Consider the following 922746-nt stretch of genomic DNA (forward strand, 5'->3'; position numbering starts at 1 on the left):
AAGTTGACCGGTTCCTCCATTCTGTATCAACAGTATATGCCAGGGACACTCTTTCAGGGTCCTGTGAATTCCAGGCATCTTCAGCAAGTTGTACTTTCTCCTTTGCCGTTTCCAGTGTGAACGGCGGTAGTGGATATCTCTTTTCCATGATATATTATTTTAACTGATTAATGAATTGGCTATTTTCTTTGCGCGGTTTACAGGCCATTGATCTCTGTACAGCTGACTCTCTACGAAAGCACCTTCATACAATAAATAGATATGATCTGCCAGCTCCGCATGCTGCAACAGGTCTTTGAAATGCTGCCTGATGTTACTCTTATGTGCATAGATCACCTCTCTTACCTTGGTATTATCTGCCGGAATTTCCGACAGTATATTCAGGAACGCACATCCCCGGAAATCTTCCTGCTCATTCAGCAATGAAATCAGGTCGAAAGATGCAAGCACTTTCATTTTAGGTGTCCGCTTCTGTGCACTCAGGGCCTGCGATTGTTCCTCGATATACTGATGCCTTTTCTCCAGCACTCCCACACACAGATCCTCCTTTGACTTGAAGTGCTGATAAAAGCTGGCTTTCGCCACTTCCGCCTCTTCTATGATCTGATTAATGCCGGTAGAATTGTATCCCTGCCCCAGGAATAACCGGTAGGCTGTATCCAGTATCCGTACTCTTGGTTGTTGTGATTCGTTGCTCATGACTCAAAGGTAAATACTTTTCCAATACAAACAGACAAGTCTGTCTATTTTATTTTTTTATGCTTTTTGAGAAGAAAAAGAGCGATTATAGCAAACCAGGAAAGAATACCACATTTATGATAACCGGAGACGGCTTATTGAGGAAGGACAGGTGACCAGCCACCAGGACACCACACACCTGTCAAAATAAACAGGTCTGGGAACTTGATAGCATAGGACACAGGATCAGTGAAACGATCTATGATGAGAAAGGAAATATGATGAGTTTAGAAAAAAGACTATTTAATCATAAGCACGATTTAACAATGCTGGCAGTAAAAGACAATAAAAAGCCGGAAACAATAAAACAAATGGAATACGACCCTTATGGCAACGTGACTAAACAAGCATGTATAGACCCTTCAAATGGCCAGACAACTGAAATAACACTGTTCGACTATCAATATGATACTACAGGTAACTGGATAAAGAGGAGTCTCAGAAAAGAAGGTCAGGCGATCACCGGCACAAAAATAAGGATCATTAATTACTATTAATAAAAACCGGCGCAGCTGCTATCCGCAACCGCGCCGGTTCCTTCTTACACATCTCTTAAGCTACGGGCTCCACAACCTGGGCCTCCGGCGCATTTTTCTTCACCGACTCGATGCCATTGTCTCTGCCAGCTTCACTGCTGTACATCTGACTGGTACCGATCACCTGCCCGTTACCTGCTTTAAGATTGAAATACGCTCTGCCATCCTTTGCGGTCAGTCGTTCATAACGCGCATCGTTTGGTGCATTCTTCTTTACGGATTCTATCCCGTTGTCACATGCAGCTTTGGTGGTATAGCCTTCGCTGGTCAGAATAGTTTCGCCATTACCGGCATTTAACTTAAAACGGTACTCTCCGTTTGCACTTTGTGTGATGAGAAATTTACTCATGGGGTGGTGTATTTTAGTATGCCCAAATTAATCATTTCCACCTAAACTACCGATTACCTTCAACGGGGATTTTTCCCCTTTCGGCTATTTATTTTCCTCATACAACAAATTAACTGCCTCGTTGGTCTTATTACTGACATCTTTGCTTTTCCAATAAAAGAACAGTATATGCGCAGATCTAAAAAGAAACTGTTGATCATCGGCCTGTTTATTGCCGTGTTAATAGCCATTCAGTTTGTCAGACCGGATATTTCTCATCCGCCCGTTACCGGAGAGATCAAAGCTCCGGCCGAAGTAACAAAGATACTGCAGCGGTCCTGTTATGACTGTCACTCCAATCAGACCCAGCTCAGATGGTTTGACCAGATAGCACCAGCCTCCTGGCTGATAGCACAGCACATCCGGGAAGCCCGTGAGACGCTTAACTTTTCTAACTGGGATAGCCTTTCCACCGGCGATCAGAAAGCGAATCTCTTCCTCTCTGTCAATCAGATCATGTTTAAAGAAATGCCCCTCGGCTCATATACGACCTTTCACCCGGATGCCAGCGTTTCTGACAAGGACCTGCTGACACTGAAAACGTATGTCAACAGCCTGGCCCCGGTAAAGATCTCAGACACCGCCCGTGTGACCGTAGCCAATAAACAGTTCAGTCAATGGACGGCAGGTATACTGCCCTCTACCCGGCAGGTACAACCCGTGCTGAATGGCATCACTTATATTAACGGCTACCGCAACTGGCAGATCGTAAGCATATCTGACCGCTATGATAATGGTACCATGCGGGTGATCCTGGGGAATGATATTGCCATGAAAGCCATCCATGAGCATACCACCAATCCATGGCCTAACGGCACCACCTTTGCCAAGGTAGCCTGGGAACAACTGGTTGATAGTAACAAAATAGCCGGCAGCGGCGAGCTGAAACAGGTCGAATTCATGATCAAGGATGATCAGAAATTTGCTTCCTCAGCTGGCTGGGGCTGGGCCAGATGGAAAGGCAATGACCTGAAACCATATGGTAAAACCCTCACCTTCTCGCAGGAATGTGTGAACTGTCACCACCCGGTAAAACAGGAGGACTATGTATTTACACAACCGCTGACAGATAATGAACGACCGGAAAAGATCACCGGATTACCAAAGCAACAGCTGATCACCACACTCATTGACAAGAACAAACATCAACATAGTGTGTTATATGGCAATGAGATAGCCGTGCAACATGCCAGAAGCGGCGCAGCAGGACCGTATCCCGCAGGCGCTGTACTGACCCTGGCCACCTGGTCACAACAGGATGATGCCCGCTGGTTTGGTGCACTTGTGCCCGGTCATCTGCAATCGGTAGAGGTGGTGAAAGCAGGCCCGGCTATCAGCTATGAAAGTTATCAGGGAGCAGACTGGAAAAAGGTAAGTACAGCAGCGCCGGACAGGGTCAGCTATATTACGCAACTGAAGGCTGCCGTGATTTTTAATTAATGAGACTGCCCCCGGTGGGTGCAATCATCAGGATGAACAGGCTGGTGTCAGTTGCGTACGAGCACCTTTAGCATGATTTTTTCCTAGCTTTATACGGACCATTAAACATCGCCTTATGAATCAATTGAAAATAGGTTGGGCTGGTTTGGGCCATATGGGTATTCCCATGGTAACAAACCTCGTAAAAGCAGGCTTTGACGTCAAAGTGTATAACAGAACGACTTCCAAAGCCATTGAACTAAAGGAAAAACTGGGCGTGAAAGTGGCGCAGTGTCCAAAGCAGCTGACAGAAGATACAGATGTCATCATTACCATGGTGACCGACGATGCTGCTTTGAAGGAGATCTATGAAGGCACAGACGGCATCCTGTCTGTCACCCTGAAGCCGGACATGCTGGCCATAGATATGAGCACTGTCTCTCCGGACACCAGTAAACAGCTGGCGGCATTGTGTGAAGCGGAGGGCATCTGGTACATGGACGCACCGGTATCCGGCAGTGTTAAGCCAGCACAGGACGGACAGCTGATCTTCATGGCCGGTGGACGCGAGGAAGACTTTAACCGCGCTAAGCCCATCTTTGATGTACTGGGGAAGGCTGCACATCTGTTAGGCGAGAATGGCGCAGGAAACTACGCAAAACTGGCCATTAACACCTATCTGGGCATTACCCTCCAGGGATTGTCGGAAGCGGTCCTGTTTGCCCGTAATAATGGTATTACACCAGATCAGTTCCTGCCATTGATCAGTAATGGGCCGATAGCCAGCACTATCTCAACCATGAAATCACAGAACATCATCAACCGCGATTTCACGCCCGCGTTCCAGTTAAGTCTTCTGGCTAAAGATATCAGACTGGCCAAAGGACAGGGCATGGAAACACCCATCGGGAGCGCGCTGCATGATAGTCTGCAGGAGGCGGTCGCCGCAGGATTAGGCACCTCGGACATCATAGCGATCTATCAATATCTTGAAAGTAAATACGCTGAATAAACAGAAAGGCCGGTTCTCACAACCGGCTTTTTTATCCTCCCCACTCGCCATAACACTGTTCCTGGCTTTCAATTTTTCCGCCAACTTTTAAAATGATATTAAAATGTAATATCATTGTACTGTATTACCCAATACAACCATATTCTGAATGCCCAACTTTAAACATCCTGGAATGACCAAACTGACACTCGCACTCTTAATGAGTGCCTCCCTGTTCCTTGCCTCCTGCAGCAAAGACAAAGACACACCAACCGGCGGAAACGGCAATGGCAACGGCAACGAAGGTACGTACCAGAAACCTGCCAATAAAAAAGGCGCAGACTTCAGCACCAACGTAGACTTCGGCACCTGGTACAGTAACGTAGTGAACCTGAAAAGCCACTGGTTCTATACCTGGGGAACAGAAATGCCCGGCAAAACAGTTCCACAGAACTGCGAGTTCGTACCTATGTTCTGGGGCAAAGGCAATGTTACCAAAGAACTGATCGATTCTGTTAAAAAGATGAAAGCAGCCGGTACGGCCAAATATGTATTAGGTTTCAACGAGCCTGACCTGGGAGACCAGTCCAACATGACCGTACAGGAAGCGCTGGACCTCTGGCCACAGCTGGAAAGCATTGGCTTACCACTGGGTAGCCCTGCTGCTGCATGGCCTGAACAGGCATGGATCTATGAGTTCCTCGACAAAGCGATTCAGCAAAAACGCCGCGTGGATTTCATCTGTGTACACATGTACGTGGGAACGGATGATGTACACTTCGTGAATACCTTACAGAAGCTGTATGATAAATACCACCTGCCGATCTGGATCACTGAGTTTGCGACTGCAGACCACAATGCAACTACCATCGACGGTAATATGTACAGACCGGAACAGGTACTTGCCTTCATGCAACGCCTGTTACCTAAACTGGAGGAACTGCCATACGTACATCGTTATTCCTGGTTCTCCAGCTCCGTGACCAGTACCCGGTTATGGCCATCCTCACTGATAGCTGCTGATGGTAAGCTCACGACGTTAGGTCAGTGGTACGCCAACTACAAGCCTAATCTGCAGGTAAAATAACTGACATACTAAACAAAAAGAGCCGGATAACCGGCTCTTTTTGTTTATCAGACATTGTCTTCGTACTGAGATCAAGTGCAGGGTATAGTGTCAAACACTTTACTCCCTCTGCCCTCCTGACATTTCCAGCATTCCTGTATACCAGTCACCTGCCACATACCGTCCTTCTGCTGTAAAGTAAGGATGAACATCTCTCCTTCTACTGCATCATCCGGCAACCCTTCATTCCTCAAATACACGGTCGCCTCATGTATGGCTGGCCCCACATTCTTCGTTTTCACCTGAACGGTACGGCTCCTGGCCCCGGATACCGGTTGAAAATACCGCTCAGCGATCTTACCGGGTTCGTTTACCCAGGCTTCCTGCTTCGCAGCGCCTTCAGCTATCAAGGCATTCAGCTTATCAACGCTGAGCTGTTTGCTATGCCTGAAAGCAGGCGTCTCACAGGCATATAACAAAGTCAGTATAGCGGCAAATACCAGGAGTTGTTTCATAGCGCAATTTGTTTCTCTAATATTGCTCTTTTTCCGCTAACTTCTAATAAAACTTTGGCAGCGGGTTCAATGTAAGGTTACCACGTTAACAACTATTCTAATAAGGCACAAATAATGACTTGCTGGAAAATATCTATCAAATCATTTATTTTAACATATCTCGTCCTATATTGCTCAACGGTTTGAACAATATACATCGAAATAATTACACGCAAGCAGCACCCTATACTATATTATTATATATAATCAAAAATGAAAAGTTTAAGTTTTTTACTGGTCGGCATTAGCCTTTGTTTTACTTGTTTTGCTCAGACGCCAACTATTAAATGGGGAGAAGAATTTAAGTTACATAAAGGGAGTGGTAACCCAGAAATAATATCTGTCGACAAATCTGGCGCCTATCTACAGGAAAGACATCAAGCGATAGTTAGATATTGTTTATTAATTACGACTGCCCGCGAATGCGCTGGTCTTATAAAAATGGACAAGAATTTAAAAGAGGTATACCGGAAAGATTTCTATAAAGAGTTGAAAGGAAAGCAATTCAGACAGTTCTTCACATTGCAAGATAAAATGTTTCTTATCTCATCTGCCTACAACCGTCCTAACAAGACAGATATCATTTATGCCGCTGCAATCAACAAAAGCACCGGAGAACTAACAGAAGAACTGAAAGAAGTAGCCAGCTTACAAAAAGACCAAAAGAGTGATATCATCGATTTCAAAATCACCTACAATGCAGATAGCACCAACATTGTAATGGTGAGTACCATAAGAGGAAAAGAAAGAAACGAATACAAAGTGCAGAAATTTGACAAAAACTTTAAACCAAGCGGCAACCCTGTAGTGCTGACAAATGAGTTTGAAGCTAAAAAATACCAGCTTCAGGATTTACTATACCTAAGCAATAATAAAATCCTACTCGTAGGACGGGTGTATGAATATGCACAAGATAAAAATCAGAAATCGAAGTCCCTTCATTTCATCAATTATAATATACGCTTGTATAATGACAAAGGAGAGCAACAGTCGGAGATTAATACCACTTTCAACGGAAAATGGCTCAACAGCACCAAACTGGTGCATGAAAAGAATAAAGATCTTGTGCTGGCTGCATTCTACAGCAATAGTGAGAAAAGTGGAACGATCAATGGTATGCTGGTACAACGGATCAATATAAATGATGGATCGGTCATCTCCACCAGTAATAAAGAAATCAATAACTCCCTTATAACTGCAAACAATGATGATGATAAAGATGGTGATGACGACAAAGACAATAAAAGAAAAGAAAGAGAGAACCGGAACAAACCGAAAAACGAATCAGCGTTATTCTCAAAATATATGCAGTTCAGGAATATTTTTTATACCGCTGACAATGGATTGGTTATTCTTGCCGAACCATACCATCATTATGTAACATCTATATATATTCCAGGTGCGCCTAGTGTTGTCGGTGGCGGTACATCAGGCACCTTCACTTCGACCTACCATTACCTTTCCGGTGATCTGATGATGTGTAAAATCAATGATAATGGTAATATCGCCTGGATGGAGATTGTGCCGAAAGACCAACGGGAAACAACGTCTACACCGAGTACTATTAATTCCGGTTCTGAATATAACTATTCCGGATATTTCGAGTCAGAAGACAGACCTTGTTATTCCGGGTTTGGCGCGATGCAAATAAACGGTAATATTAAGGTCATATTTAATGATAGCCCTCAAAACATCAACGTCACACACGCAGGTCTGAAAACAAAAAAAGTCATTACCTACGATGATTCCGACTGCTATTTACTCAGTATCGATGCAATCTCCGGTAAAGTTGAAAGAAAAAAATTCTTCTCCAATAACAATACGCCTATCGTGATGCCTCATTTAGCGTCTATCATCAACAATGAAATGTATGTCGTAGGCAAAACCAACTTTATATGGAGCAAAAGTAAACTTGCGGTAGCGAAGATTACTGTGAGGTAATATTTGCGCTCACGAATTACAAAGAGGTCGTATCCAAAATAATTTGACCGATTTGAGAACTCCTTCATAAAGTTTCTCTTATTACGTATTCGAATAAACAGGACAATATTATTTTTGATACAACCTCTTTTAGCACATCTGCTAATAAAACTTTGGCAGCGGGTTCAATGTCAGGTTACCACGCTGATGCCAGTACGGATAGATGGTCGGCGCATCGCTGGCAGCGTCCAGCCTTTTCACCTGTTCTACCGTAAGGTTCCAGCCTACAGCTGCCAGGTTCTGTTTCAGCTGCTCTTCATTCCTTGCGCCGATGATCACACTGGAGACCGTCGGTCTTTGCAGCAGCCAGTTAAGTGCTATTTGGGCTACACGCTTGCCTGTTTCTGCAGCTATTTCATCCAGCACATCTACTACTTTATACAATAATTCGTCAGGTACTGCGAATGATGGTACAGGACTACCTCCCTGGGCTACACGGCTATCGGCAGGGAAAGGCTGATCACGGCGGTATTTACCACCCAGCATACCCGATGCCAGCGGGCTCCATACCAGTGCCCCTACTTTCTGGTCAATGCCCAGTGGCATGAGTTCCCACTCATACTCTCTGTTCACCAGGGAATAATACACCTGATGAGCTACATACCTGTTCCATCCATATCTCTCTGACACTGACAGCGACTTCATCAAATGCCAGCCGGAGAAGTTAGAGGCGGCGATATAACGGATCTTGCCGCTCTGTACCAGGTCATCCAGTCCGCGTAATACCTCCTCCACAGGCGTATTACCATCAAAGCCATGCATATGATAAATGTCTATGTAATCAGTATTCAGCCTTCTGAGACTTGCTTCGACATTTTTGATCAGCTGAGAACGCCCCGACCCCTGGTAATTGGCGCCGGATGCATTACTCATGGGAAAAGTAGACTTAGTGGAGATTAACACCTTATCACGCTGGCCGGCGATGGCCTTTCCCAGGATCTCTTCAGAGAGACCATCGGAATATATATCTGCTGTATCAAATAAATTAACGCCGGCATCGAGGCACAGATTGATCATACGTGTCGCCTCTTCTACCTGTGTACTGCCCCATGCTTTAAAAAACTCGCCACTTCCTCCAAAGGTCGCCGTTCCAAAGGTTAATACCGGCACCTGCAATCCTGATCCTCCTAAAAATCTGTATTCCATTGTTTTCACGTTAAATATTAAAGAATTAGATAGCCAGGCAAAGATCGGGAATTGCACATTCCGATTACCTGTACTTTTTACATATATATCTGTAGATATTAAGGAAACCAGTCACATAAGACCCTCCTTCAGTATACCATCGTTTATTTTTTGTTCAGGTAGGCTTTCTCTTACGTTTCTCCTACGTTTTAAAACGTAAGAGAAACGTAAGAGAAAGCCTACTTAAACGAAGCTTGTCTTAATACAGAAAAACTTTACAGTTCTACTGTGGAAGATCAGGATTGACTTTACAACTATTGCTAATTCCAGTTTAGACTTACACGCCGAGACTGCCACAACTACAGTTCCCGGCACTTTTGCATATTATTTGTGATGTAACTGGTATACCAACAGTTATAAATCATGGCAACATTTTCAGAGATCATAAATAGTGACAAACCGGTATTAGTGGATTTCTTTGCTACCTGGTGCGGACCCTGTAAAATGCAGGCGCCTATACTGGATCAGCTGAAACAGAAAGTAGGCGATACGGCCACTATCCTGAAGATAGATGTGGATAAAAATCCCGCTGCGGCGAATGCATATAATGTACAGGGTGTACCTACGCTCATCCTTTTCAAACAGGGTAAGATCGTATGGCGCCAATCTGGCGTGGTACCAGTGAACAACCTGGAACAGATTGTCAGGCAGAACGCCTGAGCCGTCGAGTAACAAAGAATGCTGCAATATGAAGTATAACATATATTTTTATATATCTTAGTGCTTCACATTGTAGCATTTCAATGAAAGAAATTTACGCAACCCTAAGCCAGATCGGTCAGTATACCAACCCCTTCGCTATTATTTCCGGTGCTGTTCTCTATGGTATAACAGCTTTAATACTGACAATCATTGTCTTGATCATTTTCCGGAAAAAAATACGGGTGCCCCGCAGGCACAAAGCCCTGAAAGTACTCGCATACAGCTATTTTATCCTACTACCGTTACTGTCAGGTTTCCTCTGGGCCAAATGGGGCTTCTTCAAAAGCCTTCGAAAAGACATCAAGGCGCATACGGAAGTGTATATCAAACAGATACCTCCCTCATTCGACACAAGTATCTCCGGGGCAGTACACACCTATATGCAGGATAACAAGGCAACGCTGTCCACCATGTCCACCGACCAGCTGATAGATGTACTGGCGGACGTGATCTATACACAGTACTACAGCACCCTTTCCAGTCAGGAGACTGCCAAACAGGTGAGTAACACCTTCTTTTCCTGGGTATTGAAACTGACCAAGGGAAAAGGTATGGCACAGCTGATCAAACACAACATTCACAAGATCCTGAAAGAGAAACTGGGATTAGATGAGGAAGTCAGCAAAGAACTGATGGCCTCCCGCATTGAAGAAGTAGTAAGAATGGGACTATTTGCGAAAATAGCCCTCATTCAGGCCGACCATTTCCTGAAAGGCATACAGAAAGGCGTACTGATCCTCTTCTGTATTTTAATGGCCGTTCCCCTGGCAGAGGTCCTGATCGCTCATTACCTGCTAAAAAAGAAACCACCTGTGCCCCAGGCTAAACCTGTTATGACCCAGGTTTAACCACTTATGACCCTAAAAGCGTGTTTCATGCCATTTCCCAGCTGCTGACATGGATATGCCGGTACCTTTGCTGCATATTCACTGATTAACAGAACGGGTTATGGTAAAGTCCACACAGACCATTGCACTGAAATATGCTCATTTTATAGATGCCGCCTACCAGGTGACGGAACAGAGTCCGCTACAGGAGGAATATCCATATTTTCCGTTAGGTTATTCACTTGTCTATAACATTCACAGAAAGGAAAGTAAAAAGGGGAAAACGTCGCTGATATACAGTGGTTTTCTGGCTAAAAGTATCTTTTCACCGGATGCACCTACTACTTATGTGCTGGCATTGCGCGGTTCCGATGATTTTCTGAGCTGGGCAGAGACGCTGGACACCCTGCCAGCCCCTGGGCCATTCGGGAATAACAGTGGCAATGTTGTATCCGGATTCCTGGATATGTTTAACAGTATGACTTTCTCAGAGCCCGGACAGGTAAAGCCGAAAGGGTTATTGAAATATATCAGATATAGTATCAACTACACCGACATGCAGTCGGAAGATGATACACAGCCTATGGTTTGTGCCGGGCATAGTCTGGGCGCTGCAATGGCAACCTTATTCGCCGCGGGAGACGCCTACACGCTGCATCCATGCCGCTTGTATACCTTCGGTTCCCCCTGCGTGGGCGACGCGGCCTTTGTTTCGTTTCACAATTCGCTGATCACGACCAGCGAGCGCTATTACAATCTGCCCGATCTTATCCCTACACTGTTAGATGCATTTGGTTATGACCACGTGCACACAGGAATACCCCTTGATTCTCTGGGGTATCCCTCCCTCAGCTGGTTGCCGGATTGTACACATTCCCTCAGAACATACATGTACCTGCTCGGTGCCGATACCTCGGTACTGGGCGCGAATTGCCTTATCTCCGATATAGACGATGACGTCATGATTAAGAAATTAAGCTTCAGAAGAAGATATTAGTTCACTATGGTTATGTTAATCAGGAAGTAAAGCCGCTTCGTTTATACGAGGGGGCCTTTTTCTTTTAATGGAATTGTACGGAAACGGAAAAACCGCACCTCCTCATTGTCCCGGTAAAGTCCCAGCTTCTATGTAGTTTGGCCGTCGCTAGTTCGTCGCTTGTTCGTCGCTTGTTATACCCGTCCAGGCCCGGAGACTTTTACCCAAAAAAGGAGATGCGGTTGTCTGATATCTATGATTAAGGCAAGTTACTTATGACAATGCAGGTGCTGGAGGGAAATCAACAGGCACATTTGTAATACCGTGCAGATAGTTAGTGATCATCTTATCACCGATCAGCACTACGATATCTACCAGATTTTCGGTTGTATAACCGGCATCAAAGAACTGATCTACCAATGCGGCTTCAGGCTTACCGTTATTTTCTACTGCACTCTTCACCAATGTAGCAATAGCATTCAGTTTAGGATCGAAAGAAGCGCCGCCCTTGCGGATCTCAATGATCTGCTCATCAGAGAATCCGTTCAGTTTACCAATATAAGTATGTGCCGCCAGACAGTATTCACACTCATTCACCTGGCTAACTACCAGATTCACTACTTCTTTCTCTTTTGGTTTCAGAGAAGTTTTTGCACCCTGTAATGCAAGGTATGTACCCAGTGCATTTTCAGAATGTGCCATCGTAGCGTACAGGTTAGGCACTTTGCCGATACCTTTTTTCAGATTGTCAAACAGTACCTGGTTGTTAGCACTTACTTCTTCTCTGGTAGGAACATTGAACGTTTTCATTTTTTTATGATTTGATATGTGTGTGTTCGTCGTTATTGACAATGTAAAATTGCATCAAAAGCAGACCGTAAAAAATGGATAGTATTCTCCATGTCTTGTACATTTTTCCCCTACCGGATCATGGCTGGGATATAACTATCCCTTCAGTAACGGATAAATGAAGTTATTATAAGAGGATTATAATGGAATAAGGGATCGTTCATGCACCTACCTATACATATATATAGGAAGAATAGTACACTAAACAGATGATAATCAACTCAATGAAAAAATACGCTGTATTGTAACCCTGCCCGGCGCCGGTTTTTTTTCATAAAAACGGAAAATAATTTTGTCCTGCGCAAAAAAAGTGCGCACATGGCTTTCAACTTTGTATCATCAAACAAAAACAAACGGTCATGAGATTCAACATCCTTAAAAAAGCAGCACAGGTAACCAATCACGGTGGCGCAAAAGCATACGCGCTGACACCGGAACTGGAGCTGTACAGCACTGTGGTGACAGCTTCTCTTAACGACCAGTTTTATGAAAAGGCCGACACAAAGCTGGAACGTATCAGAGAGCTGATTGCTAAAAACGATCCTCAATTCGTCGCAAAGCTTGCCGTATACACGCGTGAAAAGATGTACATGCGTACAGTGCCGCTGGTATTGACAGTAGAACTTGCGAAACTGCATCAAGGCGACGACCTGGTAGGAAAGCTGACAGGTCGTGTGATACAGCGTGCAGATGAAATCACTGAGTTACTGGCATACTACACCCTGGCAAATGACAGAGGTGAAACAGTGAAGAAGCTTAATCGCCTGAGTAAGCAAATACAAAAGGGACTGGTCACTGCGTTCAACAAATTTGACGAATATCAGTTTGCAAAATACAACCGTAAAACCGCTATCACCCTGAAAGATGCGCTGTTCATTGTGCATCCGAAAGCAAAGGATGAGACACAGCAGGCATTATTCAACAAGATAGTGAACAACGAGTTATCAACACCTTACACATGGGAAACTGAGTTGTCAGCGGCCGGACAATACACATACAAGGATGAACTGCAAAAGGCAGAAGCATTCAAAGCGGTGTGGACACAACTGATAGAAAGCGGAAAACTGGGTTACATGGCAGCATTACGTAACCTGCGCAATATGCTGCAATATGGTGTAACAGCTGCGTATATGCTAAAGGTGGCGCGTATGCTGTCAGACAGAGAAGCGATCATGAAGGCGAAGCAATTTCCTTTCCGTTATCTGGCTGCATACAGAGAGATAAAAGATTTAAAGCACAGCTGTTTGCCTGATATCAGAAATGCCATTGAGGCAGCCCTGCAAACCAGTGTTTCCACCCTGAAAGGATTTGATAGTGACACCCGTGTGGTGATCGCATGTGACGTATCAGGTTCCATGCAACAACCGATCTCTCCAAAGAGCAAAGTGTTGCTGTATGATATCGGTCTGCTATTGGGTATGCTGTTAAAGCACAGATGTAAAAACGTAGTCTCCGGTATGTTTGGTGACACCTGGAAAATAGTTGATATGTCTTCGGATAAGATCTTAAGTAACGTAGACGAATTCTACCGCAGGGAAGGGGAAGTGGGTTACGCCACCAACGGATTCCTGGTACTGGAAGATCTGATCAAAAGAAAACAGGTTGCTGATAAGATCATGCTGTTCACTGACGGGCAGTTGTGGGATAGTACGACCAACAACAATGCCGCAGCGAACGCTATATCAGCAAAATGGACATGGTATAAGCAGCATGTAGCGCCTGATGCGAAGCTGTATCTGTTCAATCTGGCGGGTTACAATACGGTACCGCTGGACGTACGTCAGGACGATGTTTACCTCATTGCGGGATGGAGTGATAAGATCTTCGGAATACTGGATGCGATTGAAAGAGGAAGCGACGCCGTTACTGAGATAGCCGGCCTTTCTTTCTAAGGATTCATTTTTTGTTCACCTCATTTTTACATCCCTCCAAAAGGGAGGGATGTTTTTAAAATATTGCAGGACCAAGGTGTCGTTGATAAGTCTTACTTCGTAGGGAATACGAGTGTGCGGGTGCAATTCCCGCTCCGCTGCCGGCGGATGGCGTAATCAGTAGCGCGCGTATATAGAAAGGGCTTATTATTTATTACCCGGCAACGGTCCTGTATGCATAACAGCTACAAGTGTCGTAGAAAGGTGTTACTTCTCTGTCAGGAAAACAAGCACACACTTTTCGCTTATTACCTAAGGGCTGATTATGTCTGTACTTTTATAAAAAACGAGTGTCGTAGGGAAGTAATACTTCGACTCCAAATCGACAAATAATCTGCTACGGGGGTTCGAGTCCCTCTCCGCTGAAAGGCGGATGGTCGAGGTGGTTAGGCGCAGATGGAAAACAACATTATTTTCCGCCTGTTACCTCGTTTTTTTATTTTCTTAAGGCAGGTGTCGTAGGAAAGCGTTACTTCGCAGGATCTGAAGGCTAGGGGTTCGAATCCTCTCCTGTTTCAACCATGTTGGACAGGTAGCTCAACCTGGATAGAGCATCAGGCAAAACAGTCGCTTCCGTATTGTTACCCTGCCTGCATTTTTTTATGTGTTTATTGGACTTAAACTTGTTTTCATTCTATGATGACAGCGGGAGAAATATTTATTTCTTCCGCTTTTTTTTCATTTATGTTATCCACATTTTTCACTACGCACGATGAATGCGTAATGCTCCTGTATCTTTGTTATGTAAACAAGACGGTCAAACACACGAAACACCTGTCCTATTGAATATAAACCCGCCGGGAAGGAGATGAACCCCTCTTTCAGGCAATTAAAAATCAATCTTGTAATGCATAAAACTTTGGTTATGTAAGTACTGTTTTTCTCAAAGAACCATGATACCATCTTATTTAGCAATACGCTTTTGACTATGTAATACGAATCCCATGGCGCCTGCAGCTGGCATACGCAGACAGGCGCCAACTTTCAAACGTTTTTATCCGGATACTGCGTAAGACGCAGCATTCATATCACTTACGAAAAGCGATCGTCGTAACACGGGCTTTTGTGTGCATAGGTGAGACGACAACTATGCAAATAATATAGCCACATCTTTTAACTTTTTTAATACACTATGCTGAAATCAAGAATCAATCAATTTGTTGCAACCTATTTTAACAATGGTAATCCCGGTTATTTATCGAGGCCCGGTCAACTGGCATCCGGTGGTTCTATTACAACCGTTGCGACAATTGATAACAGAGAGCTGAAAAACACAGATGGTTTATTGGAATTGTCCGGTTTTGGTTCTGTGGATAATATCGATCCATTATCCACGTCAGCTGATGACCTGGTAATGATTTTCGGAGATGAAAAAGATCAGCATCAGGAGCTGGTGCTGTTTGACCAGGCGTTCAACAGCAGCAATGTAACATTCAGAATAGACATGCAGCTGCATTATGCTGTTATTTCATACGAAGGCATCTGTACTATCAGCTTTTCAACAGGTGAAGTGAAGACTTTCTATGTGTATATACCCGATGTTGGAGAGAATAATTTCACTGCTATCCGCTTTAAGAATACAAAGCGTTCAAATAGCGATGTACAAACAATTATCAGGGCATTCAATGTAGTGCTCGTGCGTTAACTCATCCATCATTTCGTTAGGAGCCGCGGTCTCCGTCAGTGCATAGTGGCAAGGCGCCTGCTGCTTGCACTGATCTTACCCCAAACCCCTGCTATGGCCTTTTACATAACCTATGCCGGCCTTGCTTCCATTATTGTTTTCCCTATATAGTGTTTCAGTCTGGTCTTTGCGGCGCCAGGCTGAACACGTTTTTATACCCCTGCCTAACGCAGATACCGCAATCTGATCACATGTAACACCCGCAGCCAGTGATTAATCCCTCTCTGATGCAGCATAAATGCCAGCACGATCAGGATACCCATAATGCCTTCAGCAAATACCACTACCCCAACGCCGAAATAGTGTGCCAGATACCCTATCACCAGGCTACCGATCGGCAGCATCCCCTGGTAAGACATGATATAATAACTCAGTGTTCTGGCCCTCATTTCTGAAGAAGCATGCGTTTGCAGATAAGTATTGATCGCGGAGTTCTGGATCATTAATCCACCACCAGTAGCAGCCGTTGCCAGTAACGCAAATACGATAGAAGAAGACACCGCTAAACCGAGGAGGGCTACAGCGAAAACAGTACTCGATACTATCGTCAGCCGCATCAGATCGTGCCCTGGTTTTAATGTCGCCATAAACACCGCACCAAACAACGCACCTAAACCCGCAGCACTTTCAAACCAGCTGAATGTGGTCGCATCACCATGAAAAACATCTTTTGCAAATACGGGCAACAGGGTGGTATATGGAATGACCAGCAGACTGGAAGCTGCCAGCAGTAGTATCAGCGAAGAGAGATCGGGAGAATCTTTCAGGTATTCATATCCTTTACGCAGGTCGGCCCATATATTCACCTCTGAACGGGATGCGGGGATCAGCGTCAGCTTCATCATCAGCAAACAACAGATCACTGCTATAAAGCTTAGGAAGTTGATCAGGAAACACACATCTTCACCGAATGAGCTCAGTATAATACCTGCCAGTGCCGGCCCTACTAACCGGGCAGCGTTAAAGGCGGAGGAGTTCAGCGCGATCGCATTGGGGAGATCTTCTTTATTATCCACCAGGTCGACCATCAGGGCCTGCCGGGCAGTTGTATCAAATGCATTAATTAAACCCTGTAGGAGACTTAATGCGGCAATCCAGACCATATTATAGTAGTTCAGCCAGATCATGGCAGCCAGCACCCCCGCCTGGACCATGAGGCCTACCTGGGTGACCATCACCACCCTGAACTTATTATGTCGGTCTATAAAGCTACCGGCAAAGGGAGCCAGTACCAGGGAAGGTATCAGACTGAGGAAAGTCACCAGTCCAAGCAGGAAGGCCGAGCCTGTGATGCGGTATACCAGCCAGCTGATAGCGACCCGCTGCATCCATGTGCCTATGAGAGAAATGGCTTGTCCAATAAAGTGAAGTCTGAAGTTATGGTGTTTTAATGAACGAAATATTGACATATTTAATAAAGAAAATTAATAAAGTTACTTTACAAAAGTACGAATTAATTAGGAATTAGGAACTGGCAATCGGGAAATTAATGCCTAAAGAGCCTGCCATTAATATACTCAACAGATACAAAAGGTCATCCGGTGGCTCAAGCACATCGATATGCTATTTTATTTCCCTTCATTACAGCCCATTCCTAATTCTTAATTTCTAATTCCTAATTAATAAAGTAACTTTGCCATTTGATTCTGTATTATGTCCGCAAACACTTCGCACACTTATGAAGTAGCCGCTTCCCTACGCAGTACGGTCACCCGCCTGGTAAGGCAGCTACGCAAACAAAATATCAGCTCCGATTTCTCTAACGCAGAGTTGCTGACAATGGGCCTGTTAGACCAGCATGGCAAATTGCTTCCTTCTGCCCTGGCGGAAATGGAGCGCATCTCGGCACAGGCCATTTCCCAGATACTCAACCGGCTGGAAGAGGTCGGGTGTGTAAACCGGGTCATGGATGAGACAGATAAGCGGAAATCGGTGGTTTCACTAACGGAGAAAGGCACACAACACCTGATTGAAAACAGGAGAATTAAGGAAGAATGGCTGGTGAAGGCGATGGACAAGCTGTTTTCCGCCGAGGAACTGGCACTGATAGAAGCATTCCTGCCCCTCCTGCAGCGACTTGCCGAATACAATGGTTAAAACGATACTACATATGAAAGGCACCCACCACTATGCGATGACCACCCGCTGGACTGGCAATACTGGCTCCGGAACTACTGGTTATCAGTCTTATGAACGCAGTCACGTATTACAGGTATCCGGCAAACCAGACATTCCCGGCTCCTCCGATCCTGCCTTCCGCGGCGACAAGACCCGTTACAATCCGGAAGAAATGCTCGTAGGTTCACTCTCCTCCTGTCATATGCTGTGGTACCTGCATCTTTGCTCGGTCGCGGGGATTGTGGTAACAGATTATATTGACCATGCTACAGGTACAATGGTAGAAACAGCTGATGGCGGAGGATACTTTTCAGAAGTGACCCTCCACCCGGAGGTCACTATTACCGATCCCGCCATGATTGACCAGGCCAATGCGCTGCATGGAAAAGCCAACGAGTTATGCTTCATTGCGAACTCCGTAAAGTTCCCGGTACATCACCAGGCGACCTGCAAAGCATAACTCCCGGAGTACTGTGAGAACTACTGAAAACAGTAAGTAGTGGCACTCAGCGTTATACTACCGCCTATCAATTTTATGCCCCAAAAGTGTGAAAAAAGCATAAAAACGAGTTAAAATACAACAGAAACCCTACCGATCTCATGATTTTAACATTTGGGTAGCGATAAATTTCTCTAAATTTATATGTGTATAACGTATGCGCTTATATCCAGTTTAACTTGAAAGTATGAGAAAAATATTGGCAACAGGATTGGTTATTACCTCGTTAGGTCTGCTTACTTATGTGTATGCCTTTAAAAAAGAGGAAGCGCCATTGCGTTCAGGGGACGTTATCTTTCAGACATCTATGTCACCACAGTGCCAGGCCGTCAGGCTGGCTACACACTCCAGGTTCAGTCATTGTGGTATGATCTGGAAAATAGATAATAAAGACTATGTACTTGAAGCGGTCCAACCAGTTAAAATAACGCCACTGGATGAATGGATCTCGCATGGAGATGGGAAGAAGTATGTGGTACGCCGTCTTAAGAATGCAGATAAAGTATTAACAGACAAGGTACTCAGCGAAATGGAAGCGGAAGGGAAAAAGATGATCGGCAAACCTTATGATGGATATTTTGAATGGTCAGATGATAGAATATATTGTTCAGAGCTGATATGGAAGATTTATAAGAGAGCTGCTGGTGTAGCCGTAGGCAGGCTGCAAAAGATAAAAGATTTTGATTTGAGCAGCGGCCCGGTAAAAGAGATTATCCGCGAACGTTATGGTGATAATCTCCCTATTAATGAAACAGTTATCTCACCGCAAAGCATCTATGAATCTAGTTTATTTGTGACCGTAAGGTCAAAATATGGCGAAAAATAGTATTATCTCAGTAACTTTGTACTCCAAGGTCTGGTGTAACCAGTAAGAACAAGGTGCGATTTTTTATATCAACGGCGTAGTACCGTTATTCCAATCCTATGAATATGAAAAGATTTTCTACATTCTTCTTGCTGTCCGCAGCATTTTCAATCCCTACTATTGCCCAAAACTACAAGCAGGACTTCGAGAAATTAAGCAACAGTGGCGACACAACCAAACAGCGCATCCTCCTGGCTAAATGGGAGAAAGCTAAACCCAATGACGCTGAACTTTACATTGCTTACTTCAATTATTACGTCTCCAAAAGTAAAACTGAAGTAGTGACCATTAACCACACTGCTAATGGTTCTAACTCCCTGAAAGCCGGAAAAAATGGTGATCCTGCTGGTTATACCAGTGAAGTCGGTTACAAAAAAGAACCGCTCAACAAAGGATTCAAATACATCAATTCCGGTATTGCCAAATTCCCGAACAGACTGGATATGCGCTTCGGCAAGATATACATGCTGGGTGAGAATTACAACTATACTTATCTGACAAAAGAACTCGTATCGGCTATCAATTACGGCCATACGATCGACAATAAATGGAAATGGGCAGACAATAAACCACTGGAAAAGCCGGAGCAGTTCATGCTGAACGCTGTACAGGAGTATGTGGCCCAGATCTATAACGTAGGTAAGAGCCAGGCGGATAATATCCAGCTGATCTCTGAAACGGTATTGAAATATTATCCTAAGCACGTAGAAAGCCTGTCAGACCTCGGACTCGCCTATACGCTGAAAGAAGATAATGAAAATGCGCTCAAGACCTTCCTGAAGGCCAATGCAATAGCACCGAAAGACTATATTGTTCTGAACAATATCGCAAACCTTTACTCCAAGAAAGGCGATGACGCTACCGCAGTTAAATATTACGAACAGACTTTAAAAGTAGGTGACCAGGAAGCAAAAGACCTGGCCAGCGCTGAAATAAAACGGATCAATGCAAAGAAGCCGGTTCCAAAGGCTACAATGCCTAAACCTGCCACTGCTACCGCTAAAACTTCTGCTGAAAAAACAACGAACAGCAAACCCACTACTGCGAAGACAGTATCCAAAACCAAAACGGCCGCTGACAAATCAAGCTCTTCTAAATCAACTGCTGCGAAAGAGGCTAAAAAGCCTACAAGCAAGACGCCTTCTAAGCACTAGCTTAGAAGGCGCCCGCCGGCAAAGCAGATTGCACATTATTTGATCGACTGCAGCAAACTACAGAACTCCAGCTTCTCATCTGAAGTCAAAAATGAATTGGCAATTGTTTCGCTAATTAAGTCGCTCGTCAGGGAAAATTCATCGTAAAGGTCATTTTGTTCCACTCCGTACTTCTTCGCCGTTGAAAAACGAACTGCTCCCAGGATCTCTTTAGAAGGTACCTTTTTTTCTACCAGCAAAGGCCGGATAGAATACAGCATTTCGTTGTTCGCTATTTCTATCTTCTTCTGATATTCGGTCTTCCCGTGCCTTGAGAAATATTGCCTGGTCAGTAAATAAACTATAAAACCAAGCATAGTTGCAACAGTTGCAGTAAAAACAATGTTTTCAGATAAGTTCACCATAGATAATTAGGAAGGCTAAAGCGTGTATTAATATATTATAAACATACGCAATGTATGGTAGTACAGTTTCAATTGTACAACTGTTAATTGCATGTTTGAACAGCCTTCTTTTTCGCTTTTGTTACAACTAACTGCTAATCAATACTACCCAAAAAATGTACTCATGGAAACACAAGTGAGTACTACTACCTGCTATTAAATAAACAGAAATACCTCCTCATATTATTGATCTCAATCCCCGTAAGGTCCCACCATTACTGGTATCACAGGCAGTCCTAACCAAATATCCCGGAAAAAATATTTTTCAGAAAAAATTCAAAAAGCTCCTGCCGGACCACACCAGCAGGAGCTTTTTATATGATAATTCAAATGTGCTATTTCCAGGAAACAACTACCATCACCGGAAAGTGATCTGACGGCTCACGTGCCACATATTTATTCAGTGACACTTCTTTTGGAAAGTCGGCTGAAGCCACCTTTTCATCTCCTTCGTTTTCCTTTACCACCGGACCACGGTAAGTATCAGTCAGGATACCGTATTTTTCCACACGGAATTGTTTGGTCAGGAAAATGTGGTCAATGCGGCTGTCTGTCTTACTGTTTGTATTGAACGCATTGAAAGTGCCATTCTCTGCATAGCGGATAGCGGTCGTCTCATATGCATCTTTCAGCAAGCCGGAAGTATTGATCAGTGTGTAAGATTCACTGCGCTGATCTACGTTGAAATCGCCGGTCAGGATAGTCGGTATATTGCCGGCCATCTTTCTTACTTTGTCCATCACCAGTTTGGCACTCTCCGCTCTTGCTTTCACACCAATATGGTCCATGTGCAGATTGAAGAAATAGAAAGTGAATCCGGTTTTGGTCTCTTTGAATTTACCCCATGAACAAAGTCTTGGCAATACAGCATCCCATCCTTTATTCGGCCTGTCAGTCACCTCTGACATCCAGAAATCACCATGTTCCAGCAATTTAAATTTTCTGGTATTATAAAAGATAGCAGAATACTCACCTGCCTCTTTCCCATCATCACGGCCCACCCCGATATACGCATAACCAGGCAGCGTATCTTTCAGGTTCTCCAGCTGGTGATGCATACATTCCTGCGTACCGAAAATATCAAATCCATGAAAACGGATCATAGCAGCGATCACCGGATAACGCTGTTTCCAGCCGTTGCCATGAGCGGCATCTTCGGTGTTATTGTCGTTACGCATGTTGTAAGAGGCCACCGTTATTCTCTGCGCCATCACAGCACAGCTCAATACGGTCAAAACAGCCACCAGGAACATCTTTCTTTTCATCTGCATCTCTAATTTATAATGATCATTTAATTACCTGATTACAGCTCCCATCCCGGGTTCTGGCCCAGTTTAGGATTCAGCTGCAGGTCAGTATAAGGTACCGGATAAAGGTACTTATAATCTGCCCATTCACGGGAAACGTTGTCCAGCCAGTGTATTTCACCATGTGTATCCTGTGATAACACCTGCGGATTCACTGTACCATTCAGTGTCTGATTCACATTGATATAAGTCACACCACTGATCTGCTGTGCCGGTGCTGTTTTATAAAAACACACATCCATCTTACCATCTGCATTCAGGTCCATTGGTACATCCAGTGCCGGTACATACATACCCGTCCATGATCTGGTCAGCAGGTCGCCCTGTTTCCATCTCACCAGGTCATAAAAACGGAAGCCTTCCAGCACCAGTTCTATTCCACGCTCCCTGCGTATCTCCAGCAAGGCTGCATCCGAAATACCCGGGAAATAGTTTGTCTTCAGATAGTTATCAGCCACTGTTGGTTTTGCGGAGACACCTCCGGTAATACCGGCACGTGTACGTAATGCACCTACTGTTTTCGCCCAGTCATTATCAGACAGCTTACCCAGTTCTGCTGTTGCCTCTGCATAGTTCAGCAGGATCTCTGCGTAACGCATCAGACAAATGGCGTTCGTTCCGGTTGTACCCGCATCATAGTAGGTATCGTCCAGTGAAAACTTAATTGGCATATACCCGGTGTAAGTATAAGAAAATACCGGAGGAGCTGCAACCGTTTTTCCATTATCGGTACGGGTGTAAGCTCCCATACGGATAGTTTGCTGCAGGCGCTTATCGCGTCCCTGTGTTTCTTTTATGAACGGCAGGGTATCATATCCTGCTTTACTGGTGAAAGGCGTACCATCTATATTCAGATAGGTATTGATGAAGTTCCTGGTAAAGCTCAGGCGGTTACCATACGTGGCAGATGTGAAGTACCAGTTGGCATCATTGTACACAGCCAAAGTACTGCTGGTAACGTTGGACAGCATGACTTCCGTTGCTACCGGTGCTGTACTGATGAACAGCTGACGGTATGCCAGTGCGGTACCGCCTGTCTGATTGAGGGTGTAACCGCCTTCGTCCATTACTTTCTTAGCTGCATCAGCCGCCTTTTGTAATAATGCAGGAGCGGTTTCAGCCAGGTTGTAGGATGTCTGGTATTTGCGGAAAGTCCCTTCAAATAAACATACTCTCGACTTCAGACCATACACCACATATTTAGTGATCTGACTGGCCGTTGCATCACTTTTCAGCGTGATATGCTCAGCCGCGAAGTCCAGGTCAGCAATAACAGAATCCATCACCAGCGTACGGTTATCTCTGCCTGCATACAGTCCTTCCTGGTCATCAATGCTCAGCGGCTTATTGATCCAGGGTACATTACCGAAGCGTTTTACTTTTTCGAAGTAAAAGTATGCACGGAAGAAACGTGCCAGGCCAATGTAGTTATTACGGACAGTCGAGTCTATCGCGGGATTATTACAGTTGACGATGAAATAGTTGATATTACGCAGTTGCTTCCAGTCCCATCCATCTGCCACACGTGCGTTGTAGGCGCCTGTTCTCAGAAAGTCAGGCACACCACTTACGGCGCTGTAATCGGCCATGGCATCTTTCCGGAACACATCACCCATGCCTGGCAGTACATCATAAAAAGAGTTGGTATATAACTTCATACCTGCTTCGCTGCCGAAGATGGCATCTCTGTCGGCAGTAGCTACAGGCGTCTGGTCCAGGTTCTTGGAACAGCTGCTCAGCAACGCAGCCATACCTGCGATCATCAGCACACGCTGCAGCCGGGAAATATATTGTTGTATCATTACTGTCGTTTGATTGTATTATTATCAGAATGTAACACTCAGACCAAGGGTCATGCTCTTCAGAATAGGATAGTTGTTACCATTACCAGAGTTGCCGGTATCGGTCACCGTGTCGGACCTGCCAATACTTTCCGGATCGAGGTCTTTTGTTACCTTGAACATAGGAGAATGCGCCCACAGGTTTTCGCCGGAGAGGTATACGCGTGCAGCAGATAACTTCGCATGGCTGATAAATGTCTTCGGCAGGTTATAACCTATCTGCACATTTTTCAGTCGGAGGTACGCAGCGTTCTGCAGGTATTTAGACTGTTTGGCATTCAATACACCAGAACCATTCTGCGCAGTATAACCACGATAACGTGGGAAATATGCATCTGGGTTCTCTTCAGACCAGATCTTTCCTACCTGTGATTTAGGCATGAAGTTGTAAGGTCTGTTATACTGCCCCCAGAATACATCTGACTCAGCGCCAGGCCACCAGTCCTGTTTACCTACGCCCTGGAAGAAAGTGCTGAAAAAGAAGTTATTCCAGCCTGCATCCAGTGTCAAACCATAGCTGTAACGCGGTGTACTGTTACCGATGATGCTCAGATCGCCATGGTCAGTCAGTGTATTAGCACCGTTGTTGATCACACCATCGTTGTTCAGGTCTTTGAATTTCACATCACCTGGCAGCCACTGGCCGCTGTTGGATGCTTTGAACAACGCCTGTGCAGCTTTTGCCTGACCTACGTTCTGTGCTGTCCAGTAACCATCATTGGTATACCCCCAGATCTCACCATATTTCTGACCAGCATAGTAGTCCGTCAGCTTGTTATTCGTATTATTATACCTGGTGATAGTGGATGTGTAGTCAGAGATCACAGCAGTGATGCCATAGTTAAATGGTTTATCAGCCAGTTTAAACTGATCTCTCCAGGTCACTGTTGCTTCCCATCCTACTGTTTTCAAATCAGCATAGTTACCTTTTGGTACGTCGTTGCCAAATACGGCTGGCAATGTCTGCCCTACGGTAAACATGTCAGTTGTTCTGCGTACATACGCATCTCCACTTACGGTCAAACGACTATTCAGGAATGCCATGTCAATACCACCATTGGTCGTCGTAGCTGTTTCCCAGGTCAGGCCATTCGGCAGTACACCCGGCTGGTTAGTCATCTGTGGTCTGATGCCATTGATCACACGGCCAGACTGTGCAATGAGGAACTGTTCCTGGAATGCGTAAGAAGCAATATTACCGTTACCCAGGGAGCCATAGGAACCACGGATCTTCAGGTCAGACATGATCCTCGCAGGCACTTTCCAGAACTTCTCCTGAGATACTCTCCAACCTGCGGATACAGACGGGAAGAACGCGTAGCGCTGGTTGGAAGGGAATTTGGAAGAACCATCATAACGGCCGTTCACTTCCAGTAAGTAGCGATCTCTAAATGCATAGTTCATACGGAAGAACTCACCCTGGATAGCCCATTTCTCATAACCACCGGCAGTCGTAACATTACTGCCCAATGCCAGGTTCAGGTCTTTCGCATCACTGTAGATCAGACCATTTCTTGTAACCTGCATACCATTGAAGGTGGTCTGCTCATAGTTGAAACCACCTAACAATTTCAGGTAGTGACCACCGGCGAAAGTGTTCTCATATTCACCATACAGGTTAGATGCAAAATATCTGCTCACAGAATCTCTCATCATCAGGTCATTATAACCCGTACCCACGTATGCCACTACGCCAGGTGCAGCGCTGTAAGGCACCTGTACACGCAGACGTTTCTGTTTTTCGGTGATGCTCTGATAGGTAAAGTCGCCCCGCAGTCTCAGTTTGTTCTTAGCTACGTTAGCAATGAATCCTGCTGTATTACGGAAGAGTGCGCGGTTGAAATCAACACCGTTCTTACCATATACAAAATCACCTACGGTGTAAGCGGCGGTATAGGTCAGCGAGCCATCCGGGTTGTACAGCATAGAGGAAGGATGTGCCTCATCTGCCATGTTCCTCCAGATACCACCACCTTCACCAACGTTCAGCGGATTATGATATTCCCTGCTGGAATACTCGGTATTATTATATACCTGCAACCAGTCAGTCAGCTGAATATTACCTTTCGCACGTACGTTATACATTTTGTAGTCATCAGAGTTGAAGCGGAAAAGCCCTTCCTGTCCGTAGTAACGTCCGGATACAGCGTAACTCGCCTTCCCACTGCTTCCTGACACAGAGAGGTTCTGATCGATGGAAGAAGTACGGTTCTTATACAATAGTCCGTACCAGTCTGTGTTACCATAATACACATAGTTACCGTTAGCATCCAGCTCTGTCTTTGGCAGAGAAGGATTATCGTTGTGTGCCTTCAGTGCTTCCAGGTAAGCAAGGGAGAACTTCTGCGTTTTGTTGATGTTCTGCGGTGACTGTGAGTAGTCGTTCCAGGCAGACCATGCTTCATTGAAGTTCTTCGCATACTCGTAACCATTGGTCACCATATCAGGAACAGTGGTCGGCTTTTTCACAGAATAGTTAGATGAATAGGTAACGCTCAGTTTATCTTTAGTGGGCGTTTTGGTAGTGATCAGTACCACACCAAAAGCAGCCCTCGCTCCATAGATAGCAGCGGAAGAGGCGTCTTTCAGTACAGAAATGCTGGCTACATCAGCAGGGTTCAGCATACTGGGGTCGCCTTCCACACCATCGATCAGTACCAGCGCATTACCACCCTGACCTATAGAGGTTGTACCACGGATGTTAAATGCCGGTGACTGAATAGGCTTACCATCCCCCATTACCAGGTTCAGGTTAGGAATAACACCCTGCAGGCCCTGACTCAGGTTAGGTATAGGCCGGTTTTCCAGGACCTTTCCTGACACCTGGGATACGGCGCCGGTCAGGTTTACTTTTTTCTGGGTACCATAACCTACCACCACCACGTCGTTCAGTGCCGATACATTGCTACGCAGCACCAGATGAATATCTGACTGGGTAGTTACCTTAAAAGTGTCTGTTTTGTACCCAATGGAACTGAAGATCAGTACCGGGTTGTCAGTTGCGTTCAGCGTGAAAAGCCCTTTTTCATCTGTCCCCGTCCCATTAACGGTCCCCATTACTTTAACTGTTGCCCCGATCACCGGTTGCCCTGTCTCGTCAGTGACCCGGCCTTTAACAATACGCGACTGTGCGTAGGTGTTAAAAACACAACATGTCAGCAAAAGGACGCATAACCATCTTTTCATGATGTTTCTGGTTGTGATTTTTGTAATAATTGGAAATAGAGTTATTGGGCACAAAGGAAGGTTTGGGGTATGAACAGGGGGATTAATAAGCGGTTAACGTGGTTTACTAAGATGATTAACCCAGGTATGTTAACAGATTAATCTACTAAATAACAATCGTTTACGCTTGCACGAAATACCTGCTGTTAAAGAAAAGTTAACACACCGTTGATAATAAAGGATATAACTTGCCGGCTCAAAACAGTGACATAATGAGGGTTGTTCGTGAATGTACTCTGTTGAAAAGCTGCCTCCATATATACATTTTACCGGTATTATTCATGCTAATACCCAGGCATCTTTTTGCCCAGGAAGAATATGGTCTTCAGTTTGCCAGCAAAGGCATGGACCCCGACGCCAGGACCGGCATGAATGTATTTCCGGATCAGCCATTTAAAGCCGGTAACCAGTTCTCACTCGCTTTTGATATTTCATTTATACCTAATAGTGGTTCTTACTTCGGATACATCTTCCGGCTCACCGACGAAAAAGACCAGCACATAGACCTTGTCTACAACGTCCGTACGGCCGCTCTGGAAATCATCGCCGGCGATGATTACACGGGCATCTCGATCAAAACACCACCTGATACTTTCATCAGTCAATGGCAACACCTCCGGTTACGGGTAGATAAAGTGCCCTCCGCACTGACTTTCGAAATGAACGGTCGGGTGGTGGGTAAAGCTCCCCTCCGGTCTGCTGTAGGAGGAAAATGGCGATTATCATTCGGCGCTAACCGCTATGGCAGGGATAAGACCTTTGACCTGGCACCCATGCGGCTGAGAGATCTTAAAATATTCAAAGAAAACGAACTCACCTATCACTGGCCCTTACGCCAGTCTACAGGCCATACAGCTACCGACGTCCGCCAACACCAGGTCGCAGTCATTGATCACCCTATATGGTTAGCATATGTCTACCGCAACTGGGAACAAACCGGTGCGTTTACCACTATGGGGAATGCCAGTGTCGCTTTCGACAAGGAAAAAGGCACTGTGTATATCTGTGCACGTGATAGTCTGTTCAGATATGACGTCAATAAAGATATCCTGTATGTGGATAGTCTGTCAAAGACACAGGGACTTCCGGCCGGCAATCAATCCGTCTATGGCCGTAATGCCCTCTACAACTTCCTGCCGGACCTGAAAACGGTCACTACCTACGATGAAACAAAACATGCCTGGGATATGCAGGTGGATAATGACAGCGTCACTAAATACTGGCATGCCAACAGGTTCTATGCTCCTTTCGACAGCGCTATCTATGTTATAGGTGGATATGGTAACTACCGTTACACAAATGAGGTACAACGCTATCGTGTCAGTACACATAAATGGGAGGATGTGCAGACTTCCGGCGATACCTACACGCCCCGTTATCAGGCGGCCCTGGGTACAACTGAGAACGGCGACTCTGCCTATATTATAGGTGGATACGGCAGTATAAATGGCGACCAGCTACTGAACCCACACCATCTCTATGATCTTCATCTCTTTGATGCCCGCACCGGGGCATTCAGGAAGATATATGAGTTACCTGTTCCTGAACATCCTTTTGCTTTCGGGAACACCATGGTCATTGACACGAAGGAAAAAAGTTTCTATGCACTGACCTTCGACAATGACAAAATGGAGTCTTCCCTTCAGCTGATCCGGGGATCGCTGACAAGGCCGGTATATACCCGGCTGGCAACACCTATTCCCTTCCGGTATTTCGACATCAGGGCCAGGGCTGAGCTATTTTATTATGAGAAGGCACAGCGACTGGTGGTGGTTACACTGTTCACTCCGCAGAACCATGTGACGCAGGTGCGCCTATACACAATACTCTTCCCTCCTGCCCTGCTGGCATCACCTGATACACCTGGCCCCCGAAGCCACTGGCTACTCTGGGGAGCAATAAGCGCCAGCGTGCTGGTGACGATCGGCTGGCTGTTCCGCCGTAAACGGACCGTCGCTTCCCCGCTGGCCGTACCAGTTATCCACACCAATGCATTGCCTTCTTCAGGCCCGGCTATCCCTGTCAACATAACACCTGAACCAGCAGCAATGCCAATGGCCAGTCCTGCGCCTGGCGCAACGATCTTCCTGTTTGGACACTTCACTGTACTGGACAAAGATGGTAATAACATCACCCGGCTATTCAGTCCACTTGTGAAGGAATTGTTCCTGCTGTTACTATTACATTCCATCCCCGACAGGAAAGGCATTACGTCTGACAAGATAAATGAAACCCTGTGGCCGGGCAGGTCAGGCAAAGACGCCAGGAACAACCGCTCTGTCAATATCGTTAAACTTAAAAACGTACTGGACAAACTGGGGCACTACACCCTGGAAAAAGATGGTGACAAATGGCTGCTGAATTTTGACCCCGGGCAGGTAAAGATCGACCTGCTGCAATATTTCGCGTCTGCCGGCCAGATCGCTGATCAGCTGGTCTTCACTGCCAGGGGAGGTCTGCTCACGGAGACAGAATACAGCTGGCTGGACAAGTTTAAATCGGAATTCTCTACCAGCATTACTACCCACTTCCTGCAGCATCTTCAGGAAAACACAGATAAATACCCCCCGGAACTGGCCATCGCCATTGCCAACAGCATACTCAACTTTGACGCACTCAGTGAAGAAGCGGTTATGTTCAAATGCAGAGCACTGGTTGTTCTGAAGCAACATGCCTCAGCCAGAGCGATTTACAACAGTTTTAAGAAGGAATATGAGAACATCTACGGGGAAACATTCGAAAAGGAATACCAGGCATTATTAGTGGATTAGAAATAAAGTTTGGGGGCGACACTTTCCTACTGACATAGGGTTGTCACAAGGTGGCTGTTACTTTGTTTCAGCATCAAAAAAACACACAATAATGGAAATCATTCAATCTCTACTCAAAGAAATGGAACAGGAAGCACAAACCACCCGCAAAATGCTTTCTATCATTCCTGAAGACAAGTTCAACTGGCAGCCGCACCCTAAAAGCATGTCAGTGATCAGGCTCGCTACCCACATAGGAGAATTACCATCCTGGGTAGGCATGGTCCTTAATACCAAAGAACTGGATTTCGCCACTGCCCCATATGACCCTAAAGTGATCAATAGTGTCAGCGAACTACTGGCTTATTTCGAAGAAAACCTGGCCCAGGCAAAAGCAGAGCTGGAAAAAGCGAAACTGTCCCAGCTGGATGAGCAGTGGGTACTGAGAAACGGAGAAGACATCTACAGTTCTTCTACAAAAGCTGAGTTCATCCGTGTTTCCTACTCACAGATCGTACACCACAGGGCGCAGTTGGGAGTATTCCTCCGCCTGCTGGACATACCGATCCCGGGTAGCTACGGACCAAGTGCTGATGAGCAGTTTGAAGTACTGGAAAAAGCGTAAACCGTGTTTATAAAGTCTGTATGGTGTAATGCTCGTTATGGTGACAGCAACGCACTACAGTAAATAAGACAGGAAAGCCTGATCAAGGATGATCAGGCTTTCCCCATATTGCTGGTGACCGTTATTTTTTGACATCTACCGCTCTCCCCTTTTTCATATTATAGTTCATGGACTTGTTCATCTTCTGATACATATTTTTCTCAGATGCCCGCATCACTTTCACAGCATCCATCTGCTGTACATACGAGGACATTTTCTGTACCTGGGCTGCCAGTTTAGGCGAATTATAAACAGCCTGTTTTTCTTTCAGTGCCTGTATAGCAGCGGCGCCTTTCTTACGTGCACTTTCATACTGTCCTTTATCCACATCTGCCATGATATCGTCAAAGTGTTCCGTTGATTCAAACAGGGCCAGCATTTCCTGTACATCCTTTTCCTCGCCGGTCTTTATCAACTCCTTATCCGATGTCATCTTAACCACTACAGGTTTTCCTTCTTTCACCTGTTCAAAGGAGGCCGCATCCGTATATCCCACCGAGCAGTCAAACCGCAGATCGCCGGTATAGGACCCTTTACTTGTCAGTTTAATCAGGATCGCTTTCTCATCATTAGCGTACAGGTCATTAAACCGGATCAGCACTTTACCATTTTTTACCTCATAAGGATACCCGTATACATGCACACATTCCATATTCTGTGGAATAGTGACTTCCGCCCACGCATGCTGTGCCACAACACTCAGTAAGCCTTTCAGTTCACTGGCGAATATCTGCGGGATCTTATCCGGACTGTCAATAAAATAATAATTAGCACGGCCGGTTTCTGCCAGCATGGTCAGCAGGTCTTCGTTATAATCGGCCCCCAGACCAAATGTGGATAACGCCACCCCCTCTTCCTTGTACTTATTCTCCGCCAGCTTTTTCAGCGCCTGGGGATCAGTAATACCCTGATTTGCCAAACCATCCGTTAGCAATAATACCCTGTTCACATAGCCTTCCTTACGGGTGGCTTTCGCCTGACTATACCCCTCCAGCATACCGCCACTAAGGTTAGTCGCGCCACGGTCACTGATCTTATCTATCACGCTCTTTAATGCCTCCTTATTTTTCACCAGCTGCGAAGCACTGCTTACCTCTACCTGGTCATCATAGTTCACGATTGACAGGTAGTCTGTACTGTTCAGCTGATCTATCAGGAACTTGGCCGCCTGTCTGGCATACCGGATCTTATCGCCTTCCATCGAGCCGCTCCTGTCCAGAACCAGCGATATATTCAGCGGCACCCTCGGTTTAGTCGTCGGTCCTTCTCCACTTTTGATATTCACATACAGGTAACTGTCGCCACTACTGTTCTGGTATACCCAGCTGTTACCCGGTTTAACATACCATTCAACTACTTTTTTATCATCTGATAAGACAGCTGTCATTTCTTCTTCCCGGCGGGCAGATGTGCCTCCGGCAGATGTCAGCCATACTGGTATTGATAAACTTGCAAGGAAAAGCAGGGCATAGTGCATAAGGCAATAGATTTTAGGGTGAATGAATGTTTCCCCTAGGATGCAGCAACGAGCAACATTCCATAAAACAAAACACCACTTTAACATTTCTTTGGCGGTGACGTTTCCGGGGGAAAGGGTATGTTCTTTGCTGCTTATCTTTCAAACAGTTACATATGGCACAGCCGGCAGTCACCGTCATTTTTCCCCACCAGTTATATAAGCAGCATCCGGCACTGGATAAACAACGTGCGGTATATCTTGTAGAAGAACAGCTTTATTTCCGGCAATATGCCTTCCATCAGCACAAGCTGACATTACACCGTGCCAGTATGAAATACTACCAGCACTACCTTGAACAGAAAGGATATCACGTCACGTATATTGACAGTCTACACTCACATGCGGCTATCGGAGACTGCATCAAATGGTTCCACAGCCGGCAGGTACAAGAACTGCATTATGCGGATACTGACGATTATCTGCTCGAACGACGTATCAACCGGTACTGCCGTCAGTATGAGATCACTACGCAGTCCTACGCCAATCCGGGATTTATCAACACGCCTGATGACGTAGCTGACTTCTTCGATAACCGGAAGCGCTATTTCATGCAGGACTTCTACATCTACCAGCGGAAGACACGCCAGATCCTCATTGAGCAAAATGGCCCTGCAGGCGGGCACTGGAGCTACGACCAGGACAACCGTAAAAAGATCCCCAAAGGAGAACGCATTCCTGACATCCGGTATCCACGCGCCAATGCCTGGCTGAAAGAAGCCATTGACCATGTGCAGCAGCATTATCCGGACAACCCGGGCGACGCGGCACATTTTCGCTACCCGGTCACGCATCAGCAGGCAGAACACTGGCTGGAACAGTTCCTGGAAGAACGCTTTCAGCAATTTGGCGTCTATGAAGATGCTATTGTGCAGACAGAAAGCATCCTGTACCATAGTATGCTCACCCCTGCACTGAACATAGGGTTGTTACTACCCATGCAGATATTGAATAAAGCGCTGGACATGGCGCCTGCATATAAAGTGCCCATTAACTCACTGGAAGGCTTTGTAAGGCAGATACTGGGATGGCGGGAGTTTATGCGTATACTTTACAGGAGGGAAGGTAATAAGCAACGCACCACGAACTTCTGGGACCATGAACGGCCGCTCCCTGCGGGTTTTTATTCGGGTACTACCGGCATTCCTCCTATTGATCAAACTATTCATAAACTGCTCAAATATGGGTATACTCATCATATAGAACGGCTAATGCTACTCGGCAATTTTATGCTATTGTGTGAACTGCATCCTGATAGTGTATATCAGTGGTTCATGGAATTATACATTGATGCCTATGACTGGGTAATGGTGCCAAATGTATATGGCATGAGTCAGTTTGCTGACGGGGGACTGATGAGCACCAAACCCTATATCAGCAGCAGTAATTATGTACTGAAAATGAGTAATTATCCAAAAGGCGAATGGTGCACTGTATGGGACGGCCTGTTCTGGCGTTTCCTGCATAAACACCGGGAATTTCTGGGAGAAAATCAAAGACTGGGAATGCTGGTCGCCATGCTGGATAAAATCGAGAAAAACGTCTTAAAAGCACACCTGCATCATGCAGAACAATTCCTCGGCAAACTAATGTAGCTTTGTACGACTGCGGCTACCATGGAAAGTGAAACTAACAGGAAACAACGGAAGATCATCCATATTGATATGGATGCATTTTATGCATCTGTAGAGCAGCGCGATCACCCGGAATATCGCGGAAAAGCCATTGCAGTAGGCGGCTCTCCCGAAGGAAGAGGAGGTGTGGTCGCTACCGCCAGCTATGAGGCGCGGAAGTTCGGTGTACGCTCCGCCATGCCCTCTAAAAGAGCATTACAGCTTTGTCCGGAGATCATTTTCGTCAGACCCAGGTTTGATGTGTACAAAGAGGCTTCCCGTAAAATACGGGAGATCTTTGCCCGCCATACGGATATGATTGAACCACTCTCACTTGACGAAGCTTTTCTCGACGTTACGGAAGACAAACAACAGATCGGCTCCGCCATTGAGATTGCCAAACTGATCAAACAGGCGATCAGGGACGAATTGCAGCTCACTGCATCAGCAGGTGTATCTGTCAATAAATTCGTAGCAAAAATAGCCTCAGACCTCAATAAACCTGATGGCCTTACGTTCATCGGGCCCTCTTCCATAGAGGCCTTTATGGAGAAACTGCCGGTAGAAAAATTCTTCGGTGTCGGTAAAGTGACGGCAGATAAGATGAAAAGAATGGGCCTGCATACCGGCGCTGACCTGAAAAGACTGTCAGAGCATGATCTTAAACAGCACTTTGGTAAACCCGGTGCGTTTTACTACAAAATAGTCAGAGGGATCGACGACCGCGAAGTACAACCACACCGTGAAACAAAATCCATGGGTGCGGAAGACACGTTCCCCTTCGATCTTACCAAAGCGGAAGAAATGTTTGCCGAGCTGGAAAAGATCACGCACACTGTCGTTGAAAGACTCAAGCGGTATGGTCTCAAAGGAAGGACCATTACCCTGAAGATCAAGTACAGCGATTTCAGACAGATCACCCGGAACCAATCCTACCCTTTCCCTGTCGGCGATTTTGAAAAGATACTGGACACAGCAAAACAGCTCCTGCTGGCCACAGAACCTGAAGATAAGCCTGTCAGGTTATTAGGCATCTCACTCTCTAACTTTGGAGATCTTATTCCGGTCACCGGCAAAACAGGGAATCCTGCCCAGCTATCCCTGTTCGATTTCAACGAATAGCTTTTACAATTAAAAATGCCGCCCCACCCCTGCGGATGAGACGGCATTCTCTAACACTTAATATGCCATATTGGCATGGTCATTTTTATAGTGTTTCCATAGCGCTTGTTCGTCGCTAGTTCGTCGCTAGTAGCTCGCTTGTAGCTCCAGCTTTCTCACAGCCCCCGAAACAACACTAACAAAATGATTTATAATTCATTATAAGTGATAACCCGGATTCTGTTTCAGATTCGGGTTAATGTTACGCTGCCTTTGTGGCACTGCGAACAACTCCTGGTTTTTACTATTTGTAGGCTTATGGTCCCACCAGGATGCAGTTGTAAACTTATCCCAGCGTATCAGCTCCTGACGGCGATATCCTTCAAATATGAACTCACGTCCCAGTTCTGCCAGCAGCTCATCCATTGTGAGCGTAGCAATAGTATACTTATGCTGCTCCCATACTGCCGGATCGAATGCACGTATCCTGCAGGCATTCACCAGGTCTACGGCTTCCTGTACAGGTGCCTTACCATTCTTACGCATCAGGGCTTCTGCTTTCGCAAAATAGACCCATGATAAACGGTAAACCGCCCAGTCAGTGCTGTTGTAACCATCACTGTTGATAGGGCCGAGTTTATACTTATTGAAACGTACACCGCTGTTCTCTTCGCCCTGGGTCATATCAGACTGGGTACTGTTCTGTTTATTCTTACGGATGTTATCCACAAAAACGAGCGGTTTGCCATCGTATTCATTACCACCGTCTGCAATAACCGTATCCTGTGTGCCATACATATATTGCACACCTTCCAGTATCCATTCCTTCTTGCGTTTATCTGCATCGTCGAAGGTTGTATATACACCCGGAATAACCACTACTCCATCATTACCCGTAATAGGATTACCGTTGATCTTGTTCTGGTTGAAGTGGTAGAAATCACCAGGCCACTGTGGCGCAAAATCAGACTGGGTATACTCATATGCAATGGAGAAGATGATCTCTCTGGAAAGGTCATTTCTTGGCTTATACGTATCCGTGATATTCGGATCAAGCGCCAATGCACCATTCATACCGCCCGCTTCATTGTTGATCAGCTTATTTGCAGCAGCGATACAATCATCCCAGCGTGGTGTACCTACCCATTTCTCTGCGTTCAGGTATAACTCTACCAGCATTGCATAGCCACCTGCTTTTGACATACGTCCCAGCAATGATCTGGATAATAGCGGTGCCTTTTCGATATTGTCTTTGATCTCTTTCTCTACGAATTCAAATACTTCCTGTCTGGTCTTTGTTTCCGGACTGGTAGGTGTACCTATCTGTGTCACGATCGGCACATTCCCCCACAGGTCCAGCGCCCTCAGATAATGGAATGCACGCAGCATGCGTAATTCGGAAGTATAGGCATCTTTCTCTTCCTGCGTCAGCCCCATCGCACCCGCGTCTCGTTTCTCAATATTCTCGATCGCATCCGTACAGAAGCCGAGCCCTGTCCATATCAGGTTCCAGCAGTCATACATCGGTCCGTCGTCAGGTGTCCAGGTATGATAATGCAGTCGGATCCAGTTTCCGTCATCATAACCGTGACGACCTTTTACCGGCCATGCCAGCTGATCGGCCGACAATTCACTCAAACGCCACCAGCCGCTTTGTCCCGGCGTGGTCCATGCATTCGCATGTGTATATGGTCTTAATACGGCGGATATTACTTCGTTCTTGTTGTTATAAAAGTCATCTGTGATGATCTCATCATACACATTTTCTGAAAGGTCTGTACAGCTATCTGCAAATAATGGCAGAAAGGACAGTAAAGTATATGCGGCTATTTTTTTAAATCGTTTCATCGCTGATAATTTCGTTTTAGGATCTGATTAGAAACTTACACTCAAACCGGCCAGGAAGCCTCTGGTGCTCAGATAAGGGGTACGCTCATCGCTGGTATTGATCGCATCGATACCTGGATTCAGCCCAGTGTCTTTAATAAAGTCAGGATCATTACCTGTATATTTGGTGATGGTCGCCAGGTTAGAACCAGTCAGATAGAAACGCACGTTTTTCACCCATTTATTTCCATGCAGTGGTACGGTATAACCAATGGTCACTTCATCCAGTTTCATGTAACCACCTTTCTCCAGGTAGTAGTCAGAATACTGATAGCTATCCTTCAGCTGTGCATGTTTTGTGAAAGCAGTTTCCAGTACATTATTAGGCAATGACTGCTTTGTACCGTAGAACATTTCCATGGTGTTCAGCACATCATATCCGAACTTACCGCGCATGAATACCCGCAGGTCAAATCCTTTGTAGCGGAAGGTGTTGGTCAGTGACAGATAATATTTAGGTATTGCGTTACCGATCACTGCATAGTCCTCTTCCCTGTTGATATCTTCCGGACGTGCAGTGGTACCGTCTTTCTTGTAAAACAGCCATTTACCATCTTCTGTAAATCCGGCGAAACGTTTACCGTAGAAGTTGCCGAGGCGGTCGTGTTCATAGGTTCTGATGGCGTAACCCAATGCACCATAGCCACCTATTTCCCCATACTCTTTACGGGCAATTTTATAGATGTCATTGGAGAATTTATCCAGTGTAGTACGTGCTGTACTGAATGCGAGATCCGCATTCCAGGAGAAGTGTTTGTTTTTAACGGGTGCACCGCTGACAGTGATCTCCAGACCACGACCGGAGATAGTACCGACATTCGCATAGATCTTGTCTGTTACAAATGGAGGAAGTTGTGAGTCGAAGGTTTCGAGTACGTCGGTTGTCACCCTTCTGTATACGTCAATGGAACCTGATAAGCGGCCTTTGAACATGCTGTAGTCCACACCGATGTTATACTCCGCTTTCTTTTCCCATTTCAGGTTCGGATTAGGGTTCTTGTTGGGACCATATGTCTGGCGCCAGATACCATCGGGATTGATGTAGGTACCGCCTTTTCCCATGGTAACCAGTGAGCTGTAGTTATCAATACCTGAGTTACCAGTGACACCATAACCTGCTCTCAGTTTCAGGTCATCGATAAAGGTCACTTCACTCATGAAGTCTTCCTTGCTCAGGTTCCATCCGATGGAAGCAGCAGGGAAGTTTCCCCATTTGTTGTTCACACCAAAGCGGGAAGAACCTTCACGGCGCAATATTAAACTTGCGAGGTATTTATCTTTATAGGAGTAGTTCACCCTGCCGAAGAATGCGATCAGTGTGTTATCATTTTTATAGCTTTCCATCTTGGCTTTACCTAATCCAAGCTGAATACCATCTTCCAGGTTATTTTCTTCCAGCAGGTCATTTACAAAGCCATAGTTACTGGCATTAAAGCCCTGGTTCACTTCATAACGGTAGCTGTAACCGGCGATCGCGGTGATGTTATGATCGTCGTGCACGCGGATATTATATTCGAGTGTAGGCTCTACTGCGTATTTAATTTTCAGCTCACTGTTCTGAGAAGCAAAACCGGAAGACTGATAATCTTCTACCGATGATTCAGATGCTAATTGTCTGTAGGCACCATCGATATAACTATCACGTTGTACAGAACCAAACAGGGATGCTCTGAGGCCTTTCACCATGTCCAGCGATACCTTTGCATCACCGGAAGTTGTTTGCTGCTGGCGCCTGTTAGTTTCCTGGTGTAAACGGGCCAGTTCGTTGGTACTGGTGCGTTCAAAGTACCAGGTACCATCGTCATTCCATGGAGAGTAGGTGGGGTTGAATGTATAATATCCCTGCAGGGCGCCACCGCCACCCAGGAGGTCTGCTTTATTGAAGTTGCTGGCCAGGTTGAACTGCGCACTCAGTTTGTCGTTCAGACCTCTGGTATTGAGACTCAGACGGCCGCCATACTGCTGACGCGTATTGGCTTTCATAATACCCTGCAGGTCCTGGTAGTAAACACTGGCACGATACGTTGTACTTTCATTACCACCGGAGAATGACAGGTTATGATTCTGTGTAAGATTGCCATGATCTACAAGCAGGTCTACAAAATCAGTACGATGGCCTTTATCGGTAGCGATGATCTCGCCACTGGCCAGCTTCGCCGCGTATTGATCGGGCGTCAGAAATTTCGGACGACGCTGTACAAACTCCTTACGTACATAACTGTTGTAATCTACACGGGTAGGGCCAGATTTACCACGTTTGGTGGTAATTAATATTACACCACCGTTGGCCTGTGTACCGTAAATAGCTGCAGCAGAACCATCTTTCAGTACAGAGATGGAAGCAATATCATCCTGTTGTAACAGATCCAGGTTACCACCCGGAATACCATCGATGACAACCAGAGGAGAAGAACTACCAGTCAGGGATGTTACACCGCGCAACTGCAGGGTGACACCTGAATTCGGGTTTGTTCCCCCCTGGCGGGTGATCTGTAAACCGGCTACTTTACCCTGTACAAGGTCCATAGCATTACGCGCACCACTCTGACGGAATTCTTCAGCATTGATGGAGGTCACTGCGGAAGTCACTTCAGATTTCTTTTGTGTACCGTAACCTACAACGACAACATCTTTCAATGCTGTCACATCGGGCGGCAAACTCACATTCGTTGCACCCGCAGTACTGATCTGCTGTTCTGTTCTTTTATATCCGACGAAAGTAAAAATCAATGTAGTGGCACTATCTGGTGCTTCCAGTTTATAGGTACCATCAGGACCGGTCTGTGTCCCTTTGCTGGTACCTTTGACCTGAACGGTGACGCCCGGCAATGGTGTGTTTCCCTGCGCATCAGTAACTTTACCGGTGATGGTCCGGTTTTGGGCAACGGCCATCAGCGACAGGAATAACATCCCTAAGCTGTACAGGCCCACCCGGGTAACAAATGACAACCCTCTCTTCATATATTTCATTTTTGATAATAAAGCAGCGTATCTGGCAATACGGGCCCATTACCCCGCCACACATGACACGGCGGAGTTTGAAACATGCGTTTCCCTATCTCATTACTGATATGTAATGAAAAATTGAGTTAATACAATCCCCTTACACTGCCTGTCGGCAGTTGTACGGGATCAAACATTTCCTTAAGCTAAAGCAGGAAATAAGTTCGCTTAGTTTTTCGCAATGATCCTGGTTCCGTTCAACAGTTTTTTAACAAGTGAAACTATTTTGTTCAATAACGTATTTATATTCTTAGACTAACACTCACTGGTTCATTCAATAAAGCGCTGGTCCGCTGATTTTACATGACAATTATATAGTTTTCCAGACAGCCTTCTCTTCAATAAAATTGGCACAGCTATCAATGGTAAAAATATAGACTTTTTCAACAAACCAAAATATTAACAGGTGCTTTTAATTTACGTTAACAATATTAAAAATCCATTAACAGTTAACAAGTTATCAAAACTACCTGTATAAGTATCTACATATTTGTCAACAGTGTTAACCTGGCCATATCCACTACTTTTTCAAGTACAGCACAGTAAATTACCGCGATCAATCTTTCTGTATATTTTAACAGAATAATGCCTTATGCCTGTAAGATCTTAACAGTAACGAGCAACTGGCCGGTATGTCTCATGGTATGTTCCGCAGCATGAAATAATAAACCGATCACAGTAGAAGGCAACTGTTTTCTTCCTACACCACGAAATGCGGTCAGTGTACTTTCATCTGTTGTTTTTAGTTTACTGATCGCCTTACTGATCTGTTCATCCAAAGCAGATAGAAGTGTGTCTACTGTCACATCACGAGGTGTTTTTTCTCCAGCCAGATAGTCAAGTTGTACTGATGACAGTGATTGCTGGTCTGCATAGGTGAACAATCTGTCGAGCACTCCTGTGATATGCCGCAGGTGAAATCCAACAGATGCCACACCCACGGGTTGCTCCCACAACAGTGCATCCGGAAATCCACTCAGCATGGTATGTATTTCTTCCTGTGCCTGTAACAGCGCATGTGCTACAGGCTGCAACAACGCAGGGACTTCAGGAACAGGGCCCCGCATCCAGAATTCTGGTAGAGACATCTCCAACGGTTTTATGATGACGATCGGTAAAAGACAACTGAAGGTACAATACAAAACATTGTCTACAGTATGCCTACTATCTATACGCATCGCTTCTATTAACAAAAACGAGGCCATCCGTATGTGACAGGTGGCCTCGTGCTGTTTATTCGCTGAATCTGAGTTATTATTTTAATTTCAGTACGACATGCCTGATATTTTTTCTGTCGTAGGTGTATGTGATGTGCAACAGACCGTCCTTTGTTTGTATGACTGCCGGATAACTAAATTCTCCTTTAGGTGCTTTTACCAGTTCATATACATCTTTCCAGTGTTCTCCGTCTTTTGAGATAGCGGCCCTCAGTTCATTCCTTCCGTTCCACCAGTCTTTGCCCGATACGGCGGGATTGTAGATCAGCACCTGCAGACCTTTACTGGTCGTCACTGCATCGATACCCGAATTAGGATTTAACATGGCCTGTCGGGTCAGTGGAGACCAGGTAAGGCCATTATCGGCTGACCAGGTTTGCACGATCACATTTTGTCTGCTGCGGCAAAGCATCTGAATACGTTTACCGGAATGAAACAGTGCAGCAGGCTGTATTACGCCAAACGTATCACAATCTATTGCTACACGCTTCCAGTGATGCCCGGTGCTATCAGACAATTCCACATGGATATGCCATTCCTTCTCATCCAGGCTCTCGGTGCTGGAAGGATGTAAGAGAGTGCCGTCGGCCAGTTGCACCGGCTTATTCTTGATCGGACCGAGTATATTATCGGGCAGCCGTTCCGGCGCAGACCATGTATAGCCGTTGTCCGTACTGGAGATCATCATGCCCCACCATTCTCTTGGATTAGGACCTACTTTGTAAAACAGTAATATTCTTCCTTCTGCTGTTGTGAACAATACAGGATTCCAGGCTGCAAAGCGGGCGGTATCGTTGATGACGCCACTGGCTACCTGCACAGGGGCGGCCCATTTGCCCGCATGAAAACGGGCGGTGTAGATGCAGACGTCAGGAGCACTTTCCCGGCTGCCGCCAAACCAGGAGGCCAGCAGATCGCCGTCTGGCAATTCAGTAATGGTAGAAGCATGCGCCGCGGGTACCGGCGGATTGTTCATAATAAACTGTTCACTGACAAGGGTTGCTTTACGCTGTGCGTTTACGGCCAGTAGTGTGGTCACTACCAGCATTGCCGTAAGTATGTACTTTTTCATCATATGAGACCTGTATAAATTGGCAAGGCCACAAAGATAACAATGAATGCCATTGTTAGCTTTGTGGCCTTGCCCCCCATCTAAATTATAATTCTTAAATCCTGTCTGTTATTCTCCCATCCAGAAAATTTTTGTGTCCCGATGATCTTTGTCTCTAACATCTTTGTAGCTGGAGTTATAAGCCACCTCACTCGCAGGATACATAAACCTGGTTGGAGGCAGTTCGTAACCCGGACGTGTAGATGGAATCACCGTAATACGCGGATAACCGGTACGACGGTATTCAGCCCATGCCTGACGACCCTGCAATACGTTGAAGTGGAGCCACTTCTGCGTGTATATCTTCTCCAGTCTGGCCTCGGAATTGCCGGTGTAGGCAATACTTGGCTGTAAGAGGAAGGTAGAAACCGTTGCAGTAGAAGGCTGTGTCAGCGGCTCGATCTGGTTATTATTAATATTGTGCAGGAAGTTCATGAAAGCAATTGCCTGACGAATAGCCAGTTCATAACTATTCTGTGCAGTTCCTCCTGTTAAGCCCCAGCGTTCAAATGCTTCCGCTTTCAGGAAGTTTACTTCAGGCGCTGACATATAGATACCTGGGAGTTTTGCGTTGGTCAGGTAAGTAGTAGAATCCCAGATGGCATAGTTGTTAACACTATCTGCCTGGTTTACTTCTGTCTGGCTCATCGCGCGGTACCATCTGTTTGGCGTACCATCGTTACGGGTATTCTTATCAAACATGAAAGGAATACGCGGATCGTTTGCAGGTATCATCACATTATTCAGCATATACTCAGGCGCCATTTGTGCCCTGATCTGTCTGAACGCATCGGATGGCTGGTTGTTGTAGTTTGTCAGCTGATACAACAGGATATCCGTGTTAGCAGGATTATAGTTATCACCAACACCGTCACCATCTACCAGTGGATACAGGATCGGATTGCTCAGGATCTCCTGTATTTCAGTTTTTGCTCTTGCCTCATCTACATCAACTCTGGAGACACGCATCAGATAACGTAAACGGATAGAGTTTACGTAACGGCGCCATTTATCGATACTACCTTTCATCAGATAGTCCTGTGCGCTGAAAGAAGCAGCAGCAACAGCATTTGGTGTAGTAGCGGTAAACCAGTCAGCGATATCTTTCAGGCCGATCAGCACACTATCATATAGCTGTTTCTGATTCTGGAAAGCAGCGTTGGAGATGGTGTTGCTCATATCGAGTGAACCTGCCTGTGTGTAAGGGATGTCACCGAACAGATCGATCATCTGTGCAGTCTGGTCCAGTAACAGCGCCTTACCCGCCATCATGAAGATGGTGAAGTTTGGACGCTCATCGAGTGGCAGATTGCTATACAGGCGCTGCATAGTACGATACTGTGCCATCACCCCGTTACCAGTGTTATAGTTGATATCGGTACTCTGGTTGCTTGGCGTGTAGTAGTCGTTCCACAGTGCTTCCACCGGGTTTACCGTCTGGATCCAGCGCTCTTCCTTGTTATCGCAGGCAGCGGTCTGGCAGTAGGCAGCACACATAGGGAGGACGATCTCGCGCATTTCCGTATAGTTCGGCCTTGCACGGTTATTGTCCAGTATAGAGGAAAAAAGTTTTTCGATGGTAGGGTTTGTGGTCTTATCAGGATCCACATAGTAATCATCAAGCTGACTGTTACATCCCGCAACACCGATGGTCAGCGCGATAAAACAACCTATTTTAATTAATGTTTTTTTCATAATCATAACTGTTATAACAAGTCACATTTATTAATTAGAAGCTGGCGTTAAGACTGAATCCATAGCTACGGGTTGCACCGGAAGAACCTTCATCAATACCCTGTTTCAACCAGCTGCTACCCATTGGTGCTTCCGGATCCAGGTTCTTCATGGTTCTGTATATATACAGGAGGTTTCTTCCGATCAGGGACAGACGCAGGCTCTGCAGGTGTAATTTAGAGGCTGTTGTTTTTGGTATGCTATAGCTCAATACTACCTCACGCAGTTTCGCGTAGTCATTCTTTGAGATCGCTGGCTCGTTCCATGCGTTCACCGCATCGCCGAACATGTTAATATAATAGTAACCTGCCTGGATCATCTTTGTATTCTTTTCGCCATTGGCAGTCACACCGTCGAGGATCATACCATCATGATACAGCGGGCCGTTGGGAGGAATAGAGCTGTGGCTTGGTAACTGTACCATCTGGTTCGCTGCATTCACATAGTATGGCAAACCACCGTTTTCTTCGTCACGACCTTTCAGCGTGCTCTTATACATACCAGCGTTCGTCATGTACTTCATTGGCGTAGATACGATCTTACCACCGAAACGGTAGTCGATCATAAAGTCCAGTGTCAGGTTATGATAGCTGATAGTGTTGGCAAAACCACCCACGATCTTAGGTAACAGGTTACCCATTTTCTCGTATTTGGTGATGTCAATTTCATACAGTCCCTGTGCGTTGATAATAAAGTTTCCTTTATCATCTGTTTTACGTGGGAACATGTAGATATTACCGATAGGTTGTCCTTTCTCTGCTACTACCTTCAGACCGTTTCTTGCAGCGTACAACATGACGATCTGCTCGATACCTTCTGTCAGCTGATTTACTTTGGATACGCTGTGTGCGAAGTTCAGACGGGTGTTCCACACCAGCTTATTCTTCACCGGAGTAGCTGTTAATGCTACCTCGAGACCCGTACTCTGTAATTCACCAACGTTAGTGATCCTGGTTTTAGCACCGTTACTTACCGCAACGTTCAGACGCATTAACAGGTCTGTTACTTTACTGCTGTAGTAAGAGATGTCGAAACCGATACGGCTATCCAGCATTTTTACTTCGGTACCAAACTCCATTTCTGTCTTCTTCTCTGACTTCAGTCCTTCGTTACCGTAGTCGCTCTGCGCAACCAGCAGTGGAACAGATCCGGTTGTCGTAGAAATTGGCTTCTGGGTATAAGTAACGTTAGACTCGAATGGAGGAGGTGCGTTACCTACGAGACCATAAGAAGCACGAACCTTACCATAATTGAAGATCGTTGGCAGGCGGAATGCTTCGGTAAATACAAAGCTGGAGTTTACTGACGGATAGAAGTAGCTGTTATTACCGTGAGGGAGTGTAGATGAATACTCCTGACGAGCAGTACCTTCCAGGAACAGGTAGTTGTTATAGCTCAGGTTCATGATACCCAGGTAAGCATATTTAAATGCACCGCTACGACGTTCTGATGTATTCTGGATATTATAAGAGTTATTGATACTGAACCAGTTTGCAGTTACGAGACCACCATTGGTCGCAGAAACCTGATCTGTATAGGTTTCTTTACGCGTCTGCATACCGGCACTCACGGAGTAACCAAAGGTTCTTGATTCCTCATCTCTTGCGAAGGTCAGTAACTGGTCGGTATATACAGTGCTGTACCTGCCTTTAGATACGGTATAACCACCGGTACTTCCACCTGTGTTGAAGGCGATCGGTTTTGTGTTATACTGTTTATTCTCAGTGTTCACACTGGTGAAGTCATTACCGAGACGTGTACGGAACCGCAGACCTTTCGCTAAATCGACGTTCAGGGTTACGCTTGACAGCAAACGGTCCTGTTTTTCAACCTCCTGGTTACGCAACTGCTGCCAGAGGAAGTCCAGCAGGTCGGTAGCACGGATATTGTATTTCAGCGCTTCATCAGGGTTCAGCTGTGGCTGATCCCATGGAACGAACTGGTAGCCTTTGGTTGTTTTGTATTTGTCAAACACCACGGCCATATCTTCCGCACGGGAGAAGAATCCACCATAGTTATTGAATATACGTCCCATCTGCATTGGCCTGTTGGTAACTTTCGTGTTTACATAACCACCCACAACATCCAGGCTGATCTTGTTATGTAATTTGATAGTACTGTTCAGGTTGAAAGTATTACGCTGCTGATCACCACCGATCTGTACACCTTTGTAATCGCTACGGGTGTAAGAGAAGCGGTAATTTGCTTTTTCTGTCATATTCGAAAGGGATACATTCAAATTTGAATTGTATCCCTTCTGAAAGAGTTGATTATAGTTGTCGGGCTGGGGTGAATAAGCATGCATACTACCATCCCACCAGGGCACCAGCTGACCTTCCATTTTTGGCCCAAACTGACCATAGGCCCTAAAATAAGGCCTTACTGTTCCGTCGGTTCCGATGGGGACCCAACCTGCTGCGTTAGTATTTGCACCTGCAGATGTTCTGTCATAACCTGGTCCGTATACGTTTTGATATTCCGGAGCGAAAGCGACTCTTTCAGCAGTATGAGAGTAGTTCAGGTCTACACCCAGACCTCTTCCTTTCATACCTTTTTTGGTAGTGATTACCACCACACCACTCGCTGCATCAGAACCATACAGCGCAGTTGCACTCGCACCTTTCAGTACAGTCAGACTTTCGATGTCCACAGGGTTGATATCGAGGATACCGTTACCACGGATACGGGTATCAGCCCAGTAGCCTTCGTTGTTAGTACCGGTAGCACCTTTTTCGTTATTGTTCCTGATCTGCACACCATCTACTACATACAGCGGCTGTGTATTATAGTTCAGGGAGTTCACACCACGGATCTGTACGTTCACCGCGCTGGTTGCACCACCCGGAGCGGTAGTGATTTTCACACCGGCAGCTTTACCATACAATGCAGAAGCAAAGTTGGTCGCACCAGCAGCGTTGATCTGTTCGGAAGTGATAGTACTTACTGCGTATCCGAGAGCTTTTTGCTCTCTTTTGATACCCAGTGCAGTTACCACCACTTCATTCATCATTTTATCGTTTGGCTGAAGTGTAATAGTAATAGCGGTTTTACCATTTACAGGGATCTCCTGTGTTTTAAAACCTACATAAGACACTAACAGTACTGCATCATCCGGAACACTAATGGTGAATGCACCATTTTCATCCGTTGCTACCCCGTCGGAAGTCCCTTTGATCTTAACAGATGCACCGATCAGCGCTTCACCTGTCTGGTCCAATACTTTACCAGTTACTTTGATCGCCTTCAGCATAGCGCCTTTAGGCATGATCACGATCAGGTTGTTAGACAGTTCCTGATAGGTGAAACCGGAATTATTCAGGATCAGATCCATTACAGTAGTGATCTGAGCATCTTTCACGTTAATATCTACTTTGCTATCGCTGGGAATGTTCCTGTTACTGAACATGAAGCGATAATCGCTCTGGCTCTCGATTACAGTCAGCACTTTCTTAAATTCCACATCGCGGAGATTCAGTGTGATCTTCGTTGAGACAGTAGCATTTGCCAGTACAGTCAGACTAGTAGCAAGTACCAGCCCCAGCACCAGGTTCATAAGTAGCATTGGCTTTAAAAGCCCGTAAGGGATCTTTACGCCTCGGGGGCGTAGGATAGAAGTCATAACTTAGATGTTAAGGGTGATTAAAGTCTTTCAAATTTCAGGATTGTTCGAAACCTTGATTAAGGATATTAGTTTTTCTACATCACGCGGGTACCGCTTAAAAACAGTGCCCGCAATATTTAGTAATCGATCTCTTTTCCCATAGACAAAATTTTAGGCGTTAATACTTTGTTTCTGGTGAAATGAACGAGCGAATACATAGGCATAGTCATAGTGTTAAACATAGGTATCGGCTGCATAGGGTTCTCATCTCACCTTTCAATGTTTGAAAGGAATAATTTTAATCGTTTGAAATCTTAGACCAGTCTTTCTGCATTAATATATTACGATCGTCGAATCTTCTATTCTATAGCTGAAATCAGGTTCAGTCAGACTAAGTGCATGTAATGCTTCTGCTACAGTCTCTCCTTCCAGAATACCTGTGAATTTCAGTTGTTTTCTGCTGGCGGCGTTAAAGCGGATACTCACATTATACCAGCGTTCCATTCTCTTTGCCAGTGTCACAAAATCCTCATCCTTGAACGTCAGTTTATTCTGTAACCAGGATGTTTCCATGATCATGGTATCTTTCTGCTGGAAGTAGGTCATCGTTGTAAGGGATGGTACTACATCTTTCAGGGATACCGATTTCTTTCTGGTTGAATCATAATCGCTTACCACTACTTTCTGAGATGGTTTCAGTATGATCTTCTCATCCGGATTATCAGCAACTGTCACCTCGATGGCACCTTTTAACAGGGTCGCCTCGGTAGCCGCGTCGTTAGGATAGGATTTCACGTTGAAAGCTGTTCCCAGTACCTTAATATCCATTTTGTTAGTATGAATAATAAAAGGCTTCTGTGCATCTCCGTGTACATCAAAGAAAGCTTCCCCTGTCAGGTATACTTCCCTGCTTTTCTCCGGAAAGTTAGCTGCATATTCCAGCTTACTGTCCGCATTCAGTGTTACCCTGGTACCATCTTCCAGCATAAATGTGGATTTTTCACCTTTAGAGGTGAATTTGGCAACCAGAGTCTCATGTTGTGAGTGGTAATAATATACGCCGGCACTGATCAGGAGCGCTACAGCAGCAGCTACTCCAGACATCCATACCAGGCGGCCCTTTCCGCGTACAGGCGTCATCAGTGGCTCTATATCGTGAACGGCCGGAGTACCTGTTTCTTTCTCTAACTCACTTATACGCATCTGCACATTAGAAAACAGCTTCCTGTTATCGATATGATCATGATGATTCTGGGCCCAGTACATGCGGAACAGTTCATACTGTCGTTGTGCGACAGCATCCTCACTCATGATATGTTTCAGTTCCTGGCCTTCTTCAGGTGTTGAATCACCAGCCAGGTCCTTTATAACAATTTCAAAAAAACGTTCACTCATTGTCCGTTGGAATAACCCTTTGCATATAAGACAACATTTAATACCTGTTATGCGTACAAGGTTTAAAATTTTTTTTAACATATAATTTAAGGGTTAATTACCCATAAATATCCATATCAGCAGTAAAGCCGTCACAATACCATCAGTGATACTGTTCGGCTCTCCTTTATTTGCCTTTTTCAGGTAAGGCTCCATGGCCACGGTCATCTTCTTCATAGCACGTAACATCTGCGTATGTACTGTGCGGGGAGATATATTCAGGATTTCGGCCACTTCCTTGTACTTCATGCCATTTTCCTTGATGAGCCGGAATATGATGCTACACTGGCGGGGTAGCGAAGAAATAGCCTGGTCCATTTTAAAGATCAGCTCTTTCTTTTCCAGTTCAGTCTCCGGTGACGCGCTGTTTACCATCTGCGTACCTCCTTCATGATCATCCAGATTCACCAGTTGAATACTGGAGAATCGCTTATTATAATTTAAAGCGTGGTTCTTTACGGCGATAAAAAGATAAGTTTCAGGCTTCAGAACATCCTGCATTTTAGCCCTGTCCATCCAGCATTTCACAAAAACATCGGATACAATCTCCTCTGCAACCTGCTGATAATGAACATACATAGTGCAAAACTTCACGAGCCTGGGGTTTAGTTCATGGAAAAAAACCTCAAATGATTTAGAGTCGCTATCACGTGTGATGCGCTCCCATAGATCATTTATATTAACCTCCTTTTGCATTCTAACTTTTCCTTATATTTCAGACGGCAATGTAGTAAAAGTATATGGCAAATAAAAATAATAAAACTTTCTGAATTAATTATTTATAATATATATTAACTGCCATACATTAGGAAAATGCGTGGTAAACGGGGCATAAAAAAACCCGTCCGGCCAAAAGCAGAACGGGCTCTTAATAAGTTGATTATCAAACTATTCCTGATCCATAAACATAATATCGCGGTCAAACAGGTACAAACCGCTCTTGTCGTCACCGATCAGCTCCAGCTTATCATTACACTCCCTGGCCAGGCGTTCTTCCTCAATCTGCTCATTTACATACCATTGCAGAAAATTATGGGTCGCGTAGTCTTTCTCCTGCAGGGCTATATCAACCAGCTCGTTGATCCCCTCACTAACCTTTACCTCGTGGGCAAATAGCTCTTCAAAGGCTTTTTTCAGTGATACAAATGTGAGCACCGGCTGAGCAAGTGCAGGTACAATTGCAAATCCGCCTCTCTCATTGATATAATGGATCAGCTTCAGCATGTGCATACGCTCTTCATCACTATGCTTGAAAAAAAATTTAGTAACACCTTTCAGCCCGGGCTGGATATCTGCCCAACTGCCCATTGCCAGGTACGCCTGTGAAGACTGTGCCTCCATTAGTACCTGACGGTTCAGGGCTTCCTGCATTCTTTGTGACAACATATAGTTCGCTTTTAATGTGGAGAAAATGAACAGATTAAAAATACTGAATTTCTCCTGTACACATCACGCTGCTGCAAATTTACCGGCCCATAATAAACAGTATGCTGTTTTAAGAGCCAGTATCCTACTGCTACCGGCAAACACTACCTTCCCGCCATACTATTTTATAAAATCCTCTCTATGTGGATTGAATACATCTATCAAAACGCCTGCTTCCAGGCACAATACACCATGTACCACGTGCGGCGGTGCGTAAAATGCATCTCCTGCTTTTAACACCTTCTTTTCCCCATCTATGGTCACTTCAAACACACCACTTTCCACATGAGAGATCTGTGAATGATAATGCTCGTGTAACGTACCTATCGCTCCCTGTTGAAACGCCACTTTTACCAGCATCAGTTGCTCATTGTATACCATTACTTTCCTGCGTATACCCGGATCAGGGTTTTCCCATGCAATATCCCTGTCTTCAATAAAAACGTTCATATGTGACTTTTTTCAGGTTATTTATACAGGCAGAGACGCCTTAAAACAAGTAGTCCATAGCGGCCGGTCGGTCTGCTATGGACTACTATTATCGTACCCGTAGTAATGATGCCATCATCCTACTACAGACTGGCTATTTTAATAATTCATCCAGACGTTTGTCCAGTTCTTCTCCTCTCAGGTTCTTCGCTACGATCTTACCCTGAGGATCCAGCAGGAAGTTCTGCGGAACAGACTTCACGCCATACAGTTTCGCTACATCGTTATCCCAGAATTTCAGGTCAGATACATGCGTCCAGGTCAGGCCATCCTTGTGAATAGCATTGATCCATGCATCGTGACCAGTAGGCTGATCAAGCGATACGCTGAGGATAGTGAAAGCTTTGTCTTTGTGTTTATTAAAGGCTGCTACCACATATGGGTTCTCCATACGGCATGGACGACACCAGGAAGCCCAGAAATCCACCAGTACATATTTACCACGGAAGTCTTTCAGGTTCACTGGTTTACCCAGGGTATCGTTCTGTGTGAACAGCGGCGCCTCCGCACCTACAGCAGTAGCTTTCCAGCTGCTGATCAGTCCTGCCAGGTCCTGTGCGCTTTTGGTTTTCTTCAGAGAAGCGTCCAGGCTGTTGAACATTGAGTCCAGCAGACCGATTTTATCAGATGCCTCATAAGCGTATTGCTGGATCACATCCAGGCTTACCACAGACTTTGGATGCTTGGCAATAAAGGCTTTGTAGATATCACCCTGCTGACCACGGATCAGCGCCAGTTTACCATCAAGGTATTGCTGAAACTCAGCACTGTTACGTTTTGCTTCGTCAGCTGCCATGTATTCGGCATTCAGGTCCTGGTAACTGGAAGTCACAGCTTTCAGTGCATCCTGCAGCTGCTGATTGTCTGTATTTAAAGCAGAACCGCTGAAAGTTGCCTTTTTCAGGGAATCAGGGCTATTCAGCGTAATAGTGCCTTTTTCCACATAGAAGATCACCATATCTCTCATGCGGGGATCAGCCGGAGGATTCGGATGTTTTAATAGCAGCATCGCCTGACCTGGTTCTTCAATAGCACCTTTTAGTTCAAATGCGCCATTGGTCAGAACGGCAGAGTCTCTTTTTTCTCCTTCGCTGGTACGGTATACGAGATGCACTTTTGCAGGAGCATTCAGGTTACCGATTTTGCCTTTCAATGTGAAATCCCCTTTCTGAGCTAACAAAACACCAGGGGAAAGCAGTAAGGCTGCTAATAATTGCTTCATGCGTAATTTTTTGGTTTGATTTTGATTTTCACTAAAATTAGGAAATTCCATTGAAGTCGGGCTGCTCTTATCCGTATTTGGGATGACCGGTCAATAGTTCATATGAACTATATCCTGGGAATTATCCACAAAATAGTCCGGCGATGCAGTCGACTTATGCCTGATATCTCAGCTGCGTGCAAAATAAATTCTCATAATCTATTCGATACCAAGCTCTTTCTGAATTTCCTCTAAAGACCGTCCTTTGGTCTCCGGCATCATTTTCCACACAAACAACAGGTGCAGTAACATCATAACGCTATAGAACACAAAGGAATAGAAACCGCCCATCTTACTGCCCGATACAATGATCGGGAAGGTCCAGGAAATAATAGCAGCCATGATCCAGTGGGTAAAACTACCTAATGCGCCGCCCTGTGATCTTACTGAGTTCGGGAAGATCTCGGAAATAAACACCCAGATCACCGCTCCCTGAGAAAAAGCGAAAAATGCGATATACCCGATCAGATAGATCAGTACGTTACCACCCAGCGATTCCGGATCACGGAAGGCATAGGCTGTGAGGGCCAGGAATACGATCATCCCCACTGACCCAATGATTAACAACCGCTTACGACCGAACTTATCTATCACCGTCATGGCCAGCAGGGTGAATAACAGGTTGGCCGCCCCGATATACACAGGCTGCAGGTATGCCTGGGCTTTATCAAACCCCGCCAGTTCGAAAATGCGGGGCGCATAATAGAGAATGGCATTGATACCTGACAGCTGATTGAACATCGCCAGCAATACCGCATAAATGATCGGCTTCGCATACCGCTTCTGAAACAGGTTCTCCTGGTGGGTTTTTACTGACTCTTTAATTGACTGGATAGCACCAGTGACGTTCTTCTCCTGCAGGCGATGCAGGATGGGAATGGCTTCTTCCTCCCGGTTGTTAAGGATCAGCCAGCGTGGGCTCTCCGGGATCGTCCGCAACAGGATCCCAAACAAAGCCGCCGGGATCACCATAATACCCAGCATCCAGCGCCAGGCATCATCCCCCATATCGACAAACAGGAAGTTGGTCAGATAAGCAATGAAAATACCACCCACAATATTCAGCTGGAAAGACCCTGCTAAACGTCCACGCAGATGCGCCGGCGAGATCTCGGAAATGTACATAGGCCCGACTACCGAAGATGCCCCTACGGCTACACCTGCCGAGAAACGGAACAATACAAATAGCAGCCATGCCGAAATAGATGCACAGCCAATAGCAGAAACGATGTACAAAGCTGCAATGACCAAAAGGACCTTCTTACGCCCATGAATACGGGCAGGAACACCTACAATAAGAGAACCTAATACAGTACCAATCAGACTGGAAGCCACTGTAAAGCCTAACCAGAAAGGGCTGAGCGACCATAATTCCATGATCGTCTTTTCAGCACCGGATATCACTGCGGTCTCAAAACCGAACAGGAATCCGCCAAGGGCAGCGATTAACGCTATTCTAACAGGATAAGATAACATGCGTTTTTATTGAGTTTATTAGTGGAGCCGTGGATTGATTCATAACGTTTTTCTAAACAGGGAAAAAAAGTACTCATAAAAAATGGGAAAAACAATAATCTCCCTACATTTGGCACAAATCAACCGATTCATGAAGAAAAAGTTCGACGCGCTGTAGCACTAATCGTGTTACAAAATGAACAAGGAAGAAAGAAGCTGGAAACACATCCTGAAAACAACCACCCATCGCGGCACTTACAATCGTGCTAACATTAATCTGTATGCGCAATGCAATTGGTGTGGATGGCATGGCAACTTCTGGTCAAACTGTCCTGAACAGGGCGCTAAACGGATGTACTATTTCGGTTCCATGGAAGAAACACCCGACAGATCAAAATTCAGGAATATCTATAACTGGAAACTGGTGTCCAAGAACAAAAAACAGTGGATGAAAAAGAAACTGTTAAAGAGATATCGTTTCAACAGCGACGTTGTTGTTTTCGGTTTCTAAAGAACTCAAGTGAGGGGACTCCCTCACTTTTTTATTGTCCCGACATTTGATATTCATATACCCCAAGTTTGATATTGCTATAAATATTCCGCATCTCCTGCTGCAACTTTGTGCCACAAAAACAACACGCATAATGAGCACAACTACACCAAAAGTGAAAAATATTATACTTGTACACGGCGCATTTGCAGATGGTTCCGGCTGGGAAGGCGTTTATAAAATACTCGCACCAAAAGGTTATAACATTACGGTACTACAATACCCGATGACCTCCCTCGAAGCAGACGTAGAAGCGCTCAACCGTGCTATCGATAAACAGGACGGTCCGACTGTGCTGGTTGGCCACTCCTATGGTGGTATGATCGTTACGGAAGCAGGTGTATCGGCAAAAGTATCCAGCATCGTATATGTAGCAGCCTTCGAACCAGATGTCAATGAAACATTACTGCAACTGGTACAGAGTGAAGAGATCGCTCCTGAAAACGGTATCATGGCACCAGATGAAAAAGGATATATCTACTATGAGAAAGATAAATTCCATGCAGGCTTCTGCGCTGATGTACCAAAAGACAAAGCAGATTTCATGTACGCTTCTCACGGTGCTATTTCCGTATCCTGCTTTACAACACCAGTTAAAAATGTGGCATGGAAGACAAAACCTTCCTATGCCGTCATCAGCACGGAAGATAAAGGGATCGTTCCAGCACTGCAGTACAAAATGGCTAAACGTTCCGGGGCAAAAGTAACAGAAGTGAAAGCCAGTCACGTTGTATTCATTTCACATCCGGAAGAAGTAGCGGAAGTGATTGACACAGCAGCCCGCAACTAATCGCTATTGCTTCATTTGCTATATATAGATTAAAGCTGTCCACCCACAGGTGTACAGCTTTTTTTATTGATTTAAGTAAGCAGATATTTGATATTCATATACGTCTGATTTGATATTGCTATAAACTTCTCCGGTTGATGACGGCATCTTTGCACTATCCAATAACACTCATCAACAACAACTATTATGAAACAATTCAACATCAGACCGGGCAAATGGATCAAATCATTGTTATTCTCGGCATCCATCCTCGTTGCTCCTCTTGCCATGCAGGCACAAAAAGCACCAAAAGTTAAAAATATCATCCTCGTACACGGTGCTTTTGCAGATGCTTCCGGATGGGAAGGTGTATACAAAATACTGGCTGCAAAAGGTTATAATGTAACTGCTTTACAGTACCCGATGACATCGCTGGAAGATGATGTAACTGCACTGAACCGTGCTATAGACAAACAGGATGGCCCGACTATACTGGTAGGTCACTCTTACGGCGGTACCATCATCACTGAAGCTGGCGCATCTCCGAAAGTTGTCAGCCTGGTATATGTGGCCGCATTTGAACCCGATTCCCTGGAATCAACCTATCAGCTGGTACAGCAGGCACCAATATTACCTGAAAATGGTATCATGAATCCGGATGATAAAAATTTCATTTACTACGATAAAGCTAAATTCCATCCAGGCTTCTGCGCTGACCTGCCAAAAGAAAAAGCTGACTTCATGTACGCTTCTCACGGCGCTATCGCGCTGTCCTGCTTTACTACTCCGGTAAAACATGCTGCCTGGAGATACAAACCGTCTTATGCAATACTCACCACTGCTGACAAAAGCATCAATCCTGTACTGCAACAGAGCATGGTAAAACGTTCCGGCGCACAGGTAACTGAAATCAAATCAAGCCATGTGGTGTTTATTTCTCACCCGAAAGAAGTAGCGACGGTGATTGAAACAGCGGCGAATAAATAAACTATTCAGGAATTGGGAATACGAATTAAGATTAAAAATGCAGCGAAGATCTGTGAGAATGGTAGGGTAAAACGGATGCATATGTAGTATTAATTTATAATCTGATAGCGTATTGTCTCCAAAAGTAAAGGGCGTTCATTTAATGATACGCCCTTTACTTTTATAGGTGAGATGACCGTGTTACAACTACACAATTACATCTGATACCTAATTGCTAATTCCTAATTCTTAATTGCTTTCTGTACGCTGCCGGCGTCACGCCTGCATTCTTTTTAAAGAACAAACTAAAATTTGGCTGCTCCGCAAAACCAATACAGTATCCAATGTCCTGCAATGTCCAGTCTGTCCGCAACAAGAGGTTCTTTGCTTGCTCCAGTAGGCGGGTACGTATATGTGTACTCACATTTTGTCCTGTGTGTTTTTTGAGCAGCGTATTCAGATAGTTGGGATGTACCTGCAGATTGGCTGCAAACTCCTTTGCAGTTTTCATAGAAACAGGATTCGTATAATTCACGTTCGTAATTTCTCTTTCCAGCAAACCGAAAAACTCCTGTACATGCTTATGTTCTTCAGATACCTGTCCGGATGCCTTGAAATCAGTGATACGTGCACATTGTATCAGCAAAAGCTGCAGATAGGTCTGGATCGCATCGTCATTCAACCGGTTACCCGATAACTGCTCCTGCTGCATACTGGCGAAAATACCGCCCAGCACGGGTACATCGGCAGGTTTCATCCGGATGATGTTCTTATTACGGCTATCAAACAGGTGATATTTATCTATGATCGTTTTCAGCAGGGGACGCTCATCCAGTAAACGCCGGTTGAAAAAGCAGGCATAACCTTCCTGTGCAACGGACAGTTCCTTCCAGGATATCACTTCCGAGGGATGCACAAATATGATCATAGGTTCATCAATATAGTAACTGCGGGTGCCAGTTGTCAGTCTACCCTGACCTTTGGTTACCAGCAGAATAGTATAATAGTCTGCACGATGTGCGGAAAGATGGTCTTTACAATTGTTGTCTGTGCGGCTGTACACCCCGATGGGTAACGGATTAACATATTCCCTCCTACCGGGAATGGCGGACGGGCTATCATATATTGGGCTAATCATTTTGTATGCGCGTGTCTTCATCATACATCATCTGAATTTACACATACAAATATGTCTGAGATCGGGGGATTTACGGTTGTCCTTATTCTCGGGATTGAAGTACTTTTCCTTTCTTTTTACAAATACCCGCGAAGAATCAGTAATTGGGAACCAGGAATTGGTTAGCGTGAAGTTGGTCCAGCCATCAATACGGTTGACAAACATTTATACTCCAGCCTCGCGCGCTGCACTTAGCAGTTATGATTGCAGCAGAACGCATAAACAGCAATAATTCCTGATTCCCAATACTAATTATTTAGACAGCTGGTCGAACTCCTCCTCTGTCAATTCTATCTTTCCGGCCGCCAGGTTCTCTTCCAGATGCTGTACCGATTTGGTACCAGGTATCAGCAGGATATTATCAGCACGTTTCAGCAACCACGCCAGTGCGATCTGAGCAGTGGTGGCATTGTATTTTTCTGCGATCTTGCTGATCTTCTCCGCCAGTGTATCCGGACCGGAAGCCAGCGGGAACCAGGGGATAAAGGCGAGACCCTTTTCGGTGGTATAGTCCAGTACTGACTCCCACTGACGGTTACCGAGGTTATACAGGTTCTGTACAGATACGATAGGCAGTACCTTCTGTGCCTGCTCAATCTGCCCTATATTTACTTCTGACAGTCCTACATACCTGATCTTACCGGCTTGCACTGCTTCCGCTACCGGAGCCAGCGTTTCTTCTACCGGTATTTTGGGGTCGAAGCGGTGCAGCTGCCAGAGGTCGATCGTGTCTACTTTCAGTCGTTCGAGACTGCCTTCGATGTTTTCACGGATGAAGGCAGGATCTCCATTGGGAACCCATTGATTAGGACCAGGACGTTGAAAACCTCCTTTGGTAGCAATGACCAGGTCTTCCCTGTAAGGATGCAGTGCGTCTGCGATCAGTGATTCATTTAACTTAGGCCCATACGCTTCCGCGGTATCAATGAAGTTCACACCAGCGGCAACTGCCGCCTGGAGGACTTTCTTTGCATTCTCACGGTCTGCTACTTCTCCGAATACGCCTGTTCCTGTCAATTGCATTGCACCGTAACCAAGACGGTTGATCTCCAGCTGACCACCTAAGCGGAAGGTCAGATTCTTTGTGCTTGTTGCCATGTTCTTTTGTTTTTAAATCGATCTGAAAATGTGCGTTAATAGTGTTGGATTGTTTTTTGCAAACTTCACTTTATGCATCAAGAAGTATACCCGGGACAGGCCCTTGTCATGATCTGTTTATGCAGCGTGGTGTACATATTATGCTGCCATGTTACCGGAGAGCCACAGAACGGGCTGTTTTATGCCATAAAAAGCACAAAGGGCGTCTCGCCGAGGCGGACACCCTTCGTATATAAGGATCGAAACATTTACATGGCAGAAAAACGATAGGTCTTCCCTTTTTCGGTCGGCACATCGTATGTCTCGGGGGCGACCCTTTTCTGTGGAGATAACGCCTTGTTGTGGATGATCGGTGCTGCTATTGGCGCCACCTGGTAAAAAGGATTGCTGTTCACACCGGTGGCCTTTGCCCGCGGCGTAGCTCCCTTTAAGGGTACACTGCTACGAATGCGGCAGTTGCCACCCAGGGTAGACCGGATCACCAGTGTTGTGATGCTGCCATCCTGCCAGGTCAGTTCCTCTATCACGAAACCACCCCTTGCCCTCAGTCCTTTTATACTACCTGTTTTCCATTGTGGTGGTAATGCCGGCAGTACATAGATCACGCCATCGTGACTTTGCATCAGCATTTCCGTTATACCGGAAGTACATCCGAAGTTACCATCAATCTGGAAAGGGGCATGCGCGTCAAACAGATTGGTATAGGTACCACCGCCATGTTGACCTACAGGACTTAACTGATTCGTGATCAGTTTCAGGGCATGTGCGCCATCCTGGAGTCTGGCCCACCAGTTCACCTTCCAGCCCATGCTCCATCCGGTAGAGACGTCCCCGCGCTGCTCCAGTGTTGTGTTGGCTGCTTTAGCCAGTTCGGGGGTACGGTCGGGGGAGATCTGTGCGGAAGGGTACAAACCATAGAGATGTGAAATATGCCGGTGATTATCTTTCGGGTTATCCAGGTCATCGATCCATTCCTGCAGCTGACCATATTGCCCTACCTGCATTGGTGGCAGACGGTCGCGGGTGGCTTTGAATGTATCAACCAGTGCCGCATCCTTACCTAAGATCTCCGCAGCACTGATCGCCGCACTTAACGCGTCAAACACGATCTGGTTATCCATGGTACATCCGGCATCAAAAGAGACACCCGGACGGGTGGAAGGTGCATTCTCAGGAGAAGTGCCCGGATTGATCACTAAATACTTACGCTTCGGATCTTCCACAAGGTCATCAACAAAGAACAATGCTGCGCCCCTGATAGCAGGGTATACATCTGCCAGATAGCGCCTATCGCCGTTATAAAGATAGCGATCCCAGAGATGCTGGGCCAGCCAGGCGCCACCCATACTCCAGATACCATAAAAGATCCGGTCTACGGGACCAGTAATACGCCACAGGTCTGTATTGTGATGCGCCACCCATCCCCTGGCGCCGTAGAGGGTACGGGCAGTGCCCTGTCCTGTTACAGACAGCTCTTTTACCATCTGTACCAGCGGTTCATGCATTTCCGGCAAATTATCCTTTTCCGCCGGCCAGTAGTTCATTTCAGTATTAATATTGATGGTATACTTGCTATCCCATGGCGGGCTCATTTCCCCGTTCCACAATCCCTGTAACGTAGCAGGCTGTCCGCCGGGCTGGGAACAGGAGATCAGCAGATAACGGCCGAACTGAAAGTAAAGAGATACAAACTGTGGATCGTATGCTTTGGAGAAATTGAGCAGTCTGACATCTGTAGGTTCTTTCGCAGCATCGGATGTACCCAGGTCGATTTTAACCCGGTTAAAATAACGCTGATAGGAAGTAATGTGTGCTTTCAGTAGTGCATCGTAAGGTTGTTTCACCGCGGCATTCAGGTAGGTAGCCGTCCGTCTTGCTGCATCCGCACTCAGGTCCTGGTAACTGACATAGTTCGTTGCCATAGAAATGAATACCAGCGCACTGTTCGCATGTTGTACTGTCACCGCTGTATCGGAAGTCAGCACTTTACCACCTGTTGCGATCACCCTGGCCACACCGTTAAACTTTACTTTTCCTTCGACACCTTCATGACTGCCAGTGATGCCATTCACAATAAGGTCTTTCCCGGTAGCTTTAACAGTTGCATTTTTCTGCGGAGTCGTCAGGTAAGCAGCAAAGTCAAGGGCGCCCGGTTTACTGGCGGTAAGTCGTACGATGATCGTCTGAGCAGGCACAGACGCAAATACTTCTCTTGTATATTTCACACCATTCACTGAATAGCTGGTGGTAGCCACTGCTTTTTCAATATCCAGTTCACGGTAATAATTATCATGTTTATCATGTCCGGCGAATGCCAGATGTAATGTCCCCACCGGCTGATACATTTGTCCGTTGGAGGTTTTTGTCTGTATCTTCTGTGCCGCCAGTTCCTGCGCTTCCTTCTGTTTACCTTCGAATATCAGCTGACGGATCTGTGGCAGGGCGGCCAGCCCTTCCGGGTTTTCATTACGGTTGGGACCACCAGTCCATACCGTACTTTCATTCAATTGCAGCAGTTCTTCTTCCGGGTTACCAAATACCATTGCGGCAATCCGTCCGTTACCTACAGGAAGTGCGGCCGTCCAGATATTACCTGCAGGTTGTTTATACCACAGTTTTAATGCTTGCTGGGCATGGGTAAATAATGGAAATATGCTGCATAACAGCAAAGGAAGTTTTTTCATGACGAGGACGAGGGTTGAGTTGATTATAATTGTCTAAAATACAATAATAATCAGGAATTGGAAATTAGGAATTAAGAATTGATTAACCTGCATATAAATTCAGCTATTACATGTAGGATACGGCTGTATGTTATGCAGATCGATACATCAGGTATTTTCAGAAAAGAGATTACAAGACATCACATGAATATATCAATTCCTGATACCAGATCCCCAATTCCTGATTGCATTAATGTGTTTCATCAATCAGCATCACATCCCATGGCTGCAGTACTTTTCCAATGAGTAACACCCCTGCGCTACTCGACAATACCTGTTCTTCTCTAACAGCCATTCCCATTTGCTGTAACAGTTTAACCTGCTCGGCATTCAATGTTTCAGGCTCACCCGCCTGTTTCATAGCATGCAGCGCATTTCCGTTCTCACGGTCAAGGATCTCCACATTGAAGCGGGCGTCCTTATTAATATTGATCAGCTTAAAATTGAAGTCGCGCGGTTCTCCCAGTTTAAGTGCGTCTTCTACGACAGTCATTGTACCAAAAGGAGGGACTGTTTTCAATGCCGCCGGATAGTTATACACAAGGGCGGTGATTTTCTGTGTGGCTTTGTGTCGTGTAACGATGATCCCGTCCTTGTTATACAACAGTTCATCGCCCAGTGCGTTCAGCATACGATAAGCATGGAAGGAGGGTTTGGGAATACCCTGATAATTCAGCAGTCCACAGCCACCGGAGAATTGCTGTCCGCCGGTGCCTTCTTCTCCACAGTCACTGAAAGCCCCGTAAGACAGGCCATCTGCGAGTCCGATACTATCTACATTTGCTTTAACAATATAAGCAGCGGCTGGTAACGCGTCATGCATGGCATCTCTGCCACAGGAACTGGTACCCCATTCTGTCAGATGTATTTCTGCTTTCGGATATGCACTTTTATCCACAACAGCCCGTAACCACTGCAGGTCTTTCTGTGTTGCATCTATACCACGTACCGTACCTTTTCCATTGTTGAAAGGCAGGTCAGTCGGGTAGGGATGGGTGGATACAAAATCGACAGGCAGTTGTTCTTTTTTACAATATTCCAGGAAGTCTGTGATCCATACACCTTTCCATTGCTGCGCATCCGGATCAACGGGAGATATAGAGATCCTGGATCTATCTTCCAATTCCCCGTCAAAGCGTCCATCTCCCACGAAGTTGCCTGTTGCCGGGCCACCTACACGTAACTGTGATGATACACCTTTTATGGCCTGCGCAGTCGCCTTATACATGGCAAAATACTGGCTTTTTCTACCTGCCCAGGTAGCCGAGACATTGGGTTCATTCCATACTTCAAAGTACCAGGTGCTGACTTCACTGATACCGTACTTCTCTACGCAGTGTTTAGCGAAGTTAGTGACCAGCTGAGCCCATTTTGAGAAGTCTGCAGGGGGCGATACATTTGCTTTCCACCAATAGGCGGTGGCGCTGCCGCCAGCCATTTCCTTCGGGAAAAAGCTCAGCTCCACAAATGGTTTTACACCTGCTTTCAGCATCCTGCTGATCACATCGTCTACGCGGAGCCAGTTATACACCCCCCCCTGATAAACGGACATATCATCGTGAAAGATTCCATGGAGACGGCAATATTCAAATCCACAGTGCTTTTTAGCAAACTGTAATTGCTCCAGCCAGGGGGAACCGGTACGCAGGACTTCACCTGCGCGGCCTGCGCCGACACACTTACTCCAGAAATGTGAGAACGTACGTCCCTGGATCTTGGTGTCAATCAGCAATGGCGGTTGTTCTTCCCATAGTGAGCGGCCTGTTACTATACCGGGTATTAATGCACTACCTACGGCTGAAACAAAAGCCTGTTTCAAAAAATAACGTCTTTCCATGAGGTAAGGGTTAGATAGTTATACGGCTGTTCCCCTGAACATAGCCAGCGTTGTTTTTCATATCGCGATATAGCTCACTTACACAGATTCGGGGGATACAAGCTCTCTTTGATTGATAAAAATTCTACTATAAAATCATAACAAGTACTGAATACAATGTACGGCATTTTATGAAATACGCAAACGTTTGCATAACCCATTGACTACAATACACATATATACAAAATACTGCATATTTTTGACAAATGCAAGAGAAATTAGCAGGAGGAATCGGGAACCGGGGGAGCCAGAAAGCATGAAGGTAGCTTTCAACGAGGTCAGGCGGGCAGATAAGATAGCATTTCCAGGGTGGGTTACAGAGTGAATGTTGATATTCAACATATGTAACACCACTGTATGTGAATTTAATAAAACGGAAAGGTGTTCACCAACAGGGGTACTGCCGGTAAACACCTATGCATAAGCATCATCCGTGACAAGCAAAAAAAGTGGCGAAAGGAAGTTATTATAAAAAAACCAATACACCAAAACCCTTATTAGGAGGAGTATCAGAACATGCTTGTTCGTCGCTAGTTCGTCGCCTGTTCGTCGCTTGTGGCCCCGTTGTTCGTCCGACGCTCTTTTTCCCGGTTGAAAAAAGCCGCCCTCAGGGTATAAAAAATACGCTTCTTCTGGCAGTGACAGGGTCAAACAGCCTCCCTTATTTCAGTAAGCAGTGGTATTGCCTGTAGTACCTCTGCAATGCCCGCACGGACGGCAGGGTCGTGCTCCAGGATGTTACATAGTTCTACGTCAGATTGTACAAAGAGGGACACAAATAACCCCGCTTCATGTACCTGCAAACCCGTACGCATCACCTTTCCTTCCCGTTGCAACTGTGCGTAATATTGCTGCTGAGCCGCCAGGCAGGCGCTATCATCCTGCCGCGGTTTTTTGCCCTTTCCAAAGAAAAGCAAGACTTCGTGTGGCTGCCTGTAGTCCATATACTTTATTTTTGTACAAAGTTCCGTCAGAAAGCCATCGCTGTGTTAACGCAAACGGAACTTTTTTTGCCGCAATTCGGTTTAATCGCTATCATTTATGCAGTCATTGCCATCTTTGCCATTTCCTGAGTTTACCTACCAGCTGGAAGAAGTCACACGCATCTTTAGCCGGGAGGAGACGTCCGGCCCCGAGATCAGGTATGACGAACTGAAAATAGGCCATGCGCGTATGCTCTGGTATAAATACACCGCCGACCGCGAATATCATATTCCCATGCGACTAGGACAGGAAAGGGTGGAAATGCACTTCAAGCTGCAGGGACGTTCAGGCGTGAGCTATGAAGACCAGCATCTTATCATGACAGCCAATCAGCAGAGCATTTTCTATCAACGGGAACTGGAAGGTGAATACATCCTCTTCCCCGGTGAAGAAAGTGCCTTTTTTGAAATAGAGATACCCCGGCCGGTATTTGATTCGCTGATCATGGAGGATAGCCTTTTCCTGCGTGACTTCTCGCGGCAACTGCAAACACCCCGGCACCATCTCTGGCCGGGCTATTCTATGCATATTACCCCACAGATGCATTTCATCATTGCACAGATGCGAGACACTACCTACACGGGGCAGATGAAAAAGTTGTTCCTGGAAGCCAAGATGATAGAATTATTCCTGCTTCAGGTAAATGGATACGACCAGGAGTTGCAGCATAAGGTATCCCTTCGAAAGCAGGAGACTGACGCTTTATATGCCGCCAAAGCATACATAGAGCAACACTTTGCGGAAGACTGTTCCATTCTCTTCCTGGCGATGCAGGTAGGTATCAATCAGAAAAAGCTGAAAGAAGGTTTCAGGGTATTATTCGGACACACCATTTTCGGGTATGTCAGCCATGTCAGAATGGAAAAAGCGAAACAACTGCTGCTAGACGAACATAAGACAGTCGGAGAAGTAGCAGATATAGTGGGCTATCGACATCAGCAGCACTTTACCACTGCTTTCCGGAAAAAATATGGCATCCTTCCCCGCACACTGAAACAGTAAAACTGCCGGCCGGCGTAAGGTCCGCACTGGCTTCGCCCTACAACCGGCCCCGGACAGTTAACAAATCAGGGATGAACAGGAGGACAGAACCCTATCAGGATGGGCGGTCTTTGGTACTACGTATCAGACCTATACCCGCAAAGAAAAAAACTGCACCCAGTATCGAGTAAATAATAACTCCCTTAATGCTCCTTGTACCTCCACTACTGTTCATGAAATTGACGGCTCCCAGTATCAGACCCGCAATCCCAAGAAAGGTCAGGAGCATCCCGATAACCCGTTTTTCCATAACTTTTTATTCGCTGTAATGCAAAATGCATGCCCCTGCTGCTGGCCGGCACATGTCCCCAAATGTATAAACGTCACCTATCTACCTGTAAATGAAACATCTAACCCAAAAACAAGGACAAACTGTCACTTTTACTGCATGGTGCAATTTTTGCCCACCTCCCGGCATGAAGATCTTCTGGAATTATATGCGCCCCCATCGCTGGATGATCGGTTTATCCCTCCTGCTGGCTGGTCTTGGCCAGCTGGCTACCATGGTTGACCCGCTCATCTTTGGGAAGATCATAGACGATTACGCCCTGCATCCCGGTAACAGACCGCAACATGAACTCGTCCGGGGAGTGCTCTTCTGGCTGGCCATAGCCATAGGCGTAGCCATGCTGGCAAGGCTCTTCCGATCGCTCCAGGACTTCGTCATGCGCATCATCGTACAGCGGTTCGGTATGCAGGTATTCAACGATGGACTCAAACAGACCCTCCGCCTTTCCTACCAGGAATTTGAAGAACAACGGAGTGGTGAGACCGTCGCCCTGCTACAAAAAGTACGCAACGACACCGAACGGTTCTTCAACTCCTTTATCAATATCCTGTTCTCCTCCCTCGTTGGCGTTGGCTTCCTGATATGGTACGCCATCAATAAACACTGGCTGCTCGTTCCAGTATTCTTTATTGGTGTGCTGGTACTGGGTTCACTCGCCGGTTTATTAAGCCGCAGAATGAAACAGGTACAACGGAGCATCAATAAGGAAACATTGAAACTATCCGGTACGATCACCGAGTCACTCCGCAATATCGAACTCGTAAAAAGCCTGGGACTCACCTTTCCGGAGATACGCCGGCTCCGCACCTTCACCAGGAACATCTACGACCTGGAAATAAAGAAAGTAAAGCAGGTACGTACGCTGTCATTCGTACAGGGCACGACCCTGAACCTGCTTCGTCAGTCCATCCTTTTTATATTACTCTGGCTGATCTTCCGCAAGGTGCTCAGCACCGGCGAACTGATTGCCATGCAATTTATATCGGCAACGATCTTCACACCACTGCAGGAACTGGGTAACATCATCGTTCTCTACAGGGAAGCACAAAGCTCGCTGCTGCTGTTCGATCAGCTGATGCACAAACCGGTAGAACAGCGACCTGCCAGTCCGGTAGAACTGGGCACACTGGAAAGTATCCGCTTCACAGATATCGTGTTCAAACACCAGACAGCCACCCACCATGCACTGGATGGCATCAGTTTCAGCGCTTCCATGGGCGATACGATCGCTTTTGTCGGCCCTTCCGGTTCCGGTAAATCCACGCTGGTAAAATTGCTGTTAGGGCTGTACCAACCGATATCCGGAGAGATCTACTTCAACGATATTCCATCAGGTGAGATCCGGTTCAACCAGATGCGCCGTCAGATCGGTTTTGTTTCCCAGGATACACAGTTGTTTGCCGGTACGATCAAAGACAACCTGCTGTTCGTGAAACCTGATGCGACCGGGGAAGAGATGCTGGAAGCACTTCATAAAGCTTCCTGCGACCAGTTACTGGCACGTTCTCCACAAGGTTTGAACACTATACTCGGCGAAGGCGGGTTGAAACTCTCAGGCGGCGAAAAACAGCGTATTTCTATCGCCCGGGCCCTGATCCGCCATCCACGCCTGCTGATATTCGATGAGGCCACCTCCGCCCTCGACTCTCTCACGGAAGAAGCCATTACCGATACCGTCCGGCATATCTCTGCCCTCAGAGAACAGCTGAACATCCTCATCGCTCACCGGTTGTCTACCATCATGCATGCGGATACTATCTATGTGCTTGAAAAAGGAAAGATCGTGGAAACGGGCACACATCAGGCCCTGCTCGAACAAAAGGGACTTTATTATGCCATGTGGCGCCAGCAGATAGGCGAACGCCGCAGTATCGTACAGTAAGAGCGGTATTTCCGGGGGCATGGTTTTTGGGCCGCACAGGCTATACAAAACCATTGCTTTATGGAACAGATGAGGCAGATCACCCTGAATATTCCGCCCACTACCAAGCCCAGGGTAGTCATTGTAGGCGCCGGATTCGGCGGACTGAACACCGCACAGCACCTTCCGGACGACAAGTTCCAGATCGTACTGTTCGACAAGCATAACTACCATACATTTCAGCCACTGTTATACCAGGTCGCCTCTGCTGCCTTACAGGCCGACTCTATTGCCGGACCACTCCGGAATCTGTTCCATGGTACGAGAGACTTTCACTTCAGAATGCTGCGTGTACTATCCGTAGATACACTGACGAATACCATTAATACTTCCGCAGGATCTTTGCACTATGACTATCTCGTGATATCCACCGGCGCAAAGACCAATTACTTCGGCAACGAGAACATGCAACGTTATGCGTTACCGTTGAAAACCATACCCGATGCGTTGAACATGCGCAGCCAGCTGATGCAGCTCTTCGAGTGGGCCAGTATGAATGCCAACCCGGACATCGCTGATCATATGCTGAACGTTGTGCTCGTAGGTGCTGGTCCGACAGGTGTTGAAATGGCCGGCGCTTTATCAGAGCTGCGAAAGAATGTATTACCCAAAGACTATCCCGCACTCGACTTCAGTAAAATGAGGATCTTCCTGCTGGATGGTCTCGACAGGGTACTACCGCCCATGCATCCCAAATCAAGCGCCCGTGCACAACGATACCTCGAGAAGATGGGCGTGATCATCAAACTGGGCGTGATCGTACAGGACTATGACGGAGAAACGATCACGCTGAAGACAGGAGAACAGATCAAATCATATCTCGTAGTGTGGAGCGCCGGTGTAACAGGAGAAGTACTGGCAGGCATACCGAAAGAGTGGACGGAACGCGGTAAGTTGCTCACCGATCCACATTGCAGGGTAATAGGCAGCAACAATGTCTTTGCTATTGGTGATATCGCGCTGATGAAACTGGAAGACTATCCTAAAGGGCATCCGGGCGTAGCACAACCAGCCATACAGATGGGGAAATATATTGGTAAACATTTATACAAGCTACATACAAATGAGCCTGTCAAACCATTCAAATACTTTGATAAAGGTTCACTTGCCACGGTAGGCAGAGGTAAAGCAGTAGCGGATCTGCCAAAGAACATTCATCTTGGCGGACGACTGGCCTGGTGGATATGGTTATTTGTACACGTCAATTTCCTTGTCAGTTTCCGTAACAAATTACTGGTGCTGGCTAACTGGATATGGAACCTTTTCACATTCGATAAAGGCAACAGACTGATCATCCGTCCATACATCCGGAAAGGAGATGAACGTGCGAAAGCTGTATTCACTGAAAACGAGGTGGGCAGTTAGTTTCAAAAGAAATGTTAATGTTCCGCTGGTTAACTTCCCGTTAACCTTTTTGGTGGCCTGAAGTGCTAATATTGTTATCACATAAGGTAGCGTGAACTACTTTTATTTTGTTTTCATAACGTGGAATTAGACAACGGCTGCCTTTTCAGGCGGCCTTTTTTAGTACCTTCGTGTCTGCTTTGGAAACTAGAAACTACATAACGTTATCACAACTGGCAGCCGGCATTCAGGGTACAATCAAGAACGCTTTTTCAGGACAGAGTTACTGGGTCGTGGCCGATATTACCAGCCACTCCTTTTATCCTGCCAAAGGGTACCACTATTTTGATCTTGTTGAGAAGGATGCCGGTAGTCACCAGCTCACCGCAAAACTCTCCGCTACCGCCTGGGGCAATGGTGGTAACCGCATCAAGGAATTTGAGCATGTTACCGGACAGCGTTTCTCTAATGATATGCAGGTGCTCGTGCGCGTAGCGGTGGAATACCATCCTGTATACGGACTGAAACTGTCGCTGCTGGATATTGATCCCAGCTTCACCATCGGGCAGCTCGAAAAGCAGAAACAGGCGACTTTACAGCGACTGATAACGGATTGTGCCGACATCATCCGCAAAACACCGGAAGGCTTCATGACGCGCAACAAAGCGTTACGTCTTAATCCTGTGATACAACGTATTGCAGTAGTATCTTCTGCTTCTTCTGCCGGTTATCAGGACTTCATGCATACCCTCCAGGCCAATGCCTACCGGTACACCTTCTTTACGGACAACTACTTCACAGCGGTACAGGGTGAGGCCAATGCGACACAGGTATGTGCACAACTGGAAGCAATCATTGCCTCCGGTAAAAAATACGATACGGTCGTGATCATCCGGGGTGGCGGTGCACAAACTGACCTGCTGTTGTTCGATCAGTATGCATTGGGTAAATCGGTTGCCGGCTTTCCCATACCTGTGATCACTGGTATTGGTCACCATAAGAACGAGACCATCACCGACATGCTGGCACATACGGCTACCAAAACGCCTACCAAGGTCGCGGAACTGATCATTGCACATAACCGCGCTTTTGAAGAATCGCTGCTCACACAACAAAGTCAGATCATTATCCGCATGCAACAGATGATGGCCAGCCGGCAGCAGCAATTATCCTCATTACATGCGCATATCATGAACCGGTCACGCGACATCCTCACTACCCATAAAGAAGGACTGGGACGCGCGCAACAGGTGATACCGCAAAGAGCAAAACATATGCTGCTGAGACAGCGCAATGCCATTACACAACTATCCGGGCAGTTACTTGTTAAACCAGGACAGGTAACGGCCAGCCGTCAGCAGGAACTACTGCATATCCGGAAGGACATACAGGTATATGCACGCAAACTGTTACAGCAACAGCAGCAAAAACTCGTACACCACGAAACCGTCGTCAGGATCATGAGTCCGACATCTCTTTTACAGAAAGGATTTGCGATGGTACAGCATAAAGGAAAGATCATTACCAGCGCCGCCCAGTTATCTCCCGGAGACGAGATCACCGTACAAATGGCAGATGCAGGTGTACGCGCTACTATCACTTCAAAAACAACAACCGATGGATACGAATCTGACATATGAAGCAGCTTATAAGGAACTGCAGCAGATAGCCAGGGAGATCGAAACGGAATCCGTTTCCGTAGATGTGCTGGCAGCAAGAGTGAAACGTGCTTCAGAACTGATCACCTTTTGTCAGACCCGCCTGCGGGCTACCGAAGCGGAAGTAGAGAACATCATTCAGCAGATGGAAGAGAAACCGCTTTAAGCTTTTTAAGCTGCGGCGTCATATCAACCCTGTATGACGCCGCCCCCAACCCCTTATTCATACCCTATTCCAGTCCTCCGAGCCCCGATTTCCCCCACCTTAAAGGTTTTAATATTTTAATTAAAAGCCGGTTAAAATCAATCACAGCGCATTTCCAGCCCAATCCGGTTACTGACATTTGTAGAGAATTAACTAACAGCGGCCAAACATCATCTCATGAAACGAGCGATCGCACTGGCTGTAGCAACACTGGCACTATCCTGCATCGGGATTGTTGCTACCGCCCAAACCAGCTATTCTTTATCAGCGGCACTAGATACAGCCCGCACCAGCAGCCCCGTACTTAAAGCACGGTACATGAACATCGACGCAGCACAGGCTGATGTGATCACTGCAAAGTTGCGCCCCAATCCGACACTGAATAATCAGACTATGCAACTAGTCAGTTCCGATCATTTTGCCGCAGGCACCAGATGGTCTTCCAATCAGAACAGGCAGGTATGGTACCAGGTGACCAAACCGATACAGTGGCCTAATCAGCGTAAGTACAAAATAGAAACGGCCGATAAAGACGTAAAGGTGGCCAGCAACTCCTTCCAGGAAGATCTCCGCAACCTCTCACTGAATGTAGGCTCCAGCTGGATCAATTGCTGGGTACTAAAGAAAAGACTTGCCCTGCTCAATGACAGCCGCACCAACCTGGATACACTGGTAAAGATCAACGAACTGCGTTATAAAGACCAGGTCATCTCACAAACAGATCTGACACGTACAAAGGTATTGCTGGAACAATATGACCTGCAACTGAGTGTATTCACGCAGGATTACCAGAATGAACTACACACCCTGCAGCTATTAACCGGCAACACCACTCCGATGGATATTGATACGACCAGCGAGTTGCCCATGCAGGTACCGGCGGTAACACTGGACAGTCTTATTGCACAGACTTTACAAAACCGCGCCGACGTTGTACTCGCTAAAAGCACGATCGATGAACGAACCAGTAATGCAAGGTATCAACAGGCATTAGCCGTACCACAACCGGAACTCGGCGTGATCTACAATCCGCAGAACTCCGTACCATACATCGGTTTCTATGGCACTATTGACCTGCCTTTCTTCAACAGGAACCAGGGAGAGATCAAAAAGGCACATATCCAGCAGCAACAGGCGCAGCAGGAATTATCCGCCACACAGCGACAGGCACAGACGGAAGTAGTGACGGCCTATAACACCTGGCAACTACAGAAAAAGAACATGGAGAAATACACAGGTATACTTCGTCAGTCGCAGCAGATCCTCAACAATGTGAAATATGCGTATCTGCGGGGTGGCACCAGCATCATCGACTTCCTGGATGCACAGCGCAACTGGTATGACACCAACCTGCTGTACTATGACTCTCTTCAGGCATACTATCAGAGCTACATACAACTATTATTTGCTACAGGCCTAATAAACCAATTATAATATGCAACGCATCACTTACTACTTCTTCGCAGTTGCACTCCTGCTGGCAGGATGTAAACATACAACCACACCAACGGTGACTGTTACAGAAGACCCTTCTCCCGTAGTCACCAATAACGGAGAACAGATCACCTTTCCGGATACCGCAGCTTCAAATTTCTTCGCTGTCGAAGCAGTCGGCGACTCAGCACTCAACGGTACGTTACATGCACCGGGCAAGGTAGCTGCGACCGTCGTACGTGCTGATGAAGGCGGACAAAACATTGTACTGTTTGATGATGCTGGTCTGAACAGTGACTATTCACAACTGATCCAGCATAAGATCAATATCAATCATATACAACAGATCAATATCAATCAGCGTAAAATAGAACTTGACCGTACGCAGGACCTGTATGATCATGGCGCTGCCAGCGGAAGAGACATCCTGGAAGCAAAGTCTAACCTCTCCATGGAGCAGACCAACCTGGCCAATGAGAAGACACAGCTGATAGAACATGAATCAGGATTAAAAGCAGCCGGCTTTGATCCGGAAGCATTACGCAGCGCCAGTCAGGGATCCGTATATATCATCTGTGATATTCCAGAGAATCAGCTGAACAATGTGAAGAAAGGTGCTCCCTGTTCCATCGTACTGTCATCATTCCCCGATAATACTTACAATGGTAAAGTAGAAGACATCGCTGATGTAATAGACGATGCGACCCGCATGATCAAACTGCGTATCAAACTGACGATCCCCGATACGCAGATCCGCGCCGGCATGTTTGCTACTGTGACGTTTCAGGTACATAGCGACAATCAGGGCATCAATATCAGCCGGGATGCGCTGGTCACTTCCGAAGGACAGAACTATGTATTTGTGCGTACAGCACCCAATACCTTTACCAGAAGAGAGATACGTACCGGTCAGCAGATAGGCGACCGTATAGCAGTTTACAGCGGATTAAAGAACGGCGAAAGTGTAGTGATCAAAGGTGTCATGCAACTGAAAGGTCTGAGCTTCGGTTACTAATCACCCTCCTTCCATATAACATTCATATTAACACCAGCACCCCATGCTACAGGCACAGATATTCATAGACAAAGACGAAGTACACGGCACACAGCCCCTGTATGAATTTATCATACAGTTCCTCCTCAAACAGAACGTGGCAGGAGCAACCGCCTTCCGTGGCGTGATCGGATTCGGAGAACACCATCAGCTAAAAAGACCGGACAGCCTGTTCAGCTTTGATGAACCACCGATGCTTATCACTTTCATTGACGAAAACGAAAAAGTACTGAATGCACTCACCGCCCTGCGCACGCAGGTGAGCAGCGGCTTTATCGTGATCAGTAAAGTAGCGCGTTTTCAAATATAATGACCGACTGAAACAGACATCCCATGATTCGCAATCTTTTAATATTCTCGCTCAAAAACAGATGGGTGGTCATCCTGATGGGACTAGGCCTGATGGGCATCGGCTACTGGTGCTTTACCCAACTGAAAATAGAAGCCTACCCGGACATTGCTGACACAAATGTCATCATCGTAGCACAATACCCCGGCAGGGCAGCCGAAGAAGTAGAGCAACAGGTAACCATCCCTATAGAAAGAGCTTTACAGAATACCCCCAATGTACTCGACCGCAGGAGCCGTACTATCTTTGGCCTCAGCGTTGTACAGCTGACATTTACTGACGGTACGGACGACTACTTCGCCCGCCAGCAGGTCAATGAAAGGCTGGCCACCGCTGAACTGCCGGACGGTGTTGCGCCCGAACTGGCACCGCTCACTACTGCCGTAGGAGAGATACTCCGGTATGTGGTCGAGGCACCACCACAATTTACACCTACAGATATACGGGACCTGCAGGACTGGGTCATTAAACCGGCCCTGCTACAGGTCCCCGGCATCGCAGACATTACGACATTTGGAGGTCCACTGAAACAGTTTCATATACTCACTGCACCCGATAAACTACGCAAGTTTGACCTGACTATGCAGGACGTCATTAATGCCGTGCAGCAAAACAATCAGAACACCGGTGGTAATATCATCAACCGCGGTGAACAGGGCTTCGCTGTACGTGGACTAGGGGCGGTTAAAACAGAGCAGGATATCCAGAATATTGTACTGAAAGCGGTGAATGGTATGCCCGTATACCTGCGGGATGTGGCGACCGTAGAAGTAGCCCCACCTCCACCCAGTGGTGTGATGGGATATACTATCAATGCGACGAAGACCAATGTCAGCAATGGTGTGGAAGGGATCATCCTGCTTCGCAGATATGAGAACCCAAGCGAAGTATTAAAAGCGCTGAAAGCAAAGATGCAGGACCTGGAACAGAATGATCTGCCTAAAGGCGTACACCTGCGCACATTATACGATCGTAGTTTCCTGATAGACCACTCACTCGAAACAGTTGGTCACACCTTACTGGAAGGCGTGTCTATCGTGGTCATCATCCTGATCTTCTTCCTGGGTAGTTTGCGAAGTGCATTGGTAGTGGCGCTGACCATTCCATTCTCACTGTTATTCGCTTTCATACTGATGCGTATCACCGGTATACCAGCTAACCTGCTGTCACTGGGTGCCATTGACTTTGGGATCATAGTAGACGGAGCCTGTGTCATGGCGGAACACCTGATACGAACCTATCGCACCGCATCACCGGAAGAGAAAAAGAAAGGCATTATTGCCCTGACTTTACGTTCTTCACAGGAAGTCGGCAGAGAGATCTTCTTCTCCGTCACCATCATCATTCTGGCGTATATGCCTATTCTGCTGATGACCCGTGTGGAAGGTAAACTGTTCTCACCGATGGCGCTGACACTGGCATTCGCCGTGGTCGGTTCCATGCTGGCGGCGCTGACGCTCATCCCCGTACTGATCTCCTTTGCCTTTAAAAAAGCATTTAACAATACAGACAAACCGATGAAAGCACACCGGAATGTGGTGCTGGACTTTCTGTCCAACCAGTATTCCCGTGTACTGGCCGGGGTGATGAAATGGCCGAAGGTAACCGTGCTGGGGGGCTTTTCCATCGTGATACTACTGGTATTGCTGGGAGGTAGTCTGGGGTCAGAATTCCTGCCGGAACTGGACGAAGGTTCAATCTTCCTCCGTGGCAATTTCCCGGCAGGTATTACCATACAGGAAAATGCGAAATACGCTCCGAAGATCAGGGAGGTGATCGCTAAATATCCACAGATCTCTTTTGTGATCACACAGGCAGGCCGTAATGATGACGGTACCGATCCATTTCCTTCCAACAGGAATGAGATACTGGTGGGACTAAAGGATTACAGTCTGTGGAGTGATACGATCTCCAAAAAGACACTGGTGACCAACATCCGCCATGACCTGGAAAAAGCGATGCCTTCCGTGCAGTTCTCTTCCGGTCAGCCGATCATCGACCAGGTGATGGAGATCGTAACAGGTAGCGCGGCCGATCTGGCGATCTCGATCGTAGGAGACGACCTGACCATGATGCGGGCCAAAGCCGACACGATCGCTAACCTGGTGAAACATATGAAAGGTGCGGAATCGGTGAACATAGAACAGGAAGGTCCTTCGGAGCAGATCGCGATCAACATCAACCGGGAGAATGCTGCCCGCTTTGGTATCAATGTAGCCGATATCCAGGGTATGATAGAGGCAGCAATAGGCGGTAAAGCGATTTCTACGTTGTATGACGGCACTAAACGTTACGATGTGGTCATCCGTTACCTGCCGGGAGAACGTAACACTATTGAGTCTGTAAAGAACCTTCAGGTGCCTTCCGCTACCGGTGCACTGATCCCGATGAACCAGCTGGCGGATATTTCCTATGTACAGGGACAGACCAATATCTACCGGTATAACAACAAGCGCATGGTGACCGTACGTACGAATATCCGGGGTCGCGATCAGGGTGGATTTGTGAAAGAGATCGGCGATAAGATCAATCAGCAGCTTTATCTGCCCAAAGGATATTCCATTGTCTATGGCGGACAATATGAGAACCTGGAACGGGCGGGCAAGCAGTTATCTCTCACCATCCCGATGACGATCATCATGGTATTCCTGGTACTGTTCATTCTGTTCAGGAACATGCCGCAGACGTTCGTTACCGTGAGCTGTATATTGTTTGCACTGGCGGGGGGTATAGTCGCACTGTTCATCCGGGGCTATCATTTCAATGTCTCTGCAGGAGTGGGATTCGTGAGCATCTTTGGTATTTCCGTGATGTCAGGAGTATTGCTGGTATCAGCGATCAACCGGCTTCGGCTTAAACCGGACCAGACCTTACAACAAAGCGTACTCCTGGGGTCAAAGGAACAGCTGAGCGCATTATTATCCATCCTGATCGTGGCCATTGCGGGTCTTATACCAGCAGCGACATCTTCAGGCATCGGATCTGATGTACAGCGTCCACTGGCCACAGTGATCATAGGCGGGCTGACAAGCACCCTGCTGTTCGCCCCATTACTGATACCTCCCCTGTATTGGTGGGTAGAGCGGAACCGGGCAGTTAAGAAGGCAGTAAAGACAGACTTATCGGAATAGCAAACTATGACAGGCAGGCAAAAAAAAAGGGCTGCAGGATCGATTGATCTGCAGCCCTTTGTATTTTTAAGCGGGATATACTATTCAGTAATGATCTCGCATTTGATCTTTGCATTGGCTTCTACTTTCTTGGCAATAGCAGCACCCCCTTCTTTTACCAGGCATACAGAGAAGTTTTCATCTTCTACTTTTGCGACAGCGATCTTACCAAGGGTTCTTTTTCTGTGCATTTTCTTACCGTCTACAGTCAGATCGGTGATCTCATACACGCGGAACTCATCATGTTCTTTCAGACCAGCGAGGCTACCTGCTACGATCAGTACGCGGATGGCTTCACCAGCAGCGTTCTTTTCTTCTACCTGTGCGATAGAAACAGGATTCTTCAGGTTTTCACGAATGAACTTGTCGATACCAGGTGTAAGTTCTTTCATTGCGTCATCAAAAGCATGTTTACCTTTTCCGGCAGCATTGAAGCGGGTGGTGGCCACTTCTTCACCTGAACTGACATCTACAATAGCGATGTCAAATAATAATTCCGCGGTTGTTGTATTGGTGATTCCCAGTGGGAGGTCGGATGGCTTTGTTTCTACATTGGCTTTCAACACATTACCAGTTACAATATACTGGGCGCCCAGTGATTGTGCCTGTGCCAGGGCACTGGCGTCCTGTCCTTCCTGTCCTACTCCTGCCCTTACCTGGTTCAGTTTATCTTTTTCTAATAGGGAAAAACCTCTCACTTTCAGGGTAGCATCGTATACAACATCCTGTATAGCCGTTACGTATTCAGTTCTACCACTACTTTTGAAAGACGCAACACCGATGAGGTTTTTGGTTTGAGCGAAAGCAGATGAGAAAGCAACAATGCCGCATAAAACGGATAATACTCTTTTTGTCATGGCTAGGTATTAGTTTGAAATAGCGTCCAAAAATAACGACTATTCCTTTTACATATATTTTTTTATGATAAAATGAACCTAACCGGCACGTTGATCTTGTTTCACAGGCAGGATAATTTTAAACGTAGCGCCTTCTTTTTCACGGCTTTGTGCAGTGATCAGGCCATTGTGCTTATCGATGATCTTCCTGGTGACTGCCAGTCCGATACCGGTCCCTTCATATTTATCTTTCGTATGCAAACGCTGAAAGAGGATAAATATTTTGTCCAGGTATTTTTCATCGAAGCCGATCCCGTTATCTGAGATGGAAATGGTGACATAAGGCCCCTGCGGGTCTTCCACACTGTCAAACCGTTTTTCCCTGATACGGGTACCGGCTATATTAATCACCGGTTGTACGTCTTTGCGGGAGAATTTAAATGCATTACTTAACAGGTTCTGGAATACCTGACGGAGTTGTCCTGGTACCGCCTCTATGACTGGTAAATTGGTCAGTGTTACCCTGGCGTGTTTTTCCTGTATCATTATTTCAAGATCGGAAAGTATCTCGTTGATGATCACCTTCAGGTCTACCTGCTCGAAGAAGCTGGCCTGCGACAAACGGGAGAAACGCAGCAGGTCATCTATCAGGTTGGCCATACGGGAAGAGGAACTGATGATGCGGGTCAGGTAGTCTTTTGCCTTATCCTCCATAGTGGCCTGATACCTGTCTTTCAACATGTTACCAAACATATGGATCTTACGTAGTGGTTCCTTCAGGTCATGAGATGCGACAAACGCATATTGCTGTAACTCGGCATTGCTGGCCTCGAGGTCTTCATTGGCACGTTTCAGTTCCAGGGTGCGCTCTTCGATACGCTGCTCCATGATCTCTGCAGCCAGCTTCTGCTCATGAATATCCGTACTGGTACCTACCAGTACACTGGACCTGCCCTCCATGTCCTTCTGCACCCTTGTACGGTGCAGGAACCAGTGATAAACGCCGTTGCTATCCCGGATACGCATTTCAATGGAGAAGTCCTGCTTGCTTTTCACCGCATGATCCCACCGCGTTTGCCAGTTGGCAATATCATCGGGGTGGATAATGCTTTCCCACAGTTCTTCCTGTAATACGGCCAGTGTTTTACCGGTATATATGATAAACTGTTCGTTAACAAAATTGATCTGACCATCAGCCTCTGAGGTCCAGAGGATCAATGGCATAGCCTCTGCCAGGAAGCGCTTTTCTTCCTTATTGGCAATGACCTGTTCTTCTGCCTGACGGAGGTTGGTCACATCCATCATAGAGCCCAGCATACGGTAAGGCGTATTATATTCATCCAGCAGGAGGTAGCCACGGTCTAATACGTGTGCATAACTACCGTCGGAACGTCTTAACCGGTAGCCTTCTGTCCATTGGTTCTGTTTGGCATTAATAGCGCGGGAAATACTGCCTTTTACCCGGTCACGGTCATCCGGATGGATATTCTCCTGCCAGAAGGTGCGGCTGTTGGAGCCTTCTTTCTGATAGCCATATACCGTATAAAAGTTATCGCTCCACCATACGTTGTTATTGGTGAGGCTCCAGTCCCAGATCGTATCATTGGTGGCTTTGGATACCAGGCGGAAACGCTCTTCACTCATCGTCAGTTCGCGCGTCCTTTCCAGTACTTTATATTCCAGTTCACTGTTCAGGTTACGGAGGCTTTCCCTCGCCTGTACCAGCTCATTATAGTTACGTCTCAGCCGGTCTTCTGCGTCCTTCTTTTCGGTCACGTCGGAGCAGGTGATCACGATATTACCTTCCTGTGTTTTTACACTGGACAGCTCATACCATGCGTCCTGCTCTCCGCGCTCCAGGTGAAACTCCGTGCGGAGTACAGTGCCTAGTTCCACCACCTGCACATACTTTTCAAACAATCCGTGATCTACCATCTCTGGCATGGATTGTTTCATCGATGGATATTTCTGTGAAGTCACTTCTTTTCCGAGGAATCGCAGGCCTTCGTTGTTTGCAGCCAGCAAACGGAAATCTGTCACTATCCCCGCATCATTTCTCACGGCTTTAAATGCCATGATCGCATTGGTACTGGCATTAAACACCCCTTTCAGGAGCATATCCAGCTCCTTGATCGCTGTGATGTCCACAAAAGTGATCACGACCCCATCGGTATGTTTATCCTGACGGATATAGGGCAGGATCTTCATCAGATGCATATTGCCATTGCTCAGCATCATTTCCTTCTCCACGGTACGTTTCGTCCTGATCACTGTCTGGATATCGTCCATCATACTATCCTGCTGGATATTGGTAGAGATATGATTGATCGGGCGACCAATATCAGAAGGAATGAGGTTGATCATTTTCACCGCTGCCTGATTAAACTTACGGATACGCATATGCCCATCAACAAACACCTGTCCGATGTCCGTACTCCGGAAATAGTTATCCATGTCATCATTCAGCTCTATCAGCTCCTTGATCTTTAGCTGATGTTCTGTATTCAGGGTATGCAGCTCTTCGTTGAGTGATTGCAGTTCCTCGTTACTGGACTGCAGTTCCTCATTCGCAGAAAGTAATTCTTCATTGCTGGACTGTAGCTCCTCATTGGACGTTTCCAGTCCTTCGATGGCCATCTGGAGGTTGGTACGGGTTTCTCCCAGTTCCGCTTCCAGCGACAGGATATGTTCCTTTACATCTGCCGGCTGGGCATGTGTATCCGGCGCATCGTTATGTACACCCACTTTTTCATGATCCTCCTGGAAGACGATCATCATGTGCTGGTTATTACCCATACCTGGTTTAATCAGTAGATTGACCACTCTTAAACCTTCCGGCGTGCTTATTTTCACCCCTTTGATCTGTGATTTTTTCCCGGTTGTCCAGGCTTGTCTCAGGGCGATGTTAAGTGCCATAGACAGATCGGCCGGGACCATTTTCAGCAGGTTCAGATGCAGCTTTTTCTCCGGCAGGGAAAGGTATTTTTTGTAATTGCCCAGGGCCTCGATGATCTCGTAAGATTTATCGACATAGACAGCGGCGAAGCCAAAGTCCTCTGCGATCACCTCACGGAATTCTTCCTGCAGGGTGCTGGTTTGCTTTTCTGTCATGGTGATGCGTCCGTTGTTACCACCACGGATGTCACGGGTCTGACGGATATATTCCAGCGGACTATAAAGATTATCTGGCAGGGAAGCACGGGAGTTATCCGTTTTCCGGTACAACTTCCATTTCTGGTTCACTTCTTCCAGTCCCCCCCGGATGAGGGACGCTGATTCACTAGGCCCGAGGAAGAGGTAACCTCCTGTGTTCAGGGCAAAATGAAGCGAGGACAATACCTGCCGTTGCAACACGTTTTCCATGTATATCAACATGTTGCGACAGGTCACGAGGTCGTTTTTAATGAAGGGAGGGTCCTTCAGTATATTATGACGCGCAAAGACGATCTGCTTGCGCAGTCGTGGCACGATCTGATATTGTTTTTCTTCCCTGATGAAATACTTTTTCAGGAAAGAAGGGTCTATTTCTTTCAGGACAGCTGCCGGATATGTTCCTCTGGCAGCAAATTCCACCGCATTACTGTCTATATCAGTAGCGAATATTTTTACGTCCAGCCATTTGTTCTTTTCCTGCAGGCATTGATCCAGGAGCATGGCCAGTGAATAGGCCTCCTCTCCTGTACTACAGGCAGTGACCCATATCTTGAGAATAGCGCCTTCTTCTTTCTCATCTATCAACCGGTTAAGTACCTGCTCTTTTAAAATATCGAAGGCATGCTTATCTCTGAAGAAGCGGGTAACGCCTATCAGGAAGTCCTTGGCGAGTGCTTTACTTTCATCTTCACTTGTCCGCAATATCTGCAGGTATTCCTCCAGACTTTTCACATTAAACTGCGCCATTCGCTTAGCGATACGGCGGGTAATGGTAGGCGGTTTATAATGATTAAAATCCTGTCCGCTATGCTCACGTACCAGCTGGAAGACTTCTGACAGCATCTCCTCATCTATCGTACCATTAAAGACCTGCACCGGCATATCCTGGATGTAATTATAGATCTCCCCAGGCATAAATTCAGGAGCCAGGACATAATCCATATTTTCAGAGCTGATCACGCTGCGGGGCATGCCATCAAACTTGGCGGTCTCGGGGTCCTGGACCATGACCATACCACCTGCCTTTTTAATAGCAGCAGCACCTTTGGTACCATCAGTACCTGTACCGGAAAGGATGATACAGATGGCATTTCTGCCTTTATCTTTCGCAAGTGAAAAAAGGAAGGTATCAATAGCTGTATTGGGGGCTTTCTCAACAGGTTTCTGTACCAGTCTGAGACGTCCCTGCTCTACAATGATCTCTTTATTATTAGGAATAACGTATACACAGTCATTCTCTATAGCCATGTCCTCTTCGACCTCCCTCACCTGCATATTCGTATGCTTGGACACCAGTTCCACCAGCAGACTTTTATAATCCGGAGACAGGTGCTGAATGATGACAAATGAGAGGTTGCCGTATTCCGGCATATTATCAAAGAATTCATGGATGGCTTCAAGACCACCAGCAGAGGCTCCTATTGCTACTATGTAGTTCGCTTTCTTCATTCAATTATTTAATCCATAACTATTTTCATACCAAGAATCCAGACGTCACTCAATCCAGTCCCCTGATGATGAACTCCAGAACGAAATTACGGAGTAACCCTGCCATCTGGATTTCTGTTTGTTTCCACGGTAAAGCGGTGTTACGAACGGTTTGCTGCCAGAGGCTAAATGAGTTACGGGGATGGTATTGTATATTATCCTTCTCAAACCGCAGCGCTTCATTGGGATTACCTCCCCAGTTCACTTCCTGGATCACTTCCGGGCGGAATACCACGAGGTACTCTCCTTTATTCGGTTGTACCGGGATGACCAGTATACCGCTGGCGATATCTGCAAAGTGAATGGCTGGTTCATAGATGGCTGACAAATTCAGTTCCTGGAATATCTGACCGGCATTCCTGCTTTGCAGCCAGAGGAACAGGTCTTTCAACTCATTTTTATCTGGCGTCTTACCCACCGTCTCCAGGCGGCGGTTGTACATAACAGCAGCACCGGACGCATTCAGTAACTGTAAAATGCTGGTCTCCCGACCCAGTAAACCATTGAACAGGTCTCCGGTGGTGAATACCTGTTCTACCAGCCTGGTATGAATGTCATGCAATTTCGTGTATTCATCTCCCTGTTCTTTATAGTACAGGGCCTGGATACGCGCTGCGATAATATCGGATAACAATTCAAACTGTGCCCTTCCTTCATATGGCAAACGGTAGGCCGTACGATGGTGACAGGAGAAGAGTCCCCATAGCTGACCGTCTTTCAGGATACGGCAGGACATGGAAGTCATGATCTCCATGTTCTTCATATACTCGAGGTGTACGGCAGGCACACTACGCAGGTTACAACCCGAAAGGTCGGTAAAGGCGTTAGTGAGTGGGTTGATAACGGGATAGAGGCTTACGGGCACATATTCCCTGTTGGGGATCATGCGGTAAGGGTTATCCAGGTACATGGCCCTGGCCTGACGCGGAATATCGGACGCGGGAAAGGTGAGTCCGAGGTAAGATTCCATTCCGGGTTCCAGTTCTTCGGCAATCACGGTACCATTCCAGTCTTTGTCGAACTGGTAGACCATCACTTTATCATAACCGGACAATGCTTTCAGCTGGCGGGCAGCCGTTTCACAGGCTACTTTAATACTTGGCGCGGCATTGATGGCCGCCATAGCGTATTTCAGCTGCTGATAAATATCTATAAAGGAATGCTCCTCCCCCTGCTCATCAAGGCCTTCTATTTCCAGCAGCAACGCTTCTCCGGAGAGGTGAGCAACGGCCAGATAATCTTTAGCACCGCCTGTACCGTTAAAAGTAAGTGTGAAAGGCAATTTATTCACCAGTCCTTCCGCCAGTTTCACCTGCAGGTCTTCCATCTGGTGGGGAAGGATATAATCAGACAACCATGTATCTACTACTGCTGCCGGAGGTAAACCAACAGCGCCGGTAATATTTTCACTTACCTGTACAATTTTATAATCCGCGAGCTGTATTACCAGCAACATACCGTAAGGCTGTATCAGATTGATCTGATGAAGCGGAACACTACCACAAAAGGTAGCGTCAAAGTTCCTTTTTTCCATATTAACAGTGGTAAATGGGTTAGTAAAATACCGTTACAGTGAAGCATTCTGCTGACTGACAGCCCACGATCTGAAGTGCTCAAATGTAGCAGCAGCAGCATCTAACAGTCTCTGACGCTGTGTATCATCGCCATTATAACCCTGGAGGTAGTGTACAAATGTATCCCAGTAAGACTGGGTATCGGCACCATAACCATTGAAGAAAGAAAGTGCTTTTGGCAAATCGGGAGATGACAGGTTGCGGGAGAGGATCTGGCAGATAACCTGTCCGCCAAGCGTAGAGCCTTCCAGCACATACATCGCACCCAAGGCCTGGGCATTATCTGCAATTTCCGGAATATCATTACAGCAAATGGGCTGAATAGCAGGGGCATTGGTAATGGCTGCTATATCATCCAGTAAAAGTGCCGCTTTCCTGCGTCTTTCGAAACCACCTGGAAAAGTTATATCCATATGTGCAGCGATATGCTGCTCCAACGGATAGTAATAGCCGTAAAAAAGTTGTAACAGGCTGGTATACGCTTCGGGCGTATTGGCAGCTTTAATCCTGGGGATCAGTACACGCTCAAGATCCTGATGTTGCTTACCCGTACGTTCCCTTAACAGTTCGATCATTTAGACTTTATTAATTGTTGTCAAGAGTAGTTAAAAGTACGGTGAATAAATGTCAGACGCGTGTGGAAAGATTTCTACGGTAACTGTACAACTGTAAACCAATAGGTATGCAGCATGCGGGTAAAAGCCACCAGATCTGAAAAGTTAGCTGGCTTGATAGTATAGCTATTGACACCCAGCTCATAACATTTAGAAATATCCTTCGCCTCTGTGGAGGTAGTGAGGATAATAATGGGCAGCCATTTCAGGTTAACGTGTTCTTTTATTTCACGCAGGGCTTCACGACCATCCTTGCGGGGCATATTCAGGTCAAGAAGGATAATACTGGGAAAAGGATACTTGTCCTCATCCGCATATTTTCCATGCCTGTTCAGATAAAACATAAGTTCTTCCCCATTCTCGACAAAACGTAATTCCACTTCCGCACCACTCTCTTCAAAAGCCACTTTGATTAATTCCCTGTCGTCTGCGTCATCGTCTGCCACCAGTATACATTTCCTGCTACGTAGCACCTTTTTGATCATCCGGTATTCTGTTTAAACGGCTAAAATTACTTAAATAAAGTTGCAAAATAATAAGTGAGCACGGGAATTGTGCCTTGGGTCTCGTCTCCGTTGACTGGAGACGAGACCATTAAGGACTTATTAATTTTAAAGAAACTTATGTTTTGCTTAAGTAGTCTGCATTTGGGGTGAACAAACTGCACTTTTAATTAGGAAGCTGACACGAAGGTAGGGTCAGTGCATCTAATTCATTGATCGAATCGGGAAAAAACATTACGACATAAGGAAATCTCAATGCAGTTTTAACCTGGTTTCGATCATACCATTAAAGGAAGCCGGCCCCATGTGTACCACCTGTCTCATCGCTCCGATACGGCCGGCAGGATGCCCCTCTATATAATTAAGTGCGGACATGACACACATCTCCCCGGGATCACCGAAGTCATGTGTTACATCATCGAATGAAGGAATATCTACTTCCAGGCCGTGGAAATAGTCACCGAAGCCTGCTGAGTTCTTCATATAAAAGTTAGACATGTATACAGTGTATTTGTCGATACGTAAACCAAAGAAACCTACCGGTTTTCCATAAGTAATAGACCCCACCAGTTTCACCGGCATATAGGGTTTCAGGCTGTTGATCACCAGTTCGCTGGCAGAAGCGGTACTGCCACTTACGATAAATACGACCTGTTTTACAGTATTCAGTGTACCTACGTCCTCAAACTTAAAGGTATTACCGGCCACGGTATAATCCAGGTCTGCATAGGTAGCCAGATGTCCGTTCCACATCACCGTTTCACCGGCACTGTTACGATATAACTGTTGTTTTAAAATGGGCGCTTTTCCGGTTTGTAACAGGGTATTAAAGTACTCTGTATACATTACTTTTCCATTCAGCGAGGATGGTGCAATGTGATTGACCATATATTCAGCCGTCTGTGTATAACCACCGCCGTTATAGCGGAGATCTACTATCAATGCCGTAACACCGGCAGCGGTGAACTGACTGAAGGCCTGGTCTATAGCGGCCTTGGTAACACTATAATTAGAGAACCTGCTGTAAGCGATGTACCCTACTTTCTGCGTACCGGCATCCAGAATAGCCGTTTTCAGTACCGCTGTAGTTGAATAATTTTTGCGGGTGATGGTCACTGTACTGGTTGTGCCATTTTCCCTTTGTATGGTGAGCGTGGCGGAGTTTTGTGCCAGGGCGGACTCTATAAATGAGCCTGAATTTACATTAACAGAAGTACCGTTAATTGCGGTTACTTTCATTCCGCGGGTCAAACCGGCAGCAGCAGCCGGAGAAGAAGGATGTACGATACGTACACGCACATCGATATTCCCGTTGGCAGATAGACCGATTCCCAGATCATCCCCTTTATCGTTCAGGTCAACTGTACCCTGCCGGCCACCATCCAGGCTTTCTTCGGTGATAAAAGAATATTTGGAATGGCTGGGTGTACCTGAATATTCATAGGCCTCTCCCGTCACATCATTGATCTTGAACTGTGTCATTGCATAAAGCTCCCGCTGATAGTTAGACAGCAGATTACCACCGGTGGCATACTGACGCGGATTGAACACGTCATAGGCAGGAAGGGCATCATACCAGAGGTATACCTGTTGCGCGTAGAGGTAGATGGAGTCCAGGGTTAGCTGTTCGCGGGTTCCTTCAGCAGGAGGTGCAGGTGGCGGGTCGGACTTGTGATCCTTTCGGCACGCCATCCAAAACATGGACAAAAACAATAGCTGGATAAGGGAGTTGCTTTTTTTCACCTAAGTGGTTTTAAGTTGACCATTTATAGAATAGTACAGTCTGATGAAATTACGAAAAAAATACAGAGGTGCAATAATCCAGTTTAAAAGATATTATATAAAAAACTATATAAGATAATATTACACAACATATCCAATTTTTAACCAAATTTGCAGAAAATTACCTGCATCTAACAGCAGGTAGGTAAAAATCAAAGCCTTAAAAGGGTCAAAACAGCATTAAAAACTTCCTTTGCATCGGGAGATCAACTACATCATAAAAGGAAGATTTAGGGAGATTTACGACACCACAATGCCAAACTGATCGCTGAAGGAAGCTCACAAATAATTAAATATCAACAAGTCCATGGTAAAATTAGAGTACATCTGGCTCGATGGTTATCAACCAACTCAAAGCCTGAGAAGTAAAACCAAAATCGAAAAAGAATTCAACGGCACACTGGAAGAACTTTCAATGTGGAGCTTTGACGGTTCATCTACAAGGCAGGCTCCAGGTGGCTCTTCTGATTGTTTGCTGAAGCCGGTTTTCTTTGTGAAAGATCCACAGAGAAAGAATGCGTACCTGGTGATGTGTGAAGTACTGAACGCTGATGGTACTCCACATCCATCCAATGGCCGTGCTACCATTGAGGACGATGATAATGATTTCTGGTTTGGCTTTGAGCAGGAGTATTTCCTGTGGAACCCAAACAACAATAAGCCTTTAGGTTTCCCTGATGGCGGATATCCAAACCCACAGGGTCAGTACTACTGCTCTGTAGGTGCTAACAATGCATTCGGTCGTGACATCGTGGAAGAACACCTGGACGTTTGTATCGAAGCTGGTCTGAACGTAGAAGGTATCAACGCGGAAGTAGCTGCTGGTCAGTGGGAATTCCAGATTTTCTCCAAAGGTGCTAAAGCTGCCGGTGACCAGATCTGGATCGCCCGTTACCTCCTGGAAAGGATCGGTGAGAAATACGGTGTATCTATCAACTGGCACTGTAAACCATTAGGTACCCTGGACTGGAATGGTTCCGGTATGCATGCTAACTTCTCTAACAACCTGCTGAGAACTGCTGGTAACAAAGCTGTATATGATAAAGTATGTGAAGCTTTCCGCCCGGTGGTGAAAGAGCACATCGATGTATATGGTGCCGATAACCACTTACGTCTGACGGGTCTGCACGAAACCGCATCTATCCACGACTTCAGCTACGGTGTATCTGACCGTGGTGCTTCCATCCGTATCCCTATTGCCACTGTAGACAGAGGCTGGAATGGTTACCTGGAAGACAGACGTCCAAATTCCGCAGCAGATCCATACAAAGTAGCTGCGAGAATCATTAAAACTGTAAAATCAGTAGCGCTCTAAGCGTAGTACACATCATAAAGAAAAAAGCCGTCGGCCATAGTGGTTGGCGGCTTTTTTCTTTTTACCGTAGAGATAAGCCATCAAAGAAAAAGCACCCGCCATTGGCGATGTACGCTCTCATGATTTCATCCATCTGGGCTAACTGTAACAATGGGAAGGACCCCAACACTAGTTTGCTGACTTTACCAGCTTGTATTCGATCACCGGATAGCCTCTTGTACCACCATCATTAAGCCCCATGCTGACAAATTTCAGTTTATAGTAGTTACCTGCTGCATCTTTCACAACATAGTAGAAATTCTTGTAGATGCCATTACCAGTAGTTGCTCTCCAGCTGCTACCGATCGCATCACGTTTGTTACTGAAAGTCTGCGCAGCAATGTTTGCTGCTGTAAAGCTGTTATAACCTATCACAGTGCTATCCACTTTAGCTGCAGAAACGCCTGCATACTGGTTGATCACAACAAAGTCAGAGAAGAAGTATGGAATAGTAGCAGTGAAGTAAGCGGCATAAGACCAGGCAATATCCCAGGTTGCCTTTTTAGGTTCTACATTCACTGTATTAGCACCTTCCAGGGAAAAGAAGGTAAAGTTGAAGCTATCATCTTTAGTGATCGTAGCAGTTTTGATAGTAGTTTCTTTCAGCTTCGCGTACTGTAAGGTGTAACCGTTACTGGTACGTGTAACACGGATCTTAAACCAGGTAGCAGGATCAGTAGCTGAAGAAGTTTCAGGTTTTACCAGGTATACCTTGTTATTGGCATCAGTAGCAGATACTTCAGCGATAGCCGTTTTAGTCAGATCACCGTATACATCGTCGATCATACTGAGTGTACCAGCACCCTGTCCGATAGCCATTTTCACACCAGCAGTATCTTCTATGTTCACAGTGTTGATATCTGTTTTATTTAAAGCAACGGCGCTGGCGGAGGTAAAGCCATTCAGAATGACACGGTATTCAGCCCCACCATAAAAACCGAGTACCCAGCTGGTACGTGCGCGTGTAGCGGTTGAGTCTGAGCTGAAGTCTACATATACAGTATTAGGGGAGCCTGTACCACCACCGCCATTCAGGGTAAGCTGAGAACCATCAGAAGGTGGTATCACAACGGTGGGTTCCTCATCTTTACTACATGCACTGAATAATCCGGTTCCAACAGCAAGTACGAGGAAAAGTCTGCTTAATTTCATAGCCATTTGTGTTTAATTGTATTTATTTTGTTCAATAATTATTATTACGGTTCCAGTTGAAACTTAATCCCAGGAAGTAGGAGCGGCCGTACCACATCGGCAATACGCCTCCGGTAGTATGTGCCTGTCCGCTGGTCAGCGTTGAATTGCTGATATTCGTATTGTTAAACAGGTTTCTGACGCCAGCATTCACAGTTATATATTTTGTGATATTCTTAATAGCAGTAACATCTGCCTGATGGAACGCCTCAGTCCTGATCTCATGGATAAAAGCAGGAGCAGAAGTAGTGGTCACTTCTTCATATGCAGGACGTTCGCCATTGAACTTGTATGATAGGTTCAGGGCAGCCCCCAGCTTACTGAACCGGTAAGTAACGTTCGCATTCACCTCGGGCGACCATACAAATTCAGGTGATGGATATTCCTTATTGTATTGCTCATCATCAGCAAACTGATTATACCTGGCGATGTAGGAGAACCCCGCATTCAACTGTAGTTCCTTCCAGTTGAGCACCGCACTCAGTGTAGCACCGGTAGTTTTAAACTTACTGACATTCACATAGGTGGAAGTGTCAGAACCGTTGATGGCAGCAAGGTCTATCCTGTTGTTAAAATGATTATAGAATCCGGTCGCAGTCACACCCAGACGCATAGGAGCATCCTGAATAGCCTGCCAGCTCAGAGAGCCGGTATAACTGTTAGAATATTCTGCTTTCAGGTCGCTATTGCCCCTGATGGAATGACTGGCATCAAAGAAGTAGAAGTATAGTTCCCTGAGCGCCGGTGCACGGAATCCACGGGCATAGGAAAGACGCAGATCAAGATTATCCCGTAATGCAAATTTGGTATTGATAGACGGGATCACCGGTGGTGCATCGTATACAGCGTTTTCACTGAGTCTGACACCAGGACGTATGTTCAGCCATTGTGCAGGTGCTATCTCTGCCGACAGGAATAAAGCGTAGTCACTGATGTGCGGCATACCCGTTATACGCTGACCGGACGATCCATCACGACGATATTCAATGCCCGGCTGGAACGACCACACCGTAGATAATGTATACTGTGCCGTACCTCTGAAGAAAATAGTATTGAACTTAGATACATCCTGCGCGCCGGCATCTGTGGCCAGTACTTCGGAGTTATTCGTAAAGTCTTTGATCGTAGTGCGTGTGATACGCTTATAATCCTGATAGGAGCCGCTTGCATTCACACTCAGGTCCTTGTTCACCTGCCAGATGGCTTGTGCCTGATGTGTATAACGGTCTGTCAGATAATGCTGATCGGTGGCCTTTCCATTATCATAATTGATATCACCGTTGCTGACAATATCTTCATGCAGATAATCAAGCCGGTACCATACTTTCAGTACTTTATTACTATATCCCAAAGAAGCATTAGCGATCAGCTGATCTTTAGGCTTCCAGGCTTTCTTACGACCGGTGAGTGAATCACTCCATCCACCGAAATCATTCCTGGTAATACCAGCACCCGCGAAAAAGCCTTTATGTCCCCACTGTATACCGATGTTCTCATTATGCAGGCCTTTACCTTTAAAAGCAGCATACTCCTTTCCCACTGTTTCTTCCTGTACACGTGCAGTCACTGACAATTGTTCCTGGTTATGATATTTCCTCGTGATAATATTAATAACTCCAGCCAGTGCATCTGTACCATAGACCACCGACATAGGGCCTTCAACAATCTCTATACGTTCAATAGTATTGATATCTATCTGAGAAAGGCTCTGGCGGGTGCTACCTCTGTCTGCCAGTGGTACACCATCAAGTAATATCTTGACATTAGTACCAGACATACCCATTACTTCCACATCTGTTTCACCTAGCGTAGCATCATTATTAAAACGCACACCCAGCTGATTATCGAGCACGCCAAGTACATTGGTCGCACCACGCAATTGTATATACTCACTGGAAATGGTCCTCACCTGATACACTGACTGCTTCAGGGACTGCGGCGCATACTGACCAGTTACCACCACATCACGCAGCCGTATTGAATCAGCAATAGTATTTGACGGCGCTGTTCTCTTAACAGACTGCGCCGAGACGCTATTGCATAGGGCAATAGACAGACCTAACACAATAAATTGTGATCTCATAAAGTATAGTAGCATTAAACCCTGAAAAAAACCTTTGAACAATAAAATCCCTACGTCGTACACGAACAGTACAACGACGCAAACGGGTACATACCAGTTGAACGAAATAATGCTATTGTATTACACAAACTGCGGGCGGAGAATGCAGCTGACGTATAATACCGGAATTCTTGGCGGAGTAAAGAATACATGCAAAATAAGCATGCGGCCATTAAAGACGTTTATCTATTCAGGAAAAAGACTTACGCGAAAGGGAAAAACACTAACGGATAAGGTCATACACCTGTTGCAGCAGGATAGCTTGATTCATCGCTTCTTTCATATCCATCCATTCGGGCTGGGTAAAAGTGAAGCTGATATCTCTGCAGGGTGAATGTACGATGATCCTTTCTTCTCCATCAGGAAACATCATGCTACAATCATAAAATTCCTGTTGCTGCATTGTCTCATGAAATAACTGAAAGTCATGTGGAGAAAAGTTCAGGAGCAGGTTGTTGTGCCATATATATACAGTCTGGCAATTTGCACAGTGACTGATCTGAGCACTATTCTTATTACACAATTGTCTTATTGAGCACATATATTGCTTTTTAAAGGATTAGCGTGTCAGATCTGTATGGCCAGGTAGCGTGCACACTACCGGCAATTACAGACTTGCATCACTGCTAAAGGGTTTCGAGGATAGTAGCAATTCAATTCAAAAGTACTGCGTTGAGGGAAGGATGGTGGCTCGAAAAAGGAAAACGATTTTTCAAATAGGGAAAAAGGTACAACCATAAAAAAAGGTGCCCCATCAGGAAGCACCTCTTAAGTGTAGGAATCAATCTATATTCGGCAACTTCTTACAATTCGGCGGCCAGTGCCCTCCAGTCCTGCAGTTCCGGGTTACCTGGTTTACGTTTCCCGAAGAACTGTGCGATCATTTCACCGGCAGCATCAAATACTTCCAGAGAAGTAACGATACCATCTGCAGATGGTTTTTGCACTACCCAGCTTTGTGCGATCGCATTTGTCTTCAGGTGCAGGTTGAAGTCTTCATCCATTACGTTGATCCAGTCAGGAATTTCGAGGATCTTCTGTACCGGACCAGTGTGAATTTCGATATTGCCGGGGTTACCCACGAATACCATTATTTCAAGACCGGTAGCAGCAGCTTTGTTCAGTAATGTTTTCACACATTCCTGGTTCACACGACGGGAAAATTTACCTTCTGCCATTTCCAGTGCACCTGTTCTGGATACTTTATGTTTCATCAGCAGCGGGAAGAAATCGTGCGTATCCTGCAATGCAGCCCAATCTTCCAGGAAGGCCGCCTTGTCTACTTCTTTATCATTGTTTGCAGCAACTGCGGGAGCAGGCGCAACAGCGATTGTTACAGGTTGTTCGGTAGCAGTGAATTCAGCAACTACCTTCTCCCATGCAGCGGAATCAGTTTGTTCTACCGCATATATTTTCACAACAGCGTTACCTTGTGCGTCAAAGATCTGGATTGATCTTTTAAACCCGATGGTGTCGTCTGTATCTACTGCGAACCCGGATTTCCAGCGGGAGAAGAACATACGCAGGTCAATATCTTTACCTAATACGGTACCTACGTGTTTGTTTTCAGTATTGATGATTTCAAAAACACCCTTACGTTCTATTACACAATGTTCATTGCGGGTCAGGACCATTACTTTTCCCAATGCGGGCATTGCCTGCATCAGCGCCGGAAATTCGTTCTTCAGATGTTTAACGGTCTGCCCGGTGCATGCGGCGACCAGCTCGCCCTCGCTCACGTGCAGCTGTCCGGCTGCATCACGTATTCTCGTCTTTGGATTTTGTTGACGGAAGTTCAGCCATAATTCTCTTAATGTGGGAGTCGCAGTTGCATTCATTGTTTTACAATACATTTATTGCCTTTTCGGCACGTGATTTAAATAGGCCGTCGGCAGCGGCGGTTACCACCAGCGGATAGTGACAGTGCGGATGTTCCAGTACGGCTACGTCCACACCAAAACATTGTTTGATGTGAGTGGCTGTCAGTATTTCACTAACAGTGCCCTGTGCGTAAATGCCTCCGTCTTTCAACAATACCACCCTGTTTGCATAAGCGGCTGCGAGTTGAAAATCGTGCAATACAGCTACTACCAGCACGCCACTGGTGGCAAGCGTAGTAGCCAGTTGAAGGGATAACTGCTGATGCAGGATGTCCATTCCGGTAACCGGTTCGTCCAGCAAAAGCATCTTCTTTCCTGTATGATCAGTTGCCTGCAGATCGGGGGCTTCGAGTAACTGCGCGAGCACTCTCGCCATCTGTACACGTTGTTTCTGTCCTCCAGATAATGTCGGATAGGTCCTTTCACGCAAACCATACACCTGCATCGTCTTCAGCGCATAGGCGACAATCTCTTTGTCGGCCGTAGTGAGATGCGTGTTATATACATAACGCCCCATACTCACCACTTCGGCTACTGTGAATGGCTGAGACAGCGAAAGCTGCTGAGACAGCACGGCACGTGTTCTGGCCTGTACAGCCACAGGTAAAGACCTGAGTTCGTTATCTGCCAGGCGTATACTTCCCTGGTAGTGATGATATTCTCCTGCGATCGCTTTCAGCAGGGTGGATTTTCCTGCACCATTGGCACCCATGATCACACACAGTTCCCCTGCACCTGCATCCAGGCTTACATTACGCAGGATCTGCGTTTTTCCGAGAGAGAGTGATATATCTTTTACCTGCAGCATCATGCCAGTATGGTCCTTTTTTCTTTAATGATCAGCCACAGGAAAAACGGAGCTCCTATGATGGCTGTAATGATCCCAACAGGTAGTTCTGCGGGTGCTACAATTGTACGAGACAAAAGGTCTGCCACAGTGAGCAGCACAGCGCCTGACAAGGCAGCACCGGGAATCAGCGATCTATAATCCGGTCCGGTGAACTGCCGCACCATATGAGGTACGATCAGTCCGATAAAACCAATGATACCGGCTACCGCTACGCCTGCTGCCACGGCCATTGTGGCCAATACTACCAGTAAGGCTTTTAATCTCGGTATCCGTACGCCGCTATGCATTGCTTCCCGTTCCCCCAGGGCCATCAGGTTTAACGCCGGGGCCAGGCGGGGCAGCATGATCAGTGGAATCAGGATGAAGGGGGCAACACCACCGACAGTTTGCCAACTGGCGCCTCCGAGGCTACCTAATGACCAGAATGAAATACTACGTAGCTGTTCATTATTTGCCAGGTAGGTCATTAGTCCCACCACTGATTCACATAAAGCCCTGACCGCAATTCCGGCCAGCAGCAGCGTAGATATGACGGCTTGTCCGCCGGTACGTGCCACATGGAAAATGACCAATGTGGTAATAACAGCACCGGCAAAAGCGGCCATATTCAGTGCATAGTAATTCAATATAGGCGCATGCTGGAATACGGGTAATGCATTTTGTACAATGATCATTACCACTGCCGCCATTGATGCACCGGAACTAACTCCTATCAGTCCCGGATCGGCCAGTGGATTACGGAACAGTCCCTGCAGAGATGCGCCCGCCAGGCCTAGTCCAGCACCTATCAGTACACTCAGCACGACCCTGGGTAAACGGATCATCCAGAGCACACCCGGCATATTCTCTTCATATGCTACGGGTAGGTGTATACCCGTTTTACCGAGCAATATGGCCAGGACCTGCATGGGAGACATATGCATGGCACCTGTACCGGTAGCCACCAGTATCACGATAATAAGCAGCATGCTGAGTAGCGTGATACTGCTGACGCGTTTTAAGTTGGCTATATTCATTTCCGTTAGTTCAGCTTCACTGACAACTCCTGTACGGCCTGAATCACACGTGGTCCGAAACCGGTCAGCAGCTGACCATCCATAGTAATGACTTTTTTCTGTTTACCAGCGTTAGTTTGAGCTACACCCTGCACTTTCAGCAGGCCATCCACACCGCCCATACTTTTCAGGCCATCCTCAAACATGAGGATCACATCAGGATTGGCGGTTACAAGCGCTTCAGGAGTCAGCGGTTTAAAGTCATTGAAACCATTGGCAGCATTCTGTGCACCCGCCAGGCTGATGATCTTGTCCAATGGTGTTTCTTTACCAGCCACCATCATGGTCCCTGCGCCACGGGCGTAGATAAACAACACCTTTTTAGGCTGTGCTTTGACGTGTAAAGTTTTTTGTTCCTTATCCAGCTGTCTGATCAGGGCTGCACCTTTTTCGGGTACGTTCAATGCAGCAGCTACGTCGGTGATCAGCTTTTTCGTACCAGCTACAGAGAACTCCTGTTTCATCTGTACGGTTTTCACGCCTACCGCTTTAAACTGATCGATCACAGAAGCCTGAATAAAATTATCTGTAGCCAGGATCAGGTCAGGCTGTAAAGCCAGTACTGGTTCGGCGGAAATATTACGGTTATGTCCTACTTTGGTCACTTCCTTCATAGCGGCAGGATAAGTACTGGTGACATCCACGCCCACGAGTGATCTCTCAAATCCTAATGCACATACAATCTCAGTTACAGCGCCATTCAGCGACACAATACGTTGTTGAGCACTAACATTCAGCACTACCAGGAGGCAGGCAGCAAAGGATACGATCATTACACGTATCCGCATATGATTGGTCATAAGTTTGAATAAATAAGAATGATAAAATCTCTGGAAAGGAAAATCAATGGTTGACCCTACCCGGGGTTTGGGCCAACCATCGCTTACCGCAAGCATTTTTACTCCGCCATGCTCCGGCAAGATCTTAGAATAAGCTATCGGGATACCGGGTACCCGGGAAGTACGGTAGAGGCATAGTAATGCCCATTACGGAACTTCGCAGTCTTCCGGTATAGTTTTACCAGTATTGAAAAATTATGAATTACTGACAGCCAAGAAATGATATATGGATATATCAGAAATGAACTGACAGGTGCGGCGGAGTAATTGAGTATTGCAAATCTATGTCATAGAAATGTAACAGACTGCTCGAATCGGGAAAAATTTATGACAATCTTTACGCAAAGAGGAAATATTCACAAAATTCAATATTTCGGCAGGAAGTTCCTGCAGGGGTTAAACTAAATACTTTCCGGTGTTGTTGTTTATATATTACCTATCACCGGACAAAAACTAATACCCATGGATTGGGATGAAATACTAAATCCATTATCGCCATACTATCAGAGTGCGATGCAGGAGCAACAGCAACTTGTAAATCTCCAGGACGGTCTGATATCTGCTGCGAAAGAGCTGATGTCATCCGTATACCCTCAGATTTATCACCTGGAATCAGCAGGCTACACTGAACTTGACAACACTATTATTTCTGAATGCGTAAAACTTTCGTGTAAACTGAACGATATTATTCTCAAATACCAGATAGAGAAATAGTACCGTTGTTTCGTTACTCAACTGCAAAAGAAAGCCTTCCCGCGTTCACCCCTGCAATGATGCCGTATCCATTCTCCACATTGGAATAGATATACACCGGGTCCAGCGAAAAATCAAGTTTATCTTCCAGTCGCTGTGAATAAGTGTCATCCAGGTATAGAAATGCGCCCATGGTCAGGTTACTGACTTCCACGATCACGTAGGAAGCCGTTATCTGTTTGCTTGTCTGCAGTACGAACTGCACTTCTTTACCGTTAATACGTTCATCTTTCAGCAGCACCTCACCATAATAGGTGTTACCAATGATGTCGGTAAAGTTGTTATTGTAGGAAGGGTCCAGGCGGAACTTGATCGAATCTCTCTTCAATGGTGTGATGACGCCATTGACAGTATCGGCATTATACACGCGTATTCTGTAATAATTCTTCTGTGCAGGATCATCTTTCAGGGTAAACCGTACCCTGTTGGCTGTTTTTTGTGCAGAACCATCTCTGATATCCGGTGCTACCGGTGTACTATCTGCTGCTGCCACACTGGTCAGTCCGCTGTAACTTACAGCGACAGTATAATGCTTGCCTGCTTTTGCTGGCGAAGCTGACACATAGTAGCCTTTGCCATTGATCACTTTCCACTCCGGTGCTGGCAATGGCTTCCCGTCTTCCCGCATGACAATAGTAGCATTCTTTATCTCCGGGAACTGAAGGTTCTGATATTCTTTCACCGGTTTGCTTCTTGTAATGCGGATATACACCAGACTATCAGGTTGTATCAGACTATTCAGCACAATCTTATCGCCATCATATGGAATACTGATACGGGATTCCTTCTGACAGGCGGTCAGCACGAGGAACAGTAATATGGTAATGATCAAAGGGCGCATACGTTTCTCAAAATTTAATAGCATATGTCACGCTGGGTAAAATAGGCAGGATACTGACCTCGGCCAGATAACGTTCCTGTTTTTCCCTGTCTGTGACGATGGTGTAAAAGAATGGATTAGGCTGATTATAGGCGTTGTACAGACTGAAGGTCCAGCTCTTTGTCCATAGTTTTTTCTTCTTTGTATAAGTAGCACTTACATCCAGCCGGTGCATAGGTGTGGTACGATAAGTATTCCTGTCTCCCATATGATCAATGATTGGATCGTTCTGTGGCGGATCGTAAGGTGACGGATCTCCTATTCCTTCATAACTGGCGGTTGGGAGCGACAACGGCGTACCGGAAGCATATTCCCAGTTGGCGGATAACTCCCAGTGTTTACCTAACCGCTGCGTGACAACCACTTCCAGGTCATGACGGCGATCGTATTTGTAAGGAAAGGTTTTACCATTATTCACACTTGGGAAGGTTCTATCTGACCAGGCGAGTGTATAACCGATCCAGCCACGGGTGGTCCCTCTTTTTTTCTCGAGGAGCAGCTCTCCTCCGTAACTGCGTCCCCTGCCTACATCCACCACATCATCCCAGTCCCTGCCAGCGCCATTAAAAGGAGAGGCGGTGCCTTTGTATTCTATCACGTGGTCCATCGTTTTGTAGTATGTTTCTACCGACATAGCATACATACCTCTTCTGCTTGTCTTTGAGATACCGAAAGAAGCCTGCCGCGAGAACATGGGCCTGACATCACCGGAAGAGGGCACCCACAGATCTGTAGGGAGGTTCGCTCCGTTATTACTCAGCAGATGCAGGTATTGTGTCATGTGGGTATAAGATCCGTTCAATATCCATCTGCGGGGCAGTTTATACTTAGCACCTAACCGGGGTTGTACAGAATGATAAAAGCGGCCATCTACCAGGAATCCGGATGCATGTACGCCTATATTCAGCCAAAGATTATGTAACGCACGCCATTCGTCTTCGCCGTAGAGGAACAGTTCCTGCCCAACAGAAGTGATATCACCGTAGGTAGTGTCTACAGCGGGTTGTCCGTTAGCATTATCCTCGAAAACAGAAACGCCTGGTGCGAATATGTGGGTAACAGCGCCCATCCCAAACTTGATGGTATGTCTGGGCTGAGGCCTGTATTCAAAATCTATTTTACCAACTGCATTCTGGATACGGGAATAGTATTTACCGGATAACACACCCGTATCCAGCGTGTTCACTGGCTTATAGTTGTATTTGTAGTCAGTAGAGAAATAGTACTGTGAATAATTCGCTGTTGCATTGGCAAACATCTTCGGACCAAACACATGGTTCCAACGCAGTGTGCTGGTGTAATTCCCCCACAGGAAATTGGAACGGCTGTCGCCGAAATAGGCCGCAGAGGCACCGTCTGTAGCGCCCTCCAGCCATCTTACACTCAGTTTGTCCTGTCCCACATATGCACTGAAATAGATGCGGTCTTTTGGAGAGAAAATATGATTGACTTTCACATTTGCATCATAGAAATACACATACGCTTTACTACCAGGACCACCCGCTGCATTATTCACAAACAGGTCATTCATCATCATATCGGTATGCGACCGGCGGCCAGACACCAGGAAGGAAGTCTTTCCCTTTTTTAATGGCCCTTCCACCATGGCCTTTGCAGCGATCAGTCCGATAGCTGCTTCTCCATGATATTGCTGCATATCTCCATCTTTCAGCGAGATATCCACAATAGAGGATAAACGGCCGCCATAACGGGCAGGGAAAGCGCCTTTATAGAAATCAGCGTTTTTAACGATATCAGGGTTAAACACGGAGAAGATACCAAACAAATGAGAGGTATTAAAAATAGGCGTTCCATCCAGCAGCACCAGGTTCTGATCGGGGCTTCCCCCTCTTACACTGAGTGAACCACCTCCGTCAAGTCCGCCGGAAACACCTGGCAGTGACATCATTGCCCGCATTACATCTGCTTCGCCCAGGAGCCGGGGCATTGATTTCATATCGGCCGGAGATAAATTCAGTCTGTTCACGGCTGACTGTTCCATTTGCTGACGGATCGTATCTACCACCACGATTTCTGGTAAAAAGTTCCTCGGCTGTAACAATACGATCACTGGCCCGCGTTCAGCCTTCTTTACGGACAGTCTTCCGGATTCATAGCCAATATAAGATACAAACAGGCCGCTGGTATCCCGGGGTAAGGTGATACTGAAAAAGCCGAACTGGTTCGTCGTCGTTCCTACATGTTGTATGGGAGAATATACGGTAGCGCCGATCAGTTTTTCACCGGAACGGAAATCCTGTACATAGCCGCTGATGGTATAGGTAGGATGGTTCCTTACGGTAAGCACGATCTGCTCACCGATACGGGTAAAACTAATATTGAAGGGATTGAATATTTCCTCGAGGGCTTTCTTCAGGGGCTTGTTCTGTATATTGACGGTTACCCGCGGAGAGAGATCAACAATATTGCGGCTATAAGAAAAATGAATACCATATTGTTCTTCAAGTATCGTACATACTGTTTCCAGCGGCTGGTCCTTTACAGCCACGCTGATCTTCATCCGCCAATCCCACTCTGATGCCCGCACAGAAATGCTGATCAGTAGCATTCCCAGCAGGAACCTACCAAACAGTGATTTCATTCGTTTTCAGGTTGTAAAAATTATTCATCATGCTTCTTTAATATCATACCGGCGGCTCCTTTCTCCACTGTGGCATTGGTCATGAATGCCAGCGATGCAAGTACATCATCCGCTGTCTCACCGGTAAAAGTGGCTGTCACCGGCAATTGCAGCAATGCGCTATCTGCCGTGACATGTATGTTATATATCAGTGTGATGGTCTTCAACACTTCAGAGAGCGGTACATCTGTGAACTCCAGCTGCTTAGCTGCAGCATTCGTCACATGCGATGCCACTTTGAAAGGTACTTTCTCCTGTGGCTGTTCCAGTACCATGCCTGCCGACAGTACGATACTATCCCTGCTACCACTATCCGTTACCATCACCTCCCCTGTATCCACATGTACCCGTAATGCGCCTGCCCTACCCGCGGCGTCCACACTGAAACGGGTACCAAGCACTTTAATTGTTCTTTCACCGAGTCTTACTATAAACGGTTGAGCAGCATCCGGCGTTACAGTAAACAGCGCTTTTCCTTCCAGGGTCACTTCCCGTTGTCTTTTACCGAATCCGGGTAACACAAAAAGGCGGGCCTTATCTTCCAGTTGCACGGTAGAGCCATCTTTCAGGTGAGCCACTACCGGCCCGGTATAACGCTGCATCCTGTTGCTGCGGAAAGTCAGCCACCACAAACCAGTCCCTGCGGCGATCAGTAGTACGGCGGCCGCCATCCACCACTGCCGGCGTTTATGAGTCACTGTCATTCCTACCATACTGGCGCTGAGCGCCTGCCAGGCACGTTCCGTATCAGCGAGGGAGACCTGTATAGCAGGCTTCTCCGTCAGCAACTTTTCCAGTGACGCCAGCAGGGCAGGATGTTCCGGACCACTTTTCAGCCATTCGTCCACCCATTGACGCTCAGCTGCATCCGCCTCACCGAGTACGTATTTACATAGCAGGGCATATAATGCCTCATCAGCATACAGTTTAGTCATTGAACAGTTTGTAGTGTTTTAAACAGACGGAAAGCGGTATCAATCTGCCTGATCGCTTTCTTCGGTAACAGGACGCGGGTTGCCCTATGTTTCCCCTATGGAGAGGTGCAAATATTTTACTGTCCCGGCCCGATGCTGGCGGAAAAGGACCGCTACAACAACAATAATAGCAGATGCAGATAGTCCCTGAGTTCTTTATGCATGATCTTCAATGCCTTACCCATCTGATTCTCTACAGTTTTCACTGAGATATTCATCACTTCCGCAATTTCATGATATTTCAGTTGCTGCTGCCGGCTGAGTACAAACACTTCACGGCAACGGTCAGGAAGTAGTTCCAGCGCCTGCTGATACCGTTTTTCCAGTTCCCACACCGGTGATTGTACCGGCATATCGGCAGCCTGCATATGACCAGCGGCCTGCTCTTTTTCCTGTCTGACCGTCTCTTTCCTCCAGTTGCTGATAGCTGTATTCCGGATCGCAGCCAGCAGGTATGACCGGGTAGCACCTGTGATATCTATGAAGGCCCGTTTCTCCCACAGCCGAAGAAATACCTGTTGCACTACCTCTTCCGCCTCATGCACATTCCCAGTGTAGTGCACGGCAAAAGCGAGACAAGCGGCGTGATGTTCTCTAAAGATATCTTCAAATGTTTGGCGGTCCAGCATTGGTCAAAAACAGGGTAAAGATATAATATATACCTGGCTTTGCTGCGTTACCAACTGACAATCACGAGTTACGCACAGTCAATTTCACTCCCGTAAGTCGCTCACAGCAGGCTACCGGTTATTGCCTAACTTATTTATCTTTGTGCCCGCATGTACAATCTTATTAAGAAAATACTTTTCCGCTTTCCGCCGGAAAGCATTCATTACCAGGTAATGAACGGGCTGCAGGTCCTGCATCGCCTTCCCCTGGGAAAAAATATTCTCCACTCCTTCTGTCAGCCGAAAAGCCAGGGACTGGAAAGACAATTATGGGGTCTGACCTTTAAAAATCCGGTAGGTCTTGCCGCCGGTTTTGACAAGGATGCCCGCTTTACCGACGAACTGGCCAGCCTTGGATTCGGCTTTGTGGAAATCGGTACCGTAACACCTGTCTCTCAACCAGGAAATGACCAGCCCCGCCTGTTTCGTCTTCCTGCTGACCAGGCCCTGATCAACCGTATGGGCTTTAACAATGGCGGCGCCATTGCTGCTGCCAAACGCCTTCAGAAAAGGAAGTCCAATATTATAATTGGTGGTAATATCGGTAAGAATAAGGTGACGCCCAACGAAGAAGCGATCAGTGATTATGAGAAATGTTTTCATGCCCTGTTTGATGTTGTGGATTACTTCGTGGTGAATGTAAGCTCTCCGAATACGCCTAATCTGCGTGCCCTACAGGAAAAAGAACCTTTAAAACAACTGCTGCATCACCTGCAGACCATCAATAGCCAGAAGAGCAAACCTAAACCGATCCTGCTTAAAATAGCGCCGGACCTGACCACCAGTCAGCTTGACGATATTATAGAGATCGTACAGGAGACTAAGCTGGCAGGTATCGTTGCAACGAATACCACGATAGATCGTTCTAACTTACAAACGCCTGCGGCTGAAGTAGAAGCGATCGGTGCAGGCGGATTAAGTGGATTGCCGGTAAAAGACAAGGCGACAGCAGTGATCCGGTATATTCATAAGCATACCGATGGTACAGTGCCGATCATTGCGGTCGGAGGTATCTTTACCGCTGCCGATGCACAGGAGAAGCTGGATGCGGGCGCGTCACTGGTACAGGTGTATACAGGCTTTATTTATGAGGGGCCGACGATTGTGAAGAAGATCTGTGATGGGCTTAAACGTAATTAACACAAAGCTGTACTATAAACAGGCAAGGGGCACTTCAGTTGTTGAAGTGCCCCTTGCCTATTTATAAGCATTCCTATTTTGCCAGTAGATCCACATCCACCACTTTCTCCGGGAACCAGACATTCATCTCTCCTTCCCCCCTATTGGCCCAGGCATAATAAGGTATCAATGTAATACGTCCGGCAGCGGTACTGACCTCTTGTTGTTGCGCGTCTACATTAATACGCTTGCCCTCACCAGTCAATACCACTACGCCATTGAGCAGGTCCTTTCTCACCTCTGGCTGAAAATGACCGGGGATGATCAGATTACTTGTACGACCGTCATTATCCTTCCATTCCGCACAATAGATCAATGGACCGCGCTGAATAGCCACTTTCCCTATATCCTCCTTAATCTGATTATCTGCTACTACTTCGTGAGTATTCATTGGTAACTGCATCTCCACGACATCTTTCTTCCCCCATTTTCTTTTGATCACCGCATATCCCTGTTCCAGTTGAAAGTCCACTGGCTGGCCATTGACTTTAATCACAACTTTATGCGTGTCTTTATCTCTGAACTGATAGAGTCCGCCTGGAATGGCTTCCTGCCGGGCCCATCCCGGCACACGCAGTTTTAAAGTGAACGCTGTGGCTGTCGCCGGTTCAATATTAAAACGCAGATCACCCTCCCAGGGATAATTATTCGATTGCGTGATCTTCACCTTCTTCTTCTCCACCTGTATATTGGTTGTACTGCTGATGAACAGGTTCACATACACATCACCTGCTTTTTGTGCATAAATATAACCAGGCAGAGACGGCAGAAAGCGGGCCATATTGGTCGGACAGCAGGAACATTCAAACCAGCCGGAACGGGCTGGCTCCTGGCTGTGATGATGTACGCCCTTCCTGATCTGCATCGCATTGGTATAAAAGAAAGACTTACCATCCAGTCCGACACCAGAGATCAATCCATTGTACAATACTTTCTCTAGCAGGTCGATATACTTACCATCACCGTGCAACTGGAACATGCGTATATTCCAGTATGCATTACCAATAGCTGCACAAGTTTCGTTATAGGCAGTCGCATTTGGCAACTCATAATTCTCGCCGAAACGCTCTCCGTCAGGGATGGCCCCTATTCCTCCCTGGACATACATCTTCTTTGTGACCATGTTATCCCATATCCTGTCAATCGCATGCAGATAGGCGGTATCTCCTTCCAATGCGGCGACGTCTGCCATGCCCGCATAGAGATACATCGCACGCACCGCATGTCCAACGGCTTCTGACTGTTGCACAACAGGCGCCTGGTCCTGCCAGTATTGACCATTCTCCCACTTATTTTTACTCTTTTGATTATACTGCCGCTTTCCTCTTTCATCAATAAAGAACCTGGCCAGTTGCAGGTAATCCTTTTTTCCGGTGATACGGTACAAACGTACCAGGCCCATTTCTACGATCTCATGTCCTGGTGCTACCCCCAGTTTACCCGGCCCGAATGTCAGTACCAGCAGGTCTGCGTTTTTCAGGGCAATGTCCAGGAAGTTGCGCTTACCAGTAGCCAGATAGTGCGCACTTGCTGCTTCAAACATATGTCCCGAGTTGTACAATTCATGACTGAGCTCGTGTTCCCTTACCCAACGTTCCGGACCTGACCAGGCATGCGGATGTGCAGGATCGATGGTACGGGCAGTATACAGATAGCCATCAGGTTCCTGCGCCTTTGCTACAACGGCGATCAGGGAATCTACATATGCATCCATCTTCTTATCAGGAGTTACTGCCATAGAATAGGAAGCTCCTTCAATTGTCTTGTAGATATCCGTATCGTCAAACGGAAACGTCGTGCAGAACTTGCCCTGTTTAGCTGCTGCCATTTCAAAATTCTTCACACGTCCTGTACTTTCGCATCTTGCGAAAGAAGCGGGGATAGTCACCGTATGATTAGTACGTATACGTGGTAACCAGAAGCTGTCCGTGAGTTTCACCGCAGTAAAATCAACCGCCCTTACAGGATAGTCTGCCTGCTGTGCACATAAAGGCAGCGTATACAGCAGTGCCAATGTCAACAATTGTTTCTTCATAACCTATAAAATTAATAACCGGTATTCTGTTTCAGATTGCCATTCTTGTTTATTTCAATACGAGGTATAGGGAACAGGGTACGGTAATCACCATTTGGCGTGTGTGAGAACCATGATTTCTTCGTGAATACTTTAAAGCGGATCTGGTCTTGTCTGCGGCGCGCTTCCTGGTTAAACTCCCATCCCAGTTCATCCAGAAACCGACCAAACTCCACACTTTCGCCACCTTCCTTTGTTTCTGCCAGGTGATTACGTAAACCATAATCATAGACACTTCCTTTGACCAGGTCAGCCGCGGTGACGATTGCCTTCTGCGGGTGCTCTGTAAAGTTACGCTGTCTTACTTCCGTCACCAGTGCAGCAGCTGTAGCGGCATCTCCTTTTCTTAGCAGGCACTCTGCTTTCATCAGCAGTACATCCGCATATCTGAACAATGGCCAGTCATTGCTGAGCTGTACATTCGCTTTCTGTTTGATCTCAAATTTACCTAAACGGAAGCCATGTATTTCTTCTGACAGATCGATACCCGGCACCTCATTGATAAATGCCAGTGGCTTGCCGGTATAGGCGCCCATGGTACAATTCAGCGCTTCACCCGCTGCACTGTATTGTTGTCCCTTGATCCAGTTATCACGATACCTGGCATCCTCAGGATCGAAAGTATTGATAAACTGAGGGATCGCGCAAATGCCTCCCCATGGCGTTGATTTCAGGTTGTAGGTAGCCTGGTTCGCAGGTTGTAATGTTTGCATGTGGACATCAAATGCATTCCAGTCGGTTACATAGGTCTCATCAAAAGGTAATGCAAAGATGATCTCTTTTGAGTTTTCATTATCCGTTACAAACACACTGCGCTGCACGGGGTCCAGGGCAAAACCTTTCCCGGAATTAATGATCGCATTACAGGCAGCTATACATTCATCCCAGGCGGGCGTGCCGGTGTAGACCTCTGCATTGAGGTACATCTTGGCGAGTAGTGTATATGCAGCCCACTGATTGAATTTACCATAGGTGGTCCTGTCATTCTTATCGCTCAGCAAAGCGATGTTATCCTTTATTTCCTTTACAATAAAATCATACACCTGCTTACGCGTGCTTTGTTCCGGCAGAAAACCATCCGGCACATTGAACGTTGTAACAATAGGCACATTACCATATACGTCACATAAGACATAGTAGTAAGATGCACGCAACACCTTCAGTTCTGCCAACGTCTCTTCCTTTCCACTGGTAACAGGAATACTACCTGATTCCAGCTGATAGATCACCCTGTTGCAATTGGTAATACCGGCATAGGTGCGGCTCCATGTATTGATGGTCACATCATCATCTGACGTCCATTTATGTTCATGTAACCGGCGATAGATACCCCCATCTACCCAGCCATTAGGTCTTGCTGGTACAACCGCCTCATCGGAAGTCGCTTCCTGTATGCGGGAATAGCCATTCCAGGCATTGAGGACCACACGCCAGTTCACATAAGCCGCCCCTACCAGTGAAGCAAGGTCCTGTGCAGTAGGATCAAATTGACCAGCGATGATCTGGTTATAACTTTCATCTTTCAGTTTGGTACAGCTACACAGGATAATAAGCGTAGCCAGTAATATCTTTTTTGCAGTTTGTTTCATAACAGTAACATTAACAGGATCAGAAACTCATGTTTACACCTACAGTAAATGTTCTCACAGACGGATATTTATCACGCTCATCATTACCAGGCGCCAGTCCCAGTCTGTTCACTTCCGGGTCTATTCCTTTATAGCCTGTGATGACAAAAGTGTTCAGTGTTGATACGTACACTCTCGCAGCATGCAGGTATTTTGATTTCAGATGGCGGATGTTATAGCCCAACGTGATATTATCTACCTTCCAGAAATCACCGTTTTCCACATACTGGCTATTAAATTCAAGTGGCATATCCTTACTTAATACGGCTTTGCCATAGATCTTATCATAAGCTGATTTCAGGCGGTTATACTGTTGCAGACCGGTATTCTCGTAATACATGCGTTGGTAGTTCAGGATCTGATAATCGAATGCACCGCGCATGGTAATGTTCAGATCAAACTGTTTATAACGGAAGCTGTTGTTCCATCCACCATAATATTTCGGCAAGCCATTGCCCAATACACGCTTGTCTTCGAAAGCATGCTGAAAATCATCATAGTTGACCGGCTTACCATCACGTCCTTCATAGATCCATTTACCATCATCAGAGATATCCACTACCTTAAATCCGTAGAGGTCACCAATATTGTCTCCGATATTCACAATGTGTGTGAACGTCTGTATAGGTTCTCCGGTGCCACCAGTGGTAAAATAGTTGTTCGTAGCTTTATACAGGTTGTTGGAAAGGCTGACCAGTTTGTTTGTGTTTGTAGAGAAGTTCAGACTGCTGCTCCATTCAAAGTCTTTCGTTCTGACAGGAATAAAGTTGACCAGTACTTCCAGACCTTTATTTTCCATTTTACCAACATTTGCGCGGGTAGAAGGGTAGAGGTTCGGCGGACTGGGTACCTGATAGTCGTACAACAGGCCATTGATACGGCGGATATAATAATCCACACTACCATTTATTCTCCCTTTGAACATGGAAAAATCAATACCGGCATTGGTTTCATGTTTCTCTTCCCAGCGCAGGTCGGCATTCGGGTTTTGTGAAGGGCCGAGTGTCTGTATCCATACACCGTTAGAATATACATAGCCACCATAGTTCAGGATAGCCACACCCAGGAAGAGATTAGTAGGCTGAGTACCTGTAACGCCGTAACCAGCACGCAGTTTCAGGTCATCAAACAGTCCCTGTCCTTTCATGAATGATTCATTGCTGATACGCCATCCTGCGGATACGGCAGGGAATGTACCCCATGGCTTCCGTGTACCGTACAACTGGCTGGCAGCTTCATGTCTGAGGCTGGCGAGTAACAGATAACGATCATCGTAGCTATAGGTTGCTCTTCCAAAGAAGCCTATCAGGTTTGTTTCTCTCTTTTCACTATACTGCGGAGCCAGTCCTTCTTTTAATGCCTGTCCGATACCAATGTTGTTATAGGTAAAACGGTCAGTTGGGAAGTCCCAGTTCTGCATCCAGTTGGTGTTGTATTCATTCTCCTGGTAGCTGTAGCCGCCAAGTAAGGTAAATTTGTGTCTGTTGATATCTGCATTATACTGAGCAGTCAGTTCCATCAGGCGGTCAATAGATTGTGTACTACCTACAGATGCGTAGCCATTACGGCCATCTCTGAGCGTGGAAATGTGACGCTTGGTCTCAGCATATCCCCTGTCTTCATTATAACGCGTGTATGAGAACAATGCAGACAGCTTCAGTCCCTCGACAGGCAAGAGCGTCAGTGAGCCATTTAAACGGGAATTTTGAGACGTATTACGGCCATCACTCTCATATAACCTGGAAACAGGGTTCTCATAGTTGAAAAGGCCGGTCTGCTCATACCAGTTACCTGCAGCATCTTTCAGCGGGGAAGTAGGGTTACGGATGATCGCCTGTCTGTAAGTATATCCGTTAAAGCTGAAACCATCGCCGGTGGTAGTGTATTTGTTACTGGCGTTCAGCATACCGAGGTTGATACGCAATTTATCATCCAGCATACTGTGATTAATATCTATACGGCCGGTGAATGTCCGGTTATCTGACTTCTTCATAATACCTTCCAGTGAACGATAGTTCACATTCGCCAGGTAGTTTGTCTTGCTGTTGCCACCTCTGAATGTCAGGTTATGCACATGCGTCAGCGGCGTCTGTGATATTTCCTTTAACCAGTCGGTGTTAGCACCCTGATCCCAGGAAGCGTCTCTCACGCCATCAGCGATCTGCTGACGGTAATCAGCTGCAGTCAGCATTTCAGGTGCACGGGCGATGGTTTGTGTACTTACATATCCACTGTAATCGACCGAGTTACTGAACGTGCCACTGGCCCTGCGGGTAGTAATGATGATCACACCATTTGTACCACGGGTACCGTAAATCGCGGCAGCAGAACCATCTTTCAGTACATCTACAGATTCGATATCCTCAGGAGCAACTGTTTTAAGATCGCCGGGGATACCATCTATCAGTACCAGCGGATTGGCATTCGCACCAAGCAGTGTTGTATTACCACGTAACAGGATCTGTGAACCGCTGGTAGGATCGCCACTGGGTGTACCGATTGAAAGACCGGCTACTTTACCCTGTAACAGCTGACCAGCATCCAGTACATTTCCTTTTACAAAGCTTTCTGATTTTACAGTCGCAACAGCGCTGGTAAGGTCTCCTTTTCGCAGACTGCCATACCCGATCACTACTACATCAGCCAGGGAGTTCTCACTGAGTACGAGTTGTACATTCAGCTGGCTGCGCCCTTTCACAGCTACCTCCTGTGTACGGTAGCCAATATAGCTGATAAGGAGCGTATCAGACTCACTCCTGGCATCCAGTGAAAAGATCCCTTTCTCATTGGTCATTGTGCCGGCGCGCGATGATTTTACAACAATACTTACGCCAGGCAGCGGTTCTCCTTTTTCATCAGTTACAACACCTGTAATGATCTTGGCCATTCCGGCAGGAGTGGGCAAGCCGGCAACAGCGGCCTGCATAGCAGGGGAAACCGGTTTTTTCCTGATAATAATATAGTTACCATCCTGTACATATACGAGGTCATTGGGCAGCAGTAGCGCATCCAGTACTTCTTTCAGAGAACGTTTTTTACCTTCCAGCGCAGGCGCGGGAAGGCTGCTGGCCAGCGCGCCATCGACAATAAAAAAGAAAGGAGCCTGCGTTTCAATACGCTTCAGGACTTTGTCAAGCTTACTTTCCTTGGTGGTCAGCTGCAACATGACATTATTGAGGTCCTGCCCTTTAGTCGGACGGGCCATCAACAATAATGTTGTAGTACATAGCACCATCATTATCATAATCACGGTACGCATCAGCTTAAATAAGAGATCAGGTAAATAATTTATTGGCTGGGAAATGCACACAGGCATCCCTGACAAAATACCGGAGTATTTCATATCTTTAAATGCATTTTGTATGATGTAATAGAATACAAAGCCGTAGCGCGTGTTTGCATGTATGGTTTGCAGACTTCTATGCAGACAGCGCTATGTTATCCTTTCCTTTCTGGAAGGGATTTTTTATGTGGTGTTACCTGGAAAGATGTTTGTTTGTTTCATAACGGGATTACTTATTATTCGTGAAATTATTGACTGCACCCTTGTCCGCTGATATATATATCCTGCTGATCTTCGCTGATACGGAACGTGGAATTGTTGATCTTACTTAATAGTCCCAGTATTCTTTCTAAATTGGCATGTTCATCAAAACTGGCTATGAAAGTACATTTGCGCAGGTCTTCATTTTCAAAATGAAATGTGACGCCATATTTTCTGCTTAATGTATTGGCGACTGTTTCAAATGTTTCATTGTCTATTTCAAATCTGCCATGTACCCATGCCTGGGAAACCGTTGCGTCCACTGTTCGTTCTATGGTTGTTTTGTCCAGTGTGATCTGTTTATTGGCAGTCAGTACTGTAATATGTTGCTGTTCATCCTGTACCTGCACTTTTCCGGATGCCACAGTAATCGCTACTGCTTCATGTTGATACGCTCTTATGTTAAAAGACGTGCCAAGTACAGTCGTAACACTGTTGCCTGCCTTTACCACAAAAGGTTTGGTATTCTTCTGCACATCAAAGAAACCCTCTCCGGCAAGTATCACTTCTCTGACCAGGGTGTCTTCCCGGTATTGCAACTTACTGTCTGCATTCAGCCATACAACAGAGCTATCCGGCAGTAGTACTTTATGCTGTTGCTCTCTTGGTACGTAGATAGCCATCTTTCGTGCATCCGGAGTTTTCATGAGCCACCAGACACCGGCTATCAATAACAGAGAAGCGGCAATGCCTATCCACCAGACGGGTATGCGGCTGCGTGTTTCTTCCTGACCGTACCATTGCATCAGGGTTGCTGTCTCTTCTTCAGTTGCCGTACCGTCAAGCCACTTGCGGGCCAGGGAACGGATGTAATCGTCAGGCATCGGCATTCAGTGTTGTATATTATTATAGAGTGTGTAATTGACAATTTACCCTTGGCAGGAAGGAAGTTTTTTTAGAAAAAGTTTTTCTGTGGTCTTCCGACATGCTTATTGCATTATAATTCATAATTATATGCAGCCATGACTATGTTTCTAAGGAATTTATGGTTGTTCACAAAATCCAGCCAAACGTATAATCAGATTAAAATCAATCAATTGACCAACAAAAGCATCATTGGAAGTAAATGAGAGAAGGAATGCCTGATCGTGTATTACAAGAGGACAGGAATAGACAGTAGTTTTTAAATTAGCGTATGCTAATTTAAAAATGGGTATTCCCCGGAAAATAAGAACATCCCGGAGGACTCACATCAACATACTATACAACGTACTCAGTTTCATCCGCAGCGTTTTTAACGCTTTTGTCAGATGTCCTTCTGCTGTCTTCGGTGAGATATCAAACGCCTGTGCCGCCTGAAGAATGGAATAGTCGAGCAACTTATTATACTTAAAGACCTGCCGGCTTTTCTCCGGCAGCTCATTGGAAACAGCTGCTATTAACTGCAACAGTAACCTGTCATTTACCAGACTTTCAATATCTGCTCCTGCATGATCTCCTGATAATTGTGGCGTGAGTGTCAGGGCCTTCATCCTTGAAGCAATTGTCTGTTGCCGGCCCAGATAATGAAAGACGGCATACCGCGTAATCGCAAACAGGTAATGTTTAAGTGTTGTGATGTCTATCTGGTGCCTTTTTTCCCACAGGATAATGAAAGTATCCTGCACGATCTCCTCTGCTACTTCCTTTACTGACAATCTTTTCAGGGTCACCTGGTACAGGATATCCCAATAGCGGTTGTACACTTCGTTAAAAGCGTCTACGGAGTCAGCCCTGATCATATTCCACAGGTATTCGTCCGTGTAAGTGGAATCCGGATGGAAGTGCGTGTTTTTCACCGTGAAAAAGTATAAAGACGTTACATTGTTCTACATACCCTTATAATTGTGTAATCTACAATTATTCTACAAAATAACCAATAAGGAAGGGAGGTTATTAAAAATTAGACAACAGAAATCAGGATCGGGTAACAACCCATCCGGGAAGCCTGTTACTACGCAGGGCGTCTATTAAAATAATTGAAATGTGTGTTAATCTGACGCCCCGCTCACAAGAAGTGTAGTGACTATGCTTTATAAATCCAGTATTACCTGCCAGGGATTGTCTGCCGGATATTCCAACGGATACTCCTCGCCTTTCTTCACCACTTTCCCCCTGGGCAGTGGTAGTTTGCTATGTCGGATCTCACCATCCACTTCATAGGAAAAAGAAACGATGCCATCAGTCACCATTTCTATTGTAGCGATTGTTCTTATGATATCGGCCTCGTTGTTAACCGGCCTGGTGAAATCGATCCAGCTATCTTGCGGATGTTTACTATCATAAAGGATTTCGTATGCTGGCGCGTCATTGATGCTAAATTCAGTGGACGCCTGCTGACGTTTTACATACTTCACATTATCCACATAGTATTCTGCCAAAACCTGTCTGCCTTTGGAAGACGTTTGCAGACTTATTAAATAGGCGACAGTCCTGGTATTACTGGCGACAATCCTATCCATTTTCTTTTGCTCCAGCCATTTGGCGAATCTGAATGCACTGATGAAGGTGAGTGGTACCAGTACGATCACGCACACCATATAGAAAATATTCCTGTTGAAAGAGAGAGACATAGGTAGCTAAAATTAATTTACAGGTCTGTTGATATCCATCCAGCTATCAGAGGGATCAGAAGGGTCATAATATACCTCATACGCCTTTGAAAGATGATCTTCGTCTCCATTGAGATAAGGTATTTCAAGTTGTCCGATATGCCTGACGCCATCTATCTGGTACTCGTAGTCCAAATGCAATGTTGTGGAGTTATGAATGTACCAAAACCGGATATTCGCTTTTACCGTTTTATTGGCAGCCTTCAAAGTTTCGATCCTCTGCTTCTCATACCATTTAAAGATGGCGGGTACAACGACACATATCAATGCAATGAATAAAACGGGGACAAGGAAATAACGCTTAAATTTCTCACTACTGGTATAGGTACTCATACTGGGTTTGATGTTGGGATAAAGCGATATAAAGGTATTATATCTTCAACCGCGAAGATAAATTCATTCAGGACAAATAGTTCAGTTAATTGCCGGCAGCGGTCACATTTACCGCATTCATCATCGTACATCCCACGACACCGGCAGTTTCAGTACGCAGTCTGTTATCTCCCAGTGACACCGGCTGAAAGCCTTTTGCCAATGCCAGCGAGATCTCTTCCGGTGTAAAATCGCCCTCAGGACCAATCAGCAGCAAACTATCCTTACCCGGCTGCATACCCTGCCAGAGATGCCTTTTCTGCTCAGGTAAACAGTGTGCAATAAACAATTGTTGTGAAGGCGGTTGCTGTACCAGGGATTCAAAACTGGCGGGGGCTGTCAGTTCCGGCAAATAATATTGCTGGGATTGCAGCATGGCCGATACGAGGATACTCTCGAAACGATCGGCACGGAACTTCTCCTTTTCTGTACGCTGGCTGATCAATGGAATGATCATCTGCATACCAATTTCCGTTGCCTTCTCCAGGAACCATTCTATACGGGAGGTGTTCTTTGTAAACGAGATGGCAATGCGGACAGGGGCTTTCACAGGGGGCATCAGTTCATATTGCTTTACCTGTACGATGCATTTCTTCCGGTTATCGTCGGTGATGGTGGTAGTGTATCTGCCTCCACGCCCATCCGTCATCAGCACCTCGTCCCCCAGTTCATGCCTGAGTACCTGAATACAGTATTTGGAGGTAGGTTCATCCATTGTATAAGAGCCAGCTGCCGGAGTAAGGTCTTTCGCGTAAAACATGATTGCCAGTTTAATTTTTGCAAATATCGGGTACAGATACAATTTTCAGCTATCAGCCTGACCTATTTCCTTTTGTCTGGCGGAAATAATGCAAAAAGCCTCCACGCGTTGTGGAGGCTTTGCAATTTATGGGGGAGAAACATTCCGTGTCAAGAGGGTTATGCTATTTAACAAAACAGTAGTTACAGCATCAGGCGCATTCCCCGAAACCAGGTGTATTAAAACGCACCCAGTTTACTACCTTCTCAAGCTCAGATGCAGTGGCCAATGAACGCGAGTCTATTTGTACTAACTGAGCATTCTCCTTGTTAAACCGCTCATTCACTATCACACTGAAGGCCAACAAATTAGACTCAACACCATCCATTTTTCTCTCTATCCTGCCCATCCGACACTCTAAGCTATTCATTTTCGTCTCCATCGTATCCATTCTCAACTCAAGCATCTGCATTCTCGCGTCCAGTTTATCCATTCTCGACTCCAATTTATCCATTCTGGCCTCCAATTTACCCATCCTCAACTCGAATTTATTCATTCTGGACTCCAGTCTATCGATTCGTACTTCAAGTTTATCAAAGCGATCATTAACCTTATCGAAGCGCACATCGACTTTGTCGAAACGTTCATTGACTTCTGTCTTAAAAGATTGGAACCCGGTCGTCAGCGAGCCGACGGCCTCCATTAACATTGTGAATTGTTCGTTACCCATAATAAAAATTATTTTTATTAAAGTTACGCGTCAAACGAACCCAAAACAAAATTCATCAATGTAAATCAACAACTTATATCATTATGATTATACTCATATCACTTCAACACAGCACGCTGCAAAACGGCTTTCGTCCTATGTTGAAATCTGAAAAACAACAGGATCGAGGCGGTGAGTAATCCTATTAACAGCCCCCACCAGATACCCTGTACACCAAAATCAAGTAATATCCCCAATACATAACCAACAGGCAGGCCCAGTCCCCAGTAAGCCAGCAAGGTGATCACCGTAGGCACCCGCACATCACCCAGACCACGCAATATACCCAGGCCTACCACCTGTGTACCATCAAACAACTGGAAGAACGCTGCAATGATGAGCAGGTGTGCTGCAATAGCTATTACCTCAATATCGTTCGTATACATTAAAGGCAGCAACTGGCAACCCACCATAAAGAGCAGCGCGGTTATTCCCATCATCACGAGCACCATATGATAACTGGCAATCGCAGAAGCACGCAATTCCCGCCATTGCTGCGCACCGAAGTGATTACCACTTTTGATACCGGCGGCGGCAGAGATCCCGCTTGCCATCATGTAAGTGATTGACGCCAGGTTGATCGCTATCTGGTGTGCCGCCTGTTCACGCGCACCGATCCATCCTGCCATAACGATCGCACCACTAAAAGCACTTACTTCAAAGATATACTGTAGGGCAACGGGTGTACCGATACCCAGCAATTGTCTGATTGCAGCTGCGGACAAATATCTTTGCCTGAACTCAGCCAGATACCCCTTAAAGCGGGGAGAACTCAGCACGTACCAGGCCATTGCTACCGCCATCAGCACACGATCGGTCAGTGTGGCAATACCCACCCCCACTACACCCAGTTTAGGTGCTCCGAACAACCCATATACCAGTGTGATACCAATGAGGATATTCACCACATTTCCGATGATACTGATATTCATCGCCTGACGCGTGAATCCTAATCCCTCAGCAAACTGTTTAAAAGTCAGGAAGATCATCAACGGAAAAAATGAAAAGCCCAGTAACTGCAAAAACGGCTTTGCCAATGTACGCACGTCTTCCTCCTGCCCCAGTAAGTCAAGATGATTGCTACCGGCAATGATAGCAGTGGATAACAGGATACCCAGCACAATATTGATCAGCAGACTATGACGCAACAGAAAACCACAGCGCGCCAGGTTCTGCCGGCCGTTTTCCTGTGCTATGAGAGGCGTCAGTCCGTATGACATTCCGATGCCCATGACCATAAAAATAGAAAACAGGCTGCTGCCTAATGCAACAGCAGCGAGCGGCACTTTACCGGTATGACCGATAATGACTGTATCAGAAAAAGCGACCATGGTATGTCCCAGCTGGGAGATCACTACAGGATATGCCAGATTAAAGTTGTCTTTATAGTACTGGCGATATTTCATCCATAACATATCAATAGGGGGTATTAAAAAAGGCGCTCCGTGCAGAAGGAGCGCCTTTTCAGTATTATTACTAACCTGCCTGGTTAAAAAGGAGCATCTTCAAATCCTTCATCAAAGTTCATATCGTTCATGCGGGAACCCTTCTGGATATACAGCTTTGCTTCATCGTTTCCACCGCCACCCATGTCGTGGTTGCGCATACCGGCAAATGCATTGCTGCTGCCACCACCCGGATTCTCCAGACTACCATCATCTTCGAAACGCTGGAACTCCAGTACCGCACGTAATTTGATAGTATCGAGCTGACCGTTACGGTGTTTCGCAATACGTACGTGGGTTTCACCTTTGTTGGACTCACCCATTTCGTTTGTATTGATCTCATAATATTCAGGACGGTACAGGAACATTACCATGTCGGCATCCTGCTCGATCGCACCAGATTCACGGAGGTCACTCAGCTGCGGCATCTTATTACCGTCCTTACGCTTTTCCACATCACGGCTCAGCTGAGACAGGGCGAGGATCGGCACGTGCAGCTCTTTCGCCAGACCTTTCAGGTCACGGGAGATCTTACTGATCTCCTGCTCACGGTTCGTACCCTTACCATCTGCGCTACCACTCATCAGCTGAAGGTAGTCGATGATGATAACGCCTACGCCATGGTTATGTACCAGTCTTCTCGCCTTTGCACGCAGCTCGAAGATGTTAAGGGCCGGGGTATCGTCGATGAAGATCGGTGCTTTCGCCAGGCGTTCGATACCGTGGGTCATCAGCTTCTTCATCTCATACTCTTCCAGTTTACCCCTGGTGATCTTTTCGAGTTTTATTTCTGACTCCGCCGACAGGATACGCTGCACGATCTGACCGGAGGACATCTCAAGGGAGAACACCGCAGCACCCTTCGGAAACCGGGGGTGAAGTGCTGCATTTCTGGCCAGGTTCAGTGCGAAGGCGGTCTTACCTACAGCGGGACGTGCCGCGATGATGATAAGGTCGGTCGACTGCCAGCCATAGGTTACTTTGTCGAGAGACGGAAATCCGGAAGGCACCCCTGTAATATCATCGCCCCGGTTACGAAGGTCTTCGATGCGTTTCATGGTGTTCACCAGGACACGGTCTATACTATCGTAGTTCTTACGGAGGTGATTATTGGTAACTTCAAACAATTTACTTTCTGCCGAGTCCAGGAGATCAAACACGTCGGCCGTATCCTCGTAAGATTCACTCAGGATCTCACCGGAGATACGGATCAGTTCACGCTGGATGAACTTCTGCAGAATGATACGGGCATGCGCCTCGATATTGGCGGACGAAACCACCATGTTAGTCAACCGGGTAATATAATATGGGCCACCCACTATTTCCAGTTCGCCCATGGAACGTAGTTCCTCCACTACGGTGAGGATATCGACCGGCATAGATTTTCCTGCCAGGCGGGTCATCGCCGTAAATATTTTCTGATGTGCTTCTACATAAAAACATTCACCTTTCAATATCTCTACTACCGTGTCAAAAGCGCCTTTTTCTAACATAATGGCTCCCAATACAGCTTCCTCCATCTCCTTTGCCTGGGGAGGAATTTTGCCGTACATCATGGTAGATACGTCAACGGACGACTTGCGACGCACGTTGCGGTCCTTCTTAAGATTGAGATCCATTTATATATTTTGTGATTAGTCTGTTAATCAAAAAGTTATATGTCGTGGCTTCCTTAGTTATTGTTACAATTCTATTGTACCAGCTGAGCTATTCAGATTTTATGAAATTGTAAACTTTTTTGGGCCGTAAAAACTAAGGTAACCGCATTTTTTCATTTTCTAAAGTTTGGCCCGGGATATAGTTTATAAGGTGACATGCACATGTTATACACCCGCAAAATGGCAGTTATGCACTGACTAAACCGATGTTATCCACATATAAACATACAATCCCCATACAAAGATGGGGATATTAACAATACATGTTGAAAAAAGTTTCCCACTATCCATTTGCTGATCTGCGTAATTCTCCCGTCAGCCCGCCAGGGACGTACTCCTCAGATCGCTGCAGCATTTGGTCAGCATATGGCGTAAATGACCCCTTTGTGTTACTTCCGGCCATGGATTTTAACATTAGCAGAAGGCAGTGCACCAGCTTCTTTACGTACCGCTTGTTCGTCGCTTGGCCGTCGCTTGTTCGTCGCTTGTTATACCCTTCCGGCCCCGGCGTCATTTTGCCAGTATAACGTACTGCTGTTAGTGGCCGGAGGATAGATTCCGGTGTATCTATTATAAATATCCTGCCCAAGGCAGTACACCGGTGCCTGATAATTGCAGGAACCGTATATGCTGCGGTCTGTCAAAAAACATTCTCACCAGGCCCGGTAGTATTCCGTTTACCACCTATGGACTATCCATGAATTACACTAACTTTACGCACTTATATAATTTTACAAATGACTATTTCGTACAATTGGCTGTGTGACTATTTGCCGGTAAAACCTACGCCGGAGGAACTATCTGTTATTTTGACGCGTATTGGTCTTGAGGTGGAAAGCCTGGAGCAGTTCGAGTCCATAAAAGGCAGCCTCGAAGGACTGGTGATCGGAGAAGTACTGACCGTAGCTCCGCATCCCAATGCCGATAAGCTCAGACTGACAACTGTAAGTATCGGTCAGGGTGAACCGCTGAATATTGTATGTGGTGCCCCCAACGTTGCTGCCGGACAAAAAGTAGTGATCGCTCCGACAGGTGCGACTATTTATCCGGCCAGTGGTGAACCAATGACGATGAAGAAAGCCAAGATCCGTGGGGAAGAAAGTCATGGTATGATCTGCGCAGAAGATGAAATCGGACTGGGCAGCAGTCACGCTGGTATTATGGTACTGGATGCATCCCTGCAACCCGGCACGCCTGCCCGTGATGTATTCAAGCCTGTACAGGACTGGGTATATGAGATCGGTCTGACCCCTAACAGGATGGACGCTATGAGTCACCTGGGTGTGGCGAAAGATGTCTGCGCTTACCTGAACAATGCTGAGAATACATTGAAATACAAGGCATTAGCGCCTGAGCTGACGGCTTTGCCCAAAGCAGCCACCGCTTATCCTATCAGTGTAACGGTTGAGAACCTGGACGCCTGTCCTCGTTACAGTGGCATTTCCATCACTGGCGTAAAGATCGCCTCTTCACCTGACTGGCTGAAAAACAAACTGTTAGCTATTGGTGTAAGACCTATCAACAATATCGTCGATATCACCAACTTCATCCTGCATGAAACCGGTCAGCCGCTGCATGCTTTTGATGCGGATGCTATCACCGGTCAGAAGGTGATCGTTAAGAATCTGCCACAGGATACACTTTTCGTGACCCTGGATGAAAAAGAGCGTAAACTGGATGCTGCAGATCTGATGATCTGCAACGGCAACAGTGAGCCGATGTGTATTGCCGGTGTTTTCGGTGGTTTACATTCCGGCGTAACCGAAACAACACAGCACATATTCCTGGAAAGTGCCTGGTTCAGTCCGGCCAGTATCCGCCCTACCTCCTTCCGTCACGGTCTCCGCACTGACGCTGCTGCCCGTTTCGAAAAAGGTGTGGATATCTCCGGTACCGTATATGTATTACAGCGTGCAGCTGCACTGATCTGCGAACTGGCAGGTGGTCAGGTAGCATCTGAAGTAATTGATGTATATCCTACTCCAAAACAGCAGACGGAGGTGACCAGCACCTGGTCTTATATCCGTAAACTAAGTGGAAAGGCCTATCCGGATGAAAAGATCGTAACGATCCTCACCAGCCTGGGGTTTGGTTTGCTGGAACGCGATGCGGATAAATTCCGGGTAAGCGTACCTTTCAGCAAACCGGATATCAGCATTCCGGCTGACCTGGTAGAGGAAGTAATGCGTATTGACGGACTGGACAACATTGAAATACCATCCCAGGTATTGATCACACCAGCAGCTAATCCTAAACCGGACCGGGAGAAAGTACGTGAGAAAGCAGCTAACTATCTGGCAGCCAACGGATTCAACGAGATCTTCACCAACTCCATCACGAACGGTAAATATTTCACACCGGAAGTACTGGAACGTACAGTGAGGATGATCAACAGCCTGAGCGCTGACCTGGATGTGATGCGTCCGTCCATGTTAGAGACCGGTCTTGAAAGTGTGGCCCATAATTTGAATCGTCGTAACGACAATCTGCTGTTCTTCGAATTTGGTAATACATATGCCGTTCAGGAACAGGGGAAATACGAAGAAACAGCGCACCTGAGCCTTTATCTGACAGGTCAGAAAAGGACGGAGAACTGGATGCAGAAGGCAGAACCGGTAGATTTTTACTTCCTGAAAGGATATGTACAGAACCTGTTCCGTCAACTGGGCATCAGTGGCCTTACATGGGCAGAAGCTGAGATCGACGGAATACAACAGGGATGGCAGATCAGCGTTAAAAATAAGCCAGTAGTGAATCTGGGCGCGGTAAGTGCACAGAAGCTGAAACAGTTTGATATCAAGCAGCAGGTATGGTTTGCGGATATTAACTGGAAGATTGTATTGGGATTACTGCAAAAAAGCGATAACTTTTACAAGGAAATACCGAAGTTCCCTGCAGTTCGCCGTGACCTGGCATTAGTACTGGACAAACAGGTGAAATTTGCGGCAGTAGAAGCTGCTGCGAAAACAGTGAAGTCATCACTGTTGCAGGAACTGAACCTGTTTGATGTATTCGAAAGTGAAAAACTGGGTGCGAATAAGAAATCTTACGCCGTTAGTTTCACCTTCCAGGATGCCCAGAAGACCCTTACTGATAAAGAAATTGACGCAGTGATGGATAAACTGGTGAAAGCATTCGAAGGACAGCTGCAGGCTGAGATCAGAAAATAGTCGCCCGGGTTGCGAATGACGAATTACGAATGAAGGTCTTCATTCGTAATTCGCCACCCGTTTCTAAACAAAAAGCTGTTTCATTCGTAATTTGTAATTCGTAATCAGTAATTCGCAACAGACTTGGCTTTAGAGCAATACATACAAAGGATCGACGAAAAACTCCACCTGTTGTTAAAAAAGCTCCAACAGGTGCAGGCTGAAAATGTATTGCTGAAAGAGCAGCTGCTGGAGCAGGAGTCCACACTGTCAATACAGCAGGAAATGATTGCTTCGCTGGAAAACAAACTCCACCTGGCTAAAATGGCCGGGGCGCAGGGTTCGCCAGCCGGCAGAGAGGATGATGAAGAATTCAGAAAAGAAATGCGCAACAAGATCAATGACTATATTAAAGAGATTGATCGTTGTATCGCACTGTTAAACAGCTAGTTAAAAACAAGCCCCATGGAGCCGCTGATTCCCATTAATATTGTGGTAGCCGACAGGTCATACCGTATTAAGATAAAACCTGAAGAGGAAGAGGAAGTACGACGCACCATGAAGGAGGTGAACGAAAAGATCATTGAATTTAAAACGGCGTATGCGGGTAAAGACCTTCAGGATTATATCGCGATGGTCCTTATTATGTACGCTACCCACCCGGTAACGAGTGGAGGGAAAGTCCAGTTGGGCCTTGCGCCTTTCCTGGAAGAGAAATTACAGCATCTGGAAGAATTGCTGGACGGCTCACTGTGATAATTAAACGGAATGAAGCACGAAGAATTAGGAATTGATACAACTGTTTAGACCTGAATCTGAAAGATAATTCGAACTAACCCGGATCTGTGTTGCACGAAAATATTTTGAAAAAGTAGATTAGCAGATAGTAACGTATTAAAATAAACCGACAACATACTACTAACATAATCAATGCTTTATCCACTTATCAATTACAGGAATCTTCTGTAAGTGCCCACACATCTGCATATCAGCTTATCATCCCGTCGTTTCGCACATTCTTTTTTGTATTTTCGCAAATCAAGTTCTCAACCCTCTACCTTTCCACGGAATGGGATACGGCCAGGAATGCAACATAAATCAAGTATTAAAAATTTTGTATGGAAGTTACTTTAATATCGACAATAGCCGCAGTAGTGGCATTGATCATAGGTATTTTATTAGGTAAGGTGATATTTGCCAAAAACACACAACATAAAATACAGGAAGCGGAACTGCAGGCACAGAAAATTGTAGCCGAAGGACAACTGACCGCTGAGAATCTGAAGAAAGACAGACTGCTGGAAGCAAAGGAAAAATTCCTGCAACTGAAAAGTGAACACGAGAAAGAAGTATTACAACGTAACCAGAAAATAGCTGACTCAGAAAATCGTATCAAACAGAAGGAACAGTCAGTAACGCAAAAAGCAGAAAATCTGCAGAAACAAATGCAGGAAAATGAAGCCATCAAGGAAAATCTGAACCGTCAGATGGAACTGGTAGCTGTTAAACGCACCGAACTGGAAAAACATCAGGAAGAGCATATCCGCCGCCTGGAAAAAGTAGCGGCCCTGACTGCTGAAGAAGCCCGCCACCAGCTGATCGAAAGCCTGAAAGAAGAAGCACGTTCCCAGGCCCTGTCACACATCCAGGAGATCATCGAAGATGCTAAACTGAAAGCGAACAAGGAAGCCAAGAAAATCATCATACAGTCTATCCAGCGTACTGCTGCTGAACAGACGATCGAAAACGCCATCACTGTATTCAACCTGGAAAGTGATGAGATCAAAGGACAGATCATCGGTCGTGAAGGACGTAACATCCGCGCTATCGAAGCTGCTACTGGTGTTGACCTGATCGTAGACGATACCCCTGAAGCTATCGTACTGTCTTCCTTCGACCCATTACGTCGTGAGATAGCCCGTCTGTCCCTGCAACGTCTGGTACAGGACGGCCGTATCCACCCTGCACGTATCGAAGAAGTAGTAGAAAAAACCAAGAAACAACTGGAAGAACAGGTAATGGATATCGGTGAAAGAACCGTTATCGAACTGGGGATCCATGGTCTGCATAAAGAACTGATCCGCCTGGTAGGTAAAATGCGTTTCCGCTCTTCCTACGGTCAGAACCTCCTGATGCACTCCAAAGAAACAGCTAACCTGTGTGCGGTAATGGCTGCAGAACTGGGTCTGAACCCTAAACTGGCAAAACGTGCTGGTCTGCTGCATGACATTGGTAAGGTACCTGATGAAGAAACTGAACTGAGCCACGCATTACTCGGTGCGAAACTGGCTGAGAAATATGGCGAGCACGCTGCTGTAGTAAATGCTATCGGCGCTCACCACGATGAAATGGAAATGCAATATGTGATCTCTCCGATCGTACAGGCCTGTGACGCCATCAGTGGTGCACGCCCAGGTGCCCGTCGTGAGATCATGCAGAGCTACCTGCAGCGTATCAAAGATCTGGAAAACCTGGCCCTCGCTCATGATGGTGTGGAAAAAGCATATGCTATCCAGGCCGGTCGTGAACTGCGCGTGATCGTTGAAAGTGATAAAGTAACTGATAACGATGCGGACCGTCTGTCTTTCGAGATCGCCAACAAGATCCAGACAGAAATGCAGTATCCAGGTCAGATCAAGGTAACTGTGATCCGTGAAAAGCGTGCTGTAAACGTAGCCCGCTAAACCGGCAACTGTAATAAACCTATTCTGAAAAGGCGTTCACTGTTGTGAGCGCCTTTTCACTTTTTATACCACTCCCCCTTTCTTCACTGGCATAAACGACATTCATTTCTTACATTTAAGGTAACACGTCACCTGGCTACTCCCGTAGCCACTAAAAACCGTTCTGAAAAAATGAAAAGACTCCTTTTGGCAGCTGCCCTTCTCATTGGCAGCCATTTCACGTTTGCACAGAAACAACAACTCTTTAATGGTCAAAATCTCGATGGCTGGAAAGTCTACGGTACAGAGAAATGGTATGTCGATAAGGGAACGCTGGTATGCGAAAGCGGTCCTGATAAAGAATACGGCTACCTCGCCACAGAACAGTCGTTTAAGAACTTCGAACTTACTGTCGAATTTAAACAGGAAGCTGACGGTAACAGTGGCGTATTTTTCCACTCTTCCATAGAGGGTACCAAGATCACCGGCTGGCAGGCAGAGGTAGCGCCGGCAGGTAGCCATACCGGTGGTATCTATGAATCTTACGGCAGGGGATGGCTGATACAGCCTGCTGCTGACAAAGAAAAATACCTGAAACAGGGGGAATGGAATACGATGAAGGTGATTGTCAAAGATAACCAGGTAACGACCATCCTCAATGGCCATGAAATGATCCGGCTGACTGATGAAAAGATTGGCGCTGCCGATGGGCAGATTGCCCTGCAGATCCATTCAGGTGGTGGCATTAAAGTGAGGTGGAAGAATATTTCCATTGTCACACTATAACACTGCAGGAATTAAGAATTACGAATTAGGAATTACCTTCGCGGCATCCAATTCGTAATTCTTAATTATTTATATGTTGTTAGAACAGATAAAAGAGGCCGTTTCTTTTCTGAAAGATCTTCAGCCGGCACGTGTAGGCATTGTACTAGGTACAGGCCTTGGCCAACTGGTTAGCCATATCAGGATTCAGAAAACTATCCCCTACCATGAAATACCTCACTTCCCTGAGTCTACTGTAGAATCACATAAAGGTCAGCTGATCTACGGACATATCGGTGATACGCCGGTGATCGCTATGCAGGGACGCTTTCATTATTACGAAGGCTATTCCATGCAGCAGATCACTTTTCCTATCCGTGTGATGAAAGCGCTGGGCATTCAGTACCTGTTACTGAGTAACGCTGCCGGAGGTATTAATAAAGCGTATACAAAGGGCGATATCGTGCTGCTGGATGATCATATCAATCTGCAGACGGATAATCCGCTACGCGGTCTTAATTCGCCTGATTTTGGCGCACGTTTTCCGGATATGAGTCGTCCGTACGATCCTGCGCTGGGGGAGATATTGCTGCAAGCAGCGGCCGCGTTAGGTCATAAAATGCATACGAACGGGGTGTATGCGGCGGTGACGGGTCCAAACCTAGAGACGCGTGCGGAGTATCGTTATCTGCGGACGATCGGAGCGGATATCGTGGGAATGAGTACTGTGCCGGAAGTGATCGTAGCGAATCAGTTGCAGTTGCCTTGTGCGGCGGTATCTGTGATTACAGATGAATGTGATCCGGATAACCTGCACCCGGTGTCGATAGAGGAGATCATTGCGGTGGCTGGAACTGCGGATAAGAAGCTGAGTGAGGTGTTTGCGGCAGTGGTGAGTAAGTTGTAAGTCTTAATGAGGTGAGGCTTTCTACGGCAAATGCAACTGGGTTTCAGTGGTACGATTAAGGGAAGTGCCATTTCCTGGATAAAGACCAACTAAAAAGCAGGATAATGAGTGTAATATCATCATCCTGCTTTTTAGTGTATACCTAGTGTTTATTTTTTGTTGTCCTCGTCGTCTTCTTCGTCCTCATCGTCCAGGTCATCCTCATCATCGAAGTCTTCATCTTCGTCAAAGTCTTCTTCTATATCGTCGTCGCTGGGACCTTCCTCATCTTCTTTGTTCCCATCTGTATCATCATTGTCATCGTCATCATCATCTTCTTCATCTTCCTCTTCATCATCTTCGTCATCCCAGTCCTCATCATCTTCTTCTTCATCTTCTTCTTCATCTTCTTCTTCATCATCCTCCTCTTCGTCATCTTCTTCATCGTCTCCTTTGGGACCCAGGTCAGCTGCTGATTCCATAAAGGCGGCCAGTTCTTCGTCAGTTGCGTATGCAACCTCTTCTTCCGGCTCTTCGGCAGCTGCCGGTACGCCGTCTTCCGGCTCTTCTTCCCCGGCGAGTGCTTCGTCTATTGACGGAATACCGGTAGCGGCAATGACGCTGTTATTTTTATCGTCGTCGTTATCGTCTTCTTCCGTATGGATGGTATCGTCTGTAATTGTAGCAGTATTGTCTTCTGATCCAGTAGTGGTGGTTTCCGTTTCCTCATCATTTGTTACAGGGATCACTTCATCATCAAATGGCAGGAAGAGTTTCGCCTGATGTACGGATGGTTTTTCGGTTTCTTCCGCGTCAGCTACCGGAATATCGGGTTCGTTTGAAGGAGCGGTATGACCATTCAGACCTGACTGAGGGCCTTCGCCATCGGGGTTCTCCTGTTCCACCAGCTCACCAGTTTCGGAAACGACCATATTGCGGCCATCTTCTTCATCGGTACTGTTTTCCAGTCCGATGAGCGTTGGCTGAATACTTTCGTCATCAAATACCTCTTTCAGTTTAGGCAGATCTTTGGGCGAGTTAAGTCCAAAGTAGTCCATGAAAGCTTTGGAGGTAGCATATAATAATGGTTTACCAGGCAGGGTTTCGCTGCGGCCGGTAATCACAATCAGTTCTTTTTCAAGTAGTTTCTGAATGGAGTAGTCAGTACTTACACCACGGATATGCTCTATTTCACCTTTAGAGATGGGTTGTTTGTAGGCAACGATCGCCAATGTCTCCAGGGCGGCAGTAGAGAGGCGTTTCAGGAATTTGTCACCGTTCAGCTGTGCGACGGTCTGATAGTATTCTTTTTTTGTCAGGAACTGATAACCGCCACCGCTTTCTTTTACCTCAAAGGCATAGAATTCGGTGCTATATTTTTCCTTGATAGCTTCCAGGGCGGCCTCCACCTGTTCGAGGGTGGCCCGGTCTTCCAGGAACGCGAGGGCATTATTCAGCAGGTCAAGTATTTCCAGCAGTGGCAAAGGTTTGTCTGCGGCAAATATCAGCGATTCAATATGCGGTATGATCTGTGAAATTTCCATGGTGCGGTTTTCAGTGTCCGGTATCCGGTGCAGAAAAGGGCAAACCCTTTACCACGCCTGCAAAACAAAAAAGTCAAAGGCCGAAAATACAGCCTTTGACCCTTATGAAGAAATCAAAATCTTTCGATGTTAATTCGGTGTGTATAAGTTATCTGGATCAACCTTCCAGCGCAGCTGCACCACTCACGATCTCAGTCAGTTCGGTTGTAATTGCCGCCTGACGTGCACGGTTGTAAGATATCTTATAACTACGTAACAGTTCGTTTGCGTTTTCAGTTGCTTTATCCATCGCAGTCATACGCGCGCCGTGCTCAGAAGCGTTAGCATCCAGCATCGCTTTGTACAGCTGTGTATTGAGGATCTTAGGCATCAGTTCAGCGATCAGGGCTTTCTTCTCTGGTTCGAAGATGAAGTCTGCACGACCTTCGCTGGCATTTGCATTTGCGTTTTCCACACGTGCTACCGGCAGGAACTGTTCAGCTACAAAACGCTGAGTAGCAGCGTTTTTAAACTCACTGTAGATGATCTCAACAGCGTCGTAGTCGCCGTTGGTGAAACCTTCCATTGCAAATGCAGCGGCCTGTTTTACGTGATCGAAGTCCAGGTGAGCGAACAGCTGCCAGAACTTATCGTTCAGTTTATAACCATTCTTTGCAAAATGCTCATACCCTTTTTTACCGATAGGCAGTATTTCAACATGGCCTTTTTCAAACTGCTCCTCGTATTTCTCGCGGATCACCTGTTTAGCCGTTTTGATCAGGTTGGAATTGTAAGCGCCACATAATCCTCTGTCAGATGTAATCACTATCAGCAGTACCTTTTCTACAGGACGCTGAGCAGCCAGAGCCAGATCGATGCTTCCTTCGCTGTTGGAAACGATGTTCTGCAACATTTCCTGCAGTTTCAGGGCATAAGGACGCATCAGCAAGATAGCATCCTGTGCACGACGCAGCTTGGCAGCACTCACCATTTTCATGGCTTTTGTGATCTGCAGGTTAGACTGTGTAGATTTTATACGGTTGCGAACTTCTTTAAGCTGACCGGACATAATGTTTTATGTATTACTTTATTTTGAATGTAAATTAGACCCGTTGGGGTTTTCGAATTTGGCTGCAAAGGTAATAAAAAACATGTCTAATACCGCACGATGATATGAGAGTTTGTAATTTTTTGGGGGAGTAGTGGTGGTGGGGGCCAGGGCAATTAGTATAGCCAGCCCTCACAGAGGAACCATATCCCCTGCTACAAGCATCCCCTAAAAAAAAAGCACCGGAGAAACCCCCGGTGCCCTAAAAAAATCTTCCCTTATCTATGCGCTTCGGGCAACGCCGGCGCCATTTCAGGCCACGTCTCATTCCCCTCCTTATCTACATATCCAACCCTGCCGTTCAATCTGATCATTCCCTTCCCCTTTGTATACGTATACGCCTTATCGTACTTCTGCGGTATCACCATCTGATTCTGCTTATTGATGAACCCATATTTTTTTTCCGTCGCCACAGCCACCATACCTTCATTAAAATTCCCTACCCAGTCATAAGACAGCGGTATCACCAGCTCCCCATCCATATTAATAAAGCCAAACTTCTTATTTTGTCTTACCCAGGCCATTCCATCCCGGAATGGTCCTACTTTCTCATACGGCGTCATCACCACCTTCCCCTTCACCAGGTCGGCCCGGCCACACTGCCCATTGATATACACCAGCATCGTACCGTTGGAAACAAATCCAAGACGCTCATACTCAGGCTTCAGCACCATTTTACCCTGCGGATTTATAAGGCCATACTTCCCGTTCAGCAATACAGACACATAGCCATCCCTGGCATTATTCACATCGTCATACTTCGGCGCCACCAGCTCTTTACCTTTATTATCAAGCATGCCCGTTTTGCCATTGGCCTTCACCATATGGAAACGGCCTTCTTTTACCCAGGCAGAGTCATATTTTAATGAGGAGGTCTTACCATTAGGTAACAGATATCCCGTCTTTTTGCCTTTTCTGACGATTGCCAGTCCTGCCTTAAAAGGACCAATAGCATCATATACAGGCGCAACGATCACTTTACCAGCGGTATCAGCAAAACCGTATTTACCGGCTTTTTCAATCTTTACAAGAGAAAGGGTGTCGTCCCCGGCTTTGGGGGCAGACGGCGCCTGAGCATAGCCCATGATGGCAGAAAATAGCAGACTCACAAGGATAGGACACTTTTTCATAGGTAGCAGGTTATACTACCCAAAAATAAAAAAAATGAGGCATTTTAATATAATAAATATGTAAACACCTCATTGGCATGTATCAGGCAGGTATGATAATCAGATCATTGGAAGGAAATAAAGTCTCTACAGCATTATTTTGGTACCTAATACCTTCAGAAAGGCGGCGATCCATTGCGGATGGGCCGGCCAGGCAGGCGCCGTTACCAGGTTACCATCTGTGACTGCTTCGTCGATGTTGACAGCTGCATAAGTACCTCCCGCCATTGTCACCTCCGGGGCCACTGCCGGATAGGCGGTCAGGTTCTTACCGCGCACCACATCCGCAGCTGTAAGGATCTGTATACCATGACAAACAGCCGCAATCGGCTTATCGGCTGCGGCAAACTGTCTTACGATGTCAAGGACCTTCGCATTTAGCCGCAGATACTCCGGCGCACGGCCTCCGGCAATCATCAGCGCATCATAAGAAGAAACCTGTACGTCTGAAAAAGAAGCATTCAGCACAAAATGATGCCCACGTTTTTCACTGTAGGTCTGATCACCCTCAAAATCATGTATCGCCGTAATGATCTTGTCGCCGGCAGCTTTATCCGGACAAACCGCATGAACAATATGTCCTACCATCTGCAGCATCTGAAATGGCACCATTGTTTCATAATCTTCTGCATAATCTCCCGTGAGAAAGAGGATCTTTTTTTGTGACATCTGTGTGGATTTTTGGGTAATGTGTGATGATATTCGTTGTCTTCCTGTGAAGTCTCTAAAGTTAATAAAAAAAAGACTCCGGTAGTATGATGTCTATACTACCGGAGCCATGATTATTGATGAGGGATCGTTGCGTCTTTGTCAGTTAACCTGATCGTTGCCATCAGGCAATACGAAAACAATGCAAAAGAAAGAGCCGGTGATGCGCAGCATCAATAACCCGGATTCTGCGGAAACTCGTTGCTCGTTCTGTCTATCTGGTCCTGTGGAATCGGACGTAGCTTGTGCTTATCCTCTATGTTCGGACCACCCTGCGGATTATGTAAACGTACACGCTCCAGCAGTTTGTTCGTACGCTTCAGGTCAAACCATTGCTGTTGCTCTCCTACCAGCTCACGACCACGTTCGTCCAGGATAAAATCCAGTGTCAGCTGCGCTGCTGAAATTTTCATCGCTTCTCTATGGGCATGTGTTTCTTCTGCCGTAGCGCCTATACGCGCTGACCGCATACGCAGGGTATTGATATAGTCAACCGCCTGTGCTGTAGCTCCTTTGTACATCAGTGCTTCTGCAGCGATAAGATAATCTTCTGCCAGCCGGAATGCAATGAATGGACGCACGCCGGAAGCCTGGTTGTCCGGACGTAGCGCGTCGGCAAATTTATTCAGCGATGGATATAAACGTTCGGTATAATTACGTGGGGGTACCAGCTGATAATTCTTACTGGCGATGAGTGCATCCGGCACATCATATCCCGGCATGAACACAGAAGTATCCCCTATTTTCAACTTCGCACTGCCTGCATTGGCGAACCATACTGATGTGAAGAATTTCTCGTAACGCGTATCATTCACACGGTCGGCATACAATGTATCCAGCAGGAACTTTGTAGGGCGGAAACGCTTCCATGGTGTACCATTCGCCAGATCACGTTTCATACCACCGAGTACATCATACTGCATCAGAAAGAAACGACAGGCGTTGTTGTCACCGGAATTATACAAGGCATCATTGGTAAATTGTACGGCCCAGATAGTCTCTGCGTTGTTCTCCTTTCCCTGTGCCCATACCTGTCCTACGTCAGGTAACAATGACATGCCATAGTTTGTGATCACCTTTGTGGCATATGCTGCTGCACTATCATAATCATTTGCGCCTTTTGCTTCTGATGTGGCACGCGTAAGATATACTCTTGCCAGCAGATGCTCTGCCGCAGGCTTGGTAGCACGTCCCCATTCTGTCTGAGTATTAGGTAATGTCTGTGCTGCGTAGTTCAGATCTGCAATGATCGCATCATAAATAGCAGGAATAGGATCACGGTGTGCCTCTGTAACAATCTCCGTATTTTCTGTCAGTCGTAAAGGTACGGCTCCGAATAACTGTAACAGTACAAAGTAATAATTCGCGCGGCAGAAACGGGCTTGTGCTACACCCAGACGCTTTGCCACGCTATCCAGATCGGGTACATTATCAGCCCTGCCTACCACCGCATTGGAAGTATTGATAGACTGATAAAAAGCATTCCATATTTCTCTGAGATGTGCGTAACGACCATCCAGTTGTGAAGTGTATTGATTGGCAAATTTGAAATCACCATCAGAGCCATTGGTATAGGTATCCGTACCAAACACAGTCACTGTCATACCACGTTCCGTACTATAGAAACTACGCAAACCTGCATAACTACCATTAACAGCTGTAGCAAATCCTGAAGGCGTATTATAGAAACCATCTGTCACCGAAGAAACCACTTCTTCATCCAGCATCTTATTGCATCCTGTAGCAATGCCTACACATAAGAGCAGGTACAAGCATATATTTTTCATAACCGATTTTTTATTGCATTAAAAAGTAGCATTGACACCAAACTGTAACATCCAGGTAGCCGGCGCATCTACACCGATCACGTTCACATCTTCCGGATCTATACCTTTATATTTCTGTCTGTAAGGTGCAAGTATCAATGGTTGTTTTACATCTACAGAGAAGCGCAATGCTTCCATCTGCCAGCGTTTCATGATACTCTTGGGCATAGAATAACCCAGTGTGATATTGCGGATCTTAAAGAATGAGCCGTCGAAATAACTCAGGGTATTGTAGTTATTAGGACGCTCCTGATTGGCGTTCGGACGAGGGAAAGCGTTCGTAGGATTTGTAGGTGTCCAGTAATCTACATCCAGGTTATTATAACGGCCGAAGAGGGTATTAAAAGTGGAATAAAAATCACTCTTTACGGCACTTCCCATACGAGCAAAAGCAACTACAGAGAGATCAAGCCCCTTGTACGAAAAACGTTGCGTCATACCGCCTGACCATTTAGGCTGAGGTGCGCCCAGGATGGTACGGTCTTTATCGTCCAGCTTCTTGTCATTATTGAGGTCCGCCAGCTGAATTTCACCCTGGTGTTGCTTATATACCTGCGCAGCTGCTTCGTCCTGCCAGATGCCTACTTTTTTATAGTCGTAGTATACATAGGTCGGACTTCCTACAAACCAGCCGTTACCAACGTCCTGTGTCTTTCCTTCTCCCAGCGCCAGGATCTTCTCACGGTTCATATAGAAGTTGACATCCATTGTCCAGGAGAAGCCGCTTTTAGTTTCGACGTTAACAGTAGATAAGCCGATCTCAATACCCTGGTTCTGCGTTACGCCGGTGTTTTCCAGTACATAGTCAACCCCATTGCTGAATGGCAGGAAACGCTGGAGTAACAGGTCGGTGGTCTTCTGTTTGTATACATCGATGCTACCACTTACGCGGCCTTTGATGACACTGAAGTCCAGACCGATGTTGGTAGAAGCAGTGGTTTCCCATGTCAGATTAGGGTTGCGCAGCAGGATAGGAGAAAAGCCGGTGGCGCCTTTGTTACCAAATGAGTAGGGCGTACGACCAAGTAGTCCCTGCGTGGCATATGGCGGGATGCCGGTATTACCGATGCGGCCATAGCTACCGCGTAGTTTAAGGTTATCAACCCACGATACACCTTTCATAAACTCTTCACTGGTGATATTCCAGCCCAGCGCTACAGAGGGGAAATAACCCCATTTATGGCCGGGTGCGAAACGGGAGGAACCATCTGCACGTAAGGTCAGTGTCACCAGGTAACGATCATCAAAACCATAGTTCACACGTCCCATGTAGGAAAGGATGGTCCATGTTCCCAGCTGACTGCCGATGCCGGTTACATTGGCTGCCTGTCCGAGGTTGTAATACTCCTGCCACTCTACGGGAATACCTCTTACAGAAGCGGTAGACGTATCCTCCCGCTGACGTTGTACACTATAAAGTCCTGTAACGTTCAGTGCGTGTTTACCGAAAGTCTTGTTATAGGTCAGCAGGTTTTCAACCGTATAGGCCCATACGAACTGTCCCTGTTTACTCGCAGTAGCATCACCGCCACCGATGAGCAGATCAGTATTCTTTTTTCCCTGGAATAAACCATAGTTGTTCTGCATCACATCAGTGCCGACGTTCAACCGGTATTTAAGTCCGTCGAACAGTGACACTTCTCCATACAGACTATTAAAGAACCGGATGTGACTCAGTCTTTCTACACGATTTCCCTTTTCATAATCCAGCAGTGCGTTGGGTTGCTGGTTATCGGCTGTAGGGTAGGTGATCAGCTTACCGGAGGCATCAAACGGATCAGCAATGGGCAGCATCTTAAGTGATGCGCTCATACCATTGTACGTACCGCCTTTACGCATACTATATGTAGCGAGAGAGGAGGCGCCGATCTGGATGCGTTTACCGATCATCTGGTCAACAGCAATATGTAAGTTGTAACGCTCATAACTTTGTAATTCCAGTACGCCCTGGTCTTTGAAATAACCACCGGTCACAGCATACTTTGTTGTTTCCGTACCACCACTTACGCCCAGTGCATGGCGGGTTTGCCAGCCCTGGCTCAGCATGAGCGACTGCCAGTCGGTGTTCACCCCTTTTTTGATATTGGCGATCTCTGTAGCGGTGAATATTTTAGCGTCAGATGCGTCAGGATTGTTATCGTCGTACAGACCAGCAGCGCGGTTAGCTTCTCTTTTCATGGCGAGGTACTGCTGACTATCCATCATATCCGTTTTACCCAATGTATTTATAATGCCGTACATACCACTGTAGGTCACCTGAGGAGCAGCGATCCTTCCTTTACGGGTGCTGACCAGTACGACACCGTTTGCACCGCGGGAACCGTAAATAGCTGTGGCGGAGGCGTCTTTTAAGACATCCATGGAGGCGATATCTGATGGATTGATATCATTAAGGTTACCTGCGAAAGGGATACCGTCTACTACATAAAGCGGGTCATTACCGGCGGACAAAGATCGTGTTCCCCTGACCCTTACCCGGGGCTCATCTCCCGGTTTGTTACTGTTGTTCAACACATCGATACCGGGTGTTCTTCCCTGCAATGCCTGCTGGGCATTGGTAACAGGTACTTCCATAATGGCTTTACTGTTAATGGAGGAAATGGATCCGGTGATATCCTTTTTCTTTTGCTGACCATACCCGACTACAACAACTTCATCGAGTTTCTTTTGATCTTCTTCAAGTTTTACGTTGACTTCCCCCCTGTTATTCACAGGTACTTCCTGCTGGAGGTAGCCGATAAAAGAGATAACTAATGTAGCGGTGCCCGGTGCCTGTAATTTGTAGGCGCCCATCACATCGGTGACGGTACCGGACTTTTGTCCTTTGATAGCGACTGATGCCCCGATGACCGGGTTTCCATCAGGTCCGGTAACTTTACCGCGGATAGGAACTGACTGGGCACGGATAAATGTGCCCCAAAGCAGCAGGCATAGCAGGATGGCGCCCACTTTCGATAACGTGTTCTTCATACGTAGAATTTTAATTTTGTAACAGAATACACCTCCCTGAAAAGCAATCACTTATGTTTTTCATCAGGTTTTTCTAACGTGAATTTCAGGGCATGGGGTCATACAAGTTAAGCAGATTAGTTATAAATTGCAAACGATTGCATTAAATCAACATCAAATAATGCCGCTTATCATAAAAATGATGCAATCGGTTGAATAAATAATTATCATTAACTACTTTTAAGAGTACTTTAGGTCTATGGTTATGAAAAACACGTTATTAGTATGCAGTGCCATGCTCATAAGCAGCTTCACTATGGCTCAGAAGAAGGCGGAATGGCATAATTTGTTTAATGGAAAGAATCTGGATGGCTGGAAGGAAGTGAATGGTACTGCAATCTATGATGCAAAGAACGGGATGATTACAGGTACATCAGTCTCCGGAAGCCCAAACTCCTTTCTTGCTACTGAAAAAGACTACGGCGATTTTATCCTCGAACTGGAATTGAAACTGGATGCAGCGATGAACTACGGTATACAGTTCCGTAGTGAAAGCAAGCCCGATTACAATAATGGCCGTGTACACGGTTATCAGATGGAGGTAGATCCGAGCGACCGCGCATGGAGTGGTGGCATATATGACGAAGCCCGTCGTGGCTGGCTATACCCACTGGAGCTCAATCCGGCTGCAAAACCGGCCTTTAAGAAAGATGGCTGGAACAAATACCGTATCGAGTGCCGTGGCGCTGAGATCCGTACCTGGGTCAATGGCGTACCTTGTGCCCATGTGATCGATGATATGACACTAAAAGGTTTCATCGCATTACAGGTGCATCAGATCTATAAAGAAGACGATAAAGGCAAACAGATCCACTGGCGCAATATTCGCATCATGGAAAATCCGGCGCCTTCTCAATACTCTCCCTACGACAAGATCTTCGTTGTTAATAACCTGCCAAACAACATATCTGCCCAGGAAAAGAAGAATGGCTTTACCCTGTTATGGGATGGCAAAACTTCCGAAGGCTGGCGCAGGGTGAACCAGGATAAGTTCCCTGCTACTGGCTGGGGCATCGAAAACGGTGAGCTCACTATCCATCAGTCTAATGGCGATGAAATGGGTTCAGGTGGCGATATTATTACCACAAAAGAATTTGGTGCTTTTGAACTGGAATTCGATTTTAAACTGACTGAAGGGGCGAACAGTGGTGTGAAATACTTTGTAAAAGAAGACTACGACACCAAAGGTAAATCAGCCATCGGACTTGAATATCAGGTACTTGATGATGAACGTCATCCGGATGCCAAGCTGGGGCGTGATGGTAACAGAACGTTATCTTCTTTGTACGACCTCATCACAAGGAAAAATACCGACCTGAATAAAGCTGCTATAAAGAAGATTGGAGAATGGAATAAAGGACGTATAATTGTATTTCCCAACAATCATGTGGAACATTGGTTGAATGGCTTCAAAATGCTTGAGTACGAAAGAGGGTCCAAGGAATTTAAAGAACTGGTAGCAATTAGTAAGTATAAAAACTGGAATAACTTCGGACTCTGGCCAGAAGGACACATATTATTGCAGGACCACGGCAACACAGTGTCATTTCGTAGTATAAAAATCAAAAATTTAAGATAGATTAACAATTTGTAGTTGTTAATTAAACTAATTTTGCATTCGTTTGCTGGCTTGTCCATGCAGACGGGTTGATAGAAGTAACCTCCGTATACAGGCTTTGTGCGACAGATATCACACGGAATCAATTACTTGCTAATATAGTAAGGTCTCCTTACAGCGATATCAACCGATTAAAGAGTTTTCATTGTTCACTGTTCTATATAAAACATTCCGATTCTTCGGAGTGTTTTTTTTATGTTTATTCCGTCCTGCGGACAATCATTTGAGCTGACTGGCACCGTGCGTAAGGCTATCATCCACGGAATTCCGATATAAGCCAATGCTTTTATAAGCTAAGCCGGAAGCTGCATCTGCCATATTCATGATGCTTAAGCGCACCTGACATACGAACACTTACATTATATCAACATCATCTAATCGCTCAACATGCTAAAGAAAAACTACGCCCTGTTGCTGGCCATCACCGTGTTCTCAGCCGCCTGTTCCGGTCCGGACAAACACACTGCCGGCTCCTCCGGTACAACGGATTCACTCCATCAGCTTGTCCAGCATTACTATGACGAAAAAATGGAACTATTCCCCATGGAAGCTACCATGAATGGCGAACACCAGTTTGACGGTCTGCTACAGATCGACATCAGCGAAAGTTTCCGTTCCAGACTAGACAGCTTCTATACACGTTATCAGGCTGCCCTCCAGGGCCTTGATACTGCTGCTCTTAATGAAAATGATCTGATCAGTTACGCAATGCTGCAAAGAGAGGTGACGACCGGCAGGGAAGGTCTCCGGTTTCCAGACAACCTGATGCCTATCCAACAGTTCTGGGGACTGACACTCACACTGCCGCAATTCGGTTCTGGTACAAGCGCACAGCCGTTTAAGAACAAAGCAGATTATGAAAAGTTCATTCAACGTATGAAAAGCTTTGCAGCCTGGAGTGATACTGCTATTGCAAACATGCGTCGCGGTATGTCTCTTGGATATGTATTACCTAAAGCACTAGCTGTAAAAGTAGTACCACAACTGGCCGACCTGTCAAAGAAAGATACCAGCAACGTATTCTATACACCACTACGTATGCTTCCTGCCGATCTGGACACAGCTGCACAACGCTCACTTCGTACTGCCTACACTGCCGCGATAGAAGAATATGTGCTGCCCGCATATGCAAAACTGCATACATTCTTTGTAAAGGAATATATTCCCAGGGCACGTACCTCCAGCGGGATCGATGCACTTCCCAATGGAAAGGAAATGTATCAGTATCTCATCCGGTACTGGACAACTACCGACCTGGCGCCCGACGAGATATTTGCTACTGGTGAAAGCGAGGTGGCCCGTATCCGGAGAGAAATGGACTCCGTGAAGAACAGTACCGGTTTTACGGGTGATCTGCCTGCTTTCTTCAACTTCATCCGGACTGATAAACAATTTAAAATATTCACGATGCCTTCGCAGGTACTGGACTCATTCAGGAGCATCGAACAGAAGATCATGCCAGGTGTAAGACAACTCTATGGACATCTGCCAAAAACCAAATTTGAGATCCGTCAGACGGAAGCATTCCGTGCGGCTTCTGCCAGTGCGGAATATATGCCCGGAGCAGCAGATGGTAGTCGTCCTGGCGTGTTCTATGTACCTATACTCGACGCCAAGGCGTTCAATTACACCGGTATGGAATGCCTTTTCCTGCATGAAGCCATTCCCGGACACCATTTCCAGACGTCCATCCAGCAGGAAAATGACTCCCTGCCGAAATTCCGCCGCTTTACCTGGATCGGTTCCTATGGAGAAGGGTATGCGCTCTATTGCGAAGGACTGGGTCGGGAACTGGGACTTTATACGAATCCCTACAGCTACTTCGGTCACCTGTCCGACGAGATACACCGCGCTATCCGCCTTGTAGTGGATGTAGGCTTACACGCAAAAGGCTGGACACGTGAGCAGGCTATCAAATACATGATGGACAATGAGCCTTTAAGCGAGCAGGAGGCCGTAGCGGAAATAGAACGCTATATGGCCATACCGGGCCAGGCATTGTCCTACAAGATCGGCGAACTGAAGATCAGGGAACTGAGGGGGAAATACAGCCAAACTACTGGTTTCAGTATTAAAGATTTCCATGATGAATTGTTAAAAGATGGCTGCGTACCGCTGAGTGTACTGGCAGAAAAAATGGCCAGAAGGTTCAAATAACAGCGTAGTCTATATAGCATAGTCGATAGGGAATAGCCACTAACTCATTGCATTTTTTTAAACTATGAGTATTTTGGTATTTATTGCCTGTGGACTATTCATTTATATACTTGTCTGAATCAGTTGTTAATGAAAAATATACATCCCGCTTTGGGAAAAGATACTTAAATTTATAGTGGGAATACTTTGTTTGAATCAGGGAAACCTTAAAGGGGTTAAGTTGGTTACTAACTAGCTATATACTACTAACACAACATATCCGGAACAGACCTGCATGTCTGGCAAAAGCTGGAGTAAGAAGACAACTCAACAAACCTTTTACCATTAATTGTTGTTTCTTTTTTTCGATTGAGCTTTTATATTTTCCACTCAACGATTTTTTAAACTTTTAAGCTGCCAGTATTATGTTTGACATGACCCTTAATTACTGTCTCGCATTTCCTGCTGTAACACAGGAAGAGAAATGGGACGAAGACCTGCGGTTCTCTGTGGGAGAAAAGCTCTTTTGCATGATCAGCAAATCAGCACCGCACCAGGTTTCCTTAAAATGCCGGCTGGAGGACTTTCATCGCCTTATTTCACAGCCCGATATCGTGCCTGCTCCTTACCTGGCGCGTTATCACTGGGTACAGATCAAGTCACTTGATACACTTCCAGTGCCGGTTTTACAATCATTATTACAAAATGCGTATGACCTGGTAGTAAGTACATTACCACCTGAAGAACGAACGCAAATACTCAAAGAAAGAGTATAAGACATCAGAAGATGTATCGGTGCTGTTAACAGACATGACGTTTTACATAAAGCGCCTGGCAGCGCCTAAGAATCCATATAACACAAAAGAGGCTACAGTTATGCTGTGGCCTCTTTTGCGTTTATATGTAAAGAAATATGGTGGTATTCATTAACTGCGTTTCGGTCATTACGTACAATCAGGTGAACAACGTTCTTCACAGCTGTTCATCGTTGCGCAACCATCCATGCTGTTAGAGGAGATAGTCATGTATACATTAAAAGCGGTCGCCCTGAAACAATTTCAGGGCGATCGCTTTTTCACATGACAATCTTTTCAACCAGATTATAAGTATGTTCTACTTCATCAACGTATAGATAATATCATATACACCGAACAGGATCAACGTGCAGGCAAACAGTTTCTCCAGCAAAGGTGATTTCATCTTTACGGCTGTTTTTGCCCCCAGGTAAGAAGATGGGATCGCGGTCAGTGATAATAATAATGCAATGTTCCAGTCAATATGTCCCAGCCACCAGTGTGCAATGGCACCTGGTAATGCCAACAGGGCTGACAGTAAAATAGAACAGGCCAGTGCCTGCTTAATAGGCATGTGCAGTCGCTTGATAAAAAAAGAACTGAACAATACACCACCCGCATTCGCCAGTAAACCAGCTAACAGACCGATACCCATTGATGCGAATACGATCATCTTATAATGACTCGCCGTGATCTCTTCTGTCGCAGGCGTTTCATCGACAGTTTTCTTTCTTAGAAAAGAGATCAGCAAAGAGCTCCCGATAGATACGATAAATACGGCGGTCATGATCATCAGTGTTTTACCCGGCAGGAACTTACTTAGCCATGCACCCACCAGTGTCGCAGGAATACCGAATAAAGCACCCAGGATAATCACCTTACGATTGAATAACTTCTGACGGCTATACACCGTCGTGGCAGAAATAGTACTGGTAATAGCTGCAGGCAATGGCGATGCCAGCGCATAAAACGGATTGACGCCCGCAAATATCTGCAGCGCAGGTGTACTGACTGCGCTACCTCCTTTGCCCAGTAAACCGGACAGGTAGCCCACGATAAGGCCAATGATTAAAACGACCATGTAATCGGTCTGTTGTAATAATGTGAACATAGACTTCCTTCAGCAAACAGGCCTGGTGTTAAGGCTAAGCCGGCTTAAATAAAATGATGGTTGGTATATAGTGAATTACAGGTATCCTTGTCTTTGTTACATCGATGCTAATAGAAGGACACCCCAAAAGTACAGTGCTGTAGCGGGTCTAACAAAATTAGGACCCCCATGGGGTCATTACTAAAAGTTATTGGGGATAACTATAGGTAATAATTTTGACAGTAGCGGCTTAGACCTGCCTATAACCTATAAAGCCTACTAAATCTATGATTTGAATAAAATCACTATAAATAGCCAAAACAGCGCTTTTTACCACTGATAGACCATTCCGGCACCTCCCGGAGCCACGGTTAGCTGAAGCTGCTCAAAGCGGCTAAACAACCCTTTGCCCTGGTGATGATGGAGTGTGAAGTTAATTCCGTCAAATAACAGCAGAAATGCCCCCTGCATGATCAGGGAATTACCATACCCTTTCCAGCGGTCATGCCCTGTTCCCATCAATTTCGTTTTACCATGTTCGCGCATGAATAATCCACCTGCCATATACGCCAGGTCGAGCGCACCATTTACCAGGAAGATCTTCTCGATCTTATGCTGCTCATTCACACTACCCTGCCAGTTATATTTTCCCGGGTCCAGCCGCCGGTTGCCCAAATAGCTGGCGGCCGCAATTCCCATGTTCACTACGCCCCACACTGCATTCATCCGATGAAAGTACTTTGCTTCGCCACCTGCAGTACTGTTGCCGATCAGTCCCGTAGCCAGATTGGCCACACCCCAGCCGCCCAGTACCAGCATCGCCGTTTTAGTGCTGTTGATACGCTTTTGATTATACGAATACAGGTAAGTCGTATCCTGCGCACTGGCCGTAACGGTCAGCAACAGTAATATCATCACCAGCAGATGCCTTACAGCACAGGCACCCAATAAACGTGAATCCTGACTAACGGCTTTAAGCATAGCGGCTTTCCGGAAGATTGTAATCATACTAACCATCATGGTGATTATCGTTTTTACTGTTAAAAAATAAGTCTGCATTTTATCATGCACTCCAGGTAAACAAGTAAGTCCCCTTCACGGTTCGAAGGCAGTCACAGGATATTCACCTTACTGACACAATGTTAGCAAGTTTATCACAGTTATTTTAAACGAAGTATACAGCCACAAACGTAAGTATACCTAAACGCAGACATACAGTGACCAGGTGGAGGGAAACAGGCCAGGCGCCGCCTGATATTGACCGGATACAGATAACAAAAAAAGGCACCCGCTATCTGCGAATGCCTTTTGTCAATATGATTAACCTTCTTACGCTACTTCCCATTCAACGCATTCCAGATCACCCCATAAACGTCCGTTGCAGCCAGTTCCTGCCCCGCAGGTACCGTATTGGATATCAGAACAGGGTGGAAGGATTTATCTTCGGAAATACGCCCGTGAGAGCCTTTTATGAGGGTAGCATCCAGCGGGATCACATTCATAAGGTAACGGAAGCCCAGTTTTTTCTTTAACAACTTAAAACCGGCTTTCAGTTTGATCAGCGGATCTGCCGGATTCATAAACATCTCTACCGGGTCATACCCCGGCTTACGGTGAATGTCTACCAGCCTTGCAAAGTCAGGTGCTCTTGCGTCATCCTGCCAGTAGTAATAGGTGAACCAGCTGTTGGCATCTGCTACCAGTATCAGCTCGCCGCTACGGCTATGGTGCATGTTATGTTTACGCTTACCTTCCCTGTCCAGCACCAGCTCGACACCCGGAGTGTTCTCCACAATGCTGCGCACTTTCTTGTACACTGACGGATCATTCACGTACACATGCGCTATCTGGTGATCGGCTACTACAAATGCTTTGGAAGCGGCTGCATCCAGCAGTTCCGTTCCTCTTTCCACTCTCACTGCTATCAACCCTTCTTCACGGAAGCGGCGGTTCAGGTGAATGGGGTTATTCACATTTGTGATCCCATATTCGGATAAGATGATCACCTCGGTGTGCTTCTTCTCATAAAACTCCACCAGTTGTCTACACACGGCATCGATCTCACCCAATTCCTTGCTGATGCGGGAGAAGTCCTGTCCGAACTTCTGCAGGCAATAATCCAGGTGTGGCAGGTAGATCAGTGTCAGCGTTGGATCATACTTGTTATCCGTCCAGATGGATGCATCAGCGATCCACTGGGTAGAACGGATGTTGGCGCCCGGTCCCCAGAACTGGAACAATGGGAATGTACCCAGTTCGGCCTGCAGCTCATCACGCAGGGATGCAGGATGTGCATAGCAGTCCGGCGCCTTACGGCCATCGGATAAATACTGTGGGCGTGGCGTTACAGAATAATCGGCGGTGGAGTACATGTTATACCACCAGAACATTTTCGAGCAGGTAAAGGATGGGTCAAGGCGTTTGGCCTTATCCCAGATCTTAGGAGCTTCTACGAGTTTATTGGACTGCTTCCAGAATTTGATCTCACTATCCTGCCGGTCATACCATCCATTGCCCACAATGCCATGCTCCGCAGGCCATTGGCCGGTTACATAGGTGCTCTGCACTGCTGTAGTCACAGCAGGCACCATCGGTTTTATGGTGGATAAATGCTTTCGCCTGATATACTCCTGCAGGAAAGGTGTATGTACACCTATCAGGGAGGAAGAGAGACCTACTACATCAATAACAACTGTTTTTTTCATGATTGTGGCGCCATTAGGATATGGGTTCAAAACTATATTACATGACAGGCAATTCCAACTGTTGTAATACCCAGCGCAGTTCTCTTGATACCGACTTATCCATCGGTACTTTCAGTTCCGCAGGCAATACATCCCAGGTATATGTTTCCACTTCCAGGTGCTGGGTAAATGGTTGTTTCCGTTGCAATTGCAATACTTTCTCTATATCTGAACGTGTAGAGGACAATACGCCGTAACTATCAATAAACACTGGTACATGGAAATGTGAACGCCACTCTTCTACTGCGGGATTCGCTGCATCTTCCAATGCCTGCGGCAGATCGGGATAATGCAGGTAACCATCTGCCTTGCGGGCAATGACCTGGTGCAGATAGGTTGGTTCGTTGAATTCCCTGAATACGTTCACTACTGCTTCACGCGCTTTCACATCTGCCGGCATTAACGCCTTCAGTGCGGCACTGATCTGCAGTTTACCTACCTTCAGTCCATGCTGCTGTAACTGTTGAAGTATATTCTCTGCGGATTCATATACCAGTGCGAAGTGACACACATCATAACACAATTGCACATGATTCCTTATAGCTGTCGCTGCTGCTGCTGCGGTCATGCCAAATTTATCCTCCAGGAACGGAATACCCAGTGGCAGTAAGTAATGCAGATACCAGTCCAGGAACTCCTGTGTATTCTCCATCATGCCATCCGGCTCCGGCTCAATATCCAGGTGCATGGACGGGCCACCGCTCCGGTGAATGCGTACCAGCTGTTCCACTACCTGCAGTATATGCAGTGTAGTTGTTTCCATGATCGCTGCCTTTTCTGTTTCACAACGTACATGCCATAGCTTATAGGAAAGTGGCGCTGTTGAAATGCCTCCTTCCATACCTTCCGGCAGTAACGACGCCAGCAAACGGAATAAACGGATCGTATAGAATACACGGTCTGACGTAGTCCAGTCAGGCGTGTGCACATGATCTTTTACTACAGTATGATGGAAGCCTCCGTAAGGGAAGCCATTCATGGTAAACACATAACAATCCTGTGCTTTCAGCCAGGATTTGAACTCGTCCAGTGCCCCTTCCTTACTCAGCTCCAGACTGGCTGTATTAGACAACCGTAAGCCAATTCCGAAAGGTTTATCAGGAGACACTTCCTGCTTTACGGCAGGCACATACTGTTGCAGCTGTGCGAAATGTGCACTCCAGTTCTCACCCGGATGGATGTTCGTACAATAGGTTATATGAGAATGATCAGATAGTTGCATAATTCGCTTTTATATGCTGTACAGCTTCGTTCAGTAACATTTCGTCTATCACGTGTACTTCTGCACCTACACCGATCGCTTTCAGGAGACAGATAGTCAGGCGGCCTCCCAGGTGCTCACGGAACTCCTGTAGGCCTTTAATAACTGGTGATGGTGTACCCTCTTTCATTTCCAGCAACTCGTGATATACGGGCAACTGCAACTTCACCAGCAGGTCAACGATCCTTTGCGCAGCGGCAGTATCGATCCATCCTAACAGGGAGGAGTATACGCTATCTACGGCAATACCTATTGACACCGCTTCACCATGACGTAATGCAAAGTCGGTCAGTTGTTCGAGTTTATGGGCACTCCAGTGACCGAAATCAAGCGGACGTGAAGAACCGCTTTCAAACGGATCGCCGCTACTACCGATATGCGCCATATGCAGTGCCGCACACCTGTATACCAGTTCCTCCATTACGGCCAGGTCGTTACCAACCAGTGCTGCTGCATTTGCCTCCAGCCATTCGAAGAAAGAAGCATCTTTTATCAACGCTACTTTCACTGCTTCTGATATACCGGAGCGCCAGTCTTTTGCAGGCAGGGTCGTCAGGAACTGTGCATCATTAAACACAGCTGCGGGCGGCGCAAAGGTGCCAAGGAAGTTCTTCTTTCCTCTGTAATTGATACCATTCTTCACGCCTACTCCTGAATCATTCTGTGATAATACAGTGGTTGGTATACGGATATGACGTACCCCTCTGTGAGACACGGCTGCCACCATTCCTACCAGGTCCAGCACGGCACCACCGCCGATCGCTACAATAAAGGAATGACGGTCTATGCCCTGACTGTCTACCAGATCTATCAAACGATAAAAAAGGTCCTGGTCATTTTTGCAGGCCTCACCACCCGGCACAAGCACCACCTCACCTGCGAGTTTGAATCCTTCTATCTGCTGTAAGTATGTTGAAATTTCTGTTGCCAGCGCCGGATGCGCTTTCGCTACGCCGTCATCTACTATAAAGAGTAACTTCTTGGTAAGTCCGGACGTGATCTGAGAAGTCAGGTAGTTTTTGAACTCCGTGTTGGTTGGATTAAAAAGGTAACGGGTAAAAAAAACCTTAAAAGAATAATCTACACTAAAAGTCTGTTGAATACAATCCATGGATAATCGCTCTGGTGTTTCGTTTAATGAATCGTCTAAGCGGCCGTTAAAGTACAAATTTAATTGCTATTGACGAATTGCGAGTGACGAGCGGGAAGAAGGATCAGGTCACTGCAAATGCCTTTGCCATCAATATGGACAATGGCAGCAGGATCAATACCAGTAAAGCGTGCGGAAAAGTGGAGAAAGCGGCTACCCAGGCGGCGTTCATGGCGACCAGCGCAATGATGCCCCCTTTAACTGCTTTCCCTATATTAGGACCTGTAGGGTCTTTGATCGCATTGAATAATGGCAGATTGATCATAATGGCGAACAGCACGATAAATGGTATGGCAGCCACGATATGACCATTCAGTGCGGCCAGTGCCAGTATAGTACCATAGACCAGCGCATAACAGATAGCTGTCATACGCAGTGTGCGTGTATTGCCCCCGTGTACTTCTCCCCGGCTGATAGCAGTCACTGCTGCAATATATAATACCGGGATAAGTCCTATCCACCAGTACTTATGTAAGGCAGGCACGACCATGCTGATCCCCATGAGGAGGTTTAGTCCCCGGCACAGCCCCATATTGACTGGTCCCCAGGGCAGATGTTTTCCCCATTTGTCATATACCAGTGCACTGATAGCAATGCCCAGTGCCAGGTATCCTGTGACACGGCCTACTGTAAAGGCGGCCAGTATCCCTACCAGTAACAGGTAACTACCCAGTACAATGGCCTGGGTTTTAGAAATGACACCACTGGGTATAGGACGTTCAGGACGTTCTACTTTATCAAGTTCCGCATCCATCACATCATTGAACACCACGCCACCACCATATAGACCGATCGTTGCGAGACACATACATACAACAGGCAATAAGTGGTCAAGATAATTGGCCACTTCAGAACCCAGGAAACCGGAAATAGCGATCCCAGCCAATATATCAGCCACAGCTGTGACTATGTTGGCGGGGCGCATTAAACGTAAATATCCTATTAACTTGCTTACTATATAATTCACCGGGCTCGGGTTTTCTTCAAGCAGGCAATACCATACACGGGCCGTGTAGGGCTGCAGCCATGTTCTGCAGTCATACATCGGACGAGCATAAATATTACCGGCTTGTAACTGTTTATCTGATAATATTAGACTGTTTATCTATTCTTGGCTGCTGACCACCTCGCAGCACTGTACTACCGTTGAATTTCAGACTTTGATCAATATCTTTAACCGTATCAAAATCAGCTTCATCTATTTGTCCGCTTTGAGCGAAAGCAGCTATAGCGTTGCGGAAAGTTACCAAATGAATATCATTCAAGTCAATACCACTTTCGTGCATGAGGGCCGCGGTTTTAGGTACAGCCAGCGGGTCACTGATGCCCCAGTCAGCGGCAGAATTGACCATTATGCGTTCACTACCATACTGTTTTACAATTTCTACCATGCGTTCATTACCCATTTTAGTAAATGGATAAATAGTGAATGCAGCCCAGAAACCGCGATCAAGTACTTCCTTAACGGTCTCCTCATTGTTGTGATCAACGATGATCATACGTGGGTCCAGCCCATGTTCCAGCGCGATATCCATGCTGCGCTGTGTCCCTTTTTTCTTGTCCCTGTGCGGGGTATGTATCTGTACAGGTAGCCCTGCTTCCTTGGCCAGTTCCAGCTGTGCGCGATAGTATTTTTCCTCTGCCGGCGTCTGATCGTCAAAGCCGATCTCGCCAACGCCCACTACGCCCTCTTTATAAAGGAAAGAAGGCAGGATCTCCATGACAGCTTCTGCCAGTCGTTCGTTATTCGCTTCTTTCGAATTGAGTCCTATCGTGCAGTAATGTTTAATACCAAATTGAGAGGAACGGAAACGCTCCCATCCGATCAGGCTATTGAAATAATCCCTGAAGGTATCCACACCGGTACGTGGCTGTCCCAGCCAGAAGGCCGGTTCGATAATAGCCACGACACCTGCATCCGCGAGCGCCTGATAATCATCAGTGGTGCGGGATGTCATATGTATGTGCGGATCAAAAAAACGCATTCCTTTAATGCGTTCCATATACGAGGAAGGTGTGGTGATAGGTTGAAATTCTTTACCTGTTAGCTCATGACTACAACACATGTCGATTACTATTTATTTGAGACCTGTAAAAATGTACAACCTGCTACTGCGGGCTGAGGTTTCCGTTTCGCAAGTTAAGATTATATACACTGAAGGTGTGATACACGTTTATGCTATTCGTGCAGCAACGGTTTCCCATGTCAGCCGATGGCTGGCTACTTCCGCTTCTAAAGTGGCAGATTGCGCCAGTAATGCCTGTGCCGGCCCATATGTACTTGAAGCACAAGCCAAAGCAGCTGCGTCTCTTTCTACATTCACCTCTGAATGCCATACGCGCTGGATGTCGGCAAAGTTATCTTCCGTAATAAACGGACCTACCAGGCGCCATAACAAAGGATGTACTTTCCTTCCGGCTGCCCAGCGCTCGTGTGCATAGTCTGTTAATATGGCTGCCAGCTGACGGTTGGCTCTTTCGTCAAGCCCGGCTATAAGATGGATAGGTTTGTCAGTAAAAAACGCTTTCATTACCAGCTGATTCCACGCTGGCTCTTCCAGATGACGGGAAGGATATACATTGTGTAACATGACCGCTTCCTGTACCGGACCAATATTGGAACGGACGCCTTCAGTCGTGCGGAATACCCATGCATCCGGCCATGCCAGCAGGGGTAATGCACTGTAAAGTGCTGCCTGTTCATTCATATCGGCGGCATCGAATAAGCCTTCTATCACTTTCACATACAGTTCCCTGTCGGCAGCCGGCAATTGCAGCAGCCACCATACCCGCACCAGCTTATCTAACGTATAACCCTGTATGAAGAACGGCATATCCGGCGCCACTTCGATGAACGGAGTGTCCGTGCTGATCACCTGTCTGCCCGTAAACCGTGGAATGGCCGTAAATGTAAGATTGAACCGCTGTACGCTTACCGGCTCTCCGAGTTTCTCCTGTTGTTGTGCTATCCAGGTGAGTGCCTGCTCCGTACTATGCTGTCTGATAATGTCAAATAATAACGCTTCTGTGTTATTCCTGTCGTGGTAATATGCTTGTTCCATCACCCGGGCTAATTTATCTAGTGCCTAAAGTTAGCAGATTAAGTATTAAAAAAAGTGAAAAACTGTGATGGATGGTGTAGTAAATAAAAGAGAGGCACCTTGTGCCTCTCCTTCCGCCATTCTAAAACCTGATCAGTTCAATCAGGAGTATCTTTAACAACAATAATGCAGCGGCGATTATTGTCGGATATGTTTTCATTATTGATTACAGGGAAAAAGCCATACTATACGTGGGCTAAACTATAGTTTCAGCAGCATAGATTTAGATTTTTACCTGACGTTGTATATGCAATATAATAAATTATTTGTTACAACTGCAATCGAATGATCAAAAATCTGTTCTACTCTATACTATTTTTAAACTGAGAAAGCATAACATATTCATTTCAAGTTATTTCGAAGCAATACCAGGGGGATGTTAACATTCGAACCGGGCTTTATATCACCCTGGATCATAAAGCCTTTGGAATAGTTCCCAAGGACGATATCCAGGTCACCGTCATGGTCATAGTCAGCGGCATCCATACAGATCCAGCGACCGGCTGCCTTCAATGCCGGCATCGTATGCGGCGTGAATGCCAGCGGTCCTTCCTGCCGGAAAAGAATGAATGACTCTTCAGGCCGGTTCTTCAGATCTGCAAAAAAGGCAATGCTGGCAATATCCAGGTCACCGTCTCCATCAAAGTCGGCGGCAATGGCTTTTGTACAGCCATTGACCGGGTAAGACCAGGCTTTCTCAAAACGGAAGTCCCCTTTGTTCAGATAGAGATACACGCCGTGAAAGGGCTTCAGCTCCATGGAGTAGTCCCCGTTGTCACCGGAGGTATAAAGTATATCAGGCAGGCCGTCGTTGTTCATATCCACTACCTGGAAGCTGGTCGAGCCATTTACCGGCGGGAAGCGCAGCAGGGATTGCTGCTTAAATCCGCCATGCTGATCGTTCAGGAACAACCAGAGCCCTTCATCGCCATAGGCGAACAGTGTCATGATATCCGGCCAGCCGTCTTTATTAAAGTCATCTACAACGGAATGAATGGCCCCTGGCACCTCCCATATTGCTTTACGCTGGTAGTCCTGCTCTGCGGTTTGCTGCAGGATGTATAGTCCGCCATAGTCATGTCCGAACCCATTCACCAGGTAGTCCAACCGGCCGTCCTTATTGAAGTCTGCTCCGATACTCTGCACAGGACGGGGTAATCCCATGCCGATCGTTTTCACCTGTGTTGCCTCCGGTTGCGCAGGATGCACCTCCCACAGCATGCCCTGTGCAATATCTACAGCACGGATACTACCAATGCAGGTCAGCAGGGCGGTATCTGCCGCCCGCCAGTTCATAGCTACAGCAGTGGATTGCAGTTTTATAGCCGGACGACCATTCAGTGTGCTATCCCATTGATAGAGGGTGGCCCCGTTTTCAGACGAGGAATAGAGAGCGCCTGTGAATGGATTGATGGAAACCATGGTTGTAGTAGCGGTCACTGGTGTCTCATTTGTCTTCACCACTGGTTGCACGAGATCGAACAGCTGCAGGTCGGCTTTCAATGGTTGAGGTAGTACGGCGGCCGGCAGCTGCTGGGGAGCCAGGGTTTTATAATAGTCTACAATAGCGTTCCATTCTTCTATTGTAAGATTAGTGCCTTTACCAGGTTTGACATAGTAACTGCTTTCCTGCCATACGCCAATGCCCAGTTTAGGGGCCATAGCGGGCAGTACATGCTGTGTCCAGGTATTCTGGTCCAGCATGGCCGGAGCGACCGGTAAATGGCAGCTACCGCAGTATTTTTCGGAAAGGAGTTTGCCTTTTTCCTGCTGGGAGAGGGTGCAGGAGGTGAGCACAAGGAGAAAAGGTAGTAATTTTTTCAAGTGGAATGCGGGATAGGTAAATGAATGATATACTAAATATCGTTTTTAATAGTCACTTTTCAGACAAAAAAGAAAGGCCCTGTTGCCAGGGCCTTCTTTCCTCTTCTAAAAAATAACAACTTTATTAATAACCTGTATTCTGTTCCAGTGTTTTCACACCGCCTTTCAGACTCAGGTCGATCTGACGCTGAGGAATAGGATAGTATTCGTTACGAGGCGTAACAAATTTAGCACCACCCAGGTCACTTGTGATCTTAGATTCGTATGCATAGAACTTGGTCAGTTCCGCGTTAGCAGTACCCCAGCGAACGATATCGAAATAACGCTGACCTTCCATCGCCAGTTCCAGCTTACGTTCGAAACGAATCGCTTTCAATGCATAGTCTTTACCCTGAGCTGCAAATCTGCCAGCAGGATAATTCGCTACCACATAGTTAGCAGCTGGCGTAGTAGAGAAGCCGCCCATTGGCGCTGCATCATTGAGGTATTTGTAAACGGCTGTCTTCGGATTAGCCGCTCTTGTGCGCACGTCGTTTACATAGCCCTGTGCAGCATCCAGGTTACCCAGTTCTGCTTCTGTTTCAGCAGCGAGCAGGAGAACATCTGAATAACGGATCAACACCAGGTTGATCGCTGAACCAGGCGCCCAGGAGTTAGGATCTTTGTATTTATCCTGATTGTACTGCCAGTATACGTTCTTTTTAGGCGCATATGGACCTGCATAATCCTGATCGCGTACCCAGCTACGGCCAGGGTGGTTACCCCAATCCAGGAATGGAATACCGCGACGACCAACTGTCCAGTCCAGGCGTGGGTCCAGGTTACCAGCATCCGGTGTGAACGGAGCGGTAGACAGGATCTTCATATCGCTCTTTACAGCCTGTGTATTATAATCATCCAGGTAAGGTAAACCATTCGCGTCAGTACGATAAGAGTTTACCAGGTCCTGTGTAGGCTGATAGAATCCGCAACAACCGAATGGGCTGTTGTAAGGGAAGTTCAGCATCTCACCCTGGTTACCGTTGGCGATCAGACCAGAACCGTTATTGGCTGACATCTGAATAGCAAAGACAGACTCAGTATTATTCTTTGTTGCAGCATCGAAGTTATCTTCAAATCTGTCGGTCAGTTTATATCGCTCACCTTTGGATGTTACACCTTGTGCAATGATGGTAGTAAACAAAGGTTTCGCATCTGTCCATTTCTTCTCATATACATAGGTCTTCGCCAGATAAGCTGCTGCTGCCCATTTGTTGGCACGGCCAATCTGTGACTGCGTATTAGGCAGATTATCATATGCATATTTGAAGTCTTCTTCAATCTTAGGCCAGATATCTACGTTATTCGGCTGTTTGTAGTCATCAAGATGCGTTTCGTCTACCCATGGCACTTTATTGAACATTTTCTTCAGCTCAAAGTAATAGTGACCACGCAGGAAACGACCTTCTGCCTGTACCTGTGTCTTTTCAGCATCTGTCATATCCTTCACATCAGGCAGTAATGACAGGATCACATTCACACGTACCACACCATCAAATAACACTTTCCACTTTGTGTTGAAAAATCCGTTACTGGCGTCAAACTGGCCCGTTGCTATCAGACTGATAGGTGGCTGGTCAGTCGCATCACTACCTTTATGGGCATCACCTGCGGCAACGCTACCATAGATCCAGTTGCTTGGTGCAGCCTCCCATGGGCCACCACCGCCGATAGCTGCCTGAGCCTCCTGCTGACCATCCAGTGCCGCATAAGCACCGATCAGTAATTCACCGATACCTGCTTTTGTAGATACGGAAGCGGGAGTAAGAGAACCCTGTGGCTCACGTTCCAGAAAACTTTTACTACAGGCGTGGAAGAACAGCCCTCCAGCCACTACAGCTGCCGCAAGTATATATTTTGATTGAAAGAATTGTCTTTTCATTTTGTATGATTTAATATCCTCAATATTTTAACCTTTCACATTAACAATGGTCGATATTAAAAGCCAACGTTAACACCCACCAGGAACTGACGCTGGTTTGGATAAGCTCCCTCATCCAGACCGAAAGCCTGTGTAGAACCGGTGATCTCAGGATCGATACCAGAGTACTTCGTGATGGTGAAGAGGTTAGCAGCCTGTACGTAGATACGGAACTTCTCGATACCTACACGGTTTAACACTGATCTTGGCAGTGTATAACCTAACATCATATTCTTAGCACGCAGATAAGAACCATTTTCTACGAGGAAAGAGTTAGGAACAGTGTTGGTACTGAAAGAACCTTCGTTCTCCTGAATAGGCGCTTTTGCGTTCATGTTATCAGGTCTCCAGGAATCATACAGGGCAGTTTTGCTCTTTGCACCTGCGAAAGATGGATAGAAGTCTGTCCACCAGCGTACCTGGTTCCAGATATTGTTACCCTGTACACCATAGAAGAAAGCAGTAAAATCAAAGCCTTTGTATTTCAGCTCGATGTTCAGACCATAGCTGAAATCAGGGCTTGGGTTCCCCAGGAAGGTGCGGTCAGCTTCAGTGATGATACCATCACCGTTTGTATCCTGGTAACGGAAACGTCCCAGTCCGATACCTGTCTGATAAACGGAGTTAACATTACCGGTAACCTTCTGTGCCTGTTCATTTGCAGCAGTAATTTCCTGTGCAGTATTCCAGAAACCAACGGTTTTGTAACCATAGAAGCTGGAGATCGGATGATCCACCGCGTTACGGATGATAAAGTTACCATTGAAACGACGTGCTTCCAGGTCGAAGTATGGCGCATCACCAGAGATATTCACGATCTTGTTGGAATAGCTGGTGAAGGTAGCTCCTACTGTTAATGACAGGTCTTTTGTCAGATTGAGGTTCACCACGTTGATACCGAGATCAATACCATGGTTCTTCATTTCTGCAATATTCACATCCGGAGGTGTAGGACGTCCCGCAGTTCCTGACAATTCAGGCTTGAACAACAGGTCTTTTACACGTTTCTGATAGTAGTCAGCCGTGATTTCCAGTTTGCCTTTGAAGAGGGTCGCATCGATACCAACGTTCATATTGATATTGCTTTCCCATTTCGCATTTGGGTTACCGATATATGTACGGAAGAAACCAGAGTTAATAGTATTGCTGGTACCACCGATATCATAGAAAGAAGAGCCCTTGCTCAGACCGAACTGTGTAAACGCATTAGATGCATTTACGTTCAGCTGGTTACCCATGATACCGTAACCTCCCCTGATCTTCAGGTCAGAGATCCAGGTCACCTGTTTGAGGAATGCTTCCTGGGAAACACGCCAACCTGCGCTCACAGCGGGGAATGTACCGTAACGGTTGTTAGCACCAAAGCGGCTTGAACCATCCCGACGTACTACCAGACCTAACAGGTATTTATCCATCAGGCTATAATCCAGTCTTCCGAATAAGGAGAAGAGACCATCTGTCAGCACGTTGCTCGAATGGTTCATTGTTCCTGTACCGCTACCCAGGTTGGTGAAGTCAGGATCGAAGCTGAAATAGTTCTGTGTGGTGGCTGTTGAATAACGTTCGTTGTTATCAAAAGCTTCTGTACCCACCACCACTTTAATATTGTGCACCTTACCGATAGTCTGGGCATATGTCAAAGCGTTGGTCCATGTCCAGTTACGGATGTTACCATTTGTTTCTGTGTAGGAATTCACCTTATCATTTTCAGCGTTCTCATATTCAGGGTAGGTGAACTCATGTGTATAACCTGAATAGATTTCTCCACCGAAAGTAGTGCGGAAGGTAAAGTGATCCAGGAAGTCTACTTCACCATACACACTACCGAGTAAACGGTTGATCAGCCCTTTGTTACTTCTGGTACGGTCCTGTATAGCTACCGGGTTACGGGCGTTACCTAACTGTGCACCATTTGTGCTGAAGGAACCTGCAAAGTTGCCATTAATATCATGTACCGGAATGATCGGCTGTTCACGGAACGCCATACCAATACCGCTACCTTCTGTTAATGCATCGATACGTGGGTTGTCCATTACTGAGAAAGCTAAGTTCTCACCAATGCGTACATGCTTACTCACATTGAAGTGGCTGTTAGAACGGATGGAGTAACGTTTCAGGTAGGTATTGAGTAATGTACCTTTCTGATCGAAATAGTTGAAGGACAGGAAATAAGAACCCTGTTCTCCGCCACCACCAACAGATACGTTATGGCTGGTGATATATGCAGGTTTAAATATTTCGTGGAACCAGTCTGTACCTGTTTTATTCGCGCGGGTAATGCGATAGAATTTATCCAGGTCAGAAGGTGTTTTGTAGTTAGGATCAACAAAATATTTTGATGGATCCACTCCCGGATCGCCTTCCATCAGACCGCCTGGTGCAATATAGTCCGGCAGTCTTGGTGTAGCACCTGCACCATACAGCCCGTCATTATATACAACATTCGGATTCGTATTTTTAAGCGCCATCCATTTCAGGTCGGCCATTTCCTGAGAGCTCAGGATGTCCCATACGTTGCCACCTTTAGGACGTTGCGTACCATAATAACCATCATAGGTTACACGCACTTTGCCATCAGTTTTACCACGTTTGGTGGTAACGATCACAACACCGTTTGCTGCTCTTGCACCGTAGATAGATGCAGAACCAGCATCTTTCAGTACCTGCATAGAGGCAACGTCATTAGGATTGAGGTCAGCGATGTTCTGGGTAGGAACTCCATCAATAACGTACAGCGGCGTGTTGTTACCGAAAGTGTTCACACCACGGATACGTACCTGCGGCTCCTGGCCCGGCTGACCGGAACCAATTACGGTGATACCGGATACCTGACCCTGTAACTGGTTACTTACCTGAGCTGTTGGCTGACGGCTGATCTGATCAACGTTTACAACAGATACGGCACCTGTCAGGTCTTTCTTTTTCTGTGTGGCGTAACCTGTTACAACTACTTCATCAAGGGAACCTACCTTTTCGGTAAGGGCTATCGTAACACTTGTTGCTTCTCCAAGCGTAAACTCCTGTTGCGTATAACCTACAAATGAGAATACCAGCGTTTCACCTTTCTTAGCGGTGATGCTGAAGTTACCCGCAGGGTCAGTGGCAGTACCCCTGGCGGAACCTTTAACAGCGACTGTAACCCCGGGCAATGGGTTACCGGAAGCCTGATCGGTGACTTTTCCGATAAATTTAGTCTGAGCGAATGCGGCACTGGCAAATAACAACAACAGCCAGCAACACGCAAATGTGCGGTAGACATGTCTCTTCATAACGTGAAACGTTTTTTTGGTTAATAAAAAGCCTGTTCGGGCCCACACTCCGCTTTCGTTGGCAGGTACAGGCACGAAAAATGACCGGGTAAATCAATATCCTGGTCTGAAAGGGACAATATATAACTCCTTACTTCAGGTCAAAACCATACTATGCTGAGTACTGCAGTGCAGCTCAGCGTCAATATATCCGTGCAAATTGTTTTCTTGGGAAATAGCGTACACACCTTTTTGTTAAAGACTACAGTTTAGTTTTCTCATACACGTGTTAACATTAAAATTTGCTAAACATGGAATTAGATCTTGGTTACATTAAACACACACTAAAATTTCAATTGTTAACTGCATGACAAGGTAACACATTCGATTAATTTAAGCAAGCTAGTTTGTAAATTTTTAATCAGGTTTTAATAAAATACCACCATTATCTAATTAGGAATTAGGAATTTGGCGCCGGTTGTTGCACGGCTTTAGCGTAATACTCAAAAGCGTACAATGTACATTTATTTCCTGCACTATCTACCTATTATAATACCCCCTGGTGTTGTATACTCACACACTTCATACAGCTCAATTCCTAATTCCCAATTAGAACGCGGGAAAGCAGTTAGGGTAATTACAGCGGAGCTGTAATTACCCTAACTGCTTTCCCACGTTCCAGCTCATTATGCTCCTGCCACTGGTCCTGCTGTTTTGCTACCAGCTGCTCCATCTGCCAGGACATAAACTTCGCCTCCAGCCGCTCCAGACAAAGCTGCTTATTCTGCAACTGTGACCGGCTGTCCATCGCCAGCACCTGTATGCCTGATGGCAGATGCGTGCCTCTTACTGCTGTCTCTACTTTATTGACATGCTGACCTCCCGGTCCGGAAGCACGACAGGTTTCCAGTTTAACATCCTTAATATCCCATTTCAACTGCTTATACACATCGAAGACGGATACACCGGCAAACCAGTTCTTACGCTTGTGGAACTTCCGGTAGGGACTCTGGGCGATCCACTGAACTGTACCGCTCCAGCCGCCGAGAAATGCATCCAGCGTTTTACTGTCGGCCGTACCTGTGTTAAGAAGTAATACGGCCGACAACAACGTGCCCTTCAGATCGCCCTTTTTACTTTCGAGCAGTGTTATTTCCAGCCCCTGCTGACGGGCCTCCTTCATCATGATCTCCACGATCTTAGCCACCACTCTTGTGCATTCCGCCGGTCCTCTGCCGGACGTCACCTGTATAATTGACTTGCTCATCTTTTATTCTTTGTACATTCTTACAATACGTGGCAGGAACCTTCCTTCTATGGCCACTAATTCATCCTGTGCTGCGATCACAGTTTCAATATCCTTATAGGCCAGCGGATTCTCTTCCACACTGCCACCTATCAGGGTTACATTCGCAGCTGCCAGCATCTTCTTTAATCCTGATACGGTCATACTCTCTTTGGCCCGCTTCCGGCTCATTGCTCTGCCCGCACCATGGGAAGCAGAGTGTAATGCCTGTTCTTCGCCCTTACCGGACACGATATAGGCTGCCGTGGTCATACTGCCGGGAATGATGCCCATCTCACCTTTGTGGGCTGGCGTAGCGCCTTTCCGATGTACTATCACCTTTCTGCCATCTGCCAGCGTATCCTGCCAGGCGAAATTGTGATGGTTTTCAATGATCGCCAGCGGCTGTATACCCAGTGCTTTAGCCAGGTTAGCGTGTATCCTGTCATGGCAGGCCTTCGCATAATCTCCTGCCAGCTGCATGCTGAGCCAGTACTCCTGTCCTGCTTCACTGTTCATATCCAGCCAGGCAAGTTGCTGCGCCTCTCTTGGCAGCTTACAGGTATCCATGGCGATCCTGGTATAATGCATCGCCACATTGGCGCCCAGTCCGCGGCTACCGGAATGCGACAACAACGCCACATATTCCTTTGCCGGCAATCCCAGGGTATTATCCTCCGCTAACGTCACCAGTCCAAACTCAACAAAGTGATTCCCGCTGCCTGAACTGCCCAGCTGACGTGCCGCTTTCTGCTGTAGCTTCCGTAACATGTCGGTCAACTGAAACGCAGGGTCATCCAGTACGGCATGTTCCTGCATAACTTCCAGTCCGCCTTCCATCCCGAAGTGCGTCCATTCCTTCAATGCCACCTTCATCTGATACGCATATCTTTTAATGAAACTCTCACCTTCATCAAATATCGATAACGCCATGCGGCAACCAATATCCACGCCCACCGCATAAGGGATCACTGCATTCTCCGTAGCAAGCACACCACCGATCGGCAAACCATAACCGTGATGCGCATCCGGCATCAGTGCTCCCTGTACGGTTACCGGCAGCGACATAGCGACCTCCATCTGTTTCTTCGCGCCATGCTCGATCTCCTTACCACCGTATATTTTCAGCCTGCCGGTTTCTTCCAGCAAACTAAACTCCTGGTGATGGCACTCTTCTACGTCGTCTATAAATGTCGCAGCGATCTTTCCCAGTATCTCATCCCGGAGATACTGCGCAGGTGTCTCTTTCACAGCTGTCAGTAGTGTGATCAGCTGCTCCCTGGTATGATGCTTAAAATGTTTTGAAATTGTATTAATGACCAGACTTCTTGCACGGTCATTCGTATAACCGATCTTACTCAGTTCTTTTGTGCGTAAATTGCCCATATGGGTATGCAAATGATTTGTATAATATTCTCCGTTCTGCAGATGATGAACGGCGTTCTTGTGCAATAACAAACCCTTTCCGCAGATGCAGATCATTGGTGTCCCAACAGGTGCACTGATATACCCTGCCAGCGAATGGCAACAGGCTTCGGTCTCACAACATGGCAGGTGTAACAGGGCATAAATATCCTGTCAGACAACTACCGTTGCGGGCGACCAGCTATACATACAGGCATGAGAAATACTGTCGATGAAGGATCATCTCGGTACACTCGCTTCCAGTAAACTAAAAGGAATAATTGCCTGATTTAGGCAGCGGGCGAAAAGGGTGATATGTGAATACGTTCTGTCATGATTCCTTGTATTTTTAGAAGTGATTAAATAAGGAATACGGTTGCAAAGGTATATAATTTCTATATTATATCAACTATCTTCGTCTCATCGCTGATAATTTTTTTCTTATGAAGATATTCAACATCATCTGGTGCATTCTGTTCATCGTTTTCGCCGGACTACAATACAACGATCCTGACCCTTATGTATGGGTACCCATTTACCTGTTTGGCGCAGGCTGTTGTTTCTTCGCTGCAAGAGGACGCTTTTATAAAAAAGCATACGTATCCGGTATTGTGATCTATCTTATCTATGCAGCATACCTGTTCTTTGATAAGAACGGTGTGATAGACTGGGCCACTGAACATCATGGGGAAAACATCGCAGAGACCATGAAAGCTACCAAGCCATGGATAGAAGAAACAAGGGAGTTCTTCGGACTGGCACTCCTCATCATTGTACTGCTGGTGAATCATTTTTACGCTGGCAAAAAGAAAGCATAACAGCACTAACAGATAGGTGTAAACGTAAACAGGCTGTCCGCATCTGCGAACAGCCTGTTTCGTTTATCTGAATAATACTTTTACTTACTCAGCAGCTGGAAAGTAGTAATACCCAGATTACCCTTCTCAGCCGGATCAGCGGATTTGATACGCACATATAATGTGTGTTTCTTACCATCTGTCACTGGTGCAAAAGAGACATTCGCCGTATTCGGTGCCTTTGCTTTCGCGCCTACACCAATTGTCGATTCTCCCAGTTTCACCCCGTCTGCCTTATCCAGGAACAGCTCAACCACATAACCATATTTCAATGGTTCCTGCGTAAAGTAAATAATGTTGATGCCTGATACTGCTGTGAAGTCAATACCGTTATACGCAGCCCATCCACTCGCTGTCGGGATCAGCAGTTTCTTACCATCAAACTCAAAAGAAGATACCGCATCTGATTTGTCGTAGGAAGCGGCTGCTATCTTCGGACTTTTCAGTACGATCGCATCTGTACCGGTGATCGGCTTAATACCAGGACCGCCCTTATCTGTATAGGTGGCGATCAGGTACAGCACACCATTATCCTTTTCCGGTTTACCAGTGGTAGGATCGATGGTACCTGTTACTGGTAATGATGGCGCCTGTTTGTTATTACCGCCCACTGACATGATATACTCTACCAGCTGATGTGCTTCTGACTGTGACAGGGTAGGATGTGCGGACATCGCTGTTTCACCCCATACACCGCCGCCGCCATTGATGATCTTGTTCGCCAGGTAATCAGGCGCATTCGCATCATCTTTGTATTTCGCCGCTACATCTTTAAAGCTTGGTCCGATCGATTTCTCATCTGTCTTATGACAGGTTTTACAATCGCTTGCTTCCATAATATTCTTACCGGCAATTGCACCTGTAACGATCTGATGGCCCTGTTGGGGAACAGCTGCTTTATCGTTGCCTTCCATGTATTCAGCTCTTACATAAAGATTTGCTGCATCGATCTTACCATCCGCTGTAGAACCATCTTCCTTATCTTTTACGTCCACACTATATGCCACTGGATGACCAGAGAAATAGAACATGGTATTACCGGTCACATTCACTTTCACCTGCGGTGTTTCATTTCCTGCATACAGCTCTATCCCTTTACTACGGGTGCTGGAGCCTTTGCTATCCTTTACTTCTACTGATACAGCATACTCACCTGCGGTCGTATACGTTACTTCTGTTTCTGGTTCCTTCGTTTCTTTCTTGCCACCATTGCCCAGGTACCAGATGTAAGTCAGCTGGTCTCCGTCCGGATCGGAAGAGCCTTTTGCACTCAGTTTCGCCTTGAATGGCAAACCACCTGACAGCTTATCCACATGGATCTCTGCCACAGGCGCACGGTTACCACCATTATAGTCAATACGTGCCAGACCAGCATCCTTATTCTTACTGAACCAGCCATTACCATACTCCAGTACATAGATGCGGCCATCCGGTCCCATCTCCATATCAATGATCGCATTGAACTTCGTACCCGGCATAAAGTCTTCTGTTTTTGACAGGTTGTAATCCTTATCAAAAGTCACTGCTTTGATCCAGCCGCGTACCCAGTCATAGATGAACAGTTTGTTGTTATAATAATCAGGGAAACGGGTTTCCTTTGGATAGAACTCATTGTAATATACCGGCCCCGCCATCGCATTACGGCCACCGCTACCCATGGATGGAAAGTCAGGAGACTTCGCATACGGATACCAGATAAACGCTGGCTGTGCAGGGGGAAGGTCTTTGATACCTGTATTGTTGCGTGAGTTATTCACCGGTTTTGCAGGATCGAAAGCGGCACCACTTTTACCGGTTTCATAATCATACAAATGATAAGGATAGTTATTACCTACGAACATCGGATAACCAAAGTTGCCCGGTTTCTTTGCCTGGTTAATCTCATCATATCCACGCGGACCACGCTCCGGATTATCATCGTTCGCATCGGGTCCTACTTCACCCCAGTAGAGGTAACCATTCTTATGGTCCACAGAGATGCGGTAAGGGTTACGTGTACCCATGGCGTAGATCTCCGGACGGGTATTAGCGGTACCCTGTTTGAACAGGTTACCTTCAGGAATGCTGTAAGAACCGTCTTCATTGATCTTCAGACGGAGGATCTTACCACGCAGGTCATTGGTGTTGGCAGATGTACGGCGACCATCATACTGCAGATGTCCCGGACGATCATCCAGCGGAGAATAACCGTTGTTGACATATTTCTGTCCGGGTTCATCAAATGGCGTACTGTTATCGCCGGTAGAGAGGTATAATAAACCGCCAGGACCGAAGGTGATAGAACCACCGGTATGACAGCAGATATTACGTTGTGAATATAACTGGAGAATGATCTTTTCTGATGCAGTGTCCAGTACATTATTCTCGAACTTAAAGCGGGACAGTCTGTTCACTGAAGTATCCGCAGGAGAATAATAAATGTATACATAATGATTCTTCACAAACTCAGGATCAGCGGCCAGCCCCAGTACACCTTCTTCTGCGTTCACATTTGGCACTTCTGTTTTATAGTACACACGCAGGGCGCCTGCCTGTGTCAGTTTGTGGGCAGACTGGTCAAAGTACATGATCTCTCCTCTGCGCTGTGCAACGAGGATGTTGAGATCAGGAAGGATGGTCATCTCAGTTGGTTCAAAGAACTCACCGGATATCAGGACATTTTTAGTGAACCTGTTCTCTTCAGGTACACGTAATGTTCTTGCCTGTGCATAATCCAAAATATTGTTCTTACCGATAGCATATTTAATACCACCGAGAATATGCGCCAGGAACTCTTTTTCTGTATAGGATTCGTTGGTATGTCCCAGCTCTGTATAGAAAGCACGGCCACCATCGAAGTCGTGGTACCAGCTGATCGGATGTTCAGGTCCGTTGGTGCCACCTTCATAAGTTTTCTCATCAACCGTGATCAGCTTATGCGTGTTCTTGTTGATCTTTTTGAAGTTGTACCACTCATCGGTATGTTCCCATGAATCAGGCGACGTAGCGGTAGCCAGGAAGGATTTATCCTTTACGGTCAGTTTAGCTTTGTGTGTGCCGGCAGGGTGATTATCAAAATAAGCCCCTACCAGTTCTCCATACCATCCCCATTCATATTCGGTGTCGGTAGCAGCGTGGATACCGACGAACCCGCCGCCTGACTGGATATATCTTTCAAAATCGGCTTCCTGATAGTTGTCCAGCACATCGCCGGTCGTATTCAGGAATATAACTGCAGCATATTTCTGCAGCGAGTCTTCTGTGAAGTTAGCGGCATTCTCCGTAGTATCTACGTCAAAACCGTTTTCCTGTCCCAGTTTCTGAATGGCCTGTATGCCGGCAGGGATAGCTGCATGGCGGAATCCTGCTGTCTTGGTAAACACCAGTACTCTCGGATTGCCTGGCCGGGTTTTCTTCTGGCAACCGGTCATTACTGTGCCCAGTAAGACCAGCATCATCATTACGTACCTGATTTGCATGATAGTTTTTATATTGTTTATACTGTATGCAGGCGGCGTTTACTTTCTTCACGTACGCCCCGCATTAGGGATTACTTTTTAGCCTTTATATTCATCGCATAGCGTAGTCCACCCAATACATGCTGCAGGTATGCCTGATCTGCATACGATTCCTTCGTGTGGCCCAACTCCGTGTAGAAGGAACGACCACCTTCAAAATCATGATACCAGGCCATAGGATGGTTGTCACCATTCTTTCCACCTTCATAAGAGCTTTCATCGATCTTAATCAGTACGTGTACATCCGGATTGAGGTCTTTGAAGTTATACCATTCATCCCAGCGTTGCCATTTTTCCTGCAGATGGCTGGTGGAGGGATTGTTACGGTCTACTACGATGAGGGTGGCATCCTGCTGTTTCGGGTGACTGGTAAACCAGGCGCCTGCCAGTTTATTGTACCATGGCCAGCCATATTCCGTATCGGTTGCTGCATGGATGCCCATATAGCCACCGCCATTGTGAATATAGTTTTGCATAGCGGTCTGCTGTTCATCATTCAGCACATCTCCTGTTGTATTCAGGAACAGGACAGCTGCATAACGTTTCAGATTCCTGGTACTAAACGCAGCAGCATCTTCCGTAGTATCTACCGCAAAGCCGTTCTCCTGACCCAGTTTGATCATGGCCAGTTTAGCCACCGGGATACAGTCATGCCGGAAACCGGCTGTTTTAGAGAATACGAGTAAACGGGGAAGGCGTTTTTTAGCAGACACGGACTGACTGGTAAAGGCGAGACATACAGTCAGCAGTAAGGATGTCGCTATAAAAGAAACATTACGGACGCCGAATGAATGACCATTCGTCATCTGTAATGTTTCGTTATTTGTTTTTCTCACGTGGATATTCTTCATATTAAAGTGGTATTACAGCTGGCGGATTTTAACACTACGGTACCATACGCCATCGCCGTGATCCTGCAGGGCGATGTGTCCTTTTGGATATTTACCGAAAGCTTTCCAGGTTTTGAACTTGCTGTTAGCCATCAGGGTGTTCCACTCTTCGCTACCCATGGTAGTTTCGATGGTTTGTACCCCATTCAGCCAGAAGGTCAGTTTACCATCTTTCTTACGGATCTTCGCTACGTTCCACTCACCTACAGGTTTAGCAGCATACTTGGTGGATTTTTTCAGATCGTAGAGATCACCGGAATTGTGTTTCTCATATTTACCATCCGGATGTTTTGCATCATCCAGTACCTGCATTTCAGGGCCGGACAGGTAAGTTGCCTGCAGTTGCGGATCTTCGTGTACACCGAAGATGATACCACTGTTACCACCTTCAGAGATCTTCCACTCGATAGATAATTCATAATTCTCGTACTCGTCGTTGGTCACCAGGTCACCACCGGGTGCACCATTCTTTTTAGCTTCCTGGTCGAGTGCCAGTGCACCATCCTGTACTTTCCAGGCCGGGCTTGCAGTGGTCTGCAGGTAAGTATGCCAGCCATTGGTAGATGTACCATCGAACAATAATTTCCATCCCGCTTTCTTTTCTTTACGGGTGAGGGTGTTCGGTGTTTGTGCGGATGTGGAAAGAGTTAGCAGACTGAGTGCCAGAACGGGAATAAATTGCTTCATTACAAATTGAGTTTTTTATAGCCGATAGTTGCAGTGCTGTACATACGGGATATACAGTAGACAACAACTACCGGCTATATATGATAGTTAATTATAGAAAGCTGAGAGACCAAATATGAATAAACTGCTAGCTCACTATTTCAGGGAGAGGATGTATTTTACCATCTCTTTCGCATCATCTTTAGCGAGGTCAGCGTGCGGCGTCATAGCTACTTCGCCCCAGTTACCGCTACCACCAGCGATGATCTTATCAGCCAGTTTATCAATGTTTGCGTCAGTAGCTTCATATTTCTGCGCTACTTCTTTATAACCAGGACCGATCAGTTTCGTATCTGGTTTATGACAGGTTTTACAATCTTTCTGCTCGATCAGGGCAGCACCTTTAGAAGCGGCAGCTTCAGCAGCACCTGGCGTTACCATGGAATTGTCTACCGGTGTTTCGCTGGTAGCAGCAGATTCTTCTTTCTTTTCGGTTTTGTTTTCGCTACCACCACCGCAGGAGGCCAGCAGAACAACGCTCATTACAACGGGCGCCAGAAAACGCATTCTCATTTTGTCGATTTTTAAATTATCAGATTTGATATTGAATCAGGAATCAGGAATTAGTGAGCCATACCATTTTACATCTCATCCTTTCACATTCCAGCCATCGGGATGCCACGAGACTACGAGGTAATATGTATGGTCATTATCAATGCTAATCTTTCATTCCAAATCCCATTCCTAAATATTTTCCAATATACTTATGGTATAATAAGGATTCAAGTAATAATTGATGAACGCAGGAAATCAGGGCCTATCATACAACGCTGATACTTTTCATTCGATCTTCGCTGCATGTCAATTCCTGATTACCAATTTATTAACTCCCAATTATTACCTCCCTTACAGTCCCAGCACTCTTTTGTTCAGATGCTCATCCGCACCGCCACCGGCAAAGTCGTCAAACGCCTTTTCGGTTACACGGATAATATGATCCTTGATGAATGGCGCGCCTTCTCGTGCACCGTCTTCCGGATGCTTGATACAGCATTCCCATTCCATCACCGCCCAGCCGCTGTAGTCATATTGTGTCAGCTTGCTGAATACGCTTTTGAAATCAACCTGACCATCACCGAGGGAACGGAATCTACCCGGACGGTCGATCCATCCCTGGTAACCGCCGTATACGCCGGAACGGCCGGTAGGATTAAATTCCGCGTCTTTCACGTGGAATGCCTTAATTTTCTCGTGGTAGATATCAATGTATTGCAGATAATCCAGGCATTGCAGCACGAAATGGCTTGGATCGTACAGCAGGCAGGCGCGGTTATGATTGCCGGTAGCTTCCAGGAAACGCTCGTAGGAAGCGCCATCATGGAGGTCTTCACCCGGGTGGATCTCATAACACAGGTCTACACCGTTGGCATCAAATTCATTCAGGATTGGCAACCAGCGGTTGGCCAGTTCCTTAAAGCCTGCTTCAACCAGTCCGGCAGGACGTTGTGGCCAGGGGTATACGGTGTGCCACATCAATGCACCACTGAAGGTAGCGTGGGCATTCAGTCCCAGGTTGCGGCTGGCTTTGGCAGCATATTTCAGCTGATTCACCGCCCATTCTGTACGCGCAGGCGTGTTGCCTCTTTTGTCAGCAGGAGCGAAGCCGTCGAACAGTTCATTATACGCAGGATGAGTAGCCACCAGCTGTCCCTGCAGGTGCGTAGACAGTTCGGTGATCTCCAGTCCGGCAGCATTCACGATACCTTTGATCTCATCCGCATATGTCTTGCTTTCAGCAGCTTTCTGCAGGTCGATCATGCGTGGGTCCCAGGTAGGGATCTGCACACCTTTGAAGCCTAATCCGGCTGCCCATTTACAAATACTCTCCAGGCTATTGAAAGGCGCCGTATCACCGAGGAACTGCGCGAGGAATATACCAGGACCTTTAATGGTCTTCATATTATCAGAGGTTTAAACATTAAAAATTGAGCGTCAGGAATGAGCAATCAGGAATTGGTTAGCCCTGCATAAATACGTGACACCAGTCAGGAGTAAGCCAGTCCAGCATTATAAACTGTAAGGAATACTATATTCAGGCACTTGCTGCTCAATTCCCAATTCCTAATTAAATTTCGAACGTCGTCCATTTCTCGCTGCTCTGGCTGGATTTCACGACATTGTCGATGAACGCCATACCACGGATACCTTCATCTACGCCTGGGAAATCCAGTGCTTCAGGAGCAGGCGTAGTGCCGTCTATCTTAGCCTGCAGGGTGAGGGCAAAGTTGCGGTACAGGTTACCGAATGCTTCCAGGTATCCTTCCGGATGACCGCCTGGTGTACGGGTGTTATGCACCATATAGCTGCTCTGGTAACCACCGTAACCATTACCGGCGCGGTAAATTTCCGTTGGCTTATCCAGCCATTTAACGAGCAGGGTATTAGGTTCATGCTGTGCCCATTCCAGACCACCATTTTCACCATATACTCTGATCTTCAGTGCATTTTCTTCACCAGCGGCTACCTGAGAGGCCATCAGGACACCCGCAGCGCCATTGTCAAAACGGAGCAGCACCGCACCGTCGTCATCCAGTGCGCGGCCAGGAACGAAGATGTTCAGGTCAGCACACAGTTTTTCTATTTTCAGACCACTGATATATTCAGCCAGGTTAGCAGCATGGGTACCGATATCACCGAAGCAGCCGCTTTTACCGGAACGCTTAGGGTCAGTTCTCCAGGCAGCACCTGCGCTATCTTTTTCAGTAGCACGGCTCAGCCAGCCCTGCGGATATTCCACCCAAACCTTACGGATCTTGCCTAATACGCCATCAGCCACCATACGACGGGCCTGTTTTACTAACGGATAACCTGTGTAGGTATGCGTTAACAAGAGGGTACGACCAGTTTCTTCTACTTTGGCTTTCAGCTGTTTAGCTTCATCGAGGGTAAAAGTGATCGGCTTTTCGATCACCACGTTAAAACCTTTGTCCAGTGCCATCATCGCAGGATCGAAGTGTGCGAAGTTTGGCGTAACGATCGTTACAAAGTCCAGTCTTTCACTCTCAGGCAGTGCTGCTTCCGTTTCCAGCATGGTCTTATAATCTGTGTAGGTGCGTGCCGGGTCGAGGAACAGTATTTTTCCTGACTCCAGGGCTACTTCAGGATTTACACTCAGTGCACCTGCTTTCAGTTCGATCAGGCCGTCCATATTGGCAGCAATACGGTGAATAGCACCGATGAAGGCATCCTTACCGCCTCCGATCATTCCCATTCTTAACTTACGGTTCATTGGCAAAACGTTTTATTCTTTATAGGTTTTGAGTTGTCTTACAGACCAGATAACGTGGAATAAGCAGGGAGGTTTGCTAGTTTTTCACACCGTCTTATTCACTCCACGTTGGCTTTTTCCGGAGTCTAATATATAAAAAAGTACAGGCAACCATGAATATTCGCAGCAAAATGACCACTTCAGGGAGAGATGGCCCCCTATAATCTGACTATTTAGCGCGACCTGTACGCTTTTCTACCGGACTATTCCGCAAAACTTTAAAAGTAGAAAACTCCTGCCACATTTTTGTGTGATATTTTGATGAATGGATTAGGTAGGAACACTTACAAAGCGTGCAACAATTGTCCTACTAAAGTGTTACAATTAGCCTTTTTCTATACAAACGGGACGATAAGAACAGGAGAAAAGGAGGTGAAAGAAGACATGGCACAAGTACCTCTTTTATAGACTTTTATAAAAAGAAAAAGAGCCAAATAAGACTATCCGGCTCTTGTTTTACTATCCTATGAAAACCCTAATACTGTAAAGGTAAAGTGTTGTAACAAACGATAGTGTTAAATGGTCGTTAATAAATTTATTTTTTTTCCAAGCAACGGATCCGACTAATATTTTTTTTCTACATACTTTTTTTGCTTCTTTGCACCACTTTACGGCGATATAGCCGCAGAGAATGAAAAATGTCAATATGTCACAGTACCTGCTTTCCGTGATCATCCCGGCGTACAACGAAGAAAGATACATCTATGATATCCTGGAAAGGGTCCAGGCTGTATCGCTGGCCGGCGATGTACAGAAAGAGCTGGTGGTTGTGGATGATTTCTCCAAAGACAATACCGGCGGAGAAGTAGCCCGTTTCCGCGCCGCATATCCTGAAGCAAAACTCCAGTATGTTCGTCACGAAAAGAACAAAGGAAAAGGAGCGGCCCTACGTACGGGTATCCAGCATGCCAGCGGCGACTTTACCATTATCCAGGACGCTGACCTGGAGTATAACCCAATGGAATTTAATCGTTTGCTGAAACCTATGCTGGAAGGCGTAGCGGATGTGGTATATGGTTCCCGGTTCATGGGTGACGGCCCTCACCGCATCCTGTTCTTCTGGCATACGATCGGTAACAAGTTCCTGACCTTCCTTTCCAACGCGCTGACCAACCTGAACCTGACCGACATGGAGACCTGCTATAAGCTGTTCCGCAGTAATATCATCAAGCAGATCGACCTGAAGGAAAACCGCTTCGGATTTGAGCCGGAAGTGACTGCCAAGATCAGTCGCGTACCAGGCATCCGCATATATGAGGTAGGCATCGCTTACTATGGCCGTACTTACGCGGAGGGTAAAAAGATCAATTACAAGGACGGTTTCCGTGCGATCTACTGCATCCTGAAATATAACATCTTCTGCAGACAGAAAAAGACTGTCGACATCAATAAATAAACCATTATGTTATTCCTGTTCGTTAAGTTCCTGTATATCGTTATACTGTCATTCCTGTATGGATATACGTTGCAGCGGTTTATGCAGCATAAGGTCCTTAACAACAGTACCGCAGAGCCGGACTTTTCGCTGGTCACACTAACGGGATGTCTGGCTATGACCGTTCCTGCCGCCTGCCTGACGCTGTTCATACCTTTGGCGGGACTGGCGCATGGTATTATACTTGCGGGTGCCGCCGGGTGTTATCTTTTCCAGCGGACAGCCATTCATGCGCAGGTAGCGGCCTATCTTACACAGGCCAGAGCGGCAGGGAGAGGGAGACAATTGTTTATGGGGATTGCGTGCCTGTACGTACTGTATCTCTCTTCACAGCAGTCGTTGTCTTATGACGAGGGATTGTACTACGCACCCTTTATCAAGTGGATGCAGCATTACAAAATTGTACCGGGACTGGCCAATCTGCACGAACGTTTCGGATTCAACTCACACTGGCATGTACTGGCTGCCATTTTCAATTTTTCCTGGCTCACAGGCGTATCGGACAATCATATCAACGGGGTGTTGTACCTCCTGACAGCCCTGTATTTCCTGCCGCGTGCAAACGATCCGAAGTTATTAACATTACTGAAAGCGGGCATGCTGGTGATGATCAGTATGCCACAGTTCTGCGTCTATAATACCACTTCGCCTGCGGCGGATATGGTGATCTACTATATCAGTTGCCTGCTGATCGTTGTCTGGTTTGAACACAGTATCCACCATCAATCACAGTTATCCGCAGATAACAGTGTATTTCTACTGCTTGCACCTGTGTTCCTTATCACGATAAAAGTCTCCTGTATACCGGTATTGCTCCTGACGGCCGTATTATACTGGCAGGTGTTACAACGTAGGCAGTATACGCAGCTGGCGGCACTTTTTGGGGTGGCAGCTGTCATCGCATTACCCTGGGTCATCCGGAACGTCATCCTGACGGGCTACCTGCTGTTCCCTGTTGGTTTACCGGATATGTTCCACAAAGACTGGGCAGTGCCTATGTCCGTCATCCGTTCTACCACCAAGGATATCCACATCTTTGCCTTCTATAGAGTGGTGGATGAATCCAGGTTTGTATCAGAGAGTTTTGTACAACATTATATCAGCTGGTTTAAAGAAAGTGTACGCATCTATGATAAACTGTTAATACTGGCAGCCTTCGTGGCAGTACCGCTGGTGTTCTTCCGGAGGAAACAATTGCCGGCAGGGACATTACCGCTATTTGTATTCCTGTTAACAGGGCTGGCGTACTGGATCTTCCAGGCACCCGATCCACGGTTCGGTTACAGTTACCTCGTGCCCATGGTGATCATTGCGATCGCACTTTATTTCCCTGCATGGTCCTTCCGGATGATCTATCTGTCAGCCATCGCTGTTACCCTGTTATTCCAGGTGGGTACGATCGGGTTAGGCAAACACTTAACAAAGGCTTTTGTCAATGACAAACTGGTCGAAAAAGTACAGCATCCGAACTGGTTACTGACACCGGCCCCTTATACACCGACGACGATTGTCAGGTCTCCAGGCGCCATTGCAGTCATGACAACCAGCAATTTATGCTGGGATACGGAACTTCCCTGCGTATCTGTCATGCCCAAAGATGTCGTACAGCGAGGCACTACCTACCAGGAAGGCTTCAAAGTGATTAAGTGAAAATAATATCACTTTGAGCCTATTGGATGACGTTATTATCATGTCGCCTGGCCGTCGCTAGTTCGTCGCTAGTTCTACCCTTGTTCGTCGGACACGCCAAATCTATAAAAATCAGGTTAAAAACCGGGACGGTTTAATGGCTCAAATCTCCTGTCATCACTGCTTCCGGACATAACAGGGTAGTGATGCTTCCTGTTAGACACGCCAACATTGACCGTGATTAACAATACAATATTAACAATGGCTCCAACGCTGCTGAACAAAGTACACGACGGGGCGATTTTGCGTCACGAAGAGTCGGTGTTGTGTCATAAGCTGTGTTGATCTATGCAAGTCGTTGCGTAGATGCTGAGAAACTGATATGCTTTCATTGGGTTTACCTTTTACCTGGTATTCATCAGGTAAGCTTTCACCTCCGTTTCTCCTCCGTTTTAAAACGGAGGAGAAACGGAGGTGAAAGCTTACCTGATGAATACTACACCGATAATAAGACTAATGGATTGTAATTAATTAGCACTGCTGCATTCCTGTGATGCCTGGCTGATTATCACCGGCTCGGTTCCCATCATCCCATCTTGCTCACCCTCATATGTATACGAAGGAAGTAGTAATTATTCTACACTGATTTCACAACGCAAACATTTTGTACTTTTATTTAATATTTCCGTATACCTATGAGTAGAATCCTATTATCCTTATCGCTCGCAAGTGTGATCTATGGCTGTAATGCAGCAGGCAAAGAGAAATATCCTTTACTGGAGGCGGACTATGCACTGGCTGACACGATGCACTATGATCATGCGATCATTGATGCGTTAAGAGCAACCGTATCGGGCAAGATCGACAGACTAAAACAAACATTACCTGAGGGGTATAACACAAGAAAGCTGGAAGATGCGTTACAGTTCAACTATGAAGTGACGGCGGACAATGGCAATGACTATGAAACTTTAAGGACTATACTAAAGGAACATGGATATCTCTTATTTAAGTCGGAAGAGAGTTTTGGTAGCGGGTCTGACAAATATGCAGTGCTCAAAACCAGCGACCAGTTCGACATTGTGCAATTCAGGGCTACGAACGGTCAGAATTATGATATCAGTAATGACAGCGTATTAAAGAAGCTCCATACGTGGTACAAACAACAGCCATTCGAGATCACCGGCGCAGGTCCGGACTGGCTGGAGATACGTCTGGACAAACTGAACACCACATCTGCACTGGCATTTGCGAAGGAAGTACATGATTTTTGTCCGGACCCGGCCGAAGAAGGAACGGAGACAGTGGAAAATCTGGCAGCCGAGATGCTGGAGACAAAAAGGCTGTTACTCTGGTGGGATTAATAACACTATTTTAACATTTGAAGCCGTCTCATTCCTGATGGGGCGGCTTTTTCGCAATTATTTCCTACTTTTCACCTGCCTGAAGCCCTTTCCCAGGCTAGATTCCCGTTAAAAATGCGTTCCAGCTGCCACAATACCGCATTTAGCCTTCACTATGTGCAAATAATTCCTAATTTTACAGGCCTTGCCAATACCGGGGGAGTCTGACAGCTTGTCACGGCATATTGTGTAAGCACAATATTTGGGTAAGGTAGTCATCACGATAGGACCTATCGTCTTTGACTGTACAACTGTTTTAACAATCATTCGTAATAAACTCAACATGTTAGGTTTTTTAACTAAACTTTTTGGCGGTAACAAGTCGGAGAGAGATATCAAAGCTATAGAGCCTGTAGTGAAGCAGATCAACGAGGCGTATGAAAAACTGCAATCCCTTCCTATAGATCAGCTGCGTAACAAAACGCAGGAATTCCGTTTGCGTATCAGCAATCACCTCTCAAAGATTGATGGCACCATTGCCGACAAGAAAGCAGAGGCTGAAAATGCGCATGACGTAGCTCAAAAGGATGTTATTTATCAGGAAATAGACAAACTGAAAAAAGAGCGTGATTCACAGCTCGAAGGTGTACTCAGCGAGATTCTCCCTGAGGCTTTCGCCGTTGTAAAGGAAACTGCACGCCGCCTTTCTCAGTCGCCTGTCATTACTGCTACTGCTACTCCGCTTGACAGACAACTGGCCGTTAGAAAAGATTACCTGACCATTGATAATGATACTGTCACCTGGAAAAACAGCTGGACCGCTGCTGGTAGCACCGTAACCTGGAACATGGTACATTACGATGTGCAGCTGATCGGTGGTATTGCCCTGCATCAGGGTAAGATCTCTGAAATGGCGACAGGTGAAGGTAAAACCCTCGTGTCTACCCTCCCTGCCTATCTGAATGCATTGGCCGGCGAAGGTGTACACATTGTAACCGTGAACGACTACCTGGCCCGTCGTGACTCCGAGTGGAACGGACCGCTGTTCGAATTCCTCGGTATCACTGTTGACTGTATTGATAAACACCAGCCTAATACTCCTGAGCGTAGAAATGCCTACCTCGCGGATATAACCTATGGTACAAATAACGAGTTCGGCTTTGACTACCTGCGCGATAACATGGTGCATAGTCCGGACGAAATGGTACAACGTAAACATCACTTCGCGATGGTCGATGAGGTGGACAGCGTATTGATCGATGATGCGCGTACGCCACTCATTATTTCCGGTCCGATCCCCCGTGGTGACGAACAGGAGTTCCATGCACTGAAACCGCGTATCCAGACCCTCGTGGAAGAGCAGCGTAAAGCCACCAACCAGTTCCTGCTGGAAGCTAAGAAACTGATCGCCGAAGGGAAAGATGATGCGAAAACAGGTGGGCTGGCCCTGATGCGTGCATGGCGTGGTTTACCAAAGAACAGCGCCCTGATCAAGTATCTGAGCGAACCGGGTATCAAGGTATTGCTGCAGAAAGCAGAGAACTACTACCTGGCAGATCAGCAGCGTGAAATGCCGAAAGTGGATCAGGAACTGTACTTCACGATCGACGAAAAGAATAACAGCGTTGACCTGACAGAAAAAGGTATTGCACTCATCACCCGCACCGGAGAAGATCCTCATTTCTTCGTATTACCGGATGTAGGTTCTGAAATAGCAGAACTGGAAAAGAGCCCACTCTCTGCCGATGAAAAACTGCATCAGAAAGAGATCCTGCTCCAGGACTTTGCACAGAAATCTGAACGTATCCACTCCATTCAGCAGCTGCTGAAAGCATATACGCTCTTCGATAAAGATGTGGAGTATGTGGTAATGGATGGTAAAGTAAAGATCGTAGACGAACAGACAGGTCGTATCCTGGATGGCCGTCGTTACTCAGATGGCCTGCACCAGGCAATAGAAGCGAAGGAAAATGTGAAAGTAGAAGCTGCGACACAGACATTCGCTACTGTTACCTTGCAGAACTACTTCCGTATGTATCACAAACTGGCTGGTATGACCGGTACAGCGACTACTGAAGCGGGTGAGTTCTGGGAGATCTACAAACTGGACGTGGTAACCATCCCGACCAACCTGCCGATCACCCGTAAAGATGCGGAAGACCTCGTATACAAAACCAAACGTGATAAATACAGAGCGGTAATAGAAGAAGTAAAGCAACTGCAGGCTGCCGGTCGTCCGGTACTGGTAGGTACTACTTCCGTAGAAGTATCTGAACTGCTGGGTAAGATGCTGACCTTCGAAAAGATCCCTCACAATGTGTTGAACGCAAAACAACACGCCCGTGAAGCACAGATCGTAGCGGAAGCTGGTTTGCCGGGTGCGGTGACCATCGCTACCAACATGGCGGGTCGTGGTACGGATATCAAGCTCGGACCTGGCGTGAAAGAAGCGGGTGGTCTGGCGATCATCGGTACTGAACGTCACGAAAGCCGTCGTGTTGACCGTCAGCTGCGTGGTCGTGCTGGTCGTCAGGGAGATCCGGGTACTTCCCAGTTCTTCGTATCTCTGGAAGATGACCTGATGCGTATGTTCGGTTCTGACCGTATTGCCGGTCTGATGGACCGCATGGGTTATAAAGAAGGTGAAGTGATCCAGCACAGCATGATCACCAAATCTATCGAAAGAGCACAGCGTAAAGTAGAAGAGAATAACTTCGGTATCCGTAAGCGTCTCCTCGAATACGATGACGTGATGAACAAACAGCGTACGGTTATTTACGCGAAACGTAATCACGCATTGTTCGGTGAGCGTTTGTCTATTGACATCGACAACTCCTTCTACGATGTAGCTGAAAACCTCGTTACTACGCATAAAGCAAGTGGTGACTTTGAAGCTTTCAAACTGGATACGCTGCTGAACTTCGGCGTTGAAACTGATATCACACAGGAAGAACTGAACCGTACTGATGCTACGTCTCTCGCAACCCGTCTTTACCAACAGGCAAAAGACAACTACGAGCGTAAAACAGCAGAACTGGCACAACAGACACTGCCTGTGATCGAGCAGATCCACCGCGAACAGGGTCATCATATCGAGAATATCTCTATCCCATTCACTGATGGTAAAAAAGGTATGAACGTACTGGCGAACCTGCAGAAAGTTGTCGATACCAAAGGTTTCGAAACGATCAACGCACTGGAACGCAGTATCACGCTGTCACTCATCGATGATGCATGGAAGGAACATCTCCGTGCAATGGATGACCTGAAACAGTCTGTGCAGAACGCAGTATTCGAACAGAAAGACCCACTGCTGATCTATAAATTCGAGGCATTCAACCTGTTCAAGGATCTGAATGCAGAGACCAGCCGTGAGATCGTATCGTTCCTCTGCCGTGCAGGTATTCCTGTACAGGAAGAGAGCCGTCCGCCACAGCAGCAGATGCCACAGCAGGTGTCACATCCACGTGCGCCACTGGCGCCACAGCAGATCCGTGAAGCACATGAAGAGAAGACTGATATGAGCCGTATGAAGGCGACACATCAGGAATTTGATGGTGGTGACGCGGCTGTAGCGGAAGATTATGGTCATACTGATGACAAGCAGGAACCTGTGAAAGCAGGTCCGAAAGTAGGAAGGAATGACCCTTGCCCTTGCGGAAGTGGTAAGAAGTATAAGCAATGTCACGGGAAGGATTTTTAATCTGGTACTGTTGAGATATCATTACGGAAGGGGCGCTGAAAAGCGTCCCTTTTTTGTGGGATATGGGTGATTTCAGGTGAGAGGTGTTATGTCGGGACATGTTCCTGCGGGAGGCAGATGGGGTCCAGTGGCTGTGTTCTCTGAAGTTAATGAGGATGGGGCGGCGGTGGATGGTGTAGCGATATGAGGAAAGGGGTTGAAGATGAAAAGTGGCAGGCTTGTCATTATAATAAAATACATATCAATTAGTTATAACGCTTCAACAGGCACTTAAATTTGTTCAAAAATTCGTAGATTTGCTTATGACAACTTCTTCTTACAATAGAATTAGGGCTTTATTAATTGAGCAAAAGCGCCAAGTAACAGATTCATCAGAGGCTGCAGCCAAGTTGATAACGGACTTGGGTATAAGAGACATATTAGTTAATGCTTCGACTAAAAAGGCTGCTCCCCAAAAAGCTGCTCCTAAAAAAACTGTTGCTGTAAAGTAATATCGTAGTATACCAAAACAGTTCCCAAAACCTTCTAGTTCCGCAATTTACCAACCATTTATGGCGTCCCAATATATCTATTCATCCGATCCAGGATTAATAATTGGTTTTCATGGCTGTGACCAACACGTCAGAGACAGCATTGTATCCGGCCAATCCACTCTCAAATCAAGTAAGAATAAGTGGGATTGGTTGGGAGAAGGCATGTATTTCTGGCAAAATAATTATGAAAGGGCCTTGCATTATGCACAAAACCCTCCTGCGAAATCTTCGATAAAAATACCTGCTGTACTTGGGGCAATTTTTAATCTTGGTCATTGCCTGGACCTTACTGATAAAGAGGGAATTGACCTCGTAAGGCGTTCTCACGAAATTTTAAGTAAATCTGCGGAACAAGAACAAAAAGAATTACCACGTAATGTCAATCCTAACGGGAGTAAAGATGCAAAGGATAAAATCATTAGAAAGCTTGATTGTGCAGTAATAAACAATATTCATTCGTTGATGGAAAGAGCGAATGAAGCTCCATTTGAATCTGTTCGAGCGGTATTCTTTGAAGGCGCTGAGCTTTATAAAGATGCGGGCTTTTTGGATAAAACTCATGTTCAGATTTGCATAAGAAACCCTAATTTGATTAAGGCTTTCTTTGTTCCCCGTAAAACTGTTAAGTGGCCTTCCTAAGTTTAATCATAAGGCGTCTACCGGATTTGCATTGAAGAATGCTCTTATCATACCGGCGTATTCAGTTTCATCAAGCAACCCCTCCTGGTAATACTTGCTAACACAAGACTTTGCCCGTTCCTTTAATGAAGCAGATGTCTCGGGGATGTCCCGGGCAATATCATATAAGTCTTTGATCATCGCGATTGTCTTTCGTCGCTGATCATTTAATTTTTCTCTGTTTAATCCTAATTTATTAATTGTTATTACACCTCTATCATTATTATCAATAGCTACAGGCACTTCATCATAGAATGTAATATATTCCTTGGGATCATCAACTGCTGGATTAATAAATAAAGGCTCTTCTATGCTTATGTCACGTGCAGGAGGCGTTGCTCTATTTGCAGCAATTCTTAATGGAAAATAGTTTTTCTTATGCCGTTGGTTGCAAATCTGACAACATAGTAAAAGATTATTCCAATCATATGATAACCAATAATACCCAGGTTTAGTCATGGCTTCATTGTCCTGAACCCAACCAGCCTTGGGCCTGTAATGTTCTACATCGCCATAGCTTATATGACCGATCTTCGATTCACAGAAGCAGCACTTATCATGCTGCGCATCCCGAAGAGCTATTTTCACTTCTTCATGTCCGTAGATCTTACTGTCAAAATCATCAGATGAGAATTGATCATCCCCATTATCATAACGTGCAATTAACGCTGTGGTAGCAGCGGTTCCTCTGTTTTGGAGTACAAAGGGAACAGGTAAAGTCGCCTTTCTAGCGATATGTATCATTGTTTCTAATTACTTATAAAATGTTTCTTCGCTTTATGTGTTGGTTTCTTTCTCTTTAAGATATGCAGCAGCCTGCCTGATAATTTCCATTGCCTCAATATCAGCAGGTGTGTCAGCAGTAGGTAGAGAATCTGCGAGCGCATTTAACTCCTTGAGTCTTTCTTTTTCTTCAGGAGATAATTCACTCTTGCTGATTAAAGTGGTACGCTCTTCCATTTGTTTTGTTATCTCAGGATTTCTGGCGCTATCCAGCCCAAAGAGATCACTGGTAAGTATCTGGTCTATTCGCCATTTCCTTACATTGTCCAATTCCTGATCTATTACAACTGTGTTTCCTTCTTTTCGCAATACAACGAGATTTGCATCCTCTGGAGCAGCTTGTACTATTAATGGGCTATGAGCAGTTACCACGAATTGCGTCGCTGCAAATCTATCAGAAAGATATTTAAAAATATTACGTTGCCATTTAGGATGAAGGTGCGAGTCTATTTCATCTACCAATACTATCGCTGGCTCCGACAAAGGATTTTCACTGTCAGGATAAAAGGCAAACATTCTTGCGGCAAGGTCGACTACCCATGTAATCATTGACCGATATCCGAAACTAAGTTCATGAATATTAAACCATCCGAAGTCAGTATGAAACAATACACTTGGCCTAAACGAATCTTTAGTAGGTTCTAATATTTTTATTCCATCAATATCAGGCAATAATTCAATAAGAGTGTTTTTGACGAGCTCCAATCTTCTTATAACTTGTTCTTTGATCTCAGAATCCTTACTCGCTGCATAGTCCAACTGAAGTAACCATTCCTCTGCGTTAATTAACACTTCATCATCATTAAATAAAGTGAGAGAACTTCGAGAATTAAGATCATTAGTTAAAGAAGCCCCTCCCATTCTACGATTTGCACCATAAGAAAATATAAAGACTTGATCAGTTGAAGAAACTCCCGACTCCTCCATTTCTATATTAATCTCCTTATATTTCAATGGGCTTTCATGGTCATCTCTTGCATTATAACTCACATAAAGATTACGTGTATTTGGGGATTTAATGTGCCTAAATTTTTCATTAAAAGTATTGGCAGAAATTATTCCACTTCTTTTTCTTGTATTAACATCATAATTAATCATACCTATTCCTAGGTTAGAACCCATTCTTAGCCTTTTGCTACCATCCTCTAACATCTCAAAATGGACATCCAACACAGCTAATGCCTGCAACAATGTCGTTTTTCCTACACCATTATCCCCAAGGATAACCGTCCACCTTTTCCAGTCACTTCCATCCTTATTTAGGAAGTTTAAAGTCACGGGGTCCTTAAAACACTTAACGTTTTCCAGTTTTAACTCTGAAAAATAAACGCCTTTCCTTGTTTCGTTTACAGTCATAAAACAAAAATAATCCTTTGGAATCTCTCCACAACTTACCTCATCCTCTATAAGTGATAATTTACCCCAATTTCTTTATACTCCCTCCCCCAAACCTCCAATTTTCCCTTCCCTCTCCCCCAATCCGAGATTTCCCTTACTTTCGTGGGCGAAACCAGTGAAACCAGTCTCAATGAAACTCAACAGATACATCGACCATACCGTACTCAGGCCAACTACTACTCTTGAAGATATCAAGCACTTATGCATGGAAGCCGTAGAATACGATTTTGCGGCCGTATGTGTACCTCCACCCTTTGTCAAGCTGTCCAATACCTTTGTGGGCAATACAACCACGAAGGTGGCTACGGTTACCGGCTTTCCTTTCGGTTATTCAGCTATTGAAGCGAAAGTGGCAGAGACCGTACTGGCGATCGTGGATGGAGCCGATGAAATTGATATGGTCGCCAATATCCTGGCCGTGAAAAATAAGGACTGGGCATATGTGGAAAAAGAGATTGCGACCATTATGCCGATCATCCGTAATCATGGCAAGGTCATAAAGGTGATCATTGAAAGTGGCATATTATTGGAAGAAGAGATCGTACAATGCTGCGAACTGTACGCGAAATACCAGGTAGATTTTGTAAAGACCTCTACCGGGTATGCTGAAAAAGGAGCGACCGTGGCAGCAGTCGCACTCATGAGGGCAAACCTTCCGGCAAATATCCAGATAAAAGCATCGGGCGGTATTCGTACCTTTGACTTTGCAAAGGAGTTGATCGACGCAGGTGCCACCAGGATTGGAACAAGCAATGTTGTGGCCCTCATGAAGGGATAAAAGTATGAATATGAAACACTTAATATTATTATTCTCCGGATTGCTCATCGGAGGCCTGGCTATGGCCCAGGATGCAACATTGGCCAGCAATGGTGGCGTTAAAGTCGTAAAAGACAGTCGCCTCGACCTGCTGATCAAAAAACAGATCTACATCAATACCCTGGCTATCCGTAACCAACCGGGCTTTAGGGTGCAGGTTATTTCCACGAATAAAAGGAATGAAGCCAATGATGTAAAGGCAAGGGCCATGCAGTTATTCCCTGATTACCGCACTTATATGGACTACCAGGCGCCTTATTTCAAGGTGCGCATAGGTGACTTTAAAACACGCGAAGAGGCAACGGAACTGCGGGAAAAAATGAGTTCCAGTTTCCAGGGTGGCATCTTTGTCGTCCCTGCTATTATTAATCTGTCACCTGAGAAAGAAGCTGGTAATGAAGAATCGTATTAAAGAACTGGCGCAGCAGTATGCGCCGGAGTTCATTGCTATCCGCCGCCACATCCACTCTCATCCTGAACTATCCTTCCAGGAATATGAAACGTCTAAGTTCATACAGCAGAAACTGGATGAATTTGGCGTATCCTATAAAGCTGGTATTGCCGGCACCGGCATCATCGCTACGATAGAAGGGAAAAATCCTGCTTCCAAGACGATCGCGCTGAGAGCCGATATTGATGCCCTGCCCATCACGGAAGCCAACGATGTACCTTATAAATCGCTCAATAACGGCGTCATGCATGCCTGCGGACACGATGTACACACTACCTGTGTGCTCGGTGCTACCCGCATCCTGCAGGAGCTCAAAGGTGAATTTGAAGGGACTATCAAAGTGCTGTTCCAGCCGGGAGAGGAAAAACACCCTGGCGGCGCCAGTCTGATGATCCAGGAAGGAGCGCTGGAAAATCCCCGCCCCGACGCGATCCTGGGTATGCACGTGCAACCCACCATGGAAGCTGGTAAACTGGGCTTCCGCGCCGGACAGTATATGGCCAGCGCCGACGAGATCTATATCACTATCAAGGGAAAAGGGGGCCACGCCGCCCTGCCTCATCTGACTGTGGACACAATTCTGGTGGCCTCACACCTGGTAGTCAGCCTCCAGCAGGTGATCAGCCGTAACAATAATCCTTTCTCTCCTTCCGTATTGAGCATCTGTGCTTTCAACGGAGGATATACCACTAACGTCATCCCCAGCGAAGTAAAGCTGATGGGCACCTTTCGTGCGATGGATGAAACCTGGCGCTTCAAAGCCCACGATATCATCAGGAAACAGGCTACCGAACTGGCACACGCCATGGGCGCCGGGATAGATATCGAAATACTCGTAGGTTACCCCTGCCTGTATAACAATGAAGCCGTAACCGGTAAAGCACGCTCCCTGGCAGAAGACTACCTCGGACTGCCTAATGTAGAAGATACAGAAGTGCGCATGGGCGCAGAAGACTTTGCCTTCTATTCCCAGATCGTACCAGCCTGCTTCTTCCGCCTTGGGACTGGTAATGTATCCAGAGGCATCACCTCCGGGGTACATACCCCTACCTTCGACGTAGACGAAAACGCGATTGAAGTAGGGATCGGTACTATGGCGTGGCTCGCTACACAGTTCTGATCATACTCACCTTACTATATGTAAAAGCCGGGCACTATCGTCCCGGCTTTTCTATTTAAACTAAACTAACCAAAAAAGAGGCCCGCTGGAAAGCAGACCTCTGTCAACATAGCCTTTTGTCTTATCGTTATAAAAAAAGTTTATCTGATCTGTTTTAACGCATTCAATGATGCACCGGTCAAGTTCAGCTGTGACAGGTTGCTGACATCCATCATGACATGCCCGTACGGCACATCATGAGAGTTCACCACACTACCCCGGCCCAACGTCACCTGCAGGGTATCAATCCTGCTGGATCCACCTTCTACCGACAGGTTGATCGATTCCCCGCCCTGTATACTTAACCTGTCTGTTTGTATATTGAACAGACTGATATCACAGCCTTTTGCGGCTGTCACCTCAAATGCCGGCGCCTGGAAATCCTGGATCAATGCACTTCCCTCTTCCACCACAACACCAGTCAACTGATTACACTCAAGTATGGTTACATGATTGTCTTTCAAATTGAGGATCATCGTATCATTTTGAATGGTATACAGAAACGCATCTTTATGATGTTCTGTGAAAAGGATCCTGTTATTAGCCGTTTTTATCACCGGGAAACCGTGGCCCGGAATACCCTGCAACTTCAATACTTTAAAGGGAGGGAGATCTTCAAACTTTGAAGGCGTATTTTCTTTTACCGTGATGGATTCCTTACCGGTATATCCTCTTTTGTAATTCGCCCATATCACTGTATTTGCAATCAACAGCAGCAGTGAAAGAAAGCCCGCAAAAGCGATTAATAATTTATAACTGGTCTTCATAAAAACCTATTTAATGAATTACTTGAAATTGGATTTTTTAAATTTCTCATAGTGCGTTTTCAGCTCATCCAGCTCGAGGTCCAGCAGATAGATATTGCGGAAGAACTGTGGCAACTCATTCGCCATAAACCGCTCCTTCTTCATTTGCTTGATCTTCTTTAACGCACCGGCAGCCACAAAATATCCGATCCCTCTTTTGTTGTAAATGATCTCATACTGCTGCAGATATTCATAAGTGCGCATTACGGTGTTAGGATTCACTTCCAGTTGTACGGCCAGGTCTCTCACAGAGGGAATCCTGTCCTCCTGTTTCCACTTCTCCAGCAATACCTGCTCGCACATGTAATCTGCTATCTGCAGATATATCGCCTGCGTTTCATTGAATTCCATAAATGACTTTTTAAGCTGTACTACCTGATTATATTTCCTTGTCTCTCAACCGCGCGTAGGCAAGCGTCCAGAGCATTGGTGGCAGAATATATTTCACAAGGAACAGAAAGGTATGCTGTAGTGGTTCCGGAATGATCAGCATGGTGTTACCAGATGCTACCGGCGTGCCACCATTCGTTATATTCACACCAATAAACGGCACATGTTCATACCATTCCCGCATTTTCCCTCCAAAAAAGAGGAACACAAAAACGGTATTCACCAGGTACAATGCACCGAGGAAGAGCGTCAGCAGGAAAAGCGTTTTGATGAAGCTGTACTTCTGAAAATAAACAGCTCCCAGCAGCATGAATCCCTGTGCGCCAAACCAGGCGTAATACCAATAATATGCAGGAGTATCCTGTAAATAATTTCTGAGGTCATTGACAATATGTACATCCCTTTTCGCAAATACGATCATGTCCATGACCTGATAGGCGATATAAAAGGCCAGGTGATAAACAAGCAGAAATCCTACGGTGGTAACCAGTAATGTACTGAGGAATTTCTCCAGCTGCGATGCAGGGAACAACAGGTAGTCGATGCCCTGTGGTTTATTCCCCAACTCCCCAAAACTCAGACTGGTAAATATCAGCCCAGTGATGAAAAGCATGATGAAGAAAATAGGGACCAGTCCACTGGCTGTAATGGAAAAGTTATCCGTGGATGATACCAATAGCAGTATTAACGACAGTACTGCCAATACAATCACAGACATCGCATAAAGACGGTAGTTGTCCAGCAGATGCTTTCTCATATATAATCCGAAACGTGCCGGACTAAAAACGTTATTCGTTTGCATAAGTTTCTTACAGGGTTAGTTGAAGATTTCGGTGATACGCTCAGGCTTATCCAGCACGGCGTTGAACAACAGTTCCATGTCTATGCGACTGTGTTGCGCGCCTTCATTCTGTGTGATAACGGCATGTCCGCGGATAGAACTATCTGAGAACAATACATTGCCGGCATCTGCGATATTGGATACATTTCTGAATAACAGTCTGTCTGTAACAGTCTCCACATCCTGCCGGAAGATGATCTTGTGATTGTCGATGATGACGATACTGTCGATCAGGTTATCCAGGTCGCGGACCTGGTGAGTAGATATGACGATACATTTCTCGTCACTCACCGCTGCGGCTATCACCTTGCGGAACTGGCTCTTGGAAGGGATGTCCAGACCATTGGTGGGTTCATCCAGTATCAATGCCTTTGTGTTGGTCGCCAACGCAAAACTGATCAGCACTTTCTTTTTCTGCCCATAGGACATTTCAGTCAGGCGCTGGTCCATAGGTATCTGGAACTCTTCGAGGTAGTTGTAAAACGCTTTGCTGTCGAACAACGGATAGAAAGGCGCGTACGTCTTCAGATACGTTTTGATGCTTACAGGAGGGAGATAGAACTCTTCTGGCACCATGAACAGATTTTGCAGAAAAGCGGGCTGACGATAACGCGCTTCAAAGTCAAATACTTTACAATGGCCGGCGTTAGGGAATAATAACCCTGCAATATGTTTCAGCAGACTGGACTTCCCTGCACCATTCTTTCCCAGCAAACCGTAGATGTGACCAGCCTCCAGCTGCAGATTCAGATTCTCGAACAGGGGCTTGTTCTTCCTATAACTGAATGATAGATTCTGGATGGATATCATAGATTAGTGATTTAGTGTACTACATAACTAGTACACTGCAAATGTAGAAAGGATTCTGAATTAGCCAAAAGTTTTTTTGAGGAAATGGCTACTTTCTGGACCAAAACACTAATAATCAATACATTTATTTTTTTCCTGGAACGGCGCTGCTGGCCAATTGACGTATTAGTACTCATTTAAGCAGCTGTACATGCTGCGTTTTTTCTGATCGAATCTTGCCTTTGTCGGCCGAATTCTACACATTAAGACTTTTTAATAAGCTATATTTGCTTTAGTGGTTTACATTTAAATCTATCCCCTATGAAAGGCCCTATAGCCGCCGTGCTTTGTTTAAGCCTTTTATTTTCAGCGATTACGGCATCTGCACAGTTCGTGAAATCGAAAGATGTGGAAAAGATGAAAAAACGAACTAGAATCATTGTGGTGAAAGAAAAACCTGATAAGAAGATCCTAAAGCAACTCGCCCGTACGTCCCCTGAAATGGCAAACGCTTATAAGCAGGCTATTAAACAGTTAAATCAGGACTTCCCTGAGTCAGTCAGACAGTTCTGGACAGTGAACAGCAATGCGACAATTGAAGTAAGAACGGAAAAAGAGATTGAGAAGATCCGTAAGAAGGGTGACAGGACCAGCATCGTCATGGACTGTCAGTCACTGCATGTCAAACCAGGGGCGAAAAGCCGTTATTCCAAGCGGACACGCACCTATACAGCTCCTTTGTCCTGGCAGAAAGACCCTAAAGACCTCAGTATCCCCGTCATTAATATGACCTTTATTGAGAATGATCCGCAGAATCCTTTCTATATCCAGAACATGTCGGATAACTTTCCGGACTACATCGACTTTGCGGTAGGACTGCGACTGGCGACATTTGTATTTAACGAGCCGGAAGAACACAAATCATCTGCTGCACTACAGCGCGATATCAAACATAATGCGGTACTGCTGAAAGGCAAAACCCTGGTACTTTGTAAGGAATGGCTGGATGAGACTTTTCAGGCCAGTGTAGCAAAGGGTGATTATCCATACCCTATCAGATATGTCACACTCGAAGAACTGGAACAGCTCATACGGAAAGACATTTATGATAGTACCGTGGTAGCATATGTACCTGCCGGCGTGTTCTCTACATTCGATAAAAACGCACCCAGCATGGAAGTGCATGTTCCGGTGGTATTTGATCCAGTAAACGGGATGCCCCTCTGCCACTCAGATATCAGTGACGAAATGTTCCAGGCATGGGGCTTTTCACTGATACCGAAGATGGGGAAAACGGTGGTTGGATTTAAGAAGATCAGGAATGAAGATATCAGGAACTTTGCGAAGTCTATTACAGAGGGAGAAGAGCAGGAAATGAGCAGAATGGGAGGAGATTAAAAATCAGGCATTGGGAATGCGAATCAGGCATTGTTGCCAAATGCCTTTCAAAAAGGATATGTCCGGAATATATAAATGGCAATGGCGCTTCTGTTAAGGAAGCGCCATTGTTATTAATTTACAGTTCAGGATACAGCACGAACTGCTTCATGAAGTCATTCACCGCGCCGCGAACGCTGGTGATGCGTGCTTCGTTATCAGCATCCATCAGCAGTTCATCGATCCAGGATACTACCTGTCCCATGTGCTCTTCTTTCATACCACGGGAAGTGATAGCAGGAACACCCACACGGATACCAGAAGTAACGAAAGCAGATTTATCGTCAAAAGGCACCATGTTCTTGTTAACAGTGATGTCAGCTTTCACCAGTACCTGCTCTGCTTTTTTACCGGAGATATTCTTATTACGCAGATCGATGAGCATCAGGTGGTTGTCAGTACCGCCGGAAACGATCTGGTAACCTTTCTCAACAAATGCTTTAGACATTGCCTGCGCATTTTTGATGATCTGTTGTGCATATGCACCGTATTCGTCAGTCAGGATCTCGAAGAAGGAAACTGCTTTTGCAGCAATTACGTGCTCCAGCGGACCACCCTGGATACCTGGGAATACAGCAGTATCGATCAGAGAGCTCATCATACGGATCTCTCCTTTTGGCGTTTTCAGACCGAATGGATTTTCAAAGTCTTTACCCAGCATGATCATACCACCACGGGGACCACGCAGTGTTTTATGCGTAGTAGTCGTTACAAAATGGCAATGCTCGAACGGAGAGTTCAGCAGTCCTTTTGCGATCAGACCTGCCGGATGTGCGATATCTGCCAGTACGAAAGCACCTACCTGATCAGCGATCTGGCGGATACGTTTATAATCCCAGTCACGGCTGTAAGCAGAAGCACCACAAATGATCACCTGTGGTTTCTCTTTCAGCGCGATCTCTTCCATTTTATCATACTCCACCAGACCGGTTTCCTTGTTCACACCATAAGAGAATGGCTGATATAATTTACCGGAGAAGTTCACCGGAGAACCGTGTGTCAGGTGACCACCCATGCTCAGGTCCAGACCCAGGATCTTATCGCCTGGTTTCAGGATAGCCAGCAATACAGCGGCATTTGCCTGTGCACCGGAGTGAGGTTGTACGTTTGCATACTCAATATTAAAGATCTGTTTAGCCCTGTCGATCGCCAGTTGTTCACTCTGGTCAACGATCTCACAGCCGCCATAATATCTACGTCCAGGATAACCTTCCGCATATTTATTGGTCAGAACTGTGCCCATTGCCTGCATTACCTGCAGACTGGTAAAGTTCTCCGAAGCAATCAATTCGATACCATGACGCTGACGTTCCAGCTCCTGGCTGATGATATTAAATATTTGCAGATCTCTTTGCATTGTGTATTACTTTGAAAATTTGGTGCAAAGTTAATCGAATTTGTGAATAGTGCATAGTCAATGTAGGATGATAAATAGTTTTTTTTGCTGCGAAACCAAGATTCACCAGTCATAAATACTAGAAAACCACATCAGTCATAGACAATAATTATTATATCAGCGGACAATCTAATGAAATGCACAGGTATTTCCAACCTAACCGCCTGGTCGTCAGCCCTATGGACTATTATCTTTTTTTGTTCTACCTTCACGCCCTCGGTACGAGAACGAGATTATTAAACCTAACCTGCGTACATGAAGGCCATAATACCTGTAGCTGGTGCCGGCACTAAGCTACGACCTCACACATATACACAACCTAAAGCATTAATTCCCCTTGCGGGCAGAACGATATTAAGCATTATCATTGATCAGCTGGTGGAAGCCGGCATTAACGAATTTGTATTTGTTATTGGTTACCTGGGCGATAAGATCCAGCACTACGTGCAACAGAAGTATCCTCACCTGACCTGTCACTTTGTACAGCAAAACAGCCGGGAAGGTACAGGACACGCCATCCTGCTCACCCGTCAGGTCGTACAGGATGACGAGATCCTGATCGTACTGGGCGATACTATCTGTGAAGGAAATTTCCAGGAACTCATCTCCTCCCCGGTATCCATGCTGGGACTGAAGAAAGTGGACGATCCCCGCAATTTTGGTGTGGCCGAACTCAACGAAGAGCATCATATTATCCGGGTGGTGGAAAAACCGCAGATCCCGAAGTCCAATCTGGCACTCGTAGGCGTTTACAAGATCAAGGAAACACCGCAGTTATACGAATGTCTGGAACAGAACATCCTGCATCAGAAAAGATCACATGACGAGTTTCAGCTGACGGATGCCCTGCAATGTATGATCGAACACGGTGTCACCTTTAAGACCTTCAAAGTCACCAACTGGTTTGATTGCGGTCGTAAAGATACCCTGCTGGAAACAAATGCGATCCTGCTCAGCAAATACAAAATGGATAACAATCCAACCCTGGCTTATGAGAACACTATTATCATCCCGCCGGTAAGTATCGCAGAAGGCTGCAGCATTAAAAACGCTATCATCGGCCCGAATGTGGCCATCGGCGATAATACAGTGATCAATTACTCCATCGTAAAAGACTCTATCATCGGCTCTTTCAGTAACCTCTATGAAGTCGTGCTGAAATCTTCCCTGATCGGTAGTGACGCCAATATCCGCGGATTAAGCCAGAGTCTGAACATCGGCGACAATACAGAGATCGATCTGGGATGATCCTGACCGCTGCACGACATCGCCCGTTCCAATAATATATCTATCCTTCCACATATGCTTTACCAGGCAAATAGCTGATACCTGTCAGCTGTTTGCCTGGTATTTTGCCTTATTTTCATTCCATGAACCGTATCTCCCAATTATTCCACATCCAATATCCCATTATCCAGGCCGGCATGATCTGGGCCAGTGGCTGGCGACTGGCCAGTGCGGTCAGCAATGCCGGCGGACTCGGGCTGCTTGGCGCCGGTAGTATGTACCCCGACGTACTCAGAGAGCATATCCGGCAATGCAGACAGACCACGAACAAACCATTTGGTGTGAATATCCCCCTGTTATACCCGGATATCCAGCAGCTGATCGACATTGTCATTGCCGAAAAGGTGCCTATCGTATTCACCTCCGCAGGAAATCCCAGGACGTGGACGCCTGTGTTGAAAGCGGCAGGTATTACTGTTGTACATGTCGTATCCAGTGCATTCTTCGCCGCTAAAAGTGAAGCAGCGGGTGTAGATGCTGTGGTGGCGGAAGGATTTGAAGCCGGTGGCCATAACGGACGGGAAGAAACCACCACCATGGTGCTGATCCCTGCTGTATGTGAACAGGTGAAAATACCTGTCATCGCCGCAGGTGGTATCGCATCCGGCAAAGCCATGACAGCCGCATTTGCCCTCGGCGCCGAAGGCGTGCAGGTGGGTAGCCGCTTTGTCGCCACACCGGAAGCCTCTTCTCATCCTCATTTCAAGCAAGCTATCATTGATGCCAGAGAAGGTGATACCATGCTGGCCATGAAGAAGCTCACACCCGTCAGATTACTGAAGAACGCATTTTTTCAACGTATAAAGGAAGCGGAAGACAATGGCGCTGATCCGGAAGCATTGAAAGTATTACTGGGGCGTGCACGGGCGAAAGCGGGCATGTTCGAAGGGAATCTCGAAGAAGGAGAACTTGAAATCGGGCAGGTGAGTGCACTGATACATACACTAACACCTGCCGGAGATATTGTCAGAGAAATATGGGAAGAGTTTAATGAGACCATTCGTCGGCTGCATCAGTAGATAAGCGGCGATCGTTCCCTACGACTTTCTGCTTACCCATTTCAAAGCTTCTTTCCAGGTGATCTTCTTACCATACATCAGAATACCGGTACGATAGATCTTACCAGCAATCCAGGTAGTGAAAAGAAAACCGAGGATCAGCAATGTTATTGACAGTCCCAGCTGCCAGTAAGGGACCGTGCCCGGCACCCCGTAAGGAATACGGGCCATCATCACCATTGGTGAGGTAAACGGAATGATACTGCCCCAGAAAGCCACGTTACCCGACGGATTCTGTACAGATGACACCATAACCATAATACCAATAATGATCGGCAGGGTGATCGGGAATGTCAGTGACTGTGCATCAGTAGGATCTTCATTTACCAGACTACCCACTGCTGCAAACAGGGATGAATAAAAAAGGTATCCGCCGAGGAAGTAGAAAACAAAACAGCTGATCACTGTTCCCCAGCTGATACTACCCATTACAAACTGGAACTTTTCTATCATTTCGATCATAGCGGCATTATTACTGTTCTGCATCATCGTGCCCCCCTCATTAGCAGCGCTGAGCAACTCTGCCGGGATGAACAGGTGCAACGCCAGATTAGCGGCAACAATGATCACCACCCATATCAGGAACTGTAGCAGGCCAACTGCCGCGATACCTACAATCTTGCCCATCATCAGCTGAAAAGGCTTTACACTGGATATCATTACCTCCGCAATACGGCTTACCTTCTCTTCCATGACGCCACGCATCACCGCCATACCAAAAAACATCAGGATAATATAGATAATAAACCCGCTGGCATAACCTACGATGTACGCTACTGTCGCACTACCTTTGCGGCCTTCATTACCCGTTTTGAAGTCTATACTGATGTCAGACTTAGCCGCTTTCAGTTGTTCTGCATCAATGTTCGCCTTTTTCAGCCGTTCTTCTTCTATCAGGTCATTCACGCGGCGGGTTAGTTTACCTTCTACTGAAATGCCCGGTTGTGCATCACTGTAATAGGTAATACCTGCCGGACGATTGAGATCCAGCTCCGGAATGTACAACAGGCCGGAATAGCCATACTCAGCATATTTATGCTGGAAGGAATCCACACTGATATTCGTCAGGTATTTATAATACACCCCTTTATCATCAGGGAAACGATTCATGAACAGATGGCTGTCATCGATAACAGCTATACGTTTTTCTTCTTTTGAATTAATAGCTAATAATGTAGGTACAATGATCATTGCTGCGAAGAACAATGGCACCAGTAATGTCACGATCAGGAAAGAACGCTTCCTTACACGCGTGATAAATTCTCTTCTAATGATTAACCAGATTTTATTCATACCCGGAGGAAATTAGGAATTGGGAATTAGGAATTAGTGTAACTTATGCTATCCTTAAAGCGAACTAGCAGCGGGTGTTTCATTTAACACGGCGGTTGCTTCAGGCGCCTTGCCCGTCATAGAAGTGACCTGCTGGATAAACACCTCATTGATAGAAGGCAGGATCTCATGGAAGGAGGTGATCGGAATCCTGTGATTGATGAAATGTGCGAGGATATCATTCGTCGTACTGCCTTCACTAAGTTTCACCGTATAGGCTAATGGCTCTGTTTTAACGATAGAAAAATGATAGGTGGCCACCTGTGCGAAATTAGGCATTACGCCAAATCCGACACGGAACAGGTGCTGCTTGAAATCCTGCTTGATCTGACTCACCTCACCATCCAGCAACTTCTTCCCTTCATTCACCAGTACAATACGGTCACAGATCTCTTCCACCTGCTCCATCCTGTGTGTAGAAAAGATAATGGTCGTACCACTTTTACTAAGATCGAAGATCTCCTGTTTGATCAGGTTAGCATTGATCGGGTCCAAGCCGGAAAAGGGCTCATCCAGGATCAGTAACTGCGGGTTATGAATAATAGTGGCGATAAACTGTACCTTCTGCTGCATACCTTTACTCAGCTCTTCCACCTTCTTGTTCTGCCAGCTGTTGATCTCGAATTTATTGAACCAATAGCTGATCCTGTCTTTCGCCTCTCTTTCCGACATACCTTTCAGACGGGCGAGGTATAATACCTGCTCACCGACCTTCATTTTCTTATACAGCCCTTTTTCTTCCGGCATGTACCCAATGGCATGCACATCAGTCTCCGGATTGAATGCGCGGCCATTGAACAGGATCTCGCCGCTGTCAGGATAAAATATGCCGGTGATCATCCGTAGCAGGGTAGTTTTACCTGCTCCGTTAGGGCCCAGCAATCCGAATATGCTGCCCTTGGGAATAACAAAGCTGATATCATCAACAGCTTTATGTGTGGCATAGTGTTTATGCAGGTGGTTTATTTCTATGAGGTTCATGTATTAAATGTAAAAAAATTATATGAGAGCAAAGAAATTTGGAAGGAGGAATGAGGGATCAGGAACTTCCGGCCGGAATAGCTCTTTAGCCAGGTGCAATGGGTACTATTATAAATGAGAGGGCGCTCCGTTTTAATGAAGCGCCCTCTCATTTATAATCAGCTATTTACTAGCCGCTCTCCGCAACGATCTCCGCAGCATTCAATTCCTAATTCACAATTCCCAACTGCCTCACCGCCTGTGCATACGCCGCCCCTACATTCACCGCCACATTCCCTATATACAAACAGCTTCTGTCACTCTTGTCTATCTTGTTATTCGCAACAATAAAAGACCGGTGTACCCGTGTAAAACGGTCGGGAGGTAATAATGCCAGTGCCTCCTGCATGGAAAGCCTTGACAGTATCCGTTTATCTTTCAGTACAAAACTGATATAGTTGCCCGCGCTTTCGAGATAAAGGATGTCCTCCAGTAATACTTTGTGTTGCTCATATCCACTTTTAACAATGACATGGGCAGACACATCTGATCGCTGCCGTTGCAGTATCAGCTCCTGTAATGCTTTGGCTTTGTTGCAGGCTTTGATAAAGCGTTCCACCGAAAAAGGTTTCAACAGGTAGTCCAATGCATCCAGTTCAAAGCTTTGAACCGCGTGTTCAGAGTAGGCGGTAGTAAAGATGACCATGGGTCCGCCTGGTAAAGTTGTCATGAGTTCCAATCCTGATATATCAGGCATACGGATATCGAGGAAGATCAGGTCAACCGTTTCCTGTTGCAGAAACTCCAGCGCCTTAAAAGGATCAGTAAAATATTCTTTGATATCGAGGAACGGTACCTGTGTCGCATGAGTACGTATCACTGATAATGCGACGTGTTCGTCATCTATTGCGATAGCGGTGAGTGTCATACAGCTTTACTGACTTCAATGGTAAGGTGAACAAAATATTCTGTTGCCGTCTCGCGGATATTCAGGTCATGTTTGCGTGGATACAATAATGCCAAACGCTGCCGTACATTCTGTAGACCAATACCCATACTGTCGTTCTCTACCTCACTGGCCCTGTTTGCATGTACGGTATTATACACATCAAAATAGATCTTCTCAGGCGTACAGGACAAGGACATGGTGATACGAGACCTGTTACGTGAGCTGATACCATGTTTAAACGCATTTTCTACAAAGGGGATCAGTAGCATCGGTGCAATTTCATGCTCACAATGCGTATCATCTATGTTCACTTCTATCACTACATCGGAAGAGCCTTGCGTACGTAAACGCTGTAACGCGATGTAGTTCTGCAGGTAGGCGATTTCTTTTGAGAGGGAGATATGTTCCTGCAAATTATCATGCAGCATAAAGCGCATCATATCGCCGAGTTTCTGTATGCCTTCACTGGTGGCCGGCGCTTTTTCTTCCAGTGCAGTGCCGTATAAGGTATTCAGTGCATTAAAGAGAAAGTGCGGATTGATCTGCCAGCGGAGGAAGTCTAATCCTGTTTCAGACTGATCCAGTGCTTTGCGTAGTCCTGATATAGTATCACTGTTAGACTGACGTAAACGGAATATCCAGTATGATAACGGGAGAATTACAACCAGTGCACCGCCATACATAAACAGGCATATCAAAATGATAATCTCCGGATGATGTGGCCTAATGACACCAAATAGTAAAGGTAACAATGCGAATACGATCAGATAGAAGAAGGCCGCATCTGTTACTAACTTTGTTTTCTTTTGATGAATACGGAATCGTGGCAGAATATAGTATTGCGCGAGAAAGTAGGCGGCGCCATAGTACACACCGAATATAAAAGCCATACCAAACTTAGCTATACCCCCACCAGGTGTTCCCAGTGTACCTACCAGGAGTATCACGAGTATAACGATCAGTTCTGACAGGACCTGCTGAAACCAGGGTTTACCAACGAACCTGGGATGTAGTTGCTGAAAATACAGCTGTTTTACACCGTAGTATAATGCGTAGAGCGTTGCATAGAATATTGTAATGATAAAAGCTGACTTTGCAAAGTGTATATGTGCACCACGTACAGTATGATATACGCCGAGCAGATAACCATCATACCAGGAAGTAGCGATCATTATTGTGAGAAATGTGATAGCACAGATCGTAAACAGTAACAAAGTACCTGTTTCCCAGCGTTCCCGTTCGAGGAAGCGTGGAATGATCCAGTTGTTGACACTCACAAAAGCGAGATACACAATTGTAAACTGCGCTAACGTTGGTAACAGGTAATGCTTATAGTAGTCAAATACCTGGTGGTATCTGGCGAACTTATAACCATATTCATGTTGCAGGTCAAAAACATTATTCGTCACACTATTGAAGAGCAATGCGAATACGAGCAACAGGAATATCCCTGTAGCAATACCAAGTTCTGTTTTTCTGAGCTGGTTCATAAGGATAAAATCTTTCAGCAATGATAATTATCCCTCCGGCACTTTTTTAAAAAGTGTGATAAAACGGACACTACCTGTGATAGAAAGCGATAATACGCTCTGCCACACGTTCTCCGTCCATCGCTGCGGATACAATACCACCGGCATAGCCAGCACCTTCCCCACAGGGATAGAGTCCGCTGATCTGGGGATGCATCAGATGATCATCTTCACGTGGGATACGTACCGGAGAGGATGTACGGGATTCTGTTGCGACCAGTATCGCATCAGCGGTGTAGTAACCTTTCATTTTACGACCGAAGGCTTTAAAAGCTTCTGCCAGCCGGTGATGCACACTAACAGGCAGCACATCGCGCAGATTAACGCTGTTTACACCAGGCAGATAAGAGCAGGAAGGTAGCGTTGTGGATACCTTACTGTGGACAAAATCCGTCATACGTTGAGCGGGCGCTACAAATTGTCCACCACCAGCAGTGAAGGCTGTACGTTCTACCATTTGCTGATAGTACATAGCAGAGAGCGGACCTTTATCAGCAAAGGGCTGGAAATCAGTTTCATCTACAGTAACGACCATTCCTGAATTGGCGTAGGGGTTATCCCGTCGTGAGGGAGACCACCCATTTACTACAAGTTCTCCGGGATCAGTTGCAGCAGGAGCAATAATACCACCAGGGCACATACAAAAAGAGAATACCCCGCGGCCTTCTACCTGTTCTACCAGGCTATAGCTGGCAGGTGGCAGGTATTCATTTCTTGTAGGGCAATGATACTGAGCACTGTCTATTAATGACTGGGGATGTTCTATGCGTACACCGAGTGCGAAGGGCTTTGCACTGATGAGTATATTCTTCTGGTGCAGCAAACGGAAGATATCACGCGCAGAGTGGCCGGTAGCAAGAACGACCTGAGATGCTTCGAATGTTTGTTCGGTGGCAGTCTTTACACCTTTCACCTGATCATTCACCGTTAAAATGTCAGTGACCTTTTGTTCAAACAACACGATGCCACCACTGTTAATGATCTGTTCGCGCATGGCCACGATGATATGTGGCAATTTATTGGTACCTATATGAGGGTGTGCTTCATACATGATCTTCTCGGTAGCACCGAAGTGTACGAAGATGCTGAGGATGCGGTTGATGTCGCCACGCTTGTTGGAGCGTGTATAGAGTTTACCGTCAGAGTAGGTACCGGCGCCACCTTCACCGAAGCAGTAGTTGGAGTCAGGATTAACAACACCTGTCTTGTTCAGTGCAGCAAGATCCCGTCTTCTTGCCCGTACATCTTTCCCCCGCTCAAGGACGATGGGTCTGATACCTGCTTCTACCAGGCGCAGCGCAGCGAACAGTCCGGCAGGGCCGGCGCCTACAACGATGGCGGATGGTGCATTTGCGGGCAATGTATCATATATCGGTATGATACGTTCTCTTTCCTGGAAGGGTTCATTTACAAACACCTTGATGGTGAGCATAAAGTAAGCCTGGCGGGAACGTGCGTCGATAGAGCGTTTGAGCAGATGGAAGCCGGTGATCTCCGCAGGTTTTACACCGATAGCGGCCGCTGCTTCCGCGATAATGCTGGTATCAGCAGCTGCCTGGGAAGGCAGCAATTTGAGCGAGAGTTGTTGTATCATAAAAAAGGACGGTTAGGTAGTTATCCCAACAATTGAAAACGGATACCCGTATTTCAGGTATCCGTTTTCAGTTATTTTGTTAATGAGTTGTTATTCTCAGATCAATTAGAATGGTAAATCATCTGCCTGAGCACCGGAGGACATTTCCTGGGAAGTGTTGTAGTTTGGCATTGGATCACCTGTAGGTGCGCCTGCAACAACAGACTCCATGCGCCATGCGTCCAGATTGGTGATGTAGTTCACCCTGCCGTCTTTTTCCCAACGTGTACCTTTGATATTGAAGTAAACTTTCACGGTCTCACCTTCGTTGAAGCGATCTACGATAGCAGTTCTGTCCTGTACCGCCTGGAACTTGATGTAGTTGTTGATAACGCGGCCATTGATATCATCAGATTTTTCGATAACGAACTCCCTGGTTTTAAAGGTTTCGCTACGCTGCATCGTATTATACTTCACGATCAGTTTTCCGGTTATTTCAAAACTCATATAAAAATTTTTAGCTGTTCAGAGGGCCAAAGATAGGTTTTTTAGCAGCAATCCGATACAATAAAATTTAGAAACAGAGAGTTATAAACAGGGGTACGCTAACCCACGGGCGCGTATATAACAATTTTGCATGGAATTTGCTAACCTAAAGGACATTTTTTTAAATGCAATTACTAACATAGTTTTGCACCCCCGCGATGAAATTATCAACATTCCGGAAGATCAGAAAATGATCACAAAAGGTGATCATGTTTGGGCTTGTATTTGCATACAATAGTATTTTATCAGTAAGTACACTTATCTATGACAAACAAGTTAATGTCAACAAGAAAAGCCTGTCTATCAAAGCAGTGCAGTACTGGCTTTCATCATATTATAATGACACAGGAACAAGCGCTTAAAAGAGAGTAAAAACAGCAAAAAAAACAGAGGCGACAAACTGTTATCAGTGAAATATAAACAAGGGGAGATAAATTTTTTTTTTCAACATTTTCTACTGATATTCGTCGTCCTGTCTGAAAATCTAGCAACCCCCCACGTTGGTTAGATTTACATTTCGAGAACAATCCTTAATTTAAGAACAACATTAATTTACATTAGCTCAATGAATAAAACTTGCGAACAAGTTTGGGAAAGGTGTCTTAATATAATTAGGGATATTGTGGAATGGCAACCATTCAAAACCTGGTTCGAGCCGATTAAACCCATCCAACTTGAAAACAATGTTTTAACCATTCAGGTGCCAAGCCAATTCTTTTATGAATACCTTGAAGAACATTATGTGGGACTACTGGGTAAGACGATCAAACGCGAACTGGGAAAAGATGCAAGGCTTGAGTATCGGATAGTAGTTGAAAACGGCACACCTCATCAGCATCCAAAAACTGTAAACATGCCAGGGCAGTTTACTAAAAGTAAAAAGGACAGCGAAGTAGATTTTCCATTAACTATACAGAATCCTGTAAAGAATCCATTTGTTATACCAGGCATCAAGCGTGTACAAATCGATTCTCAGCTGAATCCTCATTACACATTTGAATCTTACATAGAAGGTGATTGTAACCGTGTAGCACGCAGGGCAGGTAAAACTGTATCTGAAAAGCCCGGCGGCACTTCCTTTAACCCATTAGTAATATATGGCTCTGTAGGTCTCGGTAAAACACACCTGGCGCAGGCGATCGGCAACGAGGTTAAACGTATACATCCTAACAAGGCAGTACTGTATGTAAGTGCTGAAAAGTTCATCAATCAGTTCATCGATCACTCGAAGAACAGTATCATCAATGACTTTATTCACTTCTATCAGTTAATTGATGTATTGATTGTAGATGATATACAATTTTTCGCGCGTGCAGAAAAAACACAGGATGCATTCTTTGCCATCTTTAACCACCTGCATCAATCGGGTAAACAACTGATCTTAACTTCAGATAAATCGCCTAAAGACCTCGATGGTTTGCAGGAAAGATTGTTAAGCCGTTTCCGCTGGGGACTCAGTGCGGACATGCAGATGCCCGACTTCGAAACACGTATGGAGATCCTTGAGATGAAAATGCGTAACGATGGTCTGGAAATGCCAAAAGAAGTGGTGAAATATGTTGCCTACAATATCCAGAGCAATGTACGTGAACTGGAAGGCGCACTCATCTCTCTGCTTGCACAATCTTCTCTTAACAGAAAAGAAATTGATCTTGAACTGGCAAAGCGCGTACTGAAGTCTTTTGTAAAAACTTCCTCTAAGGAAATCACGATCGAAAGCATCCAGAAAATGGTATGTGAGTTCTTCGATGTCCCTTATGATAAACTCTTACAGAAAACACGTAAACGTGAAATAGTACAGGCAAGACAAATTACCATGTTCCTGGCGAAGTCATTTACGAAGAATTCGCTCAAGACGATCGGTGAACATTTTGGCGGACGTGACCACACTACCGTGATCCACTCCTGTCAGACAGTAAAAGACCTGATGGATACCGATGGCGCATTCCGTGACAATGTCATCGAACTGCAACAGAAAGTGCAACTGGCTGCCATGTAATATCCCCTATACAATAAGTTATTCGTCCCGGGTAAACCGCCCGGGACTTTTTATTGCCTGCTGTTTAACAATTTCATAATTCACGGCAGATACAGCAGTTCATAACAACTAATAACTTTGTGTTACTGTACATTATGTCAAACGTAGGTCAACACACTTTATGGAGTTCTATCCGGAATGGTAATGAAAACGCCTTCCGACAGCTTTTTGAAGAATGCTGGGAACCACTTTTCTCCTATGCCTGCCGCATCACCAGAGACCATTCACTGGCACAGGACAGTGTACAAAGCCTCTTTATTCACCTCTGGGAAAAACGTGAAACCCTCCCCGATGTCGCCGCTATCGGCCCGTATCTCCGCAGCGCACTGAAAAACAGACTTTTGAATGCCCTGCGGGATGAACACGTCTATCAGAAACATGTTGACATCTTCATACAGGTATGCGATACCAATGCTCCTTCTTCCGCCGAACATCTGCACGTCAAAGAAACTGAACAACAAATACTGCAATCGATCAACAGACTGCCAGAAAAAATGAAAGATGTATTCTACCTGCATCGCATAGAGGACCTGTCAGTTGCCGAGATCGCCTGTAAACTGGGCACCTCTCCACAAACTATCAGAAACCAGATCAATACGGCTATGCAGCGATTGAAAATGCTGGTAAGCTGAATAATCCTGATCCGCCCCTATGTTACCAAATTGTTAAGCCACTCAGTACCAATAGTTAACTAACACGCTGCCCGTGTCTTACTATCAAACGACAGGACAGTTTGGACAAAGGGACATTATTATTATTACTGGAAAAATTCCGGCAGGGCACCTGCTCACCAGAAGAAGAAGCACTGCTATATCAATGGCTGGATGCGCTGGATGCAGATGACTCCTTACCGGCATTACCTGCTGTTGAAATGCAACAGTTCAAAAAGAACATGCAGCAACAGATATGGCCTGCCATCAGTCGTACACGCCGTATCGGCCGGCGTATCGCCACTATAGCCGCGGTAGTAGTCCCCCTTGTTATAGCAGGCTACTTTGCACAACACCATTTTAATCGCAGCCAACGTCTGCCATTCGCCTCATTGTCCTGGCGCACAATAAAAAATACCAGCGGACAATTACAAAAAGTAACTTTGCCGGATCAATCAACGGCCGTGGTGGGTCCTTTTAGCACGATCCAGTACCCGGTTCATTTTCCTGATCACGCCAGACCAGTGAAAATATCAGAAGGAAAAGCTTTCTTTGATGTTGTAAAAGATGATCATCGTCCGTTCAGCGTAGAAGACCATAACGGTATCCGTACTGTTGTACTGGGAACGTCCTTTACTGTGGAAGCCAGCAGCAGTATGCACCTGTTAAGGGTGGCAGTTGCCAGTGGGAAAGTGCAGGTGGAGCAAAAAGGCGTCACCGCCGCTGTACTCGGACCATCACAAAGACTAACATTCAGTGAACAATCTATTAAAAAAGACAGCATTGCCGCCGCTGATCTCCTGGCATGGACCAATGGAAAGATCATTTTGCGCAATGCCAATTTACAGGAGCTATTGCTTACTATTAAATACCAATACGGCATCACCGCCACAACAACGCTGGACATAAGCCAGGGCAATTACAATTTGCAGATACCTGCTACAATGACTTTGCAGGAAGTCCTGGACATTATTGAAAAAATCAGTTTCAGACCAAAAATTCATTTTACAATGAAAGAGCAAAAACTCTTTGTTAATTAGGCATTAATAATTAGAAATTTGTATGCTCAACTGCATTTAATAAGATAACGCGATGCTACATTTTCTACCTGGGACAAACAAGAAAACTATAAAATCGTCAGGCTAACAATTCCTAGTTACCAATTCCTAATCCTTTCATCCGGCCCTCTCAACAGTGTCCGGATTTCTATTGCCTTTACCTTAATACAGACATATATGCAAAAAGACAAAGTACATTTCTCTTCACGGCTTCGCTCAGTGCTCCTCACGGGTCTGTCGATGCTCGTGCTGGCGTCAACTGCCTTTGCACTGCCATCCGGCGCTCAGGCACTACAAAAAGTATTACAACGTTTCCAGGTACAGCAGGGCAGCCTTTCTGCCGCACTGAAACAACTGGAAGCAAAGGCACAGATCAGCCTTGCTTATGATGAAGCCGCCCTGCGTAAAATACAGGTGCATGCAGAAACTTATCAGAAGAAATCTGTAGTGGCTATCCTCCAGGACCTGTTAGGTCAATCCTCTCTGAAATTCGAAGAAAGATATAATACCGTATTGATCTATGACAGCGCTGCTGCTCCGGCGACACCAGCTGGCAACATCGCAGCCGCTGGTCAGCAGGCACAGGAAAAGATCACCCTGACTGGTGCCGTTTCCGATAAGAACGGTCCGCTCATCGGTGCGACAGTCATGATCAAAGGTACTTCCAATGGTACTGGTACTGATGGTACCGGCCAGTTCAAACTGTCTGTTCCTGCTCCGGCAAACAGCCTGGTGCTCGTAGTAAGCATGATCGGTTTCAAAACACAGGAAATCGTTATCGGCACACAACGCAGCTTCCAGGTTACCATGGTGGAAAACAGCATGAACCTGAACCAGCTGGTAGTAGTTGGTTATGGTACACAGCGTAAAGCGACCGTATCAGGCGCTGTGGCTGACGTACAACTGGACAAGCTGAGCTCCCGTTCCCTGAACGATGCGAATGAAGCACTCCAGGGTAAAGCACCTGGTGTGATCGTACAGAACAATGGTGGTGACCCGACCTCTTCTCCTAAAGTTTATGTGCGTGGTCTGGGCGGTATCAACGGTGAATCTGCGCTGACGATCGTAGATGGTTCCATCTATACCGGCGGTCCTATCAACCCGAACGATATCGAATCTATCAACGTACTGAAAGATGCAGCTGCAGCTATCTATGGTGCAAGAGCATCTGGTGGGGTGATCCTCATCACCACTAAAAAAGGTAAGGAAGGCGCTGCTACCGTTAACTTCGATGCGAAGATCGGCTGGCAGTATGCAGCTAAAAAACTGGACGTGCTGACGGCTAAACAGTTTGCTGATGTAGAGAACATCGCTTACGGTGCTGCTGGTAAACCACTAGCGGATGCATTCAATGCGACCAAATATCCTGATGGTCAGATCACCCGTACTGACTGGCAGGACGAGATCTTCCGCACCGGCAAGATCAATGATTACAACGTCAGCGCTAAAGGTGGTACTGACAAAAGCAGATATTACATGGGCTTCGGCTACCGTCGTAACGAAGGTATCCTGCTGAATACACAGTCTGAACGTTATACCTTCCGTCTGAACTCTGATGCAATGGTAAAACCATGGCTGAAAGTAGGCGAGAACCTGTCCTTCACCTATAGCAATGGTAATGGTGCAAACACCACCAGCCCTTATACAGGTGCGATCTTTACGGCGTTAGGCTACCCTCGTCAGGTGACGCCTCGTACCCCTACTGGTGCATTCAGCGGTATGCCGGCTGACTACGCAGGTTCTTATGGTGATATCGCCAACCCTGTTGCTACCCTGGAGAGAATGGATAACAGAACACCTGTTACCGCTATGAACATCAACCCTTATGCAGAAGTACATCTGACTAAAGACCTGACGTTCCGTTCTAACTTCTCTTTCACCAAGACCTTCCGTGATAACAAGAACTTCACTACGCGTGTACTGGAAATAGGTAAGATCAACACCAGCAACAGCCTCGTTGAAAGTATCAACAATGAAACGAACCTGCTGGCTGAACAGACCCTGACCTATAACAAACAGTTCAATGGTGTACATAACCTGAGCGCTGTGGCTGGTTATACTTATCAGCATGATGAATATACTTCGCTGACTGTTTCTGCGAGCAACTTTGGTGATGAAAGAGATGTGTACCGATATTTTGATAATGCCGGTGCATGGTTACAACCGAAGAGCGGCAAAAGCGAAAGAGCACTGGAAGGTTTCCTGGGTCGTGTGAACTATGACTACAAAGGTAAATACCTGTTCACCGCTTTAGGTCGTCGTGATGGTAGCTCCCTGGTAGGTCCTGCGAACCGCTATCAGAATTATTACTCTGTTTCCGGTGGATGGGTATTCACTGAAGAAGAATTTATCCCTAAACAGTCTGTCCTGAGCTTCGGTAAACTGCGCGCCAGCTATGGCCTGTTAGGTAACCTGGCCAGCTTGCCAAACAACGCGATCGATATCAACCTAACCCCTGTGATGGTTTATATGGGCGCCAATGGTACGCAGCTGACCGGTCTGGCAGAAACTGCACTGTCTAATAAAAACCTGACCTGGGCGAACTCCCGCCAGGTGAACTTCGGTGCGGATCTCGCTTTCTTCCACAACAGTCTTTCTTTTACTGCTGACTACTTCATCAAAACCACTGGTAACATGATCCTGCTGGTTGATCCTCCAGGTACTTCCGGTGTTTCTGTGGGTGCATATGACAACGTAGGTAAAGCACGTGACAGAGGTATTGAACTGGGTATCAACTACAATGGTCGTCTGGGTAAAGACTTCACCTATGGTGCAGGTGCAACCCTCACGAAAGTGGACAACAAACTGCTGGAACTGACTGGCAACATGCCTGAAATATTGGCTACCACCGGTATCAACGTGCGTAGCACACTGAACCCGATCGTTACCCGCGTAGGCCACCAGATCTATGCATACAACGTGATCAAAACAGACGGTATCTTCCAGACACAGGCAGAGATCGACAACTACAAAAACAAAGATGGAAAAGTAATACAGCCGAACGCTAAACCTGGTGACCGTAAATTCGTTGACGCGAATGGTGATGGTAGCATCAACAACAATGACAGACAGGTCGTTGGTAGTCCTTTCCCATCCTTCTCTTATGGTTTCAGTCTGAATGCCGCTTACAAAGGATTTGACATCAACGTGTTCGCTCAGGGCGTACAGGGTAATAAACTGTTCAACGCACTGAAATATACCAACATGAACCCAAGCATCGGTACCAACTATAACATGCTGACCGGTATCCTGAATGCATGGACGCCAACTAACACTAACACGGACGTTACCCGTATCATCTCTACAGACGAAAACGGTAACTACGGTAACACTTCTGACTGGTATATCGAAAACGGTTCCTACCTGCGTATCAAGAATATCTCCCTGGGATATACTATACCAGCTGTACTGACCAATCGTGCAAAAATCGGCGCTGTAAGAGTATATGTAACAGCTAACAACCTGTTTACCATTACCAAATACAAAGGATACGATCCTGAAGTAGGTATGGACGAATTAGGTGTGGATAAAGGCCGTTACCCACAGGCGAAGAGCGTACTGGTAGGTCTGAACGTTAATTTCTAATCAATACAAACGACGATCATAATGAAACAACTCATAAAAAATATAACCCTTTCCCTGGCCGGTATCTCCCTGCTGGCGGCATGTAATAAAAAGCTGGACATCGTTCCGGAAGGTGCGCCTACCACCGGTAACTTCTGGCAAACACAAACTGACGCTGTTGCCGGCGCCAACGCCATGTACAGCATGTTTGACGATGAAAACTTCTATGGCCGTGGCTACTGGTGGTTTATCAACGCCAGCGATGATATGGTCACTGGTCGTGTAAAAGCAGAAGGTGATAACATCAAGAACTTCAACAGCAGCTTTATCGGCGGTTCCTATACCGAAGGACAATGGAAACAACGTTACATCGTGATCAAACGTGCGAACGATGTGATCCTGAACGTACCGGCTATCCAGATGGACGAGAAACTGAAGAACCGCATCCTGGGTGAAGCGTACTTCCTCAGTGGCCTGATGTACTTTGAGCTCGCATATACTTACGGTGATGCCCGTGCCGGCGTACCTATCGTAAAGCGCGACAGCCTGACCGGTGCCAAGCCTATACCACGTACTGCCAATGTTAACATGGTATATGATTATGTAGAGCAGGAACTGAAAAAAGCGGCGTCTTTACTGCCTTATTTCAATGAATATGGTTCAGATGATTATGGTCGCCCGCATAAAACAGCTGCATTCGCCTTCTTAAGCAAAATGTTCCTGTACAAGAAGGATTATGCGAATGCTGAAAGATATGCTGACTCTGTGATCCTGAGCGGCAAACATAAACTGCTGGACAAGTTTGAAGATGTATTTACCATCTCCAACAACTGGACAAGCGAGTATATCTGGTCTGTTTATTCTAATTCCAAAGGCCCAGGTGGCTGGGGAAGCATCCTGCCAGGTGTAATGCTGGAAAACAAAGGATGGGGTAAATACAATGGCTGGGGATATTATATGCCTACCAAAGAGTTGTATGACTCCTATGAAGCAGGTGACCTGAGAAGAGAGGCTACTATCCTGAAACCAGGCGATCATTTTACTTTCTATGGTGAAGATCGTACCTATGCGTCTACCAACAGTTTATCAGGCTATCAGTTCCGTAAATACATGGAACCATTCTCTTATCCTAACGGTCAGCACCTGAGCCCTAACGGCGACCATCCTACGACCGACCTGAACCTGCCACTGCTGCGTTACGCAGAAGTACTGCTGATCAAAGCAGAAGCAGAACTGCAACAGGGTAAGAATGCTGATAAGGAGATTAACCTGATCAGACACCGTGCTGGCTTGAAAGATGTCACCAATGCAGATATGACCGAACTGAAAAAACAACGTCGCTCCGAGCTGGCCGGCGAATGGGCTAACCGCCACTTCGACATGGTACGCTGGGGTGATGCACAGGCTGCTTATGCTAAACCACTGCACGGCTTTGACGGCTCCGTAGTATGGCCTGCACGTAGCTTCGATCCTGCCAAACACAATGTATGGCCGGTACCAAGAAGTGAAGTGATCAGCAGCGGCGGCGTGGTTAAACAGAACGGCGGCTGGGAATAAGTGATTAATAGGAATTAGGAATTAAGAATTAGGAATTATCTTGCCTGACTATATGTAGGTTTTCAGGCAAGATAATCTCCGGGTCTGTTATAAGTTGTCATTATGATCAGACAGGTTCTTATTGCTAGTTCCTATTTTTTTTTGTCTCATTCCTAATTCCTAATTTCTAATTACTAATTTAATAATGGTCAGATCTAGCTTACTTTCTCTCTTCCTGTTCGCTGCCATGACAGCCGGCGCACAAACAAATAACTATAAAGCCATCAATGCCCACTCCCATAATGACTATGAACAGCCGATACCATTCCTGACGGCATATGTACGTCACTACGGTTCTATAGAAGCAGATGTATTTGAACGTAACGGGCAGCTATTCGCTGCGCATAAAGAAGAAGCCATTCTCGCGGACCGTACACTGGAAAAACTCTATCTGCAGCCATTACAGGAGCAGATAAAAAAGAACGGGGGGACTGCCTATAAGAACAGTACGGATACCTTGCAGCTGATGATCGACTTCAAGACCACCGGCATTCCTACAATGAAGGCACTGGTAAAAATACTGGACCGTTACCCGACCATCTCTAAGAACCCGACCGTTGTGATCACCATCAGTGGCGATCAACCAGCACCTGCGCTGTGGTCACAATATCCTGCGTACATTCATTTCGATGGAAAACGCGGCGCCACCTATACGGCAGCACAGGAAAAACGTATCCCGATGTACAGCGTGGATATCAAACAATTTACCAACTGGAATGGTAAAGGAATTATCGTAAAAGCAGAGAGAGAGCAGATGCAGCACTGGATCGATAGCGTACACCAGGCTGGCAAAAAAGTGCGTTTCTGGGGCGTAGCAGACAATGTGAACGCCTGGAAGACCCAGATGAACATGGGCGCAGACTATATCGGTACCGACCTGGTAGAAGATATGGCCAAATTCCTGTCCAACAGGCAAAACATTGAATACAACGGCACTGCCGCTACACATACTTTATACAAAGCCCGCTATGTGAACAACGACAGCATGGGCAAAGTGAACAACGTGATCCTGCTGATCGGCGATGGTATGGGCCTGACGCAGGTATACGCTGGTTTTACCGGTAACCACGGTCAGCTGAACGTATTGCAGATGAAGAATATCGGCTTTTCAAAAACGTATTCAGCAGACAGCTACATCACGGATTCTGCCGCAGGTGGTACGGCCATGGCCTCCGGCAAGAAGACCAATAACCGCTATGTGGGTGTAGATGCTACCGGCGTTCGTATACCGGCGATTCCGGATGTCATTGCCCCTAAGGGCTACAACAGTGCGGTGATCAGCGCCGGCGATATTACCGATGCGACACCAGCCGCCTTCTTCGGACATGTACCTGACAGAAGTATGGAAGACTCAATTGCTGCCGGCTTCCTGAACACGCCTGTCAGTATCCTGATCGGTGGTGGTCCTCAGCATTTCGTGCAGCGCAAAGATGGCCGCGATCTGTCTAAAATACTGCAGCAAAAAGGCTATACCTTCAGCACCAACCTGGATGAACTGAATAATATGCAGTCAGATAAATTCATCATACTGGATCCGCGTGCGGAACGCTCCATGCTGAAAGGCAGAGGCGAGTTCCTGACACAATCGCTGGAAAAGTCCATCGCCTCGCTGCGTAGACAACAGAAAGGATTCTTTATCATGGCGGAAGGTGCGCAGATCGATTATGGCGGTCACGCAAACGTAGTACCTTATGTCGCAACCGAGATGATGGATTTTGACAAGGCGATCGGAGCGGCTATGAAATTTGCAGATGAAGATGGTCATACATTAGTGATCGTTACGGCCGACCATGAAACCGGTGGTTTATCCCTGCTGGATGGTAATTTTTCCAAAGGATATGTAGAAGGACATTTCAGTACGAATGACCATACGTCAGTAATGGTGCCGGTATTTGCCTACGGTCCGCATTCGCTGGATTTCAGAGGTGTATATGAGAATACCGAGATCTTCGCGAAGATCATCGCCCTGCTGCAATAGACAATTACAGCACTATCATGATAAAAAGAAAGCGGTTCAAGATGAACCGCTTTCTTTTTATCTCAGCAAATGATATTAATCTTCTTTCCTTTTGAACTTGTCGTATACCCGCTTTCTGTCTCCTTTGTTACTTTCCAGGTGCTTCAACACCATCTTTTTCACATACTTACGCACGTCTCTTTTCAGTCCCGGCATATCCAGCTTGTTCTTACCTACACCACCATACGTCAGCGGCTCTCCCTTTACTGCCGCAAACAATACCAGCTGTTTACCAATGCGTTTTTTCGTCACCTTCAGGTCCCACTCTTCTTTTTCGCCTACTGCTGTAAACGCATCTTCCAGGCCCTTTATCACACCCTCCACGAGTGAGCCATGTTCCTTGGTATTTTCATTATCTGCATAGGAACGGATATAGGGATCCGGATGTGTGGTGTAGATATGATGATATTTGAGAATGATATGAATGATATATCCGTTGATAGCGGTCTTCAGTTCCAGGGGTAACCAGCTGTTCACATGGCCATAATAATGTTTGTCCAGCAGGTCATGAAACAACTCACTGATGCCATTCTTAAAATGAAATACATTACGCTGAAACTCTTCCCCATTATCCGTACTAACGATCTTCAGACCTGGATTGAGGTAAGCCATCTGCTGTAACATAGTATTTGTAGGAATATAGGCCGGCTGATTATCCTTAAACAGGTCGCCATCGAGCCAGCAGTCGACCCGGATACTACCCGGCTCTTCCGCCGCTGGCTTCGTCAGTATTTCATAACTCCCCTTTGAACTGATCAGGGAAACTTCCACATCCGTTGTGATACGTATCAGTGTGGTAGCACCATATCCCACCAGCAGGGCTGTCTTGAAGTTCTTACCGGATCCGGTCTCTTCCAGGAAAGCGATCTCGTGTTGCAGTTCATCTATAGACGCGCCGGTGATCAACATGCTGATGTGATTATCAGCACTGAACGTAATTTCGATACCTGTTATGCCTGTTACATCTTCGAGATAATCAGTGATGACCAGTTTGATCAGTCGTCTGATACCGTAGCTATTCATCGATCCCAGGTACATGACCGGTCGCCTGCGTATAGATTCGATGATACTGTGAGAAGGCCGTCCATTCATAGTTTTCTGCTTTACAGCCTGCAATGTAAAGCAATCATTGCAGAAGAATACACTGTCGGCCATAAGATAATATACCCAGGCAGCCGACGTACTGACTGCCGGAATAAGCGCCTACTTACAACCAATTATTCTTTAATACATAACACATTACAATATGTCAATTAAACTTGTTCACATCCGGCAGGTAGCGTAATTTTATGCATAGATACAACACCACAGCAACGAGATACAAAGACGGATTTTTTTCAATAGCATACTTTTACATACACCCCAAACAGCAACACATGTATCATACCATTATGCAGACCGTACCGGCATTCCTCCCGGAGGCTGCGTACATTATTATTCAACAGAAAAATCAGTAGCCCCATGACTCCGCAAACTGTAATATCCGAAACACCCCTTCCCCCGGCTACGGCCCTTTGTGAAGAAGTTGTCAATGAAAATCTGTTAAAAGGTTTACCTGTTAACGAAGAAGATTATGCCATCATTGTAGGCGTCAGCCATTATATGAGTCTTGCCCCGTTGAACGGGCCTATCACAGATGCCTGCCGGTTAAAGAACTGGCTCATCAAAGCCGATGGCGGCAATATTCATCCACAGCATGTATTCTTTATTCCATCCGCTCCGGGTAGTCAGACGCCCGATCAGATGTCTATTGACAAAGCGCTGTCCGACATCCTGCAGATGGCAGCAGCCAAACCTGCCCGCCGGCTCTACTTTTATTTCTCGGGCCATGGTTTTGGCTCCAACTGGGAAGTGAATGGGATGTGCCTGCCTATCTGGTCGCCCAGTTTTTACAATGCCGCACTTTCATCTAAGGCCTACCTGGATCTACTGGTGGAAAAAGACCTGTTCCAGGAGGTCTATTTCTTCCTGGACTGCTGCCGTGACAAAAAGATCAACACCAAGCCCCTGCACTCTATGCTGGGCGGCGCCCGTCCTGGCGGTGCGAATACGATGGCGGTACTGCTCTATGCATCCGAATATGAAAATGCGGCCTGGGAAGGCATGATGAATACTGATGGAAGTCTGCAGGTACATGGCTATTTCTCCAGAGCATTGATGGAAGCATTGAATGGTGGCGCTGTTAATAACAACGGCGACATTACCATCACCAGTTTCATAGACTACATCCGGGAAAAAACAGAGTCTTACGCACAGGAACGTAATCAGACACAGACGGTCCGCTCTGACATCAGAAATAACAAATACGGCATGAACTACGTGATACACCGCACCGGCAGGATTCCCGGCACCGTATTAACCATTACTTTCAAAACAGCCGGAGAGATCAGTCTGGACGGACCGGACCTGCATAACATCAAATCCGGTCCGGTACAGGCAGGCGAATCCTGGCTGGTACCACTGGGCAAAGGGTATCACCAGCTCACGAATAAAACGACCAAAACTTCCGCATTTATCACCATTGATGGTACACTTAAAACCATGCAATATGACTTCTGACCTGCCTACCTATACACTCACTGTTTCTGCCGTAGGTGTGATGGCTGATTTCGCCCATCTCACAGTTTACAATGGCTTCCTGGAAGATATTGCCAGGGGATATGAACAGCTTGAACTGACCCTTAAACCAGGATTGTATAGCATCACCCTTAAACTGGATGGTAATATTATCCGGGAACATGTACGCCTCTCGGAGAATATGCATGTGCAGATCCCTACTCCACCGGTATATGCTTCGCTGGTGGCAGATAAATTTGAATCCTCTCACGAATATTATACACTGAATGCACATCAGTACAGTCTTGAAACAACGGTCAAAAAAGGACACAAAAAAGGCGGCGCTATCTTCCTTTTCTTCCGGTATACAGATGTGCATAAACGACGTGAACTGAACAATGACCAGACATCTCTCGGAGAAGGCTTCTCTCTCCTGGATGCCCGGCGTCAGGTGCTGTACAAATTGCAGGGGCCTGATATCAGAGAAGATACAGATGCAGGCTGGCTGGCCTTTCATGCAATATTACCGGAAGGGATCTATTACCTGCATTACAGCGGGCATACCGCAAAAACAGGCCTGCCATCCGACAACGATCTACCTGCCCGGGAAATCCCCCTGCAGGTATTCCGGAGCAGCGGGGAATCGCAGGGCGCCGCAGGTCAGTACTGGCAAACGCAGGTTTTCCTGACCTTTGGCTATGGTCCTATCTTTCCTTCCATGAGCATCTTCATAGCACCCCGTCAACAGGGATTTGTAAATGATGATGAAGGCAATTACCGCATCGACGGACTCCGCCACAAATTCCACAACGGTGTCTATATCCTGCCAAAGAAAGTGCTGCAGGAATTTGAACAGGGACAGTTCACTTCTCCGATGAAAGGGTTGCTGGCTGCCTACGTATATTTCAGTAGTCCGGAAAATGACAGGGAACTGCTTTTCAGGAATGTCACCGAACACCTGCCTGCCTTACTCGGGCATGATACGCCTGATGTAAAAGCATTGCAGATCATGGCAGCACAATACTACAAAGACCCCATTCCGGAGATATTCCTGAGCGAGCCCTGCATGTTCATGGCAGGCATCCGGGCGATCATCCGTGCGTCTATCAGACATCCTGACGTGATCGTGGATGATAGTTTGCTGGAGTATATTACTGACAAGCTATACAACGATATGGTCTGGACCTCCTATCAGCCCGCCCCGTTGCCCGTACCTAAGACAAAGACAGCCCCGCTGGCGCGCAATTCCATGACCTCGAGCATTGTGAGTGTGGTGGAAAAGATCATTGGTGACGAGACCTCGCCGGAGGAGATTGGTAAGCGCCTGCTGCAATCACAAACTGTCAGCACGTTGCTCTATTATATTGAGAAATTGGATCACGAGCTGGATGTGAATGACCTGGCTAACAGACTGCAGATCCCGCCTAATGTGGTGCGGAAGACGGTGCAGCATATTCTTACATTCTCGGAAAGCATCCGTGATGCGGAAAGGACACCGGAGCAGTTTAGTGTAAGGAATATTAACAAATTAAAAAACATACATTGAATGCAATATCTTAATCACACCACATGACACAAGGCTATGCACTGCATATCGGACTGAATGCCGTCGATCCCAGTAAGTACGCCGGTTGGCACGGACAACTCTTCGCCTGTGAAAATGACGTGGCGGTGTATAAAAGTCTGGCGGAAAAAGCAGGTTTCCAGGAGATCCATATGTTATTAACATCCGACGCCACTACGGACAATGTATTACAGCACCTCCGTGATGCAGCTGCGCAACTGGTATCGGGTGATATGCTCCTGTTGACGTACTCCGGGCATGGTGGCGCACTGATTGACAGTAATCATGATGAGACTGATAATTTTGGAGAGATGAGCGGATTTGATGAGACATGGTGTTTGTATGACCGGCAACTGATAGATGATGAGCTGTGTGACTGCTTCGGTCAGTTCAGTGAAGGCGTCCGTATACTGGTCTTTTCAGATAGTTGTCACTCGGGATCTGTGGCAAAGCTTGCAGCTCCTGTCGATATGCATACAACTTCAGATCCTGTGACTATCCCACGTGCGAGATTCGCACCACTGGATGTGCTGATGCGTACCTATAATACGCATAAAGCCACCTATGACACCATACAGGCACCGCTTAAGACCCGGCAGGATGATATCCGGGCCTACGTTATTCAATTCGGCGCCTGTCAGGATGATGAACTGGCCATGGAAGTATCCGGTAACGGGTTATTCACTGCGCAGTTACAGCAAGCCATGCAGGAACCGGTCATTAATTACACAGCACTTTTCAGCGTGATAGAGCGTGGTTTTAACGGCAGGCAGCATCCTAACCTGTTTCATTATGGCAATAAGGCGTATGATTTTATGGGTCAGGCGCCTTTCAGTATACAGTCAGCGCCTGTGAATGTGCAGCGATAAAGTGATTACGTTTGATGGAAGGTTAACCGGATGGTGAGTCCCTTGTTACTTTCAATATCCAGCTGCCCGTCCAGTTGCGCGGCAAAGGTTTGTATGAGTTTTATACCCAGGGATTTCCCTTCGGAGAAGTTTACATCAGACGGCAGCCCCTTTCCATTATCGGCAATGATCAGCAGTAATTTATCATCACTGATATAGTCCAGAGAGATAGAAATACTACCCGGTTGCTGGGGAGGGAATGCATATTTGATCGCATTGGTGACCGCCTCACTCAGGATCAGCCCCATGGGCACGGCCTGCGAGACATCCATTTCTATCGGGGCGATGTGCAGGTCAAAGTAAATGCGGCGCATGCCCCGGTAGCTATCTTCCAGGTAGTGCACCAGTTCATGGATATATGAAGGCATGCTGACCAGACTGAGATATTCTGACTGATACAGTTTCTGATGGATCAGCGAAATAGACTGCATACGATGGGCACTATCCCTGATAGCGGCTAGTGCGGCCTCACTTTCGAGGAAATTTGATTGTGTATTGAGGAGACTCATCACAATCTGCAGATTATTCTTTACCCTGTGATGGACTTCTTTGATCAGCCATTCCTTTTCTTCTACCAGTCGTTGTAAAGACTGGTTCTTACTGGTGATCTCCTTCTGCTTGATGTCGAGCGCCCGGATACTACGTTGTTTCAGGCGGTACCGGTTTACGCTCAGTAGTAATAGCAATACTAACAGGATGCTGCTGCCGAAAGTGACCCGTTTCAGCAGATTGGACTGTCTGATCTGCTGTTGCTGCAGCAGACTTTGTTTACGCAGTGCGTTAATATCTTTTTCCTTCTGCCGTGTTTCATATTTTACCTGAAGTTCTTCCAGTTCCCTCATACGCGTAGCATTATACACAGAGTCGGTTAATAGCTGGTATGCGCGCAGGTGATGGATGGCCTCCGTACTTTTGTTCAACACAGAATCTGTCTGAAACAGCATGAGGTGAATATCTTTCAGCATAGCGACCGGCATGCGGCCAGTGGTGATAGCGAGTCCGGTATCCAGGTAAGCGGCAGCGCGGGTATATTGTTTGCGTCCAAGGTAAAACTGTCCGACACCATGATAGGTAATAGCTGATATCTCGTTACCCAACCGGGTACGACTTTCCCAGTACAACATATCCTGGTAGTACTTTTCCGCCCTGCGGTATTGCCCCAGTTGTGTATAGCAGGCGGCAAATGCACCGGCCACCAGCTGTTTATTCAACGGATGTTCAGGTGGGCAGGTCTTCATCATACGATTTAATATGGCTACCGCCTCGTTAGTCCTGCCGAGCTTGATCATCTCTTTTGTCAGGTAGTAATTAACGCGGGACACCGGACCTTTATCAAAATTACGTTCATATACCGTCTGCGCTTTTTTATACCATTCAATACTGCGGGGCGCATCATTGAGCTGACTGTACACAGCGCCCAGTTTTTCATAGGTGGCCGGGGCAGCGGCGCTGTCGCCCGTCTCGTCAATTGCCTGTACACAGGCGATGCCATAGCTTAATGCGTTGTTGAGATATCCGCGGAACATGCTGATATCCATCAGGCGCGTGTAGGTATTCTGCACGTATTTATCGCCCTGCGCCTGCTGCATCTCCAGCACTTTCAGCAAGCCTCTTTCCGCCTGTTCGAGTTTTCCCTGCCGGCGGTAGACTTCCGCCCTGGCGCCCCACACCCATATCTGCCGAGGGATGTCTCCCAGGCGTACGTAGATCTGCAAGGCGTTTGACATATAATTGGCCTTTTCCGTGAAGGTGCTGTCGTGATCGGGGATACGGTAACCGAGATCCACCCACCAGTCAGCTTCCTCCTGGAAATCACGTTCTGCATGTAATTCATTGATCATATACAGGTATGCCTGTTTACCTGAACGGATATCCTGCGACTCAAAATAATACCGGCCTATCATACGGGTACTCTCTCTTTGTCCTCTGAGGTATCTGATCTTCTGGCTTTGCTGGGATGCCCGGCGGAACCATACAAAGGCCGTATCCAGGTCCTTTTTATTGCCGAGAGGGCGCTCCAGGTATTCGGTACCGAGCAGTAGTTGTGCGTGGATGGCAAATATTTCGTCAGGCGATGTGCTGATCATATCCGTGACGCGGGAGAACTGACGGCCGGCAATGAGTGCTTTTACGGCCAGTAAACGGGCTTCCAGATAGCCGTTACGGTAATTGATCCGCCGGGCAAGGTCTTTTGCCCGCCCGGATAATAACAACGCGGTATCGAGGTCTATGGTGCGCTTTTCAGGCATCCAGACATAGTGTTGCCCCTGCTCGATCATCAGATCGACCAAATTACTGTCCTGTGCAGCTGTATTGATCAACGCCCAGCGTTCCTGGATGGTCATTTCCTTTTTTAGCCGGGGTTGTGCGCTGACAATCAGGCAAAACAGCAGGAGGATGTATAGGCAAAAGGCGGTCCTGAATACACTCATTTTGGCTGAATAGGCTACAAAGATGGCTAAGATTCTTTGATCTACCTAACGGAGGGGGAAAAGGATTGACTGCGGGATGGGAGCGGTTGGAGGAGGTTGGCTGGATAGCGCTTGGCCGTCGCTAGTTCGTCGCTTGTTGCTTTGAGGAGGAAAGGGGGATAAGGGGGCAAAATAAAGTGGAAATGGCGAATGATTTGCCCTGATGCGAAGCCAATAAGAACTTCTGTATATCAAAAAATACAATTATTTCGGTGTATTTTTGAAATGACTTATCCTAATCACGGGTAGTTAATCCACTATTGATTTCGTTTTGACATAAAGTTTGACAGGATAAATTAGGGAAGTATACATATGCGTATAGATCATCTGGAATTAGAAAACTTCAAAAACTATGAGCACCTGGAATTGGATTTCGTTCCGGGCATTAACCTATTTGTCGGAAGCAATGGAAGTGGTAAAACATCCATTCTTGAAGCCGTAAATATTGCGGTTGCGGGTTTCTTTGGTTCCAGAGAATCAAAGATGCAAAGAGTCATAGCATTCGATGAAATAAGAATAGCCGGAGGACAAAAGGTTTCAAGTGCAACTGTTAGAGCTTATTCAGAAATAGTGAATGGAGAATGGTCCAGAACTATCAGGCGTGACACAAGGGCCAATGATGTCAAACATCTGCGTGCTGTCATCGAATATGGCAAACATATATTTGAATGTTTTGAAACAGATGATAATAAGACTATTGCTCCGTTGATTGTATATTATTCTACGCAACGGCTATTTAAGGATGCCAAGATAACTGAGAAACAAAAATATGATGCAGAAGCGGGGCGCCGTAACGGCTATTTGCAATGCTTAAAGGAAGATGCTATAAAAGGTGTGTTAAATGACTGGCTGGGCAAAGCTGTAATCAGGAGAGCAACAAAGCATATCAAAGAAATAAAAAGCACTGATAAGGTATTGGAAAATGTGGAACAGGCAATCAGACAGTGCCTGATTCATTTTCTCGATTTGCCGCATGATTTCTCATTAAAAATCTATCAGGAACCAGATTTCGACAATGAGCTTTTTATCAACTATGACGATGAGCATAATTTACCGTTATCCAATTATTCTGATGGCTTCCGCAATATCATTTACCTGATCATTGACATGGTATGGCGGGCATCTCAACTAAATCCATGGCTTAATTTAACTGATTTATCCGCACAAATCAATGGAGTGGTAACAATAGATGAAGTCGACTTGCACCTGCACCCCAAATGGCAGGCGAAGGTTATTTCATTCTTACAACAATTACTGCCGAACGTCCAATTTTTCATCACAACACACAGTCCCACCATCGTTGCAAACTTTCATGAAAGACAGGACAGTGAAGAAGAAAAAATCGATACTTTGTATATGTTAGCCGACAATTCCGTCAGGAGGATATCCAGCTCCTTTTATGGACAGGACATCAATTCAATTTTGGACAATCCAATGGATGCTGCTCCCAGGGCGAAAAAAGTACTTGATTTACTAAAAGAATTTGATGCAATTGCGGGAAATCCGGATTCACAGGATGCCGACTATGAAAGGTTACTTCAAATAGCAGCTGAGTTAAATGACATCCTACCAGGAACTGACGAAGCCATCATCAAAGTCAATGAAATAGCAGAAAGAGTTAGAAATTCTCAATAGAACATGAGATTCATCCATAAGTCAAAAACAGCTCCGACAAAATTTACACAAGCTGTTAATAACGCCAATCATTACGATCATCTCCACGGTCATCAAAGAAAAGCCATTCTGGAGGTGCTTATTGCCGAACAAAATGGCCTCTGCGTGTATTGTTTACAAAAGATTACACCCAATGATGCAACCATTGAACACCTGATATGCCAGTCTCACAATCAAGCGCTTGACCTGGAATATCTGAATTTATTCGCTGTTTGCAAAGGCAATGAAGGTAAAGATGAGACCAGTCATTGTGACAAATACAGGGCCAATGGCGCTGACAATAACTACTTTTTTCCAGTCATGCTGTTTGAAAGATGTAAGACGACCAGTATAAATGATATCAATCCATTTTTTGATGTAGAATATAATTCCCGCACACAGTTTATTTCAGGAAGAATACTGGGTAGTCCACAAAACATAAAAGGATTCCCGAATATTAAGAGAAATATAGAAGAGACTATCAGCATATTAAATTTAAACTGCGATAAACTTGTCAATGCAAGGAGATTCAAGTGGGATCAGGTAAAGAAAACAAAAGCTGAAAACAACTACACCTGGCAACAACTATTCGACTATTATCTTACCCAGCCTAAAACAGACTTTCAGGAGTTTGTATTAATGGCCATACATAAGCAAATCTCAAATACTACTAAGGCTGCCATGACCCAAAAAAGTGTTGGCTCTGGCCTACCCTAAAGCCAACACCTTTTTTCTAATACGTCCACCTTATCTCCTCGCCTTAAACTCCGAACCATCCTTCCACTGCGGGAACTTATCCTCGTTCGCGAGCGTCAGCCCCACATCAAACAAAAACCTGGTATCTTCTACCATCCCTGCAATCTCCCAACTGGGGTCCAGCTGATCAAACGGAGAATGGTAATGATCACGGCCATACATCGTCGCATGATCGGGCGCCCAGGCCGAATCATGGCCAAGAGAAATATTTCCGCTACCAGGATATAACGCGGGAATACCCACCTTTGCGAAATTAAAGTGGTCAGAACGGAAGAACCATCCGCCAGAGGGGTTCGCCTCCGGTATCAGGAAACGGCCCTGTTTTTCGGCCGCTTTTGCGGCATATTCATCCAGCTCGGACTGTCCCTTACCGATGATCGTGATATCTTTTGTACGGCCGAAGAAGTTCATCACGTCCATATTGATATCTGCGACCGTTGATTTTACCGGGTATATCGGATGGGTAGCATAATATTCAGAGCCTAACAATCCCTGTTCTTCGCCCGTCACTGCCAGGAAAAGGACAGAGCGTTTAGGCGGATGAGGCAGTTTGGTGAAAGCGGTTGCCAGTTGCAGCAATGCGGATACACCGGAAGCGTTATCCAGGGCACCGTTGTAGATAGTATCCCCTTTTACGGCTTCCCCAACGCCGAGATGGTCCCAGTGGGCAGAGTAGATAATGATCTCATCCTTACGATCGGTACCAGGCAGCAGGGCTGCTACGTTATGAGAAACGGACTTCCGGGTTTTGCTGTTCAGTGTTAATGAAGCGGTTACGTTCAGCGGTATTGGCTTGAAACCCCGTCTTTTCGCCTGATTGAACACACTGTCGGACACACCGGCCAGGGCGAACAGCTTTTGCGCGGATTCGAGGGTCAGCCAGCCTTCAATGGCCGCACGGCCCATGTTATTGTCTGCCGTCTGCAGGTCCAGTTTAGGCTTCGACCAGCCACTGCGTACCACCGTCCAGCCATAGGATGCGGGTAGTATATCATGGACGATGAGGACACCTGCCGCACCCTGGCGGGCGGCTTCTTCAAACTTATAGGTCCAGCGGCCATAGTAGGTCATGGTATGGGTATTCCCCTTGAACAGCGTGCTGTCATAGAAGCCAGGATCATTCACCATCACGACCACAGTTTTCCCTTTCACGTCCAGTCCTGCATAGTCATTCCAGTTATATTCCGGGGCGACGATACCAAAACCGGCGAACACCATTTCGGAGTTATTGATCGCGACCTGATCCTGCACCCGTTTGGTGCCGGCTACGTACTGGTCGAGGTAGGTCAGTTCCAGCGAACCGTTTTTCCCCTTGAAGCGCAGATTCCCTGCCGGCTTCGACTGGATCTCTACCATGGGTACTTCCTGCAGATAGCTGTTACCGTTACCTGGCTTCAGACCGATCTCCCTAAACCGCTTTTCCAGGTAGGCCAGTGTTTTCTCTTCCCCTATCGTAAAGGGTTTACGGCCCATAAACTCGTCGGACGCCAGTACGTTTATATCCCGTACCAGACCGGCAGAGTCGATCGCTTTAATGGCTGTGGAGTCATCTGCGGAGCCGGCGGACGGATTGCCCGTATTACAGGCAGCAGCCAGCGAGGCAAGCAGTAATAAATAGCGCAGGTCTTTCATGAGTCAGTGTATTTGCTTTAAAGATATTAAATATCAGGTGCGATCTGCTCCCTGCTATTCTTTGTTTCAACAAATAATTATAAGTTTGTCAACTACCCCCCTTCCAAAATCTAAACTGTATGCAACATTTCGGAGAACGATTAAAAGCCGCACGCAAAATCAAAGGCTGGTCCCTGCAGGACCTTGCCAATCAGACTGCCAATTCCATTACCAAACAGGCTTTGAGTAAATATGAAGCCGACTTAATGTATCCCTCCCGTAAGATATTGCTGCTACTATCAGCTGCATTGGGCGTAAAACCAGGTTACTTTGAAGGACAACCGGCTTTTAAATTACCGGCATTTGAATTTCCACGTAAAGGACACGTACCATCAAAACAGATCGACAGTATCAAGGAGAAAGTTAAAAGTGTACTGGAACGCTATCTGCAAACAGAATCACTGCTCAACATGACCGTTCGGTTCAGTAACCCGCTGAAGCCGTTTCCGGTCAATAGTGAAGCCGGTGCCGCACAAGTAGCCGTTAAACTGCTGGACAAATGGGATCTTGGCAGAGGGCCTATACACAACATTGCCGGCATGCTGGAAGAAAAAGGCGTGCGCATGATCGAAGTAGACGCGCCCGTTACCTTCGATGCGCTGAGTGCCTGGATAGACAGGGTACCGCTGATCGTACTTCACCAGGATCGTCCGGCAGATATCAAGCGTTATCATGCTTTGTACGAACTCGGACAGCTATTACTGACTATCCCGGATGACGCAGACAGAGACCGGATCTGTCAGACATTTGCCGCCTCAATGCTTTTACCGGGTGATACACTGGAATCCCTGTTGGGCAATAAGCGAACCACCATTGCCCCCGGAGAACTGATGGGTATTAAAGAGCAATATGGGCTCCCCATGCAGGTGATCCTTAAACATGCCATCTTTAAAGAGATCATTGACAAAAAAGAAACGGGGGCTTTCTTCAGAATGCTGGCGGATAATAAAGACGAAGCCGGTCTGGGACAATATACCGGTCAGGAGCGGCCTGGTAGGCTGGACAGGATGATCCGCAGGTTAATGGCGGAAGAAGTGATCCCTGTGGGGAAAGCAGAAGCAATAACGGGCATTCCGGAAGCGGCGCTGAAGCGGCAGCTGGAAGTATTTTAATGCAGTTGGGAATTAGGCATTTTTCCGTACTGAACTTATTATAAGCTACAAGGGCGCTTCATCATTGAAGACGCCCTTGTAAATGATTATATGAGTATATTTCTTTGGAAAGGCAACAGATCCTTAATTCCCAACGGCTTCGTGCTGATGCACTCTCCTATGATGCTGCTTGCTGGTCTTCTTCTCTTTTTTCCCCTTGTTCCACCATACCAGAAAACCAGTTACCGGCAGACTCGCACAGATCAGACTGGCAAAAAAGGCAAGGATCTTACCTGGCAGTCCGGCAATAGCGCCCACATGGATATCGTAGTTCATGCCGATCAGCTTTTCTCCTGCATTGCGGTCTTTGCTGGTCTCATGGAGTAGCAACTTACCGGAGTGCTTATCAAACTGCAGATCATCACGATCATAGAAGGTTTCTTTTCCCCAGTATACGGACAGGCGCAGCGTAGCGGTATTCTCCGGTCCGGAGCCCCATATGCCGATGCGTTTGGCAGTAGGGAACTGTTTCACAGCAGCCGTATACGCCACATCAACGGGGTGTATGTCTGCCAGCGGGAGTGCGAGGGTATCTGAAGTGACCTGTTTATGCTGCGGAGGTGTAACGCTACGGGACGCCACTACATAGACAGTTGTCTGAAACCATTTGAAGGCCCATACCATCCCCGTGAGGGCAATCACCAGTGCTACAGTCATCGCATAAAATCCTAATACATTGTGGAGGTCGTAGTTAATGCGTTTAAACTTGCCTGACCATTTGATCTTAAAGCTTTGTTCCCTGGATTTCTTATTCCATTTCTTTGGCCACCAGAGGATCAACCCGGTGATGAGGAGGATGACAAAGATAAAAGTGGACCAACCAACGATCGGCTGACCGACCTTATCATTCAGCAGGAGGCTCCAGTGCATGTATTTCACGATCACGAAGAAATCCTTCTTCATATCGCGTACGGTGGTAACGGCACCGGTATATGGATTGACGTAAGCGATCTTATAATAGGCCGTTGTCCCGAAAATAGTCCAGGCATGTTCATCGCCTTGTGCATAAGTCATAAATTCCCAGGCACGATCACGATCCTGGTAGGCGTAGGTACCTTTTATGGGAAATTCCTTTCCAAGGGCGGTCTGGGCTTTTTCCTGCAATACACTTACAGGCAGGGTGGCCTGCGGGAGGGGCGTGACAAACATGGTATCATGGTGTACCCATTCGCTGATCTCCTTCTGAAATACGAAAAGGCAACCCGTCACGCTGACAATCAGCACGATAATACCGGATGCCAGTCCCAGCCAGAGGTGTAACCAGGCATTCAGCTTTTTTCTCCAGGAAGGTCCTTTTTTCCTGCTGGCAGGCAGCGTGTTGTTCCTCATGTATCAGATGAAATATTAAAGATTGCGTGTATACTCTGCGACAAGACCACTGAATTGTTCCGTTCGCCCAGGGCTCCTTACCGCTTTGAGCGGTAAAAGTCGGTCAGCTATAATGGAAAAAAGTGTCAAAAGCGGAATTTAACTTACGCAAAACGGAAAAATAAAAATCGGGGAATGGTAATCAGGCTGCAGTGCTGTGATATAATTTGGTAGTACGATGACCCTACCATTGTCCATTTCAACCCAGATAGGGCAACCGATATTGTTTACCCCCGGTCTGCCCGAGGCCTATTCCAGCTATGCGCTGCAGGGCACGAAACCGTTTTATGCGGTGAGTGACAGCTTCGGCTGCATCCTGTTCCAGCAGGTGGGGAATAATAGTTATAATGCGTGGGTAAGCCATTATATCATTAACAAACCAACAGCATTCAAAGTAAAAGGAAATGTGGACGACCTGCTCCTCCACCATACATTGAAGGGGAATATGTTTTACGAGCTGAATGGTCATGAAAGCGAGACCTTTCAGCACCAGATGAACATTGTTGTAACACCGCGCCTCCGTCACCTGATCAGGTTTAAATCGCCCGGGTTGTACGTTGCGCTGGAAATACAGATACCAGTTGACGAACTAAAAAGCTATCACGAAAGTTTCCCCGTTGTACAAGAGTTACTCGATAAATTATCTAATGAAAATACCATTACTCTCCTGGATCAGAATATGATAGCCCACGAGCGGCTTCGCAACATTATACAGGACATTACAGAACGCCAGTTACCTAAGGCTGCCAGCGAAAAGTACAGAGAACAGAAAACAGGAGAACTCATCATTGAATCACTTGATATGCTTTCACGTTACCTAACAGATGCCAATGGCCTGAGTGCGGCCGACCATGAAAGAGGCCAACGTACGGAGGTCCATCTGCTGAAACATCTGCAGCAACCATCACCTCCAACCCTCAAACAACTTGCGAGATTTGCCGGTACTAATGAAAAGAAACTGGAAGAGATTTTCCGGAGCCGACATGGCATTACCGTATACGATTTCTTCCAGAATGCGCGAATGCGGATCATTTACCGGAAACTCACGGAGACGACTATCCCGTTACAGGATCTCGCGGAAGAATTTGGGTATACGGACTATTCCAGTTTCTCTTATGCGGTCAAAAAACGATTTTCGTTAAGCCCAAGGGAACTGCGGAAGAACAGTAGTATCAGTAGTTAGAAGCAGAAGTTAAGAATTAGAAATTAAGAATCAGGAACTGGTTAACCCCTGTGATATCAATAGCGAGCCATTCTTTTGCACATCATCAATATGTTTACAATATTTCGTTTACAGTGCTGTTAGCGGCATGAATTCCTAATTCCTGATTTCTAATTCAAAACGATTCCCGGTTTCCTAAATCCATCATCTTTCTCCTAACATCAACAGCTATATTATGACCTAACTTTAATACAGCAAGAACAAGCTTATTCGTTTTCGTTGCCATAACGACCTATTATAAAAACGACAAGAACATTTAATGGTATATTGAGGAAAACAACGTCCTGGCTTTCTAGCCGGGACCTTTTTTCTTGCAATGTTACCATGCTCATCGGAGTGCAACATATACCAGTTGTAAGATGCCAATTGTTCGAAGGACACTGTTTCTCCCCTAACATATTTAACCCAGGTACATGAAACCGTTTAAAAGCACGCTTTTGTTCGTTACCCTATGTTTCCCCTGTTTGCAGATCGCCCTTGCCTTTGGTAGGGGCGATTCATTTTCCGGCCGCTGGGGAATGCAGCCAGTTCCCATACAAACCCGCTGGGCAAAGGATGTCTCCCCCGGCAATGTCCTGCCGGCATATCCCCGTCCGCAGATGGCCCGTTCCCAATGGGAGAACCTGAACGGGCTATGGCAATATGCAATTACAAAATGGGACCAGGGCATGCCCGACAAATTTGATGGGGAGATCCTGGTGCCGTTTGCCATTGAATCAGCCCTTTCCGGAGTACAGAAAGCCCTGTTACCAACGCAGCGGCTCTGGTATAAGCGGCAGATCCGGAAGCCTGATCTGTCAGGCGGGAAAAGGGTGTTACTGCATTTTGGGGCGGTCGACTGGCGGGCGGCGGTCTTCCTCAATGGCAAACTACTGGGCCGGCATATGGGTGGTTATCAGCATTTCTCTTTCGATATCACAGCGTCCCTGCAATCCGGAGAGAATGAGTTGGTCGTAACCGTGCTCGACCCGACTAATCTTGGACCCAACCCGAGCGGGAAACAATCACTCCGTCCCAGGAAGATCTTATATACTGCCGTCAGCGGTATCTGGCAGACGGTCTGGCTGGAGACCGTACCGCCGACTTACATCACTGATCTCTATTCCACTCCTGATATTGATGCCCAATGTCTTAATCTGCGGGTAAATGCATCGGATACCACCGGTGTAACAGTAGACGTTACAGCCTATGCAGGAAATGTCATGGCGGGTCATACCTATGGCCGTGCCGGCCGGATGCTGGACTTAGGCGTACCGTTTTCCCGCCTGTGGAGTCCTGCAGATCCTTTTCTGTATCATATGACGGTTCGCCTCTTACGGCACGGGAAAGTGATTGATTCTGTGACCAGCTATTTCGGAATGCGGAAAATAGCTGTGCAGAAAGATAGTACCGGCCTGCCCAGATTATTTCTCAACAACAAATATACCTTCCACCTGGGCGTATTAGACCAGGGATACTGGCCGGAAGGGTTATATACTGCCCCTACCGATGAAGCGCTGTTATTTGACATTAAAACCATTAAAGAAATGGGATTTAATACCATCAGAAAGCATGTGAAACTGGAGCCGGACAGGTGGTATTACTATGCGGACAGCCTGGGGATGCTCGTCTGGCAGGATATGGTTCCCTGTGCAGATGAAGACTATTATTCCACTTCTCAGTTCGAGCAGGAGAACGCCGAAAATCTGCGGCAACTACATCACTTCCCGTCTATTGTCATGTGGATCCTGTTCAATGAGGGCTGGGGGAAATACAATCAGCAGGCCCTTACCGAGTGGATGAAACAAAGTGATCCCTCACGCATTATCAATGGACATTCCGGTGAGAACCTCGATCAGTATAGTACGACACCGGTCAGTGACCGCTGGATCAGCAGTGATGTAGCGGATGTGCATTATTATCCGGGTCCTGCTATTGCGCCAGCTATTAATGGGAAAGCGAGGGTATTGGGTGAATGGGGTGGTGTACGTGTACCCACGCCCGGACATCAGTGGGCGCCGGCGACCAGCTGGGGATATGTACAGGTGACGGCAGAAAGATTTGCACAACGGTATATGAGTATGATGGAGCGGCTGAAGCGGTATGAGCAGCAGGGATTGTCGGGAGCGATCTATACACAACCGTATGACGTGGAGTCGGAGGAGAATGGGCTCATGACCTATGACAGGAAAGTGATGAAGATGAAAGTGGAAGAAATGAGGAAGGTGAATAGTTTGCTTACCAGATAATTGAAAACAGCCGGATGATGTCACCCGGCTGTTGTTGTTAAAATGCCGTCGTCACATATGTCGAGATCACCACACATGGCTGATCAGGAATAGTGATCGCGCCACCACCAGGAGATGTCAGCGTGATAACACCTGTAGGGGCACCTGTACTGTAATAGGTCGTCGTCCACAGCGTGCCACCATTGGAAATGTAATACGCACCGTCAGCAAGCGACGTACAGAAAAAGCGGGTCGAGTAATACGGCAGGTTATTAGCACTTCTCATCATTGTGGTATACTTCCAGGCTGGAATACTGGTAAACCGGTAAGCTTTAAAAGAGAGTACAGCGCCGGTAATAGCAATCGCAACAAGCACGAGTAACAATAGTCTTGCTTTTTTCATGATGTAAGATTTGAATTTGTGAATAAACCTGTGTACGTGTGAAAAGTGGAATACACGTATAAGTTAAGCGTAACGAAGGGAAGCTGCTTTGGAGATAGGGATTTCAATAAAAAAACCGGTGGGGACTTCCCTGGCTAATCCGGACCAGGGAAAGTCCGCCGGATCGTTCTTCTATATTGCTCTGGTAAGGTAGATCAATTTACACAATAAACTATCCACTGTCAAAGTTCTGCATTTCCACAACAGGAATACTTAGTACCGAGGTACAATAATTGCTATGGATATTCCCGATCTACTAAGTATTATACACACCCCATCCGCTACTTTAAAGTGACTCCGGAAATTATGAGATACATTGTCATCCTGCTGCTCTTTTGTCAACTTCTTGTTGTTAATGCCCAGAAGCCGCCTGTTACCAATATGACTTACAAAGGCTGGGAGATGGTATTAAACTATCATATCTCTGATGATGGCAGATATGTATGGTACACCTATGGATCGGAGTTGACGGGTACCACACTGGTGGTGAGAGCGGTCAGGGGTAGCTACAGCAGGTTGTTTACGGGCGTACTGGAGGCTGCATTCACGGCGGACAATCAACATATAGTGTTTGTGTCTCCGAAAGGACTGGCTGTCCTGCAACCCGGTACAGCTGATATTACTTATGATAAGCGAGTAAATAACTACACATTGCCCGAAAAGGGTGATGGCCGGTGGCTGACGGCAAAGATGTCAGACACGCTGGTATTAAAAGACCTGCACCATGATTCCACCTACTATCTTGCGGGGGTAGCTGCTTCGCTGTTTAATAAATCCGGGCGTATGCTGCTGCTTAAATACAAGGACAGCCTGATCTATTTGAACCTGCAGACCATGCAGCGACACAAAATTGCCTCACAATATAAATCCGATCATCTCATTTTTGACCATTCGGACACGGCGGTTGCCTTTACGAGCGGGCAACAACCCGATGTACAGCTGCATTACTTCAAGCCCGGTATGGATAGCGCAGGATACATCACCACAGCCCGGCATCCATCATTGGCTAATATGCCCTTACAGTTTAGCCCTGATGATAAAAGTCTGTTCGTTAAACTCATACCCGAACGAAGTAAAACGCCCGATCTATCCTATAGTAAAGTAGTGGTCTGGGATTATCGCGATGCCCGGTTGCCCTCACAGCTACCCCCCGATCCTTATGGGCCATTTACCGGTGTGGTGGCTGTAGGTGGTGGTCAGATAAGGCAGTTGGATAACATTGACACATCGTTGGTAGCCCTACCGGGCAATAAGTATGCATTGGTAGCGAATGTCGTTAATGAAGAAGATAGCTACTGGAATGATACGCAAGTGCGCAGCTATGATCTCCTCTTACTAGCCAACGGGTATAGAAAGCGTATTATACCTTCACCCAGGCGTGTAACGGATATTGGTATATCTCCAGGGGAGCGTTTTGTGGTATGGTTTGATAATACTACGCATCATTACATGAGTTACGAAACCAGTACTGGTATTACGCGAAACATCAGCACTGCTGTTCCGGGCTGTTTGATCCATGACCGGATCAGCAGACTTGAAACGATTCCGTATGGCGTTGCCGGCTGGCTGGCGGACGATGAGCGGGTATTCATCTATGATGCGTTTGACATCTGGCAGGTAGATCCTGCTGGTCAGCAGCCTCCTGTGAATATTACGGCTCACTATGGCATCAAACACCAGACCATCCTACGGATCGTGTATCCACAGTTATTATCCACATTGCATTTGAATGACCCATTGTTAATCACCTGCCTGGATAGCGATAAGCGCAATGGATTTATGGAAGTCCGCCTGGGGACGAATGTATCTCCGGCGCCCATCAGCATGTCTCCTGTCGTCTATCACTTCCCGGCATTAGTGGCGCTCGAGCCACCTGCACCGATGAAAGCGCGTAAGGCGGGTGTGTACCTGTTACTGCAGCAAAGTGCCACACAGGCGCCTAATCTCGTAGTGACGACTGATTTTAAATCGTTCCACCCTGTTTCAGATCTACAACCTCAGCGTGCCTTCAACTGGCTGACTGCGGAGCTGGTCCGGTGGCCGATGCCCGGTGAGCGTGCTGGTACAGGAATTCTATACAAACCCGAGAACTTCGATAGTACTAAACAGTATCCTGTCATCTTTACCTATTACGAAGAACGCAGCAACGAACTGCATATCTTCCCGCATGTCCGGTTGAGTACAGGTACGCTGACCATCGCCTGGTATGTAAGCAACGGCTACCTGGTCTTTGTGCCGGATATATATCGCCCTACCGGGCAAAATGGTCCGGCGATACTAAATACCGTTGAATCTGCGGCCAGGTATTTATGTCACCGGTCCTATGTAAATGCCGCTAAACTCGGATTACAGGGGCATAGCTTCGGTGGATACGAGACGAATTATATCATCGCACATTCTGATTTATTTGCCGCGGCACAGTCGTCAGCTGCGCCATCGGAATTGATAGGGTTACATGGTGGACTGGGCTTCAGTGGCCGTAGCTATCATTATATATCGGAGGTAGGTCAGATGAACCAGGGGGTGAGTCCGTGGGAAGACCCGGCGTTGTATATGCAGGGATCACCGGTGCTGGATGCGGGTAAGATCAACACCCCACTATTAATGATGCATAATAAGGAAGATGGCGCCGTGCCGTTTTTACAGTCGGTGGCGTTGTTCACAGCGTTGCGGCGGTTGGGGAAGCCAGTGTGGTTGCTGGAGTATAAAGGGGAAGGGCATGTGTTGTATGACTGGGAGTGTCAGGCGGATTTTACGCGGAGGCAGGAGGCGTTCTTCGGGAAGTATCTGAAGGGGGAGGTATCTACATTTCATGAAGGGAGTGTGAGTAATGAGATCACGCTTTTTAAGTAAATAAAATTGCAGGCTTGCACTATTAGTGAGTGGAAGCCTGCAACGATCTACGATTTAGATTATTTATGATCTAAGCACTTTCTTCAAAGAATCTACGCCCACCGACCCTACAATAATCTCTCTGAACTCCTTTTTCTTATCATATACTGCCATATAGGGATAACCAGGTGCTTTGTAATAAGTAAAAAAGAAAGCATTCATATCTTTTCCAATGGTGACGTTCTTATACTTGTCCAGTTTAAACAACGTATCATACATGTGAATTTCCTTAAAATCGGCTACGCTCACCAAATAAAAACGCACGTCTTTTAGTTCATTCATACGTGTAACGATCTCTTTCGTGAAGGCCTGGCAGTAGGGACAGTCAGGTCCGAAAAAGAACAGCACCACCGGTTTCCCTTTCGGAATATCGGCCGTATTGAACTTCACCGTAGTATCCATCATCTGGATCTTAAAGGCAGGTAGTTCCCTGGCAATTCCCTTTGGTAACGTACGTGGGGGCTTTTCCTTACAGCTGATCATACCAATGATTAGCAGGGCTAAAAACAATACTCTCATCTTTTATGCTATTTTATTGTTGGCTGCTTTCCAGATATAATCTATCAGTAGCAACCCGAAAGAGAAAAATATTAATATCGGCAACATCTGGAACCGCAAGGCAATCTGGGATGCGAACACACTGAATCCGAAATTGATAACCCAAAGACCGAATGCTAACAACAAGCCGATGGATAATGCCTTATTGTGCCGGAATCCTTTCAACATCACGAATCCAAACAGACTGAAGATAAACACGACATTCATCATACCTACCAGGATAGGATAGAAGCTAAGAATAGTTACTTTCAGGTCTTTGAAATGCGTTTTTAACTTCCGGGACTCGTAGCCGAACCACATCTGGCCGATAGGCGCAATACTGTCCTTCCCCATATTGTAAGTATCCAGGAATTCCACCGGTGGAGCGTAGTACTTTAATGTGTTCGGCAACAGATAGTATTGCGTAAAAGTAACCGGATACTGTTTGATCAGGTAGGCACCGTACTCCGAGTACAACGGTCCGACTGACGCCCACTTTCTTAATATATGCGAGGTAGAGTCTTTCTGGAACTTCCGGAACATATACTGTTGCAGAGGCGACTTGGGATCCCACATGTACCAGGTATTGGCAATCATCATTTCCTGCGGATGCATAAAGATATTCCTGGTGGTATCGAAATAGGTCCTAACCATTTTATCCAGCTGTTTGAACTTGGCCGGCATTTTAGGCGGCGGCTCGTCCTGCACAAACCGGTATGCATACAGCGCATTATTAGCCATCTGCCAGCCACTGAATGGCGAGAATTGCCTGATGCCGGTTAACCGGTCATACTGATTGCTGGTATGGTAGACAAACCCTGCGATCAGTATCAGACTGGATAAAATACCGACCACCTTCTGCCGCCATGGCTGACGACTAATGATAAATGCCAGTGCAGCCACTATCGGATAAAACAACGCATTATACCTTACAGTGAATGCCAACAGGATGACAACGGCATGCAGGATGATCAACGTCTTATCAGGCTTATGCAATATCCACAGTAACAAGGTAAACCATACCAGGCTCAGACTCAGGAACAGTGCATCGCTGGATACATAATTAGCGATGTACAGGAATACCGGGTTAAACAGCATGCCTGCGAAGAGTATACCAAAGATCACTTTGCCTGGCCGGTAGAAATACCCCAATGTAAATACCAGCGCCAATGCACCTGATTGTAATAACAGGTATTGCAATGCTACCAGCGCGGTATCAGACTTGGTGAACGTACTAAACAACCGTAAGAACTTGGAATAGCCTATCGGGTAGGTGTTAATATTGAAATTGCCGTAGGCAGATTCCAGGTATACATAAGAGTCTCCGTCGATAAAACCCGCTGATGGATAGAAGTATTTAAATATCAGAAACTGAGCGATTATTCCCAGGCCTGCAAAAAAGATTAACAACTTATTCCATGGCATGTCCCATAGGTATTCTTTGAAGGATAATGCAGGCTTTGGAATAACAGCCGCAGGAGGGGCGTCGGCTTTATCTTTTTCCTCATGGTATTCCTGTTCGGTGTTAATCGCCCAGATATTATCTTTTGACGTAATGCCATCGATGATGTTATCCACAGCCACCATAGCGGTCAACATGGAGTGGTCAGCATTGTTGTATTTATGCATGCCATTGCGCCCTACCAGGAAAAGATTCTCCAGCGTATCAGTATATGCTCTCACCTTATCGAAATGCGCATATGCGCCGAAGTAAGCCGGGTAGGTCTTTTCTACCCTCAGCACAGTACTGTCCAATACATTATCGATAGATGCCAGTCCGATCTTCTGCAGCTCGCTGATAGCGATAGCAGCTATCTCACTGTCAGGTAATTTCCAGAAGTCATCTGTCTCATTACAGAAGAATTCCATCCCCACCCAGGCGGTGTCAGGATCGTTCACCATGTATGGGCTCCAGTTATTGAACAACTGCAGGCGGCCCACTTTCACATCCTTCTCCTGAATGTAGATCCAGGTATCTTCCAGTTTTAACGGCTTCCACTCGCCGGTGTGTTTGTCCAGGAAGGATAATTTCCTTAGCAAGATACCCACGGTGATAAAATCACGGTATTGCAATTTAGAAGCAATATCGCTTACATTGGCGGGCACATTGCCAACAATGCCTCCGATCAGTTCTTTCACCGGCATGGTGCTGAAGAAGTAATCGCCGGTGAGTCTGAGCTCTTCACCGGTTTTATTATTGACAGCGGTAACAGCTGTTACTGTATTATCTTCTGTATAGATGTTCTTCACATCGCAGTGCATGTGGATAATACCGCCCATTTCCTGGACTTGTCTGGCGACTTCTTCCCATAACTGTCCGGGGCCTAACTTCGGATAGAAGAACTTTTCAATCAGACTCGTTTCCGTCCCTTTCTGGGCAATTCCGCCTTCATCTTTTTTCTTCTTTTTGGATAATTCCTGTATCGCGTGCTCTATTGCCTTGCTGATGCTCACGCCTTTGATACGCTGCGCTCCCCATTCTGCCGGGATCTCATCGCAGGGCACTCCCCATACCTTCTCCGTATAATCTTTAAAAAAGAGGTGATATAAGGTCTTACCGAACCGGTTGATCATAAAGTCGGCCAGGCTTTTTTCCGGCTTTTTAGGAAACACCTGCGCCCAGAGATAGGACACCAGGATCGCAATCGTCCTGGCGACGCCTAACTTTTTCAACGTCTCCACCGATAAGGTGATCGGATAAGTGAAAAACTTCCGGAGGAAGTAGATCCTGGATAAGCGGTTTCGCACCAGCATGACTTTATCAGGATCATCACTCTTAATACCAGGAAAGTCCTTCCTGTTGATTTCCCTGGTCTTATTCTGATAGGTGATCTGGTGGCTGTCATTGCCTTCTTCTAATGGCAGGATATTCAGCCACCAATGCATCACCCTGTCCGACTTAGAGAAGAACCGGTGGCCGCCAATGTCCATGCGGTTCCCTTTATAGTTGATCGTCTTCGAGATACCACCTATATCTCCGCTTTTCTCCAATATGACAGGGATAATATCTGTGCGTTGTAGCATCTCATAGGCAGCAGTCAATCCGGCAGGACCTGCTCCTATGATAATGGCTTTTCTTTTAGCATCCATAATGTGGTATTGATAAATGTGAAACAGGGCGCCTCCAATGGGTCATGGTTAACTGTTCTAAAGTACCACAGTATTCATTGTAATTTGTTAGGAGAAAGCGGATAATTATACCGCCGGGTCAGGGAGCGGATCATCTTCTTTCACTGCAGCAGGTTTGGACTCCATGCTTTCCTGGATGACAAAGCCGAGTAGTAAGACAGCAAACGCCAGGGTGAAGATGAACGGGAATGCCTGGTATCTTAGGACGATAGGCGATGCCAGTACGCTAAAGGCCAGGTTGCCCAGCCAGATAGTCAGCATCAGCCAGAGGACTTTTTTATAGTAAGGCGTCACTTTAGAAAAACCTCCCAGTATGACAAAGCCGATAAAGCCAAAGAAAAAGACAACGTTAATCATTGCTAACAGCAATGGAAATACATTCGTAAGCCAGATCGTGTTATCCTTTGAGAAATGGTGGACTTTATTGGACTTATACCCAAACCAGGATACTGCACCGGGATCTACTTCATTTTTTCCCATGTTAAACCATCCCAGGAACTCTGTGGGTGGGGAGTAGTAGTTGATGAAATTCGGCCAGATGTAGTAGCGGAGAAATGCTCCGGGGTGTTGTTTGATCAACCACGTTCCGTATTGCCCATAAAGAGGGGATACCGCCGCCCAACGTTGAAGATAAGGCGTCGTGCTGTCTCTTTTGTATTTCTCAAATAGGTACTGTTTGAGTGGGGCTTTGTCATCCCAGAGATAGTAGATACCTAATTCGGCATCTGGACGGGGGACTTGCCTGAGGCGGTTCAGCGAGTCCATGTGTTTGATGGTGATATTATGGAGGGTCACAAACTGCTTGGGGATATTTGACCTTTGTGGTGGAACATGCGCATACATGAACAGCGCATTACTCCCCATCTGCCAACCTCCAAAAGGGGAGAAGGTCGCGACACCGAGTCTTTCTTTAAAGGTCAATGTGGTATATAGCACAAACCATCCTACAGGGAGGATTACAATAGCTATTTTCAACAATTTCTCTTTGAATGAGTCCCGGGTGGTAAGAAAGACCAGGATGCTGATAAATGGGTAATATAAGGCGTTATAGCGTACGGAAAAGACAAAACCGAGTATGAGGGCATGGGCGATTAGCATCTTGGCATTTGGGGCGTATAAGAGCCAAAAAAGGCTGGTGAGCCAGAGAAGGCTGAGGGTAGCGAACAGGGCATCGCTGGAGACGAAGTTAGCGATGTATAGCCAGAGTGGGTTTAAGACTAGTAATGCGAAGATAATTCGCATGAGCCATTTACCGGGTTGTAGTAAATAGTTGATGGAAAACAGGAAGAATAGTATGGAGAATTGTAATAGGGTGTATTGGATGAGGACTAAGGCGGTGTCGGATCTATTAAATACGCTAACAAAGCGGAGGAACTTTGAGTATCCTACCGGCCACATGTTAATGTTGACGTTATTGAATGCAGCGTCTATGTAGGAGTAGGAATCAGGGAGAAAATTCGGAAATGGATATAATTTGAGAATAATCGTTATGCAAATAGCTGATAATAGCATTGATAGGAGTAATAACCACCTGTGTTCACGGCTGTACCAGATGCTCTGGATAAATTCCTTTGGAAGTAATGGGGTTGAAAACGTCATATGGATGAATGTTAATGTTCCGGTTGGAGAGGAAGTTACATAGGGAGGAGGGAATATTAGTTATTAGATAGGGAATTGTTTGGTGTAATTAGACATAATAGTTCCCATCTATAATTTCTTGAAACCACGTAAGATAATAACAATGCAGGATACAGAAAATCCTGTCATTCTAGTAAAAAAAAGCTTTCTACTAAAACAAAAAAAAAACAACGCTCTAACTTCGTAACATGAAATCGCTTATTAAATTTTCAATACTATAATTAGAATATTTTATTCGTGAGCAGGACTATAAAAGTGTCCAGGTGTTACGTTCACAGCGAGTTATTGTAATAAATCAATTTTCATATTTCATAAAGCTCAATCAGACAGTGGTACTTAACAACTATTTAAGCATTTAGAATTAATCCAAGCTCTGACGAAAAGACTAAATTATAATGGCACCTCAGTAACAGTATACTTTACAATTCTATACTAGCAAGAAATAATGTGCGCTAAATAATATAATTTCTTAAATACTAAAACATACAATATGAAAAAAGCCAAAATAATTCTCGTATTAGTTTCGTTATTAGCTGCAGCCGGAGGTGTATTCTCATATAACACAATCAAGGCCATGCGTAACATGAGGCCTGCATATACTTATACTGGCGGAATTACCTGGACCAGTACCACCATAGGCATAAAAATATATAGTACAACAATTCCTGTGTGCGTAACTCTTTCAATTCTTGGCAAAACTGCATATGTGACTAATGTAGGCATACCTGCCGCCGACGTATATACCACTGCCAATGCGAATACTATATTTACTACAACAACTGCCGTAGGAGGTCCAACCGTGAGTACAACTCTACCGATAACTATTTGCAACACCCATGCCCCATTGACCAACACGCTAGCCACGACTCTCCAGTAACGACAAAATAAAATCTCTGAATATTCTACAGAATGCCTATAACGTGACCATGATTTTACTGGTAAGCAAACTGCACGGGCTGGCTACAAAATTGTTATTATATATAATCTATTATCTATCCGTTGAAGTAACTAGAAAAGTTGTAAATAAGCAACTCCTTACAAAATCACCTAATTACAAACAAAGTTCCATGAAAAAAGCAAAAATAGCACTTATTGGGATCATTTTCTTAACAGTAGGTGGAGGCGCACTTGCATTCAAAGTTGTTCGTGGCTTGAATCCGGCCTACACCTACTTAGGTAGCACTACATGGATTAGCACAGTAGTAGGAACTTTGGTTTACAGCACTACTGCTCCTGTATGCGTACGCCTTTCTATCGGCCCATCAATCGCATTTATCTCTAACGTTGGAATTCCGGCCCAAGATGTTTACAGAACGACTTTAACTAACACAGTATTTACAACAACCACATCTTTCGGCGGACCAACAGTAAGTACAACCCGACCAACTACTATTTGTCATATTTGTTGTCCATTGGCTCAAACGTTTATAAGTACGATTCAATAAAGCTCAGAGGTGAGTGTTTAAACTAAAGAGGAGTATTCAAAGCTGAGATACTCCTCTTAAATATACCAAGTCTATATTGTTGACTTTATTTTATCTACGCTTGGTAAACCTTGTCATTAGCATATTGGAAGCCAGTAATTAAATTACACCATGATCATTTACGATAGTTTGTATTTGCCTTTCAAACAAACAACATCAGCGTCACACATTTAAAAAAATATCAGTATCAGTATCTTGTGATATTTCAAGTAGGCCGATTTCATGTTATACCATAAATAACTCTCGCTGATATGAGAATATGCAGACCAGTATGAATATTCAAAATGAAGCCATTAAAACTATAATTATACTTATAAAATTGTATATAGTTTACCGGTCTTTCGATACAATTTTTCCGTATTATGCACCGAAATAGGATTAGCTGTCATATAAACTACTAAAGAGCTTAAATACCATATTGACCAATAATACTGCTAGGAAATAATGATAACTATTCCGAGCATGCCACATCAATTCAACAGATTTCCACCCTTAATGCGAATAATAACAGCATAAATAAAAAGCTATGAGAGAGAACACACTTATCAAAAAACAAATCGTTCAACATCCATTTTCTATTTCGTTTCATTACCAAGCGGATTACGCCTAAAGTTAGAAATTCCAGGCTGTTTCATCCATTGTGGAAATAAATTATTCTTTAAATAATATGAAAAAAACTGTTGTTGCCTCAAAGCAAAGTCCAATATATTATCGGGGTTATCTAATGTATGCCCTTCTCCCTCATATTGCAATAACCAGACAGGTTTCTTTTGTCTCCTTAAAGCGACATACATCTCCAAAGCTTGAGCAAAATCTACAGCACCATCATCCTTATTATGCATTATCAACAATGGTGTTTTAACATTAGCTACTTTAAAAATAGGACTGTTTTCAATATACAAGTCCGGACTTTCCCACGGAGTTGTTCTCATATTATTCTGCCCCACCTCATATAAATGAGCAAAATTACCACCTAATGAACTATATCCGCTAATAAAGTCAGAAACCCCAGCAGATGCCTGCGCAGCAGCAAAATGATTTGTATTTGTCATCAACACATAGGTTTCGTATCCCCCGAAACTATGTCCCTCCAATCCCATTCTATTAGTATCAATCCATTGAAATTCCTTAAGTTTTTTGATAGATGACGTTACAGATTCTACGATTCCTTTTGCAGGTCTACCAGGTGGTATATAGACATCAGGTAAGAAGACCAAATAACCGTTACTTACATACCATGCTATATTTAAGGCTCCGGGACTAGGCTCCGGTGTTCTAAATAAATTCAACTGATAACTAAGCTTTTCATAATAGTGAAAAATTATAGGATATTTCTTTGTAGAATCGAAGTCCTCAGGCTTATACAAAATACCATGCAATTCTCTTCCATTATTCAAGTTCCATTTAACGAGTTTAGCAGTCATCCAGTTATAATTTCCCTGAGGCCGAATGTTTGACAGTATTTTAAACTTTTTAAAATCTCTTGTCACGCATATGTTAGGGGCAAAAGAAGTACTCATGTATTGCAATATATAAGTATTACCATACTTGGCCCTAATTGGCTCTTTAGGAGTTCTCTCAACGAATAACCAAGGGAAATAATATATTCCATCACTCATATGAGTGATGTCAGGTTTATTCTCTTTACCTACCATGACCCTACATAGACCATTTCTCTTTGTTTCAGTATCAAAAGTTGCTAGGAGAAGGGTATCGCCGATCTTGGGTGATGGATATGCATATTCATTTGCAGCTAATCTAAATATAATTTTATTCTTTTGCCCGATACCTCCAGTAATATTTATTGGACTCTTCAGCCCATATGGATCAACCTGCCAAATATCGTATTGATCATAGACTAACAATCCTCTATCATCCGCAAGCCAAAAATATCCATAAGTAGATCCAGCCAAATCCGCATATGTCTCATCAATACCAGCACCTAATTGAGATGGTATATCCGATGTTATACATCTAATTTTTCCATTAGCTATCTCATACGTAAAATAATTTCCAACGTGATAGTCATACCATGAAACAAACGCCTCTTTTGAAGAAAGCTTAGGAGGCATTGTATACACTGGACCATCACTTATTATTTCCTTACTTTCACCAGTCATTACGGAAATGAGTTCGTATTTCTTTTTATAGCTGTTCCAATTCTGTTCTCCGGAATTACCGATAGTATTTGTTATTACAAACTCATTACCGATTCCATTTCCACCTATGACTGATGTGGAATCCGGCTTTTCAAGTATAATTACATTTTTGCTTTCAACTCCCACAGCTGCAAATACTTCAACCGATCTATTTTGAGCCATTCCAGATAGGGTTGACTGCATAAAGTCATCCTTATAATGCCATAATTTAAGCGTTGGCTTTAGAAAAAAATTCCTATCCCAATCATCTCGAACATGGCTATTCATCTGCATAATCAAGCCAAAAAATATTTTCTTTGAATCTTTTGAAAAATATGGTGCTCTAAAAGATAGTTCTCGTCCATCTTTTAAATACTTTTCTCCTCCAATTAGTTCAACCGGCTTCCAAAAATCACTTTTGTAATAAAACAGACTCTTTACACCATTAATTATCGGGCAGAATACAATTCCTGTCCCATTTTTATCGAAAACGGGGTTACCTGATATTTTTCCATGTATTATTCTACTCACTTTTAAAGTGGATAGATCCACCCAATCTAAGGATGAATCTCCTACTATAAGCATCACTGTGCCCTGCGAATTAAACAAAGAAACTTTTCCTTCATTAAAATCAAAGGTTCGCCCTCTAGCCAAATCATGTAAGTATATCCTACCATCGGAACGATAACTTAAAAATTGAGGTCCTCCTTCCGTAGTTACCGAAAAAGAAGAGACTTTGATTATTTTCCTCCGGTTAAAATTACTGAGCTTAAGAACATTTAATGTATCAGCAGTAAGAAATATTGCATACTTGCTATCAGCTGTAAACTTAGGATCTCCAATTATAAAAGGATAGGTCACTGAAAAAGAATCAACTACAGACTTTACTACAACACTTATTCCTTCTGACAATGAACCATGATTATACCATACAAATTTACCATCATTACTGATATCATAATTTACTAACGCGTCCCAATTTTCGTACGATTGATTATTAAGTGGAGTTTTCTGGGCTAAAGATGAGATTGAAAAAAAACTAAAACAGGCAGTAACTATTTTTCTTAGACCTATTCTCCGCAGCAGTAAGCAGATCTTCATATAATGATATGTTTTTAATATTTCTAAATCAAAGTAATGTAACAAACAATCATAGTTAGATGACATTAAATGTATCCCTTAATGTAATACACTTCTTGGCCGTTATTCAGTATAAACATGAATCTTATCTTCAGATCAATAGAGGTTCGGAATGTCTTCTAGATTAAATATAATAATACTACATGACAATATCGAATAAACCAAAATCACATAAACTATCTCTCTATCTGCAAACTAGAATGCTTATCTCCTAAATGACAATTACTATATAAAAACTAATTTTGAAGGAGATTAAGAGCTGAACACAGAGTAAATATAAAACTTTAATATATCGTTGCGCAACAATGGGGATACCGAAAACCATTAGAAAAGAGTAGGTAATTTAAACAACCCTTGTCTACATTCGTAGACAAAAAATTTCTCTCATATGAAAAAGGCAAGAATAATTCTTACGTGTGTAGCTTTTATGGCTGTAGTTGGAGGCGCATTTGCTTTTAGCGTTCTACGTAACACTCGTCCAGCTTACAGTTTCGCTGGTGGAACTACTTGGACCAGCACATTAGTTGGCACGAAAGTGTATAGCACTACTGTTCCTTTATGTCTACCAAGGTCAATCGTTGCGTCTAGAGCATACGTAAGCAATGTTGGTATACCAGCTACCGACGTATATACAACCACATTGGCTAATACAATATTTACTACCACAACTACGACCACGCCAGGTGCACCAACTGTTAGCACAACGTTACCTGCTACTTTTTGTAATACACTGGCTCCATTAGCCAACACTCTTATCACTACTATTCAATAATTGATAAACAATAAGGATAACAGTTGGGCGACAACTAACTGCTATCCTTATTTTAATACCCTTGATTCTGCTTCAAACTAGGATTAAGTCTTAAATCCCTCTCTGGTATAGGAAACAATGCCCTATAAGAGCTCCATTCACTGCCTTTTTTAGGCGAAACCTTCATCATTACACCATCAACAAGTTTATTCCTTTTCAAATCCATCCATCGATGGCCCCATTCTGCGAATAATTCCACTTGACGTTCATGTAATATTCTATCTAATATTAGATCTGCGTTATTGACTAAAATTGGTTGCAAACCAGCTCTTCGCCGGATTATATTAAGATCACTTTTAGCATCTTCAAGAAGACCAAGTACAGCCTTTGCCTCGCTTCTTATAAGATATAATTCTGAAAGACGTATGACACTCAAATATTCGCTCTTATCACCTTCTAACTTATTCTGCCTGTATTTAAATGGATAGTTATAAACCTGCGTTGCTGATGAATATCTCCTTACCCAAGTATTGAGTCTATTATCGCCAGACTCAAATGCATTAATTAAAAAATCACTGATCCAAGCAGGGTTTTCACGTTCATTGGGATCTCTTTCTAGCACAAACACCCGCGCATCGAAAGTACCATAATATGTCGCATCCGGATTATTGTACATAGGCTGTAGTTGCCAAATACTTTCTTTACTATTCTTTAAAAAAACATCACTGAGAGGCACTGTATCATATAGCTCCTTATTATTTATCACATCATTCGATTCATTTATAGCATTTTCCCAATCGCCAATATATAAATAGACTCTTGCGAGTAATGCAGCGGCGGCCCATTTGTTAGGCCTCAGACGTTCGTAAGTTGTCGAAATAACATTGGCATCAAGATATTCCTCACTTAGTAATAACTTCGCTTCATTTAAATCACTTAATATTTGTTTATAAACCTGAGCTACTGATACTCTTGGCGAAGATTGATTCTCACGATAGTCAGCAGTGATTAACAAGGGAACATCTCCGTACAGATTAACAAGATAAAAATAGCAAAAAGCTCTTACAAATTTAGCTTCTCCTAGTAGATGTCGCTTAACATTATCGGATAAAGTAGTACTTCTCGTTACACCATCTATTATCGCATTAACTTTATATATAAATTTATATAGAGATGCCCAAAATCCGCCACCGCTGCCAATATCAATATAGTTCGTGTAAAAATTCATTAATCCGCTAGTAGGATAAACTGTCAATTCATCGGCTGCGGCGCCGCAGCTAATTGATACACCAGATACTCCCTGTGAAAAACTTGTTTTCTGAACCAAGTCATAATACACACCTGTCATTGCTGCAGCAGCCGAAGTATTGGAACGATATACATATCTTGCAACAATTTTATCTTGGGGATCTCCGACATCAAGAAATTTATCGCAAGAAATATTAAAAAACATTAAAAATATCGCAATCACATATTTATACATCTTCATTTCCTATTTTTTCTAGTTGATGGAAAGTTGAATACCCGCAGTAACTACTCTTAACGGGGGCAACGAATAAACGGATTGAGTTTCCGGATCCCAACCGGGATAGTTACTAATTGTAAATAAATTTTGGCATTGGATATAGAGTCGACCCTTATTTACCCCTATCTTTCTCCTCACAATTTCAGGAATCTGCCACGATATGGCCAAATTCTTACATCGCAAGAAAGATGCGTCAATATATGCCATGTCACTCGTTGTAACAACTCGCTGATATGGATCTGTAATAAATCCGTTTTGACTGAACCGCTGTCTCTCTGAAACATCTCCAATATTCTTCCATCTTTTGAGTGCGTCTAAAGGTTGATTTCTAATTGTTCCAGGAGTCCACATTACATTATATAAACTATTTAAGCCATTTTGCTTAACATATTGAAATAAAAAATCAATATTAAAGTTTCCTATCCTAACAGTATTCTGAATTCCTCCGAAGAAATTTGGTGCGATATCAATCTTATTATTAGGCACAGCTTGGCTAAACTCTACTGCTTTTCCGTCAATTCCTTTAAAAAGATAGTCTCCGGTTGCTGGATTCACACCCATTACATTAAATACTAGCACCTCAGATAACGATCCGCCTTCAAGCGCAAATAATCCACCGTTTCCCTCATATGAGACTAGCTTATTGCGTGATCTAGAGAAGTTGAAAGCTGTAGACCATTCAAAATTTTCATTTCTAATATTCTTAGTAACAAAACTAGCTTCAACACCTTTATTCTCCAAAACAGCTGGCAGATTACCTGTAATAAAATCAACACCCACCATACTTGGTTGTGGATAACCAATTAATTGATCGGTTGATCGATTGCGATAATAACTAATGGATAAGGAAACCCTGTCTTTCAAAAAACTTGTTTCTATTCCTAATTCGGCCTTACGCGTCAACTCCCATTTGTAATCAGGATTAAACATTCCAATTACTCGTAATCCTTTCATACCTTGATAAGACTGTTGAACGTACTCATATCTGTCTAGATACTCGTAGTCTCCAATTTGATCATTACCAGTGGTCCCGTAGCTAGCTCTTAACTTACCATAACTTAAAAATGACAATTTTTCTTTGAAAAAGCTCTCTTCTGAAAAAATCCAGCCAGCCCCAATAGCATAAAATGTATTATAACGCTCCCTTGGACCAAAACGACTGCTACCATCTCTTCTAGTTGTAAGGTTTAGCAGATATTTGCTAAACAACTCATATCCAATCCTACCAAATACTGATAGATATTTATACTTGCTTCCTGTACCATAGGAATAGAAGAAGTTTGCTGAGGCGGGATTTCGGATTAATGCATCGTCTGTAATATCAGAAGCATCGGTACGTAAAGAAGATAGATTATCGCCCAATAATGTCCCACCGATTAGCCCGTTTAATTGACCTGGGCCTAATTTCTCAGAAATTGATACTTGCGGCTCTAATATCCATGATGATTTTTTAGTATTTGCATAAGTTGCGCTAGCCCTTGCCCAGCTTTGATTCGCCGGATCATATCCTGCAATTGGCCGTCCTTCAAATGTATTTATATTTATATCGTTATATCCAACACTTACCTTCAATGATATACTCCTCCATACTCTATAATTCATATCCAACCTACTTACTAAATTCTTGGTATTAGTTTCAGTGATTCCACTTACTAATATCTCAGCTAGCGGATTAGACCAGGTTGAATTTTCCCAATTTAAATTACCATTTGAATCGTACAAGGTAGGTGCATTGGGTGGCAAATCTAAAAAAGAACCGTAGTTAGCAGTAGGTAGATTATTTTTCCTTGCAGAATAGCTTCCAGTTAGCCCAACGCTAAACTTTTGATTCGGAGATCTCCCTGTAATACTAAAATGGGATCCGCCATTAGTTGCAGAAAAATCGCCTGGAAAAACTGTTGTTTCCCGATGATAATTGCCACCTACGAGATATTGAATTATATCATTTCCTCCCGTTACCGACATTTGAGCGTCAGTATAATTGGCACTACCGCCAATGAACATTTTCTGCCAATCTGTATACCTGGTTGTATCCCATATCAATAGGTCGGGAGCATTTTGAATATTGGGACTCTCTTTATCATTCATAAATGCTTCGTGCCTCATTTGCAAATATTGTTTGGTATCCATTAACTCGCGCATTTTTGATACTCGTGAAATACCATGGGAGACATTTATATCTAACTTCGCAGATCCAGACTTGCCTTTTTTCGTTGTAATTAAAACGACTCCATTTGCTCCTCTCGATCCATAAATAGCAGTCGCATCTGCGTCTTTTAGTACATCAATACTTTCAACATCGGCAGGATTTATGAAATTCAAGGCAGATATTTCTCCTCCCATGGATCCAAAACTTGATAGACCGGATATATTTCCCGGATAAGGAATACCGTCAACTATAATTAAAGGCTGAGTACCTTTGGCTATACTATTTTGACCACGTATTTGTATTCTTACTGGTCCTCCCTGCACTCCTGTGGTTTGCGTTATTGTCATCCCTGGAACCCTTCCCTGCAATGCCAATAGTGGGTCCGTGATAGGCTGCTTGGCTATATCTTCAGCTTTAACAGATGTAACATTGCCCGTATAAAAACGTCGACTAGTAATCTGATAACCAACAATTACCGGCCCATTCAACTCATCAATCTTCTCATCCATACTCACATTAACAACTCGAGAATTAGCAAGTGCTTCCTTCTTTCCAAATCTAACATGAGAAATTACAAGAATCGCATTTGCTTCAACACCTGACAACGTAAACCTCCCTTCGCCATTCGTCATTGTCCCATGCTTAGTCCCCTTAACTATAACTGTCGCTCCAGGTATCGGCGTACCATCCACATCCAATACCTTCCCCGAAATAGTTAACAACTCCACATCCGCATTCCCAACACTCTCCCTCCTCTTCAACGTCACCATCTCATCCCTATACACCCACTCCACCCCCTTCTTCCCCACCAACTCCTCCAACACCTCATCCAGCGCTACCTTTTCAAACTCCACACTCACCTTCTCATTCACATCTATGATCTCATTCGCATACATAAACCTCAAACCCGTCTGTTTCTCTATCTGTTTAAACACCTTTCCCAGCGCCAGGTCTTTTGCAACCACCGTCACTTTTTGCTTTCCGGTCTGGTCAGTGCCAGTCGCGGCGTTCGCAGCAAACGAAAAAAACAACATAAACACAGACAAGCACCTGAGGATCAGGTTGCTCCGAGGCGTAGAGATGAGCATAAGAGTTAATTGAGTTGGTTTTTGTAATAACGCATAGTATTAAACGCCGTAGCTAAACGACATGACAATTCCACTATTTTCAACGGATAATAAACAGATAAATAATAAACGATTAGCTAGTTAGACTTTGATTGTCTGATTGGTTCAAAACTTCCAATGATTAGTTTCCAACGATATGTTCGTGATAAAAAATTCTGAGTCGGTTCCACTGATAAAGGGTAGTCGCTTTCAAAAATAAAAAGTACTCTCAAGATTTAACAGAAATTTAAAACCTTAACAAACGATGGAAAATCTGCATCTGTTAACACCGCATTAACTACTCGCAATTTGAGATTCAGTAGCTTAGCAAGTGTACAAAATACGTTCATTGTCTGTGCTCCCCAACCATTTATTATCCCTTGAATGCCATATACAGCTTATTGTATAACTACTTATTCTGTTCCTAGTATGCAAGCACTTGACGGTTACAACGATGAACATCTCTTCAGCCTCTTACAGGAAGGCAGCGAAGCCGCTTTCAACACGATATTCGCCCGCTACAGCCGGCGCTTATATCTGGAAGCGTACAACCGTTTACAAGACGAGGATGAAGGCAACGACATTGTGCAGGAAGTCTTCTGTTGGCTATGGGATAAGCGCAAAAGCCTGGACACACCGCAATGCCTGAAGGCTTATCTTGTACAGGTGGTTCGGTATAAGTGTATCGACCTGATCCGTAAGAAGACCAGTACAAGAGGCAAGAAACAGCAATACACCTGGCTGGCAGATACCTACACCACCACCACTCCTATAGAAACGAAGGAACTGGGCCGCCAGTTAGCCCTGGCGATCGATAGTATTACCCCTGCCAGCAGACTTGCCTTCGAACAATTATACATCCATAAAAAAAGCCTCAAAGAAATTGCAGACCAGATGGAGATCAACGTCCAGTCTGTAAAGAACCACATTCACCGCGCACTGAAAGTGCTGCGCGAGAACCTGAAACACAGTTTATCATAAGTACTTTTTGCGTCTTCTTCCGACTCTTTAAGTACCATGATTGATGAAAGCCACATTGAACAGCTGGTGCTGGACGAATTAGGCGGTATCATTACACCCGAAGACAGCGCCACCCTCAAAAAACTGCTCGAAGACGAACCGGAAGCCCGTATTATCCGAAACGCTATCTACGAACAGTTCTCAGGTCCTGAAGAACAGGCCTTCCTGGCCCTGTTGCCGGAGCATTTGCCCATAGAAAAAGTATGGGCGAAGATCCAGCGAAGGAAATGGATCCGCGTCACCGTACGCACGACACTGACTATCGTGCTCCTGGCACTCGCTGCCCCGAGCCTGTATATATTATTTTTCAAGCCGACAAAGCCGGAAGAGCCTAAGGCAAGCGTCCATGGATTGTCCCTCCAAACTGTTGCACTGCAGCTGCCCGATGGCGAAATCGTCAATCTGGGCAGCGCGCAGCAGCAAGTACAGGTAGGTGATGTTACCCTCAGCGCGCAGCAGAAAGAACTCTCTATAAAAGGAAATACATCCGGAACAGGTATTGCCACCATCACCGTTCCTCCCGGAAAAGACTATAAAATAAAACTGGCCGACGGCTCCGAAGTACAACTCAATTCCGCGTCAAAAATGAATTTCCCGGTAGCCTTTAACGGTACTACCCGAGAGATCACCATCACAGGCGAAGCCTATCTATCCATTTCCAAAGATGCCAAAAGACCCTTCATTGTCCATCTCCCGAATTCCACCATCCATGTACTGGGTACCGAATTTAACGTCAACACCTACGATAATACTTACGAACAGATCTCGCTCGTCACCGGCGCTATCACACTGAAAGCTGACACTTCCACGATCATATTGAAACCAGGATTCTCAGCCCGATACCAGAAAGGTCAAAGCGCGCAGGTCTCCCGTTTCGATGCAGAAGAAATATTGGCGTGGAGAGTGGGTACTTATGTGTTCCGCGCAACGACTATAGGCGATTTGTGTAAGGTAATGCAAAGATGGTACGGAATAAATGTCGTATACGACAATCCCAATACCGGCCAACGCCGCTTCACAGGGTATATCGATAAATCCAGGCCCATCCGCCATTTCCTGGATGACTTAGCATACACTGGACACTTCAATTATTACTTTGATAATGACAGTGTCTTACACATCAGATAGGTTACAGGATCTTTATTTTTTCTTATGCAGTTTTGAATCTAAAATGATGTTATTTCACGAGGAAAAGCTATTATTGTCAGTGAAAAACGGGGATGCAAATGCTTTTGCTTCTCTCTATGAAACGTATCGTCCGCAACTGCTAACGGAAGCATACCACAAAGTACGCAACCAACACGAAGCGGAAGATATGGTACAGGAGATCTTTACATCTTTATGGCAACGGCGCGGGCAACTGTCGATCACCATCTCTCTGAAACATTACCTGTTCAGGGCCGTGCATCTGCAATACGCCTATAAGTGCCGCCGCAATGAGGTCGCCCGTAGATTTGTGTCACACACTTACTACACCTCCACAGATAGTGCCGTTCCGCAGAACCTGGAAAACAAAGAACTGGGACAGCAGATCCGCAAAGCAGCGACCTACGTATCCGCACCGGCATGCAGAAAAGTATTTGAGTTATTATACCTGCAGGACTGGAGCCATAAAGAAATTGCACAGGATATGAACATTCAGCCACAGGTTGTAAAAAACCAGGTCAGCCGTGCACTCAAAGTGATTCGTACCCGACTGAGAGAAGTTGTATAAGTAGTTAGTCCCATCTATTTAAAGAAACTAAATAACCATATATGGGTACTTCACTATCTGGCAATAATAAAATACTGTCATTTGACCGGCCTAATCCCTCCTACATTTCACCAGCCAATATCCCGGAGGAATATGAATCACTCCTCATTCCTGCCGCAGGCGCCTACTTCCGCGAAGACGAAGAAATAGCTGTCCTGACACAAAACATCGACTTTGGCCCATTCTCTCTCTGGATACACGATATCTGGGCAAAAAAGGACGTAGTAGTATGTCCCTACATCCCCAAACATATCTGGTCCCTGCACGGCCTGTATGAAGATAGCCTGCACCTGGAAAGTCCGGACCTGCCCAGCTATCTGCTGGAAGAAAAAGAATTTAATTTCTTTAACCTCCCCGCTGGCATGCATCGCATTCCCATGGCGGCCGGAAAGAAAACGCTGTCTATACACATCAATATAGAAAAGGAAACATTACAGTCCATGTTGGAAGAATTTCCGGGACTGGAACCCCTGACAAAATTAGACAGAAAAGATGCGGGCACTCTCAACGCCTATCCCTACAACAGTAATCCCATCTGCGATTTCCTGATGGAGAAACTACTCTCCTGCAAATACCCGGCAAAGCGGGCACACCCTTACATGTTCCGCATCTGCATTGATCTGCTGAGGAATGTCGCTACGCAGGAAGCAGCTTTACATGAACCACTAATGATCGACAGTCTGCTCAACACCGACAACATCCTTCATCTATTCGCCTACATCAAAGAACATCCGTTCAGGAAACATACTGTCTCACAACTAGGCTATATGTTCCATATCGATGGGAAAAAAGTAGGTTTCGAGTTTAAACAGCATTTCGCCGTATCTATACACGACTTCATGCATACTGCCAGAATGATGCTCATCTATGAGATCATGCAAAGTCAGACATCTCCGATCGAAGAGATTGCGAAGCTGACTGAATTCCCCAACGTCATGAACATGATGATGCAGGTAGCCGACTATTACGCCTGTAACAGAAGCGCTACTTATCAATGATCGCACGGATCGTATCCAGCGGCATCGCTCCTAAATTCGCACGTTTGATCTGCCTGTCTTTATCATAGAACACCAGCAAAGGATAGGCCTGTCCGCCGTAATACCGGAAGAATGTATTATTATAATCCAACCCCAGTTTCACGTTCGGGAATTGCTCCACATTGTATTTGTCCTGGTATACTTTTACATCATGAAACGAACCGGCACTGAGGAATAACAGATTCACATCCTTCAACGTATCTATCGATGCAAGCATCTTCTGCGTCAGTGTATCACATGGCAAACATCCCGGTCCATAGTAGTACAACAAAGTAGGACGCCCCTTCGCCAGACTGTCCGTGCTGTATTTGGTCACGGTATCTCCCTTTAATAATATGATCGATGGCAATGCTTTGGGATCTTTCGGTAAATCGTCGGCATCGGGAACAGTGGTACAGCTGGCGAATCCCAGGGTCAATAAAAGGAGTAGCTGTTTCATATAGCTTATGATGGTTAACAACGGGTAATATAACTTCATTCACCGGGATGATACTTAGGAGATAGCGATTATCAGAAATTGTCCTTATCTCCTAACTATTCCTCCCGGTGTACCACCTACCTTTAAAAGACCCGTTAACCACAATCAAACTCCCCATGAGTAACCCGAGCCTCAGAGATTATATCTTTAAAGATCCCAGTAACCGCCCTTACGTATGGACTGCCGTTATCGGTATCATCGTGCAGTTATTATTCTTCAAATACCTGTATCCTTTTGCCAGCTATATCAACGGCGACTCATACGCCTACATGCAAACAGCCCACGAGAATCTCTCGATTAATACCTACCCCGTAGGTTACTCCATGTTCATCCGGCTGTTCAGCGTCTTCACCCACTCGGATACTGCACTGGTAGTGTTCCAATACCTGATGCTGCAGGCAAGTATCCTCTCGCTGGTATTCACTTTATTCTATTTCTATCATCCACACCGGTACACCCGTATCGGCCTGTTCGGATTTATGTTATTTAACCCGGTCTTCCTGTACCTGGCCAACTATGTATCCAGCGATACCTTATTCCTGTCTCTCAGCCTGACCTGGATCACCCTCCTGCTGTGGATCATCTATCGCCCATCCCGGAAACTCATGATCTACCATGCGCTGGTACTGTTCCTCGCCTTCACTGTACGATATAACGCACTCTATTATCCACTCATTGCCGGCATTGCCTTCCTGCTGTCCAGACAAAGCTTCCTTCAGAAAGTGGTCGGACTGGCAGTATGCGTAATACTCATTGGGAGCTTCATACAGTACAATAAGTACAAGTACTATGAAATAAGTAAGAAAAGCATTTTCACGCCCTTTACGGGCTGGCAAATGGCCAATAACGCGATGTATGCCTATAAGTTCGTACCTAAAGCCGAACGTAAACCAGTGCCTAAAAAGTACCAGGTGCTTGACAGCATGATCCGGGAGTATTTCGACAGCACAGTTGGTAATCCGCGGCACCCGGAAGAAAACCTGGTGGCCAGCACGGTATATATGTGGACACCAGGCGCTCCTCTACGGACCTATATGCAGAACCAGTTTAAAAAAGACTCCACTGCTCCCGAACTGAAACGCTGGGCCACAGTAGCACCGCTGTTTGAAGAATACGGCAAATACATCATCAAACAATACCCTGCTACCTTTGCCCGGTTCTACCTCCTCCCCAACGCCCTGAAATATTACGCACCGCCGGTAGAGTTCCTGGAATTCTATAGCACGGGGGTCGACAGTGTCCATCCCATCGCCCAGATCTGGTTCGAATATAAGAGCAACAAGATCGACACGAAGTTCAAAGACTTTAAAGTCGACATCCTGAACTATTACCCCATCCTGGTCGGGACCATGAACGTGATCTTCTTCCTCGGGATGATCGGCTTCCTGGTGTTACAGGGGTATAAACAACAGCCGCTCATGGGTAAAGGTCTGTTACTGGTGGTCTGTCTCTGGCTGACCAACTTCGGATTCAGTGTCTTCGCATCCCCCATTGCCCTCCGGTTCCAGATGTTCCCCATCCTGGTGATGACGGCCTTCGCCTTCCTCTTCATGGAATTTGTGATCAAAGAGGCGACAAAGAAAGAATGATCCGAACCATTCCCGGCTGTTCTCTGTTATATTGCAAATCCCGTTAAGATGTGGGCATTTTCACCAGGAGATGCGAGATTAATCCCGCTGGAGGGGAAACGTATCGGGACTACCAATACCGCCCGGATACCCGAAGAATATCTGCAGTTATTACTGCCTTATGCCAGGGTACATTGCTGGCAGCAGGGACAGGTATACGTACTCTCCCAGCATATGACCCTGGGCCCTTATTCCCTTTGGATCCACGACGTAGTGACCTATGGCGAGCAGGACATTTTGCCTTATGTACCGCACCCGTTATACACATTGCACTATATGTTTGAAAGCGGACTGAATGTCCGGCTGCCCCATTCGGATCCGTTCCGGCTGGAAGAGGACACCTGTAACCTGTTCTACCTGGAACCGGGTGTCAGTCAGCTGCCGCTGGAGGAAGATGCCAAAGCCCTGTCCGTCAACATCAACATCCTCCCGGAACATATCACCGCACTTACACAGGACTTCCCCGATCTGACCAGACGACTCAAACAGATCCGTTCCGGCAACCAGGTCATTAACAAACAGCCTTTTACGGTGAATGCGGTCAACCGTTTACTTATCAGTAAGATCCTCACCTGCCGGTATCTCCGTAACGACGCTGCCGTATTCCTGAAAAGATGTTGCACCGATCTCTTTAAGATCTTCTGCCAGGAATACACTGAAACAATGGTGGTGCCTCCGGCTGATAATGAAGGCTATAATAAGGTCTTCGATTACATGCGGGCGTATCCACACACATCCGTTGAGCTGCGCCATTATTCCCGCTTATTCCGCATCGCAGAACATGAAATTGAAGCCGGTTTCCTGGATTATTTCTCCATCAGTATCCGGGAATGCCATTATATGCTGCAAATGATGACCGCTTTTGACCTCATTGTACAACAGCGGCTCTCGCTGCGGGAGATTGCTATGAGAGTCGGAATGGACACAGAAACGATGATTACGCGGATCGAGGCGTATTACAATTATAAAATAGCGGCCCAGCGAAATTAAAGAGCCCCCGCAAATGCGGAGGCCCGTTCACTAACCCATCAAAATCACACTTGCAGTGCTACACTTCAACCTCTCTGGGCATCTGATTACCAGGAGTGTCTGTTGCGATCGCAGTGATCACACTTCCCGGTGCAGCCGCATTATCCACAGTGGCAGTGTATGTCCAATCCAGTCCGTTATCCTGCAAGATGGCATCACCTGCTTCGATGACAGCACCTGCGGCAGTGCGGATTGACACCTTTACCGACACCAGTTTAAAGTCATCGTATGCACGCACCGTGATCACATCACCAATGCCACCCAGATACTTCGTTGTATCAATGCTTTCAACTACCGGCAACTTAAATGCGTCTCTCATTGCCATGTTGTATGCACTCTGATCAGGACCGGCCGCTTTTTCATACATTGCCTTCTTCACCGGATCACGCAATACAGCCTTTGCGTATAAAATAGATTTCTTGAAACGTTGCTGTACTTCTATCTGTGCATCTGTGGGAGGAATATTGCTCCTGCGTCTTTTCTTCCCCAGGATGATATTACCAGAACGTCTTTTTGTTAATGTCAGCATGTCGGCGATTGTACCGGATGCTCCCTTTAATAAGATATTGTCTGTTGATTTAGCCATGATAAAAAATTAAATACGTTTAAACCCATACTGGCAGGGACTTTGAAGCATGCTTGTTCGTCGCTTGTTCGTCGCTTCGCCGTCGCTTGTTCGTCCAAACCAGCTTTTTACTCACTGAAAACAGGCGATGTTCGAGTGAAGTAAAAGGCACCTCTCTTTTACTTCCGGTGCAGCCTCTGTATCGCCGGTTGACAATGCAATGTTACGGTGGAATGGGAGTACAATTTCTGAAAAATGGATGCTACTGCGTCAGGTTTGCGACGTCGACGCAGTGAGTGTGCGATGAAAGAAAAATCATCTTCTTTTTTTAAGAAAAATATGATCACAATGATCGTCGTACGTAATTTTTATTTTAACTTAGTAGTAACTAAAACAGTTACCCGACGCTTATTCGCACTATTTAAAAATTTATGTTTGATAGCTCAGTTCAAAATAATCATTGACAAACCAAAGAAGAAGTATCCATCCAATTGCAAAACCCAAATAGTCGAATCAAGACGTCAATAAAAATCACACAAATGAAATACACAAACACCTTGCGCTTGCGCAACACACATTCCAGCCGCGTATTACGCGATCTCGCAGACCGACTGCAACCGCAGTCAAACAACATTCCCCTCTCCATCATCGCTTGCTCTTCCTACGTTCTACTACTATATTCCCTAGTCCTACGACTACTACCTTCCCTACTACTACTATCCCTTTAATCTTCAGGCGCAACGCCTACACGCAATGTCCTTCCTCAGGACGACAAAAGGGTGCTATTTCCAATTTTACTAACAATATTTAATTACTGCTCCGTGCTTCCGGATGCAGCTAATTAAGGCTATGCTATGGCCTGATTGACTGTTCCCGGATGAACGGCTCAATGAGCATATCATGAACTATATCATCCATTTAAATGCCTTTTTTACAAAGGCAGAAGGAGACCGTTGGCTTACACCATACCATCAGAGCCTGTATCTCACATTATTCAGATTGTGGAATAAAAGCAGGTTCAAACATGCCATCACCATCTACAGAGACATCACTATGGCAAAATCAAAAATTGGTTCGAAGGGCACTTATTACAGGTGTTTAAAAGATCTGGCCAATGCAGGTTATATCCATTATTACCCGTCGGGCGTAAGATTCGAAGCTGCAACAGTGACGATCGTACCGTTTCTCGACGTGGAGCAGAGTAATACAGGCGCACGAGACATGGACTTAATAAAGTCCACATCCGATACCGCACCGGTACCACATATGGACCCAATAGGTACCAGATCTGATACCGGATCGGTACCGGATGTGGTACACTTTCCTAAACAGGAAGAAAAAAGATATATAAACAATCATACAAACGGCATACACGCAATCAATAATAAAAATGACAGTTATCACAACGCAACGGAGGATGACTATCAGCAGCCATTTTGACTATAAAGAAGTCTTACGCAGACTGCAACAGAAAGGCCAGGAATCTTTCGGGCGTCATTTCCGTTTATTGAAAGAAGACCTGCCGGTCATTATACCGATCGTCGCCTGGATGTTACGTGACGAAGAAGTAGCCGGGCAATGTAAGATCGATCTCAATAAAGGCATCTATCTCGCTGGGCCCGTCGGAACAGGAAAAACTCAACTCATGCATCTGATGCGTTGTCTCACCGACAGGCATTACGATTATGAGGTATATAGTTGCCCAAAAATTGCGATAGACTTTGCCTATAGCGGTATTTCCGCCATTCTGCCATACACATACAGCAATATGGATGTCAAACGAAGCGTTGCTGCGATCTGTTGTTTTGACGATCTGGGTAAAGAAATCGTAAGTATCCGGTAGACAGCACCTATGTAATGATTTTGGAGAGCGTTACTTTTGCTTCGTGATCCAGATATGAGGTAGGAGCTCTTTGATTCTGTTGATGGGATGGTCGTTAATGACCATTAAAACGTCCTTTAGCCAAAGGCTGGGATTAATGTTATGTAGTTTACAGGTTCCGATCAGGCTGTAGAGCATTGCAATTCGCTTTGCTGATTCATGGCTCCCGGCAAAGAGGTAATTCTTTCGGCCTATAACAGTCGCTCTTATAGATCTCTCAGCCGCGTTATTATCTGGATGTAGCTTTCCATCATACACGAAGGCACAGAGTTTATCCCAGCGTTTTATACTATAGGCAAGGGCTTTTCCTATCGGGCTTTGTGGAAGTACCTGCTTGTATTGGTCTTCCATCCAGCTTCCTAATTTCTTCAGTATAGGTAAGGAGTGCTTCTGTCTTGAAGCTGCTCGTTTTTCATTGTCGTGATTTAACGCCCTGCTATCGCGTTCAATCTGATAGACGAGCTGTAACTGTTCCAATACATATTCTGCTCTTTCTCGGTCGCTGTAAATAGCGTCAGAGAAGTACCTTCTTGCATGAGCAAGACAGTGGATCAATGTTATATTATTGGTGTCAACGATGCTATTATATGCAGAGTAAGCGTCTGTTTGCAGCGTACCATAAAAATCTTTCAGCATTTCTGCGGGTCCTTCTCGGCCACGCCCGGGTTGATAATCAAAGACAAGCAGCTTGTTAATACTATCCTGATAGAGCCAGTAATACCCCCGATGAGTGCTCCCTTTCTTATCCTTGTCGAGCACTGGTACCGAGTCGAGTAGGCAAGGGCATTTCAGCCCAAGCCTCTCACAGCACCGTGCGTGATAGTCTCCCATCACACGGCGCTTCCAGATTAGCAATACAATTAATATGGGCGAATAAATGACCAGTGTTCAAATAATCGGGGATTGGTTTCGTAGACTCTTACAAGCCATATATGCGCCCGTCCCTTTCCAAGTTTTCTATTTTCCATTATCCATCTTACCAATTTTAGATTTAGCCAGTACCACAATCCATGTGTTGTCCACTTTGAGTATACACAATAATACTGATACCATCCCCTGATTTTAGGGTTTAGTATCCTTGCGATGTTCAAAATCGTGCCTTGGAAACGTCTTCTTACTACCTCTCTCACTTTTTGCCTAACTGCTTTTTTAGACGAGTCACTCATACACGGAAAATACATAAGTTTCCAGCCGTTCTTAGTTGGTCTGCCTAATGGTCGAAAAGTATAACCCAGAAAGTCAAAGCTTACACTTCGATGTGCTTCAGTATGTATATGATTTTTGCAATAAACTATACGCGTCTTTTCCTCATTCAGCATCAACTGACAATCTATCATCCTCCTGGTAATTGCACCTTTGATGAAATTTGCCTGTTTTTCTGTCGTACAGTGTATAATTGCATCGTCACAATACCGTTCAAAAGGCATGTTTGAGTGATTCTTTTCCATCCATTTATCAAATACAAAGTGAAGGAAGATGTTAGCTAGTAGCGGGCTTATTACTCCTCCCTGAGGAGTGCCCTTTTCCCCACGTCTAACTTCTCCGTTACACATAATTCCAGCCTTAAGCCATCGCTTAATATACATTAGAATCCATTTCTCTTTTGTATACCACTCGATTGCCTTCAACAACAGTTCGTGATCTATACTATCAAAAAACGCTCGAATATCAATATCAACCACCCAACTATAATAACCACACCGTGCAGTGGCTTTCTCCAAGGCCTGATGTGCATTCTTACCGGGACGATATCCATAACTATCCTCATGGAAGCTGCCTTCCACGATAGGTTCAAGATAATTTTTCACAACCTGTTGAGCTATGCGATCTGATATTGTAGGTATGCCAAGAATACGCACACCGCCAGATTTCTTTGGAATTTCAACGCTTTTCACAACTGGCGGGTAATAACATCCAGATGTCATTCTGTTCCAAATCCGATATAGATTCTTTGACGCATCAATCGAAAAATCTTCTATACTTTCTCCGTCGATTCCACCACTTGCATTATTTTCCTTTACTTTCTTGTAAGCATCCAGTACCATTTTCTTGGTCACCGGATGTTGCTTTGTTTCATAATAATCAATCATCCATTTTACTGTTGTTGGTTTTATAAAACTAATCTGGCTAAGCCCTTCCCTCCACAGCCATTACAGCAGCTTCAATAGTACTACGACTTAGTCCGCCTCTGTACAGGATATTGGTATTTAACCTTGCGGTGTCTCCGCTTGAATTGTTCCCTTTGCACTCCTGTACAAATTCCCTTGTTCCATTAAATCGCCTGATTTAGTGTCCTGCTACCTATGTACCGCCTGTCATCTAGCCAACACCAGGTTACTGTCGCTAAACTTAATTTGTAGGTAAGAAACTGTTACCTGCTTTCGACAGAATAAGTGCGATATCGATACTTTACTATGGCAGTTCACTTTCGTTCAGCTCACTAAATCTTACCTGACAGATTAATTCTGCCTTTTCCCCTATCGCTCAACACCTTTTCCTTTCGTCCAAAGCATCATAGGGTGGTTTGTAAGGTATGCCTGTCATCCCTTACGGTGGGCCTGCCACCATCAATCTAACAGCATGTAACTTTTCATGTTACTTCAAGGCACACTGTCTCATCAGCCTGCAAATAGTCAGCGTTGAGTACTTCTGTTACCAGCGCTCTGTATATAGGAGTAATTAACGCAGCTGTCTTAGCAAAACCATCACTCAGCGTTGAGTATGGTAGCTTTATGCCATCTCTTTCCAGACGTTGTTGCTGGCGATGCACGGGGAGATGATCGCAGATCTTCTCAACAACCAGTTGAGCCAGTAAGCCTGGCCCCATCATCGATTTTGCAACTGGTAATGTTGGCAAAGGTCCAACAATAATTTTTGACGACGTCTCATCCGCAGATGGGAGAAGGTACTTGTTACGGATGTAACGGACTACATAAATTTCAGCGGGTTTGTATTCCAGCACTTCAGTTTCAGTGGTGCCAATATGTTTACTACCAGCTGGTATATGGTCTGGATCTATAATTACATCTTCTCTTCGTAAGTGAGATGGTATGGTATGACGGCTATCTCTGGCTTGAGTCGCATCTTGTTTTACAACTTTCACATAAGTCACCTTCTTTGCATCTAACACGTTGCAAACAGCAGCAGATTGTTCTGTTGGAATATCGAGTGCCAGTTGATTCTTATCTGCGGGAATAAATCGCTCCTGACGAACTCCGAAAATCATCTTCTTGAGCTGATTCAATTCATGCTGCAGCTGCTCAACCTTGTTGATGGCAGACTCATAGAGCTGTTTGTAATCATTATCTTCTGCTGACGTACTCATTGCAATTGCAATGTTATCACATGTAAATCAATTATTTGTTAGCGCGATGTTAATGATCGGCAGATTGTCGAAAATACCGCCTGCGGTACTGGACTTTATCCATCTGAATGCCTTGCAGAATAAGCATCAATTGTGTAGAAGTAAGCGAAGACTGTACCCCACCTGGTTTGGGAATCTCAAATGTTCCCTTCTCAAGCCGCTTGTAATAAATCGCAAATCCATCTTGCTGCCATTGAAGTAGCTTGATATGTGTAGCTCTGCGGTTAAAGAAAATATAGACATCCCCGGTTAAAGGATCCAAATGCATCTGTTGATTGACAATAGCCGCCAGTTTGTAAAAGCTACTACTTATCATGATTGGCTGAGTATACAGAAAATACCTGCATGAGGACGAGAGTGCCAGCATTTATTTACTGTTTAGTAGCTCTTTTAGCATGTCTGTATTGACCGCCGAATGAAAAATTATCCTGTTACCTGATAAAGATATCACCTCCGCGAATGGAAGTGCAATATCTGGTATACTCGCCTTAGAAGGTGTGAGCTGAATGAAATGTTTTCGTCTGGGAACTTTTGCAGGAGTGGCAAACTGCTTCCTCCAGTTCTTGAGCATGGAGACCGTGATTCCATGATTATCACAAAACACTTGCATCTTTACGTTTGACTGGCTCCATTGCATCGCGATATTCTTCTTCTCCGATATTGTAAATGAACGTATCGTGGAATTATTGGATGATTGCATACAGGGCATATTTAAACAACGCAAACATAAACCCTCAGACTTACATGCCGAAGATGCTGTCTACCGGAACCTTACAAGAAATCGACACACAGCATTATGGCAATAAGTGCAAGGTAATGGAACAGATCATGCTGGCGAGATATGAACTATTCATACAAAAAGGCATTATCACACACGCTACATCCAGTATGAATACGCTGGCACTGGAAGAACGCTATGGAGCAGGAATGAGGAGCAGGTTCCGGGAAATGTTTAACAAAATAGGCTTTCCGAAGACTACTCCGGACAAACGAAAAAACCATTTACAATAAAAGAACACGCATGACAAAACAAACAACAAACAGACATATACTTAAAAAGATCCGCAGTCATTCGAAAGAAAAACTGCATAATGACCCTGCATTTAAAAAGCTGCGGGAAAACTGGAATGATTTCACGACCGCTGCAAAAGCAGCAAAACTGATGCGCACAGTGATGGAAAGCATACAGATCCCTGTGCATGACAGAAAAAGACATACTACACTGACCAAGATCTTCAAAGCGCTACTGCATACGGATAAGGAGTCCGCGCCGGGACAAAAACGCATGGCAAAGACTGACTTATCCAAGCTCGGGCATGTGGAACTGAATACCGGCATCTGCTTTGACGAGCTGTTTTCATTCGTCCTGGGATCCATTAGAACTGACCGGGATACGGGTGAAGTAGACATCAATGTATTGTATGATAATACCGATAAAAAAAAGCCTCCTGTGGAAGACGCCACACACTTTGAATTATGTATTGGATTAGCAGAAATAGACTTTGAAAAAGGAACACATCATCTTTCAACGTCGACGTCAGGAATTAAGCTTATCACAAACAAAAGAAAGCTGGACCTGCATTTTGACTTGGAGAAGCCAAAGGAAAGCGATAATAAGTGGTGGTGTTTCTTCGCCGTTAATTTTTATAATAAAAGACAACGGCTAAAAGACTGTGCTATTATACTGTTTGGGGTTCTTGATGCACAGATGAAATTCGCTTTGATTGTCGCACCTGCGCCCACAGCATCACCCCAAACACAGCAGCTAACAGAAAGCTAAATGGGCGTAAAGCTACCAAAATGAATATTATCCTGGACCTGTACAATGACCATACTGTATCACGGTTGTCATTATATGGGCCCAGGTTCTCCGCTGGTAGTTCGGTGCCACTCCTGACCACTTACGCTAAGCTATACTCTAACCTGTCCTTCCATTTTTCCCAATCAGGCATCATTTTGTTTTGAAGATTCTGAAATGCCCTTGTATGATTATGGTGCACCAGATGACAGAGCTCGTGAATAATGACGTATTCTATACTTCCTTTGGGAGCCTTAATAAGCTCGGTATTCAAAATGATTTTCCCTTTAGGCGTGCAGCTGCCCCAGCGCTTTGACATAAAACGCATTGTCAATATTGGCATTGCTATCCTGTATTGCTTAAATTTTGGCAATGATTCTTGCAATAATTCATTGAAGACTTCCTTAGCTCTTTCTTTATACCATTTGTTCAACTGCTCCTTCAATGCTGCTGGTTGATTGTTTACGGTATACATCCATAGTTGTCCACGATACGCCTTTACTATATTCTTTTCATCCGGCACAATTTTTAATCTGTATTGGCGCCCCAGATAAAGGTGTGTTTCCCCATTAATGAATCTCCTGGGAGGTGTAGTAGGCTTATAGGAATTGAAATAATCGATTTGCTTTAATATCCAGGGAGCTTTCTGCCTAACCTTTTTTATTAGATCTACCTCTCTGGCGGCTATGGGCGCTAAAACTTCTACAGTTCCTTCAGGATTCACTATTATGCGTAATGACTTCCGTTCCTGATAGTGAAGCGTAAAATCAATAAGTCTGCTACCAAACATCAATTGATATTCCATTAGCTCTTATATTTTATTTCCGCCACTTTGATGCATGCTTCTATTAGTTGATCAATATGATCGAAGCTAATATCCAAATCGTACTTTGCTTTAATTTCATACAACATATCATCTATCTCGATTCGCATTTTACCTTTGATATCGTCGTTCTTCTGCCAATCAACTACAGCAGATCCATTATCAAATATATTTGCTTTAATTATTTCTTCAATAGCTACTGCAATTTCAGCAGCTATGTCAAGCTTGTTCGATTTCTGTGCTAAGTCATCTTTCAATTCTTCAACTACCAGGTTGTAAAAAGCAATAGCGATGGGGTTATCTTTTATGGCTATAGGAACATTTTCCCGTTTATCATTAAAGAAGCTATTTTCAAATTCAGTAGTTCTAGCCAGATATTCAGCTTCATTAATCCGTTGCTGGTGATAATCTTCAATAGTTCTTTTAATCAACTCAGATAACTTCTTATAATAAACCGGATCTTCATCCATTCGGATGTTGATCGCTTTTATAGTGCGGCTGGCAATATGATCTGCTTTTGCAGCTTTACCAGTAATCTTTTCCAAAACCGCCTGCCTTTCCTCTTTATTGAAGATATTTACTAACTCTGTAATCTTAAGTACATCACCTTCAGAAGTGATATGCTTGTCAATTAACTTTTGTACCTGTGACTCATATTCTTTATAGTTCAATTCATCTGAGTAACGCCGTTTTACAGATACTCTTAAGGCCAGAAAGAATGCAGCATCTTTTTTGTATTTTTCAATCTGCTTTTCCGGTGTAATACTACTAAACTCAACATTAGAAAGAGCTAATCTTAAAAATCTTGCGTATAAAGAGAGTTTGTCGTAGAAGCTATGCCGTTTTGCTTCATCCGCAAGTAGTTCTTCATAAGCGGGTTCATCGTATTTATTCTTTATTTCCTTGAAAATGTCCCAGAGTTCTGAATGAACTTGAGGGAGCTTTTCTACTTCATTAATAATCTTGATAAGAGAGCCTGCCAGTTCTTCCTGATCGTACTCCTCCAGGCCTGCATATGTATGTAATGCATCGTCCAGATTCTCCAGGTTGCCGTAATAATCAATGATATACCCGTAATCCTTGCCTGGATACAACCGGTTCACCCTTGCTATTGCCTGCAGTAAAGTATGTTCCTTAAGGTTTCTTGTAAGATATAACACCTGGTTACGTGGTGCGTCAAAACCTGTCAACAACTTGTCTACTACAATAATAATTTCAGGTTCTTCCTGCTTTTTAAAACTGTTTATGATAGCCTTTTCATACTTCTCCGCATTCCCATATTTATCCATCATTGATTTGTAGAAGGATTTCACTTTATCATCGCTTTCTTCAAAAGCATCCTCTTCCCCTTCCCTGTCATCTGGTGGAGATATCAGTAACTCAACAGACACTTTTAGTTGTCGGTTTATTTTTCCTATTTCAATGAGTTTTTCCCTGTACCTAAGGGCAGAAAGCTTATTAGGTGCTACTAACTGAGCCTTAAATGGTGTCTCTTGTATATTGTCTGTAAAATGCTTTGTTATGTCCCATGCTGTATTCTCAATAAATGCAAGCGACTGCACAAGTTTGTTCCTGGCAGAAAATTTTCTTTTCAATGTTACCTTCCCATACTCTGTCAATGGTTCAGAAACTCTGTCAAAAAAAGTGTCTAAAGGCTTTTCGTTCACATGCATAATATTATGTCTTCCCTCGTAGAGCAGTGGTACGACGGCTTTATCAGCAACCGCATCAGCTATTGTGTAGATTGTTCCCGGTACAATACCACCAAATTTATCAGCAGTACTTTTTTCCCTTTTCATTAGCGGAGTACCAGTAAAGGCAATAAAGCAAGCATTGGGGAAAACCTTTCTAACTTTAACACCCATAGGCCCATAATGACTGCGATGTCCTTCGTCCACTAATACAAATATCTCGGAGGAATCAAAACTTGCCACGGCTTTATTGACCAGAGATTCAAACTTATTTACTATTGTGGTGATAATAGCATCATCAGACTGTAACAAATAGCCTAATAAGCTGGAGTCCTTTTTAAACTCCTCAAGTTCTTTTTCGGTCAGCTCTTCACCATTAAATTTCTTAACAGCTTCCTTTGAGGCTCCTTTGGTTGCCTGTCGTACCAGTTTATGGCATTTCTTAAAAGTGTCAGTTATCTGGTCGTCGAGATCTACCCGATCGGTTACTAAAACGATTCGCGGATTTTTAATATCCGGATGCATGGCGATAAGCTGCGCCAGCATTACCATAGTTAATGATTTACCACTTCCTTGTGTGTGCCAGATAACTCCACCCTGTCTTTTCCCATCAGATGGCACTTTACTTATACGATCCAGCGTTCGTTTCACTGCGAAGTATTGTTGGTAACGGGTCACTTTTTTAGTGCCATCATCGAACAGGATGAAGTTATACATCAAATCCAGCAGTCGGTCTTTACGACAAAGGTTATATAATAGCCTATCCTGTTCTGTAACAGTAAGCTGTTCCTGTTCCAGCTGATTGAAGTATTGCAACACGTAACGAAAACGTTCTTTGAAGAGTACTGTTTTGTCGTTATCTGGTAATGATGAATTTTTAAGCTGCTGTAAGGTTTGTGTATAACGCTGCTCGTCCTGTAGGCTCAGGAACTGCTCTCTCCATAGACTCCAGAATTCTTTTGATGTTGCGGTGGTTCCATACACAGCTTCGTTTACCGCTAACCCAATTACCATATTGGAGTAATGGTATAGTGAACGGATACCATCCTCCTTTTGATTGCGCAAGTGTTGCTCAATGCTCTGGTTAATGGGGTCTTTGATCTTCGGGCTTTTACATTCAATCACCACCATGGGAATACCATTGATAAACAGTATTATATCAGGACGATATGTATCCGTTCTACCGGAACGAAGTACCGGAAATTCCTCTGTAATATGGAATACATTATTCTCTGGGTGTTCCCAATCTATGTATTTGAAGGAAAAACTTTTCTTATCTCCCAGCACTGATTGTTCAAAGCTTTTCCCCAGTGTAATTAGCTCATGAAATGTTTTGTTGGCAGCAATAAATCCATCCTGCAGCGGCAAATCTCTTAAAGCCAGGATAGCGTTGTTAATGTTAGCTTCGCTGAATGCGAATTCTTTTCCTCTGTATTCGATCTTATTGATCTCTTCGAGTTGCTTCTTTAAAACTGTGTCCAGCAGTACGTTGGAGCTGCGGTTACCACGGGCTTCCAAGGCTTCTTGTGGGGTAAGATAGCGATAGCCCAATTTCATCAGTAGTTGCAGGGCTGGAATCTGGGAGATGTGATCTTCTATGAATGATGGGAGTTGCATGATTGTTGGTAGATCTTATTTGACTGTTTTGATCCTGCTCAAACATTAGCAGAACCTGTATCATGGAATGTCATTCTTAAGCTGTCTTCATATTAGTTCAGTTTAACCCGTACTTCACCTGTAAATAATTTCTGCATTAGACCTTTCTTCTGCCGTTGTAAGGTAGCAAGCTTTTGTTCGTAAAGACTTAATTCCGACTTAGCTACAGACAGGATATTGAATATTCTTAGTTGCTCATTATAATTCGGCACACAAACGTTTAGGCTAAAAAAGTCCTTAGGAGTCACATTGAGTAAGCCATGTGCTCTCCCTCCTTCATGAGCAATTTTTGATAATCCACGATCAAGTAAACAAGCATCGAAGAAAAACTCAAAAAAGTCACCTGAATGCACGTTCTCATTTTTTATCCGGAAGCAGATGTAAAGTGTTGTAACAACAGCTTCATCGAAATTATTCAAGCGCTTTATTGCTCCCCAATCATAGCCATTGGAATAGCTTTTATTATAGCTGAATTCACCTTTGTGTATGAGAAAGTAATTATCTAAAATGTCGCTCGCAACTATTTTTTTGAAGAAATCATTTTGTTTCACGAAGCCCCTTCGAGCAGAAATGGTAACCACATTATTGTTTGCTACGGTGTTTCTTCTTATAACTCTTTCAAATATTTCGGATAGCTTTTTCTCTTTCCAGCCAGTTTTCGGTCTTAGCAAAGCTTGTAACAAACCCTTGTTTCTTTGTTGTAGCTGGGTAATTAACTGTTGGGTTTTGGAGATTGCTTCATCCCAAGTGGAGAGAATGGCAGCGATTTGTCTTTGTTCTAATGATGTAGGAAGCTTAATATTAATAGATTTAATTAATTCTCCATTCAGATTTTCTTGACTTCCAGTATTACTTAGTTTTCTGATGTTGTTGTAGTTATGTAAAAAATTTTGGAACAGGAAATCAACATTGACTGTTTTGTCAACAATTAGTGCGGCGCAAGCCTGATTAGTACTGGCACGTATTCCAAGTTTTGCAACTTTTCCCCTAGTTTTGCCTTGACCATACATTGCCATTAAAATTGTCCCTGGCTCAAACATTTTGGCTGATGAAGCCTTCAAACCTGCTTCTGTAATAAACTGGTCAGCTTTAGTGATTGTATTGAAATCAATTAATGAAGTTGAAATCCAAGGAATTGAGCCATTCCAATAGCCGGTATTTTTCCTGTCAGGCGTCCCTCCTGAAGAAATTTTTGCTATTTCTCCAACTTCCTTCACTTCCCACTCCTCCGGTATCCATCCCAATGGCGTATGTTTGTAACCTGGTTTATGTGCATTTTGGTTGCTCATTGATCTTTCCTTTTGTTTTTTGACGTCTGACATTTTTTTTGAGAAAGCCAGAAAGTTTCTGCTTCAAAGAAAACTTCAATTGTAGCTCTCCCTTCTGGAACACTATATAGCAAAATTTCAAACTTTTCCATATTTATTCCGTTTTAAAATCCCAATTCTTTGAGATACTCCTCCATCTTCTTTTCTATGGATGCCATTTCTTCCTTTATCCGTTTGATTTCAGACTGGGTAGCAGGAATATCTATGGGTGCTTCTTCTTCGAAGGTATCCACATAACGAGGGATGTTGAGGTTGTAATCATTTTCTTCAACTTCATTCAGCGTTGCACGGTAAGCATATTTGTCTTCCAATACGGCGCCTTCTTTGGTTGCCAGCGGTGCAGCAGCTTTGAAGATCTTGTATGTCTTTACAATATGCTGTATATCTTCCTGTCTTAAACGGTTCTGATTTTTATCTTCCTGATACTCGCGACTGGCGTCTATGAACAAGACATCTTTATTTTCACCCTTTCCTTTATTGAATAGCAGTATAGCTGCGGGTATGCCGGTGCCAAAAAACAGATTGGCAGGCAGCCCAATTACGGCTTCCAGTAGATTTTCCTTTATTAATTGTTCCCTGATTTTCCCTTCGCCGCTACCCCGAAACAGCACCCCGTGTGGTACAATGACTCCTACCTTCCCTACGTCCTCATAAGCAGTTTCAATCATGTGAGTGATAAATGCGTAGTCGCCTTTGCTCTTGGGTGGGACCCCCCGGTAAAAACGGTTATACTGATCCGCCAGTGCATTTTCAGCACCCCACTTATCCAGTGAAAATGGTGGATTAGCCACTACAATGTGGAATTTCATTAATTGATCTCCCTCCAGTAAGCGGGGATTATTAAGTGTGTCGCCCCATTCTATGTCAGCATTATCCATTTCATGAAGGAACATATTCATCCGGGCCAGTGCCCATGTACTTCCATTGTTTTCCTGTCCATATAATGAAAAGTTGTTATTCCCGACTTCGCGGCCCACTTTAATCAACAGGGACCCGGAACCGCAGGCAGGATCAGCGATACGATTACCAGGCTGAGGATCTACCAGCTTTGCCAACAAGGTTGACACTTCCGCGGGCGTATAAAATTCACCGGCTTTTTTTCCCGCATCGCTTGCGAACTTCGCAATGAGATATTCATATGCATCGCCAATTACATCGTTCCCCTCCAGATGTGTTGGCTGAAGATCCAATGCAGAAAAATCAACCAGCAAGTTTTTCAAGCGACGGTTACGGTCTTTGGTTTGCCCAAGGTTTGGTTCACTATTGAAGTCAATATTTCTGAATACCCTTTCCAGTTTGCTGCGGTTGGCGTCTTCCAATTTCTCCAACGCAATGTTAATCAGCTCACCCAAATTATTTTCATTGCGTTGCTCAAACAGGTGATCGAAGGTACATTCGTTGGGTACCTGGAAGCGTTCGTTCCTTAATGCCCTTTCGACACGTACATCGTCTCCTTTATATTTTTCAACATATGTGGCTTTTTTGTCCTTCCAAACGTCAGTGACATATTTAAGGAACAACATCGTTAATATATAGTCCTTATATTGGGTTGCATCTATAGTTCCACGGAAAGTATCGCAGGCCTTCCATAAAATATTATTAATCTCCTTTTGCGTAAGTTTCTGCATAATAGTTATTTCGTCAATTTAGAAATGATTGCCGTGTATATTTTTCTCTTTTGAATGATAAGTTGCTCCGTTAATTCGATTTCTTGCTGATATAACTGTGTTAAAGCAGCTATACTTTTTTGTTGCTTCATTGATGGCACGGGAACTTCGAACGCACCAAGCTCTGATTTTCGAATGGACAATATATTCGTACCACCGCCAATTTGACTGAACGCAGCCTTGCTTAATGGTGTGTTAAGAATGGCTGCAAGATATTGAGGATAAATGATGTGCGTATGTGGCCGAAGAACAAAAAATATCGAAGATGCGACAGCCGGTTGGCCTTCGTATTTATAACACCATGCAAACAATCTATTGCCCTTTCCAACAAACAAAACATCGTCATCTTTTAATATATGTGCTGCCACCTTCTCATCGAGCTGTATATATTCATCTGGAGCGGCGATTTGCCTACCGTCATCATTGAATTGACGTGCTTGCAGATAGGCAACAGTACCTGCAGTGTCTGGCTGGCTATAAAAACCAAACCGTATATCGCAAAGCTCAGATATTTGTATCCTTTTTTTCAATGTAGAACGTTTCAATTAAAACAAAGATAAGGATAATATCAATTTAATAATAAAAAAACATTGTAGACTCATTCAAAAATAATATTTAATGGATTTATTGTGGTTGAGGTAGGTATTTTATAACGAAGACCAGGCCGGGTACTACATATTTTAATCCTATTCAAGATGGGCGGTATAGTACTTTAAAATTAGTAATTGCCAACAATAGCTTATGAGACTGATGACACTATCATAATAGCTGGTATTATAACACCAAAGACTGATGCCGTTTCCCTTCCCTGCATACCTCCCACAGCATCACCCCAAACACAGCCCCCAACACCATATTCAGCAACTGATACCGCAGCACCACCGGCGATGCTAACACACTAAACCCATAATGCACGATCCAGTAGAATGTGCCAATCCTTAACGCGCTTCTGAATTTTATATCTGCGAATGAAGGGCCACCGACCCTGTAATAGGCGATCCATCCTGCAATAAAAAACAGGATGACTACCAGCATCAATGCCGGATACAATTCAAATAATTGCAGCTCACGGAGATCAGACCGGGTGTACACTTTATTGGAAGGATAGTTGAACCAGGCCTGTGCAATGGGCCATACCGTATCGCGGTTGTCATTGTACACGGCCAGGTTCTCAGCCGGCGGATAGGCATACTGGAAAAAGTTGGGCAGGAGATAATACCGGAAGTATGCTACCGGATACTGACTGATCAGGTACTTTCCATAGTCGTTGTACAAAGGAGCAACAGCCGCCATCTCGCGTAGGCAGGCGCTATTATCAGCAATATTAACAGCACCTGGTACAGGCTGCAACGGAGACCAGGCATCCCATAGATAAAACGCCATAATGGGCTTGCCATCCGGACGTTGCGACGCTGGCACCTGCTGCAAAGAATCAAGGTAATGCGTCACGCGGGCATGAACGCCGGTAAACTGTTCCGGCACATCCAACACGGGCCGCCTGGGCATGTGCGCATATGCGTAGACTGCATTACTGGCCATCTGCCAGCCGCTGAAAGCAGAGAACTGCCTGGTACCGGTTACCCGCTGATTTGCGGCGGTTGTATATAACATAAAACTACCGATCATGCTCACCATCAGCAGGCCACTCGCTATTTTGAGCCGGACAGAGAACGCACAGAATACGATCACGGTCATACTGACTATCGGATAGATCAACGCATGATACCGCACAGTATATGCCAGTAGTAATACGAACAGATGTGCCGCTAACAGCCACCTGGAAGGTTGATATACCAGTCTGAATAACTGTGCCATCCATACGAGGCTGATACCAATAAAATACACATCACTGGTAATGTAGTTACTGAGATATAAGATCGCAGGATTAAGAAATAACAGGGCAAAGATGATCCTCCGCGTCCAGCGACGGACGATAGTCAGCTCTAATACAGTAAAGAAGAAATAGAGTGCACAGATATGATATAGGCAATATTGCACAAACACCAGCACCGTATCAGCATGTGTGAACACTCCCACAAACAGGATCAGTTTCGCATATCCTACCGGCCACATGTTCGCATCTACCTGCTCCGCCGCACTGCGAAGGTAATTGTAGGAATCCTGCATGAAATTCGGAAACGGATAAAAATATTTAAACACGATAAACTGCACCAGCATAGTGCACACGGCGAGGTATACATATCTCATCAATTGCATTCTCATAATACGGAGGAATTTAAATTACCCGGTGCATCCAAAAGTTTGGAGATAGAGAATATTTTTTATCCGTTCTACAATTAACTGTTAAATATTACCTTATACACAAATTACAAAAACCCTTTCGTTGTTAACCTTTTTCAGAATACTACTGCTACTTTGTTGCTGTCAGTTAACTGCCTGGTCACAAAAAAAGAGAATTGATAATGACTCCTGGCGCACCTGGACATCCCTGTCTCCGCATTATGGCATCCGGGATGACGGACAATACTGCTGGTTTCAGTACGGTGCACCGGCAACAGGCGACACGCTAATATACAGCGGCATCAGGAATAATATACATTATGCATTTCCACGCGGCTTTAACGCTAATTTTTCTGATAAATATTTCAGTTGTCAGTTACCGGGCGATAGCCTGGTGCTTGTCATCAACGATAGTATCCACTACCTGACCGGTGTACAATACTACCAACTCAACAACCATCAGCTCATTACACAATATACTGACTCGCTGATCTGGCAGGACCTTAACAATTATCAGACAAAAAACATCTGGAAAGGGCCTGTGCAACAAGTAGTTTTCGATGGAAAACAACTCGCGTTCACAGCAAATAATCATCTCCGACATTACACATCCGGTATAGATAGCACGCAATTACTATCTACCAACTGCGCCGGTGGACTACAATTCTCCCGGGACGGCAACTATTTACTCTATAAGGAACCAGTGCCTCATACAACCGCTTCTCCTAAACTACGCATCTGGCACTACAGCGACTACTATCTGCAAAAGCCGCCACATATGCCAGTCACACAGGCGCTCCGTCTGGCAACAAAGCAGGCTTTCCCCGTCAACACACCCAACACGCAGATCGTATGGTGGGATGGCGGCCGGTATCTCATCACACAAAACACCCTGAACCACCCCGAATATTATTGGAACAAAAAAATCCTTTCCACCCTTTACCTGGTAGATACTCACAGCGGGGACATAAAAATGATCGCTGCGAATAAAGACAAACTATTATTACAACCTGCCGTATCTCCAACCGGGCGTTTTATGACATGGTACGACCCATCAACAGGCCGCATCTGCTGTTATGAGCTGGCCACCAGACACACCCGCGCGCTCATACAAGGCATCGGGGTAGCACAATGGGCTACCGGCGATAGCGCTGTATTTATTCATACTAACAACGACATCTGGAAGGTTGACCCCAGAAACATAGCCCCCCCTGTCAATCTTACCCATGGGCGTAAACAGCATCTCGTCTTTCGTCTGCTTTTTCCGGGCATCGCTACCGCATTCAACACAAAAACGAAAAGAAATGGTTACTGGAAATGGGACCAGGGACGATTCACACCCGCAACAATGAATGATGCGCTCTTCTACTTCCCGCGCTACCCACTGGATAAATATCCACCAGTGAAAGCAAGAGATACCAGCATCTATCTCGTTACCGCTATGCAGGCCGGGTACTCACCTAATGTATCCTTCACGGCGGATTTCAATACATTCACTCCGTTGACGGCTATCCATCCGGAAGATGGATACAACTGGATGCACGTGACACTGACGAAACACGGATTGCTCTACAAACCGGCAGACTTCGATCCGCAGAAAAAATATCCTGTTATCTTCCATTATTACGAAGAAAGTAAAGACTACCTGCACCGGTATTTAACACCTGCATTAAGTGAGGGCGCTTTAAATATTCCCTGGTACGTCAGCAATGGCTATATCGTGTTCGTACCACACATACAAACAAAGAAAAGGCATCCTGGCAGCAGTGCAGCAAAAGCCGTCATCCGCGCAGCAAGATACCTGTCAGCATTCTCCTGGGTAGATACAAAGAAAATAGGATTACAGGGGCATAGTTTCGGGGGATATGTCACCAATTATCTCGTGACACATTCCACCTTATTCGCAGCAGCACAGGCATCTGCCGGTCCGGTGGATTTCCTGAGCGGATATGGTGCTGTGCGGAAGATCACAGGAGCGGCAATGCAACCTTTATACGAACAGGGACAGAACAAAATGGGAACAACACCATGGGACCATCCACGGTTATATCTTAACAATTCTCCGATCATCCAGGCAGACAAAATACATACGCCGCTACTACTAATGCACAACGACAATGACAATGCCGTGCCATTTGCCCAGAGCATAGAACTGTTCACGGCTTTAAGACGGCTGCAAAAGCGAGTATGGTTACTCCAATATACCGGTGAAGGCCATCAGCTATTCAAAGACGAGGATCGATCAGATTTCACCCGCCGGCAACAGCAGTTCTTTGATCACTATCTCAAAGACCAACCGATGCCGGACTGGATGAAAGATCACTGACCTGCATCATCATAGATACCTGCCAGTGTGGGCCATATAGGCCCGGTTACCACGGTGATGAAATAAAAAGCCCCCCCGATAGTAGTCCAGGTTTGTGTTGTACCCGTGTATAGCGGACGGGTTACATTGACTGGCAGCTCATAGATGTCTGTGCGGAACGTCCGGTAAGGTGCCAGGTACGCATAGGTAAGATTACGGGATGCACCATTAGAGGTGAAATCTCCTGTAGTTGGATAAAAGAGGTTACTTTGCTGCCGGCGCTTGGCTGCTTTGAAAGACATCACCGTTCCCAACACGGTGATGAGTACGATGAGAGTGAGAATAACCCTGGCCTTTTGCATAACAAAAAAGTGTTTATGCTAAAGGTAGTATTACTAAAATGGAAAAGTATTAGGATGGTAATGCATGACTTTGGAGATATGGGTCATTCCGGATACCCCTCATTTTGAGACAAATGGCCATTCAGCAACATCTCACTATGCGGAACAGGATACAGGCCTTTATAGCTTTGCCAGCTGCCTCCTTTAGCCATGGCAGCGGCGGGCATGATCTCATCGGTGGCATGCCAGCGTTTCAGATCCATCCAGCGATGCCCCCATTCAGCGAATAATTCGACACGGCGTTCCTGTTGCACAGCCTTCATCAGTACATGGGCGCTTCCGGCATGAACGGCTGACAACCCCGCCCGCATGCGTATCACAGTCAGGTCGTCCTTTGCACCATCAATATCGCCGGTTTGCAGACGCGCTTCGGCCCTGATAAGATATTGCTCTGCCAGCCGGAGCACGACCAGGTATTCGCTGGCCGGCCCGGTCTCACTGGTATACTGGTACTTACCCGGTACGGCGAGACTAGCGCTATACAGCCAGTACCGCCTCCGCAGATCATCCTGTTCAAAGGCCTGTATCAACGTTTTGCTGAGCTGCACCGGCCGCTGCTGGAGGAATAATATGGCGTCATCCGTGAACACTTTATCCACAGGATGCAATTGCCAGATCGCTTCTTTACTATTCTTCAAAAAGACCTGTTGCAAAGGAACAGTATCATACACCGCCCTGTTGTCTATTACAGTAGTGGCGGCAGCTATAGCCGCGGGCCAGTTCTCCAGATACAAATATACCCTGGCCAGCAAAGCGGTGGCAGCGGTCCTGTTAGGCCTCACCCGTTCTGTGGTGACAGACACAATATCTGGCAACAGGTATTCTTCCCGCAATAATTGCTGCGCATCCTGCAGATCATACACGATCTGGCTATATACCTGATGCACAGGCGTGCGGTACATAGCAGCACTCACTTTATAATCCGTTGATGTCACCAGTGGTACTTCTCCGAAGAGATTCACCAGGTAGAAGTAACAGAACGCCCTGATAAACTTTGCTTCCCCCAGTAACTGTTGTCTGATAGCTGGTGTCAAACGGGTAGAAGCGGTTAATCCTTCTATGGCGCCATTCGCCCGGTAGATATACTGGTACATGACCCGCCAGAAAGGGACATTGGTTGTGAGCACCTCATTACGATACATGGATAAGGGCAGTTCATCTTCCTGTTGGAGTATAAATTCATCTGCGGAGAGTGCGCAGAGGTAGGAGATGCCATGATCGCCCATAAAGGTACCACCGGCACTCATTTCATAGTACAGTCCTGTTAATACACCTGCCGCGCTGACATTTGAAGCAAAGGCGGAAGTATTGGTCACCCGGTCTCCGGGCGCATCCAGATCCAGTAGTTTACGACAGCTGGCAGGTAGCAGGCATACGATCAGCAGTAATAGTCTCCAATGCATACCAGGTTATTTTTAGAGTGCTATTTTTAATCCGCATGTAAACACCCGTAAGGGCGGTAACGTCCCCCGTAGTTGCGTTTCCGGGTCCAGTCCTTTGTAACGTGTGATGGTGAACAGATTTTGCCCCTGTATATACAGCTTCCCTTCCTGTAAATGCAGACGGCGTAAGGTAGTTTTGGGAAATGACCAGTTGACCTCCACATGCCGGACGCGGAGGAAGGAAGCATCCTCATATCCCAGGTCGCTTTTCATAGCTTTTCTATAGCCGCTCCATAGTGTACCATTCTGGGTGTACCGTTGCCGGTCAGTGATATCACCGGGCTGTTGCCATCTGGACTGTACCACAGCATATTGATTTCGCTGATAACCGGGCATATAGTCAGGATCGAATGTGGTATTCACCCCTTTCTGCCGCACGAAGTGTAACAAGATCTCCATACTGAACGGGCCAAGGTCCAGGTTATTCACCCAGCCACCATACCAGAAGGGCGCTACATCCATGGCCTTGTTCTCTACAGCTTTGGCGGCGGGTACAGGATGGTTCTCCGCATCTGCGAACTGATATGTGCCTGTTTGCGGATCGACGCCCATTGCAGTAGCGACATATTGCTGCGACAACGCCTGTCCTTCTACAAATGGGTTCACCGCCTCTACAGGAATAGTAGGATCAGGGTAACTAATGAGTTTATTGTGTCCGAAGGAGATATTAAAGCTGGAACGCCAGATCAGCTTGTTGTGCTGGATACGTTCGACGCTCAGGGACAATTCCAACCCGTTATTCCGGATCACAGCCGGGAGGTTACCGATAATGCTGCCTGCGCCGGTAATATCCGGCAGTGGGTAGGAGATCAGCTGATTAGAGGAACGGTGGAGGTAATAGCTGGCCGACAACAGGAGTCTGTCGTGCAGGAAACCCAGGTCGAGGGCTACCTCAGACTTACGGGTCAGTTCCCAGGCAAAATCGGCATTGAACAACCGGACAGGCTTAAGACCTGTTACCCCCTGGTAGGCGCCATCTGCTTTATTATATTCACCCAGGTATTGATAATCGCCTATCTGATCATTACCGGTAGTGCCGTAGCTGGCCCGTATTTTACCGAAACTGATGACCTTTTTTAATGGCGTCATGAAGGGCTCTTCAGAGAAGATCCAGGCCGTTCCTATCGCACCGAAGCTGGCGAACTGCTTCCTGGGACCGAAGCGGCTACTGCCGTCACGGCGGATGCTGAGGTTCATCAGATAGCGATTCTGATAATTCAGTCCGAAACGGCCGAACAAAGCGACATACCGGTAGGCGCCACTTTCCAGCTTACCGTATACAGAATCGGCATAGTAGATATTGCGTAGCAGGGCATCATCTTCGAAGCCATCCGCATTCAGGCTCTCACGCATCTCCTGATACCCCTGTATTGTGCCTCCTAAGAGGCCGTGAAGCTGCCAGCTACCTTTGGTGAGCCTGTATGTCGCCTGCGGCTCGATAATGCGGGAAATCGCCTCATAACGATAATGCTGGGAAGAACCACTACGGCCATTCCGGAGAAGCGGAGGAATGATAGCCAGCGGCGAGAGCACGGCAGAGCGACCGGTCAGCCAGTTATAGCCCATGGTGGTTTTGAGTATCAGGCCGGGGAGGATACGATATTGTAGTCCGACGTTGGCCAGTACGTTCTTTACGGCACCTTCAAATGAAGGACCAATAAGACCGATATATGGATTTAGCCAGGAATAATTCAGACTGCCATCGTCGAGGTAGGCGGGAGGTGCATTAGGCGGCAGCATGATCATGCTGGTGAAATCCGACCCGGGCAGATCGCTGTTATCGGCCAGGAAGCTGCCGGAGAAATTGGCTTCAAAGCGCTGATCAGTTGATTTACCGCTCATGCTGATGTGCAGACCACCACGCGTGCTACCGAAAGAACCGGGAAATACCAGGTGTTCTTTTCTATAGTGCCCACTGAGGCGGTAGAGATAATTATCATTGCCACCGGAAACAGAAAGTTGCGTGCTGGTAATATGGCCGGTACCACCGATCAGTTCGTGCTGCCAGTCTGTGTATCGTTGCGGATCCCATAACAGCAGGTCGGGCGCATTTCTTTGATTAGGAGAGACCCCGTCATGCTTGAAAGCTTCGCGACGCATGTCCAGGTATTGGGAAGTATTTAATAGTTTGACTTTACGGGCAGTGTGTGACAGGCTGGTAGACACGACGGCCCTGATGACGGCTTTACCGGCCTTTCCCTTACTGGTAGTAATGAGGATAACGCCATTAGCCCCCCTGGAACCATAAATAGCGGTGGCATCAGCATCTTTCATGACGTCAATACTTTCCACATCATCCGGATTGATAAAGTTAAAGGCGGAGGCTTTATCGCCCCAGATGAAAGAGCCCAGTCCACCAGTGATGACAGGATTATAGGGGATACCATCTATGACATAGAGGGGTTGCGTACCATTGACAAGACTGTTTCGTCCGCGCAGCTGGACCTTAACAGCCGAACCGCCTATGCCGCCGGATTGTGTAACCAGCAGTCCGGGCACACGCCCCTGGAGGGTCAGCAGCGGATTGGTGGTGACCTGTCTGGCGATAGTGGGTACTTTGACCGGCCAGCTGCAAATGGCTGTAGTGACCCGCTGGGTGGTGGTACCATAGGCGATGATAACCGTTTCGTCCAGTGTGCGTCCCATAACAAGTGCAGGCGTATCGTTAAAAGGAGGGTAACGTTTAACAGTGGCGGGGCCGGGTAATGCTTTTTTCAGGTTGATGGAATGCCCGTCTAATTCCCAGGCATAACGGGGTAGCAGAACGGTATTCAATACAATGGTCAACGATTCATTGTTGAAGTGAACGTCCATCAATTGGGCGACGTCGATATCTGCATTATAGCTGAAGTAGTACCCGGTTTGCTCCTGGATCTTTGAGAAGATGGACTGCAGGGATAACTGCCGTCCGGTGATCGAGATCCGGTTGCCTGCCTGCCGGGCATTGACCTGTAAGCAGCAACAGGTATATAGCAGGATAAAGAGCGTACAGCGTCTGGCTGATTTGGGCATCCCCATAGAGAAGGTTGTGGCTATTGGTAGATAAGTAGGAAAAAAACGCAAAAAGTACTCATCCGTAGAATCTTTTTCCCTTAACAACGAGTTAACTGTTCGGCAGGGTGGATTGAGTAAATTTACTCACAAAGAAAATAGAGTCTTTGCCATGAAGCTATTGAATCACAACCATTCAGAAGACGAACTATTTTTACTGATCAGGGAAGGCAATGAGGCAGCATTTGATGTCTTCTATCACCGTCATGCAGGTTTGTTATACACACAGGCATATGTCATCCTGCAGGATAAAGCGGCCGCTCAGGACGCGGTGCAGGAGGTGCTGATCTATTTATGGAATCACCGGACGACTGTCAAAGTCAATACGACACTCCCTATCTACCTGTGCGGTGCTATCAGGCAACATTGTGCAACGGTATTGAGGAAAGAAGTAGGCATCCGCAACCGCCATCAGATCTATACGGACCTGCATACATCTGTTACCCATAACGCTGAACTGGAAAGAAAGGAGCTGAATAAGCGGATACGGTCAGCGATGTCAATGATCACTCCCAGCTGCAGAAAGGCATTTGAAATGTCTTATATCGAGAAAAAGACCCTGAAAGAGATCGCCTTCATTATGAACATTAAAGTACAGACGGCCAAGAACCATGTCCAGGAGGCCCTGAAAGTGCTACGCAGGAATCTGAAAAAAAGTTGAATTTCTCCCAGTACTTTTTTTATACCGGCGACTACTATAAGTGTGTTTGTCACTTTATAGGTTCATCATGCCGGTAGATCCCCAATACATTGAACAGCTGATACTGCAGGAGATACTGGGCAACATATCACCTGAAGATAGTATCACCCTCAAAAAGATCCTGATCAGCGATCCTCATGCACAAGCCATGTGGCAGACGATACATGAGCGTCTGGCGGGTATCGATATACCATCCTTACAGGAAGATCTTCCGAATACACTCCCGGCGGCACAGATCATTGCTGTGGCGAGGAGACGTAAGCGGCGGAAAATAATGATGACTACAACTACAAGCGTGGCGGTGATACTGCTACTGATAACGGTTGTCTATAAAATACTGCTTCCGGCGTTCCAGCCAGTTTCGCCGGCGCATATCCCATTGTATGCCCTCAAAACTGTGGTACTGCAGCTGCCCGATGGCGAAATCGTTCATCTGGGCAGCGGTCAGCAACAGCTAAAGGCAGGTGGGAGAACTTTCCGGGAAGTAGACGGAAAGCTGTCCTGGTCCGGTGGAGGTACCGAATCCCAGCTCGCTACCATAATTATTCCACCGGGCAAGGACTACATTGTGCAGCTTTCAGATGGTACAGCCGTCACTTTAAACGCCGCCACCCGAATGGAGTTTCCGCTAACATTTAACGGCAACAGAGCCATCCGGATCAATGGAGAGGCGTACCTGCAGGTCGCCAGGCAGGATGGTATTCCTTTCAGTGTGCAACTACCCAACAGTACTGTACAGGTCTTAGGGACCTCTTTTAATGTGAATACCTATGATCATACCCGTGAACAGGTATTACTGGAATCGGGCGCTGTAAAGGTGGTTACCAGAGACGGCACGTTGCAGCTCACTCCGGGCGAGGCAGCCGAGTATCAGCCTGGTACCCGTCCGCTTGCGATGGCAATAGACACGGCTGCGGCATTATCATGGAAACATGGGTATTATTCGTTCACAGCCACTCCGGTGAAGACCGTGAGTAAGACCATAGAAAGAAACTACAGGATAAGGGTGATCCTGGACTCTGATATCACAGCCAACAGGACATTGACTACAAGACTGGAAAAAGCCGAACCGCTGCCCGAGTTACTCAGGCGTCTAAGAAAGATTGACAACATTCATTACCAGTTTGAAAACGGCGACAGCGTTTTGCATTTGTTATACCGCCCGTAAACATTGACACCATGCGTTCTATTTTATTTAAAGCGAACAAATTACTGCTGATTGAAAAGAACAGACAGTCTTATATACCTGCCAGCAGCCTGCCTGTAGAGTACCATAAACTGATCATCCCTTACGCGGGGCTTTATTTCCGCGAAGACGGGGAATGTGAGATCCTTTCCCAGCATATTAATGTGGGACCGTTTTCCCTTTGGCTGCATGACATCTTTTCAAAAGAAAGGATCGTACTGTTGCCGTATACGCCTTACCACCTGTGGACACTTCATTTTATGTATGAAGACACGCTGGAGGTAGAAAATCCCGGCAGGGCGTCCTTTAGATTAGAAGAGCGGGAGTGTAATCTCTTTAATTTATATCCGGGGCTGCATCGTATTCCGATGGAAGATAATACCAAGGTGCTATCTGTTCACTTCAACATACGTCCTGAGTTCCTGCCTAAACTGGCGGAGAAGTATCCGCAACTCAGGGACTTATTAACCCGCCCGATGCCAGCACAGACAGGTCCGCTGAATGCGCGTCCGCATAATATTAATCCGGTGTGCGACTTTATCATTCAGAAGATACTGACCTGTCAGTATACGGGCAGACAGGCGCATACATTTCTCTACAGCGCCTGCCTTGAGCTTCTGCTAAACTTCGCCCATCAGGAAAAGCATGCGGACGAGCCCTTCCTGTTCAGCAGTCTGGCATATCAGGACGAATACCAGCAGCTGTTCCGGTACATGGTGGAACATCCACATAGACCATGCTCGATAGCGGAGCTGTCATTATTGTTCAACATCCCTATGGCAGAGCTGGAAAAAGGCTTCCTGCAGCACTTTTCGATGACCATACAGGATTGTAGCCACATGTTGCGCATGATAGTGGCCTATAATGCCCTGTACACAAACAACTGGTCACTGGAAATGATAGCTGAGACGGTAGGGTTCTCAAATACGCATTTGCTTGTGGAAGCGATGGAGGCGTATTTTGAGTGCAAAGTTAACTTTGAATAGTAAAAGTTTACATATAGGCCCCTCGCATGTTACAGGTGGGTTTTATGTGCAACATAACAACTTGCACCCACATCTTCATTGCCTTACCAACAGTTATGTAGATGTGCAAAAACCTCAATTAACATGAAGAGAATGCATATTGCAGTGGCCACCATTGCATTGTCCTGTGTATTGTTCAATAGCAGCTACGCGCAGACGTCCCAAAATTCTACCTGGCAGATGAAGCCAGTCAGCATCCAGACCCGCTGGGCGAAGGATGTAAATCCGCAAAACGTATTACCTGAATACCCTCGTCCACAGATGGTGAGGAACGAATGGCAGAACCTGAACGGTTTGTGGGAATATGCTATTACGGCAAAAGATGCCGCCAAACCGGCGTCGTTTGACGGTCAGATACTGGTACCATTCCCGATAGAATCGGCACTATCCGGTGTACAGAAAGCATTGTTACCTACGCAGCGCCTGTGGTACAAACGTACTATCACTAAACCAGATGTGGCCGGCGGCAAGCGGGTGTTACTGCATTTTGGTGCTGTAGACTGGGAGTCCAGCGTGTATGTAAATGGCAAAGAGATCGGCGGACATGCCGGTGGTTACCAGCACTTCTCCTTTGATATTACTGATGCACTGAAAGATGGTGTAAATGAACTGGAGGTAGCTGTATTTGACCCAACTGATAAAGGGATTAACCCTTATGGCAAGCAGGTATTAAATCCTGGCAATATCATGTACACTGCCAGCAGTGGCATCTGGCAAACTGTGTGGATGGAAACGGTTCCTGCCGCCTATATTAAAAACATTCGCATTACCCCTGACATAGATAAAGGTAACCTGAAACTGGAAGTATTGTCTGCTGGTGCATCCGGGGATTACACAGTGGAGGCGATTGCATCTAACGGTAAAAAAGTGAAAGGCAAACCAGGCACGCAGTTGTTGTTACCTGTTCCGAACGCAAAACTGTGGAGTCCGGATCAGCCTTATCTGTATAACCTGAATGTGAAACTGCTATACAAAGGCAAAGTGGTAGATACGATCGGCAGCTATTTTGGCATGCGTAAGATAGAAGTAAAAAAAGACGAGAAAGGCATCGAACGACTGTTCCTCAACAATAAGTATACTTATCACTTAGGGGTCCTGGACCAGGGTTTCTGGCCGGAAGGGCTGCACACAGCACCTACAGATGCCGCCCTCGCATTTGATGTGATGGCTATCAAAAACATGGGATATAACACCATCCGTAAGCACATCAAGATCGAACCGGCGCGCTGGTACTACCATGCGGATAAAGCAGGTATGCTGGTGTGGCAGGACATGGTGACCTGTGCAGGGGATAAGCCGGAAGCAAAAGCGCAGTTCGAAAAAGAGAATAAAGAGAATATCGCACAGTTGTATAACGTACCAAGCATTGTGCTGTGGGTACTGTTCAACGAAGGCTGGTCACGCTATGATCAGCAACGCCTGACGGAGTGGATGAAAAAAGAAGATCCTTCCCGTATCGTCAATGGCCATTCTGGTGAAAACTATGATAAAGGTTCTCCGGCTGAAGTAGCAAAGAAATGGGCCAGCAGCGACCTGACTGATATTCACGATTACCCCGGCCCTGGCATTCCTGATGCATTACCTGGTAAGGCGAGAGTATTAGGAGAGTGGGGCGGTGTAAGAGTGCCTACCTGGAAACACCAGTGGAATGACCTGGAAGGATGGGGATATATACAGGTGCCCGCATCTGCCTTCAAACTGAAGTATGACTCCATGGTGAAAAAGCTGAAAACGCTGGAAGAGCAGGGTTTATCCGGCTCTATCTACACCGAACCGTTTGACGTGGAGACAGAAGAGAATGGCATGATGACTTATGACAGGGAAGTGATTAAGATCTCACCTGAAGAGTTAAGACAGATACATAGTCAGATGCTACCACAGGCAGAAAGCTACGCAGCAGCTCCGGGTGTATTCAAAGCGACATTGGCAGATACGACGAACAGAGATTTGCAGTATGCATCACTGTTGGAGCAGTTCAGAAATGGAAAAAGAGAGCCTGATTTCCTGAGAGAGCTGGCGATCATGGCTAATCGTCTGAAGGATGAAAAGGCTGCGTCCGAAGTGAGTGCTGCTTACATCAACACAATGTCGGACCCGCTCACATTAGGGAATCTGAAATTTATCGATCGATTCACCAAAACAAGTAAAGATCCAGGTTTTAAGATTCTACTTGACAATTTGAAGAAAGCTGACATTGTATTGGATAGAAAAAGAGCTACAGGTAAGTTGAAAGGCATCATCTACGACGAATATATTAAACCATATGACCGTCTTCCAAAGGATTCCATTAACTGGAGTAGAATTGGATACGCCATTATGTCTAAATATCCGGTACCTGGAGAAGAAATCTTGCTAATTGCCAAAACGGTCTATTATGTCAACAATAAAGACGTAGATAGCCTAGCAAAAGCCACTACTGAACTTATGGCAAAATATGAGGCTGATGAGCATGATGAGCTTCTAAATACGGTAGCATGGACTATGTTTGAAAGTGTATCAGATACAAACTTGCTAAAGCGCGCCCTTAGCTGGAGCAAACGAAGCCTGCAAGGTAAACAAAAACCACACATGGCAGATACGTACGCTAATCTGCTCCATAAGTTAGGTAGACAGGAAGAAGCCATCGAATGGGAGCAAAAAGCTATTGAATTAGATCCAAGCGACAAAGGTTTTGTATACACCCTCGAAAAAATGAAAAAAGGCGAAAAAACCTGGCCATAAACCGACCTCCCGTTTAACACCTAAATACCCCACAGCGGCTCATCTCATGATGAGCCGCTTCACATTAACCTCATATTAACTTCTTTTTATTTTTCATTGATTAGCTTAGCTCTACACCAACTAACCATTCCTGTCTTATGCTACATCACTATACCGACTTGATCAGAAAATTCGACGCCGTACCTATCGAAAAGATCGCCAGCTTCTTCCATGACAATGCAGACCAGATAGACACTTTAATCCAGCTGTATCAGGCTTATAACAAACACATCCTACATGCGCAAAGCAACCGCATACAGGAGCTGAAACAGGCCATTATAAGCATCACAGCCGACGATGCATGGTCGGACATGGAAGGACTGGAACTGGTCTACGAAGATTTTAGTCCGGCGATGATGATCACCGGCGGGTTTGCATCAGGGGCAGGAGAAGCGCTGCACACCTTCAACCTCTTCCTGACAGCACCCGATCAGCTCTCCTGGAGCCATTATGAAGATCAGATAATCAGCCGATATACGAAACACGAGCCTGTCATCCAGGGGCGCAGGACTATCCTGCCTATCGGCACAATTCCTGGTCACGACACGAGCGCCATCCTGCACGCACTGGAAGACGCTTATACCCTCTTATCCGAATTAACTGTCAGTAATTTTTTGCCCACGTTAACATCTCATTAACTTAGTTGCTTTTTCAATTCGTTAGCTTAGCTTCTATAAAATCTAGCGATTGTTGTGCGACAACTACTTCCTTGGAATGCATCAACGTAGCCGGCAACAATTTAGCATTGTTCATCTGGCCAGCGCTGGCTGGCATATTGTAATCAGTTCATGTGTAGAAATCAAAACCAAAGCGACACCGTTAAAATAATGTTATGTACCCTACGTTATACGAGGAAAATAAACTGTTGTTGATAGACCGCCTGGAGCAGTCTTATCTACCCGCGACATATATACCCACAGAGTATCTTCACCTTATCATACCTTATGCTGGCTTGTACTATGAGCAGGACAACGACTATAGCATGCTTACCCAGCATGTGCCGTTAGGTCACTTCTCATTGTGGCTGCATGATGTCTTTGCCCGCAAAGACATTGTGCTGTGCCCATATGCGCCCTTCCATCTATGGGCGCTCCATTTTATGTATGAAGATACCCTCAGGGCGGTAACGTTTAAAACGAATGGCTTTACACTCGAAGAGAAAGAGTGTAACCTGTTTAACCTCTATGCAGACATGCACCGCGTTCCCATGTTTGCCGGTCAGAAAATATTATCCTTCCACATCAACATAGTCCCTTCTGCCTTTATGCAGTTGGTACAGAGTTTTCCCGGGCTGCTCCCGTTATCCAATAAAAGACTACTTAAACATTCCAGCACCATTAACGAGAAACCGTACCGTATCAACGCAGTTTGTAATATGCTGATCAAAAGCATCCTGACGTGCCGGTATGTCGAGACACAGGCCAGAAATTACCTGGAACGCTGCTGCCTTGACCTGTTCCTTAATTTCGCACAGCAGGATGCAATGGCCGACGATATCTGGGTGCCCAGTGAAGCGCACACGGCGCTCTACAACCAGATCTACCAGTATATCTCGGACCATCCGCATACCACGCAATCTGCCGAGCAGATCGCCAAAATGTTTAACATCTCCGGTGCCAGACTGGCGCAGGCATTCCGCCAGCAGTTCAGCATCGGTATTACGGCCTTCATCCACATGCAGAAAATGATGCTGGCATTTAATTGCCTCATGCAACAGTCAGTATCCCTGCGGGACGTAACCCAGTTAACCGGCTTCAGAACGATCGAAGACATGACCCGCGAGGTCGAAAAGTATTATAACTGCAATCTTGCTGCGCTGCGCAGAAGCATGTAATATTCATTTTGTATTGTTTATCAGAAAGCTCCATCCGGAGCTTTCTGCATTTAGCCCCCCTTTCCCCTCCCTCCAAAGTTTTTCTCCTCATCTCCTAAGTTCTCTTCTGGGTGCCTCCGCTACCTTTATAAGGTACAAAAACAGCGTTACTACCATTTTAGAGTCTCTCCAAAAGTTAGCCCATGGATCAGCCTATTTTAATACCACAAACGAATACCGAAGCTCCCGTTAAAAGAAAAGCCATTATTATCGGAGCCGGTCCTGCCGGATTAACGGCCGCATATGAATTACTGAAAAGAACAGACATCATTCCGGTCATCCTGGAAAAGTCCGGCGATATTGGTGGTATCTCAAAGACCATTAATTATAAAGGCAACCGCATGGACATCGGCGGTCACCGCTTCTTTTCCAAGTCAGACCGTGTTATGAACTGGTGGCTGAACATACTGCCAGCACAGGACACCGGCAGTGAACAGTTCACCATCAGCTATCAGAATAAGTCAAGACAGGTCGCTCCCGGAGAAAGTGTGACTCCTGGCGACAGCGATAAGGTAATGCTGGTGAGAGAACGGCTCTCCCGTATCTACTTCCTCCGTAAGTTCTTTACGTATCCAATACAGCTGTCTATCGATACACTCAGGAAACTGGGCGTTGGTACGACCATCTCCATCCTGGTTTCCTATCTGCAGGCGCAGGCTTCCCCACGCAAGCCGGAAAACAGCCTGGAAGACTTCATGATCAACCGCTTTGGTAAAACCCTGTATAACCTCTTCTTTAAAGACTATACAGAAAAAGTATGGGGTGTACCCTGCCATGAGATCCCTGCTGAATGGGGCGCTCAGCGTATCAAAGGCGTAAGCATCCGCAAAGCCATCCAGCACGCGATCCAGTCGGCAGTCAAAAAGAAAAAGAAACAGTCAAGCGATATCTCACAGAAAGATACCGAAACCAGCCTGATCGAACAGTTCCTTTATCCCAAGCTCGGCCCCGGCCAGTTATGGGAAGAAGTAGCCCGCCAGGTACAGGAAATGGGGGGTACCATTCTGATGCACCACGACGTTATTACCGTGAATGCACCCGAAGGCAAGGTGGTCTCTATCGAGGCCTTTAATAAAACCGACCTCCAGACCATAGAACTACAGGGTGATTATTTCTTCAGCACCATGCCGGTGAAAGAGCTCATCGCCAGCCTGGAAGCAGATGTACCCGACAATGTAAAAGAAGTCGCCGCAGGCCTCCAGTACCGTGACTTCATCACAGTCGGTATCCTGCTCAGGAACCTGTCTGAACAGGATAAACGCTCCGGCAAATGGAAACCACTCCAACTGAAAGATACCTGGATCTATATACAGGAAAAAGATGTGAAAGTGGGCCGTCTGCAACTATTTAACAACTGGAGCCCCTACCTCGTAAAGGATCCCAATACCGCCTGGGTAGGCATGGAATTCTTCTGTAACGAAACTGATGACTTCTGGAAACTACCTGACGAAAAGATCGCCGCACTGGCTATCCGCGAACTGCAGAAGATCGGACTGGCCAACGCCAGCGACGTATTAGATTCCACCGTCCTACGTGTAGAGAAAACATATCCTGCCTATTTCGGTGCCTATGAAAGATTTGATGAAGTAAAGCAATATATCAGCGCCTTCCCCAACCTGTTCCTGGTAGGCAGAAATGGTATGCACAAATACAATAACGCAGACCACTCTATGCTTACTGCGATGGTCGCAGTCGATAATATCATTGCCGGGGAAACAAGGAAAGATAATCTCTGGGCCATCAACACGGAACAGGAATATCATGAAGAGAAAACTGAGAAAACGGGACAACACGCCTGATCGACGATATGTACTACATGAATTAGCCGGACAGGAGTGCCCGGCTACATGTATACAGACTAAAAAATTCAATCAGGATGCAATGATAACTCTTTCACCAACTAATTAAGTTAATGTGAGGTTAACAGAAATAAATTCCCCTTCTTAACCACTAAAAGTTTTAACCGGCGCTTCATACCACTTGTTTCCCTCAGCGTCGCGGTTACGCTGATCGTTTGACCCGGCTGCAGGACAATTGGCCTGGTCCCACATACCCGGGCCACTTTTCCTGCACAGAAAGAGATTAGGAATAAAGAATCAGGAATTAGGCATTGCAATAGCGTACTTATCTTCTTCCCGTATTACATACACGTTGTTGACAATACCTAAACCCGTAAACGTAATTCTTGCTCCTAATTGCCAATTCCTAATTCCTAATTCCTCATTGTATATGCGAACGCCATTGTTACCGCTGCAACAGCTGCTGGACAGTCTGCAGCACCCACCCCACCCGGAAGACCCGGCCGCCTATGAAACGGCCAGCTTTATGCACAGAAGATCCCTTGCCGCTATAGAAGATATTACCATGGCATTTGACGACTGTCTCGCCATGGGCATCAGTGAATCCACCATTAGAAGATATGTCAGCATCTGCCAGGAAAAGATCACTACGCTCTGCAATGACGTACCTTTTAGCTGGCTGGAAGTGGAGACCGCCGCTCCCGTTGAATACGACGAATGGCGCTACCTCTGCAATGACATCTGTCACCAGCTGGAAAACCTCATTTTCTACCTCATGGTAACCTATGCCAAGTACTACAATAAAATGGCTATCACTCCAAACGTGTACCGGGAACTGATGCGGCAACGCATCGCTCCCGGTCTTTCTGTGATCCGTAACTGGTTCCGGGAAACCGACGACGGCAGCCGGGAACTGCAACAAATGATACTGGAACTCTACGACGCTTTCGACCCGCAGCTGACCAACCGGATGAACTATTACCAGCTCGACTTCCTCCGTGAACTGCAACAGGCGCTGCTCAAACACTGGTCTATGGAAGACAACACCCTTGACCACGGTACCCTGCAACAGTTACTTTTCACGCTCAACTTTAACAGCACCGACTATTATCACTACTGTACGTCCTATATCAGTCAGCAACTGATGGAACTGCCGGATATTCATACCCAGCTGGACCTGCTGTCGTTTATCAATAAAACATTGTCCCAGCTGCCGGTAAGACCCGGACTGGCATACAGTTATGACGCACCTTCCATTATTTCATTACTGAAGGAATGGCTACTCGTAGAAGCCAAACACCTGCAGACTAAACGCAAGCAGAAAGGTGCCGGCCATGCCAGCAAATTGAAAACCTTACCTGAAAACTTTAAACTACATACCTCACTGACACTGCCGGAGCTGGCAGCATTCTTCAGGGTATTAAAAGAAGCGGGAGTGGTGGAGAACAGGAACATGCAGGATGTGTTCCGGTTGATCTCCCTCTGCTTTTCTATTGATAAGAAAGAAGCATTTGAAGGAAACCTGTTTCAGTCGTATTACTATCATGTCGCTCCTGAAACATATAAAAAAATGGAAGATCTCGCGCACAATATGGTGAGAAAGACCTTCCAGCTTAGAAAAGAGGAGTAAACCGCGATAGACGGTTTACCTTTTCTTCTTCTTTTTCTTTTTCAGCTGCTCCTGCTGTTTGTTGTGCTCATCGAGCAGCAGCTGCCAGTTGTCATTCGGAATATCTTCAGAGAAACTGATCGTTTCACGATAATCGTTCTTGTCGATCTTCATCACGGTAATATCTTTACCCAGGTACTTCTGGATCTGTTCCAGTACCGGCTTTTCCTCCTCGCTGCAGAAAGATACCGCCTGTCCCTTCTGCACACCACGTCCTGTACGTCCCACACGGTGTACATAGTTCTCCGGTACATCCGGCAGGTCATAGTTCACGACATAATCCACATTCGGGATATCGATACCACGGGCATTCACATCGGTCGTGATCAACAGTTTGACATCCCCCTTCTTAAACTCCTCCATAACCTGTAAACGATTATCCTGTTCCTTCCCGCCGTGCATGGTCAGTGACTTGATACCCACACGCTCCATGGCGGCAAATACCCTTTCCGCACGCACTTTGGTTCTCACGAACACCAGGATCTTGCTCTCCGGAAACTCTTTTACCAGCCTTTCCAGGAAGAAACGCTTATCGTCCATACCGACATACGCCACTGCATGCTGCACGTTCTTAGACACGGGGTCTTCCGGCGATATCTGTATCCTGATCGGATTGTACACCACAGAATAGGCCAGGTCCTTGATGTCAGTATCGATGGTTGCAGAGAAGAACAGCGTCTGGTGTTTCCTCGGCAGGTGCTTGAGTACATCCCGGATGTCCCTGATAAAGCCGAGGTCCAGCATATGATCCGCCTCGTCCAGGATCAGGATCTCCGTCTGGCCAAGGTCAATAAAGCCCTGACTATGCAGGTCAAACATACGTCCCGGCGTGGCGATCATCACGTCTACCCCCTGCGCCAGCTTCTTCAGCTGCGGCGCCTGGTCTACGCCACCATGGAGTCCTAATATATTGAGTTTGGTATATTTACCGATGGTTTCGAATACTTCGGAGATCTGAACAGCTAATTCACGGGTAGGTACCATTACCAGACAGCGCACTTCTCCTTTACTCTTCCTGGGATGGTATCGTTGCAGCATATGCAGTACCGGGATGGCAAAAGCAGCTGTTTTACCCGTACCTGTCTGCGCTATTGCCAATACGTCATTCCCTTTCAGGATAGAGGGAATCGCCTTAAATTGAATATCCGTAGGACGTTTAAAGCCTAATTCTGCTAAACTTCTTTTAATTTCCTCGGAAATATGGTACTGCTCAAACTTCATTCCGCAAAGATAAGGCTAGTCCCTGACAAAGCTACCGGGTACTGGCGCACTAATTGTTAATAACCTACCTTTAAAGACAATTCCGCCCTTCATGAGCAAAAACCTCTTCCTGAAACTTCATCCGGTACACCGGGTACTGATCAGTGCCGGCGCTGCCGGAGCCGCCTTTTTTCTGACAACAGCTGCCGGGCTGACACCCCTTATCCGCGTCATGTTAATATGGGACATTTTCGCGCTGGTGTATAATATCACTTGCTGGTCCGTACTTTTCAACCGTACGGTAGAGGAGATCCGGAAGTATGCCCGGAAGGAGGATGGTAGCCGCATCTTCGTGTTCATTGTTGTACTATTGGCCTGCTTTGCCAGTATGCTCATGGTATTATTGCTGATGATATCAGATGAAGCGAAGGAAGCAGATAAACTGCTCTATATACCGGTGGCAGTCACCGGCATCCTGTTATCATGGACAATGGTGCATACGATGTTCACCTTTCACTATGCACACATTTACTACGATGATGATGAGAACAATGCAAAACAACATGCCGGCGGACTGGAATTCACCAACGAAACGCGTCCTGATTACCTGGATTTCGCCTATTTCTCTTTCGTAATAGGAATGACGTTCCAGGTATCAGACGTGGAGATCAGCGCCCGTAAATTGCGCCGTATAGGGTTATTACATGGGGTGATCTCCTTTTTACTGAATACCTTTATAGTGGCACTCACCATCAACCTGATAGCCGGCCTGAAAAACTGATCATCCCACCGGACCAGCTAGCACTCAAACTCATGAGAGAACGCCAGCGTTGCCAGCTGGCCGGCACGCTGCAATTTCCTTCTTTCCCGCAACGGATGTATCAGTGAATAATATACCTGTTTCAGATAAGGCCATCCGAAGGCCGCCGTATTAAAGATGATCATGATAGCGGCAAACAGCTGCAGTCCCATAAAGAACGCGATACTTGCATGCAACAGTACGACTGCTACATATCCATAAGGGCGGGAACGACGCCACCAGATATAGAAAGGATAACCGATCTCCAGTAATAAAGTGCTCCATCCTATCAGTTTTGCCAACAGCGGATAACCCGCCATCCACTGCATATCAAAACGGGCAAACTGGCCCTGCATCAGTGTCTGCCAGATCGCTTCCCCGTTCCACCATTGTGCTCCCATTGCCTTTTCCACACCGGAAGCCACATATACAAGACAAAGGTGTATCTGCAATACCCTGATGGATAAGGTATTCCATTCACTTTCTACTGGCTTCGTCTCCAGGGATAACTTATCCCACGAGAACATTTCCCCCACCGGCATCACTATACAATAGAATAACGCAATGTGCATAAACGTTTCTACACCATAGGCGCCCATAAAGCCCGTATTGATAAAAGTAAACTGGATGGCCCAGGCAATGAAGGCGGCATATCTTGTAAACTTACCGATCAGCAATGCGCCCAGGCTACACAGATAAATACCCATCAGGGCATAGACCAGGTTCACCGCACCGATACCGGTAGCAGTAGCCAAGGGCTTTAACCAGGATAACTGCGGCATAAAGGGGTCAACAATGCCACTACTGACAGACCAGGGGATCAATCCATCAGGACCGTACAACAACGAAATGCTCCCTATCAGCCAGCCACCCTGCACCAGTCCCAGCAGCGCGATCGCTATTCTGAAAAAAGCCAGCGGCTCACCAGTAGACGGAGCCAGGAAGAAACGTTTGATCATAACTACATATTTTATCGGGTTACGCGGAAGTCTTTGACGAGGAATGGCGTCCATTTCGGTTGACTACCTGCACGGAAAGCCGCCATTTCAGGTACTTTTTTATCGATGACAGTTACACGCACTATATTACTCGACGGATATTGCCGTAACATATATGCGGCACAGCTCTTTGCCAGTAAAGGCTGTGCTTCTTCTATACTAAAGAAATTATAAATGGTCTGTATCCGGCGGTTACACTCTGTATTGGCACCTTCCAACCTCGTCACTTCCTGGTGGCGACCATCTCCCAGTGTGTACACCACAGCGATCTCATTCCCAATGTTCGGTGCAAAAAAGCTGAAGATATTCCCACTACCAGTAAAGTCACCGTAAGTGGTCAGTTGCCGCAGCAGCCAGGGCTTCCGATCAGTCCATTCCTCCAGATGGGCAGCATGTAAAGCGGCGATCGTGAGGTGAAAACCTGCGAGGAGAAGCCAGGAAAGTTGTTTTGTGGTCAGCATAAAAATGAATTAGGAATTGGGAATCAGGAATTAAGAATCGGTTATGCTGTGAGATGCGAATGCCGGATTACTGTAAACATGAAACGCCCGGCGGACAATTACACAGTATTCAGTTCACGCATCTCAATTCCTGATTCTTAATTCCTGATTCCTAATTAATTTAGAATCCAATCACCGCGCCACCTGCGACTTCTTCAATAGCCAGTTTCTCAAAACGGGCATCCAGGCGGGCAAATCTGCTACGGATATCTCTCAGTATCTGCGGATCAAAACAACCGATCAGATTAGGAAAGCGCTTCCGGAGGATATCTTCCCATTTCAGGCCAGTGTATAAGGTAACACGGGCGCCTGCGGGAAACTGGGTGATATCTGCTGTGCCGTAGAAACCGCGGGTGAAATAAGGGTAAGCACCAGCAGGAACGGATAAACGGAATTTCGCCAGCGAAGAAGCGCCAATCACTTTCTGGTCTACAACATCTGCCGGCAAACGGGCGCCGGCAGCCAGGAACGTTTTGGTGGCCAGCAGTTGCTGTCCCCTGCCTACTTCGTAAACACCAAGATCAAAGAGCTGTTTGGGATCTACTTTGACGGCCAGTTCACCGACACGTTTAGCGATATCCAGATATGGGATCATCGTTGGGCATGTCTTGATCCATATTTTCCTGAACGGAATTTTTTCATAACCGATCTTCGCCAGTTCAGGGAATGGTGGACGGCCGCCCGGACCAAAATACTGGGTCTCGTCAGATAAACTGCCGTAAGTTGCTTTGGTGATGTAATTGTTAGCGGGTAAGCCTTCCCAGGTTAACAGGTAGGTGTCCGGAGACAGATCTTTCAGGATAGCATCCAGTTCATCAGTACCAGCAGTTCTGCCGCCGGCTGTAGTCGTGGAATTGATTGATGACAGTGGAGCTGACTGTTGTTCCTTTTTGCAGGAAAAGAGAGACAGGGCGGCCATGGCGGTCACGCCTGCCAACAATAGATGTTTGCGCATTTTTCTGGGGTTTGTGGTTAATAATGAAACTGATGACACAAAATTCCATCAATTAACTTTTCCCATCAAGTGCAAAAACACCTGTTTTGATACGTAGAAATACGCAAAGAACAGAAAATCAACAGATGAGCCGTTTGCACAGCTCATCTGTTAACTCCGGTTTACTTTTCCCGTTGCCGGGAAATGATTTTGGCAGATGAACGAAGTCGAATAAGTAACGGGAAAATATCTTGTTATCTCAGGAAAGAGATCTTACCGTATTTACTTCTTTTGTAAGTACCGGTGGCACTGTCGAATACATACGTGCAGGCTTCATACTGCGCCCACTGACATACATAGTCATATCCTTCCACACCTGCAACGGCATAACCGGTGCCCGTCCAGTAATATTGGGTTTCTGCCCGGTCATTACTTGTTTTTACAGTGGTAGCCAGCGCGGAACCAGCGCCAAGAATTACAGCCAATGCTAATAATGAAAATCTGATGTTTTTCTGTTTCATGGGTTTACATTTTGTGGGTGATGGGGTTAACAAGACAAAATAGGGTACCGAAATTTTCATGGATGATAAAAGGCCGTCTTTCCTTCATTGTTGCCACGAAGATATAATAACCTGCTGCACCGGCACAGCAGTTGTGAAATTGATATTATAATATTCCCTATCTTTGCGTCAGATTAACACAAAGTTGAGAAATGAAACCCTTTCATAGTTATCAGAACCCCTCCCTCGCTGTGGATCTGGTTGTATTTGGTTATAGCCATGAGCAACTTTCTGTCCTGCTCCTTAACAGGAAAGAAGCGCCATTTCAGGATCAGTGGGTACTACCCGGGGCGTTCCTGCAAATGGAGGAGCGTTTCCGCGATACATGCTCCAGGGTATTGAAAACCAAACTGGGCATGGACGATGTGTATATGGAGCAGTTGTACTCGTTCGATGATCCCGGACGAGATCCCCGTGGACGTGCCATTGCCGTGGCCTACTATGCATTGGTGAACCCCGCCCGCGTAGCCGTATCTGCCGGTAGCATGGCTAATGACGTCGCCTGGTTCAATGTCAGGGAGTTACCTGGTTTGGGGTTTGATCATAAAGAGATCTTTGACCTTGCGCTGCAAAGACTTCGTTCCAAGATCACTTACTTCCCCGTCGGCTTTGAGTTGCTCGACGAACTGTTCACCATGCCCGAGCTACATGAACTATACGAGTGTATTCTCGACACAAGTATTGACCGGAGAAACTTCCGGAGGAAGATCATAGATTCCGACTACATTATCAACACCGGCAAAAAAAGAGAAGGTGCCCAGAACCGACACCCCGATCTATACAAATTCAACAAGAAGCTTAAAAAGAATGGCTTCCAGATAAACGTTTAAAGATGACATACAGTAACGATTGGTTAATCCGCAAATTCAAGGCTAAAGAAAACATCCACTTCACTTTTTTCTGGGGACATAAAGGCGAACCCGGAAATGTCACCAAAAGCTGCTTTAGTCAATGGTGGCCAGCTACTTTCACAGAAGGACCACACACTTATGCCACAGCTGAACACTGGATGATGGCGGGAAAAGCACGCCTGTTCAATGACGCCACTGCCGAAAAAGAGATCCTGGAAGCCGGCTCACCAATGATCGCAAAACAATTAGGCAGAAAAGTAAAAAATTTTGACGCCGCTGCATGGGACAAAGAAAAATTCAATCTTGTCGTAAAAGGCAACCTGCTGAAATTTTCTCAACACCCTAAGCTGGGAGCATTCCTGATCGGCACAGGCGATACAGTGATCGTCGAAGCCAGTCCGCTGGACAGAATATGGGGTATCGGCATGGGCGCCAGCCATGAACACGCTACCAACCCTTTACTATGGAAAGGTCAGAACCTCCTGGGTTACGCCCTTATGGAGGTCAGAGACCAGTTAACGCAACAATAAAATGAAAGAACAACAAACGAAAAACATCAGCAAATTTCTCAGCCTTGTGCTGCGACATCAGCCGGAAACGATCGGAATTACCCTTGACCCCAATGGATGGACGGATGTACAGGAACTCTTAGCTAAAATGAATACCCGTCATTACCGTATCACCCGGGAACAGCTTCAGGAAGTGGTTGACACCAATGATAAGAAACGATTTGCCTTCAATGATGATGGCACACAGATCCGCGCCAGCCAGGGACATTCCGTGGAAGTTTCCCTGGGCCTGCCGCCCGCTACACCACCGGAATATCTCTACCATGGTACAGTTGCCAAATTCCTGCTGAGCATCCGGAAGGACGGTTTGCAGAAAATGAGCCGGCAACACCTGCACCTCAGCCGTGACAGGGAAACTGCTGTAAATGTAGGCAGCCGGAGAGGAGCGCCGGTGATCCTGACTATCCATACCGGACAAATGCACCGGGACGGCTTCGTATTTTATCTGTCAGACAATGGTGTATGGCTGACTGACAGCGTACCGGCTTCCTACATCCAGTTTTAATACCCCATGAGTTACAATCAATATATCAAAGATGCCCTGCTTGGAGTCGCTGTCGGTGACGCCTTAGGCGTACCGGTGGAATTCAGCTCCCGCAGTTTATTAACGGAAACACCAGTGACGGGTATGAGGGGCTATGGCACACACGGGCAACCTGCAGGTACCTGGTCAGACGACAGTTCACTCACTTTCTGCCTCGCCGACATGCTATGTGGAGAATATAACCTGCAGCACCTGGCAACGCGCTTTATCTCCTGGAGATATGGCGCCTACTGGACCCCGCATGGCACCGTATTCGACATCGGTAATGCCACGCATGAAGCTATCTCCCGTCTGCGACGGGGTACCTCGCCTGCACTCGCTGGTGGCGTGGATGAACACAGTAATGGTAACGGATCACTGATGCGGATCCTTCCCCTGCTTTTTCATATCAAGGACATGCCCATCGCTGACCGTTACAGGCATACAGCGGAAGTCTCCTCCCTGACACACCGGCACCAGCGTTCGATCAATGGCTGCTTCATTTACCTGGAAATGGCACGGGCCATCTTACAGGGACAAACACCTGAGCAGGCCTACCAGACGATCTGCCAAACCGTACCTGCATTCCTCCAAAATGACGAGATGTCTCATTATGAGCGTGTCCTGTCAGGCCAGCTATGGAAACTGACGGAAGCGGAGATCAATGGCGGCGGATATGTGGTGCATTCACTGGAAGCTTCCATCTGGTGCCTATTGCACACCAGCACCTATGCCGATGCCGTGTTAAAGGCGGTCAACCTGGGCGGTGATACAGACACAACAGGTGCGATCACCGGCGGACTGGCAGGACTGGTCTATGGATGGGCGACAATTCCGGCAGACTGGATAAATGTTTTAGCAAAAAGGGATGCAATTGACGTACTGATTGCTAACTTGCAGGCCAAAATTTACAGCTAAATGGCCCGGACGTTTGTAATTGGAGATATTCATGGCGCACTGAAAGCATTGGAACAGGTGATCAGTATGATCAAACCGAAAGCGGCTGATACACTTATTTTTCTGGGCGACTATGTAGATGGCTGGTCACAATCTGCGCAGGTGATCGACTACCTCATGCAACTCGACAAACAATATAAATGCATTTTCATAAAAGGAAACCATGACGCCTGGTGTGAATCCTGGCTCATGGGCTCCTTACCCGATCCTACATGGATCTTCAATGGTGGCGAAGCGACAGTCAATAGTTATGCCGGCTTCTCCGAAACAGAAAAAGCGGTACATATCAGTTTCTACAACCGCATGAAAGATTACATGATCGACGATGAGAACCGCCTGTTCATTCATGCAGGATTCACCTCGATGCATGGTCCGGCCATGGAAAGATATGAAGCCAGTACCCGCTGGGACCGTACCCTCTGGGAAATGGCAGTGGTCATGGACAAGCGTATTAAAAAAGACTCCAAACTTTTCCCTAAGCGTTTGTTGCTGTATCATGAGATCTTCATCGGGCATACACCTACACTGAACTATGACGTGGATGTACCGATGCAGGGATGTAATGTCTGGAATGTAGATACCGGTGCGGCTTTCTATGGTAAGGTGACAGCGATGGACATCGAAACAAAAAAGTTCTGGCAGAGTGATCCTGTACGACAGTTATATCCGGATGAGAAAGGCCGGAACCGCTAATATCTCATTAAACGTAATTCTTTTTTTACAAGCGGGAAGTTGCCATCATTCACATCTGTTTCATAAAAATAAAGCATATCATCTTCGAGGACGATCCGCTTTTGCAGTTCCTCATCGCTGATGTATTCACACGCAGTAGGAATAGACCAATAGTCCGTAATGCGTGTCCAGCGGCCGCCTGTATATGACCAGGTACTGACGGTATACGAACAGGCTTTCATCGATTGTTCAAAAACTGAGATCTCATCTTTGCCATCTCCATTCAGATCTCCTTCATTTACTAAACGGATATGCCTTGCAGTTATCACCGGCATGGGGGCAATACTGCCACCTGCGAAACGTACGATGTACTGATATACCATATCTGAAGATATACTGCCTTCCGAAAAGCCATCCTGCCCCGTTTTATTATAAAGCACACCGTATCCCTTATCCAATGTCGTATCACCATCAAAATAGCCACTAATGCACACGGAATCGGGTATCTCCTGGAGATATTCCGGAGGACTGTCCATCGTCATGATGCCTGTATCAACAGGTGCACTAACCGTACTACTGACCATCGCTGCACCAGTATTTTCGTTGAGGGGCTCTACAGTGGAATGGCATGCCGATAAAAAAATGAGACCTAAGGCATAAAGCGATCTTTGCATCTCTCACAAATTACACGCCTAATGTATCACTTTATTTTTAAGAAAAAGGGCTTTATACTCAGGCTGTCTTCCGCAGGAATAGTCATTTTGTCCAATTTAGAGTGGGAACGTTTGCGTAAATAATTACCCAAACTTCTGAGCGCTCAGTAGTCAAATCCTGTAATTTCAGGATGAAATAAAACCCACGTCCCGTTATGAGAACACAACTACTACTGGCACTCGCATGCCTTCTCGGGGAAGGTATGTCCTATGCACAAACCACGTTGTATGTAGCCCCCACCGGATCAGCGGCTAACCCCGGCACCAGTATGAATGCTCCCACCACACTGGCGAATGCACTAGCCACTATCCAGCCTGGCGGCACCATCTATCTGAGAGGCGGCACTTATCCACTCGCCGCTTCTGTTATTATCCCCGCAACAAACAATGGTACAGCATCCGCCAACAAAAATGTGGTTGCGTACAACAGTGAAGTACCGGTACTGGATTTCTCCGCGCAGGCGGTTGCCGACGCGAACCGGGGTCTGGTACTGGACGGTGATTACTGGCATTTCACCGGCATCACCATCAGCGGTGCGGGTGATAATGGAATGTTACTCGCCGGTAACAACAACACGATTGAGAAATGTATTTTCAGTAAAAACCATGACAGCGGCTTACAACTCAGTCGCTACGTAACATCCAACACTACGATTGGCTCATGGCCTTCCAACAACCTCATTTTAAACTGTGAGGCGTTCGACAATCAGGATCCTGACAATGAAGATGCAGACGGATTCGCCGCTAAACTGACCTGTGGCACGGGTAATGTGTTCCGGGGCTGCATCTCCCATCACAACATCGATGATGGCTGGGACCTTTACGCAAAGGATGATACCGGCCCAATTGGCCCAGTCACCATTGAGAACTGCGTAGCTTACAACAATGGTGCGCTCAGCAATGGCAGCACATCCGGTAACGGTGACAAGAACGGATTTAAACTGGGCGGTTCAGGCATTGCTGTAAACCATATCGTCCGCCGTAGTATCGCTTTTAACAACGGGCACCATGGATTTACGGACAATAACAACCCTGGTAACATGGAGATAAGCAACAACACCAGCTACAATAATGCGGAGTCAAACTTCAACTTCAGAGAAGGTAGTACGGCTACTTTCCGCAACAACCTTTCTTTCAATGCAGGCGCCAGTGATAAGAGCAATGGTACGGATGCCGGCAATAGTAATGTGTGGTGGAAGAACAATGTGAGCACGAATGGCGGCGGACTGGTTGTAAGCAATGCGGATTTTATCTCGACTTCTCCATCTGTTGGTAAAAATGCAGATGGCAGTCCTGATCTGGGCAACTTCCTCGCACTGGCATCAGGCAGTGATCTGATCAATGCGGGCGTTACAGCAAGCGGTATTACCTATACCGGTTCCGCACCAGACATTGGCGCGCGTGAATCGGGCAGCACAACGAACCCAGGTACCTATTCACTCCGTGTAACAGCATCACCGGCTGCTGGCGGTAGTGTAACGGTAAGTCCGAATGCATCTTCATATACAGCAGGTACTGTCGTAACACTAACGGCCGTCGCGGCGGGCGGCTATACCTTCTCCGGCTGGAGCGGTGGTGCAAGTGGAACAGGTACTACAACCACTATCACAATGAACGCCAATCAGGCTGTTACTGCTTCTTTTACCGCGAATAATGGCGGCGGTGGCAACACGTTACGCATAGATGATGCAGCAACCACGACAAGCGGTTATTGCGGTGCAGATGGTAGTCGTCAGAACAGCTACACCGGCGCCGATGGTGGTTACTATATCAATCTATCCAATTCAGCGTCCAAAGGCGTCAATTACCGCGTTACGGTACCCTCGGCTGGTACTTACTCATTTGTATGGAGATATGCCAATGGCGGGGCTAATGTGTCCACTACAGCCAGGTTACTGGTGAATGGCAGCACCGTCGTATCCAGTGTGTCGTTCCCGAAAACAACTGCCTGGACATCCTGGACAACGACGGCAGCGGTGACCGCCACACTGGCAGCAGGTACAAATACGGTGCGTATTGAAACAACATCTGCTACTGAATTCGCGGTCATCGACTGGATGGAGGTAACAGGCAATAGCCCATCAGCAGGTGCCTGTGGCAGCTCCCTGGTAAATGACTTGTCTTATAAACAAGCTATCCCGGAAACAGGCAATACCAACCTGGCCGCCCGCATTTATCCCAATCCTGTCGCCGGTAATGCGACCATCAGCTTCTATAACCAGCAGGAAACGAGAGTGGCGGTACAGATATTCGATGCGAATGGGGCACTTATCAACAATGTAGCAAACAAGATCTATCCGGCAGGCCATCACCAGGTCCATGTCGACGTTAGCAGACTGGTACAGGCGGTGTACTTTATCAGGATAGAAAGAGAAGGTAAAAATGAAACGTTAAGAATAGTGAAACAATAAACAGCTTACCGGATAAAGATCGGTAGTTCCCTAGCTGAAAAGCCTGATCTATGTAGATCAGGCTTTCCTATGATATGCCAGCTGAGCGGATCATTGACAAAAGTCAATAAAATTTCAAAGCATAGATCAATGGAACGGGGACCTGTTTCGATGCAACTTTGTGTTATCAAAAACAAATCATCAATCACACAAAATATTGCAATCATGAAAAAGATCATATTCATCACAGGTACCAGCACCGGCTTTGGCAAATTAATGACCCTCACACTGGCAAAAGCGGGACATACTGTCATTGCGGCCATGCGTGGGATCGATAACAGGAATGCGGCGGCTGCAAAAGAACTTGGTGCGGTAGAAAATGTAGATGTAGTAGAACTGGACGTTACCAATGACCAGTCTGTCAACAATGCCTTCAAAACAGTACTGGATAAATACGGTAAGATAGATGTGCTGGTGAACAATGCTGCAGTCTCAGGTTTCGGTTTGCTGGAATCCTGGTCTATCGATCAGATCAAACAAATGGAAGAAGTGAATGTATATGGTGTGATCCGTACCTATCAGGCAGTGCTGCCTGCGATGCGTAAAGCAAAGAGTGGTCTGATCATCAACCTGACTTCAGGTGCAAGTGGCTTTACCCTCCCTTTCATGGTACCTTACCTGATGTCAAAATTTGCGGTAGAAACTATTACCGAAGGTGCGCAACATGAACTGAAACAGTATGGTATCGAAAACGTATCTATCCAGCCGGGTGTTTATCCTACAGAAATGAACAATGGTTCAAAAGCGGGTGTCCATGCAGATAAAGCAAATATCACGGCTGAATACGGAGAAGCCGGACAGGAGCTGTTCAACTCCATCGGGCAGGCACTGTTTGGTAAGATGGCGGAATTTAACATGGACCCACAGGTAATTGCGGATGGCATCCTTACACTGGTAAATATGGAGAAAGGTACCCGGCCGCTGCGTTATCCGCTGGATGCGATCGCACAGGGTACAGACAAGGAATTCATTGCTGCCAGAGCCGCCATTAAAGATAAATGGGTAGCCAGTTACGGTCTTTCCCTGTAAGCAGCAGCATGGCTTTTATCAATCGTATATCAATCAATCGCTTAGCAGGGAAGTTAAGCAAGTGCTAACACGACACGCTACATGACTTGATCTTTATATTGAAAATGTTCGTACATTTGTGCACGATTTATAAAAGCAATTAATCACAATGACAAACATTCTTACATATCAATCAGCGTTCAACGCAAGTGCTGCTATCAGAGCAGTAATTGCCAGCACCTGTATTGTCTTAATTAAGAACGGGGAGGCAGATCCTTACCCGGATGTAAGAAGTTAATTATTGTGTCTGGATATTCTTCAGAGGCCTCTTCATCCCGAAGAGGCCTTTTTATTTTGTCTCCCCGTACTTCCTCACTACATATCATTTAATTAATAACATCATTTATCATTAGCAATATGAAAGCTATTATCAAAACATTGACCATTTTATTTACACCGCTAACCCGGTAACGTCAGTGCTTTGCATATTGCGAGAAGCCTTCCGTTACCAGAACGGAAGGCTTTTTTTATGGCTTTAAAATCAACAACAATGAAACGATTGGATCACTTCAGAAATATAGGCATCATGGCGCATGTGGACGCAGGTAAAACAACGGTTACTGAACGCATGCTTTATTATACAGGACTAACACACAAGCTGGGCAGCGTAGATCAGGGGAATACCGTGATGGACAGTGATCCGCAGGAAGAAAAACGGGGCATCACGATCTCGTCTGCAGCCATCACAACTTACTGGCAACTGGACGCCAGTAAATACCAGGTAAATATTATTGATACACCGGGGCACGTCGACTTCACTGCCGAAGTAGAACGTTCGCTGCGTGTGCTGGATGGTGCAGTCGCCGTGTTCTGCGCCAGATCAGGTGTACAGCCACAGTCGGAAACTGTCTGGCAACAGGCCAACAGGTACAACGTACCCCGTATTATTATGATCAATAAAATGGATAGGCAAGGTGCTGACTTCCGTCGCGTGGTGAATGAGATCCGTGAGGTGCTACACGCAAATGCAGTACCAGTTCAGATCCCTGTTGGTGCAGAAGATGACTTCGCCGGCGTGATCGATCTGGTCACGATGAAGGCATATATCTGGAGTGGCGATGATGGTAAATCATATAATGTGACAGACATACCTGCATACCTGCTGGCAGAAGCAACACAGGCACGTACCAACCTGCTGGAAGAGCTATCACTGTGTAATGAATCGATATTCGACAATTATACCAATGCCCCGGAAAGTGTGTCTGCTGAAGCGATATATACCGCATTACGTACGGCTACACTTCAAATGCAGGTCATCCCGGTACTTGCCGGCGCTGCTTATCGCAACAGAGGCGTGCAACCGTTACTGGATGCGGTTGTCCGCTATCTGCCTGCGCCGGTTGACATGCCACAGATCCAGGCCGTTGATCCGGAAACGGAAGAACAGGTATCGCTGAAAGTATCAGAAGAAAGCACTTTTGCAGCGCTGGCATTCAAGATCCTCTCCGATGATTACGCAGGAAAACTAACACTGGTAAGAGTATACTCAGGTACATTGCGTGCTGGTGACACTGTATGGAATAGTCGTACCAGCAAACATGTCCGGATCAGTCGGCTGATGCGTATCATGTCGGATAAATATGAAACGGTAGATGCTATCAGTGCTGGTGACATTGGTGCCGTAGTCGGACTGAAAGATGTGCGCACAGGCGACACTTTATCCGATCCTGCTCAACCGGTCCTGTTAGAAAAGATCCGCTTCCCGGAACCGATGATCGGTTATGCCATTGAAGCGAAAGTGGCTAAGGACGTCACAAAACTCAGCGAAGCATTATCTAAACTTGTGGAAGAAGATCCTACGCTGAGCGTCTCCGTAGATGAGGCTTCCGGGCAAACCATCCTGAAGGGTATGGGCGAGCTGCACCTGGAAGTAGTGCTGGAAAAACTGGCGATGAATTACCATGTGGACATTACCAAAGGTCAGCCGCAGATCGCATACAAAGAGGTATTCACCAAAGCGATCCAACACAAGGAAGTGTACAGCAAACAAAACGGTGGTGCTGGTCATTATGCAGCAATTGTGTTTGAATTGTCTCCACGTGAAGATGGTCTGCCGGGGCTTGAATTTGTGAATGAGATCACGGGCGGTGCGATCCCCCGTGAGTTCATACCATCTGTAAAGAAAGGATTTGAGGAAGCAATGAAGACGGGCGCATTAGCAGGCTATCCTGTACAATCTATGCGCGTACGGTTACTGGATGGTAACATACACATGACTGACTCACATGCACTGGACTTTGAGCACGCAGCGATCATGGGCTTCCGTCAGGCGGCTTCAAAAGCGGCACCTCGCTTACTGGAACCTGTTATGAGTGTAGAGGTGACATTACCGGAAGAACATACCGGGGCGATTACGGGAGATCTGAACAGACGCCGTGGTCTGATCAAAGGAATGGAGATGAAGGCCAATGCCCAGTACATTAAGGCAGAAGCCCCATTATCCGGTCTCTTTGGATATATTAACACCCTGCGTACGTTATCATCAGGAAGGGCCGCAGCCTCTGTGACTTTCCAGGATTATCAGCTGGTACCGGTCAATATGACAAGTAAAGTGCTGGCCGGATAAGAAGTAGGAGTTAAGCCGTACTAATGAAAAGGATGTCTTTAATAGACATCCTTTTCTACTGTCGTATTACCTGATTTGCCACCCGCACCTGAGCTTCGCTGCATTCAATTCCCAATTCGTGATTATTTCTGCAATACCATGATATTGTTCATCATGAACGCATCTCCGCCCTCTGCTACAATATTATACACAGGCTGCTTACCTCCGGCCGCCTCTGTTTTATTGACCACTGTATACGTGACAAGTGTGTTGGTATGCTCATCCAAACATAGCAGCTGGTCGCCATTCACCACAGTACCCATTTGCTTTTTGCCAGCTTTGGTTAATACAGGGTGATTAGGAGTCGCCTGCAAGACTTTACCTGATAATGTTACCTGGTGTACACCAGCGACCTGCTGTTCAGCAACGTGCATCACTAACAGACTGGTAATGGCATAATTTTCTGCGTGATGTTGCACCAGTTCTTTTACACGGATGATATTTGTCTGGTGCGTAGCAGCATCCGGACTAATGATCTCATCTCCCGGACGGATATCACGCAGCGCTTTCTGTGTACCATTGGCGAGGTTTACCAGCTGATCACCCGGAAAACAGATGTCAGTACCATAGGTACCTGCCTCTTCTTTCACATCTTTACCGGCATTCATTGATTTATATAACTGGTAACTGAACTCTTTGGATAATACATAAGAGAGCTTGAGTACATAGTTCTTTTCCACTTTGTCTATCGCGTGGATATCTTCAAAGTACTGGTTCCAGATGTCGCTGTTACTATTAAATAAAGGCATCACCGCAGTGTATAACTTACCTGCCTCATTGGTATAAAAGATGACAGTAGCGATATCCAGCATGCTGTCTTTGGCAACCAGGCGGTAGAGGTCTATTCGTTTTTTCTGCCCGTCGTCGCCGGTGATGACGTAGGGTTTCCGCATTTCATAGCGATCCAGTATGTAGGTATTATTGAATTTAACGTATGTGTCATTGTCAAGATCCTTAACGGTAAATGTCTTTGCTTTCGCATATTCCGCCATTGTCATCGGACGGGACTGCGCCAGCAATTGTATAGCTACAATCGAACAGAGTAATGTCAGCAGATATTTTTTCATACCATGATTTGATTAAGATAATTCTTTGAAGGCAGCGGCAAATGCCTGCATTTCATCCATACGGCCGATACTGATGCGACACCAGTGACTATTGTTCATCTTCCAGTTACGTAGTCCGACACTCCGTTTCATCATTTCTTCCTGGAAGCGTTCTCCATCCATCTTCAGTGGGAACATCACAAAGTTCGTGAATGACGGGATATAGGAGTATCCTTCTGCTTTCAGTGTTTGATACAGGAACTGTTTGCTCTCGTTTGTCTTCTTCACTGTTTCTTCCATATAGGCTTTATCCTGGTAACTGGCCAGTGCACCACTAATGGCAGGAGCGGAAAGAGCGGCCCAGCTACAGGAGGTATTGGGCTGCAGTTTACTGATGATGGCTGGTGGCGCGATGATATAACCAATACGTAATCCGGCGAGCCCATATACTTTGGAGAAGGTACGTGCGACAATGATGTTCTGTCCTTTTTTGACACCACTGATCATGGTTGTTTCTGCTGCATCAGGCAGATAATCGATGTACGCTTCATCTACAAATACCGTCACCTTTTGTGACACCCGTTCACAGAAAGCTTTCAGTTTATCTTTATCGACGATAGTGCCGGTCGGATTGTTTGGATTGCAGATGTACACCAGCCTGATTTCCGGCGTGATCGCTTTTTCCATGGCATCCAGGTCATGTGTAAAATCTTTGGTGAGTGGTACTTTGATCCATTTGGCGTTCACCTTTTCACAGCGGGTAGGGAGATCATCATAGGTAGGATCGGCAGTAATGATATTACCACCGCCGGCTAACAAACTAACAGCGGTACCGAGCAACAGTGGGGAAGACCCGGAACTGATCATCAGCATCTCGGGCGTAATACCTTCGTATGCGCAGATCTTTGCTTCCAGTTCAGGTATCAGTCTGATGGGATACTGATAGCTGGTCATGACAGCGTCCATAATCGCCTTTTTGGCAGCCGCAGAAGGCCCGAAAGGATTTTCGTTGGCAAATAGCCTGGCTTTCAGGTTCACCGGCAATTTAGGGGAGATAGAGAAGTCGGTGGCATAAGCGGTTGAGCTGCTGGTAACAGGAGCGGCCTGCAAACGACTGATCGCGGGCGGAAGCAGTGTCAGTCCTCCGGTAAACAACGCCGTTGTTTTTAGCCAGTCACGCCTGTTCATGGAGTTGGTGGTACTCATAGCAATTCGTTTTGGTTGTAAAGAATATCTATACGTCAGCTGCCATTGGCAGTGGGATAGGAAACACGTTGGTTGGTCATGCGGGCATGTACGTCAGCTACCGTTCTTCTGGCCGATTCAAATGCGCCCGCCATCCAGGCATTCAGGTAAGTTGTATGCTCTCCGGCAAAGTATACCTGTTTATCTGGTTGCAATAAGCTTTTGTATAAAGTCTGTCTGTTAATCCCTGTATATATCGCCCATCCGCCCATGCTATACGGTGTTTTGTGCCAGCTGACGGAAAAGGACGTTTCAAATTCCTTTGGATACTGCGGATGGATGAGGCTTCCTTTTTCCAATGCCAGCTTTTCCCGTTCTGCATGGGAGAGATTGCCGACACGTTTGGCTTTGTCGTGGAAGTTGTAATACCCCAGCAGGATACCTTTTTTACTTAAATAGTCGTACGAAGGATAAAAGATCTGCGTGAGTTCGTTGTTTGTGTGTGTGATACCGCCGAAGATCTGCTCATCTTCTTCCCAGAATCTTCTTTTGAACTGCATGCCGATCTTACCGGTGACCATGTAGGGAACGTAGTCAATAGCGCGGCTTACATCAGAAGAGAAGTTATGCCGGATATTACTCAGAACGGGCAATGGCAGGGTGCAGATGCAAAGGTCCGCCTGTAGTTCACCAGGACCTTTTTTATCCTTGTACAGGATCTTTACACCTTCCGGGAGATTCAGAATATCAGTCACCTCACAATTATAACGCACCATTTTCCCGACCCGTTGTTCGAAGGCTTTGGCGATGGTATCCATACCACCTATCGCCTGGAACATGGTCATCTGCAGCTCATACGTGTATTCTGCTACGTTATAAAAATCGGGGTCGGCCAGTCCGGAGGAGATGATATCCGCCAGTTTATGCGGATCTCCGATCTTACCAGCTTTATTCCCGGCGCCGGGTTGTTCGATAAAGCCTCTTCTGTCGGACGCTTTATATAACTTATCCAGGTCGAGGCCACCTTCTGCCCGCAGGTATTCCAGTATTTTCTGCGAGTCTTCCTTACTCAGTCCGGTGTCTATCTGGTGTTGGTCAATCGCTTTGGCCAGGAGTTCCATTGTATATCCACGCAGGTCATTACGGATCTCTCTGGACCGTATCTTCCTATTGGACAACGGGCCATTTTTCCCTTCGCTGAAGAAATAAGTGGCTTCATTGACGTTGTTATATACCTGTATAGGCACCTGCAGTTCCCGGCAGTAGTGCATAGTAAGTTCGTGGTGATGTGGAATACGGGAAGGGCCGGCATTGAAATACATGCCATCATCGAAGGAGGCCGTTTGCGGGGCAATATCTGTTTCGTGATGAACGGCGCCTCTGCGAATGCTCCAGCATCTGCCACCGGCACGATTCCTGGCTTCCAGCAGGGTACACTGATAACCTAGTTTGGTCAGTTCGTAAGCAGCAGTCAGTCCGGCCAGTCCGGCGCCAAGGATAACGATCCTTTTGCCGTTACCGTTACCTGGCAGGTCGAAGGCGTGAGCGGGGGCGGGTTGCAGCATTCCCAAAGCCAGCATAGCCGGATAGGCGGCCGCAACTTTCCCTGTTTGGGATAAGAAGGCTCTTCTTGAAATTGACATTCTGGTTGATATATAAAAATATGCAATACTTGGCTACTACTGTAAATTATAACTATTTACTGACTGAACCTTATTATTTATTCAAATGAGATAATAAATAATATATTTTTAATTTATATATCTTGTGGAAGAATAAAGTAACAACACAGTTATACGGATATGGGCTTTTTCGCGAATTTATTTGGCCTTAGAGACAGCAAAAAAAAGCGGGAAAGACCTGCTTCAGCATTAACAGACGTAGACATTTTTGACAAAGAATTCCTGGCCGCCGCTTCCCGCTATACCAGCCGGCCGAAAGAGGAGATGAGCATGCGGGTACGCTCCGAAGAAACGAACGAAGTGATTCCCTTCGCCATTGCATTTCCGGAGGCATTTGAAGAATGGAAACAGGTAAAATCAATTTGGGACAAAAGGGGGATCATTTACAAGGTATTAGACAACTCTATCAGGGAGTCGATGAAACTCTGGCAGGTAATTGAGCGTTACAACATCGATCGTTATCCTGAACACGCATTGAAGATCGCAGCCGAATATGCTACCGGTCCGGATCTGACTGACGCTAACTTTCACATGGCAGTAGCGCGGTCCTACTTTATCCTGACCCGGTACAAGGAGGCGGAAGAGCGGGCAGAAAAGGCACTTAGCCTGGCGCCGAACCATATGAAAGCGAAAATATTGCTGGGAGACATCTGGTATTATACCCATCAACAGGAACGTGCACACGATCTATATAATGAAGTATTAAACATCAAACTGGCAAATGACTCCAGATCTTCATTAACCATTCAGCAACTGGTGGGCTTTGACAATGACCTGTTGCATTCTCCTGTATATGCGATCACCATGTTAAGATCTGATACGGCGATCACCGAAACCAGCTGGGATCATATCGCCGGTGAGTTCTATCATTATCCGCATTTCCGCTCGGCCCATGCGGCATTCCTGGTACAACAGGAGCAATATATGAAAGCGTTTGTGAAGTTCATGACGCTTAGCCGGGATATGCCATGGTTTAAAGAAGGCGTGATCAATAGTTACAGTTTAATGCTGCAACTGGGATTAGAACCACAAATGGGAGAGGATAAAGCGAGATTAGAGGAGATCATCAGGAAGGAGCATTGGACGGTGTGAAACATTCGCGAACATTTTCACCTGCCACACTAAAACGGGGTATTGCATCCTGCAATACCCCGTTTAGTGTGCATTAACAGAGTAATTTTATACACTACGGCCTGATAGTTACGAAGGCTACAACCATATTAACGGATGCCTTATGGGCAGGTTCCTCACCACTTCCGCATGCCCAGGCTGATGTTCCAGTCGCTTCCAGGCATTGAACCAATCCATCTCCTTCCAGGTATTCGCGCCAAAGATCAGGAAGGGATGTGCCACCGGCCATTCATCCCAATACATTACGTCCCTTTTATATGGCCATTGGCTCTTATTTGCCACATAAGGATAGAGGAACTTAATGCCTTTGCGGATAGTCCTGCCATCCTGCAATTCATATGTCCAGAGGTTATGCTCATCATCAGACAGTATCTGGCAGATTGTCGCCATCGCGTCCAGGTTAAAGAGAGAATAGCCATAAGGTTTCGTCCGGGCCAGCTCGAGCGGAAAACTCCCGTCAGCAGCCATTTGTCCCGGCAACAGCACCTCTTTATACCTATTTCTACAGAATGTCAGTAACGTCGTATCTCTGGTGAAGCGGGCAAAAGCAGCCACCTGCATCACCCAGCAGGTGCCATGATTGTTTTTGGCGTTCATTTCATCTTTGCCGTATGGATGTGTAGTGAGCCATTGCAGATAATCGCGGAACCACTTTCTGACGCCTTCCAGCAGTGTACGATCGAAGACCGCCGCCTCCTGCATCACCAGTACACCCTGCGCCACTTCCATCAAATGGATAGTATCAATGATACCGATACCCCGGCCTGTAAATCGCCCCTTGATAGCTTGTGCATATTGCAGATCAGGATGCATCAGGGTGGCTGTATCTGTAAACCAGGCGCTGAGATGCCGCTGAGCAGCCACCACATATTGCGGATCACCGGTAATACGATAGGCAGACGCCAATGCGCCTATAATACGGCTGAAACGGATCATGGCCAGGCGGTGGGCTACAAAATTATCCGGGTTCGTTATGCCATCTCTTTGCACATAGGGACTATCCGGATGCCCGGGTACGGGCCACCAGTAGTCACCCTCCGAGTAGAAGTCATGCTTGCCACCAGCACTACGGCTACAGCCCTGCGCAGTAACCGTCACCGGAGCCTGTTTCAAGGCCCAGCCGGCCTCCGACAATACCTGCCTGCGCAATACGTCAACAATAGGCTTATCGGGTGTAAAAGCGCCTGAAAATACAAGTATCAGTATTACTATAACGTGTTTCATGGGTTATGCGTGGGTCTTAACACATAATACAAAACTCCTGCGATATTTTCCTAACTTGCCCGAATGATCAAACGATTGCCTGTTATCCTGCTGATAGTTTCTGCCGCTTCCTGTGCCCGACCTGCCCTCCAGCCATTAAAGGTGGCGAAGAAGATCTTCAGTCCGCAGGCAGACACACTATTCATCAGCCGTCATAGCACTGGTGATTATAGCGGTCATCCCAATGGAGAGGACCTACCTGCCGGGGTTAAGCCGTCCTTCAGGCTATTACAGCAGACCGCAGTTAAAAGTGTCATTGCGATGAATGTCAGCAATGTCGGACCGCATGCGGATAAATATCTGTTCTTTACCAAAGAAAGTAACTATTGGAAGCTGTATGCGATAGCGGCTCCCACGCTTGCAAGGCTACATGACAGCAGAAGAAGGGAAATGGAAGCGCTGACACCAGCACAGATCGACTCTATTTTACTGGAGGCCAGCGCATATGACGATCCGGCGTATAAAACCAGGGAAGATTTTGATTTTGTACTGAACAGTTTGCGCTTAAAGTTAGCACCAGATGATACATTGGTTGAGCATTTCAGGAAGTATCAGGCATCGTTCGATAGTTTGTGCGAAGCAGCACGTACACAGGATATCAGCAGCCGTATAAAGTTCGAAGCCATCCCGACTACACCGTACACGATTGTACGATCGCCCGGAGATACAGCCACAGTACCACGCTTTACGTATAAACCTTATTTAAATCCGGAATATCCAATAGCTGCTGCGGGTAGCGAACAACCACTGGAATTTGACAGCCGCCATTCCAAATTCAGCAGGTTATTAATCAGTAATGTTACTTCCGGCGGCTTTCTACCCAAAGAATGTCTTAGCTTCCATATCCTGTATGATCAGGTCGGATACCTGTATGTAGCGGACGAAAAGAATCTGCCTGAACTAAATCCTGATAAGGTGATGATGTTAAGGAAACTGGCTGACCACTGGTACCTCTATAAAGTGGCGATCTATTTGTAACCTATATTAACCGCACAGAAAGACTGCCGCCTTAGTATTATGTAAGGCAAACCACTCAGCCAGCTACAAAAATGCTGTCGGCACCCCGCCATATAAAAATGACATTTAATTAATATTCCGGTAACACGCGCTCGCCTGTCCTTTTATATTTTTGCTTCCGTCCATGATCAACGGCACCGCCTATGTAAAACTGACAAGCGCAAAAAATAATCACGCGCCCCTTAAGCATTTACACAGCAAAAGAAATGCGGAGAAAATAAGTATCCTTGACCCGGTATTGCAGCAGAACGAAGTTATTTAAGTCCACGTCTCTCTTAAAACCTATCATAAATGAGAAAAACAACCCTCTTACTGTTAAGCTGCTGTAGCTTACTCCTCTTAACACAATGTCAGAAAGCTGACCAGGAAGTAACACCTAAAATGCAGAGCGAATCTGAAATAGCTGCAACAGCAGCTGCTGCTCCGTGCTCCTGCTCAGAAAGTTCCACGAAGGTAAGCGGCGCGTCGGCTCAGGCATGGGCAACTCAATTTGCGCCATTGATCAAATTTGACCGTGCGTCACCAGACTATCCGACCACTGTAGAAAACATTTTCGCCAGCTCTGATCCGGCTACTATCGTATGTGGCGGTAAACTGGCGCTGATCGAAAGAACGGTACCAAGGTCTAAAGATTTCCCGACCTATTTCGATGTACAGGTACATCCGAGTGATGCCGACAGGATCTTCATTGACTACTGGTGGGCGTACAAACGTCAGGAGAACTGCTTCTCTAATCTGGGTGGGCACGACTACGATCTGGAACATGTTGTGATCCAGTTCAGACAGTCCACACAACGTATTATCTCTGTCACCTACTTCCAGCATGGCGGTTACTATACCAAAGACTGGAGAAGTAAGGCGGCTGGGACAAGAGTACAGGCCTGGGTAGGTAAATTTGCGCATGGTATGTATCACTTCGGCAGCTCTGTCACCTTACCAGGTTATGAGTGTGCATACTGGGGTGATTACAGAAATCCTAATGGTACCCAGGATGAGGTACTGACGGGCAACAGACTGGTTCAGATGAGCTGTGGTGCTACTGAATTCAATTTCAGTGGTAACTGGGGCGATCCCGGTAAAGGACCACTGTTCCGTGACCGCGCTTACTGGAACTTCCCTGCCTGCTATGGCTCTGATGGCCCCTTCGGTCAGGACGGCTGCAGCGCATGTGATTTTGGTAATACAAAGCTGATCGGTACGATCTAAGTCATTTAAACTAGAACGGCTGTCAATTTGTACAATGGAAATGAAAGATGGGCGGAGTGTACGCCTGGAAAGCACTAAAATATAACTTATTGCCAGCTTATTATAGTGGCTGATGTCAATGGACAGGTTCCGTATGCCCATAAAAAAAGCCCGTAGCATTATTGCCACGGGCCTCCTGTATAATACAGTAAGTAAACTATTCAACGGTAACAGTCACTTCATTTACTTTGCTCAGGCCGCTGGTAAAATCGCCCTGATACACTACTTTATAAGTGCCGGGAGCAGTGATCTTGTAACCTGTGGTCAGGTCAACTTCGCCAGATACTTCACCTTTTGCAGGCACTGAGATGTACGCATCAGCAGGAGGTGGCGTTACTCTTTTCGCCATGATACCTTTGTACTGGATAGCCTCACCTTTACTGTCGGTTACTTCAAAGAAAGAGTTCATAAACTTCCCCTCCATTGGTGTATGCCATTTGAGGAAACTAACCGCGGTATCTGCGTGGTTAGTAACGGTAAATTTCACCATAATAGGTGCGCCTGCTTTTACTTTCTCAGGAGCAGACATTACGGTTGTCAGTACAGCAGTATCTTTTGCTACTGGTGTTTCAGCTACAGCAGGAACGGTATCCTGTGCAGTGTGTGTTGAGTCATTCGCGCTCTGCGCGTTTTGGGACTGCTGACAAGCAGTGAAGGAGAACATGGACAGACATGCTGCCATTGTGACAAGCTGGTTTCGCATTTAATGAAAATTATGGGCGAAAATTAAATGAAATATTTCATATATTCTTATCATGATGACAGCTTTATTGTTAACGGATCTTAAATATCGGAAGATAGCTGCATCACCAGGGGAACAGCAGTATTGTCAGATGCCACTAATGCAATGGCGGTGCATATTGCCGCCTTTTGCATCACCAGCTATAACGGGCGGCCGGATCAGTTCAAGGGGGTTTATCCTATCAGAACCAGCAGGATTAGTACTAATACTATCATGAAGAAAGCGTCCACCATCGGCGGACGCTTTCTTTTCACATGAACAACATTATTCTAATTAAGCAGCGTCAATTGCCTCACGCAGTGCTTTTGCAGCAGCAGCAGGATCCTGTGCTGCATAGATAGCTGCTCCGGCTACTGCTACCTGTGCACCGGCTTTGACCACAGCCTGTACGTTCTGCAGATTCACACCACCAGCAATAGATACAGGCGTGTTAGCAGTTGCAGCTTCGTCGATCAGTACCTGGATAGAATATCCAGGTGTCCACTGTTCGTCCAGACCAGCGTGCAGTTCTACGAACTGTGCGCCCAGAGCGGTAGCTTCTCTTGCCCTGCTTACACGATCAGGTGCACCGATCGTATCTACCACTACACCTTTACCATGTGCTTTTGCTGCTTTCACGGCACCTGCTATCGTTGCATTACCTGCAACACCTAATACCGTTACCAGGTCAGCACCGGCCTTGAATGCGATATCCGCTTCCAGTTCACCGGCATCCGCTGTTTTCAGATCTGCAAATACGATTTTATCAGGATGTGCTTTTTTCATTGCGGTGATAACACCCACACCCATATTCTTGATCAGTGGTGTACCCAGTTCTATGATATCTACATAAGGTGCTACTTTTTCCGCCAGCGCCAATGCTTCGTCTGTAGTTAGCAAGTCGATTGCCACTTGTAATTTTGCCATATATTTTCTTGTTATTTTTCCAGTTTATTCCATGTTAGCATGACGTTTCCATACTTCCTCAGCCGGAGCGTCTGTTAGTTTCCACATTGCCTGAAACAAGGCATCTGTGATGATCAATACACTTTGTTCAAACAGGCTACCTGCATATTGACGGGAAATAGCTCCCTGAAAGTCCTGTTTCTGCGCAGCCGGTATTAATAACACGAGTCGCGAGACGGCAGCCAGTGGAGAGGATGCCGTTGTAGACAGTGATGCCACAACAGCACCTGCAGCATGTGCCTTCTCAGCTGCTTTTACAATTGTGCTGGTAGTACCCGAACCCGATGCTGCCAGTAAAACATCTCCCTTCAGTATGGCGGGTGTGGTGGTTTCACCGACTACATGTACTGTCAGTCCCAGGTGCATCAGGCGCATAGCGGCGGCTTTCATCATGAGCCCTGTTCTGCCGGCGCCTATCACGAAAATCCGGTTGGCATCCTGTAATAACAACGCCAGTGCAGCGATATCGCTAACAACTACCTGTTTCGCCAATTGTGCATTCTCTTCCAATATCATCGGCAGATCAGCGGTCAAACTCTTTTCCAATGCGTCTTTCTCAAATGCAAACATCTCTTTCTGTTTTCGGATACAAAGTTACCTGCCAGCGGACTGTTCGCTTTACACTATCCGCTCAATCAATGGGACAATCAGGAAATCCAAAGCCACGACCAGCCTGATTGTCCCATGTAATGGGCAAATTATCCAATGCAGACGTCGTACCTTTACATACTGTTAATTGAAAAGCGTGTTGGTTATGTTGGAACAAGAGAACAGGTCACAATTAGATCAGACTTTATTATATATCAGAAATCTCGATAGCTGTCCTCCCAGCTATTTGTATGATGCGGCCAGAAAAGACTTCTTTGAAGTGTTATGGCTACAGGATGAATATCCCTTACATCAGGTGGCACCTGAACTGGCTACCGTCAAAGGGCACTGGGTATACCTGATGCCTCCTTACCGGGTGCACCAGTTGAACAAGGCGGGGAAGAAGGGGATCTTATTCTCCTTTAAACGGGAATTGCTGGAAGAAGAGGATAAAGAATTTGCACTTGACGTATTCAGGGTGTTCAATGTCAGCGGGGAATTTACCACCATGCGGCTTACGCCCAATATGGTAGAACGGCTGGAGAAAGTATACGAGCTGCTGGATGCGGAATACCGGGACAATTCCGGTAACCTGGCAATGATCAAATCGCTGTTAAAAGTCTTTCTGCTTCATCTGATCAAAATGAAGAAAGAAGAATTTACAACACTGGACATCAACCAGAAACGCGCCTATGAGTTTTTGCTATTGCTGGAAGATCATTATATCGACGAAAGGAATATGCAGTTTTATGCAGATAAGTTAGGTATCAGCGCCAAACGTCTTAACCAGGTACTAAAAGAAGTGCTCAACCAGACCGGCGTTCAGTTACTGCATGACCGGCTGATATTAGAGGCTAAGCGCCAGATCATACACAGTGAAAACAGCATTAAGGAGGTGGCGTGGTTATTAGGATTTAAAGATCGTCCCTATTTCAGCCGCTTTTTTAAAGTACATACGGGACAAACACCCGAGGCTTTCCAGAAACAGGTGAAGCATCATATAGATACGTTGTTGAATACGCTGGTCGGCTGACACGCGGTAATGCTATCTATTCTCCGAACCTCCCCGGGGGAACAGGTGATCATCAGCCTAAATGGGAACGATCGTTAATAAGCATAGAACAGGCGTTCAAGATGATCACATTAGCCCTTTTCAGGCTGATAACGGGCAAAAAGAAACCGAAGAGGAATGATCCCCTTCGGTAGTGCAAAGGCGCTTGCCAGCCTTATATTTTATGCTTTACTTCTCCGCATGCGCCTTCAGCCATTGCAGTCTGCGCTGATCAGGAAGATGTTTTACTGTAAAGCTTTCAAATTTGGCCTCAAACCCTTGTCCGTCGGGAGAAGCAGCCATTAAACCGACCATCACCGGATGGTTGTCAGCCAGTGGGGCATTACGTGTAAGGATATAGTTCACATCATCAAGGGAATAATAGAACTCAATAGCATCCAGTCTTCTCACTGCCTTTATCCAGATGAACGGCGGTACCTTTTCCAGCTGGTTAACGCTCCAGTCGCTGGACGTGTGGGTCACTACAGTACTTACGTTCAGTTTACCATCCACGAATTCCACACCGCTTTTGATATAGTTCTGGTGATCGGTACGGATCATCAGTCCCATTTGGTCGAATCTGGCCTTGTAATCGCCCGTCAGTTTTACTTTCACCTCAAATTCACCACCGTACGTCGTGTAATAGAACGGGGCATCATCGACCGTGAATCCGTAATGAGATATACGCCAGTAGTCCGTCTGCGGCGTAACGAACATGGTCAGCGTCTTATTATTGATCTTCCAGCTGGCCGGTTCATTATACCATTGCATTTTCTCCAGCGTTTGTGCTGATACGGCCTGAGTGCCTGCCAGCATCAGCAGACCTAAAATTATCCTCTTCATGTACATAGTAATTTTAAATATAAATAACCATGCCGGTTACCTACCTTTACAAAGGTAAACAGCTGCCTACTAAGGCACAATGGTTAAAAATAACCATATAACAAAGATGAATGTATTTGAGACGCTCAATGCCAACTTACTGACACAGCCATTCGCTGGTCAGGACACAGCCGCTATACTCAATCAATGCCAGTGGATCTCCGCCATGTACGCCAAAGTGGAAAATGCCATCAGTGTACTCAGTGATCTGAAAAATAACAAAAGCTATATCTACAGTGGTCATATTGCCACCGCGCTGGGACTGACCTATAGTCAGGATATGCGGGAGATCAATTCCATCTGGGAAGATGAGATCTTCAACAGGATACACCCCGACCACCTGGTAGGGAAGCACCTTATGGAACTGAAATTCTTTCATCTGCTAAAAGGACTTCCCCTGTCCGAAAGATGCGACTACCAGGTAAATAGCTATCTGCAGATGCGGAATCAATACGAGGAATATATGTCAGTTCAACACCGTATGTTCTATCTGCATAGCAGTAACGACGGGAGTGTTAATCTGGCACTATGCCTGTATAATTTCGGAATATCACCACTGCCGGTGGATAAATACCAGGGGGCCATTGTAAATATGCGGTCAGGTAAAGTGATGGTATCCGACAATCAGCAGTTCAGCGATATCCTTTCCTTCAGGGAAAAGGAGTTACTACAACTGGTGAAAAACGGGAAGAGTAGTAAGGAGATCGCCACGATATTGTCCATCAGCATTAATACGGTGAACAGGCACCGCCAGAACATACTGGAGAAACTCCATGTGAAGAATTCCTTTGAGGCGTGCAAGATAGCGGAGGCGATCGAGCTGTTGTGAGCGGGGCTAACGTTATTTCATGCTCATTGAGCTAACCTCCTACCTAATTTATATTATTTAATATAAAATCTACTCTTTTTTAGTAGTTTAGCTCCTTAATTCATCAACCCGTCCCTTACCATGAAGCTCCAGAAGCGCATCTGTTCTCATACCAGACTATTTCTCCGTCTGAGTATATTGTTATTCCTATGCTATCCTCGTTCTGTACATGCCCAGAAAAACGATGATAATATAGAACTCGCCAACGTAGATGAAACCTACGAATTCCAGTACGATACCCGCCAGAAGCAGGTAACGGTGAAACAAAACCTTTACAAAGATTTTATCTGTAACGGCTTCCGCTCCGCCATTCCTTTCTCCGAAAGCTATAACGGCCAGGAAGAAATTAAAAATGTGGCGATCACTGTAGACGGGAAAAAAGCAAAAATGATCACACCTTCCTATGATTATCTCAACATAGACGAATACTTCTATTCAGATATCAGGGTCTGTCATTTCATGCTGCCATTCACCCGCCAGAACTCCCACAGTGAAGTAACGATAGAAAAAGAGATCAAAGATCCGCGTTATCTCACGACAGTCTACCTGAACGAAGGTTACGCAGTACAACAAAAGAAGGTCACCGTTATAGTTCCCCGCTGGATGGATGTTGAAATTCATACTTTCCATTTTGAGGGACAAGACATTACCACCGAAAAAAATTACGACAAGGCTAAAGACGCTGACGTTTATATTTACACTGCTAAAGTGCTTCCCGCCAGGAAATCAGCATCCATGAGTCCCGGGCCATCCTGGATATACCCACATATCCTCGTGCGTAGCAGATCCGCCAGTTATAAGGACGAAAAATTCAGCTACTTCAATACAACGAAGGACCTTTACCAGTGGTGCCATAACCTGACCACACAGTTACACCCGGATACGGCAGCACTGGGAGCTAAAGCCCGTGAGATCACGGCTGGTATCACAGATCCATTTGCCCAGATGAAAGCCATCTTTTACTGGGTAGAAGAGAACATCCGCTATATTGCCTTTGAAGACGGTATCGCTGGCTTTAAACCTGATGAATCACATGAGGTAATGAGAAAAAAATATGGCGACTGCAAAGGCATGGCCAATCTCACTAAAGAACTATTGATACGCTGTGGCCTCGATGCCCGTCTATGCTGGATAGGCACCAATCACATTATGTACGATCACAGCATCCCCTCACTCAGTGCTGACAACCATATGATCTGTGCTGTAAAGTATAACAACAAATGGTGGTACCTCGACGCTACAGAAAAGTACATGCAACCCGGCATCTACGCAGAACGTATAGCAGGCCGCCAGGTGATGATTGAAGACGGAGATAATTGTCTGCTGGAAAATATCCCTGTGGTTACTCCGGAACAGAATATCCGTCTCTTCAAAGAAACGCTGACTATTACCGGGAACAATGTAAGCGGCAGGATCAAATATCAGTACAACGGCGAAAGCAAATCGGATCTGCTCTACAACGTCAATCTCACTAAGAAAGACAGGGTACAGACGGCGCTTGAGAAGTACATTACTAATAGCGACAACCACTACAAAATATCCAATGTAACTACCTCTGCACTGGATCAGCGGGATGGCAACCTGGAAGTGAACTTTGATCTCGTATATGAGGATGCGGTGTCAGCGTTCGGAAAAGAGATGTACATTGACATTGACTTTAACAAGGAATATAACAACGCAGCGATCGATACGGTGAAGCGTACTACAGATTACCGCTTTAGCACGAAAGCTAATTTTATTACTGAAACAGAACTCATCATTCCGGCCAGTTATAAAACCGTTACATTACCTGAAGATCTGCACATCACCACTCCGAATTTCAGCTTCGATATCACCTATAAAACTACTGGTAATAAGATCAGTTACCGGAAACAAATAAAGATCAACAATACCTATCTGGCAAAAGCCAGCTTTACTGAATGGAACAAGGCCGTTGCTGCACTATCAAAGAAATACCTGGAGCAGATCACCCTTTCCCAACAATAAATCCTCTAACCTATGTATAGCTACAAAATTGTATTACTTTCTACTCTTCTGCTGAGTACCGCCTATCAGGCTGGCGCTCAGTCCAAACAGGAAAAAAAGTACCAGGAAGATGCCACCCTGGTAAAACAGGAAATATGGGATGCTAAAGACCCCGCCTTCGCCAGAACAGACATTCCCGAAAAATACAGCAATGAATCGGCTGTCATCATTGCCATGAACTTCACATTAGGTGCAGATCATAGCCGCCGTCAGGACAATATCGCCGTTACCATGCATGAGCGCATCAAGATACAGGATAAAGCGGCATTGGAAGACTACTCCGAGTTCAGTCTGCAGAAACTGAAAAGCGGTGGATGGGCAAATGGTGTCAGGCTCACCTCTTTCATGGGCATACGCGTCATTAAACCCAATGGACAACAACGGGATATTGACATGAACGACGCCGTGAACGTAAAAGATGAACAGAACGACAAAAAACAAAAGATCGCCATCTCGGATCTGCAGGTAGGAGATATTATCGACTTCTACGTAAAAATGAATAAAGAAGCGAGCAGCTTTTACGCATCTCCCGATCCACTGGATTATTCAATCGGTGAGAAGTATCCCATGCTGGACTTTTCACTGAACGTGCGTGTCGACAAGAGAATGGGCGTATCCTGGCGTTATCTGAATGATGAACAGTCCGCACTTAAACGCAGTCAGGACGGAGATGAATATACATTCTCTATTCACAAGACAGACGTTCCCAAGGTAACAGACGAGCGTTGGTTATATGAGCAAAGATCATTACCGACGTTACGCCTGGCCTACAATGGACTCAAAAGCAGGGAATTCACGAACGGTATGGATGAAGAACGCATCCGTCGTTTCCTGACATACGAGATCATCAGTGTAGGTGCGTCCTATCCTACACTTGGCAGCATCATAAAAGGCTTTCCTGATGTGCTGGATTACTTTGCAACAAAAGCAGGTGTAAAGCAAAGAGATATGGATAAACGGACCATCGCAGAACTGGCTTACTATTACATCAGGTACGCATCTCTTTACAAAGAGACTTCAATAAGCCCCTCTATAGAAGTAGGACAGGCAAGAAAGACCTATTCTCCCCGTGAGCATTATACCGCCAACGTATTCAGGCAACTGCTGAACCGCTATGACATTCCAACTGAACTGGCGGCTACGGTACCACGCAGCGTAGGAACCCTGCAGGATGTAGTCTCCCTGGACGATCTGAGCTACTTCATCATCGCCTATCCCGGAGATAAACCGATGTATTGCTCCATGGGCAGCATGCTCAGTTACCCCGATGAATTGTCTCCGCAAGTGGAGGGACAGCAGGCCTATACGGTAAGCGTAACAGGTAGTTCCAAACAAAAAGACGCCTCATTTAAAAAGATCGCCCTGCCGGTGAGCAGCGCGGAGCAGAATGCGGATAAAGAAAAGATCAATGTGACCTTTGCAGCCGATAATTTGCAACAGCTGAACATTGACCGCGTTATCCGTGTGACAGGACACTATCGCTATAGCTATATGGACATGTTACTGTATGAAGATATGCTGCATGAAGAACGCAAAAATCTACATGTCTCTTCATCAATGGACGACGACCTGCTGGCGTACGGCCCATACAAAAAAAGAAGCTATGAATATGATGTTGCCTTCAAGAAAGCCCGTAAAGACATGGACGAAACAGTACAGGACAACATATCCAGTGAGTATGGCACTAAACCCACCGCTGTCACTCATTTTGAGACTCCTGAACTGGGCCTTGAAAAACAGAACAAGCCTTTAACTATCCAGGAATCATTTACCATGGATGGTTTTGTTAAGAAAGCAGGGAATAACTATATGCTGGATATAGGTAGACTGCTCACCGAACAGATCGCACTGTCACCGGAAGAGCGTAAACGTACCTATGATATCAACATGTCTTTCGCCCGTACTGTGTCATACGACATACTCGTTAATATCCCCCAGGGATATCAGGTGGAAGGTGCGGAAAACCTGAACAAATCTGTTAACAACGATGCCGGTTCATTTGAAACCAGCGCCAAAACAGAAGATGGAAAGCTTATACTGACTGTTAAAAAAGTATACAAGCATGCTTATGAACCATCTGCTAACTGGGAGCAAATGATGTCATTTATGGATGCTGCATCCGATTTTAACAAACAAAAGGTACTGCTGAAGAAGATGTAATGCCGGTATCAAAGTAGTTATCACATCCCATGGTTATTCATGTAGCCATGGGATGTTGTTTCTTAGAAGTAGTCTATATAAATATGTATTTTCAGTCTTTTGTTTATTTTTAACGCATGCGATATAAGATGCTGGCATCCCTGCCTGTCTATGGCGCCCTGCCTGTTGCAATTCCTGACACGTTCTATTCCGTAGGCTTCCCGGTACAGTTTTTTATAGCTGATGGAACTGACTGGGTAGGTAACTTCGCGCCAGGTGACACGAACTTTGATGGTGTATATTCATTTCGCCAGTCGGAAAACATTTTAGTCATAGCGGGAGGAAGCGGGTATGTGATACATCCGGATAGCAAAACCGCTGTTGCATCATGCGGGTCAGACATTGAGAATCTGTTTGTACTGGAAGATGGGAGAATGGTGTTGCATCAACGCATGTCATTGATGGTATTCGAAACGGATGGGACATGCTGGAAAACGGCGCGTATTTCCTGGAATGGGTTAAAAGATGTGCATGTTAAGGGGAATGTGGTGTCAGGATTGGCGATGGCGTATGGTAGTAACTATGATAAGCAGTGGGTTGAATTCAGGTATGACATTGATAGCAGGATATTAACTGGTGGGGGATATCATTGAAAATAAATGTGATTTTATAGAAGTTTTATTACCTTACCAAAAGAAAATTCTTAAAGAAGATTGGAAACAATCTCGCCTGGTTTATTTAATAATAAACTAGTGTTTAAATACCGTATTAAATGCCTGCTAAATGCAGGCATTTTTGTTTAATATCTATTATAAATTAGATGGATACTCATAATGAATATCAAATAAAACCTATTAAAACTTATGTTTTATTGCTGAAAAAGGCTTAGAGATATACCGCAACAAAAAAGGAGATCAATTACTTGATCTCCTTTTTCCTATCGGGTCGGGGCGGCAGGATTCGAACCTGCGACCTCCTGCTCCCAAAGCAGGCGCGATACCGGGCTACGCTACGCCCCGAAAATGTTTCCCAGATGACATCTGGCCTACTCACAAAAAACACACCGTCCTCTATTAAAAATAAGAAAGGATAACATTACTGCTATCCTTCCTTCCAGTCGGGGCGGCAGGATTCGAACCTGCGACCTCCTGCTCCCAAAGCAGGCGCGATACCGGGCTACGCTACGCCCCGAGACCCGACTTAACATCTTTGCTTTGTTGCCATCGCTTTCGATGTTTGGGATTGCAAAGGTAGAGAGTTTTTTCATTTAACCAAAAAACTTTCAGGAAAATCTTAAAAAAAATTAAAATAACTTTCCGGTGCTGTTTGTAAAAAACAGATGAAACACCCGAGGGCAAAGAAAAGGACGAAACTCATGAGTCTGAGAAAAATTTTAATATCAGCCTGCCTGCTGCTGTCTGTTGCATCCTATGGTCAGACGAAAAAACTGCGGCTGCTGAGAGATCAGCTGCTGGACGACTACTGGCAATTCACGAAAGATAGTCTGCCGGGAGCAGAAAAAGCAGACTTCCCCGATAACAACTGGCGGACCGTCCACCTCCCGCATGACTGGGCCATAGAAGACCTGCCTGGTCAAAACGACAGCACTATCATCGGGCCTTTCTATAAATACAGCCCCGCCCGGGAGCATGGCGCCTACGTGGTAGGAGGCACTGCCTGGTACAGAAAATCCTTCATCCTGCCTCCGCTTGCCGGACAAACCGTCGCTATCCATTTTGAAGGCGTCTACAGGCATGCTGACGTCTGGATTAACGGTCACCCGCTCGGCAATCACCCATATGGGTACACGCCTTTCACCTACGACCTGACACCTTACCTGGCTCCCGCAGGCCAAAAGAACGTCGTAGCCGTCAGGGTCCGCAATGAAGGACTGAATGCCCGCTGGTATACTGGTGCTGGTATCTACAGGCACGTGCATCTTCAGGTACTGCCTGCCGCCCACCTCATAAAAGACAGCACGTTCATCTCCTTCCCGGAAGCAGGTAAACAACAGGCTATTGTGCAGGTAACGACAGCCATCAGGGGAAATAATAACGACCACAAGATCATAGAGATCAGTCTGAAAGACAGTACTGGACAGGTCATCGCCACTGCGGCACAGCCAGTACAGCTCAATGGCACAACACCTGTAACTGTCATGAAACAGCTGACTGTCACCAACCCTTGTCTATGGTCACCGGCACGACCTTACCTGTATACCACCGCCATCCGGCTAATCGACACACTACAAACCCAAAAACCTGCCTATCCCGATGAACTGATCTATCAGACAGGCATACGGCGCATCAGTATCAGTGCGGGCAAGGGCTTCCTGCTGAATGGAACGCGCCTCCTGCTGAAAGGAGGTTGTCTGCATCACGATAACGGACTCTTAGGCGCCGCGGCTTTCGACCGGGCAGAAGAAAGAAAAGTGGAACTGATGAAGGCGAATGGATTCAATGCCATCCGGACAAGTCATAATCCGCCGTCAGAGAAATTCCTGGAAGCCTGCGACCGTCTCGGCATGCTGGTGATAGACGAAATGTTTGACGTATGGACAGAACAGAAACTTCCGCAGGACTATCACGTATCCTTCCCTGAATGGTGGGAGCGGGACCTCCGCAGCATTGTACTGCGTGACAGAAATCATCCTGCTGTCGTTATGTGGAGCATCGGCAACGAGATCCCTGAAAGGGCAGATCCGGACGGACTGGCCATCGCCAGAGATATGATACAGGCCATCCACCGGTATGATACTACACATGCCATCACCGCCGGGGTACCTGAGTTCTGGGACCGCCCTTACAAATGGACGGCTGCCGATCCTGTATTTGCCATGCTGGATGTAGCCGGCTATAACTACCAGTGGCAGAATTATGCCCTGGATGCCCGCCGCGTACCAGGACGTATCATAATGGGCACAGAAACATTCCCCTCCCAGTTGTATGACGCCTGGAACCAGGTGCAGGGATTGCCATATGTGATTGGTGATTTCGTATGGACAGCCATGGACTATCTCGGAGAAGCGGGTATCGGTCATCAGACCTACAATGGCGCTGGCGCTGGCCGGCGCACCTTCCCCTGGATCAATGCGAACTGCGGTGATATCGACCTCATTGGCAATAAAAAACCCCAGTCCTTCTACCGCGATGTCGTATGGCGGAATAGCCCGGTAGAAATGCTCGTTCATGCGCCCGTCGCAAAGGGCAAACAGGAAAAGGTCAGCCGCTGGGGATGGCCAGACGAATCAGCGTCCTGGAACTGGTCGGGCATGAACGATACCGTTATGCAGGTTCGCGTATTCGCACGGGCTAAAAAGATCGACCTTATCCTGAATGATTTCCGGATAGCCATGAAAGAGATCGCCGATGATACCCCCCTAACCGTCACCTTCGACGTTCCCTATAAACCGGGGGTATTAACAGCATTTGCCTATGACGCCAAAGGCAATGAAACCGGCTTTAAAACGCTCGCTACCACTAATCCGCCCGTCGCTATCCGCCTGAAGGCGGACCATACCCAGATCCCTGCCGGCAATGGGTCACTGGCATATGTGCAGGTGGAGATCGTGGATGACCTGGGCAGAGTGGTACCTACCGCTAATTTACCATTAGAACTGACCATAAATGGTGCAGGGAGTCTGGCAGGAGCAGGGAATGCCTGTCCGGATTGTCCGGCCAGCTTCCAACAACTCCGCATAAAAACGTATCAGGGACGCGCATTAGTCATTTTAAGGGCCAGTGAACGGCCAGGCGAGATAAGTCTCCAGGCAAAAAACAATGGTCTAAAAAAGGCTAAAATCAGCATTACAACGCAGCGGATAAAGTTTGGCCGTCGCTTGTTCGTCGCTAGTTCGTCGCTAGTTCGTCGCTTGTATATCCTGCGTATATCCGACCTACCAGCTGAATGTATGCAGTCAGCTGGTAGTATTTTACCGTTTTTTATTTAAAACTTTCCAACATCTGGTGCACCATTACCGGATAAATATCCTACAAGACGATCGTGATCAGCACTACCGGTATTACGAAGAATGTAGCCATTCCGATCACCTTGAACATATACCACCCGGTATCCCGCTGAAGATGAAAAACCCCGGTACTGGCAGGCATATATAGATCTTCTCTTTCAGTAACTGTGTCCGACATATCCTGCCCGGTGATCTTGCCGGCCAGTGTCGCTACATGTCCTGTGATATTGGATACAAAAGAAAGAAATGCCATTATTTTTCCTGTATCTTTATTTTACGGATTAGCCAATCCACGTTCCTGATACTATGAGCAGTACCGATAATGAGCAAATAATACCTGACAACCGTCATGAGATAAACCGATGCGTGGGACAAGTAAACCGGCTGGAAGCATTGTTAGCGTATCAGACCAGCATTATGGAAATGCTGTTGGAACATGTACCTGCTGAACAGATCCTCCCACAGATCACTTCCTGGATAAACAGTCTGGAGAAAGATCTTACTGCCACGATCACACCCATCGAAACTCCCGTTGCTGCCCCTGCTAACAGTTCTCACACGGTTCCGTTAACAGGAAAACAAGGAAAGTGCCACGGAAGTTTGGTGCTCAGTTACAGATCAGGTAAGCAACCTGCTACAACAGACCATCATTTCTGGAAACTTGTGGCCCGTACCATCGTCATGGTCATTGAACATGGCACAACCAGCGGGACAAATCATATTTCTCAAACAGATGATTGGACGGAGGCACAACTTATCAATAAAGAGCGTGAAAATTTCTATCAATTACTGATGGATGCGCCGGCCGTCATTGCGGTATTGAGCGGTCCCGAACATGTATATCTGCTTGCGAATAAAATGTACATGCAAACTATAGGAGCTGAAAGAGAGATCGTAGGTAAACCAATCCGGGAGGCACTACCTGAACTGGCAGATCAGGGTATCTATGAATTACTCGACGATGTGTACCGCACCAGTCAGCCGTTTATAGGACATGAAATAGAAATAGGCCTGGACAAATATGGCACTGGTATACGTGAAAATGTATTCTTCAACTTTATCTATCAACCTATCAAAGATGCTACCGGCAAGGTATTTCAGATACTTGTGCATGCCATTGATGTCACTCAGTCCGTCATGCAGCGCAGAAGGGCCGAGCAAAGTGAAGAAAGATTTAAAAGTTTTGTCGCACAGTCGCCTACGCCGATTGGTATTTATGTCGGTAAAGAACTACGGATCCATACTATTAACGACGCCATACTGGAAGCGTGGGAGAAAGACCGTTCTGTCATCGGGAAAACCTTCCGCGAGGCGCTACCAGAGCTGGAAGGACAGCCCTTCTTTGAACTGCTGGACAACGTATACGAAACAGGGATCACTCATCACGCAGTAGAAGAAAAAGTACTGCTGATGAGAAATGGCGTTCTCACACCTACCTACTATAACTTTACCTATACAGCATTGCGGAATGAACATGGCGAGATCTATGGCGTCATGAATACTGCAATGGAAGTCACTGAGCAGGTGAAAGCGAAGCAACAGCTGGCAGAGGCAGAAGAGAATTTGCGTACAGCTATTGAAGTTGCCAAACTGGGAGACTGGAAAATCAACCTGCAAACGGGGGAAATCACACTCGCTGAACGCAAACAGGCATGGTTTGGTGCGCTCCCGGGAGAGCCTATTACTGCAGAGGAAGCAACTGCCTGTATGACCGATCCCTCTATTATGCAGCAGGCTATTGAGAATGCATTACAGCCCGGGTCGGATCGAATCATCAACATTGAATATGAGATCACTAATTTCAGGACCGGCGAAAAACGCATGATCCAGACTTCCGGTAAAGTGTTACTGGATGATGCAGCCCAACCCTATATCATTGTGGGTATATCACAGGATATTACCGAGGAAAGACAGCGGCAACAGGAACTGGAAAGACTTGTCAATGAACGAACACGGGCACTGAGCCTCGCCAATGAGGAACTACAGGAAGTGAACAAATCACTCGAAAAGGTCAATAACAACCTGGAACAATACGCTTATGTCACGAGTCATGATCTGCAGGAGCCCCTCCGGAAAATTAAAATATTCTCTGATATCCTGCTCAACAGATCAGCAGACACAACGGACACTTTCACCCGTAAATATCTCAGCAAAATAGATATTTCAGTCAATCGTATGACAGCACTGATCAGTGATCTGCTCAATTTCTCCCGCCTGAACAGGTCAGAGAACACCTTCGTCCCTACCGATATCAATCTCATCATCGAAGAAGTAAAAGAAGATTTCGAACTTGCCATCAGAGAAAAAAATGTAACTTTGAATGTCTCACCCCTGCAGCAGATAGCAGCCGTTCCTCTGCAAATACGGCAACTCTTTTTCAACCTCATCGGTAATGCTATCAAATTCTCCAGGCAGGACATGACTCCCCAAATAAATATCAGCGGGCATCTACTCTCCGCCGCAGAAATTTCCACGCATCCACAATTAAACCCATCATGGAGCTGGTATGAAATCATCGTCAGCGATAATGGCATTGGTTTCGAACAACGTCACGCAGAAAAGATCTTTACCTTATTTCAACGCCTCCATACAAGAGACGTCTACTCCGGTACTGGCATCGGTCTCGCCTTATGCGAAAAGGTGGTGAGCAATCACCACGGGATCATTTATGCCAGGGGGGTCGTTAATGAAGGCGCCAGCTTCCACATCCTTATTCCTATCAAGCAATAAGCATATTGGAACTTTCCGATATGATTGTATAGTTTTACACTCTCAAATACTGATTGAATGGAAGCACAGATGCCGACCCGGCAATACTGGTCCCTGATACTCATACTGGGTACCATGACTGCCTTAGGGCCATTTTCAATAGACATGTATCTCTCCGGCTATCAGGCGATAGCGGACGATCTGCATACAACAATAGAAAGGATTGGTCTTTCCCTGTCGAGCTATTTTATCGGTATTTCCGCCGGGCAGCTCATCTATGGACCATTACTGGACAGATTCGGCAGGAAAAAACCGCTATACATCGGACTGATCGTCTACATCCTTGCCTCCGCAGGATGCATTGCGGCAAGATCGCTCGACTCATTCGTCGTACTGCGCTTTATACAGGCCATTGGTAGCTGCGCCGCTACGGTGGCTTCTGTTGCCATGGTGCGTGATCTCTTTCCTATTAAGGATAGCGCGAAAGTATTTGCCCTGCTGATGTTAGTAGTAGGCGCCTCTCCGATGCTTGCACCTACTGTCGGCGGATATATTACTACTGCCTGGAGCTGGCAGGCTATCTTCATCGTGCTTGGTGGAATGGGTATACTGTTAATGGCCGCCTGCTTTTTCTTTCTACCGGAGAGCCATCAGCCGGACACTTCCATGTCGCTGGCACCCAGGCATATCATCAATGGCTTCTGGTCAGTGATGCGTGAACCGCAGTTTTATACCTATGCCTTAACAGGTGCATTCGCGTTCTCCGGATTATTTGTATACGTCGCCTCGTCACCGGTCGTATTCATGAAAATATTACACGTTTCCAAACAACATTTCGGATGGATCTTCGCGGGATTGTCAGTAGGCTTCATTGGCTCCAGCCAGCTGAATAGTCTGACATTACGTTACTTCCGCAGTGAACAGATCGTCCGTGTTGCACTTGTAGGACAAGCGTTCTTTGGCATCGTATTTTTCGTAGGTACTTACCTGGGCTGGTTTGGACTGGCATCTACAATTACCCTGCTGTTCCTTTTCCTGAGCTGCCTCGGGTTTGTCAATCCGAATGCATCTGCATTGAGCATTGCGCCTTTTAAAAAGAATGCGGGTACCGCAGCAGCGTTGATGGGCGCTTTGCAAATGGGCATCGGCGGACTTGCATCTGCTGCTGTGAGCTCATTTGAGTCGGCAACTGCCGTCCCGATGACGATGCTCATGGCGGTAACAGCGATTATAGCAGTCACCGTACTATTTATCGGCGCAATGCGCATCACCAATCCGGTATTCCTGCATGACAGCAGTGACGCGGTTGTCCTCCACTAATTATCCACACATACAATATTTTCACACACGAACGGCCATGATCATATGGCCGTTCTTTTTTATCTTAGCCCCCAGCCATATATTCTATGAAAAATTATTGCTTACTTCTGCTCGCCCTCATCAGCATACATTGTAACCGGCACTCGGCCAATAAGAACTTTGATCTGAAGATCAATGCTGATATCGGGCATTACAAATACACGGCTCATCCGGTAACGGAAGAAGAATTCCACATCCTGCAACAAAATATGGCGAAGTCCTGGACACAGGAAATAGTCAGCAACACACATAGCTCTTCAGTAACCGGACAGGAAACAGCGACTTTACCCGTGACCCGTTATAGCCTGCAGGACTATATCCGTATCGTCAATGAAATGGAAACGTTCAGTACAGCACTGCAATCGCCGGGTGACTACCTGCAAAAGACAGCCCCTTCCCTGGAAGTGGCAGCACTGGAACATAACAAAGTGTTCGCGCCACTGTCTAACGAATGTGTAGGCGAACCCGTTAACTATACAGACCTGATCATGACTGCTATGCGGAACATCCTGGCAGATAATCATATTAAACTGGAAATCTGCTATGGATTCAAACAGCTATCGGCCCTGGAGATCAAATATACGATCTACGCAAAGCTGGATGAGACACTGCACAGCATCACCTTTTCCAACACGAATGGCTGCACACCCGACAATCACGCCATTTATCTGCTACTAAATAAAGTACTGATTGGCACCGAAAGAAAGGAAAGACTTGTCAAATACAGCGATCATACCAGTCTTGTATTCGTACAGCCGGCCCGATATGAACGATTAGAAAGAAGACTCAATCAACCCTGATCACAGTGGCCGTCACTGCTGTCAGGTGATTGTATTTTTCTTTACATTCACGTTTTAAACAGTAGACCATGTCAGTAACCGGTACCCCCGTCGCACTGCTTTATCAGGCGCAACAACCACCAGCGAGAAACGGCATCCTCAAGCCCATGAAACCCGGAGGCTATTCAGACAGCGGAGCGGATATCGCCTATGCTCTACGCGAGAAACAAATACCGGTTAGTACCCCTGTGATCCACCCTCAGCTCGCCATAGACCTTGACTGGGTGTTTCCGGATACTGAAGCGGGTATACGTCATGCTCTCGCCAAGGGCGCACAGGTGTTATGGCTGAATACCATCCTGTATAACGGCCATCCTGTAGAGCCCTTTTTGAAAAAAGGCATCGCTGCTGTAGGACAATTGCCGCGGAATACCGACCTCTATGATGATAAATGGACGACCAACAAACTGCTTCAGCGAAACAACCTTCCCATTCCGCCTGCAATCCTGATCAATAAGGATAACCTGCACGATTACCAGTTGAATTTCTCCTTCCCTGTGGTGGTAAAACCCATTAGGGGCAGAGGAAGCGAAGGCGTTCATGTAATACATACCGCCGCCGCATTAGATGAAATGCTGGATATTATGTTCAGAGAAGACAAATACGGAAGTGCCGTGTATGTGGAAAAGTATCTTACCGGAAAGGAACTGACCATTACAGTCATGCCACCGGGTAAGTATAAGATCAATGACATCTGCCAGGAGAAGATCAATTACTGGAGCCTCCCCCCCGTAGAGCGGTTCAATCACCATGATGGTGTAGCTCCCTACAATGGTACCATAGCAGTGGTGAATAACAGCAGGGTACTGGACGATGCATCATTGCAATCATCCGCCATTATCACTTTATGTAAACAATGTGAATCTGCTGCGGCTTTAGTCGGCGCAAGAGCACCTGTAAGAATTGACTGCCGCCAGGATGAACAGGGGAAATATTTCCTGTTTGACCTGAATATGAAACCCAATATGACTGGTGCATCCCGTCCACACAGAATGGATCAGGACAGCCTGTCAGCGCTGGCTGCACGTAAGATAGGCTGGACATTCCCTGACCTGCTTGAAAACATGCTGCGCCAACAATGGCGGTTTATAAAAGTATAACTATCTGACTGCACTTAACAATGGTTGCTCCTGTATCATGTTGACCACATTAGAGGGGCGCAGGTTCCTGTATAAAGACGCAAGGTCCTGTACCGCCAGTTCCCTGATATTAGAAAAGACTTCCCGATGGGCTTCCCGCGTCGTCTCCAGCAAGTGGTAGTAATGTCGCACGTTGCGGAATGCCAGCAACAAAAGCTTCGAGGTCATCACATGTTTCTCGTCCCGCTGGTTAGCCAGATGCCGGGAAGTCAACAGCGTACCGGCATTCATTAATGCCATCCTCAGTTCAAACAGGCTTGACTGGTCCTTGTATTCCAGCGCCTCCAGCTGTGATCTTATCTGTAATAATTCGCGCATATATATAGAATAATATTTTAATTTCAAATACTACACCAATCCACATATGTATATTATTCTACCAGATAAAATGCACAACTAACTATATTAAGGTAAAAATAGCATCGGAATATACCTACTCAGCAGTGAAACACCTGTCTACAAATGACCACGTACCGGGGAACGTTATCTTATTTTCAGTTTTTCCAGCATTTCCTCACTAACTACATCGGCGGAAGGACCATAAGCAGTTACCAGTACACCCCTGATACCACTTACTGATTCGATGGCATATACGGCCGCTTCATCTGATGGATCACTCTCACCTTCATACCGGTACACTTCAACGATCCTGAAGCCATCCAGTCCGATCTTATTACCTGGACAAATGAGATAATTGCCTTCCAGGTTAAAGTCAACGGTAAAGCCCTGCTGTCTCAATTGATTGATAGCATTGGCAACCGTATCATAATGATGTTCCATAGTAATTTATTTAGAGTGATTAAAGCTAAACGATCTTTCCGTGGCCACGTTTCCAGTCGCGGCGTATTCTCATGATCCTGACTACGTATCCGATCAGCAATACGAGTTCCAGCCGGTAGGGAACGAAAGGTACATGTGGGCTGAAGTAACTGTATACAATTACAAAAATACAGATGCCAATACCGGCAAATCCGTCTATTAATGCGATATCTGCGGCCCAGTCTTTTTCCCATAGTAATCCGAATGCCGCACATCCTTTCAGTATAAACAGCACAACGATGCCCAGCATCAGCAAAGAATAGCGATCGCTGCTCTCCAGTCCATACACTGAAAATGTATAGTTCTGTCCCAGCAGGAACATCAGTGGGTACAGGAAGATAACGAGTGCACCCAGCAGCAGGAAAATGTAACTGAAAAACTTTATCCACCAGGAGATCAGTTCCTTTCTTCGCGGCATCATCATCTCTTCCAGATCATTCAGTTGGTCGGCTATGATTGATTTATCGTCCATAGAAGGATATTGTGGGTTCTAGTAACAAATATACGAAGTGACTACGGACCCTTTTTACGAAAAAAAGGACCGTTCCTGGAGAGAAACGGCCATTAACAATCAAGCTCCACTGTATGAATAAAAGGAAGGATATACTTCTTTAGTTTCAGATCCATGCATCAGGAGAGGAAGCAGTCCATAGTCGATAAACTATAGTTCACAGCAAAACACGGTATGTTGTATTTCCTGTCTTTAACTATGTCCGATTAAGCTTTCGTGTCGTTCTATGTGCGCTGTGCCATATGAACTATTGCCTATCGTCTACAGACTGCAGCTATCCCTTATAAGCTACTAATTGCCGATAACCTTTACACATTTCCCAGCTACTTTTTCAACGGCTCTTCTGCTCAATAATTCCTGTCTTTAACTTCTTATTTATTCGCTTGCTGAATCTGTAACAAAACTACTTACACAGCGCCTGAAAGTCAATTGCCTAATCAACTCTTCTGTTGTACTTTTTATGGAGAACTTTATAACGTATGTCTTTTTACAATACCTAGTTTTTTCATCTTCGATGCGAGTGTCGATGGCGGTAGGTTCAGTAACTCCGCAGCGCCGCCAGGTCCGGAGATCTTATGATTACACTTTTTCAGAACAGTAAGTATGTGTTCTCTTTCTAATTCCACAATAGTTTTAATATCAGTATCACCGTTTGGTGTAGTGACTTCTTTCTTTGTGCCTATCGGCAATACGACTTCCCTGATAGTTGTTTCTCTCGCCAGCAACACACTTCTCTCTATGAGATTCTGCAGTTCGCGCACATTACCCGGCCAGCTATACTCCATCAGCTGTTTCATTGCTGCCGGTGCAATATCACGCACCTGCTTGCCTGTGGCTGCCGAATACAAACGCATAAAATGACACACCAGCAGCGGGATATCATCTTTGCGTTCACGTAGTGAAGACAGTAGTATCGGAAATACATGCAACCTGTAATACAGGTCCAGCCGGAAACGGCCTTCTGCAATCTCTTTTTCCAGGTTACGGTTGGTAGCCGCAATGATGCGCACGTTCACCTTGATAGGCCCATTTCCACCAATGCGCTCAATTTCCTTCTCCTGTAATACACGCAGTAGTTTCACCTGCAAATCGGCAGGCATATCTCCAATTTCATCCAGGAAGATCGTACCTCCATCTGCACGCTCAAACTTACCAATGCGCTTTTCCAGTGCACCCGTAAAAGCGCCTTTCTCATGTCCGAACAGTTCTGATTCTATCAGGTGCGTCGGCAATGCCGCGCAGTTAACTTTCACGAATGGTTTAGCTTTACGCTGTGACAGGTTATGCACACAATTGGCCACGCCCTCTTTACCTGTACCTGTTTCTCCCAGTATCAATACCGACGTGTCCAGCGGAGCTACCTGCCGCATCAGCTCAAATACACGAAGCATAGCAGCACTGTTACCAATAATCCCTTCAAAATTAGGCAGTGGTGGCAATTCGCTGACCGGCTCTTCTATCACACCCTGCACAGGCAATGCCGGCAAACGCATATCATTTGACGAAGTCGATACACCTGGCTTCACTTTCAGTACCCGGTGGTGTTCATAGCGGTAACGTGCAATATCCAGCGTTACCAGCAGGTCCTTTTCCCTGAATGGCTTTACAATAAAGCCATAGGGCTGGGTAACCTTTGCTGCCTCCAGCACCTGACGGTTGCAGTTGGCAGACAGATATACAAAAGGAATATTTGATTTATTCAGTTCAACCGCCAGGTCAATGCCTGTCTGGTCTCCTTTAAGATAGATGTCCAGTAATACCAGGTCAGGCCTGTCTGCGTCAATTAACTCCAAAGCCCTGTGCACAGAACGTGCTACGCCGGAAACCTTGTAACCTGCCCTCTCCAGTGTCAGTCTTATATCGCCAGCGACAATCAGCTCGTCCTCTACGATCATTATTTTTTCTTCCATACTAAGCAGTTTTGTTTACTAATGTTAGTAAGCTGGGAACTGTTTCCCATATAGTGTTGTAGTGTTATATGATGATGGTTATGTCGTTCGTTGTTGCTCACTGATAGGTACGAAGCCTGCTTATCTTGTCAGCATATGCTCCCCCATGGCACAAAGTTATGCTTTGCGACGCAAATGTCTGATGCAAACAGATGCAAACAGTATATAGTAAGAACGTCAGCCTCCTGACGATTACACTGGCATTGGTGCGCTCTATGGATCTCAGGCATAATCCGGTACCCCCTCCCGCTGCGTTACTGGTCCTGTAACAGGTTGTTTTTCCTGGTATATAAAGTTGACTGTAATAATTACACCGTTCCTGCTCTCTATGTTCAATGTACCGCCTAATTGTTCGCATAATGTCTGCATCAGTGTCATCCCCATAGACCTTTTTCCCGCAGGCAGCGGTGCTTCCGGCAGTCCTTTTCCATTATCTGCCACTACAAGGGTCATCTTATCTTTGCCCGTCTGCTGGAGGGAAACAGTAATTGTTCCACTACTGGAGAACGCGAACTTCATGGCATTATTGATCGCTTCATTCAGTATCAGTCCTACTGGTACTGCCAGGGAGACATCCATTTTCACCGGAGCGATACGCAGATCAAAGCTTATACGGGCCATACCGGAAAAACCATCTTTCAGATAAACCGTCAGATCGTGAATGTAGGTACGCATATCGATCAGGGCCATATCGTCTGACTGATACAGCTTCTGGTGGATCAGGGAAATGGTCTGCATACGGGAACGGCTTTCCCTGATGGCATTCAGGGCATCTTTATCGTCTAATAACGCAGCCTGGGTATTAAGCAGGCTCATGACGATCTGCAGGTTGTTCTTCACCCGGTGATGGATCTCTTTCAGTAACCATTCCTTTTCTTCGATCAGCTTATGTTGCGACTGGATGAGGTGCTGCAGCACAACGTTCTGCTCATTGATCTCCTGCTGTTGTGCTTTCATCTGCTGATTACTACGCTGCTTCAGCTGGTAACGGTTATATCCTAGTAGTAACAGCATGACCAGCATACCGGCGCCTATGATGATCACATTCCTGGTCACCCGCGCTTTTTGTAGTTCCGCTTTCTGCAGCATGCCCTCCCTGGTCAGCAGTTCAATATTCTGCTGTTTCAGCTGGATGGCCTGGTCTTTCTGTTCTGCGTCAAACTGCAATTGCAACTGGCTGATCTGCCTACTCTTAGTTATGTTAAATAAAGAATCATTGTACTTTTTATATAGCTGATAATGCCTGATCGCATCTGCGTATAACCCGAGAGCTGAATCGGCTTTGAACCAGCCATTATAGCTGCTGGCCAGTACACTCAGATGCCCCTGTTTCAATGCCATATCCGCCATGGCGGCCGCATAGGTACGGGCCTTCGCATATTGCCTGATACCCAGGTAGTATTTGATGAGCGGCCCATGGATATGTTCCAGTTTCGGATCGGCCTTCTCTACTCCTTTTCCTAATACCTCCAGGTGCTGCGCATAGGGTCGCCCCTGCTCATATCGTCCTGATTTCACATAACAGCCCAGTATAGCGGAGTTGAGCCATATATCCGTATCCATACGCTTAGGCGGATAACGGCGTTCTACCTCTTTCAGCAGCCCTAATCCCTCGGATATGGTGCCCAGCCTGATGGAGGAGTGTGCAAAATTGCAGGCCAGTATCTGGATAGACACGGTGTCTTTCAGTCTGACTGCTACCTCCCAGGCTTTACGGTAATACGTCATCGACTCCTTTGCACTCCCCATATCATAATAGATCATGCCCAGCCGGTTGTAGGTAGCACATAACTGCCCGGTACTGTCTTTCATCGCTTCTGCTGTCCGCACTGACAGCAGCGCATATTTCAGGGCATTATTATGGTCGCCCAACTGATTGTAGGCTACTCCCAGCAGGTCATAGACACCCTGTAATGAGGTGAACCCAGTCTCTTTATATAAGGCCAGGGCCTGTAACAGCACGTCTCTGGCCGCTTTCTGATCAGGAACAAGGGTGTAGTAATCGCCCAGTGTATGCAGCGTCTGCGCCTGCTTTCTTTTCATTCCGGCCGCGGCGTATAAGTCCGCTGCCAGTTGATGATACCTGATCTTTTCGCGCAACTCACTGTTCTCATCGGCGGAGTAATAATTAGACAGTTCCACGTAGCTGTCCGCCAACCCCGCCTTCTCATGCAGGCGGTTAAAAATGGCAATAGCCTGCCGTATATATCCTTTTCCCCGTTTCGTATCACCAGGTTCCCGGTAGATGGCAGACAACAAAAGGTGCCCCCTGGCTTCCCAGGAGGGTTCTTTTCCAGCAATACCTGCTTTCAGCACTTTCTCAGCGAAAAGTGCAGCACTATCCATATCACTACGCAAACAACCTGGCCGCAGCAGATAGGTTTCCCCTGCCGCTAACAGGGCCGTAATATCTGCGGTATCCGGTGTCGCTTTCAGAAGTAACTGCTGCAATATATTACGTGACGGCAATCCCCGTTCCTGTGCCATACATGTGAACAGGCAGCCGACTATACAATAGGAAAGTATCAGTAGCCTATTCATAATGCAATAATTTTCAATATAGGTCCTTCAAATCCCTGAGGTTCCACTTTTGACGTTGTTCTATTTAGCTAGGTACGGCTGGTTAGCATAGTTATCTTCAAAGAAAATGTTTCTATTAGATGAAGGAAAAATGAAAATACGACATTTTTTTAGTTCTTTTCTTTGCGCCACAAACATGACTACAATTGTCAATATGACAAATTATTATTGTCATCCATTAAGCGCGGTGTTCCCCGTATTGAAAGCTCAGCGATATTGTAACGCCCTTATCATGCTGAATAGCGAGTTCCCCTTCCAATTGCTCGCTTAGCACATTCATCAGCATCAGGCCAATAGACTGCCTGCCATTGTCAGGCTTGACTGCCGGAAACCCTTTGCCGTTATCTGCGATGGTCAACGTCAGTTGCTGGCGGCCTGTTTCTTTCAGCGATACAGCAATGGTCCCGGTATCTGTGAAGGCATACTTAATGGCATTAGTAACCGCCTCATTCAGCGTCAGACCGATTGGCACCGTGTAGGCGACATCCAGTGCCACAGGTGCGACATCCAGCTGGAAGTCAATCTGGTGATCGGGCAGGATGCCCTGTTTGAGGTAATCGATCAGTTCACTGATATAGGACTTCATATTCACCAGTGAATGGCTATCCTGCTGATATAATTTCTGGTGGATCAGGTAGATCGCCTGCATACGTGAGCGGCTTTCACTGATCGCTTTCAGCGCTGCTTCATCACGGAGAAAGCCGGATTGCGTTTTCAGCAGGCTCATGACGATTTCCAGGTTATCTTTCACCCGGTGGTGGATCTCCTGTACCAGGTACTCTTTCTCCTGCAATAGCTTTTTCTGTTTTTCAAGTAGCAGTTGTAGTGAAGTATGCTGCTCACGCACCTCCTGCTGTTTCACTTTCAGCTGATGGTTACTACGCAGTTTCAGCTGATAGCGGTTGTATCCCAGGAATAAACAAACGGCCAGCATCAATACACCTCCGATGATCACGTTCCTGGTGAGCTGTGTTTTCTGTAGCGCAGTTGTTTGTAACTGCGCTTCCCTGGTCAGTAAGGCGATGTCCTGCTCTTTCAGCTGCAGGTCGTGTTCTTTTCGATCGGCGTCCATTTTTACCTGCAACTGGCTCACCTGTCCTGCTTTGGCAAGACTGAACATGGAATCGCTGTAGTACTTGTATTGCTGATAGTGTTTGATGGCATCATTGTAATTACCCAACGCAGAATCGGCCTTATACCACTGATTATACAAGCGGACCATCTGTGGCAACAACCGGTACTTCCGCAGGAGCACTTCTGCCGCTGTGCCGTATTGTATCGCTTCTGTATACCTTTTTACTGCCAGGCTATATGTCAGCAGGGACATCAGGATCAATGGCCGTTCCGCATCCTGCTGATCCAGCGAGGGTAATAGTTGCTTCAGTTCTTCTGCGTAGGGCCTTGCCCGGTCTGCCCTATGCTGTAAAATATAGGCGTATAGGAATGCGGATACCATCTGTATACGCGCATTTGTAGTAACCGGTGGATAATGCGTCTTTTCATGCGTCAGATATTTCAGCGCAGTTGCAGGGTCCTGTAAGGCAATATAGGCGCCGGCCAGCTGCCCTGTCAGGAATTGCATCACAGCGGTATCTCTCTCCGTGATCGCCAGGCTCAAGGCCTTATGGTAATAATCGGCTGCTGCTTCCGGCATTCCCAGATCAATATAGATGAGCCCTGAATCTCTTTCCTCTGCCTTCTGCTTGCTGAGTAATGTCTGTACAGTCGTTTTGGGAGGTAGTGGGTTCCTTTCCCGGGCGAGACATTGCAGCAAGCAAATTGTCGCCAGAAAGGTCAGCAACAATAGCCTGGTCATGTTATGTGTGTTAAACGTTGGTGATATTTAAAATATGGTTTTCCGGATAATGCCCGCTTGCCCGGGCCTCAAAAATATAGTTTCCCTGGGATTTTATACCTCATCCAGTCGTTCTTCTTCTCTAAAAGCCGGTTGTTCCGTGTAGGTGAAAGTAACGCTGACCGTTACACCGTTGTTACTCCTGATATTCAGCTGGCCTTCCAGTTGTTCACTCAATGCATGGATCAGGGTCATCCCCATTGACTTTTTGCTGGCGGGCATATCACCAGTGGCGAAGCCTTTGCCGTTATCAGCAATGATCAGTGTCAGCTGATCCTCCGCTGTCTTTTGCAGGGATACAGTAATTGTACCGGCCGCAAAGAACGCATATTTTATGGCATTTGTAATGGCTTCATTTAAAATTAATCCGACGGGCACGGCGTGGGATACATCCAGTTTCACCGGCATAATCTGCAGGTCAAATTTTATTTGCTGCCTGTTGGCGAATCCATCTTTCAGATATAACACCAGTTCATGAATATAGTTGTGCATATCGATCAATGCCATATTCTCTGACTGATACAATTTATGATGGATCAGGGATATGGCCTGCATACGGAAGCGGCTTTCCCTGATCGCATTCAGCGCATCTTCATCATTCAGGAAGGCCGCCTGTGTATTCAGGAGGCTCATCACGATCTGCAGGTTATTCTTTACCCGGTGATGGATCTCTTTCACCAGCCATTCCTTTTCTTCCAGCAATTTATGCTGCGTGCCGATCAGTTCCTGCAGGGATTGGTTCTGCCGGTTGATCTCCTGTTGCTGTTGCTGCAGTTGCTGATTACTCCGCAGCTTCAGCTGGTAGCGGTTATACCCTAATATGAGTAGCAGCGCCATCATACCGGCACCGGTAATGATCATGTTCCGGGTAAAACGGGCACGCTGCAATTCTGATTTCTGCAATTGTCCTTCTCTGGTAAGCAGTTCAATATTCTGCTGCTTCAGCTGTAATGCCTGGTCTTTCTGTTCCGTCTCGTATTTCACCTGCAGCTGATTGATCTGCTGTGCCTTTGCGATACTAAACAGCGAGTCGTTATAATACTTATACAGCTGATAATGCCTGATGGCTGACTTATAATCTCCCAGCGAGGAGTCAGCCTTGAACCAGAGATTATAGTTCTTCACGATATGCGGCAGCACACTATGTTTAGAAAGCACGGCATTCAGTTCTGCGCAATAATTACGGGCTTTTTCGTATTGTCCGGCGGCGAGGGTATACCGGATGATGGGCGTCAGAATATAAACCTGTTCTGCTTCATCTTTTTCAAGTGTCGCCCGGATGTCCACCAGTTTATCAATATATGAACGGGCGCTGTCCAGTTGTTTCAGCAATATATAGGCATTCGAAAATCCACTGATCATAGAGATGTTCGTTCCTCTTTCTGTCGGCGGATAGTGGGCAGCTTCCTGCTTCAGCATACGCAGTCCTTCAGCAGGCTTATTGAGCCGGAAACAGCTGTTGGCAATATTACCGGTGAGATATTGCATGGAAGGCGTGTCCCTTCTCATGCTGGCCAGCGTCAGCGCCTTCTCATAATACACTATTGATTTACTGAAATCTTCCAGCTCATAATAGAGCATGCCTAAGCGGTTATAGGCGGTGGATAATGTTTGTGAGGAGTCTTTTCGTTCTTCCGCATCCTTTACCGACAGTAACGCATAAGACAACGCCTTACTGAGGTCACCGGACTCATTGTAAGCCATTGCCAGTACATCGTAACAGGCGCCCAGCGCGGTCCATCCTATTTCGTTGCAAAGGGCGATGGCCTGATTGGCATACTGGATAGAGCGGGCGGGTTCTGACTTTAACAGCAGAAAATCTGCGAGATGATACAGGGCATTGGATTGCTTTAACTTATTACCTGATTTTTCATACAGCTTTGCGGCTGTGTCGTAGTACTGTATAATTTCCTGTAGTTCTTTCTGATCAGTGGACTGCTTATATTTAGCCATTTCAGCGTAGACATCACCGGTACCTTCGTCGTGCTGCTGTTGCTCAAAGATCTTTTTTGCTTTGAGAATATAGTCAGTACCCCTTTTTTTATCATTAGTCTCACGAAATATCTTAGAATAGATCACACATGCCTGTCCCTGCCATACCGGGTGCTGTTGCCGCGTACCGGCATTTAAGATCTTATTGGCACACAGGATAGCACTGTCCATATCGGGCTTTGTTTCGCCGGGACGGTTCACATATTCTTCTCCCCACCATATCAGGGCTTTGATATCCTGTGCATCAGGAGTGGCTTTATTCAGCAGACTACGCAGGCCATCCTGTGGAAATATTCGTTTTACCTGCGCGGTAGCCGGCAGGCAGGTAAGCAATAGGCAACAAATAAACGGCAGTAGCCTGTTCATAATTAATTTTTAGACAAGCAGGATCAGGAATAGACCGTATACTCGCCGGAGGTTTCAGTTTCATCTGCATCATTGGTTTGATGATAACTAAATTCGACGGTGATACTGACGCCATTGTCACTGCGGATATCCAGGGTGCCATCCAGTTGTTCACTTAACGTATGCATGAGCGTCAGGCCCATCGATTGAGGGGTACCTTTGCCGGCATCTCTTACAAATCCATTCCCATTATCCGCAATAGCTAGTGTGAGCTTTCCATCTCCTGTAGGGTGCAAAGAAATGAATATTGTGCCAGTATCTGAAAAAGCATATTTGATCGCATTGGTAATCGCCTCGTTCAGAATCAGACCGACAGGTACTGACTGGGAGACATCCAGTTTAACCCGGGCTATCTGCAGGTCAAACCTGATCCGGGCAGCCCGTGCGAATCCATCCTGCAGGTTACTCACAAGGTCATGGATGTATACGTGCATATCGATCAGTGCCATATTCTCGGACTGGTATAACTTCTGATGGATCAGGGAGATGGCCTGCATCCGGAAGCGGCTTTCCCGGATAGCGTTCAGTGCATCTTTATCATCCAGGAAGGCCGCCTGCGTATTTAGGAGGCTCATCACGATCTGAAGATTGTTCTTCACCCGGTGATGGATCTCTTTTACCAGCCATTCCTTTTCCTGCAAGAGTTTATCCTGCGAGCCGATCAGCGCCTGGAGTGACAGGTTCTGTTCATTGATCTCATCCTGTTGCAGTTTCAGTTGCTGGTTACGGCGTAACCCCGTTTTATACCGGTTGTACCCCAGCACTAACAATACTACCAGCAGGGAGGCGCCGGCGATAATAAAGTTCCGGGTTGTCCTCGCTCTTTTTAATTCGGCCTTTTGCAGCAGGGCGTCTCTGGTCAGCAATTCGATACTCTGCTGTTTTAATTTTAAGTTGTGGTCTTTTTGCTCCGTATCAAATTTTATCTGCAGATTATTGATCTGGCTGGCTTTTTTGCTACTAAATAGGGAGTCACTGGTAGATTTGAACTGGTTGAAATGTTTGAGCGCATCCACGTAATTGCCCATAGCGGAGTCTACGCGGTACCACATCCTGTAGTTCCTGGAGCTCTCCGCCAGCAATCCATATTTGTTAGTAATGACTTCGATATTCTCACAAGCTTTTATAGCTCTTTCATATTGCTGCGTCTTGAAGTAATAGGTAGCTACAGGTGTCAGTAAAAAAAACCTGCTCACATCTTCATATCCGGTTTTTTTCACCTTCTCCTCGAGGCGTTGGACATAAGGACGTGCACCCGCCATGTTATCTACTGCCAGGTAAGCATGTACCATTGCGGCGTACATCGTACGCTCAGTCTGTGGCTGCGTCGGTGGAAATCTGGATTCCATATTCTTCAGCACCCTCAGTGCCTCTTTACCATTCTTCATCCGGATGTAGGTGGTGGCCAGATTGCTGGTCAGGTACTGCAGCGAGACCGTATCTTTCAGCTTTGTGGCAATGACGAACGCTTTCTCATAAGCTGCTACTGATTTACGAAATTCTTCCATCTCGTAATATAACATACCGAGGCTGTTGTAACAGGTAGACATCGTCTGGGAACTGTCTTTATCTGCTTCCATTACTTTAACAGCGAGTAACTGATATTCCAGTGCCTTACTCTGCTCACCGATCTCTTTATAGGTAAATCCCAGGAGGTCATATGTCCTGCCAAGTTTTTTATATCCAATGGATTTATAGATAGCTTCTGCCTGGTGTAATAATTCAATGGCTTTATAGTTATCCGGAACGCTGATGACGTAGTCGGCCAGCAGATTTAGTGTCTCTGCCTGTTTCCAGTAGCTATGTGACCGTCCGTACAGTCGCACAGCATTTTCCTGATAGCGGATAGCTTCATGGATATATTCTGCATCCTCGTAAGAGATATATCTTGATAATTCTACATAGGCATCCGCCTGGCTTTCGTACAGGTTCGTCTTACCAAATGCAGCAACCGCTTTCTCGGCATATTCCCGGCCCAGCGTCTTCTCATCCTTTTCCCTGAAAACCTGTGAGTATATGAGATAGGCATTACCGCGCCAACGTTCGTTCTGTTGTGCATCGCCGGCTGTAAGTATTTTCTTCGCGCAAAGGAGAGCGCTGTCAATATCTGTTTGTAGTACTCCCGGTCTGTTGATAAAGTATTGTCCCCAGTCAGATAATATTTTTACATCCTCCTCCTGTGGTTTTTCCTTCTTCATCGAAACATGCAGGACTGCATATGCTGTTGGCAGTTTATCCTGTGCGACACATTGTAGCATGCATGATACGAATACGCAGACCAGCAACAATAACCTGTTCATAGCTCTTCTTTTATGATCTCTCATTCATCGTGCAGATTTGCTCTATCCGCATGACATGTTATGGCGTCTCTATTCATAGGAGTTTTAATGTTGTAGGCCGACAGGAGTTATCTCTATCATCCGGCATAGTGGTTGAGAGCCGCGTGAAAGTACACTTTTTTTTGAGATATGTCAATGTGTGATGGGGGTATCAGCTCATTTGCTGTTTAAAAGACACTTGCACAGATACACCTTGTGACGCCTCTATCACCAGCGTACCCTCCAGTTGTTCCGTTAATGTCTCAATCAGGCGCATCCCCATGGTGCCGTGCGTTTTTATATCGAAACCGTGCGGGAAGCCTTCACCATTATCGTGAACGTGCAATGTCAGCATGCCGTCACCGGCGCATTTGAAAGAGACCTGGATAATGCCTGCTTCCTGCTTACTGAAGGCATATTTGATGGCGTTGGTCAATGCTTCATTCAGGATCAGGGAGGCTGGTACGGCCTGAGAGACGTCCAGTCTGATGGCTGCTATATCAAGATCAAAGTATATATGTTGTAATCCGCCGAAGTCGGACCGTAGATAAGATGTCAGTTCGCGGATATAATTCTGCATATCTATCAGCGCCATATTTCCCGACAGGTATAGCTTTTGGTGGATCAGGGAGATGGCCTGCATGCGGTAGCGGCTTTCACTGATCGCTTCGAGCGCATTGGAATCATGGAGATAGGCCGCCTGGGTATTCAGGAGGCTCATGACTATCTGGAGGTTATTCCTGACGCGGTGATGGATTTCCTTGACCAGCCATTCCTTTTCTTCCAGCAGTTTATCCTGTGTGTCGATCAGCTGCTGCAGGGACAGGTTTTTCTTGGAGATCTCTTCCTGGCTAAGCTGCAGGCGTTTATTACTTTCCTGTTTCAGCTGATAGCGGTTATAGCTCAGGATAAGCAGCAGCAACAGCATCACAGCACCGGTGATGATAATATTGCGGGTGAGCTGTGCTTCCTTGAGTGCAGCACGTTGCAGGAGCCCCTGCCGCGTGAGTAATTCTATATTCTGCTGTTTCAGGGTAATGTCCTTATTTTTCTGATCAAAATCATACTGTACCTGCAAACGGGCGATCTCGCCCGCTTTAGATATTTTGAAGAGCGAATCATTCACCACTTTATATTCCTTGTAGTGCTGTATGGCGGAGGAGAGGTTACCTAATGCGGAATCGGCCCGGAACCAGTACAGGTAACTCAGTGATAACGCATTGATATGCCCGATGCGCTTACAGGCGTCGGCCTCCAGCATACAGTAGTATGTCACTTTATCAAACTGACGGATGGTGTAATAATACTTCACCAACGTAGCGTAGATCAGCGTCTGATAATAGTTATACCTGGTCATCTGGGAAGACAGTGTCAACAGGCCGGGAATGTAGCTGGCAGCTTTATCGAGTTGCCTCAGTTCAACATAGCACTTCACCATGTTGGTGTAGATCCATACCTGATCTTTATCCAGCGGCTGCTTATACATTTCCACCATCTGGGTCATCAGGTCCAGCGCTTTTTGCGGATCGTTATTTTTCTGGTAGATGGGTACCAAATTGGTAGTGACAACGATCATGGACATGGTGTCCTGGTACTGTTTGGCGATCCTCAGTGACTTTTCAGCAAGTTCCTGTGCCTTCTTATAATCGCCCAGCTCAAAAAGGGTGATGCTAAGCCTGTTACAGATGGTACACAATTGCAATGAAGTATCTTTCTGCGCTTCTGCCGTTTTGAGTGCCTGCAGTCCGTAGGTAAGTCCCAGGCTATAGTCACCTTTGCCAGTGGCGATAGTACCCAGCAGATCATACAATCCCTGCAGGTCCTTACGGCCCATTTTCTTATATAATACGAGCGTCTGATTGAGGCGCAGTAATGCTTCGTCGTATTTTCCCCAGCAGTGATAGCAATCGCCCAGCATTTTAAGGGCATAGGCTTCGTCGGGCATATTGCCAGCTTTATGATATTGGGTAACGGCCTTTTCATACAGGGAGATCTTCTCCTGCAGCTGGTTTTCTTTATCAATACTATAATAATTCGCGGCTTCCATGAGCGCATCTGCCAGGTCTTCCGGATAGTTGAGCACTTCCAGTCTGGGCAATGCTTTTAAGATTGCATCTCTGCCCTCTTTAGCCCAGCCTTTTTCACGGTATGCTTTAGAGCGGATGAAGTCAGCGCGGGCTTCCCAGCGGGCATCTTTAGCGCGGATATTAAAAGAGGCGGCATGCTGGAGATACATCATTGTGCTGTCATAATCCGTATCAGTCATACCAGGCCGGATCACATAAGCTTCTGCGAGTTCCAGGGATACTCTTACCCTGCCTGTATCAGTTGTGCATTCAGCCAGCATACGTTGTAAGACAGGTACGGCTACCCTATAGTTCTGACGGGCCATACAGGGAAGTATGCCCAGCAGTATGTAAAGGAGGACCAATAAAAGCCTGTTCATAAATCAACGTTTAAATATCTCTGCAGTCGAAGGCGAAGTACAATGATCCGACATTGTTTTTAATAATTTTTCCGACACGATAATATATACAAGAAAATCGATAAAGATGCAATTGATGTATTTCGGACTGGCAGTTATGTAACAGGGGCTTTCACGGGATGGGTCGGGCAGCCGGAGGTGTATGCAGGATCGTTATTTATGAGCAATAACGAGTTATACTACATGGCCGGATATGCACATGTAAAACGTCAATAGCAGCACAGGGATATCAACACGAAAAATGTGCATAACTATTGAGAAAATAGCTGGCAGTAACAGCGACAAGATCAATAAGTGTGGTATTCCCGCAGGAATTTTTCCAGTTCCCGGGGTTTTAGCAGGCCGGTGTAAGCACCTTTTATTTGCCAGGAAGTATCCAGTAAGATCCATGTAGGATAAGCCCGGGGCTGATGCATCAGCTTTGCTGCCAGGGCATGTATACCCCGGTCGCCATTGGGCATGAACGGGTAGATGGTATCGTTAAAAATAATGGGCTGTCTTGCTTCTGCATTGAGCGTGACGAAATAGTATTGTTCTGATAGCAGCTGTTGTACAGCAGGCGCACGTTTGATCTGCCTGTTCTGCATACTGCAATAGCTGCACCAGTCTGTATAGATCTCTATTACCACGGGGCGGGGATGCAGCCGCATACTGTCCTGCAACTGAGCAAAGGTTACCGGCCCGTGCTGAGCACGGGCCGGCAGGAACAACAGCGTACTGCCCAGCAGCCAGATAATGGATAATAGCTTTTTGTTCATCGGTAAAGATTATATCTCATCCCTATAAATCCTCTTGCACCCTGTAATGGCGCGTAGTTATACTCTGTGTCAAAGGTGTATCCGTTCGGATTATTCACCGGATCATCCACATGTTTATCAAACGGATCGAATGGGCGCATCAGGGCATATTTGGGTATGTAATTAAGGATGTTCTTTACACCACCATAGGCCTCCCATCTTTTTGCAAATTTCTTCGTGATCTGCACATTGGCGAGCAGGAACCAGGGTGAGTATTCCGGACGAAAGTCGTTATGCTGCACAGGTAGGCGCATCGGGCCGTTCCAGTTGCCGGTAAGGTCTATGCCGAAGCTATGCGGGAAGGAGTAACCGATAGTGAACGTGCCTGACCACTCAGGTGCATATACCTGCCTGCTTTTTTGCGGGATGCCAGTATCGTCTTCATCGATCTGGTACACGTCCATGTAGGTCAGTCCGGCGAGGATCTTCAGCGGAAATGCAAAGACCGCATCCACATTCAGCGAAATACCCTGAGAAACGGCATGGCCACGCAGGTTATCGTAGATGATCTTATTAGGATCTGTGTCAAAGTCGCCCGTTATTTTATTGGTAAAATATGAGTAGAAACCAGTTGCATCGAGGTTGATGAAAGCATTGTTCAATGGGATCTTTTTCACGTAATTCAGGTTGGCATTATAGGACTTCTCCGGTTTCAGCGCCTCGGCGATCACTACCTGGCGGGAACCGGTCAATGCAGCATGATCTTCTGTAAATAAGTTGACTACACGGAAGCCTGTTCCGAAGCTTGTACGCAGGGTATTGTCTGTGTTAGGTGCCCATTTATAGGCGATCCTGGGAGAGTGTATGCTACCATGTATTTTGTCATGATCATAGCGGTACCCCAGCAGGAATTTATGTTTAGGGGCGAATGACCATTCATCCTGCACAAAGATACCGGGCAACGGCGTTTTCGCGGGCGTGTTGATCTTTCCATCTTCGGATAAGGTGCCAGGCGTATTATCGTCATACCAGGTATAACGGTAAGAGGCGCCAGTCAGGAGATCATGTTTCTCGCCCAGTTTTTTATCCCAGTATAGCTGGGCGAAACCGACGTGTTGCTCAGCCAGGTATGGATTATTACCGTAGAAAGAGTTTTGTTCATGGCGGTTGTAGGACACCTGCAGCAGGATCTTTTCCTTTACGGGCAGCTGGTACATACCGATCACTTCTATCCGTTTAGTGTAGATACTTTCTCCATAAATACTATCACTGCCCCTCCATGATTTATTCCAGCGCATATCTCCTCCCCAGCGGTTTTCGTACACATACCTGGCGGCCACGCTGGCCTGGCGGTCTTCCTTGCGGCGAAAGCTCCATTTATTGAACAGGGAGATGCGGTTCTGCAGGGTGAGGTCGGTGAATCCGTCTTTATTGTTGTCTTTGGGATGCTGATAGTTGAAATAGCTGATACCGGCCAGTCCCTGGGCGTTACCAGCTTTAATTCTGAAAGCAGCATCTACATTATATTCTCCCCAGGAAGTACCGTAGACGTCGGCACTCACGAGCGGTGCGTTCAGGGGATTTTTGGTGATAACGTTCACCAGGCCGCCCATAGCTTCGGAGCCATATAAGGAAGAGCCGGGGCCTTTTACCACTTCAATACGTTCGACCATGCTCATTGGAATACCACTGAGACCGTAGACGGTGGAAAGCGCACTGACGATAGGCATTCCGTCAATCAGGATCATGGTATAGGGGCCTTCCATACCATTGATGTGGATATCGCCGGTATTGCACACATTACAGTTCAGTTGTGGTCTTACACCATTGACCATACCGATGGACTCGAAGAGAGATGGGGAAGGATTTTTCTGGAAGTATTTGGTGGTATATACTTCAACGGGCACGGGACTTTCCGCACGGCTAACTGCTTTGAGGGTACCAGTCACTACAACATCATTGAGTTTGGTGACGTCCTGCTGGAGTTTAATCTGTAGGGGAACATGGCCACCTGCAGTGACGGTCACCTTACGGGTGAAGAGGGAGTAGCCAGTTGCAGACGCTTTCAGGGTGTAGACGCCGGGTTTAACATTACTGATGGAGAAACGGCCGGTGGTATCAGAGGATGCGCCGGCTTTACTCTCCACCAGGATGATGTTGGCGAGGATTACGGGCTGTCCGTCTGACAGTACTGTTCCACTGATCTTACCAGTGGGTGACTGTGCGTGGCTCTCCGAGGGAAAAGCCAGCAATATTAATATAGATATTTTTAAATAAGCTAAAGTACAAATACGAGTCATCTCATCTTATTATTTAGTCTTGTCTAAATTATTGTTTTAGACAAATCTAATTAATATTTTAAAATCTTTCATCCCTTAAACAAATAATTACCTGGTTTCCTGCTGGCAGGGGTGTGGGAAGGTGGGATACGGGAACAGCTATTGATACTTACAGGGTATTATATTATCACTAGAAGGTCACCAAAAGGGCACTTCAATATCCCAGGGATATTGAAGTGCCCTTTTGGTGACCTTCTAGTGATAGTATATTAAGCTTATCAGACCGGGATCAGGGCATAAAAAAGCAGCGGTTGTATCACAAGTATTGTTGATACAACCGCTGTTTATATGTTTAGTGCAGGTCAATTGCCTGCAACCGGCATTATTTGGCCTTTCGGGTCATCAGCTCTTCCACGACTGGCAGGTAAGCGCTTTTGGGGAAATTGAACCTGAAATAATCGAACAGTGCCGGCTGACTACCTTTCTGTACGGGACGGGTGGTCAGATAGGCCACAAATTCATTTCCAGCGTTCATTTCCAACAGAGAAGAGGGTGCGTAGGCATACAGGCGGGAAGACTCATCAAAGTGCAGCCAGAAATCGGTCATAGGGGCCGGGCTGCGCAGATAGCCTTTCCTGAGCAGGTAGCATTTCGTTGTTACCAGGTCATTAGCGGCAGGGCTGCTGGTATATTTCAGATCAAACGGATCAAAGAGGTCGACAGCATCCTGCAGGAGCTGTTTCATTTCTTTTTCTGTCAATGCCTTATTCTTTCTGGTGTCTGGTTTATCCAGGCGGTTACCGACGGCGGTCAGGAAGTGGAATAACAGGCGACCTTCCAGTGTTGTGACCATATTCTCGTAGAACCCTACAGAGATCTCTCCTTTTCTCAGGTACACCAGCAGGGGACCTTTTAACTCAGAGAGTGTATTACGCATACCCCATAAAGCGCCATTGACGGTTTTGGCCGTATCCAGGACATGCTCCATGGTTGTGGTAATGTTATTTTCAGCGAGCGGGGTTTCGTTGTTGAACAATTCATGTCCCGCAGCATTGTTCCCTTTGTACAATTTCCTGCCCTGGCTACCATCACGGCTGATACCGATATCTACATAATCGCCCGGTTCTACAAAGAGTACCGACCGGACGTATTTATTTTCGACGGTAATAAAACCCGGCGTGGTCATTGGCACTACTAACTTAAAATGATGTTCGGAGACCTTCGCGAGCGACTGTTTATATTGAGCGTTGAAGTAAGTTCCTATTGGTTTATAGACGAATACATCTACACTGTCCGGGCTGTCCGGTAATTGTCCTGTAATCACAACCTGTTGCGCAAATGCGGTAAAAGGAATCAGTAGGATAAATAGTATTTTTCTCATATCGTTTTCTAACTTATCAAGTCGGACCCTCTTGAGCTGTGGGTAACACTTCCAGTTGGCCCCATTAATTTACACAAAAAAAAGAAATCCCCGGGATGAATATGCCCGGGGAGCCTGCTTTTTTTGTTAATCGACCACATTTTTTGTCACTGGAACTACTGAAAGGTCTTTCACAGTAGCAGGAGTGTATAGGGCATAGGATAGGTATATAATTAGTTGACGCCGTCAGTTCTGAGAAAACTCAGTGCTTTTTCAGTATAGGCCTCCCCTCTTTTGAAGTGGCCAAAGTAGCTGTAAGCAATGCTGCCGGTCAGATCAATCAGGTATGTTTCCCGTTGATCATGAAAAAAATTCCCTTTCTGTCCGAACAGTCTCAGTGCATCATTCTCCGGATCACTCAGTAGCACATACGGCAACTGATGCTGTTCGTGTAATACTTTATGGCTTTCGACGCTACCACTGCCAATGCCGATGATCATTGCATTTGCAGCTTTAAAGTCTTTGTAGCTGTCGCGAAAGGCACATACTTCTTTTACTGCCACGTCACTTTCATCCTTGTGATAAAAGAAAATGATCAGTTTGTGTTTTCCTACATATTCACTGATCACAAAGTCTTTCCCTTCCTGATCTTTCAAAACAAACAATGGTACCTTATCTCCCGTTTTCAGGGAGGACTGTGCATAAATTACATTGGCGGCAAACAATAGAGCGAGGGCAAATAGGAATGTTACCTGTTTCATGTTCGTGGGTTGAATGTGAATTAATGATGATGCAAAACTATATGCCAGGGGCTGCCAGAACGATGACTGACATCAGGGGACATGCTGACAATGGTCTGGTAATTGTGTGGTTAATTGACTTATGCAATAAGTGATTCGTTTACAATATACTAGAAGGACATATCATCTGACAAGAAGACTATATGAAAAAGACTTACAGAAAAAAAGACCTGCCGGTAGCTGACATCAGGCGGTATCTGGAACCAGGACCAACAGTGCTGGTCAGTTCCCGGTGGAAGGATACGGTCAACATCATGACAATGGGCTGGCATACAGTGATGGAATTTTCTCCGTCTATGATCGGTTGTATGATCACGGCAGCTAATTACAGTTTTGAGCTGATCAGGAAAAGCGGGGAGTGCGTGATCAATATTCCGACGTACGATATGATCGACACTGTAATTGGCATCGGGAATTGCACAGGAGCAGAGACAGATAAGTTCAGTGCATTCGGATTAACGGCCGTAGCGGCAGAAAAGGTAAAAGCACCCCTTATAAAGGAATGCTACGCCAATTTTGAATGTAAGGTGATTGACAAACACCTGTTACCTAAATATAATTTCTTCGTACTGGAAGTCGTGAAAGCGCATGTGGCCACATCGCCTAAATATCCAACTACGGTGCATTACCGGGGAGATGCGACTTTTATGATCTCCGGAAAGAATATTGCCTATCCCGGCAAGTTTAAGCGGCAGAACCTGTGAGGTCAATAGTTGACCTGTCCGATATCCAGTCGCGTGATCTTGTCTTCACTATTGATCTGGAACTTAAAATAGGTTTTAAAGTCACCCCATTTGTCACTATGAAAGCGGCCGTAGACATCCAGTCCGTCATTTTCCACTTTATCGATGCTGGTAAAGCGTTCATGACCGAGTGCGTTTTCAAAGAATTCACGAAATTCCACTTTTTTACCATCATCATAGAGCACTGCATCTTCGGAGAAGAGTGCGAACCAGTCTTCGCTATCTGCATCCTGCAGCGCGGTAATGGCAGCTCTGACAATAGTATTGGTCAGCTTGTCCATATTGGGTAAGGTAGATTTTATTTGTCCGAAGGAAAGGACAGTACTCAGCAGTAATATTGTTGTGCAAAAGAATGTCTTCATGTTAACTGAATTTGGCGAATGGGTACTACTGAAAAACAGCGATGAGGTTCATCAGCAGGAAGGGCAGTCCGATGTTAGTTGGTAGCACCACCATTGACCAGCAGGTGCTGACCGGAAACAAAGGAAGACAGGTCGCTTGCGAAAAACTCAGCAATATTGGCTACGTCTTCTACTTCTGCGAGCCGGCCCATCGGACAGCTATCCAGCAGTTGTTTCCTGAGATCGGGATAAGCGGCGGGGTCAGCGAATATACCTGAATGATCAACAGCAAAAGGGATAATAGAGTTCACTGTCACCCCTCTGTGACCAATTTCTTTTGACAGGATGTCCACCAGGTAACGCGGAGTGGTCTTGCTACCGCCGTATACCGCCATACCAGGCACGGGGAATGACGTTGTACTGGAAGCGATATAGATAATGCGGCCGTTGTCAGCGACAGTCCTTGCCGCCTGCTGCATGGTGAAGTAGGAGCCTTTGGTATTGATGGAGAACACCCTGTCAAACTGTTCTTCAGTGAAATCCACCACCGGGGTTTCTACCAGTTCGATGCCAGCATTCGCCACTACAATATCAATCTTGCCGAAGGCTTCTCTTGCTGCTGCAAACAGGCGTTCTATATCTGCGACCTTACTGACGTCAGCTTGTATAGCGATCACCCGGCCCCCCATGGCTTTGATATTACTGACCACTTCATCAGCAGCAGCTTTGTCGCGGGAATAGTTGATGACGATATCCGCACCAAGCGCAGCGTAACGTTCTGCTATTGCTTTACCTAATCCTCTTGCAGATCCTGTAATTAAGGCTACTTTGTTCTTTAAACTGTTCACGATTGACATTTGATTTAACTATTATAAAATTGACTGATCGGTATTAATTAAGCCATACCACCATTTACGCCGATGTTCTGTGCGGAGATCCATTTAGCAGCATCGCTGGCCAGGAATGCGACCACTTCAGCGATATCAGCAGGTTCACCGATACGATTGAACGCAGACAGGGATGCGAGTCTGCTGATGACTTCTTCAGATTTTCCGTTGGTGAATAATTCTGTGTTAGTCGGGCCGGGAGAGACGGAGTTCACATTAATACCCCTGGCACCAACTTCTTTTGCGAATACGCGGGTCAGTTGTTCTACAGCAGATTTAGTCGCTACATACGTTGCATATGTAGGCAACATGATACGGTTCACGGAGGTGGAGAAGTTGATGATACTTCCTTTGTCGGCCAGTTTGGTAGCGGCCTCACGCAGTGTATTGAAGGTACCTTTTACATTGATATCGAAGATGCGGTTGAAATCTTCATCGGTAGTATCTTTCACCAGTTTATTGATCATAATACCAGCATTGTTCACGAGTACATCAATTCTTCCATAGTGAGCAATGGCGGTATCGAAAAGATGGGCGACGTCACTGCTTTTACTAACATCCGCCTGTACAGCGATGGCCTCACCACCGTTTTGTGTGATCTCATTTACTACCTGGTCTGCGGCGTCTTTTCCACCGGCATAGTTAACAATTACCTTTGCACCCTCGGTGGCTAATTTACGTGCGATAGTTGCGCCAATACCTCTGGAGGCGCCAGTTACCAGGATTACTTTTTCTTTCAGCGTGTTCATATTTTCCGTTTTTGCTTGTCGTTATTGACATAACAAAGGTGAAACATAAACGAGCCAAAAAATTGCAAGATTTACACTATTACTTGCAAAAAACTAATTAACGGTATTTCCCAGCTGTTTTCGGTATAATACCGGAGTTGAATCGGTGTATTTCTTAAAATAGTTGCTGAAATGGGATGACTCGGCAAAACCCAGCTGATCTGCGATCTGTTTGATGGGAATACCTGAGTTTTGGAGCAGTGATTTAGCTTCTGTAATGGTTTTATCAATGATCCAGGTAGTAACGGACTTGCCGGTCTTTGTTTTAATGACGTTATTCAGGTAACTGGGGTGGAGGTTTTGCGCAGCGGCATAGTCCTGCGGCCGGAACACCTTTGTAGCTTTCCCGGTGCTGAGTTCACGGTAATGGCGCTCGAGGGTACGTTTAAAGGTCTTTACGATCTGGGAGCTTCTGTTGCCTTCGTATATAGGGTTGTAGTCTTTCCAGAAGTATTCTTTTATCTTCAGCAGGATGACAACGAACAGGTTGCCCATTATCTTATTCTTATAGGGAGAGTGAGAGAAATATTCTTTGTAGATCTGCAGATAGAGCGGTTCAAATTCGGCGTATTCTTCTGGCCTGAGGACACGGGGAGGCACTGTTTCGGCGAGCAGGAAGGGGAACTCCTCAAAGATATTCGCGTGGACGTTTTCTTTAAGGAAGGACTCACTCATAGTGACAAGGAAGACTTCCTGCAGATTCCTCCATTCAAATGACTTATAGTGTCCAGGGTTCGTAAAATAGATCGTTCCCGGCTCAGTACAAAACTCCAGTTCATCGGTCGTGTATTTCCCATGACCGTTTTTAACGAACAGGAAAGAGTAGAAATTCGCCCGGTAAACCGGAGACTTGTACGGTAGCTCGTGATGGATGTCGTTCAGTTTATGAATGGTAAAATCGTTATTGGGATCTATCAGTTCGACTGGCAGTCCGAGGTGCTCATAATTCTCTACCAGGTTGTTAAAAACCGGTGGTGTGTCTATATGCTGTTTCTGCTTACTCATCAGCCATCATGGATTTAGGACCTTGCTAATTTACAAAACCTTCCAGTCGGCACAACACATTAAAAAATATCAGCAGTTGACCCTTCCAGATTGAGTACTTCCAGGTGATGGGCACCTGTTAGTCCGCTGGCATCCCGGGCGGCCTGGAACGCTTTAAACGAAGGAACAGCCAGTATGGCAGCCTGGATATCGGCGTTTTTAAAGTGGGAGAGGTGCGTGAAAGTACCGCCCTGTGAATAGACGGTATATCTGAAATCCCTGCCCAGCTCCCGGAAGTCCTGCAGGAAAGTGCGGATATGCTGCTTATTCTGTTCAATAAAGCTGTTCTTCACTGTGTATGTCACTTTTACTACTATCATGGTAATTTTATTTTGTTAATAGTTAGACAAGTGAGCTATCTAAAACGTGACAGGGTTGGTGGAGAAAATGTAATATTATACTTTAGTGTTCTATGAATCCATCGAACACACCTGAAACGCCAGCCGTTATATCTAATGAGCCTGCTATGCTGGGCTGCCGCCTGTTGTTTAAACAGGCCCCTGTTATTGACTACGACAGCATCCTGGAAGAGCTGAAAAAGCTGTATCCTGCCGTGGTAAATGTGGGAAACATGTTATTTACCTTTCCGGATCTACCCCTGGAGTCCTCAGAGCAGACCATACACGTCCAGTGTGCGGTGATGCCTGTAACGCCTATCCGCCAGCTACCGGAGACCGTCCTCCAGCAGAACTGGCACTGGCCGGCAGCTGCCCAGGAAGCCGCCACCTGCACCCACGAACTGCTGATCAACGACCTTATGACTGCCCGTTTATCTTATAAAAGCCGTCATAAGCTGTTTATCGACTTCCTCCAGGCCGTAGTAAAAGTCGCCCAACCAGACGTCGTGTATTCCCTGCCTGCAGAAAAACTGCTCAGTCCTACGCAGATCACCGATCAGTTAGACACCCTGATCAATGTCCGCCTCTTCAATATCTCCGACGCTGCCAGTCCGGAGATGTTTATGGATACCATCGGCATGCATACTTTCGGTCTGCCAGACTGCCAGGTACGTTTTTCCAACGCTGACCCCAATGCGATGGCGACCCTGCTGCGGAACTTCGCCTACTACATATTTGAAAAAGGAGATGTGATCGAGGATGGTAATACCATCCAGGGTCCGACTCCCGGTTCCACACTGGTGTGTCAATATGCGCCCTCTCTGGTAGCCCCGGCAAGAGAGGCGATCAGCCTGACCTAGGGACATTGCAGGTATGCTGCAGCCAATATTCATCTTATTTTTCGCCCCACAGGCTTTGACGGTAGTTATTACTGTCAAAGCCTTTTTTTAATGGCATCTTTTATTCACCATCTCCAAAGTTTGTGTCGCTAATTCCTAAGTAAAAGCGGGAGGGATGATGGTATCTTTGATATAGAGACGAGCAATAAAGTCTCTCACCATTAACAATTGCTAACGCTACCGTTAAAGAAGCTAAATGATAAATATGAATTGTAACCCGTAAACGAGTATCCGTGTAATTTAATCCGGCGTGCCGCTTGGTACGTCAATTTGAGAAACCTGTAATCCGGTATCTTCTTCTATATAAATTATTGTCCTGATCAGGCATATGACCTCCTTGTGGGGTTAATTAATGGGGTAGCCGAAAACCATTAGAAAAGAGTAGGCGTTAATCCAAATGACTTAAGTTTAGCCTTTTGATTTATAAAGGCGAGAAAGTTATGAAGAAAGCAAAAATCGTTCTTTCTGCAGTTGCATTGTTCGCAGTAGTTGGTGGTGCGTTCGCGTTTAAAGCAAATAGATACCAGCCAGCTAATGTTTACAGAACGTATTCTTTGACTACAATCAATAACGTTCCTACTGCTTACTGTACTCTGACAGACCTAAGAACTACAGCTACTGGTATAGCATTTACAACTGTTTATACATCGGCTGCTGCTAGCAATAAACTGTGTGGCCCTACTGTTCAGACATATACCACTCTAGCAGACTAATCACAAACAGGTTTCTTTTGAGTATTTGAGTAAAATATATCTAAAGAAAATGACCAAAGAGCGTGCTGATTTATATCCAGCACGCTCTTTAATTTTCGAAGTTATGGTATCGGGTTTATTGAGTCGTATTCTAAACCCGAATCTTTTCCCTTTAGATACGCAGGAATACCTTGAGTCATCCATCTCGGTGTTGACTTACCCTTGAGATAATAGTCAAAAAACTGCTGCATTCGTATAGTAAAGTCAAGTTTATTGTTTTCCCTCGTTATACTATGTCCTTCCCCATCATATTCAAGTAACCAGACTTTCTTATTCATTCTTCGCATACCAAGATATAACTCAATGGCTTGTGAAAATAACACTGCTCCATCTTTTCTATTATGTACAATAAGAAGTGGAGTAGTAATATTGTTAATATGAAACACGGGAGAGTTTTCGATAAATACTTCAGGATGATCCCACGGGAAAACTCCTAAATTTCTTTGATCAAGATCAGGACCTATTTGATTGTTCACACCTCCCGGGCGAATACTACCATATTCACTCACCACATTGGAATATCCTGCCATCTCACACGCTGCAGCAAAAAAATTGGTCTTGGTTATTATTACATTCGTTTCATAACCCCCATGACTTTGTCCCTGCAATCCCATACGTTTCTCATTCACATATGGTATACGCCGCAACTGAGAAATCGCTGCATTTATCGTTTCAATAATACTTTGAGCAGTTTTACCCCTCTTATAATAGAAATCAGGCTCAAAAACCAAATATCCTCTACTAACATACCATGGAATATTTATATTGTGGCCAGAAAGTTCCGGTATCCTAAATACATTTAAACATTCACTACGACGCTCATAATAATTAAATATTATCGGGTATTGCTTATTTGAGTCTAAATTTTCAGGAAGATGTAAAATACCTTCCGCCTGGTCTCCATTTGGCAATACCCAATCTATTCGTTTGGTGGTTAGCCATTCATAATCATTCTGAGGAGATAGCTCAGTGATTGAGGAAAAACTTTTGAAATCGCTTGTAAGAAATAAATTCGCCGCTTCTTCTGCATTCATTCGTCTAACAACAAACACATCTGCATTTCTGGCTTTAATCGGCTTAAACCTAGTTGGATCCTCAGCAGTATTTACAGAATTGATTGGTGCCCTTGGCTCAAAATAATATGCGTAATTATCCATTGTTAACTTCGTTGGATCTGATCCAGACAAATTTTTTGCAAGCCAAAAACCATTTTGTTTTGTTTTGTTATCAAACGCCCAGAGCAATAGTTGATCAGACTTATGACCAACCTTCTCAATAGAAGTCAAAATTCTAAATCTAACGTCATGTCTTTGACCATAACCTCCTGTAACATTCACAGGCAGTTTTCTTCCATTTAGATCTAATTGCCAAATGTCATTATTTCCATACACTAATATAGACTCAGCTTTATACACCCTCTGAATACCGCCAAAGGAGTATTCTTTATTGATCATCTTTGCTGCCTCTCCCCGCTGATTTTTAACAGATAAGGATTCGCCAACAAATCTGGAAATATTCTTCAAACTATCACTCTGAAGATTGTAACTATAATAATGCATTTCAGCACCATTAAACCATATAACAAATTTTTGATCCTTTGAAAAAAAGACTGAAGAAAAACCTGGGTATTTAGAACGAAAAAGCAGTTTTTTTTTGCCATCAGTAAGAGACACAAGATAAAGAGAACGATATTCCTTGTTCCAATAAAATTCATTATCATCCATTCTTGTGCTAAGAATAGCAAACAGTGTTCTTTCCGAACCAGCCTCTAATTGTAAGGAATCCGATTCTAGTTGTGCTATCCTATTAGTAAACAGTGTAACAACAAATGTGTACTTTCGGGAGTCAATATCACTAATTTCATTTAACTGTCTTTCTTGTAAAATTTTATCTTTGTAGCTCCATACATTAACATCACTTGTAATCGGCTTTATGTTGCCAGTACCCAACCAAAATTTCTGCTTTTTCTCTACTTTAAAAAAAATCCTTTTACCATCATCACTAAACTTCAAACCGGCATTTGATAGAATAAATTCGTTTTTGATTCCAAGACTGTTATTATCTAAAACGACTATACTTTTGTTCAACATCAAATCATGTAAAATCAGTCTATTATTTAAACCGGCGTCAATATATGCTATCCCATTGCATCTTTTGTTATAAATGAAATTTGATGCGTTCTCTGAATTTGGAACTACTTGAATATATCTTTTCCTATACTGATAACATATTATTCCGGAATTTGATTTCAAAATCAGGAAATGACATGACGGTTCAAAATTAAATTCATGAACATGTGAAAATCTGTGAACATATTGATGCCCTGCATCTATCAATATTACAGTTTCAGAAGTATCATTTAGCTTGTAAGCTATATACGAACTATTACTAACATCTGAATATGTATAAGATTGAACAGAGCTCAAATATTCAGTATTCATTGTTTTCAAATCAACAATAACTAGCGTATCGCCCGGTATTTGAACAAGAAAATGTCTGTCTCCCAGTATGACTGGGTTATAACCATTTGTAAATCGAAGGAATTTTTGAGTGGGGAGGTTCTTGAGAAAAATATCAGATCCTTTATTTCCATTATTGATGTGATACGCAACGAAATTTCCATTATTACTGATTAAGCAAGCCTGGCCAGCAACCTCCTCTATAGATTGCCATTTGTCGCAAGCCTCCTTATCAATTTCTTTCTTTTGACTAAAGGATTGAAAACTTAAAAAAGGAACAAAAAAAAACAAAACACATACAAATAATGCTTTCATACTAAGTGCAAGTGGCATATTAGAAATGTTTAGTAAAACTGAACCTTTACCAATATATGTTTTTGGCAATGAAATACTATCTCAGTTTAATATGAAATTAATTCCAAGTTGCCTTTCCATTCTTCATTTTATTCAATATCTCAATATATATAGCTTCGTCATCAGCTCCTTTCTTACTCTCAACGGCCTTTTCCTCCCACATTATAGCATCCTTGATTCTACCTAACTTATAAAGAATATTAGCATATGTATCAATCCTTAAAGCGGGTTGATCTATTTGTAGTGTTTTTTTACTCATTTTCAAAGCAGTTTCCAGTACATCTCTGTCTAAAGAGTGCTCAAAGGCCGACCAGGCTATATTGTTAAGCAAATCATTACCAACCCAGAATCTATTACTTCCATATTCATCAAACCAACGTGGAGCGCAAGTTTTAAATAGATTCCAATCCTTATGATCAACTGCATATAAAACCTGTGCCTGTAAAACTGTCTCTTCACCAAGCTTGCCATATTTTCTTTTTACCGTTTGTAATATATCATCCCATTTTGGGACATTATTGTTTGAAACAAACGGAGTAACATGACGATTTTCTATAATACCAGTTAATATAGCCTCGGCTTGATCTTTACCCAATACATGATTAACCGAGAGCATATTATTATATAATATCCAAAACCCAATATCATCAGTACTCTTAGTAAATTTAATAATGAATTTTAGGTTACTCTGGTCCAAAGGATTTTTCACAAGCCGCAAATATTCATCGCTTAGTTCTTTAGCATCGATTTTATTGCCGTTCAGTTGAGCTAAAATTGATAGACTACGTAGAAAAAAGGAATCTCTCCGACCTTTTTTATATTCTGTTAGCAACTCCTCATAAGATCTTTCATCCTCTCGAGCAGTCGTGAGCGATAATTTGACTTTTCCAATCCAATTATTATTGTCTTGTATAACTAGTCGTTTGTTTATAGCTTGAATAGTATCAAAAGGAATTTTAACAATCTTTCTGTCATAGGTGATAAGTCCGTTCTGCTCCGATTCAACATCAAATGGTTGAGTATAAATTGATGCGCTTAATCCTTCTTTCTTCAATACTACAAGTGAATCAACCATTGCAGAATATTTATTTCTCAACGATTTTAAGTTATTTATACTATCATATCCCCATCCTTTTGCCAAATCATCCCATAAATGCCCCTGGACAGCGGCACCAGCACCTCCATATTCTCCCAAGACCCTTACCTTGCCAGTAAGGTAAGGTGGCATTCGTGGATACAAATAGGAATGTACATCTGTCATATCAGATCCTTCATAGGCATTAGGAGAAGGACTTCTAAGTTTGTCATTTACATATAGAAGCTCCCCTGAATGTCCATTTACCAAACGCGAAAAGTCATATTTTTTCACCCATTCGGTTATGCGCTTTTGATCATACTGACCCCATTTTTCGTTAAATACTACCCAAGTGGTTATACATGGATAATTATATAGCTGATCAATTGTCTCTTTAACTTGTTTTTCAAACTCATTTCGACTACCATCAGGCAGGCCTTGATTAGGATTTACAAAATCCTGCCATACCAGAATTCCAATTTTATCAGCGTGGAAATACCATCTTGCTGGCTCTACCTTTATATGTTTTCTAATCGTATTAAAGCCCATAGCTTTTATCAAAGCAATATCAAACGCGAGTGCCTTGTCTGTAGGAGCCGTGTATAATCCTTCAGGCCAAAAACCTTGATCAAGGGCACCCAGATTATAATAAGGTTTATTATTTAGGAAGATACGTTCGAATCCATCTACGTCCTTTTGAATAGTTACATTTCTCATTCCAAAATAACTCTCAATGTTGTCAACTATACTATCCCTCTTTTTTAGCTTTACTTCGAGATCATATAAAAACGGGGTTTCTGGACTCCATAATTTGACATTCCTAATTGGAAGTACAATATTCTGATTTACCTTTCCCTCAACATTTGCAACCACCTTTTTACCCTGTTTAGCTGTAACTTCCACGAGACAATCTACCGAGCTACCTAACACTACGACATTTACAGCACTGTTATTAATATCCGGATTTATCCTCAAAGATTTTATATGATTAATACCTACTTTTTCAATCCATACTGTTTGCCAGATACCAGAACTTGCAGTGTAATAAATATTGGTAGGATTTAATGCTTGTTTTCCGTGAGGTCCAATACCTTGATCAGTTGGATCAAAAACCTTTACAATTAGTTCATTAGAGTCTTTCTCTAAAGCTTCCGTTATATCACACGAAAATGCAGTATATCCTCCAGTATGACTTCCTACGTCCTTCCCATTAACAAACACACTTGCCTGCCAGTCTACAGCCCCAAAATGCAATATTACTCTCTGGTTATAGTCATTGGATATGAAAAATCTACGCTTATACCATAATACCTGAGTCGGTAGCAGTTGCCTCTTTACTCCTGACAGAGCAGATTCAATTGGATATGGGACTAATATTTCCCCCTTGAAATGAGATGGCATGTTTGAATTTCTGTCAGTAATCGCATAATTCCAGATTCCATTAAGATTTTGCCATTTCTCACGCCTCATTTGAGGTCTGGGATATTCGTCAATTGAAGAATTCTGGCGAACATCATCAGCCCACTTTGTCCTCAAAGAGGGCTGATGAATTTTCCAGCCAGGCTTATTCTGACCAATACATTTAGTCAACAACAACAATGATAAAATAAAGAAGCCAAGAAAAAAACAACAAAAATATCTAACCATCTCAACTCGTATTTTTAGTATAATTTAAAAGTACTTTACAAATAAAACCGCTATTGTTCAGGATAACCTGGATTTTGATGTCCATGTAAACTTGGATTGCGCTGGATTTCCTGAACAGGAATTGGATAAATTGCTTTAAAAGAAGCCCAACTCCCTCCTTTCTGGGGTGCAACAATGTTCATAATATTATCTATTCTGTCTGTGCGCTTCAGATCAAACCACCTATGTCCCCATTCTGTGAACAACTCAAATTTTCTCTCTTTATAAATAAGCGATAACATTTTCTCTTTATCGAATGCTCCAAGACTCTTCAAACCGGCTCTTGTTCTTATCACATTCAAATCATCCTCTGCAGAGTTGCTACCATATACTCTTCCCATTTGAGCTCTAGCTTCACCACGAATCAAATATTGTTCCGCCAACCTAAAAACCATAAGATATTCAGTTCTAGCCTGACCATATAACCATTCTTTATATTTAAATGCATAAGGATATGTAGCGCCACTTACATTCACAGAATCGGTCCATGCATTTCTTCTATCATCATCTGTCTCAAATTCATCAAAAATGCTTGCACTCAAATAAACCGGGCGATCATACTGTTGCCCATTAGGCCCAGGAGCAGGTGTTCCATTCGGTCCTGCAGCTAAAACAAATGTAATAGCATCAAAAGTGTTTAATTGAGGTATAACTGGTTGAAGCTGCCATATTGCTTCTTTACTACTCAACTTAAAAACATTATCTAAGCGCTCTAATTCATACAATGTTTTTTCGTTAATAATTTTAGACGCCTCCTGCTCTGCTAAATCCCATTTTTTTGTATACAAATACACTCTGGATAACAAAGCCGTAATGCACATCTTATTAGGTCGAGTCCTTTCAGTCGTTGGACTAATAACATCTCCAGACACATACTGGTCAGAAATAGTATTTTGTGCATCCTTCAAATCAGTTATAATCTGCTCATATACCAGACTATTTGCCATTCTTGGTGGTGCACTATTTAACTTTACGTCTGTAGTTGTTAATAAGGGAACATCTCCGTACAAGTTCACGAGATAGAAATACATAAATGCCCTGACGAATTTTGCTTCAGCAATTAACTGCTGTTTTACTTTAGCCGATATAGCAGATGATGAAGATATCCCTTCAATGGCTGAATTAGCTCTATAAATGTAAGCATACAAATCCGCCCAAAAAATGAGCTCGCCTCCATTGTTGGTAAGATTATTTGTATATACGATATTTAGTATATTAAAAGATTCTGTAGTCGAAATCAACTCGTCACTTGACAGGCCAGTTACTAGAGATATAGAACGACTGCCAGTAAAAATGCCATCATTAGACATATCAACGTAAATTCCTGTCAAAACAGAAGCTGCATTAGCATTGGAGCTATACATTTCACCGCCAATTATTTGGTTGATAGGCGGGTTTACCTCAATCAGTTTTTTACAGCTAGAAAAAAATATCATTATCACAGCAGCTTGTAAAGCATATTTGTGCACATTGCATTTTGTCTTATAAAATATCATTTTCTTAATTTTAGAAGAGTGGACTAAAACGCAGCTTGGATGCCTACTGTCAATACTTTAAGAGGAGGAAGCGAAGTGAGACTTTGTGACTCTGGATCAAGTCCTTTATATTTTGTTATAGTTATAAGATTCTGCCCCTGAACGTAGACCTTAAGATTTGCAATATTTAATCTCTGTTTCAGTACATCTGGAATTGAATAAGAAAGAGAAAAGTTTTTTAGCCTAATAAAAGATGCATCCGTATATACAAAACTACTACCCAAAACATTATCTCCTGAGACAATAAAATCTGACGGCGCATTGGAAAAATAATCTGAAAACACTTTCTGAATATTAGTAACGTCACCTTCTCTTTTCCATCTATTGAGGTATTCTACCGGCAAATTACTATTATAAACGCCTGCTAATTTTACATACCCTGACAATGGATCTATGCCTCTCTGCTTTACATATTGGACAAAGAAATCTAAACTAAACTTTTTGTATGTAACTGTATGTGATATTCCACCATAAAATTTCGGATCAGTCATTATCCTAAGATACTTTCCAGCATCTAGTCTATCCGAATTTTGTGGATCAAAAGTATTTTTACCATCAATATCCGTAAATTGATATCTACCCGTCTGTGGATCTACACCATTAAAATTATAGGATCTCACAACTCCACTAAATGGCTGTCCGATTTCAAGGTCCCTGTAATATGAAGAATTTTCAAGATCTGGATAGGAGATAAGTTTATTTCTATTTCTTGTAAAATTAAATGAGGTAGACCATGTAAAGTTTCTCAATTTAACATTTTCAGTATTCACTGTTACCTCAAGACCTGAATTCTGGATAAGTGCAGGTAGATTGTAAGGCGAAGATCCCGGTCCAACAGTGGCAGGGAATGCGTTCCCTAATAATTGATTATTTGAGCGATTTCTGAAATAACTTATTGTAAATAATATCCTGTCCTTTAATGCGCCAGCTTCAAGACCAAACTCCATTTTCTTTGTTACTTCCCACGCATAATAAGCATTAAAAAAACCTAATGTTCTATAACCTCTAACTCCTTGATATAGTTCTAAATTAGTGATTGGCTGGTAGCGTTCCAAATAACCATAATCTCCGATTCCATCATTACCAGCAGAACCATAGCTAAATCTTAGCTTACCAAAGCTGATAAATGGCAGACTTCGCTTAAAAAAATCTTCATGCGACAAAATCCATGCGGCGCCTATCGACCCAAAGTTTCCAAACTGACTGGCTGGCCCAAAACGGCTACTGCCATCACGTCTTGCATTAAGGCTAATCAAATATTTACCATCCCATGTGTATTTAACTCTTCCAAATATTGCATTATATTTATATTGAGACGATGCATTAGTAGCGAACAAATCTGCTGCAGCACTAAGACTACGTAAAAGTGCATCACTAGTAAATCCGAAGGCTACTATATTTTGATTTTCAGTACTTGTCATTTGCCAAGACCCTCCTACCAATACTTCCATCACGCCCTTTCCGAAGTTCTTATCAAAAATTATCTGAGGCTCAACATTTATATTCTTTACTCCTGTGGTATTAAAAACAGATGACGCTGGATCATTCATGGCATCCGGGCTCCTATCCTTAAAAGGATTGGAACTTGAAAATGACTTTCCTCTTAGTTCATTATACCCAAGTGTTGTTCTTAATGTTAAAAAGGAAAATAACTTATAGCTAATATCTGTGCTCGCAGTTAAATTATTCACTCTTGCATCATAAATCTTATTTAGTTCATACATCGGATTATCCCAGCTTTTAGCTCCAGAAGGCATTAACTCCCAATTCAAGCTACCATCATCTTTATAAAGAGTAGGAGAATTAGGCGCTATTTTGATAGCCATATCAGTAAAATCAACTCCTGGCAAAGTATTTTTATCAGCTAAATAACTGGCATTTATAGTTGCTTTAAATCTTTGATTGGGGGAGTATCCAGTTAAGCTAATATATGCACTGCCCTTTTTATCTGCATTATCTCCGGGGAACACAGTTGTTTCCTTATGGTAGTTACCACCCAAAATATACTGCACAGTGGAGGTGCCACCAGAAATGGACCCTTGAAAATCGTCATATCTGCTGATTCCCCCAATTAACTCATTCTGCCAATCAGTATATCTATTCTGGTCCCACAACTTTACATCCGTATACCTTAGTCTAAGGGCTACCGCATTCAAATCAATTCCGCTATTTGCAATTGCCTCCTTTCTAATTTCCAGATATTGCTGCGTATTGAGTACATCAACTTTTTTTTCAACGGATCCCCAGCCTGTTTGAGCATTGATATTAATCTTTACCTCACCCTCTTTACCTTTTTTAGTAGTTATAAGAATAACTCCATTTGCGCCTCTACTTCCATAAATTGATGTTGCATCCGCGTCTTTCAGTATTTCGATAGACTCGATATCATTTGGATTAATGAAGCTTAACGCTGACATTTGATTTCCTGAAAAATTGGTAAATCCGGTATGTCCCAGACCTGATATATTATTAAGTACTGGAAGACCATTAACAACAATTAACGGATTTGATTGTTGTCCAAGAGAATTTCGCCCTCTCACACTTACATTGACCGCTCCTCCTGAAAGCCCAGTAGTAGGAGTGACTTGTAAACCAGCTGCTCTACCCTGCAAAGCATATAATGGATTGTTTACAGGTTGCTTCTCTATATCCTCCGCCTTTATACTAACAACATTACCAACGTTAAGACGTCTGGTTGTAGTACCATACGGGATCACCACAATCTCATCCAACTCTCCCACCTTTCCTTTTAGCTGTATCTGACCAACTGCTCTCCTACCTCTCACAGGCACTTCGATAGTTAAAAAAGATATATTTGAAACAATAATTGATGCATTCGCTCTGATATCACTAAGTACAAAATCTCCGTTAGGATTAGTTGTTGTTCCTATCTTACTCCCCTTCACCATCACCGTCGCACCAATCACCGGCTCCCCCTTCTCATCCACCACCTTACCCGTTACCGTTATCGTCGTCACTGTATCCACCTCCACCTTCCGCTCATCTGTTTCGGGCTTTTTTTTAACAGCAATCGTATTCTCACTCACCTCTACCCAGGCCAACCCTCTTTCATCCAACAAATCATGCAAAACACTCTCCACCGGCTTATTCTTCACATCCAGCGACACATTCCTATGCCCGGCCAGATCCGCATCCTGAAAGTATATATACAACCCGCTCTTTTTTGACACCTGGCGTAAGACATCCGCCAGTGATGAATTTTTAATCGTAATGCTTACAGGCTTACCCTGAGTCGGAGCGGCATATCCCTCATAGCGCAGGCAGAATAGAACAACCATACAGCAGTATAGGAATGCGCGGTTGAGTTTGACAATCTTTTGCATAAATTGTACAGCATTTTGGTTAGTAAAATGGTTGGTCATTAAACCCAATAGGCCCCCTCGCAATGTATACTTACACTACGTATAAAATGGCATAAAACACCCTGTACACAATGAGCGCCATCCAGATAAATCTGGCATATTGCCTTGTCTTACTTGTGAACAGATGAGGGTGTCTGGTTACTGGGAAATCGTTGTCGATAAAAGCAAAAAATGCACTTTAATATTTAGCTCACTTCATGGTATATTGTTATATTGAATCGAACATTCCTTTCAGATATTGTTCCCTGTGTATATACTGGAAAGTAAGAATTAACAGTAAGGTAACCTTCATAAGCAAACTTTTTTTTGAGAAACTTAGCTGTTTATTTATCTCCTCCCTAATGTTCGTGCCGGAGATAGCCCTTCAATGTAGTAAGCCTGTAACATTAAATGTTCATGGCCTGTATTAGCATGTGTCATATCCTATTTATTTCATTTATTAAGACACAATATTATTTTCGGACCGGGTAAAAATATTGCCTCTCCACATTTAAAATGTATCACCTTTTCCCTACCTTCAGCCTAAACTACGCGGTCGGGAATTATAAAGGAACCACCAGTGGTCGGTAGTCACCTTCTTCTTTTTCCACAAAAGCCATTATAACAAGATATAACCAGGTTTGTTGTCCTCCATCGATAACTTGCCTGGTAAACTATTTGTTATACATACCTAAATCAAAGAGGAACAACTGCCACTATACTGTAGAGACGGATCTATGAAAGAAGAGAAGCTACATAATGAAGCCGAAATCTTACAACGTCTACGCAAAGGAGAGGAATCTGCTTTACGGGAACTCGTAGACATGTACCGGCCACAAATGCTCATGGAAGCCTATTATCTGCTCAGAGATATGGCTGAGGCCGAAGATATCGTACAGGAAATATTTATCCGTTTCTGGAATCTTAAGGAGAAAGTAGAACTTAAACCATCCCTGCAGGCTTACCTTATACGTGCTACCCGCAACGAAAGTATTATCAAGATCAAAAAAGATAAAACACGGGATAAAAAACAACACGGCTATAGCTACTTCGTAGAATCCAGTACGCACATGAAACCCTTCGAAAGTGCCGAACTGGCCAAAGAACTACAAAACGCCATCGACCACATTCCCCCGGCTGCACGAAAGTCTTTTATCAAACTATACCTGGAAGATAAAAGCCAGAAAACAATTGCGGCCGAACAAAACATTAGCCTGCAGGTAGTAAAGAATAATATCAGTAAAGCGCTGAAAATCCTGCGCGAAAAACTACACGCGGCAAAATAATTGAAAAGGGCAGGTTACCTATTACTTAAATATTACTTTATATAGTACAGATGAATACGAATCTCGAAGATATCAGATTATTAGTGTTGGACGAAATATCCGGAACCCTCTCAGCGACCGGAAGGGAGACGTTATTCAACGAAATAGCTGTTAATGAAGATGCAAGGGAAATGCGTGATGACCTGTTAAAGGTCCTTACTCCTGAAATCGTTGCTCAAATCAAAAACCAACCTTTTCTTAACCCTGCCGATACTATCATCGGTCGAATACACCATCAACGTCGCAGAAAGGTGATTACTATCACGACCCTCGCAGCCACAGCAGCCGCTGCTATTATTGCATTCCTGGCTATTCCTGCTCTTTACAAACCGGAACAACCCAGCACGTCAGGAATACCAATCACCAGCACTGCACTGCCCAATAACAAAAATATACAGTTGCAGCTCTCCGGCGGCCAGGTCATCGACCTCAATGCCGATACCAGTCAGGTGGTAGGCAATGTGTCTATGCGGTCCAGCAAAAAGACGCTGACTTACTCAGCCAACCCATCTGCCGGCGCTGCCGAGTATGCGATACTCACAGTGCCTGCCGGTAAAGATTATACCATCCGGCTATCCGACGGATCGTCCATACAACTAAATGCCGCCACCTCTATACGCTTCCCACTGGCCTTTAAAGGCAACTACAGGGAAGTGTATATTAATGGCGAAGCTTACCTGACAGTAGCGCAACAGGCCGGCCATCCATTTATTGTCCACCTCCCCAATACCACTGTTAAAGTACTAGGCACTGAATTTAACGTCAATACATATGACAGTGGAACTGCGAAAATAGCCCTGGTACAGGGCGCTGTAAAAGTAGTAGGCGCCAAAGACAGCCTGCAGCTCTCCCCCGGACAGGAAGCGGTCTATACGCCCGACCAACTCAGCGCAGCACCGTTTGATGAAACAGATGTCCTCAGCTGGAGAATTGGCAAATTCATATTCAGTAACGCCAAACTCGAAGAAGTATGCCGCGTTATTCCCCGTCTCTATGGCATCTCCCTGGAAATAGATAATAAAGACGCTGGTGACAAACGCTTCTCCGGAGTAATAGACAGACATCAGCCAGTGGAAAATCTGCTGAAAGCATTGAAAGCCACCAATGGCATAGATTATTATACCGATAAAAATGGCACATTCCACATCAAATAGCAAGTCATTATTCATCGCCATGTCTACATATTCATCCTGCAATGACCCATCAAAAAAACGTCCTTGTACGTTCCCCAAAAATAAACCCCAATTTCATCCATTGTATGCCCACCTCTCTTCCCTTTAATACATTATTTCCTCCCCCATATCACATCTGCATCAAGTCCACCACACCAACATATCCTGTTCATAACCAACTAAATATAAACACACAACAGACTTCATGTGCTCCGGGCAAACAACCTTTGAACCATTTCCCATCCTTCTGCGCACCACTAAATCTCCTCCCACTCAAATGACAGATTAATTGTAATTTCGCCCCCATGTTACAAGTCAGTGAATTATACATCTACCCGGTAAAATCTCTCGGAGGCATCGCTCTCGATAAAGCTGAAATTACCGACCGCGGCTTCAAATACGATCGCCGCTGGATGCTCATTGATGACAATAACAGGTTCCTTACCCAACGGGAACATTATAATATGGCGCTCTTTAAATTACAACTCACCGCCGAAGGCATCGTTGTGCGCTTTGAAGAAGACGCGTTCACTATTCCTTTCCAGCCGCAAACAACCATCACCGAACAGGTGACCATCTGGGAGGATACCTGCGCTGCCACCATCGTTAGTGATAACGCCAATACCTGGTTCTCAGAGAAAATGCAAATCCCCTGCCGGCTGGTTTATATGCCGGAGAATAGCCTGAGAAAAGTAGACACAGCTTATGCTAAACAGGAAGAGATCGTGTCATTTGCTGATGGATATCCTTTTCTGTTGATAGGACAGGCATCTCTCGATGAACTGAACGGCAGACTCCCTTCCGCAGTACCCATGAACCGTTTCCGGCCCAATATTGTATTTACCGGTGGCACTCCCTTCCAGGAAGATGAGATGCAACAATTCCGGATCGGAGATATCAACTTTTTTGGCGTTAAGCCCTGCGGCCGCTGTGTGATGACTACTGTCGATCAACAGACCGCTGTTAAAGGGAAGGAACCATTGAAAACACTCGCCAGCTATCGTACCAGCAATAAAAAAGTGCTGTTTGGACAAAATCTACTGCACAAAGGAATAGGGGTTATCCACAAACACGATCAGCTGCACCTGCTATAATAATTATCCCTACCTATCCCGAATATTATATTATATAATAATATAATTACTATATTACCCCTGAATATTGAATACCTCCCATATCATGGGATTAAATTTTGCATTGTACACTATTAACGTTCGGGAAGAAATCACCTATCTATGAAAAAACTGTATGCCATGATGCTGGCTTCACTAACGCTGTATTCCTGTAGTTCAACAAATCTTGTCTACATCAGCGTCCAGCAACCAGCGCCTGTCACCATCTCTCCCAATATTAAAAACATTGGGATCATTAACAGAAGCGCTGTCACCGACAAAAACAAAGCGCTGGATATTGTCGACAAGGTATTGACCATCGAAGGTGATAGTCTCGATATCCTGGCCTCCCGTGCCAGCGTCAACGGATTGGCGGATGAACTGATCAAAAACACCAGATTTACAACGGTCACTGCATTCAATAGCATAGAACTGCGATCGAATGTTCCGGGTCAATTTCAGGCACCGCTTTCCTGGGACGTCGTCGAGAAAATCTGCCGGGATAAAAAGATAGATGCCCTCTTCTCACTCGAACTCTTTGACACTGATTCCAAAGTAAGCTACGCAGCCATCCCTGTTGCCATGAAAACACCTTTAGGCAATATTCCCGGCATTGAACACCAGGCAAATATGCTTACCACCATCAAAACAGGATGGCGTATATATGATCCCGCTGAAAAACTTGTGCTGGATGAATATCCCATCACCAAAGATCTTCAGCTATCCGGAAAAGGTATCAATCCGGTAGCAGCTGCAGGTGCCATTATTAATAGAAAAGACGCAGTAAAAGACATCAGCAGAAAAGCAGGGCAGGAATATGCACTCAGGATCATCCCTTACTGGATCCGGGTCAACAGGGACTATTATGTAAAAGGCACGGATAATTTCAGTATCGCTAAACGTAAAGCCCAAACCGGCAACTGGGACGGTGCTGCCGAACTATGGAAAAAAGAGACCACATCCACCAGCAGCAAGATCGCCGGCAGGGCATGTTATAACATGGCCATTATCTGTGAGATCAACGGACAACTGGACCTTGCTATCGAATGGGCACAGAAAGCATATGAAAACTACAATAACAAACTGGCCCTTCGCTATGTGAACATTCTCAAAAACAGAAAAGAAAGGAATAATCTGCTGCAATATCAGCAGCAGGGATAACTACAACAGATCTATGGCGGTCATTTAAACCGCCATAGATCTTATAAAGACTCCCCATTAATATCAGTAGTCAGCACCTCACTCATGTAGTCTAAAAATGGCCGCATTTGCTTGTATGCCTGATTCATCTCTTTCACCAGATGGCCACTCAGTACTACTTCATCGGAAAAATCCTTTTTCAGTATAAACTGTTTGTAACGCAACAGATCTATTGCCTCATGCCCGGGATCGAATCCCTTAGGTGCTGTTTTTAACTGCTCGCCCTGCAATGCGCCAAAAGCAGCGACAAATGACTTTGCATGCAGGATCTTACGCAATGGCGCGGGATCAAATGCGATCTCTTCCCTGATACGCTTAAGGTCTTCTGTATTTGGTCCCCAGAAACCTCCCGCTACAAAGCTATTCCCCGGTTCCAGGTGAAAATAGTAGCCACCCCTCCGATACTTTGTAGCTCGCTTAAAACTACCCGCCCAATGCTGCTTATAAGGTGTTTTATCATTTGAGAAACGGGTATCCCTGTAAATCCTGTACAAACTATCTTTACCAGAAAGTGTCTCTATTTCATCATGCGATTTAAGTTCCTGTAATAACCCTTCTGCAAACGTCTCCATGACCAACAACTGCTCCAGGTAAGTCTCCTTATGCGCATTAAACCACTCCCTGTTATTGTTCTTTTTTAATTTATTCAGAAAATCAAATACCGATGTACTAATAACTGCCTTTTTCGCCATAAACCCATTTTTAATATAACCGCATAAAGGTACAATATCCGGCGCACGTAAAAATGTATCAGTAAATCCGACATTTACGTCATTCCCTTGATAGCCGCGGATGTAGCTTTGTCCTACCAATTTAAAAATAATACAATGGCAAAGATCATATTTATAACCGGCGCCTCCAGAGGATTCGGTAAAGCATGGGCAGAAGCGCTGCTGAAACGTGGCGATAAAGTAGCTGCCACAGCAAGAGACACATCATCATTAAATGACCTTAAAGAAAAATATGGTAACGCTGTTCTCCCTCTGCAGCTGGATGTACACGACAGAACTGCCGCTTTCTCAGCTATACAACAAGCCTATAAACATTTCGGCCGTATTGACGTCGTTATCAATAATGCAGGATATGGCTTACAGGGGGCAATAGAGGAGACTACGGAAGAACAGGCACGTAAACAAATGGAGACTAACTTCTTTGGATTATTATGGGTCACTCAGGCGGCGTTACCTGTCATGCGTGAACAAAAAAACGGACATATCATCCAGGTATCCAGCTTCCTCGGACATGCCACTTTACCCACACTGGGACTGTACAACGCGTCGAAATTTGCTGTTGAAGGTCTTAGTGAAACACTTGCTGCAGAAGTAAAGCCATTTGGTATTAAAATATCGCTGGTAGAACCTAATGGCTACGCTACCGAATTCTGGGGTGGCAGTTCCTACGCACAAACTGAACACACCCCTTTATATGACCCGCTTCGTGAAGCCATTCAAAACACTGTTAAGCCAGAACACTTCGGCAAGATGGAAGCCACCAATGTAGCACTACTTAAACTGATAGACAGCCCAAATCCACCTTTACGCCTCTTTATGGGTAAAATAGCTTACCCTGTGGTAAAACAGGTGTATGAGCAACGTCTCGCCGAATGGGAGGCATGGAATGATGTGGCAATAGCTGCGCATGGATGATATACACAACAGCATCTGTATGAAATGACTTGCGCCATACAGATGCTGCTTTAAGATGCTGATAATGAAACCATCATCCTATAACCCAATCGCTTACACGCATGCACCCGGCATAATTTTTTGAAAATCAGAAAACAAGCAATAGCTTTGTAACTCCTTATATATTCTTCTCTAAACCGAGACCTTCATCCAGGTAGAATCGTATTCTATTATTTTATTACATTGTATATGACACAATCATTATCCTGGAAACAAAGGACCAGTAGCCGCATTACATTTCTATTGAAACTTTTCCTAATGCTGATCATTTTGCTCATTGTCTACGGCATCAGCATTGCTTTCACAAACGGAGCCTGTCAGGGGAAACTCGCAGCTGGCATTACCATTGTCATCGTCGCGGCAACAGGATGGCTATTCAAAAAACTGAATTGGTTATCCTCATTGACACGGTTATGCACGTGTTTACTTTTGCTGGTACTTTTCACCGCATTTGTTATCTATACTATTATTCCCGTCGCATCCGGCCTTCCGGTAAAAACACCGGCCGATCTACCAGGTATTACGACCAGGTACTGGCAACTAAAAACCGGTAGCAGAATAGCTTACTATAAATTTGATGCATCACCAGGTGTCAATAAGAAAACAACGCCTATTATTTTCATACACGGGGGGCCAGGAGCGTATATCCGGCAACTGGAAACAAACTTCTTTTCTTCTTTCACCGCGGATGGATATGATGTATACCTCTATGACCAGGCGGGCTCCGGCAGAAGTGGATTACTGCCTAAATCAGATTATTCACATCAGAGGAATATACAGGACTTTGAAGCCATACTCAACACGATCAATGCCAGGCAGTATATTATTATCGGTCAATCGTATGGTGGCGCTATGCTCGCTGATATCACGGCAGATAGTACTATCGCCGCACGTATTGCCAGGGCTATCCTTGTAGAACCGGGAGTAACCGTAAAAGAAACTGACCACCCTGTATTCGCTAAATCTCCTAACGCGTTACAGGAAAATGTAGATATTCCTTTCAGGATCTTTTTCGGTTTCTTCATCAATCCAACAGGAGAATTCACCTCTCAGAATGAAGTGATCAATTATTTCGGCGCACACCCTGCACTCACCCAAAAACTATTCAGACAGTCATTCCCGGCCAAAGACAGTAACCGTGTACCTGCTGTTGACATAAGTGTCATCAATTTCTCCATAGTGGGCATTGTCCCGCAACAGATCACCATCTATAACCGGCAACTTGCAGCAGACTACCAAAAGGTACATGTTCCCACCATGCTGATGCTGGGAGAGAGTTCCTATATAGAAAGGAATGCTCCGATGGACCTGCTGGACATTAATCCAAATATTACACGCGTACAATACTTCAAAAACACCGGGCATATTCTCTGGAATGGATTGGATAGTAACAACCAGCTAGTCAGACAGTCGATACTCGAATTTCTGAATGACGAGCCACCTACTATTCCTGATTATCCCAAGCGCGCGGACATTAAACAGTTCCTGAGAGAAAGATTATAAATATCAAGGCTGTTACAAACGATTTGTAACAGCCTTGGTATTTTAAGGTTATTCATCTTTGCAAGTATGCACATTACAGGTGCCCAGCAATGAGATCCGTTTTGTTTCAATTACTGACAGGCCGCTATCCGCGGATTCTCTGTGGCATTACAGGAAAATAAGTACTTGCTCTGCAGAAACGAAGGAACAGGATTATCAGTTACCGTCAACGGTGTAAGTGCCTGTCCTTTATAAGAAGGTAATGTAACCTGCTCTGCTGAACCATTCCCTAAAGCAACATTCTTCGCACCACTATTCCCATTAAAACTATAATCAATCATCGCATCCAATAACCTGTAAATGACATAATAATCATATGCATCATAGGCAGAACGGGTATTGGGCAAATCATGTTCCGCGGTATAGGTATATGTCGGTAAAACACTCTTTTTTACCAGGATGAAATCCTTCTCTGACGCCGGGATATTAACGTGTTTAAAAACATCTATGGCCATCCGGTGATCATTTGTAACATCATCATTATAGACCTGTGTGATCAATTTCGTATTTGCCGGGAATCGCTGTAGTTGTGAATCGGGCAACTGATAGGAATACCATTGCGCCATAGCGAAAATAAACCGCCCACTCTCGCCCCAGTGCTCTGTGGTAAAAGCCTTATAGGCCAATGCGAAAGAGGCTCCTCCACCAAAAGAATGCCCCATAAAACCGACTTTCTTCGTATCAATAATGCCGGGGTAATCTGTCACAGCTTTCTTAAAACTCTGCCAGAGCGTATTATACCGATCATCAACAGTGACGCCGGTAGTAGGATAGGGGGCAAATACCACGGCATAACCCTTCTTTGCTATAAACTCATACAACCCGATATTGTAGGCACTCTCCTCTCCCCCAAAAGGATGTGAGTAAAAGATCACCGGACGGGCCGTTGTCAATTCTTTAGGATAAAAGATCTCTACCTGTTTGCCAGCATATGCCGGACTGGCAAAACTGACCTTCGCTACGGTATAACTGCCGTCCTTACCATAACCGCTTGCCGGTCGGGATATAGGTCCGTCAAGATCATCATCGATGTCCGTAACAGTGGTATCCGAAGATGGTGGGGTATTATCACCCCGGCTACCCTTTGAGCAGGAAGCCAGCAGGAACAATGCAAATAATAAAAGAGGTCTCATGGTATAGTGCTGTTTAAAATGTCCTCGGATAATAAAGAAAGTAAATTTTCAGTCCCCGACCGAAACAATCAGGCTCAGATAGCCGTTTCTTTAAACAATAAATATATTCCAAATCAGCAACAATTTTTCATTCCCGGGCATAACTACCAGACAAGCCTGAAATATACCTAAGATTCCACGAAAGGTACAGGACTCCATCTACTGATTTGTCAGATTTTTGCTCCATCAGGAGCCATCGGTTCCGCTCAACACTGTCATCTAAATAAGATCACAATGGAAAATACATTAGCTATCAGTGCTATTAGCACCCCAACACAATTCATCGAAACCAGCACCGGAAAGATCGCCTACAGAACGCTAGGCAGCGGCCAGCCCATTGTACTGTTCAACCGCTTTCGGGGAATATTAGATAGCTGGGATCCAGCATTCCTTGATGGGCTGGCAGGATATTACACTGTAGTGACCTTTGACTATCCCGGTATTGGCCGCTCAGAAGGCTCATTACCTACCGATGCACGCTCACTTGTCACGGCAGTCAAGTCATTCACGGATGCCCTGGGATTGCAACAGTTTATACTGGGGGGATGGTCTTATGGCGGTATCATGGCACAGACATTCGCCGCGAACTATCCGGAACAGGTGTCCAGCCTGATCGTTATAGGTAGTAATCCGTTGGGATCAAATGCGGTTCCACCCGAACAGATCTTTTTTGATACTGCATTAAAGCCTGTCAATGATTTTGAAGATGAGCTAATACTGTTCTTTGAACCAGCATCCGATGTAAGCAAAGCTGCAGCTAAAGCATCGCATGACCGCATCGCAGCAAGAAAGGAAGATGTAGATATACCGGTGACACCGGAGGTATTCCCCTTATATTTTAAAGGAGGAGCAGATGCGAGAGCAGACAATGATAAAAATCGGGAGAAGTTATTCACTACGAACATTCCAATCTTATCACTTAATGGCGATCATGACACCAGCTTCCCTGTTGAAAACTGGTTTCCATTAGTAAGGCAAAGTAAAACCATGCAGCTCATCATACTGCCGCAAACGGGCCATGCACCACAACACCAGTATCCGGAGTTATGTGTAGATTATATCAGGGCATTCATAGAACGGAGAGAATCCTACCAGAATTGTTAGGATGATGTGCGGGCATTTCTACCACTCAACAGATAGATTCCCAGACCAACAACACCTGCAGTGAGCAATCCGATACGCAGTATCCTTTTGGTATGGGGAGTCAGCCGCGGACGCGAATTACCGTTTGTACTCATGGAGAAATCAACTGACCTGAAAAGATTACCATCTGTCTTTTCCGCCGGCCCTGCTATTCTGAAATAACCTTTCATAAGCAGGCCGGTGATCTTTGTCATCCATTCAGGCGCCAGCGAATGCCCGATCTTAAACAACAAAGATGCTCCTCCCGGGTATCTTGTAGATGCTGGACGTAAAATAGCATCTCTTACACTATGCGCCACAATCTTTGGATCGTAGACAGGTGGGGACGGCTTTAATACCTTGCCCGTATAATTGCCGGCATGCTGAATACCCGGCGTATCCAGAAAAGCAGGAAATAAGTCCACAACATGAATATCGGGCCAATCAGTCAATTCTCCTTTCAGTGATTCAAAAAAACCCCTCAGTGCAAATTTACTGGCAGTATAAGCACCCCCAAAAGGCACTGCCACATAACCGCCGATAGAAATGTTATTGATAAGCGTGCCGGCCCCCTGACGCTTGAAATAAGGCAATACAGCATAGGCTCCGCTCATATATCCCAGCAGATTCGTATTAATCACCTTCTGATGAGCCTCCCAGGGCATTTCTTCAAAAGTTCCTGCAGCAAGTACACCGGCATTATTCACCCATACATCGATCCGCCCTTTCCATTCAAATGCACGTTCAGCCAATCGACGCATCGCACTATGATCAGTCACATCCGTCTGTACAACCAGTACCTCACTACCTATTTCACGGCATTCGGCCGCCAATTCCTGTAACACGGCCTCATTCCTGGATGCAAGTACAAGTGCTGCTCCATGCGCTGCCAGCTCAAAGGTGGTGGCACGTCCGGCGCCACTGGACGCGCCTGTAATAACTACTACTTTATGCATGATTTGATCTCCCATGGTTATCAGCGTTCAAAAGCTGCGCCAATATCGGGCATACTGATCATTTCAGGAGACACTTAGCAGCAACTAATTCTTCTTAAAAGAAACACTTCTATCTGTCTAAACCTTCTCAGGCGCCTGCTTTTAGTAGTGCCGCGACATGCTCCCATTCCAGCTGTTGGGCAAAATCAAGCGCTGTTTTACCACTCGACGTCTTACGGGAAGTATCTGCACCCTGTTGCAGCAGCAGCGCAACAGAAGTCTTATTCCCAGCAATCGCTTCCCGATGTAATAACGTATAGCCCTGCTCATCTGCGTTGGTCATTTCCTGCGGATATTCCTGTAGAAATTTCACAAAACTTTCTCCCATGTTTATACTCATCGGATGCTCTTCCAAATTCTCAGGACGTGTATATTGATCACGCACAACCTCAATTTTATCATAATCCCCGAACTCGAGTCCCCAGGCATCATCATGCTCTGCCCTTTCTTCAGGCGACATTCCTGAACGCATCTGATGAATGGTAAATCCGCCATACGTTTTACCCCCACTTGCGAACAACCAGTCGCTGATCTGTGCAAGCGGAACAGTAACCGCATCACCATTCTGCACGTTCGTTAATGTATCTGGATCGTTCACCAGTGTCCCACTAATATTATCACCATCGAAATACACATCGTTTATCCACATGTGCTCTATGGTAGGTTCTTTTTCTTCCGGGAACTGTTGCATGAAAGCTACTTTTACACATGCCAGGTCGAGACCTGGTATAATACGTCTCGCTTCCCAGCTGAGTTCACGCCAGAAATATTTAAATGTCTTTCTTGCATTTTCAAATGCCTGCATCATTTCAGGAGAGTCGCCTTTGGCGTAATAAACAGGAGTATCTTCCATAAGATTGGTATAACCGGATCAAAAATAAAAGGGTAATTGTAACAAACAATCTGCCAATTATCAAAGAAAAATTGATACCAATCGCCTGGAAAGCTTTTCACCAGCTGTTCTTTGTAATTACGCTCGCAGGTATCAGTCGCTGATAGCACCTCATCGGCTTCACCATCCTGATATGTGGCACGACAAGGGAAGGACCTGTTAAATACCACCATAAAGCGTTATACGATTGGCGCTTACCGGGCAAGTGTGGATGCGCATACTAAACCGGTATCACGGGTAGTGAAATTAACTTTTACCCGGCATTTCGGCAACCAGCAGGTGAAGGGAGCCGCAGGAAGAAGAACAGATATTGAGGATGCGAAAAGGAGGCGGAAGTAGGATTCAATGCATTTAACACATGGCTGAACGATGCAGCCTAAAACAAAAAAGCCTCCAGGTCTTTCGACTTGAAGGCTTAAAGCTTGCGGTGAGAGAGGGATTCGAACCCTCGGTACAGTGTAACCCGTACGACGGTTTAGCAAACCGTTCCTTTCGGCCACTCAGGCATCTCACCGAATCATTTTGTCCCGTTAGGGGTTGCAAAAATAGGAATTGTTTTAAATTATCCAAAAACTTTTTCTAATAAGTTTTATCCGATTTATTCGTTTACCTTACATATGACCACTGTGAACATATCTGCTCCAAACCTAAACAACTGTTAATGAAATCGTTCAACAATGTTATCACCGACCCGGTTTATGTTAAACCCACGGGACCAGAAACTTTTTTTCAACGGATTTTCAAGTCAATGATCAGGGATGAGCGGGATCTTCCTTTTGTTTACCTCACCCTGGAACTAACCCTCATATTATTGCCCCTGGCCGTTATTTTGTATCTACCATTGCCTGCCTGGGCCTGGTGGACAGCCGCGATTGCCTATCAGTTCCTGAATAATTTCCGGTATAAGGGGCCTTTCGGGCTAATGTTACATTGCACCAGCCACCGGGTCTTCTTCAATAAAAAATATGGATTTCTGAACCATTACCTTCCCTGGGTGATCGGTCCATTGTTCGGGCAGACACCAGAAACCTATTACAGTCATCACATCGGGATGCACCATCCGGAGAATAATATGCCAGATGATGACAGCTGTACCATGCCATTCCAGCGGGACTCCCTCCGGGGATTCGGAAGATATCTCTCCAGCTTCTTTTTTGCTGGTGTCATTAACCTGTGCAGATACTTTATAAAGCGGAACCGTAAAAAACTAATGATGCGGGCTTCCAGGGGGGAATTGCTATTTTTTGCCGCCTGTGTTGGACTTTCATTCCTCAACTTCCCTGCAACTTTTGTCGTATTCATCCTACCTTTCCTGATTTCCAGGGTGATCATGATGGTGGGTAACTGGGCGCAGCATGCTTTTATTGATAGTACGGCCCCGGACAATTCCTACAGGAACAGCATCACCTGTATCAATACGAAGTACAATCATAAATGCTGGAATGACGGATACCATATCAGCCATCATGTAAAACCATCCATGCACTGGACAGAGCATCCACATTATTTCCGGCAGACACTGAACGAATACATTGAAAATGAGTCGATTGTATTTGACGGCATCCATTTTCTGCATGTCTGGCTTTGGTTAATGACCAAACGCTATGACCTCCTGGCAAAGAATTTTGTTAACATTGGCAACAGATACAGTTCTGATGAGGAAATTATACTCTTCCTAAGGCAGCGCACCAAAAAAATAGACTTAACCACAGTGCCTGCAAGCACGGCTATAGCATAAAATAGTCCTCCTTTTTACTTATATGACACATAAATCTTATGAATATGCGTAATCATAAGAATAAGTGACTAAATTTGCGCTCTAACTTTCGATTTTAAAGTCAAAGCATTATGCGCACTGTTACGTTAAAAAGGGTTGTGGTTACCGGGCTGGGGGCCTTAACGCCTATCGGAAACGATGTAAACACATTCTGGAATAGTCTGAAATCTGGTACCGGTGGTGCTGGTCCTATTACCCGTTTTGATACTACGGAGTTTAAAACTAAGTTCGCTTGCGAACTGAAAGGTTTTGATATAGAAAAGTTCATGGAGAAGAAAGAAGCTCGCAAAATGGACATGTTTACTCAGTATGCTATGGTAGCTGCTCAGGAAGCTGTTGAACATGCAGGCCTTCACCTGGACGGTGTGGATAAGACCCAAATTGGTGTAATCTGGGCTTCTGGTAACGGCGGTATGCAGACCTTCGAAGACCAGATCGTAGAATTTACCCAGGGTAATTTCGTTCCTAAATTCAATCCTTTCTTTATTCCGAAACTGATCTCCGATATCGCGGCTGGTCAGATTTCCATGAAATACGGATTCATGGGCGTGAACTATTGCACTGTATCTGCCTGCGCTTCTTCCAGCAGCGCCCTGGTAGATGCATTCAACTATATCCGTCTTGGTAAAGCAAACGCCATTGTGGCCGGTGGTTCTGAAGCGCCTGTAACACGCGCGGGTATCGCAGGTTTCAATGCCCTCAAAGCCCTTTCTACCCGAAATGACGATCACGCGACTGCTTCCCGTCCTTTCGACGCTGACCGTGATGGTTTCGTAATGGGCGAAGGTGCTGGTGCGATCATCCTCGAAGAATACGAACATGCAGTAAAGAGAGGTGCTACCATTTACGCTGAAATGGTAGGTGGTGCTATGACCGCAGATGCTTATCACCTGACTGCAACCCATCCTGAAGGTCTGGGTGCACGCCTTGGTATGCAAAGAGCACTGGAAGATGCTGATCTGAAACCTGAAGATGTTGATTATATCAACGCACACGCTACTTCCACACCACTGGGCGATGTGAGCGAGCTGAAAGGTATCACCGGCGTGTTCGGCGATCATATTACCAAAGTAAATATCTCTGCTACAAAATCTATGACCGGACACCTGTTGGGTGCTGCTGGCGCTATTGAAGCGATCGCTTGTATCAAAGCGACTCAGTTCGATATCGTTCCGCCGACCATTAACACTACCACCCTTGGTGAAGGCATCCCAACCAACCTGAACCTGACTATCGGTAAGGCACAGGAACGTACCGTAAATGTTGCAATGAGCAATACTTTCGGTTTCGGAGGTCACAACGCGATCGTGGTATTTAAGAAATACAAAGGTTAATCTACCTTACATTTTATAAAAAAGGCGAATTACACTGCTCCGGCTGTCGTAGTTCGCTTTTTTATTGCTCATACGTTAGCGTATATCGTTAAAGTGGGCTTATCACAAGCTTACTACATTGGTATTGAATGAAGCATCTCCTTGCCCACTGTCATACAGATAAACATGCAAATCACCATAATTTAAGAAAACAAATATCCGGTGGCGTAAGACGAACGCCTCACTTAATCCCCTAACTTCGAGCACGAAAGAATAACCTCAGACATTAGACGAACCTCGTTATCCCAAATTCCCGGTTAAACATCAAAAAAACAAAACTATCATGCTAGCTTTATTCACCCCATTACGTACATTGTACGTACTCACTGCATTGTGCATCTTACTGGCTGCCTGTAAAAAAGACGATCACCCGTGGCCCGGTCCCGGCAGCCCTTCCTGCCAATGCGACGCCCAAAGTCTTGAAGGCTGGTACCTGGACACTACCAATTATTATCCGTCTCCCTTCATCCGGCCTTACAAGTTCACTAAGACGTATGACTGGCAAGGCAGGCTACAAACGCTCTACGTGAACATAGACAACCCTAACCCGGTATTCCAGTCTGTGTCTACATTCAGTAAACAGGGCAACAAAGCCTTCCTACTGGATTCAGCTACCCTGGACACCGTGCTGATCGTGGATCTGAACAGCAGGGGGCTGCCTGTAAAAACAGCATTGAAACGACTACTCAATGGTCCTTCCAACTACGTGCAGTATTACCATTACAACCACAAAGATCAGCTGGTGGCCTATGAAGACTCCGTCCGCGGACAGTTCTATGACCTCATCTATGATCATCATGGTAACCTGCTCCGGTACATTTATAGAAAAACCGGCGAAACGATGGTTGAATTTACGTACGATTACAGCACTCCTATAAAAGGGGCAGCGTATATGATCGATGGCTGGATCGGCATCTTCACCGAACTCGAGTACCTGCATTATATGGGCTATCTCGATCTCACCCCTCATCATAAACTAGTAAGGGCCGTTAACAACTTCCGGTATCCGAACTATGACCGGCAGTTTATAAACCAGGTCATTAATGCGGATGGCTATGTAACCAGTTATGTCTTTACACTGTATGATTCAGACCAATTGATCCAGACCCGTACCGTCTGGCATTGCCCCGGTGATAATCAGCATATTACTCAAAAGTCACACTAAATTTTTTAGTAAACTCGTAATTATGCCGTAGTTTAGTAGTCTAAAATAGACCGTGGTACATTCCCGTGTACCACGGCTTTTTAAACTGATATGGCAAAGAAGAAAGAGAATGTAATTACGCCTGATCCGGTGCAGATCATGGCAGATGACCATATAGCAGTGTTTGGGGCCCGGGCGCATAACCTGAAAAATCTGGACCTGCAATTACCCAAGAATAAACTGGTAGTCATAACAGGCATTAGCGGAAGCGGAAAATCATCCCTTGCGTTTGATACCATCTATGCCGAAGGTCAACGGAGATATATGGAAAGCTTCTCCGCATATGCCCGCCAGTTTATTGGTGACATGGAAAGACCCGATGTGGATAAGATCACTGGTCTATCTCCGGTTATTTCCATCGAACAGAAAACTACCAATAAGAATCCCCGTTCCACTGTAGGAACGATCACGGAAATATATGACTTCCTCCGCCTTCTCTACGCGCGTGTCGGTCTTGCCTATTCCTATAATACAGGCAAACGTATGACCCGTTTCTCAGAGGAGGAGATCCTGGAGCATATGTTCAAAAATTATCCGAAAAAGAAACTGGTTGTACTTGCTCCGCTCATCCGCGGACGTAAAGGTCATTACCGGGAATTGTTCGAACAGCTGCGTAAACAGGGCTATCTCAAAGTGCGTGTCAATGGTGAGATCCTTGACCTTAAAGAGCGCATGCAGGTAGACCGTTACAAAATACACGATATTGAACTCGTTGTGGACCGCGTACAGGTACTTGATGATGCCCGTACCCGTATCAGCCAGAGCGTACAAAAAGCGCTGCAGATGGGTAAAGGCCTGCTGTTCATTATGGATAATGATAGCGGAAAGATCAGTCAGTACAGTAAACAACTCATGTGCGAGGATACCGGCCTTTCCTACGAAGAGCCATCTCCCAACACCTTCTCCTTTAACTCTCCCTACGGTGCCTGTCCGCGATGTAAAGGTCTCGGCACCATCTACCAGATAGACATGGAGGCGGTCATCCCCGACTACTCCATCTCCCTGAACGATGGCGGCTTAGCGCCACTGGGCGAGGCGCGTGACACCTTTACCTTCAAACAGGTACAGTCACTCGCCAGGAAACATAAGTTCTCTCTGACGGCACCAATATCCGACCTGCCACAAAAAGCACTGAACCTCCTCCTTTTCGGGGACGAGAACGGCAAACTGGAAATGGACATGGAATTTGGAGACGGTACAGAGACTGCTTACGCCACCGAGTTTGAAGGGGTGATCAATACCGTACGCCGCTATTTTAACGATACATCTTCCGATGCCGTACGCAACTGGGCAGAAAGCTTCATGAAACTGCATACCTGTCCTGAGTGTAATGGCACCCGCCTGAAAAAAGAAAGCCTCTTTTTCAAAGTGGATGAAAAGAACATTGCAGAACTGGGTAGCATGGACCTGGACAAATTACAGGACTGGTTCAAAGATGTGGAAAAGCGGCTGGATAAAAAGCAAAACGTCATCGCCAAAGACATCCTCAAGGAAATTCGCGAACGACTTGGCTTCCTGCTTAACGTAGGCCTGAATTATCTCACACTGTACCGTTCCACACGTACGCTGAGTGGAGGAGAAAGCCAGCGTATCCGCCTGGCTACACAGATCGGCTCCCAGTTAATGGGTATCACCTATATTCTGGATGAACCGAGTATTGGTCTGCATCAGCGTGATAACATGCAGCTGATCGACGCCCTCCGTAACCTGCGGGAAATGGGCAATACGGTGATCGTCGTAGAACACGATAAAGATATCATGCTCCATGCCGACTACCTGGTAGATATAGGCCCTGGTGCTGGTATACACGGTGGCCAGATCATTGCTCAAGGCACGCCCAAACAGATCCTTAAACTGGATACGCCTACAGCCGGTTACCTGAATGGCAAACGCGTAGTACCTGTTCCTGCTGAGCGCCGGAAAGGCAATGGCAAGACCCTGGAACTAAAAGGCGCTACCGGCAATAATCTGAAGAATGTCAGCGTGAAGTTTCCTTTAGGCGTATTCATCTGCGTTACCGGCGTTTCCGGCAGCGGAAAATCTACCCTGATCAATGAAACACTCTATCCGATCCTTAGCAAACATGCCTACGACTCCAAACTGGAGCCAATGCCCTACAAAAGCATCAAAGGCCTGGAGAATATCGATAAAGTAATCGAAATAGACCAGTCACCGATCGGCCGTACGCCGAGGAGTAACCCTGCCACCTACTGTGGATTCTTTACAGATATCCGTCAGCTGTTCTCGCAGGTACCAGAGGCCAAGATCAGGGGATATAATGCGGGACGCTTCTCTTTCAACGTAAAAAGCGGCCGCTGTGAAGTATGTGAAGGTGGTGGTATGCGTGTCATAGAGATGAATTTTCTGCCGGACGTATACGTACACTGTGAAAAATGTAACGGACGCCGCTATAACCGGGAAACCCTGGAAATCCGCTATAAAGGTAAATCCATCTCAGATGTACTCGATATGACGGTGGACGAGGCTGTTGAATTCTTCCAGCCAGTCAGCTACATTTACCGTAAGATCAAAACGTTACAGGATGTTGGGCTAGGGTATATCACGCTGGGGCAATCGGCCGTGACACTCTCCGGTGGTGAAGCACAACGTGTAAAACTCGCTACTGAACTATCCAAGAAAGATACCGGTAAAACCATCTATATCCTGGATGAACCGACCACTGGTCTACACTTCCAGGATATCCAGCTGCTCCTGAACGTACTGAATAAACTGGTAGACCGTGGCAATACAGTCCTGGTAATTGAACATAACCTTGACGTCATCAAAATGGCCGACCACATCGTGGACCTTGGTCCGGAAGGGGGTGCCGGCGGCGGTACGATCCTTTGTAGTGGTACACCAGAACAGGTGGCTGACTGTAAAGGAAGTCATACAGCCCGCTTTCTGAAAATGGAGCTGAATAATTAATTACATACATATCTCTTAATATACGTCCGCTTTCCGCAGGTGATTAATTTCACCGGCAGAAAGCGGAACTTATAATCAGGAACTCGTAATTTGCGGACATGAAATATATTTCTGGGATTATTGCAATACTGTTCCTCTCAGTATTTGCTGCCTGCGAAGATGAAACGAAGACCTGCGACCAGACACTCATCAGTGACCTGGGCATGAACTTTAAGAAAGATACACTGAACGGATACCTGGTCAAAGACACTACCTGGCCTAAAGTGACCTTCTACGCCATCGGCAATGACTCTGTTCTTGTCAAACGTCAGCCAAGAAACAGTATATTCACGGCACTTGACCCGGCAAACGATACCTGCAGATTTTACCTGCAGCTGGATTCGATCGCTACACCTGATACGCTGACCTTCAGATACAAGCGAAAACCCAGCTTCGTTTCAGCCGGATGTGGATTCGCCACCTTCTTCACACTTGACACGGTGATCACAACACATAATACCATTGATTCTCTACACATTAACAATAAGGAAGTAAACAGTACGAATGATACGCACATTTCTTTGTTCTTTATCTATTAGTCTCGCCGGCCTGTTCTCACAAGCCGTACAGGCACAGGTAAAACCCGCGCCAGCGGTACGAGATACCAGTATCAAACCGATACTTACAGATACTTCCGCGCTCCGTAAGGACGGAAAGCAGACGACACCTGCATTGACCCCGCCACAGAAAGACTCCATCTATGTGACTGGCGGCGGTCTGCGCCTGGGTGTGGATATCAGCAGGTTTATCATTCACTTTTTCCAGCCATACAGAACGGATATTGCCATTCAGGGGGATATACGCCTTACCAGAAAGCTGTACGCAGCAGCAGAAGTGGGCTATAACCGCACTTCTCACAGCGATACCAGTTACACGTACAAAGGAAATGGACAATACGCGATCATTGGTATTGACTACGACTTCCTGAAAAAGAAAGATCCCAACGAAAAGAATATGGTATACGGGGGTCTTCGCTACGGATTTGCCCGTAATACCTACGAAGTACCTGCCTATAACATCCGTAACGGCTATTGGGATACAGAACAACCGGGGTCTGTGCCTAAAACCAATATGACCGCACACTGGATCGAATTAACCTTCGGTATGCGTGTGGAAGCATTACCAAACTTCTTCCTGGGATGGGCAGTACGTGAGAAGATCCTGCTTAGCAAAAATTCTCCGGATGGATTAAGTCCAATCGTTATACCCGGATTTGGTAGCGGTTCTAAAAACTCCCAGTTTGACATGACTTATACCTTGTCTTACTATCTTCCGCTGTATAAGCTGCGGATCAATGAGACAAAAAGAATGGAAAAACAGAAGAGAAAAGAAGAGAAAAAGAATCGCTGACCTTCCTGAAAATATATATGCCCGTATTTACAGTCACCTGACAGGTAAATACGGGCTTTTTAATGTTGTATGATGATGCTTATGCCTGCACTTCGCGGATCATTTCAATGTGCGGAATATCGTCCTCCAGGTACATCTCACTACTCTGCTCAAATCCAAGCGAACGGTAAAATTGCTCCAGGTATTGTTGCGCCCCGATCTTGATCGGCACGTTTCCAAAGCGTTGTTCAACTGTTGCTATAGAATATTCCATCAGTTTCCTGCCGCTACCGTTCCCTCTTGCACGGGAAGAAGTCACTACCCGTCCAATGGAACACATATCAAATTTAATACCCGGACCAAAAATCCGCGTATAGGCTACCAGTTCATTATCCAGTGAATCGTCATACCCCATAATATGCACTGCCAGCTGGTCAGCATTATCCATATCCTGAAACACACATTGCTGCTCTACGACAAATACCTCACTACGCAGGCGCAGCAAGGCATACAGTTCCTGCGTTGTCAACTCTTCAAATGTCTTTGTAATCCACGTTATCATAAGAAGATGATTTTATTAGTTCTCATATGCAAGATAATCAATTACTAACGCCTCCGGAAACCAGCCTTATCCATCGTAATTACTCATAAAACAATCTCCCCGATTCCCACAATAAATGATAAATTAGCACGAATTAACGAGAAACAGCATAGCATTATGAGTACCCATGCCACACCATTTCTTTCATTGGAGCATATCACTGTTCGTTACCTGGACAAAACCCTCTTTACCGGTCTGGACTGGCACATTAATAAAGGAGAAAACTGGGCGATCACCGGCCCCAGTGGCGCTGGTAAGTCAGCTCTGCTGAGTACCATTGCAGGCAAGTTCAATGTCATCAATGGCGCCATCCGTCATCACTTCAGCGATGAATACCGCCAGGCAAATACTATCACAGATCCATATTTCACTTACCGTGACCTTCTCGCACTGGTAGGCCATCATCATACATTTAGAAACCGTTCCAATACGACGACCGACTTCTACTATCAGCAGCGGTTTAACAGTATGGATTCCTCGGATGCCCCGACTGTACGGGAATACCTGTACGGAGAATCAGGAGGGGCCCCGGAACAGACACCTATCCTTGAGCCCCTTAAAATTCCCGGGCTGATGGACAAGGAGCTGATCAAACTTTCCAACGGAGAGACTCGTCGTGTCATGATAGCGAAATCCCTGCTGAAACAACCGTTGCTGCTCATGCTGGATAATCCTTTCAGCGGACTGGACATCCAGACCCGCAGGCATTTTACAGAGATGGTCAATAAAATTATTGACAATGGCACCACAGTTATCCTTGTCACGTCAGCAACTGAAGTACCGGAGCACATCACGCATGTAATGACACTCGATGAAGGTCGTGTAACCGGAAAGTATACACGGGAGGAATATCTGCAAATACCTCAACCAGTGACCGCACAAAGCTGGCAAGTAGACGAGGAGAAGATCAGGGCGATCGTCAAGAATACACCGTCTCCTTATACCACTATTATCAGCATGGAGCATATAAAAGTGCAGTACGGCGAACATTTAATCCTGGACGATGTTAACTGGTTAGTGAAGCCCAATGAAAAATGGGCCCTGCTCGGCCACAATGGCGCAGGCAAATCGACCCTGCTCAGCCTGATCAATGGCGATAATCCACAGGCTTACGCACAGCAGCTTTACCTGTTCGACCGTAAACGAGGCAGTGGAGAAAGCATCTGGGATATTAAGAAAAAGATCGGATTCGTATCACCGGAACTACACCAATACTTCCAGGCAGGTAGTAACTGTCTGCAGGTAGTGGTCTCTGGCTTTTTCGATATCATAGGCAGTACCCGTCAGGGCACTCCCGAGCAACAGGCACATGCCGCTGCATGGATGGATATACTGGACATTGGCACATACGCCGGACAACCCTTCAAAGGTGTCCCTGAGAGTGTACAGCGACTGACCCTGCTGGCCCGCGCACTGGTAAAAGAGCCCCCGCTGCTTATTTTTGATGAACCCTGCCAGGGACTGGATCAGCAACAAAAAGAACATTTTAAACACGTAATAGATACCCTATCTAACGTAATGGACCTGACCATGATCTTCGTTACACACTACCAGGAAGAGATCCCATCGGCCGTTACCAAGGTGTTAAAACTAGAAAAGGGAAGAGTAATATTAACTTAATAATACATTTGTTTACCTTTATATCTTAAACAGCATTTAAGCCTCATGGGTCCCAAAAAACGTCTGGCGGTCGTCACCGCCTTCGCTGTATGCCTATCAATCTTGTGCATCACAGCCTGTAGAAACACAAAAAAAGTCATGAACCCTGCCCTGGCAAAATACATCGAAGCCTATACTGCCGGTGTTATTTCAAGACAGAGCACTATCCGGGTGCAATTAGCCAGTAATGTGAATGTTACCCATACACAGAACGAACCTGTTGAAGAAGAGATATTCGATTTCAGCCCCAGCATCAAAGGGAAAGCCTATTGGGTGAATGCGACAACTGTCGAGTTCAGACCAGACGCTAACCTCCAGCCGGGCAAAACCTACACGGCGACCTTTAAACTGGGTAAAGTCATGAAGGTGGAAAAAGAAGTGAAGGAATTTGACTTTGAATTTAAAGTCATCAAACCTTCCTACGCCATTGAGGAATATGGCCTCAAAGCGACCAACAGCAGCACCCTGAATAAAATGACATTCTCAGGCGCGATCGCTACCGCCGACACAGAAGATCCCCAACAGATAGAAAAAGTAGTTACCGCTATCTATCAGGGTAAAAAAGTGCCTGTCACCTGGCAACATAACGCTGCCGATAAAATATCTACTTTTACGATCGATAACCTTGCACGTGCCGAAAAAGGGCAGGGCGCGCGTAACCTGGAGATCTCCTGGGACGGCAAGCCCCTGAATGTGGACAATGTATCAGGTAAAAAGACCTTAGAAGTACCTGCGATCTCTGACTTTAAAGTCCTGGACGTACGCGCAGTGGCAGATGAAGAACAATACGTGCTTGTACAGTTCTCCGATCCCATAAGTGTCGCACAATCTCTTGATGGTCTGATCGGCATAAGTGGCATCAGTGATCTCCGCTTCTCCATTGAAGGCAGTGAGGTAAAGGTATTTGGCCCTGCCAGACTGGAAGGCAACTATGCCGTAGTGGTCAATGAAGGAATTCTGAGCGTAGCAGATGCTAAACTTGAGCAGAGCTTTTCTGCGAATGTAGTATTCGAAAATACCCTGCCATCTGTTTCCATTCCCGGGAAAGGCGTCATACTACCACAAAGTAACAAACTGGTAATGCCGTTTGAAGCTGTGAACCTAAGTGCTGTTGACGTTACCATTATTAAGATCTACGAAAACAATATCCCGCAGTATCTCCAGCAGAATGGCATGGATGGTAGCCAGGATCTGCGCCGTGTAGGTCGGCCGGTAGTTGAAAAAACCATCCGCCTGGATAATGATAAATCGCTGAACCTGCACAAACGCAACCGCTTCTTCCTGGACATGGAAAAACTGCTGCGTACAGAGCCGGGTGCTATTTACCGCGTGACCATCGGTTTCCGTAAGTCCTACTCCCTGCTGGGTTGTTCAACTATCACAGCCTCCACCACCGGAGAGACAACCAGCGACGAAAGCGACGAAGAATATTACGGCGGATATTATAGCAACGAAAGTATCGACGAAGATGATGATTTCTGGCGTCGTTATGACAGCTATTATCCTTATGGCTACTCCTGGGAACAAAGGGACAATCCATGTGCGAACTCTTACTACAATAAAGACAAATGGGCATCCCGCAACATATTCTCCTCTAATATTGGCCTGACCGCTAAAAGAGGGAATGACAACAGCATGCTCATCGCTGTCACCGATATCCGTGACACCAAACCAATGGTTGGTGTAGAACTGGAACTGCTTGACTATCAGAACCAGGTGATCTTCAAAACCAAAAGTGATGGAGATGGTCTGGCTACTTTCGATCTGAAACGTAAACCTTACCTGCTCATCGCTAAAAAAGATGACGAAAGAGGCTATCTGAAACTCGATGATGGCAACTCCCTTCCATTGGGTCGTTTTGATGTGAAAGGTGAAGAAGTACAAAGTGGTATCAAAGGATTCCTGTATGGTGAACGTGGCGTATGGCGTCCGGGAGATACCCTCTTCCTGTCTTTCATCCTGGAAGATAAACAACAGAAACTACCACCCAATCACCCGGTAACGCTGGAACTCTACAATCCGAAAGGTCAACTATACAGACAACTCAACGCCTTACAGTCTGTTAATGGTTTCTATAGTTTCACCACTGCGACCAATCCGGATGATCCTACCGGTAGCTGGGTCGCTAAAGTAAAAGTAGGTGGTGCCGTATTTACGAAGAACCTGCGTATCGAGACTGTTAAACCGAACAGGTTAAAAATAGACCTGAACTTCGGTAAAAACACTACTTTATCCAAGGCTGATGCGACAGAAGGAACACTTAATGCCCGTTGGATGTTTGGTGCCACTGCACAAAACCTGAAAGCCAAAGTAGATGTATCACTCAGTCAGCAGACAACGGCTTTCAAGAACTTCCAGCACTACCGCTTTGATGATCCGATCACACATTTTGAAGCGGAAAGTAAAACCATCTTCGAAAGTAGTCTGAATGAGAATGGTACCGCGCCGGTAAAAGTGAATCTTCCACTGGGTAAACTGGCGCCAGGTCAGCTGAAAGCCAGCTTTGAGATCAAAGTTTTTGAACCAGGCGGTGACTTCAGTATCGATCATTTCTCCATGCCTTACAATCCGTTTGCTTCTTATGCGGGCATCAGGGTACCGGAAGGCGACCGCATGACAGGCATGCTGCTTATCGATAAACCACATGCTATCAGCATTGTCAATGTAGACGAAAGAGGTAATCTGCTTAGCGGCAACCAGGAAGTGCAGGTGGAACTCTACAAGGTACGCTGGCGCTGGTGGTGGGATGAGAATGGTGAAGACGAGTTCAGCAACTTTACGCAGGATAGCTATAATCAGCTACTGAAAAAAGAAACAATGACCCTGCATGGTGGTAAAGGTACCTGGGACCTTCAGATCAACTATCCTGACTGGGGACGTTATCTCGTGCGTGTAAAAGACCTGCAAAGCGGACATACCACAGGGCAAACTGTTTATATAGACTGGCCGGGATGGGCAGAAAGGGTACAGAAAGAAAATCCTTCTGAAGCATCTATGCTGGTATTTACATCTGATAAACCTCAGTATAATGTAGGTGACGATATCACCCTGACCATGCCAAGCAGCGAAGGAGGCCGCGGGCTGGTAAGCATTGAGAGCGGTAGTAAGGTGCTGAAAACTTTCTGGATCAATACCGAGAAAGGACAGACTGTCTACAAGTTCAAGGCTGAAAAGGAAATGTCTCCTAACATCTATGTGAATGTAAGCTTGCTGCAGAAACATGCACAGACCGCAAACGACCTCCCGATCCGTATGTACGGTGTGATCCCGATCACTATCAACGACGCCAATACCGTCCTGAAACCAGTGATCTCCATGCCTGACAAACTGGAACCTGAGCAAAATGCCAGCATCACTGTATCAGAAGCAAACGGCAAACCAATGACCTACACCATCGCATTGGTGGACGAAGGGCTGCTGGACCTGACCCGCTTTAAAACACCTGATCCGCACAGCGCATTCTATGCACGTGAAGCACTTGGCGTGAAGACCTGGGACCTCTACGACTTTGTGATCGGTGCATGGGGTGGCGATATGGAGCGCATCCTGAGCATTGGTGGTGACGAGGGACTGAATAAAAACGCTGGTACAGCCAAAGCGAACCGTTTCAAACCGGTTGTGATATTCATGGGACCATTCACATCCAAGGGTGGTAAACAAACCCATAATTTCAAACTACCTCCTTACGTAGGTTCAGTGAAAGCGATGGTAGTTGCAGGACAGGACGGTGCTTATGGCTCCGCCGAAAAAGCAGTCGCTGTTAAAAAGCCGCTGATGCTGCTCACCACGTTACCACGTGTATTAGGCCCATCAGAAACCATACAGCTGCCAGTAACTGTATTCGGCATGGAAAACAATATCCGTAACACTAAAGTTACATTGGCTACCAGCCCGCTGCTGGAAGTGGTGGGTGAACGCACTAAAACAGTCACCTTCGCACAGCCTGGTGAACAGATCGTATACTTCGATGTACGTGTAAGACCGCAGGTAGGTATAGCTAAAGTAAAAGTGACCGCTACCAGCGGTGCTGCTAAAGCAGAAGAGGAAACTGAACTCGAAGTACGCAATCCGAATCCGGTGATCACCACTGTTCAGGAAGCTACCCTTCAGGCAGGTCAAAGCTGGAGCACCGCCTACAGACCTGCTGGTATGGCGGGCACTAATACGGGTGTCCTGGAAGTTTCCACTATTCCGTCTCTGAACCTGGCAAAACGCCTGGGCTACCTGATCCAGTATCCGCATGGATGTGTGGAACAGACCACCTCCAGCGTATTCCCGCAACTGGCACTGAACCAGCTGATGGACCTGAAGCCGGCAGAACTGGCAAATATTGAGAAAAATATCAAAGCCGGTATCGCACGACTGAAAGGCTTCCAGACTTCCGACGGAGGATTGAGCTACTGGCCGGGCGCCGCACAGGCGGACGAATGGGGAACTAACTATGCGGGTCATTTCCTATTGGAAGCACAGGCAAAAGGCTATGAATTGCCGGCAAGTATGCTTGACCAATGGAAGAAATACCAGCGTAACAAGGCAGGCTCCTGGGCACCATCTACCACCAACTTCTATGGTGGCGATCTTACACAGGCATATCGCCTCTACCTGCTGGCCCTGGCGAAAGTGCCAGAACTGGGTGCCATGAACCGTCTGAAAGAATTTAAATACCTGTCTAACGAAGCGAAGTGGAGACTGGCGGCGGCCTACAAACTGGCCGGTCAGCCAGAACTGGCTAACAGCCTGGTAAAACCACTGTCTACAGATGTGAAACCGTACAATCAGCTGGGTGGCACATTTGGTTCAGACCTGCGTGACAAAGCAATGATCCTGGAGACACTGACCATCCTCGGCCAGCGTAACCGTGCAAATGACCTGTTACAAACGATCGCAGCTAACCTGTCTCAGGAGAGCTGGTACAGCACACAGACCACTGCCTATGCACTGATCGCAGTAGCTAAGTATTGTGGTGTAAACACCAGTGGTAACAAGATCTCGTTCAGTTACAATATGAACGGCAGCAGCAATACTGTGAATGCCAGCTCTTATGTAACGCAGGTACCTGTGAATGTAACCGGTGCAGAAGGCAATATCAGCATTCAGAACAGGGGACAAAATGTACTGTATACCCGCCTGATCCTGCAGGGCCGTCCGGATGCCGGTCAGGAACCAAACATTCCTAACAATCCTGATGTACTGGATATCCAGGTGAAATACAGTACCCGTGATGGTAAGGTGCTCGATCCTGCTTCCCTCCGTCAGGGTGCAGACTTCATGGCAACTGTGACTATCCGCAACCCGGGTAAACGCGGCTACTATGAACAGATGGCACTGACTGAAATATTCCCGAGCGGCTGGGAGATCATCAACACCCGCCTGATGGAAAATGACAGTACCTTCCGTTCTTCACCATTTACTTACAAAGACATTCGTGATGACAGGGTGTACACTTACTTCAATATCGAAGAGAACAAGACTTACACTTACAATGTCCTGCTGAACGCGGCTTACCTCGGTAGATATTATCTGCCGGCAGTATCCTGTGAAGCGATGTATGATAATACGATCCATGCATTCCAGCCTGGTAAATGGGTGGAAGTAGTGAAGTGATGAGTAATAATCATTAGCAGAAAAAAAGGCGTTCACTGTCAGTGGACGCCTTCTTTATTCAGATCACCTCATTACTAATTACTAATTATTAATTTCGCCTCATGCGTTCCTGGTTCCGAAAACGAAAATGGTGGCTCATCGCTTTAACCATCCTCCTGATACTCTATATATGCTGCATCCCCTCCCGTCTGTTCACCACTCCGACCTCGTTTGTCATCGAAGACAGTAATGGGGAACTGCTGAGTGCGACGATCGCCACGGATGGACAATGGCGTTTTCCGGCAGACAAACAGGTCCCTGAAAAATTCGCTGCCTGTATCGTCGCATATGAGGACAAACGCTTTTATCACCATTGGGGAGTGGATGTACTGGCACTGGGACGTGCCATCAAACAGAACCTAAGTAGTAAAAGAGTAGTAAGCGGCGGCAGTACACTGACGATGCAGGTAATGCGCCTGTCACGTAACAGAGACCGGAACATCCTCCAGAAACTGATAGAAGCAGTTATGGCTACCAGACTGGAATTTTCCTATTCGAAGAAAAGTATTCTTTCTCTATATGCAGGCAATGCGCCTTTCGGTGGGAATGTAGTGGGGCTGGAAGCTGCCGCATGGCGATATTATGGTCGTAGTGCGGCACAATTATCCTGGGGAGAAACGGCGGCACTGGCCGTATTACCTAATAGCCCCGCGTTAGTACACCCGGGTCGTAACCGGCAAACCTTACTCCGTAAAAGAAATCAGCTGCTGGAAAGACTGTGGCACAATGAAACGATAGATAGTGTGACCTGCCAGCTGGCTAAACTGGAACCATTACCCGATCAGCCGAAGGCCTTACCACAGGATGCACCACACTTACTCGATCGCTTTCGCAGAGATTATCCAGCTCAGAAAGCAAAAGACCATAAAGCGGTCACACGTATCAGAACTACGCTTGACGCAGGGTTGCAAAGAAACGTAGGTGGCATCATTGAGCGTTACCATAGTATTTATAAAGCCAATGGCATCAACAACGCGGCAGCGGTTGTACTGGATGTGGAAACCGGCGATGCACTGGCTTATGTGGGAAATGTCTATCATCCGGAAGATCCTGAAACAGAAAGCCATGTTGATATCATACAGGCACCCCGTAGTCCGGGCAGTACATTGAAACCTATTCTCTACGCAGCAATGCTGACTGACGGTATGATCCTGCCACATTCGCTGGTAGCAGATATTCCCACACAGATAGCAGGGTACACGCCTCAGAACTTCGACCTGGGTTATGACGGGGCGGTACCAGCCAGTAAGGCACTGGCGCGCTCGCTGAATATACCTGCCGTGAGAATGTTACAGCAATACCGTTATGAAAGATTGCATACACTGTTGAAGAAGCTGGGCATGACGACATTAACACAGCCCGCCGATCACTACGGATTATCACTGATCCTGGGTGGGGGAGAGTCTACGTTATGGGAACTGACTGGTATGTACGCCAGCATGGCCCGCACATTATTACATCAGGAGCAATACAACGGCAAGTATGATGCTGACGATATACATGCTCCTAATTACCGGCAGGGTACGAAACGCGTCTCCCAATCAGCACCCTCCGGGACAGGCATACTAGACGCTGGCGCTATCTGGTATACTTTTCAGGCGATGGAAGAAGTGATGCGACCGGGGGAGGAACTATTATGGCAGCAATTCTCCTCTTCGCAGCGGGTAGCCTGGAAAACCGGTACCAGCTTTGGGTTCAGAGATGGCTGGGCGATAGGTGTAACACCACAATTCGTAGTGGGCGTGTGGATAGGCAATGCAGATGGAGAAGGAAGACCGGGCTTGCTGGGTGTGTCGACCGCAGCGCCCGTGATGTTTGACATATTCCGGTTACTACATACCGGCAGTTGGTTCACCCCACCGTACGACAAATTACAGCGGATAGAAGTGTGCCGGCAAAGCGGCTACCGGGCAAGCGATCTTTGTCCGGAGAAAGATTCTATTGCTGTACCAGTCGCCGGGCTCCGCTCAGGACTCTGCCCTTATCACCAGCTGGTACACCTGGATCATACAGGTCTATGGAGGGTTACGGCTGACTGTGAATCACCTTCTCAGATGCAGCACGTACCGTGGTTCATCTTACCACCAGCAATGGAATTTTACTATCGCACAAAACATAACTATTTACCGTTACCACCGTATAAACAGGAATGCCTGGCAACCCTGCAACAGGATAAAGCTCCGATGGAAGTGATCTATCCAAGGCCGAATGCCCGTATTTATGTACCCATAGAGATAGATGGTAAACCAGGAGAGGCGGTATTCACGGCTACGCACCGTAATACAGCAGAAAAGATCTACTGGCATATGGATGACAACTACCTGGGAGAAACGCAGGAGTTTCATCAGATGGCCTTACATCCTGCAGCAGGTAAGCATATGCTTACATTGGTAGACGAGCAGGGGGTACAGGTACGCGTACCGTTTGAGATACTGGCAAAAAAAGGAGACGACTAAGCGAACTTAATACCCGTATTTCTCTTTCCAGAGGCTACGCAGGTGCTTACGCATCTCTTCTTCTCTTGGGTTCTTACCCGGATCATATAGTTTCATACCCTTGATACGGTCAGGCAGATACTCCTGCGGAGAGAAACTGTTCTCGTAGTCATGGGAATATTCGTATCCCTTATGATATCCCATATCTTTCATCATCTTCGTTGGCGCATTGCGTATATGCATAGGTATGGGCAGATCGCCTGTTTGCGACACGACAGACAATGCATTGCCAATAGCCATATAAGCTGCGTTACTCTTAGCAGAGGAGGCGAGATAGGTAGTACACTGTGACAGAATGATACGTGCTTCCGGGTATCCGATCATGGTCACGGCCTGGAAGCAACTGGTAGCCAGTAAAAGGGCATTAGGATTGGCATTACCAATATCTTCGGACGCAGATATTAACAGGCGACGGGCGATAAATTTCACATCTTCTCCACCTTCAATCATACGTGCCAGATAATATACAGCCGCGTTGGGGTCGCTACCGCGGATAGATTTTATGAAAGCAGAAATGATATCATAGTGCTGTTCACCGGTCTTATCGTAAATGGCCACACGTTGTTGCGCTATATCCATCACTTTCTTATCAGTGATCACGATAGGATGCTCGTTTTGCAGGGTATTCACCACTAACTCAAAAAGATTAAGCAGTTTCCTGGCATCACCACCGGAAATCCCGAATAATGCGGATGTTTCCTTCAGCTCTATTTGTTTACTGCCCAGCCATTCATCCTGTTGCATCGCTTGTTGGATGAGCTGCAATAGTTGTGGTTCACTGAGGGGCTTCAGCACATATACCTGGCTACGCGACAGTAAGGCCGAGTTCACTTCAAAGGAAGGATTCTCTGTAGTGGCACCGATCAGTGTGATGATACCTTTCTCCACAGCGCCCAGCAGGGCATCCTGCTGAGACTTGTTAAAGCGGTGGATCTCATCAATAAATAATACGGCATAGCCCTGTTTACGAGCTATTTCGATCACTTCACGTACTTCTTTTACACCTGCCGAGATAGCAGATAAGGTGTAGAAAGGTACGTCCAGTGTATGCGCTATGATATTTGCAATTGTTGTTTTTCCTACACCGGGAGGTCCCCACAGGATCATCGAGGGAATACGGCCTTGCTGTAAGGCTGTACGTAAGATGCTATCCTTGCCGGTCAGGTGTTCCTGTCCCACCAGCTCATCCAGGGTCTCCGGTCTTATGCGCTCGGCTAATGGTTCCATATTTACAATTATATATTAAGGGTTAGGATGAACGTTATCAGAAGTCAAGATCCTCAGGATTTTTACTTTCATCCTTCTCTTGCTGATCATCTTTCCATTGTTTCAGATATATCAATGATGATACCGCATTTCCGAGGAGCAGTCCGCCATATGCTGATGAAATTATCTGTAAATACAGGAGGGAACGGGCCACTTCACTTACAGACATTTTCCCGTTATTCATTTCATCAAACATATCCATCATTGCGTCCATGGATGCGGCATCTTTCATCGCGAAAGAGGATGATATCACCATCAAGCCTAACATAATAGGAAAAAAGGCCAGTGACTGTACCTGTTGAGGGGTATTTGCTTTCAATGGTATCGCTGGATTCCCCAGATGACGCATGAGAGCGTTGGTTTTAAGCGCCTGAAAAAAAACACCTGCCAGAAGAAATGTCATCATCAGCATTTCAAGGGCACCGGCTGCCACTGTAAAGAAAAATGCATAAAGAATCAAAATGCCAGTTACGAACATTCCCAGACCATTCAGTACTCTGAATAATTTACCGCCAAAATCCATGTATCCAGTTTTAATAAGACCACAAACCTACTAAACAGTCCGCAAACCACCCACAATCATCCCTATGAACCGACCATTTGTAAAAAAGCGGTGCGCTCGCTTGGGATGTTTTATTTATATTTAAACACTAAACCTGTTTTTTTTATGAAGAGCACTTACGCTTTACAACTTCCATTACTGGCAGCCGTATCCCTTATGGCCGCATGTAACGGAGGCAACACCACCAAACAGACGCAGGATTCCGCTGCTGTAGCATCAGCAGACACTACCAAAGTCCCCGCTTTTGAACTCAGTTCTATTGACTCCAGCGCAAAACCATGCGATGATTTTGACCAGTATGTAAATGGCAACTGGAAAAAAAACAACCCCATTCCTTCTACAGAAAGCCGTTGGGGGGCATTCAACGTACTTGATAAACAAAATAAAGAAGTACGTCTGAAAGGCATTATTTTGTCACTCGCTGAACAAAAAGACCTTAAAAAAGGTACTGAAGAGCAGCAGATCTCTGATTTCTACCGCTCTTTCCTGGACACAGCGACCATCGAACAGCTGGGTGTTACACCCTTAAAACCTTATCTCGACAAGATTAACACGATCCAGGACCTGGCTGGCTTTGCCAAAGTATCCGGGGAGCTGGAAGCGATCGGCATATCTGGTCTGGTGAATTTCGGTGTTGAAGCGGATGCCCGCAACAGTAAGATGAATGCGCTTTATGCAGGACAGGACGGTCTGAGCCTCGGCGAAAAAAGCTATTACGAAAGACCAGACGCCAGCACGAAGGAAGTGCGTGATGAGTTTGTAAAACACATTGACAAGCAATTTGCCACAGCTGGATTCACTGATGCCAATCCGGGTAAGACCATCCTGGAATTTGAAACCAAAGTTGCCAAACTGCAACTCTCAAATGTAGAACTGCGCGATCCGGTAGCGACATACAACAAAGCACATTACAGCGAATTGAAGAAACTGGCCCCTGAGTATGACTGGGATGTTTTCACAAGTGCACAGGGCATCAAAGCAGATACCCTGATCCTGCAGAACAAACCATACATCACCAAGGTTACCGCCCTGTTGAAAAGCACCTCTCCTGAGACCCTGAAAACATGGTTACGCTGGCAGACATTATCCCATTTCGCAGGTTTCCTGAACAAGTCCCTGGATAATGAGAACTTCCACTTCTTTGCAACCGTGATGCGTGGCGCCAAACAGCAACGTCCACGTCTGGAGCGCGCTATCCGTGCAACAGATGCAACAATGGGTATGCCGCTGGGTAAATTATTCGCAAAGAAATACTTCCCGGAAAGCTCCAAACAGAAAGTATCAGAAATGATTGAGAATGTACGTGCTGTATATGGCGAACGTATCGACAGTCTGACATGGATGAGCGCTGCTACCAAGGAAATGGCGCACAAGAAACTGGCGTCCTTTACCTATAAGATCGGTTATCCCGACAAATGGAAAGATTATTCCAGCATAGATATTAAACCCGGTACCCTGGTGGAAAACATTGTTGCTGCGGCTAATTATGAGCACAAAGAAGCACTGAACAAGATCGGTAAGGAAGTAGATAAGAGTGAATGGGGCATGACACCGCAAACGGTGAATGCTTATTACAATCCACTGAACAACGAAGTAGTATTCCCTGCGGGTATCCTCCAGCCTCCATTCTTCAATGCAAATGCGGATGATGCAATCAACTATGGAGGTATCATTGCTGTAATCGGCCATGAGTTCACCCATGGGTTCGACGACCAGGGCTCTCAGTTCGACGCAGATGGCAACCTGAAAAACTGGTGGACAGATGCTGACCGTAAGAACTTCATGCAACAAGCTAAACGTTATATCGATTACTTCAGTGGTATTGAAGTACAAAAAGGCTTCTTCATCAATGGCGCACTGACCATTGGCGAGAACATCGCTGACCTGGGTGGTTTGACCCTGGCCTATAGTGCTTTGGAGAAATCCCTGAAAGGCAAACCTGAGCCAGCACCAATTGATGGCTTTACCTGGAAACAGCGTTTCTTCCTGGGCTGGGCACAGGTATGGCACATGAATACGACTGATGCTGCCCTGCGTAACCAGGTACAGACCGATCCTCACTCTCCGGCAAGAGACCGTATCAATGGTCCGCTGCCTCACCTGAAGGCATTCGCAGAGGCCTGGGGTTGTACACCGGACAGCAAAATGGTACTGCCTGACAACAAACGAGTGGTTATCTGGTAATTATAACTTGCTATAAAATAAAAAAGGGGCCGGCTGAGTAGCCGGTCCTTTTTATTTTGGGTAAGAGGCCAGACACCTGGCTGATCTCCATAAACCGGTCATCATTCTCCGGGATTTGTACAATGCTTTGTATTGATTATGCCTTAATTTTGTAGCATTATTCACAGGAATTAAATTGGATTCACATGACCGGCATGTTTAGACAATATCGCACTGAAATCCGTAACATATTGATTATCGCTATATTGGCGATGGCTTTCCCTTATTTACCTAAACTGGCAGGTTTCCTGCTGACAACGACCAATGGGTCTGTTATCACATTAAGCCTGATAGGTGCTACGGTACTGGCCTTTACAATTAAGATATACTTCCGCATATTAGTGATGCGTATTAATAAAGACAATGAGGCAGTAGCCTGATTATTCTCAAACGTCAATTATCAACCATTCACCATTATGATGAAGTCCATACTCTACGTTTCCTATACATTGTTGGTTGCTGCGCTCCTGACAGCTTGTGGCAATGCTGGCACCAAAGAGGCAGCCAGCCATGATTCCGTAAGCACCCAACCAGCGGAACATGCACCTGCTGAAAATGCGGTTGTTGCCGGTAAGCTGCCAGACCCTGTGTGTGGCATGCCTTATGATACTATGTATAAGGAATGGAGCGTTTATAAAACTGATACCGTTCATTTCTGTTCCCCTACCTGTAAGCGAGTGTTTGACAAGAATCCGGAGAAATACGCAGGCAAACTGGGGCTATAATCGACCATCAGCCTTTTTTTATCTCTTACCCCATGTAACTAAGTAGAATATTTTGCGTTCTAATTACAAACTCCTATGCATGAGATCACTATTAACCAGCTTGCTGCTACTCATGTTACTCTGCAGCTGCGAGAAAAATGATATTGAGGCAACCCCCTCAATAGATGTAACGGGTTCCTGGCAGTTATCCCAGCAGTATTCCCTGCCGGATACATCCTGGCAGGGAATCAGTCCTAAAGACTCTGCGTTGTATGTATTTGGCCGGAACGGACAATTCGTCTTTGATGCCAAAACTTACCACCTCACCGGAACTTATAAAGTTGTCCCTGCCGGTCATAAGGTCAACCTGATCATTACCGGGCAGGATTCTGTAGCCCAATATCTGCAGGTAGAAAGGCTGACGGATACCAGCATCCGTATTAATGACTGGCTGATCGGTGTCAATAAAGAACAGGTAAGCCGTAAGTTCATCCTGATCAACAGGTAAATTGCGCTTAAGCATTCATGATATAAAAAAGTCCCGGGATAAGTCCCGGGACGTTCGATTAAAACAGCTTATGAAAATCTACGCTTACGTTCAAATTATGATGTAAAGCTACCCCTCGTGTATTACTGCACTGTTACCCCTACATTATCTGCGTATTAACAAATTCTATCAGGAAGAGGAAACCCCAGACAGGAACTGAACTATCAGGCTCATTCCAGGGAGAATCGTGTACCTGTTTTCGAAGACATTTACAGGCTGACGCAGCGCTATTCACTGCTGCGCAATTATCGGCGGAGACCTATTGAATATTTTCAATCGGATCGCTAATTATATTAAACATCATCTAACATGAACGCCAAAACAAAAGATATAAATTCAGTAAATTAACTGTATAACAATATAATTGTAAATGGCAAAGCAAAATTCCTTAATAACATTCACAGGGAAACTCGGCAATATCATCGGCTACTGCCGGGATGGACAATACTATCTGCGTAGTATGCCGGAAAAGGTCAGACAGACAAACGCGACCCGTCAGGCAGCTAAACGATTCGGTATCGCCAGCAAACAAGCGGCACTTATCCGCCGGGCGGTAGGTCCTGATCTGGATATCCCCTGTGATGGCAATCATGTAAACCGGCTGAATAGGGCTTTTCTTCTGGCGGGTATTGGTAACACGAAGGGTATAACAGGCTTTCGTTTCAATCAGCATACCGGAATAGAACAGTTCCTGCCGGTAGCGCCCCGGTTTACCAGGGACGGCGTGTTACATATACCAGCACAGACAATGCCTCAATACAGGCAGTTTACTGCATTAGAAGTAAAGGTCATTGCCACGCGTGTTGATTTCGCCTCCAGAAGGATAATAGGGGTGGATGCAGCTATGACGGTCATTCCTGCCATGGGGGTATTTACCGGTACCACGCTTTCAGTAGAGGTGCCTGGCAATGGGATGCTGGTCGTTATTGTGCAAATACGGGCGCTTAATGGGGATGTTCCAACGAATAACCGGCATTACCAGGCTGCAGATATTATTGCTGTTCTCGAACCACAGACAAAGCAGGTGTATCATTCACAGAAACATTCAGCATATTTGACATCAGCACCAGCCATATATGACGTAGTGGCTTCCACATACCCACATTCCCCCGATTCATATATCCAAAGGGAGTGATCATCGTTAAACAGAGATCAATGCGCCAACCATATACTTGAATAAAGAAACCGTTCTGTTGATCTCTCCCTCTTTGTCATCCTATACCTGGTTAAAATACGCTTATTAACATCGGTTATGTTCAAAATCTTGCTCAGCAGGTCTGGCTGCTGACATTTTCTTATTGCCTAAACTCAGCGTATTGTTCATCTCTCGGGTATTGTCTGACAAAACCACGTGTGTATAATACTTACGGATCAAGTCCACCTTTACTTCTGGGCTAATATTGCCTATTACCTTCTTTATGGGCGGTCTCTTATCATTAGTAATCAGATTATAAACAAACCAACATACGGCAGTGTCTGTCCGCCAATCAGGTCAAAATGATACGTGCCCTCTAAAACAGCTTTAGGTATCATAATTGCGATTATATTGTTAATGGGCAATAAAGACAGTTAAATTTTAGGTATTTCAATTAACTTTATTAATATAAAGTAATGATTAAGCTTAGACCAAACAGCATTTAATTGAACATATGTCAATAAATGATGCTATTTCTTAACTATTCCTAGTAATTAACAAATAGAATACCATGGTACCAAGCTCAAATAGATTTTTTAAGAAGTGTCAGCTGAAAGCAGAAAACAAAATGATGAAAGCAGATGAAAAAAATAATGCAGTAATTACCAAAAGAAATACGGATTTACTAAAGCAGATGGAGGCAATGGAGAACCAAAATGCCTACATGTATGTAAATCAAAATTATCCGTTCAATGTCCCTGTGCCAACCAACGAGGAAAAGGAACTAAAAAGTAAAAGATTATTCTTGTGGGCTGAGATAACTCTATTAACCCAGATCAAAAACAACGGCCCATTTACAGGAGACGATAATGCTATTCAATCATTAAGCGAAGCGCAAAAAGCTGCTTTAAATTTCGCTGAGCATGTAAAAAATGACCCACGTCAAATTGAAGATCAAATTAAGACCTTAGAAAAGCAATTGTATTCGCTTATTTAAAAACTCTAACAGGTGTTTTACATTCTTGAGTTCATTTTCAGTTAGCTGGTTAACCTCGTTATTATGAGCTTGCAAGATGAGATTTAATTTTGCTTGTTTATATAAAATGTAATCCTTGTAACGTTGCATACAGTCATCATTCGGCGTTAAATCAAAGTACGCCTCTATACTTTCTCCATATATCAGCCATATATCTCTCCCGGTCATAGTCAACTCCTGATTTTCTAACTCTGATGTAAAGGTTATAAGTTCTTCGCATCTAATTAAATCATTTGGAGTTGGAAATTTTTCATGATCTATTCCAAATCTGGATAATACATTTTTGTATACTTTTTCACCATCTGGGAGTGGCTTCCAACCGTAAGAAGGCCAGACGAAGTAGCCGCTAAATATTTTTCTTATTCCATATGTACCCGCTGCCTTACATTCCATTCGTTCAACGCCTGCTATCATCAGGTAATCTAATTGACTGCTGAACGCGATTAACCCCATCCCTGTTTCTTTATCAATACTCAGTGTAAATAATTCATTTCTTACTATCTGGTTGTCGAAGTCAAATCTTCTTTCAAGTTCTACTGCGTCGGTAACGATATTTACCTGAAGTAAATCCGTTAGCACGAAAATCACATGGAGACGAGGATTATCCCGCAGTTCTGTAAAACTATAAAAAGGATAAACACCAGTGCAGCCTAATACTAATTTTAACGGCAACGAACATCCCGTAAGCGTAAAAAAATTCTCTTCATTTAGCTCAATTTTGAGCATATTAGGTTTTTGAAAAAATAAGGACATTATCTCAAAAGTTTTGGTGCGTTATCTTACAGTAAAAAATGGCCGGCGACATTTGGGGATTGAGGTAACAAACGCCGTAAGCGCGGCGCAAATCTACTGGTTTTCATTGAGTAAAAGCACAACGATCCCTATCCTATAAAAAAAGCCGGACTGTGTCACCACAGTCCGGCTTTTCCTATCAAACCTCACGTATTAGAATGAATATCTTAATCCTAACTGCATCTGGTGCCTGCTACCAAAGAAGTCTCTTGAGTATGGAGTGCCAGGGTTAGACCAGGTATATACCGGGTAAGCGGTAGGCGTACCTGCAGTTTTGGTGCTCAGACCAACGCTCGCTGTTGAGTTGAAAGTGTTTGGAGAGAAGTATTGAATACCCCAGTCTTTGTTCAACAGGTTGGTCAGGTTGATGATATCGTAAGTCAGTGTAAGCGTATGCGTTGTTTTACCTGCTTTGAAGTTGAAATCCTGTGAGAAACGGAAGTCAGCCTGTGTATTCCATGGCGTACGGCCACCATTACGTTCCGTGAACTGGCCTTTGCGGCTGCTCAGGTATTTATCACCTTCTACGTAAGAAAAGAATGCATCAGCCATTGCCTGGTTTTCAGCAGAGAAGAACTTACGTGCTTCAGCCTGATCTTTCGGAATGTATGCTAAGCTAACCTGCTGTGGTGTACCCTGTACAGTAGCGTTTACGAAACCGTAAGAGAATGGCGTACCAGAAGCTGTATTGAAGAACAGGGCAAAGTTAGAAATGAAACGTCCATCACGTGTCCAGTCTTTTTTGTAGCTGGCAGTAGCCACGATACGGTGACGGATGTCAAAGTTAGAATAAGCCAGATGTGGATCATTCGGATTCAGTGCCTGGTTCAGCTGCCAGTTAGACTCCATTGAGTTACGGATACCGTTGGTGATGTCTTTAGACTGACCGTAAGTGTAGGCTACGTTGAAATTCAAACCGAAGTCCAATGCTTTACTCACCTGGCCGGTCACTGCATAACGGTAACCTTTGTTAGTGTTAGACAGCAGGTATGCGTTTGTGAATTTAGAGTTGATCTTAGAACCGCTATAGATAGGCTGCTGCTTATCTGTATCGTATACCATATAAGTAGGATTATCTACCAGGTTTACCTGCTGGAATTTCAGATCATAGATGGTTTTAGTGTAGATCGCTTCAAAGGTGAATTTCCATCTGTTCTGTGTAGAGTAGTCTAATGCTACGCTGCTTCTCCACATCTGTGGCATTTTGAAATTATTGTCGATCAGGTCAACCTGTGTTGCACCTGTAGCGTCATTCACATTAACACCCTGTGCAGTCACAAACTGTGCAGCACCCTGGTCAGATACTTTCACCGGATTGCTACCAGCTGCCGGAGGTGCTGCTGCTGTAAAACGTTTGTCGTAAGCACCGTAAGAAGTACCATTGTTATAGTAGGCATAGCCTAACCATGCGAATGGAATACGACCGGTAAACAGACCTGTTCCACCACGCAGTACAAGGCTCTGATCGCCTTTGATATCGTAGTTAAAGCCCAGACGAGGGGAGATCTGAATATTGTTCAGGTATTTATTATTGATATCTTTCGGCTGTGTATAACTGTAAGTTGTACCGAAGTTAGGATCAACCGGAGAACCAGTGGTCTTATCACTCAGGCGCTGTCTGTTAGGCAGGCTGGTATAGTCGAAACGGAGACCTGGAGTCAGTTTGAAACGGTCAGTCAGCTGGATCTCATCCTGTGCATACAGGCTGTACATACCGATCTTGAACTGAGCCGGCGGATTCGCCATGATATAATCACGGGAGTTGTTAGTATAGTTAAAGTTAGCACGTACACGGCTAGGCGCATCATTCAGGAAAGCACCAATGCTATCGTAGTCAACACGACCATTCCATGAGTTTACAAAACCATAAGTGATGTTGTATAACTCATTGTGCGTACCAATGGTGATATTGTGTTTACCCTTGAAGATATTCACGTTATCTGTGAACTCAAAAGTCTTCTGCTTCATGTCAAAGATAGACGCTTCACGGTCAGTACCCAGGAAGATGGTACCACCTCTCGATTTGATCTGGATCTGTGCCAGGGAAGGATCAGAAGATGGCTCACGATAATCGTGAACAGTAGAGTAACCAATGATCAAACTGTTAGAAACTGTATTATTGAAACGACTTTTCAGTTCAGCTACAGTGGAGCTCTGATTGTTCACCTGTTTGAAGTCGATACCACCGAAACGGAAGTTCTGTTGGTCACGTTCCAGGTTAGTTGCTTCCGAAGTGATAGTGTTATTACGTAATGACAACTGATGTTTGTCGTTGATATTCCAGTCTACACGGTTGAAGAACTTGTTGGAATTAGCGTAGATAGAAGTGTTGCTATAAGTTCCCGGATCGTATTTACCACTCTTGGTAACATCCAGGTTCAGCATGTGCTGACGGATCTTTTCAGCTTCTTCTACAGTGATCAGCGGCATGTCCGCGGAACCTGCACCCAGGATCACCGGATCACGACGACGGGCGATCTCTTCGTTGGTGAAGAAGAATAATTTATCCTTGATGATAGGGAAACCCAATCTGATACCAGTCTGGTAATCATGAAAATCGGAAGGCAGTTTTGAACCGTCACCTGCATTGTTCCTACCGATCATGCCTGCGTTACGGCCGAAACCATATACAGAACCATGAAATTCGTTGGTACCGCTACGGGTTACCGCATTGATACTACCCCCCAGGAAGTTACCAATTTTCACGTCGTAAGGAGCCAGGTACACCTGGATATCCTGGATCGCATCCAGTGATACCGGGTTAGAACGGGTACTGCTACCAGGCTGTCCGGAGCTGTTGCTCTGACCACCCATGGAAGGACTGAACCCGATCGCATCATTGTTGATAGCACCATCCAGTGTGACGTTATTATAACGGTAGTTGGTACCCAGGAAAGAGTTGTTGTTACTCTGTGGAGTAGCACGGGTAAAATCCTGGAAGCTACGGTTAATGGAAGGCAGTGTTTTTAATGCGTTCTGACCGATCTTAAAGGAGGCACTACCTTTCTGGGTGCTGTTACCTTTTACGACTACCTCGCTCAGTGCAGTAGAAGCGTCTGTCAGCTGAAAGTTGAAAGTAGAGCTACCCAGGGAAAGATTGATCCCAGGCGCTTCTTCAGTCTTAAAACCAATATAGGAAACGGTGATGGTGTAAGGACCACCCGGATTGATGTTGTTGATAAGGTAACGACCATCGGCTTGTGTCTGTGCGCCGTAACGGGTACCGGTGGAAGTGTTTACTGCCAGTACTGTAACCCCTGGCAGGGCCTCGCCTTTCGTGCTCACTATTTTCCCACTGATCTGGGAGGTAGTGATCTGCGCCTTCAGGTTGGCTACAGACAGCACCAGGATACTCACAAATAACAATAATGAATAGAATTGCTTATTCACGTCTTTTCAATTTTGACGCAAACGTATCCCTGCTACATTACGCATATGTTAACACAATATTAAGTTAATGTTAACACCTGGTCGCACGTATCAATCTCAACAACTTACAAATTAAGCTATCGAGTTATGTGATCAATATTTCTGTTAGGCTTGTCAATTTCTTACTCATTCCCGGGCATAGATATAGGATGCATGACAGGAGAAGTAACTGAAATTTTATTCATACAAGCTTGGTTCGCATTAACAAAAAGGGTTTCGATATTAATAGGTTTCCTTATTTGTTCGCATATTTTCAAAAATAACCTGCGTGTGTTAAGAGAAGGTTACCCCAATATTAAGTTTGATAATTTTGTATGTTAAGTTTTTACAGCATGTAACATCTGAGGTAGCAGGATCGCTTTAATCTAAAATCCCCCGTATATGAAACCAATCTCCAAAGCCTTATTACTGTGCTGTGTCATTGCTGCCTCCCTTGCGCTGGGAGCCTGCTCCGAAAAGGACAAAATAAACCCTGTTGTATGCTGGGAACCTGGCGACAAAGCTGACGTTGTCGGTAAATGGGAGCTAAACGGATATCTCCCATTCTCAGATACAATGCAATGGAATGCAGTTGTTCCAAATGAGGACAAGATCTTCTTTACATTCCGTAGGGATGGCTCTTACTCGATGGACAGACCCGGACTTAACATACATTTCAGCGGCACCTACAAAGCCGGATATGTTTATTCCGATAGTATCCATCAGTCAGTCATAAAGCTTGACCTCACCGAAAACGGTGTATTGACTGAGTACAGATTACAGTGGATCGATGGTACTGAGACCTTCCGCCTTGACTGGTGGTGGCTGTGGTGCGCGACTGGATACAGCAGTATGCGTTATAAGAGAATCACAGACAGCTCCGCGAACTGATAACATTATTCTTCACGTTTACCATGCTTTGATGTTTTGATTAGCTGCCCTGTTGTCAAAGACAGGGCAGTTTCATGTTTAGGCGCTGCGATGACAAATAAACTATTGATCCTGCTGACAGCATCCAGCCGTGACAGTTTATTGGAGATAAACAACTCGTATTCCTCCAGATCAGCTACCATCACCTTCAACAGATAATCATAAGGTCCATTGATCTTATAGCACTCCATCACCTCCGGAAAGCTATTGACCTTTGACTCAAATAGTATGAAAACATCATGCCCATGTTCCTTTAGTGTGATATTGGCAAATGCGGTCACCTGTTTACCCATTCTCTTCTTATCCAATATTGCCACATACCCTTTTATATAGCCCTCGGTTTCCAGCCTTTTTACCCGTTCAAATATAGAAGTCACGGATTTACCCAGTCTGGCAGCAATCTCCTTATTAGTAAGACGGGCGTCTTCCTGTAGCAGGTCCAGTATGTGCAGGTCGGTTTCATCTAACGTGAAATGCATTGGGGAATATTTTACTAAAATTACGCAGAATAAAGGTCTAAGCCTGAAAAATATTCATGATTAACAACTCATTATAGATTTGTTTTCGCCTTCCGGTTCCAACTGTCTTTCGGTTTACAATAATCCAGACCTTTACCCCAGACGCCAACTTTCAATCATACACCAAAACAATTCTCTTTAATGGAAACACGCATTGTAATCCCTCTCCAGGAGTTATGCCTGGAGGATATACCTATCGTAGGTGGCAAGTGTGCCTCACTTGGAGAAATGATCGCTAACCTGTCCAAAGCAGGTATTAATATTCCCGCCGGCTTTGCTATCACCACAACTGCCTACTATCAGTTCCTTCGTGAAAGCGGACTGGAAGAGTATATTCGCGAGCAGATCGCAGGTATCGACTTCACTTCGCTTGTTACGCTCAGGCGCGCAGGACAACGTATCAGACAAGCGATCAGTAATACGAAATTCCCATACAATCTGAGTATGGAAATTATCACTGCGTATATGGAGCTCTCCCGGGAATACGGACAGGACGTTACGGATGTTGCCGTGCGCTCTTCCGCCACTGCAGAAGATCTGCCGGATGCTTCATTTGCGGGCCAGCAGGAAACCTATCTCAACGTAAGAGGCCCGGCCGCATTGATAGATGCTGTAAGGAACTGCTTTGCATCCCTGTTTACTGACAGAGCCATCAGCTACCGGCAAAACTTCGGATACGATCATTTCAGTATAGGCCTATCCGTATGTATTCAGAAAATGGTCCGTTCTGATCTTGGTGCTTCAGGTGTTGCATTCTCTCTTGATACAGAATCCGGGTTCAGAGATGTCGTTGTTATCAACGGCTCATTCGGTCTTGGGGAAATGGTCGTTCAGGGTGCCGTCTCGCCTGATGAATTTATTGTATTTAAACCGGCTCTCAATGGCAGATATGCACCTATCATTGAAAAGAGACTGGGTGTAAAAGATAAGATGATGGTCTATGGTGAAAGTAATGATCAGCGTACGAAGATCATCCCCATTGAGAGATCCAACCAGCAAAGATTTTGTCTGCGGGACAGACAGATACTGCAACTCTCCGAATGGGTATGCAGGATTGAAGCATACTATACGCAGTTAAAAGGTAAATGGTGTCCAATGGACATAGAATGGGCCGTAGATGGACTTAGTAACGAATTATTCATTGTACAGGCACGCCCCGAAACCATTCATTCGCAGAAGGAACATCATACCATCACCTCCTATAGTATGACACAACAGGCTACGCCACTTTTAAAGGGCATTGCTGTGGGAGATAAGATCGCTGCTGGCAAAGTAAATATTCTCTTCTCTCTGGATAAACGTGTGACGGAAGGCGCTGAATTCAAACCCGGAGACGTGCTTGTTACAGATATGACAGATCCGGACTGGGAGCCGATCATGAAGATGGCCGCAGCCATCGTCACCAACAAAGGCGGACGTACCTGTCACGCGGCGATTGTCGCCAGAGAAATGGGCATACCGGCAATCGTAGGCTGTGGTAATGCGACTGAGCTGTTATCTAGAGGACAGGTCATTACGGTCAGCTGTGCAGAAGGCAATGAAGGCATGATCTATGAAGGACATATTCCTTTCACAGAAACGTCACTCGATCTACGGGAACTGCCCGACATTCACACAGATCTGATGTTAAATGTAGCATCGCCTTCAATGGCCTTTCAATACGCACATCTGCCCAATAAAGGCGTCGGACTGGCCAGAGAGGAATTTATCATCAATAACTATATCAAAATACATCCACTGGCATTGCTGCATCACAAAGAACTGAATGATGCTGCCCTCACAGCAGAGATCACCCGGATGATCAAAGGATACGACAGTGAAGAGGCTTATTTTGTAGAAAAGCTGGCGTATGGTATCGCGAAGATCGCTGCCGCTTTCCATCCAGGAAAAGTAATTGTGCGCTTCTCTGACTTCAAAAGCAATGAGTATTACAATCTGCTGGGCGGGAAATACTTTGAGCCGGAAGAAGAGAATCCGATGATCGGCTGGAGAGGCGCTTCCAGGTATTACTCCGATAAATACAGTGCCGCTTTTGCACTAGAATGCAAGGCTATTAAAAAGGTAAGAGAAGAAATGGGATTAAAGAATGTAGTGGTGATGATCCCCTTCTGCCGCACGGTGGAAGAACTTCTCAAAGTATTGGACACCATGAAACAATACGGTATAGAGAGAGGGAAGAACGGACTGGAAGTTTTTCTGATGGCAGAGATTCCTTCAAATATCATCCTGGCAGAGGAATTTGCTGCGCATATTGACGGTTTCTCCATAGGCTCTAATGATCTCACACAGCTCACACTCGGACTTGACCGTGACTCCGCCCTCATCGCTCCCCTGTACAATGAACGTAATCCTGCTGTGTTAAGGATGATCAGTATGCTGATCGCTACCGCGAAGAAGCAACAGGTCAAAGTAGGCATTTGCGGACAGGGGCCTTCTGATTTTCCGGACTTCACTAAATTCCTGGTAGAACAGGGAATAGATAGCATCTCCGTTACACCGGATGCACTGATGAAAACAGTGCGGGCTATTTATGAAGCAGAAGAAACGCTGAAAGAGAAAGAACATGTTCCTTATCTATAGCTGTAAAAATAAACAGCGGGTCACTTCAGGGGCCCGCTGTCGTCAATCATGTTAATATCTGATAGTCTGTTAATATAGATGAAGAGGTCATATCACCAGGATCATTGATATTGCGAGGTAATGTGATCCTGATCTGTTTAAAATAACGAAGGCGCCTCATTGATGAGACGCCCCGTTATTTTAAACAGTTATTTATGGCAACTACTAGTATTCAGTAGATTCAGCAGCCCAGTTGGTCCAGCCTTTAGTCCAGTCAGTAGTAGCATCGAATGCACCACGGTACTCAGCTTTAACAAAGCCCAGTGTAGTTACATCCATACCGCCGGTTACTGCAGGAGATTCAGCTTTCAGCAGGAAGTTAGGAGTACCAGTGGTAGCACCTACAGCAGGAGAGAATACGTTTGGTGTAGTCATCAGTGCTTCCTCAGCTTTAGCTAATACAGTTGTATTTGTAGCAGCCCACCATGCAGCCCATGCAACCGGGTCCTGAGTAGACCACTCGCTCTTAGTGATAGTAGATGGGTTAGCACCTGCAATGATGTTGTTTTTGAACATCAGAGAACCTTCAGCAGCGTTCTGAGAAGTCTTGTGGCTAGCGACTTTGCTATCATCAATGTACAGACCGATAGGGAAACCAACGATGAGGGAGTTCACCAGGCTCATAGAAGAGTTACGACGGATCTGTGCACCGTGCTGGAAGTTAGCGTTAATACCGGAGTTAGAATTACCAGCTACGATCGGTCCAACGATAGTCATATTAGAGAAGATAGCTTTGGTCTGCGGAGCGTTAACGGAACCGTTAGCATCGTTATCAGATTCGAAACCATTAGAACCAGATACGTCAGCGATCGCTTTGTAACGGTGAGCAACACCAAACTGTACTTTACCAGAGAAACCGTTATCAGTATCGAAATCGTCATCCCAGGTATAAGTAGCAACCAGGTGATCACAGTTTACAGAACCACCAAACCATTCGAATGCGTCGTCACCGGAACGGTAAACCTGTACATAAGAGATCTTGGTACCGTTACCAACACCGCCCATAGTCAGACCGTTGATTTCGTTATCAGGAGAGTAAGCGATACCAGCGAACTCGATACGTACATATTCCAGGGTACCAGAGTTGTCAGTATCGTTAGTACCACCGTACCAGATATATTCTTTTTCAGCACCACCTGCAGTTGGAACCAGACCACCTTCGATCTTAGCTTCACCATCAGTAGCATTTGTTTTAGCTTTACCCAGGATGATCACACCACCCCAGTCACCCTGAGAACGGGCGCCTTTAGGCTGAGAGGAAGTGAACACAATTGGTTTTGCAGCTGTACCTTTCGCTTCGATCTTAGCACCACGGGTGATGATCAGCGTACCTTTATCAGCTTTGTCACCCATGATCACTGTACCTGGCTCGATAGTCAGGGTAGCACCACTTTTAACATATACGAAACCGTCCAGTAAATATTTTTTGTCTGCAGTCAGCGTCTTGTTAGCAGTGATATCACCTTTCAGAACAACTACATCATCACCGGTAGTAGGGGGAGTCACATTGTTATCTTTATCATCGCTGCAGGAAGAAAGCACGCCAATAGACAATGCGGTCGCAAATAATAAGAAATACCTTTTCATGGAATGTTTCAATTGTTTAGACTTCAAAATTATATCCGCACTATGATGCCTGTGTTACGGAAATGTTACGGTTATATTAAGACTTTACGTTTATGCTTACTTATTATTTACTAAGATGAAAGCTATAGGTCAATGTGAATGTTGTACCCGGGCGATACTGCTGCAGGATATAGTCTTCACCTGAATTAATAGCACCTCTTTTGTAAACAGGATTATCGAATTTGTTGTTACCGTTCTGGTCATAATAGAAGCGGTATTGTGCGTTCAGTATATCCTTTACATTCAGCCGCAGGTTACTGCGTTTGCTGAGGTTCATGTTAGCCTGGAAGTCGAGCAGGTTACGCGGACTTTCATAAATGTTACCCAGTCTGCCGGAACCGTCAGCACCACCTCCTTCACCTACCAGGAACAGACGCTGACCGATCCTGTTATACAGTACATTGAAGCTCACTTTATCGTTTGGCAGTGTATAGGAAAGGCTGGTATTGATCACGTAGTTAGACTGACCAGACAGCGGTCTGCTCTTGGCACTTGCAGTAGTATTATCATCTACTACGGATTTGATGTAAGCAACGTTTGCATAAAAGGTAGTATTCTTCAGCACAGCGCTTTCACCAAGGAAGCTCAGTTTCTTACGCAGTTCAATTTCAGCACCAACGTTATATGCACTTGGATAGTTATAAGGAGTGATATCATACTGGCTCAGACCAGAAGAAGTTACCCTGCTTTCAATCGGGTTCTTAAAGTGTTTGTAGAATACAGATCCGGAGAAAACTTCACCTGCGTTCGGGAAGAGCTCATAACGGATATCCGCATTGTTGATCTGGCTGCGTAACAGACGTACATTACCATTGATCAGGGAAGACATTTCGTAGTCATAATAAGACAGTGGAGCCAGCTCACGTAATTCCGGTCTTGCGACTGTTTTGTAATAAGAACCACGCAGATTGGACTTTTCACTCAGAGAGTAAGTCAGGTTAGCGGAAGGTAATACATCGATCCAGTTATGATCAACATTCACAGTCGGGTTATTGATCGGCGCTTTCATTTTCAAACCGAAAGACTCTACTCTTACACCCCATACCAGGCGGAATTTGTCAGACAGTCTGTTATCTAACTGTGCATAACCGGCACCCGTAGTAGTAGTTGCTCTGTATTCATCCACAGAAGAAGTGATATCGTCCAGTGTGTAGAAACCATTATCGACTGCATCATTACCAAACAGCGTAGAGATAGGGCGCTGAGCGATCTCCATGTTACCATCTTTCAACGGATCCAGTTTGAGCCCAAGGTAACGGGCATAGAAATCTCTGCTACGGTACTGGAACAGGCCACCTACTTTCAGAGAACTTTTGTTATTCAGGAAACGGAACGGATGTGAATAATTTGCGCTGGCGATGTAGATGTTCTCATTCAGATCGGAGAACAGGCGGTTGTTCGCTTTACCTACTGTACCGACATCCGCAGTCATGATCGCCGCTTCATCACCTAATGTTTTACCGTAGGAAACTTTACGCTGATCAGGCTGATTGTTGGTCACTTTATTGTAAGACAGCAACCAGTTTATTTTACTCTGGCCCTGACCTACCTGGTGTTCACCTTCCAATGCTGTCTTGAACAGGGATTTCTGCACCAGGTCAAATGCATAGTAGTTAATGAACTTGTTGTTGCTCAGGTTATCACCTTCGCGGAAGAGGAAGTTATCATCAAAGATCCTGTTGTACAGGTTTTTCCATACAAACTTGCTTTTACCTGCAGCGTAACCGAAGTTCAGCACGCCACCCAGGTTAGAAGAATATTTGTATACATTATCAATGTAATCAAAGTTGTCGTAGCGGCGTTTTACATCACGTTGTACAGTTTCCTGGTGTGTATAGGTCATTGCAGCTATCATACCCAGGCTACCATCTTTTTTAGTATTCCAGTGGTCACCGTAAGAAGCCTGTAAGTTCATGGCAGGCAGGCCATTTTTCTCTTTAATGCTGAAATCGTTGTTCAGTGACTTGATGGCAGTTTGTTGCTGCGTCATGGTCAGCTGATTATTCACGATCGCACCAGTGGTCGGGAAAGAAGAAGGCAGTTGGCGACCACCGTCGAATCCGAGGAAGTCGGTACTGCTCTTGTAGCCAGATTTGAATGATTTGAAAGTAGAAGCAGTGTTATAACCAGTACCTACAGATATGTCGAAGAATTTCTGATCAGGGATTTCCTTTGTCTGTACATTGATCACACCACCGGCGAAGTCACCAGGCAGTTCAGGCGTGGCAGATTTAGTAATAACGATATTATCGATCATGTTAGATGGGATAATATCGAAGGAGAACGCTTTACGGTTAGGCTCTGTGCTAGGAAGAACGGCATTGTCAACCAGTGCAGTATTGTAACGATCGCTCAGGCCACGTACAATAACGAATTTATTATCCTGGATCGTGGTGCCGCTCACACGTTTCAGGACTTCACCGGTGCTGCGGTCAGGAGATTTCCGGATCACATCGCCAGAGATACCATCGGATACGGAGGCATTGTTTTTCTGGGCGGTATATAATGCGTTGATCGTTTCCTGTTTGTAGGAACCTCTGATAACAACTTCCTGCAGGTCTTTGGACTTAGGTTCGTCCATGATCACCGGGAGCTGCGTGGGGGCACCTGCTTTTACGACAACGTCGCTGACAGCTTTTGTTTGGTAGCCCATATATTTAAACTCCAGGGTGTAAGTACCGGGAGCAACATTAATAGTATAACGACCTTCGACGTCAGTAACGGCGCCATTGGATGTACCCTGTACAATAACGGTAACGCCTATGAGGGCCTCACCGGTTTTCTGGTCAGTGACCTTACCGGTTACTTTACCATTCTCGATGGCAAAAGCAGACAAAAAGGTACTCAAAAGAAGGCAAACACATAACAGTGCAGACGCAAGAGAATGTTTCACGATATAAGCTGATTCAGTTACTTGATTGAATTACTGACGCAAAACTATCTCCGGCGTGTTACCGCAGTGTTACAGCAAGGTTACCAGAATGTTAATTGTTAAGGAATGATTAAAAAATAGTTAACACGGCATCGGAGTGCAGGTTTCATCGGATAGATAGTAATACAATAAGGTATAAAGGATATGGATATACGGTCATGTCAACGCAGATCAGCAGGCAATTTGCTGGGAACCCGGAAAGTTATTGTTCAGCAATCTGTCTATTGTAATATCCAGCTGCGCATTGTATTCAGCATTGAGCTTCATCCCGTCAGACAGGGCCGCGATCAGCTGAAAGAGGTGCATACTTTTATTTGTGAAGGGTTTATTGTCCTTATTACAAAGTTCCAGGGTAAAGTTGAATTTGTCTTCCAGTTCTTCTTCGAACTCACGGAGGCTCAATGTTTCATCAATAGGGAACTCGATCAGTATCTGTTCCAGGAACCCCGCTTCCTGCAGGGTGTCAAATGCATTGGCAGGGGAGTTACGCATATAAACAGCGATATTACAGGAGAGCAGTCGCTGGAACTGCATCTGTAACAGGGACACCGTCATTTGAGGATGTAACTTCAATACTTTCATCTTACTTATATGTTAGCATTACCCGTCTAACCCAGGAATATTTGTACGTTGATAATTGTATATAACACTGCAAACTTAATAGGTCTGTATTAAGTGAATATTAAGCAGTTGTTATTATATCATAAATTAATGTTAAATAACAACAACTTATATATGTGTTATTGTTGTGGAAAGCTGATCACCTTGGAGATGTCTTCCCATGGCATAACGGAGGGATCTTCTTCCTCTTCTGGTAATGTAACGCGGGTTTTAGATACCGGATACTGATAAAGGCTCCATTGGCCATTGGTATATTCAAGAGAGGTAAGGCTTTCAACCCAGTCACCGGAGTTCAGATAGGTCACGGACTTACCATTATGTTCCATTTCCTTGATGATAGGCTGGTGGATATGTCCACAGCATACGACATCAAATTCTTTGTCAATGGCGATCTCGGCAACCACCTGTTCAAAGTCTGAGATGAACTTAACTGCCTGTTTCACACCATGTTTCACCTTTTTTGAAAAGCTCATCTTTTCCTTACCAAATCTTTCCAACAGGTTATTAACCAGTCTGTTAATAATAATTAGCAGGTCATACCCCTTTCCACCCAGTTTGGCCAGCCACTTAGAATTTTTCATAGTCACGTCATATACGTCTCCGTGGAAGAACCAGTGTCTTTTACCGTCGACCTCGAGGATCAGTTTATTATCTATGGTTAGGTTACCCAGTCCGAAACCTGCAAATTTGCGAAGCGCTTCATCATGATTACCAGTCAGATAATATACTTCAGTGCCCTTTCCGGTCATTTTCAGTATCCTGCGGATCACTTTGGTATGTGCTTTAGGGAAGTAACGTTTGCTGAATTGCCAGATATCTATGATATCACCATTCAGTACCAATATCTTAGGATCGATACTATCCAGATATTGGACCAATTCCCTGGCATGACAGCCATAGATTCCGAGGTGGACGTCAGATATAACGACGATATCGAGAGGGCGCTTTTCAGACATTTTTTAGCGTATTGAACCGGAGGAGCCGGACAGTTGTTAGGTTTGTGATAAATAGTTTCGTGCACCAAAATACGGCTCCAATACAAGCCCAGCTTGCCTTCGGAGAGTATTTTTTCACAATACAAAGAAAAAATTGCTATATTACTTTTATATTAATCCAGTGTTAAGGAATCATTAAGGATAATTTTTTCTTGGCGGTATTGCCCGCGGAAAGCTATTTTTGCGCCAAATTTTCAAACAAAGAGTATGGGAGGCTTCAATTCCTTTGTAAAGTTATTTATTCCGAAAGACAGGGTATTTTATTCACTGTTCGAAGACGTGGCTGCCAATCTGGTAGAAATGGGTAAAACGCTCGTAGAGCTGGTATCCAGTTCCGATATGGCTGTACGTAAAGATAAAACCCATCTGATTGAGCGACTGGAGCACAAAAACGACGATTTCACACATCGCATTTTTGTCGAGCTGGGACAGAACTTCATTACTCCTTTTGATCGTGAAGATATTCACCACCTGGCCGCTACCCTGGACGACGTGGCTGACTATATCCATGGTTCTGCGAAAAGGCTGGACTTGTATAAAGTACATGAGATCAATGACAGTGTGCGTAAATTGGCTGACCTGATCTATCAGGGTACCCTGGAACTGCATAAAGCAATCCCTGAACTGCGTTCTATGTCTAATATGCGTAATATCACAGATGCCTGTGTAAGGATCAACAGTCTGGAGAACCACGCAGATGACATTTATGACATGGCTATTGCGGACCTTTTTGAAAAAGAGTCTAATAATGCAGGTGAATTGCTGAAAATGCGTGAATTGTACCAGGCATTGGAAATTGCAACTGACAAATGTGAAGATTGCGCCAATGTGATAGAATCAATTATCATAAAATATGCATAATCAAGAGATTATGCATTAGGCCAGCCTCTTTAATACAAATTTCTTTCTAATGATCTTACTTGTCACGATCATCATTCTGGCGTTTATATTTGATTATATCAACGGCTTTCATGATGCGGCTAACTCTATAGCGACTATAGTATCAACAAAAGTACTTACGCCCTTTCAGGCTGTACTGTGGGCAGCAGTATTTAACTTCGCTGCCTTCTTTATCTCGAAATATGTGTATGGTGAGTTCAAGGTAGGTAACACTATCGCGAAATCAGTATTTGAGCAGTTTATCACCCTGAAAGTGATCCTTTGCGGGCTGATTGCTGCGATCACCTGGAACCTGCTCACCTGGTGGTATGGTATTCCTTCGAGCTCTTCGCATACCCTGATCGGGGGATTTATCGGAGCAGCTGTGGCAGCCGCTCATGGTTCTTTCGCAGTGATCAACTATGCGAAGGTGATGCCGATCATCTACTTCATTGCACTGGCGCCATTCATTGGTATGGCCGTCGCCTTTATCATCACTATCATTATTATGAACGTTTGCCGCAGGGCAAATCCGTACCGGGCGGAAAACTGGTTCAAACGCCTGCAGCTGGTATCATCCGGCGCGCTGAGCCTTGCACACGGTGGTAACGATGCCCAGAAGGTAATGGGTATCATTGCGGCAGCCCTGGTAGCGCATGGAACAATTGACAACATTGCTGAAGTACCGAACTGGGTTCCTCTTTCCTGTTTTATCGCAATTGGTCTGGGTACCATGAGCGGTGGCTGGAAAATCGTTAAAACAATGGGTTCCCGTATCACCAAGGTAACACCACTCGAAGGTGTGGCTGCAGAAACTGCCGGTGCGGTAACGCTTTATCTTACTGAGTCACTGGGTATTCCGGTGAGTACCACACACACTATTACCGGTTCAATTATCGGGGTAGGGGCTACCAAACGTCTCTCCGCCGTACGCTGGGGGGTTACCGTAAGCCTGCTGTGGGCGTGGATACTCACGATTCCGATCAGTGCATTACTTGCTGCTGTAGTCTATTTCATAGCAGACCTGTTCTTCTGATCAGCACATTACTGACAATATTATACGCCCTCCGGTATCCTCATCCTTTGATGAAACGACCGGAGGGCTTTCTCTTTACAATACTTCCGTTTTTTAGTTTTTCCTTTTTTATATCCCGGAGCCCCCTATTTTTGTAAGGCTTTTTGAAAGACCCGATCTATTATTCATTATTATAATAAATGCTATGAAAGGTATTATACTGGCCGGAGGTTCCGGAACACGTCTGCACCCCATTACCTATGCCATTAGTAAGCAAATCATGCCGGTATATGATAAACCAATGATTTATTACCCCCTTTCAACGCTTATGCTGGCAGGCATCAGGGAGATCCTGATCATTTCCACGCCTCACGATCTGCCCGCTTTCCAACGCTTATTCGGAGATGGCTCACAACTGGGACTTCAACTGGAATATGCGGAACAGCCACAACCTAATGGCCTGGCACAGGCATTTGTGATCGGCAGGGAATTTATTGGGAATGACAGTGTTGCACTGGTATTGGGTGATAATATCTTTTACGGATCAGGTCTGGGTACACAACTGGCTAACAATGCACATCCTGACGGAGGCATCGTATACGCCTATCAGGTATCCGATCCGGAACGTTACGGCGTAGTTGAATTTGATGATAAAATGCAGGCAGTATCAATAGAAGAGAAGCCGGCTAAGCCCAAAAGCAGCTATGCAGTACCGGGACTTTATTTTTATGACAATGATGTAATCAATATAGCCGCGGATCTTCAGCCAAGTCCACGTGGTGAATATGAGATCACGGACGTTAACAGGGAATACCTGAAACGTGGTAAACTGAAGGTTTCTATCCTGCCAAGAGGTACAGCCTGGCTGGATACTGGTACCTTTGACTCTCTGATGCAGGCTTCCCAGTTTGTACAGGTAATTGAGCAACGTCAGGGCATCAAGATTGCGTGTATCGAGGAAATTGCCTACAGACAGGGATTTATCTCCCGCGAGCAGTTACAGGTACTGGCCAGGCCGTTGCTGAAAAGCGGCTACGGACAATACCTGGAAAAAATTATTGAACATAAACGCTGACAATTGCCGGCAGGCACTACGAATTACGGATTTGGAACCGTACATTCGTAACGCCGCATGCTGCAACATGTACGAGCATATATACTATATCGCTAACATCTGATTGTACTTAATCCTAAAAGAAAATTTAAAAAATAAAGACATATGAAGGTTCTAGTTACCGGTGGTTGTGGATATATAGGTTCTCACACTATCGTAGATCTGATTAACAATGGCTTTGATGTAGTTTCGGTAGACAGTAATATACGCAGCAGTACTCAGCTGCTGGAAGGCGTAGAAAAGATCACCGGCAGAAAGATCCGTAATTATAAGGTAGATCTTTGCAACCTGGAAGATACCCACGCCGTGTTCCACGAAAACAGGGATATCGTAGGCGTTATCCACTTCGCAGCACTTAAAACAGTGCCTGAATCAGTAGCTGATCCGTTATTTTATTTCCACAATAACATCGAATCACTCGTAAACATCCTGAAATGTGTAAAAGAGTTTAATATCCCTAACCTGGTATTCTCCTCTTCCTGCTCCGTATATGGTAATGCCACGGAATTACCCGTAGTAGAATCCACCCCACTGCTGGAAGCCCAGTCTCCATACGCCCGTACCAAACAAATGGGCGAACAGATCATCCGGGATTACAGCAGGGTAAATAGCACACAATCCATACTCCTTCGCTATTTCAATCCGGTAGGAGCCCATTCATCTGCCCTGATCGGAGAATTACCGCTTGGCCGTCCTGATAACCTGGTTCCGTTTATTACGCAGACCGCTATCGGGAAACTACCTAAGCTGACAGTATTCGGTCATGACTATGACACACGTGATGGTTCCTGCATCCGTGACTACATCCACGTAATGGATATCGCCAATGCCCATACAAAGGCCCTGCAGTACCTGCTGGACAAGAAAAACAAGGAAAACTGCGAAGTTTTCAACCTGGGTACCGGTAACGGTGTTACAGTGCTGGAAGCTATCAAGGCCTTTGAAAAAATATCAGGTGTAAAACTGAACTACGAACTGGGCCCCCGCCGTCCAGGTGACGTTATAGCCATCTATGCCAATAATACCAAAGCAAAAGAGCTTTTAGGCTGGGAAGCCAACACCGGCATAGAGGATATGATGCGCACCGCATGGCAATGGGAAGTTGCCTTAAGGGACCGGGTGCTTAGCAATTAAAAAGTTTATTTCTTACATTTATGACTCAATTCTTAATAAAAGGCTATGGTAAAAGATATTAAACCGTTAAATGAGAAAGAGACACGCGCAGGCTTTGGAGAAGGTATATTGGAAGCTGGGCGTAAAAATCCTAATGTAGTAGCACTGACCGCCGACCTCCTGGGTTCGATGAAACTGAATGCCTTTATTAAGGAGTTTCCAGACCGCTTTGTACAGGTAGGAATCGCAGAAGCTAATATGATAGGTATTGCTGCCGGTATGACTATCGGTGGTAAAATCCCATATACAACTACATTCGCAAACTTTTCTACCGGCCGTGTATACGACCAGATCCGTCAGTCGGTTGCCTATTCCGGCAAAAACGTTAAGATCTGTGCTTCACATGCCGGTCTGACCCTCGGTGAAGATGGTGCCACCCACCAGATCCTCGAAGATATCGGTATGATGAAAATGCTGCCAGGTATGACGGTGATCGTTCCATGCGATTTCAACCAGACCAAAGCTGCTACTATCGCTATTGCTGACTATGAAGGTCCGGTATATCTCCGCTTCGGTCGTCCAAAATGGCCAAACTTCACACCGGAAGACCAGGCATTCGAAGTAGGTAAGGCACAGGTCCTGCACGAAGGAACTGACATCACCCTGTTCGCCTGCGGCCATATGGTATGGTTATCTGTTGAAGCAGGTAAGATACTGGAAGAGAAAGGCTACAGCGTAGAGATCATCAACATACATACTATCAAGCCACTGGATGAAGAAGCAGTACTGCGTTCTATCCAGAAAACAGGTTGTGCTGTAACATCTGAAGAACACAACGTTCTGGGCGGTCTGGGTGACAGCATCGCGCAGGTAGCTGCACGCCAGCATCCAATTCCTATTGAATATGTAGGTACTAATGACACATTCGGTGAAAGTGGTAAACCACTGGACCTGTTAAAGAAATACGGTCTGGACGCGGAACATATCGTTGCTGCTGCTGAAAGAGCAATTGCAAGAAAGAAGAAATAATCTGCTTCAGATTAAACTTTATGTAAAAAAAGCCATCTTAAAAGGTGGTTTTTTTTATTTAAACCATTTAACCTAAGAATGAGCATACATCAGGATGATAAGACATTATTGGCTATATACCGGGACCCTGCCACAAGGGAAAAGGGCTTTACATATATCATCCAGAAATACCAGGAACGCCTGTATTGGCACATCAGGAGACTGGTATTAGATCATGATGACGCCAATGATGTACTGCAAAACGTATTTGTAAAAGTCTGGAAAAATCTGGAAGGATTCAGGGAAGACGCGCAACTCTACACGTGGCTGTACAAAATAGCTACCAATGAGTGCCTCACCTTCCTCGAAAAGCAGAAGAAAAACCATTCTGTGTCCCTGTCAGACGTAGAAACGGGACTCAGTAACACTTTAAAAGCTGATGCCCAGTTCGACCCCAATAAACTGGAATGGAAATTACAGAAGGCTATCCTCGGATTACCAGAAAAACAAAGGATCGTATTCAATCTGAGATATTATGATGAAATGCCCTACGAAGAAATGAGCCGTGTGCTTGACACCTCAGAAGGCGCCCTGAAAGCATCCTACCATCACGCCGTAAAAAAGATAGAAGAGTTCATAAGAAATAGCTGAAAATGCGACATCTTCGTACTTTTAAGAGGTGAATCATAATTTTTTAGAGACGAAAACACAACTTTTTTAAACTATTACTATCTTCTGCTGTCTAAAAGCTGTATGATATCCAGAGACAACGATATTGCGAACGAACTGCGGGAAATCATCCCAGCTGCTGAATGGACCGGACTCCAACCCTCCCCGGGAGAGGTGCCCACCGGTTACTTTGACCAGCTGCCGGAACTGATCCTGCAGAAAGTACGTGCTGCCGAAGTAAAAGAGGAGCTCGAAATGCTCTCTCCACTACTCGCAGGCACGCCAAAGTCCGTTCCATTATCCGTTCCGTCCGGCTATTTCAACCAACTGTCACAAAACGTATTGCAGCATATTTCGGTCGCTGAACTGCAGCAGGATAGGCTTACGGAGGAACTGCCTTCCATATTGGCAGATTTGCCAAAAGCATTTCCCATGAGCGCACCGGCTGGCTACTTTGATCAACTGCCTGCACAGCTCCTGCAAAAAATACAGGCAGCTGAAGCCGCGGAAGAGCTGTCCACACTATCTCCGCTACTGGCGGAAATACCTAAAACTGTTCCATTATCAGTACCTGCCGGCTATTTTGACGGATTGAGTGATGATATAATGACTGCTATTGCAGCGTCAGCTATTGATAAACCTGCAACTGTTACATCTGACCAACCCTTCATGCCGGTAGCACCGGTAATCCGGAAGATGCATACCCGTCGTTATATCAAATGGGCAGTCGCAGCTAGTTTGATAGCCCTGGCGAGTATCAGCACACTCTTTTTTGTACGGGAAAATAACTACTCAACCAATACAGTAGAAAATACCCTGGCCAATGTCAGTGACCAGGAAATAATGGAATACCTGCAATCCCACACAGACGCTTTTGATAAAGAAGAAATGACCTCCTACACATCCATGGCAGAAGAAAGTAACGGGATCCCGGAAGTAGAGGAATTACCTGCAGAAGCCATTCAACACTATTTAGATAACACCGGTTTGTTACAATAAAGCCTAACAGACAACTGAAATGAAACATTTTTACACACTGTTTATATTTATTGTCCTCACATTGTTTTGCCACCCGTTCGCAGGCCATGCGCAACAGGGCGGTAGTGACGATCAGGTGAAGGACAAGATCCGCGCGGCAGAAATTGCTTACCTGTCGCAGAAACTGGATCTTACCCCGGAGGAAGCACAGAAGTTCTGGCCACTTTATAATAAATACACAAAGGAAGTTGAAACGCTGATCGCTGAACGACACCAGCGTACGCCACCGGGTCCTAAACCATCTGAACAGCCGGCTGCTGATCAGAAAGAACTCAAATACGACCGCCGTCTGCTGGATATTAAAACACATTACAATCAGGAATTCCAGAAAGTACTGCCAGCTGCCAAAGCCGGTAACGTATTTAGTGCTGAAAGGGACTTCCGGAGATTACTGATACAGCATATGAAGGAGCGGCAATTACGGAACATCAATGGTCCGGGAGCCAGGAGAGGCAGAAATTGATTACGACTGCTCCTGATACTTAAACAATAAGATCCTCCCGAAAATACAAATAACAAGGGCGCTTCAACTACTGAAGCGCCCTTGTTATTGAAAGAAAGTGTATTAACTATTGTGTCAGTTTACCAAAAGGCACTTTTGTGTCATGATAATACAGGAATGTCCATCCATCTCTGATCCCCCGCTCTTTAAACTGCTCTCTTAATTCCATTCCACGCTTGCCGTCATAGTCATACTTGGCAGCAAAACGGCGCTTCATATAAGAGATCTGCGGGGCTTCATCTCCACCGAAGAAAATCTTGTCATCTCCAGTATCAATCAGGAATGTCTGATGATAAGGACAGTGCCCACCTGTTACCTCATAAGTGATATATCCATCAATGGAACCATCTCCCTCAGTAAAAACCACATTATCACGTTCACGGAGTATACGGATATCATCTGCATGATAAGACTTGCCATCATTATCGAACGCATATTGCATCTCCTGGGCATTCACATAGTAAGTAGCCTGTGGAAAACTCAGGTTACGCTGTCCGGTAACAGGATCTGCTGTAGAAATACCTCCGCTGTGATCTTTATGAAGATGACTCATCAGTACTTTGGTGATGTCCATCGGGTTTACGCCGTGGTTGATCAGGTGCTGATGGATCTGCAATACGCCATCCGGATTACGGTAGCCCAATCCGGAATCAAGCAGGATATAATCCTGATCAGTGATCACCAGGAAAGGCTGGATCTCTACCAGCAATGATCCGCCGGACCGTTGCTGCATAGTATCCTTTTCAGGATTGTACGGTATAAACTTCTTCGTCGCGTCTACTGTAAAAGCTCCTTCTGATAGTGGTATGATACGTGCCATTCGTCAAAGATAGGTAACTATCGCAAAACCATCTGCCTGTCTGCATCCAAACGAAGCATAATGAAGATCAGCATTGTAAACGTCATCAGGGAAGATCCCCCATAACTTACCAATGGCAACGGAATACCAATAACTGGTGCCAGACCAATGGTCATAGAGATATTAATGGCCATATGGAAGAATATTATACTCGCAACCCCGTATGCATATACACGGCTGAATGTCGATCGTTGTCGTTCTGCGACAAATATGATCCGTAAGAGGAGGGCGACATATAGCCCTATAAATATCAGCGACCCTATAAAGCCGAAATCCTCGCCTATGGTACAGAAGATGAAGTCGGTACTCTGCTCAGGTACGAAATCGTAACGTGTCTGCGTGCCTTTCAGATAGCCTTTTCCTATCAGACCGCCGGAACCGATCGCAATCATACTCTGACGTGTATTGTACGTCGCCTTCGGATCATTCTCTTTACCCAGCATCACCTCAATACGACGCACCTGATAGTCCTTCAATACCTTGGTGAAAGCAAAAGGCACGATAAACATTACGAACACGGAACAGAACGCCCATATCGCGAGTATAAGCGCCAGTCTGGAACGGTTACGTTTAATCTCCCGCCGGCTGAAATAGACAACCAGCGCCGTGATGACCGAGAATATGATAAAGAGGATATTTTTATCTACGAGTAAGGCTGACAAGACCAGCACAATCGCCGAAAATGCGATCACCAGTAATACACCAGGTAATCCTTCCCTGTACATGACGAGGAAGAAAGAGAAGTATACCAGTGCCAGACCGGTTTCCGACTGCAATATGATAATCGCGCAGGGGATGAGCGCCAGTGAAACGGCGATGAGCCTCGAACGGAGTTTTGTAAAGTCAGTCTCAATAGAAGACAGGTACTTGGCGATAGCCAGGTTCGTACAGAGCTTTGTCAGCTCTGCCGGCTGGAACTGGAAACCGCCGATCACCAGCCAGGAATGTGATCCCTTTACATCTTTACCAATCCCGAGTACCAGTAATAACAACAGGATACCACCTGCATAAAGCAGGTTAGCTGTAGCAGTAAAGAATTTACTGTCAGTCAGCCAGATAATGGTGGCCAGTACTGCTGACACCCCCAGCCACATCAGCTGACGTGAGTAGTTTTTATTCAGATGAATGATGTCGTTCCAGATGTTATCTCCTTCCCTGTACTCAGCTGCGAAGATCGATAACAGTCCCACGATTACGATACCGAGGTAAAGACCCATAGTAGGCCAGTCAATACCTTCTGTCAATTTTATTTGCTGCCGACGGTTCATAACTGATTAATCCCGGAAATAAAGTTTAAGTATCTGATCAGATGTCATTTTTGCACTGGCGCCATTCAATGAGTCCAGTTTTGATTTTTCTCTCACCACAGGATCGAGTGTGTTATACTCGAGCAATGTCTTCATCTGTGGTTTACGCTTTACAGAGATGGTGTCATGCAGGTATTTCTCCATGATCAGGCTCGCGATTGGAGCGGCGTAGGTACTACCGAAACCGGCGTTTTCCACAATCACCGCAACAGCGATCTTCGGATTATCTCTCGGAGCGAAAGCAACGAATACAGAGTGGTTTTTCAGTTTGGTAAGCTTTCCATTTACAATGGCGTTATTCTCTGCCGTACCTGTTTTACCACACACGATCTCGCCTTCTATCTTTGCAATTTGACCAGTACCTCTTTCTACCACATCCTGCATACCGTAAATTACCGGCATATAAGAAGAGTCAGAAATTTTCGCTACTGTATGTCTCTCTTTGAATTTCTTCAGCAGATCGCTATCATCATTGTCAATATTATCCACGAAATGCGGCAGATAATAATATCCTTTATTAGCAATGATACACATCGCGTTCGCCATTTGTAAAGGCGTGGCAACAACCTGTCCCTGGCCCATCCCTACGTACAGTTCTGAGCATGAGTTCCACTGACCATGATATAATCTGTTCATACCGGCAGTATCAATAGCCTTACCACCAGATTCACCCGGAATATCTATCCCGAGTTTGTGTCCGAGACCGAAAGAAGAGATGTAATCATGCCAGTGCTGGTGTCCTTTTTTCACCCCGCCCCATTTCGCGGCGTCCACTTCCATACGGTAAAGGTGCACAAAATAGGCGTTACAGGAGTTGGCAATTGCCAAACGCAGGTTGGCTGCGTGTCCTGCATTGTGGTGCGTACAGGCGATAGGACGGCCACAATAAGTATAAGCGCCACCACATGGGAAGCCAAAGCTTGGTGTGATCACACCCTCATCCAGCGCGATGAGCGCCGTCAGTGGTTTCATGGACGATCCTGGTGGATAACCAGCCTGGATGGCACGGTTAAACAGCGGTTTTGTCGTATCGGTAAACAAGCGGCTGAAGTTGCGGGTACGGTAGGAACCTGTCAGCAGGTTTGGATCAAAAGTAGGCGCACTGACCATGGTAAGGATACCACCCGTCTTCGGATCGATGGCAACGATACTACCGATCTTATTACGCATCAGGTGTTCACCTAATACCTGCAGGTCTACATCCAATGCGAGGCGCAGGTTTTTACCTGCGATAGCGGCCGTATCAAATTCACCCTTCTCATATGGCCCCTGCGGACGGTTGAGGTTATCTTTTACGAGATACTGTATACCACGCTGTCCCATCAGCACACTTTCATATGTTCTTTCCAGACCGGTCATACCCAGGTAGTCCCCCTGATTATAGGCGGAATAAGCGGGCTTCTGTAACATCTGTGGAGATACCTCACCGATATAACCAAGGATATTGGCCGCAGCATTGAAAGGGTAGGAGCGGATCTGACGTTGCACGAGCTCAAACCCTGGCTGGAACATATACATACTTTCCTGCAAACGGCCGAACATATCCGGCGCCAGCAGGGGATAGAATATAGATACACGGCGGCTGCCGTTTTTAATAATAGCGGTAGTGATACGTTTTCTGAACTCTTCCTTGTCAATGCGAAGGATCTCACACATGTAGGCAGTGTCAATATTTTTCACACTGATGGGTGTAACGACGAGGTCGTACATAGCATCGTTGCTGAGAATACTTCTGCCTTTGCGGTCATATATAATACCGCGGCTTGGGTAAACCACCTTACGGAGTACCGCATTGGCATCCGCCAGCTTGGAGTATTTCTTCTCAACAATCTGCAAAAAGAACAGCCTTGTAATGATCAGAAGGACCATTCCAAGGATAATAAACTGAATGACTCTTTTCCTGGGCTGATTATAGACAGACATTTACGCTGAATAATGTGGCCACTTCACGGCCTCCCCTACCGTCTGGCAGAAAGATGAAGCAAGCGACCTGTTGCTTTATAATAAACTTTCAATTCCTAAAGATAGATATTACGTTCTGTGGTATCTGTTATCGTGCTTCTAATTAACAAAACATAATCTCTCAAAAAATATGGTCTTTATACTGGTTCCCGGCCTACTACTTCCTGGAAAAGAACAATAATTCATACAGCACTATCAGCAGGATACTGGCGGCTGTCGATAAGAGGATCTTCAAAAGCAGGTAGAAAAAGCTCGCAAAGCTGAACACTTCCAGTGGGAAATACACCAGGTTGTGCAAAAATACCAGGATTGCGATATAGGTCAGGAATTGGGACACTCCCATGCTGGTCATGGATGGTGTTTTCTGAGTGGTCTCAAAACCACCCTGTGGCGATAATACGTTGATGATAAACGGACGGAGATAAGCGATGAAGACACAGGCAGCTGCGTGCATCCCCATGGTGTTCATAAACATGTCCATACCGAGCCCCATGAGCAATGCCAGCAGCATTAATGCCGGGCGGGGCAGGTTGAATGGCAGTAACAGGACGAACAACATGTACAGGTTAAGCCCTACCAGCTGGTGCAGCAGGATATTATTCAGTACAAATACCTGCAACAGCAGTAAAAGCACAAAGCGGATAATATTTCTTAACAGTATACTCATTTAATCAGCCTGTAGGTTGAATCTTCTAAAGATTGTTGTTCTTCCTTCAGCAGGTTGTCAATGACATATACGTACTGAAGATTGTAAAAGTTAGTAGCCAGTTTAATCCTGATGGTATAGGCGGTACTGGATTTATCAGCGAGCGTATAGGATTCTACGTAACCGATAGGGATATTTTCAGGAAACAGGGCAGAGTAACCACTGGTCACTACGGTATCTCCTTTAATGAGTTTCACACTTTTCGGTACATCTTCCATCACGGCATAGCCGGCTTCTCCACCGTACCAGCGTACGGTACCCATTTCCTTGCTATAGCTCAGACGGGCACTGAAGCCGAAGCTTTTTCCTTTGGAAAGGAGGGAAAGCACAACGGCATAGTCTTTATTCACGCTACGTACCACACCCACAACGCCACTTGGACCTACGACACCCATGTTTGGTCTGATACCATTATCGCTACCGCGTCTGATGGTAATATAGTTAATAGGATTATTAACGCTGTTATTCACCACTTTCGCTTCCTTGTAGAAGTAACGGCGTACTTCAGTACCGATCACCTTACGGGTGGTGTCAGTGCTGTAGTGACGGATGGTATCCGTTTTTACGATATTTTGAAGGGTAACGCTGTCGAAGCTGGTGCGCAGCATGTTATGGAGGCGGGCATTTTCTTTCACCAGGCTATCATTGGTAGCTTTCAGGTGGAAGTAATACTCCACATTGTTGTAACGCTCGTATAACCTGGCGCTGAGACTATTGGCAGAGTTGAGGTAGGCTGATTTCTGAAGATCGTTGTTCCGGAATACCAGCACAATACAAATCACTTCCAGCAGCAGAAACAGAAAAAAATTAAAATAGCGCCTAAAGAAAATGATGAGATTACGCACAGGATGTATTTTCTTGGTAGAAGATGTACAGGGCAGCTGTTACTGCCCCGTACATTTCCTGATATTATTGCATAAGGAACGGATACTTACCTACGTGTTTCAGTGCGATTCCGGTACCTCTTACTACCGCACGTAACGGATCGTCCGCTACGTGAACAGGTAATTTAATCTTCTGAGTGAGACGTTTGTCCAGTCCGCGGAGCAATGCACCACCACCAGTCAGGTAAAGACCCCTGCGGTAGATATCTGCAGCCAGCTCCGGAGGAGTGGTTTCGAGTGCTTTCAGGATAGCTTCTTCGATCTTGAAGATAGATTTATCAAGCGCTTCGGCTACTTCCTGGTAAGACACCATGATTTGTTTAGGAATACCGGTTACCAGGTCACGACCGTTTACAGCCACGTCATCTGGTGGGTTATCCAGTTCTTTCAGGGCGGAACCGATCTGGATCTTGATCTGTTCAGCGGTCCTTTCGCCGATCAACAGGCTATGATAACGACGCAGGGCTTCCATGATATCAGCGGTAAATTCATCACCGGCGATACGGATACTCTGGTCACAAACGATACCTGCGAGGGCTATTACGGAGATACCGGTGGTACCACCTCCGATATCAATGATCATGTTACCAACGGGTTCTTCCACGTCTATGCCGATACCTAATGCAGCGGCCATTGGTTCATGTATGAGGAACACTTCCTTCGCGCCTGCCTGTTCAGCAGAGTCGCGTACGGCGCGTTTTTCTACTTCTGTAATGCTGGAGGGTATGCAGATAACCATACGCCAGCTTGGGGAGAATAAGGGCTTTTTGGGATACACCAGTTTGATCATCTCACGCAACATACCTTCTGCCGCGTTAAAGTCGGCTATCACACCATCTTTCAACGGACGGATCGTACGCAGGTACTCGTGTGTCTTCTCGTGCATCATCATGGCCTTCTTTCCTACCGCCACGATTTTACCGCTTGCGCGCTCTATAGCAACAATGGAAGGTTCATCCACCACCACCTGGTCATTGTGAATGATCAGCGTGTTAGCTGTACCTAAGTCAATCGCTATTTCCTGTGTTAAAAAATTAAAGAACCCCATTGCTTAATATGGTCAAAATATTATTGTGTGCAAAAATGAATAATTCCAACGAATATACAATCTTAAAATTGTTTGTTTTCTCAATAATACAACTATAATATTAAAAAATGTTATTTATTGTATCTGATGAGCCGGTTAATAAGTTGCAACAGTTATTGACAAGGTAACGGCCGGCATAGTAATGACTCTCGAAAACGCTTAAACGAAAATGGTTTGTGTTATTTCTGTACTCTGTATGAATGAGTTATGCTCTCCCAGACCCTCCCTTTGGCCTCTTCCGGCACACACCGGAACCCTCGATCAGACTACACTTTTCGCGCCGTATGGGCGCGAAAGGCGCAAATGAACATCTTGCTACACGAACTCGTAACCAATATCCCTCCTGTAATATTTGCCTTCAAAGTCAATAATTTCAGCAGTCTGCCGGCTGTGCGTCAACGCAATGCCCAGATCAGTTGCAAGGGAAGTTACAGTCAGTACACGACCACCATTCGTAAGGATTTCCCCTCCCGCGGCTTTTGTTCCTGCCTGAAATACCAACTGGTCCTGCGTAGGTGCCGGTATATTGCTGATCACCTTTCCTTTTTCGTATGCCTCCGGATAGCCTTTTGCTACCAGCATAACGGTGGTTGCCACACGGGCATCCTCGTAGATCGTTTGTGATGAAAGCTGCCCTTCCTGTACTGCTTTGAACAGTTCCAGCAGATCGTTCTGCAAACGTGGTATCACCACCTCTGTTTCCGGATCGCCCATACGGCAGTTGTATTCAATCACGAACGGTTCTCCATTCACATTAATCAAGCCAAAAAAGATGAACCCGTTATAAACGATGTTCTCTTTTTCCAGTCCGGACACTGTCGGACGGATAACGCGGTCTTCCACCAATGCCATGAATGCCTGGTCAGCAAACGGCACAGGGGAAACGGCACCCATACCACCGGTGTTCAGACCAGTGTCTCCTTCTCCGATCCGTTTATAGTCTTTTGCTGTAGGCAGGATCTTGTAGGAATGACCATCTGTCAGTACAAATACCGACAGCTCAATTCCTGTCAGGAACTGCTCTACAACTACTGTCTTACTAGCATCACCAAACTTCGCATCTTTTATCATCTGTGAGAACTCCACCACAGCTTCTTCCCGATCATTCAGGATCACAACCCCTTTACCTGCTGCCAGTCCATCGGCCTTCAGTACGATCGGCAGGGTATGACTACGCAGATATGCCACGCCTTCTTCATAATTTTCCTCACTGAACTCGCGATAAGCGGCAGTAGGAATATTATGACGCTGCATAAACTGCTTGGCAAACGCTTTACTGCCCTCCAGCTGTGCTCCCAGGGCAGATGGGCCCATTACCGGAATATGCTGTAAAGCGGCATCCTGCTGAAAGTAATCGTAAATTCCTTTTACCAGCGGTTCTTCAGAACCCGGCACTACCAGAGAGATCGCATTCTCTACACAGAAACTCTTTATTTTCTCAAAATCAGAAACAGCGATATCAAGGTTCTGTCCGTATTGGGCAGTACCCGCATTCCCAGGAGCAATAAACAACTGTTCACAATAAGTGCTCTGTGCCATTTTCCATGCGAGGGCGTGCTCACGACCGCCGCTTCCTAATAGTAATATCTTCATATGAAAAAATAAAAAATTCGCTTGCGCGCTTTAAATACATTCACCTGGTCAATCGGCCCCGTTCTTCTAAATTTTTTGCAAAGAAAGGCCAAAATTTAACCAAAAACACCATTTTACCCGATAAAAAGCTGAATTTATTTAACTTGCCGGATTCGGACGACTGACTAACACCATAAACAACAAAAACTAAACGTACCTATTATGACTCAATCTGCTGTTGAGCAGCCTGTAATCTCGCCCTCTTCTAAAGGAAAAGGGCACCACAAAGGATTATATGTACTCTTTTTTACAGAAATGTGGGAACGCTTCGGTTATTACCTGATGATCGGTATCTTCTTTCTTTACCTCGTAGACCCTGCGACTAATGGTGGTAAAGGACTAGACACGACCAAAGCGGCTGACCTCGTTGGCTCCTACATCGCATTAGTTTACCTTTCTCCATTCCTTGGCGGCCTTATGGCTGACAGGTATCTTGGCTACCGCCGCGCCGTTATACTCGGTGGTGTGCTGCTGGCGGCTGGTTATTTCAGTCTGGCCGTTCCCGGCGACATGGCCATGTATGTCGGCCTGGGCCTGATCATTATTGGTAACGGTTTTTTCAAACCGAATATCGGTACGATCCTCGGAAACATCTACAACAGGGAAGACCTACGCGCCAAAAAAGATGTTGCATATAACATTTTTTACATGGGTGTAAATATCGGCGCCTTCATCTGCAACTTCGTAGCCGCTTATCTTCGTAACCATTATGGATGGGGACACGCATTTGCTGCTGCCGGTGTAGGTATGCTGATCGGTCTGATCATCTTCGCGACCAACCAGAAAGTGATTGCTTCAGGCGATGTAAGAAAAGAGCCTTCTCCGGACGACATGCCAATGGCTAAGATTGTATCCCTGGTATTCCTGCCTGCCATCATCGCTGCTACGCTCGGCTATTTTATGAACGATATCCTGGGACATACCCTGTTCCACACCCGTTCAAATGACGCCTTCATGTTTGCCTGCGTACCGATCATTATCTTCTATATCCGCTTATATACTACCTCTCAGAAACGTGAAGACAAACGCGGACTGGGTGCCCTGCTGGCATTCTTCGCCGTGGCGATCGTATTCTGGGTGATCTACAACCAGAACAGTACAGGTCTGACCATCTGGGCTGACCAGTATACCGACCGCTCTATGTCCGCTGGTGTCGAAGAAGCTGCCAAACCACTGGGTATGCTGCAGACGGTGACTACCGATCCTCACGCTGTGACACAGGTTGACGAACACTTCCGTGCTGTAACAGATGCTTCCGGTAAGGTAGTTGAAACACAGGGCCCGGACCTGTATTTCCAGAACGTTCCCAAAGATCAGTGGCCTAAAGACGGTAAAATGAGACTGATCTCCACCGAGATCTTCCAGTCTATCAATCCGTTCTTCATTGTGGCATTCAGTCTCATGGTTGTTGGTTTATTCGGATGGCTGGCTAAACGAGGCAAGGAACCAACCACGCCTGTGAAAGTGGCCATGGGTATATTCCTGGCGGGTGCATCTTCGCTGCTGATGGTGGTAGCTGCGTCCATGACCAACGTTTATCTTGACAAAACCTCTATGGGATGGCTCTTCGGAACCTATGCCGTGTTTACGGTAGGTGAGATCCTGGTAAGTCCTATCGGTCTGTCCATGGTATCTAAGCTCTCTCCGCCACGTGTAACAGCGCTTATGATGGGTGGCTGGTACCTGGTAAATGCGATCGCAGGTAAAGTAGCCGGTCTGATGGCCACCTTCTGGGATGAGTTCATCGACAAGAAACTGTACTTCCTGATCCTCGTGGTATCCGCTGCTGTTGCTGGCGTCGTGATGCTGATGATCAGTAAATGGATCGCCTCCGTAGTGAAAGAGAAAACCGGATCCTACTAATATCACTGATTATCATATCATTAAGAAAGGCGTGGTTCCCTCCGCGCCTTTCTTAATTTGTAGCCGGTAAGATCGGCGCCAGCATTGACCGGTTATCCGAAAACCAGCCACAAAAAAGGATTTTTCGCTTATATTGCCGTTTAATCAACAAAAATCTACACTATCAAACCTACTTATGGCAGATAAATTCAAGCCTTTCGTATCGCCGGAAGTGCATATGAAAGAGTTTACGCTCAAGTCCATTATACTGGGCTGTATTTTTGGGATCATCTTCGGAGCCGCAACTGTATACCTCGCATTAAAAGCAGGTTTGACTGTTTCTGCCTCTATTCCTATCGCCGTGATCGCTATCACCCTGGGTCGTAAGTTCTTCAAAACGACCATTCTTGAAAACAACATTATCCAGACCACGGGTTCTGCAGGTGAGTCTATTGCTGCTGGTGTAGTATTTACCCTGCCAGGTTTCCTGTTCCTGACAGATGGTGGTGGTGAGGAGTTCTTTAATTACATGACGATCCTGATCCTCGCCATCTTTGGTGGTATCCTGGGTACGCTTATGATGATCCCACTGCGCAAGTCATTGATCGTAAAAGAGCATGAAACACTACCTTATCCGGAAGGTACTGCCTGTGGTGAGGTACTGATCGCTGGCGAGAAAGGCGGTGATTTTGCTAAGACGGCCTTTCTGGGTCTGGGATTTGCTGCGGTTTATGCTGTCTTTCAGAAGATATTTCATGTGGTGGCTGAAGCGCCTTATTTCGTCACTCAACAAGTCAATAAATACTTCCCTTCTGCACGTGTAGGTGGTGAAATTACACCGGAATACATGGGTGTCGGCTATATTATCGGCCCACGCATCGCTGGTGTACTGGTAGCTGGCGGCGTGCTATCCTGGCTGGTACTAATCCCTTTACTGGCTTCTCTGCTACCGGCTGATATGATTGCTACCCAACTTGTTAAACTAGGCTATCTCGCGAATCTTCAAACTGAAGGTGGTGGTGCGGGATGGGATCCGGCTTTACATACCTTCAAAGATTATCCAAAGGCCGTTTATCTGGCATATGTACGTCAAATCGGTGCTGGCGCGGTAGCGGCGGGTGGTTTTATTACGCTGATTAAAACAATCCCTACCATCATTTCCTCTTTCAAAGGCAGCATCGGCTCCCTGAAAAAAGATGAACAGGATACGACCAGCGGAAAAGGAGCTGTGCCACGTACTGAAAGAGACCTGAACATAAAGATCGTATTATTCGGTAGCATCGCCCTGATCCTATTGATGGCATTTCTGCCTCAGTTACCTGGCGACTCTATCGTAAATAAATTGTTGGTAGGTGTTCTGGTAGTTATATTCGGCGCCTTCTTCGTAACTGTATCCAGCCGGATCGTTGGTCTGATCGGTTCTTCAAATAACCCTATCTCTGGAATGACAATCGCTACTTTGATGGGTACCTGCCTCGTATTCATTTCTGTTGGATGGAGTGGGAAAGCATATGAGCCTATGGCGCTGGTAGTAGGTGGTATGATCTGTATTGCTGCTGCGAATGCTGGTGGTACCTCACAAGACCTGAAATCTGGTTATATAGTGGGTGCAACACCTATGTATCAGCAGATATCCCTGTTCATAGGTGCGATCGTTTCCTCTATCGTGATCGGGCTGACCGTGAAATTCCTGGATAAACCAACTGCTGCAATGATTGCAAAAGGTGTAACTAAACATGCCATTGGTAGTGAATTCTATCCGGCTCCGCAGGGTACACTGATGGCAACCCTCGATAAAGGTATTCTGTCTTACAACCTGGATTGGCAGTTCGTACTGGTAGGGGTGTTTCTGGCTATCACCATGGAACTCTGCGGTATCAAAGCCCTCTCCTTCGCTGTAGGAGCCTATCTGCCACTGTCTACCACCCTCCCGATCTTCATTGGTGGTGCCATTCGTGGTATAGTTGATAGAAAACGTAAAAAGGATAATGCACAATTATCCGCAGAGGAAGAAGAGCTTGGTAAAGGTAATTTGTTTGCCACTGGACTTGTAGCCGGTGGAGCAGTTTCCGGAGTTATTATAGCCATACTTGCGGGATTTGACGGTTCCGCCAAAGCATTGGAAGCTATCAATATGGAAGGTACTTTAACCAATGTACTGGGCCATGGCGGATACTTCCTTTTAGGTACGCTGGCGTTTGCGGGTATGGGTACTTACCTGTACCGTATCGCGATCAAAAAATAAGAACACCTTACAGATCCGGCGTGCCGGATGCAAACATATTCTTCTCAAAAGAAAAATCCTGATCTGGTACAGATCAGGATTTTTACTTTAGGCAGCCGCTATTTACAATTAACTGCTTATTATTGCGTTATAAACAAAATACCCCCTTTATGCGCCTTATCCTAACCATTCTTTGTGCCTGTCTGTTGTTATCCGCCTGCGAACAGGAACATCAGGAAGAATTACGCAAATTTGTTGCTTTCGAACTCGACAACATGATATTTGAAGGCGAAAATCCCAATGCCGTCCTTACAATGGCCAATCTTACCGATACTGATCCCAATAATGATATTGACCAACTGGTCATCACAGCAAATGGCTATACAGCAGATGAAGTAACGATCACACTCTTAGGCACCGGCGACGGGCTCAGAAAAGGCATCTTTCATTCAAGTGATGGGAATAGTCTTACACTATTTTCCAGCATTCCCAACACCCATCAGATCGCAAATCAACAGCTCGGTACTTTCACATTTGAAATCACCACGGTACAAGACAGCCTTATCGAAGGTAAATTCTATGGCACACTGGTAGATAGTTCAGGCGCCATCTCTCCCAAAGAAGCAAAATATGGTTTCATCCGCACCATCGTCAAAGCTGCCCGTTAAACAAACGACAGGTGAGGATATTGCTGCTTCAGAATGGCCGCATCATCTGCCGCAAGCCATTTCTTCAGCAAGGTCGCATATACACTTTTGAAATCGACGGTATACTGCAGGTCTCCATCTTTCAGATTGGCCAGATCAGGTCCTTCATTAAGCAGGCCCCGTTGCTTAAGACCTCCACCAATGATGAACATGTTATTGGCGGTGCCATGGTCGGTGCCACCGCCGGCATTTTGCTCCACACGACGACCAAATTCAGAAAAGGTTACAATCACCACATCCTGAAAACGGTGATTATTCTTCAGTTCCTTTGTCAATGCCGTAATTGCCTCATCCAGTCGTTTCAACTGCGTTTGCTGTGAAGCCAGCTGATTCACATGGGTATCAAATGCACCGTGAGAGACGTAGTATACTTTGGTACTGATATCTGACATGATCAGGCGTGCAATCGTCTGCATATTTTTACCCAGTTCCGTAGCAGGGAAGAGCTCTTTCGTTTTATATGCCCTGAACTGACCTTTAATATATTCAGCAGAAGACATTGTCGCGCCCATCGTCTTATACAGATAATCCACTGGTTGATGATCATCTGTTACTGTATGTCCACCCGAGTGCTTATTCAACAGCTCTCTGAACATACGATCATTGGCCGCAGCCTGCAGTTTATCAGGATCCTTAAAGGCCAGTCCTTTCTGCACATCACCCTTCATCGCCAGACTTAACGTATCGTCTATTTCCAGTGCCTGTACCGGCTTATCACATCCTTTACACTGTGCATCAAGAAAACGACCGATCCAGCCATCTGTCCAGTTCTCCGCAGATGAACTTGCGGACTGCCAGATATCCATTGACCGGAAATGTGAGCGATCAGGATTAGGATATCCTACATTGTTCAGCAATGCCAGCGATCCTTCGTCATACAATGCCTTCATACCCTGTAACGCAGGATGTAAGCCTGTTTCATCTGTGAGTGATAAGGCCTGCTCCCGGGAAATACCCAGCGTAGGACGTAGTTTGTAGTAAATATCATTCCGGTAAGGAATGACCGTATTCAATCCATCATTGCCGCCCGACAATTGTACCACTACCAGTACCTTGTTTCCTGGAGGCACCATATTATCTCTTTCCAATGCCTTGAGGAACCTGGGCATCATCAGGGAAGCAGAGGCCAATGATCCTACCTGTAAAAAACGTCTTCTGTTTAAGATCTCCATGAGTTAATTTTTTTAAGTGGATACATTAGCACAACTGGTATTCCGGTGTGCTCATGACTGCAATCGCAATGGTTTTAATATAATTTTCACGGGAGGAGGCATCAGCATAGTTCTCCAGTAATTGTCTGCTGACATGCTTATTTGTTTGCAGTAAAGATCCTGCAATCGCATCTGCCAGTTTCTCACGTGGTACCTTCTCATAATCTTTCAGCAACGCATCCCAGTTAATAACCCCTTTGATCTTTTTTGCATATTGTTTCCGGACAGATTCATTCAGCTGCATCGTCACTTTATAACTACCCATGCCCATTTCAGGCGTGATCTCTTTGGGCGTGATGTTAAACTCTTCTTCATAAAAGATCATCTTAGGCAGTTGCATACGATACATCAGACTGGAGCTGTCTATCCAGTTGCGTCCACCTGGCCATCCGGCTACATTGGGCGGATAAAACAACACTTGCCCCAGTACCTGTTGAAAAGATAATAGCACCTCTTCTTTTTCAAACGCTACCGGTACTGTCTTGCGTAAACCTACAAGTAGTTCCACCGGTGATTTTATCCGTGTGCCAATAAGGCGCTCATCATAAAACCAGTCTGCATTGAAGAGGTGTTGCATTAATGCATCAATATCATATCCGGAGGTATAGAACTTATCTGCCAGTGCATTTATTCTTGCTTCATCAGGATTTTCATCGACAAAGTACCGGTATATTTTCCCGGTGATATATCTGGCTGTTTCTTTTCTTTCAAGTAATATCTTCAATACATCATCGCCTGTAAAGTTGCCTGTCTTCCCTAACACAGTCTTATCGCTATTGTCATGTCGTTTGGGCCTGAATACAAAACTGCCATCACCTTCATATCCCCAGCCGGTAAAGGCACGGGCAGCTTCTTTAATATCCATTTCCGTATAATGTCCTCTACCCATCGTGAACAGTTCCATTACTTCGCGGGCAAAGTTCTCATTGGGATGCGCTTTGTAGTTCTGCTGATTGTTCAGGAACTGTAACATAGCTGGAGACTTGGATACAGCCGTCAGTAATTCGGCGAAATTGCCCAATGCATTCTCTCTTATAACCTGCAACAGCTGCTGATTGAACAGCACATTTTGCGTACGGCACGCAAAGTGGCCATGCCAGAAAAGCGCCATCTTCTCCCGGAGAGGATGTTCGCTTTGCACCATTTCGTTTAACCATTGCAGATTAAGTTCCCTGATGCCCTGGCGGTTCATCCTGTTCACTTCCCGCTTCTCTTCCGGTGACATTGATTTGTTGCGATCAGGGAGATCCGAGACGTCCCTTACCTTCAGTGGTGTCTGCGCATCTTTCTCAGGCCCGGTCAATATTCTGCTGATGACCTTACTACGTTTTTTATGGGTCCAGTCTTCTATGATGGAGGGGGAAGCACCAAAACCGGCTCTCCATGCCAGGTGTTGCATTTGCAGTTTTTCAGGAATAGCGGCCATACAGGAAATAGATTTGGGATTTGACAACTGGCGATCGTAAAGGTTTAACAGCGGGCACAGGATTTAACATGATGAAATTGTTAACAGTGCACATGCAGCTATTACAAAATAAAAATAGCCCGTTTCACTGTTAACAAATATCATTACGGCAGTTGTGAATCATGTAATTACTGACGGAATCGCCATACCGGATAACTGCTCCCCTTTGCAAATACCCTCTGCTCTGGGGGTAATTCCAGGAATCCATCCGCCTGCAGCAATGCAGCCAGATCACCGGAACCATGATAGGGTGGGGGAAGGGCTACTAACTGTCCACCCGCCACAGGGTGCAGGCGTACCGGCATAAAATAGGTCAGCGGAGAGGCGAAGTTCACATCGGCACCTAATACCGCATGTGGTACAGGCGGTGCGTCATACTGCATACAGGCACGTAACCATGGCAACACGTACCGGTAGCAGCACATAAAACCCGACACAGGATTACCCGGCAACGCAAATACTACCGGCCCTTCTTCAAACTTTCCGAACAGAAAAGGTTTGCCCGGACGTTGCTGTACTTTATGAAATACCTGCTGCATACCCATCTGTTCCAGTACATGTGGCAGATAATCGTATTTTCCAGCGGATACAGCTCCTGTACATATCCAGGCATCCATTGTCTTTAAGGAAGTAAATAACGCCTGTATAGCAGCCTCGTTATCTTCCACGTGATAACAGGTAGCCTCTATACCCAGTTCTTTCAGGGCAGCGGCCAGGCTATAGGAGTTGGAGATCCTTACCTGATGGATATCCGGGGTATCACCTACAGGTACCAGTTCATCACCAGTAGCAATCACTGCCACTTTGGGCAACCTGCTCACATTAACCATCGTCTTACCAACCGATGCAAGCACACCAATCTCCGCCGCTGTCAGCCAGGTACCTGCAGGAATAACCAGCTGACCTGCAGCCGCATCGGTACCCTGCCGGTGAATATGCTGCCCTTTTGCTACTGCGGCATTAATGGTAAAGCGCCTGAACCCTTCATGCTCTGAGACTGTCAGATGCTCATACTGTATCACCGTATCGGTCATTTCCGGCATGATCGCTCCGGTCATCACTTCCATACAATTCGCAGTATTTCCCAGTTGTTTACGGGGCATACCGGCTGCCTGCATATCTTCCACACCAAAGACAGTCTGACCTTTGGCATAAGTTTCATAGTCTATGGCTATTCCATCCATCATGGCCCTGTCATAGGGAGGAAAGTCTCTGTCAGATAATACCGGTTCCCGCAGGATACGTCCGGTGGCAGCAGTAAATGGCAATTGTTCCATTCCGAAATCACGAACGGTACTCATTACCGCAGCATATGCGGCTGTTACGTCTATCAGCATTGTTTTGGAGGTTTGATTGCTTTAGTTGTAAATTTATTCCATTATGAGCAATGATTCAAGTCAACAGGAATTTTCGCATCTCAACGCAGCAGATCAACCAACCATGGTAGATGTGAGCGGGAAGTCAGCAACCGTGCGTGTGGCAGTAGCGGAAAGCAGGGTATTTCTACCGGAAATCGTCAGGCAGCAGTTCAGCGGAACGGATATTCAGACAAAGAAAGGGGCCGTATTCCAGACCGCTATACTAGCGGGCATCATGGGTGCAAAAAGAACACCGGAGCTGATCCCGCTATGTCATACATTGCTGCTGGACGGTTGTCAGGTGGATATTACGCTTGAAAATGAGGAAGCCGTGATACGCTGTACTGTGAAGACCACCGGAAAGACAGGCGTGGAAATGGAAGCGCTGACAGGTGCCAGTGTAGCAGCATTAACCATTTATGATATGTGTAAAGCATTCACACATGAGATGGTGATACAGGGAACACGACTGATCAGTAAAACAGGCGGCAAACGCGATTTTTAAAAACAGTGACATGGCAGCACCATTAAAAGGACTCATTCTCTGCGGAGGCCGGAGTACGCGTATGCAACAGGATAAAAGTCAAATTGCATATCATGGCAAACCGCAATGGCAATATCTATACGAACTCGTACAATCTGTTATTCCAGATGTGTATGTTTCGTGCCGGGAAGAACAAAAAGCGACACTACATACAGGCATTCCTGTGATAATGGACAATGTGGAAGGAGCAGGACCTTCTGTAGGACTGCTGAGCGCAAGTGCTGCCTATCCCGAAACCGCGTGGCTGGTACTGGCAGTAGACCTTCCACTGATCAGTGAACAGACCATCAACTATCTGCTTGCAGAAAGAAAGCCGGACAAAGACGCAACCTCACTTATCAGCCCCTTTAATCAGCTACCGGAACCATTGATTGCGATATGGGAGCCGTCGGGGTTGAAAAAGCTACAGGAGAACTTTGCTGCCGGCAGGAACTGTCCGCGTAAAACATTGCTGAATGCTGATATTTTCCAGATAGAGAATCCTTTTTCGGCAGAGCAATACAATGCTAATACGCCTGAAGAAATGAGAGAAGCTGGCAGGCAGCTGGGATTATGATGCATGGCCCTTGTCGTATTCATCTTTCAGCTAATATATGTTGCTAAAAAATAGTAAATCGTCCGCTAATGGCGGACTTTTTCATACCTCCCTGTCATAAACGTCCCCGGTAAATCTCCGGTCGACCCACACTGCCTTTTCTGACCCAGTATTTATTTCGTGCAGCCCAATAAGTAAGTTTTTCTTCAAAACTATTTGCAACAAAGATGCAAACTGTATATATTTGCTGCGTGATAAGATCAATTCTATACAGAGCCGTAGCATATCTCCTGCTCATAGCATTCAGCTATGTACAGGCAGTACAGGTTCTGCATGATTATCGCCATCATCACTACTCATCCGGAAAAAGTCTGCATTTTGGCAAAGACCCTGCCTGTAAGATATGCGAACATCTGCTGGTGAAAAAGCACCAGTCACTAACGGGTGAGATCTATTCACTACTTGACGTTAACACAACATTTGAAATAATCAGGGAGGTACCATGCAATACACCTCCCGCGATTGCCTTACCCAGCAGTCTGAATAAAGGTCCTCCATCTATAGCATAACTATTGTTCTGCCATCAACAGTTTTGAGTCTCTTCAAAACACTTTAAACTATACATACATGTCGATTTCAAAACAGCTGCCGCTGTTTTGCCTGTTGTCTTTTGCCATACCCTTAGTGGCACAGGATAAGAGAGGCGATACTATTCGCCTGCGCGACATCGAAGTGAAAGGTAAATCGCCTGTAAAAACAGGTACTGCCACTGCCATGTCGTTACGCAATGAACAGTTAGAACAAACACGCGGTAAAAGCCTTGCCGGCGCGTTATCCAGCCTTCCGGGTGTAAGCATCCTTAAAACAGGTCATTCCATCGAGAAGCCTGTCATCAACGGGATGCACAGTAACAGGGTACTGATACTGAACAATGGCGTACGGCAGGAAGGACAGCAATGGGGTACTGAGCATGCGCCCGAAGTAGATGCCTACATCGCTAAAGAACTGACCGTTATTAAAGGCGCGGAAGGCGTACGCTATGGCGCGGATGCACTAGGCGGAGTGATACTGGTGAAACCAGCCCCTTTACCGGATACAGGCATAGTAAAAGGAGAAGTGCATCTGAATGCTGCCAGCAATGGACGCTCCGGCAATATCGCCGGTGTCCTGAATGGCAACATACACGGACTGGGCTGGCGGGTACAGGGCTCCTTCAAAAAAGCAGGAAATATAAAAACAGCCGGCTATTACCTGGGCAATACCGGTATGAATGAAAGTAACTTTTCAGGTGCCCTCAAATACAGATCACTGGATGCCTACTTTAGCCATTTCAGCACACAGATCGGTATTCTGCACAGTGCGCATATTGGTACTATAGAAGATATCGAAGCACGTATCGCACACGGCAGGCCATTTGAACAATATAATTTCACTTACGACATCAATGCGCCACGTCAGCAGGTAACGCACGATCTCGGCAAACTTACCTGGCATCATAAAGACCTGGAGATACAGTACGCCATACAGCGCAATCGCCGGCAGGAATTTGATGTCCGAAGAGGCGCCGGCAATGACGTCAAACCGATGATGGATCTTGTACTCACTACCCAGACACTGGACGCAGCCTATACACGCCGGCATAAGAGTGGACTGAAAAGCACGTGGGGAATGAATGGCATGATGCAGGTTAATAACAATACACCTGGTACCGGCACGACACCACTGATACCGAATTATGATAGTTATTCATTCGGTACCTATGCTGTAGCACGACTGGTAAAAGAGCAGTACGAGCTGGAAGCAGGCATCAGATATGATGTTAAATATTTTGACGCAGCCGGCTACCGGTATGACTATTCCCATTTCAATGACAATGGCGGTTTTGACCTCAATCTCTTTACTGCTAACAGAACATTTCATAATGTCTCCGGCGCATTAGGTGGCGTATTACATATCGACGACTACTTTGAATTACGCACCAATATAGGACTGGCATGGAGAGCACCAACTGCCAATGAATTGTATAGCGACGGATTACATCATGGTGCCGCTATCTATGAGATCGGCAATCCGGATATGAAAAGTGAACAGGGATATAAATGGGTCAACTCTTTATCATACACCAGTAAACAAATACAGTTACACCTGGATGTATATGGTCACTACATCAGGAATTACATCTATGCACAACCTAATCCGGACACGGTCAGGAGAACGGTGCGCGGTACATTCCCGATCTTCATGTACGAGCAGACCGATGCGGCTTTTGCTGGCTTTGACTTCGGAGGAAGCTATCACTTTCTGCCACCCCTTACATATACAGCGAATGTATCTCTCATCAGAAGCAGGGAATACCTTCCCTACATACCAGCTGACCGTATAGATCATGGTCTGCAATGGGATTATAAACACGCTTACTTAAAAATGGAGCACCGGTATGTTGCCCGGCAGCGACGTTACAGGGTGCATAGTGATTATGCGCCACCACCACCTGCGTATCACCTGCTTTCCGCGACAGCAGCCATGAAGTTTACATCACTATCAGTAAGCCTTACGGTAGAAAACATCACCAATAATCTTTATAAAGATTACATGGACCGGTTCAGGTATTACGCACATGAAATGGGTAGAAACTTTACACTCAGGATTCATTATACATTCTAAACAATATACAACTATGAACAAGTTACACAGCTATCTCCTCCTAGGGATAATCAGCTTCGGTATTATGACATTTTCATCGTGTTCCAAAGAAGATCCGGTACCGGAAAAAGACCAGGAAGAGGTAGGTAAAACATCACTGCTGCTACAGGAAGTTGAATGGGATGGTGATTTTAGCACAGGACATGCACATGCTATTGATGGTGCTGCCATTGATACTATACAGTTTGATGAGCAGGGTAATGCGCCTGCCGGATTTCACCTCCACCTGCATACCGGCAGATCTTACAAAATGACACTTATTGCACGCGACTATGCGGGCCGTGAAATACAACAAACCTTCCTGGACAGGGCAGATATACACCAGGCGGTCATACTCGGTGCACCGGATGGTGTAATGGATTATACATATGGAGATGATCAGGTAGGTGTCACCGGTTACCTGCACATTGTTAAAAGTGCATCCACTTTTACATTACAATATCTCATGAGGCATCTTAATCCAGGTGTAAAGGCACAGGTAACACCTGATGACTGGAACAACGCCAACTACCAGACGAAGCTTGCAGGAGCGACTGATCTCGACTTAAAATTTGAATTACACCCTGTTGAATAAAAACCAATAAACATACGAACATGAAAAAGTATTGTTATGCATTTGCCGCCGCTGCTATATTCTTAACAGCATGTAGTAAAGATGATGAAAAAATTACACCAGAAAATCCAGCTATTGTTGCCTCTTCACGCCTTGATTTCATTGAGGTAAATGGTAGTGCACATGGCGATCATTTTCATGATCTGGCTGAGAAGACCGGAGAGAAAGACAGCATAGCTGTGTTATTTAATGACAAAGGAGAAGCACAGAACGGACACGTGCATCTCGATCCGCATAAAATATACCGGATGCAGTTCCGCCTGTTTAACAGCGCAGGAAAAGAGTTACAGCAAAGCTTCCTCACCAGCAAAGCAGTGGCAGATTCATTTAAAGTATTCCTTAGTGGTGGCAATTTCATCCTGAATCCAACTACAGGCGATGCAGAAAACGGCGCCATATTCCAGCCGCGAGAGCAGGCATATGGTGATGGTAGCGCGGTGAACGGAAAGTATGAAACAACGGGTATCCTTGCTTATTTCACATTGGGGGAAGCGAACAGTGGCGCTGAAGCAGACATCTCTTATGTGCTGCGGAAATTCAATGATGCGACGACAAAAGGAAAGATTGAACGTACTGACTGGAACCATACGGATTATGCCAGTAAATATGCAGGAACGGATGTCGTAAAACTCACATTCGAAGTACATGCAGAAGAGCATGAATAACTAGTGATGAAGCATAAAACAAAAGGGTATCCGGCGTTTTGCTGAGGTACCCTTTTTATATTTTATTACTACGGGTGTGCAGCCACCCATATCTCCCCATCTTCAAAGTATTCTTTTTTCCAGATGGGGACCGTTTCTTTCAGTATATCAATCGCATATTCACAGGCATCAAATGCAGCCGCGCGATGTGGAGCCGCTACTGCGATTACAACCACTACCTCGCCTGGTAATTTTTCACCCACGATGTGCAACATCGCTATTCTTCTGACACCAAAATGTTCAATGGTATAATCTGCAATCTTCTCCATTTCTGATAACGCCATCGGCTCATAACATTCAAAGAAAAGTTTGTTCACTTTTTTTCCTTTTGTGTTATCGCGTACATTGCCGGAGAAGACTACAACGCCTCCGCAGTCGGGCGTTTCAACGAAGTCTAATGCCTGTTGCACGGTCACATTGCTATCTATTTTTATTAACTTGTTCATCTGATTTTTGCTCAGCGAATTTGAGTATTTTGAGAAGAAATATTTTTTACAGCAAAATGAAAATGCTCTAATATTGGCCCCTTAAAACATTGTTTGTTATAAGAATACATCCAATTGTAGAGGCAATCATCTGGATCGTCTTTATCGCGAGCTTTATTCCTCCGATTATCTCAATGGTAAAGTATACTATGTCACCCACCACTTACCGGAGGAATCACTGCAATTTCATCACTATCCTGCAAGACATCTCCGTCATTTGCATATACCTTGTTCACCGCAATCATTAAGGAACGTAACTGTTCCAGGGAAGGGTATTTTGTGTACAACCAGGCTCTCAGTGCCGCTACTGTGGTGATCCCTTCCGCCGTAATAACAGGCGCACCTGCTATATCTTTCGCTATGCCAAATAATAAAATGCGCATATCCCTCTTATGAAATTTAGATAAAGCTACGATATTGTAGTAATTTAACAGGTGATATATCAAATAACAATCAAATGAAAATAAGAATCAGAGGCAATAGCATTCGTTATCGTCTGGACAAAAAAGACGTAGACATTCTCAAGAATGATGGAAAAGTAGAAGAAGCAACTATCATCGGAGCAGGTACCCTGCATTTTTGTATTAAGGCAAAGCAAGGCGCTAATGCCCCCTTCATCAAACTGGAAGGATCTGCTATACATCTATCTTTCCCAAAAGAACAGATCACCGAATGGGCGGACACCGACCAGGTAGGCTTTTCAGCAGAGATTCCCAATGCAGATGGATCGTCCCTTCACATACTGGTGGAAAAAGATTTCAAATGCCTCACAGAACGTAGCGAAGATGACAGCAATGCATTTGATAATCCATTACAAAGCTGCTAATCAATTATTTATATAGAGATCAGCGGCTCAGCACATGCCATCTTGCCCGTATCAGACAAGCACACCAGTCAGCAGATGTACGTGCCGACTACTTACATCAGGAATAACTTGTCCTACAAAATATGACATCTTTCTGACAGGGAAACACCTGTGCACCGGATTTTTCCGCTTTAGATAAATAATTTTCCCGTTTCGATTAGTCATCCGGTTCGGACTGATCGTTCTTTGTGGAAAAGTCGTCTGGTCAATGTTTAGTATTCACCTAAACATTCCGGGAAGCACCAGAAAACTGACAGGCGACAATTTCTTATACATTTCTAAGCATGAAAAAAATATTTGGCTGGTTACATCTCTGGCTCGGCATCATTTCCGGCATAGTGGTCCTGATCGTAGCAGGGACGGGCAGCCTGCTTGTATTTGAAGAGGAACTGGAACATACCTTCCGGTCTTCTTTTTTCTATGTAGAAATACCCGCTAACACACCCCGGCAGCCGCTGGATAATCTCACGGATTATGTACAAAGGGAAAATCCGAAGTACAAAATCTTTCAGATTGTCGTGGAGCCGGAAGCCAATCGCAGCATCGTATACCTCTTAAGGAAGGGAAAAGTAAAGGAGATCAAGAACCAGCTGTATGTAGCGGTAGACCCTTACACCGGCAGGATCATTTCCTCATTGCCGGGCAATAAGCGATTCTTCTCTGTCGTATTACAGTTACACCGCTATCTCTGTATGGGAGAAACCGGCAAGGTCATTACAGGCGTTTCCTGTTCTATTTTTACCATCCTGATCCTCACCGGACTAATACTCTGGTGGCCGAAGCGAAACAACAGGAAACAGCGTTTCCGTGTGAAATGGAATGCCTCTTTCAAACGTCTCAACTGGGACCTTCATGCAGTTTTCGGATTTTATGTCCATATCGTATTGTTCTTTATTGCAGTAACAGGGTTAGTATGGAGCTATAAATGGGTGAATAACCTGCTTTACCTGGCGTTTGATGGTAGTACCAAACAGCAAAAGATCGTAGCTCCTACCAGCCTGGCGGTAGAAAACACCGGTATCGCTTACCTGGAAAAGATCCTGGCTAAAACCAATGAAAGATTGCCTTATGAAGGTAAGATCACTATCCGTTTTGCAGAAACAGACAGTCTGGCTATTTCTGCTGCCAAGGAAAACAGGACCAGACATGACAATGTCGCTGACTTCCTCTATTTTCAGGCAGGCACTGCTGAACTGGTGAAAGAAAGATTGTACGATAATGAGAGTAGAGGCACTATTGCCAGGAGATGGATCTACCCGATACATACAGGAAGTTTCTATGGCGTTCCCACCAAAATAATCGCACTGATCGCATCGCTGGTGGCCTTCACACTCCCCATATCCGGATTCATGATCTGGATGGGCAGAAAGAAAAAGAAGCCGGCCGTAATGGTGAAGAAAAAACTACCGGTTAATAGAACAGCTGAACCCAGGCCTGCAATACAATAAATAATACAGTACCAGGCAGGCTACAACTCATAATAACGGGGGGCAAAATGATGATCATTTTGTCCCCCGCTTATTTATGCTGACAATGGTATTTATGCCACTGTGCTATTAGTACATATTCATTTCCGCATCTATCTCAGCCGCCCAGGCATGAATGCCGCCTTCAATGTTATATACAGCAGGGAATCCAGCAGCATCCAGTTGCTGCGCGATCATCAGACTGCGCATACCATGATGGCACAACAGGGCTACGGGCACCTCTTTATTCAGCTGAGACATGACGCCACCTACCATACGCATAGGTATATGCATCGCCTGCGGAATACTGCATATCTCCCATTCATCCGGTTCTCTCACGTCGATCAGCTGTACCGGCTTACCGGTTTCTAACCATTGTTGCAGCTGATGTACGGATAAACTTCTGACACCGCCGGTATCACATGGCTGATCATATGTTTCCTGTAAGGCCGTAATATGATGATTACCTGGCACTGGCTTGATCTGAAAGGTATGGTGAACGTTGTAAAGTGTGTCAATTGTCAGCAGCTGATTGCTTAATGGCGCTCCTATACCAGTAATAATTTTCACTGTTTCATTGGCCTGATAGGAGCCAATAATCCCGGGAAGAATCCCCAGCACCCCAATATCGCTGCAATTAAGCATTGTACCTGGTTCCGGTTGCTCCGGGAATAAACAACGGTAAGTGGCACTCCCATTATAATTAAATACACTGACCTGTCCTTCATACTTATGAATAGCGCCATACACAAATGGTTTATTCAGGATAACACAGGCATCATTGACCAGGTAGCGGGTACCAAAATTATCAGTACAATCAACCACTACATCATAGGGCGCAATAATATCCAGGGCATTATCAGGCATGATCCATGTGTCATGCATGGAAAAATTCACCTCGGGGTTCAGTTGCGCTAAACGCTGTACGGCCGTGCGCAGCTTCGGTTGTCCGACTTCATTGGTATGATAAAGTACCTGTCTTTGCAGATTGGTCAGGGAGATATCGTCATGTTCTACGATCCCTATCCGGCCTACGCCCATTGCGGTAAGATATTGTAGTACCGGTACGCCTAATCCGCCGGCGCCGATAATCAGTACGGCGGCATTATTCAGCAGTTGCTGTTTAGCTGGTCCAAAGCCCTCTAGTTTCAGGTGTCTGTCATATCGTTGCATCATCCGTTCTTTATCCTTTTAGACATAAATATTGAATCGCCATATGTGCCGTCTGACTGTTTAAAAGCAGCCTGCAAACGGCCATATTCCATAAAACCAAAGTTACGATACAACTGAATAGCTCTTTCATTGTTTGCAAACACGTTGAAGTGTATGATTTCCAAATCTTCATGTTGTTCTGCCCACCGGAGCGCGGCTGTCATGAGCCGGCGCCCAATCCCCATATTCCAGTATTCGTGCAGAACAGCTATGCCCAGTTGCCCGAGATGTCTTTCTTTTCTAAAACCGGACTGTTTGATAGATACACTACCCGCGAAGCGGTTATCAATCACGGCTATCAGCATCAGGTGCTGGGGATGATGGCAGAAGGTATGCAAAAAAGCTTCTTCATCTGCAACGGTCAATGCCGCAGCTTCCTGCTTTGTCATGAGCAGAAAACCGGTTTCGGAAGTCAGCTGCTGATACAAAGCCAGCAGGGCAGGAGCGTCTTCGAGGGTGGCAGGGCGTAACAACAATACTTGCCCATTTGGGAGAAAGTGCTGCATATTACAAATGTAAGCACAAAAAAAGCGTTGCATGAATGCAACGCCTTTATATTATTTAAATATTACGCTATTAGAGTGTGATCTTATCTGCACCGAAATATGGCTGCAATACCTTCGGAATATTGATAGCGTCCGGCGTCTGATTGTTCTCCAGGATACACGCCAGGATACGCGGCAATGCCAGGGAGCTGCCATTCAGCGTATGCACCAGCTGTGGTTTACCACCACCGTCCTTGAAACGGATCTTCGCACGATTTGCCTGGAAAGATTCGAAGTTAGATACAGAGCTCACTTCCAGCCATTTCTGCTGAGCAGTGCTATATACTTCGAAGTCGTATGTTAATGCGGACGCAAAGCCCATATCGCCACCACAAAGGCGGAGGATACGGTATGGCAGTTCCAGTGATTTCACCAGTTCTTCCACATGCGCTACCATCTCATCCAGTATTTCGTAAGATTTTTCCGGATGTACAACCTGTACTATTTCAACTTTGTCAAACTGGTGCAGCCGGTTCAGACCCCGTACGTCTTTACCATAAGAGCCAGCCTCACGGCGGAAACAAGGTGTATAACCCGTCAGTCTAACCGGCAGTTCGGTATCCTTCAGGATCTCATCTCTGAAAATGTTGGTCAGCGGTACTTCGGCAGTTGGGATGAGGTATAACTCATCTTCTCCTACAAAGTACATCTGTCCTTCTTTGTCAGGTAGCTGTCCTGTACCGTAACCGGAATCACTGTTCACCAGGTGAGGCACCTGAAATTCAGTATAACCGTGCTGGGTATTATAGTTAAGGAAATACTGGATCATAGCGCGCTGTAAACGTGCGCCACGGTTCTTGTACACCGGGAAACCGGCGCCAGTGATCTTATTTCCCAGTTCGAAATCGATCAGGTCATATTTCTTTGCCAGGTCCCAGTGAGGAACAGCCCCTTCAAATAGTGTAGGGATGTCGCCACCGGTACGGACTTCCACATTCTCTTCCGGCGTTTTACCCGGAGGTACTAACGGAGACGGAAGGTTAGGCAGTTTTACCAAAGTATCGTGCAGAAGCTTTTCTGTAGCTGCCAGCTCCTCGTTAATAGGATGCAGCTTTTCTTTCAGTGATGCTACTTCTGCTTTACGTGATTCCGCTTCATCTTTCTGGCCCTGTGACATCAGCTTACCGATCTCTTTTGAAGTCGAGTTTACTTTTGCCTGTGTCTCATCATACTCAAGGGTTAATTTCTTGCGCTTGTCGTCCAGCTCAAGTACCTGATCTACCAGAGTCAGCTCCCTGAAGTTCTTCAGCGTAAGCCTTTCCAGCACCTCGGCCTTGTTTTGACGAATGAACGGAACTTGTAACATTTTACGATTTATTAAATTTCAGCAAATATAACAGTGAATTAGGAATTAAGAATTAGGAATTACGAATTGTGACCCAAGGGATTGCCTATGGGTGAACATTTTCCACTAAAGCAGTATGTATCGTGCTTAAATAACGCGTCACAACCGGTTTACCAGGAACATCCTATAGTTAGTTCAGCGGATGATCCCGGCCTTGCCCGCCTAATGCCGCATGATGCAGTTCAGGACTGTTAAGTACTCAGACTTCCTGATTCCCAATTCCCAATTAAGAAAGATATTTCCCTACGATCGGTACTCTTCTGCCCACACCGAATGCCTTTGACGATACACGGATGATAGGGCAGAACTGGTTCCGTTTATACTCATTTGTATTAACAAGTTTGAGTGTACGGGTGACCAGCGCCGCATCAAAGCCCTGGGCAATAATCTCCTTAGGTCCCTGACGACGCTCTATGTACTGATAGAGGATACTGTCGAGCACTGCATAATCCGGCAGACTGTCGCTATCCTTCTGATTCGGACGCAACTCTGCGGAAGGCGCCTTATCAATGATATTGTGCGGAATGATCTCCTTATCACGGTTAATATACCTTGCCAACGCATAGACCTGCATTTTATACACATCACCGAGTACGGCCAGTCCGCCGGCCATATCTCCGTAAAGCGTACCATAACCGGTAGACAACTCGCTCTTATTAGACGTATTCAGGAGGATATACCCGAACTTATTGGATAGCCCCATCAGCAGGTTACCCCGGATACGTGACTGCGTGTTTTCTTCCGCTACATTGAACGGCCGGCCTTCAAAATGCGGTTGCAGCGTCTGCAGGAAAGTCTCATAGATATCATTAATCCGAATGATATCGTATGGATTGTCCAGATTTTTAGACAAGGCAACGGCATCGTCTACAGAATGTTCAGTAGAATAGGGAGAAGGCATCAGTATTGCTCTCACATTCTCCTTACCGAGCGCTTCTACTGCCAATGCCAGGGTAACTGCGCTGTCTATTCCTCCGGAAGAACCGAGGATGGCTTTGGTGAAGCCCATCTTCTGAAAATAATCCTTAATACCGATGATGATAGCCTGGTAAATGCGGTCAATGTTGTAGTCCGGCTTCAGCTCATCTACGGGAATATAATCAACTGGCGGGGCCGGCTGATCAGACTGTAATAAGGTTTCCAGATCATATCCGCCGATCGCTTCCTCGAAATAAGGCAGCTCTTTTATGATATTACCGTGCGCGTCAAAGATGACTGATCCTCCGTCAAAAACGATCTCGGTCTGGGAACCGACTGCATTACAGTAATACATCGGGATGCCGTACTTACGTACGTTCTCCCGGATGATCTTTTTACGGTCCTGCGCATGGTTATAGTCAAACGGAGAAGCTGACAGGTTGATCATTACGTCCGGTTGCTGTTCCATTAGCTGGTCCATCGGGCAGATCCTGTACAGGGGATTATCTCCCAGGTTCCAGATATCTTCACAAATGGTCACTGCCAGTTTCTTTCCTTTGAACGGCACTACGTTCCAGGCATAGCCAGGTTCGAAATAACGATATTCATCGAATACGTCGTACGTCGGTAGCAGGGTCTTGTGAATGACCTGCTTTACCTCACCCTCATGCAGGAACCAGGCAGCATTGAACAGATCTTTACCTTCCGGTTGCGGGTTGCGGGCAGGAGCGCCTACCAGTACCGCTATATTGGCGGTATGTGCTTTTATCTTGTCGATAGCAGCATAGGACTGTTGGATGAAATCATCAAACTCCAGAAAATCCCTGGGCGGGTAGCCACACACGCATAACTCAGTAAATACAACCAGATCAGCACCCTGCGCTTCTGCAGCTTTGATGCCTTCCAGTATTTTCTGTGTATTCAGTTCAAAATTCCCGATGTGATAGTTCTGTTGAGCAAGTATAATTTTCATCTACAAACGTCTTTTTAAAAGAATAATCCCAGGTTTAAGGCAAAGCTATTCATATTTACTTTACCGTCATCCCATTTTCCATTGCGGGTAGCATCGATGAACCCGTTACGGTAGGTCAGGCCAACCAGACCAGTAAGTTTATCACCTAAAGGATACTCAACTCCCGCGCCAACCTGTAAACCAATATTAACTGGCATAATATTACGCAATACGTTCACTTTATCTTCGTTCACATTCAGACCTACTACATTTGCGCGGCTACGTACAGGCACACCCAGGTAAGTACCGAACTGGCCCCAGAAGGCAGCAACGTTTTCCACATCAGTTTTCAGTTTCAGGGCGAAAGGCACCTCTACATAGGTAGTTTTCAGCTTGTATTCTGTTGGCGCCTGTTTATATGCGTCCAGCCCTTTACCAGCCTCATACTTCAGGGTACTCCCTGCAGTAGAGATCTGTAAACCGGAAGCAATGGCATAACGGCCGTCTTCATCCAGGAGGAAGTCTGTCATCAGACCGAAGCTGACACCAAAACGGGATGAATTACGTTCTACGCCAGATTCCTGGGGTTGTAACCAGAAAATGGTAGGATCCAGTTTAAAGCCCAGACGAACCTTCTTTCCGTCCTGTGCGTTCGCTACCAATGCTGATCCAAACAAAAATGCCGTTAAAATAACCTTCCTCATATAATTTTATCTTTTTTTTAATACAGGCTATATAATATTTTTACCTGTCTGTAAGTTAGATAGTATAGTATGCAAAAATACAGTAATAAATTATTCAGTAGCACTCAGTGGATATTATTCGTGCTCATCCTTACCTCCGGTCTTTCCGCCTGCAAGCACAAAAACGTGCCGGACGTCAGTCATATTGCCATGAATGTAAAGATTGAGCGGTTTGACCAGGCACTTTTCCAGCTGGATACCAATAATATACAGCCAGCATTACAGCAACTGGATAAGGCTTATCCCATGTTCCTACCTGCCTATATGGAGCATGTGATGAACTTCGGTCCCTATTCTGACAGTAGTCGTATGATCCAGCTGCAGACAAGGATGCTGGTCAGCAACCCTGATTTCCGCATGTTGCAGGACTCCATCAATGCCCACTTCCCGAAGGTTGATGCACTTGAAAAGGAGCTGGCCCAAAGCTTCCGCTATATCAAACATTACATCCCTTCCTTCAGCATCCCGGGAAAAGTCGTTGCTTTCAGCTCTGTTATCAGTAATTATGGGGCTGTAACGGTCGACTCCGTATTAGGCATAGGCCTGGATATGTACCTGGGAAAAGATTTCCCGATATATGGTATCCTGCCTGACTATCCGGTTTACATGATCCGCAAGTTTGCGCCCGAATATATTGTTACCAACGCTATTCAGGCACTGGCCCAACAGGCCTATCCGGGCGCAGAAGCGAGTGATCAGCTGGTGATACAGCTTGTAAAAGCCGGCAGACAGCAATATTTCCTGGAGCAGGTACTGCCTGAAACACCAGATAGCATCCGCTTTGGTTACACCAAAGCCCAGATGGAATGGTGCGCGGATAATGAAGTACTGATCTGGCAATATTTTGTACAACAGAACCTCTTGTATAAAACCGACTGGCAGGGTAATATGCGCTTCATGAATGATGGCCCGTCCACACAGGGAATGCCTGAAAACGCTCCTGGTAGAATCGGCCCGTTTGTAGGATGGAGAATTGTAAAAGAATACATGGAACACCATCCGGAGGTTACCCTTCAAAACCTGATGGAAGAAAAAGATGCGATGAAGATATTCTCACAGTCGAAATACAGACCGAAATAAACGCCGCAAACTATCTGAAAAGGTGTTACTCTTTCCGGGGGAACACCTTTTTTATTTTCCTTCTATCTGCTACTGCACTGGTTTAAGGATTCGATCCCTAATGAACAGTTTTGGAGACTATCATCTTACCATTAGATGAAACCAGTATACACGCTAATGTACTAACGTAAATAATTAAACGAAAAAAGCACTGATTTAAGGATTCGAACCTTAATGAACAGTTTTGGAGACTGTCATCTTACCATTAGATGAAACCAGTATACAAAATAATACGCTAACGTGTACAAGTACACGAAATAATAGCACTGACTCAAGGATTCGAACCTCAATGAACAATTTGGAAACTGTCATCTTACCATTAGATGAAGCCAGTGAAGTAAAAATCCGCCACACGTACCAACACGCTAAAACCCGCACTGGTCTAAGGATTCGAACCTTAATGAACGGGGTTGGAAGCCGCCATCTTACCGTTAGATGAAACCAGCAGAAAATAAAAAAGCCCGATTGGTATACCAATCGGGCTTACATGTCTTTATATAGACATCACACAGCAATCCGACTGGCATCTTTAGGACACCATGACCACGAATTACTATATGACTTGTTTGTTTTCATGCAAACAAAGATAGAGTGATTTTCCTGAATAAAAATCATTTAGGTAAAAAATTATTTCTGGCCATTTACACTTTCTCCGCCCAATACATCCACGACCGTTTCCCCTGGCAATATGCTGTACACCGGTATATTCAGCGCATACCGTTCGCACAATTGACTGATAGCGGCATCAATCTGTTCTGCATTGTACCTCGAAGAGAAGTGTCCTAATATGAGCTTCTCGATATTACTTCCACTCACCATTTCAATTACTTCATCAAGGCGACTATGTTTGTTCTTGTGTGCGTGCACTTTGATCTCTTCTTCTCTCTCCAGGAATGTTGCTTCGTGAATAAGAATTTTCGTATCCTCCCATCTATGCAGATCATCAACAGGAGTGTCTCCGGAGTAAGAGAGAATATTAGTTCTCACTTCCATCGTAGTAGCTTCTTTTCCTTTCTCCATCCCTATTTTACGGATCTCTTCACCTGAAAGATGCGCCAGCTCAGGACGTAATTTTCTCTTTGTCTGATACACCTTGAAACTCAGACTCCGCATCACCTCCGGCGGTGCAGGTACATGGCCGTTCCGCACGGGCACTACCACTATATCATCCTTCACACGAAGCTCGTCACCTGCTGTCACCGGCCTCCATTGAGTACCGACAGCATAGGGATCGAAGCGGGAAAAGAATTCCTGCATATAAGGAAATGAGCGGCAATCCTTCGGATAATGTATCACCGGATATCCTTCTCTTGCATTGAGCTGATTAAACTGTAACAGGCCCGTCAGATGATCTCTGTCAGCATGAGAAATAAAAACATGATTGATCTTTCTGCTTTTCTGCAACAGCGCTGACATGAGACCATCGCCTGCATCGAGGAGCAGTCCCAGCTCCTCTACAAAATACCACGTAGAAAACAAGGCAGTAGAGTAGCCTGTAATTGTTAATTCCATTAGACTTTCTTCAAAATAATAGTGAGTATCCTGGGGATACTGTTCCTGTCGTTATCGTCAAAATATTCATTGATATCTTCTACCACCAGACCATACTTCTTTGCAGGCCGGATAAAGTCAGAGATATGATGATTAAAACACTCGAGTACTTCCGTGCCAGCTTCCGTATCAAACCGGGCTTTCGTACCTGCATATTGCTTGAAAGGGTGTAATTCACCAATGTATACACGGCCTCCCGGATGCAGTGATTTAGCTACTTCCCGGAAAATATGGTCCAGGTCATCAATGTGTTCCAGCACAAGACTAAAACTGACCAGGTCATATAAACCGTCCTGAAACTGCCATTCTTTGGTGATATCAGCCTGCTTGAACAATACCCTGCCGGAAGAGATCTTTTCCTTTGCCTTAGCCATCATTCCCTCTGACTGGTCGATAGCCGTAATGTAATCAGCTCTTTCCTGGAACCACAAAGTATTCTTACCAGTACCACAACCTATTTCAAGGCAGGTTTTAAAGGTGATATCTGCCAAGGCAAGACGGAGTGCATGGGCTTCCAGGTCACGCGTTTTATTGTCATTAGTGTCATATTGTGAGGCCCAGAGGTTATAGGCTTGTTTGGTGTCCATCGTTTATTTTTTTGGTGTTGAATAATCAGCCGGTCCGTACCGGATTAACAAATAAATTCGACTATTGTCAACTGCCGGCAGGCATAACAAGAGGCATCCTCTCCCGCTATGGGCCCATCTTTGGCTAATATTGACTATACAATATTAGCAAGGATTTTAATGCGGTTTAAAACAAAGTAGACGAGCTGTCGGTTTGGCGTCACGAATGGGCGACTTGGCGTCATAAGCCGTTTTTATCATGTATACGCCGGATATAGGCGGTTCAACTTAGGAACTGGGGCTATACTTGAGGATGTTTGAGAAAACTACCTCAAACATAGGTGAATGCAAATGTCTTACTACTATCTCAATACAGGAGGACTTCGCCGTTTTACATCCGGGTTCAGGATTCAATTTACCTGTGAAAGCTAATCATATACCTGATAACTCAATGGTGGGCAATAAAAACCGATCTCGGCCCAATCCTGTGGGATCACGCCTTTGTTCCTGCCACCAGAACGGCTATCCAACCTAAGACAGGTTGAGGTATAGTAACCGTATATACCCACTACAGGGGGATAAATCATGTAGGAAACATACCGGTAAACGTAAATCAATTTAGCTTAAAGGGAACAACCATCTGAAATTCAGGAATTTTGACCTCAAACTGTTTCTTATTCAGCTGATTTTCCATCTGGTAGGAGCCGTACATTTTGCCGATCTCGGTACGCAGATTAGAACCTGAAACATATTGGTAGCTTTCAGATGGAGCCAGTAGTGGCTGTACGCCTACTACTCCCTCTCCTTCTACTTCGCGGTGGGTACCGTTGGAATCAATGATATACCAATGGCGGCGAAGCAATTTTATGGGGAAAGTATTATTATTCTCAATGGTGATCCGGTAGGCGAACATAAATTCACTACCAATCGGATTAGAATAATCCGGTTGATAAAATGTCTCTACACTGATGGTAATGCCGTCTGTTACTTTCTTTACCATATTACACCTCCGTTTCGTTTAACGTAAAAATAAGCAAAATAAATCCAGTAGTACTAAAAATTATATATCAGTAAAGACTTTAACTTTTCCTTTAGAAGTAGCACCTGTCGGTGCCTGGATTAAAAATCCCATTGACAATTAACAGGTTATACTATAACAACTCCGTCCATAATTGCAGCGTCCCGTTCTGCTGCCCTGGCCTCTACTTCAAACCGGTTTGCATGGTAGCCCACCCTGGCACATTCCCAAAGATACTTCCACAGGAAAGGCACCAACCCTAATTCTCTGTATTGCATTACATGGCATATTTCATGCCTGACCCACCATTTATGCCGTAGGAAATCCTCGCGACTGGTCCCATGCAGGTGAATTGTCTTTCCTATTACCATAGCGATCTGACTGCCACCCATGTAACGGGCGGCCAGGCGGGCCAGTAATGATCGCTCTTTTATGTAACAGGTCACGGGTTTCATTACTTAAAAATACAAATTCAGGATGACGAATTGTGCAGCACCACCATTCATTTTGTTCATACACAATTCGCCATCCTGTTGTTATAATGAGAATCTACGGGAGATATTGAAACCCCAACGGAACTGGCCCTGCAGCCAGGAAGATCTCGTTTCCGGAATAAACTGGTTTTCCAGAATAGCGGTGGAGTTACCAAAGGTGATATGGAACACGTGACCGCCAGTCTCCAGCTCCAGACCTACTGCCAGCGGATTATACAGCTCACGTCCCTGGGCTTTGAAGTAGTCCTTGCTTTCCTGGCTACGGAATGGGTAGTAGTACTCTACCAGTAATCCCAGCCGCTTGGTAAATTTCAGTCTCCCACCAGCACCCAGTGCAAAGATGTCATTCTGATCCATATAGCCAACCCTGTTCCTGTGTACCAATGTAGGGAGTAATGTCAGGGACAGACTACGACTAAATTTACGGGCAATGATCACCTGCCCTGTATAGGACATGCGGTCTGAAAATCTGCCAAAATAGCTGGCATCAGATTCGGTTTCACTAGACGTCATACCACTCACTACGGCATTACCAAACAGTGACACGGTCAAAGGTATGTGGTCATCGGTGGTTTGCTGCAACAGCCTGTATTTTGCCAGCCCTTCATACAGCTGGGTGAGATTACCGGAACCTTTTGTACGACCGATACCGACCATCAGACGATCGGTAATACCGTACTCAAAAGCGATACGGATATCGGCAGAATTGTCCATTCCGAAGAAGGTTTTCGGGCCACCGAACTCACCGCCCAGATCGCCAAAGTGATGGGCTACTCTAAAATCCAGCTCACGCTTCTTCAGTGTCTCCGGTGAATGCCCCTGTATGATACGGGTTGATTTGTAGGTAGCGATCACAGGTTCATGTGTTTTCACTTCCTCTTTCTCCATAAGTGCCTCCAGGCTTTCCTGGGCAAAAGTGTTTAATACCAGGCAGCAGCCGAGCAATAGCAGATAAATATGCTTCATAGGTTCCGACAGATGATTAATGTTTTATCAGGACGCAGCAGTATAGGTCGCTTTTACAGTTACTTCTACTACTTCTGCGATGTTTTTGATAACCAGGGTAGGTATCTTGATATGATGATCAGCCAGTTTCACATTGAATTTGGCATTGGCAGTGGGTTTCCCATCCTTTACCGTGATCGTAGCTTTTTCGCGGTAGTTCTTATCCACGCCATGCATGGACAATACGCCATCTACAGCTACCTCGTAGGTTCCATCCTTGTGAAGGTCAGGAGGTGATACCAGTTTGCCTTTAAATACAGCATAGGGGTATTTATCACTCTCGAGATAGTTTTCATTAAAATGCTCTTCCATGAGCTGTTTCTTGAATTTAAAGGTATTAACTGCCACTTTGAAATAGAGTTCTCCTGTCTTCAGGTTAATAGCGGATGTTCCTTTATCAGAAGTAGCATCTATATCCTCTACAGGTGTGGCCGAAAAGAAGGATAGTCCGGTGTTGCGGCACATAAATACGTCCTGTGCGAATCCGGCATGTGCAAGCAATAGTCCTGCAAGCAAAACAATCATTTGTTTCATTGTAAACTGTTTTTTTAAGAATGGGTTATCATTCTGGCATTCCATGGTTAAGCCAGCAGTCAATAGAATCGCGGGTACCCTGACTGAGTGCACCCCGGGGAGGCATGTCTGCGTTAGCGCTGGTAACGCGTTCCCTGAACAGTGCTTCATTCGCGTTGAGGTAGGTCTTCAGCTTTTCCAATGTCGAAAAATCTGATACTACAAAGTTGCCGGTTCCTTTATGACATGCGCCATTCGTACATCTGGTCGAAATAGTGGTCATAATGTAGGCGGATGTAATTACAGCGGTATCGCAGGCAGTTGGTGGAATACCTGGTTCCGGTGCGGGCGCCTGTTCGGCCGTACAACTGTACACGAAAAGCATAAGCAGCATGGGAAGCAGCGCGGTTCTCATAGGTTTTTTCATTTCACTTTCGATTTAAGGGCGGACTTATCCGGCCGGGTCTTTGAATGGTTATTTGTTTTAACGCGTAAAACAAAAATATATTTTATAATTGAGAGTCCATAGTACTGTTCATTTAAGTAATCAAAGGAGTAAGGCTACTGACGCACTATCTGATGAATTTTAATATTTTTGTTATTATGAACATTGATCAGCTTTACGACATATACCGGCAGTACCCTTCTGTCCAGACAGATACCAGGCAACTCAAAGCAGGCGATATATTCTTCGCACTGAAAGGCCCTAATTTCAACGGGAACACCTATGCAGCAGCCGCACTTGAAAAGGGAGCAGCTTTTGCAGTTGTGGATGAAGCCGCCTATTATACGCAACCGGATAAAATGATGCTGACAGAAGATGTGCTACAAACATTGCAGCAGCTGGCACTTCATCACAGGAAACAGCTGAATATTCCCTTCCTGGGCATTACCGGTTCTAACGGTAAAACAACTACGAAAGAACTTATCAGTACGGTGCTTGCCACCACATTCAAAACTACTGCCACTATTGGTAACCTGAACAATCATATAGGCGTTCCGCTGACGATATTACGCATACCTGCTGATGCTGAGATCGCGGTCATTGAAATGGGGGCTAATCACCAGCATGAAATTGAAGCATATTGTAAGGTGGCCCTACCTACACATGGCATCATCACTAACATCGGAAAGGCACACCTGGAAGGCTTCGGCGGTCCGGAAGGTGTACGCCGGGCTAAGGGAGAGCTGTACGATTTTCTGCGCAATAATAACGGGACAGTATTTTTATGCAATGAGTACCCATACTTAACGGAGATGAGTAAAGGTATTCCGACTGTGATCACTTACGGTTCATCTGCGGCAGACTATATTGGCCAGCCACTGGCAGACAGTGCCCTGCTCAGCGTCAAAGTAACCAGCAATGAGGCGATCGGACAGATCGATAGTCAGCTGGTAGGCGCTTACAATTTCCCTAATGTGATGGCGGCTGTCGCCGTTGGACTGCACTTCGGTGTACCTGCTGAGAAAATAAAGAATGCCATTGCATCCTATACACCATCAAATAACCGTTCACAGGTCATCAAACAGGGCAGTAACACCATCATTATGGATGCGTACAATGCGAACCCTTCCAGTATGAAGGCCGCGATTGAAAATTTCGCAGGTATTGTTGCCGAGAAAAAAGTACTGTTATTGGGTGGCATGATGGAACTGGGCACTGACAGTGTAAAGGAACATCAGGCACTGGTAGATCAGCTGCAACGTACACACTGGCATGCTGTAGTACTGGTAGGAGGGGACTTTATCAAAACAACGCACCCTTATATCTATCTTGAAAATGCTGCGGCTGCGACCACCTGGTTACAGCAACAGGGATTCACCAATACATATTTGCTGATCAAAGGATCGAGAAGTATAGGTATGGAGAAGGTGATCTCATAATACTGTAAAGAAATAGCTACTGGCATAAATGACAAGAGGCGCCTCAAGGCGCCTCTTGTCATTTATATTTTAATGCATCAGATAAATATAAATAATTGTAGAATAAAAAAACATGTAAATACGGTAGGTATGAACTATTCAATACAGGCACACGGTATAAGTACAATCAACCATGAAACATAGTCTGACAGGAGATTGTAGGCTAATATCACTATTCTTTTTACAGGTAGGAAAAGGTAGCAGCGATCTGCTTAGATGTTAGTATAAAATAAAATTCAAGCAGCCATATACTATGCCGGAAAATATCACGTTCTAAAGATTACCTTCTCAATAACCTTAGTCAACTTTATATATAAAAAAAGAGACCTGCAAGCTGGAAAGCCCGCAGGTGTTCATAACCTATGCCAACTTTAGAGTATCTTATAAAGAAGTTTTATCAGTTACGTCTTTTGTGATTATATGTATATGTGTAATGATAATAATAGTGATGAATTAGTTTTTACAAGGCATATGAGAACATTGGCGTTAATTCTTTCCAACAAGGCATAATCTAACGGAGTTACGGGCAATTGTTCAGGGTAAAGCTTGAGTTAATAAGATAATATAAGGTATATCATATTGCTGCTAATACACTTGAGATCACTTCCGCGCTCTTAACATCAACAACTCGTGCATCTTTTTGTTTAAAACCTTTAGTTATTCTGATTTAGTTTTTCCTCCTAACGTGTCTGACTACCTGTGTCTGAAATATATGTACGAACACTTTAATCTTCCGGATTTCATTATTTGAAAAAAAATCAGATTTCCTGGCAAAGCTCCACCAGTAAGCCATTCGTGCCCTTCGGGTGCAGAAAACAAACCAGTTTATTATCTGCTCCTCGTTTTGGTTCAGTTTGCAATAAAACAAATCCCTCGTCAGTGAGTCTTTTCATTTCCGCATATATATCAGCAACTTCGAATGCGATATGATGCATGCCCTCACCCTTTTTGTCCACAAATTTGGCAATAGTACTGTCGGGACTGGTTGCTTCCAGCAACTCAATTTTAGTTTCTCCCTGCCGGAAAAAAGCGGTTTGTACGGACTCACTTTCAACGTGTTCTTTTTTATAGCAATCACTGTTCAGAAGCCTCCTGAATAAGGGAATGGAGGTGTCCAGGGATTTAACGGCTATTCCGATATGTTCAACTTTCAGCATACAGCAATTTAATATTTTATGGTAGAAATAATTGTTCTCTATGGAGTTATCATTTCTTACAATGATCGTGGTAGGGAACCAAAGCAATTAAGCATTAAATTTGTATTAAAGGAATCGACACGTATAATTAAAGACCGACAGATATGCTAAAGTTGCCTGTTTACCTGGACTATAATGCCACTACCCCCTGTGACCAGCGCGTAGTAGAAGCCATGCTTCCCTATTTTTCGGAAGCATTTGGTAACGCCTCCAGCCGTAACCACTCATTCGGGTGGGCAGCAGAAGCAGCCGTCGATCTCGCCCGGGAACAGGTCGCAGCACTGATAGGTGCTGATCCTAAAGAGATCATCTTTACTTCCGGGGCCACAGAAGCCGATAACCTTGCCATGAAGGGCGTATTTGAGATGTATGCTGACAAGGGGAACCATATCATTACGACTGAAATTGAGCATAAAGCAGTACTCGACACCTGCAAACACCTGGAAAAACTGGGAGCGGAGATCACTTATCTCAAGGTGAACAGTGATGGCTTTCCTGATCTTAAAGAACTGGAAGCGGCCATCACATCAAAAACCATCCTGGTGTCCATTATGTACGCCAACAATGAAATCGGTGTCATTAATCCAATAAAAGAGATCAGCGCCGTTGCTAAAAAGCATGGTGTACTGATGATGAGCGATATTTCCCAGGCTGCCGGTAAGGTACCGGTGGATGTCAACCGCGATGGTATTGACCTTGCGGCTTTCAGTGCTCATAAGCTTTACGGACCGAAAGGAGTGGGCGCACTTTATGTACGCCGCAAATCCCCCAGGGTGAAAATCACTGCCCAGATGGACGGTGGCGGACACGAAAGAGGGATGCGCTCCGGTACGCTCAATGTACCCGGTATCGTAGCTTTCGGTAAGGCCTGTGAAATATGCCAACAGGAAATGGAAGCAGAAGGACAAAGACTGTCAGTACTGCGTGATAAACTTGAAAACGCATTACTTCAGCTGGAAGAAACCGTTGTCAACGGATCAAAAACCAACCGTTTACCGCATGCCACCAACATTTCCTTCCGTTATGTGGAAGGAGAGGCCCTTATGATGGGTTTCAATAAGCATCTTGCGCTGTCATCCGGTTCTGCCTGTACCTCCGCCTCTCCGGAACCCAGTTACGTGTTGAAAGGCCTTGGTCTTACTGACGATATGGCCCATTCATCCATCCGTTTTGCACTGGGACGCTTCACCACCGAAGAAGAGATTGATTATGCCATTCAAACCGTTACAGAAACGGTGAATAAACTTAGGGAAATAAGTCCGCTGTGGGAAATGTTTAAAGAAGGCGCGGACATGAGCTCAATAGAGTGGTCCCGTCTTTGATACAGTGAACATATCGGGGACAATTAGTGAAATCTTTTATACTTATGCTTATGGCTTACGCTGAAAGAGTTCTGGATTATTACAATAACCCCAGAAATGCAGGAACACTGGATAAGTCCAGTCCGCAGGTAGGAACAGGGTTCATACATGTGCCGGAGTACATAGAGGTAGTAAGGATACAGATTGAAGTGAGTCCGAAAAGGCATGTTATTATGGATGCGCGCTTTAAGACATTTGGATGCGGCGCAGCCATCGCAGCCACCTCTATCACTACAGAATGGTTGAAAGGGAAAACAATCGAGGAAGCGGCGAAACTCGATCACATGAACATCGTAGAGGCCCTCAGTCTCCCGCCAGCCAAGATTCACTGTACCATTCTCATTGAAGATGCTGTTAAAGCCGCTATCAATGATTACAGAGAAAAGAATGGTATGGGACCGCTGAGTGAGGAAGAAGAACTGGAAGAGCTGGAAGAAGAAGAGTATTAAGCGGTATACCTGGAAAAGATGTCATCACTCCCCGGATGGGGTGCCAGGTTGAATGATGACCTGAATGCAAACAGAAGTGCTGGGAAAGCACCTCACTGGGATATTGCGCATCACTGCGCAGGGAAAGTCTGATTCTCCGGAATCAGACTTTCTTTTTTTAACAACTTCCATTGTGTATTACTAATTATTAATTACTAATTTCCAATTCTCTAATTGATCATTTTTAATTATATATATTTGTGCTTTCAGTCTCACTATGCTAGCAATCTTTAAAAAGGAAATACATCAGTTTTTCAGCAGCATAACCGGATATGTCGCCATCATCCTATTTCTGCTCGCCAATGGCCTGCTGCTATTCGTTTTTCCCGATACCAGCCTGCTTGATTACGGATATGCCAACCTCGATCCTCTTTTCGAGCTGGCTCCCATGATCTATCTGCTCCTCATTCCGGCTATTACCATGCGCAGTTTTGCGGAAGAGTTTAAAACCGGCACCATGGAGCTGTTAAGTACCAAACCATTGAGCTGGGGACAGATCGTAACAGGTAAATTCGCCGCAGGTCTACTGGTCGTGCTGATCTCATTGATCCCCACAGTCGTTTATTATATTGCAGTCAGACAACTGAGTGCCGACCCTGCCCATCTGGATAATGGTGGCATGGCCGGTTCTTATATAGGTCTCTTCCTGCTGGGAGCTGTATTTACTGCTATCGGTGTATGGTCTTCCTCTCTGACCACCAACGCAGTAGTGGCTTTTCTCATTGCAATTTTTACCTGCTACATATTCTATAATGGCTTTGATGCGTTAAGCAAACTGCCGGCATTTAGTGGCAGCGCCGACTATTATCTGCGCATGGCTGGTATCAAGTTTCACTATACCTCCATTAGCCGTGGCGTGGTCGATAGCAGGGATGTGATCTACTTCCTGAGTGTTATTGGTCTGATGCTTTATCTGACAAGATTATCACTGCAACGCAGAATATGGGACTAACCAATTAGGAATTAGCAATCAGGAATCAGGAATTGCCTTAAAAGCCGGCTTCCCTTATTCCTCATTCCTAATTCTTAATTCCTTATTTACTTAAATACTCTTTTGTGGCTATAAATAGAAGGAAACAATACTTACAACGGGCTATTCTTGTAGTGGGCGTTCTGGTGGGGATCAATATACTGGCTGCTTATTTTCATACCCGCTGGGATCTGACAGCGGAAAAGAGATATACACTTACTCCTGCGACCAAAAACCTGCTTCGCGGGTTGGACAGCACGGTTACTATAGAAGTTTTCCTGAAAGGCGATTATCCCGCCAGCTTCCGTCAGCTGGCACAGTCCAGTCAGGAATTACTGGAAGAATTCAGAGAATATGGCGGCAACCGCATCCAGTTCTCTTTCCAGAACCCTGGTCAGGGGCTGCCGGACTCTTCCCGCATGGCCTTCCAGCAATCCCTCGTAGAAAAAGGTATCATGCCTTTCAATATGCAGGTACAGGAAGATGCTAACCAGGGCTATTCTGAAAAACTGATCTTCCCGGGCGCACTGGTACATTACGGTTCAAAAACTGTAGGGGTCAACCTGCTGAAAAACCAGGGCGGACTGAATCCTGAGGCGGCCATGAACAGTTCAGAGTCGCTGCTGGAATACCAGTTTGCCAACGCTATCTACCAGTTGCAGCAAAAAGAACCACCCCTATTAGGTTACATGCTCGGTAACGGTGAGTTACTGGGTGCAGAGGTCTATGACCTGCTAACCTCGATGCAGAGCAGCTATCTACTGGATACGCTCACCCTGCAATACATCTCTTACATACCGAAAGAATTTGATGCGATCGTATTTGCCAAACCAGCTTCCCGGTTCAGTGATGAGGACAAGCTGAAAATTGACCAGTATGTGATGAATGGGGGGAAAGTGCTCTGGTTTATTGATGAACTGAACGCGTCTATTGACAGTCTTGCCCACCAGGAGAGCTTTGTTGCCTTTGATAAAGACCTCAACCTCGAGGATATCCTGTTCAGATACGGCGTGCGTATCAACCAGGATCTCGTGCAGGATATGCAGTCGGACTTCGTTCCACAAGTCGTGGACCGTACAGGCCAGATGCAGCCACTGGCATTCCCTTACTTCCCATTGCTGACACCTACTGGTGCGCATCCTATTGTGAAGAACCTGGATCTTGTACTGAGTCATTTCGCCAGCTCTATCGATACTGTAAAAGGAGGGAATATCAAAAAAACTGTCCTGCTGACCACTTCCAGCAACAGCCGGAGTGTAAGCTCGCCCACAGAAGTGACCTGGAACAGTCTGCGCGTAAAGCCTAACCGACGCGATTTCAATAAGAAATTCCTGCCGGTAGCGGTATTACTGGAAGGAGAATTTACCTCTCTGTTCCGCAACCGTCTGGATGAAAATACACAGATGGCCATTCAGAAGGCATCGGGCCGGCCATTTAAAAATAACAGCGACTCGATCAACAAAATGATCGTCGTAAGTGATGCTGATGTAGTGACCAATGCTTTTTCCCAGAAAAGTGGCCCCCTGCAAATGGGTGTTAACCTCTACGACCAGTCTATGGTATATGCCAACCGTGAATTCCTGTTGAATTCCCTGGCATTCCTGACCAACAATGCAGGTATCATGGATGCACGTAATAAAGAGTTAACTATGCGTTTGCTGAATCCGGAAAAAGTGAAACAGGAGAAAAGCAAATGGCAGGTTATTTGTTTCGTTGTTCCCATCGGATTGATCTTATTGTTCGCATCCATCTTCCTGTTTATCAGGAAGAGAAAGTACGAAGTATAACCATTCTCCGTTACCAGCCTGGTTTTTATCAGATGAGTCATGACAGCGCTTCGCTATTTGTCTTAAATAATTGATTTATAGACAATAGACCTCCATTCCCCGGCGTTGGAAGAACATGACAAACAGGGATAACAATCACAGCTGTAGGCTATCCACAATGGCCGGCAGATATTCTTTAACCGGGCAGAACTATGGACGGAAGTCTATTGACTATGGACTATTCCACATATCTTTGCCCAACGATACATTTAAAAGCGGCTACTTGAACCCCTGAAATAGAAGAGCCAACTTTTAAATAAGAGATTAATACCGGTATACCCGGAATCATTAAGAGAAGCAGTGAAATGCAAACACGCTTTTCACATCAAAATTTAACCACACGTGTACAACGCAGAAAGTATCAGCAAGGTGCTGAAAGGTGAACTATTGCAGCAGACGGGTCATCCGGAGATCGAACACATTTTGCTGGACAGCAGGAAACTCAGTTTTCCTGAAACATCTGTTTTCATACCGCTGGTAAGCAGCCGGCGTAACGCCCACCAATACATACCTGAGCTGTATGAAAAGGGTGTTTCCAATTTTATTGTGAGTGAACCTATCCCACAGGAAAAGTATCCAAAGGCTAACATTATACAGGTAAAGGACACCATGCAGGCCCTGCATGCACTCGTCGCCTACCACCGCCAACAGTTTCATATTCCCGTGATCGGCATTACGGGCAGTAACGGTAAGACAATCGTAAAGGAATGGCTGTACCAGTTACTGGAAAAAGATTATAACATTATTCGTAGCCCTAAAAGCTACAATTCACAGATAGGTGTTCCCCTGTCGGTTTGGCCCCTGAAAGCAGAGCATCAGCTGGCCATTTTTGAAGCTGGTATCTCCCAGCCCGGAGAAATGGAACATCTTGAAAAGATCATTCGTCCTACTATTGGCATCTTTACCAACATTGGTGAGGCACACAATGAGGGATTTCTTAATATCCGGCAGAAGATCAACGAAAAGCTGGTATTATTTTCCAAAAGCGAACTGCTGATCTACTGTAAAGATTATCTCACACTTAACGAATGTGTACTTAACTTCCACAACCTGGTAGGTAAGAAAGACGGCCACGATACCGGCTTACAGCTGTTTTCATGGTCCCGTAAAACAGAGGCCGACCTCCGCGTTATCAGTGTGGATAAACACGAGCACCATTCCCGCATAGACGCGTTGTATCAAACCATTCCCATACATATCACTATCCCATTTGTGGACGAAGGCTCTGTAGAGAATGCCATCCACTGCTGGGCACTTATGATACACCTGGGTATGGAGCAGTCCGTCATTCAACAGCGGATGGACCAGCTGGGCAATATTGCCATGCGCCTGGAATTAAAACAGGGCATCAATAACTGCTCCGTGATCAATGACAGCTACAACTCCGACCTCGGCTCACTGACCATTGCCCTGGAATTCCTGCAGCAGCAACAACAGCATCCAACACGTACTGTCATTCTCAGTGATATATTGCAAAGCGGCAAAAGCGACGCCTCTCTTTATGAGGAAGTAGCCAGCCTTCTGCAGCAGAAGGGTATCAATAAGGTGATCGGTATCGGGAAAAATATCTCCAGGGAAAAGAAATGCTTTCAGCAGGTGCCTGGCCTGAAGAGCAGCTTTTTCCTGACCACAGAAGAGTTTATCCAGCAGTTTAACCAGCAGGACTTCCAGCATGAGACCATTCTCCTGAAAGGCGCCCGTATATTCGAATTTGAGCGGATCGGGAAGCTGTTGGAACAGAAGGTACACCAGACCATTATGGAGATCAACCTGACGGCAGTTACCCATAATGTCAAACATTATCAGTCGCTGCTGAAACCCGGTACGAAACTGATGGCAATGGTCAAAGCTTTCTCTTATGGCAGCGGAAGTTTTGAGATTGCAAATCTATTGCAGTTCCATGGTGTAGATTACTTAGCCGTTGCTTATGCGGATGAAGGAGTCGAGCTGAGAAGAGCCGGTATTACGATGCCTATCATGGTTATGAATCCGGAACCCAGCTCTTTTGATGCCATCCTGCAATGGAACCTGGAACCCGAAATATATTCCCTCTATCTGTTAAAGCAGTTTGAAGAAGAAGTACAGCTGGCTGGTAAAACGGCCTTCCCTGTACATATTAAACTGGATACAGGTATGCACAGGCTCGGCTTTGAGAAAAAAGATATTCCTGAACTGGCCAGATCACTGAGCGATAATATTTACCTGAAGGTAAATTCTGTGTTCAGCCATCTGGCAGCCAGTGAAGATCCTGAGATGGATGCCTTTACCCGGCAGCAGGGTCAATCATTCTTCGAAATGAGCCATGAACTGCAGAAAGCCCTTGGATATGCGGTGATAAGACACATTGCCAACAGTGCAGCTATCGAACGTCATCCTGATCTTCAACTGGATATGGTAAGACTGGGTATTGGCATGTATGGTATAGACAGCGCCGAGAAGATGCAGGAGCAGCTCCGGCCGGCCAGTTCCCTGAAAACAACCGTGGCACAGGTAAAACACCTGAATACCGGTGATACGGTAGGTTATGGTGCTAAATGGGTAGCCAAAGGCCCGTCCGTAACGGCGACAGTTCGCATCGGGTATGCGGACGGATATCCACGGAGCCTGAGTAATGGAAAAGGAAAGATGCTGGTACGCGGACAACTGGCCCCGGTGGCAGGTGTTGTGGCGATGGACATGCTGATGCTGGACGTAACCCATATTCCTGATGTAACAGAAGGAGATGAGGTAATTGTTTTTGGTAATGAGTTATCTGTACAACAGGTGGCCGCATGGGCAGATACCATTCCTTATGAAATATTAACAGGAATTTCGCAACGGGTAAAACGCGTATATTTCGAGGAATGACCGGAATTACCGATTTTGCACATTATTATTATTTTTGATAAAATTTTAAACCTTTGAAATATCGTCACGTAATCTGGATTGTTGCATTGGTACTCGTGCTTGACCAGGCACTGAAATTCTGGATAAAAACCCACATGAACTTTAGCCAGGAATTTATCATATTTCCTAACTGGTTCCGCATTCACTTCACTGAGAATCCCGGCATGGCCTATGGTCTTGAACTGGGAGGAGAGTGGGGTAAAGTAATACTGACGCTCTTCCGTCTCGCAGCTGTAGTAATAGGTTTCAAGTACATGAAGACACTGGTGAAACAGCAGCACCACACCGGTTTGCTGATCTGTGGCGCCCTGATACTGGCTGGAGCAGCCGGTAACCTGATCGACAGTATGTTCTATGGACTGATATTCTCAGAGACCAACTTCTATGATGTGGCGACCTTCCTGCCTAAAAACGGCGGTTATGCCTCTTTCCTTCATGGAAAAGTAGTTGATATGCTCTATTTCCCTGTTTACCGCGGATACCTGCCATCCTGGGTACCGTTCAAAGGCGGGGAGTATTTTGTATTCTTCAACCCGATATTTAATATCGCAGATGCAGCTATCTCTGTAGGTGTGATCACGATCCTGTTATTCCAGAAACGGTTTTTCCATAAACACATTGCGAAAGAAGCCACTGAAAAAGAAGCAGTTGCAGCTACCAAATAAACTGTAAATATATTTGTAGAAGCGGTCCGTCTCAGGCGGACCGCTTTTTTTTTGCCTGTTCCTTTGAAAAATTGAATTGCCGTATTACATTTGTCTACAATTTCGATAGACTAATAGTAATAAAGAACACCAGCGTAGTATTTACCATCAATAAATTACACAATGATCATTTTTATACGATGTTGTTGAGCATCCTGCATTCTTCCCCAGACCAATATCTAACGGGCACTGTTCCGTCATTCATCTTATAAGACCAATTCACATACAATAAAATATAGTTATGTCCGCAACAAGACGCACTATTCGTATTACATACCTATGGCTGCTGGTGCTGTTACTGCCTGTCCTGGCCCAGGCACAGCTGAACGGTTCCTATATCATCGGAGGAAAGATCACCGGAGATAAGGGAGAAGCCCTTCCCGGCGCATCTGTTCATATTAAAGGCACCTCTTTCGGCGCCATCACTGACAGTACCGGACGGTTTGATATCACTGCCAATACCAAATTCCCCTTCAAACTTGAAGTGCGCCTGCTGGGATACCAGCCACAGGAATTTGAAGTTAGAAACAGCAACAGCCGCTTGCAGTTCCAGCTGATCACACAGTCACTGCTGGTTAACGAAGTAGTCGTTTCAGCTTCCCGTCAGCAGGAAAAACTACTCAAATCTCCTGTTGCCATTGAGAAACTGGATGTGAAGGCGTTAAAGGAAACGCCTGCCGCCTCTTTCTATGATGCCATCGGTAACCTGAAAGGTGTACAGATGACGACCGCTGGTCTGACGTTCAAGGTGTTCAATACCCGTGGATTCAACGTACCAAACAACTTCCGCTTCATGCAGCTGATAGATGGTGTGGATAACCAGGCTGCTACACTGGGTGTACCGCTGGGTAATGCCATCGGCCCGACCGAACTGGATATTCTCAGCATTGAAGTAACACCTGGCGCTTCATCCGCCCTGTATGGTATGAACGCCCTGAATGGTATGTCAAATCTCATTACTAAGAACCCATTCCAATACCAGGGGCTTAGCGTATACCAGAAAGTAGCCCTCAACCACTTTGATGGTGGCAGCAGCTCTCCGAAACCGATCACTGAAAGTTCTTTCCGGTATGCACTGGCGCTTAACAGCAAGTTCGCATTTAAGCTGAACTTCTCTTATATGGAAGGTACCGACTGGTATGCAGACAGTCACAATGACTTCAATCCCGGTACCAAAGCCAATCCGGACTTCCCGCAACTGGTAGGTGCTGACAATACCGCGAATGATGCATGGAACAAATATGCTGACCAGAGCACCTTCCCCATCACCGACAAAAACGGGAAATCATACAACGTATCCCGTACCGGTTACTGGGAGAAAGACCTGGTGGGTGACTATAAAGTAAAGAACATCAAGTTTGATGGTGCGCTCCATTATAAGATTACCCCGAAGATCGAAGCGTCCTACACCTACCGTGTTGGTAAAATGGACGGTTTCTTTCAGCGCGGTAACCGTATTGGTCTGAAAAACGTCGTAGTGCAAAACCATAAAATAGAGGTAGTAGGAGAGGACTTCACCCTGCGATCCTATATGTCACTGGAAAATACCGGCGACTCGTACAATATGAACCCACTGGCCGATAACCTGGAAAAGTCATTCAAAACAGATAAGCAATGGCAGGCTGACTATAAGGCAGCCCTGGACAATGCGCTGGATGCCACCGGCAGTAATGTAGCCGAAGCCCACAGGGCTGCACGCGCTGCAGCCGACAAAGGCCGCTGGACGCCTGGTACAGCAGCTTTTGATGCCCAGCTGGCTAAGATAAAAGGTATCAATGACTGGGACATCTACCCTGTATCTAAAGACAGCACTAACAAGAGTGGTGGCGCTGCCTTACTGCAGATGAGTCATTTCTATCATACAGAAGGTACGTGGAACCTGCGTAAATATATTCACTTCCTGGATGTACTGGTAGGTGCGGATTACCGTACTTACGAGATCATTCCCGATGGTAACAACTTTGTTGATCTGACGAAGCCATTAGACAAGCGTAATACACCCGGAGGTAAGAACATCTGGTATGGTAAAGCGGGAGGTTTCGTGCAGGGTAGCAAGTTATTTCTGCACGATCAGTTGAAAGTTACCGCCTCTGTGCGTTTCGACAAGGCAGCGTACTTCGCCGGCAAATTCAATCCCCGCGTAGCGGCCGTATATACTACACCTAATCAGCGTCACAACATCCGTGCGTCCTGGCAAAACGGATTCCGCTTCCCTTCACTGTTTGAAGCCTATTCATTCGTAAATAACGGTGGTGTAAGACGGGTAGGTGGGCTGGCATTCATTGAAGAAGGACTGGGATACTTCAGGAACTCCTACCTGACCTCCAGTGCTACCGCTTTTACAACAGCAGTCAATAAAGCGACTAACGCAGATCCCACCCTGAGCCGTGCAGAAGCAGAGGTAAGGAATGCCAGCGTGCTGAAAGTAGCTAACCTGGAGGCGATCAGACCAGAACAGATCCAGTCTATCGAAGTAGGTTATAAGAGCGTACTGTTTGACAATAAGGTCTTCATTGACATAGATGGTTATTACAATACTTACAAACACTTCATTGGTCAGGTAGAAGTAGCGGTACCAAAAACGGGTGATGTGAATAATCCTACACAGGAAGTGCTGAACCAGATGTATGATAAACAGTTCCAGAACCGCTACAGAGTATGGACCAACAGTAAATCCACGGTGCAGAACTACGGATTTGCAGTCGGTGTAACTTACAACTTCCTGAAAAGCTTCACCATCAGTGGTAACGCCAACTATAATACCCTGGCACAGGACAAGACCAAAGATGATGCACTCATCCCTGGTTTCAATACACCTAAATGGTTTACCAATGTAAGTTTTGGTAACAGGCAGGTATTACCTCACCTGGGTTTCAACGTGGTATGGCACTGGCAGGAGAAATTCTACTGGCAGAACCTGTTTGGTAACGGAGACGTACCAGCGTACAGCACAGTAGATGCGCAGGTGACGTACGGATTACCTAAGATCCATACTTCTATTAAACTGGGCGGCTCCAATATTTTTAATACGGCATACTTCCAGTATGTTGGCGGACCGACGATCAAAGGCTTGTATTATATCGCGTTCACATACGACCTGCCTTTCAAGAAAAAGTAATTATTACAGATAGTAAATGCGACCCGCCGGCACCAATGATTGTCCGGCGGGTCTCTTTTTTGCCCCAACAGCACATTTTATAGCCCGTTTCTGCCCGCATCCTGGTATTTTTTCATCACTTTTTAATCTGGTTCATTTGGATATCCGATGATTTACACCTACCTTAGTCTATCATATATATAGACTAATCTAACTGGAGTAATACATGTCGCACAACGAGGAGATCGACCAACTTGAAAAAAAGTACGCTACGGTGGAACGTCAGGAATTACTTATTGACCTTGTCAACGAGGAAAACCGTCACAAGCCATTTTTATGGCTGCTGATAGCACTTATCAGCGTTGCAGTACTAGCTGGAATAGGTGTTCTGACCTATTATGGTACCTCGTCTGCTACTCATACCAGGGTATATGAATTCACACAATCGCTGTTCACCAGGGAGTTGCTGTTTTATGTATTGGTAGGACTAGCTGCGCAAACAGTAGATGGGGCGTTGGGCATGGCATATGGTGCGACTTCTTCCTCCCTGCTGCTTGGCCTGGGTGTACCGCCTTCTGTTGCCAGTGCAAGTGTACACGTAGCAGAGGTATTTACTACAGGCGCTTCAGGTATTTCACATTTTCGTTTTGGGAACGTCAATAAGAAACTCTTTCTCTATCTGCTGGTGCCGGGTATCATAGGGTCCATTGCAGGCTCATTCCTGATATCGAAGATGAATGCGATCTCTGAAGCGATACCCTTTCTTTCCTATTTCACAGAAGAAAATGTGAAGCCGTTCATCAGCGCCTATCTGCTGGTGCTGGGCGTTATTGTATTACGTAAAGCCTTTCTGCCTAAGAAGGCAAAAAGCAAAACCAAACGGCTCGGATCACTGGCTTTCTTCGGGGGATTTATGGATTCGTTTGGTGGCGGAGGCTGGGGCCCGATTGTCACTTCGACGCTGCTTAGCAAGGGGCGTTCTGCTCACTATACGATTGGTTCAGTAAATGCTGCCGAGTTTTTTATCTCGCTCTCCAGTGCGGGTACATTCCTCATCTTCGGGGCAATTGCAGGTTGGCCGGTTATCATCGGACTGATCATTGGAGGGGTCATTGCTTCTCCGTTTGCAGCGTTGCTGGTGCGGAAGTTCAAACGCAAGCCGCTGATGATCATGGTAGGGTCACTCATCATCCTGTTAAGTCTCCGCACGATCATTATTACACTCTTGCACTAACATATACATACCGGTTAGCCGGTTAAAGCAAAGGGGTATCTATTTTCATAGATACCCCTTTAATTTTTATAGTGTCTTTATGCGATCTTATTTGATCTCACCCACCATGTCGATTGGGTTTACCCAGGCATCAAATTCTTCTGGTTTTACATAGCCCAGTTTCACTGCCATTTCTTTCAGGGTAGTACCTTCTTTGTGAGCAGTCTGTGCGATCTCTGCTGCTTTGTAGTAACCGATCTTGGTATTCAGCGCAGTTACCAGCATGAGTGAGTTGTCTACGTGTTTCTTGATATTTGCTTCGATCGGCTCGAGACCTGTCGCACATTTATCATTGAAGCTTACGCAACCATCACCGATCAGGCGGGCAGAATGCAGGAAGTTATAGATCATTACCGGCTTGAATACGTTCAATTCAAAGTGACCGGTAGCCCCACCGATGTTGATAGCCACATCATTACCCAGTACCTGTGCCGCGATCATTGTCAGGGCTTCGCACTGTGTTGGGTTTACTTTACCTGGCATGATGGAAGAACCTGGCTCATTGTCAGGGATGTGCAGTTCGCCGATACCTGAACGCGGGCCGGAGCTGAGCATACGGATATCGTTAGCAATCTTCATCAGGCTTACCGCTACTGTTTTCAGTGCACCGTGTGCTTCTACGATCGCATCGTGAGCGGCCAGTGCTTCAAACTTGTTCTCTGCTGTGATGAAAGGCAGGCCAGTCAGGTTAGCGATGTGTTTTGCTACGTTTTCAGCGTAACCTTTAGGCGTGTTGATACCAGTACCTACGGCTGTACCACCCAGGGCCAGTTCGCTCAGGTGCTCCAGTGTATTTTTGATAGCTTTCAGACCGTGGTTCAGCTGGGAAACATATCCGCTGATTTCCTGTCCGAGTGTGAGCGGCGTTGCATCCATGAAGTGGGTACGGCCGATCTTCACAATATTTTTGAATGCCTCTGCTTTTGCAGCCAGGGTATCCCTTAGTTTCTCGATACCGGGAATAGTGGTTTCGATCAGCATTTTGTATGCAGCGATGTGCATAGCAGTAGGGAAGGTATCATTAGATGACTGTGATTTGTTCACATCATCATTAGGGTGTATCACTTTGTCTTTGTCAGTCAGTTTACCACCGCTGATCACGTGTGCGCGGTAAGCAACCACCTCATTCACGTTCATATTGGACTGGGTACCGGAACCAGTCTGCCATACTACCAGTGGGAACTGATCATCCAGTTTACCGGCCAGTATTTCCTCACAAGCCTGTGCTATTAAATTTGCTTTCTCCTGAGACAGGACACCCGCATCCAGGTTGGTCAGGGCCGCCGCTTTTTTCAGGTAAGCGAATGCCTGGATAATTTCCTTCGGCATTTTATTGATATCCTGAGCAATCCTGAAATTGTCGATAGAACGTTGAGTTTGAGCACCATAGTAAGCATCTACAGGTACTTTCACTTCGCCCATCGTGTCTTTCTCTATTCTATATTCCATATGCTTGATTTTTTGCTTCACAAACGTAGAGAATAATTGGGAATTAGGAATTACGAATTGGGAATTATTCGCCAATAAACTTTGCCGGTCTTTTCTGTATGAATGCCTGGGCTCCTTCCTGCAGGTCTTTCGTTGCAAAGCAGGCGGCGAACTCATTCAGTTCCAATTCAAAACCATCCATATTATGATCAAGGGCAGCATTAGCGCATTTGATGACACGTGCAATAGCCAGGGGGGCTTTCGTATGTATCTTCTTCAATAATTCAGTTGCTTTGGGCAGCAATTCTCCCGGGGCTACCACATAATTGACCAGTCCCCACTGCAGGGCGTCATCAGCACTGATCATATCACCAGTCATCATCAGTTCCATCGCCTTTCCTTTACCGATCAGGGTGGTCAGGCGTTGGGTACCGCCATAACCGGGAATAAGGCCGAGGTTCACTTCCGGCTGACCAAACTTCGCATTGGTAGCCGCTATCCTGAAATGGCAGGCCATTGCCAGTTCACATCCACCTCCCAGTGCAAAGCCGTTCACTGCCGCGATAACAGGCTTGGGACAGTCTTCAATATGCTTAAACACTACATGTCCTTTCTTGGCCAGGTCGGCGCCCTGTTCTGCAGATAATGTGAGGAATTCAGAGATGTCAGCACCTGCTACAAAAGCCTTTTCTCCTGTACCAGTGATCACTGCGCTCCTGATCTGCGGATTGGAATATACTTCATCTATAGCCAGGGCCAGTTCAGCCATCACTTCCTGGTTAAGGGCATTCAGTTTATCGGGGCGATTAATGTAGATAAAGAAAATGTTGTCCGTTAGTTCCGTTTTGATGGTATGATACATGAGATCCGGGTTTTGTTGGATGGCTAATTTAAGGTTTTAAATAGTGCGGCGGTGCATTGAATATCAATACACGTGATCAGCAGAGATAGGCATTTTCCAGGGAATACTTATGATAGTATTTTAGCAAGTTGGGGACTAGAGAAAATACTGGACATCAATAGCCAGATCTACCCCTTCAGGTAGCTATTTAAGTCACTTTTATAGTCTTGGAAAGAGGTTTTAGCAGAATTATCTGTATAGTGCTTGTTCGTAGCTTGTTCGTAGCTAGTTCGTCGCTTGTTCTACCACTGTATACCGGGGCACTTTGAAAGAGAAAAAGGATTATTACGGGATGTTAAAATAATACAGTAGCACAGCATTACAATAAAAAAGGAATGACGGATCATTGACCACACATCCGGTGTCATCCGTCATTCCTGATTTACGCTTTCACAGATAGAAAATAAATAATATAATGACACAACTTATCGTGTGTAATTAATCATTTATAAGCTGACATCTGACTTATCAGAAGTTCTTTTGATAGCGGATGGTTTTCTTTTTGATCTTCTCGTGGTGATAACGTCCGCGTATTTCGCAGTGAAGACTTACGAAGATCAGCTGGGCGTCCAGTTGCTGGTAAGGGTAGGCGGCACCGCCACTGTTACCGGTTTCCTTGTATTCCTTGTTGAAGAAATTGTTTGGATAGTACTGTACTTTCACGCCAAAGCCCGGCGCCATGTTCAGTCCGGCAAACAGGGAAGGCATCAGTAAAGGAGTGCGGTCGCTGAACCACTCATTGAATTTCTCCTTTTTGTCGCCATTGATAAACTTTTTTTCCTTGTAATTGAAGGCCAGATCATAAGATCCACCGGCAAAGAAGTATACTCCTCTTCTCAGGTCACCGATCTTGAATCCGAGCGGAACTCCCAGCGTATACACCCGACGTTTAAGTTTTACAGAATCAATATCGTCCTTAGTGATCAACCCGATATTTTTCAGGTTGATACCACTGAAGAAGCCAAAGTTTCTGTTAAAGTCATAGTTATAGTTGGTACCAATGTTGAAGAAGAGCGTAAACCTGGGTATGCTGGGCACGTGTTTGCCGGCATCCCTGATATCGCGTCCAAAGGACAAAAGTGCACCTTCACCGCCAAATGTGGTATAGCTACGCCGGTGCGAGGTATACGTTTTGGTAATGGTCATGGTGACTTCTCTGGTGGTATCTGTTTTTTGCTCCTGGGAAAATACGGGCAACTGCAACAAACAAAGCAGCGAAGGGATCAGGTAGAACTTATGTTTCATAAACTTCGGTCTGTTTAAATCGGGTTGTTGATATAAGAAAGACGACCGGTCACAGAGAATGTTTCAAAAAAAATCATCTTTTTTTAAAAATTTCTGTGGGCTGCTACCCAACCGGTTATGTAGGCCGCAATATCTTCCGTACGGGTGCCGGGCGGAAAGAGCCGTCCGACCCCGAGGTCATTGAGCTGTGACATATCCGTTTCCGGTATAATACCGCCACCGGTGAGTAATACATCATTCATCCCTTTTTCTTTCATAAGGGTCATAATACGTGGAAAAACTGTCATGTGGGCGCCGGAGAGGATACTTACGCCAATAGCGTCTACATCTTCCTGAAGGGCTGCGTTAACGACCATTTCGGGGGTCTGACGCAGGCCGGTATAGATCACTTCCATACCAGCGTCTCTCAGGGCTGCCGCGATCACTTTCGCTCCGCGGTCATGTCCGTCAAGACCTACCTTGGCCACCAGCACTCGCACAGGACGTTGCAGGGGGTTGACCATATTTCAAAATTGTTAGGTTGTAAATATAGGTTTTTTGGGCTGTCCGCCGCCGCCTCATTGCAGACCTGAGTACCTGTAGTGGGCTGTGGACTTTTTTGCTACCTTTGGCATCCGAAATATTAAACCTTATGAGTGAAGAAAGGACCCTCAATTTTCTGGAACAGATTATCGAAGAGGACATTGCCAATGGCGTAAATGACGGCAGGGTGCTTACACGCTTCCCTCCTGAACCGAATGGCTACCTGCATATCGGACACGCTAAATCTATCTGTCTGAACTTCAGTATTGCCCAGAAGTACAATGGTAAGACCAACCTCCGCTTTGACGACACCAATCCCGTTACGGAGGATACAGAATATGTAAATTCCATAAAAGCCGACATACAATGGCTGGGCTTCCAATGGGCGCAGGAACTCTATACTTCAGATTATTTCGAACAGATATACAACTTCGCAGTAAAACTGATCAATAAAGGACTGGCTTACGTAGATGATTCTACCGCCGAGGAAATCGCGGTATCTAAAGGTACGCCTACCGAACCGGGTAAAGGCACGCCTTACCGTAACCGGAGTGTGGAAGAAAACCTTGACCTCTTTGCCCGTATGCGTGCAGGAGAATTTAAGGACGGAGAAAAGGTATTGCGCGCAAAGGGCGACCTGGCTTCTCCTAACATGCACATGCGCGATCCGATCATCTATCGTATCAAGCATGCACATCACCACCGTACCGGTGACCAGTGGTGTATTTACCCGATGTATGACTTTGCCCACGGACAGAGCGACAGCATCGAGCAGATCACCCATTCCATCTGTACCCTGGAGTTCATTCCGCACCGTCCGCTGTACAACTGGTTTATCGAGCAGCTGGAAATATTCCCGTCCCGTCAGTATGAGTTCTCACGCCTGGCTCTTACCTACACAGTAATGAGCAAACGTAAGCTGCTGCAACTGGTGAACGAGAAACACGTTACCGGCTGGGATGACCCGCGTATGCCGACTATCAGTGGTCTGCGCCGTCGTGGTTATACTGCGGCAAGTATCCGCGCATTCTGTGAGCGTATCGGCATCCAGAAGCGTGACAACATTATCGATGTGAGCCTGCTGGAGTTCTGTATCCGTGAGGAACTGAATAAAACAGCTAACCGTGTCATGGCAGTACTCGACCCTGTTAAACTGGTGATCACCAACTATCCTGCTGACCAGGTAGAAGAAATGACCGCTGAGAATAACCCGGAAGATCCGAATGCCGGTACTCGTACCCTGCCTTTCAGCAATACGCTATATATAGAAAGGGAAGACTTCATGGAAGAGCCTCCGAAGAAATTCTTCCGTCTGGGCCCTGGTCTCGTAGTAAGGTTAAAAAACGCTTACATCATCAAAGGCGAAAGCTTTGAGAAAGATGCGGATGGCAATATCACGACCATCTATGCTACCTACTACCCGGAAAGCAAGAGTGGTGGCGATACCACCGGCCTTAACGTAAAAGGTACCATTCACTGGGTGAGCGCAGCACATGCGGCTACTGCTGAGATCAGACTATATGACCGTCTGTTTAAGGTAGAAGATCCGGGTAATGAAGAAGGTGATTTCAAATCGTATATCAACCCGGATTCATTACAGGTTATCAGGAATGCATATATTGAGCCTAGTCTGCTGACAGCTAAACCAGGCGACCGTTTCCAGTTCCTGCGCAAAGGCTATTATGCCGTGGATACTGACAGTACTGCTGATAAGCTGGTGTTCAACCGCACAGTGACGCTGAAAGATACGTGGGCGAAAGAAGCGAAGAAAGGATAATCGAATTATCAGTATAAACAAAAAGGAGAAGGTGATAGCCTTCTCCTTTTTGTTTATACTGATATCTATTGATCATTGCGTGTTACGCTGCGTCAATCGCATCCAGCCCTCTCATGATCCTTGCGATAGTTTCGTGTTTACCCAGTGTCTCTGCGATATTGAATACCGGCGGACCGAACTTACCACCACACAGCATGATACGGAAAGGCAGCTGCAATTCACCTGGTTTAATGCTCATAGAGCCAGCCAGTGTTTTGAAGGTTTCTTCCAGTGATATAGCGGAGAAATCAGATAGTCCTTCTACAATAGAAGCCCAGTCACGGAAGAATTGGGTCTTATCTGCGTTCCATTTAGGCTTTACGGCAGCGACGTCAAACGTTTCAGGCGCCTGAAAGAAGAAAAATGCATGATCCCATATATCATTGACGAAATCGCAACGATCCTTTACCAGACCAGCAATGATCGCCACGTATTCTACGGAAGCATTGATATTCTTTTCTTTCAGTACTGGCATGAATAATTCCGCCACGCGGGTATTATCGGCCTGCAGGAGGTATTGGTGATTGAACCATTTCGCTTTGTCGAAGTCGAATTTAGCGCCGCCTTTATGTACCCTGTCGATAGAGAAACGTTCGATCAGTTCTGCCATAGAAAAGATCTCCTGACCGGAACCGTCATTCCATCCCAGCATGGCCAGCATATTTACAAATGCTTCCGGCAGGAATCCTCTTTCGCGGAAGCCGGTGGTCATTTCACCAGACTTAGGATCAGTCCAGTTCATGGCATACACGGGGAACCCGAGGCGGTCGCCGTCACGTTTGCTCAGTTTACCATTACCATCAGGTTTGAGGATCAGTGGAAGGTGTGCCCACTTTGGCATCTCAGCTTCCCAGCCCAGGTACTTCCATAACAGCAGGTGTACTGGTGCAGAAGGCAGCCACTCCTCACCACGGAAGGCGTGTGTGATCTTCATCTGATAATCGTCTACAACCACAGCGAGGTGGTATGTAGGCATACCATCAGCCTTGAGCAACACCTTATCATCAACAGTGCTGGTATTAAACTGTACATGTCCACGGATCATGTCGGTGAAACCGACTTCCTGGTCCTGTGGCATTTTGATACGGATCACATGCGGCGTACCTTTCCCGAGCAGGGCAGCTGTTTCTTCAGCTGACAGGCTGATAGAGTTACGCATCTGCAGGCGGGCAGCTGCATTATACTGAGGATTAGGATTTTGTTCCGTTTTCAGTTTTGCACGCATTTCCTCCAGTTCTTCCGGGGTATCGAAAGCATAGTACGCATAGCCATCTTTTACCAGTTGTTCAGCAAACTGACGGTATTGCGGTTTTCTCTCGCTCTGGCGGTAGGGGGCATAGGGGCCACCCACATGTGGACCTTCATCCGCATTGAGCCCGCACCAGCGCAGACACTCTATGATATATTCTTCGGCGCCCGGCACATAGCGGGTCTGGTCTGTATCTTCTATTCTGAGCACAAATTCACCATTGTGCTGCTTTGCAAATAAATAATTGAATAAAACCGTGCGTACACCTCCGAGGTGCAAGCCACCTGTTGGACTGGGCGCAAAGCGTACCCTTACTTTCTGTTGTTGCATGTCGCAAAGGTAAAGAAAGATTTAGCTACCTTTATTTTTCAATCGCATCATCCAATGTTTTATCTTACGAAAACACCCGGGCTACTGAAAGCACTGTATAAAAACTGTACCTGGAACTTTTCCCCGGCCAGGCCATCCGTATACCTCACTTTCGATGATGGTCCCCATCCGGTGGCCACCCCTTATGTGCTGGAACAACTCCGTAAGTATGAAGCCAAAGCTACTTTCTTCTGTATAGGGAAGAACGTTATAGCGCACCCGGAGATCTATCAGCGGATACTGGAAGAAGGGCATCATATTGGTAATCATACCCATAACCACCTGAACGGCTGGAAGACGGGTACGGACAAATATATTGAGAACATCCTTGAAGCACGTAAATATATCAGCTCACCGCTGTTTCGTCCACCTTATGGCCGGATCACCCCTTTTCAGGTAAAACATCTGAAGAAGGTGGTTCCAAATGCGCAGGTGATCATGTGGGATGTTTTAAGCGCTGATTTTGATACAGAAAGGAGTGGAGAGGAGTGTGTGCAGAATGTAGTATTTAAGGCAAAGGCGGGCTCTATTATTGTGTTTCATGACAGTACGAAGGCCTGGGACCGGCTGGAATATGCCTTACCGAGGGTGCTTGAGTATTTTCACAAGCAAAAGCTGGCAATGGAAGCCATCCCTTATTAAAATATAAAAGCCCGGGTCTATCGCCCGGGCTTTCTTTTATAGGTTGTTATGCTCTTTATTTAGGCAGTACAATGCTCTTTACTTTGTCGCCCAGGTCGATGGTAGCAGAATCATCGCATACACCATTGCCATAGTTCACATTTGCAGTGATCGCACCTACAGTTACCAGCGCTTTACCTTTGCTGAACCATGGGCAGTTGATCTTTCTTTCCAGTGCATCACCTTCAGCAACGGAGATACCTGCAACAAGGCCATTAGGATAGTACAGGGAATCAGTACCGTAGATGCTGAACACGTCATCGGTCACATCATTCAGGGTGGCTAAACCATCTGTCTGGGTGATGGTTCTGTTACTGGTGAAGCTAAGCGTTACGGTATCCAGTTTCAGGGACGCGTCTGTGAGTACTGCGTTGTATTTATAGATACTGTTGGTACTCAGGTTGGTGATCACTTCAGTACCTGTTACAGCGATACCGTTCACAGTATAGCTCAAAGGTTTGATAGTGATAACTGCATTAGGATAATAGAAGTAGTTGGAATAAGTCACCTGTATATTACCAGCACGCACACGACCAGTTTCATCTGCACATTGGCTACCAAATTTTATCAGCATTACCTTCGGCCACTGACCAGCGCTTACGTCGTCTACTTCAGGAAGCGCACAGGTACCGAGTTTACCAGCAGTGACTGGCGCCCTGCGGCCTGCCTGGTTCATACCTGCTTTAGCACCTACTTCCAGCGCAATGCCGAAGAGGTCATCATATATTCCGCTAACGATCGCCTGATCGGCAGCTGCATTGATAGCATGATTATCAGCCTGATTTGCGTTCGGGCTGGCTGTTTCTGTTTTCTTTGAACACGCAAAAAAGAAGGTTACCATCAAGAGCAGGGCTATCACTCCTGCGAGGATACGGTTAAAGCAAAAATAGCTTTTCATAGAAATAGTATAGTTTTAAATGAGGTCTTTCGCTGTACTTTTGCACAGCACTTGCTGAAATATAAATATTATACAAATGTAATATTTTTACTAATTGAATAAAAACTTTTAATATATTATAGATGAACTGGATAGACACACACGCCCATTTATATGGGGAGGAATTTGCGGAAGACAGGACGGCAGTAGTAGAACGGGCGTTGGCTGCGGGCGTGTCCAAATTATATCTGCCAAACATTGACAGCAGTTCCATAGACGGGATGCTGGCATTAGAGACACAGTTTCCGGGGCAATGTTTCGCGATGATGGGCGTACATCCCTGTTATGTGAATGAGAATGTGGACCAGGAGCTGGCGGTTGTAACTGACTGGTTAGCAAAACGTGCCTTTAATGCTATCGGAGAGATCGGGCTGGACTTTTACTGGGACAAGACACATGTTGAGCAGCAATACAAAGCTTTCCGCAGGCAGCTGGAGCTGGCGCGGGACTACAGTATACCAGTAGCGATTCACAGCCGGGAAAGTACCCGGGAATGTATTGATGAGGTACGCGCATTACAGGATGGCCGTTTATCAGGCGTTTTTCACTGTTTTTCCGGCACGCTGGAAGAAGCCAGAGAGATCATTGACCTGGGCTTCTACCTTGGGATCGGTGGTGTGGTGACTTTCAAGAAGTCAGGACTCGATAAACTACTGGAAGAGATCGACATGGAAAACATCGTCCTTGAAACGGATGCGCCCTACCTGGCACCGGTACCATACCGGGGAAAAAGGAATGAAAGTGCATACATTCCGCTGATCGGTGAAAAGATCGCAGATGTAAAAAATCTAAAAATAGCGGATGTAGCTGCAATTACGACAAACAACGCGCTGAAATTATTCAAAACCCTTTAACCTTTTAGGCGGTACATTTGCAGGCAATTTGGAACAGCAGCATCAATGAGTAAAATCCTGATAATTTATACAGGGGGCACCGTTGGGATGATCTACGACGAGAAAACCAAAGCCTTGCGTCCTATCGGTTTTAATGAAATACGTAACAATCTTCCGGAACTATACCGTATGGGGATTGACTTTTACGTATATGCTTTTAATCCGCCAATCGATTCGTCAGACATGCAGCCCGAGATATGGGTGGAACTGGCGTCTATTATAGAAGACCGTTACGACCGGTATGACGGATTTGTCATTCTTCATGGTTCTGATACCATGTCCTTTACCGCTTCAGCATTGAGTTTTATGCTGGAAAATCTCTCCAAGCCTGTAATCCTGACCGGTTCACAGCTACCGATCGGCAAGATCCGTACAGATGCAAAGGAGAACATCATCACCGCTATGGAAATAGCGTCCACCCGTCATAACGGGCAGGTGGTCGTGCCTGAAGTCTGCATTTATTTTGACTTCGCGCTTTTCCGTGGTAACCGTTCCAAGAAGTATAATGCCGAGAAATTCGAGGCGTTCTATTCCATGAACTACCCACCCCTGGCAGAAGCAGGCATTGACATCAAATACAAAACACAGTTTGTATTACCTTGCCCTGACAAGCCACTAAAAGTACATAAACACCTGGATGATAACGTCACCGTACTGAAGATGTTCCCGGGCATCACCCGCAAAGTTGTAGAAGCAATTTTAGGCGTAAACGGGCTTCGTGGGGTGATCATGGAGACTTTCGGCAGTGGTAATACCAATACACAGCCCTGGTTCATAGAATGCCTGAAAAAGGCGATTGACAGGGGTGTGGTCATCGTGGATATCACGCAGTGTGATGGTGGTTCCGTAGAGCTGGGTAAATATGAAACCAGTTCGCTGTTACAGCAGATCGGAGTGATCAGTGGTCATGACATGACTTTCGAAGCAGCTATCACCAAGCTGATGTTCGTACTGGGGCAGAACCTGGATGCAGCATCGACGAAAGCGATGATCGAGACATCACTGAGAGGGGAACTGACTGCGAATACGAACGACTGGGAGGCCATTTAAAAATTATTTTGGCAATGTGAGGGAAAAGCCTACCTTTGCCATCCTGAAATAAAAATTCAACCTAACCGGAGAAGTGCAGGAGTGGTTGAACTGGCACGCCTGGAAAGTGTGTAAACTCGAAAGGGTTTCAAGGGTTCGAATCCCTTCTTCTCCGCTAAGAGGGACAAATCATCAGATGTATGGTTTGTCCCTTTTTCGTTTTCGGGTGGATTGCCCGATAGATGGGCAATCCGGGAAAAAATTGTATTGACTCTCGGGGTTCGAAATGACTCATTTTTGCGATCATACACGATTCCATCAGGGAATATGAGTTTTTGAAGTCTCTCTTTCACGCCAGTATCGCTGGAACTCCATACTATAGGGAGTTTACATGATAGCAGTAAGGCTTGTTCAATAGCTTCTTCCGGGTTCGAAATACTTTTTGTGCATTGGGCCAATTGCTTCACTATATTTTCTTGCTCCTTTCTATACCGGGGATAAAATTTATCAAATGTCTCCTGACTTATTTCTTTTAGCACATATCGGCTTTCCTCTAAATTGTCAATTTTGGTATTTATCTCCTTCAGCTGATTGTTGAGGATAACCTGTTGTTCCACCCCCTCCTTATTCATTTCGTTGTATTCGGCAAGCAAAGCTGATTTTAATACCCCAATTAAGGCACTATCCACACAATACTGGTGTAATAACAACCCAAACAGTTCGTGTATCCGTTTAGCACTTTTATTACATTTACAGCCTTCTGTACGGCATTTATAGTACCAAAGCCCCTTAGCCTTGACCACATAGCCTGTAAATGGTTGGCTGCAGGTGTCACATTTAATAAATATCTTCAATGGAATTTCGTCTTGCTCCTTTTTATGCGGAACTCCGTATCCTCCCGAGCTTTGATGTATGTCATTTACTTTGAGGAAGATTTCTTTGCTTATCAGCTTTTCATGATTCCCCTCAACAATTTTTCCTTCCAGTAATCCGTGATTAATTACTCCGCAATAAAAGGGTCGTTTGAATATCTTGGTCAATTGCTGTTTATACATCTTTACCCCCATAGCACGAAGCCGGGAAATAATCTCTTCATTCTTTACCCCTTCCGCTTTCCAGATAAAAGCCTTCCTTAACTTCTTACCTACCTCATTTACAACTATCTTCCGTTGCCCGTTAGTCCAAACTATATCATACCCCTGTGGCGGCTTGGTAACCCAAATTCCTTTATCAAACTTTTCCTTCATACCAGCCATCGCTCGCTGCTTACGAAGCTGATTATCGTATTGGCTGAAAATGAAATGAATACTTTGTTGGAGAACACCGCTTGGATTAGAGGTATCTGCCGGTTGAGTCACCGCATAGACGGTTACACCGTACTTTTCCCTTAACTCCTCTGCTAATTTGATAGCCGCACCTCCTGTTCGCGAAAACCGATCCAGAGTATATACCAAAACATGGCTTACTTTTCCTTTATGCTTTTTAATGAACTCAAGCATCCTGGTAAACTCCTTGCGTCCATCCGTCTTGGCACTCTCATATGTACCCCCGAAATATCCGATAATATTCAGATCACTTCGTTGGGCAAAATCTTCAATGGCTTTACGCTGGACATCCAAACTTAAATTATGGTCTGCTTGCTCTTTACTGGAAACGCGAGTATAAACAATGGCAGCTTGGTGTGATATTTTCGGGACTTTTGTTTTTGAATAATTACCAAATTGGGAAAAAGCATTTAGGCTACTCATGCGGCTTTATTTTTAAGTGGTAAGGAAAGATTTACGACTTTAATTCTGCTCGTTTCAGACATCTGAGCAGATAATAATATTCTCGCAAGGATTTGAATTGACTCCCGGATTTGGGCGTTTTCTATATCAGGAGCTTCATATGATATCTGATCATTCAATTCCTCAGTAATAATATAAGCTGGCATTACCTTTGGTTCATTTCTGTTATCCATAACATCAGGCTTGTAATATTGGTAATCTATGTTTATAATAGCATCGGGAGTATAGCAACCAGTCGCTATACTCCCGATAAGAAACTTCAACCAAACTACTCTTCTTCATCGCCATCATCTTCATCCTCATGCAACCTCCCATTATCAGTGATCAAATCTTCGATTTCATGGATGATCGCGCGATCCTTCTTTGAGTAATGAATTTCCAGCGTGATGATTTCATCTTCTTCATCAACATCAACAATTTCATTGGTTAACTGATGTTCGCAGACTATGCTACCAACTTCTAACATAATTTCGTTCGGAACCTTAATGGCCCTTTTCATGATTGTCACCATGTGTATGTTTTTTGAGAGTTAATTTATAGTCACGTGCCTCAGATATCTTACAACCTAAAACACTGTAACATCTCACAAACCTACATCAGCATAAAAGGTCACTTTCGCGGTTTTGTTCGAATTGTTATAAAAAGGCAGAAAATAGTTGATTTATGTACAGTTTTTCTATTAAAAGAGATCCAATAAGGAATACAAAATGCTGTCACTAAACCTATTCAGAACTAGTTGCCAGAAAGTCGACATCCATTAAAAAATAGTTAAAGAATAATTAAGGATTATCAACCTCCATTTAACTGCGCTTAAAAACGCGTCAAAATAATATCATTCCTTATTTGGAGACATTCTAATTAGCATGGAAACTCCTTCGGATTGCATTATACGACTACATTAAGAGCGCTTACTGGTAGCTGGATAGCCAAATCCGATCTAAGACTAAGCAATCTTTCCTGATATAATTGTTGTGCGATGGATAAAAGAGCTTTTACTCTGCCAATTAATAACTGGGCCTTCTCAGCTGTCACCTGATAGTTCTCATTGTAACGCGCATCGGAATACGCCTTATTAAGAATATTGTAAATACCTATCTCTTCCTTTGTTGTACAAGGAAAAACACCGCTTGGTGCAGGTGAGAAGTTTTTAATCAAGGATAAAAGACGGGATAAATTATGTGTATTGGAACGATAACCAGAATACATCCTCAGCATACACATACAAGCGTGTTGTACCGCTTGATGCAGATCAAATGTAGTCTGCTCATACCATGTGTTCTCATAACAATAAATTGCCTTTTTAAAAAAGCATTGGGCCAACTCGTAGCCCTTTTTCCAATCATTGGTAATGGTATCAATTACTGCTTCTATCGTAGGTTCGTCCGGTGGCACGGATAATGGCACTTTATCCAAATCATACAACAGTATTCCTTTACGATATACTGTAGAAATGAAACGATTACCATTTTCCAATGCTCTGTTCGACTGACCTAAGGACTGCACAAGGGTTGTCACATCACAGCCAACTTTTGTGGCTTGTATTTCCGCACACTCAATAATCTCATGATCTAGTTGTTTCTCATCATTATTGATTATGATTAACAGGTCATAAGCAGGTCTTTCTTCAGTTATGCATTTGTTGTCATTCATGAAACTATTCCACTGTGAAGTAGTGTTCATACGTGCTCCATAACAAATCATCTTGTTAGGATGAACAACTTTTACTATCTTCTGGATAAGCTCGACTAATTGAGCTACTTGTGGTTTTGATAGATGCTTGAATTCTGTTAGCATATCAGGGGAATTGATGTTTTAAAATGGGGATATCCTTTTTTTATTTATTGGATTGATTAACTATTCGCAGAAAAAATGAGGAGCCATTGTTATCGCTACTTGCAAGCGTAAGATCACCACCCAGTGCTTGGGCATATAATTTACTTATGTACAATCCGAGCCCTGTACCTGTAAATCCGCCATTAAAAGACCGAAATGGTTCAAACAACAGGTGAATTTTATCAGAAGATATGCCTTTGCCTTGATCTGTAACCATGAAAAACATACTGGATTCCCCGACACAACCTACAAACACAGATATTATGCCGCCCACCGGAGAATATTGAAAAGCGTTGTCTAAAAGGTTTTTCAATATTTGCGCAAGTTTTATAGGGTCTGTAATTAGATACTCAGGAATCTTACGATTGAAAGTTAGTTTAATGCTTATTAGCTTAGACTTGAAAAGTCTATTATGTTGATCAATGTAAGACTTGAGCCATTTTTTTATATGGATAGGCGAAATAATCGGCATAATCTCCAACTTTCCCGCGTTGACCATCGAAGACGACATCATGTTATTTAAAATGTGCAATACATCAAGGCTCATCGCATTAATACTGGACAAGTAAAACTTTTTGTCCCGGGCTCCTAATTTGTCTTGCAAAAGCATATTGGTAGCCATACAGATACCAGAGATTGAAGTTTTCATTTCATGAGCAAGCATTCCCATGAATGTGTGCATCGTATTTTGAGCTACTTGATGCGAGAGTAGATTTGAACTATCGGATATTAACATACAAGGTTATTTAAACAATGTAAAAAGGCGACTGTAATCAGTAACTTAAAGTATTGGGGCATCGTTGATATTAACGCCGTTCTTCTGAATAGATGTACTTTCAGTTCGGACATCACATTCGTAAAGACAGTTTTCCGGAACACAAAATTGGGAATAGAAGCTATGTCCTAAACCTTGTATCTTGATTAAGTCTGTGTTTTCAATAAATGAAACAACGACTGAACCTAATTCAACACATGCCGATTCGATAAATATCTTCCACTTATCATAGAACATCTTATCTGATGCCAAAACAACTAGATAGCTACGGACTACGCGAAGGTCTTCAGGATCGTTCGTGTGACCATCTACTTGGTAAATTCTTTCTGGTCTGACTATCATTATTATCAGATCAATGATCTTCTCATTTACCGATTTGACAGGATTAGTCAAAATACTTTGTAAATCATGGTGTCCTAACCAAAATCGCCTAAGGATTTTATATTGTTCGTTAATAATATGAGTGGCTTCCACTAGTTTTCCAATCATCTCATGATAAAATACAAGCATACTTCGTTCCCGCCTCGTAAGTTCTTGTAAGGTTCCGGTAGACAGCATCTTCGGCATGTAAGTCTGAGGGTTTATGTTTGCGTTGTTTAAATATGCCCTGTATGCAATCATCCAATAATTCCACGATACGTTCATTTACAATATCGGAGAAGAAGAATATCGCGATGCAATGGAGCCAGTCAAACGTAAAGATGCAAGTGTTTTGTGATAATCATGGAATCACGGTCTCCATGCTCAAGAACTGGAGGAAGCAGTTTGCCACTCCTGCAAAAGTTCCCAGACGAAAACATTTCATTCAGCTGACACCTTCTAAGGCGAGTATACCAGATATTGCACTTCCATTCGCGGAGGTGATATCTTTATCAGGTAACAGGATAATTTTTCATTCGGCGGTCAATACAGACATGCTAAAAGAGCTACTAAACAGTAAATAAATGCTGGCACTCTCGTCCTCATGCAGGTATTTTCTGTATACTCAGCCAATCATGATAAGTAGTAGCTTTTACAAACTGGCGGCTATTGTCAATCAACAGATGCATTTGGATCCTTTAACCGGGGATGTCTATATTTTCTTTAACCGCAGAGCTACACATATCAAGCTACTTCAATGGCAGCAAGATGGATTTGCGATTTATTACAAGCGGCTTGAGAAGGGAACATTTGAGATTCCCAAACCAGGTGGGGTACAGTCTTCGCTTACTTCTACACAATTGATGCTTATTCTGCAAGGCATTCAGATGGATAAAGTCCAGTACCGCAGGCGGTATTTTCGACAATCTGCCGATCATTAACATCGCGCTAACAAATAATTGATTTACATGTGATAACATTGCAATTGCAATGAGTACGTCAGCAGAAGATAATGATTACAAACAGCTCTATGAGTCTGCCATCAACAAGGTTGAGCAGCTGCAGCATGAATTGAATCAGCTCAAGAAGATGATTTTCGGAGTTCGTCAGGAGCGATTTATTCCCGCAGATAAGAATCAACTGGCACTCGATATTCCAACAGAACAATCTGCTGCTGTTTGCAACGTGTTAGATGCAAAGAAGGTGACTTATGTGAAAGTTGTAAAACAAGATGCGACTCAAGCCAGAGATAGCCGTCATACCATACCATCTCACTTACGAAGAGAAGATGTAATTATAGATCCAGACCATATACCAGCTGGTAGTAAACATATTGGCACCACTGAAACTGAAGTGCTGGAATACAAACCCGCTGAAATTTATGTAGTCCGTTACATCCGTAACAAGTACCTTCTCCCATCTGCGGATGAGACGTCGTCAAAAATTATTGTTGGACCTTTGCCAACATTACCAGTTGCAAAATCGATGATGGGGCCAGGCTTACTGGCTCAACTGGTTGTTGAGAAGATCTGCGATCATCTCCCCGTGCATCGCCAGCAACAACGTCTGGAAAGAGATGGCATAAAGCTACCATACTCAACGCTGAGTGATGGTTTTGCTAAGACAGCTGCGTTAATTACTCCTATATACAGAGCGCTGGTAACAGAAGTACTCAACGCTGACTATTTGCAGGCTGATGAGACATCGGTACCAGTGCTCGACAAGGATAAGAAAGGGAGCACTCATCGGGGGTATTACTGGCTCTATCAGGATAGTATTAACAAGCTGCTTGTCTTTGATTATCAACCCGGGCGTGGCCGAGAAGGACCCGCAGAAATGCTGAAAGATTTTTATGGTACGCTGCAAACAGACGCTTACTCTGCATATAATAGCATCGTTGACACCAATAATATAACATTGATCCACTGTCTTGCTCATGCAAGAAGGTACTTCTCTGACGCTATTTACAGCGACCGAGAAAGAGCAGAATATGTATTGGAACAGTTACAGCTCGTCTATCAGATTGAACGCGATAGCAGGGCGTTAAATCACGACAATGAAAAACGAGCAGCTTCAAGACAGAAGCACTCCTTACCTATACTGAAGAAATTAGGAAGCTGGATGGAAGACCAATACAAGCAGGTACTTCCACAAAGCCCGATAGGAAAAGCCCTTGCCTATAGTATAAAACGCTGGGATAAACTCTGTGCCTTCGTGTATGATGGAAAGCTACATCCAGATAATAACGCGGCTGAGAGATCTATAAGAGCGACTGTTATAGGCCGAAAGAATTACCTCTTTGCCGGGAGCCATGAATCAGCAAAGCGAATTGCAATGCTCTACAGCCTGATCGGAACCTGTAAACTACATAACATTAATCCCAGCCTTTGGCTAAAGGACGTTTTAATGGTAATTAACGACCATCCCATCAACAGAATCAAAGAGCTCCTACCTCATATCTGGATCACGAAGCAAAAGTAACGCTCTCCAAAATCATTACATAGGTGCTGTCTACCGGATACTTACAAGTTCTTTATTGAAACTACCTGTTACAGTTGATTTTAAATATTCCCAGTGATATTCACGAATACGTGATAGGTCAGCGAAATCAAATAACTGATAAATCACAGAATAAGGATCGGTATTCTCCAATACATTGAGATTTTGAGTTGAAAACGCTGTGTTTGAGAAAGCAACGTGATTCATTTGTTGGTGATTTATATAAGAGGTGATTGAAAGACGATAATGAATCATACTGACATACGACTTAGGCCATCATGACTGATGGAGTATCAATGTTGTAATATCAATGATGTTCATGTTCTATGGCGAGATGCCCTGACAGCTCTCGTTAAGTAGACTTATGATATGGGAGGTTCTTAGGGTAACCGATTCTGTTAGTTTCAACTTGGTAACAATATCAAATGCATATAGATAGAGCATCTGCATTAAGTACGAGGCGATTCTCGTCAGTGAGAGGAAGAATTTGTCTTCTGATATAGAAATGAACTGGTTACTCTCGTATTTCATAGCAGTAAGTAAATAGTGGAAAAATAAAAGGCCTGCTTTGAGGACTAACCAGGAAAATAAAAAGACGTGGGTTAGTCCTTATCGTTCCTGAAGGGCTACGACACCCCGATGGCGAATAAGGACGCCCACGTCTTGACCTTAAATATAATAAGGAAAACGTGAGCGATCTACCTTATTTCTCGCCATCTCCAAAGGTCGTAGTTTTCAGGAGCGAGATAAAGCAAATACGCTTTAAAAATTGATACTTATTAGCAGCTTTATGACGTATTTATAAGGCTCATTTAAATCATTTATATATCGTACAAGTTAAATAAAATAACTTAAAATCACTAAATAAACTTTAAGTTATCGCCATAATATTGAATGTAAATACTTTACACCTTTTTTCGTTAGTTGCAGAATGACCGATTCCAGAAGAAGATATAATAGAATCAAGATTGTATTATTGGAGAAAGAGAAAACTAATATATGGTTAGCCGAACAGTTGGGCGTAAGTTCAACCGCTGTGTCTAAATGGTGTACGAATCGGAATCAACCTACTGTAGAAACATTATTTAAAATTGCGGAAATATTAAACGTAGGAGTTTGTGAATTGCTTGTAAACAAATAATTGAAATTCACACATGGAAAATCCAGAGTATTGATGGTGCTACTACTTGTAGTTATCCAAGCTAAATGCGCCTTTCTTAACTATTTACTTGTGATGCATTTAACGCAACTTCTTACTATCAAATGAAAAATCGAAATCCGTATAAGTTGCTTCACATTATTCGATGTAGTTGGTTTACTCTTTTATGTTTTTAGATTTATTGGACCAAGACTATATAATCATATATTCCTGTATCCAATCATACTCGGCCTTTGCAAGCTGAATAACACAGCGTTTTGCGCCTGCAAATGGAGCATCATCTGCTATCTTACTTTTTATCTGAGTAAGAGCATTATCAAATAAATTTCTTTCATAATTATCCAATTTCCCTCCACTCAATTGCCAAATTTGAAATATAGCATCAGCATTTTTTAAAGCTGTCCTAACATCCTCCATAGCATTGGCCCTTCTTACTGCAATTTCATGTTTATCAAGATGAAATAACCAAATGGTAACTCTCATTCTCCGTTCCTCGTCCAATGTTGGTACCCTACGCCAATTTCGAAATCCAGGTTTGCCATCAGGCTCAAACCACATAAGAGAAACATCAGTCGGCGAACATGGATCAAGGGGTAATACGTTTTCTTTAAGCATTGATACATTTGTGCCTTCCTGTGCTCGGCTGCCAAGAACGGGGAAAAAATCCCATTTTCCGCCTTGAGTTGTTTCATCAACACGTCTTTGATTTGAGTGCATACTAGATAAACGGAAATTCTCCTTATCAAATGCGAGCCACCAATATCCTACAGCTATTGCTCCTGTTTTTGTTAAACTATCCGGATCTATTTCCGAAACGGCTCCTTTAGGTCGAAAATGATCTATATTAGGATCTGCGCCCGTCAGATCAACTTCAGAATACCAACATTTATTACCGATAACCTTTCTTAAAGCCTTCAAAATTTCAGGATGTCCCCATGTCTCATTTCTTTTTGAATTTATAAAGTCTATTCTCTCATCTGGCTTTTTTAAGAGTAGTTCGGCTTTTAGTTCCTTCACTTTTTCCTCCCATTCAGCGGGAACATTAATTCTCGTTGGGTTGATATAAATCATTTGTTACAAATTTTGGGATTCTTTATACAGTAGAGCGGATAACCTTTCAATGGCTTTCATTTTCAAATCCGCAGTCCCCTCGGACTTTACTACAAGGTCGATAGCCTCCCGATATGCCAATTTTGCAATATTTCTATAGGGGTCGGGAGATGTATCAGTAGCAGCCAGACCTGGTACTATCTTCCGTAATCTTTGAAGATGTTTTGCTCTTTGTGGATAGTCCTCTAATAGGGAAATTTCATATATTCTCTTAAGGACTTTTAAACTAAAAGAATCTAACTGACTTTCCAATCCATACAATTCGCTGGTTAATACTCCGGCCACTCCAGTACCTCTTGGACTTTCTTCAGGCTCCATAGCCCTAATTATTCCAACATCAGAACGTGTTAAAACCTTTATTTCTTCTTTAACTAATCCGGCAACAAGTAATGGGTCATGTGTTGCTAAAATAGTGTGACTATTTTTGTTTATTCCCCCAATCGTACGCAACTTCTCCAAATAGTCTAATCCCCAAGCAGGATTTAAATGGGTATCAGGCTCATCGAGTATGTACAAGGAGCCAGAATCTTGAGTAAAACGCATCAAACCTAGCACGGTCAGCAATTGTTGTTCTCCTTCACTTAACTGTCGAGTATGTATTGAATTATTAGCACCTTTAACATTCACTCTCACTCGAAAATCAGCAATCAATTCACTCAGCCTCATAGTGTCTAAGGCTTGAAAAAAAGACTTCGGATCTTTTCCGTATTCAGCCGCAAGCTCCTGTAAAGAACGTAGATCTGGCAAATGTAAATATGTAACTTCGGTCTTCTCTTTATGCCTAAAATCTTTTGAAAGAACAATCGTGTGGCTAAAAGGAGCCAAACTATGTTTTTTAATATTGTTCAGTAAGTCGCCAACGGGACCTTTGGCTCCCCAAAAGTTATCTGGATTACTCTGTTTCTTTGCCCAGCTTGGCTTATTTAAAACCAAAGTCGCTGAAGCAAAAGACTCAATTCTTGGATGCGATTTCAAAAATTCATCAATGTCCTTATCCTCTGAGAGATAGAAAGATAATAATGCAAAAAGACCATGCTCAGGTCTAGCATAGATAAATTTTCTTAAATTTAGTTTTTCGCCGGGCCGTATAGCGTGCAGTGTACTTTTTAATGCAGCTCGATCATGTTCTTGAAATAACTCTTGAAACCTATCACTTGCTCCCGAATAATAACCAACAACAAATCTCGGAACCCATTTTTCCCGCAGCTTTATTAACGTTATAGATTCTCCATCTATAGTCGCTTTAGGATATTTTTCCAATTCAGCCTCGATATTTATTGCTTTTCCATCTATATAATACTCCAAAAAATAGGAAAATGGCGAGGGATCATGAAGATCAATATCTCTAAATATCTTTATCAAAGATTCTAAAAGATTACTTTTTGCCGACCCATTTTTTCCCAATAAAACAACAATATCTTTTTCTGTGTTAAAACTCACGGAGAATCCGTTTAAATTCTTCCATGGACTCTTAATTGCTAACCTACTTATTTTCATTGTTTGCAATTTTGATTAATCCATGTCTACCAATAGGCACATCAAGAATATTCTTATCTTTCGCTTGCTTTAAATAATAAAAAAATGAATCAACATCATTCTCTAACTTAGTTGCTGCTAGCAAATCTGCAGGATAGGCAGATCCTCCCAAGGCCATAAGTCTGTCTATTAATTCCTCATACTTTCTTACAGATTTGACCTCTTTTTTTGAAACGACTTTTTTTGTTGTATGCTTGCTGGAATTCATGGACATTTCGTTTATGAAGTTCGCTTTTACAGTCGCTATTGTTTCCAATGTCATCTTATTTTCGGTACTTGTATAGTCAATTAATTTTCCGCTAAAAGCTTGCTCTAATATAAACGGTTCGACACTTTCTATCGTCCTCTTAGAGTTATTTATCTTACTCTGAATCGTATCTGCCGAATAAAATAAACTTTTTATCTTATTTACTAATTTCTGTTGGATAGACTTTGGAGGAACAGGAAATACAAATTTTCTACATTGCGTTAAAGAAATATTTATTTGTCCTGCTGATCCACTAGTATCATTAATAACTGATTCAACGTGCTTTCCAGAACACAATACATAGTAAATCCACTCAGACATTATTTTCGAATTACCTCTAAATAATACTAATGCTTGGTTAATATTCCAAACTGGAAAAGTGTTAGGAATTATAGCAACTTTACCAAGTGGAGGGCCAACTATATTCATTAGAACGTCATTTGGAAAAGCTTGCGATCGTAATAACTCACCTTCATTTACTTTATTGGAAATGTATTGCTCCTTCTTCTTAAAGTCGATCTTTTGATTAACAATGTTATATATTTTTAAAAATGGAATATCGTTCTCCTCACTAAATCCAGATTTCGGTGTACCACCACTTTGAACTTTTTCGCAGATTTCGTCTGCCTCAATATATTTCCATTTTTCTAGATCAGCGTTTTCATTTAATAATCTCCCAGAATATGCATCGAGTAGGATCAGATTTTTAAATGATACAAGCTGTTCATCCATTCTAACTAACCTATCATTTATAGCACCAAGTTTGGAACTTATAAGCTTAATTTTATCAACTATCTTACGTTGCTCGGAAAGAGGCGGCAATGGGACCCGAAGATTTTCTACTATATGTTTTGTTAATTCAATTTGATTTGTACTCCCTGTAGCCAAGCGAAGTATTTCGTTTTGAACATATGGAGTCTTGATCCAAAATAAAAGATACTCTGGCTCAACTATTTCTTTCAATACCCTTACAATTGTTATATGACTATCAACAGCAACTGGCATTCTAATTAAATCCGCTTTGAAAATGCATGCTCGACCAATGGTTCCGGTCCCCGTGCTATTCCACAAGATGTCTCCATCCTGTGCTAATTTCTCTTCTGGCCAACCGTCAATCTGATCAGAGTGGACATACTTCAAATACTCACTCACAATCCCGTTCCATCTAACTGATTTTTGATTGATAATTGGTAAGCTACTTAGGTTTGAATATCTAGGAGACTTGCCACGGAATATCATAGTGGATATTTCACCGATTTTCGTCATACACCAGCCTTGAGGTAAACTTCCTAAATCCATGTTAGTCTGTAAGATCTGATATTAATGTTTGGATATCTTCTAATGCGGCCAATAACTCGGTTTGGATACCTTCAATCATAATGAGAGGACTTATCTCCGTACTACTTCGTTCACTTTCATCGGAAAGCCAAGAAATATTAAGGTTATCATTTCTTAATTTTATAGTTTCTCTATCAAATCGCCTAAATCGTCCTTGCAAACCCGTATCAATTCTTTTTTGCAAAGCTTCAGGAGAAGCCCACGGATCATCTCCGTATGCCTTTTTAAAGTCTTCAAAATATGATTCTTCTAAAAGTGTACTTTTATTAAACAGGGGCATATTTGATCGCAGATCATAAATCCAAGTCTCTTTAGTATTCCCGACATCCAATTTCCCTCTTGTAAAAAACAATACAGATGTCTTTACTCCTTGAGCATAAAATATTCCAGGGGGTAGTTTTAAAATTGTATGCAACCTACATTTGTCCATTAGTTCAGTCCGAATAAGCCTTCCTGTATTAGATTCAATCAATACATTGTCAGGAACAACAACTGCTGCACGACCGCCACATTCAAGACCTAAATAAATATGCTGCAGGAAACATAGTTGTTTGTTTGATGTTGGAAATGAAAAATCTGGCCTTTCAGGTAATCCTCCACCCTTTTTATTCCCAAAAGGCGGATTAGACAATACTAAAGTCGCTTTAGGTAATTTTAATCCATCTGAAGATAAGGTATCACCATATAATACGCTTACTCCCATACTACCTTTGGAAATACCATGCAGAGCCATATTCATTAACGCCAATCTTTGAGTATCATGAACATGTTCCATTCCGTAAAATGTTCCATGATTAAACTTCTTGACCTCTTTATTTGTGAATTTACCTACATCCGTATTTCTTTTTATGTGTCCTGATGCGGCAACAAGAAAACCTGCTGTTCCAGCTGCTGGATCTTGAATGATGTCGTCTATGGAAGGCTTCATTAAATCAACTAAGCAATTAATTAACGGACGAGAAGTAAAATACTGTCCAGCACCTGATTTTTTCTCACTTGCATTTTTCTCCAAAAGGCCTTCATAAATATTTCCCAGTTCTTCCCGCTCATTTTTATACCACTCCAATTTATTAATCTCATTAGTTAATATTACAAATGACCTATGTTTTTTTATGAATGTTTGGGCTTCATCAAAAATTGCTGAGACAAGTCTAGAAGAACTACTTTTTAAGCTCTCTAGAGATGCTTTATATGTTTCTAATCGATTTTCATCTTCTTGCTCAAGGATGGCATCCCATCTGTTTCCAACTGGAATTTGACTCTCAAAACCAGTCTCCTTAGCCATTTTTAAAAAAATGAGGTAAGTAAGTTCTGTAACGTATTGATGATAGGTTACCCCGTCATCCTTGAGAATATTACAAAGATTCCAGAGCTTGGATACTATATCGTTTGTCGATTGACTCATAATAAAATTTGATGTAATAGTATTAGCAAAGATACTATTTTCACGCATCGTTCTTTTAAATTTGGATACTGAATTAACCCTTCATACTGTTATATAAACGAGATTCTCTCGTTATTTATCTGTAGATAGCACAGTCTTAATTCATACTTACCACCTAATTCGAAAGTCCAGTAATAATGAGCTAAAGATGCAATCGGATTGAAGCAAAGTGGGATATAATTTAGGGAATACAGGAATCATTTACCCGGGTTCACAATTAAGGATCTAATAAAACATTATGATACAAAAAAAGAGGAGAATGTTAGTCACGGTTCAAAGGATTTACTTCACTAATACATATACAATCAATGTTGAATTACTCAAACATTGCCTATTGTATGCCCCTCTACAATATAGTCGGCAAATACACTAGACGGGTAATGATGATTATGAATAGCTGTCAGATGTGCTTTTATCCCAAATTTGTTGGTTAGGGCTGATTGGTAATGCCATTCAAACGTAAAAGCTTTTGCATCTCTTTCTTCTTCATCTCTAATCCGTAATAAATTTTCATCGACATCATTTTCAGGAAGCAAAGTAATATGACATCTGCTGCTATTTATTGTTTTAACATGATACTTCATAGTTATAAATGTTGATGAACTAACGGTTTAAAGTAATATTATAATTGACATTATTATCCCATTCTAGCCTCGCGCCAACGATCACCCAATTAATATTCCTTAAATGGTTATTATTTACTCTTCTTATGAATCATCTAGTTTTTTTGGGGGGCTGCTTCGTCGTTGCTCCCTTTTTTATTCCCTGTGCGACCTTAGGCGAAACAGTGGTTTTATTTGTTTTAACCACTATTTCATTTTTTGCTTTCGTTACTTTTGCTTTAGCTACGTTGTTACCGGCTTGGACGGCAACCGGTTTCACCTCTGAGGTACTAACTTTATCAACCTTTGTTTTGTAGACCGGATTAAGCTCGCCATTAAAAAAATCAAATCTAATAATGACTTTATTTGAGTCCATATCTTGCCCCTTCTTATCAAAATTTAAGGGTTTGCTTTCAACGCTCTTCTTTAATCTATTAATATCTTCAAGTTCACGTTCATATATATATGTATATATAACAGGATGTTCCTTTTGACTAGGTTTATTTTTCTTATCCATTTGAATATAAAATTGCAGGATTATAATCGTTACTAGAGAATATTTTAACGGGTGATTTATTTTTTGCGACATCATTACTTATGATCCCATAACTTTTTAAATCTTCTTTTCGTTGTTCCACTATTTTAAAATAAGTTATTGTTGGATGATTTCCATAAGTATCAAAGATCAAACTTAGTGGAACGTATCTATCAGTAGTAATAAATCGTTCTAATGCCCTTTTGGTAGCTTTCACCCTATCCAATTCCAGAAGTGTCAAGTTTACTTTATATTCAACTTTTAATAAAGTATCAATTAAGATGTTTATACCTTTAACATTACTACCTATTTTAGGAATAACTATATTGGCGTTTAACTCGATACAATGATCAAATAGAGATCTAAAATCTTCCTTGTTATTTGGATCTCCGAAAACTATCCTATCAGATTCCTCATGAACCAATGTCGCTCCAAAAGGCAACGCATTAAATTCTGGCAACTTTCTTTTTGCATAGTCCGAATCAAGAATGATTGCGCCAAACTCATCTGCAATTCTATTCGAGATACTTGATTTACCAGATGCAGGTAAACCTATGATAATATAAGCTTCTCTTTCAATTCTGACACCCGAATTGGGAAATGCTCCTCCCTTTTTTAATCTAATTCCCTCATCACTTTTTAACCTCTTCATTGAAAGTAATTCTGTAACAATCTGTCGCCATAGTTTGATACGCGCTTGATCCTTCCTATATTTAGATGAGCGGTAAGATTTGCTATTAACACTTATTAATGATTCATCAAAATTCTCAATGTTAAGTTCGGTAGATACAATTTTGGGCACTATTGAGTATCCTTTATCACTATCCAAGTCCATGGACAAAACATTTTCTAAGAAATGCTCGACTAACTCCATATTATTAAGCGGTCTATTGGATCTCTTTGCCATAAATGAAAAAACATTTGAATTTACGAAAAAGCGATTATACTAAAAAAAGTACAATTGCAATATCACGCATAAAGTATAAAAAATATAATAAATTAAAATTCATGACATTTTTGAAACAATTTAAAAATATAAATCAAGTATAAGGAACCTTTCATTTCGTCCTATCCCTGATTTTTCATGGCTTTCATTAGCATTCTGAAATTGCTTATCTAGATTACTATTTTTATCATTACATAATGACAATCAAATAATTAAACAAACACATAGGAAAATATATTTTTTTTAAAAAAATATTCTGAAGAGAGTAAGTCAAAGATTTTAAGGAGGCATTGGATTAAACAATATTTTATTAAAGTATGGATTTTATCAAATCTACTTTAAATAGTTCCGGTAAAGCAGACTGTTAACTCTCACCTACAGGCACACGCAAGCAGTTTTCTGCACACGGGTCGTCTGCTTACGGCTTCATTATTTGATAATTATGGTGGAATCTAAGTATTACAAGGGGTATCCATTCCGTAGGAAGTTTTTGCTATTTTAGTCCTCCCTTTCCGTATGCAGCCTAATTTCTCCCATACTGTCCTCTTCAATAATGACTTTTCCAATTACCTAATATGTTTGCAACAATGTAATGATTCGGTCCTCGGCATTCATCAACTAATCATCAAGGGCGTTACCTTTGCATCGTTATCCTTTCTTCTTCCAGTTGTGAGGTAATAAGTTGATCAGCTGATTTGCAGGGCAATCATGCAGACGATCGTAGATATCACAGAGGTAGGTAAACGGGTCGATGTTATTGAGATGGCAGGATTCAATCAGAGAGTAAAATAAGGCTACACGTTCAGCTCCGTGTTCATTGCCTGCGAACATTGAGTTCTTACGGAAGATAGTAACAGGCCGGATTACCCTCTCGGCGCCGTTATTATCTGGATCGACGTATCCATTTTCTGTAAATGCTCTTAGACGTGGCCATTGGCCCAGCGCGTAATTGACAGCTTTTGCGATAGGCGTTCCTGGCAGATGATCCTGATTTTGCTGGTGAAGTAACCATGATTTGATTTCGTCCAGGAACTGGACGGTATATTTCTGACGAAGTTGCAATCGCTGATCCGGAGTAAATTTATTCTTATCGGCATAGGCTTCTATCCGGTAGATAACATTGAAGAGTGTGAGTACTTCTGCTACAAGTTTTTTGTCATACGCCTCTGCCTTCTTGAACCCGCGACGGATGTGGACCAGGCAACTCATCATGGTAACTTCATCGTTATTTTTAAAAGCAGCAGTATATGACCCAAGACCATCAGTCTGGAGTATGCCTTTAAAATCTTTCAATACTTCGGCTGGTATATGTTGGCTTCTTGACGGGTTAAATTCAAACAAGACTAACTTGTGTTCTGGTGACAGGAACACCCAAAGCCAGCCATTAGATGGCTTCCCTTTGCCTACATCACTTAGGTACTTCAGTTTCGTCTCATCTGCCTTGATATATTTTGATTGCATAATGACCTTCCGAAGGCACCGTAGTAGTCGTTGAAGTTTTTTATAACAGATTTCTTCCCAACCATCTATCGTCGATGATGCAAAGTCTACACCTGTAGTGTTTTTGATAAATCTCAGCTGGCGGTAGTAAGGGTCTCCATATCCAAAACGGCGGCTATGAAGGTGTGCAAGCAATCTGTTGCCTGCGGTACCTTTTTCTACCATGCGCGGCTTTACAGGCTCACAGATGATCTGCTTCTCATCATTGATATATTGAAGGTGCTCCTGCTGGACTTTGATGATTTTTCCTGGTTGATAATCGTAATAGGTAGTCACCTTTTTGCCCATTGGTTTGAGCCCCGTTTTATCAATACTGATATCTATAGTCTCAGTTTGAACCTCTAGCCATGAAGGCTGAACTCTTCTCCCAAGATGTGCCTGGTATCTTTTCTTCTTCCGATTGCCTTTGATTATTTCATGGTTTGCTTGCTGTACACCAGCAGGAGTAACTGCTACGCTGATAATCTCTTCTAACTCCTGCGCATCAAATTCAGCGCCCAGCGTTTGCTGAATAGCAACATTGACAACCGCTGATTCAGGTATAAATTTCTCGGATTTCTTCCCCATCAACATATCGCAGAACTCCCTTAACTGAACTTCCTTTCGTAATCCTGCTTCTGCCTTTTCTCTCATCTCAGCATTCGCCTTTTCAAGGATCAAAATCCTTTCTTCCAGGTCTTTAATTATTTGCTCCCTGTCAAGCATGATTTCATGTGCCTGATGCAAATACCTATTCAATTTGACGCATTCTTCTTTCTTTGCTTCCAGTTGGTTATTCAGGTCGTAGGTAATGATTCGGTCCTGACCATCAATGAAGTGTATTGAAATCTTCAGACTTTTGCAAAAAAAGAGTCATGCAAAAGCCCATTGTTAAGTTGAATGAGCCGTCTACCACTAAGGCGGAAAGGATGAAGGAGATTGTCAGTAATTACCCCTGTTCTGGCAAAACAATTAAAGAGTACTGCACTGCCAATAAAATCAAAGTGAAGACCTTCTATTATTGGCTTCGCAAGTACAGAAATACAGAGGCTCCGGTATTAAATAAGCCCATGATTTTACCTGTAAATATTGATTCGATGAGTGTATCCGGAGAGTGTCAACCTTTGTTCGCTGAGCTTTTAGGTATAAAGATCTATCAGCCTGTTCCAGCGGAATATTTACTCACGCTGATAAATCGTTGATAAATGTTGTCTCTGGCAGGTTATAATTTTTATTTGTATACGCACAATACCGATATGCGAATGGGTATAAATAGTTTATCCGGAATAGTGCGTAACATAATGAATCAGGATCCATTAAATCGTGGAGTAATCTACTTGTTCTTCAATGGCAGGCGCACCCAGGTCAAGATGCTCGTTTTTGAGGGTGATGGCCATGCCCTTTACCATAAAAGATTAGCTCAGGGCACATTTGGTACGCCTGTGTATGACCAGACTACCCGATCAGTGACACTGGACAAGAAGGATGTGATGCTGATTTTGGAGGGAGTTGAGATCAGGTATAGGAAAAGGTATGGGCGAAAAAATCAGACATAATCAAACCATTATAATACCTGCTGCGTTTATATAGCTGTAACCATGACAACAACGCAGTGCGCCCCGAATTAATTACTTCCATCACAGATGTTTTACAACAGGTCTCCACCTTAACAGTGGCAAATGCCGACTTGTCAGAATCTCTGTCCCGGGAACGGATTACGTTTGGAAAAATCATCTACGACCTGAATAACCAACTGGAAGCAAAGAAAGAAGAATGCGTCAAATTGAATAGGTATTTGCATCAGGCACATGAAATCATGCTTGACAGGGAGCAAATAATTAAAGACCTGGAAGAAAGGATTTTGATCCTTGAAAAGGCGAATGCTGAGATGAGAGAAAAGGCAGAAGCAGGATTACGAAAGGAAGTTCAGTTAAGGGAGTTCTGCGATATGTTGATGGGGAAGAAATCCGAGAAATTTATACCTGAATCAGCGGTTGTCAATGTTGCTATTCAGCAAACGCTGGGCGCTGAATTTGATGCGCAGGAGTTAGAAGAGATTATCAGCGTAGCAGTTACTCCTGCTGGTGTACAGCAAGCAAACCATGAAATAATCAAAGGCAATCGGAAGAAGAAAAGATACCAGGCACATCTTGGGAGAAGAGTTCAGCCTTCATGGCTAGAGGTTCAAACTGAGACTATAGATATCAGTATTGATAAAACGGGGCTCAAACCAATGGGCAAAAAGGTGACTACCTATTACGATTATCAACCAGGAAAAATCATCAAAGTCCAGCAGGAGCACCTTCAATATATCAATGATGAGAAGCAGATCATCTGTGAGCCTGTAAAGCCGCGCATGGTAGAAAAAGGTACCGCAGGCAACAGATTGCTTGCACACCTTCATAGCCGCCGTTTTGGATATGGAGACCCTTACTACCGCCAGCTGAGATTTATCAAAAACACTACAGGTGTAGACTTTGCATCATCGACGATAGATGGTTGGGAAGAAATCTGTTATAAAAAACTTCAACGACTACTACGGTGCCTTCGGAAGGTCATTATGCAATCAAAATATATCAAGGCAGATGAGACGAAACTGAAGTACCTAAGTGATGTAGGCAAAGGGAAGCCATCTAATGGCTGGCTTTGGGTGTTCCTGTCACCAGAACACAAGTTAGTCTTGTTTGAATTTAACCCGTCAAGAAGCCAACATATACCAGCCGAAGTATTGAAAGATTTTAAAGGCATACTCCAGACTGATGGTCTTGGGTCATATACTGCTGCTTTTAAAAATAACGATGAAGTTACCATGATGAGTTGCCTGGTCCACATCCGTCGCGGGTTCAAGAAGGCAGAGGCGTATGACAAAAAACTTGTAGCAGAAGTACTCACACTCTTCAATGTTATCTACCGGATAGAAGCCTATGCCGATAAGAATAAATTTACTCCGGATCAGCGATTGCAACTTCGTCAGAAATATACCGTCCAGTTCCTGGACGAAATCAAATCATGGTTACTTCACCAGCAAAATCAGGATCATCTGCCAGGAACGCCTATCGCAAAAGCTGTCAATTACGCGCTGGGCCAATGGCCACGTCTAAGAGCATTTACAGAAAATGGATACGTCGATCCAGATAATAACGGCGCCGAGAGGGTAATCCGGCCTGTTACTATCTTCCGTAAGAACTCAATGTTCGCAGGCAATGAACACGGAGCTGAACGTGTAGCCTTATTTTACTCTCTGATTGAATCCTGCCATCTCAATAACATCGACCCGTTTACCTACCTCTGTGATATCTACGATCGTCTGCATGATTGCCCTGCAAATCAGCTGATCAACTTATTACCTCACAACTGGAAGAAGAAAGGATAACGATGCAAAGGTAACGCCCTTGATGATTAGTTGATGAATGCCGAGGACCGAATCATTACGGTCGTAGATGATTTTTCCAAACGTAATCCGTTCCCGGGACAGAGATTCTGACAAGTCGGCATTTGCCACTGTTAAGGTGGAGACCTGTTGTAAAACATCTGTGATGGAAGTAATTAATTCGGGGCGCACTGCGTTGTTGTCATGGTTACAGCTATATAAACGCAGCAGGTATTATAATGGTTTGATTATGTCTGATTTTTTCGCCCATACCTTTTCCTATACCTGATCTCAACTCCCTCCAAAATCAGCATCACATCCTTCTTGTCCAGTGTCACTGATCGGGTAGTCTGGTCATACACAGGCGTACCAAATGTGCCCTGAGCTAATCTTTTATGGTAAAGGGCATGGCCATCACCCTCAAAAACGAGCATCTTGACCTGGGTGCGCCTGCCATTGAAGAACAAGTAGATTACTCCACGATTTAATGGATCCTGATTCATTATGTTACGCACTATTCCGGATAAACTATTTATACCCATTCGCATATCGGTATTGTGCGTATACAAATAAAAATTATAACCTGCCAGAGACAACATTTATCAACGATTTATCAGCGTGAGTAAATATTCCGCTGGAACAGGCTGATAGATCTTTATACCTAAAAGCTCAGCGAACAAAGGTTGACACTCTCCGGATACACTCATCGAATCAATATTTACAGGTAAAATCATGGGCTTATTTAATACCGGAGCCTCTGTATTTCTGTACTTGCGAAGCCAATAATAGAAGGTCTTCACTTTGATTTTATTGGCAGTGCAGTACTCTTTAATTGTTTTGCCAGAACAGGGGTAATTACTGACAATCTCCTTCATCCTTTCCGCCTTAGTGGTAGACGGCTCATTCAACTTAACAATGGGCTTTTGCATGACTCTTTTTTTGCAAAAGTCTGAAGATTTCAATACACTTCATTGATGGTCAGGACCGAATCATTACGCAACAATACTGTATTGGTACACTTACAAACAGTACTCCTTGCATCTGCTATTATTTGGGCAATGGCATCGTACAGAGAATAGTTTAAATTTCAGAAGCTTACCCACCTATTACAATAGTTTTAAGCCTGATTACTAAATTCAGAATGGTCATAAAAGCCTCTATTTATTAAACGGTGGAGTTATAGTCAACAATGATTATAGCAACGTATTTCACTAATGAATCTATAAATTTTAGATAGATCTTCCGTAAAATGGTTCGAACTTTGTCCCCGGTAGCCCGCTATAAATTAGAAAAGCCTTTAAGTCCTTGGATTTAAAGGCTTTTCTAATTTGAAAAATTTCTTTATTTTTAGTTGTGTGTTATTGCAGGCTAATTATCAACTATTTGCAAGTTCGAAATACTATGTTTATTTATCTCCTAATAGCAATATTCTTTATTTCTTCTCCATGTGTTATGTTCTTTAGGATTTTCCAATGAAATAATAACTGGCTAAATATCAATTAAATATATTTACAATAGCCCAAATTGGATTTTCCAATGAAATAAGCTCACTCAAGCCCAGTAGGGAACATATGAGGCGAATTTTTTTGATATATTTTCTGGATCAGACGGTTTAATAAAACCTGCATCAATTGTATCAGCAATAATTTTAGAAGCAAACGACACATTGTTTTTATTAATATTAAACCTCTTTCGAATTGACTGATTATTCACTGCTTCATTGTGAACATAATGCAAACAGGTATGTTGATAGCAAGCTCTAATCCTGTCTTCGTTGTTCATTTTTGTTAAGGGTAAAGGTGCATATATAATCACCCGTGTATATTCTTCTCCTCTGATAAATTTAGGTGCTGGAAGTTGAAACTCTTCAATTACCTCAATTGCTCTATCCACACCGCTACCTCGTTCTTCACAAATATTAAGGCGACGCATAAGTGACGCAAGTGTCTCGTTCCTTGACTTTGGAGCAGCATCAATAAACCGGTTGGTATCGACTAATGGTGCACCTGGATTGGTTATTTCAATTCTGTCTTTAAATATTTCAACCATTACACCTGCACCGGTAATAGATAGATCCTGATGAATAATTGCATTTGCTACAAACTCCCGAATAGCTATATCGGGATATATTTTCAATTGCTGTCGCAAAGCGGCTTCTATTACTTCATTTGTAGGTAATTGATCCATAATATAACTAATCATACCTTCAAATCCAGTAGCATATCCTTTTAAAATCCCCTCCTCTTTGATAGCATTTATACGACTGTTATCCTTGTATATAATCACCCGAACAATTTTGCGATGCAAAGATTTAAAACTATTTAAATCTTTTGCAAAGAGAATGCCACCCAGGTTAGTAATATCCCAGTTGGCTCCTGCTTTTTTTAGCAAACCATCATCAGCAAGTGAATCGAGAATACCTTGCTTTGTATCTGGTAATCGCTTATTAAGCAACATAAAATACTGGTCATAATCCAGCATTTTCAATACCTCATCGCTATGAATTTGAGAAGCAGCAATAATGTCTTCATATTCCAATCCTGTAGAACCGATTATCAGGTGTTTAACTTCTTGTCGGGAAAGTTTTACCGTTTGACCTGCCGAACGTTTATAGCTTTCATATATATCCTTACCTCGTATATGAACAGGCTTATCCTGATACTCAGGTATATGAACAAGCAAAACAGGAATTTCATTGTAGCATGTTACTAAATGGTCTACACCTATTGGTTGGGCAAGGTTGTTGCGAGCAATATTTCCAATCTTTTGAATGATAATGTCCATCGTCTCCTTGGATAAATTAATAGACTGACCGTTGTTGTCAATACCAAACGCAAGAAACCCGCCTCCAGGATAATTCGCAAAGGCTGAAATATGCTGTGCAATCCGATTACCGTTATCTGAAATATCAGTTTTCCAATCAATCTCATTTAGCTCTATTGGAATCGGTTTTAAGCTTTTACTTAATAATTGTATTGCGGTGTCTTTCCAACTATTCATTTATCATGTTTTAATTCTACTCCTCACATGATTTTTTGATCATGAAAATAATATGAGTATATGTTTTCCCAAACAATATACATACTACCACTTCCCATTAAACTGTCAAATGAAGGAGTTTCAAGACTTATACTTACCCGATATGAAATTATTGCATTGCAGGATGATTAACAAATCTAAGCACACGAAAAATATTTCATAAAACAATGAATATCAAATTGGTTATCTGCAGTTCAGTTCCAACTTCGGCATGTTCTTCCACTCTAATGATTTTCACAATCCTCCTGATTAGGCATAGTGCAATTTATTTGTTGTAGTATGAATCATGGCAATTGCTTATAAGAACAACGAGAGCGATTATATTTATTTATCGCCCTCGTTATATGAACGAGGGTAATTTTCATCTTCGTTAAGATTCTAACAGACAACAAACAATTCACAGTACAATTTCGGACAGTAGTTTTAGTAATTAATTTCACTAAGAAACATATGAATATGAGATAAATCATCTGCAAATTGGTTCGAAAAATTGTCCCCGTAGCCCGCTAGATTTTGAAATCCGCGCATTGCGCGGGTTTTGCTTTTTAAACCGGAGACGTAGCGAAGGAAAATTTATGTTTACCGCGTTCATTGTTACTTTATTGTAATTGGTTCGGTTAAGTTTATCTTTTTTATTAAAGAATCAAGTTTCAAGGAGTTGTATCGTTGTCTGTTTATTTCCCTTAAGTATTTTTTACTAAAACGGCTCCTTTTTCAAGGACTGAATTAATGCTTTTTCATTCTTTGCATTAGTTAAGGTTTTTAACTCTGACATCAGAGCAACTAAAGGATTATTATCAAAATCATTTTCCCAAGCATTGAAATAAATTGTTTGGAAATCTTCATTCTTAAGATACTGTTGCCACATCTTCACAAAGGTTGTTTTTCCAGTTCCCCATTCATTGTTAATACCCAATACAAAGCCATCTGCATAGGTCTTAACAATATCAGTTAAAATTCTTGCATAAGGCTCTCTACCCAATTGACAGTTGAAAAATGGATTTTCCTGAGAAATTTCTATTTCGTGATGTTTTATTTTCATTTTAAAGCATTAGTATAAATGAATGATCCTTTCAGATGAATTTTCGTGGAGACTTGTTGATACAACTAACCCAGAGCGTCCACTACAAGATTAAATTTGGGGTGTAGATCATTTCAGGCAATTTTGATACTAAGTTATGAGGACAGGATTAGTTTTTGGGAAGGGGATTTTTCCGGTATTTAATATACACCATTATGGGGATTGGCTGGGATATACGGCTATAGAGCATATAAACAATGTATCAATGGTTAAATATCTTTTTTGATTAAATGGTTGCATTTATTCTGTAATAAATGCAGGCACCATCTGTTGTATTTGCGCTCGGGGTATTCCAATTTCCTTTGCATACTGTTCCCAATTACTAACAACGCTGGTTACCTCTGTTAAAATTCTGGTCATTTCAGTTTGCCCTAATTGAAAATAATCTCCGACTTGAAAAGCAAGTTTATAGTTCAATGCATTATCATCCAAATCGACATTCAATGCAAGACCATTTTTGTCGATTGATGGATTTAAGTCATAAGCCGGAGAAAGGCGCCAGCCTGCGTCAGTCAAAATGAAACCATGATTACGGAGATGATCATCCGTATTAGATACACTCATATTGAAAACAATTCGTCGCCAAAGCTGATGAAGATCCTCCATCGGAGCGGCTCCCTGATATTGAATAAATTCTGCAATTTCAAGGTAACTGGGAGTTTTGTCGCGAATTAGCTGTTCTGTATATCCCAGCATTGTCATTGCCGAAGTAAAATGAATGCGATCAGCACCTTCCCGATCAAATCGTTTTGTTAAGAATGTCTTAAATGGTCCATAAATTTGCTCTACCTTGCAATCTGACATTTTTATCCCCGATTTCACGGCCAGACGGTATGTAAGATATTCCCAGGCTGCTTTATCAATTGTATCATTCTTTGCCGGGAATTTAGCTATCCAGAGTTGACCTTTGTCATCAATGATATTGGCTTTGGGCCTTGCACCACCTAATGAAGAGCCAGGAGCAATCAATAATTCAAGCCATTCATTACTCACTTCTTCATCCGCCTCAAATTTTTCTGCCCTTTGCTGCAGTTCACGAATATGTGCCCATGGGGGAATGGGCTTTTCATTATCGTTGTTCAAAAAAGGACCATCAGGATGAAGTTTGAAGCGCAATGCGCCCATCCTTGTAAAGTCACTAACCTGGAGGAGATAGTCCAAATCGGTTAAACGTGGTCGGTGCTCATTGTTTTCTCTTGCTGATTGTGCTGCTTTTCTCTGCATTAATCTTCTACCCCAGGTGTCCGGCATAGAATCTACAAACACACCAAAATTCTCCTTTTCTATTGGATATTGTGTGCCCGTATACCATCCTATTTCCGGATCCAGCAACAACTGTTCTGCAGACTCAAGCCAGTCCTTATGGTACTTAAAACTGAATTGTTGTCCCGTTTTACCTAAATCTGCGGAAAGCGAACCAATGAGCTTAGGTTGAGCCATGCCTTTCCAATGTGCATATACCCAAATGTCAGTTTTGGCCATTTTAATTAGTTCTTATTCATTAATCTCAAATCCTGTAATTTTCTTCCAATAGGATCCTCTTCCAGCAATTTTGTTATTTCATTTTGAAGACCCAGGACTCGTAATACATTTATAAATGCGCCAATGGAAACGGAAGGGCTTCCTTGCTCTATCGCTCTTAGTGTACCCCTATCAATAGCTGCACGCTCTGCAACTTGAGTAGCAGTTAACCTACGACGTTTCCTAGCAAGCGCTATCCTGTTACCAAAATCTTCCAGTAGAATCTGCTGCTTAGGAAAAAGAATATGCTTTTTTGACTTCATTTTGATGCATATTTTCATCAAAAGTACGAATATTGAAGAAAATATTCCCAATTTTAGTTTAACGTAAAATTAGAATTGAGGTATCGCTGACTAATTTTTTCCGCAAGAGCTTGTCATTAAGTGAAAATATTCACCATAAATACAGTTTAATAGTATAATGGGTACACGAAAATTGTATGTAACTGTGTGCGATTATAGACTGGAATAGCCGTTATCTGTTATCCTGGACACTCAGCAATACCATGACAGTGGAATTTTGCCTGGAAGCGCTTGAAAAGGCCATTTCTGTTTATGAGGCACCAGAGATCTTAAATACGGATCAGGGCAGCCAGTTTACAAGTGAAGGATTTACTACAACAGTATCAGGTGCTCAGATCCGCCTAAGCAGGGATGGAGTAGGACGAGCGACTGACAATATCGCAATGCATTGTGCTCTAAAGATTTTACGCTATCAAGCGTACGTGTAAAACCACTATCATTATATGACAGAAGGACAGACAATAATCATTGATCTTGAAAGGCTGTATAGAAAGGAAGTCCTCCTCTTAATGTATTTTCAAAACCATTGTATGCCAGTAATTTCTTAGCATCGGATAAGTCAACTACATCGTCTGCTGTCACAAATGGTTGTTTTAAGACGGCAAAGAAATCACCTTCAATTCAATAAATCCAAGAAAGTTATAAGCTGTATTAGGGAAAACGAGATTGTGAATCACTACGCTGTTGAAGAACTCCAGCCAGGTAGCGTAGTAAATTCCATCATTGTATAAGTTCGAAAGTTGTCCCAGGTAGTCCGCTAAGAGGGACAAATCATCACAAGTATGCTTGTCCCTTTTCGTTTTCGGGTGGATTTCCCGATAGGTGGGCAATCCGGGAAAAAATTGTATTGTTTATAATTCTCGGTTGGGTTGCAATATTTCGCTATTGGGAATATGATTTACCTATTAAAAGACTCTTGGATGCCGAATAGTAATTTCGACTAAACTGCAATAGCTAATACTTTGCCGAACAGATTAAGTATTAGCTCATACATTTCATGGAAAATTCCGTGTACATTTTGCTCGGGGAAGCTATTAGCTGACAATCGATTGTATAAGCGTATTTATTTTTTATTATTTACTTCTGATCAAGTTTATATTAGTTTCGATAGTGTTTTACCTAATCGTTTCCATACAAAATTAACATAGACGGACTTTTGAAATTATAGTAATGGGAAACCTTATATACCCAGTCCGGCATACCCTGTGTTATTCTTTTCAGGTGATATTTATTGATTATTCTCTGGTTATCAGGATCGTCCTCCTCATCTTTCTCAAGGACTAATAACACTTTCCCATTGAGTAATATCTTATCTTTTATATATACTTCTTCGACATTATTATCCATATAGAAATTTTCCCTTAGATGAATAGCGTAAAGCCGTTTGTAAGGATTTGTATAAGTGCTAAAGACCATTTTTACCTCCTGATCATGATAATGGCGATGAATATATTGCGTAATATTTTTAGCTCCTGCATCCATCGGGTGGAAGCTCATCACTATTAATGCTGTGAAATTTATGAAAAGCAATATGCCAGCCAAAGCATAGTATATTTTATTAAATCGAATTCCGGATTCCTGCCAGGCCAACACAAGTAATAATGGTATGAAATTTATCAGTGGAAACAGGAAGCGATCCTCTTTATGGGCAATGACAGAATGAGCTATCAGGAATGGCAGAATAACCCATATCAGAAAAGACTGAGGCTTATAGTACATGAGCAGGATAAGACTCAACAGCAGTATGACACCAATAATTATATTGGGTGCCATCAGTATTTCAATGATGTAAAAATACCAGGGAGCCCTTCCAAACTCCGATGCAATACCCTTGTAAATATTCATGTAAAAATAGTTAACTGGCGTAAACAGCCAGTAACCATAATACCAATGATCTATCAGTACTCCCAACCCAATGGCCAATATGCAACCCGCTACCAAAGAAAACATGTCACTTTTTTTGGCCTTTTGGATGATAAGATACCATGCCAAAATACCTATGATTAAAAATGCAGATTGAAAACGACAAATGAAACTTAGACCCAGAATAAATCCAATCAATAGATGAGGATATCTCCTTCCCAACAACAAACCAGTTGCCAACAGAAAAAGTAACCCCGAAGAACTTTCAGAAGAAAATCTTACATTCAGGAAAGGAAGAAACCATAAAAAATAAGAGAGAAAAATATAGGCATGCCGGAACTTTTTGTCAACCAATGATAGTGTGCTTTGGATAAATATGCAGATGGTGACCAGGTAACCTATTGCCATCATGATACGCAGGCATAATACCTGAATATAAGGATCAGACAGATGAAAACTATTTAATACGGAAAATAACAGCACACAAAAAGCTGGTTGTAGTGTTGGTCTAATCTGCGCATTATATTCCCATGGCAAATCCGACACCTCATTAAATCCGAGTTTAAGTCCTGCAAATTCCAGTATCTGATAATGTTCATCAAAATGGTAATTGCCTGTACTATTAAATGCAGTAATGATATAGATGACAAACGCTAGTGAGAAGATAGAATAATGAAAATATTTCATAGTCAGTTTTTGCCAAACTTTCTTGGAAAATAGGAAAGGGTTACCATAAAGTATTGCCGCAACGCGTTAACGGTGCCCTGTGTAATGCTATTATTGACCCCGTAGTTTATTAAGCCTTTATTTTGATGTAGTATGTCTAAAGCAGAAACTTTTATCTCTGCTGAGTTGTCTTTAAACAATCTACAGACCGCCGATGCGTTCCAAATGGTAAAGTCCCGTATCCCCACGCCATTATATTGATTTGAGGTATAGATGGTATTGCTGTTTAAGGTGATCTTTTTAGCAAGTTTAACGCTACCGCTGACTTCTGTTTTACTAATAAGACTGGAAAGGTCATAAGTATGATCTCCCTTATTCCTGTATTGCTGATAATTTCGCGAATAAGCCAACTGCACAGTCACCAGATCCTTGTAGCTATAAGTCAGATTGGGGGTTAATACCAGCGATAGATTGTCATAGTAATTAAGGTCCCCATTCACCCTGCCAGGAGTATGGTTAATTCTACCTGCAGGCGAAAAAATTAACTGAATCTGGTGATCCTGTAATTTAAATGCTTTCCTGATTTCTCCGGCAAGCACCGCAAACCGATATCCATTGGCATTCACCAGAGAATAAATGGTGCGCCCCAGGCTATCTACAAGACTCTGATTGGCGAAATAATTACGAGCGGTTCCTGCCTCTGCCATGACCTGATATGTAAAAGTATTTTTGCCATTTTCACTTTCGTGGTTAAATGAGACACTTATCTGATCTGTCCGCTGCTCCTTCAGATTAATATTTCCCGTCATGACGAAATTGGGGTTAATGCTGTCTACTAATGGGGATAATTGCAATACGGATGGATAAGTATATATAGTATTAAAACCTGCATTTAGTCTGTTGGTAAATTCACCAAATGCCCGGCTGAATAGTGAAATATCTACTTTAGGTATAAAATGAAAATACGATCGGGAAAACTCCTGAAATGCTTTGTCGGAATAACTATTTAAATTATAATACTGCACTCCCAGGTCCAGCTCATACGTATAATATTTCTCGTATCTGTTGGATAGAACATGAGATACCTTCTTAATAAATGTTAGCGCTGCATTTTCGGTATAGTTAATTTCATGACGCCCATTGGTAAGATAATCATTGATAGCATATTGCTTAGACAACGAGTCTTTGTCTTTAACATTAGTGGAAGCATGACCTGTAACAACTTTAGTCTCATTTTGCAAACCTGTACTGATCCCTAAGAATTTATAATGCCCAAAGAACAAAGTTCCGAATTCCGGTAATTTAAACGTCAGATTATTCTGAATACGCGTGTCACTATTGTTATAAAGTCGGTTGTAATTTTGATGTTGATTTCCGTTGTTTATTACTTTGTAATCGGATATATACATATTTTCCTCATCGGCCGTCTTTACATTCAGTTTGTAATCAAGTTCATATAAAGAAAGCCAGGTTCCGGCAGAACTTTGTGGTTTATGTACAAAGAGTGCCCTGACACTTACATCGTTTGTATGGTGCTGATCATTCAGTGAAAGTTTATATTCGCTCAGGTAGTTTTCATACTGATCTAATATCCGGGTACTGGTAACGGAAGTACTGTTCAGACGCTCATTCCTAAAGTTTGCTTCAAGCTTTAAATTATTTCCGTTTCTCAGTCTGTCATATTTCACATTCGCATCTTGCGACTGTTTAGTATTATGACCGGACACTATATTCAATTGGCTATAAAAGCTGCTATCGTTTAGTGTGGTTGTAGTTTGGGTCTCTTGCTCCAGTTGCTGGTCGTTGTGTTTAAAGAAATAGGTGCCCGTCAAGCGGTTATTATTGTAATAATCCGGACGTGGTATAAAATCATGTTGCAATATGGCGCCCGCTGAAGTGTACTTATTCAGCCCTTCGATGTTAAAATTGGATTGATATTCTACGTTCGCTCCTGTTCCCTTGAAAGTATTGTTCCTTAGCAGGAAATTGATATCATCAGCTACTTTATTTACATTATTGGTAGCAGCGGCCACTCCTATTTGTGTTCTGCTATTGAAAATATTCAAACTGCCATCTCCCTCATAATGCCGGCCACTACCATAGCCTCCACTCAGTTTGCCAAAATATCCTCTGTCCTTCCCTTTTTTCAGTTTTATATTGATCTCTGAGGTGGAATCTGACGGATGGTTGGGCGATTTCTCCCGTTGATAGACCTGTACTTTTTCCACTATACTTTTGGGTATGTTTTGTGTAGCCACCCGTGAATCTCCGCCAAAGAAAGGTTTCCCATTGACAAGCACACTCTTTACTTCTCTCCCATTTACAGTTATAGTACCATCTGACCATACAGTGATTCCAGGCAGTGCCTTTAGCAAATCTTCCGTTTGTGCGTTAGGGTCCAATTTGAAGGCACCAGCATTGAATTCAAGCGTATCCCCATTCATAGTGATAGGTGGAGGAGGGCCACCTATCACTACTTCTTTTAGTTGACTTATCTCTCTTGCCATGTTTATTTTCCCAATAGCTAATTGTCCGGAAACGACGGGGATTTCAAATACTTTTTTGCTTGTTTTGTAACCAACAAAGCTTGCTATGATCTGTAATGATTGTCCAACAGGCAATTTATTCAATTCGAATTCACCGTAATTGTTCGTAAGCCGGTAAGCAATCAGATTTCCACTCTTATTGTCATATATAGCTACGGTTGCAGTCCGCAGTACAATACTGTGGGCAGAGTCCCAGATGATACCGTTAATGGCACCTGAATGGCTAGTGTCAACGGACTGCGGGAAAGCCGATAAGGTACTTAAACAAGAAAACAAAAAGAATAAATACTTTTTCAATTACAATCCTTGTTTAAATTTAAATTTAACCAGCACCGGATTCCCCTTTTGATTCCTTTTATTTTTAAAGTAGGAAAGAAGTCTCGGCGGATAGTGAGGGTGTTTGTTTTTGGTAACCTCATACTGAAAGAAGAGACCTAATGAGGCATAAGTAGCATACAAATAGTTACCGTCAAATTGAATAATACCTCCATTCAGAAAATCTGTACCACCAATCTCTGCATCTGTAAGGGGTAAAAAATAACTGGAACTATCAGAAACAATTTTATCAATAAGAATAAGTTTTTGAGAAGATAAACTATACAGGTACGATGGGCTTGTATAATTATTCAATATTGTTTTAAAGAACAGATAATCTCCCTGCTTATAAAAATTTCCAATTTTATAAACGTGATTTCTATTGGCATTTAAATACTTCATCCTTTTACTTTCATAGGAAGTATCCGATACAAAATTCAATGGCAAGCCCAAGCCGGCCGGAAAAACAAACTGATATGCCTGACCAAATGTATGCGGAGTAATTAAATAAACGGACAGATCAAACTCTCTGACGAAATATGTGCTGCTATCATTTCCGGGTATTGGATAAAAATCGCTATGCATTTGTGATCCGAAAGAGTCATAATATCTTAGTCCTATTTTATAAGACAGATATTTACCAATGATGGTCTTCCCCTGAGTAACTGTTAAACGATATCCAACACTGTCATGTGCTGCTGATATGGGCATTGATGGTTCGAAGCGGTAATACCCGTTATAATCGCCTCCCAGTTTAACTTTGAGACCCAGATTAGCTGCCAGGGATGTTTTCTCGTGCCTGATCATCTTGCCGTCCAGATCGAAGTAATACAGGTCCTCATAATAGGGGATTTCCAGAATGCCGGTGGTTTTGTCGAGATTAAAGTTGTAAAAATTTGGATGTTGGGGATTTAACTTTTGTCCCTCTATTTTAGCATGAAACCGGCCAGCTTTAGTAAATATCAAAACGCATTTAGTATCCCAGTCAAGGATGACGTAATATTTATCGGTGATCTCAAGTTGATTAATCTGGCCAAAAATACTTTTGGGCGTTTGCTCAAAGGTAATATATTCAACAGTGTCGAGATACTGAGACACCCTGCCTCCGACTGCTTCAGCCGGGTCTAATCTAAGCTTTTGCTGGCTGTAAGCTATCGGCATTATAACATACATACATAGCAGTAATATGGGTAATTTCATAGTAAGATTTAAAAGTCTTTGAACTTATAAAATATCAGGACAGGATTATCTGTTTTTTTCAAAGTCCGGGTTACTGAAGCAAGCTTAGTAGAAGCAAGAAATTTATTTAGCTGAAAATCCTCATAAGTCAAGATACTTACAAACTCATCATTAAAGGTTGACACCGGATATTTAAATCCATCCAGCTTAGCAGAATCCTTATTTGACAAAGATGTTAAAAGATTCCCTCCTTTAACGTTGCCGGTCTTGGCTGAATAAAAATAGCCATTAAATTGATCCTTATAAGTCGCAATATAATAAATTGAATCGTCATTACACATTACTTCTCCTTTGAAAGAGTAATATTGATTTTTATTATAGAGTTTGAGATATGAAGTGATATCAAACTTATTCAATTCTCTTAGTTTAGCATTTATGTTAGGTCCGGGATAATGGATCGTCAATACCGGTGAGATTTTAACCGGATTGTCTGAGATCATATAAACGGTATCCGAAAATTCCGGGGTAAACAATAAATGTTTATTGCTATTACTCAACGAGACATTTATATTGATATCGAAGTCCTGATCGGCTATCATTCCAGGTACTGCGCTTTTGGTTGTATAATTCACTTTGGTGTCTCTACCGCCTAAATATAAGGAAGATCCTTTCAGCGCCGGAACATGTTCGTTTCCTCCATAGGGATTAAAATAAACATACAGATCGGAATTTTCAAGATTGGTCAAACGGTAGAAATAAATATATTCTTTGGAGGCACCAACAAAGTTACCATCTTTATCAAAAAAATAAGATTTAGCCTTGGCCTGATCATGTAAGATAATTTGTTCCTTCTTAAAATCATAGGCGACATCAAGAAAACCGGATATCATAGCCTTTTTCGATGCCAGTCCTTTATTAGCGGAAATTCTATTAACGAAATGTCCGGTAGAGTCAAAAATGTATACTGACTTTGTCTCCAAAAAGTCAACGATGATAATCCTGCTGGGGGAAAGTATGATCTTTCCCAGGGTTGGAAATTTCGATTCAGGCAATGTTTCCAATTTAACAAACCGGACATCTTTTAATTCTTTGTTGTAGTCAAATGTCAAACTATCAGGAACCGGAATAGTGAAATCTTTTATCTTAACATTTGTCGAAGCAGGGAGCGCGGCTATCTTATTTACCTCTAAATTACTTTCAAACCCACGATATCGGTTATCTCTTGTATTAATGTTACAAGCTGCCAGGGTGCAGGCAAATATTAAATAAGAAAAGTATTTTTTAAGCATTTTTTTCGTTCAATGATTAAAGGGAGGATATCATCTGATAAGTCTTAGAAAGCTCAGGCAGCGATTTTTCTGGAATATAAACACGGCTCACACCAAAGGCAGTGTCTGTTTTGAAAATGAATGGTACATTCATATTTACTATTTTGGAATTAGCTAAAATAGTAGGATCAATATTGTAAATATGATATCCTTCCAACCCATATCCTTCCAGCGTTAAGAAAAGGTTTTCACTTGCCCGATATGATCCAAGTATCAACATATGCTCCCTCCCTATTTTTGCTGCCAGCTTTTTAACAAATGGCAAATATTTTTCAACGCAGGTAAAACAATTTGTTTCTGAGAAATAAAACACATAAGTAGGGGCTGTTATCAGCTGCGCGAGCGTAGTCGTATGATGATTACTATCAGCCACCAATATATTCTTAGATATTGGGAGATCAATGCAGTTACCATAATTCAGTATATATCTAAAATATTGCCCCATTGCCAGGGAATCGCGCGTAGCCCGCACCTTGTTTGCCGAGACTGCAAATTTGTACTGTGCACTTTTCATAAAATACATAGAGATGAAGGCAAAGCACAATAATGTTAAAACGAAAAGCGCCACATTTTTTAGTTTAACCATAGTTGTCATCTTTGAAATACCGGCAGTAATCAGATGAGCGATCACTACCGGTAACTTATAAATTATTTGCAGGCATCAACTGCACCTACAGAACTACACCAAATTACATGGTCAGGGCCTATACATTGTACCATCGTTGCATCATGAGGTCCAACAGAACCTGTATACCCGCCATTTGAGGAGAAGGAAACCGTAACAGTAACACCTCCTGCGTTATTCGTTGTATAACTAACGGTTGCAGCACCGGTATTACTTTGACTACCACTGAAATAAACGGTCCCACACTTTACTGTTGTGTATTTTGGGGCATCAAACACGCCGGTAGTGCCCGTTACATCAGTAGAACCACCAGAGGAACTTCCGCTGGTGCTGCTTGCCAATGTTACTGCCATTACTGAGTTGTCCAGGTGGTTTGTCTTTATGCCATAATAAGTAAATACGGAAGAATAAACATTACTTACGAGCGCAAAGACGATAAGACCGATTGCGGAAAACTTTAAAATTTTACCTTTCATTTGTTTTCTGTTGGTTAATAAAAAAGTAGATACAAAAGAGAAAGAAATCACATAGCAGGCCACCATGGCCTACCAATGTTGCAGGTAGATCTTCATGTTTTTTATGGTTTATTTAAGAAATTTAGTCTATGGGTTCTTTGTTTTTTTTCAACCAATCATTATAATCACTTCTGCTCTTTATTGTGATCTTTAGCTCTTGCTTCAGGGTATCTGAGTTATGCCATACTTTACATCGTTGATGAGCATAAATGCCCAATGACATAAAATAGATCATTAAAATAGGCATCATCATCATGCGTAAATTCGGCTTATCCTGTATTAAGCGGTCGTACAAGTACGCCATCAGAAAGAAAATCCCCACCGCCCCCAGATAAATATAACGGTCTGCTATGATGGAATATCTGGACATGGGAATAATGTTGGAAACAAGACTTACATGAATGAGAAAGAAGCCGATACCGAAAAGAATCCAGGTCTGCTTCCAGAATTTCCAGAATGCAATGCTTACCAGCACTAATACAAACGGGTAGATCCATAGATAGCCCGGAAGCGGCGACCCTGGTAAACTCGGGAAAGGGTATAAATAGCTTAAATGTATAGGTAATATACACTTGATCAGGTATTCTGAAACAGTGTAAGTCGCAAATACTGCATTCTGGTAAAAAGGGTATTGTACCTGGGAAGATAGCAAGCCTTCGTTATTAAAAGCCTGTGAGTAAACAGTGATGATACCAAAAGTAAGTGAAAGGCAAAAGAATGGAAGCTTTTCAAACCAAATCTTACTACTGGAAAAATCTCTGTCTAATACTTTATCTAACAACAATAAGCATACAGGTAATGTGACCGCTTGCTCCTTTCCCCCGAAGGCCAATATAAAAAACACTATTGCAAATATAAATGACCATATTCTTTTGTTTCGAAGATAGCTGACGTAGGAATGCAGCGACAACAGATAAAAAAAAGCGCATATTATACATTTGGAAGCGGATAACCATGACACTGCTTCTACCATAAATGGATGTATGGCCATTAACAGAGCAGTCAAAAAAGAAATCCTAAAGATAGAAACAGACGAAAATTCGAAGCTGCTTGTCAGTATTTTCCGTATTAAAAAGTACACCAACAATACGTTTGAAATATGTACCAGCAGGCTTGCAGTGTGAAACCAAAATGAATTATAATTAAAAAGACTGAATAGTGAAAGGTAGAATAATTCGTTTATAGGAGCATATTGTCCATGAAAAAATTCAGTGAAGATATAACCAAGATTCTCGCTATTAAAACCGCCTTCCGTATAATCATTCATAACTACCCAATGATCATCCCACTTAAATTGAAAATCATGGGTAAATACAGGCCAGTAAACAAGCAAACATGCAAATATTAGACAAATTACGGTATAGAACGTTTTAGACAGTATACCTGCGGAAACATCTACAACAAGCATGGGGATACGAACAACATTATCTTTCTGAGGAAGAGGTAATGCATCCTGAGTTTGAGGCATAAGAGGACAAGATTTAGGCAACAGAATTCCTTTCGACAATTCCTTGCGATCAGAAATCAATGACTTTCAGAAAAAAGTATTATTTACAGGCGGCACCTTCCCGCATCAATTCAAAGTGTCCTGAATTGAGTACACCTTAAAATGTTGAATTAAGTAATTGGCTAAATAATTAGTACTTCAAAACAAAAAGTTTATGATACAAATATTTATGCAAAGTTTTCGCAGTTATTCTTAGTAGGTATGAGGTGATGTTGTACATAATATTAAGTTACAAGACGGTTTGTGAAGGAACGGGTGTAATGAGTTAATCTTTAGCTTTTAAATTCTGATCAGCACGTTAACAATGATATTTATAAATTTATTGATATTTATCCTAATAAAGTGTTAATGGAAATTAAATATCTGAAATGCTCAGAGCGACAGGATTTCAACCGATGCTGCTAATAACAGAGAGTATGGCGGTGTAATCCAGAGTGATTGACAAGTCAAAGAATCACCACCAGGAACAGTTTCATCCAACTGCATAGAGATACCCATATTGTTATAAATAGTTTTGATTTCAATCAACTTTTCATTCTCACCCGAGTGGGACTAAAAGTATATCATCTGGCGAAAGCAGCAATTCTGTTGGTGCATCGTCTTCATCTTCAATTTGGCTCTAGCATATTAAAAAATACTAGTTTGAGCCAAATTGACAAATCAGAGCTATTTGAGTTCATCGAAATATGGTACAACAGGCAGCGTATACATTCAATTCTAGGATGTTTAACCCGTGAAGAATTTAAAAAATCTATTTTAAAACAAGCAGTTTAATAATTTGTCCTTTTTTTGTTGCATCAAAGTCGCTTGATCCATATTGAGGATGAAATCTTGCGGCCAACCTATCTGCTTGCTAAAAATAAACTAATTCCAGCTTGCTTATTATATCGACTTGGCTTATTTAAGGCTCATGTCATCTTAGTTCGTATTCCAATTACCCTACGCAGTTCTTCTATCATAGCAGGCCTCCGGGGATATTTACGGCATATCTTCTCCGCAACGGAAATGATTTCGTCTTTTCCCTCAGGAATAGTCTCTATGACCATCATCATTTTAATAGCCAAATCCGCATATTCCCGACGGTTTCCTACTATATCACCTTTACGTTCAAAGGCGGGAAGATATAATGCTAATAGCTGTATGGGGTAAATACTCAATAAATGATCATGATACTGTAGTAACCGATCCAAATCTATTTCATTGCTTATAAGACTAAGTAACCGATCCCAATATTTTTCTTCGATATAGATAGGGGCGAGTAAACCAAGCAATAATGTACTTGGTGAGTACCATACCTTTCCCTTGTCTTTTTGATATTGGATTTCAACTCTTGCTATTATTTCCTCAATGTATTTCTCTATTTCCTGCTCCCACTCAGCAATATCAAAGCTACTCTTCCATTGATTGTAATAAATCAGATGAAAGCCCCGATCAAAAGCAAAATGCTTTGTGTAATACCTTATTGTTTCTATGTCGTTTTCTAAAACAGCAATCTGTAGCAGCTCTTTCTCCCACTCTGCCACTATCCCCGAATGGTCCTTTTTTCGGGCAATGTCAATTCCTTCATTTATTAATTTCTTCGCCGATAAAAAATCTCTTTCTTCTACCAAACGACTTACCTCGCCGCGTCTAACATCAACAATATCCAGATTTTCTTGAACAAGCGCCTGAGCATCACTAATATTACCTGTAGCTTTTAAAAACACTATTTTCCGCACGAGAAAATAATCTTTCCTATAAGAATATTCGGCTGCTGATGCCTCTTTAATCTGACCATCAATAAAATTCAAATAGGAAGTCTGCTTATTTAACTTTATGGCAAGGATAGAATAGATATCTACCATCTCATATCCAAAATCGCCATACTCAAAATAGACGGGAAGGCTGATCGCTGATTGTACAAAGTCGAAAATTTCTTTCCGTACTTCCATTGTTACGCTTACTTCTTGCGCTATATTCTTTATCAATTCAATAGAACTATTGATAATAGCGCCAATGTAGCCACTGGAGTCGTCACAATAAGTAATTATTTCAATAACTTCTATCAATACCGATCGTGCTAAAATAAACGCATTCAGAAAATTACCCTTTCCTATCAGAAGCTGGCTTTCATCAAGTAATCCATTCATCTCATTTGCCAGTCCATGAATAGATCTATAATCAATGAAATCTTCATTCGAATAGCTTCTTATCACGCTTTTCAGATGTTTGGTATAGCTTTTAGCTATATCCATCTGACTATCTTTATCTGCGAAGTACCGTTGAAATAGTGATTTGAACTTTTTATCACTTGCAGCATGAGTCAGAATAAATTCCTGATATTCCTCCAAGCTTATTTTCTGCAATAACTTCTTAAAATCGGTTTTGGTATCAGTCTTTTTTTTAACAACAGTATTCAGTAATTCTTCCCTGAGAACAAATAAAACAGCTACCACATGTTTGCACATATCGCCGTCATAGGGACAATCGCACGAATATGATTCTACTTTGTTCTTTCCAGAAAGTTTCACCTCTACTTCATATGTATCGTTTCCCATCACTTCCGCGTACCATAAACCTTCTCCAGTTTCTTCCAGATCCACAACAGCAGCATTCTCATAATATTCCCTTCCCCGAAATATTATCTTATCACTTATCTGTAATTCAAAATTTTTTAAAGTGAGCATCTGATCAATTCTTTTAACCAATTTTCTGGAGTAGAGGTAGGCACATCAGGCCGATACGTTTGCATCGCCCTTTGAAAATCAGATAAACGCTACTGCCACTCTGCTAAGAGGGACTGATTATCTAAATGATGATGGATCTCGATTTCGTTGGTATCCGTATTCCCCACCTGTTTGGCAATATAGGTAAAATGGACCAGCATCTCTCCAGGTCATACCATGCCCTCAGGCTGGCCACCCGCTTCAAACAGCATGGTAGCGGATCAGCGTTGCTTAAATTGAAGCTTAGTAAAGTCCCTGATTAAACCTGGCGATGGCAGTCTCAGGGGCTGCTAAGTAATCCGCATATTGCTGTCCGGCTTCACCAACAAAGATCTCATAAACATCTTCCGAGATACCGTTATAGATATCTTCGGCTACTATGATTGGAGGCAAACCGCGCTGCTCACCCCCCATATCCTTCGTGGCATCTGTGTTGATCAGGGATGGCATTACCTCAAAAACCTTAATTTTAGTATCTGCTGACAAGGTTAAGCGTAAAGCCACTGTATGTGAGTGCAGCGCTGTCTTCGCGTCTGAATACGTTGGTAATACTACGAGCGGATGAAACGCCACATTAGAAGTAACATTGACAATGGCCGCCTCAGGTTGTTTCTTCAATAACGGCAATAAATGTTCGGTCAACCGAACTGGAGCAAAATAGTTAGTTTCAAATTCTTGCCTTGATTTCTCAACAGCGTTTGCACCTTCCCCAAGTTTGTATACAAAGCCCACTCCGGCATTATTTATTAGTACGCTCAAATCACTGAAATTGGCTTCCAGTTTAACGACAAGATCTTTCACTGCTTCAGCATTGGTCACATCCGCAACGATATAATCAACATTTAGTTCTCTGGCCGCCATTTCCAGCTTTGCTGCATTGCGGCTTACGATGATTACCCTATTACCTTTTTCACTTAAAAGCTTTGCTGTTGCATAACCAATGCCTGAACCACCACCGGTTATCAGGACTGTTTTGTTGGTAATGTTCATGTCTTTTTATTTTAAATGTTAATGTTTAACTTTACTTGTGATTTGCAAGTAATCAAAGGTATGGATAAATACTTGCAAATTGCAAGTATTTACTGAAAATTAATTTTTATGAAAGAAATTCAGCACCGATCTGACTGTCCGATAGCATATTCACTGGATTATTTAGGGGATAAATGGGTATTGTTAATATTACGGGACCTGATCTTCACCAATAAATCGAGCTATGGTGATTTCCTGAATTCGGATGAAAGGATTGCCACTAATATTCTTGCAGACAGGCTCAAACTGCTGGAAGAGCATGGATTTATAAGATCTACGGTATCACCGGAAAAAAAGAACAAGTTTATCTACAGCCTTACAGAAAAAGGTATAGACCTCATCCCGGTGATTGTTGAATTGATGATCTGGGGATCAAAATATGATTCATATGAGGCGAAAGAGATCGTCAAAAAATTGGAGAAGGATAAAGAGGGAACCATAAAGCAACTGAGGGAGAAGCTTTTAGGGCAAACTGGCACCAATAACCCCCAGTAGATGAATAGCATATAGCCTGGCAACTGTTGTATGACGAACGCCGCCAGGTATCTTTTGCCCCAGGTGTTGCATTTCAGATGCAACACCCACCTTACCCAACAACCCAGCATAATCAGCATAAGCTCCTTCCCTCTACTCCACTATAAACGCCCCTCACCAACTTCCTCTCACTCTTCTCTTAACAAGCCTTTATTCCTTATATCAACCCTTTACCAACATATCATCTACTTATCACTTCAATATCCAATTCATATACAAATGATATCTAAATAACGTATTAGCACTCATTCAGACTGGATATTTCACCAATACTAAGTACCTTTGTAATCATCACCTCAAAATGAACTATTATGGCCATTGTTAAAGACAATATCCTCTTACAACTTGTCCGCGGCTCCATTGGCAGACAAATCACCATCTACGAAAGGAACGGGCAGATTATCATGGCGAAGAAACGCCGCCCTTCCAATAAAAAACCAACACAGAAACAGCTGGAAGCAAGACTGAAGATGAGCATTGCGGCCGACATCGCGAGAGATCTCATGAATGACCCTGCGATAAAAGCCTATTACGCCTCACTGGCTGGCCCTGGACAAAACGCCTATAACATGGCTGTAAAGGATGCCTATCGCTCCCCTGAAGTGCAGAATATCCGGTTAGAAGAGACCGACGTAATCGTAACCGCAAAAGATGAATTCCGCGTAGCTGAAGTGAAGGTACAGGTGGTAGACACGGATGGGGTTATTACTGAAAGTGGACCTGCATTATTAGCCCGTAATGGCGTGGACTGGCACTATAAAGCAGCTGCATTACCTGCTGGCGGCAAAATCATTATAACCGCCATAGACTTACCAGGAAAAACCACCGTAAAAGAACTACCATTGCACTCAATAATATAAACAGAAAGGGAATAAATAAAAGAGCGTACCAATCATCATTGATACGCCCGGTTTTCTATTGATAACTAATCACACACATACTTACTTACCTGTGAAGATCGTTGCATAATTCACCGGCAACCATTCATACGCCTTTCCTACGCTTCTGATATGTCCTATTCCAGGGAATGACAGATGCGGTGCCGCTATCCAGTAACCACTACGTGCAGCATCATCAAACACTTTCCGGCGTGCTGCTTCCGCACCGGACAAGTCCACATCAAAGTCAATGGTCACCCCAGGGTCTGCAAATTGCACTGCCCCTGCGTGGATCACATCGCCGCAGAACAAGAGCTTCTGCCCCTGACTTTCTATCGCGTAAAAGCTGTGACCTGGCGTATGACCCGGTGCTGCGATAGATGTCACGCCTGGTACCGGCTGGCTGCCCAATACAAACGTTTTCAGCTTGCCTGCCTGCTGATAGGGGAGGAGTGAGGCCTGCGCAGGATCGAAGAAAGGCTGTGCCCTTTTATTGGCAGTGGCTTTATTCGCTGCATTCAGCCAGAAATCTGCCTCAGGTTGACTAATATAAATAGTGGCATTTGGAAAAGCGATCCTACCATTATTAACAAGTCCGCCCACATGGTCGCCATGCAGATGTGTGATCAATACTACGTCAATATCCTCAGGCGTGAAACCTGCTGCGGTCAGGTTCGATGTCAGCTTACCTAATGTTGATCCCATCAGACTACCACTACCGGCATCAATCAAAATATGACGACCGCCTGATACTAAAAGATACCCGGTAATAGATGTTTCCACGATCGTATCAAGATAACTGCGCTGTAATAAATCACGAACCTCGCCTGGTTTCTTTTCATGCAACAGGCTCTTGATGTTTAAAGGAACGGTGCCATCAGAGAGGGCGATGACCTGTAAATCGCCTAACTGCATACGGTAAAATCCTCGTTGCGCTACGGCACCGGAAGCTTGTGCCTGTACAGATAAACTGGCGCCTGGTAAGCATGTAGCTATAATGCTGCTGAAGAAAAATACACTCAGAAATTTCATTGTTTTCAGATTATGACACAAATTTCCGGTGATCAGCTTTCCTGCAGAAGGACTTATGTCACATTAAATTTGTGACATTCGTGCTGTTATTTCCGATATAAACGGCTTATAGTTTCGCGCGATACACCCAGGTAAGTAGCGATAATCGACTTGGGAATACGATTATATAAATGCGGATACTGCTGTACAAAATTCTCAAATCGCTCCTTCGTACTGCCTTTGAGTAATAACTGGAGTCTTTTCTGCAAAGCCACATATCCCAGTGCACTCTTGGTAGATAAATAATGCTCATACTTCCAGAGCTCGCGCCCCAGCTTCAGCCGGTTATCGTAAGACAGGGCAAGTAACTCACAATCTTCCATACATTCTATGGTGGTCGCCGCGGGTATTTGTTTAACAAATGCTTCCCTTTCCGAGATCCACCAATGCTCGACTGCAAACTGGTAGGTATACTCTTTTCCTGTATCTGCATCTGTCATATATGATCGCAGACACCCCTTCATCACGAAATACTCGTGCTTTACCATGTCTCCTTCTCTTACAAGTGCGCTGTGCTTCTTGAGTTTCACGGGCGTAAAATGAGAGAGTACAAACTCAAACTCCTCGTCTGTCAGCTGGCTGACCGATTCTATATGTGATCTTAATGGATGCAACATTGTGCAAATGTACAGAATGCCCTTATTGAGGAAAGGGAATAATCAGGTTGAAATCCAGCCTGATTATTCCCTTTTCATATATCATTAGCCTGTGGTGCTGTTTATATACCTACATCTCCTGAGGCGTTGCTCTCTATGTACATTACAGCAGAGTCTTCGATATACTTCGCCGGATTAAAAGACTTTCCGAACTTATCCTTCACCAGGTCAAGCGTCCTGTTTAACTCTGCCACCTTTGCGGTGAATGCCGGCGGGAACTTAGAGCTATCAGAATAATCACCAATCAGCTCACTGTAACGGTTGATATTGATCATCATTCTGGCTGTCAGTTGTCCGAACCGCATACGCAGCGACTGTACTTTATACATGAACGTCTCTATCTGCCCCTGCCATTTACCTTTTGTCAGGCTATCTCCTTCCATTGCTACGATCTTCCTGGCGATTGCCATTCTGCATTCATTCTTATAGACTTCTCTCCGGGAATCAAGAGTAGCCAGGAAATAGTCACGACGATATTTGGCAGTATCCAGACCATAATAAGCTAACTGCTGGCTTAACAGGTCCTGGTTTTCCAGTTGCAGCTGATTCAGCTCATTGGTAATAGCATCCCACTCATGATCGATCACTGATTTCTGCTGCTCAAACTGGCTGGCAATGTTGAGTATTCTCAGCATCGCTGGTGTGAGTGATTTCAGTTCCCGGTCAGTCTTGCCGAAAGTCATCACCAGGGAACTCACTCCGGATGATACGGTTTGTACAACAGAGCCATATAAAGGCACCTTGTTGGCCACATTACTCACCAGTGACAGGGATGAGTTCAGGAACTCGAACATTTGTTCGCCACCGCCTTTCTTCGAATACCATTTATCGTATTCAGACTTCCAGTCATTGAAGTCCTTGTATTGTTGAATATTGCTGATGTTACCCAGCTGTGAAAAGAATTGCTGTGAGGTCAGAAACAGGTCCGCCGGCTGTACGTCACGCTGTATACTCAGCAACTCGGTAAAAGCCAGTTGTCCGTTCAGGCTTACCCTTACCTTAGGCGTCTTTTCCAGGATAGCCAACCTGCTGTCCAGCGCTACCTGCAGGTTCTCCATTGCGGAGAGCTTCTTTTTAGTTTCATTGGTGTTAATACCCGTCAGTTCTGCTTTCAGGCTTTTAATCTCATCCTCATTCTGTTTCAGTTTGTTGTTCATGTCCTTCAACTGGCTGTCCCTTTCCAGTTTGATCTTGTCCACTACAGTGGAATCGGTTTGAGCAAAAGAGGTGGTGGCTACAGCGATGCTGAAAGAAAGTAGTAGAATTGCTCTTGTCATAGTTAGTATTTAAAGGTATAGGTGTCAGGGATTATGCGGGGTCTAATATATAACAAAGTCATTATGTATTGGCTGACGAGGAAAAATATTCCGGATATAAAAAATCCGGTAACAGGAAACACTTCCTATTACCGGATCTCTTATAATAGTATCTGCTTACTTTACGATCAACTGCACATCGATATTCCCTCTTGTTGCATTCGAATACGGGCAAACCGCATGTGCTTTTTGGGTAAGTGCTTCGGCCGTAGCCCTGTCTACACCGGGGATCTCTACTTCCAGGACTACTGCCAGGGCGAATCCGCCCTCTGTATTTTTCCCGATGCTCACCTCAGCTGTTACCGCCGTAGTGCCGGTCTGTACTTTCTCCAGGCGGGCTATATGATTCAGCGCACTATCGAAGCACGCGGCAAACCCACCCGCAAATAAGGTCTCGGGATTCAGATAAGTGCCCGATCCGCCACCCATTTCCTTTGGCACCCTTACATCCACATCCAGTGCACCATCAGCTGATGTCACGTGTCCATTACGGCCGCCATTGGCAGTAGCCTTCGTCGTATATAACTTTTCCATTGCTATTTATTTTATGTGGTAGTGTTTATACAATTATCCGACCAACTCTTTCGCTTATATGATAATGATCCGTTAATTTTTAATATGGCCGTCAGCTCAGCCATTTTCTTAAAGCGATGGACTTCTCCCGGCTTACCAGGACCTCTTCCGTCGGAGGATGAAGATCCAGCCGGAGCTTACCGTTAAATGTCTGATGGATCTTACGGATAGCCGCAGCCGATACAATGTATTGCCTGGTGGCCCGGAAGAACTCCTTTGGATGCAGTTCCTGTTCCAGTTCTTCCAGCGTCTGGTCTATGGCATAACGATCTCCCTCGCTGGTCACCAGATACACCAGTTTATGCTCTGAAAAGAAATAGGCGATGTTATGCACCATCACCGGAATAAACATGTCCCTGTAAGACACGAGGAAGCGGGTGCGGTATACATCTTCCCGCTGTTGCATCCTACGGATCACTTCGAGCAAATCAGGTGAGGTAGTGCGGTTCACGAGTGTTTTGATACGTGTAATGCTTTTCTGCAGCTGCGCCTCATCCAGTGGCTTCAGTAAATAGTCAATGCCATTCACTTCAAATGCCTTCAGCGCATATTCATCATATGCTGTAATGAATATCACATGCGATTTGATGGTGACGTGATCAAATATCTCAAAGCTTAATCCATCGGTGAGTTTGATATCCATGCAGATCACGTCCGGATGCGGATGCGCCTGCAACCAGTTGATCGCTGCTTCCACCGTTTGTATCTCACCTACAATTTCAATGGTTCTGTCTATCTGCAGTAACAGTTTCTTCAACCGCGCTGCGTTGGGTAATTCGTCTTCAATGATCAATATGCTCAGCATCTTCTTTCGTGTTTATTTTCAGCAATGGTATCTTCACTTCAAAGTAGTCTGTTCCGTCATCTATCAAAGGCTTACTCCCACACAATAACTGATAACGCTGGGTGATGTTCTTCAGGCCCAGTTGCGCACCCGGTTCCTTTGTCCGTTTCGCTTTCTTATTATTCCTCACCACCAGCCATTTACCCTCCTGCATGTAAATATCGATCATCAGTGGTGCCTCCGTGGAAAACTGGTTATGCTTGATCGCGTTTTCTATCAGTAGCTGTAATGTCAGCGGTGCAATAGCACAGGACGAACGTTCCACTTCGGCTCTTATATTGACCTGTATAGCCTGTCCATACCTTGTCTGGTGAAGAAAAAGTACGTTCTTTATAAAGTCGAGTTCTACAGCTACCGCAATCGTATTCTGGGTCCGGTTGGCCATCATATACCGGTAGATAGAAGAGAGCTTCACTACATAATTGACAGACAGTGACTGATTCTCTTCTATCAGGGAAGTAAGTGTACTTAAGTTATTAAAAAGAAAGTGAGGATCTAACTGTAGTTTTAGTGCATCCAGCTGGGCTTGTACAGCCAGCTCATTGAGCTTGGCCGCTTCTATCCGCACATTGTTAAGCCGGAATACCAGGTACTCCGCAGCAAAGATAGACGTGATCACCAGACAAAATATCATACCGGTAATAGAGGATTGCCGGTATAATAACTGGTTAAAGGCAAACTTGTCAGGAAAGGGAATATGGAAGAACAGGTAAACGATCAGCAGCACAATAAACATGTGTGCGATCAGCTGTACCGCGAAACGGGTTTTCATCCCCCGCTTCCATTGCAGGCGACTATTCAGGAAATAGCTTAGCCATATGCCCGTCTCTATCACCGCCAGCGGGAAAAGCAGTGAGATGAGGCTATTAATGAAGAAGTCCAGCACAGTGAACTGTCTCCATGCATTGAAGGTACGCTCGTATGGATTGATCAGGAAGAAGATCAGGTTGGTCAGCAAACAAAAGATAGGATAACCGTATAATCTTAAGAATTTATAATTGGATGCAGCCATAATTTTGAATTGGACTCAACTGCTTATCAGGCTGTCCTATCTTTCTGCTGTTAACCAACACTTACACGGTGATGAGCCGGTCTGGTCAGTAACTCCCATATTAAATACAACGTGCCTAATGATAAAACAGACAGTACTACTTTAACGATTTGCAGCAATTTACCTATTTTATACAGCTGGGACACGTAATGAATTTTTTTAGTCATGATGGTTCCGTTCTAAAGTTATGCAGGCAATTTGGTTCAAATACCACATACCTGCGGTCCCGATCTGACTGAACTGACGAAATTGGACACCCAACTTAAATATTCCGGCACCGAAATATTACCCTCAAAATCTTCTTCGTTCTAAACGGGATAAGGTCCGTCTTCAAATATCTCTTCATGATAGCCTTTAAGACCTACCTGATGCGTCAGCTGACTTCTGAAGTCATTTCCCGCCGCCAGCTGCCCGATAATATACGCAAAGTCATAGGTAGGCTGCCAGCCCAGTTCTGTACGTGCTTTATCGTTCACATACACCCGGTCTATCTCATGAAACATCCGCCAGCCCCTGCGCTGGTATTCGGCGGCATAAGCAGGCATCAATTCCTGCATGACGGCCGTTGCATTATTGCGCAGGGCACCCAGGTGTTTCTGAGAAAAAGGAGCAGTAGCACTGATGATATATTTCCCGAAACCAATTGTCTTTGCCTTCTTTACAGCCAGTATGTGGGCTTCTACCACATCTTCCAGCTCTACCCGCCTGCATAGGAACTCATTTACTTTCAGGTTATCATCTGAAAATGAATTTCTTCTGACACGGTTGTCATCCGCTTCCGGGAAGAAACGGGAAGTCCGCAGCACCAGGCAGGGCAGCCGGTGATTACGATAAAAGAGCTGACACAGATCTTCTGCGGCTGTTTTCGTCACGCCATATATATTCTTCGGCACAGGTACGACCTCCTCTGTGATCCAGGCTGCCGGCATTCCGGCCGGGGGCACCAGAGCATCCCCGAAAGTGCTGGTTGTACTGGTAAACACGAATGCTTCTACACCATTCGCAACCGCTTCTTCGAGCAAGTGCAGCGTACCAGTGATATTGGTATCTACAAAATCCTGCCGGCTATGGGTGGCTACATGTGGCTTATGTAAGGTGGCAGTGTGTACCACGGCCTGTACACCACCGAAGCAACCTTTTACGAAGTCTCTGTCAGCAACAGAACCAACATGTGTGGTATACGGGGTCGCTTTGATATCTACCCCTATCACGTCATAGTTCCGCGCCTGCAGGGTACGGACTAAGCCTTCACCGAGATGGCCGGCGCTACCGGTCACTAAAACTTTCATATGTTTAGTATTATCTTACTGTTCATCACCGAAATTAAAAGGTGTAAATTCAATTTTCGGGACATTTGTCCCATTTACAGCTATGATCAAGACAAATTTGGCGCTATTACGTTTGATGGAAGAAATGTCAGCCAATGGCAACACTAAAGGCGCCATCACCCTCCGCGACCTCGATGCAAAACAAAAACTGATCATGCAGGACCAGACCCTGCAAAATGTGTACATCATCAAGTCAGGGGTCACCAAGTGCTACATTACAGAAAACAATGAAAAAGACTATATACTTGATTTTCTGGGGGAAGGAGAACTGCTGGGCGAGATCGAAGCGATCCGGCATACAAAAGCAGGTTGCAGCGTAGAAGCCATCACTCCGCTGACAGTCTATGTATTTAGTAATACGCAGTTCAGACATTTCCTGGAAACAGTGCCCGCCTTTAACTATACTATCCTGGAGCTACTGGTTAACCGGGTGACCCGCATTTCAGAAAAAGCTGCCAGACAGCAACTCTATACACAGGCCGAGATACTACCCCAGTTACTGCACGCACTGGAGTCGCAACAGATCACCTTCACGAAACAGGACCTGGCGGAATACATGGGTATCTCTGTCAGAAGTCTGAACAGATTACTGAAAGATACGGAAGAGACTATTTGAACCGCGCCAGTATTTTCTTCACTTCTTCCGGATATACGGTGATCAGGTGGGTACGCATGGAATCGGGTGTAGCACGGGTCTGGCCATCAGTCAGCAACGTAATACTCCCGGAGGGCAACACCGGCATATGACAGTCAATACAATTCTTTTCCAGCACACTGGCAGATAAGGATTTCAGTTTACAGAAGGCAGGTCCTGCCGGCTGGTGGCATGCCATACAACGCCGGGAAAATGTCGCCAGCTGATCCCGCTCGTTATTGTGCGGATTATGACAGGAAGAACAATTCATCTCATCACTTTTCACAAAACATCTACTGGCAGTGAACAACTGATACTGCTTACCATGCACGTCCAGATCAGCTGCACGGGTAGGGCGGGTAAAGTCAGGAAAAAAATAGTCGGATAAGGCGTCGCCCGGTTTATAGTCAAAAGCCGGTTTCTGTGGTGTACCCAGTCCCGAGTGACAGAGTGCGCACATATCCAGTCGCTGCTGGTTTTTCAACATCTTCACCCGGGTCATGTGCATGGCCGTTTTCTCCTGCGGATGCTCCCTGTGAAACGCCACATGGTCCGCCGCTGGTCCGTGGCAACGTTCACAGTCAATACCATATACCAGCTGATTCTTCTCAAACGACTCCGATAACCGTCTGCCTTCCATATGGACCTCTTTGATGCCGACGGCCGAGCTATGGCAACCGAAGCAGGTACTGGGTATCATTCTGTCGAACTTGGGATAGGAAGGTGGGAAACCGGGGCTATTCGCCCAGCTATGTGCAGGTACGAAGTAGGAGAGAGGCAGCTGAAAATAGCGATCCGCCTGCCAGTATAAAAAACTCTGTGCCTTTCTGCCTGATCCCATAGTAATATCAAAACGGTGCACTTCCTGTAGTGTACTATCGGTGTAAGCTGCCTGGAAAAGACCACTGTCCCTGGCTTCCATTACCACACGGGTACCATTGCTGTAAGAAAATATATTATCGCCGGTAAACGGCCCTTTAATGCTTTTTTCGGACGCCGGAGCAGACGTATTATAATGTCCGGTGGCCACATAGGCATCATAGATCTGTTTATGACAACTGATGCAGGTGGCTGCGCCGGCAAACTGTTCGCCTCTGACATCAGTATTAACCTTTTCCGGCGCCTTCCGGAAACATTGAGAAAAAATAAAAATACAGGATGTAATCAATACCGTTACATAAAACTGGCGTCTGCTCATAACGTAGGAATCTGGTAGCAAGATATAAATTCGTTACATTTATTTCATTAAATGCTTGTACCCATGAAATTGATGGAAAACACTAATTTGGAACAATAATTTTCCTGAAAGTTATACACATCTCCTAACGATGTGATTTACACATCGTAACAGGGGATTTTGACACCCTGTTTTATAGTCATTATTCCAAATCATTTTTGCAATTCAGAAAATTGTTATAACCTTTGTGTGGTAATCAATCTACAATGGACACCGATTCATTTATATGTGCTGACCTGCACTTCTTACACTTCACCATTCTGAACACTTCTCCCCCCGGAATTTAAGTTTACGAACGACGGAAAGTCTTAATAACGCTTCCTGTCAGCAACCGCTATTCTGCATTACGGCATCAACTGTAACCAGCATTGCTATGCATGTTTGTACGGTAACGTACAATCAGTTCGCGTATCTGTATACATACGCGAAAGGGGCATCCTATTGTCTTTTCACACACATACTCATATAAACACTTAACAACACCACTATGCAAACATCTGGTTTAGTCGGATGGCTGATGATCATCGGTCCGATATTGCTATGCCTTATTTTCTACAAGTTCATCCTGCGCGTCTTCTTTGGTCTCGTGATCGTACCGGAAGACAAGATCGGGCTTGTCACCAAAAAATTCGTACTGATGGGTAAACAGGAGTTACCCGAAGGACGTATCCTCGCTACTGAAGGAGAAGCGGGTTTCCAGGCGCAAACACTGGCGCCGGGTATGTATTTCTGGAAATGGATCTGGCAGTATGAAGTTACTTTCCAGTCGTTCACTATCATCCCTACCGGTAAGATCGGTCTCGTACTGGCAAAGGATGGCGCTCCGCTGAATCCGGGGGCTGTACTGGCCCGCCGCGTAGATTGTGACGCTTACCAGAGTGCGGAATCCTTCCTGAAAAATGGTGGTCAGAAAGGTCGTCAAACAGCTATCATGACGCCTGGTTCCTATCGTGTGAATACCTTCCTCTTTGAAGTAGAGATCACAGATATGACCACCGTTCCGGATAACACGGTAGCGATTGTTACCACACTGGAGGGACAGGCTATTGAAGCTGGTCAGATCGCGGGTAAGATCATCCATGACCACAATAACTTCCAGGATGCGGATGCCTTTCTGAGTAACGGTGGATACAAAGGGTTACAGGAGCAGGTGATCCTCGCAGGTTCTTACTTCCTCAATCCATGGTTTGCCAAGGTAGAAATGCGTCAGATGACGGAGATTCCAATCAGCCATGTGGGTGTTGTTATCTCCTACGTAGGTCAGGATGGTGTGGACGTGAGCGGCGTTGAATTCAAACACGGTAACATCGTGGCCAAACACCATAAGGGTGTGTGGGCGGAGCCACTCGGACCAGGTAAGTATCCGATCAATACCTACATCATGAAAGTGGAATATGTCCCTACGACCAACCTGGTACTGAACTGGGCTTCCGCACGCAGCGAAGCGCACCAGCTGGACAAAAATCTGTCTACCATTACAGTACGTAGTAAGGACGGTTTTACCTTCAACCTGGATGTTGCACAGATCATACACATCCCATCAACAGAGGCACCTAAAGTGATCGCCCGTTTCGGCAACATGAGCAACCTCGTTACACAGGTACTGGAACCAACGATCGGCAACTACTTCCGTAACTCGGCCCAGGATGCGGAGGTGATCGACTTCCTGAAGAGCCGTAAGGAACGGCAGGAGTCTGCGAAAACACATATCGGACGCGTACTGGAACAATACAACGTATTCGGTGTGGACACCCTTATAGGAGACATTGTTCCTCCCGAAAGTCTGATGAAAACACTGACCGACCGTAAACTGGCGGAAGAGCAGAAAGTAACCTACGAGACACAGATGCGTGCACAGGAAACCAGACAGGTACTGGAAAAAGAAACAGCGATCGCAGATATCCAAAAAGAGATCGTAAAGGCCGACCAGGGTGTACTCATCGCGGAAAGGATCGCCGATGCTTCTGTAAAGAAAGCGACGGGTGACGCAAACAGTGTACGTCTCCAGGCGAATGCGGAAGCCGACAGAATGAAGTTACTGGCGAATGGTGAAGCGGAAAAAGTACGTGTACTGGCAAAGGCTGAAGCCGAAAGAACTGAGTTAACTGCGAAAGCTGACGCAGAAAAGATCTCCCTGACTGGTAATGCGGAAGCAGAAAAGATCCTGGCGATCGGTAAGTCAAGTGCGGAGTCTTATAAACTGGCGGTAGAAGCGATGGGTGGTAACAACTTTACGCAGTTGAAGGTGATGGAAGCCATCGGTGAACAGCATATCAAGATCATGCCTGACATCCTCATCAGCGGTGGAGATTCGACTAATGGTCCTATCGGCGGACTGCTGGGCATGAAACTACTGGAACAACTTGCCAACAAACAGGAAGCCGAAAAAACTGAGCAAGCAGAAAAATCTGAGAACAAATAGTAACCCTTTCATCCATTTTTCATATATACAAGAAGGGCTGTCCGCTAATCGCGGACAGCCCTTTACTTATCTTCCAAAAGAAACATTAAATAAAAGCGATCAACAGCAGGAGCAGACCCGGCACGGCGACTGTCCACAGCCCGAAATGTGCTGCCAGAAATGCACCAGCCACACAGCCTCCCAGGAAGCCTCCGATGATGATGATCTGCTTGCCGAAAGCGGGGCGTTTGTCACTGTTCCATACACCCGGCATGAGTATCTTTGCTATATCCAGTGTGAGCTGGGTCACATTCCCGGTCATCATGGTAGTCGGTGCGTAGGCAGCAGTAGCATACATACGCCCGAAGGCATTCTGTATACCCATGGCCAGTACGATCACGTAGGGCAGGATAGCCGCCCAGGTAGTGCCTGGTCGGTCAAAGGCAAGATCCAGACCGCCTGTTACCAACAAGATCACTCCTTCGACAAATAACAGGGTATATGGGCTTTTTAGCTTAGGCGCATAATAACCCGAGGCTATTACAGCCAGCGTGAACACCGGGAAGGATAGCAGTTTCAGCCAGGATTGTGTTTCAGCGCCCCTGATAAGATCATAGGCAAACACCACAAAGTTACCCGTCACATGCGCAGAGAATAATTCCTGTGCAGCGGTGAATGTAGCCGCATCGCAGAACCCGGCAGTGAAAGCCAGTATAATGCTGACGTAGGCTATATTTTTCTTCTCGTCCATATCCATTATCTTAAATGAGCTCTTAACATCCACGCCATTTTCTCATGTGTTTCCATCAGGCCGGTGATATAGTCACTGGTACCCTGATCATTCCATTCATTGGCAAAACGGTCAATGTTCTCCCGCAGGTGAATGATGATACTTTCATGATCAGCGAGCAGTTCGCCGATGAAGCCAGCGCCATCATTTGCAGCACGGCTTTTCTCGGTGAGGTGTGTCAGTTGCAGGTAGTCCTTCAGGGTAGCGGGAGAGTAGTGCCCCAGTGAACGGACACGTTCTGCCACGCTATCCATGATCTCGTCCAGCTCTTCATACTGAGCTTCAAAGAATACGTGTTTGGAGTGAAAGTCAGGACCTTCCACGTTCCAGTGAGCGTTACGTGTTTTGGTGTATAATACAAATTCGTCTGCCAGTATTTTGATCATCTCATGAGCTACTGAAGCAAGATTTTCTTTCTTAATGCCGATATTTGGTTCCATCTGCAAATAGTTTTATTGTGTTAATATTGAATAGATGTAATGATCTGCTGAAAGGGTACCAGCCCCTATACATAAGAGGAAAAGAAAACACAGCGTGTACATATAGGGTACATCTCTCACCTCCGCATTGTCATGACGATGTACAACAAAATAGCCGATCGCAGTTACACCGATAATAGGTAGTACCACGAGCCTGGTACCGATACCGATCATCACGAGAAAAGGCGCTACGGTATCTGCCAGTGTCGCCATCAAACCATTCAGCTTATCAGGCAGGTGCAGGGGATTGGGCACGTGTTCACGCTCACCATTTTCCACTCTGAACTTTTTTAGTCCATGCACCCTGAATAATTCAAATGCCAGTAAAATCCTGAATACCAGCAACACCCAGTTATTGAATTCACTCCCTGCATCAGAGTACAGTACTTCCTTTATTATCCCGATCATTCTCTTCTCTTGTTATAAATTAGAAAGCAAAACAGGAGCAACCCAGGGCTCCCCAGAAAGCGGTATAGTTATTCACAGGTACCTCACTCATACGTGCTTTGTCATGATCATGACCATGCACACCGCAACTACCGATACATTGGTGCACCATGGCACTAATATCAGCAGAAGTACCAGCACTCGCCTTACCAGCAGGAGCTTTGGCACTCAGCTTATGAGCAGCAGGAGCATAATATCCGTTGTAGATAGCGGTTGGAGACCAGTCAGGCAGCACCGGAATAGGCGGCGGCCCCCATTGCTGGAAATCATCTTTTGCATACACGATACGGCCATCTACGATGGTCAGTGCGGCTTCGATAGATTTGATCTCTTCATCTTCGATCGTGAAATAATCTCTGTCAAGTACGGTGACATCCGCCAGCATACCGGTTTTAATGGCGCCTTTCTTCTGTTGCTCATTAGAAAACCACGCACTGCCTTTGGTATACAGCTCCAGTGCGGTCTCTCTGCTCAGACGTTGTTCGTCGTTATAGAGTTCCAGTCCACCGACAGTCTTACCTGCACTTAACCAATACAGTCCTATCCATGGGTTATAACTCGATACACGGGTAGCATCCGTACCGGCACCCACCGGCACCTCCATGTCCAGCATTTTCTTAACCGGTGGTGTTTGTCCTGCTGCTATTTTGCCATATCTGTCAGTAAAATATTCTCCCTGAAAAGCCATCCTGCTTTGTACTGCAATACCACCACCCAATACTTTCACACGCTCTATATTCTTCTCATCAATTGTTTCGGCATGGTCGAATATCCATGGCAAACCATCGAATGGGATCTCTCTGTTCACCTTCTCAAAGACATTGAGGAAACGGGTGATACTTTCGTTATAGGTAGCGTGCAAACGGAAAGGCCAGCGATTTGCCACCAGCAGTCTGACAACCCTTTCCAGCTCTTCTTCCATCACTTCCGGAAGATCAGGACGAGGGTTCATAAATGACTCAAAGTCGGCGGCAGAGAAAACCAGCATTTCACCGGCACCATTGTGACGATACATATCGTCTCCCTGATACAGCTTTACAGACTTCACCCAGCTATCAAAATCTTCCTCTTCATGCTTAGGGCGTTGTGTGAACAGGTTGTATGCGATACGTACTGTCAGCTCACCATTTTTATGCAGCTCGTCTATTACTTTATAGTCATCCGGAAAATTCTGAAACCCACCACCTGCGTCAATTACACTGGTAATACCCAGGCGGTTCATTTCCCGCATGTAATGACGGGAAGAGTTCAGCTGGTATTCGTAGGACAGCTTAGGACCTTTAGCCAGCGTCGCGTAGAGTATAGCAGCACTGGGGGAAGCCAGCAGCAGGCCGGTTGGCTCTCCGCTGATATTACGCTGGATCTTACCCCCCACAGGATCAGGCGTATCTTTTGTATAACCTACAGCTTTTAGCGCAGCCCTGTTCAGCAATGCACTATTGTACAGATGCATGATGAATACCGGCGTATCGGGTGCAGCGTCATTGATCTCTTCGAGCGTAGGCATACGTCTTTCGGCAAACTGGAATTCACTCCATCCACCGATGATACGCACCCATTGGGGCGTGGGCGTACGTGCCACCTGCTCTTTCAGCATCCTCATCGCATCAGCGAGTGAAGGCACACCATCCCAGCGCAGTTCCAGGTTATAATTCAGACCACCACGGATCAGATGTGTATGAGAATCGTTAATACCAGGAATTGTACGTTTTCTTTTCAGATCGATCACTTTGGTATTATCGTCTGCATATTTCATCACAGCGCTATCGTCTCCCACTGCTACAAACTTGCCATCTTTAATGGCAACGGCTGTTGCAGTCGGATTATCACGATCTACTGTATGAATATTCCCGTTATAAAGTATTAAATCCGCTTTCATGAGCTTGTATTTGAAAGGCTGTATTAATGCAACGTGGCGAAACCGGAGAGGACAATCCTCCATTATGCTGTGAAGCGGAGGTGCGTCGTACACACCTCCTTCACAGATCTTAAACCCCTGTCCTGTTGTATTTTCAGCAGTTGATCCCTGCTGTATAGCATATAAAAAGTACGATTAGTGTTTCAGCATGTTATGTGCATAGTGGATACCTATGCCATAACCACCTGAATGTTTCTTCATCAGGGTAGTTACTGGTTCGTAGGTCTCAGTTCTTGCCCAGTCACGCTGCAGCTCCAGTACATACTGTACAGAGGTAATAGGAATAGCACCTGCCTGGATCATACGCTGTACCGCTCTTTCGTGTGCTTCAGCAGTAACGTCACCACATGCATCTGTGATCACATACACCTCATAGCCTTCAGCGATAGCAGAGAGCGCAGGACCTACAATACATACACCTGTCCACAGACCACCCAGTACTATCTTTTTCTTTCCTTTACCAACGATAGCCCTGTAAGCGTTGATGTCTTCCCATGTATTCATGGAAGTTCTGTCGATATAACCGGAAGTAGCCTGTGGATATGCTTCTTCCAGTTCCATGAATACGGGTCCGCTAAAACTTTCTTCTGCTACAGTGGTAACTACAGTAGAAACATTAAAAATTTTAGAACCACCGGCGATCAGTGCGATGTTCTGGCGCAGTTCAATGATATCAATGCTTTTAGTAGCGAAACCCATCTGACCTTCATAATCAATCAATACCAGTGTGTGGTTATCTGGTGTCAGTAGTGCTGGTGATGGCTGAGCTTCTTTTCCCGTGTGTTTAGTCGCAATAGACATGATATATAATTTAGAATGAGTGAATTACTATGTGGTGCATTATGGGATCAAAGTTATCTACGCATGAGCTGGGGGACAATTGCCATATGCCTTCAAATGTTGTATAAATTATCGGAGCATAATTGCGGCTATTTTCAGCTCATTTTCGTGTGGTATAAAACACGGGAGCTACTCCTGTGAGAGATGCTGGTATGAGCTTTTTCGCTCATCCGGCAATAAATAGAAAATGAGCCGGTTATCCGCTTGAAAACCCCGACATTGAAAAATATTCTGAAATTCCCCTCCCTACTTGTTATTTTTACTCAAAGCTGATTAATTGAATGATTGTCAATTAACTCAACATAATAGAATCTTATCAACAGGTCCAATGAAAATGAAAAAATTCACCGGTACCCGCAGCTATTTCTTGCTTTGCATAGCAATGCTCGGACTGGGCACAACGGCCTTCGGGCAGGTCAAAAAGACAAACGCCAGCACTATTATTTACAAAAATCCAACGGCTCCGGTTGACGCCAGGGTAAAAGATTTGCTGAAAAGAATGACGCTGGAAGAGAAAGTAGGGCAGCTATGCACCCTGCTGGGATGGGAGATGTATGATAAAAAAGGCGATTCCGTTGGCGTAAGCGAGACATTTAAAGCTGTCATGGCCAAAAGGCATATTGGTAGTTTCTGGGCGACACTCAGGGCTGACCCCTGGACAAAAAAGACGTTAGTGACCGGTTTATCGCCTAAACAGGCGGCAATGGCCACTAATGCCATGCAAAAGTATATGATGGAAAATACCCGCCTGGGAATTCCATTATTACTAGCCGAGGAGTGCCCTCATGGACACATGGCGATCGGTACTACCGTATTCTCTACCTCCATCGGTCAGGCCAGCACCTGGGACCCTGCGCTGATACAGGAAATGGCTGGCGCCATTGCCAAAGAGGCCCGTGTACAGGGTGCACACATTGGTTATGGTCCGGTACTGGACCTGGTACGTGAGCCCCGCTGGTCCAGACTGGAAGAAACCTATGGTGAAGATCCTTATCTGATCAGTCAGATGGGTATTGCCATGGTAAAAGGTTTCCAGGGTACCGGCATTGGCAGCGGCAGCAACGTAATATCTACCCTGAAACATTTCACGGCGTACGGTTCGCCGGAAGGTGGTCATAACGGGGGCATTGCGCTCACCGGACTGCGTGACCTGTATTCGTCCTACCTGCCTCCTTTCCAGGCAGCTATAAAAGCGGGTGCGCTGTCTATCATGGCCTCCTATAACTCGATTGACGGCGTACCATGCAGTTCCAACAGCTTCCTGCTGAAAGATGTGCTGGTAAAACAGTGGGGCTTCAGAGGCTTCTCTGTATCTGACCTGGGCGGTATTCCGGGCGTACGTTCTACACATAAAGTTGCCGCAACGATGGAAGAAGCGGCAGCACTGGCCATCAACGCCGGGCTGGATGCAGACCTGGGTGGTGAGGCATATGGCGAGGCATTGATCAAGGCTTTCAACAATAAGAAAGTGACCATGGCAACGATCGATACGGCTGTGGCACATGTGCTCAGACTGAAGTTCACCATGGGCTTATTCGAGCACCCTTACGTTGATCCGGCAGTAGCAGAGAAAACTGTTGCGACAGCGGCCAACGCGGCACTGTCAAAACGTGTAGCTACAGCATCCATCGTACTGATGAAGAATGAGAATGGGTTACTGCCACTGAAAAAGACAATTAAGAACCTGGCTGTCATCGGGCCGAATGCAGACAATATCTACAATCAGTTAGGTGACTATACCGCTCCTCAGCCGGCAGAAAAAATAGTAACAGTGCTGGAAGGCATCAAAGCAAAAGTATCGCCTGACACAAAGGTGACCTATGTGAAAGGTTGTGCGATCCGTGATACAGCACATGCCAATATCAGCGAAGCAGTAGCTGCCGCGCAACAGGCAGATGCGGTTGTGATCGTACTCGGTGGTTCCAGTGCACGCGACTTTGAGACCACCTTCCAGAGCACAGGTGCAGCGGAAGTGAAAGCCTCAGAAGTGGCTGTCAGCGACATGGAAAGTGGTGAAGGCTATGACAGGGTAAGCCTTGATCTGATGGGCTTACAATCCAACCTGCTGCAAAGCATCGCGGCAACCGGCAAACCAGTTATACTGGTATTGATCGAAGGCCGTCCGCTAAATATCAACTGGGCCGCTCAGCACATACCGGCTATCGTGAATGCCTGGTATCCTGGTCAGGAAGGTGGCCACGCAGTCGCGGATGTACTCTTCGGCGATTACAATCCTGCCGGCCGTTTACCGGTATCCATCCCTAAATCGGTAGGACAGTTGCCTGTTTACTATAACTACAAAAGCGCTGCAAGACATGACTATGTTGAGATGGACGCAAAACCTCTCTACAGCTTTGGTCATGGCCTGAGTTATTCAACCTTTGAATACAAAGATCTGCAGTCAAATGTACAGGCAACGGGCAGCAACCTGAAAGTAACTGTTAGCTTCAAACTGAAAAACACCAGTACAGTAGCAGGCGATGAAGTGGCACAGCTGTATCTCCGCGATGATGCCAGCTCTGTTGTTACAGCCGTAAAACAGCTGAAGAAATTCCAGCGCGTACACCTGGCAGCAGGAGAGGAGAAGACCATCACCTTCGAGCTGTTCGCTGATGATCTCAGACTGCTGAACACCGCTATGAAATGGGTCGTAGAACCAGGTACATTCTCCCTGATGGTAGGGGCTTCCTCTGAAGACATCCGCCTGAATGGAAAGTTCGAGGTAAAACAAGAGATAGTATGTAAATATTAATCTGTATGATATAAAAAGAAAAGGGCTCCCGCAGGTTGCAGGAGCCCTTTTTCTTTGTTTGAGACTTGTTTATTCCATCAATGTCATATTCACAGGCACTAACTGTTTCTCAGGTATGCCGATTATAAATGTAGAGCCGCTATCGATTACGCTGGTAGCGGTGATAAACCCACTATGCTGTTCCATGATCTTTTTGCAGATAGACAGTCCGATACCGGTACCTTCTATTTCATGGTAGCTGTGCAGTCTTTTGAACACCACGAATATATCGTCTATATACTGGCTTTCGAAGCCGATACCATTATCCACGACAAAGATCTTGTAGTAGGGACCGTCTACCTTTTCCCGCAGCTGCTGATCGGGAGCGGCTGCTATTTCTGCATAAATATGCACATCCGGCGCTATTTCCTTCCTCCGGAATTTCAGTGCATTACTGATCAGGTTATAAAATACCTGCCGCATCAGCGTTGGTATCACGTGTATGGAAGGCAGCTTATCTATCCTGATCGTAGCGCTGGTTTGCTGTACTTTGATCTCCAGTTCTGTCAGGGCATCTTTCACCAGGTCATTCAGATCGCAGAGGGTAAAATCACCACCCTGTATAGAGTGACGGGAGAATCGTAGGAGATCACTTACCAGCTGCTGCATACGAATGGTAGCATTCGTGATTTTCTGCACATACTTGTCTACGTCCCCTGTGTTACTTTTCTTTTGCAGGATAATATCACTGAACACCCTGATCTTACGCAGGGGTTCCTGCAGATCGTGTGAAGCGATATAGGCAAACCTGTCCAGTTCTTCATTGACGGCTTTCAGGTGAATATTATTCTGCAGCAACTGACGGTTCAGCTCCCGCACCTTTAATTCTGAAGCTTCTCTCTCTTCTATCTCCCTTTGGAGAGAGGCGTTTGCGGTCAGCAGCTTCTGTTCCTGTGCTATCAGTGACTGGGTCTTTCTGTAGAGTTCTACGAATAATCCCACCTTTACACGCAGCAGTTCCGGGTTGATAGGCTTGTAAATAAAGTCAACGGCACCGACCTTATATCCTTTAAAGATGGCCTCTTCTTCATGACTATGTGCAGTGATAAATATGATCGGGATCTCTTTCAGTTTATCCCGCTGATAGATCAGGGCAGCTGTTTCAAAGCCGTTCATATCCGGCATCTGCACATCCATCAGTATTAATGAAAAATCAAATTCCTTTAACAGGATTTTCAGTGCGGCCCTGCCAGAGTTGGCTTTTACAATTGTATAGCTCTCCCTTTCCAGGATGGACTCAATAGATAATAAATTGTCCAGCCGGTCATCAACCACTAATATTTTAATTAAATCCTGTTCCTGCAAAACTGTTTAATTTTTCGAATGAATACTTTATACACTATCTATACAACCAAACACGCATCAACGATAATAACTGATCAATTTTTAATGGTTTAGTAATATAGTCTGAAGCACCTGCTTCCAGGCATTTCTCCCGGTCGCCCTTCATCGCCTTCGCAGTAACCGCTATGATAGGCAATGCGCTGTTCTTATGTTCCCTTCTTATCTTCTGCATTGTTTCATATCCATCCATTTCAGGCATCATGATATCCATCAATACAATGTCTATGTCATTATGCTCGCTCAGGATGCTCATTGCTTCCTTGCCGCTTTCTGCTGTAATGGTATTAATATGGAAACGTTCAAATGCAGTGGTTAAGGCAAACAGGTTACGCACATCATCATCGACTACCAGTACATTTTTATGGATCAACACGTCTTTCTGAGAACGCAGGTCTTCGATGAGTTTCTTTTTCTCCGGTGGCAGGGAATGGTGATTGATATGCAACTGCATAATCGTTTCTTCCAGCAGCAGATCCAGTGAATTAACGCCTTTCAGCAGTATTTTATTGGCGTACTGCTTCAGTTTTGACTTCTCACTGTTAGAGAAATCTTTCGCCGAATAGACGATCACCGGTGTTGCATTATGCCGGTTCACCGTATTCATACTGGCCACAAACTCCGCGCCATCAATATCCGGCAACATATAATCCGCAATAATACAATCGTATGCACTGCTGTTCACCCTATCTATCGCCGCCTTTCCGTTCTCCACAAATTCCATTTCTATAAGGTCGCCGTTATCCAGTATCCTGGCGATCTGTGATGCATCCGGCTCATTATCTTCGACCACGAGCACCTTCTTCGTTTTCCGGCTATCGTGTTCCACAATATTTGAGAACAGGATGTTCAGCGCTTCTGCTTTCAATGGTTTCAGACTGAAACTCCTTGCACCACGGTGCATGGCCAGTAAGCGGTTCTCTTCTCCTGATATCAGGTGGATCGGGATATGCCGTAGGTTGATATCATTCTTGAATAGATCCAGTACCCTCCATCCACTGGCATCCGGGAGTTTAACGTCCAGTGTAACGGCAATCGGATTATACTTATTTGTAAGGTCAAATACTTCTCCGAAGCTGGTTGCTACGACTACCTTCAGTCCCATTTCATGGGCTTTTTCCAGCATGATCTTGGCAAACCGCACATCATCTTCCACGATCAGCACGACCTTATCTGAATCGATGACATGCGTTCTGTCATCACCGATCTCATTAATGATCTCATTTAGTCCTTCCAGGTTGGCATCAGGCAGTTTAACCGCTGGCATATTCTGCTTCAGTGAAGCTTCATAACCTTCGGGCAACTGGTATTGCCCTACTGTCAGGCTGCTCTGTTTTTCCCGTTTGATCGCTGCAGGATTGTACTGCAACGGCAGGAACAGGGTGAAGACGCTACCTCTGCCCACCTCACTTTCCAGCTCGATAGAACCACCCAACAGATCGGCGAGACCACGGCTGATAGACAATCCCAGACCAGTACCTCCATACTTACGACTGGTAGAGCCTTCGGCCTGCTGGAATGCTTCAAAGATGATATTCTGTTTGTCTTTCGAAATACCGATACCCGTATCCCTGATCTCAAAGGCAACCACTCTGTCAGCACTATTCAGGCTACCGCTCATCAGTCGCCAGTTACGCTTGGCTTCATAGATACGCAGTTTCACTTCGCCTTTTTCTGTGAACTTAAAGGCGTTTGACAACAGGTTCTTGAGGATCTGGTTGAGACGTTGTACGTCTGTTTCCAGTGATTGCGGCAGCTGATCATCCATTTCAATGCGGAAGCGGAGGCTCTTGCTTTCGGAGATATGTTTGAAGGTGGTTTCCACGAAAGAAACGACTTCGTTGAAACGTACCTTGATAAAGTCTGTAGAGATATAGCCTGACTCGATCTTCGACAGGTCAAGGATATCATTGATCAGCTGTATCAGGTCATCACCACAGCTATGGATGGTTTTCGCATAACGTACCTGTTTTTCATTCAGGTTACCGTCATGGTTTTCATATAACTGCTGGGCAAGGATGAGAAGTGAGTTCAATGGCGTACGTAACTCGTGAGACATATTGGCCAGGAACTCTGATTTGTATTTCGATGTAAGCTGTAGCTGTTCTGCTTTTTCTTCCAGCGACTTTCTTGCTTCTTCTACCTCCTTGTTCTTCTCTTCCACCTCTTCTTTCTGTTTCACCAGCAGGTGGGCTTTATCCTGCAGTTCTTCGTTCGTTCTTCTCAGCTCATCGGCCAGTGACTGCGACTGCTCCAGCAGGTCTTCCGTTCTGGAGTTCGCCTCGATCGTGTTTAACACGATACCGATACTTTCTGTCAGCTGACTAAGGAAGTCAAGGTGCGTTTGGCTGAAGGTGTCGAAAGACGCCAGTTCTATCACCGCTTTGATCTCTGTTTCAAACAATACCGGCAATACGATCAGGTTCACGGGCGTGGCTTCACCCAGTCCGGAGCTGATCTTGATATAGTTTGACGGTACATTGGTAAGCAGGATACGTTCTTTTTCCACCGCACATTGCCCTACAAGGCCCTGTCCGAGTGCGAACTCGCGTGATACGCTTACCTCGTTGCCATAAGCATATGCAGCGAATAATTTCAGTTTTGGATTGAGTAGATTTTCTTCCTGCTCCAGGATGTAGAACATACCTTTCTGGGCATTTACTACCTGTGCCAGTTCCGACAGGATACGACGGGTCACCGTATTCAGGTCTTTCTGACCTTGCAGCATCTGCGTGAACTTGGCCAGGTTGGATTTCAGCCAGTCCTGTTCCTGGTTACGCAGGGTCGTCTGTTTCAGGTTGGCGATCATCTGGTTAATGGTGTCTTTCAGTTCTTCCACCTCACCTTTTGCTTCCACGCGGATCATCTGTGTCAGGTCACCTTTGGTTACAGCAGAGGCCACGGCAGATATCGCACGCACCTGTGTGGTCAGGTTTTCTGCCAGCTGGTTCACGTTTTCCGTCAGGTTCTTCCAGATACCGGAGGCACCAGGAACACTTGCCTGACCACCCAGTCGTCCTTCCACACCCACCTCACGGGCTACGGTTGTTACCTGATCAGCAAAAAGCGCCAGCGTATCGATCATTTCATTAATGGTCTCCGTCAGCTGTGCCACCTCACCTCGCGATACGATGGAGAGTTTCTGTTTCAGGTTACCGGTAGCTACAGCAGTTACAACTTTCGCAATACCACGTACCTGGTTGGTCAGGTTGGACGCCATCATGTTCACAGAGTCGGTCAGATCTTTCCAGGTACCACCTACGCCCTGCACTTCTGCCTGGCCACCCAGCTTACCTTCCGTACCAACTTCACGCGCCACACGCGTTACTTCGAAGGCGAATGAGTTCAGCTGATCCACCATTGTATTGATGGTATTTTTCAGATCGAGGATCTCACCTTTTACGTCGATGGTCACTTTCTTCGACAGGTCACCGGAAGCCACCGCTTTGGTCACTTCTGCGATGTTACGTACCTGGGAGGTCAGGTTACCCGTCATCTGGTTTACGGAGTCGGTCAGGTCTTTCCAGGTACCGGCGACACCAGGTACAAATGCCTGTCCGCCGAGTTTACCGTCCGTACCTACCTCACGGGCCACACGCGTCACCTCAGAGGCAAATGCGCGTAGCTGGTCCACCATCGTATTCAGCGTTTCTTTCAGCTGGAGGATCTCTCCGCGTACGTCCACCGTAATCTTACGCGACATGTCACCATTAGCTACCGCAATAGCCACGTCCGCGATATTACGTACCTGGGCTGTCAGGTTACCCGCCATCTGGTTTACAGAGTCAGTCAGGTCTTTCCAGGTACCACCCACACCGGGTACAAACGCCTGGCCACCCAGTTTACCGTCCGTACCTACCTCACGGGCCACACGCGTTACCTCAGAGGCAAATGCGCGCAGCTGTTCCACCATCGTGTTGATCGTATTTTTCAGCTCAAGGATCTCTCCTTTAACGTCTACTTCAATTTTACGTGACAGGTCACCATTGGCCACCGCGGTCGTTACCTCCGCGATGTTACGCACCTGGGAAGTCAGGTTGGAAGCCATGATATTCACCGAGTCGGTCAGGTCTTTCCAGAGGCCTTCCACTCCCGGTACATCGGCCTGACCACCAAGCTTACCTTCGGAACCTACCTCACGGGCCACGCGGAATACCTCAGAACCGAAGGAGTTCAGCTGGTCCACCATCGTATTGATGGTGTTCTTCAGCTCCAGGATCTCTCCCTTTACATCCACGGTGATCTTACGGGACAGGTCACCTTTTGCCACCGCGGTTGTTACCTCCGCGATGTTACGCACCTGGGCTGTCAGATTAGAACCCATCTGGTTCACCGATTCTGTCAGGTCTTTCCAGGTACCACCTACACCCTGCACTTTCGCCTGGCCGCCCAGCTTACCTTCCGTACCCACCTCCAGGGCCACACGGGTCACCTCGGAAGCGAAGGAGTTCAGCTGGTCCACCATCGTGTTAATAGTCTTTTTCAGCTCCAGGATCTCACCTTCTACGTTTACAGTGATCTTCTTAGACAGGTCGCCATTAGCCACCGCGGTCGTTACTTCCGCGATATTACGCACCTGGGCCGTCAGGTTAGATCCCATCTGGTTTACGGAATCAGTTAAGTCTTTCCAGGTACCACCCACACCCTGCACTTTCGCCTGGCCACCCAGCTTACCTTCCGTACCTACCTCCAGGGCCACACGGGTCACCTCGGAAGCGAAGGAGTTCAGCTGGTCCACCATCGTATTAATGGTGTTCTTCAGCTCCAGGATCTCGCCTTTTACGTCTACTGTGATCTTACGGGACAGGTCACCTTTTGCTACGGCCGTCGTTACGTCGGCGATATTACGTACCTGGGCCGTCAGGTTGCCCGCCATCTGGTTTACAGAGTCCGTCAGGTCTTTCCATACACCACCGACACCTTTTACAGTAGCCTGGCCGCCCAGTTTACCTTCAGAACCTACCTCACGGGCCACACGGGTTACTTCGACAGAGAAGGAGTTCAGCTGGTCCACCATGGTGTTCATGGTATTCTTCAGTTCAAGGATTTCTCCACGTACATCCACGGTGATCTTACGGGAAAGGTCACCTCTTGCTACGGCCGTTGTTACTTCGGCGATATTACGTACCTGACCAGTCAGGTTAGAAGCCATCTGGTTTACGGAGTCGGTCAGGTCTTTCCAGGTACCGGCCACCCCTTTTACCTCAGCCTGTCCACCCAGTTTACCGTCTGTACCCACCTCACGGGCCACACGGGTCACCTCGGAGGAGAAGGAGTTCAGCTGGTCCACCATGGTATTGATGGTATCTTTCAGTTCAAGGATCTCTCCCTGTACATCTACTGTGATCTTCTTAGACAGATCGCCTTTCGCTACCGCAGTCGTTACATCCGCGATGTTACGCACCTGCGCAGTCAGGTTACCTGCCATCTGGTTTACGGAATCGGTCAGGTCTTTCCATACACCGGCTACATCTTTCACTTTTGCCTGTCCGCCCAACTTACCTTCGGATCCCACCTCACGGGCCACACGGGTCACCTCGCGCGAGAAGAGGTTCAGCTGTTTCACCATCCCGTTCACTTCCGTCGCAATGCGGGCAAATTCACCCTGCAGTACGTGATCTTCAATCTGCAATGGCATTTCCTGGGATAGATTTCCCTTGGCCACGGAGCTGATCACATGCGCAATTTCGATAGTCGGGTGAACGAGATCAGATATCAATGTATTAATAGATAATACGGCTGTATCCCAGGAACCTCTTGCTGTACGGGGCATAACGACCCGATGGTTCAGACGTCCCATTTTCCCAATGGTATTTCTGGCCAGTGTCAGCTCTTCTACAAGTGTTTCGTTCAGGGAAATGATCTCATTCAGCGTATCACAGATCTTACCGCTCAGGCCTATACTGTCTGCTGGCATTCTCGTGGAGAAGTTACCACTCCTTACTTCAGAAAGGACCTGTAACAATTGCCTTAAATCCAGTTCGTCCGCGATAGGCTCATATACCTGCTTGGTTTTCTTACTCTTTGGTGTGGAAGATTGTGGATTTTTTGCCACATCTTTTTCGGGCAATGAAGTATTATCGGGATTTTTTCTCCGCGTATTCATGGTGAAGGTGTTAGCTAAAACCTTATATATTAAATTAGATTTTTCTTTAAGTTGTGTTTATCAGTCTCTACTGATCTTTTGGCTATCGCATATATATGTTATATATTATGTGGTTTGAAGTGATTATTTTTGTTCTATTATAAAACAAACTTAACAGATGCAACTTTCAGGCCATTCGAAGCGGCTGATCCTATTGGCGGAAGATGATATTGATGACCAGGAGCTGTTGGAAAACGCGATAGAGGAGATTGATCCCACCTGGCGGCTGGTGTGCATCCCTAATGGCAGGAAATTCGTTAAATATCTGGACAACATGGAAGATGGCGACATACCTGCTCTCATGATCCTTGATTATAACATCCCTGAACTGACCGGCGTTGAAGTAGTAAAAGAACTGAACGACCAGGGTCGGTTCACCGATATTCCGAAAATTATCTGGAGCACGTCAACCTCTCCTGTATTCAAAGCCAAGAGTATCGAGCTGGGTGTAAAAGACTATATCACCAAACCCAATGACCTCGCATCTTTCCTGACTACTGCGCGGTATATGCTTTCTTTTATCAAAGAATGATCGGAACTTGCACCAGCCATGGTGAACCATTCATTTTACGCTGAGCAGTACCACTCACTCGATGACGATACCCGGATCATTACGGATGTGTTGTCTGTGTACCTGTATCCGCTGGAGCGATATACCTTTATTGATGCAGTGAACCGCATCAGGGAAATACCACAGGACAGGATACTGGATATACTTGAACTGCTAAAGGAAAAGGGGCTGGGGCAATACAACCCTGCAGGCAATTATTCACTTATTCCTGAGCTGGGTTTTCTCTTATTTCCTGCGAATATCAGGAAACAGGAATACCTGCGTCTGCTCGACCACGCGAAACCCTATTCATTTTATAGCACCAGCGCGCGTTTACAGGAATTACAGCAATTGCTGACCGCCTTCTTCACCGGCGACAGGACCTTACTGCTGCAACCCGTAAGGAAGATCAGCTTTGAGCTACCGGAATATTTCCCACATCTCTGCTATCTGCTGTACTATCCGGAATACAAAGGGCTGTTGCAATTGTTCGATCCTGAAAGTATCAACAGTATATACCAGGCGGCCGTTAAACAACACCTGCTGGCGATGAGTCCTCCGGAGGCCCTGCAGCAGCTGAAAAAACAGGTCGCCCGTTTGATACATACAGATGAAAGTGCCCTCGCTCATGCTGAAGTAGCACTCCAGGCAGGCGAACTTCAGCAAACAGTTACCGGCACTGACACCCTTTATGCGCAGGCAGTCGTACAACTGTACGAAGGCTCACCAGATAATGCGCTGTCACTGTTTGAACAGGGCATAAAACAACAACGCCAGCAGGATAAAAAGAACAGCATTCCACTTTCTCCGCTGTTTGCATTCCTATACACCTATACGCTAAGCATATTACCGGAGGAGAAGAGTTATACTATTATCAATAAAGTGATAGCAGCATATGATAAAAAGCTCTTCCAGGATATTACACCTGCCATTGCATTGCTGCATTTCCATCAGGGTCGGAAAGAAAAGGCAGAACACATGTTACAGATACTGCTGGAAACAACTTCAAAACAACCGGAGAAATACCTGCTCAGCTATCTGTCGTTTATCTGTCTGCAAGCACTGCATCCTAAAAGCAAGTTGCTTAAAAACTATAGTGCTTTCCTAAAAGGAGTACTGTACCAGGCCATCCAGCGAAAGTATCGTCTGCTAACCTACGAGCTATTATATCTCTACAGGGACGAAGCCTATCTGAACAATGAAAAAGCCTTCCGCGAAATATCCGTCATCATAGGAAAAAGCCCGGTTCTCTCCCGTATGCAACCTGTTCCTGACTGGGAACGGCTGCTGAATGTCCTGATCTTACCCGAGATGGGCCAACCGCAGAAAGAGAAAGTACCTGTAGTCACCCGGCTGGCCTATCTTATTGACATTATCAAGTCGGAGATACAACCTGTCATTCAAACACACCAGGGAGATACCGGCTGGAGCAGGGGACGGGTGGCAGAGTTAAAAAAGCTAAAGGACGGACAGATAGAAAGCATGACAGATCACGACTTCCGGATTGCCGGTTGTATTGTCAAAGAGAACTATCATACCTATGGCACGGAAGCCTATGCATTTGAAGAAAATGTGTGGCACGAACTCACAGGTCATCCTTATCTGTTTATGATGGACGCGCCCGAAGTACCTGTGGAGATCATCAAAGGGCAGCCGGAGCTGATTATCAACAAGACAGGCAACGGCTATGTTTTCAGCAGCAATATCAATGATTTCAGTAACGAAACGGTGCTGATAAAGGAATCAGATACAAGACTGCGGGTGATCAGATTAACAGCAAAACAACGCTCTGTGTTACAGACGCTGAAGCAGATAGAAACAGTACCCGCAGAAGGAAAAGATAAATTACTACAGGCCATCCGCAATATAGGGGCGCATATAACGGTGCATTCCAATCTGGATGATACAGTTACGCTTAATATTAAACAACGTACCGGTGATGCCCGTATACGCGTGCAACTGGCACCCACCGGCGATGCGCTGAAGGCCTCCTTCTTCGTTAAACCATTTGTCAACGATCCTCCTTACTGCAAACCCGGTGAAGGCGCGAAACACCTGATCGGTGTGAGCAATGGAGAACGATGCCAGGCTACCCGTGACCTGGAAGCAGAAAAGAACAACCTGGCGCAGCTGATGATACTGATACAGGAATCTGTCGTACAGGAAGTACTGGACGATACCATCATCTTTGATGATCCACTGGACTGCCTCCATCTGCTGGAAATCATACAACGTCATCCTGAACTGGCTATCGCTGAATGGCCCAAAGGACAGGCACTCAAAGTACGCGCAGTAGCTGCGCAGACACAACTACGTATGACCATCCGGCGGGTAGATGGGAAGTGGTTTGCCGCCAATGGTGATCTCAGGGTAGATGAAGACACTGTGCTGTCACTAAAAGACCTGCTGGATGCTGTTAAGACCAGCAACAGCCGGTTTGTGACCCTCGGGAATGGGGAATTCCTGTCACTCACAGGAAAGCTTTACAGACAACTGAACGAGCTGGCAGCTGTCGCCATAGAAGAAAAGGAACAGCTGCGGATACGACCATTGGCAGCACATATGCTGGACGAATTACTGGAAGGTGCAGGTTATGTCGAAACGGATGATCACTGGAAGGCATTACGTGCCAGACAGGCCGCTGCTGAGACAGTCCATGCCGTAGTACCTGCGACATTACAGGCCGCGTTACGACCTTACCAGGAAGAAGGCTTCCGCTGGATGGCCCAGCTGGCAGCATGGGGAGCAGGCGCCTGCCTTGCAGATGATATGGGACTTGGTAAGACCATTCAGGCAATCGCCATGCTGTTGTACAGAGCACAGGATGGTCCGGCACTAGTGGTATGTCCTGCGTCAGTACTACCTAACTGGATGAATGAACTTTATAAATTTGCCCCTTCCCTTCAGGTGATACAGATCAATGCCAGTAAACGGCATACGCAGCTCAAAGCCACCGGGCCGTTTGATGTAGTACTGATCACCTATGGCATCCTGCAATCAGAAGATGAACTACTGGCAGGTATCCCGTGGCATACGGCAGTACTGGATGAAGCACATACTATCAAGAATTACCAGACAAAGACATCCAAAGCAGCAATGGCCTTACAGGCAGACTTCAGACTGATACTGACCGGTACACCTGTACAGAATCATCTGACGGAAATATGGAACCTGTTCAACTTTATTAATCCGGGATTACTGGGCAGTCTGCCATATTTCAATAAGCAGTTCACCACTCCCGTTATCTATAATGCCGAAAGCAGTGTGACCAAACACCTGCGAAAACTGATCGGCCCCTTCATGCTGCGCCGTACGAAAACAGCCGTCCTGGATGAATTACCAGAGAAAACAGAGATCGTTAAAATGATCTCCCTGTCACCGGATGAAGCGGCATTTTATGAAGCCCTGCGTTTAAAAGCCGTAGAGAACATCAAAAGATACAGTAAGGATAAGACCAGCAAACGTAACCTGAATACCCTGACAGAGATTGGTAAGCTGCGAATGGCAGCCTCCAATACACAGATGATAGATCCCGAGATCAGGATACCGTCCTCCAAGCTGGCTGTATTCCTGGAAATAGTGCAGGAGCTGATAGATAATAATCACCGTGCACTGGTGTTCAGTCAGTATGTACGACACCTGGACCTGGTAAGGCTCGCACTGGATGAACTGAACATCTCGTATTGTTATCTTGATGGTAGTACACCAATCCCTGTAAGGGAAAGAGTGGTACGGGAGTTCCAGGGAGGAGCCGGGTCGCTGTTCCTGATCAGCTTAAAAGCAGGAGGAACTGGCCTGAACCTGACCGCGGCAGACTACGTTATTCACCTTGATCCATGGTGGAATCCGGCTGTGGAAGAACAGGCCTCCGACAGGGCGTACCGTATTGGGCAGACAAGGCCGGTGACTATTTACAAGCTGGTGACGAGACATACAATTGAAGAAAAGATCATTGCCTTGCATCATAGTAAAAGAGACCTTGCAGACAGACTGCTTGAAGGTAGTGATATCAGTGGAAAGCTATCTACTGAAGAGTTATTATCACTGATTGCAAAAGCCGATAAATAGTCCGTAACCGGATATTGAGATATAACCAATGTCTTTCATCAAGTTCGACATCTGTATTATAACGAAGATCAGAGGACTTATATCATCAGACCTTTAAATTCTCACTAATTATACTACTGATAAACACCGTTATTTTAGGCGTGCAACGTATTTTTCATCATTTTAATATTAATTATTTTAAAAAGAGAAGAAATAATTTCCTGATATCAAAATTTGATTATCTTTAGCATGTACTTATCCTATGAATCACCTTTTCACTTCGGCTCGAATCCCGCTATAGCGAGGCATTTGAGCCGAAGCATTGAAACTCTTAAGTAATAATTTTTTACTATCCTGTGAAACACCTGCCTTTGATAAAAAGGCACATGAAAACCACTGAATATCTCCCCATCCAGTTCCCCAAATTATGCTACTTTCAGGTTCCTGATATCCTGATGTGATTTTTTATTTGCTCCCGCGAATAATAAGGTAAACTATTTATTCAATGACCTTAATTATTACCTCATATGGCCCCTCCAAAAGAAGATAATATCTTTTTGTCGGTCATCGAACAGCATAAGGGAATCATCTACAAAATAGCCAATTCCTATTGTCATCATGCCGAAGACAGGAAAGACCTCATTCAGGAGATCATCTTTCAGCTATGGCGTTCATTTGACCGGTATAATGACCAGTACAGGTACTCCACCTGGCTATACAGAATAGCACTGAACGTAGCGATCTCTTTCTACCGGAAAGACAGTAAAAGAACAGCAGGCGCACATGAGCTGACCGCAGATATCCTCGTTGTTACAGAAGAAACAGCCGATACCGAACAGCTACAGTTACTACAGCGATTTATCAGCGAACTGCCAGAACTGGACAGAGCGATCATGCTGTTATACCTCGAAGAGAAGAGTTATAAAGAGATGGCAGAGATATTGGGATTGACAGAAACCAATATCGCCACCAAGATCAACCGGATAAAAGGTAAACTAAAAAACAAATTCTCCACCATTCATCATTCATAATATGGAAGACATTTTATTAAAAGAGATGTGGGCTGCATATGATAAGAAGCTGGAAAAATCGCTGGCACTCAACAAACGCCTGATCACTGAAATACAGACCCAGAAGGCCAGCGCCGCATTGAGGCCACTCAAGACCATCAAGATCATTGCAGTCATTCTTGGTATTATATGGAGCGCATTTCTTTCTGGATTACTAATACTTTCATTAAAGTACTTCTCATTTTATAACCTGTTCTTCATTATTTCAACTATGGCTGTTATCACTATAACCATAGCCGCTATTGTGGTATACATCAAACAGATAGTGCAGATCCGGCAGATCGACAATAACAGGAGTGTGGTAGACACACAGAAAGCATTGCTTGGCTTGCAGATGTCCACAATCAATATCGTACGTGTACTTATGCTATCAGCTCCTTTTTATACAACTTTTTACTTCAACAAAACAATGTTTGAAAACGGCTCTATCGGCCTTTGGGTATTACAGCTGACCATCACATTCATCATATCCACACTTGCGATCTGGTTTTACCGGAATGCCAAAATGGAGCATGCGGAGAAACCCTGGTTTAAGTTTATATTTGGTACCAGTGAGTGGACCTCACTTACCAGGGCCATGCACTTTCTTCAGGAAATTGAAGATTACGAAAAAGAATAACGCATGGCAAAGTCAAAGAAAATAACTTTTGATGCAATAATAGAACAACATGGCGGCATGAATGCCGGCTATGTTGTTTTTCCTTATGATGTGCAGGCGCTTTTTGGTGTAAAAGGTCAGGTAAAGGTGAAAGCACTGATCGATGGCAAGGTGACTTACCGCGGAAGTCTCACAAAGATGAACAAGCCCGAACATTGGCTCGGCATTACCCAGGCCGTCAGGAAGGAGCTGGGTAAGGAACTGGGCGACTCAATACATGTTGAACTGGAACAGGACCTCGTTCCCAGAGAAGTAATAGTCACTGATGAGGTGATAGCCTTATTTGCCAAACACCCCAAAGCAGCAGCATTTTATAATACATTATCCTATACCGACAGAAAAGAATATATGGTCTGGATCACCAGTGCCAAAAAAGAGGAAACCAGGCTAAACCGGCTTGCACTCATGATCGGGAAACTGGAAGCAGGGAAGAAAGTGACAGAGAAATAATACTTCGGTACCTTTAATTTAACTTGTACCTTCACAAGACTTCCAGTGAAACATGAGTGAAATTACAACGCCCAATCCATCTATCCCTAGGGACCAGGAATTGCAGATCAGATTTGCCTTACATGCTGCCGGGATCGGCACATGGGATGTAGATTTGGTACAACGGCAGATCGTACTGGATGAGCGCTGCCGGTTTCTATTCAGACTGGAAGAACAGGAGACGCCTACCTACGAGCATGTGTTGCGGCATATTCACCATGCAGACCAGGATGCTATCAGGCAGATCGTCAGGCAAGCCATGCAACCTACCGGCGATCATCAGTTCAGTATACGGTTCAGAAGCATCTCTGTACACAATAACGAGATTTTATGGTTAAATGTCAAAGGACAGGCCTATTTCAACAATGAAGGGCAGGCAGTCCGCTTGTCCGGCATCAGCCAGGATATCACAGCTGAAATAGCCGCCAATGAAAAAGCCGAAGCAGCGGAGAGACTGGCCGCCCTGGCCGTGGAGGGTTCCGATGCCGGCGTCTTCACCGTTGACCTGAATACGGATCATATCGACTTCTCCGCAAACCTGCATTATATCATGACAGGTGTAAGGGAACCTTTTATCAAAGAACGTAATGTACTCGTTACACATATCCATCCCGACGACATGATCGTAAGGGAGCGTGCCTATGCGGAAGCAGCGCATACCGGCAGCCTGCATTATGAGGCCCGTTTCATCTGGGAAGATGGTAGTATACACTGGGGAAAAGTACGTGGCAAATATTACTATGACATCAATGGCACCCCTGTCTCCCTGTCCGGCATCTGCCTGGATATAACCACACAAAAGGAACAGGACAGGCTATTGAAGGAAGTAGAGCAACGGTTTGCGCTCTCCTTTAACAATGCCGCTATTGGCATGGCCTTCATCAATAAAGACGGCAGGTTCAATATGATCAATAAGGCCTTTGCCGGGTTACTGGGTAGCACCGCCGCAGCACTCAACGGACAACGATATATTGATCTGGTACATGACGAACATCAGCAGGAAAATAAACGCCTGTTTGAAGAACTGATGAACGGAAAACGCGATGTTTTTAATCAGGTAAAACGCTACCGGTTAAAAGAAGGCGCCGAACGCTGGGTACAGGTCAATACCGCACGCATCATCACCGGAGATAACCACCAGGAAGCGATACTGGTGATTGCATTTGATATCACCAATGAAGTAGCCGCCCGTCAGGAACAACAGAAATTACTGGCACTTGTGGAGAACAGCAGCGACTTCATTGCTGTGGCTAATCTGGATGGAACGATCACCTACGTCAATGATGCAGGGATGAAACTGCTGGGTATGAAGGGCAAAGCGTCTACCATCAACCGCAATATAAGAGACATATTTACGTTCGAGCACCTGATACATCTCGAAAAGAACATATTACCCACTGTTCTTACCTCCGGCAAATGGACAGGCAGGCAATACTATACACAACAGGAAACCGGTCAGCAGATACCTTTCCATACCAACGCATTCAGACTGGACAGTCCGATGAACGGGGAACCTATTGCCCTGGCTTGTGTAGCCCGGGACCTCCGTGCAGAACTAGATATCCAGCAGGCATTACTGGAAAGTGAATATCGATTCCGGTCGCTGGTGGAGGAGGCCCCTGTTGCTACCGCACTGTTTGTGGGAGCTAATATGGTGATAGAGGTTGCTAATGAACCGATGATTAACATATGGGGGAAAGGACATACTGTATTCGGTAAGCCGCTGAGTGTCGCAGTTCCGGAACTAAAGGGACAGCCTTTCCTGGACATATTAGCAAAAGTATACAACACGGGCATTGCCTATCATGAAAAAGAGGCAGAAGCGATGCTGGTCATAAATGGGGTTCCACAGACCTTTTACTTCAATTATACCTACAAACCGCTAATGAATGCAGCAGGCGAAGTATATGCTATTGTAGACATGGCCATTGATGTAACAGAGCAGGTAATTGCCCGCAATAAACTGCTGGCGCACCAAAGCAATCTCGAACTGGAAGTAGCTGAACGAACAGAAGAACTGGCGGCCTCCAACGAGGAACTCGCTGCCATGAATGAAGAGCTGCAGGATGCGAACCTGAACCTTGTCAGGTCTAACCAGGAACTGGAGCAATATGCTTATGTAGCCAGCCACGATCTACAGGAACCTTTGCGTAAGATCCGTATTTATGCCGACTTACTCAACACTCATAAAGACCTGCCGGCACATCATAAAAAACTGGTAGAGAAAATTGACCAGTCGTCGGAACGTATGTCCATGCTGATCAAGGATCTGCTTGACTTTTCAAGACTGCTGGAGAAAGGGCATATGATGCGGCCGCTGGAACCAACCTTCATTCTTCAGAATGTGATCAGCGATTTCGAACTGATCATCGCTGAAAAGCAGGCCGATATACAGATCGGTCGCCTGCCGACGATAATGGGTATTCCACTGCAGATCAACCAGCTGTTCTATAACCTGCTGAGCAATGCGCTGAAATTCACGCAGCCGGACGTTCCCCCCGTTATCACCATTCAATCGGCGGAGATCTCTGTTCAAACAGCCAGCATTTATCTGGGCAAATCAGAACGGCATAAAAAGTACTTTGACATTTCCTTTAGTGATAATGGTATCGGCTTTGAGCAGAAGTACGCCGACCAGATATTTGAAGTATTCAAACGCCTGCACAACCGTTCCATCTATCCTGGTTCTGGTATAGGGTTAGCATTGTGCAGACGTATTGTAGCTAATCACGGCGGCTATCTGTATGTCGAATCGACACCAGGGCAGGGTACCACATTCCATATGATCATTGCCGGATTATAGGTAATGCATCAGCAATAAAAAGCCCCCGGAATGGCTGATGTACTCCGGAGGCCAAAAAACAATGATTCACTGATCAGTTGGTACTGATCCTGTTCACTCTCAGGTTGTCGTAATAAATATATCCGTCGGTAGATGACTGCCAGTAAGTCTGGCTGCCACCCCGGAAAGTATGGAAGGTCAGCCCCCGGATCAGACGTTTGGCATCGTTGGTCGTCCAGCGGATATCCTGGTCCAGTACGACATTGCCATCGATGACGTATTGCACATGTCCGTTGGTGTTGCTGCCGGTGTTACTTTTCACATACAGGTGTACATGGTAGGTCTGTCCTTTCACAAGACTACCGGTAGCAGGGTATGATTTACCAAAAGTTTCACCATACTGTCCGGACTGATCCTTAAAGTAGACGTATGGCTGAAAGAACACCCTGCCGGCATCCGTCTGGTACCACATCAGGCGCGCAGTACCACCATTACCATCCCATCCCGGGTCACCACCGGTATTACCATCACCAATAGAGAAACCGAAACCTAGCTTTCCTCCGCGGCTCCAGTCAAACTGGCTGTGGAACCTGATGTCGTAGTCTACCTCATAGGCGGTACCATCAGAGATGTCAATGTTGGCGACGATGCCACCTGCGCCGGATAAGGCGTTCTTTAAAAGCGTAACGCGCAGATTACCATTGGAGATCATACCGCGGCTGTCTACCCAGCCAGTTACATTCCCGAAGTCGGTAGCGCCATTGTTAGCGGTGTAGGTCACACCATGGGTGTAATTATCCCAGTTGACGTTCCAGGAGTTCAGGATGGTGTTACCCACCGCCTGTGCTTCAAGTGAGCTGCCTGCGGCCAGGCGTTCTTCCTGTTTAATGCCTTCTTTCGTGCAGGCTGACAGTAATACGGTCATGGAGAGGGCTGCGGCCCTGGTTACGTTGACAAATTGTTGTCCGTTCATCTTTAATTGGTTTTTTTAAGGGAAAATGAAAAAAGATAATTCGCTATAGGATAATCTATTACGCCATCAATTCATTAAAACAATCGATTGCATCTATATTGAAGCAGCTAACGTGGATCCTTTCTGTAGGTTTCCAATGATGTCGTACGGGGAGAACATTAGTACCATCCGGGTACAAAAAAAAGCCGGTGTATCAAAAATACCTTGATACACCGGCTTTTACTCACGACGACCGTCGTCTGACCATTATTCTTATAACAGTTCTATTAGCGGGTCGTGTTACTTACCACTATTTTCTGTCTGTGGATGATCTGCTTATTGTCAGTTACCGTAACAATGTATACCCCATCCGCCAGTCCTGAGATATTCAGGTGGCTGTAGTTGCCTTTCACACGCTGAGACAGTCTTTTCACACCAGCGATGTTATAGATATCAACAGCATATGTTTTTGCAGCTTCCGGCAGAGACAGGTTCAGGGTATTGCTGGCAGGATTAGGCCAGATATTCAATACTGCCGCCTTCTTCTCTGGTAATGCTGCGACCCTGGCAGCATTGAATGGCTGTGGATAAGTGAATGGAAAGTCGATCTGTGCCTGTTTGAACTGCATTTCGAGTTCTTTAGACCAACCGAAGGCAGTATCTGCCTGGTATTCCAGACTGAATTGTGCCGCGCCACTCCAGAAGTGGACAAATTCGCCCAGATTCAGGTCGCGGGTATAATCTCCATTGTGCTGAGGGAAATACTCCGCTAACAGGTCGAAATAACGGTTTAATGCGGCACTGGAATCGCCTCTCTCATAGATCGGCATAAACCAGTCACGGAACCAGTAGGTATCCGGATTAGGATAACTTTCTGCTTTTACCACGAAATCATTATAGGCCTGTTGTGCATCTGCGGCCCAACCTAAACGCTTCATAACGTCATAGATGAATATTTCACACCATTTGCTGTCACCCCAGATCGGGAAAGATGGCGATTTGTGTACGCCTTTGCTACCACCTTCCACGATATGACCTACTTCGTGAATAGACGCATGCAGGTTCCAGCCTTCTCTGGCAGTCCATTCACCACCCAGATCACACGCATTCATATAATCATGATCAGCATCAAATACAGCAGCCGCGTGACCACCGGAATAACCTGGTTTACTATGAAATACCATGTTCAGTTTAGGATCGCTGAAAGAACCATAGTTCTGTTTCACATATTCCCATACATTAGTGAAGTCCTGGTTCATCCAGTTGATGGTCGGACTAACCGCTGCATCAAAATAGATGTTCACACTACTGTTGGAATAGTTCAGGGTCAACGGTTCCACGTGACTGAACCAATGTTCCTGCCAGGGGTTCCTTGGTGTTGCTGTAAGTGTGGTATTATTAGCTGTTACCCATGCAGAAGCACCGTTGGCATTCTCTGCCCTGAGGCGATAGTAATATTTGGTCAGCGGAGAGAGGTTCAGCGAATAGAAATGCGTTGTATTCACAGGTAATTCAAACGCTGTATTCCAGTTCGCTGTATCTGTCGTTCTTTCCAGTCGATAGCTCGTTTCTGTAGAAGCATTATCTGTCCAGTCAATCACGATCTGGTTACTGGAAACCGCCTGTGTGGTCAGACCAGTAGGTGCTGCAGGGACGCCGGTATTCAGTGTACCGCTACCAGTACCCACTATTTCCAGTTCTGCGAGTTGAGTGATAGAAGAACCATTATTCGCAGTAATGTTCACACGGTAATATTTATACGAAGTTGTATTGGCAAATACATACGTTCGTTTTTTATACCTCATGGTAAACAACTGATTGGTTTGCGTCTGTAAGGTGGTCCAGTTCGTGCTGTCATTAGAGCCCTGTACTGTCCAGTTTTTCGGATCGCGCTCAGATGCATCATTCGCGGATGTAATGCTGTATTGCGTAGCAACAGCGCCACCCGTCAGGGAATAACCGATAGACGTGGTTGGATTAAAGGTAAGGTATTTAGTATAAGGGCTGTTATCAAATGCCTTTGCTAATCCTTCGGCACCAGTCGTGTTATATACATCACTGAAACGTGCGTTTGCGTAGTTAGTGATATCAAATCCGGAAGGTGCTGCTGCCGTTTTGATCACATCAGAAGTATCTGCGGCAGATACACCCGCGGCATTTACCGCTCTTACACGATAAATGAAGTTAGTGGCTGCACTTAATGAAGAATCCGTATAGCTGGTTACGTTCGCTCCTACAGTAGCACGCGTCAGAAAGGTCTTCGCATCGAGTGAGCTTTCAATACGGTAGCCGGTTTCGTTGGTCGCGTTATCAGACCAGGTAATACTTGCTTTGTAACCTGATAGTGCGGTAGCGGTTACATTAGAAGGGCCGGAAGCAGGACCCGCATAGGTTCCCTGTAAGTCCCATTCTGCCAGCTGAATAGCACCAGCGCCATTATTGGCCGTTACATTCAGTCTGTAATAAAGATAAGAGGTTGTGTTGGTAAAGGAATACGTTTTTGTCAGATAACGGCTGGCGAATGTCTGGTTCGTTTGTGTATTCAGCGTAGTCCATGTTCTGCCATCGTTAGATGCCTGTAGTGTCCAGTTCTTAGGGTCTCTGTCAGCATAGTCATTCGCTGATGTAAGAGAGTACTGGGCGACAACAGCAGATCGTGCTGCTTCAAATTGCACCCACATCGTTGTGTGGTCAGTGTAATACTTGGTGTTGACATTATTATCTGTCAACTTAGGGTAGTTTTCTGAAGCGTTGTTATTTCCATACTGTGCTGTCAGTAGACCGGCGCCGGATGTGATATCCGTCTGTGCCATTGCCGGCACTGCACCGCATAGCAATGCTGCATACAAAGATAACTTTGTAAAATTACGCATAGTAGTTGCTCATTTAAAGGTTTATTAATTAATACATGCTTGTGCCTGATTTTTTAAGACCATAGGTTGACATAAAATTTCTCAAAGTGGATGTGTGTTTGGTTGATGTGGATGATATAGAGTGCTCACGAAACGGCTAACACAAATACGATACGATCATACCAATATCGTATATAAACAGCTGTAAAGCTGTCAACAGATTTCAAACAGAATGTTAACGAATATTAAACCGGCAATTAAATCCGTATTCCAAATACATCTTTCAGGGCCTTCTTTGCTGCGTGGTAGCCACACATGCCGTGGATGCCTCCTCCGGGAGGGGTTGAGGAAGAACATACATAAATACCTTTAGCGGGCGTGGTATAGGGAGACCATCGCATAGCAGGGCGCGTATACAGTTGTGTAATATCCAATATGCCACCATTGATATCTCCACCTATATAGTTAGGGTTATATGCTTCGACATCAGCCGTGTTCATGACATGGCGCCCGATAATGAGGTCTTTGAAACCCGGTGCAAAACGTTCCACCTGATCTTCTATGGCGGCAGTCATATCTTTCGTAGAGCCACTGGGCACATGACAATATCCCCAGGCAGTATGTTTACCTGCCGGAGCACGACTATCATCAAAAATACTGTGTTGTACAAACAGGGTATAGGGTTGTTCCGGATGATGACCATCAGCAGTACGTTGTTCATTGGCAGCGATCTCTTCGATCGTATTACCCAGGTGAATGGTACCGGCTTGTCTGCAACCTTCCGCAGTAAATGGTACCGGTCCATCCAGTGCCCAGTCCACCTTAAATACCCCCATGCCATAGCGGTAACGTTGCAACTGCCATCTGTAAAACGAAGTAAAGCGCTCACCCGCTATCTGTAATAACTGTTTAGGGGTTACATCCAGCAATACCGCCTTTGATTCGGGCAATTCCTTTAATGCCTTTACAAAGGTGCCTGTTACGATCTCTCCTCCCAATGAGGTAAAGTATCCGGCTAAGGCATTTGCCAGCGACTGTGCGCCTCCCTTTGGAGCAGGCCATCCACCGGCATGGCTGTTCAGCATGAGTACCAGGCCGATGGCTGCGGTGGCAATATTGGTCAATGGCTGTATAGCATGTGCGGCTACGCCGCCAAATAGTCCTCTCGCTTCTCTGGTCTTAAAACGCTTTGCAAGTTGCATGGCTGATGGCAATGCCTTTAACCCGAACTTCGCCATCGTCAACGGATGTTTCGGGAACTGCAGGGGTCCGAGTATATCTTCTGAAAGTCCTTTAAAATCTCTGAGTAAGGATTGGATCAACTGTTCATAAGCATGTCTGTCATCGCCCAACTGCGCGGCGGTCTTCTCTAAAGAAGCGTATAAAACAGCCGCGGTACCATCGTCAAATGGATGCGCAGCATCCGCTACGGGATAGAGATAAGAAAGCCCGAACTTTTCCAGTGGTAACTGACTGAAGAATGGAGACGTTACCGCCATCGGGTGAATAGCAGAACAGATATCATGTGTAAAACCAGGCAGGGTTAATTGTTTGGAACGCAATCCTCCACCTATTTCATTACGTCCTTCTATCAGTAATACGGATAAACCCTGTTGCTGCATGGCGATAGCCGCAGCTAAGCCGTTTGGTCCGGAACCGATCACTATTGCGTCGTATGAAGTCTTCATAAAAATCAGGAATTGTGAATTGGGAATCAGGAGTTAGGAATAAGAATACTACTGTCGCTTCCTGCTACCTGACCATAATATTCAGATGTGTTATAAGACATATCTGCATAGCTGACTATCCAGTTCCCAATTCCTAATTATTTAATACTGTCCTGCTGAAATGTTACCAGGCGATAACAGATACTGTTTATCCACCTTATCCAAAATTACGTAAATGGAATCTTTATTTTCGTTCAATCCATAAAGAATGATCCGGCGGGGACCAGTCTTCTCATAATGCAGCACAAATAGCGGATCTTTCTTTTTGCTGGTATTTGGCCGGTCAGTAGCATTACGGCGCTGACGTTCTCTCCCCTGGTTTACCGCGCTCCTGTTCTTATCACGCAATACCAGCTCCTGTTTAACCGTATCTGCTTCATAGAAGAAGAACCTGCGCCCACCCGCTACGCCTGCCAGTTCAAAGTTACGGTCAACGTCATTCTTAGGAGAGCCTCCGCCATTACTCAGGTCAAGCCATACCGGTTTATTGACCTGGTAAGTCAGCGAAGACCATTTCTCAAAAGTAACATGCTGCCAGCGTACAGTGTCTAGTGGTGAATACGGAATTACTTTATTATTAAGCCTGAACGCTGTGACATTATAGTAGCCTTGGGTATCGGCAAGTCCTTTGGTAACAGGCTGCTTATATGGATCATACAGGTAGTTCCACATCTGCAGATAAAAGAGTATCAGCACAAAAAGTATGATCGCGCCGCTCTTCAGTCCATAACGCGTGTATTGCTGCCACTTCTCTTTAAAGGATGGATAATAATGCACTGGTACCGTATACTTTTCCAGTACCAGCAGGCGATAAATACCAGGGATATCATACGCCAGTACAAACAATCCAAGTAGTACAAAGTAAGCACTGTAAACATGCACTCCACCATCATACGCAAAGTTCACAAACGTAATATTAGCCAATGCGCCTGCCAGCAGCACCGCACCGATGGCTGCTGTTCCCCGAAAGAAGAGTAACACCCCTGCCAGTACCTCCACTATACCTGCAAATACCTGGTACCAGGGCACAATTCCAATAGACAACCAGTAGATCTTCTGAGCAGTGAAGTCGCCGAAGTTGGTATGCAGATTAGAAATAGAAGGATAGGGCATCTGTACAGGAAACAGCTTTGTATATCCAAAGCCAATAATACCAATGCCGGCGCGGTAACGTACGATCACACGTAACCAGTAATAAAGGACATTATACTCCTTCCGCCGATCAAACAGCGTCCATATAGCTGCACCGATCACCGCAATACCCAATGCCGCCAGCCAGCTGGCATAACTGGCAATACCCCAGCGACCGCTTTCTGACTCAATATTCCACAGGTTAGGCTGAAAGCGGGCGATGTCATACACATCACGATATTTCAGGTGGAGCCAGTCCATTGTAAACAGGTGCGTATACCAGTTCCAGCTGGTAGGAATACACATGATGATAAAGAATACAAACGCAATACGGAACGCAATACGCTGATACCCTTTCCAGGGTTTTACAGGTGTAATGGCTGTTGCTGTCGTGTGGACTGTCGCAGATGTATCCTGCGTGGCAGGTGCTGAATGAGTTATATCTGACATAACGTTGATTTTAGAGTTTAAGCGGTTTACGACGACCTTCAATCAGTGGATATTTTTTATCGATCTTGTCCAGCACGGCATAAACGGAGTCCTGCTTTTCATTGGTACCCGAAAGGATAATGCGGCTACTGTCAGGCCTTATATAATGCAATACCAGTTTTTCCCGCTGATGATGTCTGTTCTTATTTTGCAGAAATATTATTTGCCGACCAGTATCGATACCATAGCTGTAATAATGCCTGCTCACGGAACCGGCCAGTTCATAGTTTTTGTCAGCATCATTCGTATAGATCTCTTCTGTATCAGCCAGGTCGGGATGTACGTACCGGTTGGAACGGATGCTCAGCGTCGCCCAGCGTTCAAATACAACGTCTTTCCAGCGTACAGAATCGGTCAGTGAATAAGGAATCTCCTGGTTATTGATCCGGAAAGTGCTAACATTGTAAATACCTGCTGCATGCTCCAGCCCTGGTGTCTTTGGATATTGGTACCCTGCGTTCCTATAGCTCGCATATGTCTTATATCCGTACAATCCCACGAAGAAAAAGATGAACAGGGTCTTTAGCGCGAACTTCAGTCCCCGGTGCCAGGGTTGTGGCAGATAAGGACGCACCGTGTTTGGCGCTGTGGGTTGTTCCAATGTCAGCAAACTGATAATACGGATGATATCATAAGATAACAGGAACAATGCAAGCACTACCAGATAGAAGCTATATACATATTCCCCACCTTCATAAGCCAGGTTAGACATGAATACATTGCCCGTAAAAGTGATTATCACGCCGGCGCCAATAGTCGCTGTTCTTCTGTTGAGCAACAAAAGGCCCGCGACAGTCTCCACCAGTCCCAGAAAGGCTTCCATAGATGGTACCACACCGGTGCTCATAGCAAAGATCTTCCAGGCTGATAGGTCCCCGTATTGTGTATTCAGCTGACTTATACTCGGGTAGGGCAGCTGCTGCGGGAACAGTTTCAGCAACCCGTAGGCAATCACACCGATAGCAAGTCTGTATCTGACTATCACGCGTAGCCAATAGTACAGCTGATTATACTGCTGCCGTGCCTTATCAAAATACGTCCAGACAAGCGTACCTGTCAACGCGATGAATGCCGCGATGCCCCAGTCCGCAAAGCTGTTGAAGGGGGCATTCCCAGATACGAACTTTGGTGAATAACGCGTCAGATAAAAGATATCCCGGAAGCTCAGTTCTAGCCAGTGAATATGGAAAAGGCCGACGAAATAGCGGATATCCAGCGGGACGCACTGAATAATAAAATAGATGAATACAAAACGGAAAAGCACCTTCCAGGACGCTTTCCACGTTTGCGGTGGCAATAAGTTTGCGGGATGTGTCATACCTGCAGGTTTATAGTAAAGGATTGGTTAGCGTTTAGTAACCCGGATTAGGCTCCAGGGCATTATCAGCATTCAGTTCAATGGCTGGTATCGGCATCACATATTTCCGTACATCCGTCACACCCAGTACAGCGGCCGCTCTGTCTGTTCTTACCAGGTCATACCAGCGGTGTGGTTCAAAAGCAAATTCCAACCTGCGCTCATGCTCAATGGCCAGCAGGATATCCGCCTGCGAAGTCGCTGTGCTGGCGGGCAATCCTGCTCTGTCACGTACAGCATCAAGGTCAAGCAGTGCGCCTTCCAGGTTACGCAGTTGTGCCCGCGCTTCTGCACGGATGAGATATTGCTCCGCGATACGCAGGACGTAGGCAGGGTCGGTAGCCGGACTACGATAATAGAAGTTACCGTACCAGAGGCCCTGATTGGTAACGGCAACTGCGCTGTTACGGTTACCGCCAATAGCCGGATCATTGACCAGCGCGATGAACGCGTCGCTGGGCGCCCACTGGCGCGTACCATTATTGGCAGGTGGCTGCCAGTAGCCACGGTGTGCACTCGTATTGTTGGCACTATAGTTTATTTCGAAGATGGATTCATTGGTCGCCACTACGTTATTTGCAAAAAACGCACTATAGGGCTTTATAAGCTGATATTTCGCGTCTCCTATCAACCTGGAACTATATTCCTCGGCCTGCGCCCAATCACCCTGATACAGGTAAAAACGGGCCAGTAATGCCCATACTGTTTTACGGGTAGCACGATACCTGTTCGTTGTCTCTGGCAGGAGTGGCTCCGCTGCGTGCAGATCTTTCAGTACCTGCCCATAGGTCTGTTCCAGCGTACTACGCTTCAATCCTTTGGTGTCGTTGATATTTGAGGTGGCTTTTATCACCAGCTGCACACCGCCCCAGGTGCGGGCCAGATCAAAGTAGGCCAGTGCGCGTACAAAGTAGGCTTCTCCCAGTAAGGTATTTCTTTCATCTGCGGTCAGGGAGGCATCTGTTACGGCTGGTAGTTTATCAATCACCTGATTGGCCCTGTTGACAGTAGAATAAATACCAGTCCATACGGTGGCGACATTCGTATTATCCGCTTTGACCGCATGAGAAATAAACTGCTGGATAACAGACTGGGAGCCGGTCCACTGAATATTATCACCGGATAGATAACCGATAGTCTGGAATAAGGCACCGTAATAATCATCGTCTCCCAGTTGCCTGTAGATACCGCGAACGGCCGTCTGGGCAGAGGTCTTATCTACGATGGTCGTCTCATCTGATACAGCATCTTTGGGTTCCACATCCAGGAAGTCCCTGCATGCCGTCAGCAATAACAGAAGTGGCAATATGCGGATATATAATTTCATGATTTCTTACATTATTAATGAGTAATTTCTAATTCCTGTTTGCATTACAGTGTCACGTTCACCCCAAATTGTAATGTGCGCGATTGCGGAGGTGTACCGAGGTCAATACCCTGTACCGTCTGTGCGGCGGTCACATTCGCTTCGGGATCCGGACCTGTATATTTGGTTAACAGCCAGAGATTGTTACCAGCAAAGTAGACACGCAGCACATCAATATGCCAGCGGCTTGTCAGTGCTTTAGGCAACGTATATCCCAGTGTCAGTGCCTGTAAGCGCAGGAAGGAACCATTTTCAATAAAGCGGCTGTTCTGTTCAAGGGTATAGTTGTTACCTACTTTGGTGAGTCTTGGTACATCTGTCACATCACCTTCTTTCTGCCAGCGCTTCAGCTGACTGGCGAACAATACCCTGTTCGCGTCGCGGGTACCACCACCTTCGCCGAAAAAGCGGTTCAGGTTTAACACCTTATTACCATACTGGTAATTGAACTGTATGGATGCATCAAATGATTTCCAGGAGAAGCTGTTGTTGATCCCACCAAAGAATCTGGGCAGCGCATTTCCTACGATCTGCCTGTCGGCAACCGTGATACTACCATCACCATTCACATCTTCAAAGATGGCATTCCCTGTCTTCGGATCTACAGACTTTTGTTTATACATCCAGAATGAATACATGGAATATCCCTGCTGCATCCTGATCCAGTCGCGGTTGTACTGGGTAATAGGCACGGGCAGTTGCGCTACACGGTTCCTGTTTCCGGAAATACTGAAGGATGTATTCCAGGTGAAATCTCCGCGTTTGACATTTTCAGAACGGATCGACACCTCATACCCTTTATTGCTGATCTCTCCGGCATTGGAATAATACGTGCTGTAACCTGTATTTGACGGCACGGGCAGTTGTAGTAACACATCGGAAGTCTTCTTCGAATAGACGTTGAGTTCTACTGCGAGACGGCCATCAAAGAAAGCAGCATCCAGCCCCAGGTTAGCCTGTTCTGTTTTCTCCCAGCGCAAGTCAGGGTTGGACAGCTGCAAAGGCGCTGTTGCAGGTTTATCTCCACCAGTTTCACTATCGGGGTAACCGCTGGCACCTGTCCACAGTCCACGGGCAGCAAAGTCATTGAGACCGCTCTGGTTACCTGTTACGCCATAGCTGGCTCTTAACTTCAGGTCGCTGATAAAACTGATATCTTTCAGGAACTGCTCCTGTTTCAGGCGCCAGGCGGCACCTACTGCAGGAAAGTATCCCCAGCGGTGATTAGTTCCAAAGCGTGATGAGCCATCGGCACGTAAACTAAACTCCACGAAATATTTGCTGTCGTAATTGTAATCCAGACGGGAAAAGAAAGAGGCCAGCGTTCCCTGCGTCCAGGTTTGCCCGGAGGTACGGGTAGAGGCAGAAGAGATATCTGTATAAGCGTTATTGGGGAAACCTGTACCCTGGGCGAATGTGCGCTTCAGGGTATTCTCCTGCACGGTATTACCGACCAATGCGCCGAACGTATGTCCGCGGCCGAGTTTCTTACGGTAGGACAATGTCTGTTCGTTGATCCAGGTACTGTTCTGTGTGATGGAAGACGTCGCCAGTCCGTAGGTAGGCGCCGCTCCCAGCTGTGTTTTATCATTCCAGTATTCTGATTCATCATAGTTGTTATAATCCACGCTCCAGCTGGTACGGAATTTCAGATCGGGCAAGATCTCTGCTTCCGCATACAGGTTACCGATGTAGCGCAGGCTGACTGTCTGCACGTCATAGTTGTTCAGCAGTACCTGCAGGTTGTCAAAACCGGCCCAGCGGGCAGGTGTACCATCAGCGTTGGTTTCAGGCAGATAAGTAGGCGTATGCAGGGCTGATTGCAGCAGGCCTCCCTGCGGCCCATCACCGGCGCGCGCCTGATTACGGAGGGAACGGGTAATACCGTTGCTGACACCTACCTGTATACGATCATTGATCTTATGATCAATGTTGAGTTTCAGACTGGCTCTTTCGAAAAAGACAGGGCGGATATTAGCCTCCTGTTTTGTGTAGCCGGCGCCTATATAGAATTTAGTTTTATCAGCACCACCATTCAGCGAAAGATCATAGTTCGCCAGTTGCCCTGTACGAAATAATTCGGCCAGTCTGTCGTAGGTCTTTTGTTCTTCCGGCAGTCCACGCCCACCTGCTGCTACCGGACGGAAAGGTCTGTTAGCAAAATTCTGATTGGATGCGGGGTTATCTATACCAGTATTGATCCAGAACTCATTGACCAGGGTAGCATGTTCGGGACCAGTGGTCAGATCCCAGCGTTTAGGCGCTTTTGCAAGACCGTGTGACACGTTTACATTAACCTTTGTCTTCTGCGCATAGTTACCACGTTTGGTGGTAACGATCACTACACCGTTTGCACCACGGGAACCATAGATAGCGGTGGCACTTGCGTCTTTGAGTACTTCTATGCTGGCGATGTCACCAGGGTTGATGTCCGCAATAGGAGAGGTGGCACGGCCGCCGGTGCTGACAGATTGTAAACTGGTATTATTGACAAACACGCCATCTACTACGTACAGCGGGTCATTGCCTGCGTTGATAGAAGTAGTACCACGTACACGTACAAACACACCATCACCAGGTACGCCGGTATTGGAATTGATCTGCAAACCGGCAGCTTTGCCCTGTAGTTGAGCGTCAAAGCCCGCCACAGGAACATTCCTTGTTTCAGAGGTATTGATGGTTGATACAGCACTGGTAAGGTTACGACGTTCCTGTGTACCATATCCCACGATCACTACTTCACTGAGTTTTTTATCATCTGACTCCAGTTGTATGCTGATATGTGCACTGCTGCCGACTTTTACTTCCTTTGATTTATATCCGAGGTAAGTAAAAATAAGTACGGCGTCTGCTGGCGCGTTCAGTTCAAATGAACCATCTATGCGGGTAAGCGCACCACGTTTGGAGCCTTTTACGACCACACTTACACCAGGCAGTTGCTGGCCATTGCTATCCGTCACTTTTCCTTTCACGGGGATCTCTGCCAGGCGTCTGTTCGTCCATGCTGGTGATGTGGTTGAGAGAGATGCCGCACCGAGTACACCGGCGCTGTGTAATACAGCAGGTATCAGCAGGAAACCCGCGTTTTTAGTAAGCCTGCGCATGACAGGATATTGTCCGTAATCAAAGATCGACATATTGCTGATTGGTTTTTATGCTGAATATTCTATTGCCATTTTTCCGGTCTGTATACAACTTCTCCGCCCCGTTGTACCAGCCATGCGGTAATGGGGTTCAGATGATATCCTGTACCAATGCCACGGGCAGCGATCAGTTCTTTCAATGTAGGTTGTGTGTAGCCTGTTTCGTCAGTGGCGCGGCTCATGATCTCGGTTGTATCGCCATTCCATTGCCATAGGTATCTGAAATAAGTATGTGCCTTATCGAGTACAGGCTCCTGTAAGCGCGCGGCATTCCAGGTTTTGCCAGCATCGGTGCTTAATTCCACTCCCGCTATTTTTCCGCGTCCACTCCAGGCGATGCCTCTGATCTCTACCCATCCTTTCTGCAACTGTACAGGGTAAGAGGGATAGGTGATGATGGAGCGTGCATCCATGGTAAAACTGAACTGACGGATCTTTCCATCCTTTACAGGTTCCGTATATTTTGATGTTTCTTCTCTTGTCATGAAAGGTGCGTCGGACAGTTCAATACGACGCAGCCACTTGATACTGGTATTACCTTCCCAGCCAGGCAGGAGCAGCCGTGCCGGGTAACCCTGTTGTGGGCGAATGGCTTCCCCATTTTGTGCATAAACGATCATAGCGTCATCCCAACCTTTGCTAACGGGGATGCTACGCGTCATGGCAGCCGCGTCTGATCCTTCTGCGAGAAACCAGGAAGCGTTAGGTTTAACACCCACTTCACGGAAGAGCGTAGATAACATAACACCGGTCCATTCGCTTTGGCTGGTGAGTCCGCAGATATCCTGGGGCGTAACTGCCTCCCTATCCGGCTTTCTGAAATTACCTGAGCATTCTATGAAACAGATCCTTGAAACAGCAGGAAAACGTTTGAGATCGGAGAGGGAGAAGACAGTAGGACGGTCTACCAAACCGTGTATGGTCAGCTCATAGGTATGGGGATCAATAGCCGGCACGCCTGCATGATGCCGTTCAAAATGAAGGTCAGACGGAGTGATAATACCGTACAGGTCCTGCAGCGGCGTTTGAGAAGAAGTGAGGGAAGCTTTTCTGACCGGCTGTTCAAATGGAGATCTTGTACCCAGTGGGCCGGGCAGTGGACCTGTTATTTTGGTAGGGTCCGTAGCAGCTTGGGGAATACCAGTCTGCACCATTTTGCCGAAGGATGACTTTACCATTACCACAGCAGCTGTGGCAGCACCTCCGAGCAAAAGGCGACGACGCGTCATCTTTTGGCTCATATTAAGTTCAATTATGAATTACAGTTTTATGCGACGCATATGTTTATTCATATGGTCCGTCTCCGCCTTTTCTGCTGTCTGTGACATAGTATTTTCTTGCCGGCATGACTATCCCCGGTAAGGTTTTCGCGTTAATGACAGTGGCAGTGTCGATCAGTTTGTTGGCATACAGCAGCCAGGCTGTGACGCCATAGACTTCGTTATCTGATAATGAGCCCGGCGCATTAAATGGCATCGCCCGACGTACGTAATCGAATACAGTAGTGGCATAAGGCCAGTAGTTGCCGATGGCCCTGATACGCTGCGGCGCACGGTCGAAGGGAACAGCATTCGCACTATCAGGTGCGACCAGTATATTGAATGGTCCTTCAACACCTGTCACACCGTGACAGGCCGCACATTTTGCGGCATATACAGCAGCCCCTTCCTGTACAGTTCCCTGCCCTGCTGGCAGTCCCGTTCCATCGGGACGAACAGCTATTGCTTTAGCTGCGATCTCCTGGTTAGTAGCAGCCCGACCGTAACCGAAATGGACCGGTACAGACTTACTGTCACGTTCACATGAGATCATAGCAATACCCGCAACGCAGGCCCAATAAGGCATTCGTAGCTTAAACATCAGATAATTGAGACTTGGATAATTTGGTTGATTACAATGCGCAGAGTGTAGCCATTGAAGCTACTGCATTTAGTCTCTTGGTGGGAGCACAATAATAATCTGGTGCAAATATATACAGTAGAAATTTAAAAGTCTACTATTTATGTAGACTTTTATTTAAACGGTATTTTTTGCTCGTTTTAGTAGGATATGGAGAGTAATAATATCAATGTTCCATCATATCCAGGATATCTGTCCAGATAATGCGGGCGATCTGTTCACTTTCAATAGTCCTGACGCGTTCTTCTGCGGTGATCATACGATCTTCCTGCCAGTCGATTGCTTCCGGCATAAAGTCTCTGAGTATATTGCCGCTGGTGATGACTTCGTAGGTAGTTTCCTGCGCTACTTCATCCACCGTAATGGCAAGCTGATATGATCTTCCATCGATATAAACTGTAATTGTACGCCTTTCCATAACAAACAATTAAAGGGAGTGTTACTACGGGATATTCCGTAGCAGATAAAGCCGGGAGAGAATCTGTTGATATATTACTATTGGCTGCTGACGGCCTGGGGGGAGTAACGATTGTCACTGTTCGATGAACTATCTGCTTTTGCTTCCTTAGCTCTTCCTGTCACTGTCTCTTTACCCCTGTTTGAATACCTCTTCATATCTCACATTTTTAATGGGTTAGTTAAAAGCTGACATACTGAATAGAACAAAATATCTGCCAGTATGTTCTCAACAGGCCGTTGTGGAATAATACTCCCCAACTCCTAATGCCGGATGGGGCATCCTATGGAAAAAGGGCACACCGTGGGAACAGAAAATAATATAAAACACTGGAAATCAAATACAAATACCCCTTCCTGGACATATGTAAGTTGATTGTTGCCGAGGTATGTTCAAGTATCGGTCAAGGTGGCTTTCACTTACGTTTCTCTTACGTTTTAAAACGTAAGAGAAACGTAAGTGAAAGCCACCTGAAACCTACCCTGACTGATCCTGAAATATATCAAATAAAGAAGGCTCGTGACGCGATATCAACCCTTAGTGACGCGGCACCGACGGCCCGTGTACTTTATTAACACCCATGTCGAAATACTCGCTAATATTGCATTATCGATCAGCATCAGAACAGCGTCCATGGCGGCATCGGGCACTGATGCGAACAACGGTACCGTGTTCTGAGCAATATGAAAAAGCCTGCACCGGAGGGGACCGGTACAGGCAATGATGCTACAGTTTATTATTTTTATCAGCGGGAACAGTGCTGTGAAATATGGTTAGTACACGATATTCGGGAAAGTCTGGCGGGCCTGCTGGAACTGCGTCTCCCAGCTGGCGGGCCATCCGAAGGCGATCGTGGCCTGTGCTTTCAGATTGACACCGGCGGCGCCACTCCAGAAATGTACGAATTCCCCCCAGTTCATATTACGGGCATAATTAGTCCCGTTTTTAGGAAAATACTGGGCAAGCAGGGTAAAGAACTTATTCAGCGTGGCAGTGCCTCCGTGCTGGCTGTAAATAGGGTAGAACCAGTTCCTGAACCAACGGGTATTGGCAACCGGGAAATTATCCACCTTATTCCACATGTCATTGTACCAGGCATTGGCAATGGTGGTCCAGCCAAGTGATTTATAGACATCGTACTGATAGATCTCCATCCATTTGCTATCTCCCCATAAAGGGAATGCCGGCGAATTATGGAATCCTTTGGAAGCGCCTTCTACGATATGGCCGACTTCATGAGCCGTAATATGCAGGGGCTGACCGGTACTATCGGCCCAGGATCCGTTGAGACCAACATCGATCACATTGCGGTAATCGTGGCTGGCATCAAAATAAGTTGAAGGATGTCCTCCACTATACTTATTTTCATGCAGGATTACGAACAGGCGTTTATCTGTACCAAAATCACCGTAGATCCTTTTTGTGTATCGCCATATACTGTCCAGACGGCGGTAAGGCCATGTCACATTTGTGGGCATGTCGTTATCATAATAGACAGCGATATGATCATTGTAATAAACACGATTCAGCAGCTGTACGTGTTCAAACCAGTGTTCCTGCCAGGTCGCAGGCGGAATTTCTGCCGCTGCTTCTTCTGTTACAGGTTTTCTTGTCTGGGGACGGGCATTGTCTTTTTTGCAACTTTCCACCAACAGTGTGGAGGTCATAAGACACAACAAAATGATTAAATGAGGGCTCTTTTTCATGGAGTCTGAGAAGGGTTTTATGAAGTGATGAAATCTTCAATAGTTGAAACAGACTACAAGCCATACAGGGACGCACGGCCTGTAGTTTGTTACTTTCTCAATAGATAGCTGAGTACGTGTTCGTGGTAATTAGCACAAAGGTCCGGGACGCTTTGTTGTGACAGTTAAACAGTTTGGTTGATACTAGTTTCTAAGAATGGATGAACGACTAGTCGAAATTAAAAAAGCATGTGCATAAAACTTGTAAATGGAAAGCAAACGAAGTGTAAACAATCTTAAACAGATTGTAAACGAAAATTAAATTCCCGATATTTAAATATGATGAGAAAAATATGGAGTTTGCTAAAACTGCCATCCGAAAGGATATATTTGTTCTTCAGGAATATTTCCATGAAGCATCCTTTTAAGATTTATATCACTACATCTGTTATTTGCTTTCTAGTCCTGGCGCTCGTACAGTTCATCCTGGTATATAATACCTACGATCTGCTCAACCGCCGCTTCTACTATGATAAGAAAAACAAGATCAATGAGGAGTATACAAAGGCGATCACAAATGATAAACTTTTCCCGGGCGGGCAGGCACTTGTAGACTCTATACTGATGCCACAGCTGCATAATTTAGAGCAACTCTATCAAACTGATACCACGCAGTTCAAAACACGCTCACAACAATTGCTGAATGACATATTTCATAAGCTGATCATAGAAGAAAAAGCTGACAGTTTGCTGCATGCCATCCTTCGGCGGAACAATATTACGGACTCGCTTCGTTATGCGCTCAGCATTACCAAAATAGATATCATGTTCGGCGACAGGAGATATATCAATATCTATAACAGCCGTCAGAAATATGCATTGATAGATGACTCCCTGCAATGGTCAGATGGTATCCGCATATTTGGTAATCTCAAAGCGCCCGATGATCGCAGCCTGATACTAGGACTCAATGTGAGCACGCCGGTACCATATACCTATGCCATGGCCTTCAATCTTCACGCCGAGCCTTACAACCGCCGGGAGATGGTATTCCGGCAGATGCGCCTTATGCTGACAATGTCTCTTTTATCAATGTTTGCGATAATTATATTATTTTTCATCACGATGCGCAACTGGATAAAGCAGAAACATCTTTCTGATGTCAAAACTGATTTTATCAATAACATTACGCACGAATTTCATACGCCATTGTCAGCAATCATGGTGGCTAACAAGAATATCCAGAATGAAAAAATACTGGATAACAAGATGGCCATTCGTTCTTTGTCAGAAATCATTGACCGGCAGTCACACCGGCTGAAACTATTATTCGGGCAGGTACTGGATCTTGCTACTGTCGATAAATTATTCGTACAGAAAAAGCCACATCACCTGAATATGCTGGTTAGCGAGATCCTGACAGACTTCAGTATCAAGTTCTCGACATCCAACCTGCAGATAGATTTCAAGCAGGCTGATACGGATCTTGTAGTGGAACTGGATAACTTCCATTTCACCACACTACTGCTGAACATACTGGATAATGCCGTCAAATATAATGGTCAGCCAGTAAAAGAACTGGTGGTCATGATCACTGAAGACGATGAGCATATCTATATCACGATCATGGACAGCGGTATCGGGATGTCAAAAGAAACACTTAAGCATATCTTTGAGAAATTCTACAGGTATCAGAAGGACCTGACACAAAACACAAAGGGACTGGGACTTGGACTGCATTATGTGAAACAATGTATAGATGCACACAAGTGGAAACTGAAAGTAGATAGCGAAGTAGGAAAAGGAAGTACATTTGTAATCGTAATTCCTCAAAAACAATAGTGAACTATTTATGTAAACAGGTCGCCTGCTTCAAACTAAAAAATTGTAGCTATGAGACACCGAATTTTATTGGTCGAAGATGAAGCAGATCTGGGTAATGTAGTAAAGCAATACCTGGAACTGATGGATTTTGAAGTAAACTGGCAGCAAAGCGGCAGCGATGCGCTGGAAGATTTTAAGAGAGCACCGGAACTATACCACATTCTCCTGATCGATGTTAACCTGCCTGGTATGAACGGCTTTGAACTGGCTGAACACGTCGTAAAGATCAATAACCAGGTACCATTCCTGTTCCTGACTGCACGTGGTGAAAAAACAGACCGTCTGAACGGATTGAAGATAGGTGCTGATGACTATGTGATTAAGCCCTTTGATATTGACGAACTGGTACTCCGTATCCGCAATATCATCAAACGTAAACAACCGTCTGCCGCACCGGAAGTGGTAAAAGCGAAGAACGTTATTACAATAGGTAATACACAGCTATTTGTAGATTCTCTTAAACTGGTAACTGAACAAGGGGATGAAATCGTACTGACACCAAGGGAATGTGACCTGCTGGTACTCTTTTTCCATAATGTCAACCGCGTTATCAAACGTGAGGAGATCCTTACCAAGGTATGGGGCTCTAATGACTACTTCGTCGGTCGTAGCCTTGATGTGTTTATCTCCAGGTTCAGGAAGTATTTCCAGCAGAACCCTGGTATCAGCATCAAGAACGTGTACGGGATAGGATTTGTATTCAATGTAAAATAAAACAGCCCGCGGATCGCTGGTCCGCCGAAATCTACAGGGAAGGTTACTATAGATCTGGAATTCTGATTTTTCAGAGAGATTGAAAGAGGACGGACATCTTTTCCGGTTCTACAAAGCGGTATCCTGCCGGTTCCAGAACCGTGTCCTTTATTTTCCAATAATAGTCCATCAACTTCATAGACTATTTAAAAATAGCATACAAAGCTCTGTGCCTGAAGCGCATAAGTGCATGACTCCTTATACTGATGTATCAGTGCAAAAGTATCAACATAAATGTGATGGGGTTACCTTATGCGTGGCGCTTAGAGCTGCTCATTGTTCTCCTTCCAGTTGACGCTTGTCTTGTGACCGTAGAATCTATTCACTAAAATAAACATAACTGTAATGCACGCAATGATAACGTAATGTAAAACGATTGACGGCATGATAATAAAGCTGAATAAAGTACTAATTGTTACTGTTGTTGTTATCTAAATCTACACTTAACAGGTTGAAAATATACAGCAGTCTCTCCAATTATGGGATATGCAGATAAATTCATTTACAAAAGTTAACACAGCCTGACGATTCTAACAATACCACGATCGTTTAATTATCGGTAAAACTTCCTTTTTGCTGAAAGCAAAAGCCCCCGTCAGGAACGGGGGACTTGCAGTAAAGTGTCTGTATTTAAAGGCTTTCCGAAGACAGGCCAGCCGTTTTCGTTCCAGCTAAACCGCTGAATACGTGGTGAACGTTTCTTTCCACACCCGTCTCCGGGATGATCATTAGCGTGATATAATATCCAATATTCCTTCCCGTCAGGTGAGGTAAAAAATGAATTGTGTCCGGGTGCGTATACTTTATTCTCCGCAGACTGCTTAAAAACCGCTTCTGTCTTTTTTGTCCAGGATGCCGGGTCCAACAAATTACTATTTTCATCTGCTGACAATAATCCCAATGCATAATCATCTGTCCAGCAAGCAGATCCGGAGTACACTATGAAAAGTCGTTTGCCATGCTTTAAAAACTGCGGTCCTTCATTGACATCAACATGCTTCAGATCAGGATCTCCCAGGTCTCCCTTTGTCTCCCACGCATAGTGGGGAGTAGATATTTTTACCCTTTTCCCCTGGATAGTGTATGGATTCTTCATGGCGGCGATATAAATATCCTGACGCCCATTCTTATTCCCTTCCCATCCTGACCATATCATATATAACTTTCCATGATGCTCGAATACACTGCCGTCAATGGCCCATTTATCGTCTATATCTGCCACCTTTCCCTTAAAAACCCAGGTCCCTTCCATCGGGTCTGGTGAGCTATTTTCCAGTGCATACATCCGGTGATATTGATTATCACCATCGTCAGCAGCAAAATAGATGTACCATTTACCCTTTAAAAAGTGTATTTCCGGCGCCCAGATATCTTTGGAGAATGGCCCACTGGCCGGAGGTGTCCAGACGGTTTTATGTGGCGCATCTTTCAGGAAAGCAATGTTCTTCGTTTTCCAGAGTTCCAGGCGATTCCCCATTGTATGCATATAATAATAGTATCCATCCTTATATATACACCAGGGATCCGGCCCTCCTGCCAGCAGGGGATTCCGGAAGGTCTCCTGACCATGTGCGGCAGCTGCCAGCAGCAGTAAAAAGCAGACAATTGGTCTTATCATATTCTATTTCAGGTTAATCTGCTGTACTTCTGAAAACAACAGGTCCTCCACACCGGCGATCTTTACACCAATACGGGCAAACACATAGTCCTGATCTCCTGAAGCACCGTTACCAGAACGAACATCCGGCACATTCACACTCAGCTGTACATTCGATGGATCAATGTCCGCTCCGGCGACAGCTGTACGGGCCAGATAGTTTGTACCATCCACAAACTGCGTCTGATTCAGGTACAGGAATACAGTCTCTACACTTCTTTCATGCGCATCGGTAATGATCTTTTCCAGGCGGAAACTGCCATTTACCACGTTCGTGCCACTCAGCTCCAGCTTGGCATCTCTAACCATGTAGTAGGGCATCACTTCGATGTCCATAGTCCTGCTCCCACTGATGGTCAGCAACATAGTATCATTTTTCGTCTCTTCGTTGGTGATAGACCTGAATGGTCCCTGAGAAGGAGGGATGATCAGTTTATAATTACCATCAAACAGTAACGCTGCATAGGAGCCATCTTCCTTTATATTCACGGTAATTGCCCCGTTCTTGCCCCAGCCCGGCTCCCATAATTCGAAAGTTACATCTTTTGAACTGACATTGATCGGCACGCCCTGGTAGGTGATACGGCCGGAAAATGTCGAGGATGGCGGATCGTAGTTATCCTTCTTACAGGAGAACGCTGTCAGCGTCAATAATATATATGCGACTATTTTTTTCATGTAACCTGTTTTACAATATGTACTAATGATTAGGGTTTTTCACCAGCTTAGGGTTATTACTGAGCACATCTGATCCTATTACGGAATAATAGTTACCAAAATTGAAACGGTGTGCTGCTGTTACGTTAGAAGGTTTTACAACCCTGTATACCCATTTGCCATCGTTGGCATTACCCGGATGATAGATCTTATACCCCAGGATACCATAGATCATGGTGTTCACTTTATCAGCCTTTCCGATGTTTGCTACCACATCTGTCGCTGATATATTTTCTCCATTCCATACTTTGTGCGCGAGTCTCCAGCGCTTGTTATCAAACAGTTCATGCCCCTCAAAAGCCAGTTCCACACGTCTTTCGTGTACGATCCTGTCAAAAGTGATCTGGGCAGCTGTCAACGGCGTCGTGAATCCAGCACGATCGCGCAGTGGGTTAATATATTCGGATGAAAGACCGGACTGTCCAAGTTCGAACGCTGCTTCTGCAGCATTTAGCAATACTTCTGCATAGCGGAAGCGTACCCACCACACATCGCTGCGTGTACCAATCTGTCCTGAACCAACTGCAGGGTCCATGAACTTGCGTACAAAGAAACCTGTCTGCGCGCTATACTGCAAGCCGTCTACCGGACCGTCAGCACCTACTACCTGCGAGCTTTTCGGCGCACCTGCTACGGGTATACTATCTCTGTCAGCGAAGTTATCACCGCTGATCACATTGTATTTACCATCTTTCCAGTACATCACGCCGGCCCATATATCCAGTGGCACACCTTTGAAACGGCTGCCAGGCAGCATGATCGTACCGCCCAGACGGGCATCTCTTCCGGCAAAGATGTCACCAGGATTGTCGTAGTACACATAGTCACTACCGTTATTCGTTGCAAACGGCGCATAGGTGTTATCCAGCTTTTCATACAATAATGCCAGGTTCAGCGAAGGGTTCACTCTGCCACCCTGCTGCTCCTCAGCAGAAGACCATGGCTGATTATCGATTGTCCAGCCCTGTGTCTTACCCGACTTCAGTTTAAAATCCTGTACAAAGATGACTTCCGGGTTATTGGACTTATCATAAAAGAGTGCTGCAAAATTCTCCTGCAGGTCTTCTGCTTTCTTCTTATACAGGGAATACTTACCACCTGTGATGATCGCTTGTGCGGCTTCCAGTGCTTTTGTGTAATATCCATTTGCTTTATCTGCAGGGATGCCTACTTCTCCACCAGGCAGGCTCACACCTGGTGTTGACACACCGTATTTTGCTATAGAACCTGCATACAATGCTGCCCTTGATTGCATGGCCAGTGCTGCTGCCCTGGAAACACGTGATTTAACGCCCGCATCATCGGGTACCACATTCTTCACACTATCCAGTTCACTGATCACGAAATCATAGATCTCGGATTCCTTCGCGCGTGCGTGCTGCAGGTAGGTAGGATCGCCACTGAAGTTATATTCCATCGGTTCCAGTATCAGTGGTACACCACCCATACATTTTACTTCCTGGAAGTAAATGGCCGCACGCAGGAAACGTGCCTCTCCCAGAAAACGGGCGCGTACTTCGGCCGACAGTTCACTGGCTGCTGAACATTTCTTTATAAAGAGATTCAGGTCGCGGATATAACCGTAATCCCATAATCCCCACCATCCGGTCGGATAATCGATCTGCTTTGTTCTCCAATATTGCCCCGCTTCTGAAGGGAAGGCTTCATCAAAATTGGTAAACTCGGCCCAGTTGGTGATCGTTTGTTGTTCCGGATAACGGTTATATAGATCAGCCAGCACGGATAGTACCAGATCAGGGCTTTTCCATACAGCTTCGTCAGTCAATAGATTAGTCGGATCGGTTGTCAGGAACTCTTCGTCCTTTACACATCCTGTTATTATAGTGATAGCCGCTGTGAGTATCAGCAAATATTTTTTCATACTACGAATAATTAAAAGATCAGAGAGAAAGTTCAAAACCAATGTTCACAAATTTGCTCTGCGGATAGGTGAGACCGTTATCATCTATGATCTCCGCATCTATACCAACGTTTTTCATATTATCGATAGAGAAAAGGTTATTCGCGTTCACATAGAAACGTGCTCTTTCTATTTTAATACGGCTGAGGATATTCTTAGGAATAACGTATCCCAGCTCCATTGTTCTTGCGCGCAGGTATTTGACATTGATCAGCCAGAAGTCAGAGTTCCTGCCGTAGCTGCTATGACCACCATCATTGAAACGCAGTGCAGGATATTTACCAGGGATCCAGGCGCTGTTCAGGTCAAGTGGGTTCTCTCTGTGCCAACGGTCTTTATAAAGATCAGCTAACAGGTTACCACCATTCTGATAAGGATTACGCATTTCCCAGTTACGTGCAAAAGAGTAACCACCACCACCAGAAAAGTCGATACGGGCATCAAATCCTTTCCAGCCTGCAGAGAAGCTCAGACCGAAGTTCACAATAGGGTTCCTTCCGGTACCGTAACCTATGGGACGCATATCCTGATCATTAATGATACCATCATTGTTCTGATCTTTATAGATCAGGTCACCCGGCAGTAAAGTCTTGTTACCCGCTCCGTCGATGTTCACCGGATACTTGTTGATCTGCTCCTGTGACTGGAACTGACCCACTGTTTCCATTCCCCAGAAAGCATTGGTAAAACGTTCTTCGCGGGAGCTGAAATAATGATCCAGTGAGTTGTTGAAGACGGGTTTGTAAGTATGCAGTGTTTTATTACGTGCTACAGAGAAGTTACCGCCAATGTTAAAGCTTACCTGCTTTACCTTGCCGGAATAAGCAATGGAACCTTCGATGCCAGCCACCTGGTCGCTGTTTACGTTTTCTGACGGGAGATTGTAGCCAAGTTCACTAGGAACCAGGATATCATATTTTGCACCAAGTAAACCGGTTCTTTTCCTGTTGAACACGTCGATCGCACCAGTGATCTTGTCGTTGAGCAACGCGTAATCCAGTCCGATGTCAAAAGTCTGGCTTATGAACCAGGAGATATTCCTGATAGGTACGCCTTTATTGCCCGCACCAATGACAGCATTACCATCAAGGATGACAGTAGAAGTGTTATAATTATATCCTTCCAGGTAATCGTATGCACCGATACCAATATCATCATCACCCAGCTTACCATAGGAAGCACGGAGCTTCAGTTCACTGATCAGGTTCTTGCTTACTTTACCGAAGAACTTTTCTTCACTCAGTCTCCATCCACCGGAAACAGACGGGAAGGTGCCCCATCTTTTATTCGGAGCGAATTTCCAGGAAGCATCACGGCGCGCTGAAAGCTCGATGTAATACCTGCCGCCATAGTTATAATTGACACGGCCGATATAACCCAGTCTGGCCTCTGTACCATCTCCATCATTGTAGGTATCCATTGTAGAGAAATAGATCAGTGGCAGCTGGTTAATGGTCGGAACAGAGTGTACATAGGAACCTAAATCCCTCCGCTTAATTCTTTCTGCTACCAGGGTTGCACCGATCGTATGGCGGTCAAAGGTTCTGTTATAGTTGAGCTGTAACTGAGTGGTAGGTGACAATATCGTTCTGTTACGTCTTTCACGGTAAGGGTTGGAACTACCACCCGTTACATTGTAGGCGTCATTTACCGGATCGTAGGTGTACACCTTATACGTGTATTCATGTCCGTTCATGATCTCATTGGCATAGTAATAAGAGAACAGACCTTTTGCTGTTAGTCCTTCTATAGGGAACTGATATTCCGCAGTCAGGTTCGTTTGTAATACACGCCAGTCGCTGCGCCAGTAACCGGACAGTTTTTTATTCTGTACCGCCCAGTTTTCTGTATTGTGACCGATATCGTTAGGGTAGTCAGGATTATCGTTGGCGTAAGGACGCTCTGTCGGCCTGTTACGCAGGATAGCAAAACGTGCGGCCCAGTAATCATCAGTACCTGGTACCCCCGGCTGATCGCGTGTTTCGATACGACCATTGATCTGCGCACCTATCTTGAACTGATCGGATACACGGGCTTCAATGTTACTCTGCACATTTGTTCTTCTGAATGTAAATTCACGGCCGAGTACAGAGTTCTGGTCCAGGTGTGTGGCAGATACATAGTAGTTGATCCTTTCAGAACCACCGGTAAAATTAAGGTTGGCCTGAGTAAGCGGAGAATTACCTTTTACGATGAACTTATACCAGTCAAACGTTTTGTAGCCTGTCTCCGTACCTTGTTTCCACTTATCCAGTTCTGCCTGTGTGATAGCCGTTTTACCTGACTGGTTCATCTCGGCATCGGCCTTCCCTACCATCCACTCGTAGGCATTTACTGTTTTCGGAAAGCGGGTCCAGTTCTGCCAGCCTCTGTAAACGTTTACGTTAATGGTGTTACGACTGCCGAGTTTACCGCGTTTAGTAGTCACTACAACAACTCCATTAGCAGCACGCATACCATAGATGGCAGCAGAGGCATCTTTCAGTACGGTGATGGTTTCGATATCGGCAGGAGCGATGTTGTTGAACTGTCCTTCATCCTGTTGAATACCATCAATTACGTACAGCGGATTGCCCATATTCCTGATCTGTATAGAGGCACTGGCACCCGGACGACCATCAGAGAAACGGAAGGATACACCGGCGATCTTTCCTGCGAGTCCGGCACTCACCGTAGAACCAGCATGTATACCATTCAGGTCTTTGCTGGTCACCGAGGCGATGGCACCCGTCAGCGACTCTTTACGCTGCGAGCCATATCCTACTACCACCACATCACCAAGAGAAGTAGAGGAAGACTCGAGGGCCGCATTGATCGTGTGTTTACCATTGATCTCTATCTCTTTCGAAGCGAAACCGACGTAGGTGAAAATGAGTATCCCGCTGAGTGCAGGTACATTGAAAGCGTAGTTACCGGTAGGGTCAGTAGTTGCGCCGGAGGAAGTACCTTTCAGCTTCACACTGACACCAGGTAACGGTGTTCCCTTATCATCTGTTACCTGACCGCTGATCCTTACTGGTTGCTGATCAGCAACGGCCGGAGCACGTAATCGATTAAGCACGATCTGCCGGCCGGACACGTGGTATTGCAGTTGCAACGGCTGGAATAATCCGTCGAGGATGTTTGCCAGTGTTTCATTTTCAGCGGTAACATCCACCTTACGGTCAGACTGGATCAGCGAGGAACTATAGAGGAACTTTACGTCCACCAGTTTCTCGATCTGGCTTAGAACTTTGCCAACAGGTTGCTGTTTTGCTTCAAGCGATATTTTCTGCTGCAATACTTCCTGGGCTTTGCCGGGCATGGCGAATGTGATGGTAGTGAACGACAGGGCCATCAACAGCTGATAGACACAAGTACGCATAACGTGGAAGATTAAATCACGGATTCGTAATCTTTTTTTCATAACTTGGATTGTGTTCCTTAATAATATTGGGAAATAGACTGCCTGTCTTATACCCAGTGGAGCGGGTGTAAGACAATTGTGATTTTGGTTATAGCCAGTGGTAAGGCCATACCGCTGGCTATTTTCATTAAGTACTGCTTGTCATGTTCAAATAATCATGGTTTAGTTTTCAATAACATTCGGGCGACATCCTTTTGCTGTCAGCGTTATTTCATCTCCTTCGATGATACATCCCGCCTCCAGCGCCTTACAGATCAGGCGAATCTTTTCATGTAACGGTTCATCTGTCAGCGAAGCAGTCAACCGGCATCCGGCAAGTAATGCCTTGTCATAGCTGATGTGTACTCCATAGGCATGCTCTATTGCTGCCATCACACTATCAACAGGTGTATCACTGAACTCAAATGAATTGACGACTGCTACATCTTCCGTTTTTCGGGTACTGACGGGTGGTATAGTCTGTAGTACTGCTACGGCCAGCGTATTGCGCTTTAAAACGGCCTGTTGGTTGGCAGAAAGATTGGCTACGACTTTATCTCCCAATGGTTGTACAGACACTGATATTTTACCTGTTTTAACGTGTACTTCTACTAAGCTATCCTGTTCGTATGCCCTTACATTAAAGCTCGTGCCGAGCACATTGATCACCATTTCATTGGCATACACAATGAACGGCTGCAAGGTGTTACGCGAGATTTCAAAATAAGCGGCTCCCGACAGATATACTTCTCTTTTGCAATTACGTTCCGGGCATCCGGGAAACGGATAAGAGATCCTTGCGCCTGGCTGCAATACGACAGAACTGCCGTCTGGCAAACTGACTGTACGCGGATGTTCCTCTTCGTTGATCTCTTCCATCCGTTCATTCTTTTCCAGGCTTGCTGCTTCCAGCAAACGGCTGTAAGCGGCAGGCGCCTGTGCAGGGCGTAACCACCAGATAGCGGCACCGGCAGTGATACATAATAATGCAGCGGCCCAGTACCAGTAGCTGTACCGGCGTATTTTTACCGGTGTACTGTCATGCTGCTCCATGTGCATATGGATATCTTCCCACAATGCCTGTTCTTCTGTTGCGCTGAGCTGAAAAGCCGGTAGCTGTGCCGCTGCCAAGATAATGGCTTTAGCCTGCTCCATAGCCTCCCGCTGTGTGGGATATTCGGCGAAAATAGCTGACCAGTGCGCACTGTCTTTACCTTCTTTTACCCATGCCACAAAAGAGTCGTCGCAGACAAAATCTGCTGTATCGTATACTGAATAATCCATAGCATTATGTGCCTTCCGACAGTAGTTATGATCATAAAGGCAGGGATGGGGCGTTTTAACTCACCTGCAGGGAAAAAAATTTTGGCAGCGTTTATTTCCAGTTCTCACGCATTTTGAGAACGGCCCGTTGCACGAGGTTACGCACGGATTGCTCATTGATCTGCAGGATACCTGCTATTTCATCCCAGCTGAAATTATCATAGAAACGCAGTCGGATCACTTCCTGCTGGCGTTCCGGCAAGCGGGACAGGAGGTACTGCAATTTTTGCGTCAGTAACAGGTATTCTTCTGTTCGTATTGTAAGCTCTTCTATTGATTCTGTTTGTAAAGATGTCGTAGTAGCTATCGTTTTGATATCGGCCAACCGGTAAAGACGACGGCGTAAGGACCGGAAGAGGTAGTATTTAATGGAGGTTGTATCGGAGAGGTTGCTGCGGGTGCGCCAGAGGTCTGCGAAGAGATCCTGCATGGCATCTTTGACAAGTGCGGCATCCGGTACAAGGTGGTAGCCATAGTTATACAAGGCGCCTGCATGACGCCGGTACATTTCACTGAAAGCCTGTACATTCCCTTGTTTAAAAGCAGTCCATAGCTCGTGGTCTGCTATGGCCGTCTGGTTGATATTTTCGGACCCCGCCAATTTACCTCGTTTAAAGCAATGCCTTTAAAGTACAAGCTATAAAAATAAAATTAAACGGTATAGAAAATAAAAGGGGCCTGATGAAAATCAGGCCCTCCCCAAATTAACCATTAAAAAAACTCATTTGAATTTTGCTGTATCAAAAATAGGCGGAATCTTTCCGCCATCTGTTAATCGTAAGTTAATGATTTCAAATTCTTTCGGAAGGGATCATGGTAAGGGGGAGGTGCAAAAAAAAGGCCCCCGCAAGAAATTGCAGGGGCTTACCATTTAACCTATATTCTGTACTGTAGCATCAAATTCTTAAACATTTTTCAGGGGTTATTACATTTTAGACTTGTCATTCATCACTCACATCAACCGCTAAAGTGTCTCCCTCAAATATTTGCTGTATCTAAGACTGACTATTATAACCGAAGTTTAACCGGCACCGGAAATTTTTTTCAATTTTATTCTAACTTGCTTTTAATATGAACAGGATAGACCGTCTTTCCGCCATTCTCATTCAGTTACAGGGCAAGAAAATAGTGAAGGCAGCCGAGATCTCGGAGCGCTTTAACATCAGCCTGCGTACAGTATACAGGGACGTGAGGGCCCTGCAGGAAGCGGGTGTGCCGATTGGAGCGGAAGCCGGCACCGGTTATTACCTGGTGGAAGGATACCATCTGCCACCTGTCATGTTCAGCCGGGAAGAGGCGGCCGCCCTGCTCACCGGTGAAAAACTGATGGCCAACCTGAGTGATCATTCCAACAGGAAAGAATTCAGTAATGCCATGCAGAAGATCAAAGCCGTGCTGCGGGGCAGTGAGAAGGATTTCCTGGAATCACTGGAGGATAATATTGCGGTTGTCAGTCGCCGCCCACCGGTAGGAGAGGAGTTCCCCAACCGGTTCCTTTCTGATATTCAATATGCACTGGGTAAGCAGCAGATGCTGCAACTGGACTACTTTGCCATGCACAGTGAGACACTGACCAAGCGGGAGGTGGAACCCATTGGTATCATATATACGAGTGGCAACTGGCACCTGATAGCCTGGTGCCGTTTACGTCATGGTTACCGGGATTTCCGGATGGATCGTATTAAAAATGTGTCAGTATCGGCTGACAGCTATGATAAAACCCGCCATATTACGCTGAAAGAGTATATGGACCGTTATGGAGAGTATGAGGCCCAGGCCCATATGGTAAAGCTCCGGTTTCCGAGGGCCTTTGCCCGTCGTATCGGGGATCAGAAGTTTTATTATGGTCTTGTAGAAGAGCAGGCAGTAGGTGAATGTATAGAAATGACCTTCCTGGCGCCCTGCCTGGAGTGGTTTGGCCGCTGGTTGCTGGTATGGGGATCTGTACCCGAGATTATCTCTCCCGCCGAGCTGGCGGATAAAATGAAGGAACTCGCCCTGGAAATAAAACAACATTATTTGTAATCCCTGCTGACATAAGGCTGTCACTTCCCCTTTTTTACTTTGTATCAGTAACGATAAATCCTTACTGAATGAAACTACATCTGTGGTGTCACTGGCTATTGCTGGTCATTGGCCTGGTGCACCAGTTCCTGGTATATGAACAACCCTGCGTTATTACGCACAGGCGCACACGTATTTCTTACCCATGCAATACTAAACTAGCTGTTATGTTAAAAACTGATCTTACGAAAGTACACAAGGAGCTGTATACAGCGAAATCACAACCGGCACTGATATTCGTTCCGGCTGGACATTATGTGGCGATCACAGGTAAGGGCGATCCCGACGGACCCGTATTTGCAGAGAGCACACAAGCGTTATATACTGCTGCCTATAGCGTTAAGAATGCCTATAAACAGGCCGGGCAGGACTTTACAGTCAGCAAGCTGGAAGGTACCTGGTGGGTGGAACAGGAAGGTTATCCTCGGGATGCGCCCAGGGAGGAATGGCACTGGCAGTTGCTGATCCGTATGCCCGATTATGTGACCAGCACCATTGTACAGCATGCGCTGAAAACAGCTTTTCAGAAAAAGCAGCTACCCCTGTTACAGAAAGTATCGCTGGTAACGCTGGCGGAAGGCAGAAGTGTACAGATATTGCACACAGGCCCTTATTCGGAGGAACCTGCGACACTGAAAGTGATGGAACACTTCATAAAGGAGGAAGGACTGGTATACAACGGCCGGCATCACGAGATCTATCTATCAGATCCGCGTAAGACAGCGCCTGCGAAAATGAAAACCATTTTACGGCAACCAGTAAAGTGAAATAAGAAGGAATTATTTTTCGCCGAGCCCCAGCAGTTCGATGGCCTGCTGTGCAGCTATCTGGCTGGCGTCTTTTTTATTGAAAGCTTTGCCGCTGCAGATCAGTTCACCATCTACGACAGCACCGACGGTGAATATGCGACGGCCGTTATCCATTTGTTCTTCCAGCAGGTCAAACTCCAGGACTTTGCCATGCTTATTTGCCCAGCCGTATAGCTTGTTCTTGTGGTTCATTTCTACATTTTCCAGTTGCTCCAGGTCAATGTAGGGAACGAGCAGCCGTTGATGCACGAACTGTTTGGTCCTGTTATATCCTTTGTCAAGGTATACAGCACCCACAAGCGCTTCAAGTGTGTTACCGAAGATCTGGCTGATCTTCAGGAAGCTGTTGTATTTATCGTAGATAGTCAGTTTACGCAGCCCCATTTTGATAGCGATATCATTGAGCTGCTGACGGTTAACGATTTTAGACCGCATTTCGGTCAGGTAGCCTTCTGTTTTGTAAGGATACTTTTTAAAGAGGTAATCCCCTATAATAGCGCCAAGGATTGCGTCGCCAAGATATTCCAGGCGCTCATTGCTTTCGAGGAACTTCTCTTTGCTGGATCGATGGCTTAACGCCACTTCATACAACGAGAAGTTGCCCGGGGCAAATCCCAGCAAATTATAAAGGTCCTTGTAGAGGCTCCTTTTTTTCGGAACGAATCGATATAAAAATCCTGGCAGTAATTTCACACAATCAAGCAACAAATTTTTTGAAAATAACGGAAGCATTATGTCCTCCGAAACCGAAGGTATTACTTAATGCAGCGTTGATTTCTCTATGTTGTGCGACGTTAAAGGTAAAATTTAATTTGGGATCCAAGTCTGGATCTTTCGTGAAATGATTAATGGTGGGAGGTACAATACCATGTATTACAGACATAATAGCAGCGATGGCCTCGATTGCGCCCGCAGCACCTAAAAGGTGTCCGGTCATGGATTTCGTGGAACTGATGTTTAGATTATAAGCATGTTCCGCGAAAACCTGCTGTATAGCTTTTACTTCCGCAATATCACCGAGGGGTGTGGAAGTTCCGTGCACATTAATATAATCAATATCATGGGGCTGCAGTCCCGCATCTGCTAAAGCCAACCGCATTACGTTCATAGCGCCCAGTCCTTCCGGATGAGGTGCAGTAAGGTGATAGGCATCGGCAGTTGCGCCGCCTCCGGCCAATTCAGCGTAAATTTTGGCTCCTCTTGCCGTCGCATGTTCATAGGATTCTAACACCAGCCCTCCTGCGCCTTCCCCCATAACAAAGCCATCTCTGTTTAAATCAAAGGGGCGGGAAGCAGTTGCCGGGTCATCATTTCGTTCAGACAGGGCCTTCATCGCATTAAACCCACCTATACAGGCTTCGTTAATAACGTTTTCTGAACCACCGGTGATCATCACGTCCGCTTTACCATACTGAATGTAGTGCATCGCTTCAATGATCGCATTGGTAGCGGAAGCACAGGCAGATACTACGGAGAAGTTAGGACCACGGAAACCGTGACGGATGGAGATATGGCCTGCGGCAATATCAAGGATTAACCGGGGAATCAGGAAGGGGCTGAAACGGGGAGTTCCATCACCCTGACCAAATTCTTTCATTTCCTGGCAGAAATTGATCATTCCACCAATGCCAGAAGCCCAGATCACCCCAACTCTGTCCACATTGACAGTATTGCGGTCAATCCCGGCGTCCTGTACTGCCTGGTCAGCAGCAATTACGGCTGTTTGTGTAAAAGGATCCATCTTGCGTGCATCCTTCTTGTCCAGGTAATTGGTAGCGTCAAAGTTCTTCAGTTCGCAAGCAAAACGGGTCTTGAACTTGGCAGCATCAAAATGTGTAATAGGGCCGGCACCGGATACACCGTCCGTCAATCCCTTCCAGAAATCGGATACGGAATTGCCGAGCGGTGTAAGTGCGCCTAAACCTGTAACGACTACTCGTCTTGGTTGCATTAAAACAAATCTGATTAAGTAGGATTATTTCACATGTTCTTCCAGGTAAGCAACTGCCTGGCCAACAGTAGTAATAGTTTCAGCTTGTTCGTCAGGAATGGAGATGTTGAATTCTTTTTCGAATTCCATGATCAGTTCTACCGTATCCAAAGAGTCAGCGCCCAGGTCGTTGGTGAAGCTAGCTTCAGGAGTTACCTCAGCTTCGTCAACGCCCAATTTGTCAATGATGATCTTTTTAACTCTTGATGCAATGTCTGACATAATTTTAAGTGTTTTTGGTTTAAAACTTGAGTGCAAAAATATAATTTTTCTTGAATTGACAAGAAAGCATGCAAATTTTAGGGGTCAGACTTTAGTTGTATACGCCTGAAACCCTGTACTACAAAGGATTTCCCCACCGATTATTAATAACGGAAATTACTATTACCCCGTCTAAAAGACACTTCCGGGGGCTTATCCACACCTATATATATGAAGCTGGTATCCAAATATAGCTCCTTGCCACTCAACAGCCTAATCAGCCACCTATATACCCCTACAACACAATTAACTTTAATTAACACTGCGACCATCGAAGCAGCAATCCCATTTATTAAATTTGCCCGGATTATCCCTTCTATATTAAACTAATACAAGCTCATGGCCGGCAATAAGAAGATCCTGACAACGGTTTTGTTCGTGGTAGTGGCAGCTGTCATTATCCTTTTTATTATTAACCGCGTAAAAGCTCCGGGAAAGAAAGGTGAAAATGCACCCGAAAAGCCTGCTGCCAAAGGTGGCGGTGGTCCAAAAAACCTCCTGGTAGATGCATATGTGGTGAAAACTACCTCTCTGGATGAAACCATTGAAGCGAGCGGTACCCTGCAAAGTAATGAAGAGGTACAGGTACAGGCCGAAATCACCGGCCGTATCACAGGACTCTTTTTCAAAGAAGGTACCCAGGTAGCCAAAGGCGCCCTGCTGGTAAAAATTTATGACGAAGACCTGAAAGCCCAGCTGCAAAAACTTGAACTGCAGAGGGAACTGGCTAAAACCACCCTCGAAAGACAGGAAAACCTGCTTAAGATCAATGGTATCAGCCGCCAGGATGTAGACGTTACCCGTAACCAGGTAAGCGCATACGGTGCTGATATTGAATATACCCGTACGCAGCTGCAGAAAACTGAACTCCGCGCTCCCTTCTCCGGGCGCCTCGGTCTCAGGAACGTCAGCCTGGGTGCTGTCGTGTCTCCTACTACGATTATCACTACCCTCCAGCAGATAGATCCGCTGAAAGTGGACTTCTCCGTGCCTGAAAAGTACCGCACTGCCATCAGTCAGGGCGATGTGGTCGATTTCAAAGTAGCCGGCGATCAGCAAACGTATAAGGGTAATATCTATGCCATTGATCCGAAAATTGATCTCTCCACCCGTACGATCAAGATCAGGGCTATCGTACCTAACGCAGGTAAACTGCTTCCAGGTGCCTTCGCCCGTGTACTGATCTCTCTGAAAAATATGCCCGACGCTATCATGATCCCTACTCAGGCTGTTATACCTGGTACACGCGATAAAAAAGTAGCCATTGCTGACAGCGGAAAGGCGAAATTTGTAATTGTTGAAACAGGCATCCGTAACGCAGATAATGTACAGATCACCAGCGGTCTCAGCATAGGTGATACTGTTATTACCAGCGGTTTAATGCAGATCAAACCAGGTGCTGTACTGAAGTACAATGGTATTAAATAAGAACGGACAATTAAAGTTATAGATCATGAGTCTTCCTTCGCTATCTCTTAAACGTCCCGTATTTGCCATCGTAATGAATATCATTATCGTGATATTCGGCCTGGTGGGATTCAACTTCCTCGGGGTAAGGGACTTCCCCGCTATCGACCCGCCTATTGTGAACGTGCGGACTTCATATGCCGGCGCAAACTCTGATATTATCGAAACCCAGATCACCGAACCGCTGGAAAAATCCATCAATGGTATCGCGGGTATCAAAAATATTTCTTCCAGCAGCAGCCAGGGTACCAGTAATATTACCGTCGAGTTCGAACTGAGTATTGACCTCGAAGCTGCCGCCAACGATGTACGTGACAAAGTATCACAGGCACTCCGTAGCCTTCCTCCGGATATTGATGCTCCTCCTGTTGTGTCAAAAGAAGATGCAAACTCTGACTATATCCTGTCTATGACGGTACAGAGTAACATCCGTAATCAGCTCGAGGTGACTGAATATGCCAACAACGTATTACTCGAAAGACTCCAGACCATCCCCGGTGTCAGCTCCATCCGTATCCTTGGTGAAAAGAAATTTGCCATGCGCCTATGGATGGATCCCGCCCGCCTGTCGGCCTACAGTCTGACGCCTACGGATGTACAGGCCGCGCTTGCCAAAGAAAACGTGGAACTGCCTTCCGGAAAGATTGCCGGTAACGCAACAGAACTAACGGTGCGTACCTTCGGCCGCCTGAACACAGAAGAAGACTTCAATAACCTCATTATTAAAAATGAGAATGGTAATGTGATCCATTTCCGGGATATCGGACAAGCTGTACTCGGACCTGAAAACGAAGAAACCATTCTGAAGGAATCTGGTGTTCCAATGATCGCACTGGCACTCACTCCTCAGCCAGGTTCCAACTATGTAGCTATTACTGATGAGTTCTACAAACGTTACGACCAGTTGAAAAGAGACCTTCCTGATGATATCACCACCAATATTGCTATCGACAATACTAAGTTCATCCGCAAGTCCATCGAGGAAGTAGAAGAAACACTGATCGTCGCCCTGGGTTTGGTGATCATCATCATCTACCTCTTCTTCCGTGACTGGCTGATGGCCTTCCGTCCGCTGGTGGATATTCCTGTGTCACTGATCGCTGCATTCTTCATTATGTATATCTGCGGCTTTACCATCAACATCCTCACGCTGCTCGCTATTGTACTGGCTACAGGTCTTGTGGTGGATGATGGTATTGTGGTCACGGAAAATATTTACAAGAAAATAGAAGCGGGCATGCCGCGTATGAAAGCGGCAAAAGAAGGTTCTGAAGAGATATTCTTTGCTGTTATCGCAACCTCTATCACACTCGCATTTGTATTCCTACCGATCGTTTTCCTGCAGGGCTTCGTCGGACGACTATTCCGCGAGTTTGGTATCGTGGTAGCAGGAGCAGTATTAATATCTGCTTTTGTATCATTGACGCTGACGCCGGTACTGAACGTAAAACTGGGTCGTAAAACACATAAGCATTCATGGTTCTATGAAAAGACAGAGCCATTCTTCACTGGCATGGAATCCGGCTATCAGCGTGCCTTAGAAGGATTTATGAAGATTCGGTGGATAGCGACGCTGATCATCATGGCCTGTCTGGCGATGATCTGGTTCATCTTCGAGAACTTACAGTCTGAGCTGGCCCCGATCGAAGATCGTAGTCAGTTCCGTCTTTCTATCAGTGCACCTGAAGGAACTTCGTTCGATTACATGGAATCTTACATGAATCGTCTGACCGACTTCATGAACGATTCTATTCCTGAAAAGAAGATCCTCATTACAGTGACTTCTCCAGGCTTCGGCGGTGGTGCCGTTAACTCCGGCTTTGCAAACGTTGTGCTGAGTGAGCCGAACGAACGTTACCGTTCACAGAAAGAGATCGTGAACATGGTGAACCGTAACATGTTCCGCTTCCCTGAAGGGAAGGTGTTCGCTATTGAGCAACAGACGATCCAGGTGGGACGCCGTGGTGGTCTACCGGTATCGTTTGTATTGCAGCATATCAACTTCGATAGTCTATCATCCGTACTGCCTAAGTTCATCGACGAGGCAAACAATAATCCAACCTTTGGTGCGGTGGACGTAGACCTGAAGTTTAACAAACCGGAACTCCGTATTCAGATCAACCGCGCCAAAGCCAGTGAGTTAGGCGTTTCTGTAGATGATATCTCACAAACTTTACAGCTGGCATTAAGTAACCTGCGCTATGGCTACTTTATTCGTAATGGTAAACAATACCAGGTAATGGGACAGGTGTATCGTGGTGCACGTGATAAGCCAACTGACCTGCAGAACATTTATGTGCGTAACAGCCGTGGTGAAGCGATCCAGCTCGATAACGTTGTAACGATCGAAGAAGAAACGAGTCCTCCGATCATCTACCACTTCAACCGGTATAAATCTGCTACAATCTCTGCGAGCCTTGCACCCGGCAAGACGATCGGAGATGGTATCAAGGCGATGTATGGTATTTATGACAAACTGAAACAACAGGGCGTATTAAATGATAACTATGTATCTGCACTGGCCGGTTCTTCCCGTGACTATGCAGAAAGTGGTTCCAATACCATGTTCGCACTGGTACTCGCACTGGTACTGATCTACCTGGTACTGGCCGCGCAGTTTGAAAGCTGGGTCGATCCGTTTATCATCATGCTGACGGTACCGCTGGCGTTTGCAGGAGCGCTGTTATCATTGTGGATATTTGGTCAGACATGGAACATCTTCTCACAGATTGGTGTAATCATGCTGATAGGTCTCGTAACAAAGAACGGTATCCTGATCGTGGAGTTTGCGAACCACAAGCGCGATGAAGGCATGTCCAGAAGCAAAGCTGTAATTGAAGCATCCGCGATGCGTTTGCGTCCCATCCTGATGACAAGCCTTGCCATGGCCCTGGGTGCGCTGCCTATTGCGATGTCACTGGGAGCGGCTGCTACCAGCCGTATTCCATTGGGTATCGTGATCGTGGGTGGTATCGTATTCTCACTGATACTGACACTATTTGTAATTCCAGCTATGTATACCTTCCTGTCCAGAAGAAAACCTGCGTCAGAAAGGATGAATGAAGAAGAAGAAGAGGAGACCGTCAAGGTGCATGCATAAATTATCAGCAACTACATGAAACGAACACTTTTATATTTCTCTTTGCTGCTTTGTACTGCTGCACACGCCCAGCAGATACTCACACCAGATCAGGCCATAGATCTCGCATTGAAGAACAACTACGATATCCGTCTGGCAAAGAATGATGCCGCAATCACTGCTAATGATTATGCATATGCTAATCTTGCGTTTGCGCCACGCGTCAACGGAACTGCGAATAAGAACTGGACCGCTACACAGACTAAACAGGAATTTGCGAATGGCAATAAACGTGATACCAGTGGTATCCGCGCCAGCACCTTGAGTGCGAACGTGAACCTGGCATGGACACTGTTTGACGGTCTGAAAATGTTTGCGACCAAACAAAAACTGGAATCACTACGTGACCTGGGTGAGCTGGCCGTAAAAGACCAGGTGATCAATACAGTGGCCAATGTGATTGCCGGATATTATAATGTCGTGCAGCAAAAACAACAGTTACGTAATCTCTCTGAACAGCTGTCAATCTCTGAAGAAAGAGTGAAATTGTCAGATGCTAAATTCCAGACTGGTCTGGGACCTAAGACGGACTGGCTGCAATCAAAAGTAGACTATAATGCACTGAAGGCATCCTATCTGCGTCAGCAGACATTGATCGACCAGAGTAAGGCCACGCTGAACCAGCTGATGGCTGTTGAAGCAGGCAATACGCAATATGATGTAATGGATACGATTCCGCTGAATCTGGACCTTTCCTATGCCGGATTAAGACAGGAAGCATTACAGAAGAACACAGGTATTAAAGTCGCCCAGCAAAACCTTACCGTATCACAACTGCAGCTAAAAGAGAGCAAGGGTGATTTCTTCCCGGTGATCAATTTCAACTCTGCCTACAACTACTCAAGGGTGAACTCAAATGCAGCGACCAACTCCTTCAGTCCGGTGTATAATCAGAATGGCGTACTGACTTATGGATTCTCGGCCACCATACCGATCTTCAATGGACTGAACGTCAGGCGTCAGGTGAATGCAGCTAAACTGAACGTAGGCTATCAGCAGCTGGCACTGGAAAATACCCGCACACTGGTAGACCTTTCCCTGACAAGCGCTTTTAAAGACTACGAATATTATAAAACAGCAGTGACACTGGAAGACGAAAACCTGGGACTGGCGAGGGAAAATGTGATGGTGGCAATGGAACGTTTCAGACAGGGGGTAAGTACAGTCATAGAAATGAAGGAGGCGCAGCAAAGTCTGGAAGATGCCTACAACAGGCTGATCAACGCCAGATACAATATTAAGCTGGCGGAAACGCAGTTATTACGACTGAATGGTATGCTGGTGAAATAACATGCGAAAATAGATGGGTACTAAATAAAACGAGATGATGCCGGCTTATATAGCCGGCATCTTTAACTAAAAAAGCGTCTACCGGAGGGCAGACGCTTTTTTAATATGCAAATAATGATTGATCATTCATCTGGTTTCCTGGCCGGAGACGCATTGACTTTATCCTGCTGATAGTGTTTATAACTGTCTTTTATAAAAAGCATCAGGTCATAGTCAGTAGCATCCTGGAGGAACTGATAACCTGGTCTATAGCGCAGCATGAAACTATCCAGCTCGTCACCGCTCAGTTTTGTCATGCGGCCCACCAGCTCCGGACTGTATCTGTTGTCGATATATTTCTCTTTTTCCCAGTATACCAGCTGCTCCTGGAAGTGTTCTTTCTTTTTACGGGCCTTACTGGGCACCAGGTACGTCAGGGCCGTAATAGGGTTAGAAGGCAGTGTTTTTAACACATCAACAGCACCGGGCTTATGATAGTTAAAATATTTACCATATTCCTCACGGGTGGCAATAGAGTCTTTTTTATGATCACCTCTGCTAATTACATTGACTTCACTCAATCCTATGACCTGACGTGTCAGGTACACATTGATGAACATGGAGGTGGCTGGAACAGTAATATCTTTTTTGTAATAACCCAGGAGCGAAAATTCCAGTGTATCCCCAGGCAGGGCATCTATGGCAAAACGGCCACTTTCATTACTGATGGTACCCATACGGGAAACTTTATTAACAATCGTAACGCCTGGCATACCAGCTCTGCTATCTGATTCCGCGATCATACCAGATACGCGTACCTGCTGCGCGTCCGCATGCTGCAGTAAGAATAACAGGCAAAAAAACAGTGCTCCGATGCTACCGGAAAGTTGTATAAATCGTCTAGGCATCGCTCAAATTTAGTTTTCCCAGCGCAAATGAAAAGTTAAAAAATAGTTCTCTGACGACAGACTACAGTCTATAGTATATAGGAAACAAGCAATAAACTTAGGATTTTTATTGCGAATAAACAGCCTCTTCCGCTGGTGAGACAAATAATTTACTATGGATTGTTCCCTGATTACCCATATCTCAGAACTATATTATTATCTTTATTCCTTATTTCAAAGACTATGCCTCACAGGATCTTATTTGCAACGCAACGTTATCAGTATCTGAAAGACAGGTTATTAGCGCTTGTTCCGGAATGGGAGGAAGGGATATTGGACATCCGGGATTTTCCGGACGGGGAACACTATCACCGGATCAAATCTCATGTCACAAATAAAGAGGTGATCCTGGTGGGGGGCACTATAGACGACAAGGAAACCTTAGAACTTTTTGACATAGCTCATGGCTGTATCCAGGAAGGAGCCTGCGCGGTAAATATCGTGATCCCGTTTTTCGGTTATTCTACGATGGAGAGAGCGGTTAAATCCGGGGAAATTGTCAAGGCAAAAACCCGTGCGATCTTATTTTCAACATTGCCACCTACCGCAGCGGGGAATAAAATAATAATGCTGGACCTACATGTGGATGGTATTACTTACTACTTTGAGAATAGTATCCGTCCGGTACATCTGTATGGTAAAGATCTTGTAAAAGAAGCGGCACTTGACATAGCCAATAACCGCTCTTTTGTGCTGGCAAGCACAGATGCTGGTCGTGCGAAATGGGTGGAGTCGCTGGCCAATGATCTGAACGTATCTGCCGCCTTTGTATTTAAAAAACGGCTTTCCGGAGAAGAAACACACGTTACTGCCATCAGTGCAGATGTAAGAGATAAGCTCGTTATCATCTACGATGATATGATCCGCACCAGTGGATCGCTTATAAACGCAGCGGAGGCGTATTTACAGGCGGGCGCATCAGAAATAGCAGTTATCACTACGCACGGTATTTTCGCCGGCAACGGGTTTAATAAGATCAAACAAAGTGGTATCATCAGCCGGGTAGTATGCACCGATACGCACCCGAATGCATTTACCATTAACGATGATATGCTCACGATAAAATCAGTTGATAAAATAATTGCAGACTACTTTAACTAGCAATACTCAATAGCACCCCCATTTTCTTAGAGTATGCCGTTGGCAAGATGTTTGATATACAGCGCAATAGAAGGGATTGCTGTGTAGAGGGGAAACCAATGCCATGGCATGCCATGCCATTACTCAGGGGAAGGACCATTGTTAAAAGACTGTCGCATCTTACTTCAATTTTTTTAACCGGAAAACTATAGTACAACATCCGCGGGATGGCTGTGACTGCGTGTTTCATACCACGATAATTACGGCCAACTGTTGATAGTCAGATGCACATTTTTAATTTGCATCTGAAATTAATCGGTCGTAGCCTCATTGTGAAGTTCGATTACGTTGTATTATAGTTAGCAGAGAAGATTAGTAGAATTATCATAGAAATATAGATAGAAGCAGTTACCCCTGCTTCAAAAAATTTGTAACCAAATCTTACTATACAAGATGAGAAGCCATGTACTCAACTGGTTGTGGCTGTGCTTTGCCTTTTTCTGTAGTGTACAATCCGTAAAAGCAGGCACACGCGTTAACCACTCCTATTTCAAAACCAGCGCTGAGATAACAACATATCAGCCCACAATTACAGCCTTTGTTCCCTTTCAGCAGAAAGATACAACTGTAAAACCCACTACCAGCCCGGTAGTTATTACCCCTTCATCTGCCGCGAAAGACACATCAGGTAGAAAGAAGGATACTACACAACCTGCTGCTGCATCTCCTGTAGTGATCACACCAAACTCAGGTGCGAAAGATACTACCGGTAAACAGGCAAAAGACACCAGCACACCGGCGGCCGTGATCACGCCTAATGGAGACACCAGTAAACCCAGAACGGCAACAGCTTCCGACAGTACACGCAGGGCTGTACAGGATACTACGGCTAAGCCTAAAAGGGATACTGCACTGATATTACCCGCCGACTCCAACACACTGAAAAAAGAGATCGGTCAGTTCAGTCTGAAAGGTACGGTAAAAGAAGCAGGCGGTAGTCCCGTACCCGGCGCACAGGTGCTGAATACGAGCACAAAACAAGGCGTAGCCGCGGGACCTGATGGTAGCTTTACGATAAAGGCTTCTCTGAATGATACTATCAAAATATCCGCACCCACTTTCGCAGAACAATCCATTCCACTTGAGTCACAGGAACCTCTCACAGTGAGCCTTACAGCTGCCTCGGCCGGTAAGAAGGAACTCAAGGAAGTAGTGGTAACGGCACTTGGTATACAGAAGAATACCCGGGCTGTCGGCTATGCAGTAGAGGAAGTGTCAGGTAGTTCGGTACAGGAAGCAAAAGAAGTCAACTTTGTTAATGCGCTGACAGGTAAAGTGCCTGGTTTGCAAATCAATACCAACACTGGTTCCATGGGTGGTTCCACTAAAATAACCATTCGTGGTGTGAAATCCATTCTGGGTGATAACAACGCCTTTGTCGTAGTAGATGGTACGCCATTTATCAACAACAACACTAACCAGGGCGGTCAGCTCAATGGTGGTGGTGGTTACGATTACGGTAGCTCACTGCAGGATATCAATCCGGAAGATATCGACAACATTTCTGTACTCAAGGGTGCAGCTGCGACGTCTCTGTATGGCAGCCGCGGCGCCAACGGCGTGATGCTGATCACTACCAAGAAGCGCCCTGAAACATCCGGTGGTATCGGTGTTACGTATAGCATCAATGCACAGATGGACCAGGTATATGTGTTACCGAAATACCAGAATGAATATGGTGGAGGCACCGGTGGTAAGTTCGATACACTATACTATAACCAACATCCGGAAGCTTTCCTTAACGAAGGTGCTGCTACATATGATGACAACAACGGTTTAGGCCGTTATGACCTGCTGGTAAAATATTATGATGATGCGTCATGGGGTCCGAAACTGGATGGCCGCCAGGTGCGTCACTACTGGTCATGGGACAAAGACAAGGGCAATCCTGACTTTGGCAAAACAGCTCCCTGGAGCGCGAATCCGAACAACGTGCGGGATTTCTACAGAACGGGGTACACCCTCACCAACAATATTGCCATGTCTGGTACGAACGATAAAGGGTACTTCCGTCTTTCCTATGGTAATATGACACAAACTTTCGTATTACCGAACGCGGACATGCGCAGGAACAATATCTCTTTCAATGGAGGTTATGAAGTAGCGGAAGGACTGCGTGGTGTAGCCTCTGTTAACTATAGCGTAACAAGAGCAAATGCCCGCCCTGGTACTGGTTTTACCGGACCGAACCCAACGCTGCAGTTCACGATGTATGGACAACGCCAACTGGATATGGAGCGTCAGAAAAACTACCAGTATGCGGACGGTTCACAGATCACCTGGAACCGTAAGGCATGGAACGATCCTGCACCATTATCCAGCAATGGCCCTTACTGGAACCGCTATATGGACTATGAAACAGATAGCCGCAACCGTTTATTTGGTAACGCCGGACTGGACTGGGATGCAACGAAATGGCTGAGCTTCAGTGGCCGTGTATTCATGGATGATTATAACACACTGGAAGAAGAAAGAACTGCGAAAGATTATTTCATCGGTGGATATATTAAACGTGTACGTACTTCCAGAGAGCTGAACTATCAGTTAACTGCAAACATCAATAAAGATTTCGGAAAAGACTTCAAACTGAATGCAGTACTGGGAGGTAACATTATGCACCGTAAATGGACGACTACTGGCGGTAGTACAGTAGGAGGACTGATCATACCAGGTACTTATAATCTGAACAACTCTCTGCAAACAGCGCAACCTATTGATGAATTCTTCGAGAAACAGATCAATTCAGGCTTCGCCACTGCATCCCTCGGTTACAAGAACTATCTGTTCCTGGAGCTGACCGGACGCGCTGACTGGAGTTCTGCGCTGGCAAGTGAAAACAATCCATACTTCTATCCATCTGCTTCTGCATCCTTCGTCTTCTCCGATCTGCTGAAGGACTGGAAATGGCTGAGCTTTGGTAAACTGCGTGCAAGTGCATCACAGGTAGGTAGCGATACTGATCCTTACCAGATCTATGACACTTATCAGTTCATACCTCCATTTGGTAACTTCCCGGCTACGCAGCTGACCGCTATTAAATACAATAAGTCACTGAAACCTGAGCGTACAAGAGAATATGAAACAGGTGTCTCCCTGAAGTTCCTGGACGATCGTGTGGGTGTTGACTTCACTTACTACGACAGGATCACCAGAGACCAGATCCTTCCATTGCCAATCTCTACTGCAAGCGGCTTCACAAGCACGATTGTCAACGGAGGTACCGTACAGAACCGTGGTATTGAAATTGGTCTGAGTCTGAATCCCATCCGTCTGAAAAATAGTTTCCGCTGGGATATCAACGCTAACATCGCACGTAACCGTAACAAACTGCTCGACCTGGATATTCCACAATATAACAGCTCACTGCCGGTATTGCTGATCGGTACAGACCGCAGAACAACGAAGGTATCTGTTGCTGCTTATGTAGGGAAACCAATGGGTACGTTACTGGGAACAGATTATGTATACGATGCACAGGGACGTAAGATCGTCGGTCCTGATGGTTTGTATAAGATCACAGACAACCCGGTCCCTATCGGTAACGCCTATCCTGATTTCGTAGGAGGTGTGACGAACAGCTTCACCTATAAAGGTGTTTATTTATCAGCACTCATCGACTTCCAGAGTGGTGGTGACTTCTTCTCCTATACCAACATGTATGGTAAAGGCTCCGGTTTGCTGGATATCACTGCCGCCAACGGAGTGAGAGAGAAAGGTATCATTGCAGACGGTGTGACGGAAGATGGTAAACCAAATGAAGTAGTACTGGATGCAGCTACTTATTTCCAGAACAATGAAGGTCGCAATCTGAGCAGGGCGAACCTGTATGACGCGAGCTACATTTACCTGCGTGAGGTAAAACTCGGCTATAATCTGCCAGAAGCCTGGTTCAAGAAAGTACATGCACAAAGCGCACGTCTTTCTCTGTACGGACGTAACCTCTGGCTGATGAAATCAAATGCACCGAACGTAGACCCTTCCAACATTATCAACTCCTCTTCCAATATCCAGGGGATTGAAGGTGGGGCATTACCATCACTGCGTTCCTATGGTATTAACCTGAATGTATCATTCTAAAACTGAGTTCAATGTTGAAAAGATTCTTAATATACGCATGGCCGGTATTATTCATCTTTGTGATGATGGCAGGATGTAAGGACCTGGATGAGATCAATCATGATCCGACCAAGCCTACAGATACGGAGCCGGCCTATCTGCTAACGAGTGCGCAGAAGAGTTCTATGGATTTTTTATACAGCACGCTACAGAACGGCTATATAGGTATGCAGTATGCGCAGTACTGGACCGGTAATTCACGTGTGAATGATGCGCAGTATGCAATTGATGAAAACAACAATACAGCACTGTGGAACGCGATGTATAATTCATTGCATAGTCTGGACAGAATTATTACCATCAATAATCAACGGGGTAACAATCCGGCAGCAAAAAATCAGAATGCCATTGCAGGTATTATGAAGGTATGGCTGTTCCAGGTATTGACAGATGCTTATGTGAATGTGCCATATTCACAGGCATTAAAAGAAGGTGAAAATATCACGCCTGCCTACGATAAGCAGGAGAACATTTACACCTCACTGATCGATACGTTGCAGCGGCAGATCAGTGCCCTTGATCCAGCACAACCGACATTTGATGCAGGTGACGTGATCTACAATGGTAACGTGGCTAAGTGGAAAGCGCTGGGCCATTCATTGTTGCTCCGTCTTGCGATCCGTATTGCAGATGTTTCACCAGAGAAAGCCAGAACAGTGATCGAAGCAAACTACGCATCTGCCATGACTGACAATGGAGGCGATGCAAGATTTAACTATCTGACCACGGCGCCCAATAAATTCCCGATGAGTGATATTGACAGGGAGATCTCCGATTTTTTTGTGAGTAAAACATTAGTGGATTATATGCAGAGCCTGAATGATCCGCGTTTACCGGTATATGCAAGACCATCTGTAAACGGACCTATTAATGGACTGGAATATGGCAGAAGCGCCAATGATCCTGGCAGACTGGCGCCCGCGAATTACTCTTATCCGGGAGTAAGGATCTATTCAGATACGATGCCGGGCATCCTGATGACTTATCCGGAAGTAGCATTTACATTGGCAGAAGCGGCAGCAAGAGGCTGGAATGTAGGAGAGGGGGCACCGGCATTATATGAAAAAGGTATCCGCGCTTCTATGGCCTTCTGGGGGATAACCACCGGTGTGGATGAATACATTACCAGTGTTCCTTACGATGCGGGAGACTGGAAAAATGTGATCGGTACACAGAAATGGCTGGCATTATATCCACAGGGTTTCCAGGCGTGGTTTGAACGCCTGCGTTTAGACTTTAAGCAACCGAACGGAGATTCGCTGTTTATAGCGCCATATTCCGGCTCACTTGATCAGAATGTGCCATATGTGCCATCCCGGCTGACCTATCCGCTGGCGGAGCAAACGCAGAATGCGGCAGCTTACCAGAAAGCGGCAGCAGACATAAAGGGAGATACAAAGGCGAGTAAGAGCTGGTGGGATCTGAATTAGGAACACAACTATCCTCCATAGATTCCCGCTGTCTGCGATGACAGCATTAAGCCCTGGCTATCAGCCGGGGCTTTCCTTTTACGGGTGAGATATTAGCATCAAAACGAATATCCTTACGAGGTACTTTTCGAAGTCTGGGTATACAAGCGACGAACAAGCGACGAACTAGCGACGGCCAAGCGGTATGCAAATGACGGTATAGCAAAAGCGGCCGAAGGCGAACAGCCAGGGTGATACTTCTCATTATTCACTATACCGGTGGCGAGTAACTACTATAAATTAGCTGTAAAAGGGCTCCAGACGGCTATACAGACCATAAACAGCAAAGGCCAGGCTTAGTCAGCCAGTTGATGACAGGCGTCTTTAAACGGAGCGATATGCTAATTACAGCAATTAGCTGATCTTGTCTTTGGCCAGACGGCTAAATTCCTGGTGAGCGTCTTGTGATTTGAATGCACTGGTAGGTACGAGAAAGAAATTCTTTTTGCCTCTGTAAAGGAAAAAGAAGTTTTTAGCTTCCACAACTTTCGTGAAGGTACTCCAGGAGAGGAGGCGCTGTTGTTCACTGGTACGGGTGGAAATGGTGATACCTTCCTCTGAATATTTCAGGTGGATATCATCTTTGAAAGTGGCGGCTTTGTTATAAATGGAAACGGGCAGGAGGAACCAGAAGACAGTGACAATGAGTATGATCATACCAACGATCCCTATCAGGGCGCCTATTGTAACGATGTCGAACGCAAATCCGGCCATTGTAAAGGCCAGCAGGATGAAGAGTGTGTTGCGGAATACTTTTATTTCTCCCAGCTGCAGAAAATGATAGCGCAATGCATTCAATACCTCCTCCTTATTGTAACTAAACTCCAAATGCATTATGGCAAGGCAAACTTTTTATTTATTAACGGGGAGGGTCATCTGACTCTCCATATCATCTCTACGGCTGACAGGTGCATATTTCTTACGGTTAGCAACTGGTTTTTTCACATTGGAGGTACCGTCTGACAGGTCATCCTCACTTAAGCCTGGAAAGTTATTCTTTACGAACTGAAAATACTGTTGTAATGTTTTAGGATCTACTTTGAAGGGGAAGGCCAGTTCGTTACCGGTTGTCTTCAGCAGTTCATTGTTATTGATCCGGGATTCGTTCTGAAGATACCATTTATAAAGGTCAACGATGCCTTTTTTAAGTTCCTCTTCATACATTTTATCACCATCCTGGTCTTTGGGTAACATCCATACGTATTCCTCCACCCGGGTAGGGCGGGCTACTTTCGTTAGCGTTACAGACTTATCATCGCAATTAGCAGTCTTACTTCCGGCTTTTTCGCCTTCTTTTTCCTTTTCCTTCTCCTTATCTTTCTCTTTGCTGGCTTTGGTTTTATCCTCGTCCTTCCATATTTCGCTACTTGCGCTGGCTGATGCGGCTGAGGCTAAAGATACCAACAGCAGGAACAACAGCTTCTTCATAGTGTTAAAATTTGTAAGTCTAAAACTACAAAATGAAAATTATAAATCCTAAACTAATTGTCCGGCGGCAGGAGCTGAAGGGCGGTCAAAAAACAAAAGCAATGGATAAACCATTGCTTTCGAGAGTCATTTTACATTGCATGATGATTCACGCCTGTAGGAATATCTGGTTTTTCATAGGACAGTAACCATAATAAAATTAATACAATAACAAATATAATAAATATTTATTGTAAGATAGATTGGGGGATAAATATTTGAAATCCTTCAATTTATCAGGAGCATTTTTAAAAAGCTGGAAATAAAATAAAAGGTTTGTTAAAAATCCAGAACCAGACTTTTTACGGATATATATAAAATAAATTAAATTGACCCTGAAAGCATTGTAAGGGGGGATAAATATAAATACCAAGCCAACTGTCAACTGTATGAGAATATTTCTGAATAAAGCTGCTGAAACGAGTGTGTAGAGAAAGAAATTAAAATTTTACTGGGGAACAGCGTGTAAGAACGAACTGGATAAAAAGAGTAAGGGCACCTGGAAAGGCGCCCTCAATTTGTTACTATCCTATGAAAACCCTATTTGAATACAAATGTAAGGGCATGTTATTTTTCTTTGAAATTTTAAAGCCACAATAACAAATCATTAACAAAGGCAGTGGTCGTGTCCTACCTCAATTCCTTTACAGTATTGAATTTAGCTTATTCAGACTTTTTTGCTAAATTCGTTAACAAACCACCGATTATTATTGCTGGGTTTGGCCGTTTTACTGCCATTTGATCCGTTCATTATCTCCTGATATTTACCTAATGCTATCCGAACGATCGCTCATTTAAGTACTTGACAAAAGGGTTAAAAAAGTATAATTTTATTTGATATGACGCTGATTTAATCTTTTTATTTTCATTTGATTACAGGGAATAAATGGCCTGAAGATTGCTTTATAAACAGGTCAAACCCTTACTGGCTGGGAATTTGCTCGAATAGAAAATGAATAATATGCATATTCATTTAGCAATGTGACTTATTACCGAAAAATTTATACATTTGCGACAACCGGAACAATGCTATTTTAATGCACAATAAAATATACAATTCTTTTATCGATAGGAAAGCGAAAGGCCAAAAGTCATTCGCAGTACTGATTGATCCGGATAAGGTAACTCCTGCTGACATAGCAGACCTGGCGGCAAAATGTACAGCAGCTAAGGTGGATTACATCTTCCTTGGCGGTAGTCTTGTGATCACCAACCACCTCGACGAATGCGTACAACAGTTTAAGACACTGTGTGATATTCCTGTAGTGTTATTTCCTGGCAGCCCGTCTCAGGTTTCCCGTTATGCCGATGCATTGCTTTACCTGTCTGTGATATCCGGACGTAACCCCGAGTTGCTGATAGGGCAACATGTGTTATCTGCTCCTGCGGTAAAAAAGAGCGGCCTGGAAGTTATCTCTACCGGTTACATCTTAATTGACGGCGGTGCACCTACTACTGTATCTTATATCAGTAATACCACACCGGTCCCTTCAGACAAAGACGACATCGCCATGTGTACTGCTATGGCAGGCGAGATGCTGGGAATGAAAGTAGTCTTTATGGATGCCGGCAGTGGCGCCCGTAAGCCTATTACAGAGAGTATGATCTCCCGCGTAGCCAGCCAGGTATCGGCTCCTATCATTGTAGGCGGAGGTATCCGCGACGCCGAAAAGGCCTATCTCAACTGCAAAGCAGGTGCTGATATTATCGTGGTAGGAAACGCCATAGAGAAAGAAACATCGCTGATCAAAGAAATGGCCGACGCCGTACATGCTGCTGCGCCTGTGCTGAAATAATACCTTTTTAAAGCAAAAACGCTGATTATCGTAATCATTACAATAATCAGCGTTTTGCTTTTAGTTTTATCCTGGTCTCAGAGACTCATCATCTCTTTGAACTTAACCGCCTGCCTGCGACTTACCTCGATCTTTTCTCCCCCACGCATTTCCAGTAACAGCCCACCATTGAAATAGGTGTCTATCTTTTCGATCATCCTCAGGTTCACAATATGCTTTCTGTTGGCCCTGAAGAAAGTCCGTTCGTCCAGACGCTCTTCCAATGCATTTAATGACTTCAGTATCAATGGTTTATTTCCTTCAAAATACACTCTGGCGTAGTTGCCTACGCTTTCAAAGAGGCGGATCTCCTGTAATTTTACAAACCAGCAGCGGTCACCATCCTTCACAAATACCTGGTCATTTTCAGAAAGTATAGTGCGGATAGCACCTGCTTCAGCCTGCCGTTCTTTTTCTTCCAGCTGATGCAACTTCTGGATGGCATCTGCCAGTCTCTTCGGCTCAACAGGTTTCAACAGGTAATCCAGCGCATTGTACTCAAATGCTTTTAGTGCATGCTCATCGTAAGCTGTGGTGAAGATCACCTGAGGCGCTTTTTCCAGTTCTGCCAGCATGTCAAAACCTGTCTTATCCGGCATTTGTATATCCAGGAATAGCAGGTCAGGATGCAGTGTTTCAATTTTTTCCAGTCCGTCCTTTGCATTTACGGCTTCTCCCACTATGACTATCTCAGGGTGGTCAGCCAGTAATTTCTTCAGTTCGCTTCTGGCCAGGCGTTCGTCATCGATTATCAAAGCTTTTTTCATGAGCAATTACTTTTAAACTTGGCGCGAAATACTACAATTAGAACAACGGCATCAGCACTATGGCTTCTACCGTTTCCCCGTTTTTATTATAAATATTAAAAGATGCCTTGTTGCCATACAGGAGACTCAACCTTTGTCGTGTACTCTGCAGACCGAAACCATGTCCGGTCGTTGCTTCCCCGCCGATCTGTCCTGTGTTCTCAATGGTGATCTGGTGTTGCATATCCTTCACATGAGAGCCGATGATCACTGTTCCCCCGTTGATTGTCCTGGAAATACCATGTTTAATGGCATTTTCCACTAACGTTTGTAACATCATGGGGGGAATAGGCAGTTCCAGTGTTTCCGGATCTATATCGTACTGTACCTTCAGGCGTTCTTCAAACCGGATGGTCTCTAATGCAAGGTAATCTTTTACTATATCCAACTCATTTTCCAGGTTCACTGTTTCGGCTTTTTCCACCTGCATAGAGCTCCTGAGTATATTAGAAAGCTCTGTGATGGCTGTCCTTGCCCGCTGGGGGTTCTCATCTACCAGTGCCCGGATACTGTTCAGGGCATTGAAAATAAAATGAGGGTTCAGCTGCGATTTGATCGTTTTCAGCTCCAGCTCCTTTACGGTACTTTCCAGTTTAAGCTTATCCACCTGGCTATTCCTGCTTCGCTCTATATAATGCCATACGAAGTAAATCAGCCACCAGATGGAGGTGATCAGAAATATTGGTAGCAGGAAGGTCAGCGTCGTCTGATCGGTCAGGGCCCTTTGCTGCCAGGAATACCTGTAAAGATTACCAGCGATGGTATTTCCCACATAAATAATAACACCTGAACTGACAGTAAGTGCGAAAAAAAGCAGCATCTGGCTCTCAAAACTGTACTGGAACCAGTTCAGCCTTTTGATAATACTACGGAGCACATGAGTGGCCAGTATACCGAAAAACATGATCAGCAGCAGGTTTATCAGGAAATACGACCCCAGAGAACCGGCAAAGGAATAGGCAAAAAAGAGGTTGACTACTGCGTACGCCGTCCATCCAAGGATCTGACACCACCAATATCTTGATATTCGTTTAAACATCTATCTGAAAATTAGTAAACTACTGCTACATTTCAAAAATACCGATGTGCTTAGCCCAGCCGGGGCTAAATGTTATGAATGGGGGCCTTTATTGTCAGAATGCAGAATTGTGGGGATGTATGGAATGGATGTACATTAGCACATTATTTGTACTTTTGTTTATTAAATCCTGCATCAAGAAGTATGAATATTACGCCGGGCCCTCTTTTGGGCAAGATCGAAACCCCTGCTGACCTGCGGAATCTCAGTAAAGAGCAACTGCATGAAGTAAGTGAAGAACTCCGCCAGTTCATTATTGATGTTGTCAGTGTGCACGGTGGCCATTTTGCGGCCAGCCTTGGAGTCGTAGAACTGACTGTCGCAATGCACTATGTATTTAACACCCCTTACGACCAACTGGTGTGGGACGTCGGTCACCAGGCGTATGGCCATAAAATTCTTACAGGCAGAAGGGACGTTTTCCATACCAACAGAAAATATCACGGTATCAGTGGTTTCCCGAAAAGAGAGGAAAGTGAGTACGACACCTTCGGTGTAGGTCACTCTTCTACCTCTATTTCAGCGGCGCTGGGTATGGCAATGGCCTCCAAATACAAGGGCGAGACTGACCGTCAGCACATTGCCGTAATTGGTGATGGAGCCATGACAGCCGGTATGGCGTTCGAAGCCCTCAACCATGCGGGTGTGGCTAACGCCAATGTGCTGATCATTCTCAATGACAACTGCATGTCCATTGACCCGAATGTAGGCGCGCTTAAAGAGTACCTGACAGATATTACAACTTCTCCGACCTATAACAAGCTGCGTGACGATGTGTGGAACCTGCTCGGCAAACTGCCGGTGGGCAAACGCTTTACCCGTGATATGGCTTCCAAACTGGAAGCTGGTCTAAAGGGTGTCGTTTCCAGCTCCAGCAACCTGTTTGAGTCGCTGAAACTCCGTTATTTCGGCCCGATTGATGGTCATAATATCGTGAAACTTGTCGATACCCTGCAGGACCTGAAAGATATTCCCGGCCCGAAACTGCTCCATATCGTAACTACCAAAGGGAAAGGGTATGCTCTGGCAGAAAAGGACCAGACGACCTGGCATGCACCAGGCCTGTTTGATAAAATCACTGGTGAGATCTTCAAGAAACAGCCGGAGAAACCACAGCCTCCTAAATACCAGGATGTCTTTGGTCACACCATTATTGAACTGGCAGAGATGAATAAGAACATCATGGGAATTACACCTGCGATGCCTTCCGGTTCCTCTCTAAAATTCATGATGGAAAAAATGCCTGACCGCGCTTTTGACGTGGGTATCTGTGAACAGCATGCGGTAACCCTCTCTGCCGGTTTAGCGACACAGGGTATGCGCGTATTCTGTAACATTTACTCTTCCTTCTTCCAGCGTGCTTATGACCAGGCATTACATGATGTAGCGATACAGAAGCTGCCGGTTACCTTCTGCCTGGACCGTGCAGGTCTGGTAGGAGAGGACGGTCCTACACACCATGGTGCTTATGACATCGCTTATATGCGTTGTGTGCCTAATGTGATCATCAGTTCGCCGATGAACGAAGAGGAACTCCGCAACCTTATGTATACCTCCCAGCTGGCAGAACAGCAATATCCATTTATCATCCGTTATCCGAGAGGACAAGGTGTAATGCCTGACTGGAAACAGCCTTTCCGTGAGATCAAGATAGGCACAGGTCGTAAAGTACGCAGCGGAAAAGATATCGCTATCCTTTCCCTGGGCCATCCGGGCAACTTTGTTACAGAAGCCTGCAAAGAACTGATGGCTGATGGACTGCAACCTGCTCACTATGATATGCGTTTTGTAAAACCACTGGACGAAGCCATGCTGCATGAGATATTCAGTCAGTTTGACAAGATCGTTACTGTGGAAGATGCAGCAGTTACCGGTGGGTTTGGTAGCGCTATCCTGGAATTTATGGCGGCTCATGGCTACAAAGCCGATGTACGCATGCTGGGTATTCCTGACCGTATCGTTGAACATGGTAAACCGGAAGAACTGCACCGCGAGTGTGGTTATGATGCTGCAGGTATTGCGGCAGCAGCACGGGCCATGCTGAAAGAAAAGATCACCGTTACTGCCTGACAAGCGGCTGTAGCAGCAAAATAACAGAAAGCCACCGGTTATGACCATTGCTCATACAGGTGGCTTTCTTATTTTTATGATATGGATGAATTGTATGTAAACTTCCGGATCAGGGAGGTGGTAAAAGAAACAACAGACACATTTACCTACAGACTGGAAACAGTTGACGGGCAACCATTAGACTATCAGGCAGGGCAATTCATTACTTTTCTTATCTACCTGCACGGTACGGAATACAGGAGGTCCTATTCCTTCAGTTCTGCTCCTGGTATTGATGCTTATCCATCGGTAACGGTGAGAGAAAAGCAGAATGGTGAGATCTCCCGTCATATACTGCGCAACTGGAAAGCCGGCGATCAGCTCACTGCCCTTCTTCCTTCCGGACGATTTACCCTTCCGGGATACAGCACTATTCCAAGAGATATATTTCTGTTTGGTGCAGGTAGCGGTATCACGCCATTGTATGCTATTCTGAAAGATGTGTTACATCATGAACCTACCGCACATGTGAAACTGGTATACAGTAACCCATCGGAGCAGCGTACTATCTTCCATAAACAACTACTGGAGCTGTCAGCACAGTATCCCGACCAGCTGCATATCATTCATCTTTATAGTAGCGAACCGCCTGATCACCTGGTACGCAGGCTCAGTAATATGTCGCTCGAGCCACTGGTACAACAGCATCTGCGTTATAATAAACAGGATGCTCAGTTCTTCGTATGCGGCCCTCCTGAATATATGCGTATGGCGCTCTTAACGCTCACTTTTATGGGCTTTGAAGAGGAACAGCTGCATAAGGAGAACTTTGTTGTAAATACAGCCCCGCAGCTGGCAAGAATAGGCGTCCCTGATGATACGTCCCTGAAGAATGTAACATTACATTTGCGTGGAGGAATACATACGCTCTCTGTTCCCGGCAACCGCAACATACTTTCTGCTGCGCTTGCCGAAGGCATAGCGATACCATACAGCTGTAAAGGCGGTGTTTGTGGCTCCTGCACGGCACGATGTACAAAAGGTAAAGTGTGGATGGCCCTGAATAATGTGTTAACGGACAAAGAAATTGAGCAGGGTTTCGTCCTCACCTGCACCGGTTATGCAGCCAGCGCGGAGGTAGCAATTGAGATCTGACTACCTGTGTACAGGATCACGAGAAAGACCTGAATTTCTCGAACTCGTCCTGCAGTTCATTATACAACTTTCTAAAGGTGTTCATGCGGTCCTGCATAGCATCGAAGTCCTCTACCGGACGATCATCATGTAGGATAGCGGGCTGACCGTTATTGGATATTTTCTTGGAGCATTGTTTCAGATCGTGCCGTAACTCATCTGCTTTTTCTTCCTGGCAGATGAACTGGTTCTGGAAGTGCTCGATCTGAGCCAGGGATTCATCGTCAGTTTTATGGCGGGAAAATACTTCTAACTGACTACGCATTGACCGGATAGACTCCCTGGTTGCAATCACTTCGTCTCTCCAGTTACTGATCTGTTCAATGTCTGAGGTTTGTGCGGAAACTTCCATGTGTATTGATTTTAACGTGAAATAATTAAGCAATACAATATTTGTCCGTTACATATACCTAAGGTACAAACCTTTTTTTATATAGGATACAGTAAATAAATACACTGCTAAAACCTGCTACAACAGCCGTTTCCGCTTGCGTTCCTCATCAATATTTTCCGATGTGCATAACAATAAAATCATCTGCCATGAGTGTTAATCGCTTACAGTGTGTGCACGAAATACAATAGCAGCGAAACATTGCATTACAAAAACAACAATATCAGCCATTACCCGGAACACAGTAGCGGCAAGGATTGTGTGGGATATCAGTTGCTATTCCATCAGCATGATTACGCTGACATAACGAAAATTTTATTTATTAAAAAATAATAAAAATGATGTTCTTATAATATTTAGCCCTACATTTGCATCACATTGCGAGGTAGAGCAGGGGTAGCTCGTCGGGCTCATAACCCGAAGGTCAGAGGTTCGAATCCTCTCTTCGCTACAAAGAAAAAGGCCGAATTAGTTCGGTCTTTTTTTATTTACACCCTTCAGATCTATTCATCCTCATCGCGGATGCTGCCTGATAAAAACGATAACTGCTGTACAGAAGAGTGACTCCCATACAGCAGCTGCGTTAAAATTATTCAGACATGCTTATTACGGCTTCTACGTAATTATCTCAGATATGCATTATACATCCATACTATTTTTTCCTGTTCACGGATGTAGGTAGTGATCAGATCATTGGTACCATCATCACCTACTTCATCACTCAGTGCAGAGACTTCTCTTTCGATCTCTATTAATGACTGCAGCCCCGAAAGCACATGCTGTACACAAGCGATATCTTTACCTTCATTCTTCACTTCTGCAATAACAGATTGTTCAATATAGTCAGAGAAAGCATGTGTAGGTGTGAAACCTAATGTTAGTATCCTTTCAGCTATTTCGTCAATCTTTGTCAGCGCATCTGTATACAGCTCTTCAAATTTCACATGCAATGTGAAGAACTTGTCACCACGTATATTCCAGTGAAACCCGCGCACATTCATATAAAACAACTGATATGTTGCGAGCAGCACATTCAGCTTTGCAGCCAGCTCTTTGGATGTTTTTTTCTCAAGACCGATGTTCGTAGTTGCAGTACTCATATCCTTAAGATTTTTGGGTAATAGTAATTAACTCATCGGTACGTCAATCAACAAAAAGTCTGCCGCTTTAAGTGCTTTGATAGTGGTGCTATCGTAATTGCTTAGCCCAATAGCATCGCGGCGTTTCAGCACTTCACCTGCCACTTCCACTTCACCGTCCAGCACAAAAAGATAGGTACCCTGCTGTGCCATTTTAGGCGTGATCTCCACACTTTGTCCCTCATCAAAATGACCAAGAGAGAACCAGGCGTCCTGGTTGATCAACAGCGCATCACTATCTGCTTCGGGAGATACAACTACCTGCAGTTTATTTTGCCTGTCGGCGAGATCAAATGCCTTCTGCTGATAGCGCGGAGTAATGTTACGTAATTTGGGGAAGACCCATATCTGCAGGAAGTTAACAGGATCTGTTTTAGAGGCGTTAAATTCTGAGTGAGCAATACCACTGCCGGCGCTCATGATCTGCACTTCATTACTGCGGATGATCTCGTGCCTGCCTGTGTTATCACGGTGTTCTAAAGAACCACTTAGTGGGATGGATACTATCTCCATATTATCATGCGGATGAGTACCAAAGCCCATTCCACCTTTAACTATATCGTCGTTGAGTACACGTAATGCACCGAAATGAATACGTTCCGGATTGTAATAACCTGCGAAGCTGAATGTATGATAACTCTGCAACCAGCCATGATTGGAAAAGCTACGGGTATCGGCCCTGTGAATGATTTTTTCCATAATTGATGTTCTCCTTTTTACAACACAAATATCCACATTATACAAAGGCTGGTAAATGGATAGCTTGATGAAAACGGTGTACTATTTATTACAATAAAAAAGTCCTGTTCTTATGATAGAACAGGACTTTCTTTTACTATTTTTTTCCTCCGGTTATACCAGCTCAGCGTCCAGTGTAATCTCAGTATTCAGCAGTTTTGAAATCGGGCAGTTAGTTCTTGCTTCTTCTGCCAGCTCAAGGAATTTATCCTTATCCAGACCAGGAACAGTGGCTTTCAGCTCCAGGTGGCTGCTGGTGATCGCTCCATTTTCCAATGTAATGGTAGCTTTAGTGTCGATATTCTCAGGAGTAAAACCAGCGCCTGAAAGCAGAAAGCTGAGCTTCATGGTAAAGCAACCAGAATGCGCAGCTGCTATCAGCTCCTCAGGATTAGTACCGGTACCATCTTCGAAACGGCTTTTGTAGGAATAAGCTGTATTATTCAGTACACCAGACTGTGAGCTTACTGTACCATTTCCATCTTTGCCAGTACCTTTCCAGTTAGCGGATGCAGTTCTTTTCATGATAAATGCGTTTGATTAGATTAATGAATATGTGAATGATCGAGGTGGTTAATCTTCCTGAAATTACTATTCTTTTTGCTTTGGCGCGGGTTATATCACGTAGATTTTTCTCTACAGAGTGTTATAAAATAAAAAGCCGGATGAATTACTTCATCCGGCACACACTATTGCTGGCAATCATCCTCAAAAAAACCTCTTTCAACACACCATTGCCCTCACTAATCCCTGTGTCTATATATCCTTTAGTCCCCGCTATTCAACCTTGTACTGATTGCAATGGCTGATTGCCAGTTACGCAAACTAAGCCTGTTTCACCAGCTGTACACTCGCCTGTAACTTCACCTCTTCACCCAGCATCAAACCGCCATTGTCGGTTACAGCGTTAAATGAAACTCCGAAATCCTTTCTGTTAACTTTACCTTTTATCTCAAAGCCAGCTTTCGTCTGACCATATGGATCTTTTACGATACCGCTAAATTCTACTGCCAGTTCTACCGGTTTAGTAACACCACGCAGCGTCAGGTCACCAGTAATTTTATAATTCTCATCGTCTACTTTCTTCACACCGGTAGAAACAAAGGTGATCTTTGGATACTGAGCAGCGTGGAAGAAATCTTCAGCCTGTAAGTGCTGGTCGCGCTGTTCGTTCTTAGTCGTGATACTGTCTACATCTGCTTCAAAAGAGATCTTAGCGTCAGTGAAATCATCGCTGCTGCTTTCTACAGTACCATCGTATTTACCAAAGTATCCGGTCACGTTAGTGATCATCAGGTGTCTGATCTTGAATTCTACATCGCTGTGAGTTGAGTCGATTTTCCAGATTGCCATAACTTTAAGTGTTTTTAGTTTTTTTAAGTACGTTTTTTTGTTGATGTCTTATGTCTTATTCGTAACTGATGAACAACTGACCGTTTACCTTTTGCTTTTGCTTTCCTTCACTTTTGTCTTTCGCTCTGCTGTCTGTCATATCTGTTTCATTAAGACAGTACAAAAATACACGTTGCAACAAATGTTAGGAATGGATAAAAAGACTTAATCGGTGTACTTTTTTTTGACCGAATCATTAATCGCACATTATCAATCACTTATAATTATCAGGCATTTGCCTTGGAGGCGTCTTTAAACTCAGAAGGGGTCTGATTGGTGTACTTTTTAAAGAAACGGCTGAAATAGTGGGGGTCTTCGAAGCCGAGTTTATAGGCAATCTCCTTAGCGGAGAGGTCTGTATTATATAAATAGCGTTGTGCTTCCAGTATGACGCGGTTACGAATGTGTTCTCCAGCCGTGATACCAGACAACTGCTTACTGATCTCGTTCAGTAAAACCGGCTTTATATGGAGGATACCGGCATAATCTGACACATTTTTCAGGGTGGTATACTGTTCCTCTATCAGGTTCTTAAACTGGAGGAAAAGCGAGCTATTATGTGTAGCATGCTGCTCAGGCGCTGCCAGCATACTGCTACCCTTAATGCGGGATGCCAGTACCAGGAAATAGCGTAACAGACCGTGAAAAGCAGTTTCGTACTCTGCCTCCTGCTGCTGTACCTCTTTCATCATCATGTGCACGACCATCTCAAAGTCTTTCTCCTGTTCCTGTGTAAGCGTGATGACACTGCTGAACTGGTTGTTGAAGAAAAGAGAAGAGTTGATTCCCATCAGGGTAGCCGCCTGGTCTTTCAAACACATAAACGCATCCTGAAAAGCGATCATGTATCCTTCGATCCTGTCGCTGAAATCCATGGTATGAACCTGCCCCGGCGCCAGGAAAAACAGGGTATTTTTCTTTACAGCATGGGTTACCGTATCAATGGTATTGATCAGTTGCCCTTTTTTTATCCAGTAAACAGTATAAAAGTCATGTCGGTGTGGAACACCATTGCTGGCTAAGAACCCATCCCCCAGCTCACACAGTCCGGACACCATGAATTTCGGGTCTGCCTGTGCATACCTCGGTAAAGACACTATTTCTATATGGCCACGTTTATCACTCATTCCAGGGTACCGGCAACTTCAACCTCCCGGTCTTCAGGTTCTATGTAATCAATTATAAAGTTATTTCTGCCTTCTCCTACCATGATGCCCATGTATTTCATCTGTACAAGCTCCAGCATCCCCAGGAAAAGGAAGATGGCGTGCACCCTGTCCTGGCAGAGATCAAAGATCTTTTCAAATGAAAGCGTCTTCTCTCTGCTGGCAAGGTCCAGCATATATTCACGGGAGCTCTCCATAGTATATTCGTATTTATATACGACGTGCTGAGGTTTGTTCTCCCGTTGTTTTACCCGTTGCATAACCTTTTCAAAGGTCTGGGTCAGCTTAAAAAGCGTCAGTGTCTGTATCTCAGTACCCTCGCTGGTCGACTCTCCGATACTGGCGAGCTCTTTGGCTATATTACCACGTTTGATCTGCAACATACGTTCGGCCTCGCGTTCTGCGAGTTCCACCGCTGCCTGCTTGAAACGTTTGTATTCTAATATTTTATCAATTAACTCCTGCCGCGGATCTATTTCTACCCCCTGTTCATCCAGCTCCTTACGGGGCAACAGCATCTTAGCCTTGATACGCATCAGGGTAGAGACGAACAATATAAATTCGCTTGCCAGCTCAATATTGAGCGACTCCAGATGGTGGATATAATCAAGGAAATCGTTGGTAATAGTGGTAATGGGGATATTATAGATGTCCAGCTCATCTCTCTCAATAAAGAAGAGGAGCAGGTCAAACGGCCCCTCAAACTGGGGTAATTTTATCTTGTAGGAGTTGTCATTCATATTGTTATGTATGGCTTTCACTTGTATTCCGGCGGCTTTTCTGCCTGTTCCCTTCTCAAGTGAAAGCCATCAAAAATAACCAAAAATTCCTGCTCATCAGAATTTGGCGGTAAATCCGACCCCAATCACCTGCTTCACCTGCAGTCTGGGTCCCAACACGCCTGTCTTCTCATTAGTGAAAACGCGTACATCGTCATCGTAGATCATATCTAGTGAGACATTCGCAGTAATATATTTATTGACCTGCAGGTTCAGACTATTTGTCCAGAAAAGGTCGAGATTCTCAGGGTTATGTTTGTAATTGGAATAAAGGTCCATCCTTGTTTTATATGTTATATTCTTTGCAAGGGGCTTTACCCAGTTCACGGTCAGATACGCACCGATTTCAGTCTTTACATGTTTGCCCGTATCTACCCCAAATGCACCCTGTGACGCCAGCCGGTCATCCATGACAATGACATAACGCGCGGTGACAGGAGAAAAGAATACGGAGAGCTGATCACTTGGCTTGTAGTCAAGACCAGGAGAGAGCAGCACATAGGCAGGAGCGAAGAAACGGGAAACCAGTGAAGGTTTTACAGAGTCTACATTAGAATAAAGATACCCATCTGTAAACTGCGTGCGGACATCTAACAAGGCACTGAGAAAGAGGTTTTTACCTATTTCATAACCGTACTTTGTGGTCAGTCCGATACGGTCATCACTCTTACGACCACCAAGGCTGGTCGTGTTAACATAACCATAGGCCAGGTCGAGTACGTTATCCCAGTTATGCTTTCCTTTTTTATAAAAAGCATATGCATTCAGATTAGAAGCTACGGAGAAGGAGAATTTATCACCACCCGCAGCCCAGTTTGTCAGGCTTCCCTGGTTAATATTCAGATTGAAGATGCCACCTTTCTTCCATAAAGCAGGAACGGTATCAGCGGCGTCTTTCTTGATTCTTCCGCTGGCTTCTTCCCTGGATGTCTTCATCCAGTCGCTCTGTGCATACAGCGTCTGGAAGCATACCAAAAAACAAATAATAGTCAGGACGGATTTTCTCATCAGTGTAAATAATTAATAATGCTATGGATAATAGTGCCGTTATATGGGCGTTACGAACATATCGCGTTATATCAAACGCGGTCGCAAAAATATAAAACCGGGAGGAAAATTTCGGGGATTGGAAAAGAAAAGCCGGACACAGGGGCCCGGTCCGGCTATAAAATCAGCTTATTTATTCTTTAATGCATCACGGATCTCCATGAGCAGTTTTTCCTGTGTAGTTGGCGCTGGTGGTGCTGCTGGTGCGGGTGCTTCTTCCTTCTTCTTACGCATCGTGTTGATAAACTTCACCACCAGGAAGATGCAGAACGCGATCAATATAAACTCAATAATTGTCTGTATGAATGCCCCATAAGCAAGTACTGTAACACCCTTTTCCTTCGCTTGGGCGAGCGTTGTCACAGGCGTGTCGCTGGAGCCAAGCTGAACAAACTTCTCTTTAAAATCAATTTTACCGGTGACCATACCAAGTATAGGCATGAATATATTCTCAACCAGCGAGTTTACGATCTTCTGAAACGCACCACCGATGATCACACCGACAGCCAGGTCAATAACATTGCCACGGGTAGCAAACTCTTTAAATTCTTTGAAAAAAGACATAACACAACTTTTTAAAGGGTGAAGACAATCAGTCGCTAAGATAGCTATTATAAGTTATAACGTTTAATACACATACATTTTACTGTTCCAGGTTAGGATACTGCATGCTGAACGAGCGAAGTGTATCCCTCAACGTTTGTGCCACCACGTATTCTTTATACCAGTTCTTATCTGCCGGTACTACAACCCATTTGATGTCATTGCATTGTTCAAGTGCATCTTCATACACCTTTCTGTATTCTTTCCAGAGCTTTGCCTCTACTGCGTCACTTTTATTATACTTCCACATCTTTCGTGGATCTTCCAGTCTTTCCTGTAGTCTTTTGCTCTGTTCTTCCTGAGAGATATGCAGATAGAATTTAAGGATAGTTGTATTGTTATCTTCAGCGAGCAACCGTTCAAAATCATTGATGGCGCGCATCCTTTTTTCAGCGGTTTCATCGTCGATCCATTTATGGACACGCTGTATCAGAATGTCTTCATAATGAGAACGGTTAAACACCTGTATCATTCCTCTCGCAGGGGCGTGACGGTGTACACGCCACAGGAAGTCATGCTCTTTCTCTTCATCAGTCGGCGCCTTAAACGATTTCACGTTAATACCCTGTGGGTTCATGTTGCCAAGTACTTTCCGGATGAGTCCATCTTTGCCGCTGGCATCCATTCCCTGCAAGATGATCAGAATAGCATGTTGGTGCTCGGCATACAATAGGTTTTGCAATTCATCCAGCTCCTTCAGGATTTCCTTCGTCATTATTTTGATCGCTTCTTTCTCCATTCCTTCGGGTGGGGTAGTGCTGATATCGGATAATCTGATCTTACTCATGCAAAAAGGGTTAGTTGATCTATTTGTAACAAAATATACTCCGAAGTGTTGTCATACAACGAAATTCTACTCAACCATGTAGTAAAATATTCGGACCTTGCACGTTTAAAATAGACCTATCGTGAACAACCGTGCCATTCACTGGAGCATCTTTATTCTCTTATCTCTGACCTGGGGCAGCTCATTCATTCTGATGAAAATTGGCCTGGAAGCCCTTTCCCCATATCAGGTGGCCAGCCTTCGACTGTTAAGTGCAGGCATTGCATTATTACCCTTCTTTTTCAAATTTATCCGTCAGACGCCGCTGAACAAGATACCCATGATCATTCTGTCGGGCATCCTGGGGAACCTTTTACCCGCATATCTTTTCTGTATTGCAGAAACACGTATAGACAGTGCACTGGCAGGTATCCTGAACAGCCTTGTACCACTGATGGCGTTACTGGCAGGCTTCTTTCTATTTCGTTCGCCTATTGTAAAGAAACAATTACTGGGGATTGGCCTGGGCCTGTTGGGAGTCGTGCTGCTGTTTGCCGTGAAGGGCGTCAATGCCGGTTACTGGTATTACGGCCTGTGGATCGTAGTGGCCACTATTTGTTATGGATTGAATATAGCCCTGGTACATCATCACCTGAAAGGATACAGTTCATTGCAGCTTGGATCTATTGCGCTGTTCTTTTGTGCAATGTTTGCCCTGCCGGTACTGATCTTTACCGGCTTTTTCAGTATACTATCCGGGCCTGCCATTCCCTGGAGCGCATTGGGAGCCAGCGTGACTCTGGGTATATTGGGCAGCGGTATTGCCTCTGTTTTATTCTATATACTGATCAATAAGGCAGGTGCAATGTTTGCCTCTATGGTGACCTATGCACTGCCGGTAGTTGCCATAGGCTGGGGCTTACTGGCGGGAGAAAAGATCTCCGTTCTTCAGGTATTATGTATGCTGGTGATCCTTGCGAGTGTATATATTGTCAATAAAGCAAAACGCTGATCCGAAGGACCAGCGTTTTGTATAACTTCTTATAGTAAGTTTAGTCTTTGTTAGATCACCATGATCTCTTTCTCTTTCTGAGCGGTATGTTTGTCTACCATCTCAATAAATTTGTTGGTCAAACCCTGTACATCTGCTTCCGCATCTTTAGCAGAATCTTCACTCAGACCTTCCTTCTGCAGTTTCTTGATCGATTCGATCGCATCTCTGCGGATGTTTCTGATAGAAACTTTTGCCTGTTCGCCTTCACCTAATGCACGTTTTACAAATTCTTTCCTTCTTTCTTCTGTTAATGGCGGCAGGAACAAACGGATGATAATACCATCGTTCTGTGGGTTAATACCGATATTGGAAGCAATGATGGCCCTTTCGATTGGCTGGAGCATATTCCTTTCCCATGGCTGCACAGTCAGGGTACGGGCATCAGCCACAGTAATGTTGGCTACCTGCGCAAGTGCGGTAGGCGCACCGTAGTAGTCTACCATGATGCCGTCGAGTATCTGCGGATTAGCTTTACCGGCCCTGATCTTAGTGAGTTCCTGTTCCAGGTGTCCGATTGCCTTACGCATAGTGGCGGAGGTATCTTCTATAATTAACGTTAGATCATCTTGCATAGCAAAAAATAATTAAGTGCCTGCAAACCTACAGGATTTATCTGAATTTGGAAAGTCGGAACAGGGGAGATGGTCCCGGTACAAGATAACCGGGCCTGAAATTATTTATCCTGGAGAACACCCTTTGTGCTTACACGCAGGATTTTAGGATGATTTATAGCCGTCTGGGCTTCACTGGCAGCATCGCTGATTGCGGCAACAGCCATAGCACGCAGCATAGCCTCCCTTCTTTTCTTCATCTGGTAAAGTATACCGGTGAGGAGCAGGGCAGAACCAAGTATCACGCTTAACAGATAAGCGGAACCAATATTCTGCAGGGCAAAAGCCAGACCGATATAGCCTGCATTGATGCTCACCATTACGATGGTCGTCTGTCTGTGATTCAAACCGAGCTCCAGCAGGTAGTGGTGGATGTGGTTACGGTCAGCTGAAAAAGGCGACCTTCCATGCATCATACGGATAGCAAAAACGCGCAAAGTATCGAAAAGCGGCATCACCAGAATAGCGATAGCCACAATAGGTACGGAGTTTACAGGCAGCTTTCCTGCCGGATTACCAGCTACATCGATGAATTTGATCACCAGGATCGCATTCACCAGACCTACCATCAGAGACCCGGTATCACCCATGAAGATGCGGGCAGGAGAAATGTTATAGATCAGGAATGCAGCAAGTCCACCTGACATTGCAAATCCCATTACAGCATACAACAGCTCACCGGTATACAGGAAATAGGTACCCATTACACCGGATACCAGCATACCAATACTGCCCGCCAGGCCGTCAATACCGTCTATCAGGTTGAAGGCGTTAATGATCACCAGGAATGTAAAGTAAGTAAGCAGCAGGCTGATATATGGAGGCAGGGCTTCTATTCCCAATATGCCATACATACTATTGATCTGCAAATTACCGAGGTATATAACTGCGAAAGAAGCCATTAACTGGCCAATAAGTTTCTTTAAGGGGGAAAGTCCAACAATGTCATCCTTCATGCCAACCATGAAAATAACAATAAACGCAGCGACCATGTACTGAAATGGGGAATCGGCAAAAGCAGGTACGCACACTGCAGATGCCATCACAAATCCTGAAAAAAAACCGATACCTCCTAAAGTTGGTATGCGTGCTTTGTGTGATTTCCGTTCGTCCGGTTCGTCATAAAGATGCTTCAATTCTGCAACCCTTATTAACACAGGTATCGCAAAATAGGTTATAACAAAACTCAGGACAGTCGCAATTAAAACATTCTCCATGTTGGGAGGGGCTTGATTCCTGCAAAGATATTAATTCCAACCAAATGTGTATCAAAAAAACTGGAAATTAAAAAGAATTGAGCCTTAATCACTAAAAACCTTTAGCTTAGAGACTAAATATGCCAGATTCTATCTAAATTCTATTAATTTAGCAATCTCAAAAATTTGCAATTATCATGCCTCAGTTGAAAGACATAGCAACTCAAATAAGACGGGATATAGTTCGTATGGTGCATGGCTGCCAAAGCGGCCATCCAGGCGGTTCTTTAGGATGTGCAGATTTCTTTACCGCCCTTTATTTTAAGGTGATGCAGCATAAGCCGCAGCCTTTTGAAATGGACGGTTTAGATCAGGACCTGTTTTTCCTTTCCAACGGGCACATTTCTCCAGTATTCTACAGCACTTTAGCCCATGCAGGCTATTTTGACAAAGCAGAACTGGCCACTTTCCGTAAACTCAATTCCCGCCTCCAGGGTCACCCTACTACACACGAACACCTTCCAGGTATACGGGTAGCTTCAGGTTCCCTAGGCCAGGGTATGAGTGTGGCTATCGGTGCTGCACTCTCCAAGAAATTAAATAATGACGATCGTCTGGTATTCTCCCTCCATGGTGATGGAGAGCTGGAAGAAGGTCAGAACTGGGAAGCGATCATGTTCGCTCCTCACCATAAAGTGGATAATCTGATCGTAACAGTTGACTGGAACGGCCAGCAGATCGACGGTACCGTTGAGGATGTAGCAGGTCTGGGTGATCTGGAACCTAAGTTTGCTGCTTTCGGTTGGAAAGTACTGCACATGAATGGTAATGACATGGATGAAGTAGTGGCGACACTGGAAAAGGCAGTTAGCCTGACCGGTCAGGGCCAGCCTATCGTTATCCTGATGAAGACAGTAATGGGTCAGGGTGTTGACTTCATGGAAGGTCACCACGAATGGCACGGTATAGCTCCAAGTGATGAGCAACTGGCCAAAGCACTGGCACAGTTACCAGAAACACTGGGTGACTACTAGTCCGTTAAGAATCTGGCAACAATACATAAAAAAGGACCTGGTGTGGTAGTAACAATACCACCGCTGGTGACTAACATACTGAACCAGGCTGTTCCTGATAGTGAATAGCCTGGTTTATTATTTCGCTATTACCTCAATAAAAAAGCCTCCGGATACGGAGGCCTGTAATAAATTATAACTGACTTCTAGGAACAATATGTATCAGGTCGCTTTTAACTCAATAGCCTGACGGCCAGCCCTTCTCGCCGGATACCAACTCGCGGCTCCTGCGATGACAATGATAGTCACACTTACCAGCAGAAAATCGGAAACATGCATGCTGACAGGATATGCATTTACCAGGAAAGAATCCTCCTCCAGCTTGATCAACCCAAAATGCTGCTGTAAAACACAGAACAGAATACTGATCCCGAAGCCAATGAGCGTACCTATTCCGGCAATGATCATCCCTTCTGCGAGGAAGATACGTGTGATCAGCTGCGGACGCGCACCCATCGCCTTCAGAATGGTGATATCCTTCTGCTTTTCCATTACCAGCATATAGAGGCAGCCGATCATATTGAACGCTGCGATCACCAGGATAAAACTCATAATCACATATACAGCCCACTTCTCCGTTTGCATAATAGCATATAGCGCCTGGTTCTGCTCATAGCGGGTTTCGATAGTAAACCTGTCTCCCAGCAATTCCTTTAATCTTCGTTTCAGCACATTGTCATCCAGTCCGGATACACCCTTTACTTCCAGGGCAGACATCTCATGTTCATTCATGCCCAGCAGTCCGCGCATGAACGCAATATTGGTCAGCACGTACTTGCTGTTAAACTCCTGCTGGATATTGAAAGACCCTGCAGGATACAATATGCCACTACCCAGCGCGTCTTCAGGCGTCGTCACACTGGTGACATTCCTGCGCGGCAGGTATACACTCAGTGGTGTCAGATCTCTTTCAATGTCTACTCCCAGTGCCATGGCCAGCTCTATACCAAGTATCGCCGAGTAACCGTCATTTTCACTGCCAGTATTAAACTTACCCTGCTCCATACTTTTATCTACAGCAGCAACTTTGTTATAGTTACTGTCCACGCCTTTCAGAATAGCGATGGTCTGATCTCCCTGCCCGTACCGTAATACAGCTTTCTCTTCCACAACCTCTGTAATATAGGCAACGCCCTTTACCCCCGAGATCTGCTTTAGCTGATCTGGAGAGAGTGTGATACTTTTGCCGCTAACCGCACTGATTTTGACAGAGGGATAGAAAGTAGAATATAGAGATTTTACCAGTCCTTCAAATCCGTTGAAAACGCTGAGAATAACAATCAGCGCGCCTGCACCCACCGCAATTGCCGAAACACTTACCCAGGCGATGATATTGATGGCATTGGTACTTTTTTTAGCCCTGAAATAACGGGATGCGAACTGCCAGATCAATGTTAAGCTGTTTTATTTATTGTTTTCCCTCTCTGCGTCGTCTTCCTTGATCTTTTTGAACAGTTCGTCCATTTTGAAGATATACTCCAGGGTATCGTCCAGGAACAGGGTGAGTTCGGGTATGCGACGTAACTGTTTGCCTACGCGGTTGCCCAGATCCTTCTTAATTTCACCCATTCTTTCCTTGATACGGTTCACCATTTCATGGTTATCAGCTATCTTGAACATGCTCAGGTATACCCTGGCCTCGAGCAGGTCGGGAGTAACTTTTACGGAAGAGATGGAGATCATTCCCCCATCTACCACGTTAAATCCCATCCGCTGAAATATTTCACTCAGTTCTTTTTGTAACAGCTGTCCTATTTGTTTCTGTCTTTTGCTTTCCTGCATAATGTTTAAAGATTTGAGATTGTATTAACTTGCATCCTTAATTCAATCTTCTCCGGCAAAGATAAGGAAACAGGCATGTGCTGACAGATATAAATCGGTTCCTGCCCCGGAAAAGCGAAACAGATAAGATAAATAATCGTAAGATGAAGACTTTTTTCAGGTTGCTGAGTTTGTCGAAGCCCTATCACCACTATGTTCCGGAATATATTGTGTATGTTATTCTGTATACGGTCTTCGGGCTGCTGAACTTTACACTACTGATTCCATTGCTAAACGCACTATTTGACATTGAAAAGCATGAGGTTGTCAGCCAGCTACCCGATTTTTCATTTACTGCAAAGTACTTCATAGATCTATTCTATTATAATATTAATGAGCTACTTATAAAGTATAATGGTAATAAGTTTGCGGTACTGGTATATGTCTGTACCGTACTTTTCATCACTATCATACTAAAAAATCTTTTCGGATATCTCAGTCAACGTACGCTCACTCGTGTACGGGTTTCCATGGTGCGAAGGATGAGGGAAAAGGTCTTTTACCAATACAGTCATCAGTCTCTGGGCTTTTTCCACAATGAACGTAAAGGCGACCTGTTGTCTGTTGTCAGCAGTGATGTGGTAGAAGTCGAAAACTCTGTGATCACCTCTATGCAAACCATCCTGCGTGACCCCCTGGTGATCATTTCCACGTTCGTAGCACTTTTCAACATATCAAGAGAGCTTACGTTTTTCGCTATCCTGTTCTTCCCGATATCTGGTCTGTTGCTCAGCTCTGTATCTAAAAAGTTGAAAAAGCAATCCACCGTAAGCCATGGACTACTCGGTAAAATATTGAATATCAGTGAAGAAACACTTTCGGGCATTCGTATTATCAAGGCATTTAATGCTGAAAGCTTCATTAACAGTAAATTTTCAGAAGACAACCAGGCATATGCAGACAATATCAAATCAATGCAAAACCGACGTGAGGCAGCCTCTCCCGTATCTGAGATCCTGGGAGTAATGGTGGTGATCGTCATCATGTTATATGGTGGTAATCTGATATTATCTGGCTCCAATGCACTGACAGCGTCCACCTTTATCGCCTACCTTGGATTCTTTTTCCAGATACTGGCACCGGCGAAATCTATGGGTACCGCTATTACCGCCCTACCTAAAGGACTGGCTGCTGGTGAACGTCTGCTGCGTATCATGGATGCACCTAATCCGATCAGTGATAAAGAAAATGCAGCTGCATTGGCTGGCTTCGAAAAAAATATTGAATTCAGCAATGTCACGTTCGCCTATAACGAGAAGCCTGTACTTAAAAACGTACAGCTCACTATCGACAAGGGCCGTATGGTCGCCCTGGTAGGTAAAAGCGGTGCTGGTAAATCTACGATGGCCGACCTGATCCCCCGTTTCTATGACGTAACTGGCGGTGCTATCCTCGTAGATGGTAAAGATATCCGTGACGTCAAAATGCATGATCTGCGTGCGCAGATAGGCATGGTATCGCAGGAGGCTATACTTTTTAATGACACAGTATTCAATAATATCGCCTTTGGACAGCCCGATGCAAACAGGGAAGAAGTGATCAAAGCCGCTAAGATCGCCAACGCACATGAATTTATTGCGCAACTGGAAAATGGCTATGACACACCTATCGGTGATCGTGGTATGAAACTGAGCGGAGGGCAGCGGCAGCGGCTGACCATAGCCCGTGCTATCTTCAAAAATCCACCTATCCTGATACTGGATGAAGCCACTTCCGCACTGGATACCGAGTCAGAAAAACTGGTGCAGGATGCACTGGACAGACTGATGGAAAACCGTACAACCATCGTTATTGCACACCGTTTATCCACTATCCAGCATGCCAATGAGATCATTGTAATGGACCAGGGCGAGATTAAGGAACGCGGTACACACGATGAGCTGATCACAAAAGACGGCATTTACCGGAAACTCGTGGAAATGCAGGAATTCAAATAACAGATCATTCGCAATTAAGCATACAAACAGGGGGTGTCTCGGTACCGAGACGCCCCCTGTTTGTATATCCCATATCGTTGAACTGACGGCAAACCCTCTCTGATCCGCTGTTTCCATTCATCATTATTAACCATTAATTAGCTCCGCCGGGGCTGCTATGGTACTATTTTTGCGGCCTTTTGGCCCTACATCCGTATGGTCTGTGATATTTTACCAGAGACTTATTATTCACACAAAACAAGCATTCACCTATGATTTCCATTATCATTCCGGTTCTGAATGAAGGGGCTACATTACGTCAGGTAATCAAAACCATCAAAAAGACGACAAGAAAAATTGAGATCATTGTGGTTGATGATAATTCCAATGACAATTCAGTAGAGCAGGCTTTGAAGGAAAATGTGCGTGTCATCACCAGTAGTCAGCGGGGTAAAGGTATATCCATGAGAGAGGGAATGATGGCGGCTAAGAATGATATTGTCATGTATGTAGATGGCGACATCCTCACCTATCCGGAGAATATAGTGGAATTACTGACAGATCCTATTGTGGATGGAAAAGCTGATTTCGTTAAATCCTATTTCGAGCGACAGGCGGGCAGAGTAACACAGCTGGTTGCCAAACCGCTCCTCAGTATTCTATTCCCGGAACTGGCTACTTTCAATCAACCACTTAGCGGCATGGTCGCAGCCAGAAAATCATTACTATCAAACGTACAGTTTGAAAATGACTACGGCGTGGATATCGGCCTGTTGATAGATCTGCATGTACAGGGCGCACGTATTACAGAAGTAAATATCGGCCGCGTCGAAAATGCCATGCAGACATGGGAGCAGCTGAGCAAGATGTCCAGAGAAGTATCACGTACAATTCTGCGTAAAGCAGAAAACATCCCGCAGGAGAACCTGGAAACACTGGGTAATATCAATATCATCCGCGAGCAAATGGAATATTCCATTCTGGAATCTATTGACAAACTCCATAAAATGGTCATCTTCAACCTGGATGAGACAATTTTCCGGGAAGACTACCTGATGGCAGCCGCTACAGAATTTGGCTTTGAGAGCACCTTGAAACAGATACGTGGACATTTCACAGATCCTATCACTGTCATTGAACACACTGCCACCCTTTTCCATGAAAGGAATCTCGCAGAACTACTGGAGGTAGCAGATGAGGTATCGCTGGTCCCTGATATTAAGGCTGTTGTACGTGAGCTAAAGAAGCGTGGATACACGGTTGGGCTTATTACAGATGGTTTCGAATGTGTAGCCCGCCATGTAAGGAATAAGCTGGGCATGGACTTCGTTTTTGCGAACAGGCTACATCTCTTTAATAGCGTGGCTACAGGAGAAGTGACTATTCCGGACTACTTCCTTTGCACAGATAAAAATGCACCTTCACAACCGCCGGTGTATTGTAAGAGCAATATATTAACCTATATTGCAGACAAATACCACGTTACACCACAAAATATTATATATGTTGGCAGTGGTGCTGATGGTAATGAGCTGTTGAAAGAAGCTGGAATCGGTGTCGCATTTGATGCAGTAAGTACAGAAGCAGAGAATATTGCAGATAAAATTATTCCCGGCCCATGGATGGAACCGTTGTTGCAGATAGCCCAGGCCAGTCCTGAGAAGTTTAAGCTTCGCTTACCAGCGATCAGCAAGAAACAGGCAAGACGGATCGGCGTAGGCAGCCTTATCGGATTAGCGTCCGCAGGTTTGGTTTACCTGGCGGCCAGGCAACTTACGAAACGAAAAAAACAAGAGGTCTCATAAAGATAGTCTCCTTGAAGCCCCTGTTTATTTACACTGGCGTTCCTTCTGACAAAGAGGGGACGCTTTTTTTATGGTCACATCACTCCTGATGTTGCTCTAACACAATAAAGATCACGCAGTGTAGTACTACGACACCTATATGCCGTAAATAACTGCCATGTCGCTATGGGCATTGACGCTGAGGAACATTGCTATCAATAAAAAAATCCTGATCTTCCCTCCGCAGTCACACACAGGCAATGCCATACTGTGCTTAACGGATTTTAGATCAGGATTCTTTCCTATGAGGATGTGTAATTCCTTATTTGCTTTTCGCCAGTTTCGCTTCGATACTCAGGGTTGCATGCGGTACAGCGCGCAGCCTTGCTTTATCGATGAGCTTACCGGTTACACGACAGATACCATAAGTTTTGTTTTCGATACGTACGAGCGCTTTCTCGAGGTGATCGATAAACTGGATCTGACGGCTGGCCATCTGGTTCAGCTGCTCTCTTTCCTGAGAACCACTGCCATCTTCCATGCTCATGTATTTGTTCTCAGTATCATCAGTACCTGCTTCGTCTTTACGAGTGATCAGGCCCTGCAGATAGACCAACTCCTTCTTTGCTGCCTCCAGCTTTTTCAGGATCAGTTCTTTAAATTCCTGCAGATCAGCATCACTGTAACGGTAAACAGGACCGGACGGCTGTTCAGGCTGATCGAGAACAGATTTAGTAAACTCTGGTTGGTAGGTTACTAATGTGGCTGCTTTAGATCCACCTTTTTTATCAGCTTTCTCAGTACGTTCTGCTGGCTTTTCTGCTTTCGCAGGAGCAGCCTTTTCAGCTTTCTGTACTTTTTCTGCTGGCTTTTTTACGGCGTCTTTAGCAACTACTTTTTCTTTATCGTCTTTTTTATTTACTGGCATTATTACTTCTTTTTCTTCTGGCTTGGAAATTAGTTTTTCTTTATCTGTAGTAACGCCGGGCGTCACCACTTTCTTTGTATCAGGCACTTTCGCGGAAGCGGCAGGCTTAGCAGAAGCTACTGCAGCTTTTTTTACTTCAGATTGAGGCACCGCCTGTGCTGCTACGGGTGCTTTCTTTACTACAGATTTACCTGACGAAGCCGCCTGAGTAACTGCTGATTTTTTGGCAACAACTTTTTGGGTCGCAGTTGGTTTGACCTGCTGAGTAGCAACTTTAGGCGCTGATGTTTTTGCGGTAGGCTTTGCTGTCGCTGACTTCTTCACTGCGGACTTTGCCACTACAGCTTTCTTGTCAGGAGGAGCTTGCTTTACCGATGCTTTTTTCGCCGGTGCTGCTGCTTTTTGGGTCTTTTTACTAGCAACTTTCTTACTTGTTGCCATGGGATTAGCTTTTTTTGTTAACTAATACGTTGAATGTCAGATCATTTACTTCAATTTCAATTCCATCCTGTAATTCCGGCACTAATTCCAGACTATCTGCCAAAATTTCCGTGCAAATATAGTCATTATAGTTAATAATCGCCGATTTCAAGCTCTCGATTACTGCCACTTTTACCTGTATTCTGTCAGTCAGTTCAAAGTCATTGTCTTTCCTGATTTTCTGAATACGGTTGACTAGTTCACGCGCATTACCTTCATCCAGCAATACTGGTGTAATAGTAATATCGAGCGCCACTGTAAGTGGGCCCTTATTAGCTACGGTCCAACCGGGAATATCTTCTGAGATGATCTCTACGTCAGATAACTGGATAGGCAGTTGTTCATCTTCAACCTGAAGGATAAATTCTCCGTTACGTTCGAGGGATGCGATATCGGCAGCAGAGAATGCATTGATCAAAGCAGCAACTGCTTTCATCTTCGCTCCCATCTTGCCACCCAGGGATTTATAGTTTGGCTTGATCTTTTTCTTGATGAAACCTTCCGTTTCCGTAAGATACTCAATACCTTTCACATTCACCTCACTTTTTATCAGATCCTCAATTTTTTCTATTTGATCTTTAATGTGAATGTTTTGAACGGGTATCAATATCTTTTGTAACGGTTGACGCACCTTGATATTAACCTTTTTTCTAAGTGACAGCACCAGCGAGGAAATATCCTGCGCAAGCTGCATCCTTTCCTCCAGGTCGGCATCAATTGCGGCCGAAACAACGGATGGGAAATTCATGTGATGAACAGATGCCTCCCCATGGCGACCACTCACGTTATTGAGGTTGCCAAATAACCAATCTGCAAAGAACGGAGAAACAGGGGCCATTAAACGGGCCAGTGTTTCCAGGCACTCGTACAAGGTCTGGTAAGCAGATATCTTGTCCTGTGCATACTCACCTTTCCAGAAACGGCGACGACACAAACGAACATACCAGTTACTCAGGTGTTCGTCTACAAAAGTCTGTATCGCCCTACCGGCCTGGGTAGGCTCGTAGTCGTCCAAAAATCCTGTAACGTCTTTTACCAGTGTATTCAGCAGGGATATAATCCAGCGGTCTATCTCCGGACGCTCTTCCAGTGGAACATATGCTTCCTGGAAAGTGAATTTGTCCAGGTTGGCATACATAGCGAAGAAATTATACGTATTATACAGGGTGGAGAACAATTTACGTTGCACCTCCCGGATGCCCTCTACATCAAATTTCATGCTATCCCAGGGAGATGCATTGGTAATAAGATACCAACGTGTTGCGTCCGCCCCATATTGTTCCAATGTAGCGAACGGATCCACAACATTACCCACACTCTTACTCATCTTGTTCCCGTTCTTGTCAAGAACAAGGCCATTCGATACAACTGTCTTATAGGCAACACTGTCAAACAACATCGTTCCCAGTGCATGCAGGGTATAGAACCATCCGCGGGTCTGGTCAACACCCTCGGCGATGAAATCGGCAGGGAAGTTCTGTGAGAAAGTCTCCTTATTTTCAAATGGATAATGCCATTGCGCATACGGCATCGCACCACTATCAAACCATACGTCTACCAGGTCTGGTTCACGATACATCAACTGACCTTCATGGTCGAAGATGAGGTTGTCAACCATTGGTTTATGCATGTCAACCTCTTCCAGAGATGCTTCTGTCACTGGTACGCAATAACTGCTTACCATGTCTGTCTGACTGAAATTAGCCAGTCCCAGATCCACCAATGTCACTTCCTCATTAGCTATCTTCTTCCTGATCTTCTCAATATTGATGACATTCTTTTCCTGCTCTTCCTTTGTAGCATTTGCAAACTGTGCATTATGTGCAGCGACACGTTTACTCAATGCGCTGTCTTCATTTAAGATGTCCGCCTTGAGCTCGTCTTTTTTCACAAATAATAGCGCGCCTACCAGTTCTTTCTTTGCACTCAGGCATTTCTGCACTGCACCTTCCGGACTATCCTCTTTCACAGCAACTGTTCTCCATACCGGCAGCGGCGTACCCCAGAAACGGCTACGGCTCAGGTTCCAGTCTACCAGGTTCTCCAGCCAGTTACCAAAACGGCCGGTACCAGTAGTAGCCGGTTTCCAGTTGATGGTCTTGTTCAGTTCCACCATCTTCTCTTTCACAGCAGTCGTACGGATAAACCAGGCATCCAGCGGATAATATAATACCGGTTTATTGGTACGCCAGCAGTGAGGGTAAGTATGTTCGTATTTCTCTACCTTGAATGCACGGTTCTCTCTTTTCAGTTTAACCGCGATATCAACATCTACGTCCTTATATTCCGGATCGCTTTTGTAATTCTTTACATAACGGCCACCAAACTCACCCACTTCATCCAGGAATTTACCCTGACGGTCTACCAGTGTCAGTATACCAATATTATATTTCTGTCCAACACGATAGTCATCCGCACCAAAGGCAGGGGCGGTGTGTACGATACCGGTACCATCTTCAGTAGTAACGAAGTCACCCAGTATTACACGGAACGGATCGCCGGATTCAGGCTGCACATAAGGCAGTAACTGCTCATAACGGATATTTTCCAGCTGGCTACCTCTGCACACAGACAGTATCTGCCATGGAATAACCTTGTCACCTTCCTTATAGGCGGCGAAATCGCCATCTTCACCTTCCGGCTTAAAGTATTTACCCAGCAGGTCCTTCGCCATCACCACAAACTGCGGCAGGTGAGTATATGGGTTGAATGTGCGTACGAGCGCATATTCAATATTAGCGCCCACAGTCAGACCCAGGTTAGAAGGAAGTGTCCATGGAGTGGTAGTCCAGGCCATGAAGAATACTTCCGCAGCCGGGTCTATTTTCCTCGCTTCTTCAAAGAGAAAAGCTGATTTATCAGATTCAATTGCTTTGAACTGCGCAACAACAGTCGTGTCTTTTACCTCTTTATAGCAACCTGGCATATTCAGCTCATGAGAGCTAAGACCCGTACCTGCAGCAGGGGAATACGGCTGGATACTTACGCTTTTATATAACAGGTTTTTTTTATACAATTCACTTAGACACCACCATAGTGACTCTATATAATTATTATCAAAGGTGATATATGGAGCGTTCAGGTCTACCCAATAGCCCATTTTACGGGTCAGGTCATCCCACTTATCTTTGAATTTTAATACCTCTGTGCGGCAGGCCTTATTATAGTCCTCAATGGAAATTGTTTTACCGATGGCCTCTTTAGTAATGCCGAGCATTTTTTCTACACCCAGTTCCACAGGTAAACCGTGGGTATCCCATCCACCTTTACGTTTTACCTGGAAACCGCTCATCGTCTTATAACGGCAAACCAGATCTTTTAAGGTACGGGAAATAACGTGGTGAATACCTGGCATACCGTTCGCACTCGGCGGACCTTCATAAAATACGAAAGGAGTGGCACCTTCGCGTATGGACACGCTTTTCTCGAAGGCCTGGATTTTCTCCCAGTTTGCCAATATATCCTTCTCTATCTGCGGTAAATTCAGCTGATTATATTCCTGATATTTGCTGGCCATAAAACAATTCTCCGCCCTTTGACGTTATTAAAAGTAGTTGATTAAAATTCTGCAAAGTTACGAATTTTACAGCAGCCTTGAAGAGACCGTGTTACGAAAAAGATGGTTTTGCTTTTAATTGTGGATTTTTTTTGTATTTTTACCGGGCATTAGTTCGTTGATTACTTTTTGGCATTGTTTTGGTAACTACGACGGAAGAATAAGTTGAAGAACTCAACCCAATTGAAAAACCATATCTGATTATTTATGAAAAAGTTAGTATTAATAATTTGTGTGGCATTCATATCTTCCGGCACAACTTTTGCACAAAAAAAATCAGCAAAAAAAACAAAGAAGGTAGTTGCGAAGAAAGAGGTAGTAGCTCCTGTGGCTGTAAAGGATGCGTTTCAGCAGAACTTTGCAGTAACAGACGCGAAGTGGTCAAAGAACTACAGTGGTCATTGGGTAGCGAACTTTACTAAAGAAGACGTAAAGACTACGGCCGAATATGACGCTGATGGTAAGTGGGTAGCAACCCGTAGTACATATGCAGCAGACAGGTTACCTGAAATGGTATCCTCTACGCTCAGATCTAAATATCCAACCGCTACTATTAAAGACGGCTGGAAAATAGAAAGATCAGATGTAGCTGCATATTATAAGGTTAATATTCAGGATAACGGTGTAGAGAAATCAGTGTTAGTAAATGAAGGTGGCACCGTATCAGAATAATAACCACATTAATTAGTATTTCATAGGTATAGGGATAAATAGGACAGACCCTGCTCTTTTGGGCGGGGTTTTCTTTTTTTTGTAACTACCATACTGTCACTCCCCAATACATAATGTCATAACCAGCGACTATCTGACGTAACAATAAAAAAACCGTCTCGTAAGACGAGACGGCTTTTATGTAATTACGGTAGAGAACTTACTAGACAAAATTGCACTTTTCCAAAAGGTCAAAATTGGTGTTGATGAGGTGCAAAAATTGATGGCTTTACTCTTTTTGCCCAGTAAGCTCTCTCCATGGTCAAATCTGATAAGGAAGCTTATAAGGAAGATCGGGATAGATATCTGCCGATCGTGATACAAAGAAACACCAATAATCCGGTTAGTGTTTTTGTATTCGGGAAAAGTAATGATCAAATCGGGAAAAAGCGGCAGACAACTTTCACATCCGGACAATAATCGCCAACACCTTAATAATCAATAAGATAAAATGTTACGTTCATAAAAAAAGCCTGACCGTTTCGGATCAGGCTTTTTCTTTTATTGGAAAAAATCATTCACATTTCCACTTATCTAAGTAACAATTCACAAGGTTTCAGGCCTGTATGTTTCTTGAATGCAGTAGAGAAGTGAGAAATACACGAGTACCCCATCAGGATGGCTACTTCAGAAACAGACATGCCTCTTTCGTATAACAGACTCTTTGCTTTCTCCATTCTTTCCTTCTGGAAATAATCATAGATCGTCGTACCGTACATCGCTTTGAACCCCTTTTTCAGGTAACATTCATTCATCGCCACACGACGGGCCAGATCACGGATAGTAATCGGCGCATCCAGCTGCTCCAGGAGAATATCCCTGGCTTTTTCTATCTTCTCACGATCTTCCAACTGTGTCAGGAAACGACAGCCAAAACGATCATCCGTATCATTCTGTACAAACTGATCAGAGCTGAACAATAACAATTCCAGCGCCTTGCTCTGCAGGAAGATGTTTTTCAGCGCACCATCATAATTATGGTGCACCATCTGCTCCAGTACTTCCTTGGATTTGGTGCTCGGCTGAATTGTCTTTACAAAAGGCTTGCGGGACTGCATATCAAAAAGGGTAGAATTAGTTGACCCTTTCTGCAGCGATTGTATGAAAGAAGGCTGAAATTTTACAGTGATCATGTCGATGGAAGGAGACTTCTGTACACAGTTGTCCCTATGCCCATCCGCACATACACGGTCGGTACAACCCGGATTCTGACAATATTTATTACCAGCTACACAATAGCGTAACTCTATAGCAGCTGTCTGTCCACGTTTGGCAGGTTGGTATACCACCATGGCAACATCTTCTACAGGCAACGGACGATCATACGTAAACCGCTGCAAAGAAAAATCGAGACAGTCCGGCACTGCAACAGTGTCACTTTCTGCCAGCTGCAGCTGATCGCTCATAGCGGGCTGCCTGATAGCCAATGCTAATATATCCTGTACCTCTTTCACGCCATTCGTTTGTTAAATCCATCACAAAAATAGGCATTCAAAATTTATTCAGAAGCGGTTTGACATTCAGGTTACAATTGCAAATGCCACCTAACTCTGTTAGAATGGCAAAATAAGATTACAGATCAACCACTTATAATTCATTGATGAATTTCAATATTTTTATGAGTGGTTGAAAAAAGACACCCACTTTCTATTTTCCAGTGACTCAGCATAAAGACAATGGTATGAATTTAGGCTATCTTGTATATGATGGAGAAACGATCAATATTTAAAAGACTCTGGGTAAAAATACTTTTGTCCTTCGGGATCCTAATCCTGCTGTTACTAGGCACCGCCTGGTTCATCGGACAACGATGGAACAAACAGATCCAGTGGCAGCTACGTGCCTATGTACAGGAAATGTCTGACAGTCTCTACACCCTCCGGTATAAAGAGCTGGCACTCAATCCGATCACTGGCAGTCTTACTATCGAAAAGGTAAGCCTGATAAGAGATCCTGACGTCTATAAACGCCTGCAGGAGCGTCAAAAGGCTCCCAAGCTGATTTATAGTTTTACGGCAGATAAGATCGACCTGAATTACTTCAGGGTATGGCGCTACTTTATTAAAAAAGAACTTAATGCCGGCTCGCTGATAGTCGATAACCCCATTGTCATGCTGGAATATAACATGTCCAACAAAGACACCTCCGCTCCCCGAAACGCTTATCAGAACATCTCTTCTAAAATAAAGTCGCTCTACCTGGGCACCCTCCGGTTTGATCATATCAACCTCAAATACACGGTTGTCAAACCTGATAGTGGTCTGGTTATGACACATCTTGAGGATCTCAGGGTACAGGTTAAGGACTTCCTGATCGACTCAATGGCACTGGAAGACCCGACCCGTTTTCTTTATGCGCGGAATTATGAATTTGGTTTGAAGGAGTACCGGTACCGTACGCCAGACAGCCTGTATTGGATGCATGTAAAGAATGTAGCGTACAGTGCTGAGGAACAAACGCTACGTATCGGGCAGTTTGCCGTGGAGCCGCGTTACAACAGGGCTCAGTTTGACATAAAAGCCAAAACACAGCGGGACCGGTTTGATATGCAGCTGAATGATATCGAATTGGCGCAGTTAAAGCCCCGCATGCTGCTGGAGCAACAGGTGATCTGGGCCAATAAGCTCACTATCAGCAGCGGAAACCTGGATATTTACCATAACCGGAAGTTACCCGATGGTCCGGGCAACAAGCTCGGGGGATATCCTAATCAGATATTCAAAAGACTGGCTATACCAATATATATAGATACACTGATTGGCAAAAAGACCGACCTACTGTATACAGAGATCAGTCCTAAGTCAGAAGAAGCTGGTAAACTGAGTTTTAAACATGTACATGGTACATTCCGGAATGTGACCAATATAGATAGCATGGTGGCCAAAAATCCAAACATTACGATCGATCTCAATGCGATCCTGATGAACAGTGGCAAACTGGCGGCCCATTTTGACTTCTCCATGCGGGATTCCAGTGGGCAATTTGGTGTATCAGGTCAGCTGAAAGATATGGACGGCCGGGAACTGAATCCTGTGCTGAAGCCCCTGGGGATGGTGGAAATCAAATCCTGTCAGATCCATGACCTTACATTTAGTATGACCGGCAATGAACGCCGGGCAGCCGGACGTGTAAAATTCCTGTATAGTAACCTGAAAGTGAATATTTTAAAGAAAGAAGACGGTTCACACGAATTTAAAAAGAAAGGGTTGATGAGCTTTCTGGCCAATGCCCTTGTTATAAAAGATGCTAACCCTGAAAAAGGGGAGACCCGTCTGGCTAATCCGAGATATGAGCGGGATATCAGAAAATCCTTCTTCAACCTCGTCTGGAAAACATTATTCACCGGTATCAAGGAAACTGCCCTGGGAGAAAATTCCCCCATCTGATTTCCGCAGGCGAAATTGTGGATATCAACAGTTCAAAAAGCACCTTTTAAATATGGAAATAAGGCTCAATTTTCGTATTTTTGCACAATTCACGAGGATTCAAATCTAAACACATTTTACACCCAAATATGAGCGAAGAATTAGTGCAAGCACCTACCCCTGCCAGCAGTGGCTATGATGCGGGTAGCATACAGGTATTGGAAGGCCTGGAAGCGGTGCGCAAGCGCCCGGCCATGTATATCGGAGATATTGGTATCAAAGGGCTGCATCACCTCGTATACGAGGTTGTTGATAACTCCATCGATGAGGCCCTCGCTGGTTACTGTAAAAATATCAGTGTAACGATCTGTGAAGATAATTCCATCATGGTAACGGATGATGGTCGTGGTATCCCGACCGGCATGCACCCTAAAGAAGGACGTTCCGCGCTGGAAGTGGTAATGACTGTGCTACACGCTGGTGGTAAATTCGACAAAAACACATATAAAGTATCCGGCGGTCTGCACGGGGTTGGTGTGAGCTGTGTAAACGCACTCAGTGACAAGCTCCAGGTAACTGTACGCCGCGAAGGAAAATTATTTGAGCAGGAGTACCAGCGGGGTGTCCCTCAGTATCCCGTTCGTGAGATCGGTGTTTCTGACACTACTGGTACCACCGTTCACTTTAAGCCGGACGGCGAGATCTTCAAGGAAACCACCTATAACCGTGAGATCCTGGCAGGTCGTCTGCGTGAACTGGCTTACCTGAACCGTAAGATCAGTATCATCCTCACGGACGACCGCGAAAAAGACGAAGCAGGTAACTCCATCTCCGAAACCTTCTACAGCGAAGGCGGTATCATCGAATTTGTACAGATGCTGGACCGTAACGGCCGCCGTAACGCACTGCTGCCTGACCCGATCTTCGTAGAAGCACACGATGCGAACAGCAATGTCGCAGTCGAAGTAGCCGTTGTATACAACGACTCATTCAGTGAAAATATCTTCTCCTACGTTAATAACATCAACACCATTGAAGGTGGTACACACGTAGCCGGTTTCCGCCGTGCTATCACCCGTGTATTCAAAAGCTATGGTGACAAGAATAAACTGTTCGAAAAGACCAAGATCGAAGTAACCGGTGATGACTTCCGTGAAGGATTAAGCGCCATTATCAGCGTAAAAGTACCAGAACCTCAGTTCGAAGGTCAGACCAAAACCAAACTCGGCAACTCCGACGTAATGGGTGTGGTGGACAGCTCCGTTGCTGGTGTACTGGAAGCTTACCTGGAAGAACATCCCCGTGAAGCCAAGATCATCATCAATAAGGTAGTACTGGCAGCACAGGCGCGTGAAGCAGCCCGTAAAGCACGCCAGATGGTACAGCGTAAAAGCGTACTGAGTGGTAGCGGCTTACCTGGTAAACTGGCTGACTGCTCTGAAAATGATCCTGAAAAATGTGAACTGTACCTGGTAGAGGGTGACTCCGCAGGTGGTACGGCTAAACAGGGACGTAACCGTAGCTTCCAGGCAATCCTGCCACTCAGGGGTAAGATCCTGAACGTGGAGAAAGCCATGGAGCATAAAATATATGAAAATGAGGAGATTAAAAATATCTTCACTGCACTGGGTGTAACCATCGGTACAGAAGAAGATGATAAGGCCCTCAACCTCTCTAAACTGCGCTACCACAAGCTGATCATCATGACGGATGCCGACGTGGATGGTAGCCACATCGCCACACTGATACTGACCTTTATATTCCGTTATATGAAGGCAATGGTTGAACAGGGTTATGTATATATCGCGCAGCCTCCACTGTACCTCGTAAAGAAGAACAAGGAGCAGATCTATGCATGGACTGAAGAAGACCGTAAAGCTGCTATCATGAAGATCGCAGGTGGTAAGGAAGACAGCGTAACCATTCAGCGTTATAAAGGTCTTGGTGAGATGAACGCAGAACAGCTGTGGGAAACTACCATGAACCCTGATAACCGTACCCTGAAACAGGTAACGATTGAAAGTGCGGCTGAAGCTGACCGTGTATTCAGTATGCTGATGGGTGATGAAGTTCCGCCAAGAAGAGAGTTCATCGAGTCTCATGCGAAGTATGCTAAGATCGATGCCTAGTCCTCGTCTATAATTAATAACGACATCCTTCATAGAAAGGGCCGTCCGCCATAAGCGGATGGCCCTTTTGCTTTGTAGCAAGGTCATCCTGTACCGGAACCTCACAATAGCCTACCTTAACGGCACCTGATCGGCTTACTAATACATCACTTCAAGGGCACCTAAAGGGCACTTCAATATCTCAGGGATATTGAAGTGCCCTTTAGGTGCCCTCGAAGTGATGTATTAGTACTCAGTTAGTATAATAATCTGACCGGTATAAACACCCGAAAACGTACGATATCCACCTTTCCCCTAACTACTTCCTTGTCAGTCCATTGCCCGCCCATTGCCGTTTTATTGCCTCATACCTGTTAAAAAACTTATAAATATTTTATTTAATTCATCAGAAACAGAGTAATTTGCAGTCCTATTTATCACTATACCTGAAAGAAACAACCTGTCCTATGAAACTCTACTCCCTTCTGGGGTTCCTGTGCCTCTGCCTCGTAACCTTCACCTCATGTGAAAAGGATAAAGCAGTACTGGCATCCGGTTCCTGTGACTTCAAATTTGATGGTGCTTCTTATACCGCTAATACTACGTATGGAGAAGTATTCGATACTACCGCAATTGGTAAAAAGGTATTACTGATACAAGGCCTGACCAGTAACCTGAATAGTGCGATCGCTATAATGGTGGTGTTCCCTGATACATTAAAGACGGGTACTTTTACGAATACAGACCATGCAAATGTCATATTCACCTCGTCTATATCTGGTGCAGAAGCATATGAAAGCAAAACAGTGTCAATAAAGATTACAAGCATAAATAGTAAGTATGCCGAAGGCACATTCGACGGCATTTTAAACAATGGCGAAAAAGAAAAGCCATTAACGGACGGAAAGTTTAAAGTAAACATTAATTGATCATCGTTTTTTTTTGAAATCTTTTTCCATCATGTCCTGCCTTTCAAGGCGGGACTTTTTTTTGGTTAATATCTGCCTATAGATAGTCAAGAATCATAAAAAGGTTAGCTCCCTTCCAATCTACATTTGGGTCATATCACTATAAGTCATTTGCGCAGATGACGGGATCAGTTATTTAGAGGGGAAATCACAAAAACCAATATCTAATCTCGTTGTATGAAAAGAAACGTATTTCACCTGCTGGCGTTGCTGGCGGGACTGCTACTCTATTCCTCAATATTTGCACAGACAAGAGGAGTAGAGGGAACAGTGACCGATGAAAAAAAACAGCCTGTCAGCTTCGCCTCCGTCATCGTTAAAGGCACATCCAAAGGGACAACCACCGCGCAGGACGGCTCGTTTAAACTGGATGTATCCCCTAATGCCATACTGGTTATCCGTGCTGTCGGATATACGGTTAAAGAGATTCCAATTGGTAATGAACAACACTTCAATATCACGCTCACAGAGAATGCCAGCGATCTGAATGAAGTGGTCGTAACTGCATTGGGCGTTAGAAAAGAGAAAAGGAACCTCACCTTCAGCGCACAGGAAGTAAAAAGCGATGAGATCCTGCGTGCCAGAGAACCGAATGTATTAAATGCGCTGACTGGTAAAGTAGCCGGCGTACAGATCACCAGTTCCTCCGGTATGCCTGGTAGTTCATCCCGTATAGTCATCCGCGGTATTACGTCCATTTCCGGAGAAAACCAGGCGCTGTTTGTAATGGATGGTGTTCCTATTAATAATGATGAAAGTGGCGGCACCTATAATGGCGGTTCAGGCACTAACAGGCTGGCAGATATAGACCCTGCTACTATTGAAAGTATCAATGTCCTGAAAGGCGCCGCTGCTACTGCACTATATGGTTCTGCCGGGGCACGTGGCGTTATACTGATCACCACTAAAAGAGGGAGTGCAGGACGTAAACCAACAGTCAGCATTTCGTCAGGATTGTCTTTTGAGAAGACTATCTATCCTGATCGTCAATACCTGTATGCTCAGGGAGACAAAGGTGTATTCTTTGATGGAGATACGCGAAAAAGCAGTACTTCCTGGGGCCCACGCATGGATACTTTAACTGCCAATGGACAAAAGGTTAAAGCACATCATCCGCTGGACGAATTTTTCAGAACTGGTGTTACATCTAACAGTACCGTCAGCGTCTCCGGAGGAGGGCCGACATCTAATTATTTTATGTCGTATTCCTACTTCGATCAGAAGGGTACCATTCCAAATACGTCATATGCCCGTCATAGTGCGTTCGCAAAATTCAGCACACAGATACTGGAGAATCTGAATGCTACCTTCCAGATGACCTATTCTACGGCCAATAACAAAAAAATGCCGGAAGGTTACGGACTCGAATCTCCTCTCTGGACTGTATTCTCCGCACCCGTGTCCTACGATCTCAAACCGGCACTGAATCCGGATGGTTCACAGCGCCTGTATCGCTATAGCCGTAACAATCCATACTGGGTGCTGGACAATGTGCTGAACACCACCGTTGTTAACCGATTCCTGCCTGTATTCACATTTGTATATACACCGTTTGACTGGCTCTCTGTAACTGAGCGCGCAGGTGCTGACATTTATACTGATCAGCAAAACTATCACGTGAACATGAACGATATTACTTATGCTACCGGGTTAACGTATAATACAAACAAGAACTTCAGGCAGTTCAACCATGACTTCATTGTTCAGCTGAGAAAACAATTCGATAAAACGAATGTAAGTCTGATGCTGGGTAACAACGTCTATTCCGAACACGGTGATTTCATGACCGTATTAGGTCTGGGACTGGCCAAGGCAGGCTACTACAACATGGCCAGCGCGTCTGCGATCACGTATACCGGCACAGAATACCTGCGCAGAAAAATAGGTTTCTACGCACAGGCTGAGGTAGATTATAACCGCATGCTGGTATTATCATTAACGGGCAGATACGATGGCAGTTCTGTATTATCCAGAGACAACGCCTACTATCCGTATGGCTCTGTTGCCGGCGGATTTATCTTCTCTGAATTATTCAGGGACGACAGACTGAAAAAAGCGATCAACTTCGGAAAGATCAGGGCTTCCTATGCTACTGTCGGTAATGATAATGTAAAACCGTATGCCACGACCACGCCTTACTATCAGGCTACGATCTATGGTGATGTGAGCAGTAACCTGACCTTCCCCTATAATGGACAGAACGGGTTTCTCATCAATACAGCTGTAGGTAATCCGAATCTGAAAAACGAATTGCAGAAAGAGTATGAACTGGGTCTTGAAATGAAAATGTTTGAAAGCAGGATAGGATTAGAAGCCTCCTATTTCAACAGACACATGTCACAGGGCATTGTTGAAAACATCTCTCTTGCCAATTCTACCGGCTACGCCAGCACGACCATCAACTCGGCGAAGATGTCAACAAAAGGGGTTGAAATATTATTGAACCTGACACCGGTAAAAACAAAAGACTTCAGCTGGGATATGACGATCAACTACACAAAGCTGAAACAACGTGTAGAGCAGGTGAGTGACAAACTGGGGCAAACCAGTATCGGTGGCATCTATGCGAAAAACGGTGAGCCATGGGGATTGCTGTTTGGAACTAAATACGCACGTACAGCAGATGGTCAGCTGCGCATCAATGATGCAGGTTTACCTTATGCCTCCGGTGAATTTGAAGCAGTAGGCAACATTACACCCGACTGGATAGGAGGGATCACCAATCAGTTCCGCTACAAACAATTCAACCTGAGTTTCTTCTTTGATACAAAACAAGGCGGTGACGTCCTCAACTCTGATGACGGATATGGCCTTTACTATGGCACTTCCAAACAGACAGAGAACAGGGCCGACAGGGTAGTGGCCGGTGTCAGTGACGCAACAGGTGCCCCTAATAAACAGGTAGTAACAGGACAGGCTTATTTCCAGCAGATCAGCGGTATTACAGAAGCCTTTATACAGCATGCATCTTATATCAAACTGCGTAACGTAAGCCTCTCATACACATTCAGCAAAGGTGCATCCAGACGCATTCCGTTCAAAGATGCCGCTATCGTGCTGACAGGCCGCAACCTGTGGATCCATAAAGACAAGAGTTTTACAGGCGGAGACCCCGAGGTGAACTCATGGGGCGCTGGTAACGGCGGACTAGGGGTATATACCTTCTCTGCACCAACCAGCCGTTCATTTGACTGCACTTTAAAATTCACGTTCTAGTAAATCACTCAACATGAAAAGACCATTCATTATAACGTCATTACTGGCCGTTTTAACGCTGTCAGCATGCAACAAGTTCCTGGACGTCAATTCAAATCCAAACGTGCCTTCTGACGTCTCTGAATCACTTTTACTGGCACCACTGGAAGCAAGTGTGTCACAATATATTGCTGCAGGCAATGCGGCTACATTGGTCAACCAATGGATGCAGAACTGTGTTCCCAATCAGCCGATGCCTAATACGGCAAATTATATGGTGACAAGTTCCAACTTTGATGACTTCTGGAACTCCTACTATGTCATCGTACTGAATAACCTGAGCATACTCGACAAACAGGCCACCGCCAATGGCAATCCGAAGTATGCCGGTATTGCGAAAGTACTGACCGCCTATACAATAGGCACTGCGACTGATCTTTGGGGAGACATTCCCTATTCAGAGGCATTTACAGGCACCGGCAATACAACACCTGTATACGACAAGCAGGAAGATATTTACAAAAGCATACAATCCTTGCTGGATGAAGCGATCACACAGCTGCGATCCGACGAAGGTAAAACGCCCGGCTCTGACGACTATTACTTCGCAGGTGATATGTCTAAATGGGTAAAAGTGGCCTACACACTGAAAGCACGTTACTACATGCATCTTACAGAAGCACCGGGATATGACGCTAAAACACAGGCCAACCTGGCATTGGCAGCACTCAGTAATGGCATGAGCAGTAATGATGACGACTGTGCATTCACTTACAATGGTACTTCTACTTCTTCCAATGCCTGGTACCTGCATTTCTATAACACATCTACGCTAGTGCTCTCTTCGCACTATGTAGATTCGCTGGTGAAATACGCAGATCCGCGGTTACCATACCTGGTAAGCAAAGCAGAGAATACAGGACAATATAACGGCAATGTGATTGGTACAGGTGCCGGCGCGTTACAGGACTTCTCAGTAGCCGGCAGCTTTTATGGAGGCATCGCTTCAAAAGTATACATCTTAAATACAGCGGAGGCCTTATTCCTCAAAGCAGAAGCCACCTACATCACAAGCGACTATACAGCGGCACAACCTATATTCAGGGAAGCCGTGACTGGTAATCTTGTTAAACTGGGTATTGACACCAACAGTGTGTCTGCAAAAACATTCCTTTCCAAAAGAGGAGTACTTCAGGCAAACAATGCCTTACAACTGATCATCGAAGAAAAAGCAACCGCTAATTTTCTTTCCATAGAAAACTATACTGACTGGAGACGTACAGGTTACCCTGCACTGAAAATGATACCTAATAACACGGTGACAAACCTGCCACGCAGATTCCTCTATCCGTTGAACGAGATCACGGCTAATCCGAGAGCGTTACAAACTGCGAAGCTGACGGATAAAGTATGGTGGGATAGCTGAGTGACTAAAGTATCACAATAAAAAAAGGGAGCATGCCTGATGGCTGCTCCCTTTTTTATGCATGCTAACAGCAATTATTTAATGAAGAATACGGCTCTTACTTCAGCACGTACTTTGATCTTTTTGAATGAAGAAGCATCAGCTGTTTCAGCAGCAGCTGCTGAACGCACCATCATGTTAGAGAAAACAGGCTGAACATCAGAATAATTATCAGTGTTGATTTCCTGTACCTCCAGCACGCCATCGATATTACTGTTGATGGCATCCAGCATATAAACAGCTTTTGCTTTAGCAGCCTGTAATGCTTTTATTTTTACCTGTTTGCGGTAATCTTCCATTTTGCTGTGTGTATAGCTGCTGATGTTTACGCTCTCAATACCTTCGTCATCCACTGCGCCAAGGATGCTGTTTACCTTATCCAGGTTGCTCAGCTTAAGACGATATTGTTTACGCGCCATGAAATCCGGATCTTTTTTCTTTTTGGTCCACAGCTGATCGTAGTTGCTACCAAACACATTAGCAATGGTCAGGTCTTTGGATGAGATACCTGCTTCTTTTACTGCTTTCTGGAGTTGTACCTCCAGCGTATTCATGTCTACTTTGGTTCCTTTATCTTTATACTCGCGCAGTGCGATATCCAGATAGATCTCATCAGGCGTGATCTCTACCTCTGCGGAGCCTGTTACTTCAATCTTCTTAACAGGAGGTCTGTTATCTGTCTGCTGTGCCTGTGATAAAGACGCTATTAATAATCCTGCCATTAAAAACATTACCTTTCTCATACTGTTGTGATTTGATGTTAAAATGAATATTAGTTTCCGTTGTTCGCCTATATGATGCGGCAAAATATTCCGATTCCATAAAAGGGCAAAAAAATATTTTGTCAGTATACCAGGCCCCAACACTTTACGATTAAAGATATATGGGGCGTCTGACTGTAACGGATGAGCCATAGATATGTTACACTGAATATTTTATTTATTTTACTGACACAGTAATAAGCCTATGACCAGAATTTTGTTGGTTTTGATAGGATTGTCATGGCTACTTTTATTATCCCATACACCGGTACAAGCCCAGCTACAGACTCCTTATATATTGAATGGGGCTGCGACACAACGGACGTGCAACTGCTATGTTTTAACGGAAGATCAGGGTACTTCGAGCGGTACAGTATGGAATAAGAATAAGATCAGCCTGAACGATTCATTTGACTACTTTTTTGATGTAAACCTGGGATGCAAGGATGAAAATGGTGCAGATGGCATCGGATTCATTCTGCAAACACAGGGCACCAACCTGGGGGCCACTGGTCAGGGGATCGGCTTTCAGAATATCAGACCATCGCTGGGAGTGATCATTGATACATGGCAGAATAGCGACGATGGTGACCCTTATTACGACCATGTGTCCATTCAGATCAATGGAGACATTTCGCACAGCAGCACTAACAATCTGGCCGGTCCTGTTACGGCACTGGCCGGAAGCGACAATATTGAAGACTGTAACTGGCATATCTTCCATATCAAATGGAATGCGGTCACTAAACAACTGGATGTCAGCATTGATGATTCGCTGCGCCTGCGTATAACCAAAGACTTGGTAACCGATGTATTCGGCAACGACCCTATGGTATATTGGGGCTTTGGCGCTGCTACCGGAGGAGCGTCCAATAAACAACAGTTCTGTGCGGCACTCCGTCCTGAATTACAGTTTGACAACAACCAGTTATTCTGTGACGGGTCAGCCATCGTCTTTGAGGACGACTCCAAATCATTTGGTACCATCACCCGCTGGCGATGGGATTTCGGCGATGGAACTACATCTGCAATAGCAGATCCTCCTCCTCATACCTACGCAAAACCTGGTAAATACCAGGTAAAAATGATCATAGAAGATAACAGTGGATGTGTGTCTGACACGATGAAGCAGGACATTACAATTGGCAGTTATCCGGTGCCTGACTTCTCTTACGATTCTCTTTGCACAGGAAGACCCATCAGCATCAGGGATCAAACAACCGTCGCTGTTGGTACGCTTCGTCAGTGGACATGGGACATGGGTAACGGGGTGATAGATCATTCATCATCGCCGGTCATCGCCTATGATAACACAGGGAATTACACAGTGACCTTGCAGGTCATGACAGCAGAAGGCTGCGGCGCAGCCACCACGAAACAGGTAAACGTATATCCCACACCTGCTATTACTGCTACGGGGGGAAGTGTGTGTATCGGTGACGCGATTCCGTTTACCGGCACTGATCTGACACCCGCTATCCCACTTGCACAGTGGTACTGGAACTTTGATAACGGACAACAGCAAACCGGTCAGCACATCGACTATATCTATCCCGCGGGAGGCGACTATCAGGCATCTGTACATGCGATGAGTAATAAAGGATGTTTTACTGATACGGTCTATATTCCCGTGACAGTCACTGATATAAACCTGTATGTCGGGCGGGATACGCTCATTGCACGGGGACAACCATTACAACTCAACGCTGCCGCCAACGGTAATAACCTGCAGTATAACTGGACACCGGATATTGGATTATCTGATCCATATGCGGCCAATCCGGTTGCGTTACTACGTAATGATCAGACTTACTACCTGGCGGTTACTTCTCCCCAGGGTTGCATTGCATTAGACACCATAAACGTGAAAGTATATGCCGGTCCGGAGTTTTATGTACCGTCCGCATTTTCGCCCAATAATGACGGTTTAAATGACGTTTTCAGGGCTATCTCACCAGGTGTACCCGAACTGGATTTCTTTTGTGTATGGAACAGATGGGGACAAGAGGTATTCCGCACACAGTCACTTTCAACAGGATGGGATGGCTCATACAAGGGACAACAGATGCCTGCCGGCACTTATGTGTGGATGATACAGGGAACGGACTATACCGGGAGAATGTTTAATAGAAAGGGGACTGTGACAATAGTGAGATAGCTAAGAATTTGAAATAGAAATGCAGCGGAAATAAACCAGTATAATGCGTAGCAGGATCTTATAAAAGGGAAAGGGATTTCAATATTGAAATCCCTTTCCCTTTTATAAGATCCGACATTAATATGCTGCAAACATTTCGGTAGCAGCAAGGGTATTTATACTTCATTCCTAATTCTTCCTCGCATCTTCCATTGTCTTCAGGAAATCATACAGGTCACTCATTGACGTTATCTTATCTACCGCCAGTATAAAGTTCTTACCTACCTGCCTCAGCTTCGCATTATTCACCCGGGTCTGAATATAGGTGAGAATGTGATTAAAGGTAGGTGATTCGAAGTATGGAGAATCTGGATTGTTGATGAAATAACAACGCAATTTTTCTTCTTTCAGCATCATCTTTTCAAAGCCAAGTTTGATCGCCATCCAACGGCAACGGATCATACAGAACAGATCTTTGACCGGCTCAGGTATAGGACCAAAGCGGTCCTGCATCTCAGCTTCAAATGCCTGGAGTTTGCTTTCCAGTGTGATGTTATCCAGTTCCTGATAGAGATTCAGACGTTCCTGTATACTTTCTACATAGCTATCTGGAATCAGTATTTCCAGGTCAGTATCAATCGTACAGTCGCTGACGAAATCTTTCTTCTCTTCCAGTTGCTCTTTAAAGAGATCACGGAATTCGTTCTGCTTCAGTTCACGGATAGCTTCATCCAGGATCTTCTGATACATATCAAATCCTATCTCTGCCATGAATCCGCTTTGCTCACCACCCAGCAGGTTACCGGCACCACGGATATCCAGGTCACGCATGGCGATCTGGAAACCACTACCCAGTTCACTATGCTGTTCCAGTGTTTGCAGGCGCTTACGGCTATCACCAGGTAAGGTGCTCATCGGAGGTGCTAACAGGTAACAGAATGCCTTTTTGTTACTACGTCCTACACGTCCGCGCAGCTGATGCAGATCACTTAATCCGAAATGATGTGCGTTGTTGATGATAATGGTATTCGCGTTAGGAATGTCCACACCACTTTCGACTATGTTGGTACATACCAGTACATCATATTTACGATCGATGAAATCGAGTATCACTTCTTCCAGCTGATGTCCTTCCATCTGGCCATGTGCTGTTGCAATAGACAGGTCAGGACACAGCCCTTTGATCAGACTACTCATTTCACCCAGGCCCTTCACACGGTTGTATACAAAGTATACCTGTCCGCCACGCTCTGTTTCGTAATAGATCGCATCACGGATCAGGTCCTGATCGAAGACATGTACTTCTGTTTCTATCGGCTGTCTGTTAGGCGGAGGCGTATTGATCACTGACAGGTCTCTCGCACCCATGAGTGAGAACTGCAATGTTCTCGGTATAGGTGTAGCCGTTAGTGTCAATGTATCCACGTTTACTTTGAGTTGTTTTAGTTTCTCTTTCGCAGATACACCAAACTTCTGTTCTTCATCGACAACGAGTACACCCAGGTCTTTAAACTTCACCTCCTTACCTAATAAAGCATGCGTACCGATGATGATATCGATCTTCCCTTCGGCCAGTCTTTGCAGTGTTTCCTTCTTCTCTTTGGCCGATTTGAAACGGTTCAGATAATCGACAGTACAAGGGAAGTCTTTCAGACGTTCTGAGAAAGTCTTAAAGTGCTGGAACGCCAGGATAGTCGTAGGCACCAATACAGCAGCCTGTTTACCATCTACGATGGATTTAAAGGCAGCGCGTATTGCAATTTCGGTTTTACCGAAACCAACATCACCACACACCAGGCGGTCCATTGGAGAAGGAGACTCCATATCACGCTTCACATCGGCAGTCGCCTTACTTTGATCAGGCGTATCTTCATACAGGAAGGATGCTTCCAGTTCTGTTTGCAGATAGGTATCCAGTGTATGGGCAAAGCCCTGCTGTGCCTTACGTGCTGCATATAGTGTGATCAGGTCTTTCGCAATATCCTTAACCTGCGTTTTAGCCTTTTCTTTCAGCTTATCCCAGGCATCGCTACCGAGTTTATTCACCCGCGGTTCAACACCTTCCTTACCCGAATATTTACTGATCTTATGCAGCGAGTTAATGTTTACATACAAGAGGTCATTGTTCTTGTAAATAATGCGGATCGCCTCCTGCATTTTACCACCAACTTCTATCTTCTGCAAACCGCTATATACCCCTACACCATGATCAATATGCGTTACGAAATCACCTGCCTGTAGCTCACGCAGGGTTTTCATCGTAATCGCCTTGTTCTTGTTATAGGCCTGCTTTACCTTGTATTTATGATAACGCTGGAAGATCTGATGATCAGTGTAGACAACCAGCTTCAGTGAGTGATCAATAAAGCCATGGCTGACAGGTAGAGGAATAGGGTAGAAGGTAAATTCGGCCTTCAGGTCTTCAAAGATGCTACGCAGCCTTTCCAGCTGACGGGCATTCTCTGCAAATATGAAAAGCGCGTATTTATTCTTATTGTGCGTGTCCAGGTCCTTGATCAGCATTTCAAACTGTCTGTTAAAGACAGGTTGTTCCTGCGTCTCGAAATTCAGCGGTGTAAATGAGCGATTGGTCTCTGACCACCACTGCCGGCTGCCAAACACAATACAGTGCCTGCCCAGCATTTGCTGCATCAGAGGATGTGCTTTGACGAAATCAGCTTCGGTGAGTGTGATGGTATCATCATCGCCGACTTTTACGGACTGCCCTGTTTGCAGGAATACGTCCAGTCGTTCTTCCATCTGCAATACCACTTCCTGCACATAACCGGGATCTTTCATCCAGATAACGGTATTCTCAGGAAGGAATTCAAATAAAGAAGCTTTCTGATGATCCATTCCCTGTGTGTCCATATTGGCGATCAGTGTCACCTGGTTGAGCTTCCTTTCGCTCAGCTGACTTTCCGGATCAAACAGACGGATAGAGTCGATATCTTCTCCGAAGAGCTCAATACGGTATGGCTTCTCATTACCAAAAGAATAGATATCGAGGATGCCTCCACGTACTGCATATTGTCCCGGTTCGTACACAAAATCTGTGAACTCAAAACCCCAGGTTACCAGCCTATCCAGCAGATCATCTACTTTCAGCACATCACCCACTTTCAGTTGCACCATATTGCTGGTAAAAGCAACAGACGCAGCTACTTTTTCCCAAAGTGCTTCAGGATAGGTAACCAGTACCTTCTTGTGTATAGAGGGCCCGGAGAACTTCATCAGTGCTTCCGTGCGCAACATACTGTGACTACTGTTGATCTCGTTGAAATAGCCGGCCTTTTTAAAGGAGTCCGGAAAATAGAAGACGTCGAGTGCCTGGGTAACTGATTCCAGGTCATTATGGAAATAAGCAGCCTCTTCTCTGTCGTTCAGAATGAAAAGATGATTAACGGAGTTGGCCATCTCCCAAGCTCCCGCAGCTACGAATGTAGTGGCACTACCGGTTAATCCTGTTAATTGATAATACTGTGGATCGGACAAATGTATCCCTTTCACCAGCTGTTGCAGGCGGGAATCTCGCTGGTACAGTTGTAATACAGCCTGTATATTCATGAGGGTTGCAAAGATACGGAATTAGTACTATCAGTCCATACACAGTGTACCTGACCGGCTCAATCTGTTTACGGACTAAAATGGTTATATTTAGTATAAATAAATTCCACTCAAATGGCGGACCAATGGTATAAGGGACTGGTGACCCGTATCGTACAGGAAACCCATAACACCCGCCGGTTCTGGATACAGGTACCGGAAATGGAGCAATTCAACTTTAAGGCAGGGCAGTTCGTAACCCTTGATCTTCCCATACATGAACAAAAGAATAAACGGTGGCGCAGTTATTCCATTGCATCCCCCCCTGACGGCAGCAATGTCATTGAGCTCGTGATCGTATTGCTGGAAGGAGGCGCGGGCACCAATTACCTGTTCAATCACGTGGGGGAGGGGAGTGAGCTTATATTAAAAGGGCCATTGGGCCATTTTACCCTACCGGAACAGCTGGACAAGGACCTGTTCTTTATCTGCACAGGTACAGGCATCGCTCCCTTCCGGTCAATGGCACAATATATTAAAGCGCATGACCTGCCGCATCCCCCGATCCATCTGATCTATGGATGCCGGCAGCAGTGTGATCTGTTATATGCTGCTGAGATGTGGGAGCTGGAAAAAGAGTTGACGGATTTTCATTATACGCCCACACTGTCAAGGGATGAAAACGGCTGGCTGGGCAGGAAAGGGTACGTGCATCTCATCTACGAAGAACTGGCCAAAAACCAGCCGGCGCATTTCTTCCTATGCGGCTGGAAGAATATGATCGATGAGGCAAAACACCGGATCCTGGCGCTGGGTTATGACAGGCATGATATTCACCAGGAGCTGTACGGCTGAGAAAGGCCTGGCATCACGTACTATTGCCATCGGGGCAAATAAAAAGGCCACATCTTGGATGTGGCCTTTTATCATATATGAACGTATCCTATTCGTTGATCTTATTCAGCACGATCTCTTTCACTTTATCCATTGGCACTCTTTCCTGTTCCATACTATCGCGGTAACGGATGGTAACAGTATTGTCTTCCTTGGTCTGGTGATCGATGGTTACGCAGAATGGTGTGCCAATAGCATCCTGACGGCGGTAACGCTTACCGATAGCATCTTTCTCTTCGTAGAAGCAATGGAATGCTGGTTTACATTTATCCATCAGTTCCTTTGCGAGTTCAGGCAGACCGTCTTTCTTAGTCAGTGGGAAGATAGCCAGTTTAACAGGGGCCAGCTTCGCAGGCAGCTTCATTACTACACGGCTGTCTTCTTTGCCATCCTTGGTCAGATCTTCTTCGTAGTAAGCATCACAGATGGTTAACAGGAACATACGATCCAGACCGATAGAGGTTTCTATCACGTAAGGAATGTAGTTCTGGTTAATTTCTGTATCGAAGTACTGCATTTTCTTTCTGCTGAACTCCTGGTGTCTGCTCAGGTCATGATCTGTACGGCTGTGAATACCTTCTACCTCTTTGAAACCGATAGGGAATTCGTATTCAATATCCTCCGCAGCATCCGCATAGAATGCCAGTTTATCATGCACATGGAATCTGTACTTATTCGGATCGATGCCTAAGCTCTTATGCCATTTCAGACGCTCTTCCTTCCAGTATGCAAACCACTCTTTCTGGGTGCCAGGGCGCACGAAGAACTGCATTTCCATCTGCTCAAATTCACGCATACGGAAGATGAACTGACGGGCTACGATCTCGTTACGGAAAGCCTTACCTACCTGTGCGATACCAAAAGGTATCTTCATACGACCGGTTTTCTGCACGTTCAGGAAGTTTACAAAGATACCCTGAGCCGTTTCCGGACGCAGGTATATTTCACTTGCATCTTCTGCTACGCTACCCACCTGTGTGGAGAACATCAGGTTGAACTGACGCACCTCTGTCCAGTTAGCAGTGTTGCTAACGCTACATTTGATTTTATAAGTTTCGATCAGCGTTTTCAGACCTGCCAGGTCATCCGCTGCCAGTAATTCATTCATTTTAGCGATCAGCTCATCCCTGTTACCCTCTGGCAGGGTCTCAGCATGCGCTTCGATCAGGTGGTCTACACGATAGCGTTTTTTGCTATCCTTGTTATCGATCATTGGATCACTGAATCCATCTACGTGTCCGGATGCCTTCCAGATAGTTGGGTGCATGAAGATGGCAGAGTCAATCCCCACGATGTTTTCGTGCATCTGGGTCATGCTTTTCCACCAGTAATCGCGGATATTCTTCTTCAACTGTGCTCCGTTCTGGCCGTAATCATAGACAGCGCTTAAGCCATCATAAATTTCACTGGACTGAAATACGAAGCCGTATTCTTTACAATGCGAGATAATCGCCTGGAATTTGTTCTGATCTGTAGCCATAGTGGCGCAAATATAATAATGGTTTTCGGAATTAGAGGTGGCAGCTAGCTACCTTTTTCACTGGTCACAGGGGCTGTTACAGGCAGTTCATCCGTTTCCACGGGAACTTCCTTTACATATACGGCATATTCATTAGGTCTGATCTTCCCGCCGAAATGCTGTACATACACCTGGGTAAATTCGGCCCCAAAATACAGGATTATGGCTGAATAATACACCCAGAGCAGTATAATTACAATAGAGCCTGCTGCACCATAGGCCGTTCCGACCTTACTGGAGCCCAGGTACATTCCAATAGCGAACTTCCCCACCATAAACAGGATGGCTGTTGTGACCGCCCCGACAATGACATGTTTCCACTTTATCTTGGCATCGGGCAGTACCTTAAATATAATGGCAAAGAGGGAACTGATAATTATAAAAGTAAGCGCCAGGTTGACAATATATACCAATACCATGGTCACCTGCGGGAACAGAACGGCCAGCTGGCGGCTGAACAGTTCAATAATACCGTTCATAGCCAGTGACACCATCAGGATGAACCCGAGGCTAACCACCATGGAAAACGACAAGAGACGGTTCAGCAGCATCTTGATCAGGCCATTCTTAGGTTTGGCCTTTAGCTGCCAGATAAAATTAATAGAGTCCTGTATTTCGCCGAAAACGCTGGTTGCACCGATGATCAGGGTGACAATCCCTACTACTGTCGCCCATGTAGAGTCACCGGAGAGGGCGGCATTCTTGATCATCTGCTGGATCTGAAGGGCGGCTTCATTACCGACCATGTCATTTATCTGCCCATAAACGCTACCTTCTATGGCTTCTTTTCCCAGGAATACGTCACACAGGGTAATGATGACGATGAGCATGGGGGCAATAGAAAAAATAGTGTAATAGGAGAGTGCCGCACTCAGTTTGAGCACCTTATCATCCATAAAGTCATTGACAGTCTGTTTCAGTATCTGCCAGTAGGTTTTTATTTTCTCAGGGATCTTCATATGATTGGTTTAACAAAAAACCTGCCTTATTGCAGCTTTTCATTTTCCTTATGCCTGTTGGCATCACGGATATTCTTTTTCTCGAAATTCTTTTCCAGGGCAGCCGTCATATCCACGCCGGTCTGATTGGCAATGCAAAGTAGTACCCACATGACATCAGCCAGCTCATCGCCCAGCTCTTTATTCTTATCGGATTCCTTAAAGGACTGTTCCCCATACTGACGGGCCATAATTCGTGCCACTTCACCTACTTCTTCAGTGAGAATGGCCATATTAGTCAGTTCGCTGAAATAGCGGACGCCGACGGTTGTGATCCAGCCGTCTATCTTTTCCTGTGCTTCTTTGATAGTCATATCAGATTATTCTTTGGCTTTTGTATCAATAATGATAGTAACGGGGCCGTCATTCAGAAGGTCTACCTTCATATCCGCCCCAAAAATACCGGTAGGAACCGGCTTACCCAGGTCCTGCGATAACTGGCTGATCATCTGTTCATACAGAGGGATCGCTACGTCCGGTTTACTGGCACGGATGTAGGAGGGACGGTTCCCCTTTTTGGTAGCAGCATAGAGGGTGAACTGACTGACCAGCAGCACATTGCCGTCCACCTCTTTTACAGACCGGTTCATCACCCCTTCTTCATCATTAAAAATACGGAGGTTGACAATCTTATTGCTCAGCCATATAATATCTTCGGTATTGTCGGCATCTTCAATGCCCAGCAATACCAGTAGCCCGGTGCCAATGCTACCGGTAATATTCCCATCTACGGTCACGGATGCCCGGGACGCACGCTGTATAACTGCCCGCATATATGTAACAGATGATTTATTGCGCCGGGAAATTAAAATAATTATGCGGTATGCGTGAAAATATCACCGGTTTCAGGCTCCTGGATCTCGATCGTATCCTCCATTTCCAGTTTAGGATTAAATAGTTCCACCAGCAGAAAATAATAGAGATATAACAAAGCTAGCAGCAGGATCAGGTGTCCGCTATTGGCAAATAATATGGTACTCACGTTCAGTACCATCACAAGAATAACCGCGGACATACCGGTGCGCAGGCGGGTATAGGCATATACTTTCAGTAGATAGAGGGCCTCTATAAAGCCAATAACGGGTAGACGAAAACCGGTTGGCGCTGTGAGTAGGGTGTATATGTTGAAGACTGTGATCATTATACCAGTGATGATCATGGTCAGCTGGGCAACTCTTCTGTCCTGGTTCAGATAAGTGTCCGCATGTTCAGCAATGGTAGCCGGTTGATCTTTCGCAAAGAAAAGCGTTACCACACCAGCGATATTGACCACCGGAATAAAATGTAACAACAGCATCCAGTAGGAATATTTACCAACTGAGAGCGCCCGGCTGGTGACAATATTCCTCATCAGACCAGCCACCGTATATAACAACAGGATCATACCCAGGGTGGAAAACATCATATATCCCACTTCCAGCAATGACGCTGGTCTTTCTTCAAAGAACCGGTACACATTGGTATCAAGTACACCAATAGCACCTGAATAAGCGAAACACAGGGCGATAAACAGGAAGAAGTATTCCCAGCTGGTCAGCTGCTGTACCTTGGATTGCAGCAGCAACCTGTAATTAGGCCATCTGTAACTATTTTCCAGTAAGTATACGATCAGGTAATAGGAAGTAAAGCTGCAATAAATAGCGGGTAAAGTCAGTACAAGCTTCATAGCTGGTGTAAACAGCGCAAATACGGGCAGGTCTCTGGCCAGCTGCAGATGATTAAAGGGAATACCATATTCGGGTAACAGAAAATAGATCAGCGCACCGATGCCGGCAGCGCCCAGTTTATCACTCATACCAGACAAAATGAAGCGGGTAATGAAGATCAGCAGCAATCCAATAAATACGTTGGCCTGGCCTATCACATATACCATGTCACTATCCGTCCTTTTCATCAGCAGGTCGTGCAGTACTGACTGCAATACAGCGACCAGTACTACGGTCACGGCCATTATCAACGCGTTCCGCCATTCCCTCCTTGCCAGCATTTCCCATACGACCACGGCAAACAATGGTAGTACATGCAGGATATGTTCAGTAGTAAAAGCAGAAAAAGCGATTGTTCCCTTTAAAATCCCTGCTGCATATCCGGCAGTGATCATCCATGTGATCAGTACAGGTAGCCAACTGGATTTGAGAACACGTAACTGTACAGAAGTAAAAAGAGTCATATAACACAGGATTAAGGAAGGGGCGGCAAATAAAATCATTTACCTTTATTAAATTACGATAATCAATTATAAAGAAACGTTAATTAAATGAGCTTAGATCTTTCCGCCGAAATCACCTTCCGCACAGCCAGAAGCGGGGGTAGTGGCGGACAAAATGTGAACAAAGTGGAGACTATGGTGGAGGGATATTTTGATGTCTCCGCATCAGCATTGTTAACCCAGGAACAGAAAGCCCTGGTGCTGGAAAAACTCGCTCACCGTATTAATTCCGAAGGACTGCTGCAGGTAAAATCGCAGGAGGAGCGTACCCAGCTGGGCAACAAGCATCTCGTTGTCAAAAAGATGAACGAACTGGTGCAAAAAGCGCTGATCAAACCCAAAAAAAGGGTGCCTACCAGGCCTTCAAGAGCCGTAAAGGAAAAGAGGATCCAGCTTAAAAAGCAGCTGTCTGAAAAAAAACAGCTACGCCGGAAAGGGCTGGAATAATTACTTTTGGTTAAAATTTCAGGGCATTGAGTATAAAATCACTGGCAGGACAGACGATCTATTACGGCTTTAGTAACATTGCAAGTAAGCTGCTTAACTACTTCCTTACCCCACTCTATCTGGAGGTAATGGCACAGGCTTACTATGGGGAGATGTCCACAGTGTATGCCTATGTGCCCTTTATGAATATCATTCTCACTTATGGAATGGAGACTGCTTTCTTCAGGTTCGCCAAAAAGGAAAACAGCCAGACCGTACTGAGCACCTCAACTATTTCCCTGCTGTTCTCTACGATCAGCTTTACCATATTACTGTTACTGTTCAGGGGGCCGATCACCAATTCCTATATCGGCGAACTGGGCGGACTAACGGGCCGGCCGGGATTCTTCACCTTCCTGGTACTGATCATGGCATTTGACGCGCTGACAGCGATTCCATTTGCCCAGCTGCGTTTGGAGAATAAGCCAGTACGGTATGCGGTGATCCGCCTGGCGGGCATTCTGACAACCATTGGCTTCAACATATTATTCCTGGTTATACTCCCCAAAACATCCTTATCAGGGCTTATAGGTCACTCGGAAATGACTATGGGCAATGACCAGCTGGGCTTCGTGTATCTGAGTAATATGCTGGGGAGTGGCGTCACATTGCTGCTATTCCTGCCACAAATGCTGCGTATCAGCTGGAAGTTTGACACTGCTTTATGGAAACAGATGCTGAACTATGCTGTACCACTGATCTTCTTCGGTATGGCGGGAATGGTCAATGAAACCTTTGACAGGGCCTGGTTCCTGCCACAGTTCCTCCCGGGTGATAACCTGACGGAGAAAAAAGAGCTGATCGGTATTTATGCGGCCAACTACAAACTGGCCATTCTAATCACGATGTTCATACAGGCATTTAAGTTAGGAGCAGAACCGTTTTTCTTTAAGCAGGCCGAAGGCAAGGACCCGCAGAAGATGTATGCCCGCATCATGAAACTGTTTGTTGTGCTGCTTTGTATGATGTTCCTCTTTGTGAGCCTCTACCTGAACGTTTGGAAGATCTTCCTCCGCAGACCGGAATATTACCCGGGTATGGCCATTGTACCGGTGTTATTGCTGGCCAATATGTTCCTGGGCATTTACTATAACCTGACCATCTGGTTTAAACTGACGGACCGTACCAAAACGGGGGCGATGATCACCATCGTCACCGCGGCAATGGCGTTCCTCCTGAACTGGTGGTGGATACCCATATTCGGGTATTTCGGTGCCGCCCTGGCTACGATGGTCTGCTATTTCATACAGATGGCGATCTGCTATTTACTCGGACAAAAATATTACCCGGTCCCCTATCACCTGCCACGTATACTTACATACATCGGAGGGGCGGTAGTGACCTACTATATTTATGAGCTGCTGAACAGGACCCTGCTTTCTCCGGGAAATATTTACGCACTGAAACCAGCGTCACTGATAGTGGCGACGGTCTTCTTCGGTGCCTATATCTGGTTCCTGCTGAAAATGGAAAAGAAAGAGTTTTCCAGACTTCCGTTCGTGGGCCGGTATGTCGCAAAACTCTGACGGACTATTGCAGGAACGGATTATGCTGCTTTTCATACCCGATAGTAGTGGACTGCCCATGCCCTGGGTATACCCTCACATCATCAGGCAATACGAACAATTTCTCCCGTATACTGTTTAATAAAGTTTGATGACTGCCTCCGGGAAGGTCCGTACGGCCTATGCTCTGGTAGAACAATACATCGCCACCAATGAGGAACTTTCCGGCAGCGGAATAAAAGCATACACTGCCTGGTGAGTGACCAGGGGCGAGCAACACTTCCAGTTCATCATCACCGAAATGTATCTTTTCGCCGTCTTCCAGGAAGCGGAAGGGTTCAGGAGAAGGTTCAAAGGGTATATTATACATTTTACCTATTTCTGGGGAACGGTCGAGTACAATTTTGTCCAGGGGATGTATTTCCAGACCTACGCCATACGTTTCAGCTACGAATTTATTACCAAAAACATGGTCAATATGGCAATGGGTATTGAGCAGGCGTGTAACTTTAAGCCCCTCTTTTTCGATATAAGTCAGTAATTGTTTCCTTTCTTCTTCAAAATAACAGCCCGGGTCTATAATTATACATTCCTTTTTTCCGTTAATGAGTAAATAGGTATTTTCCTGAAATGGATTAAAGGTGAAATGTTGTATTTCCATCATTGTTGCCGATTTTTGCTATTTTTAATTCAGAACGCAATATTATCAATACTTTCTGTATGAACCGACTTACTACCAGGTTATTAATTGCCGGTACCCTATTACTTGGCTCGTTTATATCCCAGGCACAGACCAATACCGTAGAATTTGGACAGAACCGCATACAGCATAAGAATTTCAAATGGCGTTACTATCAAACCCGTCATTTCAATACTTACTTCAGCCAGAACGGGCTTGAACTGGGAAAATACGTGGCTCAGGTAGCAGAAAAGGAGTTGCCACAGCTGGAACAGTTCATGGAATTTACTTTCCGCCAGCGTGTTAATATTGTGGTATACAACAGCTTCGGTGAAATGAAGCAATCCAATATAGGCATTGGCGTTGAATGGCAGAACACCGGTGGTGTGACCAAACTGGTAGGAAATAAACTCATCGTATACTTCGACGGCGATCACCAGAACCTGCAGCGCCAGATCCGTGAAGGTATAGCCCGTGTGATGCTTGAAAACCTGTTGTTCGGTGAAGACATTGGAGAGTTTGCAGGTAATACCATCCTTATTGATTTTCCAAAATGGTTCACAGATGGATTTGTTGCCTATGCTGCTGAAAACTGGAATACCAAACTGGATGATGAACTCAAAGATGCGATCCAGTCAGGCAGATATAAAGACTTTTACCAGCTGGCCTACGAGAAACCATTGCTGGCCGGTCATGCGTTCTGGTATTATGTTGAAAGTAAATATGGTAAGGATGCGGTGCCTTACCTGATGTATATCTCCCGCATTAACCGGGGACTGAAAAAAGGCTTCGAACAGGTACTCAGCCAAAAGCCTAAAAATGCCCTGAAAGATTTCATGGCATTTAACATGCAACGCTACCAGGATGACAACCGCCGTCGCCGTCAGAGTACCCGTGGCGGACGTACCGTTACATCCAGGGAACTGAACAAATCCGACTTCTACCGTTTCCAGGCTAATCCGAAGAGCAACTACTACGCAGTAGTTGAATTCTCCAAAGGCCTGTATAAAGTACAGATCCAGTTGGCCGATATGAAACCGAAGGTGCTGCTGCGCAGTGGAGTAAGAATGCAGGCTAGCCAGCTGGACCCTAACTATCCTCTGCTGGCATGGAACCAGAAAGGTAACCGCCTCGCCATCATCTACGAACATGAAGGTGTCACCCGCCTCATGGTGTATGACCTGGTAACGAGAACCAGCACCAAGCAGGACCTCGCGCGATTTGACAGGGTGATTGATTTCAAATACTTCTTCGAATACGACAACTCCCTGTTGCTGTCTGCTGTGAAGAATGGCCACACTGATATCTACACCTACAGCATCAATAAAAAGACAGCGGAACAGATCACCAATGACGTGTATGATGATCTCGACCCGTCTTTCGTATCGTTCCCGGGTAAGAGCGGTATCATTTACTCCTCCAACAGACCGTCGCCTACCGCTAAAAGCGGAGACACGATACTGCCGGCAGGACATTACAATATCTTCCTGATCGACAACTTTAACAAGAGTGCCGACAAGCAGATCTCACAGCTGACCGACATGAAATACGGTGATGCACGTTCACCACTTCAGTATAACACGACCCACTTTACATTCGTATCGGATGTAAACGGTATACGTAACCGTTACGCAGGTTTCTTCAAAACAGAAAGAACAGGAGTAGATTCCCTATTCTTTATTGGTTCAGAGATCCTCCATAACCCTGACAAAGCAGACCTCGACTCTGCACTGGCAGAATATGGTGCTACCGCTCCGGATTCTGTAATGGCGGTATCGCTGACAAAAGACTCTACCTATACTTTCCCGATGTCTAACTACGCTTATGGTATCAAAGAATCCAGAGGTGCAGGCGATCAGTCGGAAGTATCACAGGTGATCCAGCAGTATGGCTTCAAAAACCTGCAGAAACTGAAAATAGACACGGTAACGCTGCGTAAACGTAACGTCAACAGCCGTCCGACCACATTCAGGGCTCGTCAGATGCATGAAGACAGTATCCGTCTGGGACTGCCTACCTATCATGAAAAGGCAAAAGTAGATACCATAAAGCATGGCGACTTCTTCCAGAGCGAATTTGCACAGGAAGCACCAGATACGGCAGCCGCTGCCGCTGAGGCCATGGCATTAAAGATACCGCTGCTCGAACCGGTATTGAAAAAGGCAAAACTCCTGCCCTATAAATGGAAATTCTCTTCAGATTACCTGATCCTGCAACTGGATAACTCCATATTGATCAACAAATATCAACCATTCACCGGTCCTCCTTCCGGCCCGATCAGGCTGTCTGATCCTGTAAATGGACTGATCCGTATTGGTGTAAGTGACCTGATGGAAGATGTGAAGATCAATGGTGGTTTCAGATTCCCTTCCAGCCTGGATGGTACTGAATACTTTATTTCTGGCTCCTACCTGAAGAGACGTTTTGACTATAAGTTCACTTACTACCGTAAAGTAGACAAGTATAACAGTGTAGGGGTAGATACGTCTGGTAACATTCTGCTGGACTATCCTGCGAAGCTGAAAACAAACCTCTTCCAGTTCGATGTACGTTATCCGTTTGACCAGGCAAGAAGCATCCGCTTACAGGTTGGTCTGCGTAACGACAAGTTCGTAATTGCAGCTTCTGACGCTACCACACTGAAACTGAAGGACTACGCTGATAACTATGCGTTGTTACGACTGGAATATGTGTATGACAATACCATTAATCCGGCGACTAACATCTGGCATGGTACCCGTTATAAGATCTATGGTGACATGAATGCACAGATCAACGGAGACCTGAACGATGTGTTTGACCAGGGTGCAGCAGCCGGTAAAGGCAAGTTCACGTATAACATGGGGATTGATGTAAGACATTATCACTCCATCTACCGTAACTTCATCTGGGCTACCCGCTTCTCCGCTGACCTGTCATGGGGTACACGCAAACTGTTGTATTACCTGGGTGGTACGGACAACTGGCTGATACCGAAGATCAACCTGAATACACCTGTCAACCTGAGCGCTAACTACGCTTACCAGACACTGGCCAACCCATTACGCGGATACAGACAGAATGCCCGTAACGGTAATAACGTGATGGTATTCAATACAGAATTACGTTTACCGGTATTTGCGACCTTCATGAACAGACCAATCAATTCGGCGATCGTACGTAACTTCCAGGTGGTGAGCTTTGTTGATATTGGTACTGCATGGAATGAGAAGCTGAGCTTCAAAGATGCGAACTACACTTATTATACCGGAAATGATGGTACCGTGACAGTGAAAGTGAAAGAAGGTTTCCTCGGACCATTTGTAGGAGGTTATGGTTTTGGTGCCCGTTCTACCATTGCTGGTTATTTCCTGAGAATAGATGCAGGCTGGCCGGCAGTAGCGTTCTTCCGTGGAAAACCGATCTGGTATTTCGGTCTGGGTGTTGATTTCTAATAAAAGCACTGATCATATAAACAGTAAGGGCTCGTTAAACAACGAGCCCTTTTTTATTTCACTACAGGATAGGGATAAAAATGAGCGCTCCTGTAATAGCTGCAATAATAGCAGCAACAAGTACCGCCCCCGAAGCAACATCTTTGATCCATTTTACCCGGGGATGATAATCCGGGGACAGATGATCCATGATCTTTTCAACAACAGTATTCAGCATCTCGGTCACCCATACCAGACCGATGACAATTAATATCGGGATCCATTGACTGGCTGACAATCCATAATAAAAACCGGCCGCTACCACCAGCACCGTAGCCACTGCATGCACCCGCGCATGAGGTTCTGTACGTAAAAAGGCGGCAATTCCTTCGAAAGAATATTTAAAACTAAGTATGCGTTGCTGCAGATAGCGACCGATTCCCATGAGTATGTTCGTTTACAGATTTATTATAGTTCACTCCACTTAATTCTCCGGCTAAAGTACATCACAACAGCCAGTATTATGAAGAGGCCAAGGCTACCCATCAGCAACGACTGATCTTCAGAGCGGATGATCACGTAAATAAATCCGTACAGTACTGACAACGTACATGCAATAACAACTCCCAGGCGGGTACTTCGTAACACACTGGCCGTATAGACCGATATCAGGAAGATGGTCAGCAGGGCGGAGATCACATAGGCAATAGAGAAATTCAATTGTTCAGCAAGGGCGATGAGCAGGGTATAGAATACACACAAAGCCACGCCTATCAATATATATTGTAATGGATGAACGGAGTATCGCTGTAACAGCTCAATGAAGTAATAAACAAGGAATGTAAGGCCGATAATAAGAATAGCATATTTCACTGCCCGGGTAGATTGCTGATATGTATCAACCGGCAGGAAGAGCTTAACCCCGAAGTCGGCGGAGTGTAGGTTTACAGCATTACCAACCCAGTTCTGAGGGAAGTTACGGTTCAGGTTAGATACCTGCCAGGCGGCATTGAAGCCTTTAGCATCCAGGTTACGGGTATTAGGAAGGAAAGAACCGGCAAAGCTCGGGTTAGGCCAGTTGGAATTAAGTTCCACTGCCGTGGTTTTACCTACAGGGGAGAAGAACAGCTGATCGGAACCTTTCAACTCAAGGTTCACTGCAAATGTACCGGTAACGATCCCACTGTCTGATAATGCCAGCGGTACTTTGACCTGCATCCCATTAGGGAAAACCTCGGATGCCGGCACACCCGGATTGAAGAAATAATGCTGGCCATTCCATTGTACACCGGCCTGATTGCTGATGCCACGCATATCATCGATACCGATAGCTAGATAGGCATCCTTCAATATTGCCTGTTCAGGAGCGATGTTCAGTTCCTTCAGGTCCAGTTTGGAGAAGGCACCCTCAATACTCAGACTGGAAGTGTAAACGGCCACTTCGTAAATACCTCTTCTGCGGATCTCCGGTAATAATTTACCGTTGACCTTTAGCCTTTCAGGCAGGAAGAACGCATTAGACAGCACACCGGGTTTAGGGTAGTAGGGAATCACCAGCACCGGCCCTGTAACTGTCTGGGCGTCACCCCATTTACCACTTACTTCGCCTTTCGCTTCCATCTGACGTTGTTCTCTTTCAGAGATCAGTCCCATAATCATCATAGAAGGGATGAGCAGCAGCAGCACCAGTATAAATATGAGTAAAGCCTTGATACCATAGGCATACCGCTCAAAGAAGGAGGGTTGACCGGTGGTATTTTTAGGCTGCTGGCGGTGGCCTTCATTAGGGGCAGGAGGTAAGGGGGAAGTCTCGTTCATATTTGTTGTTTCCATATTAAGTATATTTTAAAGTACTTTGTATTTCAAAGTTTAAAGGCAAAAAAAATCACTCTATCGAGCGGATCATATTTTCGAGCGCGGCCAGGTGGCCTTTGAAAGCTTTTTCACCAGCTTTCGTAATAGAGTAGGTGGTATTGGTTTTACGACCGACAAAACCTTTATGGACTTTCAGAAATCCATTCTCTTCCAATGTACTGAGATGGGACGCAAGATTCCCATCTGTGAGTTCCAGCATCTGCTTCAGGTCATTGAAACTCACTTCCTCATTCACCATCAGGATGCTCATGACCCCCAGTCGTATACGACTGTCAAATATCTTATTTAAGTTACCTATGGGATTGATCACGAGTTCATCATTTATTCAACAAATTGATACCAAACAGCACCGGCTCACTCTTCTGTTGTCTGCCGTTCATACTTCCACCACATCAGGATGCCGTAAAATATGTGCATAAAACCGAAACCGATAGCCCAAAAGTAAAGCCCTCTGCGCAAAAAGAAAACATTTAATATCCCCAATGTTATTTCAGAGATGCCAAGATACCGGATATCAGTCAGTGTATACTTACTGGCATTGAGTAAGGCCATGCCATAAAATATAAGACAGGAAGGTGCTATAAGCACATCCAGGTTATTGTACATCAATCCGACGATAAACGCGCCACCAGCTATCATAGGGATTAACGCATTGACCATTACCTTCCGGGAGGTCACATCAAAAACGGGGAGATTACTCCTTTTCGCCTTCCTCCAGGTAAAATAAAGACCCCCAAAGAACGCCATACACATCACAGCAAGACCCAACAGGATCAGGTTCAAGCGAAGCTGGACAAAGTCAGCATCGTCATAATGCCCCCTGATCTCCCAACGCTGATAATAAGCATGGAATAACGCTAATGCGCCTGCAGCACCTGCCAGTGCAGATACTCCTGCAAATACGCCACTCAGTCCGCTAAGGGACATGAAGCGACTGCTACGTTCCATTATGCGTTTAATATCACTGAGTGTTTCCAGGTGTTGCTGCTCTGTCGTCATACTTAAAGTACTTTGTAGATCAAAGTTACATATTTTAGGGAGATGTCAAAATATATTTTTCTGTTATGGGTCAGAATGGGAAAGAAAAATGAAAAGCCGGCAGAAAACTACCGGCTTATGTCCCCTGCAGTTAACTTCAATGAGGTGGAAAAAGGCGCAGACAACCTTTCAAAGACCACTCGCTTGACCGTCGCTTGGCCGTCGCTAGTTCGTCGCTAGTTCGTCGCTAGTTCGTCGCTTGTAGCTCCAACTGATAAAAGAGACCGATAGGGGGGCATTCAGGACAAAAGGAGGAATACCTTGCTGCTGGATCAGGACTCCATATCCTTTATTAGCCGCTGACTGTCAGCATCCAGTTTCTGATTGATCTTCTCGAGATTGGAGACAATATCATCAATCCTGAATACCCATCTGGCAATGAACACGGAGATGAAAAACGCAATGCCTGTAACTATGAGCGCGTAGTACACATATTCTGATTCCATATTATATATGATTTGAGGTTAAAGAACGGAAGTACTGATCATCCTCACTGTCCTGTACAATGAGACAGACATACATATTGCCGGAGTCATTTTTTCGTACGTGGTGCATGATGATATACAGGTGGATGACTGTCACGAAGTTAGACCGTTAAAGCCGGTATAATGTCGGGCCATATCGGAAACAGGAAAAATCCCCTCCCGTATCTATACCATTTCCTGACGTAAAAAAAGGGTTATCAGTCTGCACTGATAACCCTTGATATATTTTGACAGGATGCCCGTAATGGCTATCTGACAAACCGGTCTATGCCTCTTTTATTATTTCATCGAGCGCCTCCAGAATAATGCTACACGCTTTGCTGATCTCCTCTTCACTGATGATCAGGGGGGGAGCAATACGCAGGCATTCCGGTGCAAACAGGAACCAGTCAGTCAGTAGTCCCTTCTCAATGCAACGGTCTATCACCTTCTTATTCATGGCAAAACTCTCAAATTCCACTGCCATCATTAATCCGAGGGAGCGTACCGCCTTAATAGCCGGGTGTTGCAGATATTGATGGAACAGTTGCCCTTTTGCATTTACACCCGATACCAGGTCCTCTTCCAGCAGCACTTTAAATCCGGCCATACCTGCGGCGCAGATCACCGGATGGCCTCCAAAAGTGGTCATGTGACCCAATACAGGGTTATTGGTCAATACCCACATGATTTCCCTGTCGGCAATGAAAGCTCCCATCGGCATACCGCCTCCCAGTGCTTTACCCAGTAACAGGATGTCAGGAACGACATCTGCCTGCTCAAATGCCCAGAGCGTACCGTTCCTTCCCAGTCCGCACTGTATTTCATCCAGTACCATCAGCGTTCCGGTGGCTGTACACTTCTCCCGGATCGCCTGTAGCCATTCCTTTTGTGGTGGGCGTACACCTGCTTCTGCCTGCACGGTTTCCAGGATGATACAGGCAGTACGATCGGTAATATGATCAATGGCTTCCCAGTTGTTGTACTGAAGATGCTGTATATCGGGCAGTAGTGGCCTGTATGCATTTCTCCAGGTCTCATCGCCCATGATGCTCATCGCTCCCTGGGTAGAACCGTGGTAACTTTTTTCGAAGGCTAAGATCTGCGTTCTGCCAGTATAGCGTTTCGCCAGTTTCATGGCGCCTTCCACTGCTTCAGCTCCTGAATTAGTGAAGTATACGCTATTAAGGGAGGCTGGCAGATGCTGCGTCAGAAGTGTAGCAAATCCTACCTGTGGTGTCTGGATCAGTTCTCCATATACCAGGAGGTGCATATATTGCTCCGCCTGTTCCTTAATGGCATTCACGACGGCGGGGTGGGAGTGGCCTACATTACACACGCTGATACCAGCTATCAGGTCCATGATCTTTTTACCATCCGCATCCCACATATACATGCCGGCGGCTTTATTTATCTCAAGGGCCATCGGGGCATCAGAAAGCTGTGCCACATGACGTAAAAATAGTTGTCTGTTATTCATGCTGATGCAAAAGTACGCTATACGATTTTATTTACTTTTGCGTTAAAATTTACTATATGCCTGTCATCTTACCGGTCAAAGGAGTACTGCCTGTAATGGGAAATGATTGTTTTATCGCACCTAACGCAACGATCGTAGGCGATGTTATCATGGGTGATCAATGCAGCGTTTGGTTCAATGCAGTGATCCGCGGAGATGTGAACAGCATCAGGATGGGCAATAAAGTAAATGTGCAGGATGGCGCCGTGATCCATTGTACCTATGAAAAAACAAAAGCGATTATTGGCAACAATGTCTCCATCGGACATAACGCCCTCGTGCATGGCTGCACCGTTGAAGATAATGTCTTAATAGGCATGGGATCTATTGTGATGGATAATGCGCACATTGGCAGTAATTCCATCATCGCGGCCGGCGCAGTAGTACTGGAAGGAACTAAAGTGGAACCCGGTTCTATCTACGCAGGCGTACCGGCCAAAAAGGTGAAAGATATCAGCCAGTCCCTGATCAGTGGTGAAATAGATCGTATCGCCAACAACTATCTCATGTACTCCGGCTGGTTCAAAGAGGACGCCGGCAGCAAGTGACATATTTTAATTATCTTGCATTTATTAATCACCTTACCCTATGAAAAAGCTATTATTCCTGATGGCCGTATGTGGCCTTTTCGCTCTCGGCTGCAAAACCGAGCGCACTGGTTGCCCTAGTAATAACTGGTATTCTACCAAGAATGGAAAACAGAACAGGTCTTCCTCTAAACAGATGAACGGAAGAGTATTCTAATCAATTTATGATCCTATGAGAAGAATTGTACTCCTTGTACTGGTGATATCCCTCACCAGCCTATCCGCCTGCCATACCAGGAAGAAGACAGGTTGCCCGACTCCCCGTAAAAACTGGGGTGCAGAAAAACTGCTGGACGAAATGAGCGCTCCGAAGAAAAAGAAACGTCGTTGACAGCAGCAACTATCTATTCGGATAATAGAAATATATAATTTGACACAGGCAGGCATTCGAAATGAATGCCTTACGGGGAAAGGATTATGCCAATTCCGGACTATTCATGCTCAATATTGCTCCTCCTGAATGGTTTCCAGGATACTTGCATAGCTGACATAACGCTCTACATCAATTTCTCCCTCGTTTACTGCCTCTTTTACAGCGCAGCCGGGTTCATTGATATGCAGACAGTTATTGAACTGACATTCAGTAATATAGGGTTGCATTTCCAGGAAATAGTGCGATAATTCCGGCTTGGGTATATCTACGATGCCAAACTCGCGTACTCCCGGAGTATCTATCAGTCTGCCTCCCTCCGGCAGGTCATACATTTCAGCGTAGGTAGTGGTGTGTAACCCCTTGCCACTCCATCCGCTCACTGCCGTGGTACGCAGGTCAAGACCTGGCAGCAACTGGTTGATCAGTGAAGACTTTCCGACACCGGAATGCCCCGACATCAGCGTCGTCTTATCCTTCATTGCTGCTTTCAGCTCATCCAGACCATCCGTAGTCTCCGCCGAAACCAGCAAAACCTTATACCCTATATTTTCATATAGATCCCGCAGCTCGTCAAACTTCTCCAGGTCCTTCTCGTTATAAATGTCCCATTTGTTAAATACCAGGATCACCGGAATATGATACGCAGCGGCTGTTACCAGGAACCTGTCCATGAAGCCATTGGAGGTACGCGGCTCTTTAACGGTACAGATCAGCATCGCCTGATCCATATTTGCAGCTACAATATGCTTCTGGGTCTTCTTATGGGGGGAACTGCGAACGATGTAATTCCTTCTTGCAGTGATCTCAGTGATCATGGCGTTATTGGCGGTAACATCTCCATCTTCACGTACGATCTCTACCACGTCTCCTACCGCAATAGGATTCGTAGAAGTGATCTTCCCATCCAGCTTCAATATCCCTTTCATACGGGCCTGAAATATTTCGCCTTCCTCCGTCTTAGCTGTATACCAGCTGCCAGTTGATCTATAAATAGTTGCCTGCAATGCGCGTTCGGTTTTAAAGGATAAAGGTAGGACGTTTTTTAATTAGGAATCAGAATTGGGGATCAGGAATTGAGCTTTACAGTTGTTAGGGACATTTTCCGGTGTTCTGCCTGTATAAACATGCGCTTAAAACAGCACAGGGTGCCTCTGCTGAAGCACCCTGTTCAATTATAATAAAATCAGATTCCAGGCTAAACACCGCACACGATCTCCGTTGCATCTGAATGCCTGATTTCTCATGCCTCATTCTTACTATGGCAAACTTCTGAACACCGTATATCTCAGCACTACTTCCAGCAATATACAAGCCAGTGCCAGTATGGCCAGTGGGAAGAAGTGTTCTGCAAATCGTTTATAAGAAGTGATCTCTACCTTTGTTTTCTCCAGCTGATCGATCTCTCCGTAGATATTTTCCAGGTCTTTGTTATTAGTAGCCCGGAAGTATTTTCCACCTGTTTCAGCCGAGATCTTTTTCATCAGTGGTTCATCCAGCTGTACATCCTGCATCTGCATCTGAATAGTACCGTCCGGCATTGTCATCGGGAATGGCGCTTTACCGACAGTACCCACGCCAATCGTATATACGCGGATCTTGAAGGCCTTGCCGATTTCCAGTGCGGTGAGCGGATCTATCAGACCGGTATTGTTCACACCGTCTGTCAGGAGAATGATCACTTTACTTTTCGCCTTACTGGTACGGAGACGATCTACAGACGTTGCAAGGCCCATACCGATGGCGGTACCATCCTGCAGCATACCACTCTTTACCTGTGCGATCTGATTTTTCAGTACGGCATGGTCAGTAGTGATAGGGCATTGTGTGAAGCTTTCACCTGAGAATATCACCAGGCCGATACGGTCGCTGATACGGGCATCCACAAAGTTCATAGCTACTTTCTTCGCAGCCTCCAGCCTGTCCGGCTGTAAGTCCTGCGCCAGCATACTACCGGAGATGTCAATAGCCAGCACGATGTCAATACCTTCACTGTCGATACTTTCAGAAGTGTTACTTGTCTGCGGTCTTGCCAATGCGACCACCAGGGCACTGAAAGCGACTAAACGCAATACCAGTAACAAAGGCCGCATCTTCACTTTCCAGGAGACAGGCAATCCTTTCAATCCCTGCAGGGAAGACATTTCCATGGCCACCTGCCGCTTTTGCTGCCGGGCAATATACCAGTATATCATTACCGGTACCAGCGCCAGCAGTCCGAAGAACGCAGGATGAGCAAACTCAATATTTTTCCAGATCGAAAAATCCATTTACTGATAATAATTTCTCTTTGAAGGAGCGACCTACTTAGCAGGCTGCTTGATTTCTTCTTTCCCGTTTTCTGCGTTAGCAGTCTTGATCACCGCAGCTTTCGTCCACTCAATGATCTCCTGTGCATGCTGCAGCGCAGTTTCATGTTCTTCCGGCGCAGGTGTCATTTTTGCAAATTTCGCCAGGTCCGCCAGACTTAACACGCCACGCAGCTTCTCACGCTGCTGGTTCAGAATAGTAACAGGCTTGATATGCTGTAACAGCTCTTCTGTTGTTTGTTCAAGCGCAGGGATATTAAACTGCTTCTCAAAATAGTTACGCAGAATATCTGTAAGACGGGTATAATATTGTTTTACATCTCCCTGCTGCCATACCTTCTCTGCCCTGAGCTGCTGCAATTGTTGCAGGGCCAGCTCGTAGTGAGGGACTGCCGGGACAACAGGTACCGGTACTTCTTTTTTAGGACGACTGCGGAAGTAGACGATCAGGCCGATGGCAATTAATGTCACGGTGATACCTATAGCGAAATACAACCAGTAGTCCCAGAAATTCCAGGCCACCTGGCGCAGTCCTTTAATTGGCTTAAATGCCTGCGTGGTATCAACCTTTACGGTATTGACATCAATATACAGCGGTGCTGTAAATGCGGAATCAGTGATGTTACCACCACTTACCACATCAAAACGTAAAGCAGGAATATCCCATCTACCGGAGTCGAAGCTGGTCAGCACAATCGTTTGTCCCAGGAACTTTGTAGTACCCTGTGTAGTGGTGTCCAGCGGAGAGCGCCGCACTACTTCAAAATGACCGAATGAATCCGGTATCTGAGGGAATACAATGTTCATGCCCTGTGGGGGCATGGTAACCGAAAGGCGCAGCTGGACCTGTTCTCCGAGACGTATACTTTCGGTATCTACGGTAGCCTTTATTTCACCCTGTTGCTGTGCGAAGGATGCAAAAGGCGCCAGGAAAAATCCAAGCAGGAAAAATAAAATAAGACGTTTAACTATAATCAGTTTAGCCATGTTAATACTTGCTCAGCTTTAGACTATCACCTGTTTACGAAAAAGCTCTGTAAGGCTTTTACATAATCTTCATCGGTACGGATACTAATAAGACCTGCGCCGCTTTTCTTAAAGGAATTACTGCAATACTGTACATGCTGATTAAACTGTTGTGTATAATACTGCTGTACCTGTTTATCGGAAGAATCGACCCACTGACGTTCTCCTGTTTCCAGGTCGTTCATCTGGATCAATCCTACAGAAGGCAGTTCCTTATCGCGCTGGTCATACACATGTATGCCCACCATATCGTGACGTTTGGAGGCAATGTTCAGTGCATCCTGGTAACTACCCGTCAGGAAGTCACTCATCAGGAAAACGATACTTCTTTTCTTGGCAGCATTGTTAAAGAAACGCAGGGTCTCTTTAATGTTGGTACCTTTACGTTTCGGTTCGAAAGAGATCAGTTCACGGATGATGAACAGGATATGCGATTTTCCTTTTTTAGGCGGAATATATTTCTCAACACCATCACTAAAAAAGATCACCCCTACCTTATCGTTATTGTTGATAGCTGAGAAGGCCAGTACAGCACATAGTTCGGTGATCATATTCCGCTTGTTCTGTCTGGACGTACCGAAGATGGAGCTTTCGCTCACATCCACCATCAACATTACCGTGAGTTCACGTTCTTCTTCAAATACCTTCACAAACGGGTGATTGAAACGCGCAGTCACATTCCAGTCGATAGACCGGATATCATCTCCGAACTGGTATTCCCTTACTTCACTGAAAGACATACCACGGCCTTTGAAAGCACTGTGATACTCACCTGAGAAGATGTGGTTGGAGAGGCCTCTGGTCTTTATTTCCAGCCTCCTTACCCTTTTTAATAATTCTGCAGTATCCACCGGTAATGATTAAAATGAATAATGATGACTACTCCCGATTATGCAGTGACGATTAAGGTACTTCCACAGCATTCAGGATCTCGCTGAGGATGTTCTCGCTGGTTACGTTCTCTGCTTCTGCTTCATAGGTAAGCCCCACACGGTGACGCATTACATCAAAGCAGATGCTGCGTACGTCTTCAGGAATTACATACCCTCTGCGTTTTGTAAATGCATAGGCTTTTGCCGCGAGTGCCAGACTGATACTAGCCCTTGGAGAACCACCATAAGCGATCAAAGGCTTCAGTTTCTGCAGTTTATAGTCTTCCGGATTACGCGTAGCAAAAACGATATCGATGATATAGCGTTCAATTTTCTCATCCATATACACCTCGCGCACCAGTTTACGGGCTTCGATGATATCAGATGTCTGTACGACAGGATTGATCTTCACGGCTGCCTGTGGGTTCAGGTTCTGACGGATGATATGACGTTCTTCTTCTTTAGTAGGGTAACCGATGGTTACTTTCAGCATGAAACGGTCTACCTGTGCCTCTGGCAGCATGTAGGTACCTTCCTGCTCTATCGGGTTCTGGGTGGCCAGTACCAGGAATGGCTCATCCAGCTTAAAAGTATTATCACCAATGGTGATCTGTCTTTCCTGCATTGCTTCCAGCAGCGCACTCTGCACCTTTGCCGGGGCGCGGTTGATCTCATCCGCCAGAATGAAGTTGGCGAAGATGGGACCACGACGTACTACAAACTCGTTCTTCTGCTGATTAAATAACATGGTACCAATCACGTCTGCCGGCAGGAGGTCCGGCGTAAACTGAATACGGCTGAATTTTGCGTTGATGGCGGACGACAGTGATTTGATGGACAAGGTCTTTGCCAGACCCGGTACACCTTCCAGCAATACGTGACCACCTGCCAGTAAGCCGATAAGTAACCTTTCTACCATGTAACGCTGACCAACGATCGCCTTACCAAGTTCCAGGTTCAGCAGGTCCACAAATGCGCTGGCCTGATGGATCTTTTCGTTCAATTGACGGATATCATACGATGTATTCTCCATGCTTATATATTATTTACAAGTTTGCTAAAGTAAACATTCCCCGGGTAATACCCCGCGCCACGCGCAGGAGCCGCCCGTTAAAATGCTGTTAATAATACCATTATAAATGACATTTTACGCATTACGTCCATTGATTATCAGGATACTCAGGTTTTTCCAGGTGTGCCTATATCAGAAAATGGTCATTCATAAGTTACACTAACTCATGCGACCAAATTAATAAAGCCTGACCATATTTATATCATCTTTTTTTATCACGTACATTTGCAGCCATAACTTCTCCATACGGAGCTCATAATTAAATATTTAGAAGATGCAGGAAGAATTTGCGCAGCAATGGATACGGGTGGAGGAAATGCTGACAGAACGTTTCGGTAAGAAACCCAATATGGAAGCGATCCTTTTTTTAATAGGTATCCAGGAGCTGAATCATATAAAAAAGAAATTTACCAAAGAGCAAAAGCAGGACCTCATGCATGTGGCCACCTGTACACTGCTCAGCCAGAGCGGCTATTATGAAGTACAGGGCCGCGACAAGGACGGCTGGCCTCATTTTAAGGAAGTACAACCGGTTCCTAAAATGAGTATGCCCGAACAGGAACGGTTCTTAAAGGAGCATATCATTGCTTATTTTGATGATCTTGAGGGACGCTAAAAGTGTCCCTCCCTCTCACACCCACCAACCCATCATACAAGATTTCCCTCCTGACCACGCCCTGGCTGCATACAGCGGGAATACCGGAAAAACAGAAAATGGCAGAACATAATGACAAGGCCATACGTTTTTATGCAAAACAAGGCGTCGGAAAAATCCGGAAAACAATACTTTCTCAGCAGCAGCCTACAAGACGCCGCTGTCTGATGAAAACAAACTCATAAAATACCCGCATGAAAAAAACGCTACTGCTGCTAGTATTGTTACTATCTTTTGGCGCCGCTGCCGCTAAGAACAGGAAAGTAAAGATCATTACGCCTTACGGCACCATGATCATCAAACTGTACGATCAGACGCCTAAACACCGGGATAATTTCATCAAACTGGTGAAGGCACATTTTTATGACAGCACACTTTTTCACCGGGTTATCAACACATTTATGATACAGGGCGGCGATCCTGATTCCAAACATGCACAACCTGGCGCCGTGCTTGGCAACGGAGACACCAACTATACCATTCCGGCAGAATTTCAGCTGGACCTTTTTCATGCAAAAGGCGCACTGGCAGCAGCACGCGATGACAATCCCACTAAAGCCAGTTCCGGTTGCCAGTTCTACATTGTGCAGGGGAAAAAGTGGACAGACGAGCAATTAGATCAACTTGAAAAGACACGCCTTGGCGGTCGTAAAATACCTGTCGATCAAAGGGAATACTATAAGCAATATGGTGGAACACCACAGCTGGACCAGAGCTACACCGTCTTCGGACAGGTAGTCAAAGGACTTGATGTGATCGATAAGATCGCCACTCAGCAAAAGGATGCCCATGATCGTCCGCTTACTGACGTGCCCATGAAGATCCGGATCATACATAAGTTCCTTTTCTTCTAGGATATTATTCAATCGGAATTTCATTAATTTTACCGCTTAAAATCAAACTCGCCATGAATTTTCCATCTAACCTGCGTTACACCAAAGACCACGAATGGGTATTACTGGAAGGTAATACAGCTACTATCGGTATTACTGAATTCGCACAACGTGAATTAGGTGACATCGTATTTGTAGACATTCCGACCGTAGGCAAATCTCTTGAAGCTGAAGAAGTATTCGGTACAGTAGAAGCTGTGAAAACTGTTTCTGACCTGTTCCTGCCAGTAGCGGGTACAATCAATGAATTGAATGAAGAACTGGATGGTTCTCCTGAACTGGTAAACTCAGATCCATACGGTGATGGCTGGATGGTTAAAATGACCGTTAACAATCCTAAAGATGTAGAAGCACTGCTGGATGCTGCTGCTTATGCATCACTGGTGGGCGAATAATTCCGATTACTCTCCACACGATATTTTAATAAAAGGTTAAAAAGGGTATGCCCTTTTAAAGTTTAAGGTTATAAGGTTGGTAACAACTTTATAACCTTATAACTTTACGGCCTAAACCTGATGACAGTGCCAGCAATGAGAATTATTCGATACTACCTTCCCGCAACGATCTGGATACTATTGGTACTTTATTTATGTACAATACCTGGCGAGAAAGTACCCTCTAATCCATTCTTCGAGAAGATCCATATGGATAAGATCGTACACATGGGGTTATTTGGCGGAACAGTATTTTTTCTTTGTCTCGGCGTATATCTTCAGAAAAGAATGATCTCCCGGTTCACCCTGACCGTTATCGCTATCGCTGCTGCCTTCTACGGACTGGCGATTGAATACATCCAGAAATATTTCGCTGTTCACCGCAGCTTCGACATGAACGATGTCGCTGCTGATACCGTAGGTGCCATTGCCGGTGTCATTGCTTTCAACCTTGTCAGAAAGTGGTGGCTTAAGTAAGCTCCTTTCCTGGCTCTGGTTGTACAATAATAAAATGTATCAGTGGATAAACCGCTATGATACTTTTTCTGATCCGCAAGATCGCTTCATTGATATCTTCCGTGTCCTGTTCATCTTTAAATGTGACCATCAGTAACAACATCACTTCTTCCGGTGACTGATAGGTAGAGAAAATATGCTGCACTTTTATAACTGCCGGATCACGCTCTACCAGCGTACGTATGTGCAGCTGTGTAGCCGGTGCAATACCTTCTCCCATCAGCAGGCTGCGGCTTTCCCTGGCCAGTAGCACCGACACGATCGTCAGTATAACGCCCACTATCAGAGAGGCGACTCCGTCCAGATATGGATTGTTGTAGTGATGCCCCAGATAGACCATCAGTGCTACTACCAGCAGCCCTATGACCGCTGCCCCATCCTCGAATAACACAATAAAACTTGCCGGATCTTTACTCCGGTGAATAGCTGTCCACCACGACAGTTCCCCACGCACCTTATCAAACTCCCTGACCGCGACTATCAGTGACGTACCTTCGAACACCAGTGAAAATGCCAATACGATATAATTCCAGGTAGGATCTTCCAGGGGTGGCGGATGTTTGATGTGGATGACGCCCTGGTAGAATGAGATACAGCCGCCCATACCAAAAATGAGTATGGAAACGATAAATGACCAGAAATAGATCTCTTTGCCGTATCCGAAAGGTCGTCTTTCATCAGGAGAACGCTTACTCCGCCTGATGCCAAGCAGCAATAACAACTGATTCGTGGTATCCACAACAGAATGCACCCCTTCAGATATCATGGCGGAACTGCTGGTTGCCGCACCTGATATAAATTTGATCACTGCTATCAGAAGATTAGCTGCCAGCGCAGTGAAAATGGTTTTATTATTAGCTGCCATATATAGGCTGTGACCGCAAAATCATGCCAATGGCCATCTAAAAAAAATGCCCCCGCTTTTGACGGAGGCACCTGTTATATGCTAATATCGATTCAACTATATATTACTGACCAGATTCTTTCTGTGCGTCAGATTTCATCTTCTCATTAGCGAAGATAGAGAATTCCACACGACGGTTCTTAGCTTTGTTTGCATCAGAATTGTTAGGCACTTTCGGTTGTGTGGCACCATACCAGAAAGTTTGTACGCGGTTGGCAGCAACACCCTGTGCTTTCAGGTAAGTAGCTACCGCATTTGCACGTTTTTCAGACAGCGTCATGTTATATTGGTATGTACCGGTAGTGTCAGTATGACCTTCTACACGTACATATGTATCCGGATATTTATTCAGGATAGTAGCCAGATCTTTAATATTCTGCTGTGCCTGTGCGGTCAGATCAGATTTATCAAATCCAAACAGTACACCTGAAGCAAAGGTTACATTGATACCTTCACCTACACGCTCAACTGTTGCATTAGGTACTTCATTTTTGATCTCCTGTGCCTGCTTGTCCATCTTTTTACCGATCAGCACACCAGCACCACCACCTACGGCAGCACCGATAATAGCACCCAAAGCAGTGTTACCAGCTGCTTTACCAATAATAGCACCGGTAGCAGCACCACCACCAACACCGATTACGGCGCCTTTCTTGGTGTTATCCATACCTTGCCAGGTTTTACAACCAAACAACAGGGAGGCGGACAGTAAAATAGCTACAATAGCATGTATCCTTTTCATCTTGATTAATTTAAACGTTCTTTTGAATTGCTAAGTTGTTAAGCGTATTACCCTAGACAAATATGCTGCCAGTTTTTTAAACAGGCAGCATACCAGTATACTAGATATTACGAGCGGCGCAAATGTAATACTAATAATTATTATGAAATAACATATATATACACATTGCTGCCGGCTTATTAACTACCCATCTTCATCTTCTCTGCGTTCTCCGCAAACTGTAATGCCTGCACCATCTCCTGAATGTCTCCGTTCATAAATGCATCCAGATTGTACATTGTCATGCCGATACGGTGATCGGTTACACGGCCCTGCGGATAGTTGTAAGTTCTGATCTTCGCTGAACGGTCGCCGGTAGATACAAGGCTCTTACGCTGGGAAGCAATTGCCTCCTCATGCTTACGCACGGCCGCTTCGTAAATACGGCTACGTAACATTTTCATCGCAATGTCCCTGTTGGAGTGCTGGCTACGACCTTCCTGACACTCTACCACCACACCGGTCGGAATATGCGTCAGACGAACTGCGGACTCGGTCTTGTTTACGTGCTGACCACCCGCACCGGAGGAACGGAATGTGTCCATTTTAATATCTGCCTCTCTCACATCTACGTCCACCTCTTCCGCTTCCGGCAGGATCGCCACCGTAGCAGCAGAAGTATGTACACGGCCCTGCGTCTCTGTAGCTGGTACACGCTGTACACGGTGCACCCCTGACTCAAACTTCAGGGTACCATATACATCGTCACCGGTCACTTCTACCACCACCTCTTTATAACCACCCGCAGCGCCCGGGGTCTCACTCATAATAGCTGTACTCCAGCCCTTTGTCTCGCAATAGCGCAGGTACATACGCAGCAGGTCGCCGGCGAAGAGGCTGGCCTCATCACCACCGGTACCACCACGGATCTCCAGCATCGCATTTTTCTCATCCTGTGGATCTTTAGGGATCAACAGGTTACGGATATCCTCCTCCTGCTGGTTTTTCAACAGTTGCAGCGCTTCTGTTTCCTCCTTGGCCAGTTCTCTCATTTCCTCATCTCCACTATCCAGGACTTCTTTATTAAAGGCGATATTGTCCAGTGTCTTCATATAGGCATCATGCGCCTTTACGATCTTTTCCAGCTGACGATACTCTTTACTCAGCTTGCTGAACTGCTTATTGTCACTAACTACCTCAGGATTTGTCAGTGCCAGCGATACCTGCTCAAAGCGGCCTTTTATCGCATCAAGTTTATCTATCATAATTATCTTTGTTGGGAGAGGAAACGGATGGGCCGGATGGCTGTCATTTCCCCTGACTGGGCGCAAAATTAATATAATTACTACATGTCTGAACAGCTGAAATTTAAAGGAACGGCATTATTTAACGGGCGGCAGCTACTACCCGGCAGTATGGTACTGATATTATCTGATACAGGCATTGTACAGGATATTGTACATGAAAGTGAAGCAGGAGAGGGGGTCAGGGCGCTGAACGGCATTGTCAGCCCGGGTTTTGTCAATACGCACTGTCACCTGGAATTATCGCATATGGGTGGTATTATTCCCGAAGGGACCGGTTTACCGGCCTTCCTGACCAGTGTCATGGAGAAAAGAGGCCAGCAGGACACTACCGCACAGGAAGCTGCCATGCTGAAGGCTTCCACTAAAATGTGGGAGGGTGGAATATCCGCCATAGGCGATATCTGCAACGGCACGGCCTCTCTGGCCCTGAAAAAAGACAGCCCGGTGTACTATCACTCTTTTGTGGAAAGTCTGGGGTTCGCTCCTGGCTTTGCCCAGCAACGGTATGACTACAGCATGAACGTATTGGCGCAATTCAGAGCGATCAATGGGCCCGGGCACTCCTGTTCGATTGTTCCCCATGCCCCGTATTCTGTCAGTGACGCCCTGTTCTCCCTGCTGGCAGCTACCCCCGGTAATACACCTGTGAGCATCCACAACCAGGAATGTGAGTCAGAAAACGAGCTCTATCAGGATAAAACAGGGGCATTCCTTGACTTCTACCAGCATTTTAACATGGATGCTGCTGCATTCCAGGCGACAGGGACCAACAGTTTACCAGCGTGGCTGCCATGGTTCAAACACCTTCCGGTCATCCTGGTACATAACACCTATACTACCGAAAAAGATATTGCGTTCACCAGGGAGCAGGCCCCTAATGCTTATTGGTGTCTTTGTCCGCAGGCCAACCTTTACATAGAAAAACGCCTGCCCGACATCCCCCTGTTACGTAGCCAGCGATGCACCATTACCCTCGGCACGGACAGTCTGGCGTCCAATCACCAGTTATCTATCTGGCAGGAAATTCAGACCATCCGTAAGCACTATTCAAACATTGCATTAGAGGAAATATTACAGTGGGCAACGCTTAACGGCGCAATGGCATTGGGAATTGCGGGAAAATATGGCAGCTTTGAAAAAGGAAAACAGCCAGGCGTCATATTAATAGATGAACTGGAAAGCCGCAGGATTCTATAATTTCGCGCCATAAGAATGCAAACTGCAAACGTACACTATGAATAGTCTCTTAGACCAGGTTATACTTGGCAACCCTATCCAGAATTATTTTATACTGGCAATTATATTGCTGTTCGTCTCTATGATCAAGCGCTACCTCTCCAGAGGACTGGCGACCTTGCTATACAGAGAGGTAAGACGCTGGGCCCCTGAGATCGGGGAACATGAATTTTCTCATCTGCTGCTGGTACCACTGGAATACTTCTTCCTGCTGATCACCTTCATGCTGACGGTAGACCACCTGAACTTCCCGCCTGAGCTGGATGTACAGGTGTACAACGGCTTCACCGTGAAGTCGGTACTGCATACGATCATGGAACTGGCACTAACGGTATCCATTATATGGATCGTACTCCGTGTGATTGACTTCGTATCACTGATGATCAGCAAAAGCGCAGATCGTTCTCATGATGTTACAGATAATCAGTTCATCGTCTTTTTCCGCGATTTCTTTAAAGCCATTGTCTTCATCTTTGGCGCCATTGCCTTCATACGCATCTTGTTTGGTGCAGTCCTGGTGAACAAGATCATTGCGGGTCTCGGTATCGGTGCGGCGGCCCTCGCACTCGCTGCCAAAGAGAGCATTGAGAACCTGATCTGTTCATTCATTATCTTCTTTGACAAGCCTTTCCGTGTAGGTGATGCCGTAAAGGTCGATGCCTTTCAGGGTACGGTAGAGAAAATCGGCCTGCGTAGCACACGTGTACGCACACTGGAAAAAACTTTTGTGACCGTACCTAATAAAAAGATGGTAGACAGTGTACTCGATAATCTTTCGCTGCGTACCCACCAACGTGCGGTGATGCGCCTGGAAATATCGGGAGATACACCAGCAGACAGCATTATGAAAGTACTGGAAGATATCAGGCAGGTACTGATATCCAACGAGAAAGTGCAGGAAGGCTTTGTTTTGAACCTGAACGAATTTACCAAAGACACCTACGTGATCCAGCTGATCTACCTGACACAGGTCATTGAAGGGGTACAATATAACAGCCTTCGTAATCAGATCAACCTGGCTATTATTGGGATACTTGACAGGAGAGGTGTCAAGTTATCCAGCACGAAGGTGGAAATACACGAGAAATAATATTACCACATAAAAAAGTCCCCGGCAAACAGTTTGCCGGGGACTTTTTTTATCTCAGAGACCTGATCAGTCTTTATCTTTTCTGTTGGCTTTCAGGAGGATCTTCGCCATGTCACTTTCCAGTGATTCGGTGACATCACCGCTGATACGCCCGATCTCTTTTCCTTCACGGAACAGGATGAAAGTAGGCAGCTGCTTTACTTTATAATCCTGTGGTGAGCCACTGTTCATTTTCTCATCGACACCGTATGTCACCACCTGTTCATCAGGGCTACCGCCCACGATCATGATCTTATATAATTTAGGTAACAGTGCCTGGCTACTCTGGTCCCAGGTACCTGCTACCGCCACAATGTTCAGTTTCTCGCGATTGGCCTTGATGTAGTTCACCATGTTATCATTAGGCTGATAACCATTTACACCGGTATAGAACCAGGCAAATGCTGAATCATTCATCAGGGTCTGCATGTCTATCTTTCCTTTCAATACTTTTTTACCGTTGGATGCTCTGCTTGCTGTGGTTTGTGCAAATGTCAGCGTTGACAGTAACAGACTGCCAACCAGTAATAATGATTTCAATCGCATAATCTATTTTTATAATTGTTCCTTCAGTTCTGTGAGAAAACCCCTAACCTTTAGCAAAGCTTGTACCATTTCGAAACTGCGGGCCGCCAGTTTACGGTCTTCTTTCAATTTTTGTTTAGCGCCTTCAATGGTGTACTTCCGCTCTCTTAGCAGATGATAGATAAGTTTCAGGTGCTGAATATCTTCCTGGCGGAATAGTCTGTCGCCTTTACGGTTCTTTTTAGGCTGCAAAATATCAAACTCATTTTCCCAGTAGCGGATCAGGGAGGTGTTCACACGGAACATCGTAGCGACTTCGCTGATTGAGTAGTATTGCTTATCCAGTGGAATAGCGTCCAGCGCTTTGATAAGGTCCGGGTCATCGGCTACCTCTTTCAGAGATTTCCTGCCACGTTTCTTCTGTGGTGGTTGTATAGCCGTTACGGAGGCCCCTTTACCGACAAACGGCACAGGCGGTAAATTGTCTGACGGCATCTGTACCTGTATCTTCACGGGTATTTCCACTGCCGGCTCCGGCCTGGGTGGAGGCGGAGGCGCCTTTACAACAGTGATTGGTGGCTGAACGGTTTCAGGCACCTGTAGCTGTCGCTTTGGGTCCGGTGAAGAAAAAAGATCCAGTTGTTGCATCATAGCACCAAATTACAAAATTCTCCCCTATTGAAAATTCAGTATTAATAAGTTAGTCAAATGACTGGTTGCCGGAACGGGCAATCTTCAGCATACGGTCAAACTCTTCCGGAGAAAGGTCATTAAAGAAGAAGTATACCGGGTCAACTTTTTCGCCATTTTTAACCACCTCATAGTGACAGTGCGGACCGGTGGATTTACCGGTACTTCCTACCCAACCTAACACATCGCCACGTTTTACTGCCTCACCGGTCTTTACCTTCATACGCAGCATATGCCCGTACAGGGTCTTGTAACCGTAGCCATGACTAATGGTAACGTGGTTACCATAACCCACATCACTCTGGCTGGCATCTTCCACTACACCATCACCCGTCGCATAGATCGGCGTTCCCGCAGGAGCGGCGAAGTCCAGTCCGGAGTGATACTTTACTGTTTTGTAAATAGGATCGATACGGTAACCAAAACCGGAAGCGATACGTTTCAGGTCTTTGTTGGCTACCGGCTGAATTGCCGGGATAGAGGCCAGCATTTTCTGTTTATTCTTTACCAGGTCATCAATCTTTTCATAAGATTTTCCCTGAATGGAAATACGATGGAGCAGTTCCTGCAGCAAAGCGCCGGTGCTGGCGATGATCTCGCTGCTGGAGAAAGACTGTAACTGGGTCAGCTCTTCTTCCCTTTCCTGGCTGCCGGCACGGGTACTGTCCGGAATAGGGGAGGCTTCAAAAATTACACGATAGATCTCATTGTCACGGTTTTCCAGTTCTGCCAGTTTCGATTTCACCTCTTTCATCCGGTCATCCATGGCTTCATACTTTTCGTTCATCACTTCCAGCTCACGACGTAACCGTTTCTCCTTTGGAGAGTCCAGGACACGATAGGATACGGACAGAAAAATAAATCCTGTTACGATAGCGGCAGATACAAATCCAAGAATACGCAGCAGTTTCACCCGCAGGGAAACGACGAGCTTCTCATATTTGAGTGTTTGTGTATTATAAAAGTATTTTACCTTCTTCATGTACCGGGCTTAAGCATTTAAGCAGAACCTACATTCCCAATGGAAGTCCTTTGTTACTTTTAACAGGGTTATACAGATATGGATGAGAGGGTATATAGACTTTTTCAATATTTTTGCACTCCTTCCGTAATTACGGCAGGGTGTGCAAACCTAAGGGAATTAGACTAAAAGGGCAATCTTTTGAATGTCAATTTTCTAAATACCGCTAGTTGGCGTAAAATACAAATTAACGCCATTTAGGTGACACAAAATTATAATACATACCAATTATTTCAAATACTTATGACCGCTCCCGAGATTCGTCAGCAATTCCTGGACTTTTTTGTGTCCAAAGGCCACCACATCGTGCCTTCTGCTCCTATCGTAGTAAAAAACGACCCTACCCTGCTGTTCACTAACGCAGGTATGAACCAGTTTAAAGACTACTTCCTGGGCAATAGGGCGCCGGCCTGGAAAAGAGTGGCGGATACCCAGAAATGTCTGCGCGTGAGTGGTAAACACAATGACCTGGAGGAAGTAGGTATCGACACCTACCACCATACCATGTTCGAAATGCTGGGTAACTGGAGCTTCGGCGATTACTTCAAAAAAGAAGCGATCGACTGGAGCTGGGAACTACTTACTCAAGTATACAAACTCCCTAAAGACCGCCTGTATGTCACTATTTTTGAAGGCGATGCAAGTGAAAACCTGGAAAAAGACCAGGAAGCTTTCGACTTCTGGAAACAACATGTTCCGGAAGACCGTATCCTGATGGGTAACAAAAAGGATAACTTCTGGGAAATGGGTGATACCGGTCCCTGTGGCCCCTGCTCCGAAATTCACGTAGACTGCCGTCCTGATAGCGAAAGAGCACTGGTAGATGGTAAGACACTTGTGAATGCCGATAACCCTCAGGTGATCGAGATCTGGAACAACGTATTCATGCAGTTCAACCGCCTGAAAGACCGTACGCTGGAATCGCTCCCTGCTAAACATGTGGATACCGGTATGGGCTTCGAACGCCTGGTAAGGGTAATTCAGGGTCACAGCTCCAACTACGATACGGACGTTTTCTCCGGCACCATTGAGGCTACCGAGAAACTCACCGGCATGAAATATGGCCGTACAGACAGCAAACAGGACGTCGCTTTCCGCGTAATCGCAGACCACATCCGCGCTATCTGCTTTGCTATCGCCGATGGTCAGCTGCCTTCCAACACAGGCGCTGGTTATGTGATCCGTCGCATCCTGCGTCGTGCGGTGAGATACTACTATTCCTTCCTGAACCAGAAAAAACCATTGCTCCAGGAGCTGGTACCGGTACTGGCACAGCAATTTGCGACCGTATTCCCGGAACTGATCCAGCAGGTTGATTTTGTACAGAAAGTAGTATTCGAAGAAGAAAACAACTTCCTCCGTACCCTGGAAAGCGGTATCCGCAGGATCGAAGATGTCATGGATGCTGCTAAAGACAAATCCGTAGACGGCAGAACCGCCTTTGAATTATATGATACTTATGGTTTCCCATACGACCTGACCAGCCTGATCGCTTCTGAGAAAGGCTTCACTACAGACGAAGCAGGTTTCAAAGTAGCCATGCAGGAACAGAAAGACCGTTCCCGTGCAGCAACTGAACTGGATATGGGCGACTGGACCGTGCTGAATGACACTGCTGAATCTGTATTCGTAGGCTACGAACTGACAGAAGCAGAGACATCCGTGACCAAATACCGTAAGATCAAGGCAAAAGGTAAAGAACAATATCAGCTGGTATTAGCCCAGACGCCTTTCTATGCAGAAAGCGGTGGACAGGTAGGTGATACCGGTACCCTGACCTTCGGTACAGAAACCGTCAACGTGACCGATACCAAGAAGGAAAACAACCTGATCATTCACTTTGTAGACAAACTACCGGCTAATATTTCGACTACTGCTAAAGCAGTGATCAATAAGAACAACAGGCTCAGTACCACCATGAACCACTCTGCCACTCACCTCCTGCATGCTGCCCTGCGTCAGGTACTGGGTACACACGTGGCACAGAAAGGTTCGCTGGTGAATCCTGAAGCCCTGCGTTTTGACTTTTCTCACTTCGCAAAAGTGACCGATGAAGAACTGGCGCAGATCGAAGATATCGTAAACGAAAAGATCCGCGCTAACATACCAGTCGTGATCAAAGAACTGCCTAAAGAAGAAGCACTGAAACTGGGTGCAATGGCATTGTTCGGCGAGAAGTACGGTGATGTGGTACGTGTTGTTGTCATGGACCCTGCTTACTCCGTAGAGCTTTGTGGTGGTACGCACATCGGTGCTACCGGCGAACTGGGTATTTTTAAATTCACATCTGAAAGTGCTGTAGCTGCAGGTGTACGCCGTATTGAAGCGGTAACTGGCGGCAATGCACTGGCATTTGTTAATGCACAACTGCAACAGCTGAAAGAGGTAAAAGCAGCTTTAAAGCATCCAAAGGAAATAGTGGTGGCGGTAGAAGGACTGATCAGTGAAAAAGCTTCCCTGGAGAAACGCCTGGAAGTACTGGAACTGGAAAAAGTACGTCAGCTGTCTGCTGGTCTGCAAAGCGAAGTTGAGAACGTGAATGGTATCAACTTCCTGGGCAAGATCGTTGATGTGAATAATGCGGAAGCACTGAAGCAACTGTGTTTCACGTTGAAAACACAGGTAGAGAATCATGTGTTCGTGCTGGCTGCTAATATTGGTGGTAAAGCAAACGTGGCACTGATGATCTCTGAGAACCTGGTAGCTGAGAAAGGGCTGGAAGCACCGAAGATCATTAAAGAGAAGATCGCACCTATTATCAAGGGTGGTGGCGGAGGACAGAAGTCTTTTGCTACTGCCGGCGGACAGGAAGCTGGTCAGCTGGATCAGGTGATCACGCAGGTGAAAGCAATGCTATAGTTATATTTTAACGAATAAGAACGGGCTGTCCGCTACAGAGTGGACAGCCCGTTTTTTATTCGCTGATTTCTTTGCGTTTGTTTTCTTTATGGTTATTTTTTCTTCTTCCTTTTTCCCAAACGACACATATACGTTCCTTACTTTCACGGATATACTATGCGATATCTTTATCCTCCCATGTCGTAAAAGCGACAATCGTTCTTGTACATTGAACACAAAAACGTCCCCGCTCAGCAGGCGGCATGTCATCCCAGGATTGCGAACAGGGTGACGGTATTTCAATCTTAAAAACGGGTTTCTTTTGCATGCTCAGGAATAGGGATTTTTTCAGCGGTAATGTTAAAGTGAGATCTGATACCCGGGTTCGCCTATTTTAACTTTTCCTTTATTTCAAGCCCCCCTAAATTTGTCACTGTTAATATGATATTTACTATAAAAAAGGAACAGATTATGAATAAGCTATTCCAAACCCTTACACTGGCGGGTATTACCTGCTTTGCTTTCAGCTCCGCCACTATCGCCCAGGACAAAAGCAGTGATAAACTGGGAGAGTATGACGAGATTATCATCAAGCGGAACAGTAATAAGGACGGAAAGGTGACCATTGAGATCAAGGATGGAAATGTGTTAGTGGATGGAGAAAAAATGGAGGCTTATAAAGACGGTGATATCTCTGTGTACAGACGTCGCATCCGTCCTGTTGATGGGAATACCTTCAATTTTGCTATGCCACGTGGTGGAAGTGGCATACAGTTTTTCAATGATGACGACGAGGACAATGACAATGGTGCGATGAGAATTGTGCCTGGCAGAGCGGTATTAGGGGTGATCACGGAAAAGAAGGAAGCAGCCGGTGTGACGGTGAGAGAAGTGGCAAAGGGATCGCCTGCTGAAAAAGCCGGCATCCAGATAGGGGACGTCATCACAAAAGTGGATGCAGATAATATTGCTGAGCCCAAGGAATTGTTTGAGAAGATAGGCGCACATGATCCGGGTGATAAGGTAACGATTACTTACCTGCGTGGTAAAAGGGAAAATACTGCTGTTATTGCCCTGGATGAGAGAAAATTAGGAGAGGGCACGCTGGAGCTATTCCCCCGCGGAAGAGATTTCCGGCGCGGACCAAGAGGCAACTTCAATTTTGGTGAGGAGTCTCCCCGCTTTAAACCTGATTTTTTCGGTACGCCGGAAAGTAATGATGTGAAACTAGGACTTTCCGTACAGGATACGGAAGATGGTAAGGGTGCGCTGGTACTGAGTGTAGCACGGGGATCTGCAGCAGAGAAAGCTGGTTTCAAAGCCATGGACATCATCACGGATATCGCTGGTAGCGAAGTAAATTCTACCCGTGATGTAGCCAATGCCTACCGTAGTAACAAAGAGAAAGGTGCATTCTCTGTTAAAGTGAAAAGAGTGGGCCAGGAGAAGACACTGGAGGTAAAAGTGCCTAAGAAACTGAACAAGGTAGATCTCTAGGGATCGGCTGATTTATAAAAAGGAAAGGGAGCTTCAGTCATGAAGGCTCCCTTTCCTTTTATGTAAAAGTGATGTTGCTGATACTATTTTATACGCTCATAGTCGCTTGTATAGCGCTTGTTCGTCGCTATGCCGTCGCTTGTTCTACCCTTGTTCGAAGCGTGTTCCGCTCCTTTAAAAACACAATAAAATCATTATCAATCAATTAGGCTTCTCAATGGCATGATATTATGACACAATACCATGTGAATATAATATCATCTTAATATTCTTCTGATCAACCCCAGTTTACCCTTAAAAGGCGGATATTTCATTGCAATATCGATCCAGGTACCCGTCTTCATAATACTCTTTGGATGCGTGAATGTATCAAAGCTGTATTTACCATGATACTGTCCCATACCACTATTGCCCACACCGCCGAAAGGCATTTCCGGATTTGTAAAATGGCCCAGCGTGTTATTAACACAACCACCGCCAAAATGCACCTGTTCCATGACCTGCTTTTCTGTCGCCTTGCGGCTGGTGAACAGGTATAACGACAGGGGATAAGGCTGTTGCCTGACCAGTCGTACGGCCTCTTCAAGTGTACTATAGGTAACAACCGGCAGTATCGGACCAAAGATCTCTTCCTGCATCACCGGACTATTCCATGAAACTTGATCCAGCAGGGTAGGCGCAATAAAGAGCTGTGCTTCATCTGCTGTTCCGCCATGAAGAACTTTTCCTTGTGTCAGATAGGTTTGCAAAGCCTGAAAACGTTTTGCGTTGATGATGCGTGCATAGTCGGGGCTCGTGGCAGGCTGCTCTCCGAAGAACCGGACAATCGCCTTTTTCATCGCCGCCACCAGCTCATCTTTAACCCTGGTGTGCACCAGTATGTAATCAGGCGCTATACAGGTTTGTCCGGCGTTCCAGAATTTCCCCCATACAATCCTTTTTGCTGCCACCTGGATATTAGCCGTTTCATCAACAATACAGGGCGATTTTCCGCCCAGTTCCAATGTGACTGATGTGAGATGTGGCGTGGCCATCTCCATGATCCTGCGGCCGACGGCGGGGCCGCCGGTAAAGAACACATGATCGAACCGGTGTTGCATCATCTCCGGAATGACAGTACTGCCTTCGCCTTCCAGCGTGGTAATGTAAGCGGGGTCAAACGTTTCTCTGATAAGGGTGGCAATCACTGCAGATGTATGCGGAGCCAGCTCCGAAGGTTTCACAACAGCGCAGTTCCCTCCGGCAATAGCACCGGCCAGCGGGGCCATTACCAGCTGAAATGGATAGTTCCAGGGCGCTATGATAAAGACTAACCCCAGTGGTGCCCGGTAGATCCTGCTCTTACTCGGGTACATCACGAAAGGGCTGGCGACCTTTTCAGGCCGCATCCAGTCTTTGAGGTGACTGAGTAAGTGCCTGATTTCAACGTATAAGGTTCCTATTTCGCTGCTATATGCTTCTACCGGATGTTTATGCAGATCGGCATGTAAAGCGTCCAGAATGTCCTTTTCCCGCCGCTTGATGGCGGTTTTCAGTAACCGGAGCTGCTGCTTCCGGAATTTGTAGGACAGGGTCTTCCCTGACGTAAAAAACTGCTGCTGTATATGATAGATGTCCTGGGTGTTCATACACCCTGAAAGGTAACGAAAATGACTAATGTAGCCTATCAGTAGTGGATGTCGGGCATATAGCAGGTAGGGCAGATGAACCATTGTGAAATCACTTCACGCCGGTTGTTTTTTAACATAAAAAACGGCTTGTGACGCGATATCGACCCCGTGTGACGCCAATAAACGGCTCGTGTACTTTGGTCGGGATTACGTCAAAATTCCTTGTAATATTTGTGATGGATCATAGTCAAAGGCGACAATAGGAGAGAGGTGCCCCCCGTTCCGCCCGGCGCATGCACCTATGGCTGACAGGCACAGGGCCGGTGTTGTAAGCCTGAGGTGAGAAAACAGCTGATCAGTACAGAATATAGGTTAAATGGACAGCATGTAGGTTTAATGGAAGTGTATTCGGTTCAATAGCAAAGGTCCGGCCTGGACTGCAGCTTTTTTCAGCGATGGATCTGCAGGTAACGGCCTGATAAAAGATATGGATGATCAGTAAAACTGATACAGAATACAGGCTAAATGATGCTAAAACAAGAAAAATTGTCCGTGAAGGAAATAAGACGGGACAGCATATAGGTTGAATGGTTTCGCGACACAAGAATACTAAAATTTTGTTAAAATCCAATATTATTTTCAAGCGATCGCCCTGACCGGCCATCCGGCAGGTGAGTAGAGCGACCTGTAGCTGAAAATAATGATCAGCCGCTGCCAGCAAAGCTTTCCGGCTATTTTACCAGGCCTGCTGCATCCGGCAGACCAATCTGTACTACCTTTCTACCCTTCATTGTATATATTTGTGCTAATAGCAGAAGATTATCATGAGCGCAGCCATCGATTTAGACAAATATGAGGTAGTTATAGGACTTGAAGTACATGCCCAGCTACTGACAGAAAGTAAATTATTTTGTGGAGACAGTGCAGCTTTCGGAGGCGCTCCCAATACCCATATCAGCCCTATTACACTGGGTCATCCGGGTACCCTTCCCAAACTGAACCGGAAAGCGGTGGAATATGCCATCCGCCTGGGTCTGGCCTGTGGCAGCAGGATTGAGAAGGATAATTACTTTGCCCGTAAGAACTATTTCTATCCGGACCTTCCCAAAGGTTATCAGATATCCCAGCATACCGCGCCTATCTGCGACGGTGGCTACGTTACGATCCCCGTGGCCGGTGGCGAGCGGAAAATCAAGCTGAACCGCATTCACCTGGAAGAAGATGCTGGTAAATCCATGCATGATCAGGACCCATCATTCACCATGGTCGATTATAACCGTGCCGGTGTACCATTAGTAGAGATCGTAACAGAGCCTGATCTGCATGACAGTGAAGAGGTATATTCCTTCCTGACCACCCTGCGCCGGCTGGTACGCTGGCTGGATGTATGCGACGGAAACATGGAAGAAGGCAGTATGCGTTGTGATGCTAATATTTCCATCCGCCTGAAAGGTGAGACCAGACTGGGTACCAAAGTAGAAGTAAAGAACCTGAACTCCATCCGCAACGTAAAACGTGCGGTAGAGGGTGAAATAAAACGCCAGATCTCCATTGTGGAAGAAGGCGGTACCATCATGCAGGAAACGAGAAGTTTTGACGCCGGCAACGGTACTTCCTTCTCCCTGCGTTCCAAAGAAGAAGCGAATGACTACCGGTATTTCCCGGAACCAGACCTTGCACCTTTCCATTTGTCCGACGATTACCTGGATGCTATGCTGAAAGCACTGCCGGAGTTACCAGAGGCAATGGTGCAACGATATGTGACACAATTTGGCCTGCCGGAATATGATGCACGCGTAGTATGTGATGACAAGGCGACTGCCGACTATTACGAGCAGGTAGTGAACATCATTCCGAAACATAAAGCAGTGGCCAACTGGTTACTGGGGCCTGTCAAATCGACCCTGAACGAACAGGGTACAGCGATGGACGAATTCCCGTTATCGCCAGCTGCATTAGCAGCCCTGATACAACTTGTTGAGGATGGCAAAGTGAGCTTCTCCATTGCCTCTTCCCGTATCTTCCCGGAACTGCTGAAAACACCGCAGGAAAAGCCGCTGGATATTGCCACGCGACTAAACTTGCTGCAGGATAACAATGCTGACAGCATCTCTCCGATCATCGACGAGGTACTGGCAAAATATCCTGATAAGGTGGCTGAATTCCGGAAAGGTAAAAAAGGATTAATGGCGCTCTTTGTGGGAGAAGTAATGAAGCTCTCCAAAGGTAAGGCTGATCCTAAAATGACCAACCAGCTATTAGCTGAAAAACTGAAATAATTTTAACTGAAGAATATGACGAAACTTGCTTTATGGGCGCTGACCGGTTTATTGCTGAGCAGTTGCGCACAACAGACAGAGAAGGGCGATTTTACGATCAACGCACATATAGATAACGCTCCTTTGGGTACCATCTACCTGGAAGAGCTGGCAGTGGGAGAAGTAAAAGTAGTGGATACGGCTGTGATCAAAGACGCCAGCGGTAAATTCACCCTGAAAGGTATGTTACCTGAACAGGGCTTATACCGCATCCGCTTTGGCGGAACAAACAGCTACATACCATTGGGTCTGGATGCTGGTACAATGAGCATCACCGGCGACTACAATGAGCTGGACAAATTGAAGATCGATAATTCGGAAGCTACTTCTGAGATCCAGGAACTACTGAATGAAGCCAGTCAGAAAGACAAGGCCCTTTCAGCTGAAATGACAGTACTTGACAGTCTTGCCAAGCTAAAGACGCCGGATAGCATTATGCAGCCGAAAATAGCCGCATTTAAGGCAAAACAGGATGACTTCAAGAACTTCTTTATTAAATCCATATCTGAGACTAAATCGCCTGCAGTTGCCGCTTTCTCTATGAGCGTTCTTGGGCCTCAGATATTGGTATCAGAACCTAAGTTGCTGGATGATGTGAAGAAACATTTCCCGGAGAATACACTCATCGCCAGCTTCACAGACAAACTGAAAGAGCCGGCAGCACCACAGACGGCATCTGCCGGTGATGTGGTTGAAGAACCTAATATGACCACCTTAAAAGTAGGCCAGACTGCACCTGATTTCACCCTGCCTGATCAGTCAGGAAAATCGGTAAGCCTCAGCTCTTTCAAAGGGAAATATGTACTGGTTGATTTCTGGGCCAGCTGGTGCCAGCCATGCCGCAGAGAAAATCCGAATGTAGTAGCCGCTTACAATAAATTCAAAGGAAAGAATTTCACGATCGTTGGTGTGTCACTTGACAAGTCAAAAGAGGCATGGGATAAAGCCGTTGAAGCAGATGGTCTGACCTGGACACATGTAAGCGATCTGCAGCTCTGGGAATCAAAAGTGGTACCACTGTATGGTATCAGTTCCATCCCTACCAATATGCTGCTGGACCCACAGGGTAAAGTCGTTGCAATTGGTCTGAGAGGCCCTGCACTGGAATCAAAACTGCAGGAAGTATTACAGTAACATCAGTCACTGACAGATAAAAAAAGCGTCCGCCTGAGGCGGACGCTTTTTTATTAACTAGTCGACCACGGTTATTTTTTATAGCCCGGATTCTGTTCGATGTTCAAATTCACATCTATCTCACGCTGCGGGATCGGGAAGATCGCAGTCGGAGAGCTGGCTTCAATGGTACATCTGGGCGTATTTAACTGATTTGGATTGTTACAATAATTACGAACGATATCCAGTTTGTTTCTCAGCAGGTCGAAGTAACGGTGTCCTTCAAACATAAATTCCACACGCTTCTCCTTTAACACGGCTGTGAGCACGTTTGCGTTAGGTATATTCTCCAGCGGAGTCAGATTACGATGTGTACGGATCGCATTAACGTCCGTCAGTGCAGCTGCATAATTTTCTGATTTCGCATAGGCTTCTGCACGGATCAGGTACATCTCAGAGATACGCAGCACCTTGGCACTATACAGACCGGAAATACCATCCTGGCCGCTGAATTTGTTATTCTGAAATTCAGCGGGGCTACCTGTAAATTCAGATACATATACGTTTCTTGCATCTCCTGTCTCCAGCACATTCTTTAAATCCGGAGACACCCTGATATCACCATAACCTGGTTTCAGGTACATACGGCCGAAGTTATCAGAGCCCAATGATTCATTACTCAGTATTCTTACGGTGAAGATATCTTCCGGTGTGCCAGGCGTATTATAGAAGTTGGTTAGGGTACTGGCAGCAGCGATCTGATAACCGCCGTTAATAACCCTGGTAGCCTCTGTAATAGCATTTGCATTATCACCTTTGTACAGGTATACCCTGGCCAGCAATGCAGAAGCAGCATAGGAGCTGGCTGTGTAAGGATCATTCCTGTCGGCAGGTAATAACTCTTTTGCTTTTGTCAGATCGGCAATGACCTGTGTATATACTTCTTCAACTGTGTTTCTTTTAGGCGAGCCCACTTCGAATTTCGTCATCACAGGTACGCCCAATGTAGACCCACCACCTATCGCATAGGGTGTTGAAAAAACACGCAGCAGGTCGAAGTGTCCCAGCGCACGTACGAACAATGCCTGTCCAAGTGCACTGTTCTTTTCTGCGTCTGTTCCATCCTGTAACAGTGGCACGCTGTTCACGATGTTATTGGCACGTAATATCACTGCATAGATCCGGTTCCAGATACCGGTAACGTCACCATCGGCCAACACCCAGCTTACACGCCAGCTGGACAGAAAACGGTTACTGTTGTTAAACGAGAGGTATACGTTATCGGCAGTGATCTCAGGTATGATGAGGTAGTTCCTGCCATAATATTCAGTTACCTTTAGTCCTTCGTACATACCATTTACAGCGGCATTGACACCCTGAATATCTTTCAGTGCATCAGCAGTCGGTAATTTGTCGGCAGGATAAAGGTCCAGTTCTTTGTTACAGCCCTGGTTGACAACAAGCAGGGCAGCCATTAATATCGGGAGAATAATTTTTTTCATATCTGATCAATTACCTGAATTAGAAGTTAATATTTGCGCCAAATGTGATACTCTTTGAAGGTGGGTATCTGAAGAATTCCAGGGCACTGATATCCTGTTCGGGATCCCATCCGGTATAGCTCGTCCAGGTAGCCAGATTGGCCGCCTGTGCATATAGTTTAACACTGGAGAGTTTTGCGGCTCTCACCCATTTAGCAGGCAGGCTGTAAGCCAGGTTGATATTCCTCAGACGGAGGAAGGAACCATCTTCGAGGTAGCGGGTGGATAATGCAGAGTTGGCATTTTTGTTACCACCAGGAATTGGTTTAGGTCTTTCTGCGATGTCACCCTCTTTTCTCCAGTAGTTCTGTGCTGCCAGTTTATCGTATCCATAACCAAAATAGGCACCATCAGCATCACCCAGATTCCTTGTTCTGTTCAGGATCTTATTGCCAGTTACTGCGTAGAAGAATACAGAAAGGCTGATACCTTTATATTCAAACGTGTTGGTCAGACCACCGGTGAATTTAGGCTGGCTGTTACCAACGATCCTTCTTTCTGCCAGGTTAATATTGTTGGTTGTTTTACCATCAGCAGTATACCATAAAGGATCACCATTTTTAGGATCAACACCGGCCCACTCATTCAGGTACCAGCTCTGTACCGGCTGTCCTACCCTGTGTAATTGCGTACTGTTAGCACCTGCCACATCACGTCCCATGAAGAGGGATGTTACCTTGTTCCTGTTCATACCGATATTCAGCTCCGTTCTCCAGCTGAAACCGTTGTTATCGTCAAAATTTTTAGAGGTGATCAGTGCTTCGATACCTTTATTTTCCAGGCTACCCACATTGGTCATCTGTGTAGTGAACCCACTGGTAGAAGACACAGGCGTGTTCAGTAATAATCCGTCGGTATTACGTTTGTACACATCGATCGTTGCAGAGATAGCGCCGTTCAGCAGGGCAAGGTCCAGTCCGATATTAAATGACTTGTTCTTTTCCCATGTCAGATCAACGTTACCGATCGTATTCGGCGCGTTACCAGGTGCACCATTGTAGGAAGTACCATAGTCGTACAATGCACGGGCTACGAAGTTATCGATCGTACCAAAATCAGCATTACCTGTCTGGCCATAGCTGACGCGCAATTTTAGATCAGAGAATGCGTTCTGCGATTGCATGAACCCTTCTTCGATCAATCTCCATGATGCACCTACTGAGAAGAAGGTACCGTAACGGTTATTCACACCAAAACGGGATGACCCGTCAGTTCTGGCGCCTACGCTCAGGTTATATTTTTGTCTGAATGAATAGTTCAGTTGTCCCATATAGGACAGGAACGTATAGTCTGTTGCGTTACCACCGACAGCCTGCGGTGTAGCAGTAATGTCAAGTACTTTCAACTGACTACCGATGATACCGATACCTTCAGCGTTAAATGATCTTGACTTGAAGCGGTTATACTCGGTGAGTGCGAGGTAATCCAGCTGATGATCTTCACCAATATTAAAATTACCGGTAAATGAAAACTGGTTCGTCAGCGTGGTAGCCTTCAGGCTCTGGTTGTAAATACTACCACTTTTCAACGGATCGGCCGCATTGTATCCATCACCGGTAGTAGGATCGTAGAACAGATTAGCTGAAGAGTTCACCATATCCAGGTTCACTTTCTCCTGAACTTTCAGCCAGTCAAATATGCGATAGGCAACAGTTACACCACCAAGTCCACGGAAGTTGCTCAACTTCTTATCGTTCCTGTAAATAGAATAGAGAAAGTTATCTCCACTGGCGGCATTAAAGTCAGCTTCCAGACCTGTATACAATGAACCATCAGGTTTGTAAGGGCTTTGGAAAGGAGAGACGAAGAAGGCACCGAGTAGTGGGCTGGCGTAATAGTTACCACCCATTGCGCTATTGGCATCACTCTGAGATAGGTTCAGGTTCGTGGAAACATCCAGTCTGTCATTGACTTTCTGAGATACGTTAGAAATAAGAGTATAACGTTTCAGCCCGGAGTTGATAACAGTACCTTCCTGATCATTGTAGCCGGCAGAAAGGTATAGTTTCGTTTTTTCATTACCACCGGAAGCGGAGATGCCATAGTCCTGCATCTTTGCGGTACGGAAACCCGCATCGCGCCAGTCAAAGCCGGTAGACAGCAGGGAAGCAGGAAATTCCTCATCAATTTCTGCCGGTGTGTATCCATTGAGAGCGAGTACATCACGGTTGTAGGCGAGACTTTCAGCGGGCGTGAGCAAACCTGATTTACCAAAGCTTGCTTTAGATGAGCCATACTGCGCACGTGCACCGAAAGTAGTGACGCCAGCCTTGCCTTTTTTGGTAGTGATAACGATCACACCATTGGCACCTCTGGAACCATACATGGCAGTGGCTGATGCATCTTTCAGTACATTGATACTTTCCACGTCGTTAGGGTTGAGGTTGGCGAGGAGGTCATTGGATTGCAGTGCAAGATTGCTGGTGTTGTTAACATCTCTACCATCTACAATGATACCATCGATCACATATAGCGGAGCAGCACTTGCGCTGATAGATCCAACACCACGGATACGTACATTCTGTACGGACCCTGGCTGACCGGAAGCGCCACCTACAAAGACACCAGCGGCCTGCCCCTGCAATGCCTGGTTAATGTCTACGAGCGGCGTATTAGCCAGTTTTTCGGCGGTTACTTCCGCAACAGCACTTACCTTTTTCACCCTGTTGGTATTTACATACCCGGTAGCGATGTACTCTGTGAGGGTGTTATCAGCAGCCAGTGATACATTCACAGAACCGCTTTGGTCTGGTTTTACAGTCTGGGCGCCGAAACCAACGGAAGAGATCACGAGGGTTTGACCAGCACCGAGTTCGATACTGAAGTTTCCATTCTGATCAGTGGCGGTACCCTTATTGGAGCCATGGATCCTGACAGTGGCATAGGGCACAGCTGAGCCGTCTTTTGCGTCGGTAACTTTTCCCTTGATCGTTCGGGTTTGGGCAAGCGCGGGCAGCACGCTGATGGCCATTATTAGCCATAGGAGTAAAGTGTGTTTCATAAGCGATTTTGATTGATAAAAACGTCCGGATATTTACTTCATAGTTAAAGTTTAGGCTAATGAAATAACACGGCCTGTACGTACAGCATGATTGTACGTAAGACTTACTTACCTGACGGATCAACACATAAAAAGAGGATGTATGCTACATTTTCAGGCAACAGTTACTCCGCCCCCATGTCAGGCAGTAAGGTTCATTCGTGTAATTGGTTTTTGATGTTCAATAGTACGTTTCAAGTAATTCCTTTCTCAGCGGCAAAAGTTGGTGGGTCGGGTCTCTTCAGGAATTGTTGATTCAGATTTTGGCTCGTCTTTGTTCACAATAAGTCACATATGCAATATATGAAATTGCCTGGAAATTATCTTGTCCCTTCACTCAATTTTTTTCTGGATTAGCGAATAATTCCCGTTGATACTGGGGTCTGAAGGGAAAATAATTGTATGAGCAAGGTGCCAGCTAGTGATCAATTACTGACCGTGCGCCAGACACTGTATTTGGGGTATCATAAAAAAAAGCATTAAATGTGACCAGGCACATTTAATGCTTTTTCCTGTATTACAATAGTTATATCTGTTAGTATCCAGGGTTCTGATGGCCTTTCAGAGCAGGACTCACATCAAGCTCTCTCTGAGGAAGCGGCAGTATCACTCTGTCAGCACCCGCCTTCTTCGCCGGATCATTTTCACGCAATGAGAAGCCTCTTCTTAACAGGTCCATTCTCCGATGTCCTTCAAAGCAAAGTTCCTTACGCCTTTCATTCAGAATTGCATTAATGAAAGCTTCTTTTTCTCCGAATGTGTTGATATCCCATTCAGCGAGTCCGGCGCGTCTTCTCAATGCATTCATCAGTTTAACAGACTCCTGATTTACACCATTCAGTTCCGCCAGTGCTTCGGCTCTGTTCAGGTACATTTCAGTAACCCGGATCAGCGGCGCATTATCTTTATAAGTACCGACGTTCGGGAACTTCAGTGTGAACCGTTTCTTCTGTCCATTACCGGCAGTGCCTTCATCACTCATGAGGAAACGTTTATCATTCGCCTCCTGTGTAAAGGCAGTTTCCAGTGAGGTTGTAAAAGGGCAGAATCCACCGTTATTAGTGGCAAAAGGCCTGTAATAATAGGCCCAGCCAAAACCGCTGCCAGGAGGGTCTGTGTCTGTATTCTGAACAGAGAAGACATCTTCCATGGTATTCGCATCATAGAAAGCATAATCAGTGGCCAGGTTGTAATAAGGCGACTTCAGTACACTGTCGGCATATTGTGCAGCTTTATCCCACTGCTCACGATACAGATACAGTCGGGACAACAATGCGAATGCAGCACCTTTTGTAGCACGGCCTCTTGCCATCACCGGGTCACTGAAGGTAGGTGACAGGTCGGGTAATGCTTCCAGCAGATCTTTTTCGAACTGTGCGTGGGCTTCATTCACAGTACCTCTGGAAGGGTAAGTAATGTTACCATCAAAGGCAGCAGTGACAACAGGAATGCCCGGTGTTCCACCCTGCTGTACCTGATAAGGCTGTGCAAACAGGTTCAGTAACTGGAAGTACAGGATTGTTCTCACAAACTTTGCTTCCGCCACATACATCTTACGGTCTTTTGCGGAGAAGGCAGGGTCCTGTACACCCGGCACTTTCTCTATCACCATATTAGCGCCCATGATCGCATCAAAATGAATGCGCCACATCTCACTGATGATAGAGCTGGAAGGGGAGGCTGTAAATGTGCTGATCTCACTGAATAATGCTGTTCCATAACATTCAGCATTATCTGCCATAAAATCGCCTATGATCTGTGGCTGACCTCCTGTAACCTCCGGACGCTGAGAGCGGCTGTATACGCCGTATAATGCGCTTAAAGAGGTAGGGCCAGATGTAAATACGAGGTCTGAAGGAATAGCCTGCTCCGGATCCTGCTGAAGGTCCTTACTGCAGGAAAACAAGCTGGTACAGGTCACACCTGCCAGCAGCCATATCCATATCTTATTTTTCCGGTTCATGTTGGCTGTTTTCATTTTTAAAATACCAGGTTTGCACCTACTGTGATTGATTTAGGTTGCGGCAAAGAGAAATAGCCTTCTCCTGCAACCTGTGCATTGGCACCATACTGAGATACTTCGGGGTCAGCACCACGGAAATGCCTGTCTTTTACGGTCAGGAGGTTTTGTCCCATTGCATACAGGCGAACGCCGCTCAGTACACGTGTACGGTTCAGCAGGCTGGCCGGTACATTATATCCCAGGCTGAGTGTTTTAAGACGCAGGAATGAACCATTGAACAGCTGCGCACTGGAAAGCTGGGCAAAGCTATTGCCGTTCTTCCAGGAAGCACTGGTAGCAGCTGGTGCAAATGCCTGATCGCCCGGTTTCTGCCAGTAGTTCAGCAGGTCCTTGCTGACGTTGGTACTAACATTCACTTTGACATTATCCAGCTCTCTGAATTCTGTCAGCATCACTTTATTGCCATAGGAGAAATAGAAATTCACACCCAGATCAAACTGTTTGTAACGCACCGTATTGTTAAATCCACCTGTCCATTTTGGCATGCCGCTACCGACGATATTCTGGTCTTTTGCAGAAGGCGTAGAGGTTACCTTTCCATCCTTGGTATACCATTCCGGGTCGCCGGTTTCCGGATTGATACCCTTATATTTCAACAGGTAAAAAGTGTTCAGTGAATGTCCCTGCAGCACACGCTGGCCGTTATATGTGCTTAACACAAAGTTCCTGTTTTCATCATCTTTGTTATCAGGGGGAAGTGATAAGACCTTGTTGTGCAGGTAACCCAGATTCAGGGTGGTGGTCCATTGCAGGTCTTTTGTCTTTACCGGCACACCTGTGATTTGCAGGTCCACACCTCTGTTCAGCATTTCGCCGGTGTTCCTGGTAGCAAATCCAAAACCGGTTGTGGAAGGTATGACCATATACAACAGCAGGTTCTTTGAATGCTTGCTGTAATAATCCACTGATAATTGTAATCTGTTATCCAGTACATTGACCGCTACGCCCAGATCCAGCTGACGGTTTTCTTCCCAGCTGAGTTTAGGGTTTTTGATCTGCGTAGGTCTGAGACCAGGTTGTCCGCCATAGTTAGCATCATTACCCGCCGTGTACAATGACATATAATCGTAGTAACCAATGCGGTCGTTACCTGTCACGCCGTAGCTGGCAGTAACTTTCATGTAGTCAATGAAGCCCAGGTCACGGATAAAACGCTCCTCCGACATGATCCAGCCGCCGGATACTGCCCAGAAGTTACCAAAACGGTTATTGGCATCAAAGCGGGAAGAACCATCGCGGCGCAATGTTCCTTCAAAGAGATATTTATCTTTATAGCGGTAGTTACCACGGAAGATGTAGGATTCAAGTCCCCAGGCCTTTCCCGTTGCCGCACCGGTAATGGTAGCAGCTGATCCGACATTCGGCAGCAGATCGCTGGTGAAACCGGAACCTGTTACCCTGATGTCATCATATCTGGCTGTTTCATAACTGTGCGCCGCCAGTAAAGTCACCTGGTGTACGTCAGCGAAACGTTTATCAAAATTGATACTGTTAGTGGTCAGCCATTTATTATCCTGCCAGATGGTTCTTCCGGCAGTACCGGCAGTAGTGCCCGTTATTTTGGCTGATCTGCGATATCTCTCTTCTGTTTCCAGGAAGTCCATACCCCAGTCGGTTTTCACCCACAGATAGTCAGTAATATTCAGTTTTGCATAGGCATTACCGGTATTGCGGCGGGTATAATATTTATTGCTACTCAGATTAATATAGGCGAGTGGGTTATTACCTGGCGAATCATACTGTCCGTCGGCAGTATAGGCAGCCGTAAAGGGAGTATTCAGCAGTCCTCTTGTATAAGGTGCCTGCGTGCCATTTTCAACCGGTATACGGTCCATGTTGGTATAAGCAGTGGTGAAGTTAACACCAAGGCGTAAATGCTTATTAGCGGTATGTTCCAGATTAATTCTTCCGGAGTACTTCTGCAGGTTGTTACCGATCACGAAGCTTTCATCATCAGCGTAATTACCGCCTATATAAAAGCGGGTCTTTTCATTACCACCATTAGCAGATAATGAATAGTTACTATTACGACCGGTCCTTGTTACCAGGGAAGGCCAGTCGGTACTTTCCGCAGGAAAATCCTTCTGAGCAGCGCCTGTCACTTTGGTGATATAGTTATTAAAGAAACTGGCGTATTCAGGGCCATTTAAGACATCTATTTTACCGGTAGGCCTCACCCAGCCGGTGGCGTAGTCCAGCCTGATCTGGGTTTTCTGCCTGTAGCCACCTTTTTTAGTAGCGATCAGTATTACCCCGTTCGATCCTCGGGAGCCATAAATAGCGGCAGCAGCAGCATCTTTCAGTACAGTAATGGACTCAATATCATCAGGATTCATTTCCAGCAGTGGATTCAGTAAAGAACCACCCCCGTTATTGGTACTGTTGTACGCGCCATCATTTAATGGCACCCCATCTACAATAAACAGCGGCTGTGTACCTGCTGTGATGGACGCCGTTCCTCTTACCCTTACCAGGGAGGCATTACCCAGCAAGCCCGAAGAATTGGTCATGCTGACACCGGCTACCTGTCCCTGCAGTAGCTGCTGAGGTGTGACTGTAGGTACATTGGCAAAATCAGCAGCTTTCACAACAGCAACAGCCTGTGTGGTATATTGCTGGGATTGCTCGCCATATCCGACCACTACTACTTCTGATAGCTTGGAGGATACAGATGCCAGTTTGATGTCTAACCGGGTCATGTCTGGTCCGACTTTCACCTGCCGGGACTGAAACCCGACCATAGAGAATTGCAGTTCGGGCGTTCCCCCGATGCTCATAGAATAAGACCCATCCGGACTGGTGGCTACGCGATAGGTGGAGCCTTTCAGGTGGATAGTAACACCGGGCAGGGGCGTACCGCTGCTATCGGCTGTAACAGTGCCTGTAAGTGTCCTCATCTGCGCGAATGCTGGTAGCACAGATATTAATGAAAACAGATACAGGAATACTCCTTTTTTCATCAAGTAGATTTTTAATTAATGCTGGAAGTCAGGCAGTACGATATATAGTACCAAGATTGAGATGTCGCATCTGTGGTTAAATGCGACCAATAGTCCCCCGTGTCTTTTATTGTTTTGATCTTCACACAGTCAAAAAGCAACACAAGATATAAAAAATCTTCAAATGATATGGAATGTGAGGCGTTAACGTATAAGTGGGGTTACCGGAGAGCAGGGGAAGGCATGGGCACAAAAAAGGGCCTGTTAAATAACAGGCCCTTCGATATATACATATCCGTTATAGCTTAGTTAGCGTCCCACCAAACTTTGTCATACGCCAGTTTAGCACCCGGGAAGTTCGGGTTTCTGGTGATTTCACTGTTTGGATACAGGAAGCGCTGAGGCATTTGACCAGCAGGTAATACAGAAGCCTGAGAACGAACGAAGAAATCAGGATAACCTGTACGACGCCATTCTGTCCATGCTTCGAAGTTCTGGTTTCCGCACATGGCGAAATACTTCTGGGTGATGATCGCTTTGATCTGATCAGCAGAAGCAGCTGGGAAGGCAGCAGCCTGCGTAGTGATGTAAGCACCAGGAGTTACATTGTAAGCGGTAAAGCTGGCAGTGATACCTGACTGATACAGCGCTTTTGCATCACCGGTCAACCAGCCACGTGCTACACCTTCAGCCTGCAGGAAATAGCTTTCAGCTGCAGAGATGAATTTTACAGGAGCAGTAGCAGAAGCGGTCTTCTGTGCAGAAGCACCTACAGTAGTGCTAGGGATAGAGAACAGGAAGTCCCACTGACTTCTGTAGCTACCCTGAGGAATACCTACGATACCGGTAGTATCAGGGTTAGGCTCATAGAATACGCTCACACGAGGATCGCCCAGCGCGTTCATCTGATCTACGTTAGTTTTGCTGGCAACGAGGTTCTGCGTTCTACCCAGACCTACGATTTCAGCATATAATGGGTTCTGGCTACCACCAGTTGTTACATAGTTGATCTTTGCATCAGTGGTCAGGAAAGTTTTACCCTGCAGGCTTTTTACACCAGCTTCAGCTCTCTGAGCATCTACTGAGCTCAGACGCAGGTAAGCACGCAGTTTCAGTGTATTACCGAAAGCCTGCCAGTTAGCCATGTTACCACCAAATACAACGTCATCGGTACCCGGACGGCCACCTGCAACAGCTGCAGGGTCAATCAGGGCGATACCTCTGTCGATCCATGTGAAGATACTGTCGTATACCTGTTTCTGAGGATCATATTTAGGCGCCAGAATTTCTGCGGATCCTGCTTTCAATGCATCTGATAAAGGAATATCACCAAATGCGTCAGTCAGCAGCTGGAACTCATAGGCTTTCATCAGGTAAGCTACACCAGCGTACTGTTCGAGTCTTTTGGTGTTTGCTTTGTCGATGATCACCTGCAGGTCCTGCAGACCACCTGCGTACAGGATCTGCCATGGTCTGTCAAAGCTGGAAGGGTCCAGATTAACCTGCTCAAGGGTTCTATACTGAGAGGAACTGATGTCCTGTGTCCAGTATTGTGCCCACAGACCACCATATACCTGGAAGTTGTTACCTACAACCATACCGGCAGCAGCCTGCGCAGATGGCAGTAAATAGCTAGGATCCAGATCAACAACCCTGGTCGGGTTTTCGTTGATATCCAGGAATTTGCTACATCCTGTTATTGAAAGTGACAGCACTGCAAGGATACCCGCCGCTGACTTAACTATATTTTTCTTCATCATTATAAGCTTGCATTTAAACATTAGAAGGATACTCTCACATTAAAACCGAAGTTTCTCAGAGACGGCTGCGCTGTAAAGTCGAAACCTTGCTCGTTACCAGCACCACCAGAGTTTACTTCAGGATCTGCGTATTTGTTCTTAGCCCACAGTGCCAGGTTATTACCGAAGAGACCTACGGTCAGATCTCCGAACGGAGTTCTCTGCAGTACGCTCTTAGGAATACGGTAGCTCAGGCTAGCCTCACGCAGTCTTACATAAGATGCATCCAGAACGTTCTGACCATCAGGTTTGTTAGTCCAGTAGTTCTCAGGAATATACTTCGTTGTGTTTGGAATGAATTTGGTAGCATCGTTAGGATCTACAGTTACTGAACCTGGCCATACGATGCCCAGACGGTCAGCAGCAGCTGATTCTTCAGATACACCTACGAAGTCAGTGATGTCTCTTGTACGGGAGAAGAATTTACCACCTTGTTTAGTATCAAACAGGAGGCTGAAGGTGAAGCCTTTGTAGCCAGCGTTCACACCCCATGAAGCCTGATATTTAGGATTGTAGGAACCCAGGTATACTGCAGTTGGAGTGCTCAGTGGCAGACCGTTTGCATCTACTACTACGTTACCGTTACCATCACGACGGATATCCTGTGCATAGAACTCACCGTATGGTCTGCCTTTAGCAGCAACGATGCTCATACCAGTGAAACCACCGATCACGATCTGATCAGCAACACCTAAATCCAGTACGGTATTTTTGTTTTTAGTATAAGTACCAAACAGTTCAACGGTCAGACCAGAAGCAGTACGGATTGGCGTACCTCTTAAACCGATCTCAATACCTTTGTTCTCAACCAGACCAGTGTTCAGTGTTTTCTGAGTAGAACCGGTAGATGGTGCTAAAGGAACCGGGATGATCTGATCTTTAGACTTGTTTTTGTAAACAGACAGGTCCAGGGAGATTCTGTTATCCAGGAAGTTGATTTCAGTACCGATTTCCGCAGCAGTTGTGATCTCTGGTTTCAGCGCAGAGTTACCAATTGCATCAGACAATGTGTAACCGTTGATACCATTGAAAGGGAAAGTAGTGCTACCGAAACCGCCGTTGATAGAAGTTGCAGCATAGTAAGTACGCAGCAGATATGGATCTGCGTCATTACCCACCTGTGCCCAGCTAGCTCTTAATTTACCGTAGTTGATGATCTTAGCCAGTGGAGCGTCTTTGAACAGCTCGGAGAATACAAATGATCCGTTTACGCTAGGGTAGAAGAAAGAGTTATTTTGTTTAGGCAGGGTAGAAGACCAGTCGTTACGTGCAGTAGCACCGATATACAACAGGTTTTTGTAAGACAGGTTTAACTCAGCGTATAAACCTACCAGACGACGTCTTGACAGCGCATCAAAAGTAATGATAGGACCACTACTGTTGTCGAAACTGTACCATCCTGGAACCACCAGACCAGCAGCGTTAGTCTGCAGTTCAGTAGTGCTCAATGTACGCTGACGGATGTTGTTACCTACCATCAGGGACGTTTTGAAATCAGGACCGAAGTCTTTTTTAGCAGTTACCATGAAGTCATGTACCACTTCAGCCAGGTTATACTGGTCTTTGCTGTACAAACCTGTAGCAGTCTGCAGGTTTCTTGACTGGCTGTAGTTACCAGCATCATCAGCAGGTGCAAAAGAGTATTTAGGAGATTTGTATGTACGACGGTCAGTATAAACGTCAGCACCTACACGCTCTAATACATCTAACCATTCCAATGGTTTGTATTCGATAGTGAACGTACCAGTCATCCTGTCTACATCATTCTGGTTTCTATAGTTCTGCAGAATGAAATAAGGGCTCTTGGTATATGCACCATAATAACCATAGTAAGGAACACCATTTGCGTTGGTCAGGTTACCGAAGCTATAGTAAGGATTGCTCAGGTCGCCCATTTTGTCGATAGGAATGTCACGTGGGGTCTGTAATATATTGTTATATACAGAACCACCGCCCTGACCACCCTGGATCATGTTAGCACTGATCTTGTTGTAGTTCATAGTTACGCTGGTAGAGAACTTGTTGCTCAGTTCAGCGGAAGCATTGAAACGTACACCATATTTGTTGTACTTGTCGTTGTTACCAGGCATTACTCCATCAGAGTTCAGGCTGTTAAGTGACAGGTAGTAAGTAGTTTTCTCGCCAGCACCGGACAAAGCCACGTTAGTGTTAACTGCTTTACCCAGGTCAAAGAATTTTTTAACGTTGTCTGTCTGTGCGCTGTAAGCCTTTTTCAGTCTTACACCGTTGATAGACTGACCCCATTCTTCTTCAACACCAGTGAACGGACGTCCCCAGCTGAAGTTTTCCCTAGGATCTGCGTCGAACCCGTCAGCACCATTATAATAACCCTGACCATATTTGTTCTGGAAGTCAGGCAGCTTCGCAATGTTAGAGAAGGTAACAGCAGAAGCTACAGTCACTTCATTTTTCTTATTACCACCTTTCTTACCTTTTTTGGTAGTGATGATCAACGCACCGTTAGATGCACGGGAACCGTACAGTGCCGCAGCCGCAGGGCCTTTCAGCACGGTTACAGACTCGATATCTTCAGGGTTCAGGTCATTACCACGGTTACCGAAGTCGGTAGAGGAAAGGCTGTTATCACCACCATTGATGCTGGAGTTGTCAATAGGCATACCATCTACAACCATCAGCGCCTGGTTGTTACCAGTGATGGAAGAACCACCTCTTAATACGATTCTGGAAGAAGATCCAGGAGCGTTCGCACTTGTACCAATGTTCACACCCGCAATCTTACCTGCGAGACCATTCAGTGCACTTGTACTCTGACCTTTGGTCAGCTCATCAGTCTTAATTGTTGGTGCTGCGTAACCCAGGGATGATTTGTCACGACGGATCGCGTTAGCGGTTACTACAGTTTCAGTAAGTTTTGTTACATCAGGATATAAAACTACGTTGTGTTTAGTACCACTACCGAGTTTTAACTCCTGGTCTTTCATACCGACAAATTTCACAGTTAGGGCGGTAGCTCCCGCTGGTACCTGAATGGTATACTCTCCATTCATGTTTGTCACAGTACCAGTCGTTGTACCTTTTACAATTACTGTAGCGCCGATCACCGGACTTCCATCATCAGAGGAAGTAACCTTCCCTGTAATGGGGCGAGTCTGCGCAACCACCTGTCCAACTACCACGATAGAGGGCAGGAGGAAAAATAAACTTTTCCTCATAAGCTTTGTTGTTTCTGGTTGTTTAGTTTAAATATTCAATGAATAGAAAAAACTCTTCTCAGGCAACCGACCACTGGCTCTGAAATAGCTGTCCTACGTTGATTAAAAACTTTGTTGATAAAATCAATTACATCTACTGGTTCCCCGCGATCGTCATAACGATTTAGTTGTCCTGGAAAATCCTTGAATTAGTATATAGAGGGTGAGAAGCCTTTCACAGGTCTTTTCTCATAAGCATTTACCCTTCTTTGTTGTTTAACTTAATTTTAACGTTCAAATATAAATTAATTAACAATAATTTCTGTGAAAATAGGCCAACAAATTATATGTTACAACACCCCTTTAACAGTTTTTTAACATAACGTAAAAAACATTATTTGTAATAATCAAAATTTGTTACACATATGTGTTATGGGTTTATAGGGTCAAAAATAATTTACTACAATAAGTAAGGCCAACAGTTTAAAAAAGGCAGGTGATAGGAATACCACCTGCGCGCTCATCAACCAAAATCTAAATCCGGGTTTTGTTCCGAATCTAAATAAAAGCTAAGCTGCATCACTGCAACAATATCGTAAGTGAAAGGGCAATATTCAGGAAAGACTCAGCGGCTGCGCCTTGAGCAGCTCCAGCAACGTCTCATAGATATCTTCATTCCTGTTATTATACCGGAATTCACATTCCTTCAGATGGAGATAGACTGTACTGCGGTTCAATCCCTTGAACTTAGCCAGCCTGTGCTTCGTTAAGCCCCAGAATGCATCCACATCATCTGCAATAGTAACTGCTCCCTCATTCTCGAGGTTATACAGGCGATATTGCCCCAGATCAACTACATTGCTGAACCTGCGGATCTTCTCGGCGGCTCCCTGCATCTCCAGGATAGAACGGCTGCTCCTGACTACAGAATGGATCATAGAACGGCTTACATCAGGCAGTATCTCCGTATGCAACCGGTCCGAAGAACGGTAAATACCAAATACTACCGGCTTTACGGCGCGGCCTACTTCTGTTTTTACGGAGACATCTCCTTCTTCCAAGGAAGGCGCATGAGTAACATTACGGGCAGGAGCTACAGTACGGTTGTGATTGTCAGAGGGCGATAAAGACTCACAGTGACGGGCGATCTGTTGGCGGATCTTCTTGAGATAACTATTTACTGTTACCCGGCTTACTCCACTTATGTTGGCGATCTGAGTGGCGGTAAGGTCCTCGGCAAATAAACGCAGTATCTCCTTAAATTTACGCTCAGAAAGGTGAGCGCCCTTTAAGTATTTGTTTTTCATGAACTAAAAGAGGTTAGAATGGCATTATAAACCTCTTACTTTTTACCGGGTATGTAACGCCCTTTTATACAAGCGGCGAATAAGGGGGGATGAATGCAGCCCACTAGATTATTTGGATATAACAAAAACGCTCAATACTGATAATCATGTATTGAGCGTTTCCAACATATGTTCAAACTATGCTTGTCTAGTCTTCTTTTTCCCTTTCTCTCAGCCCAAGCTCTGACATATCCATGTCTGCCTCTTCATCAAGCGTATTCCACAATTCCTTCTTCTTCGCCTTCTTCAGCAACGCCTTTTCCATCCACAACAGCAACGCCGGCAAAATAGTCAGGTTCGTTACCATCGCCATTAATAATGTCAGTGATGTTAGCCAGCCCAATGCCTTCGTTCCTCCAAACTCAGAGAAACTGAAGATCATGAAACCTGCCAGCAGGATCAGGGAAGTATAAATGATACTCAGCCCTGTCTCGTGAATAGTCTGTTTCACCGTGGCCGAAATGTCCAGGTTATGATGTGGCAACTCCTGCTTGAAGTTAACCAGGAAACGAATCGTCACATCAATAGCTATACCCAGCGCCACGCTGAACACCAGCACCGTCGATGGCTTCAATGGTATATCCAGCCAGCCCATTACACCTGCGGTAACTGCCAGCGGGATAATATTCGGGATCAGTGATATCAGCAGCATTCTCCAGGACCGGAACAGGTACAGCATACAGAAAATGATCAGCACAAACGCCAGCAGGATACTCTCTGTCAGACCATTGATGATGAAACGACTTCCCTCCAGGAAGATCACACTTGTACCTGTGAAGCTTACCTTATATTGTGCAGTATCAAAGATCTCATCTACCTGCGGACGTAAAGAGTCCAGCAACACCGGCAGCTTCGCTGACCCTACATCAGCCATGTTCACGCTCATACGGGCTACCTGCCTTGTGCTATCCATAAATGAAGAAACCAGTTTCGTAAATGCCGACGCATTACCCGCCGCATTATTCCCCCCCTTCATACGCAGATAAGGCGCCAGGAAACCTATATCGAACTGGTTAGGTATCGCATAGTTGGAACTGTCTCCATTATAATAGGCCTGTTTTGCAAACTTGATCCCCTCAGCAACTGACAACGGCCGTGCAAAGTCCGGCTGTGCTGCGATCAGCTGAGACAGCTGGTCCAGTTTCTCCAGTGTCTTCAGGTTCACTACTCCATTCTTCTTCTTTGTATCCACCGCTATCTCCAGTGGCATTACTCCCTTAAAGTTCTGTTCGAAAAATTTCAGGTCGGTATATAACTTATCACTCTTTGGAATGTCATCCAGCATGTGCGCTTCTGACTTCAGCTTCAGCATCCCCACCACAGCACCTGCTACCAGCACCACCGTCACTCCATACACCCAGGCACGGTACTGGAATACCAGCGCTGTCAATCCGTCCAGCAGGGCACGGAATGTACGGTTGTTCATGTAGTTGGTATGCTTCGTCTTCGGAGCCGGCAGATAACTCAGCACTGAAGGCAGGAAGATGAAAGAGATCGCAAAGATCAGCATGATGTTCAACCCGGCCACCACACCAAATTCCTTCAGCAGGGAACTCTTGGTAAAACAGAACACTCCGAAACCAATAGCAGCCGTCAGGTTGGTGAACAGGGTCACAATACCCATACGCTGTATCATATGCACCAGCGCCCTCGTCTTGTTCCCATCCTTCGCATATTCCGTATGATACTTATTCAGAAAATATACACAGTTCGGAATACCGATCACCACGATCAATGGTGGGATCAGCCCTGTCAGTAAAGTGATCTTGTACCCCAGCAACACAATCGTCGCGACTGACCAGATCACTCCAATGGCCACAACGATCATCGACATCAGCACCGCACTGAAGGAGCGGAAGAAGATCAGCAGAATGATAGCTGTCAGCACAAAAGACAGTTTCAGGAACAGGTCCAGTTCTTTCTTTACTTTATTCGCCATCAGCGTACGGATCAGCGGCAATCCGCTCATACGTACCTCTGTATGATGTTTTTCTCCGAATGCCTCACCCAGCTTCATCACGTTCTCTACCACTTCGCTACGGCGGGGTGTCATCATCACGCCTTTCTGGATGTTGACCATCAGCAGGTAGGCATGTGTATGCGGATTATACAGTAGTCCTTTGTAGAAGGGAAGGGAATTTAATTTACCGGACAGACTGTCCAGCACCACCTGTTGCTGCAGGTCTCCCTGGAAAAGCGGTTCGGCCGACAGCTTACGGGTGCTGTCATTTTTTACCAGGTTAATAGCAAAAGGTACACTCAGTACATTCTCAACAAACTCCACCTTTTTCAGATCCTCATTCAGCTTCACATAGTCATGAAAGAAATCTTTCTGAAAGAAACTATCTGTCTGCACGCCGATCACCATCATATTACCATCCTCTCCGAATAAATTACGGAACTGGACATATTCCTTATATTTCGCATTATCCAGCGGGATAGATTTGTTGGCCTCATAGGAGAGCTCTACTTTGCTGGCGAAATAGGTCATCACTGCAGTGCCCAACAGTAATAAGACCAGGAGTGGTAAACGAAATTTTAATACGAATCCTGCTAAGCGTTGCCACATACGCGTCGTTGTAATTTTAGTAGGGCGTAAAGGTAATCAAAGTAATAACATATAACTATTTTTGATGCATGTACCGTTTTCTGACATCCCTTTATGCCATGCTTTGCCTATCCTGCGTGAACGCCCTGGAAACACATGCGCAGCAATCGTCCGCCGGCACTTATATTGGTCAGTGGAGTGATCATCTTCCATGGCGCCCCGCGGTCGCTGTAGCTGTCAGCCGTGACCGTGTGTATTGTGCATCGTCACAGGGACTGACCTCCGTCCTTACCTCACCGGAAGATGGCCCCGAACTAAGCCGGTACAGTAAAGTAAACGGACTCCATGACGTGGGCATCAGTACCATCGCTGCAAATGATGACGCCCTCCTGGTCGCATATCAGAACAGTAATATAGACCTCCTCAGCGGCAATACGGTCTACAATATTCCTGACCTCATGCGCAAACAGGTCGCTGCCGATAAATCTATCTTTCGCATCTTCCTTCGTAACAATAAAGCATACCTCTGTACCGGCCTGGGCATCGTTGTCCTGAATACTGCCATTCCGGAAGTCGAGGCCACCTATGTCATTGGCAGTACCGGCGCGTATACTCCTGTATATGCACTGGCCATTGCCGGCAACAGCTTCTTCGCTGCTACAGCTGAAGGGGTCAGGAAGGCACCAGTAAATAGTAACAATCTCGCTGACTTCCGCAACTGGTCATCGCTTTCAGATGGCCTTTCCGCCGATACCGTACAGGAACTAACCGCTTTCGGCAATCAGCTGATCTGCCGTCAGCGACAACAACTATTCAAATTTGTCAATAATACCTGGATACCCTGGTATACCGCCAGTCAGACTATCAGCAGCATAGCTGTATACGACAATCAGCTGTATGTCTGTGAACAACAGCAAGGTGCTGCGCGTGTCCTTTCACTGGATGCCAACGCTACTCCTCTAACTACCTTTCAGGACAAGCTACTGCAGGCCCCCTTACAGATAGCTGGTACCGCGGACGCCATCTGGCTGGCAGATGCCATCTCTGGTCTGGTGGAATACAACAAGACAACTGGTGACTACACCGAAGTGAATCCCAATGCACCTGCAGGTATCATTACCGGCGACCTGCTTTTCTCCGGTAGCACGCTGTTTGCCGCTCCTGGTACAATTACGCCCAACTGGAAAGCAGGAGGGAACCGGGAAGGATATCACACTGCCAGCAACGGTACATGGCACACCACCGTCAACTGGCCAGATTCCCTGCACGATATCATCACGCTCGCAGCAGACAGGAACAACCTCTATCTCGGTTCCTTCGGCGGTGGACTGGCCCGCGTAACTGATGGCAAACTGACGGTGTTCAAACAAGGTATACTGCCAGCTGCTACCAATGACCGCACAGCATACAATGTCAGCGGACTCACTACTGACGCTGCCGGCAATCTCTGGGTAGCGGTCTACGGTGCAGACAACAACCTCCTGCTCAAAAAACCGGATGATTCCTGGGTATCGTTCAGAAGTCCCTATGTCATGACCGGCAACGCTATTTCCCAGTTGCTGGTGGACGACTACGGCCTGGTATACATCGTATCCCCGCAAGGCAACGGCCTCTATATACTGAACACTAACAATACGCCTGATAATAAAAATGATGATCAATGGCGGCAGTACCGGCTGGGCGCAGCCCAGGGAAATCTGCCCTCCAATGACGTTCATTGTCTCGCGAAAGACAGGAATGGCAGTGTATGGGTAGGTACTGCCAGAGGTATCGCCGTGATCAACTGCCCGGGAAGCGCAGCTACTGAAGGCTGTAACGCCATTTTACCGATTGTTAAGCAGGACAATTTTGCCGGGTACCTCTTCCAGGATGAACAGGTGACCACTATCGCCACTGATGGCGCCAACCGCAAATGGGTAGGTACCTATAATGGCGCCTGGCTGGTAAGTGAAGATGGAGAAAAGATCATCGAACATTTTAATATTGGCAACAGTCCACTTCCTGACAATCACATTTACCGCATTACCATAGATCCTGCAACCGGCGAGATCTACTTTGCCACCGCCAGGGGGCTGGTGTCATGGCATGGCACGGCTACGGCACCAGCTGGTCAGCTGCAGAGAGATGCCGTACTCGTATTCCCGAATCCTGTAAAACATGACTACACGGGTCCTATCGCTATCCGTGGCCTGGTAGACAACACCCGCATAAAGATCACTGACATCAGTGGCAGAATGGTATTCCAGACCAGGGCCTTCGGTGGACAAGCCATATGGAACGGGTTGGATTATACCGGTCACCGGCCACAGTCAGGTGTATACCTGGTATTTGCTACCAGCGAAACGGGAGGGGAGCATGTGGTGACGAAGATCGTATTTATCAATTAACGCAGGCTAATCGTACATTTGACATCAGCAGCTGCAAGTTATGTTACATAAGACCCGGGGAATTGTATTAAAAACCATCAAATACGGCGATACCAGTGCCATCGTCAATATATTCACTGAACTCTTCGGGGTACAATCCTATATGGTGAATGGGGTACGCTCATCGAAACCCAAAGCCAGGGGCAATCTCCTCCAACCGGGTAACATACTCGAACTGGTCGTTTATCATTACGAACAAAAGAGCATCCAGCGCATCTCAGAATTTAAACTGGGTTATATCTATACTTCCCTGCATTTCAACATTGTCAAGAACACGGTTGCGCTCTATATGATAGAGCTGCTGCAGAAGAGTCTACGCGAACCGGAACAACAGCCGGACCTGTATCACTTTTCAGAACAGGCCTTGCAGGCGCTGGATGTGGCTCCGCTACCCATAGCTGCCAATCTACCGCTCTACTTTACATTAAAACTGGCAGAGCATCTTGGCTTCAGACTCAATGGCAGGTATTCCGAATACGCTCACTATCTTGATCTTCAGGAAGGTTCATTCACGGATCTGCCACCTCACCATAGTAACTACCTCGATGCCGCTAACAGCGAGATCACGGACAAACTATTCCAGTGTAAAAGCTGGGAGGCACTAGGGGAGATCAATATGAATAAAGACCGGCGCAGAAAGCTCCTGTACTCATACCTTGATTTCTTTAAACTGCATATGCCGGACTTCCAGGAACTCAATTCTCCTCCTATCCTGCACGAGATACTGGATTAGGCCATGTTGCACACAAGCATCCCGGCCGGGTATAGATCAGTTGCCCGGTCAGCTCATCCCTGTTATAAATGATTTGTTATTTACCGTCGTAGATCAGTGAAGCGGTGCTTCCGTCAAACACGGCATAAGTGAAGTAATTTAACCAGTCGCCCAGGTTAATATAGCGGCTGTCAGGACCAACCTGCAGGTCCAGCGGCAGGTGCCGGTGGCCGTAAATGAAGTAGTCAAAATGCGCCTGTTGCAGCACCTCTTTACTATGAATGGCCAGCCATTCATTCTCTTCTCCCAGAAATTTTTCCAGTTCCCCACCGGTAGCAGCGCGGCTTCTGCGACTAAAATAGTTAGCCAAACCAATACCCCAGGAGGGATGTATAAGTGAGAACAACCAGCGGCATACCGGGTTACGAAACACCTTCTTGAGCATTTTATACCCATGATCGCCCGGGCCGAGTCCATCACCATGTCCAATATAAAAACGCTTGCCACCGATCTCATAGGTCTTCGGTTCGTAGTGTACAGGAATATCCAGCTCTTCTTCAAAATAACCATCCATCCACATATCATGGTTGCCGATAAACACCGTGATCCCGATACCCCGGTCCCGCAGATCGGCCAGTTTGCCCAGCAGGCGGGTATATCCTTTAGGTACTACTTCTTTGTACTCAAACCAGAAATCGAAAATATCACCTACCAGAAAGATGTGTTCCGCATCCTGTGCACAGGCATCGAGCCATTTCACGATACGTCGTTCCCGTTCTCTGCTGGCAGCAGGATTAGGCGTACCCAGGTGAAAATCTGATGCGAAATAAACACGTTTGCCTTCCGGAAGAGGAATGGAATAGTCCACTGCGGACAGTCCATGCGCCATAGCTGATGATATTTTTCCGGTCTGCGCCATCGGGCAACAGACCACTGATGATGAAGCGGTTTGCACCGCGAAGTAATAGATAAGTATTTAACAAAACAACCTTTACGGCTTCTTTATACCTGATTCGAGATAGGCGGACGCTATGTCAGTCAGGTCAGCCTTCACAGGATCACTATAGCCGTTATACAGGAAGATCTCCCACGCATATTTCGGATGATTCAGGTTCATGTAGAAGATCTCTCCGTTTGGTTTTACGAATTGCAGTTGTGTGGCGCTGGTGCTAATGACCTTCACACCCTTTCCAGCCAGGAAGACACTGTCTTCAGCCATGGTGCTTCTGTTATATGCATCCAGGGAAGGAAATCCTTTTTCTCCTATCTCCTTCCTGAGAGAACGCAATTTATCGCCTGCAGGTTTGAAGAAAATAGCGGCAGGTTCTTTTACTATCAAGGTATTAATGGTATCCACTTCGGCAGCACGCTGCTCGGGTGACTGTCCACATGACGCCAGCAGAACGGCGGAAAAAACAAATAAGAATAACCTGGTCATAGCGGGCCGGTATAACATGATCATTTAAAAGAACAGCGCATGATGAGATCACGCGCTGTTCAAATATGCTTAAGTATTTACAAATCTATTCGTCCAGGAGAAACACATATACCTCACGCGGTCCATGTATTCCGACTACCAGCGTTTTCTCGATATCAGCGGTACGACTGGGACCGGAGGCAAAGGAGATGGAAGAAGGAAGCTCACCATGGTATTTCTCCTTCAGGCGGGCAATCGCATCTTTGAGATCAAATACCAGCTGATGCGTGTAAGCGATCACAATATGCACCGGTGTATACACTGGTAAAGCCCTTCCGGAAGGCTGTGCCGCGCTCAGCACCATTGTGCCTGTACGGGCTACCAGCATTTCACAGTCAGTGATCGCAGCCTCCGCGGTATGCATATCTCCTTTGTTCATAAAAGGCAACTGCTTCAGCTGGAACTCCTTCATCAGGGAAGGCGTCTGGCAGTATACATCATTCCACTCTTTGGAATCGATCAGGGCTACCAGATTATCCAGCAGTTCGCTTTTGCTGGTGCAGAAGATGAATTTTCCCTGTAAGCGGGCAAATTCTTCTGCGAACTTCATCTCCAGACCATCATGCTCCTTCACAAAAACGGAACTGTTGCCCTCCGAATTTGGAAAGGGCAACTGCACCGACTGGCTCAATGCATTTCTAACTCTCTTCAGAATATTTTCCTTGGCAGGAGAAATCTTCATATCAGTTTATGCATTAGCAGGTGTAGGCGAAGGATTGATGATATCGGTAGGATGTACGCCATCAGTAGTCATACCTTCCTTGTTTGCGATATGCTCACGGTGAACATCCCATGGACGTTTACCGATCAGTCTTTCCAGATCTGCCTGGTACAATACTTCTTTTTTCAGCAATTCCTGTGCAAGCACTTTCACATTATCCAGTCTCTCGGTCAGCAGGTTTTTAGTACGCTGGTACGCCTTGTCGATCAGTAAACGAACTTCTTCGTCGATCATTTTGGCAGTTTCTTCAGAATATGGTTTGGTAAATGCCTGATCGCTGTTAGGATCATAGAACGACACGTTACCAACCTTATCGTTCATACCGTACACGGTCACCATTGCATAGGCCATACGGGTGATCACCTGCAGGTCATTCTGTGCACCGGTCGATACTTTACCAAACACGATGTCTTCTACAGCACGGCCACCAAGGGTCATACATATATCGTCCAGCAGCTGTTCGGTATTATACAGGTATTGTTCTTTCGGCAAATATTGCGCATAACCTAATGCAGCTACACCACGGGGTACAATAGTCACTTTCACCAGCGGATTAGCATGCTCGAGGTACCAGCCACAAATGGCGTGACCAGCTTCGTGGTATGCGATCACTTCTTTTTCTTCCGGAGAAATGATCTTGTTTTTCTTTTCCAGACCACCGATCACCCTGTCCACAGCATCGTTGAAATCTTCCATTTCAACCTCAGTCTTACCTTTACGGGCAGCGATCAGGGCTGCTTCGTTACAAACGTTGGCGATGTCAGCACCGGCAAAGCCAGGTGTCATAGATGCCAGTTTCTTGATATCGAGGTTCGGAGAAGTTTTAATTGGTTTCAGGTGCACGTCAAATATGTGCTCACGACCATTTAAGTCTGGTTTGTCAATAGAGATCTGACGGTCAAAACGTCCCGGACGCAGCAGCGCACTGTCCAGTACGTCCGGACGGTTGGTTGCTGCCAGGATGATGATGCCGCTGTCGGTACCGAAACCATCCATTTCCACCAGTAACTGGTTCAGGGTGTTCTCACGCTCATCATTGCTCATCATTACGTTCTTACCTCTTGCACGACCGATCGCATCGATCTCATCGATGAAGATGATACAAGGCGCTTTCTCACGGGCCTGTTTGAACAGGTCACGTACACGGCTTGCACCCACACCTACGAATAATTCAACGAAGTCAGAACCGGACATAGAGAAGAAAGGTACCTGTGCTTCTCCTGCCATTGCTTTCGCCAGCAGGGTCTTACCTGTACCTGGAGGGCCTACCAGTAAGGCACCTTTTGGTATTTTACCACCCAGAGAGGTGTATTTCTTCGGATTCTTCAGGAAATCCACGATTTCCATCACTTCCACTTTCGCTTCATCCAGACCAGCTACATCACTGAAAGTGATATTTACACGGGTACCTTTGTCAAACAGCGTAGCCTTAGACTTACCGATGTTAAAGATACCACCCGGGCCACCACTGCCGCCAGCAGGACCACCCATTTTACGCATCAGGAGTATCCACAGTCCAATCAACAGCACCAGTGGAAGCAATAACTGGATAAATGGTTCGAACCAGCTCTGTCTGTTATCATAGTACACTTTCACCTGCTGATCAACCGGAAGCCCCGCCTGTGCCTTGTCAAGGTCAGTCTTAAAATCCTCCACACTACCAATAGTGAAAGAGAAATGAGGGCCCTTATTATCAGCGCCCAAACGGGTCTTAGCCACTTTCTCGTATTTAGCTTGCGATAACTTGTCAGCCTTTATGAAAACCTCTACCACTTGCTTGTTCACCACCACCAGCTTGTCTACATCACCTGGTTTCAGGTAATTGAGCTGAAACTCCTGGAAACTGAGTGGTTTAGGCCCGGTGCCAAGATTAGCAAAGTTCATTGCCAGCAAGGCGACCCCGATAAAAGCATACACCCAGTATATGTTGAACTTTGGTCCTTTCTTTGGCGATTTGTCTCCCTTGTTGAAGTTGTTGCCTCTTTCCATAATCTTACGATCCTTTTTTAAGGATGTCGGTAATAGTTAAAAGTTATTAGTTTGTATCATTATGCTCCATTCGTTCTGCATCACTCCACATATCTTCCAGACTATAGAACTGCCTGGTTTCGGGTTGGAATACATGCACTACAACATTCACATAATCTACCAGTATCCATTGTTGAGCGGTAAATCCCTCATGTTTATAAGGCTCTTCGCCAACGAGCTTCAATACCTGATCTTCCACGAAGTCAGCTATAGCCCTAACCTGTGTATTGGAGTTAGCCTCGCATATTACAAAGAAATCAGCCACAGCTTCAGGAATCTGGCGCAGATCCAGAGAAACAATATTTTCTCCCTTTTTTTCCTGGATGGCCTTGATGATGGTGGAAAAAATCTCGCTTTCTCTACTCAAGCGCGTTAACGCTTTCTTTCTCGTACTCAGAACGGTTAAGGGTGCCAATAAAATCTCTTTTGGTTAAAAATAAACTTTAATTGTCAAAATTACTAAAGAAGGAGCAAATAAACGCCGGAATATGATATTGTTACAATGTGTAATAATCAATGATGTACGGAGCTTTAATGCCTATAAATCATGCACTTGTCTAATACCTTTGCTCTGTAGCCGGCAACTGACCGATTGTTAAGAAAATGATAAAATGAATTACTTTGCTCTCTCAAAATGAATCAGCTAAGAATTTTCGAATGATCGGACAGCCTTTATACATTTTAGATACAGTAGACAGCACCAATAACTATGCCATGGAGCAGGTAAACAAAGGGCAGGTGACACCGGGCACAGCCTGGTTTGCTATGGAGCAAACTGCAGGAAAAGCTCAACGTGGCAAACAATGGTCATCGCCTCCAGGTGAAAATATCATGCTCTCAATCGCCCTGCAACCCGGCATGCTGCCCCTTTCCAGACAATTTATGCTCAGTGTCGCGGTATCGCTTGCTACCTGTGACTGGTTCACGCAATATGCGGGCGATGAGACCTCCATCAAATGGAGTAATGATCTTTACTGGCGTGACAGAAAGGCAGCCGGCATGCTCATCGAAAATGTACTCCGTGGTAATACATGGCAATATGCCATTACCGGTATCGGAATTAATATCAATCAGACCAGCTTCCCTACACATCTGCCTAATCCTGTATCCCTCAAGCAGATAACAGGCAAGACATGGGACCCTATCGAACTGACTCGTACGCTTTGTGCCAGCATTGAAGAAAGACTTAAACTATTGCATCCTGCACACTATGATAAGCTAATGCAGGACTATAAGAGCAAGCTGTTCCGCTTTAATATACCCGGCACTTACCGCATGAACGGAGAGCTGTTTGAGGGTATTATCCGGGATGTACTTCCTGATGGCAAATTATGCCTGGAGAAGGAAGGAACGCTACTGCAACTGGGCTTTGGAGAAATAGAGTTTGTTATAACACGATAGGCGTTACCAGCTACGGGAACCTGCCTGTTCTTCCTGTTGCCACTGATACAGTTTGCGGGGAAAAACAGGCGAAATCCCTTCGACAAGATATACACCTGTGCCATACTCCCTTGACAGCTTATCATTGATCTGTCCGGTTTTAGTGTAGCCGGACGTATATTTCCGGACATATTCCGCTGGAGCCTCACCAACTACAATAAGGTAATGCAGGCTGTCCATTTTCGGGAACCAGCACATATAATCAGCACTGAATGTGATGGCTGGTCTGACAGCATCAGCGGCGTAGTAGTTAATCGCGCCTGCCTGCCCGTAATTGTCACATAGGATCAACGTATACGGGCGCTCAGCCACAGGCACCTGCTGATAGGCCATTGTGGCCAGTCCGGCCAGCTCCCTCCAGCCACGCATATCAGCAAAATCCTGTGGCAGGTCATGTAGTTTGCCGTCTTCCCATCTGCACATAACATCACGCATTCGTGGCGTCATCGCGTTATAGAGGTCCTTTGGCGGCATTACCGGGTAGATTACGCGGAATAAGCATACAGTGGGTAATATCACCATTACCAGCCATCCCAGCCTGGCATACTTCAGCCAGCTACGTGAAAAAAGGTGTTCCCAGTATACACTACCAAAAGCCAGCATAACAGGATACAGTCCCAGGGCATAATACGCCTTCGCCTTCAGATAGACGAACAGGGCCATTACCAGCAGGAAAGTCCAGCCTGCAAAGCGATAGGGCCTGTAAGGCGCATATCCCATCAATGCGGTCAGTCCGGCTATCCATACAGCACTTCCCAGTAAGAAGAACAACAGCTGTTCTTTGATAAAACCCGCTCTCTCCACATTCACCAATTGTGTGTCGGCCAGCTCCTTCATGTGATGCAGGAACGGAACCCCGTTCTGTAGCTGCCAGACAATATTAGGCAGGGCCAGCAAAAGGGCGATCAGCAGGCCGCCGTACAGGTACTTTTCCCGAAAGATGCTGCGCTGTGGTGTTATTAACAAAGCTGGTAGCAGGCCCGCCGCAAGAAAAAGTATATTGTATTTATTCAGAAAAGCCATCCCCGCCACAACACCCATCCACAACAACCATTGAGGCTTTACATCTCTGATGTATAATATTACCAGGTAAAAGATCAGTGTCCAGGCCAGTATGTCAGCACTGTTCGGCTGATACAGAATGTTAATCCTTGACATACCGGAGCAAATAAAGACCACTGCTGCCAGTAACTGTGCATACCAGCCTCCTTTCAGCAATTCCACCAGCTTCCAGATGACTAACATTGTCAGCGCACCAAACAGGGCAGGGAAGAAGCGTACCCAGTATACACCACCGCCCAGCCACTTGATCAGCAGCGAGAGAAAAGCTGTAAAAGGAGGTACTGACAAATATCCGGCTGCCAGATGATTGGCCTGTTCGAGATGCAGATATTCATCCCGGTGCAGATCATAATCCGGATGCACAAGGGAAAAATGAAAAGTCAACTTGAAAGCTATCAAGGCAATGAGCAGGAGATATGAACGTTTGGGCATCCGTCGGGACTAGTGTGTGAAAAATGAGGGACTACCTGTTATGATTACTACAGCTCAAAGGTAAGGAACGTATAACAGGTAGCCCGATATAGATAATCTTGTGATACTGCAGCAATAGTTGGTGAAATAGGCAGTTCATCAAAAAGACCAGTTGATGAAAACAAGATTTTGGTTGATAAAGGTTGTCCTCAAGTTGTGAAATATTTGTTAATTTATCAAAACAAAAATTGCAACAATGATACAAACAACTACCCCTTATACTATTCTTCAACCATCCAAACAGCTATTGGTCCATACATCCCAGCGTCAATACGCACTATTTTATTCGTATGATGTTTGCAAATTGCTTTGAGTAACTTTACCCAATGTCCTCCATAAATAGTAAGAATAGCAGATCTGATCATCGTAAAAAGCTACGGCTCAGCGATGACTTTTCGAGGGTAAGTGTTGATCAGGAGAACTTACCCAAGGTGCCGGCAAAGAGTAATTTTACCATTCACTCCCGCTCTACAAATCCTTGCCGGGAGTATATTTCTGCCAGCAGAAGAGATTACTATAAAATCACGCTGATGACCAGGGGCGGCGGCATTATGACGCTCGGTCAACGCAAATATGTCATCAAGGCGCCTGCTATCGTATTTATCAATCAGCTGGAAGCAAAAACCTGGGATCCGCAGGGAGAGCAGGACGGTTACTATTGCCAGTTCACGGAACATCTGTTTGAAATGCAACGTCACTACCGTGACGAACTCCTGCATCACCCGCTTTTCCAGATAGGCGCCAATCCGGTGCTTAACCTCACTGAACAACAGCGGGACTACATGTTACAGTTATTCGGACACCTGCTGAAAGAAAGTAAAGACTGCAATCCTTACCGCCAGGAAGCCATACTGATCTACCTGCAATTATTACTTTTAGAAGCGAAGAGGATCAGCGTACCAGAGGCGTTACCGCAACGTTCCCTGACAACGGCTCAGTTGCTTGCGGAGCGATTTACGGACGCCCTGGAAAAACAATTTCCGATCACTTCAGAGCTGGAACAGGTGCAGCTTAAAACAGCAGGAGATTTCGCACAGATATTAAACGTACATCCCAATCACCTGAATGCAACTGTCAAACGGGTAACCGGGCGAACTACCAGCGAACATATTCGTCAGCGCCTCCTGCTCGAAGCAAGGCTGTTACTGCTACATACTGACTGGCCGATAGCAGCGATCGCTCATTCGCTTGGATTTGAAGAACCAGCTAACTTTTCGCACTTCTTTAAAAGCCAGACGGGACATACGCCGCACACATTTAGAAATAATTAGGAACCGGAATGAGGAATTGATATAAAGAGATGTTCTATGCAGATATTCCTGCATTCTTATCAGACAGGTATAAAAAGTGAGAGGGCGCTTCCAGGAAGCGCCCTCTCACTTTTTATACCTGTCTGATGAACTCTTATCCTATGCCATACATAGTGCATCATCTCCGCCGCATTTCAATACCTGATCACTTCGCCTTATATCCCCAGTCCTGCAACCACTTCACCACCTTTTCCTTGTAGTCACCCTGAATCAGTATCAGTCCATCTTTCGCACTACCACCGGTACCACATTTCGTCTTCAGTTCCTTGCCCAGTTTTTCCAGGTCTTCTTCTTTACCTACAAAACCATCCACCAGTGTCACTACCTTTCCGGCACGCTGTTTAGTGTCCAGCTTCACCCGCAATTGCTGCTGGGCAGGAGGGAGGGTCTCGATCTCCTCGGGTTCATCGCTCTCCGGTTTAAAATCAGGATTAGTGGAATACACTATACCACCTGTATTGGTATTAAACTTCTTCTTTGACATAATAGTAAGTTTATGAACGGTTAACTACGACCTGCAGCGCACCAGGATGAACACGGAACGCGACTTTACCATTTTCTTTCAATGGCACCGCATCCCCGTCTACCTGCAGGTGCACCAGTTCGTTACTTTTAACAACGATCGTTTCTCCCGTATAATGCTGCATATAGCGGGTCTTATCAATATTACCCATCAGGGAATAAAATCCGACAGGTATCAGTCCGTACAGTTTGATCGGCGGCACAACACACAAGTCCAGTTTACCATCGAAAACATTTGCGTCAGGCGCTAGTTTAAATTCATAGCCAAACTGGTTGCCATTCGCCACCGTAAGCAGAAAGGCACGCTCCTGCATTGTCTTACCATCCACGCTGATCTCGTATGAAGGGCCTTTATAACTGCTGAAACTCTGAAATACAAGCTTCGCATATCCCCAAAGCCCACGTTTGGTCTTATGCCTGAACTGATCTGCTACCAACGCATCGAAACCTACACCGGCGTTACTCAGGAACAGGTGTTCATTCGCGTAACCAACGTCTATTGACTGACGCCTTCCATCGGCAATCACTTCCAGTGCGCGCGATACTTTCAACGGTATTTTCAGCGCTCTTGCAAGACCATTCCCACTACCCAGCGGAATAATAGCCAGTGCGGTAGTTGTACCTACCAGTCCCTGTGCTATCTCATTGATAGAACCATCGCCACCTACTGCCACTACTGTATCTGTTCCATTCGCAACCGCAGCTCTGGCCAGGTCAGTGCCATGTCCGAGGTATTCCAGGTGAGTGATCTCTACTGAAAATGCCTTTGGCGTCAAATATTTTCTGATGATACCTTCCAGACGCTTTTCCCTGTCTGTTCCCGCTTTACGGTTTATGATAAATAGAATCTTTCTCAACGTTAGGGATATTATATTGCTTTTAAACTAAGATCAAGACTAACAGCATGATGGATCACTGCACCTGCGGACACATAATCAACACCTGTTTTGGCATATGCTTCCAGTGTATCCAGGTTGATACCACCTGATGCTTCTGTTTCGTAACGACCATCTATCAGCGCAAGCGCTTCCGTGATCTGGGCAGGAGTATAGTTATCCAGCATAATACGGTGCACCTGACCGACTGCCAGCACTTCTTTCACATCTTCCAGGTTACGTGTTTCCACTTCAATCTGTAAGGGCAACTGATGCTCCCGCAGGTATGCGACCGTTTTGGTAATTGCGGCCGTAATACCTCCTGCAAAATCAATATGATTATCTTTCAGCATAACCATATCATACAAACCCATACGATGGTTTACACCACCACCAATACGTACCGCTTCTTTTTCCAGCAAACGGAAATTGGGGGTTGTCTTACGGGTATCGAGCAACCGGGTATGGTATCCTTTCAGTACATTCACATACTGGCGGGTCAGCGTAGCGATACCACTCATACGCTGCATACAGTTCAGTACAAGGCGTTCTCCCATCAGTAAGGTATGAATAGATGCTTCTACCTCAAAAGCCGTTTCTCCTGCATGCATCTCATCACCATCCTGCTTGAATGGCTTAAAAATGGAATCTTTGTCCAGTATCTGGAAAATAGCAGCAGCTACCTCCATGCCTGCCAGTACACCATCTTCTTTGATCTTCAGCCGCGCGCCACCCCTGGCGTCAGCCGGTATAGAGGCGAGGGTAGAGTGGTCTCCATTTCCTATATCTTCGGCCAGTGCGCTGCGAATAAGGGCTGTAAATGCTGGTTCCTGTAACATACTATCGGTTTGAAAGAACGAAAGTAAGCCAAAAATTAAGAACGGTGGTCCAGGTCAGGAATATACCCGAATATAAAAAAGTCCGGACTGAGCCGGACTTTTCAATATCATTCTTAATAAGACTTTATTATTTATTTTCGAAACGTAATTCATTCAATACCATTGAACCACCTTTCATCTGCAGAAAGAATGAAGTACGGAAAGCGCCACCGGACGTACCCACATTAGCAATACCTACTCTGGAGCCACCTTTACTCTCTACCTGGTGGATCAGTTCAAATGATTTTACCTGATTTTTAGCGAAGAAATCTTTCAGGATAATTTCAGCCTGTGCTTTGCTGTAAGAATTTGATTTACCAGCCATGCTGATTTCTACAGTATTGTCAAGGTAGCGGGATAGTGCGCTCGCATCGCCTTGTTTAATTGCAGTGACTACGTCTTCAAAGGGACCTGCTGCAGTAGATTTCAAGTTAGCGGCTGACAGGGTAAATGCAGTGATAATGACGCCAAACAACACAACTCCAAGCACATACATTAACTTTTTCATCGTCAGTATTTTATTAAGTAGTAAAGTTTTCATCATTAAAGTGAAATGGGCTAAAACTATGCCAATTTGCAGGTTGCCTTTTAAAATACAATCATAGTTGTATTGTACAATGATTAATTAATGCGAATATATTAATATATATTTTTAGAATAAAACCTAACTCCAGTAAAGTTCTTTCACTGCTGTATGATTTTTGCCGGCATTTCAATAAGTTTGATGCCGTTTCACGGATGCTTCATAACTTTAGCATCCTTTACTGAACAAGAAAATTACAACCGGAAATATGGAAAAGAAAAGAGCCATTCTCATTATCATGGATGGATGGGGACAGGGACAGGTTCCTGCAGCTGACGCTATAGCGCATTCAAAGACTCCCTTTGTAAGCAGCCTGTATGCTAAGTACCCGCATAGTACACTGATCACCTGCGGCGAAGATGTTGGCTTACCTGAAGGTCAGATGGGTAACTCCGAAGTAGGACACCTGAACCTCGGCGCCGGACGTATCGTATACCAGGAACTTCAGCGTATCAATGTAGCCATCCGCACAGGTGAACTGGCTGGCAATAAGGTACTGCAGGATACGCTCTCTTATGCAAAAGATAACGATAAGGCCCTCCACCTTATCGGTCTCGTAAGTGACGGTGGTGTACACTCTCATATCAATCACCTGAAAGCGCTCACACAGATCGCTAAAGATAAAGGACTGACCAAAGTATTTATACATGCCTTCACTGATGGCCGTGACACCGATCCGAAAGGTGGCCTGCCATACATGGAAGAACTGGTAGCTCACCTGAATAACACGGTGGGACAGGTAGCCAGCATCACCGGCCGTTACTATGCAATGGACCGCGATAAACGCTGGGAACGCGTGAAACTCGCATATGATGCGATGGTACACGGTACCGGTACGCCTACACAGGATGTAGTAACAGCTATCAAAACCTCCTACGCAGAAGGTGTTACCGACGAGTTTATCAAACCGATCGTGACTACCGATGCGCAGCTGAACCCGATCGCCACCATCAAGGAAGGTGATGCGGTACTGTGCTTCAACTTCCGTACTGACCGTTGCCGTGAGATCACCCAAGTACTGACCCAGCAGGCTTTCCCTGATTTTGGTATGCAACCACTGGCACTGCACTATACCACCATGACCGAATATGATAAAACCTACAAAGGTGTACACGTTATATTCGAAAATGATAACCTGCAGAATACCCTGGGTGAAGTACTGGAAGCCAACAACCGCAGCCAGATCCGTATCGCAGAAACTGAGAAATATCCACACGTTTCCTTCTTCTTCTCCGGTGGCCGTGAGAAAGAATTCCAGGGTGAACGCCGTCTGATCGTAGCTTCTCCTAAAGTAGCTACCTACGACATGCAACCGGAAATGAGCGCATTCGAAGTGACAGATACCATCGTTCCGGAAATAGAAAGCAAATCTGCTGACTTTATCTGCCTGAACTTCGCTAATGCCGACATGGTAGGCCATACCGGTATATGGGAAGCCGCCATCAAAGCGGTAGAAACCGTGGATACCTGCGTAGAGAAAGTAGTCACTGCTGCCCTGAAAAATGATTATACAGTGTTCCTTACCGCTGACCACGGTAATGCTGACTTTATGATCAACAGTGATGGTACGCCTAATACCGCTCACACCACCAACCTGGTTCCTTACTTCCTGATCAGCAATGATTTCAAAGGTGCCGTAAAACCAGGTAAACTGGGTGACGTTGCACCAACCATTCTGACCCTGATGGGCCTTCCTATCCCGCAGGAAATGACGGGCAACGTACTGATATAAGTATTCCCATCTCATTCATAGAAAAGCTGTCCACCGCAGGGTGCGACAGCTTTTTTTATATTATTTCTGTCCTGTAACTATTCGTCAAGCTAATCCGTTTTACGTTTTTTAGTGCTCTCGACAGATTTGCTCATGCATTAGATGCGCCGTGTTTACGGCGCATTAACTTTTTTATACGGCTTGCTTTCAGACAGATGCGCGGCGCATTAATCCATCTTCCCTAAATTTGCACAATGGATCATCGTTTTTCATGGATACTGGTAGTAGTTGCTGTATGCGTTGCATCCTGCAGCAATGACAAAGGAGGGCAGCAAGGCAATAAACTGGCTTACAGAGATCTGAAAGGATATTTTCAGAATGAACTACATCATATCTCCGGGAATAAACCCGCCCTGCAGAAAACGATCATTATGAACGGGAAGCGGGATAGCCTTACCATTGCTGTACCCGATTCGGCGCAGCTCCAGCACCTGCTGGCCCCATTCCTGGATGTAGACCTGAATAAACCCTCCCTTCAGGGTGCATACGATACCATCCTGCTGGCCGACCAATTCTCCGGCAAACGCTCCCTCATGTACAAAGCCAGAAATACGGCTACCGTACCCCAGGAAGTCATTATGGATATTGACAGCCAGCAGCATATTACCAATGTGCAAATGAATAAGCATGTAGAGAACCTGGTATACGAATACCAGCAAAACCTGGTGTATCAGCAAAACAAACATATCCGCATCGTGACCTGGCAAAAGATCGCCTTTCTGCCTGCTCGCGAACTGGATGTGAAAGTCCTGCTCAGGCACCCCTAACAGATCTTCTTACAACATGACAGCAGCGGAGTTTCAACAGATATCGCATACAATACCCCTTCAGCCTGGTATTTACAAGTATTACAATGAAGCAAATGAACTGCTTTATGTAGGAAAAGCTAAAAGCCTGCGCAAAAGGGTCAGCTCTTATTTTGTTAAAAATCATGATAACTACAAGACCCGTAAACTTGTAGAGAACATCCACCATATTGAATTTACCATCGTAGGCTCTGAACAGGATGCCTTCCTGCTGGAAAACTCACTGATCAAACAGTTCCAGCCTAAATTCAATATCAACCTGAAAGACGATAAAACATACCCTTATATCGTCATCAAACATGAAGCATTCTCCCGTGTATTCCTCACCCGTAATGTCATAAAGGACGGTTCCGAATACCTGGGGCCATTCACCTCCGTAGGCCGCGTACGCGAACTGCTGGAAGTGATCCGGTATAACATCCCCCTGCGTACCTGTAACCTCAATCTTTCCCCACAGAACGTCGCCAAAGGGAAATATAAGGTATGCCTGGAATATCACCTGGGCAACTGTAAAGGCCCCTGCGAAGGACTGCAAACAGAGGAAGACTACCGGGAAGGATTGCAGCAGGTAAAAAATATCCTGCGGGGCAATCTTACCCCTGTATTACAACTGTTCCGTGCACAAATGCAGGAGCATGCGATGAATATGGAATTTGAGAAAGCGGAGATTGTCAGAAAGAAAATTGACAGTCTGCAGGCATACCAGGCAAAGTCCACCATTGTCAATACCCGTATTGGTAACGTGGACATATTCTCCATCATCAGTGAGGGTAACTACGCCTATGTCAATTACCTCCGTGTCCTTAACGGCACCATTGCCGATACCAAGACCGTCACGCTGGAAAAGAAACTGGAAGAAGACGATACCGAGGTACTGACCTATGCCGTCGGTTATCTGCGGGACGTATTCCAGAGTCTCACCCGCGAGATCATTGTACCGATAGAGATCGAGTATCCTGAAGAACAGGTGACTATAACAGTGCCGAAAGGTGGGGATAAAAAGAAACTGCTGGAACTGTCCGAGAAGAATGTCAATTACTTTAAGGAAGAACTCTACAGGAAAAAGATCCTTCACCTGGAAGGGAAAAGTGATATGGAGAAGAAAAAAGTACTGTATCAGTTACAGGCCGATCTTGAACTCCAGGAACTGCCTGTACATATTGAATGCTTCGATAACTCCAACTTCCAGGGCGCTTACCCGGTTTCTGCCTGTGTGGTATTCAAGGATGGCGTCGCTTCCAAAAAAGACTATCGTCACTTCAACATCAAGACCGTACAGGGTATCAATGACTTTGCCTCTATGAAAGAAGTAGTATACCGCCGGTATAGTCGTTTACTGGCGGAGCAGCAGCCATTACCCCAGCTGGTGATCATCGATGGCGGTAAAGGTCAGTTAGGTTCTGCCATGGAGAGCATTCGCGAACTGGACCTCATAGGTAGTATGACGGTAGTGGGCCTCGCTAAGAATGAGGAAGAGATCTTCTTCCCGGGCGATAAGGACAGCATCAAACTTCCTTATGACAGCGAGAGCCTGAAACTGATCCGCCGCGTACGTGATGAAGTGCACCGTTTCGGCATCACCTTCCATCGGCAGAAGCGAAGTAAAGGCACTTTTAAGAACGAATTGGAGGCTATCAGGGGCATTGGTGAGAATACGGCTACCCAGCTATTGAAAACGTTCCGTTCGGTCGCTAAAATAAAATTATTGTCGGAAGACGACCTCATAAAAGAAGTGGGCGCCGCGAAAGCCCGGTTGGTATATAGTCACTTCCATCCGGCTACCGGACAAACAGGTCAGTAACAATCTTTCTTCATCAATACAGATTATTTTTTTGCAACGGGCTACGGCACTACTGTCGGCCGCCGTTGTGTCACTCCCTTGTACGCCAGGTCCGCTATGCGCCCTGCCCGGCTACTACGACTGATGATTACAGATCAAACAATCGCTACGCTTTCGCCCTGAGTGCCTGCGCCATATGGCGCTGCTCATGCGCGATCACAAAACGGAATGTATCTCCCAGGTTGAATTTCAGCCAGCTTCCCAAAGTGGTCGGGATCTTTATCTGTTCCAGATTGACCAGCTTCGCCCTGTCCAGCAGTGCTTTAGTCTGTTGTTGCCATTCCATAAATTCATGGACCGTTCTACGGGCATCCAGATCAGCCAGTGGCCGGTAGGCCTTCGGTGCCTGCATCTTCATGCCCGGCAGACCATTGTTTTTCGGCTTCATCATATTCGTAAAATAATTCCCTAACCAGCCGCTTTTGAAAACAGGTGCAGGAGAGGAGGGCAGACTGCCTGTCAGTTTTCCCCGGATGGCCTTTTCCATAGCGGGTACATAAAAACGGGAATAAGCGTTCAGGTGATCGAGGCACTGGGCCACGCTCCATTTATCGGGAGCAGGCTGTCGCAGCAGCGCCTCATCACTGGCATTTACGAAATGAGTATTTACAGTTTGCAGCAGTTCATCCACCTGACCCTGAAGGGTCGCTAACAGTACGGGGGGTTCGAATATACGGGACATAATGTGGTGATTTGAGTATACTACAAATCTAGGCAGGGGAGGGGAACAGATAAATGAGATAAGTCATGTAAGGCAAAAAGGGAGCTCACAAATAGTGAACTCCCTTTTCAGTTATTTTATTTCTGCGAGCAGATTAATACTGCCACATATCTTGTTCCTTGTTAAAGATCTTATCCTTGATCGCCTGACCTTCCAGGAGACGCATGGTACCATCTTTAATGTAATCCTTGATATCGCGGTTGTAAGTATTTGCTTCCTTGGTGATAAAGCTGGAGAAGAAACGCATTTCGAAAAGGTCTTCCCAACTCATCGTAGCCGCATCGTTGTTCTGGTTGTAAACATCAAATTTAGCCAGTACAGGACGCAGATCAGGATAGTATACCCAGAACAGCGGGATTGACGCGCGGAAGGAACCGTCTTCGTTCATACGGGCGATCATTGGAGCGATACCCAGGATACGAACTTTCAGGGCAGAAGCTTCTTTATCGAACACCCATATCTCTTTGATCTTGTACTGAACAACAGTACGAGGGTCAAACTCATCACGGGTAGTTACCATTTTCTCCTCACCGGTTACCGGGTCGATACTACGTACTGTCTTTTCTTCGCCACTCAGTTTGTTCTGAATGTCAGTGTAAGGCATAACGGTAGTGAACCTGTCATCGATTGGGTTGAAAGCTTCTACTTCACCGGACTTGATCGCGTTGAGCAGAATATTTATGAACAGCTGGTTGGTACCAGATTCATCCTCAACATTGTACTGGAAAGGAAGGTTCATCTTTTCGCGGGTATCTATTACCTGCCATATCTTCTTTTCCCAGAATTCATCATCTGAGCGGATATGGTCATATGGAATAGGCACACGGTCTTTGATAAAGTTCTTTTCAGAAATGCCATCCGTACGCAGGGATTTGCGTGGAGTATCTACAACAGGCACTCCAACAGCATCCGGACGTTGGGAGGCTGCTTCTGCACCAGTTGATTGTGGCGCTGTTACACTGTTACCGGTAGCGGGATTGACAACAGAACCATCAGGAGTTGTTGACTCAGCTGGAGTAGCTTCGGTACGGCGTGTCGTACGACGACGCTGAGCGTTCGCTTCGGTTGCCAGGACTACCAGCAGAAGTGCACACCAACCGATTCTGTTAAGGATGACTGCTCGCATAGAAAATAATATTAGTTAATCTTGAAATTGACGTTACTCATATCTCTAACTCTACCATCCGGACCTTTTACGCGGATGTTCTCGAAGTATACGAGATCGCCAGCTCTCAGGGAGCGGATAACAGGCAGTACGCTGTTAGGGAAGTATGCGGAGTTAGCTTCAGCTTCCACATAGTCTTTACCTTTCGCGTCGATAGCTATACGATAGCTAACAACTTCGTATTTAACACCCTCGAACAGAAAGTCTTCCAGGTCAGCGCGGAGACCGCCCTGTACTTTGAACTCAGCAGCCTTCATCATAGGGCCTCTGCTCATACCTACCTTCAGGATAGGGTCAGGAATGTATTTGATACGGAATTCTTTACCTGCCATGCTCTTACCGTTAGCAACCACACCAATGGTAGCAGTACCAGGTTTAGTAACTGTTACAGAGAATTTACCTGCACCAGTTTTGGTGATCGTACCATTGTTGATTGAAGCGGATACCTGCTCAGCCGGAACACCAGCAGCAGAGATAGAGATTGGGTTCTGCAGACCGATGTACAGTACGTTCATCTTGTCAGCAGAGATTGATGTTGTAGAAGCACCTACAGTGTAAGGCTGACTGAAAGGGAAACTTTCAGTTTCTCCATTTGGTCTTTTCAGCGTTACGGTACCGGTTAATGTTTTATCACCCAGACCACTTACATTCATTTTATATGTACCTAAACCATCAGTTGCTGTAACAGCTGCGCCGTTTACAACGATTTCAGGATTTACAGTACTGCTATAAGCACCCACAGCGATCTTAGCTACCAGTTCCTGACCTTCCATCAGGTTTGTGGAGTTCAGAGACACAAATGGAGAGATCTTATCAAACTTAAACTCGTTAGCACCAATACGGCTAAACAGGTAGTCTACCATACGGGCTTCAGAGTTCTTCACGTCGTTCTGAAATTTACTCAGGATAGTTACCGCTGCAATGGTAGGAACCATGTTGAAGTGGTAAGAAGTCCATGTTGCATTCTGAGGACCGTGACTAGTGCCATGAGATTTACCGATAGTAATGTGCAGTGGCAGTGTCTTTTCATATTCCGCCTTAACTGCTGGTTCATCTACAAAAGACAGCATCTTAGCTCTCAGTTCTGTAAGTTTCTTTTCCAGCTCAGGACCTTTTTTGTAGTTCTCCATTACACGGGTAGGAGCATCCTGGTCGCTTTTACCTTTGATTTCACCGTGTTCGTCCAGACCACCAGATTCTCTGATGATGGTAGCTTTCAGTGTATCCAGGTAGATATACATCTCAGCAGCCGCCGCTTTTACCTGTTCAGCTTTCGCTTTATAAGGAGCAGCCTTGGCAGGATCTCCTGTTTTATCGAACTGCTTGTAGGTAAGGTCGTTCTTAGCTGTGATGGAAGTATTTGAAGTTTCTATTGAATCGTTGACTATATTAAATGCGTTCAATATCTCAGCAGAGACGTTCAATGCCAGCATGGCCGTCAAGACCAGGTACATGATATTGACCATCTTCTGCCTGGGATCCTTAGGTAGTGCCATAGTTTGTTCTCAGGTTTGAATGATTGTCTGTGTTTAAATCAAAAACTATAAGCGTTCCCTTATTTCGCATTCTGCATAGCGCTGAGCATGTTACCGTAAACATTGTTCAGGCTAGTCAGGTTATGAGCCAATTTAGAGATCTGATCCTGTGTTTTACGAGCATCATCTACGCTGCTGGTCATTGCTTGAGATACATTCAGCAGATTGCTATAGAAGTTGTTCATAGCTTTCAGGTGATTGTTAGTATCCTGCAGTTCCAGTTCATAGATAGCATTCAGGGAAGCCAGGTTTTTGGTCATACCCTGCATCTGCTCATGGAAGCTTCTTGTTGATTCAGAAGCACTGTTGAAAGAAGAAACAGCTGAAGCAGCAGTGGTGTAAGCGTGAGCTACGTTACCGATAGCGCTGGCAGCTTCTCTTGTTTTTTGTGTGTAATCACCTGTAGCGGCAACTACGTCACTGATATCCCGCATCTTATCTACTGTGGAACCTAATTTCTGGAAGTTCTCGCTCAGACGCTGTAAACTAACCGGAGTAATATCAGCTTCTTCCAGCATTTTATCCAGACCAGCCAGCGCAGGGCTACCACCAGCAACAACTGCTACCTGAGCAGGAGCCGCATCGTGACCACCACTATCTGGTACGAATGCATAAACGAAGAAGATCAGCGCTTCAGTTGTCAAACCAACGATCAGGGCGATGTCCGCACCTGGCCAGTGTTGAATTTTAAAGAGCGCTCCGATAATTACTACAGAAGCCGCGACACAAACAAAGAAATTAAGCCATTTCGATGTAGTAGGATTCATAGCCATAGGTCAAATTTTACTGGTTAAAGTGTTAAAGGTTAAATTGTTGTTATGGAATAGTTGTTGCTCAACGATGATTTGCGGTTTCCCAATGTACATCATACGGTTTCTCATATCAAAGTATTTAAGTTTGATTGTCTCACACATGCCCGCCCCAAGGGCATACAATATTTGTCCTGCCTCTTCGATACTGCCTGTTCTCTCGCTCATCTTTCCGTAATGGTTGCTATTATACGCTTGTTACCTGTGACCAAAATCGTTTTTCGAACGGCTCAGGAATGCGATCGTACATCTGAATCCAATGTAGGATTTAGCACTATCCTGGTATTCGTAAGAACGGGTACCTGTCTGGAGGAAATATCCGATATCTTTCCAGGAACCACCTCTTACTGCCTTACGTTTCATTTTTGGAACTGCATTGTCCGGAACGTCCATACGCAGATAAGGGTTCATATCAGACGTAAAGGAATATGCGTTCTCATAATAAATATCCTGTGTCCACTCAGCTACGTTACCTGACATGTTATATAAACCGTAGTCGTTTGGCCAGTAAGCATCCGCTCTTACAGTGTAGAAACCACCATCTTCAGGATAGTTACCACGACCAGGTTTGAAGTTAGCCAGTAAACAGCCTTTCTTGTTACGAATGTAGTAACCACCCCAAGGGTAAGGAGTTTGCTCTCTACCACCGCGTGCAGCGTACTCCCACTGTGCTTCAGAAGGCAGCTGGAATTTATCTTCCGTGAATAATTTCTTAGAAATACGATAGTCTTCCCAGAACTTACTGCGCCATTCAGCAAAAGCGTTCGCCTGGTGCCAGGTTACGCCTACTACCGGATAGTTGTCAAACGCAGGGTGCCAGAAATACATCCTCGTCATTGGCTCATTGTAAGCGTAAGAGAAGTCACGGATCCAGCACAGTGTGTCAGGATAGATCGCAACGTCTTTCTTTACAATGAACTTGGAACGGGACACATTAGCGTTCTCACGCTTCTTTGCCTGTTCCCAGTTGAAAGTCTCCGCATGATACACCAGTTTACGAACGTCAAACTCTCTACGACCATACAGACGGTCTTCAGGAGCGTACATCATCGTTTCCAGCTGGTCAATGGTAGACTTGTCGCGATAATTGATTTTCTTCTTCCAGTCAATGTAATCCTCACCACCATCATTTTTTACGTAACCTAACATTACGTGGGCAATGGAGTCAGTAACCCATTGTACGAACTGCCTGTATTCGTTATTTGTAATCTCCGTAGCATCCATGTAGAAGCCGGAAATTGAAATAGATTTGTTACGGGCGGTGTACGCATAGTTCAAATCCTCATCGCTCGGTCCCATGTGAAAGGTTCCGGAAGGTACATACACCATTCCATAGGGTACAGGCGGGAAATACTTAGGTCTTGGACTTACGCCGATCAGCTGTCCTTGCGCGTTTTTGGGGGTCTTACTACCACCGCAGCTGGCGAGCAAGCTTACCAGCAATACTGCTAACAGACCACTAGAAAATTTAAGCTTCATAAGGGTAGCTTTCATTGAAAATCATTTATTTCGTAGGCGACGCAGTGCAAATTGGCCAAAATGCTACTGAGGATGTCGCTAAATTCTGAAACATGGCCTGAGGTCACACCGGTCTCTCCGGCTGGACCGTTTACCAACGAGCCCTTCACACTTAATGACCCTAAAGTTGTTAAGGGCAACTTCAGAAATTTCGCGGTTGTTATACTTGTTGGTTTCACTTTTTTGAATTCATTCCCATTGGAAACATATTATCTCTTCAAAGTCAGCACTTACCCTTCTGATAGTCTTTCCCACACTCTTAAGCAAGATAACAAATGTAACGATTAATTTTAATCCGTAGTTAGTTTTTACCCAACTTTTTCAAACCCTTTCAGGGAAGCGTGACAATTAAAATAAACGTACTTTTTAACATTTTATTATATCTTCTCAAAATCATTTTTCCGTGCCTATTTTACACAGATATGGTCATGCAAGATACATAAATATTATTTTAAATTAATTATTTCCTCTATATAATTAACTGGCTTAATACAATGATAATGCTCACAGACGTATATAAGTGTTTCTCCTGGCCGTTCTCGCTGTTCCAGGAGTGGCAGACCCGGTTGATCAGTTGCTGCTCCTAACAATACTTTAAACGGAATATAATACCTGTTAGTATCTCGTAGTCGTGATTTATATTCACTACCCACGATCGCGATCTCTCTTACCCCATTTACCAGTTGTAATAACACACCTGCCCATACCCCGAATGATGTGGAATATCTGACCGCTGTCTGTGACTGCCCCGCCAGCATCGCTATGCCCCGGTCAGACCAGTCTTTCCCGTCATATACAATTGATAAATAAAGCAGATTCGCCGCCATTACAGCATTACCACTTGGCGTGGCGCCATCATATACTTCCTTCTTACGTACGATAACATCGGTTTGGCCGGCTTCCGTATAGTAAAAATAAATATTGCCCTCGTCCGAAAAATTAGCAACTACATACTCCGTCAAAGCTTTCGCCTTTTCCAACCATATTCCCTCACCCGTCACCTCCTGCATCGCGATCAACGCACGTATCAGCCATGCATAATCATCCAGAAAGGCCGGGTATTTTGCTATGCCCCCCTTAAATGTATGAAAAAAAGACTGTTTATCAGCGTTTTGCAGGTTCTCCAGGCAAAAATTGAGCGCTTTTACTCCCATCTGCAGGTACCGATCTACACCCAAAGCGGCATATGCCCTGCAACAGGCATGCACCATCAGCGCATTCCAACCCAGTATGATCTTGTCATCCAGTCCCGGACGGATACGTTTCGCCCGTACCACCATCAGTTTCTCACGGCTGATAGCCAGTACCCTTTCCAATGCCTCTTCCGTGATATTGTTCTCCGCTGCAAATACCGCGGCCTGTTTAGTTATCCACAGAATATTGGTCTCCTCCCAGTTGCCTTCCTCCGACACATCATAAAATGCGCAGAATAATGCAGCATCCGATCCGAGTATTTCCTCAATTTCCGATTTGCTCCAGGTGTAAAATTTACCTTCCACGCCTTCCGAATCCGCATCCAGCGCACTGTAAAAAGCGCCGCCTGCATCCGTCATCTCCCGCTCCACAAATCCCAGCGTATCTGCAATTGTCTTCGCGTACAGTTCGTTACCTGTCAACTGATAGGCTTCACTGAGCACATCGATCAGTAACGCATTATCGTACAGCATCTTCTCAAAATGCGGGGCCAGCCATTTCGCATCTGTGCTATATCTGGCAAAACCACCACCCAGCTGGTCATAGATGCCCCCCTGGATCATTTTGTCAAGCGACAATAATGCCTGCTCCAATGCCTTCGGCTCATTGAAACTATGGTGATATCTCAACAGGTACTGGATATTAAAGGTGCCGGGAAATTTAGGCGCACTGCCAAATCCACCCCACACCTTATCACTCTGCTGCAGCATGTTACTATATATCGTATCACACTGTGCGCGGGTGAACTGCTCTTCCTTTGGTACTAGCTCCAGTCCGGCGGTTTTGCTTCCGAAACCCGACGCCTGCGCCAGATGATCGCGCATATTCTGTCCCTGTGTTTCCAGGTCTTCCCTTCGTTCCTTAAACGCCTGGGATAATGCCAGCAGTACGTCCGTCCAGGATGGCCGGTTAAATGCCTTCACAGGAGGGAAGTAGGTCCCACCATAAAAAGGCAGCTTATCAGGTGTAAGAAAAACATTCAGTGGCCATCCGCCTGAACCTGTCATCGCCTGTACCGCATCCATATAGATGTGATCCAGATCGGGACGTTCTTCCCTGTCTATCTTGATATTAATGAAATGTTCGTTCATGATACGGGCGGTAGCTTCGTTTTCGAAACTCTCACGCTCCATCACATGACACCAGTGGCAAGCTGCGTATCCAATGCTGACTAATATAGGTTTGTCTTCGGCTTTAGCCCTCTGCAGTGCCTCTTCCCCCCAGGGATACCAATCCACAGGATTGTGAGCATGCTGCAGCAGGTAAGGACTGGTTTCTTTTGCTAATCTGTTCACAGTTATGGTTATTCTGTTATTACCACACAAATTTTGGTCCCACTCTGGTCTTACTGGTAATTTTCCACTACCCCAAATATAAGAAGGGACAGCATTCGCTGTCCCTTTCCAAGTAAATATTTACCGTGATTTTCGTGTTATTTTTTGTTGATGGCCGCCAGGTACTGCTCTAACGCTGCTACCATGGAAGGAGCCTGAGGTGCAGGCGCTTTCACGTCGAGACGGAGTCCTGCTTCTTCTACAGCGGCTGAGGTAGTCGGACCGAACGCCCCGATACGTGTACCGTTTTGCTCAAATTTCGGTACGTTCTCAAACAGTGATTTTACACCGTATGGACTAAAGAAAACGATCATATCATAATCAGTTGTCTCCAGCACTTCCTTTACATCATTAGAAACCGTCTTGTACAAAGTTGCCGTAGCATACTCGCATTTATTCGCCTTCAGCCATTCTTCGATGTCCTTACGCTGGCTATCTGAACTAGGGAACAGGAACTTCTCATTATCCCTGTGCTTGTTCATTACCTCCAGCAGGCTCTTCGTAGATCCATCTGCACCATAGAAGACTTTTCGCTTTCTGTAAAGGATAAATTTCTGCAGGTACAAGGCTATCGCTTCCGTGATACAGAAGTACTTACAGTCCTGAGAGACCTTAATCTTCATTTCCTCACAGATCCTGAAAAAGTGATCCACCGCATTACGGCTGGTAAAAATAACAGCCGTAAAAACCTGGATGTCAATCTTCTGTTTCCTGAAGTCTTTTGCGGACAGTCCCTCCACCCTTATAAACGGATAAAAATCCAATTTAACATTGAATTTTTTAGCTAGTTCAAAGTAAGGTGATTTTTCTGTTTCAGGCTTAGGTTGGGAAATTAGAATTGTCTGAATGTGCTTAGCTTGCAAATCTTTTTTTGGCCCGCCTTTAATCATACGTTTTTTTGCTCTTGTGTTAACAATAGGCAGTTTTAATCATCAGAGACCACCAGTTAACGCTACCAGCAACACCTTAGTTATTATTAGAACCGGCGCTACTTCGAATGCGCAAAGGTAAAGAAAAAAATGCAATCTGCTGAAAGATAAGTATTGTTTTACTACCGAATATGACCTGATATAACGATATGCCACAAGCAATACAATAAATGCTACAGACATATACATAAATGGTTTTGCCAATTTGGGTCCGCAGAATGCTAAAATCACCAGGAATGGTACCAGCAATATCCCCAGCACCTTATTGATCAGGTACAACACGAAGATGTACGCATCTGCCAGCTCCACACTGCCGAATAACCATCCGCAAAAACGAAGCATTACATACTTTACCCCGTATACAACCGCCACCAGCAATATCAGCCCCGGTATGGCCATCCATGCGGTAGTACCCTGTATATACTGCTGACGGTACATCAGCAGATACAGATATAATGCCAGACTGATCACAAAGAACACATTCAGCAGGAAGTTCGGAAATGGAGACTGTGATAACTGATCTTTCAACTGCCGCTGACTCAATGTCGGGTTCATAAAGGCCCTGAACATATCCGTAAAATACTTGAGATAGCTTAACCTGATAATTCCCAGTAACAATACCACGCCAGCCATCACATATACCAGCCAGTCCAGATCCTCATAATTCCTTATTTTATTAACATCCAGCCGGGTAGGCTTATCACTCCGGAAGAAAATATTCGTCGTCTGTAATTTCTTCAGGTACTGATCGTAAGCCGTTTCCTGATGCAAAGGTACGGCAACCTGCTGCGGTGTACTGTCAGCAGGACTTGCTGCAACCGTACCCCTACGCATGGCACCTGTATCAGGAAGCGCGGCACTGGCCGGAGGTGCTGGTGCCGTAACCGGAGGTGCTGCAGGAGCTGCCGGCTTTGCAGCACTGGCAGAGATGATCGCTCCCGTACTGTCCCTTTTAATAACAGGCACTTTCTTTTTCACTGGCTTCACAGCCGTATCGCCTGAAGCAGTATTCACTTTCACAGGAGCCGGTTGCACAGCAGGGGCCGGCTTAGCAGAACTATCTGTCTGAGCCGCCAAACGTAAACAGGGTATGATGAACAGAAACAATAACCAACGTCGCACCAGGAATATTTTTTAATGCAGTAATTTTGTTGCTTGCAAAGATATAAAAATAGTCCATGGTCAATAGTTGATATACTATAGTTACCATATACTTATTTAAGCTTCACTCAATTTATTTTACGGGTTAACCGGCTGGTACCGGCTCCCTCTATTTCAAATGGCAGGTATTTATCTTCATATTCCTTTTTGTAAGCAGGCTTGTTACTACTGCAATTTTCATTTTTCCACCTCTCTTGCGCAGCAACCGGCAATGGTGCAGCAACTGATACGGGAAATAGATCTGCAGCGGGATTATCTCTCCGGAGCACCTGTATCCAGCATTTATTTCGGAGGCGGTACGCCCAGTATGCTGCCACAGGCAGATATTGAACTGCTGCTGCACAAACTCCGGGATACCTTTCCCGTGAACCCGGACGCTGAAATCACACTCGAAGCCAACCCGGATGATCTCTCGCCGGAAAAGCTGGCTGCACTCCGTGCGGCTGGTATCAACCGGCTCAGTATAGGGATACAATCTTTTCACGAGGCCGATCTGCGCTGGATGAACCGTGCACATGACAGCCAGCAGGCCCTTCAATGTATCATTCACGCAAAAGCCGCCGGATTCAGTAATCTGACCATTGACCTGATCTATGGCGGACCTACACTGACAGATGAAGGCTGGGCATATAATGTGCAACAGGCGATTGACCTGGGCGTACAGCACCTTTCCTGTTATGCCCTTACCGTAGAACCGGGTACGGCACTGGACCATTTTATCCGCAAGAAAAAAGTGGCGGCAGTAGATACAGACAAAGCGGCCAGACATTTCGAACACCTCATGCAATGGACGGCCAAAGCCGGCTATGAGCATTATGAAATATCCAACTTCGCCCTTCCCGGCTGGCATTCCCGCCATAACAACAGCTACTGGCAGGGACAGCCTTACCTGGGACTGGGCCCTTCAGCCCACTCGTTTAACGGTCATTCCCGGCAGTGGAATATTGCCAATAACGCTGGCTACATTAAAAGTCTGCAGCAGGATAAAGTACCTTTTGAACTGGAAGCACTGACCCCTGTGATGATGCTGAATGAATATATCATGACCACCCTCCGTACTTCCCAGGGATGTATCTTACCAGTGGTGGCCGAACGGTTTGGCCAGGAAAAACACGATATCCTGCTGAAACAGTCCCGTCCCTTCATCGATAAAGGCTGGATGATACGCCGCAATGATACGCTGATACTTACACCTGAAGGAAGACTCTTCGCCGATGGCATTGCATCAGACCTTTTCTTTTAGCAGGTATTCAACGGTTCCTGCTATTATACCCATATTTGTCCCTTCAGCAATGGACAAATATGGGCGTAATGCTGGTTTAATGCTGGTTTAATGATATGAACAACCTTACATAAGGGATAGCGTACCCTTTTAGGGACATCTTGTCTCAAATACACCCTATGGGGCATTTTTTATTGTTTGGACGAACAAGCGACGAACAAGCGACGAACTAGCGACGGCCAGGCACCCTGTCAGGAATGGGTTAATAAGTGCGTTATGCATACATAAGGCAAAAAAAGAGGGGATACCCTTTCGGATACCCCCTGGCAATATCATGTATGCTGTTGTTATGATTTCACACCAAATTTATACACGCAGGTAGACGTGTAGGTCTCTCCTGGTTTCAGTACTACTGAAGGGAAAGACGGCTGATTGGGAGAATCCGGAAAATGCTGTGTTTCCAGGCAGAAAGCACCACGATGTACGTAGGTCTTCCCTTCTTTACCCTTGTCAGTACCATCCAGGAAGTTACCACCATAGAACTGTACGCCAGGTTCGGTTGTCCATACTTCCAGGAAACGACCGCTGGTTGGTTCTTCTACAGTTGCAGCCAGAGACAGTTCTTTACCTTTTTTGTTCAGCACATAGTTATGGTCATACCCTTTACCAAAGGTCAGCTGTTCAAAGGATGCATCCACTCTTTCACCAATTTTGGTAGGCGTAGTAAAGTCCATTGGTGTGCCTTTTACAGCTTCCAGTTTACCCGTAGGGATCAGGGTGCTGTCAACAGGCGTGTACTTGTCGGCATTGATATACATGATATGATCATTGATATCACCATTACCGGCGCCATGCAGGTTAAAGAAGGAGTGGTTGGTCAGGTTAACCACAGTAGCTTTATCAGTAGTAGCTGAATAATCGATCTTAACTTCGTTGCTGTCAGTCAGTTCGTAGGTCAGCGTAATATCCAGGTTACCAGGATATCCTTCTTCTCCGTCTTTTGACAGGTAGTGCAGTTTAAGCGTATGATCATTTGGTTGCTCAGCATCCCAAACCACATCATTGAAGCCTTTCTTACCGCCATGCAGGTGGTTTACACCATTGTTAACGGCCAGGGAATACTCCTTACCATCTACTTTGAATTTACCCTTTGCGATACGGTTACCATAACGACCTACAATACCGCCGTAATATCTTTCCTTGGTATCCACATACTGGTCAATGTTATCATAACCCAGTTCCACATCCGCCAGTTGTCCCTGTTTATCAGGTGCCATCAGGCTGACGATTTTCGCACCATAGTTGGTAATGGCTACCTGGAGGTTTCCTTTTCCTTTCAGGTGGTACAGTTTTACCTGTTTTCCATCAATCGTTTTCTCGAAGGCCGCATCGGATATCTGGCCTTTGGAAAGGCTGTCTTGTTGGGTACTCATACTATCTGTAGAATTATTATCGGTTTTTGCACCAGACTGGCAGGCGCTAAAGCTTACTGCGGCTGCCACTGTTAAAAGTGGAAAAATGTTTTTCATATTTGGAAGTTATAAGGGTACAATATACGCTTTTCATATTAAAATCAATACCTTCTGAAAACGCAAAACGCTGACCACCACAAAAAATGTAGCGATCAGCGTTAGCGGTTGCTGCTGCTTTACAGGCGTCAGCGCTTACCAGCCGAGCAGGTAAGCAAATATCAGTGGTGCTACGATGGTAGCATCAGATTCAACGATGAATTTAGGTGTGTTGATATCCAGTTTACCCCAGGTGATCTTCTCGTTAGGTACAGCCCCTGAGTAAGAACCGTAAGAGGTAGTAGAATCAGAGATCTGGCAGAAATAACCCCAGAAAGGCACATCATGCCATTCCAGATCCTGGTACATCATTGGCACAACGCAGATAGGGAAGTCACCTGCGATACCGCCACCGATCTGGAAGAAACCTACGCCCTTACCAGCGGAGTTGTTACGGTACCAGTCAGCCAGCCATACCATGTACTCGATACCACTCTTCATGGTCGATGCTTTCAGCTCACCTTTGATGATATAGGAAGCGAAGATGTTACCCATGGTACTATCTTCCCATCCTGGTACTACGATAGGAATATTACGTTCAGCAGCAGCGATCATCCAGCTGTTCTTCGGATCGATCTCATAATGCTCTTTCATAACGCCACTCAGCAGGAGTTTGTACATGTACTCATGCGGGAAGTAACGTTCACCTTTATCGTCAGCGTCTTTCCAGATCTTATGAATATGCTCCTGTATACGGCGGAAAGCCTCTTCCTCCGGAATACAGGTATCAGTTACCCTGTTAAAACCATCCTGCAGCAGGTCCCACTCTTCCTGCGGGCTCAGGTCACGGTAGTGAGGAACCCTTTTATAGTGCGTGTGCGCTACCAGGTTCATGATATCTTCCTCCAGGTTAGCACCAGTACAGGAAATGATATCTACCTTACCCTGGCGGATCATTTCCGCGAAGGAGATGCCCAACTCGGCAGTACTCATAGCACCCGCCAGGGACACCAGCATTTTACCGCCTTCCAGTAAATGTGTTTCATATCCCTTTGCAGCATCCACAAGTGCAGCCGCGTTAAAGTGGCGATAGTGGTGCTGGATAAACTGAGAAATAGGCCCTTTATTCATGTCCGTTTAAATAATTTAAAATTCAAAAGAGAAGGGCAAAGGTAAGGAATTAAAAAAAATAGCCCATAATAGCTCTGGCTACTACGGACTATACTGACTATGAACTATCAACTGATGAACTGATGTTATACTTTCTTCAGATGCTGATGCACGCTCATCTCGCCACCGGCACTCGCTTTGATCACTTTCCAGGTCTTTGCGCCCTCCAGTGTTACATAGTAAACAGTTGCTCCTTCGCTTTCAAATTCCACTACCCAGCGGATCGCTTCAGTAGGGTAGCGTTTTGCGAGCTTTTTGGTAACAGCCAGTGGCAGATGTTCTTCGGCAATGTAACGACGGGTCGCCAGCAGGTTACCATCTTCATCGAAGTAGGCAGTCACGTTGCGTTCTTTCAATGTGAACTTAGCCATAAAGGTCTTGTTGTCTTCACTGTACCATTTTACATCTGCAGCTCCTGCAAATTCTTTGGAGAGTGCACTTTTCAGTTTGCTGGTTGCTTCCATCTCTTTAGTGGCAGCAAATGTTAACTGTGTGCTTAAAAGAAGAGTGGCAACAAATAAAAGCAGCATTCTTCTGATACTACCAGCTGAAAGCCGGGATGCACCCTTAGGTGCACTGAGGTTAGTTGATTTGATCGGTTTCATGGCGGAAACTTTTTGTGGTTTGGTTTGTGATGTAAAAGTACATGCAATACATGCCGGTAGTCAACTGCTTTGTTATAAATGGAGACGCTAGATTACTTGGTGACAGTGAATTACAGCGTAACTCGCATCAACTTATCAGGTCATTGCATATACTTTCGTTTGCCATACATGTGTTGCGCGAAAACGCTGTTTGTTGCAAGTTGTTACGTTAAGCTTTTGTTAAACTGGAGATTGACAGATGAGCGGTGAAACCCTTTACCAATGCAAACGATGGCAGGTGCAAAGTTTATTCTATCTTCATGTACATGAATTACCTGGCCCACGCATATCTTTCTTTCAATGATCAGTCGCTGATAATAGGTAACATGATAGCTGATTATGTGAAAGGCAAACAATGGCAGGAATACGATCCGGGCATTCAGCATGGTATACAGCTGCACAGGGCAATCGATACATTTACAGATACACACCCGGTGACACTGGCTGCCAGAGAATACTTCCAGCCTTCCTGTGGCCGATACAGTGCGGTCTTTATAGACATTGTATATGATCATTTCCTGGCCACCGATACAACCATCTTTACAGATGCATCTCTTGCTGCCTTCTCTAAACAGACATATAACACCATCACCCATCATCATGATATCCTGCCACCTGTGTTCCAGCAGGTGTTCCGTTATATGCGGCAGCATGACTGGTTATATAACTATCAGTTTATGGACGGTATTTATAAGAGCTTCAACGGTATCGTACATCGTGCAAAATTCCTGGAGGCCACAGCAGATGCGCCTTATGGCGTATTGGAAAAATATTATGAAGAACTGGCTGCTCATTACCGGACATTCTTTCCCGAATTGGTCGCATTCGTTAAAACTTACCCACATTAAATACGTAGGTTTGCAAATATTTTGTAACAACCTGAATTGATAGCCAACAATGAAAAATTTACTTCGCTTAATGCTGTTTATCGGTATAGCAGGTCTCACCAGCCTGACCAGCGATGCCCAGGACAAGAAGATGCCCCCTCTTGATGCGAGCCCTATGGATATGGCTTACTTCCCTGTCATGTATCCCTATGTCGTGAAAGTGAAAGGCGAGCCCGGTGCACTTGTGGCCCGCGTTATCTATAGCCGACCGCAGAAGAAAGGAAGAAAGATATTCGGTGAACTGGAATCTTACGGCGAGATCTATCGTCTCGGCGCCAACGAGGCGACCGAAATAGAGTTCTTCCGTAATGTCACCATAGGTGGTAAAACAGTACCTAAAGGCCGTTACACTATGTATGCGATCCTGTCTGAAGACAAATGGACACTGATCGTAAACCGTGAAACTGATATCTGGGGTGCGTTCAAGTATGATCAGAAGAAAGACGTAGTAAGAACAGATGTACCTGTTAATAAGCTGACTACTCCTGTAGAACCGTTCACCATCGTATTCGAAAAAGCCGACTATGGCGCCAATCTGGTAGTTGCCTGGGATACCACCAGCGTAAGCCTGCCTATCAAATGGTCCGACAAAGTGGCTGCTACCGGCAAGAAGAAATAACAGACTGTTATCATAAAAACAAAAGAGAGCGGGAGTGTTACACTTCCGCTCTCTTTGTTTTTAGAAATAAAATAGGCGGTAAGAATACCGCCCACGAATTTTAACCATATCCTATGAAAAACCTTTTCAAATGTAGTCCGAATTACTGCGCGGAAACTACGGTATCGGCTGAGTGAACCATTTTTGTTCGTGAAAGTGGCGATTTCATCCGTAAAGTGATCCTCAATAGCCAGATCGGACAAGAACCCCGCCCACAGCGCGTATTTATACCTCAGAAGGGTACTGCGTAGAACTACTTATTCGGGTTTTTTGACATCTGACATGATACAGAACAGGTTGTCAGCAAACTGCTGCCGTCTGCACAAAAAGGCCCGCTATCATAACCTTGATCGACCCACATTGCTGAAATGCCGGAATTAGTACCTTTGGAACTTTCAGAAGAACAGTATCGTCTAATAATAAAATATTTCAGGAATGAAGCTGGGAACTAAACTAATACATGCAGGTGTTACCCCTGATCCTTCTACAGGGGCGATCATGACCCCGATCTTTCAGACATCCACTTATGTGCAGCATGCGCCGGGCGATCATAAAGGTTATGAGTATGCCCGTACACAAAACCCTACCCGTGATGCACTACAGGCGGCACTGGCGGCTATCGAAAATGGTAAATATGGTATTTCCTTCGGTAGTGGACTGGCAGCGACAGATGCTGTCATGAAACTGCTGAATCCCGGAGATGAGGTCATTGCCTCCAATGACCTCTATGGTGGCACATACCGCATCTTCACCAAGATCTTTGAGCGCTATGGCATTAAGTTTCATTTCATTGGAATGCAGGATGCCGAAAACATCCGCCAGCATATCAACAAAAACACAAAACTGATATGGATAGAAACGCCTACCAATCCACTGCTGAACATTATTGATATTGCTGCCAGCGCGAAGATCGCACAGGAACATAACCTGCTGCTCTGTGTTGACAACACCTTCGCCTCTCCTTATCTTCAGAACCCGCTGGACCTGGGCGCACACATCGTAGTACACAGTGCTACAAAATACCTGGGGGGCCACAGCGATGTGGTACATGGCGCCATCATCGTGAAGGACGAAGAACTGGCCAAACAACTCTATTTCATACAGAACAGCTGTGGTGCCGTGCCTGGTCCGCAGGACTGTTTCCTGGTATTACGCGGACTAAAAACCCTGCACGTTCGTATGCAGCGGCATTGTGAGAACGGCGCTACAATAGCAAACTACCTGCGTAATCATCCGAAAGTGGATAAAGTATACTGGTGCGGGTTCGAAGATCACCCGAACCATCATATCGCCAAACAGCAGATGAGAGGTTTCGGCGGCATGATATCCTTCACATTGAAAGATGACAGCCAGGAAGCGGCCTTTAAAGTATTAAGCGGTACACACCTGTTCTCTCTCGCTGAGTCACTTGGCGGAGTGGAGTCTTTGATAGGCCACCCGGCCAGCATGACCCATGCCTCTATACCCCGCGAAGACAGGATCGCAAACGGACTGGTAGATTCGCTTATACGACTGAGCGTAGGCATCGAAGATGCCGAAGACCTGATCGCCGATCTGGAAAAAGCGATCGGATAGGACAGGGGACTGAAAATGATTGTCCACTCAGGGGTTGCCGCAGCTTATTGCGGCAACCCCTGATTTTTTTGATAAAAAAGCAACCTTCTTCAACACAAACGGGGCTAAGAATGTATAATTAATATGCAAACATTATTACAACCCAAGGCCCCGGAGCCCTCAAAGACCGGCTGTTTCACCAGAGAATACTCACAAATACTCATTATCAATTAACTATAATAGATAATCTGTTATCTATATAATTTGATATAGTATGAACATCTTTACTTAATTTTCCAGCTGCCAGAGTAATGCACCTCCCTCTCAGCATAAAACCGAGTAGAACTATTTATGAAATTTGACCAACTGAAGACCTTTCTGGATACAAAAGCGGCACAATACAATACTCCTGACTTTATTCCAGGTGATCCTATCACTATACCTCATAGATTTTCAAAACTTCAGGATATCGAAATTTCCGGATTGTTTGCTGCCATACTTGCCTGGGGTAACCGTACCACCATCATCAATAAGTGCACTGAGCTGCTGAAGCTGATGGACGATTCGCCTTATGACTTTATCCGGAACCATAAAGCCCGCGAAAGGATGAAACTCCTTCAGTTCTGCCATCGCACCTTCAATGGCATTGACCTGATGTATTTTGTTGAATTCCTGCAGGGCTATTATAACGACGTCACCTCCCTGGAATTTGCGTTTAGCGGCCATATTACACCGGAAGACGATACGGTCGAAAAGGCACTCCTAGGCTTCCATCACCTGTTCTTCCTCCCGGAACATCCGGAACGTACACGTAAGCATATTTCCACTCCTGCGAGAAATTCTGCCTGTAAAAGATTGAATATGTACCTTCGCTGGATGGTCAGGAAGGACAAAAATGGCGTGGATTTTGGATTATGGGAACACATCCAGCCTTCCCAGCTGGTATGCCCTGTAGATGTGCATGTTGGCAGAGTAGCTACCAGACTGGGTTTGATACCCACCGCCAAAGCCGACTGGAAAACGGCAATTGCCCTTACCGAGCGCCTCAGGCAACTGGATCCACTGGATCCGGCAAAATATGACTTCGCGTTGTTTGGCCTGGGAGTAATTGAAAAGTATGTTTAATAAATATCTAGTGTAATGATGAAGCGATTTTTGGTGTCACTGGCTATGGGTGCCGCACTGGCACTTCCGGCAACAGCCCAGTATCAGGAAGAAAAGAGAGATTATGTAGACCTTGCCTACAATTTTCAGAAAGGACAACAGTTTGAACTGAAACAGGAGAGCCGCAGCGAAACATATACCACTGTCGATGATGTAATGCAACGTGTTACCCGCGACTTCAATAACAGTATCTCTATCGTCGTAGATGATGCTGTTACAGGCCACTTCTACCTGACCTTCCGGTATAAAGAACTGAAATTCAATTTTAACGCCAGAAATCAGAATATCCTGGTAGATGCCAGTGTACCAAACGATAAAGAACCTTTCCAGGCAGCCCTGAAAAGCATCCTGGATCACCCATTCACCGTAGACATCGCTGCGTCTGGTTTTATTAATAAAATAACGGGACTGGATGAACTGCTTGATAAAGCCAGTGCCACCTTCTCCAATCTGAAGGAAGATGAGCAGGAGGCCTACAAAAAGCTCATGAAAGATCAGTTCGGGACAAATGCCTTCCGTTCCTGGCTGGAGCAGTTACTGGTAATATACCCTGTACGCAGCATCAAAACAGGTACCCGCTGGGAAGAAAACGTACCTATCCGCACCGGCCTGGTTGGTGACATAGATCTGTACTGGAACCTGCAAACCTGGGATGCCCAAACGGCAAAGATCAATGGTACAGGTAAAGTACACACTAACAAGGTAGAAACGTTCACTATTGAGGATGGGATCACTGCTACTGCCGAAATTGATGGTGACATCATGAGTAACTACCTGATAGATCGCAACACCGGCTTACCCAGCATCTGTGCACAGAATACAGAGATGAACGGTATCTATGTCTACAAGGCCAATAAAGCCAAACGTATCAAGAAAGATATCAGGGTGCCGGTGAAGATAGTCACCAACTCCTCCTACAAGATCAAACAAATGAAATAACATAGAAAAGGTCCGCCGTTTGGCGGACCTTTTTATTTTTGTACAATGATGCAATTACTTCCGGAAACCATCCAACAATTATCAGCTGACGCCGGGCTGCCCATATTGGCAGGACTTACCTACGAACAACTGGAAGAAGCCCTGGCAGTAAAACTGGAGGAACTGATCAGTACAGATTTTCAGCAGTTTGTACTGTTACTGTATAAAATTGATGTCTCCGAACACAGCATCCGGCAGGTGCTGGAGGCCGATCTTACGCCTGCAGTTTACAGGAAAATTGCGGCACTGTTAATCGATAGACAACAGGAGAAGATCATTTCCCGTAAAAAATACAGCCAACCTCCCCCTGATGACGGAGAAGAGAAATGGTAGCTGCTACTTGTTGAACATCAGTTCTCTCACTTTATCCTTATCCTCTTTTTCCTTTTGCAGATCAAAGCTGGTCCCGAAAATATAGTCCCATATACTGGAGCTTACACCAAAACCTTTCTCATCACCTTTATAGTGATGCAGATGATGGTTGCGCCATAAAGGCTTCAGGAACTTTGCCGGAGGATTCCATGCATGAATTGCATAGTGCATACTTCCATAGATCAGATATCCCAGGATAAAACCGGGAAAGAACATGAAAGTATACTGACCCAGGAAAAGGTACTGCGCGCTGAAAATGACCGATGCCAGTATCAGGCTTGGTACGGGAGGCATAAATAAACGTTGCTTGTCACGGGGGTATTCATGGTGATTACCATGCATGACGTAAATGAACTTTCTTACTTTAGGATTCTCGCTACTAAAATGGAACAGGTAGCGGTGCATGAGGTACTCAAATAGCGTCCAGCAGAACATAGCGCCCACAAACACAATTACAACCCGGGTGATGCTAAAACCCAGCGTCATGTTGCTATAATAAAGCATGTAACTGATAATGGGGATGTACATGGCCCAGATGACCAGGGGATGTGTTTTGGTGAGCATCTCCAAATACCTGCTTTCAAATAATCTTGCCTGTCCTTTGTTCTTAATCTTATCAAACTTCATAACTCCTTATATTTAATGCAAATAAGTGCCTAAACGAATGACATATTTGTATCTCCTCCTATAATCTAATGCCAAAAAGTGCTTGTCGCTAATATTATGCCGATCTTATGCGTGTGAGTGGGATGTGAATATCTATTTTCCTGTTACAATCAGTGTCCGGTACTGCAAAAGTGATGTTAAAGAATGGGGCGTTGTGTCACAAACCAGGCTATAAAATTGATTATTAATGATTCTATTATTGCTTTTACTTTATAATATGTCCCGCAGTAATGTATACGCTACAGGTATCTTTTTTTGCAGTTTCCGGGGCTGGATATTGGTCAGCCAGTGTCCGTCTGTCATACAACGAATATCCTAATTTATTGCATTACATCCACGTTCTACCCAACTATTCAGATAAATCTGTACCTAACATCTACAACATGGCACGGCAGGTTTTTATATATCTTACATTCATCCCATCTATGCAAAAATGCTAGCCGTCCTTATCAAAACTATCATGTAAGGTTACCGGTCATCTGATCTAAAAACGTATCCTTCTCAATTCCTTATTCATAATTCCTGATTCCTAATTTATATTTACAGATCATACAACCAGAACCAACTACTATTATGAAACTTGTAAGTTATCTACGGGATGAAGCTGACCACCTGGCCATTTTAATAGGCGATCAACTGTATAATACACAGGACCTGCACCCCAACCTGCCCGGCAATATGCAGATGTTTTTACTTTCCTGGGACGAGGTGATAGACCTTGCCCTCGAAATAGACGCACAGCTGAAAGCAGGCAGGCACATTGGCTCCGCTAAAGCCATTCCATACGATTCAGTGGAAATACTGGCGCCCGTACCAGCTCCTACATCCTGCCGTGATGGTTATGCCTTCCGGCAACATGTAGCAGCAGCAAGACGCAACCGCCGTGTGGATATGATACCGGAATTCGATCAGTATCCTATCTTCTATTTCACCAATCATAACGCCATACAGGGACCCGGCGATGTATTGTGTATGCCGGACCATTTCGATAAACTCGACTTCGAACTGGAAGCAGCCATCGTTATCTCCAAATTCGGAAGGAACATTCCTGCTGCTGAAGCAGATAAATATATCGGTGGCTTCATGATCATGAATGATATGAGCGCACGCACGCTGCAGATGGAGGAAATGAAACTCAATCTGGGACCTGCCAAAGGAAAAGACTTCAGCACGGTGATCGGTCCTATGCTCGTTACGCCCGACGAACTGGAACACCTCGTTATTCCAGCTAAACCAGGCCATACCGGCAAGAACTATAACCTGAAAATGACCTGCCGGGTGAACGGCGTACAGGTAAGTGAAGGGAATATGGGAGACATGGACTGGACGTTTGCCGAGATCATCGAACGTTGCGCATATGGCGCCAATATCTACCCGGGAGATGTCATTGGTAGTGGTACGGTAGGAACAGGCTGTTTCCTGGAGCTGAACGGCACCGGCAAACGTGAAAACCCTGACTACCAGGAACAATGGCTACAACCAGGCGACGTTATTGAAATGGACATAGACGGACTGGGTACACTTAAAAATACAATTGTGGCAGAAGAATCAACCTTCTCTATCCTGCAATTGAAAAAATAACAGAATAACATGCAGATCATACCAGGACAGGTAAAAACGGCTGTATTGCAGGGGTACCTGCAGGGAGCAATTGCGCCCAGACCCATTTGCTTTGCCAGTACTGTTGACAAGGATGGCCGGCCTAATCTGTCGCCCTTCAGCTTTTTCAATGTGTTCGGCAGTAATCCTGTTACTTTAATATTCTCACCTGCACGCAGGGTACGAGATAATACCACTAAACATACACTGGAAAATATCCTTGAAACAAGGGAAGTAGTGATCAATGTAGTCAACTACGCTATGGTGCAGCAGGCTTCTCTTTCCAGTTGTGAGTATGCGAAAGGCGTCAACGAATTTGAGAAGTCAGGCTTTACACCGGTTGCATCAGAAAAGGTAAAGCCTTTCCGTGTGAAAGAAAGTCCGGTGCAGTTCGAGTGTATTGTAAAAGAAGTATTATCACAGGGTACGGAAGGTGGAGCAGGTAATCTGATCATCTGTGAACCAGTTATGATCCATATCAATGAGGATATCCTGAATGAAGCCGGCGCCATCGATCCGCATAAGATAGATCTGGTGGCACGTATGGGTGGCGATTACTATTGCCGCGCATCCGGCGATGCTGTATTTGAGGTAGCTAAACCCAATACTTCACTGGGCATAGGGATAGATGCATTGCCATTGTCGGTAAGACAAAGCAATATACTGACGGGAAACAATCTTGGGCAGCTGGCTAACGTACATGTACAACCGGAAATTGATCCGGCATTCGAAGATGAACATCTGAAGAACATCTTCCAGTATTACAGTATTACGCCCGAAGAGATGGAAAAGGAACTCCATCGTCATGCGCAGCATTTACTGGAAACAGGAAAGGTAGCAGAAGCCTGGCAGGTGTTACTCGCCGGTGCACAGTAATATTGTGTTATAAAGTAAAAAGCCCCGTATCAGTGATACGGGGCTTTTTACTTTATATGCAGTTGTACAACTGGTTACTTCGTAGAGGAAGAACTGGCATTGCTGCTTCCGAACACTTTCTTCAGCAGGTCCGTAGTTCTTGCAGCAGGATTAGCGCGGATGTTCGCTTCTTCTTTCGCAATCTGGTCAAATAATGCATTTACAGCCATACCCGTTACATAGTCCTGTAAGTCAGGGTTTGCTTTATTGAAGGTAGTTGGCAGTTTGTTATATGCAGTTACGATATCACCATAATACTTTGTCGCGTTGGTACTATCCAGGGAGTTTTTCACTACAGGAGAGAACGCAGCTTTCAGTTTATCAGTGGTCTTGCCTTTGAAATATTCAGTAGCAGAATTATTACCACCGGAAATCAGTTTCAGGGCATCCGTGATGCTCATTTCCTTAATAGCGTCCACAAAGATCGGCGCTGCATAACCTACAGCTTTTTCAGCTGCGCGGTTAATAGAAAGAATGGCTTTATCTACCTGGCTGCCCAGACCTACCGAGCGGAGGGTATTGCCGATCTTAACGGCATCAGGCGGTAATAACACTTTATAAAGATCGTTTCCGAAGAAACCGTCAGTTTTGTTCAGGTTGGCTATACCATTAGCTACACCTTTTGCCAGTGCCTCTTTAATAGCATTGCCAGCTTCTCCCTGGGTAACGTTAGAAGTACCGGTTTTGGTAGCCACAGAATTAGCAGCTTCGCCTAACTTCTTCAGCAGCTGTGCCTGGGTAGCGGGCACAAAAGCTATCCCTGATAATAAAAGGAGACATAGTTTCTTGTACATAGACTGGATTGTTGTGGTTTTATATGCAAAATAGTAACAATATTTAATAAGCGCTACTATAAAGTTAGAACAAAAAGATGCCCGGAAGTTTAATGCCGGGTAAATGGTATTGAAAAAGGGGACATTACTGTCCCCCCTTCAGTTCGTTATTCATGGATAGCCAGCAAAGGAATATGTGTATGAAATGCCAGCTGGGCGGTATGGCTACGTTTGAAAATGCTTTCGAAGAGGCCATGTTTACGGGGAATGGTAAGGATCAGATCGGCCGTCTCCCGGTCGGCAAATTCCATAATACCCTGCACCACGTTCGGATGATCTATAAAATGGTATGTAGGATGCAGGCCTTCCAGCAAGGTATCCAGTAGCAGGCTGGCCTCAGGTGTGTCAGTACTCAGTCCTTTCCCTTCCTTGTCAATATTCAGTACGTGCAACTCCGCCTGAAATACGCTCAGAAGGCGTTTCAGCGGATAGATGGGCGTACCGGTACCCACTTTCTTAAAATCACAGGCGAAAACGACTTTCCTGATAGGTTTAAACGACACGCCTGCCGGTACGATCAGTACAGGACAGGAGGTATGTTTTGCCACGTCGATCGTATTGGACCCGATCAGTATCTCTTCCAGCTGACTACCACCCGTGGTTCCCATGACAATCAGGTCGGCTTTTTCTTCCTTGCTGAGGTTATCAATATGGGCAGCCAGCAGATTATTATCGGCCCGGTAGTCCAGTTCAACGCCTGCGGGTAATAACGGCAGCAGGTCCTGCTTCATATGTTCTAACCCTTCCAGACTAGCCGTTTTCAGCTCGTTTGGATCAACCATGGGTATGGAGGTCGGCACATCGGGTATAGGCACTATCAGTTCGTAGGCATGATAGAGTACTACCCGGGCAGTACCCATCTGTGTAGCCAGTCCGAGTGCGTAACGGGCCGCATTATAGGCAGTGGCGGAGAAATCTGTAGGTACGATGATGGTTTTCATCCTGTAATGATTTTAAAGCTGATGAATCCCTGATGGGGGCTTGATATATAATGAAAATTTGGTGCCAAACCCGTGTTTCGCTGATTTCCCCTTTAAATCGACTATTTTTGCAATCCAATTATTGTAATCAGTACACATGACACAATTATCCGAGCAAGAGATCATACGCAGGAATAAACTGCAGGAACTGGAGAAACTGGGAATTGACCCTTATCCGGCGGAAAAATATCCGGTGAACATTACAGCTGCCAAGCTCAGGGCCCTCTATACAGAGGAAACAAAAGACCAGTTTCAGGATATCTGTCTGGCTGGCCGTATTATGCACGTGCGTGATATGGGTAAAGCCTGCTTTGTGGAGCTGCACGACCATACTGGTAAGATGCAGTTATATGTACGTCGCGACGACATCTGCACTGGCGAGGACAAATCCCTGTATGACGTTGTATTTAAGAAGTTAATTGATCATGGCGATATCATCGGTGTGAAAGGCTATGCCTTTATCACCAAAACAGGCGAGCTGTCTGTCCATGTAAAAACATTAGACCTGCTAGCCAAATCTATTCGCCCATTACCAGTGGTGCGAGAGAAAGATGGCGAAATGTTTGACGAAGTAACTGACCCTGAGTTCAAATACCGTCAGCGCTATGTAGACCTGATCGTGAATCCGCAGGTGAAGGAAGTTTTTGTGAAACGTACCCGTATCATGCAAACCATCCGCGATTTCTATAATGACCTGGGCTACCTGGAGGTAGAAACACCTGTTCTGCAGCCAATCCCTGGTGGTGCAACAGCCCGTCCTTTCAAAACTCACCACAACGCGCTGGATATTCCTTTATACATGCGTATTGCGAACGAACTGTACCTGAAACGTCTGATCGTAGGTGGCTTTGAAGGGGTATATGAATTTGCGAAAGACTTCCGTAACGAGGGTATGGACCGTACTCACAACCCGGAATTTACCGTAATGGAAATGTACGCTGCGTACAAAGATTACGAATGGATGATGGACACAACTGAAACGCTGCTGGAAAAGATCGCCATTGCCCTCCACGGTACTACCGAAGTAACAGTAGGAGAGAAAGTGATCAATTTCAAGGCGCCTTTCCGCAGAGTAACAATGTATGAGGCTATCCTGGAACATACCGGTATCGATGTAACTAACATGGATGAAGATCAGCTGCGTGCCACCTGTGTTCAGCTGGGAATCTATGTTAAACCAAGCATGGGTAAGGGTAAACTGATAGACGAGATCTTCGGCGAGAAATGTGAGCATCACTATGTGCAGCCAACTTTCATCATCGACTATCCGGTTGAAATGAGCCCGCTGACCAAAAAGCACCGTAGCAAACCAGGACTGGTAGAACGCTTTGAGCTGATGGTGAACGGTAAAGAGCTGGCGAATGCCTACAGTGAGCTGAACGACCCGATCGATCAGCGTGCCCGCTTTGAAGAGCAGGTTAAACTGATGGAACGCGGTGATGATGAGGCGATGTATATCGACTACGACTTCCTGCGTGCACTGGAATATGGTATGCCGCCTACGTCAGGTATTGGTATCGGTATTGATCGTCTGACCATGATCATGACTAACCAGCCATCTATCCAGGATGTACTGTTCTTCCCTCAGATGAAACCAGAGAGAACAGCATAATCCCCATTATTACAGCAATATAGAAGACAGGGCCGTCCCTCGTCCCGATATGATAGATCAGGGGTGTTCGTCAACAACGGACACCCCTGATTACGTTTAAACAGTACCGGCATCGGTATGCATGAAGTTCACCTCATCTCTTTTTATATTCGCTATCAATAAGTTATACCCATACCTTATCGGCTTAGTTCCAGCCCTTCATCCTCATTATCAATACATTACATTACCTTTATGACTAAACCCACATAGTATGAAAACACTTGTCCCCACCCGCCTCGCGGTCGTGATCTACGGCATTGTCATCGCCTTATTTGGCCTCATACATTTTGTACATGCCGATCTGATGGTAGCAGCAGTGCCTTTCCCCGGAGGAAAGATCTGGCTATATCTGACCGGTATCGCATTACTGCTGGCAGGCATCGCGTTCATTATCAACCGCTATGTGAAACCAGCCGGATATCTGTTAGCGCTGTATATCTTTCTGGTTATCATCCTGGTACATACACCCCATGCATTCGAAGACCTCCCATCATTAACCATGTTCATGAAAGATGTCGCGCTTATGGCGGCAGCGCTCGTGATTGGCAATACCGGAAAATAAGGCATTCCTCCGCCCATCCGTAAATTGCGGCAGTGCATTTCTTTATTTGATTATTTTAGCTGTTTGTTACAACAATAGCTAAACTATGCACATAACACGTTACGGGACAGCCTGTTTTACAGTACTGGGCCTGCTCAGTCTAAGTTTGCAGGCACAGGACAAAAAAGACCTTACGTTCCGGCAAATATTTAAAGGAGAGCCGACCGGGCTATATCAACCACTACCAAATATCAAAGGATGGGCAGATGAGACCCATTACATCCAGTACCGCACAGAAGGAGGCACATCCAAAGCTTATAAGGTAGACGCAGCCACTGGTAAATCCGAACCATATATAACGCCGCCGGAAGGTGCGACAGTCACTGTACGTAATAACGACATTTTCTACACGTCACCTACCGGTACTGAGTCACAGCTTACCAGCGACACCGCCCAGGAAAAAAATCCAACTATTTCTCCTGATGGTAAATATGTGGCCTTTACCCGTAACAATGACCTGTACGCTGTTGAAATAGCTACCAGGAAAGAGATCCGCTATACCACTGACGGCTCTGACGTTATCTATAACGGTTGGGCATCCTGGGTATACTACGAAGAGATCCTTGGCCGTGCGTCCAAATACCGTGCTTTCTGGTGGAGCAAAGACAGCCGCTACATTGCCTACATGCGCTTTGATGACTCCAAAGTGCCAGTATTCCCTATCTATAGTGAGAAAGGACAACACGGGTACCTGGAAAATACCCGCTACCCTAAAGCCGGTGATACCAATCCAGGCGTTAAAATAGGTACAGTACCTGTTGCCGGTGGCGCTACTTTATGGGCTGACTTCAACGAAAATGAAGACCAGTACTTCGGCGCCCCCTTCTTCACTCCTGAAGGCCGCCTCTGGGTACAGTGGATGCCCCGCGACCAGAATAACCTGAAGATCTATGAGATCAATCCGGAAAATGGCAGGAAGACAGAGATCTATGACGAAAAACAGCAAACCTGGATCGACTGGTATGAAGACATCCCGTTCCTGACTGGCAACAAAGGTTTTATCCTCAAAAGTGATAAATCTGGCTGGGCACACCTTTACTGGCATAACATGAACGGCTCTTTAAATAAGCAGCTGACCAACGGTAACTGGACCGTGAAAGATATCCGCGCCATAGACAATAAACAACAGCTCATCTATTTCACAGCCCGTAAAGAGGCTTCTACCCGTATAGACCTGTACCAGGTGAGTCTGAAAACAGGGGCTATCACCCGGCTGACCTTCGGTGACTACCTCCATAATGTCGATGTTAGTCCGAATGGCAGCTACTTCGTAACCAGCTACTCCAATCTGGCTACCCCGACGCGCATGGCACTCCTGAACAACAAGGGAAAAGTGATCCGTGAACTGGGTGATTCCAAAGGCGGTAATTTCGACCAATACAACTATGCAGCCACCAAGCTGCAGCAATATAAAACACGCGATGGCCTGGAACTACCAATGACCATCACCATGCCATTGCATATGCAGCCGGGCAAAAAATATCCTGTACTCATCAGCATTTATGGTGGTCCGGATGCCGGCAATGTATATGACATGTGGAGAACACCACTGACGACACAATGGTGGGCGAAAGAAGGCGTTATCCAGGTAGTGATTGATAACCGCAGCTCTGGCCAGCTGGGTAAAATGGGGATGAACTACATTCACCGCAAGCTCGGACTGCACGAAATAGAAGACTATATGGATGCTGCGTCGTGGCTCCGTTCTCAGCCATGGGTTGATTCCGCTAAGATCTGTATCACGGGAGGTAGCTTTGGTGGTTATATGACCTGTATGGCATTGACTTATGGCGCAGATGTATTCACCCACGGCATGGCGAACTTTGCAGTGACTGACTGGCGCCTGTATGACAGCCACTATACGGAGCGTTATATGGACACCCCGCAGGATAATGCAGAAGGTTACCGTCTCACGTCACCAATGACCTATGCAGATCGCTATAAGGGACTGATCCGTATTGTGCATGGTACGATGGATGATAATGTGCATATGCAGAATAGTATTCAGCTGGTAGATAAACTGGAGAATCTGAACAAGCATTTTGAGTTCATGGTATACCCGGGAGAGCGTCATGGCTGGAGGAGTATTAAATCGCTGCATAGTGATAATGAGTCATACCGGTTCATTTATCATAACCTGTTGGAGCGACCTTTTCCGAAGGAGTTTGAGACCCGATAATGGGGGCTTTTCCATATTTAATGGCTGGTTGAAGAGATTCGGCCAGCCTTTTTTATTAGGAGGAAAGATACCGGCTACAGTTTCCCTGCTATTGCGGTGCTATTCAGCTTGGTTAAGGCGCATTCACATTGGGGGCATATCATCGGAATGGCGGTCAGCATACACCCTTTATCTGGAAGGAAACCCAACGTATCTGATTTCCGGGTGAACGTATGAATTTCCCGGTTTAACGTTTTCAGACAATTAAGGTAAACCAGTAGCAGGAAAATAATCTCCGCCAGACAAAAACTAACTATAAAAAGAAAAAAGTAAAGAAATCAGGGAAAATATGGCAAAAGTGAGGCCTTTTAGAAAAAGAAACGGGGCTGCAAGACTACAGCCCCGAAAAATTTTAACCATATCTTTATTGAAAAACCTATACCAAAGGTGCGCGTATTTTGCATATAGCCAAAGCCCATTCTAGTGAATGATATATTTTAGTTGGGGAACGTATCGAAAAAGAAGGTGAACGTATAAGGATTAGTAGGGAAAAAAATACACAATTACAGACGCCGTTTTGTGTATTATAAATGGTTATCAGCACTTTAAATAAAAATAGCCCGAAACAGGGCTAAAAACGGTTTTGAAAGTAGAAGGGCGGTAAGAATACCGCCCTTGTAATAATTTTAACCATATCCTATGAAAAACCTGAACCAAAGATATAGCAGGTCATCATGCACTTACCGCCTATTTCCGTGAACGTTATATTTTTGTTCGTAAACAGGTGTGTTTGGATAGGTCAGCTATCATATGCTAAATATTATCATATTAAATTAAAAACGAATTGTATTATACTTCTATACACTAGTGAATATAGTATCAATTAGTTAGCTTTTTACCCGATTTTCTGTCCGTTGGCTACCAGTTTATCGGGCTGGAGCAAAATGACCGCATTGTCATTGCCGTAAACACCCAATACAAGGCATTCAGAAAAAAAGTTCGCAATCTGCTTTACGGGGAAATTAACAACGGCAACAACCTGTTTGCCGATCAGTTCGTCCGGCTGATACAATTTGGTGATCTGCGCAGAAGATCGCTTTACACCTAATTCAGGACCGAAATCTATTGTCAACTGGTAAGAAGGATTCCTGGCTCTAGGGAAATCTGCGGCCGTTACAATAGTTCCTACTCTTATCTCTACTTTTTCAAAATCTGTCCAGTTGATCGTCTCCATATTTAAATCTATGAAGATTAGCGCAATAAAAAAAGGGCAGTAAGACTACCGCCCAATAATTTAAACCATATCCTATGAAAAACCTGCACAAATATAGTCCTCCCGTAAGTATCACAAAATCACCATCTCGTGAAAACACACTATTCCAGTGTGAATGCAACAAAAAACAGTATTTATACAACAAATTCACTTTAGTTATTATATAATAAAAAAACATGCTATCTCCATATACTTTATGGCATAGTTCTTGCGTTTTTATAAAGACAAAATTTTAGGTTAAAAATAGGTTAAAGCGAAACGGCCCGACATTGTATCATACAATGTCGGGCCGTTGTCGTTAAAGGAATTTACGCCTTGAATATCGTCTTACTGTGTTGACATCGTGCTATCCTTGATCACGAACGGACCACTCGGATGAAGTATTGTATAATCACTGAAATCCTGGTTAGACTCCAGACCGGTACCATATAATGTGTCGGTTACTGTGCTGATACGCACGGGTTTGCTGGAAAGGAACTTCTGCACCTTTGAATCCCAGTTTAACTCCTCACAGTCAAGCCGCTCTCCCTTCTTATTGATAACGACTACGTGATCTTTCAGGAAGATGTTTGACTCATTCTCAAAGTATTTGCCATACCGGGCAGTCAATGTACTTTCTACGCCCAGTGAATCATTGAAAAACAATACTTTCAATCCTGTATTGAACTCGACATATACAGGTGGCTTCAGGTGCCTGACCATTGTCGGCGCCGTCAGCTTCGCTTTTACGCGGCCCGTCTGGCTATACATAGATTCAATGTCTTTCCCCTCCTCTACAGCAGTGGCCTGCTTGTCCATATCCATAATGGCATTAATGTCATTTTCACAGGAAACCATTACCACAAGAGAAAAAAGCAACGCAATACGCGCTATCATGTTATTCATAATATAAATGAATGAATGCCATATGGGCATTTTCAGACTCAAATGTAGACAATCCCCGGCAAAGAGAAATGTAGTCCATACGAACTACGCCTCTCCGGTAGTCAGGTTCCTGAAATGCCCGTTCAGCTTTACCCGGTCCTTTAACCGCTCCATCTCTGCCATTAACGGAATTACCTTCAATAAGTGCCGCTTGAGATATTCCAGCCGCTGCAGCTCCTGGAAAAGGTGCAGGAACTCATATTCCTCCGTCAGTGAAAGCCCGACATGATGCGCCATATCATATGATTGCAGCTCTTCATCTGCTTTCTTAAAACTCTTACTGATCTGCAGAATATTATGCAACTCCCTCATCGCGTGGAGCGCCTGCGCGTGCAAACGGGCATTGCTTGCCAGCGAATTATCAGGATAGGTCACGATCGCTCCGGCAAACATCTTATCAGGGATGCTTTTGATCACCTCCAGGATCCGGAATACCTTAATACCGCGCGTCACTACATCCAGTTCCCCATTGTCATAGGTCTTCTCTACCCTGACAATTTCAACCAGTGTACCGTATTCCGCGACTCTCTTATCCATCACCACCGGAATACCGAAAGGCTTGTTCTCAGCGATACATTCTTTTATAAGCTGTTTATACCTTGGCTCGAAAATATGCAGGTTCAGCTGCTCGTCCGGGTACACAACAATGCCAAGTGGAAATATGGGAATAAAATTGGTCATACAAACCTAAATTATAGAATTACTCGTTACCAATGAAATATATAAGGATGTTATCTATATTTGCCCGAATGCTGAACAGCTGTCGTGTACCGGCCTGTAAAGTCCTCAGCATCACGCTAAATATTTTCCATGCATCATATATTGTTTGATTGCGAGACGATGAAATATGCCAATACAGGACTCTACGAGTATTGTAAACAATTTGGCCATGCACTGCTTCGCAACAAGGCAGACGACGAGAAAATAACCTATTATGTTCCGCCCGGTCTGAAAGGTTTCTTTGGTGTTGAACACCAGTACATCACGATCAATAAACTACACCGGTTAATAATGCCTTCCTTCTCCTACCTGGATGTATGGCATACCTCATTTCAATCCACACACTACAGACCGTCTAATAAGAATATCGGGCATGTACTGACGATACACGATCTGAACTTTATTCATGAAAAAAAGAACCCAAAAAAGGTCGCTTCTTTTCTTAAAAAAGTACAGAAAAATATCGACCGTGCTGATCATGTCGTTACTATTTCCAAATTCGTACTGGAAGATGTAAAACGCCATCTTGATCTGCGCAACAAACCTGCCAGTGTGATATATAACGGTGGCGTACTGGAGACATTCCCGGACTTTGATGCACCGGACTACCGGCCGCAGCGCCCTTTTATCTTTAATATCGGTAGTATAGATGCGAAAAAAAATGCGCATGTTCTACCACCATTACTGCAGGGCAATGATTATGAACTGGTCATCGCAGGACCCGTATTCGATGAAGAATATAAAAATAAGATCCTGTCTGCTGCCGAACAGTACGGCGTTGCTGATCGGGTGAAAGTACTGGGCAGTATTTCGAATAAAAGCAGGTACTGGTACTATCATCACTGTACAGCATTTGCATTCCCTTCACTGGCAGAAGGATTCGGACTTCCTGTTGTGGAGGCATTGAGTGAAGGCAAACCCTGCTTCCTTTCTGACAGAACAAGCCTGCCCGAAGTAGGTGGTCCACTGTGCTACTATTTTCATGAGTTCACAGATACAGTCATGCAAAAAACATTTACGGAAGGCATGGCACACTTTAATGCTACGCAACCAATAGCTGCAATGAAAGAACGTGCTGCATCTCTAAACCTGGATAACACCGCTAAACATTACCTGCAGATATACCGTGGTCTGTACTAACATATTCATATGCATCGCATCGGCTTAGACTTCGAAAAACTCAAATATCCACATAACGGCCTGTATACCTTTTGTATGCAGCTTGGACAACGGTTGCTGCAGTTCAAAACGGCAGATGAACAACTGCTTTACTATCTGCCTGCAACATTTGACAACTATAAAGGAGACTATACCAAAATACCTTACAAATGGTATGACCGCTATGCCTTCAACCCACCACAAATGGATATATGGCATGCGGTGCATCAGTCGGGTAACGTGTGGCCCAGGAAGAAAGCAAAGAAAACGGTGCTTACTATTCATGACCTGAACTTTCTGTTTGAGCCAAATAAAAGTGAACGCGAAAAGAAACGTTCGCTCGACATTATACAAAAGCAGGTAGATGAAACAGATCGTATTGTGGCGATCTCCGAGTTCACGCTGAAAACTATTCACGAACAATTACACATACCAGCCGATAAATGCAGCATCATCTATCAGGGTTCTGAAATAAAGGAGTTTCCCGGCTTTGATGCGCCACAGTACAGACCTGCGGTGCCATTTCTTTTCTCTATCGGAATGATATTACCGAAAAAGAATTTCCATGTGTTACCGAGGCTCCTTGAACATAACGACTACGAACTGCTAATAGCAGGAAAAACACAGGGCGACTATCATAAAAAAATAGAAGAGGAAGCTGCCAAATATGGCGTAAGTGGCCGCGTAAAAATGCTGGGGAGTATTACAGATGAAGAGAAATATTGGTACTATAAAAACTGTGCTGCCTTTATGTTCCCTTCTGTAGCTGAAGGATTCGGAGCACCTGTGGTAGAGGCAATGCACTTCGGCAAACCAGTATTCCTTTCAGATAAAACAAGCCTGCCTGAAATAGGAGGGGACTCCGCATATTATTTCAAACAGTTTGACAATGAACATATGCGTAATATATTTGAAGAAGGTATGCAACATTACGCCGCTGTTCAACCTGCAGAGAAGATCAGACAACATGCTGTAAAATTCAGCTGGGATACCAATGCCCGGAAATATATGGAACTATACAGAAGTCTGTATTGATAGCAAAAGGCAACCGGCAATATCAGCGTTTCATCACTGCTCCTGCCGGTTGTTTTAGATGATCTTGTAGTTCCTGTAGTCAAACAAACGCTTACCTGTTATCTTCTCTATCCAATACAGCACGTTGTCCTTAAATGAAAATTTCTTTCTGCTGATATCGTGCGAGAACTGCCAGTTCTTTTTATTAATACGTTCCTGCATAACCGCCGGATGTGTACCTTTGAACACCGCCAAAGAATCTACTTCACCATAGTCAAATGCGGCAGCAGAAACAGGCCCCTTCGCTTCTCCATCATTAGAACCATGATACATCTGAAAAGAGTTGTTCACTTTCTGTGCCTGCACCTGCGGATCTTTCACCCAGCCATAATGATACATACGTGCATTGATCGGTTTCACATGTAGCTTCTGATCTTCTTTCCTGAAGCCCTGTGCGTCGCGGTAAGAAGAAATACGTTTATCATTACGGATGATCCTGATCTCATGCTGATACCATGTTCTTGAATCGCCGATGTAATCATAGCTACCAAAGAAATGAGTGTATTTAAACAATAATCCTTCTACTCTTTTATCATCACGATACTTCTGCATAGCACCACGGATGGCATCATGATCCTGCTCGTGTACAACCTCATCTGCCTGTATATAAAAGGCCCAGTCTGCATCCGCACTTACATGTGCATAAGCTTTATCAGTTTCCACCGCCAGTACACGTCCGCCTTCTTTAAGGGAATCATCCCATACAGAATGGAAGATCTTTATCTTAGGAGAGCCTATTGATTGTATCAGTTCCAGTGTACCATCATCACCGTTTCCCACACTAACGATCACTTCGTCACATAATGGCAGAATCGATTGTATCGATGCCACTACGGGATAATCATATTTAACGGCATTCCTGACAAAGGTGAACCCGGATACTTTCATATAGCAGATATATATTGTTTGCGAAGATATATAATCATTATGAATTGTTTAATTTCGGCGCATGCATCAACCCCTTCTAACCGCTTTACTGAATGGAGATATCAAAGCCCTGGCAAGAAGTATTTCTCTTGTTGAGAATGAGGCTGCAGGTTATGAACGTTTGCTGGAAGATATTCCCACTGCCGGTCATACCAGGGTGATTGGTGTCACCGGCCCGCCCGGTGCCGGTAAAAGCACACTGGTGAATGCGCTGATAACTTTTCTGCTGCAACAGGGTATGCGTATCGCCATTATTGCAGTAGACCCATCGTCTCCATTTAATTATGGCGCTTTGTTAGGCGACCGTATCAGAATGTCACAACACTTTGGCAATGACAATGTATTCATCCGCTCTATGGCCAGCAGGGGCGCATTAGGAGGACTAAGCCCGAAAATTATTGAAGTCAGTGACATCATAAAAGCAGCGCGGTATGATTATCTGTTTATCGAAACAGTTGGCGTAGGGCAGAGTGAAGTAGAAATAGCAGGCATTGCAGATACAACGGTTGTGGTGGTTGTACCGGAAGCGGGCGATGAGATACAAACAATGAAGGCAGGGCTGATGGAGATCGCAGATATCTTTGTTGTGAATAAAGCCGACAGGGATAGTGCGGATGAGTTTGTGAAGAACCTGCGTATACTGGCACATACCAGACAGAAAGAAAACTGGGAGATCCCTGTCCTGAAAACGATCGCTACGAAAGAAGAAGGGCTATCTGCACTGGTAGCCGCAATTGATGCGCACCAGCAGCAAACGACACTGGACAATACACATCATGCATTATTGCTGGCAGAAAAAGCATACCAGTTGTTACAACATCGCCGCATGAGAGATATAAGCCGCCGTACCCTCCAGCAACAGATTGCACAGGAACTTAATAACGGAACCTTTAACCTCTACCGCTTTATCAATACATTATAGCGTACCATACAGCCGGTTACAATCACTGTACCGCTGGCTGCAACACCTTTTTCCTTGCCAGCAGGAATACAACAGAATAAGCAGCCGTACAGGCACAGATCACGGGCAGTAAGGCATGCACAGCCTGCGTTGTTTCTATCGCGAAGAAGATAGCGGCAGGTAAGACCCTGTTTCCGGCAGCAAACATAGCAGCCATGCCTACCAGGGCAGCTACGGCAAAATTCAGGTGCAGAGCAGGGAAGGCAAATTGAAGTAAGAAAGTAATAAACAGTCCTGCTGCTCCTCCCGATATGACGAGTGGCGCCATGGTTCCCCCGGGAACACCACTTCCCACTGCAATGCTCATCAGTATCAGTTTCCCCAGGACCATTACCACCAGGAACTGCAATGTGATCTGCCCCAGTAATATACTATCAATATGGCTGTAGCCAGCACCTGTGAGGTCCGGGTTAAAATATCCGGCGACGCCCGTCACCACAGCTGCTATTACCGGCCACCATACCTTGCTGCCAGGCAGTTGCGCAAAAAGCCAGCGCATACCGTTTATCATCCTCTTGGCCAGGAGTGCCAGCAATGCGACAATGATGCCCGTAGCCGTATACCCCAGTAGCAACGGCAGATCTGCCGAAGGCACGTCCGGCATATCGAAAACTGCGTCCGTACCAATTAGCAGACGATGCAATAATACCCCGGTACCACCACCTAAGAGAACCACGGTAATGCCCAGCCATGTCATTTCGATCATCATTAATTCGATAGCCAGGGCAATAGCCATTAATGGGGCGCTGAACAGAAAGGCCACCCCTCCTGTCATAAATGCCGCTGCCAGTATACGCCTTTGCCGTACCGGCCAGTCTTCGCCCTCTGCGATGGAAAAGGGTAAATCAGACAAGGGACCTTCCAATCCCAGCGGAACACCCGCGCCGATCATTAAAAGCCCCTGGAAGGGCCTTAAAATGCCCTTTGTTTTGTCTCCCGCATATCGCAGCAACCAGGCTATGAACAGTGCTGTGATTACGGGCGTGATCAATATCAGCAGATCATGATCGTCCAGGTTCCGGGATACACCAGGCAGGTCGCAGTACGCGGGTATCATGTTCATGACCCCCATTAGCCCAAACACCAGGAGCGCAGCAGTGGCGGCCAGTAATACAGCATACAGGAACAATAACAATATTCTCCGGGCTTTCATCGGACCAGCTACGCCTGGCGCCATACCGGCCATATCCATAAATGGGATGCCTTGTTTCATAAATGCCCGGTAAATTGCTTTCATTAGAGTAAGTTTTAAATGTTCAATATACGTATATCTATGTAACACTGCACACTATCTTCCTAATGCGGGGTAGGAGAGGTGATGACCAATGAAGAAGAGGCAGATATAATTTGTGTACAAATTGTGTTAATTAGATGTTAACATAAAATAGCTGATCAACAACAAGTAGATAAAAATCATAATTTATTATATAATGACATTATTAAGATTAGTTTTATTACTACTTATTTAAGTTATCCATTTTAGCACTGGTAAACGAGATGTTAAATATTTGACCAGTTTTTTACCATTCCTACATTTGTGACATACCATTGATCCATTATTGATTTACATATTCTATGACCTAAAAGTATAGACTGCTATGGACGTTGCTATCTTTGACACCTACGTAAAACGCCGTGAAGGTGGCTATATGCACTTTGACATCATTGTATCTGCTGATACAAATTATGAGAACGTGCTAACCTTTGGAAATGCATATCTCAAATCAAAATCAATTGAAAAACAATCTGTCTCTTCCAGAGACTGTAGGTTCTGCCATGTACAGGAAATGATTCCCACCTGGGAGCAAAGTATCCGTCAGAATGGCTATCACATCTACGAAATGGAAGGCTGCAGGTAATGAAATATTTTTCCTAAACCGTATCCTAATAAGACGAAAAAAGGAGGTCCGGCGCATTGCCTGACCTCCTTCTGATTTATAATAACCTATACTTTTATGCTTCACGGCTACTTCTCCAATGCCTGAACACCATCAGTCCGATAATGATCAGCGGCGTCGCCGCCAGCATCAGGATACCATTATTCAGCCCTTTAGCCGGACCTTCACCCAGCTGCTGTGCTGTCTTGGTACAAAGAGAGCACTGCGCCATTACCTGGGCACTGAAGCATAAAATGATCGCTAAGATCTGCGCTGTCTTTTTCATACGGTAAAATTAAGCATTCTTGCCATTTACCCCATACCATTGATCAATCAATAGTAAGGAGAGATCATGATGTATACGATCACACCGGTCACTGCCACATAAAACCAGATAGGCCAGGTAATACGGGCAATTTTCCTATGTCTTACAATATCGTCCTGGAATCCACGCAGCAATGTAAACAGTACCATTGGAACAATCACGACAGCCAGTACGATATGCGTCAGCAGAATAAAATAATATACATACGCAATGCCACCCGCGGTTGCTTTCTCAGCTGCATCTACTATATTGTTATGATCAAGATCACCGAATTTGGTAGAAGGAACGAAGAAGTGATAGGTCACATAAGATATCAGGAATATCAGTGACAGTACGACTGCTATCAGGTTGGTCACTTTATGTGCTTTCACCTGTCCTTTCCTGATAAAGAACAGACTGCCTACCAGTAACACGGAAGTAGCCGAGTTCAGCACCGCGTGGAATAATGGTAATATATGTACATCGAATCCTGCCTCCATTTGTGGTCGTGGCAGATAGATGAGCAGTGCTACTACTATCGGGATCACGATGGAGATGATCGCGATAGGCAGGTTAAGGTTTTTGTTTTTTATATCCATAATATGATGTGATTTTCTTTAAAATGTGAAAAGTGAAATGTGAAAGCGCTTTCGGGCGTTATCACATTTCACTTTCCACATTTACATTCATTATTTAGGTATTTAGTACATACTTACGTATGCACTGGTTATTCCGTTGTTGAAAACAGTCTTTTTAATAATCCTGGTCTGTGTTTATCTTTTTCCAGGTGCAGGATCGCAATATCATTGGCACATCTGCGTACTGCGTTTGAATCCAGTCCGTCGTAATAACCTCTGATATTATGATTCTTGTCCAGCAGCACGAGTTTCTCGGTGTGAATAAAGTCGTCTGGTCCGCCGTCACCTTTTACTACACTAACAAACACCTCATTTCTCGCCCAGTCATAGATCTCTTTCTTAGCGCCGGTCAGCAACCACCAGTTATCCGGGTTGATGTCGTGCTTTACTCCATACATGCGCAGTGTCTCAGACGAATCTCTTTCCGGATCAACCGTCAATGACACCAGTTGTACCAGGGTATCATTCTTAATATAAGCGTGTTGGATCTTCTCGAGATTAGCCATCATACGCGGGCATATGCTGGGGCAGGAGGTGAAGAAGAAATTCACCACTATTACTTTTTCAGGAAGGTCTTTCAGACTTACCTGGCGTCCCATCTGGTTGGTGAGGGTAATATCTTTCACTACATGGAATGTGGTGTCGTAGGTAGTTTTCCCGTCTTTTACAATCGTATCTACTTTCTCAGGAATGTAGAAACGGGGAATGGGCACGACATTCTTACTGTAATGATCTACAATCAGGTATCCAGCCAATGGCACCAGTACTGCCAGCATCAATCCTATAAGTCCTCTCTTGGTAATGGCCTGAAGTTTTAAATTGTCAGATAAAAGTTACGCTTTACAAATACTGCTGTAAAGATACGGCAGGACCTGTAAAGCGTAATATATAAAGTTCATCTTAGTGATGTGCAGCTTCGTTGGTAACGTGTGTAGGAGTAGCTACAGGCGTACCGGGAGACAGGTCTTTACGCATGTTCTTCCAGGAATCACCATCTGCAAGGAAAGCGATGATAAACCATACGAACAACAGTAAAGGGATCAGGATGGTCATTATCAGGTTCTTTACTTCATGACGTAAGTGCATGAATTCAGCCACGATAAAGAATGCTTTCACTACTGTCAGACCTACGAAGAAGCTGTTCAGTGCCCATCTTGCGATGAACGCGTGTTCAAGATAAATGAATGCAACGCCTACCTCAACAACAGTGATACCTAATAATATCCAGAACGTTTTCCAGATACTTTTAGTGGATGAATCGTGAGCATGTTCTTCGTGTGCCGCTCCTGTATGTGTATGTTCCATTAGTTTTTTCTTTTTAAAATTCCAGATTACAAATACTTACCAACTTTTCTCTTAGAGCAGGTAGAAACAGGTGAATACGAATACCCAAACCAGATCCACAAAGTGCCAGTATAGACCTACTTTCTCTACCATTTCGTAATGGCCTCTTTCTTCATAAGTACCTTTCAGTACGTTAGCGAGGATGATACAGTTCAGCACAACACCGGAAGTTACGTGTAAACCGTGGAAACCAGTGATCGTAAAGAAGAAGTTAGTGAAGTTAGTTGAAGCAAGCGTTCCATCCACATTCAGGAAAGGATTACGACCCCACCATGCACCAGCTTCGTGTAAGTGTGTCCATTCCCATGCCTGACAAGCCAGGAATGCTGAACCACCGATAATGGTCCACACCATCCATTTAACAACTGCCTTGCGGTCTCTCATTTTACCAGCATGTACAGCCAGTACCATTGTTACGGAACTCATGATCAGGATGAAGGTCATCAAGCTCACGAATAACAGCGGCAAATTAGTGTGTCCCATACCAGGGAATGCGTGGAATACTTCATTAGGATCAGGCCAGGATGGGCTCATGAAGCGGATAGTACCATATGCTATCAGCAATGCACCAAAAGTAAAGGCATCTGACATCAGGAAGTACCACATCATCAACTTTCCGTAGCTCACATTAAAAGGAGAATGTCCCCCGGACCACCATTTTTTCTTCGCTGTAACTGCTGTATCCATTGTTTGTTTTGTAAATTAATTTTAAGAAAGTTTATCTGGCAATACTCAGAAATATTAACAGGTAAATCCACAACCCGTCCACAAAATGCCAATAAGTGGCGGCAACTTCTATAGGAACTGCACTATATGTACGGACCCTGGTACGGAAGGCTCTGCCAAACATGATCAGCAGCGCTGCAACACCACCCATTACGTGCAGGAGGTGCACACCCACGATCACATAAATGAATGAAACAGAAGCGGGACCATTCAGTCTGAGGCCACTCTCATTCATCTGTTTGAAACCTATCCACTGGCACACGGCAAAAGCTACACCCAATACAGCGGTCAGCGTGATCAGCTGTTTGTAACGCTGCATATTCCTGTTACGGAATTGCTTCACTGCCATCTGGATCGTCACACTGCTGGCAAGAATCACCAACGTAGATATCCAGAAGATAACCGGCAGATCGAAAGTGAACCAGTTTGCCTGCGCACGCTTTACAACATATGCACTCGTAAATCCGATGAACATCATGGTAATACTACCCATGGCTATCCAGAGAGAATACTTATGCGGATGTATTTTTTTTCGTTGTAAACTCATCGCGTCCATCACTCCTTGATTTCGAAATTAAAAGTGTTCAACTTTATCAAACAGTAATGCAAACTGCATTATCATAAGATAAATATAGGAACCGAACATAAGTTTACGCGCTGCAGGTACATCCGCTTTTCTATACAGGTTCACTGCCCTGTACACAAAAAACAATGTCACGAGCAACACGATGATCGCAGATATCGGCCCACTGATCTTCAGATAATAAGGCATTATGCCTGCTGGGATCAGTAACAGTGTGTAAAGCACTGCCTGTAATGCAATCAGCTTATTAGGTTCACCACTGGCAGGTAATAATTTGAATCCAGCTCTGGAGTAGTCCTTGTGTCCGATCCAGGCGATAGCCCAGAAGTGAGGGAACTGCCACAGGAACTGAATAGCAAATAACGCCCATCCGCCATCGCCAATCGCATTTGCACCACCAGCCCATCCGATGAGCAGTGGTAATGCCCCTGGTACTGCACCAACCAATACGGCCAGCGAGTTCCATTTTTTCCATGGTGTATAGACGAATCCATATAACACCAGGGAAAGCAGACTTAAACCTGCACAAAGCAGATTAAAGCCCCAGGCCAGGATAGCCACGCCGGATACTCCTGTAACAACAGCCAGAATAATAGCTTCTGTTTCAGACATCCGGCCGGCTGGCAAAGGACGTACAGCCGTACGTGCCATTAGTTTATCCGTTTCCTTTTCCAGTAACTGATTGATAGTATTGGCTGAGCCAGATACCAGCAACCCACCGGCAAATAAAATAAGAACTTTTACCAGATCAAACCCAACGTTCGGCACCAGCAGATAACCCACCACGCTTGAAAACACTACCATGATGGTAAGATTAAACTTCATCAACTGAGAATAATCCCTCACCTTACTGGCTACTGCATACGATGTCGACAACTTTATCGAGTTTTCTCTTATCATTTTCTTCTGTCCATACTGACGGATGTTACTCCGTAGTTTGCCCAAAAATTCAATCCATTAATGACCCTCTTTCTCTTCGTCTGGTGACAATGGTACAGTCTGCGGAACGAAATCTTTACCGTTCTTGCTGTAGTCATATGGCCAGCGATACACCTCAGGGATCTCACCAGGCCAGTTACCGTGACCAGGATTGATCGGTGTAGTCCACTCCAGGGTAGTAGAAGACCATGGGTTAGTGGTGGTTACTTTTCTACCTTTAAAGATGCTGTAGAAGAAGTTGAACACAAACATCAGCTGAGCAGCAAAAACGATGATCACTACGATACTGATGAACTGGTTCAGATCACTGAACTGTTTGAAAGATTCCCAGCTTGCATAGTCATAGTATCTTCTTGGCATACCAGCGATACCTTCATAGTGCATTGGCCAGAAGATCAGGTAAGCACCGATCAGGGTAGTCCAGAAGTGAATGTAAGCCAGTGTGTTGTTCAGATAACGACCAAACATCTTAGGGAACCAGTGGTATACACCGGCGAACGTACCAAAGAATGCAGACACACCCATTACAATGTGGAAGTGTGCAATTACAAAGTAGGTATCGTGCAGGTGAATATCGATAGAAGAGTTACCCAGCCAGATACCTGTCAGACCACCAGAGATGAATGTGCTCACGAAACCGATAGAGAACAGCATACCAGGCGTAAAGCGCAGGTTACCTCTCCAGATAGTGGTGAGCCAGTTGAACACCTTGATAGCCGATGGAACCGCGATCAGCAATGTTAACAGTACGAAGAATGCACCCAGGAACGGATTCAGACCAGTAACGAACATGTGGTGCGCCCATACAAGGAACGCCAGGATAACGATCGCAAACATAGAACCCACCATCGCGAGGTAACCGAAGATCGGCTTGCGGGAGTTAACCGCCAGGATTTCAGATACCATACCCATCGCAGGGAGGATGATGATATATACCTCAGGGTGACCGAGGAACCAGAACAAGTGTTGGTACAGGATAGCACTACCACCTTCGTTAGACAGTGCTTTACCAGCAACGAACAGATCGCTCAGGTAGAAGCTGGTACCTCCGTGACGATCAAACAGCAGGAGGATAAAACCAGACAATAATACAGGGAAGGAAAGTACACCCAGTACGGCAGTGAAGAAGAAGCTCCAGATAGTCAGTGGCATCTTGGTCATTGTCATACCTTTAGTACGCATGTTCAGGATGGTGGAGATATAGTTAAGACCACCCAGCAGCTGCGAAACAACGAACAGTGCCATACTGATCAACCATAAGTCCATACCTATTTTAGAACCGATTGAGGCATCACCCAGTGCACTCAGCGGAGGATAAGCAGTCCATCCACCAGATGCAGGACCAGTCTGAACGAAGAGAGAGGACATCATGACGATACTCGCCAGGAAGAATGCCCAGTAACTCATACAGTTCATCAGGGGAGAAGCCATGTCGCGGGCACCTACCTGCAAAGGAATGAGCAGGTTAGAGAAGGTACCGCTCAAGCCGGCTGTTAATACGAAGAATACCAGGATAGTACCGTGCATTGTTACCAGTGCGTAGTACGCTTCCGGAGTGATACGGCCACCTTTTGCCCAGTGACCCAGGATGCTTTCCAGCCAGGGGAAAGTAGCATCAGGGAAACCCAGCTGCAAACGGAACAGTACAGAGAATAAAGCACCTATGATAGCCCAGATAATACCGGTGATCAGAAACTGCTTGGCAATAGTTTTGTGGTCCAGGCTGAAAACATACTTCGATATGAAGCCGCCTTCGTGATGCTCATGGTGGTCATCATGCCCGTGGTCGTGCGCATGTGCTGCGCCATGAATCGCCTCCTGACTGTGCAATGTTGCTTCGTTACTCATAATCGGTTCTATTTATATAAAACTGTCATCGGGGAGTACCGCTACCAGTTTATCTTATAATTTTTAAAATTCCTGCGTCAATTATTTAAATCTCTTCTGCTAAGGCAAAATTACTACTTGCCCGCGTTTACTGCCACAGTTTTCTCAGCAGAAGCGCTGTCAGCAGCAGGTGCTTCAGGAGCAGCCGGAGCCGGGTGAGCTACACCATACTGAGCAACCTGTTTAGCTGTCCATGCATCAAACTCTTCCTGTGTTTCTACCACGATATTTGCTTTCATGGAGTAGTGACCGGAACCACACATCTGATCACAGGAAATTTCATATACGAAATCAGGATTGCCTGTTTTTACCTTCATTTCAGCTGTAGTATACTTAGGTGTAAACCACAGTGTAGTAGGAATACCAGGAACCGCATCCATTTTCAGGCGGAAGTGAGACAGACCAACGTCGTGAATAACGTCGCGGGAACCGATGATCAGTTTTACAGGTTTACCAACTACCATGTGCATTTCTGTTGCCATGAAGTCGTCCTTATTCAGCTGATCGTCCCAATCCTGACCTACAGGATTGTTTGCATCATTGATGTTCTTGAAGAATTTACGGCCCAGCTGACCATCTTTACCAGGGTAGCGGATCAGCCAGTTAAACTGTTTACCGGTGATCTCAATTACTGCTGCCTCTTTCGGTGCATCAGAAGTGATACGGAACCAGTGTCTTAAACCGATAGCCACCAGGATAGTGAGCGCTATGGCAGGAATAACTGTCCATATCAACTCCAGTTTGTTGTTATGAGGGAAATAAAAGGCTTTCTGACCTTCTTTTTCCTGATACTTGAATGAAAACCAGAACAGTAAGATCTGAGTGATCACAAATACGACACCAGTTATTGCCAGGGTCCATACGATCATGTTATCGATACCTTCACCCTGTTCAGAAGCAGACAAAAATAAGAACTTGGCGCTCAGAACATCGTGACAGTAGTACACACCTATCAGGCCCAGTACCAGGAAGACGATCAACAGGGTACCGTTCACACGGTTGGATTGCTGACGCGCTTTCTTTTCTCCCTTCAATATGGACACATACTCGCTGGCCTTCGCAATCTGGAAGATGACTACGAATATGAGCACAACAACTAAGACTGCTAAAAATCCTGACATTGCTATTTGAAATAATTAAGTTATCTAATGCTTTACGTTATTACCTATCACTTCCGGTGCAACACCGGAATCTCCGTTACTTGCTCTATGATCAGGTATGGTGTATTATACTTTCTTTCAGATAAGGATGATTCTTTGGTACCAGTGGCGCTTTTGCCAGCTGATTAATTACCACGAAGATAATTATACCAACAAAACCAAGACCCAGACCTGCTTCATACCAAGGGAATACCAGGTGCTTGTAAGTACCAGGACCTACCATCTGCCAGAAATCTAACCAGTGACCGACCAGGATTACAACAGAGATAAACACCATAGATGAATAGTTACGTTTGGTATCACGTTTCATCAGGTATAACAACGGCGTAATGAAGTTGATCAGCAGGTTCAGGAAGAATACTGGTCTCCATTCACCCCAAACACGTGGTTTGAAGTAAACGATCTCCTCAGGCATGTTTGCGTACCAGATCAGCATGTACTGGGAGAACCAGAGGTATGTCCAGAAAATACTGAAAGCGAAAGCAAACTTACCCAGGTCATGCAGGTGTTCTTCATTTACCATTGGCAGGTAACCATTACGTTTCAGGTGAACCAGGAACAGAATGATCAGCGCGATACCAGAAACCCAGCTGCTAGCGAATGTGTACCAGCTATACATGGTAGAATACCAGTGTGCATCGATACTCATTAACCAGATCCATGGGGTAGTAGAACCCACGGTCAGGGCGTATACTACGATGAAACCACCGCACCATACTGTATTTCTCCAGATGATACGACGACCGGTAGCTGCGGACAGGTCCCATCCATCTTCTTGGATAGACATGTTACGCAATTTCATTACAAAGAAGATCCACGCGCCAATAGTTACAGCTGTAAACGCGGTGAACATTCCTTTATTTAAGAAAGCTGATTTCCAGCTCAATATTTCGTCATGTTTAACATGCTCTGCATTTACCCAGTGGTAGATGTGCTCCTGACCGGTAAATACGATCAGCATAACCACCACAAACAGGATGAGGCCCAGGTAAGGTACTACCATGGAAATAGCCTCAGGTACACGACGGAAACCAATCTGCCATCCACCGTGCGCCAGCGTAGTCGCTCCGATAAAGAACGCACTGGCTAATGTCACCAACAAAAAGAACGAACTGTTCTGGAGGAGGCCAGCCCAGAGACGTGTAGAGCCATGCTCACCATGAAATGCAAAAATTCCGATCAATAAAGTCAGCAAGCCAATCCCCATTAACACGAAGCTGGTCTTTTTTAATCTTGCCGGTACTACAAATTGGTCCTTCATTACTGTATATTAAAATACTTGATTGAATGCTAGTTTACTTACTTAGTTGCTGCCGAGTCTTTAGCCGCTGGCGCTTCTGCACTTGCAGCAGGCGCCTGGGTTGATTCACCAGCTACAGCGGATGCGTTTGCACCACCATTCTGTACGCTGCGGATATAAGAAGCCACTTTCCAGCGCTGTTCTCTATCCAGCTGGCTAGCGTAACTACCCATCGCATTGTAACCAAAGGTCATCACGTGGAACAGACGTCCTTCTGTGTAGTTAGCCTTCGCACCACTCGCCAGGTTTGCCGGCGCAGCTACGTAAGGACCATTACCGCCATTGTACAGCGGACCATTACCGTCCAGCTTGGAACCGTGGCAGATAGCACAGTAGATATTGAATAAACGTTTTCCTTCCTCCAGATCCGCTTTTGTGATAGCAAGCGGATTCTTAACTGCATTCGCCAAAGCGGTATCTGCCGCTTTCAGATGGTAAGGCAGTAATTCTCCTCTCTTAACGGTTCCATCCACTGGTTTCAGTGTAGAAAGACGCTCACTGTAGAACTCATATGCACGGGATTCGCCCATGTCCGGCATATAATGCTTACCGGGTTTCCTGTTGTCTTTTCCGCATGCCGATAACATAGCTCCACTAACCACAGCAGCCGCGATCAATATGTTGGAAGTCCTTTTCATCTGTTTATTATAATTCAAGCTTATGTTCTGTGTGCTCCTCCCGGGGAATAATTCCACCGGAAAGTTTAAAATTCTGATTATGCGTTTACAGCCTCTACCCGTTGAGTGTCAAACAGGCGGTCATCGCGGTCATAACGACCAAACCACCAGCCTGCCTCTACACGCTGTTCGTTCACCTGCTCACCACCTATACTTGTCAGGAAACTTTTCAGTTCCGCAGCATTGGTCTTCGCAGTTACTTCTATCACCATTACAAATTTGTCATCTGTCTGGCGGGGATTGAAGATATGTTTCTTTACGAAAGGAGCCAGCTGACACAGGTAGCAGAATGTGAGCACCATACCTACTGCTGCGAATAATACCGTCAACTCGAAAGTGATCGGAATGAACGCTGGCAGCGGGAAGTGTGGCTTACCACCTATATTCATAGGCCAGTCAGAGTTAAATACCCAGCTCATGCAGGATAATGCCGTAGTTGTACCGGTGATACCATATACAAAGCCGGCAGTGTGCAGGCTGGTTTCGCGCAGACCCATTGCATGATCAAGACCATGCACCGGAAAAGGTGTGTACACATCGTGGAGTTTGTAACCTGCAGTTCTTACTTTTTTCACTGCCGGAAACAGTACCGCCTCATCACTGAAACTTGCTACAACAAAATTTTTAACCGCCATATGTTTAAAAAATTCTTAGTCTAAAAAACGAAATCCGATTCTTTACATGCCCGGTATTACCCGGTTCCTAGATTAGTTATGGTGAGCGTGAGCTACAGCACCATGCGCATCGTGATGATGATCGTCATCGTGGTGTAAACCTGCTTCAAACTGCTCAGCAGACTGCTGCTCGTATTGCTCCATACCCTTCTTGTAGCTTTCGCCGGAAGTCTTCAGTACGCTCTTGATCTCAGCTACCGCGATAACCGGGAAGTATTTAGAGAACAGGAAGAAACAGGTAAAGAACAGACCGAAAGTACCCATGTAGAAACCAACTTCTGGCCAGGATGGACGATAGTAGCTCCAGCTGGATGGAAGGTAGTCACGATACAGGGAAGTACAGATGATCACGAAACGCTCGAACCACATACCGATGTTTACGATGATAGACATCACAAAGGTTACGGCTACGTTCCTTCTCATTTTGCTGAACCAGAAAACCTGCGGAGTGATCACGTTACAGGTCATCATGATCCAGTAAGACCAGCCCAGAGGACCTGCTGCACGATATTTATAGAATGTATCGAATTCGTAAGGAACAGCTGCGTACCATGCCATGAATAACTCAGTCAGGTAAGCACAACCTACTACGGAACCCGTCAGCACGATCACCTTGTTCATTGCCTCCATGTGGCCGATGGTGATGTAGTCTTCGAGGTGTAATATTTTACGTACAATGATCAGCAGGGTGTTTACCATCGCGAATCCGGAGAAGATCGCACCCGCCACGAAGTATGGAGGGAAGATGGTAGTATGCCAACCAGGAATTACGGAAGTTGCAAAGTCAAAAGATACGATGGTGTGTACGGAGAGTACCAGTGGTGTTGAGAGACCTGCCAGTACCAGCGACAGTGCTTCATGACGCTGCCAGTGTTTTGTAGAACCTGTCCAGCCAAATGCAGCGATACCATATAATAACTTACGCAGTTTGGTTTTAGCCCTGTCGCGTACTGTCGCGAAGTCAGGGATCAGACCGGAATACCAGAACAGGAGAGATACTGTGAAGTAAGTAGAGATCGCGAACACGTCCCATAAGAGGGGAGAGTTAAAGTTCACCCACAGCGGACCACGTGTATTCGGATAAGGCAATACGAAGAAGGCCATCCATACACGACCCATGTGGAAGATCGGGAACTGACCCGCACACATTACCGCAAAGATCGTCATCGCTTCTGCCGCACGGTTTACACCTGTACGCCATCCCTGACGGAACAGCAGGAGGATAGCCGAGATCAGTGTACCGGCGTGACCGATACCTACCCACCATACGAAGTTGGTAATATCCCAACCCCAACCGATGGTTTTATTCAGGTTCCACACACCCGTACCGTAGTAAACTTCCCAGGTTACGGAGAAGGCACCAAATGCCAGCAGCATTAGGGAAATGAAAAAGCCTACATACCACAATTTACCAGGCTTTGCCTCAATCGGGCTGATGATATCTTCTGTTACCTGGTGGTAATCTTTCACCCCATCAACTAATGGTTCTCTTAGTGTGGATTCGTACTTTAAATGCATAATTCTTTAAGCTTTAACCCCTAACCTACACCTGGATGCAGAATAAGGAGCTTTATTTGTTCTAAACTTAAAACTTTATCTCTCTGTTAATCTTTCAATCTAATCAGCTAAACACGCGCTTACGCTTCGTGTTTTGCTGCTGCTTCATGATGAGCTTCTTCACCGTGATGTCCTTCTGCCTTTGGCTCAGCCTTTTTGTTTCTGATCTTAGCCAGGTAGTTGATAGAAGGTAATGTATGGGTCTGTTCCAATACATAGTACATACGGTCGGTCTGCTCGTCGTTACGCAGTTTCGAAATGCGGCTTTCTTTGTCGTTTACGTTACCGAATACGATCGCATCAGCAGCACATGCTACCTGACAAGCTGTTTTCGCTTCACCATCTTTCATCGGACGGCCAGCTTTCTTCGCAGTCAGTTTAGCATCCTGTAAACGCTGTACGCAGAAAGAACATTTTTCCATTACACCACGGCTACGAACCACTACATCCGGGTTCAGCACCATACGTGTCAGATCATCGTTCATACCTGCTACGTCATACAGGTTATTTTCGAAGCTGTCAGCACCGTTCCAGTCTCTCCAGTTGAAGCGACGAACTTTATACGGACAGTTGTTAGCGCAATAACGGGTACCGATACAACGGTTGTAAGCCATCTGGTTGATACCTTCAGAGCTGTGGTTGGTAGCTGCTACCGGACAAACGTTCTCACATGGAGCGTTATCACAGTGTTGACACAGCATCGGCTGGAACACTACTTCAGGGTTGTTCTCATCACCCGCGAAGTAACGGTCGATACGCAGCCAGTGCATTTCGTGTGCTTTAATTACCTGCTCTTTACCAACTACAGAAACGTTGTTTTCAGCCTGACATGCAATAGTACAAGCACCACAACCAAAACAGGTGTTCAGGTCGATAGACATACCCCATTTGATACCGTGGTACTGGTGTACATCCGGATACAGGGTACCGTCTTTACGGAAATCAGGACCAAACTGATCCAGCTCTCTGCGGTCTTCATTCACCTCTTTAGGGTTCTTAATGAACTCTTCGAGGGTAGTTTCTTTTACGATAGGACGACCTTCGTAACTGTTGTGTGTTTGAGTAACACCTATCTGAGCTACTGCGCCGGTCTTTTCAACCGCAGCGTCAGCAACGAAATAATCAAAAGTCTGACCGTTGAAGCTTACAAACGGATAGGCATTTTTACCTACACCTGCTGCTGCTTTACCGGCGTTATTGTTACGTCCGTAACCAACTGCGATCGCAATTACTTCAGGATGGATACCAGGCAGGATCAGCAGCGGCAGTTCGATTTCCTTACCGTTTGCTTTAACCTTCAGTACAGTTCTGTCGTTATTGATCTCGTAGTCATCACCCAGCTCAGTATTGAACGTTTTAGCCAGGGTGTTGGAGATTACAGCGTAGTTATCCCATGTAGAACGGGTGATTGGGTCAGGCATCTCCTGTAACCATGGGTTGTTGGCTTCTTTACCATTACCGATAGCTACTTTCTGATACAGTACCAGTTCCAGCTTACCGCCTTTCTTCGCACTGTTGATCTTAGCTGCTGCTGCCGCAACGTCGCCGCTGAATGTAGCACCACCTAAAGCAGCTGGCTGCGCTGGTTCGATCACACCGTCCTGCAGTGCTTTGTCCCATGCTTCCTGGCTACCCAGTTTAGTGATCCACTCATTTTTCAGGAAATCTTCCCATGATGTAGCGTTTCCGCTCCATGCCAGCAGGGTAGATTCAAATGCACGTGTTTTGAACAGTGGTGCAATGGTGGGCTGTATAAAGCTGAAGTATCCGGTACGGCCTTCTGCATCTCCCCAGCTTTCCAGGAAGTGATGCGCAGGAGCTGCGTATTTGAATAATTCAGAAGTTTCGTCTTTACGATCGTTGAATGTAACGGCCAGTTTCACCTGTTTAACACCCGCAACGAATTTCGCAGCGTCGTAGTAGTCATAAGCAGGGTTTACACCGTATACAAATAAAGCTCCGATGCTACCAGCGTTCAGATCACTTACCAGCTGAGTCATCTCGCTGTCGATACCCTGACGGTAGCTGGAGGTAGATGCCCAGTCAATTGTAGTACCATTAGCACCGATCTGGTTGTTAATAGCGTTTACAATGATCTGTACGTTTACGTCGTTAGAACCACTTACTACCAGCGCTTTACCCTGGTTTTCTTTCAGTGATTGTGCTGCTTTCTCGATACCTTCTGCCAGACGTTTGTCGGCGATAGCAGGTTTGCTTACCGCACCACCTACTGCGCTCAGCAGGGCCAGTGCAACAGCACCGAGTTCAGAAGGCTTGTGAGTATATCTTTCGTCAGCGTTTGCACCTGTCACACTCATCATGCTCTCAAACTGGAAATGCTTGCTCATTTCCGGTTTCTTCTGATCGATCTTACGGTTAACACCATATCCTTTTGAATACTCAACAGGATTTAACCAGGTACCCAGGAAATCTGCATCCAGACCAACGATGGTCTTTGCATTTTCGAAGTGGTAAACCGGTAATGCTCTCTTGCCGTAAGAAGCTTCGTTTGCCAGCAGCATACCAGAGTAGGATACTGCATCATATGTTACATGACGGAAACCAGGATATTTCGCCTGGAAACCAGCAATCACTTTCTTAGTGGAAGGACTGATAATAGTGGAGGTCAGTAAAACGATAGGAGCACCACCCAGACCGGCCAGTGCAGCACCTACCTGTTTGTCCAGCTCTGCCCAGGTGGTTTCAGAACCAGCGATGGTTGGGAAACGCAGACGGGCCGCATCATACAGGCTCAGTACAGAACCCTGTACTCTTGCTGTGGAAGCTGTACCGGTGATAGAAGACAGTTCGTTACCATCAACTTTAATCGGACGACCTTCACGGGTTTTAACAACAATAGGCAGATATTCTCCGTCTACTGCATATGTGGAAGCGTAATAGTTAGGTACACCCGGAGTGATTTCCTCCGGTTTATTTACGTAAGGTATTGCTTTCTTAACAGGCGTTTCGCAACTAGCCGCAATTGTAGCAGCTGCGGTAGTGAACCCCAGGTATTTCAGGAAATCCCTGCGGGGTGTAGTAGCATTTAACAGGCTTTCACTCTCCTCAAAAGGCAGATCCTCTCTAAATTCGTTATTCACAATCTCCTGATGTTCCTTGGTATTGTGCAACTCCTCCAAGCCTTTCCAATACTTTTTTTGCTCCATGTTATTTATAGTAACGAGTTACGGATATATGTTTTAGAACTCTGAAGTCTTACGTTTGAAGTAAGGCGTGCCGGCATAACGGTCTTATTATCCGCTAACATTCCCCAGCTTCCTTCACCCGATTCGCTTCAGCTATATTAATAGTGACATTTCTGACATTCAGTACCACCGACCATCTCAACGGTTACGCTGTCGATCTTGCCTTCTTTCACCTGCTGGTGGAACTGTTCAAAAATGCTGTAGTATTTATTATCAGCGAACTGCACTTTAGTTGTACGGTGACAGTTTACACACCATCCCATAGACAGCTCAGCAAACTGGTGAACCTCATCCATTTCAGTGATAGCACCGTGACATGTCTGACACTGCTGTTTACCAGCTACTACGTGCTGAGAGTGGTTGAAGTACACGTGGTCAGGCAGGTTATGGATCTTAGTCCACTGGATAGGTTTGCCAGGTTTAGTGTAAGCCTGTGCTTTCTTATCCCAACCAACATGATCGTATAATTTCTGGATCTCTGCAGTACCGTTCACTTTCTTACCTTCCGCTGTATAGAGGTCTGCACCACCATATTCGCTGATCGTTTTGTGACAGTTCATACAAATATTCTCAGAAGGGATCATCGCATGTTTACTCTTCTCAGCACCTGCGTGACAGTACAGACAGTTGATCTGGTTAACGCCCGCGTGAACTTTGTGAGAGTAGAAGATCGGCTGCTCCGGCATGTAGTCTTTCTGACGACCCAGTCCAATTGCACCATTGATAGTGAAGTAACCGCCTACCATGAACAGCACCAGGATCACCAGCGCGATGTACGCTTTGTTCTTGTAGAAAGGAACTGGTTCAGGAGTAGGAACGCCGTCTTTATCGCCAGCAAGCTTGTTCAGGTTACTGTTGATCTGCATCAGGATCAGCGCAACAATTGCCAGGATCAGGGTAATGACACCGAACAGCAGACTGTTGTTACCGCTTTCTGCAGGAGCTCCGGCTGCAGGAGTAGGCCCCTCAGGAGTCTTAACCGCTTTACTTTCAACATCGATATAAGCCAGGATATCATCGATATCCTTATCGGTGAAAGATGGGAAACCAGGCATTACCTGCTTGTTAAAGTCATTGAAGAGTTTAACAGCATATGGGTCACCGGAAGCAACTACAGCAGAGGAGTTATGAATCCATTGGTGTAATAATTTCTTATCAGACCAACGTTCTTCCACACCCTTCAGTGCAGGACCAGTAACTTGCTTGTGAACATTATGGCAGCTAGCGCAATTCTGCTGGAACAATGTTTTACCGTTGGCAGGATCCGCAGCCCTTACTGATAAGGACGCGATCATTGCAACGCATAGGACAAGAACACTCACAAAATGCTTGCGCATAAGAATGGAAACACGACGATACACAGCCTATTTAGTTTAGATTTGACCTTAAGTTTCTTTAAAAGTGCTCACAAAAATAAGACACAATGTTGACAATTTATCAACAATTATAAAAAAATCTTACTTGCTTCACAGATTCCTTTTCCCTATATAGAACGCGATAAAGCGCATATTGATCAATGCTTTTCGCATGAGAAAAAACATGATAAAAGTCATGATTGACACATTCCCTTGCAATGTTCATGGATTCACCTATATATATTATGGTGTGTGCCTTTGAATGGTATTATTTTTGTTTCGACTGTTGTTTTCTTAACTTCCTTGCCCCTTCAGGTGTCCATTTATAACCCTCCCGGTGCCTGGAATGTTCAATTGCTATATAAATAAGACAATTAATTACTTTTGCGGCGTCTTATAATTTAACATACGCACTTTGAAAAATATAGCCATCTTCGCCTCGGGAGCAGGTAGTAACGCACAAAAAATTATTGATCACTTCCGGAACTCTTCCATTGCAAGGGTTTCTATGATCCTCTGTAATAAACCCGAAGCCGGTGTGCTCAACATAGCACAGCAGGAAGGCATCCCATCCGTACTGATCGAAAAAGAACTTTTCTTCCGGACGGACCACTATATTAAATTATTACAGGACGCCGCTACCGACCTGGTCGTATTAGCCGGTTTCCTCTGGAAAGTACCCGCTAACCTGGTACACGCCTTTCCAGACCGTATCATTAATATACATCCTGCCCTGCTGCCCAAATATGGTGGAAAAGGAATGTACGGCCACTTCGTACATGAAGCAGTGATCCTGGCTAAAGAAAGCGAAAGCGGTATCACCATCCACTTCGTCAACGAAAAATATGATGACGGCGCAACCATCCTGCAGGAACGTTGCTCTATCACCCCCGAAGATACCCCTGAAACACTCGCAGCTAAAATACATCTGCTTGAACATCAATGGTATCCGGTAATTGTGGAACGATTATTGACCTCATAAAAACGGGCTTCCAGCTCAGCTGTAGGCGCCCCTGCCAAACCTACAATTGCTGACGGCTGCCGTCAAATGCAGACAACTATATGAAACAACCACTGCTTGTTATTTGCCTGTTATGCCTGAGTGGGGTGTCCCTCTTTGCCCAGGACAAAACGCCCTTTCGCCGGTCTACCTATATCAAGGTGAACCCCACTCGGCTGATCAATGAACTGGAAGTGACCATCGAACAGGAATTTTCAGAAAAGATCAGTCTTGAACTGGGCGTTAGCGGTATCTACACCGACTACCCTGATTATATATTCGCCAGGAAAATAGATATCGGGCAGAAAAAACCTGATATCAGCACCGAACAATTCGTCGATGGAAGAGGTCTTGGCTTCAGCGCCAGCCTCCGCTGGTACCTGGTCACCCAAAAAGATGATCTCGCCCGCATCCAGGGCACCTACTTCCAGCCTGTCCTATTATATAAGAAGGTGTTTTACCCTAACGAAAAGATCAATATCCAGGGAGGTGAGTATGAGAATACGGGTGATAAGGATGTATATGCCCTTCAGTTACTGCTTGGCCGCCAGATCAGAAAAGATAAATTCATCATTGACCCCTATGTCGGTGTAGGTATCCGCGCCAAAGTATACGACTACAATAATTTCTATGATAATAATGGTGTCGCCGACTCGCGGGATGGACGCCTGATCAGCGTACTGCCAAGTCTGCATATCGGTGTAAAGATCGGCCTGCGGATGTAAGCCCCCTCACCAGCAACGGTCTCCCGAACATCTGCCGCTCTCTTTCTCCACCCGCCTGCCGGTAGGGTGCCCCGACATATTTCGCTAATTGTGTGCTACCTTTGTAGTGTAAAACGACTGGCATCATGTCTAAGAAGAATGTGTTCTATGTAATATTTTTTGTCCTGCTAAGCATCGCCTTCCTCGGCTATTCAGGGTACGTGATCAAAGGAGAGAAGGGAAGCTTCTTCGGAGAAGAGAAATTACCAATACTGGGGACCAACGGTCATACCATCGGCGGATTCTCTTTCACCAACCAGGAAGGGAAAACCATTACTAGCAAAGACGTGGAAGGGAAGGTGTATGTGGCCGAATACTTCTTCACGACCTGCACCAACATTTGTCCGAAGATGAATGAAAATATGAAGGATGTGTACGCGAAATATAAAAGTGAACCGCGCTTCCGCATCCTGTCGCATACTGTAGATCCGGAAACTGACAGCATCCCTGTATTAAAAACATACGCGGAAGAGCATGGCGCCGATCCGGCTAACTGGTGGTTCCTCACCGGCAGCAAAAAAGAACTGTACAAACTGGCAAGAGCCGGCTATATGGTCGACAACGGTACTTTCACCGGTGATGAGGACTTTGTACACACACAGTGGTTTGCGCTTGTAGACGGTGAAGGCCGTGTACGCGGACTCTATGAAGGAACAAAAAAGACAGACGTAGACAAGCTGATCACAGACATCGGCCGTTTGCTAAGGGAAAAGTAATCACTCATTATAAATTATCATGAGCAACAAGAACAAAGCAAGTATTACGGAACTGCTCCGGCTCAGTAAGCTCAGCATAACTGATACCCGTGTGAAGATACTGGAGCTGTTCATGAACTCCAATGGCGCGCTTGAACATAGCAGTTTTGAAAAATTAGCCGGTCAGAGCTTTGACCGTGTGACCGTTTACCGCACATTACAAACCTTCCTCGATAAAGGGATTATTCACAGTATACCAACTACTGATACTTCTATTCGTTACGCACTCTGCAAATCAGACTGTTCGGAGCATGATCACCATGACCATCATGTCCATTTTAAATGTGAAGAATGTGGTACTACCACCTGTCTTGACACCGACGTACCGGATATCCAGCTACCGAAAGGATATGCGATGCATAATGTGGATGTAGTAGTAAGTGGTGTGTGTAAACAATGCAAATAGACATAAGTAACCGGGCCGGCCCTGAAAGGTCTGCCTTATAAAGAAGGTATGGCTCGCTTTGGCGGGCCTTATTTTTTTCCGGTAAATGATCTTCCTGAAAGTGCGCCCACCCTGCTTACACCAGCAATAATTCCTTCACCGTCTCCTTTCCCGGCAGATCGGCTGCGACCACAACAAGCTTGCCTCCCGCGGGTAGCATGGCGGCTTTATAATACCAGTCCACTCCATTCCGGCCCAATACCGCCAAACCGCTTTCTATGATACCCCCGTCAGCATCTACCACACTTACTTTTACCTTTGCTACCCGGAACTCATCCTTAGCGGTCACGACCACCTCCGTATCTTCCAACCGGATGTTCTGTACCTCCGGAGAGTGGTAAGCATCCTTTACGGCCATATTATAAGCATTCTGCCCAGGGCCTGCCAGTGAGGCGTAATAGGCCTTTATCTCAGGATCATTCATCATGTCCCTGGCCAGATCCGCTGCTATGCGCATCTTATGCCTGGCTTCCAGCTGTTTCTGTGTTGGTTTTTTATTAGAAGGGCGGCGTTTCTTCGCCATAATGATCTGCCCATTCCGTTCGTAGATGGTGATTTGTCTCCCGATGGTGCCCCGCACCAGCTGCAGGAGAATATTGTCTTTAACAATGGCCATAATAGTTGTTTTGAGGTTGTTATACTAATATACTACTAGTCTTTTAACAGGCATGTGGTCATCATATAAATTGAGTATTTATACGTCATTTATATATCACTTCAATATCCCCTAGCTATTTAAGTGATATATAAATGATCTTTTGATCACCTGATAAATTGCCGATCAGATGCCTTCCAGGTGCTGTATACACAGATTCCTGGTGCCTAAAAAGACAAGGGCCGTTCACTTTCGGTGAACGGCCCTTATGATGAATATCTGTTATGAACGGCTATTTCCCTGATAGCGCATCGATCTCCTGCTGCACAAACGCCGCCAGTTCCTGCACGTAAGCAGGGGAGAAGTCAAACCTGATTCCCGCCGCCTTGTACAGTTCCGGCAATGTACGGGTACTTCCCAGGCTCAATGCACTTATATAGTTATCCAGCGCCTGCTGCTTGTTCTCCTTGTACTGTTTCCACATGGCGATAGCCCCCAACTGCGCGATACCATATTCTATATAATAGAACGGTACTTCAAACAGGTGCAGCTGCCGCTGCCAGCCAATAGCCCGGTAGGCTTCCCATCCGGTCCAGTCAGCTACGCCGGTAGAGAACTCGTCCTGGATACGTACCCACGCTGCTGTACGTTCTTCCACTGTATGCTGTGGATTTTCATAAACCCAGTGCTGGAACTTATCGATCGTAGCGATCCACGGGAAGATCACGATGGCCCTTTCCAGCTGCTGCAGCTTAGCCCGACGTAACTCCTCTTCATCACTGAAGAAGATGTTCCATGCATCCATGGTGAACAGCTCCATGCTCATACTGGCCACTTCAGCAATCTCCATCGGGTACTCCTTGAAAGCACTCAATGGCAGATTATGGCTCAGGAAGGAATGTACGGCATGACCACCTTCGTGTACCATTGTGGTCAGGTCTTTCATCTGACCGGCAGCATTCATAAAGATGAAAGGCACACCGGTTTCAGCCAGCGGACAGTTATAACCGCCCGGTGCTTTACCCTTACGGCTTTCCAGGTCGAGGCGGCCCATTTTCTGCATCACCCGCAGGCAATTACCGAAGAAAGGACCTAACTCATCGAAGCACGCGATGGTCTTATTCACCAGTTCTTCGCTGGTATGGAAAGGCTCCAGTGGTTTGGTACCTGCTGGTTCCGCATCCGAATCCCATGGTTTCAGCACATCCAGTCCCAGTTTTTCACGCTGTTTCTCCTGCAAACCTTTTACGAGTGGCAGGATATGTTCTTTTATAGCGGTGTGGAACTGAAAACAATCTTCCTTGGTATAGTCAAAGCGGCCGAGGTCTTCGAACTTATAGTCGCGGTAGTTTGCAAAACCGGCATTCTTTGCCACCTGGTCTCTTTTCTGTACCAGGGTCGAAAACAGCTGGTCGAGGGTATCTTTATCTTCCAGGCGGCGATTGGCGGTTTTAGAAAATACTTCCTCTCTCAGGGCACGGTCACTTCCTTCCAGGAAGCGGGCTGCCTGTTGGAGCGTATATTCCTGTCCGTTCACGGTGATGGTCATTTTACCGGCAATAGCGCCGTATTGCTGTGACTGTACACTCAGTTCGGCCAGCAGGGGCACATTTTCCTCGCGGAATAGTTTCACCTGCTTACGTACGCTCCGCAGATATGTAGCGTACAGGTCCTGGTCCAGGGATTTTACAAGCTCGCTGGCCAGGAGTTTTTTATTCAGTGCATCCGCGTAGGGCTGCAGTTTTGGCTGTATTTCCATGCAGAAATAGGCGAAAGCCTCTTCCAGCGATTTATCGGTCGTATCGCAGGTCATGCGTATCTGGCGCCAGCAGGCATCCTCGCTGATGACAGCCTCCAGTTCGCTGATATCTTTCAGCCATTGCTCCAGTGCCGCGACATTTTCCAGCGGCCGCTGCTGCAGCTCTTCAAAGTAAGGCTGCAATGCCTCCCACGTTGTTACCGTAAAGTCTTGCGGCAACAGTTTACGTGGCTGTTTCTCAATATTTGCGTCTAAAGTCTTCATTTTACTAAAATAAGAAATTCTTAAGCAAAGACCAGAGCGATTACCGTACCAGGGAGGCGTATACTGCCATCTGGTCAGTACAAGTGATGGAAGAAAAGATCAAAAACAGGGCGGGACTGATCAGCAGCCAGGGGCAAAACGAGAGGTAGGGCAATAAAAAACCAGACGCCGTATGTGCAAACACACAGCGTCTGGCATTGAATACTCAATAAATATGTAACGACTACTCTTCCGTCTTCTTCTTCTTAGGAGCAGCTTTTTTCTTAGGTGCTTCTTCGCCTTCAGCAGCAGGAGCATCTTCTTTCTTCGCTCTTGCTTTCTTAGGCTTTTCAGCTGGAGCTTCCTCAGTAGCTACTTCCTCAGCGCCTTCTTTAGCCGCAGCTTTCTTAGGTTTAGCAGCCTTCTTAGCTGGTTTCTCCGCTACTTCAGCATCAGCAGCAGGAGCTTCTTCGGCTACTTCTACCTCTTCAGCTACTTCTTCGAAGTTCAGCAGTTCGTTTGCTTTGAGGATGGCATACCATTTTACCATCTTCTTCATGTCGCTAACGTAAACCCTGTCCTCATCGAAAGAAGGAAACACGCTTTTGAAATAAGACTTGATAGCATTATTATCAGCCTTGGTACCTACCACGGCTGTGGTAGCTTCCTGATCCTGCATGGCCTTGAATACTTCAGCCAGGTTTACATTTTCTCCGGTTGTAAACACTTCAATGCTTTCCAGCGGAGTAAAATTATGGATGCGGGAGCTCACAAATTTGGTGCTCTTGTCTTCCAGAGATCTTACTATAGCGCCATCCTGTTTGCTGGCAATCAATTGAAACAGACCACTCAAACCGGTTACTGCAACTATTTCTCTATACTGCATGTTCAAATTTTTAAGAAGCGCAAATATAAAAAATCGTTTCTATCCGACAAATTGGAGAGGCTGTTCATTTAATTATTCTGCATAATTGACTAAAACAACCTTTCATATTGACGACATCAACTATTTAACTTTTTTCCTAATACCACAGGCAATTTCCATTGCCGGACCTCTCCTGCGGGGCTGAAAGCCTGCGCAAAGATGATATATATACCTGTGACCAGCTCGCGGTTATTTTCTCCCCGGCCATCCCAGGTCATATATCCTGCTGCCGGCAGGGAAGTATTTCGCTCCAATAACCGGACCTTTCTTCCTGCTGCGTCAAAAATCGTGACATTTATGATGTACCCCGGCTCAGGAAACTGGTAGTGAAGTACAGCCAGGTCATCCAGTCCGTCGTTATCGGGAGAGAAGATAGCCGGCTGGACAGCCAGCATGCCTGTTCCTTCACCTGCTGGCAGCTGCCGGGAATTAGCCCTTCCTGGGGTGGCATATTTCACTGTTGATGCAGCCGAGCGCCAGTTATAGGCATCCTGTGTGGCACCATCGGGTTGTAACCTTTCCAGGGAAACACCACGGGTATTGCTGGCAAGTTCCGCATGCATCTTATCTGAATAGTGTAGTTCGTCAATGACCTGGCCGGCGGCGTTTAATAATACAACCGTGCCCTCCTCATTGATCAATGCCGGGAGGTCTATTTTATAAATTGCGTCCGGCGACCAGCAGTCGTAAGGTAAACACAGCGACGCCGGAGAGGTGGTGAAAGCCGCATAATTTCCCGGTAGCAATAAACGGGGAGTAGCTGACAAGGGAATTACCTCATCCAGTCCGCCATCGGTTTTTCTTCTGGTGATGAATAACTGCCTCAGGTCAACTGCTTTCCGACTCCGGTTCCGGACCTCTACAAATTCAGGTACTCCGGGAGCAGGGTCATATAAGATCTCGTTGAACACGATATCAAAGCTATCTGCTATAAATGCCCTGGCCAGCAACAGCTCTTTTGTAGTTGTTACCGGTTGTCCGGTACAGTCGTGCATATTATCCACAGCAATGGCATATACCTGATAAGGCAGGAGGGGAGCGGACAAACGTAGTGAGACACTATTATATAACGGTGGCATTGCGGTAAGAGCTGTTACCTGTAGCTGCGGTTCAAAACGGTAACGGGCTACATCGCTTACCTGCATGCTATCCATTATTCCGGAAAAAGAAAGTATGACGGTCATACTATCTGGTGCATAAGCATTGATAACGGTCACAGGTGGAGGCGTTGTTCCAGGTGCGCTAACCGTATTCGGCCGGCCAGGCGTACCGCCTTCTTTTGCGAGCGATGGCCGCCAGTTCGAAGCACCTGCACAAGGTAAGTTGACGTCTACCATTTCAAGGCTCCATCCACCTTTCTCTTTCACCGGATTATCATACCAGCTCCGGTCATAGGCGACAGCGTGTACGAGCATGCCACTATCATTGCGCAGCGTAATAAAATCACTGTCACCAGGTGCAGGAAAACTACTGATACCCATCACAGGTGCATCTGCAGGAAAGAGGCCAGCAGACTGGCGGTCACAAACTATCAGGTAGCTACCGGGTGTGAATGTCCAGGCAGATAATGCTACGTCTCTGCTGCCGTTACCAATACGCCAGCCTTTCAGCTGAAAAGTAAAGGGACTATTGTTTTTCAGTTCTACGAAACGGGCAGGTAGTAATCCGGCGGAAGGCAATGCCCTGGGGAGAAATTCATGGATCAACACATCATATCCTGTACTGAGATAGTACAGGAAAGAGGTAGTTAGAACATGCGCCGTATTACCAGCAAGATCCGTTACCTCTTTAATATATAACTGAACGCTATCACCATTCGGGAACGGTTGAGAGAACTGTACATTTATGCAGGCAGGCATATTACTGTCCCTGCGGATCTGCAACGGAGTATTACCTGTTTGTGAAAGGTAGAAATGATCATAGTTACTGATGCTGCTGCTATCGGGTATTTCACTAAAACAGCAACTGAGTGTATGATCGTTGATCAATCGTACTGACAACAGAGAAGGAGGGGTCGTGTCAGCAACAACGGCACTGACACTGATATCATCAAAATAATGGCGGCGAAAGAAGGAAGCGGTAGACTGACGTACGGCAAAGCCCATGAAGCGGGAGGTATTATAACGATTATCCTTTGCGATGCCTTCGCGGACATAATTCGAGCCGCTGCCATTTTCATCGGTCCATAGTTCCCAGTCATCGTCTTTCCGGCTCACTTTAATCTTGAGTAGGGAAGAGGTATGATCAGTGATACCATCCCTTCCGTCGATGAGTAGAACGGGAGTGGTGTTGCCATCTTTTCTGTACAGACAGATGTCATCTTTTGTGTTACCGATGCGCACGAAATACCCTTTGAGAGCGGGCGCCAGCAGATTGGCACTATCAGCGATCAGGAATACGTCCGTGTAGTTGAGAGAGGAGGTATTGAAATCCAGTTGCAGCCACCACTCCCATATTGCATTGCGGGCTAACGAAGAGGGCGTGGAGAGGTAGAAGCCAGTGCTGGCCTGTTGCAGATGACTTCTCAGTTTGCCCTGCTCTACAGACCAGGCGGTATCTGTTCCGTTCCAGGAAACCGCCTCATTAATAGACTGATAATCAAACTTTTCGCTCACCTGAGCATAAGAGAAAGTTACCTGCAGGAGCAGGCATGCACAAACAATGGTAATACGCATGTTTAAATAAATTGGGTTGGTTTGGCCTGAAAATTAGTGATTTTCTATGATTCTGGCTCAGACATTGAAAACCGCAATGGTTGTGTTAAATTTGCATTTCCAAAAAATTAAAATGTAAAAACAATGAAAGTTGCCGTAGTAGGAGCTACCGGACTGGTAGGCTCAAAAATGTTACAAGTATTGACCGAAAGAAATTTTCCGGTTACAGAACTGATTCCCGTGGCTTCAGAAAGGTCCGTTGGTAAGGAAGTAACATTTAAGGGCAAGCCTTATAAGGTGGTCAATGCGGATACGGCAATTTCCATGAAGCCGGATGTAGCACTGTTTTCTGCAGGTGGCAGCACTTCCCTGGAGTGGGCGCCAAAATTTGCGGAAGCGGGTATTACTGTAATTGACAACTCTTCTGCGTGGAGAATGGACCCTACCAAGAAACTGGTTGTTCCAGAGATCAACGGTAAGACACTGACCCCTGAAGATAAGATCATTGCAAACCCGAACTGTTCTACTATCCAGATGGTGCTTGTACTGAACCCATTACATGAAAAGTATAAGATCAATCGTGTGGTGGTATCTACATACCAGTCAGTAACAGGTACAGGTGTTAAAGCGGTAGACCAGCTAATGAACGAGCGTAAAGGTATTGAGGGAGAGAAAGCGTATGCGCATCAGATAGACCTGAACGTTATCCCTCAGATCGATGTATTCCTGGATAATGGCTACACGAAAGAGGAGATGAAGATGGTGAAAGAGACGGTGAAGATCATGGGAGACAGCCATATTCGTGTTACTGCGACAACAGTACGTATTCCGGTTATTGGCGGTCACAGTGAGTCTGTGAACATTGAATTTGACAATGAGTATGACCTGGCGGAAGTACGTAGCATCCTGGAGAACACACCAGGTGTTATTGTAGTAGATGATCCATCTAAGGCACAATATCCGATGCCAAAGGATGCACATGAGAAAGATGAGGTATTTGTAGGTCGCATCCGTCGTGATGAAACACAGGAGAAAACACTGAATATGTGGATTGTGGCAGACAATCTTCGTAAAGGGGCGGCGACTAACGCTGTTCAGATAGCAGAATTCCTGCATTCACAGAAATGGATATAGGATTTAGTGGGTCGGAATTGTCGGGTAAAGTCATAATTCCGTCAACGTATAAACGATTTATTTAAACTGATAAGAGCAAGTGTCCCCACACTTGCTCTTTTAGTATCTATTTCATGTTAATTAAGTATCAGTTTAACAAAAATTACACAGAAGTAGTATTGCTTTGTGGAAGATAAAATCCAATTTTGGAAACATAATCCTATGCCAACTTACTTATTCCAAAAAAGTATCTTTGTAAGAAAGTAAGGAGCCTGAAGAACTAACATTCTTTAATCCGTAAACACCCTTAAAGTCCTATGAAAACCAACGCCAATCGTGAGCTTTTACTGATGCACAAATTTACAGAGGAGTGGAGTTCTAATTTTTCTTCACAGGTGTCCCGCATCATGAACATCGTGGATCAACATGATACACTGGACGGCATTATCCCGATCATTGAGGTAGCCAACGTGTATAATCAACGTTTTGCGCATACGAAGACAGACAAGGAAAACCTGTTAAAGAACCGTAAGGCAAGACCGTTTGAATTCCTGATCCACAAGAACTAACACGTTGAAAATTATTGTGCTGTAGTCGTCTGCCGGCCGGTGAATGTGCATACGGTCGGATACTTTACCCGGCAGATGGACATGCGGCTCACACGTTAGAAACGGTGTTGCTCCCAAAGAAAATCATGGTGCATTGTGGCCTACCCATCCGCCCGCGGCGGACAGTGAGTAATGATAGTATTTTCACCCCGGGAACTTAATGTAACTATTCCAGATCGAGTGCTCTGTCCATGAACCTTACGAAAGGTTGCATTACAGAAAAAATTTTAAGGATCTCCCTCACTAATGAAGGCTGTTGAGTAGCCTCGTCGGATATGTGATGCCATACGGTGAAGCTTTTCAGTTTCAGGTATGCGATGGCAGGATTATCTGGCAGGTATCCCTGTGGAGCAGTCTTAAGTGATTCGCCTTCGATCTTACCGAAGTAGCGGATGAAGTCCTTATTGGAGATGATCTGTTGAAATTCTTCGAAATTATAGTCTATTTCCTGTCTCACTTTTTTGAGTACAGCGGCTTCGGGCATCCATAGACCGCCGCCGGCAAAACTATTGCCTCCGGGTTCCAGATGGAAGTAATAACCCGGGCGCGGCGTTTTACGTCCACCGGGCGCAAAAGCTGCGCCCATATTCGTTTTATAGGGAGTCTTATCCTTTGAGAAACGTACGTCTTTATAAATACGGAAAGTACAATCCTTGACCTGCAGTCCTATCAGCGCTGGTTCCTGTTTATATAATCCGTCCAGGATCTGTTGCACCACGCTTTCGTAGTCTGCCTTCGCCTGTTGGTAGTCTGATTTATGTTCATCAAACCAGACCTTGTTATTATTCTTATTTAACGACTTTAAAAACTTCAACGTGGGGGGCTGTAACATGTAATCAGTTTTGTACACAAAATATAAAAATTATTTTCTACAGTCCAGTATTCTACAAATGCACTATGCTCTTCATTCCCGGCTGAAAACCGGGAACGAAGAGCGCAGTTAATATGTTTTGCGTACTAGAAATGATAGGTTGCAGCCAGCAACGCAGCGGGCAGCGTACCTACAGGTGCGCCTGATTTCTTATTGAAGATATCAACAGATGCTTTATCTAATCTGAATTCAGGTACAATGGTAAGGTTACCGACCTTATAGTTCACGGAGAGCGTGCCTGCTACAACGTGTCCGCCACCTGCAGCGGCGAAGGTTTTCAGAGCGTCCTTGTCATCAAAATATTCACCACGGAGGGTCAGTCCCAGTTTATCGGAGAAGTCAACATTGATATACACTGCAGAGCCCCACCACTGTTTAGCCGTTTCACCAGGTTCTTTCTCACGGGTGTTATTATAGGTGGAGACAGTACCATTATAACCGAGGCCCAGCACAGAATTGATCTGATAGGTGGCCACAAAGTCGATCTGATGGTTCTGTACGCCAGTGGTGTCTTTACCTTCCAGGTAGTTGAGATAGAGTTTAAGTGGTGCTGCGGTAGAGGAATAGCCTAATTGTGCGCCTACATATTTGTTATTAGTCCAGGAGGCAGACTTAAAATCAGTAGGATTGAACAAGCCGATCATCGCGGTCCAGGCGCTATTAATAGTAATATCCGCTTTGATGCCGGTACTGAAGAAAGGACCGTTACTGAACATATAACTCATACTGTAGTTCCTGTTCAGATAGGCATCCAGGAGTTCGTAGCCGATGTGTGTACCAAAGCTACCCATACTTACTTTTAATTTATCCATGACCTGGTAACCAACGTACAGCTGTTTGATGAGTAATTCAGCAGTATTTGTTTTATCAGTAGTCTCGTTATAGGAAAATTCAGCAGCTCTTTTACCGAAACCGAGATCCGCTACTATACTTCCCTTCTTAAATTCATGTTCGGCTTTCAGAGAGATCATGCCCAGTTCAAAGCTATTATGTGAGTTTGTGAAACTGGTTTTGTTGTTGGTGTTATTGCCATTGAAATCATACCTATAATAAACATCCGCAGAACCCGAAATCTTTACCAGTGGGGCTTTCGCGGTATCGGCAGCAGTCTGGGAATGGGCAATAAATCCCTGGCAGGCAGCAAATGCTACCAATAGAACTTTTTTCATGCAGTCAAATTTGGTTGATAAATGGTGTGCGTATGTTATTGAATCGTAGTTCCTTGCTCGCTCTGTTCTATAGCCGGAAAAATGAAGGGGAAAGAATAGCTAATAATTAACCGGGAGGTAAATTTCACATGGAATAATAGAAATTGGTTGATAAAAATCCTGGTTGATAAAATGTAATACTGTCTACGTCTTTTATTCCCAGTATAATTATTAGCTATTCAGTCTTGAGGGTATCAAACGATGTTAATCTCTTTATTGTGGCTTGTTATTGTATGATCTGCTCTTCTTTCAGTGCACCGTTGTTGTGTACACTAAGCATTGCAGGGTGATACTGTTCGTTGTGCTGTGTAGCATCCAGACCCAGTTCTTCTTCTTCTTCGCTTACACGCAGTGGGTGGATAAAGTTGATCAGCTTGAAGATACCGTATGACACAGTGAAGCTGTATACTACTACGATCACAAGACCGATCACCTGGTTTTTGAAGAGTTCAAAACCACCGTAGAACAGACCATCGCTGATGGCGCCGTTTACATTTTTGCTGGCGAAGATACCTGTGAGTAACATACCCACCATACCACCGATACCATGGCAAGGGAATACATCGAGTGTATCATCGATCGCTGTTTTGGATTTGTAGTGGGCCACCAGGTTAGATACGATTGCAGAAGCGAAACCGATCATGATACTCTGTGGGATACCTACGAAGCCAGCAGCAGGGGTAATAGCCACCAGACCTACAACAGCACCGATACAGAAACCGAGCGCAGAAGCTTTACGGCCACGGATCACATCGAAGAAGATCCAGGACAGACCAGCAGCAGCAGCAGCAGTATTAGTAGTAGCGAAAGCAGAAGCAGCAAGGCCGTTAGCACCCAGGGCAGAACCTGCGTTGAAACCGAACCAGCCGAACCACAGTAAACCTGTACCTAACAATACGAAAGGGATATTAGCAGGTTGCAGTTCTTTCTTTTCAATATGGTCTTTACGGCGTTTTAGTACCAGTACACCAGCAAGGGCAGCGCAACCAGCAGAGATGTGTACCACAGTACCACCTGCGAAGTCGAGTACCCCCATTTTGAACAGGATACCATCAGGATGCCAGGTCCAGTGTGCGATTGGCGCATACACCAGCAGGCTGAATAACACCATAAATAATACATAAGACGTAAAACGGATCCTTTCCGCAACAGCACCTACAACCAGGGCAGGCGTGATCACCGCGAACTTCATCTGGAAGAGGGCGAATAGCAGTAAAGGAATAGTGCCGGCGAGAGACCATGGCTGGCCGGAAGGCACCCCTTTAAAGAACAGGAAGGTTGAAGGATCACCAATCAGACCATTTATTGATTTACCGAAGGATAAGCTGAATCCAACAGCTACCCAGACGATGCTCACTACACCGGTAGCGATGAAGCTTTGAACCAGTGTTGAGATGACGTTCTTACGGTTCACCATACCACCATAAAAGAATGACAATCCTGGTGTCATCAGGAATACTAGGCAGGAAGCCACCAGAATCCAGGCAATATCACCATAATTGTACTTACCCTCAGGATCGGCAAAAGGAAGCTCGCCCGGAATGAAAAGTGCAATTATCGAGACCAAAGCCAGCATAATGAAGGGCAAATAGTCTTGAAAGGATGTTTTCTTCATAGCAATTGATTTTTAAATTTCTTCAATAAAAGTATGAAGGATATTCAATTCATCAAATAGAAAAGGTAAAAAATAGAAATGATTGAAGAAAAATATGGGATACTGGGGCAAAAATTAACTATATTATTATTATTTATAATATAAATACTACTTTTTGTAGTTAGAAGTGCCTCAAAGGTACGCATACACCAGCCTTAAATATTTATATATCAATAACTTACACAAGCAGCGAGCTGGCGTTTAACAATTTTCTAACATGGGAGAGACAGTTGCTACTGCAAATATGTAATATAGGCCATAATAAAATAAAAATCAGCCCATTAAATATTAGGCTGATTTTACTAGGTGTGCACCTTTCGTTGAATATTATCGATATATTAAAAATAATTCAATGTGAATTTTATGATCTGGGACATATAAATCACCCTTACTGCGGTATTATTGCTTCATACTTTCTAATTCACGTTGCATTGCGAACATCTGGTCGCGTAAACGGGCCGCTTCCATAAAGTCAAGATCCCTGGCAGCCTTCTCCATATCCTTCTTCACCTTGCCAATTGCTTTCTCCATCTGCGGGATAGTTTTAGCTGTTACAGCTTCCTGTTTAGCGTATCCCATAGCATCTTCTGCTACCAGCGACACTTCATCGTGCACCGCGTAAGGAGAGTTCTCATCGAACTGCTTGATTTCCAGTACGGCTGTCTGCCCCATGATCTGCTCCTTACTTTTCAGCACCGTTCTAGGTGTAATATTATGAAGAGCGTTGTAAGCGATCTGCTTTTCACGGCGGCGGTCTGTTTCATCTATTGTTCGCTGCATACTGTCAGTCATCTTATCTGCATAGAAGATCACCAGTCCTTCCGCGTTTCTCGCCGCACGGCCCGCCGTCTGTGTCAGGGAGCGTTCATCGCGGAGGAAGCCTTCCTTATCCGCATCCAGGATGGCTACCAGTGTCACTTCAGGAAGGTCAAGTCCCTCACGAAGCAGGTTGACACCCACCAGTACATCTATATTACCAAGACGCAGATCTCTCAATATCTCTATCCTTTCCAGTGTATCTACCTCGGAGTGAATATAACGGGACTTTACATTAATACGATGCAGGTATTTATCCATTTCCTCTGCCATCCGTTTGGTCAGGGTAGTTACCAGTACACGGCCGCCTTTTTGTACACGTTTGTCAATCTCGTCCAGCAGGTCATCCACCTGATTTACACTGGGCCTTATCTCTATAGGAGGTTCCAGCAGTCCGGTAGGTCTGACCACCTGCTCCACCACTACGCCTTCAGTTTGCCGCAGTTCGTAGTCGCCGGGAGTAGCACTAACGAAGATGGCCTGGTTCACCAGGTTCTCAAATTCATAGAAGTTCAGCGGACGGTTATCCATTGCAGATGGCAATCTGAAACCATAGTCAACCAGCGTAAGCTTGCGTGAGCGGTCACCACCATACATACCACCGATCTGTGGAATGGTGACGTGGCTTTCATCGATCACCAGCAGGTAATCTTTAGGGAAGTAGTCCAGCAAACAGAAAGGTCGGGTACCTGGGGCACGCCGGTCCAGAAAACGGGAATAGTTTTCGATACCGCTGCAATAGCCCAGTTCCCTGATCATTTCCAGGTCATAATTGACCCGCTCAGAGAGGCGCTGTGCTTCCAGGTGTTTACCGATGGAACGGAAATACTCTACCTGGGCAGCCAGTTCGTCCTGGATCTCGAAAGTGATCTGCGCCATCATATCCTTGGGTGCTATATAGAGATTGGCAGGGAAGATGGCCGCATTTTCCATGATACCGATGCGTTTGCCATTCTGGACATCAAAGCTTTCTATTTCCTCGATCTCGTCTCCGAAAAAGGTAATACGATATCCAAAATCAACATATGGCAGATTGATATCTACCGTATCCCCCTTTACACGGAAATTACCACGGTTAAAATCGCCTGTGGTACGGGTATAGAGGGAATTGACCAGACCATGCAGCACGGTATTACGTGCGATGGTCTGCCCCTTATGCAAACGGATAATACCGTTTTCATAGTCGGTAGGGTTACCCATACCGTATATACAGGAGACGCTGGCTACCACAATAATGTCTCGCCGTCCTGAAAGAAGGCTGGTGGTAGCACGGAGTCGCAGCTTATCCAGTTCTTCATTAATAGACAGATCTTTTTCTATATAGGTATCACTGACAGGCATATAAGCCTCCGGCTGATAGTAGTCATAATAGGAAACAAAGTATTCCACGGCATTATCCGGGAAGAACTGCCTGAACTCACCGTACAGCTGTGCTACCAGCGTTTTGTTATGTGTCAGTACGAGCGTAGGCCGTTGTACCTGCTGGATAACGTTTGCAACGGTAAATGTTTTACCGGAACCCGTTACCCCGAGTAATGTCTGGGCCGGTACTCCATCCTGGATACCTTCTACAAGCTGGCGTATAGCTGTTGGCTGGTCGCCCGCAGGAGCGTATGGTGCATTTATCTTAAAAGACATATCTTGATTTATGGCGTTATCAAATGTACAAATTATAAGAGAGCGCTTTTTCAATTGAAAAAACTGGCTCACCTTTATACACTTGTAATACTTAATCTTTACGTGTTCTATGCTAAAAAAATTGTACCATGTTTTACTGGGTGTCATATTGCCATTGATTCCCATGTCGGGCTTTGCCTGGGGCGTCACAGGCCATCGGGTGGTTGCTGAGATAGCCAGCCGTCATCTTAGTCCACAGGCACGCAAAGCCATTACAGCCCTGCTTGGTCCTCAGAGTATGGCCATGGTAGCGAACTGGCCTGATTTCATCAAGTCGGACACTACTCATAAATATGATCACACCTCTCCCTGGCACTACCTGGACTTTCCTGCTAACAGCAGCCGTGAGCAGTTTGATGAAATATTGAAAGCGCATGCTACTGGCGAGAACCTGTATGCGCAGACGCAAGCCTGTATCAAAAAACTGAAAGACCCAACCATATCGAAGGCTGACAAAGTGTTCGCACTGACATTCCTGATACATATGGTAGGAGATATGCACCAGCCATTGCACATTGGTCGTGACGAAGACCAGGGAGGCAATAAGATACCGGTCATGTGGTTTGACAAACAGAGCAACCTCCACCGCGTATGGGACGAGCAGCTGATAGAATTTCAGCAGCTCAGTTATACAGAATATACCCAGGCCCTGGATACTGCATCTGCGAAAGAAGTTCGTACCTTACAGCGTGGCAGCATAGGCGACTGGATGTATGATTCTAATCAGTTGTCAAACAAAGTATACTCGCTGACGCATGCAAATGATAAGTTGAGTTACCGTTATAACTACTGGTTTATTGCTGATGTAAACCGTCAGCTGTTAAAGGGAGGTCTGCGACTGGCAGCGCTCCTGAATCAGATCTACAAGTAATGGGTTACTAGTATAAAAAAGAAAAGCATCCGCAGTCGCGGATGCTTTTTCCTTTATAGCTTATACTGTCTGACTAGATCAGGTCAATATCGAAATTTACAAGCTGTACGAACTGCTCCAGGCGGGCGCTGATATCGTCCTGGCTGATCTCACGCAGACGGCCTACACCGAAACGTTCAACGCAGAAGGAAGCCATGGCAGAACCTACGATAATGGCAGTCTTCATGTTTTCGAAAGAGATATCCTTAGTTTTCGCCAGGTGGCCGATAAAGCCGCCAGCAAAAGTATCGCCGGCGCCGGTCGGGTCAAATACCTCTTCCAGTGGCAGGGCAGGAGCGAAGAACACGTGATTCTCATGGAACAGCAGGGCGCCATGCTCACCTTTCTTGATGATCAGGTATTTTGGTCCCATTGTAGTCAGGATAGTACGGGCAGCTTTTACCAGGGATACTTCGCCTGTCAGCTGACGTGCTTCACCATCATTTACGAGGAGAACATCTACTTCTTTCAGTACCTTTTTCAGATCGTCCATAGCCACTTCCATCCAGAAGTTCATGGTATCCATTACGATCAGTTTAGGCCTTGTTTTCATTTGTTTTATTACACTCAGCTGTACCTGAGGAGTCAGGTTACCCAGGATCAGGAACTCGCTACCCTGATAGGAGTCTGGAATTTCAGGCTGGAACTCACCCAGTACGTTCAGCTCAGTCGCCAGTGTATCACGGGTGTTCATATCCATGTGGTATTTACCTGCCCAATAGAAAGACTTCTCGTCTTTTTTCACCTGCACACCGTCTAACGCTACGCCTTTGGCAGTCAATGCATCCAGTTCTTCCTGCGGGAAATCGCCTCCGATCACAGATACCTGATTAATGGGCTTCACAAAGTTAGAAGCGGCCCATGCAATATAAGTGGCAGAACCACCAATGATTCTTCCGGATTTACCAAAGGGCGTTTCAATATCATCGAACGCCATCGTACCTACAACAGTTAGCGACATGCTTATTCTTTTTATTGGGTTTAGTTGCGTAAAAATAAAACAGCGCAAATGTAACTAAACTTTTACGCGCTTCCACCATCCCTTCCTGAATATAAATATTGAGGCGACCGCCACACAGGATTCAGCGATGGCAATGGCCCAGAAGACGCCGGCCGGCCCCATATTATAGTTGACAGCCAGTACCCAGGCCATAGGCACCTGCAGCATCCAGAAGCCCACAAGGTTGATCAGGGTAGGCGTGCGTGTATCACCCGCTCCGTTAAAAGACTGAGACAGCACCATCCCATAGGCATAAAAGATATAGCCTATACTGACCAGCTGTAAGCACTGTGCAGCATAACTGATGATGCTTGCATCCTGAGTGAACAACAGGACAATAGGTCTTGCTGCGAGCAGAAAAAAGACAGATACCAGTCCCAGAAAGACCATATTGAAGAAGGCCGCCCTCCATACAGAGGTTTCCGCTCTTTCGGGCTGTCCTGCGCCCAGGTTTTGTCCCACCAGTGCAGCAGCGGCATTGGCCATGCCCGAAGCAGGCAACAGGGTAAAAATAATGATACGGACAGCTATGGTGTAACCAGCAACGGCATCCTCTCCAAAACGGGCAATAAGCCTTACCAGGAAAATCCAGCTGGCAGTATTGATCAGTAACTGTGCTGTTCCGCCAGCAGCGATCTTCAGCAAACGCATAATGACGCCTCCATCCGGCATAATATGCCTGCGTGTGATCTTAATCAGCCCCTTCCCTCCGAACAGGTGATACAGCTGATAACATACACCGGTTCCCCTGCCAATGGTGGTGGCCAGGGCGGCGCCTTTTAACCCTAACGCAGGTAAAGGACCCAGTCCATTGATCAAAAGTGGACAAAGCAGGATATTCAGGATATTGGCTATCCATAAGGAACGCATTGCCACTGCGGCATCACCGGCACCTCTGAAGATACCATTGATAAGAAACAGCAATATCACGATCAGATTACTTCCAAGCATGATGCGCGTATACATGTGACCGTTATCTATCACATCAGCAGAAGCGCCCATTAAGGCGAGTATCTCCGGGGCAAACACGACGCCGATCACCGCAATAAGTGCCGCCAGCGCGAACGCGACATACAACGACTGCACGGCGGTATGCGCAGCGGCGTCGCCATCTTTTTCGCCAGTGCGGCGTGCTACAACGGCGGTAGCAGCCATACTTAGACCAAATGCGGCTGTGTATACCAATGTCATCATGGACTCCGTTAATCCAACAGTAGTGATGGCATGTTTACCTAATTTGCTGACAAAAAATATATCCACCACGGCAAACAGTGATTCCATCACCATTTCCAGTATCATGGGAACAGATAGTAAGAAGATGGCACGATTGATATTACCACTGGTAAATTCTTTTTCTGTGCCTGACACGGCAGTAACAAACAGCCGTAATAACTTGCCCAGGCGGGAACTGGCCTGCGTATGCTGCATAGTAAAATTTATTGAAACAATTAAAAATGAGAATTGCCTGTACTGTAGTTGATAGTACATGCATAACTAAGTGGCGTGGGGTAACCTGGAAGGACCAGGTATTACATTATGATTTTCATGAAGCTTAGATTGTAGGCTACAAAACTAAAGATGTTTTTTCAAACGGGCCATTTTTTTTATAAAAGCTGTGGCAACATTCATCATCCGGAAAACATTTTTAAAATTGGTTCAACATCAGTACGGGTAAAGAGTTCACCGCATGACCACAACACATTAAATAATTTTTTTACAGTGCTTGTAACTTTTCTTTAACGACCTCGTTTAACTAATGCCCTCAGCGCTGAGAAACCATTATTGTAGTTAAAATACGGAAACCTAAGTTCTAAAAACTTAAATTAAACGGAAACCATGCTTACGATTAAAAAACATGCTCTTAAAATGGGAGCATTAGCCCTTGCTATGGGTATTACTTTTGCAGCTTGCAGCGATGATGATGATAATCCAACTCCGGCAACCCGTACAAAAGAATACAAACTGTCTAAAAGCGCTACTGATGCCACTCAGGTTGGTTCGATCATTCTGTCTGAAAACGCTGACAGCAGTGTAAACCTGGCCATCGTTCTGAAAGCTTCTGCCAAAGATATCAAACATCCGTTCTACCTGATCCGCGGTAGTGTTGCAGCTCCTAAAGCTGATACACTGGCTAAAGACACCATCCTGGGTAATGGTGCTGAAGCTACCAAAGTTATCTGGAATAAAGTTAGCTCTGTAACCGTTGGTGGTGCTACACGCAAATTCAATTTTGACAGTGCTGTTAAGATCGACGCATTCTCTAAAGTTTACTATAAAGCTGGTAAAGACAGCGTAATCGCTATCGGTAACATCCTGAAAAGCGTTGCACAGTAATTATACAGTTTTTTATACTTGATGTAAGAAATTAAGAGACTCACTGGTTCAACTAAATGTAATAATGGCCGGATAATTATCCGGCCATTATTATGATGGTCTTCGTCGTATTTTAGGATATGGCTCCAATCCGTGGATCGGAAAAACCGATTTTATAAAGAAGTCCACATTACTGACTCAACTGCGTGACGCGCAACACCTTAAATTCTGTTCTTCTGTTAAGCTGCCTGCCCTCCGGATTATCCTTACCATTTGGCAGTGTGTTAGGTGCTATCGGCCTTGTCTCCCCATAACCTTTTGCGATCATACGATCGCTGGAGATCCCTTTGCTGATAAGGTAATCTACGCAGGATTGTGCACGTTTCTGAGACAACTTCATATTGTAATCATCTTTACCCTTACTGTCTGTATGCGCACTCATTTCAATAATGATATTTGGATTATCCTGCATAATTGAAACAACAGTATCGAGCACGACCAGTGACTGCGAACGAAGCGTTGCCTTATCGAAATCATAGTAGATATCTTTCAGGATAATAGGCTTTCCTATTTCATAACGCTTCAGGCATATAGTTTGGTTTACAAGAGAATCAACTTTTGTCAGATTATCTGTATTTACATAGATTGCTTTGGAGAAGTAATTCTCTTTCTCTGCCATGATCTTGTAGTGTTTCAGTGGTTCTACCTCAAAGCGGTAACGGCCTGTTTCATCGAGCGTCACCTGCTGTAACACCCGGTGTGCGATCGTATCCAGCAGCGTCACTTTAGCACCCGTTAACGGCAGATCACCATCACAATCCAGCACCAGGCCATTCACCGTTTTAGAGATCTTCTTAATTGTGAATACCTCCAGGCAGCATACTGATTCCCTGTCAGAACTGATGAATCCACCTGCCATCGGATGTTCGCTGTCAGACGCTGCAAAGTAAATATCATCTTTAGGAGAGTTCAGTGGCGCGCCCATATTCTTAGGCGCTGTCCAGCTGCTGAAATCACCTTCACTTAGAAAGAAGTCCAGTCCACCCAGGCCCACACGACCATCTGTACTGAAAATAAGTGATCTTTTTTCCCCATCATAAAAGGGCGCCTGCTCTTCATCACGGGTATTGATGTTGGTACCAAAATTCTTAGCCGCTCCGATTGTACCATTTTCCAGGGTACAGAACCAAAGATCATTTTTCCCCATGCCACCCGGCCTGTTGGAAGAGAAGAGAAGATACTTACCGTCAGCCGTCAAGAAAGGCTGCATGGAGCTATAACCGTCTACATTTACATTAGGTCCCAGTGCCTTTGGCTCTTCCCACTCGCTGCCCTTGCGTGTACTGATATAGATAGCAGCCGCCTTTACACCATTTTTGGTCGTCCATCTGGTCAGATAGATGGCATTGCCATCAGGGCTTGTAGCAGCTACCCCCTGATCAATGCCTTTGGCTTCAGGAATATTGACAGGACGACTGTTACTAAAATTGCTGCCATCGCCGGTTGCAATGAAAAGATTATTCACATAAGGATTGACCTTTTTAGACTTCTTTTCTTTTTCCAGATCACTGCTATCCGGGCGGGAAGATGTGTATAAAAGCATATTCTTTCCCAACACAGCAGGAGCGTAGTTCGCGCCACCCGCATTCACGTCACCGGATAGCTTACTGATAATGTAACCAGGAAGTCTGCTTGCTTCTGATACGGCAAACTCACAGCTTGCTATCTCCAGGGAAGCCCTGGCACTGATATCATCCACCTTCGTATATTCCTGTTTAAACTTATTGAATTGTTCCAGTGCAAGCGAATACTTACCATTAGCGCGGAGAGATACGCCATACCAGAAACGGGCCAGCGGGAACAATGTCGTGTTATTAAACCCTACCACCTGTTCGTAATATTTCTCAGCGTTACCGAAATCATTGTAGTTCCTGTAGGACTCGGCCAGTCTGTAAATGACCGTTTCGTAGTCTTTCAGTTTTCCAGACTCTTTACCACGCAATTCTACCGTGTAAGGAAGGATCTGCTCGGGTTTTATCTTAAAAGTACCTAATGCCCTGTTGTAATACTGAGCAGCGGAGTAGTAATCTTTTGCTTCAAAGTAAATATCAGCGGTCCGCTTATAATCGTATACATACTGCGCTTTTGCGGTACTAACAGTCCATAGTAATGCGATAACCAGCCAATAGCGTACATTTTTTTTCATCCGTGTATTTTTTGTTTTTACAAGCGCGGGCAAAAGAAGTTTTCCTCAGAGTAAACTTTCTTTTTACGGCTTATGAAGGATAAGGATAGTTCAAAGCTGTTACTGCCATTCACTAACCTTCTTAGATTAGAAGTATTCACATCATAACTGAGTCCCAATACAAAGCTTTTAAAGTGGAAACCAGCGAATGGAATAGCAGAGTCATTTACACGGTAGTTTGCTCCCAGCAGGAAATCAAACTCTTCATTCAGAAAAGCCTGTCCGTAAATGCCGACAACCGTTTCATGTGCATTACCCTGACGCATATACAGGCCGTGGGGAGTGAGGCTGAAAATATTATTCAGTTTAATACGGGTACCGCCATGTGCAAGATATCTTACAGGCAAACGCCTGTTATCGCCTGATACAAAAGGATCGCTAGGCTGGGTGAGATGGCCGGCAGAGAAGCCGCCAAAAGGATTAAACTGATGATTAGGGTTTCCGTCAAAGAACATTACACCAGCAGCAGCGTCGAATACATTAGACGAAGTCGTATTGATATTCTCACCACTTGGTTTAGCAGGGTCAAATCCCAACACAGGATCATACTGGCTACCCAGTTGCCATTTCGCCGGATCTATCTTACGGTTGATCATACCAGCCTGTATACCAAATACCAGCTGGCTGGTACCGGTCTCTCCGAAGCGTACGCCACGATAAGACATGCTTGCCATTGCATTGAGATAGTTGTATCCGGCATCTCCAGCAGACATATTAGTGATGTTAATACCTCCGCCGATATTATTAGGCAGAGCAGCATCAAATGACACCCCGGTAGTAGAAAATGGCTTGCCTATATTCACCCACTGGTTTCGGTAATTGGCACTTACACGGTAGTCGCCATCAACAATACCTGTCAGTGCAGGATTCAGCCACATAGGATAAGCATAATACTGGGAAAAGTGAGGATCTACCTGTGCTTTTGCCCAACCTGGTAACAACGTGACCAGCACAGTTCCGAGAACAAAAAGTATATTCTTATTCTTCATAGGAAGACTTTTTAACTTTTTTAAGGAATGGCCGGGACAGGAGACTATCCCGGCCTGTATATTTTTCTGATCGTTTAGCGGACAATAGTGACGGTACCCTTCATGTTAACAACAGAACCATCCTGGAGTGTGGCACGCAGTACCCAGATGTATACACCTAGAGGCTGCTGACGTCCATTCACTGTACCATCCCATCCGATACGCTGGTCTTTGGTTTCGAAGATCTGCTGACCGTACTGGTTGTAGTATCTGACAACCACATTAGCGATGGTATTACCATACACGAAGTGTACATCATTGAATCCATCACCATTTGGCGTGAAAAGGTTCGGTACAAAAATTCTGTTACCCTGTGGATTTTCAGCTGTACCTGTTACCGCTGCAGAGAGTGCACTTGTTTCACATTCATTATCACCCAGTGCTCTTACACGGATAGTCACAGCCTGGGTGGGTTGCAGACCAGCGATGGTATGTGTCAGACCATTCGCGCCCGAGCTTGGCTGGATATACGTTGTACCATTGTCAAGTGTTACCTGGTAAGCACTTGCACCCGGAACAGCAGTCCACTGGAAGGTTACTGACGTAGCTTCGGTATCGCTGACAGTTACTACCGGTGCATCCAGCGGCTGCAGGATATTCACCTGTACTGCGATCCTGCTTGTGCTGGCACAACCACCTGTTGTGACTACTTCTACGTAGTAGGTCGTATTATCATTCAGCGCAGGGGTAGTGAACGCAGCTGTAGTCGCTACCGGCGTACCTCCCGTTTCCGTTGTATACCAGCGGAAGCTTGCACCCGCAGTAGTTGAAGTTGCCGTAAGCGTTGCTGTACCACCAGGACAAATACCTGCTTCATTGCCGGTTACTGTTGCATTACTTGGTGGAGCGCCTACCGTTACATTTACTGTCGTACGGGTCGGACTTGCACAACCAGAAGTATTCAGTGCTTCAACATAGTAGGTCACATTTGCATTGATCGGAGGCGTCGTGAACGAACTTCCTGTACCCGCCGCAGTACCGCCTGTTGGTGTTGTAAACCAGCGATAGGTCAGTGCGGCGTTAGGATTCTGTACACTCAGCACTGCTGTTTCACCCTGACAGGTTGCGACAGATGCATTCGCTACTACAGGTGTCGCCGGAGCAGGGTTCACATTTACCTGCACAATTGTACGGCTCTGACTTACACACCCACCGGAAGACGCTTCTACGTAGTAGGTCATACCTGTGGTCAGCTGTGGCGTTGTGAAGTCTGCGCCGGTAAATCCAGGCGTACCACCCACTGCTGCTTCATACCATTTGTAACTAATGCCTGGCTGCGGATCTTTCACAGAAAGCAGGGCAGAAGTGCCTGCACAGATAGTAGCTCCATCTGCCAGTGGCGCACTGATCGTATTTACGACAGTCACTGTCACTCCTTTTCTTGCCTGGCTAGGGCAACCAGAACCATTCAGCGCTTCCACATAGAAGGTGGTATTACTGTTAATAGCAGCAGTTGTATACTCAGGACCAGTAGCCAGGAGGGTACCATTGGCAGGCGCATCATACCAGCGATAGGTCAGTGATGCAACCGGATTGAGCACATTGAGTGTAGCCGTACCGCCTATACATGTTACCAGATTAACAGAAGTCACATCTGGTGTCGGTGCAGCGGCATCTACTACAATACTTGCTGTGGCGCGGCCCGTGCTTACGCAGGTAGAGCCGGAAGCTGCCTGTACATAGTAGTTTATATTCGCTGTTACAGCTGTTGCAGTAAATGTAGTGCCTGTGAATACAAGCGTACCACCGCTTGCTGCATCAAACCACTGATAGTCTATACCCGCCTGTGGATTCAGTACAGAGAAGGTTGCATCCTGACCGGCACATGCCCTTACGTTTCCTGCTGTCAGTACCGGTACCGCAGGAGACTGTCCTACCGTAACCGTAGCAGCCACTCTTGCACTTGTACCAGCGCACTGGCTGTTTGTGCTCACCGCCTCTACATAGTAAGTAGTGCTTGCATTGAGATTTGGCGTCACAAACGCAGGACCGGTAAATACTGATGTACCGCCGGTAGCTGCCGTGTACCAGTTATAAGTCACACCTGTGGTAGTAGAAGTGACGCGCAGTGTAGCGCTACCACCTGTACAGATGCCTACATTATTAGCTTCAAGAACAGGGTCCTGAATTGTGCCGGAGAGCGTGACAGTTGTCGCTGCTCTTGTCACACTACTACAGTTACCATTGGTTGCTTCCACATAGTAAGTGGTCGTTGCATTGAGAACAGGAGTTGTAAAGCTTGCGCCTGTACCAACCGGCGTACCGCCCGTAGCTGTTGTGTACCAGTTATAAGTATATGCGGCGTTTGGATTCTGTATGGACAGCGTAGCGGCAGTACCCGGACATGCAGTCACATCGGAGGCAACTACAGGAGCTGTTGGAACCGGCACTACATTGATAGCTACAGCGACGCGGGCGCCTGCATTCGCGCAGCCAGTTGCATTGACGGCCTGTACATAGTATGTAATATCGCTTGTGACGCTATTTACCACAAATACAGGACCGGTAAATACCTGTGTACCACCTGTAGCCGCATCATACCACTGGTAAGCGATATCATTCTGCGGATTCTGTATAAACAGTACCGTGTTCTGACCAGCGCATGCATCTACACTATTGCTCACTACGACTGGTGTACCAGGTCTTGGCACTATGGTGACAGTGGCAGCCACTCTTGCACTTGTACCAGCACACTGGCTGTTTGTGCTCACCGCCTGTACGTAGTAGGTAGTGCTTGCATTGAGCGTTGGTGTCACATACTCAGCACCGGTAAATACAGATGTGCCGCCATTAGCTGTTGTGTACCAGTTATAAGTCACACCTGTAGTTGTAGAGGTGACACGCAGTGTGGCATTACCACCCGCACATGTATTTACATTATTCCCTTCCAGGGTTGGAACCGGAGGAGCGCTGGACGGCGTAACGGTTGTACCCGCTCTTGTTGCACTGCTACAGTTACCATTGGATGCTGCTACATAGTAAGTAGCCGTTGCATTGATCACCGGTGTTGTGAAGTTCGCACCATTACCCACGGCAGTACCACCATTTGCAGTAGTATACCAGGTATATGTGTACAATGCATTTGGATTCTGTACGGACAGCGTAGCAGCTGTACCCGGACATACCGTAATATTGGATACCACGACTGGTGTGGCAGGAGGAGGCACTATTGTGACAGCTACAGCGACACGTGCACCTGCATTGGCACAGCCGTTCGCATTCACCGCCTGCACATAGTAAGTGGTACTGCTGTTTACGCTATTTACTACGAACACCGCACCAGTGAATACCAATGTACCGCCGGTTGGAGCATCATACCACTGGTAAGTGATATTATTCTGTGGATTCTGAACAAACAGACTTGCGTTCTGACCTGTACATACCTCCACATTATTGGCGACTACTGCAGGTGTACCAGGTCTTGGCACCACTGTCACCGTTGCAGCCACTCTTGCAGCTGTACCACCACAACCAGATGCGGTATTTACGGCACCTACGTAATAGACAGTTGTTGCTGTCAGCTGAGGCGTAGTAAACTCAGGACCAGTAAATACCGGTGTACCACCTGTAGCCGTTGTATACCAATTGTAGGTAATACCTGTTGTAAGTGATGTGACACGCAGGGTGGCAGATGCACCTGTGCAGACATTTACATTATCAGATTCGAGTGTTGGAGCAGGGGCCGGCTCAGTGATCAATACACTTACCCTCGCTCTTACAGCACTGCTGCAATTACCGCCCACAGCCTCCACATAGTAATCAGTGTCTGCCGTCAGAACAGGTGTAGTGAAACTTACACCATTTCCTACCGGCGTACCACCTGTTGGCGTAGTATACCAGCGATAGGTGAAGGTGCCGCCTGGACGTACTGACAGTATCACAGTATTACCACGGCATACATTTACAGCCGAGGCAACTACTGTAGGCGTACCTGGCGCCGGTGTTACCACCACGCTGGCCTTCGTACGTGCACCTGTGCTGATACAGCCATTGCTGTTCACCGCCTGTACATAGTAGTCTGCACTTGCAGTAGCGGCCCTGATCACCAGGGTTGCTCCTGACTGTATCAGTGTACCACCTGTAGCGGCGGTATACCACTGGTAGGTCAATCCTGCCTGAGGATTCAGTACCGCCAGTGTTGCATCCTGACCGGCGCATACCTGTACGCTCGCGCTTTGTACGGAAGGGGTACCTGGGTTCTGGACTACACCTGCAGTAGCGGATATTCTTGCACTGCCTGTGCCGCATTGTGATACAGTATTAATTGCTTCCACATAGTAGACAGTGGTTGCGGAAAGATTAGGCGTAGTAAAGGTTGTAGCTGTAGTTAACAATGTACCGCCTGTGAGCGCGCTGTACCATCTGTAGGTAACACCTGCTACCGGAGATGCTATTCTGAAGATAGCCGGGTTACCCGCGCAGACATCAACGTTAGCAGCTTCCAGTAGCGGAGTAGGCGCACCTGCACCTACTGTTACTGTCGCTCTTACTCTGGATGACAGCGTACAGGTTCCATTGCTTGTTTCTACATAGAACGCTGTATCGGCACTCAGTGCATTAGTGACATAAGTAGTACCTGTGAATAGCAGGGTACCACCTGTCGGCGCACTATACCAGCGGGTCTGAACGTTCTGACCTGTTACAGTGGCAGTCAGGGTAGCTGGCTGACCAGCACAGATGCTTGCATTTGTAACAGATGGTGCCACAAGCCCAGGCACTACACTTACTGTTACAGATACCCTGTTCGGATTCGCGCAATTATTGCTGGTCCTTACACTTTGTACGTAGTAAGTAGTTGTAGCAGTCAGCTGAGGCGTTGTGAAGCTTGCACCTTCTCCCACTTTCTGGCCACCTACTGATGCGGTGTACCATTCCAGTGTTGTTCCAGCAGTGGCCGTTGCAGACAGTGATGCGGTAGTGCCGCTACAAATAGTCACGTTACGTATGGCTACATTCGGCGCAGATACCTGCCTTGTAGCATAATAGACATTCGCTTTTACCAGTGCTGCAATAATGCCTGCTCTCAGGCGTACCTGCACGCGGTCATACGCGGCTCCTGGTGCAAATGCTACAGTGAATTTACTTGTGCCTGTAAGCAGACGTACGCTTACACTACTATTGTTCAGTAGTACAGCATCATTATTAGCCGTCGCACCATTGAAGCTGGATACTTCCAATGAGCTCAGCAGACCAGCGTCCACGACCTGAGCCGGCAGTTCCAGGGTAATGCGTACGCTATCACCAGCCGGAGCTACGTCAGGGAAGATGAGGCTTTGCTGTACACTACCACTGCCTGCGGCAAGTGGCACTGACAATACAGAGAAGTTATTAAGATCTGCATCTGTTGTATTGGCTGCATCCTGTACGGAGCAGAGTACGCAGACGGCAGTTGTACTATTTGTTTGCGCGTTCGCAAAGTCACAGGCTGTATTTGGCAATACACTTACAGTCAGCGGTACTGCTGTACGCTGGCTTGGACAACCGCCCGTATTCGCAACAGCTTCTACATAGTAAGTGATATTACTTGTCAATGCAGGTGTTGTGAATGATGCACCTGTTGCGACAGCGCTACCACCAGTAGGCACTGTGTACCAGGCGTAGGTTACGCCAGGCGTTGAGGAAGTGGCTGTCAGCGCAGCGGTCTGACCGGATACCACCTGGCCATTCGCTGGTACAGTTGTTACAGTCGGCGCAGCAGGTACCACATTTACAGTTACGGTAGTAGCCGTTCTTGTCGTGCTGTTACATGTACCCACCACCGCTTCTACATAATAAGTAGTTGTAGCCGTCAGTACAGGCGTTTGGAAAGATGCCCCTTCGAACACGGGAGTACCACCTGTTGCAGCAGTATACCAGCGGAAGGTCACTCCTGGCGTTGTGGAAGTGGCCACCAGTTGTGTACTGTTGTTTGCACAGATCGTATCGCTGGCTGGTGTTACCACCGGTACACCCGGACGACCGATCACATTAGCTGTTATCCTTGTACGTGTTGTGTTGGCACATCCTGTACTATTGGACCCCTCAACATAATATACTGTTGTAGCAGTTAATGCAGGACTTGTATAACTATTACCGGTAAAGAAGGCTGTACCTCCAGTTGGTGCTGTATACCAACGATAGGTAACACCTGTTACCGGTTTCACACTGAATGTAACCGTGCTGCCACTGCAGATGGTCAGAGCAGTCGTGTCGAGTGCCGGTACATCAGGTACAGCATCAACGACAGCCGTCACTGGCACGCGTTGCAGGTTGGGACAGTTCAGACTTGTCTTCACGGCCTCTACATAATAAGTAGTATTAGCAGTCAGCGCAGGTGTCTGGAAGCTTGCACCCGTGAAGATAGCAGTACCACCGGTAGATGTCGTATACCAGCGGAAAGATACATTCGCAGGACCTCCGGCTGTCAGTGTTGCACGGTTGCCGGCACAGATAGTATCTGCCTGTACTACAGGCAGGCCTGCGACACGGCTTGCGAAATTTACGCTTACTGCGCTAAGGGCCGTTGCCACACCGGAATTCAGGCGTACAACGATCCTGTCGAACAGGGCTTTAGGTTTGAAACCTACAAGTGCCTGCTGATTACCACCCAACAGTGATACTTTCACCAGTGGGCTGTTCAGGGCAACGAAATCATTATTGGAAGCAGCACCATTAAAGGAGCCTATTTCTATTGTGGAGAGCAGTCCGATATCCGCCAGAGCAGCATCGAACGACAGGGCAATGACTGTACTGTCATTCAGTTCACTGATCTGCGGGAACACCAGTGACTGTTGCACATAAGCGTTCAGCAGTCCCAGCGCCACATGCAGGGTAGATTTAGTAGCGGTGCTGTTATCAACTGCGAGAGACGGATTTTCGACATAACAACCAATGCATACACCATTAGCACTATTCTGCTCGCTGGTAGCGGCATCACAAGGGATGTCGTTATTACCGGGGATGACAGTAGCTGTAACAGACACTCTTGGCCCGTTTATACAACCACCCGGAGTAGATGCGGATACGGAAAATACAGTAGTCGCAGACAATGGACCAGTGTTGAATACTGCACCTGTAAAAATAGAATCACCAGCCGCGTTATACCATTTGTATGTCACATTGGCACCAGGCGCATATGCAGTGAAGATGGCTCCTTGTCCAACACTTACAGCGGTGGTGAGCGGAGTGACCGTCAGTGTGCCAGGCGCCGGACTTACAGTCACCGGTACCCTGGTCCTTGTCGTGCTCTTACAACCATTATTGTCAGCTTCAACATAGAAAGCAGTATCTGCTGTCAGCGCATTGGTCGTGTAGCTTGCTGTTGATGCCAGCAGCGTACCGCCGACAGCGGCTGTGTACCAGCGGAAGGTGGCACCAACAGGAGCGGTTGCCAGCAGGGTAGCAGGACTACCAGTACAAACCGATCTGCCAGGAGCAGTAGGAGCAGCTGGTGTTGCACCCACATTTACCCTTACCGGTATTCTTGTCGGATTAGCACAACCGAAGCGGCCTGCTTCCACATAATAGGTAGCAGAAGCAGTCAGTGCCCCTGTTGTGTAGGTAGCGCCCGTCTGAACCGGCGTACCGCCAACAGCTACTGTGTACCAGGCCAGGTTAGCACCATTGCTGGCAGTAGCATTCAGTGTCGCTGTATTGCCACTACATACGTCAACATTGGCAATTGTCACTACCGGACGAGGCGTAACGACTGCCGCAAAGTATACTTTCACACTTGTAAGTGCAGCCAGCACACCGTTGATACTTACCATTACACCATTAAATGCTTTGGACACCGGTACAGTTACACGGAACTTATTACCTGTATTCAGCAGCACTACATGTGCAATTGTATTATTCAGGAAGATAGCATCTGCATTTGGTGTGCTACCATTATAGGTTTCAAGTCTGATACCACCCAATAATGCTGCATCTGCCAGCTGACCAGGAATTTCCAGGTCCAGGGTTACACTATCGCCGGCAGGATATGTATTATCAAACTGCAGGAGCTGACCAACATATCCTAATGCTGCAACTGTAGCTGTAATAGTGGAAGCTGAATTTGAATTATCATCAACAGCCAGCGCAGGATCTGCAACAGCACATAACAGACACACACCGGAGATCACCGGACTTACCTGCTGCCTCGCATAGCTACATGGTGTAGGTTCAGTAGGCAGGTTAATATCTACCTGTACCCTGGTACGTGCAGGACTGGTACAATTATTCGCAGGATCTCTCACCTCTACATAGTACACAGCAGCAGCTGACAGCGCCGGCGTTGTAAAGGTTGGAGAATTGCTCCGCACTACATTGCCCCCAGCAGGAGCATCATACCAGTTATACTGATAAGCAGGGTTTGGACTGGTAACGGTGAACGTGGCTGTCTGCCCGACATTAATAGTCCTCACGGCTGGAGTTACCAGTGGCTGTGGCAGACCTACGATCACATATACCGCTTTCCTCACAGGATTTACACATCCGGAGGAAGAAATAGATTCAACATAATAGATGGCATTCGCCACATCGCTCACCTGGAAGGTAGCACCCGTACCCAGTACGGTACCGCCTGCAGGTTGATTATACCAACGGAATGTAGCACCTGGCCCGGTAGCGCGCAGTATTCCTGTGCTACCCTGACAGATGTAAACGGTATCCTTTTCAACAGTCGGCGTACCCGCAAAGATCTGTGCGGAATATACCTTGAGTGCTGACAGCGCAGTAGCCACACCATTCAGCTTAATATTTACACGGTCGAAAGCCGCACCCGGCGCGAAAGAATAGATCAGGTCCCTGTTACCATTCAGTAACTGCAGGTTCAGGGTTGCTCCGTTCAGCGTTACCTCATCCGTATTTAGTGTACCTCCATTGGAAGAAGATACCTGAATACCTGATAATAAACTCAGGTCGGTCAGGCCGGTAGGGAAGCCCAGTTTAATACGGATACTGTCACCTTTCACACCCTGGCCGGAGAAGATCAGGGATTGCTGAATATTAGCGCCTACACCAAGGATGGTATGAATCACAGATGCCGTTCTCGAGCTGTTATCCACAGCGGAATCCGCCTTCTCTACATAGCAACCTACACAGATGCCGCTTGTGGCCGTTGTCTGACTGGTCGCTCCGCCACAATCAATATCTCCCGGATCAGCAGGCCCGCCGTCACCATTCAATGTAACAGATACAGGCGTACGCAGGCTGCGACAGGTAGCATTCCCTGCCAATACGGCTTCTGCATAATAAGTAACATTACCAGTTACCGGCGGCACGGTAAATTGCGTACCCACAAACACAGGCGTACCACCTGTTGGTACACTATACCAGTTATACTGATACCCTGCATTCGGAGAAACGACATTAAAGGTAGGCGTTGTTCCCTCTTCAACGGAGGCAGAAGAAGGCGTAACAGTAACACCAGGTAAACCCGTCTTTACCTGAACAGGTGTACGTCTTTCGCTACCGCAACTATCAGCGCCGGCAGCTTCTACGAAGTAGGTGGTGTCTTTTGTAATAGCAGGCGTAATAAATGTAGCACCATAACCCACCGGAGAACCACCTGTGTAGGAAGTATACCAGCGATAGGTATAACCGGCAGGGGCCGTAGCGGTAAGGGTAGCAGGGCTACCTGTACATACATATGCGGTAGCCACAGCAGGTACTACTACAGGTGTTACCACCTGTGCATAGTATACATTTATGGATGACAGGGCGCCTACTACTGCATTCACCCTTATTTCAACTCTGTCAAATTCTTTATTGGCTACAAAAGTGTAGGCGTTCTGCTGTACACCATTCAGCAAACGGATGGTTAGCAAGGGGGCAGAAATACCAGCCATCTCTGCATCAGCAGGGCGTGCACCATTTCCAAGACCGATACCAATGCCACCCAGTACTTTCAGGTCCAGCAGACCGGTCGTCGTACCAAGGCCAATACGGATAGAATCTCCCGCTTTTCCTTTTACAGGAAGTATCAGATCCTGGTATGCATATCCAAGTGCTCCAACACCCAGGCGGATGGTAGAAGCAGTGAGCGGATCATTATCAACAGCCAGACCAGGATTATTAGTACCACACAGCAGACAGGCCAGACCACCTGTACCGCTGCTTTGTGTCTGTGCACCGCTACAGCTTAGAGGGCCATTACCAGTAGCGCCATTTACATCTACCTCTACGGCCGTTCTCTGAATGCTGATCAGGCCATCAGCAGGAGAAACAGCTTCTACATAGTAGGTTTTGTCTGCAAATAACGGAGGCGTAGTCAGGCTACTGCCCGTATGAACAGGAGAACCACCTTCTTTTGTCTCATACCAGTTAAAGATCACACCTGGAATGCTGGGGAGAGAAGCATTCAGGGTAGCCGTTTGTCCTGTAGTAATAGTGGCCGGACTAGGGGCAACAGTTACTGGTGTCATGGCAATCGCCTCATAGATATACAGTGTATTATCCAGTGACAGCAGACTGCTGATATCTACCTGTGCCGCATCAAAAGTTTTAGACACAGGTATGGCAATGCGGAATTTGTTGATCTCTCCCTGTGTTTGCAGCAGGTTGACATTCAACAAAGGACTATTTAAAGTAACAGGATCGTTGTTACTTACATTATTCAGTGAGGTAGTTACCTTAATACTACCCAGCACAGCGGCATCAGCCAGGAAGTCCGACTTACTGCCTAATATCAGGATAATACTATCACCACTGTGATAAATACCGGGGAAATTGATCTTTTGTCCCAGCGTAGAAGCCAGCCCTAAAGGCAGTACTAATCTTGATGCGGTAGTGGAATCACCATCAGCCGCAAATGCCGGATCCGTAATAGTACAAAGGGCACACGCCACACCGCCTGTAACCGGCCCATTCTGGCTGGTACCATACGTCCACAGCGGACCGGTACCACCACCAATAGTTACAGGTACTGCTGTTCTTACAAGACTGGTCGTACCAGCCGGATCTTCTGCTTCCACATAGTAAGTCGTATTGCGGATCAATGCAGGTGTGGTAAAAGCGCCTCCACCGGAGAAAACAGGAGAACCACCTATAGGAGTGGTATACCAGTTAAATGTAGGATTACTGATCCTGATGGAAGGCGTAAGTGTGGCCCCTGTATTATAAGCTGTCTTTGCAGGATTAGGCAACACAGATACCGGGATCATCGCTGCTACCTCATATAATTTCAGGTCGCCCGATACACCTACCAGCCCACCAAAATCTACCTGTACACCATCAAATGTCTTCGTAGCAGGAATGGTTACCCTGAACTTACGGGCATTGTTCAGTCCTGCTCCCAGTAACTGCAGTTTTACAGTCGGTGCATTCAGACTTATCTGGTCATTATTTGATGCTGCCGGACCGGCGATACTATTGTTATAGGTCGTTACCCGCACTCTGGGCAATACAACCGCCGCCAGATTTTCCGTAGGTGCTTCCAGGAAGAGGACAATGCTGTCTCCCGCCTGATATACACCAGGCAGTTTTACCAGCTGGCCTACAGTGGCTGCCAGTCCTAAAGGCACGGTGAGGGTAGCTGCAGTTGTCGTATCACCATCTGCGGCAGCAGCAGGTGTACTGACGGCACAGGCAGCACAGGCGACACCGGTTGTGAAGGGACTTTCCTGTTCCTGGCCATAGCTCCAGATAGTACCCGGACCACCAGCCACTTTTACTGTAACAGGCGTACGTACATAACTGCTAAGATTATCTGAAGGACTAAATGCTTCCGCATAATAGGTAGTCGTACGGTTCAGTAGAGGAGTAGGGAAATTATTGCCCGTCGCCACAGGCGTTCCTCCCGTAGGAGAAGTGTACCATCTGAATACAGGGCCGGATACACGGGCGTCTGTACCAGCAGCAAGAGTTACGCTGCTACCAGCAGTGATCAGTGGGGCAGCAGGGGTCACCGTTACCGGAATGGCAGCGGCAGCCTCATATATGCGTAAAGCGCCGAAAGCTGCAAAAGCAGTTGTCAGACTAACTTGTGCAGCATCAAAATCTTTGGTGACCGGGATGGTGACACGGAATTTAGAGGTACTGCCAATACCAAGTGCATCCACACGCACACTACCTACACCAAGGTTAATGACATCGTTATTGGCTACATCGTTATTAAATGTTTGTACCTGAATAGCAGACAAAGCGCCGGCGGAGAGTATCTGACCAGGAATGTCGAGGTCTAATACGATCTTATCGCCGGCTTTATAATCACCAGGAAATTTCAGCAGTTGTCCAACTGAAGTTAACGCGCCTACAGGCAATTGTAATATGGAAGCGGTAGTAGTATCTGCGTCGACAGCTGCAGCAGGATTGTCTACATAACACAATGCACAGGCCACACCACCTGTTACCGGACTAACCTGCTGGTCAGCATATGTCCATATAGGGCCTGCGCCACCACTCACACGTACAGTAACTGGCGTACGTACGGGACTAACCAGTCCATCTACCGGATTAGTAGCAGCTACATAGTAAGTCGTGGTACGCTTCAGCGCAGGAGTCGTAAACCCGGCGCCATTAAAGACGGGCGAACCACCCTCGGGGCTGGTGTACCAGGCAAAAGTGGCGTTAGGAATTCTGATAGCAGGAGAAAAGGTCACTGTACCACCGGTAGTAATTGCCGGAGATGCCGGATTAACGGTTACAGGAATAAAGGCCGCGGCTTCGTATACCCGGAGAGTGGTAAAGGTGCTGACCAATGTAGACAGGCTGATTTGCACTTCGTCAAAAGCATGTGCGATAGGGGCTGTTACTCTGAATTTAGGAGTAGAACCCAGGCCGAGTCCCAGTACATCGAGACGGATCTGAGAGCTGTTCAGCGGGGTAGCATCATTATTGGGAATGCCTCCATTAAAGGAGGAAACGGAAAGAGCAGAAAGTAATTGCTGGGAATAGATCTGATCAGGGATCTCCAGGTCGAAGGCTACCTGGTCACCTATCTGATAACTGCCGGCAAATTTTAGTTTCAGTCCCACACCGCCGGCAGCACCCACAGGTAATACGAGTGTCGCAGCAGTGCTGGGATTAGCATCAATCGCATTGGCACCATCGTCAACACGGCATAACGCACAGGCTATACCGAAGGTGACAAAGGACTGGCTACCTGCGTAACTCCATAAGGGGCCATCTGCAAAAGAGCCATTGCCGCGCCATGCGCCAGGTAGCAGGGGAGCATAGGGATGATGCAACAGATAATTGTCCAACCAGGCCGTTGCTCCGTTTGTCACAACGGATGTAGTTACAGGGTGCTTCTCATGGGAAGCCTTACTCACCGGTAACCCAACCAGCCAGACCAGGCAAAAGAAAATAAGAATAAAAGCTCTTAACGGGCTTTTAGGAGTAGCTTTAAAATGCATAGCAATCAATTGGTTCGGGTTATAAAGCGTGTATGTTTTTCACAGTTTGTCGCACAGCATATCGTACCACGGATGCTGGTTTACTCTTTCGTATAGGCAGGCTATGAAGCTTGGGATAAGGAGTTAAGATCTACGAAGGTTGATAATTCCAGGATACACTAATACATGTAGGTCGTCCCTTATAAGTGTTTTGTTAAAAGAATGCCAAAACAACTTAGCGAATGTAGTATGGGAGCAGGATTTATAAGAGGTTCTTTTTATTCAGTATATAAAATCCCGTTCATTCTGTTCATTCAATTATTATTCATCATTCATTTTTATCCAGATTGATCTGGTATCGCCGAATATGATTATAATAACGTGCGTTAAGACGGGAAAAGGCTCGTTATCAGGAGCTATATAATTTCTGATGCAGCTACTCATTTTTTTTATAAGTAATACTACCTATTCCGGAGGCACTAAAAAGTAAGCACTACTAATTATATCGTAAAAAAATAGTTATCAAGATAACTATCCCGCTCACTTCTTACAACTGTGCCAAACACAGCTTATTATCAAACAGTTATTTATAAACCAGCAATTATCATATTTCATTCATTTAAATTCGTTTTGTTCATTTCATCCATTTTCTAGCCAAAAAAATCTGAACTAAAAATGGATACGTATGTTTACCTTGAGAACCGAAATCCATTTACTCAAAATCCATTTTCTTGTCCCCATATGATAGATCTCTCCTATGACTTTATCATAACGTTACAAAATGAAGTATCTCGGAAGTTTGGCGCGGACACAATCACACCTAGTGATTGCAAACGACTTTCAGATCTCATCAGGGATGAAACTACCAAGGCCGTTAGTGAAACCACCCTCAAAAGGGTATTTGGCTTCGCTACGACCAAGCATAGCTTTTCACGTTATACACTTAACACACTAGCGCAGTACTGTAATTATAAAGACTGGGACGATTTTCAGGCCCAGCACTATACGCAGACTGATGGTAATGAACTGAATGATGGCAAGTGGCTCGACCTTAAAAATAAGGCCATCACCATCTCTCATTACACTATTCTTACGCTGAAGAACAGATCGGGCATTCCCTTCGCCCTGACTGTACCAAGGCCTTCCTGCTTCGCCCACATTGAACGATTCCTTGAAAGTGACTACGCTGCCACTGCACTGATAGCACCTTCCGGTTGGGGTAAATCCGTTACCCTGGTACATATGGCCGAACATTTCTGGTTTAGCAAAGACGCCAAGTATAAAAAAGACATCTGCTGGTTCATACATGCTCACGCAGCCGGGAGTCTCCTGCTAAGAGGCTTCTCCCTGGCCACCTGGCTGGATAATCAGCTTAACCTCGGCACCGGGGAGAACTTCAGAGAATACTTTGCTACTCATTTTGATAAGATACGCGGACGGCTCATCTTAATTATTGACGGGTTTGACGAAATCGCTGTCGCAGGTGATAAACTCAAGCTCTTGTACACGAAGCTGGAGGAATTCGTCTACTCAAATGATCTTTTCCCCTGGGTAAAGGTTATCCTGTCCATCCGCAGCAGCACCTGGTCAGATATCTTCCAGCATTCATTACAATATCCGGCCTTCCGGAGGTACTGGTACCTGGGGCCCGAAATGGATGAAGAGACGAGCATCAATGTGCCCTATCTGACAGAGCAGGAAGTAAAGTCGGTACTATATAATCACCGTATCGATCCTGCTACGGTACGTACATTAAGTGAAGGCTTTCTTCAGAAGCTGCGGTATCCTTATTATCTGCAGCTGTTCTGCCAGTTAAATACCGGTTCCGGACAAACCTTCATCAATGAACATCTCAGTCTGTTTGAGATGATCTCCAAGTTCGTGCAGATCAAGGTATTCAATTCCCCCACCAATACCTTTAAGGTCAAAATCATAGAAAAGCTACTATGGTTGCTCGACCTGGGAAAGGCAGGTCAGTATACAGATAAAAACCTGTTGCTGAATAAGAACGCCGACCTGTTCCCCGCCTACAAAGAGTTACTTGCCGACAATATACTGGTAGAGGAGAACCTCAGCCAGGAAGTCATGTTCCTCGTAAAAGTGCGGTTCGCCCATCAGTTCCTGCTGGAATACTTTGCAGCTATGCAGTATATCAAATATGCCAATGATACCATTGATGATAGCGTGCTGCAAAAGATCACCAGTCAGTTACCCGCTTCCTCCTACAGGGTAGGGGTCGTCAAATGGCTGTTACGTTATGCTATCAATAATGAACAACTCGAAGGCATCCATAAGATATTCTATCTTCCATTGAGCACCATGGAGAAATCCTATCTGCTTGAATACCTGGCTGTGCATTACCAGTATGAAGGAGAGAATCAGATGCAGCTAAACACTGTATTCCCGAAAGGATATTTCCGTAAGAATCCCCTGAGCCGCATCATCAATGACAACTTCCTCCATTTTGGAAAAAAACGTGTATTGAGTGCACTGCTCGACCTCTCCGAAGTACAGGAAGATAAGCTGAAGATCCGCAGTATCCTCTTCAACATGTCCATGCTCCAACTGGATGCTGAGCAATGTGAAATAGAACTGAACAGTATTAAAAAACTTATTCCCCGTGACGCCATTGACGATGAAGTCTGGGTTTCTCCATATGACCTCTATCTCTTTCTCTACGAGTACCTGAAGTTTGGCATTATCAACGAGAACATCAGAGACAAGATCTACAACTATCCGCGTTACCTGACTGGTAGCACACGTCATGCGCCTACTGTAGCACAGGAGATGGTCTTCAGGATCAGTGGACTTGCCTTTGCCTTACTGTCAGACTTTTCTCACATGCTCAGTTATACCACACGTATATTTGAATGCTATCCGTCCCTGGTGTATCAACGTACCAATCCGTTGAGATTGTCATTACTCTGCTGGCAGGCGTATGCACATCTTGGTCTTAATAACCTGCCCCTGGCCAGTAAAATATGTCAGCACACAGATAAGCTGATCCGCACCTATTCTTTTGATTTTACTAACGGACGCCATATTGAAGTGTCACAGAAACTCATCATGGCGGAGGTATATTATCAGGAAAATGAACTGAACAGGGCCATCCGCACCACCGAGTCAGCTGTTGAAATATCTCAGAAAATGGATTTCAAACTGCTGCTGCTGCTCGGCTATAAACTGCTGAGCAAGATGTATCCACAGGTTCGTTTTGATAAACAATACAATCAGGCTCAACAGCAGATCACACTTATCAGTAAAAGCACTTCATTTAAACATTTCGACCGGCTCCTTGCCAGCGCCACAAAAATGAACTAGCTAAATATCAATATCTTAAATAGATCTTTTTTAATAAAAAGACGACTTTTACAGGTCGTCTTTTTATTTTTTGCACCGCTTTCTGGCATAATTTTGCGTTATTGCATACCATAATGGCTATCGATGAAAGCAAATACACTACATTCCAGCGCTTTTTGCTCAATTTACTGAGCCTGCTTACTATTATACCATTATCGCCATATCTCAACCGGTATCTGCCTACAATGGTCATAGAGGGACTGCATTTGGATATGATCGTAGCCGTACTGATCACTTTCCTGTTTACACGTCTCTTACTCTGGATCTTCAAACCGCTCATCATTCCGGCTTTTTTCCTGATATGTGCCATATTTACCATTAATTATTTTAATGATAATTACTCGTTCAATAATGTACTGAACGACTATAAAGGCATGGTACAGGGAAACTGGGGCGCCAAAAATAACAAGCAGTTTGACATCCTCAGCCTTTATCCGAGGAAGGTAGAGACCTACCGGGACAAAACAGTAAGAGGGATCAGGGATAAGGTCAACTACAAAGATTCTATTGTAAGGAACTTCTCCGTCGCCCACTCGGTAGTAGAATTTGATGAATATTTTCCCAAGTACGGGAAGATCTCCCGTTACCTCGCATTGTTCCACTATCTCAACAGGCACTTCAAATACGTTCCCGATACACATCGTGACGAATACTTTGCCACCCCTATGGAGACAATCCAGAACGGGCTGGGAGGGGACTGTGATGACCATTCCATCCTGATGGCTTCCTGTATGCAGTCTATTGGTGCACGCTGTCGTATCGTATTGATACAGGGACATGCCTATCCGGAGCTTTATTGTGGCAGCAAAGAAGAGTTTGAGATCATGAAACAGGCTATCGTTACACTGTTTCCACATCCACCGGTAAAAGAAATCCACTACCACGAAATGAAAGGCGAATACTGGATAAACCTTGACTACACTGCCAGGCATCCTGGCGGGAAGTACATGAACGATAAGGTTTATGCGTTGATAGAACTATGATAGAAAGAAAGATAAAGTCATGAGCCAATTCAAAACAATCAAACGTTACCACTCATTTTTCAAATTTAAACGTGATTTTGAGCGGTATAGCTTAAGGAAAGTAAGAAGCTATGAAATTATTATACACTGGTTACATACCGTATTAACCAGAAGTCAGTTCCTTGTCCTGTCTGGTATACTGGTTGGACTTGCCGCTGGTATGGCGGGCGTAATATTAAAAGTACTGGTACACTATATCCACTACTTTATTACGTACAGAGTGCATTTCAGTACACAGATCATCTTTTATGCATTATTTCCCTTCCTTGGGATTGTATTGACGACCATACTGGTACTGTGGTTCTTCAAAGGACAGGCAAGAAAAGGAATAGGTCTTATTCTACATGAAATCGCCCAGAACTCCAGTATCATTCCTCCTGTAAAAATGTATTCTCAGATCCTCCAGAGTGCGCTTACAGTTGGTTTGGGAGGTTCTGCGGGACTGGAAAGCCCTATTGCGGTAACCGGTGCTGCAATTGGCAGTAACTATGCCAGCAACTATAAATTAGGGTATAAGGAAAGGACGTTATTGCTTGCTGCCGGCGCAACGGCCGGTGTAGCAGCTGCGTTTAATGCACCTATTGCAGGTGTGATGTTCGCCTTCGAAATACTACTGACAGGCGTAGTATTTTCCGATTTCATTCCCCTGATCCTTGCGGCTGTATGCGGTAGCCTGTTATCCAAGATCATTCTTCAGGAAGAAGTCCTGTTTCACTTTGAAACAAGACAGGCGTTCAACTACCACAATGTACCCTATTATATCGGGCTTGGTGTGATCAGCGCGCTCTATGCACGATATTTCATCGTGATGTCACAGCGTATTGAACACTTTATGGCAGAACTGAAATGGCATGCCCTGAAAAAAGCCATTATCGGAGGACTGATAGTATCTGTACTATGTGTACTGATGCCGCCATTATTTGGTGAAGGCTATATCAGTGTGAAACAGCTCACCAATGGTTTTTCTGAATCGATTATACAAAACAGCTTTTTCAGATATTTCCCTGAACAGAGCTGGATGTTACTCGTGTTTACCGGCTTTACCTGTCTGCTGAAAGTATTCGCCACTGCGTTTACCATTCAGAGCGGCGGCAATGGCGGTAACTTTGCACCCTCCCTGTTCGCCGGTGGCTTTCTCGGTTACTTCTTCGCCCTACTATGCTCTCAGCTGGGATTTACAGATGTACCATTCACTAACCTGGTGCTGGTCGGCATGGCAGGTGTGATGAGCGGAGTAATGTATGCGCCGCTGACCGCCATCTTTCTCATAGCAGAAGCCAGCTCCGGATACGATCTTTTTATTCCGCTGATGATCGTGTCTACCACTTCATACCTCCTGGCAAAATGGTTTTCTCCTATCTCTCCCGAACTCAAACACCTGGCAGATAACGGAAAGATCTTCACTAAAGCGCATGATAAAAATATCCTGTCGCTGTTGAAACTGGAGACAATGGTTGAAAAAGATATTCAGACCATCACGCCCGACAAACCGCTCAGAGACCTGATCGAGCTGGTAAAAGAAGGACATCGCAACATGATCAGCGTAGTGAATCCATCAGGAGGACTAGAAGGTATTATTACGCTGGATGACATCAGACCGATCATGTTCAATGCATCGCTATACGATACCAAAACCGTCCGGCAGTTAATGCACCCTCCGCTGGCTGTTATTCATATGGAAGATAATGTTGCCGACGTAATTAATAAATTTGATGAAGTAAATGCCTGGAACCTGCCGGTTATACATGACAATAAACTGGTGGGCTTTGTTTCCAAATCCGGCATACTGAATAAATACAGACTATTATTACAGGAGTACTCCTGATCGTGTCCATAGGACCGTCATGACTTATTTAATCCGATCTATGGCCAAAATTCTGATCTTATTTGCGCATCCTGCATTGGAAAAATCCAGGGTGCACGCACAACTACTGACTGCCATACGCGGAATGCAGGGCATTACACTGCACGACCTATATGAAGTGTATCCGGACATGAACATAGATGTAAGGCATGAACAATCCCTGCTTTTACAACATGACATCATCCTCTTCCAGCATCCACTTTACTGGTATAGTGCGCCCGCCATTATCAAACAATGGATGGACCTTGTACTGGAACACGGATGGGCATACGGCCGTACCGGTACAGCCCTCAGAGGCAAAACAGCAGGCAATGTGATTAGTGCAGGTTCACAGGAAACAGCCTATCATAAAGAAGGGTGGCACCGTCATACTGCCAGTGAGTTCATGCTTCCGTTCAGACAGACAGCAGCACTCTGCAACATGCAGTATATAGAACCGTATGTTATTTACGGCACCCATAAACTGAACTATAGCGGTATCAGTGAAGCTGCCATTGCTTATAAACAAATGCTGGAACAATTGAGGGACGGACAACTTAAAATTCAATGACATGGAGCACTCTTATTTCTTTATAGCCATGATCTACCTGGCGGCAGCGGTGATATTCATCCCTATTGCCAGGAAGCTCGGATTAGGTTCCGTACTGGGATATCTCCTGGCGGGTGTCGTGATAGGACCTTCACTGATGGGTTTTATCGGGCAGGAAGGGCAGGATATTATGCACTTCGCCGAATTTGGCGTTGTAATGATGCTATTCCTGATAGGTATTGAACTGGAGCCTGCCCTGTTATGGAACATGCGGGCACCCATTCTGGGCCTGGGTGGCTTACAGGTACTGATCACAACCGCGCTTATTACTGGTCTGGCACTCTTAATTGGTCAACCATTGAATGCATCCCTGGCATTAGGTATGACACTTTCCCTTTCATCTACAGCCATCGTGTTGCAAAGTCTGAAGGAAAAGGGGCAGCTCGGCTCCTCAGCCGGACAGAGTGCCTTTTCGGTACTGTTATTTCAGGACATCGCCGTGATCCCTATGCTGGCAATCTTTCCGTTACTGGCAGGAGCAGATACAGGTAACAGCGCACCCCATGAACATACGCTCAGAGATAATCTGCCTGCATGGGCGCAAACGCTGGTCGTACTGGGAGCGGTGACCGTGATCATTGTAGCAGGCATATACCTGGTAAGACCCTTGTTAAGGGTGATTGCCAAGGCGCGTGTAAGAGAGTTATTCACCGCCTTTGCATTGCTGCTCGTTGTATCCATTTCGGTGTTAATGAGCCTTGTGGGACTTAGTCCGGCACTGGGGGCCTTCCTGGGCGGCGTCGTATTGGCGAACAGTGAATATCGTCATGAACTGGAAAGCGATATAGAACCATTCAAAGGATTGCTTCTGGGACTATTCTTTATGGCCGTAGGTGCGTCTATTGACTTCAAGCTGGTACTTTCCATGCCATGGGTGATACTCGGGCTGGTTGTGGCGCTCATGGCCATCAAAGCTATTACGCTGCTCATCCTTGGTAAGACATTCCGCATCAGCATAGAGCAGAACCTGTTGTTTGCCATGGCACTTTCACAGGTGGGTGAATTTGCGTTTGTACTATTGTCCTTTACACAGCAGAATAACATTCTTCCCACCAATACGGTCAGCATTATGACAGCTGTGGTAGCATTGAGTATGGCATTTACGCCTTTGTTACTGCTTTTGCATGAACGTTTGATACAACCCAGGTTCAATAAGAAGGAATCAGCGAACACCCGTGAAGCGGATGAGATCCATGGTAAGCACCCTGTGATCATTGCCGGTTTCGGGCGCTTCGGCAATATAGTAGGTCGTTTCCTGCGCGTCAATGGCATACAGGCTACGATCCTGGATCTGGATTCTGACAGGGTAGATGCCCTGCACAACCTGGGTGTAAAAGTGTATTACGGCGATGCTTCGCGCCAGGACCTGCTGGCAGCGGCTGGTGCTGCAGATGCCAAAGTAATCATCATTGCAATGGATACCGTGGAACAGACACTGGAGGTGGTGAAGATCGTCCGAAAACATTTCCCGCACCTGCAGATGCTGGTAAAAGCGGAGAATATACCGGATACTTATGAACTCATGGACCTGGGTGTATTACACATCTACCGTGAGACGCTGGACACATCGCTGCGCATGGGTGCTGATGCATTGCAGATGCTGGGTGTCAGGGCGTACCATGCACAACGTAGTGTCAATACATTCCGGAAACAGGATGAGAAAGCATTAAAAGGTTTATCTGCCATCCGTAATGACAAAAAACTGTATATCAACACGGTGAAAGAAAGAATAGAAGAGCTGGAAAAGTTAATGTCCAGCGACCGTGTAAGCAGGTGGAACCCTTCCACACAGGGGTGGGATGAACAATCAATGATTGATGAGGCGAATCAGGATTAACCGTATATCGCCTCTTCAATTTTATTTGCAATTTCCTGCAGTAGCTGCGGATCGATATGCGTATTTGCCGTTGCTTGTGCGTCAGCTATTGCACGAAATTCTCCTGCGTCATCTTTCTCAAAGGTGAGCTCGTGTTGCTCTACCGTTACTTTGAAACTGACCTTATATTGTTGTATCACCGGATGTACCTCCAGGATATGCGGTTTACCTTTAAATTCGAATTTTAAAATAAATGGATCTGATGCTCCTTCCATAGTTCTTCAGTTAGCACGTAAAGATATACTTCTTATAAAAAATTAAAAGGTCTTATTGCGGATGCGTATTTTCTCTTCTCTCGACATATGATGAATAAATAACAGAGAGAAGTAAGCAGCAGCACTGATTATCAGTATATATCCGATAAAACCTACTGTGTGAAAGAACCAGAATAAGTTCCAGTCATTGATAATGGCGTACTGTCCTACAACAGCAAAGATGGTTCCGATGATCGCAAATGCGAATGCAATTCTCTTCATAAAGGGTACGTTTTGGGATCCGTTTAAATCTTCTCGAATTAATTGATCAAATACTGTCCGTTTGTTCTTTTGGTTATTGTCCAGATATATGGGGACAAACAAAGTGCCATGGCGGCAACGCTGCAAAGTTACTATCAGCATGCGTTTTCACGTAGATATTTTTCCACATTTCCGGGAAACTTAGAAATGTGAATAACTCACGCTATTTATTACACCCCATTGGGCTAGTTGAAATGGCATCTATCATATTGATAATTTTTACATAACATCATCATTTATAAACTTTTTTACTATAATTTTAGTCAGGTTAGTTACCGCGACAGCACTAAAAGTCACTCGAGGCATTGCAACTAAAAATATATGTGTTGTGAATAACTATCAAATATTATGATGCGATAATCTTGTCTGTTTATGAACAGTACAAGCCTGCCCGAAGTGTTTAAGACATAAATGCATTCCGGTACGGGATTAATTTGAGGGAAACAATACCCGGCAGGCCTGTCCAGGCCCTGGGCTTTTAACACCAGCTATTGTATAGCTGTAACGCCTACCATACTTACAGTCATGCCAGCTGCATATTGAGTTACAAACACACCATACAATGAATACGGCCATTTCAATATAGTAATGGCCCTTTTTCTTTTGTATCAAATCTTAGATATTACATATATGGTACTCTTTATAAAATAAAAAAAGCCGGAATAAGATTATTCCGGCTCATTACCTAAACCTACAACTGTTACACTGTTAGTAACATATCTTAAATATCTTTTAGTGCATTGCACTTGCGTCCACTTTTCCGCCCTTCTTACCACCTTTCACCATCAGCACAAAGGGCACACATATCAGGAACAGTACACCAAGGTACAGGAACACGTCCATGTAAGCCAGTACTGTCGCCTGTTTTGTAATACTGTATTCCAGTGACCGGTAAGCACTTGCCAGCGCAGTTTTGATGTCCATACCTTTTTGCATGAAACCTGCAGCCAGACTATTCACCCTGTTCATCACACTTGGATTGTTAGTATCCATATGTGTCACCAGATTCGTTCTATGCAATTCACTACGACGGGATACAAAGGTTGTGATCAATGCCACACCAAATGAACCACCCAGCTGTCGCATCATACCTGTAAATGCTGCACCTTCACCTATCTGCTGCCCTTTAAGTGTAGATAATGACAGCGTCGTGATCGGAATAAATAACATACCCATACCAATACCACGTACGATCAGCATCCAGAAGAAAGCATCTGCTCCGGTATCCGGAGTGATGATCTTATACCCCCAGAAACAGAATACGAAGAAGAGGAACATACCTGCAGATACCAGGTATTGCTGCGGTACACCTTTTTCCAGCATCTTACCGATGATCGGCATCATGAATGCGGTGGTCAGGGCAGCTGGTATCATCAACATACCCGACTGTGTAGCCGTCCATCCCAGTAAACTTTGGGTATACAATGGAATGATGAATGTTGATCCGTACAATCCGAAGCCCATCAGGAAGGAGAGGAGCGTTCCCACACGCAGGTTACCATTGCCCAACACTCTTACGTTCACTATCGGATTTTTATATACCATTTCTCTCCATATGAAGAAGAAGATACCCAGTACCGCTGCTATTCCGAGGATCAATATCGTAGTATCATTAAACCAGTCATCTTCCTGTCCACGTTCCAGTACGTATTGAAGTGATCCGACTGCCAGTGCGAGAAATCCTATACCCAACCAGTCAATTTCGCTCGCTGCTTTCTTCTCACCATATTTCGGACTTCTTACGAATTGCAGTGTGAGCAGGGTTGCTACTACACCGATAGGAATGTTAATATAAAAAATGTAAGGCCATGAGAAGTTGTCCACAATATAACCACCCAGCGGAGGACCTAAGGTTGGTCCGATGATCACACCCAAACCATAGATCGCCTGTGCCATCCCTCTTTTCTCAGGAGGATAACTTTCGGTGATGATCGTTTGAGATGTTACCAGTAGTGCACCACCACCTAAACCCTGTATAAAGCGGAACAATACCAGTTCCCACAGGCTGTCTGCATTACCGCAGAGGAAGGAGGATATTGTGAATATGACAACAGATACGGCGAAATAGTTCCTACGTCCAAACTGTTGTGATAACCAGCTTGTCATCGGTACGATGATAACGTTACCGATCGCATAAGCAGTGATCACCCAGCCAATCTCACTCAGTGTAGCGCCCATGTTACCGCGCATATCATTCAATGCAACGTTTACAATGGTGGTATCCACGATCTCCAGCAAGGCACAAAGTATGGCAGTAATAGTAATGATCACCCGGCGGGCACCATACTCTACCAATGATTCCTGTTGTATCACGTTAATTAATTTTTTTTATGAAGATCAGTTCCCGAATGTTCCCGCCAGGAGACACGAAACATGCTATGAGATATATACCAGTCTGAGATTAAGTCCTTTTTAGTTGTCAGCCGCACCATCCCAGCGGGGTCATTCGTAACTGAAATTAGTCAAGATGTACATCCACCTCTACGTTCATACCCGGACGCAGCTGTTTTACTTCTGCCTGGTTCAGATCATTAAACTCGATCTTCACCGGGAGACGCTGTACCACTTTTACAAAGTTACCGGAAGCATTATCCGGAGGCAGCAATGCGAAACGTGCGCCGGTAGCAGGAGAGAGGGAAGTTATTTTACCTTCGATCGATTTACCAGGGAAAGCATCAACATGCACGCTTACTTTCTGGCCTACTTTCATTTTGGTCAGCTGTGTTTCCTTAAAGTTGGCTACTACCCAGATATCATTGGATAATACAACACTGAACAGTGACTGACCAGCCTGTACCAGCTGACCTGGTTGTACATATATCTTAGATACTTTACCATCGGCAGGAGCGAGGATCACGGAGTAGCTGAGTACGAGGTTGGCGTTATCCAGTTCTGCCTGACGTTCTTTAATGATCGCTTTAGCAGCATTGATCTGCTCAGCCGTAGCATCGCTCTGTGTAGACACAGCGCTGGTTTGACGGGAAGCAACTTTCTTCTGCTCCTGCAGTACGTTCAGCTGGCGTTCAGCTGTTTGTTTTGCGGCTAGTGCCTGTTCGTATTGCTGTTGTGTAATAGAGTGATCTTTGATCAGGTTAGCGTAACGGTCATAATCCTGACTGGCGCGCCATACATTTACTTTTGCTGCTTCGATCTGTGCGTCTACCGCAGAGATGTTAGCCTGAGACGAAGATATATTGGAGCGTGCTGCGTTTGTGCTGGCCACTGCCACCTGTACATTTACTTCAGCTGCTGCCAGCGCTGCCTCTGCCTGTGCTACCTTGATACGGAGATCTCTGTCATCCAGGATCACCAGGGTATCACCTTTCTTTACAGTCTGGTTATCTTTTACGCGTACTTCATTTACATACCCGGTCACGCGTGGTATTACAGGGCTTACATTAGCTTCTACCTGTGCGTTGTCGGTATCTTCATGATGAAGGGAGTGAATATATTTTGATACACCAAATGCACCACCACCAATAACAAGGATTGCCAGAACGATGATGAATCGATAGTTCCTTTTCTTAGGAGCTTCCTGTGCATTATTGGCGCCTTTAGTTGATTGCGTTTCCATATACTATATATATGATTATTACTTTTTTAAATTCTGAATTAGATAGATGATTATTTGATTGCTTCTGCGCCGGTCTCTGTCAGCACACCAGCTGTTTCAAGCAGCTTGGTATAAGACACTACTACATCAGCCTTAGCGAAAGCGTAGTTCAGTTTTGCCTGTACGTTAGCTACATCCGCTTCGAGGAGATCAGTAGTTGTTGCGAGATTATTCTCCTGTTTGTTCTTAACTATCTTGTAGTTCTCACCAGCCTGGTCGATCGCTTTCTGATAAGCATCGATCTTCTTCTGGTTCACCAGGTATTGCTGATATGCTTTGTTGATAGACAGGTGAATGTTATCGGCAAGCAGTTCTTCATTTACCTGTACTTCCTGCAGTCTTACTTTGGCTTCGGTCACCTTGGAACCGGATTTCCAGAAAGAGGAAAGATTATATTTAACACCTATACCTGCATTGAGTGCATTGGTTACGGTCAATGCATTTGGAACGGATATGGCAGCATAACCTGCGGTAAAACCAAGGGAAGGGTAATATTCACCTTTAGCGGCTTTAATACCTGCGTTAGCAGCTTTCTCACGGGAGGTCAGGGCAGCAGCGTCTTTACGGTTCTGCAATGCGATCTGTTCCCATTCAGCAGCCGCTTTGGTACTACCAGGAGCCGCCTGTTCGAATGTGGTGATATCAGCTACCAGCGTAGTTGTTTCCGGCAAACCTACCAGCAGTGCCATTGCAATATTGGCCAGTTGCAGGTTGCTTTCCGCTTCAGCCAGGGAAACCTCTACATTAGACTGTTGCAGCTGTACTTTTAACAGGTCGTTCCTGGCGATGATACCGTTCTTTTCCAGATTAGTAAAGTCGGTCACGCGTTGTTCCTGTTGTTTCAGGTTTTCACGTACCAGTTCAACTGCCTGTTGTGCTTTATACAGATTGCTGTAAGCATTGATCGTATTCTGAATAACTGCTTCGCGGTCTTTGTCGGCGTCCAGCTTTGCGGCTTCGGCCAGGTAGCGGGCAGATTCTTTCTGGCTCTGAATAATGAACCCTGAGAAAACAGGCACTGATACAGTGGCCATTGCATATGCCAGGGAATTTACTTTCGGAGAAGAGCCGCCACCAGAACCGGTACTATCGCTACCACCTAATTTTAATTTCAGGTCTACGTTTGGTTCGTTGATTCTGAGATATGAGCCTGAAACACTAACATCCGGTAATTGAGCATTATTAGCTGTTTTTATAGATGCGAGTGCTGCGTCGATCCTTGTTTTGCTGAGTTTAAGTTCTTTACTGTTCTGTATACTGAGCGTTATGGCTTCTTTCAAAGACAGGCTCTTCTTGTCCTGCGCCTGGCTTGTATAAGGAATTGCCAGTATTACGCAAACTACCAGAGACCATAACCGCCTGTATGTGCTATTAAGCTTCATGGATTAGAATGGCTTTAAACAAATTTTTCAAATGATTGCTTGTATGAATAATTAAATATTCCTGTAATTCGCTATCTGTCAGATGTTCCAGATTGCTCATGCGCTGGAAGTGGTGTCGTGTTGACATAATATGATTGGTAGTACCTGTCAGGGTAGCGACCATCATCATTACATCGACATTTCTTGTAAATACTCCTTTCTCCTGTCCTTCGCTTATGAATGCATGAATTACCTCGTATGCTTCTTTTTTATTTTCGTGAATCAGTTCATTCACGGCAATATCTGACTGGATCTGCGCTCTCATCATCATCAGGTTAAAGCAGGGATTACTCATAATTCTCTGGACGAATTGTTCTACCAGGGTATCGAGTCTATCCACATACGACCTGGTAGCGTCACTGAGTGTTTCTGTCAATGTTGCTTTCCAGGTAATAATCCTTTTCAGGAAGATGGCTTCAATCAATTTCTCTTTTGAGCCAAAGTAGTAGGATATCATTGCGATGTTCACACCAGCTTCATGGGCAATATCTCTCACTGAAGTAGCGTGAAAGCCGTGGGAAGCGAAGAGCTTCTCGGCTGACTCCAGGATGGATAATTGCTTTTGATTGTATTCCATGTGTAAATCGAATTGTGGGCACAAAGTTAAACAAACATTTAATTTAATCAAACGACTGTTTAAATTTAATGCACTTCTAATACATTTTTAAGCAGATTTTAAGGTTGTAGACAAGATTAAGATAATAAATAGGCAGACCCAGCCATTCTATTTGATTGACTATGAATACCGGACCTCCATCCGCAACCGATTGAAATAACAGTGAACAGCCAACTATCCCTTAAGATCAAAATGAACATAATGGACTCATCAATTGTGATTTTTTGATTTTACTTTTGACCTGTTCATTTGAAAGTCATCACTAATGCACTCAGCATGTATGTGTTAGATATAAAAATGACTTCGGTAGGTGTGAGCCTGCCTACAGTTAACCAGACCATTGTCTTTGTTATATTAAAACCGTTGTTTACAATGAATAACAATACCATTAAGTACTTGCAGGCAGGCGGCCTATTGCTCTTATCCACAGCCGTTGCCTTATCCCGGCACACGTAGCTGTCTACATAACTTTTGCAGCCATATCCATTATCTGAAAACCGTTTTCGGACCTAAAACCAGCCCAATCCGGCTTTTTACACGATTTCATGTATGCATGCGGCATTGACAATCAATGTTATAATGCACATCCATTGTTTGTATCTAAGGCGTTATAAATTGATTTATAATGTCAGGGGCTGAGTTTTTAAGATCTTCCGATTACATCCAAGGTTGATAACAATGTGACCCGGGGCGTTGTTAAACGCTCTGGCATTTATTTGCACAGGGGAAAAGGGTAAAAGGGAAAAGAGAGAACATGCCGGCGAACCGTGCATAAATGTTGCGGATGGACTGTTGTATCAGAGAACTATCATTGACAATGACAGTGTGCTGAAAATTTCCATACCTCTTTCTGAACAGGAAAGACTATTATTATACAAGTAACATATAATTACCGAGCGCAAAAACATTACATATGACACAATATCAAGTAGCCTGTTTTGGAGAAGTGCTTTGGGACATACTGCCGGATAAAGCATTACCAGGCGGTGCCCCGATGAATGTGGCTTACCATCTTCAGCAACTGGCAGTTCCCGTAGCCATGATATCCAGCGTGGGAGAGGATGAATCAGGAAGGTCGCTGCTTGAGATCATGCAACGGTATCAGCTGACAACAGATTTTGTTCAGAAAGACCCTGCACATGAAACCGGCAAAGTTTATGCCCGGGCTTCTCCTGATAATCCACTGGAGATGCAATATGAGATCGTACAGCCTGTTGCCTGGGACTATATCGCCTTTACGCCGGCACTAAAAGAACTTGCGCAGCAAACTGGCAACACCTATCTCGTTTTCGGTAGCCTCGCAGCCCGGAACACCGAAAGTCGCGAGACCTTACAATCCTTACTGGAGGGCAACCGCACCTTCGTGCTCGACATTAACCTGCGTCCACCGCATTTTGAGCAGGAGCTACTTGTCGGGTTACTCCATCAGTGTCATATACTGAAACTGAATGAGTCTGAATTAGCAATGATCAGCAGCTGGCACCAATGGCCCGACAGTATGGAAGCGCAGGTCAAAGCATTGAGTACGCAATATGCGATCAATACGGTTATTGTAACATTGGGTGCAAATGGAGCCGCCCTGTTTACAGGTGGAAAGTTCTACCAACACCCGGGTTATAAAGTAAAAGTAGCGGATACCATTGGCAGTGGAGATGCCTTCCTCGCAGGCTTTATTTACAGCACCATCAAACAATATACCCCCGCCGATACATTATCATTTGCCTGTGCCATCGGAGCACTGGTGGCCTCCTATCCGGGAGGCTGTCCGGCATACCAACGATCAGAAATTACAGCATTACTGTCAGCACACTAACAGTTGCTCCTGTGTCTGAACAAAGCGGATCAAACGTATCTATTACGCTTGATCCGCTTTTTTTTATGCATAAAAACAGCCAATGATCTTCACACCAAACCGTTACTGCAATAGCACCTAAAGGGTACTTCAAGGGCACTTTAATATCCCAGGGATATTGAAGTGTCCTTGAAGTACCTTTTAGGTGCTATTATAATAAGCTTATCAGACCGAAATCTTGCAATTTATCCATCGGATCATACCATTCATTGAAAAAAATGTAAAAAAAGCTGGCGGCTTTCCTATATTTAGCACATGTCTCAACTTATTCGTCATGTGATTACAGGATTAGGAGTGGTATGCCTGTCCCTCCCTACCTATGCACAACAAAAACCGGCCTATGTGCCACCCAGGCAGTATAATTCCTATCAAACCACCACTCCGTTAAAAATAGACGGAACAGGCAATGAAGAAGCATGGTCAAAGGCAGCGTGGAGCGACGATTTCACCGATATCGAAGGCGCCAAACAACCTGAACCAGCGATGCGCACCCGCCTCAAAATGCTTTGGGATCAGGAATATCTTTACATCCTGGCCGAACTGGAAGACCAGCACATCTGGGCGACCTTACACCAGCACGATACGATCATCTTCCAGGATAACGACTTCGAAGTATTTGTCGATCCGGATGGGGATGGTGAAAAGTATTTCGAAATTGAGATCAATGCGCATAACACCGTCATGGACCTTTTCATGAACAAAGCCTATCGCGTAGGTGGTGATGCACTGATGACGTGGGATACAAGAGGTATCAAGACTGCGATACAGGTGGATGGTACATTAAATAATCCTTCCGACAAAGACAGGAAATGGACAGTTGAAATGGCCATCCCTTTCACTGCTTTTGCGTTTTATAACGAAGGCCTTACACCAAAAGACGGTGGCCGCTGGAGGATCAACTTTTCCAGAGTAGAATGGGATACCGACATTGTGAACGGACAATATGTAAAGCGTAAAGACCCAAAAACGGGCAAATCCTTACCAGAACATAACTGGGTATGGTCTCCACAAGGCATTATCAATATGCATGCACCCGAAAAGTGGGGATATCTTAACTTTATCAGTAAACCAGCAGGTAGTGCGCCGGTAACGATCAAACTGCCTGCCATAGAAGCTGCTAAGGAATATCTCTGGGATGTATACGCCAAACAACTGCAGTACCACAAAAAGAATGGCCGTTATGCCACCACACTACAGGCACTTGGCATAACCAATACCAACATTAAAGAACAGGGTGTATCTTATACATTACAAATGGAAGGGATCACTCATCAGTTCACCGCAACATTGCTCGATAAAAATTCCAAACAACGTTGTTCTATTAACCAGGAAGGTAAAATTTCTCAAAACGTATCACATGAATAAACGCAATTTCCTGAAATCAGTCGGCCTGGGTAGTCTTGCTATTATGCAACCCGGACTCCCTTCTGTAGCTGCCGCTGCTGCGAAAACACCCTCCACTCCGGCTAAAAAAACCAGACACCGCATCTGGATCAACCCGGATGAAAAAGATACGGTTGCTGATCTGCAGAAACGTTACGCTGCTTATAAAAAAGCGGGCGTAGGAGATATCTTCTTCGAAGCTGACAGTGAAAAACATTTTAAGACAGCAAAGGCTAATGGTATCATGGCCCACCGTTGGATCTGGACCATGAACCGTGGAGAGAAAGAATTGCTGGCTAGCCATCCTGAGTGGTATGCAAAAAACAGAAAAGGCGAGTCATGTGCTACGCACCCACCATATGTAGACTATTATCGCTGGTTATGCCCAAGCAAACCGGAGGTGGTTAATTATCTGAAAGAACAGGCGGAAGCAGTGTTATCGAAAGATTATGTAGATGGCCTGCACCTGGACTATGTACGTTTCTGTGACGTCGTATTACCTGTCAACCTCTGGGACAATTATAAAATAGACCAGTCAAAAGAACTGCCGGAATATGATTTCTGCTATTGCGAAACCTGCAGGGAAAAATATAAAGAACAAAAAGGGATAGATCCGCTGGATATGGAGCATCCTGACCAAAGCCCATCGTGGAGGAGATTCCGGTATAACCGTATCACCAACGTGGTGAATAACCTCGCGGCAGTGGCGAAACAACATAAGAAACCCATCACAGCGGCGGTATTCCCGACACCGGATATTGCAAAGCGCATTGTGAGACAGGACTGGACCAACTGGCCACTGGACTCCGTAAATCCAATGATCTACCACGGCTTCTATAAAGAAGATGTGAACTGGATAGGAGAGGCGGTTGCAGAAGGTGTTGGCGCCCTGCATGGTAAGTTCCCACTTTATGCAGGTCTCTATCTGCCTGACTTTAATGGCAACATGGCTGACCTGGAAAAAGGTATCCGTCTTGCTGTTCAAAACGGCGCGGCAGGTGTATCACTATTTGGCGGTGTAACAGATGAAGTATTGCAAACATTGCAAAAGGCAAGTGCATAATCTTTTAAAAATAGCCGGGGATCAGGAATGATCCCCGGTGTTTCAATATAACCCCATGTTTCACTAAATGGATGATACTATGCCATTCTAAAATGCTTGACTACCGGGAAACCTATTCAGGACATGCCGTCCATCTTAACCTGGTCTGTTCATCGGTAGCTTATATTTTTTAGCAATCAGTTAATTATTCTCTGGCAAGTCTTTAGCAGGCACCTGTATTTATCTTCCTACTTCCTTGCCGCTATCTTTCAAACAAGCTTCTAAAAATACCAGATGCCAGGAGTAGCATCCGGGGCGTATGACATAATCACTATTATGCTGTTATAGTTACCCTTATAAAATATTATTACCGTCAGCAACCATTAGCCGTCAAAAATATCCAGGTGCCAGAAATAGCGCCCGGTGTTAATCTTTAATACTCAAACTATGATTGCGACTCCCAAAATCTATATAACATTCTTATTATCCAAACACTGCGAACCACACGCACACAATACTTCAGGCCTGCCACAACAAATCTCATTCTGCAAACAGCATGCTCCAACACGCTCTATGCGGCAAGCGCTATTGCCTATAGCCCCGACGAACAAGCCATGAACTAGGCGGGAACTAGTAACGAACTCGCAACGAACTCGCAACGAACCAGCGACGAACCAGCGACGAACTAGCGACGGCGAAACATCACGTCTTCTACTTCACCACACACCACACCCACTGCATTACATCTCCGGCAAAGAAATAGTAGCCAGGAACCATGAATAGTCCCCGGGAATAAAACTGTTTGTTTTGTTAAACCCTAATTGACATCAAACATTCTACTTCACGTAAAATGAATATTTCATCATCATTGATACCGCATTTTCATGATCAATAATTTTAAAAGCCAGGTATCAGGAATGATACCCGGGTCCACTCTGTTTGTTTAACCCCTAAATAAATAACCATGAAAACAAAGCAACTGTGCTGCCCTTTTTAAAGGATCAATCTTACTATACCCATGATGTATTAACCCCGCCAATGTAATAATCTATATGATGCATGTAATTTCATTTTGATCATCTGAAAAATATGCCGCTGTGTATCGTGACAAGTGTCTTACAGAAAAAACATTATTATTCTGCCACTGATATTCGCAGTACAGAACAAATGTAAAGCGCCGTTTTAAAATAACATGACACCATTACATTCATTCAATCAACGGTGTTCATTCTGTTCAAGTCGATTGTGACTAAGGGTTTCAGCTGAAAAATATGTAAGCGTTAAAATGACCATAGTGAGTATGTATGCTACCATTCATCCTGAGAATGCAAGCACTCATCAAGCTACTTATCAGGGTATTTCGTTCAGTGATTAAAGTGATACTGAATAATCATCCATCAACGGTGATCAAAAAGAGAAAGAAGAAGAGAAAAATGAAGTATTCCGGTTAACAAAAACAATGGCTATTCTCTGCCAATTCATCCCAAAACAATCAATCAAAATGCCTATTCCCGGTGGAGGTAACCAATCAATACCCCCAACCGGGTAATAAGCTGCATCAAAATTCCACCACATTTCCATTCTGCACTATCTTTATTTCCACACCCCATCCTACCAGGGGCCGAAGAAATATATCCCCCTGCTGAGTTTACCCTATATAGTAAAAGTGTCAATCACACACATTATCAATCAAAGATGTAAATTTCAATGCATAAGGAAGTTTTAATGCGTTTGTTGTTAAAGACATGATACATCTCCGGACATACCACGTCCCGCATGACTTATCTCCATCATGCTCCTGCCTTATTTATATGAAAAAGTCAGGAGAGACTGTATAAAACAATCTCTCCTGAAGCATAATTAATAGCCGTCGTTCTGCTTAAGGTTCTTATTGACAGCCAGGTCGCTGGTGGGTATTGGGAACAACAGATTTTTAGGATCGTCAGATGGCTTCAGCTGCCATGGTTCCAGGAATTTGCCGAAACGGATGAGGTCTTCCCTGCGCCATCCTTCCCAGTATAACTCACGGCCTCTTTCATCTATCAGCTTATTGAGATCAACAGATGTCCAGGCAGTAGCCTTACGGTGCGTCCTGATGGAATTAACAATCGGTAGTGCATCTGCAGCCCTGTTAGTACGCAGCAACGCTTCTGCCTTCATCAGCAGCACATCTGCATAACGCAGGAATACATAGTCATTGTTAGCGTTGTTGCTGCTCTTTGTATCAGCAGATGTCAAATCAGGTGGGTATTTCACGACCCTGATACCGGTTACCTCCAGTGTGTTAGGATCTGTTTCCTGTAACTTCAGCTCTCTGGTGAAGATCAATGGATTTCCTTTTCTGTCTTTCAGGGGTGTGCCATTTACATTTACCTGCTGACCTACAAGGAAGCCTACTTTCAGACCTGTCTTATCTGTAACGCCAGGGTAGGAGCCCCCACGGCGTACGTCTGTCGCTTCATATTTATCGTAGAAATCAGAGATCGTGGTATATCCGTTCCAGCCACTTGGATCCTGATTATAGTGCAGGGTTGGCGCCCAGTGACAGAACACTGCGTTACCATCTCTTACCGTACTGATACCAGGACCATTCTGTTGTGTGAATATGTTCTCCTTTGAAATAGCATGGTTGTTATATGCGAAGTTGTCAAAGTAATTGGTAAGACTGTATTTGCCACTGGCAGTAATAGCATCTGCCAGCTCTATTACCTTCTGCATATCCGCCGGATCAAAGGTTGGCGCAGCCCTGTTGGCAAATGCTCCTTTGTTCAGATAACATTTCATCAGCAGTGCTCTTGCCGCATTTTTATTCGCCACATAAGCCGGAACATCCTCGTCCAGTGTATTGGTAATCTCTGTCAGTTCTGATATCACATAATCAGTCGCTTCTGTTGCCGACATCACTCTTGGTACATTCAGCAGGGTATCACCCGGATTACGGAAAGGTACCTGCCCCCATCCATCAATGATCGTAAAAATGGCGAATGCACGAAGGAAACGCGCTTCCGCTGCCTGCTTTGGAGACGCCTCAAAACTCAGTACGTTCGTAGCAAGGAACTGTAGCTGCAGGATGTTGGAAAATGTATTGGTAATATAGGTATGATCAGGTGTCCAGTTGTGCAATTTTAATGCGCGCCATACACCATTGTCATCCCAGTCACCACCACGTGTCGGAGCAACTGCTTCATCGGATGTCATTTCCTGTAATGCCCAGAAGTTAGACTGATCCTGATAGGCCAACTGTAAGCCATTGTAAGCACCTTCCAGCAGAGCAGGCACCTGGATCAGGGAGTCAGCCTGTTCCCGCGTCAGTGTAGAACCCAGCCGCTCATCAAGAGAGCAGGAACTCAGCCCATATCCAAACGCAAGTGATAATATGATGAATATTTTATTACTGAATCGCATAGTAGTAAATTTTTAGATCAGTGAATTATAACGAGAAATTGATACCGGCCAGAAAGTTCCTGGCTGTCGGATAAGGTGAGTACTCAATACCAAGAGAGGTTACGCCATTGATGCTCTTGTCTGTATTCACTTCCGGATCGAAACCTGAGTATTTTGTAATGATGAACAGGTTTTGTCCGGTCACATAAATAGAGGCGTTCTTGATCACCTTACCTATATTCCCGATACTATAACTGATAGTGGCATTATCCATTTTCATGAAGTTGCCTTTCTCCAGATAGCGGCTGGATACGGCGATTGGGTTGGAAAGACTTTCTTCTGTACCTAACAGCTTAGCTGCCACATTCCTGGTGCCCAGGTTACTGAGCGGCAGTACGGTGTTAGCTGTGTTATTGTAAATATCAAATCCGTAAGCACCGTGCATGCTGATGTTCAATGCCCATTTCTTATAATTTACGGCAGTGATGATACCCAGCATAGTCTTAGGATTGGGATCTCCTTTGTAGAACAGGCTGTTACCACCATTTGTATATACAGCCTGACCATCGTTATCAAAGCCTTCGAATCTTCTCAGATAGAAGGTGTTGAGTGGCAGGTTATTGGTCAGACGCTGTGCGTAAGCATCAGATACACCCTGACCACTGATTGAACCTGTCAGTACCGGAGGACCATCATAGTTCTGCAGTTTATTCTTCAGGAAGGTGGCATTCACACCCAGGTTCCAGTTGAAATCCTTGGTAGCCACCACATCACCACGCAGTACGACTTCCACACCCTTGTTGATCACGTTAGCCGGAAGATTGATCCAGTAAGTAGAGGAAGGAGCAGGTTTGATAGTCGGGAAGTTGAACAACAGGTCAGAAGTGTTTTTATGGAAGTAATCAACACTACCGTATAACCTGCCGCCAAAGAATGCATAGTCGATACCGGCATTCAGCTGTTTGGAGCTTTCCCATTTCAGGTCAGGATTAGCCACATTGCTCAGACGGGCAGTACCGTTTGAGTTAAGGATGTACTGGTCCTGTGCTGCACCAGCAGGGAACTCCTGGTTACCAGTGATACCCCAGCCTACACGTAATGCCAGCTGGTTGATGGTCTTGTTATCCTTCAGGAATGCCTCATTGCTGATATTCCATTTTGCGGCAAAAGATGGGAAATAACCATATCTGTTGTTCGCACCGAATTTGCTGGAACCATCAGATCTCAGGGTAGCTGTCAGGAGATATTTGTCCAGGAAGTTCAGGTTCACCCTACCGAAATAGGACTGAAGCATGGACCTTGGGTTGCGGAAGGAGTTAACGAAAACGTTCGTCTGAGAAGGGTTCTGCAGCAGGTCGGTGTACTTCAGTGCATCAGTGGTGAAGCCAAGACCTGCTATATTTCTGCCCTTATAATCGAATTTCTGGTATTCATAACCGAGTACAGCTGAGAGAAACAATGCTGAATTGATCTGCTTGTTATAGCTCAGGGTATGTGTCATTAACTGGGAGGTCAGTGTAGTCGTACCATAGTACGCCTGTCCTCTGCCAAATATCTGGGTCAGGTTAATGAATGAGGCAATCTGTGTCTCCCTTTCGCCTACCTGGTGATTGATACTGTAGTTAACGCGATATTCGAGATCATCCGTGATCTTAAATGAAGGAGAAACGCTGGCAAGGATACTGTTGATATTCACACCATCATCGTAAGCCGCTGACATGGCTTCCGGATTGACAAAAGAGCCTTCACCCAGAATATTGAAAGAGCCATCCGCTTTACGTAAGGCACGGGTCGGGTTCCACTGAAGGGCCTGACCGATCAGGCTGCCTGTAAAACCGGCGTTGCTGGTGATGGGAGCGATATTCTCAGTTGTATGTGCCGCCTGGATATTATAATCAACGCCTAACCTTTTATCGTCCAGGAACTTGTACTGTCCATTCAGGTTGGCGGTATATTTCTTTAAGCCGGTCTTTTTTACGATACCCTGCTGGTCCAGCATACCGAATGATGCCCTGTACACGCCATATTCACTACCGCCGCTTACACCTACGTTAACGTTGTGTGTAACGCCAGTACGCAGAATGCTTTCCATAGGATCAACACTGGCGCCTTCATCACCGCTGGTGATGTTATATTGTTTTAAGGCGTTTCTGTAAGCGGAAGCGTCCAGCACATCCAGCTTCTTCAGCAGTTTACTCATACCGGCTGAATAACTCACATCAAGGCGGGGAGGGCCTACTGCACCTTTTTTAGTGGTGATAATAACCACACCGTTTGCACCTCTGGCACCATAGATCGCCGTAGCAGAAGCGTCCTTTAGTACGTCCATTGACTGAATATCAAAGGAGTTGATGAAGTTCAGCGGGTTGGCGTCAGGCGTTTGACCTAAGCCGTTTGCACTTACATTAGGCTTGGCAGTACGGCCATCCAGTGGCATACCATCTACCACATAAAGCGGCTGATTGCCTGTTCTTACGGAAGAGTTACCCCTGATCCTTACGGTAGTAGCCCCCCCTGGCGCACCACTGTTAGCGATAACCATGAGACCGGCTACCTTACCCTGGATCAGCTGGTCGGGCGCAGTAACGATACCTTTGTTGAAATCGGCGGACTTGATAGAAACTACCGACCCCGTGAGGTCTTTTTTACGGGTAGTACCATAACCAACTACCACCACATCGGTGAGGGTAGTACTGGTAGGTACCAGTGAGATGGAGAATTCAGATTTGCCGGCAATAGCGATTTCCTGTTGTACATAGCCGACAAATGAAACGACGAGGGCGCTGGCGGTAGCGGGCACATTAAGCTTAAATGTACCATCTGCTCCTGTAGCGGTACCTGTACTCGTTCCCTTCACCTGCACAGTAGCACCCGGAACGGCATTACCGTTTTCATCCGTGATCTTACCGGTCACGGGTTTGGTCTGTGCGCTGGCTATACCTGCCATGAGCAGTAATAACGAGCATAACAGACGCACCTTGCGAAATAGAAGATTGGTCATAGATCAGTTTTTATTGGTTTTGTGGAATAATGATGCCTGCGTGAACGGGTCCGGTAGGCCTGGGCGGCCTGCCAAACGTGGAATAAACCGCTGCGCCGATGGTATATCATCAACGTGGGACAATGTCAATCACTAGTCCTTACCTGATCGAATTAGGGCTGTGCAATTTGTCTTCATAACGGGTTTTTATGACATTGATCTTAACGTGGTCTCACTGGTTGCTACTACATCGGATAGATTACGGCTGCGGTCGATGCGTCAAAGTAAGCCTGCCTTAAACAGGTTAACAATTTATATGATCAATATATAGAAAATATTGGGTTGAAACATGTTCTCATAAGCGACAATTTACTGATTAACAATTCATTAAGTTTATATTACTGTAAATAATATATGACTACAATAATCGGGTTTTCTTATCATTTATACCCTGTTTCAGAGAGCTTTGATGTCCATTAATCTTTCTTCAAATTCTTCTTTTGGAATAATCGCCTTGTTCTTAATCTTTGTTTTATAAGTGTAGATAGTATTTACAGAATATTCCAGGATCTGGGCAATTTTGACATTGTCACTAATGCCGATCCTGATCAGCGCAAAGATCCGGAGGTCTGTATTCAATAGTTCGTTATCTTTTAACCGGATCCGGTCTTCCTCTTTAAAAAAGGAATTGAAGACCGTTACAAAGTTGGGAAATATTTTCAGGAAGATGCGATCAAAGTTTCTGAACAGTTCATCCCGCTCTTCCTTCAGGTCAATATTGTTGACAAGGTACCTGACCTCTGCATATTTATTATCTGTTAACTTCTGATCAGCCAGCTTCTTAAACTTTTTGATCTTGTCCAGGTAGGAGGAATTGATCTGGAAGCAGTAGCCGATGTATTCCTCCTTAATCTTATTTGCCTCCAATAGTTTGTAATTGATCTCCTGCTGTAATGCATGGGCGGAGGTAATGACCTGCTGTGCAGCCTGCAGTTTCTTATACTGTCTGAAAATGATGACCGACAGCCATATCAGTGCCAGCAGCAGCAAAGTGGCGATGGCAGAATAAACGAACAGCAGCTTCTTCTGGGCCTCTACAGTATTGATCTTTTCCACCTCAATGATGGGTAGAATAGCACTAACCTGTACTTTCCGGAGCCTTGCCCCATAAAAAGAGGCATCTGCTACCGCATACTCAATATATCTGGATGCATGTTTGACATCCCGTTCTTTAAATAACAGCTCGGCCAGTATGAACATGGCCGTTGTTTCCTTGGTACTGGACATGACATCAGCCATGGCGGCCCTGGTCATCATAACGATCGCACTGTCCTGCTTGCCTATACGTATATATATATTGCCCAGAGAAGAAGTAGCGATGGCCTGCTGGTGCATGGTTAGGTCCTGATGTGCTACTGTCAGGGTGTAATAATGTTTCGCACTATCCAACATCTGCCTTTTCTGATACATTAATCCATAACTATAATCATAATTAAAGGAATGGGGTTTATATAGCATCAATGCAGAGTCAATATAAATGTTTCCCTGACGGGTATAGGTAGGGGCAAAGTAAGTATCACTGCTATAATCGGACATGTCATAATAATAACGTCCCATCAGCGAGTAATATTCCGCGCGGGCGGTATCTGGCAGAGAACGGACATTGACAGTCAGCAGATAATCACCTGCTTCGCGGAACATACCGGAAGAAAGCAGCACGAATCCCAGCTTGACAACAGCATAATTTACCCGCTGGGAGTCGTTCATGATCCTGGCCAGTTCATGCAGTTTGCGGGCATAGGCAAACGCAGAGTCATATTTAAAAACCTTAAACTGTTCGTATAGCTGCTGGCAGATGGCAAATTGCTGCTCAGTAGGCAAATGCCTTCCGGAAACCAATGCCTGTCTCAGGGCACCGATCTGTCTGACCTTTTCCTCATCATAAACGTGGGCATTTTCTATTGTCTGATTCAGTCTGTCTAATAAACTATCCCGGGAGGACCCGGCAAATGATACTTTACATGCAAACAGCAATAACAAACAAATTAGCTTCAATTTCATCTTTCAAATTTGTGGAATAGTACCTGGGGAGTTATAATTCGTTACTCCCTGCTGCATTTTTTTATGAATCTTGTCTCTTAGAAGAGGAGGCGCAAGTACGACCATACCATCTCCATAACCCAGGATCTCCCTTTCGAGTTCAAAATTCAGTTGGACCTTTAGATTAATAATAATACCATCTTCCCGCGTTTCAAGCAACTCCTGAGAATGATGCATCGGCTTTGTAAGAATATATGGTGCGTGGTCGTGACTGATCAATAACCTGACATTTTGCGCGCGCATATTTTCAGACACTGTTACACCAATGACATGCGTATAGTATTCACCCGGATCTACATCATCATTCTCAATATACAAAGGGCCGTCCAAAAGTTCTAATTCTACTATTCTGTCCAGTGCCAGGTGTGTAATAACCTTTCCTTTTCCTTTTATGCCCACCGCAAACCAGCGGTTCTTGAATTCCTTCAGCCACCATACATGGTACTCAAATGAGTTACCACTTTTTGCTTTAAAAGACTGATAAGCAATTCTAACCACCTTCTTTTGTACGACAGACTGGTAGAGAAGATCCAGATGTTCCAGTCCTTTAAGCCGTTCATTCTTTTCAAATTCTATGACGGAACGGGTGTTATGGGAGGCAGCATATACATGGTCTTCCAGTTTCTGCACCACTTCGTTCAGGCTGTTGAAGTGGGAAAAGCCCTTGAACTGTTTCAGTACTTCCACCGCTTCATTCATACGACTGAGATCTACTTCACTCAGGGGAATATTAGTGATGCTATATTCTGGATCTTCGTAGGTATAATATTTTTTATCCACAACAATGATAGGGGCACTGTACCCCAGTTTATCGCTGCGCATAGCCTGTAGATCCATCTGTATTGCCCTCCGGCTGATCCCTTTGTGAATGCCTTCATATTCATACAATGCGTCACCAACTGCATCGATCAGGTCATGCAACGTCCACTTACGCCTGCGGTTACGGAGGCAGGCATCAATTGTTCTATAACGGATAAGGGCATTCTTATTAACGGGCATCCAGACTATTTTTTCAAAAAGTAGAAAAAAAGTTTCTAATGCGCAAAAAAAGTGCGCACATGGGTTTCATCTTTGTATTGTCATCACGAATGACACAATTACAAGTAGCTGCGGCGGGCCGGATGAGGGCTTTGAGAGCCCCGTAGTATTACCTCCGATGGTCAGTAATATGCTTCCAATGCAGTGCTGTAATTGTTGCTTAGGGATCTATAGGTCACAGGTTCGAATCCTGTCCGCCGGAAACGGGGGTGGCTCAGCAGGTTAGAGCGATGGATTAGCAACGAGCCGAAAGGTTCACTATTTCTTGGACTATAAATCCAAAAACTGCCAGGCATTACGCGGCACTGCCTTTAAAGAACCCGCCGCTCCAATCACAGGGATCAGCGACCTGGATGGAATAGCAAAAGGCTATACTATCCGATTGCTACCGCCTTGAAAAAGGCAGATACCGTTGCTGAACGTGCAACTGATAGCCGGCTGATAACCGGTTCATCCATTTAACCCAGATATCCCTTGTACCTTGAATACACCGGTTATCATCACCAGCATCACGTTGCACTGACATCAACTCAAGCCCGATTCCGCAGGTAACAGTTACATCGGTCCTGATCCTTATTATTTACTAACAACCTGACTCTAAGGAGTTTATAATATCCTACAACCCTTAAACTATTGAAAGATGATATCACGTATAAAAGTAGCAGCATATAATAAAGGATTGGTATTCAAAGAGAACCGATACGTAAGACTGCTGGAAGAAGGATCCCATTGGAAGAAATCAGCAGAGCATATTGTGATGTACGATATATTCAAACGTTTCGAATCAACTATTGATCTCAATATATTATTACAAAATAAAGATCTGGCGGATGCGCTGGATGTAGTGACCGTAAAGCCGCAGGAAATCGGTCTGGTGTATGAGGAAGAACAGCTGAAATCAGTACTGACTACCGGTAAATACGCCTACTGGAAGGGTGCCAAAGAGCGTAAATACGAGTTCTATGATATGTATAAAGCATTTCAGCCTGCGATGGACCTGAATGTGCTACTGCAAAACAGGGATCTGGCTGTAATGCTGGATGTCATTACCGTAAAACAACAGGAGACAGGCCTGGTATACGAGAATAACAGGCTGCATGCAGTACTGGGAACCGGTAAATATGCATACTGGAAAGGAGTGGTTGAGCGTACTTATTCCATCTGCGACATGGCGAAGCCATTCCAGCCAACCATTGACCTGAATATCCTGCTGGAACACCAGGAGCTGGCTGAGAAGCTGGAGATCATCACTGTAGAGCAGCAGGAGCTGGCATTGATGTTTGAGAACGGGCTGATGAAGTCTGTACTGCCTGCAGGTCAGCATGCATACTGGAAAGGACTGGTAAAACGTAGAGTAGTAATAGCGGATCTGTCTAAGTTCGAGATCACGGAACCAATAGATCGCGCTGTGCTGGTAAAACCAGAAGTGCAGGCATACGTGAGAGTGTTCAATGTAGAGTCGTATGAAAAAGGGCTATTGTACGTAGATGGCAAGTTCGAGAAGGAACTGGCACCAGGTCTGCACTACTACTGGAAAAACCCGACTGCTATTACCCTCTACAAGACAGATATGCGTCAGTCGCAGCTGGAAGTGAACGGCCAGGAGATCCTGACAAAGGATAAAGCCAACATCCGTATCAATTTCACCGTAAGGTATGGTATTGCGGATATCTATAAACTGGTAGAGAATAAAGACTATGAAAAGCAGGTCTATGTATTACTGCAACTGGCCCTGAGGGAGCAGATAGCCGCCTATACACTGGACGAGCTGCTGGATAAGCGTGACGATATATCACCACTGGTGATGAATTCCGTGAAAGATAAGGCGTTACAGGTGGGTTTAACCTTGCTGGACTGTGGTATCCGCGATATCATACTACCAGGCGATGTGAAAGAGATCATGAACCAGGTGCTGATCGCAGAAAAGAAAGCGCAGGCCAACAGTATCATGAGAAGGGAGGAAACGGCAAGTACACGCAGTTTGCTGAATACCGCACGGCTGATGGAAGAAAATGAGATGTTGTTCAAGCTGAAAGAAATGGAATATGTGGAAAAGATAGCGGATAAGATCAGTAGCATATCCGTCAGTGGAGGAGATATAGTGGGACAACTGAAACAGATATTTGTACCAGCTAAGAAGGGATGATGTTATCATCCCTTCTTTTTTCATAAAACCCCTGTTTTCAGGGATTTGCATTCCCGGTAATCAGTGATATTTTTAGCACATGCTCAAGTACGGCATTACCATCTTTATTGCAACCGCCACCGCTATCTGTGGTTACTTCCTGTTGGCCTATAAACTGGATACCATTGTACTGTACGACCGTACAGACGCTTACACTACTATTTCTCCTTACTGCTCCGCAGTTCCTGAGTTCCTTGTTAAAAACGACCATGAGCTGAATGTGGTATTGAGTTTTGAAGATATCCGCGAATCTGTGTATCTCAATAACCTGGAAATTGATATTGCTCCCGGCAATGCCTCTCCGGTACTGCCAGTTGCAGTTCGTGGAGCAGCCAATAACTTCCAGGCCACCTCCTACGAGGCACTTCCCGGGAAATACAAAATACTTGAGCCATTAAGACCAGATCAACACTTTACATTTACTTTCAATACCAGTAAATGCCGGTCCAAAAAATACATGGTCACTATCAGGGGAGACATTACGAACCATGGTTTTAAATCCTCTTTCAGAAAACAGATCTCCATACAGGAAAAGGCAGTATTTCTGGAGCGTAATTAATCGCTATTTTTAACAGGTATCATTAACCTGTCATCACTTGCGTCAACCAGTCACCACCCATCTGTCACCCCGGCAACTCAGCATTGCTATCTTTTCCGCCCTGACGGCATTTGCCGCCTACACCTGCATCTTTGCTTTCAGAAAAGCTTTTAATGTCGCCGCTTATAATGGTTACTCCGTTTGGGGTATTGACTATAAGATCGTACTGGTCATCACACAGGTGGCCGGCTACATGACCAGTAAATTCTATGGTATTCGGTTCATTTCAGAGATGAAACGGGCGGGCAGGGGGAGGCTGATACTATTATTAGTAGGTATTTCCTGGCTGGCGTGGCTGTTATTTGCGTTAATACCTCCACCATATAACGTCTGGACGCTCTTTCTGAATGGATTCCCATTGGGTATGTTATGGGGAGTCGTGTTCTCTTATGTAGAGGGAAGAAAAACAACTGATCTGATCAGTGCAGCGCTGGCTGTAAGCTTCATCTTTGCCTCGGGACTGGCAAAGTCCCTGGCGCAGTGGGTCATGGATGCGCTCTCCGTGAGTGAATACTGGATGCCGTTCACTGTTGGTGCCATCTTTATGTTACCATTGCTATTATTCATATTTCTGCTGGAAAAGATACCGCCACCAGATGCCGCGGATGAGGCCTCACGTATGCATCGCCTGCCCATGCCGGCACCCGAACGTAAGCAATTACTGGCCAGGTTCTTACCAGGATTAGTTACACTGATCATTATCTATGTACTGGTAACGATCCTGAGGGAAATCAGGGATAGCTTTATGGCTGACATGTGGAGGGCATCGGGGGCAAAGTATAATGCGACAACATTCACACAAACAGAAACGATCATTTCCCTGGTGATCCTTGTCATGATTGCATCTATGATCTTTCTGCAAAATAATTACCGGGCATTCCTGCTCACGCAGATCATTATGCTGCTGGGATTTGTCATCTCACTCTCGGCCACACTGATCTACCTTGAGCATCACCTGTCTCTTTATCTGTGGATGATATTAGTCGGGTTAGGACTATATATGGTATATATCCCGTTCAATAGTATTCTCTTTGACCGGTTCATTGCCACATTCAGGTTTTCCGGAAATGTGGGCTTTCTGATCTACCTGGCTGACTCTTTTGGCTATTTGGGCAGCGTGGGTGTGCTATTGACAAAGTCCCTGTTCCGTATTCAGACTAACTGGCTGCAATTCTACACAACGCTGGTACTAATAGCAGGATGTATAGGTATTATTGGGACGATTATCAGTATAGTCTACTTCTCGAATAAACACAAACAGTAACTATTGGACCATCTCAGACCATTGCAAAGGCGCAGGTAAAGTCTGATTGCTGAACTCTATATGAATCACCCTGCGCCTTTGCTGATTAGTCGTTCTGCTGGAAGCATGTAATAACAGCGGCCGCATGATCATAATTCCTCCCTTTGGCACATCACAGGTTATCTCTGTTTCGCTGGTCCAGTCAATGGTCTCCGGTCTATAGATCCCCCTACTATGGGATCCGGGTACAACGCGCAATGCACCATTACTGGCATCGGTATCGTCCAGGTGAATACGGATCGTAAAGTTCTGTTCCAGTATATCCAGTGGAGGCTGCACTGCATATTGTTGTTGTTTGACAGTCCATGGACCGAATCCGGGTGTCTCTGCTTTTTCCTTTACAGATATGGTCAGGTCCTGGTGATAAGATACGAACCAGTTAGAGTCACCAGGCTTATCAAAATAAATAGACTTTACAGGTACATACGCTTCGCCAAACAAATCCTTAATAACCGCTTTTAGTGTTGCGTTAAATACAACAGGTATGACTGCGGGTATTTCCTTCAGGAACTGCCGGATGGCAAAAAGGTCTTTTGTTTTACGAAAAGTATCATTAGACATATCAGCCTGTTCGATCGTGTTCAATATCGCCGCCGTTTCCGCTGGCGTAAATATATTGTCAATAACGGTGAACCCTTTTACTGATATATTCTCCCGGTGTGTTGCTACACTCATACCTGATGTTTATAAAATTCCGATCTGATAGTGACCAATATCTCTTCTGCTTTATTCAGATCTGGCGTATCCGGCAATCCGGAACGATTATAGATATCATCCATCTTTTCCATTTTCTCATCCACCATCTTCATCAGATCATCATATTCGAATGCGCCTTTTTTTATCTGAAGTAAGAAGTCCCGGTCCTTACGCTGCACATTCACCTTATGTTCCAGGGCTATTTCCTCCGCCATACTAAGCAAACGGAAGGTATGCATCATATTCTTGGCATCATAATTCTTCCCGTGTGTCATCGTATTCTGATAACGGGCATCATTTCTCTTTTCCACCCATTCCCAGTACTCCAGGTACTCGCGACAATACATTGAATAGCCGTCTTTATTAAAGTTCATTATGGCAAGGTGAGGAACATTCAACGGAATGGAACTAAGCTGCACATCATTGGCAGTAGCTCCGGAAGCAATTCCTTTCAGATAATTACCCTCACTGATCTGATGCTGGTGGAATAACAGGTACACATCTCTGAAATGGTCTACCTGAGTTAATCCACAGTCTTCCTGTGTATAACCATGACGCTCCAACCACTTCTTCAGTGGCATACTGCCATTACCGGCAATGACATAACAGAAATCGAGAATAGACTTTCGCTTTACTTCTACCGGTTTGTGTATCTTTTTATTTAATCCTTTTGCTTTCTTAATCTGAGAAGCTGCATATCCAGCAAACGTGTCCCTACAAAGTTTAGATAAAAAGTCTGCTGGTTTAATTTTATCCATCAACGGGTGCCGGAATAGCACACACTCTTCCGGTGTACTTAACAGCTCAATAATATTAGGGTTGTTTTTTGACAACAACTCAATGAAACGACCCACTTCATAATATACTTCGTCATTACTTTCATTGGCCAGCTGAGGAATATAATTTAAACCATATAGTTCTCTGGCAGGCAACACGAAGATGCCGCGTATATCCGTATCAGAAGTGGCGGAGTGTAAATCCTGCGCCCTGCTGCCGCTGATACTTCTCAGTAGCAGATCATTGGTGATGGTTTGTAATTGTGCTAGTGTCATAGGGCTACTATATATTATCTGCCAAGAAGATTATCTGTTGTCATTTCATGGGCTGTAACTATCATATAACTTGTATTATTTACAGAGATAGTATTGCTCATTTTCTAAATCGCTGATATGTTTACATGAAGCGAACGTTATCATTACTATTGGCGGAAGTACGAGATCCAGCCTTTATTTACCGTCCCGTCATCGAAAAAAATATTTACACGTTTTTCTTTCTCAATGACTTGTATTGTGTAAGCAATCCGATCCTTTATCATAAGTCAACTGAACAGATAACAAGGTATAGTTTTTTTGAAAAAAAATTCTTTATAGAATATACTAATATTAAAAAATTAGTCTCATCTTTGCATCGTTAAAATAAATCAAACAACAACAATGACACGCATACAGCTACATATAGATCGCAAAGGCGCATTTGGTCCGGAAGGGGACTATTGTGTTGGCGGCAGGGCTGTTATTGCTACTAAATAGTTGATAAGACTAACTAGATATAACTAAGGCCCTGCAAGGAATTGCAGGGCTTTTTTGTTTCACCAATATTCTATTTATGCATACACGAATATTATCCATACGATTCAAACAGGCGAGTGAACGACTGCAGCAATGCACGTCTCCTGTCGGCGCGTGGCTATACGTGAATGATGATCAGGAACCCGATATTTTTCAACGACCCAGTTATATATAAACTGATTCAGCAAAAGCTTTTTTCAGTATTGATATAAGAACCCGGTCGTCCCCAACGGCCGGGTTTTTTATTATCTGTATCTGCACGGTACCTAAAGACCGTGGTGGAGAAAGTATGCCCATTGATCTGTAGCTCAACGGTTAGAGCAACTGCCTTATACGCAGCAGGTTACCGGTTCAAATCCGGTCAGATCAACATCCTTCCGGATGGTGTAACGGTTAACATATCACACTTTGACTGTGATGTTCTCAGTTCGAATCTGAGTCCGGAAACAACAAAAATTTATTAGCAATTAATATGACCTGACAATGCAACACATTAATAAATGGAGACGCTTCAATGGCGACGAATTACAACGGCCTATAGTTGACGAAATTACTGACATGCTGAATAGTGAAAGAGAGGCAGGTAATGACCTGAAAGTGTGTATCGGCACGGATAGTCAGGTAAAGGGACGGATCACCGAATTTGCCACAGTAATCGTTTTTCTCCGTCAAGGAAAAGGAGGATTTATGTTTATCCACAACTTCACTACACAACGTAAGATGAGTATCAAAGAACGGATGCTGGAAGAAGTAGGTAGAAGTATTGAAGTAGCCTACTCTCTGTGTCACATCTTTACGGCATACAATGTAGACATGGAAGTACATGCGGATATCAACACGAATCCAAATTTCAGAAGTAATGATGCATTGAAAGAAGCAATGGGATACATCATGGGAATGGGTTTTACCTTTCGTGCAAAGCCTTACGCCTTCGCAAGTACCTCATGCGCCAATAAAATAGTACACTAAAAATCAACTGATATGTTTAATGTAAGCACCCGGGCGGGTATTGCAGCAACAAGACAGAAAGATATTACCAACACAGCAATCATCCTCGGTTCTACAACAACTGTGATGGCTACAACAAGAATGCTCGAGGAGGCAGATCTTGTTGATAACGGTAACGTGAAGATAAGAAGAGGAGGAGTGGTATTACCTGCGATCGTGCGGGATGATTAGTCATTGCATAGCAATGAACTCTTCTTCACTGTAACATATACATCATGATATTCGTAGGCGATTTGCATGGAGGGTATCCTGCATTATTAGATAATATTGGCAAAAAAAGGATCATCGATGAAAGTATTATTCAGGTCGGTGACTGGGGCTTAGGTTTTGCACCATTGACAGATGACCTGAAAGCCCTTAAACGCGTGGATGACTTTCTGCGTGAGCGGGACGTTACGTTATATATTATCCGTGGTAATCATGATAACAAATGGTATTGGGATAACGCTCAGAAGTTCGGGCTGAAGCATGTCCATCTCGTCAAAGATTATGATACACGCATTATCGATGAGCAACGCTTATTGTTTATAGGTGGAGGTATTTCTATTGACAGAAATACCAGGAAACTTAACAAAGATTACTGGCCGAACGAAATTTTTAAACTGAATGAGCAGCTGGTACAAAATATTTGCTCGCATCGAGTTGACATCGTTGTTTCACATATTGGTCCCAAATCCTGCTGGCCCTATAAGTTTACACCCCTGGTAGAATATTATATTGAGCAGGAAAGAAACGCAGGACGCGATCTCAGGGCGGCCCTGCTTGCAGAACGTAAACAAATGGAAACAGTCCTGCACCATGTCAAAACTGCCGGTGTGAAAGAATGGTACTATGGTCATTACCATGAATCAGTCACTGAGCAAATTGGGAATATCATATTCAGGTGCCTCGATATTGGAGAACTATATCATCGCTCATAACGGAGCGGTCTGTTCCAATCCCCTCTTTTATACATACATTCCCCTAACTATGACAGCCTGAAATTCAGACTTTAGCTTATCTTGGGCGTCAAATTGTAGACGTCCATTTACCCCTTATCACGTATCTCTCATAAGAGATTGACCTGTAACAACTCAGAGAGATATTATAATTATATACCATCATTAAATAACTACCCTGGCTGTGAATTGACGATATTTCGTAATTTCCCATCTGAAGGAATGACACATACAACTCACAACCAAAGAGTTATACAATTGGCATAATTTAAGTCTTCTTAAGACACCACTATAAATCAGCATTATCAACCTATATGATCACACTTATTATTGACGACAATGCCATCGCTAGAACTACTCTTCTGGAACTCACCAGCCAGATTAAAGGCGTTGTTGTTGCCTGTGAGTGCGGAAATGCCCTTGATGCCTACAATTATCTGCAGGAGAATAACGTAGACCTGCTGCTGCTGGATATTGAAATGCCAGGGATGTCCGGACTAGAGTTGACTAAAAACCTAGGTAATAAACGCCCGGTTATCATCTTCACCACTTCAAAAAAGGAGTATGCCGTTGAGGCATTTGAACTGAATGTGGCCGATTATCTTGTAAAGCCTATCACACCAGGTCGTTTCCTGCAGGCAATAGAAAAGGCCAAACAGGTCTTTGAAAGCAATAAGGAGGAAATCCGTTGGGAGAATGACGAATTCATCTTCATCCGGGATTCCAATATCGTCAGGAGGCTTAAACTCGAGGAAATCCTCTATGCTGAGGCTATGGGTGACTATGTTAAGCTATTCACTGCCAAGAAGTTCTTTGCTGTACATACTTCTTTGCGCTCGCTGGAGGAAAGACTACCAGCTGCGCGTTTTCTAAGGATACACCGCTCATATATGGTGGCTATTGACAAAATAGACACCCTGCAGGACGGCGCAGTACTCATTGGAGAGAAGAGCCTTCCTGTGGCAGATGCCTATCGTAAGACGCTCAATAAACGTATGAACGTACTCTGATACCAAACGCCCGAATAGGGGTTCCCAACGATCGATTTTGCCTGTCCGGCGAAACAGGACCTTACAGGAGCTCCTGGTATATGATTTTTACAGATTGACATGAATAACAATCGCTTTACATACCTGGTCATCACTGCGTTCCTTATTGGCACGCTGATACTGGCGTTTATCCAGTATAACTCGGCAAAGAATATTGATCAGCTGATCAAGGGCAATCAGCAACTGCTGCGCGAACTGCAGGCAGGCAATAAGTTACGGGAACTCGAGCGTGATATTATCTGGGTGGAGTCCAGGATCAGGGCGGCTATCGCTACTGATGACACCTCCCATATAGAAGGAGTGGACGCGAAAATCGCAGAAGTAGAAGCTTTCGTGGATACACTGAAAGACATGAATACGGACGATAGCGCCATTATGTATATAGAGCGGCTGAAGTACCTCGCAGGATTGAAGCTGCACAATAAAAATCAGCTCATGCATGAGTTCTTCCGCTCAGGAAGAATGGATGATACCAGCCTGATTGCCAATCCACGGGCCAGGGAGATCTCTAATGAAATCAGTACCGTAACCAGGAAGATCTACGATAGCCGTCAGACTATCATGACTGCCCTTAGCAACAATATCAATGAAAGTAGCAGAAGAGCAAAAAACTGGGGGATTATCCTGAACTGCCTCATTCTGCTGACTGCTGCCGGCATGATCTGGTTTGTCATGAGCAGAATACGTAAGCAACAGCAGCTGATCCTGGAACTGGACAGATCTGAAAAGAAGATACGTGAGGTGGCTATGATCAAAGAGAACTTCATGACCAATATGAGCCATGAGATCCGTACTCCACTGAATGCCATCCTGGGATTCACCAATCTGCTGAAGGCTAAAAAAATGGATGATTCTTCAGCTGAGTTTGTAGGATCTATTCAGAAGGCAGGAGAGAACCTGCTGACCATCATCAACGATATACTGGACCTTTCCAAAATAGAGGCAGGTATGGTCAGGATTGAGTCTAATCCTTTCAGTGTAAGGGGATTGCTGCATTCAATACAAACATTATTCAGCGAAAAAGTAAAAGAAAAGAAGCTGTTGCTGCAGGGCGAAATAGCACCTGATGTACCGGACACACTCATTGGAGACGCCACCCGCCTGACGCAGGTACTTGTCAATCTGATCGGAAATGCCCTGAAGTTCACCGAAAGGGGTCGTATCCTGGTATCTGTGACCAACAGGCAAAGCGATGGCAATATCATACAACTGGCATTTTCCATTGCAGATACAGGCATAGGAATAGAACCTTCCAAACTGGCCTGCATCTTCGACCGGTTCAATCAGGCGGAAGATTCCATCACCCGTAAATACGGCGGCACCGGACTCGGACTGTCGATCGTAAAAGACCTGGTCATATTACAGGGTGGAGATATCAGTGTAGAAAGCGAACCAGGAAAGGGAACAACCTTTAGTTTCTTCATTCCCTATGCTATCGCTTCCAGGCAAATGCCGATACCAGAAACGATTGATATCAGCCAGTTTAAGATCACTACAAACAAGAACGTTAAGATACTGGTGGTGGACGATAATGAGATGAACCGTAGTCTGATGAAGCATCTGTTCACTGAGTGGGACCTCTCGTTTGAAATCGCAAGCAATGGTATGGAGGCTATCGAATATGTGAAAAAAGACCGCTACGACCTGATACTGATGGATATTCAGATGCCGGAGATCGATGGTTACACAGCCACCCGCATCATCCGGAACGAATTAAAACTCGAATTACCAATAGTGGCCATGACAGCGCATGCGCTGGCAGGAGAGCGGGAAAAATGCCTGAGTAACGGGATGAACGAATACATCTCCAAACCGATCAACGAGAAGGAGCTCTACCAGCTGATCAATCGTTTTACATCCTTATCAAATGTAAGACAGGACAGCCCTGTTGTACCAAAAGTACAGGCCCCCGTTTATCATTATATCAGCCTGGATTATATGAAAGAGATCAGCCGGGGCAATAAGGTATACGAGAAAAAGGTTACAAGACAATTCATTGATGCAGTACCACTGGAAGTGGCTCAACTGCAGACTGCATATAGTAACAATGACATTACAACATTAAAAAGTACCGCACATAACCTGAAAACCACCATTTCAATAATGGGGCTTACAGAGCGGTTATCTCCCACACTGGATGAACTGGAGTCAATAACAGCGATCACTCCACCATTACAAATCCACATTGATCTCTTGAAGTCATTCACAGACAATGCGATAAAGGAGGCAGAAGATTTTTACTCACAGGTGTAACGTTAACCCCGGGTAACCCGGAACATTAAAGAAGAGCAGCTCACAACCTGCTCTTTTTTTGTGCCCGCAGGTTTCCTCCCACAGCGACAGTTTTTGCCTATTTGGCGAACAAGCTCCCTCTTCGCCTTTCAATTGAAGTAGTTTTATATCAACACACAGCAAGCATTCAAATCACTAAAATCTAAAGCCTCCCATATGCTACGACCTATATTTAACGCCGCCCGCGATCACTACCAGGGAGATCCATTTGCTCCGGTAGAACTACTGATGTATTCAGATCTGCATAATGCGTCCTGCGCATCTATATACCCGGCGATCAGGCATCTTCGCAATGTGATGGGAAGCGATCTGAAATTTGTATTCCGTCATTTTCCTTCCCCGGACAAACATCCTTTATCACTGGATGCAGCTATCGCGACAGAAATAGCAGCTAAATATGGTAAGTTCTGGGAAATGCATGATATCGTGATGGAGAATCAGACGCGCTTATCACGCGCGATGTTTCCCTATCTCGCATCTGCAGTAGGCGTAGAACTGCCCTTCTTTGAAGAAGGCAGAAAACACAGGGCTGTTTTCCACAAGATAATTAATGACTATGAAGGGGCCAGCCGTAGTGGGGTAGATGCAGCTCCTACCATTTTTATCAACGGTAAAAAATATAACGGGCATCTTCATTACGCCAGCTTATACAAGACCTGTCGCTACGCTATGACATTAAAAGAAATGGCATTTTAAAAATCCTCCTCCTTTAACGCTCAAATACTGATGTTATGACTACTACGAAACCATTCTTCGAAATTTACACTTTTGACCAGATAAAAGATAATCACAATTTCATTGGTAGTACCCCGCATGCACATGAACTGATAGAGATCATCTGGGCCGTATCAGGTGACTGTTCTCTGAAAGTTGACATGCAAACATATTCTCCTCAGGATGATCAGATATTCTGTATCATGCCTAATCAGACGCATCAGCTTACAGCAGATCCGAATGCTGAAGGATATATTATCCGTTTCAATGAACTCTTCCTCCAGGAATATAATTCTGTTTATCATGCAGACCTGCTCCTGGTCCTCATACAATCTGCCAATATTAAATACAGCGAAGAAACGCGTCAGGAAATACAGTATGTAATGGATAAGCTGATCCATGAATTTGCACACCAGCAGATCTACAGTCCTGACATTCTGAGCCGTTATCTCAATATACTTTTCATACATATGTCGCGCCAGTCGTATAGTCAGCCACCGGCAAGTCAGCAGAACCATAACATCAGACAGGCAAAACGCTTTATCCAGCTGGTAGACCAGAACTTCAGATCACACAAGAAAGTCTCTGAATTTGCAGAACTGATGTGTGTTACTCCCAGTTACCTGAACGAGGCTATAAAAAAGACCACGGGGTATACCGCAGGTCACCATATCCGCCAACGTGTAATACTTGAGGCCAAGCGATATGCAGCGTATTCCGACGCCAGCATGAAAGAAGTCGCGTGGGACCTGGGTTTCACGGATATCTGCTATTTCAGTAAATTATTTAAAAAAGAGACAGGCTATAATTTTTCGGAGTTTAAGAGAAGACAGGAAAAGGTGTTAGCTGTTTAGCAGATAGGGCATACCAGTGAACACTGGTATGCCTTTTTGGTTGTGTTTATTTTAAGTTAAGACCCGCGGCTGATTGCCGTGGGTTTTTCTGTTTATATACTGTTTAACCGGTTTACCCACATCACCTGACTGATATCGACCTATACGCCATTTCAGCTAACACTGTAAAATTAGCCGTCCTGTTTGTCTGATTGCCCCCTCAAATTGTCCATCTCCCGGAATATCACTCTGACGCCCGGTGGATTTAGGACACCTTTGTTTCAGCAATAACAAAACAACCAGCAATCATATGAACACAAAAACAACTAAAGCAATTTACTGGGCAGGTGCCATCTTCATTTCCCTGTGGTTTGGATTAAGTGGCCTTTTCGAATTAACGAAAAACCCGATTGTATGGGACATTACTGTGCAACTTGGTTATCCTGCCCATTTTATTTATATTCTTGGCGTAGCTAAACTTTCCGGTGTGATCGTACTGCTGACACCTAACAGGTTACTAAGACTAAAAGAATGGGTATTTGCAGGAATATTCTTTGATATCATCTTCGCTTTCTTCTCAAAACTAGCCGTACTTGATCTTACAGCAGGAATAGATGCGATCGTTGCCTTTACTGTCATCAGTGTAACTTATGTTATGTTCAGAAAACTTTACCCGGTTACTTACACCCGGGCATGATACACAAAACAACGGACAGTATTTTTAGAAGTGGCAATGCCTGAGAATGCTCTCGGGCATTGTCACTTCTAAAATACATCAGACGTTTAGTGAATATTAATGGTTGATCCGTGTCATATGCCATAATTAATAAATAAGTCGGGTATGGCCTTAAGGTCGTCTTTTAGTAGCTATTACCGGCACAATCAGTTCCCCACAATAAAACTGACATGGCAAATCAGCCCCCATGGCGGCTTCCGTCTACCATCAACGGTCTAACTATGTTAGTGTATCGAACTTGTCGAAATCATTTCATAATTTTGTTCTTTGATAACGTAGAATTCATACTGCACTATAATGATTCATTTCTTTGTGAACCAAAAAGACTACGTCTATTGTGTTCAAACAGCAACCGACCTTGCTAAAGAAGATACTCAAAAGCTCAGCTGGCTCTTCGGCAACGCTAAAAAACTGGATGATAAGACTGTAAACCGTACCTATGTGGGTCCCCGCGCTGCGATGATCACTCCGTGGAGTACGAACGCTGTTGAGATCACGCAGAACATGGGTATCAGTGGCATCATCCGTATTGAGGAATTTGAGCCGGTTCCGGCTGATTTCAACAACTTCGATCCGATGATTTCCCAGAAATACGATGCGCTGACTCAGGAAATCTATACCATTGATATTCAACCAGAAGGAATTCTGGAAATTGATAATATCGATGCCTATAGCAAACAGGAAGGACTGTCACTGAATCCGGAAGAAGTGGAGTATCTGAACAAGCTTGCGGTTAAAATTGGTCGTAAGCTGACTGATTCTGAAGTGTTTGCGTTCTCTCAGGCCAACTCTGAACACTGCCGCCATAAGATCTTCAATGGTACCTTTATGATCGATGGAGAGGCAATGCCTACTTCACTGTTCAAACTGATCAAGAAAACATCTGAAACAAATCCAAACGATATTGTTTCTGCTTATAAAGACAACGTGGCCTTTGTTAAAGGCCCGAAAGTGACTCAGTTCGCTCCGAAATCAGCTGACAAGCCTGATTTCTACGAAGAGAAGGAATTTGAATCCGTTTTATCACTGAAAGCAGAAACACACAACTTCCCTACTACGGTTGAGCCCTTCAATGGTGCGGCCACTGGTTCGGGTGGTGAGATCCGTGACCGTCTGGCAGGTGGCCAGGGCTCTCTGCCTTTGGCGGGAACCGCTATTTACATGACCCCTTACTCCCGTTTGCTGGAAGACAGGCCATGGGAAAAGGCTATGGACGAGCGTAAATGGCTCTATCAGACACCTGTAGACATCCTGATCAAAGCATCAAACGGTGCCTCTGATTTCGGAAATAAGTTCGGTCAGCCGTTGATCACAGGTTCCGTTTTCACCTTCGAACATGAGGAAGATGGGCGTAAACTGGGTTATGACAAAGTGATCATGCAGGCTGGCGGTGTTGGCTACGGTAAGTTAAATCAGGCGAAAAAACACACTCCTAAAGAAGGCGACAAGATCGTCATCCTGGGTGGTGAGAATTATAGGATCGGTATGGGTGGTGCTGCGGTGTCTTCCGCAGATACCGGCGCTTTCGGTTCAGGTATTGAACTGAACGCTATCCAACGTTCCAACCCGGAAATGCAGAAACGTGCGGCGAATACGATCCGCGGATTCGTAGAATCGGATAATAACCCTATCGTTTCTATCCATGACCATGGTGCTGGTGGACACCTGAACTGTCTGTCAGAACTGGTAGAAGATACCGGTGGTCTGATCGACCTCGATAAGTTACCAGTAGGAGATCCAACCCTTTCTGCAAAAGAGATCATCGGTAATGAATCTCAGGAAAGAATGGGTCTGGTGATCGGTGAAAAGGATATCGAGACCTTACAGAAAATTGCCAGCCGTGAGCGTACGCCAATGTATAATGTAGGTGATGTAACCGGTAACCATCGTTTCACTTTTGCATCTTCCTCTACAGGCGTAAAACCAATGGATTTCGCGCTGGAAGACTTCTTCGGTTCTTCTCCGAAGACGATCATGAAAGACAGCAAGATAGTTCGTCAGTATGCTGACCTGTCCTATAATGTGAAAGATGTTCCTACCTACCTGAACCAGGTTTTACAGCTGGAGGCAGTAGCAAGTAAGGATTGGCTGACAAATAAAGTTGACCGTTGCGTGGGTGGCCGTGTTGCCAAACAACAATGCGCCGGACCATTACAGCTGACACTAAATAACGTTGGCGTGATGGCACTGGATTATAAATCAACTGAAGGTATCGCCACAACGGTAGGTCACTCTCCACTGACTGCCCTGGTAGATCCTGCTGCTGGTTCCCGTAATGCGATTGCGGAAGCACTGTCTAACATCGTGTTTGCGCCGATCAAAAATGGCCTGAAAGGTATTTCCCTATCTGCCAACTGGATGTGGGCCTGTAACAATCCGGGAGAAGATGCACGCTTGTACGAAGCTGTAAAAGCCTGCTCCGATTTCGCTATCGCATTAGGTATCAATATCCCGACAGGTAAAGACTCGCTGTCCATGAAGCAGAAATATCCTAATGGGGATGTAATTGCTCCGGGTACAGTGATTATCTCTGCTGCTGGTAACTGTATTGATATCAATAAAGTAGTCGAGCCGGTATTGCAGAAAAACGGAGGTTCCGTTTATTATATCAACTTATCTAAGGATACTTTTAAACTGGGTGGTTCGTCGTTTGCACAGATCAATAACAAGATCGGTACAACAGTGCCTTCTGTACAGGATGCAGCTTATTTTGCCAAGGCATTCGATGCTATCCAGGCTTTAATCAACAACAATCAGGTGGTGGCCGGTCATGACATCGGTTCCGGTGGTCTGATCACCACGTTATGTGAGCTGTGCTTCGCAGATGTGAATCTGGCAGCCAGCTACGATCTGAGTGGACTGAATGAAGCGGATACAGTTAAAGCGTTGTTCAATGAGAATATCGCGGTCGTACTGCAGGCGAAAGAAGATGCGGCATTTGAACAGGCATTGAAAAATGCAGGTGTGGAAGCAGTGAAGATCGGTACTGTTAGCGAAGGAAGCAATGTAAGTTTCAAGAACAACACTGATACCTTCACTTTCAATGTGGCTGACATCCGCGATACATGGTTTAAAACATCCTTCCTGTTAGACCAGAAACAGTCGAAGAACGGAATGGCGCAGGAGCGTTTCAATAACTATAAAGTTCAGCCTTTACAATATACTTTCCCTGCACAGTTTAACGGAAAGAGACCAGCGATCGACCCATCAGCACCTCGTCCTAAGGCGGCTATCATTCGTGAAAAAGGCTCTAACTCAGAGCGTGAAATGGCGAATGCAATGTATCTGGCAGGATTTGATGTGAAAGATGTACACATGACTGACCTGATCTCCGGCCGTGAAACACTGGAAGATATTCAGTTCATTGGTGCAGTAGGGGGCTTCTCTAACTCCGACGTATTAGGTTCGGCTAAAGGTTGGGCTGGTGCATTTATGTATAATGAGCGTGCAAAAAAAGCATTGGACAACTTCTTTGCCCGTCCGGACACAATGTCTGTAGGTATTTGTAATGGTTGTCAGCTGTTCATGGAACTGGAGCTCATCAATCCGGACCATGCTGAACACGGGAAAATGCACCATAACACCTCCGGCAAGCATGAATCTAACTTCGTATCAGTAAAAGTACAGGAGAACAACTCCATCATGCTGAAAACGTTAGCGGGAGCTACTTTAGGTGTATGGATCTCTCACGGGGAAGGTAAATTCAAACTGCCTAACACAGAAGATCAATATAACATCGTAGCAAAATACGCTTATGATGCATACCCTCACAATCCAAACGGATCAGACTTTAACACTGCGATGATGTGTGACGCAACTGGTCGTCACCTGGTGACCATGCCACACATAGAGCGTTCCATCTTCCAATGGAACTGGGCGCACTATCCAAAAGATCGTCAGGATGAGGTAAGTCCATGGATAGAGGCTTTTGTAAATGCAAAACAATGGTGTGTAACACACAATAAATAATCAATGAATACGAAACCCACTCAATTGAGTGGGTTTCGTATTTCTAATCTAAAAGGGGCAAAAGGGATGACCTTCGCTACCATATTGTTCTAAAGCTGCCATGAAAGCCCAGACTATGCCCCAAGTCATGCAATAATATTCTATATAGTACTTACATAGTCCGCCACTTTACAGGTATCACCAACCGCACCACCTCAAACGCCACCAACAGCAGGACATTTACAATAGCAATATCAAGGAAGCGGTATTTAAATGTCCAGCCAAGTGGTGCTTTTCCCTTATCTGCTTTCTCAAGATAATGCATATAAGCATCCAGTTCCAGATAGCTAACAGGACCAGATTGATAGGGATAATCTTTTGTCTCTTCATTCCTCAGAAGAATACAATTTTCCTCTCAAAAAGAATTATGTAAAGACCATATACCTGAGAGACAAGAAGCGACATCAACAATAAGATAAAAGATAAGAAAACCGAACAAATATCATTTCACTCATGTTATCATAACACGACTCAAAGCATCCATTAGAGACAGAAAATAATATTCGTATCTGCAAGCAGGCACTTCTCCTCTTACCTGCAGCGATCAATCTTTGTATTCACACAAGTATCTGCACCATTTAACACGTATACCACAATGTAAGGCGTCATCCGAAAAGCCTTTAAAAGAGTAGGAAATCAAAATAACCAAAACTCAATTTTATGTCTGTAGATTCAAAATTCTACTATCGTCTCAGCACGATGTTCAGAGGGCCTGATATGGACCTTGATATCTTCAATGGCGGCCCGCAAAACAACATGCCGCATTTAGCTCCAAAAGCTGATTATTCCGGCCAATACTGGTTTATTGAGCCATCTGAGCAACAAGGTTACTTCAGGCTCAGTACCCTGTTCAGGGGGCAGGACATGTGCCTGGACGTTTATAATGGCGGACAGTTCAATAATATGTTACATCTCGCGCCCAGAGCCGATTATTCTGGTCAATACTGGCAACTCACACCCCATCCGGACAACCCCCAGTATTTAATTCTGACCACCTTATTCCGCGGGCCGGAATTGCAACTGGACATCTTTAATGGCGGTGAATATAATGATCAACCACATCTTGCCCCAGCAGGTAATTTTAGCGGACAATACTGGCTATTGACCAAAACCGATAAACAAGTTTCACAAGTGAGCGCCGAAAAAACGGTAACTGCATGACTATCAACATAGGATTACCCATTTTCGGATGGGTAGCTCTGTATCTACCTGGGTAAAGCTACCTGCTTAAAGAGTGTATGATCGGCTTATTATAAGGTCACCACAAGGTCACTTCAAGGTCACTTCAATATCCTATAGATATCGAAGTGCCCTTGAAGTGACCTTGTGGTGATCTTATAATGCCCTATTCGTATGACGATCATACCGGCATAAAGAGATGAGACCGCCTATAGCAGGACGGTCCTGATAACTATTGTTTTCAGCTTAAAGAATTAAAAAAAGGCTTGTCTTCCGTAAAGAAGCAGCATATTGATCACTCCTGTAAACAGACTCTCAAAGGGACGTGATATCTCACAGCCACCTTCCTACCATTATGTTTCCCAGGTATCCATTTAGGCATAATGTCCAGCACTCTAATACCTTCCTTATCTAACGGTGAATAAGCTGATTCGGCCTTATCCAGGATACACTTATCTATTACATTTCCTGCAGTATCTATTACGAATGAGAGCTGTATTGTCCCCTGATAGTAGTCGTCTCCTTTGGGATATCTGAGCGTTTTACTCAAGTATTTAGCAAGGGCCTCTTCTCCACCTGGAAAGGTTGGCGGTTTCTCTACGAAATCATATACAAACATCTTCAGCCGGGAATCAAAAAGCGTCTCACTATGCTGTGCTTTTAGATGAAGACGCAGCGCGCAACAGAAGAAAAACAGTAAAAAGGGATATTTTCCGATGGACATATGTGCAATAGTATTAAACTATCCGCAGACAAAAAAGCCTGCCTATTATCGTTATATTTGGATAGGTAACCCATTAATCCGGAACAAGGTAATAACATAACGATCACCATGCCCCTTGGAAACAATTTACTCTTTTTCTTTAGCGCCCTTGGCGCATTTAATGCCTTCCTTATAGGCATCTATTTTCTTTTTTTCACTGCGAAGAAAACACTATCCAATGCTTTACTGGGAGCCCTGTTAGTTGTCCTGAGCATCCGCACTGGAAAATCGGTCGCCTATTTCTTTGACTATCATATTCCAAGGATAATCCTCCAGATCGGGTTAACAGCCTGCCTGTTCATCGGGCCTTTTTTATACTTCTTCGTGAAAACAGAAATGCAGCAGATCAGGAAACTACCTGTATCGTGGAGCATACAACTGGGGATATGGGCAGCCATCATACTGGTAACCGGCTTAACGTATCCCTATGCTCAATTCCCCGGCCTCTGGACGTCATACATAATACCCGTGATCTATCTTCAATGGGGTGTTTACATTGGCCTAACCCTCATTCTGATGAAATCGCTGTTGAAGAAGATCCGTGAGAAGGAAAAGCTGAAGCCTTTCGAAAAGTGGATACTGGCTATTACGATGACCATATTTTTAATATTTGCCGCCTACGTATGGGCTATTTCAAGGCTTACCAGGGGCAGTTATATAACAGGACCGTTGTACTTTTCTGTGATAACCTATCTGGCTATATTTATCTTGTTATACCGGAAAAAAGCAAGTGATCTGACCACCTTTGCCAGTCAGAAATATGGCGACAAAAAGCTGGATGAGGATGAAGCCAGACAGATCGTTGCCCGGTTACAAAAAGTAATGACTGAAAAGGAGCTTTTCCGGAATGCAGGTTTAAAGATCGGTGACCTGGCCAGTGAGATCGATATACCCAGTCATCAGTTGTCCAGGATACTGAATGATAGTCTGCAGAAAAACTTTACGCTCTATGTAAATGAATACCGGGTGAACGCAGCCTGTAAGATGCTGTCATATCAGACAAATTTCACCATAGAGGCAGTTGGAGAGGAGGTAGGATTCAATTCAAAGTCCACATTCTTTGCCACATTCAAAAAAATTAAAGGATTGACTCCCAATGCCTATATGCGGGAAAGTACTCCGGATTCATAAATCCGTACTAATGTTATTACCCCTTATCACCCCAAGAATGATGGAAACTGCATCTTTGGCTAAACGCTTTTAAATGAAAAAGATAGCCCTGTTGCTGAGCTTATTATTCATTTCCATTACCACATTTTCCCAGGATAGTCCTGCTGAACGACAATTGATTGAGAAGACACTCTCACTTTACTTCGATGGCTGGGCTACTGGCGACACGGTTAAAGTACGACAGGCGATGCATGCCTCCTGTCACCTGAAAAATTACAGGGATGGGAAATTTACGGATTATACTAGGAATCAATATCTTAGCCTGTTCAAACCCCACCCAAGGCCCCAAAACCTGCAGACCCGCATTGTCAGTATAGATATTACCAATAACATGGGTAGCGCAAAGATTGAGATCAATACAGGGAAAGACCTGTTCACTGACTATTTCAATCTGATGAAAACTGATGAAGGCTGGGTTATCGCGGATAAGGTATCTACCAGAACGCCCCAGGTTATAGGGGACACCTATGTGGAGGCAGGGAAGAAGGTCGATTCCATGTACAACTCTTATAATTCACATACTCCGGGTGCCGCCGTAGCTATTGTGAAGGATGGAAAAGTTGTCTTTCAGAAAGGATATGGGATGGCGGACCTGGATCATGGCATCCCCATCACACCACAAACGGTTTTTAATATTGCATCAGTATCGAAACAATTCACGGCCTTCGCTATTTACCTGCTGGCCAGTGAAAGTAAGATCACACTGGAAGATGACGTCCGCAAACACATACCTGAATTACCGGATTATGGTACAATTATTAAAGTGAAACATTTGCTCGCGCATACAAGTGGTTTGAGAGATCAGGCGGCGCTTTCGTCTTTAGCCGGAAAGCGGTCAGGCGACGTAGAGACAACTGAACAGGACCTGAAATTAATTGTAAGACAGCAAAGCCTAAACTTCCCCCCTGGTACAGCCTTCGGTTATTGCAATACGGGATATACGCTGTTAGCGGAGATCATACGGCGTGTAACCGGCCAATCAATCGCGATATATACCCAGGAAAAGATGTTCAAGCCACTTGGTATGGCCAGCACCCGGTTTAGTGATAACTACGAAACAGTGATAAAAAACAAGGCGGAATCCTACGAATTGATAAATGGGGTTTATTATCACCACCCATTGAATGCCTCTAATACAGGTCCATCCAACCTGCTGACCACTGTGGAAGATCTAACCAAATGGGTATTGAATTTTGAGCATCCGGTAGTAGGAACACCCGAAATGATAAAAGCCTTCAATGAAGCATCTTACCTGAATAATGGACAGAAAGTGATCTTACGGATATCCGGAGATGGGGATACCCTTTTTCATGCTAAAGGACAAAACCTGAGCAATTTTCTGGGGATTGCCATGATCTCTCACGGAGGACATGCGGCTGCGTTCCGCACATTTATGGGACGTTTTCCAGGGGAGCGGCTTGCTATTATTGCGCTCAGTAATGATGAACACAATGAGCGACTGAACGCCCGATGGCAAATGGCTGGTTTTTATATAAAAGATAAATTGAAACCGGAAAAGCTCGCTTTAACAGCAGCGCCCCAGCCAACAGTTAAACAAGTTGTGAAGTACACTGATAATTTAAAAGACTTCGCAGGCGAATATCATAGCGAGGAACTTGGGACGGATTACACGCTTATTGTATGTGGAGATGTACTGGTAATGACACATCTGAGGTTGCGGGATGTCACGCTGAATAGGATGGGAGAGGGTCAATTCTCAGGCGCCGGCCCGGAGACATTTCCTTTTGAGATGACCTTTCTGAGGGATGATAAACATACAGTAACCGGGTTCAAGATCTCGAACTTTGGAGTGAAAGATTTAAAGTTTGTGAGGAAAAAGTAATGGGAAGATGGTTAGATTGTTGTTTCACAGGTAAATAATTCAGGGGAGTATTTTAATTTACCTCAGCGGCTAAACAGAAAGGCCTGTAAAGAAATTCAGGCCTTTCTGTTGACTTCCTTAAGGGATTTGTCAGGCCGTTCTATGAGCGCTGATAATTAGCTGACATGAATACTATAGGTATTATTAAGGTCTTTGCAACGCAATGATCTTGTCATACACAGTTTTCACATCATCAATAAACTCCAGGCTATTCTGTTGTTTAACGCCAGGCCAATCAATACCCTGCATCATATTGAGTCTTGCATCTGTTGGCCCCAACATGATCGTTCCGCTATTATCTTTCTTCTGGTTAAAGCTGATGTCCGAGATAGACCGGATGTTAAGCGATTTAACCTCCTGGCTGAATATCCCGGATTTAATGATTATCCTGTCGTTGGTAATACCATAAAGTGTGTTTCCTCTTTTCTTCGCATCTATGAAGAAACGTCCGATAGTAATATAAAGACCAACGCAAACGAAAGGAAGTCCCGATAATTTAAAGAAAAAGGGAGCGCCGGTACCAACAGCCGTTGCTTCCCAGAATATGGCGAATCCAGCCCAGAATATGCTGAAGGGAATTAAAAAAGCATCTGATGATCGCAGCATGATTCCTGTTTTGGGCTTTCCCACCCATACAAATCTTTCATTGGCGGTAAGATTGGGCCTCAGGTCCATCTCAATGTCATAGGTTGTCATAAATAATAGAAGGTTTAGGGATTATATATGCTTAAGTAAGTTCTACCTGTATTTGATTATGCGGTTTAAGTCCCCCGGTATTTGTTTGACCCAATTAGCAATGCAGCAGTAGAATATTACTTCTGCGCAAAAATATGAGTTAATAGGATTCGAGTTAAAACAAAAAAGGCCTGCATTACTGGAAACCTTTTATTTCACGCTCTATCAGGAAAATGACTGGACCAGTTGATAAATGATCTCTTTACCATTAGCGAAACAATGATGAATTTTGTACCCATACAAAACATTCCTTTACACAAACAGACCTGATAGTAAGAAATATGAACATAGTTGGTAAATTTCATGTAATAGATACATTCACACATAGGGTTGATAAGGAGGAATGGGTTATTGTAGGAAACCTTGTTGGTGGAACTATTGTCGCTGGCAACCTTATAAGTTTTGCCACAAAAATGGGGGAGAAGACCTTTCGGAACTGAAGATGTTAAGAGATACTGAGATTAACATCCAAAGTATATGATACCTATTCCGAGACAGCTGCAAAATAATTTTTTTTAAAAACAAAAAGGCTTGCATCACTGCAAGCCTTCTCTTTTTTCGCTCCCCCTGCTGGACTTGAACCAGCGACCCTCTGATTAACAGTCAGATGCTCTAACCAACTGAGCTAAGGAGGAGTGCGTATTCCCCGTTTGGGATTGCAAAGATAGATATTTTTTGATTCGCGCCAAATCCTTTTCAACTTTTTTTTCAAAAAGTTTCCACTAAAAGTAGAAAGCGCTTATCCAGAGCGGATTTCCGCGTGAAAAAATTTACAAACTGTAAATCCAGCCTGGTCACCGGGAACTGGGAAAAGGTTTTTATTTCCCTGATCTGATACCCCCGGGCAATGATTGAATCTCTGTGTTCCATATTGGTAAATATGAGAGAAGGACCACCAGGTATAGTATCATATCGAAGAAGAGGAGCATCCAGATAATATTCCATCGCATATGAATTCACACCATAGCATCCTATAGCTCCACCTTTCAGTTCTTTATTCGCATAGAACGCCGCCGTGCTTCCACTCTGGTACCGGAGCACATCCGGATAGAACAGCCCGTTCAGAAATAAATTCAAAACGACACCTGCCATACAAGTGCGGAAGAATACACGTGGCGTTCCTGTCAAAGGAAGCCATATAAAAGCCGCTATCATCATTACGATCAACCCTACAGCCCAGAAGTGGATTTCAGGCCTGTAAAAAGCCCATATTGCGATAATTGCAACACCCATGATCCCTATCAGGATATGCTGCGTGATACGAAAAAATTTTTCTCTTACGTCTTCTACTATATACTTCGACGTGAGTATCGCGAAGAAGGGGAAGATAATATTCAAATAATGCGGTAGTTGAAACTTTGAAAGGGAGAATAACAGAAAGGTGGACAACGCCGCACCAATACAATAGTACTCCGTCGCTGAACGCCGTTTCCTGATAAAGTTGACAACAGCAACATACAACAATAAAGACCATGGCAGAAATGCCCATAAAACCGTATGCAGAAAGAACGAAGGATCGCCATGCCCACGAATAGGTCCGTTATTCATAAACCGGCCGAACTGACTGTCCCAGAAAAAGAACCGGATACCCGATACATCTGTCTGTCCAAACACGACTTTCTCAGGATGCGCATCAAACTGCTGGTACAAAGCATATAATTCCGGTGTGATGAAAACAAGGATCAGCAAGCCGGCCACCAGCCAGCGCCAGTGAAACAGTTCCTTCCACTGCCGGGTGCACATATACTGCCCGATAAAGGCAAACCCAATAGGCACAAGGGCAAAAGGCCCCTTTGTCATTACCGCACAGGCAGCAAACGAAGCGCCCCATAACAACTGTCGTTTATACAAATGATATACACTGGCAATGATCAGTCCTGTCAGATAAGGTTCCGCCCGTACGTCCGTACTCGATATGACCAGATGCTCCGCAGATAAGAAGATACAAACTGCCCATAATGCTACCTTGTCGCCGTACAGGTCTTTGGCAAACCGGTAGGTATATACCACCCCCAGCAGCAGGAAAAGAAATGCCGGCAGCTTATAGCTAAAGCTGGTAAAACCAAAAAGCAAATAGGAGAGCGCCGCCATCCAGAATGGAAAATGCGGCTTATCAAGCCAGTCATGTCCATCAGCCACAAGGTTCAGGTAGTCATGATGTTGCACCATATGCTTGGCAATACCTGCATACAGAGCGCCATCCGGTTCCATAATAGTAATAGGAAGACCAGTCATGTGCATGAATATCAGTACACCGATCATGATCCGGCAGACTTGTTTCTCAGAGATAGAATAGACTGTCATGTGCAAAAATTACAGCACAGACAGCATATCCACAAAACAGCGGGGGCTTTTAATAGAAAATTAACAGGGCTACCAGCCGAAAAGACTGGATTTCTCTAATCCGATATAAAGACCATCTGGCCGTTGCTCCAGGGGATAAGTCTTGAGGTAGAATCCTTCTCCACTGCTGTTATAACCGTTTTTTATATTAAAACGGTAACGGTGTAGCGGACAAACAACATTACCGGCATCATCCATAAAACCATCCGCCATAATGCCGCTGGCATGCGGACATTTATAGGCAAAGGCATAAACCTGCCCCTGATAACGGGTGTAGCAGATCTTCTTCCCCTGGACTTCCAGGGTGCCTATTTCGCCTTCTTTCGCGTACAGGTCTGATAAACGATGCCAGTTGTATTGTTTTGCCATTCTATTGGTTAATAAAAATATTCGCTCTTGTAAGGATAACGGATACGATACAGTTCTACTACCTTACTCAGGATAGTCTGTCTCAGCTCATCAATATTCGTACGGGCCGCAGCGGATATGAACACGCAGTTACCATGGGTTCTGGTCTGCCAGTTCTCCTTCAGTTGATTCAGAATATCCTGTTTCACATCTTCCGTCAGCCACTTATCGAAGGTCTGCTCTTCATACAGATCCATTTTATTGAAGATCATGATACTTGGCTTATCAAATGCCTTCAGCTCCTGGAGCGTACGGTTCACCACTTCTACCTGGTCTTCATATTGCGGATGGGAGATATCCACAACATGGAGCAGGATGTCACTTTCTCTTACTTCATCGAGGGTCGATTTAAAGCTTTCTACCAGATGGTGAGGCAACTTACGGATAAACCCTACGGTGTCGCTCAATAAAAAAGCGGTCTGGTCAAATACTACCTTACGGGTCGTGGTGTCCAGCGTTGCAAACAGTTTGTTCTCAGCAAACACGTCACTTTTACTCATCAGGTTCATAATGGTGCTCTTACCCACGTTCGTATAACCTACCAGGGCTACGCGAATGTATTCACCACGTTCCTTACGCTGAGTAAGTGACTGTTTATCAATCTCTGCCAGTTTTTTTCTGAGGAGGGCGATCTTGTCCTTGATAATACGACGGTCTGTTTCGATTTCCGTTTCACCCGGACCACGGCTACCAATACCACCTCCCTGTCTTTCCAGGTGACTCCACATCCCTTTCAGACGGGGCAGGATATATTGATATTGAGCAAGTTCTACCTGCACCTTCGCCTGGGCCGTACGGGCACGACGGGCGAAAATGTCAAGGATCAGGTCACTACGGTCAATCACCTTTACATTCAATACCTTTTCAATATTGGCGATCTGGGAACCAGTCAGCTCATCATCGAATATAACCAGGGTGATATTTCTGCCTGCAATAAAGTCCCGGATCTCTTCCAGCTTACCCTTGCCTACAAAGGTAGCTCTGTCAGGACGGGCCATTTTTTGGGTGAATCGTTTAACAGTCGTCGCGCCGGCCGTCTCAGCAAGGAATACCAGTTCATCCAGATACTCCTGTACCTGGCGTTCCGTTTGTTCCTTAGTGATCAATCCCACAATGACAGCACGCTCTTCCTGTTGTACTACTTGTTTCTTTTCAATCAAAGTATATAAAAATTTACTGCAAAGGTATGGAATTAGTCCATAGCACTATTTTCCCTACATTTAGCGTCCAAACAGAATCTAAACATGCATAAATCACTATTATTAACATCACTTTTTATATCAACTATGGCAGTGGCCCAGCAGAAAATGACACCTGAGCTGCTCTGGCAATTAGGCAGAGTAAGCGGGGAAGCGATCACGGCGGATGGAAAGACGGTAATTTACGGCGTATCACGATACAATATCGCTGAAAACAAAAGCGACAGGGACCTGTTTGCCATCCCACTTGCGGGAGGTGCTGCCACCCAGATCACGAAGGAGCCTGGCGGAGAAGGAGAGGTGAGTGCCATCAGCGGACAAAAAATCGCTTACGTCTATAAAGGACAGCGTTGGGAAATGAATGCTGATGGTTCCGGTGCCACACAGATCACCAATGTGGAAGGTGGCTTACAGAATATGCGTATATCACCTGACGGCAGGCATATCCTGTTCTCAAAAGAAGTAAAGCTTAAAAAGGTCAGCGGCAGTGACTTCTATCCAGACCTGCCAAAATCCAATGTACAGATCTATGACAACCTGAACTACCGTCACTGGGATACCTGGGAAGACGGTAACTTCCAGCACATCTTCTTTGCCAGCTATGACAATGGTCAGGTTGGGCTCCCTGTTGATATCATGGAGGGAGAACTGCACGATAGCCCGCAAATGCCCTTTGGTGGTGCAGAAGATGTTATCTGGGCACCTGATGGCAAAAGCATCATCTACGTTACCAAGAAGAAATTTGGTAAAGACTATGCTGTCAGCACCAATACCGGCATCTATGAATACAACCTGGAAAGCCGCACTACCAAAAACCTCTCTGAAGGATTAGCGGGTTACAATGTTGCCCCTGCCTTCAGCACTGATGGCAAATACCTGGCATGGCTTGGTATGGCAAAAGATGGCTTTGAAGCAGATAAAAACGATATCATCGTCCTGAATCGTTCTACCGGCACCCGTAGCAATCTTACCAAAGACTGGGATGGAACCGTTGCTTCCGTCTCCTGGAGTAAAGACAACAAACAACTGTTCTTCCTGGCGGTAGTAAAAGGTACGGAACAGCTGCACGAGATCACTCTGCAGAAAGATGTGGCCGCCACCAACGCCAGGCACATCCGTCAGATCACTGAAGGCGACTTTGATATCAATGGCATTGTCGGTCAGTCAGGCAATACACTGGTAGTATCCCGCACAGATATGAACCATGCAGCAGAACTCTATACACTACAGCTGCCAAAAGGCACAATGCAGCCGTTGACCACGGTCAACAAAGCAACGTACGACCAGACCAGCATGTGTAAAGTGGAAAAGCGCTGGATCAAAACGACAGACAATAAAGAGATGCTGGCGTGGGTGATATTTCCGCCCGATTTCGATCCTGCCAAGAAATATCCAACACTTCTATATTGCCAGGGTGGGCCACAGTCGGCACTTTCACAATTTTATTCCTATCGCTGGAACTTCCAGCTGATGGCCTCCCAGGGGTATATTGTTGTCGCTCCAAACCGTCGAGGTATGCCAGGTCACGGTGTAGAATGGAATGCAGCTATTAGTAAAGACTGGGGTGGACAACCTATCCGTGATTACCTGAGTGCTATAGACGCGGTAAGTCAGGAACCATATGTTGACAAATCCCGTCTGGGCGCTGTCGGTGCAAGTTACGGCGGATATTCTGTTTATATGCTGGCCGGTACGCATAACAACCGCTTTAAGAGCTTCATCGCGCATGACGGACTGTTTGATCTAAAAAGCTGGTATGGTACTACCGAAGAACTCTGGTTTGCCAACTGGGATATCGGTGCTTACTGGGATGCTGCCAATGCTAAGGTCTATAAGGAATTCAATCCTAGTGAATATGCCAACAAATGGAATACACCTATCCTCATCATACAGGGAGGTACTGACTTCCGTGTGGGCATCGAACAGGGCTTACAGGCCTTCCAGCTGGCACAGCTGAAAGGTATTAAGAGCAAACTACTCTATTTCCCTGAAGAGAATCACTGGGTGCTGAAAGCACAAAATGCACTGGTTTGGCAAAGAGAGTTCTTCCAGTGGTTGAAAGAAACCCTCTGATCGGTCAATATATTATCATACATCAGGCACTATCTCGACGTGTCTGATGTATGCCTTATCAACTTTATAAATTCCCCGACGTTATGTTCACCTCTCTCTTGCTCAACATCCAGGAGGGCATTGCTACAATTACCCTCAATCGCCCGACTGTCTACAATGCATTTAATGATCCACTGAGTTATGAATTACAGGATGCCCTCAAACAGGTGGAAAAAGATACGGCTGTCAGAGTCGTTATCCTGACTGGCGCAGGCAAAGCCTTTTGCAGCGGACAGGACCTTAAAGCGGCTATGGAAGCCGGAAAGCGTGATCTGAGCGAGTCACTGCACAAGCGCTATAATCCTATTATAAGAGCTATAAGGAATATGCCTAAGCCAGTCATTTGTCAGTTAAATGGTATTGCGGCAGGGGCAGGTTGTTCGCTTGCCCTGGCCTGTGATATGATCATTGCCAGCGAAACGGCCGCTATGGTGGAAATATTCATTAATATAGCCCTGGTACTGGATTCAGGTTCATCTTACTTCCTGCCACGTACTGTTGGGTATCATAAAGCCTTTGAACTGGCTACCAAAGCATCCAAGCTTTCCGCACTGGAAGCACAGCAACTGGGGTTTGTGAATAAGGTGGTGAAACCAGAAGAACTGGAAGCCGCTGTACTAGCCGAAGCCACTTTCTATGCAAACGCACCTACGAAGGCGATTGCCCTGCTCAAGAAAATGCTTACGAAAGGAATGACAGAAGATCTGGATACGGTACTGGATTATGAGGCCTATTGCCAGGAAATTGCTGGCAATACTGCTGATAATGCCGAAGGTATTCAGGCCTTTCTGGAGAAACGTAAACCAGTATTTAAAGGAGCATGATCATTCTCTCTGTCAAAAGAGAGATGCATATTCATAAAAGAGAAAAGGGCCGTCCGCCGAAAGCAGGACAGCCCTTTTTAGTATTTTCTGTTCAGATTACAACCCACTGATCATAAATCCGAAGGAATATGGACTTACATCGTACGTACCATTTTCCTTGAACATGCCATTCAGAGCATAAGTACCGTAGAGGGCAAAGTTACCATAACCCACTCTGGCAGTACCCGCAAAACGCCAGGTATTGAACAGACGTTTGCTCGCTTCTTTTTCGATCAGCTTAGAACCTCCCAGGTTTTCTACTGAACGGGTGTGCGCGTTAACCAGGTTACCTAATTTCAGACCAACACCAACTTTAAAGCCTTTGTTGGCATTCTCTGGCACCTGACGGTATCTCAGCTCCAGGGGAACTTCCAGGTAAGTAGTAGCTAATTTGAATTTGCTATAATTGTCAGTTTCCTGGAAACTAGGCACTGAAGAAGTATTTCTCAGATCCAGGCTCATGTCCTTCAGCTGAATATGATCAGACCCTATTCCCAAACCGGCTGCGAGACTGAAATTAGTTTTCTGCAAAGGAATGTCATACATAAACGCAATATTAAACTGACGGTTAAAACCGGTTTTAATATTGCCGGCACCTGTACCTGACAGTCCAACATATCCTAACTGAATCACTAAGAAATCCTTGGAATGTGTGGCTGCTCCCATGGCAGTATTAGCAACTGCATTCTTGGCATCCTGTGCAAAAACACCCAACGAGGCAACCATCAGTCCCAGCGAAAAGAATAATTTCTTCATGTTTAAGTATAAAGTCTTGAAAAAGAATATTAGGCAAATTTAATGGAATAGGAATAAAACCAAGGGTTAAAATATTTATAAAATATCAGGCGGTATTTATTCTCTTTGAGGATGTCAACGTAAATACATATCTTTTCGCATAATATATTATACCCTATGGAAGAATATAATGGTCACCTGAATATATATACAGGCGGCTGTTCAAAGTGCAATAGCCCTGAATATGAACCTGGTTATAAGGTCAGATTCTGTAAGGCTTGCAGAAAAAAATTAACCCGGTATCCCGTAAAAAAAGAAGTCATATGGGCAGCAATAGGGGTAGGCGTTATACTACTGATCTCGCTGTTCCGGCTGCCTGGCTATTTCGTAGCTGGCGTGGATTATATGAGGGCTGTACGCTTAACCGAAGAACGAAAATATGTAAGTGCACAGAAAGCTTTTGAGGTAACTCTTAAAAAGTTTCCGGAGCATCCCGGGTCCATTATGCATCTTATAACTGCCGCTTATTTCAACGATGATTTGGAAAAGATGGACAGCCTTTTCAATTTGCTGGATGAAGACAAGTTGTCTTCTCTGGATAGTGATCTGGAAGCACAGTTCGATCTGCTTAATGAATATTCATCCCATTATCGTATCCGCAATAGAAAGGTATATGCCGAACTGGATAGAATTGCGAATGATACAGCCGCCTATCAGAATAAGCTGGAGGGATATGTAAAAATGGATAGTGATGATCTGGCAGCAAAAATTATGCTTGCCAATCTTTACGAGATACAGGAGAATCATATGGGCGCAGACAGCCTTGCCGGACTAGCTATCCATGCAGCGCCTCTTTTCCGCCCCGCCTACTACATTAGGCTTGCAGCATTGAAGGACCTGAAAAGATACGGAGAAGGATTAAAATGTGCTGAAACACTCCTTACACAAAATAAGGAGTCGTTAAGGGCCTTACTTTGTCAATGCTTTTTTCAATTGAAGCTGAATATGCTAAAAGAAGGGTTAGCCACCAGTAAACTTGCCGCACAGCTCTATCCTGATGACAATAGTGCGCTATTCTGGCTTTCAGTATCTTATCATCTGAATCACCAGCAGGCGGAATCAGAACGCATTTTTGCAAAGTTACAGGCCCGCCCGGATACCGATACCAGTAAGCTGACAGAACTTCAAAATTACATTACCGATAAAGTACCCTTCAGGGACTAAATAATTACAAGCATGTTCATACCAGGTATTTTTATAGCAGCGGTTACCTTCCCGGGAGTGATCGTACATGAATTTGCACACCAGCTCTTTTGCCGGCTCTGTGGAGTGGCGATATTTGAGGTAAAATATTTTCAGATGGATAATCCGGTGGGATACGTAAAACACGAGGCGGTACGTAATCCTGTTCATCAGCTGCTGATAAGCACCGGTCCTTTTATCATCAATACGTTACTGGCACTCCTGATCGCTTTCCCTGCAGCGATACCTGTATTTCTTTTTGATGAGGGAACACTGTTAGACTATATGCTGCTTTACCTCGGAATGTCCATTGCGATGCACGCTTTTCCAAGTACAGGAGATGCCACTATTATGTGGCACACGATCTGGCGTGGGGAAAATGTACCTGTATGGCTAAAGATCATTACCGTACCAATTACCGTACTCATTTACCTCGGCGCACTGGGCTCTAGGGTTTGGCTGGATCTTATTTATGGAATGGGTGTGGCCTTTGGACTTCCCATTCTTATTGTTAAACACTTTGCATAAAAGAAGAAGGCGTTCACCTGGTGGGGAACGCCTTCTTCTTTTATATAATATCGTACTAACTGAATAGATAAAGTACATCTTCTTTTGTGAGCTTCTTCACAAATCCGGAATCATCTGCGATAATCTCCTTAACCAGTGATTTTTTACGTTCCTGTAACTGCAGGATCTTTTCTTCCACAGTATCCTTACAGATCATTCTGTAAGCGAAGATGTTTTTCGTCTGACCAATACGGTGTGTACGGTCAATCGCCTGTTGCTCCACTGCCGGGTTCCACCATGGATCAACGATATAAACATAATCCGCAGCTGTCAGGTTAAGACCCACACCACCCGCTTTGAGCGAGATCAGGAACACCCTGCAATCGTCATTTGTCTGGAAGTTCTGGATAGCACGTTCACGCTCAGTGGCAGAAGTACTACCATCAAAATACTCAAATGGTATCTTCATATGCTGCAGCTTCTCACGGATCAGGCCCAGCATACCGAGGAACTGAGAGAAGATCAGCACCTTGTGATTGCTGATATTTTCTGTCATTTCACGGGTCAGCTCATGTAGCTTTACCGAATGATTCGGATACTGCTCTGCTTCATTCAGGATAGCCGGGGAGTCACAGATCTGACGCAATTTCATCAGCCCCTGCAGGATGGTCAGCTGAGAGCGTTCCATACCCTGGTCTTCAATAACACCCAGGATCTTAGACCGGTAAGAGTTCCTGTATGCGTCGTATATATGCCGCTGTTCAGCATCCATTTCACAGAAGATAACTGTTTCAATCTTCTCAGGCAGTTCCTTTGCCACCTGCTCTTTAGTACGACGCAGGATGAATGGGTAGATCAGCTTACGCAGATGGTCCTTACGTTCTTCATCCTGGAACTTATCTATCGGAGTGGCAAACTCGTTCCGGAAGAAGTCTACGCTACCCAGCATACCTGGGTTCAGGAAGTTCATCTGCGCATAGATGTCAAATGTGTTATTCTGCATCGGCGTACCACTCAATGCCAGTTTATTTCTGGTATTCAGCAGCTGTGCCGCTTTAGTCACTTTGCTTTGCGGATTTTTGATCGCCTGAGATTCATCCAGTACTACATAATCCAGATCCAGCTTCATCAATGTCTGTACATCACTGCGTAATGTACCGTACGTGGTGATCAGGATATCAAATTTCATCAGCTCTTCCATCGTCTTTAAACGGGTCGGGCCATGATGAATATGATAGGTCATGGTGGGCGTAAATTTACGGATCTCGTTCTCCCAGTTATAGATCAGGGTAGTCGGACAAACCACGAGTGCCAGACACTTATCATTTTTATTCTTATAATGCTGGATGAATGTCAGTGCCTGAATAGTCTTACCAAGACCCATATCATCTGCAAGGATACCACCCCATTTCACTTCGTCAAGATAATTCAACCACTGGAAACCGCTCTCCTGGTATGGACGCAGGGTAGCCTGCAGGTTATGTGGCAGCTTTATATTACGGATCTCGTCAAATTGCAGCAGTTTACGACGCTTCTGCTCCAGCTCCATCAGCACAGCTTCATCATCAATGAACTCATACAGTTCATCAATAACGCTGAAGTTATATTTGCTAAGCTTCAGTGCTCCTTTTTCCTTTTCCTCTCCGATCTTGAACAGGAGAGAGTATTTCTTCAGCCACTCTTCAGGTAACAGTCCCAGCGAACCATCGGCCAGCTGTACATAATTCTGTTTACCAGCAAGTGCCTGTTTGATCTCCCGTATACTTACCTTCTGATCGCCATAGACCACTTCGATCTGTGCGTCAAACCAGTCAATACCAGAACTGATCTGAAGATTGGTAACAGGTTTATGTGCGCTGAATTTGAAGTTTTTGAGGTTTTCAAATCCGAATACACGCACATTCATTTCTTTCAGCGTATCAAAGAAGAGGAAGAACCAGTTGTTCTTCAGTGCTTCCTTCGCTTTCAGGTAAAAATAGTTATTATTAGAAGGTTGTGAGAAGCTGGTATGCAGACTGCTGAGTTTATCAACAAACTGTTGCTCCGCTTCTTTATTCCTATGGATGATCAGTACTTTGTTACCTTCCTGCACAGTGATCTTGGCATCATCATTCCATTCTACTTCCTGTCCATGATAAGCATATCCCGGCTGGATAATAAATGTCTCGCCTACTTCACGCAGGAACACCCTGCACTCAGGTAATATATCATCTACTTCCGCCAGCAGAGAGTTATCAAACTGTATCTGATACTGTTTGCTAAGCGGTAACAGATAGTCCTGCAGGTAAGTACCCCACTGGTCTGAAGGAATACGGATCCTACCGCTTTCGCGGAATAGTTCCACATGCAATGCATCCTGCGGATTTTCAAAAAGATATAACACCTTATTTTTCAGGAACAGGATAGAACTGTCCCACTCATTATCAGCAACATTGATCAGTTCTCCTTCAATCTCAACGTGACAAGTCACTTCTACAGCACCAGCAACGGTATGCGTCTTAAACACCGGCTGCAATCTGTCTCCCGCCAGATGCACCGGCTGAAGGTTCTTAGTTTTGAACTGTTGCCTGTTAGGCAGCAGGAACAACAGACCATGGGCAGCCATCTGCGGGAACAGCTTGGATAGCTTCGGATGCAGATATTCCAGCATTAGTTCCTTTGTCTCAGTTGGCAGATCTGATTCATTATCATTATGGGTGATATTCTCCCATATACCTGCGAACGGAGAGTTTTTGCTAAGGAATTTGCTAACCTCAATGCCCTGCACTTTACGTACAGGTGTGATGAGGTCGCGATCTGATTCTTTATATAAGTAGAAATCAACGTACTTGGTTAGGTCCAGCTTATTGACCAGCGATACAAACTCCTGTTGTTCATCATTTACTTCGCCGCTAACCAGATCTATCCGGAAGAACGGATACAAAGGTTCATTAGCATTAAACACTACGCCGATACGTTGTGTAATAACAGTAGGTTCTTCCTGAGGTGGGGGAGGAGCCACATTTTTGCTGGCAAGCGTGCTGTCCACACGTTTAATACTCGGGTCCAGCACACGCAGGTAAGGTTTCCCCTCCATATAAGTGAAGGTAAACTTCCCTTCCAGATCATCATCCAGCGAGTATCCGTACAAGGCAAGCAGCTTATTCTTTTCCTTGTCCCAGTTACGCAGGGTATCGAAATAATATGGGCCGTGATTATTTAAAAGATTGAGGAACAATGCTGTTTTGTGCTTACAAATGGCATGTTCTGTTTCGTCACAGGTACAGGCGGTGTCAAAGAAACGTTCTTCATTCCGCTGTATGATCAACGGATATTCCTGTCCTTCGTATTTAATAGTCGCCTCGACCTTCTCATCTTTCGCAACGGTGACCTTGACGTTTTTTGCCGGTTTGGCTATTTTCTCAGCTTCCGCAAATATTTCACTGGAAGTCAGTAGTTTAAGTGATTTCAGGTCGATGAACTTCATCTTCACCAGCGTATGTTGCTGATTGTATTGAGTATCGAAGCTCTCGAAATGATTCTTATCCAGCATTTCCTGCAACTGGAACATCGCTGCGGCTTCATGCCGGCAGATGTCTCCCAGATTATAGGGGCACTGGCAACGAACGGACATAATGCTCGTCTCGTGATACTTGTTAATTGAAACGCGATAATAATTCGCATGGGTATCGCTCTTTACCCGGAAAGTGGCTGATTTCAAAACGGGATCAGCTTCCAACAACTCCACACCACCAGTCGCAAAGATGCGCTTCCCCCTACGGATTACCTCATCGGTTCCGTTATTATAAACGTATTTCAGCAACTGGGGCAGCGACATAGTTTCATATTGCCCGGTTTATTTACCAGCCTGGGTTAAAACGCTAAAATATTTAGCAGCTGATGAAAAGGCAATTCACAAAAGTACGCAGAAAAATCCTAAAAAGCTACAGCGCCAGTAGCGTATACACTACATGCCATCACTTCCAGAAACAAACACTTTAAGAAAAGAAATTATCTGCAGTTATTCTGCAGCTATAAGCTCTCCATTGCGGTAAATAGGCAGGACGTTCGCTCCATCCGGAGTGAGACAATACTCGATGTCTTTTTCCAGTCCGAATTTCGCCAGCCGTTTATAATGAGAGGCCTGTTTCATTACTTCATGGATACTGTCTTTTGAAGTAACGTATAATGTCTCCGCAGCAATTGCTGAATCACAATCTACCGAGAAATGTTTCCCGATACGGTTCACCACCGCCCCTGCAAACAGGGTGTCTTCCATATTCACACGATCTTTCCAGCCCGCACAACCAAGTATAACCGGTTTGCCCTGTGAGATCAGATAATCACATACCGCTGATATGTTCGGAAAAGAACCAGTAATGATCTCTATCGCATCCTTAGCCATATGCAACAGCTTGGTTCCATTTGTGGTAGTGAGTACCAATGTCTTATCCTGAATAAAAGTTTTTGGGTATTCAAAGGGGGAGTTACCATGCAGCAAACCTTCCGCGATCCGTCCGTCTCTTTCGCCAGCGGTAATGGCGCTTTCTCCCAGCTGTTCTCCAATGCTGATACACTCCGGCACAGAAGCTACGGGTATCACACGGGCGGCGCCATTATACAATACCGTACAAATCGTAGATGTTGCTCTCAACACATCAATAATCACCACTATACTGTTCTTTACATCATACAAATGCAACAATGCCGGTGATAAACATACTTCCAGTCTCGGTTTCAGCTCTTCCATATTATATCAGTTAGGAATTAAAAAATCAGGAATTAGAAATGGAAGCCATAAAATGAGGGATCTCTCACCAATTCTTCATTCCTAATTCCTGATTCATAATTTTTCAGTCTAGTATTACTCTCCACTTTTCTGTCTCAGCATAGTCTTTAATTACGCTGTTCCGCAATCTCACCAGTTCAGTCATGTACTTATGCAGGAAGAACCGCTCAAACATGCGGCCTAACCAGCCATAGGGCGTTCCAAATTCCATTATATCAATTGCAACAGTGCCATTACCTATCTCCTTAAAATGATGCTCATGTTTCATATAGGTGAAGTCACCGGACACCATTTCATCACAGAAATACTCTGTTTTGCGCATGGCCGTGATCCGGGTAGTGAGTTGACGCAACTTACCCAGGTATTTCGCCTGCCAGGTGACCGTCTCATCCATCTCAATAAGACCATTTGAACGGCCTGTGATCTTTCCCTCCTGCATATGCGCCATACTGCGCTTATGCACTGTTATGCTCCTGCTCAGGTCAAAGACCCGATCCAAAGGAGCATGAATTACCGTCGTAACATGAATCGTGGGCATAGAATAATAGATATGGTTTTTTGCAATTTAAGCTAACTTAACTTAAAAACGGCACCTTTACAACTCTGGCTTTCAGTAATTTATCCCTTACGGCAATGAAAATTTCCGAATCCTGTGCTGAAAACTCCGTTTTAACATACCCAAGACCAACTGCTTTCTGCATGGATGGGGACTGCGTACCTGAAGTCACTTTACCGATCACTTCACCTGCAGCATTTTTAATTTCATAGTCATGGCGGGGAATACCCTTGTCGACCATTTCAAATCCTACCAGCTTACGGGTTACACCAGCAGCTTTCTGCTGCTCAAATGTAGCGCGGGAAGTAAAATCTTTAGTGAATTTGGTGATCCAACCCAGTCCTGCCTCCATTGGAGAGGTGGTGTCATCAATATCATTACCATATAGGCAGAATCCCATTTCCAGGCGCAGGGTATCACGTGCAGCCAGGCCAATTGGCTTCAGCCCTTTAGGCGTGCCTACTTCGAAAATGGCATCCCAGATCTTATCTGCAGCACCATCTTTCTCATCAAAATAGATCTCGATACCACCAGCGCCTGTGTAACCGGTAGCACTGATCAGTACGTTTGGTACACCTGCAAATTCACCTTTTGCAAAAGTGTAGTATTTCAGGTTCACCAGTTCCACATCCGTCAGTGGCTGCAAAATGCTCGCCGCATTTGGACCCTGGATAGCCAGCAGACAGGTTTTATCAGAAATGTTGTGCATTTCCACACCTTTTGTATTGAACTTGCTGATCCAGTTCCAGTCCTTTTCAATGTTGCTGGCATTCACTACCAGCATATAAACCTTGTTCTCTTCAATGCAGTATACCAGCAAATCATCCACAATACCCCCTTCCTCATTAGGCAGGCAGCTATATTGTGCCTTTCCGGCAGTGAGCTTGGAAGCGTCATTGCTCGTTACCCGCTGAATCAGGTCCAGCGCATTCTCTCCCTTCAGGATGAACTCACCCATATGGCTTACATCAAACACCCCTGCATTATTCCTGACTGCCAGGTGTTCTTCATTAATACCGGTGTAGGAAATAGGCATATTATACCCTGCAAAAGGAGCCATCTTAGCGCCCAGCGCTACGTGTTTGTGTGTAAATGGTGTGTTCTTCATAATTAACTAATGATCGGTTCTGTTTTGGGTATGCTTTTAGGTTTAAGTTTTGTTTAAGCCCCGCAAAAATAGGCTGATTTTCCAAATTAGCTGGTTATTTAGTGATTTTGGTGCAATAATTGCCTCCCGGTAACCAACATCCTCCGGTATTTAACCTCTCCGGAATGGTGTATGAACAACCTGGAGCCAGCACTTGTTATAGCAGTTGATACATTCGTTGCTAACCAGCTACTTAGATACGTATCTTTGCAAAACAAAAAACCTTGTCTGCCGGCTTATCCGTAGACGCTAAAATCAACAACTGTGAAGCACATCGCATGCCTCTTGGCACTGTTATTACCCTTTACTACGCAACTATATGCTCAGAAAAAGGCTGACCGTAAAACCCTGGGCAACCTTCAAACCCATATCACCTTCCTCGCCAGCGATAAACTGGAAGGCCGCCGTACTGGTACCCCAGGCGAACTGCTGGCTGCTGAATATATAGCTTCCCAGATGAAACTGGCCGGTCTCACTCCTGCGGGCGACAGTGGATTCCTGCAGGTATTCCCGGTAAGTGAAGGCAGGATAATTGCCTCGTCCTCTTTCCTCCATGTCAATAAACTTACACTCCGTGCTGGTGAACAATTTATCCCCCTTCCGTTCAGTGCACAGAAACATGTTAAAGGAGACGTGCTGGCGGATGTAAATGAACCAGATAACATCTGGCTCTTTAACGTGAAAGACTTTGAAATGTCTCCCCATGCTGACCCACTCGAAATATACCGTCAGAACGCCCGGGAAGCAGCCAAAGCAGGCGCTACCGGTGTCATCTTTTATAATGGCACAGAGACCGAAGAAGAGGTAAAGAAATGGATGTCTCTCTCCGTAGCGCCCCTTACCATTCCGGTTATGTGGGTCAACAGTGAAATGAGCAAAGTCCTGGACGATGCTGAAGATCTCCTGATCGACATGCGGGTCGACTTTGCCGCTGACAGGCGTACGGGTATAAACGTTGTAGGACATATAGACAATAAAGCACCTCATACCATCGTCATCGGTGCTCACTTTGACCATCTCGGGTATGGCGAAGACCATAACTCAATGGCTCCCAACGACAAAACCATTCATCACGGTGCGGACGACAACGCCAGCGGAACAGCTGCCCTGCTCGAACTGGCCAGACAATTAAAAGCTTCCCACCTCCAGAACTATAACTACCTGTTTGTTGCCTTTTCCGGTGAAGAACTGGGACTGTTCGGATCAAAATATTTCACTGACCATAGTGCTGTGCCAGCTGCATCCTTCAATTATATGATCAATATGGATATGATCGGCAGACTGGACCCTGCCAAGGGACTGGAAGTAGGAGGGATCGGCACCTCTCCGGAATGGCCCGCATTACTGAAACAAAGCGTACCTGCCGACATCCGTACGACATACGATTCTTCCGGTACAGGGCCTTCCGACCATACCTCTTTCTACCTTAAAAATGTACCTGTACTGTTCTTCTTTACTGGTACACACAGCGACTACCATAAGCCTTCCGATGAGGCAACCAAGATCAACTATGAAGGGGAACTGGCTGTCATGAAGGTGGTATATACGCTTGTAGAAAAGACCAATGACATGGGTAAACTGGCCTTTACCAAAACCCGTGATAAACAAACAAGAACCAACACCCGTTTTACGGTAACCTTAGGTATCATGCCGGATTATACCTGGCAAAAACCAGGAGTAAGGGTGGATGGCGTATCAGATAATAAACCAGCCAGCAAAGCCGGCGTACTGACAAATGATGTGATAGTCGAACTGGGTACACACACCATTGTTAACCTGGAAGACTACATGCAGGCGCTTGCTTCCTTTAAAAAAGGAGACAAAACCACCGTGAAAGTCAGGAGAGAAGACGCTGAAAAAGTATTTGATATCCAATTCTGACCGTTTTATAATATCTTGCACCCCTTAATATCGTTGTATGAAGCCTGTTTTATTCATATTAGGTCTGGCAATATGTAGTCTTTCGTGTAATCAGACACGTAAAGGCAACGAGGACACTTCTAACTACGATATCATCACTGAGAAAAGCTATGTCGTGCGTGAAGTGAAACCTGCTACGGGAGACCCTGAAACGGATTCTATCCTCCAGCGTAAGCAGGTACTGACTTCTTACCTGGAACGTAAAGGTTTTGTGCGCCACGTAGCGGCAAAAGAAATACTGATGTTCCGCAGGAATAACAGACAGGAAGTGGTCATAGACCTGCCAGCTCCGGCTACTGCCGCAGCTGCAAATGTGATCATCATATTTGATCCGATGAAAAATCCCCTGTTCATTAATTTGAAAAAAGACACAACACAGGTGGAACACTATATTAACATGTAGGTATATGCCGGCAAACACCATCACCGGCTATAATTTTTAAAACTGCATTTGGAACCTAAACAAAACATAAGACTATGTGTGGATGCGGTAGTCTTCGGCTACACCGCCAAGGAAAGTATATCCGTACTCCTCATCAAACGCACCATCCCACCCTTTATGCACCGCTGGGCACTGCCCGGAGGCTTTGTTATTGACGGCGAAACACTGGAAGAAGCAGTCACCCGTGAATTGCAGACAGAAGCCGGCGTGCATATCAACTATCTCGAACAATTATACACCTTCGGTCAGCCGGAAAGAGACCCCCGTGGCAGAATAGTATCTGTCGCCTACTTTGGTCTGGTCAATCCGACTAACTTTAAACTGGCCGCCAGCTCTGACGCTGAAGATGCCAATTGGTTTGACATTAAGAAACTGCCAGATCTGGCTTTTGATCACTCTATTGTCGTTGATGCCGCCATCCAGCGACTGCGTGCCAAAATAAGATATGAGCCTATCGGGTTTGAGTTACTGGATAATAAGTTCCCTATCTCCGACCTGGAGAAACTATATGAAACAGTACTCGACAGACCGATCGATCGCAGGAACTTCCAGAAAAAGATCAATCACCTGGGTATTCTGAAAGGACATAATGAAAAGCAGAAACACCCGTCTGCAGGCCGGCCGGCAAAGCTGTACAGCTTTAATGAAGAACGTTATTTCCAACTGAAAAAAGAAGGGATCACATTTGAGATCTGAGGAACGGTTATTCCGCCCTCAGACTCTTTACAGGATTGGCTGTTGCCGCTCTCACCGCTTTGTATCCTACCGTCAGCCAGGCCACCAGCAACGATAATACGATCGCCAGCACAAAGATCTCCCAGCCCACATTTGTATGATAATGAAACCCTGATAACCAACGCTGCATGAAGTAATATGCGGTCGGTGTCGCTATCAGAAACGCTACCCATATCAATAGTGTAAACTCTTTTGAAAACAGGTACAGAATACTCTGTACTGATGCGCCTAGTACTTTGCGGATACCCACTTCCTTCGTCTTTTGCACAGCCATAAAGGACACTAATCCATAAAGCCCCAGGCTTGATATAAAGATGGCCAGTATAGCGAAGAGCTGAAACAATTTAGCGATCAATGCTTCCGAACTATAGAAGTCTTTAATATCCTCGTCCAGGAAAGACAGATCATACAGGTAGCTGGGATAAATAGACTTAAATAGCTTTTCTATATCTGGCATTGCTGCATTCACCCTGTCTTTGCCTAATCGCAGCACCATCGTACCATAACCCTCAAAATCGGATGCAAAGACGATCGGAGAAATGCCATCCCTGAGTGAGTTATCATTAAAATCCTTCACTACTCCCACTACCGGATAAGCGATGCTATTAGAGAATCTTATCGTCTTACCGATCACCTCCTCTGGCGACTTCAATCCTAACCGCTTCACCAGGGTTTCATTGACCACCACCTCCCTGGTAGTGTCACTGGGGAATGGTTGCCGGCCGGCAGCCAGACTCATTCCGAATAAGTTCAGGTAGGCGGAATCACCAAAGAGACGCTTGACAGAAAAAGGCTGTTTATCAGCATCATTATTGAAATAGAAATCGGAATACTGTATCGCATAGGAAGCAGGTGCCGTCCAACACAGGCTGACCGCTTCCACACCTTTCAGTTTACTCATTTCAGCTACCAGTAAGGGGTATTTCAGCTTCAGCGTACTATCACTCGGCAGGTCTACCATTACAACCGCCTCTTTCTGAAAACCCAGTGACTTATTCCTGAAAAACGAGATCTGTTTAATGATCACCAGCGTACCTATCACCAGTAACTGTGCTATCACAAACTGAAATACCACAAGTCCACGACGTAATGAAATACCTCCTACAGACCGGTTGCTGATACGGCTTTTAATAGCCATCAGTGGATTAAACCCAGACAATACGAGCGCAGGGTAGAAGCCTGCCAATATAGTCACTACCATACCGATGATCAAAAGGAACAAGAGTATCACTGGCGAATGCAATACATTCATAGACAGTCCCTTACCTGTCAGGTCTCTTAGTGATGGCGTTGCTATCCATGCGAACAGACATCCCAGTATAACTGCAATGATGGTAATGAAAGCTGTTTCCAGCAGGAACTGCTTTATCAACTGTGCGCGATCGCTACCCAGGACCTTACGTACACCAATCTCTTTAGCACGATTAACTGATTGTGCAGTTGCCAGATTCACAAAATTAATACACGCTACCAATAATAGGAATATACCTATCAGCGCCATTCCCCACAATTCCTGCTGACTAAAATTATCTCCCTTCAGGGTTGAAAAGCGCTTGTCAGCATGTACTTCATGTAAGGGTTGAAATCGCAGTTCGACCCTGCTAAGACTTTGCTCTTCTTCTTCCCTGTAATTCCTTTTCACAAAAGCTGCCGACTGTGCCTGCACCTTTGACAACTCCTGACCCGGACGTAGCAGAAAGAAGATCTGCGACCCTCCACCAAGATTACGCCAACTCCCCCAGGTACTCTCACCGATTAGGTGGCGAAATGTTTTGTAGGAAGCCCCAATCGCTACAGGTATGTCCGTATTATCAGGAAGGTCTTTGAACACCCCGGTGATACGCAGCGGAATCCGGTAAGACCACATATGGACCGTCTTACCGATCGCATTTTCAGGGGTACCAAAAAACCTACGGGCAATCGACTCGTTCACTACGGTTGTATTAGGCGCTTCCAACCCTTTTGTATTACCGACTATCCAGCTAAAATCGGCGATCTCATACAATGACTCCTCGGCAAAATATAGCCCGCTTTCCACCTTAAACTTCTTTTCTTCCTGACCTGGTACGGGTATATAAAACTGAGTAGCACCAACACTCTGCATAGCGGCTACCTTCTCTAACCCAGGGAACTCTCTCCGTAAGGCTTCCGCCAACGGGCGGGGACACATACTGTGCATACCTGTCACCTCACCTGTAACAGGATTCCTGTCTATAGTGACCATTCTGCCTATACGGTCATATCGGCTTTGATAGTCGTCATAACTCTTCTCATAATGGATCACCAGAAAGATCAGCAGGCTTGCAGCTATTCCTACAGCTAGCCCGAGTATATTTATCAGAGAGAACGACTTATTCTTCCAGAGGTTGCGAAAGGAAAATTTGAAGTTGCTGTTTATCATAACCAGGGGTATTGCAGCTATATGCACAAAAAACAGGTCAAAAACAAAAGACATTCATTATCAACAACAAGCAATCAAAACAGGCATTAACTATGTACGTTTATCGTACAGATATTGTTCGGTTTCGAACAACAAGATAACCGCATGTGCCCAAAACAAAATAGTCCTGACGCGTAGCAGTAGAACACCAAAAAATATTACCTATATTCACAAATAACTCAATATCAATTTATTAATTCCAATTTCCACACAGTATACAGGCGTCTTCAGCATATATTTGTGTAAAAATTACAAAAAATATTTTGCCCATATAAACAGTCGCTTTATATTTGTGTAGAAAATACGCAAACTAACATTCTATGACAACGCTAAAGCCTACAGGAGTAATAATAGCAAGGTTCCAGACACCTTCCCTGCATGAAGGGCATCTGCAACTGATCAAAGAAGTAAAAACTACGCATAACAGATTAATCATCGTACTGGGCGTAGCGCCAGTAAAAGGTGGCCGTAAAAATCCGCTGGATTATTACACCCGCGAAAGAATGATCAAACAACTGTTTCCGGATGTGATCGTATTGCCACTGAGTGACCAGGCATCTGATAAGGTATGGTCCCGTAAACTGGATGAACTGCTGAGCAATAACTTCAACAACGAATCCTTCATCCTGTACGGCAGCCGCGATAGCTTCATACCTTATTATTCCGGCCGCTTTGCAACCGCTGCATTACCTCCTGTACAGGACTTTAACGCAACTGCCCAGAGAGAGGCCATCTCCGATAAAGTATTTGATACTGAAGAGTTTCGCGCCGGTGTTATTTACAGTACTTATAACCTCTACCCAAAAGTTTATCCGACTGTTGATATCGCCTTATTCAGGAACAACCGCAGTGAATTACTACTGGGACGTAAACCAGCCGAAAGTGGCTGGCGCCTGCCAGGTGGTTTTACCGACCCAACGGACATGAGTTTCGACCAGGCAGCGAAAAGAGAATTGCTGGAAGAATGCGGCCCCGTAGAAACCAGTCCAATGCAGTACGAACTGTCTTTACAAATGGACGACTGGCGCTACCGCTCAGAAGTAGACAAGATCATTACCACCCTGTTCAGCACCGATCTGCTATTTGGAGAACCTGCTGCTGATGATGATCTGGCTGAGATGAAATGGATAAAGGTCAATGCCATTCAAACAATGATCGCTCAGGGTGAAATCGTAAGCACACACATACCACTGTTAAAAAAATTAGCTGAAAAATATTCTACTAACGACTAAATAGAAGAATCATGACAAAGGAAAACCTCATTTTGTTAGCTGATGCCTACAAATACTCCCACCACAAACTCTACATCCCAGGCACCGAGTATATCTACTCTTACTTTGAAAGCAGAGGCGGTAAATTCCAGGAAACCGTTTTCTATGGCCTCCAGTATTTCCTGATGGAATACCTGCAGGGCGCTGTTATCACCAAAGAAAAACTGGACGAAGCAGAAACTACTTTACTGGAAGTCTTTGGCCGCAACGATGTATTTGACCGCAGCCGTTTCGAATACATTATTGAAAAACACGGAGGCCGTCTTCCGGTACGTATCAAAGCTGTTCCGGAAGGTACTGTAACAGGCGTACGTAATGTGCTGATGACCATTGAAAATACTGACCCTAACTGTTACTGGCTGACCAACTTCCTCGAAACACTGCTGATGCAGGTATGGTACCCCTGTACAGTAGCGACCCTCTCCAGGGAGATCAAAAAAACAGTAAAAAAATACTACGATGAAACTGCCAGCGAAGCGGCCTTTGCCGGAATTGACTTCGTACTCAACGACTTCGGGTTCCGTGGTGCCAGCTCAGTAGAAAGCGCAGGTATCGGGGGTAGTGCACACTTACTCAACTTCTCTGGTAGCGATACCCTCATCGGTTCCACTTTCGCTAAACGTTATTATCAGGCGCCGGTTGCACCTGGTCTTTCTATCCCTGCTACTGAACACTCTATTGTGACCATGCTGGGTGAAGAAGGAGAAGTAGACATCTTCCGTCACATCCTGAATGCCTTCCCTACAGGTACAATTGCCTGTGTTTCCGACTCTTACAATATCCTGCGTGCCTGCCGCGAGTACTGGGGTACTGAACTGAAAGAACAGATCCTTAACAGACAGGGTACGCTGGTGATCCGTCCTGATAGCGGTGATGCTATCCAGACCCTCCTGAAGGTATTTGAGATCCTGATGGAAACTTTTGGTTATACCGTTAATGAAAAGGGTTTCAAGGTGTTACCTCCACAGGTAAGGGTTATACAAGGCGATGGCATTAGTTATTCCTCAATTCCCCCTATCTTCGAAGCATTAAAACAGGCAGGTATCAGTGCTGAAAACCTGGTACTGGGTATGGGAGGTGCTCTATTGCAACGTGTTAACAGGGATACCCAGGAATATGCACTGAAATGCTCCTATGCGGTGGTGAACGGAAAGCCGATCAACGTGCAGAAAAACCCGCTGGAACTGGATGCAAATGGAAATACGCGCGTATCTTTCAAAAAATCCAAATCCGGCAAACAGAAACTGGTACTGGAAAATGGAGTCTATATATCTCTCCCTGAACATGAAGCGCCTGAAAAGGCGGACCAACTGGTAACAGTTTTTGAAGATGGCGATATAAAAGCGACATACACGTTTAACCAAATCAGAAAGAACGCAACCATCTGACTTGTCGCCATCATTTGTCCCCCGAAGCAGCGCCGTCCCGTTCGGACGGCTTTTTTTATGCCCTCCTGTAAAACATTATATAAAAAAGGCCGGAGTAAGAATACTCCGGCCTATTGTTTAAACCTACAACTGTTACACTATTAGTAACTAAAGTCTTTATAATTAGTTTAATGATGCTTCTTCAATTTCTGCCGCGTAGGGAGCCACCAGTCGCTGACGGATCAATCGCTTGGCAGAAGGTTTGTTCCAGCCGAAACGATCCATGATGCTATCCACAATCTTGTACACTACCGGGACAATGATCAGTGTCAGGAACATAGAACTGATCAGACCTCCGATAATTACCCAGGCCAGACCGTTTTTTGTTGCGGCCACACCACCGGTAGCCAATGCGATTGGTAACATACCGATCACCATCGCAATAGTGGTCATCAGGATAGGACGCAGACGTGCATTGTTCGCATGGATTAGCGCTTCCATTGTACTCTGACCCTGTTCCTTCATCTGGTTGGTAAAGTCCACCAGGATGATCGCATTCTTCGCCACGAGACCGATCAACATGATCATACCCAGGATGGTGAAGATGTTCAGTGTATTATTTGTCAGTGCCAGTGCCAGTAATGCGCCGATAATCGCCAGCGGGATTGAGAACAGTACCACGAACGGATAAATATAGTTATCGTACAGTGCGACCATGATCAGGTATACCATTACGATTGAGATCAGCAGTGCCGCTCCGAGTGTACCGAAGGAATCACCCTGGTTTTCCGCATCACCCGCCCACAGATAACTGATACCAACCGGCTTACGCAGACTTTCCAGGTCCTTTGCAAATTTCTGTTGTACGGTACCAGATGGTACACCTACTACCAGCGATTTAACAGAGATAGAGGTATTTTTATCCCTTCTTTCCAGCCGGCTCGGACCTGACCCTTCAGTGATCGTTGCAAACTGCGATAACCTGATCAGCTGCCCCTGGTTGTTCATGAACTCAATGTTCGCCACATCATCCAGGTTCTTACGGTCAAAGTCATCAAAACGAATGTTGATATCATATTCATAATCACCCTGACGGAACTTCACTTTGGAATCATCCGCCGTACCACTGAATGCGGTCTGCATTGTTCCACCCACACCTTCGAGCGTCAGCCCCAGCGCGGACATCTTATCCCTGTCCACCTGTACGTTGATCTCCGGGTTACCTTCTTCTACTGACAGCTTTACATCGCTTGTACCATCTATCTTAGCCAGTACGCCCATCGCCTGTTTTGCAAAGCTCATTACGCTATCGATATCGGTACCCATTACCACCAGCTCAACAGGAGAAGCTTCTGCTGTACCCAGGATGCTCACGTCCATCGTTTTCAGTTTCACACCTGGCAGCAGTTTTCTCAGTTCTACTTTTGTTTTCGCTGCATAAATATCAGAACCATCCAAACGGTGTTCCGCATCTACCAGCATCACCGTGATCTCTGATTTATAAGCAGTGGACTGGGAAACACCAAATCCATCTTCACTGGTCTGACCTACCGTGGTGATCAGACGGGTGATCTCGGGCTTTTTGGAAAGGTAGGCTTCCGCCTTACGGGTAGCCTGGTTTGTTTGTTCTACAGAGGCATCTTTCGGCATTTCCAACACGACGATGAACTGTCCGCGGTCACCCTTAGGAATGAACTCTCCACCGATATAACCTTTGCCAACCAGCATGAAAGACAGTACCAGCAGTAGAATCGCTGCTGACAATGCATAACGTTTATGCGTCAGCGACCATTTCAGGATACCTGTCATCCAGTCGGTGAATTTCTGCAGTTGTCTTTCGAACCAGAGGATGAACTTTTCGAAGAAGTTCTTTCCAGTGATATGTTCCAGTTTACCGAAACGGGAAGATAACAGTGGTACGATCATGAAGGAAGACAACAAACTGAGCATCGTAGAGATCATTACTACCACACAGAACTCACGAAGGATCTTTGATACCAGTTCATTTGTCAGGGAGATCGGCAGGAACACCACCACGATCACCAATGTAATAGAGGTTACTGTGAACCCGATCTCTTTCACACCATCGAAGGCAGCACGTACTCTGTTCTTACCCATTTCCATGTGACGGTAAATGTTCTCCAGTACCACGATCGCATCATCCACAAGGATACCTACCACTAGTGACAAACCGAGCAGTGACATCAGGTTCAGTGAGAAACCGAACATCTTCATACCAATGAAAGTCGCTACCAGTGATGCCGGAATAGAGATCATTACGAAGAGCGCACTACGGATACTGTGCAGGAACAATAACATCACCGCTGCCACCAGCACGATCGCAATGATCAGGTCATGTATCACTGAATCTGCTGATTCCAGCGTAAAGTCAGAAGAGTCGTTCGCAATAAATATTTTCAGATCGCGGGATGCATAATCTTTTTCAATGGAAGCGATCGCCTTTTTCATTTCCTCGCTCACGGTCACTGCGTTCGCATCTGTCTGTTTCTGTACCATCAATGCGATGGAACTGGTTCCGTCAACACGGGCAATACGGTCTACATCTTTCTGCGAATCCTGTACATCTGCCACATCTTTCAGACGGATCTGGGTACCGGTAGCAGTAGTAGAGATAACGAGGTTACGCAGCTGATCTACGTCTTTATACTTACCTGCAAGACGTACCAGTATCTGCTGATCCTGGGTTTTCACCTTACCGGTAGGGAAGTCCAGGTTGGCATTGGTAATGAACTGTCTTACCTGCAGAATAGACAATTTATATGCTTCCAGTTTCTTCGGATCGATATTCACCTGGATCTCACGTTCCTGACCACCGATCAGAGAGATCTGCGCCACACCCGGCAAACGGGATAAGAGTGGCTGCAACTTTTTATCGATCAGGTCATAGAACTGCTTGCTGTCCATTTTGGCAGTAGCCGACAGTGTCATGATCGGTAAATCATCCAGGGAGAATTTGTTCAGCGAAGGTGCTTTCGCATCAGTAGGCAGGTCCGACAGTATTGCATTTACTTTACGTTGGGCGTCCTGCAGTGCTATGTCTACGTTCGCGTCATTATTCAACTCAACCGTTACGGTAGATAAACTCTCTGAAGATTTAGAGATGATCTTTTTGATCTTCTCCATAGATGCTACCGCATCTTCAATCTTTTTGGTGATGGTGCTTTCCACCTCTTTAGGAGAGGCACCGGGATATACAGTGGCGATCGTCACTACCGGTGAAGTAAACTTTGGCAGCAGCTCATAGTTGAGCGACTTATAACTCATCACACCCAGCAGCGTCAGGATGGTAAAGATTACCACCACTATCGTAGGGCGCTTTATGGATATTTCTGTGATCTTCATAGTTGGTTATTTTTGTACGGATACTTTAGATCCGTCTACCAGATTGATTTGACCGCTGGTGATGACAGTTTCACCTTCATTCAGTCCTTCTCTTATTTCCACTTTATCGCCATAAATACGGCCGGCCACTACCTTACGTACTTTAGCAGTATTATTTTCCAGTACATATACCTGGTTACTGTTCACACCACCGATGAAAGCAGTACGTGCTATAAGGATAGCCGGAATAGCGTTTGCCATTTCAAAATGTGCAGTACCGTACATACCAGCTCTCAGTTGTTTGTCGCTGTTGTTGGTTACTTCCATTTCAACAGGGTAGTTGAGGGTGTTATCACCTTTTGCGGCGATAAAAGATACACGGCCTTCATAGTTCACTTCAGGGAATACGCTGGAAGACACTTTCACTTTATCACCTACTTTCAGGTTCACTACCTGCATTTCAGGAACAGCAACAGCGAGTTTCAGACGGGATACATCCACGATATCAAACATCTTGTTACCAGGGGAGAGGTAAGCACCCTGTTCAATGTATTTTTTATTGATCACACCACTGATTGGCGCTTTGATATAAGTATCCCCTACACGACGGCTGGCAGCGGCATATCTGGTTTTAGCCAGGTCATACTGCAGCGTTGCATCGTCTACCTGCTTCTTTGTTACACCACCGGTTTTGAAAGCAGCTTCATATCTTTCCTTGTCCACTTTCAGTTGTTCGAGATTGGTCTTAGCCGCCTGGAGGTCTGTACCCAGGATTTCACCATCTACATGTGCGATAGCCTGGCCCTGTTTTACTACTGAGCCTTCGTCTACCAGCAGTTTGGTGATACGGCCGGATGTTTCCGCCAGGTAAGACAGTTCACGGAAAGGAGTAAAATTACCATTGGCCAGAAAGCCCTGAGAGAAATCAGATTTCGCCACTTTTTCCACCAATACGGGCACTTCGCCGGCATTGCTCTGCTTTACAAATTCCGTTTTAGCTTCGTTGGCTTTTTTATTGGCGCCCAGTTTCCACATGATCAGTACAACAGCTGCGATGGTCACTGCGCTCCAGATAATAATCTTTTTCATATAGTTCGGTATGCGGTTTTTAGCGGTTTTAGTTAGTTCAGCAGGCTTTTCAGTGTTCCGTTGGATTTGATGATATCCAGTTCTGCCAGCTTATATTGTAATAATGCCTCGTTGTAGTTATTCTGGGCAGAGATCAGGGATGTTTCAGCATCCAGCAGGTCTGTCAGATTGGCCAGGCCCAGGTTGTAGTTGTTCTGGGTAGAGTTATACACCTCATTGGCCAGGTCTACGTTCTCTTTCTGTGCCCTGATCGTGCTGAGGTTATTCTGTACCTGCAGCTTAGCATTTTCAAACTGCGTATTTAAGGAGAGGGTGGTCGCCTCCATATCTTTCCTGATCTGTTTCAGCGCTACAGTTGACTGACCGACACGTGAGCGGCGTGCCCAACCATCGAAGATGGGGATTTTGAGCGTGAGGCTGATGGCGGCCATATCGTACCAGCTGGCAGTAGATCCGTTTGACTTTGATTTCAACATGTCAAATTTGTTACTGATACCATTATAAGAATAGTTGCCAGAGAGACCCAGTGTAGGGTAATAGTCGGCCAGGTAGGCTTTCTTCTGAAATTGCTGGAGTTCTTCCTGTTTTTTCAGCAGGCGGTATTCAATTCTGTTATCCACACTCAGTGAACCGAAATCGGCTATTGTTGCTTTGTTCTCTATTTCTTTGAATGAAGTAGATGGTAGTGTGATCACGTTTGTAACCGGCATACCTATCAGCTGTTTCAGCTGGTTGGACTGCACCTGAAACTGGTTCTGTGTTTGTGTACGCTGTGTTTTATAGTTGGTCAGGTTTACACGCATACGATCCAGATCTATTTTACGTGCGAGACCATTTTCCACCTGGGAGGAGGTGGTTTCCACCAGCTTTGCCATCTTCTCGATGTTAGCATCCAGTACGCTCATTTTCTCGCGGGATACCAAAGCGCTGTAATAAAGTTGTGTTACGTTATAGATCACGGCTTCTTCGCTTTGGGCCGTTTGCATGCGGTAGAATTCTTCACCAGCTTTAGCGGCTTTGAGACCGGTAAATACAGATTGGTTATACACTTCCTGTGTAACGGTACCGGACGCGCTGACGTTGTGTGTCACACCGGCTTCCAGCAGGAGGGTAGTACCGGGAGCACCACCCGCAAATTCACCTGGTACGGGTATTACCTGTTTCTTGATGTTATTGGTATACTGTCCCTGCGCATTTACCTGTGGCAGGGCTCTGGCTCTTACTTCGCTGGTTTTGAAACGGCCCATTTCTTCTTCCATCCGGGTACGTGCCAGTTGCTGGTTGTTAGCGAGTGCATATTTCAGGCACTCCTGCAACGACAGTTCCGATTGCGCATAGGAGGTCAGGCCCCCTATTCCCGTTAAGAGAATAAGCGTTAACATTATCCTTTTCATCCGTATGTTTTACTTTGATTGTTTAGTTGGCGGATATAGTTTTAAGTAGTGGTTAGTCTTTTTCGATCTGGATGTAACCAGCAGCGATTTCACGTCCTTTCGGAGTGGTGATGCCCAGTATAAAATGTGCGGTGATTTCTCTGATCACTTCCTGCATATTGAATTGTGTGGCGGGATAAAGCGCAGGCTGGAATACAGTCTCCAGCTGGAGCAGGCGCATACGTGCCATGACATTCAATTTGAGATCTTTGCGGTAGCTCCCTTCCTGTATCCCTCTTTCGAGGTTAGCAGTAATGGCGCGCATCATGTGTTCCTGCTTGAAAGTTTCAACTTCGCGCCATATAGCCGGGTGATACTTCTGCATTTCATACAGCATTACCGGATTGATAGTATTACCCATTTCCTCCATGTACTTCACCTCTTTCAGTAATTCCTCAATAGCGTTAGCAGATTGCTGGCGAAAATCTTCGAGATGTTGTTCATGCCCTTTCAGCATGAATCTCATTCCTTCCTGTACCAGTTCCTCCTTATCTCTGAAATGTTCGTATACTGTCTTCTTTGACACCCCACTTTCCCTCGAAATATCGAACATTGTTACACTCTTAATGCCGTACATTCTGAACATCCTAAGCGCCGTTTCTAAAATCCGGTCTTTAACTGGCATGTTTCCTTTTTATTGTTTCTTTATTCCTCTCACGAATATTTCCGTCAGCAATTTCTGCTGTGCTACTATCTTTTCGAATCCTTCTTTATCTAATTCTACGATCGTTTCCGGCATACAGCTCATACCTGCGAACCGGAGACCTTCCATAGCGTCTTTATAAAGGATGGCTATTTCTTCCGGATTGGTCACATCAAATTCACCCGTTTCGACACCTTTCTTCACCACTTTGGTAAGCATGACATATTCCCTGGCTTCATAGGTTCTAACGATCTGCTGGATCTCTTCTGATTTATCATTCAGGATCTTAAACAGTTCGAGGCGGCTAAAGCGTTCCACAAACTGTATTTTGGTATCGATCATGCTGAAGAATATCTCTTCGGAGGTAATATCTGTTCTGTCAGCTTCCACTTCCAGCTCATGGAAGAATGCCTCACCCACTTTCATCAACACGGCATTATGTAATGCTTTCTTATCAGAAAAGTAATAATACAATGATGCCTTTGAACAACGCAGATCATCTGCGATCTCATTCATTGTGGTCTTTCCTGCACCATAGTGCATGAACCTTTTCAAAGCTGCCTCCAGGATCTTCTCCCGCATTTCGTCTTTGTTCTCAGCAAGCATTAACTTTTTGACTTTTTTAGTTTCGAAGTCAAAAGTAGTAACTTTTAGGAAAATAAGAAAGGGAGTTTCCCCTTTAACAATTGATTAACCTTTTGACTTTTAAAGTCAGAAGGTTGAAAAGTCAGAAAGTCAAAAACATAATATATTGTAAACAAACTACTTACATGGGTGTGTTTTAATCTATTTATCGAAACATGGTTTCAAAAATAATTTTTTGAGTTTAGGCCACTGCCAATAATCGAAAAACCGGCAGCTCATCCGGAAACGCTCAGCATGTTCCGGGTACCCGGGTAAAAAGCATCGCTTGGCCGTCGCTAGTTCGTCGCTTGTTCGTCGCTTGTATATCCAAACCATAACATGGCGGCAGTACGGGGGTATTCAGGGCCCCCCCTTCCGAAAGGATATTATTTCTCAATTATTAAACCTGTTACTTCGATTACAGCCTTATTATACCGGCATTACCCCTTTATTTGCCCCTTCCACAACGGACAAGATAACGGCGTAGTAACGGTATAATAACGGTGTAATGGGACATGCAGCTCATCGGCAGGCAGGAGCACGCACCTACACACGTACCTAACCCTTTTTCGGGCAAACAACAGGAAAAGAAGCCAGGATGGTAGACTTTGACAGGCTGGTAATAATTCTCCGGAAATAATGAACATTTCCATGACTTTAAAGGTTATCATATGACTGTCTGTCGGGAGCACACCAAAAGCCTGCTTAGATACGCCAGGCTTTGTTTTCAGCCATATTCCCCCACTAACTGCACCTTATGCGGGGGAGAGAAACAGTTTTTTACTTCCGGCCGGCTGGTCTCAATATTCATGCTTTTAGCCGACACATTTTACACCTACATCTCGGAAAACAGCCACTGGCGCAGAAGGGGCATTGGTTTTGCCTTACATAGGCAAAATCAAACGCTATGAAAAAGATAATGCTTCTGCTGATCGCTGTAATGGGTTTTACAGCGGTAACCATGGCTCAGATCAATGTGAATATCAATATAGGAAGACAGCCGGTATGGGGTCCTGTGGGCTATGACCACGTGGACTACTACTATCTGCCTGACATAGAATGTTACTATAGTGTACCTGACCAGGTATACATTTACAGGGATGGGAATGTCTGGGCGAGGTCCAGGAATTTACCCCGCAGGTATAACAACTTCGACCTGTATCATGCGCATAAAGTGGTGATCAATGGAGTAGACAGGCCATACATGATGCATGATAAGTATCGCAGGGAATATAATGGCTACCGTAACAAACATGACCAGATAGCCATCCGTGACAGCAGGGAGGAGAGATATTATGTGAATAAATATCATCCGAAACACGACGAGTGGAAGAAAGACCATCGTGACAGAGATGATCATGGCAGGGCTGATCGTGGCCAGAAACGTGGCTGGGACAGACACTAAGTCATTACTCCCTTCTTTCGGCAACACACCTATCATGAAGAAGGCCGCTCCGTAAGTGACGGGGCGGCCTTTCCTCTTTTTATGTAGCTTGCCATTTAAAATCCTATTGCAGCTTCTCCAGTGCAGCTTTCAGCTGAGCGATCATTGCCGGGATCTCTTCTTTTACACAGGTACCAACACTCAGGCGATACCATGGAGAGTTTTTAGCGGCACCGAAAGCATAAAATGGCACCAGACCCAGTTTCGCTTCATTCAGGATGTAGGAGGTTACTGCTGCCTGATCGGCCAGTACGGTACCATCAGCAGTCTTTTTGCCTGCCAGGTCTATTTTCAGTGTCAGGTAGATAGCTGCCTGTGGAGCGATCGCTTCAACAGGGTGACCTGCTTTCTTCAGACCATCAAAGCCCTCATAGATCTTTTGCAGACGCTCTTCAACTTCACCTTTGAATTTCTTCAGGTAGCTGTTCACCTCATCTTTACGGCGGAGGTAACGGGCAGCAGCGTGCTGCTCGGCCATTGGGCTCCAGGCACCTACGTGAGAGAGGATAGATTTCATTTTTGCTATCACATGAGCAGGACCTAAAGCCCAACCAACTCTTACACCAGTTGCCGCGAAGGCTTTACTCATACCATCGATGAAGATGGTGTAGTCTCTCAGTTCAGGACGCAGGGATACCGGTGTATAGTGCTGTGTCTGACCGAAGGTCAGCACCCAGTACATCTGGTCGAACATTACGTACAGTGGTTTTTCATCGGCGCCACGGCTTTTGTTTTCAGCAATTACCAGGTCGCATATCTCTTCCAGCTGTTGTTTACCAAAAGCAGTACCGGTTGGGTTCTGCGGAGAACAAAGCGCCAGGAGGGTAGCACCCTTCAGGAGAGGCTTCAGTTCAGCAGCAGTTGGCATAAAGTCGTTTTCTGGTTTAGTTTCCAGTACAACGTGTTCTGCCTCCAGGAAATGAGTATAGTGATTATTGTTCCAGGATGGAGTAGCGTAAACTACCTTTTCACCTCTGTCTACAATAGTTCTGAAAGTTGCATAGATGATGGGACGACCACCGCAGGAGATGACAATTTCCTTGGCAGGATCGTAGTTCAGGTTTTCATGTTCGGCGATAAAGTCACCAACAGATTTTCTCAGTTCAGGAATACCATCAGCCGGAGGGTAGTTGGTAAATCCTTCTTTGTAAGCCTTTATGATCTCTTCCTCGAATTCAGCCGGTATTGGGAATA

General features: G+C 45.4%; 713 protein-coding genes, 7 tRNA genes and 2 pseudogenes (2 of these 722 only partly in view). 302 read left to right on the forward strand and 420 right to left on the reverse strand.

The window, feature by feature from the left end; translation table 11 throughout:
- Both GWR21_RS15135 and GWR21_RS15140 read right to left on the reverse strand, forming a co-directional pair.
- Nucleotides 1-148: the 5' end (the start) of a nuclear transport factor 2 family protein gene (locus GWR21_RS15135; protein ID WP_162332558.1), read on the reverse strand. It extends 263 nt beyond the left edge of the window; the window shows 148 of its 411 coding nt (coding positions 1-148); its start codon is at nucleotides 146-148; the stop codon falls past the left edge of the window.
- A gap of 11 nt (nucleotides 149-159) precedes the next feature.
- Nucleotides 160-699 (reverse strand): TetR/AcrR family transcriptional regulator, encoded by a 540-nt coding sequence (locus GWR21_RS15140; protein ID WP_162332559.1) that lies wholly within the window; start codon nucleotides 697-699, stop codon nucleotides 160-162.
- A 305-nt stretch (nucleotides 700-1004) separates the two neighbouring features.
- Here GWR21_RS15140 and GWR21_RS15145 point away from each other — a divergent pair, with 305 nt between their 5' ends.
- Nucleotides 1005-1235: a hypothetical protein gene (locus GWR21_RS15145; RefSeq protein ID WP_162332560.1), complete on the forward strand. Its 231-nt coding sequence runs from the start codon at nucleotides 1005-1007 to the stop codon at nucleotides 1233-1235.
- A gap of 55 nt (nucleotides 1236-1290) precedes the next feature.
- Here GWR21_RS15145 and GWR21_RS15150 read toward each other — a convergent pair whose 3' ends face one another.
- Nucleotides 1291-1623 (reverse strand): YegP family protein, encoded by a 333-nt coding sequence (locus tag GWR21_RS15150; protein ID WP_162332561.1) that lies wholly within the window; start codon nucleotides 1621-1623, stop codon nucleotides 1291-1293.
- 168 nt (nucleotides 1624-1791) lie between these two features.
- Between GWR21_RS15150 and GWR21_RS15155 the strand changes: the two genes are divergently transcribed.
- The 3 genes from GWR21_RS15155 to GWR21_RS15165 all read left to right on the forward strand — a co-directional run bounded on the left by GWR21_RS15155 (nucleotide 1792) and on the right by GWR21_RS15165 (nucleotide 5159).
- Nucleotides 1792-3102, forward strand: coding sequence for a cytochrome P460 family protein (locus GWR21_RS15155; RefSeq protein ID WP_162332562.1), 1311 nt, complete (start codon nucleotides 1792-1794; stop codon nucleotides 3100-3102).
- A 115-nt stretch (nucleotides 3103-3217) separates the two neighbouring features.
- Nucleotides 3218-4093: an NAD(P)-dependent oxidoreductase gene (locus GWR21_RS15160; protein WP_162332563.1), complete on the forward strand. Its 876-nt coding sequence runs from the start codon at nucleotides 3218-3220 to the stop codon at nucleotides 4091-4093.
- A 172-nt stretch (nucleotides 4094-4265) separates the two neighbouring features.
- Nucleotides 4266-5159 carry a glycosyl hydrolase gene (locus GWR21_RS15165; RefSeq protein ID WP_162332564.1) on the forward strand — a complete coding sequence of 298 codons (894 nt, stop codon included), beginning with the start codon at nucleotides 4266-4268 and terminating at the stop codon, nucleotides 5157-5159.
- A 71-nt stretch (nucleotides 5160-5230) separates the two neighbouring features.
- On the opposite strand, the gene GWR21_RS15170 is transcribed toward GWR21_RS15165, so the two are convergent.
- Nucleotides 5231-5653 (reverse strand): hypothetical protein, encoded by a 423-nt coding sequence (locus GWR21_RS15170; protein ID WP_162332565.1) that lies wholly within the window; start codon nucleotides 5651-5653, stop codon nucleotides 5231-5233.
- Between the two features lie 252 nt (nucleotides 5654-5905).
- On the opposite strand from GWR21_RS15170, the gene GWR21_RS15175 reads away from it, so the two are divergent.
- Nucleotides 5906-7633, forward strand: coding sequence for a hypothetical protein (locus GWR21_RS15175; protein WP_162332566.1), 1728 nt, complete (start codon nucleotides 5906-5908; stop codon nucleotides 7631-7633).
- Between the two features lie 141 nt (nucleotides 7634-7774).
- Here GWR21_RS15175 and GWR21_RS15180 read toward each other — a convergent pair whose 3' ends face one another.
- Nucleotides 7775-8818 (reverse strand): aldo/keto reductase, encoded by a 1044-nt coding sequence (locus GWR21_RS15180; RefSeq protein ID WP_162332567.1) that lies wholly within the window; start codon nucleotides 8816-8818, stop codon nucleotides 7775-7777.
- 402 nt (nucleotides 8819-9220) lie between these two features.
- Between GWR21_RS15180 and trxA the strand changes: the two genes are divergently transcribed.
- From trxA to GWR21_RS15195, 3 genes are all read left to right on the forward strand, one after another.
- Complete coding sequence (gene trxA / locus GWR21_RS15185; RefSeq protein WP_162332568.1) at nucleotides 9221-9517, forward strand: thioredoxin; 297 nt, start codon at nucleotides 9221-9223, stop codon at nucleotides 9515-9517.
- Between the two features lie 83 nt (nucleotides 9518-9600).
- Nucleotides 9601-10407 (forward strand): hypothetical protein, encoded by an 807-nt coding sequence (locus GWR21_RS15190; protein ID WP_162332569.1) that lies wholly within the window; start codon nucleotides 9601-9603, stop codon nucleotides 10405-10407.
- A gap of 100 nt (nucleotides 10408-10507) precedes the next feature.
- Entirely contained in the window at nucleotides 10508-11383 is an 876-nt protein-coding gene (locus GWR21_RS15195; RefSeq protein ID WP_162332570.1) for a lipase family protein, read from the forward strand.
- Nucleotides 11384-11635: 252 nt separating this feature from the next.
- Here GWR21_RS15195 and GWR21_RS15200 read toward each other — a convergent pair whose 3' ends face one another.
- On the reverse strand, nucleotides 11636-12172 hold the full coding sequence (locus GWR21_RS15200; protein ID WP_162332571.1) for a carboxymuconolactone decarboxylase family protein: 537 nt from the start codon (nucleotides 12170-12172) through the stop codon (nucleotides 11636-11638).
- Nucleotides 12173-12570: 398 nt separating this feature from the next.
- Here GWR21_RS15200 and GWR21_RS15205 point away from each other — a divergent pair, with 398 nt between their 5' ends.
- The gene (locus tag GWR21_RS15205) at nucleotides 12571-14103 is read left to right on the forward strand and encodes a TROVE domain-containing protein (RefSeq protein ID WP_162332572.1); all 1533 of its coding nucleotides are present in this window, start codon (nucleotides 12571-12573) and stop codon (nucleotides 14101-14103) included.
- 1171 nt (nucleotides 14104-15274) lie between these two features.
- Complete coding sequence (locus tag GWR21_RS15210; protein WP_162332573.1) at nucleotides 15275-15787, forward strand: hypothetical protein; 513 nt, start codon at nucleotides 15275-15277, stop codon at nucleotides 15785-15787.
- A 203-nt stretch (nucleotides 15788-15990) separates the two neighbouring features.
- Here GWR21_RS15210 and GWR21_RS15215 read toward each other — a convergent pair whose 3' ends face one another.
- Nucleotides 15991-17235: an MFS transporter gene (locus GWR21_RS15215; protein ID WP_162332574.1), complete on the reverse strand. Its 1245-nt coding sequence runs from the start codon at nucleotides 17233-17235 to the stop codon at nucleotides 15991-15993.
- 244 nt (nucleotides 17236-17479) lie between these two features.
- On the opposite strand from GWR21_RS15215, the gene GWR21_RS15220 reads away from it, so the two are divergent.
- The 4 genes from GWR21_RS15220 to GWR21_RS15235 all read left to right on the forward strand — a co-directional run bounded on the left by GWR21_RS15220 (nucleotide 17480) and on the right by GWR21_RS15235 (nucleotide 20462).
- Entirely contained in the window at nucleotides 17480-17923 is a 444-nt protein-coding gene (locus tag GWR21_RS15220; protein WP_162332575.1) for a MarR family winged helix-turn-helix transcriptional regulator, read from the forward strand.
- 13 nt (nucleotides 17924-17936) lie between these two features.
- The gene (locus GWR21_RS15225) at nucleotides 17937-18404 is read left to right on the forward strand and encodes an OsmC family protein (RefSeq protein ID WP_162332576.1); all 468 of its coding nucleotides are present in this window, start codon (nucleotides 17937-17939) and stop codon (nucleotides 18402-18404) included.
- 226 nt (nucleotides 18405-18630) lie between these two features.
- Nucleotides 18631-19269, forward strand: a complete 639-nt coding sequence (locus GWR21_RS15230) for a YiiX family permuted papain-like enzyme (protein ID WP_162332577.1) — start codon at nucleotides 18631-18633, stop codon at nucleotides 19267-19269.
- Nucleotides 19270-19373: 104 nt separating this feature from the next.
- Complete coding sequence (locus GWR21_RS15235) at nucleotides 19374-20462, forward strand: tetratricopeptide repeat protein (RefSeq protein ID WP_162332578.1); 1089 nt, start codon at nucleotides 19374-19376, stop codon at nucleotides 20460-20462.
- Nucleotides 20463-20497: 35 nt separating this feature from the next.
- Here the strand turns inward: GWR21_RS15235 and GWR21_RS15240 are convergent, their stop codons facing one another.
- The 4 genes from GWR21_RS15240 to GWR21_RS15255 all read right to left on the reverse strand — a co-directional run bounded on the left by GWR21_RS15240 (nucleotide 20498) and on the right by GWR21_RS15255 (nucleotide 27239).
- Nucleotides 20498-20818: a hypothetical protein gene (locus GWR21_RS15240; RefSeq protein ID WP_162332579.1), complete on the reverse strand. Its 321-nt coding sequence runs from the start codon at nucleotides 20816-20818 to the stop codon at nucleotides 20498-20500.
- A 422-nt stretch (nucleotides 20819-21240) separates the two neighbouring features.
- On the reverse strand, nucleotides 21241-22170 hold the full coding sequence (locus GWR21_RS15245; protein WP_202929095.1) for an endonuclease/exonuclease/phosphatase family protein: 930 nt from the start codon (nucleotides 22168-22170) through the stop codon (nucleotides 21241-21243).
- A 38-nt stretch (nucleotides 22171-22208) separates the two neighbouring features.
- On the reverse strand, nucleotides 22209-24014 hold the full coding sequence (locus GWR21_RS15250; protein ID WP_202929096.1) for a RagB/SusD family nutrient uptake outer membrane protein: 1806 nt from the start codon (nucleotides 24012-24014) through the stop codon (nucleotides 22209-22211).
- 24 nt (nucleotides 24015-24038) lie between these two features.
- The gene (locus GWR21_RS15255; RefSeq protein WP_162332581.1) at nucleotides 24039-27239 is read right to left on the reverse strand and encodes a SusC/RagA family TonB-linked outer membrane protein; all 3201 of its coding nucleotides are present in this window, start codon (nucleotides 27237-27239) and stop codon (nucleotides 24039-24041) included.
- A 320-nt stretch (nucleotides 27240-27559) separates the two neighbouring features.
- Between GWR21_RS15255 and GWR21_RS15260 the strand changes: the two genes are divergently transcribed.
- Nucleotides 27560-30049 (forward strand): kelch repeat-containing protein, encoded by a 2490-nt coding sequence (locus tag GWR21_RS15260; protein WP_162332582.1) that lies wholly within the window; start codon nucleotides 27560-27562, stop codon nucleotides 30047-30049.
- A 91-nt stretch (nucleotides 30050-30140) separates the two neighbouring features.
- Nucleotides 30141-30653: a DinB family protein gene (locus tag GWR21_RS15265; protein WP_162332583.1), complete on the forward strand. Its 513-nt coding sequence runs from the start codon at nucleotides 30141-30143 to the stop codon at nucleotides 30651-30653.
- Between the two features lie 121 nt (nucleotides 30654-30774).
- On the opposite strand, the gene GWR21_RS15270 is transcribed toward GWR21_RS15265, so the two are convergent.
- Nucleotides 30775-32169, reverse strand: a complete 1395-nt coding sequence (locus GWR21_RS15270; protein ID WP_162332584.1) for a vWA domain-containing protein — start codon at nucleotides 32167-32169, stop codon at nucleotides 30775-30777.
- Nucleotides 32170-32324: 155 nt separating this feature from the next.
- Here GWR21_RS15270 and GWR21_RS15275 point away from each other — a divergent pair, with 155 nt between their 5' ends.
- Both GWR21_RS15275 and dinB read left to right on the forward strand, forming a co-directional pair.
- Entirely contained in the window at nucleotides 32325-33803 is a 1479-nt protein-coding gene (locus GWR21_RS15275) for a cryptochrome/photolyase family protein (protein WP_162332585.1), read from the forward strand.
- A gap of 21 nt (nucleotides 33804-33824) precedes the next feature.
- A complete protein-coding gene (gene dinB, locus GWR21_RS15280) occupies nucleotides 33825-34943 on the forward strand; it encodes a DNA polymerase IV (RefSeq protein ID WP_162332586.1) in 1119 nt (372 codons plus the stop codon).
- A 198-nt stretch (nucleotides 34944-35141) separates the two neighbouring features.
- On the opposite strand, the gene GWR21_RS15285 is transcribed toward dinB, so the two are convergent.
- The 12 genes from GWR21_RS15285 to GWR21_RS15340 form a co-directional block, all read right to left on the reverse strand.
- Nucleotides 35142-36770, reverse strand: coding sequence for a RagB/SusD family nutrient uptake outer membrane protein (locus GWR21_RS15285; protein ID WP_162332587.1), 1629 nt, complete (start codon nucleotides 36768-36770; stop codon nucleotides 35142-35144).
- A gap of 27 nt (nucleotides 36771-36797) precedes the next feature.
- Nucleotides 36798-39770: a SusC/RagA family TonB-linked outer membrane protein gene (locus GWR21_RS15290; RefSeq protein ID WP_238430375.1), complete on the reverse strand. Its 2973-nt coding sequence runs from the start codon at nucleotides 39768-39770 to the stop codon at nucleotides 36798-36800.
- A 632-nt stretch (nucleotides 39771-40402) separates the two neighbouring features.
- Nucleotides 40403-40900 (reverse strand): DinB family protein, encoded by a 498-nt coding sequence (locus GWR21_RS15295; RefSeq protein ID WP_162332588.1) that lies wholly within the window; start codon nucleotides 40898-40900, stop codon nucleotides 40403-40405.
- Nucleotides 40901-41066: 166 nt separating this feature from the next.
- Nucleotides 41067-42104 carry a sialidase family protein gene (locus GWR21_RS15300; protein ID WP_162332589.1) on the reverse strand — a complete coding sequence of 346 codons (1038 nt, stop codon included), beginning with the start codon at nucleotides 42102-42104 and terminating at the stop codon, nucleotides 41067-41069.
- A 105-nt stretch (nucleotides 42105-42209) separates the two neighbouring features.
- The gene (locus tag GWR21_RS15305) at nucleotides 42210-43835 is read right to left on the reverse strand and encodes a SusD/RagB family nutrient-binding outer membrane lipoprotein (RefSeq protein ID WP_162332590.1); all 1626 of its coding nucleotides are present in this window, start codon (nucleotides 43833-43835) and stop codon (nucleotides 42210-42212) included.
- Between the two features lie 34 nt (nucleotides 43836-43869).
- Nucleotides 43870-47493, reverse strand: a complete 3624-nt coding sequence (locus tag GWR21_RS15310; protein ID WP_238430376.1) for a SusC/RagA family TonB-linked outer membrane protein — start codon at nucleotides 47491-47493, stop codon at nucleotides 43870-43872.
- A gap of 315 nt (nucleotides 47494-47808) precedes the next feature.
- Nucleotides 47809-48870, reverse strand: coding sequence for a FecR family protein (locus GWR21_RS15315; protein WP_162332591.1), 1062 nt, complete (start codon nucleotides 48868-48870; stop codon nucleotides 47809-47811).
- 93 nt (nucleotides 48871-48963) lie between these two features.
- Nucleotides 48964-49605: an RNA polymerase sigma-70 factor gene (locus GWR21_RS15320; RefSeq protein WP_162332592.1), complete on the reverse strand. Its 642-nt coding sequence runs from the start codon at nucleotides 49603-49605 to the stop codon at nucleotides 48964-48966.
- A 192-nt stretch (nucleotides 49606-49797) separates the two neighbouring features.
- On the reverse strand, nucleotides 49798-50295 hold the full coding sequence (locus GWR21_RS15325; RefSeq protein WP_162332593.1) for a ferritin: 498 nt from the start codon (nucleotides 50293-50295) through the stop codon (nucleotides 49798-49800).
- A 159-nt stretch (nucleotides 50296-50454) separates the two neighbouring features.
- Nucleotides 50455-50784: a cupin domain-containing protein gene (locus GWR21_RS15330; RefSeq protein WP_162332594.1), complete on the reverse strand. Its 330-nt coding sequence runs from the start codon at nucleotides 50782-50784 to the stop codon at nucleotides 50455-50457.
- A gap of 133 nt (nucleotides 50785-50917) precedes the next feature.
- On the reverse strand, nucleotides 50918-52045 hold the full coding sequence (locus GWR21_RS15335) for a TlpA disulfide reductase family protein (RefSeq protein ID WP_162332595.1): 1128 nt from the start codon (nucleotides 52043-52045) through the stop codon (nucleotides 50918-50920).
- 198 nt (nucleotides 52046-52243) lie between these two features.
- On the reverse strand, nucleotides 52244-53560 hold the full coding sequence (locus GWR21_RS15340; RefSeq protein ID WP_162332596.1) for a sugar porter family MFS transporter: 1317 nt from the start codon (nucleotides 53558-53560) through the stop codon (nucleotides 52244-52246).
- Nucleotides 53561-53735: 175 nt separating this feature from the next.
- Between GWR21_RS15340 and GWR21_RS15345 the strand changes: the two genes are divergently transcribed.
- The 3 genes from GWR21_RS15345 to GWR21_RS15355 all read left to right on the forward strand — a co-directional run bounded on the left by GWR21_RS15345 (nucleotide 53736) and on the right by GWR21_RS15355 (nucleotide 55845).
- Nucleotides 53736-54050: a hypothetical protein gene (locus GWR21_RS15345; protein WP_162332597.1), complete on the forward strand. Its 315-nt coding sequence runs from the start codon at nucleotides 53736-53738 to the stop codon at nucleotides 54048-54050.
- 133 nt (nucleotides 54051-54183) lie between these two features.
- Nucleotides 54184-54879: an alpha/beta hydrolase gene (locus GWR21_RS15350; protein ID WP_162332598.1), complete on the forward strand. Its 696-nt coding sequence runs from the start codon at nucleotides 54184-54186 to the stop codon at nucleotides 54877-54879.
- Nucleotides 54880-55065: 186 nt separating this feature from the next.
- Nucleotides 55066-55845 (forward strand): alpha/beta hydrolase, encoded by a 780-nt coding sequence (locus tag GWR21_RS15355; RefSeq protein WP_162332599.1) that lies wholly within the window; start codon nucleotides 55066-55068, stop codon nucleotides 55843-55845.
- A gap of 214 nt (nucleotides 55846-56059) precedes the next feature.
- Here GWR21_RS15355 and GWR21_RS15360 read toward each other — a convergent pair whose 3' ends face one another.
- The 5 genes from GWR21_RS15360 to GWR21_RS15380 all read right to left on the reverse strand — a co-directional run bounded on the left by GWR21_RS15360 (nucleotide 56060) and on the right by GWR21_RS15380 (nucleotide 63642).
- The gene (locus tag GWR21_RS15360; RefSeq protein ID WP_162332600.1) at nucleotides 56060-56986 is read right to left on the reverse strand and encodes an AraC family transcriptional regulator; all 927 of its coding nucleotides are present in this window, start codon (nucleotides 56984-56986) and stop codon (nucleotides 56060-56062) included.
- 267 nt (nucleotides 56987-57253) lie between these two features.
- Nucleotides 57254-58099, reverse strand: a complete 846-nt coding sequence (locus GWR21_RS15365) for an aldo/keto reductase (RefSeq protein ID WP_162332601.1) — start codon at nucleotides 58097-58099, stop codon at nucleotides 57254-57256.
- A gap of 248 nt (nucleotides 58100-58347) precedes the next feature.
- Nucleotides 58348-60783 carry a glycoside hydrolase family 95 protein gene (locus tag GWR21_RS15370; protein WP_162332602.1) on the reverse strand — a complete coding sequence of 812 codons (2436 nt, stop codon included), beginning with the start codon at nucleotides 60781-60783 and terminating at the stop codon, nucleotides 58348-58350.
- A 229-nt stretch (nucleotides 60784-61012) separates the two neighbouring features.
- Nucleotides 61013-62659, reverse strand: a complete 1647-nt coding sequence (locus GWR21_RS15375) for a GH39 family glycosyl hydrolase (protein WP_162332603.1) — start codon at nucleotides 62657-62659, stop codon at nucleotides 61013-61015.
- A gap of 686 nt (nucleotides 62660-63345) precedes the next feature.
- Complete coding sequence (locus tag GWR21_RS15380) at nucleotides 63346-63642, reverse strand: hypothetical protein (RefSeq protein WP_162332604.1); 297 nt, start codon at nucleotides 63640-63642, stop codon at nucleotides 63346-63348.
- Nucleotides 63643-63739: 97 nt separating this feature from the next.
- Between GWR21_RS15380 and GWR21_RS15385 the strand changes: the two genes are divergently transcribed.
- Nucleotides 63740-64684, forward strand: a complete 945-nt coding sequence (locus GWR21_RS15385) for a helix-turn-helix transcriptional regulator (protein WP_162332605.1) — start codon at nucleotides 63740-63742, stop codon at nucleotides 64682-64684.
- A gap of 94 nt (nucleotides 64685-64778) precedes the next feature.
- On the opposite strand, the gene GWR21_RS15390 is transcribed toward GWR21_RS15385, so the two are convergent.
- The gene (locus GWR21_RS15390) at nucleotides 64779-64973 is read right to left on the reverse strand and encodes a hypothetical protein (RefSeq protein WP_162332606.1); all 195 of its coding nucleotides are present in this window, start codon (nucleotides 64971-64973) and stop codon (nucleotides 64779-64781) included.
- Nucleotides 64974-65064: 91 nt separating this feature from the next.
- Between GWR21_RS15390 and GWR21_RS15395 the strand changes: the two genes are divergently transcribed.
- The 8 genes from GWR21_RS15395 (at nucleotide 65065) to GWR21_RS15430 (ending at nucleotide 76108) form a co-directional block, all read left to right on the forward strand.
- On the forward strand, nucleotides 65065-66894 hold the full coding sequence (locus GWR21_RS15395; RefSeq protein WP_317165867.1) for an ABC transporter ATP-binding protein: 1830 nt from the start codon (nucleotides 65065-65067) through the stop codon (nucleotides 66892-66894).
- 60 nt (nucleotides 66895-66954) lie between these two features.
- Nucleotides 66955-68298 carry an NAD(P)/FAD-dependent oxidoreductase gene (locus GWR21_RS15400; RefSeq protein ID WP_162332607.1) on the forward strand — a complete coding sequence of 448 codons (1344 nt, stop codon included), beginning with the start codon at nucleotides 66955-66957 and terminating at the stop codon, nucleotides 68296-68298.
- Nucleotides 68299-68477: 179 nt separating this feature from the next.
- Nucleotides 68478-69917 (forward strand): exodeoxyribonuclease VII large subunit, encoded by a 1440-nt coding sequence (xseA, locus tag GWR21_RS15405; RefSeq protein WP_162332608.1) that lies wholly within the window; start codon nucleotides 68478-68480, stop codon nucleotides 69915-69917.
- Entirely contained in the window at nucleotides 69895-70101 is a 207-nt protein-coding gene (gene xseB, locus GWR21_RS15410; protein ID WP_162332609.1) for an exodeoxyribonuclease VII small subunit, read from the forward strand. Before xseA ends, xseB begins: the two co-directional genes overlap by 23 nt.
- Before the next feature lie 216 nt (nucleotides 70102-70317).
- Entirely contained in the window at nucleotides 70318-71574 is a 1257-nt protein-coding gene (locus tag GWR21_RS15415; protein WP_162332610.1) for a TolC family protein, read from the forward strand.
- A 1-nt stretch (nucleotide 71575) separates the two neighbouring features.
- On the forward strand, nucleotides 71576-72589 hold the full coding sequence (locus GWR21_RS15420; protein ID WP_162332611.1) for an efflux RND transporter periplasmic adaptor subunit: 1014 nt from the start codon (nucleotides 71576-71578) through the stop codon (nucleotides 72587-72589).
- A gap of 43 nt (nucleotides 72590-72632) precedes the next feature.
- A complete protein-coding gene (locus GWR21_RS15425) occupies nucleotides 72633-72938 on the forward strand; it encodes a DUF190 domain-containing protein (protein WP_162332612.1) in 306 nt (101 codons plus the stop codon).
- A gap of 23 nt (nucleotides 72939-72961) precedes the next feature.
- Nucleotides 72962-76108: an efflux RND transporter permease subunit gene (locus GWR21_RS15430; protein ID WP_162332613.1), complete on the forward strand. Its 3147-nt coding sequence runs from the start codon at nucleotides 72962-72964 to the stop codon at nucleotides 76106-76108.
- Nucleotides 76109-76188: 80 nt separating this feature from the next.
- On the opposite strand, the gene GWR21_RS15435 is transcribed toward GWR21_RS15430, so the two are convergent.
- The 6 genes from GWR21_RS15435 to GWR21_RS15460 form a co-directional block, all read right to left on the reverse strand.
- On the reverse strand, nucleotides 76189-77004 hold the full coding sequence (locus GWR21_RS15435) for a hypothetical protein (RefSeq protein ID WP_162332614.1): 816 nt from the start codon (nucleotides 77002-77004) through the stop codon (nucleotides 76189-76191).
- 78 nt (nucleotides 77005-77082) lie between these two features.
- The gene (locus GWR21_RS15440) at nucleotides 77083-81585 is read right to left on the reverse strand and encodes a CheR family methyltransferase (RefSeq protein ID WP_162332615.1); all 4503 of its coding nucleotides are present in this window, start codon (nucleotides 81583-81585) and stop codon (nucleotides 77083-77085) included.
- A gap of 49 nt (nucleotides 81586-81634) precedes the next feature.
- On the reverse strand, nucleotides 81635-83158 hold the full coding sequence (locus GWR21_RS15445; RefSeq protein ID WP_162332616.1) for a GAF domain-containing protein: 1524 nt from the start codon (nucleotides 83156-83158) through the stop codon (nucleotides 81635-81637).
- Between the two features lie 33 nt (nucleotides 83159-83191).
- Nucleotides 83192-83773: a biliverdin-producing heme oxygenase gene (locus GWR21_RS15450; protein WP_162332617.1), complete on the reverse strand. Its 582-nt coding sequence runs from the start codon at nucleotides 83771-83773 to the stop codon at nucleotides 83192-83194.
- A gap of 74 nt (nucleotides 83774-83847) precedes the next feature.
- Nucleotides 83848-84297: a response regulator gene (locus tag GWR21_RS15455; protein WP_162332618.1), complete on the reverse strand. Its 450-nt coding sequence runs from the start codon at nucleotides 84295-84297 to the stop codon at nucleotides 83848-83850.
- Between the two features lie 270 nt (nucleotides 84298-84567).
- Nucleotides 84568-86007, reverse strand: a complete 1440-nt coding sequence (locus GWR21_RS15460; protein ID WP_238430382.1) for a S41 family peptidase — start codon at nucleotides 86005-86007, stop codon at nucleotides 84568-84570.
- 397 nt (nucleotides 86008-86404) lie between these two features.
- On the opposite strand from GWR21_RS15460, the gene GWR21_RS15465 reads away from it, so the two are divergent.
- Nucleotides 86405-87412 (forward strand): glutamine synthetase beta-grasp domain-containing protein, encoded by a 1008-nt coding sequence (locus GWR21_RS15465; protein ID WP_162332620.1) that lies wholly within the window; start codon nucleotides 86405-86407, stop codon nucleotides 87410-87412.
- 168 nt (nucleotides 87413-87580) lie between these two features.
- Here GWR21_RS15465 and GWR21_RS15470 read toward each other — a convergent pair whose 3' ends face one another.
- From GWR21_RS15470 to GWR21_RS15500, 7 genes are all read right to left on the reverse strand, one after another.
- Complete coding sequence (locus GWR21_RS15470; protein ID WP_162332621.1) at nucleotides 87581-88603, reverse strand: HmuY family protein; 1023 nt, start codon at nucleotides 88601-88603, stop codon at nucleotides 87581-87583.
- A 31-nt stretch (nucleotides 88604-88634) separates the two neighbouring features.
- Nucleotides 88635-90725, reverse strand: coding sequence for a TonB-dependent receptor plug domain-containing protein (locus GWR21_RS15475; protein WP_238430385.1), 2091 nt, complete (start codon nucleotides 90723-90725; stop codon nucleotides 88635-88637).
- A gap of 262 nt (nucleotides 90726-90987) precedes the next feature.
- Nucleotides 90988-91305, reverse strand: coding sequence for a DUF6686 family protein (locus GWR21_RS15480; protein WP_162332623.1), 318 nt, complete (start codon nucleotides 91303-91305; stop codon nucleotides 90988-90990).
- Nucleotides 91306-91567: 262 nt separating this feature from the next.
- The gene (locus GWR21_RS15485) at nucleotides 91568-92602 is read right to left on the reverse strand and encodes a hemin-degrading factor (RefSeq protein WP_162332624.1); all 1035 of its coding nucleotides are present in this window, start codon (nucleotides 92600-92602) and stop codon (nucleotides 91568-91570) included.
- 4 nt (nucleotides 92603-92606) lie between these two features.
- Complete coding sequence (locus GWR21_RS15490) at nucleotides 92607-93455, reverse strand: heme ABC transporter ATP-binding protein (protein ID WP_162332625.1); 849 nt, start codon at nucleotides 93453-93455, stop codon at nucleotides 92607-92609.
- A complete protein-coding gene (locus GWR21_RS15495) occupies nucleotides 93452-94510 on the reverse strand; it encodes a FecCD family ABC transporter permease (RefSeq protein WP_162332626.1) in 1059 nt (352 codons plus the stop codon). The genes GWR21_RS15490 and GWR21_RS15495 overlap by 4 nt, the downstream gene beginning before the upstream one ends.
- 5 nt (nucleotides 94511-94515) lie before the next feature.
- Nucleotides 94516-95349 (reverse strand): heme/hemin ABC transporter substrate-binding protein, encoded by an 834-nt coding sequence (locus GWR21_RS15500; protein WP_162332627.1) that lies wholly within the window; start codon nucleotides 95347-95349, stop codon nucleotides 94516-94518.
- A gap of 501 nt (nucleotides 95350-95850) precedes the next feature.
- On the opposite strand from GWR21_RS15500, the gene GWR21_RS15505 reads away from it, so the two are divergent.
- Nucleotides 95851-96102: a hypothetical protein gene (locus GWR21_RS15505; protein WP_162332628.1), complete on the forward strand. Its 252-nt coding sequence runs from the start codon at nucleotides 95851-95853 to the stop codon at nucleotides 96100-96102.
- 13 nt (nucleotides 96103-96115) lie between these two features.
- Here GWR21_RS15505 and GWR21_RS15510 read toward each other — a convergent pair whose 3' ends face one another.
- From GWR21_RS15510 to GWR21_RS15525, 4 genes are all read right to left on the reverse strand, one after another.
- Entirely contained in the window at nucleotides 96116-96982 is an 867-nt protein-coding gene (locus tag GWR21_RS15510; RefSeq protein WP_162332629.1) for a DUF4249 domain-containing protein, read from the reverse strand.
- Nucleotides 96983-96989: 7 nt separating this feature from the next.
- Entirely contained in the window at nucleotides 96990-99623 is a 2634-nt protein-coding gene (locus tag GWR21_RS15515) for a TonB-dependent receptor (protein ID WP_162332630.1), read from the reverse strand.
- A gap of 20 nt (nucleotides 99624-99643) precedes the next feature.
- A complete protein-coding gene (locus GWR21_RS15520) occupies nucleotides 99644-100597 on the reverse strand; it encodes a FecR domain-containing protein (protein ID WP_162332631.1) in 954 nt (317 codons plus the stop codon).
- 152 nt (nucleotides 100598-100749) lie between these two features.
- Complete coding sequence (locus GWR21_RS15525; protein ID WP_162332632.1) at nucleotides 100750-101265, reverse strand: RNA polymerase sigma-70 factor; 516 nt, start codon at nucleotides 101263-101265, stop codon at nucleotides 100750-100752.
- A gap of 150 nt (nucleotides 101266-101415) precedes the next feature.
- On the opposite strand from GWR21_RS15525, the gene GWR21_RS15530 reads away from it, so the two are divergent.
- Nucleotides 101416-102444 carry a quinone-dependent dihydroorotate dehydrogenase gene (locus GWR21_RS15530; RefSeq protein ID WP_162332633.1) on the forward strand — a complete coding sequence of 343 codons (1029 nt, stop codon included), beginning with the start codon at nucleotides 101416-101418 and terminating at the stop codon, nucleotides 102442-102444.
- Between the two features lie 73 nt (nucleotides 102445-102517).
- Here the strand turns inward: GWR21_RS15530 and GWR21_RS15535 are convergent, their stop codons facing one another.
- The 11 genes from GWR21_RS15535 to dnaB form a co-directional block, all read right to left on the reverse strand.
- Complete coding sequence (locus GWR21_RS15535; protein WP_162332634.1) at nucleotides 102518-104518, reverse strand: glycoside hydrolase family 127 protein; 2001 nt, start codon at nucleotides 104516-104518, stop codon at nucleotides 102518-102520.
- An 11-nt stretch (nucleotides 104519-104529) separates the two neighbouring features.
- Nucleotides 104530-106146, reverse strand: coding sequence for a RagB/SusD family nutrient uptake outer membrane protein (locus GWR21_RS15540; protein ID WP_162332635.1), 1617 nt, complete (start codon nucleotides 106144-106146; stop codon nucleotides 104530-104532).
- A gap of 19 nt (nucleotides 106147-106165) precedes the next feature.
- Nucleotides 106166-109390: a SusC/RagA family TonB-linked outer membrane protein gene (locus GWR21_RS15545; protein ID WP_238430387.1), complete on the reverse strand. Its 3225-nt coding sequence runs from the start codon at nucleotides 109388-109390 to the stop codon at nucleotides 106166-106168.
- Nucleotides 109391-109716: 326 nt separating this feature from the next.
- A complete protein-coding gene (locus GWR21_RS15550; RefSeq protein ID WP_162332636.1) occupies nucleotides 109717-110553 on the reverse strand; it encodes a FecR family protein in 837 nt (278 codons plus the stop codon).
- Nucleotides 110554-110916: 363 nt separating this feature from the next.
- On the reverse strand, nucleotides 110917-111507 hold the full coding sequence (locus GWR21_RS15555; RefSeq protein WP_162332637.1) for an RNA polymerase sigma factor: 591 nt from the start codon (nucleotides 111505-111507) through the stop codon (nucleotides 110917-110919).
- Nucleotides 111508-111741: 234 nt separating this feature from the next.
- Nucleotides 111742-112281 (reverse strand): hypothetical protein, encoded by a 540-nt coding sequence (locus tag GWR21_RS15560; RefSeq protein WP_162332638.1) that lies wholly within the window; start codon nucleotides 112279-112281, stop codon nucleotides 111742-111744.
- Nucleotides 112282-112293: 12 nt separating this feature from the next.
- Entirely contained in the window at nucleotides 112294-112653 is a 360-nt protein-coding gene (locus GWR21_RS15565) for a hypothetical protein (RefSeq protein WP_162332639.1), read from the reverse strand.
- Nucleotides 112654-112738: 85 nt separating this feature from the next.
- Nucleotides 112739-113452, reverse strand: a complete 714-nt coding sequence (locus tag GWR21_RS15570; protein ID WP_162332640.1) for an RsmE family RNA methyltransferase — start codon at nucleotides 113450-113452, stop codon at nucleotides 112739-112741.
- 190 nt (nucleotides 113453-113642) lie between these two features.
- Nucleotides 113643-114161, reverse strand: coding sequence for a hypothetical protein (locus GWR21_RS15575; RefSeq protein WP_162332641.1), 519 nt, complete (start codon nucleotides 114159-114161; stop codon nucleotides 113643-113645).
- 98 nt (nucleotides 114162-114259) lie between these two features.
- A complete protein-coding gene (locus GWR21_RS15580; protein WP_162332642.1) occupies nucleotides 114260-115615 on the reverse strand; it encodes an MATE family efflux transporter in 1356 nt (451 codons plus the stop codon).
- A gap of 74 nt (nucleotides 115616-115689) precedes the next feature.
- Nucleotides 115690-117264 carry a replicative DNA helicase gene (dnaB, locus tag GWR21_RS15585; RefSeq protein ID WP_162332643.1) on the reverse strand — a complete coding sequence of 525 codons (1575 nt, stop codon included), beginning with the start codon at nucleotides 117262-117264 and terminating at the stop codon, nucleotides 115690-115692.
- A gap of 776 nt (nucleotides 117265-118040) precedes the next feature.
- Between dnaB and pheT the strand changes: the two genes are divergently transcribed.
- From pheT to GWR21_RS15615, 6 genes are all read left to right on the forward strand, one after another.
- Nucleotides 118041-120473 (forward strand): phenylalanine--tRNA ligase subunit beta, encoded by a 2433-nt coding sequence (gene pheT / locus GWR21_RS15590; RefSeq protein ID WP_162332644.1) that lies wholly within the window; start codon nucleotides 118041-118043, stop codon nucleotides 120471-120473.
- A 123-nt stretch (nucleotides 120474-120596) separates the two neighbouring features.
- Nucleotides 120597-120902 (forward strand): hypothetical protein, encoded by a 306-nt coding sequence (locus tag GWR21_RS15595; RefSeq protein WP_162332645.1) that lies wholly within the window; start codon nucleotides 120597-120599, stop codon nucleotides 120900-120902.
- Nucleotides 120903-120917: 15 nt separating this feature from the next.
- The gene (locus GWR21_RS15600) at nucleotides 120918-121208 is read left to right on the forward strand and encodes a cell division protein ZapA (RefSeq protein ID WP_162332646.1); all 291 of its coding nucleotides are present in this window, start codon (nucleotides 120918-120920) and stop codon (nucleotides 121206-121208) included.
- Nucleotides 121209-121570: 362 nt separating this feature from the next.
- Complete coding sequence (rny, locus tag GWR21_RS15605; RefSeq protein WP_162332647.1) at nucleotides 121571-123136, forward strand: ribonuclease Y; 1566 nt, start codon at nucleotides 121571-121573, stop codon at nucleotides 123134-123136.
- Between the two features lie 171 nt (nucleotides 123137-123307).
- Nucleotides 123308-123901 (forward strand): 3-keto-disaccharide hydrolase, encoded by a 594-nt coding sequence (locus tag GWR21_RS15610; protein ID WP_162332648.1) that lies wholly within the window; start codon nucleotides 123308-123310, stop codon nucleotides 123899-123901.
- 73 nt (nucleotides 123902-123974) lie between these two features.
- The gene (locus tag GWR21_RS15615; RefSeq protein ID WP_162332649.1) at nucleotides 123975-124787 is read left to right on the forward strand and encodes a purine-nucleoside phosphorylase; all 813 of its coding nucleotides are present in this window, start codon (nucleotides 123975-123977) and stop codon (nucleotides 124785-124787) included.
- A gap of 149 nt (nucleotides 124788-124936) precedes the next feature.
- Here GWR21_RS15615 and scpB read toward each other — a convergent pair whose 3' ends face one another.
- The 6 genes from scpB to GWR21_RS15645 all read right to left on the reverse strand — a co-directional run bounded on the left by scpB (nucleotide 124937) and on the right by GWR21_RS15645 (nucleotide 134070).
- Entirely contained in the window at nucleotides 124937-126310 is a 1374-nt protein-coding gene (scpB, locus tag GWR21_RS15620; protein WP_162332650.1) for an SMC-Scp complex subunit ScpB, read from the reverse strand.
- A gap of 157 nt (nucleotides 126311-126467) precedes the next feature.
- Nucleotides 126468-127358, reverse strand: coding sequence for an ATP synthase F1 subunit gamma (gene atpG, locus GWR21_RS15625; RefSeq protein WP_162332651.1), 891 nt, complete (start codon nucleotides 127356-127358; stop codon nucleotides 126468-126470).
- A 257-nt stretch (nucleotides 127359-127615) separates the two neighbouring features.
- Nucleotides 127616-128527, reverse strand: coding sequence for a WG repeat-containing protein (locus GWR21_RS15630; RefSeq protein WP_162332652.1), 912 nt, complete (start codon nucleotides 128525-128527; stop codon nucleotides 127616-127618).
- Between the two features lie 126 nt (nucleotides 128528-128653).
- A complete protein-coding gene (locus GWR21_RS15635; RefSeq protein WP_162332653.1) occupies nucleotides 128654-129235 on the reverse strand; it encodes a DJ-1/PfpI family protein in 582 nt (193 codons plus the stop codon).
- A 212-nt stretch (nucleotides 129236-129447) separates the two neighbouring features.
- Nucleotides 129448-131061: a RagB/SusD family nutrient uptake outer membrane protein gene (locus GWR21_RS15640; RefSeq protein WP_162332654.1), complete on the reverse strand. Its 1614-nt coding sequence runs from the start codon at nucleotides 131059-131061 to the stop codon at nucleotides 129448-129450.
- A gap of 18 nt (nucleotides 131062-131079) precedes the next feature.
- Complete coding sequence (locus tag GWR21_RS15645; RefSeq protein ID WP_162332655.1) at nucleotides 131080-134070, reverse strand: SusC/RagA family TonB-linked outer membrane protein; 2991 nt, start codon at nucleotides 134068-134070, stop codon at nucleotides 131080-131082.
- A gap of 295 nt (nucleotides 134071-134365) precedes the next feature.
- On the opposite strand from GWR21_RS15645, the gene GWR21_RS15650 reads away from it, so the two are divergent.
- From GWR21_RS15650 to GWR21_RS15660, 3 genes are all read left to right on the forward strand, one after another.
- Nucleotides 134366-135688, forward strand: a complete 1323-nt coding sequence (locus GWR21_RS15650; RefSeq protein WP_202929098.1) for a 3-keto-disaccharide hydrolase — start codon at nucleotides 134366-134368, stop codon at nucleotides 135686-135688.
- A 426-nt stretch (nucleotides 135689-136114) separates the two neighbouring features.
- Nucleotides 136115-137884 (forward strand): DUF885 domain-containing protein, encoded by a 1770-nt coding sequence (locus GWR21_RS15655; protein ID WP_162332657.1) that lies wholly within the window; start codon nucleotides 136115-136117, stop codon nucleotides 137882-137884.
- 413 nt (nucleotides 137885-138297) lie between these two features.
- Nucleotides 138298-138639 (forward strand): MmcQ/YjbR family DNA-binding protein, encoded by a 342-nt coding sequence (locus GWR21_RS15660; RefSeq protein ID WP_162332658.1) that lies wholly within the window; start codon nucleotides 138298-138300, stop codon nucleotides 138637-138639.
- A 337-nt stretch (nucleotides 138640-138976) separates the two neighbouring features.
- Here GWR21_RS15660 and GWR21_RS15665 read toward each other — a convergent pair whose 3' ends face one another.
- The 13 genes from GWR21_RS15665 to GWR21_RS15725 form a co-directional block, all read right to left on the reverse strand.
- Nucleotides 138977-139768: a sulfite exporter TauE/SafE family protein gene (locus GWR21_RS15665; RefSeq protein ID WP_162332659.1), complete on the reverse strand. Its 792-nt coding sequence runs from the start codon at nucleotides 139766-139768 to the stop codon at nucleotides 138977-138979.
- Nucleotides 139769-140077: 309 nt separating this feature from the next.
- Entirely contained in the window at nucleotides 140078-140755 is a 678-nt protein-coding gene (locus tag GWR21_RS15670; RefSeq protein WP_162332660.1) for a DUF6992 family protein, read from the reverse strand.
- Between the two features lie 326 nt (nucleotides 140756-141081).
- Nucleotides 141082-142452 carry an alkaline phosphatase family protein gene (locus GWR21_RS15675; protein WP_162332661.1) on the reverse strand — a complete coding sequence of 457 codons (1371 nt, stop codon included), beginning with the start codon at nucleotides 142450-142452 and terminating at the stop codon, nucleotides 141082-141084.
- 37 nt (nucleotides 142453-142489) lie between these two features.
- Nucleotides 142490-143713: a metabolite traffic protein EboE gene (gene eboE / locus GWR21_RS15680; protein ID WP_162332662.1), complete on the reverse strand. Its 1224-nt coding sequence runs from the start codon at nucleotides 143711-143713 to the stop codon at nucleotides 142490-142492.
- Nucleotides 143700-144863 carry a 3-dehydroquinate synthase gene (locus GWR21_RS15685; protein ID WP_162332663.1) on the reverse strand — a complete coding sequence of 388 codons (1164 nt, stop codon included), beginning with the start codon at nucleotides 144861-144863 and terminating at the stop codon, nucleotides 143700-143702. The genes eboE and GWR21_RS15685 overlap by 14 nt, the downstream gene beginning before the upstream one ends.
- Before the next feature lie 103 nt (nucleotides 144864-144966).
- The gene (eboC, locus tag GWR21_RS15690) at nucleotides 144967-145827 is read right to left on the reverse strand and encodes a UbiA-like protein EboC (RefSeq protein WP_162332664.1); all 861 of its coding nucleotides are present in this window, start codon (nucleotides 145825-145827) and stop codon (nucleotides 144967-144969) included.
- Between the two features lie 154 nt (nucleotides 145828-145981).
- A complete protein-coding gene (locus GWR21_RS15695; protein WP_238430393.1) occupies nucleotides 145982-146905 on the reverse strand; it encodes a TatD family hydrolase in 924 nt (307 codons plus the stop codon).
- Nucleotides 146906-147076: 171 nt separating this feature from the next.
- Nucleotides 147077-147964, reverse strand: a complete 888-nt coding sequence (locus GWR21_RS15700) for an EboA domain-containing protein (protein ID WP_162332666.1) — start codon at nucleotides 147962-147964, stop codon at nucleotides 147077-147079.
- A 381-nt stretch (nucleotides 147965-148345) separates the two neighbouring features.
- Nucleotides 148346-149827, reverse strand: a complete 1482-nt coding sequence (locus tag GWR21_RS15705) for an FG-GAP-like repeat-containing protein (RefSeq protein WP_162332667.1) — start codon at nucleotides 149825-149827, stop codon at nucleotides 148346-148348.
- A gap of 124 nt (nucleotides 149828-149951) precedes the next feature.
- On the reverse strand, nucleotides 149952-151748 hold the full coding sequence (locus tag GWR21_RS15710; protein ID WP_162332668.1) for a RagB/SusD family nutrient uptake outer membrane protein: 1797 nt from the start codon (nucleotides 151746-151748) through the stop codon (nucleotides 149952-149954).
- Between the two features lie 56 nt (nucleotides 151749-151804).
- A complete protein-coding gene (locus GWR21_RS15715; RefSeq protein WP_162332669.1) occupies nucleotides 151805-155056 on the reverse strand; it encodes a SusC/RagA family TonB-linked outer membrane protein in 3252 nt (1083 codons plus the stop codon).
- Nucleotides 155057-155672: 616 nt separating this feature from the next.
- Nucleotides 155673-156302 carry a peptide chain release factor H gene (prfH, locus tag GWR21_RS15720; RefSeq protein WP_162332670.1) on the reverse strand — a complete coding sequence of 210 codons (630 nt, stop codon included), beginning with the start codon at nucleotides 156300-156302 and terminating at the stop codon, nucleotides 155673-155675.
- Between the two features lie 3 nt (nucleotides 156303-156305).
- Nucleotides 156306-157706 carry an RtcB family protein gene (locus tag GWR21_RS15725; protein WP_162332671.1) on the reverse strand — a complete coding sequence of 467 codons (1401 nt, stop codon included), beginning with the start codon at nucleotides 157704-157706 and terminating at the stop codon, nucleotides 156306-156308.
- A gap of 461 nt (nucleotides 157707-158167) precedes the next feature.
- On the opposite strand from GWR21_RS15725, the gene GWR21_RS15730 reads away from it, so the two are divergent.
- Entirely contained in the window at nucleotides 158168-158542 is a 375-nt protein-coding gene (locus tag GWR21_RS15730) for a transmembrane 220 family protein (protein ID WP_162332672.1), read from the forward strand.
- An 80-nt stretch (nucleotides 158543-158622) separates the two neighbouring features.
- Here GWR21_RS15730 and GWR21_RS15735 read toward each other — a convergent pair whose 3' ends face one another.
- From GWR21_RS15735 to GWR21_RS15760, 6 genes are all read right to left on the reverse strand, one after another.
- Complete coding sequence (locus tag GWR21_RS15735; protein ID WP_162332673.1) at nucleotides 158623-162039, reverse strand: ThuA domain-containing protein; 3417 nt, start codon at nucleotides 162037-162039, stop codon at nucleotides 158623-158625.
- Nucleotides 162040-162110: 71 nt separating this feature from the next.
- The gene (locus tag GWR21_RS15740; RefSeq protein ID WP_162332674.1) at nucleotides 162111-162929 is read right to left on the reverse strand and encodes a ThuA domain-containing protein; all 819 of its coding nucleotides are present in this window, start codon (nucleotides 162927-162929) and stop codon (nucleotides 162111-162113) included.
- Between the two features lie 12 nt (nucleotides 162930-162941).
- On the reverse strand, nucleotides 162942-163655 hold the full coding sequence (locus tag GWR21_RS15745) for a 3-keto-disaccharide hydrolase (protein WP_162332675.1): 714 nt from the start codon (nucleotides 163653-163655) through the stop codon (nucleotides 162942-162944).
- Nucleotides 163656-163790: 135 nt separating this feature from the next.
- Nucleotides 163791-164207, reverse strand: a complete 417-nt coding sequence (locus GWR21_RS15750; RefSeq protein ID WP_162332676.1) for a c-type cytochrome — start codon at nucleotides 164205-164207, stop codon at nucleotides 163791-163793.
- Between the two features lie 333 nt (nucleotides 164208-164540).
- Nucleotides 164541-165593, reverse strand: a complete 1053-nt coding sequence (locus GWR21_RS15755; protein ID WP_162332677.1) for a sugar phosphate isomerase/epimerase family protein — start codon at nucleotides 165591-165593, stop codon at nucleotides 164541-164543.
- A gap of 166 nt (nucleotides 165594-165759) precedes the next feature.
- The gene (locus tag GWR21_RS15760; protein WP_162332678.1) at nucleotides 165760-166923 is read right to left on the reverse strand and encodes a Gfo/Idh/MocA family protein; all 1164 of its coding nucleotides are present in this window, start codon (nucleotides 166921-166923) and stop codon (nucleotides 165760-165762) included.
- Between the two features lie 685 nt (nucleotides 166924-167608).
- Here GWR21_RS15760 and GWR21_RS15765 point away from each other — a divergent pair.
- The 6 genes from GWR21_RS15765 (at nucleotide 167609) to GWR21_RS15790 (ending at nucleotide 176244) form a co-directional block, all read left to right on the forward strand.
- Nucleotides 167609-168358 carry a glycosyltransferase family 2 protein gene (locus GWR21_RS15765; protein ID WP_162332679.1) on the forward strand — a complete coding sequence of 250 codons (750 nt, stop codon included), beginning with the start codon at nucleotides 167609-167611 and terminating at the stop codon, nucleotides 168356-168358.
- Nucleotides 168359-168364: 6 nt separating this feature from the next.
- Nucleotides 168365-170047, forward strand: coding sequence for an LIC_10190 family membrane protein (locus tag GWR21_RS15770; RefSeq protein WP_162332680.1), 1683 nt, complete (start codon nucleotides 168365-168367; stop codon nucleotides 170045-170047).
- Nucleotides 170048-170721: 674 nt separating this feature from the next.
- Nucleotides 170722-171390, forward strand: coding sequence for a DUF4253 domain-containing protein (locus tag GWR21_RS15775; protein ID WP_162332681.1), 669 nt, complete (start codon nucleotides 170722-170724; stop codon nucleotides 171388-171390).
- 322 nt (nucleotides 171391-171712) lie between these two features.
- The gene (secA, locus tag GWR21_RS15780; RefSeq protein ID WP_162332682.1) at nucleotides 171713-175072 is read left to right on the forward strand and encodes a preprotein translocase subunit SecA; all 3360 of its coding nucleotides are present in this window, start codon (nucleotides 171713-171715) and stop codon (nucleotides 175070-175072) included.
- A gap of 302 nt (nucleotides 175073-175374) precedes the next feature.
- The gene (locus GWR21_RS15785) at nucleotides 175375-175563 is read left to right on the forward strand and encodes a hypothetical protein (protein ID WP_162332683.1); all 189 of its coding nucleotides are present in this window, start codon (nucleotides 175375-175377) and stop codon (nucleotides 175561-175563) included.
- 60 nt (nucleotides 175564-175623) lie between these two features.
- Nucleotides 175624-176244: a hypothetical protein gene (locus GWR21_RS15790; RefSeq protein WP_202929100.1), complete on the forward strand. Its 621-nt coding sequence runs from the start codon at nucleotides 175624-175626 to the stop codon at nucleotides 176242-176244.
- Between the two features lie 6 nt (nucleotides 176245-176250).
- Here the strand turns inward: GWR21_RS15790 and GWR21_RS15795 are convergent, their stop codons facing one another.
- Nucleotides 176251-177027, reverse strand: coding sequence for an HNH endonuclease family protein (locus GWR21_RS15795; protein WP_162332684.1), 777 nt, complete (start codon nucleotides 177025-177027; stop codon nucleotides 176251-176253).
- A 33-nt stretch (nucleotides 177028-177060) separates the two neighbouring features.
- A complete protein-coding gene (locus GWR21_RS15800; protein WP_162332685.1) occupies nucleotides 177061-178422 on the reverse strand; it encodes an AAA family ATPase in 1362 nt (453 codons plus the stop codon).
- Between the two features lie 172 nt (nucleotides 178423-178594).
- Between GWR21_RS15800 and deoC the strand changes: the two genes are divergently transcribed.
- The 3 genes from deoC to GWR21_RS15815 are packed head-to-tail and all read left to right on the forward strand — an operon-like array spanning nucleotide 178595 to nucleotide 180852.
- Nucleotides 178595-179242, forward strand: a complete 648-nt coding sequence (gene deoC / locus GWR21_RS15805; RefSeq protein ID WP_162332686.1) for a deoxyribose-phosphate aldolase — start codon at nucleotides 178595-178597, stop codon at nucleotides 179240-179242.
- A gap of 10 nt (nucleotides 179243-179252) precedes the next feature.
- Nucleotides 179253-179693 carry an SPOR domain-containing protein gene (locus GWR21_RS15810; protein WP_162332687.1) on the forward strand — a complete coding sequence of 147 codons (441 nt, stop codon included), beginning with the start codon at nucleotides 179253-179255 and terminating at the stop codon, nucleotides 179691-179693.
- A complete protein-coding gene (locus GWR21_RS15815; protein WP_162332688.1) occupies nucleotides 179677-180852 on the forward strand; it encodes a M20 metallopeptidase family protein in 1176 nt (391 codons plus the stop codon). Before GWR21_RS15810 ends, GWR21_RS15815 begins: the two co-directional genes overlap by 17 nt.
- Nucleotides 180853-180992: 140 nt before the next feature.
- Here GWR21_RS15815 and GWR21_RS15820 read toward each other — a convergent pair whose 3' ends face one another.
- The 4 genes from GWR21_RS15820 to GWR21_RS15835 are packed head-to-tail and all read right to left on the reverse strand — an operon-like array spanning nucleotide 180993 to nucleotide 183738.
- Nucleotides 180993-181658, reverse strand: a complete 666-nt coding sequence (locus GWR21_RS15820) for a hypothetical protein (RefSeq protein ID WP_162332689.1) — start codon at nucleotides 181656-181658, stop codon at nucleotides 180993-180995.
- Between the two features lie 18 nt (nucleotides 181659-181676).
- The gene (locus GWR21_RS15825; RefSeq protein WP_162332690.1) at nucleotides 181677-182048 is read right to left on the reverse strand and encodes a GntR family transcriptional regulator; all 372 of its coding nucleotides are present in this window, start codon (nucleotides 182046-182048) and stop codon (nucleotides 181677-181679) included.
- Between the two features lie 28 nt (nucleotides 182049-182076).
- Complete coding sequence (locus GWR21_RS15830) at nucleotides 182077-182889, reverse strand: hypothetical protein (RefSeq protein WP_162332691.1); 813 nt, start codon at nucleotides 182887-182889, stop codon at nucleotides 182077-182079.
- 15 nt (nucleotides 182890-182904) lie between these two features.
- Nucleotides 182905-183738 carry an ABC transporter ATP-binding protein gene (locus tag GWR21_RS15835; protein ID WP_162332692.1) on the reverse strand — a complete coding sequence of 278 codons (834 nt, stop codon included), beginning with the start codon at nucleotides 183736-183738 and terminating at the stop codon, nucleotides 182905-182907.
- A gap of 300 nt (nucleotides 183739-184038) precedes the next feature.
- Between GWR21_RS15835 and GWR21_RS15840 the strand changes: the two genes are divergently transcribed.
- Nucleotides 184039-185115 carry a hypothetical protein gene (locus GWR21_RS15840; RefSeq protein WP_162332693.1) on the forward strand — a complete coding sequence of 359 codons (1077 nt, stop codon included), beginning with the start codon at nucleotides 184039-184041 and terminating at the stop codon, nucleotides 185113-185115.
- Nucleotides 185116-185233: 118 nt separating this feature from the next.
- On the opposite strand, the gene GWR21_RS15845 is transcribed toward GWR21_RS15840, so the two are convergent.
- Nucleotides 185234-186511, reverse strand: a complete 1278-nt coding sequence (locus GWR21_RS15845; RefSeq protein WP_162332694.1) for a serine hydroxymethyltransferase — start codon at nucleotides 186509-186511, stop codon at nucleotides 185234-185236.
- Between the two features lie 294 nt (nucleotides 186512-186805).
- On the opposite strand from GWR21_RS15845, the gene GWR21_RS15850 reads away from it, so the two are divergent.
- Nucleotides 186806-187798: a sugar phosphate nucleotidyltransferase gene (locus tag GWR21_RS15850; RefSeq protein ID WP_162332695.1), complete on the forward strand. Its 993-nt coding sequence runs from the start codon at nucleotides 186806-186808 to the stop codon at nucleotides 187796-187798.
- Between the two features lie 122 nt (nucleotides 187799-187920).
- On the forward strand, nucleotides 187921-188856 hold the full coding sequence (locus GWR21_RS15855; RefSeq protein ID WP_162332696.1) for an NAD(P)H-dependent flavin oxidoreductase: 936 nt from the start codon (nucleotides 187921-187923) through the stop codon (nucleotides 188854-188856).
- 18 nt (nucleotides 188857-188874) lie between these two features.
- On the opposite strand, the gene GWR21_RS15860 is transcribed toward GWR21_RS15855, so the two are convergent.
- The 6 genes from GWR21_RS15860 to GWR21_RS15885 all read right to left on the reverse strand — a co-directional run bounded on the left by GWR21_RS15860 (nucleotide 188875) and on the right by GWR21_RS15885 (nucleotide 195745).
- Nucleotides 188875-190188, reverse strand: a complete 1314-nt coding sequence (locus GWR21_RS15860) for an ABC transporter permease (RefSeq protein WP_162332697.1) — start codon at nucleotides 190186-190188, stop codon at nucleotides 188875-188877.
- A gap of 54 nt (nucleotides 190189-190242) precedes the next feature.
- Nucleotides 190243-191208 carry an ABC transporter ATP-binding protein gene (locus GWR21_RS15865; protein WP_162332698.1) on the reverse strand — a complete coding sequence of 322 codons (966 nt, stop codon included), beginning with the start codon at nucleotides 191206-191208 and terminating at the stop codon, nucleotides 190243-190245.
- A gap of 208 nt (nucleotides 191209-191416) precedes the next feature.
- Complete coding sequence (locus GWR21_RS15870) at nucleotides 191417-192115, reverse strand: LytR/AlgR family response regulator transcription factor (protein WP_162332699.1); 699 nt, start codon at nucleotides 192113-192115, stop codon at nucleotides 191417-191419.
- Entirely contained in the window at nucleotides 192112-193626 is a 1515-nt protein-coding gene (locus tag GWR21_RS15875) for a sensor histidine kinase (RefSeq protein ID WP_162332700.1), read from the reverse strand. Before GWR21_RS15875 ends, GWR21_RS15870 begins: the two co-directional genes overlap by 4 nt.
- Nucleotides 193627-193696: 70 nt before the next feature.
- Nucleotides 193697-195259, reverse strand: a complete 1563-nt coding sequence (locus tag GWR21_RS15880; protein ID WP_162332701.1) for an NAD(P)/FAD-dependent oxidoreductase — start codon at nucleotides 195257-195259, stop codon at nucleotides 193697-193699.
- A gap of 105 nt (nucleotides 195260-195364) precedes the next feature.
- Nucleotides 195365-195745 (reverse strand): DUF3127 domain-containing protein, encoded by a 381-nt coding sequence (locus tag GWR21_RS15885; RefSeq protein ID WP_162332702.1) that lies wholly within the window; start codon nucleotides 195743-195745, stop codon nucleotides 195365-195367.
- Nucleotides 195746-196349: 604 nt separating this feature from the next.
- Between GWR21_RS15885 and dnaA the strand changes: the two genes are divergently transcribed.
- The 6 genes from dnaA (at nucleotide 196350) to GWR21_RS15915 (ending at nucleotide 206668) form a co-directional block, all read left to right on the forward strand.
- A complete protein-coding gene (gene dnaA / locus GWR21_RS15890; RefSeq protein WP_162332703.1) occupies nucleotides 196350-197783 on the forward strand; it encodes a chromosomal replication initiator protein DnaA in 1434 nt (477 codons plus the stop codon).
- A 134-nt stretch (nucleotides 197784-197917) separates the two neighbouring features.
- A complete protein-coding gene (locus tag GWR21_RS15895; RefSeq protein WP_162332704.1) occupies nucleotides 197918-198454 on the forward strand; it encodes an RNA polymerase sigma factor in 537 nt (178 codons plus the stop codon).
- A gap of 101 nt (nucleotides 198455-198555) precedes the next feature.
- A complete protein-coding gene (locus GWR21_RS15900; protein WP_162332705.1) occupies nucleotides 198556-199512 on the forward strand; it encodes a FecR family protein in 957 nt (318 codons plus the stop codon).
- A gap of 195 nt (nucleotides 199513-199707) precedes the next feature.
- On the forward strand, nucleotides 199708-203115 hold the full coding sequence (locus tag GWR21_RS15905) for a SusC/RagA family TonB-linked outer membrane protein (protein WP_162332706.1): 3408 nt from the start codon (nucleotides 199708-199710) through the stop codon (nucleotides 203113-203115).
- A gap of 21 nt (nucleotides 203116-203136) precedes the next feature.
- Complete coding sequence (locus GWR21_RS15910) at nucleotides 203137-204651, forward strand: RagB/SusD family nutrient uptake outer membrane protein (RefSeq protein WP_162332707.1); 1515 nt, start codon at nucleotides 203137-203139, stop codon at nucleotides 204649-204651.
- Nucleotides 204652-204835: 184 nt separating this feature from the next.
- Nucleotides 204836-206668 carry an alkaline phosphatase gene (locus GWR21_RS15915; protein WP_162332708.1) on the forward strand — a complete coding sequence of 611 codons (1833 nt, stop codon included), beginning with the start codon at nucleotides 204836-204838 and terminating at the stop codon, nucleotides 206666-206668.
- Between the two features lie 75 nt (nucleotides 206669-206743).
- On the opposite strand, the gene GWR21_RS15920 is transcribed toward GWR21_RS15915, so the two are convergent.
- A complete protein-coding gene (locus GWR21_RS15920) occupies nucleotides 206744-207799 on the reverse strand; it encodes a DNA topoisomerase subunit B (RefSeq protein ID WP_162332709.1) in 1056 nt (351 codons plus the stop codon).
- 369 nt (nucleotides 207800-208168) lie between these two features.
- On the opposite strand from GWR21_RS15920, the gene GWR21_RS15925 reads away from it, so the two are divergent.
- From GWR21_RS15925 to GWR21_RS15935, 3 genes are read left to right on the forward strand one after another with little or no spacing between them, the layout of a single operon-like run.
- Nucleotides 208169-209266 (forward strand): caspase family protein, encoded by a 1098-nt coding sequence (locus tag GWR21_RS15925; RefSeq protein ID WP_162332710.1) that lies wholly within the window; start codon nucleotides 208169-208171, stop codon nucleotides 209264-209266.
- Nucleotides 209256-210809, forward strand: a complete 1554-nt coding sequence (locus GWR21_RS15930) for a hypothetical protein (RefSeq protein ID WP_162332711.1) — start codon at nucleotides 209256-209258, stop codon at nucleotides 210807-210809. The genes GWR21_RS15925 and GWR21_RS15930 overlap by 11 nt, the downstream gene beginning before the upstream one ends.
- Before the next feature lie 23 nt (nucleotides 210810-210832).
- Nucleotides 210833-211696 carry a caspase family protein gene (locus GWR21_RS15935; RefSeq protein WP_162332712.1) on the forward strand — a complete coding sequence of 288 codons (864 nt, stop codon included), beginning with the start codon at nucleotides 210833-210835 and terminating at the stop codon, nucleotides 211694-211696.
- A gap of 5 nt (nucleotides 211697-211701) precedes the next feature.
- Here the strand turns inward: GWR21_RS15935 and GWR21_RS15940 are convergent, their stop codons facing one another.
- The gene (locus GWR21_RS15940) at nucleotides 211702-214167 is read right to left on the reverse strand and encodes a tetratricopeptide repeat-containing sensor histidine kinase (protein WP_162332713.1); all 2466 of its coding nucleotides are present in this window, start codon (nucleotides 214165-214167) and stop codon (nucleotides 211702-211704) included.
- 351 nt (nucleotides 214168-214518) lie between these two features.
- On the opposite strand from GWR21_RS15940, the gene GWR21_RS15945 reads away from it, so the two are divergent.
- Both GWR21_RS15945 and GWR21_RS15950 read left to right on the forward strand, forming a co-directional pair.
- Nucleotides 214519-215841 carry an AAA family ATPase gene (locus GWR21_RS15945; protein ID WP_162332714.1) on the forward strand — a complete coding sequence of 441 codons (1323 nt, stop codon included), beginning with the start codon at nucleotides 214519-214521 and terminating at the stop codon, nucleotides 215839-215841.
- 3 nt (nucleotides 215842-215844) lie between these two features.
- Nucleotides 215845-216576 carry a retron system putative HNH endonuclease gene (locus tag GWR21_RS15950; protein ID WP_162332715.1) on the forward strand — a complete coding sequence of 244 codons (732 nt, stop codon included), beginning with the start codon at nucleotides 215845-215847 and terminating at the stop codon, nucleotides 216574-216576.
- 30 nt (nucleotides 216577-216606) lie between these two features.
- On the opposite strand, the gene GWR21_RS15955 is transcribed toward GWR21_RS15950, so the two are convergent.
- Nucleotides 216607-218247 (reverse strand): M28 family metallopeptidase, encoded by a 1641-nt coding sequence (locus tag GWR21_RS15955; protein WP_162332716.1) that lies wholly within the window; start codon nucleotides 218245-218247, stop codon nucleotides 216607-216609.
- 119 nt (nucleotides 218248-218366) lie between these two features.
- Between GWR21_RS15955 and GWR21_RS15960 the strand changes: the two genes are divergently transcribed.
- Nucleotides 218367-219398 carry a helix-turn-helix domain-containing protein gene (locus GWR21_RS15960; protein ID WP_162332717.1) on the forward strand — a complete coding sequence of 344 codons (1032 nt, stop codon included), beginning with the start codon at nucleotides 218367-218369 and terminating at the stop codon, nucleotides 219396-219398.
- A gap of 123 nt (nucleotides 219399-219521) precedes the next feature.
- On the opposite strand, the gene GWR21_RS15965 is transcribed toward GWR21_RS15960, so the two are convergent.
- The gene (locus tag GWR21_RS15965) at nucleotides 219522-220766 is read right to left on the reverse strand and encodes a PepSY-associated TM helix domain-containing protein (protein ID WP_162332718.1); all 1245 of its coding nucleotides are present in this window, start codon (nucleotides 220764-220766) and stop codon (nucleotides 219522-219524) included.
- A gap of 217 nt (nucleotides 220767-220983) precedes the next feature.
- Between GWR21_RS15965 and GWR21_RS15970 the strand changes: the two genes are divergently transcribed.
- Nucleotides 220984-221988: a helix-turn-helix domain-containing protein gene (locus GWR21_RS15970; protein ID WP_162332719.1), complete on the forward strand. Its 1005-nt coding sequence runs from the start codon at nucleotides 220984-220986 to the stop codon at nucleotides 221986-221988.
- Between the two features lie 452 nt (nucleotides 221989-222440).
- Entirely contained in the window at nucleotides 222441-224255 is a 1815-nt protein-coding gene (locus GWR21_RS15975) for a glycoside hydrolase family 2 protein (RefSeq protein WP_162332720.1), read from the forward strand.
- A gap of 37 nt (nucleotides 224256-224292) precedes the next feature.
- Here GWR21_RS15975 and GWR21_RS15980 read toward each other — a convergent pair whose 3' ends face one another.
- The gene (locus GWR21_RS15980; protein WP_162332721.1) at nucleotides 224293-224637 is read right to left on the reverse strand and encodes a hypothetical protein; all 345 of its coding nucleotides are present in this window, start codon (nucleotides 224635-224637) and stop codon (nucleotides 224293-224295) included.
- Nucleotides 224638-224982: 345 nt separating this feature from the next.
- Here GWR21_RS15980 and GWR21_RS15985 point away from each other — a divergent pair, with 345 nt between their 5' ends.
- Nucleotides 224983-227529, forward strand: coding sequence for an alpha/beta hydrolase family protein (locus GWR21_RS15985; protein ID WP_162332722.1), 2547 nt, complete (start codon nucleotides 224983-224985; stop codon nucleotides 227527-227529).
- Nucleotides 227530-227592: 63 nt separating this feature from the next.
- On the opposite strand, the gene GWR21_RS15990 is transcribed toward GWR21_RS15985, so the two are convergent.
- The 3 genes from GWR21_RS15990 to GWR21_RS16000 form a co-directional block, all read right to left on the reverse strand.
- Nucleotides 227593-228087: a TlpA family protein disulfide reductase gene (locus tag GWR21_RS15990; protein ID WP_162332723.1), complete on the reverse strand. Its 495-nt coding sequence runs from the start codon at nucleotides 228085-228087 to the stop codon at nucleotides 227593-227595.
- A gap of 3 nt (nucleotides 228088-228090) precedes the next feature.
- On the reverse strand, nucleotides 228091-231195 hold the full coding sequence (locus GWR21_RS15995) for an NAD(P)/FAD-dependent oxidoreductase (RefSeq protein WP_162332724.1): 3105 nt from the start codon (nucleotides 231193-231195) through the stop codon (nucleotides 228091-228093).
- Nucleotides 231196-231300: 105 nt separating this feature from the next.
- Nucleotides 231301-232476 carry a hypothetical protein gene (locus tag GWR21_RS16000; protein WP_162332725.1) on the reverse strand — a complete coding sequence of 392 codons (1176 nt, stop codon included), beginning with the start codon at nucleotides 232474-232476 and terminating at the stop codon, nucleotides 231301-231303.
- Between the two features lie 886 nt (nucleotides 232477-233362).
- Between GWR21_RS16000 and GWR21_RS16005 the strand changes: the two genes are divergently transcribed.
- Both GWR21_RS16005 and GWR21_RS16010 read left to right on the forward strand, forming a co-directional pair.
- Entirely contained in the window at nucleotides 233363-233749 is a 387-nt protein-coding gene (locus GWR21_RS16005; RefSeq protein ID WP_162332726.1) for a hypothetical protein, read from the forward strand.
- Between the two features lie 190 nt (nucleotides 233750-233939).
- Nucleotides 233940-234317 carry a hypothetical protein gene (locus GWR21_RS16010; RefSeq protein WP_162332727.1) on the forward strand — a complete coding sequence of 126 codons (378 nt, stop codon included), beginning with the start codon at nucleotides 233940-233942 and terminating at the stop codon, nucleotides 234315-234317.
- A gap of 614 nt (nucleotides 234318-234931) precedes the next feature.
- On the opposite strand, the gene GWR21_RS16015 is transcribed toward GWR21_RS16010, so the two are convergent.
- From GWR21_RS16015 to GWR21_RS16025, 3 genes are all read right to left on the reverse strand, one after another.
- Nucleotides 234932-237595 (reverse strand): alpha/beta hydrolase family protein, encoded by a 2664-nt coding sequence (locus tag GWR21_RS16015; protein WP_162332728.1) that lies wholly within the window; start codon nucleotides 237593-237595, stop codon nucleotides 234932-234934.
- Between the two features lie 863 nt (nucleotides 237596-238458).
- Entirely contained in the window at nucleotides 238459-239874 is a 1416-nt protein-coding gene (locus GWR21_RS16020) for a RagB/SusD family nutrient uptake outer membrane protein (protein ID WP_162332729.1), read from the reverse strand.
- Between the two features lie 12 nt (nucleotides 239875-239886).
- A complete protein-coding gene (locus tag GWR21_RS16025) occupies nucleotides 239887-243147 on the reverse strand; it encodes a SusC/RagA family TonB-linked outer membrane protein (protein WP_162332730.1) in 3261 nt (1086 codons plus the stop codon).
- Nucleotides 243148-243594: 447 nt separating this feature from the next.
- Between GWR21_RS16025 and GWR21_RS16030 the strand changes: the two genes are divergently transcribed.
- From GWR21_RS16030 to GWR21_RS16045, 4 genes are read left to right on the forward strand one after another with little or no spacing between them, the layout of a single operon-like run.
- Nucleotides 243595-244146 (forward strand): RNA polymerase sigma factor, encoded by a 552-nt coding sequence (locus GWR21_RS16030; protein ID WP_162332731.1) that lies wholly within the window; start codon nucleotides 243595-243597, stop codon nucleotides 244144-244146.
- A 36-nt stretch (nucleotides 244147-244182) separates the two neighbouring features.
- Nucleotides 244183-245313 carry a FecR domain-containing protein gene (locus tag GWR21_RS16035; RefSeq protein WP_162332732.1) on the forward strand — a complete coding sequence of 377 codons (1131 nt, stop codon included), beginning with the start codon at nucleotides 244183-244185 and terminating at the stop codon, nucleotides 245311-245313.
- A 43-nt stretch (nucleotides 245314-245356) separates the two neighbouring features.
- Nucleotides 245357-245899, forward strand: a complete 543-nt coding sequence (locus GWR21_RS16040) for an RNA polymerase sigma factor (protein ID WP_162332733.1) — start codon at nucleotides 245357-245359, stop codon at nucleotides 245897-245899.
- 41 nt (nucleotides 245900-245940) lie between these two features.
- A complete protein-coding gene (locus tag GWR21_RS16045) occupies nucleotides 245941-246936 on the forward strand; it encodes a helix-turn-helix transcriptional regulator (RefSeq protein WP_162332734.1) in 996 nt (331 codons plus the stop codon).
- On the opposite strand, the gene GWR21_RS16050 is transcribed toward GWR21_RS16045, so the two are convergent.
- A complete protein-coding gene (locus GWR21_RS16050; protein WP_162332735.1) occupies nucleotides 246923-247414 on the reverse strand; it encodes a TlpA family protein disulfide reductase in 492 nt (163 codons plus the stop codon). The genes GWR21_RS16045 and GWR21_RS16050 overlap by 14 nt on opposite strands.
- Nucleotides 247415-247569: 155 nt before the next feature.
- On the opposite strand from GWR21_RS16050, the gene GWR21_RS16055 reads away from it, so the two are divergent.
- Both GWR21_RS16055 and GWR21_RS16060 read left to right on the forward strand, forming a co-directional pair.
- The gene (locus GWR21_RS16055) at nucleotides 247570-249042 is read left to right on the forward strand and encodes a hypothetical protein (RefSeq protein WP_162332736.1); all 1473 of its coding nucleotides are present in this window, start codon (nucleotides 247570-247572) and stop codon (nucleotides 249040-249042) included.
- A gap of 48 nt (nucleotides 249043-249090) precedes the next feature.
- Nucleotides 249091-250071, forward strand: coding sequence for a hypothetical protein (locus GWR21_RS16060; RefSeq protein ID WP_162332737.1), 981 nt, complete (start codon nucleotides 249091-249093; stop codon nucleotides 250069-250071).
- 58 nt (nucleotides 250072-250129) lie between these two features.
- Here GWR21_RS16060 and GWR21_RS16065 read toward each other — a convergent pair whose 3' ends face one another.
- Complete coding sequence (locus GWR21_RS16065) at nucleotides 250130-250696, reverse strand: hypothetical protein (protein WP_162332738.1); 567 nt, start codon at nucleotides 250694-250696, stop codon at nucleotides 250130-250132.
- Between the two features lie 879 nt (nucleotides 250697-251575).
- Here GWR21_RS16065 and GWR21_RS16070 point away from each other — a divergent pair.
- Nucleotides 251576-252115 (forward strand): hypothetical protein, encoded by a 540-nt coding sequence (locus GWR21_RS16070; protein WP_162332739.1) that lies wholly within the window; start codon nucleotides 251576-251578, stop codon nucleotides 252113-252115.
- Nucleotides 252093-252518 (forward strand): P-loop NTPase family protein, encoded by a 426-nt coding sequence (locus GWR21_RS16075; protein ID WP_162332740.1) that lies wholly within the window; start codon nucleotides 252093-252095, stop codon nucleotides 252516-252518. Before GWR21_RS16070 ends, GWR21_RS16075 begins: the two co-directional genes overlap by 23 nt.
- Nucleotides 252519-252548: 30 nt before the next feature.
- Here the strand turns inward: GWR21_RS16075 and tnpC (GWR21_RS16080) are convergent, their stop codons facing one another.
- The 5 genes from tnpC (GWR21_RS16080) to tnpA (GWR21_RS16100) all read right to left on the reverse strand — a co-directional run bounded on the left by tnpC (GWR21_RS16080) (nucleotide 252549) and on the right by tnpA (GWR21_RS16100) (nucleotide 256621).
- Nucleotides 252549-253316: an IS66 family transposase gene (tnpC, locus tag GWR21_RS16080; RefSeq protein ID WP_162330896.1), complete on the reverse strand. Its 768-nt coding sequence runs from the start codon at nucleotides 253314-253316 to the stop codon at nucleotides 252549-252551.
- 101 nt (nucleotides 253317-253417) lie between these two features.
- Nucleotides 253418-254647: a group II intron reverse transcriptase/maturase gene (ltrA, locus tag GWR21_RS16085; RefSeq protein ID WP_162330087.1), complete on the reverse strand. Its 1230-nt coding sequence runs from the start codon at nucleotides 254645-254647 to the stop codon at nucleotides 253418-253420.
- 500 nt (nucleotides 254648-255147) lie between these two features.
- Nucleotides 255148-255882, reverse strand: a complete 735-nt coding sequence (locus GWR21_RS16090) for an IS66 family transposase (protein ID WP_162330898.1) — start codon at nucleotides 255880-255882, stop codon at nucleotides 255148-255150.
- A gap of 49 nt (nucleotides 255883-255931) precedes the next feature.
- Nucleotides 255932-256288, reverse strand: a complete 357-nt coding sequence (gene tnpB, locus GWR21_RS16095) for an IS66 family insertion sequence element accessory protein TnpB (RefSeq protein WP_262888451.1) — start codon at nucleotides 256286-256288, stop codon at nucleotides 255932-255934.
- Nucleotides 256289-256621 (reverse strand): IS66 family insertion sequence element accessory protein TnpA, encoded by a 333-nt coding sequence (tnpA, locus tag GWR21_RS16100; protein ID WP_162330025.1) that lies wholly within the window; start codon nucleotides 256619-256621, stop codon nucleotides 256289-256291. It lies immediately after the preceding gene.
- A 44-nt stretch (nucleotides 256622-256665) separates the two neighbouring features.
- On the opposite strand from tnpA (GWR21_RS16100), the gene GWR21_RS16105 reads away from it, so the two are divergent.
- Both GWR21_RS16105 and GWR21_RS16110 read left to right on the forward strand, forming a co-directional pair.
- Entirely contained in the window at nucleotides 256666-256932 is a 267-nt protein-coding gene (locus GWR21_RS16105; RefSeq protein ID WP_162332741.1) for a hypothetical protein, read from the forward strand.
- Between the two features lie 10 nt (nucleotides 256933-256942).
- Entirely contained in the window at nucleotides 256943-257701 is a 759-nt protein-coding gene (locus GWR21_RS16110; protein WP_162332742.1) for a hypothetical protein, read from the forward strand.
- Between the two features lie 121 nt (nucleotides 257702-257822).
- Here GWR21_RS16110 and GWR21_RS16115 read toward each other — a convergent pair whose 3' ends face one another.
- The 7 genes from GWR21_RS16115 to GWR21_RS16140 form a co-directional block, all read right to left on the reverse strand.
- Nucleotides 257823-258524 carry a M48 family metallopeptidase gene (locus GWR21_RS16115; RefSeq protein ID WP_162332743.1) on the reverse strand — a complete coding sequence of 234 codons (702 nt, stop codon included), beginning with the start codon at nucleotides 258522-258524 and terminating at the stop codon, nucleotides 257823-257825.
- Nucleotides 258524-261850 carry a type I restriction endonuclease subunit R gene (locus GWR21_RS16120; protein WP_162332744.1) on the reverse strand — a complete coding sequence of 1109 codons (3327 nt, stop codon included), beginning with the start codon at nucleotides 261848-261850 and terminating at the stop codon, nucleotides 258524-258526. Before GWR21_RS16120 ends, GWR21_RS16115 begins: the two co-directional genes overlap by 1 nt.
- 92 nt (nucleotides 261851-261942) lie before the next feature.
- Entirely contained in the window at nucleotides 261943-263178 is a 1236-nt protein-coding gene (locus GWR21_RS16125; RefSeq protein ID WP_162332745.1) for a restriction endonuclease subunit S, read from the reverse strand.
- On the reverse strand, nucleotides 263175-263309 hold the full coding sequence (locus tag GWR21_RS31695; RefSeq protein WP_262888452.1) for a hypothetical protein: 135 nt from the start codon (nucleotides 263307-263309) through the stop codon (nucleotides 263175-263177). Before GWR21_RS31695 ends, GWR21_RS16125 begins: the two co-directional genes overlap by 4 nt.
- Before the next feature lie 12 nt (nucleotides 263310-263321).
- Nucleotides 263322-264845 carry a type I restriction-modification system subunit M gene (locus GWR21_RS16130; protein WP_238429827.1) on the reverse strand — a complete coding sequence of 508 codons (1524 nt, stop codon included), beginning with the start codon at nucleotides 264843-264845 and terminating at the stop codon, nucleotides 263322-263324.
- A gap of 5 nt (nucleotides 264846-264850) precedes the next feature.
- Nucleotides 264851-265414 (reverse strand): restriction endonuclease subunit S, encoded by a 564-nt coding sequence (locus GWR21_RS16135; protein ID WP_162332746.1) that lies wholly within the window; start codon nucleotides 265412-265414, stop codon nucleotides 264851-264853.
- 244 nt (nucleotides 265415-265658) lie between these two features.
- On the reverse strand, nucleotides 265659-267107 hold the full coding sequence (locus GWR21_RS16140) for a hypothetical protein (RefSeq protein ID WP_162332747.1): 1449 nt from the start codon (nucleotides 267105-267107) through the stop codon (nucleotides 265659-265661).
- Between the two features lie 121 nt (nucleotides 267108-267228).
- Here GWR21_RS16140 and GWR21_RS16145 point away from each other — a divergent pair, with 121 nt between their 5' ends.
- Nucleotides 267229-269451: an alpha/beta hydrolase family protein gene (locus GWR21_RS16145; protein ID WP_162332748.1), complete on the forward strand. Its 2223-nt coding sequence runs from the start codon at nucleotides 267229-267231 to the stop codon at nucleotides 269449-269451.
- On the opposite strand, the gene GWR21_RS16150 is transcribed toward GWR21_RS16145, so the two are convergent.
- From GWR21_RS16150 to GWR21_RS16160, 3 genes are all read right to left on the reverse strand, one after another.
- Entirely contained in the window at nucleotides 269445-269792 is a 348-nt protein-coding gene (locus tag GWR21_RS16150) for a hypothetical protein (protein WP_162332749.1), read from the reverse strand. The two genes, GWR21_RS16145 and GWR21_RS16150, sit on opposite strands and share 7 nt — an antisense overlap.
- Nucleotides 269793-269875: 83 nt before the next feature.
- Complete coding sequence (locus tag GWR21_RS16155) at nucleotides 269876-271234, reverse strand: RagB/SusD family nutrient uptake outer membrane protein (protein WP_162332750.1); 1359 nt, start codon at nucleotides 271232-271234, stop codon at nucleotides 269876-269878.
- Nucleotides 271235-271246: 12 nt separating this feature from the next.
- The gene (locus GWR21_RS16160; RefSeq protein WP_162332751.1) at nucleotides 271247-274285 is read right to left on the reverse strand and encodes a SusC/RagA family TonB-linked outer membrane protein; all 3039 of its coding nucleotides are present in this window, start codon (nucleotides 274283-274285) and stop codon (nucleotides 271247-271249) included.
- A 151-nt stretch (nucleotides 274286-274436) separates the two neighbouring features.
- Here GWR21_RS16160 and GWR21_RS16165 point away from each other — a divergent pair, with 151 nt between their 5' ends.
- From GWR21_RS16165 to GWR21_RS16200, 8 genes are all read left to right on the forward strand, one after another.
- Nucleotides 274437-274985: an RNA polymerase sigma factor gene (locus GWR21_RS16165; protein ID WP_162332752.1), complete on the forward strand. Its 549-nt coding sequence runs from the start codon at nucleotides 274437-274439 to the stop codon at nucleotides 274983-274985.
- A gap of 67 nt (nucleotides 274986-275052) precedes the next feature.
- Nucleotides 275053-276192 (forward strand): FecR family protein, encoded by a 1140-nt coding sequence (locus tag GWR21_RS16170; protein WP_162332753.1) that lies wholly within the window; start codon nucleotides 275053-275055, stop codon nucleotides 276190-276192.
- Between the two features lie 11 nt (nucleotides 276193-276203).
- Complete coding sequence (locus tag GWR21_RS16175) at nucleotides 276204-277196, forward strand: helix-turn-helix domain-containing protein (RefSeq protein WP_162332754.1); 993 nt, start codon at nucleotides 276204-276206, stop codon at nucleotides 277194-277196.
- A 123-nt stretch (nucleotides 277197-277319) separates the two neighbouring features.
- Nucleotides 277320-279956, forward strand: coding sequence for a sugar-binding domain-containing protein (locus tag GWR21_RS16180; RefSeq protein WP_162332755.1), 2637 nt, complete (start codon nucleotides 277320-277322; stop codon nucleotides 279954-279956).
- A gap of 137 nt (nucleotides 279957-280093) precedes the next feature.
- Nucleotides 280094-280633 (forward strand): hypothetical protein, encoded by a 540-nt coding sequence (locus GWR21_RS16185; protein WP_162332756.1) that lies wholly within the window; start codon nucleotides 280094-280096, stop codon nucleotides 280631-280633.
- 194 nt (nucleotides 280634-280827) lie between these two features.
- Nucleotides 280828-281829 (forward strand): helix-turn-helix transcriptional regulator, encoded by a 1002-nt coding sequence (locus GWR21_RS16190; protein WP_162332757.1) that lies wholly within the window; start codon nucleotides 280828-280830, stop codon nucleotides 281827-281829.
- Between the two features lie 182 nt (nucleotides 281830-282011).
- The gene (locus GWR21_RS16195) at nucleotides 282012-283667 is read left to right on the forward strand and encodes an NAD(P)/FAD-dependent oxidoreductase (protein WP_162332758.1); all 1656 of its coding nucleotides are present in this window, start codon (nucleotides 282012-282014) and stop codon (nucleotides 283665-283667) included.
- 430 nt (nucleotides 283668-284097) lie between these two features.
- Nucleotides 284098-285297: a hypothetical protein gene (locus GWR21_RS16200; protein WP_162332759.1), complete on the forward strand. Its 1200-nt coding sequence runs from the start codon at nucleotides 284098-284100 to the stop codon at nucleotides 285295-285297.
- A gap of 15 nt (nucleotides 285298-285312) precedes the next feature.
- Here GWR21_RS16200 and GWR21_RS16205 read toward each other — a convergent pair whose 3' ends face one another.
- Nucleotides 285313-286557 carry a DEAD/DEAH box helicase gene (locus tag GWR21_RS16205; protein ID WP_162332760.1) on the reverse strand — a complete coding sequence of 415 codons (1245 nt, stop codon included), beginning with the start codon at nucleotides 286555-286557 and terminating at the stop codon, nucleotides 285313-285315.
- 91 nt (nucleotides 286558-286648) lie between these two features.
- Between GWR21_RS16205 and GWR21_RS16210 the strand changes: the two genes are divergently transcribed.
- On the forward strand, nucleotides 286649-287317 hold the full coding sequence (locus tag GWR21_RS16210) for a DUF1345 domain-containing protein (protein ID WP_162332761.1): 669 nt from the start codon (nucleotides 286649-286651) through the stop codon (nucleotides 287315-287317).
- A gap of 17 nt (nucleotides 287318-287334) precedes the next feature.
- Here the strand turns inward: GWR21_RS16210 and GWR21_RS16215 are convergent, their stop codons facing one another.
- The 4 genes from GWR21_RS16215 to GWR21_RS16230 form a co-directional block, all read right to left on the reverse strand.
- Nucleotides 287335-288294, reverse strand: coding sequence for an HTTM domain-containing protein (locus GWR21_RS16215; protein ID WP_162332762.1), 960 nt, complete (start codon nucleotides 288292-288294; stop codon nucleotides 287335-287337).
- Nucleotides 288295-288305: 11 nt separating this feature from the next.
- Nucleotides 288306-288794, reverse strand: coding sequence for a hypothetical protein (locus GWR21_RS16220; protein ID WP_162332763.1), 489 nt, complete (start codon nucleotides 288792-288794; stop codon nucleotides 288306-288308).
- Between the two features lie 160 nt (nucleotides 288795-288954).
- The gene (locus GWR21_RS16225) at nucleotides 288955-289788 is read right to left on the reverse strand and encodes a hypothetical protein (RefSeq protein WP_162332764.1); all 834 of its coding nucleotides are present in this window, start codon (nucleotides 289786-289788) and stop codon (nucleotides 288955-288957) included.
- 233 nt (nucleotides 289789-290021) lie between these two features.
- On the reverse strand, nucleotides 290022-290288 hold the full coding sequence (locus GWR21_RS16230) for a DUF6520 family protein (protein WP_162332765.1): 267 nt from the start codon (nucleotides 290286-290288) through the stop codon (nucleotides 290022-290024).
- Between the two features lie 191 nt (nucleotides 290289-290479).
- Here GWR21_RS16230 and GWR21_RS16235 point away from each other — a divergent pair, with 191 nt between their 5' ends.
- From GWR21_RS16235 to GWR21_RS16255, 5 genes are read left to right on the forward strand one after another with little or no spacing between them, the layout of a single operon-like run.
- Nucleotides 290480-291157, forward strand: coding sequence for an NUDIX hydrolase (locus GWR21_RS16235; RefSeq protein ID WP_162332766.1), 678 nt, complete (start codon nucleotides 290480-290482; stop codon nucleotides 291155-291157).
- 2 nt (nucleotides 291158-291159) lie between these two features.
- Nucleotides 291160-291708, forward strand: a complete 549-nt coding sequence (locus GWR21_RS16240; RefSeq protein ID WP_162332767.1) for an NADAR family protein — start codon at nucleotides 291160-291162, stop codon at nucleotides 291706-291708.
- Nucleotide 291709: 1 nt separating this feature from the next.
- Complete coding sequence (locus tag GWR21_RS16245) at nucleotides 291710-292252, forward strand: RNA 2'-phosphotransferase (protein WP_162332768.1); 543 nt, start codon at nucleotides 291710-291712, stop codon at nucleotides 292250-292252.
- A gap of 6 nt (nucleotides 292253-292258) precedes the next feature.
- Nucleotides 292259-293188, forward strand: coding sequence for an ADP-ribosylglycohydrolase family protein (locus GWR21_RS16250; protein ID WP_162332769.1), 930 nt, complete (start codon nucleotides 292259-292261; stop codon nucleotides 293186-293188).
- On the forward strand, nucleotides 293189-293920 hold the full coding sequence (locus GWR21_RS16255; RefSeq protein ID WP_162332770.1) for a metallophosphoesterase family protein: 732 nt from the start codon (nucleotides 293189-293191) through the stop codon (nucleotides 293918-293920).
- Here GWR21_RS16255 and GWR21_RS16260 read toward each other — a convergent pair.
- Entirely contained in the window at nucleotides 293917-294573 is a 657-nt protein-coding gene (locus tag GWR21_RS16260; RefSeq protein WP_162332771.1) for a hypothetical protein, read from the reverse strand. The genes GWR21_RS16255 and GWR21_RS16260 overlap by 4 nt on opposite strands.
- 194 nt (nucleotides 294574-294767) lie before the next feature.
- On the opposite strand from GWR21_RS16260, the gene GWR21_RS16265 reads away from it, so the two are divergent.
- The 3 genes from GWR21_RS16265 (at nucleotide 294768) to fusA (ending at nucleotide 300696) form a co-directional block, all read left to right on the forward strand.
- Nucleotides 294768-297023 (forward strand): InlB B-repeat-containing protein, encoded by a 2256-nt coding sequence (locus tag GWR21_RS16265; protein ID WP_162332772.1) that lies wholly within the window; start codon nucleotides 294768-294770, stop codon nucleotides 297021-297023.
- Between the two features lie 204 nt (nucleotides 297024-297227).
- Nucleotides 297228-298091 (forward strand): SDR family oxidoreductase, encoded by an 864-nt coding sequence (locus GWR21_RS16270; RefSeq protein ID WP_162332773.1) that lies wholly within the window; start codon nucleotides 297228-297230, stop codon nucleotides 298089-298091.
- 529 nt (nucleotides 298092-298620) lie between these two features.
- Nucleotides 298621-300696 (forward strand): elongation factor G, encoded by a 2076-nt coding sequence (gene fusA, locus GWR21_RS16275; protein ID WP_162332774.1) that lies wholly within the window; start codon nucleotides 298621-298623, stop codon nucleotides 300694-300696.
- 122 nt (nucleotides 300697-300818) lie between these two features.
- On the opposite strand, the gene GWR21_RS16280 is transcribed toward fusA, so the two are convergent.
- From GWR21_RS16280 to GWR21_RS16290, 3 genes are read right to left on the reverse strand one after another with little or no spacing between them, the layout of a single operon-like run.
- Nucleotides 300819-301802: a Hint domain-containing protein gene (locus GWR21_RS16280; RefSeq protein ID WP_162332775.1), complete on the reverse strand. Its 984-nt coding sequence runs from the start codon at nucleotides 301800-301802 to the stop codon at nucleotides 300819-300821.
- Nucleotides 301803-301814: 12 nt separating this feature from the next.
- Nucleotides 301815-302987 (reverse strand): pyridoxal phosphate-dependent aminotransferase, encoded by a 1173-nt coding sequence (locus GWR21_RS16285; protein WP_162332776.1) that lies wholly within the window; start codon nucleotides 302985-302987, stop codon nucleotides 301815-301817.
- Between the two features lie 35 nt (nucleotides 302988-303022).
- Complete coding sequence (locus GWR21_RS16290; RefSeq protein ID WP_202928950.1) at nucleotides 303023-304609, reverse strand: flavin monoamine oxidase family protein; 1587 nt, start codon at nucleotides 304607-304609, stop codon at nucleotides 303023-303025.
- Nucleotides 304610-304768: 159 nt separating this feature from the next.
- On the opposite strand from GWR21_RS16290, the gene GWR21_RS16295 reads away from it, so the two are divergent.
- The gene (locus GWR21_RS16295; RefSeq protein ID WP_162332777.1) at nucleotides 304769-305740 is read left to right on the forward strand and encodes a tetratricopeptide repeat protein; all 972 of its coding nucleotides are present in this window, start codon (nucleotides 304769-304771) and stop codon (nucleotides 305738-305740) included.
- 117 nt (nucleotides 305741-305857) lie between these two features.
- Here the strand turns inward: GWR21_RS16295 and GWR21_RS16300 are convergent, their stop codons facing one another.
- Nucleotides 305858-307003, reverse strand: a complete 1146-nt coding sequence (locus tag GWR21_RS16300; RefSeq protein WP_162332778.1) for an alginate lyase family protein — start codon at nucleotides 307001-307003, stop codon at nucleotides 305858-305860.
- Nucleotides 307004-307066: 63 nt separating this feature from the next.
- Here GWR21_RS16300 and GWR21_RS16305 point away from each other — a divergent pair, with 63 nt between their 5' ends.
- Nucleotides 307067-308020, forward strand: coding sequence for a hypothetical protein (locus GWR21_RS16305; RefSeq protein WP_162332779.1), 954 nt, complete (start codon nucleotides 307067-307069; stop codon nucleotides 308018-308020).
- A 330-nt stretch (nucleotides 308021-308350) separates the two neighbouring features.
- Nucleotides 308351-309265 carry a hypothetical protein gene (locus GWR21_RS16310; protein ID WP_162332780.1) on the forward strand — a complete coding sequence of 305 codons (915 nt, stop codon included), beginning with the start codon at nucleotides 308351-308353 and terminating at the stop codon, nucleotides 309263-309265.
- 196 nt (nucleotides 309266-309461) lie between these two features.
- Here GWR21_RS16310 and GWR21_RS16315 read toward each other — a convergent pair whose 3' ends face one another.
- From GWR21_RS16315 to hxlB, 3 genes are all read right to left on the reverse strand, one after another.
- Nucleotides 309462-310007, reverse strand: a complete 546-nt coding sequence (locus tag GWR21_RS16315) for a hypothetical protein (protein WP_238429829.1) — start codon at nucleotides 310005-310007, stop codon at nucleotides 309462-309464.
- Between the two features lie 312 nt (nucleotides 310008-310319).
- Entirely contained in the window at nucleotides 310320-310952 is a 633-nt protein-coding gene (hxlA, locus tag GWR21_RS16320; RefSeq protein WP_162332782.1) for a 3-hexulose-6-phosphate synthase, read from the reverse strand.
- 24 nt (nucleotides 310953-310976) lie between these two features.
- Nucleotides 310977-311561 carry a 6-phospho-3-hexuloisomerase gene (hxlB, locus tag GWR21_RS16325; protein ID WP_162332783.1) on the reverse strand — a complete coding sequence of 195 codons (585 nt, stop codon included), beginning with the start codon at nucleotides 311559-311561 and terminating at the stop codon, nucleotides 310977-310979.
- Nucleotides 311562-311745: 184 nt separating this feature from the next.
- Here hxlB and GWR21_RS16330 point away from each other — a divergent pair, with 184 nt between their 5' ends.
- Nucleotides 311746-312612, forward strand: coding sequence for a helix-turn-helix domain-containing protein (locus GWR21_RS16330; protein WP_162332784.1), 867 nt, complete (start codon nucleotides 311746-311748; stop codon nucleotides 312610-312612).
- Nucleotides 312613-312819: 207 nt separating this feature from the next.
- On the opposite strand, the gene GWR21_RS16335 is transcribed toward GWR21_RS16330, so the two are convergent.
- Nucleotides 312820-313473: a DUF1349 domain-containing protein gene (locus GWR21_RS16335; RefSeq protein ID WP_162332785.1), complete on the reverse strand. Its 654-nt coding sequence runs from the start codon at nucleotides 313471-313473 to the stop codon at nucleotides 312820-312822.
- A 106-nt stretch (nucleotides 313474-313579) separates the two neighbouring features.
- Here GWR21_RS16335 and GWR21_RS16340 point away from each other — a divergent pair, with 106 nt between their 5' ends.
- The 4 genes from GWR21_RS16340 to GWR21_RS16355 all read left to right on the forward strand — a co-directional run bounded on the left by GWR21_RS16340 (nucleotide 313580) and on the right by GWR21_RS16355 (nucleotide 319197).
- Nucleotides 313580-314341 (forward strand): helix-turn-helix domain-containing protein, encoded by a 762-nt coding sequence (locus GWR21_RS16340; protein WP_162332786.1) that lies wholly within the window; start codon nucleotides 313580-313582, stop codon nucleotides 314339-314341.
- 120 nt (nucleotides 314342-314461) lie between these two features.
- Complete coding sequence (locus GWR21_RS16345; protein WP_162332787.1) at nucleotides 314462-316366, forward strand: transglutaminase domain-containing protein; 1905 nt, start codon at nucleotides 314462-314464, stop codon at nucleotides 316364-316366.
- A 12-nt stretch (nucleotides 316367-316378) separates the two neighbouring features.
- Nucleotides 316379-318565 (forward strand): DUF3857 domain-containing protein, encoded by a 2187-nt coding sequence (locus tag GWR21_RS16350; RefSeq protein WP_162332788.1) that lies wholly within the window; start codon nucleotides 316379-316381, stop codon nucleotides 318563-318565.
- A 116-nt stretch (nucleotides 318566-318681) separates the two neighbouring features.
- A complete protein-coding gene (locus tag GWR21_RS16355) occupies nucleotides 318682-319197 on the forward strand; it encodes a glycosyltransferase family protein (RefSeq protein ID WP_162332789.1) in 516 nt (171 codons plus the stop codon).
- Between the two features lie 292 nt (nucleotides 319198-319489).
- Here GWR21_RS16355 and GWR21_RS16360 read toward each other — a convergent pair.
- Both GWR21_RS16360 and GWR21_RS16365 read right to left on the reverse strand, forming a co-directional pair.
- A tRNA-Pro gene (locus tag GWR21_RS16360) sits at nucleotides 319490-319563 on the reverse strand.
- A gap of 98 nt (nucleotides 319564-319661) precedes the next feature.
- Nucleotides 319662-319735, reverse strand: a tRNA-Pro gene (locus GWR21_RS16365).
- Between the two features lie 184 nt (nucleotides 319736-319919).
- Here GWR21_RS16365 and GWR21_RS16370 point away from each other — a divergent pair.
- Nucleotides 319920-322493: a glycoside hydrolase family 2 TIM barrel-domain containing protein gene (locus tag GWR21_RS16370; RefSeq protein WP_162332790.1), complete on the forward strand. Its 2574-nt coding sequence runs from the start codon at nucleotides 319920-319922 to the stop codon at nucleotides 322491-322493.
- A gap of 40 nt (nucleotides 322494-322533) precedes the next feature.
- On the opposite strand, the gene GWR21_RS16375 is transcribed toward GWR21_RS16370, so the two are convergent.
- On the reverse strand, nucleotides 322534-322764 hold the full coding sequence (locus tag GWR21_RS16375) for a hypothetical protein (RefSeq protein ID WP_162332791.1): 231 nt from the start codon (nucleotides 322762-322764) through the stop codon (nucleotides 322534-322536).
- Between the two features lie 113 nt (nucleotides 322765-322877).
- On the opposite strand from GWR21_RS16375, the gene GWR21_RS16380 reads away from it, so the two are divergent.
- From GWR21_RS16380 to GWR21_RS16395, 4 genes are all read left to right on the forward strand, one after another.
- Nucleotides 322878-325241, forward strand: coding sequence for a PAS domain-containing sensor histidine kinase (locus tag GWR21_RS16380; RefSeq protein ID WP_162332792.1), 2364 nt, complete (start codon nucleotides 322878-322880; stop codon nucleotides 325239-325241).
- Between the two features lie 57 nt (nucleotides 325242-325298).
- A complete protein-coding gene (locus tag GWR21_RS16385) occupies nucleotides 325299-326540 on the forward strand; it encodes a multidrug effflux MFS transporter (protein ID WP_238429831.1) in 1242 nt (413 codons plus the stop codon).
- Between the two features lie 86 nt (nucleotides 326541-326626).
- On the forward strand, nucleotides 326627-327379 hold the full coding sequence (locus GWR21_RS16390) for a hypothetical protein (RefSeq protein WP_162332793.1): 753 nt from the start codon (nucleotides 326627-326629) through the stop codon (nucleotides 327377-327379).
- A 68-nt stretch (nucleotides 327380-327447) separates the two neighbouring features.
- Complete coding sequence (locus GWR21_RS16395; RefSeq protein WP_162332794.1) at nucleotides 327448-328518, forward strand: ATP-grasp domain-containing protein; 1071 nt, start codon at nucleotides 327448-327450, stop codon at nucleotides 328516-328518.
- Here GWR21_RS16395 and GWR21_RS16400 read toward each other — a convergent pair whose 3' ends face one another.
- From GWR21_RS16400 to GWR21_RS16460, 13 genes are all read right to left on the reverse strand, one after another.
- Nucleotides 328519-328875: a hypothetical protein gene (locus tag GWR21_RS16400; RefSeq protein WP_162332795.1), complete on the reverse strand. Its 357-nt coding sequence runs from the start codon at nucleotides 328873-328875 to the stop codon at nucleotides 328519-328521. It lies immediately after the preceding gene.
- Between the two features lie 165 nt (nucleotides 328876-329040).
- Entirely contained in the window at nucleotides 329041-329337 is a 297-nt protein-coding gene (locus GWR21_RS16405) for a hypothetical protein (protein ID WP_162332796.1), read from the reverse strand.
- Nucleotides 329338-329362: 25 nt separating this feature from the next.
- On the reverse strand, nucleotides 329363-329848 hold the full coding sequence (locus GWR21_RS16410) for a hypothetical protein (RefSeq protein ID WP_162332797.1): 486 nt from the start codon (nucleotides 329846-329848) through the stop codon (nucleotides 329363-329365).
- A 509-nt stretch (nucleotides 329849-330357) separates the two neighbouring features.
- Nucleotides 330358-331797, reverse strand: coding sequence for a sigma-54-dependent transcriptional regulator (locus GWR21_RS16415; RefSeq protein WP_162332798.1), 1440 nt, complete (start codon nucleotides 331795-331797; stop codon nucleotides 330358-330360).
- Nucleotides 331798-332058: 261 nt separating this feature from the next.
- Complete coding sequence (locus tag GWR21_RS16420) at nucleotides 332059-334377, reverse strand: tetratricopeptide repeat-containing sensor histidine kinase (protein ID WP_162332799.1); 2319 nt, start codon at nucleotides 334375-334377, stop codon at nucleotides 332059-332061.
- Between the two features lie 217 nt (nucleotides 334378-334594).
- Complete coding sequence (locus tag GWR21_RS16425; RefSeq protein ID WP_162332800.1) at nucleotides 334595-336232, reverse strand: sensor histidine kinase; 1638 nt, start codon at nucleotides 336230-336232, stop codon at nucleotides 334595-334597.
- A 93-nt stretch (nucleotides 336233-336325) separates the two neighbouring features.
- Nucleotides 336326-338629, reverse strand: a complete 2304-nt coding sequence (locus GWR21_RS16430) for a tetratricopeptide repeat-containing sensor histidine kinase (protein ID WP_162332801.1) — start codon at nucleotides 338627-338629, stop codon at nucleotides 336326-336328.
- 23 nt (nucleotides 338630-338652) lie between these two features.
- A complete protein-coding gene (locus GWR21_RS16435) occupies nucleotides 338653-340968 on the reverse strand; it encodes a histidine kinase dimerization/phosphoacceptor domain -containing protein (RefSeq protein WP_162332802.1) in 2316 nt (771 codons plus the stop codon).
- A gap of 190 nt (nucleotides 340969-341158) precedes the next feature.
- Complete coding sequence (locus GWR21_RS16440; protein WP_162332803.1) at nucleotides 341159-343432, reverse strand: tetratricopeptide repeat-containing sensor histidine kinase; 2274 nt, start codon at nucleotides 343430-343432, stop codon at nucleotides 341159-341161.
- A gap of 326 nt (nucleotides 343433-343758) precedes the next feature.
- On the reverse strand, nucleotides 343759-344229 hold the full coding sequence (locus GWR21_RS16445) for a thioredoxin family protein (protein ID WP_162332804.1): 471 nt from the start codon (nucleotides 344227-344229) through the stop codon (nucleotides 343759-343761).
- Nucleotides 344226-346460, reverse strand: a complete 2235-nt coding sequence (locus GWR21_RS16450) for a TonB-dependent receptor (protein ID WP_317165738.1) — start codon at nucleotides 346458-346460, stop codon at nucleotides 344226-344228. The genes GWR21_RS16445 and GWR21_RS16450 overlap by 4 nt, the downstream gene beginning before the upstream one ends.
- Before the next feature lie 409 nt (nucleotides 346461-346869).
- On the reverse strand, nucleotides 346870-347868 hold the full coding sequence (locus tag GWR21_RS16455) for a hypothetical protein (protein WP_162332806.1): 999 nt from the start codon (nucleotides 347866-347868) through the stop codon (nucleotides 346870-346872).
- Between the two features lie 212 nt (nucleotides 347869-348080).
- Entirely contained in the window at nucleotides 348081-348608 is a 528-nt protein-coding gene (locus GWR21_RS16460; protein ID WP_162332807.1) for a peroxiredoxin, read from the reverse strand.
- 182 nt (nucleotides 348609-348790) lie between these two features.
- On the opposite strand from GWR21_RS16460, the gene GWR21_RS16465 reads away from it, so the two are divergent.
- Entirely contained in the window at nucleotides 348791-349351 is a 561-nt protein-coding gene (locus GWR21_RS16465; protein WP_162332808.1) for a flavin reductase family protein, read from the forward strand.
- 2 nt (nucleotides 349352-349353) lie between these two features.
- Here GWR21_RS16465 and GWR21_RS16470 read toward each other — a convergent pair whose 3' ends face one another.
- From GWR21_RS16470 to GWR21_RS16490, 5 genes are all read right to left on the reverse strand, one after another.
- Nucleotides 349354-349752 carry a nuclear transport factor 2 family protein gene (locus GWR21_RS16470; RefSeq protein ID WP_202928951.1) on the reverse strand — a complete coding sequence of 133 codons (399 nt, stop codon included), beginning with the start codon at nucleotides 349750-349752 and terminating at the stop codon, nucleotides 349354-349356.
- A 74-nt stretch (nucleotides 349753-349826) separates the two neighbouring features.
- Nucleotides 349827-350579: an SDR family oxidoreductase gene (locus GWR21_RS16475; protein ID WP_162332809.1), complete on the reverse strand. Its 753-nt coding sequence runs from the start codon at nucleotides 350577-350579 to the stop codon at nucleotides 349827-349829.
- 47 nt (nucleotides 350580-350626) lie between these two features.
- On the reverse strand, nucleotides 350627-351367 hold the full coding sequence (locus GWR21_RS16480) for an SDR family oxidoreductase (RefSeq protein ID WP_162332810.1): 741 nt from the start codon (nucleotides 351365-351367) through the stop codon (nucleotides 350627-350629).
- A 93-nt stretch (nucleotides 351368-351460) separates the two neighbouring features.
- Nucleotides 351461-352411: a helix-turn-helix domain-containing protein gene (locus GWR21_RS16485; protein ID WP_162332811.1), complete on the reverse strand. Its 951-nt coding sequence runs from the start codon at nucleotides 352409-352411 to the stop codon at nucleotides 351461-351463.
- A 59-nt stretch (nucleotides 352412-352470) separates the two neighbouring features.
- A complete protein-coding gene (locus GWR21_RS16490) occupies nucleotides 352471-352770 on the reverse strand; it encodes a hypothetical protein (RefSeq protein WP_162332812.1) in 300 nt (99 codons plus the stop codon).
- A gap of 92 nt (nucleotides 352771-352862) precedes the next feature.
- Here GWR21_RS16490 and GWR21_RS16495 point away from each other — a divergent pair, with 92 nt between their 5' ends.
- Nucleotides 352863-353648, forward strand: coding sequence for a DUF4261 domain-containing protein (locus GWR21_RS16495; RefSeq protein WP_162332813.1), 786 nt, complete (start codon nucleotides 352863-352865; stop codon nucleotides 353646-353648).
- A gap of 853 nt (nucleotides 353649-354501) precedes the next feature.
- Here GWR21_RS16495 and GWR21_RS16500 read toward each other — a convergent pair.
- The 4 genes from GWR21_RS16500 to GWR21_RS16515 all read right to left on the reverse strand — a co-directional run bounded on the left by GWR21_RS16500 (nucleotide 354502) and on the right by GWR21_RS16515 (nucleotide 364892).
- Nucleotides 354502-357231 (reverse strand): alpha/beta hydrolase family protein, encoded by a 2730-nt coding sequence (locus tag GWR21_RS16500; RefSeq protein WP_162332814.1) that lies wholly within the window; start codon nucleotides 357229-357231, stop codon nucleotides 354502-354504.
- Between the two features lie 79 nt (nucleotides 357232-357310).
- Nucleotides 357311-359974 carry a sugar-binding domain-containing protein gene (locus tag GWR21_RS16505; protein WP_162332815.1) on the reverse strand — a complete coding sequence of 888 codons (2664 nt, stop codon included), beginning with the start codon at nucleotides 359972-359974 and terminating at the stop codon, nucleotides 357311-357313.
- A 50-nt stretch (nucleotides 359975-360024) separates the two neighbouring features.
- Nucleotides 360025-361509, reverse strand: a complete 1485-nt coding sequence (locus GWR21_RS16510) for a RagB/SusD family nutrient uptake outer membrane protein (protein ID WP_162332816.1) — start codon at nucleotides 361507-361509, stop codon at nucleotides 360025-360027.
- Between the two features lie 23 nt (nucleotides 361510-361532).
- The gene (locus tag GWR21_RS16515; protein ID WP_162332817.1) at nucleotides 361533-364892 is read right to left on the reverse strand and encodes a SusC/RagA family TonB-linked outer membrane protein; all 3360 of its coding nucleotides are present in this window, start codon (nucleotides 364890-364892) and stop codon (nucleotides 361533-361535) included.
- Between the two features lie 755 nt (nucleotides 364893-365647).
- Between GWR21_RS16515 and GWR21_RS16520 the strand changes: the two genes are divergently transcribed.
- The 4 genes from GWR21_RS16520 (at nucleotide 365648) to GWR21_RS16535 (ending at nucleotide 369680) form a co-directional block, all read left to right on the forward strand.
- On the forward strand, nucleotides 365648-366196 hold the full coding sequence (locus GWR21_RS16520) for an RNA polymerase sigma factor (protein ID WP_162332818.1): 549 nt from the start codon (nucleotides 365648-365650) through the stop codon (nucleotides 366194-366196).
- Nucleotides 366197-366246: 50 nt separating this feature from the next.
- The gene (locus GWR21_RS16525; RefSeq protein WP_162332819.1) at nucleotides 366247-367389 is read left to right on the forward strand and encodes a FecR family protein; all 1143 of its coding nucleotides are present in this window, start codon (nucleotides 366247-366249) and stop codon (nucleotides 367387-367389) included.
- A gap of 323 nt (nucleotides 367390-367712) precedes the next feature.
- Complete coding sequence (locus GWR21_RS16530; RefSeq protein WP_162332820.1) at nucleotides 367713-368501, forward strand: MOSC domain-containing protein; 789 nt, start codon at nucleotides 367713-367715, stop codon at nucleotides 368499-368501.
- Nucleotides 368502-368642: 141 nt separating this feature from the next.
- Complete coding sequence (locus tag GWR21_RS16535; protein ID WP_162332821.1) at nucleotides 368643-369680, forward strand: DUF6340 family protein; 1038 nt, start codon at nucleotides 368643-368645, stop codon at nucleotides 369678-369680.
- Nucleotides 369681-369721: 41 nt separating this feature from the next.
- Here GWR21_RS16535 and GWR21_RS16540 read toward each other — a convergent pair whose 3' ends face one another.
- The gene (locus GWR21_RS16540) at nucleotides 369722-370411 is read right to left on the reverse strand and encodes a DUF2461 domain-containing protein (RefSeq protein ID WP_162332822.1); all 690 of its coding nucleotides are present in this window, start codon (nucleotides 370409-370411) and stop codon (nucleotides 369722-369724) included.
- 135 nt (nucleotides 370412-370546) lie between these two features.
- Here GWR21_RS16540 and GWR21_RS16545 point away from each other — a divergent pair, with 135 nt between their 5' ends.
- Complete coding sequence (locus GWR21_RS16545; RefSeq protein WP_162332823.1) at nucleotides 370547-371365, forward strand: SDR family NAD(P)-dependent oxidoreductase; 819 nt, start codon at nucleotides 370547-370549, stop codon at nucleotides 371363-371365.
- 297 nt (nucleotides 371366-371662) lie between these two features.
- On the forward strand, nucleotides 371663-372907 hold the full coding sequence (locus GWR21_RS16550; RefSeq protein WP_162332824.1) for an alpha/beta hydrolase: 1245 nt from the start codon (nucleotides 371663-371665) through the stop codon (nucleotides 372905-372907).
- A 110-nt stretch (nucleotides 372908-373017) separates the two neighbouring features.
- Here GWR21_RS16550 and GWR21_RS16555 read toward each other — a convergent pair whose 3' ends face one another.
- Nucleotides 373018-374079, reverse strand: coding sequence for an alpha/beta hydrolase (locus GWR21_RS16555; protein ID WP_162332825.1), 1062 nt, complete (start codon nucleotides 374077-374079; stop codon nucleotides 373018-373020).
- Nucleotides 374080-374352: 273 nt separating this feature from the next.
- Between GWR21_RS16555 and GWR21_RS16560 the strand changes: the two genes are divergently transcribed.
- Nucleotides 374353-375222 (forward strand): alpha/beta fold hydrolase, encoded by an 870-nt coding sequence (locus GWR21_RS16560; RefSeq protein ID WP_162332826.1) that lies wholly within the window; start codon nucleotides 374353-374355, stop codon nucleotides 375220-375222.
- On the opposite strand, the gene GWR21_RS16565 is transcribed toward GWR21_RS16560, so the two are convergent.
- Both GWR21_RS16565 and GWR21_RS16570 read right to left on the reverse strand, forming a co-directional pair.
- Complete coding sequence (locus GWR21_RS16565; protein ID WP_238429836.1) at nucleotides 375219-376196, reverse strand: SDR family oxidoreductase; 978 nt, start codon at nucleotides 376194-376196, stop codon at nucleotides 375219-375221. The two genes, GWR21_RS16560 and GWR21_RS16565, sit on opposite strands and share 4 nt — an antisense overlap.
- A 127-nt stretch (nucleotides 376197-376323) precedes the next feature.
- A complete protein-coding gene (locus tag GWR21_RS16570) occupies nucleotides 376324-377088 on the reverse strand; it encodes a DUF2314 domain-containing protein (RefSeq protein ID WP_162332828.1) in 765 nt (254 codons plus the stop codon).
- Between the two features lie 174 nt (nucleotides 377089-377262).
- On the opposite strand from GWR21_RS16570, the gene GWR21_RS16575 reads away from it, so the two are divergent.
- A complete protein-coding gene (locus GWR21_RS16575; protein WP_162332829.1) occupies nucleotides 377263-377466 on the forward strand; it encodes a hypothetical protein in 204 nt (67 codons plus the stop codon).
- Between the two features lie 86 nt (nucleotides 377467-377552).
- Here the strand turns inward: GWR21_RS16575 and GWR21_RS16580 are convergent.
- Nucleotides 377553-377641 (reverse strand) — tRNA-Ser (locus GWR21_RS16580).
- A gap of 147 nt (nucleotides 377642-377788) precedes the next feature.
- Between GWR21_RS16580 and GWR21_RS16585 the strand changes: the two genes are divergently transcribed.
- The 6 genes from GWR21_RS16585 to GWR21_RS16610 all read left to right on the forward strand — a co-directional run bounded on the left by GWR21_RS16585 (nucleotide 377789) and on the right by GWR21_RS16610 (nucleotide 385798).
- A complete protein-coding gene (locus tag GWR21_RS16585; RefSeq protein WP_162332830.1) occupies nucleotides 377789-378865 on the forward strand; it encodes a fatty acid desaturase family protein in 1077 nt (358 codons plus the stop codon).
- Nucleotides 378866-378975: 110 nt separating this feature from the next.
- The gene (gene fabF / locus GWR21_RS16590) at nucleotides 378976-380238 is read left to right on the forward strand and encodes a beta-ketoacyl-ACP synthase II (protein WP_162332831.1); all 1263 of its coding nucleotides are present in this window, start codon (nucleotides 378976-378978) and stop codon (nucleotides 380236-380238) included.
- Between the two features lie 322 nt (nucleotides 380239-380560).
- The gene (locus GWR21_RS16595) at nucleotides 380561-381442 is read left to right on the forward strand and encodes a hypothetical protein (protein WP_162332832.1); all 882 of its coding nucleotides are present in this window, start codon (nucleotides 380561-380563) and stop codon (nucleotides 381440-381442) included.
- A gap of 90 nt (nucleotides 381443-381532) precedes the next feature.
- Entirely contained in the window at nucleotides 381533-384409 is a 2877-nt protein-coding gene (gene uvrA / locus GWR21_RS16600) for an excinuclease ABC subunit UvrA (protein ID WP_162332833.1), read from the forward strand.
- A gap of 98 nt (nucleotides 384410-384507) precedes the next feature.
- Nucleotides 384508-384987 (forward strand): DUF6452 family protein, encoded by a 480-nt coding sequence (locus tag GWR21_RS16605; RefSeq protein WP_162332834.1) that lies wholly within the window; start codon nucleotides 384508-384510, stop codon nucleotides 384985-384987.
- Nucleotides 384953-385798 (forward strand): DUF6048 family protein, encoded by an 846-nt coding sequence (locus GWR21_RS16610; protein ID WP_162332835.1) that lies wholly within the window; start codon nucleotides 384953-384955, stop codon nucleotides 385796-385798. The genes GWR21_RS16605 and GWR21_RS16610 overlap by 35 nt, the downstream gene beginning before the upstream one ends.
- Before the next feature lie 79 nt (nucleotides 385799-385877).
- Here the strand turns inward: GWR21_RS16610 and GWR21_RS16615 are convergent, their stop codons facing one another.
- Nucleotides 385878-386339 carry a GNAT family N-acetyltransferase gene (locus GWR21_RS16615; protein ID WP_162332836.1) on the reverse strand — a complete coding sequence of 154 codons (462 nt, stop codon included), beginning with the start codon at nucleotides 386337-386339 and terminating at the stop codon, nucleotides 385878-385880.
- Nucleotides 386340-386495: 156 nt separating this feature from the next.
- Here GWR21_RS16615 and GWR21_RS16620 point away from each other — a divergent pair, with 156 nt between their 5' ends.
- The 3 genes from GWR21_RS16620 (at nucleotide 386496) to pbpC (ending at nucleotide 396136) form a co-directional block, all read left to right on the forward strand.
- Nucleotides 386496-387998, forward strand: coding sequence for an ATP-binding cassette domain-containing protein (locus GWR21_RS16620; RefSeq protein ID WP_162332837.1), 1503 nt, complete (start codon nucleotides 386496-386498; stop codon nucleotides 387996-387998).
- Nucleotides 387999-388136: 138 nt separating this feature from the next.
- Entirely contained in the window at nucleotides 388137-393641 is a 5505-nt protein-coding gene (locus GWR21_RS16625; RefSeq protein WP_238429838.1) for an alpha-2-macroglobulin family protein, read from the forward strand.
- A gap of 101 nt (nucleotides 393642-393742) precedes the next feature.
- A complete protein-coding gene (gene pbpC / locus GWR21_RS16630) occupies nucleotides 393743-396136 on the forward strand; it encodes a penicillin-binding protein 1C (RefSeq protein WP_162332839.1) in 2394 nt (797 codons plus the stop codon).
- Between the two features lie 6 nt (nucleotides 396137-396142).
- Here pbpC and GWR21_RS16635 read toward each other — a convergent pair whose 3' ends face one another.
- Nucleotides 396143-397402, reverse strand: coding sequence for a replication-associated recombination protein A (locus GWR21_RS16635; protein WP_202928952.1), 1260 nt, complete (start codon nucleotides 397400-397402; stop codon nucleotides 396143-396145).
- Between the two features lie 37 nt (nucleotides 397403-397439).
- Nucleotides 397440-397964: a hypothetical protein gene (locus tag GWR21_RS16640; RefSeq protein WP_162332840.1), complete on the reverse strand. Its 525-nt coding sequence runs from the start codon at nucleotides 397962-397964 to the stop codon at nucleotides 397440-397442.
- A gap of 144 nt (nucleotides 397965-398108) precedes the next feature.
- Here GWR21_RS16640 and GWR21_RS16645 point away from each other — a divergent pair, with 144 nt between their 5' ends.
- The 6 genes from GWR21_RS16645 (at nucleotide 398109) to GWR21_RS16670 (ending at nucleotide 403609) form a co-directional block, all read left to right on the forward strand.
- On the forward strand, nucleotides 398109-400187 hold the full coding sequence (locus GWR21_RS16645) for a M13 family metallopeptidase (RefSeq protein WP_162332841.1): 2079 nt from the start codon (nucleotides 398109-398111) through the stop codon (nucleotides 400185-400187).
- A gap of 185 nt (nucleotides 400188-400372) precedes the next feature.
- Nucleotides 400373-400606, forward strand: a complete 234-nt coding sequence (locus tag GWR21_RS16650) for a hypothetical protein (RefSeq protein ID WP_162332842.1) — start codon at nucleotides 400373-400375, stop codon at nucleotides 400604-400606.
- A gap of 36 nt (nucleotides 400607-400642) precedes the next feature.
- Nucleotides 400643-400951, forward strand: a complete 309-nt coding sequence (locus GWR21_RS31375) for a YHS domain-containing protein (protein ID WP_202928953.1) — start codon at nucleotides 400643-400645, stop codon at nucleotides 400949-400951.
- A gap of 79 nt (nucleotides 400952-401030) precedes the next feature.
- Complete coding sequence (locus tag GWR21_RS16660; protein ID WP_162332843.1) at nucleotides 401031-401438, forward strand: hypothetical protein; 408 nt, start codon at nucleotides 401031-401033, stop codon at nucleotides 401436-401438.
- Nucleotides 401439-401847: 409 nt separating this feature from the next.
- Nucleotides 401848-402612, forward strand: a complete 765-nt coding sequence (locus tag GWR21_RS16665) for a hypothetical protein (RefSeq protein WP_162332844.1) — start codon at nucleotides 401848-401850, stop codon at nucleotides 402610-402612.
- Nucleotides 402613-403183: 571 nt separating this feature from the next.
- Nucleotides 403184-403609 carry a hypothetical protein gene (locus tag GWR21_RS16670; RefSeq protein ID WP_162332845.1) on the forward strand — a complete coding sequence of 142 codons (426 nt, stop codon included), beginning with the start codon at nucleotides 403184-403186 and terminating at the stop codon, nucleotides 403607-403609.
- Here GWR21_RS16670 and GWR21_RS16675 read toward each other — a convergent pair.
- Nucleotides 403580-404401 carry a hypothetical protein gene (locus GWR21_RS16675; protein WP_162332846.1) on the reverse strand — a complete coding sequence of 274 codons (822 nt, stop codon included), beginning with the start codon at nucleotides 404399-404401 and terminating at the stop codon, nucleotides 403580-403582. The genes GWR21_RS16670 and GWR21_RS16675 overlap by 30 nt on opposite strands.
- Before the next feature lie 192 nt (nucleotides 404402-404593).
- Complete coding sequence (locus GWR21_RS16680) at nucleotides 404594-407830, reverse strand: TonB-dependent receptor (RefSeq protein ID WP_162332847.1); 3237 nt, start codon at nucleotides 407828-407830, stop codon at nucleotides 404594-404596.
- Nucleotides 407831-408250: 420 nt separating this feature from the next.
- Here GWR21_RS16680 and GWR21_RS16685 point away from each other — a divergent pair, with 420 nt between their 5' ends.
- Nucleotides 408251-408739, forward strand: coding sequence for a hypothetical protein (locus tag GWR21_RS16685; RefSeq protein WP_162332848.1), 489 nt, complete (start codon nucleotides 408251-408253; stop codon nucleotides 408737-408739).
- 5 nt (nucleotides 408740-408744) lie between these two features.
- Here GWR21_RS16685 and GWR21_RS16690 read toward each other — a convergent pair whose 3' ends face one another.
- The gene (locus tag GWR21_RS16690; RefSeq protein ID WP_162332849.1) at nucleotides 408745-409257 is read right to left on the reverse strand and encodes an Lrp/AsnC family transcriptional regulator; all 513 of its coding nucleotides are present in this window, start codon (nucleotides 409255-409257) and stop codon (nucleotides 408745-408747) included.
- Nucleotides 409258-409437: 180 nt separating this feature from the next.
- Between GWR21_RS16690 and ppsA the strand changes: the two genes are divergently transcribed.
- Nucleotides 409438-411876: a phosphoenolpyruvate synthase gene (ppsA, locus tag GWR21_RS16695; protein ID WP_162332850.1), complete on the forward strand. Its 2439-nt coding sequence runs from the start codon at nucleotides 409438-409440 to the stop codon at nucleotides 411874-411876.
- Between the two features lie 204 nt (nucleotides 411877-412080).
- Here the strand turns inward: ppsA and GWR21_RS16700 are convergent, their stop codons facing one another.
- From GWR21_RS16700 to GWR21_RS16715, 4 genes are all read right to left on the reverse strand, one after another.
- Nucleotides 412081-413502, reverse strand: coding sequence for a hypothetical protein (locus GWR21_RS16700; RefSeq protein WP_162332851.1), 1422 nt, complete (start codon nucleotides 413500-413502; stop codon nucleotides 412081-412083).
- A 103-nt stretch (nucleotides 413503-413605) separates the two neighbouring features.
- A complete protein-coding gene (locus GWR21_RS16705; protein ID WP_162332852.1) occupies nucleotides 413606-416389 on the reverse strand; it encodes a TonB-dependent receptor in 2784 nt (927 codons plus the stop codon).
- Between the two features lie 255 nt (nucleotides 416390-416644).
- The gene (locus GWR21_RS16710) at nucleotides 416645-417055 is read right to left on the reverse strand and encodes a hypothetical protein (protein ID WP_162332853.1); all 411 of its coding nucleotides are present in this window, start codon (nucleotides 417053-417055) and stop codon (nucleotides 416645-416647) included.
- Between the two features lie 158 nt (nucleotides 417056-417213).
- On the reverse strand, nucleotides 417214-418050 hold the full coding sequence (locus GWR21_RS16715; RefSeq protein ID WP_162332854.1) for a UDP-2,3-diacylglucosamine diphosphatase: 837 nt from the start codon (nucleotides 418048-418050) through the stop codon (nucleotides 417214-417216).
- A gap of 246 nt (nucleotides 418051-418296) precedes the next feature.
- Here GWR21_RS16715 and GWR21_RS16720 point away from each other — a divergent pair, with 246 nt between their 5' ends.
- The 8 genes from GWR21_RS16720 (at nucleotide 418297) to GWR21_RS16755 (ending at nucleotide 425388) form a co-directional block, all read left to right on the forward strand.
- The gene (locus GWR21_RS16720) at nucleotides 418297-418950 is read left to right on the forward strand and encodes a DUF47 domain-containing protein (RefSeq protein ID WP_162332855.1); all 654 of its coding nucleotides are present in this window, start codon (nucleotides 418297-418299) and stop codon (nucleotides 418948-418950) included.
- A 49-nt stretch (nucleotides 418951-418999) separates the two neighbouring features.
- Nucleotides 419000-420004 (forward strand): inorganic phosphate transporter, encoded by a 1005-nt coding sequence (locus GWR21_RS16725; protein ID WP_162332856.1) that lies wholly within the window; start codon nucleotides 419000-419002, stop codon nucleotides 420002-420004.
- A gap of 184 nt (nucleotides 420005-420188) precedes the next feature.
- Complete coding sequence (gene rfbA, locus GWR21_RS16730) at nucleotides 420189-421058, forward strand: glucose-1-phosphate thymidylyltransferase RfbA (RefSeq protein ID WP_162332857.1); 870 nt, start codon at nucleotides 420189-420191, stop codon at nucleotides 421056-421058.
- Nucleotides 421059-421202: 144 nt separating this feature from the next.
- The gene (galE, locus tag GWR21_RS16735; RefSeq protein WP_162332858.1) at nucleotides 421203-422231 is read left to right on the forward strand and encodes a UDP-glucose 4-epimerase GalE; all 1029 of its coding nucleotides are present in this window, start codon (nucleotides 421203-421205) and stop codon (nucleotides 422229-422231) included.
- Between the two features lie 45 nt (nucleotides 422232-422276).
- The gene (locus tag GWR21_RS16740; protein ID WP_162332859.1) at nucleotides 422277-423239 is read left to right on the forward strand and encodes a transketolase family protein; all 963 of its coding nucleotides are present in this window, start codon (nucleotides 422277-422279) and stop codon (nucleotides 423237-423239) included.
- 78 nt (nucleotides 423240-423317) lie between these two features.
- A complete protein-coding gene (locus tag GWR21_RS16745) occupies nucleotides 423318-423869 on the forward strand; it encodes an RNA polymerase sigma factor (RefSeq protein WP_162332860.1) in 552 nt (183 codons plus the stop codon).
- 102 nt (nucleotides 423870-423971) lie between these two features.
- Nucleotides 423972-424886 (forward strand): hypothetical protein, encoded by a 915-nt coding sequence (locus GWR21_RS16750; RefSeq protein ID WP_162332861.1) that lies wholly within the window; start codon nucleotides 423972-423974, stop codon nucleotides 424884-424886.
- 19 nt (nucleotides 424887-424905) lie between these two features.
- Complete coding sequence (locus GWR21_RS16755) at nucleotides 424906-425388, forward strand: hypothetical protein (protein ID WP_162332862.1); 483 nt, start codon at nucleotides 424906-424908, stop codon at nucleotides 425386-425388.
- A 106-nt stretch (nucleotides 425389-425494) separates the two neighbouring features.
- On the opposite strand, the gene GWR21_RS16760 is transcribed toward GWR21_RS16755, so the two are convergent.
- From GWR21_RS16760 to purD, 7 genes are all read right to left on the reverse strand, one after another.
- Nucleotides 425495-426247, reverse strand: coding sequence for an MBL fold metallo-hydrolase (locus GWR21_RS16760; protein WP_238429840.1), 753 nt, complete (start codon nucleotides 426245-426247; stop codon nucleotides 425495-425497).
- 17 nt (nucleotides 426248-426264) lie between these two features.
- Entirely contained in the window at nucleotides 426265-427554 is a 1290-nt protein-coding gene (rodA, locus tag GWR21_RS16765; RefSeq protein ID WP_162332863.1) for a rod shape-determining protein RodA, read from the reverse strand.
- Between the two features lie 6 nt (nucleotides 427555-427560).
- Nucleotides 427561-429516 (reverse strand): penicillin-binding protein 2, encoded by a 1956-nt coding sequence (gene mrdA, locus GWR21_RS16770; RefSeq protein WP_162332864.1) that lies wholly within the window; start codon nucleotides 429514-429516, stop codon nucleotides 427561-427563.
- Between the two features lie 196 nt (nucleotides 429517-429712).
- The gene (locus tag GWR21_RS16775; RefSeq protein WP_162332865.1) at nucleotides 429713-430222 is read right to left on the reverse strand and encodes a rod shape-determining protein MreD; all 510 of its coding nucleotides are present in this window, start codon (nucleotides 430220-430222) and stop codon (nucleotides 429713-429715) included.
- A complete protein-coding gene (gene mreC, locus GWR21_RS16780) occupies nucleotides 430219-431106 on the reverse strand; it encodes a rod shape-determining protein MreC (protein WP_162332866.1) in 888 nt (295 codons plus the stop codon). Before mreC ends, GWR21_RS16775 begins: the two co-directional genes overlap by 4 nt.
- Before the next feature lie 64 nt (nucleotides 431107-431170).
- A complete protein-coding gene (locus tag GWR21_RS16785; RefSeq protein WP_012787871.1) occupies nucleotides 431171-432193 on the reverse strand; it encodes a rod shape-determining protein in 1023 nt (340 codons plus the stop codon).
- A gap of 354 nt (nucleotides 432194-432547) precedes the next feature.
- Nucleotides 432548-433825 (reverse strand): phosphoribosylamine--glycine ligase, encoded by a 1278-nt coding sequence (purD, locus tag GWR21_RS16790; RefSeq protein ID WP_162332867.1) that lies wholly within the window; start codon nucleotides 433823-433825, stop codon nucleotides 432548-432550.
- A 201-nt stretch (nucleotides 433826-434026) separates the two neighbouring features.
- Between purD and GWR21_RS16795 the strand changes: the two genes are divergently transcribed.
- The 3 genes from GWR21_RS16795 to GWR21_RS16805 all read left to right on the forward strand — a co-directional run bounded on the left by GWR21_RS16795 (nucleotide 434027) and on the right by GWR21_RS16805 (nucleotide 438598).
- Nucleotides 434027-435727 (forward strand): peptide MFS transporter, encoded by a 1701-nt coding sequence (locus tag GWR21_RS16795; protein ID WP_162332868.1) that lies wholly within the window; start codon nucleotides 434027-434029, stop codon nucleotides 435725-435727.
- 175 nt (nucleotides 435728-435902) lie between these two features.
- Nucleotides 435903-437951 carry an OPT family oligopeptide transporter gene (locus GWR21_RS16800; protein ID WP_162332869.1) on the forward strand — a complete coding sequence of 683 codons (2049 nt, stop codon included), beginning with the start codon at nucleotides 435903-435905 and terminating at the stop codon, nucleotides 437949-437951.
- Nucleotides 437952-438100: 149 nt separating this feature from the next.
- Nucleotides 438101-438598, forward strand: coding sequence for a hypothetical protein (locus GWR21_RS16805; RefSeq protein ID WP_162332870.1), 498 nt, complete (start codon nucleotides 438101-438103; stop codon nucleotides 438596-438598).
- On the opposite strand, the gene GWR21_RS16810 is transcribed toward GWR21_RS16805, so the two are convergent.
- The 3 genes from GWR21_RS16810 to GWR21_RS16820 all read right to left on the reverse strand — a co-directional run bounded on the left by GWR21_RS16810 (nucleotide 438595) and on the right by GWR21_RS16820 (nucleotide 442650).
- A complete protein-coding gene (locus GWR21_RS16810; protein ID WP_162332871.1) occupies nucleotides 438595-439809 on the reverse strand; it encodes a DUF1501 domain-containing protein in 1215 nt (404 codons plus the stop codon). The genes GWR21_RS16805 and GWR21_RS16810 overlap by 4 nt on opposite strands.
- A gap of 25 nt (nucleotides 439810-439834) precedes the next feature.
- Nucleotides 439835-441274, reverse strand: a complete 1440-nt coding sequence (locus GWR21_RS16815; RefSeq protein ID WP_238429842.1) for a DUF1800 domain-containing protein — start codon at nucleotides 441272-441274, stop codon at nucleotides 439835-439837.
- Between the two features lie 167 nt (nucleotides 441275-441441).
- Nucleotides 441442-442650 carry a molybdopterin molybdotransferase MoeA gene (locus tag GWR21_RS16820; protein WP_162332872.1) on the reverse strand — a complete coding sequence of 403 codons (1209 nt, stop codon included), beginning with the start codon at nucleotides 442648-442650 and terminating at the stop codon, nucleotides 441442-441444.
- A gap of 43 nt (nucleotides 442651-442693) precedes the next feature.
- Between GWR21_RS16820 and moaC the strand changes: the two genes are divergently transcribed.
- The 6 genes from moaC (at nucleotide 442694) to GWR21_RS16850 (ending at nucleotide 447731) form a co-directional block, all read left to right on the forward strand.
- Entirely contained in the window at nucleotides 442694-443176 is a 483-nt protein-coding gene (moaC, locus tag GWR21_RS16825; RefSeq protein WP_162332873.1) for a cyclic pyranopterin monophosphate synthase MoaC, read from the forward strand.
- Between the two features lie 10 nt (nucleotides 443177-443186).
- On the forward strand, nucleotides 443187-443771 hold the full coding sequence (locus GWR21_RS16830) for an NTP transferase domain-containing protein (protein ID WP_162332874.1): 585 nt from the start codon (nucleotides 443187-443189) through the stop codon (nucleotides 443769-443771).
- A gap of 230 nt (nucleotides 443772-444001) precedes the next feature.
- Complete coding sequence (locus tag GWR21_RS16835) at nucleotides 444002-444319, forward strand: hypothetical protein (RefSeq protein WP_162332875.1); 318 nt, start codon at nucleotides 444002-444004, stop codon at nucleotides 444317-444319.
- A 58-nt stretch (nucleotides 444320-444377) separates the two neighbouring features.
- The gene (locus GWR21_RS16840) at nucleotides 444378-446414 is read left to right on the forward strand and encodes a TonB-dependent receptor (protein ID WP_162332876.1); all 2037 of its coding nucleotides are present in this window, start codon (nucleotides 444378-444380) and stop codon (nucleotides 446412-446414) included.
- 64 nt (nucleotides 446415-446478) lie between these two features.
- On the forward strand, nucleotides 446479-447027 hold the full coding sequence (locus GWR21_RS16845; protein ID WP_202928954.1) for a hypothetical protein: 549 nt from the start codon (nucleotides 446479-446481) through the stop codon (nucleotides 447025-447027).
- A 20-nt stretch (nucleotides 447028-447047) separates the two neighbouring features.
- The gene (locus GWR21_RS16850) at nucleotides 447048-447731 is read left to right on the forward strand and encodes a hypothetical protein (protein WP_162332878.1); all 684 of its coding nucleotides are present in this window, start codon (nucleotides 447048-447050) and stop codon (nucleotides 447729-447731) included.
- Between the two features lie 68 nt (nucleotides 447732-447799).
- Here the strand turns inward: GWR21_RS16850 and GWR21_RS16855 are convergent, their stop codons facing one another.
- Entirely contained in the window at nucleotides 447800-448216 is a 417-nt protein-coding gene (locus tag GWR21_RS16855) for a molybdopterin synthase catalytic subunit (protein ID WP_162332879.1), read from the reverse strand.
- Nucleotides 448217-448407: 191 nt separating this feature from the next.
- Nucleotides 448408-448638: a molybdopterin converting factor subunit 1 gene (gene moaD, locus GWR21_RS16860; protein WP_162332880.1), complete on the reverse strand. Its 231-nt coding sequence runs from the start codon at nucleotides 448636-448638 to the stop codon at nucleotides 448408-448410.
- A 74-nt stretch (nucleotides 448639-448712) separates the two neighbouring features.
- Here moaD and GWR21_RS16865 point away from each other — a divergent pair, with 74 nt between their 5' ends.
- Both GWR21_RS16865 and GWR21_RS16870 read left to right on the forward strand, forming a co-directional pair.
- Nucleotides 448713-449081: a DUF7009 family protein gene (locus GWR21_RS16865; RefSeq protein WP_162332881.1), complete on the forward strand. Its 369-nt coding sequence runs from the start codon at nucleotides 448713-448715 to the stop codon at nucleotides 449079-449081.
- A 323-nt stretch (nucleotides 449082-449404) separates the two neighbouring features.
- On the forward strand, nucleotides 449405-450568 hold the full coding sequence (locus tag GWR21_RS16870) for a PepSY-associated TM helix domain-containing protein (protein ID WP_162332882.1): 1164 nt from the start codon (nucleotides 449405-449407) through the stop codon (nucleotides 450566-450568).
- 108 nt (nucleotides 450569-450676) lie between these two features.
- Here the strand turns inward: GWR21_RS16870 and GWR21_RS16875 are convergent, their stop codons facing one another.
- The 5 genes from GWR21_RS16875 to GWR21_RS16895 form a co-directional block, all read right to left on the reverse strand.
- Complete coding sequence (locus GWR21_RS16875; protein ID WP_162332883.1) at nucleotides 450677-451762, reverse strand: ThiF family adenylyltransferase; 1086 nt, start codon at nucleotides 451760-451762, stop codon at nucleotides 450677-450679.
- A complete protein-coding gene (locus tag GWR21_RS16880; protein ID WP_162332884.1) occupies nucleotides 451759-452304 on the reverse strand; it encodes a GNAT family N-acetyltransferase in 546 nt (181 codons plus the stop codon). The genes GWR21_RS16875 and GWR21_RS16880 overlap by 4 nt, the downstream gene beginning before the upstream one ends.
- Before the next feature lie 70 nt (nucleotides 452305-452374).
- Nucleotides 452375-453649, reverse strand: coding sequence for a serine--tRNA ligase (gene serS / locus GWR21_RS16885; RefSeq protein WP_162332885.1), 1275 nt, complete (start codon nucleotides 453647-453649; stop codon nucleotides 452375-452377).
- 265 nt (nucleotides 453650-453914) lie between these two features.
- Nucleotides 453915-455579 (reverse strand): NAD+ synthase, encoded by a 1665-nt coding sequence (locus GWR21_RS16890; RefSeq protein WP_162332886.1) that lies wholly within the window; start codon nucleotides 455577-455579, stop codon nucleotides 453915-453917.
- Between the two features lie 14 nt (nucleotides 455580-455593).
- Complete coding sequence (locus GWR21_RS16895; protein WP_162332887.1) at nucleotides 455594-456262, reverse strand: porin family protein; 669 nt, start codon at nucleotides 456260-456262, stop codon at nucleotides 455594-455596.
- A 69-nt stretch (nucleotides 456263-456331) separates the two neighbouring features.
- On the opposite strand from GWR21_RS16895, the gene gldB reads away from it, so the two are divergent.
- Nucleotides 456332-457381 (forward strand): gliding motility lipoprotein GldB, encoded by a 1050-nt coding sequence (gldB, locus tag GWR21_RS16900; RefSeq protein WP_162332888.1) that lies wholly within the window; start codon nucleotides 456332-456334, stop codon nucleotides 457379-457381.
- A gap of 666 nt (nucleotides 457382-458047) precedes the next feature.
- Here the strand turns inward: gldB and GWR21_RS16905 are convergent.
- The 7 genes from GWR21_RS16905 to GWR21_RS16935 form a co-directional block, all read right to left on the reverse strand.
- Nucleotides 458048-458932: an MBL fold metallo-hydrolase gene (locus GWR21_RS16905; RefSeq protein WP_162332889.1), complete on the reverse strand. Its 885-nt coding sequence runs from the start codon at nucleotides 458930-458932 to the stop codon at nucleotides 458048-458050.
- A complete protein-coding gene (locus GWR21_RS16910; protein ID WP_162332890.1) occupies nucleotides 458932-459558 on the reverse strand; it encodes a class I SAM-dependent methyltransferase in 627 nt (208 codons plus the stop codon). The genes GWR21_RS16905 and GWR21_RS16910 overlap by 1 nt, the downstream gene beginning before the upstream one ends.
- A 592-nt stretch (nucleotides 459559-460150) precedes the next feature.
- On the reverse strand, nucleotides 460151-460537 hold the full coding sequence (apaG, locus tag GWR21_RS16915) for a Co2+/Mg2+ efflux protein ApaG (RefSeq protein ID WP_162332891.1): 387 nt from the start codon (nucleotides 460535-460537) through the stop codon (nucleotides 460151-460153).
- A gap of 146 nt (nucleotides 460538-460683) precedes the next feature.
- A complete protein-coding gene (locus tag GWR21_RS16920) occupies nucleotides 460684-461010 on the reverse strand; it encodes a DUF4157 domain-containing protein (RefSeq protein WP_162332892.1) in 327 nt (108 codons plus the stop codon).
- An 81-nt stretch (nucleotides 461011-461091) separates the two neighbouring features.
- The gene (locus GWR21_RS16925) at nucleotides 461092-462015 is read right to left on the reverse strand and encodes a DUF5777 family beta-barrel protein (protein ID WP_162332893.1); all 924 of its coding nucleotides are present in this window, start codon (nucleotides 462013-462015) and stop codon (nucleotides 461092-461094) included.
- Between the two features lie 27 nt (nucleotides 462016-462042).
- The gene (locus GWR21_RS16930) at nucleotides 462043-462588 is read right to left on the reverse strand and encodes a YceI family protein (protein ID WP_162332894.1); all 546 of its coding nucleotides are present in this window, start codon (nucleotides 462586-462588) and stop codon (nucleotides 462043-462045) included.
- A 28-nt stretch (nucleotides 462589-462616) separates the two neighbouring features.
- A complete protein-coding gene (locus GWR21_RS16935; protein ID WP_162332895.1) occupies nucleotides 462617-462994 on the reverse strand; it encodes a hypothetical protein in 378 nt (125 codons plus the stop codon).
- A 176-nt stretch (nucleotides 462995-463170) separates the two neighbouring features.
- On the opposite strand from GWR21_RS16935, the gene GWR21_RS16940 reads away from it, so the two are divergent.
- On the forward strand, nucleotides 463171-464451 hold the full coding sequence (locus tag GWR21_RS16940) for a UDP-N-acetylmuramoyl-tripeptide--D-alanyl-D-alanine ligase (RefSeq protein WP_162332896.1): 1281 nt from the start codon (nucleotides 463171-463173) through the stop codon (nucleotides 464449-464451).
- A gap of 797 nt (nucleotides 464452-465248) precedes the next feature.
- On the opposite strand, the gene mce is transcribed toward GWR21_RS16940, so the two are convergent.
- Complete coding sequence (gene mce / locus GWR21_RS16945) at nucleotides 465249-465647, reverse strand: methylmalonyl-CoA epimerase (RefSeq protein WP_162332897.1); 399 nt, start codon at nucleotides 465645-465647, stop codon at nucleotides 465249-465251.
- Nucleotides 465648-465790: 143 nt separating this feature from the next.
- Between mce and GWR21_RS16950 the strand changes: the two genes are divergently transcribed.
- The 8 genes from GWR21_RS16950 to GWR21_RS16985 all read left to right on the forward strand — a co-directional run bounded on the left by GWR21_RS16950 (nucleotide 465791) and on the right by GWR21_RS16985 (nucleotide 478252).
- The gene (locus GWR21_RS16950; protein ID WP_162332898.1) at nucleotides 465791-467008 is read left to right on the forward strand and encodes an IscS subfamily cysteine desulfurase; all 1218 of its coding nucleotides are present in this window, start codon (nucleotides 465791-465793) and stop codon (nucleotides 467006-467008) included.
- Nucleotides 467009-467058: 50 nt separating this feature from the next.
- Nucleotides 467059-467496 (forward strand): iron-sulfur cluster assembly scaffold protein, encoded by a 438-nt coding sequence (locus GWR21_RS16955; protein ID WP_162332899.1) that lies wholly within the window; start codon nucleotides 467059-467061, stop codon nucleotides 467494-467496.
- A 256-nt stretch (nucleotides 467497-467752) separates the two neighbouring features.
- Nucleotides 467753-468487: a gliding motility-associated ABC transporter permease subunit GldF gene (gene gldF / locus GWR21_RS16960; protein WP_162332900.1), complete on the forward strand. Its 735-nt coding sequence runs from the start codon at nucleotides 467753-467755 to the stop codon at nucleotides 468485-468487.
- 104 nt (nucleotides 468488-468591) lie between these two features.
- The gene (gldG, locus tag GWR21_RS16965; RefSeq protein WP_162332901.1) at nucleotides 468592-470292 is read left to right on the forward strand and encodes a gliding motility-associated ABC transporter substrate-binding protein GldG; all 1701 of its coding nucleotides are present in this window, start codon (nucleotides 468592-468594) and stop codon (nucleotides 470290-470292) included.
- Between the two features lie 381 nt (nucleotides 470293-470673).
- Nucleotides 470674-473178, forward strand: a complete 2505-nt coding sequence (locus tag GWR21_RS16970) for a bifunctional UDP-N-acetylmuramoyl-tripeptide:D-alanyl-D-alanine ligase/alanine racemase (RefSeq protein WP_162332902.1) — start codon at nucleotides 470674-470676, stop codon at nucleotides 473176-473178.
- A gap of 53 nt (nucleotides 473179-473231) precedes the next feature.
- Complete coding sequence (locus GWR21_RS16975) at nucleotides 473232-473882, forward strand: lipoprotein signal peptidase (protein WP_162332903.1); 651 nt, start codon at nucleotides 473232-473234, stop codon at nucleotides 473880-473882.
- A gap of 280 nt (nucleotides 473883-474162) precedes the next feature.
- A complete protein-coding gene (locus GWR21_RS16980; protein ID WP_162332904.1) occupies nucleotides 474163-477039 on the forward strand; it encodes a TonB-dependent receptor in 2877 nt (958 codons plus the stop codon).
- 205 nt (nucleotides 477040-477244) lie between these two features.
- On the forward strand, nucleotides 477245-478252 hold the full coding sequence (locus GWR21_RS16985) for a sulfite exporter TauE/SafE family protein (protein WP_162332905.1): 1008 nt from the start codon (nucleotides 477245-477247) through the stop codon (nucleotides 478250-478252).
- Between the two features lie 87 nt (nucleotides 478253-478339).
- Here the strand turns inward: GWR21_RS16985 and fumC are convergent, their stop codons facing one another.
- From fumC to GWR21_RS17005, 4 genes are all read right to left on the reverse strand, one after another.
- Nucleotides 478340-479740 carry a class II fumarate hydratase gene (gene fumC, locus GWR21_RS16990; RefSeq protein ID WP_162332906.1) on the reverse strand — a complete coding sequence of 467 codons (1401 nt, stop codon included), beginning with the start codon at nucleotides 479738-479740 and terminating at the stop codon, nucleotides 478340-478342.
- A 64-nt stretch (nucleotides 479741-479804) separates the two neighbouring features.
- Nucleotides 479805-480581, reverse strand: a complete 777-nt coding sequence (locus GWR21_RS16995) for an enoyl-CoA hydratase/isomerase family protein (protein WP_162332907.1) — start codon at nucleotides 480579-480581, stop codon at nucleotides 479805-479807.
- Between the two features lie 507 nt (nucleotides 480582-481088).
- Nucleotides 481089-481865: a PorT family protein gene (locus GWR21_RS17000; protein ID WP_162332908.1), complete on the reverse strand. Its 777-nt coding sequence runs from the start codon at nucleotides 481863-481865 to the stop codon at nucleotides 481089-481091.
- An 83-nt stretch (nucleotides 481866-481948) separates the two neighbouring features.
- Nucleotides 481949-482368, reverse strand: a complete 420-nt coding sequence (locus GWR21_RS17005) for a cobalamin B12-binding domain-containing protein (protein ID WP_162332909.1) — start codon at nucleotides 482366-482368, stop codon at nucleotides 481949-481951.
- A 128-nt stretch (nucleotides 482369-482496) separates the two neighbouring features.
- Here GWR21_RS17005 and GWR21_RS17010 point away from each other — a divergent pair, with 128 nt between their 5' ends.
- The gene (locus tag GWR21_RS17010) at nucleotides 482497-484164 is read left to right on the forward strand and encodes a glutamine--tRNA ligase/YqeY domain fusion protein (RefSeq protein WP_162332910.1); all 1668 of its coding nucleotides are present in this window, start codon (nucleotides 482497-482499) and stop codon (nucleotides 484162-484164) included.
- A gap of 82 nt (nucleotides 484165-484246) precedes the next feature.
- Here the strand turns inward: GWR21_RS17010 and gltX are convergent, their stop codons facing one another.
- A complete protein-coding gene (gene gltX, locus GWR21_RS17015) occupies nucleotides 484247-485782 on the reverse strand; it encodes a glutamate--tRNA ligase (protein ID WP_162332911.1) in 1536 nt (511 codons plus the stop codon).
- 54 nt (nucleotides 485783-485836) lie between these two features.
- On the opposite strand from gltX, the gene GWR21_RS17020 reads away from it, so the two are divergent.
- On the forward strand, nucleotides 485837-486463 hold the full coding sequence (locus GWR21_RS17020; RefSeq protein ID WP_162332912.1) for a polysaccharide deacetylase family protein: 627 nt from the start codon (nucleotides 485837-485839) through the stop codon (nucleotides 486461-486463).
- A 55-nt stretch (nucleotides 486464-486518) separates the two neighbouring features.
- On the opposite strand, the gene GWR21_RS17025 is transcribed toward GWR21_RS17020, so the two are convergent.
- A complete protein-coding gene (locus GWR21_RS17025; protein WP_162332913.1) occupies nucleotides 486519-487400 on the reverse strand; it encodes a hypothetical protein in 882 nt (293 codons plus the stop codon).
- Between the two features lie 122 nt (nucleotides 487401-487522).
- Here GWR21_RS17025 and GWR21_RS17030 point away from each other — a divergent pair, with 122 nt between their 5' ends.
- The 3 genes from GWR21_RS17030 to GWR21_RS17040 all read left to right on the forward strand — a co-directional run bounded on the left by GWR21_RS17030 (nucleotide 487523) and on the right by GWR21_RS17040 (nucleotide 489536).
- Nucleotides 487523-488293: a TatD family hydrolase gene (locus GWR21_RS17030; protein WP_162332914.1), complete on the forward strand. Its 771-nt coding sequence runs from the start codon at nucleotides 487523-487525 to the stop codon at nucleotides 488291-488293.
- Nucleotides 488294-488338: 45 nt separating this feature from the next.
- Nucleotides 488339-489382: an asparaginase gene (locus GWR21_RS17035; protein WP_162332915.1), complete on the forward strand. Its 1044-nt coding sequence runs from the start codon at nucleotides 488339-488341 to the stop codon at nucleotides 489380-489382.
- Between the two features lie 67 nt (nucleotides 489383-489449).
- Nucleotides 489450-489536 (forward strand) — tRNA-Ser (locus GWR21_RS17040).
- 748 nt (nucleotides 489537-490284) lie between these two features.
- On the opposite strand, the pseudogene GWR21_RS31915 reads toward GWR21_RS17040, so the two are convergent.
- The 6 genes and pseudogenes from GWR21_RS31915 to GWR21_RS17070 form a co-directional block, all read right to left on the reverse strand.
- Nucleotides 490285-491109 (reverse strand): annotated as a pseudogene (locus GWR21_RS31915) (recombinase family protein); the annotation flags it as partial.
- Nucleotides 491106-491321: a hypothetical protein gene (locus GWR21_RS17050; RefSeq protein ID WP_162332916.1), complete on the reverse strand. Its 216-nt coding sequence runs from the start codon at nucleotides 491319-491321 to the stop codon at nucleotides 491106-491108. The pseudogene GWR21_RS31915 and the gene GWR21_RS17050, both read right to left, overlap by 4 nt.
- A gap of 95 nt (nucleotides 491322-491416) precedes the next feature.
- Nucleotides 491417-491659 (reverse strand): hypothetical protein, encoded by a 243-nt coding sequence (locus GWR21_RS17055; protein WP_162332917.1) that lies wholly within the window; start codon nucleotides 491657-491659, stop codon nucleotides 491417-491419.
- Between the two features lie 374 nt (nucleotides 491660-492033).
- Nucleotides 492034-492942, reverse strand: coding sequence for a HEPN domain-containing protein (locus GWR21_RS17060; RefSeq protein WP_162332918.1), 909 nt, complete (start codon nucleotides 492940-492942; stop codon nucleotides 492034-492036).
- Between the two features lie 40 nt (nucleotides 492943-492982).
- On the reverse strand, nucleotides 492983-493717 hold the full coding sequence (locus tag GWR21_RS17065) for a sensor histidine kinase (protein ID WP_162332919.1): 735 nt from the start codon (nucleotides 493715-493717) through the stop codon (nucleotides 492983-492985).
- A gap of 45 nt (nucleotides 493718-493762) precedes the next feature.
- The gene (locus GWR21_RS17070) at nucleotides 493763-494323 is read right to left on the reverse strand and encodes a hypothetical protein (RefSeq protein ID WP_162332920.1); all 561 of its coding nucleotides are present in this window, start codon (nucleotides 494321-494323) and stop codon (nucleotides 493763-493765) included.
- Nucleotides 494324-494367: 44 nt separating this feature from the next.
- Between GWR21_RS17070 and tnpA (GWR21_RS17075) the strand changes: the two genes are divergently transcribed.
- The 4 genes from tnpA (GWR21_RS17075) (at nucleotide 494368) to GWR21_RS17090 (ending at nucleotide 497756) form a co-directional block, all read left to right on the forward strand.
- Entirely contained in the window at nucleotides 494368-494700 is a 333-nt protein-coding gene (gene tnpA, locus GWR21_RS17075; protein ID WP_162330025.1) for an IS66 family insertion sequence element accessory protein TnpA, read from the forward strand.
- On the forward strand, nucleotides 494701-495057 hold the full coding sequence (gene tnpB / locus GWR21_RS17080; RefSeq protein ID WP_262888451.1) for an IS66 family insertion sequence element accessory protein TnpB: 357 nt from the start codon (nucleotides 494701-494703) through the stop codon (nucleotides 495055-495057).
- A 49-nt stretch (nucleotides 495058-495106) separates the two neighbouring features.
- Nucleotides 495107-496597: an IS66 family transposase gene (gene tnpC / locus GWR21_RS17085; RefSeq protein WP_162330023.1), complete on the forward strand. Its 1491-nt coding sequence runs from the start codon at nucleotides 495107-495109 to the stop codon at nucleotides 496595-496597.
- 949 nt (nucleotides 496598-497546) lie between these two features.
- Nucleotides 497547-497756, forward strand: coding sequence for a helix-turn-helix transcriptional regulator (locus tag GWR21_RS17090; protein WP_162332921.1), 210 nt, complete (start codon nucleotides 497547-497549; stop codon nucleotides 497754-497756).
- Between the two features lie 210 nt (nucleotides 497757-497966).
- Here GWR21_RS17090 and GWR21_RS17095 read toward each other — a convergent pair whose 3' ends face one another.
- From GWR21_RS17095 to tnpC (GWR21_RS17130), 8 genes are all read right to left on the reverse strand, one after another.
- On the reverse strand, nucleotides 497967-498845 hold the full coding sequence (locus GWR21_RS17095) for an HNH endonuclease family protein (RefSeq protein ID WP_162332922.1): 879 nt from the start codon (nucleotides 498843-498845) through the stop codon (nucleotides 497967-497969).
- Between the two features lie 3 nt (nucleotides 498846-498848).
- Entirely contained in the window at nucleotides 498849-500381 is a 1533-nt protein-coding gene (locus GWR21_RS17100; RefSeq protein WP_162332923.1) for an AAA family ATPase, read from the reverse strand.
- Entirely contained in the window at nucleotides 500368-501966 is a 1599-nt protein-coding gene (locus tag GWR21_RS17105) for a restriction endonuclease subunit S (protein ID WP_162332924.1), read from the reverse strand. Before GWR21_RS17105 ends, GWR21_RS17100 begins: the two co-directional genes overlap by 14 nt.
- Nucleotide 501967: 1 nt before the next feature.
- Nucleotides 501968-503458: a class I SAM-dependent DNA methyltransferase gene (locus GWR21_RS17110; protein ID WP_202928955.1), complete on the reverse strand. Its 1491-nt coding sequence runs from the start codon at nucleotides 503456-503458 to the stop codon at nucleotides 501968-501970.
- A 311-nt stretch (nucleotides 503459-503769) separates the two neighbouring features.
- Nucleotides 503770-504033, reverse strand: coding sequence for a hypothetical protein (locus tag GWR21_RS17115; protein ID WP_162332925.1), 264 nt, complete (start codon nucleotides 504031-504033; stop codon nucleotides 503770-503772).
- A 130-nt stretch (nucleotides 504034-504163) separates the two neighbouring features.
- Entirely contained in the window at nucleotides 504164-504568 is a 405-nt protein-coding gene (locus tag GWR21_RS17120; protein WP_162332926.1) for a hypothetical protein, read from the reverse strand.
- Complete coding sequence (locus GWR21_RS17125; RefSeq protein ID WP_162332927.1) at nucleotides 504561-505493, reverse strand: zeta toxin family protein; 933 nt, start codon at nucleotides 505491-505493, stop codon at nucleotides 504561-504563. The genes GWR21_RS17120 and GWR21_RS17125 overlap by 8 nt, the downstream gene beginning before the upstream one ends.
- Before the next feature lie 687 nt (nucleotides 505494-506180).
- Nucleotides 506181-507758 (reverse strand): IS66 family transposase, encoded by a 1578-nt coding sequence (gene tnpC / locus GWR21_RS17130; protein ID WP_162332928.1) that lies wholly within the window; start codon nucleotides 507756-507758, stop codon nucleotides 506181-506183.
- A 128-nt stretch (nucleotides 507759-507886) separates the two neighbouring features.
- Between tnpC (GWR21_RS17130) and tnpA (GWR21_RS17135) the strand changes: the two genes are divergently transcribed.
- The 3 genes from tnpA (GWR21_RS17135) to tnpC (GWR21_RS17145) are packed head-to-tail and all read left to right on the forward strand — an operon-like array spanning nucleotide 507887 to nucleotide 510384.
- A complete protein-coding gene (tnpA, locus tag GWR21_RS17135; RefSeq protein WP_162332929.1) occupies nucleotides 507887-508213 on the forward strand; it encodes an IS66 family insertion sequence element accessory protein TnpA in 327 nt (108 codons plus the stop codon).
- A 3-nt stretch (nucleotides 508214-508216) separates the two neighbouring features.
- A complete protein-coding gene (tnpB, locus tag GWR21_RS31920) occupies nucleotides 508217-508567 on the forward strand; it encodes an IS66 family insertion sequence element accessory protein TnpB (protein WP_162332930.1) in 351 nt (116 codons plus the stop codon).
- A gap of 56 nt (nucleotides 508568-508623) precedes the next feature.
- Complete coding sequence (gene tnpC / locus GWR21_RS17145; RefSeq protein ID WP_162332931.1) at nucleotides 508624-510384, forward strand: IS66 family transposase; 1761 nt, start codon at nucleotides 508624-508626, stop codon at nucleotides 510382-510384.
- A 245-nt stretch (nucleotides 510385-510629) separates the two neighbouring features.
- Here tnpC (GWR21_RS17145) and tnpB (GWR21_RS31925) read toward each other — a convergent pair whose 3' ends face one another.
- The 6 genes from tnpB (GWR21_RS31925) to GWR21_RS17175 form a co-directional block, all read right to left on the reverse strand.
- A complete protein-coding gene (tnpB, locus tag GWR21_RS31925; RefSeq protein ID WP_162332930.1) occupies nucleotides 510630-510980 on the reverse strand; it encodes an IS66 family insertion sequence element accessory protein TnpB in 351 nt (116 codons plus the stop codon).
- Between the two features lie 3 nt (nucleotides 510981-510983).
- Complete coding sequence (tnpA, locus tag GWR21_RS17155) at nucleotides 510984-511310, reverse strand: IS66 family insertion sequence element accessory protein TnpA (protein ID WP_162332929.1); 327 nt, start codon at nucleotides 511308-511310, stop codon at nucleotides 510984-510986.
- A gap of 622 nt (nucleotides 511311-511932) precedes the next feature.
- Nucleotides 511933-513381 (reverse strand): ATP-binding protein, encoded by a 1449-nt coding sequence (locus GWR21_RS17160; protein ID WP_162332932.1) that lies wholly within the window; start codon nucleotides 513379-513381, stop codon nucleotides 511933-511935.
- A gap of 736 nt (nucleotides 513382-514117) precedes the next feature.
- Nucleotides 514118-514462 carry a P-loop NTPase fold protein gene (locus GWR21_RS17165; RefSeq protein WP_162332933.1) on the reverse strand — a complete coding sequence of 115 codons (345 nt, stop codon included), beginning with the start codon at nucleotides 514460-514462 and terminating at the stop codon, nucleotides 514118-514120.
- A 279-nt stretch (nucleotides 514463-514741) separates the two neighbouring features.
- Nucleotides 514742-515983 carry a type II toxin-antitoxin system HipA family toxin gene (locus tag GWR21_RS17170; protein ID WP_162332934.1) on the reverse strand — a complete coding sequence of 414 codons (1242 nt, stop codon included), beginning with the start codon at nucleotides 515981-515983 and terminating at the stop codon, nucleotides 514742-514744.
- 5 nt (nucleotides 515984-515988) lie between these two features.
- Entirely contained in the window at nucleotides 515989-516285 is a 297-nt protein-coding gene (locus GWR21_RS17175) for a helix-turn-helix domain-containing protein (protein WP_162332935.1), read from the reverse strand.
- Nucleotides 516286-516479: 194 nt separating this feature from the next.
- On the opposite strand from GWR21_RS17175, the gene GWR21_RS31930 reads away from it, so the two are divergent.
- Nucleotides 516480-516752 carry a DDE-type integrase/transposase/recombinase gene (locus tag GWR21_RS31930; RefSeq protein ID WP_394367275.1) on the forward strand — a complete coding sequence of 91 codons (273 nt, stop codon included), beginning with the start codon at nucleotides 516480-516482 and terminating at the stop codon, nucleotides 516750-516752.
- 37 nt (nucleotides 516753-516789) lie between these two features.
- Here GWR21_RS31930 and GWR21_RS31935 read toward each other — a convergent pair whose 3' ends face one another.
- The 10 genes from GWR21_RS31935 to GWR21_RS17230 form a co-directional block, all read right to left on the reverse strand.
- Nucleotides 516790-516945: a putative polyvalent protein kinase domain-containing protein gene (locus GWR21_RS31935; protein WP_394367276.1), complete on the reverse strand. Its 156-nt coding sequence runs from the start codon at nucleotides 516943-516945 to the stop codon at nucleotides 516790-516792.
- Entirely contained in the window at nucleotides 516918-517154 is a 237-nt protein-coding gene (locus GWR21_RS31940) for a putative polyvalent protein kinase domain-containing protein (RefSeq protein ID WP_394367206.1), read from the reverse strand. Before GWR21_RS31940 ends, GWR21_RS31935 begins: the two co-directional genes overlap by 28 nt.
- 289 nt (nucleotides 517155-517443) lie before the next feature.
- Complete coding sequence (locus GWR21_RS17195; protein WP_162332938.1) at nucleotides 517444-518874, reverse strand: glycosyltransferase family protein; 1431 nt, start codon at nucleotides 518872-518874, stop codon at nucleotides 517444-517446.
- Nucleotides 518875-518876: 2 nt separating this feature from the next.
- Complete coding sequence (locus GWR21_RS17200) at nucleotides 518877-521696, reverse strand: outer membrane beta-barrel protein (RefSeq protein WP_162332939.1); 2820 nt, start codon at nucleotides 521694-521696, stop codon at nucleotides 518877-518879.
- Nucleotides 521697-522914: a 6-bladed beta-propeller gene (locus GWR21_RS17205; protein ID WP_162332940.1), complete on the reverse strand. Its 1218-nt coding sequence runs from the start codon at nucleotides 522912-522914 to the stop codon at nucleotides 521697-521699.
- A gap of 8 nt (nucleotides 522915-522922) precedes the next feature.
- Nucleotides 522923-524182: a 6-bladed beta-propeller gene (locus GWR21_RS17210; protein ID WP_162332941.1), complete on the reverse strand. Its 1260-nt coding sequence runs from the start codon at nucleotides 524180-524182 to the stop codon at nucleotides 522923-522925.
- Between the two features lie 16 nt (nucleotides 524183-524198).
- Nucleotides 524199-524807 (reverse strand): hypothetical protein, encoded by a 609-nt coding sequence (locus GWR21_RS17215; protein ID WP_162332942.1) that lies wholly within the window; start codon nucleotides 524805-524807, stop codon nucleotides 524199-524201.
- Nucleotides 524808-524869: 62 nt separating this feature from the next.
- Entirely contained in the window at nucleotides 524870-525388 is a 519-nt protein-coding gene (locus GWR21_RS17220) for a hypothetical protein (RefSeq protein ID WP_162332943.1), read from the reverse strand.
- 55 nt (nucleotides 525389-525443) lie between these two features.
- The gene (locus GWR21_RS17225) at nucleotides 525444-526829 is read right to left on the reverse strand and encodes a hypothetical protein (protein WP_162332944.1); all 1386 of its coding nucleotides are present in this window, start codon (nucleotides 526827-526829) and stop codon (nucleotides 525444-525446) included.
- 947 nt (nucleotides 526830-527776) lie between these two features.
- Nucleotides 527777-529534, reverse strand: a complete 1758-nt coding sequence (locus tag GWR21_RS17230) for an SWIM zinc finger family protein (RefSeq protein WP_162332945.1) — start codon at nucleotides 529532-529534, stop codon at nucleotides 527777-527779.
- A 131-nt stretch (nucleotides 529535-529665) separates the two neighbouring features.
- Between GWR21_RS17230 and GWR21_RS17235 the strand changes: the two genes are divergently transcribed.
- Nucleotides 529666-529836, forward strand: a complete 171-nt coding sequence (locus GWR21_RS17235) for a hypothetical protein (RefSeq protein ID WP_162332946.1) — start codon at nucleotides 529666-529668, stop codon at nucleotides 529834-529836.
- On the opposite strand, the gene GWR21_RS17240 is transcribed toward GWR21_RS17235, so the two are convergent.
- On the reverse strand, nucleotides 529817-530563 hold the full coding sequence (locus GWR21_RS17240) for an SDR family oxidoreductase (protein WP_162332947.1): 747 nt from the start codon (nucleotides 530561-530563) through the stop codon (nucleotides 529817-529819). The genes GWR21_RS17235 and GWR21_RS17240 overlap by 20 nt on opposite strands.
- A gap of 108 nt (nucleotides 530564-530671) precedes the next feature.
- On the opposite strand from GWR21_RS17240, the gene GWR21_RS17245 reads away from it, so the two are divergent.
- Nucleotides 530672-531097: a winged helix-turn-helix transcriptional regulator gene (locus GWR21_RS17245; protein WP_162332948.1), complete on the forward strand. Its 426-nt coding sequence runs from the start codon at nucleotides 530672-530674 to the stop codon at nucleotides 531095-531097.
- Between the two features lie 350 nt (nucleotides 531098-531447).
- Nucleotides 531448-531996, forward strand: coding sequence for a hypothetical protein (locus GWR21_RS17250; protein ID WP_162332949.1), 549 nt, complete (start codon nucleotides 531448-531450; stop codon nucleotides 531994-531996).
- Between the two features lie 81 nt (nucleotides 531997-532077).
- On the opposite strand, the gene GWR21_RS17255 is transcribed toward GWR21_RS17250, so the two are convergent.
- From GWR21_RS17255 to GWR21_RS17285, 7 genes are all read right to left on the reverse strand, one after another.
- Entirely contained in the window at nucleotides 532078-533046 is a 969-nt protein-coding gene (locus GWR21_RS17255) for an MBL fold metallo-hydrolase (RefSeq protein WP_162332950.1), read from the reverse strand.
- Nucleotides 533047-533132: 86 nt separating this feature from the next.
- Nucleotides 533133-533702: a Crp/Fnr family transcriptional regulator gene (locus GWR21_RS17260; RefSeq protein ID WP_162332951.1), complete on the reverse strand. Its 570-nt coding sequence runs from the start codon at nucleotides 533700-533702 to the stop codon at nucleotides 533133-533135.
- A 101-nt stretch (nucleotides 533703-533803) separates the two neighbouring features.
- A complete protein-coding gene (locus tag GWR21_RS17265; RefSeq protein WP_162332952.1) occupies nucleotides 533804-535018 on the reverse strand; it encodes a hypothetical protein in 1215 nt (404 codons plus the stop codon).
- A gap of 156 nt (nucleotides 535019-535174) precedes the next feature.
- Complete coding sequence (locus tag GWR21_RS17270) at nucleotides 535175-535591, reverse strand: organic hydroperoxide resistance protein (RefSeq protein ID WP_162332953.1); 417 nt, start codon at nucleotides 535589-535591, stop codon at nucleotides 535175-535177.
- 91 nt (nucleotides 535592-535682) lie between these two features.
- Nucleotides 535683-536435: a LytR/AlgR family response regulator transcription factor gene (locus tag GWR21_RS17275; protein WP_162332954.1), complete on the reverse strand. Its 753-nt coding sequence runs from the start codon at nucleotides 536433-536435 to the stop codon at nucleotides 535683-535685.
- Nucleotides 536413-537486, reverse strand: coding sequence for a sensor histidine kinase (locus GWR21_RS17280; RefSeq protein WP_162332955.1), 1074 nt, complete (start codon nucleotides 537484-537486; stop codon nucleotides 536413-536415). The genes GWR21_RS17275 and GWR21_RS17280 overlap by 23 nt, the downstream gene beginning before the upstream one ends.
- 347 nt (nucleotides 537487-537833) lie before the next feature.
- On the reverse strand, nucleotides 537834-538814 hold the full coding sequence (locus tag GWR21_RS17285; RefSeq protein WP_162332956.1) for an NAD-dependent epimerase/dehydratase family protein: 981 nt from the start codon (nucleotides 538812-538814) through the stop codon (nucleotides 537834-537836).
- 82 nt (nucleotides 538815-538896) lie between these two features.
- Between GWR21_RS17285 and GWR21_RS17290 the strand changes: the two genes are divergently transcribed.
- A complete protein-coding gene (locus tag GWR21_RS17290; RefSeq protein ID WP_162332957.1) occupies nucleotides 538897-539469 on the forward strand; it encodes a Crp/Fnr family transcriptional regulator in 573 nt (190 codons plus the stop codon).
- Here the strand turns inward: GWR21_RS17290 and GWR21_RS17295 are convergent.
- Nucleotides 539462-540685 carry a multiheme c-type cytochrome gene (locus GWR21_RS17295; protein WP_162332958.1) on the reverse strand — a complete coding sequence of 408 codons (1224 nt, stop codon included), beginning with the start codon at nucleotides 540683-540685 and terminating at the stop codon, nucleotides 539462-539464. The two genes, GWR21_RS17290 and GWR21_RS17295, sit on opposite strands and share 8 nt — an antisense overlap.
- A gap of 526 nt (nucleotides 540686-541211) precedes the next feature.
- Here GWR21_RS17295 and GWR21_RS17300 point away from each other — a divergent pair.
- Nucleotides 541212-543146 carry an SPFH domain-containing protein gene (locus tag GWR21_RS17300; protein ID WP_162332959.1) on the forward strand — a complete coding sequence of 645 codons (1935 nt, stop codon included), beginning with the start codon at nucleotides 541212-541214 and terminating at the stop codon, nucleotides 543144-543146.
- 85 nt (nucleotides 543147-543231) lie between these two features.
- On the opposite strand, the gene GWR21_RS17305 is transcribed toward GWR21_RS17300, so the two are convergent.
- The 5 genes from GWR21_RS17305 to GWR21_RS17325 form a co-directional block, all read right to left on the reverse strand.
- Nucleotides 543232-543876, reverse strand: a complete 645-nt coding sequence (locus GWR21_RS17305; protein WP_162332960.1) for a YoaK family protein — start codon at nucleotides 543874-543876, stop codon at nucleotides 543232-543234.
- 5 nt (nucleotides 543877-543881) lie between these two features.
- Nucleotides 543882-544355, reverse strand: coding sequence for a Dps family protein (locus GWR21_RS17310; RefSeq protein WP_162332961.1), 474 nt, complete (start codon nucleotides 544353-544355; stop codon nucleotides 543882-543884).
- 12 nt (nucleotides 544356-544367) lie between these two features.
- Nucleotides 544368-544802, reverse strand: a complete 435-nt coding sequence (locus GWR21_RS17315) for a DoxX family protein (protein ID WP_162332962.1) — start codon at nucleotides 544800-544802, stop codon at nucleotides 544368-544370.
- A gap of 19 nt (nucleotides 544803-544821) precedes the next feature.
- Entirely contained in the window at nucleotides 544822-546720 is a 1899-nt protein-coding gene (locus GWR21_RS17320) for an amidohydrolase (RefSeq protein ID WP_162332963.1), read from the reverse strand.
- Between the two features lie 174 nt (nucleotides 546721-546894).
- The gene (locus tag GWR21_RS17325) at nucleotides 546895-547560 is read right to left on the reverse strand and encodes an isochorismatase family protein (protein WP_162332964.1); all 666 of its coding nucleotides are present in this window, start codon (nucleotides 547558-547560) and stop codon (nucleotides 546895-546897) included.
- A 367-nt stretch (nucleotides 547561-547927) separates the two neighbouring features.
- On the opposite strand from GWR21_RS17325, the gene GWR21_RS17330 reads away from it, so the two are divergent.
- Nucleotides 547928-550351, forward strand: coding sequence for a glycoside hydrolase family 3 N-terminal domain-containing protein (locus GWR21_RS17330; protein WP_162332965.1), 2424 nt, complete (start codon nucleotides 547928-547930; stop codon nucleotides 550349-550351).
- A 69-nt stretch (nucleotides 550352-550420) separates the two neighbouring features.
- Here GWR21_RS17330 and GWR21_RS17335 read toward each other — a convergent pair whose 3' ends face one another.
- Together GWR21_RS17335 and GWR21_RS17340 are read right to left on the reverse strand one after the other, a co-directional pair.
- Nucleotides 550421-551695 carry a sensor histidine kinase gene (locus tag GWR21_RS17335; protein ID WP_162332966.1) on the reverse strand — a complete coding sequence of 425 codons (1275 nt, stop codon included), beginning with the start codon at nucleotides 551693-551695 and terminating at the stop codon, nucleotides 550421-550423.
- Between the two features lie 34 nt (nucleotides 551696-551729).
- The gene (locus GWR21_RS17340; protein WP_202928956.1) at nucleotides 551730-557837 is read right to left on the reverse strand and encodes a HAMP domain-containing protein; all 6108 of its coding nucleotides are present in this window, start codon (nucleotides 557835-557837) and stop codon (nucleotides 551730-551732) included.
- A gap of 157 nt (nucleotides 557838-557994) precedes the next feature.
- On the opposite strand from GWR21_RS17340, the gene GWR21_RS17345 reads away from it, so the two are divergent.
- The 6 genes from GWR21_RS17345 to GWR21_RS17370 all read left to right on the forward strand — a co-directional run bounded on the left by GWR21_RS17345 (nucleotide 557995) and on the right by GWR21_RS17370 (nucleotide 567493).
- A complete protein-coding gene (locus GWR21_RS17345) occupies nucleotides 557995-558408 on the forward strand; it encodes a response regulator (RefSeq protein ID WP_162332967.1) in 414 nt (137 codons plus the stop codon).
- Between the two features lie 18 nt (nucleotides 558409-558426).
- Nucleotides 558427-562494, forward strand: a complete 4068-nt coding sequence (locus GWR21_RS17350) for a DEAD/DEAH box helicase (protein WP_162332968.1) — start codon at nucleotides 558427-558429, stop codon at nucleotides 562492-562494.
- 506 nt (nucleotides 562495-563000) lie between these two features.
- Nucleotides 563001-563504, forward strand: coding sequence for an RNA polymerase sigma factor (locus GWR21_RS17355; RefSeq protein WP_162332969.1), 504 nt, complete (start codon nucleotides 563001-563003; stop codon nucleotides 563502-563504).
- A 1-nt stretch (nucleotide 563505) separates the two neighbouring features.
- On the forward strand, nucleotides 563506-564162 hold the full coding sequence (locus GWR21_RS17360; RefSeq protein WP_162332970.1) for a hypothetical protein: 657 nt from the start codon (nucleotides 563506-563508) through the stop codon (nucleotides 564160-564162).
- A 3-nt stretch (nucleotides 564163-564165) separates the two neighbouring features.
- The gene (locus tag GWR21_RS17365; RefSeq protein WP_162332971.1) at nucleotides 564166-564651 is read left to right on the forward strand and encodes a YdeI/OmpD-associated family protein; all 486 of its coding nucleotides are present in this window, start codon (nucleotides 564166-564168) and stop codon (nucleotides 564649-564651) included.
- A gap of 52 nt (nucleotides 564652-564703) precedes the next feature.
- Nucleotides 564704-567493, forward strand: coding sequence for a PAS domain S-box protein (locus GWR21_RS17370; RefSeq protein WP_162332972.1), 2790 nt, complete (start codon nucleotides 564704-564706; stop codon nucleotides 567491-567493).
- Nucleotides 567494-567566: 73 nt separating this feature from the next.
- Here the strand turns inward: GWR21_RS17370 and GWR21_RS17375 are convergent, their stop codons facing one another.
- The 11 genes from GWR21_RS17375 to GWR21_RS17425 all read right to left on the reverse strand — a co-directional run bounded on the left by GWR21_RS17375 (nucleotide 567567) and on the right by GWR21_RS17425 (nucleotide 584512).
- On the reverse strand, nucleotides 567567-568445 hold the full coding sequence (locus GWR21_RS17375; RefSeq protein ID WP_162332973.1) for a polysaccharide lyase: 879 nt from the start codon (nucleotides 568443-568445) through the stop codon (nucleotides 567567-567569).
- Nucleotides 568446-568711: 266 nt separating this feature from the next.
- A complete protein-coding gene (locus GWR21_RS17380; RefSeq protein ID WP_162332974.1) occupies nucleotides 568712-571297 on the reverse strand; it encodes a fibronectin type III domain-containing protein in 2586 nt (861 codons plus the stop codon).
- Between the two features lie 236 nt (nucleotides 571298-571533).
- Nucleotides 571534-572964: a phytoene desaturase family protein gene (locus GWR21_RS17385; protein WP_162332975.1), complete on the reverse strand. Its 1431-nt coding sequence runs from the start codon at nucleotides 572962-572964 to the stop codon at nucleotides 571534-571536.
- A 141-nt stretch (nucleotides 572965-573105) separates the two neighbouring features.
- On the reverse strand, nucleotides 573106-574584 hold the full coding sequence (locus GWR21_RS17390) for a hypothetical protein (RefSeq protein WP_162332976.1): 1479 nt from the start codon (nucleotides 574582-574584) through the stop codon (nucleotides 573106-573108).
- 10 nt (nucleotides 574585-574594) lie between these two features.
- Nucleotides 574595-575941, reverse strand: a complete 1347-nt coding sequence (locus tag GWR21_RS17395; protein ID WP_162332977.1) for a DoxX family protein — start codon at nucleotides 575939-575941, stop codon at nucleotides 574595-574597.
- 34 nt (nucleotides 575942-575975) lie between these two features.
- Complete coding sequence (locus tag GWR21_RS17400; RefSeq protein WP_202928957.1) at nucleotides 575976-577307, reverse strand: RagB/SusD family nutrient uptake outer membrane protein; 1332 nt, start codon at nucleotides 577305-577307, stop codon at nucleotides 575976-575978.
- A gap of 44 nt (nucleotides 577308-577351) precedes the next feature.
- Nucleotides 577352-580483, reverse strand: coding sequence for a SusC/RagA family TonB-linked outer membrane protein (locus GWR21_RS17405; protein ID WP_162332978.1), 3132 nt, complete (start codon nucleotides 580481-580483; stop codon nucleotides 577352-577354).
- Between the two features lie 29 nt (nucleotides 580484-580512).
- Nucleotides 580513-581730 carry a sulfite dehydrogenase gene (gene soxC, locus GWR21_RS17410; RefSeq protein ID WP_162332979.1) on the reverse strand — a complete coding sequence of 406 codons (1218 nt, stop codon included), beginning with the start codon at nucleotides 581728-581730 and terminating at the stop codon, nucleotides 580513-580515.
- Between the two features lie 43 nt (nucleotides 581731-581773).
- Nucleotides 581774-582349, reverse strand: coding sequence for a c-type cytochrome (locus GWR21_RS17415; protein ID WP_238429844.1), 576 nt, complete (start codon nucleotides 582347-582349; stop codon nucleotides 581774-581776).
- A gap of 205 nt (nucleotides 582350-582554) precedes the next feature.
- Nucleotides 582555-582806, reverse strand: coding sequence for a hypothetical protein (locus tag GWR21_RS17420; protein WP_162332980.1), 252 nt, complete (start codon nucleotides 582804-582806; stop codon nucleotides 582555-582557).
- An 812-nt stretch (nucleotides 582807-583618) separates the two neighbouring features.
- Nucleotides 583619-584512 (reverse strand): hypothetical protein, encoded by an 894-nt coding sequence (locus tag GWR21_RS17425; protein ID WP_238429846.1) that lies wholly within the window; start codon nucleotides 584510-584512, stop codon nucleotides 583619-583621.
- A 357-nt stretch (nucleotides 584513-584869) separates the two neighbouring features.
- On the opposite strand from GWR21_RS17425, the gene GWR21_RS17430 reads away from it, so the two are divergent.
- Nucleotides 584870-586372, forward strand: coding sequence for a sensor histidine kinase (locus GWR21_RS17430; RefSeq protein ID WP_162332982.1), 1503 nt, complete (start codon nucleotides 584870-584872; stop codon nucleotides 586370-586372).
- Nucleotides 586373-586423: 51 nt separating this feature from the next.
- Nucleotides 586424-587128, forward strand: a complete 705-nt coding sequence (locus GWR21_RS17435) for a response regulator transcription factor (RefSeq protein WP_162332983.1) — start codon at nucleotides 586424-586426, stop codon at nucleotides 587126-587128.
- Between the two features lie 634 nt (nucleotides 587129-587762).
- Here the strand turns inward: GWR21_RS17435 and GWR21_RS17440 are convergent.
- The 6 genes from GWR21_RS17440 to GWR21_RS17465 all read right to left on the reverse strand — a co-directional run bounded on the left by GWR21_RS17440 (nucleotide 587763) and on the right by GWR21_RS17465 (nucleotide 596771).
- Nucleotides 587763-588785, reverse strand: a complete 1023-nt coding sequence (locus GWR21_RS17440) for a glycoside hydrolase family 43 protein (protein ID WP_162332984.1) — start codon at nucleotides 588783-588785, stop codon at nucleotides 587763-587765.
- Between the two features lie 3 nt (nucleotides 588786-588788).
- Complete coding sequence (locus tag GWR21_RS17445) at nucleotides 588789-589502, reverse strand: DUF3823 domain-containing protein (RefSeq protein WP_162332985.1); 714 nt, start codon at nucleotides 589500-589502, stop codon at nucleotides 588789-588791.
- 22 nt (nucleotides 589503-589524) lie between these two features.
- Nucleotides 589525-591423 carry a RagB/SusD family nutrient uptake outer membrane protein gene (locus GWR21_RS17450; RefSeq protein ID WP_162332986.1) on the reverse strand — a complete coding sequence of 633 codons (1899 nt, stop codon included), beginning with the start codon at nucleotides 591421-591423 and terminating at the stop codon, nucleotides 589525-589527.
- A gap of 19 nt (nucleotides 591424-591442) precedes the next feature.
- Nucleotides 591443-594826 (reverse strand): TonB-dependent receptor, encoded by a 3384-nt coding sequence (locus tag GWR21_RS17455; RefSeq protein ID WP_162332987.1) that lies wholly within the window; start codon nucleotides 594824-594826, stop codon nucleotides 591443-591445.
- A gap of 204 nt (nucleotides 594827-595030) precedes the next feature.
- A complete protein-coding gene (locus tag GWR21_RS17460; RefSeq protein WP_162332988.1) occupies nucleotides 595031-596131 on the reverse strand; it encodes a FecR family protein in 1101 nt (366 codons plus the stop codon).
- 91 nt (nucleotides 596132-596222) lie between these two features.
- A complete protein-coding gene (locus tag GWR21_RS17465) occupies nucleotides 596223-596771 on the reverse strand; it encodes an RNA polymerase sigma factor (RefSeq protein ID WP_162332989.1) in 549 nt (182 codons plus the stop codon).
- A gap of 470 nt (nucleotides 596772-597241) precedes the next feature.
- Between GWR21_RS17465 and GWR21_RS17470 the strand changes: the two genes are divergently transcribed.
- Both GWR21_RS17470 and GWR21_RS17475 read left to right on the forward strand, forming a co-directional pair.
- Entirely contained in the window at nucleotides 597242-598195 is a 954-nt protein-coding gene (locus GWR21_RS17470; protein ID WP_162332990.1) for a helix-turn-helix transcriptional regulator, read from the forward strand.
- A 68-nt stretch (nucleotides 598196-598263) separates the two neighbouring features.
- Nucleotides 598264-599001: a GyrI-like domain-containing protein gene (locus GWR21_RS17475; protein WP_238429848.1), complete on the forward strand. Its 738-nt coding sequence runs from the start codon at nucleotides 598264-598266 to the stop codon at nucleotides 598999-599001.
- Between the two features lie 12 nt (nucleotides 599002-599013).
- Here GWR21_RS17475 and rnc read toward each other — a convergent pair whose 3' ends face one another.
- From rnc to GWR21_RS17490, 3 genes are read right to left on the reverse strand one after another with little or no spacing between them, the layout of a single operon-like run.
- Nucleotides 599014-599736 carry a ribonuclease III gene (rnc, locus tag GWR21_RS17480; RefSeq protein ID WP_238429850.1) on the reverse strand — a complete coding sequence of 241 codons (723 nt, stop codon included), beginning with the start codon at nucleotides 599734-599736 and terminating at the stop codon, nucleotides 599014-599016.
- A gap of 4 nt (nucleotides 599737-599740) precedes the next feature.
- The gene (gene fabF / locus GWR21_RS17485; RefSeq protein ID WP_162332992.1) at nucleotides 599741-600994 is read right to left on the reverse strand and encodes a beta-ketoacyl-ACP synthase II; all 1254 of its coding nucleotides are present in this window, start codon (nucleotides 600992-600994) and stop codon (nucleotides 599741-599743) included.
- Nucleotides 600995-601018: 24 nt separating this feature from the next.
- On the reverse strand, nucleotides 601019-601255 hold the full coding sequence (locus GWR21_RS17490; RefSeq protein ID WP_012788038.1) for an acyl carrier protein: 237 nt from the start codon (nucleotides 601253-601255) through the stop codon (nucleotides 601019-601021).
- 378 nt (nucleotides 601256-601633) lie between these two features.
- Between GWR21_RS17490 and GWR21_RS17495 the strand changes: the two genes are divergently transcribed.
- Genes GWR21_RS17495 through GWR21_RS17505 form a run of 3 tightly spaced genes read left to right on the forward strand, consistent with a single transcriptional unit; the run spans nucleotide 601634 to nucleotide 607190 of the window.
- Entirely contained in the window at nucleotides 601634-602722 is a 1089-nt protein-coding gene (locus GWR21_RS17495; RefSeq protein ID WP_162332993.1) for an efflux RND transporter periplasmic adaptor subunit, read from the forward strand.
- A 25-nt stretch (nucleotides 602723-602747) separates the two neighbouring features.
- On the forward strand, nucleotides 602748-605861 hold the full coding sequence (locus GWR21_RS17500; RefSeq protein ID WP_162332994.1) for an efflux RND transporter permease subunit: 3114 nt from the start codon (nucleotides 602748-602750) through the stop codon (nucleotides 605859-605861).
- Nucleotides 605862-605876: 15 nt separating this feature from the next.
- Nucleotides 605877-607190, forward strand: a complete 1314-nt coding sequence (locus GWR21_RS17505) for a TolC family protein (protein WP_162332995.1) — start codon at nucleotides 605877-605879, stop codon at nucleotides 607188-607190.
- Between the two features lie 122 nt (nucleotides 607191-607312).
- Here the strand turns inward: GWR21_RS17505 and GWR21_RS17510 are convergent, their stop codons facing one another.
- Nucleotides 607313-608077 carry a carboxypeptidase-like regulatory domain-containing protein gene (locus GWR21_RS17510; RefSeq protein ID WP_162332996.1) on the reverse strand — a complete coding sequence of 255 codons (765 nt, stop codon included), beginning with the start codon at nucleotides 608075-608077 and terminating at the stop codon, nucleotides 607313-607315.
- 222 nt (nucleotides 608078-608299) lie between these two features.
- On the opposite strand from GWR21_RS17510, the gene prs reads away from it, so the two are divergent.
- From prs to GWR21_RS17525, 3 genes are all read left to right on the forward strand, one after another.
- The gene (prs, locus tag GWR21_RS17515) at nucleotides 608300-609217 is read left to right on the forward strand and encodes a ribose-phosphate diphosphokinase (RefSeq protein WP_162332997.1); all 918 of its coding nucleotides are present in this window, start codon (nucleotides 608300-608302) and stop codon (nucleotides 609215-609217) included.
- Nucleotides 609218-609649: 432 nt separating this feature from the next.
- A complete protein-coding gene (locus GWR21_RS17520) occupies nucleotides 609650-613333 on the forward strand; it encodes a SusC/RagA family TonB-linked outer membrane protein (RefSeq protein WP_162332998.1) in 3684 nt (1227 codons plus the stop codon).
- 11 nt (nucleotides 613334-613344) lie between these two features.
- Nucleotides 613345-614802, forward strand: a complete 1458-nt coding sequence (locus tag GWR21_RS17525; RefSeq protein ID WP_162332999.1) for a SusD/RagB family nutrient-binding outer membrane lipoprotein — start codon at nucleotides 613345-613347, stop codon at nucleotides 614800-614802.
- A 393-nt stretch (nucleotides 614803-615195) separates the two neighbouring features.
- Here GWR21_RS17525 and GWR21_RS17530 read toward each other — a convergent pair whose 3' ends face one another.
- Nucleotides 615196-615675 (reverse strand): YcxB family protein, encoded by a 480-nt coding sequence (locus tag GWR21_RS17530; protein WP_162333000.1) that lies wholly within the window; start codon nucleotides 615673-615675, stop codon nucleotides 615196-615198.
- Nucleotides 615676-615693: 18 nt separating this feature from the next.
- Nucleotides 615694-616269 carry a hypothetical protein gene (locus GWR21_RS17535; RefSeq protein WP_162333001.1) on the reverse strand — a complete coding sequence of 192 codons (576 nt, stop codon included), beginning with the start codon at nucleotides 616267-616269 and terminating at the stop codon, nucleotides 615694-615696.
- 1076 nt (nucleotides 616270-617345) lie between these two features.
- On the opposite strand from GWR21_RS17535, the gene GWR21_RS17540 reads away from it, so the two are divergent.
- Nucleotides 617346-618104 (forward strand): geranylgeranylglyceryl/heptaprenylglyceryl phosphate synthase, encoded by a 759-nt coding sequence (locus GWR21_RS17540; protein WP_162333002.1) that lies wholly within the window; start codon nucleotides 617346-617348, stop codon nucleotides 618102-618104.
- 77 nt (nucleotides 618105-618181) lie between these two features.
- Here the strand turns inward: GWR21_RS17540 and GWR21_RS17545 are convergent, their stop codons facing one another.
- Nucleotides 618182-618910, reverse strand: coding sequence for a LytR/AlgR family response regulator transcription factor (locus tag GWR21_RS17545; protein WP_162333003.1), 729 nt, complete (start codon nucleotides 618908-618910; stop codon nucleotides 618182-618184).
- Nucleotides 618911-618947: 37 nt separating this feature from the next.
- On the reverse strand, nucleotides 618948-619988 hold the full coding sequence (locus GWR21_RS17550; RefSeq protein ID WP_162333004.1) for a sensor histidine kinase: 1041 nt from the start codon (nucleotides 619986-619988) through the stop codon (nucleotides 618948-618950).
- A gap of 183 nt (nucleotides 619989-620171) precedes the next feature.
- Here GWR21_RS17550 and dxs point away from each other — a divergent pair, with 183 nt between their 5' ends.
- Together dxs and GWR21_RS17560 are read left to right on the forward strand one after the other, a co-directional pair.
- Complete coding sequence (gene dxs, locus GWR21_RS17555) at nucleotides 620172-622097, forward strand: 1-deoxy-D-xylulose-5-phosphate synthase (RefSeq protein WP_162333005.1); 1926 nt, start codon at nucleotides 620172-620174, stop codon at nucleotides 622095-622097.
- Nucleotides 622098-622178: 81 nt separating this feature from the next.
- Nucleotides 622179-623231, forward strand: coding sequence for a ferredoxin--NADP reductase (locus tag GWR21_RS17560; RefSeq protein WP_162333006.1), 1053 nt, complete (start codon nucleotides 622179-622181; stop codon nucleotides 623229-623231).
- Nucleotides 623232-623247: 16 nt separating this feature from the next.
- On the opposite strand, the gene GWR21_RS17565 is transcribed toward GWR21_RS17560, so the two are convergent.
- Complete coding sequence (locus tag GWR21_RS17565) at nucleotides 623248-623622, reverse strand: hypothetical protein (RefSeq protein ID WP_162333007.1); 375 nt, start codon at nucleotides 623620-623622, stop codon at nucleotides 623248-623250.
- A gap of 418 nt (nucleotides 623623-624040) precedes the next feature.
- On the opposite strand from GWR21_RS17565, the gene GWR21_RS17570 reads away from it, so the two are divergent.
- A tRNA-Met gene (locus GWR21_RS17570) sits at nucleotides 624041-624112 on the forward strand.
- Nucleotides 624113-624284: 172 nt separating this feature from the next.
- Here the strand turns inward: GWR21_RS17570 and GWR21_RS17575 are convergent.
- The 9 genes from GWR21_RS17575 to GWR21_RS17615 form a co-directional block, all read right to left on the reverse strand.
- Nucleotides 624285-624761, reverse strand: a complete 477-nt coding sequence (locus tag GWR21_RS17575; protein WP_162333008.1) for a Dps family protein — start codon at nucleotides 624759-624761, stop codon at nucleotides 624285-624287.
- A gap of 27 nt (nucleotides 624762-624788) precedes the next feature.
- Entirely contained in the window at nucleotides 624789-625499 is a 711-nt protein-coding gene (locus GWR21_RS17580; protein ID WP_162333009.1) for a pirin family protein, read from the reverse strand.
- Nucleotides 625500-625652: 153 nt separating this feature from the next.
- Nucleotides 625653-626063 (reverse strand): OsmC family protein, encoded by a 411-nt coding sequence (locus GWR21_RS17585; protein ID WP_162333010.1) that lies wholly within the window; start codon nucleotides 626061-626063, stop codon nucleotides 625653-625655.
- A 300-nt stretch (nucleotides 626064-626363) separates the two neighbouring features.
- Complete coding sequence (locus GWR21_RS17590; protein WP_162333011.1) at nucleotides 626364-626891, reverse strand: YceI family protein; 528 nt, start codon at nucleotides 626889-626891, stop codon at nucleotides 626364-626366.
- A 266-nt stretch (nucleotides 626892-627157) separates the two neighbouring features.
- Nucleotides 627158-628057 carry a helix-turn-helix domain-containing protein gene (locus GWR21_RS17595; protein ID WP_162333012.1) on the reverse strand — a complete coding sequence of 300 codons (900 nt, stop codon included), beginning with the start codon at nucleotides 628055-628057 and terminating at the stop codon, nucleotides 627158-627160.
- On the reverse strand, nucleotides 628054-628836 hold the full coding sequence (locus GWR21_RS17600) for a segregation and condensation protein A (protein WP_162333013.1): 783 nt from the start codon (nucleotides 628834-628836) through the stop codon (nucleotides 628054-628056). The genes GWR21_RS17595 and GWR21_RS17600 overlap by 4 nt, the downstream gene beginning before the upstream one ends.
- Before the next feature lie 96 nt (nucleotides 628837-628932).
- On the reverse strand, nucleotides 628933-629883 hold the full coding sequence (locus GWR21_RS17605; RefSeq protein WP_162333014.1) for a DUF3078 domain-containing protein: 951 nt from the start codon (nucleotides 629881-629883) through the stop codon (nucleotides 628933-628935).
- A gap of 168 nt (nucleotides 629884-630051) precedes the next feature.
- Complete coding sequence (mscL, locus tag GWR21_RS17610; protein ID WP_162333015.1) at nucleotides 630052-630486, reverse strand: large conductance mechanosensitive channel protein MscL; 435 nt, start codon at nucleotides 630484-630486, stop codon at nucleotides 630052-630054.
- A gap of 79 nt (nucleotides 630487-630565) precedes the next feature.
- Nucleotides 630566-631312 (reverse strand): PPK2 family polyphosphate kinase, encoded by a 747-nt coding sequence (locus GWR21_RS17615; RefSeq protein ID WP_162333016.1) that lies wholly within the window; start codon nucleotides 631310-631312, stop codon nucleotides 630566-630568.
- 121 nt (nucleotides 631313-631433) lie between these two features.
- Here GWR21_RS17615 and GWR21_RS17620 point away from each other — a divergent pair, with 121 nt between their 5' ends.
- Nucleotides 631434-632303, forward strand: coding sequence for a DMT family transporter (locus GWR21_RS17620; RefSeq protein ID WP_162333017.1), 870 nt, complete (start codon nucleotides 631434-631436; stop codon nucleotides 632301-632303).
- 50 nt (nucleotides 632304-632353) lie between these two features.
- Here GWR21_RS17620 and frr read toward each other — a convergent pair whose 3' ends face one another.
- Both frr and GWR21_RS17630 read right to left on the reverse strand, forming a co-directional pair.
- Nucleotides 632354-632917, reverse strand: a complete 564-nt coding sequence (gene frr, locus GWR21_RS17625; protein WP_162333018.1) for a ribosome recycling factor — start codon at nucleotides 632915-632917, stop codon at nucleotides 632354-632356.
- Nucleotides 632918-633018: 101 nt separating this feature from the next.
- Nucleotides 633019-634092 (reverse strand): MraY family glycosyltransferase, encoded by a 1074-nt coding sequence (locus GWR21_RS17630; protein WP_238429851.1) that lies wholly within the window; start codon nucleotides 634090-634092, stop codon nucleotides 633019-633021.
- A 257-nt stretch (nucleotides 634093-634349) separates the two neighbouring features.
- Here GWR21_RS17630 and GWR21_RS17635 point away from each other — a divergent pair, with 257 nt between their 5' ends.
- Entirely contained in the window at nucleotides 634350-635186 is an 837-nt protein-coding gene (locus GWR21_RS17635) for a transketolase (protein WP_162333020.1), read from the forward strand.
- 201 nt (nucleotides 635187-635387) lie between these two features.
- Here GWR21_RS17635 and GWR21_RS17640 read toward each other — a convergent pair whose 3' ends face one another.
- A complete protein-coding gene (locus GWR21_RS17640; RefSeq protein WP_162333021.1) occupies nucleotides 635388-636617 on the reverse strand; it encodes an FtsX-like permease family protein in 1230 nt (409 codons plus the stop codon).
- 12 nt (nucleotides 636618-636629) lie between these two features.
- The gene (gene rbfA / locus GWR21_RS17645) at nucleotides 636630-637007 is read right to left on the reverse strand and encodes a 30S ribosome-binding factor RbfA (protein ID WP_162333022.1); all 378 of its coding nucleotides are present in this window, start codon (nucleotides 637005-637007) and stop codon (nucleotides 636630-636632) included.
- 143 nt (nucleotides 637008-637150) lie between these two features.
- Between rbfA and GWR21_RS17650 the strand changes: the two genes are divergently transcribed.
- Both GWR21_RS17650 and GWR21_RS17655 read left to right on the forward strand, forming a co-directional pair.
- Complete coding sequence (locus GWR21_RS17650; RefSeq protein WP_162333023.1) at nucleotides 637151-638983, forward strand: ABC transporter ATP-binding protein; 1833 nt, start codon at nucleotides 637151-637153, stop codon at nucleotides 638981-638983.
- Nucleotides 638984-639234: 251 nt separating this feature from the next.
- Entirely contained in the window at nucleotides 639235-640767 is a 1533-nt protein-coding gene (locus GWR21_RS17655; RefSeq protein ID WP_162333024.1) for a glycosyltransferase, read from the forward strand.
- 301 nt (nucleotides 640768-641068) lie between these two features.
- Here GWR21_RS17655 and GWR21_RS17660 read toward each other — a convergent pair whose 3' ends face one another.
- Nucleotides 641069-642115, reverse strand: coding sequence for a TraR/DksA C4-type zinc finger protein (locus GWR21_RS17660; protein ID WP_162333025.1), 1047 nt, complete (start codon nucleotides 642113-642115; stop codon nucleotides 641069-641071).
- 4 nt (nucleotides 642116-642119) lie between these two features.
- Entirely contained in the window at nucleotides 642120-645671 is a 3552-nt protein-coding gene (gene ileS / locus GWR21_RS17665; protein WP_162333026.1) for an isoleucine--tRNA ligase, read from the reverse strand.
- 246 nt (nucleotides 645672-645917) lie between these two features.
- On the opposite strand from ileS, the gene GWR21_RS17670 reads away from it, so the two are divergent.
- The gene (locus tag GWR21_RS17670) at nucleotides 645918-646382 is read left to right on the forward strand and encodes a PepSY-like domain-containing protein (RefSeq protein ID WP_162333027.1); all 465 of its coding nucleotides are present in this window, start codon (nucleotides 645918-645920) and stop codon (nucleotides 646380-646382) included.
- A 569-nt stretch (nucleotides 646383-646951) separates the two neighbouring features.
- Here the strand turns inward: GWR21_RS17670 and GWR21_RS17675 are convergent.
- Entirely contained in the window at nucleotides 646952-647875 is a 924-nt protein-coding gene (locus GWR21_RS17675) for a helix-turn-helix domain-containing protein (protein WP_162333028.1), read from the reverse strand.
- Nucleotides 647876-648124: 249 nt separating this feature from the next.
- Here GWR21_RS17675 and GWR21_RS17680 point away from each other — a divergent pair, with 249 nt between their 5' ends.
- From GWR21_RS17680 to GWR21_RS17700, 5 genes are all read left to right on the forward strand, one after another.
- Nucleotides 648125-649807 (forward strand): hypothetical protein, encoded by a 1683-nt coding sequence (locus GWR21_RS17680; RefSeq protein ID WP_162333029.1) that lies wholly within the window; start codon nucleotides 648125-648127, stop codon nucleotides 649805-649807.
- Nucleotides 649808-649935: 128 nt separating this feature from the next.
- The gene (gene gyrB / locus GWR21_RS17685; RefSeq protein WP_162333030.1) at nucleotides 649936-651915 is read left to right on the forward strand and encodes a DNA topoisomerase (ATP-hydrolyzing) subunit B; all 1980 of its coding nucleotides are present in this window, start codon (nucleotides 649936-649938) and stop codon (nucleotides 651913-651915) included.
- Nucleotides 651916-652361: 446 nt separating this feature from the next.
- Nucleotides 652362-652823: a hypothetical protein gene (locus tag GWR21_RS17690; RefSeq protein WP_162333031.1), complete on the forward strand. Its 462-nt coding sequence runs from the start codon at nucleotides 652362-652364 to the stop codon at nucleotides 652821-652823.
- Nucleotides 652824-653039: 216 nt separating this feature from the next.
- A complete protein-coding gene (locus tag GWR21_RS17695) occupies nucleotides 653040-656078 on the forward strand; it encodes a SusC/RagA family TonB-linked outer membrane protein (protein ID WP_162333032.1) in 3039 nt (1012 codons plus the stop codon).
- 13 nt (nucleotides 656079-656091) lie between these two features.
- Nucleotides 656092-657483, forward strand: coding sequence for a SusD/RagB family nutrient-binding outer membrane lipoprotein (locus GWR21_RS17700; RefSeq protein WP_162333033.1), 1392 nt, complete (start codon nucleotides 656092-656094; stop codon nucleotides 657481-657483).
- Nucleotides 657484-657557: 74 nt separating this feature from the next.
- Here the strand turns inward: GWR21_RS17700 and GWR21_RS17705 are convergent, their stop codons facing one another.
- Complete coding sequence (locus GWR21_RS17705) at nucleotides 657558-658265, reverse strand: SIMPL domain-containing protein (RefSeq protein WP_162333034.1); 708 nt, start codon at nucleotides 658263-658265, stop codon at nucleotides 657558-657560.
- Between the two features lie 223 nt (nucleotides 658266-658488).
- Here GWR21_RS17705 and GWR21_RS17710 point away from each other — a divergent pair, with 223 nt between their 5' ends.
- The gene (locus GWR21_RS17710; RefSeq protein ID WP_162333035.1) at nucleotides 658489-660441 is read left to right on the forward strand and encodes a lectin-like domain-containing protein; all 1953 of its coding nucleotides are present in this window, start codon (nucleotides 658489-658491) and stop codon (nucleotides 660439-660441) included.
- 168 nt (nucleotides 660442-660609) lie between these two features.
- On the opposite strand, the gene mfd is transcribed toward GWR21_RS17710, so the two are convergent.
- Nucleotides 660610-663987, reverse strand: coding sequence for a transcription-repair coupling factor (gene mfd / locus GWR21_RS17715; RefSeq protein ID WP_162333036.1), 3378 nt, complete (start codon nucleotides 663985-663987; stop codon nucleotides 660610-660612).
- Between the two features lie 114 nt (nucleotides 663988-664101).
- Between mfd and GWR21_RS17720 the strand changes: the two genes are divergently transcribed.
- On the forward strand, nucleotides 664102-664821 hold the full coding sequence (locus GWR21_RS17720; protein ID WP_162333037.1) for a ferredoxin--NADP reductase: 720 nt from the start codon (nucleotides 664102-664104) through the stop codon (nucleotides 664819-664821).
- Between the two features lie 88 nt (nucleotides 664822-664909).
- Here the strand turns inward: GWR21_RS17720 and GWR21_RS17725 are convergent, their stop codons facing one another.
- From GWR21_RS17725 to GWR21_RS17745, 5 genes are read right to left on the reverse strand one after another with little or no spacing between them, the layout of a single operon-like run.
- The gene (locus GWR21_RS17725; protein WP_162333038.1) at nucleotides 664910-666340 is read right to left on the reverse strand and encodes a glycine--tRNA ligase; all 1431 of its coding nucleotides are present in this window, start codon (nucleotides 666338-666340) and stop codon (nucleotides 664910-664912) included.
- 44 nt (nucleotides 666341-666384) lie between these two features.
- On the reverse strand, nucleotides 666385-667338 hold the full coding sequence (locus GWR21_RS17730) for a YihY/virulence factor BrkB family protein (RefSeq protein ID WP_162333039.1): 954 nt from the start codon (nucleotides 667336-667338) through the stop codon (nucleotides 666385-666387).
- Nucleotides 667339-667364: 26 nt separating this feature from the next.
- Nucleotides 667365-667691 (reverse strand): nucleotide pyrophosphohydrolase, encoded by a 327-nt coding sequence (locus tag GWR21_RS17735; RefSeq protein ID WP_162333040.1) that lies wholly within the window; start codon nucleotides 667689-667691, stop codon nucleotides 667365-667367.
- 6 nt (nucleotides 667692-667697) lie between these two features.
- Nucleotides 667698-668150 (reverse strand): D-aminoacyl-tRNA deacylase, encoded by a 453-nt coding sequence (gene dtd, locus GWR21_RS17740; protein WP_162333041.1) that lies wholly within the window; start codon nucleotides 668148-668150, stop codon nucleotides 667698-667700.
- Nucleotides 668151-668191: 41 nt separating this feature from the next.
- Nucleotides 668192-669547, reverse strand: a complete 1356-nt coding sequence (locus GWR21_RS17745; protein ID WP_162333042.1) for a hypothetical protein — start codon at nucleotides 669545-669547, stop codon at nucleotides 668192-668194.
- 105 nt (nucleotides 669548-669652) lie between these two features.
- On the opposite strand from GWR21_RS17745, the pseudogene arfB reads away from it, so the two are divergent.
- Together arfB and GWR21_RS17755 are read left to right on the forward strand one after the other, a co-directional pair.
- Nucleotides 669653-670033: pseudogene (arfB, locus tag GWR21_RS17750) on the forward strand (alternative ribosome rescue aminoacyl-tRNA hydrolase ArfB); the annotation flags it as partial.
- Nucleotides 670034-670059: 26 nt separating this feature from the next.
- Nucleotides 670060-671598 carry an MATE family efflux transporter gene (locus GWR21_RS17755; RefSeq protein ID WP_162333044.1) on the forward strand — a complete coding sequence of 513 codons (1539 nt, stop codon included), beginning with the start codon at nucleotides 670060-670062 and terminating at the stop codon, nucleotides 671596-671598.
- A gap of 4 nt (nucleotides 671599-671602) precedes the next feature.
- On the opposite strand, the gene GWR21_RS17760 is transcribed toward GWR21_RS17755, so the two are convergent.
- Nucleotides 671603-672241: an MBL fold metallo-hydrolase gene (locus tag GWR21_RS17760; RefSeq protein WP_162333045.1), complete on the reverse strand. Its 639-nt coding sequence runs from the start codon at nucleotides 672239-672241 to the stop codon at nucleotides 671603-671605.
- 56 nt (nucleotides 672242-672297) lie between these two features.
- Here GWR21_RS17760 and GWR21_RS17765 point away from each other — a divergent pair, with 56 nt between their 5' ends.
- Complete coding sequence (locus GWR21_RS17765; RefSeq protein WP_162333046.1) at nucleotides 672298-675690, forward strand: hypothetical protein; 3393 nt, start codon at nucleotides 672298-672300, stop codon at nucleotides 675688-675690.
- A gap of 61 nt (nucleotides 675691-675751) precedes the next feature.
- Here GWR21_RS17765 and GWR21_RS17770 read toward each other — a convergent pair whose 3' ends face one another.
- The 6 genes from GWR21_RS17770 to GWR21_RS17795 all read right to left on the reverse strand — a co-directional run bounded on the left by GWR21_RS17770 (nucleotide 675752) and on the right by GWR21_RS17795 (nucleotide 680526).
- On the reverse strand, nucleotides 675752-676114 hold the full coding sequence (locus GWR21_RS17770) for a diacylglycerol kinase family protein (protein WP_162333047.1): 363 nt from the start codon (nucleotides 676112-676114) through the stop codon (nucleotides 675752-675754).
- A gap of 23 nt (nucleotides 676115-676137) precedes the next feature.
- Complete coding sequence (creD, locus tag GWR21_RS17775; protein WP_162333048.1) at nucleotides 676138-677502, reverse strand: cell envelope integrity protein CreD; 1365 nt, start codon at nucleotides 677500-677502, stop codon at nucleotides 676138-676140.
- 52 nt (nucleotides 677503-677554) lie between these two features.
- Nucleotides 677555-677854, reverse strand: coding sequence for a winged helix-turn-helix domain-containing protein (locus GWR21_RS17780; protein WP_162333049.1), 300 nt, complete (start codon nucleotides 677852-677854; stop codon nucleotides 677555-677557).
- Nucleotides 677855-677898: 44 nt separating this feature from the next.
- The gene (locus tag GWR21_RS17785; protein WP_202928958.1) at nucleotides 677899-678543 is read right to left on the reverse strand and encodes a hypothetical protein; all 645 of its coding nucleotides are present in this window, start codon (nucleotides 678541-678543) and stop codon (nucleotides 677899-677901) included.
- Between the two features lie 311 nt (nucleotides 678544-678854).
- Nucleotides 678855-679028 carry a hypothetical protein gene (locus GWR21_RS17790; protein ID WP_162333050.1) on the reverse strand — a complete coding sequence of 58 codons (174 nt, stop codon included), beginning with the start codon at nucleotides 679026-679028 and terminating at the stop codon, nucleotides 678855-678857.
- 304 nt (nucleotides 679029-679332) lie between these two features.
- Entirely contained in the window at nucleotides 679333-680526 is a 1194-nt protein-coding gene (locus GWR21_RS17795) for an aspartate aminotransferase family protein (protein WP_162333051.1), read from the reverse strand.
- A gap of 56 nt (nucleotides 680527-680582) precedes the next feature.
- On the opposite strand from GWR21_RS17795, the gene GWR21_RS17800 reads away from it, so the two are divergent.
- The 3 genes from GWR21_RS17800 to GWR21_RS17810 are packed head-to-tail and all read left to right on the forward strand — an operon-like array spanning nucleotide 680583 to nucleotide 681483.
- Complete coding sequence (locus GWR21_RS17800; protein ID WP_162333052.1) at nucleotides 680583-681113, forward strand: gamma carbonic anhydrase family protein; 531 nt, start codon at nucleotides 680583-680585, stop codon at nucleotides 681111-681113.
- A gap of 40 nt (nucleotides 681114-681153) precedes the next feature.
- Nucleotides 681154-681309: a hypothetical protein gene (locus GWR21_RS17805; protein WP_162333053.1), complete on the forward strand. Its 156-nt coding sequence runs from the start codon at nucleotides 681154-681156 to the stop codon at nucleotides 681307-681309.
- A 15-nt stretch (nucleotides 681310-681324) separates the two neighbouring features.
- Nucleotides 681325-681483 carry a hypothetical protein gene (locus GWR21_RS17810; RefSeq protein WP_162333054.1) on the forward strand — a complete coding sequence of 53 codons (159 nt, stop codon included), beginning with the start codon at nucleotides 681325-681327 and terminating at the stop codon, nucleotides 681481-681483.
- 110 nt (nucleotides 681484-681593) lie between these two features.
- Here the strand turns inward: GWR21_RS17810 and rsgA are convergent, their stop codons facing one another.
- The 5 genes from rsgA to GWR21_RS17835 all read right to left on the reverse strand — a co-directional run bounded on the left by rsgA (nucleotide 681594) and on the right by GWR21_RS17835 (nucleotide 686762).
- A complete protein-coding gene (gene rsgA / locus GWR21_RS17815) occupies nucleotides 681594-682529 on the reverse strand; it encodes a ribosome small subunit-dependent GTPase A (RefSeq protein WP_162333055.1) in 936 nt (311 codons plus the stop codon).
- Nucleotides 682530-682781: 252 nt separating this feature from the next.
- The gene (locus tag GWR21_RS17820; RefSeq protein ID WP_162333056.1) at nucleotides 682782-683792 is read right to left on the reverse strand and encodes a vWA domain-containing protein; all 1011 of its coding nucleotides are present in this window, start codon (nucleotides 683790-683792) and stop codon (nucleotides 682782-682784) included.
- A gap of 33 nt (nucleotides 683793-683825) precedes the next feature.
- Nucleotides 683826-684818, reverse strand: coding sequence for a protein BatD (locus tag GWR21_RS17825; RefSeq protein ID WP_162333057.1), 993 nt, complete (start codon nucleotides 684816-684818; stop codon nucleotides 683826-683828).
- Nucleotides 684819-684844: 26 nt separating this feature from the next.
- Nucleotides 684845-685708 (reverse strand): DUF58 domain-containing protein, encoded by an 864-nt coding sequence (locus tag GWR21_RS17830; RefSeq protein ID WP_162333058.1) that lies wholly within the window; start codon nucleotides 685706-685708, stop codon nucleotides 684845-684847.
- Between the two features lie 52 nt (nucleotides 685709-685760).
- Nucleotides 685761-686762 (reverse strand): AAA family ATPase, encoded by a 1002-nt coding sequence (locus GWR21_RS17835; RefSeq protein ID WP_162333059.1) that lies wholly within the window; start codon nucleotides 686760-686762, stop codon nucleotides 685761-685763.
- Between the two features lie 313 nt (nucleotides 686763-687075).
- Here GWR21_RS17835 and GWR21_RS17840 point away from each other — a divergent pair, with 313 nt between their 5' ends.
- From GWR21_RS17840 to GWR21_RS17855, 4 genes are all read left to right on the forward strand, one after another.
- A complete protein-coding gene (locus GWR21_RS17840; protein ID WP_162333060.1) occupies nucleotides 687076-687417 on the forward strand; it encodes a hypothetical protein in 342 nt (113 codons plus the stop codon).
- 233 nt (nucleotides 687418-687650) lie between these two features.
- Nucleotides 687651-688310 (forward strand): peptidylprolyl isomerase, encoded by a 660-nt coding sequence (locus tag GWR21_RS17845; RefSeq protein WP_162333061.1) that lies wholly within the window; start codon nucleotides 687651-687653, stop codon nucleotides 688308-688310.
- A gap of 53 nt (nucleotides 688311-688363) precedes the next feature.
- Complete coding sequence (gcvH, locus tag GWR21_RS17850) at nucleotides 688364-688744, forward strand: glycine cleavage system protein GcvH (protein ID WP_162333062.1); 381 nt, start codon at nucleotides 688364-688366, stop codon at nucleotides 688742-688744.
- Between the two features lie 135 nt (nucleotides 688745-688879).
- Nucleotides 688880-689260 carry a VanZ family protein gene (locus tag GWR21_RS17855; RefSeq protein WP_162333063.1) on the forward strand — a complete coding sequence of 127 codons (381 nt, stop codon included), beginning with the start codon at nucleotides 688880-688882 and terminating at the stop codon, nucleotides 689258-689260.
- Here the strand turns inward: GWR21_RS17855 and GWR21_RS17860 are convergent.
- The 3 genes from GWR21_RS17860 to prfA form a co-directional block, all read right to left on the reverse strand.
- Nucleotides 689253-690164, reverse strand: coding sequence for a cation diffusion facilitator family transporter (locus tag GWR21_RS17860; RefSeq protein ID WP_162333064.1), 912 nt, complete (start codon nucleotides 690162-690164; stop codon nucleotides 689253-689255). The genes GWR21_RS17855 and GWR21_RS17860 overlap by 8 nt on opposite strands.
- A gap of 103 nt (nucleotides 690165-690267) precedes the next feature.
- Nucleotides 690268-690945, reverse strand: a complete 678-nt coding sequence (locus GWR21_RS17865) for an OmpA family protein (RefSeq protein WP_162333065.1) — start codon at nucleotides 690943-690945, stop codon at nucleotides 690268-690270.
- A gap of 179 nt (nucleotides 690946-691124) precedes the next feature.
- Complete coding sequence (prfA, locus tag GWR21_RS17870; protein ID WP_162333066.1) at nucleotides 691125-692189, reverse strand: peptide chain release factor 1; 1065 nt, start codon at nucleotides 692187-692189, stop codon at nucleotides 691125-691127.
- Nucleotides 692190-692273: 84 nt separating this feature from the next.
- Between prfA and GWR21_RS17875 the strand changes: the two genes are divergently transcribed.
- Nucleotides 692274-693428 carry an amidohydrolase family protein gene (locus tag GWR21_RS17875; RefSeq protein WP_162333067.1) on the forward strand — a complete coding sequence of 385 codons (1155 nt, stop codon included), beginning with the start codon at nucleotides 692274-692276 and terminating at the stop codon, nucleotides 693426-693428.
- A gap of 37 nt (nucleotides 693429-693465) precedes the next feature.
- On the forward strand, nucleotides 693466-694557 hold the full coding sequence (locus GWR21_RS17880; protein ID WP_162333068.1) for a mechanosensitive ion channel family protein: 1092 nt from the start codon (nucleotides 693466-693468) through the stop codon (nucleotides 694555-694557).
- A 66-nt stretch (nucleotides 694558-694623) separates the two neighbouring features.
- Here GWR21_RS17880 and GWR21_RS17885 read toward each other — a convergent pair whose 3' ends face one another.
- Genes GWR21_RS17885 through GWR21_RS17895 form a run of 3 tightly spaced genes read right to left on the reverse strand, consistent with a single transcriptional unit; the run spans nucleotide 694624 to nucleotide 696793 of the window.
- Complete coding sequence (locus tag GWR21_RS17885; protein ID WP_162333069.1) at nucleotides 694624-695142, reverse strand: thioredoxin family protein; 519 nt, start codon at nucleotides 695140-695142, stop codon at nucleotides 694624-694626.
- A 9-nt stretch (nucleotides 695143-695151) separates the two neighbouring features.
- Nucleotides 695152-695772 carry a MerR family transcriptional regulator gene (locus GWR21_RS17890; protein WP_238429853.1) on the reverse strand — a complete coding sequence of 207 codons (621 nt, stop codon included), beginning with the start codon at nucleotides 695770-695772 and terminating at the stop codon, nucleotides 695152-695154.
- 49 nt (nucleotides 695773-695821) lie between these two features.
- The gene (locus GWR21_RS17895; protein ID WP_162333070.1) at nucleotides 695822-696793 is read right to left on the reverse strand and encodes a M23 family metallopeptidase; all 972 of its coding nucleotides are present in this window, start codon (nucleotides 696791-696793) and stop codon (nucleotides 695822-695824) included.
- 282 nt (nucleotides 696794-697075) lie between these two features.
- Between GWR21_RS17895 and alaS the strand changes: the two genes are divergently transcribed.
- The gene (gene alaS / locus GWR21_RS17900; RefSeq protein WP_162333071.1) at nucleotides 697076-699691 is read left to right on the forward strand and encodes an alanine--tRNA ligase; all 2616 of its coding nucleotides are present in this window, start codon (nucleotides 697076-697078) and stop codon (nucleotides 699689-699691) included.
- Between the two features lie 450 nt (nucleotides 699692-700141).
- Nucleotides 700142-701167 carry a PDZ domain-containing protein gene (locus tag GWR21_RS17905; RefSeq protein WP_162333072.1) on the forward strand — a complete coding sequence of 342 codons (1026 nt, stop codon included), beginning with the start codon at nucleotides 700142-700144 and terminating at the stop codon, nucleotides 701165-701167.
- A 257-nt stretch (nucleotides 701168-701424) separates the two neighbouring features.
- Here GWR21_RS17905 and GWR21_RS17910 read toward each other — a convergent pair whose 3' ends face one another.
- Nucleotides 701425-702795 carry an aldehyde dehydrogenase gene (locus GWR21_RS17910; protein WP_162333073.1) on the reverse strand — a complete coding sequence of 457 codons (1371 nt, stop codon included), beginning with the start codon at nucleotides 702793-702795 and terminating at the stop codon, nucleotides 701425-701427.
- A gap of 806 nt (nucleotides 702796-703601) precedes the next feature.
- Here GWR21_RS17910 and gatB point away from each other — a divergent pair.
- Together gatB and GWR21_RS17920 are read left to right on the forward strand one after the other, a co-directional pair.
- A complete protein-coding gene (gene gatB, locus GWR21_RS17915; protein WP_202928959.1) occupies nucleotides 703602-705056 on the forward strand; it encodes an Asp-tRNA(Asn)/Glu-tRNA(Gln) amidotransferase subunit GatB in 1455 nt (484 codons plus the stop codon).
- Between the two features lie 15 nt (nucleotides 705057-705071).
- Nucleotides 705072-706229, forward strand: coding sequence for a TlpA disulfide reductase family protein (locus tag GWR21_RS17920; protein WP_162333074.1), 1158 nt, complete (start codon nucleotides 705072-705074; stop codon nucleotides 706227-706229).
- Nucleotides 706230-706300: 71 nt separating this feature from the next.
- Here the strand turns inward: GWR21_RS17920 and GWR21_RS17925 are convergent, their stop codons facing one another.
- The 8 genes from GWR21_RS17925 to GWR21_RS17960 form a co-directional block, all read right to left on the reverse strand.
- Nucleotides 706301-707710, reverse strand: coding sequence for a RagB/SusD family nutrient uptake outer membrane protein (locus GWR21_RS17925; RefSeq protein WP_162333075.1), 1410 nt, complete (start codon nucleotides 707708-707710; stop codon nucleotides 706301-706303).
- A 19-nt stretch (nucleotides 707711-707729) separates the two neighbouring features.
- A complete protein-coding gene (locus tag GWR21_RS17930; RefSeq protein ID WP_162333076.1) occupies nucleotides 707730-710750 on the reverse strand; it encodes a SusC/RagA family TonB-linked outer membrane protein in 3021 nt (1006 codons plus the stop codon).
- Nucleotides 710751-711324: 574 nt separating this feature from the next.
- Nucleotides 711325-712752 carry a RagB/SusD family nutrient uptake outer membrane protein gene (locus GWR21_RS17935; protein ID WP_162333077.1) on the reverse strand — a complete coding sequence of 476 codons (1428 nt, stop codon included), beginning with the start codon at nucleotides 712750-712752 and terminating at the stop codon, nucleotides 711325-711327.
- A gap of 17 nt (nucleotides 712753-712769) precedes the next feature.
- Nucleotides 712770-715772 carry a SusC/RagA family TonB-linked outer membrane protein gene (locus GWR21_RS17940; protein WP_162333078.1) on the reverse strand — a complete coding sequence of 1001 codons (3003 nt, stop codon included), beginning with the start codon at nucleotides 715770-715772 and terminating at the stop codon, nucleotides 712770-712772.
- Between the two features lie 284 nt (nucleotides 715773-716056).
- Entirely contained in the window at nucleotides 716057-717511 is a 1455-nt protein-coding gene (locus GWR21_RS17945) for a SusD/RagB family nutrient-binding outer membrane lipoprotein (RefSeq protein ID WP_238429855.1), read from the reverse strand.
- 20 nt (nucleotides 717512-717531) lie between these two features.
- The gene (locus GWR21_RS17950; protein ID WP_162333079.1) at nucleotides 717532-720744 is read right to left on the reverse strand and encodes a SusC/RagA family TonB-linked outer membrane protein; all 3213 of its coding nucleotides are present in this window, start codon (nucleotides 720742-720744) and stop codon (nucleotides 717532-717534) included.
- A 593-nt stretch (nucleotides 720745-721337) separates the two neighbouring features.
- On the reverse strand, nucleotides 721338-722030 hold the full coding sequence (locus tag GWR21_RS17955; RefSeq protein WP_162333080.1) for a LuxR C-terminal-related transcriptional regulator: 693 nt from the start codon (nucleotides 722028-722030) through the stop codon (nucleotides 721338-721340).
- 187 nt (nucleotides 722031-722217) lie between these two features.
- The gene (locus GWR21_RS17960) at nucleotides 722218-724638 is read right to left on the reverse strand and encodes an efflux RND transporter permease subunit (RefSeq protein WP_162333081.1); all 2421 of its coding nucleotides are present in this window, start codon (nucleotides 724636-724638) and stop codon (nucleotides 722218-722220) included.
- 68 nt (nucleotides 724639-724706) lie between these two features.
- Here GWR21_RS17960 and porZ point away from each other — a divergent pair, with 68 nt between their 5' ends.
- Together porZ and recO are read left to right on the forward strand one after the other, a co-directional pair.
- Complete coding sequence (porZ, locus tag GWR21_RS17965; RefSeq protein ID WP_162333082.1) at nucleotides 724707-727004, forward strand: type IX secretion system anionic LPS delivery protein PorZ; 2298 nt, start codon at nucleotides 724707-724709, stop codon at nucleotides 727002-727004.
- 40 nt (nucleotides 727005-727044) lie between these two features.
- Complete coding sequence (recO, locus tag GWR21_RS17970; RefSeq protein ID WP_162333083.1) at nucleotides 727045-727776, forward strand: DNA repair protein RecO; 732 nt, start codon at nucleotides 727045-727047, stop codon at nucleotides 727774-727776.
- A 76-nt stretch (nucleotides 727777-727852) separates the two neighbouring features.
- On the opposite strand, the gene GWR21_RS17975 is transcribed toward recO, so the two are convergent.
- From GWR21_RS17975 to rsfS, 5 genes are all read right to left on the reverse strand, one after another.
- The gene (locus GWR21_RS17975; protein WP_162333084.1) at nucleotides 727853-728644 is read right to left on the reverse strand and encodes a UDP-2,3-diacylglucosamine diphosphatase; all 792 of its coding nucleotides are present in this window, start codon (nucleotides 728642-728644) and stop codon (nucleotides 727853-727855) included.
- Nucleotides 728645-728746: 102 nt separating this feature from the next.
- Nucleotides 728747-729193 (reverse strand): hypothetical protein, encoded by a 447-nt coding sequence (locus GWR21_RS17980; protein ID WP_162333085.1) that lies wholly within the window; start codon nucleotides 729191-729193, stop codon nucleotides 728747-728749.
- A gap of 85 nt (nucleotides 729194-729278) precedes the next feature.
- Complete coding sequence (locus tag GWR21_RS17985) at nucleotides 729279-729914, reverse strand: LutC/YkgG family protein (protein WP_162333086.1); 636 nt, start codon at nucleotides 729912-729914, stop codon at nucleotides 729279-729281.
- Nucleotides 729915-729920: 6 nt separating this feature from the next.
- On the reverse strand, nucleotides 729921-731942 hold the full coding sequence (gene ftsH, locus GWR21_RS17990) for an ATP-dependent zinc metalloprotease FtsH (RefSeq protein WP_162333087.1): 2022 nt from the start codon (nucleotides 731940-731942) through the stop codon (nucleotides 729921-729923).
- A 46-nt stretch (nucleotides 731943-731988) separates the two neighbouring features.
- Nucleotides 731989-732348, reverse strand: a complete 360-nt coding sequence (gene rsfS, locus GWR21_RS17995) for a ribosome silencing factor (RefSeq protein WP_238429858.1) — start codon at nucleotides 732346-732348, stop codon at nucleotides 731989-731991.
- 290 nt (nucleotides 732349-732638) lie between these two features.
- Between rsfS and GWR21_RS18000 the strand changes: the two genes are divergently transcribed.
- Nucleotides 732639-733382, forward strand: coding sequence for a biotin--[acetyl-CoA-carboxylase] ligase (locus GWR21_RS18000; protein WP_162333089.1), 744 nt, complete (start codon nucleotides 732639-732641; stop codon nucleotides 733380-733382).
- A 3-nt stretch (nucleotides 733383-733385) separates the two neighbouring features.
- On the opposite strand, the gene GWR21_RS18005 is transcribed toward GWR21_RS18000, so the two are convergent.
- Nucleotides 733386-734915 carry an ArnT family glycosyltransferase gene (locus GWR21_RS18005; protein ID WP_162333090.1) on the reverse strand — a complete coding sequence of 510 codons (1530 nt, stop codon included), beginning with the start codon at nucleotides 734913-734915 and terminating at the stop codon, nucleotides 733386-733388.
- A 365-nt stretch (nucleotides 734916-735280) separates the two neighbouring features.
- Here GWR21_RS18005 and GWR21_RS18010 point away from each other — a divergent pair, with 365 nt between their 5' ends.
- Nucleotides 735281-736225 (forward strand): helix-turn-helix domain-containing protein, encoded by a 945-nt coding sequence (locus GWR21_RS18010; RefSeq protein ID WP_162333091.1) that lies wholly within the window; start codon nucleotides 735281-735283, stop codon nucleotides 736223-736225.
- 184 nt (nucleotides 736226-736409) lie between these two features.
- Here GWR21_RS18010 and GWR21_RS18015 read toward each other — a convergent pair whose 3' ends face one another.
- The 4 genes from GWR21_RS18015 to GWR21_RS18030 all read right to left on the reverse strand — a co-directional run bounded on the left by GWR21_RS18015 (nucleotide 736410) and on the right by GWR21_RS18030 (nucleotide 739047).
- Nucleotides 736410-736748, reverse strand: coding sequence for a translation initiation factor (locus GWR21_RS18015; protein ID WP_162333092.1), 339 nt, complete (start codon nucleotides 736746-736748; stop codon nucleotides 736410-736412).
- A gap of 10 nt (nucleotides 736749-736758) precedes the next feature.
- Nucleotides 736759-737643 (reverse strand): diacylglycerol/lipid kinase family protein, encoded by an 885-nt coding sequence (locus tag GWR21_RS18020; protein ID WP_162333093.1) that lies wholly within the window; start codon nucleotides 737641-737643, stop codon nucleotides 736759-736761.
- A gap of 11 nt (nucleotides 737644-737654) precedes the next feature.
- Entirely contained in the window at nucleotides 737655-738500 is an 846-nt protein-coding gene (nadC, locus tag GWR21_RS18025) for a carboxylating nicotinate-nucleotide diphosphorylase (RefSeq protein WP_162333094.1), read from the reverse strand.
- 127 nt (nucleotides 738501-738627) lie between these two features.
- Complete coding sequence (locus GWR21_RS18030) at nucleotides 738628-739047, reverse strand: DUF4783 domain-containing protein (protein ID WP_162333095.1); 420 nt, start codon at nucleotides 739045-739047, stop codon at nucleotides 738628-738630.
- A gap of 283 nt (nucleotides 739048-739330) precedes the next feature.
- On the opposite strand from GWR21_RS18030, the gene gpmI reads away from it, so the two are divergent.
- The 3 genes from gpmI to uvrC all read left to right on the forward strand — a co-directional run bounded on the left by gpmI (nucleotide 739331) and on the right by uvrC (nucleotide 743500).
- Nucleotides 739331-740854, forward strand: a complete 1524-nt coding sequence (gene gpmI, locus GWR21_RS18035; protein ID WP_162333096.1) for a 2,3-bisphosphoglycerate-independent phosphoglycerate mutase — start codon at nucleotides 739331-739333, stop codon at nucleotides 740852-740854.
- Nucleotides 740855-741087: 233 nt separating this feature from the next.
- On the forward strand, nucleotides 741088-741660 hold the full coding sequence (locus tag GWR21_RS18040) for a hypothetical protein (RefSeq protein ID WP_162333097.1): 573 nt from the start codon (nucleotides 741088-741090) through the stop codon (nucleotides 741658-741660).
- A 16-nt stretch (nucleotides 741661-741676) separates the two neighbouring features.
- Complete coding sequence (gene uvrC, locus GWR21_RS18045; protein WP_162333098.1) at nucleotides 741677-743500, forward strand: excinuclease ABC subunit UvrC; 1824 nt, start codon at nucleotides 741677-741679, stop codon at nucleotides 743498-743500.
- 145 nt (nucleotides 743501-743645) lie between these two features.
- Here uvrC and GWR21_RS18050 read toward each other — a convergent pair whose 3' ends face one another.
- The 9 genes from GWR21_RS18050 to GWR21_RS18085 all read right to left on the reverse strand — a co-directional run bounded on the left by GWR21_RS18050 (nucleotide 743646) and on the right by GWR21_RS18085 (nucleotide 753866).
- Nucleotides 743646-744221 (reverse strand): DinB family protein, encoded by a 576-nt coding sequence (locus GWR21_RS18050; RefSeq protein WP_162333099.1) that lies wholly within the window; start codon nucleotides 744219-744221, stop codon nucleotides 743646-743648.
- Between the two features lie 133 nt (nucleotides 744222-744354).
- Complete coding sequence (porN, locus tag GWR21_RS18055; protein WP_162333100.1) at nucleotides 744355-745386, reverse strand: type IX secretion system ring subunit PorN/GldN; 1032 nt, start codon at nucleotides 745384-745386, stop codon at nucleotides 744355-744357.
- An 11-nt stretch (nucleotides 745387-745397) separates the two neighbouring features.
- On the reverse strand, nucleotides 745398-746921 hold the full coding sequence (gene porM / locus GWR21_RS18060) for a type IX secretion system motor protein PorM/GldM (RefSeq protein ID WP_162333101.1): 1524 nt from the start codon (nucleotides 746919-746921) through the stop codon (nucleotides 745398-745400).
- Nucleotides 746922-746980: 59 nt separating this feature from the next.
- A complete protein-coding gene (gene porL, locus GWR21_RS18065) occupies nucleotides 746981-747733 on the reverse strand; it encodes a type IX secretion system motor protein PorL/GldL (protein ID WP_162333102.1) in 753 nt (250 codons plus the stop codon).
- Nucleotides 747734-747736: 3 nt separating this feature from the next.
- Nucleotides 747737-747937 (reverse strand): hypothetical protein, encoded by a 201-nt coding sequence (locus GWR21_RS31580; RefSeq protein WP_238429860.1) that lies wholly within the window; start codon nucleotides 747935-747937, stop codon nucleotides 747737-747739.
- A gap of 30 nt (nucleotides 747938-747967) precedes the next feature.
- On the reverse strand, nucleotides 747968-749248 hold the full coding sequence (gene porK, locus GWR21_RS18070; protein WP_202928960.1) for a T9SS ring complex lipoprotein PorK/GldK: 1281 nt from the start codon (nucleotides 749246-749248) through the stop codon (nucleotides 747968-747970).
- Nucleotides 749249-749733: 485 nt separating this feature from the next.
- Nucleotides 749734-751776 carry a thioredoxin domain-containing protein gene (locus GWR21_RS18075; RefSeq protein ID WP_162333103.1) on the reverse strand — a complete coding sequence of 681 codons (2043 nt, stop codon included), beginning with the start codon at nucleotides 751774-751776 and terminating at the stop codon, nucleotides 749734-749736.
- A gap of 137 nt (nucleotides 751777-751913) precedes the next feature.
- Entirely contained in the window at nucleotides 751914-752705 is a 792-nt protein-coding gene (locus GWR21_RS18080) for a uroporphyrinogen-III synthase (RefSeq protein WP_162333104.1), read from the reverse strand.
- Nucleotides 752706-752747: 42 nt separating this feature from the next.
- Nucleotides 752748-753866: a DUF4271 domain-containing protein gene (locus GWR21_RS18085; protein WP_162333105.1), complete on the reverse strand. Its 1119-nt coding sequence runs from the start codon at nucleotides 753864-753866 to the stop codon at nucleotides 752748-752750.
- A 157-nt stretch (nucleotides 753867-754023) separates the two neighbouring features.
- Here GWR21_RS18085 and hemW point away from each other — a divergent pair, with 157 nt between their 5' ends.
- Nucleotides 754024-755148: a radical SAM family heme chaperone HemW gene (gene hemW, locus GWR21_RS18090; RefSeq protein ID WP_162333106.1), complete on the forward strand. Its 1125-nt coding sequence runs from the start codon at nucleotides 754024-754026 to the stop codon at nucleotides 755146-755148.
- A gap of 326 nt (nucleotides 755149-755474) precedes the next feature.
- Here hemW and GWR21_RS18095 read toward each other — a convergent pair whose 3' ends face one another.
- The 3 genes from GWR21_RS18095 to GWR21_RS18105 all read right to left on the reverse strand — a co-directional run bounded on the left by GWR21_RS18095 (nucleotide 755475) and on the right by GWR21_RS18105 (nucleotide 758410).
- Nucleotides 755475-756656, reverse strand: a complete 1182-nt coding sequence (locus GWR21_RS18095) for an aldose epimerase family protein (RefSeq protein WP_162333107.1) — start codon at nucleotides 756654-756656, stop codon at nucleotides 755475-755477.
- 135 nt (nucleotides 756657-756791) lie between these two features.
- Nucleotides 756792-757766, reverse strand: a complete 975-nt coding sequence (locus GWR21_RS18100; RefSeq protein ID WP_110053652.1) for a deoxyhypusine synthase family protein — start codon at nucleotides 757764-757766, stop codon at nucleotides 756792-756794.
- 125 nt (nucleotides 757767-757891) lie between these two features.
- A complete protein-coding gene (locus GWR21_RS18105; protein ID WP_162333108.1) occupies nucleotides 757892-758410 on the reverse strand; it encodes a hypothetical protein in 519 nt (172 codons plus the stop codon).
- A gap of 299 nt (nucleotides 758411-758709) precedes the next feature.
- Between GWR21_RS18105 and GWR21_RS18110 the strand changes: the two genes are divergently transcribed.
- From GWR21_RS18110 to GWR21_RS18135, 6 genes are all read left to right on the forward strand, one after another.
- Nucleotides 758710-759297: an acyl carrier protein phosphodiesterase gene (locus GWR21_RS18110; RefSeq protein ID WP_162333109.1), complete on the forward strand. Its 588-nt coding sequence runs from the start codon at nucleotides 758710-758712 to the stop codon at nucleotides 759295-759297.
- A 49-nt stretch (nucleotides 759298-759346) separates the two neighbouring features.
- A complete protein-coding gene (locus tag GWR21_RS18115; protein ID WP_238429864.1) occupies nucleotides 759347-759955 on the forward strand; it encodes a DUF2911 domain-containing protein in 609 nt (202 codons plus the stop codon).
- A 474-nt stretch (nucleotides 759956-760429) separates the two neighbouring features.
- Nucleotides 760430-761569: a cystathionine gamma-synthase gene (locus GWR21_RS18120; protein ID WP_162333110.1), complete on the forward strand. Its 1140-nt coding sequence runs from the start codon at nucleotides 760430-760432 to the stop codon at nucleotides 761567-761569.
- 330 nt (nucleotides 761570-761899) lie between these two features.
- A complete protein-coding gene (locus GWR21_RS18125) occupies nucleotides 761900-762673 on the forward strand; it encodes a TIGR02757 family protein (RefSeq protein ID WP_162333111.1) in 774 nt (257 codons plus the stop codon).
- A gap of 15 nt (nucleotides 762674-762688) precedes the next feature.
- Nucleotides 762689-763651 carry a DUF6263 family protein gene (locus GWR21_RS18130; RefSeq protein ID WP_162333112.1) on the forward strand — a complete coding sequence of 321 codons (963 nt, stop codon included), beginning with the start codon at nucleotides 762689-762691 and terminating at the stop codon, nucleotides 763649-763651.
- Between the two features lie 45 nt (nucleotides 763652-763696).
- Nucleotides 763697-764023, forward strand: a complete 327-nt coding sequence (locus tag GWR21_RS18135; RefSeq protein ID WP_162333113.1) for a hypothetical protein — start codon at nucleotides 763697-763699, stop codon at nucleotides 764021-764023.
- A gap of 3 nt (nucleotides 764024-764026) precedes the next feature.
- Here the strand turns inward: GWR21_RS18135 and GWR21_RS18140 are convergent, their stop codons facing one another.
- Nucleotides 764027-764689 carry a sterol desaturase family protein gene (locus tag GWR21_RS18140; RefSeq protein WP_162333114.1) on the reverse strand — a complete coding sequence of 221 codons (663 nt, stop codon included), beginning with the start codon at nucleotides 764687-764689 and terminating at the stop codon, nucleotides 764027-764029.
- 612 nt (nucleotides 764690-765301) lie between these two features.
- On the opposite strand from GWR21_RS18140, the gene GWR21_RS18145 reads away from it, so the two are divergent.
- On the forward strand, nucleotides 765302-766309 hold the full coding sequence (locus tag GWR21_RS18145) for a fumarylacetoacetate hydrolase family protein (RefSeq protein WP_162333115.1): 1008 nt from the start codon (nucleotides 765302-765304) through the stop codon (nucleotides 766307-766309).
- Between the two features lie 9 nt (nucleotides 766310-766318).
- Nucleotides 766319-767203, forward strand: coding sequence for a flavin reductase family protein (locus tag GWR21_RS18150; RefSeq protein WP_162333116.1), 885 nt, complete (start codon nucleotides 766319-766321; stop codon nucleotides 767201-767203).
- 74 nt (nucleotides 767204-767277) lie between these two features.
- Here GWR21_RS18150 and GWR21_RS18155 read toward each other — a convergent pair whose 3' ends face one another.
- A complete protein-coding gene (locus tag GWR21_RS18155; RefSeq protein WP_162333117.1) occupies nucleotides 767278-768036 on the reverse strand; it encodes a DUF4197 domain-containing protein in 759 nt (252 codons plus the stop codon).
- Nucleotides 768037-768182: 146 nt separating this feature from the next.
- Nucleotides 768183-769016 (reverse strand): universal stress protein, encoded by an 834-nt coding sequence (locus tag GWR21_RS18160; protein WP_162333118.1) that lies wholly within the window; start codon nucleotides 769014-769016, stop codon nucleotides 768183-768185.
- A 136-nt stretch (nucleotides 769017-769152) separates the two neighbouring features.
- On the opposite strand from GWR21_RS18160, the gene lysS reads away from it, so the two are divergent.
- From lysS to GWR21_RS18175, 3 genes are all read left to right on the forward strand, one after another.
- A complete protein-coding gene (gene lysS, locus GWR21_RS18165) occupies nucleotides 769153-770667 on the forward strand; it encodes a lysine--tRNA ligase (RefSeq protein ID WP_162333119.1) in 1515 nt (504 codons plus the stop codon).
- 250 nt (nucleotides 770668-770917) lie between these two features.
- A complete protein-coding gene (locus GWR21_RS18170; protein WP_162333120.1) occupies nucleotides 770918-771268 on the forward strand; it encodes a DoxX family protein in 351 nt (116 codons plus the stop codon).
- Between the two features lie 85 nt (nucleotides 771269-771353).
- Nucleotides 771354-773486, forward strand: a complete 2133-nt coding sequence (locus GWR21_RS18175) for a S9 family peptidase (protein ID WP_162333121.1) — start codon at nucleotides 771354-771356, stop codon at nucleotides 773484-773486.
- Nucleotides 773487-774360: 874 nt separating this feature from the next.
- On the opposite strand, the gene GWR21_RS18180 is transcribed toward GWR21_RS18175, so the two are convergent.
- The 3 genes from GWR21_RS18180 to GWR21_RS18190 form a co-directional block, all read right to left on the reverse strand.
- Entirely contained in the window at nucleotides 774361-774699 is a 339-nt protein-coding gene (locus GWR21_RS18180; RefSeq protein ID WP_162333122.1) for a tRNA-binding protein, read from the reverse strand.
- 366 nt (nucleotides 774700-775065) lie between these two features.
- The gene (lptC, locus tag GWR21_RS18185) at nucleotides 775066-775623 is read right to left on the reverse strand and encodes an LPS export ABC transporter periplasmic protein LptC (RefSeq protein WP_162333123.1); all 558 of its coding nucleotides are present in this window, start codon (nucleotides 775621-775623) and stop codon (nucleotides 775066-775068) included.
- A gap of 84 nt (nucleotides 775624-775707) precedes the next feature.
- A complete protein-coding gene (locus tag GWR21_RS18190) occupies nucleotides 775708-776343 on the reverse strand; it encodes an LON peptidase substrate-binding domain-containing protein (RefSeq protein ID WP_162333124.1) in 636 nt (211 codons plus the stop codon).
- A 129-nt stretch (nucleotides 776344-776472) separates the two neighbouring features.
- Here GWR21_RS18190 and GWR21_RS18195 point away from each other — a divergent pair, with 129 nt between their 5' ends.
- Together GWR21_RS18195 and GWR21_RS18200 are read left to right on the forward strand one after the other, a co-directional pair.
- On the forward strand, nucleotides 776473-777522 hold the full coding sequence (locus GWR21_RS18195; protein ID WP_162333125.1) for a glycosyltransferase family 4 protein: 1050 nt from the start codon (nucleotides 776473-776475) through the stop codon (nucleotides 777520-777522).
- A 9-nt stretch (nucleotides 777523-777531) separates the two neighbouring features.
- Nucleotides 777532-778575, forward strand: a complete 1044-nt coding sequence (locus GWR21_RS18200) for a glycosyltransferase family 4 protein (RefSeq protein ID WP_162333126.1) — start codon at nucleotides 777532-777534, stop codon at nucleotides 778573-778575.
- A 54-nt stretch (nucleotides 778576-778629) separates the two neighbouring features.
- Here GWR21_RS18200 and GWR21_RS18205 read toward each other — a convergent pair whose 3' ends face one another.
- Nucleotides 778630-779502: a glycosyltransferase family protein gene (locus GWR21_RS18205; RefSeq protein ID WP_162333127.1), complete on the reverse strand. Its 873-nt coding sequence runs from the start codon at nucleotides 779500-779502 to the stop codon at nucleotides 778630-778632.
- A 61-nt stretch (nucleotides 779503-779563) separates the two neighbouring features.
- On the opposite strand from GWR21_RS18205, the gene meaB reads away from it, so the two are divergent.
- Nucleotides 779564-780463, forward strand: a complete 900-nt coding sequence (gene meaB / locus GWR21_RS18210) for a methylmalonyl Co-A mutase-associated GTPase MeaB (RefSeq protein WP_162333128.1) — start codon at nucleotides 779564-779566, stop codon at nucleotides 780461-780463.
- A gap of 22 nt (nucleotides 780464-780485) precedes the next feature.
- Here the strand turns inward: meaB and GWR21_RS18215 are convergent, their stop codons facing one another.
- Complete coding sequence (locus GWR21_RS18215; protein ID WP_162333129.1) at nucleotides 780486-781739, reverse strand: chloride channel protein; 1254 nt, start codon at nucleotides 781737-781739, stop codon at nucleotides 780486-780488.
- Nucleotides 781740-782100: 361 nt separating this feature from the next.
- Between GWR21_RS18215 and GWR21_RS18220 the strand changes: the two genes are divergently transcribed.
- Nucleotides 782101-782361, forward strand: a complete 261-nt coding sequence (locus GWR21_RS18220; protein WP_162333130.1) for a DUF2024 family protein — start codon at nucleotides 782101-782103, stop codon at nucleotides 782359-782361.
- A 94-nt stretch (nucleotides 782362-782455) separates the two neighbouring features.
- Here the strand turns inward: GWR21_RS18220 and GWR21_RS18225 are convergent, their stop codons facing one another.
- The 15 genes from GWR21_RS18225 to GWR21_RS18295 form a co-directional block, all read right to left on the reverse strand.
- Nucleotides 782456-782665, reverse strand: coding sequence for a hypothetical protein (locus tag GWR21_RS18225; protein WP_162333131.1), 210 nt, complete (start codon nucleotides 782663-782665; stop codon nucleotides 782456-782458).
- A 47-nt stretch (nucleotides 782666-782712) separates the two neighbouring features.
- A complete protein-coding gene (locus tag GWR21_RS18230; protein ID WP_162333132.1) occupies nucleotides 782713-783282 on the reverse strand; it encodes a DUF420 domain-containing protein in 570 nt (189 codons plus the stop codon).
- 128 nt (nucleotides 783283-783410) lie between these two features.
- Nucleotides 783411-784097: an SCO family protein gene (locus GWR21_RS18235; protein ID WP_162333133.1), complete on the reverse strand. Its 687-nt coding sequence runs from the start codon at nucleotides 784095-784097 to the stop codon at nucleotides 783411-783413.
- 124 nt (nucleotides 784098-784221) lie between these two features.
- Nucleotides 784222-784626 carry a cytochrome C oxidase subunit IV family protein gene (locus tag GWR21_RS18240; protein ID WP_162333134.1) on the reverse strand — a complete coding sequence of 135 codons (405 nt, stop codon included), beginning with the start codon at nucleotides 784624-784626 and terminating at the stop codon, nucleotides 784222-784224.
- 51 nt (nucleotides 784627-784677) lie between these two features.
- Entirely contained in the window at nucleotides 784678-785352 is a 675-nt protein-coding gene (locus tag GWR21_RS18245; RefSeq protein WP_162333135.1) for a cytochrome c oxidase subunit 3, read from the reverse strand.
- 31 nt (nucleotides 785353-785383) lie between these two features.
- Nucleotides 785384-785947 (reverse strand): cytochrome c oxidase subunit 3, encoded by a 564-nt coding sequence (locus tag GWR21_RS18250; RefSeq protein ID WP_162333136.1) that lies wholly within the window; start codon nucleotides 785945-785947, stop codon nucleotides 785384-785386.
- Nucleotides 785948-785965: 18 nt separating this feature from the next.
- Nucleotides 785966-786850 (reverse strand): heme o synthase, encoded by an 885-nt coding sequence (cyoE, locus tag GWR21_RS18255; protein ID WP_238429866.1) that lies wholly within the window; start codon nucleotides 786848-786850, stop codon nucleotides 785966-785968.
- An 81-nt stretch (nucleotides 786851-786931) separates the two neighbouring features.
- Nucleotides 786932-788761 carry a cytochrome c oxidase subunit I gene (locus tag GWR21_RS18260; RefSeq protein WP_202928961.1) on the reverse strand — a complete coding sequence of 610 codons (1830 nt, stop codon included), beginning with the start codon at nucleotides 788759-788761 and terminating at the stop codon, nucleotides 786932-786934.
- A gap of 113 nt (nucleotides 788762-788874) precedes the next feature.
- The gene (locus GWR21_RS18265; protein WP_162333137.1) at nucleotides 788875-789921 is read right to left on the reverse strand and encodes a cytochrome c oxidase subunit II; all 1047 of its coding nucleotides are present in this window, start codon (nucleotides 789919-789921) and stop codon (nucleotides 788875-788877) included.
- Between the two features lie 91 nt (nucleotides 789922-790012).
- Nucleotides 790013-791221 carry a quinol:cytochrome C oxidoreductase gene (locus tag GWR21_RS18270; RefSeq protein ID WP_162333138.1) on the reverse strand — a complete coding sequence of 403 codons (1209 nt, stop codon included), beginning with the start codon at nucleotides 791219-791221 and terminating at the stop codon, nucleotides 790013-790015.
- Between the two features lie 38 nt (nucleotides 791222-791259).
- Nucleotides 791260-791898 carry a c-type cytochrome gene (locus GWR21_RS18275; RefSeq protein ID WP_162333139.1) on the reverse strand — a complete coding sequence of 213 codons (639 nt, stop codon included), beginning with the start codon at nucleotides 791896-791898 and terminating at the stop codon, nucleotides 791260-791262.
- A gap of 77 nt (nucleotides 791899-791975) precedes the next feature.
- Nucleotides 791976-792572: a DUF3341 domain-containing protein gene (locus GWR21_RS18280; RefSeq protein WP_162333140.1), complete on the reverse strand. Its 597-nt coding sequence runs from the start codon at nucleotides 792570-792572 to the stop codon at nucleotides 791976-791978.
- Between the two features lie 72 nt (nucleotides 792573-792644).
- Nucleotides 792645-794129, reverse strand: coding sequence for an NrfD/PsrC family molybdoenzyme membrane anchor subunit (nrfD, locus tag GWR21_RS18285; RefSeq protein ID WP_162333141.1), 1485 nt, complete (start codon nucleotides 794127-794129; stop codon nucleotides 792645-792647).
- Nucleotides 794130-794248: 119 nt separating this feature from the next.
- Entirely contained in the window at nucleotides 794249-797335 is a 3087-nt protein-coding gene (locus tag GWR21_RS18290) for a TAT-variant-translocated molybdopterin oxidoreductase (protein WP_162333142.1), read from the reverse strand.
- 137 nt (nucleotides 797336-797472) lie between these two features.
- Entirely contained in the window at nucleotides 797473-798669 is a 1197-nt protein-coding gene (locus GWR21_RS18295) for a c-type cytochrome (protein WP_162333143.1), read from the reverse strand.
- A gap of 475 nt (nucleotides 798670-799144) precedes the next feature.
- Between GWR21_RS18295 and purN the strand changes: the two genes are divergently transcribed.
- The 4 genes from purN to GWR21_RS18315 all read left to right on the forward strand — a co-directional run bounded on the left by purN (nucleotide 799145) and on the right by GWR21_RS18315 (nucleotide 801654).
- The gene (purN, locus tag GWR21_RS18300; RefSeq protein ID WP_162333144.1) at nucleotides 799145-799711 is read left to right on the forward strand and encodes a phosphoribosylglycinamide formyltransferase; all 567 of its coding nucleotides are present in this window, start codon (nucleotides 799145-799147) and stop codon (nucleotides 799709-799711) included.
- A gap of 80 nt (nucleotides 799712-799791) precedes the next feature.
- Nucleotides 799792-800454, forward strand: coding sequence for a hypothetical protein (locus tag GWR21_RS18305; protein WP_162333145.1), 663 nt, complete (start codon nucleotides 799792-799794; stop codon nucleotides 800452-800454).
- A 125-nt stretch (nucleotides 800455-800579) separates the two neighbouring features.
- Nucleotides 800580-801209: an SCO family protein gene (locus GWR21_RS18310; RefSeq protein WP_162333146.1), complete on the forward strand. Its 630-nt coding sequence runs from the start codon at nucleotides 800580-800582 to the stop codon at nucleotides 801207-801209.
- 19 nt (nucleotides 801210-801228) lie between these two features.
- Entirely contained in the window at nucleotides 801229-801654 is a 426-nt protein-coding gene (locus GWR21_RS18315; RefSeq protein ID WP_162333147.1) for a Fur family transcriptional regulator, read from the forward strand.
- A 115-nt stretch (nucleotides 801655-801769) separates the two neighbouring features.
- On the opposite strand, the gene GWR21_RS18320 is transcribed toward GWR21_RS18315, so the two are convergent.
- The 4 genes from GWR21_RS18320 to GWR21_RS18335 all read right to left on the reverse strand — a co-directional run bounded on the left by GWR21_RS18320 (nucleotide 801770) and on the right by GWR21_RS18335 (nucleotide 807890).
- Entirely contained in the window at nucleotides 801770-802309 is a 540-nt protein-coding gene (locus GWR21_RS18320; protein WP_162333148.1) for a hypothetical protein, read from the reverse strand.
- Nucleotides 802310-802580: 271 nt separating this feature from the next.
- Nucleotides 802581-804311 carry a M3 family oligoendopeptidase gene (locus GWR21_RS18325; RefSeq protein ID WP_162333149.1) on the reverse strand — a complete coding sequence of 577 codons (1731 nt, stop codon included), beginning with the start codon at nucleotides 804309-804311 and terminating at the stop codon, nucleotides 802581-802583.
- A gap of 223 nt (nucleotides 804312-804534) precedes the next feature.
- On the reverse strand, nucleotides 804535-805176 hold the full coding sequence (locus GWR21_RS18330) for a DUF5606 family protein (protein ID WP_162333150.1): 642 nt from the start codon (nucleotides 805174-805176) through the stop codon (nucleotides 804535-804537).
- Between the two features lie 116 nt (nucleotides 805177-805292).
- Nucleotides 805293-807890, reverse strand: a complete 2598-nt coding sequence (locus GWR21_RS18335; protein WP_162333151.1) for a lamin tail domain-containing protein — start codon at nucleotides 807888-807890, stop codon at nucleotides 805293-805295.
- A gap of 123 nt (nucleotides 807891-808013) precedes the next feature.
- Here GWR21_RS18335 and GWR21_RS18340 point away from each other — a divergent pair, with 123 nt between their 5' ends.
- On the forward strand, nucleotides 808014-809003 hold the full coding sequence (locus GWR21_RS18340) for an aspartate-semialdehyde dehydrogenase (RefSeq protein WP_162333152.1): 990 nt from the start codon (nucleotides 808014-808016) through the stop codon (nucleotides 809001-809003).
- Between the two features lie 296 nt (nucleotides 809004-809299).
- Nucleotides 809300-809551 (forward strand): hypothetical protein, encoded by a 252-nt coding sequence (locus GWR21_RS18345; RefSeq protein ID WP_089829114.1) that lies wholly within the window; start codon nucleotides 809300-809302, stop codon nucleotides 809549-809551.
- A 205-nt stretch (nucleotides 809552-809756) separates the two neighbouring features.
- Here GWR21_RS18345 and GWR21_RS18350 read toward each other — a convergent pair whose 3' ends face one another.
- The 4 genes from GWR21_RS18350 to uvrB all read right to left on the reverse strand — a co-directional run bounded on the left by GWR21_RS18350 (nucleotide 809757) and on the right by uvrB (nucleotide 815777).
- Nucleotides 809757-810422, reverse strand: coding sequence for a DUF2461 domain-containing protein (locus GWR21_RS18350; RefSeq protein WP_162333153.1), 666 nt, complete (start codon nucleotides 810420-810422; stop codon nucleotides 809757-809759).
- 125 nt (nucleotides 810423-810547) lie between these two features.
- Nucleotides 810548-811630: a porin gene (locus tag GWR21_RS18355; RefSeq protein WP_162333154.1), complete on the reverse strand. Its 1083-nt coding sequence runs from the start codon at nucleotides 811628-811630 to the stop codon at nucleotides 810548-810550.
- A 265-nt stretch (nucleotides 811631-811895) separates the two neighbouring features.
- Nucleotides 811896-813284 (reverse strand): ammonium transporter, encoded by a 1389-nt coding sequence (locus GWR21_RS18360; protein ID WP_162333155.1) that lies wholly within the window; start codon nucleotides 813282-813284, stop codon nucleotides 811896-811898.
- Nucleotides 813285-813722: 438 nt separating this feature from the next.
- Entirely contained in the window at nucleotides 813723-815777 is a 2055-nt protein-coding gene (gene uvrB / locus GWR21_RS18365) for an excinuclease ABC subunit UvrB (RefSeq protein WP_162333156.1), read from the reverse strand.
- A 109-nt stretch (nucleotides 815778-815886) separates the two neighbouring features.
- Between uvrB and GWR21_RS18370 the strand changes: the two genes are divergently transcribed.
- Nucleotides 815887-816687 carry a S1/P1 nuclease gene (locus GWR21_RS18370; RefSeq protein WP_238429868.1) on the forward strand — a complete coding sequence of 267 codons (801 nt, stop codon included), beginning with the start codon at nucleotides 815887-815889 and terminating at the stop codon, nucleotides 816685-816687.
- 73 nt (nucleotides 816688-816760) lie between these two features.
- On the opposite strand, the gene GWR21_RS18375 is transcribed toward GWR21_RS18370, so the two are convergent.
- Nucleotides 816761-817687, reverse strand: coding sequence for a PfkB family carbohydrate kinase (locus tag GWR21_RS18375; RefSeq protein WP_162333157.1), 927 nt, complete (start codon nucleotides 817685-817687; stop codon nucleotides 816761-816763).
- 54 nt (nucleotides 817688-817741) lie between these two features.
- Nucleotides 817742-819154 (reverse strand): MATE family efflux transporter, encoded by a 1413-nt coding sequence (locus tag GWR21_RS18380; RefSeq protein ID WP_202928962.1) that lies wholly within the window; start codon nucleotides 819152-819154, stop codon nucleotides 817742-817744.
- Nucleotides 819155-819562: 408 nt separating this feature from the next.
- Between GWR21_RS18380 and GWR21_RS18385 the strand changes: the two genes are divergently transcribed.
- Nucleotides 819563-820060 (forward strand): hypothetical protein, encoded by a 498-nt coding sequence (locus GWR21_RS18385; RefSeq protein WP_162333158.1) that lies wholly within the window; start codon nucleotides 819563-819565, stop codon nucleotides 820058-820060.
- A 169-nt stretch (nucleotides 820061-820229) separates the two neighbouring features.
- On the opposite strand, the gene GWR21_RS18390 is transcribed toward GWR21_RS18385, so the two are convergent.
- From GWR21_RS18390 to GWR21_RS18400, 3 genes are all read right to left on the reverse strand, one after another.
- Nucleotides 820230-822245: an OmpA family protein gene (locus GWR21_RS18390; RefSeq protein WP_162333159.1), complete on the reverse strand. Its 2016-nt coding sequence runs from the start codon at nucleotides 822243-822245 to the stop codon at nucleotides 820230-820232.
- Nucleotides 822246-822262: 17 nt separating this feature from the next.
- Entirely contained in the window at nucleotides 822263-823273 is a 1011-nt protein-coding gene (locus GWR21_RS18395; protein WP_162333160.1) for a PorP/SprF family type IX secretion system membrane protein, read from the reverse strand.
- Between the two features lie 74 nt (nucleotides 823274-823347).
- On the reverse strand, nucleotides 823348-836631 hold the full coding sequence (locus GWR21_RS18400) for a gliding motility-associated C-terminal domain-containing protein (protein ID WP_162333161.1): 13284 nt from the start codon (nucleotides 836629-836631) through the stop codon (nucleotides 823348-823350).
- A gap of 720 nt (nucleotides 836632-837351) precedes the next feature.
- Here GWR21_RS18400 and GWR21_RS18405 point away from each other — a divergent pair.
- The 5 genes from GWR21_RS18405 to GWR21_RS18425 all read left to right on the forward strand — a co-directional run bounded on the left by GWR21_RS18405 (nucleotide 837352) and on the right by GWR21_RS18425 (nucleotide 845282).
- Nucleotides 837352-839931: an NACHT domain-containing protein gene (locus GWR21_RS18405; RefSeq protein WP_162333162.1), complete on the forward strand. Its 2580-nt coding sequence runs from the start codon at nucleotides 837352-837354 to the stop codon at nucleotides 839929-839931.
- 113 nt (nucleotides 839932-840044) lie between these two features.
- A complete protein-coding gene (locus GWR21_RS18410; protein WP_162333163.1) occupies nucleotides 840045-840953 on the forward strand; it encodes a transglutaminase-like domain-containing protein in 909 nt (302 codons plus the stop codon).
- A gap of 19 nt (nucleotides 840954-840972) precedes the next feature.
- On the forward strand, nucleotides 840973-842817 hold the full coding sequence (locus GWR21_RS18415) for a chloride channel protein (RefSeq protein ID WP_162333164.1): 1845 nt from the start codon (nucleotides 840973-840975) through the stop codon (nucleotides 842815-842817).
- Nucleotides 842818-842857: 40 nt separating this feature from the next.
- Nucleotides 842858-843406, forward strand: coding sequence for an NAD(P)H-dependent oxidoreductase (locus GWR21_RS18420; protein ID WP_162333165.1), 549 nt, complete (start codon nucleotides 842858-842860; stop codon nucleotides 843404-843406).
- A 1-nt stretch (nucleotide 843407) separates the two neighbouring features.
- Nucleotides 843408-845282 carry a monovalent cation:proton antiporter-2 (CPA2) family protein gene (locus GWR21_RS18425; RefSeq protein WP_162333166.1) on the forward strand — a complete coding sequence of 625 codons (1875 nt, stop codon included), beginning with the start codon at nucleotides 843408-843410 and terminating at the stop codon, nucleotides 845280-845282.
- On the opposite strand, the gene GWR21_RS18430 is transcribed toward GWR21_RS18425, so the two are convergent.
- From GWR21_RS18430 to GWR21_RS18455, 6 genes are all read right to left on the reverse strand, one after another.
- Nucleotides 845279-845536, reverse strand: a complete 258-nt coding sequence (locus tag GWR21_RS18430) for a hypothetical protein (protein ID WP_162333167.1) — start codon at nucleotides 845534-845536, stop codon at nucleotides 845279-845281. The genes GWR21_RS18425 and GWR21_RS18430 overlap by 4 nt on opposite strands.
- Nucleotides 845537-845578: 42 nt before the next feature.
- Complete coding sequence (locus GWR21_RS18435) at nucleotides 845579-845797, reverse strand: hypothetical protein (RefSeq protein ID WP_162333168.1); 219 nt, start codon at nucleotides 845795-845797, stop codon at nucleotides 845579-845581.
- A gap of 771 nt (nucleotides 845798-846568) precedes the next feature.
- Entirely contained in the window at nucleotides 846569-848149 is a 1581-nt protein-coding gene (locus GWR21_RS18440) for a DHA2 family efflux MFS transporter permease subunit (RefSeq protein WP_162333169.1), read from the reverse strand.
- Between the two features lie 145 nt (nucleotides 848150-848294).
- Nucleotides 848295-849410, reverse strand: a complete 1116-nt coding sequence (locus GWR21_RS18445; RefSeq protein WP_162333170.1) for an HlyD family secretion protein — start codon at nucleotides 849408-849410, stop codon at nucleotides 848295-848297.
- A gap of 50 nt (nucleotides 849411-849460) precedes the next feature.
- Nucleotides 849461-850831, reverse strand: coding sequence for a TolC family protein (locus GWR21_RS18450; RefSeq protein ID WP_162333171.1), 1371 nt, complete (start codon nucleotides 850829-850831; stop codon nucleotides 849461-849463).
- Nucleotides 850821-851447: a TetR/AcrR family transcriptional regulator gene (locus GWR21_RS18455; protein WP_162333172.1), complete on the reverse strand. Its 627-nt coding sequence runs from the start codon at nucleotides 851445-851447 to the stop codon at nucleotides 850821-850823. Before GWR21_RS18455 ends, GWR21_RS18450 begins: the two co-directional genes overlap by 11 nt.
- 952 nt (nucleotides 851448-852399) lie before the next feature.
- Here GWR21_RS18455 and GWR21_RS18460 point away from each other — a divergent pair.
- From GWR21_RS18460 to GWR21_RS31700, 4 genes are all read left to right on the forward strand, one after another.
- Nucleotides 852400-853299, forward strand: coding sequence for a carbohydrate kinase family protein (locus tag GWR21_RS18460; RefSeq protein ID WP_162333173.1), 900 nt, complete (start codon nucleotides 852400-852402; stop codon nucleotides 853297-853299).
- A 294-nt stretch (nucleotides 853300-853593) separates the two neighbouring features.
- The gene (locus GWR21_RS18465) at nucleotides 853594-854703 is read left to right on the forward strand and encodes a carbohydrate-binding family 9-like protein (protein WP_162333174.1); all 1110 of its coding nucleotides are present in this window, start codon (nucleotides 853594-853596) and stop codon (nucleotides 854701-854703) included.
- Complete coding sequence (locus GWR21_RS18470) at nucleotides 854696-855784, forward strand: family 10 glycosylhydrolase (protein WP_162333175.1); 1089 nt, start codon at nucleotides 854696-854698, stop codon at nucleotides 855782-855784. Before GWR21_RS18465 ends, GWR21_RS18470 begins: the two co-directional genes overlap by 8 nt.
- 1304 nt (nucleotides 855785-857088) lie before the next feature.
- On the forward strand, nucleotides 857089-857214 hold the full coding sequence (locus GWR21_RS31700) for a hypothetical protein (protein ID WP_262888457.1): 126 nt from the start codon (nucleotides 857089-857091) through the stop codon (nucleotides 857212-857214).
- A 409-nt stretch (nucleotides 857215-857623) separates the two neighbouring features.
- On the opposite strand, the gene GWR21_RS18475 is transcribed toward GWR21_RS31700, so the two are convergent.
- From GWR21_RS18475 to GWR21_RS18490, 4 genes are all read right to left on the reverse strand, one after another.
- Nucleotides 857624-859168, reverse strand: a complete 1545-nt coding sequence (locus tag GWR21_RS18475) for a RagB/SusD family nutrient uptake outer membrane protein (RefSeq protein WP_162333176.1) — start codon at nucleotides 859166-859168, stop codon at nucleotides 857624-857626.
- Nucleotides 859169-859193: 25 nt separating this feature from the next.
- Nucleotides 859194-862148, reverse strand: coding sequence for a SusC/RagA family TonB-linked outer membrane protein (locus GWR21_RS18480; protein WP_162333177.1), 2955 nt, complete (start codon nucleotides 862146-862148; stop codon nucleotides 859194-859196).
- Nucleotides 862149-862583: 435 nt separating this feature from the next.
- Nucleotides 862584-864188 carry a DUF6377 domain-containing protein gene (locus GWR21_RS18485; protein WP_162333178.1) on the reverse strand — a complete coding sequence of 535 codons (1605 nt, stop codon included), beginning with the start codon at nucleotides 864186-864188 and terminating at the stop codon, nucleotides 862584-862586.
- Between the two features lie 3 nt (nucleotides 864189-864191).
- Complete coding sequence (locus GWR21_RS18490) at nucleotides 864192-865226, reverse strand: helix-turn-helix transcriptional regulator (RefSeq protein WP_162333179.1); 1035 nt, start codon at nucleotides 865224-865226, stop codon at nucleotides 864192-864194.
- A 679-nt stretch (nucleotides 865227-865905) separates the two neighbouring features.
- Here GWR21_RS18490 and GWR21_RS18495 point away from each other — a divergent pair.
- The 3 genes from GWR21_RS18495 (at nucleotide 865906) to GWR21_RS18505 (ending at nucleotide 869312) form a co-directional block, all read left to right on the forward strand.
- A complete protein-coding gene (locus GWR21_RS18495) occupies nucleotides 865906-867411 on the forward strand; it encodes a slipin family protein (protein ID WP_202928963.1) in 1506 nt (501 codons plus the stop codon).
- 79 nt (nucleotides 867412-867490) lie between these two features.
- Nucleotides 867491-868009 carry a hypothetical protein gene (locus tag GWR21_RS18500; protein ID WP_162333180.1) on the forward strand — a complete coding sequence of 173 codons (519 nt, stop codon included), beginning with the start codon at nucleotides 867491-867493 and terminating at the stop codon, nucleotides 868007-868009.
- A gap of 37 nt (nucleotides 868010-868046) precedes the next feature.
- Entirely contained in the window at nucleotides 868047-869312 is a 1266-nt protein-coding gene (locus tag GWR21_RS18505) for a DUF5690 family protein (protein WP_238429870.1), read from the forward strand.
- Here GWR21_RS18505 and GWR21_RS18510 read toward each other — a convergent pair whose 3' ends face one another.
- Together GWR21_RS18510 and GWR21_RS18515 are read right to left on the reverse strand one after the other, a co-directional pair.
- Nucleotides 869313-870026, reverse strand: coding sequence for a phytanoyl-CoA dioxygenase family protein (locus GWR21_RS18510; protein ID WP_162333181.1), 714 nt, complete (start codon nucleotides 870024-870026; stop codon nucleotides 869313-869315).
- Entirely contained in the window at nucleotides 870023-871099 is a 1077-nt protein-coding gene (locus GWR21_RS18515; RefSeq protein ID WP_162333182.1) for a DNA polymerase beta superfamily protein, read from the reverse strand. The genes GWR21_RS18510 and GWR21_RS18515 overlap by 4 nt, the downstream gene beginning before the upstream one ends.
- A gap of 813 nt (nucleotides 871100-871912) precedes the next feature.
- Here GWR21_RS18515 and GWR21_RS18520 point away from each other — a divergent pair.
- The 10 genes from GWR21_RS18520 (at nucleotide 871913) to purL (ending at nucleotide 883154) form a co-directional block, all read left to right on the forward strand.
- Nucleotides 871913-871985 (forward strand) — tRNA-Ile (locus tag GWR21_RS18520).
- A gap of 113 nt (nucleotides 871986-872098) precedes the next feature.
- On the forward strand, nucleotides 872099-872584 hold the full coding sequence (locus tag GWR21_RS18525) for a ribonuclease H-like YkuK family protein (protein ID WP_162333183.1): 486 nt from the start codon (nucleotides 872099-872101) through the stop codon (nucleotides 872582-872584).
- 12 nt (nucleotides 872585-872596) lie between these two features.
- Nucleotides 872597-872794 carry a hypothetical protein gene (locus GWR21_RS18530; RefSeq protein ID WP_162333184.1) on the forward strand — a complete coding sequence of 66 codons (198 nt, stop codon included), beginning with the start codon at nucleotides 872597-872599 and terminating at the stop codon, nucleotides 872792-872794.
- Nucleotides 872795-872838: 44 nt separating this feature from the next.
- Nucleotides 872839-873543, forward strand: a complete 705-nt coding sequence (locus tag GWR21_RS18535) for a metallophosphoesterase (RefSeq protein WP_162333185.1) — start codon at nucleotides 872839-872841, stop codon at nucleotides 873541-873543.
- Nucleotides 873544-873875: 332 nt separating this feature from the next.
- The gene (locus GWR21_RS18540) at nucleotides 873876-874571 is read left to right on the forward strand and encodes a LytR/AlgR family response regulator transcription factor (RefSeq protein WP_162333186.1); all 696 of its coding nucleotides are present in this window, start codon (nucleotides 873876-873878) and stop codon (nucleotides 874569-874571) included.
- 99 nt (nucleotides 874572-874670) lie between these two features.
- Nucleotides 874671-876863 (forward strand): ATP-binding protein, encoded by a 2193-nt coding sequence (locus tag GWR21_RS18545; protein ID WP_162333187.1) that lies wholly within the window; start codon nucleotides 874671-874673, stop codon nucleotides 876861-876863.
- Between the two features lie 195 nt (nucleotides 876864-877058).
- Nucleotides 877059-877598: a DsbA family protein gene (locus GWR21_RS18550; protein WP_162333188.1), complete on the forward strand. Its 540-nt coding sequence runs from the start codon at nucleotides 877059-877061 to the stop codon at nucleotides 877596-877598.
- A gap of 35 nt (nucleotides 877599-877633) precedes the next feature.
- Nucleotides 877634-878470, forward strand: coding sequence for a helix-turn-helix domain-containing protein (locus GWR21_RS18555; RefSeq protein WP_162333189.1), 837 nt, complete (start codon nucleotides 877634-877636; stop codon nucleotides 878468-878470).
- A gap of 289 nt (nucleotides 878471-878759) precedes the next feature.
- Nucleotides 878760-879146: a DoxX family protein gene (locus tag GWR21_RS18560; RefSeq protein WP_162333190.1), complete on the forward strand. Its 387-nt coding sequence runs from the start codon at nucleotides 878760-878762 to the stop codon at nucleotides 879144-879146.
- A gap of 336 nt (nucleotides 879147-879482) precedes the next feature.
- Complete coding sequence (gene purL, locus GWR21_RS18565; RefSeq protein WP_162333191.1) at nucleotides 879483-883154, forward strand: phosphoribosylformylglycinamidine synthase; 3672 nt, start codon at nucleotides 879483-879485, stop codon at nucleotides 883152-883154.
- Nucleotides 883155-883305: 151 nt separating this feature from the next.
- Here the strand turns inward: purL and GWR21_RS18570 are convergent, their stop codons facing one another.
- On the reverse strand, nucleotides 883306-883458 hold the full coding sequence (locus tag GWR21_RS18570) for a hypothetical protein (protein ID WP_162333192.1): 153 nt from the start codon (nucleotides 883456-883458) through the stop codon (nucleotides 883306-883308).
- Nucleotides 883459-883853: 395 nt separating this feature from the next.
- On the opposite strand from GWR21_RS18570, the gene GWR21_RS18575 reads away from it, so the two are divergent.
- Nucleotides 883854-884354, forward strand: a complete 501-nt coding sequence (locus GWR21_RS18575) for an RICIN domain-containing protein (protein WP_162333193.1) — start codon at nucleotides 883854-883856, stop codon at nucleotides 884352-884354.
- A gap of 313 nt (nucleotides 884355-884667) precedes the next feature.
- Here GWR21_RS18575 and GWR21_RS18580 read toward each other — a convergent pair whose 3' ends face one another.
- Nucleotides 884668-885096: an energy transducer TonB gene (locus GWR21_RS18580; protein ID WP_162333194.1), complete on the reverse strand. Its 429-nt coding sequence runs from the start codon at nucleotides 885094-885096 to the stop codon at nucleotides 884668-884670.
- A 108-nt stretch (nucleotides 885097-885204) separates the two neighbouring features.
- Between GWR21_RS18580 and GWR21_RS18585 the strand changes: the two genes are divergently transcribed.
- Both GWR21_RS18585 and GWR21_RS18590 read left to right on the forward strand, forming a co-directional pair.
- On the forward strand, nucleotides 885205-886266 hold the full coding sequence (locus tag GWR21_RS18585; RefSeq protein WP_162333195.1) for a helix-turn-helix domain-containing protein: 1062 nt from the start codon (nucleotides 885205-885207) through the stop codon (nucleotides 886264-886266).
- A 73-nt stretch (nucleotides 886267-886339) separates the two neighbouring features.
- A complete protein-coding gene (locus GWR21_RS18590; RefSeq protein WP_162333196.1) occupies nucleotides 886340-888148 on the forward strand; it encodes a serine hydrolase in 1809 nt (602 codons plus the stop codon).
- A 183-nt stretch (nucleotides 888149-888331) separates the two neighbouring features.
- Here the strand turns inward: GWR21_RS18590 and GWR21_RS18595 are convergent, their stop codons facing one another.
- From GWR21_RS18595 to hflX, 5 genes are all read right to left on the reverse strand, one after another.
- Nucleotides 888332-888883, reverse strand: coding sequence for a PH domain-containing protein (locus GWR21_RS18595; RefSeq protein ID WP_162333197.1), 552 nt, complete (start codon nucleotides 888881-888883; stop codon nucleotides 888332-888334).
- Between the two features lie 600 nt (nucleotides 888884-889483).
- Nucleotides 889484-889557: transfer RNA gene (locus GWR21_RS18600), tRNA-Asn, on the reverse strand.
- A 73-nt stretch (nucleotides 889558-889630) separates the two neighbouring features.
- Entirely contained in the window at nucleotides 889631-891226 is a 1596-nt protein-coding gene (locus tag GWR21_RS18605) for an ArnT family glycosyltransferase (protein ID WP_238429872.1), read from the reverse strand.
- A gap of 69 nt (nucleotides 891227-891295) precedes the next feature.
- Nucleotides 891296-891634, reverse strand: a complete 339-nt coding sequence (locus tag GWR21_RS18610) for a Rieske (2Fe-2S) protein (RefSeq protein ID WP_162333198.1) — start codon at nucleotides 891632-891634, stop codon at nucleotides 891296-891298.
- A gap of 8 nt (nucleotides 891635-891642) precedes the next feature.
- On the reverse strand, nucleotides 891643-892833 hold the full coding sequence (gene hflX, locus GWR21_RS18615) for a GTPase HflX (RefSeq protein ID WP_162333199.1): 1191 nt from the start codon (nucleotides 892831-892833) through the stop codon (nucleotides 891643-891645).
- A gap of 84 nt (nucleotides 892834-892917) precedes the next feature.
- Here hflX and GWR21_RS18620 point away from each other — a divergent pair, with 84 nt between their 5' ends.
- Nucleotides 892918-894945, forward strand: coding sequence for a S9 family peptidase (locus GWR21_RS18620; protein WP_162333200.1), 2028 nt, complete (start codon nucleotides 892918-892920; stop codon nucleotides 894943-894945).
- Between the two features lie 83 nt (nucleotides 894946-895028).
- Entirely contained in the window at nucleotides 895029-895808 is a 780-nt protein-coding gene (locus GWR21_RS18625; RefSeq protein ID WP_162333201.1) for an enoyl-CoA hydratase-related protein, read from the forward strand.
- 96 nt (nucleotides 895809-895904) lie between these two features.
- Here the strand turns inward: GWR21_RS18625 and GWR21_RS18630 are convergent, their stop codons facing one another.
- Nucleotides 895905-896603, reverse strand: coding sequence for an outer membrane beta-barrel protein (locus GWR21_RS18630; RefSeq protein ID WP_162333202.1), 699 nt, complete (start codon nucleotides 896601-896603; stop codon nucleotides 895905-895907).
- A gap of 156 nt (nucleotides 896604-896759) precedes the next feature.
- On the opposite strand from GWR21_RS18630, the gene GWR21_RS18635 reads away from it, so the two are divergent.
- Nucleotides 896760-897806: a tetratricopeptide repeat protein gene (locus tag GWR21_RS18635; protein WP_162333203.1), complete on the forward strand. Its 1047-nt coding sequence runs from the start codon at nucleotides 896760-896762 to the stop codon at nucleotides 897804-897806.
- A 12-nt stretch (nucleotides 897807-897818) separates the two neighbouring features.
- Nucleotides 897819-898352, forward strand: a complete 534-nt coding sequence (locus GWR21_RS18640; RefSeq protein ID WP_162333204.1) for a metalloprotease family protein — start codon at nucleotides 897819-897821, stop codon at nucleotides 898350-898352.
- A gap of 55 nt (nucleotides 898353-898407) precedes the next feature.
- Here the strand turns inward: GWR21_RS18640 and GWR21_RS18645 are convergent, their stop codons facing one another.
- The 4 genes from GWR21_RS18645 to gcvT all read right to left on the reverse strand — a co-directional run bounded on the left by GWR21_RS18645 (nucleotide 898408) and on the right by gcvT (nucleotide 904763).
- Nucleotides 898408-902148 (reverse strand): DEAD/DEAH box helicase, encoded by a 3741-nt coding sequence (locus GWR21_RS18645; protein WP_162333205.1) that lies wholly within the window; start codon nucleotides 902146-902148, stop codon nucleotides 898408-898410.
- 183 nt (nucleotides 902149-902331) lie between these two features.
- Nucleotides 902332-903060, reverse strand: a complete 729-nt coding sequence (locus GWR21_RS18650; protein ID WP_162333206.1) for a 2-phosphosulfolactate phosphatase — start codon at nucleotides 903058-903060, stop codon at nucleotides 902332-902334.
- A 103-nt stretch (nucleotides 903061-903163) separates the two neighbouring features.
- Nucleotides 903164-903637 carry an SRPBCC family protein gene (locus GWR21_RS18655; protein WP_162333207.1) on the reverse strand — a complete coding sequence of 158 codons (474 nt, stop codon included), beginning with the start codon at nucleotides 903635-903637 and terminating at the stop codon, nucleotides 903164-903166.
- Between the two features lie 37 nt (nucleotides 903638-903674).
- Nucleotides 903675-904763, reverse strand: a complete 1089-nt coding sequence (gene gcvT / locus GWR21_RS18660) for a glycine cleavage system aminomethyltransferase GcvT (RefSeq protein ID WP_162333208.1) — start codon at nucleotides 904761-904763, stop codon at nucleotides 903675-903677.
- Between the two features lie 303 nt (nucleotides 904764-905066).
- Between gcvT and GWR21_RS18665 the strand changes: the two genes are divergently transcribed.
- From GWR21_RS18665 to GWR21_RS18675, 3 genes are read left to right on the forward strand one after another with little or no spacing between them, the layout of a single operon-like run.
- On the forward strand, nucleotides 905067-906683 hold the full coding sequence (locus tag GWR21_RS18665) for a M20/M25/M40 family metallo-hydrolase (protein WP_162333209.1): 1617 nt from the start codon (nucleotides 905067-905069) through the stop codon (nucleotides 906681-906683).
- A gap of 37 nt (nucleotides 906684-906720) precedes the next feature.
- Complete coding sequence (locus tag GWR21_RS18670) at nucleotides 906721-907125, forward strand: hypothetical protein (RefSeq protein ID WP_162333210.1); 405 nt, start codon at nucleotides 906721-906723, stop codon at nucleotides 907123-907125.
- Nucleotides 907126-907173: 48 nt separating this feature from the next.
- The gene (locus GWR21_RS18675; RefSeq protein ID WP_162333211.1) at nucleotides 907174-907860 is read left to right on the forward strand and encodes an NUDIX hydrolase; all 687 of its coding nucleotides are present in this window, start codon (nucleotides 907174-907176) and stop codon (nucleotides 907858-907860) included.
- 7 nt (nucleotides 907861-907867) lie between these two features.
- Here GWR21_RS18675 and GWR21_RS18680 read toward each other — a convergent pair whose 3' ends face one another.
- Nucleotides 907868-910300 (reverse strand): ABC transporter permease, encoded by a 2433-nt coding sequence (locus GWR21_RS18680; RefSeq protein WP_162333212.1) that lies wholly within the window; start codon nucleotides 910298-910300, stop codon nucleotides 907868-907870.
- 359 nt (nucleotides 910301-910659) lie between these two features.
- Between GWR21_RS18680 and GWR21_RS18685 the strand changes: the two genes are divergently transcribed.
- Together GWR21_RS18685 and GWR21_RS18690 are read left to right on the forward strand one after the other, a co-directional pair.
- Nucleotides 910660-911571 (forward strand): NUDIX domain-containing protein, encoded by a 912-nt coding sequence (locus tag GWR21_RS18685; protein WP_162333213.1) that lies wholly within the window; start codon nucleotides 910660-910662, stop codon nucleotides 911569-911571.
- Nucleotides 911572-911582: 11 nt separating this feature from the next.
- The gene (locus GWR21_RS18690; protein WP_162333214.1) at nucleotides 911583-912998 is read left to right on the forward strand and encodes a nicotinate phosphoribosyltransferase; all 1416 of its coding nucleotides are present in this window, start codon (nucleotides 911583-911585) and stop codon (nucleotides 912996-912998) included.
- A 162-nt stretch (nucleotides 912999-913160) separates the two neighbouring features.
- Here GWR21_RS18690 and GWR21_RS18695 read toward each other — a convergent pair whose 3' ends face one another.
- The 5 genes from GWR21_RS18695 to GWR21_RS18715 are packed head-to-tail and all read right to left on the reverse strand — an operon-like array spanning nucleotide 913161 to nucleotide 920090.
- A complete protein-coding gene (locus tag GWR21_RS18695) occupies nucleotides 913161-916340 on the reverse strand; it encodes an efflux RND transporter permease subunit (protein ID WP_162333215.1) in 3180 nt (1059 codons plus the stop codon).
- A gap of 6 nt (nucleotides 916341-916346) precedes the next feature.
- Entirely contained in the window at nucleotides 916347-917408 is a 1062-nt protein-coding gene (locus GWR21_RS18700) for an efflux RND transporter periplasmic adaptor subunit (protein WP_162333216.1), read from the reverse strand.
- Nucleotides 917409-917440: 32 nt separating this feature from the next.
- Nucleotides 917441-918802, reverse strand: coding sequence for a TolC family protein (locus GWR21_RS18705; protein ID WP_162333217.1), 1362 nt, complete (start codon nucleotides 918800-918802; stop codon nucleotides 917441-917443).
- A gap of 52 nt (nucleotides 918803-918854) precedes the next feature.
- Nucleotides 918855-919466 carry a TetR/AcrR family transcriptional regulator gene (locus GWR21_RS18710; protein WP_262888459.1) on the reverse strand — a complete coding sequence of 204 codons (612 nt, stop codon included), beginning with the start codon at nucleotides 919464-919466 and terminating at the stop codon, nucleotides 918855-918857.
- 9 nt (nucleotides 919467-919475) lie between these two features.
- A complete protein-coding gene (locus GWR21_RS18715; protein ID WP_162333219.1) occupies nucleotides 919476-920090 on the reverse strand; it encodes a TetR/AcrR family transcriptional regulator in 615 nt (204 codons plus the stop codon).
- A 925-nt stretch (nucleotides 920091-921015) separates the two neighbouring features.
- Here GWR21_RS18715 and GWR21_RS18720 point away from each other — a divergent pair.
- Nucleotides 921016-921513 carry a hypothetical protein gene (locus GWR21_RS18720; protein ID WP_162333220.1) on the forward strand — a complete coding sequence of 166 codons (498 nt, stop codon included), beginning with the start codon at nucleotides 921016-921018 and terminating at the stop codon, nucleotides 921511-921513.
- A 103-nt stretch (nucleotides 921514-921616) separates the two neighbouring features.
- On the opposite strand, the gene GWR21_RS18725 is transcribed toward GWR21_RS18720, so the two are convergent.
- Nucleotides 921617-922746 carry the 3' portion of a pyridoxal phosphate-dependent aminotransferase gene (locus tag GWR21_RS18725; protein WP_162333221.1) on the reverse strand. It continues 130 nt past the right edge of the window, so 1130 of the gene's 1260 nt are visible here — the last part of the coding sequence; its start codon lies beyond the right edge, outside the window; the stop codon is at nucleotides 921617-921619.

This window comes from Chitinophaga agri, from assembly GCF_010093065.1.
GTDB lineage: Bacteria > Bacteroidota > Bacteroidia > Chitinophagales > Chitinophagaceae > Chitinophaga > Chitinophaga agri.

Bases quoted from the DNA above. Each gene is read 5' to 3' on its own strand.
- GWR21_RS15170 (WP_162332565.1), bottom strand. From the start codon at position 5,653: ATGAAACAACTCCTGGTATTTGCCGCTATACTGACTTTGTTATATGCC.
- GWR21_RS17120 (WP_162332926.1), bottom strand. From the start codon at position 504,568: ATGGATAAGAAAAATAAACCTAGTCAAAAGGAACATCCTGTTATATAT.
- GWR21_RS15225 (WP_162332576.1), top strand. From the start codon at position 17,937: ATGAAAGGCACCCACCACTATGCGATGACCACCCGCTGGACTGGCAAT.
- GWR21_RS17540 (WP_162333002.1), top strand. From the start codon at position 617,346: ATGCACAATAAAATATACAATTCTTTTATCGATAGGAAAGCGAAAGGC.
- GWR21_RS15550 (WP_162332636.1), bottom strand. From the start codon at position 110,553: ATGCCTGACGATTACATCCGTTCCCTGGCCCGCAAGTGGCTTGACGGT.
- GWR21_RS17825 (WP_162333057.1), bottom strand. From the start codon at position 684,818: ATGGCTAAACTGATTATAGTTAAACGTCTTATTTTATTTTTCCTGCTT.
- GWR21_RS15205 (WP_162332572.1), top strand. From the start codon at position 12,571: ATGAGATTCAACATCCTTAAAAAAGCAGCACAGGTAACCAATCACGGT.
- GWR21_RS17405 (WP_162332978.1), bottom strand. From the start codon at position 580,483: ATGTCGATCTTTGATTACGGACAATATCCTGTCATGCGCAGGCTTACT.
- GWR21_RS18690 (WP_162333214.1), top strand. From the start codon at position 911,583: ATGACAAAGGAAAACCTCATTTTGTTAGCTGATGCCTACAAATACTCC.
- GWR21_RS18620 (WP_162333200.1), top strand. From the start codon at position 892,918: ATGCATAAATCACTATTATTAACATCACTTTTTATATCAACTATGGCA.
- GWR21_RS17520 (WP_162332998.1), top strand. From the start codon at position 609,650: ATGAGAAGCCATGTACTCAACTGGTTGTGGCTGTGCTTTGCCTTTTTC.
- GWR21_RS17975 (WP_162333084.1), bottom strand. From the start codon at position 728,644: ATGGCGCATGGACTGTCCGCAGTGGACTATTCCATTCCTCTTCCGGAA.
- GWR21_RS16610 (WP_162332835.1), top strand. From the start codon at position 384,953: ATGATACGCACATTTCTTTGTTCTTTATCTATTAGTCTCGCCGGCCTG.
- GWR21_RS15545 (WP_238430387.1), bottom strand. From the start codon at position 109,390: ATGGCCCGTCCGACTAAAGGGCAGGACCTCAATAATGTCATGTTGCAG.
- GWR21_RS15300 (WP_162332589.1), bottom strand. From the start codon at position 42,104: ATGATGAAAAAGTACATACTTACGGCAATGCTGGTAGTGACCACACTA.
- GWR21_RS17450 (WP_162332986.1), bottom strand. From the start codon at position 591,423: ATGAAAAAATATTTGCTGATACTCACAGCGGCTATCACTATAATAACA.
- GWR21_RS18550 (WP_162333188.1), top strand. From the start codon at position 877,059: ATGCTACGACCTATATTTAACGCCGCCCGCGATCACTACCAGGGAGAT.
- GWR21_RS16015 (WP_162332728.1), bottom strand. From the start codon at position 237,595: ATGAAGATCTGCTTACTGCTGCGGAGAATAGGTCTAAGAAAAATAGTT.
- GWR21_RS17735 (WP_162333040.1), bottom strand. From the start codon at position 667,691: ATGACTATCAAAGAAGCACAGGAAAAGATAGACGGCTGGATCACAACC.
- GWR21_RS15695 (WP_238430393.1), bottom strand. From the start codon at position 146,905: ATGGAACGCATTAAAGGAATGCGTTTTTTTGATCCGCACATACATATG.
- GWR21_RS18340 (WP_162333152.1), top strand. From the start codon at position 808,014: ATGAAAGTTGCCGTAGTAGGAGCTACCGGACTGGTAGGCTCAAAAATG.
- GWR21_RS17225 (WP_162332944.1), bottom strand. From the start codon at position 526,829: ATGCCTCAAACTCAGGATGCATTACCTCTTCCTCAGAAAGATAATGTT.
- GWR21_RS18200 (WP_162333126.1), top strand. From the start codon at position 777,532: ATGCATCGCATCGGCTTAGACTTCGAAAAACTCAAATATCCACATAAC.
- GWR21_RS15320 (WP_162332592.1), bottom strand. From the start codon at position 49,605: ATGCAAAAGGAGGTTAATATAAATGATCTATGGGAGCGCATCACACGT.
- GWR21_RS15845 (WP_162332694.1), bottom strand. From the start codon at position 186,511: ATGCAAAGAGATCTGCAAATATTTAATATCATCAGCCAGGAGCTGGAA.
- GWR21_RS17395 (WP_162332977.1), bottom strand. From the start codon at position 575,941: ATGACACATCCCGCAAACTTATTGCCACCGCAAACGTGGAAAGCGTCC.
- GWR21_RS15580 (WP_162332642.1), bottom strand. From the start codon at position 115,615: ATGTTATGGATGAAATATCGCCAGTACTATAAAGACAACTTTAATCTG.
- GWR21_RS16385 (WP_238429831.1), top strand. From the start codon at position 325,299: ATGGAAGCACAGATGCCGACCCGGCAATACTGGTCCCTGATACTCATA.
- GWR21_RS16390 (WP_162332793.1), top strand. From the start codon at position 326,627: ATGAAAAATTATTGCTTACTTCTGCTCGCCCTCATCAGCATACATTGT.
- gpmI (WP_162333096.1), top strand. From the start codon at position 739,331: ATGGAAAAGAAAAGAGCCATTCTCATTATCATGGATGGATGGGGACAG.
- GWR21_RS18630 (WP_162333202.1), bottom strand. From the start codon at position 896,603: ATGAAGAAATTATTCTTTTCGCTGGGACTGATGGTTGCCTCGTTGGGT.
- GWR21_RS18125 (WP_162333111.1), top strand. From the start codon at position 761,900: ATGAAATTTGACCAACTGAAGACCTTTCTGGATACAAAAGCGGCACAA.
- GWR21_RS18670 (WP_162333210.1), top strand. From the start codon at position 906,721: ATGAAGCCTGTTTTATTCATATTAGGTCTGGCAATATGTAGTCTTTCG.
- GWR21_RS18525 (WP_162333183.1), top strand. From the start codon at position 872,099: ATGCAACACATTAATAAATGGAGACGCTTCAATGGCGACGAATTACAA.
- GWR21_RS17415 (WP_238429844.1), bottom strand. From the start codon at position 582,349: ATGTTTAAGCTACGAATGCCTTATTGGGCCTGCGTTGCGGGTATTGCT.
- GWR21_RS16045 (WP_162332734.1), top strand. From the start codon at position 245,941: ATGGGTACTTCACTATCTGGCAATAATAAAATACTGTCATTTGACCGG.
- GWR21_RS17810 (WP_162333054.1), top strand. From the start codon at position 681,325: ATGAGAAGAATTGTACTCCTTGTACTGGTGATATCCCTCACCAGCCTA.
- porK (WP_202928960.1), bottom strand. From the start codon at position 749,248: ATGAAGCTTAAATTTTCTAGTGGTCTGTTAGCAGTATTGCTGGTAAGC.
- GWR21_RS15330 (WP_162332594.1), bottom strand. From the start codon at position 50,784: ATGAACGTTTTTATTGAAGACAGGGATATTGCATGGGAAAACCCTGAT.
- GWR21_RS15365 (WP_162332601.1), bottom strand. From the start codon at position 58,099: ATGGCAACAAGCACAAAGAATCTGACCTTCCGCTTAGGTGGTCAGCTG.
- GWR21_RS18475 (WP_162333176.1), bottom strand. From the start codon at position 859,168: ATGCGATTCAGTAATAAAATATTCATCATATTATCACTTGCGTTTGGA.
- GWR21_RS16315 (WP_238429829.1), bottom strand. From the start codon at position 310,007: ATGCGAAACCAGCTTGTCACAATGGCAGCATGTCTGTCCATGTTCTCC.
- scpB (WP_162332650.1), bottom strand. From the start codon at position 126,310: ATGGAAATTTCACAGATCATACCGCATATTGAATCGCTGATATTTGCC.
- rfbA (WP_162332857.1), top strand. From the start codon at position 420,189: ATGAAAGGTATTATACTGGCCGGAGGTTCCGGAACACGTCTGCACCCC.
- GWR21_RS17885 (WP_162333069.1), bottom strand. From the start codon at position 695,142: ATGCGATTGAAATCATTATTACTGGTTGGCAGTCTGTTACTGTCAACG.
- gcvH (WP_162333062.1), top strand. From the start codon at position 688,364: ATGAATTTTCCATCTAACCTGCGTTACACCAAAGACCACGAATGGGTA.
- GWR21_RS18115 (WP_238429864.1), top strand. From the start codon at position 759,347: ATGAAAAATTTACTTCGCTTAATGCTGTTTATCGGTATAGCAGGTCTC.
- GWR21_RS17785 (WP_202928958.1), bottom strand. From the start codon at position 678,543: ATGACGACAGAGCAGCAACACCTGGAAACACTCAGTGATATTAAACGC.
- porL (WP_162333102.1), bottom strand. From the start codon at position 747,733: ATGGCTATGAATCCTACTACATCGAAATGGCTTAATTTCTTTGTTTGT.
- GWR21_RS16720 (WP_162332855.1), top strand. From the start codon at position 418,297: ATGGGAGGCTTCAATTCCTTTGTAAAGTTATTTATTCCGAAAGACAGG.
- GWR21_RS15895 (WP_162332704.1), top strand. From the start codon at position 197,918: ATGTCAAACGTAGGTCAACACACTTTATGGAGTTCTATCCGGAATGGT.
- GWR21_RS18560 (WP_162333190.1), top strand. From the start codon at position 878,760: ATGAACACAAAAACAACTAAAGCAATTTACTGGGCAGGTGCCATCTTC.
- GWR21_RS17425 (WP_238429846.1), bottom strand. From the start codon at position 584,512: ATGACCTCCACACTGTTGGTGGAAAGTTGCAAAAAAGACAATGCCCGT.
- GWR21_RS17330 (WP_162332965.1), top strand. From the start codon at position 547,928: ATGAAAATGAAAAAATTCACCGGTACCCGCAGCTATTTCTTGCTTTGC.
- GWR21_RS17175 (WP_162332935.1), bottom strand. From the start codon at position 516,285: ATGAAGTCAAAAAAGCATATTCTTTTTCCTAAGCAGCAGATTCTACTG.
- GWR21_RS16525 (WP_162332819.1), top strand. From the start codon at position 366,247: ATGAATACGAATCTCGAAGATATCAGATTATTAGTGTTGGACGAAATA.
- GWR21_RS16920 (WP_162332892.1), bottom strand. From the start codon at position 461,010: ATGAAACCCGTGACCTGTTACATAAAAGAGCGATCATTACTGGCCCGC.
- GWR21_RS17510 (WP_162332996.1), bottom strand. From the start codon at position 608,077: ATGCCTAGACGATTTATACAACTTTCCGGTAGCATCGGAGCACTGTTT.
- GWR21_RS15150 (WP_162332561.1), bottom strand. From the start codon at position 1,623: ATGAGTAAATTTCTCATCACACAAAGTGCAAACGGAGAGTACCGTTTT.
- GWR21_RS18040 (WP_162333097.1), top strand. From the start codon at position 741,088: ATGGATCATCGTTTTTCATGGATACTGGTAGTAGTTGCTGTATGCGTT.
- GWR21_RS17025 (WP_162332913.1), bottom strand. From the start codon at position 487,400: ATGAAAAGCTATTTTTGCTTTAACCGTATCCTCGCAGGAGTGATAGCC.
- GWR21_RS17600 (WP_162333013.1), bottom strand. From the start codon at position 628,836: ATGAATGACAACTCCTACAAGATAAAATTACCCCAGTTTGAGGGGCCG.
- GWR21_RS16595 (WP_162332832.1), top strand. From the start codon at position 380,561: ATGCTAGCTTTATTCACCCCATTACGTACATTGTACGTACTCACTGCA.
- GWR21_RS17215 (WP_162332942.1), bottom strand. From the start codon at position 524,807: ATGGTTAAACTAAAAAATGTGGCGCTTTTCGTTTTAACATTATTGTGC.
- GWR21_RS16215 (WP_162332762.1), bottom strand. From the start codon at position 288,294: ATGATCAAACGTTTCTTCCTGGCTCCGTCTACTGGTGAGCCGCTGGCT.
- deoC (WP_162332686.1), top strand. From the start codon at position 178,595: ATGAAACTCAACAGATACATCGACCATACCGTACTCAGGCCAACTACT.
- GWR21_RS17595 (WP_162333012.1), bottom strand. From the start codon at position 628,057: ATGAGTGATAAACGTGGCCATATAGAAATAGTGTCTTTACCGAGGTAT.
- GWR21_RS18325 (WP_162333149.1), bottom strand. From the start codon at position 804,311: ATGAAGACTTTAGACGCAAATATTGAGAAACAGCCACGTAAACTGTTG.
- GWR21_RS15860 (WP_162332697.1), bottom strand. From the start codon at position 190,188: ATGAATAAAATCTGGTTAATCATTAGAAGAGAATTTATCACGCGTGTA.
- GWR21_RS16520 (WP_162332818.1), top strand. From the start codon at position 365,648: ATGAAAGAAGAGAAGCTACATAATGAAGCCGAAATCTTACAACGTCTA.
- GWR21_RS16280 (WP_162332775.1), bottom strand. From the start codon at position 301,802: ATGAAAAAATATCTGCTGACATTACTCTGTTCGATTGTAGCTATACAA.
- GWR21_RS17845 (WP_162333061.1), top strand. From the start codon at position 687,651: ATGAAAAAAACGCTACTGCTGCTAGTATTGTTACTATCTTTTGGCGCC.
- GWR21_RS16000 (WP_162332725.1), bottom strand. From the start codon at position 232,476: ATGCGAATTATCTTCGCATTACTAGTCTTAAACCCACTCTGGCTATAC.
- GWR21_RS15290 (WP_238430375.1), bottom strand. From the start codon at position 39,770: ATGAAGAGAGGGTTGTCATTTGTTACCCGGGTGGGCCTGTACAGCTTA.
- GWR21_RS16740 (WP_162332859.1), top strand. From the start codon at position 422,277: ATGGTAAAAGATATTAAACCGTTAAATGAGAAAGAGACACGCGCAGGC.
- GWR21_RS17270 (WP_162332953.1), bottom strand. From the start codon at position 535,591: ATGGAAAAGTTATATACGACGAAGGCTACTGCCAATGGCGGCCGTAAT.
- mce (WP_162332897.1), bottom strand. From the start codon at position 465,647: ATGCTGAAAGTTGAACATATCGGAATAGCCGTTAAATCCCTGGACACC.
- rbfA (WP_162333022.1), bottom strand. From the start codon at position 637,007: ATGCAGGAAAGCAAAAGACAGAAACAAATAGGACAGCTGTTACAAAAA.
- GWR21_RS16585 (WP_162332830.1), top strand. From the start codon at position 377,789: ATGAAATCGTTCAACAATGTTATCACCGACCCGGTTTATGTTAAACCC.
- GWR21_RS18700 (WP_162333216.1), bottom strand. From the start codon at position 917,408: ATGAAAAAGATTATTATCTGGAGCGCAGTGACCATCGCAGCTGTTGTA.
- GWR21_RS17370 (WP_162332972.1), top strand. From the start codon at position 564,704: ATGAGTGAAATTACAACGCCCAATCCATCTATCCCTAGGGACCAGGAA.
- tnpA (WP_162330025.1), bottom strand. From the start codon at position 256,621: ATGCAATCATCCAATAATTCCACGATACGTTCATTTACAATATCGGAG.
- dnaB (WP_162332643.1), bottom strand. From the start codon at position 117,264: ATGGATCTCAATCTTAAGAAGGACCGCAACGTGCGTCGCAAGTCGTCC.
- GWR21_RS17560 (WP_162333006.1), top strand. From the start codon at position 622,179: ATGGATGAATTGTATGTAAACTTCCGGATCAGGGAGGTGGTAAAAGAA.
- GWR21_RS16220 (WP_162332763.1), bottom strand. From the start codon at position 288,794: ATGCTGACCACAAAACAACTTTCCTGGCTTCTCCTCGCAGGTTTTCAC.
- tnpA (WP_162330025.1), top strand. From the start codon at position 494,368: ATGCAATCATCCAATAATTCCACGATACGTTCATTTACAATATCGGAG.
- GWR21_RS16040 (WP_162332733.1), top strand. From the start codon at position 245,357: ATGATGTTATTTCACGAGGAAAAGCTATTATTGTCAGTGAAAAACGGG.
- GWR21_RS15245 (WP_202929095.1), bottom strand. From the start codon at position 22,170: ATGAAAAGAAAGATGTTCCTGGTGGCTGTTTTGACCGTATTGAGCTGT.
- GWR21_RS17935 (WP_162333077.1), bottom strand. From the start codon at position 712,752: ATGAACCGGAAAAATAAGATATGGATATGGCTGCTGGCAGGTGTGACC.
- GWR21_RS18530 (WP_162333184.1), top strand. From the start codon at position 872,597: ATGTTTAATGTAAGCACCCGGGCGGGTATTGCAGCAACAAGACAGAAA.
- GWR21_RS31580 (WP_238429860.1), bottom strand. From the start codon at position 747,937: ATGAGCGAGAGAACAGGCAGTATCGAAGAGGCAGGACAAATATTGTAT.
- GWR21_RS15420 (WP_162332611.1), top strand. From the start codon at position 71,576: ATGCAACGCATCACTTACTACTTCTTCGCAGTTGCACTCCTGCTGGCA.
- GWR21_RS16035 (WP_162332732.1), top strand. From the start codon at position 244,183: ATGATTGATGAAAGCCACATTGAACAGCTGGTGCTGGACGAATTAGGC.
- GWR21_RS18610 (WP_162333198.1), bottom strand. From the start codon at position 891,634: ATGGCAAAACAATACAACTGGCATCGTTTATCAGACCTGTACGCGAAA.
- GWR21_RS16030 (WP_162332731.1), top strand. From the start codon at position 243,595: ATGCAAGCACTTGACGGTTACAACGATGAACATCTCTTCAGCCTCTTA.
- GWR21_RS17345 (WP_162332967.1), top strand. From the start codon at position 557,995: ATGCAACTTTCAGGCCATTCGAAGCGGCTGATCCTATTGGCGGAAGAT.
- GWR21_RS15565 (WP_162332639.1), bottom strand. From the start codon at position 112,653: ATGAGTACCTATACCAGTAGTGAGAAATTTAAGCGTTATTTCCTTGTC.
- GWR21_RS17865 (WP_162333065.1), bottom strand. From the start codon at position 690,945: ATGAAAAGGATACATGCTATTGTAGCTATTTTACTGTCCGCCTCCCTG.
- GWR21_RS15820 (WP_162332689.1), bottom strand. From the start codon at position 181,658: ATGAAGACCAGTTATAAATTATTAATCGCTTTTGCGGGCTTTCTTTCA.
- GWR21_RS18510 (WP_162333181.1), bottom strand. From the start codon at position 870,026: ATGAGTGTAGCAACACACCGGGAGAATATATCAGTAAAAGGGTTCACC.
- GWR21_RS16115 (WP_162332743.1), bottom strand. From the start codon at position 258,524: ATGGAATATCAATTGATGTTTGGTAGCAGACTTATTGATTTTACGCTT.
- GWR21_RS16985 (WP_162332905.1), top strand. From the start codon at position 477,245: ATGTCGCACAACGAGGAGATCGACCAACTTGAAAAAAAGTACGCTACG.
- GWR21_RS17690 (WP_162333031.1), top strand. From the start codon at position 652,362: ATGAAACTCTACTCCCTTCTGGGGTTCCTGTGCCTCTGCCTCGTAACC.
- GWR21_RS18445 (WP_162333170.1), bottom strand. From the start codon at position 849,410: ATGGAAACGCAATCAACTAAAGGCGCCAATAATGCACAGGAAGCTCCT.
- GWR21_RS16350 (WP_162332788.1), top strand. From the start codon at position 316,379: ATGTATAGCTACAAAATTGTATTACTTTCTACTCTTCTGCTGAGTACC.
- GWR21_RS15975 (WP_162332720.1), top strand. From the start codon at position 222,441: ATGAAACCGTTTAAAAGCACGCTTTTGTTCGTTACCCTATGTTTCCCC.
- GWR21_RS17305 (WP_162332960.1), bottom strand. From the start codon at position 543,876: ATGGACGAGAAGAAAAATATAGCCTACGTCAGCATTATACTGGCTTTC.
- GWR21_RS18655 (WP_162333207.1), bottom strand. From the start codon at position 903,637: ATGCCCACGATTCATGTTACGACGGTAATTCATGCTCCTTTGGATCGG.
- GWR21_RS18030 (WP_162333095.1), bottom strand. From the start codon at position 739,047: ATGAAAAAGTTAATGTATGTGCTTGGAGTTGTGTTGTTTGGCGTCATT.
- GWR21_RS18495 (WP_202928963.1), top strand. From the start codon at position 865,906: ATGATATCACGTATAAAAGTAGCAGCATATAATAAAGGATTGGTATTC.
- GWR21_RS16445 (WP_162332804.1), bottom strand. From the start codon at position 344,229: ATGAACAAAAAGCTATTATCCATTATCTGGCTGCTGGGCAGTACGCTG.
- GWR21_RS15255 (WP_162332581.1), bottom strand. From the start codon at position 27,239: ATGAAAAGATGGTTATGCGTCCTTTTGCTGACATGTTGTGTTTTTAAC.
- GWR21_RS18715 (WP_162333219.1), bottom strand. From the start codon at position 920,090: ATGCTTGCTGAGAACAAAGACGAAATGCGGGAGAAGATCCTGGAGGCA.
- GWR21_RS17860 (WP_162333064.1), bottom strand. From the start codon at position 690,164: ATGGCAGCTAATAATAAAACCATTTTCACTGCGCTGGCAGCTAATCTT.
- GWR21_RS16010 (WP_162332727.1), top strand. From the start codon at position 233,940: ATGAAAAAAGCAAAAATAGCACTTATTGGGATCATTTTCTTAACAGTA.
- GWR21_RS17310 (WP_162332961.1), bottom strand. From the start codon at position 544,355: ATGGAACCAAATATCGGCATTAAGAAAGAAAATCTTGCTTCAGTAGCT.
- GWR21_RS15200 (WP_162332571.1), bottom strand. From the start codon at position 12,172: ATGAAAACGTTCAATGTTCCTACCAGAGAAGAAGTAAGTGCTAACAAC.
- GWR21_RS17060 (WP_162332918.1), bottom strand. From the start codon at position 492,942: ATGCTAACAGAATTCAAGCATCTATCAAAACCACAAGTAGCTCAATTA.
- GWR21_RS17490 (WP_012788038.1), bottom strand. From the start codon at position 601,255: ATGTCAGACATTGCATCAAGAGTTAAAAAGATCATCATTGACAAATTG.
- GWR21_RS16670 (WP_162332845.1), top strand. From the start codon at position 403,184: ATGGTACCAAGCTCAAATAGATTTTTTAAGAAGTGTCAGCTGAAAGCA.
- GWR21_RS17765 (WP_162333046.1), top strand. From the start codon at position 672,298: ATGAACCGACTTACTACCAGGTTATTAATTGCCGGTACCCTATTACTT.
- GWR21_RS15770 (WP_162332680.1), top strand. From the start codon at position 168,365: ATGTTATTCCTGTTCGTTAAGTTCCTGTATATCGTTATACTGTCATTC.
- GWR21_RS17360 (WP_162332970.1), top strand. From the start codon at position 563,506: ATGGAAGACATTTTATTAAAAGAGATGTGGGCTGCATATGATAAGAAG.
- GWR21_RS16545 (WP_162332823.1), top strand. From the start codon at position 370,547: ATGGCAAAGATCATATTTATAACCGGCGCCTCCAGAGGATTCGGTAAA.
- GWR21_RS15195 (WP_162332570.1), top strand. From the start codon at position 10,508: ATGGTAAAGTCCACACAGACCATTGCACTGAAATATGCTCATTTTATA.
- eboE (WP_162332662.1), bottom strand. From the start codon at position 143,713: ATGCAACTATCTGATCATTCTCATATAACCTATTGTACGAACATCCAT.
- GWR21_RS16830 (WP_162332874.1), top strand. From the start codon at position 443,187: ATGGCAGCACCATTAAAAGGACTCATTCTCTGCGGAGGCCGGAGTACG.
- tnpC (WP_162330023.1), top strand. From the start codon at position 495,107: ATGAGTACGTCAGCAGAAGATAATGATTACAAACAGCTCTATGAGTCT.
- prs (WP_162332997.1), top strand. From the start codon at position 608,300: ATGCCTCACAGGATCTTATTTGCAACGCAACGTTATCAGTATCTGAAA.
- GWR21_RS18680 (WP_162333212.1), bottom strand. From the start codon at position 910,300: ATGATAAACAGCAACTTCAAATTTTCCTTTCGCAACCTCTGGAAGAAT.
- GWR21_RS15470 (WP_162332621.1), bottom strand. From the start codon at position 88,603: ATGAAATTAAGCAGACTTTTCCTCGTACTTGCTGTTGGAACCGGATTA.
- GWR21_RS15450 (WP_162332617.1), bottom strand. From the start codon at position 83,773: ATGATCGAACTGTTAAGGGAACGTACGGGTAAGCAACATCAGGATCTT.
- GWR21_RS18535 (WP_162333185.1), top strand. From the start codon at position 872,839: ATGATATTCGTAGGCGATTTGCATGGAGGGTATCCTGCATTATTAGAT.
- GWR21_RS17420 (WP_162332980.1), bottom strand. From the start codon at position 582,806: ATGGAAAGGCGTACAATTACAGTTTATATCGATGGAAGATCATATCAG.
- GWR21_RS18230 (WP_162333132.1), bottom strand. From the start codon at position 783,282: ATGGATATAAAAAACAAAAACCTTAACCTGCCTATCGCGATCATCTCC.
- GWR21_RS15885 (WP_162332702.1), bottom strand. From the start codon at position 195,745: ATGAGTTTTGAAATAACCGGAAAACTGATCGTGAAGTATAATACGATG.
- GWR21_RS15240 (WP_162332579.1), bottom strand. From the start codon at position 20,818: ATGCTTGGTTTTATAGTTTATTTACTGACCAGGCAATATTTCTCAAGG.
- purD (WP_162332867.1), bottom strand. From the start codon at position 433,825: ATGAAGATATTACTATTAGGAAGCGGCGGTCGTGAGCACGCCCTCGCA.
- GWR21_RS18160 (WP_162333118.1), bottom strand. From the start codon at position 769,016: ATGAAAACCATCATCGTACCTACAGATTTCTCCGCCACTGCCTATAAT.
- GWR21_RS17875 (WP_162333067.1), top strand. From the start codon at position 692,274: ATGTCTGAACAGCTGAAATTTAAAGGAACGGCATTATTTAACGGGCGG.
- GWR21_RS16345 (WP_162332787.1), top strand. From the start codon at position 314,462: ATGAAGCTCCAGAAGCGCATCTGTTCTCATACCAGACTATTTCTCCGT.
- GWR21_RS16265 (WP_162332772.1), top strand. From the start codon at position 294,768: ATGAGAACACAACTACTACTGGCACTCGCATGCCTTCTCGGGGAAGGT.
- GWR21_RS16250 (WP_162332769.1), top strand. From the start codon at position 292,259: ATGAGTTACAATCAATATATCAAAGATGCCCTGCTTGGAGTCGCTGTC.
- GWR21_RS17940 (WP_162333078.1), bottom strand. From the start codon at position 715,772: ATGAAAAAAGGAGTATTCCTGTATCTGTTTTCATTAATATCTGTGCTA.
- GWR21_RS31700 (WP_262888457.1), top strand. From the start codon at position 857,089: ATGCAAGCACTCATCAAGCTACTTATCAGGGTATTTCGTTCAGTGATT.
- GWR21_RS17835 (WP_162333059.1), bottom strand. From the start codon at position 686,762: ATGGAGAATACATCGTATGATATCCGTCAATTGAACGAAAAGATCCAT.
- GWR21_RS15760 (WP_162332678.1), bottom strand. From the start codon at position 166,923: ATGAACCGTAAGTTAAGAATGGGAATGATCGGAGGCGGTAAGGATGCC.
- GWR21_RS17005 (WP_162332909.1), bottom strand. From the start codon at position 482,368: ATGGTCAACCCCCTGCAACGTCCTGTGCGAGTGCTGGTGGCCAAGGTA.
- GWR21_RS18050 (WP_162333099.1), bottom strand. From the start codon at position 744,221: ATGTCCCGTATATTCGAACCCCCCGTACTGTTAGCGACCCTTCAGGGT.
- GWR21_RS18385 (WP_162333158.1), top strand. From the start codon at position 819,563: ATGCTTACGATTAAAAAACATGCTCTTAAAATGGGAGCATTAGCCCTT.
- GWR21_RS18455 (WP_162333172.1), bottom strand. From the start codon at position 851,447: ATGGAATACAATCAAAAGCAATTATCCATCCTGGAGTCAGCCGAGAAG.
- GWR21_RS16850 (WP_162332878.1), top strand. From the start codon at position 447,048: ATGAAAAAGTATTGTTATGCATTTGCCGCCGCTGCTATATTCTTAACA.
- GWR21_RS16120 (WP_162332744.1), bottom strand. From the start codon at position 261,850: ATGCAACTCCCATCATTCATAGAAGATCACATCTCCCAGATTCCAGCC.
- GWR21_RS18100 (WP_110053652.1), bottom strand. From the start codon at position 757,766: ATGAATAAAGGGCCTATTTCTCAGTTTATCCAGCACCACTATCGCCAC.
- GWR21_RS17375 (WP_162332973.1), bottom strand. From the start codon at position 568,445: ATGAACGGACAACAATTTGTCAACGTAACCAGGGCCGCAGCCCTCTCC.
- GWR21_RS16910 (WP_162332890.1), bottom strand. From the start codon at position 459,558: ATGGACACCAAACAAGCCTATAACCTCTGGGCCTCACAATATGACACT.
- GWR21_RS17170 (WP_162332934.1), bottom strand. From the start codon at position 515,983: ATGGCCAAAACTGACATTTGGGTATATGCACATTGGAAAGGCATGGCT.
- GWR21_RS18235 (WP_162333133.1), bottom strand. From the start codon at position 784,097: ATGCTGGCAGTACTGGTGCCATTGGCTGGATACCTGATTGTAGATCAT.
- GWR21_RS15945 (WP_162332714.1), top strand. From the start codon at position 214,519: ATGCGTATAGATCATCTGGAATTAGAAAACTTCAAAAACTATGAGCAC.
- GWR21_RS17500 (WP_162332994.1), top strand. From the start codon at position 602,748: ATGAGTCTTCCTTCGCTATCTCTTAAACGTCCCGTATTTGCCATCGTA.
- GWR21_RS17320 (WP_162332963.1), bottom strand. From the start codon at position 546,720: ATGAAAGCGGATTTAATACTTTATAACGGGAATATTCATACAGTAGAT.
- creD (WP_162333048.1), bottom strand. From the start codon at position 677,502: ATGGAAACAACAAATATGAACGAGACTTCCCCCTTACCTCCTGCCCCT.
- GWR21_RS15525 (WP_162332632.1), bottom strand. From the start codon at position 101,265: ATGCTGGACCGCCAAACATTTGAAGATATCTTTAGAGAACATCACGCC.
- GWR21_RS15570 (WP_162332640.1), bottom strand. From the start codon at position 113,452: ATGTTTTACGCGAAAGACCTTACTCCGGCAGCTGGCTCTTATACAATG.
- mrdA (WP_162332864.1), bottom strand. From the start codon at position 429,516: ATGTCTGTCTATAATCAGCCCAGGAAAAGAGTCATTCAGTTTATTATC.
- GWR21_RS18270 (WP_162333138.1), bottom strand. From the start codon at position 791,221: ATGAAGGACCAATTTGTAGTACCGGCAAGATTAAAAAAGACCAGCTTC.
- porN (WP_162333100.1), bottom strand. From the start codon at position 745,386: ATGCGAGCAGTCATCCTTAACAGAATCGGTTGGTGTGCACTTCTGCTG.
- GWR21_RS17070 (WP_162332920.1), bottom strand. From the start codon at position 494,323: ATGCCGAAGATGCTGTCTACCGGAACCTTACAAGAACTTACGAGGCGG.
- GWR21_RS16710 (WP_162332853.1), bottom strand. From the start codon at position 417,055: ATGAAAGTATTGAAGTTACATCCTCAAATGACGGTGTCCCTGTTACAG.
- GWR21_RS16605 (WP_162332834.1), top strand. From the start codon at position 384,508: ATGAAATATATTTCTGGGATTATTGCAATACTGTTCCTCTCAGTATTT.
- GWR21_RS16070 (WP_162332739.1), top strand. From the start codon at position 251,576: ATGAACTATATCATCCATTTAAATGCCTTTTTTACAAAGGCAGAAGGA.
- GWR21_RS15985 (WP_162332722.1), top strand. From the start codon at position 224,983: ATGAGATACATTGTCATCCTGCTGCTCTTTTGTCAACTTCTTGTTGTT.
- GWR21_RS18425 (WP_162333166.1), top strand. From the start codon at position 843,408: ATGGAGCACTCTTATTTCTTTATAGCCATGATCTACCTGGCGGCAGCG.
- GWR21_RS16840 (WP_162332876.1), top strand. From the start codon at position 444,378: ATGTCGATTTCAAAACAGCTGCCGCTGTTTTGCCTGTTGTCTTTTGCC.
- GWR21_RS16775 (WP_162332865.1), bottom strand. From the start codon at position 430,222: ATGAGTATACTGTTAAGAAATATTATCCGCTTTGTGCTTTTACTGCTG.
- GWR21_RS15175 (WP_162332566.1), top strand. From the start codon at position 5,906: ATGAAAAGTTTAAGTTTTTTACTGGTCGGCATTAGCCTTTGTTTTACT.
- GWR21_RS17205 (WP_162332940.1), bottom strand. From the start codon at position 522,914: ATGAAATTACCCATATTACTGCTATGTATGTATGTTATAATGCCGATA.
- GWR21_RS15440 (WP_162332615.1), bottom strand. From the start codon at position 81,585: ATGAAGAAAGCGAACTACATAGTAGCAATAGGAGCCTCTGCTGGTGGT.
- GWR21_RS16260 (WP_162332771.1), bottom strand. From the start codon at position 294,573: ATGCAAAGATCGCTTTATGCCTTAGGTCTCATTTTTTTATCGGCATGC.
- GWR21_RS17585 (WP_162333010.1), bottom strand. From the start codon at position 626,063: ATGAAAAGAACTGCATCCGCTAACTGGAAAGGTACTGGCAAAGATGGA.
- GWR21_RS16625 (WP_238429838.1), top strand. From the start codon at position 388,137: ATGAACCCTGCCCTGGCAAAATACATCGAAGCCTATACTGCCGGTGTT.
- GWR21_RS17800 (WP_162333052.1), top strand. From the start codon at position 680,583: ATGCCTGTCATCTTACCGGTCAAAGGAGTACTGCCTGTAATGGGAAAT.
- GWR21_RS15640 (WP_162332654.1), bottom strand. From the start codon at position 131,061: ATGAAAAATATATGCTTGTACCTGCTCTTATGTGTAGGCATTGCTACA.
- xseB (WP_162332609.1), top strand. From the start codon at position 69,895: ATGGATACGAATCTGACATATGAAGCAGCTTATAAGGAACTGCAGCAG.
- GWR21_RS18640 (WP_162333204.1), top strand. From the start codon at position 897,819: ATGTTCATACCAGGTATTTTTATAGCAGCGGTTACCTTCCCGGGAGTG.
- GWR21_RS16845 (WP_202928954.1), top strand. From the start codon at position 446,479: ATGACATTTTCATCGTGTTCCAAAGAAGATCCGGTACCGGAAAAAGAC.
- GWR21_RS17285 (WP_162332956.1), bottom strand. From the start codon at position 538,814: ATGAAAGTTTTAGTGACCGGTAGCGCCGGCCATCTCGGTGAAGGCTTA.
- GWR21_RS17710 (WP_162333035.1), top strand. From the start codon at position 658,489: ATGACCAGAATTTTGTTGGTTTTGATAGGATTGTCATGGCTACTTTTA.
- GWR21_RS16415 (WP_162332798.1), bottom strand. From the start codon at position 331,797: ATGGAAGAAAAAATAATGATCGTAGAGGACGAGCTGATTGTCGCTGGC.
- GWR21_RS17495 (WP_162332993.1), top strand. From the start codon at position 601,634: ATGGCCGGCAATAAGAAGATCCTGACAACGGTTTTGTTCGTGGTAGTG.
- GWR21_RS17100 (WP_162332923.1), bottom strand. From the start codon at position 500,381: ATGAAAATAAGTAGGTTAGCAATTAAGAGTCCATGGAAGAATTTAAAC.
- GWR21_RS15495 (WP_162332626.1), bottom strand. From the start codon at position 94,510: ATGAATATAGCCAACTTAAAACGCGTCAGCAGTATCACGCTACTCAGC.
- GWR21_RS15360 (WP_162332600.1), bottom strand. From the start codon at position 56,986: ATGATGAAGACACGCGCATACAAAATGATTAGCCCAATATATGATAGC.
- GWR21_RS16515 (WP_162332817.1), bottom strand. From the start codon at position 364,892: ATGCAAAAGATTGTCAAACTCAACCGCGCATTCCTATACTGCTGTATG.
- GWR21_RS18420 (WP_162333165.1), top strand. From the start codon at position 842,858: ATGGCCAAAATTCTGATCTTATTTGCGCATCCTGCATTGGAAAAATCC.
- GWR21_RS17925 (WP_162333075.1), bottom strand. From the start codon at position 707,710: ATGAAAAAAATTATTCTCCCGATATTAATGGCTGCCCTGCTTGTTGTC.
- GWR21_RS15515 (WP_162332630.1), bottom strand. From the start codon at position 99,623: ATGAAATCACTGTTTGGTAGGTTCCTGCTGGGAATGCTACTGATCAGC.
- GWR21_RS15785 (WP_162332683.1), top strand. From the start codon at position 175,375: ATGACAACTTCTTCTTACAATAGAATTAGGGCTTTATTAATTGAGCAA.
- trxA (WP_162332568.1), top strand. From the start codon at position 9,221: ATGGCAACATTTTCAGAGATCATAAATAGTGACAAACCGGTATTAGTG.
- GWR21_RS17300 (WP_162332959.1), top strand. From the start codon at position 541,212: ATGCAAACATCTGGTTTAGTCGGATGGCTGATGATCATCGGTCCGATA.
- GWR21_RS16155 (WP_162332750.1), bottom strand. From the start codon at position 271,234: ATGCATTGGAGACTATTACTGCTGATCGTATGCCTGCTACCTGCCAGC.
- GWR21_RS16640 (WP_162332840.1), bottom strand. From the start codon at position 397,964: ATGGATTTTGGCGGTAAATTATTCAGAGTACTGAATGGTCTGGGAATG.
- GWR21_RS16565 (WP_238429836.1), bottom strand. From the start codon at position 376,196: ATGCATAAAGTAGTAGTTATTACAGGCGCGTCCAGTGGCGCCGGACGT.
- GWR21_RS18080 (WP_162333104.1), bottom strand. From the start codon at position 752,705: ATGATTAAAGGCGGGCCAAAAAAAGATTTGCAAGCTAAGCACATTCAG.
- prfH (WP_162332670.1), bottom strand. From the start codon at position 156,302: ATGAGCAAGTCAATTATACAGGTGACGTCCGGCAGAGGACCGGCGGAA.
- GWR21_RS18180 (WP_162333122.1), bottom strand. From the start codon at position 774,699: ATGGAGACGATCAACTGGACAGATTTTGAAAAAGTAGAGATAAGAGTA.
- GWR21_RS31695 (WP_262888452.1), bottom strand. From the start codon at position 263,309: ATGGAAAAGTTTGAAATTTTGCTATATAGTGTTCCAGAAGGGAGAGCT.
- GWR21_RS18360 (WP_162333155.1), bottom strand. From the start codon at position 813,284: ATGAAGAAAACATCCTTTCAAGACTATTTGCCCTTCATTATGCTGGCT.
- GWR21_RS15220 (WP_162332575.1), top strand. From the start codon at position 17,480: ATGTCCGCAAACACTTCGCACACTTATGAAGTAGCCGCTTCCCTACGC.
- GWR21_RS18015 (WP_162333092.1), bottom strand. From the start codon at position 736,748: ATGTCAAAGAAGAAGTTTAATACCAATACAGGTGGTATAGTGTATTCC.
- GWR21_RS18395 (WP_162333160.1), bottom strand. From the start codon at position 823,273: ATGAAGAATAAGAATATACTTTTTGTTCTCGGAACTGTGCTGGTCACG.
- GWR21_RS16455 (WP_162332806.1), bottom strand. From the start codon at position 347,868: ATGAGAAAAATACTATTTATCCTACTGATTCCTTTTACCGCATTTGCG.
- tnpA (WP_162332929.1), top strand. From the start codon at position 507,887: ATGCAAAAGCCCATTGTTAAGTTGAATGAGCCGTCTACCACTAAGGCG.
- GWR21_RS15960 (WP_162332717.1), top strand. From the start codon at position 218,367: ATGCAACATTTCGGAGAACGATTAAAAGCCGCACGCAAAATCAAAGGC.
- GWR21_RS15800 (WP_162332685.1), bottom strand. From the start codon at position 178,422: ATGACTGTAAACGAAACAAGGAAAGGCGTTTATTTTTCAGAGTTAAAA.
- rny (WP_162332647.1), top strand. From the start codon at position 121,571: ATGGAAGTTACTTTAATATCGACAATAGCCGCAGTAGTGGCATTGATC.
- GWR21_RS18310 (WP_162333146.1), top strand. From the start codon at position 800,580: ATGTCTAAGAAGAATGTGTTCTATGTAATATTTTTTGTCCTGCTAAGC.
- GWR21_RS18110 (WP_162333109.1), top strand. From the start codon at position 758,710: ATGTACATGAATTACCTGGCCCACGCATATCTTTCTTTCAATGATCAG.
- GWR21_RS15615 (WP_162332649.1), top strand. From the start codon at position 123,975: ATGTTGTTAGAACAGATAAAAGAGGCCGTTTCTTTTCTGAAAGATCTT.
- GWR21_RS18275 (WP_162333139.1), bottom strand. From the start codon at position 791,898: ATGAAAAGGACTTCCAACATATTGATCGCGGCTGCTGTGGTTAGTGGA.
- GWR21_RS15955 (WP_162332716.1), bottom strand. From the start codon at position 218,247: ATGAAAGACCTGCGCTATTTATTACTGCTTGCCTCGCTGGCTGCTGCC.
- rodA (WP_162332863.1), bottom strand. From the start codon at position 427,554: ATGAACCGTCGGCAGCAAATAAAATTGACAGAAGGTATTGACTGGCCT.
- GWR21_RS15375 (WP_162332603.1), bottom strand. From the start codon at position 62,659: ATGGAAAGACGTTATTTTTTGAAACAGGCTTTTGTTTCAGCCGTAGGT.
- GWR21_RS17955 (WP_162333080.1), bottom strand. From the start codon at position 722,030: ATGAAAAACAAATACTTAAAGGGCGCTCACCTTTCTGAGCGTAAATTT.
- GWR21_RS16490 (WP_162332812.1), bottom strand. From the start codon at position 352,770: ATGATAGTAGTAAAAGTGACATACACAGTGAAGAACAGCTTTATTGAA.
- GWR21_RS17280 (WP_162332955.1), bottom strand. From the start codon at position 537,486: ATGGCTGCATCCAATTATAAATTCTTAAGATTATACGGTTATCCTATC.
- GWR21_RS17340 (WP_202928956.1), bottom strand. From the start codon at position 557,837: ATGAATACGCGGAGAAAAAATCCCGATAATACTTCATTGCCCGAAAAA.
- GWR21_RS17960 (WP_162333081.1), bottom strand. From the start codon at position 724,638: ATGTGGCAACGCTTAGCAGGATTCGTATTAAAATTTCGTTTACCACTC.
- GWR21_RS15915 (WP_162332708.1), top strand. From the start codon at position 204,836: ATGGTCAGATCTAGCTTACTTTCTCTCTTCCTGTTCGCTGCCATGACA.
- GWR21_RS17655 (WP_162333024.1), top strand. From the start codon at position 639,235: ATGATTTCCATTATCATTCCGGTTCTGAATGAAGGGGCTACATTACGT.
- ileS (WP_162333026.1), bottom strand. From the start codon at position 645,671: ATGGCCAGCAAATATCAGGAATATAATCAGCTGAATTTACCGCAGATA.
- GWR21_RS15790 (WP_202929100.1), top strand. From the start codon at position 175,624: ATGGCGTCCCAATATATCTATTCATCCGATCCAGGATTAATAATTGGT.
- GWR21_RS16340 (WP_162332786.1), top strand. From the start codon at position 313,580: ATGAATGTATTTGAGACGCTCAATGCCAACTTACTGACACAGCCATTC.
- GWR21_RS16395 (WP_162332794.1), top strand. From the start codon at position 327,448: ATGTCAGTAACCGGTACCCCCGTCGCACTGCTTTATCAGGCGCAACAA.
- eboC (WP_162332664.1), bottom strand. From the start codon at position 145,827: ATGCGCCCCGCCAACATAGTCACAGCTGTGGCTGATATATTGGCTGGG.
- uvrA (WP_162332833.1), top strand. From the start codon at position 381,533: ATGGCAAAGAAGAAAGAGAATGTAATTACGCCTGATCCGGTGCAGATC.
- GWR21_RS17385 (WP_162332975.1), bottom strand. From the start codon at position 572,964: ATGAAGACTTCATACGACGCAATAGTGATCGGTTCCGGACCAAACGGC.
- GWR21_RS15145 (WP_162332560.1), top strand. From the start codon at position 1,005: ATGCTGGCAGTAAAAGACAATAAAAAGCCGGAAACAATAAAACAAATG.
- GWR21_RS18595 (WP_162333197.1), bottom strand. From the start codon at position 888,883: ATGACAACCTATGACATTGAGATGGACCTGAGGCCCAATCTTACCGCC.
- GWR21_RS15540 (WP_162332635.1), bottom strand. From the start codon at position 106,146: ATGAAACAAACTGCAAAAAAGATATTACTGGCTACGCTTATTATCCTG.
- GWR21_RS17930 (WP_162333076.1), bottom strand. From the start codon at position 710,750: ATGAAACACACTTTACTCCTATGGCTAATAATGGCCATCAGCGTGCTG.
- GWR21_RS15370 (WP_162332602.1), bottom strand. From the start codon at position 60,783: ATGAAAAAACTTCCTTTGCTGTTATGCAGCATATTTCCATTATTTACC.
- GWR21_RS15940 (WP_162332713.1), bottom strand. From the start codon at position 214,167: ATGAGTGTATTCAGGACCGCCTTTTGCCTATACATCCTCCTGCTGTTT.
- GWR21_RS16065 (WP_162332738.1), bottom strand. From the start codon at position 250,696: ATGGCTAAATCAACAGACAATATCTTATTAAAGGGAGCATCCGGTACA.
- GWR21_RS17660 (WP_162333025.1), bottom strand. From the start codon at position 642,115: ATGGCAACAAGTAAGAAAGTTGCTAGTAAAAAGACCCAAAAAGCAGCA.
- GWR21_RS17315 (WP_162332962.1), bottom strand. From the start codon at position 544,802: ATGATCGGGATAATAAAGGAAGTACTGTACTCTGATGCAGGGAGTGAA.
- GWR21_RS16420 (WP_162332799.1), bottom strand. From the start codon at position 334,377: ATGAATAGGCTACTGATACTTTCCTATTGTATAGTCGGCTGCCTGTTC.
- GWR21_RS16905 (WP_162332889.1), bottom strand. From the start codon at position 458,932: ATGGAATTAACAATTACAGGCTACTCTACTGCCTTGTTTTCTACGTGG.
- GWR21_RS15650 (WP_202929098.1), top strand. From the start codon at position 134,366: ATGGCTCAGAAGAAGGCGGAATGGCATAATTTGTTTAATGGAAAGAAT.
- GWR21_RS15285 (WP_162332587.1), bottom strand. From the start codon at position 36,770: ATGAAACGATTTAAAAAAATAGCCGCATATACTTTACTGTCCTTTCTG.
- GWR21_RS16210 (WP_162332761.1), top strand. From the start codon at position 286,649: ATGAGCAAAAACCTCTTCCTGAAACTTCATCCGGTACACCGGGTACTG.
- GWR21_RS16530 (WP_162332820.1), top strand. From the start codon at position 367,713: ATGTTACAAGTCAGTGAATTATACATCTACCCGGTAAAATCTCTCGGA.
- GWR21_RS15455 (WP_162332618.1), bottom strand. From the start codon at position 84,297: ATGATCAAAAAGGTGCTACGTAGCAGGAAATGTATACTGGTGGCAGAC.
- hxlB (WP_162332783.1), bottom strand. From the start codon at position 311,561: ATGTTTGCATTTGAGAAAGACGCATTGGAAAAGAGTTTGACCGCTGAT.
- GWR21_RS15310 (WP_238430376.1), bottom strand. From the start codon at position 47,493: ATGACTTCTATCCTACGCCCCCGAGGCGTAAAGATCCCTTACGGGCTT.
- GWR21_RS17230 (WP_162332945.1), bottom strand. From the start codon at position 529,534: ATGCTCACTTTAAAAAATTTTGAATTACAGATAAGTGATAAGATAATA.
- GWR21_RS18515 (WP_162333182.1), bottom strand. From the start codon at position 871,099: ATGACACTAGCACAATTACAAACCATCACCAATGATCTGCTACTGAGA.
- GWR21_RS17255 (WP_162332950.1), bottom strand. From the start codon at position 533,046: ATGAAATTTCTGAGTGTATTTTTCTTCAGCAGCATTATAGCTACATGC.
- GWR21_RS15905 (WP_162332706.1), top strand. From the start codon at position 199,708: ATGCAAAAAGACAAAGTACATTTCTCTTCACGGCTTCGCTCAGTGCTC.
- GWR21_RS15745 (WP_162332675.1), bottom strand. From the start codon at position 163,655: ATGAAGCAATTTATTCCCGTTCTGGCACTCAGTCTGCTAACTCTTTCC.
- GWR21_RS18625 (WP_162333201.1), top strand. From the start codon at position 895,029: ATGTTCACCTCTCTCTTGCTCAACATCCAGGAGGGCATTGCTACAATT.
- GWR21_RS16890 (WP_162332886.1), bottom strand. From the start codon at position 455,579: ATGAAAATTATACTTGCTCAACAGAACTATCACATCGGGAATTTTGAA.
- GWR21_RS18130 (WP_162333112.1), top strand. From the start codon at position 762,689: ATGATGAAGCGATTTTTGGTGTCACTGGCTATGGGTGCCGCACTGGCA.
- GWR21_RS16335 (WP_162332785.1), bottom strand. From the start codon at position 313,473: ATGAAGAGGATAATTTTAGGTCTGCTGATGCTGGCAGGCACTCAGGCC.
- gldB (WP_162332888.1), top strand. From the start codon at position 456,332: ATGCAAAAATACAGTAATAAATTATTCAGTAGCACTCAGTGGATATTA.
- GWR21_RS16200 (WP_162332759.1), top strand. From the start codon at position 284,098: ATGCGAACGCCATTGTTACCGCTGCAACAGCTGCTGGACAGTCTGCAG.
- GWR21_RS18435 (WP_162333168.1), bottom strand. From the start codon at position 845,797: ATGAAGAGAATTGCATTCGCATTTGCGATCATCGGAACCATCTTTGCT.
- GWR21_RS16190 (WP_162332757.1), top strand. From the start codon at position 280,828: ATGTACCCTACGTTATACGAGGAAAATAAACTGTTGTTGATAGACCGC.
- GWR21_RS18375 (WP_162333157.1), bottom strand. From the start codon at position 817,687: ATGTCGCTAACTGTTGTAGGTACGATGGCGTTCGATGATATTGAAACG.
- GWR21_RS18215 (WP_162333129.1), bottom strand. From the start codon at position 781,739: ATGAAAGCAATTTACCGGGCATTTATGAAACAAGGCATCCCATTTATG.
- GWR21_RS17705 (WP_162333034.1), bottom strand. From the start codon at position 658,265: ATGAGAAAGGTAATGTTTTTAATGGCAGGATTATTAATAGCGTCTTTA.
- GWR21_RS16810 (WP_162332871.1), bottom strand. From the start codon at position 439,809: ATGGAGATCTTAAACAGAAGACGTTTTTTACAGGTAGGATCATTGGCC.
- GWR21_RS16955 (WP_162332899.1), top strand. From the start codon at position 467,059: ATGGCTTACGCTGAAAGAGTTCTGGATTATTACAATAACCCCAGAAAT.
- GWR21_RS16370 (WP_162332790.1), top strand. From the start codon at position 319,920: ATGAGTCTGAGAAAAATTTTAATATCAGCCTGCCTGCTGCTGTCTGTT.
- uvrC (WP_162333098.1), top strand. From the start codon at position 741,677: ATGACAGCAGCGGAGTTTCAACAGATATCGCATACAATACCCCTTCAG.
- GWR21_RS15840 (WP_162332693.1), top strand. From the start codon at position 184,039: ATGAAAGGCCCTATAGCCGCCGTGCTTTGTTTAAGCCTTTTATTTTCA.
- GWR21_RS15965 (WP_162332718.1), bottom strand. From the start codon at position 220,766: ATGAGGAACAACACGCTGCCTGCCAGCAGGAAAAAAGGACCTTCCTGG.
- GWR21_RS16005 (WP_162332726.1), top strand. From the start codon at position 233,363: ATGAAAAAAGCCAAAATAATTCTCGTATTAGTTTCGTTATTAGCTGCA.
- GWR21_RS18555 (WP_162333189.1), top strand. From the start codon at position 877,634: ATGACTACTACGAAACCATTCTTCGAAATTTACACTTTTGACCAGATA.
- GWR21_RS16785 (WP_012787871.1), bottom strand. From the start codon at position 432,193: ATGGGGTTCTTTAATTTTTTAACACAGGAAATAGCGATTGACTTAGGT.
- GWR21_RS18605 (WP_238429872.1), bottom strand. From the start codon at position 891,226: ATGACAGTCTATTCTATCTCTGAGAAACAAGTCTGCCGGATCATGATC.
- GWR21_RS18720 (WP_162333220.1), top strand. From the start codon at position 921,016: ATGAAAAAGATAATGCTTCTGCTGATCGCTGTAATGGGTTTTACAGCG.
- GWR21_RS16745 (WP_162332860.1), top strand. From the start codon at position 423,318: ATGAGCATACATCAGGATGATAAGACATTATTGGCTATATACCGGGAC.
- GWR21_RS16505 (WP_162332815.1), bottom strand. From the start codon at position 359,974: ATGGTTAGATATTTTTGTTGTTTTTTTCTTGGCTTCTTTATTTTATCA.
- GWR21_RS17475 (WP_238429848.1), top strand. From the start codon at position 598,264: ATGAAACTACATCTGTGGTGTCACTGGCTATTGCTGGTCATTGGCCTG.
- tnpB (WP_262888451.1), top strand. From the start codon at position 494,701: ATGCTGGCACTCTCGTCCTCATGCAGGTATTTTCTGTATACTCAGCCA.
- GWR21_RS17535 (WP_162333001.1), bottom strand. From the start codon at position 616,269: ATGAAGAAGCTGTTGTTCCTGCTGTTGGTATCTTTAGCCTCAGCCGCA.
- GWR21_RS15630 (WP_162332652.1), bottom strand. From the start codon at position 128,527: ATGAAAAAGTGTCCTATCCTTGTGAGTCTGCTATTTTCTGCCATCATG.
- GWR21_RS18265 (WP_162333137.1), bottom strand. From the start codon at position 789,921: ATGTCAGGATTTTTAGCAGTCTTAGTTGTTGTGCTCATATTCGTAGTC.
- GWR21_RS16055 (WP_162332736.1), top strand. From the start codon at position 247,570: ATGAGTAACCCGAGCCTCAGAGATTATATCTTTAAAGATCCCAGTAAC.
- tnpB (WP_162332930.1), top strand. From the start codon at position 508,217: ATGTTGTCTCTGGCAGGTTATAATTTTTATTTGTATACGCACAATACC.
- GWR21_RS16715 (WP_162332854.1), bottom strand. From the start codon at position 418,050: ATGTCTGAAAAGCGCCCTCTCGATATCGTCGTTATATCTGACGTCCAC.
- GWR21_RS15685 (WP_162332663.1), bottom strand. From the start codon at position 144,863: ATGGATTGTATTCAACAGACTTTTAGTGTAGATTATTCTTTTAAGGTT.
- GWR21_RS15740 (WP_162332674.1), bottom strand. From the start codon at position 162,929: ATGAAGAATATCCACGTGAGAAAAACAAATAACGAAACATTACAGATG.
- GWR21_RS15765 (WP_162332679.1), top strand. From the start codon at position 167,609: ATGTCACAGTACCTGCTTTCCGTGATCATCCCGGCGTACAACGAAGAA.
- GWR21_RS18590 (WP_162333196.1), top strand. From the start codon at position 886,340: ATGAAAAAGATAGCCCTGTTGCTGAGCTTATTATTCATTTCCATTACC.
- GWR21_RS17650 (WP_162333023.1), top strand. From the start codon at position 637,151: ATGAAGACTTTTTTCAGGTTGCTGAGTTTGTCGAAGCCCTATCACCAC.
- GWR21_RS15830 (WP_162332691.1), bottom strand. From the start codon at position 182,889: ATGCAAACGAATAACGTTTTTAGTCCGGCACGTTTCGGATTATATATG.
- GWR21_RS15995 (WP_162332724.1), bottom strand. From the start codon at position 231,195: ATGGATGCTAAAAGAAAAGCCATTATCATAGGAGCAGGTCCTGCCGGA.
- GWR21_RS15675 (WP_162332661.1), bottom strand. From the start codon at position 142,452: ATGAAAAAAACAGTTGTTATTGATGTAGTAGGTCTCTCTTCCTCCCTG.
- GWR21_RS17905 (WP_162333072.1), top strand. From the start codon at position 700,142: ATGAATAAGCTATTCCAAACCCTTACACTGGCGGGTATTACCTGCTTT.
- GWR21_RS17895 (WP_162333070.1), bottom strand. From the start codon at position 696,793: ATGAAGAAGGTAAAATACTTTTATAATACACAAACACTCAAATATGAG.
- GWR21_RS17575 (WP_162333008.1), bottom strand. From the start codon at position 624,761: ATGAGTACTGCAACTACGAACATCGGTCTTGAGAAAAAAACATCCAAA.
- GWR21_RS15345 (WP_162332597.1), top strand. From the start codon at position 53,736: ATGAACAAGGAAGAAAGAAGCTGGAAACACATCCTGAAAACAACCACC.
- GWR21_RS18175 (WP_162333121.1), top strand. From the start codon at position 771,354: ATGCACATAACACGTTACGGGACAGCCTGTTTTACAGTACTGGGCCTG.
- GWR21_RS18135 (WP_162333113.1), top strand. From the start codon at position 763,697: ATGATGCAATTACTTCCGGAAACCATCCAACAATTATCAGCTGACGCC.
- GWR21_RS16090 (WP_162330898.1), bottom strand. From the start codon at position 255,882: ATGAGTACGTCAGCAGAAGATAATGATTACAAACAGCTCTATGAGTCT.
- GWR21_RS18170 (WP_162333120.1), top strand. From the start codon at position 770,918: ATGAAAACACTTGTCCCCACCCGCCTCGCGGTCGTGATCTACGGCATT.
- GWR21_RS18480 (WP_162333177.1), bottom strand. From the start codon at position 862,148: ATGACCAATCTTCTATTTCGCAAGGTGCGTCTGTTATGCTCGTTATTA.
- GWR21_RS16140 (WP_162332747.1), bottom strand. From the start codon at position 267,107: ATGAGAATGCAATTGATGAGATATGTATACCTCGCCGTGTGCACTATG.
- GWR21_RS18250 (WP_162333136.1), bottom strand. From the start codon at position 785,947: ATGGACGCGATGAGTTTACAACGAAAAAAAATACATCCGCATAAGTAT.
- GWR21_RS18345 (WP_089829114.1), top strand. From the start codon at position 809,300: ATGAAAACCAACGCCAATCGTGAGCTTTTACTGATGCACAAATTTACA.
- hemW (WP_162333106.1), top strand. From the start codon at position 754,024: ATGGCAGGTATTTATCTTCATATTCCTTTTTGTAAGCAGGCTTGTTAC.
- GWR21_RS16050 (WP_162332735.1), bottom strand. From the start codon at position 247,414: ATGAAACAGCTACTCCTTTTATTGACCCTGGGATTCGCCAGCTGTACC.
- GWR21_RS18710 (WP_262888459.1), bottom strand. From the start codon at position 919,466: ATGCCAGTTAAAGACCGGATTTTAGAAACGGCGCTTAGGATGTTCAGA.
- GWR21_RS16560 (WP_162332826.1), top strand. From the start codon at position 374,353: ATGGAAAATACATTAGCTATCAGTGCTATTAGCACCCCAACACAATTC.
- GWR21_RS15970 (WP_162332719.1), top strand. From the start codon at position 220,984: ATGACCCTACCATTGTCCATTTCAACCCAGATAGGGCAACCGATATTG.
- GWR21_RS15715 (WP_162332669.1), bottom strand. From the start codon at position 155,056: ATGAAGAGACATGTCTACCGCACATTTGCGTGTTGCTGGCTGTTGTTG.
- GWR21_RS15385 (WP_162332605.1), top strand. From the start codon at position 63,740: ATGCAGTCATTGCCATCTTTGCCATTTCCTGAGTTTACCTACCAGCTG.
- GWR21_RS15295 (WP_162332588.1), bottom strand. From the start codon at position 40,900: ATGTCTCTACCAGAATTCTGGATGCGGGGCCCTGTTCCTGAAGTCCCT.
- GWR21_RS18490 (WP_162333179.1), bottom strand. From the start codon at position 865,226: ATGCCCGTTAATAAGAATGCCCTTATCCGTTATAGAACAATTGATGCC.
- fabF (WP_162332992.1), bottom strand. From the start codon at position 600,994: ATGCAACCAAGACGAGTAGTCGTTACAGGTTTAGGCGCACTTACACCG.
- GWR21_RS17840 (WP_162333060.1), top strand. From the start codon at position 687,076: ATGCAGGAAGAATTTGCGCAGCAATGGATACGGGTGGAGGAAATGCTG.
- GWR21_RS17105 (WP_162332924.1), bottom strand. From the start codon at position 501,966: ATGGATTTAGGAAGTTTACCTCAAGGCTGGTGTATGACGAAAATCGGT.
- GWR21_RS18120 (WP_162333110.1), top strand. From the start codon at position 760,430: ATGAAGCTGGGAACTAAACTAATACATGCAGGTGTTACCCCTGATCCT.
- GWR21_RS15535 (WP_162332634.1), bottom strand. From the start codon at position 104,518: ATGAAGAAACAATTGTTGACATTGGCACTGCTGTATACGCTGCCTTTA.
- GWR21_RS16400 (WP_162332795.1), bottom strand. From the start codon at position 328,875: ATGCGCGAATTATTACAGATAAGATCACAGCTGGAGGCGCTGGAATAC.
- GWR21_RS17380 (WP_162332974.1), bottom strand. From the start codon at position 571,297: ATGCGTAATTTTACAAAGTTATCTTTGTATGCAGCATTGCTATGCGGT.
- nrfD (WP_162333141.1), bottom strand. From the start codon at position 794,129: ATGCATTTAAAGTACGAATCCACACTAAGAGAACCATTAGTTGATGGG.
- GWR21_RS17565 (WP_162333007.1), bottom strand. From the start codon at position 623,622: ATGGAAGTTTCCGCACAAACCTCAGACATTGAACAGATCAGTAACTGG.
- GWR21_RS16550 (WP_162332824.1), top strand. From the start codon at position 371,663: ATGCTGATCATTTTGCTCATTGTCTACGGCATCAGCATTGCTTTCACA.
- GWR21_RS18645 (WP_162333205.1), bottom strand. From the start codon at position 902,148: ATGTCGCTGCCCCAGTTGCTGAAATACGTTTATAATAACGGAACCGAT.
- GWR21_RS16760 (WP_238429840.1), bottom strand. From the start codon at position 426,247: ATGGCACGTATCATACCACTATCAGAAGGAGCTTTTACAGTAGACGCG.
- GWR21_RS15270 (WP_162332584.1), bottom strand. From the start codon at position 32,169: ATGCACTATGCCCTGCTTTTCCTTGCAAGTTTATCAATACCAGTATGG.
- GWR21_RS15575 (WP_162332641.1), bottom strand. From the start codon at position 114,161: ATGGGTAACGAACAATTCACAATGTTAATGGAGGCCGTCGGCTCGCTG.
- mfd (WP_162333036.1), bottom strand. From the start codon at position 663,987: ATGAATATACAGGCTGTATTACAACTGTACCAGCGAGATTCCCGCCTG.
- GWR21_RS17295 (WP_162332958.1), bottom strand. From the start codon at position 540,685: ATGAGCAGACGCCAGTTTTATGTAACGGTATTGATTACATCCTGTATT.
- GWR21_RS15490 (WP_162332625.1), bottom strand. From the start codon at position 93,455: ATGATGCTGCAGGTAAAAGATATATCACTCTCTCTCGGAAAAACGCAG.
- GWR21_RS18260 (WP_202928961.1), bottom strand. From the start codon at position 788,761: ATGAGTAACGAAGCAACATTGCACAGTCAGGAGGCGATTCATGGCGCA.
- GWR21_RS16675 (WP_162332846.1), bottom strand. From the start codon at position 404,401: ATGTCCTTATTTTTTCAAAAACCTAATATGCTCAAAATTGAGCTAAAT.
- GWR21_RS16075 (WP_162332740.1), top strand. From the start codon at position 252,093: ATGACTATCAGCAGCCATTTTGACTATAAAGAAGTCTTACGCAGACTG.
- GWR21_RS17530 (WP_162333000.1), bottom strand. From the start codon at position 615,675: ATGCATTTGGAGTTTAGTTACAATAAGGAGGAGGTATTGAATGCATTG.
- GWR21_RS16880 (WP_162332884.1), bottom strand. From the start codon at position 452,304: ATGCAGCACTTTCTCCCAAATGGGCAAGTATTGTTGTTACGCCCTGCC.
- GWR21_RS15260 (WP_162332582.1), top strand. From the start codon at position 27,560: ATGCTAATACCCAGGCATCTTTTTGCCCAGGAAGAATATGGTCTTCAG.
- GWR21_RS17700 (WP_162333033.1), top strand. From the start codon at position 656,092: ATGAAAAGACCATTCATTATAACGTCATTACTGGCCGTTTTAACGCTG.
- GWR21_RS16435 (WP_162332802.1), bottom strand. From the start codon at position 340,968: ATGAACAGGTTATTGTTGCTGGTCTGCGTATTCGTATCATGCATGCTA.
- GWR21_RS16160 (WP_162332751.1), bottom strand. From the start codon at position 274,285: ATGCCCAAATCAGCCAGACGCTGTACGCTCTTTATCCTGCTATATACC.
- GWR21_RS18195 (WP_162333125.1), top strand. From the start codon at position 776,473: ATGCATCATATATTGTTTGATTGCGAGACGATGAAATATGCCAATACA.
- ltrA (WP_162330087.1), bottom strand. From the start codon at position 254,647: ATGATTGATTATTATGAAACAAAGCAACATCCGGTGACCAAGAAAATG.
- GWR21_RS15930 (WP_162332711.1), top strand. From the start codon at position 209,256: ATGACTTCTGACCTGCCTACCTATACACTCACTGTTTCTGCCGTAGGT.
- GWR21_RS17125 (WP_162332927.1), bottom strand. From the start codon at position 505,493: ATGGCAAAGAGATCCAATAGACCGCTTAATAATATGGAGTTAGTCGAG.
- ppsA (WP_162332850.1), top strand. From the start codon at position 409,438: ATGGAAACACGCATTGTAATCCCTCTCCAGGAGTTATGCCTGGAGGAT.
- GWR21_RS16650 (WP_162332842.1), top strand. From the start codon at position 400,373: ATGACCGGCATGTTTAGACAATATCGCACTGAAATCCGTAACATATTG.
- GWR21_RS17455 (WP_162332987.1), bottom strand. From the start codon at position 594,826: ATGCGTACTTGTGTCTATCAGCTGTTGATGGCCCTGTCGTTCACTACC.
- GWR21_RS16480 (WP_162332810.1), bottom strand. From the start codon at position 351,367: ATGAACACGCTGAAAGAAAAAGTAATCCTGGTAACTGGCGCCTCCAGA.
- GWR21_RS16935 (WP_162332895.1), bottom strand. From the start codon at position 462,994: ATGAAAAAACCTATGAGAACCGCGCTGCTTCCCATGCTGCTTATGCTT.
- GWR21_RS15400 (WP_162332607.1), top strand. From the start codon at position 66,955: ATGGAACAGATGAGGCAGATCACCCTGAATATTCCGCCCACTACCAAG.
- GWR21_RS17195 (WP_162332938.1), bottom strand. From the start codon at position 518,874: ATGAAATATTTTCATTATTCTATCTTCTCACTAGCGTTTGTCATCTAT.
- gatB (WP_202928959.1), top strand. From the start codon at position 703,602: ATGAGCGCAGCCATCGATTTAGACAAATATGAGGTAGTTATAGGACTT.
- GWR21_RS16980 (WP_162332904.1), top strand. From the start codon at position 474,163: ATGTCCGCAACAAGACGCACTATTCGTATTACATACCTATGGCTGCTG.
- GWR21_RS16815 (WP_238429842.1), bottom strand. From the start codon at position 441,274: ATGGCCGCTATTCCTGAAAAACTGCAAATGCAACACCTGGCATGGAGA.
- GWR21_RS18500 (WP_162333180.1), top strand. From the start codon at position 867,491: ATGCTCAAGTACGGCATTACCATCTTTATTGCAACCGCCACCGCTATC.
- GWR21_RS16700 (WP_162332851.1), bottom strand. From the start codon at position 413,502: ATGAAAAGGTATTTCTTATTATTTGCGACCGCATTGTCTATTGGCGTG.
- GWR21_RS17855 (WP_162333063.1), top strand. From the start codon at position 688,880: ATGAGAATTATTCGATACTACCTTCCCGCAACGATCTGGATACTATTG.
- GWR21_RS18460 (WP_162333173.1), top strand. From the start codon at position 852,400: ATGACACAATATCAAGTAGCCTGTTTTGGAGAAGTGCTTTGGGACATA.
- GWR21_RS18415 (WP_162333164.1), top strand. From the start codon at position 840,973: ATGAGCCAATTCAAAACAATCAAACGTTACCACTCATTTTTCAAATTT.
- GWR21_RS17770 (WP_162333047.1), bottom strand. From the start codon at position 676,114: ATGGGAATCGGTCGCTATCTGCAGCAACGCATACTTAGTTTTAAATAT.
- GWR21_RS16690 (WP_162332849.1), bottom strand. From the start codon at position 409,257: ATGCATTTCACGTTAGATGAAACCGACCTGCACATACTGGACCTGCTA.
- GWR21_RS17725 (WP_162333038.1), bottom strand. From the start codon at position 666,340: ATGGCTACAGATCAGAACAAATTCCAGGCGATTATCTCGCATTGTAAA.
- GWR21_RS15140 (WP_162332559.1), bottom strand. From the start codon at position 699: ATGAGCAACGAATCACAACAACCAAGAGTACGGATACTGGATACAGCC.
- tnpB (WP_162332930.1), bottom strand. From the start codon at position 510,980: ATGTTGTCTCTGGCAGGTTATAATTTTTATTTGTATACGCACAATACC.
- GWR21_RS17695 (WP_162333032.1), top strand. From the start codon at position 653,040: ATGAAAAGAAACGTATTTCACCTGCTGGCGTTGCTGGCGGGACTGCTA.
- GWR21_RS15825 (WP_162332690.1), bottom strand. From the start codon at position 182,048: ATGGAATTCAATGAAACGCAGGCGATATATCTGCAGATAGCAGATTAC.
- porM (WP_162333101.1), bottom strand. From the start codon at position 746,921: ATGGCACTACCTAAGGATCCCAGGCAGAAGATGGTCAATATCATGTAC.
- GWR21_RS17615 (WP_162333016.1), bottom strand. From the start codon at position 631,312: ATGAGTAAGATCAGATTATCCGATATCAGCACTACCCCACCCGAAGGA.
- GWR21_RS17820 (WP_162333056.1), bottom strand. From the start codon at position 683,792: ATGGATTTTTCGATCTGGAAAAATATTGAGTTTGCTCATCCTGCGTTC.
- GWR21_RS17350 (WP_162332968.1), top strand. From the start codon at position 558,427: ATGGTGAACCATTCATTTTACGCTGAGCAGTACCACTCACTCGATGAC.
- GWR21_RS15430 (WP_162332613.1), top strand. From the start codon at position 72,962: ATGATTCGCAATCTTTTAATATTCTCGCTCAAAAACAGATGGGTGGTC.
- GWR21_RS17210 (WP_162332941.1), bottom strand. From the start codon at position 524,182: ATGCTTAAAAAATACTTTTCTTATTTAATATTTGCCTGCACCCTGGCA.
- GWR21_RS15935 (WP_162332712.1), top strand. From the start codon at position 210,833: ATGACACAAGGCTATGCACTGCATATCGGACTGAATGCCGTCGATCCC.
- GWR21_RS18240 (WP_162333134.1), bottom strand. From the start codon at position 784,626: ATGGAACATACACATACAGGAGCGGCACACGAAGAACATGCTCACGAT.
- GWR21_RS18580 (WP_162333194.1), bottom strand. From the start codon at position 885,096: ATGTCCATCGGAAAATATCCCTTTTTACTGTTTTTCTTCTGTTGCGCG.
- GWR21_RS18150 (WP_162333116.1), top strand. From the start codon at position 766,319: ATGCAGATCATACCAGGACAGGTAAAAACGGCTGTATTGCAGGGGTAC.
- gcvT (WP_162333208.1), bottom strand. From the start codon at position 904,763: ATGAAGAACACACCATTTACACACAAACACGTAGCGCTGGGCGCTAAG.
- gltX (WP_162332911.1), bottom strand. From the start codon at position 485,782: ATGCAACAACAGAAAGTAAGGGTACGCTTTGCGCCCAGTCCAACAGGT.
- GWR21_RS16150 (WP_162332749.1), bottom strand. From the start codon at position 269,792: ATGCAAAAGGCCAGGGTTATTCTCACTCTCATCGTACTCATCACCGTG.
- GWR21_RS17110 (WP_202928955.1), bottom strand. From the start codon at position 503,458: ATGCGTGAAAATAGTATCTTTGCTAATACTATTACATCAAATTTTATT.
- GWR21_RS15665 (WP_162332659.1), bottom strand. From the start codon at position 139,768: ATGTTCACATTATTACAACAGACCGATTACATGGTCGTTTTAATCATT.
- lptC (WP_162333123.1), bottom strand. From the start codon at position 775,623: ATGAATAACATGATAGCGCGTATTGCGTTGCTTTTTTCTCTTGTGGTA.
- GWR21_RS17435 (WP_162332983.1), top strand. From the start codon at position 586,424: ATGAGACACCGAATTTTATTGGTCGAAGATGAAGCAGATCTGGGTAAT.
- GWR21_RS17265 (WP_162332952.1), bottom strand. From the start codon at position 535,018: ATGACAAGAGCAATTCTACTACTTTCTTTCAGCATCGCTGTAGCCACC.
- purL (WP_162333191.1), top strand. From the start codon at position 879,483: ATGATTCATTTCTTTGTGAACCAAAAAGACTACGTCTATTGTGTTCAA.
- GWR21_RS15750 (WP_162332676.1), bottom strand. From the start codon at position 164,207: ATGAGAATGCGTTTTCTGGCGCCCGTTGTAATGAGCGTTGTTCTGCTG.
- GWR21_RS15600 (WP_162332646.1), top strand. From the start codon at position 120,918: ATGGAGCCGCTGATTCCCATTAATATTGTGGTAGCCGACAGGTCATAC.
- GWR21_RS15465 (WP_162332620.1), top strand. From the start codon at position 86,405: ATGGTAAAATTAGAGTACATCTGGCTCGATGGTTATCAACCAACTCAA.
- GWR21_RS17745 (WP_162333042.1), bottom strand. From the start codon at position 669,547: ATGACTCTTTTTACTTCTGTACAGTTACGTGTTCTCAAATCCAGTTGG.
- GWR21_RS18405 (WP_162333162.1), top strand. From the start codon at position 837,352: ATGATAGATCTCTCCTATGACTTTATCATAACGTTACAAAATGAAGTA.
- GWR21_RS16750 (WP_162332861.1), top strand. From the start codon at position 423,972: ATGATATCCAGAGACAACGATATTGCGAACGAACTGCGGGAAATCATC.
- GWR21_RS17880 (WP_162333068.1), top strand. From the start codon at position 693,466: ATGAATAGTCTCTTAGACCAGGTTATACTTGGCAACCCTATCCAGAAT.
- GWR21_RS16440 (WP_162332803.1), bottom strand. From the start codon at position 343,432: ATGAACAGGCTTTTATTGGTCCTCCTTTACATACTGCTGGGCATACTT.
- GWR21_RS18390 (WP_162333159.1), bottom strand. From the start codon at position 822,245: ATGAAAAAAAATGTACGCTATTGGCTGGTTATCGCATTACTATGGACT.
- GWR21_RS17460 (WP_162332988.1), bottom strand. From the start codon at position 596,131: ATGGATTATTCAGTATACGATACAGCAGATTTTGTCTGCGACGACTCT.
- GWR21_RS16165 (WP_162332752.1), top strand. From the start codon at position 274,437: ATGAAGCTATTGAATCACAACCATTCAGAAGACGAACTATTTTTACTG.
- GWR21_RS18190 (WP_162333124.1), bottom strand. From the start codon at position 776,343: ATGACCAATTTTATTCCCATATTTCCACTTGGCATTGTTGTGTACCCG.
- GWR21_RS16555 (WP_162332825.1), bottom strand. From the start codon at position 374,079: ATGAGACCTCTTTTATTATTTGCATTGTTCCTGCTGGCTTCCTGCTCA.
- GWR21_RS18685 (WP_162333213.1), top strand. From the start codon at position 910,660: ATGACAACGCTAAAGCCTACAGGAGTAATAATAGCAAGGTTCCAGACA.
- GWR21_RS15505 (WP_162332628.1), top strand. From the start codon at position 95,851: ATGGATTGGGATGAAATACTAAATCCATTATCGCCATACTATCAGAGT.
- GWR21_RS18705 (WP_162333217.1), bottom strand. From the start codon at position 918,802: ATGAAAAGGATAATGTTAACGCTTATTCTCTTAACGGGAATAGGGGGC.
- GWR21_RS17920 (WP_162333074.1), top strand. From the start codon at position 705,072: ATGACGAAACTTGCTTTATGGGCGCTGACCGGTTTATTGCTGAGCAGT.
- GWR21_RS16405 (WP_162332796.1), bottom strand. From the start codon at position 329,337: ATGGAACATCATTATGATACGGTTGCCAATGCTATCAATCAATTGAGA.
- GWR21_RS16225 (WP_162332764.1), bottom strand. From the start codon at position 289,788: ATGCGCAAACATCTATTGTTGGCAGGCGTGACCGCCATGGCCGCCCTG.
- GWR21_RS18320 (WP_162333148.1), bottom strand. From the start codon at position 802,309: ATGGCCATTGTTAAAGACAATATTCTCCTGCAGCTGGTGCGGGGCACC.
- GWR21_RS16950 (WP_162332898.1), top strand. From the start codon at position 465,791: ATGCTAAAGTTGCCTGTTTACCTGGACTATAATGCCACTACCCCCTGT.
- GWR21_RS16295 (WP_162332777.1), top strand. From the start codon at position 304,769: ATGGGCTTTTTCGCGAATTTATTTGGCCTTAGAGACAGCAAAAAAAAG.
- GWR21_RS17235 (WP_162332946.1), top strand. From the start codon at position 529,666: ATGGATCTCGATTTCGTTGGTATCCGTATTCCCCACCTGTTTGGCAAT.
- GWR21_RS15725 (WP_162332671.1), bottom strand. From the start codon at position 157,706: ATGGGCAATTTACGCACAAAAGAACTGAGTAAGATCGGTTATACGAAT.
- GWR21_RS18650 (WP_162333206.1), bottom strand. From the start codon at position 903,060: ATGGAAGAGCTGAAACCGAGACTGGAAGTATGTTTATCACCGGCATTG.
- uvrB (WP_162333156.1), bottom strand. From the start codon at position 815,777: ATGTCTTTTAAGATAAATGCACCATACGCTCCTGCGGGCGACCAGCCA.
- GWR21_RS16875 (WP_162332883.1), bottom strand. From the start codon at position 451,762: ATGATGCAACGATATGACAGACACCTGAAACTAGAGGGCTTTGGACCA.
- atpG (WP_162332651.1), bottom strand. From the start codon at position 127,358: ATGTCCGGTCAGCTTAAAGAAGTTCGCAACCGTATAAAATCTACACAG.
- GWR21_RS16355 (WP_162332789.1), top strand. From the start codon at position 318,682: ATGCGATATAAGATGCTGGCATCCCTGCCTGTCTATGGCGCCCTGCCT.
- mscL (WP_162333015.1), bottom strand. From the start codon at position 630,486: ATGTCTTTTTTCAAAGAATTTAAAGAGTTTGCTACCCGTGGCAATGTT.
- GWR21_RS15735 (WP_162332673.1), bottom strand. From the start codon at position 162,039: ATGCAAATCAGGTACGTAATGATGATGCTGGTCTTACTGGGCACAGTA.
- GWR21_RS31375 (WP_202928953.1), top strand. From the start codon at position 400,643: ATGATGAAGTCCATACTCTACGTTTCCTATACATTGTTGGTTGCTGCG.
- fusA (WP_162332774.1), top strand. From the start codon at position 298,621: ATGAAACGATTGGATCACTTCAGAAATATAGGCATCATGGCGCATGTG.
- GWR21_RS15235 (WP_162332578.1), top strand. From the start codon at position 19,374: ATGAAAAGATTTTCTACATTCTTCTTGCTGTCCGCAGCATTTTCAATC.
- GWR21_RS15635 (WP_162332653.1), bottom strand. From the start codon at position 129,235: ATGTCACAAAAAAAGATCCTCTTTCTCACGGGAGATTATGCAGAAGAT.
- GWR21_RS16660 (WP_162332843.1), top strand. From the start codon at position 401,031: ATGAGATCACTATTAACCAGCTTGCTGCTACTCATGTTACTCTGCAGC.
- GWR21_RS17980 (WP_162333085.1), bottom strand. From the start codon at position 729,193: ATGACCAGGTTATTCTTATTTGTTTTTTCCGCCGTTCTGCTGGCGTCA.
- GWR21_RS18000 (WP_162333089.1), top strand. From the start codon at position 732,639: ATGATCGGACAGCCTTTATACATTTTAGATACAGTAGACAGCACCAAT.
- GWR21_RS18290 (WP_162333142.1), bottom strand. From the start codon at position 797,335: ATGGAGCAAAAAAAGTATTGGAAAGGCTTGGAGGAGTTGCACAATACC.
- GWR21_RS15340 (WP_162332596.1), bottom strand. From the start codon at position 53,560: ATGTTATCTTATCCTGTTAGAATAGCGTTAATCGCTGCCCTTGGCGGA.
- GWR21_RS15795 (WP_162332684.1), bottom strand. From the start codon at position 177,027: ATGATACATATCGCTAGAAAGGCGACTTTACCTGTTCCCTTTGTACTC.
- frr (WP_162333018.1), bottom strand. From the start codon at position 632,917: ATGCAAGATGATCTAACGTTAATTATAGAAGATACCTCCGCCACTATG.
- GWR21_RS18335 (WP_162333151.1), bottom strand. From the start codon at position 807,890: ATGCGTATTACCATTGTTTGTGCATGCCTGCTCCTGCAGGTAACTTTC.
- GWR21_RS18095 (WP_162333107.1), bottom strand. From the start codon at position 756,656: ATGAAAAACATTTTTCCACTTTTAACAGTGGCAGCCGCAGTAAGCTTT.
- GWR21_RS15530 (WP_162332633.1), top strand. From the start codon at position 101,416: ATGTACAATCTTATTAAGAAAATACTTTTCCGCTTTCCGCCGGAAAGC.
- GWR21_RS17550 (WP_162333004.1), bottom strand. From the start codon at position 619,988: ATGTTTAAACGAATATCAAGATATTGGTGGTGTCAGATCCTTGGATGG.
- GWR21_RS15305 (WP_162332590.1), bottom strand. From the start codon at position 43,835: ATGAAAAAAACATTAATTAAAATAGGTTGTTTTATCGCGCTGACCATC.
- hxlA (WP_162332782.1), bottom strand. From the start codon at position 310,952: ATGGCAAAATTACAAGTGGCAATCGACTTGCTAACTACAGACGAAGCA.
- GWR21_RS17245 (WP_162332948.1), top strand. From the start codon at position 530,672: ATGAAAGAAATTCAGCACCGATCTGACTGTCCGATAGCATATTCACTG.
- GWR21_RS17165 (WP_162332933.1), bottom strand. From the start codon at position 514,462: ATGAAAATAAAACATCACGAAATAGAAATTTCTCAGGAAAATCCATTT.
- GWR21_RS18380 (WP_202928962.1), bottom strand. From the start codon at position 819,154: ATGCAGCATACGCAGGCCAGTTCCCGCCTGGGCAAGTTATTACGGCTG.
- GWR21_RS15355 (WP_162332599.1), top strand. From the start codon at position 55,066: ATGAAACAATTCAACATCAGACCGGGCAAATGGATCAAATCATTGTTA.
- GWR21_RS15215 (WP_162332574.1), bottom strand. From the start codon at position 17,235: ATGTCAATATTTCGTTCATTAAAACACCATAACTTCAGACTTCACTTT.
- GWR21_RS17635 (WP_162333020.1), top strand. From the start codon at position 634,350: ATGCCTCAGTTGAAAGACATAGCAACTCAAATAAGACGGGATATAGTT.
- GWR21_RS16175 (WP_162332754.1), top strand. From the start codon at position 276,204: ATGCGTTCTATTTTATTTAAAGCGAACAAATTACTGCTGATTGAAAAG.
- GWR21_RS16465 (WP_162332808.1), top strand. From the start codon at position 348,791: ATGAAAAAGACTTACAGAAAAAAAGACCTGCCGGTAGCTGACATCAGG.
- GWR21_RS17580 (WP_162333009.1), bottom strand. From the start codon at position 625,499: ATGGAAAAAATCATTCACAGGGCCGATACCCGTAGCTTTTCCAATCAT.
- GWR21_RS18465 (WP_162333174.1), top strand. From the start codon at position 853,594: ATGTCTCAACTTATTCGTCATGTGATTACAGGATTAGGAGTGGTATGC.
- moaD (WP_162332880.1), bottom strand. From the start codon at position 448,638: ATGCGCATTTTATTATTTGGCATAGCGAAAGATATAGCAGGTGCGCCT.
- recO (WP_162333083.1), top strand. From the start codon at position 727,045: ATGTTACATAAGACCCGGGGAATTGTATTAAAAACCATCAAATACGGC.
- meaB (WP_162333128.1), top strand. From the start codon at position 779,564: ATGCATCAACCCCTTCTAACCGCTTTACTGAATGGAGATATCAAAGCC.
- GWR21_RS18485 (WP_162333178.1), bottom strand. From the start codon at position 864,188: ATGAAATTGAAGCTAATTTGTTTGTTATTGCTGTTTGCATGTAAAGTA.
- GWR21_RS16430 (WP_162332801.1), bottom strand. From the start codon at position 338,629: ATGAACAGGCTACTGCCGTTTATTTGTTGCCTATTGCTTACCTGCCTG.
- dinB (WP_162332586.1), top strand. From the start codon at position 33,825: ATGGAAAGTGAAACTAACAGGAAACAACGGAAGATCATCCATATTGAT.
- GWR21_RS15480 (WP_162332623.1), bottom strand. From the start codon at position 91,305: ATGTGCTCAATAAGACAATTGTGTAATAAGAATAGTGCTCAGATCAGT.
- GWR21_RS18220 (WP_162333130.1), top strand. From the start codon at position 782,101: ATGGACGTTGCTATCTTTGACACCTACGTAAAACGCCGTGAAGGTGGC.
- GWR21_RS17250 (WP_162332949.1), top strand. From the start codon at position 531,448: ATGGCCATTGTTAAAGACAATATCCTCTTACAACTTGTCCGCGGCTCC.
- GWR21_RS15755 (WP_162332677.1), bottom strand. From the start codon at position 165,593: ATGAAGACCATTAAAGGTCCTGGTATATTCCTCGCGCAGTTCCTCGGT.
- GWR21_RS17065 (WP_162332919.1), bottom strand. From the start codon at position 493,717: ATGTTAATATCCGATAGTTCAAATCTACTCTCGCATCAAGTAGCTCAA.
- GWR21_RS16925 (WP_162332893.1), bottom strand. From the start codon at position 462,015: ATGAAGCATATTTATCTGCTATTGCTCGGCTGCTGCCTGGTATTAAAC.
- serS (WP_162332885.1), bottom strand. From the start codon at position 453,649: ATGTTACAAGTTCCGTTCATTCGTCAAAACAAGGCCGAGGTGCTGGAA.
- GWR21_RS15485 (WP_162332624.1), bottom strand. From the start codon at position 92,602: ATGAATGCAACTGCGACTCCCACATTAAGAGAATTATGGCTGAACTTC.
- GWR21_RS17945 (WP_238429855.1), bottom strand. From the start codon at position 717,511: ATGATGAAGAAAAATATAGTTAAGTCAGCGGCGGGTATCCTTGCAGTG.
- GWR21_RS16725 (WP_162332856.1), top strand. From the start codon at position 419,000: ATGATCTTACTTGTCACGATCATCATTCTGGCGTTTATATTTGATTAT.
- GWR21_RS16180 (WP_162332755.1), top strand. From the start codon at position 277,320: ATGAAGAGAATGCATATTGCAGTGGCCACCATTGCATTGTCCTGTGTA.
- GWR21_RS15160 (WP_162332563.1), top strand. From the start codon at position 3,218: ATGAATCAATTGAAAATAGGTTGGGCTGGTTTGGGCCATATGGGTATT.
- ftsH (WP_162333087.1), bottom strand. From the start codon at position 731,942: ATGGAAAGAGGCAACAACTTCAACAAGGGAGACAAATCGCCAAAGAAA.
- GWR21_RS15560 (WP_162332638.1), bottom strand. From the start codon at position 112,281: ATGTCTCTCTCTTTCAACAGGAATATTTTCTATATGGTGTGCGTGATC.
- GWR21_RS18145 (WP_162333115.1), top strand. From the start codon at position 765,302: ATGAAACTTGTAAGTTATCTACGGGATGAAGCTGACCACCTGGCCATT.
- GWR21_RS16800 (WP_162332869.1), top strand. From the start codon at position 435,903: ATGGCAGATAAATTCAAGCCTTTCGTATCGCCGGAAGTGCATATGAAA.
- GWR21_RS17720 (WP_162333037.1), top strand. From the start codon at position 664,102: ATGGCGGACCAATGGTATAAGGGACTGGTGACCCGTATCGTACAGGAA.
- GWR21_RS17590 (WP_162333011.1), bottom strand. From the start codon at position 626,891: ATGGCAATCTGGAAAATCGACTCAACTCACAGCGATGTAGAATTCAAG.
- GWR21_RS17470 (WP_162332990.1), top strand. From the start codon at position 597,242: ATGAACAGGATAGACCGTCTTTCCGCCATTCTCATTCAGTTACAGGGC.
- GWR21_RS15710 (WP_162332668.1), bottom strand. From the start codon at position 151,748: ATGAAAAGACAATTCTTTCAATCAAAATATATACTTGCGGCAGCTGTA.
- GWR21_RS15775 (WP_162332681.1), top strand. From the start codon at position 170,722: ATGAGTAGAATCCTATTATCCTTATCGCTCGCAAGTGTGATCTATGGC.
- GWR21_RS17260 (WP_162332951.1), bottom strand. From the start codon at position 533,702: ATGTTGCATCCATTAAGATCACATATAGAATCGGTCAGCCAGCTGACA.
- dnaA (WP_162332703.1), top strand. From the start codon at position 196,350: ATGAATAAAACTTGCGAACAAGTTTGGGAAAGGTGTCTTAATATAATT.
- GWR21_RS17050 (WP_162332916.1), bottom strand. From the start codon at position 491,321: ATGGATAACAGAAATGAACCAAAGGTAATGCCAGCTTATATTATTACT.
- GWR21_RS16500 (WP_162332814.1), bottom strand. From the start codon at position 357,231: ATGCCACTTGCACTTAGTATGAAAGCATTATTTGTATGTGTTTTGTTT.
- GWR21_RS16570 (WP_162332828.1), bottom strand. From the start codon at position 377,088: ATGGAAGATACTCCTGTTTATTACGCCAAAGGCGACTCTCCTGAAATG.
- GWR21_RS16195 (WP_162332758.1), top strand. From the start codon at position 282,012: ATGGATCAGCCTATTTTAATACCACAAACGAATACCGAAGCTCCCGTT.
- GWR21_RS16025 (WP_162332730.1), bottom strand. From the start codon at position 243,147: ATGCTCATCTCTACGCCTCGGAGCAACCTGATCCTCAGGTGCTTGTCT.
- GWR21_RS16255 (WP_162332770.1), top strand. From the start codon at position 293,189: ATGGCCCGGACGTTTGTAATTGGAGATATTCATGGCGCACTGAAAGCA.
- GWR21_RS18330 (WP_162333150.1), bottom strand. From the start codon at position 805,176: ATGCAGTATAGAGAAATAGTTGCAGTAACCGGTTTGAGTGGTCTGTTT.
- GWR21_RS15730 (WP_162332672.1), top strand. From the start codon at position 158,168: ATGAAGATATTCAACATCATCTGGTGCATTCTGTTCATCGTTTTCGCC.
- GWR21_RS16205 (WP_162332760.1), bottom strand. From the start codon at position 286,557: ATGAAGTTTGAGCAGTACCATATTTCCGAGGAAATTAAAAGAAGTTTA.
- GWR21_RS15815 (WP_162332688.1), top strand. From the start codon at position 179,677: ATGAAGAATCGTATTAAAGAACTGGCGCAGCAGTATGCGCCGGAGTTC.
- GWR21_RS16290 (WP_202928950.1), bottom strand. From the start codon at position 304,609: ATGTCAATTTCAAGAAGAGCCTTCTTATCCCAAACAGGGAAAGTTGCG.
- GWR21_RS17220 (WP_162332943.1), bottom strand. From the start codon at position 525,388: ATGGTGGCCTGCTATGTGATTTCTTTCTCTTTTGTATCTACTTTTTTA.
- GWR21_RS16895 (WP_162332887.1), bottom strand. From the start codon at position 456,262: ATGAGGAAGGTTATTTTAACGGCATTTTTGTTTGGATCAGCATTGGTA.
- moaC (WP_162332873.1), top strand. From the start codon at position 442,694: ATGAGCAATGATTCAAGTCAACAGGAATTTTCGCATCTCAACGCAGCA.
- tnpB (WP_262888451.1), bottom strand. From the start codon at position 256,288: ATGCTGGCACTCTCGTCCTCATGCAGGTATTTTCTGTATACTCAGCCA.
- GWR21_RS16425 (WP_162332800.1), bottom strand. From the start codon at position 336,232: ATGACCAGGCTATTGTTGCTGACCTTTCTGGCGACAATTTGCTTGCTG.
- GWR21_RS15475 (WP_238430385.1), bottom strand. From the start codon at position 90,725: ATGAGATCACAATTTATTGTGTTAGGTCTGTCTATTGCCCTATGCAAT.
- GWR21_RS16940 (WP_162332896.1), top strand. From the start codon at position 463,171: ATGAACATTGATCAGCTTTACGACATATACCGGCAGTACCCTTCTGTC.
- pheT (WP_162332644.1), top strand. From the start codon at position 118,041: ATGACTATTTCGTACAATTGGCTGTGTGACTATTTGCCGGTAAAACCT.
- gldF (WP_162332900.1), top strand. From the start codon at position 467,753: ATGCTAGCAATCTTTAAAAAGGAAATACATCAGTTTTTCAGCAGCATA.
- GWR21_RS17365 (WP_162332971.1), top strand. From the start codon at position 564,166: ATGGCAAAGTCAAAGAAAATAACTTTTGATGCAATAATAGAACAACAT.
- GWR21_RS17505 (WP_162332995.1), top strand. From the start codon at position 605,877: ATGAAACGAACACTTTTATATTTCTCTTTGCTGCTTTGTACTGCTGCA.
- GWR21_RS15275 (WP_162332585.1), top strand. From the start codon at position 32,325: ATGGCACAGCCGGCAGTCACCGTCATTTTTCCCCACCAGTTATATAAG.
- GWR21_RS15165 (WP_162332564.1), top strand. From the start codon at position 4,266: ATGACCAAACTGACACTCGCACTCTTAATGAGTGCCTCCCTGTTCCTT.
- GWR21_RS17020 (WP_162332912.1), top strand. From the start codon at position 485,837: ATGTTTTATCTTACGAAAACACCCGGGCTACTGAAAGCACTGTATAAA.
- GWR21_RS15425 (WP_162332612.1), top strand. From the start codon at position 72,633: ATGCTACAGGCACAGATATTCATAGACAAAGACGAAGTACACGGCACA.
- GWR21_RS16685 (WP_162332848.1), top strand. From the start codon at position 408,251: ATGAAACCAATCTCCAAAGCCTTATTACTGTGCTGTGTCATTGCTGCC.
- GWR21_RS15265 (WP_162332583.1), top strand. From the start codon at position 30,141: ATGGAAATCATTCAATCTCTACTCAAAGAAATGGAACAGGAAGCACAA.
- GWR21_RS15700 (WP_162332666.1), bottom strand. From the start codon at position 147,964: ATGGAACAAGCATATTACCACGACAGGAATAACACAGAAGCGTTATTA.
- GWR21_RS17730 (WP_162333039.1), bottom strand. From the start codon at position 667,338: ATGAAGATCCCTGAGAAAATAAAAACCTACTGGCAGATACTGAAACAG.
- GWR21_RS16615 (WP_162332836.1), bottom strand. From the start codon at position 386,339: ATGATAACGTGGATTACAAAGACATTTGAAGAGTTGACAACGCAGGAA.
- GWR21_RS16995 (WP_162332907.1), bottom strand. From the start codon at position 480,581: ATGTATCATACCATCAAAACGGAACTAACGGACAACATTTTCTTTATC.
- GWR21_RS16170 (WP_162332753.1), top strand. From the start codon at position 275,053: ATGCCGGTAGATCCCCAATACATTGAACAGCTGATACTGCAGGAGATA.
- GWR21_RS17985 (WP_162333086.1), bottom strand. From the start codon at position 729,914: ATGAAGATTTCTCCTGCCAAGGAAAATATTCTGAAGAGAGTTAGAAAT.
- GWR21_RS18305 (WP_162333145.1), top strand. From the start codon at position 799,792: ATGAAACAACCACTGCTTGTTATTTGCCTGTTATGCCTGAGTGGGGTG.
- GWR21_RS16795 (WP_162332868.1), top strand. From the start codon at position 434,027: ATGACTCAATCTGCTGTTGAGCAGCCTGTAATCTCGCCCTCTTCTAAA.
- GWR21_RS17090 (WP_162332921.1), top strand. From the start codon at position 497,547: ATGACCGATTCCAGAAGAAGATATAATAGAATCAAGATTGTATTATTG.
- GWR21_RS16105 (WP_162332741.1), top strand. From the start codon at position 256,666: ATGCCGAAGATGCTGTCTACCGGAACCTTACAAGAAATCGACACACAG.
- GWR21_RS16470 (WP_202928951.1), bottom strand. From the start codon at position 349,752: ATGAAGACATTCTTTTGCACAACAATATTACTGCTGAGTACTGTCCTT.
- prfA (WP_162333066.1), bottom strand. From the start codon at position 692,189: ATGATAGATAAACTTGATGCGATAAAAGGCCGCTTTGAGCAGGTATCG.
- porZ (WP_162333082.1), top strand. From the start codon at position 724,707: ATGTACCGTTTTCTGACATCCCTTTATGCCATGCTTTGCCTATCCTGC.
- lysS (WP_162333119.1), top strand. From the start codon at position 769,153: ATGACACAATTATCCGAGCAAGAGATCATACGCAGGAATAAACTGCAG.
- GWR21_RS18350 (WP_162333153.1), bottom strand. From the start codon at position 810,422: ATGTTACAGCCCCCCACGTTGAAGTTTTTAAAGTCGTTAAATAAGAAT.
- GWR21_RS15865 (WP_162332698.1), bottom strand. From the start codon at position 191,208: ATGAACCTCATAGAAATAAACCACCTGCATAAACACTATGCCACACAT.
- GWR21_RS18370 (WP_238429868.1), top strand. From the start codon at position 815,887: ATGCTAAAAAAATTGTACCATGTTTTACTGGGTGTCATATTGCCATTG.
- GWR21_RS15315 (WP_162332591.1), bottom strand. From the start codon at position 48,870: ATGAGTGAACGTTTTTTTGAAATTGTTATAAAGGACCTGGCTGGTGAT.
- fumC (WP_162332906.1), bottom strand. From the start codon at position 479,740: ATGGAATATAGAATAGAGAAAGACACGATGGGCGAAGTGAAAGTACCT.
- GWR21_RS15670 (WP_162332660.1), bottom strand. From the start codon at position 140,755: ATGATTACAATCTTCCGGAAAGCCGCTATGCTTAAAGCCGTTAGTCAG.
- GWR21_RS16540 (WP_162332822.1), bottom strand. From the start codon at position 370,411: ATGGCGAAAAAGGCAGTTATTAGTACATCGGTATTTGATTTTCTGAAT.
- GWR21_RS16755 (WP_162332862.1), top strand. From the start codon at position 424,906: ATGAAACATTTTTACACACTGTTTATATTTATTGTCCTCACATTGTTT.
- GWR21_RS15880 (WP_162332701.1), bottom strand. From the start codon at position 195,259: ATGATACAACAACTCTCGCTCAAATTGCTGCCTTCCCAGGCAGCTGCT.
- GWR21_RS18410 (WP_162333163.1), top strand. From the start codon at position 840,045: ATGGCTATCGATGAAAGCAAATACACTACATTCCAGCGCTTTTTGCTC.
- GWR21_RS16110 (WP_162332742.1), top strand. From the start codon at position 256,943: ATGACAAAACAAACAACAAACAGACATATACTTAAAAAGATCCGCAGT.
- GWR21_RS16270 (WP_162332773.1), top strand. From the start codon at position 297,228: ATGAAAAAGATCATATTCATCACAGGTACCAGCACCGGCTTTGGCAAA.
- GWR21_RS15910 (WP_162332707.1), top strand. From the start codon at position 203,137: ATGAAACAACTCATAAAAAATATAACCCTTTCCCTGGCCGGTATCTCC.
- GWR21_RS18295 (WP_162333143.1), bottom strand. From the start codon at position 798,669: ATGATCGCGTCCTTATCAGTAAGGGCTGCGGATCCTGCCAACGGTAAA.
- GWR21_RS15435 (WP_162332614.1), bottom strand. From the start codon at position 77,004: ATGACAAAAAGAGTATTATCCGTTTTATGCGGCATTGTTGCTTTCTCA.
- GWR21_RS16865 (WP_162332881.1), top strand. From the start codon at position 448,713: ATGAAAATAAGAATCAGAGGCAATAGCATTCGTTATCGTCTGGACAAA.
- GWR21_RS16375 (WP_162332791.1), bottom strand. From the start codon at position 322,764: ATGGCATTTCTTTCTTTTGTATCCAATATCACAGGACATGTAGCGACA.
- GWR21_RS15335 (WP_162332595.1), bottom strand. From the start codon at position 52,045: ATGAAGCAATTATTAGCAGCCTTACTGCTTTCCCCTGGTGTTTTGTTA.
- GWR21_RS15180 (WP_162332567.1), bottom strand. From the start codon at position 8,818: ATGGAATACAGATTTTTAGGAGGATCAGGATTGCAGGTGCCGGTATTA.
- alaS (WP_162333071.1), top strand. From the start codon at position 697,076: ATGACCGCTCCCGAGATTCGTCAGCAATTCCTGGACTTTTTTGTGTCC.
- GWR21_RS18470 (WP_162333175.1), top strand. From the start codon at position 854,696: ATGAATAAACGCAATTTCCTGAAATCAGTCGGCCTGGGTAGTCTTGCT.
- GWR21_RS17445 (WP_162332985.1), bottom strand. From the start codon at position 589,502: ATGAAAAAAATAGTCGCATATATATTATTGACGCTGACAGCGTTCTCC.
- GWR21_RS15980 (WP_162332721.1), bottom strand. From the start codon at position 224,637: ATGAAAAAAGCAAGACTATTGTTACTCGTGCTTGTTGCGATTGCTATT.
- GWR21_RS16240 (WP_162332767.1), top strand. From the start codon at position 291,160: ATGACATACAGTAACGATTGGTTAATCCGCAAATTCAAGGCTAAAGAA.
- GWR21_RS16130 (WP_238429827.1), bottom strand. From the start codon at position 264,845: ATGCAGAAACTTACGCAAAAGGAGATTAATAATATTTTATGGAAGGCC.
- GWR21_RS17275 (WP_162332954.1), bottom strand. From the start codon at position 536,435: ATGCTGAGCATATTGATCATTGAAGACGAATTACCCAACGCAGCGCGG.
- GWR21_RS16645 (WP_162332841.1), top strand. From the start codon at position 398,109: ATGAAGAGCACTTACGCTTTACAACTTCCATTACTGGCAGCCGTATCC.
- GWR21_RS16870 (WP_162332882.1), top strand. From the start codon at position 449,405: ATGAAAAAAATATTTGGCTGGTTACATCTCTGGCTCGGCATCATTTCC.
- GWR21_RS18635 (WP_162333203.1), top strand. From the start codon at position 896,760: ATGGAAGAATATAATGGTCACCTGAATATATATACAGGCGGCTGTTCA.
- GWR21_RS15460 (WP_238430382.1), bottom strand. From the start codon at position 86,007: ATGGCGTGCCGAAAGGATCACAAGTCCGACCCGCCACCTGCACCTCCT.
- GWR21_RS16495 (WP_162332813.1), top strand. From the start codon at position 352,863: ATGAATCCATCGAACACACCTGAAACGCCAGCCGTTATATCTAATGAG.
- GWR21_RS15230 (WP_162332577.1), top strand. From the start codon at position 18,631: ATGAGAAAAATATTGGCAACAGGATTGGTTATTACCTCGTTAGGTCTG.
- GWR21_RS17240 (WP_162332947.1), bottom strand. From the start codon at position 530,563: ATGAACATTACCAACAAAACAGTCCTGATAACCGGTGGTGGTTCAGGC.
- GWR21_RS17525 (WP_162332999.1), top strand. From the start codon at position 613,345: ATGTTGAAAAGATTCTTAATATACGCATGGCCGGTATTATTCATCTTT.
- GWR21_RS15155 (WP_162332562.1), top strand. From the start codon at position 1,792: ATGCGCAGATCTAAAAAGAAACTGTTGATCATCGGCCTGTTTATTGCC.
- GWR21_RS16300 (WP_162332778.1), bottom strand. From the start codon at position 307,003: ATGAAACACGTTATAGTAATACTGATACTTGTATTTTCAGGCGCTTTT.
- GWR21_RS16620 (WP_162332837.1), top strand. From the start codon at position 386,496: ATGAGTACCCATGCCACACCATTTCTTTCATTGGAGCATATCACTGTT.
- GWR21_RS18010 (WP_162333091.1), top strand. From the start codon at position 735,281: ATGTCCTCCATAAATAGTAAGAATAGCAGATCTGATCATCGTAAAAAG.
- GWR21_RS18585 (WP_162333195.1), top strand. From the start codon at position 885,205: ATGCCCCTTGGAAACAATTTACTCTTTTTCTTTAGCGCCCTTGGCGCA.
- GWR21_RS17055 (WP_162332917.1), bottom strand. From the start codon at position 491,659: ATGGTGACAATCATGAAAAGGGCCATTAAGGTTCCGAACGAAATTATG.
- soxC (WP_162332979.1), bottom strand. From the start codon at position 581,730: ATGAGCCAAAAGATGACGCGTCGTCGCCTTTTGCTCGGAGGTGCTGCC.
- GWR21_RS15380 (WP_162332604.1), bottom strand. From the start codon at position 63,642: ATGGACTACAGGCAGCCACACGAAGTCTTGCTTTTCTTTGGAAAGGGC.
- GWR21_RS18105 (WP_162333108.1), bottom strand. From the start codon at position 758,410: ATGAAACCGATCAAATCAACTAACCTCAGTGCACCTAAGGGTGCATCC.
- GWR21_RS17355 (WP_162332969.1), top strand. From the start codon at position 563,001: ATGGCCCCTCCAAAAGAAGATAATATCTTTTTGTCGGTCATCGAACAG.
- GWR21_RS16060 (WP_162332737.1), top strand. From the start codon at position 249,091: ATGTGGGCATTTTCACCAGGAGATGCGAGATTAATCCCGCTGGAGGGG.
- GWR21_RS16635 (WP_202928952.1), bottom strand. From the start codon at position 397,402: ATGGAACCATTAGCCGAGCGCATAAGACCGGAGACCCTGGATGAGCTG.
- secA (WP_162332682.1), top strand. From the start codon at position 171,713: ATGTTAGGTTTTTTAACTAAACTTTTTGGCGGTAACAAGTCGGAGAGA.
- GWR21_RS15390 (WP_162332606.1), bottom strand. From the start codon at position 64,973: ATGGAAAAACGGGTTATCGGGATGCTCCTGACCTTTCTTGGGATTGCG.
- GWR21_RS16930 (WP_162332894.1), bottom strand. From the start codon at position 462,588: ATGAAACAAATGATTGTTTTGCTTGCAGGACTATTGCTTGCACATGCC.
- GWR21_RS17680 (WP_162333029.1), top strand. From the start codon at position 648,125: ATGATGGAGAAACGATCAATATTTAAAAGACTCTGGGTAAAAATACTT.
- GWR21_RS17115 (WP_162332925.1), bottom strand. From the start codon at position 504,033: ATGAAGTATCATGTTAAAACAATAAATAGCAGCAGATGTCATATTACT.
- GWR21_RS15445 (WP_162332616.1), bottom strand. From the start codon at position 83,158: ATGGAAAAAAGGAACTTTGACGCTACCTTTTGTGGTAGTGTTCCGCTT.
- GWR21_RS15610 (WP_162332648.1), top strand. From the start codon at position 123,308: ATGAAAAGACTCCTTTTGGCAGCTGCCCTTCTCATTGGCAGCCATTTC.
- GWR21_RS16820 (WP_162332872.1), bottom strand. From the start codon at position 442,650: ATGCTGATAGACGTAACAGCCGCATATGCTGCGGTAATGAGTACCGTT.
- GWR21_RS16665 (WP_162332844.1), top strand. From the start codon at position 401,848: ATGGCAAAGCAAAATTCCTTAATAACATTCACAGGGAAACTCGGCAAT.
- GWR21_RS18695 (WP_162333215.1), bottom strand. From the start codon at position 916,340: ATGAAGATCACAGAAATATCCATAAAGCGCCCTACGATAGTGGTGGTA.
- GWR21_RS17890 (WP_238429853.1), bottom strand. From the start codon at position 695,772: ATGATGCAACAACTGGATCTTTTTTCTTCACCGGACCCAAAGCGACAG.
- GWR21_RS16285 (WP_162332776.1), bottom strand. From the start codon at position 302,987: ATGAGTACCACCAACTCCATGAACAGGCGTGACTGGCTAAAAACAACG.
- GWR21_RS17035 (WP_162332915.1), top strand. From the start codon at position 488,339: ATGAGTAAAATCCTGATAATTTATACAGGGGGCACCGTTGGGATGATC.
- GWR21_RS18355 (WP_162333154.1), bottom strand. From the start codon at position 811,630: ATGAAAAAAGTTCTATTGGTAGCATTTGCTGCCTGCCAGGGATTTATT.
- GWR21_RS18005 (WP_162333090.1), bottom strand. From the start codon at position 734,915: ATGCCCAAACGTTCATATCTCCTGCTCATTGCCTTGATAGCTTTCAAG.
- GWR21_RS17760 (WP_162333045.1), bottom strand. From the start codon at position 672,241: ATGATGGAAATACAACATTTCACCTTTAATCCATTTCAGGAAAATACC.
- GWR21_RS15925 (WP_162332710.1), top strand. From the start codon at position 208,169: ATGACTCCGCAAACTGTAATATCCGAAACACCCCTTCCCCCGGCTACG.
- GWR21_RS17440 (WP_162332984.1), bottom strand. From the start codon at position 588,785: ATGATAAGACCAATTGTCTGCTTTTTACTGCTGCTGGCAGCTGCCGCA.
- GWR21_RS17605 (WP_162333014.1), bottom strand. From the start codon at position 629,883: ATGAGAAAATCCGTCCTGACTATTATTTGTTTTTTGGTATGCTTCCAG.
- GWR21_RS17325 (WP_162332964.1), bottom strand. From the start codon at position 547,560: ATGTCTATTGCGACTAAACACACGGGAAAAGAAGCTCAGCCATCACCA.
- GWR21_RS15870 (WP_162332699.1), bottom strand. From the start codon at position 192,115: ATGACACTCACCGCTATCGCAATAGATGACGAACACGTCGCATTATCA.
- GWR21_RS16245 (WP_162332768.1), top strand. From the start codon at position 291,710: ATGAAAGAACAACAAACGAAAAACATCAGCAAATTTCTCAGCCTTGTG.
- GWR21_RS15325 (WP_162332593.1), bottom strand. From the start codon at position 50,295: ATGTTGTCACAAAGAATGCAGGAAGCCCTGAACCGTCAGGTACTAATG.
- GWR21_RS16410 (WP_162332797.1), bottom strand. From the start codon at position 329,848: ATGGACGATAAATCAATCATAGCCGACCAACTGAATGATCTGGAAGAG.
- GWR21_RS15875 (WP_162332700.1), bottom strand. From the start codon at position 193,626: ATGAACCAGCTCAGAAAAACAGAACTTGGTATTGCTACAGGGATATTC.
- GWR21_RS16535 (WP_162332821.1), top strand. From the start codon at position 368,643: ATGAAAAAACTGTATGCCATGATGCTGGCTTCACTAACGCTGTATTCC.
- GWR21_RS18245 (WP_162333135.1), bottom strand. From the start codon at position 785,352: ATGGATACAGCAGTTACAGCGAAGAAAAAATGGTGGTCCGGGGGACAT.
- dxs (WP_162333005.1), top strand. From the start codon at position 620,172: ATGAATATTACGCCGGGCCCTCTTTTGGGCAAGATCGAAACCCCTGCT.
- tnpA (WP_162332929.1), bottom strand. From the start codon at position 511,310: ATGCAAAAGCCCATTGTTAAGTTGAATGAGCCGTCTACCACTAAGGCG.
- GWR21_RS16510 (WP_162332816.1), bottom strand. From the start codon at position 361,509: ATGATATTTTATAAGACAAAATGCAATGTGCACAAATATGCTTTACAA.
- GWR21_RS18540 (WP_162333186.1), top strand. From the start codon at position 873,876: ATGATCACACTTATTATTGACGACAATGCCATCGCTAGAACTACTCTT.
- GWR21_RS15810 (WP_162332687.1), top strand. From the start codon at position 179,253: ATGAAACACTTAATATTATTATTCTCCGGATTGCTCATCGGAGGCCTG.
- GWR21_RS15500 (WP_162332627.1), bottom strand. From the start codon at position 95,349: ATGACCAATCATATGCGGATACGTGTAATGATCGTATCCTTTGCTGCC.
- GWR21_RS15855 (WP_162332696.1), top strand. From the start codon at position 187,921: ATGAACCGTATCTCCCAATTATTCCACATCCAATATCCCATTATCCAG.
- GWR21_RS16125 (WP_162332745.1), bottom strand. From the start codon at position 263,178: ATGAGCAACCAAAATGCACATAAACCAGGTTACAAACATACGCCATTG.
- GWR21_RS16855 (WP_162332879.1), bottom strand. From the start codon at position 448,216: ATGAACAAGTTAATAAAAATAGATAGCAATGTGACCGTGCAACAGGCA.
- GWR21_RS18155 (WP_162333117.1), bottom strand. From the start codon at position 768,036: ATGTACAAGAAACTATGTCTCCTTTTATTATCAGGGATAGCTTTTGTG.
- GWR21_RS15645 (WP_162332655.1), bottom strand. From the start codon at position 134,070: ATGAAGAACACGTTATCGAAAGTGGGCGCCATCCTGCTATGCCTGCTG.
- GWR21_RS16230 (WP_162332765.1), bottom strand. From the start codon at position 290,288: ATGAAACAGAAAAACATCAGATTTTCATTATTAGCATTGGCTGTAATT.
- gyrB (WP_162333030.1), top strand. From the start codon at position 649,936: ATGAGCGAAGAATTAGTGCAAGCACCTACCCCTGCCAGCAGTGGCTAT.
- GWR21_RS15990 (WP_162332723.1), bottom strand. From the start codon at position 228,087: ATGAGAGTATTGTTTTTAGCCCTGCTAATCATTGGTATGATCAGCTGT.
- GWR21_RS18400 (WP_162333161.1), bottom strand. From the start codon at position 836,631: ATGCATTTTAAAGCTACTCCTAAAAGCCCGTTAAGAGCTTTTATTCTT.
- GWR21_RS15950 (WP_162332715.1), top strand. From the start codon at position 215,845: ATGAGATTCATCCATAAGTCAAAAACAGCTCCGACAAAATTTACACAA.
- GWR21_RS17095 (WP_162332922.1), bottom strand. From the start codon at position 498,845: ATGATTTATATCAACCCAACGAGAATTAATGTTCCCGCTGAATGGGAG.
- GWR21_RS17400 (WP_202928957.1), bottom strand. From the start codon at position 577,307: ATGAAATTATATATCCGCATATTGCCACTTCTGTTATTGCTGACGGCA.
- GWR21_RS17160 (WP_162332932.1), bottom strand. From the start codon at position 513,381: ATGAATAGTTGGAAAGACACCGCAATACAATTATTAAGTAAAAGCTTA.
- GWR21_RS16305 (WP_162332779.1), top strand. From the start codon at position 307,067: ATGATCAAACGATTGCCTGTTATCCTGCTGATAGTTTCTGCCGCTTCC.
- pbpC (WP_162332839.1), top strand. From the start codon at position 393,743: ATGCGTTCCTGGTTCCGAAAACGAAAATGGTGGCTCATCGCTTTAACC.
- GWR21_RS15835 (WP_162332692.1), bottom strand. From the start codon at position 183,738: ATGATATCCATCCAGAATCTATCATTCAGTTATAGGAAGAACAAGCCC.
- GWR21_RS15850 (WP_162332695.1), top strand. From the start codon at position 186,806: ATGAAGGCCATAATACCTGTAGCTGGTGCCGGCACTAAGCTACGACCT.
- GWR21_RS18450 (WP_162333171.1), bottom strand. From the start codon at position 850,831: ATGAAGCTTAATAGCACATACAGGCGGTTATGGTCTCTGGTAGTTTGC.
- GWR21_RS17390 (WP_162332976.1), bottom strand. From the start codon at position 574,584: ATGTCAGATATAACTCATTCAGCACCTGCCACGCAGGATACATCTGCG.
- galE (WP_162332858.1), top strand. From the start codon at position 421,203: ATGAAGGTTCTAGTTACCGGTGGTTGTGGATATATAGGTTCTCACACT.
- GWR21_RS18315 (WP_162333147.1), top strand. From the start codon at position 801,229: ATGAGCAACAAGAACAAAGCAAGTATTACGGAACTGCTCCGGCTCAGT.
- GWR21_RS18280 (WP_162333140.1), bottom strand. From the start codon at position 792,572: ATGGCGGTTAAAAATTTTGTTGTAGCAAGTTTCAGTGATGAGGCGGTA.
- GWR21_RS16330 (WP_162332784.1), top strand. From the start codon at position 311,746: ATGTTGGAACAAGAGAACAGGTCACAATTAGATCAGACTTTATTATAT.
- GWR21_RS17545 (WP_162333003.1), bottom strand. From the start codon at position 618,910: ATGAAAAAAGCTTTGATAATCGATGACGAACGCCTGGCCAGAAGCGAA.
- GWR21_RS17795 (WP_162333051.1), bottom strand. From the start codon at position 680,526: ATGAATAACAGACAACTATTTTTACGTCATGTGGCACAGCTTTCTGAT.
- GWR21_RS17430 (WP_162332982.1), top strand. From the start codon at position 584,870: ATGATGAGAAAAATATGGAGTTTGCTAAAACTGCCATCCGAAAGGATA.
- GWR21_RS16805 (WP_162332870.1), top strand. From the start codon at position 438,101: ATGCGCCTTATCCTAACCATTCTTTGTGCCTGTCTGTTGTTATCCGCC.
- GWR21_RS15350 (WP_162332598.1), top strand. From the start codon at position 54,184: ATGAGCACAACTACACCAAAAGTGAAAAATATTATACTTGTACACGGC.
- GWR21_RS18140 (WP_162333114.1), bottom strand. From the start codon at position 764,689: ATGAAGTTTGATAAGATTAAGAACAAAGGACAGGCAAGATTATTTGAA.
- GWR21_RS18545 (WP_162333187.1), top strand. From the start codon at position 874,671: ATGAATAACAATCGCTTTACATACCTGGTCATCACTGCGTTCCTTATT.
- GWR21_RS18225 (WP_162333131.1), bottom strand. From the start codon at position 782,665: ATGAAAAAGACAGCGCAGATCTTAGCGATCATTTTATGCTTCAGTGCC.
- GWR21_RS15920 (WP_162332709.1), bottom strand. From the start codon at position 207,799: ATGAATGGACGGCCTTCTCACAGTATCATCGAATCTATACGCAGGCGA.
- GWR21_RS15655 (WP_162332657.1), top strand. From the start codon at position 136,115: ATGCTAAAGAAAAACTACGCCCTGTTGCTGGCCATCACCGTGTTCTCA.
- GWR21_RS15250 (WP_202929096.1), bottom strand. From the start codon at position 24,014: ATGATACAACAATATATTTCCCGGCTGCAGCGTGTGCTGATGATCGCA.
- GWR21_RS18205 (WP_162333127.1), bottom strand. From the start codon at position 779,502: ATGAAAGTATCCGGGTTCACCTTTGTCAGGAATGCCGTTAAATATGAT.
- GWR21_RS17670 (WP_162333027.1), top strand. From the start codon at position 645,918: ATGAAAAAGTTAGTATTAATAATTTGTGTGGCATTCATATCTTCCGGC.
- GWR21_RS15395 (WP_317165867.1), top strand. From the start codon at position 65,065: ATGAAACATCTAACCCAAAAACAAGGACAAACTGTCACTTTTACTGCA.
- GWR21_RS15520 (WP_162332631.1), bottom strand. From the start codon at position 100,597: ATGACTAAACTGTATGCTGATGAGGCATTATATGCCCTGCTATGTAAA.
- GWR21_RS16020 (WP_162332729.1), bottom strand. From the start codon at position 239,874: ATGAAGATGTATAAATATGTGATTGCGATATTTTTAATGTTTTTTAAT.
- GWR21_RS15510 (WP_162332629.1), bottom strand. From the start codon at position 96,982: ATGCGCCCTTTGATCATTACCATATTACTGTTCCTCGTGCTGACCGCC.
- GWR21_RS17290 (WP_162332957.1), top strand. From the start codon at position 538,897: ATGATCAAGACAAATTTGGCGCTATTACGTTTGATGGAAGAAATGTCA.
- GWR21_RS18575 (WP_162333193.1), top strand. From the start codon at position 883,854: ATGTCTGTAGATTCAAAATTCTACTATCGTCTCAGCACGATGTTCAGA.
- fabF (WP_162332831.1), top strand. From the start codon at position 378,976: ATGCGCACTGTTACGTTAAAAAGGGTTGTGGTTACCGGGCTGGGGGCC.
- GWR21_RS17030 (WP_162332914.1), top strand. From the start codon at position 487,523: ATGAACTGGATAGACACACACGCCCATTTATATGGGGAGGAATTTGCG.
- GWR21_RS16460 (WP_162332807.1), bottom strand. From the start codon at position 348,608: ATGAAACAGGTAACATTCCTATTTGCCCTCGCTCTATTGTTTGCCGCC.
- GWR21_RS16485 (WP_162332811.1), bottom strand. From the start codon at position 352,411: ATGAGTAAGCAGAAACAGCATATAGACACACCACCGGTTTTTAACAAC.
- dtd (WP_162333041.1), bottom strand. From the start codon at position 668,150: ATGCGGGCAGTTATACAGCGTGCGTCCCGGGCATCCGTGACCGTAGAT.
- GWR21_RS17910 (WP_162333073.1), bottom strand. From the start codon at position 702,795: ATGAACACCCAGGACATCTATCATATACAGCAGCAGTTTTTTACGTCA.
- GWR21_RS15210 (WP_162332573.1), top strand. From the start codon at position 15,275: ATGCTGAAATCAAGAATCAATCAATTTGTTGCAACCTATTTTAACAAT.
- GWR21_RS17805 (WP_162333053.1), top strand. From the start codon at position 681,154: ATGAAAAAGCTATTATTCCTGATGGCCGTATGTGGCCTTTTCGCTCTC.
- GWR21_RS17000 (WP_162332908.1), bottom strand. From the start codon at position 481,865: ATGAAACATAAGTTCTACCTGATCCCTTCGCTGCTTTGTTTGTTGCAG.
- GWR21_RS18430 (WP_162333167.1), bottom strand. From the start codon at position 845,536: ATGGAAGGAGCATCAGATCCATTTATTTTAAAATTCGAATTTAAAGGT.
- GWR21_RS16185 (WP_162332756.1), top strand. From the start codon at position 280,094: ATGCTACATCACTATACCGACTTGATCAGAAAATTCGACGCCGTACCT.
- GWR21_RS16310 (WP_162332780.1), top strand. From the start codon at position 308,351: ATGAGAAAAACAACCCTCTTACTGTTAAGCTGCTGTAGCTTACTCCTC.
- GWR21_RS18570 (WP_162333192.1), bottom strand. From the start codon at position 883,458: ATGCATTATCTTGAGAAAGCAGATAAGGGAAAAGCACCACTTGGCTGG.
- GWR21_RS15190 (WP_162332569.1), top strand. From the start codon at position 9,601: ATGAAAGAAATTTACGCAACCCTAAGCCAGATCGGTCAGTATACCAAC.
- nadC (WP_162333094.1), bottom strand. From the start codon at position 738,500: ATGTTACAGGAACCAGCATTTACAGCCCTTATTCGCAGCGCACTGGCC.
- GWR21_RS17010 (WP_162332910.1), top strand. From the start codon at position 482,497: ATGAGTGAAGAAAGGACCCTCAATTTTCTGGAACAGATTATCGAAGAG.
- GWR21_RS15415 (WP_162332610.1), top strand. From the start codon at position 70,318: ATGAAACGAGCGATCGCACTGGCTGTAGCAACACTGGCACTATCCTGC.
- GWR21_RS16235 (WP_162332766.1), top strand. From the start codon at position 290,480: ATGAAACCCTTTCATAGTTATCAGAACCCCTCCCTCGCTGTGGATCTG.
- apaG (WP_162332891.1), bottom strand. From the start codon at position 460,537: ATGGTAAAGAAAGTAACAGACGGCATTACCATCAGTGTAGAGACATTT.
- GWR21_RS17790 (WP_162333050.1), bottom strand. From the start codon at position 679,028: ATGGAATCAGAATATGTGTACTACGCGCTCATAGTTACAGGCATTGCG.
- GWR21_RS15660 (WP_162332658.1), top strand. From the start codon at position 138,298: ATGACCCTTAATTACTGTCTCGCATTTCCTGCTGTAACACAGGAAGAG.
- GWR21_RS17950 (WP_162333079.1), bottom strand. From the start codon at position 720,744: ATGAGGAAAAGTTTATTTTTCCTCCTGCCCTCTATCGTGGTAGTTGGA.